Source organism: Bacillus haimaensis, from assembly GCF_048270625.1.
In the GTDB taxonomy this organism is placed as follows: Bacteria; Bacillota; Bacilli; order Bacillales; family Bacillaceae_I; genus Sutcliffiella_A; species Sutcliffiella_A haimaensis.
The window spans coordinates 861,585-1,784,330 of the sequence record NZ_CP158164.1; the positions used below are offsets into that span (position 1 = coordinate 861,585).

At 41.4% G+C, this 922,746-nt stretch carries 966 protein-coding genes, 2 other RNA genes, 24 pseudogenes, 7 riboswitches and 1 other annotated feature (2 of these 1000 running past the window's edge); of the genes and pseudogenes, 810 read left to right on the top strand and 182 right to left on the bottom strand.

Features of this window, described 5'->3' with window-relative positions:
- On the top strand, positions 1-1,737 hold the 3' portion of the coding sequence (locus ABN702_RS04115; RefSeq protein ID WP_417899512.1) for a M3 family oligoendopeptidase. It extends 39 nt beyond the left edge of the window; only the last 1,737 of its 1,776 coding nucleotides appear in the window; its start codon lies beyond the left edge, outside the window; the stop codon is at positions 1,735-1,737.
- Positions 1,738-1,778: 41 nt separating this feature from the next.
- On the opposite strand, the gene ABN702_RS04120 is transcribed toward ABN702_RS04115, so the two are convergent.
- Together ABN702_RS04120 and ABN702_RS04125 are read right to left on the bottom strand one after the other, a co-directional pair.
- On the bottom strand, positions 1,779-2,723 hold the full coding sequence (locus ABN702_RS04120) for a sigma-70 family RNA polymerase sigma factor (RefSeq protein ID WP_417899513.1): 945 nt from the start codon (positions 2,721-2,723) through the stop codon (positions 1,779-1,781).
- A gap of 77 nt (positions 2,724-2,800) precedes the next feature.
- Positions 2,801-3,184 (bottom strand): VOC family protein, encoded by a 384-nt coding sequence (locus ABN702_RS04125; protein ID WP_417899514.1) that lies wholly within the window; start codon positions 3,182-3,184, stop codon positions 2,801-2,803.
- A gap of 472 nt (positions 3,185-3,656) precedes the next feature.
- On the opposite strand from ABN702_RS04125, the gene ABN702_RS04130 reads away from it, so the two are divergent.
- Positions 3,657-4,439, top strand: coding sequence for a phosphatidylserine decarboxylase (locus tag ABN702_RS04130; RefSeq protein WP_417899515.1), 783 nt, complete (start codon positions 3,657-3,659; stop codon positions 4,437-4,439).
- 126 nt (positions 4,440-4,565) lie between these two features.
- On the opposite strand, the gene ABN702_RS04135 is transcribed toward ABN702_RS04130, so the two are convergent.
- Positions 4,566-4,706 carry a sporulation histidine kinase inhibitor Sda gene (locus tag ABN702_RS04135; RefSeq protein WP_417899516.1) on the bottom strand — a complete coding sequence of 47 codons (141 nt, stop codon included), beginning with the start codon at positions 4,704-4,706 and terminating at the stop codon, positions 4,566-4,568.
- A gap of 467 nt (positions 4,707-5,173) precedes the next feature.
- On the opposite strand from ABN702_RS04135, the gene ABN702_RS04140 reads away from it, so the two are divergent.
- From ABN702_RS04140 to ABN702_RS04180, 9 genes and pseudogenes are all read left to right on the top strand, one after another.
- Complete coding sequence (locus tag ABN702_RS04140) at positions 5,174-5,692, top strand: YqeG family HAD IIIA-type phosphatase (protein ID WP_417900819.1); 519 nt, start codon at positions 5,174-5,176, stop codon at positions 5,690-5,692.
- A 5-nt stretch (positions 5,693-5,697) separates the two neighbouring features.
- A pseudogene (gene yqeH, locus ABN702_RS04145) lies at positions 5,698-6,800 on the top strand (ribosome biogenesis GTPase YqeH).
- A 25-nt stretch (positions 6,801-6,825) separates the two neighbouring features.
- Positions 6,826-7,662, top strand: coding sequence for a shikimate dehydrogenase (gene aroE / locus ABN702_RS04150; RefSeq protein WP_417899517.1), 837 nt, complete (start codon positions 6,826-6,828; stop codon positions 7,660-7,662).
- Positions 7,656-7,955: a ribosome assembly RNA-binding protein YhbY gene (gene yhbY, locus ABN702_RS04155; RefSeq protein WP_417899518.1), complete on the top strand. Its 300-nt coding sequence runs from the start codon at positions 7,656-7,658 to the stop codon at positions 7,953-7,955. The genes aroE and yhbY overlap by 7 nt, the downstream gene beginning before the upstream one ends.
- 18 nt (positions 7,956-7,973) lie before the next feature.
- The gene (locus tag ABN702_RS04160) at positions 7,974-8,540 is read left to right on the top strand and encodes a nicotinate-nucleotide adenylyltransferase (RefSeq protein ID WP_417900820.1); all 567 of its coding nucleotides are present in this window, start codon (positions 7,974-7,976) and stop codon (positions 8,538-8,540) included.
- On the top strand, positions 8,533-9,111 hold the full coding sequence (gene yqeK / locus ABN702_RS04165) for a bis(5'-nucleosyl)-tetraphosphatase (symmetrical) YqeK (protein WP_417899519.1): 579 nt from the start codon (positions 8,533-8,535) through the stop codon (positions 9,109-9,111). The genes ABN702_RS04160 and yqeK overlap by 8 nt, the downstream gene beginning before the upstream one ends.
- Positions 9,111-9,461, top strand: a complete 351-nt coding sequence (rsfS, locus tag ABN702_RS04170; RefSeq protein WP_417899520.1) for a ribosome silencing factor — start codon at positions 9,111-9,113, stop codon at positions 9,459-9,461. The genes yqeK and rsfS overlap by 1 nt, the downstream gene beginning before the upstream one ends.
- Positions 9,462-10,214, top strand: coding sequence for a class I SAM-dependent DNA methyltransferase (locus tag ABN702_RS04175; protein ID WP_417899521.1), 753 nt, complete (start codon positions 9,462-9,464; stop codon positions 10,212-10,214).
- 120 nt (positions 10,215-10,334) lie between these two features.
- Positions 10,335-11,138: a cupin domain-containing protein gene (locus ABN702_RS04180; RefSeq protein ID WP_417900821.1), complete on the top strand. Its 804-nt coding sequence runs from the start codon at positions 10,335-10,337 to the stop codon at positions 11,136-11,138.
- A gap of 124 nt (positions 11,139-11,262) precedes the next feature.
- Here ABN702_RS04180 and comER read toward each other — a convergent pair whose 3' ends face one another.
- Complete coding sequence (comER, locus tag ABN702_RS04185) at positions 11,263-12,081, bottom strand: late competence protein ComER (RefSeq protein ID WP_417899522.1); 819 nt, start codon at positions 12,079-12,081, stop codon at positions 11,263-11,265.
- Positions 12,082-12,164: 83 nt separating this feature from the next.
- Here comER and ABN702_RS04190 point away from each other — a divergent pair, with 83 nt between their 5' ends.
- From ABN702_RS04190 to ABN702_RS04200, 3 genes are all read left to right on the top strand, one after another.
- The gene (locus ABN702_RS04190; protein ID WP_417899523.1) at positions 12,165-12,830 is read left to right on the top strand and encodes a helix-hairpin-helix domain-containing protein; all 666 of its coding nucleotides are present in this window, start codon (positions 12,165-12,167) and stop codon (positions 12,828-12,830) included.
- A gap of 66 nt (positions 12,831-12,896) precedes the next feature.
- Positions 12,897-13,460 (top strand): ComE operon protein 2, encoded by a 564-nt coding sequence (locus ABN702_RS04195; RefSeq protein ID WP_417899524.1) that lies wholly within the window; start codon positions 12,897-12,899, stop codon positions 13,458-13,460.
- A 6-nt stretch (positions 13,461-13,466) separates the two neighbouring features.
- Positions 13,467-15,782 (top strand): DNA internalization-related competence protein ComEC/Rec2, encoded by a 2,316-nt coding sequence (locus tag ABN702_RS04200; RefSeq protein ID WP_417899525.1) that lies wholly within the window; start codon positions 13,467-13,469, stop codon positions 15,780-15,782.
- Between the two features lie 134 nt (positions 15,783-15,916).
- On the opposite strand, the gene ABN702_RS04205 is transcribed toward ABN702_RS04200, so the two are convergent.
- Positions 15,917-16,051 (bottom strand): YqzM family protein, encoded by a 135-nt coding sequence (locus tag ABN702_RS04205; protein ID WP_204415950.1) that lies wholly within the window; start codon positions 16,049-16,051, stop codon positions 15,917-15,919.
- A 335-nt stretch (positions 16,052-16,386) separates the two neighbouring features.
- Here ABN702_RS04205 and holA point away from each other — a divergent pair, with 335 nt between their 5' ends.
- A complete protein-coding gene (holA, locus tag ABN702_RS04210) occupies positions 16,387-17,412 on the top strand; it encodes a DNA polymerase III subunit delta (protein WP_417899526.1) in 1,026 nt (341 codons plus the stop codon).
- 342 nt (positions 17,413-17,754) lie between these two features.
- On the opposite strand, the gene rpsT is transcribed toward holA, so the two are convergent.
- On the bottom strand, positions 17,755-18,021 hold the full coding sequence (rpsT, locus tag ABN702_RS04215) for a 30S ribosomal protein S20 (RefSeq protein ID WP_010196181.1): 267 nt from the start codon (positions 18,019-18,021) through the stop codon (positions 17,755-17,757).
- A 262-nt stretch (positions 18,022-18,283) separates the two neighbouring features.
- Here rpsT and gpr point away from each other — a divergent pair, with 262 nt between their 5' ends.
- The 13 genes and pseudogenes from gpr to deoC all read left to right on the top strand — a co-directional run bounded on the left by gpr (position 18,284) and on the right by deoC (position 33,446).
- Entirely contained in the window at positions 18,284-19,447 is a 1,164-nt protein-coding gene (gene gpr / locus ABN702_RS04220; RefSeq protein ID WP_417899527.1) for a GPR endopeptidase, read from the top strand.
- A gap of 71 nt (positions 19,448-19,518) precedes the next feature.
- Positions 19,519-20,709, top strand: coding sequence for a stage II sporulation protein P (gene spoIIP, locus ABN702_RS04225; RefSeq protein WP_417899528.1), 1,191 nt, complete (start codon positions 19,519-19,521; stop codon positions 20,707-20,709).
- A 24-nt stretch (positions 20,710-20,733) separates the two neighbouring features.
- The gene (locus tag ABN702_RS04230) at positions 20,734-21,084 is read left to right on the top strand and encodes a DUF3679 domain-containing protein (protein ID WP_417899529.1); all 351 of its coding nucleotides are present in this window, start codon (positions 20,734-20,736) and stop codon (positions 21,082-21,084) included.
- A gap of 149 nt (positions 21,085-21,233) precedes the next feature.
- Positions 21,234-23,069, top strand: coding sequence for a translation elongation factor 4 (gene lepA, locus ABN702_RS04235; RefSeq protein ID WP_417899530.1), 1,836 nt, complete (start codon positions 21,234-21,236; stop codon positions 23,067-23,069).
- 105 nt (positions 23,070-23,174) lie between these two features.
- Complete coding sequence (gene hemW / locus ABN702_RS04240) at positions 23,175-24,314, top strand: radical SAM family heme chaperone HemW (protein ID WP_417899531.1); 1,140 nt, start codon at positions 23,175-23,177, stop codon at positions 24,312-24,314.
- An 81-nt stretch (positions 24,315-24,395) separates the two neighbouring features.
- The gene (gene hrcA, locus ABN702_RS04245; RefSeq protein WP_417899532.1) at positions 24,396-25,427 is read left to right on the top strand and encodes a heat-inducible transcriptional repressor HrcA; all 1,032 of its coding nucleotides are present in this window, start codon (positions 24,396-24,398) and stop codon (positions 25,425-25,427) included.
- Positions 25,428-25,522: 95 nt separating this feature from the next.
- Positions 25,523-26,080, top strand: a complete 558-nt coding sequence (gene grpE / locus ABN702_RS04250) for a nucleotide exchange factor GrpE (protein WP_417899533.1) — start codon at positions 25,523-25,525, stop codon at positions 26,078-26,080.
- A gap of 48 nt (positions 26,081-26,128) precedes the next feature.
- Positions 26,129-27,970, top strand: a complete 1,842-nt coding sequence (gene dnaK / locus ABN702_RS04255; RefSeq protein WP_417899534.1) for a molecular chaperone DnaK — start codon at positions 26,129-26,131, stop codon at positions 27,968-27,970.
- Between the two features lie 383 nt (positions 27,971-28,353).
- Complete coding sequence (dnaJ, locus tag ABN702_RS04260; RefSeq protein ID WP_417899535.1) at positions 28,354-29,490, top strand: molecular chaperone DnaJ; 1,137 nt, start codon at positions 28,354-28,356, stop codon at positions 29,488-29,490.
- Between the two features lie 29 nt (positions 29,491-29,519).
- Positions 29,520-30,460, top strand: a pseudogene (gene prmA / locus ABN702_RS04265) (50S ribosomal protein L11 methyltransferase).
- 15 nt (positions 30,461-30,475) lie between these two features.
- Positions 30,476-31,231 (top strand): 16S rRNA (uracil(1498)-N(3))-methyltransferase, encoded by a 756-nt coding sequence (locus tag ABN702_RS04270; RefSeq protein ID WP_417899536.1) that lies wholly within the window; start codon positions 30,476-30,478, stop codon positions 31,229-31,231.
- 15 nt (positions 31,232-31,246) lie between these two features.
- Positions 31,247-32,611 (top strand): tRNA (N(6)-L-threonylcarbamoyladenosine(37)-C(2))-methylthiotransferase MtaB, encoded by a 1,365-nt coding sequence (mtaB, locus tag ABN702_RS04275; protein WP_417899537.1) that lies wholly within the window; start codon positions 31,247-31,249, stop codon positions 32,609-32,611.
- A 163-nt stretch (positions 32,612-32,774) separates the two neighbouring features.
- Positions 32,775-33,446 (top strand): deoxyribose-phosphate aldolase, encoded by a 672-nt coding sequence (deoC, locus tag ABN702_RS04280; RefSeq protein WP_417899538.1) that lies wholly within the window; start codon positions 32,775-32,777, stop codon positions 33,444-33,446.
- A gap of 320 nt (positions 33,447-33,766) precedes the next feature.
- Here the strand turns inward: deoC and ABN702_RS04285 are convergent, their stop codons facing one another.
- Positions 33,767-34,693: a Na/Pi symporter gene (locus ABN702_RS04285; protein ID WP_417899539.1), complete on the bottom strand. Its 927-nt coding sequence runs from the start codon at positions 34,691-34,693 to the stop codon at positions 33,767-33,769.
- Positions 34,694-34,753: 60 nt separating this feature from the next.
- Here ABN702_RS04285 and ABN702_RS04290 point away from each other — a divergent pair, with 60 nt between their 5' ends.
- From ABN702_RS04290 to ABN702_RS04425, 28 genes are all read left to right on the top strand, one after another.
- On the top strand, positions 34,754-35,323 hold the full coding sequence (locus tag ABN702_RS04290; RefSeq protein WP_417899540.1) for a flavin reductase family protein: 570 nt from the start codon (positions 34,754-34,756) through the stop codon (positions 35,321-35,323).
- A gap of 149 nt (positions 35,324-35,472) precedes the next feature.
- Positions 35,473-35,646: a 30S ribosomal protein S21 gene (rpsU, locus tag ABN702_RS04295; RefSeq protein ID WP_010196218.1), complete on the top strand. Its 174-nt coding sequence runs from the start codon at positions 35,473-35,475 to the stop codon at positions 35,644-35,646.
- A gap of 15 nt (positions 35,647-35,661) precedes the next feature.
- Positions 35,662-36,105 carry a GatB/YqeY domain-containing protein gene (locus ABN702_RS04300; protein ID WP_417899541.1) on the top strand — a complete coding sequence of 148 codons (444 nt, stop codon included), beginning with the start codon at positions 35,662-35,664 and terminating at the stop codon, positions 36,103-36,105.
- 203 nt (positions 36,106-36,308) lie between these two features.
- Positions 36,309-37,661, top strand: a complete 1,353-nt coding sequence (locus ABN702_RS04305; RefSeq protein WP_417899542.1) for an NfeD family protein — start codon at positions 36,309-36,311, stop codon at positions 37,659-37,661.
- A 4-nt stretch (positions 37,662-37,665) separates the two neighbouring features.
- A complete protein-coding gene (floA, locus tag ABN702_RS04310) occupies positions 37,666-38,658 on the top strand; it encodes a flotillin-like protein FloA (protein ID WP_204416453.1) in 993 nt (330 codons plus the stop codon).
- A 63-nt stretch (positions 38,659-38,721) separates the two neighbouring features.
- On the top strand, positions 38,722-39,315 hold the full coding sequence (locus tag ABN702_RS04315) for a hypothetical protein (protein WP_417899543.1): 594 nt from the start codon (positions 38,722-38,724) through the stop codon (positions 39,313-39,315).
- Between the two features lie 109 nt (positions 39,316-39,424).
- A complete protein-coding gene (yqfC, locus tag ABN702_RS04320; protein ID WP_417899544.1) occupies positions 39,425-39,709 on the top strand; it encodes a sporulation protein YqfC in 285 nt (94 codons plus the stop codon).
- Positions 39,710-39,724: 15 nt separating this feature from the next.
- Complete coding sequence (yqfD, locus tag ABN702_RS04325; protein WP_417899545.1) at positions 39,725-40,912, top strand: sporulation protein YqfD; 1,188 nt, start codon at positions 39,725-39,727, stop codon at positions 40,910-40,912.
- A 3-nt stretch (positions 40,913-40,915) separates the two neighbouring features.
- The gene (locus ABN702_RS04330; RefSeq protein WP_417899546.1) at positions 40,916-41,884 is read left to right on the top strand and encodes a PhoH family protein; all 969 of its coding nucleotides are present in this window, start codon (positions 40,916-40,918) and stop codon (positions 41,882-41,884) included.
- A 475-nt stretch (positions 41,885-42,359) separates the two neighbouring features.
- Entirely contained in the window at positions 42,360-44,591 is a 2,232-nt protein-coding gene (locus tag ABN702_RS04335; protein WP_417899547.1) for an HD family phosphohydrolase, read from the top strand.
- Positions 44,588-45,067, top strand: a complete 480-nt coding sequence (gene ybeY, locus ABN702_RS04340; protein ID WP_417899548.1) for an rRNA maturation RNase YbeY — start codon at positions 44,588-44,590, stop codon at positions 45,065-45,067. Before ABN702_RS04335 ends, ybeY begins: the two co-directional genes overlap by 4 nt.
- Complete coding sequence (locus ABN702_RS04345; RefSeq protein WP_417899549.1) at positions 45,039-45,437, top strand: diacylglycerol kinase family protein; 399 nt, start codon at positions 45,039-45,041, stop codon at positions 45,435-45,437. Before ybeY ends, ABN702_RS04345 begins: the two co-directional genes overlap by 29 nt.
- A gap of 118 nt (positions 45,438-45,555) precedes the next feature.
- Positions 45,556-45,954, top strand: coding sequence for a cytidine deaminase (locus tag ABN702_RS04350; protein WP_417899550.1), 399 nt, complete (start codon positions 45,556-45,558; stop codon positions 45,952-45,954).
- On the top strand, positions 45,947-46,861 hold the full coding sequence (era, locus tag ABN702_RS04355) for a GTPase Era (protein ID WP_417899551.1): 915 nt from the start codon (positions 45,947-45,949) through the stop codon (positions 46,859-46,861). The genes ABN702_RS04350 and era overlap by 8 nt, the downstream gene beginning before the upstream one ends.
- Before the next feature lie 188 nt (positions 46,862-47,049).
- Positions 47,050-47,190 (top strand): YqzL family protein, encoded by a 141-nt coding sequence (locus ABN702_RS04360; RefSeq protein WP_204415876.1) that lies wholly within the window; start codon positions 47,050-47,052, stop codon positions 47,188-47,190.
- Positions 47,191-47,299: 109 nt separating this feature from the next.
- Positions 47,300-48,061 carry a DNA repair protein RecO gene (gene recO, locus ABN702_RS04365; protein ID WP_417899552.1) on the top strand — a complete coding sequence of 254 codons (762 nt, stop codon included), beginning with the start codon at positions 47,300-47,302 and terminating at the stop codon, positions 48,059-48,061.
- 314 nt (positions 48,062-48,375) lie between these two features.
- Positions 48,376-49,263 (top strand): glycine--tRNA ligase subunit alpha, encoded by an 888-nt coding sequence (gene glyQ / locus ABN702_RS04370; RefSeq protein ID WP_417899553.1) that lies wholly within the window; start codon positions 48,376-48,378, stop codon positions 49,261-49,263.
- Positions 49,256-51,337, top strand: a complete 2,082-nt coding sequence (gene glyS, locus ABN702_RS04375) for a glycine--tRNA ligase subunit beta (protein ID WP_417899554.1) — start codon at positions 49,256-49,258, stop codon at positions 51,335-51,337. The genes glyQ and glyS overlap by 8 nt, the downstream gene beginning before the upstream one ends.
- 315 nt (positions 51,338-51,652) lie before the next feature.
- Positions 51,653-52,282, top strand: coding sequence for a helix-turn-helix transcriptional regulator (locus tag ABN702_RS04380; RefSeq protein ID WP_417900822.1), 630 nt, complete (start codon positions 51,653-51,655; stop codon positions 52,280-52,282).
- A gap of 14 nt (positions 52,283-52,296) precedes the next feature.
- On the top strand, positions 52,297-53,106 hold the full coding sequence (locus tag ABN702_RS04385) for a pyruvate, water dikinase regulatory protein (RefSeq protein ID WP_417899555.1): 810 nt from the start codon (positions 52,297-52,299) through the stop codon (positions 53,104-53,106).
- Positions 53,107-53,596: 490 nt separating this feature from the next.
- Positions 53,597-54,067, top strand: coding sequence for a YaiI/YqxD family protein (locus ABN702_RS04390; protein ID WP_417899556.1), 471 nt, complete (start codon positions 53,597-53,599; stop codon positions 54,065-54,067).
- Between the two features lie 30 nt (positions 54,068-54,097).
- Complete coding sequence (gene dnaG, locus ABN702_RS04395) at positions 54,098-55,912, top strand: DNA primase (protein ID WP_417899557.1); 1,815 nt, start codon at positions 54,098-54,100, stop codon at positions 55,910-55,912.
- 45 nt (positions 55,913-55,957) lie between these two features.
- Positions 55,958-57,082, top strand: a complete 1,125-nt coding sequence (gene rpoD / locus ABN702_RS04400) for an RNA polymerase sigma factor RpoD (RefSeq protein WP_204415861.1) — start codon at positions 55,958-55,960, stop codon at positions 57,080-57,082.
- A 114-nt stretch (positions 57,083-57,196) separates the two neighbouring features.
- Positions 57,197-57,727, top strand: a complete 531-nt coding sequence (locus ABN702_RS04405; RefSeq protein WP_417899558.1) for a hypothetical protein — start codon at positions 57,197-57,199, stop codon at positions 57,725-57,727.
- A 168-nt stretch (positions 57,728-57,895) separates the two neighbouring features.
- Positions 57,896-59,035 (top strand): acyl-CoA dehydrogenase family protein, encoded by a 1,140-nt coding sequence (locus ABN702_RS04410; protein ID WP_417900823.1) that lies wholly within the window; start codon positions 57,896-57,898, stop codon positions 59,033-59,035.
- 258 nt (positions 59,036-59,293) lie between these two features.
- Positions 59,294-59,692 carry a cytochrome c550 gene (cccA, locus tag ABN702_RS04415; protein WP_386635915.1) on the top strand — a complete coding sequence of 133 codons (399 nt, stop codon included), beginning with the start codon at positions 59,294-59,296 and terminating at the stop codon, positions 59,690-59,692.
- Positions 59,693-59,806: 114 nt separating this feature from the next.
- Positions 59,807-60,526, top strand: a complete 720-nt coding sequence (locus ABN702_RS04420; protein ID WP_417899559.1) for a tRNA (adenine(22)-N(1))-methyltransferase — start codon at positions 59,807-59,809, stop codon at positions 60,524-60,526.
- The gene (locus tag ABN702_RS04425; protein ID WP_417899560.1) at positions 60,513-61,631 is read left to right on the top strand and encodes a Nif3-like dinuclear metal center hexameric protein; all 1,119 of its coding nucleotides are present in this window, start codon (positions 60,513-60,515) and stop codon (positions 61,629-61,631) included. The genes ABN702_RS04420 and ABN702_RS04425 overlap by 14 nt, the downstream gene beginning before the upstream one ends.
- A 780-nt stretch (positions 61,632-62,411) precedes the next feature.
- Here the strand turns inward: ABN702_RS04425 and ABN702_RS04430 are convergent.
- Complete coding sequence (locus tag ABN702_RS04430; RefSeq protein WP_417899561.1) at positions 62,412-63,359, bottom strand: 4-hydroxy-3-methylbut-2-enyl diphosphate reductase; 948 nt, start codon at positions 63,357-63,359, stop codon at positions 62,412-62,414.
- Positions 63,360-63,480: 121 nt separating this feature from the next.
- The gene (vrrA, locus tag ABN702_RS04435) at positions 63,481-64,251 is read right to left on the bottom strand and encodes a VrrA/YqfQ family protein (RefSeq protein WP_417899562.1); all 771 of its coding nucleotides are present in this window, start codon (positions 64,249-64,251) and stop codon (positions 63,481-63,483) included.
- 315 nt (positions 64,252-64,566) lie between these two features.
- Here vrrA and ABN702_RS04440 point away from each other — a divergent pair, with 315 nt between their 5' ends.
- Positions 64,567-65,874, top strand: a complete 1,308-nt coding sequence (locus ABN702_RS04440; RefSeq protein ID WP_417899563.1) for a DEAD/DEAH box helicase — start codon at positions 64,567-64,569, stop codon at positions 65,872-65,874.
- A 76-nt stretch (positions 65,875-65,950) separates the two neighbouring features.
- On the top strand, positions 65,951-66,853 hold the full coding sequence (locus ABN702_RS04445; RefSeq protein ID WP_417899564.1) for a deoxyribonuclease IV: 903 nt from the start codon (positions 65,951-65,953) through the stop codon (positions 66,851-66,853).
- 39 nt (positions 66,854-66,892) lie between these two features.
- On the opposite strand, the gene ABN702_RS04450 is transcribed toward ABN702_RS04445, so the two are convergent.
- Entirely contained in the window at positions 66,893-67,147 is a 255-nt protein-coding gene (locus tag ABN702_RS04450) for a DUF2624 domain-containing protein (protein ID WP_417899565.1), read from the bottom strand.
- Between the two features lie 152 nt (positions 67,148-67,299).
- On the opposite strand from ABN702_RS04450, the gene ABN702_RS04455 reads away from it, so the two are divergent.
- From ABN702_RS04455 to ABN702_RS04475, 5 genes and pseudogenes are all read left to right on the top strand, one after another.
- On the top strand, positions 67,300-68,706 hold the full coding sequence (locus ABN702_RS04455; RefSeq protein ID WP_417899566.1) for an ATP-binding protein: 1,407 nt from the start codon (positions 67,300-67,302) through the stop codon (positions 68,704-68,706).
- A 155-nt stretch (positions 68,707-68,861) separates the two neighbouring features.
- On the top strand, positions 68,862-69,632 hold the full coding sequence (locus ABN702_RS04460; RefSeq protein ID WP_417900824.1) for a metal ABC transporter ATP-binding protein: 771 nt from the start codon (positions 68,862-68,864) through the stop codon (positions 69,630-69,632).
- Positions 69,632-70,467: pseudogene (locus ABN702_RS04465) on the top strand (metal ABC transporter permease). Before ABN702_RS04460 ends, ABN702_RS04465 begins: the two are co-directional and overlap by 1 nt.
- Positions 70,468-70,878 (top strand): Fur family transcriptional regulator, encoded by a 411-nt coding sequence (locus ABN702_RS04470; protein WP_417899567.1) that lies wholly within the window; start codon positions 70,468-70,470, stop codon positions 70,876-70,878. It begins immediately after the preceding pseudogene.
- Between the two features lie 370 nt (positions 70,879-71,248).
- Positions 71,249-71,413, top strand: coding sequence for a hypothetical protein (locus ABN702_RS04475; protein ID WP_417899568.1), 165 nt, complete (start codon positions 71,249-71,251; stop codon positions 71,411-71,413).
- Positions 71,414-71,478: 65 nt separating this feature from the next.
- Here the strand turns inward: ABN702_RS04475 and ABN702_RS04480 are convergent, their stop codons facing one another.
- Positions 71,479-71,601 (bottom strand): hypothetical protein, encoded by a 123-nt coding sequence (locus ABN702_RS04480; protein WP_417899569.1) that lies wholly within the window; start codon positions 71,599-71,601, stop codon positions 71,479-71,481.
- Positions 71,602-71,656: 55 nt separating this feature from the next.
- Positions 71,657-71,749: riboswitch (cyclic di-GMP riboswitch) on the bottom strand.
- 72 nt (positions 71,750-71,821) lie between these two features.
- On the bottom strand, positions 71,822-72,403 hold the full coding sequence (locus ABN702_RS04485; protein ID WP_417899570.1) for a 5' nucleotidase, NT5C type: 582 nt from the start codon (positions 72,401-72,403) through the stop codon (positions 71,822-71,824).
- A 640-nt stretch (positions 72,404-73,043) separates the two neighbouring features.
- On the opposite strand from ABN702_RS04485, the gene ABN702_RS04490 reads away from it, so the two are divergent.
- Positions 73,044-73,457, top strand: coding sequence for a hypothetical protein (locus ABN702_RS04490; protein ID WP_417899571.1), 414 nt, complete (start codon positions 73,044-73,046; stop codon positions 73,455-73,457).
- 32 nt (positions 73,458-73,489) lie between these two features.
- Here the strand turns inward: ABN702_RS04490 and ispG are convergent, their stop codons facing one another.
- The 3 genes from ispG to ABN702_RS04505 all read right to left on the bottom strand — a co-directional run bounded on the left by ispG (position 73,490) and on the right by ABN702_RS04505 (position 76,017).
- Entirely contained in the window at positions 73,490-74,587 is a 1,098-nt protein-coding gene (gene ispG / locus ABN702_RS04495; RefSeq protein ID WP_204416441.1) for a flavodoxin-dependent (E)-4-hydroxy-3-methylbut-2-enyl-diphosphate synthase, read from the bottom strand.
- A gap of 164 nt (positions 74,588-74,751) precedes the next feature.
- Positions 74,752-75,096 (bottom strand): hypothetical protein, encoded by a 345-nt coding sequence (locus tag ABN702_RS04500; RefSeq protein ID WP_417899572.1) that lies wholly within the window; start codon positions 75,094-75,096, stop codon positions 74,752-74,754.
- A gap of 111 nt (positions 75,097-75,207) precedes the next feature.
- Complete coding sequence (locus ABN702_RS04505; protein WP_417899573.1) at positions 75,208-76,017, bottom strand: DUF1189 domain-containing protein; 810 nt, start codon at positions 76,015-76,017, stop codon at positions 75,208-75,210.
- 203 nt (positions 76,018-76,220) lie between these two features.
- Between ABN702_RS04505 and ABN702_RS04510 the strand changes: the two genes are divergently transcribed.
- The 12 genes from ABN702_RS04510 (at position 76,221) to ABN702_RS04565 (ending at position 90,349) form a co-directional block, all read left to right on the top strand.
- On the top strand, positions 76,221-77,861 hold the full coding sequence (locus tag ABN702_RS04510; RefSeq protein WP_417899574.1) for a Na/Pi cotransporter family protein: 1,641 nt from the start codon (positions 76,221-76,223) through the stop codon (positions 77,859-77,861).
- Between the two features lie 77 nt (positions 77,862-77,938).
- A complete protein-coding gene (locus ABN702_RS04515) occupies positions 77,939-78,418 on the top strand; it encodes a DUF456 domain-containing protein (protein WP_417899575.1) in 480 nt (159 codons plus the stop codon).
- A gap of 116 nt (positions 78,419-78,534) precedes the next feature.
- Positions 78,535-79,494, top strand: coding sequence for a 6-phosphofructokinase (pfkA, locus tag ABN702_RS04520; RefSeq protein ID WP_417899576.1), 960 nt, complete (start codon positions 78,535-78,537; stop codon positions 79,492-79,494).
- Between the two features lie 130 nt (positions 79,495-79,624).
- Positions 79,625-80,233 (top strand): superoxide dismutase, encoded by a 609-nt coding sequence (locus tag ABN702_RS04525; RefSeq protein WP_417899577.1) that lies wholly within the window; start codon positions 79,625-79,627, stop codon positions 80,231-80,233.
- Positions 80,234-80,374: 141 nt separating this feature from the next.
- Positions 80,375-81,664, top strand: coding sequence for an MFS transporter (locus tag ABN702_RS04530; protein WP_417899578.1), 1,290 nt, complete (start codon positions 80,375-80,377; stop codon positions 81,662-81,664).
- Positions 81,665-81,791: 127 nt separating this feature from the next.
- Complete coding sequence (locus ABN702_RS04535) at positions 81,792-83,978, top strand: peptidoglycan D,D-transpeptidase FtsI family protein (protein WP_417899579.1); 2,187 nt, start codon at positions 81,792-81,794, stop codon at positions 83,976-83,978.
- 240 nt (positions 83,979-84,218) lie between these two features.
- The gene (locus ABN702_RS04540; RefSeq protein WP_417899580.1) at positions 84,219-85,190 is read left to right on the top strand and encodes a PstS family phosphate ABC transporter substrate-binding protein; all 972 of its coding nucleotides are present in this window, start codon (positions 84,219-84,221) and stop codon (positions 85,188-85,190) included.
- A 138-nt stretch (positions 85,191-85,328) separates the two neighbouring features.
- A complete protein-coding gene (gene pstC / locus ABN702_RS04545; RefSeq protein WP_417900825.1) occupies positions 85,329-86,234 on the top strand; it encodes a phosphate ABC transporter permease subunit PstC in 906 nt (301 codons plus the stop codon).
- Position 86,235: 1 nt separating this feature from the next.
- The gene (gene pstA, locus ABN702_RS04550) at positions 86,236-87,120 is read left to right on the top strand and encodes a phosphate ABC transporter permease PstA (RefSeq protein WP_417899581.1); all 885 of its coding nucleotides are present in this window, start codon (positions 86,236-86,238) and stop codon (positions 87,118-87,120) included.
- Between the two features lie 20 nt (positions 87,121-87,140).
- A complete protein-coding gene (gene pstB, locus ABN702_RS04555) occupies positions 87,141-87,965 on the top strand; it encodes a phosphate ABC transporter ATP-binding protein PstB (protein WP_417899582.1) in 825 nt (274 codons plus the stop codon).
- Positions 87,966-87,977: 12 nt separating this feature from the next.
- Positions 87,978-88,640 (top strand): phosphate signaling complex protein PhoU, encoded by a 663-nt coding sequence (gene phoU, locus ABN702_RS04560; protein WP_417899583.1) that lies wholly within the window; start codon positions 87,978-87,980, stop codon positions 88,638-88,640.
- 254 nt (positions 88,641-88,894) lie between these two features.
- Entirely contained in the window at positions 88,895-90,349 is a 1,455-nt protein-coding gene (locus ABN702_RS04565) for a SulP family inorganic anion transporter (RefSeq protein WP_417899584.1), read from the top strand.
- A gap of 94 nt (positions 90,350-90,443) precedes the next feature.
- Here ABN702_RS04565 and ABN702_RS04570 read toward each other — a convergent pair whose 3' ends face one another.
- Entirely contained in the window at positions 90,444-90,632 is a 189-nt protein-coding gene (locus tag ABN702_RS04570; protein ID WP_417899585.1) for a hypothetical protein, read from the bottom strand.
- 169 nt (positions 90,633-90,801) lie between these two features.
- Here ABN702_RS04570 and ABN702_RS04575 point away from each other — a divergent pair, with 169 nt between their 5' ends.
- From ABN702_RS04575 to arsC, 3 genes are read left to right on the top strand one after another with little or no spacing between them, the layout of a single operon-like run.
- Positions 90,802-91,143, top strand: a complete 342-nt coding sequence (locus ABN702_RS04575; RefSeq protein WP_417899586.1) for an ArsR/SmtB family transcription factor — start codon at positions 90,802-90,804, stop codon at positions 91,141-91,143.
- 15 nt (positions 91,144-91,158) lie between these two features.
- Positions 91,159-92,457, top strand: coding sequence for an arsenic transporter (locus ABN702_RS04580; protein ID WP_417899587.1), 1,299 nt, complete (start codon positions 91,159-91,161; stop codon positions 92,455-92,457).
- A gap of 57 nt (positions 92,458-92,514) precedes the next feature.
- Positions 92,515-92,934: an arsenate reductase (thioredoxin) gene (gene arsC / locus ABN702_RS04585; protein ID WP_417899588.1), complete on the top strand. Its 420-nt coding sequence runs from the start codon at positions 92,515-92,517 to the stop codon at positions 92,932-92,934.
- 49 nt (positions 92,935-92,983) lie between these two features.
- On the opposite strand, the gene lepB is transcribed toward arsC, so the two are convergent.
- A complete protein-coding gene (gene lepB, locus ABN702_RS04590; protein ID WP_417899589.1) occupies positions 92,984-93,502 on the bottom strand; it encodes a signal peptidase I in 519 nt (172 codons plus the stop codon).
- Positions 93,503-93,891: 389 nt separating this feature from the next.
- On the opposite strand from lepB, the gene ABN702_RS04595 reads away from it, so the two are divergent.
- The 11 genes and pseudogenes from ABN702_RS04595 to ABN702_RS04645 all read left to right on the top strand — a co-directional run bounded on the left by ABN702_RS04595 (position 93,892) and on the right by ABN702_RS04645 (position 103,618).
- Positions 93,892-94,338 carry a MarR family winged helix-turn-helix transcriptional regulator gene (locus ABN702_RS04595; protein ID WP_417899590.1) on the top strand — a complete coding sequence of 149 codons (447 nt, stop codon included), beginning with the start codon at positions 93,892-93,894 and terminating at the stop codon, positions 94,336-94,338.
- A gap of 74 nt (positions 94,339-94,412) precedes the next feature.
- Positions 94,413-95,279 carry a permease gene (locus tag ABN702_RS04600; protein WP_417899591.1) on the top strand — a complete coding sequence of 289 codons (867 nt, stop codon included), beginning with the start codon at positions 94,413-94,415 and terminating at the stop codon, positions 95,277-95,279.
- Between the two features lie 196 nt (positions 95,280-95,475).
- Entirely contained in the window at positions 95,476-95,853 is a 378-nt protein-coding gene (locus ABN702_RS04605; RefSeq protein ID WP_417900826.1) for an ArsR/SmtB family transcription factor, read from the top strand.
- Complete coding sequence (locus tag ABN702_RS04610; protein ID WP_417899592.1) at positions 95,828-97,960, top strand: heavy metal translocating P-type ATPase; 2,133 nt, start codon at positions 95,828-95,830, stop codon at positions 97,958-97,960. The genes ABN702_RS04605 and ABN702_RS04610 overlap by 26 nt, the downstream gene beginning before the upstream one ends.
- A 78-nt stretch (positions 97,961-98,038) precedes the next feature.
- A pseudogene (locus ABN702_RS04615) lies at positions 98,039-98,694 on the top strand (response regulator).
- Positions 98,695-98,740: 46 nt separating this feature from the next.
- Positions 98,741-99,841 (top strand): PAS domain-containing sensor histidine kinase, encoded by a 1,101-nt coding sequence (locus tag ABN702_RS04620; RefSeq protein WP_417899593.1) that lies wholly within the window; start codon positions 98,741-98,743, stop codon positions 99,839-99,841.
- Between the two features lie 194 nt (positions 99,842-100,035).
- Positions 100,036-100,761 (top strand): Crp/Fnr family transcriptional regulator, encoded by a 726-nt coding sequence (locus ABN702_RS04625; RefSeq protein ID WP_417899594.1) that lies wholly within the window; start codon positions 100,036-100,038, stop codon positions 100,759-100,761.
- Between the two features lie 174 nt (positions 100,762-100,935).
- Complete coding sequence (locus ABN702_RS04630; protein WP_417900827.1) at positions 100,936-101,094, top strand: cytochrome c oxidase subunit 2A; 159 nt, start codon at positions 100,936-100,938, stop codon at positions 101,092-101,094.
- A 19-nt stretch (positions 101,095-101,113) separates the two neighbouring features.
- The gene (locus tag ABN702_RS04635) at positions 101,114-101,581 is read left to right on the top strand and encodes a cytochrome c oxidase subunit II (protein ID WP_417899595.1); all 468 of its coding nucleotides are present in this window, start codon (positions 101,114-101,116) and stop codon (positions 101,579-101,581) included.
- Position 101,582: 1 nt separating this feature from the next.
- The gene (locus ABN702_RS04640) at positions 101,583-103,238 is read left to right on the top strand and encodes a b(o/a)3-type cytochrome-c oxidase subunit 1 (RefSeq protein ID WP_417899596.1); all 1,656 of its coding nucleotides are present in this window, start codon (positions 101,583-101,585) and stop codon (positions 103,236-103,238) included.
- Positions 103,239-103,267: 29 nt separating this feature from the next.
- Positions 103,268-103,618 carry a cytochrome C oxidase subunit II gene (locus ABN702_RS04645; RefSeq protein ID WP_417899597.1) on the top strand — a complete coding sequence of 117 codons (351 nt, stop codon included), beginning with the start codon at positions 103,268-103,270 and terminating at the stop codon, positions 103,616-103,618.
- Between the two features lie 49 nt (positions 103,619-103,667).
- Here the strand turns inward: ABN702_RS04645 and ABN702_RS04650 are convergent, their stop codons facing one another.
- Both ABN702_RS04650 and ABN702_RS04655 read right to left on the bottom strand, forming a co-directional pair.
- Complete coding sequence (locus ABN702_RS04650) at positions 103,668-104,147, bottom strand: hypothetical protein (protein WP_417899598.1); 480 nt, start codon at positions 104,145-104,147, stop codon at positions 103,668-103,670.
- The gene (locus ABN702_RS04655) at positions 104,137-104,520 is read right to left on the bottom strand and encodes a hypothetical protein (RefSeq protein ID WP_417899599.1); all 384 of its coding nucleotides are present in this window, start codon (positions 104,518-104,520) and stop codon (positions 104,137-104,139) included. Before ABN702_RS04655 ends, ABN702_RS04650 begins: the two co-directional genes overlap by 11 nt.
- A 261-nt stretch (positions 104,521-104,781) precedes the next feature.
- On the opposite strand from ABN702_RS04655, the gene ABN702_RS04660 reads away from it, so the two are divergent.
- Genes ABN702_RS04660 through ABN702_RS04670 form a run of 3 tightly spaced genes read left to right on the top strand, consistent with a single transcriptional unit; the run spans position 104,782 to position 108,283 of the window.
- Positions 104,782-105,240, top strand: coding sequence for a hypothetical protein (locus ABN702_RS04660; protein WP_417899600.1), 459 nt, complete (start codon positions 104,782-104,784; stop codon positions 105,238-105,240).
- A 1-nt stretch (position 105,241) separates the two neighbouring features.
- Positions 105,242-107,434: a glycosyltransferase gene (locus ABN702_RS04665; RefSeq protein ID WP_417899601.1), complete on the top strand. Its 2,193-nt coding sequence runs from the start codon at positions 105,242-105,244 to the stop codon at positions 107,432-107,434.
- Between the two features lie 12 nt (positions 107,435-107,446).
- Positions 107,447-108,283 (top strand): nucleotidyltransferase family protein, encoded by an 837-nt coding sequence (locus tag ABN702_RS04670; protein ID WP_417899602.1) that lies wholly within the window; start codon positions 107,447-107,449, stop codon positions 108,281-108,283.
- 42 nt (positions 108,284-108,325) lie between these two features.
- Here ABN702_RS04670 and rpmG read toward each other — a convergent pair whose 3' ends face one another.
- Positions 108,326-108,475 carry a 50S ribosomal protein L33 gene (gene rpmG / locus ABN702_RS04675; protein WP_010194590.1) on the bottom strand — a complete coding sequence of 50 codons (150 nt, stop codon included), beginning with the start codon at positions 108,473-108,475 and terminating at the stop codon, positions 108,326-108,328.
- Positions 108,476-108,678: 203 nt separating this feature from the next.
- Here rpmG and ABN702_RS04680 point away from each other — a divergent pair, with 203 nt between their 5' ends.
- The 6 genes from ABN702_RS04680 (at position 108,679) to ABN702_RS04705 (ending at position 114,890) form a co-directional block, all read left to right on the top strand.
- Positions 108,679-109,251, top strand: a complete 573-nt coding sequence (locus ABN702_RS04680) for a 5-formyltetrahydrofolate cyclo-ligase (RefSeq protein WP_417899603.1) — start codon at positions 108,679-108,681, stop codon at positions 109,249-109,251.
- Complete coding sequence (locus ABN702_RS04685) at positions 109,229-110,026, top strand: DUF92 domain-containing protein (protein WP_417899604.1); 798 nt, start codon at positions 109,229-109,231, stop codon at positions 110,024-110,026. The genes ABN702_RS04680 and ABN702_RS04685 overlap by 23 nt, the downstream gene beginning before the upstream one ends.
- Positions 110,027-110,128: 102 nt before the next feature.
- Positions 110,129-111,073: an L-lactate dehydrogenase gene (locus ABN702_RS04690; protein ID WP_417899605.1), complete on the top strand. Its 945-nt coding sequence runs from the start codon at positions 110,129-110,131 to the stop codon at positions 111,071-111,073.
- A gap of 78 nt (positions 111,074-111,151) precedes the next feature.
- The gene (locus ABN702_RS04695; RefSeq protein WP_386635825.1) at positions 111,152-111,331 is read left to right on the top strand and encodes a hypothetical protein; all 180 of its coding nucleotides are present in this window, start codon (positions 111,152-111,154) and stop codon (positions 111,329-111,331) included.
- Positions 111,332-111,544: 213 nt separating this feature from the next.
- On the top strand, positions 111,545-113,230 hold the full coding sequence (locus tag ABN702_RS04700) for a methyl-accepting chemotaxis protein (RefSeq protein ID WP_417900828.1): 1,686 nt from the start codon (positions 111,545-111,547) through the stop codon (positions 113,228-113,230).
- A 145-nt stretch (positions 113,231-113,375) separates the two neighbouring features.
- Positions 113,376-114,890, top strand: a complete 1,515-nt coding sequence (locus ABN702_RS04705; protein ID WP_417899606.1) for a rhomboid family intramembrane serine protease — start codon at positions 113,376-113,378, stop codon at positions 114,888-114,890.
- Here the strand turns inward: ABN702_RS04705 and ABN702_RS04710 are convergent.
- Entirely contained in the window at positions 114,865-115,743 is an 879-nt protein-coding gene (locus ABN702_RS04710; RefSeq protein ID WP_417899607.1) for a hypothetical protein, read from the bottom strand. The genes ABN702_RS04705 and ABN702_RS04710 overlap by 26 nt on opposite strands.
- Before the next feature lie 183 nt (positions 115,744-115,926).
- Between ABN702_RS04710 and ABN702_RS04715 the strand changes: the two genes are divergently transcribed.
- From ABN702_RS04715 to ABN702_RS04745, 7 genes are all read left to right on the top strand, one after another.
- A complete protein-coding gene (locus ABN702_RS04715) occupies positions 115,927-117,363 on the top strand; it encodes a spore germination protein (RefSeq protein ID WP_417900829.1) in 1,437 nt (478 codons plus the stop codon).
- A gap of 332 nt (positions 117,364-117,695) precedes the next feature.
- Entirely contained in the window at positions 117,696-117,887 is a 192-nt protein-coding gene (locus ABN702_RS04720) for a YqgQ family protein (RefSeq protein ID WP_417899608.1), read from the top strand.
- A 16-nt stretch (positions 117,888-117,903) separates the two neighbouring features.
- Entirely contained in the window at positions 117,904-118,863 is a 960-nt protein-coding gene (locus ABN702_RS04725) for an ROK family glucokinase (RefSeq protein ID WP_417899609.1), read from the top strand.
- Between the two features lie 384 nt (positions 118,864-119,247).
- Positions 119,248-121,143 carry an LTA synthase family protein gene (locus ABN702_RS04730; RefSeq protein WP_417899610.1) on the top strand — a complete coding sequence of 632 codons (1,896 nt, stop codon included), beginning with the start codon at positions 119,248-119,250 and terminating at the stop codon, positions 121,141-121,143.
- A gap of 182 nt (positions 121,144-121,325) precedes the next feature.
- Positions 121,326-122,573, top strand: a complete 1,248-nt coding sequence (locus ABN702_RS04735; RefSeq protein WP_417899611.1) for a M14 family metallopeptidase — start codon at positions 121,326-121,328, stop codon at positions 122,571-122,573.
- A gap of 566 nt (positions 122,574-123,139) precedes the next feature.
- Entirely contained in the window at positions 123,140-124,267 is a 1,128-nt protein-coding gene (locus ABN702_RS04740) for a hypothetical protein (RefSeq protein WP_417899612.1), read from the top strand.
- A 19-nt stretch (positions 124,268-124,286) separates the two neighbouring features.
- Entirely contained in the window at positions 124,287-124,604 is a 318-nt protein-coding gene (locus ABN702_RS04745; protein ID WP_417899613.1) for an MTH1187 family thiamine-binding protein, read from the top strand.
- Between the two features lie 406 nt (positions 124,605-125,010).
- Here ABN702_RS04745 and ABN702_RS04750 read toward each other — a convergent pair whose 3' ends face one another.
- A complete protein-coding gene (locus tag ABN702_RS04750) occupies positions 125,011-125,184 on the bottom strand; it encodes a DUF2759 domain-containing protein (protein ID WP_386635805.1) in 174 nt (57 codons plus the stop codon).
- Positions 125,185-125,286: 102 nt separating this feature from the next.
- Positions 125,287-125,772, bottom strand: a complete 486-nt coding sequence (locus ABN702_RS04755; protein WP_417899614.1) for a hypothetical protein — start codon at positions 125,770-125,772, stop codon at positions 125,287-125,289.
- Between the two features lie 84 nt (positions 125,773-125,856).
- Here ABN702_RS04755 and ABN702_RS04760 point away from each other — a divergent pair, with 84 nt between their 5' ends.
- A complete protein-coding gene (locus ABN702_RS04760; protein ID WP_417899615.1) occupies positions 125,857-126,489 on the top strand; it encodes an MBL fold metallo-hydrolase in 633 nt (210 codons plus the stop codon).
- A gap of 2 nt (positions 126,490-126,491) precedes the next feature.
- Entirely contained in the window at positions 126,492-127,619 is a 1,128-nt protein-coding gene (locus ABN702_RS04765) for a class I SAM-dependent methyltransferase (RefSeq protein WP_417899616.1), read from the top strand.
- 40 nt (positions 127,620-127,659) lie between these two features.
- Here the strand turns inward: ABN702_RS04765 and ABN702_RS04770 are convergent, their stop codons facing one another.
- Entirely contained in the window at positions 127,660-127,911 is a 252-nt protein-coding gene (locus tag ABN702_RS04770; RefSeq protein WP_204415750.1) for a DUF2626 domain-containing protein, read from the bottom strand.
- Between the two features lie 778 nt (positions 127,912-128,689).
- Here ABN702_RS04770 and ABN702_RS04775 point away from each other — a divergent pair.
- The 8 genes from ABN702_RS04775 (at position 128,690) to ABN702_RS04810 (ending at position 133,249) form a co-directional block, all read left to right on the top strand.
- Positions 128,690-129,079 carry a Spx/MgsR family RNA polymerase-binding regulatory protein gene (locus ABN702_RS04775; protein WP_417899617.1) on the top strand — a complete coding sequence of 130 codons (390 nt, stop codon included), beginning with the start codon at positions 128,690-128,692 and terminating at the stop codon, positions 129,077-129,079.
- Between the two features lie 125 nt (positions 129,080-129,204).
- Complete coding sequence (locus tag ABN702_RS04780) at positions 129,205-129,420, top strand: DUF1659 domain-containing protein (RefSeq protein ID WP_386635795.1); 216 nt, start codon at positions 129,205-129,207, stop codon at positions 129,418-129,420.
- Positions 129,421-129,452: 32 nt separating this feature from the next.
- A complete protein-coding gene (locus ABN702_RS04785; protein WP_417899618.1) occupies positions 129,453-129,668 on the top strand; it encodes a DUF2922 domain-containing protein in 216 nt (71 codons plus the stop codon).
- Between the two features lie 450 nt (positions 129,669-130,118).
- Positions 130,119-130,283, top strand: a complete 165-nt coding sequence (locus tag ABN702_RS04790) for a YvrJ family protein (protein ID WP_417899619.1) — start codon at positions 130,119-130,121, stop codon at positions 130,281-130,283.
- Positions 130,284-130,420: 137 nt separating this feature from the next.
- A complete protein-coding gene (locus ABN702_RS04795) occupies positions 130,421-131,491 on the top strand; it encodes an undecaprenyldiphospho-muramoylpentapeptide beta-N-acetylglucosaminyltransferase (protein WP_417899620.1) in 1,071 nt (356 codons plus the stop codon).
- Between the two features lie 107 nt (positions 131,492-131,598).
- Positions 131,599-132,597, top strand: coding sequence for a TolB family protein (locus tag ABN702_RS04800; RefSeq protein ID WP_417899621.1), 999 nt, complete (start codon positions 131,599-131,601; stop codon positions 132,595-132,597).
- Between the two features lie 137 nt (positions 132,598-132,734).
- A complete protein-coding gene (locus tag ABN702_RS04805) occupies positions 132,735-133,007 on the top strand; it encodes a hypothetical protein (RefSeq protein WP_417899622.1) in 273 nt (90 codons plus the stop codon).
- Between the two features lie 158 nt (positions 133,008-133,165).
- Entirely contained in the window at positions 133,166-133,249 is an 84-nt protein-coding gene (locus ABN702_RS04810) for a YjcZ family sporulation protein (protein WP_078379727.1), read from the top strand.
- A 63-nt stretch (positions 133,250-133,312) separates the two neighbouring features.
- Here the strand turns inward: ABN702_RS04810 and ABN702_RS04815 are convergent, their stop codons facing one another.
- Entirely contained in the window at positions 133,313-133,474 is a 162-nt protein-coding gene (locus tag ABN702_RS04815; RefSeq protein ID WP_417899623.1) for a hypothetical protein, read from the bottom strand.
- A 307-nt stretch (positions 133,475-133,781) separates the two neighbouring features.
- On the opposite strand from ABN702_RS04815, the gene ABN702_RS04820 reads away from it, so the two are divergent.
- From ABN702_RS04820 to ABN702_RS04915, 20 genes are all read left to right on the top strand, one after another.
- Positions 133,782-135,050: an ATP-binding protein gene (locus tag ABN702_RS04820; RefSeq protein WP_417899624.1), complete on the top strand. Its 1,269-nt coding sequence runs from the start codon at positions 133,782-133,784 to the stop codon at positions 135,048-135,050.
- 217 nt (positions 135,051-135,267) lie between these two features.
- Positions 135,268-136,371, top strand: a complete 1,104-nt coding sequence (locus ABN702_RS04825; protein ID WP_417899625.1) for a lysine N(6)-hydroxylase/L-ornithine N(5)-oxygenase family protein — start codon at positions 135,268-135,270, stop codon at positions 136,369-136,371.
- A gap of 275 nt (positions 136,372-136,646) precedes the next feature.
- Positions 136,647-137,162, top strand: a complete 516-nt coding sequence (locus tag ABN702_RS04830; protein ID WP_417899626.1) for a type 1 glutamine amidotransferase domain-containing protein — start codon at positions 136,647-136,649, stop codon at positions 137,160-137,162.
- Between the two features lie 154 nt (positions 137,163-137,316).
- A complete protein-coding gene (gene comGA, locus ABN702_RS04835) occupies positions 137,317-138,384 on the top strand; it encodes a competence type IV pilus ATPase ComGA (protein WP_417899627.1) in 1,068 nt (355 codons plus the stop codon).
- Positions 138,368-139,405, top strand: a complete 1,038-nt coding sequence (comGB, locus tag ABN702_RS04840; protein ID WP_417899628.1) for a competence type IV pilus assembly protein ComGB — start codon at positions 138,368-138,370, stop codon at positions 139,403-139,405. Before comGA ends, comGB begins: the two co-directional genes overlap by 17 nt.
- 1 nt (position 139,406) lies before the next feature.
- Positions 139,407-139,751: a competence type IV pilus major pilin ComGC gene (gene comGC, locus ABN702_RS04845; RefSeq protein ID WP_417899629.1), complete on the top strand. Its 345-nt coding sequence runs from the start codon at positions 139,407-139,409 to the stop codon at positions 139,749-139,751.
- The gene (gene comGD, locus ABN702_RS04850; protein WP_417900830.1) at positions 139,732-140,190 is read left to right on the top strand and encodes a competence type IV pilus minor pilin ComGD; all 459 of its coding nucleotides are present in this window, start codon (positions 139,732-139,734) and stop codon (positions 140,188-140,190) included. The genes comGC and comGD overlap by 20 nt, the downstream gene beginning before the upstream one ends.
- The gene (locus ABN702_RS04855; RefSeq protein WP_417899630.1) at positions 140,174-140,515 is read left to right on the top strand and encodes a prepilin-type N-terminal cleavage/methylation domain-containing protein; all 342 of its coding nucleotides are present in this window, start codon (positions 140,174-140,176) and stop codon (positions 140,513-140,515) included. The genes comGD and ABN702_RS04855 overlap by 17 nt, the downstream gene beginning before the upstream one ends.
- A complete protein-coding gene (gene comGF / locus ABN702_RS04860; RefSeq protein WP_417899631.1) occupies positions 140,499-140,939 on the top strand; it encodes a competence type IV pilus minor pilin ComGF in 441 nt (146 codons plus the stop codon). The genes ABN702_RS04855 and comGF overlap by 17 nt, the downstream gene beginning before the upstream one ends.
- On the top strand, positions 140,932-141,309 hold the full coding sequence (gene comGG, locus ABN702_RS04865; protein ID WP_417899632.1) for a competence type IV pilus minor pilin ComGG: 378 nt from the start codon (positions 140,932-140,934) through the stop codon (positions 141,307-141,309). The genes comGF and comGG overlap by 8 nt, the downstream gene beginning before the upstream one ends.
- Positions 141,310-141,384: 75 nt before the next feature.
- Complete coding sequence (locus tag ABN702_RS04870; RefSeq protein ID WP_417899633.1) at positions 141,385-141,609, top strand: YuzF family protein; 225 nt, start codon at positions 141,385-141,387, stop codon at positions 141,607-141,609.
- A gap of 115 nt (positions 141,610-141,724) precedes the next feature.
- Positions 141,725-142,240 carry a shikimate kinase gene (locus tag ABN702_RS04875; RefSeq protein ID WP_417899634.1) on the top strand — a complete coding sequence of 172 codons (516 nt, stop codon included), beginning with the start codon at positions 141,725-141,727 and terminating at the stop codon, positions 142,238-142,240.
- 32 nt (positions 142,241-142,272) lie between these two features.
- Entirely contained in the window at positions 142,273-142,455 is a 183-nt protein-coding gene (locus ABN702_RS04880) for a YqzE family protein (protein WP_204415635.1), read from the top strand.
- A 449-nt stretch (positions 142,456-142,904) separates the two neighbouring features.
- Complete coding sequence (locus tag ABN702_RS04885) at positions 142,905-143,171, top strand: phosphocarrier protein HPr (RefSeq protein ID WP_204415634.1); 267 nt, start codon at positions 142,905-142,907, stop codon at positions 143,169-143,171.
- Positions 143,171-144,889, top strand: a complete 1,719-nt coding sequence (gene ptsP / locus ABN702_RS04890) for a phosphoenolpyruvate--protein phosphotransferase (protein WP_417899635.1) — start codon at positions 143,171-143,173, stop codon at positions 144,887-144,889. The genes ABN702_RS04885 and ptsP overlap by 1 nt, the downstream gene beginning before the upstream one ends.
- A gap of 233 nt (positions 144,890-145,122) precedes the next feature.
- The gene (locus tag ABN702_RS04895) at positions 145,123-146,205 is read left to right on the top strand and encodes an endospore germination permease (protein WP_417899636.1); all 1,083 of its coding nucleotides are present in this window, start codon (positions 145,123-145,125) and stop codon (positions 146,203-146,205) included.
- Entirely contained in the window at positions 146,202-147,665 is a 1,464-nt protein-coding gene (locus ABN702_RS04900; protein WP_417899637.1) for a spore germination protein, read from the top strand. Before ABN702_RS04895 ends, ABN702_RS04900 begins: the two co-directional genes overlap by 4 nt.
- Positions 147,662-148,840, top strand: coding sequence for a Ger(x)C family spore germination protein (locus tag ABN702_RS04905; protein WP_417899638.1), 1,179 nt, complete (start codon positions 147,662-147,664; stop codon positions 148,838-148,840). The genes ABN702_RS04900 and ABN702_RS04905 overlap by 4 nt, the downstream gene beginning before the upstream one ends.
- Positions 148,841-148,932: 92 nt before the next feature.
- Positions 148,933-150,159 (top strand): aminopeptidase, encoded by a 1,227-nt coding sequence (locus ABN702_RS04910; protein WP_417899639.1) that lies wholly within the window; start codon positions 148,933-148,935, stop codon positions 150,157-150,159.
- Between the two features lie 266 nt (positions 150,160-150,425).
- Positions 150,426-150,878 (top strand): GNAT family N-acetyltransferase, encoded by a 453-nt coding sequence (locus ABN702_RS04915; RefSeq protein WP_417899640.1) that lies wholly within the window; start codon positions 150,426-150,428, stop codon positions 150,876-150,878.
- Positions 150,879-152,052: 1,174 nt separating this feature from the next.
- Here ABN702_RS04915 and ABN702_RS04920 read toward each other — a convergent pair.
- Both ABN702_RS04920 and ABN702_RS04925 read right to left on the bottom strand, forming a co-directional pair.
- Positions 152,053-153,063, bottom strand: coding sequence for a DUF3231 family protein (locus ABN702_RS04920; protein ID WP_417899641.1), 1,011 nt, complete (start codon positions 153,061-153,063; stop codon positions 152,053-152,055).
- A gap of 37 nt (positions 153,064-153,100) precedes the next feature.
- Entirely contained in the window at positions 153,101-153,625 is a 525-nt protein-coding gene (locus tag ABN702_RS04925) for a CBO0543 family protein (RefSeq protein ID WP_417899642.1), read from the bottom strand.
- A gap of 133 nt (positions 153,626-153,758) precedes the next feature.
- Between ABN702_RS04925 and ABN702_RS04930 the strand changes: the two genes are divergently transcribed.
- The 4 genes from ABN702_RS04930 to ABN702_RS04945 all read left to right on the top strand — a co-directional run bounded on the left by ABN702_RS04930 (position 153,759) and on the right by ABN702_RS04945 (position 156,341).
- Entirely contained in the window at positions 153,759-154,109 is a 351-nt protein-coding gene (locus ABN702_RS04930) for a hypothetical protein (RefSeq protein WP_417899643.1), read from the top strand.
- 40 nt (positions 154,110-154,149) lie between these two features.
- Positions 154,150-154,353 carry a hypothetical protein gene (locus ABN702_RS04935; RefSeq protein WP_417899644.1) on the top strand — a complete coding sequence of 68 codons (204 nt, stop codon included), beginning with the start codon at positions 154,150-154,152 and terminating at the stop codon, positions 154,351-154,353.
- Between the two features lie 78 nt (positions 154,354-154,431).
- On the top strand, positions 154,432-155,298 hold the full coding sequence (locus tag ABN702_RS04940) for a GyrI-like domain-containing protein (RefSeq protein ID WP_417899645.1): 867 nt from the start codon (positions 154,432-154,434) through the stop codon (positions 155,296-155,298).
- A 38-nt stretch (positions 155,299-155,336) separates the two neighbouring features.
- A complete protein-coding gene (locus ABN702_RS04945; protein ID WP_417899646.1) occupies positions 155,337-156,341 on the top strand; it encodes a C45 family autoproteolytic acyltransferase/hydolase in 1,005 nt (334 codons plus the stop codon).
- Positions 156,342-156,384: 43 nt separating this feature from the next.
- Here ABN702_RS04945 and ABN702_RS04950 read toward each other — a convergent pair whose 3' ends face one another.
- On the bottom strand, positions 156,385-156,774 hold the full coding sequence (locus ABN702_RS04950; protein WP_417899647.1) for a hypothetical protein: 390 nt from the start codon (positions 156,772-156,774) through the stop codon (positions 156,385-156,387).
- Positions 156,775-156,929: 155 nt separating this feature from the next.
- On the opposite strand from ABN702_RS04950, the gene ABN702_RS04955 reads away from it, so the two are divergent.
- Positions 156,930-157,229 (top strand): DUF5658 family protein, encoded by a 300-nt coding sequence (locus ABN702_RS04955; RefSeq protein ID WP_417899648.1) that lies wholly within the window; start codon positions 156,930-156,932, stop codon positions 157,227-157,229.
- 41 nt (positions 157,230-157,270) lie between these two features.
- Here ABN702_RS04955 and ABN702_RS04960 read toward each other — a convergent pair whose 3' ends face one another.
- From ABN702_RS04960 to ABN702_RS04970, 3 genes are all read right to left on the bottom strand, one after another.
- The gene (locus ABN702_RS04960; protein ID WP_417899649.1) at positions 157,271-157,777 is read right to left on the bottom strand and encodes a GNAT family N-acetyltransferase; all 507 of its coding nucleotides are present in this window, start codon (positions 157,775-157,777) and stop codon (positions 157,271-157,273) included.
- Between the two features lie 143 nt (positions 157,778-157,920).
- Positions 157,921-158,739, bottom strand: a complete 819-nt coding sequence (locus ABN702_RS04965; RefSeq protein WP_417899650.1) for a YqhG family protein — start codon at positions 158,737-158,739, stop codon at positions 157,921-157,923.
- Positions 158,717-160,414, bottom strand: coding sequence for a DEAD/DEAH box helicase (locus ABN702_RS04970; RefSeq protein WP_417899651.1), 1,698 nt, complete (start codon positions 160,412-160,414; stop codon positions 158,717-158,719). The genes ABN702_RS04965 and ABN702_RS04970 overlap by 23 nt, the downstream gene beginning before the upstream one ends.
- Before the next feature lie 288 nt (positions 160,415-160,702).
- A riboswitch (glycine riboswitch) is annotated at positions 160,703-160,799 on the top strand.
- A gap of 187 nt (positions 160,800-160,986) precedes the next feature.
- Between ABN702_RS04970 and gcvT the strand changes: the two genes are divergently transcribed.
- The 4 genes from gcvT to ABN702_RS04990 all read left to right on the top strand — a co-directional run bounded on the left by gcvT (position 160,987) and on the right by ABN702_RS04990 (position 166,315).
- The gene (gcvT, locus tag ABN702_RS04975; protein WP_417899652.1) at positions 160,987-162,081 is read left to right on the top strand and encodes a glycine cleavage system aminomethyltransferase GcvT; all 1,095 of its coding nucleotides are present in this window, start codon (positions 160,987-160,989) and stop codon (positions 162,079-162,081) included.
- A gap of 13 nt (positions 162,082-162,094) precedes the next feature.
- Entirely contained in the window at positions 162,095-163,444 is a 1,350-nt protein-coding gene (gcvPA, locus tag ABN702_RS04980) for an aminomethyl-transferring glycine dehydrogenase subunit GcvPA (protein ID WP_417899653.1), read from the top strand.
- On the top strand, positions 163,437-164,903 hold the full coding sequence (gene gcvPB / locus ABN702_RS04985; protein WP_417899654.1) for an aminomethyl-transferring glycine dehydrogenase subunit GcvPB: 1,467 nt from the start codon (positions 163,437-163,439) through the stop codon (positions 164,901-164,903). The genes gcvPA and gcvPB overlap by 8 nt, the downstream gene beginning before the upstream one ends.
- 926 nt (positions 164,904-165,829) lie before the next feature.
- Positions 165,830-166,315: a DinB family protein gene (locus tag ABN702_RS04990; protein WP_417899655.1), complete on the top strand. Its 486-nt coding sequence runs from the start codon at positions 165,830-165,832 to the stop codon at positions 166,313-166,315.
- 47 nt (positions 166,316-166,362) lie between these two features.
- Here ABN702_RS04990 and ABN702_RS04995 read toward each other — a convergent pair whose 3' ends face one another.
- Positions 166,363-166,686, bottom strand: coding sequence for a rhodanese-like domain-containing protein (locus tag ABN702_RS04995; RefSeq protein ID WP_386636032.1), 324 nt, complete (start codon positions 166,684-166,686; stop codon positions 166,363-166,365).
- A gap of 222 nt (positions 166,687-166,908) precedes the next feature.
- Between ABN702_RS04995 and ABN702_RS05000 the strand changes: the two genes are divergently transcribed.
- The 5 genes from ABN702_RS05000 (at position 166,909) to ABN702_RS05020 (ending at position 172,938) form a co-directional block, all read left to right on the top strand.
- Positions 166,909-167,745 (top strand): lipoate--protein ligase family protein, encoded by an 837-nt coding sequence (locus ABN702_RS05000; protein ID WP_417899656.1) that lies wholly within the window; start codon positions 166,909-166,911, stop codon positions 167,743-167,745.
- A gap of 435 nt (positions 167,746-168,180) precedes the next feature.
- Positions 168,181-170,751, top strand: coding sequence for a vitamin B12-dependent ribonucleotide reductase (locus tag ABN702_RS05005; RefSeq protein ID WP_417899657.1), 2,571 nt, complete (start codon positions 168,181-168,183; stop codon positions 170,749-170,751).
- Positions 170,752-170,859: 108 nt separating this feature from the next.
- Positions 170,860-171,063 carry a hypothetical protein gene (locus ABN702_RS05010; protein WP_417899658.1) on the top strand — a complete coding sequence of 68 codons (204 nt, stop codon included), beginning with the start codon at positions 170,860-170,862 and terminating at the stop codon, positions 171,061-171,063.
- Positions 171,064-171,504: 441 nt separating this feature from the next.
- Positions 171,505-171,930: a transcriptional regulator MntR gene (gene mntR / locus ABN702_RS05015; protein ID WP_417899659.1), complete on the top strand. Its 426-nt coding sequence runs from the start codon at positions 171,505-171,507 to the stop codon at positions 171,928-171,930.
- A 123-nt stretch (positions 171,931-172,053) separates the two neighbouring features.
- Positions 172,054-172,938 (top strand): patatin-like phospholipase family protein, encoded by an 885-nt coding sequence (locus ABN702_RS05020; protein ID WP_417899660.1) that lies wholly within the window; start codon positions 172,054-172,056, stop codon positions 172,936-172,938.
- Between the two features lie 148 nt (positions 172,939-173,086).
- Here the strand turns inward: ABN702_RS05020 and ABN702_RS05025 are convergent, their stop codons facing one another.
- Positions 173,087-173,347, bottom strand: a complete 261-nt coding sequence (locus ABN702_RS05025; protein ID WP_417899661.1) for a hypothetical protein — start codon at positions 173,345-173,347, stop codon at positions 173,087-173,089.
- A 97-nt stretch (positions 173,348-173,444) separates the two neighbouring features.
- Positions 173,445-174,392 (bottom strand): DUF1385 domain-containing protein, encoded by a 948-nt coding sequence (locus ABN702_RS05030; protein ID WP_417899662.1) that lies wholly within the window; start codon positions 174,390-174,392, stop codon positions 173,445-173,447.
- A 180-nt stretch (positions 174,393-174,572) separates the two neighbouring features.
- Between ABN702_RS05030 and ABN702_RS05035 the strand changes: the two genes are divergently transcribed.
- The 4 genes from ABN702_RS05035 to efp all read left to right on the top strand — a co-directional run bounded on the left by ABN702_RS05035 (position 174,573) and on the right by efp (position 177,340).
- Positions 174,573-175,100 carry a YqhR family membrane protein gene (locus ABN702_RS05035; protein ID WP_417899663.1) on the top strand — a complete coding sequence of 176 codons (528 nt, stop codon included), beginning with the start codon at positions 174,573-174,575 and terminating at the stop codon, positions 175,098-175,100.
- A gap of 83 nt (positions 175,101-175,183) precedes the next feature.
- Positions 175,184-175,621: a type II 3-dehydroquinate dehydratase gene (aroQ, locus tag ABN702_RS05040; protein ID WP_417899664.1), complete on the top strand. Its 438-nt coding sequence runs from the start codon at positions 175,184-175,186 to the stop codon at positions 175,619-175,621.
- Between the two features lie 4 nt (positions 175,622-175,625).
- Complete coding sequence (locus tag ABN702_RS05045) at positions 175,626-176,687, top strand: M24 family metallopeptidase (RefSeq protein ID WP_417899665.1); 1,062 nt, start codon at positions 175,626-175,628, stop codon at positions 176,685-176,687.
- Between the two features lie 95 nt (positions 176,688-176,782).
- Complete coding sequence (gene efp, locus ABN702_RS05050; RefSeq protein WP_204415579.1) at positions 176,783-177,340, top strand: elongation factor P; 558 nt, start codon at positions 176,783-176,785, stop codon at positions 177,338-177,340.
- Positions 177,341-177,427: 87 nt separating this feature from the next.
- Here the strand turns inward: efp and ABN702_RS05055 are convergent, their stop codons facing one another.
- Positions 177,428-178,660, bottom strand: coding sequence for a hypothetical protein (locus tag ABN702_RS05055; RefSeq protein WP_417899666.1), 1,233 nt, complete (start codon positions 178,658-178,660; stop codon positions 177,428-177,430).
- A 218-nt stretch (positions 178,661-178,878) separates the two neighbouring features.
- On the opposite strand from ABN702_RS05055, the gene ABN702_RS05060 reads away from it, so the two are divergent.
- From ABN702_RS05060 to spo0A, 26 genes and pseudogenes are all read left to right on the top strand, one after another.
- Positions 178,879-180,549: a glycoside hydrolase family 13 protein gene (locus ABN702_RS05060; RefSeq protein WP_417899667.1), complete on the top strand. Its 1,671-nt coding sequence runs from the start codon at positions 178,879-178,881 to the stop codon at positions 180,547-180,549.
- Positions 180,550-180,682: 133 nt separating this feature from the next.
- Positions 180,683-180,961, top strand: a complete 279-nt coding sequence (locus ABN702_RS05065) for a hypothetical protein (protein WP_417899668.1) — start codon at positions 180,683-180,685, stop codon at positions 180,959-180,961.
- Between the two features lie 86 nt (positions 180,962-181,047).
- Complete coding sequence (locus ABN702_RS05070; RefSeq protein ID WP_417899669.1) at positions 181,048-181,953, top strand: nuclease-related domain-containing protein; 906 nt, start codon at positions 181,048-181,050, stop codon at positions 181,951-181,953.
- A gap of 511 nt (positions 181,954-182,464) precedes the next feature.
- Positions 182,465-182,746: a YqhV family protein gene (locus ABN702_RS05075; RefSeq protein ID WP_417899670.1), complete on the top strand. Its 282-nt coding sequence runs from the start codon at positions 182,465-182,467 to the stop codon at positions 182,744-182,746.
- Positions 182,747-182,808: 62 nt separating this feature from the next.
- A complete protein-coding gene (gene spoIIIAA / locus ABN702_RS05080) occupies positions 182,809-183,744 on the top strand; it encodes a stage III sporulation protein AA (protein WP_417900831.1) in 936 nt (311 codons plus the stop codon).
- Positions 183,732-184,247, top strand: coding sequence for a stage III sporulation protein SpoIIIAB (gene spoIIIAB / locus ABN702_RS05085; protein WP_417899671.1), 516 nt, complete (start codon positions 183,732-183,734; stop codon positions 184,245-184,247). The genes spoIIIAA and spoIIIAB overlap by 13 nt, the downstream gene beginning before the upstream one ends.
- A 19-nt stretch (positions 184,248-184,266) precedes the next feature.
- Complete coding sequence (gene spoIIIAC, locus ABN702_RS05090) at positions 184,267-184,470, top strand: stage III sporulation protein AC (RefSeq protein ID WP_204417341.1); 204 nt, start codon at positions 184,267-184,269, stop codon at positions 184,468-184,470.
- A gap of 16 nt (positions 184,471-184,486) precedes the next feature.
- Positions 184,487-184,876 (top strand): stage III sporulation protein AD, encoded by a 390-nt coding sequence (spoIIIAD, locus tag ABN702_RS05095; RefSeq protein WP_204418101.1) that lies wholly within the window; start codon positions 184,487-184,489, stop codon positions 184,874-184,876.
- A 26-nt stretch (positions 184,877-184,902) separates the two neighbouring features.
- A complete protein-coding gene (gene spoIIIAE / locus ABN702_RS05100) occupies positions 184,903-186,072 on the top strand; it encodes a stage III sporulation protein AE (protein WP_417899672.1) in 1,170 nt (389 codons plus the stop codon).
- 15 nt (positions 186,073-186,087) lie between these two features.
- The gene (gene spoIIIAF / locus ABN702_RS05105) at positions 186,088-186,720 is read left to right on the top strand and encodes a stage III sporulation protein AF (protein WP_417899673.1); all 633 of its coding nucleotides are present in this window, start codon (positions 186,088-186,090) and stop codon (positions 186,718-186,720) included.
- A gap of 6 nt (positions 186,721-186,726) precedes the next feature.
- Positions 186,727-187,392, top strand: coding sequence for a stage III sporulation protein AG (gene spoIIIAG / locus ABN702_RS05110; RefSeq protein ID WP_417899674.1), 666 nt, complete (start codon positions 186,727-186,729; stop codon positions 187,390-187,392).
- Positions 187,393-187,394: 2 nt separating this feature from the next.
- A complete protein-coding gene (locus ABN702_RS05115) occupies positions 187,395-188,006 on the top strand; it encodes a SpoIIIAH-like family protein (protein ID WP_417899675.1) in 612 nt (203 codons plus the stop codon).
- Positions 188,007-188,405: 399 nt separating this feature from the next.
- Positions 188,406-188,903: an acetyl-CoA carboxylase biotin carboxyl carrier protein gene (gene accB, locus ABN702_RS05120; protein WP_417899676.1), complete on the top strand. Its 498-nt coding sequence runs from the start codon at positions 188,406-188,408 to the stop codon at positions 188,901-188,903.
- A gap of 12 nt (positions 188,904-188,915) precedes the next feature.
- Positions 188,916-190,295 carry an acetyl-CoA carboxylase biotin carboxylase subunit gene (gene accC, locus ABN702_RS05125; RefSeq protein WP_417900832.1) on the top strand — a complete coding sequence of 460 codons (1,380 nt, stop codon included), beginning with the start codon at positions 188,916-188,918 and terminating at the stop codon, positions 190,293-190,295.
- Positions 190,288-190,692: an Asp23/Gls24 family envelope stress response protein gene (locus ABN702_RS05130; RefSeq protein WP_386635669.1), complete on the top strand. Its 405-nt coding sequence runs from the start codon at positions 190,288-190,290 to the stop codon at positions 190,690-190,692. Before accC ends, ABN702_RS05130 begins: the two co-directional genes overlap by 8 nt.
- A 381-nt stretch (positions 190,693-191,073) precedes the next feature.
- Positions 191,074-191,472: a transcription antitermination factor NusB gene (gene nusB / locus ABN702_RS05135; RefSeq protein WP_417899677.1), complete on the top strand. Its 399-nt coding sequence runs from the start codon at positions 191,074-191,076 to the stop codon at positions 191,470-191,472.
- A 29-nt stretch (positions 191,473-191,501) separates the two neighbouring features.
- Complete coding sequence (gene folD / locus ABN702_RS05140) at positions 191,502-192,374, top strand: bifunctional methylenetetrahydrofolate dehydrogenase/methenyltetrahydrofolate cyclohydrolase FolD (RefSeq protein ID WP_417899678.1); 873 nt, start codon at positions 191,502-191,504, stop codon at positions 192,372-192,374.
- Positions 192,375-192,472: 98 nt separating this feature from the next.
- On the top strand, positions 192,473-193,828 hold the full coding sequence (xseA, locus tag ABN702_RS05145; RefSeq protein WP_417899679.1) for an exodeoxyribonuclease VII large subunit: 1,356 nt from the start codon (positions 192,473-192,475) through the stop codon (positions 193,826-193,828).
- Positions 193,821-194,066 (top strand): exodeoxyribonuclease VII small subunit, encoded by a 246-nt coding sequence (locus tag ABN702_RS05150; protein WP_417899680.1) that lies wholly within the window; start codon positions 193,821-193,823, stop codon positions 194,064-194,066. The genes xseA and ABN702_RS05150 overlap by 8 nt, the downstream gene beginning before the upstream one ends.
- A complete protein-coding gene (locus ABN702_RS05155; protein ID WP_417899681.1) occupies positions 194,067-194,963 on the top strand; it encodes a polyprenyl synthetase family protein in 897 nt (298 codons plus the stop codon).
- Positions 194,964-195,391: 428 nt separating this feature from the next.
- Positions 195,392-197,244 (top strand): annotated as a pseudogene (gene dxs / locus ABN702_RS05160) (1-deoxy-D-xylulose-5-phosphate synthase); the annotation flags it as partial.
- A gap of 3 nt (positions 197,245-197,247) precedes the next feature.
- Positions 197,248-198,081 carry a TlyA family RNA methyltransferase gene (locus ABN702_RS05165; protein ID WP_417900833.1) on the top strand — a complete coding sequence of 278 codons (834 nt, stop codon included), beginning with the start codon at positions 197,248-197,250 and terminating at the stop codon, positions 198,079-198,081.
- Between the two features lie 121 nt (positions 198,082-198,202).
- Positions 198,203-198,652, top strand: coding sequence for a transcriptional regulator AhrC/ArgR (gene ahrC, locus ABN702_RS05170; RefSeq protein ID WP_417899682.1), 450 nt, complete (start codon positions 198,203-198,205; stop codon positions 198,650-198,652).
- A 272-nt stretch (positions 198,653-198,924) separates the two neighbouring features.
- A complete protein-coding gene (recN, locus tag ABN702_RS05175) occupies positions 198,925-200,631 on the top strand; it encodes a DNA repair protein RecN (protein WP_417899683.1) in 1,707 nt (568 codons plus the stop codon).
- Between the two features lie 386 nt (positions 200,632-201,017).
- A pseudogene (gene spoIVB, locus ABN702_RS05180) lies at positions 201,018-202,309 on the top strand (SpoIVB peptidase).
- 471 nt (positions 202,310-202,780) lie between these two features.
- A pseudogene (gene spo0A, locus ABN702_RS05185) lies at positions 202,781-203,572 on the top strand (sporulation transcription factor Spo0A).
- 173 nt (positions 203,573-203,745) lie between these two features.
- On the opposite strand, the gene ABN702_RS05190 reads toward spo0A, so the two are convergent.
- Positions 203,746-203,892: a YycC family protein gene (locus tag ABN702_RS05190; protein ID WP_417899684.1), complete on the bottom strand. Its 147-nt coding sequence runs from the start codon at positions 203,890-203,892 to the stop codon at positions 203,746-203,748.
- A 99-nt stretch (positions 203,893-203,991) separates the two neighbouring features.
- Between ABN702_RS05190 and ABN702_RS05195 the strand changes: the two genes are divergently transcribed.
- Positions 203,992-204,711 carry a glycerophosphodiester phosphodiesterase gene (locus ABN702_RS05195; protein WP_417899685.1) on the top strand — a complete coding sequence of 240 codons (720 nt, stop codon included), beginning with the start codon at positions 203,992-203,994 and terminating at the stop codon, positions 204,709-204,711.
- A 41-nt stretch (positions 204,712-204,752) separates the two neighbouring features.
- Here ABN702_RS05195 and ABN702_RS05200 read toward each other — a convergent pair whose 3' ends face one another.
- A complete protein-coding gene (locus tag ABN702_RS05200) occupies positions 204,753-204,986 on the bottom strand; it encodes a DUF2627 domain-containing protein (protein ID WP_417899686.1) in 234 nt (77 codons plus the stop codon).
- A gap of 210 nt (positions 204,987-205,196) precedes the next feature.
- Here ABN702_RS05200 and ABN702_RS05205 point away from each other — a divergent pair, with 210 nt between their 5' ends.
- The 19 genes and pseudogenes from ABN702_RS05205 (at position 205,197) to ABN702_RS05295 (ending at position 226,398) form a co-directional block, all read left to right on the top strand.
- Entirely contained in the window at positions 205,197-207,245 is a 2,049-nt protein-coding gene (locus ABN702_RS05205) for a sigma 54-interacting transcriptional regulator (protein ID WP_417899687.1), read from the top strand.
- Positions 207,246-207,380: 135 nt separating this feature from the next.
- The gene (yqiS, locus tag ABN702_RS05210) at positions 207,381-208,280 is read left to right on the top strand and encodes a phosphate butyryltransferase (protein ID WP_417899688.1); all 900 of its coding nucleotides are present in this window, start codon (positions 207,381-207,383) and stop codon (positions 208,278-208,280) included.
- A gap of 46 nt (positions 208,281-208,326) precedes the next feature.
- The gene (gene bcd / locus ABN702_RS05215; RefSeq protein ID WP_417899689.1) at positions 208,327-209,430 is read left to right on the top strand and encodes a branched-chain amino acid dehydrogenase; all 1,104 of its coding nucleotides are present in this window, start codon (positions 208,327-208,329) and stop codon (positions 209,428-209,430) included.
- 83 nt (positions 209,431-209,513) lie between these two features.
- On the top strand, positions 209,514-210,638 hold the full coding sequence (buk, locus tag ABN702_RS05220) for a butyrate kinase (RefSeq protein ID WP_417899690.1): 1,125 nt from the start codon (positions 209,514-209,516) through the stop codon (positions 210,636-210,638).
- A 16-nt stretch (positions 210,639-210,654) separates the two neighbouring features.
- Positions 210,655-212,079: a dihydrolipoyl dehydrogenase gene (lpdA, locus tag ABN702_RS05225; protein ID WP_417899691.1), complete on the top strand. Its 1,425-nt coding sequence runs from the start codon at positions 210,655-210,657 to the stop codon at positions 212,077-212,079.
- Between the two features lie 67 nt (positions 212,080-212,146).
- Positions 212,147-213,139, top strand: coding sequence for a thiamine pyrophosphate-dependent dehydrogenase E1 component subunit alpha (locus ABN702_RS05230; RefSeq protein WP_386635631.1), 993 nt, complete (start codon positions 212,147-212,149; stop codon positions 213,137-213,139).
- Positions 213,140-213,151: 12 nt separating this feature from the next.
- Positions 213,152-214,135, top strand: a complete 984-nt coding sequence (locus ABN702_RS05235; protein ID WP_417899692.1) for an alpha-ketoacid dehydrogenase subunit beta — start codon at positions 213,152-213,154, stop codon at positions 214,133-214,135.
- A gap of 78 nt (positions 214,136-214,213) precedes the next feature.
- On the top strand, positions 214,214-215,560 hold the full coding sequence (locus ABN702_RS05240; RefSeq protein ID WP_417899693.1) for a dihydrolipoamide acetyltransferase family protein: 1,347 nt from the start codon (positions 214,214-214,216) through the stop codon (positions 215,558-215,560).
- Positions 215,561-215,941: 381 nt separating this feature from the next.
- The gene (locus tag ABN702_RS05245; RefSeq protein WP_417899694.1) at positions 215,942-216,160 is read left to right on the top strand and encodes a hypothetical protein; all 219 of its coding nucleotides are present in this window, start codon (positions 215,942-215,944) and stop codon (positions 216,158-216,160) included.
- 358 nt (positions 216,161-216,518) lie between these two features.
- On the top strand, positions 216,519-217,187 hold the full coding sequence (locus ABN702_RS05250; protein WP_417899695.1) for a DNA alkylation repair protein: 669 nt from the start codon (positions 216,519-216,521) through the stop codon (positions 217,185-217,187).
- A gap of 146 nt (positions 217,188-217,333) precedes the next feature.
- A pseudogene (locus ABN702_RS05255) lies at positions 217,334-217,466 on the top strand (integrase); the annotation flags it as partial.
- Between the two features lie 219 nt (positions 217,467-217,685).
- A complete protein-coding gene (locus ABN702_RS05260; RefSeq protein WP_417899696.1) occupies positions 217,686-218,213 on the top strand; it encodes a hypothetical protein in 528 nt (175 codons plus the stop codon).
- Between the two features lie 108 nt (positions 218,214-218,321).
- Positions 218,322-218,531 carry a hypothetical protein gene (locus ABN702_RS05265; protein ID WP_417899697.1) on the top strand — a complete coding sequence of 70 codons (210 nt, stop codon included), beginning with the start codon at positions 218,322-218,324 and terminating at the stop codon, positions 218,529-218,531.
- 183 nt (positions 218,532-218,714) lie between these two features.
- Positions 218,715-218,972: a DUF4190 domain-containing protein gene (locus tag ABN702_RS05270; RefSeq protein ID WP_417899698.1), complete on the top strand. Its 258-nt coding sequence runs from the start codon at positions 218,715-218,717 to the stop codon at positions 218,970-218,972.
- A 210-nt stretch (positions 218,973-219,182) separates the two neighbouring features.
- Positions 219,183-219,872 (top strand): aspartate/glutamate racemase family protein, encoded by a 690-nt coding sequence (locus ABN702_RS05275; protein ID WP_417899699.1) that lies wholly within the window; start codon positions 219,183-219,185, stop codon positions 219,870-219,872.
- Positions 219,873-220,448: 576 nt separating this feature from the next.
- The gene (locus ABN702_RS05280) at positions 220,449-220,730 is read left to right on the top strand and encodes a hypothetical protein (protein WP_417900834.1); all 282 of its coding nucleotides are present in this window, start codon (positions 220,449-220,451) and stop codon (positions 220,728-220,730) included.
- Between the two features lie 186 nt (positions 220,731-220,916).
- Positions 220,917-222,866, top strand: coding sequence for a putative thiazole-containing bacteriocin maturation protein (locus tag ABN702_RS05285; RefSeq protein WP_417899700.1), 1,950 nt, complete (start codon positions 220,917-220,919; stop codon positions 222,864-222,866).
- A complete protein-coding gene (locus ABN702_RS05290) occupies positions 222,863-224,803 on the top strand; it encodes a TOMM precursor leader peptide-binding protein (protein ID WP_417899701.1) in 1,941 nt (646 codons plus the stop codon). Before ABN702_RS05285 ends, ABN702_RS05290 begins: the two co-directional genes overlap by 4 nt.
- Positions 224,804-224,826: 23 nt before the next feature.
- Positions 224,827-226,398 (top strand): SagB family peptide dehydrogenase, encoded by a 1,572-nt coding sequence (locus tag ABN702_RS05295; protein WP_417899702.1) that lies wholly within the window; start codon positions 224,827-224,829, stop codon positions 226,396-226,398.
- Between the two features lie 64 nt (positions 226,399-226,462).
- Here the strand turns inward: ABN702_RS05295 and ABN702_RS05300 are convergent, their stop codons facing one another.
- Positions 226,463-227,245 (bottom strand): SDR family oxidoreductase, encoded by a 783-nt coding sequence (locus tag ABN702_RS05300; RefSeq protein ID WP_417899703.1) that lies wholly within the window; start codon positions 227,243-227,245, stop codon positions 226,463-226,465.
- Positions 227,246-227,429: 184 nt separating this feature from the next.
- Between ABN702_RS05300 and ABN702_RS05305 the strand changes: the two genes are divergently transcribed.
- The 7 genes from ABN702_RS05305 (at position 227,430) to ABN702_RS05335 (ending at position 234,491) form a co-directional block, all read left to right on the top strand.
- Positions 227,430-229,289 carry a methylmalonyl-CoA mutase family protein gene (locus tag ABN702_RS05305; protein WP_417899704.1) on the top strand — a complete coding sequence of 620 codons (1,860 nt, stop codon included), beginning with the start codon at positions 227,430-227,432 and terminating at the stop codon, positions 229,287-229,289.
- Complete coding sequence (scpA, locus tag ABN702_RS05310) at positions 229,279-231,459, top strand: methylmalonyl-CoA mutase (protein ID WP_417899705.1); 2,181 nt, start codon at positions 229,279-229,281, stop codon at positions 231,457-231,459. Before ABN702_RS05305 ends, scpA begins: the two co-directional genes overlap by 11 nt.
- Positions 231,452-232,468, top strand: a complete 1,017-nt coding sequence (meaB, locus tag ABN702_RS05315; protein ID WP_417899706.1) for a methylmalonyl Co-A mutase-associated GTPase MeaB — start codon at positions 231,452-231,454, stop codon at positions 232,466-232,468. The genes scpA and meaB overlap by 8 nt, the downstream gene beginning before the upstream one ends.
- Positions 232,469-232,637: 169 nt before the next feature.
- Entirely contained in the window at positions 232,638-233,075 is a 438-nt protein-coding gene (locus ABN702_RS05320; RefSeq protein WP_417899707.1) for a BrxA/BrxB family bacilliredoxin, read from the top strand.
- Between the two features lie 122 nt (positions 233,076-233,197).
- Positions 233,198-233,512, top strand: coding sequence for a hypothetical protein (locus tag ABN702_RS05325; protein ID WP_417899708.1), 315 nt, complete (start codon positions 233,198-233,200; stop codon positions 233,510-233,512).
- A gap of 41 nt (positions 233,513-233,553) precedes the next feature.
- Positions 233,554-233,784, top strand: coding sequence for a hypothetical protein (locus tag ABN702_RS05330; RefSeq protein ID WP_417899709.1), 231 nt, complete (start codon positions 233,554-233,556; stop codon positions 233,782-233,784).
- A 23-nt stretch (positions 233,785-233,807) separates the two neighbouring features.
- On the top strand, positions 233,808-234,491 hold the full coding sequence (locus tag ABN702_RS05335) for a hypothetical protein (RefSeq protein WP_417899710.1): 684 nt from the start codon (positions 233,808-233,810) through the stop codon (positions 234,489-234,491).
- 54 nt (positions 234,492-234,545) lie between these two features.
- On the opposite strand, the gene hpt is transcribed toward ABN702_RS05335, so the two are convergent.
- A complete protein-coding gene (gene hpt, locus ABN702_RS05340; RefSeq protein ID WP_417899711.1) occupies positions 234,546-235,073 on the bottom strand; it encodes a hypoxanthine phosphoribosyltransferase in 528 nt (175 codons plus the stop codon).
- A 170-nt stretch (positions 235,074-235,243) separates the two neighbouring features.
- On the bottom strand, positions 235,244-235,462 hold the full coding sequence (locus ABN702_RS05345; RefSeq protein WP_417899712.1) for a hypothetical protein: 219 nt from the start codon (positions 235,460-235,462) through the stop codon (positions 235,244-235,246).
- 218 nt (positions 235,463-235,680) lie between these two features.
- Between ABN702_RS05345 and ABN702_RS05350 the strand changes: the two genes are divergently transcribed.
- The 12 genes from ABN702_RS05350 (at position 235,681) to ABN702_RS05405 (ending at position 242,986) form a co-directional block, all read left to right on the top strand.
- The gene (locus tag ABN702_RS05350; protein WP_417899713.1) at positions 235,681-236,115 is read left to right on the top strand and encodes an SRPBCC family protein; all 435 of its coding nucleotides are present in this window, start codon (positions 235,681-235,683) and stop codon (positions 236,113-236,115) included.
- A gap of 127 nt (positions 236,116-236,242) precedes the next feature.
- On the top strand, positions 236,243-236,989 hold the full coding sequence (locus ABN702_RS05355; protein WP_417899714.1) for a class I SAM-dependent methyltransferase: 747 nt from the start codon (positions 236,243-236,245) through the stop codon (positions 236,987-236,989).
- Positions 236,989-237,987, top strand: a complete 999-nt coding sequence (locus ABN702_RS05360) for a phosphotransferase (RefSeq protein WP_417899715.1) — start codon at positions 236,989-236,991, stop codon at positions 237,985-237,987. The genes ABN702_RS05355 and ABN702_RS05360 overlap by 1 nt, the downstream gene beginning before the upstream one ends.
- An 11-nt stretch (positions 237,988-237,998) precedes the next feature.
- Positions 237,999-238,361 (top strand): VOC family protein, encoded by a 363-nt coding sequence (locus ABN702_RS05365; protein ID WP_417899716.1) that lies wholly within the window; start codon positions 237,999-238,001, stop codon positions 238,359-238,361.
- Positions 238,362-238,376: 15 nt separating this feature from the next.
- Positions 238,377-238,778, top strand: a complete 402-nt coding sequence (locus ABN702_RS05370) for a VOC family protein (protein WP_417899717.1) — start codon at positions 238,377-238,379, stop codon at positions 238,776-238,778.
- Entirely contained in the window at positions 238,779-238,970 is a 192-nt protein-coding gene (locus tag ABN702_RS05375) for a hypothetical protein (protein WP_417899718.1), read from the top strand. It begins immediately after the preceding gene.
- Between the two features lie 9 nt (positions 238,971-238,979).
- A complete protein-coding gene (locus ABN702_RS05380; protein ID WP_417899719.1) occupies positions 238,980-239,195 on the top strand; it encodes a hypothetical protein in 216 nt (71 codons plus the stop codon).
- Between the two features lie 5 nt (positions 239,196-239,200).
- Positions 239,201-239,716, top strand: coding sequence for a DinB family protein (locus tag ABN702_RS05385; RefSeq protein ID WP_417899720.1), 516 nt, complete (start codon positions 239,201-239,203; stop codon positions 239,714-239,716).
- A gap of 42 nt (positions 239,717-239,758) precedes the next feature.
- Complete coding sequence (locus tag ABN702_RS05390; protein ID WP_417899721.1) at positions 239,759-240,166, top strand: DUF4181 domain-containing protein; 408 nt, start codon at positions 239,759-239,761, stop codon at positions 240,164-240,166.
- A gap of 67 nt (positions 240,167-240,233) precedes the next feature.
- Complete coding sequence (locus ABN702_RS05395; protein ID WP_417899722.1) at positions 240,234-240,848, top strand: hypothetical protein; 615 nt, start codon at positions 240,234-240,236, stop codon at positions 240,846-240,848.
- A gap of 27 nt (positions 240,849-240,875) precedes the next feature.
- Positions 240,876-241,364: a GyrI-like domain-containing protein gene (locus ABN702_RS05400; RefSeq protein WP_417899723.1), complete on the top strand. Its 489-nt coding sequence runs from the start codon at positions 240,876-240,878 to the stop codon at positions 241,362-241,364.
- Positions 241,365-241,456: 92 nt separating this feature from the next.
- Positions 241,457-242,986, top strand: coding sequence for a glycosyl hydrolase family 18 protein (locus ABN702_RS05405; protein ID WP_417899724.1), 1,530 nt, complete (start codon positions 241,457-241,459; stop codon positions 242,984-242,986).
- A 63-nt stretch (positions 242,987-243,049) separates the two neighbouring features.
- On the opposite strand, the gene ABN702_RS05410 is transcribed toward ABN702_RS05405, so the two are convergent.
- From ABN702_RS05410 to ABN702_RS05420, 3 genes are read right to left on the bottom strand one after another with little or no spacing between them, the layout of a single operon-like run.
- Complete coding sequence (locus ABN702_RS05410) at positions 243,050-243,484, bottom strand: DUF6526 family protein (protein ID WP_417899725.1); 435 nt, start codon at positions 243,482-243,484, stop codon at positions 243,050-243,052.
- Positions 243,485-243,511: 27 nt separating this feature from the next.
- The gene (locus tag ABN702_RS05415; RefSeq protein ID WP_417899726.1) at positions 243,512-244,612 is read right to left on the bottom strand and encodes an ABC transporter permease; all 1,101 of its coding nucleotides are present in this window, start codon (positions 244,610-244,612) and stop codon (positions 243,512-243,514) included.
- Positions 244,609-245,538, bottom strand: a complete 930-nt coding sequence (locus ABN702_RS05420) for an ABC transporter ATP-binding protein (RefSeq protein WP_417899727.1) — start codon at positions 245,536-245,538, stop codon at positions 244,609-244,611. Before ABN702_RS05420 ends, ABN702_RS05415 begins: the two co-directional genes overlap by 4 nt.
- A gap of 249 nt (positions 245,539-245,787) precedes the next feature.
- On the opposite strand from ABN702_RS05420, the gene ABN702_RS05425 reads away from it, so the two are divergent.
- The 7 genes from ABN702_RS05425 to ABN702_RS05455 all read left to right on the top strand — a co-directional run bounded on the left by ABN702_RS05425 (position 245,788) and on the right by ABN702_RS05455 (position 252,067).
- Complete coding sequence (locus tag ABN702_RS05425) at positions 245,788-246,165, top strand: GntR family transcriptional regulator (RefSeq protein ID WP_417899728.1); 378 nt, start codon at positions 245,788-245,790, stop codon at positions 246,163-246,165.
- On the top strand, positions 246,162-247,049 hold the full coding sequence (locus tag ABN702_RS05430) for an ATP-binding cassette domain-containing protein (RefSeq protein ID WP_417899729.1): 888 nt from the start codon (positions 246,162-246,164) through the stop codon (positions 247,047-247,049). The genes ABN702_RS05425 and ABN702_RS05430 overlap by 4 nt, the downstream gene beginning before the upstream one ends.
- Entirely contained in the window at positions 247,033-247,785 is a 753-nt protein-coding gene (locus tag ABN702_RS05435; RefSeq protein WP_417899730.1) for a hypothetical protein, read from the top strand. Before ABN702_RS05430 ends, ABN702_RS05435 begins: the two co-directional genes overlap by 17 nt.
- The gene (locus ABN702_RS05440; protein ID WP_417899731.1) at positions 247,782-248,459 is read left to right on the top strand and encodes a hypothetical protein; all 678 of its coding nucleotides are present in this window, start codon (positions 247,782-247,784) and stop codon (positions 248,457-248,459) included. Before ABN702_RS05435 ends, ABN702_RS05440 begins: the two co-directional genes overlap by 4 nt.
- A 190-nt stretch (positions 248,460-248,649) precedes the next feature.
- Complete coding sequence (locus ABN702_RS05445) at positions 248,650-249,342, top strand: response regulator transcription factor (protein ID WP_417899732.1); 693 nt, start codon at positions 248,650-248,652, stop codon at positions 249,340-249,342.
- Positions 249,320-251,560, top strand: a complete 2,241-nt coding sequence (locus ABN702_RS05450) for a sensor histidine kinase (RefSeq protein WP_417899733.1) — start codon at positions 249,320-249,322, stop codon at positions 251,558-251,560. Before ABN702_RS05445 ends, ABN702_RS05450 begins: the two co-directional genes overlap by 23 nt.
- The gene (locus tag ABN702_RS05455; protein ID WP_417899734.1) at positions 251,561-252,067 is read left to right on the top strand and encodes an RNA polymerase sigma factor; all 507 of its coding nucleotides are present in this window, start codon (positions 251,561-251,563) and stop codon (positions 252,065-252,067) included.
- A gap of 125 nt (positions 252,068-252,192) precedes the next feature.
- On the opposite strand, the gene ABN702_RS05460 is transcribed toward ABN702_RS05455, so the two are convergent.
- Positions 252,193-252,552 (bottom strand): hypothetical protein, encoded by a 360-nt coding sequence (locus ABN702_RS05460; RefSeq protein WP_417899735.1) that lies wholly within the window; start codon positions 252,550-252,552, stop codon positions 252,193-252,195.
- A gap of 298 nt (positions 252,553-252,850) precedes the next feature.
- Between ABN702_RS05460 and ABN702_RS05465 the strand changes: the two genes are divergently transcribed.
- From ABN702_RS05465 to ABN702_RS05475, 3 genes are all read left to right on the top strand, one after another.
- Positions 252,851-253,654: a transporter substrate-binding domain-containing protein gene (locus ABN702_RS05465; protein ID WP_417899736.1), complete on the top strand. Its 804-nt coding sequence runs from the start codon at positions 252,851-252,853 to the stop codon at positions 253,652-253,654.
- A gap of 81 nt (positions 253,655-253,735) precedes the next feature.
- Positions 253,736-254,404, top strand: coding sequence for an amino acid ABC transporter permease (locus ABN702_RS05470; protein WP_417899737.1), 669 nt, complete (start codon positions 253,736-253,738; stop codon positions 254,402-254,404).
- Positions 254,397-255,119, top strand: coding sequence for an amino acid ABC transporter ATP-binding protein (locus tag ABN702_RS05475; protein ID WP_417899738.1), 723 nt, complete (start codon positions 254,397-254,399; stop codon positions 255,117-255,119). The genes ABN702_RS05470 and ABN702_RS05475 overlap by 8 nt, the downstream gene beginning before the upstream one ends.
- A gap of 48 nt (positions 255,120-255,167) precedes the next feature.
- Here ABN702_RS05475 and ABN702_RS05480 read toward each other — a convergent pair whose 3' ends face one another.
- Positions 255,168-255,812, bottom strand: a complete 645-nt coding sequence (locus ABN702_RS05480) for a glycosyltransferase (RefSeq protein ID WP_417899739.1) — start codon at positions 255,810-255,812, stop codon at positions 255,168-255,170.
- 180 nt (positions 255,813-255,992) lie between these two features.
- Here ABN702_RS05480 and ABN702_RS05485 point away from each other — a divergent pair, with 180 nt between their 5' ends.
- The 6 genes from ABN702_RS05485 (at position 255,993) to ABN702_RS05510 (ending at position 259,928) form a co-directional block, all read left to right on the top strand.
- Positions 255,993-256,586 carry a TetR/AcrR family transcriptional regulator gene (locus ABN702_RS05485; protein ID WP_417899740.1) on the top strand — a complete coding sequence of 198 codons (594 nt, stop codon included), beginning with the start codon at positions 255,993-255,995 and terminating at the stop codon, positions 256,584-256,586.
- Positions 256,587-256,597: 11 nt separating this feature from the next.
- On the top strand, positions 256,598-257,443 hold the full coding sequence (locus ABN702_RS05490) for an ABC transporter ATP-binding protein (protein WP_417899741.1): 846 nt from the start codon (positions 256,598-256,600) through the stop codon (positions 257,441-257,443).
- Positions 257,444-258,148 (top strand): hypothetical protein, encoded by a 705-nt coding sequence (locus ABN702_RS05495; RefSeq protein ID WP_417899742.1) that lies wholly within the window; start codon positions 257,444-257,446, stop codon positions 258,146-258,148.
- Positions 258,145-258,870, top strand: coding sequence for a hypothetical protein (locus ABN702_RS05500; protein ID WP_417899743.1), 726 nt, complete (start codon positions 258,145-258,147; stop codon positions 258,868-258,870). The genes ABN702_RS05495 and ABN702_RS05500 overlap by 4 nt, the downstream gene beginning before the upstream one ends.
- 108 nt (positions 258,871-258,978) lie before the next feature.
- On the top strand, positions 258,979-259,527 hold the full coding sequence (locus ABN702_RS05505; RefSeq protein WP_417899744.1) for a peptide-methionine (S)-S-oxide reductase MsrA: 549 nt from the start codon (positions 258,979-258,981) through the stop codon (positions 259,525-259,527).
- A 227-nt stretch (positions 259,528-259,754) separates the two neighbouring features.
- Complete coding sequence (locus ABN702_RS05510) at positions 259,755-259,928, top strand: hypothetical protein (protein ID WP_417899745.1); 174 nt, start codon at positions 259,755-259,757, stop codon at positions 259,926-259,928.
- Here the strand turns inward: ABN702_RS05510 and ABN702_RS05515 are convergent.
- Complete coding sequence (locus ABN702_RS05515; RefSeq protein ID WP_417899746.1) at positions 259,912-261,891, bottom strand: LTA synthase family protein; 1,980 nt, start codon at positions 261,889-261,891, stop codon at positions 259,912-259,914. The genes ABN702_RS05510 and ABN702_RS05515 overlap by 17 nt on opposite strands.
- 214 nt (positions 261,892-262,105) lie before the next feature.
- On the opposite strand from ABN702_RS05515, the gene ABN702_RS05520 reads away from it, so the two are divergent.
- The 7 genes and pseudogenes from ABN702_RS05520 to ABN702_RS05550 all read left to right on the top strand — a co-directional run bounded on the left by ABN702_RS05520 (position 262,106) and on the right by ABN702_RS05550 (position 268,863).
- A complete protein-coding gene (locus ABN702_RS05520; protein ID WP_417899747.1) occupies positions 262,106-262,567 on the top strand; it encodes a DinB family protein in 462 nt (153 codons plus the stop codon).
- 48 nt (positions 262,568-262,615) lie between these two features.
- On the top strand, positions 262,616-263,446 hold the full coding sequence (locus ABN702_RS05525) for an inositol monophosphatase family protein (RefSeq protein WP_417899748.1): 831 nt from the start codon (positions 262,616-262,618) through the stop codon (positions 263,444-263,446).
- An 18-nt stretch (positions 263,447-263,464) separates the two neighbouring features.
- Positions 263,465-264,280 (top strand): class I SAM-dependent methyltransferase, encoded by an 816-nt coding sequence (locus tag ABN702_RS05530; protein ID WP_417899749.1) that lies wholly within the window; start codon positions 263,465-263,467, stop codon positions 264,278-264,280.
- Positions 264,281-264,667: 387 nt separating this feature from the next.
- Complete coding sequence (locus ABN702_RS05535) at positions 264,668-265,534, top strand: polysaccharide deacetylase family protein (RefSeq protein WP_417899750.1); 867 nt, start codon at positions 264,668-264,670, stop codon at positions 265,532-265,534.
- Between the two features lie 11 nt (positions 265,535-265,545).
- On the top strand, positions 265,546-266,808 hold the full coding sequence (locus ABN702_RS05540; protein ID WP_417899751.1) for a hypothetical protein: 1,263 nt from the start codon (positions 265,546-265,548) through the stop codon (positions 266,806-266,808).
- A 2-nt stretch (positions 266,809-266,810) separates the two neighbouring features.
- Positions 266,811-267,496: pseudogene (locus ABN702_RS05545) on the top strand (response regulator transcription factor).
- Entirely contained in the window at positions 267,493-268,863 is a 1,371-nt protein-coding gene (locus ABN702_RS05550; RefSeq protein WP_417899752.1) for a sensor histidine kinase, read from the top strand. Before ABN702_RS05545 ends, ABN702_RS05550 begins: the two are co-directional and overlap by 4 nt.
- 542 nt (positions 268,864-269,405) lie before the next feature.
- Here ABN702_RS05550 and ABN702_RS05555 read toward each other — a convergent pair.
- Positions 269,406-270,212 carry a GNAT family N-acetyltransferase gene (locus ABN702_RS05555; RefSeq protein WP_417899753.1) on the bottom strand — a complete coding sequence of 269 codons (807 nt, stop codon included), beginning with the start codon at positions 270,210-270,212 and terminating at the stop codon, positions 269,406-269,408.
- The gene (locus tag ABN702_RS05560) at positions 270,209-270,862 is read right to left on the bottom strand and encodes an alpha/beta family hydrolase (RefSeq protein WP_417899754.1); all 654 of its coding nucleotides are present in this window, start codon (positions 270,860-270,862) and stop codon (positions 270,209-270,211) included. Before ABN702_RS05560 ends, ABN702_RS05555 begins: the two co-directional genes overlap by 4 nt.
- 170 nt (positions 270,863-271,032) lie before the next feature.
- Between ABN702_RS05560 and pepF the strand changes: the two genes are divergently transcribed.
- The 3 genes from pepF (at position 271,033) to ABN702_RS05575 (ending at position 274,729) form a co-directional block, all read left to right on the top strand.
- Positions 271,033-272,904, top strand: coding sequence for an oligoendopeptidase F (gene pepF / locus ABN702_RS05565; RefSeq protein WP_417899755.1), 1,872 nt, complete (start codon positions 271,033-271,035; stop codon positions 272,902-272,904).
- A gap of 299 nt (positions 272,905-273,203) precedes the next feature.
- Complete coding sequence (locus ABN702_RS05570; RefSeq protein ID WP_417899756.1) at positions 273,204-274,169, top strand: aromatic acid exporter family protein; 966 nt, start codon at positions 273,204-273,206, stop codon at positions 274,167-274,169.
- A 53-nt stretch (positions 274,170-274,222) separates the two neighbouring features.
- Positions 274,223-274,729 carry a L,D-transpeptidase gene (locus ABN702_RS05575; protein ID WP_417899757.1) on the top strand — a complete coding sequence of 169 codons (507 nt, stop codon included), beginning with the start codon at positions 274,223-274,225 and terminating at the stop codon, positions 274,727-274,729.
- A gap of 239 nt (positions 274,730-274,968) precedes the next feature.
- Here ABN702_RS05575 and ABN702_RS05580 read toward each other — a convergent pair.
- Positions 274,969-275,082, bottom strand: a pseudogene (locus ABN702_RS05580) (6-phospho-3-hexuloisomerase); the annotation flags it as partial.
- 60 nt (positions 275,083-275,142) lie between these two features.
- Positions 275,143-275,775 carry a 3-hexulose-6-phosphate synthase gene (gene hxlA, locus ABN702_RS05585; RefSeq protein ID WP_417899758.1) on the bottom strand — a complete coding sequence of 211 codons (633 nt, stop codon included), beginning with the start codon at positions 275,773-275,775 and terminating at the stop codon, positions 275,143-275,145.
- 203 nt (positions 275,776-275,978) lie between these two features.
- Here hxlA (ABN702_RS05585) and ABN702_RS05590 point away from each other — a divergent pair, with 203 nt between their 5' ends.
- The 3 genes from ABN702_RS05590 (at position 275,979) to gnd (ending at position 279,415) form a co-directional block, all read left to right on the top strand.
- Positions 275,979-276,344 (top strand): winged helix-turn-helix transcriptional regulator, encoded by a 366-nt coding sequence (locus ABN702_RS05590; protein WP_417899759.1) that lies wholly within the window; start codon positions 275,979-275,981, stop codon positions 276,342-276,344.
- 631 nt (positions 276,345-276,975) lie between these two features.
- On the top strand, positions 276,976-278,436 hold the full coding sequence (gene zwf, locus ABN702_RS05595; RefSeq protein ID WP_417899760.1) for a glucose-6-phosphate dehydrogenase: 1,461 nt from the start codon (positions 276,976-276,978) through the stop codon (positions 278,434-278,436).
- Positions 278,437-278,521: 85 nt separating this feature from the next.
- Positions 278,522-279,415 carry a phosphogluconate dehydrogenase (NAD(+)-dependent, decarboxylating) gene (gene gnd / locus ABN702_RS05600; protein WP_417900835.1) on the top strand — a complete coding sequence of 298 codons (894 nt, stop codon included), beginning with the start codon at positions 278,522-278,524 and terminating at the stop codon, positions 279,413-279,415.
- Positions 279,416-279,798: 383 nt separating this feature from the next.
- Here gnd and ABN702_RS05605 read toward each other — a convergent pair whose 3' ends face one another.
- Complete coding sequence (locus ABN702_RS05605; protein WP_417899761.1) at positions 279,799-281,541, bottom strand: ABC transporter ATP-binding protein; 1,743 nt, start codon at positions 281,539-281,541, stop codon at positions 279,799-279,801.
- Between the two features lie 405 nt (positions 281,542-281,946).
- Here ABN702_RS05605 and ABN702_RS05610 point away from each other — a divergent pair, with 405 nt between their 5' ends.
- From ABN702_RS05610 to ABN702_RS05620, 3 genes are all read left to right on the top strand, one after another.
- On the top strand, positions 281,947-282,222 hold the full coding sequence (locus ABN702_RS05610; RefSeq protein ID WP_417899762.1) for a hypothetical protein: 276 nt from the start codon (positions 281,947-281,949) through the stop codon (positions 282,220-282,222).
- Between the two features lie 264 nt (positions 282,223-282,486).
- The gene (locus tag ABN702_RS05615) at positions 282,487-283,032 is read left to right on the top strand and encodes a GNAT family N-acetyltransferase (RefSeq protein ID WP_417899763.1); all 546 of its coding nucleotides are present in this window, start codon (positions 282,487-282,489) and stop codon (positions 283,030-283,032) included.
- A gap of 2 nt (positions 283,033-283,034) precedes the next feature.
- The gene (locus tag ABN702_RS05620; protein WP_417899764.1) at positions 283,035-283,316 is read left to right on the top strand and encodes a hypothetical protein; all 282 of its coding nucleotides are present in this window, start codon (positions 283,035-283,037) and stop codon (positions 283,314-283,316) included.
- Positions 283,317-283,370: 54 nt separating this feature from the next.
- Here ABN702_RS05620 and prli42 read toward each other — a convergent pair whose 3' ends face one another.
- Entirely contained in the window at positions 283,371-283,463 is a 93-nt protein-coding gene (gene prli42 / locus ABN702_RS05625; protein ID WP_204417613.1) for a stressosome-associated protein Prli42, read from the bottom strand.
- A 147-nt stretch (positions 283,464-283,610) separates the two neighbouring features.
- Between prli42 and mce the strand changes: the two genes are divergently transcribed.
- From mce to yunB, 7 genes are all read left to right on the top strand, one after another.
- Positions 283,611-284,030: a methylmalonyl-CoA epimerase gene (gene mce / locus ABN702_RS05630; RefSeq protein ID WP_417899765.1), complete on the top strand. Its 420-nt coding sequence runs from the start codon at positions 283,611-283,613 to the stop codon at positions 284,028-284,030.
- On the top strand, positions 284,020-285,573 hold the full coding sequence (locus ABN702_RS05635) for an acyl-CoA carboxylase subunit beta (RefSeq protein ID WP_417899766.1): 1,554 nt from the start codon (positions 284,020-284,022) through the stop codon (positions 285,571-285,573). Before mce ends, ABN702_RS05635 begins: the two co-directional genes overlap by 11 nt.
- Positions 285,574-285,632: 59 nt before the next feature.
- Entirely contained in the window at positions 285,633-286,118 is a 486-nt protein-coding gene (locus tag ABN702_RS05640) for a GNAT family N-acetyltransferase (RefSeq protein WP_417899767.1), read from the top strand.
- Between the two features lie 81 nt (positions 286,119-286,199).
- Positions 286,200-287,318, top strand: a complete 1,119-nt coding sequence (locus ABN702_RS05645; protein ID WP_417899768.1) for a tripeptidase T — start codon at positions 286,200-286,202, stop codon at positions 287,316-287,318.
- An 88-nt stretch (positions 287,319-287,406) separates the two neighbouring features.
- Positions 287,407-287,886: a chemotaxis protein CheW gene (locus ABN702_RS05650; protein WP_417899769.1), complete on the top strand. Its 480-nt coding sequence runs from the start codon at positions 287,407-287,409 to the stop codon at positions 287,884-287,886.
- Positions 287,887-287,990: 104 nt separating this feature from the next.
- A complete protein-coding gene (locus tag ABN702_RS05655) occupies positions 287,991-289,232 on the top strand; it encodes a DNA polymerase IV (RefSeq protein ID WP_417899770.1) in 1,242 nt (413 codons plus the stop codon).
- 126 nt (positions 289,233-289,358) lie between these two features.
- Positions 289,359-290,210 carry a sporulation protein YunB gene (gene yunB, locus ABN702_RS05660; protein WP_417899771.1) on the top strand — a complete coding sequence of 284 codons (852 nt, stop codon included), beginning with the start codon at positions 289,359-289,361 and terminating at the stop codon, positions 290,208-290,210.
- A 102-nt stretch (positions 290,211-290,312) separates the two neighbouring features.
- Here yunB and ABN702_RS05665 read toward each other — a convergent pair whose 3' ends face one another.
- The 3 genes from ABN702_RS05665 to ABN702_RS05675 all read right to left on the bottom strand — a co-directional run bounded on the left by ABN702_RS05665 (position 290,313) and on the right by ABN702_RS05675 (position 291,628).
- Complete coding sequence (locus ABN702_RS05665) at positions 290,313-290,486, bottom strand: hypothetical protein (RefSeq protein ID WP_417899772.1); 174 nt, start codon at positions 290,484-290,486, stop codon at positions 290,313-290,315.
- 33 nt (positions 290,487-290,519) lie between these two features.
- On the bottom strand, positions 290,520-290,681 hold the full coding sequence (locus tag ABN702_RS05670) for a hypothetical protein (protein WP_417899773.1): 162 nt from the start codon (positions 290,679-290,681) through the stop codon (positions 290,520-290,522).
- A 98-nt stretch (positions 290,682-290,779) separates the two neighbouring features.
- The gene (locus tag ABN702_RS05675; RefSeq protein WP_417899774.1) at positions 290,780-291,628 is read right to left on the bottom strand and encodes an HAD family hydrolase; all 849 of its coding nucleotides are present in this window, start codon (positions 291,626-291,628) and stop codon (positions 290,780-290,782) included.
- Positions 291,629-291,743: 115 nt separating this feature from the next.
- On the opposite strand from ABN702_RS05675, the gene rnz reads away from it, so the two are divergent.
- Complete coding sequence (gene rnz / locus ABN702_RS05680) at positions 291,744-292,664, top strand: ribonuclease Z (RefSeq protein WP_417899775.1); 921 nt, start codon at positions 291,744-291,746, stop codon at positions 292,662-292,664.
- 368 nt (positions 292,665-293,032) lie between these two features.
- Here rnz and namA read toward each other — a convergent pair whose 3' ends face one another.
- Complete coding sequence (gene namA, locus ABN702_RS05685; protein ID WP_417899776.1) at positions 293,033-294,049, bottom strand: NADPH dehydrogenase NamA; 1,017 nt, start codon at positions 294,047-294,049, stop codon at positions 293,033-293,035.
- A 138-nt stretch (positions 294,050-294,187) separates the two neighbouring features.
- On the opposite strand from namA, the gene ABN702_RS05690 reads away from it, so the two are divergent.
- The 3 genes from ABN702_RS05690 to ABN702_RS05700 all read left to right on the top strand — a co-directional run bounded on the left by ABN702_RS05690 (position 294,188) and on the right by ABN702_RS05700 (position 297,519).
- Positions 294,188-295,789, top strand: coding sequence for a M20/M25/M40 family metallo-hydrolase (locus ABN702_RS05690; protein WP_417899777.1), 1,602 nt, complete (start codon positions 294,188-294,190; stop codon positions 295,787-295,789).
- Positions 295,790-295,907: 118 nt separating this feature from the next.
- Complete coding sequence (locus tag ABN702_RS05695) at positions 295,908-296,828, top strand: GNAT family N-acetyltransferase (RefSeq protein WP_417899778.1); 921 nt, start codon at positions 295,908-295,910, stop codon at positions 296,826-296,828.
- Between the two features lie 13 nt (positions 296,829-296,841).
- A complete protein-coding gene (locus tag ABN702_RS05700) occupies positions 296,842-297,519 on the top strand; it encodes a hypothetical protein (RefSeq protein WP_417899779.1) in 678 nt (225 codons plus the stop codon).
- A gap of 52 nt (positions 297,520-297,571) precedes the next feature.
- On the opposite strand, the gene proC is transcribed toward ABN702_RS05700, so the two are convergent.
- Entirely contained in the window at positions 297,572-298,411 is an 840-nt protein-coding gene (gene proC, locus ABN702_RS05705) for a pyrroline-5-carboxylate reductase (RefSeq protein WP_417899780.1), read from the bottom strand.
- Between the two features lie 521 nt (positions 298,412-298,932).
- Between proC and ABN702_RS05710 the strand changes: the two genes are divergently transcribed.
- From ABN702_RS05710 to ABN702_RS05720, 3 genes are read left to right on the top strand one after another with little or no spacing between them, the layout of a single operon-like run.
- Complete coding sequence (locus ABN702_RS05710; protein ID WP_417899781.1) at positions 298,933-299,913, top strand: MBL fold metallo-hydrolase; 981 nt, start codon at positions 298,933-298,935, stop codon at positions 299,911-299,913.
- Positions 299,910-300,704: an SDR family NAD(P)-dependent oxidoreductase gene (locus tag ABN702_RS05715; RefSeq protein ID WP_417899782.1), complete on the top strand. Its 795-nt coding sequence runs from the start codon at positions 299,910-299,912 to the stop codon at positions 300,702-300,704. Before ABN702_RS05710 ends, ABN702_RS05715 begins: the two co-directional genes overlap by 4 nt.
- Before the next feature lie 53 nt (positions 300,705-300,757).
- Positions 300,758-301,333: a DUF3221 domain-containing protein gene (locus ABN702_RS05720; protein ID WP_417899783.1), complete on the top strand. Its 576-nt coding sequence runs from the start codon at positions 300,758-300,760 to the stop codon at positions 301,331-301,333.
- Positions 301,334-301,359: 26 nt separating this feature from the next.
- Here ABN702_RS05720 and ABN702_RS05725 read toward each other — a convergent pair whose 3' ends face one another.
- The 3 genes from ABN702_RS05725 to ABN702_RS05735 form a co-directional block, all read right to left on the bottom strand.
- Entirely contained in the window at positions 301,360-301,830 is a 471-nt protein-coding gene (locus ABN702_RS05725) for a hypothetical protein (protein ID WP_417899784.1), read from the bottom strand.
- A 179-nt stretch (positions 301,831-302,009) separates the two neighbouring features.
- A complete protein-coding gene (locus ABN702_RS05730; RefSeq protein WP_417900836.1) occupies positions 302,010-302,333 on the bottom strand; it encodes a DUF3889 domain-containing protein in 324 nt (107 codons plus the stop codon).
- An 80-nt stretch (positions 302,334-302,413) separates the two neighbouring features.
- Entirely contained in the window at positions 302,414-302,902 is a 489-nt protein-coding gene (locus ABN702_RS05735) for a hypothetical protein (protein ID WP_417899785.1), read from the bottom strand.
- Between the two features lie 153 nt (positions 302,903-303,055).
- Here ABN702_RS05735 and ABN702_RS05740 point away from each other — a divergent pair, with 153 nt between their 5' ends.
- The 7 genes from ABN702_RS05740 (at position 303,056) to ABN702_RS05770 (ending at position 308,736) form a co-directional block, all read left to right on the top strand.
- On the top strand, positions 303,056-303,880 hold the full coding sequence (locus tag ABN702_RS05740) for a DUF2935 domain-containing protein (protein WP_417899786.1): 825 nt from the start codon (positions 303,056-303,058) through the stop codon (positions 303,878-303,880).
- A gap of 274 nt (positions 303,881-304,154) precedes the next feature.
- Positions 304,155-304,637 carry a DinB family protein gene (locus tag ABN702_RS05745; protein ID WP_417899787.1) on the top strand — a complete coding sequence of 161 codons (483 nt, stop codon included), beginning with the start codon at positions 304,155-304,157 and terminating at the stop codon, positions 304,635-304,637.
- Positions 304,638-304,647: 10 nt separating this feature from the next.
- On the top strand, positions 304,648-305,070 hold the full coding sequence (locus tag ABN702_RS05750; RefSeq protein WP_417899788.1) for an NUDIX hydrolase: 423 nt from the start codon (positions 304,648-304,650) through the stop codon (positions 305,068-305,070).
- A gap of 113 nt (positions 305,071-305,183) precedes the next feature.
- Complete coding sequence (locus ABN702_RS05755; protein ID WP_417899789.1) at positions 305,184-306,869, top strand: hypothetical protein; 1,686 nt, start codon at positions 305,184-305,186, stop codon at positions 306,867-306,869.
- A gap of 193 nt (positions 306,870-307,062) precedes the next feature.
- Positions 307,063-307,698 carry a hydrolase gene (locus tag ABN702_RS05760; RefSeq protein WP_417899790.1) on the top strand — a complete coding sequence of 212 codons (636 nt, stop codon included), beginning with the start codon at positions 307,063-307,065 and terminating at the stop codon, positions 307,696-307,698.
- Positions 307,667-308,287 (top strand): class I SAM-dependent methyltransferase, encoded by a 621-nt coding sequence (locus ABN702_RS05765; protein WP_417899791.1) that lies wholly within the window; start codon positions 307,667-307,669, stop codon positions 308,285-308,287. The genes ABN702_RS05760 and ABN702_RS05765 overlap by 32 nt, the downstream gene beginning before the upstream one ends.
- A 14-nt stretch (positions 308,288-308,301) precedes the next feature.
- Entirely contained in the window at positions 308,302-308,736 is a 435-nt protein-coding gene (locus tag ABN702_RS05770) for an NUDIX hydrolase (protein WP_417899792.1), read from the top strand.
- A gap of 20 nt (positions 308,737-308,756) precedes the next feature.
- Here ABN702_RS05770 and ABN702_RS05775 read toward each other — a convergent pair whose 3' ends face one another.
- A complete protein-coding gene (locus ABN702_RS05775; RefSeq protein ID WP_417899793.1) occupies positions 308,757-308,951 on the bottom strand; it encodes a YqzH family protein in 195 nt (64 codons plus the stop codon).
- Positions 308,952-309,130: 179 nt separating this feature from the next.
- Between ABN702_RS05775 and ABN702_RS05780 the strand changes: the two genes are divergently transcribed.
- Positions 309,131-310,387, top strand: coding sequence for a DNA polymerase thumb domain-containing protein (locus tag ABN702_RS05780; protein ID WP_417899794.1), 1,257 nt, complete (start codon positions 309,131-309,133; stop codon positions 310,385-310,387).
- Between the two features lie 16 nt (positions 310,388-310,403).
- On the top strand, positions 310,404-310,730 hold the full coding sequence (locus ABN702_RS05785) for a YolD-like family protein (RefSeq protein ID WP_204417691.1): 327 nt from the start codon (positions 310,404-310,406) through the stop codon (positions 310,728-310,730).
- A gap of 88 nt (positions 310,731-310,818) precedes the next feature.
- Here ABN702_RS05785 and ABN702_RS05790 read toward each other — a convergent pair whose 3' ends face one another.
- On the bottom strand, positions 310,819-311,058 hold the full coding sequence (locus ABN702_RS05790; protein WP_386635398.1) for an HPr family phosphocarrier protein: 240 nt from the start codon (positions 311,056-311,058) through the stop codon (positions 310,819-310,821).
- Between the two features lie 97 nt (positions 311,059-311,155).
- Here ABN702_RS05790 and ABN702_RS05795 point away from each other — a divergent pair, with 97 nt between their 5' ends.
- Positions 311,156-311,995, top strand: coding sequence for a radical SAM protein (locus tag ABN702_RS05795; RefSeq protein ID WP_417899795.1), 840 nt, complete (start codon positions 311,156-311,158; stop codon positions 311,993-311,995).
- Positions 311,996-312,035: 40 nt separating this feature from the next.
- Here ABN702_RS05795 and ABN702_RS05800 read toward each other — a convergent pair whose 3' ends face one another.
- Positions 312,036-312,248 (bottom strand): CDGSH iron-sulfur domain-containing protein, encoded by a 213-nt coding sequence (locus ABN702_RS05800; protein ID WP_204417703.1) that lies wholly within the window; start codon positions 312,246-312,248, stop codon positions 312,036-312,038.
- Positions 312,249-312,415: 167 nt separating this feature from the next.
- Here ABN702_RS05800 and ABN702_RS05805 point away from each other — a divergent pair, with 167 nt between their 5' ends.
- The 5 genes from ABN702_RS05805 to ABN702_RS05825 all read left to right on the top strand — a co-directional run bounded on the left by ABN702_RS05805 (position 312,416) and on the right by ABN702_RS05825 (position 315,204).
- On the top strand, positions 312,416-312,751 hold the full coding sequence (locus tag ABN702_RS05805; RefSeq protein WP_417899796.1) for an iron-sulfur cluster biosynthesis family protein: 336 nt from the start codon (positions 312,416-312,418) through the stop codon (positions 312,749-312,751).
- Positions 312,748-312,996 (top strand): DUF2552 family protein, encoded by a 249-nt coding sequence (locus ABN702_RS05810; protein ID WP_417899797.1) that lies wholly within the window; start codon positions 312,748-312,750, stop codon positions 312,994-312,996. Before ABN702_RS05805 ends, ABN702_RS05810 begins: the two co-directional genes overlap by 4 nt.
- A 162-nt stretch (positions 312,997-313,158) precedes the next feature.
- Positions 313,159-313,512: a hypothetical protein gene (locus tag ABN702_RS05815; RefSeq protein ID WP_417899798.1), complete on the top strand. Its 354-nt coding sequence runs from the start codon at positions 313,159-313,161 to the stop codon at positions 313,510-313,512.
- Positions 313,443-314,717, top strand: coding sequence for an ATP-binding protein (locus ABN702_RS05820; protein ID WP_417899799.1), 1,275 nt, complete (start codon positions 313,443-313,445; stop codon positions 314,715-314,717). Before ABN702_RS05815 ends, ABN702_RS05820 begins: the two co-directional genes overlap by 70 nt.
- A gap of 151 nt (positions 314,718-314,868) precedes the next feature.
- Complete coding sequence (locus tag ABN702_RS05825) at positions 314,869-315,204, top strand: zinc ribbon domain-containing protein YjdM (protein WP_417900837.1); 336 nt, start codon at positions 314,869-314,871, stop codon at positions 315,202-315,204.
- Positions 315,205-315,419: 215 nt separating this feature from the next.
- Here ABN702_RS05825 and ABN702_RS05830 read toward each other — a convergent pair whose 3' ends face one another.
- Positions 315,420-315,851 (bottom strand): hypothetical protein, encoded by a 432-nt coding sequence (locus ABN702_RS05830; protein WP_417899800.1) that lies wholly within the window; start codon positions 315,849-315,851, stop codon positions 315,420-315,422.
- 103 nt (positions 315,852-315,954) lie between these two features.
- On the opposite strand from ABN702_RS05830, the gene ABN702_RS05835 reads away from it, so the two are divergent.
- The 19 genes and pseudogenes from ABN702_RS05835 (at position 315,955) to ABN702_RS05925 (ending at position 331,683) form a co-directional block, all read left to right on the top strand.
- Positions 315,955-316,383, top strand: coding sequence for a hypothetical protein (locus ABN702_RS05835; RefSeq protein ID WP_417899801.1), 429 nt, complete (start codon positions 315,955-315,957; stop codon positions 316,381-316,383).
- Positions 316,384-316,574: 191 nt separating this feature from the next.
- Complete coding sequence (locus tag ABN702_RS05840) at positions 316,575-317,459, top strand: hypothetical protein (protein ID WP_417899802.1); 885 nt, start codon at positions 316,575-316,577, stop codon at positions 317,457-317,459.
- Positions 317,460-317,871: 412 nt separating this feature from the next.
- Positions 317,872-318,015, top strand: coding sequence for a hypothetical protein (locus tag ABN702_RS05845; RefSeq protein WP_417899803.1), 144 nt, complete (start codon positions 317,872-317,874; stop codon positions 318,013-318,015).
- Between the two features lie 216 nt (positions 318,016-318,231).
- The gene (locus ABN702_RS05850; protein ID WP_417899804.1) at positions 318,232-319,278 is read left to right on the top strand and encodes an ArsR/SmtB family transcription factor; all 1,047 of its coding nucleotides are present in this window, start codon (positions 318,232-318,234) and stop codon (positions 319,276-319,278) included.
- A 32-nt stretch (positions 319,279-319,310) separates the two neighbouring features.
- Positions 319,311-320,536: pseudogene (locus ABN702_RS05855) on the top strand (MFS transporter).
- A 153-nt stretch (positions 320,537-320,689) separates the two neighbouring features.
- Complete coding sequence (locus ABN702_RS05860) at positions 320,690-321,055, top strand: aminoacyl-tRNA hydrolase (RefSeq protein ID WP_417899805.1); 366 nt, start codon at positions 320,690-320,692, stop codon at positions 321,053-321,055.
- Positions 321,056-321,157: 102 nt separating this feature from the next.
- A complete protein-coding gene (locus tag ABN702_RS05865) occupies positions 321,158-322,012 on the top strand; it encodes a GNAT family N-acetyltransferase (protein WP_417899806.1) in 855 nt (284 codons plus the stop codon).
- A gap of 248 nt (positions 322,013-322,260) precedes the next feature.
- Positions 322,261-322,563: a hypothetical protein gene (locus ABN702_RS05870; protein WP_417899807.1), complete on the top strand. Its 303-nt coding sequence runs from the start codon at positions 322,261-322,263 to the stop codon at positions 322,561-322,563.
- Positions 322,564-322,773: 210 nt separating this feature from the next.
- Positions 322,774-323,355 carry an NUDIX domain-containing protein gene (locus ABN702_RS05875; RefSeq protein WP_417900838.1) on the top strand — a complete coding sequence of 194 codons (582 nt, stop codon included), beginning with the start codon at positions 322,774-322,776 and terminating at the stop codon, positions 323,353-323,355.
- 135 nt (positions 323,356-323,490) lie between these two features.
- Positions 323,491-323,898: an NUDIX hydrolase gene (locus ABN702_RS05880; protein ID WP_417899808.1), complete on the top strand. Its 408-nt coding sequence runs from the start codon at positions 323,491-323,493 to the stop codon at positions 323,896-323,898.
- A gap of 16 nt (positions 323,899-323,914) precedes the next feature.
- Positions 323,915-324,352: a pyridoxamine 5'-phosphate oxidase family protein gene (locus ABN702_RS05885; RefSeq protein WP_417899809.1), complete on the top strand. Its 438-nt coding sequence runs from the start codon at positions 323,915-323,917 to the stop codon at positions 324,350-324,352.
- Positions 324,353-324,600: 248 nt separating this feature from the next.
- Complete coding sequence (locus ABN702_RS05890) at positions 324,601-324,975, top strand: hypothetical protein (protein WP_417899810.1); 375 nt, start codon at positions 324,601-324,603, stop codon at positions 324,973-324,975.
- A 119-nt stretch (positions 324,976-325,094) separates the two neighbouring features.
- Entirely contained in the window at positions 325,095-325,268 is a 174-nt protein-coding gene (locus tag ABN702_RS05895; protein WP_417899811.1) for a hypothetical protein, read from the top strand.
- Positions 325,269-325,619: 351 nt separating this feature from the next.
- On the top strand, positions 325,620-327,419 hold the full coding sequence (locus ABN702_RS05900; RefSeq protein ID WP_417899812.1) for a PD-(D/E)XK nuclease family protein: 1,800 nt from the start codon (positions 325,620-325,622) through the stop codon (positions 327,417-327,419).
- A gap of 171 nt (positions 327,420-327,590) precedes the next feature.
- Positions 327,591-328,349, top strand: coding sequence for a DUF3885 domain-containing protein (locus ABN702_RS05905; protein ID WP_417899813.1), 759 nt, complete (start codon positions 327,591-327,593; stop codon positions 328,347-328,349).
- 535 nt (positions 328,350-328,884) lie between these two features.
- On the top strand, positions 328,885-329,310 hold the full coding sequence (locus ABN702_RS05910) for a hypothetical protein (RefSeq protein ID WP_417899814.1): 426 nt from the start codon (positions 328,885-328,887) through the stop codon (positions 329,308-329,310).
- Positions 329,311-329,981: 671 nt separating this feature from the next.
- Positions 329,982-330,269: a hypothetical protein gene (locus ABN702_RS05915; RefSeq protein WP_417899815.1), complete on the top strand. Its 288-nt coding sequence runs from the start codon at positions 329,982-329,984 to the stop codon at positions 330,267-330,269.
- A gap of 185 nt (positions 330,270-330,454) precedes the next feature.
- Positions 330,455-330,794, top strand: a pseudogene (locus ABN702_RS05920) (histidine phosphatase family protein); the annotation flags it as partial.
- 220 nt (positions 330,795-331,014) lie between these two features.
- Positions 331,015-331,683, top strand: a complete 669-nt coding sequence (locus tag ABN702_RS05925; protein ID WP_417899816.1) for a DNA alkylation repair protein — start codon at positions 331,015-331,017, stop codon at positions 331,681-331,683.
- A gap of 303 nt (positions 331,684-331,986) precedes the next feature.
- On the opposite strand, the gene ABN702_RS05930 is transcribed toward ABN702_RS05925, so the two are convergent.
- Complete coding sequence (locus ABN702_RS05930; protein ID WP_417899817.1) at positions 331,987-332,226, bottom strand: hypothetical protein; 240 nt, start codon at positions 332,224-332,226, stop codon at positions 331,987-331,989.
- A 558-nt stretch (positions 332,227-332,784) separates the two neighbouring features.
- Here ABN702_RS05930 and ABN702_RS05935 point away from each other — a divergent pair.
- The 10 genes from ABN702_RS05935 to ABN702_RS05980 all read left to right on the top strand — a co-directional run bounded on the left by ABN702_RS05935 (position 332,785) and on the right by ABN702_RS05980 (position 340,914).
- Positions 332,785-333,267, top strand: a complete 483-nt coding sequence (locus ABN702_RS05935) for a DUF2975 domain-containing protein (protein WP_417899818.1) — start codon at positions 332,785-332,787, stop codon at positions 333,265-333,267.
- An 11-nt stretch (positions 333,268-333,278) separates the two neighbouring features.
- The gene (locus ABN702_RS05940) at positions 333,279-333,494 is read left to right on the top strand and encodes a helix-turn-helix domain-containing protein (protein WP_417899819.1); all 216 of its coding nucleotides are present in this window, start codon (positions 333,279-333,281) and stop codon (positions 333,492-333,494) included.
- Between the two features lie 41 nt (positions 333,495-333,535).
- A complete protein-coding gene (locus tag ABN702_RS05945) occupies positions 333,536-334,783 on the top strand; it encodes a DUF4153 domain-containing protein (RefSeq protein WP_417899820.1) in 1,248 nt (415 codons plus the stop codon).
- A 436-nt stretch (positions 334,784-335,219) separates the two neighbouring features.
- Positions 335,220-335,672: a LytTR family DNA-binding domain-containing protein gene (locus ABN702_RS05950; protein WP_417899821.1), complete on the top strand. Its 453-nt coding sequence runs from the start codon at positions 335,220-335,222 to the stop codon at positions 335,670-335,672.
- Between the two features lie 13 nt (positions 335,673-335,685).
- Positions 335,686-336,213, top strand: a complete 528-nt coding sequence (locus tag ABN702_RS05955) for a hypothetical protein (RefSeq protein WP_417899822.1) — start codon at positions 335,686-335,688, stop codon at positions 336,211-336,213.
- Positions 336,214-336,680: 467 nt separating this feature from the next.
- Complete coding sequence (locus ABN702_RS05960) at positions 336,681-337,178, top strand: S4 domain-containing protein (RefSeq protein WP_417899823.1); 498 nt, start codon at positions 336,681-336,683, stop codon at positions 337,176-337,178.
- Between the two features lie 591 nt (positions 337,179-337,769).
- Positions 337,770-337,869: riboswitch (purine riboswitch) on the top strand.
- A 33-nt stretch (positions 337,870-337,902) separates the two neighbouring features.
- Positions 337,903-338,928 (top strand): adenosine deaminase, encoded by a 1,026-nt coding sequence (gene add / locus ABN702_RS05965; protein ID WP_417899824.1) that lies wholly within the window; start codon positions 337,903-337,905, stop codon positions 338,926-338,928.
- A 158-nt stretch (positions 338,929-339,086) separates the two neighbouring features.
- Positions 339,087-339,569: an LURP-one-related/scramblase family protein gene (locus ABN702_RS05970; protein ID WP_417899825.1), complete on the top strand. Its 483-nt coding sequence runs from the start codon at positions 339,087-339,089 to the stop codon at positions 339,567-339,569.
- Between the two features lie 373 nt (positions 339,570-339,942).
- A complete protein-coding gene (locus ABN702_RS05975) occupies positions 339,943-340,497 on the top strand; it encodes a GNAT family N-acetyltransferase (RefSeq protein ID WP_417899826.1) in 555 nt (184 codons plus the stop codon).
- A 144-nt stretch (positions 340,498-340,641) separates the two neighbouring features.
- Positions 340,642-340,914 (top strand): hypothetical protein, encoded by a 273-nt coding sequence (locus ABN702_RS05980; protein ID WP_417899827.1) that lies wholly within the window; start codon positions 340,642-340,644, stop codon positions 340,912-340,914.
- On the opposite strand, the gene mraY is transcribed toward ABN702_RS05980, so the two are convergent.
- Complete coding sequence (gene mraY / locus ABN702_RS05985) at positions 340,874-341,806, bottom strand: phospho-N-acetylmuramoyl-pentapeptide-transferase (RefSeq protein WP_417900839.1); 933 nt, start codon at positions 341,804-341,806, stop codon at positions 340,874-340,876. The two genes, ABN702_RS05980 and mraY, sit on opposite strands and share 41 nt — an antisense overlap.
- 160 nt (positions 341,807-341,966) lie before the next feature.
- Here mraY and ABN702_RS05990 point away from each other — a divergent pair, with 160 nt between their 5' ends.
- The 10 genes from ABN702_RS05990 to nikC all read left to right on the top strand — a co-directional run bounded on the left by ABN702_RS05990 (position 341,967) and on the right by nikC (position 351,438).
- A complete protein-coding gene (locus ABN702_RS05990; RefSeq protein WP_417899828.1) occupies positions 341,967-342,512 on the top strand; it encodes a GNAT family N-acetyltransferase in 546 nt (181 codons plus the stop codon).
- A gap of 228 nt (positions 342,513-342,740) precedes the next feature.
- A complete protein-coding gene (locus tag ABN702_RS05995; protein WP_417899829.1) occupies positions 342,741-343,241 on the top strand; it encodes an RNA polymerase sigma factor in 501 nt (166 codons plus the stop codon).
- Complete coding sequence (locus ABN702_RS06000; RefSeq protein WP_417899830.1) at positions 343,238-344,701, top strand: zf-HC2 domain-containing protein; 1,464 nt, start codon at positions 343,238-343,240, stop codon at positions 344,699-344,701. Before ABN702_RS05995 ends, ABN702_RS06000 begins: the two co-directional genes overlap by 4 nt.
- 93 nt (positions 344,702-344,794) lie before the next feature.
- On the top strand, positions 344,795-344,974 hold the full coding sequence (locus tag ABN702_RS06005) for a DUF4083 domain-containing protein (protein WP_417899831.1): 180 nt from the start codon (positions 344,795-344,797) through the stop codon (positions 344,972-344,974).
- Positions 344,975-344,992: 18 nt separating this feature from the next.
- On the top strand, positions 344,993-345,160 hold the full coding sequence (locus tag ABN702_RS06010) for a hypothetical protein (RefSeq protein ID WP_417899832.1): 168 nt from the start codon (positions 344,993-344,995) through the stop codon (positions 345,158-345,160).
- 662 nt (positions 345,161-345,822) lie between these two features.
- Positions 345,823-346,836 carry an ABC transporter ATP-binding protein gene (locus tag ABN702_RS06015; RefSeq protein ID WP_417899833.1) on the top strand — a complete coding sequence of 338 codons (1,014 nt, stop codon included), beginning with the start codon at positions 345,823-345,825 and terminating at the stop codon, positions 346,834-346,836.
- Positions 346,811-347,779 carry an ABC transporter ATP-binding protein gene (locus tag ABN702_RS06020; protein ID WP_417899834.1) on the top strand — a complete coding sequence of 323 codons (969 nt, stop codon included), beginning with the start codon at positions 346,811-346,813 and terminating at the stop codon, positions 347,777-347,779. The genes ABN702_RS06015 and ABN702_RS06020 overlap by 26 nt, the downstream gene beginning before the upstream one ends.
- Positions 347,780-347,835: 56 nt before the next feature.
- Positions 347,836-349,428 carry an ABC transporter substrate-binding protein gene (locus tag ABN702_RS06025; protein WP_417899835.1) on the top strand — a complete coding sequence of 531 codons (1,593 nt, stop codon included), beginning with the start codon at positions 347,836-347,838 and terminating at the stop codon, positions 349,426-349,428.
- A 76-nt stretch (positions 349,429-349,504) separates the two neighbouring features.
- Positions 349,505-350,509, top strand: coding sequence for an ABC transporter permease (locus ABN702_RS06030; RefSeq protein ID WP_417899836.1), 1,005 nt, complete (start codon positions 349,505-349,507; stop codon positions 350,507-350,509).
- Between the two features lie 29 nt (positions 350,510-350,538).
- Positions 350,539-351,438 (top strand): nickel transporter permease, encoded by a 900-nt coding sequence (gene nikC / locus ABN702_RS06035; RefSeq protein ID WP_417899837.1) that lies wholly within the window; start codon positions 350,539-350,541, stop codon positions 351,436-351,438.
- A 58-nt stretch (positions 351,439-351,496) separates the two neighbouring features.
- On the opposite strand, the gene ABN702_RS06040 is transcribed toward nikC, so the two are convergent.
- Positions 351,497-352,981 carry a lipase family alpha/beta hydrolase gene (locus ABN702_RS06040; protein WP_417899838.1) on the bottom strand — a complete coding sequence of 495 codons (1,485 nt, stop codon included), beginning with the start codon at positions 352,979-352,981 and terminating at the stop codon, positions 351,497-351,499.
- Positions 352,982-353,315: 334 nt separating this feature from the next.
- On the opposite strand from ABN702_RS06040, the gene ABN702_RS06045 reads away from it, so the two are divergent.
- The 4 genes from ABN702_RS06045 (at position 353,316) to ABN702_RS06060 (ending at position 356,375) form a co-directional block, all read left to right on the top strand.
- Positions 353,316-353,942, top strand: coding sequence for a nitroreductase family protein (locus tag ABN702_RS06045; protein ID WP_417899839.1), 627 nt, complete (start codon positions 353,316-353,318; stop codon positions 353,940-353,942).
- A gap of 148 nt (positions 353,943-354,090) precedes the next feature.
- Positions 354,091-354,936: a helix-turn-helix domain-containing protein gene (locus ABN702_RS06050; protein WP_417899840.1), complete on the top strand. Its 846-nt coding sequence runs from the start codon at positions 354,091-354,093 to the stop codon at positions 354,934-354,936.
- Between the two features lie 627 nt (positions 354,937-355,563).
- Positions 355,564-355,809 (top strand): cytoplasmic protein, encoded by a 246-nt coding sequence (locus ABN702_RS06055; protein WP_417899841.1) that lies wholly within the window; start codon positions 355,564-355,566, stop codon positions 355,807-355,809.
- Positions 355,810-355,832: 23 nt separating this feature from the next.
- Complete coding sequence (locus ABN702_RS06060; protein ID WP_417899842.1) at positions 355,833-356,375, top strand: GNAT family N-acetyltransferase; 543 nt, start codon at positions 355,833-355,835, stop codon at positions 356,373-356,375.
- Positions 356,376-356,772: 397 nt separating this feature from the next.
- On the opposite strand, the gene ABN702_RS06065 is transcribed toward ABN702_RS06060, so the two are convergent.
- On the bottom strand, positions 356,773-357,540 hold the full coding sequence (locus tag ABN702_RS06065) for an alpha/beta hydrolase (protein ID WP_417899843.1): 768 nt from the start codon (positions 357,538-357,540) through the stop codon (positions 356,773-356,775).
- Positions 357,541-357,653: 113 nt separating this feature from the next.
- Between ABN702_RS06065 and ABN702_RS06070 the strand changes: the two genes are divergently transcribed.
- The gene (locus tag ABN702_RS06070) at positions 357,654-358,196 is read left to right on the top strand and encodes a histidine phosphatase family protein (protein ID WP_417899844.1); all 543 of its coding nucleotides are present in this window, start codon (positions 357,654-357,656) and stop codon (positions 358,194-358,196) included.
- A 33-nt stretch (positions 358,197-358,229) separates the two neighbouring features.
- On the opposite strand, the gene ABN702_RS06075 is transcribed toward ABN702_RS06070, so the two are convergent.
- Positions 358,230-358,763: a GNAT family N-acetyltransferase gene (locus ABN702_RS06075; protein ID WP_417899845.1), complete on the bottom strand. Its 534-nt coding sequence runs from the start codon at positions 358,761-358,763 to the stop codon at positions 358,230-358,232.
- A 154-nt stretch (positions 358,764-358,917) separates the two neighbouring features.
- Between ABN702_RS06075 and ABN702_RS06080 the strand changes: the two genes are divergently transcribed.
- The 3 genes from ABN702_RS06080 (at position 358,918) to ABN702_RS06090 (ending at position 361,089) form a co-directional block, all read left to right on the top strand.
- Entirely contained in the window at positions 358,918-359,790 is an 873-nt protein-coding gene (locus ABN702_RS06080; protein ID WP_417899846.1) for a ribokinase, read from the top strand.
- A gap of 114 nt (positions 359,791-359,904) precedes the next feature.
- The gene (locus ABN702_RS06085) at positions 359,905-360,534 is read left to right on the top strand and encodes a GNAT family N-acetyltransferase (protein ID WP_417899847.1); all 630 of its coding nucleotides are present in this window, start codon (positions 359,905-359,907) and stop codon (positions 360,532-360,534) included.
- 57 nt (positions 360,535-360,591) lie between these two features.
- On the top strand, positions 360,592-361,089 hold the full coding sequence (locus ABN702_RS06090; RefSeq protein WP_417899848.1) for a GNAT family N-acetyltransferase: 498 nt from the start codon (positions 360,592-360,594) through the stop codon (positions 361,087-361,089).
- Between the two features lie 992 nt (positions 361,090-362,081).
- On the opposite strand, the gene ABN702_RS06095 is transcribed toward ABN702_RS06090, so the two are convergent.
- Positions 362,082-363,497 carry a LysM peptidoglycan-binding domain-containing protein gene (locus ABN702_RS06095; protein WP_417899849.1) on the bottom strand — a complete coding sequence of 472 codons (1,416 nt, stop codon included), beginning with the start codon at positions 363,495-363,497 and terminating at the stop codon, positions 362,082-362,084.
- 560 nt (positions 363,498-364,057) lie between these two features.
- Between ABN702_RS06095 and ABN702_RS06100 the strand changes: the two are divergent.
- The 5 genes and pseudogenes from ABN702_RS06100 (at position 364,058) to ABN702_RS06120 (ending at position 367,689) form a co-directional block, all read left to right on the top strand.
- A pseudogene (locus ABN702_RS06100) lies at positions 364,058-364,321 on the top strand (CPCC family cysteine-rich protein).
- Positions 364,322-364,376: 55 nt separating this feature from the next.
- Positions 364,377-364,907 (top strand): hypothetical protein, encoded by a 531-nt coding sequence (locus tag ABN702_RS06105; RefSeq protein ID WP_417899850.1) that lies wholly within the window; start codon positions 364,377-364,379, stop codon positions 364,905-364,907.
- A 302-nt stretch (positions 364,908-365,209) separates the two neighbouring features.
- Positions 365,210-365,620 (top strand): RDD family protein, encoded by a 411-nt coding sequence (locus tag ABN702_RS06110; protein WP_417899851.1) that lies wholly within the window; start codon positions 365,210-365,212, stop codon positions 365,618-365,620.
- A gap of 567 nt (positions 365,621-366,187) precedes the next feature.
- On the top strand, positions 366,188-366,850 hold the full coding sequence (locus tag ABN702_RS06115; protein WP_417899852.1) for a hypothetical protein: 663 nt from the start codon (positions 366,188-366,190) through the stop codon (positions 366,848-366,850).
- 188 nt (positions 366,851-367,038) lie between these two features.
- The gene (locus tag ABN702_RS06120; protein ID WP_417899853.1) at positions 367,039-367,689 is read left to right on the top strand and encodes a Type 1 glutamine amidotransferase-like domain-containing protein; all 651 of its coding nucleotides are present in this window, start codon (positions 367,039-367,041) and stop codon (positions 367,687-367,689) included.
- A gap of 1,127 nt (positions 367,690-368,816) precedes the next feature.
- Here the strand turns inward: ABN702_RS06120 and ABN702_RS06125 are convergent.
- The 4 genes from ABN702_RS06125 to hxlA (ABN702_RS06140) form a co-directional block, all read right to left on the bottom strand.
- On the bottom strand, positions 368,817-369,824 hold the full coding sequence (locus ABN702_RS06125; protein WP_417899854.1) for a DUF3231 family protein: 1,008 nt from the start codon (positions 369,822-369,824) through the stop codon (positions 368,817-368,819).
- Between the two features lie 287 nt (positions 369,825-370,111).
- Positions 370,112-370,828, bottom strand: a complete 717-nt coding sequence (locus tag ABN702_RS06130) for a 3-ketoacyl-ACP reductase (RefSeq protein ID WP_417899855.1) — start codon at positions 370,826-370,828, stop codon at positions 370,112-370,114.
- A 139-nt stretch (positions 370,829-370,967) separates the two neighbouring features.
- Positions 370,968-371,525 carry a 6-phospho-3-hexuloisomerase gene (gene hxlB / locus ABN702_RS06135; RefSeq protein WP_417899856.1) on the bottom strand — a complete coding sequence of 186 codons (558 nt, stop codon included), beginning with the start codon at positions 371,523-371,525 and terminating at the stop codon, positions 370,968-370,970.
- Between the two features lie 7 nt (positions 371,526-371,532).
- Positions 371,533-372,180: a 3-hexulose-6-phosphate synthase gene (gene hxlA, locus ABN702_RS06140; RefSeq protein WP_417899857.1), complete on the bottom strand. Its 648-nt coding sequence runs from the start codon at positions 372,178-372,180 to the stop codon at positions 371,533-371,535.
- Between the two features lie 241 nt (positions 372,181-372,421).
- Here hxlA (ABN702_RS06140) and ABN702_RS06145 point away from each other — a divergent pair.
- The 7 genes and pseudogenes from ABN702_RS06145 (at position 372,422) to ABN702_RS06175 (ending at position 377,873) form a co-directional block, all read left to right on the top strand.
- Positions 372,422-372,629: pseudogene (locus tag ABN702_RS06145) on the top strand (winged helix-turn-helix transcriptional regulator).
- A gap of 129 nt (positions 372,630-372,758) precedes the next feature.
- Positions 372,759-373,619: a YitT family protein gene (locus ABN702_RS06150; protein ID WP_417899858.1), complete on the top strand. Its 861-nt coding sequence runs from the start codon at positions 372,759-372,761 to the stop codon at positions 373,617-373,619.
- Positions 373,620-374,445: 826 nt separating this feature from the next.
- Positions 374,446-374,556: pseudogene (locus ABN702_RS06155) on the top strand (NAD(P)-binding domain-containing protein); the annotation flags it as partial.
- 121 nt (positions 374,557-374,677) lie between these two features.
- Entirely contained in the window at positions 374,678-375,181 is a 504-nt protein-coding gene (locus tag ABN702_RS06160) for a hypothetical protein (RefSeq protein WP_417899859.1), read from the top strand.
- Positions 375,182-375,397: 216 nt separating this feature from the next.
- A complete protein-coding gene (locus ABN702_RS06165) occupies positions 375,398-375,910 on the top strand; it encodes a type 1 glutamine amidotransferase domain-containing protein (protein ID WP_417899860.1) in 513 nt (170 codons plus the stop codon).
- 94 nt (positions 375,911-376,004) lie between these two features.
- Positions 376,005-376,727: an SDR family oxidoreductase gene (locus ABN702_RS06170; RefSeq protein WP_417899861.1), complete on the top strand. Its 723-nt coding sequence runs from the start codon at positions 376,005-376,007 to the stop codon at positions 376,725-376,727.
- 255 nt (positions 376,728-376,982) lie between these two features.
- Positions 376,983-377,873: an aldo/keto reductase gene (locus tag ABN702_RS06175; protein WP_417899862.1), complete on the top strand. Its 891-nt coding sequence runs from the start codon at positions 376,983-376,985 to the stop codon at positions 377,871-377,873.
- A 148-nt stretch (positions 377,874-378,021) separates the two neighbouring features.
- Here ABN702_RS06175 and ABN702_RS06180 read toward each other — a convergent pair whose 3' ends face one another.
- The 6 genes from ABN702_RS06180 to ABN702_RS06205 all read right to left on the bottom strand — a co-directional run bounded on the left by ABN702_RS06180 (position 378,022) and on the right by ABN702_RS06205 (position 383,993).
- The gene (locus tag ABN702_RS06180; RefSeq protein WP_417899863.1) at positions 378,022-379,155 is read right to left on the bottom strand and encodes a GerAB/ArcD/ProY family transporter; all 1,134 of its coding nucleotides are present in this window, start codon (positions 379,153-379,155) and stop codon (positions 378,022-378,024) included.
- Positions 379,142-380,218 carry a Ger(x)C family spore germination protein gene (locus tag ABN702_RS06185; protein ID WP_417899864.1) on the bottom strand — a complete coding sequence of 359 codons (1,077 nt, stop codon included), beginning with the start codon at positions 380,216-380,218 and terminating at the stop codon, positions 379,142-379,144. The genes ABN702_RS06180 and ABN702_RS06185 overlap by 14 nt, the downstream gene beginning before the upstream one ends.
- Positions 380,219-380,244: 26 nt before the next feature.
- A complete protein-coding gene (locus tag ABN702_RS06190; RefSeq protein WP_417899865.1) occupies positions 380,245-381,774 on the bottom strand; it encodes a spore germination protein in 1,530 nt (509 codons plus the stop codon).
- A gap of 200 nt (positions 381,775-381,974) precedes the next feature.
- Positions 381,975-382,397 carry a ferritin-like domain-containing protein gene (locus tag ABN702_RS06195; protein ID WP_417899866.1) on the bottom strand — a complete coding sequence of 141 codons (423 nt, stop codon included), beginning with the start codon at positions 382,395-382,397 and terminating at the stop codon, positions 381,975-381,977.
- Between the two features lie 65 nt (positions 382,398-382,462).
- Positions 382,463-383,398, bottom strand: a complete 936-nt coding sequence (locus ABN702_RS06200; RefSeq protein ID WP_417899867.1) for an alpha/beta hydrolase — start codon at positions 383,396-383,398, stop codon at positions 382,463-382,465.
- 124 nt (positions 383,399-383,522) lie between these two features.
- Positions 383,523-383,993, bottom strand: a complete 471-nt coding sequence (locus tag ABN702_RS06205; RefSeq protein WP_417899868.1) for a DUF3888 domain-containing protein — start codon at positions 383,991-383,993, stop codon at positions 383,523-383,525.
- A gap of 108 nt (positions 383,994-384,101) precedes the next feature.
- On the opposite strand from ABN702_RS06205, the gene ABN702_RS06210 reads away from it, so the two are divergent.
- Both ABN702_RS06210 and ABN702_RS06215 read left to right on the top strand, forming a co-directional pair.
- On the top strand, positions 384,102-384,569 hold the full coding sequence (locus ABN702_RS06210) for a GNAT family N-acetyltransferase (RefSeq protein ID WP_417899869.1): 468 nt from the start codon (positions 384,102-384,104) through the stop codon (positions 384,567-384,569).
- Between the two features lie 74 nt (positions 384,570-384,643).
- Complete coding sequence (locus ABN702_RS06215; protein ID WP_417899870.1) at positions 384,644-385,222, top strand: hypothetical protein; 579 nt, start codon at positions 384,644-384,646, stop codon at positions 385,220-385,222.
- Between the two features lie 33 nt (positions 385,223-385,255).
- Here the strand turns inward: ABN702_RS06215 and ABN702_RS06220 are convergent, their stop codons facing one another.
- The 5 genes from ABN702_RS06220 to ABN702_RS06240 all read right to left on the bottom strand — a co-directional run bounded on the left by ABN702_RS06220 (position 385,256) and on the right by ABN702_RS06240 (position 390,237).
- Positions 385,256-385,618 carry a VOC family protein gene (locus tag ABN702_RS06220; protein WP_417899871.1) on the bottom strand — a complete coding sequence of 121 codons (363 nt, stop codon included), beginning with the start codon at positions 385,616-385,618 and terminating at the stop codon, positions 385,256-385,258.
- Positions 385,619-385,712: 94 nt separating this feature from the next.
- Positions 385,713-386,978, bottom strand: a complete 1,266-nt coding sequence (locus ABN702_RS06225; RefSeq protein WP_417899872.1) for an ATP-binding protein — start codon at positions 386,976-386,978, stop codon at positions 385,713-385,715.
- The gene (locus ABN702_RS06230; RefSeq protein WP_417899873.1) at positions 386,975-388,918 is read right to left on the bottom strand and encodes a SpoIIE family protein phosphatase; all 1,944 of its coding nucleotides are present in this window, start codon (positions 388,916-388,918) and stop codon (positions 386,975-386,977) included. The genes ABN702_RS06225 and ABN702_RS06230 overlap by 4 nt, the downstream gene beginning before the upstream one ends.
- Positions 388,919-389,090: 172 nt before the next feature.
- A complete protein-coding gene (locus ABN702_RS06235) occupies positions 389,091-389,222 on the bottom strand; it encodes a hypothetical protein (RefSeq protein ID WP_417899874.1) in 132 nt (43 codons plus the stop codon).
- A 103-nt stretch (positions 389,223-389,325) separates the two neighbouring features.
- Positions 389,326-390,237 (bottom strand): hydroxymethylglutaryl-CoA lyase, encoded by a 912-nt coding sequence (locus ABN702_RS06240; protein ID WP_417899875.1) that lies wholly within the window; start codon positions 390,235-390,237, stop codon positions 389,326-389,328.
- A gap of 145 nt (positions 390,238-390,382) precedes the next feature.
- Here ABN702_RS06240 and ABN702_RS06245 point away from each other — a divergent pair, with 145 nt between their 5' ends.
- The 7 genes from ABN702_RS06245 (at position 390,383) to ABN702_RS06275 (ending at position 396,924) form a co-directional block, all read left to right on the top strand.
- Positions 390,383-391,567, top strand: coding sequence for an acetyl-CoA C-acetyltransferase (locus ABN702_RS06245; protein ID WP_417899876.1), 1,185 nt, complete (start codon positions 390,383-390,385; stop codon positions 391,565-391,567).
- 25 nt (positions 391,568-391,592) lie between these two features.
- Positions 391,593-392,282 (top strand): CoA transferase subunit A, encoded by a 690-nt coding sequence (locus ABN702_RS06250; RefSeq protein ID WP_386643881.1) that lies wholly within the window; start codon positions 391,593-391,595, stop codon positions 392,280-392,282.
- A gap of 18 nt (positions 392,283-392,300) precedes the next feature.
- Entirely contained in the window at positions 392,301-392,969 is a 669-nt protein-coding gene (locus ABN702_RS06255; RefSeq protein WP_417899877.1) for a CoA transferase subunit B, read from the top strand.
- Positions 392,970-393,055: 86 nt separating this feature from the next.
- Positions 393,056-394,453 carry a sulfatase gene (locus ABN702_RS06260; RefSeq protein ID WP_417900840.1) on the top strand — a complete coding sequence of 466 codons (1,398 nt, stop codon included), beginning with the start codon at positions 393,056-393,058 and terminating at the stop codon, positions 394,451-394,453.
- A 109-nt stretch (positions 394,454-394,562) separates the two neighbouring features.
- The gene (locus tag ABN702_RS06265; protein WP_417899878.1) at positions 394,563-395,519 is read left to right on the top strand and encodes a formylglycine-generating enzyme family protein; all 957 of its coding nucleotides are present in this window, start codon (positions 394,563-394,565) and stop codon (positions 395,517-395,519) included.
- A gap of 159 nt (positions 395,520-395,678) precedes the next feature.
- The gene (locus ABN702_RS06270) at positions 395,679-396,386 is read left to right on the top strand and encodes a TIGR02206 family membrane protein (protein ID WP_417899879.1); all 708 of its coding nucleotides are present in this window, start codon (positions 395,679-395,681) and stop codon (positions 396,384-396,386) included.
- A 196-nt stretch (positions 396,387-396,582) separates the two neighbouring features.
- The gene (locus tag ABN702_RS06275; RefSeq protein ID WP_417899880.1) at positions 396,583-396,924 is read left to right on the top strand and encodes a YbaN family protein; all 342 of its coding nucleotides are present in this window, start codon (positions 396,583-396,585) and stop codon (positions 396,922-396,924) included.
- 50 nt (positions 396,925-396,974) lie between these two features.
- On the opposite strand, the gene ABN702_RS06280 is transcribed toward ABN702_RS06275, so the two are convergent.
- Both ABN702_RS06280 and ABN702_RS06285 read right to left on the bottom strand, forming a co-directional pair.
- Entirely contained in the window at positions 396,975-397,409 is a 435-nt protein-coding gene (locus ABN702_RS06280) for a hypothetical protein (RefSeq protein ID WP_417900841.1), read from the bottom strand.
- A 17-nt stretch (positions 397,410-397,426) separates the two neighbouring features.
- Entirely contained in the window at positions 397,427-397,711 is a 285-nt protein-coding gene (locus ABN702_RS06285) for an ASCH domain-containing protein (RefSeq protein ID WP_417900842.1), read from the bottom strand.
- A gap of 308 nt (positions 397,712-398,019) precedes the next feature.
- Here ABN702_RS06285 and ABN702_RS06290 point away from each other — a divergent pair, with 308 nt between their 5' ends.
- From ABN702_RS06290 to ABN702_RS06300, 3 genes are all read left to right on the top strand, one after another.
- Complete coding sequence (locus ABN702_RS06290) at positions 398,020-398,898, top strand: proline iminopeptidase-family hydrolase (protein ID WP_417899881.1); 879 nt, start codon at positions 398,020-398,022, stop codon at positions 398,896-398,898.
- A gap of 286 nt (positions 398,899-399,184) precedes the next feature.
- Positions 399,185-400,381 carry an SLC45 family MFS transporter gene (locus tag ABN702_RS06295; RefSeq protein ID WP_417899882.1) on the top strand — a complete coding sequence of 399 codons (1,197 nt, stop codon included), beginning with the start codon at positions 399,185-399,187 and terminating at the stop codon, positions 400,379-400,381.
- Between the two features lie 135 nt (positions 400,382-400,516).
- Positions 400,517-400,885, top strand: coding sequence for a YybH family protein (locus ABN702_RS06300; protein WP_417899883.1), 369 nt, complete (start codon positions 400,517-400,519; stop codon positions 400,883-400,885).
- A gap of 175 nt (positions 400,886-401,060) precedes the next feature.
- Here the strand turns inward: ABN702_RS06300 and ABN702_RS06305 are convergent, their stop codons facing one another.
- The 4 genes from ABN702_RS06305 to ABN702_RS06320 all read right to left on the bottom strand — a co-directional run bounded on the left by ABN702_RS06305 (position 401,061) and on the right by ABN702_RS06320 (position 403,054).
- A complete protein-coding gene (locus tag ABN702_RS06305) occupies positions 401,061-401,432 on the bottom strand; it encodes a VOC family protein (RefSeq protein ID WP_417899884.1) in 372 nt (123 codons plus the stop codon).
- 122 nt (positions 401,433-401,554) lie between these two features.
- Entirely contained in the window at positions 401,555-401,740 is a 186-nt protein-coding gene (locus tag ABN702_RS06310; RefSeq protein WP_417899885.1) for a hypothetical protein, read from the bottom strand.
- A gap of 8 nt (positions 401,741-401,748) precedes the next feature.
- Positions 401,749-402,054, bottom strand: coding sequence for a hypothetical protein (locus tag ABN702_RS06315; protein WP_417899886.1), 306 nt, complete (start codon positions 402,052-402,054; stop codon positions 401,749-401,751).
- A gap of 13 nt (positions 402,055-402,067) precedes the next feature.
- A complete protein-coding gene (locus ABN702_RS06320) occupies positions 402,068-403,054 on the bottom strand; it encodes a glutathione S-transferase family protein (RefSeq protein ID WP_417899887.1) in 987 nt (328 codons plus the stop codon).
- A 684-nt stretch (positions 403,055-403,738) separates the two neighbouring features.
- Here ABN702_RS06320 and ABN702_RS06325 point away from each other — a divergent pair.
- The 4 genes from ABN702_RS06325 to ABN702_RS06340 all read left to right on the top strand — a co-directional run bounded on the left by ABN702_RS06325 (position 403,739) and on the right by ABN702_RS06340 (position 407,234).
- Positions 403,739-405,763 carry a prolyl oligopeptidase family serine peptidase gene (locus ABN702_RS06325; RefSeq protein WP_417899888.1) on the top strand — a complete coding sequence of 675 codons (2,025 nt, stop codon included), beginning with the start codon at positions 403,739-403,741 and terminating at the stop codon, positions 405,761-405,763.
- A 181-nt stretch (positions 405,764-405,944) separates the two neighbouring features.
- A complete protein-coding gene (locus ABN702_RS06330) occupies positions 405,945-406,178 on the top strand; it encodes an RNA polymerase sigma factor (protein ID WP_417899889.1) in 234 nt (77 codons plus the stop codon).
- Positions 406,175-406,480 carry an RNA polymerase sigma factor gene (locus ABN702_RS06335; RefSeq protein ID WP_417899890.1) on the top strand — a complete coding sequence of 102 codons (306 nt, stop codon included), beginning with the start codon at positions 406,175-406,177 and terminating at the stop codon, positions 406,478-406,480. The genes ABN702_RS06330 and ABN702_RS06335 overlap by 4 nt, the downstream gene beginning before the upstream one ends.
- On the top strand, positions 406,467-407,234 hold the full coding sequence (locus ABN702_RS06340) for a hypothetical protein (RefSeq protein ID WP_417899891.1): 768 nt from the start codon (positions 406,467-406,469) through the stop codon (positions 407,232-407,234). Before ABN702_RS06335 ends, ABN702_RS06340 begins: the two co-directional genes overlap by 14 nt.
- Positions 407,235-407,258: 24 nt before the next feature.
- Here ABN702_RS06340 and ABN702_RS06345 read toward each other — a convergent pair whose 3' ends face one another.
- Positions 407,259-407,723 (bottom strand): hypothetical protein, encoded by a 465-nt coding sequence (locus tag ABN702_RS06345; RefSeq protein WP_417899892.1) that lies wholly within the window; start codon positions 407,721-407,723, stop codon positions 407,259-407,261.
- 138 nt (positions 407,724-407,861) lie between these two features.
- Here ABN702_RS06345 and ABN702_RS06350 point away from each other — a divergent pair, with 138 nt between their 5' ends.
- The 5 genes from ABN702_RS06350 to ABN702_RS06370 all read left to right on the top strand — a co-directional run bounded on the left by ABN702_RS06350 (position 407,862) and on the right by ABN702_RS06370 (position 411,482).
- Positions 407,862-408,335, top strand: a complete 474-nt coding sequence (locus tag ABN702_RS06350) for a YkvA family protein (RefSeq protein ID WP_417899893.1) — start codon at positions 407,862-407,864, stop codon at positions 408,333-408,335.
- Complete coding sequence (locus tag ABN702_RS06355; protein ID WP_417899894.1) at positions 408,328-408,507, top strand: hypothetical protein; 180 nt, start codon at positions 408,328-408,330, stop codon at positions 408,505-408,507. Before ABN702_RS06350 ends, ABN702_RS06355 begins: the two co-directional genes overlap by 8 nt.
- A gap of 28 nt (positions 408,508-408,535) precedes the next feature.
- Positions 408,536-409,597, top strand: a complete 1,062-nt coding sequence (locus ABN702_RS06360) for an LLM class flavin-dependent oxidoreductase (protein ID WP_417899895.1) — start codon at positions 408,536-408,538, stop codon at positions 409,595-409,597.
- A gap of 339 nt (positions 409,598-409,936) precedes the next feature.
- Positions 409,937-410,773, top strand: a complete 837-nt coding sequence (locus ABN702_RS06365) for a phytanoyl-CoA dioxygenase family protein (protein WP_417899896.1) — start codon at positions 409,937-409,939, stop codon at positions 410,771-410,773.
- Positions 410,774-410,945: 172 nt separating this feature from the next.
- Complete coding sequence (locus ABN702_RS06370) at positions 410,946-411,482, top strand: NAD(P)H-dependent oxidoreductase (protein ID WP_417899897.1); 537 nt, start codon at positions 410,946-410,948, stop codon at positions 411,480-411,482.
- A gap of 104 nt (positions 411,483-411,586) precedes the next feature.
- Here the strand turns inward: ABN702_RS06370 and ABN702_RS06375 are convergent, their stop codons facing one another.
- Positions 411,587-412,708, bottom strand: coding sequence for an ABC transporter permease (locus tag ABN702_RS06375; protein WP_417899898.1), 1,122 nt, complete (start codon positions 412,706-412,708; stop codon positions 411,587-411,589).
- Between the two features lies 1 nt (position 412,709).
- On the bottom strand, positions 412,710-413,642 hold the full coding sequence (locus ABN702_RS06380) for an ABC transporter ATP-binding protein (protein ID WP_417899899.1): 933 nt from the start codon (positions 413,640-413,642) through the stop codon (positions 412,710-412,712).
- Positions 413,643-413,858: 216 nt separating this feature from the next.
- Here ABN702_RS06380 and ABN702_RS06385 point away from each other — a divergent pair, with 216 nt between their 5' ends.
- The 11 genes from ABN702_RS06385 (at position 413,859) to ABN702_RS06435 (ending at position 421,057) form a co-directional block, all read left to right on the top strand.
- Positions 413,859-415,568 carry an FAD-binding dehydrogenase gene (locus tag ABN702_RS06385; protein ID WP_417899900.1) on the top strand — a complete coding sequence of 570 codons (1,710 nt, stop codon included), beginning with the start codon at positions 413,859-413,861 and terminating at the stop codon, positions 415,566-415,568.
- Between the two features lie 186 nt (positions 415,569-415,754).
- The gene (locus ABN702_RS06390) at positions 415,755-416,156 is read left to right on the top strand and encodes a hypothetical protein (protein ID WP_417899901.1); all 402 of its coding nucleotides are present in this window, start codon (positions 415,755-415,757) and stop codon (positions 416,154-416,156) included.
- An 85-nt stretch (positions 416,157-416,241) separates the two neighbouring features.
- Positions 416,242-416,454, top strand: a complete 213-nt coding sequence (locus tag ABN702_RS06395) for a hypothetical protein (RefSeq protein ID WP_417899902.1) — start codon at positions 416,242-416,244, stop codon at positions 416,452-416,454.
- The gene (locus tag ABN702_RS06400) at positions 416,451-417,119 is read left to right on the top strand and encodes an HAD family hydrolase (protein ID WP_417899903.1); all 669 of its coding nucleotides are present in this window, start codon (positions 416,451-416,453) and stop codon (positions 417,117-417,119) included. The genes ABN702_RS06395 and ABN702_RS06400 overlap by 4 nt, the downstream gene beginning before the upstream one ends.
- Positions 417,120-417,144: 25 nt before the next feature.
- Positions 417,145-417,381, top strand: coding sequence for a DUF3977 family protein (locus ABN702_RS06405; protein ID WP_417899904.1), 237 nt, complete (start codon positions 417,145-417,147; stop codon positions 417,379-417,381).
- A 453-nt stretch (positions 417,382-417,834) separates the two neighbouring features.
- A complete protein-coding gene (locus ABN702_RS06410) occupies positions 417,835-418,173 on the top strand; it encodes an ArsR/SmtB family transcription factor (RefSeq protein WP_417899905.1) in 339 nt (112 codons plus the stop codon).
- An 85-nt stretch (positions 418,174-418,258) separates the two neighbouring features.
- Complete coding sequence (locus ABN702_RS06415) at positions 418,259-418,768, top strand: SRPBCC domain-containing protein (protein ID WP_417899906.1); 510 nt, start codon at positions 418,259-418,261, stop codon at positions 418,766-418,768.
- A 194-nt stretch (positions 418,769-418,962) separates the two neighbouring features.
- The gene (locus tag ABN702_RS06420) at positions 418,963-419,148 is read left to right on the top strand and encodes a hypothetical protein (protein WP_417899907.1); all 186 of its coding nucleotides are present in this window, start codon (positions 418,963-418,965) and stop codon (positions 419,146-419,148) included.
- A gap of 19 nt (positions 419,149-419,167) precedes the next feature.
- Positions 419,168-419,614, top strand: a complete 447-nt coding sequence (locus ABN702_RS06425; protein WP_417899908.1) for a hypothetical protein — start codon at positions 419,168-419,170, stop codon at positions 419,612-419,614.
- Positions 419,615-419,696: 82 nt separating this feature from the next.
- Positions 419,697-420,884 (top strand): stage II sporulation protein P, encoded by a 1,188-nt coding sequence (gene spoIIP / locus ABN702_RS06430; protein ID WP_417899909.1) that lies wholly within the window; start codon positions 419,697-419,699, stop codon positions 420,882-420,884.
- Positions 420,885-420,892: 8 nt separating this feature from the next.
- Entirely contained in the window at positions 420,893-421,057 is a 165-nt protein-coding gene (locus ABN702_RS06435) for a hypothetical protein (protein ID WP_417899910.1), read from the top strand.
- A gap of 105 nt (positions 421,058-421,162) precedes the next feature.
- Here ABN702_RS06435 and ABN702_RS06440 read toward each other — a convergent pair whose 3' ends face one another.
- Entirely contained in the window at positions 421,163-421,873 is a 711-nt protein-coding gene (locus tag ABN702_RS06440) for a vanadium-dependent haloperoxidase (RefSeq protein ID WP_417899911.1), read from the bottom strand.
- A 176-nt stretch (positions 421,874-422,049) separates the two neighbouring features.
- Here ABN702_RS06440 and ABN702_RS06445 point away from each other — a divergent pair, with 176 nt between their 5' ends.
- Positions 422,050-422,580, top strand: coding sequence for a GNAT family N-acetyltransferase (locus ABN702_RS06445; protein WP_417899912.1), 531 nt, complete (start codon positions 422,050-422,052; stop codon positions 422,578-422,580).
- 20 nt (positions 422,581-422,600) lie between these two features.
- Here the strand turns inward: ABN702_RS06445 and ABN702_RS06450 are convergent, their stop codons facing one another.
- The gene (locus ABN702_RS06450) at positions 422,601-423,263 is read right to left on the bottom strand and encodes a hypothetical protein (RefSeq protein WP_417899913.1); all 663 of its coding nucleotides are present in this window, start codon (positions 423,261-423,263) and stop codon (positions 422,601-422,603) included.
- A gap of 185 nt (positions 423,264-423,448) precedes the next feature.
- Between ABN702_RS06450 and ABN702_RS06455 the strand changes: the two genes are divergently transcribed.
- Positions 423,449-424,609 (top strand): GNAT family N-acetyltransferase, encoded by a 1,161-nt coding sequence (locus ABN702_RS06455; RefSeq protein ID WP_417899914.1) that lies wholly within the window; start codon positions 423,449-423,451, stop codon positions 424,607-424,609.
- Positions 424,610-424,703: 94 nt separating this feature from the next.
- The gene (locus ABN702_RS06460; RefSeq protein WP_417900843.1) at positions 424,704-425,981 is read left to right on the top strand and encodes an MFS transporter; all 1,278 of its coding nucleotides are present in this window, start codon (positions 424,704-424,706) and stop codon (positions 425,979-425,981) included.
- Positions 425,982-426,104: 123 nt separating this feature from the next.
- Here ABN702_RS06460 and ABN702_RS06465 read toward each other — a convergent pair whose 3' ends face one another.
- The gene (locus tag ABN702_RS06465; protein ID WP_417899915.1) at positions 426,105-426,404 is read right to left on the bottom strand and encodes a hypothetical protein; all 300 of its coding nucleotides are present in this window, start codon (positions 426,402-426,404) and stop codon (positions 426,105-426,107) included.
- Positions 426,405-426,554: 150 nt separating this feature from the next.
- On the opposite strand from ABN702_RS06465, the gene ABN702_RS06470 reads away from it, so the two are divergent.
- The 17 genes from ABN702_RS06470 (at position 426,555) to ABN702_RS06550 (ending at position 440,890) form a co-directional block, all read left to right on the top strand.
- Entirely contained in the window at positions 426,555-427,466 is a 912-nt protein-coding gene (locus ABN702_RS06470; RefSeq protein ID WP_417899916.1) for an aminoglycoside phosphotransferase family protein, read from the top strand.
- 129 nt (positions 427,467-427,595) lie between these two features.
- Positions 427,596-427,919, top strand: a complete 324-nt coding sequence (locus tag ABN702_RS06475) for an ArsR/SmtB family transcription factor (RefSeq protein ID WP_417899917.1) — start codon at positions 427,596-427,598, stop codon at positions 427,917-427,919.
- Positions 427,903-428,349 carry an SRPBCC family protein gene (locus ABN702_RS06480; protein ID WP_417899918.1) on the top strand — a complete coding sequence of 149 codons (447 nt, stop codon included), beginning with the start codon at positions 427,903-427,905 and terminating at the stop codon, positions 428,347-428,349. Before ABN702_RS06475 ends, ABN702_RS06480 begins: the two co-directional genes overlap by 17 nt.
- 20 nt (positions 428,350-428,369) lie before the next feature.
- Positions 428,370-428,762 carry an SRPBCC family protein gene (locus ABN702_RS06485; protein WP_417899919.1) on the top strand — a complete coding sequence of 131 codons (393 nt, stop codon included), beginning with the start codon at positions 428,370-428,372 and terminating at the stop codon, positions 428,760-428,762.
- Positions 428,763-428,910: 148 nt separating this feature from the next.
- Positions 428,911-430,395 (top strand): FAD-binding oxidoreductase, encoded by a 1,485-nt coding sequence (locus tag ABN702_RS06490; protein ID WP_417899920.1) that lies wholly within the window; start codon positions 428,911-428,913, stop codon positions 430,393-430,395.
- Positions 430,392-430,916: a hypothetical protein gene (locus ABN702_RS06495; RefSeq protein WP_417899921.1), complete on the top strand. Its 525-nt coding sequence runs from the start codon at positions 430,392-430,394 to the stop codon at positions 430,914-430,916. The genes ABN702_RS06490 and ABN702_RS06495 overlap by 4 nt, the downstream gene beginning before the upstream one ends.
- 5 nt (positions 430,917-430,921) lie before the next feature.
- Entirely contained in the window at positions 430,922-431,377 is a 456-nt protein-coding gene (gene tsaA, locus ABN702_RS06500) for a tRNA (N6-threonylcarbamoyladenosine(37)-N6)-methyltransferase TrmO (protein ID WP_417899922.1), read from the top strand.
- A 52-nt stretch (positions 431,378-431,429) separates the two neighbouring features.
- Positions 431,430-431,990 (top strand): hypothetical protein, encoded by a 561-nt coding sequence (locus ABN702_RS06505; protein WP_417899923.1) that lies wholly within the window; start codon positions 431,430-431,432, stop codon positions 431,988-431,990.
- 254 nt (positions 431,991-432,244) lie between these two features.
- A complete protein-coding gene (locus ABN702_RS06510) occupies positions 432,245-433,966 on the top strand; it encodes a WG repeat-containing protein (RefSeq protein WP_417899924.1) in 1,722 nt (573 codons plus the stop codon).
- A gap of 226 nt (positions 433,967-434,192) precedes the next feature.
- Positions 434,193-434,708, top strand: a complete 516-nt coding sequence (locus tag ABN702_RS06515) for a GNAT family N-acetyltransferase (RefSeq protein WP_417899925.1) — start codon at positions 434,193-434,195, stop codon at positions 434,706-434,708.
- The gene (locus tag ABN702_RS06520; RefSeq protein ID WP_417899926.1) at positions 434,709-435,137 is read left to right on the top strand and encodes a hypothetical protein; all 429 of its coding nucleotides are present in this window, start codon (positions 434,709-434,711) and stop codon (positions 435,135-435,137) included.
- Positions 435,138-435,208: 71 nt separating this feature from the next.
- A complete protein-coding gene (locus tag ABN702_RS06525; protein WP_417899927.1) occupies positions 435,209-435,868 on the top strand; it encodes a DUF421 domain-containing protein in 660 nt (219 codons plus the stop codon).
- A gap of 579 nt (positions 435,869-436,447) precedes the next feature.
- Positions 436,448-436,801, top strand: coding sequence for a DUF805 domain-containing protein (locus ABN702_RS06530; protein WP_417899928.1), 354 nt, complete (start codon positions 436,448-436,450; stop codon positions 436,799-436,801).
- A gap of 241 nt (positions 436,802-437,042) precedes the next feature.
- Positions 437,043-438,197 carry an FAD-dependent monooxygenase gene (locus tag ABN702_RS06535; RefSeq protein WP_417899929.1) on the top strand — a complete coding sequence of 385 codons (1,155 nt, stop codon included), beginning with the start codon at positions 437,043-437,045 and terminating at the stop codon, positions 438,195-438,197.
- A 26-nt stretch (positions 438,198-438,223) separates the two neighbouring features.
- Positions 438,224-438,982, top strand: coding sequence for a class I SAM-dependent DNA methyltransferase (locus tag ABN702_RS06540; RefSeq protein ID WP_417899930.1), 759 nt, complete (start codon positions 438,224-438,226; stop codon positions 438,980-438,982).
- A 643-nt stretch (positions 438,983-439,625) separates the two neighbouring features.
- Positions 439,626-439,940, top strand: a complete 315-nt coding sequence (locus ABN702_RS06545; RefSeq protein WP_417897840.1) for a helix-turn-helix domain-containing protein — start codon at positions 439,626-439,628, stop codon at positions 439,938-439,940.
- A gap of 5 nt (positions 439,941-439,945) precedes the next feature.
- Complete coding sequence (locus ABN702_RS06550; protein ID WP_417897841.1) at positions 439,946-440,890, top strand: IS3 family transposase; 945 nt, start codon at positions 439,946-439,948, stop codon at positions 440,888-440,890.
- Between the two features lie 408 nt (positions 440,891-441,298).
- On the opposite strand, the gene katA is transcribed toward ABN702_RS06550, so the two are convergent.
- Positions 441,299-442,759: a catalase KatA gene (gene katA / locus ABN702_RS06555; RefSeq protein ID WP_417899931.1), complete on the bottom strand. Its 1,461-nt coding sequence runs from the start codon at positions 442,757-442,759 to the stop codon at positions 441,299-441,301.
- Positions 442,760-442,969: 210 nt separating this feature from the next.
- On the opposite strand from katA, the gene ABN702_RS06560 reads away from it, so the two are divergent.
- Together ABN702_RS06560 and ABN702_RS06565 are read left to right on the top strand one after the other, a co-directional pair.
- Positions 442,970-443,224 carry a YqkE family protein gene (locus ABN702_RS06560; protein ID WP_417899932.1) on the top strand — a complete coding sequence of 85 codons (255 nt, stop codon included), beginning with the start codon at positions 442,970-442,972 and terminating at the stop codon, positions 443,222-443,224.
- A complete protein-coding gene (locus ABN702_RS06565) occupies positions 443,225-443,746 on the top strand; it encodes a GrpB family protein (RefSeq protein ID WP_417899933.1) in 522 nt (173 codons plus the stop codon).
- A 37-nt stretch (positions 443,747-443,783) separates the two neighbouring features.
- On the opposite strand, the gene ABN702_RS06570 is transcribed toward ABN702_RS06565, so the two are convergent.
- On the bottom strand, positions 443,784-444,704 hold the full coding sequence (locus ABN702_RS06570; protein ID WP_417899934.1) for an aldo/keto reductase: 921 nt from the start codon (positions 444,702-444,704) through the stop codon (positions 443,784-443,786).
- Between the two features lie 77 nt (positions 444,705-444,781).
- The gene (gene mciZ / locus ABN702_RS06575) at positions 444,782-444,922 is read right to left on the bottom strand and encodes a Z-ring formation inhibitor MciZ (protein WP_417899935.1); all 141 of its coding nucleotides are present in this window, start codon (positions 444,920-444,922) and stop codon (positions 444,782-444,784) included.
- A 75-nt stretch (positions 444,923-444,997) separates the two neighbouring features.
- Between mciZ and ABN702_RS06580 the strand changes: the two are divergent.
- The 27 genes and pseudogenes from ABN702_RS06580 to ABN702_RS06710 all read left to right on the top strand — a co-directional run bounded on the left by ABN702_RS06580 (position 444,998) and on the right by ABN702_RS06710 (position 469,104).
- Positions 444,998-445,548: pseudogene (locus ABN702_RS06580) on the top strand (NUDIX hydrolase).
- A 9-nt stretch (positions 445,549-445,557) separates the two neighbouring features.
- A complete protein-coding gene (locus tag ABN702_RS06585; RefSeq protein ID WP_417899936.1) occupies positions 445,558-446,727 on the top strand; it encodes an endonuclease Q family protein in 1,170 nt (389 codons plus the stop codon).
- A gap of 154 nt (positions 446,728-446,881) precedes the next feature.
- Positions 446,882-447,523: a stage II sporulation protein M gene (spoIIM, locus tag ABN702_RS06590; RefSeq protein WP_417899937.1), complete on the top strand. Its 642-nt coding sequence runs from the start codon at positions 446,882-446,884 to the stop codon at positions 447,521-447,523.
- A gap of 110 nt (positions 447,524-447,633) precedes the next feature.
- Entirely contained in the window at positions 447,634-448,095 is a 462-nt protein-coding gene (locus ABN702_RS06595; RefSeq protein ID WP_417899938.1) for a Fur family transcriptional regulator, read from the top strand.
- A 415-nt stretch (positions 448,096-448,510) separates the two neighbouring features.
- Positions 448,511-448,738 carry a YqzK family protein gene (locus ABN702_RS06600; RefSeq protein ID WP_204418043.1) on the top strand — a complete coding sequence of 76 codons (228 nt, stop codon included), beginning with the start codon at positions 448,511-448,513 and terminating at the stop codon, positions 448,736-448,738.
- A 6-nt stretch (positions 448,739-448,744) separates the two neighbouring features.
- Positions 448,745-449,635, top strand: coding sequence for a site-specific tyrosine recombinase XerD (gene xerD, locus ABN702_RS06605; protein WP_417899939.1), 891 nt, complete (start codon positions 448,745-448,747; stop codon positions 449,633-449,635).
- A gap of 193 nt (positions 449,636-449,828) precedes the next feature.
- The gene (gene deoB, locus ABN702_RS06610) at positions 449,829-451,013 is read left to right on the top strand and encodes a phosphopentomutase (protein ID WP_417899940.1); all 1,185 of its coding nucleotides are present in this window, start codon (positions 449,829-449,831) and stop codon (positions 451,011-451,013) included.
- A 12-nt stretch (positions 451,014-451,025) separates the two neighbouring features.
- Entirely contained in the window at positions 451,026-451,841 is an 816-nt protein-coding gene (locus ABN702_RS06615) for a purine-nucleoside phosphorylase (protein ID WP_417899941.1), read from the top strand.
- 24 nt (positions 451,842-451,865) lie between these two features.
- Positions 451,866-453,170, top strand: a complete 1,305-nt coding sequence (locus tag ABN702_RS06620; protein ID WP_417899942.1) for a pyrimidine-nucleoside phosphorylase — start codon at positions 451,866-451,868, stop codon at positions 453,168-453,170.
- A gap of 683 nt (positions 453,171-453,853) precedes the next feature.
- Positions 453,854-455,017: a D-alanyl-D-alanine carboxypeptidase family protein gene (locus tag ABN702_RS06625; protein WP_417899943.1), complete on the top strand. Its 1,164-nt coding sequence runs from the start codon at positions 453,854-453,856 to the stop codon at positions 455,015-455,017.
- Positions 455,018-455,143: 126 nt separating this feature from the next.
- Complete coding sequence (spoIIAA, locus tag ABN702_RS06630) at positions 455,144-455,494, top strand: anti-sigma F factor antagonist (protein ID WP_417899944.1); 351 nt, start codon at positions 455,144-455,146, stop codon at positions 455,492-455,494.
- Positions 455,494-455,931, top strand: a complete 438-nt coding sequence (gene spoIIAB, locus ABN702_RS06635) for an anti-sigma F factor (protein ID WP_417899945.1) — start codon at positions 455,494-455,496, stop codon at positions 455,929-455,931. Before spoIIAA ends, spoIIAB begins: the two co-directional genes overlap by 1 nt.
- Before the next feature lie 12 nt (positions 455,932-455,943).
- On the top strand, positions 455,944-456,699 hold the full coding sequence (gene sigF / locus ABN702_RS06640) for an RNA polymerase sporulation sigma factor SigF (RefSeq protein ID WP_417899946.1): 756 nt from the start codon (positions 455,944-455,946) through the stop codon (positions 456,697-456,699).
- Between the two features lie 348 nt (positions 456,700-457,047).
- On the top strand, positions 457,048-457,668 hold the full coding sequence (locus ABN702_RS06645) for a stage V sporulation protein AA (RefSeq protein ID WP_417899947.1): 621 nt from the start codon (positions 457,048-457,050) through the stop codon (positions 457,666-457,668).
- Complete coding sequence (locus ABN702_RS06650; RefSeq protein ID WP_417900844.1) at positions 457,658-458,080, top strand: stage V sporulation protein AB; 423 nt, start codon at positions 457,658-457,660, stop codon at positions 458,078-458,080. The genes ABN702_RS06645 and ABN702_RS06650 overlap by 11 nt, the downstream gene beginning before the upstream one ends.
- A 14-nt stretch (positions 458,081-458,094) precedes the next feature.
- Positions 458,095-458,553: a stage V sporulation protein AC gene (gene spoVAC / locus ABN702_RS06655; protein WP_417899948.1), complete on the top strand. Its 459-nt coding sequence runs from the start codon at positions 458,095-458,097 to the stop codon at positions 458,551-458,553.
- Positions 458,554-458,567: 14 nt separating this feature from the next.
- Positions 458,568-459,578 carry a stage V sporulation protein AD gene (gene spoVAD, locus ABN702_RS06660; RefSeq protein WP_417899949.1) on the top strand — a complete coding sequence of 337 codons (1,011 nt, stop codon included), beginning with the start codon at positions 458,568-458,570 and terminating at the stop codon, positions 459,576-459,578.
- Positions 459,578-459,928 carry a stage V sporulation protein AE gene (gene spoVAE, locus ABN702_RS06665; protein ID WP_417899950.1) on the top strand — a complete coding sequence of 117 codons (351 nt, stop codon included), beginning with the start codon at positions 459,578-459,580 and terminating at the stop codon, positions 459,926-459,928. Before spoVAD ends, spoVAE begins: the two co-directional genes overlap by 1 nt.
- Positions 459,929-459,934: 6 nt before the next feature.
- Positions 459,935-460,548, top strand: a pseudogene (locus ABN702_RS06670) (stage V sporulation protein AE).
- The gene (locus tag ABN702_RS06675; RefSeq protein ID WP_417900845.1) at positions 460,493-461,968 is read left to right on the top strand and encodes a spore germination protein; all 1,476 of its coding nucleotides are present in this window, start codon (positions 460,493-460,495) and stop codon (positions 461,966-461,968) included. Before ABN702_RS06670 ends, ABN702_RS06675 begins: the two are co-directional and overlap by 56 nt.
- Positions 461,969-462,184: 216 nt before the next feature.
- Entirely contained in the window at positions 462,185-463,510 is a 1,326-nt protein-coding gene (gene lysA, locus ABN702_RS06680; protein ID WP_417899951.1) for a diaminopimelate decarboxylase, read from the top strand.
- Positions 463,511-463,708: 198 nt separating this feature from the next.
- A complete protein-coding gene (locus ABN702_RS06685; protein ID WP_204418057.1) occupies positions 463,709-464,149 on the top strand; it encodes a peptidylprolyl isomerase in 441 nt (146 codons plus the stop codon).
- Positions 464,150-464,378: 229 nt separating this feature from the next.
- Positions 464,379-464,528: riboswitch (FMN riboswitch) on the top strand.
- Between the two features lie 128 nt (positions 464,529-464,656).
- Entirely contained in the window at positions 464,657-465,739 is a 1,083-nt protein-coding gene (ribD, locus tag ABN702_RS06690; RefSeq protein ID WP_417899952.1) for a bifunctional diaminohydroxyphosphoribosylaminopyrimidine deaminase/5-amino-6-(5-phosphoribosylamino)uracil reductase RibD, read from the top strand.
- Between the two features lie 12 nt (positions 465,740-465,751).
- Complete coding sequence (gene ribE / locus ABN702_RS06695; RefSeq protein ID WP_417899953.1) at positions 465,752-466,399, top strand: riboflavin synthase; 648 nt, start codon at positions 465,752-465,754, stop codon at positions 466,397-466,399.
- Positions 466,400-466,423: 24 nt separating this feature from the next.
- The gene (locus ABN702_RS06700; protein WP_417900846.1) at positions 466,424-467,617 is read left to right on the top strand and encodes a bifunctional 3,4-dihydroxy-2-butanone-4-phosphate synthase/GTP cyclohydrolase II; all 1,194 of its coding nucleotides are present in this window, start codon (positions 466,424-466,426) and stop codon (positions 467,615-467,617) included.
- Between the two features lie 523 nt (positions 467,618-468,140).
- Positions 468,141-468,604, top strand: a pseudogene (ribE, locus tag ABN702_RS06705) (6,7-dimethyl-8-ribityllumazine synthase).
- Positions 468,605-468,756: 152 nt separating this feature from the next.
- Positions 468,757-469,104, top strand: coding sequence for a GNAT family N-acetyltransferase (locus ABN702_RS06710; protein ID WP_417899954.1), 348 nt, complete (start codon positions 468,757-468,759; stop codon positions 469,102-469,104).
- A gap of 70 nt (positions 469,105-469,174) precedes the next feature.
- Here ABN702_RS06710 and ABN702_RS06715 read toward each other — a convergent pair whose 3' ends face one another.
- On the bottom strand, positions 469,175-469,702 hold the full coding sequence (locus ABN702_RS06715; protein WP_417899955.1) for a DUF309 domain-containing protein: 528 nt from the start codon (positions 469,700-469,702) through the stop codon (positions 469,175-469,177).
- A 144-nt stretch (positions 469,703-469,846) separates the two neighbouring features.
- On the opposite strand from ABN702_RS06715, the gene ABN702_RS06720 reads away from it, so the two are divergent.
- The 8 genes from ABN702_RS06720 to ABN702_RS06755 all read left to right on the top strand — a co-directional run bounded on the left by ABN702_RS06720 (position 469,847) and on the right by ABN702_RS06755 (position 475,699).
- Positions 469,847-470,629, top strand: a complete 783-nt coding sequence (locus ABN702_RS06720) for a segregation/condensation protein A (RefSeq protein ID WP_417900847.1) — start codon at positions 469,847-469,849, stop codon at positions 470,627-470,629.
- The gene (scpB, locus tag ABN702_RS06725; RefSeq protein ID WP_417899956.1) at positions 470,616-471,194 is read left to right on the top strand and encodes an SMC-Scp complex subunit ScpB; all 579 of its coding nucleotides are present in this window, start codon (positions 470,616-470,618) and stop codon (positions 471,192-471,194) included. Before ABN702_RS06720 ends, scpB begins: the two co-directional genes overlap by 14 nt.
- 76 nt (positions 471,195-471,270) lie before the next feature.
- Positions 471,271-471,699: a hypothetical protein gene (locus ABN702_RS06730; protein WP_417899957.1), complete on the top strand. Its 429-nt coding sequence runs from the start codon at positions 471,271-471,273 to the stop codon at positions 471,697-471,699.
- Positions 471,700-471,795: 96 nt separating this feature from the next.
- Positions 471,796-472,284: a YpuI family protein gene (locus ABN702_RS06735; protein WP_417899958.1), complete on the top strand. Its 489-nt coding sequence runs from the start codon at positions 471,796-471,798 to the stop codon at positions 472,282-472,284.
- A 123-nt stretch (positions 472,285-472,407) separates the two neighbouring features.
- Positions 472,408-473,286: a superoxide dismutase gene (locus tag ABN702_RS06740; protein WP_417899959.1), complete on the top strand. Its 879-nt coding sequence runs from the start codon at positions 472,408-472,410 to the stop codon at positions 473,284-473,286.
- Between the two features lie 138 nt (positions 473,287-473,424).
- Positions 473,425-474,576: a D-alanyl-D-alanine carboxypeptidase family protein gene (locus tag ABN702_RS06745; protein ID WP_417899960.1), complete on the top strand. Its 1,152-nt coding sequence runs from the start codon at positions 473,425-473,427 to the stop codon at positions 474,574-474,576.
- Positions 474,573-475,163, top strand: coding sequence for a nucleoside recognition domain-containing protein (locus tag ABN702_RS06750; RefSeq protein WP_417899961.1), 591 nt, complete (start codon positions 474,573-474,575; stop codon positions 475,161-475,163). The genes ABN702_RS06745 and ABN702_RS06750 overlap by 4 nt, the downstream gene beginning before the upstream one ends.
- A 2-nt stretch (positions 475,164-475,165) precedes the next feature.
- Entirely contained in the window at positions 475,166-475,699 is a 534-nt protein-coding gene (locus ABN702_RS06755; protein WP_417899962.1) for a spore maturation protein, read from the top strand.
- 30 nt (positions 475,700-475,729) lie between these two features.
- Here ABN702_RS06755 and ABN702_RS06760 read toward each other — a convergent pair whose 3' ends face one another.
- Positions 475,730-475,957: a hypothetical protein gene (locus ABN702_RS06760; protein WP_417899963.1), complete on the bottom strand. Its 228-nt coding sequence runs from the start codon at positions 475,955-475,957 to the stop codon at positions 475,730-475,732.
- Positions 475,958-476,230: 273 nt separating this feature from the next.
- On the opposite strand from ABN702_RS06760, the gene ABN702_RS06765 reads away from it, so the two are divergent.
- The 11 genes from ABN702_RS06765 to ABN702_RS06815 all read left to right on the top strand — a co-directional run bounded on the left by ABN702_RS06765 (position 476,231) and on the right by ABN702_RS06815 (position 487,804).
- The gene (locus ABN702_RS06765) at positions 476,231-476,959 is read left to right on the top strand and encodes a pseudouridine synthase (protein ID WP_417899964.1); all 729 of its coding nucleotides are present in this window, start codon (positions 476,231-476,233) and stop codon (positions 476,957-476,959) included.
- A gap of 161 nt (positions 476,960-477,120) precedes the next feature.
- Entirely contained in the window at positions 477,121-477,651 is a 531-nt protein-coding gene (gene resA / locus ABN702_RS06770; RefSeq protein ID WP_417899965.1) for a thiol-disulfide oxidoreductase ResA, read from the top strand.
- Between the two features lie 12 nt (positions 477,652-477,663).
- The gene (resB, locus tag ABN702_RS06775; RefSeq protein ID WP_417899966.1) at positions 477,664-479,313 is read left to right on the top strand and encodes a cytochrome c biogenesis protein ResB; all 1,650 of its coding nucleotides are present in this window, start codon (positions 477,664-477,666) and stop codon (positions 479,311-479,313) included.
- 11 nt (positions 479,314-479,324) lie between these two features.
- Complete coding sequence (ccsB, locus tag ABN702_RS06780) at positions 479,325-480,488, top strand: c-type cytochrome biogenesis protein CcsB (protein ID WP_417899967.1); 1,164 nt, start codon at positions 479,325-479,327, stop codon at positions 480,486-480,488.
- A 75-nt stretch (positions 480,489-480,563) separates the two neighbouring features.
- Positions 480,564-481,283, top strand: coding sequence for a response regulator transcription factor (locus ABN702_RS06785; RefSeq protein WP_417899968.1), 720 nt, complete (start codon positions 480,564-480,566; stop codon positions 481,281-481,283).
- Complete coding sequence (locus ABN702_RS06790; protein ID WP_417899969.1) at positions 481,280-483,049, top strand: ATP-binding protein; 1,770 nt, start codon at positions 481,280-481,282, stop codon at positions 483,047-483,049. Before ABN702_RS06785 ends, ABN702_RS06790 begins: the two co-directional genes overlap by 4 nt.
- Positions 483,050-483,140: 91 nt before the next feature.
- Positions 483,141-483,343, top strand: a riboswitch (cobalamin riboswitch).
- A gap of 206 nt (positions 483,344-483,549) precedes the next feature.
- Positions 483,550-483,966: a DUF4430 domain-containing protein gene (locus tag ABN702_RS06795; protein ID WP_417899970.1), complete on the top strand. Its 417-nt coding sequence runs from the start codon at positions 483,550-483,552 to the stop codon at positions 483,964-483,966.
- 4 nt (positions 483,967-483,970) lie between these two features.
- Complete coding sequence (locus tag ABN702_RS06800) at positions 483,971-484,471, top strand: ECF transporter S component (RefSeq protein WP_417899971.1); 501 nt, start codon at positions 483,971-483,973, stop codon at positions 484,469-484,471.
- A 349-nt stretch (positions 484,472-484,820) separates the two neighbouring features.
- Positions 484,821-485,357, top strand: coding sequence for an RNA polymerase sigma factor SigX (gene sigX, locus ABN702_RS06805; RefSeq protein WP_417899972.1), 537 nt, complete (start codon positions 484,821-484,823; stop codon positions 485,355-485,357).
- A complete protein-coding gene (locus tag ABN702_RS06810; protein ID WP_417899973.1) occupies positions 485,347-486,642 on the top strand; it encodes a GerMN domain-containing protein in 1,296 nt (431 codons plus the stop codon). Before sigX ends, ABN702_RS06810 begins: the two co-directional genes overlap by 11 nt.
- Before the next feature lie 349 nt (positions 486,643-486,991).
- Positions 486,992-487,804 (top strand): histidinol-phosphatase, encoded by an 813-nt coding sequence (locus ABN702_RS06815; RefSeq protein WP_417899974.1) that lies wholly within the window; start codon positions 486,992-486,994, stop codon positions 487,802-487,804.
- Between the two features lies 1 nt (position 487,805).
- Here ABN702_RS06815 and serA read toward each other — a convergent pair whose 3' ends face one another.
- Positions 487,806-489,380, bottom strand: coding sequence for a phosphoglycerate dehydrogenase (gene serA / locus ABN702_RS06820; RefSeq protein WP_417899975.1), 1,575 nt, complete (start codon positions 489,378-489,380; stop codon positions 487,806-487,808).
- A gap of 193 nt (positions 489,381-489,573) precedes the next feature.
- Positions 489,574-489,754: riboswitch (FMN riboswitch) on the top strand.
- 178 nt (positions 489,755-489,932) lie between these two features.
- On the opposite strand from serA, the gene ABN702_RS06825 reads away from it, so the two are divergent.
- A complete protein-coding gene (locus ABN702_RS06825) occupies positions 489,933-490,517 on the top strand; it encodes an ECF transporter S component (protein WP_417899976.1) in 585 nt (194 codons plus the stop codon).
- Between the two features lie 49 nt (positions 490,518-490,566).
- On the opposite strand, the gene ABN702_RS06830 is transcribed toward ABN702_RS06825, so the two are convergent.
- Positions 490,567-490,815, bottom strand: coding sequence for a ferredoxin (locus ABN702_RS06830; RefSeq protein ID WP_204418088.1), 249 nt, complete (start codon positions 490,813-490,815; stop codon positions 490,567-490,569).
- A gap of 255 nt (positions 490,816-491,070) precedes the next feature.
- On the opposite strand from ABN702_RS06830, the gene ABN702_RS06835 reads away from it, so the two are divergent.
- The 10 genes from ABN702_RS06835 to ABN702_RS06880 all read left to right on the top strand — a co-directional run bounded on the left by ABN702_RS06835 (position 491,071) and on the right by ABN702_RS06880 (position 501,199).
- Positions 491,071-492,129, top strand: a complete 1,059-nt coding sequence (locus ABN702_RS06835; protein WP_417899977.1) for a helix-turn-helix domain-containing protein — start codon at positions 491,071-491,073, stop codon at positions 492,127-492,129.
- Positions 492,122-493,645 (top strand): RecQ family ATP-dependent DNA helicase, encoded by a 1,524-nt coding sequence (locus tag ABN702_RS06840; protein ID WP_417899978.1) that lies wholly within the window; start codon positions 492,122-492,124, stop codon positions 493,643-493,645. Before ABN702_RS06835 ends, ABN702_RS06840 begins: the two co-directional genes overlap by 8 nt.
- Positions 493,646-493,647: 2 nt before the next feature.
- Positions 493,648-494,274 (top strand): CPBP family intramembrane glutamic endopeptidase, encoded by a 627-nt coding sequence (locus tag ABN702_RS06845; RefSeq protein WP_417899979.1) that lies wholly within the window; start codon positions 493,648-493,650, stop codon positions 494,272-494,274.
- Positions 494,255-494,947 (top strand): LysM peptidoglycan-binding domain-containing protein, encoded by a 693-nt coding sequence (locus ABN702_RS06850; protein WP_417899980.1) that lies wholly within the window; start codon positions 494,255-494,257, stop codon positions 494,945-494,947. Before ABN702_RS06845 ends, ABN702_RS06850 begins: the two co-directional genes overlap by 20 nt.
- A 115-nt stretch (positions 494,948-495,062) precedes the next feature.
- Positions 495,063-495,518 (top strand): DUF2663 family protein, encoded by a 456-nt coding sequence (locus ABN702_RS06855; RefSeq protein ID WP_417899981.1) that lies wholly within the window; start codon positions 495,063-495,065, stop codon positions 495,516-495,518.
- Positions 495,519-496,114: 596 nt separating this feature from the next.
- The gene (locus ABN702_RS06860) at positions 496,115-496,891 is read left to right on the top strand and encodes a metallophosphoesterase (RefSeq protein ID WP_417899982.1); all 777 of its coding nucleotides are present in this window, start codon (positions 496,115-496,117) and stop codon (positions 496,889-496,891) included.
- 157 nt (positions 496,892-497,048) lie between these two features.
- A complete protein-coding gene (locus tag ABN702_RS06865; protein ID WP_417899983.1) occupies positions 497,049-497,972 on the top strand; it encodes a MerR family transcriptional regulator in 924 nt (307 codons plus the stop codon).
- Positions 497,973-498,075: 103 nt separating this feature from the next.
- Entirely contained in the window at positions 498,076-498,663 is a 588-nt protein-coding gene (locus tag ABN702_RS06870; RefSeq protein WP_417899984.1) for a genetic competence negative regulator, read from the top strand.
- A gap of 196 nt (positions 498,664-498,859) precedes the next feature.
- The gene (locus ABN702_RS06875) at positions 498,860-500,140 is read left to right on the top strand and encodes a Glu/Leu/Phe/Val family dehydrogenase (protein ID WP_417899985.1); all 1,281 of its coding nucleotides are present in this window, start codon (positions 498,860-498,862) and stop codon (positions 500,138-500,140) included.
- A 90-nt stretch (positions 500,141-500,230) separates the two neighbouring features.
- On the top strand, positions 500,231-501,199 hold the full coding sequence (locus ABN702_RS06880) for a YpdA family putative bacillithiol disulfide reductase (RefSeq protein WP_417899986.1): 969 nt from the start codon (positions 500,231-500,233) through the stop codon (positions 501,197-501,199).
- A gap of 402 nt (positions 501,200-501,601) precedes the next feature.
- On the opposite strand, the gene ABN702_RS06885 is transcribed toward ABN702_RS06880, so the two are convergent.
- The gene (locus ABN702_RS06885; protein WP_417899987.1) at positions 501,602-502,573 is read right to left on the bottom strand and encodes an asparaginase; all 972 of its coding nucleotides are present in this window, start codon (positions 502,571-502,573) and stop codon (positions 501,602-501,604) included.
- A 112-nt stretch (positions 502,574-502,685) separates the two neighbouring features.
- On the opposite strand from ABN702_RS06885, the gene prsW reads away from it, so the two are divergent.
- From prsW to fni, 9 genes are all read left to right on the top strand, one after another.
- Entirely contained in the window at positions 502,686-503,336 is a 651-nt protein-coding gene (gene prsW, locus ABN702_RS06890) for a glutamic-type intramembrane protease PrsW (protein ID WP_417899988.1), read from the top strand.
- Positions 503,337-503,534: 198 nt separating this feature from the next.
- Positions 503,535-504,542 carry a spore cortex-lytic enzyme gene (gene sleB, locus ABN702_RS06895; protein ID WP_417900848.1) on the top strand — a complete coding sequence of 336 codons (1,008 nt, stop codon included), beginning with the start codon at positions 503,535-503,537 and terminating at the stop codon, positions 504,540-504,542.
- Positions 504,543-504,557: 15 nt separating this feature from the next.
- The gene (gene ypeB, locus ABN702_RS06900; protein WP_417899989.1) at positions 504,558-505,898 is read left to right on the top strand and encodes a germination protein YpeB; all 1,341 of its coding nucleotides are present in this window, start codon (positions 504,558-504,560) and stop codon (positions 505,896-505,898) included.
- A gap of 122 nt (positions 505,899-506,020) precedes the next feature.
- Positions 506,021-506,671 (top strand): flagellar brake protein, encoded by a 651-nt coding sequence (locus ABN702_RS06905; protein WP_417899990.1) that lies wholly within the window; start codon positions 506,021-506,023, stop codon positions 506,669-506,671.
- A gap of 69 nt (positions 506,672-506,740) precedes the next feature.
- A complete protein-coding gene (locus tag ABN702_RS06910) occupies positions 506,741-506,923 on the top strand; it encodes a YpfB family protein (protein WP_417899991.1) in 183 nt (60 codons plus the stop codon).
- A 133-nt stretch (positions 506,924-507,056) separates the two neighbouring features.
- Positions 507,057-507,749, top strand: coding sequence for a (d)CMP kinase (gene cmk, locus ABN702_RS06915; protein WP_417899992.1), 693 nt, complete (start codon positions 507,057-507,059; stop codon positions 507,747-507,749).
- Positions 507,746-508,327, top strand: a complete 582-nt coding sequence (locus tag ABN702_RS06920) for a lysophospholipid acyltransferase family protein (protein WP_417899993.1) — start codon at positions 507,746-507,748, stop codon at positions 508,325-508,327. The genes cmk and ABN702_RS06920 overlap by 4 nt, the downstream gene beginning before the upstream one ends.
- Positions 508,328-508,624: 297 nt before the next feature.
- Positions 508,625-509,767 carry a 30S ribosomal protein S1 gene (rpsA, locus tag ABN702_RS06925; protein ID WP_417899994.1) on the top strand — a complete coding sequence of 381 codons (1,143 nt, stop codon included), beginning with the start codon at positions 508,625-508,627 and terminating at the stop codon, positions 509,765-509,767.
- 17 nt (positions 509,768-509,784) lie between these two features.
- Entirely contained in the window at positions 509,785-510,834 is a 1,050-nt protein-coding gene (gene fni / locus ABN702_RS06930) for a type 2 isopentenyl-diphosphate Delta-isomerase (RefSeq protein ID WP_417899995.1), read from the top strand.
- Positions 510,835-511,624: 790 nt separating this feature from the next.
- Here the strand turns inward: fni and ABN702_RS06935 are convergent.
- A complete protein-coding gene (locus ABN702_RS06935) occupies positions 511,625-511,756 on the bottom strand; it encodes a YpzI family protein (protein ID WP_417899996.1) in 132 nt (43 codons plus the stop codon).
- A 128-nt stretch (positions 511,757-511,884) separates the two neighbouring features.
- On the opposite strand from ABN702_RS06935, the gene ABN702_RS06940 reads away from it, so the two are divergent.
- From ABN702_RS06940 to ABN702_RS07125, 38 genes are all read left to right on the top strand, one after another.
- Entirely contained in the window at positions 511,885-512,490 is a 606-nt protein-coding gene (locus ABN702_RS06940; protein ID WP_417899997.1) for a hypothetical protein, read from the top strand.
- Complete coding sequence (locus tag ABN702_RS06945; protein ID WP_417899998.1) at positions 512,487-513,371, top strand: YIEGIA family protein; 885 nt, start codon at positions 512,487-512,489, stop codon at positions 513,369-513,371. The genes ABN702_RS06940 and ABN702_RS06945 overlap by 4 nt, the downstream gene beginning before the upstream one ends.
- A gap of 1 nt (position 513,372) precedes the next feature.
- Positions 513,373-513,558, top strand: coding sequence for a capping complex subunit for YIEGIA (locus tag ABN702_RS06950; protein WP_417899999.1), 186 nt, complete (start codon positions 513,373-513,375; stop codon positions 513,556-513,558).
- A gap of 245 nt (positions 513,559-513,803) precedes the next feature.
- A complete protein-coding gene (gene der, locus ABN702_RS06955) occupies positions 513,804-515,114 on the top strand; it encodes a ribosome biogenesis GTPase Der (protein WP_417900000.1) in 1,311 nt (436 codons plus the stop codon).
- Between the two features lie 18 nt (positions 515,115-515,132).
- Positions 515,133-516,173 carry an NAD(P)H-dependent glycerol-3-phosphate dehydrogenase gene (locus tag ABN702_RS06960; RefSeq protein ID WP_417900001.1) on the top strand — a complete coding sequence of 347 codons (1,041 nt, stop codon included), beginning with the start codon at positions 515,133-515,135 and terminating at the stop codon, positions 516,171-516,173.
- Positions 516,174-516,593: 420 nt separating this feature from the next.
- On the top strand, positions 516,594-516,803 hold the full coding sequence (locus ABN702_RS06965; protein WP_386638840.1) for a DUF2768 domain-containing protein: 210 nt from the start codon (positions 516,594-516,596) through the stop codon (positions 516,801-516,803).
- A gap of 42 nt (positions 516,804-516,845) precedes the next feature.
- Complete coding sequence (locus ABN702_RS06970) at positions 516,846-517,583, top strand: hypothetical protein (RefSeq protein ID WP_417900002.1); 738 nt, start codon at positions 516,846-516,848, stop codon at positions 517,581-517,583.
- Between the two features lie 232 nt (positions 517,584-517,815).
- Entirely contained in the window at positions 517,816-519,294 is a 1,479-nt protein-coding gene (gene spoIVA / locus ABN702_RS06975; RefSeq protein WP_417900003.1) for a stage IV sporulation protein A, read from the top strand.
- A gap of 360 nt (positions 519,295-519,654) precedes the next feature.
- Entirely contained in the window at positions 519,655-519,927 is a 273-nt protein-coding gene (gene hbs / locus ABN702_RS06980; RefSeq protein ID WP_010193643.1) for a non-specific DNA-binding protein Hbs, read from the top strand.
- A 136-nt stretch (positions 519,928-520,063) separates the two neighbouring features.
- Positions 520,064-520,630: a GTP cyclohydrolase I FolE gene (gene folE, locus ABN702_RS06985; protein ID WP_386638831.1), complete on the top strand. Its 567-nt coding sequence runs from the start codon at positions 520,064-520,066 to the stop codon at positions 520,628-520,630.
- Positions 520,631-520,894: 264 nt separating this feature from the next.
- Entirely contained in the window at positions 520,895-521,116 is a 222-nt protein-coding gene (mtrB, locus tag ABN702_RS06990) for a trp RNA-binding attenuation protein MtrB (RefSeq protein WP_386638827.1), read from the top strand.
- A gap of 325 nt (positions 521,117-521,441) precedes the next feature.
- The gene (locus ABN702_RS06995; protein WP_417900004.1) at positions 521,442-522,272 is read left to right on the top strand and encodes a heptaprenyl diphosphate synthase component 1; all 831 of its coding nucleotides are present in this window, start codon (positions 521,442-521,444) and stop codon (positions 522,270-522,272) included.
- 3 nt (positions 522,273-522,275) lie between these two features.
- On the top strand, positions 522,276-522,989 hold the full coding sequence (locus tag ABN702_RS07000) for a demethylmenaquinone methyltransferase (protein WP_417900005.1): 714 nt from the start codon (positions 522,276-522,278) through the stop codon (positions 522,987-522,989).
- 18 nt (positions 522,990-523,007) lie between these two features.
- A complete protein-coding gene (gene hepT, locus ABN702_RS07005; protein ID WP_417900006.1) occupies positions 523,008-523,970 on the top strand; it encodes a heptaprenyl diphosphate synthase component II in 963 nt (320 codons plus the stop codon).
- A 109-nt stretch (positions 523,971-524,079) separates the two neighbouring features.
- Positions 524,080-524,526, top strand: a complete 447-nt coding sequence (gene ndk, locus ABN702_RS07010) for a nucleoside-diphosphate kinase (protein ID WP_417900007.1) — start codon at positions 524,080-524,082, stop codon at positions 524,524-524,526.
- Between the two features lie 175 nt (positions 524,527-524,701).
- On the top strand, positions 524,702-525,487 hold the full coding sequence (locus ABN702_RS07015; protein ID WP_417900008.1) for a CheR family methyltransferase: 786 nt from the start codon (positions 524,702-524,704) through the stop codon (positions 525,485-525,487).
- 143 nt (positions 525,488-525,630) lie between these two features.
- Positions 525,631-526,803, top strand: a complete 1,173-nt coding sequence (gene aroC, locus ABN702_RS07020; protein WP_417900009.1) for a chorismate synthase — start codon at positions 525,631-525,633, stop codon at positions 526,801-526,803.
- Positions 526,787-527,884: a 3-dehydroquinate synthase gene (aroB, locus tag ABN702_RS07025; RefSeq protein ID WP_417900010.1), complete on the top strand. Its 1,098-nt coding sequence runs from the start codon at positions 526,787-526,789 to the stop codon at positions 527,882-527,884. Before aroC ends, aroB begins: the two co-directional genes overlap by 17 nt.
- 12 nt (positions 527,885-527,896) lie before the next feature.
- Complete coding sequence (aroH, locus tag ABN702_RS07030) at positions 527,897-528,262, top strand: chorismate mutase (protein ID WP_417900011.1); 366 nt, start codon at positions 527,897-527,899, stop codon at positions 528,260-528,262.
- 362 nt (positions 528,263-528,624) lie between these two features.
- Positions 528,625-530,136: an anthranilate synthase component I gene (gene trpE, locus ABN702_RS07035; protein ID WP_417900012.1), complete on the top strand. Its 1,512-nt coding sequence runs from the start codon at positions 528,625-528,627 to the stop codon at positions 530,134-530,136.
- On the top strand, positions 530,129-531,154 hold the full coding sequence (gene trpD, locus ABN702_RS07040; protein ID WP_417900013.1) for an anthranilate phosphoribosyltransferase: 1,026 nt from the start codon (positions 530,129-530,131) through the stop codon (positions 531,152-531,154). Before trpE ends, trpD begins: the two co-directional genes overlap by 8 nt.
- Positions 531,144-531,908 carry an indole-3-glycerol phosphate synthase TrpC gene (gene trpC / locus ABN702_RS07045; RefSeq protein WP_417900014.1) on the top strand — a complete coding sequence of 255 codons (765 nt, stop codon included), beginning with the start codon at positions 531,144-531,146 and terminating at the stop codon, positions 531,906-531,908. Before trpD ends, trpC begins: the two co-directional genes overlap by 11 nt.
- Positions 531,901-532,560: a phosphoribosylanthranilate isomerase gene (locus ABN702_RS07050; RefSeq protein ID WP_417900015.1), complete on the top strand. Its 660-nt coding sequence runs from the start codon at positions 531,901-531,903 to the stop codon at positions 532,558-532,560. Before trpC ends, ABN702_RS07050 begins: the two co-directional genes overlap by 8 nt.
- Positions 532,541-533,764, top strand: coding sequence for a tryptophan synthase subunit beta (trpB, locus tag ABN702_RS07055; protein WP_417900016.1), 1,224 nt, complete (start codon positions 532,541-532,543; stop codon positions 533,762-533,764). Before ABN702_RS07050 ends, trpB begins: the two co-directional genes overlap by 20 nt.
- Complete coding sequence (gene trpA / locus ABN702_RS07060) at positions 533,757-534,557, top strand: tryptophan synthase subunit alpha (protein WP_417900849.1); 801 nt, start codon at positions 533,757-533,759, stop codon at positions 534,555-534,557. Before trpB ends, trpA begins: the two co-directional genes overlap by 8 nt.
- Positions 534,558-534,566: 9 nt before the next feature.
- Positions 534,567-535,661: a histidinol-phosphate transaminase gene (gene hisC / locus ABN702_RS07065; protein ID WP_417900017.1), complete on the top strand. Its 1,095-nt coding sequence runs from the start codon at positions 534,567-534,569 to the stop codon at positions 535,659-535,661.
- 56 nt (positions 535,662-535,717) lie between these two features.
- Positions 535,718-536,827, top strand: a complete 1,110-nt coding sequence (locus ABN702_RS07070; RefSeq protein ID WP_417900018.1) for a prephenate dehydrogenase — start codon at positions 535,718-535,720, stop codon at positions 536,825-536,827.
- A 23-nt stretch (positions 536,828-536,850) separates the two neighbouring features.
- A complete protein-coding gene (gene aroA, locus ABN702_RS07075) occupies positions 536,851-538,137 on the top strand; it encodes a 3-phosphoshikimate 1-carboxyvinyltransferase (RefSeq protein ID WP_417900019.1) in 1,287 nt (428 codons plus the stop codon).
- A gap of 446 nt (positions 538,138-538,583) precedes the next feature.
- Positions 538,584-539,486, top strand: coding sequence for a hypothetical protein (locus ABN702_RS07080; RefSeq protein WP_417900020.1), 903 nt, complete (start codon positions 538,584-538,586; stop codon positions 539,484-539,486).
- Between the two features lie 47 nt (positions 539,487-539,533).
- Complete coding sequence (locus tag ABN702_RS07085; RefSeq protein WP_417900021.1) at positions 539,534-540,793, top strand: tetratricopeptide repeat protein; 1,260 nt, start codon at positions 539,534-539,536, stop codon at positions 540,791-540,793.
- Positions 540,794-540,825: 32 nt separating this feature from the next.
- The gene (locus ABN702_RS07090) at positions 540,826-541,362 is read left to right on the top strand and encodes a ReoY family proteolytic degradation factor (protein WP_417900022.1); all 537 of its coding nucleotides are present in this window, start codon (positions 540,826-540,828) and stop codon (positions 541,360-541,362) included.
- Positions 541,363-541,491: 129 nt separating this feature from the next.
- Positions 541,492-541,947 (top strand): YpiF family protein, encoded by a 456-nt coding sequence (locus ABN702_RS07095; RefSeq protein WP_417900023.1) that lies wholly within the window; start codon positions 541,492-541,494, stop codon positions 541,945-541,947.
- A 224-nt stretch (positions 541,948-542,171) separates the two neighbouring features.
- Complete coding sequence (locus ABN702_RS07100) at positions 542,172-542,681, top strand: Rieske 2Fe-2S domain-containing protein (RefSeq protein ID WP_417900024.1); 510 nt, start codon at positions 542,172-542,174, stop codon at positions 542,679-542,681.
- Positions 542,682-542,684: 3 nt separating this feature from the next.
- The gene (qcrB, locus tag ABN702_RS07105) at positions 542,685-543,359 is read left to right on the top strand and encodes a menaquinol-cytochrome c reductase cytochrome b subunit (RefSeq protein WP_078380200.1); all 675 of its coding nucleotides are present in this window, start codon (positions 542,685-542,687) and stop codon (positions 543,357-543,359) included.
- A 36-nt stretch (positions 543,360-543,395) separates the two neighbouring features.
- On the top strand, positions 543,396-544,187 hold the full coding sequence (locus tag ABN702_RS07110; RefSeq protein ID WP_417900025.1) for a c-type cytochrome: 792 nt from the start codon (positions 543,396-543,398) through the stop codon (positions 544,185-544,187).
- A 111-nt stretch (positions 544,188-544,298) separates the two neighbouring features.
- Entirely contained in the window at positions 544,299-544,895 is a 597-nt protein-coding gene (locus ABN702_RS07115) for a DUF1405 domain-containing protein (RefSeq protein ID WP_417900026.1), read from the top strand.
- A 60-nt stretch (positions 544,896-544,955) separates the two neighbouring features.
- Positions 544,956-545,753, top strand: a complete 798-nt coding sequence (gene ypjB, locus ABN702_RS07120) for a sporulation protein YpjB (RefSeq protein WP_417900027.1) — start codon at positions 544,956-544,958, stop codon at positions 545,751-545,753.
- A 181-nt stretch (positions 545,754-545,934) separates the two neighbouring features.
- Positions 545,935-546,609 carry a zinc metallopeptidase gene (locus ABN702_RS07125; protein ID WP_386638757.1) on the top strand — a complete coding sequence of 225 codons (675 nt, stop codon included), beginning with the start codon at positions 545,935-545,937 and terminating at the stop codon, positions 546,607-546,609.
- Between the two features lie 80 nt (positions 546,610-546,689).
- Here ABN702_RS07125 and ABN702_RS07130 read toward each other — a convergent pair whose 3' ends face one another.
- Complete coding sequence (locus ABN702_RS07130; protein ID WP_386638754.1) at positions 546,690-547,565, bottom strand: YitT family protein; 876 nt, start codon at positions 547,563-547,565, stop codon at positions 546,690-546,692.
- A gap of 130 nt (positions 547,566-547,695) precedes the next feature.
- On the opposite strand from ABN702_RS07130, the gene ABN702_RS07135 reads away from it, so the two are divergent.
- The 20 genes from ABN702_RS07135 (at position 547,696) to ABN702_RS07230 (ending at position 567,829) form a co-directional block, all read left to right on the top strand.
- On the top strand, positions 547,696-548,049 hold the full coding sequence (locus ABN702_RS07135; RefSeq protein WP_417900028.1) for a nucleotide pyrophosphohydrolase: 354 nt from the start codon (positions 547,696-547,698) through the stop codon (positions 548,047-548,049).
- Between the two features lie 2 nt (positions 548,050-548,051).
- A complete protein-coding gene (gene dapB / locus ABN702_RS07140; protein WP_417900029.1) occupies positions 548,052-548,855 on the top strand; it encodes a 4-hydroxy-tetrahydrodipicolinate reductase in 804 nt (267 codons plus the stop codon).
- Positions 548,856-548,869: 14 nt separating this feature from the next.
- Entirely contained in the window at positions 548,870-549,280 is a 411-nt protein-coding gene (gene mgsA, locus ABN702_RS07145; protein ID WP_417900030.1) for a methylglyoxal synthase, read from the top strand.
- 2 nt (positions 549,281-549,282) lie between these two features.
- Complete coding sequence (gene bshB1 / locus ABN702_RS07150) at positions 549,283-549,990, top strand: bacillithiol biosynthesis deacetylase BshB1 (protein WP_417900850.1); 708 nt, start codon at positions 549,283-549,285, stop codon at positions 549,988-549,990.
- Positions 549,991-551,118: an N-acetyl-alpha-D-glucosaminyl L-malate synthase BshA gene (gene bshA, locus ABN702_RS07155; RefSeq protein WP_417900031.1), complete on the top strand. Its 1,128-nt coding sequence runs from the start codon at positions 549,991-549,993 to the stop codon at positions 551,116-551,118.
- Between the two features lie 39 nt (positions 551,119-551,157).
- A complete protein-coding gene (locus ABN702_RS07160; protein WP_417900032.1) occupies positions 551,158-552,351 on the top strand; it encodes a CCA tRNA nucleotidyltransferase in 1,194 nt (397 codons plus the stop codon).
- A complete protein-coding gene (locus ABN702_RS07165) occupies positions 552,336-553,322 on the top strand; it encodes a biotin--[acetyl-CoA-carboxylase] ligase (protein ID WP_417900033.1) in 987 nt (328 codons plus the stop codon). Before ABN702_RS07160 ends, ABN702_RS07165 begins: the two co-directional genes overlap by 16 nt.
- A gap of 269 nt (positions 553,323-553,591) precedes the next feature.
- Positions 553,592-554,431, top strand: a complete 840-nt coding sequence (gene panB, locus ABN702_RS07170; protein ID WP_417900034.1) for a 3-methyl-2-oxobutanoate hydroxymethyltransferase — start codon at positions 553,592-553,594, stop codon at positions 554,429-554,431.
- Positions 554,428-555,291 carry a pantoate--beta-alanine ligase gene (gene panC / locus ABN702_RS07175; RefSeq protein WP_417900035.1) on the top strand — a complete coding sequence of 288 codons (864 nt, stop codon included), beginning with the start codon at positions 554,428-554,430 and terminating at the stop codon, positions 555,289-555,291. The genes panB and panC overlap by 4 nt, the downstream gene beginning before the upstream one ends.
- Position 555,292: 1 nt before the next feature.
- Positions 555,293-555,679: an aspartate 1-decarboxylase gene (gene panD / locus ABN702_RS07180; protein ID WP_386638724.1), complete on the top strand. Its 387-nt coding sequence runs from the start codon at positions 555,293-555,295 to the stop codon at positions 555,677-555,679.
- A gap of 608 nt (positions 555,680-556,287) precedes the next feature.
- The gene (locus ABN702_RS07185) at positions 556,288-558,906 is read left to right on the top strand and encodes an exonuclease domain-containing protein (protein WP_417900036.1); all 2,619 of its coding nucleotides are present in this window, start codon (positions 556,288-556,290) and stop codon (positions 558,904-558,906) included.
- Between the two features lie 56 nt (positions 558,907-558,962).
- Positions 558,963-559,799: a ComEC/Rec2 family competence protein gene (locus ABN702_RS07190; RefSeq protein ID WP_417900037.1), complete on the top strand. Its 837-nt coding sequence runs from the start codon at positions 558,963-558,965 to the stop codon at positions 559,797-559,799.
- 442 nt (positions 559,800-560,241) lie between these two features.
- A complete protein-coding gene (locus tag ABN702_RS07195; RefSeq protein ID WP_417900038.1) occupies positions 560,242-560,412 on the top strand; it encodes a YpmA family protein in 171 nt (56 codons plus the stop codon).
- Between the two features lie 12 nt (positions 560,413-560,424).
- A complete protein-coding gene (locus tag ABN702_RS07200) occupies positions 560,425-560,898 on the top strand; it encodes a DUF5590 domain-containing protein (protein WP_417900039.1) in 474 nt (157 codons plus the stop codon).
- Positions 560,899-560,921: 23 nt separating this feature from the next.
- Positions 560,922-562,109, top strand: a complete 1,188-nt coding sequence (locus ABN702_RS07205; RefSeq protein ID WP_417900040.1) for a pyridoxal phosphate-dependent aminotransferase — start codon at positions 560,922-560,924, stop codon at positions 562,107-562,109.
- 121 nt (positions 562,110-562,230) lie between these two features.
- On the top strand, positions 562,231-563,523 hold the full coding sequence (gene asnS, locus ABN702_RS07210) for an asparagine--tRNA ligase (protein ID WP_417900041.1): 1,293 nt from the start codon (positions 562,231-562,233) through the stop codon (positions 563,521-563,523).
- Between the two features lie 299 nt (positions 563,524-563,822).
- Positions 563,823-565,280: an IS1182 family transposase gene (locus tag ABN702_RS07215; RefSeq protein WP_417900042.1), complete on the top strand. Its 1,458-nt coding sequence runs from the start codon at positions 563,823-563,825 to the stop codon at positions 565,278-565,280.
- A 558-nt stretch (positions 565,281-565,838) separates the two neighbouring features.
- Complete coding sequence (locus ABN702_RS07220) at positions 565,839-566,549, top strand: DnaD domain protein (RefSeq protein ID WP_417900043.1); 711 nt, start codon at positions 565,839-565,841, stop codon at positions 566,547-566,549.
- A gap of 123 nt (positions 566,550-566,672) precedes the next feature.
- A complete protein-coding gene (gene nth / locus ABN702_RS07225; RefSeq protein WP_417900044.1) occupies positions 566,673-567,326 on the top strand; it encodes an endonuclease III in 654 nt (217 codons plus the stop codon).
- On the top strand, positions 567,323-567,829 hold the full coding sequence (locus ABN702_RS07230; RefSeq protein WP_417900045.1) for a YpoC family protein: 507 nt from the start codon (positions 567,323-567,325) through the stop codon (positions 567,827-567,829). The genes nth and ABN702_RS07230 overlap by 4 nt, the downstream gene beginning before the upstream one ends.
- Before the next feature lie 29 nt (positions 567,830-567,858).
- Here ABN702_RS07230 and ABN702_RS07235 read toward each other — a convergent pair whose 3' ends face one another.
- On the bottom strand, positions 567,859-570,549 hold the full coding sequence (locus ABN702_RS07235; protein WP_417900046.1) for a transglycosylase domain-containing protein: 2,691 nt from the start codon (positions 570,547-570,549) through the stop codon (positions 567,859-567,861).
- Between the two features lie 42 nt (positions 570,550-570,591).
- Positions 570,592-571,191: a Holliday junction resolvase RecU gene (gene recU, locus ABN702_RS07240; RefSeq protein ID WP_417900047.1), complete on the bottom strand. Its 600-nt coding sequence runs from the start codon at positions 571,189-571,191 to the stop codon at positions 570,592-570,594.
- A 96-nt stretch (positions 571,192-571,287) separates the two neighbouring features.
- Between recU and ABN702_RS07245 the strand changes: the two genes are divergently transcribed.
- Positions 571,288-572,304 carry a DUF2515 family protein gene (locus ABN702_RS07245; RefSeq protein WP_417900048.1) on the top strand — a complete coding sequence of 339 codons (1,017 nt, stop codon included), beginning with the start codon at positions 571,288-571,290 and terminating at the stop codon, positions 572,302-572,304.
- Positions 572,305-572,372: 68 nt separating this feature from the next.
- On the opposite strand, the gene ABN702_RS07250 is transcribed toward ABN702_RS07245, so the two are convergent.
- Entirely contained in the window at positions 572,373-572,495 is a 123-nt protein-coding gene (locus tag ABN702_RS07250) for a spore protein (RefSeq protein WP_417900049.1), read from the bottom strand.
- A 178-nt stretch (positions 572,496-572,673) separates the two neighbouring features.
- Here ABN702_RS07250 and ABN702_RS07255 point away from each other — a divergent pair, with 178 nt between their 5' ends.
- Positions 572,674-572,934: a hypothetical protein gene (locus ABN702_RS07255; protein WP_417900050.1), complete on the top strand. Its 261-nt coding sequence runs from the start codon at positions 572,674-572,676 to the stop codon at positions 572,932-572,934.
- Positions 572,935-572,978: 44 nt separating this feature from the next.
- Positions 572,979-573,338 carry a YppE family protein gene (locus ABN702_RS07260; RefSeq protein ID WP_417900051.1) on the top strand — a complete coding sequence of 120 codons (360 nt, stop codon included), beginning with the start codon at positions 572,979-572,981 and terminating at the stop codon, positions 573,336-573,338.
- A 41-nt stretch (positions 573,339-573,379) separates the two neighbouring features.
- On the opposite strand, the gene ABN702_RS07265 is transcribed toward ABN702_RS07260, so the two are convergent.
- On the bottom strand, positions 573,380-573,544 hold the full coding sequence (locus ABN702_RS07265; RefSeq protein WP_204414563.1) for a hypothetical protein: 165 nt from the start codon (positions 573,542-573,544) through the stop codon (positions 573,380-573,382).
- Between the two features lie 108 nt (positions 573,545-573,652).
- Positions 573,653-573,856, bottom strand: a complete 204-nt coding sequence (gene yppF, locus ABN702_RS07270) for a YppF family protein (protein WP_204414562.1) — start codon at positions 573,854-573,856, stop codon at positions 573,653-573,655.
- A 212-nt stretch (positions 573,857-574,068) separates the two neighbouring features.
- On the opposite strand from yppF, the gene ABN702_RS07275 reads away from it, so the two are divergent.
- On the top strand, positions 574,069-574,683 hold the full coding sequence (locus tag ABN702_RS07275; RefSeq protein ID WP_417900052.1) for a YppG family protein: 615 nt from the start codon (positions 574,069-574,071) through the stop codon (positions 574,681-574,683).
- Positions 574,684-574,777: 94 nt separating this feature from the next.
- On the opposite strand, the gene ABN702_RS07280 is transcribed toward ABN702_RS07275, so the two are convergent.
- Positions 574,778-575,026: a sporulation protein gene (locus tag ABN702_RS07280; protein WP_417900053.1), complete on the bottom strand. Its 249-nt coding sequence runs from the start codon at positions 575,024-575,026 to the stop codon at positions 574,778-574,780.
- Positions 575,019-575,204 carry a hypothetical protein gene (locus tag ABN702_RS07285; protein WP_224840179.1) on the bottom strand — a complete coding sequence of 62 codons (186 nt, stop codon included), beginning with the start codon at positions 575,202-575,204 and terminating at the stop codon, positions 575,019-575,021. Before ABN702_RS07285 ends, ABN702_RS07280 begins: the two co-directional genes overlap by 8 nt.
- A 155-nt stretch (positions 575,205-575,359) precedes the next feature.
- On the opposite strand from ABN702_RS07285, the gene ABN702_RS07290 reads away from it, so the two are divergent.
- Positions 575,360-575,509: a hypothetical protein gene (locus ABN702_RS07290; protein ID WP_417900054.1), complete on the top strand. Its 150-nt coding sequence runs from the start codon at positions 575,360-575,362 to the stop codon at positions 575,507-575,509.
- A 39-nt stretch (positions 575,510-575,548) separates the two neighbouring features.
- Here the strand turns inward: ABN702_RS07290 and ABN702_RS07295 are convergent, their stop codons facing one another.
- Positions 575,549-576,022, bottom strand: a complete 474-nt coding sequence (locus ABN702_RS07295; RefSeq protein ID WP_417900055.1) for an Hsp20/alpha crystallin family protein — start codon at positions 576,020-576,022, stop codon at positions 575,549-575,551.
- Between the two features lie 165 nt (positions 576,023-576,187).
- Here ABN702_RS07295 and ABN702_RS07300 point away from each other — a divergent pair, with 165 nt between their 5' ends.
- Positions 576,188-578,107, top strand: a complete 1,920-nt coding sequence (locus tag ABN702_RS07300; RefSeq protein ID WP_417900056.1) for a lysylphosphatidylglycerol synthase domain-containing protein — start codon at positions 576,188-576,190, stop codon at positions 578,105-578,107.
- 192 nt (positions 578,108-578,299) lie between these two features.
- Positions 578,300-578,506 carry a cold-shock protein gene (locus ABN702_RS07305; RefSeq protein WP_204414551.1) on the top strand — a complete coding sequence of 69 codons (207 nt, stop codon included), beginning with the start codon at positions 578,300-578,302 and terminating at the stop codon, positions 578,504-578,506.
- Between the two features lie 71 nt (positions 578,507-578,577).
- Here the strand turns inward: ABN702_RS07305 and ABN702_RS07310 are convergent, their stop codons facing one another.
- Positions 578,578-579,540, bottom strand: coding sequence for a cation diffusion facilitator family transporter (locus tag ABN702_RS07310; RefSeq protein WP_417900057.1), 963 nt, complete (start codon positions 579,538-579,540; stop codon positions 578,578-578,580).
- A 229-nt stretch (positions 579,541-579,769) separates the two neighbouring features.
- Here ABN702_RS07310 and ABN702_RS07315 point away from each other — a divergent pair, with 229 nt between their 5' ends.
- The 11 genes from ABN702_RS07315 (at position 579,770) to ABN702_RS07365 (ending at position 591,265) form a co-directional block, all read left to right on the top strand.
- A complete protein-coding gene (locus tag ABN702_RS07315) occupies positions 579,770-582,034 on the top strand; it encodes a DEAD/DEAH box helicase (protein ID WP_417900058.1) in 2,265 nt (754 codons plus the stop codon).
- A gap of 11 nt (positions 582,035-582,045) precedes the next feature.
- Positions 582,046-583,302 (top strand): ribonuclease H-like domain-containing protein, encoded by a 1,257-nt coding sequence (locus ABN702_RS07320; protein WP_417900059.1) that lies wholly within the window; start codon positions 582,046-582,048, stop codon positions 583,300-583,302.
- Between the two features lie 340 nt (positions 583,303-583,642).
- Positions 583,643-584,047: a CotD family spore coat protein gene (locus ABN702_RS07325; RefSeq protein ID WP_417900060.1), complete on the top strand. Its 405-nt coding sequence runs from the start codon at positions 583,643-583,645 to the stop codon at positions 584,045-584,047.
- Between the two features lie 151 nt (positions 584,048-584,198).
- Entirely contained in the window at positions 584,199-584,765 is a 567-nt protein-coding gene (locus ABN702_RS07330) for a DUF1273 domain-containing protein (RefSeq protein ID WP_417900061.1), read from the top strand.
- Positions 584,766-584,898: 133 nt separating this feature from the next.
- Entirely contained in the window at positions 584,899-585,204 is a 306-nt protein-coding gene (gpsB, locus tag ABN702_RS07335; RefSeq protein WP_417900062.1) for a cell division regulator GpsB, read from the top strand.
- A 62-nt stretch (positions 585,205-585,266) separates the two neighbouring features.
- An RNA gene (gene rnpB, locus ABN702_RS07340) (RNase P RNA component class B) lies at positions 585,267-585,656 on the top strand.
- A 168-nt stretch (positions 585,657-585,824) separates the two neighbouring features.
- Complete coding sequence (locus ABN702_RS07345; RefSeq protein WP_417900063.1) at positions 585,825-586,970, top strand: THUMP domain-containing class I SAM-dependent RNA methyltransferase; 1,146 nt, start codon at positions 585,825-585,827, stop codon at positions 586,968-586,970.
- A 53-nt stretch (positions 586,971-587,023) separates the two neighbouring features.
- On the top strand, positions 587,024-587,227 hold the full coding sequence (locus tag ABN702_RS07350; protein ID WP_417900064.1) for a hypothetical protein: 204 nt from the start codon (positions 587,024-587,026) through the stop codon (positions 587,225-587,227).
- Positions 587,228-587,324: 97 nt separating this feature from the next.
- On the top strand, positions 587,325-587,516 hold the full coding sequence (locus ABN702_RS07355; protein WP_417900065.1) for a hypothetical protein: 192 nt from the start codon (positions 587,325-587,327) through the stop codon (positions 587,514-587,516).
- 145 nt (positions 587,517-587,661) lie between these two features.
- The gene (locus ABN702_RS07360; RefSeq protein ID WP_417900066.1) at positions 587,662-589,602 is read left to right on the top strand and encodes an ATP-dependent DNA helicase; all 1,941 of its coding nucleotides are present in this window, start codon (positions 587,662-587,664) and stop codon (positions 589,600-589,602) included.
- Between the two features lie 148 nt (positions 589,603-589,750).
- On the top strand, positions 589,751-591,265 hold the full coding sequence (locus ABN702_RS07365; protein ID WP_417900067.1) for a carboxypeptidase M32: 1,515 nt from the start codon (positions 589,751-589,753) through the stop codon (positions 591,263-591,265).
- Positions 591,266-591,382: 117 nt separating this feature from the next.
- Here the strand turns inward: ABN702_RS07365 and ABN702_RS07370 are convergent, their stop codons facing one another.
- Positions 591,383-591,841, bottom strand: a complete 459-nt coding sequence (locus tag ABN702_RS07370; RefSeq protein ID WP_417900068.1) for a chemotaxis protein CheX — start codon at positions 591,839-591,841, stop codon at positions 591,383-591,385.
- A 165-nt stretch (positions 591,842-592,006) separates the two neighbouring features.
- Here ABN702_RS07370 and ABN702_RS07375 point away from each other — a divergent pair, with 165 nt between their 5' ends.
- The 11 genes from ABN702_RS07375 to ABN702_RS07425 all read left to right on the top strand — a co-directional run bounded on the left by ABN702_RS07375 (position 592,007) and on the right by ABN702_RS07425 (position 602,002).
- Positions 592,007-592,537 carry a GNAT family N-acetyltransferase gene (locus tag ABN702_RS07375; protein ID WP_417900069.1) on the top strand — a complete coding sequence of 177 codons (531 nt, stop codon included), beginning with the start codon at positions 592,007-592,009 and terminating at the stop codon, positions 592,535-592,537.
- A gap of 201 nt (positions 592,538-592,738) precedes the next feature.
- On the top strand, positions 592,739-593,818 hold the full coding sequence (locus tag ABN702_RS07380; protein WP_417900070.1) for a type III polyketide synthase: 1,080 nt from the start codon (positions 592,739-592,741) through the stop codon (positions 593,816-593,818).
- A gap of 4 nt (positions 593,819-593,822) precedes the next feature.
- Positions 593,823-594,374: an isoprenylcysteine carboxyl methyltransferase family protein gene (locus ABN702_RS07385; RefSeq protein ID WP_417900071.1), complete on the top strand. Its 552-nt coding sequence runs from the start codon at positions 593,823-593,825 to the stop codon at positions 594,372-594,374.
- A 400-nt stretch (positions 594,375-594,774) separates the two neighbouring features.
- A complete protein-coding gene (locus tag ABN702_RS07390) occupies positions 594,775-598,467 on the top strand; it encodes a dynamin family protein (RefSeq protein ID WP_417900072.1) in 3,693 nt (1,230 codons plus the stop codon).
- A gap of 1 nt (position 598,468) precedes the next feature.
- Complete coding sequence (locus ABN702_RS07395) at positions 598,469-599,200, top strand: DNA polymerase beta superfamily protein (RefSeq protein WP_417900073.1); 732 nt, start codon at positions 598,469-598,471, stop codon at positions 599,198-599,200.
- Between the two features lie 13 nt (positions 599,201-599,213).
- Positions 599,214-599,426 carry a hypothetical protein gene (locus ABN702_RS07400; RefSeq protein WP_417900074.1) on the top strand — a complete coding sequence of 71 codons (213 nt, stop codon included), beginning with the start codon at positions 599,214-599,216 and terminating at the stop codon, positions 599,424-599,426.
- Positions 599,413-599,667: a YpbS family protein gene (locus tag ABN702_RS07405; RefSeq protein ID WP_417900075.1), complete on the top strand. Its 255-nt coding sequence runs from the start codon at positions 599,413-599,415 to the stop codon at positions 599,665-599,667. The genes ABN702_RS07400 and ABN702_RS07405 overlap by 14 nt, the downstream gene beginning before the upstream one ends.
- Before the next feature lie 16 nt (positions 599,668-599,683).
- Positions 599,684-600,304 (top strand): sulfurtransferase, encoded by a 621-nt coding sequence (locus ABN702_RS07410; RefSeq protein WP_417900076.1) that lies wholly within the window; start codon positions 599,684-599,686, stop codon positions 600,302-600,304.
- A 50-nt stretch (positions 600,305-600,354) separates the two neighbouring features.
- Entirely contained in the window at positions 600,355-600,525 is a 171-nt protein-coding gene (locus ABN702_RS07415) for a sulfurtransferase (protein ID WP_417900077.1), read from the top strand.
- 69 nt (positions 600,526-600,594) lie between these two features.
- Positions 600,595-600,729, top strand: coding sequence for a hypothetical protein (locus ABN702_RS07420; RefSeq protein ID WP_386638606.1), 135 nt, complete (start codon positions 600,595-600,597; stop codon positions 600,727-600,729).
- A 400-nt stretch (positions 600,730-601,129) separates the two neighbouring features.
- The gene (locus tag ABN702_RS07425) at positions 601,130-602,002 is read left to right on the top strand and encodes a 5'-3' exonuclease (protein ID WP_417900078.1); all 873 of its coding nucleotides are present in this window, start codon (positions 601,130-601,132) and stop codon (positions 602,000-602,002) included.
- A 71-nt stretch (positions 602,003-602,073) separates the two neighbouring features.
- On the opposite strand, the gene sspL is transcribed toward ABN702_RS07425, so the two are convergent.
- Positions 602,074-602,208 carry a small, acid-soluble spore protein L gene (sspL, locus tag ABN702_RS07430; RefSeq protein WP_204414512.1) on the bottom strand — a complete coding sequence of 45 codons (135 nt, stop codon included), beginning with the start codon at positions 602,206-602,208 and terminating at the stop codon, positions 602,074-602,076.
- A 98-nt stretch (positions 602,209-602,306) separates the two neighbouring features.
- Between sspL and ABN702_RS07435 the strand changes: the two genes are divergently transcribed.
- Entirely contained in the window at positions 602,307-602,795 is a 489-nt protein-coding gene (locus ABN702_RS07435) for a divergent PAP2 family protein (RefSeq protein ID WP_417900851.1), read from the top strand.
- Positions 602,796-602,862: 67 nt separating this feature from the next.
- Positions 602,863-603,135: a DUF6123 family protein gene (locus tag ABN702_RS07440; RefSeq protein ID WP_417900079.1), complete on the top strand. Its 273-nt coding sequence runs from the start codon at positions 602,863-602,865 to the stop codon at positions 603,133-603,135.
- A gap of 252 nt (positions 603,136-603,387) precedes the next feature.
- Here the strand turns inward: ABN702_RS07440 and ABN702_RS07445 are convergent, their stop codons facing one another.
- Positions 603,388-603,780 (bottom strand): reverse transcriptase-like protein, encoded by a 393-nt coding sequence (locus tag ABN702_RS07445; RefSeq protein ID WP_417900080.1) that lies wholly within the window; start codon positions 603,778-603,780, stop codon positions 603,388-603,390.
- A 164-nt stretch (positions 603,781-603,944) separates the two neighbouring features.
- Between ABN702_RS07445 and ABN702_RS07450 the strand changes: the two genes are divergently transcribed.
- Positions 603,945-604,598: a reverse transcriptase-like protein gene (locus ABN702_RS07450; protein ID WP_417900081.1), complete on the top strand. Its 654-nt coding sequence runs from the start codon at positions 603,945-603,947 to the stop codon at positions 604,596-604,598.
- Between the two features lie 17 nt (positions 604,599-604,615).
- Positions 604,616-604,807 (top strand): zinc-finger domain-containing protein, encoded by a 192-nt coding sequence (locus ABN702_RS07455; RefSeq protein WP_417900082.1) that lies wholly within the window; start codon positions 604,616-604,618, stop codon positions 604,805-604,807.
- Positions 604,808-604,916: 109 nt separating this feature from the next.
- Here the strand turns inward: ABN702_RS07455 and ABN702_RS07460 are convergent, their stop codons facing one another.
- Both ABN702_RS07460 and cspD read right to left on the bottom strand, forming a co-directional pair.
- On the bottom strand, positions 604,917-605,189 hold the full coding sequence (locus tag ABN702_RS07460; RefSeq protein WP_417900852.1) for a DUF2564 family protein: 273 nt from the start codon (positions 605,187-605,189) through the stop codon (positions 604,917-604,919).
- Between the two features lie 133 nt (positions 605,190-605,322).
- Complete coding sequence (gene cspD / locus ABN702_RS07465; RefSeq protein WP_204414507.1) at positions 605,323-605,523, bottom strand: cold-shock protein CspD; 201 nt, start codon at positions 605,521-605,523, stop codon at positions 605,323-605,325.
- Between the two features lie 199 nt (positions 605,524-605,722).
- On the opposite strand from cspD, the gene ABN702_RS07470 reads away from it, so the two are divergent.
- Both ABN702_RS07470 and ABN702_RS07475 read left to right on the top strand, forming a co-directional pair.
- Complete coding sequence (locus tag ABN702_RS07470) at positions 605,723-605,971, top strand: hypothetical protein (protein WP_417900083.1); 249 nt, start codon at positions 605,723-605,725, stop codon at positions 605,969-605,971.
- 99 nt (positions 605,972-606,070) lie between these two features.
- Complete coding sequence (locus ABN702_RS07475) at positions 606,071-608,242, top strand: DNA topoisomerase III (RefSeq protein WP_417900084.1); 2,172 nt, start codon at positions 606,071-606,073, stop codon at positions 608,240-608,242.
- A gap of 97 nt (positions 608,243-608,339) precedes the next feature.
- Here the strand turns inward: ABN702_RS07475 and ABN702_RS07480 are convergent, their stop codons facing one another.
- The 3 genes from ABN702_RS07480 to ABN702_RS07490 all read right to left on the bottom strand — a co-directional run bounded on the left by ABN702_RS07480 (position 608,340) and on the right by ABN702_RS07490 (position 609,485).
- On the bottom strand, positions 608,340-608,957 hold the full coding sequence (locus ABN702_RS07480) for an FMN-binding negative transcriptional regulator (protein ID WP_417900085.1): 618 nt from the start codon (positions 608,955-608,957) through the stop codon (positions 608,340-608,342).
- 141 nt (positions 608,958-609,098) lie between these two features.
- Positions 609,099-609,242, bottom strand: coding sequence for a hypothetical protein (locus ABN702_RS07485; protein ID WP_417900086.1), 144 nt, complete (start codon positions 609,240-609,242; stop codon positions 609,099-609,101).
- 15 nt (positions 609,243-609,257) lie between these two features.
- Positions 609,258-609,485, bottom strand: coding sequence for a DUF3892 domain-containing protein (locus ABN702_RS07490; RefSeq protein ID WP_417900087.1), 228 nt, complete (start codon positions 609,483-609,485; stop codon positions 609,258-609,260).
- A gap of 126 nt (positions 609,486-609,611) precedes the next feature.
- Between ABN702_RS07490 and ABN702_RS07495 the strand changes: the two genes are divergently transcribed.
- The gene (locus ABN702_RS07495) at positions 609,612-610,292 is read left to right on the top strand and encodes a class I SAM-dependent methyltransferase (RefSeq protein WP_417900088.1); all 681 of its coding nucleotides are present in this window, start codon (positions 609,612-609,614) and stop codon (positions 610,290-610,292) included.
- Between the two features lie 14 nt (positions 610,293-610,306).
- Positions 610,307-611,005, top strand: coding sequence for an AIM24 family protein (locus ABN702_RS07500; protein WP_417900089.1), 699 nt, complete (start codon positions 610,307-610,309; stop codon positions 611,003-611,005).
- A 55-nt stretch (positions 611,006-611,060) separates the two neighbouring features.
- Here ABN702_RS07500 and ABN702_RS07505 read toward each other — a convergent pair whose 3' ends face one another.
- The gene (locus ABN702_RS07505; protein WP_417900853.1) at positions 611,061-612,209 is read right to left on the bottom strand and encodes a diglucosyl diacylglycerol synthase; all 1,149 of its coding nucleotides are present in this window, start codon (positions 612,207-612,209) and stop codon (positions 611,061-611,063) included.
- Between the two features lie 267 nt (positions 612,210-612,476).
- On the opposite strand from ABN702_RS07505, the gene ABN702_RS07510 reads away from it, so the two are divergent.
- The 5 genes from ABN702_RS07510 to ABN702_RS07530 all read left to right on the top strand — a co-directional run bounded on the left by ABN702_RS07510 (position 612,477) and on the right by ABN702_RS07530 (position 617,398).
- Complete coding sequence (locus ABN702_RS07510; protein ID WP_417900854.1) at positions 612,477-614,111, top strand: formate--tetrahydrofolate ligase; 1,635 nt, start codon at positions 612,477-612,479, stop codon at positions 614,109-614,111.
- A 12-nt stretch (positions 614,112-614,123) separates the two neighbouring features.
- Positions 614,124-614,627, top strand: coding sequence for a hypothetical protein (locus ABN702_RS07515; protein ID WP_417900090.1), 504 nt, complete (start codon positions 614,124-614,126; stop codon positions 614,625-614,627).
- A gap of 66 nt (positions 614,628-614,693) precedes the next feature.
- A complete protein-coding gene (locus ABN702_RS07520) occupies positions 614,694-615,170 on the top strand; it encodes a glutathione peroxidase (protein WP_417900091.1) in 477 nt (158 codons plus the stop codon).
- A gap of 131 nt (positions 615,171-615,301) precedes the next feature.
- Entirely contained in the window at positions 615,302-616,159 is an 858-nt protein-coding gene (locus ABN702_RS07525) for an amidohydrolase family protein (RefSeq protein ID WP_417900092.1), read from the top strand.
- A 396-nt stretch (positions 616,160-616,555) separates the two neighbouring features.
- Complete coding sequence (locus ABN702_RS07530; RefSeq protein ID WP_417900093.1) at positions 616,556-617,398, top strand: DegV family protein; 843 nt, start codon at positions 616,556-616,558, stop codon at positions 617,396-617,398.
- Between the two features lie 2 nt (positions 617,399-617,400).
- Here the strand turns inward: ABN702_RS07530 and ABN702_RS07535 are convergent, their stop codons facing one another.
- On the bottom strand, positions 617,401-617,643 hold the full coding sequence (locus ABN702_RS07535; protein WP_417900094.1) for a hypothetical protein: 243 nt from the start codon (positions 617,641-617,643) through the stop codon (positions 617,401-617,403).
- A gap of 231 nt (positions 617,644-617,874) precedes the next feature.
- Between ABN702_RS07535 and ABN702_RS07540 the strand changes: the two genes are divergently transcribed.
- The 14 genes and pseudogenes from ABN702_RS07540 (at position 617,875) to ABN702_RS07605 (ending at position 633,242) form a co-directional block, all read left to right on the top strand.
- Positions 617,875-618,504, top strand: a complete 630-nt coding sequence (locus ABN702_RS07540; protein ID WP_417900095.1) for an HD domain-containing protein — start codon at positions 617,875-617,877, stop codon at positions 618,502-618,504.
- Positions 618,505-618,506: 2 nt separating this feature from the next.
- Positions 618,507-620,408: an ABC-F family ATP-binding cassette domain-containing protein gene (locus tag ABN702_RS07545; protein WP_417900096.1), complete on the top strand. Its 1,902-nt coding sequence runs from the start codon at positions 618,507-618,509 to the stop codon at positions 620,406-620,408.
- A 74-nt stretch (positions 620,409-620,482) separates the two neighbouring features.
- The gene (locus ABN702_RS07550) at positions 620,483-621,604 is read left to right on the top strand and encodes a conserved virulence factor C family protein (RefSeq protein ID WP_417900097.1); all 1,122 of its coding nucleotides are present in this window, start codon (positions 620,483-620,485) and stop codon (positions 621,602-621,604) included.
- A 16-nt stretch (positions 621,605-621,620) separates the two neighbouring features.
- The gene (locus ABN702_RS07555) at positions 621,621-622,058 is read left to right on the top strand and encodes a BrxA/BrxB family bacilliredoxin (protein ID WP_417900098.1); all 438 of its coding nucleotides are present in this window, start codon (positions 621,621-621,623) and stop codon (positions 622,056-622,058) included.
- Positions 622,059-622,154: 96 nt separating this feature from the next.
- On the top strand, positions 622,155-622,934 hold the full coding sequence (locus ABN702_RS07560; RefSeq protein WP_417900099.1) for a class I SAM-dependent methyltransferase: 780 nt from the start codon (positions 622,155-622,157) through the stop codon (positions 622,932-622,934).
- A 56-nt stretch (positions 622,935-622,990) separates the two neighbouring features.
- A complete protein-coding gene (locus ABN702_RS07565) occupies positions 622,991-623,122 on the top strand; it encodes a YuzL family protein (protein ID WP_417900100.1) in 132 nt (43 codons plus the stop codon).
- Positions 623,123-624,017: 895 nt separating this feature from the next.
- Positions 624,018-624,608, top strand: a complete 591-nt coding sequence (locus tag ABN702_RS07570) for a YpjP family protein (protein WP_417900101.1) — start codon at positions 624,018-624,020, stop codon at positions 624,606-624,608.
- A gap of 22 nt (positions 624,609-624,630) precedes the next feature.
- Complete coding sequence (locus tag ABN702_RS07575; protein ID WP_417900102.1) at positions 624,631-625,161, top strand: phosphatidylglycerophosphatase A; 531 nt, start codon at positions 624,631-624,633, stop codon at positions 625,159-625,161.
- Positions 625,162-625,554: 393 nt separating this feature from the next.
- On the top strand, positions 625,555-626,310 hold the full coding sequence (locus tag ABN702_RS07580) for an anthrax toxin lethal factor-related metalloendopeptidase (protein WP_417900103.1): 756 nt from the start codon (positions 625,555-625,557) through the stop codon (positions 626,308-626,310).
- A gap of 81 nt (positions 626,311-626,391) precedes the next feature.
- A pseudogene (locus tag ABN702_RS07585) lies at positions 626,392-626,907 on the top strand (thymidylate synthase); the annotation flags it as partial.
- Between the two features lie 568 nt (positions 626,908-627,475).
- Entirely contained in the window at positions 627,476-628,336 is an 861-nt protein-coding gene (locus tag ABN702_RS07590; protein ID WP_417900104.1) for a Hachiman antiphage defense system protein HamA, read from the top strand.
- A complete protein-coding gene (locus ABN702_RS07595) occupies positions 628,329-631,694 on the top strand; it encodes a DEAD/DEAH box helicase (RefSeq protein ID WP_417900105.1) in 3,366 nt (1,121 codons plus the stop codon). Before ABN702_RS07590 ends, ABN702_RS07595 begins: the two co-directional genes overlap by 8 nt.
- 50 nt (positions 631,695-631,744) lie before the next feature.
- Entirely contained in the window at positions 631,745-632,680 is a 936-nt protein-coding gene (locus ABN702_RS07600) for a hypothetical protein (RefSeq protein WP_417900106.1), read from the top strand.
- 187 nt (positions 632,681-632,867) lie between these two features.
- Positions 632,868-633,242 (top strand): type II toxin-antitoxin system PemK/MazF family toxin, encoded by a 375-nt coding sequence (locus ABN702_RS07605; protein WP_417900107.1) that lies wholly within the window; start codon positions 632,868-632,870, stop codon positions 633,240-633,242.
- Between the two features lie 71 nt (positions 633,243-633,313).
- Here the strand turns inward: ABN702_RS07605 and ABN702_RS07610 are convergent, their stop codons facing one another.
- Positions 633,314-633,565: a hypothetical protein gene (locus ABN702_RS07610; RefSeq protein ID WP_417900108.1), complete on the bottom strand. Its 252-nt coding sequence runs from the start codon at positions 633,563-633,565 to the stop codon at positions 633,314-633,316.
- A gap of 228 nt (positions 633,566-633,793) precedes the next feature.
- Here ABN702_RS07610 and ABN702_RS07615 point away from each other — a divergent pair, with 228 nt between their 5' ends.
- From ABN702_RS07615 to ABN702_RS07715, 21 genes and pseudogenes are all read left to right on the top strand, one after another.
- Positions 633,794-634,024: a helix-turn-helix domain-containing protein gene (locus ABN702_RS07615; RefSeq protein WP_417900109.1), complete on the top strand. Its 231-nt coding sequence runs from the start codon at positions 633,794-633,796 to the stop codon at positions 634,022-634,024.
- A 584-nt stretch (positions 634,025-634,608) separates the two neighbouring features.
- Entirely contained in the window at positions 634,609-635,091 is a 483-nt protein-coding gene (locus ABN702_RS07620) for a GNAT family N-acetyltransferase (protein WP_417900110.1), read from the top strand.
- Positions 635,092-635,392: 301 nt separating this feature from the next.
- Positions 635,393-635,833 carry a hypothetical protein gene (locus ABN702_RS07625; RefSeq protein ID WP_417900111.1) on the top strand — a complete coding sequence of 147 codons (441 nt, stop codon included), beginning with the start codon at positions 635,393-635,395 and terminating at the stop codon, positions 635,831-635,833.
- A gap of 204 nt (positions 635,834-636,037) precedes the next feature.
- The gene (locus tag ABN702_RS07630; protein ID WP_417900112.1) at positions 636,038-636,544 is read left to right on the top strand and encodes a DNA topology modulation protein; all 507 of its coding nucleotides are present in this window, start codon (positions 636,038-636,040) and stop codon (positions 636,542-636,544) included.
- A 186-nt stretch (positions 636,545-636,730) separates the two neighbouring features.
- Complete coding sequence (locus ABN702_RS07635) at positions 636,731-637,252, top strand: GNAT family N-acetyltransferase (protein ID WP_417900113.1); 522 nt, start codon at positions 636,731-636,733, stop codon at positions 637,250-637,252.
- A gap of 1,478 nt (positions 637,253-638,730) precedes the next feature.
- Complete coding sequence (locus ABN702_RS07640; protein ID WP_417900114.1) at positions 638,731-639,462, top strand: hypothetical protein; 732 nt, start codon at positions 638,731-638,733, stop codon at positions 639,460-639,462.
- Positions 639,463-639,598: 136 nt separating this feature from the next.
- Positions 639,599-639,784, top strand: a complete 186-nt coding sequence (locus ABN702_RS07645) for a helix-turn-helix domain-containing protein (protein WP_417900115.1) — start codon at positions 639,599-639,601, stop codon at positions 639,782-639,784.
- Between the two features lie 48 nt (positions 639,785-639,832).
- Entirely contained in the window at positions 639,833-640,972 is a 1,140-nt protein-coding gene (locus ABN702_RS07650) for a tyrosine-type recombinase/integrase (protein ID WP_417900116.1), read from the top strand.
- On the top strand, positions 640,959-642,839 hold the full coding sequence (locus tag ABN702_RS07655) for a site-specific integrase (RefSeq protein ID WP_417900117.1): 1,881 nt from the start codon (positions 640,959-640,961) through the stop codon (positions 642,837-642,839). The genes ABN702_RS07650 and ABN702_RS07655 overlap by 14 nt, the downstream gene beginning before the upstream one ends.
- Complete coding sequence (locus tag ABN702_RS07660; protein ID WP_417900118.1) at positions 642,832-644,841, top strand: tyrosine-type recombinase/integrase; 2,010 nt, start codon at positions 642,832-642,834, stop codon at positions 644,839-644,841. The genes ABN702_RS07655 and ABN702_RS07660 overlap by 8 nt, the downstream gene beginning before the upstream one ends.
- The gene (locus tag ABN702_RS07665) at positions 644,838-645,425 is read left to right on the top strand and encodes a coiled-coil domain-containing protein (RefSeq protein ID WP_417900119.1); all 588 of its coding nucleotides are present in this window, start codon (positions 644,838-644,840) and stop codon (positions 645,423-645,425) included. The genes ABN702_RS07660 and ABN702_RS07665 overlap by 4 nt, the downstream gene beginning before the upstream one ends.
- 89 nt (positions 645,426-645,514) lie before the next feature.
- A pseudogene (locus ABN702_RS07670) lies at positions 645,515-646,180 on the top strand (thymidylate synthase); the annotation flags it as partial.
- 296 nt (positions 646,181-646,476) lie between these two features.
- Positions 646,477-646,773, top strand: a pseudogene (gene thyA, locus ABN702_RS07675) (thymidylate synthase); the annotation flags it as partial.
- A gap of 66 nt (positions 646,774-646,839) precedes the next feature.
- Positions 646,840-647,328: a dihydrofolate reductase gene (locus ABN702_RS07680; RefSeq protein WP_417900120.1), complete on the top strand. Its 489-nt coding sequence runs from the start codon at positions 646,840-646,842 to the stop codon at positions 647,326-647,328.
- Between the two features lie 571 nt (positions 647,329-647,899).
- Positions 647,900-648,187: pseudogene (gene thyA / locus ABN702_RS07685) on the top strand (thymidylate synthase); the annotation flags it as partial.
- Positions 648,184-648,669, top strand: a complete 486-nt coding sequence (locus ABN702_RS07690) for a dihydrofolate reductase (protein ID WP_417900121.1) — start codon at positions 648,184-648,186, stop codon at positions 648,667-648,669. The pseudogene thyA (ABN702_RS07685) and the gene ABN702_RS07690, both read left to right, overlap by 4 nt.
- Positions 648,670-648,696: 27 nt before the next feature.
- Positions 648,697-649,413, top strand: coding sequence for a lysophospholipid acyltransferase family protein (locus tag ABN702_RS07695; protein WP_417900122.1), 717 nt, complete (start codon positions 648,697-648,699; stop codon positions 649,411-649,413).
- Positions 649,414-649,532: 119 nt separating this feature from the next.
- A complete protein-coding gene (gene iadA, locus ABN702_RS07700) occupies positions 649,533-650,708 on the top strand; it encodes a beta-aspartyl-peptidase (protein ID WP_417900123.1) in 1,176 nt (391 codons plus the stop codon).
- A 16-nt stretch (positions 650,709-650,724) separates the two neighbouring features.
- On the top strand, positions 650,725-651,390 hold the full coding sequence (locus ABN702_RS07705) for an SOS response-associated peptidase (RefSeq protein WP_417900124.1): 666 nt from the start codon (positions 650,725-650,727) through the stop codon (positions 651,388-651,390).
- Positions 651,391-651,975: 585 nt separating this feature from the next.
- Positions 651,976-652,227, top strand: a complete 252-nt coding sequence (locus tag ABN702_RS07710; RefSeq protein ID WP_386638512.1) for a DUF2535 family protein — start codon at positions 651,976-651,978, stop codon at positions 652,225-652,227.
- A gap of 196 nt (positions 652,228-652,423) precedes the next feature.
- Positions 652,424-653,266, top strand: coding sequence for a DegV family protein (locus ABN702_RS07715; protein ID WP_417900125.1), 843 nt, complete (start codon positions 652,424-652,426; stop codon positions 653,264-653,266).
- Between the two features lie 36 nt (positions 653,267-653,302).
- On the opposite strand, the gene ABN702_RS07720 is transcribed toward ABN702_RS07715, so the two are convergent.
- On the bottom strand, positions 653,303-653,824 hold the full coding sequence (locus ABN702_RS07720; protein ID WP_417900126.1) for a PCYCGC motif-containing (lipo)protein: 522 nt from the start codon (positions 653,822-653,824) through the stop codon (positions 653,303-653,305).
- 107 nt (positions 653,825-653,931) lie between these two features.
- A complete protein-coding gene (locus ABN702_RS07725) occupies positions 653,932-654,198 on the bottom strand; it encodes a hypothetical protein (protein ID WP_417900127.1) in 267 nt (88 codons plus the stop codon).
- A 122-nt stretch (positions 654,199-654,320) separates the two neighbouring features.
- Here ABN702_RS07725 and ABN702_RS07730 point away from each other — a divergent pair, with 122 nt between their 5' ends.
- The 13 genes from ABN702_RS07730 (at position 654,321) to ABN702_RS07790 (ending at position 672,847) form a co-directional block, all read left to right on the top strand.
- A complete protein-coding gene (locus ABN702_RS07730) occupies positions 654,321-655,295 on the top strand; it encodes a nucleoside hydrolase (protein WP_417900128.1) in 975 nt (324 codons plus the stop codon).
- A 104-nt stretch (positions 655,296-655,399) separates the two neighbouring features.
- The gene (locus ABN702_RS07735; protein WP_417900129.1) at positions 655,400-656,875 is read left to right on the top strand and encodes a spore germination protein; all 1,476 of its coding nucleotides are present in this window, start codon (positions 655,400-655,402) and stop codon (positions 656,873-656,875) included.
- Between the two features lie 11 nt (positions 656,876-656,886).
- A complete protein-coding gene (locus ABN702_RS07740) occupies positions 656,887-657,996 on the top strand; it encodes a GerAB/ArcD/ProY family transporter (protein ID WP_417900130.1) in 1,110 nt (369 codons plus the stop codon).
- Complete coding sequence (locus ABN702_RS07745) at positions 657,993-659,132, top strand: Ger(x)C family spore germination protein (protein ID WP_417900131.1); 1,140 nt, start codon at positions 657,993-657,995, stop codon at positions 659,130-659,132. The genes ABN702_RS07740 and ABN702_RS07745 overlap by 4 nt, the downstream gene beginning before the upstream one ends.
- A 168-nt stretch (positions 659,133-659,300) precedes the next feature.
- Entirely contained in the window at positions 659,301-661,745 is a 2,445-nt protein-coding gene (locus ABN702_RS07750; RefSeq protein ID WP_417900132.1) for a hypothetical protein, read from the top strand.
- Entirely contained in the window at positions 661,742-662,674 is a 933-nt protein-coding gene (locus ABN702_RS07755) for an ATP-binding cassette domain-containing protein (RefSeq protein WP_417900133.1), read from the top strand. Before ABN702_RS07750 ends, ABN702_RS07755 begins: the two co-directional genes overlap by 4 nt.
- A complete protein-coding gene (locus tag ABN702_RS07760; protein WP_417900134.1) occupies positions 662,675-663,544 on the top strand; it encodes an ABC transporter permease in 870 nt (289 codons plus the stop codon). It begins immediately after the preceding gene.
- Entirely contained in the window at positions 663,534-665,105 is a 1,572-nt protein-coding gene (locus tag ABN702_RS07765) for a hypothetical protein (protein WP_417900135.1), read from the top strand. The genes ABN702_RS07760 and ABN702_RS07765 overlap by 11 nt, the downstream gene beginning before the upstream one ends.
- Positions 665,106-666,113 (top strand): AAA family ATPase, encoded by a 1,008-nt coding sequence (locus ABN702_RS07770; RefSeq protein WP_417900136.1) that lies wholly within the window; start codon positions 665,106-665,108, stop codon positions 666,111-666,113.
- Positions 666,114-666,119: 6 nt separating this feature from the next.
- Positions 666,120-666,983, top strand: a complete 864-nt coding sequence (locus tag ABN702_RS07775) for a DUF58 domain-containing protein (protein ID WP_417900137.1) — start codon at positions 666,120-666,122, stop codon at positions 666,981-666,983.
- A 5-nt stretch (positions 666,984-666,988) separates the two neighbouring features.
- On the top strand, positions 666,989-668,791 hold the full coding sequence (locus ABN702_RS07780; RefSeq protein ID WP_417900138.1) for a vWA domain-containing protein: 1,803 nt from the start codon (positions 666,989-666,991) through the stop codon (positions 668,789-668,791).
- Positions 668,775-671,567 carry a VWA domain-containing protein gene (locus ABN702_RS07785; protein WP_417900139.1) on the top strand — a complete coding sequence of 931 codons (2,793 nt, stop codon included), beginning with the start codon at positions 668,775-668,777 and terminating at the stop codon, positions 671,565-671,567. Before ABN702_RS07780 ends, ABN702_RS07785 begins: the two co-directional genes overlap by 17 nt.
- Positions 671,568-672,238: 671 nt before the next feature.
- Complete coding sequence (locus ABN702_RS07790; protein ID WP_417900140.1) at positions 672,239-672,847, top strand: SCO family protein; 609 nt, start codon at positions 672,239-672,241, stop codon at positions 672,845-672,847.
- Positions 672,848-672,899: 52 nt separating this feature from the next.
- Here ABN702_RS07790 and ABN702_RS07795 read toward each other — a convergent pair whose 3' ends face one another.
- Positions 672,900-673,049, bottom strand: coding sequence for a hypothetical protein (locus ABN702_RS07795; RefSeq protein WP_417900141.1), 150 nt, complete (start codon positions 673,047-673,049; stop codon positions 672,900-672,902).
- 235 nt (positions 673,050-673,284) lie between these two features.
- Here ABN702_RS07795 and ABN702_RS07800 point away from each other — a divergent pair, with 235 nt between their 5' ends.
- The 4 genes from ABN702_RS07800 (at position 673,285) to ABN702_RS07815 (ending at position 675,297) form a co-directional block, all read left to right on the top strand.
- Positions 673,285-674,214, top strand: coding sequence for an SGNH/GDSL hydrolase family protein (locus ABN702_RS07800; RefSeq protein ID WP_417900142.1), 930 nt, complete (start codon positions 673,285-673,287; stop codon positions 674,212-674,214).
- Between the two features lie 11 nt (positions 674,215-674,225).
- Positions 674,226-674,819, top strand: coding sequence for a YpmS family protein (locus ABN702_RS07805; RefSeq protein ID WP_417900143.1), 594 nt, complete (start codon positions 674,226-674,228; stop codon positions 674,817-674,819).
- Between the two features lie 160 nt (positions 674,820-674,979).
- Positions 674,980-675,114, top strand: coding sequence for a YjcZ family sporulation protein (locus ABN702_RS07810; protein ID WP_417900144.1), 135 nt, complete (start codon positions 674,980-674,982; stop codon positions 675,112-675,114).
- A gap of 45 nt (positions 675,115-675,159) precedes the next feature.
- Entirely contained in the window at positions 675,160-675,297 is a 138-nt protein-coding gene (locus ABN702_RS07815) for a YjcZ family sporulation protein (protein WP_386638457.1), read from the top strand.
- Between the two features lie 48 nt (positions 675,298-675,345).
- Here the strand turns inward: ABN702_RS07815 and ABN702_RS07820 are convergent, their stop codons facing one another.
- Entirely contained in the window at positions 675,346-676,092 is a 747-nt protein-coding gene (locus tag ABN702_RS07820) for a DUF4397 domain-containing protein (RefSeq protein WP_417900145.1), read from the bottom strand.
- A 172-nt stretch (positions 676,093-676,264) separates the two neighbouring features.
- Here ABN702_RS07820 and ABN702_RS07825 point away from each other — a divergent pair, with 172 nt between their 5' ends.
- Positions 676,265-677,086 carry an alpha/beta fold hydrolase gene (locus ABN702_RS07825; RefSeq protein WP_417900146.1) on the top strand — a complete coding sequence of 274 codons (822 nt, stop codon included), beginning with the start codon at positions 676,265-676,267 and terminating at the stop codon, positions 677,084-677,086.
- A 24-nt stretch (positions 677,087-677,110) separates the two neighbouring features.
- Here the strand turns inward: ABN702_RS07825 and ABN702_RS07830 are convergent, their stop codons facing one another.
- The 4 genes from ABN702_RS07830 to ABN702_RS07845 all read right to left on the bottom strand — a co-directional run bounded on the left by ABN702_RS07830 (position 677,111) and on the right by ABN702_RS07845 (position 680,554).
- Positions 677,111-677,359 (bottom strand): DNA alkylation repair protein, encoded by a 249-nt coding sequence (locus ABN702_RS07830; protein ID WP_417900147.1) that lies wholly within the window; start codon positions 677,357-677,359, stop codon positions 677,111-677,113.
- 116 nt (positions 677,360-677,475) lie between these two features.
- Entirely contained in the window at positions 677,476-678,207 is a 732-nt protein-coding gene (locus ABN702_RS07835; protein WP_417900148.1) for a LytR/AlgR family response regulator transcription factor, read from the bottom strand.
- Positions 678,200-679,957, bottom strand: a complete 1,758-nt coding sequence (locus tag ABN702_RS07840) for a LytS/YhcK type 5TM receptor domain-containing protein (protein ID WP_417900149.1) — start codon at positions 679,955-679,957, stop codon at positions 678,200-678,202. The genes ABN702_RS07835 and ABN702_RS07840 overlap by 8 nt, the downstream gene beginning before the upstream one ends.
- A gap of 270 nt (positions 679,958-680,227) precedes the next feature.
- The gene (locus ABN702_RS07845; RefSeq protein WP_417900150.1) at positions 680,228-680,554 is read right to left on the bottom strand and encodes a MerR family transcriptional regulator; all 327 of its coding nucleotides are present in this window, start codon (positions 680,552-680,554) and stop codon (positions 680,228-680,230) included.
- A gap of 189 nt (positions 680,555-680,743) precedes the next feature.
- Between ABN702_RS07845 and ABN702_RS07850 the strand changes: the two genes are divergently transcribed.
- Entirely contained in the window at positions 680,744-680,914 is a 171-nt protein-coding gene (locus ABN702_RS07850) for a hypothetical protein (RefSeq protein ID WP_417900151.1), read from the top strand.
- 16 nt (positions 680,915-680,930) lie between these two features.
- Here ABN702_RS07850 and ABN702_RS07855 read toward each other — a convergent pair whose 3' ends face one another.
- Positions 680,931-681,860: a CobW family GTP-binding protein gene (locus ABN702_RS07855; protein ID WP_417900152.1), complete on the bottom strand. Its 930-nt coding sequence runs from the start codon at positions 681,858-681,860 to the stop codon at positions 680,931-680,933.
- A gap of 151 nt (positions 681,861-682,011) precedes the next feature.
- On the opposite strand from ABN702_RS07855, the gene msrA (ABN702_RS07860) reads away from it, so the two are divergent.
- The 14 genes and pseudogenes from msrA (ABN702_RS07860) (at position 682,012) to ABN702_RS07925 (ending at position 695,032) form a co-directional block, all read left to right on the top strand.
- Positions 682,012-682,980 carry a peptide-methionine (S)-S-oxide reductase MsrA gene (gene msrA, locus ABN702_RS07860; RefSeq protein ID WP_417900153.1) on the top strand — a complete coding sequence of 323 codons (969 nt, stop codon included), beginning with the start codon at positions 682,012-682,014 and terminating at the stop codon, positions 682,978-682,980.
- A gap of 1,058 nt (positions 682,981-684,038) precedes the next feature.
- Positions 684,039-684,653 (top strand): methyl-accepting chemotaxis protein, encoded by a 615-nt coding sequence (locus ABN702_RS07865; RefSeq protein ID WP_417900855.1) that lies wholly within the window; start codon positions 684,039-684,041, stop codon positions 684,651-684,653.
- A gap of 188 nt (positions 684,654-684,841) precedes the next feature.
- Positions 684,842-684,919 (top strand): annotated as a pseudogene (locus ABN702_RS07870) (YjcZ family sporulation protein); the annotation flags it as partial.
- 312 nt (positions 684,920-685,231) lie between these two features.
- On the top strand, positions 685,232-686,566 hold the full coding sequence (locus ABN702_RS07875) for an aspartate aminotransferase family protein (RefSeq protein WP_417900154.1): 1,335 nt from the start codon (positions 685,232-685,234) through the stop codon (positions 686,564-686,566).
- Positions 686,567-686,580: 14 nt separating this feature from the next.
- On the top strand, positions 686,581-687,297 hold the full coding sequence (locus ABN702_RS07880) for a CoA transferase subunit A (RefSeq protein ID WP_417900155.1): 717 nt from the start codon (positions 686,581-686,583) through the stop codon (positions 687,295-687,297).
- Positions 687,267-687,926, top strand: coding sequence for a 3-oxoacid CoA-transferase subunit B (locus tag ABN702_RS07885; RefSeq protein ID WP_417900156.1), 660 nt, complete (start codon positions 687,267-687,269; stop codon positions 687,924-687,926). The genes ABN702_RS07880 and ABN702_RS07885 overlap by 31 nt, the downstream gene beginning before the upstream one ends.
- A gap of 49 nt (positions 687,927-687,975) precedes the next feature.
- Complete coding sequence (locus ABN702_RS07890; protein ID WP_417900157.1) at positions 687,976-689,244, top strand: peptidase; 1,269 nt, start codon at positions 687,976-687,978, stop codon at positions 689,242-689,244.
- A gap of 180 nt (positions 689,245-689,424) precedes the next feature.
- Entirely contained in the window at positions 689,425-689,712 is a 288-nt protein-coding gene (locus tag ABN702_RS07895) for a Ger(x)C family spore germination C-terminal domain-containing protein (RefSeq protein WP_417900158.1), read from the top strand.
- 11 nt (positions 689,713-689,723) lie between these two features.
- Positions 689,724-690,611, top strand: a complete 888-nt coding sequence (gene ablB / locus ABN702_RS07900; RefSeq protein WP_417900159.1) for a putative beta-lysine N-acetyltransferase — start codon at positions 689,724-689,726, stop codon at positions 690,609-690,611.
- 43 nt (positions 690,612-690,654) lie between these two features.
- Positions 690,655-692,025 carry a sigma-54 interaction domain-containing protein gene (locus tag ABN702_RS07905; protein WP_417900856.1) on the top strand — a complete coding sequence of 457 codons (1,371 nt, stop codon included), beginning with the start codon at positions 690,655-690,657 and terminating at the stop codon, positions 692,023-692,025.
- A gap of 153 nt (positions 692,026-692,178) precedes the next feature.
- Positions 692,179-693,594, top strand: a complete 1,416-nt coding sequence (gene ablA / locus ABN702_RS07910; RefSeq protein ID WP_417900160.1) for a lysine 2,3-aminomutase — start codon at positions 692,179-692,181, stop codon at positions 693,592-693,594.
- Positions 693,595-693,605: 11 nt separating this feature from the next.
- On the top strand, positions 693,606-693,884 hold the full coding sequence (locus ABN702_RS07915; protein WP_417900161.1) for a YokU family protein: 279 nt from the start codon (positions 693,606-693,608) through the stop codon (positions 693,882-693,884).
- 69 nt (positions 693,885-693,953) lie between these two features.
- Entirely contained in the window at positions 693,954-694,172 is a 219-nt protein-coding gene (locus ABN702_RS07920; RefSeq protein ID WP_417900162.1) for a YozE family protein, read from the top strand.
- Positions 694,173-694,324: 152 nt separating this feature from the next.
- A complete protein-coding gene (locus ABN702_RS07925) occupies positions 694,325-695,032 on the top strand; it encodes a hypothetical protein (protein ID WP_417900163.1) in 708 nt (235 codons plus the stop codon).
- Here ABN702_RS07925 and ABN702_RS07930 read toward each other — a convergent pair.
- The gene (locus ABN702_RS07930; protein ID WP_417900164.1) at positions 695,021-695,182 is read right to left on the bottom strand and encodes a hypothetical protein; all 162 of its coding nucleotides are present in this window, start codon (positions 695,180-695,182) and stop codon (positions 695,021-695,023) included. The genes ABN702_RS07925 and ABN702_RS07930 overlap by 12 nt on opposite strands.
- 175 nt (positions 695,183-695,357) lie before the next feature.
- Between ABN702_RS07930 and ABN702_RS07935 the strand changes: the two genes are divergently transcribed.
- Positions 695,358-695,531 (top strand): YozD family protein, encoded by a 174-nt coding sequence (locus ABN702_RS07935; protein WP_204414386.1) that lies wholly within the window; start codon positions 695,358-695,360, stop codon positions 695,529-695,531.
- 138 nt (positions 695,532-695,669) lie between these two features.
- Here the strand turns inward: ABN702_RS07935 and ABN702_RS07940 are convergent, their stop codons facing one another.
- On the bottom strand, positions 695,670-696,785 hold the full coding sequence (locus ABN702_RS07940; RefSeq protein WP_417900165.1) for a DUF2515 family protein: 1,116 nt from the start codon (positions 696,783-696,785) through the stop codon (positions 695,670-695,672).
- A 212-nt stretch (positions 696,786-696,997) separates the two neighbouring features.
- Between ABN702_RS07940 and ABN702_RS07945 the strand changes: the two genes are divergently transcribed.
- Complete coding sequence (locus ABN702_RS07945; RefSeq protein WP_204414382.1) at positions 696,998-697,312, top strand: YodL domain-containing protein; 315 nt, start codon at positions 696,998-697,000, stop codon at positions 697,310-697,312.
- A 54-nt stretch (positions 697,313-697,366) separates the two neighbouring features.
- Here the strand turns inward: ABN702_RS07945 and ABN702_RS07950 are convergent, their stop codons facing one another.
- Positions 697,367-697,510, bottom strand: coding sequence for a hypothetical protein (locus ABN702_RS07950; protein WP_417900166.1), 144 nt, complete (start codon positions 697,508-697,510; stop codon positions 697,367-697,369).
- 354 nt (positions 697,511-697,864) lie between these two features.
- Here ABN702_RS07950 and deoD point away from each other — a divergent pair, with 354 nt between their 5' ends.
- Positions 697,865-698,569, top strand: a complete 705-nt coding sequence (gene deoD / locus ABN702_RS07955; RefSeq protein WP_417900167.1) for a purine-nucleoside phosphorylase — start codon at positions 697,865-697,867, stop codon at positions 698,567-698,569.
- A gap of 253 nt (positions 698,570-698,822) precedes the next feature.
- Positions 698,823-699,686, top strand: coding sequence for a M15 family metallopeptidase (locus ABN702_RS07960; RefSeq protein WP_417900168.1), 864 nt, complete (start codon positions 698,823-698,825; stop codon positions 699,684-699,686).
- Positions 699,687-699,724: 38 nt separating this feature from the next.
- On the opposite strand, the gene ABN702_RS07965 is transcribed toward ABN702_RS07960, so the two are convergent.
- Positions 699,725-700,456, bottom strand: coding sequence for a ZIP family metal transporter (locus ABN702_RS07965; RefSeq protein WP_417900169.1), 732 nt, complete (start codon positions 700,454-700,456; stop codon positions 699,725-699,727).
- Between the two features lie 126 nt (positions 700,457-700,582).
- Between ABN702_RS07965 and ABN702_RS07970 the strand changes: the two genes are divergently transcribed.
- Positions 700,583-701,695 carry a hypothetical protein gene (locus tag ABN702_RS07970; protein ID WP_417900170.1) on the top strand — a complete coding sequence of 371 codons (1,113 nt, stop codon included), beginning with the start codon at positions 700,583-700,585 and terminating at the stop codon, positions 701,693-701,695.
- Between the two features lie 30 nt (positions 701,696-701,725).
- On the opposite strand, the gene ABN702_RS07975 is transcribed toward ABN702_RS07970, so the two are convergent.
- Positions 701,726-702,235 (bottom strand): hypothetical protein, encoded by a 510-nt coding sequence (locus tag ABN702_RS07975; protein ID WP_417900171.1) that lies wholly within the window; start codon positions 702,233-702,235, stop codon positions 701,726-701,728.
- 156 nt (positions 702,236-702,391) lie between these two features.
- Here ABN702_RS07975 and ABN702_RS07980 point away from each other — a divergent pair, with 156 nt between their 5' ends.
- From ABN702_RS07980 to ABN702_RS08195, 44 genes are all read left to right on the top strand, one after another.
- On the top strand, positions 702,392-702,994 hold the full coding sequence (locus ABN702_RS07980) for an alpha/beta hydrolase (protein WP_417900172.1): 603 nt from the start codon (positions 702,392-702,394) through the stop codon (positions 702,992-702,994).
- A 721-nt stretch (positions 702,995-703,715) separates the two neighbouring features.
- On the top strand, positions 703,716-704,057 hold the full coding sequence (locus ABN702_RS07985; RefSeq protein ID WP_386645723.1) for a YojF family protein: 342 nt from the start codon (positions 703,716-703,718) through the stop codon (positions 704,055-704,057).
- A gap of 37 nt (positions 704,058-704,094) precedes the next feature.
- Positions 704,095-704,760: a bacillithiol biosynthesis deacetylase BshB2 gene (bshB2, locus tag ABN702_RS07990; protein WP_417900173.1), complete on the top strand. Its 666-nt coding sequence runs from the start codon at positions 704,095-704,097 to the stop codon at positions 704,758-704,760.
- 210 nt (positions 704,761-704,970) lie between these two features.
- Positions 704,971-706,290 carry a phenylacetate--CoA ligase family protein gene (locus tag ABN702_RS07995; protein WP_417900174.1) on the top strand — a complete coding sequence of 440 codons (1,320 nt, stop codon included), beginning with the start codon at positions 704,971-704,973 and terminating at the stop codon, positions 706,288-706,290.
- An 87-nt stretch (positions 706,291-706,377) separates the two neighbouring features.
- On the top strand, positions 706,378-707,346 hold the full coding sequence (paaA, locus tag ABN702_RS08000) for a 1,2-phenylacetyl-CoA epoxidase subunit PaaA (protein WP_417900175.1): 969 nt from the start codon (positions 706,378-706,380) through the stop codon (positions 707,344-707,346).
- A 15-nt stretch (positions 707,347-707,361) separates the two neighbouring features.
- A complete protein-coding gene (gene paaB, locus ABN702_RS08005; protein ID WP_417900176.1) occupies positions 707,362-707,709 on the top strand; it encodes a 1,2-phenylacetyl-CoA epoxidase subunit PaaB in 348 nt (115 codons plus the stop codon).
- Positions 707,706-708,530, top strand: coding sequence for a 1,2-phenylacetyl-CoA epoxidase subunit PaaC (gene paaC, locus ABN702_RS08010; RefSeq protein ID WP_417900177.1), 825 nt, complete (start codon positions 707,706-707,708; stop codon positions 708,528-708,530). The genes paaB and paaC overlap by 4 nt, the downstream gene beginning before the upstream one ends.
- Before the next feature lie 75 nt (positions 708,531-708,605).
- Positions 708,606-709,097 (top strand): 1,2-phenylacetyl-CoA epoxidase subunit PaaD, encoded by a 492-nt coding sequence (gene paaD / locus ABN702_RS08015; RefSeq protein ID WP_417900178.1) that lies wholly within the window; start codon positions 708,606-708,608, stop codon positions 709,095-709,097.
- A 72-nt stretch (positions 709,098-709,169) separates the two neighbouring features.
- Positions 709,170-709,478 (top strand): EthD family reductase, encoded by a 309-nt coding sequence (locus tag ABN702_RS08020; protein ID WP_417900179.1) that lies wholly within the window; start codon positions 709,170-709,172, stop codon positions 709,476-709,478.
- Positions 709,471-710,250, top strand: a complete 780-nt coding sequence (locus ABN702_RS08025; RefSeq protein WP_417900180.1) for an enoyl-CoA hydratase/isomerase family protein — start codon at positions 709,471-709,473, stop codon at positions 710,248-710,250. Before ABN702_RS08020 ends, ABN702_RS08025 begins: the two co-directional genes overlap by 8 nt.
- 11 nt (positions 710,251-710,261) lie before the next feature.
- On the top strand, positions 710,262-711,035 hold the full coding sequence (locus tag ABN702_RS08030) for an enoyl-CoA hydratase-related protein (RefSeq protein WP_417900181.1): 774 nt from the start codon (positions 710,262-710,264) through the stop codon (positions 711,033-711,035).
- A gap of 25 nt (positions 711,036-711,060) precedes the next feature.
- On the top strand, positions 711,061-712,578 hold the full coding sequence (locus ABN702_RS08035; protein WP_417900182.1) for an aldehyde dehydrogenase family protein: 1,518 nt from the start codon (positions 711,061-711,063) through the stop codon (positions 712,576-712,578).
- Positions 712,579-712,645: 67 nt separating this feature from the next.
- A complete protein-coding gene (locus tag ABN702_RS08040) occupies positions 712,646-713,500 on the top strand; it encodes a 3-hydroxyacyl-CoA dehydrogenase (RefSeq protein ID WP_417900183.1) in 855 nt (284 codons plus the stop codon).
- A 15-nt stretch (positions 713,501-713,515) separates the two neighbouring features.
- A complete protein-coding gene (pcaF, locus tag ABN702_RS08045) occupies positions 713,516-714,724 on the top strand; it encodes a 3-oxoadipyl-CoA thiolase (protein WP_417900857.1) in 1,209 nt (402 codons plus the stop codon).
- Between the two features lie 299 nt (positions 714,725-715,023).
- Entirely contained in the window at positions 715,024-715,899 is an 876-nt protein-coding gene (paaX, locus tag ABN702_RS08050) for a phenylacetic acid degradation operon negative regulatory protein PaaX (protein WP_417900184.1), read from the top strand.
- Between the two features lie 117 nt (positions 715,900-716,016).
- Entirely contained in the window at positions 716,017-716,820 is an 804-nt protein-coding gene (locus tag ABN702_RS08055) for an aminoglycoside 6-adenylyltransferase (RefSeq protein ID WP_417900185.1), read from the top strand.
- Between the two features lie 54 nt (positions 716,821-716,874).
- Positions 716,875-717,279: a hypothetical protein gene (locus tag ABN702_RS08060; RefSeq protein WP_417900186.1), complete on the top strand. Its 405-nt coding sequence runs from the start codon at positions 716,875-716,877 to the stop codon at positions 717,277-717,279.
- Positions 717,280-717,408: 129 nt separating this feature from the next.
- Complete coding sequence (locus ABN702_RS08065) at positions 717,409-717,846, top strand: DUF4181 domain-containing protein (protein ID WP_417900187.1); 438 nt, start codon at positions 717,409-717,411, stop codon at positions 717,844-717,846.
- Between the two features lie 449 nt (positions 717,847-718,295).
- On the top strand, positions 718,296-718,769 hold the full coding sequence (locus tag ABN702_RS08070; RefSeq protein ID WP_417900858.1) for a GNAT family N-acetyltransferase: 474 nt from the start codon (positions 718,296-718,298) through the stop codon (positions 718,767-718,769).
- Between the two features lie 78 nt (positions 718,770-718,847).
- On the top strand, positions 718,848-719,156 hold the full coding sequence (locus ABN702_RS08075; protein ID WP_417900188.1) for a hypothetical protein: 309 nt from the start codon (positions 718,848-718,850) through the stop codon (positions 719,154-719,156).
- Between the two features lie 79 nt (positions 719,157-719,235).
- Entirely contained in the window at positions 719,236-719,697 is a 462-nt protein-coding gene (locus tag ABN702_RS08080) for a DIP1984 family protein (RefSeq protein ID WP_417900189.1), read from the top strand.
- 335 nt (positions 719,698-720,032) lie between these two features.
- Positions 720,033-720,692 (top strand): Type 1 glutamine amidotransferase-like domain-containing protein, encoded by a 660-nt coding sequence (locus tag ABN702_RS08085; RefSeq protein ID WP_417900190.1) that lies wholly within the window; start codon positions 720,033-720,035, stop codon positions 720,690-720,692.
- Positions 720,693-720,709: 17 nt separating this feature from the next.
- A complete protein-coding gene (locus tag ABN702_RS08090) occupies positions 720,710-721,174 on the top strand; it encodes an NUDIX hydrolase (protein ID WP_417900191.1) in 465 nt (154 codons plus the stop codon).
- Positions 721,175-721,398: 224 nt separating this feature from the next.
- Entirely contained in the window at positions 721,399-722,373 is a 975-nt protein-coding gene (locus tag ABN702_RS08095; protein WP_417900192.1) for a YncE family protein, read from the top strand.
- Positions 722,370-723,053: a response regulator transcription factor gene (locus ABN702_RS08100; RefSeq protein WP_417900193.1), complete on the top strand. Its 684-nt coding sequence runs from the start codon at positions 722,370-722,372 to the stop codon at positions 723,051-723,053. Before ABN702_RS08095 ends, ABN702_RS08100 begins: the two co-directional genes overlap by 4 nt.
- On the top strand, positions 723,050-724,435 hold the full coding sequence (locus ABN702_RS08105; RefSeq protein WP_417900194.1) for a sensor histidine kinase: 1,386 nt from the start codon (positions 723,050-723,052) through the stop codon (positions 724,433-724,435). The genes ABN702_RS08100 and ABN702_RS08105 overlap by 4 nt, the downstream gene beginning before the upstream one ends.
- A gap of 73 nt (positions 724,436-724,508) precedes the next feature.
- Positions 724,509-725,888 (top strand): PepSY-associated TM helix domain-containing protein, encoded by a 1,380-nt coding sequence (locus ABN702_RS08110; protein ID WP_417900195.1) that lies wholly within the window; start codon positions 724,509-724,511, stop codon positions 725,886-725,888.
- A gap of 16 nt (positions 725,889-725,904) precedes the next feature.
- On the top strand, positions 725,905-726,375 hold the full coding sequence (locus ABN702_RS08115; RefSeq protein WP_417900196.1) for a FixH family protein: 471 nt from the start codon (positions 725,905-725,907) through the stop codon (positions 726,373-726,375).
- Positions 726,376-726,663: 288 nt separating this feature from the next.
- Positions 726,664-727,434, top strand: a complete 771-nt coding sequence (locus ABN702_RS08120) for a DUF817 domain-containing protein (protein ID WP_417900859.1) — start codon at positions 726,664-726,666, stop codon at positions 727,432-727,434.
- A gap of 241 nt (positions 727,435-727,675) precedes the next feature.
- Positions 727,676-728,803, top strand: coding sequence for a YibE/F family protein (locus ABN702_RS08125; RefSeq protein ID WP_417900197.1), 1,128 nt, complete (start codon positions 727,676-727,678; stop codon positions 728,801-728,803).
- Complete coding sequence (locus tag ABN702_RS08130; RefSeq protein WP_417900198.1) at positions 728,800-729,573, top strand: YibE/F family protein; 774 nt, start codon at positions 728,800-728,802, stop codon at positions 729,571-729,573. Before ABN702_RS08125 ends, ABN702_RS08130 begins: the two co-directional genes overlap by 4 nt.
- Positions 729,574-729,772: 199 nt before the next feature.
- On the top strand, positions 729,773-731,029 hold the full coding sequence (locus ABN702_RS08135) for an ATP-binding protein (protein ID WP_417900199.1): 1,257 nt from the start codon (positions 729,773-729,775) through the stop codon (positions 731,027-731,029).
- 372 nt (positions 731,030-731,401) lie between these two features.
- The gene (locus tag ABN702_RS08140) at positions 731,402-732,499 is read left to right on the top strand and encodes a hypothetical protein (protein ID WP_417900200.1); all 1,098 of its coding nucleotides are present in this window, start codon (positions 731,402-731,404) and stop codon (positions 732,497-732,499) included.
- Positions 732,500-732,567: 68 nt separating this feature from the next.
- Positions 732,568-733,119 carry an AAA family ATPase gene (locus tag ABN702_RS08145; protein WP_417900201.1) on the top strand — a complete coding sequence of 184 codons (552 nt, stop codon included), beginning with the start codon at positions 732,568-732,570 and terminating at the stop codon, positions 733,117-733,119.
- Positions 733,120-733,129: 10 nt separating this feature from the next.
- A complete protein-coding gene (locus ABN702_RS08150; protein WP_417900202.1) occupies positions 733,130-733,513 on the top strand; it encodes a nucleoside 2-deoxyribosyltransferase in 384 nt (127 codons plus the stop codon).
- Positions 733,514-733,592: 79 nt separating this feature from the next.
- The gene (locus ABN702_RS08155; RefSeq protein ID WP_417900203.1) at positions 733,593-733,850 is read left to right on the top strand and encodes a hypothetical protein; all 258 of its coding nucleotides are present in this window, start codon (positions 733,593-733,595) and stop codon (positions 733,848-733,850) included.
- 248 nt (positions 733,851-734,098) lie between these two features.
- The gene (locus tag ABN702_RS08160) at positions 734,099-734,806 is read left to right on the top strand and encodes a DNA alkylation repair protein (RefSeq protein ID WP_417900204.1); all 708 of its coding nucleotides are present in this window, start codon (positions 734,099-734,101) and stop codon (positions 734,804-734,806) included.
- A gap of 164 nt (positions 734,807-734,970) precedes the next feature.
- Entirely contained in the window at positions 734,971-735,435 is a 465-nt protein-coding gene (locus tag ABN702_RS08165; protein WP_417900205.1) for a helix-turn-helix transcriptional regulator, read from the top strand.
- Between the two features lie 132 nt (positions 735,436-735,567).
- Complete coding sequence (locus tag ABN702_RS08170) at positions 735,568-735,741, top strand: hypothetical protein (RefSeq protein ID WP_417900206.1); 174 nt, start codon at positions 735,568-735,570, stop codon at positions 735,739-735,741.
- 269 nt (positions 735,742-736,010) lie between these two features.
- Entirely contained in the window at positions 736,011-736,586 is a 576-nt protein-coding gene (locus ABN702_RS08175) for a delta-aminolevulinic acid dehydratase (RefSeq protein ID WP_417900207.1), read from the top strand.
- A gap of 215 nt (positions 736,587-736,801) precedes the next feature.
- Positions 736,802-738,271 carry a S8/S53 family peptidase gene (locus ABN702_RS08180; RefSeq protein WP_417900208.1) on the top strand — a complete coding sequence of 490 codons (1,470 nt, stop codon included), beginning with the start codon at positions 736,802-736,804 and terminating at the stop codon, positions 738,269-738,271.
- A 14-nt stretch (positions 738,272-738,285) separates the two neighbouring features.
- Positions 738,286-739,020, top strand: a complete 735-nt coding sequence (locus ABN702_RS08185; RefSeq protein WP_417900209.1) for an alpha/beta fold hydrolase — start codon at positions 738,286-738,288, stop codon at positions 739,018-739,020.
- Positions 739,021-739,581, top strand: a complete 561-nt coding sequence (locus ABN702_RS08190) for a GNAT family N-acetyltransferase (protein WP_417900210.1) — start codon at positions 739,021-739,023, stop codon at positions 739,579-739,581.
- Between the two features lie 4 nt (positions 739,582-739,585).
- Positions 739,586-740,008, top strand: coding sequence for a GNAT family N-acetyltransferase (locus ABN702_RS08195; protein WP_417900211.1), 423 nt, complete (start codon positions 739,586-739,588; stop codon positions 740,006-740,008).
- Positions 740,009-740,379: 371 nt separating this feature from the next.
- Here the strand turns inward: ABN702_RS08195 and ABN702_RS08200 are convergent, their stop codons facing one another.
- Positions 740,380-740,808, bottom strand: coding sequence for a VOC family protein (locus tag ABN702_RS08200; RefSeq protein WP_417900212.1), 429 nt, complete (start codon positions 740,806-740,808; stop codon positions 740,380-740,382).
- 181 nt (positions 740,809-740,989) lie between these two features.
- Between ABN702_RS08200 and ABN702_RS08205 the strand changes: the two genes are divergently transcribed.
- Positions 740,990-741,526 (top strand): sigma-70 family RNA polymerase sigma factor, encoded by a 537-nt coding sequence (locus ABN702_RS08205; RefSeq protein ID WP_417900213.1) that lies wholly within the window; start codon positions 740,990-740,992, stop codon positions 741,524-741,526.
- Positions 741,527-741,529: 3 nt separating this feature from the next.
- A complete protein-coding gene (locus ABN702_RS08210; RefSeq protein ID WP_417900214.1) occupies positions 741,530-742,510 on the top strand; it encodes a DUF4179 domain-containing protein in 981 nt (326 codons plus the stop codon).
- A 114-nt stretch (positions 742,511-742,624) separates the two neighbouring features.
- Here the strand turns inward: ABN702_RS08210 and ABN702_RS08215 are convergent, their stop codons facing one another.
- Positions 742,625-743,143, bottom strand: coding sequence for a gamma carbonic anhydrase family protein (locus ABN702_RS08215; protein WP_417900215.1), 519 nt, complete (start codon positions 743,141-743,143; stop codon positions 742,625-742,627).
- Positions 743,144-743,380: 237 nt separating this feature from the next.
- On the opposite strand from ABN702_RS08215, the gene ABN702_RS08220 reads away from it, so the two are divergent.
- From ABN702_RS08220 to ABN702_RS08295, 16 genes are all read left to right on the top strand, one after another.
- Positions 743,381-744,328 (top strand): NAD(P)H-dependent flavin oxidoreductase, encoded by a 948-nt coding sequence (locus tag ABN702_RS08220; RefSeq protein WP_417900216.1) that lies wholly within the window; start codon positions 743,381-743,383, stop codon positions 744,326-744,328.
- Positions 744,329-744,611: 283 nt separating this feature from the next.
- Entirely contained in the window at positions 744,612-745,616 is a 1,005-nt protein-coding gene (locus ABN702_RS08225; protein ID WP_417900217.1) for an ABC transporter substrate binding protein, read from the top strand.
- 75 nt (positions 745,617-745,691) lie between these two features.
- A complete protein-coding gene (locus ABN702_RS08230) occupies positions 745,692-746,714 on the top strand; it encodes an ABC transporter permease (protein WP_417900218.1) in 1,023 nt (340 codons plus the stop codon).
- Positions 746,692-747,486 (top strand): ABC transporter ATP-binding protein, encoded by a 795-nt coding sequence (locus ABN702_RS08235; protein WP_417900219.1) that lies wholly within the window; start codon positions 746,692-746,694, stop codon positions 747,484-747,486. The genes ABN702_RS08230 and ABN702_RS08235 overlap by 23 nt, the downstream gene beginning before the upstream one ends.
- A 205-nt stretch (positions 747,487-747,691) precedes the next feature.
- Positions 747,692-748,081: a thioesterase family protein gene (locus ABN702_RS08240; RefSeq protein ID WP_417900220.1), complete on the top strand. Its 390-nt coding sequence runs from the start codon at positions 747,692-747,694 to the stop codon at positions 748,079-748,081.
- A 70-nt stretch (positions 748,082-748,151) separates the two neighbouring features.
- Complete coding sequence (locus tag ABN702_RS08245; RefSeq protein WP_417900860.1) at positions 748,152-749,258, top strand: Leu/Phe/Val dehydrogenase; 1,107 nt, start codon at positions 748,152-748,154, stop codon at positions 749,256-749,258.
- 18 nt (positions 749,259-749,276) lie between these two features.
- Positions 749,277-750,347, top strand: coding sequence for a pyruvate dehydrogenase (acetyl-transferring) E1 component subunit alpha (gene pdhA / locus ABN702_RS08250; RefSeq protein ID WP_417900221.1), 1,071 nt, complete (start codon positions 749,277-749,279; stop codon positions 750,345-750,347).
- Positions 750,344-751,339 carry an alpha-ketoacid dehydrogenase subunit beta gene (locus ABN702_RS08255; RefSeq protein WP_417900222.1) on the top strand — a complete coding sequence of 332 codons (996 nt, stop codon included), beginning with the start codon at positions 750,344-750,346 and terminating at the stop codon, positions 751,337-751,339. The genes pdhA and ABN702_RS08255 overlap by 4 nt, the downstream gene beginning before the upstream one ends.
- Before the next feature lie 17 nt (positions 751,340-751,356).
- Positions 751,357-752,610 carry a dihydrolipoamide acetyltransferase family protein gene (locus ABN702_RS08260; protein ID WP_417900223.1) on the top strand — a complete coding sequence of 418 codons (1,254 nt, stop codon included), beginning with the start codon at positions 751,357-751,359 and terminating at the stop codon, positions 752,608-752,610.
- 1 nt (position 752,611) lies between these two features.
- The gene (locus tag ABN702_RS08265; RefSeq protein WP_417900224.1) at positions 752,612-754,045 is read left to right on the top strand and encodes a dihydrolipoyl dehydrogenase family protein; all 1,434 of its coding nucleotides are present in this window, start codon (positions 752,612-752,614) and stop codon (positions 754,043-754,045) included.
- Positions 754,046-754,163: 118 nt separating this feature from the next.
- On the top strand, positions 754,164-755,282 hold the full coding sequence (gene hppD / locus ABN702_RS08270; protein WP_417900225.1) for a 4-hydroxyphenylpyruvate dioxygenase: 1,119 nt from the start codon (positions 754,164-754,166) through the stop codon (positions 755,280-755,282).
- Positions 755,283-755,345: 63 nt separating this feature from the next.
- Complete coding sequence (gene hisC / locus ABN702_RS08275; RefSeq protein ID WP_417900226.1) at positions 755,346-756,461, top strand: histidinol-phosphate transaminase; 1,116 nt, start codon at positions 755,346-755,348, stop codon at positions 756,459-756,461.
- Complete coding sequence (locus ABN702_RS08280; protein WP_417900227.1) at positions 756,458-757,075, top strand: flavin reductase family protein; 618 nt, start codon at positions 756,458-756,460, stop codon at positions 757,073-757,075. The genes hisC (ABN702_RS08275) and ABN702_RS08280 overlap by 4 nt, the downstream gene beginning before the upstream one ends.
- 1 nt (position 757,076) lies before the next feature.
- Positions 757,077-757,988 carry a fumarylacetoacetate hydrolase family protein gene (locus ABN702_RS08285; protein ID WP_417900228.1) on the top strand — a complete coding sequence of 304 codons (912 nt, stop codon included), beginning with the start codon at positions 757,077-757,079 and terminating at the stop codon, positions 757,986-757,988.
- Between the two features lie 16 nt (positions 757,989-758,004).
- Positions 758,005-759,156: a homogentisate 1,2-dioxygenase gene (locus tag ABN702_RS08290; RefSeq protein ID WP_417900229.1), complete on the top strand. Its 1,152-nt coding sequence runs from the start codon at positions 758,005-758,007 to the stop codon at positions 759,154-759,156.
- A 401-nt stretch (positions 759,157-759,557) separates the two neighbouring features.
- Complete coding sequence (locus ABN702_RS08295) at positions 759,558-760,352, top strand: CAP domain-containing protein (protein ID WP_417900230.1); 795 nt, start codon at positions 759,558-759,560, stop codon at positions 760,350-760,352.
- A 57-nt stretch (positions 760,353-760,409) separates the two neighbouring features.
- On the opposite strand, the gene ABN702_RS08300 is transcribed toward ABN702_RS08295, so the two are convergent.
- Together ABN702_RS08300 and ABN702_RS08305 are read right to left on the bottom strand one after the other, a co-directional pair.
- Positions 760,410-760,793 carry a hypothetical protein gene (locus ABN702_RS08300; protein WP_417900231.1) on the bottom strand — a complete coding sequence of 128 codons (384 nt, stop codon included), beginning with the start codon at positions 760,791-760,793 and terminating at the stop codon, positions 760,410-760,412.
- Between the two features lie 109 nt (positions 760,794-760,902).
- Complete coding sequence (locus tag ABN702_RS08305) at positions 760,903-762,270, bottom strand: MATE family efflux transporter (RefSeq protein ID WP_417900232.1); 1,368 nt, start codon at positions 762,268-762,270, stop codon at positions 760,903-760,905.
- 168 nt (positions 762,271-762,438) lie between these two features.
- Between ABN702_RS08305 and ABN702_RS08310 the strand changes: the two genes are divergently transcribed.
- From ABN702_RS08310 to ABN702_RS08355, 10 genes are all read left to right on the top strand, one after another.
- Complete coding sequence (locus ABN702_RS08310; protein WP_417900233.1) at positions 762,439-763,377, top strand: beta-propeller fold lactonase family protein; 939 nt, start codon at positions 762,439-762,441, stop codon at positions 763,375-763,377.
- 270 nt (positions 763,378-763,647) lie between these two features.
- The gene (locus tag ABN702_RS08315) at positions 763,648-764,430 is read left to right on the top strand and encodes a TerC family protein (protein WP_417900234.1); all 783 of its coding nucleotides are present in this window, start codon (positions 763,648-763,650) and stop codon (positions 764,428-764,430) included.
- 128 nt (positions 764,431-764,558) lie between these two features.
- Positions 764,559-765,434: an ATP-binding protein gene (locus tag ABN702_RS08320; RefSeq protein ID WP_417900235.1), complete on the top strand. Its 876-nt coding sequence runs from the start codon at positions 764,559-764,561 to the stop codon at positions 765,432-765,434.
- An 11-nt stretch (positions 765,435-765,445) separates the two neighbouring features.
- Complete coding sequence (locus tag ABN702_RS08325) at positions 765,446-767,368, top strand: vWA domain-containing protein (RefSeq protein WP_417900236.1); 1,923 nt, start codon at positions 765,446-765,448, stop codon at positions 767,366-767,368.
- Positions 767,369-767,516: 148 nt separating this feature from the next.
- Positions 767,517-768,089, top strand: a complete 573-nt coding sequence (locus ABN702_RS08330; protein ID WP_417900237.1) for a phosphatase PAP2 family protein — start codon at positions 767,517-767,519, stop codon at positions 768,087-768,089.
- Between the two features lie 53 nt (positions 768,090-768,142).
- Positions 768,143-768,499 (top strand): hypothetical protein, encoded by a 357-nt coding sequence (locus ABN702_RS08335; protein WP_417900238.1) that lies wholly within the window; start codon positions 768,143-768,145, stop codon positions 768,497-768,499.
- Positions 768,500-768,746: 247 nt separating this feature from the next.
- Positions 768,747-769,949, top strand: coding sequence for an MFS transporter (locus tag ABN702_RS08340; protein ID WP_417900239.1), 1,203 nt, complete (start codon positions 768,747-768,749; stop codon positions 769,947-769,949).
- Between the two features lie 96 nt (positions 769,950-770,045).
- Positions 770,046-771,461 carry an NAD-dependent succinate-semialdehyde dehydrogenase gene (locus tag ABN702_RS08345; RefSeq protein ID WP_417900240.1) on the top strand — a complete coding sequence of 472 codons (1,416 nt, stop codon included), beginning with the start codon at positions 770,046-770,048 and terminating at the stop codon, positions 771,459-771,461.
- Between the two features lie 163 nt (positions 771,462-771,624).
- Positions 771,625-772,248: a 5-bromo-4-chloroindolyl phosphate hydrolysis family protein gene (locus tag ABN702_RS08350; RefSeq protein WP_417900241.1), complete on the top strand. Its 624-nt coding sequence runs from the start codon at positions 771,625-771,627 to the stop codon at positions 772,246-772,248.
- A 14-nt stretch (positions 772,249-772,262) separates the two neighbouring features.
- Positions 772,263-773,456, top strand: coding sequence for a toxic anion resistance protein (locus ABN702_RS08355; protein WP_417900242.1), 1,194 nt, complete (start codon positions 772,263-772,265; stop codon positions 773,454-773,456).
- Between the two features lie 36 nt (positions 773,457-773,492).
- Here ABN702_RS08355 and ABN702_RS08360 read toward each other — a convergent pair whose 3' ends face one another.
- Positions 773,493-774,050, bottom strand: a complete 558-nt coding sequence (locus tag ABN702_RS08360) for a YhcN/YlaJ family sporulation lipoprotein (RefSeq protein WP_417900861.1) — start codon at positions 774,048-774,050, stop codon at positions 773,493-773,495.
- A gap of 92 nt (positions 774,051-774,142) precedes the next feature.
- Between ABN702_RS08360 and ABN702_RS08365 the strand changes: the two genes are divergently transcribed.
- Both ABN702_RS08365 and ABN702_RS08370 read left to right on the top strand, forming a co-directional pair.
- Positions 774,143-775,009, top strand: coding sequence for an alpha/beta hydrolase (locus ABN702_RS08365; RefSeq protein WP_417900243.1), 867 nt, complete (start codon positions 774,143-774,145; stop codon positions 775,007-775,009).
- A 45-nt stretch (positions 775,010-775,054) separates the two neighbouring features.
- Positions 775,055-775,246: a DUF2187 family protein gene (locus ABN702_RS08370; protein WP_417900244.1), complete on the top strand. Its 192-nt coding sequence runs from the start codon at positions 775,055-775,057 to the stop codon at positions 775,244-775,246.
- Positions 775,247-775,290: 44 nt separating this feature from the next.
- Here the strand turns inward: ABN702_RS08370 and ABN702_RS08375 are convergent, their stop codons facing one another.
- Both ABN702_RS08375 and ABN702_RS08380 read right to left on the bottom strand, forming a co-directional pair.
- Positions 775,291-775,878 carry a cell wall hydrolase gene (locus ABN702_RS08375; RefSeq protein ID WP_417900245.1) on the bottom strand — a complete coding sequence of 196 codons (588 nt, stop codon included), beginning with the start codon at positions 775,876-775,878 and terminating at the stop codon, positions 775,291-775,293.
- 236 nt (positions 775,879-776,114) lie between these two features.
- A complete protein-coding gene (locus ABN702_RS08380) occupies positions 776,115-776,816 on the bottom strand; it encodes a class I SAM-dependent methyltransferase (protein WP_417900246.1) in 702 nt (233 codons plus the stop codon).
- A 116-nt stretch (positions 776,817-776,932) separates the two neighbouring features.
- Here ABN702_RS08380 and ABN702_RS08385 point away from each other — a divergent pair, with 116 nt between their 5' ends.
- The 4 genes from ABN702_RS08385 to ABN702_RS08400 all read left to right on the top strand — a co-directional run bounded on the left by ABN702_RS08385 (position 776,933) and on the right by ABN702_RS08400 (position 780,710).
- Positions 776,933-777,136, top strand: a complete 204-nt coding sequence (locus ABN702_RS08385) for a DUF6501 family protein (protein ID WP_417900247.1) — start codon at positions 776,933-776,935, stop codon at positions 777,134-777,136.
- A 104-nt stretch (positions 777,137-777,240) separates the two neighbouring features.
- A complete protein-coding gene (locus ABN702_RS08390; protein ID WP_417900248.1) occupies positions 777,241-778,332 on the top strand; it encodes a PQQ-dependent sugar dehydrogenase in 1,092 nt (363 codons plus the stop codon).
- Between the two features lie 43 nt (positions 778,333-778,375).
- On the top strand, positions 778,376-779,161 hold the full coding sequence (locus ABN702_RS08395) for an STAS domain-containing protein (RefSeq protein ID WP_417900249.1): 786 nt from the start codon (positions 778,376-778,378) through the stop codon (positions 779,159-779,161).
- Between the two features lie 106 nt (positions 779,162-779,267).
- Positions 779,268-780,710, top strand: coding sequence for a phospholipase D family protein (locus ABN702_RS08400; RefSeq protein WP_417900250.1), 1,443 nt, complete (start codon positions 779,268-779,270; stop codon positions 780,708-780,710).
- 35 nt (positions 780,711-780,745) lie between these two features.
- On the opposite strand, the gene trhA is transcribed toward ABN702_RS08400, so the two are convergent.
- The 4 genes from trhA to ABN702_RS08420 form a co-directional block, all read right to left on the bottom strand.
- The gene (gene trhA, locus ABN702_RS08405) at positions 780,746-781,393 is read right to left on the bottom strand and encodes a PAQR family membrane homeostasis protein TrhA (RefSeq protein WP_417900251.1); all 648 of its coding nucleotides are present in this window, start codon (positions 781,391-781,393) and stop codon (positions 780,746-780,748) included.
- 125 nt (positions 781,394-781,518) lie between these two features.
- Positions 781,519-782,619 carry an AI-2E family transporter gene (locus ABN702_RS08410; RefSeq protein WP_417900252.1) on the bottom strand — a complete coding sequence of 367 codons (1,101 nt, stop codon included), beginning with the start codon at positions 782,617-782,619 and terminating at the stop codon, positions 781,519-781,521.
- A gap of 170 nt (positions 782,620-782,789) precedes the next feature.
- On the bottom strand, positions 782,790-784,409 hold the full coding sequence (locus ABN702_RS08415; RefSeq protein WP_417900253.1) for an ABC-F family ATP-binding cassette domain-containing protein: 1,620 nt from the start codon (positions 784,407-784,409) through the stop codon (positions 782,790-782,792).
- 115 nt (positions 784,410-784,524) lie between these two features.
- Positions 784,525-784,986, bottom strand: coding sequence for a cupredoxin domain-containing protein (locus ABN702_RS08420; RefSeq protein ID WP_417900254.1), 462 nt, complete (start codon positions 784,984-784,986; stop codon positions 784,525-784,527).
- A 282-nt stretch (positions 784,987-785,268) separates the two neighbouring features.
- Between ABN702_RS08420 and ABN702_RS08425 the strand changes: the two genes are divergently transcribed.
- On the top strand, positions 785,269-785,484 hold the full coding sequence (locus ABN702_RS08425; RefSeq protein ID WP_417900255.1) for a hypothetical protein: 216 nt from the start codon (positions 785,269-785,271) through the stop codon (positions 785,482-785,484).
- On the opposite strand, the gene ABN702_RS08430 is transcribed toward ABN702_RS08425, so the two are convergent.
- Both ABN702_RS08430 and adh read right to left on the bottom strand, forming a co-directional pair.
- The gene (locus tag ABN702_RS08430) at positions 785,459-785,788 is read right to left on the bottom strand and encodes a DUF779 domain-containing protein (protein ID WP_417900256.1); all 330 of its coding nucleotides are present in this window, start codon (positions 785,786-785,788) and stop codon (positions 785,459-785,461) included. The two genes, ABN702_RS08425 and ABN702_RS08430, sit on opposite strands and share 26 nt — an antisense overlap.
- Before the next feature lies 1 nt (position 785,789).
- Positions 785,790-787,310 (bottom strand): aldehyde dehydrogenase, encoded by a 1,521-nt coding sequence (adh, locus tag ABN702_RS08435; RefSeq protein ID WP_417900257.1) that lies wholly within the window; start codon positions 787,308-787,310, stop codon positions 785,790-785,792.
- A 194-nt stretch (positions 787,311-787,504) separates the two neighbouring features.
- Here adh and ABN702_RS08440 point away from each other — a divergent pair, with 194 nt between their 5' ends.
- From ABN702_RS08440 to ABN702_RS08450, 3 genes are all read left to right on the top strand, one after another.
- Complete coding sequence (locus ABN702_RS08440) at positions 787,505-788,062, top strand: HD domain-containing protein (RefSeq protein ID WP_417900258.1); 558 nt, start codon at positions 787,505-787,507, stop codon at positions 788,060-788,062.
- Positions 788,063-788,180: 118 nt separating this feature from the next.
- Positions 788,181-790,337, top strand: a complete 2,157-nt coding sequence (recQ, locus tag ABN702_RS08445) for a DNA helicase RecQ (RefSeq protein ID WP_417900259.1) — start codon at positions 788,181-788,183, stop codon at positions 790,335-790,337.
- A 94-nt stretch (positions 790,338-790,431) separates the two neighbouring features.
- Positions 790,432-790,644: a hypothetical protein gene (locus tag ABN702_RS08450; protein ID WP_417900260.1), complete on the top strand. Its 213-nt coding sequence runs from the start codon at positions 790,432-790,434 to the stop codon at positions 790,642-790,644.
- A gap of 471 nt (positions 790,645-791,115) precedes the next feature.
- On the opposite strand, the gene ABN702_RS08455 is transcribed toward ABN702_RS08450, so the two are convergent.
- The gene (locus tag ABN702_RS08455; RefSeq protein ID WP_417900261.1) at positions 791,116-792,651 is read right to left on the bottom strand and encodes a hypothetical protein; all 1,536 of its coding nucleotides are present in this window, start codon (positions 792,649-792,651) and stop codon (positions 791,116-791,118) included.
- 244 nt (positions 792,652-792,895) lie between these two features.
- On the opposite strand from ABN702_RS08455, the gene msrA (ABN702_RS08460) reads away from it, so the two are divergent.
- The 6 genes from msrA (ABN702_RS08460) (at position 792,896) to ABN702_RS08485 (ending at position 799,304) form a co-directional block, all read left to right on the top strand.
- A complete protein-coding gene (gene msrA / locus ABN702_RS08460) occupies positions 792,896-793,441 on the top strand; it encodes a peptide-methionine (S)-S-oxide reductase MsrA (RefSeq protein ID WP_417900262.1) in 546 nt (181 codons plus the stop codon).
- A 51-nt stretch (positions 793,442-793,492) separates the two neighbouring features.
- Positions 793,493-794,680, top strand: coding sequence for a DHH family phosphoesterase (locus tag ABN702_RS08465; RefSeq protein WP_417900263.1), 1,188 nt, complete (start codon positions 793,493-793,495; stop codon positions 794,678-794,680).
- A gap of 21 nt (positions 794,681-794,701) precedes the next feature.
- Positions 794,702-795,091, top strand: a complete 390-nt coding sequence (locus ABN702_RS08470; RefSeq protein ID WP_417900264.1) for a VOC family protein — start codon at positions 794,702-794,704, stop codon at positions 795,089-795,091.
- A gap of 491 nt (positions 795,092-795,582) precedes the next feature.
- Positions 795,583-797,112: a spore germination protein gene (locus tag ABN702_RS08475; RefSeq protein WP_417900265.1), complete on the top strand. Its 1,530-nt coding sequence runs from the start codon at positions 795,583-795,585 to the stop codon at positions 797,110-797,112.
- The gene (locus ABN702_RS08480) at positions 797,093-798,217 is read left to right on the top strand and encodes a GerAB/ArcD/ProY family transporter (protein ID WP_417900266.1); all 1,125 of its coding nucleotides are present in this window, start codon (positions 797,093-797,095) and stop codon (positions 798,215-798,217) included. The genes ABN702_RS08475 and ABN702_RS08480 overlap by 20 nt, the downstream gene beginning before the upstream one ends.
- Entirely contained in the window at positions 798,207-799,304 is a 1,098-nt protein-coding gene (locus ABN702_RS08485; RefSeq protein ID WP_417900267.1) for a Ger(x)C family spore germination protein, read from the top strand. The genes ABN702_RS08480 and ABN702_RS08485 overlap by 11 nt, the downstream gene beginning before the upstream one ends.
- Before the next feature lie 254 nt (positions 799,305-799,558).
- On the opposite strand, the gene ABN702_RS08490 is transcribed toward ABN702_RS08485, so the two are convergent.
- A complete protein-coding gene (locus tag ABN702_RS08490; protein WP_417900268.1) occupies positions 799,559-800,620 on the bottom strand; it encodes a DUF3900 domain-containing protein in 1,062 nt (353 codons plus the stop codon).
- Between the two features lie 72 nt (positions 800,621-800,692).
- A complete protein-coding gene (locus tag ABN702_RS08495; RefSeq protein WP_417900269.1) occupies positions 800,693-801,925 on the bottom strand; it encodes an MFS transporter in 1,233 nt (410 codons plus the stop codon).
- A 124-nt stretch (positions 801,926-802,049) separates the two neighbouring features.
- On the opposite strand from ABN702_RS08495, the gene ltaE reads away from it, so the two are divergent.
- Positions 802,050-803,084 (top strand): low-specificity L-threonine aldolase, encoded by a 1,035-nt coding sequence (gene ltaE, locus ABN702_RS08500; RefSeq protein WP_417900270.1) that lies wholly within the window; start codon positions 802,050-802,052, stop codon positions 803,082-803,084.
- Positions 803,085-803,576: 492 nt separating this feature from the next.
- Here ltaE and ABN702_RS08505 read toward each other — a convergent pair whose 3' ends face one another.
- From ABN702_RS08505 to ABN702_RS08515, 3 genes are all read right to left on the bottom strand, one after another.
- Positions 803,577-805,214 carry an AMP-binding protein gene (locus ABN702_RS08505; protein WP_417900271.1) on the bottom strand — a complete coding sequence of 546 codons (1,638 nt, stop codon included), beginning with the start codon at positions 805,212-805,214 and terminating at the stop codon, positions 803,577-803,579.
- Between the two features lie 89 nt (positions 805,215-805,303).
- A complete protein-coding gene (locus tag ABN702_RS08510; protein ID WP_417900272.1) occupies positions 805,304-806,092 on the bottom strand; it encodes a hypothetical protein in 789 nt (262 codons plus the stop codon).
- A gap of 799 nt (positions 806,093-806,891) precedes the next feature.
- The gene (locus ABN702_RS08515; protein ID WP_417900273.1) at positions 806,892-807,869 is read right to left on the bottom strand and encodes a Gfo/Idh/MocA family protein; all 978 of its coding nucleotides are present in this window, start codon (positions 807,867-807,869) and stop codon (positions 806,892-806,894) included.
- A gap of 378 nt (positions 807,870-808,247) precedes the next feature.
- Between ABN702_RS08515 and ABN702_RS08520 the strand changes: the two genes are divergently transcribed.
- The 20 genes from ABN702_RS08520 (at position 808,248) to ABN702_RS08615 (ending at position 831,740) form a co-directional block, all read left to right on the top strand.
- Positions 808,248-809,384 carry a M20 family metallopeptidase gene (locus ABN702_RS08520; RefSeq protein ID WP_417900274.1) on the top strand — a complete coding sequence of 379 codons (1,137 nt, stop codon included), beginning with the start codon at positions 808,248-808,250 and terminating at the stop codon, positions 809,382-809,384.
- A gap of 112 nt (positions 809,385-809,496) precedes the next feature.
- Positions 809,497-810,534: an N-acetyl-gamma-glutamyl-phosphate reductase gene (gene argC / locus ABN702_RS08525; RefSeq protein ID WP_417900275.1), complete on the top strand. Its 1,038-nt coding sequence runs from the start codon at positions 809,497-809,499 to the stop codon at positions 810,532-810,534.
- Positions 810,535-810,555: 21 nt separating this feature from the next.
- Positions 810,556-811,797 carry a bifunctional glutamate N-acetyltransferase/amino-acid acetyltransferase ArgJ gene (gene argJ, locus ABN702_RS08530; protein WP_417900276.1) on the top strand — a complete coding sequence of 414 codons (1,242 nt, stop codon included), beginning with the start codon at positions 810,556-810,558 and terminating at the stop codon, positions 811,795-811,797.
- Positions 811,798-811,810: 13 nt separating this feature from the next.
- Positions 811,811-812,605 (top strand): acetylglutamate kinase, encoded by a 795-nt coding sequence (gene argB / locus ABN702_RS08535; protein ID WP_417900277.1) that lies wholly within the window; start codon positions 811,811-811,813, stop codon positions 812,603-812,605.
- A 25-nt stretch (positions 812,606-812,630) separates the two neighbouring features.
- Positions 812,631-813,785 (top strand): aspartate aminotransferase family protein, encoded by a 1,155-nt coding sequence (locus ABN702_RS08540; RefSeq protein WP_417900862.1) that lies wholly within the window; start codon positions 812,631-812,633, stop codon positions 813,783-813,785.
- 2 nt (positions 813,786-813,787) lie between these two features.
- On the top strand, positions 813,788-814,864 hold the full coding sequence (locus ABN702_RS08545; protein ID WP_417900863.1) for a carbamoyl phosphate synthase small subunit: 1,077 nt from the start codon (positions 813,788-813,790) through the stop codon (positions 814,862-814,864).
- Complete coding sequence (carB, locus tag ABN702_RS08550; protein ID WP_417900278.1) at positions 814,851-818,081, top strand: carbamoyl-phosphate synthase (glutamine-hydrolyzing) large subunit; 3,231 nt, start codon at positions 814,851-814,853, stop codon at positions 818,079-818,081. The genes ABN702_RS08545 and carB overlap by 14 nt, the downstream gene beginning before the upstream one ends.
- A complete protein-coding gene (argF, locus tag ABN702_RS08555; RefSeq protein WP_417900279.1) occupies positions 818,066-819,040 on the top strand; it encodes an ornithine carbamoyltransferase in 975 nt (324 codons plus the stop codon). The genes carB and argF overlap by 16 nt, the downstream gene beginning before the upstream one ends.
- Positions 819,041-819,107: 67 nt before the next feature.
- A complete protein-coding gene (locus ABN702_RS08560) occupies positions 819,108-820,322 on the top strand; it encodes an argininosuccinate synthase (protein WP_417900280.1) in 1,215 nt (404 codons plus the stop codon).
- 31 nt (positions 820,323-820,353) lie between these two features.
- Positions 820,354-821,727, top strand: coding sequence for an argininosuccinate lyase (gene argH / locus ABN702_RS08565; RefSeq protein ID WP_417900281.1), 1,374 nt, complete (start codon positions 820,354-820,356; stop codon positions 821,725-821,727).
- Positions 821,728-822,105: 378 nt separating this feature from the next.
- A riboswitch (SAM riboswitch) is annotated at positions 822,106-822,215 on the top strand.
- Positions 822,216-822,298: 83 nt separating this feature from the next.
- A complete protein-coding gene (locus tag ABN702_RS08570) occupies positions 822,299-823,387 on the top strand; it encodes an iron-containing alcohol dehydrogenase family protein (RefSeq protein WP_417900282.1) in 1,089 nt (362 codons plus the stop codon).
- A gap of 1 nt (position 823,388) precedes the next feature.
- Entirely contained in the window at positions 823,389-824,204 is an 816-nt protein-coding gene (locus tag ABN702_RS08575) for a MetQ/NlpA family ABC transporter substrate-binding protein (protein ID WP_417900283.1), read from the top strand.
- A gap of 72 nt (positions 824,205-824,276) precedes the next feature.
- On the top strand, positions 824,277-825,317 hold the full coding sequence (locus tag ABN702_RS08580; RefSeq protein WP_417900284.1) for a methionine ABC transporter ATP-binding protein: 1,041 nt from the start codon (positions 824,277-824,279) through the stop codon (positions 825,315-825,317).
- The gene (locus tag ABN702_RS08585) at positions 825,289-825,963 is read left to right on the top strand and encodes a methionine ABC transporter permease (protein ID WP_417900285.1); all 675 of its coding nucleotides are present in this window, start codon (positions 825,289-825,291) and stop codon (positions 825,961-825,963) included. Before ABN702_RS08580 ends, ABN702_RS08585 begins: the two co-directional genes overlap by 29 nt.
- Before the next feature lie 10 nt (positions 825,964-825,973).
- The gene (locus tag ABN702_RS08590) at positions 825,974-827,095 is read left to right on the top strand and encodes an alpha-hydroxy-acid oxidizing protein (protein WP_417900286.1); all 1,122 of its coding nucleotides are present in this window, start codon (positions 825,974-825,976) and stop codon (positions 827,093-827,095) included.
- 69 nt (positions 827,096-827,164) lie between these two features.
- Positions 827,165-827,683, top strand: a complete 519-nt coding sequence (locus tag ABN702_RS08595) for a type 1 glutamine amidotransferase domain-containing protein (RefSeq protein ID WP_417900864.1) — start codon at positions 827,165-827,167, stop codon at positions 827,681-827,683.
- 65 nt (positions 827,684-827,748) lie between these two features.
- Entirely contained in the window at positions 827,749-828,708 is a 960-nt protein-coding gene (locus ABN702_RS08600) for a Gfo/Idh/MocA family protein (protein WP_417900287.1), read from the top strand.
- A 276-nt stretch (positions 828,709-828,984) separates the two neighbouring features.
- On the top strand, positions 828,985-829,827 hold the full coding sequence (locus tag ABN702_RS08605; protein WP_417900288.1) for a CAP domain-containing protein: 843 nt from the start codon (positions 828,985-828,987) through the stop codon (positions 829,825-829,827).
- A 158-nt stretch (positions 829,828-829,985) separates the two neighbouring features.
- The gene (locus ABN702_RS08610; protein ID WP_417900289.1) at positions 829,986-830,855 is read left to right on the top strand and encodes a dimethylarginine dimethylaminohydrolase family protein; all 870 of its coding nucleotides are present in this window, start codon (positions 829,986-829,988) and stop codon (positions 830,853-830,855) included.
- Positions 830,856-830,882: 27 nt separating this feature from the next.
- Entirely contained in the window at positions 830,883-831,740 is an 858-nt protein-coding gene (locus ABN702_RS08615) for a YihY/virulence factor BrkB family protein (protein ID WP_417900290.1), read from the top strand.
- 51 nt (positions 831,741-831,791) lie between these two features.
- Here ABN702_RS08615 and ABN702_RS08620 read toward each other — a convergent pair whose 3' ends face one another.
- Positions 831,792-832,112, bottom strand: coding sequence for a hypothetical protein (locus ABN702_RS08620; RefSeq protein ID WP_417900291.1), 321 nt, complete (start codon positions 832,110-832,112; stop codon positions 831,792-831,794).
- 183 nt (positions 832,113-832,295) lie between these two features.
- A complete protein-coding gene (locus ABN702_RS08625; RefSeq protein ID WP_386639330.1) occupies positions 832,296-832,502 on the bottom strand; it encodes a hypothetical protein in 207 nt (68 codons plus the stop codon).
- Between the two features lie 212 nt (positions 832,503-832,714).
- On the opposite strand from ABN702_RS08625, the gene ABN702_RS08630 reads away from it, so the two are divergent.
- The 4 genes from ABN702_RS08630 (at position 832,715) to ABN702_RS08645 (ending at position 836,626) form a co-directional block, all read left to right on the top strand.
- Complete coding sequence (locus ABN702_RS08630; protein ID WP_417900292.1) at positions 832,715-833,080, top strand: hypothetical protein; 366 nt, start codon at positions 832,715-832,717, stop codon at positions 833,078-833,080.
- 68 nt (positions 833,081-833,148) lie between these two features.
- Positions 833,149-833,451 carry a hypothetical protein gene (locus ABN702_RS08635; protein ID WP_417900293.1) on the top strand — a complete coding sequence of 101 codons (303 nt, stop codon included), beginning with the start codon at positions 833,149-833,151 and terminating at the stop codon, positions 833,449-833,451.
- A 99-nt stretch (positions 833,452-833,550) separates the two neighbouring features.
- Positions 833,551-835,803 carry an AAA domain-containing protein gene (locus ABN702_RS08640; protein WP_417900294.1) on the top strand — a complete coding sequence of 751 codons (2,253 nt, stop codon included), beginning with the start codon at positions 833,551-833,553 and terminating at the stop codon, positions 835,801-835,803.
- Between the two features lie 115 nt (positions 835,804-835,918).
- Complete coding sequence (locus tag ABN702_RS08645; RefSeq protein WP_417900865.1) at positions 835,919-836,626, top strand: DsbA family oxidoreductase; 708 nt, start codon at positions 835,919-835,921, stop codon at positions 836,624-836,626.
- Positions 836,627-836,708: 82 nt separating this feature from the next.
- Here the strand turns inward: ABN702_RS08645 and ABN702_RS08650 are convergent, their stop codons facing one another.
- Positions 836,709-837,788 (bottom strand): citrate synthase/methylcitrate synthase, encoded by a 1,080-nt coding sequence (locus ABN702_RS08650; RefSeq protein ID WP_417900295.1) that lies wholly within the window; start codon positions 837,786-837,788, stop codon positions 836,709-836,711.
- Positions 837,789-837,902: 114 nt separating this feature from the next.
- On the opposite strand from ABN702_RS08650, the gene ABN702_RS08655 reads away from it, so the two are divergent.
- From ABN702_RS08655 to ABN702_RS08675, 5 genes and pseudogenes are all read left to right on the top strand, one after another.
- Positions 837,903-838,781 carry a LysR family transcriptional regulator gene (locus ABN702_RS08655; RefSeq protein WP_417900296.1) on the top strand — a complete coding sequence of 293 codons (879 nt, stop codon included), beginning with the start codon at positions 837,903-837,905 and terminating at the stop codon, positions 838,779-838,781.
- A gap of 105 nt (positions 838,782-838,886) precedes the next feature.
- Positions 838,887-839,195 (top strand): ArsR/SmtB family transcription factor, encoded by a 309-nt coding sequence (locus ABN702_RS08660; protein WP_417900297.1) that lies wholly within the window; start codon positions 838,887-838,889, stop codon positions 839,193-839,195.
- A gap of 274 nt (positions 839,196-839,469) precedes the next feature.
- Positions 839,470-840,417, top strand: a pseudogene (locus ABN702_RS08665) (LLM class oxidoreductase).
- Between the two features lie 571 nt (positions 840,418-840,988).
- Complete coding sequence (locus tag ABN702_RS08670) at positions 840,989-841,270, top strand: DUF3219 family protein (RefSeq protein ID WP_417900866.1); 282 nt, start codon at positions 840,989-840,991, stop codon at positions 841,268-841,270.
- Between the two features lie 22 nt (positions 841,271-841,292).
- Positions 841,293-842,273 (top strand): LLM class flavin-dependent oxidoreductase, encoded by a 981-nt coding sequence (locus tag ABN702_RS08675; protein WP_417900298.1) that lies wholly within the window; start codon positions 841,293-841,295, stop codon positions 842,271-842,273.
- Positions 842,274-842,702: 429 nt separating this feature from the next.
- On the opposite strand, the gene ABN702_RS08680 is transcribed toward ABN702_RS08675, so the two are convergent.
- Complete coding sequence (locus ABN702_RS08680; protein WP_417900299.1) at positions 842,703-844,055, bottom strand: glycosyltransferase family 2 protein; 1,353 nt, start codon at positions 844,053-844,055, stop codon at positions 842,703-842,705.
- Between the two features lie 380 nt (positions 844,056-844,435).
- Here ABN702_RS08680 and ABN702_RS08685 point away from each other — a divergent pair, with 380 nt between their 5' ends.
- From ABN702_RS08685 to ABN702_RS08710, 6 genes are all read left to right on the top strand, one after another.
- Positions 844,436-845,266, top strand: coding sequence for an electron transfer flavoprotein subunit beta/FixA family protein (locus tag ABN702_RS08685; protein ID WP_417900300.1), 831 nt, complete (start codon positions 844,436-844,438; stop codon positions 845,264-845,266).
- Entirely contained in the window at positions 845,263-846,288 is a 1,026-nt protein-coding gene (locus ABN702_RS08690) for an electron transfer flavoprotein subunit alpha/FixB family protein (protein WP_417900301.1), read from the top strand. The genes ABN702_RS08685 and ABN702_RS08690 overlap by 4 nt, the downstream gene beginning before the upstream one ends.
- Positions 846,281-847,576 (top strand): FAD-dependent oxidoreductase, encoded by a 1,296-nt coding sequence (locus tag ABN702_RS08695; protein ID WP_417900302.1) that lies wholly within the window; start codon positions 846,281-846,283, stop codon positions 847,574-847,576. The genes ABN702_RS08690 and ABN702_RS08695 overlap by 8 nt, the downstream gene beginning before the upstream one ends.
- Positions 847,576-847,872: a ferredoxin family protein gene (locus ABN702_RS08700; protein ID WP_417900303.1), complete on the top strand. Its 297-nt coding sequence runs from the start codon at positions 847,576-847,578 to the stop codon at positions 847,870-847,872. Before ABN702_RS08695 ends, ABN702_RS08700 begins: the two co-directional genes overlap by 1 nt.
- 348 nt (positions 847,873-848,220) lie before the next feature.
- Positions 848,221-850,557 (top strand): RNA polymerase recycling motor HelD, encoded by a 2,337-nt coding sequence (gene helD / locus ABN702_RS08705; protein ID WP_417900304.1) that lies wholly within the window; start codon positions 848,221-848,223, stop codon positions 850,555-850,557.
- A gap of 83 nt (positions 850,558-850,640) precedes the next feature.
- Positions 850,641-851,777 (top strand): SMP-30/gluconolactonase/LRE family protein, encoded by a 1,137-nt coding sequence (locus ABN702_RS08710; protein ID WP_417900305.1) that lies wholly within the window; start codon positions 850,641-850,643, stop codon positions 851,775-851,777.
- Positions 851,778-851,892: 115 nt separating this feature from the next.
- Here the strand turns inward: ABN702_RS08710 and ABN702_RS08715 are convergent, their stop codons facing one another.
- Positions 851,893-852,231, bottom strand: coding sequence for a hypothetical protein (locus ABN702_RS08715; protein ID WP_386639426.1), 339 nt, complete (start codon positions 852,229-852,231; stop codon positions 851,893-851,895).
- Between the two features lie 292 nt (positions 852,232-852,523).
- Positions 852,524-852,850, bottom strand: a complete 327-nt coding sequence (locus ABN702_RS08720; protein WP_417900306.1) for a hypothetical protein — start codon at positions 852,848-852,850, stop codon at positions 852,524-852,526.
- Between the two features lie 106 nt (positions 852,851-852,956).
- Between ABN702_RS08720 and ABN702_RS08725 the strand changes: the two genes are divergently transcribed.
- From ABN702_RS08725 to dat, 3 genes are all read left to right on the top strand, one after another.
- Positions 852,957-853,862, top strand: a complete 906-nt coding sequence (locus tag ABN702_RS08725; RefSeq protein ID WP_417900307.1) for a DUF899 family protein — start codon at positions 852,957-852,959, stop codon at positions 853,860-853,862.
- A 94-nt stretch (positions 853,863-853,956) separates the two neighbouring features.
- Positions 853,957-854,718: an exodeoxyribonuclease III gene (locus ABN702_RS08730; protein WP_417900308.1), complete on the top strand. Its 762-nt coding sequence runs from the start codon at positions 853,957-853,959 to the stop codon at positions 854,716-854,718.
- A 15-nt stretch (positions 854,719-854,733) separates the two neighbouring features.
- Positions 854,734-855,588, top strand: a complete 855-nt coding sequence (gene dat / locus ABN702_RS08735; RefSeq protein WP_417900309.1) for a D-amino-acid transaminase — start codon at positions 854,734-854,736, stop codon at positions 855,586-855,588.
- Between the two features lie 48 nt (positions 855,589-855,636).
- Here the strand turns inward: dat and ABN702_RS08740 are convergent, their stop codons facing one another.
- Entirely contained in the window at positions 855,637-856,392 is a 756-nt protein-coding gene (locus tag ABN702_RS08740; protein ID WP_417900310.1) for a helix-turn-helix domain-containing protein, read from the bottom strand.
- A 209-nt stretch (positions 856,393-856,601) separates the two neighbouring features.
- Here ABN702_RS08740 and ABN702_RS08745 point away from each other — a divergent pair, with 209 nt between their 5' ends.
- The 9 genes from ABN702_RS08745 to ABN702_RS08785 all read left to right on the top strand — a co-directional run bounded on the left by ABN702_RS08745 (position 856,602) and on the right by ABN702_RS08785 (position 868,139).
- Positions 856,602-857,888, top strand: coding sequence for a hypothetical protein (locus tag ABN702_RS08745; protein ID WP_417900311.1), 1,287 nt, complete (start codon positions 856,602-856,604; stop codon positions 857,886-857,888).
- Positions 857,889-858,078: 190 nt separating this feature from the next.
- Positions 858,079-859,311 carry an aminopeptidase gene (locus ABN702_RS08750; protein ID WP_417900312.1) on the top strand — a complete coding sequence of 411 codons (1,233 nt, stop codon included), beginning with the start codon at positions 858,079-858,081 and terminating at the stop codon, positions 859,309-859,311.
- A 139-nt stretch (positions 859,312-859,450) separates the two neighbouring features.
- Positions 859,451-859,543 (top strand): YjcZ family sporulation protein, encoded by a 93-nt coding sequence (locus tag ABN702_RS08755; protein ID WP_386639443.1) that lies wholly within the window; start codon positions 859,451-859,453, stop codon positions 859,541-859,543.
- Positions 859,544-859,636: 93 nt separating this feature from the next.
- Positions 859,637-860,860 (top strand): NADH:flavin oxidoreductase/NADH oxidase family protein, encoded by a 1,224-nt coding sequence (locus ABN702_RS08760; protein WP_417900313.1) that lies wholly within the window; start codon positions 859,637-859,639, stop codon positions 860,858-860,860.
- A 349-nt stretch (positions 860,861-861,209) separates the two neighbouring features.
- On the top strand, positions 861,210-862,379 hold the full coding sequence (locus ABN702_RS08765) for a M20 family metallopeptidase (RefSeq protein WP_417900314.1): 1,170 nt from the start codon (positions 861,210-861,212) through the stop codon (positions 862,377-862,379).
- A 23-nt stretch (positions 862,380-862,402) separates the two neighbouring features.
- Positions 862,403-863,413 (top strand): LLM class flavin-dependent oxidoreductase, encoded by a 1,011-nt coding sequence (locus tag ABN702_RS08770; RefSeq protein WP_417900315.1) that lies wholly within the window; start codon positions 862,403-862,405, stop codon positions 863,411-863,413.
- 140 nt (positions 863,414-863,553) lie between these two features.
- Entirely contained in the window at positions 863,554-865,248 is a 1,695-nt protein-coding gene (locus tag ABN702_RS08775; protein WP_417900316.1) for a M3 family oligoendopeptidase, read from the top strand.
- 118 nt (positions 865,249-865,366) lie between these two features.
- Positions 865,367-865,993 (top strand): flavodoxin family protein, encoded by a 627-nt coding sequence (locus ABN702_RS08780; protein WP_417900317.1) that lies wholly within the window; start codon positions 865,367-865,369, stop codon positions 865,991-865,993.
- Between the two features lie 139 nt (positions 865,994-866,132).
- Positions 866,133-868,139, top strand: a complete 2,007-nt coding sequence (locus tag ABN702_RS08785) for a penicillin-binding transpeptidase domain-containing protein (protein WP_417900318.1) — start codon at positions 866,133-866,135, stop codon at positions 868,137-868,139.
- Between the two features lie 124 nt (positions 868,140-868,263).
- On the opposite strand, the gene ABN702_RS08790 is transcribed toward ABN702_RS08785, so the two are convergent.
- A complete protein-coding gene (locus tag ABN702_RS08790) occupies positions 868,264-868,443 on the bottom strand; it encodes a hypothetical protein (protein ID WP_417900319.1) in 180 nt (59 codons plus the stop codon).
- Positions 868,444-868,811: 368 nt separating this feature from the next.
- On the opposite strand from ABN702_RS08790, the gene ABN702_RS08795 reads away from it, so the two are divergent.
- From ABN702_RS08795 to ABN702_RS08810, 4 genes are all read left to right on the top strand, one after another.
- The gene (locus ABN702_RS08795) at positions 868,812-869,699 is read left to right on the top strand and encodes a carbon-nitrogen hydrolase family protein (protein ID WP_417900320.1); all 888 of its coding nucleotides are present in this window, start codon (positions 868,812-868,814) and stop codon (positions 869,697-869,699) included.
- Positions 869,700-869,710: 11 nt separating this feature from the next.
- Positions 869,711-870,394 (top strand): GNAT family N-acetyltransferase, encoded by a 684-nt coding sequence (locus ABN702_RS08800; RefSeq protein ID WP_417900321.1) that lies wholly within the window; start codon positions 869,711-869,713, stop codon positions 870,392-870,394.
- A gap of 7 nt (positions 870,395-870,401) precedes the next feature.
- Positions 870,402-871,073 carry a GNAT family N-acetyltransferase gene (locus ABN702_RS08805; RefSeq protein WP_417900322.1) on the top strand — a complete coding sequence of 224 codons (672 nt, stop codon included), beginning with the start codon at positions 870,402-870,404 and terminating at the stop codon, positions 871,071-871,073.
- A 379-nt stretch (positions 871,074-871,452) separates the two neighbouring features.
- A complete protein-coding gene (locus ABN702_RS08810; protein WP_417900323.1) occupies positions 871,453-871,890 on the top strand; it encodes an SRPBCC family protein in 438 nt (145 codons plus the stop codon).
- Positions 871,891-871,953: 63 nt separating this feature from the next.
- Here the strand turns inward: ABN702_RS08810 and ABN702_RS08815 are convergent, their stop codons facing one another.
- On the bottom strand, positions 871,954-872,484 hold the full coding sequence (locus ABN702_RS08815) for a YceI family protein (RefSeq protein WP_417900324.1): 531 nt from the start codon (positions 872,482-872,484) through the stop codon (positions 871,954-871,956).
- A 199-nt stretch (positions 872,485-872,683) separates the two neighbouring features.
- On the opposite strand from ABN702_RS08815, the gene ABN702_RS08820 reads away from it, so the two are divergent.
- Both ABN702_RS08820 and ABN702_RS08825 read left to right on the top strand, forming a co-directional pair.
- Entirely contained in the window at positions 872,684-873,484 is an 801-nt protein-coding gene (locus tag ABN702_RS08820; RefSeq protein WP_417900325.1) for a S1C family serine protease, read from the top strand.
- A 42-nt stretch (positions 873,485-873,526) separates the two neighbouring features.
- Entirely contained in the window at positions 873,527-876,118 is a 2,592-nt protein-coding gene (locus tag ABN702_RS08825) for a helicase-related protein (RefSeq protein ID WP_417900326.1), read from the top strand.
- 337 nt (positions 876,119-876,455) lie between these two features.
- Here ABN702_RS08825 and ABN702_RS08830 read toward each other — a convergent pair whose 3' ends face one another.
- From ABN702_RS08830 to ABN702_RS08850, 5 genes are all read right to left on the bottom strand, one after another.
- Positions 876,456-877,058 (bottom strand): CBO0543 family protein, encoded by a 603-nt coding sequence (locus ABN702_RS08830; protein WP_417900327.1) that lies wholly within the window; start codon positions 877,056-877,058, stop codon positions 876,456-876,458.
- Between the two features lie 164 nt (positions 877,059-877,222).
- Positions 877,223-878,263: an autoinducer 2 ABC transporter substrate-binding protein LsrB gene (gene lsrB, locus ABN702_RS08835; RefSeq protein WP_417900328.1), complete on the bottom strand. Its 1,041-nt coding sequence runs from the start codon at positions 878,261-878,263 to the stop codon at positions 877,223-877,225.
- A 12-nt stretch (positions 878,264-878,275) separates the two neighbouring features.
- Entirely contained in the window at positions 878,276-879,238 is a 963-nt protein-coding gene (locus ABN702_RS08840) for an ABC transporter permease (protein ID WP_417900329.1), read from the bottom strand.
- A 19-nt stretch (positions 879,239-879,257) separates the two neighbouring features.
- Positions 879,258-880,304 carry an ABC transporter permease subunit gene (locus ABN702_RS08845; RefSeq protein WP_417900330.1) on the bottom strand — a complete coding sequence of 349 codons (1,047 nt, stop codon included), beginning with the start codon at positions 880,302-880,304 and terminating at the stop codon, positions 879,258-879,260.
- Positions 880,301-881,809: a sugar ABC transporter ATP-binding protein gene (locus ABN702_RS08850; protein WP_417900331.1), complete on the bottom strand. Its 1,509-nt coding sequence runs from the start codon at positions 881,807-881,809 to the stop codon at positions 880,301-880,303. The genes ABN702_RS08845 and ABN702_RS08850 overlap by 4 nt, the downstream gene beginning before the upstream one ends.
- Before the next feature lie 264 nt (positions 881,810-882,073).
- Between ABN702_RS08850 and ABN702_RS08855 the strand changes: the two genes are divergently transcribed.
- The 4 genes from ABN702_RS08855 to lsrF are packed head-to-tail and all read left to right on the top strand — an operon-like array spanning position 882,074 to position 885,765.
- The gene (locus ABN702_RS08855; RefSeq protein WP_417900332.1) at positions 882,074-883,018 is read left to right on the top strand and encodes a sugar-binding transcriptional regulator; all 945 of its coding nucleotides are present in this window, start codon (positions 882,074-882,076) and stop codon (positions 883,016-883,018) included.
- Between the two features lies 1 nt (position 883,019).
- Entirely contained in the window at positions 883,020-884,579 is a 1,560-nt protein-coding gene (lsrK, locus tag ABN702_RS08860; RefSeq protein ID WP_417900333.1) for an autoinducer-2 kinase, read from the top strand.
- A 24-nt stretch (positions 884,580-884,603) separates the two neighbouring features.
- Positions 884,604-884,957 carry a cupin domain-containing protein gene (locus ABN702_RS08865; RefSeq protein ID WP_417900334.1) on the top strand — a complete coding sequence of 118 codons (354 nt, stop codon included), beginning with the start codon at positions 884,604-884,606 and terminating at the stop codon, positions 884,955-884,957.
- 22 nt (positions 884,958-884,979) lie between these two features.
- A complete protein-coding gene (gene lsrF / locus ABN702_RS08870) occupies positions 884,980-885,765 on the top strand; it encodes a 3-hydroxy-5-phosphonooxypentane-2,4-dione thiolase (RefSeq protein WP_417900335.1) in 786 nt (261 codons plus the stop codon).
- A gap of 69 nt (positions 885,766-885,834) precedes the next feature.
- On the opposite strand, the gene ABN702_RS08875 is transcribed toward lsrF, so the two are convergent.
- Positions 885,835-887,166: an SGNH/GDSL hydrolase family protein gene (locus ABN702_RS08875; protein ID WP_417900336.1), complete on the bottom strand. Its 1,332-nt coding sequence runs from the start codon at positions 887,164-887,166 to the stop codon at positions 885,835-885,837.
- A 361-nt stretch (positions 887,167-887,527) separates the two neighbouring features.
- Here ABN702_RS08875 and ABN702_RS08880 point away from each other — a divergent pair, with 361 nt between their 5' ends.
- The 18 genes from ABN702_RS08880 (at position 887,528) to ABN702_RS08965 (ending at position 905,718) form a co-directional block, all read left to right on the top strand.
- Entirely contained in the window at positions 887,528-889,270 is a 1,743-nt protein-coding gene (locus ABN702_RS08880) for a carbon starvation protein A (RefSeq protein WP_417900337.1), read from the top strand.
- Between the two features lie 71 nt (positions 889,271-889,341).
- Complete coding sequence (locus ABN702_RS08885) at positions 889,342-889,599, top strand: cory-CC-star protein (RefSeq protein WP_417900867.1); 258 nt, start codon at positions 889,342-889,344, stop codon at positions 889,597-889,599.
- 10 nt (positions 889,600-889,609) lie between these two features.
- Positions 889,610-890,557, top strand: a complete 948-nt coding sequence (locus ABN702_RS08890; RefSeq protein ID WP_417900338.1) for an ArsA family ATPase — start codon at positions 889,610-889,612, stop codon at positions 890,555-890,557.
- Positions 890,558-890,631: 74 nt separating this feature from the next.
- The gene (locus ABN702_RS08895; RefSeq protein ID WP_417900339.1) at positions 890,632-891,114 is read left to right on the top strand and encodes a hypothetical protein; all 483 of its coding nucleotides are present in this window, start codon (positions 890,632-890,634) and stop codon (positions 891,112-891,114) included.
- A complete protein-coding gene (locus tag ABN702_RS08900) occupies positions 891,111-891,653 on the top strand; it encodes a hypothetical protein (protein ID WP_417900340.1) in 543 nt (180 codons plus the stop codon). The genes ABN702_RS08895 and ABN702_RS08900 overlap by 4 nt, the downstream gene beginning before the upstream one ends.
- A 40-nt stretch (positions 891,654-891,693) precedes the next feature.
- Entirely contained in the window at positions 891,694-892,608 is a 915-nt protein-coding gene (locus ABN702_RS08905) for a CBASS cGAMP-activated phospholipase (RefSeq protein ID WP_417900341.1), read from the top strand.
- An 86-nt stretch (positions 892,609-892,694) separates the two neighbouring features.
- Complete coding sequence (speD, locus tag ABN702_RS08910; RefSeq protein ID WP_417900342.1) at positions 892,695-893,516, top strand: adenosylmethionine decarboxylase; 822 nt, start codon at positions 892,695-892,697, stop codon at positions 893,514-893,516.
- 135 nt (positions 893,517-893,651) lie between these two features.
- Positions 893,652-893,954 carry an EthD family reductase gene (locus tag ABN702_RS08915; protein WP_417900343.1) on the top strand — a complete coding sequence of 101 codons (303 nt, stop codon included), beginning with the start codon at positions 893,652-893,654 and terminating at the stop codon, positions 893,952-893,954.
- A 159-nt stretch (positions 893,955-894,113) separates the two neighbouring features.
- The gene (locus ABN702_RS08920; RefSeq protein ID WP_417900344.1) at positions 894,114-895,232 is read left to right on the top strand and encodes an NAD(P)/FAD-dependent oxidoreductase; all 1,119 of its coding nucleotides are present in this window, start codon (positions 894,114-894,116) and stop codon (positions 895,230-895,232) included.
- 77 nt (positions 895,233-895,309) lie between these two features.
- Positions 895,310-895,684: a nucleotide excision repair endonuclease gene (locus tag ABN702_RS08925; RefSeq protein WP_417900345.1), complete on the top strand. Its 375-nt coding sequence runs from the start codon at positions 895,310-895,312 to the stop codon at positions 895,682-895,684.
- A 668-nt stretch (positions 895,685-896,352) separates the two neighbouring features.
- The gene (locus tag ABN702_RS08930; RefSeq protein ID WP_417900346.1) at positions 896,353-897,891 is read left to right on the top strand and encodes a spore germination protein; all 1,539 of its coding nucleotides are present in this window, start codon (positions 896,353-896,355) and stop codon (positions 897,889-897,891) included.
- 14 nt (positions 897,892-897,905) lie between these two features.
- Positions 897,906-899,000 carry a GerAB/ArcD/ProY family transporter gene (locus ABN702_RS08935; RefSeq protein WP_417900347.1) on the top strand — a complete coding sequence of 365 codons (1,095 nt, stop codon included), beginning with the start codon at positions 897,906-897,908 and terminating at the stop codon, positions 898,998-899,000.
- On the top strand, positions 898,997-900,076 hold the full coding sequence (locus ABN702_RS08940) for a Ger(x)C family spore germination protein (protein WP_417900348.1): 1,080 nt from the start codon (positions 898,997-898,999) through the stop codon (positions 900,074-900,076). The genes ABN702_RS08935 and ABN702_RS08940 overlap by 4 nt, the downstream gene beginning before the upstream one ends.
- Positions 900,077-900,548: 472 nt before the next feature.
- Positions 900,549-901,460 carry a hypothetical protein gene (locus ABN702_RS08945; protein WP_417900349.1) on the top strand — a complete coding sequence of 304 codons (912 nt, stop codon included), beginning with the start codon at positions 900,549-900,551 and terminating at the stop codon, positions 901,458-901,460.
- A gap of 33 nt (positions 901,461-901,493) precedes the next feature.
- The gene (locus tag ABN702_RS08950) at positions 901,494-902,129 is read left to right on the top strand and encodes a DUF4129 domain-containing protein (RefSeq protein WP_417900350.1); all 636 of its coding nucleotides are present in this window, start codon (positions 901,494-901,496) and stop codon (positions 902,127-902,129) included.
- A gap of 217 nt (positions 902,130-902,346) precedes the next feature.
- Positions 902,347-903,483: a DUF4350 domain-containing protein gene (locus tag ABN702_RS08955; RefSeq protein ID WP_417900351.1), complete on the top strand. Its 1,137-nt coding sequence runs from the start codon at positions 902,347-902,349 to the stop codon at positions 903,481-903,483.
- Positions 903,480-904,409: an AAA family ATPase gene (locus ABN702_RS08960; protein ID WP_417900352.1), complete on the top strand. Its 930-nt coding sequence runs from the start codon at positions 903,480-903,482 to the stop codon at positions 904,407-904,409. Before ABN702_RS08955 ends, ABN702_RS08960 begins: the two co-directional genes overlap by 4 nt.
- Positions 904,360-905,718 carry a DUF58 domain-containing protein gene (locus tag ABN702_RS08965; RefSeq protein WP_417900353.1) on the top strand — a complete coding sequence of 453 codons (1,359 nt, stop codon included), beginning with the start codon at positions 904,360-904,362 and terminating at the stop codon, positions 905,716-905,718. The genes ABN702_RS08960 and ABN702_RS08965 overlap by 50 nt, the downstream gene beginning before the upstream one ends.
- Here ABN702_RS08965 and ABN702_RS08970 read toward each other — a convergent pair.
- Entirely contained in the window at positions 905,710-906,678 is a 969-nt protein-coding gene (locus ABN702_RS08970; RefSeq protein WP_417900354.1) for a stage II sporulation protein M, read from the bottom strand. The two genes, ABN702_RS08965 and ABN702_RS08970, sit on opposite strands and share 9 nt — an antisense overlap.
- 110 nt (positions 906,679-906,788) lie before the next feature.
- Between ABN702_RS08970 and ABN702_RS08975 the strand changes: the two genes are divergently transcribed.
- Together ABN702_RS08975 and ABN702_RS08980 are read left to right on the top strand one after the other, a co-directional pair.
- Complete coding sequence (locus ABN702_RS08975) at positions 906,789-907,589, top strand: RDD family protein (protein WP_417900355.1); 801 nt, start codon at positions 906,789-906,791, stop codon at positions 907,587-907,589.
- Between the two features lie 184 nt (positions 907,590-907,773).
- On the top strand, positions 907,774-908,751 hold the full coding sequence (locus tag ABN702_RS08980) for a ring-cleaving dioxygenase (RefSeq protein WP_417900356.1): 978 nt from the start codon (positions 907,774-907,776) through the stop codon (positions 908,749-908,751).
- A gap of 143 nt (positions 908,752-908,894) precedes the next feature.
- On the opposite strand, the gene ABN702_RS08985 is transcribed toward ABN702_RS08980, so the two are convergent.
- Positions 908,895-909,761 (bottom strand): DUF3307 domain-containing protein, encoded by an 867-nt coding sequence (locus ABN702_RS08985; protein ID WP_417900357.1) that lies wholly within the window; start codon positions 909,759-909,761, stop codon positions 908,895-908,897.
- A gap of 14 nt (positions 909,762-909,775) precedes the next feature.
- On the bottom strand, positions 909,776-910,519 hold the full coding sequence (locus tag ABN702_RS08990) for a hypothetical protein (protein ID WP_417900358.1): 744 nt from the start codon (positions 910,517-910,519) through the stop codon (positions 909,776-909,778).
- A 197-nt stretch (positions 910,520-910,716) separates the two neighbouring features.
- Positions 910,717-910,927 (top strand) — a binding site (T-box leader).
- Between the two features lie 45 nt (positions 910,928-910,972).
- Here ABN702_RS08990 and tyrS point away from each other — a divergent pair.
- Genes tyrS through ABN702_RS09005 form a run of 3 tightly spaced genes read left to right on the top strand, consistent with a single transcriptional unit; the run spans position 910,973 to position 913,280 of the window.
- Positions 910,973-912,220 carry a tyrosine--tRNA ligase gene (tyrS, locus tag ABN702_RS08995; protein ID WP_417900359.1) on the top strand — a complete coding sequence of 416 codons (1,248 nt, stop codon included), beginning with the start codon at positions 910,973-910,975 and terminating at the stop codon, positions 912,218-912,220.
- Between the two features lie 59 nt (positions 912,221-912,279).
- Complete coding sequence (locus ABN702_RS09000) at positions 912,280-912,915, top strand: NUDIX hydrolase (RefSeq protein ID WP_417900360.1); 636 nt, start codon at positions 912,280-912,282, stop codon at positions 912,913-912,915.
- Between the two features lie 5 nt (positions 912,916-912,920).
- Positions 912,921-913,280: a glyoxalase superfamily protein gene (locus ABN702_RS09005; protein ID WP_417900868.1), complete on the top strand. Its 360-nt coding sequence runs from the start codon at positions 912,921-912,923 to the stop codon at positions 913,278-913,280.
- Positions 913,281-913,332: 52 nt separating this feature from the next.
- Here the strand turns inward: ABN702_RS09005 and cydS are convergent, their stop codons facing one another.
- The 3 genes from cydS to ABN702_RS09020 are packed head-to-tail and all read right to left on the bottom strand — an operon-like array spanning position 913,333 to position 915,808.
- A complete protein-coding gene (gene cydS / locus ABN702_RS09010) occupies positions 913,333-913,431 on the bottom strand; it encodes a cytochrome bd oxidase small subunit CydS (RefSeq protein ID WP_417900361.1) in 99 nt (32 codons plus the stop codon).
- A 12-nt stretch (positions 913,432-913,443) separates the two neighbouring features.
- Positions 913,444-914,457 carry a cytochrome d ubiquinol oxidase subunit II gene (locus ABN702_RS09015; protein WP_417900362.1) on the bottom strand — a complete coding sequence of 338 codons (1,014 nt, stop codon included), beginning with the start codon at positions 914,455-914,457 and terminating at the stop codon, positions 913,444-913,446.
- A gap of 13 nt (positions 914,458-914,470) precedes the next feature.
- Complete coding sequence (locus ABN702_RS09020; RefSeq protein ID WP_417900363.1) at positions 914,471-915,808, bottom strand: cytochrome ubiquinol oxidase subunit I; 1,338 nt, start codon at positions 915,806-915,808, stop codon at positions 914,471-914,473.
- A 335-nt stretch (positions 915,809-916,143) separates the two neighbouring features.
- On the opposite strand from ABN702_RS09020, the gene ABN702_RS09025 reads away from it, so the two are divergent.
- From ABN702_RS09025 to ssrS, 9 genes are all read left to right on the top strand, one after another.
- Positions 916,144-917,310 carry a tetratricopeptide repeat protein gene (locus ABN702_RS09025; protein WP_417900364.1) on the top strand — a complete coding sequence of 389 codons (1,167 nt, stop codon included), beginning with the start codon at positions 916,144-916,146 and terminating at the stop codon, positions 917,308-917,310.
- A 123-nt stretch (positions 917,311-917,433) separates the two neighbouring features.
- Complete coding sequence (locus ABN702_RS09030) at positions 917,434-917,919, top strand: hypothetical protein (protein WP_417900365.1); 486 nt, start codon at positions 917,434-917,436, stop codon at positions 917,917-917,919.
- An 80-nt stretch (positions 917,920-917,999) separates the two neighbouring features.
- The gene (locus ABN702_RS09035; protein ID WP_417900366.1) at positions 918,000-918,440 is read left to right on the top strand and encodes a hypothetical protein; all 441 of its coding nucleotides are present in this window, start codon (positions 918,000-918,002) and stop codon (positions 918,438-918,440) included.
- 8 nt (positions 918,441-918,448) lie between these two features.
- Positions 918,449-918,607 carry a hypothetical protein gene (locus tag ABN702_RS09040; protein ID WP_417900367.1) on the top strand — a complete coding sequence of 53 codons (159 nt, stop codon included), beginning with the start codon at positions 918,449-918,451 and terminating at the stop codon, positions 918,605-918,607.
- A gap of 140 nt (positions 918,608-918,747) precedes the next feature.
- A complete protein-coding gene (locus ABN702_RS09045; RefSeq protein ID WP_417900368.1) occupies positions 918,748-919,884 on the top strand; it encodes a histidine kinase in 1,137 nt (378 codons plus the stop codon).
- Entirely contained in the window at positions 919,881-920,480 is a 600-nt protein-coding gene (locus ABN702_RS09050) for a response regulator (RefSeq protein ID WP_417900369.1), read from the top strand. The genes ABN702_RS09045 and ABN702_RS09050 overlap by 4 nt, the downstream gene beginning before the upstream one ends.
- 114 nt (positions 920,481-920,594) lie before the next feature.
- Positions 920,595-921,839, top strand: a complete 1,245-nt coding sequence (locus ABN702_RS09055) for a DEAD/DEAH box helicase (RefSeq protein WP_417900370.1) — start codon at positions 920,595-920,597, stop codon at positions 921,837-921,839.
- Between the two features lie 19 nt (positions 921,840-921,858).
- Entirely contained in the window at positions 921,859-922,152 is a 294-nt protein-coding gene (locus tag ABN702_RS09060) for a DUF6509 family protein (RefSeq protein ID WP_417900371.1), read from the top strand.
- Positions 922,153-922,259: 107 nt separating this feature from the next.
- A non-coding RNA gene (gene ssrS, locus ABN702_RS09065) (6S RNA) lies at positions 922,260-922,447 on the top strand.
- Between the two features lie 65 nt (positions 922,448-922,512).
- Here the strand turns inward: ssrS and ABN702_RS09070 are convergent.
- Positions 922,513-922,746, bottom strand: partial view of an amidase gene (locus ABN702_RS09070; RefSeq protein WP_417900372.1) — the 3' portion only. Its footprint extends 1,179 nt past the window's final position; only the last 234 of its 1,413 coding nucleotides appear in the window; its start codon lies off the right edge, out of view; it ends in the stop codon at positions 922,513-922,515.

Below are 922,746 nucleotides of genomic sequence, written 5' to 3' on the forward strand. Positions count from 1 at the left end.
GTATTCTTCAAAGGCGGAAGTGGTTCAGAAAGCTATCATACATATCTATCAGAAATCAAAGAGGACCTAAAAGCGTTCGAACAACATATCGCCGCATTTGATGTGGATGAACTAGAAAAAGTACTTGGAGACTATGAAACTGTCGTGAAAAAGGTTGTCCAGTCTTCTGCATTCGTCAACTGTCTCCTTGCTGCGGATGTGACGGATAAAGGAGCAGCCCAACTGCAGGGGCAGGTTGCGCAAATCCATGCGAAACTGCAGGTTCTTCTTGGTGCTTTGGATGATAAGTTGGTCACTATTGACGAAGAGACCTGGAATTCACTTTTGCAAAAGGAAGAATTCAAGGTATTGGAATATGTGCTGAATGAACGCAGACGAAGAGCGAATGATAAAATGTCCGCAGATCAGGAAAAGCTGGTTACCTCACTTGCTGTAGATGGATACCATGCATGGGGCAAATTGTACAACTCCCTTGTCGGAACCATCAAGGTGAAAGTGAAAGAGAATGGAGAGGTCAAAGAGCTTTCGGTCGGTCAGGCGCACAACAGATTTTCCGATGGTAGCCGTGAGGTCCGTAAAGTGGTGGCAAAAGCGTGGAAAGAGGCATGGGAAAACCAAGCGGATACGATTGCAGCAGCATTGAATCATCTTGCTGGCTTCCGTCTTCAGGTATATGAGCAAAGAGGATGGGATTCCGTACTGAAGGAGCCGCTTGATAACAACCGTATGAAGAAGGAAACGTTGGATACGATGTGGCAGGTAATTACCGACCATAAAGGGACACTTACTAAATATCTGAACCGCAAGGCTAAACTGCTTGGTCTGGAGAAGTTGAGCATGTATGATGTTTCCGCTCCCCTGACGGCAGAAGAAACCAAGTTGTCCTATCAGGATGGCGCAGATTTTATCATCGAGCAATTTTCAAAGTTTGGCCCTGAACTGACGGAGTTTACGAAAAAAGCGTTTGAAGATCGCTGGATCGAAGCGGAAGACCGCCCAGGAAAGCGTCCAGGTGGTTTCTGCACTAGCTTCCCGGTATCTGGACAGTCCCGTATTTTCATGACCTATTCTGGTACGCTTTCCAATGTCAGTACACTTGCTCATGAACTTGGCCATGCTTTCCATCAGCATGCCATGCACGGAGTACCGACATTGAACCGTTTCTATGCAAGCAATGTTGCGGAGACTGCTTCGACTTTCGCTGAAATGATCGTAGCGGATGCGGCTGTCAAGTATGCGAAGGATGAAAAAGAAAAGATTTCATTACTGGAAGACAAAATACAGCGCAGCGTTGCGTTCTATATGAACATTCATGCACGATTCCTTTTCGAAACAAGATTCTATGAGGAGCGCAAGAACGGGCTTGTGAGTGTGGAGAAGCTGAATGAACTAATGGTAGAAGCGCAAAAAGAAGCATATTGTGGTGCGTTGGATGAATATGATTCTACGTTCTGGGCTTCCAAAATGCATTTCTTTATCACACAGGTTCCGTTCTATAACTTCCCGTACACGTTCGGCTACCTTTTCTCATTGGGAATCTACAGCCAAGCGCTGGAAGAGGGAACAAACTATGAAGATAAATACATCTCCTTGTTGAAGGATACTGCATCCATGACCGTGGAGGACCTTGCCATGAAACATCTTGGCGTGGACTTGACTCAACGCGATTTCTGGGAAAAAGCAGTGAAAAAATCCCTGGAGGATGTAGAGGAGTTTCTTGAATTGACGAATAAATAAGATAAAGGCAGCCCCGCAAAATGATGCGGGGCTGCTTTTTTTCAACTCCAATCAACTGGAGGTTTTTGCAGCTGTGGCTTCAAACCAAGTTCCTTTGCAGCCGCGAGGATAAATTCTTTCCGGAAAAAATAGCTTCGGTGACTGACGATGGTATGATTCTCCACTTCTTGCAACTGAATGTCATGCAGTTCTGTTTGAGGAGTGCCAGTGGTTAGAACAATAATGACAGGTCTTTCCCAAAGAATGACTTCCCGAGCAGAATAACCTTGTAATCCGAATCGAAGCGAGCCTTTTCGCATTTCGTCCTTTGAATACTCCTGGAATCCAAGATATGCTTCATTCTCTGCCTGCTCACTGAACAAGGAGAGCATTTCTTCGAAGTCTCCATTGTTAAATGCCGCCAAGTATGCTTGAATGATTTTTTCGTTTGCACGTTTTGTAGAGGGTGCCAATTTTTTTCCCATATCAATGGTTGCGAGCTTCTTCCTTGCGCGCTGTACCGAAGCGAAGACGCCACCTGTGGTGCTCTTGACCATTCCGGAAACTTCCTCTGCGGAAAATTGAAAAACGTCAAATAAAAGAAAGGCCGCCACTTGCTTAGGGGGTAAATGGGATTCTATCAAATGGAGTGCTTCCTCCAATATTAGATGATCAATCAATTCAATCCCGTCTCCCGGTCTAGTCTTTTCATCTAACAACCCTACCATCCGTTTTTCCCTTCTGCACTGATCAAACCACGTGTTTGTGGCGATGCGAAAAAGATAGTTTTTCCTGTCAGTGATCTCACTCCAACGTTGGGAAAGCAGCCCGATGGCCTTTAGCATCGTATCTTGAAAAAGGTCTTCCCCATCCCAAGGAGACCCCGTCAAATAACGGCAATAGTTCCACAAGTCAGAGGTATACGCTGAAACCGTCTTGTCAAAATCCTCTCTTACTTTTCGTATATCATGGATCAGCTGCTGATCCACCGTAGAATTCTGTGTCATTACTTTTCCTCCTCCTGTCCTATTCAAATGATATAACGATTGGACGCGGGGAAATTATACGCTATACCTGTATTTATTTATCCAGTGCAGACCATCACAATATTTCCATCAGGATCTTTGACATGAAAGAAAGAGAACTCGTCAAAATCAATAATGGGGGAACAAATTTCATAGCCAATCTCCCTGACAAAGTCATATGCCCTTTGGATGTCCTCTGTATGGAAGTTGAAAAGAGGGTGTGGAGAAGGTATTATAACCTTTTCTATACCAGACGGACCGGAGTCAAGAGTAAGGCCGGTATAGTCATTGATGGGAATGTTGTAGACAGGCTCGACTATCATGCTTTCATCATATTCCTGACCCAAAAGGTGGGAGTACCAATTAACAGAGCGTCTGAGATCCGCCACATGCACAAAAATGGTATGTATCCTGTTCCTAATCGGGCTTTCAATCATCTTCATTATCCATTCCGCCTTTCCAATAAATATTATCTCATTATTTTATTTTCTAGATAAATGAGAGAATACCTCCATAAATTTGGAGTGGATTTCCAACGGTAATTTCCGATACCACGTACAATCCACCACTATTTCATTTATGGCTTGTTAAAGTCACTGTTGATATACCGTCTCCAGCTGTTGATTGGAGCACAAGTCGTAGACTCCTGCGGGAGAAGCGGAGTCAGGGAGACCCCGCAGGCGAAGCCGAGGAGGCTCCCTATCCGCCCGCGGAAAGCGGAGACTTGTGCGGAAATCAACAGCGGTGTTGACACAACTTCATAAATAAATAGTGCAGGACCTGCGCCAAATGTTATAATATCACTCATGGAGTCTGGTGATTTACCAGGATTTGTTTCAAACTAAGTAATGACTACAAACATTTGATGTTTTTTATAAATGCTTCATTAAAAAGATTCTGTTGGAGGGAAATATATTGTTAAAAAACTTGTACAGGCTATCGATAGAGCTGACGAATCATAAGTACTCTTCCATGGCTGTGAAACGCTTCGCTTCTTCTAAAATGAGTAAACGGTTTATCCCGTCTTTTGCGAATGTCTATAAAATCAATTTGGATGAGATGAAGGATGATATCTCTACGTTTCCAACGCTGCAGCAATTTTTTATCCGCAGCCTGAAACCGAGTGTGCGTCCGATTGATGCAGCTAACGATTCCGTGGTGAGTCCCGTCGATGCGGTAGTGGAGAAGATGGGGGCCATTACAAATGATTTACAAATGACAGCAAAGGGTATTGATTATTCAATAGAAGAAATGCTTTCTGATGAGATACTCGCGCCGAAGTATATGGGCGGAACATACATGGTGCTGTATTTGAGTCCGAGTCATTATCATAAGATTCATAGCCCGATCACTGGCGAGGTTACCAAGCAATGGACTTTAGGCGGGAAATCCTATCCTGTTAACCAGCTTGGGCTGAAATACGGGAAAGAGCCGCTTGCCAAGAATTATCGACGCCTTACCGAAATGAAGCATAATAATAAGCATGTTTCTGTTGTAAAGGTTGGCGCCATGTTTGTGAACAGTATTGAGCTTACACATGAATCAAGTACACTCACAAAGGGCGAAGAAATGGCCTATTTCTCCTTTGGATCTACTGTTATCCTCCTATTTGAGAAAGATTCGTTTATGATAGATCCTTCCATTAAGGAGAAACAGGAAGTGAAAGTGGGGCAAAGAATAGGGACGTGGCTCAGCTAGTAGCGGATATATCTTGCGACACGGTGGAAAAGGGAAGAATAAAGACAAAAGCTAGTGTCCACAAACTCTAGCTTTTCTTTTATTTGTAGTATTTTGACATGAAAAAAGAGCCGTAATCAGGCTCTTTTAGGATGTTGCTTTTATTTTATAATTTAAGGAGCGGCGTTGAATTTCAAGCTCGATCAGTTGGATAAAATCGGTGCTCAGTTTTAATTCCGTAGCTTTGTAATAGGATTCAAGTAAAAGTTCATCAGAAAGTTTTCTCATCAGGTTGGCCTCTGCCCTACACCTCCTAGTGTGGTCTATATGTATAGTCGACTCCAAATGTGTGAAATTCTGTTCTATATCATCCGGTAAGGTCATATATTGATTAGTTTAGCTAGTTTGTATCATTACTCTACCACGGAATATTTTTTAGAACAACCGTTCTGTTATCCACAGGAAAAGGTGGATAACTTGTGGGTAATCTGTTTATAATTACCATTAAACGTAATCTACTGGGTTGTATAATGTAGATAAGGTTATCCACAAGTGTTGAATGCAACTGTAATTTGTCGAAAAATTTTTATTTTCCGTTTATTTTTATCTCTTGAAACATTAGTAAACACTACTATTATCGACAATTTACTTGGAACATTGAAGGAATTTGGGTAAGATGGTAAAGTATAATTTTGTTTCGGAAAAGCTGCTTCATGAAAATTGTATACGAATTTAGAAATATATAGAGGGTGAGCATCGTGCTAAAATATTTTTTGCCGGCAGAACATGTAAAAAGTGTGTTCGAAATTAAGCCAGCAACATTAAAGGAAAAAGGCATCAAAGGTATTATTACAGACCTTGATAATACATTGGTGGAATGGGACAGACCGGAAGCGACGCCGGCTTTGATTGAATGGTTCAAGGAAATGCAGGCTGCAGGAATCCTTGTCACCATCGTTTCCAACAATAAGCTCAAGCGTGTGAAGTTGTTTTCAGATCCATTAGGGATCCCGTACATCTATGAAGCGAGAAAACCATTCAGGAGGGCCTTCAAACGTGCCTTGCGGGAGATGAATATCAGAGCTGAAGAAGTGGTTGTTGTTGGCGACCAGCTTCTGACAGATGTACTCGGGGGCAACCGTCTTGGTCTGCATACCATTTTGGTGGTGCCGGTAGCCAAATCGGATGGGTTTGTCACCAAATTCAACCGACAGGTCGAGCGTAGAATATTATCATGGATGAAGCGAAGAGGCATGATTTCTTGGGAGGATTAAGGAATATGGAAGAACAAGTAGTATGTGTAGGTTGTGGAGTGGACATCCAAACCGAGGATAAAGCGGGATTGGGCTATGCACCAGCATCTTCTTTGAACAAAGAGACGATCATTTGTCAACGTTGCTTCAGATTGAAGAACTATAATGAAATCCAGGATGTATCCTTGACGGATGATGACTTTATTAAGATTCTTCATTCCATCGGACAATCGGAAGGTCTAGTAGTGAAAATCGTGGACATTTTTGATTTTGATGGAAGCTGGCTGCCTGGATTGCACCGGTTTGTAGGAAACAATAAGATTCTGCTTGTCGGAAATAAAGTGGATCTTCTTCCAAAATCGGTCAAGCCAAACAAAGTGATCAATTGGATGAAGCTGGCTGCAAAAGAACTGGGTTTAAAGCCTGAAGATGTATTTTTGATCAGTGCTGATAAAGGGACTGGAGTCAAAGAACTTGCAGCAGCGATGGATGAGTACCGTAACGGTAAGGATGTTTATGTAGTTGGATGTACGAACGTCGGAAAGTCCACGTTCATCAACCGTATCATCCGTGAGTTCTCCGGAGAAAAGGATGTCATTACGACCTCCCAGTTCCCGGGACGACTTTGGACCTGATTGATATTCCGCTCGATAATGGTGCTTCCCTTTATGACACGCCAGGCATCATCAACCGTCATCAAATGGCTCATTATGTAGACAAAAAAGATCTCAAGGTCATTTCTCCGAAAAAAGAAATCAAGCCGATGGTCTTTCAATTAAACGAAGAGCAGACCTTATTCTTTGGCGGTTTGGCCCGATTCGATTATGTGAAAGGTGGACGGAATTCCTTCACCTGCTATTTTTCTAATGCTCTCTACATTCATCGGACGAAGCTTGCAAATGCAGACAATATGTATAAAGAGCATCTTGGCGAGCTATTGCAGCCTCCTGGAGATGATTATGCTGAAAGCTTCCCGGAGCTCGTCGCCCATGAATTCACCATTAAAGAAGAGAAGACGGATATCGTATTCTCCGGACTTGGCTGGATCACGATCAAAGAAGCGGGGGTCAAGGTTGTTGCGCATGTCCCAAAAGGCGTTGGTGTGATGGTAAGGAAGTCATTAATATAACTTGAAGTGGAATGGGGGGGCTCTGATGAAGAAGCTTTACGGGGTGATAGGCTGTCCGATACAGCAAACCATGTCTCCACTTATTCATAATGATGCATTTCTTCATCTTGGAATGGATGCCTATTATCATGCATTCCATGTGGAACAAAAGGAACTCGAAAACGCAGTAAGAGGGATGAAAGCCCTCGGCGTATCCGGCTTCAATGTGACGATTCCACATAAGGAAGCCATTATTCCAATGCTTGACGAAGTGGACGAACATGCCCTGAGGATAGGGGCTGTCAATACAGTAGTCCATAAGAACGGGATATTGAAAGGGTATAACACGGATGGCCCAGGGTTCGTGGAAGCGTTAAAGAGAGTGACAACAACCAATGATAAGCGGATGCTGATCATCGGTGCAGGTGGCGCCGCAAGGGCTATCATCTATTCTCTTGTTCAGGAACCCGGGGTCACGGCGGATATATTGAACCGCACTCCAGGCAAAGCCATCACTCTGATCGAGGAGTTTTCCTTTCATGACAGATGCCGTGCTGTAACGATGGAAGAAGCTGTTTGGAGTCTTCCGATGTATGATGTCATTGTCCAGACCACATCTGTTGGAATGCATCCTCATGTGGAGGAAACGCCGATTGCACTTACGACACTGAAAGAGAATGCAGTGGTAAGTGATATTATCTATAATCCTTTAGAAACGAAACTATTAAAGGAAGCACGATTAAAAGGAGCGGTTGTCCAAAACGGTGTGCAAATGTTTGCGTATCAAGCTGCTCTAGCCTTTCAGCACTGGACAGGAAATATACCAGATGTGGATAGGATGGAAACATTAGTAACAGAACGACTAGGAGGAACATCATGTTAACAGGTAAACAAAAAAGATTTTTACGTGCTGCAGCACATCATCTTGATCCAATTTTCCAAGTAGGAAAAGGTGGAGTAAATGAAAATATGACCAAACAAATCTCAGAAGCACTTGAAGTAAGAGAGCTTTTAAAGGTAAGCATTCTCCAAAACTGTGATGACGACAGAAACACAGTAGCGAGTGAGCTTGTAGAAGGAACGCAGGCAGAGCTAGTCCAGGTAATCGGTAACACTGTTGTCCTCTACAAGGAGTCCAGAGAAAACAAACAGATTGAGTTGCCAAGATCCAGATAATATATGGGAGGGAATATGGTGAAAAAAGTAGGCATTATGGGAGGCACCTTTGATCCTCCCCATCTTGGTCATCTTTTAATAGCAAATGATGTACAGCATTGTTTAAGCTTGGATGAAGTGTGGTTCATGCCTAACCATATCCCCCCGCATAAACAGTCGGATTCCATCACAAGCACCGAGCATCGTCTCGAAATGATAAAGGCTGCAATTGACGATAGGCCCTCTTTTCTGCTGCAAACGATTGAACTGGAGAGAGAGGGACCGTCCTATACTTATGACACCATTCTATTGCTGAAAGAAAAACATCCGACAATTGATTTTCATTTCATCATTGGAGCCGATATGGTGGAATACCTGCCAAAATGGCATAAAATAAAGGAACTGGTTAAGCTGGTGAAATTCGTAGGTGTGAAAAGGCCGGGCTATTCCATTGAAACCGCCTATCCTGTCATAGAGGTCGAAACACCGCAGTTTGAGGTTTCCTCTACGCTCATCAGACAGCGTGTCAAAGAGGGCAGGTCCTCGCACTATTTGGTGCCTGAGCAGGTCCGACGAATTATAGAGGAGAAAAAGCTATATGAATAGGGACAAAGCGCTGAGAATTGTACGGGAGCAACTAACAGAACGTCGCTATATCCATACCATCGGCGTAATGGATACAAGCATCGAGCTCGCAAAAAAATATGGTGTGGACGAGAACAAGGCGGAGCTTGCGGCGATTTTCCATGATTATGCCAAGTTTCGTGATAAGGAAGAAATGCGGAATATCATACTTGAGCAAAATATGCCAAAGGATCTCCTTGCACATCATGATGAACTTTGGCACGCTCCAGTTGGTGCCTATTTGGTGGAAAAAGAAGTGGGTATTAAAGATAAAGATGTTTTAGAGGCGATAAAATGCCATACATCCGGAAAAATAAATATGACTACACTTGATAAGATCCTTTATGTAGCGGATTATATTGAGCCTGGGCGTGACTTTCCGGGAGTGGAAGAGGTACGGGAAACTGCCAAAGCAAGCCTTGATATAGCAATGATACAAGCGATGAAAAATACGATTTCCTATTTGTTGAAGCGGAATCAGCCTGTTTATCCGGATACATTTCACGCTTATAATGATATGACTATGAAAGTAAAAGGAAGGAAGTTAAGTTAATGTCAAAAGAATTATTACAACTTGCTGCACAAGCGGCAGATGATAAAAGAGCAGAAGAATTGGTTGCATTGAATATGAAGGGGATCTCCCTTGTATCGGATTATTTCTTGATTTGTCATGGTAACTCCGACAAGCAGGTACAAGCGATTGCCAGAGCGATTAAGGAAGCGGCAGAAGAACAAGGGCAGCATGTCCGCAGAATGGAAGGCTTCGATGAGGCACGCTGGATTCTTGTTGACCTTGGGGATGTGGTTGCCCATGTATTCCATAAGGATGAGCGTGGCTATTACAACTTGGAGCGCCTTTGGGGAGATGCACCACGCGAAGACGTACTTAAAGAGCTGACGTAAATGGCTTACGGTCAATTTGCTTTCATTTACGATCATTTGATGGAGGACGTCCCGTATGATCAATGGGTGGAATACGTCAAAAGCGTAAAGGATCGTTATGCGAAAGATAAAACAGACTTTTCCATCGTGGATGTCGGGTGCGGGACCGGGGAAATGACCATCCGTTTTGCAAAAGAGGGATGGAAGGTCTCCGGGGTGGACCTGTCCGAAAGCATGCTTGCGGTGGCGCATGAAAAGTCTGTGCAAGCAGGTGTAGCTATACCTTATTTTGAACAGAATATGACTGAGCTTGATGGCTTTACTGGTTCGGACTGCGTGACAATCTTTTGTGACTCCCTTAATTATCTGCAAACAGAAGTAGAGGTTCAGGATACATTCAAGGCGGTCTCAAGCCAGCTTGAAGAAGGCGGACTCTTTTTATTTGATGTTCATTCCATTTATAAAATGTCCCAAGTTTTTATGAATAGCACGTTTACAAATGCGGAAGAAGAAGTGGCCTACATATGGAACTGCTATGCAGGAGAAGAAGCGAACAGTGTGGAGCATGAGCTGAGCTTCTTCGTCCTGGAAGAGGAAAGCGGCCTTTATTCCCGCTTTGACGAGGTGCATTACCAGCGTACCCATAGTGTGGAGCTCTATAAGAAATGGTTGGGGGAAGCGGGCTTTGAACTGTTATCTGTTACAGGCGATTTCTCCATGGAACACCTCTCAGATCAGGCGGAAAGAGTGTTTTTTGCCGCAAGAAAAATATAGAAATACAAGCAAATGTGCCTATCAATTTTTTCAAATTTGATAGGCTTTTGTTTTAGACTAAGTACCTTCCCCTAAACAGTGCATAAGATAAATCTATAAACTGGGAAGGGAATGAAAAAAATGAACTATGATCCCAATTTTTTTCGATACCAATATCAGAATCCTTATTATGTTCAATGGCCAATGTATAACTATGGCCAACAATCTGTTTACAGATATACCCCGCCAAATCCATATGGCTCCTTTGGATTCAGCCAAGAAGATAGAAGAATCCAGCTGAAAGATAATGGACCAATTCCATATGTCGTGAATATCAATGAAGCCACCCTGCAAAACAATACTTATCGTACAGCTCTATGGACAGGAACCCATCTGCAACTTACATTGATGAGCCTCAATCCGGGAGAAGATATCGGTTTGGAATTGCATCCGGACGTTGATCAATTCTTACGTGTTGAGCAAGGACAGGGTATTGTTCAAATGGGCAAGAGTAAAGATGATTTAAACTTTAAAAGAAATGTCTATGACGATTCTGCAATTATAATTCCTGCTGGCACATGGCATAACCTGACCAATACAGGCAATACTCCACTAAAACTTTACTCTATTTATGCACCTCCTAATCATCCATTTGGTACTGTTCATGTAACCAAAGCAGATGCAATGGAAGCTGAAGAAGGCGATGGGAAGACGGTTATTTCAGGAAAAACTCCAGATGAATGGGTAAAGTACACGGAGTTTTTAGTGAATGAAGGGTTAGAGGATGTGAAAAGAGGAATAAATGCTACACATATCCTTCAGGAATTTATCCTGATGGGAGTTCTCGTCGGGAAGGGATATTCTCCTGAAATGGCATATGAAACAGTGGAAGAATGGGAACGTACAGGAGAATCCAAACTTCTTCAGCAAAGCAAAAATATGTAGACTTGATCATTACTAACGAAAAACCCATCCTTAGGCGTCAGCTCAAGGATGGGTTTTTCATCATCGGATTTTTTAGAAGAATCTTGCAAAAGAAAAAGGAATTCTGTCGAACAGGTCGAATACGTTAGTGAAACTGCTTTTTAACCTCGCACAGATCTTCATCGAACTTCTCGTGGGTTTTCTGTATCAAATGGTGGAATACATCACCAAGCTCATTTTCCAGTACCTTGATTCCTTCTCCTGTTACACCACCCTTTACACATACTTTTGCCTGCAGGGTTGGCAGCGTATAAAGGTTCTTCTCCAATAGTTTGCCCATACCGACTATCATTTCACTTGCCAGTGCAGTAGCCTGTTCCTTGGTAATCTCGGTTTCACTCACTGCCCCATCAATGAACTTCTGCAGAAGATAGCTGAAAAATGCCGGTCCGCAGCTGACAATATCGGAAGCCACTCTCGTCACATTTTCGCCTATGATAATCGGTTTGGAAATCTTTGCACAGATTTCTGTCAGATAGTCCTGATACTCCTCGTTTAAATCATCACCGAATGTCATGAGTGTAACTCCTGATAGAGCCCGGTTTGTAATGCTCGGAATAATCCGTGCCACCTGACAGGAAACGAGAGATTGCAATTGTTTCACTGACACAGGGGAAGTGATGGAGATTACACATTTATCCTTAGTCAGTAAATGATCTATTTTCAATAAAAGGGGGTGAATATCCAAAGGCTTGACTGCAAGAAATAAGATTTCAGAAGCTTTCACTACTTCCTCTGCTGTTTCTTTTACCACTATATTTTCGTATAGGCTCTGAATGCTATACGCCTTCTTTAATGTTCGATTGGTTATCGTCATATTTTCAGGAGGTACTGCGCCAGCTTCGATAAATGCTTCGATCAATATCTTTCCCATATTACCGGTCCCGATGATTCCAATTTTCACTTTCATGCCCTCCTTCATCCAAAAAGTTTCTCATACACTATATGTTTTTTTTGAAAAAATTATGAATAGAAGGTGAAAACCCCGTGAAAGAATTACTATATCTTCATAAAAAGAAATGGATGCTCGGTGCAATAGCTGCCTTTGCGCTCATGTTCATCCTCTGGCCTAAACTGTTTCCGGCATCTCAGGCAACAGAACCAAAAGATTTCCAAAAACTCGTAGTGGAAGAGGAGGGAGGTGAGGTGGACGAGAGTATCGAAACGGATTCTGAAATTGAAAAAGAAGTACTCCACCAACCCGCAGCAGTCCTGATTGATATAAAAGGCGCAGTAAAGCTTCCCGGAGTGTACGAGCTGGCCAATGGAGAGCGCATTATTGACGCGGTAGACAAAGCTGGAGGCTTTTTGGCAAGTGCCGATACGAGAAAAGTGAATCTTGCTGCCTTACTGGTGGATGAAATGGTGATTTATGTACCGGAAGAGGGAGAAGAGGTGGAGGAAGTATCACTTGTGGAGACTCCTAGTCCCGAGGATGGAAAAGATACGGGTCAAAATAAGGTGAATATCAATACCGCAACAGTCGAAGAGCTTACAACTCTCTCTGGGATCGGACCATCAAAAGCTAATGCCATCATCGAATATCGTCAGGAAAACGGATTGTTCAAGTCAGTTGATGAGATGCTGAATGTCACCGGAATTGGAGAGAAATCGCTTGAAAAAATAAGGGACGACATTACGACAGCAAATTAAATTGACGAGGCACTAGATATGTCGATACACTATAGTTATTGTAAAAGGAAGTTGGAGGGAATATTTATGGCTAGAATATCTTGGGATCAATATTTCATGGCGCAAAGCCATTTGCTGGCATTGCGCAGCACGTGTACACGATTGACAGTCGGGGCTACCATTGTTCGGGACAAGCGTATCATAGCAGGCGGTTATAACGGGTCCATTGCCGGCGGAACCCATTGTATAGATGAAGGATGCTATGTGATAGATAACCACTGTGTGAGGACCATCCATGCCGAAATGAATGCACTCCTGCAGTGTTCCAAGTTCGGGGTGCCAACAACAGGTGCTGAAATCTATGTCACTCATTTTCCATGTCTGCATTGCTGTAAAGCCATTATCCAAGCAGGAATTAAAACGGTCTATTATGCCATGGACTATAAGAATCATCCTTATGCGATGGAAATGTTTGAACAGGCGGGAGTTCGGGTTCAGTATGTAGAGTTCCAAGATTCAGATAATCATGATCCTGAAAAGCTGAAATTCATTACTGAATTGATCCGTAAACTGGAAGAGTCAGGTGCATCAGAGGAAGAAATCAAAGAATGGTATGAAAAGGCTGATTTTTTGTTTAGCTCCAGGGTGTAGGCTACCATGAAACAGACTGGCAATTATGCATATCTTGCCATTTCCAGCTGTATAGGCATTGCGGTCTCCAGTTTTTCGTTTCACTGGGGACTGCTGGTTTTAGCCGGATGCTTTCTTCTTTGGATATCGCTCGGCATGAAGAGAACCGCCTTGGCATGGGCTGCTTTGACAGTAGGTATTGGTTTTGCCGTATATACCACCATGACAGAACGGACAAATACTTCACAATTTACGGAATACAATACAGAGTTTTCTGGAGAAATAACCCAACAGATTATCCGCGATGGAAATAAAATATCCTTCCAAATCAATACGAGAGAGGAACCCCTCCTGGTTGAGTACTACATGAAGACGGAAAAAGAGTTACAGAGCTTCTCGTCACTCCAAATTGGAGACCGCTGCAATTTTACCGGAATGCTAAAAGAACCCCTACCCCCAACAAATCCTCATGCATTTGACTACAAGCAATTTCTCTATCACCAGCAGATTCACTGGACCCTCACGTTAATCGAGGCTCCTTCACATTGTATGAAGCCATCTTCCCCAAGTATTCTAACGACCTTGAAGCTATGGAGAGTAAAAGGGATGCAATTGATCCATGACAAAGTGGAGCAGCCGATATCGGGATTCATGATTAGCTTGATATTTGGAGAACGAGCCTATATGGATGAAGAAATTCTTGAAGCTTATCAGTTGTTGGGCCTTGTCCATCTTCTGGCAATCTCAGGCCTTCACGTAGGAGTGATTACAGCAGCCGTTTTTTTTATTGGGATCAGACTCGGTGCGACAAGAGGGTTCATGAATGGTACGCTTCTTCTGTTTCTCCCGATGTACGTCATCATTGCCGGAGCGGCTCCATCCGTCATGCGGGCTGCCATTATGACCGGTGTGGTGCTATTGTACCTGATGGTGAAAAAAAGCTTTCTATCCATCGATTCCATTGGAGTAGCATGCATGAGCATTCTATTGATCAGCCCTTATTACCTTTTTCATATTGGATTTCAGCTTTCCTTTATCGTCAGTCTTTGTTTGCTGCTTTCGGCCAAAAGACTGAATTCTATCCGACATAAAGGTTATCAATTGCTTTACGTATCTGTCGTAGCGCAACTTGCATCGCTGCCGATCATCCTTTATCACTTCTTTCAAATCTCCATATGGAGTCCACTTTTGAACCTCATTTTTATCCCGTTCTATTCTTTGTTTGTATTGCCGCTTTCTTTTTTCATTTTCTTTTGCCTTTTGCTTTTACCTGATTTTGTACCCATGGTTCTTCCTCTATTGAAGTACCCGTTGCTTCTTATGAATGGTCTTGCAGGAGAGATCGCCAGCTTTCCTTTTGGTTCTCTCGTATTCGGAAAGCCACCACCTTTTTTGATAGCTGGATACATTTTATCCGTTGTTTTTCTCTTTTACAAAGTGGAAACCACAACTATAAAAAGAAGCTGGAAGGCAATAAGCTTCTTATTGATTTGTTTTGTTTTTCACTGGAATATCGGCTTGTTCCAATGGGAAGGTAAAGTCGTGGTATTGGATATCGGACAGGGAGATGCCATCTATATCAGGCTGCCACACAACCGCGGAACGTACCTGATTGATACAGGAGGTGTTTTCCGGTTTGAGGTGGAGGCGTGGGAAAAGCGAAAATCAGAATTTGATGGCGGGAAAAGAATCCTTGTCCCTTTTTTGAAAGCCGAAGGAATAAGAGAACTGGATAAACTATTTTTGACGCACGGGGACTATGATCATATCGGAAATGCTCCCACCCTGCTGAAGGAGGTGAAAGTAAAGGATATTTATGTACCAATCGGTTTTGGGAGAGACGGGGGTGAAATGGAACGGGAGGTTATGGCAGAAGCATCAAACAGAAAGATAAACGTAATGGAGGTAAATGGGACGTCTGGATGGGAAGCAGGGGATGCTTCTTTTCAGTTTTTGCATCCATCCAAGGTATATGAGGACAAAAATGACGGTTCGATTGTTATATACGCAGAGTTCGGCGGGCTTTCCTGGCTGTTTACAGGAGATATTGAGGAAGCCGGGGAAAGGGATCTTTTGCGCAACTATCCCCAACTGAAGGCGGATGTTCTGAAAGCAGCGCATCACGGCAGCGGTACGTCCAGCCTGGCACCTTTTCTGGATAGGGTGGAGCCTGATAATGTCCTGATTTCAGCAGGTCGGAACAACCGGTTTGGGCACCCTCATGCAGAAGTGTTGGAGCGTTTTGAGGGTGCAGGTTCTATCATTTACCGAACTGATGAACAAGGAGCCATCGTGTATATTTTTACCCATCGCGGAGGAACGTTTTCCACCCAATTACCATAGGATACACTAGAAGAAATGAAAAAGAGACTGCCAATTATCAGCAGTCTCTTTTAAGACGAAGCTTTGAGTTTTATCCTCATTCTTTCCACAACGAGCTTTGAGAAAGAATCACTACGGTATGTATATAACCGTAATTAAGATCCTAGGTACTGTATAAGGGTTCCCATTAGAAAAATCGTTGCGAAAAAGCCGAAGGATACGACAAAACCGACACCAGAATCAACTGCATCGTTACGTTTACTTTGGACGCTTTTTTCAAATTCGTTCATAAGTATCCCTCCTTATCATTCATTAGTATAAGCTATTCACTAAAAAAAATCTACCTAACAAATATGCTTTTCCACCTTTGACAAGAGTTGTCACAAATAGTTCGGAAATAACGGGAGAACATAGTATTACACCCGAGGGGTCAATCGTCAACTAGTGAGTTACCTGGGGCTCGCTTCGTTGACGTTCATATAAAATGGGGATTAGTTTTTACAGTCGAAACTAATCTCCTTTGAATTTTATAGACGTTTTTTCTTTTTGCCTTTTCTATGCTTGTCAGCACCTCGCTTCCTCATGTACGATAGGATAGTGAACGAAAACTGACGGGAGCTTTTCTATGGGATTTGAAGCATTGAAAAAAATTAAAGCCAAACATTTTGCGCCTATCTACTTATTAATAGGAACAGAAGGTTTTTTATTAAAAGAAGTGCGGGACAGCATCATCAATCATGCCCTTGAACCGGAGGAGCATGACTTCAATTTGTCCTATTATGATATGGAAGAGCAGCCGGTGGATATCGCGATTGAAGATGCGGAAACCCTGCCGTTTATGGGAGAGCGGAGAGTGGTGGTGCTCACCAACCCATTCTTTCTTACAGGGGAAAAAAGCAAAAGCAAGGTGGAGCACAATACAGACCGGTTTTTGTCATACATACAGGAGGCAGCACCTTACACCATTCTTGTGATTCATGCGCCTTACGAAAAGCTGGACGAGCGGAAGAAAATCGTGAAGCAGTTGAAATCTTTAGCGGAGATCATCGAAGGACAACCTCTCGGCGAAAGGGAACTGATGGCCTGGATGAAGGAAAGGGCGGAGCAGAACGGTGCTGTGCTTGCCAACGATGCAGCGGAGGAACTGCTGAAAATTGCGGGGGTGAACCTTTCCGTCCTGGCACAGGAAATCAACAAAATGGCGATGTATATCGGAGCGGCTGAACAAACAATCACTGTGGAGACAGTAAAGCTTCTGGCAGCCAAATCGATTGAGCATACCATTTTCGAGTTGATCGAAAAAATGGTGCATCGTAAAATTGATGAGGCATTGGCTATCTTCTACGAATTGATCAGGAACAATGAAGAGCCTATCAAGCTGCACGCCCTGATCGCCACCCAATTCAGGATGTTATATCAGGTGAAGGACCTGAGTGAACAAGGCTACAGTCAGCAGAAAATGGCGGGAATCCTTCGGGTGCATCCATACCGAGTGAAACTGGCAGCGCAACAGAGCCGCTATTTCTCAAGAAGTGAATTGATGAGTATGATGCAGAACCTTGCAGAAGCGGATTATGAGATGAAAAGTGGGAAAGTGGACAAGCAACTGGCAATCGAGATGCTGCTGCTGAAGCTGGCACCGGTGAAATAGTTTTTGGATTGCTTGACTTCGAATGGGATTAGGTGGGGGGACGGTACTTATTAGTGCCAGGCCCCTCTTTTTTTGTTTGGGGAGAGAGAGGTTGGGTGGTGGGTGGAGGGGCCAGGCACTGGTGTTGTGGGGGATGTTGTGTTTTGTTTTTGTATTTGAATTAGTTTTGTGGGGGGATGGTACTTATTAGTGCCAGGCCCCTCTTTTTTTGTTTAGAGGAGAAAGAGGTTGGTTAGTGGGTGGAGGGGCCAGGCACTGGTTTGTGTGAGATCGGTGGGTGGCGGTGTCTTCAATGGAGAAAAAAGACCAAAATAAAAAACGACCCAAGTGGATCGTCTTTCATTAGGCAGTAGCGCCGTTTACTTTTTTCGCTAGGCGAGATTTTTGACGGTTTGCTGCATTCTTGTGGATGATACCGTTTTGAGCAGCTTTGTCTAAACGCTTCGCAGCTTCTAAGTAAGCAGTTTTTGCACCTTCAACATCGTTGTTGGCAACAAAAGCTTCTACTTTCTTCACAGCAGTACGCATAGAAGACTTAATAGTAGCGTTATGAGCACGACGTACATCGTTAGTTTTTACACGTTTGATAGCAGATTTAATGTTTGGCATATCTTTCACCTCCATACAATTCGACGATCGAGAATATATAAAACTCGACATTTCTATACTTATGAGAACAAGTGATATTCTATCAAATCCATGATGATTATGCAATAGGGAGTCAAGGTAATTTTCTTGAAAGTGGTTTCTTCGCTGAAACATTATGTTCAAATATCGATGGAAAGCGATTCAACCTCAGGGAATATCGGATGCATGAAAAGCGGGGAAAAGGTAAAAATAAAACTAAAATTTGGCAATGCTGGAGGTCCTTATGAATAATCAACCATTGGATTTAAGTCAATATAGTGTAAGAACGGATTTGGCAATTGAAGCAAAGCAGATGGCGGTGGAGAAACAGGAAAGGGAGTCCACCACCTCACAAACGGGAGGAAGCACAACCGCTCAGGCGGGTGCTCAGCCTTCCACGGCAATCGAAGGTGTGGTGGTTAAAGAACGCCAGACTGACGGAATCAACATAACAACCGTAACCATCTCTGAAAAAGGTGCAGAAATGACAGGTAAAAAAGCCGGGAACTATTTGACCCTGGAGACCACGGCGATCCGTCAACAGGATACTGATCTGCAGCAGAAGGTGGAAAAAGTTTTTGCAAAAGAATTTAGCGCATTTTTGGATGGCATGAAAATATCAAAGGATGCCAGTTGTCTCGTCGTTGGACTTGGAAACAAAAATGTGACGCCGGATGCGCTCGGACCGCTTACATGCGAGAACCTGCTCATTACAAAACACCTTTTCACCCTTCAGCCGGAATCTGTTCAGGACGGCTTTCGACCGGTAAGTGCGCTCACACCGGGAGTGATGGGGTTAACGGGGATTGAAACGAGTGACATTATCGTCGGGGTAGTGGAAAAAACAAAACCGGACTTTGTCATTGCCGTCGATGCGCTGGCGGCTCGTTCCATTGAACGAGTCAATGCAACAATCCAGATTTCAGATACAGGCATTCACCCGGGATCAGGAGTCGGCAACAAAAGAAAAGAGCTGAGCCTAGAAACACTTGGAATCCCTGTTATCGCGATTGGCATACCGACTGTTGTCGATGCGGTATCCATGGCGAGCGATACAATTGATTTTATTTTAAAACATTTTGGAAGGGAAATGCGTGAAGGCGATAATCCATCCAGATCCTTGGTGCCAGCTGGAATGAGTTTCGGTGAAAAACGAAAGCTGACAGAGGAGGATCTGCCTGCAGATGAGCACCGTCAAAACTTCCTTGGTCTTGTTGGGACATTGCCGGATGAAGAAAAAAGAAGATTGATCCATGAAGTCCTTTCTCCACTTGGCCATAATTTAATGGTTACACCTAAAGAAGTGGATGATTTTATTGGAGATATGGCAAATGTCATTGCGGAAGGACTGAATGCTGCCTTGCATGCACATGTTGGCCAGGATAATGTAGGCGCCTATACCCATTAATCGACAGCTTGTTCTACTCTTTCCCGCTAATGCATACACATAGTAGCAATTAGCATAGAAAGGGTGAAAGCATGAAGGGCTACCGCTCGTCAAACGTCGTCGTAACAGTTAATGGGACAAGCTTGAAAAAAGCAATCGTAGCAGTGATCTTGGGATTCATACTCGTATTTGCGGTATCCGGTGTAATGACATCACTTAAACCGGAATATAGAGTCACCTCGAGCTCTATCAATGAATTTTCCAAAAGACTGAATGGAGAATCTCTTTTATATATTTTAGGGTACACCAATGCGTATTTTACCCAGGGATTGTCGGAGGAAGCCAAGAAGCCTAATTATGGCTCCGCGCTGTTTGAGCTAACAACCAGCATTAATCTGGATGATCCGAGAAGTTTGATAAGAAATGAGATACCGGGATTCTTTCATTATGATGGTGAGATCCTTGTTGCAGGGGAGGGGATCAACTATGCGAACATGCCTGTTGAATCTTCGCCGCCGATGGAAGTGCTTTTAGCGGAAAGAGAGGCATCCGTTGTGGAACTGGAGGAGGAGAGTGAAGGGAACAGTCCTCCACCTGCCCAAACGACTGGAGACAAACGTACCGTTTTCATTTATCATTCCCATTCGCGTGAATCGTTTCTGCCCTATTTGAAGGGTGTGACTGATCCTGATTCTGCGAGTCACCCTGAAGTCAATGTGACAAAGCTTGGTACCAAGCTTCAGCAAGAACTAGTTCAAAGGGGTATTGGAACAGATGTGGATACAACCGATACTGCATTGGGACTTAAACAAAAGAATTGGACATACGGTAAATCCTATGACATTACACGTCCGATTGTACAAGAAGCAATGGCAAGTAATCAGGATATCAACTATTTGATTGATATCCATAGGGATTCCGGGCGCAGGAATAGTACAACGATTGAAATCAATGGCGAGTCATTCGCCAAATTGTACTTTGTCATTGGTAAGAAAAACCCTAACTATGAAAAAAATCAGGCATTGGCGAACCAGATTCATCAGAAATTACAGGAAAAATACCCGGGCCTGAGCAAAGGATTATTTGACCCGCCGGCAGTCGCGACGAGAAACGGCCTTTATAACCAAGACCTCTCCCCCAACTCCATACTTATAGAAGTCGGAGGAGTTGACAATACTTTTGAAGAGATGAACAGAACACTGGAGGTATTTGCGGATGTATTCAGTGAGATCTATTGGTACGCTGAAAAAGTGGATGGAACGCCAGAGGGTGAACGTCAATAAAGAGTAAAAGGAGCTGAAAGTGCGATGAAAAGATTTTTGTTCATGAGTGGCCTCATTACGATAGTATTGTTTCTTGGAGTGCTTTTGGGCATGCAGCAGGCCAATGAGGGCATGCGTAAGATGAAAGGCTATGACGACCCTTCAGATGGCAAGGCGTTTCACGTCGTAGAGACGACTGAGGGCTATAATGGGACATTCCTCGGGAACGAAATCACTTCACAGGATATAAAAGAAAAGCAGGAAAAACTGGAAGGAATCAAGGCGTTCAATTTTTTCTCCTCCATGGGAAAAAAGCTGGCGGACGGAGTGAGCAGCCTGATGTCAGGGCTGCTGAAGGACGCGTCGGATAAAATCGAAGAGCAAGTCAGTGAATAGAATGGACGGTCCTATGCAGGGCCGTTTTTTCGATTCATTGTGCAATAGGGTTGCATTCATTCCCCTTTACCGATTACCATTGAATCTTCCCCACGCTATTGTTATAATCAGAAATAGTGTACGTTGCCGAAAGTGTAGGAGTGAAAGAGATGAACAGAGAAGAACGTTTAAAAAGACAAGCAAAGATCAGAAACTTTTCCATTATCGCTCATATTGACCATGGGAAATCGACCTTGGCCGATCGTATTTTGGAAAAGACATCCGCTTTGACGCAAAGGGAAATGAAGAACCAGCTTTTGGATTCGATGGACCTTGAGCGTGAGCGTGGAATTACCATTAAATTAAATGCCGTGCAGTTAAAATATAAAGCGAAGGATGGAGAGCAATACATTTTCCATCTGATTGACACTCCGGGACATGTGGATTTTACATATGAAGTTTCTCGAAGCTTGGCTGCCTGTGAAGGAGCCATTTTAGTTGTGGATGCAGCGCAGGGAATTGAAGCCCAGACGCTTGCTAACGTTTATTTGGCATTGGATAACAATCTTGAAATCATGCCGGTCATCAATAAAATTGACTTGCCGAGTGCAGAGCCGGAGCGCGTACGCCAGGAAATTGAAGATGTAATCGGATTGGATGCATCGGATGCTGTTTTGGCAAGTGCAAAAGCTGGCATTGGGATTGAGGATATCCTTGAGCAAGCGGTGGCAAAGATTCCAGCGCCGCAGGGTGATCCGGATGCGCCATTGCAAGCACTTATTTTTGATAGTTTATTCGATCCATATCGCGGAGTAGTCGCTTACATTCGTGTCGTGAATGGTACCATCAAGGTTGGGGACAAAATCAGAATGATGGCAACCGGCAAGGAGTTTGAGGTCAATGAAGTGGGTGTATTTACACCAAAAGCATTGATGCTTGATGAATTGACGGTCGGCGATGTTGGATTCTTGACAGCTGCGATCAAGAACGTGGGAGATACTCGAGTGGGTGACACCATCACTAGTGCAAAGAATGGTGCAACAGAGCCCCTTCCAGGTTACCGTAAATTGAACCCGATGGTATATTGCGGACTTTATCCGATTGATTCCGCGAAGTTCAATGATCTTCGTGATGCATTGGAAAAGCTGGAACTGAATGATTCAGCGCTTCAATATGAGCCTGAGACTTCCCAGGCGCTTGGTTTTGGTTTCCGTTGTGGATTCCTTGGTTTGCTTCATATGGAAATCATTCAGGAACGCATTGAGCGTGAGTTTAATATCGACTTGATTACGACTGCTCCATCCGTTATCTATCAAGTACATTTAACAAACGGAGATTCATTCAATGTTGATAACCCGTCCAATTTTCCTGATCCGCAAACGATTGATCGTGTCGAGGAGCCTTATGTCAAAGCAACAATTATGGTTCCCAATGAATATGTTGGTGCAGTTATGGAGCTTTGCCAGGACAAGCGCGGGAACTTTATTGATATGCAGTATCTGGATGATATTCGAGTGAGTATCGTTTATGAAATTCCTTTGGCGGAAATCGTGTATGATTTCTTTGACCAATTAAAATCGAATACAAAGGGCTATGCTTCCTTTGACTATGAACTGATCGGGTACAAGCCTTCCACATTGGTGAAGATGGATATCCTTCTAAATGGAGAAAAAGTCGATGCGCTTTCTTTCATCGTGCATAGGGATTCTGCCTATGACAGAGGGAAAATAATCGTAGAGAAACTAAAAGAGCTTATTCCGAGACAACAGTTCGAGGTTCCGGTCCAAGCGGCTGTCGGTCAGAAGATCATTGCCAGATCGACGATTAAGTCCATGGGTAAAAACGTGTTGGCTAAATGTTACGGTGGAGACATTTCCCGTAAACGTAAGCTTTTGGATAAGCAAAAAGAAGGTAAAAAACGCATGAAGCAGGTTGGTTCTGTGGAAGTGCCGCAGGAAGCCTTCATGGCAGTTCTGAAAATGGACGATTCTGCGAAGAAAAAGTAACATATAGCAATAGCTGAAAAATACCGCAGACCTACTGCGGTATTTTTTAATAAAAGATTTGCCTGTGCTATATTGTAGGGACAAATTAAGGGAAGTGTGATTTTTATGATTAAATCAGCATATCTCCATATACCATTCTGTCATCATATCTGCCATTACTGTGATTTCAATAAAGTCTTTTTGAAAAATCAACCGGTGGATGAATATCTGCAGTTTATGGATATGGAAATGAAACATACATTGGAGCGGTTTCCTACCAATCATCTTGAGACGATTTTTGTTGGTGGTGGAACTCCGACGGCACTAAATGAAAAGCAGTTAGCCTACTTGCTACAGTCAGTTCAGCAAAACTTCGATGTGAACCCGGATCTCGAGTATACCTTTGAAGCAAATCCGGGAGATCTCTCCTTAGAGAAGCTTCGCCTATTGAAAGAAGGAGGGGTAAATCGCCTAAGCTTCGGTGTACAAAGCTTTAACGATGAGCTTTTAAAAAGAATCGGCCGCACGCACAGGAAAGAGGATGTATTCAAATCGATCGAACACGCGCGGACTGCTGGTTTTGACAATATCAGTGTGGATTTGATTTACAGCTTGCCTGACCAAACGGTGGAGGATTTTCATGACACCCTTCGAACAGCATTCTCGCTTGATATGGAGCATTACTCAGCCTACTCCCTGATCATTGAACCGAAGACGGTCTTTTATAATCTGATGAACAAAGGAAAGCTTCCCCTTCCCACCGAGGAGGAGGAAGTACAAATGTATGACATGCTAATGAATGAAATGGAAAAGCACGGCTACCATCAGTATGAAATTTCCAATTTTGCAAAAAAGGGATACGAGAGCAGACACAATATCACGTATTGGAACAATGAATCCTATTACGGAATAGGCGCTGGGGCGCATGGTTATATAGGAGGAGTGCGTTGTGCCAATCATGGTCCGTTGAAGAAGTATATGGATGCCATTTCGGAAACGGGACTTGCCTTTAAAGAAGAGCATAAGGTGACACGAGAAGAAAGGATAGAAGAGGAAATGTTCCTTGGACTGCGAAAAACACAGGGAGTATCCATTTCCGGATTTGAACAGAAATTTAGTGCTGATCCACTTCAGATACTGAAAGAACCGATTGATGAAAACGTTAAAAAAGGGTTGTTGGAAATAGAAGGTGACTATATCCGCCTGACCAGAAAAGGAAAATTTCTAGGTAATGAAGTTTTTCAAGCATTTATTGGTGCGATCTGATTGACATGTGAATGGGTATTTGGTAATTTATTTATAGAATTAGCACTCGACTTATAGGAGTGCTAACAGAGGTGATGCTGAGTGCTTACAGAACGACAGTTGTTGGTGTTACAAGTAATTATTGACGACTTCATCCGTTCTGCACAACCTGTGGGCTCAAGGACGCTTTCCAAAAAAGATGAAATATCCTTCAGTTCGGCCACCATTAGAAATGAAATGGCGGATTTGGAGGAACTCGGTTTTATCGAAAAAACGCATACTTCTTCAGGTAGAGTTCCATCAGAAAAAGGGTATCGCTATTATGTGGATCACTTGCTTTCTCCTGAAAGGCTGACAAAGCAGGATGTGTTTGAGATAAAATCCATATTCAGAGAGCAGATCTATGAAATGGAAAAGATCGTGCAGAAATCGGCACAGATACTATCCGATCTGACGAAGTATACATCCATTGTCCTTGGACCGGGTGTTAGGGATCATAAGCTGAAGAATTTGCAGATCATCCCGATAAACCATGAGCAGGCAGTTGCGATTATTGTAACGGATACAGGGCATGTAGAAAATCGCATGATAACATTTCCAGCCAATATGGATGCATCTGACATTCAAAAAATGGTGAACATTTTAAACGAGCGTTTGGTTGGCGTTCCTCTATCCGAGCTTATCAACAAGCTTTACAAAGAGGTGGCCACTCTCCTGCGTTCTCATATAGGAAATTATGAAAATATCCTGCAATCGTTAAGTACCACTCTGTACATGGAAGAGAAGGACCGGGTGTTTTTTGGTGGAAAGACCAATATGCTCACACAACCCGAGTTCAACGATATCAATAAGATCCGTTCCCTGATGCTTTTAATTGATCAAGGGAAGGACCTGTCCCAGCACATTCGGGCAAAAGAGGCAGGCATTCACGTGAAAATCGGCAGCGAGAACAACATTCCAGGTATGGAAGGCTGCAGTATCATATCCGCAACCTATTCCATCGGTCCGGAACAATTGGGTACGATAGCATTATTGGGACCAACCCGCATGGAATATTCACGCGTGATCAGTCTCCTTCAGCTTGTCAGTTCCGACCTTTCACATGTGGTGTCAAAGCTGTATCAAAAGGACTGAGCATGGAAATATTGTTAGAGGGGTGTTGAAAGTGCCACACTCTTCTAACGATCGTATTTCAAAAAGAGCCATACACTTTAGAGGAGGTGAATCCATTGGTAGAAAAGAACGAACAAGCAACTGTTGAAAATGAAGAAGTGACAGTAGAAGAGAACGAGGAAGCTGCAGAAGCTGTACAAGAAGAGGTAGAGGTATCACCTGAGCAGCAGAAGATTGAGATGCTTGAAGCTAAACTTGAAGAATCGGAAAACCGTTATCTTCGCCTGCAGGCTGACTTCGATAACTTCCGCCGTCGAACAAGACTTGACCAGGAGGCTGCGCAAAAATATCGCGCGCAAAATCTTGTTACAGATATACTTCCTGCTTTGGATAACTTTGAGCGAGCGCTTAAAGTGGAAGCGGAGGATGAAAAAACAAAAACATTCTTGCAAGGCATGGAAATGGTGCACCGCCAGTTAATGGAAGCATTAAAGAATGAAGGCCTTGAAGCTATTGATTCTGTAGGCCAGGAATTCGACCCGCATCTACACCAGGCAGTGATGCAGGTGGAGGAAGGCGAAGGCGACTCCAATACAGTCCTAGAAGAGTTCCAAAAAGGATACAAACTGAAAGACCGTATCATTCGCCCATCCATGGTGAAAGTAAAGCAATAATTCAACAGAAATAGTTTAACTACATATAAGCATTAGGAGGAAAACAAGATGAGTAAAATTATCGGTATTGACTTAGGTACAACCAACTCATGCGTTGCTGTCCTTGAAGGCGGCGAGCCGAAAGTAATTCCAAATCCGGAAGGCAACAGAACAACTCCATCCGTTGTGGCATTCAAAAATGGGGAGCGTCAAGTAGGGGAAGTGGCAAAGCGTCAATCCATCACGAACCCTAACACGATCATGTCCATCAAACGTCACATGGGTACAGACTATAAAGTTGAAGTGGAAGGCAAAGAGTACTCTCCACAAGAGGTTTCTGCTATCATCCTTCAACACTTAAAAGGCTACGCGGAAGAGTATTTAGGGGAAACAGTTACAAAAGCAGTTATCACTGTTCCTGCTTACTTCAACGATGCTGAGCGTCAAGCAACTAAAGATGCTGGTAAAATTGCGGGCTTGGAAGTGGAACGTATCATCAACGAGCCGACTGCAGCTGCATTGGCATACGGTTTGGATAAAATGGACGAAGACCAGACAATCCTGGTTTATGACCTTGGTGGCGGAACGTTTGACGTTTCTGTTCTTGAGCTTGGAGACGGCGTGTTCGAAGTACGCTCTACAGCTGGTGACAACCGTCTTGGTGGAGACGACTTTGACCAAGTGATCATCGACTATCTTGTGGCAGAATTCAAAAAAGAGAACGGTATTGACCTTTCCAAAGATAAAATGGCGTTACAACGTCTGAAAGATGCTGCTGAAAAAGCGAAAAAAGATCTTTCCGGTGTAACAAGCACGCAAATCTCCCTACCTTTCATCACGGCTGGAGAAGCTGGACCGCTTCACTTGGAAGTGAGCTTATCCCGTGCGAAATTTGACGACATTACATCTTCTCTAGTGGAACGTACTATGGGTCCTGTTCGCCAAGCGCTACAAGACGCTGGTATCTCCGCTTCTGAACTTGATAAAGTAATCCTTGTAGGTGGATCTACGCGTATCCCTGCAGTACAAGATGCCATCAAGAAAGAAACTGGAAAAGATCCACACAAAGGGGTTAACCCGGATGAGGTTGTTGCATTAGGTGCTGCAATCCAAGGTGGGGTATTGACTGGTGATGTTAAAGACGTTGTACTTCTTGACGTAACCCCACTTTCTTTAGGAATTGAAACAATGGGTGGAGTATTCACGAAGCTTATTGAAAGAAACACAACAATTCCTACAAGTAAGTCCCAAGTATTCTCAACAGCTGCTGACAGCCAAACTGCAGTAGATATCCATGTGCTTCAAGGGGAGCGCCCGATGGCGAACGACAACAAAACACTGGGTCGTTTCCAATTGACGGACATCCCGCCAGCACCACGTGGAGTACCACAAATCGAAGTATCCTTTGATATCGATAAAAATGGTATCGTAAACGTTCGTGCGAAAGACCTTGGCACAAATAAAGAGCAAACGATCACAATCAAATCTTCTTCCGGTCTATCTGAGGATGAGATCCAACGCATGGTAAGAGAAGCGGAAGAAAATGCGGATGCAGATAAGCAGCGCAAGGAAGAAGTGGAACTACGCAACGAAGCGGACCAACTTGTATTCACTACTGAAAAAACACTGAAAGAAGTAGAAGGTAAAGTGGAAGAAGCAGAAGTGAAAAAAGCGGAAGATGCGAAGGAAGAATTGAAAGCTGCAATCGAGAAAAACGATTTAGCGGAAATTCGCACAAAGAAAGATGCACTTCAGGAAATCGTACAACAGCTTTCCATGAAGCTTTATGAGCAGGCTGCACAAGCACAGCAAGCTGCACAAGGAGCAGAAGGCGCTGAAGGCGGATCTGCAAAGCAGGACGACAACGTTGTGGACGCAGAGTACGAAGAAGTAAACGACGATAAAAAATAAGCTGAAGTCTCCGGACTTTTGAAACATTGTTTATGTTCTCAATGTTGAATTTTTGATTCCCCCTGTTGGTTGTAGTGCAAGGCGTGAGACTCCTGCGGGAGCAGCGTGTCAAGTGAGACCCCGCAGGCGCATAGCGTCGAGGAGGCTCCCGAGGCCGCCCGCGATCGCTGCCGCCTGGAACGGAAACCAACAGGGGTGTTTAACAGAGACAAAACATCTTAAGAAGAAAGTCGAAGCCTAGGCTTTGACTTTCTTTTTCATGTAGATAGAAATCACAAAAATGGTGAAGGAAATGGGATGGAGAGGTCTAACCTTTTATTGCTTTTTAAGGCTCAAAAGTGATACAATAACCTTTATGTGAATAGATCGGGAGTGGGTATTTAATGAGCAAACGCGATTACTATGAAGTACTTGGCGTCAGTAAAAGCGCGTCGAAAGATGAACTGAAAAAGGCATACCGCAAGTTGTCTAAACAATACCATCCAGACATCAACAAAGAAGCGGATGCGGCAGATAAATTCAAGGAAATCAAGGAAGCCTATGAAGTATTAAGTGATGATCAGAAGAGAGCGCACTATGACCAGTTCGGCCATACAGACCCTAACCAGGGATTCGGCGGGTTTGGTGGCGGCTCCGATTTCAATGGGGGCTTCGGGTTTGAAGATATTTTTGAAACATTCTTTGGAGGCCAGGGAGGCGGCAGAAGACGCCGTGATCCGAATGCTCCAAGACAAGGATCTGATCTTCAATACACCATGACCCTTAACTTTGAGGAAGCAGCGTTCGGCAAGGAAACTGACATTGAAATACCAGTGGAGGAATCCTGTGACACATGTTCCGGAACAGGGGCGAAGCCTGGAACGAAAGTGGAAACATGTTCAAACTGCCGTGGTACAGGTCAGGAGAGTGTCGAGCAGAACACTCCATTTGGACGTATTGTTAACCGCCGTACATGTTCGGTATGTAAAGGAACAGGAAAATCGATTCCTCACAAATGTTCGACCTGCCATGGCGCAGGCCGCGTGAAAAAACGCAATACCATCCATGTGAAAATTCCAGCGGGTATTGACGATGGTCAGCAGCTGCGTGTAGCAGGCAAAGGGGAAGCCGGTGTGAACGGTGGACCTGCGGGTGACCTATACATTGTATTCCATGTTCGCACTCATGAATTCTTCGAGCGTGATGGAGATGACGTATACTGCGAAATGCCGATCACGTTTGCACAAGCTGCACTTGGTGATGAAGTAGAGGTGCCGACCCTGCACGGAAAAGTGAAATTGAAGGTTCCTGCCGGTACGCAGACAGGTACGAATTTCCGCTTAAAAGGAAAAGGAATTGCCAATGTACGTGGATACGGACAAGGCGATCAGCATATTAAGATTCGAGTTGTTACTCCTGCAAAACTTACAGAAAAGCAGAAACAGCTGATGCGTGAGTTTGCAGAAATCAGCGGCCAATCTCCGGATGAAAATGAAGATGGCTTTTTTGCAAAAGTGAAGCGCGTGCTTAAGGGAGAATAATCATTAATGGTAGGATTGGAGTTGGTATTATGAAATGGTCAGAAATTAGTATTCATACAACAAATGAAGCGGTTGAACCGATTTCACATATTCTTCACGAGGCTGGTGCCAGTGGAGTGGTGATTGAGGATCCATTTGATCTCACGAAGGAAAGAGAAGATAAATTCGGGGAGATATACCAACTCAATCCTGATGATTATCCCGAAGAAGGCGTCATTATGAAAGCCTACCTACCAGTTAACAGCTTTTTGGGGAAACGGTAGAGGGGATCAAAGAGGCGATAAACAATCTTCTTCTGTTTGATATCGATCTTGGATTAAACAATATTTCCATCAGTGAAGTAAATGAAGAAGAATGGGCGACAGCCTGGAAAAAGTACTATAATCCTGTCAAGATTTCCGAGAAATTCACCATTGTGCCAACATGGGAAACGTATGAGCCTGTCAGCTCGGATGAAAAAATCATTGAGCTTGATCCAGGTATGGCATTCGGAACGGGAACCCACCCTACAACAGTCCTTTGCATTCAGGCCATCGAACGCAGCGTCCAACCGGAAGACAAGGTCATTGATGTAGGTACCGGCTCTGGTGTCTTAAGTATTGCTGCAGCCATGATGGACGCACAAGAGGTACTCGCTTTGGACTTAGATGATGTGGCAGTTGAATCCGCCAAGCTCAATATCAAGCTGAATAAAGTGCATCCGCGTGTAAAAGTAAAACAGAATAACCTGCTTAACAATGTTGAAGGGCCTGTCAATGTGGTGGTTGCCAACATACTTGCTGAAGTGATAGTGCGATTTACGGATGATGTTTACAGAGTATTGGAGAACGGCGGAACATTTATTTCTTCAGGTATAATCAGTACGAAAAAGCAGGAAGTAAAGGATGCGCTGATCAAATCCGGCTTCAAAATTGAAGAAACGATGATGATGGAAGATTGGGTTGCCTTTATTGCCAAAAAAGAACAATAAGAAAGCGGGATAGCCATGCAGCGTTATTTTGTCCATTCCAATCAAATAGAGGACCAAGCCGTTACCATAAAAGGCGAAGATGTTCATCATATAGTCAGAGTGATGCGGATGAATGTAGAGGATCAATTACTCTGCAGCCTCTCTGATACAAGGAGGACGGCACTCTGTCAAATTGCTGAAATTACCAATGATATGGTTGTGGCCCGTATTGTAGAATGGATAAGTGCTGAAGTGGAATTACCGGTTCGTGTTACCATTGCGAACGGGCTGCCCAAAGGGGATAAATTGGAACTTGTCATCCAAAAGGGAACAGAACTTGGCGCAGAAATGTTTATCCCTTTTAATGCTGCCCGTTCCATCGTGAAATGGGATGAGAAAAAAGGTCGGAAAAAGGTGGAACGCTGGAACAAGATTGCAAAGGAAGCTGCCGAGCAATCCCATCGTTCGTATCTCCCTGAAGTAACAGCTCCACTTTCTTTTGCAGAGCTGTTGAAGGAAAGCGGGAACTACGATCATAAACTTGTCGCTTATGAAGAAAGTGCCAAAGAGGGGGAGCGTTCAGCTTTTGCTCAGGCACTTCGTAAAATGAAGGCGGGGGAATCTGTGCTGGTTCTTTTCGGACCAGAAGGCGGATTATCCGAAAAAGAAATAGATAAGCTTACCGAATGCGGTTTTGTCTGTTGTGCATTGGGGCCAAGGATTCTAAGAACAGAGACGGCACCGCTATATGCGTTAAGTGCCATATCGTATCATTTTGAACTAATGAATTAATGTGAGGTGAAAAACATGCCAACTGTTGCCTTTCACACACTTGGATGTAAAGTAAATCATTATGAAACAGAAGCAATCTGGCAGTTATTCAAAGCGAGTGATTATGAAAGAACCGAATTTGAAGGAACGGCAGATGTGTATGTCATCAATACCTGTACAGTAACAAATACAGGTGACAAGAAAAGTCGCCAGGTCATTCGCCGTGCGATCAGAAAAAATCCGGACGCAGTTATCTGTGTTACTGGCTGCTACGCGCAGACCTCCCCAGCGGAAATCATGGCCATTCCTGGCGTGGATATCGTAGTGGGAACCCAGGATCGGGTGAAAATGCTGGAGTATATTGAACAATTCAAGCAGGAACGCCAACCGATCAACGGTGTAGGAAATATCATGAAAGCGCGTGTTTACGAGGAGCTTGATGTTCCTGCTTTCACAGACCGTACCCGTGCATCCTTGAAAATCCAGGAGGGGTGCAACAACTTCTGTACGTTCTGTATCATTCCTTGGGCTCGTGGTCTGATGCGCTCCCGTGATCCGGAGGAAGTTATCACACAAGCTCAACAATTGGTAGATGCCGGCTACAAGGAAATCGTACTAACCGGAATCCACACAGGTGGTTACGGTGAAGACATGAAGGACTACAATTTTGCCATGCTTCTTCGTGAACTGGACAAAAGAGTCAAGGGCTTGAAGCGAATCCGTATTTCTTCTATTGAAGCAAGCCAAATTACAGATGAAGTCATACAAGTATTGAACGATTCCGATAAAATTGTGCGCCATCTCCACATTCCAATTCAATCCGCATCCAATACGGTTTTGAAAAGAATGCGCCGTAAATATACGATGGAATTCTTTGCTGACCGTTTGAACCGTCTGAAGGAAGCATTACCTGGACTTGCGATTACCTCCGATGTAATTGTCGGCTTCCCAGGTGAAACGGAAGAAGAATTCATGGAAACATACAATTTCATCAAAGAGCATAAATTCTCAGAGCTTCACGTGTTCCCATACTCGAAACGCACAGGAACGCCTGCAGCACGTATGACAGACCAAGTAGATGAAGAAGTGAAGAATGAGCGCGTACACCGCCTTATCGAACTTTCCAATCAGCTTGCCAAGGAATATGCTTCCATGTTCGAAGAGGAAGTATTGGAAGTGATTCCAGAGGAAATCTATAAAGAAGAATCAGAAAAAGGGTTGTATGTAGGATATACCGACAACTACCTGAAAGTGGTATTCCCAGCAAACGAAGAAATGGTCGGCAAGCTGGTAAAAGTGAAAATAACCAAGGCCGGCTATCCATATAACGAAGGGCAATTTGTCCGAATCCTGGACGATGCCACGCGTCTGGAAGAAGAACAGGTTCGCCTAAGTTCATAATAGTAAATGAAGTGATTCCATTGGAAAAGATGGAATCACTTTTTTTTGTGGAGAAAAAGTTAAAGGAAATACTATCATTGTACTCGCCAAAAACAATCAAACATGTTATGATGTCTAGGTGATGTTAGAGGTCAGACCTCTTATATTGAAAGGAGCATGAAACATGCATACAAACATTGGAGAAATCATTGATCATACATTATTAAAAGCAGACGCTAAAAAAGAAGAAATCGTAAAATTATGTAACGAAGCTAAAGAATACAACTTTGCTTCCGTTTGCGTTAACCCAACTTGGGTAAAAACCTCTGCAGAATTGCTAAAAGGCAGCGAAGTGGACGTTTGTACAGTTATCGGATTCCCATTAGGAGCCAACACGCCAGAAGTAAAAGCATTTGAAACAACGAATGCCATTGAAAACGGCGCTACTGAAGTGGATATGGTTATCAACATTTCAGCATTAAAAGACGGCGACAACGAGCTTGTGGAAAGAGACATCCGTGCAGTTGTGGAAGCAGCGAAAGGGAAAGCCCTGACAAAAGTAATCATCGAATCATGCCTACTTACTGATGAAGAAAAAGTAAGAGCATGTGAACTTGCTGTAAAAGCTGGCGCAGATTTCGTGAAAACTTCTACAGGTTTTTCTACAGGTGGAGCAACAGTTGCTGACATCGCATTAATGAGAAAAACAGTTGGACCAGAAATCGGAGTAAAAGCTTCCGGTGGCGTTCGTGACGCACAAGGAGCAAAAGAAATGATCGAAGCTGGTGCTACACGTATCGGAGCAAGCTCCGGTATTGCAATCGTTAACGGATTGACTGCAGATAGCGACTATTAATATAGATGAGAAAGAGGGTCCTGATTGTTGGGATGCTCTTTTTTTGTTTTTTACAACCTAGGTGTGAGTGGTCCCTTTTGGAAAATTGTCCAGGTGATTCGGCATTTCATTGAGAAAATCGAAGCTTGAGAATATTTTTGAGTTGCGTGAGAATAGGACCGACTTGCGTGAGAATAGCTTAGCGTTATGTGAAGATAAAACGGAGTTACGTGAGAATAACCCCGAATAATGTGAAGATAAGCTTAAGCCGGATGCTTCCAGCCTTGCAATTCCCCTTTGAATAACAATACAGACCAACTCTTCACCGTGAAAAATCATTTCTACCTATGCAATCTCTCCACAAACCTCGAAAAAGGCTTCACAAATGGCAGTGCCACAAATGAACAGACTATATTAAAAATCACACTTGAATGGGCAAGCTGGACGTCGGCGCTTACTGCCAAATACTCCACAAGCTTACTCAGTACAGGGATCAACGGAAAGAAAGCCAGAACACCGAATACATTCAGCCAAATGTGTGCGTAGGCGGTGAGCTTTGCTTCTTTTATCCCACCGATGCTTGCCATGAAGGCAGTGATGCATGTACCGATATTGGCTCCAAGCATAATCGCTATACCAGCTGGAAGAGACAGGAGACCATTATTCAAGAAACTCATGCTGATTCCGACTGTTGCAGAACTTGAATGGATGAGTGCCGTAATGACAGTCCCGATAAATACACCAATTAAATGCTGGTCATTCGTATGCAGCAGAAATTCCTGTACATTCGGGAAAAGGGAAAGGGGAAGTGCCAGACTTTCAAATCCTCCCATTGCGACAAACAGGCATCCCAGGCCGAAAATAGAAGATCCGATACTGAACGGAAGCTTCCTTTTGGAGAAAAGGAAAAGAAAGCCGATTATCAACAAGGGAAAGACATAATTTGAAAAATCAAGGGTGATCAATTCTGTTGTCAATGTCGTTCCGATGTTGCTTCCAAGCATAATCCCGATGGACTGATAGAAGCTGAGATAACCCGCGGCTACAAGGCCCACTGTGATGACCATGACTGCAGAACTGCTCTGAAGCAATGCCGTCATCACAGCACCTACCATCATGCCTTTGACAGGATGATCTGTGAAATGCTGCAGAAATCCTTTTGTTCTGTCCTCCGTAAGGTTCAGGAGACCGGTGCGCATTACAGCCATTCCAAATAAAAAAATCGCTAAATAAACAAAAAACAACGTTATAATAGTAAACAAGCCCATCACCTCTCTTCAACTATATGGAGAAAGGTGGACAAGAATGACAAAAAAGGAGTTAGGTACATGAGGAAATGGACGGAAAAAACAGTGATGCATAGCTACCCTGGCATGGTGGCGCTTGTTACCGCGGAATGCAACGGGAAGATGAATATAATGGCTGCCGGCTGGCACAGCTATATTTCTTATGAGCCCCCTATTTATGGAGTCGCAATAGCCAAGGAAAGGTACACGCATCATCTGGTGGAAAAGTCAGGGGAATTTGCGATAAATTTTGTGCCAGAGGCTTATGCACATTACATACAATTTTCAGGTACAAAAAGTGGCTCCCAGACTGATAAATTGTCGGAATTGGACGCACCCTATAAGAAAGGGAGAACAATTGGAGCACCAATCCTGGACCATGCTTACATTGCCTACGAGTGCAAAGTGATGGATCAGCGAACATATGGAGACCATGATTGGTTTGTTGGCGAGATGACCGGTTTTTATAAAGATGACGAGCTTTTTCAGGAAAGCGGTCTTCCGCAGTGGGAAAAGCTTTCGATACCGCTTTATGTGGGGAGATCCCAGTATATGATGGCTGGGAAGAAAGCGCATGTCTTAAATCTATATCACGATAACAGTGCGAAGTAGAATGTTTGAAAGCAATTCCTTATAATTGTTGACCAGCACAAACGAATATATTATAATTGGAAAGTACATGTTCCACACATGATTTTTTTGCGTTTGGTACATGTTTTTTCTGAAAATGTTAGTGGTTGTTCTGGAGGGAGGGAATTAGAATGTCAAAAACAGTTGTTCGTAAAAACGAATCGCTTGAAGATGCTCTTCGCCGTTTCAAACGTTCAGTTTCAAAAACTGGTACGTTGCAAGAAGCAAGAAAGCGTGAATTCTATGAAAAGCCAAGCGTAAGACGCAAGAAAAAGTCTGAAGCTGCTAGAAAGCGTAAATTTTAACAAGAGGGTGTAAGAATGAGTCTTCTCGAGCGTTTAAATACCGATATAAAGCAAGCGATGAAGGATAAGGACAAAGAGAAGCTTTCCGTACTCAGAATGGTTAAGTCTGCAATTCAGAACGAAGCCATCAAGCATGGCAGAGATTTGACCGAAGAGGAAGAACTTACCGTACTGTCTCGTGAATTAAAGCAACGTAAAGACTCCCTCCATGAATTTGATAAAGCCGGTCGTGAAGACTTGGTTCATAAATTACAAGGTGAACTTGCGATAGTTGAACATTACATGCCTGAACAGTTATCTGAAGAAGAAGTATCAGCAATTGTTCAACAAACAATCTCTGATGTGAACGCTACTTCAAAAGCTGACATGGGTAAAGTGATGGGAGCTTTAATGCCTAAAGTGAAGGGCAAAGCGGACGGTAGCCTTGTTAACAAACTTGTACAACAACATCTTTCATAAAAACATTAAAATAGCATCTTACATATGTAAGATGCTATTTTTACATTCATTTCCTTTTCCCCCGTTTTTTCTGTAAAGTCCGCCTTTATAAATATTTTCAACAAAAATTACATAAAATCTGAAACCTGGCTGGAGTTTGTGCGTATTACTTATTAGGCACGGTGAATGATAAAAAAGAAAGAATGGTTGGAGAGGGGGGCATCATGAAAAAGGTTCTTCGTATAGGTTATGTTAGTGCTTTTTTACTTGCTTTAATACTATCTGTTTTCCCTATGGCGCCATCACACGTGGATGGTGCAGAAAAGCTTGTCTACGTGATTCCAGTTGAGGATACGGTAGAAACCGGTCTGCTTGCTTTTATAAACAGGTCGATAGAGGAAGCGGAGGATGCTGGTGCGGATCTAATCATTTATAAGCTCCATACTCCAGGTGGACTAGTGGATGCTGCGAGTGATATATCCAAGAGCTTCAAATCCACCTCTATCCCAAGTGTTGCTTTTATTGATACGAGGGCGTTGTCGGCAGGTGCTTATCTTGCTTTATATGCCGATGAAATCTATATGACGCCTGGAGCTACCATGGGGGCAGCTGCTGTGATAACCGGAGATGGAAATGCAGCGGATAAAAAGTCTCAGTCCTACTGGCTACAGGAAATGGAAAATGCTGCAGAGTCAAGTGGAAGAGATCCTCTGTATGCAAAAGCGATGGCTGATACCGAAGTGGATCTGCCAGAGCTTGGTGCCCCAAAAGGGGAACTGCTGACGCTGGGACCAAAAGAGGCATTGGAGGTTGAATACTCCGAAGGGACTGTGAAAAATCTTGACGAGCTACTCCAAACTTTAGGGTATGAGGATGCGGAAGTGGTGAATGTCGAGGTATCATTCGCAGAGAATGTGGCACGTTTCCTTACAAACCCGATAGTTGTATCGATTCTATTATCTGTAGGATCATTGGGGCTTGTTCTTGAACTGTATTCTCCCGGTTTTGGCATACCCGGCTTTATGGGAATCAGTGCCCTATTACTGTTTTTCTACGGCCATCTTGTTGCAGGCTTGGCTGGGATGGAAACCATGATATTGTTCGTACTCGGTGTCATATTTATTGTGCTAGAGATATTTGTGCCTGGGGGGATATTAGGCGTGTTAGGATTAGGGGCAGTGATAACAAGTTTCTTTTTAGCCACCGATAATATTGTCGAAACAGGCATAGCTCTATTGATTGCCATGCTTGTAACAGTTGTGGCGATGGTCGTGCTGTTTACCGTATTCGGAAAACGGATTCGACTTTTTGACCGCATCATCCTCCGAGATTCCACCAATACGGAGCAGGGATATGTGTCAAATGTATCGCGGATTGAACTGGTTGGGCAGGAAGGTGTGACATTGACACCATTAAGACCTGCAGGTACAGCCGTCATCAAAGAAGAACGGATTGATGTTGTAACAGAGGGCAGTTTTATCGGCTCGAACAAACGAGTAAGAATTGTAAAAGCAGAAGGTCCTAGAATTGTTGTAAGAGAAATACACACAGAAGATTTGACAGGAGGAAATGAATGATATGATGGATCCAACTTCATTGATAATTTTAGTAGCAGTTGTTTTAGGAATAATCTTTTTTGCGGTATTGATGACATTTGTACCGGTTATGCTCTGGATCTCAGCATTAGCTGCTGGAGTCAGAGTGAGTATCTTTACACTTGTAGGGATGAGATTAAGAAGGGTTATCCCAAGCCGTGTTATTAATCCTTTGATCAAAGCGCATAAAGCAGGCGTGGATGTAACAACAAATCAATTAGAGAGTCACTATTTAGCAGGAGGAAATGTGGATCGTGTTGTAAATGCTCTTATTGCTGCACAACGCGCAAACATTGAATTACCTTTTGAACGTGGAGCTGCAATTGATTTAGCGGGACGTGACGTACTCGAAGCAGTTCAAATGTCCGTTAACCCTAAAGTTATCGAAACACCATTTATCGCCGGTGTCGCTATGGATGGTATTGAAGTGAAGGCGAAAGCTCGTATTACCGTTCGTGCAAACATTGAACGTCTAGTAGGGGGTGCCGGTGAAGAAACCGTTATTGCCCGTGTAGGTGAGGGTATCGTTAGTACCATCGGTTCTGCTGATAATCATAAAAAAGTATTGGAAAATCCGGATATGATTTCTCAAACTGTATTATCCAAAGGTTTGGATGCGGGTACTGCGTTTGAGATCCTGTCCATTGATATTGCGGACATTGATATCGGGAAAAACATTGGTGCGGAATTACAAACTGACCAAGCGGAAGCAGATAAGAAAATTGCTCAAGCCAAAGCTGAGGAGCGCCGTGCGATGGCCGTTGCACAAGAGCAGGAAATGCGCGCCCGCGTAGAGGAAATGCGTGCGAAGGTTGTAGAAGCGGAAGCGGAAGTTCCACTTGCGATGGCAGAAGCGTTGCGCTCTGGGAATATTGGCGTGATGGATTATATGAACATTAAAAACATCACTGCTGATACGGACATGAGAGATTCTATCGGGAAGTTGAATGATACACCAGAAGATGGAGACAAGAAGTAATAAATGAAATGGGGGAAACGCTAAGTTTTCCCTGCTCCTTTAGGAAGGGAGGAAGATTGACCATTGGGTACCATCATTGAATTATTCCTTAGTAACCCGCTGCTTTTGGTCCTTCTGATCGGTGCGATTACCGGATTGTTTGGCAAGAAGTCGAAACAAGAGGAACAAAAGAGGCGTCAGCAGCAAAGACAGTCCGGGCAGCAGCAGACAGAGGCGCGGACACAATCTTCTTATCCAAACAATGAAACTGGCTATAGAGAAGCAAAGCACGAGAAAAAGCAGGATAGCTTTGACTGGGATATAGACATCTTCAATGAAACAAAGGAAGAACTGGAGAAGAAGGTAAGGGAAACACTTTCTCCATATTTGGAGAAAAAGAAAGAACAGGTCGTTACAGCAAAACAAACCGCTCCATCCGCGATGAAAGAGAAAGTCCAAGAGCTTTCCATCAAGCAACAGGAAATCGTCAAAAACAGCCCCATTTTAAAAGAGGAGCTCCAGCTTTCTGAAGGAAAAGTGGTAAAAAACAATAAAATCAACCCAAAACGTGTGGTGGAAGGTGTCATGTGGGCAGAAATCCTCGGTCAGCCACGTTCGAGGAAGCCTCATACCCCTATCTATTCACAACATTACGCTGCTTCTAGAAGGAAAGGTTAAAGATTATCCCATGCCGTTATGAACGGTATGGGATTTTTTTGATTGCCATGCAAATTCAGTGATAGAACCCTCTTTTTTCTCATACATATGAGTGAAAGGGGGTTTTTCCATGCTCAAGAAGTTTCGTGCGAGAATGAACAGCTGGATACAGGAAAATATGGAACTACCCGCAGATGTCATGATGGATCTGCCCCGCATAACCATGATTGGACAAATACATATATATATTGAAAATCATCGAGGATTGCTGACCTTCAGCGACACGGAGATAAGGCTTCTGCTAAAACAGGGCCAGCTGCTTGTCAAAGGGGATTCTTTTGTCATAAGGACCATCCTTCCGGAAGAGATTCTACTCGAAGGGAAAATAAGCCAAGTACTCTATTTGAATGAATGATATAGGAGGATTTTCATGAAAAACCAATGGATGAACTTTTTTTCAGGTAGTGTCAAAATCATTATTCATGGAAGAGGAGTGGAGAGGTTCCTCAATGACTGCACAAGAAATGGAATCCAGATTTGGCAAGTGAAAAAAATGGGGGCAGAGGCATACACCTGCTATATTCTGCTCAAGGATGTCAAAAAAGTAAGAAGGCTGATCAAAAATCAGGAATGCAAATTTCGTTTTCTTACTAGAAAGGGCGTCCCTTTTATGTTGCAGTATTCCTTTAGAAATAGTGGAATCATTGCAGGTATCCTATTGTGCCTGCTGACCATCTTTGTTCTTTCCAATATGGTGTGGAGTATTGAAATAAAGGGCGCTAATCCTGCAACAGAGCACAAGATTATGCAGGAATTGAACAAGCTTGGCGTAAAAAAGGGCAAGCTCCAGTTCTTTATCAAGGATGTAGAGAGCATCCAGCGAGATTTGACAGATACTATCAGTGAGATTACATGGATAGGAGTAGTTCTGAATGGAACATCCTATCATTTCGAGGTAGTGGAAAAGAATGAACCTGAAAAGATAGAGAGCCTTTCTCCAAGGAATCTGGTTGCGTCCAAAAAAGCGGTGGTGGTCAACATGTTCGTTGAAAAAGGACAACCAATGGTGGAAAGAAATGATCATGTGCAAAAAGGCCAGCTACTCATCTCAGGCATCATTGGCAAAGAGGGACAACAAAAGTCGACTGCGGCTGTTGGGGAAGTGCTTGGGGAAACATGGTACATGTCCGATGTGAAGATTCCGATGAAAACTATTCTATCGGTGTTCACCGGAGAGGTTTATAAAAAGCACTATGTTGAAATAGGGAATGTACAGATACCGGTTTGGGGATTTTTCGAGCCGGAATACAAGATGAAAAAAGAATACGAAGCAAAACGACCTTTTTACTTCTTCAAGTGGAAGCTTCCCATCTCTTACATCGGAAAAACAATTCATGAGTCTGAAATGGTGGAGAGGACCTATGATGAAGAAGAAGCCGTGGAAGAAGCACTTGTGATCGGAAAAAAGAAGTTGAAAAAGGATTTGCCTGAAGATGCCACCATAATTGGTGAAAAAGTTTTGCACCATGAAACGGAGAATGGTAAAGTGAAAGTATCAATTCATTACCAAGTCATTGAAAATATTGTAAAAATAGAACCAATTATTCAAGGAGACTGAGGAATGTCAGAAGAACTAGTGATGATGAAGCAGCAAGTAAATAATCCGAATGAAGCAATTGCTCTATTTGGCAACCAAGATGTTCATCTAAAAAGGATTGAAGAAGAACTGAAGGTTTCCATCGTAACAAGAGGAGAAGCCGTGAATATTTCTGGAGAACTTTCTGATGTGGAAATGGTGGACAATGTCCTGCAGAACCTTTTGCTTGTTATAAGAAAAGGAATTACGATTTCCGAGCGTGATGTGGTGTATGCCATCCAGCTTGCGCGCGAAGGCAAAATGGATTCCTTCCAAGATCTTTATGAAGAGGAATTGACAAAGAACGTTAAGGGTAAGTCCATCCGTGTTAAAACACTAGGTCAGAGGCAATATGTATCTGCCATCAAGAAAAAGGATCTGGTGTTCGGGATTGGCCCTGCAGGCACGGGGAAAACGTATCTTGCGGTGGTCATGGCCGTCATGGCCCTGAAAAATGGACAGGTTAAACGTATCATCCTTACTCGTCCAGCTGTTGAAGCGGGAGAGAGCCTAGGCTTCCTGCCAGGAGATCTGAAGGAAAAGGTGGATCCATATCTGCGTCCATTGTACGATGCACTGCACGATGTGTTTGGATCGGAACATACGCAACGATTAATTGAACGTGGGACAATCGAGATTGCTCCTTTGGCATATATGAGAGGGAGAACCCTTGATGATGCATTTGTCATACTGGATGAAGCACAAAATACAACACCTGCGCAAATGAAAATGTTTTTAACCAGACTTGGATTCGGCTCCAAAATGGTGATTACCGGGGACATCTCCCAGGTGGATCTGCCTAAGGGGATGAAGTCCGGATTGAATGTGGTCAGAGACATCCTGAAAAACACCTCAGGCATACAATTTATTGAGCTTGAGCAGTCGGATGTGGTCCGTCACCCACTTGTGGCTCGCATCATTGCAGCATATGAAAAATTGGAAGAAAATAAATAGCCCCTCTAATGGGGCTCTTTCGCTTGAAAGAGGGATAAGTCTTTGACATGTATGGCCAGACTGAGCCGGCTACGCTTTTCTATTGTCTAGCTCCGCCGGCTTGGCCCTCGAGGTCATAAGCCATTTTTCCTCCAGAGGTAAAACCTAACCTCTTACGGAAAACTGTCTTATGCTTGTCGGGCCAGATCGAGCCGGCTACGCTTTTCTATTGTCTAGCTCCGCCGGCTTGGCCCTCGAGGTCATAAGCCATTTTTCCTCCAGAGGTAAAACCTAACCTCTTACGGAAAACTGTCTTATGCTTGTCGGGCCAGATCGAGCCGGCTACGCTTTTCTATTGTCTAGCTCCGCCGGCTTGGCCCTCGAGGTCATAAGCCATTTTTCCTCCAGAGGTAAAACCCAACCTCTTACGGAAAACTGTCTTATGCTTGTCGGGCCAGACCGAGCCGGCTACGCTTTTCTAAAAAGGGGGGAGAGTATGAAGAAGAAAAGTGCTTTTAATTTTGGGAAATCTTTTCAGCAAATGAAAGGGTTCAAATTTTATCATATAATCATCTACTGTCTACTTGGTGTCATCATGTTCGGTCTGATGTACAGTAATGTCAAACCGGATGAAATAAATGTAAGCATTTTCTCTAACGCTGAAAAAACGATAGTTGCACCTCACAATTTCGAGGACAGGGAAGCAACTGCCATGCTTCGTCGGGAAGCGGCAGATGGTGTAGAGGACCAGTACCGACATGACCGTGAAAAAGTCATTCAACAAGCGGAACGTGTACATAAGGTATTTGATGTGGTGGAAGAAGTACAGGAAGAGATACAAACCATAGAAAAGCCGCCTGAACAAACTACGACAGAAGAAGCAGATGAATCCCAAGAGGAGCAGGTTGCAGAGCCTGTTGCATTGACAGATGAAGAGAAGCTTTCCCTGCTCAAAGAAAACTTGGTCGGACAAGTTACCGATGATTGGAAAAAAGCGATATCCGATGAGGATTATATGATGCTTCTGAAAATGAACAAAGCAGAGCTTACCACTTTACGGAATGCTACAGTTACAGCCATCAATAATGCCATGTCGAAAAAAATACGACTTGAAGATGATGTGAAGGCAGCTAAAAATGATGCTGTCCAAGAAATGCAAGTATATGGTAATCTCCCGATGAATGTAAGGAATATCGGAATATCTCTTGCAAATTTGGCCATCATCCCGAATGTCATCTATGATTCCGAATTGACGCAGGACCTTAGACGACAAGCAGAAGATACTGTAGAACCGGTGCGTATCTCCCAAGGGGATACTATCGTGAAAGCGGGACAATTTGTGGATCGGGAAAAATTCAGGATTCTAGAAGCTGCGGGACTCGTTAACCAATCCAATTCCATTACCCCGTATATTGGGCTGGCGATTATCATTTCATTGATGGTGACAGCTTTGGCTTACCTATTCAGGGGTATCGATACGAGCATCCATAGTAAAAATACCTACTTGACCATGTATCTTCTCGTGTTTTCGATCACGCTTTTATTACTGAAAATCTTCAGCTTGTTCCAGACTCTGAATGCAACGGAAATCGGTTTTATTGCACCGGTTGCGATGGGTGCCATGCTGATAAAGATGTTAATAGATGACAGGATAGCGATCATATCAGGTATTATTTTCGGGATATGTGGAAGTCTCATATTTAATACAGTTCCAGGAGCAATGAATTATACGGTAGGGGCTTATCTGATTATTTCAGCTATAGCTTCCGTCTTGTTCCTTAATCAGCATAACCGCCGTCTGACGATTCTTCAAACAGGGCTGTTTGTATCTCTGATCAATGTGATTACAGTCATTGCGATGATGCTGCTGACAAACCGGGACCTGTCTGGTGTCAGTCAATGGCTCGAAATAGGTACGCACAGCACCATGGCAATAGGATCTGGTGTCGTTTCAGCTGTACTGACAATAGGGATTTTACCTTTTTTTGAAGTAGGATTTGGCATGCTTTCCACTATGAAACTGTTGGAATTGTCCAATCCTAATCATCCATTGTTAAGAAAGATATTGATGGAAACGCCAGGAACCTATCACCATAGTGTCATGGTCGCCAACCTCTCTGAATCTGCTTGTGAAGCGGTGGGGGCAAATGGTCTGTTGGCAAGGGTGGCGTCGTATTATCATGACATTGGAAAAACAAGAAGACCGCATTATTTTATCGAGAATCAAATGGGTCGCAGCAATCCGCATGATAAATTGCCACCGCAAACCAGCAGGAATATCATTGTGGCCCATGCTACCGACGGAGCTCAAATATTACGCGAGCATAATATGCCGAAAGAAATTGTGGATATTGCAGCCGAGCATCATGGCACCACTTTATTGAAATTCTTCTACCATAAAGCGAAAGAGAAAAATGAGGAAATGACGGAAGAGGAATACCGTTACCCTGGTCCGAAAGCTACAACAAAAGAGGCGGCTATCGTCGGAACTGCTGACAGCATTGAAGCCGCAGTAAGATCCTTGAACAATCCGACACCTGATAAGATCGAGAGTATCGTAAAAGCGATTATCAGCGATCGATTACAGGACGGGCAATATAGTGACTGCTCCTTGACCTTCAAAGAGCTTGAGACGGTTGGGAAATCTTTCTGTGAAACCCTCCAGGGGATTTTTCACTCACGCATAGAATATCCGGATGCAACCAAGAAAAAGGGAGATGATGAATGATGCTGGAAATAGATATGATGGATGAAACTGCGGAAATATCAGAAGAGCAATGGATGGAAATTGAGCAGCTGCTTCAATTTGCAGCGAAAATAGAGGAGATAACTCCAGGTGCAGAGCTTTCTGTTACTTTTGTGAATAACGAAAAAATAAAGGAAATCAATCGCGATTATCGGAATAAGGACCAGGCTACCGATGTCATTTCTTTTGCGATGGAAGAAATGGGAGAAGGGGAAATGGAGATCTTCTATGATGAGGATGCACCAAGAATGCTTGGAGATATAATCATTTCGGTTCCAAAAGCAATGGAACAAGCGGAGGACTATGGGCATTCATTAAAAAGGGAGCTTGGTTTTCTTGCGCTCCATGGACTTCTCCATCTTCTGGGCTACGACCATGAAACCGAAGCGGAAGAAAAGGAAATGTTCGATAAACAAAAGGAAATTCTTGATGCCTATGGACTCAAAAGAGCGGAATAAGAAGGGGTATAGGAGCTCTTTCGCAAAAAGCTTTACCTATGCGTGGAATGGATTGATGTTCGTCCTGAGGACAGAGAGAAATATCAAAATCCACCTCGGTATAGCTTTTTGCGCGATAGCGCTCTCCCTATATTTGAATATATCCAAAGTGGAATGGCTTATTCTTTTCATGGTTATTGGAGGTATTCTCGTCATTGAAATACTCAATACGGCAATAGAGAATGTGGTGGACCTTGTAACGGAGGAATATCATCCTTTGGCAAAAATTGCAAAGGATGTAGCGGCTTCGGCTGCGCTGGTATTTGCTTTTATCTCTGTTATAATAGGAATACTCTTATTTTTGCCTTATTTGTGGGCTATCGTTAAATAAATTGAAAATTTAAAATTTTTTATATTTTTATTTAATTTTAACGTGATTTACCACGTGAATTAAGGTAAAATAAAAGTAACGCGAACCCTGAAGCTTATAGAAGAAAGGAAGAACAATATTGAACATCGAAGCTTTGATCCAAGAAGCAAAAGCAGCAAGAGAATTAGCCTATGTACCATACTCCAAATTTAAAGTTGGTGCAGCCTTACTAGGAAAAGACGGAAAGGTCTATCGCGGATGCAATATTGAAAATGCCGCATACAGTATGTGCAACTGTGCAGAGCGTACGGCATTATTTAAAGCGTATTCAGAAGGTCAGAAGGAGTTTGACGCAATTGCAGTTGTCGCTGATACTCGCCGCCCTGTGCCCCCTTGTGGAGCCTGTCGCCAAGTTATCTCTGAATTATGTGCACCTGAAATGAAAGTGATTTTAACCAACCTTCACGGTGATGTACAGGAATTGACTGTAGCTGAATTGCTGCCAGGAGCTTTTTCACCGGAGGATTTAGATGCTTAATACCAATACAAACTACAAGTCAGGTTTTGTTTCCATTATTGGCAGGCCGAATGTAGGAAAATCGACATTTTTAAATAGGGTCATTGGACAAAAAATTGCCATAATGAGCGACAAACCTCAAACGACCCGTAATAAAATACAAGGTGTATATACACAGGATGACGCACAGATTGTCTTCATCGACACCCCTGGTATCCATAAGCCCAAACATAAACTTGGCGATTTCATGATGAAAGTAGCCCAGAATACCCTGAAAGAAGTGGACCTCATCCTATTCATGATCAACGCAAAAGAAGGATTGGGTAGAGGCGATGAATTTATTATTGAGAAGCTGAAGGAAACAAGTACTCCAGTATACTTGGTCATAAATAAAATCGACGAGGTTCACCCTGACGAACTGCTTCCTTTAATGGAAACGTACAAATCTCTATTCGATTTCAAAGAGATCATTCCCATTTCTGCACTTCAAGGAAATAATGTTGAAACATTACTTGAGCAGATTAAGCAATTCTTGCCTGAGGGACCACAATACTACCCGGCTGACCAGGTGACAGACCATCCTGAACGATTCATTGTTTCAGAACTTATTCGGGAAAAGGTACTGCATCTCACGAGGGAAGAAGTGCCGCATAGCATTGCTGTTGCTATCGACTCGATGAAAAAGCGCGAACGTGGAGATATCGTGGATATTCAGGCAACGATTGTGGTGGAACGTGATTCGCAAAAAGGCATCGTCATCGGAAAACAAGGTAAGGTATTAAAAGAAGTGGGACAAAAAGCAAGAATGGACATTGAAGCACTCCTCGGTTCAAAAGTCTTCCTCGAGCTATGGGTAAAAGTCCAGAAAGACTGGCGCAACAAGCAATCCCAGCTAAGAGACTTCGGCTTTAATGAGGATGAATATTAATTAATCTGTCAAACAGTTGCTTATTCAAACCTTATGGAAAATAAAAGGCAAGCATATTCGCAGCAGTTAACTTTTCAGGAAATTTACATTATTTATCTAACATGTTTTGGCCCTTGAACGGTCATCATAGTCATATAGGAATTGGAATAAGTATGCTGGTCTTTACTACAGAAAGGGTGGGGTTTACAATGTTGGATTTTACCTGGAAAGTGTTTAAAGAAACAGGTAATATTGATACCTATCTTCTTTTTAAAGAGCTTGAAAAGGAGAATGTCGATATACCCGAACAATCAGAAGAGCTGGCGAATCGAGACTTACCAATTTCATGACGATGATGACTACCCGATAAAGGCAATCTACCCCTTGTAGATTGCCTTTTTGCATATAGGTCTATACAATTAATACAGACAGGATTATCAGTGCGGGATGGTGTACGAATTGCTACATAAGTGTGAAGGGATAGTTATCAGAACAAATGCCTACGGAGAAAACAATAAAATTGTGACTTTGTATACGAAGGAATTGGGGAAAGTGGGTGTAATGGCAAGAGGGGCCAATAAACCGAGCAGCCGGTTGACGGCAGTTTCCCAGCTGTTTTCACATGGCACTTATGTTTTCCAGAAAGGAAGCGGCCTTGGAAGCCTGCAGCAGGGAGATATTATGGAGTCGATGCGGGCCATAAGGGAAGATATCTTCCTGACCGCCTATTGCTCATTTGTGGTGGAACTCATGGACCGGGTTACAGAAGAAAGAAACCGCAACCCTCATCTATACGAACTACTTTATCTGACTCTACACTATATCAATGATGGAATGGATGCAGAAATATTAACGTTCATTTATCAGATGAAAATGCTCGATGTAATCGGAATAACACCTGAATTGAATAAATGTGCCTCCTGTGCAAGCACGGAAGGTACTTATGCTTTTTCCATAAAGGAAGGCGGCTTTATTTGTCATCGCTGCTTTCATAAGGATCCATATCTTATCAAGGCCTCACCAGCAGCTTTAAGGCTTTTGAGAACCTTTTATTATTACGATCTGCATCGAATAGGAAACCTGTCTCTTAAAGAGGAAACACGAGCTGAGCTGCGTCTGATCATTGATGAATATTACGAGGCATATTCAGGGATAATGTTAAAATCCAAACGGTTCCTTAAACAGATTGGGACGTTAAAAGTAAATCTTGATAAAAAATAGCGGTGATACATTGACTTTGTGAAAAAAATCATTTATTATCCTATTACGTTCATAATGATTGCGGTGAAGGAAAGTAGTACCTGTCGTCCTCTAATAAAGCGAACCTAGGATAGTGCAAGCTAGGGATTAGAGAGATGGGGAAGGCGTTCTGGAGCAATACGGATAAAGTGGTAAAGGGCAGACCTTTACAAATAGGGTGGAACCGCGGGAAAACCTCTCGTCCCTATGCTGATGAAAGTTGGCATAGAGATGGGAGGTTTTTTCTATTTTCCTCTCTTGGTCAACTTGAAAATAAGAATTGGAGGGAAATGAAGATGAACATTCAAAATATGATTCTAACACTGCAAAATCATTGGTCCGAACAAGGCTGTATTTTGATGCAGGCCTATGATGTCGAAAAGGGCGCCGGAACGATGAGCCCTTATACTTTCCTTAGAAGTATTGGTCCGGAGCCGTGGAATGTGGCTTATGTAGAGCCTTCCCGTAGACCGGTAGATGGTAGATACGGGGAAAATCCGAACAGACTGTATCAGCATCATCAATTCCAGGTGATCATGAAGCCCTCACCTGATAATATCCAGGAGCTTTATCTGGAATCCCTAAAAAAGCTGGGAATCGACCCTTTAAAACACGATATCCGTTTCGTTGAAGATAACTGGGAGGCTCCAACCCTCGGCGCAGCCGGACTGGGCTGGGAAGTATGGCTGGATGGAATGGAAATCACTCAATTCACGTACTTCCAACAGGTAGGCGGCTTGGAATGTAAGCCGGTATCTGTAGAAATCACATATGGTATCGAGCGTTTGGCTTCGTATATTCAAGATAAGGAAAATGTTTTTGATCTGGAGTGGACAGAAGGCTTTACGGTCCGTGACATTTTCCTTCAACCGGAATACGAGCATTCTAAATATACCTTTGAAACGTCTGACCCTGACATGCTGTTCAATCTTTTTGACATCTATGAAAAGGAAGCACATCGTCAAATGGACCATGGACTCGTGCACCCTGCCTATGACTATGTATTGAAATGCTCCCACACCTTTAATCAATTGGATGCCAGAGGCGCAATCTCAGTAACGGAGCGTACTGGATATATTGGCCGTGTTCGGAACCTCGCAAGAAAAGTGGCGAAAACGTTCTATGATGAAAGAGAGAAACTTGGTTTTCCAATTTTGAATAAGGAGGAGCATACCAATGAGTAAACGGGATTTTTTAATTGAAATCGGACTAGAGGAAATGCCTGCACGCTTTGTGACAGACTCCATGAACCAGTTGGAAGCGAAAGTGAAGGAATGGTTGGCGGGTAATCAACTGGAATTCGGTTATGTGCATGTTTATTCCACGCCGCGTCGTTTGTCTCTGCTGGTAGAAGACCTGGTGGAAAAGCAAGAGGATGTTACGGTTGAAGCGAAAGGACCGGCAAGAAAGGTAGCCCAGAATGAGAACGGTGAATGGTCCAAAGCTGCGCAAGGTTTTACAAGAGGGCAAGGTCTGACTGTTGAGGATATCTACTTCAAAGAAATCAACGGCGTGGAATATGCGCACGTTCAGAAGCATGTAGTAGGGAAGGAAACAAAAGAAATCCTTGAAACGATCGTTCCTGTTCTGACAGGCCTGCATTTCCCGAAAAACATGCGTTGGGGCAGTGAAGAGCTGCGCTATGTTCGTCCGATTAAGTGGCTGGTTGCGTTATTCGGTGACGAGATCATTCCGATGCAAATCACCAATGTGGAGTCCGGAAGAATGTCAAGCGGTCACCGTTTCCTAGGGGCGCAAGTGGAGTTGAAGGAAGCGGCGAGCTATGTGGATGCCCTTCTTTCCAATTACGTCATTGTAAGTGCTTTTGAGCGAAAAGAAGCGATCAGACAGCAACTGTCCATCATTGGAGAGGAAAATGGCTGGGAAATCCCCGTGGATGAGGACCTGCTTGAAGAAGTAAACAATCTGGTTGAATATCCTACAGCATTATTTGGTACATTCGAGTCTGAATATCTTTCATTGCCGGAGGAAGTGTTGATTACATCCATGAAAGAGCATCAGCGCTACTTCCCTGTGAAAAGCAAAGACGGAAAGCTACTGCCTTATTTTGTGACAGTCCGAAACGGGAACCACGAAAATCTGGATATAGTAGCAAGAGGAAATGAAAAGGTTCTTCGTGCAAGACTATCAGATGCAGCATTCTTTTCAAAGGAAGACGAAAAGCTTGTCATTGAAGACGCGGTAAGAAGACTAGATAAAATCGTTTTCCATGAAGAAATAGGAACAACTGGAGAAAAAGTTAAAAGAGTGCACAACTTTGCTCTTCAATTAGCGGATCTCCTTCAGGTAGATGAAGAGACTGTGAAGAATGTAAGCCGCGCAGCCTCCATCTACAAATTTGATCTGGTTTCACACATGGTGTATGAGTTCCCGGAACTGCAAGGGATCATGGGTGAGAAATATGCGAAGGCAAAAGGGGAAAACCCTGTTGTCGCTCGCGCAATAAATGAACATTATATGCCACGATCTGCCGATGATGATACTCCTTCATCCGATGTTGGAGCAATTCTTAGCATCACGGAAAAATTGGATACGATAGTCGGCTTCTTTGCGATCGGTGTCATTCCAACAGGATCTCAGGACCCATATGCATTAAGACGCCAAGCATCCGGGATCATCCAGACGCTGATCAATAAAAAATGGCCGATTTCCGTTGAAGAACTGATCACTAAATTTGTCAGTTATTATGAAGAACAGAACATCGGAAAGCGTACAAAAGAAGAAACTGCTGCAGAAGTGGTTCAATTTTTCAAAATGCGCTTAAAGAATAACCTGTCAGAACGCGGAATCCGCTACGATATCGTGGAAGCCATACTGGAACTGCCTCTGCATGATATGAGTGCAAGTGTGAAAAAAGCGGAAGTTCTGGACTCTGCAAAAGCGGATGCAAATTTCAAGGAAACGATGGAATCCTTGAGCCGCGTAAGAAATATCGCCAAAAAAGCCACAAATAATGACGAGGTAAAAGAAGAGCTTCTCATCGACCAGGATGAACACCAACTTTACTCCTTGTTCAAAGAAAAAGAAGCAAAGGTACTACAGGCTTCAGAATCCCAGGACTATACGGAGGTCTGGAAGGAGCTAGCTTCCTTGAAACCGGCGATTGACGCCTTCTTCGACAATATCATGGTAATGACAGACAAGGAAGATATCCGTAGCAATCGTCTTGCATTAATGGCAAGTCTGTCTCGAATGATTTCTATTTTTGGAAATATAAACGTCATTATTGTGAAGTAATATCTTGAGACAAACGAAACATCCTGTGATAAAATAAGAAAATTGAAGAAAGAGGCTGACTAATAATAGCAAACTATATTTAGTCAGCCTCTTTCCATTTCCGTCGTATTTCAGTATAATTAGTATATAATATTTACATATAAAGTATGTCACAATTATTAGCATTTCGATGTGTCCAGCTGCGCCGGCTAGCTCCTCGAGTCATAAGTCAGTTTCCTTCCGGAGGTAAAAACCAACCTCCTGCAGGAAACTGTCTTATGCTTGTCGGAGCTGAACGAGCCGGCTCCGCATTTCTAAGATAGGTGGTGAACGACAATAGAACTGAATAAACGGCAAGAACATATTTTACAGATTGTAAAAGACCAAGGACCTATCACCGGAGAAGCTATTGCAGATCAACTTAACCTTACGAGAGCAACCCTGCGTCCCGACTTGGCCATTCTGACCATGGCAGGCTATCTGGATGCAAGGCCAAGGGTGGGGTATTTCTATACAGGAAAGACGGGATCCCAACTTCTATCTGATAAAATCAATAAAATCCAGGTTCATGACCATTCATCGATTCCCGTCGTAGTTCATGAAAGCGTCTCGGTTTATGACGCAATCTGTACGATGTTTTTAGAGGATGTCGGAACACTTTTCGTGGTAGATAAATTTTCTATTATTGTGGGAGTGCTCTCCCGGAAAGACCTGTTGCGTGCAAGCATCGGGAAACAGGAGCTCACCTCCATCCCGGTTAATATCATCATGACAAGAATGCCGAATGTCACCTATTGTTTTAAAGACGATCTGATTATCGATGTTGCACAGAAATTAATCGAAAAGCAGATTGATGCTCTTCCAGTCGTAAAGCAAACGGACAAAGGCTATGAAGTGGTCGGAAGAATTACGAAAACAAATATTACCAAGGTTCTTGTTGCTCTTGCGCATAACGAAATAATCTAGATTGGAGGAGAATCATGGAAAAGCGAACGGTATACATTCTTTCAGATTCAGTTGGAGAAACAGCAGAGCTCGCAGTGAAGGCTGCAATCAGCCAGTTTAATGGAGCGAATTTCCATTTGAAGAGAATACCTTATGTGGAGGATATCGCAACCATCACAGAAGTAATTTCCATAGCAAAAATAAATCACGGACTTATCGCATTCACACTTGTAGTCCCTGAAATGAGAAAACACCTGATTTCCCTTTCCCAGAAGGAAGGGGTTCCGGTATACGATATTATCGGCCCATTGGTCGACTTGATGGAACAGGAATATAAGGTAAAGCCGAAATATCAGCCAGGACTGGTGCGACAGCTGGATGATGATTATTTCAAGAAAATCGAGGCGGTGGAGTTTGCGGTAAAGTATGATGACGGCCGTGATCCTAGAGGGATCATCAAAGCGGACATCGTATTGGTGGGGGTTTCCAGAACATCCAAGACTCCTTTATCCCAATACCTGGCGCACAAACGCTTGAAAGTAGCGAATGTGCCCATCGTCCCTGAAGTCGATCCTCCGGAAGAGCTGTACAAGGTTTCTCCAGAGAAGTGCTTCGGCCTGAAGATTAGTCCCGAAAAGCTGAATGACATCCGTAAAGAACGCTTAAAAGCACTCGGACTAAACGATAAAGCTGCCTACGCCAACCTCGAAAGAATTAAAGAAGAACTTGCATTTTTTGAGACAGTCGTTAATAAAATAGGTTGTGAAGTCATCGACGTCACCAACAAAGCAGTAGAAGAAACCGCCAACCTCATCTCCAACATCTATAATAACCGGTTGAAATAATTGAGAATGAAGTTATTCTATAAACGCTCTGTTAGAGGAACTTGTTAATATGTAAGGAATAATAGCTGTTGATTGGAGCAAAAGGCGAAGACTCCTGCGGGAGATAGCGCTAGAGTGGAGACCCCACAGGCGCAGCCGAGGAGGCTCCACCAGCGCCCCTTGGGTCGCTGTGCCTTTAGCGGAAATCACCAGCGGTGTTTAACGTCAACCGAAAAATTACTATATGAAGAAGGAGCGCTTACACTAAGTGCTCTTTTTCTTGGGGAAAAACATGATATTTTCGGGTGTATTTTAGTGGTCAATTCAAAAGGTTTATATTATAATAAAAAATTGTGATAAAAAAATTCCCGTATAGGGTTTAGAGTTCCAGTTAATCGAATAAACTAAAACTAGCTATAAGTCAATAGCGAGGAGACAGTTTCGTTCGACAACCATAAAAAAACTAGCGAAAAAAGAAGGTTTTTGGGAAGGGATGTAGAAACCATTTAACATGCAAAATAATCGACAACCTATTATTTTGGTAGACGCAGATGCGTGTCCTGTTAAAGAAGAGATCAGTAATATCGGTCATACATATCAATTGGACGTTTACTTTGTAGCATCCTACTCCCACGTAGTCAAAAACGAAATAAAAGGTACATGGGTATATGTGGATGATGAAAAGGAATCTGCAGATCTTTACATACTCAACCATGCAAGAAAAAATGATGTGGTGGTAACCCAGGATCATGGGCTGGCCAGTATGTTGGTGTCGCGGAACGTTTATGTTCTATCTCCTCGTGGAAAACAATACGAAGAGAGCGAAATGGACATGATGCTTCACATGAGATTTTTATCGGCAAAAGAACGAAGAAAAGGAAACTATTCAAAAGGGCCTAAAGCGTTTTCTCAACAGAATAGGGAAAACTTTGTGCATTCATTCAAAAAAACTTTGTCGAATATTGCAGGAATTCGGGAATAGAAAGCGAATAGTTAGTCACGGAGTGTTGTTATGAACTATAGAATTCCTGAACAGACCATTGATCAAATAAGACAATCATCCGACATAGTCGATGTAGTTGGTGAATATGTACAATTAAAGAAACAAGGCCGTAACTATTTTGGGCTGTGCCCATTTCATGGAGAAAGCACACCTTCCTTTTCCGTTTCCCCGGATAAACAGATATTTCATTGCTTTGGCTGCGGAGCTGGAGGTAATGCCTTTAACTTCATCATGGATATTGAAGGCGTCAGTTTTGTAGAGGCGGCACAAAAGCTTGCCAAATCCTCGAATATTGAAATGGAAGTCCCGGAAAATGAACTGTCCGGAAATTCAGGTCAGTCAAAAGAAACAAAATGGATGATGGATGCCCATTTGCTCTTACAGAAATTTTACCATCATTTACTTTTAAATACAAAAGAGGGTCAGGAAGCCTATGACTATTTAAGCGGAAGAGAATTTACCGATGAAATGATGAAAAAGTTCGGTATTGGATATGCGCTGAACAGCTGGGATTTCGCCCTGAAGTTTTTGACCAAAAGAGGATACAACCAAAAGCTTCTTGAAAAAGCGGGTCTTCTTATTGAAAAGGAGCATACCGCGGAATATTTTGACCGTTTCCGGGACCGGATCATGTTTCCGATACATGATCATAAAGGAAACGTGATTGCTTTTTCCGGACGTGTGTTGGGAAAAGGGGAGCCAAAATACTTGAACTCTCCTGAAACGGCACTCTTCAATAAAAGCAAAATCCTGTACAACTTCCATCAGGCAAGACCACACATACGCAAGCAGGAGCAAGTGATACTCTTTGAGGGTTTCGCAGATGTCATTGCTGCCGATCGTGCAGGGTTGCATCATTCGATTGCAACGATGGGGACTTCCCTGACAGAGGATCAGGCAAGGATCATCCGCCGTCATGTCGAAAGTGTCATCATCTGCTATGACGGTGACAATGCAGGGATCGAGGCTGCATATCGTGCGGCTAAGATTCTGATTGAGCAGGGCTGTTATGTGCGAGTCGCTTTGATGCCAGATAAACTAGACCCTGATGACTATATCCGCAAAAAAGGGCCAGAGTCATTCAAGCAGGATGTAATAGGGGCAAGTTTAACGTTTATGGCATTTAAGTTGCAATACCTTCGCCGAGGCAGAAACTTAAAAGACGAAGGAGAAAAGATCAGGTATATAGAAGATGTTCTGAAGGAAATCAGTATGCTTTCAAAAGCGGTGGAGCGGGATCATTATCTACGCCAGCTGGCAGATGAATTTTCCATCTCCCTTGATGCGCTGAAGCAACAGCAGTTTCAAGTGTATAAATCTCTTAACCAAAAAAAGGATTATCGGGAGCAGAATAGAATTACTATATCTAACCAGCCAAAGCTCTTTTCCAAAACGTTAAAACCTGCCTACGAAAACGCAGAACGCTTTCTTTTGGCACATATGCTGAAAAATAGAGCTGTCTCCGACAAAGTGCAAGCATCCATCGAAGGAGCTTTCATCATGGAGGAGCATCGGGCGATAGCCACTTATCTTTATGCCTTTTATGAGGAAGGATATGAACCGAATATAAGCGTTTTTATGGAGCGTATCCCTGAGGTGGAGTTGAAGAAAAAAATTTCCGAGCTTGGAATGCTGACACTTGAGGAAGAATTAAGTGAGGCAGTTCTTCGGGATTACATGAAACAGGTGTTTAATTATCCAAAGTTGTTAACAATAAAGGAAAAAGAACAAGAAAAGAAACAGGCAGAAGTTAAAAACGACTTTTTGCATGCTGCACAAATCGCGATGGAAATTATCCAATTGAAAAAAGAGTTAAAACAATAAATATGCCTCTTTATCGCGTTCAATGTTGGAAGGAGGGGACTGTTGATGGCTGAAAAATCAGCACAATCAAAAGAGATGGAAACAGAATTGACCATCGATCAAGTAAAAGAGCAACTAACAGAAGTTGGGAAGAAACGTGGAGTCCTGACGTATGAAGAGATAGCAGAAAAAATGTCCGGCTTCGAGATGGAGTCCGACCAGATGGATGAGTACTATGAGTTCCTTGGGGAGCAGGGTGTTGAAATTATCGGGGAAGCGGAATCGGATGATGACCCAAACACTCAACAGCTTGCAAAAGAAGAGGAATTCGACCTTAATGACCTGACAGTACCACCCGGTGTGAAAATCAATGATCCTGTACGTATGTATTTAAAGGAAATCGGACGTGTGGACCTGTTGTCTGCTGAAGAAGAAATCAGCCTGGCAAACCGCATCGAAGAAGGAGACGAAGAAGCAAAACGTCGTCTGGCTGAAGCGAATCTGCGTCTTGTTGTAAGTATTGCAAAGCGTTATGTAGGACGCGGAATGCTATTTCTTGACTTGATCCAGGAAGGTAACATGGGTCTGATTAAAGCGGTAGAAAAATTTGATTACAGAAAAGGGTTCAAGTTTTCTACATATGCCACTTGGTGGATTCGTCAAGCAATCACCCGTGCCATTGCAGACCAGGCAAGAACCATCCGTATCCCGGTACACATGGTGGAAACCATCAATAAGTTGATCCGTGTTCAAAGACAGCTTCTTCAGGATCTTGGACGTGAACCAAGCCCGGAAGAAATTGCAGAAGATATGGACCTTACTCCAGATAAAGTACGTGAAATCCTGAAAATTGCACAAGAGCCAGTTTCCTTGGAAACGCCGATTGGTGAAGAGGATGACTCACATCTAGGCGATTTCATCGAAGACCAGGATGCTACATCTCCATCTGATCATGCTGCTTATGAATTGCTGAAGGAACAGCTTGAGGATGTACTGGATACATTGACAGACCGTGAAGAGAATGTGCTAAGACTCCGCTTCGGTCTTGATGACGGACGTACACGCACACTCGAAGAAGTTGGTAAAGTATTCGGTGTGACAAGGGAGCGTATCCGACAAATTGAAGCGAAAGCACTTAGAAAGCTGAGACACCCAAGCCGCAGCAAACGCTTAAAGGATTTCCTCGAATAGAATCTAAACTCCGAAATAGTTCGCTTTTATTTATAAGGTGAACTATTTCTTTTTTTCATTATATTTATTTTTAATTTTCAGTTATCTGCACCTGCAAGAGGAGTGTTATTTACTTTGAATAGACAAAGAAAAGATACTATCATTCAAGAGATACATTATTGGAAGGATAGCCGCTTGCTTCCGGAACACTATTGTGACTATCTGCTAGCGCTATATACCGAGGGAGAGGGGAGCAATAAACAAGCAAAAGTTCCAAAAAAGAATCTTTTTCATTTATCTCTTGCATTCCTTATTCCATTGTTCGTTCCAATAACATTTCTTGTCATTTATTTTACTGAATTGTCAATTGATTTGCAAATGCTCCCGATAATATTTTTTATTCTTCTTTCGTTATTGGGCTATTATGTTTTTCGGAAAGAACATTTCTTTATACATATACCAATCGTTACAACCGCTCTGCTTGTGCTTCTCCTATCTTTGAAATTGGTGGAAGCGACCGGCTACCATTCCACCAAGATGCTAGTTACAGTAGGTGCTCAGGCTGTTGGGTGGTTTGTAATCGGATTTCTCAAGAAATGGTACTATCTGAATGTCGCTGCCGTTATCACTGGGCTTTTAATCTCCGGAGTTATTATATTAAAGTAATTTACATATAATTTTGTTATTTTAAAAAGTTGAGAATATTCCCTCCTTTCTATTATAATACATTTGAAAGCGTATTCAATATGTAAAGTGTAGATGGAAATTACTTTTCCTTTTAAGAGCTAAGTTTCACGGGAAAAGGTTTTTGCTAAACATCAAGGGGGGAAAATGATGAATTTCGATTTAACATCTGAACAGGCAATGATAAGAAAGACTATTAGAGAGTTTTCTGATGAAGTGGTGGCACCAGGGGCGCTTCAAAGGGACCGTGACAAAAAGTTTCCGGTTGAGGTTTTTCGCCAGCTGTCTGATCTGGGAATGATGGGACTGCCATTTCCGGAAGAATACGAAGGAGCTGGGGCTGATACAGTAAGTTTTGCCATTGTAGTAGAGGAACTCAGCCGTGCATGCGGCTCCACTGGGATTACCTATTCCGCCCACGTTTCACTAGGGGGGGCACCAATCAACCTCTTTGGGACGGAAGAACAGAAACGCCAATACCTTGTTCCTATCTGTACAGGTGAGTCCATGGGAGCATTTGGATTGACAGAACCGAACGCAGGCTCTGATGCCGGTGGAACCCAGACGACAGCAGTGGAAGATGGAAATGACTATATCATCAATGGAAATAAATGCTTCATTACCAATGCATCCTATGCAAAGCATTTGGCGCTTACTGCCATTACAGGCAGAAATGGTAATGAAAAAGAAATATCTGCTGTGATTGTCCCAACGGATGCACCAGGCTTCCAGGTTATTGATAACTATGAAAAAATGGGGCTTAACGCTTCCAATACGACTGAATTGGTACTTGAAGATGTAAGGGTACCGCAAGAGAATCTTCTTGGAAAGCGTGGAGAGGGCTTTAGACAGTTCTTGATCACGCTGGATGGTGGACGCATCGGAATTGGTGCCATGGCTCTAGGGATAGCTCAGGCCGCTTTTGAGCGAGCGCTCGCTTATTCAAAAGAACGGAAACAGTTCGGCAGATCTTTATCAAGCTTCCAGGTGAACCAATTCAAGCTTGCAGACATGGCGATGAAGCTTGAGCTTGCAAGAACGATGGTTTATAAAGCGGCATGGCTGAAAGATCAGGGAAGACCTTTTTCCAAAGAAGCTTCCATGTGTAAACTTTATGCTTCCGAGGTCTGTATGGAAATTGCAGACCAGGCTGTCCAGCTGCACGGCGGATATGGCTATATGAAAGAATATCATGTCGAGAGGTTCATGAGGGATGGCAAGCTCCTTGAGATTGGCGAAGGAACCTCTGAAGTTCAAAGAATGGTAATTGCCAGACATTTAGGTTGCTAAATATTTTTGTGAAAAACTTTTTAAAAGGTAGAATATAGAATGTGCTTTAGAGAAAACTAAATATGTTGCCAACAGCCTGAAACCTTCATCCTGGATGAAGGTTTTTGCTTCATCCCCGATGAAGGTTTTTGTCTAAACTGTGAATTTAAAACAGAAGTTGGCATTTTGGTCTTTTCCTATAGTAAAATATAAAGTAAAATAGATAGTGCTTGTATAAGTTTCGACATTCGTACATGTACATAAGGAGGTTTGAAAATTATGAATCGTAATCCACTTATTCCTTTTGCATTTATTGCAGTTTTAGGACTGGGATTGATGTTCTTATTCTCTTTTATTGGTTTAGATCAAGCCGAGAAAATTGCTAACGGTGAAGATGGTGCGACAGCGGATATGTCTGCTGAAGAGATCTATGCATCAAAATCTTGTATTGGCTGTCATGGTAATGACCTTGCAGGGGGAGCGGGGGCACCAGCTCTTGTTGATGTAGGCGAAAGATTAGATCAAGAAGAAATCAAGAATATCATCATTAATGGTCAAGGTGCGATGCCAGCTGGCCAAGCTAACGCACAGGAAGCAGAAGTCTTATCCGAATGGTTGGCAAACTACGGTAAAGAAGGCGCTGAAGGCGAAGCGAAAGAAGACGGCGGAGGCCATTAATGCCTCATTCTTTACAACATGTTTTCATATAAAAGGTCCTTTGCATTTGTGAAGGATTTTTTTTTATACTTAGCATATCTGTAACAAAATACATAATAATTGTGGTGATCATTAATGAATGAATTAAAACTATCGAAGCGGCTGGAGGCGGTCACTTCCTATATCCCCAAAAACAGCATTTTGGCAGACATTGGATCCGACCATGCCTACCTCCCGTGCTATGCCTATCTGCAAGGGATGATTGATCGGGCGGTTGCTGGGGAAGTGGTGGAAGGTCCCTATCAATCTGCATTGGATCAAGTAAGAAGAACGGAGCTTTCCCATGTAATTGATGTGCGAAAAGGGGATGGACTTGAGGTCATCTCCCCGAATGAAGTGACCTGCATCACGATTGCAGGAATGGGCGGTACGCTTATCCAGACCATTCTCGAGAAGGGCAAGGAAAAGCTTGCAGGTGTCCAAAGATTGATCCTTCAGCCCAATATCGGCGCAAAGAAGGTAAGAGAATGGCTGTTGGACAATGGCTGGGAGCTTACTGCGGAAAAGATCCTGGATGATGAAGGACGTATCTATGAAATCCTTGTAGCGGACCGTGGCGATAGCGGAAAGCCTTACTTGAATAATAAAGAAGCAGGACTGTTGATGGGACCATTTCTGAGCAATGAGAAAAATGACGTTTTCGTTCAAAAGTGGACAAATGAAAGAGAGCACTGGAAGAAAATCGTCAGTCAGCTTGAAGATGCTCCTGTTACAGATGCGAACGAAAAGAAGAAATCCGAATTGAAAGCGAAGATCAAGCTGGTAGAGGAGGAACTTGGCATTGAAAACAGCTAACGGCCATGAAATCATACAATTGTTTGAACAATTTTCACCAAAGCGCTATGCGATGGAAGGTGATAAGATCGGCTTGCAGATCGGAACATTGAATAAGCCTGTGAAAAAAGTGATGATCACTTTAGATGTATTGGACAGCGTAGTTGATGAAGCGATTGAAAAGGAAATAGATCTGATCATCGCGCACCATCCGCCAATTTTCCGTGCATTGCCTCATGTAACCGATGGCAATGCAGCGGGTCGTATTGTCACGAAATGTATCAAGCATGATATCAGTGTGTACGTGGCACATACGAATCTGGATATAGCCGTCGGCGGGGTAAATGATATGCTCGCTGAAGCGCTTGGCTTGGTCGATACAAAGGTACTTGTGCCGACATTGACGGAGGAGTTGCGAAAGCTGAGTGTTTTTGTACCAGATTCTCACGCAGATGAAGTGCGTACAGCGTTGGGGGAGGCAGGATCTGGTCATATCGGCAATTACAGCCACTGCTCCTTCAGTTCGATAGGGGAAGGGCGTTTCCTTCCTATGGAAGGCACTGATCCTTTTATCGGAAAGCAGGGAGCGCTTGAAAAGGTCAAGGAAGTGAAAGTGGAAACCATCTATCCAGTATCACTCGAGAAAAAAGTGTTGAATGCGATGATAAAAGCCCATCCATATGAAGAGGTGGCCTATGATATTTTCGCCCTGAAGAACGAAGGGGAAACACTTGGCTTGGGTAGGGTAGGAAAGCTTGCTGAGTCGATGACTCTATCTGGTTTTGCCGAGCATGTGAAGCAGACGCTTGACGTGAAAAATGTCCGTGTAGTGGGCGGTTTGGACGATATGGTAAAGAAAGTCGCTGTAGTGGGTGGAGATGGAAACAAATACATCAACCATGCCAAGTTTGCTGGAGCTGATGTATATGTAACGGGAGATCTTTATTTCCATACTGCACATGATGCGATGGCAATCGGCTTGAATGTAGTAGATCCCGGTCACTACGCAGAAAAGATTATGAAAAAAGGGACAGCTGATATGCTTGTTGCTGCCGCTTCCGATTGTAAATGGGAGCTGGAAGTAGTGGTCTCGGAATCGAATACAGATCCTTTTACGATTATGTAAGTGGTATTTATGGAGCAGTCTGGCAGAAGTGGTGTCGGGCTGCTTTTTTTGTATGGGTGGTGGGTGGTGCAGGATTGATACCTTCACCCAGTCGGAAAAGAAAGAGCGGGGGAATCAAAAGGCAGGAATGATACCTTCATCCAGTCGGAAAAGAAGGAGTGAGGGAATCAAAAGGTCGGGATGATACCTTCACCCAGTGGGAAATGGAGGAGTGAGGGAATCAAAAGGTCGGGATGATACCTTCACTCCGTCGAAAAAGAAGGAGAGAGGGAATCAAAAGGCCGGAATGATACCTTCACCCAGTGGGAAATGGAGGAGAGAGGGAATAAAAAGGCAGGAATGATACCTTCACCCAGTCAGGAATGGAGGAGTGAGGGAATCAAAAGGTCGAGATGATACCTTCACTCCGTCAGGAATGGAGGAGTGAGGGAATCAAAAGGTCGGGATGATACCTTCACCCAGTGGGAAATGGAGGAGAGAGGGAATCAAAAGGCAGGAATGATACCTTCACCCAGTCAGGAATGGAGGAGTGAGGGAATCAAAAGGTCGGGATGATATCTTCACTCCGTCGAAAAAGAGGAGAGAGGGAATCAAAAGTCCAGGATGATGCCTTCACTCAGTCGCAAAAGGAAAAGTGAGGGAATCAAAAGGCCGGAATGATGCCTCAGCCGGTCGGTAGGTTTTACTTAGTTCATCGAAAAAACAGAAAGTGTGTTCATCTGCAAAAGATTAGCATGCAAATAAAAAAGCTACCGGAACTAATCCCGGCAGCAATCATATTTAAACCGTCTTCTTCTTAACCTTAGGCAATATCTTCTGCAAAGGAACATTTTTCGTCGTATTCCATGTTGCATCGTTCATAGGATCGAAGTTCTCGATAAACGTGATGACTTCTTTCGTAATAGGTGTTGGAGTGGACGCTCCTGCAGTTACAGCCACTTTTTTTGCATCCATCAGCCACTCTACCTTCAATTCGCTTATGTCTGATATACGGTATGCAGGAGTGCCGGCAATCTCATGGGAAACTTGCGCAAGGCGATTGGAGTTGTTGCTTTTTGGATCACCGACCACAATCGTTACGTCCGCTTCTCCAGCCTGCTCGGCAACAGCCTCTTGTCTAACCTGCGTAGCCAGGCAGATTTCTTTGTGCTGCTCCACGTGCGGATATTTCTCCTGTACCTTTATCATGATGTCAGCAACGTCCCATTGGCTCATTGTCGTCTGGTTCGTTACGATAATCTTTTCATTATGAATCGCAAGTCCTGCCACATCGTCCTCATTTTCTACAAGATGGACGATTCCTGGAGCGACACCGACGGCTCCTTCTGGCTCTGGATGGCCTTTTTTACCGATGTAGATGACATCATAGCCTTCCGCTTCCTTTGCACGAATCAAGTCATGTGTACGGGTAACATCCGGACATGTAGCATCGATGGTGGTCAGGCCTTTTTCTCTGGCAAGTTTTTTCACTTCCGGTGACACACCGTGAGCTGTGAAAATGACGGTACCGTGATCAATCTTGTCCAGAATCTCTTTTCGGTTCGCACCGTCAAGTGTAATGATTCCTTCTTCTTCAAATGCATCTGTTACATGTTTATTATGAACAATCATACCAAGAATGTAGATTGGGCGTGGTAACGTTTTGTCTAAAGCTGCATTTCTTGCAATAACCATAGCATCCACTACGCCGTAGCAATAGCCACGTGGGGCAATCTTAATAATCTCCATACTATGTTACCCTCCTTATTAATAAACAAAGAGAGTGATCTACGATACACACTCTCTCGCTACTATTCTCTTATTATAATATAAATGGGAGGGATAGTACAAAAGGAAGATAAGGGCAGTTCTAAACATAAAGCTTTGGTCCGGGTGCCCCCTTAGTTTTTGCCTCTTTTACTTCCTTAGCATCTGTTTCTGGTTTTTTCTTTTTACGGGGTTTAGACGAGGCTGCAGTACTTTTTTTGCTGTCAGAATCCGCGCCTTCATCTGTTGTCTCGGAGGAAGCTGTTTCTTCCTCATCATCCACATCGACATTTTTCAATTCGCTATATAATTTGATCATGGCAGGTACATTTCGAACGAGAGGCCCATATTGCTGAACCATTGGCATTACGGATTCCGCCATCTTTAGCGCCTTTTGAACATTGGTTAACATCCCGGTCAGGTTGCTTGGATTGGCAAGCTGCTGTAGAGCACCACTGTTAGCCAATTGGCCTAAGCCGCTACCAGTGTTGGCAAGTTGACCCAGTCCGCCCATTCCGCCGATGCTCCTTGCTCCTCCCCGGCCCAAAAGCTTGGCAAGCAAGCCCCCTCCGCCACCGGAACCGCCAACTTTCGCACTTCCAAAACCGGGTCCACCAAATCCAGACCCACCAAAACCAGGTCCTCCAAAGCCAAGTCCACCAAAACCAGATCCTCCGAAATTACCACCAAATAATGGTCCCCTGGAACCTCCTCCCATTCCCCCCATAAAAGGAGATGGGTTTCTCATCATCATTGGATTAGGCATATTTGACATATTTGGTGGCTGCATCTGCCCAAAGGGTTGCATGCCACCTCCGAACTGAAAAGGTGAAGCATTATTTGTTGGCATCGGTCGGTTTGGTCCAAAAAACATGGTAATCCTCCTTTCTTTCTTAAAAATTCTTGCGTGTTTGTTAAATCAGCGTGATTAATGGGGAAAATAGAAAGACATTAACAATTTACATGAGACAAATGCTTATTCTTTTATAATTTATGCCGTTGGTACTTGAAATGTTTATCGTCCCATAAGAATGGGCACAACCGTAATGTAGCCAAAACGAAGAAAGTCATTTATAATAGTAGTTTGGGTAAAAAAATGAGACAAACTTAATAAATGATCTCTTTGAAAATTATGGAACATTAACATAGATAATCATGATTTTAAATTAGAAATGCTGGAGGAAGATAGATGAATACACAATTTGAGAAATTCAAAGTGAAACCGTTTATATTGGAAGCGGTGAAAGAACTTCGTTTTCAAAAACCGACTGAGGTTCAAGAAAGAATGATTCCCTCCTTATTGAATGGAGAAAGCGCAATTGGCCAATCACAAACAGGTACCGGTAAAACGCATGCTTATTTGATTCCGATTTTAAGCAAAATTGACCCATCCCTTCAAGAGGTGCAAGCTGTCATCACCGCACCTACAAGAGAATTAGCCAACCAGATCTATCAGGAAGTTTTAAAAATGACAAAGTTCTGTGCACCTGACGAAGAAATTACCGCTCGCTGTTATATTGGTGGAACAGACAAACAGCGTACGATTGATCGTTTGAAGCAGCAGCCTCAAATTGTCGTGGGAACTCCAGGTCGTATCAAGGATCTGATGAGTGAAAAAGCACTACAGGTTTATACTGCTAAAACAATCGTCGTCGATGAAGCGGATTTGATGCTCGAAATGGGTTTTATTGAAGATATAGATAAAATCGCTTCTGCCATGCCAAAAGACCTTCAGATACTTGTATTTTCCGCAACGATTCCTGAAAAGTTAAAGCCGTTCTTGCGCAAGTATATGGAAAATCCAAAATATACACATGTAGCACCGAAGCAAGTTACTGCAACGAAAATCAATCACATGCTTATTCCGGTGAAATCAAAAAATAAAATGACTCTTTTGCATGATGTACTTGTTCAATTGAATCCTTTCCTGGCAATTGTGTTTACGAATACAAAGAAAAAAGCCGATGAAGTGGCGGATTCCCTCCTTGAACAAGGCTTGAAGGTTGGAAGAATCCATGGTGACCTGAATCCTCGTGAACGTAAGAAAATGATGAAGCAAATCAATGAACTGGACTACCAATATGTGGTTGCAACAGACCTGGCTGCCAGAGGTATCGATATTGATGGTGTGAGTCATGTTATCAATTTTGAAATTCCTACAGATCTGGATTTCTATGTACACCGCGTTGGACGTACTGGCCGTGCCGAATATTCCGGAAAAGCAATTACATTTTTTGAACCGTCGGATGAAAATGCATTGGCTCAAATCGAAAAACTGGGAATTACCTTTACACAGATGGATCTTAAAGGCGGCGAACTTGTAGAGATCGGTGCGCGTAATAAGCGTCAAAACCGTCAAAAGAAGATCAATGAGATAGATGTGGCTGCGAAAACAGCGGTTAAAAAGTCCGAAAAAGTAAAACCAGGCTACAAAAAGAAACATAAGTACGAAGTGGAGCAATTCAAGAAAAGGCAACGTCGTTTAAAGAAAAGATAAGGCGAGCTCTAATATGACCTTTCCCGACAACATTATGGTAAAATAAAGATGGATTTTTTAAAGAGGTGATGTTGTAGTGGAAAATAATCTTTTAATCGGTTCACATGTTTCGATGAGCGGAAAGAAAATGCTGCTTGCTGCAAGTGAAGAGGCGGCTTCTTATGGAGCGAATGTATTTATGGTCTATACAGGTGCTCCCCAGAATACAAGAAGAAAAAAAATAGAAGATCTTAATATTGAAGCAGGTCTTCAGCATATGAAGGACCATGGGATCAAGGACATCATTGTTCATGCCCCGTATATCATCAATATTGGAAATTCTGAAAAGCCGGAAACATTCGAGCTCGGAGTGAACTTCCTAGCGGAAGAGATCAGAAGAACAGAAGCAATCGGAGCGAAGCAGATTGTGCTTCATCCAGGCGCACATGTCGGAGCGGGAGCGGAAATTGGTATTTCCCAGATAATAAGGGGACTCAATGAAGCTCTTACTAAAGAACAAAATGTGCAAATAGCACTGGAAACGATGGCAGGTAAAGGTTCGGAGTGCGGAAGAACCTTTGAAGAAATTGCAGCTATCATCGATGGTGTACATCTCAACGAAAAGCTTTCTGTCTGCTTTGATACATGCCATGTTCATGATGCAGGCTACGATATTGTCGATGACTTTGATGGTGTATTGAAGCAGTTTGATGACATAGTAGGGCTGGATAGAATCAAGGTGCTTCATATCAATGACAGTAAAAATATACGAGGGGCAGCGAAGGACCGCCATGAGAATATCGGATTTGGGAACATCGGGTTTGATGCATTGAATTATATCGTGCATCACGACCAGCTTTCCGCCATCCCGAAAATACTGGAGACGCCTTATGTCGGAGAAGATAAAAAAGACAGAAAGCCTCCTTACAAACACGAGATTGCAATGCTGAGAAACAAAGTGTTCCAGGAAGATATATTGACGAAAATATTAAACGACTAATAGAAAAAGAGCAGGGGATTCACCCCCTGCTCCTTTTTGTCATTTTGTAAACTCCATAAACAATTGATTGACTTTTTTTGCTGTCTCATGACCGGTGATTTTTGCAACTTCCTTCATCAGCTGGATACGTTCCGATGTGTTGAAGACATTCACTTTTTTTGATTGTAAAAGAGCCGAAACCTTCTTTGCCTGATCTGAAGTCAATGAAATATTGTACTGAGCGCTGTAGTTCATCAGTTCTTCAGGTGAGATGTTGTGAAGCTTTTTGTTTACAATCTGCTGGTAAATATTCATAGAATCCCTCCCATGATAGCCTATGGAAAATAAACAAAAGTGCTACCTTTACGAAATAATATGACAATAGTTAGGAAATTATTGTATAATTAAAAAAAGATAAACAATAATTCATTTTTAACGATATTTAAAGGTAACAAGGGGGAGTCGCCTTGTCTTTTATCATAGATCAGAAGGAACAAGATATTTTTCGTACATTAAGCTCTGATTTGCGTTTGATTTTAAATGTAAACGGTTCAATAGAGGAGTGGAATGAGCATGCTGCCTCATTTTTCTCTTTAATGGATGAGGATAGATCATTTTTCTTAACTTTTCCGACCAGCTACAGGGAAAAAGTCTTTACATATATTCAAGAACTGGTGATGGCTAATGGGGAAATGCGAAAAAAGATTCTTTTTCACCGGATAGATGGGAAATACATAGAAGTGGTATACAATGGAAAGTTTACGGAGAACCGCATTTATTTGTCTGGGAATGTCATTGAAAGCAATGATGTGATGAGTATACTCCCATTGCATTATGGCACCATCGAACAATCCCTTAAATTGAATGAATTCACTACAAACTCACTGGATGTAGCCATATTGGTTCTTACTAAACAGGCTACCATTGAATATATCAACAAGCGCTGCCTCACCGTTTTGGAGCTTGATGTGGAGGAGGATACATACCGTAATGCCGATTTCTCAAGCATTCATACTCCAAGCTTTTTGAAACAGAAACTAATGGAAATCCACGAAGAAATTTATCTCAATAAAAACTTCAAGGAACGGATCTGTTATGACGATGAAATGCTTTTTCAGATACAAGGGCTTTATTTTGAACAGACGGAGAAAGTGTTTTTTATTATCCATGACCGCTCGTACCAGCAAAAATTTGAAAATCTACTGATTTATAAGCAGCAGATGGAGTCTGTTTCACAGATTTCCGCTGGAATGGCACATGAATTGAGAAACCCGCTTTCTGTAATCAAAGGGTTTATCCAGTTATCACAGATTACGAACAATTGGAGTAAGTACTATGATACCATCATGGCCGAAATCAATCGGATGAACTCCATTATTGAGGACTTCCTGTCGGTTTCCCGTAAAAAAGTGAAAAAGCAGCCGATTCAGCCACAACAGATTTTCCGTTCACTTGTTTACATTTTTCAATCAGAATGTTTGCTGCATAATATCGATTTTGATTTTGAAATAGACGAAGTGGAAGATCAGGTAGTAGTGAATGAAGCAATGATAAAGCAGGTTATGCTCAACTTTCTTAGAAATGCAATTGAAGCATATCCGGAGAACCAGAAGAGCAAGTTCTTCCTTTTGCGTGCTAAAAAATCGGATATGTTTTATGAAATAACCGTCATGGATAATGGGAAAGGCATGGCTGAGGATGTACTTGACCGGATTGGAAAGCCATTCTTTACAACCAAAGAAAAAGGGAACGGCCTTGGAATTCCGCTTTGCAAAAAAATAATTGAAGATCACGATGGGGAGCTTTTTATCGATAGTAAGCTGGGAGAAGGGTCCACTTTTTGCTATCGTCTGCCTCTTCATAAAAAAGCCTGATTTACAGGCTTTTTTGTTTAGCTTTGAAAAGGGTGGAGGATAATAAAAGTAGCAGGTTCAAACGATTTACTTTTCTACTTGTCTCCTGTATACTAATCTATTGTGGAAAAATCGTAATGATTCTTATCTTATAAGGTGTGAAATAGATGAAACCTATCGAAAATGTGTTAGAAATAAAAGGACTTTCCTTTAAATATGAACAGCAGAATGTGTTGGAGGATATCCACCTTACGATACCTGAAGGAGCATTCCTTGGACTGGTGGGTCCGAATGGTTCCGGAAAATCCACGCTGCTTAAATGTATCCTTGGCTTATTGAAGCCTCAGCAAGGTTCCATTCAGCTTTTTGGCAAGGACATCCGGAAATTTAAAGAGTGGAATAAAATAGGTTTTGTTTCACAAAAGGCTAATAGCTTTAATTCAGGTTTTCCAGCGACTGTTTTTGAAGTGGTATCTACAGGTCTTGTTTCAAAAGTCGGATTGCTTCGTTTCTTCAATAAGGAGCATAAAAGGAAAGTGTTGGATGCGATCAAAGCCGTAGGGATGGAGGAATTTGCCCATAGAAATATCGGCGATCTGTCAGGCGGCCAGCAGCAGCGTATCTTTATCGCCAGAGCCCTGGTAAGTGATCCTGAGCTGCTTATATTAGATGAGCCGACAGTAGGGGTGGATGCAAAAAATGTCCATAACTTCTACCTGATGCTCGAAAAACTGAACAAAGATCTGGGAATCACCTTAGTGATGGTGACTCATGATATAGGGACGATAACAGAAAAAGTGACACATGTGGCATGCCTGAACAAGACCTTGCACTTCCATGGTTTAACAGATGACTTTGAAAAATTATGTTCCCATGACTTATCTCAGTTCTATGGTCATGACGTCCATGTTCTTAGTCATCACCACCATGATGGAGGGCATATGTAATGATTTCAGCACTCATGCAATTCGAATTTTTAAGAAATGCGGTTTATACAGGATTATTGATAGGATTTTTGGCGCCGTTATTGGGTGTCTTTGTGGTTGTCCGGAGATTGTCCCTGATAGCGGACGCCCTTAGTCATGTGACGCTTGCAGGGATAGCAGCGAGCCTTCTGGTGGAAAAGCGGTTCGGCCTTTTCACCGGGTTAAGCCCGATTTATTTTGGGATGGCTTTTTCTGTAACTGGAGCTCTCTTTATTGAGAAGCTGAGGGGTGTGTATAAGCATTATCAGGAGCTTGCCATACCTATCATTCTTTCGTCCGGGATTGGACTCGGAGTCATTTTCATCTCGCTTGCGGATGGCTTTAACACCGACTTGTTCAACTTTCTGTTCGGAAGTGTCAGTGCGGTAACAAGTGTGGACTTTTGGACCATTTTTGTTATTGCGATTGCGGTTGTTGCAACAATCGTCCTTTTCTATAAAGAATTTTTCGTCCTTTCCTTCGATGAGGAGCATGCGAAGGTGTCAGGTGTGAATGCCAGAATGTTTCATTTGATTTTTATCATCATGGTAGCACTGGTTATTGCCGCAAGCATGCGCATTGTAGGGATACTTCTTGTTTCATCCCTTATGACATTGCCTGTTGCCGCAAGTATGCGTCTGAGCCGCGGGTTTAAACAGACCATTTTATTGTCGGTGCTATTTGGGGAGATTGCGGTGATAGGTGGCCTTGCCACATCTTTTTACCTGGACCTAGCTCCGGGGGGACGATTGTCATTATTTCTGTCTTGATTCTCATTATTACAATTCTTTGGAATAAAGTAAGGAGAGGAAAGTAAATGAATGTCTCACAAGCCTTGCTCTTAATGAAAAACAAGGGGTACAAATATACTGGAAAAAGGCAGGAAATGCTGGAGTTGTTTGCAGCAGAGGACAAGTATTTGACTGCAAAGGACGTATTGGATGCCATGAAGGAGAACTATCCTGGCCTCAGCTTTGATACAATCTACCGGAATCTGGCGCTATTTGTGGAGCTTGATATTTTGGAAAGTACGGAACTGTCCGGGGAAAAGCATTTCCACTTTACCTGTTCAACAAACCATCATCACCATCATTTTATCTGCCTGGACTGTGGAAAAACCAAAGAAATCGAAACCTGCCCAATGAAAAATCTTGGTGAAGATCTAAACGGCTATGATGTAACAGGTCATAAGTTTGAGATATATGGAAGATGTCCTGAATGTGTTTAGAAACTAGAGAAGATGAAATGAAAAACGGCTGCGTATCTGCAGCCGTTTTATTTTTGACTTCACCTTTTCTCCAAAACCAACATATAAAGGTACTATAGTCTTATATGTAATACTAGCCCTCGAAAAATCGGGAAAGCAGTCGAACTTTCTCATATAAGCTCTTTTCGTAAGGTTTGTTGCTTTTGACCGTAAAAAATCGGCTTTTGGATTTTTTTACAGAGATAAACTACACAATGTTTAAATAATTTATTAACTTCATACACCGAAAAGAGCACGATGATGAAAAAGTTTACGTGTTTATATTGTATTCGTCTTACGTAACAATTTCTGCGAATACAGCCTCATATATGAAAAAATAAGGGTGTATGCAATGTTCAGGAAGAAGGTAGAGGAGTCCTCTTTAAATAAGGAGGACCTGGTTGTCATTTTGGAAACAGCAAAAGAAATGGGTACGAAAAATCAGGAAATCAATACGATTGATTTTGTTGATAGCATAAAAAATCAATTAATCAAAGCCATGAGAAAACATGGTTGATTGAAATTGAAAAAAGCTGACTCATCAGACGCTGTTCTGCGTAGGTAAGTCAGCTTTTTTCATCTTTAAATGGCTGTGTTAACTAGAACTGTAATTCCAGCACCTACAAATACAGAAAAAGCAATTAGGGAAGCGTATAATATTTTTTCTTTTCTTTCAGGTGTGAACCATGTTTCTTCGTTATGCATGATTATTTTCCTCCTTTAACGTTAAAGCCCGTACGGAGGTTGTTTCATGTGCGTGTTCGGTAGCTGGCTAGCATGGCTCTATACATGGAAGAACTTTAGCTCCATAGCTTTGCGTCATCACTTTTCAATGATTTTGCCTTTTCGTACGGCTTTTTCATCATAATTATCGACAAAGTTATCCAATTTGTAAAGAAAATTGTCGAAAGATGGGCATAAAGTCTTATTTTAGTGAAGCGGTAGATTGAAGGAGGTTTTGTACTATTTTCTCTGCTTCAAACCAATTGCTCACTCTATGTACATTATCAGGGATTGGATTTCTGTTATAGGGTGTATCAAAGAGAATGACAGGAATGTGGCATTGTTCGCTGATATCCACTGCGTTATCATGCTTATCTTCAAAAAAGAGGTCAATATTATGTTGCTTGACAGCACTTATCTTATTATGTGTGCCCAAAAGCTCCAAATGATCGTAATCAATCTCTTGCTTGGCGAACCAAGTATTGGTGATCTCAAATAGATGGTTTCTACGTGCACTGATAAAAAAGAGATCAAATTCCCCCTGCCACTTTTGGACAATCTCTTTTGCGCCAATCGCCAATGGGGCATCCTGATAGATGACAGGTTCCATTTCGTCCATCCATTCCCAAAAGCCTTCCTCCGACAATCCCATAAGGGGTGTCAGATCGTATTGGGTCATATCTTCGAGGGTAATGTTTTTATTTAAGGTTTTATTGATAAATGGAACAAAGGTGGTAGGGCAGGTCAATGTTCCATCAATATCGATTCCAAGTCTTTTTCTCATGTGTTACCTCCCGCTTTTCTTCATAAGGACATCTTATCATATTTTGTCCAAAAAACAGTTAATAAGAACTAAGTTCACTTTTAAATTAGGCTGTTTTCGCATTCATTGTTGTTATTGGATAAGTAAACATCAAATGAAGCCCGTTGATTTCCGCTCCGGACACAAGATTCGCCGGGGACGGATGGGAGCCTCCTTGGCTTCGCCTGTGGGGTCTCCCATGCCATCTACTTTCCCGCAGAAGTCAAGTGTCCTCCGCTTCAATCAACTCAGTTCTTTAACAGTTTTTGCTCCTTTGAAATGAAAGTATGGCAAAAAGATCAATTTTTTAAACTTTAGAAAAGCGAATTTTATACTATAGTTCACCCCTGTTGGTTGGAGTGCAAGGCGTGAGACTCCTGCGGGAGCAGCGTGTCAAGGGATACCCCGCAGGCGCAAAGCGCCGAGGAGGCTCGCGAGGCCGCCTTAGGATAAGCGAACGCCTGGAACGGAGACCAACAGGGTGTTTAATGTTAAAACCTTATCTTTAGCCCAGCGCTATTGAAAAAGCGGGTTGCTTCGGAAAAAGTTAACATATATCTTTTGGTTGGCGGAGGTCATAATAAGTAATGCTCCTAACTTCTTATGAAAGCGAGGGATACGAATGGCAAATGAAATGGAGAAAAACGAAGAAGCACGAGAACGTTTTGATTCAGAATTGGCTTATCAAGATCCTCACGTAGCGGCAGGAAAATCGCAACAGCTGTATTTGGAAGAAAATGCGGCAGAGGTTGCGGTTGCTCCTCCTGTACTACGCTCAGATAGAAGCGGGGAAAGAGAAGAGGTCTTTGAGGAGGAACGAAGCGATGTGATGGGAATGAGCGGCAGAGGCCTTGGATTTCTTGGACTTGCTCTTTCTATACTATCTTTATTCTTCCTACCGATCATCATGGGTGCTGCTGGTATCATTGTGGGCTTCATTGCCCGCAAACGTGGTGCTACAGGGTTAGGAGCATGGGCGATAGGTATCGGTATCGTATCGATCGTTGTTGGGTTGTTTGTACTTCCACTTTTTTAACCTAACGAAAAAAAGCTTGGCACTTTTCAGTGTCAAGCTTTTGCTTTTTCTGCTTCCTGGTTTGCAAAATATTCTTCTGCAATTTTATCGATTTCTTTCTTTAGTTCCTCGACCATTACCGCTTCAGGAACTTTACGGACGATTTCTCCTTTACGGAAAAGAAGACCCTCGCCTCGTGCCCCTGCAATTCCGATATCCGCTTCGCGTGCTTCACCTGGACCATTTACCGCGCATCCAAGAACCGCGACCTTGATTGGAGCTTTGATTGTGGAAATGTATTCTTCCACTTCATTCGCAATGCTGATCAGGTCGATTTCGATACGTCCGCAAGTAGGACAGGAAATCAATGTTGCGGCGTTGGAGGAAAGCCCGAAAGATTTCAGTAATTCACGTGCAACCTTTACTTCTTCAACAGGATCGGCGCTAAGGGAAATACGTAGTGTGTTTCCGATACCTTTGCTCAGGATAGCTCCCAATCCTGCAGCACTTTTCACCGTTCCGGCAAACAAAGTTCCGGATTCAGTGATACCTAAGTGAAGAGGGTAGTCGAAAGCTTTAGCAGCTTTTTCATAAGCTTCAATCGCAAGATTCACATCAGATGCTTTCATGGATACGATGATATCGTGAAAATCCAGGTCTTCAAGTATCTTGATGTGGTGAAGCGCGCTTTCCACCATTCCGTCAGCAGTCGGGTAGCCGTATTTTTCAATGATACGCTTCTCAAGAGAACCGGCATTTACCCCTATACGGATAGGAATACCCTTTGCTTTGGCTGCATTTACTACAGCTTCCACCTTTTCACGGCGTCCAATATTCCCCGGGTTGATACGGATCTTGTCTATACCGCCTTCAATGGCTTTTAACGCTAGCTTATAGTCAAAGTGGATGTCTGCCACTAATGGAATATTAATTTGTCTCTTGATGTCCGCAATGGCGTTGGCAGCACGCTCATCAGGAACTGCTACTCGAACTACCTGACAGCCCGCTTCTTCCAGGCGTTTGATTTCAGCAACTGTCGCCTCGACATCATGAGTTTTTGTTGTAGTCATACTTTGGATAAATAGTTCATTGCTTCCGCCGATAGTAAGATCGCCAACCTTTACCGGACGGGTTTTAGTACGATGTATCATTTCATTCACGAGTGAATCGCTCCTTTTAGGAATGATCTAAGATCAAAACATCTATCTTCATCAGATTACCTTTAATCCAGGAAAAAAGCTAGTATTATCCACTAACTCCCAACATATTTTAACAACTGAGATATAGAAAGACAAGTGGAAATGTTTAAGTGCCTCTAGTATAGGGGAAACTTATATATTTTGCCTACTTGGATCTTTTCAGGTGCCATTCCTTCATTAAGAATCTGAAAATCCTCCACCAGTTGAGTGATGGACACAGGGATGGGCTTATTGGCGATTCGCTCAGCAACTGTGAGAACGGTATCACCGGCTTTTACTTCCACTTCTATGTAAGTTGTATTGGAATCTGATTCCGTTTCTGGTTCCTCTGTCAAGGAAGGAGTGGTCATGACCTGGGCTGCCTGCTGAACGTTTGCGATGGGGATGGTTCCTTTTGAGAGGTCATAATAGATGCTGAAGATAGTGATACAGATAAGGGCTGCAATGAATAGTCGAATCATGGGAAATTTCCTCCTAAGACAATATAGTTAATTCACTATATGCTTGTCCCCGGAGGTTATGACAAAACCAAACAAAAAAAACCGCTGGACTTTTTCCAGCGGTTAAAAAGGTTATTCCTGTATTTTTCTGATTTTGACTTCTTTGATTATCAGGAAGAGAACAAATACCGCAATGGCAAAGTTCAGCCATACCGCTCCAGGGACCGGGATGGATAAAGCCTCCATAATGGCAAAAAACACGCTTGGTATGGTGACAGCGTATGCGGACATGATCCATGTATGACGGAAATTCAGGTTCGTGCGTTGAAGCGCATTCTTTAATACCAGCCCGATAAGACCAAGAATGGTCACTTGAATAAATTTAGTGGCACTGAAGAAAACGTAGCTTGCAATGATGATGAGGGTAATCCACACAGGAAGCGTTCCTTCCATAGAATCCAAAAAGGAGACAACCTCTTTCTTACCTATATAGGCACCTTGAAAATCCGAGAATGGTATATATTCGACTGTGCCCTGGTAAACGAGCAGCGCTTCATCCTGCTGGAAAACCAGCACTTCCTGATATGCTTTGATCTCACTTAGGGAAAGTTCATTTTCAGGATCGAAAATGATGGTCATTCCACTTTCCTTCATAACAAATGGCTCCTGTACATCAGCGTGAAATCTGTCCTCTTCTATGTAGAAATCGGGAACATCAGACTCGAAAATTTCTTGTGCGCTTTTATAAAAATTTGTTACATCGGTTCCAATGTTGACAAACTTGGGAATAGAAGTAATGAGTACAAGGAAAAATACAAAAAGTATCGTCTTTCCGATACCTTGAAAACGGAAGCTTGCCATCGTTTTCGGTGAGTATAGGCTTTTAATGAATTGTTTGAAAATATTCAACTGGATCAGTCCTTTAAAGATATTGATTTTCATCCTAATGTTACCTTAATTTGGGTATGTATACAATATTTTATTGAAGTATCAGAATTCTTCGTTATTTTCAAGTGTCGGTTTGTAAAGATAATGTAAATTTATCGGGTTTTCTATTTACATTAGTTCTACATTAGGTTAATAATTGTACTTGGTTTTGTTGATTTTTGTCGATAATAAGTACATAAATTAAGGGGTTGAATGTATTGGATTTGGATATTCAAAAGATGATATTTGAATTTATTGGTGGTCTTGGTATCTTCCTTTTTGGTATTAAATACATGGGAGACGGACTACAGAAATCAGCTGGAGACAAGCTGAGAGATATTTTGGACAGATTTACAACCAACCCTTTCATGGGAGTCCTTGCGGGTATTATTGTCACAGTCTTGATTCAATCAAGTTCTGGTACAACCGCTTTGACAGTGGGCCTTGTTAGTGCAGGCTTTATGTCCCTGAGACAAGCAATCGGAGTCATCATGGGGGCAAATGTGGGAACAACGGTTACTGCCTTTATCATCGGTATTAAAATTTCGGAATATGCCCTTCCAATTATTGCAGTCGGTGCTATCCTGTTATTCTTCTTTAAAAATCAAAAGCTCCATTATTTGGGGCAGGTAATATTCGGGTTTGGTGCCTTATTCTATGGATTGGACATAATGGGTGATGGGTTGAAGCCATTAAGAGAGCTTCAAGCATTTGTTGATTTGACTGTATCCATGAGTGAAAGCCCAATTTTAGGTGTGGTGGTCGGAACAGTATTTACTGTGTTGGTTCAAAGCTCAAGTGCGACCATTGGTATTCTTCAGGAACTGTTTGGGCAGGGATCTATCAAATTGGATGCCGCTTTACCCGTATTATTCGGTGACAATATAGGAACAACCATTACTGCTGTATTAGCTGCAATAGGTGCTTCTGTAGCAGCGAGACGAGCAGCGCTTTCACATGTATTATTCAATTTGATTGGTACTACTATTGTTCTTATACTATTAACTCCATTCGAAAAACTGATCATTTGGTTCCAGCAATCACTGAATCTGAACCCGGAAATGACAATCGCATTTGCTCACGGTACATTTAACATAGCCAATGTGATTATCCAGTTCCCATTGATAGGCTTGCTGGCGCTGATTGTAACCAAGATTATTCCTGGTGAAGACAGTGTAGTGGAATATAAACCGAAACATCTTGATCCTATTTTTATTGAACAGTCTCCTTCCCTTGCGCTAGGACAAGCTAAAGAGGAAGTTGTCCGAATGGGTGGTTTTGCCATAGCTGGATTGGAAGAGACCCAGAACTATTTGAAAACAGGTACTACAAGGCATTCGGAACAGGCATACCAACTTGAGGATGCCATAAATAATCTTGACCGTAAGATAACCGATTATCTTGTCAAGCTTTCATCAAGCTCCCTTTCAGATAACGAATCGGAAGAACATTCCGTATTAATGGATACAGTTAGAGATATCGAACGTATCGGAGATCATTTTGAAAACATCGTGGAACTGGTTGATTTCCAGATTGCCAACAAAGTGGAATTGACTGATTCTGCAGATACGGACTTGGAAGAAATGTTTGCCTTGACAGTTACAACAGTAAAAGAGGCAATTGAAGCTCTTAATACAAATAATAAAGATTTAGCAAATGATGTAAGACTTAAAGAAGATCGAATCGATAAAATGGAACGTACTTTGCGTAAAAAGCATATTTTACGTATGAATGAAGGTGCGTGCTCCGGTCAAGCCGGTATCGTATTTGTCGATATCGTGAGCAACTTAGAGCGTATCGGGGACCATGCCGTAAATATTGCAGAAGCAGTTTTAGGTGAGGACCACGAAACGCTATAATAGATAGTAACTTAGAAAATGCCGGACTCTCTAGGGGGTCCGGCTTTTCTTGCATAATATCGAAATGGAGGATGAATATGGATATCGTCTATTGGATCATCATCATTGCACTGTTTGTTATCTCATTTGTAGGATTGATCTACCCGATCATCCCAAGTGTGCTATTCATTGTAGGGGGATTTCTTTTATATGGAGTGTTCTTCTCCTTTGAAGAGCTGAACGTCTGGTTTTGGATTATTACGGGGTTGTTTGTCGTGCTTCTATTTGTAGCCGATTATTTTGCCAACCTACTGGGAGTCAAGAAGTTCGGCGGAAGCAAAGCGTCGATTTGGGGAAGTACAATTGGTCTATTGGCCGGACCCTTTGTCATACCGGTTGCTGGTATTATCCTCGGCCCGTTTTTAGGGGCAATTTTTGGGGAACTGCTTTTCAATAAAAAGGAATGGAAGGCCGCGGTGAAAATCGGCTTCGGCTCTGTTGTGGGACTTTTCAGCAGTGTTCTTGCAAAAGGTTTGATTCAAATGGTGATGATCCTTTGTTTCCTTTTCTTTATATAGCTTAACATTGGCATTTTACCGACATGGAATGGTTTAATATGGATATACTAATCTTTGTTTAACCTGCAAGCTTTTGTGTTAGGTAAAGGTATGTTCAATTATAGGGAGTGAAGATAATGAAAACAATCGGGGTATTGACGAGCGGCGGGGATTCGCCTGGCATGAACGCAGCCGTCCGTGCTGTAGTGCGGAAAGCAATCTATCACAATTTAAATGTATACGGTATATATCAGGGTTATGCTGGGTTGATGGGGGGCAACTTCAAGAAGCTTGAGCTAGGATCGGTGGGGGATATCATTCATCGTGGGGGGACCATCCTCTATACGGCAAGAAGCGAGGAATTCAAGACCCTTGAAGGCCAGAAAAGGGGAATTGAACAGCTGAATAAGCATGGTGTAGAGGGACTGGTTGTCATTGGTGGAGATGGTTCCTATCGTGGTGCAGAGAAGCTGACGGAACACGGCTTCCCATGTATCGGTCTACCAGGTACCATCGACAATGATATTGCAGGAACCGATTATACGATCGGCTTCAATACAGCCTTGCACACTGTCATTGATGCGATTGATAAAATAAGGGATACAGCCACATCGCATGAACGTACATTTATTATAGAAGTAATGGGGCGCCATGCCGGTGATATTGCCTTATGGGCGGGATTGGCCGGTGGAGCGGAAACAATCATCATTCCCGAAATAGATTTTAAACTCGAAGACGTCGTAGGCCGTATCAAAAGCGGACAAAAGCGTGGCAAAAAGCATACCATCATCGTCCTGGCTGAAGGTGTAAGCAATGGAATGGACTTTGCGAAGCTGATTGAAAGGGAAACAAGCCTTGAAACACGTGTATCAGTATTGGGGCACATACAGCGTGGAGGAACCCCGACGGCATTTGACCGCGTGCTGGCGAGCAGACTTGGAGGCCGTGCTGTAGAATTGCTGATAGAAGGAAAAGGTGGACGTGCAGTCGGAATGGAACAAAACAGTATAGTTGATTATTCCTTTGAAGAGGTCTTTTCCATACCTCACAAAATAGATGAGAGCATGTATCGACTCTCACAGGAACTATCCATTTAAATAAATGTGACAAGTTTAAGGCAGATTATTTGAAAGATACTACAAGTTTTGGTAATCTGAAAATAATGAATCACGGGATGGAGAGCCAACCCTGATTTATACCTACATAACAAATTAGGAGGAGATAATTATGGCATACGAATTACCACAATTACCTTATGCTTATGACGCATTGGAGCCTCATATCGACAAAGAAACTATGAACATTCACCACACAAAGCACCACAATACTTATGTAACTGGTATTAACGCAGCTCTTGAAGGTAAAACAGAACTTCAAGGCAAAAGTGTGGAAGAGCTAATCTCCAACATGGAAGCTGTTCCTGCAGAAATCCAAACTGCAGTTCGCAACCACGGTGGTGGACACGCAAACCATAGCCTTTTCTGGAACATCTTGACTCCAGGCGGTTCTACTTCTCCAACTGGTGAATTGGCAGATGCCATCACTAGCAAATTCGGTAGCGTTGAAAACTTCAAAGAAGAGTTCACTAAAGCTGCTACAACTCGTTTCGGCTCTGGCTGGGCTTGGTTAGTAGTAAACAACGGTGAGCTTGAAGTGACAAGCACACCAAACCAGGACTCTCCTTTAATGGAAGGTAAAACTCCTATCCTAGGTCTTGACGTTTGGGAGCATGCTTACTACCTAAACTACCAAAACCGCCGTCCAGATTACATTTCTTCTTTTTACAATGTAATCAACTGGGATGTTGTTGGAAAGCTTTATAACGAAGCGAAATAATTATCGATTGATGACTCTCGTCCTTAGGTGGGCGGGAGTTTTTTATTTTGTATTCCTGTAGTGACATAATGGTATCCAAAAACAATACATATTACCTCCCCATTAAGCCACAATAAATGTAGATAAAGGAGCGAGGGTAATATGGTTGCATTAAAAAAGTTAATTGGCGATGTGGAAGTGAATAAAAACTTGCTGCTGCTATTGGTCATTGGTGGACTCTATTCACTGAGCATCGCATTATCGAACACCTTTGTAAATGTTTACTTGTGGAAGCAGTCGGGAGAGTTCAGCGATCTGGGCTTTTATAACCTGGCGGTGGTCATCTTTCAGCCTCTGACATTCATTCTGGCTGGTAGATGGGCAAAAAAAATCGATCGAGTCATAGTGCTACGTTTAGGAGTCGTATTCTTAGCACTTTTTTATTTGTCTGTACTCTTTATAGGGGATCAGGCATCTACCTATTTATTGATGCTCGGTTCCTTACTTGGAATCGGCTACGGATTCTATTGGCTCGCTTTTAATGTCCTTACATTTGAAATAACGGAGCCGGAAACCCGGGATTTTTTCAACGGATTTTTAGGGATCCTGACTTCTGTAGGTGGGATGATAGGTCCGTTTGCTGCCGGGTACATCATTTCCACTTTGGAGAAGTTTACAGGGTACACGGTCATTTTTACGATCTCGCTGATCCTATTTTCTGCTGCTGTCATCTTAAGCTTATTTATTAAGCGAAGAGGGGCAGAGGGAAGCTATGAACTGAAACGGATCATCAAAGAAAGAAGAAACAATGACAATTGGCGTTATATTACCAATGCCCATTTCTTTCAAGGAATAAGGGAGGGTACATTTATTTTTGCAGTATCCGTATTGGTGTATATCACAACGAACAGTGAAATGGCACTCGGAACCTTTGGGTTGTTGAATTCGGCTGTAGCATTTGTTGCCTACTATTTTGCCACAAGGCTTATCAAGAAGCATCACAGGAAAAAAGCCATCCAGTTTGGTGGGCTGATCTTGTACGGGGCGATATTCTTCCTGGTATTCGAGCTTACATATGTGAAACTTCTCTTCTATGCGGTGACGATTGCGATTGCTTATCCATTGTTATTGGTGCCATACGTCTCCCTGACATATGACGTGATCGGCAGAAGCTGGAAGGCTGGCGAGATGCGCATAGAGTATATTGTGGTCCGCGAGATTTTCCTGAATGGAGGTAGAGCTGTTTCCGTTATACTTTTCCTGATAGCTGTCCTATTTTTTGATCAGGAAAAAAGTATACCGGTCCTCATGTGTATCATCGGGGCTGGTCATGCGATGATTTATCCTTTTGTGAGGAAAATTGAATTTGAGCCGACTAAACCAGTCGTAAAAGAGGAACCGCATCCAATTGTGACAACTTTACGGGATGGCGAAGGAGAATCTAAGCCTTAGTTCCATTTATTAATAGATATTTGAAGTGATTTCTTATACAATAAAGATAGACAAAGACACCTAGGGAGATTACTAATAGGTGTCTATTGCTTTTTATGCAAAAATTTCAGATGAAAAGGTGTAGGGTATGACCAATCAGAAACAAAAAAAGAAGAAAAAGAATTATGTCCCATATAGGTTGAATCTTTTGTTTTTTGCGGTATTCTTGTTGTTTTCTGCCCTTATACTTCGCTTAGGATTTGTCCAGATCGTGTTTGGAGAGGACTATCGCAAGGAAGTGGATAGAGAAGAGAATGTTACTGTAAATACATTGGCGCCAAGAGGGAAAATATTTGATCGCAACCATAACGTAGTGGTGGATAATACCCCATTAAATGCGATTACATATACGAGAATGCAATCCACCTCTTCCAAGGAGCAGTTGGAAATTGCAAGGGAGTTATCCGAGGTCATCACGCTTGATACGGAGGAAATTCAGGAGCGGGACAAAAAGGACTATTGGATCCTGACTCATCCGGATGAAGCCAAGAAACTGATTACAGATGCAGATATGAAAAAAGTCGAAGATGGCGAGATTGAAGAAGGGGACCTGTATAAGCTTCAGTTGGATCGGATAACCGAAGATCATTTGAAGGAGATTACAGAATCCGAAGAGGATATGAAAGTCCTTGCCATCTTCCGTGAACTAATCAAAGGCTATCCTCTTACCCCGCAAATTGTGAAAAATGAGAACGTAACAGCAAAAGAGTATGCCATCATCAGTGAAAGCCTCGGGAACCTACCTGGTGTTGATATTATGACGGATTGGGACCGCCAGTATGTGTTCGGAGACACTTTACGTTCCATATTGGGAAGAGTGTCAGATACGGATAGTGGTATACCAAGTGAACGTCTCGAGGAATTCCTTGCAAAAGGATACAGCCGTAATGACCGTGTTGGTATGAGTCAGATCGAGGCCGAGTACGAAAATGTGCTGCAGGGTCAAAAGGCGAGAGTGAGAAATGTGACAGATTCCTCTGGCAACCTGTTGCGCCAGGAAAAAGTGTTTGAAGGACAAAGAGGAAAAGACCTAGTTCTTTCTATAGATATGGAACTGCAACAAATCGTTGAAAAAGTTTTGGTCGAAAAGATGCTGGCAGCGAAAGCAAATCCTGCAGCAAAAGCGGAATTCTTGGATCGTGCATATGCAGTAGTCATGGATCCCAAGACAGGTGAAGTACTTACACTTGCTGGGAAACAGCTTGTACGTAACGATAAAGGTGAAATGGAAGTACTTGATCATGCCCTTGGAACATTCCAATCAGCGTTTGAACCGGGATCTACTGTAAAGGGCGCCACCGTATTGGCAGGTTTCCAGCATGGTGTCATTCAGCCTGGAAGCTATCAATTAGACACCCCATTATATCTAGGGCAACAGCGCCTTAAAAAAGGTTCATACGTAAACATGGGGAGTATCAATGACCTCACTGCTCTTGAACGCTCCTCCAACGTATATATGTTTAAGACTGCACTTGCTATTGCAGGGGCTAATTACAGGCCTGGAGAATCGCTCTACGTAAAACCGGAAGCTTATGATACATTAAGAAGCTATTTTGCCCAATTTGGTTTGGGTGTGAACACGGGAATAGATTTGCCGAATGAATCCACAGGGGTAATTGGCGGGGATAAATCACTGCCAGGTCTGCTGCTCGATTTATCTATAGGACAGTATGACAACTACACGACGCTTCAATTGGCACAATATGTCTCTACAATCGCAAACGGAGGCTATCGTGTAAAGCCACAGTTGGTAAGAGAAGTAAGGGAGCCGGTTGAAGAGGATGGTTTAGGACCTGTCCTTCAGCCATTCAAGCCCGAAATTCTTAACAGGGTCGATATGACAGATGCTGAAATCAAGCGCGTCCAGGAAGGTTTCATCAGAGTGTATAACGGCAATCGGGGTACTGCAAGAGGATCCAAAATGAAGGAATATAAACCGGCAGGTAAGTCAGGTACTGCACAGTCAAGATATGTGCAAACATTGGAAAATGGGAAAAAAGTGGGACATGATACGCTAAACTTTAATCTGATTGGCTATGCGCCATACGATAATCCCGAACTTGCCTTTGCCATCATGGTTCCTTATGCTTCCACCGGTTTTAACGTAACTGGAGGAATCAGTACCGAAATCGGGGACGAAATAATGAAGGCATATTTCGAACTAAAGGAGAAACGGACGAATGGTCTGGATAACCCGGAAGAACAAAATACCATCGTAACGGAAGATGGGACAGTCCCTGTAGATGAAGAACAAAATCAAGAAGGCAACGAATAGACTAAAAAAAGCACTCATTGCGAGTGCTTTTTTTATTGCATTCTACCTATATTGTCAGATTGCAATAGCATAAACTTAACAAAAATCGCTATTATTCCCCAATTTTCATCAAAAAAGAGGAGATTTACAAAACCTTTACACTTGGTTCATACGTGGTTAATACGTTGATTATATTATAAAACTCGTAGGGCAAGATAAACAGAAACATCAAAAAACAAAAACCTTAGGGGGAATTAAGAAATGAAAAGCTTCAAACGTTTTTTATTACTTACAATCGTAGCATCACTAGCAGTATTTGCTGCAGCATGCGGTAACTCAAACAATGGATCTTCAGAAGGTACATCCGCTGAAGGTGGAGAAGAACTTGAAGGTAGTGTAGTAATTGATGGATCTGGAACAGTATTCCCGTTCATGTCTGTAATGGCTGAAAAATACATGACAGAAGCTCAAGAAGGTGTATCAGTTGAAGTAAGCCGTGCAGGTACTTCTGCAGGTTTCAAGAAATTCCTAGTTGAAGATGGTACAGATTTCAACAACGCTTCTCGTCAAATTAAAGACGAAGAAAAAGCACAAGCTGACGAATTAGGTATGGAAGTAAAAGAAATGAAAGTTGCACTTGACGGTCTAACTATCGTTATCAATAAAGAAAATGACTGGGCTCAAGAATTGACTGAGCAAGAAATTATCGACATCTTCTTAGCGGAAGGAAACAAGAAGAAATGGTCTGATGTTCGTCCTGATTTCCCAAATGAAGAAATCAAAACATATGGACCAAATGAAAACCACGGAACTTACGAGTTCTTCTGGGAAAAAATCCTTGAAGAAAAAGATTTAGCTGAAGGTACAAACCTGCAACAAGAATACTCTACATTAGTAGACCTTGTTTCTAAAGATAAAAACGCAATCGGATTCTTCGGGTATGGTTACTATGCTAACAACACAGATAAATTAACGGCAGTGAAAGTTGACTTCGGTAACGGACCGGTGGAACCATCCCTTGACACAATTGCCGAAGATGGAGACTATGCTAACTTTACTCGCCCAGTATTCACATACTTGAATGTTGGAATGGCAAAAGAAAAACCTCATGTTCTTGATTATGCAATCTACACAATGCAAAATGCACAAAAAGTTGCGAGTGAAACAGGTTTTGCTCCTTTAACTGATGAAGAAATTCAGAAATCTGTTGAAGAACTAGAAGGTTTAAAGTAAATTTTTCCGGGGAGATGGGGAGCTATGATGCTCCTCATCTTCCCATGTGCACTAAAACAGGCTATGGATGATCCTGTTTTGGGATGAAAGGGGTATTTCAAATTGGCAAATCAGAAAGAAAATATCAATGTGAGAGAGATGATTCAACAGAATAAATCCACTCTCAATACAAACAGGCTTATTGAGGCATTTGTGCCAAAATTCCTTTTGGTGATTGCAACGATTTCCATTTTTACTACTATTGGTATTGTATTTACTTTATTATTTGAAACAGTGGAATTTTTTAAAAGAGTACCATTCCTAGAATTCTTTACAGGTACCGTTTTGAAGCCTTTGGGTGAAAATGCTCAGTTTGGAGTATTGCCATTATTAACCGGTACGATCATTTCGTCACTTATCGCAATGGTTGTAGCAATTCCTATTGGATTAATGTCAGCAATATTTTTAAGTGAATATGCTTCAGATAAAGTCAGAAGAATATTAAAACCGATTTTGGAGGTTCTTGCCGGAATCCCGACAATCGTGTATGGTTTTTTCGCTTTTACTTTTGTAACACCACTATTAAGAGCAATCATTCCTGGTTTGGAACCAACAAATATCCTCAGTCCAGGTATCGTAATGGGTATCATGATCATTCCAATGGTTGCCTCCCTATCGGAAGACGCCATGAGCTCCGTTCCTAATGCAATGAGAGAGGGAGCCTTAGCACTTGGATCTACGAAGCTTGAGGTGGCATGGAAGGTTGTCGTCCCTGCTGCAATGTCTGGAATTGTCGCATCCTTTGTTCTTGCTATTTCACGTGCAATCGGAGAAACGATGATTGTAACGATTGCAAGTGGAAGTACAAAGAATTTTACGTTTGATGTAACACAATCAATGCAAACGATGACTGCTTATATTGTCGAAGTAACCGGTGGAGATGCACCAGCTGGTTCAACTTTATATTACAGCTTGTATGCTGTTGCGATGACCTTGTTTGTTTTTACTTTAATTATGAACCTGATCGCTCAGTATATCTCTCGCAAGTATAGGGAGGAATATTAAGATGAAATATGTTGATGCAGCACAAGTACAAAAAAAGATGAACTCAAGACTGACTGTAAACAATTTTGCGAGATCCTTTTTCTTATTTGCCACTTTAATCGGTCTTGTTGTTCTAATCATATTATTCTACCGAGTTATTTCACAAAGTATGGGTTGGATCGATCTTCAGTTTATTACGAATAAATTATCTACCATGGCCGATAGAGCAGGGATCATGGGAGCAATAATGGGAACTTTATGGTTGATGCTTGTTGTAGCACCTATTACCTTGTTCCTCGGAGTTGGGACAGCGATATATTTAGAAGAGTATGCCAAAAAAGGCCGCCTTCAACGATTTTTACAGATGAATATTTCTAATCTTGCAGGTGTTCCTTCGATCGTTTTTGGTATCTTAGGGTTGACCATCTTTGTTAGAGCAGCTGGTCTAGGAAATATTGTTCTGGCTGGTGGATTGACCATGGCATTACTCGTTCTGCCTATCGTAGTAGTAGCCAGTCAGGAAGCAATTCGTTCTGTACCTGGATATCTGAGGGAAGCATCTTATGGAATGGGTGCCACGAAATGGCAAACCATCAAGAATATCGTTTTACCTGCTTCTATACCGGGTATTTTAACAGGAGTAATCTTAGCGTTATCCCGTGCAATCGGGGAAACTGCTCCACTTGTTGTATTGGGAATACCTGCATTATTGATTCCACTTCCAGAAGGAATCTTTGATAAGTTTACGGTGCTTCCAATGCAAATCTACTATTGGACCATTGACGCGGCTCTTGTATCAGAATACGCAAATCTGGCTGCAGCAACGATTGTGGTATTACTGTTCATTTTATTGGTCATGAACTCTATTGCGGTTATTATTCGAAATAAATTCCAAAGAAGATTTTAATCTAAGAGGAGGAATCATCCATGCAAGTTGTGGTACCTGAACGTGAAAAGAAGAATGCGACTTCTTCAACTGCAAACACTCCAACAGACAAAAAAATAGTTTATCATACAAAAGATCTGAACCTGTGGTACGGAGAAGATCAGGCTTTGAAAAACATCAACCTGCCGATCTACGAGAATGAAGTAACAGCTATCATCGGACCGTCCGGATGTGGTAAATCCACCTATATCAAAACGTTGAACCGGATGGTTGAACTTGTACCAACTGTAAGGATTTCCGGAGATATTTTATATAGAGATAAAAACATCCTTTCCAAATCGTATAAAGTAGAAGAATTAAGAACAAATGTAGGTATGGTATTCCAAAAACCAAATCCATTCCCAAAATCCATCTATGACAATATTGCTTATGGACCGAGAATCCATGGTATCCGCAATAAGAAGGTCCTAGATGAAATCGTGGAAAAAAGCTTGCGTGGAGCGGCAATCTGGGATGAGGTTAAAGATCGTTTAAACGAAAATGCATACGGCTTATCCGGCGGACAACAGCAGCGTCTATGTATCGCACGTTGTCTTGCTATCGAACCTGACGTAATCCTGATGGACGAACCTACATCCGCACTTGACCCGATTTCTACATTAAAAGTGGAAGAGCTGGTTCAGGAACTGAAAAAGGATTACAGTATTGTAATCGTGACACACAACATGCAACAGGCAGCTCGTATTTCAGATAGAACAGCATTTTTCTTGAGCGGGGAAGTGGTAGAATACACCGAAACGGATAAGCTATTCTCCAACCCGTCTGATAAACGTACAGAAGACTATATTACCGGTCGCTTCGGATAAGGGGAGAGTACAATGACAGTTCGTGGACAGTTTCAAATAGATTTGAATACTTTAAGAGATAAGTTATTGGAACTTGGAAGCTTGGCGGAAATTGCATTAGGCAAATCCATCACGACCCTCACCAACAAGGATATAGATCAAGCGCTTCAGATTATTGAAGATGATTATAAAGCAGACCGTCTTGATGAAGAGATTAATGATTTCGCGATTCTCTTAATAGCAAAACAGCAACCGGTGGCAGTGGACCTCAGGAGAATCATTGTCGCAATCAAGATTTCTACCGATGTGGAACGGATTGCGGACTTTGCAGTTAACATCGCAAAGTCAACTATCCGTATCGGCGAAAAGTCAGAGGATCTAATTCCAATCGAAAAGATTGTAAAGATGCATAATATCGCAACAGAAATGCTTTCACTTTCCTTAAAGGCCTATTATGATGAAGATGTTGTACTTGCTAAACAGGTAGCAGAAATGGATGATCAGGTTGATGAGCTATACGGTGAAAACATCCGAGAGTTGTTGAAGCTGACAAAGGATTACCCAGACATGATACCACAGATCACGCAGCTATCCTTCATCTGCCGTTATATTGAGAGAATGGCAGATCATACAACGAATATTTCGGAAAACATTCTCTATCTTGTAAAAGGTCGACACTATGAATTGAATGAATAGAAGTTGACGTTCGGGGACCTGTCCCTCGTCCCACCGTGTGGGACGAGGGACAGGTCCCCTTTTTTGAAGAATATACGAAAAGTGAAGAAAAAGAGAGAAACAAAGAGATAGAGGGACATATGTTCATTTGTTTCCGTTTTCGTCGTGATTTTCACAATTTCAAATATATGTTATGATTTTTCCTGTTGCAAACGGACCCGACTTTCTTGAGAGTAGAAAGTCACAAAAACTAAATAACAGGGAAGAGGTGTGCTATGTTCATAGCAACTTTAAAACAAGAATGGTTTGGTAATGTGCGTGGGGATATTCTTTCGGGGATGACCGTTGCCTTAGCCCTCATTCCAGAAGCAATTGCATTCTCTATCATTGCGGGTGTTGACCCGATGGTAGGACTATATGCATCCTTCTGTATTGCCGTGGTTATCGCTTTTACAGGTGGCAGACCAGGGATGATTTCTGCTGCAACTGGGGCAATGGCCCTATTGATGGTTACATTAGTGGCAGACCATGGACTGGAGTATTTATTTGCTGCGACCGTCCTTACCGGAATCATTCAAATATTGATGGGTATATTTAAGCTGGGTAAATTTATTTCCTTTTTACCACAGGCTGTAATTATTGGATTTGTGAATGCCTTGGCAATTTTAATTTTTATGGCTCAGTTAGAGCAGTTTGTAGATGCAACATGGGTGATGTACGCATTTGTTGCAGCAACACTTGCAATCATCTATATCTTGCCTCGTTTTACAAAAGCAATTCCTTCCGCTTTGTTTGCAATTGTTGTCATTACTGCGGTTGTAGTATTCGGGGGAGGATTCGGATTAAATACAGTTGGTGATATGGGGGAAATAACCAGGTCATTACCAATGTTCCATGTACCTATGGTGGAGCTTTCATGGGAAACCTTCATGATTATTTTGCCATACGCATTTACACTAGCGATTGTGGGTCAATTGGAGTCATTATTAACAGCAACTATCGTAGATGAAATGACAGATACAAAGAGTAATAAGAACCGTGAGATGAAAGGACAAGGTATCGCGAATGTTGTCACTGGATTCTTTGGCGGGATGGCAGGATGTGCGATGATCGGGCAATCTGTCATCAATGTGAAGTCAGGCGGAAGAGGAAGACTTTCAGCATTTGTAGCCGGGGTATTCCTATTGTTCCTGATCATGGTCCTAGGTGACATAGTGGTGCAAATTCCAATGGCCGCATTGGTCGGTGTCATGATAATGGTTTCCATTGGAACGTTTGATTGGCAGTCTATCCGAGAACTGCACAAGATACCACGTGCCGATGCAGTTGTAATGGTTGTAACAGTAGCCATTGTTGTCTATACGCATGATCTCGCAAAAGGTGTGGGAGCAGGGGTTGTGTTGAGTGCTTTGATTTTTGGCTGGAAAATGGCAAAGATCCGAGCAACTATACAACTGGAGAACGACAAAATGGTTTACAAAATTACAGGACAGATGTTTTTTGGAACAATGAGTCATTTTGTTGACTTGTTCGACTATCAGAACGATCCAGTAGAAATCGTGATTGATTTCAGCAACACACATGTTTGGGATCAGTCAGCCGTTACGGCAATTTCCAAAACGGTCTTAAAATATCAACGCTTAGGGAAGAAGGTTACGATAATCGGGCTGAATGAAGAAAGTGAAGCACTTGTTAACAGAGTCGGATTATCTGTTCCGTCGGGGCATTAATGTGTAGAAAGGGTGAGACGAAATTGTCTCACTCTTTTTTTAGAAGTTCAAAAATAAATATGAGCATAATAAAAAGGAGCTTTTAAAGGCTCCTTTATGAAGTGTGATGAAAAAAGGAAATAAACGATGATAGGTAAGCCATCATTGATTTGCTTTTTTTGGTAATCTGTTTTATTTCATTTTTAGCCTCTTCTTGTTCCACATGCAGGTTTTGAAAAGCTCGTCGTCTGTACTGATAATCCATCATCTCACAGCCATCACCTTTCCCAGTCATATGTTTCATGGGAGCGCTTTCTTTATTTTAGTGTACCAACTGTCTGATTATTCCGCAATTGATCTTTACGTTTTTTTTACAATAGAATGGTTGAAACAAATATATAAGTGTTTTATTATATAAGCATATTGTTATATAAGTAATCTATAATATACTATTTCCGAAGGTTGGTGAAACTATGCAAACTGTCTTGAAAATGGAAGAAGCGGCGTCAACCCTTAAACTGCTAGGGGACAAAACAAGGCTATCCATGGTGGCATTGCTGCAGGATCATGACTGCTGTGTTTGTGAGTTTGTCGAAATCTTTCAGATGAGTCAACCCTCCATCAGTCAGCACTTGAAAAAGCTCAAGGACATTGGGCTTGTAAAGGAGTCTAGAAAGGGCCAGTGGATTATGTATTCACTAAACAGCGGCCATGCTCACTATGAGATGGTAAGTTCCATTTTGGAGCATGTGCCTAGATTAGAGGAGAAAATGCTGGAGCTGGAGAGAAAAGGACTTAGAATAACTTGTAACTAAACGGGGGTATAACGCTTGCTTGAAATTATTTTAGCATCATCGATTTTTTTACTTACATTGATATTTGTTATCTGGCAGCCTAAAGGTTTGTCTATTGGTTGGTCAGCATGCGCTGGAGCACTCTTGGCGTTGCTTGTTGGAGTTGTCTCACTACAGGATGTATATGATGTAACTGGTATTGTGTGGAATGCGACCTTGACGTTTGTCGCACTCATCATCATTTCCTTGATTTTAGATGAAATCGGCTTCTTTGAATGGTCCGCACTTCATATGGCCCGTTTTGCAAAGGGAAGCGGATTGAGAATGTTCATCTATATTACCTTGCTTGGAGCACTCGTTGCAGCGTTTTTTGCCAATGACGGAGCAGCGCTAATTCTAACGCCGATTGTACTTGCAATGGTAAGGAACCTTAACTTTAATGAAAAGATGATCCTGCCATTCATTATGGCGAGTGGGTTCATTGCAGATACGACCTCTTTACCGCTTGTAGTAAGTAACTTGGTTAATATCGTTTCTGCAGATTTCTTTGACATCGGTTTTGTGGAGTACGCATCGCACATGATTGTCCCGAACTTCTTTGCCCTTGGTGCGAGTATAGCAGTTCTTTATCTGTTTTTCCGTAAAAGCATACCAAAGGACTACGATATGTCCGTGTTGAAAAAGCCGGAGGAAGCCATCAAAGACCTTAAGCTTTTTAAACTATCCTGGGCTGTCTTAGCAGTTCTTCTTGTTGGATATTTCATCAGTGAGTTTGCAGGAATTCCAGTTTCGTTTGTAGCAGCAGCAGTAGCGGTTTTCTTTTTAATCGTAAGTAGAAGAAGCCCAGCCATTCATACTAAGAAAATTGTCAAAGGGGCACCATGGGCCATCGTATTTTTCTCGATTGGTATGTATGTGGTGGTATATGGTCTTCGTAATGCAGGACTTACGAATGTCCTGACGGATCTCATCCAGATGGCAGCAGATGAAGGATTGTTTGTAGCAACTATCTCCATGGGCTTTATCGCAGCGATTCTATCGTCCTTCATGAACAATATGCCTACAGTCATGATAGACGCTCTTGCCATTAAAGATACAGCAACTGAAGGTGTCATTCGCGACGCTCTTATCTATGCCAACGTGATTGGTTCGGACTTAGGTCCAAAGATAACGCCTATCGGTTCCTTGGCAACTCTACTTTGGCTACATGTACTAAGCCTTAAAGGTGTGAAGATCTCTTGGGGGTACTACTTCAAAGTGGGAATAATCCTTACCATCCCAACACTATTTATTACCTTGCTTGGCCTTTATTTTTGGCTATTATTCATTGGTTAAAAACAGAGGCTTTCTGTTTATATAAACTATCAAATATAATTTAAAGGAGTTTTCATCATGACAAAAAAAACTATCTACTTCCTATGTACAGGTAACTCTTGCCGCAGCCAAATGGCAGAAGGCTGGGGGAAAAAATATTTGAGCGATGAGTGGGATGTTTACAGTGCGGGTATTGAAGCGCATGGTGTAAATCCGAGTGCCGTGAAAGCAATGAATGAAGTAGACGTGGATATCACCAACCAGACGTCCGACACGATCGACTCTGAAATCCTGAAAAAGGCAGATCTTGTTGTAACACTATGCGGCCATGCAGCTGATGTATGTCCGGCAACTCCTCCTAACAAGGAGCGCGTGCACTGGGGCTTCGATGATCCTGCTAAAGCGGAAGGCACTGAAGAAGAAAAATGGAAGTTCTTCCAACGAGTTCGTGATGAAATTGGCGATCGTATCAAGACATTTGCAGAGACTGGAAAATAAGCTATGTAAAAAAACGAGCATAGGCACGCTGGCCATGCTCGTTTTCCTATTACGGTATGCCGACCCCGCTGAAAGGATAAAAGCGAATTTTCACTTCCCCGAACACATCCTCTTCCGGGACAAATCCATACATTCTGCTATCTCCGCTGTGCAACCGGTTATCCCCCATGACAAACAAACAATCCTCAGGGACCTCTACTTCAAAATCCTCGGTTAATGCAAATGGGGAGGACTCCTTGTTTTTATCCAAATATGGTTCCTCCACAAGCACATCGTTTATGTATAACTGATCATTATGTACCCTCAGCCTATCTCCTGGCATCCCAATCACCCTTTTAATATGCTTATCGCTTGAAGTTGGTGCTTCAAAGACAATCATATCAGAGTGTTCGATTTCACTCATTTTCATTACCATTACTCGATCATTATGATGGAATGTAGGACTCATGGAACCTCCATTAACAGTGACTGGTGTAAAAAGAAACTGGCGGCATATTATAACAAGCACCACCACAGCCAAAAGAGATTTGATCCAAGAGAAGACTTCTGTTTTCGTACTATTCTCCATTCGCAACCCACCTAAAGCAGCTTAATCGTCTATCTACTATAAATACGAAACAAATACTACAAAAGTTTCCATTATTTATTAAAAAACAGGTAATTTTAATTCATTGTACGGCCGAGTTATTAGATGAGCTAGTCCTTCAAAGTCTGTTATCAACGAAAATAAGGATTTATCCACGGATTTGCCCGATATATCAATGAAAATAAATAGATATCAACGAAATTTTCCATATATCAACGGAAACACTTGAGATATCGATAAAACGCATTTTTCGACAAAAACCATCAAATGAAATTACCCAATTACATGCATGAAAATTATTCAAGAAACTAACAGAATAATACTTGCAAAATGCAAATAATTATCTATAATAAAGCTAAGAGGTGAAAATAATGGAAGATATTAGAGCGATGCTACAAGTCACCATGCGTAGATTCGGCATGCTGAACAAAAACTGCTGTACAGTTGATAGCCTGGATATATCTATGGTGCAAAGTCATATCCTATATGAAATAGCGCGAAAGAATCTCCCTTCCATGCAGGAGGTGGCAGATACGATCGGGATGGACATCACAACCTTCAGCAGACAGATCCAAACACTCAAAAAAATGGAGCTGGTGGAAAAAAGCCAATCGGCAGAGGATAAGAGAGTGTACCACCTAAGCTTGACTACCAAAGGGAAGCAAGTGGAAGAAGGCATCAACGAACAAATGAAGCAGTACCTGGGAAATGTTTTTTCTCACATAAATAAAAAAGAACAAGAAGAGGTAATGAGATCCCTGCAAATACTGAACGAAGCAATGGGCAAAACCAATATGTGCTGCAAGCCCTTCTCCTAAGCAAGTGAAAAGCTTGCTTTTAAAACCTTAAATACTTGCAAAATGCAAATAAAATGAATGAAGAGGTGTTTACTATGTGGAAAGAAGTTCTTTCAAGTTTTTTCTATATTGCGCTTGAGCTTACTGTATTGTTTATTCTCATTACATTCCTGGTTTCCGTTGTTCAAATGATCATCCCTTATCACAAAATGGAAAAGTGGATGAATCATCCCAATGTATGGCTCGGTTCATTCCTTGCAGTGCTGTTCGCTTTTATTACACCATTCTGTTCCTGCTCCACCATTCCTGTTGTCGTAACGCTGCTCCAGAAGAAGGTTCCCTTTGGAATAGTAATGGTATTCCTTTTTGCTTCACCTGTGCTCGATCCAACGATACTCACCATCATGACTGCATTTCTTGGGTGGAAGGTGGCGCTGTTTTACACCATCATTACGACCACCCTTTCTGTGGTAATAGGGTTGACACTTGGTAAATTGGGATTTGAAAAACAAGTGAAAAATGTCATACTGAAAAGCTATAATCCTGAAAACAAAGGCTTCAGTATCAAGCAAGCGGTCTCAGAAACCCTTGTATTAATGAAGACAGTGTATCCATATCTCATTATCGGTGCTGCTATCGGTGCGATCATTCATGGGGCTGTTCCAACGAGCTTTATTACACAATATTTCGGTGGGGACAATTGGTGGCTGGTACCGATTGCAGCGATAATCGGGATACCGTTATATATTCGCTTAAGCACGATGATTCCGATATCACAAATGATGATTGCAAAAGGAATGGCGCTTGGTCCGGTCATGGCGCTTGTCATCAGTTCGGCTGGCGCAAGCTTACCGGAATTGGCCCTTCTGAACTCTATTTTCAAAAAGAAGCTTGTTGCAGCTTTTGTGATTTCTGTAATTAGTATGAGTACGGTGTCAGGATTCCTGTTTTACCTGGTGTAAAGAAAAGTTTATGTGGATGACATCTCCCGCTCTTCAGGATACTAGAGGGGAAGGTGTCATTTTTTTAGTTATTCAAAAGTTTGTTTGAATAATCGTTGACAATTGTCACGTCATCACATACGATAAAACTATAATATACATTCAAATGGATGTTTGAATAGGAGGGTGAACGGTGGCAGATAAAGTGATTCAAGCTGTGGAAAAAGATACATGTGAGACCTTTTGCTATGATGAGCAGAAAGTAGACATTCTCAAAAATAGAGTGGAAGAAGTCAATGGAGTGGAATTGCTGTTCAAAGCCCTATCCGATTCCACCAGAATAAAGATTGCTTACGCATTAACCTTGGAAAAGGAACTGTGTGTTTGTGATGTTGCGAATATTATCGGGTCTTCCACTGCAACAGCCTCCCATCATCTGAGATTGCTGAGAGGTATGAACCTGGCGAAGGTTCGTAAGGAAGGGAAGCTCGTATTTTATTCCTTGGCGGACGATCATATTCATCAATTAGTTTCCATTGCATTAATACATTCCAAAGAAGGTGTAGTCCATGGAGGAGAAAGCATTACTAAATAGTAAAGAGACATATAGATTGCAGGGACTTTCCTGTACGAACTGCGCGGCTAAATTCGAAAAAAATATCCGTGATATACAGACAGTTAAAGAAGTGCAGCTTAATTTTGGAGCATCAAAAATAACGGTATATGGGGACGCAACAGTGGAACAGCTCGAAGCAGCAGGAGCTTTTGATGGCATAAAAGTGATACCTGAGAAACAGAAAGAGGATGGGGAGCCGAAAATCCCATTCTGGCAGAAGAAAGAAAACAGGAATACGATGGTCTCCTTGCTCTTTCTTCTTTTAGGCTATATATCCGTATATCTGTATGGGGAGGAGTATTTTTCAACCATCCTTCTATTTGGGATTAGCATCTTGGTAGGTGGTTACCCGTTATTTAAAATCGGGATAAGGAACCTGTTCAAGCTGGAATTTGATATGAAAACACTGATGACCGTTGCCATTATCGGTGCAGCCATAATTGGGGAATGGGGCGAAGGGGCTGTAGTTGTTTTCCTGTTTGCTCTTAGTGAAGCACTTGAAGGCTATAGCATGGATAAGGCCCGGGAATCCATCCGTTCCCTTTTGGATATTGCCCCTAAAAAAGCAATCGTTAGAAGAGGGTCGCAGGAGCTGGAATTGGCTGTAGAGGATATTCGAATCAATGATATCCTCCTCATCAAACCAGGACAGAAAATTGCCATGGATGGAGAAGTGGTAAGAGGGCAGTCTTCCATTAACCAATCCACTATTACCGGCGAGTCGATCCCAGTCCTGAAAGTCGTAGGGGATGAAGTTTTTGCCGGTACCTTAAATGAAGAAGGGGCGCTTGAAGTAAGAGTAACCAAACGGGTGGAAGACACCACGATAGCGAAAATCATCCATCTTGTGGAGGAGGCCCAGGCGGAGCGGGCACCTACCCAAGCCTTCATTGATAAATTTGCGAAATACTATACACCTGCAATCATGGTCATTGCACTCTTGATTGTCCTGATCCCTCCCTTATTTCTTGGAGGGGAATGGACTGAATGGATTTATCGGGGATTGGCGGTATTGGTGGTTGGATGTCCGTGCGCGTTAGTCATTTCCACCCCTGTCGCCATTGTAACAGCGATAGGAAACGCAGCAAAAATGGGAGTATTGATAAAAGGAGGCATTCATTTGGAGGAAGCTGGCCGATTGAATGTTATCGCTTTTGATAAAACAGGAACACTTACGCAAGGAACGCCTGAGGTAACCGATATACAGACCTTTAACGAAAAGTCAGAAAAAGAGATACTGGGCATTAGCATGGCCATTGAAAAGTACTCGCAGCATCCCCTTGCATCCGCGATTATCAGAAAAGCGGAACAGCAAGATATTTCTCAAGCTGATTATCTGGCAGAAGACTTCCAATCGATAACCGGTAAAGGTGCGAAAGCATTCATTCAGAACGAGACCTATTTTATTGGAAGTCCATCACTATTTGACGAGTTGATGGAAGTTCCTCCTGCCACCAACGAACATGTAAGGGACCTGCAGACACAAGGGAAGACAGTCATGCTTGTAGGGACGGGTAAACACATCATTGGGTTGATTGCAGTGGCAGATCAGGTACGGGATAGCAGTAAACGGGTACTTGAACAGCTAAAAAGTATCGGTATCAGAAAAACGATTATGTTAACGGGAGATAATGAGGCAACTGGCCAAGCGATCGGGAAACTGGTAGGTATTAACGAAGTGAAGGCTGAGTTGCTACCACAGGATAAACTTGAAGCAATCAAGTCACTTCGCGCTCAATACGGTAAAGTTGCGATGATTGGCGACGGTGTAAATGATGCCCCTGCCTTAGCTGCTGCAACGGTAGGCATTGCAATGGGTGGAGCAGGAACAGATACGGCTTTGGAAACGGCAGATATTGCTCTCATGGCCGATGATCTCGAAAAACTGCCATATACCATTAAGCTGAGCCGCAAAGCACTAGCCATCATCAAGCAGAATATCCTTCTTGCACTAGGGTTGAAAATTTTAGCGCTGCTGTTGATTGTTCCGGGCTTGCTCACCTTATGGATGGCAATCCTTGCTGATATGGGAGCAACTCTCATCGTCATCATCAATTCATTGAGACTATTGAAAGTGAGAAAATGAATTTGGGCATTTAACCCCTCCGGAGAAAAGTACTGGAGGGGTTTTTGTTGTATAATTTGGATAGAGAGGTGATGCGCAATGATACGTATTTTACTGGTTGATGATCATGCAATGGTCCGAATGGGATTGATGATGCTGCTTGATGCGAATCCGGAAATGGAAGTGGTAGGTCAGGCATCCGAGGGGAATGAAGCCATCATGATGGCAGAGCAGCTCGCACCTGATGTAATCCTGATGGACCTGAGCATGCCGCATGGCAAGGATGGGCTGACTGCAACCATCGAATTAAAAAAGCGTATGCCTGAAGTCGTGATATTGATTTTGACGATGCATGACGATGATGAGTACTTGTTCCGGGTCGTACAGTCTGGCGCTTCCGGCTGCATACTTAAAAGTGCTCCCCATGAAGAGCTTCTCTCTGCCATACAAACGGTTGTTTCAGGAGAGGCTTACCTCTATCCAAAAGCTACGAAAAGGCTGATGGAGGATTATGTCACCAAGGTGAGGCAAGGGGAAATCATGATACATATTCGATTCTTTCCGACAGGGAAAGAGAAATCCTCAGTTTGATTGCCAAAGGGTACGCCAATAAAGAAATCGGAGAGATGCTTTTCATCAGTGTCAAAACGGTGGAGACGCATAAGAGCAATCTGATGGAAAAGCTGCAAATGAAAACCCGCCCGGAGCTTGTAAAGTATGCGGCTAAAAAAGGCTTATTGGATTTTGGTGTATAGCCAATATTGGCAAATTGTCTTTAAAGCAAAAGAAAGGGGTATTTCAATGGAAACTGATATGGGAGATATAAGAAAATCGATGAAGGATGGGTGGAATGGTCCAAAAGTCGGTCAACCAGGATTTCATAAAGACAAGGATAGGGAATTAGCGGATTTAAAATATGCATTGGATGAATCTTCCATTGTCGCTCTCACTGATAAAAATGGCGTTATCACTTATGTAAACGATAAGTTCTGTGAGATATCAGGGTATAAACGTGAAGAAGTAATGGGGAAGACCCATAGGATCATCAATTCCTATCATCATCCGAAAGATTATTTCCGTAATCTTTGGGAAACCATCCGTCAAGGGGATGTTTGGAAGGGTGAAATCAAAAATAAAAAGAAAGACGGGTCCTACTACTGGGTGGATACGACCATTGTTCCTTTTTTGGATAAAGACGGGATTCCATATCAATATCTTTCTATCCGTACTGAAATCACAGAGCGGAAACTTGTCCAGGAAAAGCTTCAAACAATGATGACTAAGCTCATCCATATCCAGGAAGAGGAGCGGAAGAAGGTATCCCGTGAGCTTCATGATGGAATAGGACAAAACCTCTATAGTCTGCTTATCACCATCAATCGTCTCCATACGGAAGTGGAACATCCATTGATTCAGCATTTGCAGGCAGATGTAACCAAGATGATTGAAGACATCCGTGGCATCTCCTGGGATCTCAGACCTTCACTTCTTGATGATCTGGGACTGATTCCGGCCTTGCGATCATTCATTAACCGATATGCAAAGCATTACGGGATTATGGTTGATTTTCAAAGTGAAGTATCCGGCAGATATGATGTACAAATCGAAACAGCGGTGTACCGTATCATCCAAGAGGCGCTTACCAATGTCAGGAAGTATGCCGATGTAAATGAAGTCGGTGTATCGATACATGGTGATGAAGAGAGGCTGAAGTTTGAGGTAATGGATAAGGGCGTTGGATATGACCCTTTAAAAGAGAGGGTAGGTGTCGGACTTTTCAGTATGGAGGAGCGGGCGAAAGCTGTTCATGGAAAGCTTCATATAGAGACTCGTCCCGGGAAAGGGACTTTAGTTATAGCGACGATTCCAATTAGGGAAGATGAGCCTTTTCATAACGAGTAATAGTGAGGGGAGCGGTCTGAATGAAGACTTGCTGCCTTTTTTATGTGGTGAAAATTGCAGTCATAATCTTTCCATCATAGTAATAGGGGACTCCCTGGAGATTTATGGGGAGTTTCCCTGATACTCGAACTCAAGCGCTTTTTCTATAATGAAACCAGATGGACCATATGTCAATAATAAGGGGTGCGGTTTCAATGGAATCTACGAAAATACCACAAACCATAAATAACAATCATAGCAAGAACATTTTTTCAGATGAAACATGGAAGCTTCTGAGCGAAATCATGTTTGAACACAAAATTAAAAAAGGATCCTACTTGTTTGCCGAAAATGAAAGTGCGAACAGGCTTTTTTATGTTCGAAAAGGTCAGTTGAAGATGACGAAAATGACGGATGATGGAAAGGAAATCATGATTCATCTTTTCAGGGAGGGCGATCTCCTGGGTGAGTTTGGAAGTTTGGAGAAGGGGAAACATTGCTTCAGCACTGTGGCGAAAGAGGATTGTGTCATTGATCTCATCTATCTCGAAGATGTCGATTTCATTTTATCCAACAATGGAAAAGCCGCGATGGAGTTTGTCCGGTGGATGGCAAGGAAAAATCAGATAACGAATTTGAAGCTGCGTGATCTATTATTATATGGAAAAAAAGGGGCTCTTTGCTCCACGCTGATCAGGCTCTCCAATTCCTTCGGGGAAGTGGAGGAGGACGGCATCTCCATAAAGGTAAATCTGACAAACCAGGAGTTCTCGGAAATGATCGGCACTTCCCGGGAAACGGTAAATCGGATGCTTGGTGCACTAAAAAAGGTAAAAGTGATTGATTATGATGAAAATGGAATGCTGCGAATCTTGAATCTGCAATACTTAAGGGATGAATGTCATTGTGAGGATTGCCCTTTGGAGGTTTGCAGAATCTAGCTGTCTATAAGCTTTGTAAAGATTGGAGAAGGATGGAATTTACCATTTGTCTGCAATCTTTTTTTGTTCATCATTCTGTCAAAATAATCCTTTTGAATGTGATATTTATCACAGTGTCAGCCTGACGATTCAAATACACTGACAATAGGAGGTAAGGAAAGGGGGAGAGACGTGATGGAACCTAAGGTTACTCCTAGAAATGAGGTCAATGTCAAAACAACTCCAAAGACTGAAAGTACATTAAAAGGGACTTTTATTTCCGTATTATTGGTTGGTGTTTTTATCTTCCTTTTATGGGCTGGAATCTATGCTCTTTTCTTAACGAGACTATAAAAATTTGGGGTGAATCGCAATGCATATGCACAAATATGAAAAATGGTGGCTTCTGATAGGTGGGGGAACCTTGATCCTATTCCTATCCATCATTGGAGTCAGCGCTTTTGCCATGGGACATACACCACCTAGTGACCATATGATCATCGATCCGGCGAAAGTGGATGAAACAGCTCCGTTTAACGAACCAGGTTTGAAACAAATTGGAGAAAATGAATTTGAATTGGTGATGGTATCTCAGGCATTCTCCTTTATGCCTAATGACATTCAGATCCCAAAAGGAGCTACCGTCCATTTCAAAGTCACGAGCAAAGACGTTGTTCATGGATTTGCTATTGCTAATACCAATGTCAATATGATGATTACACCAGGTCATATCAATTCCATTACACACACGTTTGATGAGGCTGGAAGCTATCTGATCCTCTGTAATGAGTATTGTGGGGCAGGTCATCAAGTAATGAGCGCAAAGATTGAGGTGAGCTGATATGAATTTGAACAAGGTTTCCGAAATAATTGATAAACGTGATGCGAAACTGATTTTGGCACATTTTTTCGTGGCTTTTACCGCTTTGTTTCTTGGTGCGGTGGCTGGACTTTTACAAACCCTGGTCAGGAGCGGAACGCTGACTTTACCCGCTGGCATTGGCTATTATCAGCTTTTAACGGCACATGGCGTGCTACTTGGACTTATATTTACAACATTTTTCATTATCGGATTTTTATTGGCGTGTATCAGTCGGACCACAGGCAAGCTTAACTCTGGCTCGCGCTTAAGTGGATGGCTCGGATTCATTACGATGACTTCCGGAACCGTTCTAGGTGTCATCATGATCCTCTTGAACAAGGCGACCGTCCTGTATACTTTCTATGCACCCTTGCAGGCATCACCTTGGTATTATATCGCCTTGACCTTGGTGATTGTGGGCAGCTGGATCGGGGGGTTCAGTATGATCCGTCAATATTACTTGTGGAAAACAGCGCATAAAGGAGAATTATCCCCACTTCTCAGCTTTATGGCCATCATGACCATGCTACTGTGGTTGATTGCTACGATTGGTGTCGCAGTATCTGTCCTGTTCCAGTTTATCCCATGGTCCTTTGGTTGGGTAGAGACGATCAATATTCTGTTGAGCAGAACGCTTTTCTGGTATTTCGGTCATCCATTAGTCTATTTCTGGCTGCTTCCAGCCTATATTTGCTGGTATGCGATTATTCCAAAGATAATCGGAGGCAAGATCTTCAGTGATTCGTTGGCAAGGTTGGCATTTGTTCTGTTCCTGCTGTTCTCTATTCCTGTTGGATTCCACCATCAGCTTCTGGAGTCAGGAATATCACCGTTCTGGAAATATCTGCAGGTTGTGTTGACGTTCATGGTAATTGTGCCGTCCCTGATGACCGCATTCTCCTTATTTGCAACCTTTGAATTGTCAGGGCGCGAAAGAGGAGCAAAAAGCCTGTTTGGATGGTTCAAATTGCTTCCATGGAAGGATGCGAGATTTTTTGCACCGATGGTGGGAATGCTCATTTTCATTCCTGCTGGAGCGGGCGGAATTGTAAATGCGAGTAACCAGCTTAATCAGGTTGTGCACAATACACTTTGGGTAACCGGGCATTTTCATTTGACAGTGGCATCCTCTGTTGCCTTGACGTTCTTTGGGATCGGATATTGGCTGGTACCGCATTTGACAGGCAGAAAATTGACTGCGAAGATGCACAAGCTTGCCAACCTCCAAACAATACTGTGGGCTGTCGGAATGTTCTTCATGTCTGGTGCAATGCACACGGTCGGACTGTTTGGGGCGCCGCGACGGACCTCCTATACGACCTATAAAGATCATCCTGATGCATTAGGATGGATTCCTTATGAAGTCGCAATGGCAGTAGGGGGAAGCATTCTTTTCATCGCAATTCTGTTACTGATGTATGTCATAATCAACCTGGCTTGGTTTGCTCCTAAGGGTATGGAGGAGTTCCCGTTAGGAGAAGTTGCTCCAAATGCCGAAAAAACGCCGAAAATCCTGGAAAACTGGAAGCTATGGATCGGCATCACCATCGCCCTGATTCTGTTTGCCTATACAATACCAATCATAAATATGATTCAACATGCACCACCGGGATCACCTGGTTTCAAACTCTGGTAAACAACTACAAACATTGGGAGGAATACAAAATGAAAAAATTAGTAATGGCATTTATGACCATCATGCTGGTATCTATCATGGCTGCATGCGGAGGAGAAGACCATGCGAACTCTGATCATGGAAGCGGGGAAACGGTTACTTTGAACGCTTCCAATTACAAATTCGATAAAGAGGAATATACAGCAAAGGCAGGCGACGTAACCATTCAATTGAAAAATGCCGAGGGTTACCACGGTATCACGGTCGAAGGAACGGACATGAAAATTGACGGAGAAGGCAAAGCGACTGCCAACCTGAAAGCGGGAACCTACAAAATCATCTGCAGCATCCCATGCGGCGAAGGCCATCAGGAAATGAGCGCATTATTGGTAGTAGAGTAATAATAAAAACGAGGATCATGCATCAAGCATCATCCTCGTTTTTCTATGATTATTGGCGAATCAGAACGCCTGCAGCTTCTTCATAGCTCATGTTCTTTTTCATGGTGAAAGTACCTGCTCTTACACGAGTGGCAATATCGCGATCTTCCAGGAACGCATCAAATTCATCTGCATCTTTGATGACACCTTCAGCTTCCAAAAGCTCAGAAACTTCGTAGGTTGCCATTCCATCCGGTATATTCACCTCAAAAGGTTCGTTTGGCTCATCCGCTTTTGCTTCGTCTTCCGGCTTTTGCTCTTCCTCGGCAGGAGGGTTTTGTTCAGTTTTTTGTTCTTCGGGCTTCTCTTCAATGGTAGGAAGAAGCTCCTGATATTCTTCGTTTGTCAATAAGTGCATATCGTTCTCTTTTGCATAAGCTTTGACATCCGATTCTCCTAAAGTGTCAGAGCTGACGATAGAATAAGCGACTCCCATTACACCTGTTGCAAAAATGATCCCGACTGCAAATGCACGTAAATTAGTTTTCATTGACTGCATTCCCTTTCAGTTTTGCTGTCTGAAGTACACTCTCCACTTTTTCGATGGAAGTGGAAGTGAATTGGGAGATTTGGGAAGCGGTGTACCCTTTTTTGAAAAGGGAGATGGTAACATCTTCCTGGCTGACATCATGATGGACAGCTTTCTTTTCTTGGACTTTCTTATTATGTAAGGGTGCTGCTCCAATTAGAAGCTCTTCTTCCAATACTTTGATTTTTCTTTCAAGCTTGTATTTATCCTGCACAACGTCCAAGGACAGTTGTTCCACTTCTTCCTGAAGCTCGGAATATTTGTCGCCTACAAAGAATGAAAGGGCGATTAGCCCGGCAGCGATGGCTATTAGTAGAATGCTTGCGATTAACATGTTGTCACCTCATCTAAATTTCTCTCTCTTTTTTATAACATACACAAAAGCATGGCAACATACCTCTTCGACAATTTCCTTCTTTAAATATGACATATTTGTGAATTTTTTTAAGGTACGGTCATAAAAAACTACACCAATCTTTGAGAAATTAACACAATAACTGAAAAGACGACAAAAAAGGGTGGTTGTGGGATAGAATTTTCACATGATATGATGAAAGAAAGCTAGGTCCATGAACGTGAGGAGGAATGGTTGAAAATGTCTGAACCCCATACAGAATTCCTCCAAATAGATTCTGATGCACACGGCAAACTGTTTGTTCAATGGCAATTCGCCTCCTGGCGGAAGTCCTTTGTTCACATGTATAAAGGAAAAGATGACCAGTCCATGCCTGTTACGGTCCGAATAATTGGATGGAAGGAAAACTTTCAGAAAAATAGCCTTTATGGGCAGTATCTCGATATAGTGGTAGAAGAAGGTTCTAATAGTTTAGCTGTACAGTCTTTACCTGAATGTCATGTAATCCTTGTCGAGGTTGGTTTGGGTTTTGGGGGAGAATTTTTCCCTATTCTGCAATCAGAACGCACAAGACTTAATGGAAAACAAAAAGCTTGCAACTCCGAAAAGGCTGAATGGACATCACTTCAGATGGATACCAAAGCTTGGTATTCACAGTTTTCTACATACACCTATTATGAAAATGTGGGAGGGAAGTAGAATGAAAAAAACATATTTCTCCATGGTGATTAAAGCCGACTTTCCTCCCGTGGAACAGGATGATTATCAATCGGAAGTCGATTTTTTCGAACAGCTAACCCTTTTATATCTTCCCTTGTTCTCACACAGTCACATCGGTGATTTCGACATGCCGTTAACGGTGGCCTTTTCCTCTTCATTTCTTGAAAACCTCTCCGATGAACGTCTAATGCGGCGTTATTTCTCCTACCTGCAAAAAAGAGCTGCGTTCCTTCAACACGAAATCGCCAATACATCCCTCCTTGACGAGAAGGCACTCTTCTCCTTCCATAAAGAACAATCTGATAAGCTCATGCAGCTGCTGGAGGATTTTGAAGAAAGTATGTATTTGCTGCTTAAAAGCTTGGTGGAAAGTGGAAAACTGATTGCCATTTCAAAAGTTCAGGAAGAGGGAACTGTTCTTCAGGATCTGCTGGTTGGGGAAACAGGCTTCTCTAGAGATTCAAATTATCTCGACCCAATGAGTGATGTTGTATATGAAAGAACATGGGATGAGATTAAGAACTATTCGGTTTGGCAGGATTATCGCGGACCGATAGGCATCAAGCTTTATAAAAAAGGGATGAAAAATCCAGCAAACAGAATAAGGTATGAGAGTCCGGTTGCACATCAATCCCTGGAAAAACATGCAATAAGGCTAGTTGAAAATCTGCAAACAGCTGCAATTGGAACTTCCAACTTGAATGTTACCCTTTCCCTGGGAAAAATCGGAATGAAATGGCTGGAATTACCGGATTTCCTGCAAGTGTTTATGAGAAAAGTTGTGGCCAGTAGTTGGATGGAATGGATCACACCTTCCATTGTTAGAAATAATGAGCTTACCTTATTTCCAGAAGTAATGATGAACGGAAAGGCAATCTTCAATCTTCACAAAAAGAATGAAGCAACTTTTCCACAAGTGGTTAGGAAGGACCTATTCTATTCTTCCATACAGAGTCATAATCATTTGATACGCGTAGAAAAAAAGACCGGTAAGCAAAGAATCCTGATGCTTTCCTGGGAATTTCCGCCGTCTGTGGTAGGAGGACTTGGAAAGCACGTTTGGGAGCTTGCAAACTCTTTGACAACGGATGGGCATCATGTCACTGTATTGACACCAAGCTTTGTCGGTGCGCCGAATTATGTGAGAATCAATAGCATCCATGTTCATCGAATAAAGGAATTTCATCAAACCATGGATGATTTTCATCTGTATGTAGCGAGATTCAATATGAATATGGTGGAAAAAGCGATGGAACTGAACGCTCAATCGGATTTTACGATCATCCATGCGCATGATTGGATGGTAGGGCTTGCAGCAAGAAGCATCAAGGATATTCTATCTATTCCGCTCGTAACAACGATACATGCTTCTGAAACAGGACGATTGAACGGGCAACATCCTACTCTGCTCCAGGAAATGACGATTAAGCAGGAAGTGGAGCTGATTTTCTATTCGGATATGGTGATTGTCTGCAGCGAATATATGGAAAAGGAATTGCAACGTGAATTTGCTTTTAGAAAAGAAAAGCTTGCCGTTATCCCGAATGGTGTGAGCAAGGTGGAGGAAATCGAGGAAAGTGAAAGCATCAAGCTGCTCTTGGAGCGGTATTCGCATCAACGCATCGTGCTTGCTCTTGGAAGAATGGTACCGGAAAAGGGATTCGATATATTTTTAGATGCAGCAGCCATCATTTTGAAGGATTACCCGGATTGTCTTTTTGTAGCAGGAGGGAAAGGTCCGTTATTGGATACCTACCGTAAACGGGTCACGAGAATGGGATTGGAAAGGTCGATTATTTTTGTGGGCTTTTTGTATGAGCAGGAAAAAAATACGATACTAAAGTATTGTGATCTGATGGTAGTACCGAGCCATTACGAACCGTTCGGAATAGTTGCGCTAGAGGCAATGGTTGCAGCAAAGCCTGTTGTCGCCTCTAGAACAGGTGGCCTTGCAAGCATACTGGACGATAATTACTCAGGGCTGTATTTCGATCCCGGAGACGTCGAGCAGTTAGCAGGTCAGATTGCAAAATTATTGGAGAATCCTAAACTCGGAAAAAATCTTGGGGAGAATGCAAGAGAGATAGCTTTGAAAGATTATGATTGGGAAGATGTAAGACGAAAAACAGAGTACATCTATGAAAGCACCATCACTACTTCTTCCGTCCAATAGGAGGGATTATGTATGAAGGCAGTTATACTGGCTGGTGGAAGGGGCACACGCCTGCATCCTTTTACGAGAAGAATGCCAAAGCCACTCGTACCTTTGCTTAATAAACCTGTTATGGAATATAGTATTGAACTGCTGAAAAAACATGGAATTTCCGATATCATCGTTACACTCCAATACCTTGGAGACCAAATTGTGAATTATTTTGGTGACGGCTCTAGGTGGGGAGTTAATCTATCTTATGTATTGGAGGATGCCCCACTTGGTACTGCAGGGAGTGTGAAAAATGCGGAGGACCTGCTCGATGAGCCATTTATTGTCATAAGCGGGGATGCCCTGACTGACTTTGATCTGATTGATGGATTGGTATTCCATCTGCAGAATAAATCACTTTTCACCGTTTTTATGAAAGAAGTAAAAAATCCTGCAAAATTCGGCATCATCCAAACCGACCATAATGGGAAAATTAAGCGTTTTTTGGAAAAGCCGCAGAAGGATCAGGAGTTCAGCAGAGTGGTGAATACTGGAATCTATATCGTGGATCCCCATGTACTTTGTCTGATGGAAAAAAACAGGGAATATGATTTCAGCAAGGAGCTCTTTCCTAAACTCATGGAAAACAATATGGGACTGTATGGATTCAAGGCGAAGGGGTATTGGAAGGATATCGGAAGCCATGAGGACTATCGCCAAGCGCAATATGATATGCTCGAGAGAAAAGTGCAGGTTTCGCTCCAGGAGGAAGATGTACTGCCAAAGCTTTGGGTTGGTTCTCATGTTCGATATATCAGGGGATCATCCTTCTCCGAAAAAAGCAGCAAAAGCAAAACGCTGGTGAAAGCGGGATTTTAAGTTTTAGGCAAAAAAAATAAGCAGACAGGAAAATCCTGCTGCTTATTTTGTTTCACGGTGTACAGTTACTTTTTTCAATCTTGGGCTGTATTTTTTAAGCTCAAGACGATCTGGGTTGTTACGTTTATTTTTAGTCGTGATATAGTTACGATCACCAGTTTCAGTACAAGCTAAAGTTACGTTTACGCGCATCGTTATCCCTCCAAACATATAAAGCTTTCAATTCAGACCTTACTATAATATCACCTTTTTTTTCGGAATGCCAGTCTTTTTTCAGTGGTGGGAAAATTGACGCAAAATCTTGTATCTTTTTCTCTCCTTCATTAGAAGAAAGCGGTATTTCTTGGTATATTCTTTATAAAGAGAAATGATAATGGTAAGGAGCGTTTTCTGCTATGGGCAAAGAAAAACAACGGGAAGAAATGAAAAATTGGTTGTCTGGACTTTCGAAAAAGCAATACGACCTGAAATCACAAAAAATTCATCAAGCACTTTTTTCATCGGCTGAATGGAAGAAAGCACAGATAGTGGGGGTGACAGTTTCAAGGGTTCCTGAAGTGGACACCATCCCAATTATCGAACAGGCCTGGCTTGAAAAGAAACTGATTGCTGTTCCAAAATGCCAACCCAAGGATAAAAGTATGGAATTCTTTATATTAAAAGCATTCGATGAACTGGAAACTGTCTACTTTGGCTTACGGGAGCCAGACCCCACCCGAACCAGCCACTGTGAAAAATCAGCCCTAGATCTTATCCTCGTACCGGGACTCGTCTTTGATAAGAAGGGCTACCGGATCGGGTTTGGTGGAGGCTACTATGACCGATTTTTAACAGATTACAATGGGACCACTGTTTCATTGGCCTTCGAAGAGCAGGTGAAAGAAGAGTTGGAACATGAAACTTTTGATATTCCTGTAAGCAAAATCATGACGGATGAAACAACATATGACTTTACTGTTGGAGAATAGCGCGGTGCTGCTGGCGGGAATCCTCCTGCTTGCAGGGCTGGGGTATAAAGCCAAGGCACTTTCAAGGTCAGGTGCAATCGGAACATTCATCATCGGTATCATGATTGCTGCTGGATTCAAAGCTTATGGGCTTCTATTGATCGGTATTTTTTTCGTATCTTCGAGTTTTTGGAGCAGATATAAAAAGAAGAGCAAGGCAAATGTGGATGAAATCCTGGAAAAAGGGTCACAGCGCGACATCTTTCAAGTGTTTGCAAACGGGATGGTCCCGGCACTGTTTAGTTTGGCCTACTTCCTCTATCCCTCTGAAGCATGGTTGATCGGGTTTGTAACAGCTATAGCAACGGCAAATTCAGATACCTGGGCATCCGAAATCGGCACGCTTAGCAAGAAGGATCCGGTTTCCATTCTTACCCTTAAAAGAGTGGGCAGGGGTACATCAGGTGCCATAAGTCTTCTGGGGACAGGTGCTTCTGTTGCTGGAGCTGGACTGATTGCTGCATCGGCCTCCGTGTTTTGGACAGAGGTATCGCTTGTCACAGCCTTTCTAGTTACCCTACTGGGGATATTTGGCTGTTTTGTTGATACTTTTCTTGGTGCTTCGATTCAGGCTTCGTACCGATGCTCAATCTGTGGACGAACCGTGGAAAGTCCTCATCACTGCGGAAAGCCTGCTGAACTGGTGAAAGGATTTCGAGCTATAAATAATGACATGGTGAATATCGGATCCATCGTATTCGTCTCTTTCCTGGCCGCGCTGCTCGCTGCTACATAAATCTATTTGACACAGAATAGATACATATTGCTCAGTGTTTCACAAACTTTTGATGTAAAATAAAGCTATAGTTAATCCTTGATAAGAAACGGGGAGATGGGTATGAGAAATGGAATCAATAGAGTCGCTTTGATTGGTACGGGATTCGTTGGTTCAAGCTATGCATTTGCAATGCTGAACCAAGGTGTAGCGGAGGAACTCGTCCTTATTGATCTTAATAAGGAAAAGTCGGAAGGGGATGCCATGGACCTGAATCATGGTATTGCCTTCGCACCTGCTCCTACAAAAATCTGGTATGGGAATTATCAGGATTGCAGGGATGCGGATATTGTGGTGATTTGTGCCGGTGCGAATCAGAAGCCTGGTGAGACCAGGTTGGATTTGGTCGAAAAGAACGCCAAAATATTCAAGGGGATTGTCGATAGTGTAATGGAAAATGGGTTCGACGGAATATTCCTTGTAGCGACCAACCCGGTTGATATCCTTACCTATGCAACATGGAGGTTTTCCGGATTGCCGAAAGAAAGGGTAATCGGGTCGGGAACGATTTTGGATACGGCCAGATTTCGCTTTCTTTTGGGAGACTATTTTCAAATCGATGCCAGAAATGTTCATGCCTATATTATCGGGGAGCATGGAGATACGGAGCTCCCGGTCTGGAGTAAGGCGGACATCGGCGGTAAGCCAATCCTTGAATTGATGAAAGAAAAAGAAGAGTATAAAGAGGAAGACCTCGAGGAACTGTTTGTAAATGTCAGGGACGCTGCCTACCAGATTATTGAACGGAAGGGTGCCACCTATTATGGCATTGCCATGGGCCTTGTCCGTCTGACGAAGGCGATATTACGGAACGAGAATTCCATCCTGACAGTTTCAGCATACTTGGATGGGGAGTATGATAACAAGGATATTTATATTGGTGTCCCGGCAATCGTTAATAGAAACGGTATCCGCCAAGTAGTAGAGTTAGAGTTGAATGAGAAAGAAAAAGCACAGTTTCAGCAATCCATTGAAGTTCTTACTAGCATCAAAAAGAAAGTCTTTTAATATAAGGTGGAAAAACATGTCTGATATTAGGCATGTTTTTCTTTTATTTGAAGCATCATAATAGCAGGAGGGATGATAATGGGATATTTAATCAGATTAGTTTTTATCATCGCAGGAGCATATGCGATCTATCAGAACCGCTATCGGATCTTGAATTCCATTCTTGGTATCAGTCCGATCAGAAGGTTTGTGGTGGCCTTTGGAATGGACATCCCTTTTGTCCGGGATCGCTTCCTGCAAACCGTTTTTCGTGGGTGAAAATTCAGGCTGGATATTAAAGTGATGGACTACCTGTCAATCCTCTCTTAACTTTGAGTGGTTTAGTGGGTAGTTTTTTTGTTGATGCAAACTTTTGAAAGCTTACACTATCTTTACATTGGATTAATATTCCACCTGTATAATTTATCCTGTTAGCATTTTGGATATAACGGGGGGTTCACCTTGGAAGAAAAAGATAACATTCATAAAAAGATGAAATTGTGGTTTCAGCGGGCTTTTCAGAAAGTTAATTTGGGCACACGATTATTTATTCTGGTTGTTTCATTATTAGTAGGATCCATTCTATCGGTCGGCATTACCTCCTATGTGAAGGCAAAAGATATGACGATGGAGACGATGGAAAATAGATTGATCAGGGAAAGTGAACTGATGGGGCATCTTGCGGAAAACCTCAAATTCCTCTATGTCAGTGAAGATACCTATTTCATGCAGCAGCTTCAGATCAATATCAGAGATCAGCAGAAAAAGCTTATGAAAGACGGAATACTCTCTGAATTCTTCTACATAAAAGACCAGCAAATCATCCCTTTTGAAGTAAGCAAGGAAAGCCTGCCCGAAATATCAGATTCCATCATTAACCAAATGAAAAAAAACGGAAACGGTCTTTTGCACAAGGAATTGGATGGGGAGGATTACACGATTACATATAGAACGATGAAGGAAATTGGGGGTACTTATGCAATCCTGATCCCAACGGAAACCTATTTGGGACCAGTGGATAAAATGGCTCATTTCACCTTGATTGTCACGGCTATCAGTCTCGTCATCTTTACGTTATTGATGGTCCTATTTGTCAGAACCTTGACTAGACCCCTCTCCACACTCAGAGAAACAATGAAGCAGGTCAGGGAAGGAAAGCTGGAACGAGCCGCAGATATTAATACGACGGTACCGGAGATTCTTTCATTGCACAAAAGCTATAATGCAATGATCGACCAGATGAGAAATATGGTGCATGAACTTAAAAGTACAACAGTGGAGCTTGAGGAAACCGGTGGAAAGCTTCAATCGTCCTCCGAAGATGCCCTTGCATCGAGTCAGCAGCTCGTCTCTGCGATTCATTTGGTAAAGCATGGTGCCGAACAGACTGCAAGCAGTTCAGAGGACAGTGTGAACAATTTCAAGGATATGAAATATAAAATTGAAGAGACAATGGAAAACATGGATGTGGTATTCCACAGTTCCAAAATGATGAACAGGTCCGCCAAGGGTGGTGAGCATAATATGGAGGAATTGATTGGCACGATTCATACCTTTGAAAAGGATTTTGATAAGTTGAACACCACGATTAAGCACGTAAAAAACTATGCATCCTCTATCTCCAATCTGGTGGGGCTTATTCAGGGTGTGTCTGAGCAGACCAAACTTTTGGCATTGAATGCCACCATTGAAGCGGCAAGAGCAGGGGAGGCAGGAAGAGGTTTTGCGGTAGTTGCCAAGGAGATCCGAAAGCTTGCCGAACAGTCCTCACACGCTGCAGTCCAAATCACACAGTCCATCCTTCACATGGAAGAAGTAACACTAAGTGCAACCGAAGAGTTTGACGAAATGCTATCAAAAATGAAATCAAATTTGACCCTGGCGAATTCATCAAAGCTCACTTTTGATGAGCTGATGAAGGGAATTGGGGACGTAAATGAAAACATGAAGGTCATGCAAGGAAAACTTAAAGAACTGGAATATATTCTACCTGAGCTTGAACAGTCAGCAGACGGTCTTTTATCCTTGTCCCAGGAAACCTCTGCAAGCTCGGATGAAATGCTGGCAGCCAGTGAAAATCAGATCGACCAGATGGAAGGAAATCATCACATAGGAAAACAACTGAATGAATTGTCACAATCTCTCTCGGCTATTACGTCGAGGTTTCATCTACAATAATTTATTCTATTAGTTTATACAAAGATTCTAAAGGGAAGATGCCTTCATAGATATAGGTATCTTCTTTTTTTGTATAAGAAGTTAATATTTTTACTTTTCAATTCCTACCATATAAAATGATAATCAATGAGGAGGTGTGCCGTTGATGCAGGATTTTGTATTTTGGCATCTTTTATATAACTTGGTTGTAACGCATGAATATAGAATCATACATATATCCCCCGACCATGAGGAAGTGTGGCTGGAGGGGCTGGGAAATAAACAAGCTCCGATTATACGAGTGTACCGCTATGATCTCGATTGGAGCACATGGCTTCAGCGGGATATGGAAAAGACGGTATTCCAGGTTGCGAACTTCAGGAAACAGCTAAGAAAAAGCAAGCTAGCTGCTGTTAACATATACGTTTCCACCTATCCCCCTGTGGATGACTGGGAATTCCGAGTGCAGGAGCCTCTGGAGAAAAATCATGCCACAGTCAACAACGTTATTGTCCATGAAGGGAACTTTGAGAATTCTTGTAATAGAATATCAAATTTGATTGGAAAAGAAGTAAAGGTAGAAGTGGAAAATCAAGACGAGGAAGCGCTCTATCATTTAAAACAACTTGTTTTGGATGCGTCTTCAAGTGCAATCAAAAAAGAAAAGGAATTGTTCCAGTTCGGCAAGCCATTATTCACTTATCTGTTTATTGCGATACAATTGATCGTCTTCTTTTTCCTAGAAACGAATGGAGGCAGTCAGAATACAGAGACCCTCATAAAATATGGCGCGAAATTTAACCCATTGATTCTTGACGGGGAATGGTGGAGGTTTTTTACACCGATATTCCTGCATATAGGGATTATTCATCTGCTGCTAAATACACTTGCCCTTTATTATCTGGGAACTGCGGTTGAAAGAATCTACGGTAATACCCGTTTCTTATTTGTCTATCTTTTTGCAGGCTTTGCAGGCTCACTTGCAAGCTTTGTCTTCACACCCTCGATTTCAGCTGGTGCATCGGGTGCGATTTTTGGATGCTTCGGGGCATTACTTTTTGTCGGTATTGCCTATCCCAAGCTCTTTCTACGCACCATGGGGATGAATATCCTTGTGTTGATAGGGGTCAATCTTACAATAGGATTCGCTATTCCTGGGATTGATAATGCAGGGCATATCGGCGGGCTGATTGGTGGATTCCTTGCAGCGGCTATTGTCCATCTCCCGAAGCATGTGAAACCTCGCCCAAGAATAATAGGACTTCTCCTAGCCTGCACCATCACCTTTTACATGCTAGATTACGGCTATAACAATGAAAATCCGTATACCAGGATATCCGAAGCAGAAACGCTTCTTCAAAACGGGGAGTATGACAAAGCTCGTGATATACTTCTTCCGCTTGAAGAGCAGAAGGAGGAATATCCGGAGGTGCTTTTCTATCTTTCCTTTATAGATATTAAAAAAGGGCGGCTGGAAGATGCGGAGTCACGGCTCGTTGACGTTACTTCCTTACAACCGGACTTCCATGAAGCTCACTATAACCTGGCTTTGGTGTATCTGGAATTGAAGAAAACAGAAAAAGCGCTCGTTTCAATTGAACGAGCCATTGAAATTGAGGAGGATGGCGCAAATTATCAAAATCTCCGTTCCAAAATCATTCAATCTCTAGATTCTGAATGAGCTTGACGGATTCTCCTTCTCTCGTTTCGAATAAAACGAGCAAATGTGAATAGTCTTTGGAAATCAATATCAGTGGCAGGGAGCTATCTATCGGTGGTATGGTAGTTCCGGCCGCTGTTTTTATTCCCAGAAAGTACTCCTTGTATAATCCTTCCCATAGCCTCCCGACAATCTCCTTTGAACGTGCATGATCTATTCCAGGCAATCCTTTTTCCTGAAGGTCGATAATCTCTTCCAATGAATACAAGTCATAATTCTGTACAGGAATATCAAAGAAATCAACCGCCTTTTCCCATGAGTATTCCAGCTGCTGAGCAGTCACTTTGTCCAAGACCTCTTTCCATTCCCTTTGCTCTTCTGTTTCGGCATCCTTGAATGACTGCAGGGGACTGAAGGAAGAGTCGATTACATATAACTGGTCTTTGCTCATTCTATGTGTACTCGTAATCTTTTCATCCTTATGGTGAATTTCCCCGTGATGAAAGGTAAGTGCCACAAAATGACTGCTGTCCTCGCCTGAATAGGTGGCATATTGTGTCAACTCGCTACTGTTATCTTTCCAATCGGACAAAACGGCTTTTAACCTTCCATCAGCAAATAAAAGAGAAATATCCTGTCTAAGGTAGATCGGCTCACCAGTATCTGAAGAAACCTCCCAGTTTATTACATATTCGTCGTTATCCTTTTCATTAAGTAGATGCAAACTTGTATCTGCTTCTTTTATTTGAATGGTCGGATCAATCGGAAAGAAGATAATGCTTTCAACGGCTTTCTGATGGAAAATGAAAAGCAAGAAGACAGTAGCTGCCAAACCGAATACAAGACCAATTCCTACTATATAAAGTTTTTTCATCTTGCTCCTCCAAAAATAGACTTTCTACCAACTTATGAGCTTGTCTATTTTTTTATGAATAGAACAAGAAGCGGTTAATTAGTTTTTAATATTTGGTATTTTTTTTTCGAATAAGTAAAAAATGTAAGAGATAGCTGCAGCGAGGAGGAACAGACGTTGACTTGGACCAAGCGAACAAAAAAGATGACAGGAAACTTTGATGAGGATATCGCCTATCTAAAAAATAGATTGGCTGTCGATAAAAGCTTTGATTTGATATTTCTTGACCTCCACTATGCAGGCAGAAAAATCGGGCTGTTTCTAGTAGATGGATTCGGAAAAGATGACATCATGCTCTTCCTGATGAAATTCCTTTCCGACTTGGAGCCAGGGGAGCTGGAAGAACACCCGCTTGATAAATTACTCCAAAAATATATTCCTTATGTAGAATTGGGCAAAACAGACGATCTGGAGCAGGTGGTCGACCAGGTGCTTTCAGGACCCACAGCACTTGTCGTGGAAGGTGTGCCTGAAGTGATTATGATCGACTCCAGAACCTATCCTGTCAGGGGGCCGGAAGAACCGGATATGGAAAGGGTGGTCCGTGGATCAAGGGACGGATTTGTCGAGACCATCATTTTCAACTGTGCACTCATTCGCCGAAGAGTACGTGACAGCTCCCTCCGGATGGAATATCTGCAGGTGGGCCGCCGGTCAAAGACGGATATCAGTCTCTGTTATCTGGAGGAGATAGCGGACCCTCATATCGTCGACCGCATTAAGCATGCTCTAAAGAAGATTGATACAGACGGCTTGCCGATGGCTGAAAAAACACTCGAGGAATTCGTCGGCGGAAGACATTGGAATCCATATCCAACTGTACGCTATACGGAAAGACCTGATACTGCAGCGGCCCATCTTTATGAAGGCCATGTACTTGTAATTGTGGATGGCTCACCTAGTGTCATCATTACTCCCTGTACATTCTGGCATCATCTCCAGCATGCCGAGGAATACCGCAACAAGCCCTTGGTTGGTGCGTATCTAAGACTTGTAAGGTTTCTTGCCGTGTGGGCCTCCCTTTTCATTTTGCCTTTATGGTATCTATTCGCCTTGAATCCGGAGCTTCTGCCACCGCAGTTGTCCTATATAGGCCCATCAGAAATGGGAACCGTCCCGTTGATTGCCCAGATACTCATCATTGAGCTTGGGATGGACATGCTGAGGATGGCAGCCATCCATACACCTACCTCGCTCGGGACGGCACTTGGTCTGGTGGCTGCAATATTAATAGGTGATGTTGCGGTAAAAGTGGGACTGTTCGTCCCCGAGATCATTCTTTATCTTGCCATTGCTGCAATTGGAACCTTTTCCACGCCAAGCTATGAACTCAGCCTGGCAAATCGACTGGTCCGGATTGTCCTGATTGTCCTGACTGCATTATTCGGTATACCTGGATTCATGATCGGACTGTTGGCATTCATTCTGCTGCTTCTCCGTATGCAGTCCTTCAATGTGCCATACATGTGGCCATTCATTCCCTTCAATTACCGTGGAATGAGGGATGTATTGATCAGGGCACCGATGCCATTAAAAAATAGAAGACCCACCATCTTGCACCCTGAAGATCCTGACAGATAAAAAAGCCGTTTTCGCGGCTTTTTTGTTTTGTTATCTTTCAAGTGTTCATTTAGTAAAGATTGTTGCTTTGAGATTAGAGCTGGGCTAAAGATGAAGTGTCAACATTAAACTCCCTGTTGGTCTCCGTTCCAGGCGTTCGCTTATCCTAAGGCTCCCATCCTTCCCCGGAGAATCTTGTGTCCCTCGCTGCAATCAACGGGCTACATTTGATGGTTTTTATCAAATAGCAACAAGGAATTCAAAAACAGCTTTTTTGTATATCTTGACGAACCAAGCGAATCCTTTATACTTATATAGAAGAAAGCGCTTCTTTCGCAAGGAGAATAGGAAATATGAAATCGATTCTAGATATAAGACAGCTTCTAAAAAGATATGGTACATACATCTATACAGGCGACAAAATCGGGGACCTGGAGATGATGGAGGACGAAGTAAGAGAGCTCTATCAATCGGGTGTCCTTGATGCACAAAGCTTTGGGACAGCGATGTTGTTAATAAAACAGGAAATATCCAAACAAAGATAAAGAAAAGGTGGAAAATATGGAGAGCAAATGGTTAGTTGGTGTTGATTTAGGTGGTACAACAATTAAAATGGCTTTTATCAGCCAATATGGTGAAATCGTTCACAAGTGGGAAATTGTCACAGACATCAGTGAAAAAGGGAAAAACATTACAACCGATATCGCAAAAGCGATTGATGTGAAATTGGATGAACTGCAAGAGCCGAAGTCCAAGCTTCAAGCAATCGGTATGGGAGCACCAGGTCCGGTTAATATGGCAACAGGGCTAATCTATGAAGCAGTAAACCTCGGGTGGGAAAATTACCCCCTTAAAGACCTGCTTGAAGTGGAAACAGGTTTGCCTGTGGTAGTCGATAATGACGCAAACCTTGCTGCAATAGGCGAAATGTGGAAGGGTGCTGGAGATGGCTCGAAAGATCTTGTCTGTGTAACCCTAGGAACTGGTGTTGGTGGAGGCATCATTACCCACGGAGACATTGTACATGGCATCAATGGGGCAGGAGGGGAAATCGGCCACATTACAGTCATCCCTGAAGGCGGAGCACCATGTAACTGTGGGAAGACAGGTTGTCTGGAAACAATCGCATCTGCAACAGGCATTGTTCGTACAGCAAGGGAGCAAGTAGAGATGCACCCTGAAAGTAGGCTTGCAAGAGTGGCAAAAGAAGAAGGCCTTACTGCAAAAATGGTCTTTGAACTTGCTAATGAAGGAGAAGAAGTCGCTTCCATGGTTGTTCATCAGGTGACAGCACCACTCGGGCTTGTACTGGCAAACCTTGCGAATGCGCTGAATCCTGAAAAAATAGTGATTGGCGGTGGAGTATCACGAGCTGGTGAGGCATTGTTAAATCCATTGCGCAAGCACTTTGATCAATTCCTGTTCCCAAGAACAAAAGTTGGTGTCCAAATTGCGACGGCAACTCTGGGAAATGATGCCGGAGTAATCGGAGCGGCATATCTGGCAAAAACAAAAATATAAAATCTTTTTCGTTTAATTCTTTCTAAAAGAGGGTAATTAATTAAGAAAGAGGCGAAATAACGTTCAAAAAGGAGGCTTCTTACGTAAGCCTCCTTTTTTGTTTGAAAATTCTAAATATATAAACTTCAGAAAAAGATGAAACTTTTATGCTTGTTCAACGTCTATGTATATAGTAAGTTGAATAGCCTAAATACTACTATTCTATCACTCCCTTTTTCTCACAGTATTAATTATCCATTGATTTTTTGTTAAAAAAGTTTTAAGATATGTCGTAGTCATTTTTTCTTTAAAAAACAACAGATATAATTTCTAAAGATAATGAAGAAGATATGAAGAAGATAAATAAAAGAGCTTCCCTGTCTTTCGTTATAAGGAGGTAAAAAGATGAAGCAAGCTTTTAAATCAAAAGTTCCTTTTATCCTAATTGCAGTGGTCCTGCTTTGGATAAAAACCTATATTGTATACAAAACAGCATTTGACATTACTATTGAATCCGTTAAACAAGAATTTATCCTATTTATCAACCCATTGAGCTTTATTTTACTGATTGCCGGTATCGCGCTCTTCTTTGGTGAAAAGGGTGCCAAGCGATATTTAATCATTACAAGCTTTATCATTTCATTTGTACTTTATGCAAATGCAGTATATTATCGTTTCTTCAACGATTTCATCACGATCCCACTATTGTTCCAATCAGGTAACATGAGTGACCTTGGTGGAAGTATTACTGGATTGATGTATCCCGCAGACGTTCTTATGTTCCTTGATGTGGTGATTCTTATCGTACTTTCCAAATGGACTCCTGCATTCGTAAGCTTTGCAACATGGCGTCCAAAGGTAAGAAAAATGTACTTCCTTTCTATTGTAGGTATTTTCCTGTTCAACCTAGGGTTGGCAGAAACAGAAAGACCACAGCTATTGACACGTACGTTCGACCGTGAAATCCTTGTGAAAAACCTTGGAACTTACAATTACCACGTGTATGATGCTGTCCTTCAATCCAAGACACGCGCACAGCGTGCATTGGCGGATGGAAGTGAACTTGCTGAAATTCAGAACTATATCAACGCTAACTATAAAGCACCAAATGACGACTTCTACGGGATTGCCGAAGGTAAAAACGTCATTGTTGTAAAAATGGAGTCACTTCAGAGCTTCGTCATTGACCGAGAAATCAATGGAAAGCCTGTTACACCATTCTTAAATGAGATTAAAGATCAAAGTTATTACTTTAGTAATTTTTTCCATCAGACAGGGCAAGGTAAAACATCTGATTCAGAGTTCATCTTAGATAACTCTTTATATCCTGTTGGCCGTGGAGCAGTGTTCTTTACGCATGGTACGAATGACTACCATACTGCTACACCAAATGTTTTAAAGGAAAAAGGCTATAACCCAGTAGTGTTCCATGCGAACAACAAAAGCTTCTGGAACCGTGACGTTATGTATAACGCATTAGGCTACGAAAATTTCTATGATGTGGATAGCTATGAAGTAACGGAAGAGAACTCAGTTGGCTGGGGACTTAAGGATAAGGATTTCTTTGAGCAGTCCGTTCCTTACATGAAAGAAATGGATAAACCTTTCTATGCAAAAATGATCACATTAACAAACCACTTCCCATTCGTACTGGATGAAGAAGATAAGCTTGTTGATGAGTTTGACTCAAATAGCCGCACATTGAACCGCTATTTCCCAACAGCAAACTATTTGGATCAGTCCATCAAAGTACTCTTTGATGAATTGAAAGCGGCTGGACTTTATGAAAACTCTGTCATCATCATGTATGGTGACCATTATGGAATATCTGAAAACCACAATGATGCAATGGCGCAATATCTTGGGAAAGAAATTCGTCCGTTTGAAAACGCACAACTGCAGCGTGTACCGATGATTGTACACATTCCAGGTGTAACGGATAAGAATCCAAAGGAATTTGATACGGTAAGTGGTCAAATCGACCTTAAGCCTACCATCAAACATTTACTTGGAATGGAAACGAAGAACGATATCCAGTTTGGGGAAGACTTATTCTCTGAGGACCGTAGCGAATTTGTAGTGTTCCGTGACGGAAGCTTCGTGACAGATGAAGTCATTTATACGAAAAATGCTTGCTACGATAAAGATTCTGAGGAAGAAGTCGATCAGGAAGCATGTGAACCGTACATGGAGAAAGCCAAAAAAGAACTTCAATACTCCGATCAGATCATCTATGGAGACTTATTGAGATTCTACGATGGAACTTCCATTCAAATGGACCAAACAAAAATAAAAGAATAATGTAAATCGAACCCCGATAAAGCCTCCGCTTTGTCGGGGTTTTTCGTCTGTCTTGAATATTAAAAACATCCAGTTCATTTTGCCATTTCCCGGTTCTAGCGAATGAAAGCCTTTCATACAGTATTAGAAACAAAAGGCGAATTGAGGTTATTTCGCTATGGACCGGATGGTGACCGACAGTGATGAAAAAGAATAAGAGTAAAATGACTGTAGAAAATAGCGGGTTGACTTCTTTAAAGGTTTCACCCCGCACAGGAGATACAATTTGGTACTACAGTCAGCTATTTGGAGTGCGGCTTGAGCTTTTGACAGATGCTAATAAAAAGCTGACTGCAGAAAACCTGCAGCAAGCCTCAGAAGTTGCGATTGCCGGGTTTGTAAGGGAAGCGTATAGGATAAAAAGTGGAGATACCGCATATAATCTTGCAAGAAAACTTCATATTGGATTAGATGCACTCTATTTATTGAATCAAAATAAAGATATTGCTACTTTAAACGTAGGGGATACGATTGATGTACCGACAAGATTGACGGATCGTATCGTAGACTCCGGTCGTAAATATGATTCAATCGTATTCACGGAGGACTTAAATTACTTGCTTAATGTATATCCTTTCTTGGAGTGTTCCACTATCGGACAATCTGTCATGGGGAAGCCACTTTACCATCTGAAGCTGGGTAAAGGGAAAAAGAAAATACATTGGAATGGGAGCTTTCATGCTAATGAGTGGATTACGAGCTCTGTGATTATGACTTTTCTGAATGATTATCTGCTAGCGCTAACAAATAACCAGCCGCTGAGAGGGATACCGGTTTATCCCTTATTCGAACAGGTGACTCTTTCTATCGTACCGATGGTCAATCCTGATGGAGTAGATCTGGTGCTTTTGGGACTTTTAGAGGAAGAGCAGTATCATCAGGAAGCGGCGACCATCAATCGGGATCAACCGGATTTTACAGGATGGAAGGCAAATATTCGTGGAGTGGATTTGAATAATCAATTTCCGGCAAAGTGGGAAATTGAAAAGGAGCGTAAAGAGCCGAAAGCCCCTGCGCCGAGAGACTATCCAGGTGAAGATGCGCTGACGGAACCGGAAGTGGTTGCAATGGCGGAATTGACGAAAAGGGAAAACTTCGACATGGTGGTGGCCTTTCATACGCAAGGGGAAGAATTCTACTGGGGTTATGAAGGATTCGAACCCGCTGAAGCGGAAAGAATGGCGGAGGAGTTTGAACGGGTAAGCACCTATAAGAGCGTGCGGTATGTGGACAGTCATGCAGGTTATAAAGATTGGTTTATCCAGGAGTTTAATAAGCCTGGCTTTACTCTGGAATTGGGAAGGGGAATTAACCCTCTACCACTCTCACAGTTTGGAAATATCTATCAGAAGGTGTTTGGCATCTGCCTCGCTTCGCTATATATAGATTAATCTTTCGGCTGCGTGTCCTTATATGGAGGATACGCTTTTTTTTCTTTTGGCTCTGTTAAGCACCGCTGTTGATTTCCGCACTAGGCTTCGCTTTCCGCGGGACGTTAGTGGAGCCTCCTCGGCTCCGCCTGTGGGGTCTCCACTAAACGTTGCCTTCCCGCAGGAGTCTTCGCCTATTGCTCCAATCAACAGCTAGTATACACAAAAAACAACACTCATTAAACAGAACACTCTTGTAAAATGTTTACAGCAATGAGAAATGAAAATATAGTGAGGACGTTATGCGTCACCTGCCGCCCCTGTTGATTATAGTGCAAGGTGTGAGACTCCTGCGGGAGGTAGCGGTTGACTTGAGACCCCGCAGGCATGCCGAGGAGGCTCAAGCATCGCCCCGCGGAAAGCGAACACCTGGAACGGAAATCAACAGGGAGTTAAACAGAACACACAATACAAGGTAGCCTTTCATTTAAAAAATTATTAATTTTTCTTCCCTTTTTACACTTGAATTGAAACTATTCCTGCCTCATAATCGTAATAGAAGAAAAGGAAAATTTAGGGGGGCTGGAATGAAAAAAAGAATGGTCTATTTAACTGTAATATTTAGTCTTCTTATAGGATGCCAGCCACCTCAGAAACCGAAGGACGTAGTGGATTCACCTCCTATATCCGAGGGAGTGGTGAAAGAAAATCCTGTTCCTTACGAAATAGATGAACTTCAACAAATAGAAACTCCTTTCGAATCGTTCAGTGCTGTAGTGGAATGGCTGAATGATGAAACGGTCTTATATATTATGGAAGCCACAGGAAAGTATGAGGTCCATACCTTCAATGTCCGATCAGGAGAAAGTACCCTGTTTTATACCTCTGATTCACCAATTACTACCGTGGAAGCAAACAGCACCTATGAACTGTTCGTCATCCAAACCGCCCCATCCTTCACGGAGGGACACTTAAGTGTGGTGGATGCCTCCGGAAATCTTGTGTGCCAGTGGGAGTTTCCTGACTCTCAAGATTTGGTCTATTCATGGAACCCTTATACCAACAATCATATCGCTGTATCCTCCTTTCATGAAGACTGGACTTTTGAAGGGTATCTGCTGGATGTCTCAACTAAAGAGATGACAAAAAAGTATTTCGCCAACCCATTTGTTCAATGGCTTGGGGAGAGCAAAGTCGGCTACATTAATTGGAATCAGGATGAACCATCCTTAACTGCCCCTTTACTTGCGTATGATGTGCTGACCGATCAAACAGAACAGCTCATGGAGAACGTGATAATGTTTACTTCACTCTCAAATTTAGTGATGACAATGACCACTAACATGGAAAATGAACAGGTGGCACAATACAATTTTCTAGATACAAAGAATTTCAAGAATGTTCATCAGTTCCAGGCACCCCTATTATCCATGTACTCCAATTATGTTACACCGTTTTATGAATATGTCAGCTCTACCAACCTGTTCTATACTTTTATTCCGACTAGTGGAGGTACTGTTGAAGGGCTTTCGGATTCGTTCCAATTTGTTTCCTTCCATGTTGAAGAAGGAGAAAAGGAAGTTCTGCTAGAAAAGCTCGAAAACAAACCAATCAAATTTTCTCCAAACGGGCTATTTTGTCTGTACGGCTATCAATTGGAGCAGTTGATTTTCATTCCTGAAAAAGAGATGATAGACTTAGTTAAATATTCGTAACAAGGATGGTGGGATCATTTTGGCAATAGTGGACGTAACCGTTATTCCAATTGGAACAGACGGACCGAGTGTAAGTGATTATGTGGCCGATATCCAGGAAATTTTGGAGGGCTACAAAGAAGAAGGTAAAATCAATTATCAGTTGACTCCGATGAGCACGATTATTGAAGGGGATTTGCCGGAACTTTTTAACGTGATTCAGGCAATACATGAGGCTCCTTTTCAAAAAGGATTACATCGTGTGGCAACCAACATACGTATCGATGACCGACGAGATAAAAAGGTCCAAATGCAAGATAAACTGGCTGCAGTTGCAGCTAAAAGGTCACAACGATAAAGAAAAAACGCTTGGGATTCCATAGGGATGCCAGGCGTTTTTTGTAATGAAGAACGTTTATATTAACTTAGAAAGTCCCTTTAGAAGGAAATAGGTCGTTTCAATTTACCGCATCCATTGCACCTCGAGCATTTTTTCATAATAGGCAGGAAGCTGAGTTTTATTCTACCGGACCCATTACAAATACCACAAACTGTTTTTACCGACAATCTCCCGTCACACCCCTTTTTAGAAAAAGTAGAATTCCTTATCATGTGCCTATTCTAATTTTGTATAGAATGCCATCAATTTATACGCTGAATCTATCAACACTTCAGATAGTATCAGTATATTCAGATTGGGAATAATGTGTTGTCAAAAAAAAGAGTACTCCGCATATTTGCGAAGTACTCTTTTTGCCATTCAATTAGTGGGCTACAGGGTAACCGGATGTGATCAAGGTAGCTACCGTAAATGCTCCGAATACAACAACTGTACCTAAAGCGAATAGCAGTGCTAGGAAGTTCTTCTCACGTAAAGAACGAACGACAGCGAATAAACACAATATCGTTACTAAACCAAAGATAATGACTAATGGCATGTTAACGCTCCTTTCGGAATCATTTCATTTTTATAAGAAATGGCGATAAAAAAAGTATGTAATAAGACATTACACTCTTTTTATATTTTAAATCTTTTCCCACTATTTGTCGAGGTCCAAAAATGACACTTCTATGTCATATGCGTTTGCGACCTTAAGGATATATTCCCTGCTTTCTTTATCAATGAAATACAGCTTTTTATATTGTTCCTCCACGGCGATGATTGATTCATCCATTTGAATGAGCGCCATGTTGATATCCTCCACTTTCCCGCTTTTGATATGAAAAGCAGCTGTCATAGCCTGATACAGGTAGTGGTTTTCTTTTTCCGATACAAACCCATAGTCAGTAAAGAGAGAGGATGGAGCAGGATTCTCCAATAAGGATAATATGTAGGTTTCTTCGAGCAGGCATCGATCTGTCAACAGGTTTTTGACCAGCTTCGCTTCCATCGCGGAATCGGTAATCAATAAATTCTCGTCCACATCAAAGATGCTCGCTGTGTGTTTAATTTGCAACAAAAGATTCTGAAAGTATTGTGGAGTATCATCGGCGCATTGTATTTCCAATCCAAACATCGACTTCATAGGCACGTTTCCTTTCATTTCTCAAGCTTCTTTCTATAGTGTAAAATAGTTGGGAGGATACTTCAAGAAAGGTGTGAATAAAAAATGAAATGGATGCAGTTACCGCTTGGGCCATTACAGACCAATGCGTACCTATTGATAAATTCAAAAAAAGAATGCTTGGTCATCGACCCTGGGAGTGAGGGCGAAGCATTGATCCAATACATAGAAGAAAAAGGATGGAAGCCGATAGCTATTCTTTTGACACATGCACATTTTGACCATATCGGAGCAGTGGATGCTGTCCGCGACCATTGGAAGGTTCCTGTATACTTGCATAAGAAAGAAAAAAACTGGTTGATGGATCCCAGCCTTAACGGCTCGCAGTTCTTTCAACTTGGCCCTATCACCGCTCAACCTGCCGATCAATTGATTGCGGAAGAAGGGAAGCTTGTCATTTCCGATTTTACGCTTGATGTTTTTTTTACTCCTGGCCATTCACCGGGAAGTGTCAGTTTTTATCATGAGGCAAGCAAGGTGGTTTTTGCCGGAGATGCCCTTTTTGCAGGAAGCATCGGCAGAACAGATCTGCCCGGCGGGGATCATAGCAGACTGATTAAAAGTATACATGATAAGCTTTTGGTGTTGCCTGAGGAGACGACAGTCCTTTCAGGGCATGGAATGACAACTACCATCGAACGGGAAATGGACAGTAATCCTTTCCTGAACGGCTTCTGATCATGATTCCGGATTTCCTGGCAGATAAAATAAGAAATTCGGCAGGGCGGAAAATCAATTATGCAACCTATATGAATGAAGTTCTGTACAACCCGGAGTTTGGTTATTATATGAGGCACAAGGACAAGGTGGGTGCAAAAGGGGATTTTCTGACCTCCAGTAATGTTTCGGATATATATGGGAGGGTATTTGCCGGATTATTTGTCCGTTATTTTAAACAAAATACCCTTGCTCCGGTTATCTGTGAGATAGGTGGGGGAACTGGAAGGTTTGCCAAGCAGTTGTTAGAGGAAATGAAGCTACTGGATGAGGATTTCTATCATACGATCTCCTATAGGATGATAGAGTCCAGTCCCTTTCACTTAGAGTGTCAACGAGAGGTATTGGCGGGGGAAAGCGGTGTTTTTTTCTATTCATCCTTGGATGAGATGCCGGAAAAGGAATTGGAAGGCATCATCTTCTCCAATGAACTATTTGATGCTTTTCCTGTTCATGTGGTGGAAAGAAAAAACGGGCAACTGTTGGAGGTATTTGTTAGTGTGGATGATAGTGGAGAGTTGATCGAAAGCAAAGACAGTCCATCAACTCCCGAAATCGAGCAATACCTGATCTGCTTCGATCTGGACCTGAAGGAAGGGCAGCGCATGGAAATTCCTTTAGCCATGATGAATTATGCAAAGAAGCTATCCTGCTTCCTCACCAAAGGTTGCATCATTACAGTGGATTACGGGTATAGCTTCAAAGAGCTGATGCAGCCTGAGCACCACGAGGGAAGCTTGAGAGGCTATTATCAGCATAAGATGATCAGAGACCCGCTTCTCCATCCGAGTGAAATGGATTTGACGTCACACATTCACCTGGATGCTTTGAATCGTGCTTTAACGGACGAGGGCATGCTTTCGATTCTCACAAAACATCAAGGGGAATTCCTCGTCTCAGCGGGTATCTTGGAATACCTCCAGGAAAACTTCGATCCCAATCCTTTTTCGGAACAAAGCAAAAGGAACAGGGCCATAAGAAATTTGATTTTGGATTCAGGCTGGAGCCATGGCTTTCATGTCCTGATCCATGAAAAGAATAGTAACGGTTCATGGACTGGAATAGTCGATGACAACGAAAAAAAGCGATGACAGAAGTCATCGCTTTTTGTGATGGCAAAGGGCTTACGGCTTAATGTCCGCCAGTTTCAGCACCTGGTACCATCATAAATGTTGTCCAATACGTAAAGCCGACGAAGAAAATTGTTAAATATGCACCAAAGATATAAATGTACATACGTTCAGATAGCTTTAAGTAACTTAATAAAATGAAGAATACCGTTTGTCCAAAGAATAGTAAAGACGTTTGAGTCATGTGTCCAAGGTAGAACATAACAGCAAATATCCCTGTCCAGAAACCCATTACACGGTACATACGATCCATATGTATCCCCTCCTTACGCACTTATCCATATGCTTGTCACTTACTTATTATAATGTACCAATACTTTACTTGTAAATAAGCGTTTGTTTCTAGTTTGTGACGAATACATAATAAATACATTTTTCGCTACTTATCTATATATTATACAACACTTTAATCAATCAACTTTACAAATATTGATCAGTTCACATACTTCTATTGCCTTTTTGAATACGGGATAAACCTTGTAAAAGTAGACAATGTGTACACTTTGAATGTTGCCCGTTGATTTCCGCTCTGTACACTTGCTTTCCGCGGGAAGAGATGGGAGCCTCCTCGGCTTCGCCTGCGGGGTCTCCCATGCCCTTTACTTTCCCGCAGGAGTCAAGTGTCCTCCGCTACTATCAACTCAGTTTTTTTAGATTATTTGTTCTCCTGAATTGATAAATTTAGATTTAATCCAATTCATCTGTGTAAGTGAAGTGAATTTTCTTTGAGTCACCCCTGTTGGTCGTAGTGCAGGGCGTGAGACTCCTGCGGAAGCAGCGTGTCAAGGGAGACCCCGCAGGCGCGATAGCGCCGAGGAGGCTCCCGAGGCCGCCCGCGGAAAGCGAACGCCCGGAACGGAGACCAACAGGGAGTTTAATGTTGACATTTAATTCTTTAGTTCCATTAGAGCTAAAAATTTTGATGAAAAATAAATTAAACAAAATACTATACAAAAGTTATACAAATAATGTACAATGGGTTTAACAAAGAAAATACACTGTACGAAAAAATTAATTAGGAGGTAATCGTGATGAATGAAATCATATTTTACAGCTATCCAAGTTGTACATCATGCCGAAAGACTAAAAAGTGGCTAACAAGCAACAATATCAATTTTCGTGAAAAGCACATTTTCAGAGAAACGCCGTCTTATGAAGAAATGCTGAAAATCCTTTCCTTAACGACAGATGGAATTGATGAAATACTTGCAACTAGAAGCCAGACATTCAAGGATCTGGGGATAGATGTAAATGAGTTGTCCCTCTCGGAGTTAATCAAGCTGATGATCGAGGAGCCCAAACTACTTAGAAGACCGATCATTACGAACGGAAATAAACTGATCGTGGGCTACAATGAATCAGGGCTGCTTAAGATCGCGAAGAAAAAGGCGAAGCAGGAGTTCAAGCAGTCGGTATCATAAATGCATAAGGTGTACCCTAAAGACTTATTCTCCTTGCTGAATAAGTCTTTTTATTATGTTTTTTTTTAGAAGGCGCTACTTTCTCCCCATTTCCCTTTATATAAGAGGTGAAAGGGGGTGCGAAAATGGCGGAAGTAACTATTGAAAATTCCCAACTGCGTCTGGTGTATGAGCTTGGGGATGATGAAAACGGCAAGATGCAGTATCGTACGAAGAACTACAACAACATCAAGGTGGACGCTACGGCAGACGGTCTTTTGGCAGCTGGATTTGCGATTTCTGGCTTACAGAACACACCGGTTGCAAGTGTCAAGCGTAACGAGCTTCAACACTTAGGGTAACCCTATGAAACTAATGGAAAGGAGGAATGGGAATGTTCACATTGGAATTGTTTTTCTTAAATGAGGAAGCAAAATCCGTGAAAATCACGGTCGATGATCCTCGTTCAGATGTGACAGGTGAAGAGCTGGCAACTGCGATGGCTTCCATTATTGCAGCCGATGTTTTCACTTCCAGTGGCGGGAATCTGGTTTCTGCTGTTGGAGCAAAAGTCATTGAGCGAAACGTAACCGAAATCGAAATAGCATAATCCAAAGGGAAGGGTCTACATCTGTAGGCCCTTTCTTTTACAAAAATGCTATCCTGTGCGTTCTGTTTAACTCCCTGTTGATCTCCGTTCCAGGTGTTCGCTTTCCGCGGGGCGATGCTTGAGCCTCCTCGGCCTTGCCTGTGGGGTCTCAAGTCTACCGCTATCTCCCGCAGGAGTCTCACACCCTGCACTCCAATCAACAGGGGCGACAAGAAACGAATAATTTCCTCACTATATCTTCATTTCTCAAGGTGTAAATCTTTTTCATGAGTATCACTGTTAAATACTAGAGTTGATTTTTAAGAATCTAGCTGTTGATTGGAGCAATAGGCGAAGACTCCTACGGGAAGCGGCGTTTAGTGGAGACCCCACAGGCGAAGCCTAGTGCGGAAATCAACTGCAGTGTTTAAAGTGTTAAACCCTGTCAAATAAAAGAAAGGAGGTTTATATATGGAACAATGGTGGACGTGGATCAGTGAAGTGGGGTTCCCGATTGTTGTGACATTCTATCTGCTGCACAGGATCGAGCGGAGGCTTGATAATGTAACCAAAACGCTGCAACAGCTGCCTTATCACATGACCTTCCACACCCAGCCCAAGCGAAGCACCAAATAGGTAGTAAAGCCTAAAAAGCGGACAACCTCGCTTTCTGGGCTTTTTCCATGTTTGAAAATATTTTTGCCTTTCTGGTGCATTTCGATAATAATATAGGGTAGAGGCTTAAGAGGAATGTAAAAAAGGATGATGAATGGATGAAAAAAAATAAAATCGTTTTTACTGGTGGAGGATCTGCCGGACACGTTACCCCCAATATTGCCATTATGAACAAGCTGAAGGAAAAAGGCTGGGACATTACATATATCGGATCTAGAAAAGGTATAGAAGAGGATATCATCACAAAGGAAAATATCCCCTTTCACGGCATTTCAAGCGGAAAGCTTAGAAGATATTTTGATTGGAAGAATTTTTCCGATCCATTGAAAATTATGAAAGGCGCAATGGAGGCCTATTTTATTCTGCGAAAAGAGAAACCCAGGGTTGTATTTTCCAAGGGTGGCTTCGTGACAGTTCCTGTGGTAGTTGCAGCGAAGATGCTGAAGATCCCGGTTGTCATCCATGAATCGGATATCACACCTGGTCTTGCAAATAAAATTGCAACCAAGTTTGCAACTAAGGTGTTTGTTACGTTTGATGAAACGTTAAAGCATTTTCCGTCGGACCGGGTTCTGTTCACCGGGTCACCTATCCGTGAAGAGCTGTTTAAAGGCAAGCCAGCGGAAGGAAAAGCGCTTTTAGGTTTTCATGAGCCAAAACCGATTCTTACGATAATGGGTGGAAGTTTAGGTGCGAAGAAAATCAATGAAACGGTAAGGAAGATTCTTCCTTCGTTGACCGAGAAGTTTCAAATTGTCCATATTTGCGGAAAAGGGAATGTCGATGAAAACCTGCTCCAAATAAAGGGCTATAAGCAGTTCGAGTACATTTCCAACGAACTGCCTGACATTTTGGCAGCCTCCCAGTATATTATTTCAAGGGCGGGAGCGAATTCAATTTTTGAATTTCTCGCATTGCGCAAACCTATGCTTCTTATCCCGCTTTCCAGAGCAGCAAGCAGAGGCGATCAGATTCTCAATGCCAATTCCTTTGAGAAAAAAGGATTTGCCAAAATATTGCTGGAGGAAGATCTTACCGAATCATCTCTAGCGGCCAAAATACAGGAATTGCAGAGTGAAAAAGAGTTACTTGTAGGCAATATGGAGAAGGACAGTGCGCCTAATACACTGGAAATCATTCTTTCTGAAATTATCAAGATAGCAAAATAACAGGAACAATCTTTAACAGGCACCTCTGTTAAAGATTGTTTTTTTGTAAGGATTTCCATGGATTTGGGTAAACTAGGCAGAGAAAAAAATGAAAGATGGCGATTCTCTTGAAAAAACAAACATTGAAGCTATTTACTATCTCTCTCATTGCGTTTGTCATAATCATATCGGTGCTCTTGTATTTTTTCTCAGAACGGTTTACTAGAACCTGGATTCCGATCGACCATGGTTTTGGAGATACCGTAACCTTGTCACCTGATGATGAAAAGATAGTTTTTCCTTTCTACCAAAGTGGAGATGGAGCATTATATCAAGCTAATCTCGACGGCACTGAGGTTGTGCAGCTGACCTATCCGAGGCAGAATGAAAGTCATGTTCATCCAAGGTACTCGAGGAGTGGTGAGAAACTTCTATTCTTATCGCAAGAGAAAACAACGGAAAACTTGAAGCAGTCGCTATATATCATGAGCAGAGATGGCAGTGATCTCATGAGGCTATCGGAAAGTAAGGAGCTTATCATTGACGCCATTTTTTCCGAGGATGACAAAAAAATCTACTATCTGGGGGCTAAAAATTACAATAGTGAAGGTGTCGGCCCTAAGGAAGGCCCGGTTAATGTGGACCTGTATTCCATTACGGTAACGGGAGAAAACAAAGAACGATTAACGGAGACTGAAAGCTTAAAGAAACGAAGCCTGTCCATTACCGAGGATGGGAAAAAGATTGGATTTGTACAGGTGGATAAAGGGGAAGAAGGGAAAACGACTTCAAACTACTTTGTATACGATAAAGAACAGAAGGAAGCAAAAATGATAAAGCCGAACAACAACGGCGTTACTTCAGGTCTTATCTACAGTGGAAGGATTTCTCCTGACGGGTCTCTTATCGCCTTTTCAGCTGGCAGTACGAATCCCGGAAAAAATCGCAAACCATTTATGAATTATACACGATGGATATTAATGGAGATAAAGTGGAGCCTGTCACAAGCTTCCGCACTTTCATTACGGAACCGACATTTTTTCACCAGTCAAATAGGGTGCTTTTCATTCAAGATCAAAGCTGGACAAAGGGACAAGCCAATTTCAAGCTATGGGCGCTGGATTTGAATGGAGAAAGGATAAAATCTATTACATTGCAAATGCCTCAATTCTCAGGAACAGCACTATAAGTGTAAGGTATCACTTCTGTTGAGGCTGGCTGGTGTGGTACAGTAGAGATAGAGAAAAATAAAGGAATGAGTAGGATGAAACGTAACACACTCGCTTATTGGATTGGTCTGTTTATTTTTGGTAGTCTTATTTTGCAGACATTCCTGCAGCTTGAGCTGGAAAAGCATGGATGGGACACCAGGGTGGAGGCACTCGTATTTATCGCGATATCGGCCCTCCTCTATTTTATCTGTGTCATGCTCTATCAAAAGAATGCCAGGTTTATCACCTATGTACTACTATTACTTATTGGGGTTGCAGCTACGGTTCTCGCTATCATGGCCCCCATGCTCTTTCATGCACACTAGTAACGGTCAAGAGGAATAAGCGCAGGCCCATTGAGGGAATTCCTGTGCTTTTTTATTTTTTCCTGGTAAAAATGTTGGACACTAAGAACACTTGTCTATACACATGGGAATAGCCTCTCATAGTATATAGTATCACTTGCGGGAAGGAGTGTGGATAGATGAGTGGGTCTTATGGAAACAACTTTGTGTTAATTTTAGTATTGTTTATCTTACTAGTGATTGTAGGAAAATCCTTCTACTAAATTGCAAAAAGACAGGAAAGGTCATATGGACCTTTCCTGTCTTTATATTTCCAGTTAATACTATTATTGAATCATAGGTAGCAGATAAGAAATGATAAACCAGATGATACCAAAGAAAATAACCAAGTATGCGGTATATTTGATAAATGTGGATGCAACTAATCCTCTATCTTCTTTTGTTTCTCTGCGTTCCACTCTGACATCTTTGTCTTCGATCATGTTCATCCTCATCCTTTCCTCACTGTTTTTTGTATATGGTATATATACCCTGTAAGAATCCTTCTAAACCTGCCAGGCTTTTTGGCATGGTAGGGCCGATTGAATAAGAGGATGGAAAATGGGACTTGGGAAAGTGTATAATGAAAATGACGAATTAAACGATGTTTTGTGGTGCTACTTTCCCAACAAGGACTTTGTGTTTATTTTTTTAGGAAACCTTTATAATAAAGGAAGCACAAGTCTAACTTCTTTATTTATATCGAAGAAGCGGAACCTGACAAAAATAGACTATCTATGATAATAGGGGTATTGTATGAAAAATAAATGGCTACGGCTATTGCCATTAATCTATCTGCTTTTTGGAATCCTTTGGGTTACACTGACTGATTATTGGCTGTACAGCCTACGGCAAAATAATAATCTCGTTATGGCGGAATATGTCAACCTGTTAAAAGGGTGGGTATTCATCATCATAACCGCCGTACTTATATACTTGATCATTAAAAAACATGAGGCACTGAAGCAGTTGGAGCAGAAAGAACACGAGCTCTTGACTCTCATCAATAATATGCCGGACTTTGTCTGCTTCAAAGATGGAGAGGGCAGGTGGCTGCTGGCAAATGAATATGGTCTTTCCTTATATGAACTGCAAAATGTTGATTATAAAGGAAAAACGGACTTGGACCTGGGCGAATATTCTCCTCATTTCAAAGAAGCGTTTGCCTATTGCACGGATACGGATGAGCGGACATGGCAAGAAGGTAAAATTACCAGGGACGAAGAATCCTTTGCGATTCCTTGTGGAGAACTGAAGACCTTTGATGTCATCAAGGTTCCACTATTCTATCCTGACGGAAAAAGAAGAGCACTTGTAACCATCGGGAGAGACATTTCTTCTTTGAAAAAGGCGGAACAGCTACTTGTAAATAAGGAAAAAATGTCGGTAGTAGGGGAATTATCTGCCGGTATTGCGCATGAAATAAAAAATCCGTTAACTGCGATAAAAGGGTTCATCCAGCTTATCCAGAAATCAGGGAAAACAAACAAGGATCATGTAAATCTGGTCCTATCTGAAATTGATCGCATCAATGACATTGTTAGTGAAATGCTGATACTTTCCAAGCCGCATACCAAGAAATTGGTGATTTTTCCACTGAAGGATGCGATTCAGTATGTAATCGATTTAGTGAGTAATGAGTCATTGAAAAACAATATACATATTCATTTGAATAACATTGACGAGTCAACCCTGGTAAAAGGTGATATAAATGGGTTGAAGCAGGTTTTCCTCAATCTAATCAAAAATGCGATGGAAGCAATGCCGACCGGAGGCGTAATTGATATATCTTCCCTTTACACAAGTGAAGATTATATTACGATAAAAATTCGCGATAATGGGATTGGCATAAGTGTGGAAAACCAGAAGCTTCTCGGACATGCTTTTTTCACATCAAAGGAAAAAGGTATGGGGCTTGGATTAACGATTACTTATAAAATCATCCAGGAGCATAATGGGCACATATCCATTGAAAGCAAGGAAGGCGAAGGTACTGTTGTTACTCTATCTCTACCGACCTCTTAAAAAATGTGCGTTTGATAGAAGGTAGATGACCAAGCAGTTACAAAAAAATCACATAGAATGTATGGTGTACAACTTCCTTCTCCTTTCGTGCACGTAATACTTTTAGGACAGAAACTTTTCTGTCCTTTTTTTATGAAGATAAGAAATTCAGGAAAAAAAGGGTAATAATAAAATGCTGACACAAATGACAGAAGAAACGATTATTGGGGGGAATTGTATGGAAAAATCTACAGTATATGATTGCATAGGGGTAGGGATTGGTCCTTTTAACCTTGGCCTGGCTGCACTGATGGACACACAGAAGAGTATGCAGGCTCTATTTTTTGATAAGGAGGAAGGGTTCAACTGGCATCCAGGAATGCTGATAGAGCAATCAGATCTGCAAGTGCCGTTTATAGCGGACCTGGTCACATTTGCCGACCCGACCAATAAATACAGCTTTTTGAACTATGTACATAAACAGAATCGGTTGTACCAGTTTTATTTTTTTCGGCGATTTGATATTCCACGCCGGGAGTACAATCTTTATGCAAAATGGGTGGTGGATCAATTGCAGAGCTGTCACTTCGGTAAGGAAGTGATAGATATCTTAGAATCCGAACATTCCGGTGAAATGGTCTACCGGGTAAAGGTAAGGGACGTGACTACAAGTGACATACACATCTACTTTTCAAAGCATATCGTTCTAGGAACAGGAAGTATCCCGTTTATTCCAGAGAATTTGAAAAAGGGCAACCAGAACAATGTGGTGCATACGAGCGAGTATCTGCCACATGCAAATAGGATAAAAAACTCCGGTTCCATCGTAGTGGTGGGGTCTGGACAAAGTGCTGCCGAGGTCTTTTATGAACTGTTGGAAGATCAAAAGGATTATGATTATACGTTAACCTGGTATACAAGGGCAGCAACCTTTTCCCAGCTGGAAATGGCAAAGCTTGGCCAGGAGGTATTTTCACCAGACTATGTCCGCTATTTCCATGGATTGGACTATGAAAAGAGAAAAGAAGCATTGGAGAGGCTGCATACTGTTCGCAATGGGGTCGATAGAGACACTTTAGTTAGAATCTATGATCTACTCTATAATAGATCAGTGGAAGGCAGAGATAAGAAGATAACGATACAGCCTCTGACAGAGGTGGAAGAAATAATAGCCAATGGACATGAAATTGAACTGACCTGCCTGCAATGGGAAAAAGAGGAGCGCTACACTAGGAAAGCGGAAAAGGTTGTACTGGCAACCGGATACAAGCCGCATATCCCGGATGGATCTGGGACTTTAAGGATAAACTCGTCTGGGAAAGTGAGAAGGAATATAAGGTAGATGAAAGATTCAGGCTTGTCTGGAAAGAATCACGCAACCATCAGATTTTTGTTTCCACAAATTTGGAGCATAGCCACGGGACGGCTGCAACCAACCTGAGCCTCGCTGTGATGCGAAATCAGATGATCATTAATGAGATCGCAAAACAGGAAATCTATCCTATTACAAAAGATGCGGTGTTCCAGCAATTCATGCCCGATGTGGAAATCTAAGTTTATTCTGATGATGGACGGGTACCTTATCTATGTAACTAATAGCCGAAGGAGTCGATAGATATGAGTAAAAAAATTGCGGTAGTGATGACGGATATGTTCGAGGACTCGGAATACACAGAACCGGCAAAAGCCTTCAAGGAAGCGGGGCATAGCCTGACTGTCATCGAAAAGTCTAAGGGGGAAACCTTGACAGGTAAAACTGATGAAACAGAAGTGACATCGGATGCAGGGATTGACGATGTGACGCCTGATGAATTTGATGCTCTGTTTATTCCCGGAGGTTTCTCACCTGATATATTAAGAGGCGATGATCGATTCGTTACGTTTGCCAAAGCATTTATGGATGACCAGAAGCCTGTTTTTGCAATCTGTCATGGTCCGCAGCTGCTGATTACAGCAGAGGCGTTAAAAGGAAGGGATATAACCGGTTATACTTCCATCAAAGTGGACCTTAAAAATGCAGGTGCCAACTTCCATGATGAAGAAGTAGTCGTATGCCACGAGCAGCTGGTATCAAGCAGAACACCTGATGACCTTCCAGCCTTCATTCGTGAATCATTGAAACTATTGAAATAAATTCATAAAACCAGGCCGGATTGTCGGTCTGGTAATTTTTTTTGAGAAAAATAAAAAACTTGCAGGAAACGCTCGAGATTTGTAGAAATCATAGGAGCAAGAAAAAATCAGGAGAGGAGAAACGTAACATTAAAAAAAATAATCGAGGTGAAAAATGAATATCGAACAAAAGTGTGAAGACCTCGTTCGCCAAGCGCTAAAGCTTCGCGTTTCAGACATCCACTTGAAGCCTTTGGAATCTTCCGCAACCCTCATGTTCAGGGTAGACCATTACCTTTATGAGCAGGAGGAAATTTCACTCGAGATCTATGAAAGAATGGTCTCCCATCTTAAATTCCAAGCCTCCATGGACATAGGAGAAACGAGGATACCGCAAAATGGCGCATTAACGCTCACCATTGATACCAAACAAATCAACCTCAGACTCTCGACCTTACCTACCCTTTATAACGAAAGTGTAGTCATTCGCATCCTCCCACAGGATTCACATCAACCATTGAAATACATGACCCTATTTCCCAACTCCACCACCAAGCTACTTTCCTTAATGAAATACTCCCATGGATTGATCATTTTTACGGGTCCTACTGGTTCGGGCAAGACCACCACCCTATACTCCTTAATTGAAGAAACGAAATCCCTTTTACAGCGGAATATCATTACCCTTGAAGATCCTGTGGAACGAAAAAGTAAGAATGTTTTGCAGGTTCAGGTGAATGAAAAGGCCGGAATTACGTATACCACCGGATTAAAAGCGATACTCAGACATGACCCCGATATTATAATGGTCGGGGAAATCCGGGACGAGGAAACGGCAAAGATTGCAATAAGGGCCTCCATGACCGGACATCTTGTATTGAGCACCTTGCATACGAGAAATGCAAAAGGGGCGGTATATCGGCTATTGGAATTCGGCGTCACCCCACAAGAGCTGGAACAGACGCTGATTGCCATTTCTGCGCAGAGGCTGGTAGAACTGAAGTGTCCATTTTGTCTAGAGGAATGCACAGCATTCTGCAGAAAATATCGCACCCACCGTCTCGCAAGTGTTCATGAGCTGCTCTATGGGAAAGAGCTTGGAAAGGTCATGAAGGAATGTAATGGGGCGGAAGTGGATTTGACGTACCCGACGCTTAGAGAAGTGATAAAAAAAGGGATAGCTCTTGGGTTTATCAAACAAAGCGAGTATGAGCGGTGGGTCTTTGATGGAATGGAGAAATAGAGGGTGGAGCCAAAAGGAGCAGGAGGAATTTCTTCTGCGCATAGGTGATTTGTATGTAAATGGATATGCACTGCTTGAGGCCATCGAATTGATGTGCATTCATTACGAATGTCACAAAAAGGCTGATTTGCATCTTGCCGTCAATGAATTGAAAAACGGCTATAGCATCCACAAGGTACTGGAGCTGCTTCATTTTCATCAGGATGTTTTATCCATCCTCTTCTTCTCCCAGCGACACGGTAATCTTGGTGAAGCATTCCGGACTGCTGGACAGTTGATGAAAAGAAAGAGGTATTACAAGCAAAAACTGCTTACCCTGATACGCTACCCTATCTTTTTGATGATTCTGGTCATATTGATGCTATTCTTCGTGCAAACGGTACTGCTGCCACAATTTACGCTATTATTTCAGCAAATGAACATTTCGATAAACAAAGGAATACAAATTTTCTTCACCGTGATAAGCAAAATTCCACTTTTTCTGCTTTTCGTAAGTTTTCTGGCAGGTATACTTTTTCTTCTCATTAACACCTATTCCAAAACCATCCATCCCGTCCATAAAATCTCCTGGATGATGAAAATCCCTATACTTAGAACGTTTCTAACCCTTCACTACTCCCATTACTTTTCCCAGCAACTCAGCAGCCTGCTCGCTAGCGGAATGACCATCAATGATGCCATCGGCGTGTTTGAGCAGCAAACATATAATCCTTATTTCAGATACAGAGCATCCGAATACAGGGAGCGACTGTTAGAAGGGGAAAAATTGGAGAAGGTTGTAGAAAACGAATTTGTTTTCGATAAGGGCCTGGCACCGACTATTTTACATGGACAGAAGAATGGGAGACTGCCTCGGGAGCTGGATGATTTTAGTGGACTGCTGCTGGATAAGCTCCAAAGAAAAATGGAGAGTGCACTTGGAAAAATACAGCCTTGCCTATTCCTGGCTATTGGCTTGTTCGTTCTGCTGCTATATTTTTGTATTTTCATTCCGATGTTTCAATTATTAGGAGGGTTATAAAATGAAAAAGCTATTTAAAAATGAACAAGGTTTTACACTGGTGGAAATGCTTTTGGTGATGCTGGTCATTACAGTTCTACTATTGATCATGTTGCCGAATGTATCGAAGAATTCCGGTCTGATCGGTGATAAGGGATGCGATGCCCTGATAAAGATGGTGGAGGCTCAAATGCAGGCCTACCGCTTGGAAAATGATCGGGAACCATCAGATCTTCAAGATTTGAATACTCCGGATTATTTAGAGGATAAATTTGCAGAAGACGATGTCCTATATTGCCCGAATGACAAGGTGATAACACTTACGGCAAATGGAGTGGAAGCAATTGATGCACCGGAAACGCCGTAAAGGTAACGCACAACTTGGTTTTACTTTTGTCGAGTCGCTTCTTGTATTATCCGTGGTATCAGTTATTCTTTCATTTACCATTCTGAAAATAGCTGCAATAGAAGAAAAACATGTAACAAAAAACTTTTTCAGCGAGCTTTACAACGACCTATTATTCGCCCAGCAACTTGCCATGAGTACGAAAAGGTCGGTAACCATCACTTTCAGCCCAAGCAATCACTATTATCGGATCACCCAAGGACCGGGTAATGAACTCCTAAGAAGAAACTATCATGAGGACATCCTGATTGACCCGAGAACGATGGGTCCATTATTGGTATTTCAATCACATGGGAGTATTCAAAAAGCTGGAACGATGGGAGTATCCTATAAGGATCTCGAAAATTACCGCTTAGTTTTTCAATTGGGGAAAGGAAGATTCTATGTGGAAGCAGTCTAATGGGTTCACCCTACTGGAGGTGCTTGCTGCACTCGTGGTTTGGATGATCATCATGACCCTTTTGCTGCCAAGCCTTGTCAGAATCAATCAAGAAAGAAACAATTTCAAACTTGATCGGGGAGCCAGGCTTCTTCTTACAAAAGAATTGGAAAATGTGCGATTGAGTGGCGGCATGTTTATAGGAAAGGAAATCGAAAGAAATGGATACAGATATCGGCTTTACAAATCTATTGAAGGTACCATTCCTGCTATATGTGCCGAATATCTTGATTATCGGAAAAGGGAAAAAAGAAAGTGTGTGTACTGGGATGAAGAAGGGGAATGAAAAGGGGTTTACGCTTTTGGAAGCACTTGTCAGCTTTTCCGTCGTACTGATCATTACTGCGTTTCTCCCAATCCTTTTCCAGACAATCTACACCTTGGTGAAGGAAGAGGAGGGAATCCATCCACTTGAACTGGAGGTATTCACCCATCAGGCAAAGATGGAGATCCGAACAGCAAAATCTGTAACAACAACGGGTAAGATACTAACAATTAAGAACGGGAACAAAAGTATCACATATGAGAAATATCAAGGAAACATCAGAAGGCGTGTGAATGGCACAGGTCATGAGATAATGCTGCAGAATGTAAAGGATGTGGTGTTTGTGCAAGCAAGGAACGGTGCGATACTTTTTATTACCGGAGATGAAGAGGATTTCCATGAGATTCCAATTCATGCCATCTTGAAGGATTGGCCACATGAATAGAATGGAAAGGGGATATATCTTCCCGGTGACGCTACTTCTATCCTTATTGATTTCTTCCATGCTGCTTCACCAAATAGAGTTGTACAGAGTAGAAAAAGCATTTTATATAGAGTCGGGGGAGCTTTTTGAATTGGAAAGCATGATGCGATATACCTGGGAGAAAGTGGAGGGAGAACTCGAAGTGGACCGTTTTCCTCCCCTCTCCAACATTAATTTTCCAAACGGGAATGCAGTAATCATTGCAGATGATCAATTCCCGGTTACACAGATCAAGATAATTTGTACGACCTCAAAAGACAGGAAATACGAAGCAACCATCCTATATGACCGGACAACCTATCAAGTAGTATCCTGGGTGGAATCCAATTGATTTGGGCGGATGCCTACACCAAAGCGCATCTTTTATCATATAAATGTACCGTGTGATAAAGGAGGTATCTGTAAGGTGAACCAAGGTCATAACGGAGAACCGATTCAATACATGCTTGTTGAGCCATTTGTTTATCAAACGTTGATGAGTATTAAAGATAGTACGGTCGTGGTCGAAACCTCCCGCGGGTCGATCAGGGGAACATTAAAGGATGTTAAGCCGGATCATATCGTTTTATATGAAGGAGATTCAAACTTCTTTGTTCGGACAGCAGAAATTATATGGGTCATGCCTGACTAACAAAAATAAGGTGTTTAATCTTTTGATAAAACTGGTTAAGCACCTTTAATAGTGGAGAAAACCGCAATATTTTCCTATAATGGAGTGAATAGCAACAATGGAAAGAGGGAGTTTGATGAGGAGCATTTACTTGACAGGATTTATGGGAGCGGGAAAAACTTCAATAGGACATGCTTTGGGAGAAAAGCTGGGACTGTCCGTATATGATACCGATTCTTTAATAGAGGAAAAAATGGATGAGAGCATCAGTGATTATTTTGCAAAATATGGGGAAGAGGATTTTCGCAGGTTGGAGGGGAAAGTGCTACTGAGCTTGCCAGTGACCGATTCCGTAATCATGACAGGCGGAGGGATTATCAAAAGAGCGGATAACATATCCTGGATGAAAGAAAACGGATTAATGGTATTCTTATATTGTGACATGGAAGTAGTGCTTCAAAGGCTGGAAAATGATATCACCAGACCGTTGATACAAGAAAAAAACAAAGAGGAAATCAAAGCCCTATTTTCCGAAAGACTCCCTTTATATAAAAAGGCACATATCACGGTGGATACGAGTTCTTTAAGCGTCAATGAAGCAGCTGAAAAGGTGGCCGTTGCGATTAAAAGCTGGCATTCCGGTCAACACTAATAGGTAATCAAAACCTGATGGTGGTGAACCCATTGAAAACGAATGATTATGTCAAATATGTGACACAGCAATTGGTAACCTATATGGATCAGCCAAAAGAAGTGAAGAAGGCGCAGCGCAACCAGCGAAAGCTTGAACGGTCACCTGTCGTGTATCAGCTTTTCGGAGTAATCCCTTTTGCGATCATGATGTTATTCAAAAAGAAAAAAATGTAAAGGTGTAAAAGGGACAAAAGTATTGCATGCTTTTAGACTTTTATGCTACAATCTCTTCGGACAGTTAGAAGCAATCAATTACATATCTATGCAAATGCTTTCAAAGTGAGCATAGGAACTTTACGTGTTACTGATACGATCAGGCATGAGTGAAGAGGTTTTGACCAATACTAAGGGAGGAAGACATACCCTTTGAATTTGATCAATTTTCTTTCTCATGCCTTTTTTGATTTTCCCTTTTACCCCGTGGTTAGCAGCAACGGCAACAGGGTATAGGAAAAATGGAATAGGGAGTTCTTTATGTAATGAAGGTTTCTAAGAAGTTCCTTGAGGCTGATTTTTAACAAATTTAAAGGTTATAGCTACTTATTTGTTGAAAACTATAAGAGGAACCATGTACATTAAGTACTATCAATAAAATAAAACATACTTAAAGGAGTTCGATTACAATGGCAGAAAAAACATTCAAAGTAACAGCAGATTCAGGAATTCACGCACGTCCAGCTACTCAATTGGTGCAAACAGCAGGTAAATTCGATGCTGAAGTAAACCTTGAGTACAACGGAAAATCCGTAAACCTTAAATCCATCATGGGTGTTATGTCCTTAGGAATTCCTCAAGGAGCGGAAATCAAGATTGTTGCAGAAGGTTCTGATGAGAGCGAGGCAATTTCTGCTATTGAAGAAACTTTGAAATCAGAAGGGTTAGGGGAATAATGTCAAACACGATCCAAGGTATACCTGCTTCTAGCGGTATTGCCATTGCGAAAGCATATCGTCTGGAAAACCCGGAATTGACTGTGGAGAAAAAGACGATTGACAATGCCCAAGCGGAAGTGGAAAGATTTGAAAAAGTAGTAGAAATCTCTAAAAACGAATTGGAAAAGATCAAGGAGCATGCCCATCGTGAGTTAGGTCCAGACAAGGCTGAAATCTTTTCTGCCCACCTGCTTGTATTGAGTGATCCTGAACTTTTGAATCCAATCAAAGATAGAATCAAAAGCGACAGTGTAAATGCGGAAGTTGCTTTAGATGAAACGGCAGGCATGTTCATCAACATGTTTGAACAGATGGATAATGAATACATGAAGGAGCGTGCTGCGGATATCCGCGACGTGACGAAACGTGTTCTTGCTCATCTACTTGGTGTAGGCGTATCCAATCCGAGCCTTATTTCCGAAGAAGTGATCATCATTGCAGAGGATCTTACCCCTTCTGATACAGCTCAATTGAACCGTCAATATGTAAAAGCTTTTACTACCGATATCGGCGGGCGCACCTCCCATTCCGCAATCATGGCCCGTTCCATGGAAATTCCTGCGGTAGTGGGAACGAAAAATGTAACGGAAACCATCCAGAATGACACCATGGTGATAGTGGATGGACTGGAAGGCGTAGTAATTGTTGACCCGACAGACGACGAAATTGCTACATACACCGAGAAGCAGAAAAAGCATGAAGAGCAGAAAAAGGAATGGGCAAAGCTTGTAAACGAGGACAGTCTTTCATCAGACGGCCAGCAAGTTGAGCTTGCTGCGAACATCGGAACGCCTAAGGATGTAAAAGGGGTTCTTGAAAACGGTGGAGAAGGTGTCGGCCTTTACCGTACTGAGTTCCTTTATATGGGCAGAACAGAGCTTCCGACGGAGGAAGAGCAGTACAAAGCTTATAAAGAAGTATTGGAAAGAATGGAAGGCAAACCTGTTGTTGTCCGTACATTGGACATCGGTGGGGACAAGGAACTTCCTTATCTGAACCTTCCTAAAGAAATGAACCCTTTCCTTGGCTTCCGTGCCATTCGACTATGCTTGGAGGAACAAGAAATCTTCCGTACTCAGCTTCGTGCTCTATTGCGTGCCAGCTCGTACGGAAACCTGAAAATCATGTTTCCTATGATTGCGACGCTGGATGAATTCCGCCAAGCGAAGGCTATTCTTCTGGAAGAGAAGGAAGCGTTAGTGAAGAATGGTACAGAAGTGAACGAAAATATAGAGCTTGGTATCATGGTGGAAATTCCATCCACAGCTGTCCTGGCAGATATATTCGCAAAAGAAGTGGATTTCTTCAGCATCGGGACTAACGATCTTATCCAATATACGATGGCTGCCGACCGTATGAACGAGCAGGTTTCCTACCTGTATCAGCCATACAATCCGGCAATCCTTCGCCTGATCGATAACGTCATCCAGGCTGCGCACAAAAACGGCAAATGGGCCGGAATGTGCGGGGAAATGGCTGGCGATCCGATTGCGATTCCGATCTTGCTTGGTCTTGGACTAGACGAGTTCAGCATGAGCGCCACAAGCATCCTTCCTGCACGTACCCAGCTGAGAGGCATCTCCAAGGAAGAAGCAGCTTCCTACAGAGAGCAGATTCTATCCATGGGCACAGCAGAAGAAGTAGTGGAGTTTGTAAAAGAGAAATTCATGAAGTAATAATAGATGAAAAGCCAATCCCTTTTGATGAGGGGTTGGCTTTTTCTGTGTGTGCTTTTTTTCTATCTGGTAAGAAAAGGGGCGTATTGTACCGTAACAGTGTGGAAAAAAACAAGAGAGACGGTAAGGAAGGAGTTGAATCGGTTCGTGTTACAGGTTAAGTAACTGAATAATTTAGCTGTATCCACTCATACTACTAAATACTACCATTATATTAGAGGGAAGGGACAGACATGATATTTTCTCGCTTGCAGATATCCTTTGTAGTGATTTTGTTTATTGGGATATCCAACCATGTACTGATGTTGCCGCACCTTCTCTATGTAGCAAAGCGTGATGCTTGGGTATGTGTGTTAATAGGTTACCTTATCTTGCTGTTGTGGGGATCCATCCTTTATATTATCATGTCAAAAAATAAACAAAATACGAAGCTTGCAGCTTGGATATCTTTGAAAACCGGTAAATTGATCTCTTGTATGATTATGATTGTCTTTTTCATCCACATTCTATTAATTGCCTTCATTTCTTTTTATGACTTCATCACTTCTATCAAAATATATTTCTTGCCATTAACTCCGCAATGGATCGTGGTATTGCCATTTTTGCTTTTATGTGTGTGGGGAGCAAGCTCCAATTTAAAGACCATTGTCTATAGTTCCACTTTCCTTTTGCCTATTGTCTGGCTTCTTGGGTATTTTGTGGCTTTTTCAACCATGTTTAATAAGGACTATTCTTATATTTTTCCTGTGTTGGTCAGTGGCAGTACGCCGATAATAAAAGGTGTAATTATCGTTTTAGGTGGGAGTGTCGATATTCTGCTGCTCTTATTATTACAACCGTATATCAATAAACAATTTGCATGGTGGCATATACTTCTATTGGTTACCATATTGCTTGGACTTGTCCTTGGGCCTGCACTAGGTTCCATTTCTGCATTTGGACCGAATGTGGCTTCTGTATTACGTTTTCCAGCCTTTGAACAATGGCGTTTGGTGGAATTGGGAGAGCATGTCTCTCATTTGGATTTTTTGGCGGTTTTTCAACTAATATCTGGTGCGGTAATAAGGGTGGCGTTATGCTTGTACTTTCTTAAAGATTTAGGAATGAAAAATAAGGTGTTCAAGATGTCGGTGTTTTGGACTTCTGCTTCCATATTATTTTTGGCTGGGGTGTTGCCTATAAGTGATATATGGATGCAAACAGCTATTGGAAAGTATTTTTATCCAGTAGTACTCTCAATCGGATTGTTTCTTACTTGCATTTTGGTTGTTATCGGTTTTATACCTCAAAAGGTGAAGGGGACAAAGAGTATATGAATGTCCAAAAACAAGATGAACCCAATCTGGTGAAATTAGATGAGAAATTAAAGCAGCAAGGGCTAACCAGTAAAAGCATTGAAGCCTTTTTCAAAAATCATGCAGATGTACAATTCTTACCTTTGGATGAAAGGTATGGTGGAATCTCTTCCTTTTACTGTGCTGGAATGATAGAAATCAATCAGGTTAATGATTATTTCCATTCTATTCTTGAATACTTGGATAAGGGGGACAGTTCGTTTGGGGCAAAGGACTTTCCTCCAATAGATAAAATATTTTCCTTCAGTGACCTGGTTGATAAAGTTTTTTCGGGCTACCTAATTTTTTATCAGGAAGGACTGCCTTACTTCCATGGATTTGAACTATCCAAAATTCCGCAAAGAGAGCCTTCCGAATCGAATACGGAGGTATCCATCAAAGGACCAAAGGATGGGTTTACAGAAGAAATCAATATCAATGTTTCCCTTATCAGGAAGAGGCTGAAATCATCAAATCTACATAATGAACACTTTTTATTGGGCACTTTGAGTAAAACAAACGTTTCGTTATTATACATGAAGAATAAAGTGAATGAACAAATGATAATGGAAGTGCGGAATCGTCTTGACAATTTAAAAACGGAAAGTGTGATAAGCAGCGGGCAATTGGAGCAATGGTTATCCAACAGGACTTTTTCTTTATTTCCTCTATTCGACTATATAGGAAGACCTGACTTTGCTGTTGAATGCCTATTGAGAGGCAGGTTTATTATTATTGTCGACGGATCTCCCATGGTACTTATCGGTCCAAATAATGTTTTTGTCCTTTTAAAGTCACCGGAGGATATTCATTATCCATATCACACTGTCGCTTTCCAACGTTTTTTTCGAATTATCGGATTTACGATAGCAGTAATGCTTCCTGGATTCTGGATTGCAATATCAGCTGTAAATATCGACCAACTTCCCTTTCTTTTATTAAATACAGTTGCTGCATCTAGAAAAGGTCTGCCTTTTCCTTTAGCACTGGAGGCATTCTTCATTTTGGGGCTCTTTGAGCTGCTGAGAGAAGCGGGGATCCGCATGCCAAAGGCAGTTGGACAGACAGTGGCTATAGTAGGTGGACTCATCATCGGGGATGCAGCAATACGTGCAGGTCTAGCCTCAGCAACAATGATTGTGGTCGTAGCACTTACAGCTGTTGCCACCTTTACACTTGTGAATCAATCTTTAACTGGTACAGTGAGTATATTAAGGATCTACATTATGCTATTAAGTGTTTTTTTAGGAATTTACGGAGTGTTTATCGGGTTGTTTAGTGTGTTATTTTATATGGCTCGGTTGGAGTCCTTTAAGGTTGGGTATCTGGAGCCCGTTTCCAAGCTGAGTTTCAAAGAATTCCTTTCAGCATTAATAGTAAATCCATTTATCAACCGTAAATTCACAGCACCGATGATTCAGAAAGAGAGCGAAAAGGAATGAAGTTTCAAAAAAAGTTTAATAAATGCGGAATAGTTATTCTCCTGTTATTAATCCTTGCGAGCTGCTCCGATATAAAAGAAATACAAAAAATGAGTTATGTAACGGCAATAGGGGTGGACTTTAAGGATGATGAATATGTTGGATACATTCAATTAATCAGCTTTCAATCGGAGCCCAAAGATGGGGGTGGTAAACCTTCTGTCTGGGTTTCTGAAACAAAAGGGGAAACTTTCGATGAGGCGCTTTCCGAGGTGTATAACACTGCGCAACAGAAGCTGATATGGGCTCATGTCAATACAATCCTAGTGAGTGATGCAGCCCTGAAAGAAGGCTTTCATCATATCTTTGACGTCTTAACAAGATATTACGAGCTTCGTTTAACAACATGGATATTTGGTACCAATGATCCAATCAAAGAAGTGTTCTCCACAACAAGCTTTTTTGATCAATCTGCTTTAGAGACAATAATTCATCAACCAATAGGTACCTATGAACAGAACTCCTCCATCAGGCCATTGAAGCTACAACAATTTGCTAGAGAACTATTTGAACCTGCCCTTACCACCTACCTTCCATCAGTGAGCATAAACAAGCAAGACTGGGTCAACAATATGAAAGCGGATGCGAAACTTGAAATAGATGGGGCTTTCTTTATGAAGAATAAAGAATATAAAGGTTACTATTCCTTGACTGAGCTAAAAGGTTTAAGATGGGTTTCACCAGAAACGGAAAGAGCAGGTGTTCAAATCTATGATGAAAAGGATATACCTGACTTCAATATAGTATTTGAAGAGAATGAAGTGAAAATTGAACCAGTAGCGGATAAAAGTACTGGAAACACCCAATTTAATGTTCATCTTAAAATAAAAGGGGTCATGGCGGACCGTGACGAAAATAATATTACTAATCTTAATGAAATGGAAGTCCACGTCCGAGATGCAATAAAAAAAGAGATTAAAGATTTATTTAATTTGGGAGTTGAGACAGGGACGGATTTTCTTCGATTGGAACATATTTTGTACCGGAAGAAACATGAGACGTGGAAGAATTTGGCCTCTAGCAGTGGATCTGATTTCTTAAAGGAAGATTTATTGAATGACGTAAAATTGGATATTACACTCCTGCATACCGGCGCGATCAAAAACCGGACAATAAAGATGGAGGATATGGAATAGGATGGAGCACACCATCGGGCTGTTACATTTTTCACCCTGGAATTCCAACCTATGGTACAATTAGACCATTCGTGAGTAGGAGGGAAAAACCGGTGCTACAAGAAAAATTAACTAAGTATGCAGAATTGGCAGTAAAGGTTGGAATCAACCTGCAGGAAAATCAGGGGCTAGTCATCAATGCCCCCATTTCAGCTGCTCCCTTTGTGCGGGAAGTGGCAAAGATTGCGTATCAGATAGGAGCGAAGTTTGTACATACGGATTGGAATGACGAGGAACTTACAAAAATCAAATTTGAATTGGCATCCGAAGAAACATTAAAAGATGTCCAGGACTGGATTGTTCAAGGCCGTGAGCAGATGGCGGAAGAGGGAGCGGCATTTTTGACCGTTGTTGCATCCAATCCAGATCTTCTTAAAGCAGTTGATCCTGAGCGTGTTTCCATTGCAAACAAAGCTCAGGCGCAGGCTCTTCAGAAGTACCGTACCTATATCCAAACAGCTAAAGTCAGTTGGGCAGTGGTTTCTGTTCCTTCAAACGAGTGGGCTGCAAAGCTGTATCCATCACTTTCCCAAAAAGAGCAGGTCAAGAGCCTTTGGGAAAACATTTTTGCTGTTACGAGAATAAATGAAGCGGATCCGATAGCTGAATGGAATGAGCACATAAAAACGTTACAGGAAAAGCTGGAGCTTCTAAATACAACGAAATTCACAAAGCTGCATTACAAAGCGCCTGGTACAGATCTTACGATTGAACTTCCAAAAGAGCAGGTTTGGCTCGGAGGCGGTATGAACAATGAACAGGGAACATACTTTGTGCCGAATCTCCCTACGGAGGAAGTCTTTACGCTTCCTGTGAAAACTGGCGTGAACGGAGTGGTATCCTCCACTAAGCCTTTGAATCTCAATGGAAACCTTGTAGAAGATTTCACATTAACGTTCAAGGACGGAAAGATTGTGGAGTTCACAGCAAAAGAAGGCAATGAGGTATTGAAGAAGCTTCTTGAAACAGATGAGGGAGCACTTTACCTGGGTGAGGTGGCGCTAGTTCCACATAGTTCACCTGTTTCCAAGCAGGAGGTCGTTTTCTACAATACGCTATTTGATGAAAATGCGTCCTGCCATTTAGCCCTGGGTTCCGCTTACCCGATCTGCATCGAGGGTGGCGCGTCCCTGACGAAGGATGAATTGGAAGCAAAAGGCGTGAATACCAGCATGATTCATGTGGACTTCATGATTGGTTCAGCAGAGTTGACCATACATGGGGAAACAGCTGATGGATCAAGAAAACTTGTGCTTGAAAATGGTGAATGGGCAATTTGAGTGAGTAGAAAAGTGGAATTCCTCCTTTGGAATTCCACTTTTTTATGTATTGAGTGGTGTTTTTTCATAGCTTCATATAAGTTCGTGCGGAACCCGGGGGAGTTCGTGCCAAAACTTGGCGAGTTCGTGCCAAACAGTGGCGAGTTCCTGCCAAACTGCCCAAAGTTCGTGCCGAGCCACTCAATTTTGCTATAAGGAGAGGTATTGGCATATCTCCAGTAGAATAAGTATTAGTTGAAAAAATTTATAGAGAGAGGTTAAAAATAATGGGAAATGTTATCAAACTTCGGAAAATAGATGAATCAAACTGGAAAGAAGCAATCAACTTGAAGGTAAGTGAGAAGCAAAAGGAATTCGTTGCATCCAATGTTTATTCGCTAGCTCAGTTTCAATTTCTTAAAAATTTTAAGGCAATGGGAATCTACCTGGAGGAGCAGATGATCGGCTTTGCCATGTATGGAATAGACTCGGACGATGGGCACTATTGGATTTACCGGTTGATGGTGGATGAAGCGTATCAGGGGCGTGGAGTCGGGAAACAGGCTCTCGGGTTAATATTAGAAGATATCAAGGCGGACAACATCAATAATATTCCTTTCGTCATTCTTGGTTTTAATCCTGAGAACAAAGTGGCGAAGCAAGTCTACGAAAAAGCTGGATTTGTTGAAACTGAAATAGCGTCTTGGGGAGAGCAGCTTGCAAGGCTGGAACTCATTTAGGCGCAGAAGAAGATACACGGATAAAAGGAAGGGACAGTGCCTCGAGCAGGGGACTGTCCTTTTAAAACCTCTCGGAAAAAAGATGCATACACGTCGACAAAAAACGACATAATAATCAAGGAGAGAAAACAGTTCGTACAATGGGAGCATATCCATGATACTTTCCTTTTACATCCTCTTGAACCTTCTTTTACTATTTTTATTTTTTCATGATAGAAAGAAAATACTCTATCCTCTTGAGGATTTCATGTATTGGATGATTGGTTCCATTTTTGTCCAAAATTTTTCAGCACTTCATTTTATGAACTGGAAGACGTTAATTATATCAAAAAATCCAAGTCTTGAATTTGCCCATGTGTTAAATCGACTTGTACTTTTGCCAATCTGTTTTGTCTGGTTTCTTCAAGTCTATAGATTGAGCAAATCAAGGAAAAACAGGTTTTTTCTTTTCCTGATTTTTGTAGGGATACTTACTGGTCTGGAATGGTTGAGTGACTTATTGGGGGTTTATGATCATGTTAATTGGAAGCTCTGGTGGTCCTATTTGTATTGGGCATTGTCGCTATTCTTATCCATTCTATTCATGAAGTTTTTTCAAAGGAAACTCGTCGAAGGGAGAAATCAGCAATGAACTTTACCTTTGATTGGAATGAGATATTCATGATCATTTCCACCGTCCTTACATTTTTGATATTTTGGGCAATAAGAAAATACTTTCATACATTAATGATAATAATTATATGGATATTTAATTTAGCCTTCCTTGAGACCATTGATTACTTTTTGGCTGCCACCCCATTTGATTTGTATTACTTTGGGGATAATTCCACCTATGAAGCATCGACTGCATTAATACATGTTTTTTTATATCCAAGCTTTTCCATGATATTTCTATTTTTTTATGATAAGTTCCAACTTAGGGGAAGTAAACTTGTTTTGTACATCCTTTTTTGGACAGTGGTTTCTATCTTTTATGAATGGCTTTGCATTAAAAATAATGTTTTGGTGTATACAGGTTGGAAGCTGGTTTATTCCATTCCCTTTTATCCGGTGTCATCCGTTATATTGATTGCAGTATTTCAAATAAGCAAACGCCAATTAATAAAGATTTTCAGTGAAAGAGAAATGCGATGGGAAGGGTATAGGTAGACAGATAGAAAAGAGCCAAGACTGCTTATCTTGGCTCTTTTCTTAGTTGTTTTCGATCTACCGAAGTGGGGGGCTGCTCAAACCAGCCATTGTTGATTAGCATTTTTGCCCCTTCCTCTGTATAATCTGCAATCTCTGATAGGAGACGTAAATAATGCACGCCAAGATCCTTCCGGAGGCTTGCACTTACTGCAGTACCGTAATCTGCAATTCCGATGGCTCCCAGCATATTGGCATGAAATAACATCAGCTTGTCCGAAAATGGGGCATCCGTAGTAGTGGTTAATGTTCCATCCCATGTAGAAGGATAGGCGGTATCATTTTCCCTTAATATGTCCAAGAATGTATCTACCTGTTTCTTTCCAATTTCATATCCTTTTCTGAAATAATCCCTTAGTTTACGGGACTGTGCCACCTGACTGAAGCCGAGAAAGAGTGTTTTTCCGACGTTTGTCACTTCGATATTTGTTCCAAGGTGGGCTATTTCAACTGCTAACAACGTTCTTTTTTGTCCAATAATACTGCCAAGGAATGACGTATCTTTGACATATTCCACTTCTGTCGGATAGGTAATAAATGGCGAACGAACATAAACACCCTTTGCTAATTGGCTGTCTGAAACCATATCGTAAAGCTCTTCTGTTTGCCTGTAATACTTTTTGTATAGTGCGCGTATATCCTGCCTGGAGGATATGGCTTTAGCAAGTCCGTAGGTGGACAATCCCGTTCTCCCCATATGTTGGAGATAACGAATATAGGAAGTATCAGACCAAAGTTTCGAAGCGTTAAGATTTACATCACTTTCATCAAAACCATGGGGAATGGGGATGTTTTCTTTGTTGAAAAGGGTTGATATATCCTGAATATGTTCTTCTGAAATGGAAAGGGCGAACTCAAAAATTGATTGGAACTCTTCTGTTTCATTGGTTTTATAAAAGTGCTGCAACACGCATATTGCTAATGAATCAGCCACATAGGTATTCCATAGAGTAGCTAATTCTGCAGAAGTCAATTTCGGATTGTGTTTAATTTCCATTATAATCTCTCCATTATTTAAAAATTAGTTATTTACATCACTTCAATTTTTCAATTGGAATATCAAACTGAAACCACAAAAATAACACGAAAGGTATGGATAGTATTAAAGCAACTAATGGTTTCTTATAGTGGATGGGAAATAAAGCGAACATCACCATCACGAATAATGTGGACCATCCCATGTGCCAGTTATTATGATGGGATATCAAACCCAAATGGAGATTGACATATTCGACCACTAGGTAAAAGGCCACCCAGAATCCATATTGTAGTGCCCGTCCAATCATGCTCTTTGTTCGAAAGAAGTATTTCAGGTAGATCAATATTGTTGCGGGATAACAAACAAACATGATGACTAAGGAAATGAATGTGTGATTTGGCAATAGTTCAGGCAAAAGGTTTTCGTGGAATACCCAAACATGATGGTTATACATGATAAAATTATGAAGTAGATCTCCAACTATAAAAAAAAGAATGGTCGGGTAATATTTCTCCCAGTTTTTCCAATCTCCCCATTTCCACGCAATTAGTAGAAATATTAGATTATAGACAACATGCATATAAATATCATTTCCTCTTGTTAATGGTATTAACTATTATTTACTTATATTGGAAGTGTATGCATGTTTTTAGAGGAAGCTGGAATTCAATGCAGAATAAATAAAGAAGGTGAAAGTGAAAGGAGGGGAAAACATGTATTGGAAAACGCTGCCTGACTGGTTCTGGTTAGGTTATTATCTATTCTTTTTTGCATCATTTGCGACAGCGCTATCCTGCCTTATAAAGAGAAGAAGAATGCCTTTTGCATTTCTAGTTTTCATATTGGTGTTCACTATTCCGGTATTAGGTTTACTGAATGGGATAGAAAGGGGACCTGACCTGAATGAAGCAGAGCACCTGCTGCAATCATTGCACAAAGGGGAAAGCTGGTCCATTTACATAGCGACGGGTTATGTCACCTTACTAGTTTGGTGGATCTTTTTTATAAAAGGGATATTTGAAAGAAGAGGAAAAAAGTTGGATGATTTCCTTAAGCACTTATAAAACTGTTTCATTATTGATTAACTAAAAGAGGGGTTTTCCTATGCAGAAAAAGAAAATACATCTAATGATTATCCTGGCATTGTTTATCAACGGAATGGCAATGGTGCTGTTTGCCATTGATAATATTCAATTGAAAAATGTCGGTCCCGGAATCACCTTTACGGCTCTTGCTGTTGTGCTGTTCTCCCTTGGCGTATATAGCATCGTGAGAAATTCCAAAATTAAAGAGATGGAAAGAAGATAGACCTGTCAAAGATGAGCAGAAAATGACAGGTAGGCTGGATACATAATCGATAAAATAAAAAGTAAGGGAGGGCTTATAGTGGCATGGGTGGAGTCGATACAAAGGGCAATTGAATACATGGAAGAACATTTGCTTGAGGATATGCCGATGGAGGATATTGCGAAGGAAGCGAATGTTTCTGTCTTTCATTTTCAGCGAATTTTCACCGTTTTGACTGATTCTTCAATAGGTGAGTATTTGCGGCGCAGAAGGCTGACGCTGGCTGGACAGGACCTTCTGACCACCGATGCCAAAATCATTGATATCGCGATGAAGTATGGCTATGACACTCCCGAGGCTTTCACGAAAGCTTTCCGCAGGCAGCATGGTGTGACGCCAAGTGAAGTGCGAAAGAACAGTGGCAAGCTGCAATCCTATAACCGCCTGGTGATCCAGGTGACATTGAAAGGGGCAGAACCGATGAAGTATAGTTTGGTGGAAAAAGAAGCATTTCGTATTGTTGGCGTTAAGAGGGAGTTTTCATGTAATGGTGAAGAAAATCAGATGGGTATCCCTAAGCTTTGGGATGAAATGAATGGGAACGGGACATGTGACCGCCTGTTTGAACTGAATGAAGGAGTCGTAAAGGGTGTCCTTGGGGTCTGCGATGGTTCAAGTGAAGAAAAACGCAGCAACAAGGTGATGGATTATTGGGTAGCGGCGTCATTCAACGGGGAAGTGCCGAGCGGAATGGAAAGCCTGGAGATCCCTGCATCCAAATGGGTTGTATTCGAAGTGCACGGCCCTATGCCAACGGCAATGCAAAAAGCGTGGAAGCAGATCTATTCCGAGTGGTTTCCGTCCAACAGCTATCAGCATGCAGGAACACCGGAGTTCGAACTTTACACGGAAGAGGATCCATCCAGCCCTGATTTGTATTCGGAGATATGGATTCCGATTAAGTAATCGAAGGCTAGGGAGGGATAAATATTTCAACCTTTAAAGTGGATGTTCTTCAACAGAGAGGTACCTCTTTCAATATTGGAGTAAGTTTAGGAAAGGTTCTTAAACATCTCCCTATCTTAAAAGCGATGGAAACCGTTACAAAACAGGAAATTGATATGGAGAAAATGAAGTCCCTTTATAAGACTTATGCTCCTCATTTATTGGAGGAGCTACGGGGATTGTCAGAGGGTTTGGAGTTGCCATTCAACAAATGTGCAGCTTTGTTCAGCGGTTACGACATGCCAAAGGTAGCCGCGATGGGATGTTCCACCTTGATTACAAAAGATTTTTATGTGAGAAATTATGATTTCTCACCAGTACTTTACGATGGATTTTTCAGTTTGCTGCAGCCCGAAAACGCATATGCTACTGCAGGATATAATCTCCAAGCAATCGGAAGGCACGATGGCGTGAACGAGCATGGGTTGGTCGCAGGCTTACACTTCGTTAGTAATGATGAATATACAGAAGGCTTGTCCGCATGGACTTCCATAAGAATGCTGCTTGATACCTGTCAGACAGTGGAGGATGCGATTCGATTGCTGGAGGAGATTCCCCATTCGGCCAGTTATAATTTTTCTCTCGGCGACGAAAAGGGAAATATGGCAGTGGTGGAAGCAAGTCCGGAAAAGGTTAGGGTCAGAAGGGATGAGGTGCTTCTGACATGCGTCAATCATTTTCAAATGGAGGAACTTCAGGAGAAAAACAGGGCTTTTATAGAGAATTCGATAAATCGGAACAGGTACATGCAAGGATTAAAAAGTGGAGAGTTCAATCACAAAGAGATGTTTCAAAATTTTTCAGATAAACATTCTCCCATCTTTTTTACGGACTATGAGAATTTGTTTGGTACTCTTCATACTTTTTCCTATTCCTTCGTTGACTCTAGGATCTTGACGACCATTGCACAGAGCAATCAAGTTATCGAAAAGGATTTTAAGGATTGGGTCGGAGGGAACAATTTGAAAGAGACCGAAATGATAGGTCTTATAGAAAACAACTAAAAAAGCAATCTTCTCTCCAAAATCGAGAGAAGATTGCTTTTTTCTATTCTTCCTCCACAATCACTTTAAAGCTCATAACAGAATGTCCGGCTCCGCATAGTACGCTACATCTTCCTTCATATTCTCCCGTCTTATCCGCAGTGAAAACCTCAGGCTCTCTTTCAGACAGGTTGATTTTCAAAGCAGGTACCTGTATGCCATGGCCGACATTATTGGCACTCTCCATGATTAGTTTGACAGTTTCTCCTTTTTTAACAGTAATCTTGGAAGGCTCGAAGAAGAAGTCATCCACTTCCGTCCCTGTATGCCCGATAATGGTAATTTCCCGATCAACGTCAACATTCTCGTTTTCTTTGGTTTTGTCTCCGCTACAGCCACTTATCAAAATCGCTAGTATCAACATTAACATGAGCCAGAAAAGCTTCATTTTCATACCTTTTCCCCTTACACCTTTTTCTTTTCATTATAACTGGGCATTTTAATTGATGTCGAATGTTTTAATATTCTTTAAAAAGAACGATTTGTTTGTAAACAGGGACCGATAAGTTGTATAATGTTCTTAAAAAAGAACGAAGAGAGGCGAGACTGATGAAGAGGCTAATAATCCTATTACTTGTTTTAAATCTATTTGATGCTGTTGCTACCTTCATCGGCTTAAACTTGAATATGATTGAGGAAGCGAATCCTATGATGGCTGGTCTCTACCAAAAGGATCCCTTACTGTTTCTCGGGGTAAAAGCATTCTTTTCGATCTTCCTGCTAATTCTTCTTTATTATGTAAAAGATATCAGATCTTTACTGGTCAAATACATAAGTGTCGCTGCTGTTCTCGGTTATGGGACAGTTGCGGTTGTTCATTTGTTTTGGATTTTCCATTATATCTCGTAAATATGAAACAGAGGGACAGGTTCCTTGTCCCAACTGTAGACCTACAAATCTATAGAAAACTTCTTCAATTCTTCGTTATCATTTGGTAATATCACAAATCCGTCTGGGTTCATTCCGAGCTTCTCCAAAAGCTTCATAGAAGAGTGGTTATCTTTTGTTGTGATGGCGATAATCCTTTTCAGTCCAATTTCTTTGGCGTATTCAAAAGTTCCTTGGGCTGCTTCAAAGGCGAATCCTTGACCATGATAATCTGCAAGAAGTGCATAACCGATGTCTACATCGTCAAGACCATCCCGCTTGATTAACCCGCATAAGCCGATAGGTGCTTGGTTACCCTTCCATTCGACCAGAAACAATCCAAAGCCTTCTCGCTCATACATGGCACGAGGGCCGGTTTTAATATAATGGACAGCATCCTCCATAGAACGGACTCCTTTGTCCCCAATATACTCCAACCAACCTGGTTCATTCAACAATCGCAGAATAAATGCCGCATCGGTCTCTACCACCTTCCGTAGAAGAAGTCTATCCGTCTCAATTACTATCACCCAATCACTCCCTTAACAACGACTGACCTTCAGCTCTATAGTACCAGAAGGCAGGGTGCCAAATAAATAACAAAAGAGCAATCCATTTCATGATGAAATCCGGATCGCTCTCTTTTCCATTAACTTAATTAGAAGCCCAACTCCTACCTACCATTCTGAACGCGGTTCATAAATCCTGGGGTAAGATAAAAAAGCCCGCCATTTATGATGGACACATGGATCTTTGGTTCATACTGCTCCTGAAGCGCCTTTTTCTCCGTTTCATAGGATTCCGGCTTTTCCTCCTCATCCTCATAAAAATGATCCAACAACTGAAGGTCCTTCTCCCAGCGCTCTCTTGCAGCATCTGCCCAAGTGTGGTCCTCGCTTGCAATAAACCCATTCACATAATGCTCCAATCTGGAAAGTCCGCTTGCCGGCTTAATGATTGGTGACATGGTGAAACAAAAATCGGGAATTTTGGGAGTGACTGGAGTTTTATTCAAGACATCTTGAAACCCTTCTATAATACTTCCTGAAATTAGGTGAATACCAAGCGACTTGATAACGTCCTTTTTCCGATCACATTGGTAGCTGACCTTCATATTCACATTCAGCCACGGGTGAAGTGGGAGATGGCCGACATTTGGTGCAACCTTGGCATCCTCATACAGTCGGATGTATCCTGCAAGACGCTTGGTCGATTCAAAAATCTGGTGCAGTCTCGGGGATCCGAAATGTACGGTATCTCCCTTCAGGTCATCCGGTGCCTCGTTGTTATTTGTAATCAGTGTCAATTGCATCGGATTTGGCACACCGCCTGTTTTCTCGAGATAGTGCCAATAGAATGGGCGGTTCATCAACTCCTTGTCCATCTCGATGGAGAGCTGGACCGCCAAATGACTATTTGTATTCTCCAAGATCTCACAACTGTTTGCCGTAAAATAACGCTCCAGGAATCTATGAATTTCCTGCTGCTGCATGTGGCTCCTCCTCCTTTTTCAAGCTATCCGCAAATTCTATAATGGAAGAAAGGTTCTCCATCTTGACTTTCATTTCTCCCTCCGACTTCGAATGCAGCATGATATCCTGGATGTGGTCTTCCAAATTTTTGATTTCTAGCTTTGTCAGGATATCATCAAGCTCACCGATGACACGCTCAAACAGATTGATTTTTTCATATAAAAGCTTCAATATATGCTCCTCGACCGTGTTTTTTGTGGCAAAATTATAGATGTGAACATCCCTTTCTTGCCCTAAGCGATGAATACGGCCGATCCGCTGCTCGAGCCGCATCGGATTCCAGGGAAGGTCATAGTTGATGATATGGTTACAGAATTGCAGATTGATTCCTTCTCCGCCTGCTTCTGTTGCAATCAGCACTTGTGTATGATTTTTGAAAAGCTCCTTCATCCAGTCCTTTTTTCCGCGTTTGAATCCACCACGGAAAGGGACGGACGTAATCCTATGCTGCTTCAGGAACCATTGAAGGTACATCTGGGTGGCCCGGTATTCCGTAAAAATGATTACTTTATCATTTACCTTCCGGATAAGCTCCAGTACTTTTTCCGCCTTGGAATTTCGGCCGACAAGATCGATTTTTTGAAAGATTTCCATCAACCCAGGTGCCGGAATATAGTTTGGGTTCTCCTGCTGCTTTCGCTCGATCATATTTTTGACTGTATAATAGACCGCTTCCCTGCTGCTGCAGGCTTCCCTTTGAAGGGTCATGATGGAAAACTGGCTGGTAATCGCAACAGAAGGATCAGACCGTAAATTATTGATGGTGTTATAAAGCTCCTGTTCCTCCGGTGAAAATTCAATCATGCACGACTCCACATGGCGTTTTGGCCAATCAATGCCGGTATCGCCGCGTCGGTTCCGGATCATCACTTTATTAACAAGCTCCTTCAGGTACTCATCGTTTTCAAGCTTCCTGTCCTTCGCCTGGAACACTTCTTCAAAATTGCTTAAACTTCCCAGATGTCCAGGCTTCAGTAGTGAAACAAGATTGAATATCTCCTCCACTTTGTTCTGGATGGGGGTGGCAGTCAGCAGCAAACAGAACTTTTTTTTCAGATTTTGCACAAATTCATAGTTTTTCGTTTTATTATTTTTCAGTTTATGAGCCTCATCAATAATGACCATATCGTACTCGAGACTATTGATAATTTCGCGGTGAGGACTTCTTTTAGCCGTATCAATCGAGGAGACGACTACGTCGCACTGTTCCCACACATAGCTTTTGCGCTGCGCGATGGCTGGTATGTAAAATTTTTGATAGAGCTCGACCGACCATTGGGAAACAAGGGAGGCGGGAACCAGGATGAGCACCTTTTTCACCAACCCGCGAATCATGTATTCCTTCAGGACAAGCCCAGCTTCAATCGTTTTACCGAGTCCCACCTCATCAGCAAGAATCGCTTTTCCGTTCATTTCTTCCACCACATTCCTTGCCACCTCAAGCTGATGGGGAAGCGGCGTCAATTGCGGCAGGTGGGAAGGTGCCAGCAAGCCTTCAAACTCCGGTATACTTAAATGGTTTTCCACTTCCAGTGCTAGCTTGAATAATTCATAGTTCGCCCATGGACCGTCATCATCCATCCTTTTTAACAGTTCTTCCTGCCAACCTTTGTCGAATACAATCTCCACATTCATGCATGAGCATCCTTTCTGAATTATCCAATTTATAGTGGTTGAAAAATAGATAGCGTTTTCATTAGCAAATAATGATAATCGTACGCTTGAAAGACGAACGATTAGCTATATAAAAATAATAATGTCAGTCTTTTTGTATTGCCAGAAAGCTTTCTCTAATGGTAGGATAATAGTGAGCTTTGAAAGGTTGATTTTCCTACAATACGGTGATCCATACTGAGAAAGAAGGATCTGACGATTTATCTTTCTATTATTGTTACCATTTTCAGCAAAATTATATATTCGCGAATGAGAACAAGGGGAGAGACTGCCGAAGTATGGCGGCGCCGAAGGAGCAAACAAGCTTAATTGTGAATCTCTCAGGCAAAAAGACACTTGTTTGACGCATCTCTGGAGAGCGTTCAACTTTAGATGAACCACCAAAGGGGAAAGCCTTATATAAATAAGGTAAACTTTCAGGTGCCAAGGACAGAGGAACTCTTTTATAAAAAAGGAGTTTCTCTGTCCTTTTTTGGAAAACAGCATTTTTAGTAGGCTTACAATCTTTTATAAGGGTAGAGGAGGAGAAGTAATTGACTGAATTGAAAAGAACTCCGTTGTTTGAAGTTTATAAAGATTTTGGTGCGAAGACCATCGACTTCGGTGGATGGGACTTGCCTGTGCAATTCTCCAGTATCAAGGAAGAGCATGAAGCCGTAAGAACAAAAGCAGGTTTATTCGATGTCTCGCATATGGGGGAAATCGAAGTCAAAGGCAAAGACAGCCTGGCTTACCTGCAAAAAATGATGACCAACGATGTTTCCAAACTGAAGGATGGCGGAGCCCAATATACCGCAATGTGCTATGAAAATGGCGGTACTGTGGATGATCTGCTTGTCTACAAAAAAGCCGATGAGGACTATCTGCTTGTGGTCAATGCCTCCAATATTGAAAAGGATTATGATTGGCTGGCAAGCAAGGTGACAGAGGAAGTTACTGTTACTAATGTGTCAGAAACCTTTGCACAGCTTGCGATCCAAGGCCCATTGGCAGAGGAAACTCTTCAGAAATTGACCAGTACAGACTTATCAGAAATCAAATTTTTTAAATTTAAAGAAAATGTAGAATTAAATGGTATACCTGCACTAGTTTCACGCACAGGGTATACAGGCGAAGATGGCTTTGAAATCTACTGTGCGAGTGAAAAAGCGGTGGTTCTTTGGAATGAAATCCTAAAGGATGAAAACGTGATTCCATGTGGACTTGGTGCGCGTGATACGCTGCGCTTTGAAGCAAACCTTGCATTGTACGGCCAGGAGCTATCCAAGGATATCACTCCGCTTGAGGCTGGAATCGGCTTTGCCGTAAAGGTGAACAAGGAAGAGGATTTCTTCGGAAAAGAAGTATTGAAGGATCAGAAGGAAAACGGCGTACCGCGCAAACTGGTAGGGATCGAAATGATCGATAAAGGTATTCCTCGCCATGGATATGAAGTTTTTGTAGGAGAGGAACAAGTCGGGGAAGTGACGACTGGCACACAATCTCCAACATTAAAGAAGAACATCGGCCTCGCCTTATTAAAGAAGGAATTCACGGAGGTTGAGACGGAAGTGGAAGTTCAGGTCCGTAAAAAGCGCTTAAAAGCTAAAGTTGTCAAAACACCATTTTATCAACGTCCAAAAAACTGAGGGGGCTTTCAACATGAAACATCGTTATTTGCCGATGACCGACCAAGATATTCAAGAGATGATGAACGTAATTGGCGTATCTTCCATAGATGAACTTTTTTCAGATATCCCGGAAAGTGTACGATTTGATGGAGAACTGAAAATCAAACAAGCAAAATCTGAATCCGCATTAATGCGTGAGTTAAGTGATCTGGCTGCGAAAAACAAAGACTTGAGAAAGCATGCTTCCTTCCTTGGAGCAGGTGTGTACGACCATTACATGCCAGTCATCGTGGACCATGTGATCTCCCGTTCCGAGTTCTATACGGCATACACCCCATACCAGCCGGAAATTTCCCAAGGGGAGCTGCAGGCAATCTTTGAATTCCAGACGATGATCTGCGAACTCACTGGCATGGATGTAGCAAACTCCTCGATGTATGATGGCTCGACTTCCTTCGCAGAAGCGGCAATGCTTGCTGCAGGACATACAAAGAAAAAGAAAGTCCTGATCTCAGGTGCTGTTCATCCGGAAGCGAAGGCAGTGGTAAACTCCTACGCAAAGGGCCAATACATTGAAGTGGTTGAAATTCCGACGAAGAATGGTGTGACAGACGTTGCGGCACTCGAAGAAATGATGTCAGATGAAATTGCAGCGGTCATGGTTCAGTATCCAAACTTCTTCGGTCAGATCGAACCGATGCAGGAGATCGAAAAGCTTGCACACTCTGGTAAGGGAATGTTCGTTGTCTCCTCTAATCCGTTGGCACTTGGAGCGTTGACACCTCCTGGTAAATTTGGCGCAGATATCGTAACAGGTGATGCACAGCCATTCGGTATCCCGACACAATTCGGTGGACCACATTGTGGTTATTTTGCGGTAACAACGAAATTGATGCGTAAGGTTCCTGGTAGATTAGTAGGGCAGACAGTCGATGAAGAAGGCCAACGCGGTTTTGTATTGACACTTCAAGCGCGTGAGCAGCATATCCGCCGCGATAAAGCGACTTCCAATATCTGTTCAAACCAGGCATTGAATGCACTGGCTGCTTCTGTTGCGATGACAGCCCTAGGGAAAAAAGGCGTCAAGGAAATGGCTGTACAGAACATCCAAAAAGCTCAATACGCCAAACGCACAATGGAAGCTGCAGGATTGGAAGTTACCTTCAGCGGACCATTCTTCAATGAGTTTGTCGTGAAGCTTTCCACTCCTATCAAAGAAGTGAACCGTAAGCTGCTTGATAAAGGAATCATTGGCGGTTATGACCTGGGGACGTACTACCCTGAGCTTGAAAACCATATGCTGATTGCAGTAACAGAACTGCGTACAAAAGAAGAAATTGACACACTAGTGATAGAATTGGGGGATGGCAGCCATGAATAAGCAAGATCAACCACTTATTTTTGAACTTTCCAGAGAAGGCCGCATCGGCTACAGCCTGCCTGAAAATGATGTGCCTGAAGTAGATTTAAACGAGCTATTCCCAAAAGAATTCATTCGTGAAGAAGCACCTGAGCTTCCGGAAGTATCAGAACTTGATATCATGCGCCACTACACTGCGCTGAGCAACCGTAACCATGGGGTGGATTCCGGATTCTATCCACTAGGTTCTTGTACAATGAAATATAACCCGAAAATCAATGAAAATGTCGCGCGTTTCCCGGGCTTTTCCCATATCCATCCCCTGCAGGACGAGTCGACGGTCCAAGGTGCGCTTGAATTGATGCATGACCTGCAGGAACATTTGATTGAAATTACAGGAATGGATGAAGTGACCCTTCAACCGGCTGCCGGTGCCCACGGTGAGTGGACAGGATTAATGATGATCCGTGCCTACCATGAAGCAAACAACGATACAAAGCGTACAAAGGTTATCGTGCCAGACTCTGCGCACGGTACAAACCCTGCTTCAGCAACAGTTGCTGGACTTGAAACGATTACGGTAAAATCGAATGAAAATGGTTTGGTGGATTTAGAGGATCTTCGCAGAGTGGTTGGGGAAGACACGGCAGCACTAATGCTGACGAACCCTAACACACTTGGACTGTTTGAAGAAAATATTCTCGAAATGGCGCAAATCGTCCATGAAGCGGGCGGAAAGCTCTATTATGACGGTGCCAACCTGAACGCCGTTCTAAGTAAGGCTCGTCCTGGGGACATGGGCTTTGACGTGGTTCACTTGAACTTGCACAAAACCTTTACAGGACCTCACGGAGGCGGCGGCCCGGGTTCAGGTCCAGTTGGAGTAAAAGCGGACTTGATTCCTTACCTGCCTAAACCGCTAGTCGTGAAAAAAGAAGACGGAAGCTTCGGCTTTGACTATGATCGCCCGGATTCCATCGGCCGCGTAAAACCGTTCTACGGAAACTTCGGTATCAACGTTCGTGCCTACACGTATATCCGTTCCATGGGGCCGGATGGGTTGAAGGCTGTCACGGAATATGCTGTATTGAATGCAAACTACATGATGCGTCGCCTGGCAGAGCATTTCGACTTGCCGTTTGACAGACATTGCAAGCATGAATTCGTATTATCCGGTAAGCGCCAGAAGAAGCTTGGCGTCCGTACGCTCGACATCGCAAAACGCCTGCTCGACTTCGGCTACCATCCGCCAACAATCTACTTCCCATTGAACGTGGAAGAGTGTATCATGATCGAACCGACGGAAACGGAATCAAAGGAAACCCTGGACTCCTTCATCGAAGCGATGATCCAGATCGCCCGCGAAGCCGAAGAAAATCCGGAAGTCGTGCAAGAAGCACCGCACACAACCGTGATTAAGAGATTAGATGAAACGCTGGCGGCGCGTAAGCCTGTGTTGCGTTACCAGAAAGAAGCGTAAGCAATGGGGCCTGGCCCCTTGCAAAGATAGCGGGGACAGGTTCCTTGTCCTACATAGCAGCGGCCCTTGGGAGGGGCCGCTGCTTTATTCTTTTTTCGGAGTTTATTGGGCGTGGGCGGGGATTTAATGTTTTTGTCGTCAGATAGATTATAAAGGATTTTTGGACAGATTAATGGACATTTCTGGATTTAGCGGGCTTTAGGATAGATTAATGGAGAAAGTCGCTAAATTATGGTGGAGACTCGATAAATTAAAGTCGAATGATACCCTCACTCCGGTCAAAGCACGATAGTGAGGGAATCAAAAGCATGGAATGATACCCTCACTCGGCTCAAAACAAGATAGTGAGGGAATCAAAAGCATGGAATGATACCCTCACTCGGTTCAAAACAAGCGAGTGAGGGAATCAAAAGCATGGGATGATTCCTCCACTCGGCTCAAAACAAGCGAGTGAGGGAATCTAAAGCATGGGATGATTCCTCCACTCGGCTCAAAACAAGCGAGTGAGGGAATCAAAAGCATGGAATGATACCCTCACTCGGTTCAAAGCACGCTAATGAGGGAATCAAAAACTTACAGATGTTACCCTTCGCAGCAGTAGAACTTGCGATTTTCGTTATTCCCACGAAACATAACCTGCGTTATAGAGCAACTCCCATGTAGGTACTAAATCGTAGATTCCACAAACAATAAACTCAAAGTTTTTAGGATATTTTACAAAATTGATGTTGCCGCTTTTTTATTCATCCAATACATGCATCATGCCTTTCAACACACCGATGTGGGAAAACTGATTGCCACGTCCTCCTACTTCAGCTGGGTAACCTACTACCCATTACTTAAAAAACTTTCCAATCATCATATCATTTCTCATTTTCCCCTCCACCAAGTATGATTAATAGTAGAAACAAAGGGAGGGATCACGAATGTATTACGTAAAAACCTATGAAGCAAGGGAAGAACTGCTGAACCTACTCGACGGGCTTGAAGAGGAAACGCTCCATGCTAAAAAAAGTCCGGAGCTGTGGTCTGTAAGCGAAAACGTGGAGCATCTTTACCTGATAGAAAACAAGATTGTAAACGGTCTCAAAAAAGCGATTCAAGCAAAACTTGCTGTGGAAGAAAAAGAACTGAACCTGAAGAAAATCCTCGCAAACCGTACATACAAGGTGCAAGCCCCGGAAGATATTGTACCATCCGGTCATCCCTACACAAAGGCGGAGCTCTTGCAGTTACTTGAACAATCGAGAGCAAACCTTAATAACTTCATCCAAGAAGCTGATGACGAATCCCTGCATGCCTACGGGTTCAGCCATCGCTGGATTGGCGACCTCTCTGCCCAGCAATGGGTACAGCTGATCGGCTTCCATGAAAGAAGGCATATCGATCAGATAAAAGAATCCATCCAATAGAGTATAAAAAAGAGCACTCACATTCACCATGTAAGTGCTCTTTGCTATTAGTTCTTTGTTCTGATCTTTCCGCCCCATTGCTTGAAGCCACCTTTTAGCTGATAAAGCTTTGTGTGGCCTTGTCTTTTCAGCATCTGTGCTGCACGGCCGCTGCGCAATGTGTTTTGGCAGTAGATGTAGACTGGTTGATCGTTGCGAATCTCTTTGCTTCTCATTTTAAGTTGAGAAAGAGGAATGTTTCTAGCTCCAAGGATGTGTCCGCCTTCATATTCCTTTTGTTCGCGAACATCAATCAGCTGTGCTTTGCGATAGCCGGAACGAAAATCCTCTTCAGTTAGAGTGGTAAGAATTTTGCGTTGGTAGAGGAACATGATCACCGAATAGGCAATGATAGCTCCCAAAACTCCTAATAAAACGTACAATGCTGACAACCCCTCTTTATCTTAGTATTCCAAAGTATATTATATAAAAGCTTGGACAAAATGTCATCCTTTTACTAAAGCTGCAACAAAAAACTGCCAAGCTTTAACTTTGAATTACTGGTGTTGATTTGTTACACTAAATCATCATACATAATAAAAGAGGTACATCCTATGACAAAAGAAATTTGGAGATATATTGATTCAAAGGAACAGTCTCCCGCCTTTAACATGGCATTGGACGAAGCGCTGCTGGATTGGCATAGCGCAGGCAAGATTCCCCCGACCATCCGGTTCTATGGATGGAATCCACCGACTCTATCAGTTGGTTATTTTCAAAAAGTGGATAAAGAAGTGAATATGGATCGTGTAAAGGAATTGGGGCTTGGTTTTGTCCGGCGCCCGACAGGTGGACGAGGCGTGCTTCATGATAAGGAATTGACCTACAGTGTCATCGTTTCCGAAGATCATCCAGAAATGCCTCGCTCCGTAACGGAAGCGTATCGCGTCATTTCAGAAGGAATACTTGAAGGATTTAAAGCGCTTGGGTTGGATGCCTATTTTGCTATCCCCCGGACGGAAGAGGAAAAGGAGGGCTTGAAAAATCCAAGGTCCGCCGTATGTTTTGATGCACCGTCCTGGTATGAGCTCGTGGTAGAAGGCCGTAAAGTGGCGGGCAGTGCACAGACTCGCCAGAAGGGTGTCATACTGCAACACGGCTCCATACTACTCGAAATAGATGAGGATATGTTGTTCAGCCTGTTCAACTATCCAAGCGATCGCGTCAAGGAGCGCATGCAGAAAAACTTCAAGAACAAGGCTGTGGCGATCAATGCGCTGAGGGAAACCCCGGTGACGATAGAAGAGGCGAAGGAAGCCTTCTATAAGGGATTTGAAAAAGGCTTGGACATAAAGCTGGAGCCATATGAACTATCGGAATCCGAACTTGAGGAAGTTCAGGCAATCATGGATAGTAAATATTCGACAGATGAGTGGAATTATAAAAGGTAGCGGGGAATTTTTTTCTCGTTATCTTTTTGTTTTAGCCTAGATATAGTAGGGTACTAAAAATGTGGCGCGCTTTTAGGTAGTAGTCAACCAAAAAAAAATAAAAAATATTTTTCTTGCAAAAGGAAAGAATTTCTTGAAAGGTTGATACATAAACCTCGCTATAATTCGTGAAATTACGCAAGTGACAAAATACGTCATTATACGAGATTTTGTCGAAGTAATCTCTGTTTTCCTCTCTCAATCTCATTTATTTGATTGTTTTTCCATTTGACAAATAATGATTTATTAGCCCGAAAATCAATATGTAGTATTGTCGAAAAAATGTCAGACACTATATATTGATATTTTATATGAAGGTATGATACCTTATCTGTACACACAATTTTTACTGAAGTAAATGTTGGTAGAACTACTAGTTTTAGAGGAGTTGTAATAATGACCATTGCCACGAATGAAAACAAACCGAAAATCAATGTTGAACGATTGAATCAGGATATCAACTTATTCCCACAAGTACATCCTATTACAGAGGACATGACAACGACGCACCGAGGTGTTTCCCGTCTAGTGATGCTCGATCGTTACGCATTCAAAGATACAGAAAAAGTAACCTTGACAGCTGGAGATTTTGTTGTATTGACGATCAAGGAGGATCCGAAATTCCCAGCAAGAGGACTAGGTTATATTCAAGATATAGACTGGTCTACCAAAAAAGCTTCCGTATTAATTGAAGAGGAGTATCGTGGAGTTTTGACTAGACAGGGCGAAGTGGAGACTGGTGTCGTGGTACGCACACTGGACGTCATCGAGAAGCCGCTTGAAGTGTTTTACGAACAAATCGCCAAACGTAATGCAACAGGATTAGCTGCAGCTGAAACGACGGAAGAGAAGCGCCAGGAATGGTTCGGAAAGTTCTACCATGAGCTTGTCAACCTCAACTTTGTACCTGCAGGACGCGTATTGTACGGAGCGGGAGCGGATACCGACGTAACGTATTTCAACTGCTATGTGATGCCGTTTGTCCAGGATTCACGCGAAGGCATTTCCGAGCACCGCAAGCAGGTGATGGAGATCATGAGCCGAGGCGGTGGGGTAGGAACGAACGGATCTACTCTACGTCCAAGAAATGCCCTGGCTAGAGGAGTAAACGGAAAATCATCCGGAAGTGTTTCCTGGCTGGATGATATTGCGAAATTGACGCATCTTGTGGAGCAGGGTGGATCAAGACGTGGAGCACAAATGATTATGCTGGCAGACTGGCATCCGGACATCGTGGAATTCATCATCTCCAAAATGCAAAACCCAAGAATTCTACGCTACCTTATCGAAAATACAAATGATGAAAGCATCAAAAAAGCGGCAGAGGACAAGTTGAAATTCACTCCCCTGACAGATCAGGAAGTTACGATGTACCAATCAGTCACAAACTTCAAGCACATTCCTGGCTATGGTGGATTCACAGAACAGATCATCAGAGACGCAGAGCAGAAGTTGAAAGTGGGCGGAACCTATACGGTGCACAATCCGGAATTCCTGACAGGTGCCAATATTTCCATCACGCTGACAAAAGATTTTATGGAAGCTGTAGAAAATGATGTGGATTACGACCTGCGCTTCCCTGATGTAGAGGGCTACGATAAAGAGGAAATGGAAATCTACAATAAGGAATGGTCGGAGGTTGGCGACGTTCGTGAGTGGGAGAAACTTGGACATAAGGTACGAGTGTACAGAAAAATCAAGGCAAAAGAGCTTTGGAACCTTGTGAACATCTGTGCCACCTACTCTGCTGAGCCTGGTATCTTCTTTATCGATAATGCCAACGATATGACCAATGCGAAAGCGTACGGACAAAAGGTTGTAGCAACGAACCCATGTGGGGAACAACCCCTCGCACCATTTTCCGTCTGTAACCTAGCTGCAGTAAACCTTGCAGAGATGGCAGATAAAGAAACAAAGACCGTCAACTTCGAAAAGCTGAAGCAAACAGTGGAAGTCGGTGTGAGAATGCAGGACAACGTGATCGATGTAACACCTTATTTCCTTGAGGAGAACAAAAAGCAGGCACTTGGCGAGCGTCGTGTCGGATTAGGTGTCATGGGACTTCATGACCTATTGATCTACTGCGAAACGGAATACGGCTCCGAAAAAGGAAATGAGCTTGTGGATCAAGTATTTGAAACAATCGCAACGACAGCATACCGTGCTTCTGTTGAGCTTGGAAAAGAGAAGGGAAGCTTCCCATTCTTACAGGGTGCAACAGAAGAAGAAACGAACCGTCTACGAAAAGCATTCACGGAAACGGGCTTTATGAGCAAAATGCCTGAAGATATTAAAGAAGGCATTCTTACGTCCGGAATCCGTAACTCTCACCTGCTGACAGTTGCACCAACTGGTTCTACCGGAACAATGGTAGGTGTGTCAACAGGACTTGAGCCATACTTCTCCTTCTCCTATTTCCGAAGCGGACGCTTAGGGAAGTTCATTGAAGTGAAGGCAGATATCGTGCAGGAGTACTTGAATGCCAATCCGGAAGCAGATCCGGAGAACCTGCCTAACTGGTTCATCTCTGCGATGGAATTGGCTCCTGAAGCTCATGCGGACGTGCAATGCATCATCCAGCAATGGATTGACAGTTCCATCTCCAAAACCGTAAACGCACCGAAAGGCTATACAGTTGATCAGGTGAAAAAAGTGTATGAGCGACTTTACAAAGGTGGCGCAAAAGGTGGAACGGTTTACGTGGATGGGAGCCGTGACTCCCAAGTGCTGACCCTGAAAGCTGAAGAAAACACGATGGATGAAGAAAGCGAACAGATCCAAATGGAAGATGTCGTGAAAAAACCTGTTGTGCTGGTGGAAACAATCAATGATCTTCGTTCCACAAACGTGCAATTCGGATCGGAAGTCGGAAACACATGTCCGGTATGCCGCATCGGAACGGTAAAGGAAATCGGTGGATGCAACACATGTACAGATTGTGGTGCACAGCTGAAGTGCGGACTATAAAATATTAAAGTGAAAGACCTATTCGCTCAGTTCGAATAGGTCTTTTATTTTTAGGAAGTACTCATCAATCCCTTTTTTCATACATTATCCTAAAAGGGGGAATGCCTAATGTGGCAAATGAAAATACCATACCTGATCGGACGGCCAATCGGTGTATCCTTTATGAATGGCACAGGCACCTCGGGAGTCCTATGCAGCGCCGATGGTCAAAAGCTTTATGTAATGGAATATCTATATCATACACAGTTCGCAATCAAGCAATATGAGTACCAGACAATACAGGATATCCTGCCTTTTCCTGGCTGTCAATGAGCTCTATTAAAAATGTCCCCCAGAGATTGTTGTTCTTGGTATTGGATGACGAAATTGCAATAAATACCGAATTAATTAATTATTTTGCTTGCCCCCTGTTGATTGGAGTGCAAGGCATGAGACTCCTTGAAAATGCAAGCATTTTCTGCGTGCGATGTATCGCTTCCGCAGCCTTCTTTGTCCTGCGGAAGCAGCGTGTCGAGGGAGACCCCGCAGGCGCAATAGCGCCGAGGAGGCTTCTGAGACCTTCCTGGATAAGCGAATGCCTGGAACGGAAATCAACAGGGGTGTTTAACGGAGTCACAAGAATTATGTATCATATAAAGAACATTAATGAAAGACTGAAATCTTCGAACCTTTCTACATAACTTGTCAGTAGCGCCAAGTTAATGTATCATTTTAATGACGGTTACGATCGTGGATTGGAAATGGAGGGATATTATGCCTACCCCAAGTATGGAAGACTACATAGAACAGATTTATATGCTAATTGAAGATAAAGGATATGCGCGTGTATCAGACATAGCCGAAGCATTGGCGGTACATCCCTCTTCAGTAACGAAAATGGTGCAAAAGCTTGATAAAGATAAGTATCTGATTTATGAAAAATACCGAGGTCTTGTGTTGACTTCCAAAGGCAAGAAAATCGGAAAGCGTCTCGTCTATCGCCATGAGCTTTTGGAACAGTTTCTGCGGGTAATCGGTGTGGACGAGGAGAACATCTATGAAGATGTGGAAGGCATCGAGCATCATCTGAGCTGGAATGCAATTGATCGCATAGGGGACCTTGTCCAATACTTTGAAGAAAATAAAGAGCGAACAGAGGCTCTTCAGATCATTCAAAAACAAAACGAAGAAAATCAATAAAAGGTCAGACCAGGGGTATTGCTCATTGGTCGACCTTTTTTCTTTTGGACAGTTATAATTCCCATTCCCTTACATAAAAAAGGTTATAAAGGTTTTTGGTTGGAAGGGAATGGAGGGAGACAGTTGGTGATTGATGGAGTGTTTTCCGGTGGGGGGATTAAAGGGTTCGCGTTGATTGGGGCACTTCAAGCTGTGGAACAACGGGGATTGAAATTTCAACGTCTTGCAGGAACAAGCGCCGGTTCCATCATAGCTTCCTTTGTTGCTGCGGGCTATACAGCGGATGAGATATATAAGATGCTAGGGGAGACGGATGTCTTAGATTTCCTGGACCAGCGAAGAACGTTCCTGCCTTCCCCTGTAGCAAAATGGCTTTTGCTATATTGGCGGTTGGGATTGTACAAGGGGGAAATGCTGGAAAGCTGGGTAAAAGAGAAACTGGCAGCAAAGGGAGTGCATACTTTCGCCGATCTTCCCGGGCAGAAATTGCGGATTATCGCTTCTGATTTGACAAGCGGGAGAATGGCTGTCCTGCCTGATGACCTGTCTAGATATCAAATCGATCCATCCAAGTTCTCGGTTGCGAAGGCAGTGCGGATGAGCTGTAGTATCCCTTATTTTTTTGAGCCGGTGAAAATAAAGGGGAAGGGTATCTGTCATCTATTTGTGGATGGTGGCGTGCTAAGCAATTTCCCTATCTGGCTATTTGATAATGATCGAATCCCGAAAATTCGACCTGTACTTGGAATTAAACTGAGCGCCAAGCAAAGGGATTTGCCTGTGAATAAAATAAATAATGCCATCACCATGTTTGGTGCACTATTTGAAACGATGAAGGATGCCCATGATGCAAGATACATCGACAGGCGACATGAAAAGAACATCATCTTCATTCCGATGGACCACATTGCAGTCACGGAGTTCGCCCTGACTGAGGAAAGAAAAAGGGGATTGGTGGAAATAGGAAAAAAAAGGGCAGAAGCATTTTTGAGAACATGGAGTTTTTGATTTTTCGCATAAAAAAATCGGTCCGTTTAAAAAAACGCCCGATTTTTTTTCTTGCCCTTTTTCCCTTCAATGACTGTCAGGTGGGAAGAGCTTCTTCTTTTTTGTGCAGAGGATTTTACGCCAGTTCTATCTTTGCCAATGAGGGGAGTCACATTGGTTTTCGGTTTCGCCGCTGGGTATTTCTTTTTGGATTGCTTAACTGCCTTGCTGTATCTTGCATCCGTCTTACCACCACCGATTCTGCCTTGAATGAAATAACGGAAGACGAGATAGAGGACAGTTGCCCCCCAACGATTAAAAGAAGGCTTTTGAATAGTCCTCCGGGATTCTGAAACAGCTGGATAGCAAGGTAGAATCCAGCCAAAGATAGCAGCATGATTAAAATCGGTTTGCCAAAGCCTCGTTTCACCCTAGTCACCTCCCTGGTCGTCTGTTAGAAAAGTGTTTCCGATAATTTAAGTTTGTGTAAATAGTATATTTTATAGGATAAGGCTTGTTGCGGATTTTTATACTATTTCTTCGGTATTCTTTTTCTCTGAATCTTGTTCAAGCTCTAAAAGTTTATTAAAAGAATGGATTGCCACTTCCACTTGATCATCAGAAGGCTCTTTTGTCGTAAGGAGCTGTAGCCAAAGTCCAGGGTATCCCAGTACTCGCAGTACAGGCACTTCACGAACCTTGTTTGTAAGCTGCAGCACTTCAAATGAGATACCCAGTACTACTGGAATCAATGCCAATCGATTCACTACACGCAGCCAGAGCGGATCGTGAGGAACAGTCAGATAGATGAAGAATCCGACGATGACCGTGAAAAGGATGAAACTGCTGCCGCAACGGTAATGAAGTCTTGACTGCGCCTGAATATTGCTTACAGTTAATTCTTTCCCGTTTTCATAGGCGTTAATCACTTTATGTTCCGCACCATGATATTGAAACACTCTTTTCACAATCGGAGTGAAAGAAATGAAATATATATAGGCTAATAGGAGCATCAGCTTAAAGACGGTTTCCATTAATACTTGTGCAAATTTCCCTGGAAGATAGGGACTTGTCAATTCTGCCAGGAAAACGGGAACTAGTGTGAAAATGAATTTTCCAAAAAGGAAGGAAAGAATACCGACCGCTGCGACGCTCAAGATCATTTCGAGTTTGGAAGTTTCCTTTTTGTTATAAATGACCTCTTCGTCCTGACTTGGGTCCACATCATAACGTTCTGTAGAGAAGTTCAGATGCTTGGAGCCGTTTCCGGCCGCTTCCACAATTGCTACCACACCTCTCAGAAACGGGATTCGCTTCAATTTCTGCAATGTGGGGTTTGTTTTTCTCGGAACATGTAAATACTCGATGGACTCATCTTTTCTGCGGATGGCAGTTACGTAGTGACGTTTCCCGCCGAACATAACACCTTCCACCACAGCCTGTCCACCATAGACGGGTTTTGATTCATTTGACATATAGACACCAACCTAACTTATTCTAAGAAGATAAAGATTTCCTATTTACTAATATTCTACCTGAATCTTGAAAAAACCTCTACTCTCGTTCCTTTTCATTTTTTTAAATTATCATGAATGGTTCTTTTTTATAATGGAAAGATATGTTTATAAGCTATTTGGAGAGGGAGTAATACGTGTATGAGTGAAAATGAAAACCAAGAGCTTGAACAGAATAAACGTGAGCAGCCAATGAGCTTTATGACAAAGGTGATGGTAACAGGCTTTGTTGGGGGGATTTTCTGGAGTTTGATCGGATTTTTCGCCTATTTGTTCCATTTTACAGAAATAAGTCCAAACGTGGTGCTGCAGCCTTGGGCTTTGGGCGATTGGAAAAAAGGGGTGCTGGGGTATATCATCAGTTTTATCCTGCTTGGCCTGTTCGGTATCGGCGCTGCGCTTATCTATGCTGCTACACTAAAAAAATTCAGGCATTATTGGATAGGAATCATCTATGGTATTGTACTATGGGGTGTTGTATTCTTTCTTCTGAATCCCATGTTTCCATCCATTAAGACTGTCCCGAAGCTGACTCTTGATACAAATATCACGAATATTTGCCTTTATATTCTCTTCGGTGTTTTCGTCGGCTACTCCATTTCCTTCGAACATTCTGAAATGGTGACACAAAAGCAGCAGCAACAGGACCAGCCCTCAGCAAATAGGTAGTAGGAAAAGGTGGAATGTGATAGAATGTTCAGTAATTGGACATTCTTTTTTACGTGTTCATATTTGTTAAAAGGAGTCATGATATGCGCCTACTTGTGGTGAATGGACCGAATCTCAATCGACTTGGTCTAAGAGAGCCGGCAATCTACGGAAAAGAAACATTAAAGGATTTGGAAAAGCAGCTGGAAAGCTTGGCTACGGAGATGGGGATCTCGATTGACTGCTATCAGAGCAACCATGAGGGCAATCTGATCGATAAGCTGCACGCCGCGGACGATGCCTACGAGGGAGTCGTGATCAATCCCGGTGCATTTACGCATTATAGCTACGCAATCCGTGACGCCATCGCAAGCATTTCGATTCCGGTAATGGAAGTACATATTTCAAACATACATAAGCGTGAAGAGTTCCGTCATACATCCGTCACCGCGCCTGTCACATACGGGCAGATAGTCGGCCTTGGGTTGTATGGCTATCACTTGGCAGTACAAGGGTTGGTAAGGATAATTAAGGGGGAGTAAGAGAATGGAAAAATTAACGAAATTAAGAGAGAGCTTTCAAGAGTCGAACATCGATGCATTATTGGTGACGAGTGGAAAAAACCGTCAATATTTAACAAGCTTTACAGGCAGCGCTGGAGTAGCGGTCATTACCGAGGATAAAGCGGTATTCATCACCGATTTCCGTTACACCGAGCAGGCGGCAAAGCAGTGTGAGGGCTTTGAAATCGTCCAGCATAAAGGCGGACTTGTGGATGAAATAGCTGCGGTTGTTAAAGATCTCGGTATCAACAAGCTTGGTTTTGAGCAGGATCATGTTACATTCTCTAGTTATTTAAGCTATAAAACGACCATCAAAGCGGATCTTGTACCGGTTTCCGGCGTTATTGAAAAGTTACGCTTGATTAAGAATGAACAAGAGATTAAGATATTAAAGGAAGCTACGCAGATTGCTGATGCAGCTTTTGAGCATATCATCACGTACATAAAGCCTGGCCTTACAGAGCTGGATGTTTCCAACGAGCTTGAATTCTTCATGAGAAAACAAGGTGCGGTGTCATCCTCTTTTGATATTATCGTTGCCTCCGGGTATCGTTCTGCCCTGCCGCATGGTGTTGCATCAGACAAAATCATTGAAAAAGGTGAGTTTGTCACGCTTGACTTCGGTGCCTATTATAAAGGCTATAACTCCGATATTACGCGTACCCTTGCAATTGGGGAACCAAGTGACGAATTGCGCAACATCTACAACGTCGTATTGGAAGCTCAATTGAGAGGGATGAAAGGCATCAAGCCTGGCATGACTGGTCGTGAAGCGGATGCCTTGACTCGTGATTATATTACGGAAAAGGGTTATGGCGAGTACTTCGGGCACTCAACCGGACACGGACTGGGAATGGAAGTGCATGAAGGGCCATCCTTATCGGTGAAATCCGAAACTGTATTGGAACCAGGAATGGTGGTAACCGTGGAACCGGGTATCTATGTTGCTGGCCTAGGTGGAGTTCGTATCGAGGATGATACGATTGTCACAGATTCCGGCAATGAATCTCTGTCCTATTCCACAAAAGAACTTATTATTTTGTAAAGGTAATCTCTTATCTTGGTGGAGTAGACTGAATCTCTCAGGGATACAATACCGGTAGGACTACTATTTACATAGCATTAGGAGGAAACATATTAATGATTTCAGTAAACGATTTTCGTACAGGCTTGACTATTGAGGTAGACAACGGAATTTGGCGCGTAATGGATTTCCAACACGTGAAGCCAGGAAAAGGAGCGGCATTCGTTCGTTCCAAACTGCGCAACCTACGTACAGGTGCGATCCAGGAAAAAACTTTCCGTGCAGGTGAAAAAGTAGGGAAAGCTCAAATCGACAACCGCAGAATGCAGTATCTTTATGCAAATGGCGACATGCACGTATTCATGGACAACGAGTCCTACGATCAGCTTGAATTGCCTGCAGGTCAAATCGAGTATGAGTTGAAGTACTTGAAAGAGAACATGGAAGTTGCAATCATGATGTACCAAGGTGAAACGCTTGGAGTAGAGCTTCCTAACACAGTAGAGCTTAAAGTGGTAGAAACGGAGCCTGGTATCAAAGGTGACACAGCTTCCGGCGGTTCCAAGCCGGCAATCGTGGAAACTGGCCTATCAGTAAACGTACCATTCTTTGTAAACGAAGGCGACGTGCTGATTGTTAATACAACTGACGGTTCTTACGTTTCCAGAGCGTAATTTAAAGAGAAGGGAAAAGGCTGAATTGGCCTTTTCCTTTTTATTTTATATGGAAAAAAAGCCTGCACTAAGGCAGGCCACTCCGTACTAATTTTCAAACCAAACCACTTCTTTTACTCCTTCAATTACCTTCCGTGCATCCGAACCGTCCAGCCCGCTCATCCACACACTCTTCCAGCCGTTTGCATCCGTACGGATCCAGCTGAGCGTTTTCTGTTTATCCAATGTAACTGGATGGTCATCGGAGAATCCCGCGGGCAGATCGACCAAAGGCTTCCCGTCACTTTTTTGTTCATCCTCTTTGCTATTCACCAAAATTAAGCTGGAGCGAAAATCAGATAGGGTATCGGATTCTTTCCCTCGCGCAACGACAAGCCTATCATCATCCAGCCAATCAAAATTCACGTCAGCAAATCCTTCCGGGGTGAAGCGTTTCGTTTGACTCGGAAGTACACTTTGTACAGTCAATGTCTTGTTTTTGACACCGCCGCGCAAACGGCCGGGGCCCTGTATGGAGGCAAGCACAGATTTCGTGGGAGCCCATTTTATCCATCCCTTTTCACGGAGAATTTCGCCCATCGGTATCAACACTTTGTTTTCTTTTACAAATACACTCAACATATTGCTGTCCTCTGACCACGATGCAGTAGGGGAGACGACGAATGCGAGGAGCCTCCCATCCTTGGACCAGGTGAAATTTTCTACATCAATGGAAAGAATAGATAATTCTTCAAGCTTCAGGGGGGAGGAGATAGTCAAGAGCGGATCCACCTTGACATCCAGTTCCTGGTTTTGCTTTTCCATCTCCCAATTGACCTCGTAAAGTCTTGGGTGGCTCCATCCGTCTGGAAACATGACGGCACTTGCAGAGGCAATCAGGTTTTCCCCGTCCGCATCCCATGAGAAATGAGAAACACCGCCGTTCAGCTGGTGGATGATCGGCTTGTTCTCCCTAAGCTCTACGACTGTTAAAAAGGATCCAGTCAAAAAAGCGAAACTGTTCTTCTTAGGATTCCATTGAACATCATGGCCAACCATTTTGAGTTTAGTATGTGTATTGGTGGGAACATGGTATAGCCAGATATCAGGCTCTTCCCCCTCTACTTCGCTTTTTGCCTCAAAGGTCAGCCACTGTCCATCAGAGGACCAGCCAAGATTGGAAATAGCCAGATTTTCCTGCAGCAGCACTTCAGATCCATCCATATAAAGCCATAACGCTTTGTCCCGGACGAATGCCGCCTGAAGACCATAGGAATCTTCGGCATTTGCTTGGGGAATCATGAAGATGAGCAGGATCAAAGTCAGCCAAAATTGTTTCATGGTGCCTTCCTCCTATTTGAATAGTTGTCTATTTTGATAGTGTCCCCTGTGTCCTGGCATTTCATGAAAAAGCTAGTTGAAAAACTGAAAAAAGATGGTATAGTAAAGTAGTGGATTTATTCCTATATATATTTTTTCGCAATTTGTGCAAACGGTTACGCAATCGTTACCATATAAATTTTGAAGTATAAGTGTTGTTGACAAGGGAGTGTATCGTGATGAAAAAGATATGGTGGAAAGAGGCAGTTGCCTACCAAGTGTATCCAAGAAGCTTCATGGATTCCAATGGAGATGGAATTGGTGATCTTCGTGGGGTCATTTCAAAATTGGATTATTTAAAAGAGCTTGGCATTGATGTTATTTGGATCTGCCCAATGTATAAGTCCCCGAACGTAGATAATGGGTATGATATCAGTGACTATCAGGATATCATGGAAGACTTCGGGAACATGGCTGACTTTGATGAGTTATTGGCAGAAACACATAACCGTGGAATGAAACTGATCATTGATCTCGTTATCAACCATACAAGTGACCAGCATCCTTGGTTCATTGAATCTGCATCCTCAAAGGATAACCCGAAACGTGACTGGTATATTTGGGAAGACGGTAAAGACGGCAAGGAGCCGAATAACTGGGAAAGTATTTTCAACGGTCCAGCATGGCAATACGATGAAAAAACAGAACAGTACTATATGCATATTTTCGCAACAGAGCAGCCTGACCTGAACTGGGAAAACAAAGATGTCCGCTTTGCCCTTTATGACATGGTGAACTGGTGGCTGGACAAAGGCATCGATGGGTTCCGTGTGGATGCAATCTCCCACATCAAAAAAGAGCCAGGATTCCCTGATTTACCGAATCCGAAGAAACTGGATTATGTACCTTCCTTCGACTACATGATGAACGTAGACGGCATTCAAAAGCATCTTGAAGAGTTAAAAGAGCAAACGTTTGCGCGTTATGACATCATGACGGTGGGCGAAGCGAACGGCGTTAAGTTGAATCAGGCAGACGAGTGGGTTGGAGAAGAGAACGGTAAGTTCAATATGATTTTCCAATTTGAGCACCTTGGTCTTTGGGAAAAAGGAACAGAAGGCGGCGTGGACCTTCTTCAACTGAAAGAGACCTTGACGAAGTGGCAAAAAGGCTTGGAAGGAAATGGCTGGAATGCATTATTCCTCGAGAACCATGACCAGGCGCGTTCTGTTTCCACTTGGGGAAATGACAAGGAGTACTTGGTTGAGAGCGCAAAATCATTGGGGGCACTTTACTTCCTGATGCAGGGTACACCTTTCATTTACCAAGGCCAGGAGCTCGGTATGACCAATGTTCGTTTCGAAAGCATCAACGATTATGATGATGTTGGAATGAAAAATCTCTACAACATCGAAAGTGCAAAAGGGGAAGAGCACGCACAGAAGGTGATGGAAATCATCTGGGCTAAAGGCCGTGACAACTCCCGCACACCGATGCAATGGAACGATCAGCCGAACGGCGGATTCACAACCGGAACTCCATGGATGGGAGTAAACGAAAACTACAAAACCATCAACGTGGAAAACCAATGGAACGATCCTGCTTCCGTCCTTAGCTTCTACCGTGACATGATCAATCTTCGTAAAGCGGAAGAAGTATTCGTTTATGGAGCATATGATTTGATCCTGGAAGAAGACACGAAAGTATACGGCTACACACGAACATTAGGTGAAAAAGTGGCAGTTGTCCTCTGTAACCTTAGCGAAGAGGTAGCAGAAATTGAATTGGATGCTTTTAAGGTTTCTTCTAGTGACCTGCGCTTGCAGAACTATGAAGTGGAAGAGCATAACGATGCTTCTGAAATGACATTGAAGCCTTATGAAACTAGAGTGTATGTGTTGAATAAATAATAATAATTGGAACCGTCGGCTGCGTATTGAAGCTGGCGGTTTTTTTACGTTCTTTGAATGTGCTGGCAGAGGTTTGTGGAAGTCTTTTTAAAGGAAACTACCCAATATCAACTAAAAATAATAGGGGAATGGAATGCGTACAAATAAACAAGCATTGATTACAATGGTTAATGGAAGAGATCGGTCGGCCTTTAGAAAGTTTTATCTGGAATATGAGAATATGCTTTATAAAATAATAAGTAGGTATGCACCTAATTCTGTCGAGGCGGAAGCGCTTTTGGAATGTTTTTTCAAGGAGCTATGGAAGCGTCCGGAAGTACTTTGGCAGACGAGGGAGAAACACTTGTCTGTATTCCTGGTCAAACGGTTGATATTTTTATGTGAAGAGCGAGCAATGGAACGGGCAGAGTAATATGTAGTCCGTTTTTTTATTTTTTAAATATTCTTACAAAAAGACGAGGTGAATTGGTATAGTAGTGATATGAAAGGAAGTGGGCCATGATCTATAAAACTCGTACCGAATCTGCTGAATTGCTGATACTCAAATCGCTGAACGTCAGAATGGAATTGCCGGAGAAAGACAAACTGCACTATCTTTCCCTCCAAAAGGGTTACGATGGGGAAGTGATGTTTGATTTATTAACAGGAAACTTAGAGTGTGAATGCCTCATTCTTAATGACTTGCTATTCAAAATCAATAACACCGTGTTTCAAATCGACTCGTTGATCATTACTGCTGCTGTATTACATTTTTATGAAGTGAAAAACTTTGAAGGGGATTTCTATTACGAATCCGATAGACTGTATACAAAATCCAAAACGGAAATAAATAATCCCTTGACCCAATTGAATAGAGGTGTTTCGCTGTTCAGACAAATGCTTCAAAGCCTAGGCATTAACATGAAAATTGATCCCTCCGTGGTATTTATAAATCCCGCTTTTACCCTTTACCAAACCCCACTCGACAAACCATTTATTTTCCCAACTCAACTTAATAGACATTTAAATAGCTTAGAAAAGGTGTCTACAAAGCTATCTAACAAACATAAGCAACTGGCTGCACAACTAGTTTCCCTGCATTGCACAGGTTCTCCTTATAAACAATTACCTGCTTATACTTTTGAGGGATTGAGAAAAGGGATGATGTGTTTTAAGTGTGCTTCGTTTTCCCTTGCTGTTGAGGGACATAACTGTGTTTGTGGAGAGTGTGGTTTGGTAGAAAAGGTTAGAGAGGCTGTGATGCGGAGTGTTAAAGAATATAAATTGCTATTTCCTGATAAGAAGATTACTACAAATGTAATGTATGAGTGGTGTGGGGTAGTGGAATCAAAAGAAAGAATAAGAAAGATACTTGGAAAGAACTTTAAGAAACTAGGGGTTCGCCAATGGTCCTATTTTGAGTGAAAAATAATAATCACATCAGTTCATATATGGTGCAAAAAGTCCTTCACGTTTTGTTATGAAGGGCTTTTTGCTATTGGAGAAACCCCAAAAAACTTATCATCCGCGATATGAAGGGCATTTTACCCCGGCACACCGCCAAAAAGCTCTTCATCCGCGATATGAAGGGCTTTTTGTCCCAGCCACACCGCCAAAAAGCTCATCATTCGCGTTATGAAAGGCTTTTTGCCCCAGGCCCGCAGCCAAAAAGCTCATCATCCGTGTTATGAAGGGCATTTTACCCCAGGCCCGTAGCCAAAAAGCTCATCATCCGCGATATGAAGGTTTTTTTACCATAGGCCCGCAGCCAAAAAGCTCATCATTCACGTTATGAAGGGTATTTTTACTCTAATCAAATCAGCAAAACACATCCACTCCCAAACTCCAAAAAACACTTCTGTCCAAGCCCCCCACAGCATAGGTTGTACAAGACAAAGGAAATTGTGTGTACGTCAAAAGGGAGGAAAATCAAAAAATGAAAAAGCTTTTAGGTAACATAGATCCTGCTGTCTTATCGATGGCGGGCATACGGATATTTTCAGGAATACTGGAACTCAGCGCGGCATTTCTTATGCTCTACCTCAATGATGTCAAGAAGGCGGTGGTGGTGAACTCGATGCTCGCCGTTGTCGGTCCGGTCATCTTTATATCGACCATGATGATCGGCCTGGTGAGTATGGCGAATGAGATTTCATTTTCCAAACTCATATTCATCGCGATCGGAGTGGGGTTCATCCTATATGGAATCTATAAATGAGAATATATTGTCCAAGCCCGCATACATTGTAAGTAATAAAGGGACAAGAAGGGGATTGTATGATTGCTAGCATTATGAACGTGCTGCCACCAAATCTGGCCAAGGTCATTGAGAGGCTTTCACTCGAGACGATGGATAGGATGGAGGAAATCCGGGTGAGGATCAATCGTCCGTTAGAGGTAATGGTGGATGGCCTGCCATTATTTCTCGCCTATACCGTCACGAGCGAGGATGGGACGCATCTATTAAATAAAATAAGCAAGTATTCGATTTATGCCTTGGAGGAGGAGCTGCGCCGGGGCTATATCACCATCACTGGCGGGCATCGGATCGGTCTTTCAGGGAAAGTGATTACCGAGAGTGGAAAAGTGAAGGCCATAAGGGATGTCTCTTCCTTCAACATCCGGATTGCCAAACAGAAAATAGGAGTGGCGTCTCCGCTCCTTCCGTACCTCTATCAAAAGCGGTGGCTTAGCACGATGATTATCGGACCGCCGCAGACCGGTAAGACGACCATGCTCAGAGATCTTGCAAGATTGATGAGCAGCGGTGTAAAAGAAATAAATATCCCTTCATGCAAGGTGGGGATCGTGGATGAACGATCTGAAATTGCCGGTTGTGTGGAAGGGATTCCCCAGCATGATCTGGGGTTAAGAGTGGATGTACTGGACGGGTGTCCAAAGGCTGAGGGGATGATGATGCTGATCCGTTCCATGAGTCCCGAGGTTATTGTCGTCGATGAGATTGGCAGAGTGGAAGATAGTGAGGCGACCATGGAAGCGGTGAATGCAGGGGTCGGACTTCTAATGAGCGTGCATGCCTTTTCCTATGAAGACCTCCTCATGCGGCCAATCTTGCGTGAGATTATCAGCTTGAGGGCGGTCAAGCGGTTTGTCGAGCTTTCGAGAAGCAGGGGACCAGGCTCGATCAAACGCATTTTAAACGAATCTGGCGAAGAGATCTACCGGGAAGAGAGAGTGACAAGATGTTCAAATTAATCGGCGCCATTTTAATCATCATTTCTACATCTTGGGCCGGCTTTGAAGCGGCAAGGCATTTGACCGAACGGCCGAGGCAGCTGCGCCAGTTGAAGGTCGCCCTGCAATCTCTGGAAGCGGAGATCATGTATGGCCATACCCCTCTGGCGGAAGCGACAAGGAATATTGCTAAACAGATGGATAAGCCGTTGACCTGGTTCTTTGAAGCGTTCTCCAACAAGTTGGAACAAGCTAATCTGCATGCTAAGGATGCTTGGCACCAAAGTCTGGATGAGGTTTGGAACTCGACCGCTTTCAAGAAGGCGGAGCTGGAAATCATGAAGCAGTTCGGGGATACATTGGGGCAGCACGACCGGCATACCCAACAAAAACATATACATCTGGCAATGACGCATCTGGAACGGGAGGAACTGGAGGCACGGGATAAGCAGATCCGCTATGAAAAAATGGTGAAAAGCTTAGGGGTGCTGTCAGGATTATTGCTCATTATTTTACTGATGTGAAAAATAGGGGGAAGCATTCATGGGCATGGAAGTGGATATCATTTTTAAAATAGCTGGCATCGGCATAGTGGTTGCGTTTCTGCATACCGTCCTGAAGCAGCTTGGTAAAGAAGAATATGCAAACTGGGTAACATTACTTGGCTTTATTTATATTTTATTCATGGTGGCAAGTATCGTGGAGGACTTGTTCAAAAAGATCAAATCGGTGTTCCTGTTCCAATGATGAGGGGGGCTGACCTATCGAAATCATTCAAATAGTAGGTCTTGGACTTGTTGCCACTTTTCTTGCCCTGATTGTAAAGGAACAGAAACCAACCTTCGCTTTCATGCTGGTCGTTTTCGTCGGATGTGTCATCTTTTTATTCCTGATAGACCAAGTGTTCCATGTCATCAGGATGCTCGAACGAATAGCGGTCAATGCCAATGTGAACCTGATCTATGTGGAAACCATTTTAAAAATTGTCGGGATTGCCTATATAGCCGAGTTTGGTGCCCAAATCACCAAGGATGCAGGACAGGGAGCCATCGCCTCAAAAATAGAGTTGGCAGGGAAAATTCTCATTCTTGCGATGGCCATCCCGATCCTCACCGTCATTATCGAAACAATCATAAACCTGATACCTTCTTAAAAAGAAGTTTTGGGAGGGGGAATTTGATGAAAGTGTTTCTAGCATTTTTTTCACTATTTATCCTAATAAATCTGCTGCCACAATCTGTACAAGCATCTCCCTCATCACCATCAGAACTAGTGACCGACCAGATAGAAGGGGTGGGAGTCGAAGAGATAAAGGTCTACTGGGAAGAGATCATGGATGAATACGGTGGTTATCTTCCGGAAAGCCAGAAAGGGACGTTCATGGAATTTGTAAAAGGGGACAAGTCCTTTTCCTTGAAAGAATGGCTGAAGGGGTTTGTAAAATACCTTTTCTATGAACTTCTGGCAAATGGAAAGCTGCTTGGAAGCCTGATTTTGCTCACCATATTCAGTATGTTCCTACAGACTTTGCAAAATGCCTTCGAACAGAAGACGGTCAGTAAGATTGCCTACTCAGTCGTATTCATGGTCCTCATCATCATTGCGCTGAACAGCTTTCATATTGTCATCAACTACACACTTGACGCGATCTCCGCTATGACGGGCTTCATCATCGCTTTGGTTCCCTTACTGATTGCACTGATCGCTTCATCCGGAGGACTCGTTTCCGCGGCATTTTTTCATCCCATCATCCTCTTCCTGATGAATACGAGCGGCATGCTGATCCAATATATTGTTCTGCCGCTGCTTTTCCTGTCTGCTGTGCTCAGCATTGTCAGCACCTTAAGTGAGCATTATAAAGTCACCCAGCTTGCGCAGCTGCTTCGTAATGTCAGTATCGGGATTCTTGGAATGTATTTAACGATCTTTCTCGGTGTCATTTCAGTACAGGGTGCTACTGCCGCTGTAACGGATGGGATTGCGATACGGACCGCCAAGTTTGTTACAGGCAACTTCATCCCGGTCATCGGGAGGATGTTTACGGATGCAACAGACACGGTCATTACCGCTTCTCTTCTATTAAAAAATACTGTAGGGATCTTGGGGGTGGCGACGGTCATTCTGCTGGCTGCATTTCCTGCTATTAAAATCCTGTCGATCGCCATCATCTATAAGCTTGCAGCGGCACTTCTGCAGCCGCTTGGCGGGGGAACGGTCATCACGTGCCTTGACATCATCAGCAAAAGCATCATCTATATTTTTGCGGCACTTGCCATCGTTTCGTTCATGTTCTTTCTTAGCATTACGGTCATTGTGGCGGCTGGGAACATCACCGTCATGATCCGGTAGGTAGGTGAAAATGTCGTGAGTTATCTAACAGAATGGATTACCACCATCATCCTTTTTATACTGCTGGCAACTGTTGTGGATATGCTGCTCCCAAGTTCGAGCATGCAAAAATATACAAAGCTCGTAATCGGTTTATTGCTGATAGTCGTGATCCTGACCCCGATACTGAAGCTTTTATCGACAGACATGGACGAGCTGTTTGCCAAGATGATGACCCATCCTTCCTATATTTCAGAAAAAAATACAGAAAATTTAATAGAAATGAAGAAAAAAGAAATACAAGCCTCCCACTCTGCATATATTTTAGAACAAGCGGCTGTCCAAATGAAAGAAGATGTGGAAGAGGAGATGAGGGAACAATATGGTTTAACTGTAAAAGAGGTAAATCTTGTTGTGAAAAATCAAGATCAGCTAACTGAGATACCGACAGAAGAGGACCTTGAAATGGTAATGATAGTTTTATCAGAAGGAACAGAAGAGACAGCCATCTCAGTAGTAAAGCCTGTTCGGATTGACACCTCCAGACCTAATGAACCAGAACCTTCCTCGCCAAACTCGGGCAGGGAAGGAAACATCGCAGCATTCCTATCAGATCGCTGGCAACTACACGAAACAATAATCTCAGTAGATGTGGAAGGGGGGGATTAGTACAAGGTGGAAAAGAAAAATCAAGCATTCATTCCTTGGTTAAAATCTCTTTTATTTGATTCATCGAAAGATAAGAAGTCATCCAAAAAGCAGTACTTCCTCGTCGTGCTGCTAATCGGTGTCGGATGTATGCTGTTTGGAAACCTATTTTTCGGAAAAGAGGAAGCGTCAACATTTAATTCTGCCATTCCAACAATGACCCAACAGGAGTCCGAGACACCTGTGTTCAATCAAAAAGATGGTGACAACGTACCTTCTACTATCTCTGACTATGAAGCTAGTTTTGAGAGCCAGATGACAGAGGCACTGGAAGAAATAATCGGGGTCGGCAAAGTCAATGTTGTAGTAAATGTCGACGCCACTGAAAAGAAGGTGCTCCAAAAAAACGAGACCACCTCCACACAAACGACGGAAGAAACCGACAAAGATGGAGGGAAACGTAGTGTCACAGACAGCTCAAAAGAAGACATAGTTGTCATGTCAAGAAAAGGGAATGACGAGCACCCGATCGTACTGGAAACAAAAAAGCCAGTCATCCGCGGTGTGCTTGTAGTAGCACAGGGCGCTGAAAATATACATGTCAAACAAATGATTTTGGAAGCTGTAACACGCGTGCTCGATGTGCCCCAGCACAAGGTGGCAGTCCTTCCAAAAAAATCTAAGGGGGAATAAGCATGCTATTGAAAAAACAAACGGTCTGGTTACTGACCATGTTAAGTTTAGTATTTGTTCTATCGGTCTACTACTTTTTAGGAAACCAGGATGCAGAAAATATGGCAACAGATGTACCGGGAATCAGTGAACAAGCAGGAAATGAAGAACCAGGCAATGGGGAAGAAGGAACAGCAGGAACTGACGGTGAAGAAGCCGAAGGAACGGAAGATGAAGGTAATGAAGTGGTGAACTATATTTCCGGGGATGAAGCCTTCACAGAACTTCGTCTTGAACTTGAAAACGTCAGAAGTCAGCAGCGTGCAGACCTGAATGAACAAATGGCCAACACGGAGCTTCCTGCCGAGGAAATCTCTAAGGCTCGCGATGAATTGAATGCACTAAATCAAATAGCAGGAAAAGAACTGATGATCGAAACGAGCATCAAATCCAGAAAGGATGTCGAGGATGCAATCGTTCGTGTAACAGGCGAGCAGATCAAAGTGACAGTAAAAGTGAACGGGGAGCATAATCCGCAAATGGCGAATGAAATCTACCACATCGTTCGCAGTGAATTCACTGATGTTCGAAACGAAAACATCGTGTTTGATTTCGCATCTATCAAAAACGAATAGTAAAAAACAGGTGGTGCTAATGGCGCCACCTGTTTTTGTTATATTAAGGCGTTTTAATAAACTTTTTTAGAAAACAACCGATCGCGAAATTTATTTGGATTGCCCCCTGCAGTGGAAACCCACAGGGGAGTTAAACGGAGACACGACAGTTACAGCAAATGCGAACCTTCTATAACTTTAGAAGTAAAAAAGCTTGTCAATATCCAGCTTCAATAAGAGAATAGAGAAGTAAAGCGTTTTCAAGTAAAAAACATTATTTAGCACTAGGTAATAACATCTATTACTATTTTTGAGTTGAATTTAGATGGTTGGTATCGTATGATGAATATGAACTGGGTGTCTACATATGAAACAAACCATCACCTAAAGAAAAGAACAGGAACTTAAGGAGTGAAAGACATGTTAAAGATCCAAGAAATTAGAGAAATTATCAAACTGATTGACCAATCCAATATAGATGAATTTTTGTATGAGCATGAAGGCTCCAAGATCACATTGAAAAAGCAAGTGGAGCAAATGGTGGTTAGCGCGCCGGTTGCCCCGCAGTCTCAAGCAGTACAGGCTCCAGCACCGGTTGCAGCGGCTCCTGCAGCAGTAGAAGTGAAAGCGGAAACTCCTGCATCTGTTAAAGAAACACCAAAAGTGGAAGACGAAAACCTACATAAGATCACTTCCCCGATGGTAGGAACATTCTATGCATCTCCATCACCTGATGCTGCGGCATATGTACAAGCTGGAGATAAAGTAGGAGAGAACTCCGTTGTTTGTATCGTGGAAGCGATGAAATTGTTCAATGAAATCGAAGCGGAAGTTAAAGGCGAGATTGTAGAGGTGCTAGCTGATAACGGACAGCTGGTGGAGTACGGCCAACCTTTATTCCTTGTAAAAACAGTATAAGGAGTGGGTATGATGATAAAGAAGCTACTGATTGCTAATAGAGGAGAAATCGCGGTGCGTATTATTCGTGCCTGCCGCGAAATGGATATAGAAACAGTCGCTGTCTATTCGGAGGCGGATAAGAATTCCTTGCACGTACAGCTTGCGGATGAGGCCTATTGTGTGGGCCCGACTGCATCAAAGGACAGTTATTTAAGCTTTACCAATATCATCAGTGTGGCAAAATTGACTGCATCTGATGCCATTCACCCGGGTTACGGGTTCCTTGCGGAGAATTCCGATTTTGCGGAGCTTTGCAGGGAATGCAATATTACGTTTGTCGGGCCTAGTCCTGAGGCGATTTCCAAAATGGGTACGAAGGATGTCGCAAGGGAAACGATGAAAAAGGCGAATGTTCCAATCGTGCCTGGTTCACAGGGAATCATCGAGAGCATCACGGACGGCGTGAAAATAGCGAGTGAAATCGGCTATCCTGTCATCATCAAGGCAACAGCTGGTGGCGGAGGAAAAGGGATCCGTGTCGCTAGAAATGAAGAGGAACTGAAAAAAGGCATTTCCATTACACAGCAGGAGGCCGCAACAGCCTTTGGAAACCCTGGAGTGTATCTTGAAAAATTCATTGAAGATTTCCGCCATGTGGAAATCCAGGTGATGGCGGATTCCTATGGGAACACGATTCATCTTGGTGAGCGGGATTGCTCGATTCAACGACGGCTTCAAAAGCTTGTGGAAGAAACTCCATCTCCTGTCCTCGATTCTGAATTGCGGGCGGAAATGGGAGAAGCTGCGGTAAAAGCGGCGAAAGCAGTGGACTATACGGGTGCAGGTACGATAGAATTTATCTATGACTATCAAAATAGAAAGTTCTACTTCATGGAAATGAACACTCGAATCCAGGTGGAGCATCCGGTGACTGAAATGGTTACAGGTGTCGACTTGATCAAAGAGCAAATTCGAGTGGCGTCTGGCGAAAAGCTTTCTTTGACACAAGAAGAGGTTATTTTCAATGGCTGGTCCATCGAGTGTCGTATTAATGCTGAAAATCCGGCAAAGAATTTTATGCCATCACCTGGTAAGATTGAAATGTATCTTCCTCCAGGCGGCCTCGGGGTTCGTGTAGATTCGGCTGTTTATCCTGGCTATAGCATACCGCCATACTATGATAGCATGGTAGCAAAGTTAATCACCTACGGGGCAACGCGTGAAGAAGCCATTTCCAGAATGAAACGGGCCTTAGGCGAATTCATTATCGAAGGTGTGCATACCACGATACCATTCCATTTAAAATTAATGGATCACGAAAAATTTAAAGAAGGTAATTTTAATACGAAATTCCTTGAAAAATATGATGTCATGAATTCTAAAATAATAGGAGGGTCCGAACATGAGTGAAAGAAACTTATTGGAAATGGATAATAGCGGTTCACTTGGAAAAGTGGAAATCGCTCCAGAAGTTATTGAAGTGATTGCCGGGATTGCTGCTTCGGAAGTAGAAGGAGTTTCACAAATGCGTGGAAACTTCGCTGCAGGAGTAGTGGAAAGACTTGGTAAGAAAAATCATGGTAAAGGTGTTAAAGTGGACCTTTCCGAAGAAGGAATCAAAGTGGATGTGTATTGCGTGATGCAATTCGGCATTTCAATCCCGACTGTTGCCCAAAAAGTGCAGGACAACATCCGCCAAGCGTTATTGAACATGACGGCTCTTGAAATCACAGAGGTAAATATTCATGTTGTAGGCGTTCAATTCGAGACGCAAAAGAATGAAGTGGAAGTAGAACAGGAAATCTAAAAAGCGAACATAGGGGAGCAGGCATTCAGGACGGATTGAATGCCTGCCCTTTTTTATGGACAAAACGTCAAGGGTGCTCTACTAAAAATTACTTGTATTCCATAGCAATGTTCGGTACAATTTTAGGCGCTTTCCTTTTTTGAAAGGAACGAATAACACCATGAAAACTAGGTAATGATGATGTTGAATTGAAAAATGGAATAAACGGATAATAAACGCTTCCCCAAAGCCTGTTGGAATATCCGAAAACACGAACGAATATAATATGCCATGTAAGAATGTATGTATTTCGTGTGAAAAACGAATGAAAAATGTGTGTTTTTTTATAAAAATGTGCTATTATCTTTATATACTAGTTGGGCACGATAAGGAGATTTACGAATGAAGCGAAGTAAAGCAAGAGAAAAAGCTCTTCAAGCTATCTTCCAAATGGATGTTAGTGATGTAGAACCGAAAGAAGCAGTGCAAAATGTGCTGGAAGAAGGCGAGAAAGCAGACGACTTCCTGAATAATATTGTCTTTGGAACAATGGAGCATCGGGAAGAGATCGATTCCACGCTGAAGCAGCACCTGGAAAAATGGTCACTTGACCGCCTGGGAACTGTTGATCGTACGATTCTTCGTATGACGGTGTATGAAATGAAATACGAAACAGAAATCCCGGTCAATGTAAGCATTGACGAAGCGATTGAATTGGCGAAAATATTTGGTGACGAAAAATCAAGTAGTTTCATTAACGCCGTTTTATCCAAAGTGAAGACAACTTTTGAAAATAAATAAAGCGTAACAGGCTTAAGGGGGAGCTATTCATGACAGCAGTAATCGTATCTGGAAAAGAACTGGCAACAGAGAAAAGAGCCTTCATCAAAACAGAAGTTCAGAAACTTGTAGCGGATAGACAAACACAACCTAGCTTGGCAGTTATTCTTGTCGGTGATAATCCGGCATCCCATTCCTACGTCAGAGCGAAGCAAAGAGCGTGTGAAGAAGCGGGGATGCAGTGCATTTTGGAGCATTATCCCGAAACTCTGACGGAGCAGGAACTTTTGGAACGCATCTCCTTCTATAACCAGGAAAAAACGGTTCATGGAATTTTGGTGCAGCTGCCTTTACCTCAGCACATAAACGAACTTGCAGTCATTGAAAGTATCTCTCCAGACAAAGATGTGGATGGGTTCCATCCTGTAAATATCGGGAAAATGATGATCGATCAACAGGCATTCCTTCCATGCACCCCATATGGAATTGTGGAAATGATCAAGTCTTTGAACATTCCTATCGCAGGAAAACATGTTGTGGTTATCGGTAGAAGTAATATTGTCGGCAAACCTGTTGGGCAGCTACTTTTAAAAGAAGATGCCACAGTAACGTATTGCCATTCGCGCACAACGAATCTTGCCTCCATCACGAAGCAGGCGGATATTCTGATTGCTGCAGTTGGAAAAGCAAAAATCATTGGCCCTGATTTTGTTAAAGATGGTGCAATTGTCATTGATGTAGGAGTAAACAGACTCGAAACAGGAAAGCTTTGTGGAGACGTGGACTTTGATACGGTCAAGGAAATAGCGAGTTATATCACTCCTGTTCCTGGCGGAGTCGGTCCGATGACCATCACGATGCTCCTGCAGAATACACTGCAATCTGCTCAAAAAATCGGTAGGGCAAACAAGACGTTTTCCTGACTATATGGTATGTTTAGAGATGGATGGAACATTGGTTCTTCCGTCTTTTTTCATATTCTTTTATAATAGGATAAGGCTTTACAAAGGAGCGACCCGTAATGAGTGATCGCAAGTATTTGACAGTTTCAGCTTTGACTAAATACATAAAAAGAAAATTTGATGTCGATCCCCATCTGCAGGATGTATGGCTGAAGGGCGAAATATCCAACTTCAAGCAGCATAGCAGAGGGCATATGTACTTCACCTTGAAGGATCAGAATGCCAGACTGCAGGTTGTGATGTTTGCCGGCCAGAACAAAAGCCTCGCCTTTAAACCGGAAGAAGGAATGAAGGTGCTGGTGCGCGGGGAGTTAACCGTGTATGAGGCAAATGGGTCGTATCAGATGTACATAAAGGAAATGCAGCCGGATGGAGTGGGAAGCCTTTACCTCGCCTACGAGGAGCTGAAGAAGAAGCTTTCAAGCGAAGGGCTGTTTTCCCCTACATATAAAAAGCCCATTCCCAAATATCCTCAAACGGTTGGTGTAATCACCTCCCCGACAGGAGCGGCAGTTCGGGATATCATTACGACACTTAAAAGAAGATATCCCCTCACAAACATCGTTGTCATCCCGGCACTTGTACAGGGAACACATGCTGCACCATCCATTGTGAAGGCGATTAAACAGGCTCATGAACTGGATGGAGTGGATGTACTCATAGTTGGCCGTGGCGGCGGGTCGATTGAAGAGCTTTGGGCATTCAACGAAGAAATAGTAGCAAGGGAAATTTTCGGATCAAAGATCCCGATCATTTCGGCAGTCGGTCATGAAACTGACTTTACGATTGCAGATTTTGTTGCAGATATGCGCGCACCGACGCCAACTGCAGCTGCCGAACTTGCGGTTCCCCACATCAATGAACTCTTGGAACGGCTTTCTGACCGGAAATTCAGATTGCATCGTGCTTCCAATAAGCTGATGCAAGGGTTCAAGGACCGTCTTACCACGCTACAGAAATCCTATGCATTCAGATTCCCGAAAAACCTCTATGTTCAAAAGGAGCAGGAACTCGACCGGATGATGGATGACCTTGAATCAGCCATGAAGCGGCTTGTGGAAAAAAAGCGTGATAAGCATTTGCAGTTATCATCATTGCTCGAGCGCAACCATCCCAGAAAGCAACTGGAATTGGAGAAGGGCTCCTTGGAGCAGCAGACCAAAATGCTAACAAAATACATGAGGCAGGCGTTGCAAAAAAAACAATGGGAGTTTCAAAACAAGTTAACCAAAATTGATGGATTAAGTCCATTGAAAATAATGAGCCGTGGCTACAGTGTGGCATACGCAAGCGGTGGAGAAATTGTAAAAAGCAAAGAGCAGGTGAAGGTCGGGGACACCCTGCAAGTTAATTTACAGGACGGAACCCTAGATTGTGAAGTGCAGGAGATAAAGGAGCGAAAAAACAATGAGTGAAAAGAAGACGAAAAAAGAAGTATCATTCGAAGAGGCTATGAGTGAGCTGGAAGCTATTGTGGAAAAGCTCGAAGAAGGGGATGTTCCATTGGAAGAGGCCATTTCCCATTATAAAGAAGGAATGAAGCTTTCCAAGCTCTGTCACGACAAGCTTACCCATGTAGAAGGGGAAATGGAAAAGATCCTGAAGGAAAACGGCGAGTTGGAGTCCTTTGCGATACAGGAGGATGAAGCTTAATTGTCGACACATACAAACCTCCAAACTTTTTTGCAAGATAGAAAACCGTTAGTGGAAGATAAGCTTTACAGTTATATGGAAAACGTGGATGCCCCATCAGTACTTGTGGAATCGATGAAATATTCCTTGAAAGCGGGAGGGAAAAGGCTACGTCCCCTGCTTGTCCTGGCAACTCTGCATTCCTTCGGTAAAAACGAGGAATTGGGTCTTCCTGTTGCGTGCGCCATAGAAATGATTCACACTTACTCCCTGATCCATGATGATCTACCGAGTATGGATGATGATGATTTCCGCAGAGGAAAGCCTACCAACCATAAGGTGTACGGGGAAGCAATGGCGATTCTTGCGGGAGATGCACTTCTGACCTACAGCTTTGAAGTGATGGAGAGTCTGCTTGAAAAAGGAGTTACTCCATCTAAAGTGCTTATGCTTGTCAAAGAGTTGACAAAGGCGGCCGGCCCCAGCGGAATGGTTGGTGGACAGGTTGCGGATATGGAAGGGGAAGGTGCACAGCTACTGCTTGAGGACCTTGAATATATCCATCGGAACAAAACAGGTAAGTTGCTTGGCTATAGCATTTATGCTGGTGCCGTTCTTGCAGATGCATCCGATGACCAGTTGAGCATGCTTTCCGAGTTTTCCGACCATCTTGGACTCGCTTTTCAAATCCGGGACGATATCCTTGATATTGAAGGCGAAGCGGAAAAGATAGGTAAACCGGTCGGCTCTGATACGCAGAATGAAAAAGTGACCTATCCAGCTCTACTTACTATGGAAGGTGCAAAGGAAAAACTGAACCACCACATAGAAGAAGCAAAGAAGCTGCTGAAGAGCTTGCCGCTTGAATCTGATCTTTTGGCTCAGCTCTGTGACCTGATTGCCAAAAGGGACCATTAATCGACAAAAAACATATGGAAAATTGAGCATTTCCTCTATTTATGATATAGTAAATGGGACTAAAGAGAAGTATCATTACTCTAATTCCCCATCTACATATGGAAACTTACATCAAGTGAAAATTAATAAATAATTGTGAAGAAAATACAAATGCTTAACATATAAGGTGCAGAATTATACTATTGTTTATAAATGGACTGAAGCCATTAATTGGAGTTTAGCTTTTCGCCGTTATCACACTTGTGTTAGCGGCTATTTTTTCAGGCGGCAGCATAATGGTATCATTCCATGGCGGAACGGCTCATAAGTAAACGGTTCCATCAGAACTGCGAACTGTTCTAAAGATAAAAATAAGCGAATTTAGCAAGGAAAGAGAGTGATCCCTTTTGGATCTTACAAAGATTACAAGCCCGCAATTTCTAAAAAAAATGTCAATTGCCGAGTTGGAAGGTTTAAGTGCCGACGTGCGCAAATTTCTGATTGAGCAATTATCAACTACCGGAGGACATATCGGTCCGAATCTTGGTGTGGTGGAATTGACCATCGCTCTTCATAAAGTGTTTGACAGCCCGAAAGACAAATTCCTGTGGGACGTTGGGCATCAGGCCTATGTACATAAAATTTTGACAGGCAGGGCATGTGAATTCGGCACATTGCGTAAGTATAAGGGTCTCTGCGGTTTCCCGAAACGCAATGAAAGTGAGCACGATGTATGGGAAACTGGCCACTCCTCCACCTCTCTTTCCGGAGCTATGGGGATGGCGGCTGCCCGTGACATCAAAGGTACCAAGGAGTACGTTATCCCGATTATCGGAGACGGCGCCTTGACAGGTGGAATGGCACTTGAAGCCTTAAATCATATCGGACATGAAAAGAAAGATATGATTGTGATCCTGAATGATAATGAAATGTCGATTGCACCGAATGTTGGTGCGCTGCATAGTGCGCTAGGGAGAATGCGCACTGCCGGCAAGTATAACTGGGTGAAAGATGAGCTGGAAGTGCTGTTGAAGAAAATCCCGGCAGTAGGCGGGAAACTGGCTTCTACGGCAGAAAGAATCAAGGACAGCTTAAAATACCTGGTAGTAAGCGGGATGTTCTTCGAAGAGCTCGGGTTTACGTATCTCGGACCGATTGATGGACATAATTACAACGACCTAATAGAAAACCTTAATTATGCGAAGAAGACTGAAGGCCCTGTATTGATCCATGTGGTTACGAAAAAAGGGAAGGGCTATGAGCCTGCAGAATCCGATAAAATCGGGACATGGCATGGAATAGGTCCTTATAAAATTGAAACAGGCGATGTCCTGAAGCCGGTCGGCGCCCCCCCTGCTTGGAGCAGTGTAGTAAGTGAGACCGTCAGGAAGATTGCGCGAGAAGATGAGCGTGTGGTAGCTATCACTCCTGCGATGCCTGTAGGCTCTAAGCTTGAGAATTTTGCAAAGGAATTCCCGGAGCGCATGTATGATGTCGGCATTGCCGAGCAGCATGCCGTGACGATGGCTGCAGGACTTGCCACACAAGGAATGAAACCGTTTGTTGCCATCTATTCCACATTCCTGCAAAGAGCCTACGATCAGGTTGTGCATGACGTTTGCCGCCAAAACTTGAACGTATTCTTTGGAATTGACCGTTCTGGTCTTGTTGGTGAGGACGGGGAAACCCATCAAGGAGTATTTGATATTGCGTTCTTAAGACATCTGCCAAATATGGTGCTGATGATGCCGAAGGACGAAAATGAAGGCCAGCATCTGGTTTATACAGCCAATAAATACGACGGGGGACCAATTGCGATCCGCTATCCAAGAGGAAACGGTCTTGGTGTGAAAATGGATGAGGAGCTAAAGGAAATCCCGATCGGTTCCTGGGAAGTGCTAATGGAAGGTACGGATGCAGCAATCCTGACTTTTGGTACAACGATTGGCATGGCACTTGAAGCAGCTGAAGCTTTGTCTAAGGATGATCTTTCGGTAAAGGTAGTAAATGCGCGATTCATCAAACCGATGGATGAAGCGATGCTGCATGACCTGTTTAAGTCGGGTATGCCGGTTGTAACAATTGAGGAAGCAGTGCTTCAAGGAGGATTCGGGAGTGCGGTCGTGGAATTCGCAAGCGATCACGGCTATACGAACAGAGTTGTCAGAATGGGCATTCCAGACCGATTCATCGAGCACGGCAGTGTAAAAGAATTGATGAATGAAATAGATCTGACGGCTGCTAAAGTGGCAGAAAACGTAAAATTGATCTCATCAAGAAGAAAACAAAAAAGGGCTTAGGACATATGGCGAAAAAAGAAAGACTAGATGTATTATTAGTGGAGCGCGGCCTGATTGAAACACGCGAAAAGGCTAAGCGTTCCATCATGGCAGGACTCGTATATACAAATGAACAACGCTTGGACAAGCCTGGTGAAAAAGTGGCAATCGATGCCCCTTTAACGGTAAAAGGAAATCTTATTCCTTACGTCAGCAGAGGAGGACTTAAGCTTGAAAAAGCACTAAAAGTCTTTGATCTGGATGTAAAAGACAAGATTCTCCTTGATATTGGGGCATCCACCGGTGGCTTCACGGATTGCGCGCTTCAAAACGGGGCGAAACGGAGCTATGCACTCGATGTAGGCTATAATCAGCTTGCTTGGAAGCTTCGTCAGGATGAACGTGTCGTGGTCATGGAGAGAACCAATTTCCGATACGTCACACCAGTCGACATGACTATTGGCATGCCGGAATTTGCAAGCATCGATGTTTCATTTATTTCCTTAAAACTGATCCTGCCTGTACTTAAAACGTTGCTTGTTCCTGATAGTGATGTTGTGGCACTCGTAAAGCCGCAATTTGAAGCGGGAAGAGAACAGGTTGGCAAAAAAGGGATTGTCCGCGAGCCGAAAATCCATGAAGCTGTCCTTGAGATGATTCGTGATTTCAGCTTAAAGGAAGGCTACGATGTAGAGGATCTCTCTTTTTCCCCGATTACAGGAGGAGAGGGGAATATCGAATTCCTGCTCCATCTGAAGTGGTGCGGACCAAAGGATGCAGGATCAGATCACCTGAAAGATACCATTTCCCAAGTGGTTGCAGAGGCTCATCAACAATTAAAAGCAGAAAAAGGGGAATGACTTTTCAGTTGTTCCTTTTTTTAACGTGCGTTGATAGTTTTCTTTTACATATGGATAGGTTTGAATTAACATAAAGTTAGGTATTTGTCATGCAACATAGATATATTTAAGGGGTGCCGAAATGACCAAGGGGCAAAGACATATTAAAATAAGAGAACTGATAACAAACAGTGAAGTGGAAACGCAGGATGAATTGGTTGATCGCTTAAAAAGCGCGGGATTCAACGTCACGCAGGCCACGGTTTCAAGGGATATCAAGGAGCTGCATCTTGTAAAGGTGCCGATGATGGACGGCAGATACAAATATAGCCTACCAGCCGATCAGCGCTTTAACCCACTGCAGAAGCTAAAACGATCCCTGATGGATGCGTTCGTCAAACTCGACATCGCCGGTCATATGATCGTCATGAAAACGATGCCCGGTAACGCCAACGCAATCGGAGTATTAATTGACAACCTCGATTGGCCAGAAATCTTGGGATCCATCTGTGGAGACGACACATGCCTGATCATCTGCCGTACCCCCGAGCAGGCCGAAGAGCTATCCGAAAAATTTATTAATATGCTTTAAAAAAAAGCTTATTGATTCAATTTTTAAGAATCTAGCTGGTGATTGGAGCAATAGGCGAAGACTCCTCGAAAATGCGAGCATTTTCTTCGTGCGATGTATCGCTGCCGGAGCCTTCCTTGTCCTGCGGGAGATAGCGCTAGAGTGGAGACCCCACAGGCGCAGCCGAGGAGGCTCACGCCAGCCCCGCGGAAAGCGCAGCCTAGTGCGGAAATCAACAGCGGTGTTTAATGCCCAATATATAAATAGAATGATTCCGTAAAGGAAGTGATGGAATGATTGCAGAATTAACGATTAAAAATTTTGCTATTATCGAATCTCTGTCAATCTCTTTTGATAAAGGTCTGACTGTGCTGACAGGTGAAACAGGTGCCGGGAAATCCATTATCATCGATGCGATCCACCTGCTGGCTGGTGGACGGGGCTCCCATGAATTTGTGCGATTCGGAGAGAAGCGTGCAGAGCTTGAGGGGCTGTTCCTGCTTGAGGACGAGTCCCATCCATGCTATAGGGTCTGCCAAGAGCTTGGCATTGATATTGAAGACGAGATGGTTGTATTGAGAAGGGAAATCCATGCGACAGGAAAGAGTGTGTGCAGGGTGAATGGAAAGCTCGTTACAATCGCTCTTTTACGAGAAGTGGGACAAACCCTGGTCGATATTCATGGGCAGCACGAGCATCAGGAGCTCATGGATCCTGATCTTCATCTGGCACTCCTAGATCAGTTCGGCGGCAAAGCGGTTCAAAAGGAGCTACAGGCCTATTCAGAAATATATAAAGAGTACAAAGATGTGGAAAAGCGTCTTCTTCACTTGACGGAAAACGAGCAGAAAGTGGCACACCGCCTTGATCTGCTGCAATTCCAGGCAGAGGAAATCAACAATGCCCAGCTTACGCTCAATGAGGATGAAGAGCTTTTTGAGGAACGAACCAAAATCAGCAACTACGAACGTCTTTATCAATCCCTGAACAACTGCTACTATTCGATGCATGGTGAACAAAAGGCACTTGATTGGATCGGACAGGCCATGTCTGAAGCGGAAGGCTTGGAGGAGATCGATAAGAATCTGAAGGATGTTTTTGATACAATTTCCAACTCCTACTATCAGCTTGAGGAGTTATCCTATCGACTGCGGGACGAAATCGATCAGCTGGAATTCGATCCAAAGCGCCTGGATTTCATAGAAAGCAGATTGAATGAAATCAAGCAGCTGAAAAGGAAGTATGGCAGTTCCGTTGAGGAAATCCTGGAATACGCCTCTAAAATCGAGGAAGAGCTGGAGACCCTGCAGAACCGTGACTCTCACATACACCAGCTTCAGGAATCGCTCCAATCATTAAAAGAGGATCTCGCATTGGAAGCCAAAGCGTTGACGGAAGCCCGCATGAAGGCTGCTGCCAAGCTCACAAAGAGCATTCATAAGGAACTTAAAGATCTTTATTTGGAAAAAGCGATATTCGACGTCCATTTTGAAGTGAGAAAAGAAAAGGGGCAAGACGGTTTTCTTTTTCAGAAGAATGGAGTGGATATGGTGGAGTTCTATCTCACCACCAACCCTGGCGAACCGCTAAAGCCGATGGCAAAGGTAGCTTCAGGAGGAGAGCTTTCTCGAATCATGCTGGCGCTGAAGAGCATTTTCTCTAAGCATCAGGGAATTACTTCAATCATCTTTGATGAAGTGGATACTGGTGTAAGCGGTCGTGTCGCACAAAGCATCGCAGAGAAGATCTATCAGGTATCCGTGGATTCACAGGTGCTCTGCATCTCCCACCTGCCGCAAGTGGCTGCCATGTCCGATACCCATCTCTTCATCAGCAAGGAAGTAAAGGGAGAACGGACAAAAACCAAAGTGAACGTGCTTGGGGAAGAAGAAAAAATCCGCGAAATCGGCCGGATGATCTCAGGTGTCGAAATCACGAGTCTCACCAAAGAGCATGCAAAAGAATTACTGGAGCTTGCCGGCAGTATGAAGCAGGCTTAAAGGATAAGAGCGTTTCCCATTATTGTTGTGGGAAGCGCTTTTTGTTTTATGTGCGATTGGAGGAAGAGCAGCGTATGGATATCGTGTAGTTGCGAGAGGATAGAACGAGGTTACGTGAGAATAGGTGGAAGTTACGTGAGGATAAAACCTAGAAACGTGAGAATAGCACCCGTGGACGTGAGAATTGACTGAAAACAATCAATTCTTCCTCCAAAATCACCCCGAACTCAGCACACCTTCATTTATGCGTCCCACATACCTTGTATAACTATCCATATTGGGTAGCTTTTTTATTTATATATTGGTTATAAATGTGGGCGTAGAAGGCAAAATTATATAATGTAGCCATGAAAGGTGTGGGATAGGAGCGAGGAGAGTGAAAAAGTTTGAGAGAAGATTTAATTAGAAAAATTATCGGTGTATTTCTCCTTGTTTCAGTCATGGTATTGTGTGCAAGTCAGCCATTTAAAGAGTTTATCCAAATTCCCAATAAAATAACGATGTTTGAAGGGCAAGGAATTCATTTCCAGTCATCCATACCTGTAAATGCGGTAGTGAAGGGAAATGAGCCTTCTGTTGGAATAGATACGGAAAATGGTGCAGTCGCTCTTAGCGGTAAGAAAAGCGGGAAAGCCAAGTTGTTCTAGAGCTAGCCGGTATCCCGATCAAGCAAGTGAATGTGGATGTAATCCCTGAATATAAAGTGTATCCTGGTGGTCAGTCCATCGGTGTGAAATTAAATACTTTAGGTGTATTGGTTGTCGGTCATCATCAAGTGGATACGGTAGAGGGAAAGCAGTCGCCTGGTGAAATTGCAGGCATTCAAGTCGGTGACATTATAACAAAGATCAATGGTGAAACAATTGAACAGATGAGCGACGTTGCCCCATTTGTTCAAAAAGCCGGGAAAACCGGTGCTCCGCTCGATGTTGTCATAACTAGAGATAAGAAAACCATCGAGACAAAATTAGTTCCCTTAAAAGACAAGCAGGATAGTACATTCCGAATCGGTTTGTATATCAGGGATTCTGCAGCAGGAATCGGGACCATGACTTTTTATGATCCCATCACGATGAAGTACGGTGCACTTGGCCATGTTATTTCGGACATGGATACCAAAAAGCCGATTGTTGTACAGGATGGACAGATCGTCCGATCCACCGTAACATCGATTGAAAAAGGAAGCAATGGGGTGCCAGGTGAGAAACTGGCACGTTTCTCCAACGACCGTTCTTCCATCGGTGATATCACAAGAAACAGTCCGTTCGGTATTTTCGGAACGCTCCATCAGGATATCCAAAACGGCATTATGGACAAAGCATTGCCGATCGCACTCTCCCATGAAGTAAAAGAGGGACCTGCGAAAATACTGACCGTGGTAAATGAAGACAAGGTTGAGGAGTTTGATGTGGAAGTAATCAGCTCGATACCACAAAAGTTCCCGGCAACAAAAGGAATGGTCATCAAGATAACGGATCCGGTCCTTTTAGAGAAAACAGGTGGAATTGTCCAAGGAATGAGTGGCAGTCCCATCATTCAGAATGGCAAGGTTATCGGCGCCGTAACACACGTGTTTGTCAACGACCCGACTTCAGGGTATGGTGTTCACATAGAATGGATGCTGAACGAAGCGGGAATTGACATCTATAAAAAGGAAAACCAGAAGAAAGTGGGCTGATCAAGCTCGCTTTTTTTCTTTTGTTTACTTAAATTTTTGTTTCGATTTCAGGACGCTAGCTGTTGATTGGAGCGAAATGCGTAGACTCCTGCGGGAGGTAGCGCTTAGATGGAGACCCCGTAGGCGAAGCCGAGGAGGCTCTCGCAAGCCCCGCGGAAAGCGAAGTCTTTCGCGGAAATCAACAGCGGTGGTTAACAGAGTTTTTCTTTAATTTGGTTTTCACATACGGTATGATATTAAATATAAAGATTTTTCGACAAACGCACCAAGGAATTTGTAACTTTATGCGTAATTAGTCGAAAAAAGAAGGAATCTGAAGAAAAACCCTCTTTTTCTAATAAATTTAAGGATTTTTTAAAATATTAGAGGAAAAGAGGTTGCATTGTCGAATTTAACAATTAGAATAAAAATATAGAGAAAATTACAAACCAAAGAAAAGAATGTATAGGGACTGAGGAGGAAATTAGCTGTATGAAAATCAAAGTGTGTGTGGTAGATGATAATCGTGAATTGGTTGGCCTGTTATAGGAGTATATTTCTGCGCAAGAAGACATGGAAGTGGTAGGAGTTGCACATAACGGTCAGGAATGCCTTCAATTAATTCAAGACAAGTCACCGGACGTCTTAATTTTAGATATTATTATGCCTCATCTTGATGGTTTGGGCGTATTGGAAAAAATGCGTTCCCTGAACCTTGAGAAGCAGCCGAACGTGATTATGCTTACAGCTTTTGGACAAGAGGATGTGACAAAGAAAGCAGTGGATCTCGGCGCATCCTATTTTATCCTTAAGCCATTTGATATGGAAAACCTGGTTAGCAGTATTCGTCAGGTAAGCGGTAAATCTTCACCGATCCTGAAGCGTTCCGGTTCATCGTCCTTCCGCTCCTCAAGTCCAGAACCAAAAGGTAGAAACCTGGATGCGAACATCACGAGCATCATTCACGAAATCGGCGTACCAGCACACATCAAAGGTTACCTTTACTTAAGAGAAGCAATTAGCATGGTCTATAATGATATTGAGCTTTTAGGCTCCATTACGAAAGTCCTTTATCCGGATATTGCAAAGAAATACAATACAACTGCCAGCCGTGTAGAGCGTGCAATCCGCCATGCCATCGAGGTTGCATGGTCCCGCGGGAATATCGATAGCATTTCGTCGTTGTTCGGTTACACGGTTTCCATGACAAAAGCAAAGCCAACCAACAGTGAATTCATTGCAATGGTTGCAGATAAGCTGCGCCTGGAGCACCGCGCTTCCTGAAAGGGTAAGGAACAATAGAATAGCCTACATCCTTAAATGACCAGTGATTGCGATTATTGGTCATTTTTTGCTTTTATTGTCAAAATAAAAAAGCGAACCCGAAAGTTCACTTCTGCAGTATATCTAAAAACTTAAATTTCGCATTCTTCCATGATAAACTTAATCAGAAGCAGCTAATCCTTTTTAGCTTCCTCACGTTCGATTTCCACTAATTTTTGCACTAAAATGTGCTGTGGAAGGTGCATGATCTGTTCAATCGGTACATCTAATGCCTTGGCTAGTTTTTGGGCGGTTTCTGCGGAGATTTGCAATGGACGCATCTCATTCACCTCGTTTTTAATAGTAATACGTTTATTTTACTAAAAACGGAGCTTTATTGTAACTGTTATTCTTAGGGGAATATCGAAAGGTGTGAAAACATGACAAAAATATTTGGTCACCGGGGTTCAGCTGGTACTCATCCCGAAAATACGATGATCAGCTTTGAGCAGGCATACATAGATGGGGCGGACGGCATTGAGCTGGATGTTCAACTGAGCAAGGACGGGATCCCTGTTGTCATTCACGATGAAAAGGTCGACAGGACAACAAATGGAAAAGGCTTTGTGAAGGACATGAAGCTGAAAGAATTGCAGAAGCTGAACGCAGTCTATAAATTTGCCGAACAATATAAAGCAGCTGCCATACCCACACTAGAACAAGTGCTCAACTGGGCAAAGGGTAAAGGCATCCTTATCAACATTGAACTCAAAAATGGCATCATCGTCTATGAGGGTCTCGAGGAGAAGGTGGTGGAGCTGGTAGACAAATATGATCACCACTCCAACATAATCTTTTCAAGCTTTAACCACTATAGCATTGCCAAGCTTCATAAGCTTGTGCCTGATATCGACAAGGCAGTTCTATATATGGAAGGGATCTATAAGCCTTGGGAGTATACGAAATGGGTGGGGGGTAATGGAATCCATCCTAGTATCAAAGCATGTCCAACTGTTTTGATCGAGCAGTCGCAAAAAGCGGGAGTGCCGGTCAGACCCTTTACTGTGAATGATAAAAAAATGATGAAAAAATTGTTTGAGATTAACTGTGCAGGTTTTTTCACGGATTATCCGAAAATTGCGGTGCAGTTAAGAAAATAGACAAAAATCCGGTTCTCCACATCAAGGAGTTCCGGATTTTTTTATTTTTGAAAACGTTTCTGAACTTTACTGCGTTTGCGGTCCCTGTAAAAGATGAATCCAGCTACAAACCATAGCCCAATCAGGAAAAACAGAAGTCCTATTAAAAACTGCAGCCATAGATAAGGAATCAAAGGGTGGCCGATGTTGAACACCATGTCCCTCATAAGCTTGATCCCATATACAGCAATACATCCAGGTATAAGTAAGATAATTAAAGCGACAATACGTTGCATAAATGATGTGCCTCACTTTCCGAGCGTTCGATCATATTATATCAGATTTTGTCTTGCTTAGAAGAAAAAAACCGTTTATGATAGAAGTATGCAAGATATTTCATATGTTTATAAGAAGACTATGAATTTTCTTTCAATTTACAACTGGATGACACTACAATAGTAGAAGATGATTCACTAGTCGTTCTTAACTAAATAAAGGGGTTTGTTATGCAGACTGTACTGATAGTTGGCGCTGGTAAGGGTGGCTCTGCGATTTTAAAAATGTTAACGCATTCAGGGATGTTCAACCTCGTTGCGGTAGTCGATATTGACAAGGACGCTGCTGGACTGGCAATGGCAAACCGGATGGGGATACCAGTTGGTGAAAAGTGGGAAGATTTTCTTGCCGAAAAGCTTGATATCATCATTGAAGCCACCGGGTCCGAGGAAGTTTTTCAGGAAATTAGAGAAAAGAAAGATAAAAAGACGGTTCTTGTTCCAGGAACGGTCGCACACATTACGGCGAAGCTTGTGGAAGAACGCGAAGACCTTATTGCGAAAATGAAATACGAATCGCATAAGCGCGATCTGATCTTCAACCTCCTGCATGACGGGTTATTGGTTGTCGACCAGTCGGGCAAGGTGATCCTGTTCAATAAAAGCGCGCAGCGGATTGCGGGAATAAAGAAAGAGCACATTGAAAACAAGCATGTTCTCGAGTATATTCCGTCAAGCAGATTGATTGATGTGATACATACAAAAAGAGTCGAAAAAAATAAAGAAATGATTCTGGAGAACGGCAAGAAAATCATTACTACGAGGTCCCCGCTGATTGATGAGGATGGGAAAGTAATCGGTGCTTTTGCGGTATTCAAGGATATTACGGAAGTAGTAAACCTTGCTGAGGAAGTGACCAACCTCAAGGGCATACAAACGATGCTCGAGGCGATCATTCAATCCTCGGATGAAGCGATATCGGTTGTGGATGAATTTGGCCGCGGGCTAATGATCAACCCTGCATATTCAAGGCTGACAGGCCTGAAGGAAGAACAGGTAATCGGAAAGCCTGCCACTGCGGACATATCAGAAGGTGACAGCATGCATATGAAGGTGCTGGAAACCAGAAGAGCGGTACGAGGGGTAAATCTAAAGGTAGGCCCGGGTAAAAAAGAGGTTATTGTTAATGTTGCGCCGATCATAGTGGACGGCAAGCTGAAGGGGAGTGTCGGGGTCATCCATGACGTCTCCGAGATCCAGACGCTGACAACAGAGCTGGACCGGGCAAGGCAGATCATCCGAACACTGGAAGCGAAATACTCCTTTGAGGATATTATCGGTTCCTCCGAGGAAATGAGCCTTGCAATTGAACAGGCGAAATTGGGTGCAAAAACTCCTGCAACTGTTTTGTTGCGTGGGGAGTCGGGCACGGGGAAAGAATTATTTGCCCATGCCATCCATAACGGAAGCAGCAGGAAGTATAACAAGTTCATTCGGGTCAATTGCGCGGCGCTCTCTGAATCGCTTCTGGAAAGTGAATTGTTCGGCTATGAAGAAGGTGCTTTCTCCGGGGCTAAACGCGGCGGAAAGAAAGGGCTTTTTGAAGAAGCGAACAACGGTAGTATTTTCCTTGATGAAATAGGGGAATTGTCTGCCAACACTCAAGCAAAACTATTAAGGGTATTGCAAGAAAATGAAATCATCAGGGTTGGTGGAACAAAAGCGATATCCATCAACGTCCGGGTCATTGCAGCGACCAATGTGAATCTGGAAAAGGGCATTGCGAATGGCACCTTCCGTGAAGATCTGTATTACCGGTTGAACAGGATGCCGATTCATATTCCTCCATTAAGAAAGCGGAAAGAGGATATCGAAGCGATAAGCGAGCATCTGATCAGAAAAATCAACCAGGACTACGGGAGGAATGTGGAGGGGTTAACACCGCAAGCCATCCATTACTTAGCCTCCTATGACTGGCCGGGAAATGTCAGGGAGCTCGAGAATGTCCTAGGACGGGCCATCATCTTCATGCAATATAGTGAAGTGCTGATTGATACGAGCCATATTCCTGCACTTGCCAAGGGTGAAAATGTCAGTCAGGAATCGTCTGAAGCCATTCCCGAGAATCAAACACTGATGGAAATGCTGGAAGGGTACGAAGCGAAAATTATTCAAAAAACCCTAAAGAAGAACAAAGGTAATAAAACGAAGACCGCAAAGGAGCTCGGAGTATCCATTCGTAATCTTTATTATAAAATGGAGAAATTCCACCTTGCTTGATAATGCATGCAAAATACTGCGTGATACGCAAGTTTTTGCATATGCGATTACAGATAAATAAAGCGTTTACATGATTTTAGTGTTGGCACGAATCTTGCATAGATATAAATGGTGTAGAAAGGAAGGGTTGAAGAGATGAAACTAGATGAACTTATCAGCAGAGCAACCCAATTGCCATCCAAGGTAGTTGCTATCGCAGCTGCGGAGGATGCAGAGGTGATGGAAGCGGTCGCCCATGCATTGGAAAAGGATTTAGCTTCTTTTATCCTTTTCGGTGATGAGGAAAAGATCACTAGCATGCTTGCCTCCCATAGAATCGATAGCTCACATGAGGGCGTACGCATCGTACCTGCCGGTAATGCAAAGGAAGCGGCCCAGCTTGCTGTAAAGGCTGTTTCCGGTAAAGAGGCAGATGTTCTGATGAAAGGGAATGTCCCAACTGCCACTATTTTAAAAGAAGTATTGAATAAGGAATACGGTCTTCGTACCGGAAGTGTGCTATCTCATGTGGCAGCATTTGAGGTACCGGGCTATGACCGACTTATTTTTGTCACTGATGCGGCGATGAATATCGAACCGACATTAGAGCAGAAGGTGCAGATTGTACAAAACTCTGTATCTGTAGCCAGGGCAATAGGTCTTGAGATGCCGAAAGTTGCGCCACTCGCCGCTGTGGAGGTAGTAAATCCTGCAATGCAGGCGACAATGGATGCAGCGCTGCTTACCCAGATGAACCACAGAGACCAGATCAAAGACTGCATCATTGACGGCCCGTTGGCATTGGATAATGCCGTGAGTGTACTTGCAGCAGAACATAAAGGAATCAAAAGTGAAGTGGCAGGACAAGCGGATATCCTTTTTGTTCCTACCATTGAAGTGGGAAATGTCCTTTATAAATCACTTATCTATTTTGCAAATGCAAAGGTTGGTGCGATCATATCAGGTGCCAAAGCTCCGATTGTTTTAACATCAAGAGCAGACTCAGCCGAAAGTAAATTAAATTCTTTAGCATTAGCTGTCTGTTCTGTTAAATAATATATCTAACTAAAAATTTTCAACTATCTTGGGGAGGAATTTTATCATGGAAATTTTCAAATATATGGAGACTTACGATTACGAGCAACTAGTTATTTGTCAGGATAAAAAATCAGGATTAAAAGCAATCATCGCGATTCACGATACGACTCTTGGACCAGCATTGGGTGGAACTCGCATGTGGACATATGCTTCCGAGGAAGCGGCGATTGAAGATGCACTACGCCTTGCAAAAGGTATGACGTACAAGAATGCTGCTGCCGGACTTAACCTTGGCGGAGGAAAAACGGTTATCATCGGTGATCCACGTACAGACAAGAACGAAGAAATGTTCCGCGCTTTCGGTCGTTACATCCAAGGATTGAATGGCCGTTATATCACTGCTGAGGATGTTGGGACAACTGTAGCAGATATGGACCTTATCTATGAAGAGACTGACTATGTAACAGGTGTATCACCTGCATTCGGTTCTTCCGGTAACCCATCTCCGGTAACAGCTTACGGTGTTTACCGCGGAATGAAAGCTGCTGCAAAAGAAGCTTTCGGTACGGATTCATTGGAAGGTAAAGTAGTAGCGGTTCAAGGTGTAGGTAACGTGGCATTCAACCTTTGCCGCCACCTGCATGAAGAAGGTGCACAACTGATCGTGACAGACATCAATAAAGAAGCAGTAAACCGTGCAGTTGAAGAGTTCGGAGCAAGAGCAGTTGACATCAACGACATCTACAGTGTGGAATGCGATATCTATGCTCCATGTGCTTTAGGTGCGACAATCAACGACGAAACGATTCCGCAATTAAAAGCAAAAGTTATTGCAGGTGCTGCAAACAACCAGCTGCTTGATACAAAACACGGCGACATCATCCATGAAATGGGTATCGTCTACGCTCCTGACTATGTAATCAATGCTGGTGGAGTAATCAACGTTGCGGATGAGCTTTACGGCTACAACCGTGAGCGTGCAATGAAAAAAGTAGAAGGCATCTACGATAACATCGAAAAAGTTATTGAAATTGCAAAGCGTGACGGAATTCCGACATACAAAGCTGCTGACCGTTTAGCAGAAGAGCGCATCGAACGCATGAGAATGTCACGCAGCCAATTTTTACAAAACGGACATCATATTTTAAGCCGTCGTAACGGACGCTAATATTATAAAGAATTGAAACAAGGAACGGGGGCTGTGCCAGGCTTCGTGGAAACACGCTTGGGACACCCCTGTTACCTGTAATAATGGAGGTTTCCACATTGTTAGAAAAGGAATATCGCATACTAGTCATCAATCCAGGATCTACATCAACGAAAATAGGTGTATTCGATAATGAACGCTCCGTTTTTGAGAAAACAATACGTCACGATAGTGAAACGATCAATTCCTTTGCATCAATCTTTGACCAGTATGAATTCAGAAAAACAACAATTCTTGAAACATTGGACCAAGAAGGCATCAATATCTCGAAGTTAAGTGCAGTTTGTGGCCGTGGGGGACTGCTTCGTCCAATCGAAGGTGGAACCTATTCGGTTAATGACGAAATGCTGAAGGATCTTAAAGTCGGCTATTCAGGTCAGCACGCATCAAACCTTGGCGGAATTTTAGCCTATGAAATTGCTACTGGCTTGAATATTCCTTCTTTTATTGTCGACCCTGTAGTTGTAGACGAGTTATCGGATGTAGCGAGAATTTCCGGTTTCTCTCTGATTGAGCGCAAAAGCATTTTCCATGCACTGAACCAGAAAGCTGTAGCTCGCCGCGTGGCAAAGGAGCTTGGCAAAAAGTATGAAGAACTGAACCTGATTGTCACTCACATGGGTGGGGGGATTACGGTTGGTACGCATATCGGTGGACGCGTAGTGGATGTAAATAATGGTCTTCACGGCGATGGACCATTCAGTCCGGAACGTGCCGGAACAGTACCTGCAGGAGATCTCGTGTCACTGTGCTTTTCAGGTGACTACTACCGTGATGAAATCATGAAAAAGCTCGTAGGACAAGGTGGACTTGTAGGCTATCTTGGAACTAATGACGCGGTCCAAGTAGAAAAAATGATCGAAAATGGCGATAAGCAAGCAGAACTGGTATATGAAGCAATGGCTTATCAGGTAGCAAAAGAAATTGCATCCGCAAGTGCCGTGCTGGCAGGGAAAGTGGATGCGATCGTTCTGACTGGAGGACTTGCATACGGAAAGGGATTTGTTAAACAGATCTCCGACCGCATCAGCTGGATAGCAGACGTGATTGTACAACCTGGAGAAAATGAGCTTCAAGCTCTGACAGAAGGAGCATTGCGAGTGCTTCGCGGCGAAGAGGATGCAAAAATTTACCCAGGCAATAAAGTGGACAGCAAAGTACGCAGCTAGGAAGGGAGAGGCAAACATGGCACAAGAATATGATTTAGTCATTCTAGGTGGAGGAACGGGTGGTTATGTAGCAGCTATCCGTGCATCTCAGCTTGGCTTAAAAACAGCAGTAGTAGAAAAAAAGAAAATCGGCGGAACTTGCCTTCATGCAGGTTGTATCCCAAGTAAAGCATTGCTTCGCAGCGCAGAAGTATTTGCACAAACAAAGAACAGTGAAGAATTTGGCGTCATCTCCGGAGAAGTGAAATTGGACTTCTTTAAGGTGCAGGAGCGCAAACAGAAAATCATCGACCAGCTTCACGGTGGCGTACAGCACTTAATGAAGCAAGGCAAGATAGATGTATTTTACGGTACTGGACGTATCTTGGGACCATCCATTTTCTCTCCAATGCCTGGAACGATCTCCGTTGAGTTCGAAAATGGCGAGGAAAACGAAATGCTGATCCCGAAAAACGTGATCGTAGCAACCGGATCCCGTCCTCGTTCCCTGCCTGGACTTGAAATCGATGGCACACAGGTCATGACTTCCGATGAGGCATTATCCTTAAAAGAGCTTCCAAAATCCATCATCATCGTAGGTGGAGGCGTAATCGGAATCGAGTGGGCTTCCATGCTTGACGATTTCGGAGTGGAAGTTACGGTACTGGAATATGCAGACCGTGTATTACCAACCGAAGACAAGGAAGTATCCAAAGAAATGCAGCGCCTTTTGAAAAAGCGCGGCATCAAAGTGGTAACAAGTGCAAAAGTACTTCCGGACACATTAGAAAAATCTGCTGATTCCGTGACAATCAAAGCGGAGCACAAAGGCGAAGAAAAATCCTTTACCGCTGAAAAAATGTTGGTATCTGTCGGCCGTCAAGCAAACGTTGAAGGCATTGGACTTGAGAACACGGATATTCAAGTGGAAAAAGGCTTCATCAAAACAAACGACCGTTTCCAAACAAAAGAATCCCACATCTATGCAATCGGTGATGTTATAGGAGGCTTGCAGCTTGCACACGTTGCTTCTCATGAAGGAATAGTGGCAGTTGAGCATATCGCCAATGAAAACCCTGCGCCAATCGATTACAGCATGATTTCCAAATGTGTATACAGCAGCCCAGAAGTGGCAAGTGTAGGATATACAGAGGAAGAAGCTAAAGAAAAAGGCTTCGAAGTGAAAACAGGTAAGTTCTCTTTCCGTGCAATCGGAAAAGCGCTTGTTTACGGGGAATCTGATGGATTCGTGAAGCTTGTCGTAAATAAAAAGAACGATGATATCCTTGGCGTTCACATGATCGGTCCACATGTTACAGACATGATCTCTGAAGCAGGTCTTGCACGTGTACTTGATGCGACTCCATGGGAAATCGGTCACACGATCCATCCACATCCTTCCTTATCGGAAGCGATCGGGGAGGCTGCGCTGGCAGTCGATGGAAAAGCAATTCATTCATAAAAAGAGAATAAGGGAGCAGTCTTAAAAAAGAATGCTCCCCACTTTCTACATATAGGAGGTAAATACAATGGCAGAAAATCGCCACCAGGCTTTAGGGCTAAGTGATGAAAATGTATTAGAAATGTTTAGAACAATGTTAATGGCTCGCCGTATTGACGAGCGTATGTGGTTATTGAACCGTGCAGGGAAAATTCCTTTCGTAATCTCCTGCCAAGGACAAGAAGCGGCCCAGGTTGGAGCAGCATTCGCACTAGATCGTGAAAAAGACTATGTGCTTCCATACTACCGTGATATGGGTGTTGTATTGACATTCGGTATGACAGCAACGGAATTGATGCTTTCCGGCTTTGCAAAAGCAGAAGATCCAAACTCCGGCGGACGCCAGATGCCAGGTCACTTCGGCCAAAAGAAAAACCGTATCGTAACTGGCTCTTCTCCAGTAACTACACAGGTACCACACGCAGTAGGTGTAGCACTTGGCGGGCGTTTGGAAGGAAAGGACCTAGTGACATTCGTAACATTCGGTGAAGGTTCCTCCAACCAAGGAGACTTCCATGAAGGTGCGAACTACGCAGCGGTTCACAAATTACCGGTTATCTTCATGTGCGAAAATAACAAATATGCTATCTCTGTTCCTTACGAGAAGCAAGTGGCATGTGAAAAAATCTCTGACCGTGCATTAGGTTACGGAATGCCTGGAATTACAATCGACGGAAACGATCCTTTAGAAGTATATGCAGCAGTGAAAGAAGCGGCAGACCGCGGCCGTCGCGGTGAAGGCCCAACATTGGTAGAAGCAATTTCCTACCGTCTGACTCCACACTCCAGTGATGACGATGATCGTGCATACCGTGAGCGTGACGAAGTGGATGCAGCAAAAGCGAAGGATCCGATCATCAGCTTTGCAGCATACCTGAAAGAGGTTGGCGTACTGACTGACGAAAAAGAGAAAGAAATGAACGATGAAATTGCCAAAGAAGTGAACGAAGCAACAGAATACGCAGAAAATGCTCCATATGCAGATGCTGAATCCGCAATGAAGCATGTTTACGCAGAGTAAGGGGGAACCATCATGGCAGTTATTTCTTATATAGATGCAGTGACAATGGCCATCCGTGAAGAGATGGAGCGCGATTCCAAAGTATTCGTACTTGGGGAAGACGTAGGACTAAAAGGTGGAGTTTTCAAAGCGACAACCGGCCTTTATGACCAGTTCGGGGAAGACAAAGTAATCGATACGCCACTTGCAGAGTCTGCAATCGCTGGTGTAGCAATCGGTGCAGCAATGTACGGCATGCGCCCGATCGCTGAAATGCAGTTCGCTGATTTCATTATGCCTGCCGTAAACCAAATCATCTCGGAAGCGGCGAAAATCCGCTACCGTTCCAACAACGACTGGACTTGTCCACTTGTTGTACGTGCTCCATACGGTGGAGGAGTACACGGTGCCCTTTACCACTCTCAATCAGTTGAAGCGGTATTTGCGAACCAGCCAGGTCTGAAAATCGTCATGCCTTCCACACCTTATGATGTAAAAGGTTTGTTGAAAGCGGCAATCCGTGACGAAGATCCGGTACTATTCTTCGAGCACAAGCGTGCATACCGTCTGATCAAAGGCGAAGTTCCTACTGATGATTATGTTCTTCCAATCGGTAAAGCTGACGTGAAACGAGAAGGGGAAGATATCACGGTCATCACTTACGGCCTATGTGTTCACTTTGCACTTCAAGCAGCAGAGCGTCTTGCTCAAGACGGCATCTCCGCTCACATCCTTGACTTGCGTACGGTTTACCCGTTGGACAAAGAAGCGATCATGGAAGCGGCTTCTAAAACAGGTAAAGTTCTTTTACTTACAGAAGATACAAAAGAAGGTAGCATCATGAGTGAAGTTTCTGCCATCATCGCGGAAAATTGCCTATTCGACCTGGATGCTCCAATCATGCGTCTTGCAGGACCAGATGTTCCTGCAATGCCATACGCTCCAACAATGGAGAAGTACTTCATGGTCAATCCGGACAAAGTGGAAAAAGCGATGCGAGAGCTAGCGGCTTATTAATACATGTTTTGATACTAGGAAGAGAGTGCCGCTACTTCGCGGCTGACTCTTCTTTACGGAATAAAGGAGGCACTCATCATGGCAATTGAAAAAATTACGATGCCACAGCTTGGAGAAAGTGTTACTGAAGGTACTATCAGTCGCTGGATCGTAAGCGTCGGTGACAAAGTAAACAAATATGACCCTCTAGCAGAGGTTATGACAGATAAGGTAAATGCAGAAATTCCATCCTCTTTTACAGGGACAATCACGGAGCTTGTAGCGGAAGACGGCGACACATTGGCTGTCGGAGAAGTAATCTGCTACATCGAAACAGGTGAAGGCGGAGCTGGAGATGCTGCTTCAACTGAAGCACCGAAGGAAGAGGCGTCTGCTCCTGCAGCGGCTTCAAAAACAAGTGCTCCTGCAGCAGCAGCACCACCAGCTGATGCGGATGCACCTAACAAGCGTCGCTACTCACCGGCAGTTCTGCGCCTTGCACAAGAAAACAATGTAGATCTTGAGCAGGTAAGTGGAACAGGTGCAGGCGGACGTATTACAAGAAAAGACATCCAAGCGGTGATCGAATCCGGCAATATCCCTAAAGCAGATTCCAAACCTGCAGCGGCTGCGGCTCCTGCACAGGAAGCTCCAAAAGCGGAAAAGGCAGCACCAGCACCTTCTGCACCTGCAGCAGCCAGCGCACCAAAAGCAGCTCAACCGGTCAACGTACCAGTGGAAGCAGGAGATATCGAAATCCCTGTAACTGGCGTACGTAAAGCGATCGCAGCAAACATGCTTCGCAGCAAGCACGAAGCGCCACATGCTTGGACGATGATCGAAGTGGATGCTACAAACCTAGTGGAATACCGCAATTCCTTAAAGAACGACTTTAAGAAGAAGGAAGGCTACAACTTAACGTTCTTCGCTTTCTTCGTAAAAGCTGTCGCTCAAGCGTTAAAAGAATTCCCGCAGATCAACTCCATGTGGGCTGGCGATAAAATCGTCCAGAAGAAAGACATCAACATCTCGATCGCAGTTGCAACGGACGACGCATTATATGTACCGGTCATTCGCAATGCAGATGAGAAAACAATCAAAGGCATTGCCCGTGAGATTACGGAACTTGCCAACAAAGTTCGCGCTGGTAAATTAACATCTGCTGAAATGCAAGGTGGAACATTTACAGTGAACAACACTGGTTCATTCGGTTCTGTACAATCACAAGGTATCATCAACTATCCACAAGCAGCAATCCTGCAAGTGGAATCCATCGTAAAACGTCCGGTAGTCATGGACCACGGCATGATCGCAGTACGCGACATGGTCAACCTGTGCATGTCCCTTGACCACCGTGTACTTGACGGACTAGTGTGCGGACGATTCCTTGCTCGAGTGAAAGAAATCATCGAGAAGATGTCCAAGGAAAATACTTCAATTTATTAATTTGTGGGAAACCGACGAGGCGCTTTGGCGTTTTGTCGGTTTTTTTGTTTTGTTAAAAGTGCAATTATTTGTGGGGAAAAATGCTGTTCGCATCAACTCGAGGTTGTTTGGCATGAACTCGGGGTGATTTGGCACGAACTTTTGGTAGTTTGGCACGAACTCAACTTAGTTTGGCACGAACTCCAATGGAAGGTAGCGGACTTGGTAAGAGACACGATTTTCGAGTAATAGAATTTATTTCTTCTTTGGCAAAGGGAACTGGATAATATATATTTAGTTAGAAAAATTAGTGTGCCATACTACAAGAAAGATGAATGGCTTTTCTTATGAAGTAAAGGAGCTTTTACGGTATTATTTTTAAGTGTGGGTGGTGATTTTAAAGTGAGTAAAATAAAAATTCGGGTTCAAGATACTATCATAGAAATCGAAGAAAACGAAAGGTATTATATTGAAGTTGAGGATAGGACTTTTATCGGTACAATCCTTGAAAATATGGATTTTGAATGCGACGGTCGGGTATTCTTTTACATCCTCACTGATGAAGAAAACGAAGATTATCAAATAGTAGAAGATGAAATTTTAATTATAAAAAAACTTTAAGTGAACTATTGTCTTCTTGTGGTAACGGGTAGATTATCTGGAACAAGGTGAGCTTCTTTTTTGTGAAATTAACTTTTGAATAAATGGTTGAGATTTGAAATAATTGGTATTAAGTAGTCGGGAAGGATTGTAGAGGAGCGAGAATAATTCCTTATTCCAGCAAATGGGCCAGATTGTAGAAGATGTAGTTTAGCACTAGTAGTGGGGAACCGTACCATAAGTAACGGCGAAATGAATCACTTCTTTTACATTGTTATGGTACAATTGTATGCAATAAGACTCATAACGAAATTTAGTTATTGATATATCCCGCCAATAACATATTATGAAACAGTGCTTTAATAAGGAGTTGTAGCAAATGAATAAAAATAAAAGCACAGAAATAAAATACTCATCAAACGCAGAAAACATTCTACCTCAGATCAATAGTAAAACTAAGCTTGGCGACTTACGAAAAATCGCGAAGGAAATTAAAAAAGATCACGAACTAGCTATGGAACTTTGGTCAACCGGAGAGTTTTTGCCCAGACTATTGGCAATCTTAATTATGGACAAAAAACTACTTTCACAAGATGTACTAAATAAGCTTGATAAGGATATGCAGACTCACACATTTGATGAGCGAAATAACTTAATGGATTGGTTAATGGCTAATCAGCTCACCAAAGACAAGAAGAGCATTGCATTGATGGAGTCATGGGAAAATAGTCCTTCTGCTCTTCAAAGGCGAGCTTTCTGGTATTTTCAAGGGCGATTGAGATGGACTGGACAAACACCGTCTGATAACACCGCAGACTTACTATCTGCAATTGAAGCTAATATTACGCAGGAAGAACCGGAAGTTCAATGGGCTATGAATTTCACCGCAGGCTGGATAGGCGTTTATGATGAAAAGTATCGAGCACGTTGTATTAAACTTGGTGAGAAAACGGGTCTTTACAAAGATGAAATGGTATCAAAAGGATGTACTCCCAATTATTTGCCGGAGTTCATTAAGATTGAAGTTAACAAACGGATTAATAATTAGTTACCACTGAAAATAAGGGTTTGATGTGAAAATAAAGGAATTCAAAGCCTCAATATGGTCAGGATCTGAAAGTGAGCTTCCAGATCCTTTTTGCCTGAAATTCATTAATTTTACCATTAAAGGCGTTACGGTGAACTGTATCATACTCTAGCTTGGTTCATAGAGTTCGGTGCATTAGATCAATATTCAAATGGGCAAATGACGAAGGCAAAGAAGAATCCTGTAGCTAAGTTGAAAGAACCGAAGCTAGGGAAGCGAATTCCAAAATTCCTAACCGAAGAGAATTTATGCTCAACTTAGTGGGAAATTGAGAAAAGATCTCTACAATAAATACTTTTAAGAAATCACGTTTATATTTGAGCGTGATTTTTTAAATTGAATGAAAATAAGAGATTGAGTTTATCACTTGGTTTTGAAATAATTGGTATTAAGCAATAGGGCAGGACTATTGAATAAGTCTATAAATAAGGATGCTTAACAAAGAGGAGGTGCTTGATAATGAAAAGCAGGAAACTATTGTTTGTTACTATTGGAATATTGGTTGTTGCAATTTTAACTTTTTATTTTAATGGTACCAAACAGTTATATGGGAATGATGAAGCATCAATAGTTAAAGTAATTAATTCTATTGAGGGATATGAACATAAATCAATTGAAATCTTGGAGATAAAAGATTTTGATGATTTTAGAATTGTAGGGTTTTTAGCTAATAATAGACCAGGCTGCATAGAGTTTACTGAAAATAAGAAAGGTAACTATATATGGAGAAATATAGAAGTTAAAGAGAATGAGACATTTAGTTCTTTTCATATTTCTCCTCGTAAAATGATGTTTGTGACCAATAACGAAAATGAAATTGCTAAAATGCAAGTAGATATAAATGAGCAAAAATTTGAACGGGAATTTATCCCGAATAAAGCAACTGTAACTTGGGCTGATTTACCACAAACAGATAACAACGAATATACATTTCGGAACTATAAGTATTATGATAAAGATGGAATTATTATTAAGAAATTTGAATAACCAGCTAGTAAACAATCGGGAGCTATTCTTCAAGAAAGAGAATGGCTTTTTCTTGTTGAAGTTATTGTACTAACGAAGCAGGTATGTTTAATAAAGAGGAGATAAAAAATGCAAAAGAAGAAGGTGAAAAAGCAGCTTATAATGGGGTTTATTTTGTTTGGAATTTCAATAATATCGGAAAGTTTACAAGTTATTTTTTCTCCATTCAACTTTGTTAGAGTTGTATCATTAATTGTGGTTATTGGAAGTTCATTATGTGTAGGTGCATTTATTAGAGAATTTTTTATTCTTAAAAAGACAATAAACCCTAATCAATAAATTTAAGTTTCTTATTCAAGTAACGGGAGCATTCCTGGAACAAGGATAGCGCTCATTTTCAGTATTTTAGGAACAGATTTTGTAGTGAAAAAGGAAATTAGATGTTCACCTTGAATTTGTAAGTTATGCCAGAACAGAGCAGGATTATTGAATAATACATTACTGAAAAGGGTGTGAATTGAGTTGACAGCAAAACTTAATGTTAAAGAAAGCCCAAAAGTAAATAATAAAGCAGTTTTAACGTTAGTGTTGGGGATGTTTTCTATTTTTATTTCAATCATAATGGCTTTTGGTTTCATACCAGGGATTATCGGAATTATAGTTGGACTTCTAGCATTGCGGGAAATGAGGAAGTTTAAACAAAATGGAAAGTCACTTGCAACTATTGGGATTTTGAGCTGTGTTATTGGAACTTTTTTGCCTGTTTTGTTTATGATTTAATCTTATATATACAATTTTAAGAGAACAGAGATGAATTAAGTTATTCAACTATCGGGGCGCGATTCTGGAACAAGGATCAGCGCTCTTTTTTCATTGTAGCGCGCGTCTTTTTGTATAGGGTCATTTTTGGTAAATAAAAAAGGAATTGATTATAGATTAATCGAAGCTAATCATGAAGATAAATACGAATAATGGAGAGGAGAGATAAAAATGAAGGTTATTGGTCTTATTGGCGGAATGAGTTGGGAATCTTCTGTTGAATATTATCGGATTATCAATGAAGAGGTTAAAAGAAGATTAGGGGGATTACATTCAGCGAAATGTCTTTTATATAGTGTCGATTTTCATGAAATTGAAGGTTACCAATCAAAAGGCGCCTGGGAAAAGGCTGGTGAAGAGTTAGGTAATGCTGCGCGTGCTTTGGAAAAGGGGGGAGCTGACTTTATTGTCATTTGTACAAATACGATGCACAAAGTTATAGGTGACATCCAGTCGAAAATTAATATCCCCCTTTTGCATATCGCAGATGCAACCGCAGCACAAATTAAAGAGAAAGGAATTATTTCTATTGGGTTACTAGGCACAAAGTATACAATGGAGCAAGATTTTTATAAATCACGCTTGGAGTCTAACGGTATACAAGTTATTGTGCCAAATGACAATGAAAGAGAGATTGTAAATAAGGTTATTTACGAAGAGTTATGTTTAGGAAAGATTCATCAAGAATCAAGGGATTATTATAAAAAAGTTATCCAAGGTTTAATCGAATCTGGAGCTAAAGGGATTATATTAGGCTGTACAGAAATTGGATTATTGGTAAAACCGGAAGATTCTGATATTCCTCTATTTGACACAACCTACATACATGCTATTGAAGCTGTAAATATGTCCTTAAAATAAGGGGTGAATTTTTTATATGTTTTGTTATTCTCAAATAATCGGGAGCAATTGAATAAGAAAGGGAACTTCTGAATCTAGAGGTTCCCTTATTTCTGTGAAAAAACAACAATATCTTTTAATCATAGTATTATCAATAAAAATAAAAATATTGGAAACCGATAATTCAATTTGTTCAGGAATTTAATGCCCGTTACACAAATGCAGGTGGAAGTTTAGACTAGAATATTACGTTTTCACTAGAGCACGACCATTTAACAATGGCAGTGCTTTTTAATGGAGAGAGATGGGTTAAATAGTATTGTTCAAATTAACTAGTTCATAAACTTTTTCAACGATAGGAAGCTTATCAGGAACAAGAAATGCTTCCTATTTTATACTCGAATAAAAAATAGGTTTTTGAATCAGTAACATTACCCAAGCAGAGTCCATATTTTGTTGAAGAGAGTATACAAAATGGTGATAAAGTCTCTTATTACACAATTGTTTTCGTTCCGTTTCCCTTTTATGTTGTTGACATAGCTTGATAATTTTAATACGGAGGTATGAAAAATGAATAATTTCCATAATGAACTTCAAATGTTGAATGTTGGTGATTTCCAGGCGAACGAGGCCATTCCTTGGGATCCAAACCAATACTATATGAATCAAGAGCGACAAATTGGAGTTATTTTTCGATGTTTTAGTTGTTTTAGTTGTTTTAATTGCTTTAATTGCTTTAATTGCTTTAATTGCTCTAATTGTTTCCGTTGCTCTAATTGTTTCCGTTGTGGTGGTAATTGCGGTGGTAATTGTGGTGGACGATGCGGTGGCAATTGCGGTGGCAATTGTAGCGGGCGTTGTGGCGGGGGCGGACGTTAAGGCAGTCAATCATTCTATTTTTAGAATGAACAACTTGGGTACCTATGGAGAAAACCCCTGTATAAGTTGCAGGGGTTTTTCCTTATTGATTAGACATAAGAGACAAATTACGATACATAGGATAGAAGTGGAAATGGAAAATATGCTATTAGAGTTATGTAAAGGTCACAGGTAAGGAGGAGCGAAATGACAAATTTGAACCCTTCTATGCGGCTGAAAGTGAAAAGAGACACTTTTTTTCTACCTGATCCAAACAAAGGTGTGTATTTTAGAAATAATGTAAGTTCATTCCATATGAAAGGCAGTACGATAGATCAGTGGATTAATAAGCTGATACCAATGTTCAATGGGGAATACACATTGGGAAATTTGACAAACGGATTGCCTATTCCTCATCGAGATCGTGTGTATGAGATAGCAGAAGTGCTTTATAAAAATGGATTTGTTCGAGATGTAAGTCAAGACCGTCCGCATGATTTGACCGATCAGGTTCTTAAAAAGTATGCTTCTCAAATTGAATTTTTAGAAAATATAGGTGATTCAGGTGCGTACCGTTTTCAAACTTATCGTCAGGCTAAAGTATTAGCAATCGGCTCTGGCCCTTTTTTTGTCTCATTGGTCTCCTCATTGATTGAATCTGGACTGCCTAAGTTCCATATCCTGATAACAGACTCAGTACCGACCAATCGGCTGCGGTTAGAAGAATTGTTGGTACATGCCCGTAAAACGAATCCCGAGATAGCGATAGAGGAATTTATCGTGAACAAGGAGGGGAAAAGTTCTTGGCGAGAGATCGTGCAGTCGTTTGATTCAATTTTGTATGTGTCACAAGTTGGGGATGTAGAGGAACTGCGAGCTGTTCATAAGATTTGTAGGGAAGAGAAAAAGCTATTACTCCCTGCAATATTTCTGCACCAGGTGGGTCTGGCAGGTCCTCTAGTTCATCCAGATTCTGAAGGATGTTGGGAGTCTGCCTTTCGCAGCATACACCAATCCGTGTTTTGTAATGACGAGCAATTACACTGCTTCACATCCACAGCGGGAGCGATGTTGGCCAATATTATCGTGTTTGAATTGTTTAAAAACATAACTGGAGTTACTGAAACAGATCAGAAGAATCAATTCTTCCTGCTTGATCTGGATACGTTGGAAGGAAATTGGCATACGTTCATGCCTCATCCGCTAGTGACTGGGTCTGCAAAGGTTGAATGGGTTCAAGATATTTTGCAGCTCAAACGGAGTTTCAGCAAAGGGGAACCGAGCGGGTTACTTCTGTACTTTAGCCAGTTAACATCAGCGGAATCAGGTGTTTTTCATATTTTAGACGAAGGGGATTTAAAGCAGTTACCGTTAGCACAGTGCCGCGTTCAGGTAGTTGACCCTTTGTCTGAGGGACCTGCAGAGCTGTTACCGAGCATAGTTTGTACAGAACTGACTCACGAGGATGCACGGAAAGAAGCCGGATTATCTGGAATTGAAGCGTATGTGTCGCGAATAGCCGATGTACTCGTTACGTCTATTCCTCCACAACAGAAAGCAGAGACGTGGAATGTAGATTCTGGGGAATTTATTGGTGTAGGCGCGGGTGAAACAATGGCAGAAGGCGTTTGCCGTGGATTGCAAAAGTGTTTAACAGAGGAATTGAGCAAACAACTGGTCGATCAGAAGTATATTGTCTCTCGGGTGCAATTAATTGATGTAGAAGATGAACGTTGCCGGTATTATTTACAAGCACTAACCACGGTGCAGGGGGAACCGATCATCGCCTTAGGAAAGGAAGTGTCCGGTTTCCCTGTGATATGGGTCGGTACGAATAACCGCTGGTATGGGAGTGTAGGTTTAAATACAACTATGGCGTTGCAAAAAGCGTTACAACAGGCACTTATGAATAGAAAAAATCAAGCGACACAAGCGTTGGCATATTCGTCCTTGGATTTGATAGATAAGGTACCGCAAAGTCTTTTAATCCGTACGAGTGAAGAAATAACACAGTCCGAGGTATTGCAGTCCGCAATGCAAGTCTTGAAACGGAACCGCAAGCGACTCTTGCTATTTGAACTAGCCTTGGAACAATTTTTGAAAAAGGAACTAGTTGGTGTGTATGGAATGTTGCTACGAGAGGGTGAATCCCAGTGAGTGCTGCAGTAGTGGTTGTCGGAGAAGGAATGTTAGCTGACCAAGTGTGTGAAGAGTTGTCGGCCCAATACCTGGTAGTCCGTCAGATTGACTTCGGGAGAGGAGTATCTAAATCGACTGATTTAGTTCTAGTGTTGCACGATGCTTGGAATCCTTCTGTCCATCAAAAAGCTGAAGAGGTGTTACGTCCAACCGGTATTCGTTGGCTCCGAGGCTTCGTATCTTTTGGAGAAGGTGTAGTTGGGCCGCTAGTTTGCCCGGATAAAGAGGGGTGCTCCCAATGTGCGGATATGCGACAACTTATGGCCGGACGCGACCGTAAAGAGATGTGGGAAATGCAACAAGGGCTAGCTGAAGACGGAGGAATGTCGCGTGACGTGTGGGCAACGAGCAGTGGGCTTTTGCAGGTCGCAAGCATTCTTGGGGCGGAGGTACAGAGGATATTGCAAGGTGATGAGGTGCACTCAGAAGGACGGGTATGTTTCATCAATTTGAAAACACTGAAGAGTTCATGGCATTCCTTTCTGCCTGATCCGTTATGTGCGGTTTGCAATAAATTACCTGATGATTCACCGAATGCGGCCAGAATTTCACTAAAACCAAGTCCGAAAATGAATGACAGCTACCGATGCCGGTCGATGGACGATCTAAATAAAGTTTTAGTTAAGGACTATCTAGATCATCGGACGGGCATTTTGAATGGCAAAATGAATGACCTTATACCGCCTTTTGCTGATGTGATTGTAAATTTGCCGTTATTCTCAGGGGATGAGGGAGTGGCAGGAAGAACGCATTCATACGCGAAAAGCGAGTTAACTGCTATTTTAGAGGGCTTGGAGCGGTCCTGTGGTATGACACCACGTGGAAAGCGGACAGTGGTCTATGATAGTTACTGTAATCTAAAAGATCAAGCTCTTAATCCTATTAAAGTCGGAGTGCACGAGAAGGAAAAATATGCACGGCCTGAGTTTCCATTTCAACCATTTAACCCTGATCGCCCGATTAATTGGGTGTGGGGCTATTCGTTATTGCAAGAGCGTCCAATCTTGGTTCCTGAGCTGCTTGCTTATTACAGCTTGGGGTGCGGACCAGGATTTGTCTATGAAACTTCCAACGGATGCGCATTAGGAGGAAGTTTGGAGGAAGCCATTTTCTTCGGTATTTTGGAAGTGGTGGAACGAGATTCGTTCCTAATGACTTGGTACGCAGAGTTACCCCTACCGCGTCTTGATCCATATTCGGCTAACGATCAAGAATTGCAGATGATGATCGATCGTGTGCGGGCAGTTGGGGGATACGATCTACATTTTTATAACTCGACGATGGAGCACGGAATTCCAAGCGTTTGGGCGATAGCTAAAAACAGGAAGCAAAAGGGATTGAATATCATCTGTGCTGCCGGAGCTCATCTTGATCCAGTACTGGCGGTTAAAAGCACGGTTCACGAGTTGGCTGCCATGATGCTGACGCTTGATGAGAAATTAGAGTCGAACCAGGAAGAGTTTGTGCGAATGTTCCAAGATTCTTCTTTGGTACAGAAGATGGATGATCATGGGATGCTGTACGGCTTGCCGCAAGCGCAAGAACGCCTACAGTTTTTGCTTGATGATAATCGTCCGTTGCGATCGTTTGATGAGGAATTCAATTGGAAGTCGCCTCATAAAGATCTGACCGATGATTTACAGGACATTCTTCAGAAGTTTCGTCAATTGAACCTAGATGTGATAGTAGTTGATCAGTCCTCATCGGAAACGAAACGAAACGGACTGTATTGCGTGAAAGTGTTGATTCCGGGGATGTTGCCAATGACATTCGGGCATCACCTTACAAGAGTAACCGGGCTGGAGAGGGTGCTTCGGGTACCAATGGAACTGGGATATACAAAAAAAACACTGACATTCGATCAGCTCAATCAACATCCACATCCGTTTCCATAAGCGATAAGTAGGAGGGTAGGAGGATGGATCTCGAAGAATTTCTGCATAATCTACATTTTGATATTGACAAGGTAAGCCCGACGGATTGGGAAGTGGATTGGGAGGATGCGCCGCTTCCGTATAAGCTCTACCGTTCCTTGCCTGTTTTTCCTCTATCTCTGGAAGTACCATTGACGCTTGAAGAATGGGAGGCACCAAAACAGCCTAGCCTGCGGAGAATCAGTCATTTTCTCTGGTATGTATTTGGCCTTACACAATTTTCCCAGTCAGCTTTTCCCACCAGAGAACAAGTGCCGGAGATATCGCAGGCGTTTCGGCGCTTTGTTCCTTCTGGTGGGGCATTATATCCAAACGAATTGTACATGTACCTAAAAATGGAGGATTTGCCTGTTGGGGTATACCATTATGATGTGGCACACCATCGCTTGATATGCCTTAGAGAAGGTAATTTCGATTCGTATATAGCTCGGGCTCTTGGCAACCGTTGTGACGTGTCCGCTTGTTTTGGTACGGTTTTTGTGTCGACAATGTTTTGGAAAAATTTCTATAAATACAATAACTTTGCCTACCGTCTGCAGGGGTTAGATGCTGGCGTGCTGATTGGACAGTTATTGGAAGTAGCAAAAAGGTTCGGGTTTGCTTCGGGGGTGTACTTCCAATATTTAGATCGGGCGATTAACCATTTACTTGGACTAACCGATGAAGAGGAGAGTGTGTATGCAGTTATCCCGCTAACAGTGGAAACTACAAGTTGGTTTACTAGTGGGGGTGGCAGAAATGAGCTTGTTTCTGCGACTGAACTATGTCGAGAGCTGCAAACGATTCAACATAATCACTATGTCCGATCAAAGAGGATCAAAGAGCATCCAATGTTAACGAAAATGAATGAAGCGTCCATGTTAGAATCAACGCAATCGTTTAGGCAAATAAAGGTGAGGGAGAAGTGGAATGGTGAGAGTCACGTGGTAACTCTCCCTCACATGAAGCGGTTATCGTATGATCTGGCGGCGGTTTGTCAGAAGCGATTTTCACCAGACATGGATTTCATTTTTGGAAAGGTAAGTCAATCGCAGCTGGCCACACTGCTACAAGAAGCATTTTCAGCGTTCTTGTATCGAAATGATTTAGATGAAGCAAATAATAAGCACGTGTCCCGTGTCTCATTGTATGGGTGTTTGAATAATGTTGAAGGTATTCAGGACGGTGCATATCATTATGACAGCGCTGAACATACGTTACGACAGGTAGATCTCGGTGATCATCGACTCAGTTTGCAATACGGAATGTCTGCAGGAAATGTGAATTTGTACCAAGTACCGCTTTGCTTTCATGTAGCAGGGGATAAAGATCACTTCATATCGGAACTGGGGTACAGAGGATATCGCATTCAACAAATGGAAGCGGGAATGCTCGTACAACGATTACTATTAGTGGCGTCAGCTCTCGAGTTGGGAGGACACCCACTACTCGGATTTGATGCTGCATTATCTGATGAAATATACAAGATGGATAAGCATGTGGAAACCAGTCTAATCCAAATCCCGATCGGTCCCTACCGACCTCGACCATGGTTAAATGGGAGGTTGCAAAGCTAAGTAATGGGCAACTTATTTAACACTGTCTGATTCCTAATAGAGTATGAAACCACTCGGTTGAAAACTAAAGCAACGATTCCGCCCCATCAATAAAGATCTGACTACCAGTGATGTGACTGGAAGCATCGGACGCCAAAAACGACACAAGATCAGCAACCTGTTCCGGTGTTCCCGGTTTATTTTCCAATGGGTGGGAGCCCTCCGGATATTCAATCGGTATTTCTATTTTTTCAAGGTTTTCCTCATCCGGAAAAGTGTTTTTGTCTATGTTGGTTTCGATTGCACCTGGGCATATGACGTTGACCCGGATATGATATTTTGCCAGTTCAAGCGCAGCCATTTTCCCGAATGCCACCTGCCCGGCCTTGGAGGAGCTGTACGCGGACATTCCGAAGCCCCGAAAAGTTCTTGAGCCATTGATCGAGCTTGTAATGATGATGCTCCCGCCATGCTCTTTCATATGGGGAATGGCGAATTTTACTGTTAAGAAGGTACTCTTCAAATTTGTATGCAGCGTATTATCCCAATCCTCGGCACTCAGGTCTTCGATCGGAGCTATTTTTCCATTGATGCCGGCATTGGCGAATATGATATCAAGCCGACCCCAGCGGGAGAGCACTTGCTCGAAGGCTTTTTTCATTTCATTCGGATCGGACACATCAACTGTTACTACCAAAGCTTTTCCATCCAGTTGTTCGATTTCCTGTTTGACTTCATTTGCACTTTCTTCTTTTAAGTCAAAAAGTGCCACCCTGACCCCGCTTTTCGCAAAGCTGATTGCACTCGTCCTGCCCATTCCTGAAGAAGCTCCGGTGATAATAGCCACCTTCTCATTGTTCGCATCCATGTTATTCACCCTCCATATCTCGTTATTTCAATCATTTACCCAATTTCAGAAAAAAACACTCCTTTCAATTGGTCGCTGAATAGTTTGCCGAACCTCTATAACTATATTAAAATAAATATAAGAACTATTTTGACTAGATAGACATGTAAGCGTTTACGCAACATAGGGAACGAGGGGATGAAGAATGAGACAATTAGATGAAATGAAGAATAATAGTTTCCTGAAAGTGACGATGGAGGAATGGACAACCCAGGCTGAAAAAGCATTAAAGGGAAAGCCTGTTTCAAAACTGAATAGCCTTACATATGAAGGAATAACAAGAAAGCCGATTTATACAGAAGGGGACCTAGAAGGAATCAGTCCAATCGATAAAAACGGGAGTGCTGACTGGACAGTAAGTCAACAGTTGTACCCTGGAAAATCATTGGAGGAGATGAACAATCAGCTTCTTCAAGAGTTGCAAAATGGATTGCAGGCGATCCACTTCACTGTAAAACCAGCATTAAACTCAAATGCACTGGATATAACAAGCGTTGAAGCGCTGGAAACATTATTGAAAAATGTACCTGTCGAGGAGGTCCCGTTACAAGTTTACACCGGTTCAAGTGCAACTTCATTTATGAATCTATTAAAAGACAGCAGTATCGATAAGACTCATGTAGACGGAATTATTGGTGCAGATCCAATAGGGGAATTGGCCACAGCCGGTAGTCTTAGACAGCCATTGAAACAGATTTTTGATCAAATGAAAGCGACCATGGAGTGGAAAAAGCAAAGTGCAACAAGGGTAAAGACGATTTGGATACAAGCTGCCCCTTACCATAATGGCGGCGCAAGTTCAGTTGAGGAACTCGCAGCGACGATTGCAACTGCTGTCACTTATTTGAATGAGTTTATGGAAAGAGGCGCAACAGTTCAGGAAGCAGCATCAGAAATGGCATTCAGTTTCCCTGTCGGCAGCGACGTCTTTATGGAGGTTTCCAAGCTGCGTGCGGCAAGGCTTTTATGGGCCAACATCGTAGAAGCATTTGGCGGTGATGAAGAGGCACAGAAAATGACTTTGCATGCGACCACTTCGATATTCACCAAGTCGAATCTGGATCCTTATGTCAATATGCTTCGCACGACAACCGAAGCTTTCTCCGCTGCAATCGGGGGAGCAGAGAGCATCAATATTGACAGCTATCAGCTAGATGCTGATGTTTTCTCAAGAAGAATAGCAAGGAACACACACTATATTTTAAAAGAAGAAAGCTTTCTCTCAAAAGTGGTGGATCCTGCTGCAGGCTCTTATTATGTGGAAAAGCTTACCCATCAACTGGCGGAAGAAGCATGGAGGTTATTCCAGGAGATCGAAGGGATGGGAGGAATTGTGGCTGCATTGCAAACAGGCTTCCTTCAAGAAAAAGTAAAACAGGTGCGTGATAAGCGTTTGAAAGATGTGGAGAGCAGAAAAAAAGTACTTGTTGGAACGAATATGTATGCCAACTTAACCGAGCAAATTTCAAATAGAGAGCAGAAACACAATGCCGCACCAACAGAAAGTGCAGTGATTCAAGTGGACCCGATTACACCAATGACAATTTCACAGCCATTTGAAATCCTGCGCTACCAAGCAAAAGAATATACGGAAAAGACCGGTAAGAAACCGAGTATCACCATGATCAATCTTGGCAGTCTTGCGTCCCATAAACCAAGAACGGATTTTGCGGCAGGCTTTTTCCATGTTGGCGGGTTATCCACCATTTCAAGTCCGAGTTTTTCCAGCCTTCAAGAATTGGTAGCTTGGCTTATGAACGGACTCTCAACGGATTATGTATGTATATGTGGCAGTGATGACACGTATGAGAACATGCTGGATGATGTTTTAAGCCTTCTCAAAAACCATCCTGTCAAAATCCTTCTCGCAGGATTACCGGAAGCCGAGCGTCAAGCCAGCCTGAAAAAATTAGGGGTAACCGACTTTATTCATATGAAATCCAACTGTTATGAGCAACTGACTGTGATTCACCAAGAAATGGGGTTGACACCAAATGAAGCCTGATTTTACTACCAGACCGTTAAACAAGACCATCGGAGCAGCGGAAACTGACGCTCTGCACAAAGACACAATAGAAGATCTATTATACGAAACGAATGAAAAGATCAAGCTGAAAATGCATTATACAGCGGAAGATACAAAAGATGCCGATCACCTTGGCACTTTACCAGGGATGGCGCCTTACTTGCGCGGTCCTTACCCGACGATGTATGTGAACCGTCCCTGGACGATTCGCCAGTACGCCGGATTTTCCACAGCGGAAGAGAGCAATGCCTTTTACCGACGCAACCTGGAAATGGGTCAAAAAGGACTTTCCGTTGCGTTTGACCTTGCCACCCACCGGGGCTATGACTCGGATCATCCGAGGGTAGTCGGGGACGTTGGTAAAGCGGGTGTGGCCATCGATTCCATTCTGGATATGAAGATTCTTTTTGATGAAATTCCGCTTGATAAGATGTCAGTTTCGATGACAATGAACGGCGCGGTTCTTCCAATCATGGCCTTTTACATCGTGACGGCAGAGGAACAGGGTGTCAGCCAGGAGAAGCTTTCCGGTACAATCCAGAATGATATTTTAAAAGAATACATGGTGCGTAACACATATATTTATCCACCGGAAATGTCCATGCGGATTATCGGGGATATTTTTGCCTACACATCCAAGCATATGCCGAAGTTTAATAGTATCAGTATTTCGGGATATCATATGCAGGAGGCGGGGGCGCCGGCGGATATCGAGCTCGCCTATACGCTTGCAGATGGTCTCGAGTATGTACGTACAGGTCTTGAGGCAGGCATTGATATTGATGCATTTGCACCAAGGCTGTCATTCTTCTGGGCAATCGGTATGAACTTCTTCATGGAAGTGGCCAAGATGCGTGCCGCCCGTTTCATCTGGGCAAAAATGATGAAGGAATTTGGTCCGAAAAATGAAAAGTCGATGGCATTGCGGACACACTCCCAGACATCCGGCTGGAGCTTGACCGAGCAGGATCCGTTCAATAACGTGACGCGTACATGCATCGAGGCACTGGCTGCAGCGAACGGTCATACACAATCCTTGCATACCAACGCATTGGACGAAGCGATTGCCCTGCCGACGGACTTTTCAGCACGAATTGCCCGTAATACGCAGCTGTATCTACAGGAGGAAACGGACATCACAAAGGTCATCGATCCATGGGCAGGATCCTATTATGTGGAGTCACTGACGAATGAATTGATTGAAAAGGCCTGGAAGCATATCGAGGAAATCGAAGAGCTTGGCGGAATGGCCAAGGCAATTGAAACCGGACTTCCAAAAATGAGAATCGAGGAAGCATCGGCACGCCGCCAAGCAAAAATCGATTCCGGCAAAGAAGCGATCATCGGCGTGAACAAGTTCCGCTTGGATAAAGAGGATAGAGAAATAGAAGTGCTCGATATCAATAATGAAGAGGTCCGCAAAAAGCAGTTAGAACGATTGCAGAACCTGCGGGAAAATCGTGATGATGCAAAAGTTCAAGAAGCTTTGGAGGCTTTGACTCATGCAGCGCAGACCGGGTACGGTAATCTGTTGGAGCTCGCCGTAAATGCAGCAAGAGTGCGGGCAAGCCTTGGAGAGATCTCGGATGCGATTGAAAAGGTGGCAAACCGTCATCGAGCGGTCATCCGTTCGATCAGCGGGGTGTACAGCAGCGAATTTTCCAATGAGGATGAGATGAAAATCGTGAAGGATAAAATTGAGGAATTTTACGAATTAGAGGGAAGAAGACCGAGGATCATGATTGCGAAGATGGGGCAGGACGGCCATGACAGAGGGGCGAAAGTCATCGCGACTGCATTTGCCGATTTAGGCTTTGACGTTGATATCGGGCCGCTTTTCCAGACACCGGAGGAAACGGCATTACAGGCAGTGGAAAATGATGTGCATGTTATCGGATTCAGCTCGCTTGCTGCCGGACATAAGACATTATTGCCACAGCTTGTGGACGAATTGAAAAAATTGAATCGTGAGGACATTATTGTGGTGATTGGCGGGGTCATCCCGTTTCAGGATTATGAATTCCTATACAGTAAGGGTGCCTCCGCTATTTTTGGACCGGGAACAGTGATTCCTCGCGCAGCTGAAAAGGTCCTTGAGGAAATTTACGACCGCCTTGGCTACGAGGATGTGGAAGCCTCCAATGACTAAAAAAAAGAAAAAGGTGCTTCGCAAACAGGAACGAAGCACCGAGGAAATCGTCTCAGGAGTGAAAGCCGGCATCCGTTCGGACCTTGCCCAGGCGATTACGCTCGTGGAAAGCAATGCAGCACGCCATTTCAGCAAAAGTCAAGATATTCTACAAGAGCTTATGCCTGACACCGGCAAGTCTGTCAGGATCGGGATCAGTGGTGTGCCAGGTGCCGGAAAAAGTACCTTCATTGAAGCTTTTGGCCTGTACTTGTGCAGCCTTGGAAAAAAGGTGGCTGTTCTCGCGGTCGATCCGAGCAGCACGCGCACTGGTGGCAGTATTCTCGGGGACAAAACAAGAATGGAGCAGCTTGCAAGACACCCGCAGGCCTTCATTCGTCCTTCTCCATCAAGTGGGACACTCGGAGGCGTGCATCGTAAAACGCGGGAGAGCATTCTTCTCTGTGAAGCGGCCGGCTTCGATGTCATCCTTGTGGAAACAGTTGGGGTGGGACAGAGTGAAGCGATTGTCAGGGACATGGTCGACTTTTTCCTTTTGCTTGTTTTGACAGGAGCGGGAGATGAGCTTCAAGGAATGAAGAAAGGCATCATGGAGCTTGTCGATGCGATTGTGGTCAATAAAGCGGATGGAGAGAATGCAGCCAAAGCCAGGAAGACGGCAGAAGAGTACAAACAGATCCTTCATTTTCTTCAGCCTGCAACAGAGGGATGGGAGACAAAGGCTTTCACCTGTTCGGCGCTCTATGATATCGGCATAGTCCAGACGTGGAACACCATCATTGAATTTCTGGAAACAACTACAGCATCAGGAGAATTTGATAAAAGAAGAAACGAGCAGAAGAAGACATGGCTTTACACCTCGGTAAAAAGGCAGCTTGAGATGATGTTTTTCCAGAACAATGAAGTGAAGAAACAGCTTCCGGTGATGGAAGAGGAAATCCAGGAGGACCGGATATCGGTGTCTGCAGCGGTCAAACAGTTGATGGAAATCTATAAAAAAGGCCAATAAAAAAAGGAAAGCGGGTCATCACTTTCCTTCATCTAGGGAGTATAGGGGTATGGATATCTAGATGTTATTTTTATAATACCCGTTCCTCCAAAGATTAAACTTGCTTTTTATTTTATTTATTTGAAAAAAATTGGTATGATAGGATTAGTAAAATAAGAGGTGATACAACATGAACATGGATTTCAATTTATTTATGAATGATGTAGTCCGTCAGGCAAGAGAAGAGATGGATGCAGCTGGCTACGAACAATTAAGAACAGTTGAAGATGTGGAAGAGGCATTTGCTCGCAAGGGAACAACACTTGTGATGGTGAACTCCGTCTGTGGTTGTGCAGGTGGTATCGCAAGACCAGCAGCGACACATGCTGTCCATTATGATAAGCGCCCCACAAACCTTGTAACGGTATTTGCCGGGCAGGATAAAGAGGCAACAGAAAAAGCACGTGAATACTTCGAAGGCTATCCGCCATCCTCTCCATCTTTTGCTCTATTAAAAGACGGAAAGATCATCACGATGGTTGAAAGACACGAAATCGAAGGACATGCACCAATGTCCGTCATTTCCAAGCTTCAAGGATACTTCGACGAGCATTGTGAAGAATTGTAATCAGACCATCCGAACCGCAGCTGAAAGAATAGCTGCGGTTTATTTTTTTATCAAATTATCTGAAACTTCCTACAATTCCCATCGTATACCTATTATGATGACATGGTTAGGGGGATGGGAAAGTGAAAAAGTATTTTATTAGAGTTTTAGTAGTCTTGGCTGTCGAGCTGGGAATCCTTTTTGGCATCTCGTTTTTCTTTGACTTTAATCTGCTTAGCACGATGTTTTTCGGTTCCGTTTCTTTTGTACTTCTTGCATTCATTCTTGGTTCAACAGGGGACGTCTTCTCGAAAAATTCGCAGGTTGCAGTGTTTGACTCGCTGGCAGGCAGCTATCAGCCGAAACACGAGAAAATGACATTAAGGGTCGGACCGGTTATGGTGGGATCCATTTTGTGTGTGCTCGTGTATTTTGGGATGTCGTTTTTTATGTCATGATCGAAAGATAGAGATAACGAAAAAAATAGGGGGAATTGCAAATGCTAAAAGACATAAACGAGGGTCTGATCCTACTGAAAACCGAGATAAGGAAAAAGGAGAAGTGGGACAATCAACTTAAACATTATAGAATCGAGCTTACTGAACTGGAGGAAAATGTGCGGAATCTGGAAAACAGATTGAAATTGGAGCAGAAGGATGTAGCGCGTCTGGAAGGATTCAGTGTGACGAAGTTCTTCCTGACATTGCGGGGAATGTGGACGAAAGGCTAGAGGAAGAGAAGAAGGAAGTTTCGGTGGTTCAGTTGAGATTAGAAGAGGCGCGCCTTGCCAAAAAGGAAGTGATGGATAGCATCCATGACTTGGAAGAGAAGCTGAATCAATCGGAAAATGTTGAAAAGGATTATGAAAAGCTGTTTGAAACAAAGGAGCGGTATCTAAAGGATAGCAATTCCAAAATTTCGGCCTATTTATATGATTCATATGACAAGGAAGCGGATATCAAAACACTTCTAAAAGAATTGAATGAGGCTATAAGTGCCGGGATTCAAGTGAAAGACGCGCTTACTCGTGCCATCGATTCACTGGAAAAGGCAAAAGGCTGGGGAACGGTCGATATGCTTGGCGGAGGCCTTTTGTCCACTGCAGTAAAGCATAGTCATATGGACGAGTCCACAAGGCATGTTCATGATGCACAATCCATGATGAGGCGATTCCAGAAAGAATTATTGGATGTGAAGCAGACTGCTTCGATGGAACTGGAGGTATCTGGACTGTTGAAGTTTTCCGATTATTTCTTTGATGGATTAATCATGGATTTTGTAGTACAGGACAAAATCACGATATCATTGGAAAATACGAAGATACAGCAGTCTGATATCGGTCGCATCCTTTCCGATTTAAGAGTGCAGGCCGGTCAGAAAAATCGGGAATTGGATCGTGTATTATCCGAAAGAAAAGAGTTCATAGAGAGTATGTAAAATAATACAGCTTTGGATTTCAAAGAGAAAAGCATAAGGCAGACAATGTCGGCCTTATGCTTCTTTTACAGTTGCTATGTATTGCAGGTTTCGATACTTTTCCGCATAGTCGATACCGTAACCGACAATGAATGTATCAGGAATGACAAATCCTACATAATCAGCTATTAGCTCTACCTTTCGACGCTCAGGCTTATCCAGCAAGGTGCAAATTTTCATGGACTTCGGTTTGTGGAGTTGGAAATGCTCCTTTAAAAAGCTTAGCGTCAAGCCGGAATCAATGATGTCCTCGACAAGGACGACATGTTTACCGGTTATGTTAACATCAATATCCTTTAAGAGTCGCACTTTTCCTGTAGTTTCCGTTTGGTTTCCATAGCTTGATGCAGCCACAAAATCAACGGTGACCGATCCTTCTAGCTCACGGATCAGGTCTGCTGCAAAAACATAAGCACCTTTTAACACAATGATGAGGACAAAGGGTTCATCCTGGAAATCCTGCTGCATCTGCGCGCCAATCTGTTTCACTTTTTGCTTTAATTGATCTTCCGTTATTAAAATGCTATCTATTTCATATGTCATGCGATCACCATCCTGGTATGTATTGTATCCCATCATTATTAAAACATTAATAAAGCTACAATGTATACTTTCTTCGAAAAATAGGAAATATGGCGCGGATTAATGGAAATAAAAAACGCATCCGTTTATGAAATTCATACAGATGCGTTCTTTGTATAGAAGAAAGGAGACTATCTTTTCTTCTTTTTTGAATTATCAAGGACAAGCTGTTTCTTGTTTACTTTTTCCAAAGTGACATGAACGTGGACATTTTTTTCATCCACATGGGTCACATTGGACACTTTCGCTTTACGCCCTTTAATGACTAAATCGTCGCCTATCGATGGAACATTTTTGCGCAATTGATTTAACAGTTGATTTTTTTCTTCGTAAAAAAAGACAACAAACATTTGCTTCTCCCCTATTTCCTATGGTTTCTGATGGTTCAAAAGTGGAACCTTTCTTTAATCTATGATTCTCTTGTGAGGGATAGACCTTATGATAAGTCGGAAAAATGTGACGGCAATCATCGAACTAAGCAGGAATAAATAACAACTGTGGCCAATTGGAATAGTGGTAGGTATAAACTGATTCCAGTAATTTTAAAATGGAAAGGGAGAAATTTTTTATGAAAAACGTTACAAAAATGAAGATTTTTAGACCTGTTAATGTAGTATTTGAAGCCTTCGTTGACCCTTCAGAGATTGGAAACTACTGGTTTTCTTCAAGTTCTGAAAGATGGGAACAAGGTAAAACTGTCACATTAAGATATGAGGAATACGATGCACAAGGTGAAATTAATATTATTGAAATCAAGGATAACAAGAAAGTTGTTTTTCGGTGGGGGTCAAATGAGGAAGGACATCTTGTTACGATTTCGCTTCATGCATTGGATAATGCGACCATTGTGGAAGTTGTCGAAGAAGGATTTAATGACAATGACGACAACCTGATAAGGAACATAGTGGATAACAAAGAAGGATGGGTTTATATGCTGACCTGTTTAAAAGGCTATCTGGAATCTGGGAACAACACGTTGAGAGCAGCTTTAGTTAAGGGTTGAAGAGTGCATTATAAAATATCAGAGTAATTTTGCTCTGATATTTTTTTGAGGAAAATACAAATTTTTGCAGGGAATACATCACAAATAGAGAATATATGTTCTTATAAAGATGTTGGAGGTTCGGAGAATGTATACAGATATTATTGCGATAAATAAAAACAGCTGGGAGGAGGCTGCGGAGAACTTCTATGGAAGGAATTCCCTCCCGGAGTATGGTCCGTTGGCGCCTTTGGAAGATGAGTTGAATCTATTCGGCGATGTTGCAGGTTTGAATATATTGGACTTCGGCTGTGGCAGCGGGCATTCGCTAAAATATATGGACGAGCGAAAGGCAAAGGAGCTATGGGGATTGGACTTATCCAAGAATCAGATTGATGCGGCGAGAAAGCTTTTGGACGACAGTCATTCAAAAGTAATGCTCTTTGAATCCCCGATGGAGGAGAACCCCGGATTGCCTGAAGGGTATTTTGATATCGTGTATTCCATTTTTGCGATCGGTTGGACAACGGATTTAGCCAAAACGGTGGAAAATGTGTACCGTTACCTAAAATCAGGCGGTAGTTTCATTTTCAGCTGGGAACATCCACTATATAGCAGAGTCAGATTGAAAGAAAGAGCATTGATCATGGACCAGTCCTACCATGAAGAGGGCTCCTACGATCATGAGGCATGGAAAATCCCTGCCATGATGCAGCAGGTCAAAGTAAGTACATATATTAATACGTTAATTGATCAAGGTTTCCATATCGAACGAATTGAAGAGGATGTCCGACTGACGGAAAAGGATAGGGAGAGGCATTCTAACCGGTGGTATTCCTATGACAAGGCTACTATGGTTCCTACTACTCTCATCATTAAATGCAGGAAGCCATAATGGGCGCATTTCAAGTTGATGAAATTCATAAAGAGATACTGGAAGATATAATCGAAACCTGCCAGAGGGTTTACGGAGTGGAAGTGATGGAAGCAGTTCCAATCTATCGCGGCTGGCTCAATCTGAAGTGGCGGATTAAGACAAATAAAGGGAAATTATTAATCAAACAATTCAACAAGGAAAGATTTCGAAAGTATAGCGAAAAGGAGCTGCATTTTGCTTATACCCAACAGGAGAAACTGCATCGCCATGGTATCGCGTGCCCAAAGCTTTTCCCGTTAAAGGAGCAATTTATGTTGAAGTCAGTTAATGGGGAACGGTTTATAGTGATGGAGTTCTGTGAGGGAAGCATTGTGCAACCTGGTACAGCCACAGAATTTCAAATGTACCATCTCGGAAAAGCAACTGGAAGGATGCATTGTGTATTAAATGATGAGAGCAATCCTAAGAAAAAGAAACCGGAGTTCATCGCTCCAGTTGTAGAAGACAGAATAAATTATTGGCATTCGGTTAATAAACATGCGCAAAGCAAAGGAAAACAATCCATTATTCCTATTATTAAAAGACAAATAGAGCTTACGAAATCAATTGATCTGGAAGACTTCACTTTGCATGATACAGGATGGGCACATCGAGATCTTTTTATGGAAAATATTCTGTTTCAGGCAAACGAGGTCTCTGCCATTCTGGACTTCGACCGGCTAAAATATGACTACCCACAGCTCGATGTTGCTAGAGCAGTTATATCAGGTTGTTTAAGTAATAATAGTTTAAATGTATCATCCGCCGCTGCATTTATGGAGGGATATAAAGAGGAGCGGGAAGCGGGTAATGGATATCTAAAAAAAGCCCTTTACCTACTATGGTATATGGAGAGCACTTGGTGGATCGAAGCGGGCATGGATGAGTTCAAAGGGCCACCAGTCCGATTTGCTGCTGAGATGGTGTGGCTGGGTGGTAACTTACTAGAATTAGAGAATTTGTTAAATAACTTGTAGGAGGAATGATTATGCTGAACAAGGTTTGTGTGATTACAATAAAAGTTGGGAATATGCAGGACGCCGTTAGATTTTATACAGAAGTGTTGGACTTCAAGGTTTCCAAACACTATGGAGAAAACATTGTCAGCTTGGTTCATGAAGGTGTCCCGATTGTCCTTGAAAAAGAGGACTCGAATAGAAAAGAAGCACATTCATCGGTGCTTCTTGGCATTCTATCACATGATATCGAGAAGGATTTTGCCAGTTTAAAAGAAAAAGGAGCTGCCATCCTGTTTGATGAACCGCAGCCATGTCCACCTGGACGTTTCTTTGTACTGGAAGATCCATCTGGAAATCAGATTGAGATTGTGGAATTCTCCAATATGAATTGAAGGATGGTGTTTAAGTTGATTTTTGAAATGACATACCAGGTTCGTGTAACGGATATGAAGGTTGGACAAGAATGGTACGAAACCTTTTTAAATAAGCCACCGGATTTTACACCACATGATGGCTTCGCTGAATGGGAACTGCTACCGGGATGCTGGCTTCAGGTCGCTGAGGGGATTCCATCCAAAGGAAGCGGACCATTGCGTTTTGGGGTTACTGACTTGGAGGCAGAACGAATTCGATTGATGCATAGACTCCATATTGAGGATTTCGAGGTACATTCAAGAAAGGAAGTGCCTGTTAAGTGGGCTACTTTTACAGACCCTTGGGACAATCGAATTGGATTGTTTGAATACATGGATAAAGAGGCTGAAAGGGAAAGGGTTCATTCGGTTCTAGGTCTCAAAGAAAGTGAATAAATGAGAAACTCAATCGCATTTATCATACTGACACTATTAATTGGTACTGCAATCTACCAGCAGTTTCTCAAAGCGGAGGAAATAAAACCAGCAACCTTTTTCATTGATGAAGATGGTTTGATTGTTGGCAAGCAAACAGGAGAGTTGGACTATGAGAAACTGGTGGAAGCAAAATATAAATTATTTGATTGAAGGTGACCCATGGGCATATTTTTTGAAGATGCAAGCAAGCAATCCAGGATTGAAAAGGTGTTAATGAATATTATTTTTGTATTAGTGAGCTTGAAACTAATTAACCGCTTTTTCTTTGACTATACATGGGTAGATTCTTTCCTTTTCAATACTTTAACTATTGTTGGAATTCTATTTATAGTGGTGATGATAATAGAGTCAAAAAAGAATAAGAGAATGGAGTGAAGAAAATGCTGAAACGTCCTGAGGAAAATGAATACCCCTCATATTACGAAAGCTATCTAAACTTGGTACCCGAAGGAAATCTGTTGGAGATTCTTGAGCATCAGTTCACAGATACAGTAAACCTTTTGTCTGGTCTGACGGAAGAGCAGGGAAACATAGCATATGCAAGTGGAAAGTGGACGGTAAAGGAAGTAGTTGGCCATGTCATGGATACGGAACGGATAATGAGCTATAGACTGCTTCGGATTTCCAGGGGAGACAAGACGGCTCTTGCTGGATTCAGCGAGGAGCTTTATGCAGTTGAAGGGGATTTTTCTGAAAGACCGCTTTCTGAATTAGTGGTAGAACTTCAAACTGTCAGAAAATCAACCTTAAGTCTATTAGGTGGAATACCGGAGCATGCATGGCTTAGAAGTGGTACAGCAAATGAACTTCCAATAACAGCCCGGGCAATTGCATATATCATTGCCGGTCATGGGATTCACCATGTTAATATCATAAAGGAAAAGTACATCGGATAATCATTCTGAACACAGAAATTTCAAAAGAGAAGAGGAGTGCAGATGTTTTTTATGAAGCTGCTCTTGTTACTAATTGTCGTGTTTTTAGTGGTTATTGCTGTGCAAATTGCCGTCAGGAAGTTGTTCAAGATCGAAAAGAAAAGGAGTTGTTTTTCCTATAACTTTGTCAATGAAACACATAAAAAAGTAGATCTGTCTCTCAGATTTGCAGGATTAATTTTCATCATTGCTTTTAACATGTATTCATTTGAACATGGATACACTTTTACCAATTATACGTTGGGATTGCTCATATTTCTAATCATTCTCGATTTGGGAAATGCCTATTTTCATTGGAAGTATTCCTCTGAGCCTAAACAATCCATTCTCATACTGAGTGGAACTGTAGTGGTCATTATTTTATACATACGTCTGCTCCCATTTGGTTTGATGGAGCGATTCATTTTATGAGAGTCCTAGTAAACTTTAATCTCTGCTTTTTTTAGTAAGAAATAATATAGAGATGGTGTCAGGCGAAATGATGATTCTATTGAATGAAATTAGAGAAAAGCCGATTATTATTCTTCGTACACATCAAAAAGTATTAAGATTATTGCTTATTCTATTGTCTGGTGCAGTCTTAGGTTTAATTGCAAAATACACTGACGGATCGGAAATAGGGCTGATTAGTACTGGACTTGGATTTTGGATTTTCATCACTACGTTGATTGCTGTATCGAGCCGTTCACCTGAAGCGGCCGCTTTGCATGCATTTTCATTTTTGTCGACTATGTTAATAGTTTATTATATTTACTCCATGGTATTGTTCGGATTTTTTCCCAGAAGTTATTTTTTGGCATGGGGTGTAATCGCCATGCTTTCTCCAATTGGAGGGTACTTTGTATGGTATTCAATAGGCCTGGGGTGGAAGGCAGCGGCCTTTGCTGCATTGCCTATCAGTCTGCTGGTAGTAGAAGGGTATAGTTTTATCTATACATATTCTTTCACTGAAGGTATCGACTTGCTGGCGGCGCTAATCCTATTCATTATATTACCTTCAAAAAAGAAGCAATATTTACTTGTTTTATCTATCGTAATAGGACTGTCTCTTGTTATTGATCGATTTGGACTGATTTATTACTTTCCAAGCTGAGATTTTTAATAGAAAGGAAGATTCTATATGGAAAAACTTCAATACGAACTGGTAACACTCCCTGCCTATAAGGCAATCGGGGTAAAGTGGGAAGGCCCATACACCGAGGTTAGTAGCTTAAAAGATGTTATTGTTGAAATGAGTAACCGGGTTGGTGAATTGGCCTATGCAGTGGAGCCGGAAGTTCAGTTTGGACTATCCTACCATCTCCGTCCAGATGGATTTGTACACTATTCCGTCTTTCGCGTGCAGGAGCAACAGGAAGTACCTGATGGAATGGTCGACATTCGTGTGCCAGAAATGACCTATCTGAAGGTGTCTCATGAAAAAGGTCAGGATATTGGCCATACCTACACCAAAATCTATCAGTGGTTTAAGCAGAATGATTATATCCCTTTCAAAGAATCAGATGTAGATTATTATGACGACCTGCCTATTAAGCATGAATGGTATCCGGTGAATCGTGACCTGAATGATCCCCATTTTGAAATATTGATACCTGTTCATAAACCGTAAAATAACTGTGCTAATATTTACCGCTACTTCCCGATGTATCCCCATATTACAATGAAAGATAAGTATGGGAAACAGGAGGATATAGAATCATAATGCAGCGTAGAAGGAAAAAACATAACAGCATGAAATGGATCGGTATTTTACTGATTACTATATTAATAGTCAGTGTCGTTATCGTATTAACGACAGATAATCCGGAGAATGACTCTCCGAATACAAGCAGAGTAACTGCCACAGAAAAAGAAACAATAGATCAGCCGCCACAAATAAGTGAGATTACAGCCGAGTCCGATTCAACAGAAGAGAATTCGGTTGGTGGAGATGTCAAACTATCCGTGAATGCAACGGATGATCAAGATATCAGCAAGGTGGAATTTTACAGCAACAACGGCGAATACCTGATTGGCACTGTGACTTCAGAGCCTTACACGATTAACTGGGCTACAGAAAGTTGGGTGCCTGATGGGGAACAGATCCTGAAGGTTATCGCCTATGATGATTCGAATCAGAAGACGGAAGTGATCAAAAATGTGATGGTCAAGAATCCGGAACCGGTATCTGCCAAACTCGTAGGCTATTACGCGGGATGGGCTGCCTATTCCGGATACGAGGTGGCGGATATCGATGCGAGCAAGCTTACGCATATCAACTATGCCTTTGCCAACATTACAAAGGATGGCAAGATAGCGGTAGGAGATTCCTCGACTGATGTTAAAAACTTCCATCAACTGAACAAACTGAAGGAACAGCACCCTCACATCAAAACGCTGATTTCTATCGGAGGCTGGACATGGTCGGAGAATTTCTCGGATGCAGCCCTCACAGAGGATTCGCGAGCGAGATTTGCAGAGAGTGTACGCCAATTCCTGTTGGACTATGGCTTTGATGGCGTAGACCTTGATTGGGAGTACCCTGTAAGCGGTGGGGAAGCGGATAACACGAACCGTCCCGAAGATAAAAGGAACTATACGCTATTGTTAAAAAAGATCCGTGAAACATTGGACGAGCAGTCTGAGAAGGATGATAAGGAATACCTGCTAACCATTGCGGCAGGTGCTAGTAAAGCTCATGCGGCCAACCTCGAGCTCACGGAAATTCATCCTTATCTCGACTATATTCAGCTGATGACCTATGATATCCATGGAGAATGGGATCCTTTATCTGGATTGAATGCACCGCTTCACCAAGATCCAGCGAGTGGGTTTCATGGCGAATGGAGTGTCGGGGACGGGGTGCAGACCTATATCAATGGTGGAGTTCCGCCAGAAAAGCTTGTCATGGGTCTTCCTTTTTACGGAAGAGTTTTCAAGCAGGTCGACGATACTAGTAATAACGGTTTATATAAGTCCTTTAGCGGCGGGGGAACGTCCCTCAGTTACGCTAAGATTGCCTCTGATTATGTGAATCAGAATGGTTTCTCCCGTGTATGGATAGAAGATTCCAAAGTACCGTTGCTTTTTGATGGAACGACCGTAGTCAGTTATGATGATCAGGAATCCATCGGTCATAAAACGGCTTTCATCAAAGAAAAGGGTCTTGGTGGTGCCATGATGTGGGAGCTCAGTCAGGATCCAGATGAGGTTCTATTGAAGAAGATATATGATGATATGAAAGATGAATAGAAGGACAGATAAAAGGCTCATCCCGGTACAATGGGATGAGCCTTGTTCTTTCAACTGGTTCACTTAAATCCTATTATGATCCGATCGCCACTCCACGATCCTCTTTTTGATATCCTTTGGTGACAATTCTTCCTCTGCGGCAGCAATGCTCAGCTCAAGAAGTTCTTTATCCGAAGCAAAGCGAAGTGCCACAATTTGACCCATTGTTAAGCGGGAATCCAATGGTTTACCGGTTAAGATGAAATGACGTAAACTTTCTTCTGCCCGAATTGCTCTGTCCTGGGCACGCAAAGGGTAGATGCGCAGCAGGATAAATGTCAGGACGAAAGCTGCAGCCATTAGCAAAATTGCAAGGGCTGACCATACATTTTCACCTGATTGAAGGGATAGCACCAGATTCACGACGGCTGTAATAAGCGAAGCAAGAACCAGTAAAGTTAAGAAATAATGATAAATCGGATGCATTCTTACATGGTTTTCGTAGTTTTGAGTTTTCATGTGTTTCTCCTCTTTTTATAGCTTTTTTTATTCCCATTTAAAGGTATAGCTTGCTACGATGAAAGCACCAACCAGCCAGCAGCTAAGGATGAGCGCTTCGGTACCTAATGACAGAAATGATGCCCCGACATTCATGGTTTCTCTCAATGCATGGCTAAGATGGGAGATCGGTATAACGTTCACAATCGGTTGCAGGAATTCAGGCATATCACTGATCGGGAAAAAGACGCCTCCCAAAAACAGCAACGGAAAAGATAGAAAACCAGCAATTGGTGCCGCACTTTCTGGAGTCTTGGCGATACCTGCAATAATAAAACCTATGGCCATAAAAGCAAGCGTTCCCAGAACAACAAATGTCACCAGGGTAAACCAGGAGCCTCTCACTTCAACACCAAAAATGAGCTGTGCTACTCCAAGGACGATCAATGCCTGAAAGCCGTTCAATAAAAGCCGCGCGGTAATTTGTGCCGCGATAAAAGTGGATGCCTTCAATGTGGTTCCCTGCATTCTTCTGAGGATACCCCGTTCCCTCCATGACGCGATTTGACCTGCAACTCCGTTCATATTGTTGCTCATGATCATCATGGCCACTATACCAGGGACCAGGAAGTCAATGTATTGTAAATCCAGTGCTTCAATTCCTTCCGCCTTCGTTTCTAGAAGCGGCGAATATTGCACCATTTCCTTGCTGATCGAATCGACTGTACTGTTTACAAGCTGGATACCGATCTGGGAAACGGCCATATTTGTTTCATCGAAAAATAGAGGCAATGAAAAGGGCGCGGTGTCCGAAGGTGCTTCCACCAGGAATTCCCCATATCCATCCGGAATAACGACCACGAGGTTCAATTCTCCCTCTTTTAACACTTCAAATGCTTCATCCCGGTCACTTATCATGGTCATATTAAGTGCCTTGTAATCCTTGAAAATATCAATAAGCTCCTTGGACTCATTTGACTGGTCTTCATCAACCACCGCAAGCGATACACTTATCTCTCTCCCATTCCCCAGGAACGAGCCAAGCATCACCATGAGAAAGATGGGAAAAGCAAGTGTCCAAAATAGTACTTGGCGATTGCGAAGGAAAATCCGTAATTGCCCGAGTGTTAAATGCCAGTAAGCTCTCATCCTTCTCGCAATCTCCTTCCTGTCATGTGAATAAAGACATCCTCCAGGGTTGCGGTCCTGGTTTGAAGGTCCATCAATTCAAGCTCTTTCTCAGCAGCAAAGTGTATCAAGGCTGTTAAGGTTGTTTGAATGTCATCCGTATAAAGTACATATGTATCATTTTGTTTTCCAACTTGTTTTACTCCATTCAACTGTTCGAAGGATACTTGTTCCACGACGTCTGGGAAGCGAAATTCAACCGCGCTGTCGGACTGCAGCCGTTTGACAAGCAGGGAGGGAGTATCCAAAGCAATGAGCCGTCCCTGGTCCATGATGGCGATACGGTCACAGAGCACATGCGCTTCATCCATATAATGTGTGGTAAGTACAACAGTTTTTCCACGTTCCTTTAAACGGAGCACAATATCCCAAAGGGTTCTTCTGGCTTGTGGATCCAAGCCGGTTGTAGGCTCATCAAGAAACAGGATCCAAGGATCATGAACGAGGGCGAGTGCAATGGCCAAACGCTGTTTCTGCCCGCCTGATAAGCCCTTGATCCGGCTCTTCGCTTTGTCCGTTAACTGCATATCCTCGATAAGCTCAGGAATATCTACATTTTTTGGATAAAAGCTGGCATACATCTTTAGTATTTCTGTTACGGTCAGAAGCTCGAATAATGTGGTCGACTGGAGTTGGACACCAATAACCTCTTTTACCTTCTTTAATTCCGACTGAATATTGAACCCGCCTACGATGGCAGTTCCCGCATCCGGCTTGCGGAGTCCGACGAGCATTTCCAATGTCGTCGATTTGCCTGCACCGTTAGGGCCTAAAAGGCCAAACACTTCCCCTTTCTGAACAGAAAATTCAATTCCGTTCACCGCGGTAAAATCACCGTATTTTTTCACTAGATTTTGCACTTGGATAATTTCTTGGGGTGTATCCATTTTTCACACTCCGCACTGAAATATTATTTGAAGAAGCAGGCATTGTTTAGCCCTAAAGTAAACGTATAGGAGAAAGAAAAAGTTGTCAATTTTCTTATGGAGAACTTCGTCATTATAACAAAATTAGCCTGTCTGATTTTGTCTGTTTCAGAAAATTTACAAAAATAGGCTAAAATCAGTTGTTTTATTATGGTAATTATTATATACTACATTACAACAGTAATGCACTATGTTAGAGGAGGTGCGAAGTTGATTTTAAACGCGGATGGATCAAAACCTATTTATGTACAGATTGCAGAATGGCTGGAAGCAGAAATATTGAATGGAAGCTTTGAAACGGATCAAAAGGTTCACTCGCAATATCAGCTGGCGGAGATATTCAACATCAATCCCGCAACAGCTGCAAAAGGTTTAAATATTTTGGTGGATGAAAATGTCTTATACAAGAAAAGGGGTCTTGGGATGTTTGTCAATCAGGGAGCGAAAGAGATTATTTTACGTAAAAGAAAGGACCATACGTTAAAGAGGTTAGTCATGGAATTGGTGGAGGAAGCTGCGCGTCTTCATGTGGATGAAGAGGAACTGGTCACAATGATTCGAAAATTAGGGAAGGGGGATCGGCCATGAAGATAGTAGAATGCAGAGGTCTTACAAAGGAATATGGCCATACCAAAGTGCTTGAAGGCCTTACCTTCAGCTTGGAAGAAAACAAGATCACGGGATTGATAGGGAGAAACGGTGTTGGGAAAACAACACTTCTAAAATTGATTGCCGGATTTTATAAAGAAACATCCGGTGAAATACAGGTCTGGGATGAACGTCCTTTCAATAGTCTGACTGTTTCAGCCAATACCATATTTGTGGATGATTTCATGAGCTTTCCTACTGCATTAAACCTTGGGGAGATCCTGGAGGAAACGGGAAGGTTTTATGCCAATTGGAATGCGGAGCTAGCAAGACGACTGTTCGAGTATTTTTCCTTCCATCCGAAGCAATCGCATGACACGCTTTCAAAAGGAAAGAAAAATACGTTTAACATGATAATCGGGCTTGCTTCGAGATGTCCATTGACCATATTCGATGAACCAACAACGGGGATGGATGCAGCAGTCCGGAAAGACTTTTATCGTGCGTTGCTAAAAGACTACTTGTCCTTTCCTAGAGCCATCATTGTATCGAGTCATCATCTTGATGAAATAGAGGATCTGCTGGAAGATGTCCTGCTAATCGATCAAGGGAAAGTCCTTCTGCACATTTCGATGGAAGAAATGAAGGAATACGCAGTGGGTGTTTCCGGAAAAGCAAGTGTCTTGGACGAATGGCTGCATAATAGAGATGTGCTCTATACAAAAAATATAAGTCCAGACAGCAAATATGTCGTGGTAAAGAAGGATTATGGCATATCAGAGGCTGCACGTTATGGGCTATCCGTCACACCGGTTTCCGCAAGCGATGCCTGTGTGTATTTGACAGATAAGGCAAAAGGGGGAATCGATGATGTCTTTAAATAAGGTAACGCTCGGGGAAGTGGTCAAAAAGCAATATCTCTATAAATTGAAGGCTTACTCCGGTGTATACACCTCTCTGATGGTCCTGCAGGCAATCGCATTACTATTTGCGTTTAGTGCGATGAATTCCTACGGTACATCGAGTGAGTCATTCAGTATCGATATAAAATACTATTCAGTGGATATCGTAGTGGCGCTGACGATGCTCTGGGCCTTCATCTCATCCATCCTCGTCACGACGAAGGCATATCGGAACGATGACTTCTCCTTCGTCACGAATCGACTAAGCGGTGATCTCTCCAATTTCGCTTTTCTGGGGACTATCAGTTTACTTGGGGCGATCACTTCACTATTATCTACTTTTTTATTAAAAGTGATGCTCTATTTCCTGCCAAGTACAGAAGTGATGTATTTCTCCACTTTGCAAACCTCACCAAGTGTCATAATAAAAGGCTTTTTAGCGACTTTTCTATACATGCTCCTTTTTGCTGCACTTGGCTACCTTGTAGGAACACTGGTACAGTTGCATCCATTAGTGAAAATTGTGCTTCCAGTCGTATTTGTTGGACTTTTACTTTTCGGTGGATTAATAGGGAGAGTCGATATAGTCCCTTCCGTCCTAGGTTTTTTCTTTACTGAAGCCTCTTTTTTCCTGTTTTTTATTAAAGTAATTATTACAGCAGCCGTATTATTGTATATGTCAGCGATTATCTATGGTAGATCGGAGGTGAGGTCATGAACATTCTGCTACCCTTGCTATTATTGGGCACCGTTTTCCTTATAGTCCAATTTGTTAAAAAACCTTACTTTACAAAATCTTCAACCAGAAGCATGAGGCTTTTGGCTGGGTATGTTGCATTATTATTACTTGGGACTGCTCTTTTCTACCTCCTGCCCAATAAGAAATATCAGACCGTTGACAGTATACCCGTTGCCGATGAAAGCTTGGAAACGTTATTCGAAGATCTCCTGGAAAAAAGAGAAGTGAATCAGAAGCATGTAAGAAGCAGATCGAGCTATTCTATAGAAGAAAAGGAGCTGCAGCTTGCACTTTCATCTCCCGACTACTACATCTCCATCATTGTAGAGCGGGATAGCAGGTTGAAAAACCGAGTGGAAACCACCATATATGCAAGCTATTTGACCGTGAATGATTTTGATCTTTCCAAAGAGGTTCCTAGTCCCACTGTTAAACTTCAAAATGGCACATTAACAATCATGCCACCGCCAATGCTGGAAATCGAGCTGAAAATGATTAAAAAGGAGTTTGTCTACTCCCAGTTCACCAATGAAAGTTGGCTGGAAGACGATGGGTTTGGCAGCACCCATTCAGGTCCCATTCTATATTTGAAAGTTCCGCAAGATTTGGAAATCAAGGCACAAGGAGGGGTTTATTACGAGGAAGTGAAATAACCAACTCATGGACACTTAGATTATCTGAGTGTCTTTTTTTATGGGGCTGCCTAGGCTGTCCATTAAAACGGTATAATAAAGAAAAAACTGCCAACCTTAAGAAATTCTTAAGAAAATAGATTGTTTGTTGTTAAGATTTTCAAAGTATTATAGGTTTATGGAAAGAAGGCAAGTGGGAGAAGGGTGAGAGATGGAGAAGTATACGGTTTTGGTTGTGGATGATGAAAAAGAGATTCGGGATGCGATAGAGATCTACCTGAAAAACGAAGGAGTACGAGTTCTGAAGGCGAAGGATGGAGTGGAAGCGCTCGAGATGCTGCATGAAAACCAGGTGCACCTCATTTTGCTTGATGTAATGATGCCAAGACTTGATGGCATTTCTGCGACATACAGAATACGGGAGAAGAAGAACATTCCGATCATCATTCTGAGTGCAAAAAGTGAGGACACGGATAAAATATTGGGCCTGCAGGTTGGAGCGGACGACTATGTGACGAAACCTTTCAACCCGATGGAGCTGGTGGCGAGGGTCAAGTCACAGCTGAGAAGATATGTGAGTCTTGGTACTTTTGAAGGAATCATGAAGGTTATCGATCTTAATGGACTTACACTTGATAAAGAAGCGAAAGAAGTCGCTGTTCAGGGAGAGCCAGTGAAGCTGACACCGATCGAATACAAGATAGTGGAGCTTCTGATGAGCAATGCCGGGCGTGTTTATTCCATCAACGACATTTATGAGCGGGTGTGGAAGGAGCCAGGTTACAATGCGGAAAATACGGTGGCGGTACATATACGTAAAATCAGAGAAAAAATAGAGATAGATCCGAAAAATCCAAGATATTTAAAGGTGGTATGGGGGATTGGCTACAAAATGGAGAAATAGGGTATTTGCCTTTTTGATGGCGTTGGTGTTTACCGGTACTCTTAGTGGAAGTTTGTACTTTCTATCTAATTCATATAAGTATGATGATGAAAACTATTTTAATACGGAAGAATTTCAATATGAATTAAGGGAGTTTGTGAATTACCTGGCGATGGAGGAAGTGGGCACATTACCGGAAGAAGCTGTGAAGAAGAATATAACAGTCACACAGGAAGAAATTGAAGAACATCGTCATCGTTATGGTTTCTTGGATGAACAGCTTGCAAATATCCGCTATCAGTATGAGGACAGAATCCAGCTTGCCGAGGATGGAAAATCCGACGAAAACGCGGATGAACTTAGAGCAGAGAGAGATGCAAAGCTTGATGATATCCGGAAGAACTTTGATAGTGATGAATATGTAGAAAAAAAGATCCTTGCTGAAAAAGAAAAAATAGTGGAAGAATATTTTGCGAATCTCGCTGATTTTAAGGCGAATCCTTCCAGATTTCAGGATGAGTTTCTCTATCATTTTTCAAATGGGGAAGAATTTTATACGAATACGGGATTGAAAAAAGAGAGTGTAGAAAGTGCATTTTCCAACGACAAGATGAATTATCATGACAGCTTTAACATTGATGGTGAAACGTTTATCTCTTCGGGAATTTGGCCCTATGAAGATTGGTTGTACCAGGCAATAGCCCAGGCAATGAACGGGTATGTAGGAGAAATAGGTGTCCCGAAAACGCTTTCACCAGAGAGTGAGATCATGACAGCGAAGACCAACTACGAAGAGAACAGAAAGTTGTTTTGGATATTGGGAGTAAGTACTGTTACGGTATTACTCATTTGGTTGCTTATTATGATAAAGGTTGCCAGATTACCGAAAAAAATGGGCAAGCTGCATGGAATCTATAACAAAATACCAATAGATATCCGTATTGCCGCAACTCTCTTTACTGGCTTTTTCACACTACTCACTTTATTCTGGGTAAATGACAGCTTAAATCTTGGACTGTATCACCGAAATAATATTGATAGTGTGGAGCTTGTTTTCAGTATCGTTTCAGGAGCCATCCTCTGCTTAATCCTATATCAGCAAATCAGATACATTGCCACAAGTCATCAAAATGGAGAATCCATCGGAAAAGAATGGACTAACAGTGTAGTGGTAAGAGTAATAAGGGTAATAAAAGAAATTTATCTAAGTATAAAAAATGGATTGAAAGAAGCCTTTTTAAACAGGTCGACCGGAATACAGGCAATTGTTCTTTTAGGAATCGTGTTTGTTTCTGGAGCTGCGATCTTAATGGTATTGATACACCCAATATTCTTCTTCTTATACTTGTTGTTTTTATTCTTGTTAGGTATCCCTGCCCTAAAGTATTTTATCAAGAGCATAGGCTATTTCAACCGAATAAGCATGAAAACGGAAGAGATGGCAGCAGGGAGATTAGGGGAGGATTTGGAGATAAACGGTAAGTCGGAGCTGGCAAAGATGGCGGCTAATTTGAATGTCCTTAATCAAGGGGTAAAAGTCTCATTAAATGAACAGGCAAAAAGCGAGCGATTGAAGACGGAACTGATCACGAATGTCAGCCATGATTTGAGAACGCCGCTGACTTCCATCATTACTTATACAGAATTGTTGAAAAGAGAAGATTTGTCTATAGAAGATCGAACGGCATATTTGGAGATTATTGACCGGAAGTCACAACGCCTCAAAGGGTTGATTGATGACCTCTTTGAAGTTTCGAAAATGGCGAGCGGAAACATGGAATTAGTGAAAGAGAAAGTTGATATCAACCAGCTTCTTCAGCAGGCACTTGCAGAAATGAATAGTTCGATGGTGAAATCAAACTTGCATTTTAGAGTTACCCTCCCAGAAAACCCAATTTTGGCAATGGTCGACGGTCAGAAAATATGGAGAGTGTTTGATAATCTCATCGGAAATATCATCAAGTATTCATTAGACCAGTCACGGGTGTATATCCAAATGCAGAAATCTGGGGATAAAGTGAATATCACCTTTAAGAACATATCCAAGTATGAACTTAACGATCAGAGTGAAGAGCTGTACGAACGCTTTAAAAGAGGAGATACCTCCCGACATACAGAAGGATCCGGTTTGGGCCTTGCCATCGCAAAATCCATCATCGATCTTCACGAGGGCAACCTGAATATAGAGACAGACGGAGACCTTTTTAAAGTGAACATCTGCTTGAGAGTGGTGGAATAAATGGAATATGCAGCTATTTACACCACCTATTACGACAGGTTATTCCGCGTGAGCCTAGCCATTATCCGGGATCGGCAACTTGCAGAAGATAATGTGCAAGAAACCTTCATCAAGGCATTCAAGAAGCTGGATGATCTGGAGGACATACAAAAAGTCGGTGCTTGGCTATGTGTGATCGCATCAAGAACGGCCATTGATTTTATCAGGCGTGAGAAAAAGACAAAAGGGTACCCGATGGAATTATGTATGCTCGACTGTCTCGGAAAAGAGGCAAGGCAGAACGTAGAAGAAGAAGTAGGTGTATGCTTTTTAAAAGAAATCATAAAAGAAGCGCTGGAAGATTTCTCAGGGGATGACCAAAAGATGTTAGCGCTTAAAATGGATAAAGGGTTAAAGGAGCGTGAGATTGCTGAGGCTTTGAAGATGCATCCATCCACTGTGAAGTCTAAAATTCATCGTGCAAGAAGGAAGCTGAAAGAGCGGATTGAATTCGAATGGAGTGCATAGATAATGATGTTGGTGCAAGGACCACTGAAAAAAGTGCTCCTTGCACTTTTTTTGATTTAATAGGAATGTGTCAATCTAGAGAAGTTTATACAGGGCACTCTTTACGGAATTATCTTGAGCCAAAATCACTTTGACCCCTTCTCGTCCAGTTTGACTGATATTTCCTCGAGGATTGCTTCAATATCCTTTGTTTGATCCTCTTCAATTCTCAGAGTGGAGCTGATTTCATTGAACCATTCAATGGCGCCGTGTCTGAATAAGTAGAATTCCTCCCATAATGTAAAGGTTGTGTTTGTTAAGGAATGGAGCTCTTCTTTTATTTGGTGCTGTCCAACTGATAGGAGGAATGTTTTCTTGTTCAATCCGCAGAGTTCTTTATTCATCTGTCGTTGATTTTCGGAAAGAGTGGATGTCTTTTCATTCAAGTCTATTAGTTCTTTTTTCATTTCTTCTTGGGACTTCTTGAATTCCATCATATTGTTCAAGATCAAGTCCAATTTATTCGCATCAGTACGCGTGACTTGTCACCTCCTTTTCTAGGTCTTTATTATTATGACATGACCAAATGTTACTTCAGCTATAACTTATTTTATATATTTCAGAATAGTAAAAATATAAAAACTTTATTTATCTTTATTAACTATATTGCATAAATATTTACATGTGTTAAAATACATTTATTCGAATAAACATACAGACAAATAATACTTGAAATAAACTCAAGTTTGTTTCATAATTGTATTAATTTTTACTTTTCTGAAAATAGTATAGGGGGAAATTATTGTGAAAAAATGGTTTTTAGTTTCATTGATGAGTATTTTAGTAGTAGGATTGCTGTCAGCATGCGGTACATCCAACAATGGCGGCGAAACAGCCGGCAGTGGTAAAGAAGAAAATGGTGATAAGAAAGTCCTGGTTATGGGGACTTCGGCTGACTATCCTCCTTTCGAGTACATAGATACAGAAAAGGGCGAAGAAATAATTGGCTTCGACATCGATCTAGCAAAAGCGATTACAGAAGAATTGGGTTATGAACTTAAAGTTCAGGATATCGACTTCGGTAGCTTGATCACGGCAATGGATGCAGGGAACATCGATTTGATTCTTGCAGGTATGACGCCGACGGAAGAACGCTTAGAGCAAGTAGATTTTACAGATGTATATTATACAGCTCACCATATGGTTGTTTCTTTAAAAGACAGCAAGATTGAGAAAGTGGAAGATTTAGAGGGAAAAACGGTCGGTGCCCAGCTAGGTTCCATTCAATTGGAACAAGCAGAGGAAATCAATAAGACAATCAAACTAAAGAAGATTGAAGACCGTGATCGCATTCCTCAATTAATTCAAGAATTAAAAACTGGGCGTATTGACGCAGCAATCATTGAAGACACAGTCATGAAAGGCTTCATGGAAAAGGATTCCGATCTTACTGGATTTAATCTCGATACAGATGAAAAAGGTTCTGCCATTGCTTTGCCGAAAGACAGTGAACTTACAGAAGAATTCAACCGTGTTCTGGGGGAAATGAAAGAAAACGGCGAATTGGATAAGCTTATCATGAAATGGTTCGGCGGAGACCAAGAATAATAGACTTATAAATCAAAAGGGTACATGCTACCCTTTTGATTTTGTTATCAGGGCATATACAGCAGAGAGGAATGGTAGCACTTGAATTTCGATTTCTTAGACTTCAGCTCAATAAGTGGTTCCATTGGATATATACTCGAAGGACTGAAAGTTACTTTACAAGTGGTAGCTTTGGCCGGTGTTATAGGGTTTGTTATTGGAACACTTTTGGCATTATGTAAAATTGGTAGAATTAAACTACTAACAATTCTGGCGGATATTTATACATCCATCTTCCGTGGGACCCCACTTGTACTGCAATTGATGATTATCTATTATGGACTTCCACAAGCAATTGGCATCAATCTTGAACCGGTAACAGCAGCAGTGTTGGCATTCGGACTGAACTCAGGGGCTTACATCTCAGAGGTAATCCGTGCCGGTATCCTAGCTGTTGACAAAGGGCAGCGTGAAGCAGCGATGGCTCTTGGCGTTCCTTACGGTCAGATGATGAAGGATATTATTTTACCACAGGCATTGAAAAACATTTTGCCCGCACTAATGAATGAATACATTACACTTACGAAAGAATCCGCCATTGTTACGGTAATCGGGGTAAGTGATGTAATGAGACGATCCTACATGGTTGGATCCAACACATATGCTTTCTTGGAGGCATTCATTTTTGCAGGTCTGATCTATTACGTACTTGTTATGATTCTGACGCTTCTTGGTAAAGTGATAGAAAGGAGAATGAGACGCAGTGATTAAAGTCGATAATTTGCATAAATCCTTTGGCAAGCTGGAAGTATTAAAAGACATATCAACTCAGATAAAAGAAGGGGAAGTAGTAGCGATTATCGGCCCATCCGGTTCTGGAAAATCAACATTTCTCCGCTGTCTAAACCTTCTGGAAGAACCGACATCCGGTCATATTTTCGTTAAAGGTGAGGATGTGACAAGGAAAAAAACAAACATCATGAAGGTGCGTCAAAATCTTGGAATGGTCTTTCAGCACTTTCATCTTTTTCCACATAAATCCGTGTTGGAAAATCTGACTTACGCTCCGGTTTCCGTGAAAGGTGTCAGTAAGAAGGATGCAGAAGCGAAGGCGATGGACCTGCTTGAAAAAGTGGGACTGTTGGAAAAGGCGAAGGAATACCCAAGTCGACTTTCCGGCGGACAGAAGCAGCGTGTTGCGATTGCCCGTGCCCTTGCAATGGACCCTGAAGTGATGCTATTTGACGAGCCAACTTCCGCACTTGATCCGGAAATGGTTAAAGAAGTGCTGGAGGTTATGAAGTCACTCGCTCATTCGGGTATGACCATGGCGATTGTAACTCATGAAATGGGCTTTGCCCGCGAAGTGGCCGATCGCGTATTATTTTTGGATAATGGTGTGCTCGTGGAGGACTCACCGCCGCAGGAATTCTTTACCGCACCGAAGTCCGAGCGTGCGAAGGTGTTTTTGGAGAAAATGCTTTAATTGAAAAAAGCAGTGCCTATTTTGGGGATAGGTACTGCTTACTTTTATTTAAAACTTATCAGGAAATTGCTTCATAATACCCTCTGAAAGGGCGTCTGCCAATATGATGATATGGTCTTCGCCTTTATCAAAAGCTATAATATCCGCATCCCAATCCTTTTTTATTCTTGCTACAACATCGTCTGTAACCAGTGCCAAATGCATATACAGCAAATCCTTCAAATCCTGTTCCTTCCAATTCGGATTAGCATTGCTTAGAAACTTCGCGATATCATCTGCGTTTTGGTACCATTCTTTATTGTGTTTATTTGCAGAAGCTTGATCTCCTTTTTTTGCTGCGTCCACTATTTTTCCAGCAATGAGAATATGATCCTTTAACAATGCAGTCAGTTTGTCTCCAGCATCATGCCCATAAAATGGTTTTATGGCATTTCCTATGTCTTCCTGGTTCTTCAGCAGTCTTACCAATACTTTATCCTTATCTTCCAAATCCGCCAATGCGCTAACAATATAATTCCTAGTCCATATTGTATGATCGATCCAGAGTTTTCTTAAGTCCCCCTTCAATTGAACGGCTGATTCGCTTAGTTTCTGATTTTGGCTGATGACTCCATTCGCTTCGACGTTCGTAAGGTTAAAAATCGTAGGAATGACCATAAGCAAGAGAGTTAGATTCAAAATTAGTTTTTTCAAAAGATCTTCTCCTTTTTTTGGAATTGGTAGATATGCTGTTATTGTTTGATATTTTTCTGATTTTACTCACCATGTAACATGCAATCAGCTTGCAAATTAATTGTTTTTTGTACATGAAAAAGTTATAATATTTATGAATAAAAAATAAAAATATTCATAGGTTCACGGAGGCGGAGAAAATTGTCCAAGGGATTTACCAATGAAGAGAAGGAAATCATTCATGAAAAGCTGCTGACAAATGGAAAGGAGCTTTTTGAGAGATTTGGGCTGCAAAAGACATCCATCTCACAGCTGACAAAAGCGGTGGGAATTGCCCAGGGAACATTCTATCTTTTTCACTCATCCAAAGAAGAACTATACTTCACCATTTTGGAACAAGAGGAGGAGAAACTGAAAGCGACCATTCTTGAGCATATAAAAAGTCCCATGACAGCTGGGGCTTTCAAACAGCTTTTATTATATTCGATCAAAACAATTGAAAAAAATCCATTTATCCAACAACTATTCCAACAGAACGAGATGGAGCGATTGGTGAGGAAACTGCCTCCGGAGCGTATGGAGAAGCATATAAACAAAGATACGGAGGATTTGACTCCACTCGTAAAACTCTGGCAGTCAGAAGGAAGTATGGAATCAGTACGTCCGGAAGTGGTGAGTGGTGCGTTCCGTTCCTTCATTTTTCTGGCACTGCATCAAAAAGAGATAGGGGAAGAGGTCTACTGGGAGACAATGGAGCTTATGGCGGAAAGCTTGGCAGATCGCCTGTTCAAATAGGGGGAAGACGTATGATCAAGGTGAAGAATTTATCTTATCGTTTCAAAGGCAAGGAAGTAAACACCATAAAGGACATCACCTTCGAGGTTCAAGAAGGGGAAATCTTCGGTTTTCTCGGTCCTTCAGGGGCAGGGAAAAGTACGACGCAGAAGATTTTGATTGGTCTTCTCGGTGATTATGAAGGATCTGTCCGAGTAATGGGAACGGAAGTGAAGGAACGAAACAGGGATTTCTATGAAAGAATTGGGGTTGCTTTTGAATTTCCGAATTTTTATCACAAACTATCTGGATATGAAAATTTAGAGCTGTTCAAAGGACTTTATACCGTGCCAACCATTCCTGTGATGGAACTGCTTAAGCTGGTTGGCCTTGAGAGCGATGCCAAGCATCGGTTTCACAGCTATTCAAAAGGGATGAAAATGCGATTGAACTTTTGTCGTGCACTTTTGAATGATCCTGATATTCTCTTTCTGGATGAACCGACATCCGGCCTTGATCCCGTCAATGCTAAAAAACTGAAGGATATAATACTCGAGAAGAAGAAGGAAGGAAAGACCATCATCCTCACCTCCCACAATATGCAGCTTGCAGAAGAACTCTGTGACCGTGTCGCTTTTATTGTAGACGGGAAAATTGCGCTCATTGATTCTCCCAAGCGTTTGAAAGAGAGTGGAGGGGAGAAGAGAATCATTGTTGAGTCAAAGGAAGGGACGATACAGAACTTCCCTTTGGAAAATGCGGGAGAAAACAAAGAATTTATGGCCATGGTAAACACCAATAGCATTGCCAGCATTTCGACAAAAGTGAAGTCACTGGAAGAAATCTTTATTGAAGTGACAGGAAGGAGTCTTATTTAGATGAAACGGATCCTCCTACTCACTGTTTCAGATATGCGATTTCAATTTCAGCATGGATTCTATTATGCCTATCTATTCATGACCATTATTTATGTTGGGATGCTGAAATATGTTCCTGCCGATTACTTGGATGTTGTGACAATTGTTGTGGTGTTCAGCGATCCATCTTTTTTGGGAGCATTTTTTGTGGGAGGTATTGTTCTGTTGGAAAAGAGCCAGGGTGTGTACGATGCGTTATTTGTGACACCTTTAAGTGTCGGTGAATTTCTAATGTCCAAAGTACTCTCTTTATCTATTATTTCGTTGGTTTCAAGTGGAGCGATTCTTTTGATGGTTCATTCCACTTTTGACGTAATTCCCTTTGTGGTTGGTATTCTATTAAGCTCCATTGTTTTTACGCTCATCGGGCTCTTGCTTGCGGTCAGAGTCAACACGGTCAATCAATTCCTTTTGACTTCTCCACTGGTATTGATGGTTTTCTTTGTCCCGGTTGTCGGATTGTTTGGATGGTGGGACTCTTGTTTTTTCAAATGGTTACCGAGTTACGCTGGACTTTTGTTAATGGAAGGAACTTTTCAAGAGCTGAAGATAGTGGAGTTTTTCTTGGCAGTTTTCATCCTGCTGCTATGGGCTGTGGGCCTATACCTTTGGGCCAAGCGTGATTTTCACAAGTATATACTCGCAACAGCGGGAGATGAAAAATGATGAGAATCAATCAGTTTGCAAAAACGGATCTTCAACTGATCAGGAGGGATGGTATTCTTCTAGTCGGGGTATTTGCCCCCATCATTCTGGCTTTATTTATTCGGTTCCTTCTTCCTGTTCTGGAAAAATGGCTGAAGGAGAACTATTCATTTTCGTTGGAGGGTTATCATGTATCCATACTTGCGATGGCATTCCTAACCGTTCCCTCCATGCTTGGAATGATGGCAGGATTCCTATTGCTTGATGACAGGGACGAAGGGATGCTTGCCTACTACGCCGTAACCCCCATGCGTAAATCAGGTTATATGCGGTATCGGATCGGATCCACTTTAGTGCTTACCTTTCTGCTGTTTTTTGCCGTTCATTTACTGGCTGATCTGGTGGAACTTCCGGTGATTGCAGGTGTTCTTCTGGCTCTGTTGTTTGCACTGGAGGCTCCTATTTTTGCACTAATGCTTGCGAATTTTGCCAACAATAAAGTGGAGGGCCTGGCCCTGAATAAGGTATTGAGCGTGAGTGTGACCTTGCCTTTACTCCTGTTTTTCATGCCTGAATCATTTCAATGGATTTTGGCGATATTGCCCACATTCTGGCCAGTAATGGCAATGGCAGCAGGAATGGATGGAGCTGGTTCATTCGCCTTCTTTTTGATTGGCGGGGTAGCAGTTCACACCTTGTATATTGGTGTATTATATCGTATGTTTATTAACAAAACGGAATAGGAAGGAGTGGGGGGAATGGCATTTTCAAGCAATCCCAATCTTGCGACAGTAACCCTGGGTATGGGCTGATTCTGGGGAACAGATGCCCGGTTCGGGTATTTACCTGGAGTGATAAGAACAAGAGTCGGATATGCTGGAGGTACAACGCCGGATCCGACCTATAGACAGATGGCAGATCATACGGAATGTCTCGAGATTGATTTCGATCCGGAAGTAATCGGTTTTGAAGATATCGTACAGCACTTTTGGAGCTCCCATAATCCTAACCGCGGGAACTATAAGGGCCGACAATATCTTTCCATTCTATTGTTTCATGATGCTGAACAAAAAGAGATGATAGAGCGCGTGAAAGATAGCTTGGAGAAATCGATGGAGGATAAAATTGAGACGGAAATCGCTTCGTATCGAGGATTTACCCTGGCGGAGGAGCGGCATCAGAAATATTATCTGAAGCGGTATCCAAAAGCAATGGATAGATTGATGTCTTATTACGGAACCCATGAGCAATTGGTGAATGCGACACTGGTTGCCAGGCTGAATAGCTTTGTAAAGGGATATGGTACACTTGCGGATTTGAAAGAAGAAATGGCGGGTTGGAACTTATCGGGAGAAGCAAGAGGGGAACTTGTGGAATTGATTGATGGAATTCGTTGGTGAAAATGATTCAATAGCCCCTAATTGGATGCAGGCAAGGAAACTAAGCGTTTCCTTGCCTGTTTTAGTATAGCGGAAGAAAAGGTCAGAGCAGTCGTACTGATAAGCCGAATAGTGAAGTAGATACGGTACGAAAGGGAAGGGTTCGTACCGCGAGATGAGGAAAAGAGGATTAGAAACGGTACGAAAGGAAAGGATTCCTACCGCGAGAAGGTGAAAAGGGGGGAGTTGTGACGGTACGAAAGGGAAGAATTCGTACCGTGACGAGGGGAGAAAGTGGTAGTTTACGGTACAAAAAGAAAAAGGCTGCAAAGGTAGTCAATGAAACAATGACTTCCTTCGCAACCTTGCAGCGATTTTCACTATCAACAAAGTGTTTATCGGATATTATGGTTGGTCTCTAAAAACAGCCTGATAGTAGTCGTTCTCCAATATCTGTGCAGAATAATAGAACTTCTGATCTACGATGGATATCATTTGATCCAAGTAGGATTGATTCACATCTGCTCCAGCATTTGGTGTGAATTTCTTCGTCTCTGCATTATATCTCCCTTTGTCTGATATGAAGCTTTTATTACGGAAAATAACGAGCGGATCAGAATCGGAAAAGATATCTGTGCCCATCAAAAGCCTCGAGTCATACTCCAATCCGAGCAGGTTGGAGAGAGTCGGAAGGATATCCAAGCTTGAAACAGGCTTTGTAATGACCGTTTCTTCCATTCCTTTTGCATAGATGATCAAGTTGCTTTTGTATAGATCAAAATTTCGTTCCACTTCCTTACCTTCGAACTCATCAATCGTCTTATAATCCAGTCCGTATGGATAATGGTCGGCACTTAAAGCTATTAAGGTGTTATCTGCCACCCCTTCTTTTTCAAGCTGGGAAAGTAAATATTCCATCGCCCTGTCCAGTTCAATCTGGGTCGCCATATAGGCTTTTGCCTGGTCGGAATGGTCCAGGTGGCTGACATAGTCCTTATTTTTGTAAGCCATTTGATTACCGCCAAAATTATATTCCAAGTGTCCACTGACTGTCATGTAGTAAGCATGGAAGGGTTCATCTTTCATGTAGTCACCTGTTGTCTTCTCCATCATTTCCAAGTCGGATGACGGCCAGGTTTCCTTAATGTTCAAACCATTCCCTATTCCCTTATAGCTGTAGCCCATATTAGGATGTGAGATATGACGGTCGTAGTAGGAATAAGTATGGTTATGATAGGCAACAGTTTTATAGCCAAGCTGCCCTAATTGATTCCCCATCACGAAAGGAACATGATTGTTTCCTGATTTTGAAAAACTCCAGACTCCCGCTTTCGGTATCAGTCCGTTTAAAGCCACATATTCTCCGTCAGAAGTGCTGACATCCCATAACGGAACATAAAAATCAGTGAATTGATAGCCTTCATGCACGAGTTTATGTAGGGTAGGTGTAATTTCCTTGTCCACTCCATAGGGCGAGAAACCTTCTGCTGTTATCAATATCAGGTTGTAGCCTTTGAACTTACCGGTATATTCGTTCTTCTTTGTTGGAGCGACTTGTGAAAAATATTGATGCATCCTTTTTATGGTGTTATTCTTTTCAACCGCAATCAAGGTCTCAAAATCGATTTCCATCATATTGAACTGAGCAGGAATGTCACCTGGCAGTTCTTCCGTCGGTTTATCCAGATCCTCCGGCTTATCGGGAGGTGCAGTCACAAAAGCCGGTTCCTTCAGTACTGGGGACCAATCAGTCAACAGCCTCATAAAATCTACGCGCATACTTGTAAGCAGCCCGAGTTTTTCTACAGAAAGGACGGGAGAGCTATTGTGGAAATAAAGGTCGTAAGCGGTATTTTGTGATTTATCTCCACTTGCCACCAACACCAATCCTCCACCGTGCAGAAAAAGGGAAACGGCAAACAAGCTGACAACCACTTTTGCATTGGATTTTTGAAAAGAGAAAGGGCCATTTCGGAAAATAATGAGCAAAATCATCGGAAGAAAGAAAATGAGAATCCATAGTAGGTTGCTCCATATTCCGGAAAGGATCTCCCTCCAGAAATCAATGACCTGTGCCGAATTTCCAGCGGAATAAAAGGTATAAAAAGTCCGGAAGAAATCATGATAGACCAATTGACTGGAATAGATAAACCCTACCGAAAATAATAAAGCTGCACTTATAATAAAGTTAAGCTTATTATGAAAGATCGAGCTTATTGCCAGGAACACCATTCCTATGGAAAAGGAAAATAAGAAGGATATCCATAACCCTTGACCGATAGGTGATACATTATGAGCATCCATAATTATTCTGAATAGCAATTCCGATAGAAAAAAAGAAAGAATAAAAAAGCCGAATAAATGCAATTTCTTGTTATTCTTCAATCTCTATCACCTCCCCATGTATAAGTATATGCTCCGTTTGATTTCTTAATATTCAGTTTTTATATTATGTTACCACAAATTAGGCATTATTTACTATAGAGAGTCCTTTTTCCTTATTTTGAAGTTCTTGATATGTTGGAACAGTTGGAATACTATGAAAATAAATGTTTTTTTTAAATTGAGAGAATAGTATTGTACGAGGAGTGCTTCGCATATGCTGAAATTTTTCCAATATAACTGGCAGGTTAGAGATGAATGGTTCGAATGGTGCAGGCAGTTACCTGATGAGGAAATGTTAAAAGAACGGATAGGCGGAATGGGAGGTATTCTTTATACTTTTTTTCATATCATCGACGTGGAGTACAGCTGGATCTGCGGTATTCAAGGGAAAGACGATGTAGTCATACCTTTTGAGGAATATAATACGCTTGATAAAGTGTTGGAACTGTCAGAGGAGTATAGACAGGAAATCCTAGCATTTCTGCAAAGCTATTCCGAGTCTTCGTCAGATCAACGCATTCAGGTTGCTTGGAACAATGATTCCTATTCGAAAGCTGAGATTCTACATCATGTTATTGCACACGAAATCCACCATATTGGGCAGATTTCGGTCTGGGCAAGAGAGATGGGGTTAAAGCCTGTGTCCGCAAATTTCATAGGAAGAGATTTAGGATAGTAAAGGGCATCTACCAATTGAATACAAATAAATAATGGAGGGTCATTTATGAAGGATATTTTACAACTTGCCAAGAAAGTTGCCACTAAAGTCATTGTCGAAGCGGGTACCATTGCGAAAGAGCGATTCGATCAGGCTGCGCAAATGGAGGAAAAGGATGAATTCGGGGATCTGGTGACAGAGGTCGATTATTTAGCGGAAGCGGTTATTTTAAAGGAAATAAGCCGGGTGTTTCCTGACCACCGAATACAAAGTGAAGAAGCAGGTGATAACGGTGTGGCAAGTGATTGGTATTGGCAGATCGATCCGTTAGATGGAACGAATAATTTTGCAATAGGGCTGCCTGTGTTTTCTGCCTCCATCACGCTGCTGTTTAAAAATGAACCGGTACTAGGTGTCATCTATGAGCCGATGGTGGACCGACTTTATGTTGCCTCCATCAATGATGGCGCATTCTGTAATGGAAAGCCTCTTAGCATCAAGAAAAAGGAATATCCTGAAAGGTCCATTGTAGGGTGGATTCAAGGACATAAAGTCCAGAATGAAGGAAAAGCGGTACGACTGAGAAATTACATAGATGTGAATTGTAAGAGAATGATGAGACTCTGGGCGCCAACGTTGCAATGGTGCATGCTGGCAAAAGGGGACCTCGATGGAATCATCCTCTACAACTCGGAAGGGGATGATTTGTATTCCGGGATTCTGATGGTAAAAGAGGCGGGGGGGATCGTCGTGGATTTTGAAGGAAATGAGTTCAAGCAAACAGATTCGAGCAAAGCACCTTACTTTATTGCCTGCCATCCCGAACATAAGGATTATTTCCTGAAGCTTGTAAACGAAGGGTTAGAACTTTCAAATGTTTCATCATTGGCAAAATAGAGATAAAGAGGTGTGCATATGAGTAAGATTATCAACTATTACAATCAATTCGATGAATGGGGCCGCTTGGAACGGGAGCCTATTGAATTTCAAGTAAACTGGCATTATATCAAGAAGTACCTGCCAAGTGAAGGGACTGTTCTGGATAATGGGGCTGGTCCAGGGAAATATTCGATGGAATTGGCCAGAGAGGGATACCGGGTCACATTAACAGACCTGACTCCCAGATTGGTCGGTATAGCGGAATCGAAAGCGAACGAGCTTGGCTTGAGTGATGCCTTCGATGATTTTCAGGCAGCAGATGCAACAAATCTATCAAACTTGGAATCGGATCAATTTGATGCAGCTTTGATGCTCGGACCCCTCTATCATTTGCAGGATGAGAAGGACCGCATCAAGGCAGTACAAGAGTTACATAGAGTTACAAAACAAAAAGGTATAGTATTTGTGGCGTTCATGCCACGTAGCAAACACATCCTATCCTCTCTGCAAGCACCGGGTAATTGGAAGCCGAATAACACAATGGATGCGATTGGTGAGTTTGCCGATTCAGGATGTTTCACTCATGCCGATGAAGGTCGTTTTACCGGTGCCTACTATTTCAATATTGAGGAAATCACGCCATTCATGGAAGCGAACGGGTTTGAAACGATGGAACTGATAGGTTCTAATGTCGGTGCCATGCTCTCCAAAGAAAGCTTGAGCTATTGGAATGAAAGGGGAGAATCGGATATGGACAGACTTCTTCAACTATTTATTGAAAAAGCTGCAGACCCTTATCTACTTGGGGTATCTTCCCATCTGCTTTATATCGGGAGAAAAAAGGATAGATGATAGTTTGGGGAGATAAATCCCTATCATTGTAACAAAATAATGAGGGGAATAACTTACATATTCCCATTAGACAAAAAATATGGAATTGGCAAAAGCTAAGTATACCTTTTCATTCATGAATTTTTAGTCGAAACATCCAATTATTCCAAAAGTTCCTTCCGAAAATTTCTAAGGTTACACCACCAATGGTTGTCAAAAAAAACGAAGCCCCTCCCAAACCATTTTCATGGCAATCCAACTTTTTGTCTACAAAGTTATCTCACTAATCCTCCCATATCATTCGTATTCCCATCTGCAATTATTGTCGATATTGTAACCTTTTTGTAACTCTTTCAAACTAACAACCTCTTACACTTAAAACAAGATTAAATGTATGGAGGAAACTTAATGAACAGACAACAGAAAAGGAAAAGAGTTAAAGAATGGGAGTTGTCAGTAATAGTTGCATTTATGGTGACAGTAATCCTTTTCCTTCCAACTAATTTGCCGCTGGGTCAAACTGCAGGGAAAATTGAAGCACCTACAATCAATAAAGATATACCACCAAGTTTGAAGCATGTTGGAAAAAAGGCTGAATTACACCATATAACCCTAAGTGGGTCTACAATCAAGAAAGAATTAGAAATCGCTACTCCAAAAGAGGAACTGCAATCGGATGAGAAGCTCATATTCCTGACCTTTGATGATGGTCCTAACAACGCAACTGAAGCGCTGTTGGATGTACTTTCTAAATATGATGCAACAGCTACTTTTTTTATGCTGGAACCGCTGATCAAAAAAAACGATGAGCTGGTAACGAAAATGATGGAAGAAGGACATAGCTTGGCATTGCATGGTGTCACCCATGATCTAAACCTATTTTATGCATCCAAGCAAACCGTGCTCGATGAAATGAACAGGGCCCAAAAAGCAATCCGGGACATTACAGGAAAAGACTCCAATCTGATCCGTACCCCCTATGGTTCCATGCCGCATATGACCCCTGAATACATAATGGCGATCGAAAAAGAAGGTTATTTAATGTGGGATTGGAATGTAGATAGTATGGACTGGTATTATAGGGGAGAAGATTATGTCGATGAAACATTGCAACAGATCAGACAGTTAGAGGAAAGTGACATTACCCCTATTGTTCTTCTTCATGACTTGGTTACTACTGTCGAGTATTTGCCGCAACTTTTAGATACATTAATTGATAAAGGCTACACCTTCAAAGGGCTGACAGAGGAGATGCAGCCTGTACAATTTCATTAAGGATGAGATTCATGCACAAATTTCTTTTGCTTTGTTCAATACTATTATGCTTGACAGGATGTATGGATTTCCACAGTTCCCCCATTAGTCTAGTAACGCTCCCAGAAAAATCGGAGCAACAGGAGGAGCTATCAGAAATCGTAAAACAGGCTCTACCAGAAAGAACAGTTCCTATACTTCCGCAAAGGACGGAGCAAGATAAAATCACCTTTCTATACTCTGGAAAAGAAAGAATTCATGCAGCTGTTTTTTTTCAAAATGAAAATGAATATGGAAATATTTCCATGCGTCTGTTTTCATATATGGATAATCACTGGAGCAAAACTGGAGAGCTCTCACTGAATGGTAATGATGTCCATATGATTCAGACGGAAGACTTGAATAGGGATGGCGTGGACGAATTGATGGTCACGACAGAATCATTTGATGAATATCAGAAGAACCTGTTTGTGATAAGCTTTTCGCCTGAAAACAAGTGGAGTTTAATGGAGGTTGGTAAATACCACCAATTTATTGCAGGTACTATTTCAGAGAAAGCCCCACTTCTATATACATTACATTTTGATAGAAATGTGTCCGCAAAATTGTCTGCGTATAAAATGACAGAGAAAATGTCATTGGAATTGGTCAGTGAAATACCATTAGATGAATTTGTAAATGGCTACGAAGTGCTCAGACTTGGAAAAATAAATGAGGTTAGGGACGCCATCTTTTTAGATGCCTCTCAAGGCGCGAATTCTGCTCAAACCCAAATTGTCACATGGAATAAAAACAAATTGGAAAAAGCAACAGATGAAGTTGATTTCCCGTTATACAAACCACGATTTGTTTATTCCGAAGACATTAACGAAGACGGTATCATCGAAATTGGCTCGTTGTATGAACCAAGCGGCTGGGAGGATGTCCCTCTTGCAGAAATGCGATGGATACACGCTTACTATCAATTGACAAGTAATAAAAGCTTTCTTTTGGTCCATGAAAGATATGTAGATTTTGAAAATGGCTTTTACATCAATTTCCCAGACGAATGGAGGCAAAAAACGACTTTTTCAAGGAATGATATTTCTGATGCACTGACTATCATCAATACAAAGAGTCAGGAAGAGCTATTAAGAATCAGGTGGCTCCCCGCTGATGCCGCTCCGCTGAATAGGAGCAAATGGCTTCCTATTTTAAAGACGCCTACGATGATCTATTATATACCTAACGAAAACAAGTTCATGCAATACAAGCATATTATTCATTTAGTATCCAAGCTTAAAGGGGAGAGGTAGAAATGGCACAAATACTTGTGGTAGAAGATGAAGACTCCATAAGAAGTCTGATTGCCCTCCATGTGAAAAGAGCAGGACACCATGTATTGGAAGCTTCTTCAGCGGAGGAGGCAATGGATATTATCAAGCATCACACTCCCCTTCTTGCCCTTTTGGATATCATGCTCCCTGGAAAAGACGGACTGCATCTTTGCCAGCATTTAAAAAAAGAAAAACCTTCCACAGGCATTATCATGTTAACTGCAAAAACACAGGAAGATGATAAGATAACGGGTCTAAAGCTTGGTGCGGATGATTACATCGCAAAACCATTCAGTCCAAAAGAGCTTCTGGCCAGAATGGAAGCTGTTGCGAGGAGACTACCAGGGCAGGAAGAGCAAAAAGCCATTCACTCAGGTCCTTTCACACTTGATCTCGTTAAAGAGGAGCTCTCCTTGAATGAAAAACCAGTTTCGTTGACTCCTACTGAATATGGAATAATAAAATTATTAATGGAAAAATCACCAACCCCATTATCCAGAGATGATATATTGGACGAGGTTTGGGGAAACATTATGTAGGAGATATTAAGGTGGTGGATGTAAATATCCGCAGATTACGAAAAAAGTTGGAGCCAACCCCCTCCCACCCGGAATTTATCCAAACCTACTGGGGAAAAGGTTATGTCTGGGTTGTGGATGGAAGATGAAACGTAGAGTAATCCTTCATTATATGGTACTTATCACTGTTACCCTTGTTCTTATCGAAGGACTTCTTTTCTTCACCGTGAACCGTTTCTATTACCACGGTGTAGCCCAATCAATCATAGAACATGCAGAAACATCAGTACATGTATATGAGCAATCACATCCTGAGCAGATGGTACCTCTTCATTCACATGCTAGGGTCATTATGGAACTTTTTACAATGGATAATATAGATTTGTCTTTATTTACTTTGAATGGAAATCAAATAGCAACATCCTCAGGAATATTGCCTAAGAACGAAAAGAAAGTTCTATTCGAACCAAAAATAATATCAGGTGAGTCGTATTTTACAATAGAAAAGCAGGAAAAAGAAAGAACAATGTCCGTATATGCCCCATTAATAGAAAGGGGACAAGTGGTAGGAGTGCTGCAATATCATACCTCGCTTAAGAGGATAGATGATCAGGTGTTTTCCCTGTACCGCATCTTCCTGCTCATCGGCCTTTCAATCCTTGCCATTGTCTTTTTTATTAGCCAAAGACTAGCCAACTCAATCGTAATGCCGGTAAAGGAACTAATAGATTTTTCCGAAAGGATGGCTCATGGGAATTTTAATACACGTATAAATGAGACATACAGGGATGAGTTAAAAACTCTTGCCGGTACACTCAATAAAATGGCAGATGAAATTGTCCAATCCAATCAGTTGAAGCATGACTTTATTTCCTCTGTTTCCCACGAGCTTAGAACACCTTTGACAAGTATCATGGGATGGGTCGAAACCCTTAACGAAGATATCACAGTGGAAGAGAAAGCGCTCGCCGTGAACATCATCTCTAAAGAGGCAAACAGGCTCACATTACTTGTGGAGGAGCTCCTTGACTTTTCCAAGCTACAAGGGGACAGAATGAAATTAAATCGAACGGAACTAAATATTAACTCCCTATTATTCCATGTTGCACTTCAAATGAAAAACAGAGCTTTACAAAAGAACGTCATGATTGAATTGAACGGCGGGAAGAAGGAATATACGATTTTAGGGGATGAGTATAAACTTAGACAGGTATTTATCAACATTCTAGACAATGCCATAAAATTCTCAAAAGAAAATGGTAAGGTTGAGGTCCGATTAAATGAAAAAAAAGACAAGTTGCTAATTGAAATAAAGGACAATGGAATAGGCATACCAAAAGAAAAATTGATACGTGTTACCGAAATGTTCTATCAAGCCCATCCTGAAAAAACAGGTACCGGCCTTGGCCTTGCCATCAGTAAAAAGATAGTGGAGCTGCATGGTGGAGAAATCTCAATAGATAGCGAAGAAGGAAGAGGGAGCAGTGTCAAGATAAGTCTGAATTATTTGGAGTGATTCTTAACTTTCATTTTTACAAAATACTTTGTTCAACAAATCTGAAAGTAGCCTTTGAGATTACGAAAAAGGAAAAAGAAGGGAATAGCGGTTATAAAAGCCCTGTTTGAAACCACATAAAGCAAAAAGAGGAAGATGGCGGTCAAAAAACCCCCGTTTGAGACCACAATAAAGCAAAAAGAAGAAAATGGCGGTCACAAAACCCCCGTATGAGACCACGAAAAAGCAAAAAGAGGAAAATGGCGGTCACCAAAGCCCAGTTTGAGACCACAATAAAGCAAAATGAAGAAAATGGCGGTCACAAAACCCCCGTATGAGACCACGAAAAAGCAAAAAGAGGAAAATGGCGGTCACAATAGCAAATCATTAATGAAAGGTCGAGATCCAGAGCTATAAGGATTTCGACCTTCATAATTGTTAGTGTAACTAGGTTGTGTTCTCATTGATTTAACCCAGTATATAACGTATCCTCGAGCCCTTTCCTAAGAGAATACCAAACGGAGGCTAGCAATCCACAGCTGCATGGATAATAGTTTGTTTCCTTACCCCTTCACCCAAATCGCTTTCGTATAACCGATCCGCATCCCTGCTCTTTCCATATTGTTCTGACTCACAGATCCGAATTTCGCCTGGCCCACCACCAAGCTGCATTCTTCTCTAAAAGCCTGATGGATTCTCTGCTGAATCAGTGCCCTTTGGATACCTCTACTCCTGAATGAGGGCAGTGTAGCTGCTGCTGCAAGAGTGGCGATCCGATCCTTGATGAACACAACCCCAATCCCTGCAGGTTCACCGTTAACACTGGCAAGATAAAAGGTCCATCGATCATGGTCAAAGAGCACTGCATTGTTTTGTGCTACACCATCTTTAAGGAAAGCAGGCATCTGAAACCCTTGGACATATATGTCGGCATAAGTGGAAGCTTCGTGCTTTTCCATCTTGCGAATGGATAGTGAATCATCCTCTGAAGTCGATACTTCCGAGATGGGCATGAATAGCGTGGTATGAAAATCATTCTGATAAAATCCTAATCTATGAAGCTGATGAAGCAATTCCGTTGAAGTGTGTGCAGGTGTTAGTTCAAAACGTACAGGAATCTCTTTTTGTCGATAGAAATCAAGAATCTCCTCTAAAAAACCTTCATCCTCGCTGTTTAGACCTTTGACGGTATTAAAGGCAGGTCCAGGAATATTTTTGCATGAAAAAGCAGTGGCATTCCCAAATCTCTTCATCTCCACCCCCATCGGATTGCCTTCAATATCCTGAATGGCACTCAATCTGGAGTGCAACGCATCTATTTCCGAATTCTCCAATTCCACTGCAAGCTTCTTGTTCACCGTCCCAATCATATTCCGTCCCCCCATTGTTCTATAGATGCTATTACATCTTTTAATACTTCAATTGAGCCAAGTACATCATCCTTGTATTGCAAGGCGTGATCGACATCGGATATTAGCCTGGTTGTGAATACCGGATTCTCATTGACTTCCTTAAACCTATCTTCCTTGTAGCATGGGTCTGCATCACCAATAATACAAATGCTTTTATGTCCGCACGAAACCATCGCATCAGAAACGTCTTTTCTTTGTAGTAATGGAGTGAGCCAAATCGCATTGGCAGAATGAAAGACATCTCTTTTCAGCTCGGAACTCATTGCAATGGTGCCAAGGGACTTCCCAACAAGATAAAAGGTGTCATAGTCATCTGTGCTAATAGCTTGGTCAATCACCTCACGTACATCATGAATGATTGCTTTTGTAATTTCATCCATGGTAAAGGATTCATAGAAAGCATCATTGTATTGGTAATTAACCTGAAGTACATCAATACTTCGATTTAAAAACAACCCGGTTGCATAATGAAAAAGCGGGGCCTGTACGCTATAACCTGCACCAGGAAGCATAATAGCCAAGCTCCTCGATCCCTCGTCCTTGCTTAGAATTGTAAAAGGTATAGTCTTCTCTTTATAGCCCTGTATACTGTTTGTCCTGATTTGCATCCTTATTTCCCCCATTTTTAAAAAGCCGAAAAATTAAAAATACTTGTTACAATTTTAGCACAATATTCCAGACTGAAAAGAAAAACATTCCATTTGATTCACAAACTTTTGCATAGAAAAACATGGAAAACAAAGACTAACACGTATCCAAGAAAAGGTGGGGGAATGAAATGAAACGGTTCAATCGAGTCATCTTAATAGTAATAAGTCTGATGCTTGCCATGACTACCAGTGCACTAGCAGAACGGCAGACATATAAATCAAGAGACGAAATTCCAACAGAATATAAATGGAAAATCCAAATCCTTTATTCCGATTCAGGTAAATGGAAAAGTGATGCGAAAAAAGCGAAAAAGCTTGCTGATCAGTTTGTGGAAAAGAAGGGGCCGATACAATCCGATAAGCAGATTCTTACTTTGTTGGAGGAGTATTTTGAGCTATATCGATTGGTGGAAAAGTTGTATGTGTATGCCCGTGTGAACCAGGACATGGATATCAGCAGCTCAAGCGCCCAGGAGCTTTCCAATGAAGCCGAAATGATGATGATGTATGTGGTAGAGCGGACGGCATGGCTTTCCAATGAGCTTCAGGCAGTGGAAAAAAAGCAGTGGGACACCTTCTTAGAAAGCGAAAAGCTGACCCCTTTCCGTTACTTCCTGAAACAGACCTATGAGGAGAAAAAGCACGCACTGCCAAGTGAAATGGAACAGCTCCTAATCAAGACAATGCCAATCGTGAATGCGCCAAGTGAGCTGTTTACGATGATGTCCAAGGATCTTGTCCTGCCTTCGTTTACTGTACAGGAGAAAGAGTATTCATTGACGGCACCATTATATAGCGTGTACATGTCGAGCCCAAACCGCGAAGTGCGTAAAGCTGCATTTCAGACGTACTATAAAACCCTGGAAAATTATCAGGACACCTTCGCTTCGATGCTGGCTAACATCGTGAAAGCTAATAACTTTTTTGCTAGCACCAGGAAGTATCCAAATGCTCTGGAGGCACATCTAACCAGCAATGAAGTCGACCCAAAGGTCTACACCCAGCTAATTGACACGGTTAATGAGCATTTGCCGCTACTCCATAAATACCTGGCATTAAAAAAGGAATATATAAAGCTTGATACGATGCATATGTACGATTTATCAGCACCGTCTCCTTTTACACCGGATGAGGTAATACCGTATGAACAAGCGAAGGATACCGTCATTAAAGGGTTGAGCCCGCTCGGAGCAGCGTATTTATCCACATTATCCAAAGGGCTATTGGAAAATTGGGTCGATGTCTACAGCACAAAAGGGAAAGCCACAGGTGCCTATCAGATTGGCTCCTACGATGCTCATCCATTTGTATTATTGAATTATCAGGGCCTGCCGAGTGATGTGCTGACCTTGGCCCATGAGATGGGGCATGCGATGCATTCCCACTTTTCCAATAAGAAGCAGCCCTATCATGCTGCAAGGTATGTGACCTTTACGGCGGAAGTTTCCTCGACCCTGCAGGAGCATCTTTTGCACAAGCAGCTGATGAAGGAGGCAAATACAAAGGAGGAAAAGCTTCATGCCCTCTATCAATATCTCGAGGATTTCCGCGTGACCTTGTTCCGTCAGACGCAATTTGCCGAGTTTGAAAAGATCATTCATGAAATGGCGCAGGAGGAACAGGTGCTGCACGCGGATTCATTGAAAAAGGTGTACAATGATCTGAATGAAAAGTATTACGGAAAAGCTGTTGATGTGGACAAAGAGATTGCAATGGAATGGGCAAGGGTGCCGCACTTTTTCCATTCAAGCTTCTACACGTATCAGTATGCGACAAGCTTTGCCGCTTCAGCAGCTCTCACGCAACAGCTCGAGGAGGACGGTGTGCAGGCGCAGAATCGTATCCTGAAAGAGTTGTTCTCCTCCGGGGGAAGCAGACCGCCGCTGGAGATCTTGGAACGGGCCGGAGTGGACATGAGCAAGAAGGAACCGATAGAAGAGACGATGAAGCGCTATGAAGAGCTGATCGAGGAATTTGAAAAGCTTTTAAAGGAGCAATAACGAAAATAACGGACTTGGCAGGCAACTGTCGGGTCCTTTGCTCATCTTTTTGGTAAGCTCTTTTCGTAAAGTTTGTTGCATATAACAGTAAAAAATCGGCTTTTGGATTTTTTACAGGGATAAACTACGCAATATTTAAAGAGTAGATGATCTAATACTCCGAAAAGAGCACGATGGTATGTAAATTTACGTGTTTACGCGTTATTCGCCAAAAACAACAAGTTCTGCGAAAACAATATTTTTGGTATAGTAGTACTATGTGAGAAAATGAACAAACGAAAGTCGGGAGAGCTTGAAACATGAGAAAATTTAAAATTGGCTATCGGACAGCCAAAACGGCTCTCGGTACAGGTATTGCCATCAGTATTGCCCAGCTGTTGGAGCTGGACTTCTATGCATCCGCCGGGATCATTGCCATCCTTTGCATCCAGAACACGAAGCGAAAATCATGGAAAGTGGCAACAGCAAGATTTCTTGCCTGCGCTTTGAGCCTGGTATTCGGTTTTGTCTTTTTTGAACTGCTGGGATACCATCCCGTATCAATCGGACTATTACTGCTATTCTTCATACCGGTCACCGTCATGCTGAAAATAACAGAAGGAATCGCAACCAGTTCCGTTGTGCTCCTGCATGTATATTCTGTGGAACAATACTCGTTTGGGCTAGTTGCCAATGAACTCAGCATCATTTCCATAGGAATAGGGGTGGCCCTTTTCTTGAACACATACATGCCGAGCGTGGAGAAGGAGCTTACCAGATTTCAACTGAAAATTGAAGAGAATTTTTATAAAGTCTTTTCCGAGCTTGCCTATTATTTGAAGCATGGCGACAACGGCTGGGATGGGAAGGAAATACCGGGAACTGCACATGTCCTGCGGGAAGCAAAAAGCTTGGCGTTCCGTGATGTCGAAAACCACTTCAAGCGGGAGGAAGACCATTTCTACTACTACTTCAAAATGCGTGAAAAGCAATTGGATGTGATGGAGCGCATGCTGCCGATCGTCTCCACCATAGATAATGATGTAGAGCAGGCCAAGATGATTGCCGAGTTTATCGAAGACCTGGCAGATTCGATCCACTCCGGCAATACCGCCTACCGGTTTCTGCAACGCCTGAGGGAAATGCATGAAGAATTCCAGGCGATGCCCCTTCCGGAGACAAGAGAGGAGTTTGAAACGAGGGCATCACTGGTCCATCTGACAAAAGAGTTGGAACAATACCTCATTTTAAAAAGTGATTTTGTCGGATTGAAGGCCTCGTCATGAATGGAATGAACACCTTTCAACCACACTACTATTAAAAGGTAGGTGGATGAAAGGTGTTTATTTTTACGCTCATTTTCGCACTCGTCACTTCTCCCATATGGCCACTCGGACCAAATCCGCTGCCAGGTGACCCGTATATCATTGTAAACAAAAAGACCAACGAACTTGCCTATTTCCATGAGGAACAGCTAAAAGAGGTCCACTCCGTTGCCACAGGGAAATCCATCGAGCTCACACCTGAAGGAGAATTCACCATCATCGTAAAAGCCAAAAATCCCTACTACCGCAAAAAGGACATCCCAGGTGGAGACCCGCAGAACCCGCTCGGTACCAGATGGATCGGCTTTGACGCAGAGGACTCCGATGGCCGGACATACGGTGTCCATGGCACCAACAACCCCAACTCCATCGGCGGCTATGTCACCCAAGGATGTATAAGACTGCCAAACGAAATGGTGGAAGAACTCTTTGACCATATCCCAATTGGCACAAAGATCTGGATCGTTCATTCGGATAAAACGTTTGAGGAGTTGGGGAGGGAGAAGGGGGCATTAAGGTAATAGAGGGATGTAGAGGTAGATAGGCACAGAATAATGACAATAGTTTTGCAAAGTGTCTACGGATAGGGCAATTTTATCCTAATCATTGATCTCAATCCGGCCAAAGAGGGGATTGAATCAGAGGCTATTTTTTTATTATCTATATGGCCTGTGTTATTTGTAATATGCAGTAAAGACCGCAATTCATAAAAGAAATAAATGCGGTCTTTACGTTGTTTTCATATTTTTTAATGTGTACTCTATCCGAGATTGGCATGTTTGCCGTACATTTTAGTAGAATCTAAGCCTTTTTTTTCCATGAATCGCAAGATCAAAGCATCATAAAATAATTACATCGTTTGCTCAAAAAGTGCCTGTCCGACTTAATTCTTGAACGACTTCAGCTAAATATTGAGTAGTTTTCATAGTTAAAATTAAGCTTGTTTAATCAATGCTTGCATTTTAGCTGCAACTGCCTTTTTATCGTCTTTGCTTGTGATACCCCCACCAACGATGACAAGATCTGGTTGTACTTTAATCACATCTGGAAGTGTTTCTAATTTGATTCCGCCTGCAATAGCCGTTTTCGCATTTTTAACAACGCTCTTAATGGTTACAAGGTCTTCGAAAGAATTTTTTCCTACAGCTTGAAGGTCATAACCTGTATGAACGCAGATATAATCTACTCCTAGTTCGTCCAGTTCTTTCGCACGAACTTCAATGTCTTTAACTGCGATCATATCAGCAAGGATTTGTTTACCTTGTTTTTTTGCTTCTTCTACAGCACCTTTAATGGACTCGTCTTCAGCTGTACCTAGAATAGTGATGATGTCAGCGCCTGCTGCAGATGCTTGGCTAACTTCATATCCGGCTGCATCCATGATTTTAAGATCAGCTAAAACAGTTAAGTTAGGGAAGGCAGCTTTCACTTCCTTTACTGCTTTAAGGCCTTCATTAATCACAACCGGCGTGCCGATTTCTACTACATCAATATGATTTTCCACTTCTTTCACCAATTCAATGGCTCCTGGAATATCTACAAGATCTAATGCTAATTGTAATTTCATTTATTACTCGCTCCTTATATAATAGTATAATTGTGCCTTATAGCTTTCTTTTGTTCAGTGTTATTGCTACAATTTATTGCTATTTACTAACGGCACGATACTCAGTATACTGGTTATGTTACTAAATTAAAAGTATGCACTTTTTTATCATATAGTAACAAAAAGTATACTATGGGACAAAATAAGAGTTGGAGGTGAAATAAATGCCGAATCTTGGAGAAAAAGTGTTTAATTGTGAAAAAGAATTGACTCTTTCGATTATTGGAGGAAAGTGGAAAATGCTGGTATTGTGGCATCTAGGAAAAGAAGGAACCAAACGTTTTGGTGAACTAAAGGCCCTCATGCCTGGTATCACTCAAAGAATGCTTGTTAATCAATTGCGTGAACTTGAAGACCATTTGATTGTTCATCGTAAAGTCTATCCTGTCGTTCCGCCAAAAGTTGAATATTCACTCACTGAGCAGGGAAGAAGTCTGATGCCAATTCTAGAAGCTATGTATGACTGGGGTAAAGGTTATATTGAGAATGTATTGGAAAAAGAAACAGAAAACAAATCGTCTATTCAGTAAAAAAATGAGTGTCTCCTAATTATACTAACAAACCACGGCCAGCTATCTTAATAAAGATGCTGTCCGTGGTTTTTTATATCTCTACGTATATAAAAGGTTGAAAAAACACACCATTTAATAAAAGAATCAGTTACTAAAAAGCCAAGGGCAGCGAATCTTATATAATCGCTGTCATTAGCTTTTCACTCTTGGTATTGGATTCAAGTTTATAGTACTATTTTTAACACTATGTTATATCAATGTATCTATATGTTAATAAAGTGCGTACTTTCAAAAGTATTACATACGTAATATACTGATTTTGCTCAAGTAATAGCGAGCTTAAAGAATACTACAAAACCTTAAAAGAATACTGCTACAAGCATGGTGAGATGAAGTGAAACTTCATTTTAATAAATTTTGCATGTAGGCTTTTACGAAAGGAGAGATCCGCATGGGAAATTTCAAAACTAAGCTGCGAAAAGTTTGTGAAAGATGTCTAAACATCACCATAAATAATGGAACCTGTACAAAATGTGGACACTCTCAGTTAAGAGATATCATTATTACCGGACAAGCTGGGAGAAATAAACGAATCTTGCATCCAAAAGTAGGATAACGAAATAGCTTTGAAAAAGTGGAGGAATGAGAAGTGGATTCTATGACGTTTGTCTTATTTGGGGCAACTGGGGATTTAGCTAAGCGAAAAATCTACCCCGCCTTGTTTAATTTATATTTGAATCAAAAATTACCAGATTCTTTTTTGATCATTGGTGTAGGAATAGACGAAATGTGTGATATTGATTTTCAAAACCATGTAACAGACTCGCTATACACTTTTTCTAGACACTTGATAAATGATAAATCCGAAAAACAAGAGTTTGTAAAGACATTTCGTTATTGCCAGTTAGATTTCACGAATGCTGAAGGGTATAAGAAGTTAGTGGAAGTCGTTCAACAAAATGAAAAAGACCAGAGTATTGAAGAGAATAGAATGTTTTATCTTTCTGTTGCTCCTGAATTCTTTGATGTAATTGCTTTAAACATAAAGAAAAGTGGCTTAAGTTCGACAAAGGGATGGAAACGATTGATTATCGAAAAACCATTTGGGTATGACTTAAAATCTGCTGAAGATTTAAACGAAAAATTAAGCAAAGCTTTTGAAGAAGACGAAATTTATCGGATTGACCATTATCTCGGAAAACCAATGGTTCAAAACCTTGAAGCCTTGGAATTTGCCAATCCTGTACTGCAATCACTTTGGAACAATCGGTTTATTGCCAATGTGCAAATTACGGCTAGTGAGACGGTTGGTGTTGAAGGGAGGGCTGGTTATTATGACCAAGCAGGCGCTATTCGTGATATGGTTCAAAATCATATGCTACAGCTGTTGATGATGACAGCCATGCATCTCCCAAAACAGATTAGTGCAAAAGATATCCGTAATGAGAAAAGAAAAGTTATGGAATCTCTGCGACCATTACAGAGAAATACTGTAGGTATCCACGTCGTTCGTGGCCAATATGGATCAGGTGAAATAAACGGTAAACCAGTAGTCAGATACTTAGAAGAACCTGGAGTTGTTGCTTCTTCTAAAAACGATACATTCGTTGCTGCTCGTCTATGGATCGATAATCCCTTCTGGGACGGGGTCCCATTCTATATCCGTACAGGAAAAAGAATGAAGGAAAAATTAACGCGGATTGTGATTGAATTCAAAAACCCATTAAAGAATTTGTATACCAATGAAATTCAAAATACTGAACCTGAACCCAATCTATTAGTTATTGATGTAAGTCCTAATGAAGGTGTTTCGTTGCAGTTAAATAGTAAAAACCCGATAAATGGAAAATTAGAACCTATTGTTGTTGATTTTTCAGCGAGTAAAAAAGACGTGCCCGAAGCATATGAACTCTTAATATTTGATGCTCTGCGTGGAGATTCTACCTTCTTTGCTCATTGGAATGAAGTGAAATTATCTTGGAAATGGGTACAGCCCATTTTAGAGACATTTGAGGAAAATATTGTTCCACTTCATTCATATCAATCTGGCTCGATGGGGCCAGAAGCTGCTCATCAATTATTGGAAGCGGATGGTTATAGATGGTGGTAAATGAAAGATTATGATTATACTTTGAATCCAATATGCTATAGATGGAAATCTCAAAAAAAAAAAGAAATATACTAGGAGGATTATGATGAAAGTCGGATTAATTGGATTAGGAAAAATGGGGCTAAACATAGGAAAGAACTTAATTGATCATAAACATGATGTCGTAGCATTTGATCTAAATATAAAAGCTGTTGAAGAAATAAAGAAATACGGGGCTGAAGGTGCATCTAGCTTACAAGAACTTGTTCAATCAATAGAAAAGCCACGAGTTTTTTGGATTATGGTTCCACACTCCGTTGTTGATTCCGTTATTAGTGAGATAACACCATTTCTGAGTAAGGGAGATATCGTGGTTGAAGCTGGTAATTCTCACTATAAGGATTCCATTCGTCGATACAACCAGCTAAAGGAAGTGGGAGTGAGCTTTATGGATGCCGGCACATCCGGAGGTATGGAAGGTGCTAGGGATGGAGCTTGTTATATGATTGGGGGAGAGCCTGAAGCATGGAGCATTGTCGAGCCCATTTTTCGAGATACAGCTGTAGAAAATGGATATTTATATGCTGGAAAAGCAGGTAGTGGTCACTTCCTAAAAATGATTCATAATGGAATTGAATACGGAATGATGGCTGCGATTGGAGAAGGATTTGAAGTATTAGAAAAAAGTGAATTCGATTTTGATTATGAAAAGGTAGCAAAAGTTTGGAATAATGGTTCGGTTATTCGTTCTTGGCTCATGGATTTAACAGAACGCGCGTTTTCTAAAGATGCAAAATTAGATGAAATTAAAGGCATTATGCATTCATCTGGTGAAGGGAAATGGACAGTTGAAACAGCATTGGATCTTCAAGCTGCTACCCCTGTTATCGCTATGTCTTTACTAATGCGATATCGTTCCTTAGACAATGATACCTTTACAGGTAAAGTGGTAGCTGCTTTGCGAAATGAATTTGGTGGACATGCTGTGGAAAAAAAATAAGAATAGAAGCAAATATAAACGAGAAATTTATTTGACTATTTCATTTGACATTTCGGACGCGTTATCTTTCATGAAAGAGAGTGAAGTAGACCATAGATGGGAGGAAATTGAAATTTCATCTCTGTCTATCCATGAAATTAAACCACTTTTTGAAACGATAGATTTAATTAGAATTGAAGAGGAATTAGAATAGTACATTTATGGCGGGATATCCCGAACACCTGAAAGATGAAGCTGTTAACTTTTTTTCCTACTTTGAAAATGCATATGCGTTAAGTGTAACGGGAAAGGAAATAGCAAATTGGCAAATATGAGTGGATAAATTAAAGAAATCGGATTTCTCTTTCGCTAATGAGAGATCCGATTTTTTCTGTATAAATGCCTTACACATGTAATCCAAACTGCTTAGAATATAGATGTGCATACTCTTTATTGCATGCTAGTAATTCATCATGTGTTCCTTGTTCTACAATACCGTCTTTCGTTAATACGATAATCCGCCCGGCATTGCGGATAGTGGAAAGGCGATGGGCAATGACTAAGGTTGTACGTCCTCTTGCTAATAATTCAAGAGATTTTATGACGATGCTTTCACTATCGTTATCCAGTGCGCTCGTTGCCTCATCCAATATGAGCACAGGCGGATTCTTTAAGAATACACGAGCGATACTTAGGCGCTGCTTTTGACCGCCAGACAGTTTGACACCTCGTTGTCCGATCTCGGAGTGATAGCCATTTGGCAAGCACATGATAAAGTCATGTGCATTGGCGTGCATGGCTGCTCTGATTACTTCATCATCACTCGCTGCTGAATTACCGTAGCGGATGTTTTCCATCACCGTTCCCCCAAAAAGGTAAACATCCTGTTGCACTATACCAATTGCTTTTCTTAATGATTGCAAATCTAGATCGCGGACGTTGACCCCATCCAGTAACACTTCCCCATCTGTCACATCGTAAAAGCGGGGGATAAGCGAACATAATGTAGTTTTGCCCGCACCAGAGGGACCGACTAACGCGATAAACTCTCCCGGTTGTACCCGAAGCGACACGTTTTCTAATACATCATTCAAATGGTCCTCGTATCGGAAGGAAACTTGTTTGAATACTATTTCACCATGTACATCGGTCAGGTTTTTGGCATCCGGTTTGTTTTCGATTGCCGGCTTCAGGTTCATGATTTCCATAAAGCGCTGGAACCCAGTAATACCTTCTTGAAATTGTGTGCTCATATGAGTCAACTTTTGAATGGGTTCAATCATAAAGCCGATATACAATAAAAAAGTAATTAAATCGGCTAAATCTAATGAGTTGTTAATAATATTGGCACTGCCAAAGATAATTACCGTTATGGTAATCAGTTGGATAATCGTTTCAAAACTATTGTACAAGAGCGCTTCAGCCCTGTATGTTTTCTTGCGGCTTTCGAAAAACCGATTATTTTCTCGGTTGAACTTCTCGATCTCTATTTGCTCGTTATTAAACGATTTTACTACACGGATTCCCGATAGACTATCCTCTACCTGTGCATTCACGTCTGCGATTCGCTCTTTGTTTTTCCTTAATGCCATATTCAGCATCTTATTAAAATACAATGCAAAGATACCTAACAATGGTAAAAAACAGAACACGGCGATCGTTAATGCGGGGTTAATAAAGTACAGTATGACAAATGCGCCAATAAAGCGGACAAAATACTTAACATAGTCTTCCGGGCCATGATGGTACAGTTCGGAAAGCAACAGCAGGTCATTCGTGATACGGGACATGAGCTGACCTGTCTTTTCCTTATCATAAAAACTGAAGGAAAGCTTTTGCATGTGTGCGAACAGTTCGCTTCTCAAATCACTTTCCATGCGAGCACCGATTTCATGACCTTTGTAATCCACAAAATAGTTACCGACATTCTGGATTGCAACTAAAACTAGCATCAGAGCTCCTATCCAAAGCACTTCACTTAGTGCAGTGGACAAATCCCCTTCCAGCACATCTTTCGTTATATAACGGACGAGCAAAGGGAACACCAGAGTCACAGCAGATACAATAAAGGCGCAGGATAATACCGAAAAAAACAACGGTAAATACGGTTTGTAATAGGAAAGAAATTTTTTTACTGGGAAACGCATGATTTACCCCTCTTTTGTGTTATTTAAATAAACACATATAAGGGGGAACACCGTTTACGATTTAAGAACGTGTTACACCCTTATATGTTAATACGGTTCTATTCGTCATGTTTTTCATGAAAATTGCCTCCTTGTTAATTGATACATTCATTGTAAACGATTTTATGCTGGCGGGGATAGCTTTATTCATTCTGGGAGCTAGTCGTTGTGTGATAATTTCCTGGCTTTTGTAAAAAGGAAGAGATTGCTTTTTTTTAGTTTATTGTAACTAAATCCCTTTATAAGAGTCTATTTCATTAAGGGGGATTCCTATGAAATGGTTATATGCATTATTATCTATTTTACTGTTCCCCTTTTGAGGAAATACGGTTCATACCAAGCAAATATGAAGAGAAGGAGTTGCCCGTGAAAAAAGTATATTTGTTAATTAGCTTAGTGACATTGTTTCTGATTGGCTGCAAGGATGAAGTATCCGATAAAAAAGATCTACATATGCTTTCGAGAGTGGATGTTTTCCCTATTGTGGAAGGTACTAAAATGGAAGAGTTCTTAATAGTGGATGAAAAAGAGCTGTCTTCCATCCGGGAAGTCTTTGAACAAGTCCAATGGACGCCAAATGTCGAAGCGGAGATGGAGAGAATGGAAGACTTTCAGTTAACTCTTTTTTATACTTATAATTAAAATATGCCAGAAAGACTGTTTGAATATAAAATCTGGATTAGTGAAGACAAAACTGCAACGATAATCAGTAATGTAGCTAGAGAGAATTTTGGCGAGCTGGATAAGGATGGTGCGGAGGAACTTAAAGAGATATTATCGGTAGATTAGATGATTTGGAGTCCACAAGGTATAATTTCTAAAAATTATGTTACTTCTCCTCCGTTTTAAGATATAATAGGTAAAATATACCACAGAGAATAATAACCAGATGGAGATGGAAAACAAATGAAAGAGCATGAGCATGTATACCTATTAAAACCGACTATTAAATTCCAAGCGGAGTACTTGTCCTATTTTAACGAATGGATGGAAAGTGAGGAAGAAGTCATTCCTTGGGTGGTCAGTAAAGATCCAACTGATTTTGAGCGCATGGTTCAAGAGTTATTGGATGCCGAACAAGGAATAAATCTCCCACAAGGATGGGTCCCAGATTCGACATACTGGCTAGTCAGGGAAGAAGACGATAAAATTTTGGGTGTCACCAACATCCGCCATAGTCTTACGGAACACTTGATGAATGCTGGTGGCCATATCGGGTATGGCATTCGTCCTTCTGAGAGAAGAAAAGGGTATGCCAAAAAGATTTTGGAGATTTCCTTGAAAAAGACAGATGAACTTGGAATAGATAAAGTACTTGTCGTATGTGATGCCACGAATGAAGGGTCTGCAAAAACCATCCTGCATAACGGTGGCGTAGAAGATGAACAATTCGTGGAAGAGTCAGGGAATGTGGTAAGGCGTTTCTGGATTGACAGAAGGGCTGGTCGTTAACTATGGATACGTTTTTCGACCTTATCAACATTGTAACGAACTTCTTCTCCATTTTTTCAAAAGAGGTAACAGAGGAGAAAATTGAGAAGAATATTGGGACTCTTCAAAAAAATGATTGGTTTCGCGAATTACTTGCCAATGAACCATATCATCAATTTATTCATCACAACACGGATGTACGCTACGAAATTGGGAGGCTCAACACAAAAAAAGTAGAGAAAAATCCCTCCAATCCAAGATTCCAAAAAGCTATAAAAAGAGCTATTTTAAAAGCAGAAGAATGATAGAAAACAAGAAAACCGAGCCATCCTATCGGAGGCTCGGTTTTATCTTATCTATTAAAAGAACATGGATGCTCCAGCTAGAAGGGTTGTAATCAGCATGACGCCAATCATCAAATAGACGACTACTTTCTGCATTTTTCGGTTCATCGAGTTTTCACTCCTCATTCATTTGTGCTCCTTCTATTGTACATGGAAACTTGTCTCTTCTCAAGATACGATAATTGAAGGATTTTTGCAGATTAAGTCGAAATGATATAGAGTCATAGTTAGGACACACAACAAGGGGGATTGTGCATGATAAAGGATGTAAATCATATTGGGGTTGCTGTAAAGTCAATCGAGACAGCGCTTCCGTTTTATACAGAAGCATTGGGGCTGACCTTTGAAGCTGTCGAGAATGTGGAAAGTCAGCGGGTCCGGGTGGCCTTCATCAAAGCCGGTAATTGTAAAATAGAACTCTTGGAGCCTACCTCTCCTGATAGCCCGGTAGCTAAATTCATCGAAAAGCGTGGCGAAGGGATCCACCACGTGGCACTGAGTGTCGACAATATAGAAGAGCGAATCCAGGAAATGATCGAAAAAGGGATACCGATGATCGATTCAACTTCCCGGAAAGGTGCAGGGGGAGCAAACATCGCTTTCATGCATCCAAAGGCAAGCAATGGAGTACTGGTGGAATTTTGTGAAAAGGCGGAGAAACAGCATGACAATTGATATTTATGAAAAAATAAACGAACTATACGATAAACGTCGCGAAGTGGAGCTTGGCGGTGGCGATGATCGAATCGATAAGCAGCATGAAAAAGGAAAGCTGACCGCAAGAGAGCGGATCGATCTGTTGGTGGATGAAGGCTCCTTTGTCGAATTGAACCCATTTATTGAGCACCGCTGCAACGATTTCGGCCTCCAAGGGAAAAAAGGTCCCGGAGATGGAGTCGTTACAGGCTACGGAAAGGTAAATGGGAAGCCAATTTATCTATTCTCCCAGGACTTTACGGTGTTCGGCGGGGCATTAGGCGAAATGCATGCCAAAAAAATTGCTAACGTCATGGATATGGCTGCTAAAAATGGCGCACCGATCGTTGGATTAAATGATTCGGGTGGTGCAAGGATCCAGGAGGGCGTGCTTTCCCTGGATGGCTATGGTCATATCTTTTACCGCAACTCCATCTATTCTGGTGTCATCCCGCAGATCTCGGTCATCATGGGACCATGTGCAGGCGGAGCGGTGTACTCACCAGCGATAACGGACTTCGTATTCATGGTGGAAAAGACAAGCCAGATGTTCATTACGGGTCCAAAAGTAATTGAAACCGTGACAGGGGAGAAAATCAGCTCGGAAGGTCTAGGCGGGGCGAAAGTACATAATGCGATTAGCGGGAACGCCCATTTCTCCAGTTCTTCCGAAGAGGAAGTTTTGGCCCAGGTTCGAAAACTGCTCAGCTATCTTCCACAGAATAATGAAACAAAGCCGGACCGTATCTCCTGTGAAGAAGGAGACGATTATCGTGCTGAGCTTGCGGATGCAATACCGTTTGATGCGATCCGTCCTTATGATGTAAGAATCGTCATCAACCAAGTGGTGGATGAAGGCTCCTTCATGGAAGTGCATAAGGATTTCGCAAAAAATATTGTAGTAGGTTTGGCGAGGCTGAAGGGGGAAGTCGTTGGACTTATTTGCAACCAGCCGAAAGTGATGGCCGGAGGATTAGATATTGACTCCTCTGATAAAGCGGCCCGGTTTATCCGTTTTTGCGACAGCTTCAATATTCCGCTTATCACCTTTGAAGATGTAACAGGATTCTTCCCGGGAGTGAAGCAGGAGCATGGCGGGATCATACGTCACGGAGCGAAAATTCTTTATGCATACTCCGAAGCGACGGTACCGAAGCTGACGGTCATTTTACGTAAAGCATATGGCGGTGCCTATGTGGCATTGAACAGTAAATCAATCGGTGCAGACCTTGTCTTTGCCTGGCCGAATGCCGAGATAGCTGTGATGGGTCCTCAAGGAGCGGCCAATATCATTTTTGCCCGTGAAATAAACGAAAGTGAAAATCCAGAAGAAACAAGAGCACAGAAAATAGAGGAATACCGCGAAAAGTTTGCAAATCCATATGTGGCCGCAAGCCAAGGGATGATTGATGACGTCATTGATCCGAGAGAAACAAGAATCAAGCTTGTTCAATCACTGGAGATGCTCCGAAATAAGAAAGAAACAAGGCCGTATAAGAAACACGGAAATATTCCACTATAATAGGCTAGAGAAGATAGTAGGCCGTTCCTGCTATCTTCTTTCATGAGAAGGGGAAACTTATGATTGACCTGATAAAAGTGAAGAGTGAAGAAGAGACAATCCTACATAACTTGATGCAGTTTTATATTTACGAGTTTTCGCAGTATCAGAAAGTAATCACACTGGAAAATGACTGCCGCTTCAAGCCTTTTGACCTTGAGAAATATTGGGATACAGACAGTCCGTATCATGCTTTTTTTATCAAATATAAAGAAGAGTATGTAGGTTTTGCCCTGATAGAAGAAGGTCTGGATGGGAAACCAAGCTATGTAGAGGAATACTTTGTCGTGCGTAAGTATCACGGGAAAGGTTTTGGGAAAATTGCCGCACAACGTTTGTTTTCCATGTTTGAAGGGAAATGGAAAGTGGTGCAAATCCAGAACAACTACCCGGCCCAGGCCTTCTGGAGAAAAACGATACAGGAGTTCACAAGCAATTCCTATACGGAAAGCTATGATGATCACCGCCGATCTGTCCAGGAGTTTGATACAAGGCATTTGACCTAGTCTGACCTGTCCAACGGGAAAAATATTTTCAAATAGGTTATAATAGGGATGGATTTAATAAGCAGTAGGAGGAACATACATATGATTAACAGAGATAGACTTGTGGAAGAATTCCTGGAGCTTGTTCAGGTTGATTCAGAGACGAAATTCGAAGCAGAAATCTGCAAAGTCCTTAAAGAGAAGTTTTCCGCGCTTGGTGTACATGTAGTGGAAGATGACACAATGAACGAAACCGGCCATGGTGCGGGTAACCTTATTTGTACGTTAGAAGGAACAAAAGAAGGAGTTGACACGATCTACTTCACTTCCCACATGGATACAGTGGTTCCTGGAAAAGGGATCAAGCCTTCCATTCAGGACAACTATATCGTAACAGATGGTACAACTATTCTTGGTGCAGACGACAAAGCAGGTCTTGCTGCGATGCTTGAAGCCATCAAAGTGCTGAAAGAAAACAATATCGAGCATGGTAAAATCGAGTTTATCATTACAGCAGGAGAAGAATCCGGCCTTGTTGGGGCAAAAGCTCTTGATCCAGGCATGGTAACCGCTAAATTCGGTTTCGCATTAGACAGTGACGGAACTGTAGGAAACATTATTGTTGCAGCTCCAACACAAGCAAAAGTAAAAGCGACAATCTACGGGAAAACAGCTCATGCTGGTGTAGCTCCGGAAAAAGGCATATCCGCTATTACGATTGCAGCAAAATCGATTGCCAAAATGCCGCTTGGTCGTATTGACGAGGAAACGACTGCTAATATCGGACGCTTTGAGGGTGGGGGTCCAACAAATATCGTATGTGATCGTGTAAATATCTTAGCCGAAGCTCGTTCTCTTGTACCTGAAAAAATGGAAGCGCAAGTTGCAAAGATGAAAGAAGCATTTGAATCTGTGGCAGCTGACATGGGCGGCCGAGCTGATGTGACGATTGAAGTAATGTATCCTGGCTTCAAATTTGCTGATGGAGATCATGTTGTGGAAGTGGCGAAGCGTGCAGTTTCCGCTATCGGAAGAACTCCTGAATTACAAACTAGCGGCGGCGGAAGTGATGCAAACGTAATCGCTGGGTTCGGTGTTCCGACAGTAAACTTGGCCATCGGTTATGAAGAAATTCATACAACCAATGAAAGAATGCCTATCGAAGAATTAGTGAAGACAACGGAACTTGTGGTAAGCATTATGAAGGAAGTTGCAAAATAATAGCCTTTTGGGAAAGCTTGGTGAAATTGCCAAGCTTTTTTTTCATGCTTCCATTATAATGAAAGAAAAGCCTGTTAGGAGAAAAGTCATGGAATCTAAAAAACTGGTAATCTTTCAAGCTAATAGAGAAGAGTATGGTATTTCAGTAGAACACGTAATCTCGATTGAAAAATTGGATAATCTTACTCCAATCCCTGAAATGCCCGTCTATATGAAGGGGTTAATGAAGGTTAGAGACGAACTGATTCCTGTATTGGATACAAGGCAGATACTGTTTCGCGACCAAACGGAACTGACGGATAAGTCCAGAGTAATTGTTGTTCAAACTACGGAGCTTTCTGTAGCCCTGCTGGTGGAGGATGCAAAAGAAATCCTCGATGTACAAACAGATACTATTAAGCCATTAAGTCTTATTGCAGCAAACGGCTCTAATTATATAAGCGGAATGGTCAACTTGGATAAACGCTTAATCGCTGTGATTGAGCCGGGAAAATTAGTAGATGGACTTCGCGAAATGGATGATATCAAGGAAGAAATGGAAAGGCAATTAGCGGCAGCTCCAGAATAAGTTCTATTTCTTGAAGGGAGATCTTACGTAAGTGAAGGTCTCTTTCTTTGTTTATCTATGGATATTTCTTATAATAAGAGTAACAAAAAATTAGGATGGTTTGGATGAAAAGAAGCGGTCGGATTATTTTCCATGTAGATATGAACAGCTTTTATGCTTCAGTAGAGATGGCTTATGATCCTACTCTTCGGGGCAAACCTTTGGCAATTGCCGGAAATGTGGAAGAGCGTAAAGGAATTGTTGTCACCTGCAGTTATGAGGCAAGAGCTTTTGGCGTAAAAACAACGATGCCACTTTGGGAGGCTAAGCAAAAGTGTCCGCAGTTAATTGTAAGGAAGCCTAATTTTGAACGTTATCGGAAAAGCTCACAGGCGATGTTTGCACTTTTAAGAACCTATACGGATCTCGTAGAACCTGTTTCCATTGATGAGGGGTATATGGATGTGACTGACTGCACGCTGTCCTTGACTCCCGTACAAATTGCTGAAGAAATCCAGCAGAGGCTTAAAAAGGAACTCTTATTGCCTTGCAGTATCGGGATTGCACCTAATAAATTTTTGGCCAAAATGGCATCCGATATGAAAAAGCCGATGGGAATAACAATTTTGCGGAAGAGGGAGCTTACCATAAAATTATGGCCGATGCCGGTTGGTGAGATGCATGGTGTTGGCGCAAAAACCGCTGAAAAGCTAAAAACCATTCAAATAACAACGATCGGTGAACTTGCAAAGGGAAATGACTATCAGTTAAAACACCTGCTTGGCATCAACGGTGAAAGATTGAAGAAACGGGCCAATGGGGAAGACAATCGCCCCGTTGATCCAGACTCTGTTTCAGAGTTCAAAAGCATTGGTAACTCAACCACGTTACCTGCAGACACGGATGATGAACAGGTGATTGAGAAGGTGTTGGAGAAACTGGCTAATTCGGTTAGTGCTCGCATGAAAAGGAAGTCCGTGCTCAGTAATAATGTACAACTGGTTATCAGATATGGGATAAATCATACGGTGACACGAAGCAGGAAGCTGGAAAATCCCATTGAATCGGTGGAGCATATTATGGAAGCGGCACTATTTCTGTTGAAAAAGCACTGGAACGGAGATCCTGTTCGATTGCTGGGAATCACGGCACAAGACATGGTGGAGAAGGACCAATCGGTGAAACAATTGGATTTGTTCACTTTTCAAGAGGATGCCAAGCATGAACCTCTTCACAAAACATTGCAGCAACTTGAAGATAAGTATGGAAAGGGAATCATTAAAAGGGGGATAAAGGATAAAAATACTGTCCGGACAAGTACCACAGCAAAACTTACTACAAGCTTTCAGAAGGATTTTCTAGAATAAATATGGTTCTGTATACCCTCATCAGGGTGTATGGAACTTTTTTTATTATCTATGGGTTGTCCTTGAAAAAATAGCTAATAATCTGTCCTACTCCTCTATATATATTAGGGAAGGAGGATTTTTGCCATGAGAAAAATGCGTCGGACTTCACTTATTAAAAGAGGACCTCTGCCTTTACGATATGTGTTTCTTATCACCTTTGTTTTTTTTATCTTTCTGACCGTCTTCAGTATGATCATCATTAATAACAATTTGGAGCCGAATTTACAAAGCATCGCACATACAAAAGCAAGACAGATAGCCTCACAGGCAATAAATGATGCGATTTCAAAGAAAATAACGGACGGAATAGATATGGATCAGCTTATTATCGTGAAAGAATACTCGGAGGGTCAGCTGACTTTCAGTTTTAACTCTCAAATCTCCAATCGTGTTACTTCAGAAGCAACTATGCGGGTGCAAAGGTATCTTGATTTGGTCGAAGAAGGGAATCTGGAGGATCTGGAATCATTTAAAAATGATATAAATATCAATTATGAAGAGTCAAAAAAACAGCATGGCATTGTTTATGATGTTCCGCTCGGAATGGCGACGGGAGCAACTCTATTCTCGAACCTTGGACCGAAAATTCCTGTGAAATTTGAAATTATGGGAGATGTAATATCTGACGTGGAAACAAGGGTCATTGAAACAGGTATAAATAATACCCATTTGGAGCTTTTTGTGCGAGTGAACGTGAAAATGAACGTAATCATTCCTTTGATTGAGCCTCCGATTGAGATAAGCAACGTGGTAAAAATAGGCGATATTTTTGTTACAGGAAAAGTTCCGCAATACTATCATCATGGTGGAGGAAACAGCAATGGTTCTTCCAATGGTGGCATGGTTCCTATTTTTGTCCCGACAGAAGAAGAGGATGCGGAAGGACTGGAAGAAAACACAGAGGAAACAGAAGAATCAGAAGACACGAATGAATAGGTGTTAAAGAAAGTTCAACCCACCTGTATGCCACATTCCAGCAACTAAAACCGTTTGCCAAAGGTGGGTATGGATACTTTGTCTATATTGGATGGATACTCTCTAAGCTGAACCTTCCCGGTTTGGCTTTTTTATATAAGAGATAACATCCTCTTTACATATGTTGACGATGGAAGATATCACATCTAGGTCGTTGGTGACCTTTTGATCGATCAATTTTTTTGCGATTTCCAATGATAAATAGTAGGAGATGGTATCGGATTTTTTATGATTCATGACTGGTTTCCTCATTTTCGTTCATTACATTCTTCATCCCCGAATCGCAATCAGGCAGACGGAGGTAAGAAGGCTAAGCATCAACATTGGTGCACTGCTTGTCTTATCTGTGATTACAAAATAGAATAGGATACCAAAGCCGGCAACAGCCAATAATTTAAGGAATAGATAGAAGGAATTTTGGAAGTTTTTCATTATTATCACCTCATAAGTTATTAGAACGTTTGTTCTGTTTTTATTATAAGGAACATTTGTTCGTGTTGCAAGTATTTTTGCAAAAAAAAATAACACCGTTAATTTACGGTGTCATTCAGCAGTAGATCTTCAAGCTTAGCCGATAATTCTGTCAGGTTGTGAACAGTCAGGTCAGCCACGCTGTTTTCATGAATATCGTATGGATCGATGCAAATGGTGGAGCACCCTAAAAGGGATGCAGGCAGTATTTCATTGATATAGTTGTCGCCGATGCTCAGCATCCTGTCGAAGGGTACGTCCCATTTCTCCGCTATGCGAGTCAATGTTTCAGCTGTTTGTATCGGCTTGTTTGCTTCAAAGATCTTATCATGGAAAAAAGAGGTGAAGCCTAATTTTTTGATAATGATGTCGCTATCCGTCTGTGGGCTGTTGGTCATAAGAATAAGGGTGTACTTTTCATGCAGCTTTTCCAATACGACTGCAAACTCCTTCAAAGGCATCAGTTCAAAGTCATCAGTCATCATATGCTCACGGGTTTGAAGGAAGGCCTTATATGCATCCTCGCTAGATAAGCCATAGTGCTTGGCGATGGCAACCGGTACCCACCATAGATCTCCGATGCTTAGCATATCCAAAAGGTCGAATTGCAAAGGATCAGGGTAAAGCTCCTTGATCTCGTGAGAGGGTACAATCTCTCCGTCCCATTTCCATCCTTGTGTCACTTCGCCATGGTGGTGAGCAAGAACAAGGTCTTTTTTAGCATCATAAACCCGGCCTATTTTCAGTGTATGTTCTCCTTGGCCAAACGCGGTATAGTCTTTTTCAAACTGTTCCTGTAATTCAGGTGCCAGCCTGTTTTTCAATAGCTCTGCATAATAACCAAAATGATGTGTGTCTTCGTATAAAGTTCCGTCTAGATCAAAAACAATGGTTGTAATTTGTTCCAAGTGATTCGCTCCTTTATCCGTTCTATTTTCATTGTACTACAATGAGTGCCCGCTTCCATCCCCTTATGCTTTTTTTACAATTTGAGTATAATGGAGGAAGAAGGAGAGGTTGAAGGTGAAAATAACTTTTTTAGGAACCGGGTCTGGAGTTCCGGCCAAGCACCGTAACGTGTCATCGATGGCCTTGCATATAGATGATAAAGAAAGTTCGCTCTGGCTCTTTGATTGCGGGGAAGCCACGCAGCATCAAATTTTACATACATCGTTAAAACCGAGGAAGATTTCGAAAATTTTTATTACCCATTTGCATGGCGATCATATTTTTGGATTACCCGGATTACTTAGCAGCCGATCATTTCAAGGTGGGGAAACACCTTTAACGGTTTACGGTCCAAAGGGGATAAAGGATTATATAGAAATTTCCTTGTCCGTTAGCATGACTCATGTGAAGTATCCCTTGAATATTGTGGAGTTTGATGAGGAAGGGCTGATCCTTGAGGAAGAGGATTACAGAATTATCGGGAGGAAGCTGGTCCACGGCATTCCATCGTATGGGTTCCGCATCGAGCAGAAGGAACTGCCAGGGGCGTTATTGATGGATAAAGTAAAAGAGTCAGGTATACCTGCGGGACCGCATTATCAGCAGTTAAAAGAAGGGAAGTCCATCGAATTATCCGATGGCCGGGTCTTTCATGGGCCTGATTTTATCGGTCCACCAAAAAAGGGGAAAGTGGTCACGATTCTTGGAGACACAAGGTACAATGAAATGTCGGTTGAGTTGGCACTGGAAGCGGATGTGCTTGTTCATGAGGCGACGTTTGCTGCTGGTGATGAGAGGCTGGCGCACGAATATTTCCATTCCACGACTGTCCAGGCGGCCAAAGTGGCACAGGATGCCGGAGTCGGTCAGCTGTTGCTGACACATATCAGTGCAAGATATCAGAAGGATGATGTCCTGGTGTTGGAAAAAGAAGCTCGTGATATCTTCCCTAGGGTGAAAGTTGTCGGAGATTTTGATGAGGTTGAAATAAAATAATGGTGATAATGGGTGTCCTGGGTGATGGGACACCTTTTTTTGCGTGGACAGATACTTTTTGGCGGAGAGTGGAGACTGAAAGGTGGCTTGCAAAGTGGGATATCAACGAAAATATGGATATATCAATGGAAAAATGAATATATCAACGGAAATATTCATATTTCAACGAGAAAATCGATATATCGACGAAAATGAACTGGATATCGATTAAGCGACACCAACCGACTTATTTCGCACGCCGTCCCTAATGCCAATGGTACCACAAAAAACCGAAAAAACCCTGACCGCACAATCCCACCGCGCAGCCAGAGCTCCAAACTTTATCACTTTAAAGTAGCGGGGGTCAGGCACCTTCCCCAACCGTAATCCTACCAACCACGCTCATACTGCTTCGGTGCTTCAATCTCCACACCAATCTCTTTTGCAGCAGTTCTTGGCCAGTACGGGTCACGCAAGAGTTCGCGCGCCACGAAAATCAGATCGGCACGTCCGTTTCGCAGGATCTCCTCAGCTTGCAGGCCGCTTGTGATCAGGCCGACTGCACCAGTATCAATGCCGGCACCGGACTTGATTGTTTCGGCGAACCCAACCTGATAGCCAGGGTAGACATCAATCCGAGCCGGTACAACAGCACCGGAGCTCACATCCACCAAGTCGACGCCCTGCTCTTTCATCCAAGAAGCATAGGTTACATAATTCTCTGCAATAAGCCCTTCTGGATGATAGTCATTTGCGCTAATCCGAACAAATAGAGGGCCGCTCCATACCGCCTTCACCGCATCAATGATTTCACGAAGGAAACGATAGCGGTTTTCTGTACTGCCGCCATAAGAGTCCTCCCGTTTATTGGTCAGCGGGGATAAGAACTCATTGATTAGATAACCGTGTGCACCGTGAAGCTCGATGATATCAAAGCCGGCTTCCTTGGCACGTGTCGCACCTGCCACAAATGCCTCCACTGTTTCATTTATATCCTCCTGCGTCATTTCCACAGGTGTTTTCATTTTGTCGTTAAATGCCAAAGCGGATGGAGCGTAGATATCGCCTTCCACCGTAGCTTTGCGGCCAGCATGTGCAAGCTGGATCGCTGTGGCAGAACCGTGGGCTTTCAACTGTCTATTCAATTCCTTGAATCCAGCGATGTGCTCATCACTCCAAATTCCAAGATCCTGTGCGGAGATGCGCCCTTGCGGTTGTACCGCAGTGGCCTCGACCATGATGAGACCAACCTGGCCTACTGCACGTGACACATAGTGCGTCATATGCCAGTCTTCCACTTGCCCATCCTCGTTGTGACTGGAATACATGCACATAGGGGACATCACAATGCGATTCTTTAAAGTAACGCCTTTTACCGTATATGGTGAGAAAAGAGCTGATTTCATTTGTCATTCCTCCTATTTATTTCGAGTACCTAAAATATTATATCAAATGTTTTTTCGACATCCAAAAGATAGGTGTTCAATTGCAGGAATTAATAGTATGATAGGAGCAAAATACTACGAACTAGAGGAGGATAAGAGATGCGCTGGCAGACGAAAGAGCAGTTGACGGATCTATTGGTATCCCTTGTCCAACACGGAAGTGTGACGTTATCAGGTGAAGAGAAAAGGCTTGCTTCTTTTATTTATTATCAGTTGAACCATCTGGATTATTTTCAAGCGCAGCCTGGCAATCTGGAGCTGCATCGCATGGAGGACGGGCGATCCTTTGTTACCGCTCTCGTTAAGGGGTCTTCAAAAAAGGAAACCATCGTCCTGGTCAGTCATTTCGACGTGGTCGGGGTAGAGGACTATGGCGTACTGAAGGAATTGGCATTCCAGCCGGTGGAGTTAACCAGGGAACTGGAGAACTATGCCGAGGTACTTCCTACTGAAGCAAGAGAGCACTTGCAATCAGGCGATTGGCTCTTCGGACGCGGTGTGATGGATATGAAAGCGGGACTAGCCCTTCAGATGTCCTTGCTCGAAAAAGCGGTTGCAGAAAAATGGGATGTCAACCTGCTGATTTTGGCCGTGCCGGATGAAGAGGTAAACTCCCAGGGGATGCTGCAAGCGCTTCCTGCTCTAAGTGAAATTGCCCGGAAGCATGATATTACTTTTAAGGCATGTGTCAATTCTGAACCGATGTTTCAACAATATCCCGGTGATGACAATCTTTATCTATATTCCGGATCGATAGGAAAGCTGTTGCCCGGTTTCTTCTGCTATGGCAAGGAAACGCATGTCGGAGAGCCTTTGGCTGGACTCAATGCCAATCTGATGGTTTCGGAGATCAGCAGATTGATGGAGTGGAACACAGACCTGTGCGAACAGGTAGGTTCGGAAGTGACGCCGCCACCGACAAGCCTGATCCAAAAAGACCTTAAAAATGAGTATTCCGTTCAAATCCCGCATACAGCGGTGACCTTATACAATGTACTTTTCATGAAGAAATCATTGGAGGAATGGGAGGTTGACCTGCTGTCCATCGCGAAGCAGGCGGCGGCAAATATTGAACAGTTTTCCCGAGATAAAGTGGAAAGGTACAAGCAGTTTACTTCATTTAAGGAAATTCCCGTCAAGCTTGCCGTTTATACTTATCAGGAGCTGATGCAAAAAGCGAAAGAAGTCTATGGCGAGCACGAAGTGGACTTGAGGATTTCGTCGGTCATCACGGCTTGCTCCCATCTCGATGAGCGTGAACAGTCAATCAAAGTGGTGGAAGAGGTTGCTTCCCTATGCAAAGAGCTTGGACCGATGATTATCCTATTTTTTGCACCCCCATATTACCCAGCGGTTGTAACCGAGGATGAAGAGATGATGGATACTGCACGTGCATTCATTTCAAAATGGAAAAAGGAAGCCAATGTTGAATTCGTGGAACAGCGCTATTTCTCCGGATTGTGTGATTTGAGTTTCATCGGAAAAGGGGATTACACAGCGAAGAACCGTCTGCAGCATAACATACCGGTCTATGGTGCCACCTACATGCTTCCATTCAAGGAAATGGAAGAGCTGCAGATGCCGGTTTTCAATCTGGGGCCAGTCGGAAAAGATCCGCATCAGTGGACGGAAAGACTGAACACCAAGTTTTCATTTGAAGAGTTTCCGCCTATGTTGGCTGATTTTGTGAGAAATTTATAATATATGAAAAGAATGAAATCACCATGGTTTCATTCTTTTTTATATACAAATTGGTTAATTATGTTAAAATGGTTCATAATATTCAATTTACTCGTATGCAGTCTGGGAGGACAACTCAATGGGGAAGACAATGGATTATCAAATTAGAAATTATCTAGAAAAGGATGCGGAAAAAATAGGTTCCATCAACTTCTTATCCATGCTTTATTATCAATTCAACAGAGATTTTAAGCCGGAAAATATTTATTGTGCGGTAAATTCTGAAGGGGAAATCTATGCCTTTGGCCATGTGGTTCCAGATCAAACATGGTGCAGGATTGAAGATAGCGACAATGATCCCGAATTCATCCATAAAATAAATCTGGAGCTCGAGATAAACGAGCATTTTGCAGGGGCTGAAGCCTGCCTAGATGAACTATTGCAGCAACTATTGAGGAAGGCACAAGAAATGAGAGATTCCCATCCTCATAAAAATGTAGTAGTAAGCCATAATATCGACGCCGATGATTTCGAGGAAATGGATTTCTACCTCTCAAAAGGGTTCGTTGTTTCCAGGAATCATATCATCATGAAAAGAGATTTGACTGAGCCGATTCCTGATGCGCCACTTCCTGAAAATATCAGAATAAAAAACTGGAAAATGAAAACGGAGGCAGAAGAACAGCAGTATCTAAAAGCGGAAGGAGAGGGAGATGGAAATGGGGTCTCCTGGAGCCTCAACCATCTCAGATGGACAAAATCAGGATCCGAATGGGATACGTTTACCGCTTTTGAGGGAGACCAGGTTGTCGGCAGCTGCATGACATGGGGATTGGGTGAAAATCGCGGTGCAACTGAAAACATTTTTGTATTGCCAGAATGGAGAAGAAAAGGAGTCGCGAAGGCAGTCATAACAGAAGCTCTTAAGTTCCTTAAAGATAAAGGGAAAACGGAGGCAACACTCGGCGTATTCGGTGAAAATGAGAAGGCAATCCCGTTGTATTTATCATTGGGATATAAGGTGATTGAGGTAAAGATTGAAATGGGTCTGTCTATATGATGAGGTGATGTTCATGACATTTCTTTTCCCAAGCTGGATGCAAACGGTCATTCATTTTGGAGTATTATTCTTGGTAATTCTCGTAGTGAGTTATATGGTTTCATGGATTGCCCAACTTCTTAAATTCAAGAAGAACATTTGGATAATACCTACTACTGTAATCATAGTAGGATTTATCTTGTTGTCCGTTATTCATAAATCCTATCGCTCTTCCTATGTGACGGATCAGGAACTTATTGTTAGTGGCGCAGGGGAAATCATAGAAGTGGAAAGCGATGATGACTGGTTAATGACGACAGATGAAGCGCTTTTTATTTTTGACGAAAGTCCTCTTGAAGAAACGATACTCTATGAATTACAAACCCTGGATGACGACATTATAAAGATGGAATTGAAGTTTACTTCACATGATTATGATGTTTTAACTCTTAAACAGATGTCCCAAAGGTTTGCAGATAAAATCAAGGGTGAGCGCGATGAGAATGTCCTTTTATATCTCTCCTACTACAGTTATTTTTTTGAAGTTTGGAAAGATGCATGGGAAGAGGAACTAACAGCTGCCATTAATAATCTGTCTAAGGATGATCTAACAGAAGGGAAAATATTAGATTTACTTCTTGAAATTGAAAAGCTCGTATTAAATGATTTTGAACGTAATGCGTTCAGTGTTCATTTAGGGGAGTGGAAATGATAAATGTGAGTAAAGCAGTGAATTATTTCGAATTCACTGCTTTCTTTATAAATCAATTCGACGTACTCTCCCTCAACTTCTCCGCAATCTCCTCGCCCATTTCCCTGGAGCGCTTAGTCGCCCCATCGATGCACGTTTCGAACGCTTCGGATACTTTCAGGTCATTCAAAAGGGAGATTCCGCGTTGCGTGGTGCCGCCAGGACTGGTCACCTCGGCACGCAGGACATCGGCATCCTTTTTGGTTTCCTGCAGCATGTGGGCGGCACCGATCAGCGTCTGGCTTACGAGTTTCTTTGCGACATCTGTATCCAGTCCCTGTGCCAATGCCGCTTTTTCCATCGCCTCTGCAATATAATAGATGTAGGCTGGACCGCTTCCTGAAACGCCCGTGACTGCATGGAGTTGTTCTTCTTCTACGATTGTACATAATCCGATAGCGGAAAAGATGGAATGCACAAGTTCCAGATCCTCATGTGTGGCGAATTTTCCTTTTGCGATGGCTGTTGCAGATAAACCGATTGCTGCGGATGTATTCGGCATGGAACGGATCACTCTCAAGTCCTGTTGGAAAAGCTGCTCGATCACTTCACTTGATATCCCGGCGAGAACGGAAACAATTAGCTGGTTGGTACTAACAAACGGCTGGATTGAAAGTATTCCATCCCGGGCATCCTTTGGTTTCATCGCTAGAAAGATGACATCCGCATCCTGTACAGCCAATTTTTTGTCCTCAGTCGTTTTTACTCCATATTTTGACAAAAGTAGTTCCAGACGGTTTTTATCCTGTTTGTTGGTCACCACTATATTTTTCCTATCACAAATTTCCTGTTTCACAAGTCCTGCAACAATGGCCTCAGCCATGGATCCGGCACCGATAAAAGCAATTTTCATTCTTTCCACGCTCCTTTTTAAATAGAAAAAGACCTATCTGTCCTAGTAAATAAGGACGGATAGGTCTTATCCGCGGTACCACCTTGATTGGTTGGTTAAACCCAGCTTTCATTCCCGTATCGTGGGGGACGATTAGGTTTGCCTAATTGTTCCTGGGTAGGTTCAAAAGAACAGGGAATGAGGAGGTCTTTCAGCCGGTGAACCTCCATCTCTTGCATCCTTCTTCCTTCTACTGGTCCCATTCGTCACGTTATCTTTTATAATTTTTTACATTATGCAACGGGATGGAAGTAAAGTCAAGGGGATATTTGTCACGATTCAAGAAAAAAAAGATTGTTGTTATTTAAGAATAATTGAAGTGGGATATTTTTAAAATTTATGAAGATTAACCCTTTCTTTTTTTGTGTAAATAGTGCATTCTTTAAGTGAATGGGTATTCAGTGGTGGTTGCGTTCAATTATTTTGTTATAATTTTACCGAACCATCCTTACATAAAACGGAAAAAAAAAAAGGGGATTACTATGAATCAGCTTTCTTGTAAGCAAGAAATAAAACAGATTACCATACCGACTCCTTTTGCTGTTGGAGATGTACATACTTACATTATTATTACAGATAAAGTGACCCTGGTGGATGCTGGAGTAAGAACGATGGAAGCATGGGAAGTCTTTCAAAATGAGCTTAAAAAGCATGGCCTCAAGGTGTTGGACATCGATCAAGTACTGATTACACATCATCACCCAGACCATGTCGGCCTTCTTGATTATCTTCCTGCTAATATTCCAGTTTATGGACATGAAAGAGCTCATCCATGGATGACGCAGGATCAACGCTATTTCACTACACATGATGCATTTTATAGAGAGATGTTCGCCCAAATGGGAGTGGAGGAGCGTTTTTATTCCCTTCTCGGGGCCATGGATAAGCCACTTCGTTTTTCCTGTCAAAGGGGATTGACTTCCTTTGTGAAAGAAGGGGAGAAGTTGGACGGACTTGCTGACTGGCGTATTTACGAGACTCCCGGTCACGCGAGCAGTCATTTGGTTCTCTTTGACGAAAATAGCGGTACCATGATTGGTGGAGACCTGATTCTTGCACATATATCCCCAAATCCTTTGGTCGAGCCACCATACTTGGGTGAGAAGGACCGGAGAAAGTCGATGATCGATTACATATCGTCGATTAAAAAAATGTTGAAATTGCCTATAAAACGTGTGCTTCCTGGCCACGGGGAAATAGTACAAGATGTGCAGCAACTTTTGGAGGAACGATTGCATCAGCAGGAAAAGCGCGCAGCCAAGGTAGAGGCTTTTGTAAAAGGAAATCCTGCAACCGCCTATGAAATCTGCCAGCACCTTTTCCCGAAAGTGTTTGAAAAACAGCTATTACTGACGTTGTCTGAAACGCTGGGGCAAGTGGATTATCTGATGGAGAAGGACCGGATAGAGGTGGATGCCACTTCCCTTCCGTATCGATATAAAACGAAGGAAGTGGTGTCTTGATGGCGGAATTGAAAGGGAAATATATTGTTATAACCGGAGCGTCAGGTGGTATCGGGAAAGCCCTTGCCCTCGAGGTTGCCAAACGAGGAGCCACTCCGGTGCTTCTGGCACGTTCCTTGGATAAGCTGGAACAGGCTGCGAATGAAATTAAAATGACTACCGGTATTTCAGCACCATTCTACCGTCTGGATGTACGGAGCAGGGAGGATGTGGATACTGCTTTTGAAAAAGTGCTTGAGCAAATCCCTGCCATCGATGTGCTGGTCAACAATGCAGGCTTTGGCATCTTTGATGAGGTGCACACATTGTCACTCGATGATATGAGCGAAATGTTTGAAGTGAACGTCTTCGGTTTGATCGCTTGCACGAAAAAGGTTTTACCTGCGATGCTAGATCAAAACAGCGGCCACATTATTAACATTGCATCCCAGGCAGGAAAATTGGCCACACCAAAATCCAGTGTTTACGCAGCGACCAAACATGCAGTTCTAGGCTTCACTAACAGTTTGAGGATGGAACTCCATGATACTGACATCCATGTCACAGCGGTCAATCCAGGTCCAATCCGCACCAATTTCTTTGATAAGGCCGATACCTCCGGCCACTACAAGAAAAAGGTCGATAAATGGATGCTGGATCCTGACATGGTGGCAAAAGAGATTGCGGATGCCATGTTCACCAACAAGCGGGAAATCAATCTTCCTGGCTGGATGAGCATCGGGAGCAAGCTTTATCAGTTATTTCCTGGGCTTGTTGAGAAATTTGCCGGTAAGGCATTTCGCCAAAAATAGTCTTGTAACCTTTTTTCGGACAATTCGTCAAATAGGAAAAAGAGGTGAAAAAGATGAAATTGAAATTTTTTGCAATGTTGAGTTGTTTTCTCCTATTGTTCGGATGCGGGACGGCTAATGACAATGACGGCAACCAAAACGGTACAGGATCAGACACTGCGCCTCCAACAGATAACACGGAAGATGAAGAGGCAGTGGAGGATCTGACTGGCCACATCATTTCCATTTCAAATGAAGGAAACATGCGTATCCTTGTGACAGGTTCTCACGCGAACAGTTCGGGAGTGTCCGCGACGATGTACACCCTGGAAGAGGGTACAAAGGTCGAGAACACAGATGGCAAGGGGATGGAGGCAGCCGATCTGAAGGTTGGAATGAAGGTTACCGTCTGGAATACCGGAATTGTAGCGGAATCCTTTCCGGCGCAGTCCGGTGCCTTGAAAGTGGTAGTGGATGCAGGTCAGGACGGGAACGAGCAGGCGGCCATTGAAAAAGCGTTAGGGGAAGTCAAAGCCGGTGATCCATGGCATGTGGAAGCGGTTGAAAAGGTGGAAGACAGCAAATATAAAGTTGCACTAAAAAATCTATTAGAGGATAGTGAACCAGTCGAAGTGGAAGTTCAACTCTAAGAAAATAAAACAGCTCGCATTTTTGTTCAATGCGAGCTGTTTTTCATGCTCTTTTCCCATAATGATTGAAAGCCATACATGAGAACTGCTTTAATCAGGAATAGAAGGTAGAGTTGGGAATTTTTCATTTTCTTCAAAGCAAAGATACCAATACTTTTAAACCAAAAATAAAACGGATAGACAAACAATGCATCCACAACTGCATTTAATAGGAAGAACAGTCCGAACCTTCCATAGGTCAATCGTAAGATCCACAGCGACCCTGCAAAAAAAGGCCCCACGATAAACGCAAATTCATTAATGAAATACGGCGGTATTTTCTTATAAATCTCCCACCATTTAAGCTTTTCCGCTAGGATACTCTCTAAGGAAATAACAATGGACATAAAAATAGTTGCTGGCAAAAAACGCTTAAAGTGCTTCCACCCGAGAAAAGGAAGTGTGAGCAAAGAAATAATCACCATGACCCATAGCAATAAAACAGGACGCTTCTTCAACTGTCATCCTCCTTTTCAAGATTGGTTGTATATTAGGATGTGTTATTTAAAAGAAATTATGATTTATAGGTTTTTCAATTGTAATGTAACTCCGGGGTTTGAAGGGTGGTAAGTAAACATAGCGGGGGAGTGTTATTAGGTAGCGTTAACAAAAAGCGAGTCACCTTTTGGTAGCAATTTTAGGTTGATGCTGGTATTTCTTTGAAAGAAATTTTTATCACTCTTTCCGTTTCATTTGCAAACTCAATATCGACTTTTACACCAAATTCTTTTTCATCTTCTTTTAACCAGAGTTGGAAAGTTTCAATTGAAGTCTGCTCTCCTTTCTTTCTGCCCACATGAAGGTAGTCAATGATATCGGCATTTGGATACTTCTCCTTTGTTTTTTGCATGGCCATTTTACCCCACTTAGCGTATGGGGGAACTTCTAATTTGGTATTGGCATATGCGATCTCTTCCGTATTAAATGATGGACCAATTCCTGCATAAATAGAGAAAACCATAAGGAATGCTATAAGCGCTCTCAAATTATTCTCTCCTCCTTTTACTAATAGATTTTCACAAACACTATAAAGGATGTTCCTCATTTTATAGTTTCTGAACATGGTTCGTGTGGTGGCGGTGAATACTTTTCATATAAAACTTGAAATCCATACATCAAAATTGACTTAACCAAAAATAGGAGAGATAACTGAAACTTGGAGAATCTCACAAGTGTTACATATCCAATCTTTTTGAACCGATCGATCATAAAGTAGGTGAAAATGGTATCAATCACAATATTGACCTTCATATATAGCTTGAAATTCCCAAAGGTGTATTTCAATATCCAGAGTGATCCAACAAAGAAAGGACCTAAAATCAGCGGCATTTCCCCCAATACATTCGGTCTTATTGCATAAGGGAACCACCACCATTTTTTCTTTTCCGCTACAATCCCCTCTGCAGTTACATATAAACACATGAATATGGTTCCCGGAAGAAACCGTTTAAATGATGACTTTCCGATAAACGGGGCAGTGAGCCAAGGTAAAATGGTCAGTAATAGTATAAAAAATTTTGAATTTCTCATTTGGAAACATCCTTTATGATTCATGATACGTATATTTTTCCTATTCTTTATCAAGTTATGTACACGTATTTTTATTAAAATACAATAAAATCATTTCTACTTCCCAATCCCTGTCGTACATATAAAGTATAGGGAATGGAGGGGGAGTAGATTTTGCAAAACTATATGATTTCCGTATGGGAAGAGCATTTTTTCTGGTTGGGAATTCTACAAGATCATGCTTATTTTATTAGGGATCATCTTTCACCCACAGAAGTGGAATATGTGAAAACAGCTCAGCAGTATATTAATTGGTTCGGTGAGCTCAATAATATGTTGGGGAATATTCCTAAGTCCGCTAACCACTCAGATGAAAACATGATTTACTTTTCTCAAAGGGTCTGGCCAGTAGCGAAGGGTTATTTTGATTTTGAGGGAAAGTTGCAAGCCCTTAGAATCGATAACCAAGTGAATCTGAATTTATCCCCTACCTATTTAAATGGTACGTTGGCAGAGAACCAAGAGTATCTTCGGATTTTAAGCCATTTGGTTCAGGGGAAAGAACCCGAGCCTCTTCCACTAGTAAATCTGATGGATTTATGGCTCGAAGATCAATTGGGTCATGCATTGCTGTTCGAGGATTTGCTGGACCCAATAGAAATTGCTGCAAGACGTCAAACAGAGGCCTATATTGGGATTTATCAGGGCTTTATGGTGCAAAATCGAATTTTAAAAGGATATCTGCGGTTCAAAGAGCCCGGTTTTGCCAGACAGAGGGAATTCGCCAATGAGGTCGGACAGACGACCCTGGAAATGAGCAGGTATATTTCCACCATGGTGCATAAATTCAAAGAAAATAAGCTGCTAAACGATTCCACATTAAGATTTCTGGAGCATCATTTTCCGGAAACCTGTTATTTTATCAAAAAGCTCAGCTATTTTGCGCCAAATCTACAGAATGAGGCGAGTAAATGCTCATTGAAAAGGATTTCCTATTAAAAATTTCTATGAAATGGCGCTTCCGCAATAGGAGGTGCTTTTTCGTCTGGTGATTTTCGCTGAGTTCGTGCGAAACTACGGGGAGTTGATGCCAAACAGCTACGAGTTCGTGCCGAAATTAGCAAAGTTCGTGCCAAACACCAGCGAGTTCGTGCGAAACTATGTTGCACCACACCTCTTCGCTCAATTGCCACCAGAAAAGAGCCGCAATAAAAAGGGATTTTTTCCATGTTTAAGGAATATAGACTGTAAGCATTATTTTGGAGGGATGAGTATGGAGATGTTATTCAAGTACAACTGGATGGTTCGGGAAGAGTGGTACCGCTGGTGTGAAGGAGTGGAGGAATCCGAGCTGTTAAAGGAACGGACTGGTGGAGTGGGTGGTATTCTGCATACTCTTTTTCACATTGCTGATGTGGAATGGAGTTGGATCAGGATCTTACAGGGGAAACCCGACTTTATTGAAAAGTTTGAGAGCTACAACAGTTTGCAGCGGGTACGTGAATTGGATACTTCCTTTCGTCCGGAAGTGCAACAGTTTGTGACAGATTGGGACAGCAATATGGAGAACAAGCTATTACACCTTCCTCAGCGGGATGGCAGAGTTGAGCTGTTTACTTGGGGCGAAGTGATGCACCATACCCTTGCACATGAAATACATCACATCGGTCAGCTTTCAGTATGGTCAAGGGAATTGGGACGTAAGCCGGTCTCTGCCAACCTTATTGGGAGGGGCCTAGTTACTCAAGAAAAGTGAGGTGCTCACCATGCAAAAATGGTACGGTTCAGCAGGCGTCTGTATCAATGAACATAAAGAGATTCTGATGGTCCTGCAGGGGAAGCCTGACGAAGAGAAGGTATGGACAGTCCCGTCTGGCGGATTGGAGAAAGATGAAAGCTATGAAGAGTGTTGTGTGAGGGAGTTCAGGGAAGAAACGGGTTATAAAGTGGAAGTGATTGCCCCGCTAAAAGTGAAGCAAGGAACTACATACGGAATCAACGTGGAAGTCCATTATTTTGAGGTGAGAGTGGTTGGAGGAACGCGGCAGATCCAGGATCCTGACAATCTTATCCATGAAATTGCTTGGAAAAGTGCAGAGGAATTGATGGGATTGAAGCTTTCTTTTCCGGAGGATAGAGATTATTTGCTGGATTTAATCGAATGCATGAATTTTAGTAAAACCAATTGAATTAATATTTTTCTGCATAGTTCAAAAGAATGATGTCATTTCATTTTTTGTCGATTAAAATTAGTCGAAAACTTGTTCTTTTATATGAAAATTTCTATTAAAAAGGTGAAGACATGAATGAATTGAAGATAAGAAGCATGATGAAGCGCCTTAGGAGTGAGGAACCCGGAAAGCGTTTTGAAGCACTTGGCACTTTGTATGAATGTAAGGTGGAAAAGGACCTGGAAATCAGGGTCGACCTGTTAAAGGAAATGGTGGTACTGGCTGCCGGCACTTTTCCTGAGTCGGTTGATGGCTGGGACAATCCTTCCTATTATTTAATCGACTTTGTGTGCGATTATCCCATGCCTGAGGTGATAGAACAATTATTGAAGTATTTTGACCGCCTGCCCTCGGATGCAAAAGTAAGGGTGATGGAATTAATTTTAGCGACCGAGGATGAGGAATTATTTTTTGAAATGGAAGAGAAGCTCGTTGCTATGATGAAAAACGAGGAGGTTCAGCTTCCTGTTGATCAGCTCACTCAATACCCTGTCTTTCTGCGGGATGTAGTGGAGCGTACTTTTGAAAAGATACATTCTCCTCATTATAAATTTACGATGTATGAATTTATCACTGCCATCAACGAATCCGACCTGGAATGGGGCTACAGAAAAGAAGAGGTTCTTCCACTGATTCTTTCCGACTATAAAAAGCTGAGGGAAGAGTATCTTTCCTATGACAAGGATTATCATGCCAGATTTGTGTATACTTCGTGGAAGGAAAGTTATTTTACCGTCCGTTATCATATGAATCTGTTAATCGGTCTGATGAACTACTATTACTCAACGGAAGCGGAAGAGAATCTGAGGGAAGCCTTAGGGTTTAAGGACCCTGTGATCCGCGCCCGGGCGCTTCATGTGTGTATCGAAAAGAACATAGATGTTGAAAATGGTCTAATTGAGGAACTTGCGACCAATCTCGAAAGTGCCGAGGGCCTCTATTGGGACCTGAAATCGAGCAACAAGGAACACCTTTATCCGATCAAGGAAAAGAAGCAGCCTTTATTGGCAAAAGCTAAACTCTTCACTTATCTCGTCTACCTGAGGGATGAAGAAGGACAGTTGATGAATAAAATTCCGGATGAGATTCATATGCTGGATACCATTGAAACGGAAAATCAATACAAACAGCCCGTGCGCTATTATCTGATGAGCTTCAAGGAGTCTGGCACCGACTATGTGGCCTGGGTCGGCGGCTATGCGCTTGAGGACGGGGATGATACTGCCCATGTCTGGGAAGGGACATACACGGATTTTGTCGAGCTCGATTCCAAATCCCTGGAGGGGCATAAGCAGGATTTCTTTTCAAGACGGGAAAAGATGAGTCAGAAATACCATGAAGAAATTCATTATGAAAGTGCCCCAAAATTGCCAAAAGGCTTATGGTTCTTCTACGCATTACTCATTTCGCATTGGGTGAGAGTGCTGTTAAATGGGGTGGGTGACGAGATATACATTTCCATCGGATTTACTCTACTTGGTCTTCTGCTCACCGCCTATGAAATGTGGAAAATCAAGCGCAGCAAAATTTCCATCGTTGGACAGGAGCTTATTGTGAATAAAGGAAAAGACACAAAAGTAATCCGCATTCAGGACATTAAAAAAGTGAAATACAACAAGAAGCAGATCGAAATCTTTAATAAAGAAAATTCTCTGCACCTTCAAGTTCCATTGAAGTGGGTGAACTATGACCACTTCTCCTATGTATTGAGAGAGCAGACCCAGCATTTGCGTGAAAGGCCGTTTATAGAAGAATAGTAGTGGTAGAAGAGAGTCGTTCGTTGGACGGCTCTTTTGTTATTTTTATTGATCCCGATAAAGAGTGCTTTTCTCATCATTTATTAATGTTAATTCCATTTTCCCTTATTTTTCCCCTAACTCTTTTGAAAAATGTTATAATTTTCATAATTATTCCATTAAAGAAAGGGTGAGCAAAATAGGTTCTCGTATCATGCACCTTATCATTGCCAATAGAATCGCTGAAAAATTTTCCGTTACGAATAGATCTGCTTTTCTTTTAGGGGGAATTGCACCGGATGCCGTCACTCCCAAGGACCTGTCCCATTTCTTTACCGGAGATGTTCAGGACTATTCCAGAATGATCGATCATAGCGGATTTTTGGATAAATATCGTTACTGCCAGCAAATGGACTATATTCTTGGATACTACACACATCTAATCGCAGATGACCTTTGGCTGAAGGGCTTTTATTTGCCTTGGCTGAAAAACAGAATGGAGCAGGATCCGAAAATTCTAGCGCTTTATCATGAGGATTTCCGCCTTCTGAATGCGAAGCTGTTGGATTATTACGGACTGGATTCCAAATTGTTAAAAGAAATGGAACACAGTAGCGTAATGGTTGATCTAGAGGAAGTGACCATAAAAAACGTGCTGGATTTCCTGCCTTATGTAAAAGGGGATATGGAGTATCCACTCCATGATCTTAACGCACCATTGAAGGTTTTCACCCTTGAACAGATAGTCGGGTATGTGGAAACGTCGGTAGATAAAGGGATTATACATATTAACAAGGCACTCGGGAGTGTGTGGAACAATGAACAACCCTTGGAACAAAGTAATATATAAATTCTGGGCTCCTTTGTATGACAAGCTCTTCAACTCGGGCTCTTTTCTTCAGGCGCGCCGAGAAATCTTTCGGGAGATCCTTTTTGAAAATGGTCAAAAGATCTTGTTTGTGGGCGTGGGTACCGGAGCGGATCTGGAACTGATTCCTCATGCCAATCTGGATATTACGGCGATTGACTTTTCTCCAGATATGCTGGAGAAGGCGCAGGCTAAGTTCAAGGATTCTTCCATTGAATTTTTGGAGATGGATGCGCAGAATATGACATTTCCCGATCACTCCTTTGATCATGTGGTGGCAAGCCTCATTCTCTCTGTTGTGCCTGATGCAGAGAAGTGTTTTCAAGAGATGGAGCGGGTTTTGAAAGGGGACGGCAGCATGATTGTTTTTGATAAGTTTGCCCCAAAAGACAGAAAGCTTGCAGTAGGAAAAAGGGCAATAAGGCCGCTTGTGCAACTGCTGGGAACGGATATCGGATTGAGTTTTGAAAAGTTGTACGAAAAGTATAGCAGGAGCTTGAAAATAGTAGATGACAAGCCCATGATGATGAACGGGATGTACCGAAAAATACTGATGAAAAAAGCAGTTTGAAAGGGGAGGTTCGCATGTTTCATGTGAATGTGGAGGGCGCGGTATTTCGGGACGGCAAGTGGCTGGTGATAAAACGGAGTAAAAAAGAGGGCCACGCTGGAGGATTGTTATCACTTGTCGGCGGTACGGTCGATCCGGAAGGCTTCTCTTCCAATATTCTGGAGAGAACCGTTCAAAGGGAAATGTTTGAAGAGGTTGGAGTAAGGGTGAAGGACGAGATGGTCTATGTGAGAAACACTTCCTTCATACTGGACGATGGCAGCGAGGTAATCGATATCGTGTATCTTTGTGAGCTGTTGGAGGGGGAGGAGGCATTTGTCAAAAGCCCGGATGAGGTGGAGGCGGTATACTGGCTCACCACCGAGGAAATCATCCAGCACCAAAATGCTCCTGTCTGGTTGATCGATAGCATTAAGGCAGCCGAGGCTGTTATTAAAGTAAAAGCTTGAGACTCCGGTCTCAAGCTTTTTTACTGACTCAAATATTCATACACCACATCATTGACGACCTCAAACACATCAGAATCGCCTTCCTTTTGTAAAATCTCCGTAATCTCTGCTGTCATCCTTATGTAATCCTCTTCACTCATCGGCACCGATTCGAGGTCATGCTGGTACTGAATGAAACAATTTCTGATCATCTTGCGCAATAATTTATTTTCCACGTTTTCACCTCGTTATTCTTTTAGTATAAAGGATTTTCGCTGAAAAGATGAGCCTATCGTCGAAAAATGTCGGAAAAGTACTGGAATTTACCATTGAAACCGAACGTACATTCGCTTATTATTGGGTATATACTACTAACACGAACATATATTCTGTTTTAGAGAGGTGTGACCCTAAAATGGATTACAGCCAGATGCCAAACAACAAGATTCTTTGCGTAGATATGAAGAGCTTCTATGCCAGCTGCTCGGCTGTCATGATGGGGCTCGACCCGCTCTCCTGCTATTTGGCGGTAGTCGGGGATACAGAAAGACAGGGTAGTGTCGTCCTGGCCGCTTCCCCGATGCTGAAAAAGGAATTCGGAATCAAAACAGGCTCTCGTCGATTTGAGATACCCAATGATGATCGTATTCACGTGGTCAATCCGCAGATGGCGACCTATCTTCGCATCTCCACCGAAATAACCCGTCTTTTCAACCGCTACGTCCCTAAGGATGCGATCCACACGTATAGTGTCGATGAGAGCTTCCTGCAGGTGGACGGAGTGGAAGGCCTCTGGGGGGATGCCACCATCATTGCGCAGAAAATAAAAGAAGACATGGAGCGGGAATTTCAGCTTCCATGTGCCATCGGAATCGGACCGAATATGCTGATGTCCAAACTCTGCCTGGATCTTGAAGCGAAAAAGAAGGGCATTGCCGAATGGACCTATGAGGATGTCAAAACGAAACTATGGCCCCTTTCGCCTTTGCGTGAAATGTGGGGAATCGGCTCAAAAGTGGAAAAAACACTCAACCGCATGGGGATCTTCAATGTCGGCCAGCTTGCGAACTATCCGCTTGAGCTGCTGGAGAAGAAATTCGGGATCATGGGTAATCAGCTTTATCATCATGCGTGGGGCATCGATCTGTCAGAGCTCGGCGCGCCCATCATCCAAGGGCAGATCAGCTTCGGAAAAAGCCAGATTCTGATGCGCGACTACACCGATCCGAAGGAAGTGAAGCAAGTGCTTCTGGAAATTTGCGAGGAGGTGGCAAGAAGGACGCGCCATCACCGAAAAGCCGGACGGACGATTAGCCTTGGAATCGGATACAGCCGCGACGAACTTGGTGGAGGATTCTATCGCTCCCGAACGATGGAGCGGGCAACGAATATTACGATGGATCTCTACAACACCTGTTTGGAATTGTTCGAAGAGAATTACGAGCATAAAACGGTAAGGAAAATAGCCGTCTCCATCTCAAACATCATCGACGACAGCGAGATGCAGCTCAGCCTGTTTGAACTGGAGCGGCCCAAGAAAAGGCAGCTCGGCTATGTGATGGATCGCATACGGGGAAAGCATGGATCGAATGCCTTGCTTCGGGCGGTTTCCTATACAAATGCAGGAACGGCGAAGCATCGTAGCCGACTGGTTGGCGGACATAAAGCATAAAGGAGGTGCAGCAAGTATGGCAATACGCGATCGAGGAACCATCAAATGGACGTCCATGATGCTGCCGGAGCATGTAAAGCTGCTCCGGGACTGGACGAAGGAAGATCTATATGAAACAAAACCGGAACTCGATGAACAGCGACTCGAAGAAATGAATGAACTGTTTTGCGAAGCGATGGAAACGGGTAAAGAAGTAACCATCACCTATTATGAGAAGAGAAGATACCATCTGTTCGTAGGAGCGGTGCATCATCTGGATGCCCATCAGCGCCGTTTGCATGTAGTGGATAAGTTTGGTGAGGCGAGCTATCTGATCCTAGACAATATTTTGGATATCTCCTAAAAAACGAACATCCTTCCCCATGAAGAGGAAGGATGCCGATGAAGGACGGTCAGACTGCACACGAGGATGCGTCTGATCTATTCCTATTTTATACCTGTTCAAAATAGCCAAGATCCAAAATCGCTGCAAACACTTCGTCACCCTCATCGGAAGTGACTTCGACCTCTTGGCCTGGCTGAAGCGCAAGAGCCAGCACACCAAGCAGGCTTTTCGCATCCACTACCCAATGTTCCTTTTTGAATAGTACCGTACCAGGATAAGAGCTTGTTGTATTGACAAGGCTGCTGGCGGATTCCGCAAAAATGGGCTTTAACACTTTAAGTTTCATTTATATCTTCCCCTTTGGACTGTAATACTTATAGTATAGAGAAAATGATGGAAACAACAAGAGAAAAATATTGATATCACAGGAGAGGAGCAAGAAGATGAGAATAGACGTGGCAGAGAAGACACCGCAAAAAATCCTCACTCCGACAAGCGGGTTTCTCGAAGGCTATACCCATTCCTTGAACCCGTATATCGGTTGTGCTTTCGGATGCTCCTATTGCTATGTAAGGCAGAGCCCAGTCGGATTGTTCCGAAAACAGGAGTGGGGAACCTGGGTGGATGTGAAAAAGGGAGTGGCAGAAAAGCTAAAGAAGGAGTTGCTGCTGCTTCGGAAAAAAGAAAAGCAGATTGTCATCTTCATGTCATCGAGCACAGATCCATATCAGCCAATCGAGCACAAGGAGCAGATTACGCGAACCTTACTGGAAGTGATGACGGAAATCCCACCTGACTTTCTGTTCGTGCAGACAAGAAGTCCCATGGTGACAAGGGATATTGATTTGCTTACAAAGCTTGGGGATAGGGTGATGGTCAGCATTACCGTGGAAACCGATCTCGAGGAAGTGCGGAAACGCTTTTCCCCCGCAGCGCCGCCCATTCCCGCCAGGTTGAAGGCATTGAAGGAATTAGGTGACGCAGGCATTCCAATACAGGCAGCCGTAGCTCCGGTCTTGCCTTTTTCGGATAAGTTCCCGGAAAAGCTTAAAGGACTTGTGGACCGAATTTGTGTGGATGATTTTACAGGTGACGGAAGCGGTGGCAAGCGGACAAATCGATTGAAAATCGGAGAGCGGTTTGACGGCTCAGAGAGAGAAGAGTGGTATGAGGGAAATGTCCAGAGACACGTCTGGGACAAACTGAATGAAGTGTTTCCACCCGAGAAGCTGATCCTCAGTCCAGAAGGGTTCATGCCACCAAAAAAGAGTATGGAACCGTAAAGGGCCATACTCTTTTATGTACATGATAGGCTGAACCGTATCAGTCGTTCAATACTTGCTCAGCCCGCACACAGGACTCGAAATTCCCTTTATGGGAAGCATCGCAATATGGAAGCTTCTTGGAAAGGCCGCAGCGGCAAAGTGTAAATGCCGGCTTGTCCGGGAATTTGTTGCCTTCTGCATCAATCAGCTCCACATCTCCGGTTACACGGAAACCCCCGTTATCCAGTACTTTGATCGTTACTTTTGACATTGGTAAAACCCTCCTTCATATTCAGATATTAGTATCGTACCTACAATTACCCAATTTTACAATAAGAACTTGTACCCCTACCATCCTTTCCAAATGCCTTCTGGTTATACAATTGGGCAAAATATGGTACAATCAGGCTAACAATGAAACAGTTGGAGGCATGAAACGTGAAAGTAACGTTTACAGAAAGAGCAGCAGAACGAGTAAAAGCAAAGCTTGAAAACCAGGAAGGCAAATGGTTGAAGCTTAAATATGATACAGATGGATGTGGCTGTGTGGTCAGCGGAGTCTCCGCATTATGGATCACACCGGAGAAAGAGGATGACGATGTCGCATTGGAGACCAATATCGGGCCGTTGTTGATGGAAAAGTCAAAGCTGCTTTTCTTCGACGAGGATATGACAGTCGATTTCGTAGACAGTGCGAATACATACATGCTGAAGTGTCCGAGCCAGATCTTGAACCCTCGCATGTCACTACTCGTAGTGGAGGGAACGAAATGAGTGTCGAAGGCAAGATCAACTCCTTAAGGAATGTCGCCCAATCCAAAACCTGGGCATCCTTCCTGAACAATAATCACCCATACAGCCTGCTGCACTGGTCGATTGGCGGCATCAATCATGAGGATAAGGATGTATGGCTTCTGCAGGACGAAGTGACATTTGAAGTGCAGGAATTTACAAGCTTGGATGTTGCCATCGAATGGATAGCGGCAAATATGGATGACATTACAGATGTGCTGGGTTAAGTCAGGGAAATGATTCCCTGGCTTTTTTATATGGAAGAAAAAGGAGTATGAAGTCATGTGGCAACCAAGGCGGATATCAAGAATTATCCAAGAATTACGTGCAACCACCACCGCTCTGCGGTATACTTTTTAAATATGAGAAACTAAAAACTAAGAGGGTTGATGGACGTGCGGGATAATTATATAGCAAAGGTGCGGGAACGCTGTCAGGAGTATAAATTAGATCCAAATGTCATTCCTGTCTTTAACCGTATACCCCCGGAAGAGCTTGCCAGAATCCAAGATGAATATGAAGATACTTTACATATAATAAGAATGTTTATGGATAAATTTCTAGGAAAGAGTAAGGGAATCCCACTGCTGGTTGCGGTGACGGATGATAAAGGGAAATTTATCGAATATATGGGGATGAAAGCCTGCAAGATACGGTTGTCAATCAACTCGGATTGGCAAAGGGGGTTCAATTTACGGAAGAAAAAGCGGGGGTCAATTCGATCCTGGCAGCCCTGGAACTGAGAATGCCTGTACAGGTGATAGGTGAGGAGCATTTCTATCATTTTCTCCATCCAACTGCATGCTACAGTGTCCCGTTGTTTCTTCAAAAAAAATTAATTGGCACCATTTCCATGATGACATTCCTGCATGTAGCGAATCCGATGATCATGGCTTCATTGGAGACCGTGGTGGATTCCATTGAGCGGGAATTGGATTTGCGCGAGCAGAACCGCTATCTAGATGAAATGAACCAAATGATTCTGGAACAATCCAAAACCGGCTACATCGTCCTTGATGAAAGTGGAAATATAGTAAAAGTAAATCCAAAGGCGAAAACCATCCTGGACAAGGTACCTGCTCAAAACTACTCTTCCATTAGGGATATGGAGCAGCTAGGGGAGGTTCATGAGCGATACGAAAAAAATGGAGAAGAAATACAAGATTACAAGATTATTCTTCAGAATGAAACAGAAAATAGAACCTGCCTTGTTAACTTTTTCCCATTCCAGGAAGGAACCTTGATACAACTCCATGATATCACGGAATATAAAAAGACGGAGTCCTATATCCAAAATGCAGAAAAACTCTCCATCATCGGGCATTTGGCAGCGGGTGTGGCGCATGAGATAAAAAATCCGCTCACCACATTGAAGGGCTTCATTCAGCTCGTTCAGGAAAATAGATACAACGACACCTATCCAGCTATCATGTTAAAAGAGATTGAAAGAATCGACCAGATTACAAACGAATTTCTCGTTCTGTCTAGACCAACTGTCCAAGCAAAGGACTGGTATGATGTCCGTGAGCTTGTAAAGGAAATCGGGGTGCTCTTATCAAGCTTCGCCATCAGCAAAAATATCGAAATCACACATAGATTTAAAGATATTGAGCCTATCTATTGTGATGCTAATCAGCTTAAGCAGGTATTCATCAACCTGGTGAAAAACAGTGTGGAAGCAGTCGGCCACAATGGAAGGATTGACATAACAGTCGAATCACCAAATCCTGAGAGTGTATTGATCCGTTTTATGGATGACGGGGACGGATTCCCCGAGCATATCCTGCAGAGAGTGGGACAGCCTTTCCTTACTACAAAAGAAGACGGCAATGGACTTGGAATCATGGTCTGTAAGCGGATAGTGGAGACTATTCATAATGGAAATATGAGTATTAGAAACAGTGAAGACGGCGGAGCGGTAGTGGACATCATTCTACCGCAAACATGAAGGTGTTCCAAATGAATGGGACACTTTTTTACTTTTGACTAACTTAACTATTGATCCTTCTTGGAGAAAGTGAAACTTGTTATTCAAAGATCTCTATGCCACTATAGAATATAGAGTTTTACTGAAAAAAGCTGAATGGAGAGATGCAAGCATGTCACAATTGCCAAATTGCCCGAATTGCGGGTCTGAATATACATATGAGGATGGAAATATGCTGGTTTGCCCGGAATGTGCACATGAGTGGACGCTTGAAGCCGATACAACCGAAGTGGAAAGAGTGGTAAGGGACGCCAACGGCAATGTCCTGCAGGATGGAGATTCCGTTACAGTAATCAAAGACCTGAAAGTAAAAGGAAGTTCTTCTGTATTAAAAATCGGAACAAAAGTAAAAAGCATCCGCCTCGTCGAAGGAGATCATGACATCGACTGCAAAATCGACGGATTCGGCGCAATGAAGCTGAAATCGGAGTTTGTTAAGAAGGTATAGGCGGGATTGGAAGAAGAAAGACACTCGGAGTTTAATTAAGAGAGAAAACAGCAGGTTAATTTCAGCAAGGAATTAGCCTGCTGTTTTTATTGTTGATTAATCTATTTCTTATTCAGCAAACGGGCCAGATTCTTGAAGACTTGAGTTCGAGATAAATTGATATGTGTTAGTATGGAGTAAAGTTACTCCAGAAATATATAAAAATATGTAAACACTTACTTTTTTTGTGTATTAGTAATTTTCCAAATTCCTTCTTCGTCTCTTTCTAATTTGATCAAAACATTTTTGCCATCATATTGTTTAGCTAATATATAACTTTCCTCATTTTTTTTGTGTAGATAAATGAAAGGTTTTCCAAAACAACCATAATTTTTACACAAATGATTACTTACATCTAAGATTTGAAATAATGAACTATCTTCTTTTGCCAATAATCCCAAATCAACAATATCCACTTCTTTAAAACTCTCATCTAATTTTAGTTTATAAGTTATCTTTACATCTTCATGTACCTTTTCTTTTAATACATCATATTGCACTTCCAATGATCTGGCTTTTTCTAAGGAAAATGCAAACGAATTTTTAGGGAAAATTAAAAAAAATGAAAATACTAAAACACAATGTAATAAAAGTTTATTTTTTTTCATTTTATTACTCCTTTTCCTATTTTTTGTTTTTTTTTTATTATTTGGAAGTAAATACATGTCTGTATGTCTAATTATATTGTTAACAAAAAGGAGGGAATTAATTATGAAAAAGAAATTGTTTTGTTCATTATTTTTGGTACCTTTCATTTTAATCAATTCAACACAAGCTTTTGCAGTTGAAGCTAGACAGCCAATAACTTGTGGAAATGGAATTTGCTATGCTTACAATGAGATAGACCCGGAAGGCGGATTACTTTGGTTCTCTGCAACAACATCCATGTGGAGCCAACCTAGTTATACTCAGGATAGAATTATTGCCACACAAGCTTCATTTGTAGCAAAAGATACTGTCACTAATTCTGTCGTTGCTCAAAAAAACAGCAATTACCAAACAAAAACTATGGCAACTGCTGTCAGTTATATTTCGAACGGTGTTAAAGGAAGACTTTACTTAAATGAATCTCAACATTATTTTTATAAAGCAAATGGTACTGCATTTACTGGAAATATTAAACACTACGCAAGTTATTAATAGTTTCAAGTAATAGTACCTTTCCTAATAAAACATATACTTAGGAGTTCTGAGGGCATGCACCAACAGCTAACTAGGTTATTTAGAGTTTGCAAAAAAGGGATATGCCCTACTCTCTATTAAAGTTTAATAACACACGTCACAAAATTCTGTAACAGCAATAGCCTTTTTATATAATGAGGTGAATTTTATTGGCAAAAAAATTGCTATCATTTGTTTTATTGCTTTTTTTATTTTATATAATTTATAATCCGATACTTCAAGTAGATAACAATGTAATCGATCAAACAGAATATGGTACCTTGTTAAGATTTTATGATAACGAACACTCTCTTAGTTCTTTGCAGTTAACTCATAACATTACTGACGAAGAAGAATATAATCCTAATATTGAAATAGGAAATTATTTTCCCGACAAAGGTTTATATCGGCTTTATTTCTTTCTAGACTACAAACAAATTGATGTTGAAGTTGACGACGAAAGAAAGAGATTTGTTGAGGTGTGGATTGAGCCTTTTCAAACTAAATCAATGAATTTTAGGATTCCAAGTATTAATGTGGGGAGACATGATCTAATAATTATAGCCTCAAGAGACCCAGAAGTATTAGATCAAGATCAGTATATTAGTTCATCTTTACACTATATCGTAAGAAGGACAACTTTAATTAAAGAAAAAGATATAGTACCAGATATTAAATATACATCAGCAAATGATTTCAATATATCGAGGGAAGAACCTAGTTTGTTGTTTATTTCTAAAAAATATACTAGTGATTTAACACAACAAATTAACATAACAGGCTCAGAATTTTGGATAAACATTCCAAGTTTTTCTAAAAATATTGCAACTATCGCCATGTTAGATGATGAACAAGTTGATATTTCTCATTCTTTTATTAGTAGTAATTTTACTGGTAATATTGGAATTCCGATAAAAATAGAAAAGGAAAACCCTTTACCTCAAAATCTTCTTATTGCAACATTTGATAGTCCTTTTGAAAAAATGGAGAACAATAGTGGTGAGCTTATAGAACTGTTTAGGTTTGAGTTTTTAAACAAGGTAAAAATAAAATAGTACATATCTATCACAACAAGCCTTTGTAGAATGTGGTAAAATCTTGGGATTGAAGTATTTGATCACTTAAATGCAAATGCAAAAAGGCTAATACTACAGCATGAAAGAGAGCGGTAATTTGTAAGGGAAAGGGAGAATTCTCTCCCTTTTTTTAGCGTCAATAATGTCAGCTAATGCTTATTGCGTGATTTGGCTCGATTGCTACAAAGGAATATAACCATCCATTACTCATATGTTTACTCTCCATTTTCAATTAGAAGTGATTACCTAAAGAATAACAACCTATAAAAAAAAGGCCAACCAGATAAATAAGTAATCTGGATGACCTTATAATACGATTGGGCGCATTACTTGAAGATCAAGCTGCTAATGTTAGCGATAAATAGCCCCCGCCAGTGCAGGTGGCGGTATTATGCCAAGTTATAAAGAGTTAACGTTCAATGGTGAAACTTATCCATTAAACCCCTCTGTTCAATCAGATGTAAAAAATGGAAAGATAAAAGGTGTTGGAATAATTAGTGATGATTTTTCTGAGTATACCGGGATTAAGTTTTAAATAATTCTATTTAATATGGTTTATTCAAGAAAAGGGCGCTTTCCTGTAACAAGGATAAGCGCTTATTTTTCTATGAGGACATTATTATTGAACAACTCAAGATAATTAAGATTAAGTCACTTCATTCAATAATTATAGAATGTTAAATTCTATAATTATTGAATTTTTTATTTCTAGAATATAGAATGGTTTTATAGAAAAATATAGAGGTGACACATGAACGTAATAAATATTGCAGGTAGAAAAAGAGAATCGTACGAAATTCATCTAGATTATTCTTTGCTATGGGAAAGTGCTCTAGGTATAGCAGCAATTACGAACTCCCGACTTTTTGATACGTTAGAGAAGAAAATAGAATTTGAACAACAGATGGAAATAATGCCAAAGGAGTTATCACTTGCATTGAACTATGTAGAGAAAAACAATACGTGGAAGTGTTTGCTTCAACTATTACATAGTTATCAATTCGCTTCTTCTGACATAAATGTATTTATTTCATATATTAACGAACTTCCCGAAGAAGAACTGAAGTTTATTTGCTTACCTTACATTGGGGAAAATGCACAAAAAATTAGAAAAAGAGCGGCTCAAGGAAACATAGATTCTTTACAAGCATTAAAAGAGTTAACAAGTGAAAACAGCTTCTTTCCAACCTACATAGAATTCATTAACCAGGTGAATGTTGTTGAGCTCAAAGATCATCTAATAAGTGTCTTTTCCAAATGGTATGAATCGGTTATCCATCCCTTTTCAAAAGAATTAGATGCAATCTTAAAGAATGATTTTGAAAATAAAGCTGTTATGCAGAAAAAGATGAATGCTGAAGAATTTGTTGGCTGGGCGACCGGAGGAATTAGTTATGTTCCTGAGCCGAATGTTCAAAAGGTATTGCTGATACCACAGTTCACTTATAGACCATGGAATATTGAATCTTATATAGAGGGAACGAAAGTTTTTTATTATCCAGTTTCAAATGAGAGTATTAATCCTGACGATAAATATCTGCCAAATTATTTCTTAATTCAAAAACATAAAGCTCTTGGTGATGAAGTTAGACTAAGAATGGTTAAGCTTTTATTTGAGCGAGACTACACCTTACAAGAGATTGCTGAAAAACTTGATCTGGGAAAATCAACGGCACATCATCATCTAAAGATTCTAAGAGCAGCGACGTTAGTTGAAATTAAATCTTCTAAATATAGATTAAGAGACGGATCACTAAATTCAATATACAAAGAATTAGAACTATATTTAAAACAATAGAGTTGAAAAACCTAATGGGAATGGGTGGGGCTATGAAGAATGTATTAAAAAACCGTGGGTTTGTATCATTATGGTTAGGAACAACTATATCTGAACTAGCAGGAGCCTTCGGAACATTTTGCAATTCAATATTGATATATGATATGACCGGCTCAAAACTAGCTCTAGGAAGTATGTGGCGCTACTCTACTTTATTCCTTCAATTATTCTTCAGCTAATAAGCGGCCCTTTTATCGATAAATGGAGCAGGAAACGGATTATGATAGTCTCTCAATGGACAAGAGCAGTGATTTTTTTACTCCTGCTTCTATCTTTATTGAGTGGTAACATGGAGTCCTGGCATATCTATGCCGTTCAGGTCATCATTGGATTACTGGCTCCCTTCTATGTGCCAGCGAGTCAAGCCATCACCCCAACCATTGTATCAAAAGAGCAACTAAGTACAGCAAATGCTTATATTGATGGCACGTCCCGGCTCATGATGTTTTTAGCTCCTGTTTCAGGCGGAATTGTAATTGAATACATTGGAATAAAGTTCACTTTGATTTTTATTACCGTTTTGCTAACGTTAAGCGGTTTTCTTCTTTTAAGGGTGAAAGAACATCGGACAATCACAAAGATTCGTTCTACATGGTTAGAGCAATTTATGGAGGGAATCAGTTACTTCTTTAAAGAACGTAGAATTGTCTGGCTAGGTGTATTCTTAGGTTTCGTTCAATTCGGTGTAGGTGTGACAATGGTTATCAATTTACCTTACATTATCGATATCTTAGGTGGCAACTACGATGTCTATGGATTATTCATGGCTGGGTTTCCGTTAGGTTATGTATTGGGATCGTTGTTTGTAGGCAGAGTTAACTTTAGGAGCAGAAGAATAATCATGCTGGGGGCTCTTGTAATTGGCGGCTTAACTTATGTATCCTTAGGTCTAATAAACCATATATTTTTGGCCATATTAGTAGAGGCTATCGCAGGAATTTCCATGGCATTTTTCAATGTACATAACACAACGATCAACCAACAAACCGTGCCGAATCAGCTCATGGGGAAAGTACTATCCGTTCGATTAGTCATTATAAGAGGTGTGATGCCTCTTGGTGTACTGGTTGGAGGTGTGGTAAGTGAGCTGTGGGGAATTCGACCGTTGTTCATATTGATAGGTACATTAATATCTTCAGCAGCGATAATAGGGCTTGTCTTTCCGTATTTTAAATTTATTGATGGTACAGTTTCACCTAGTGAAGAAGTTACGTCATAACCTTTTGGGGTGAGGCTTTGTAATAATTCTCAACAACAACAATTGGGGGGCTTTAGCTGAAGATCATTATACATGTTATCTCGAATTCAATTCTTCAGCTATTGGGCGCTATCCTTGTAAAAAACAAACTAAATAAAGGAGGAGCTATTAGTCATGATAGAAAGAGATCTTGTGCAATATTTTGTGGTGAATAAAGATTTGAGCATGTCTACAGGTAAAATTGCAGCACAAGTTGCCCATGCTGCAACTTTAAGTACGGTTGAAATGATGTCCAATAATTCACGATTTCAGAGCAGACAATCAGACTTTGTAGAGTGGGTACAAACCGGAATGAAAAAAGTGGTTTTAAAAGGAAAACTGGTAGAATTGGAGAAGTTAGAAAGTAAAGGCTTCTTTAGTATTCATGATAGTGGTTTGACTGAAATTCAAAAAGGATCGCTTACTGTAATTGCTCTTCCTCCTATGTTGAGATCAGAAGCAAAAGAATTAATCGGTCATCTTACATTATTGAAAAAATAAAAATGAAGTTATCTTGATATTCAGCAATCCAGATTGCGGAATAAAAAAGTGCTTCTAAATCGGTGCCTTTGATTTTATCTTATTAGGAATGGGGTATTGAAAATGAAATTTAAAGTTTATGATAATGCTCATGATTTTGAGAGAAAGATAGAGCCGATTTTATTGGAAAAGGAAGATGTATTCAGTCTTTTTTTTGGTGTACTGCAAGCTATTAAATCTGGTAATTATGAGAATCCATTTATGGCGACAATTGAGGAGGATGGAAAAGTATTAGCCCTTTTCCAAATGACACCCCCGCATCCGTTAAATCTTATTTTTGTCGATGAAATCCGTTCAGAAGAAATAATTGATTTATTCATAAAAAATATGGTCGAACTTGAAATTAACTTTCGTTCGATCATCAGTTTGAAACCGTGGGCATACATAATCGCGAAGAAGTGGGAAATTAAAACCGGTATGACTCATCAACTACTTATGGATCAGGGATTATATCGATTAAATAAGGTAAATGAAACGCTTGAACATAGTCCCGGTACTTGGCGCTATGCAGAAGAAAGTGACTCTTCACTTATCGAGAAGTGGTTCAATTTATTCGAAATTGATACTGGAATGCCGATTTCACCAATCGAATACGTGAAAAAACGTGTTGCAATGTTTCTAAAGGAACGAGAGGTTTTTCTTTGGGAGGATAAAGGAAAGATTGTATCTATGATGAAGAAGTCACGTCCAACAAAGAATGGTGTAACCGTTACTTTGGTTTTTACGCCAAAGAAAGAGCGCAAAAAAGGATATGCTCGGACGCTTGTTACGGCTGTTTCAAAAGAATTACTCAAAGACTTCGACTTTTGCGTACTGTACACAGATATGATGAATCCGACATCGAATAAGATCTATAGGGAAATTGGCTATGAAAGGATTGCGGATTCTGTTCATCTAGGTTTTGATAAAGACGAATGATTTTGTTTCGATTACTATTCAAATTTAAAGCGGATCTTCAATTATCGGGTGCTTTCCTGGAACAAGGATAAGCGCTCCTTTTCTATTTTTTAGGGGCAGATTTTGTAGGAGAAAAAAGGAAATTAGATGGTTCCTCTTGAATTTGTAAGTTATGCCAGAACAGGGCAGGATGGTTTAAAAAGGTATTCTTTATTAGCAGAAAGAAAATAAATAAACAGCTTGATTTAGTAGATTTAAGGAGTGATTTTTTGAAAAAGGTAAAGTTAATAATCTCAATGGTTGGAATAGTAGTCATTTTATTTGTTTTACTTCACGCAACCCCAAAAACCACATTAAGAACACAGGTATTTTTTATGGGTTATCCAAAAGCTGCTCTTACATCAAAGATTGTTGATTATGAGTATCAAAATGTAATATTAAAGGAAAAGGACAGTAGAGGATATGTTTTTACAGAACCTCCAATTGAAAAGGCAACCCAAGGTTATTTAGACACGTATCGAGTGAAAAAAATAGGAATTTTGTATTTCGCTGATTTTATTAAAGACGTTTAATAAAAATTAAACAATCGCTTTCCATTTTGTGTTTTTGTATTTAATGTGGTGCTTTCCAAGTGTAAGTGTGTAGCCATCTTTCTATATTCCGCAATCTGGAGCGTTTCTGCAATGGGCGGAAAAGCTTTTTTACTAATGAGTGCAGGTTATTAAAGAAGTAAGAAAAGGAATAACATGAGTTCCTACAAAAAGGCTTTACAAGGAGTGAGGATTATTAATATTACCTCTAATATTGTAAAAACATCCGGTGCATATATTTTATATTCTGGGCTATTTCCCTTTCAAGTTGGTCCAACCAAAGAAGGAGATAAACTAGGAGTAGTTAGATTAGGAGGACATAGAGAAAATAATGAAACCGCATTAGAAGCTGCTAAACGCGAAGTTTTTGAAGAGGCTTCTATGATTATCACACCGGTGAGTTCACCAGTAACTTATTACAAAACTGAATGGGATGAAAAACCCGTTATTATAAAGGTCGATGACGAAATATCTCCTGTTTTAATAAAAGGAAATAGGGAAAAATCCTTATCAGTAATGTATCTATCATACGCTAATAATAAACCCAAACCTTCGTCTGAAACAAACGGTTTATTACTCCTAACTCCAGATGATGTTCAATTAATTTGTAATAATAAAATCACTTTAAATGAGTATTTACAACAAAATGGTATTGCCATATTAAAAAGAAAATTAAATCAAAATCTGATATTAGAACCTTTCCCACAATTGTTATTCCTGTCAGAGTTGTTAAAAGAAGAACCAGCTCTAATGAAAGAATTTTTGAAGAAATAATACATTTTTTAATTAAACTAATCTAGCTATTAGAATCTTCTAAGTTATTTTCCGTAGGGCGCAATCATCTAATATGAATACGTCTTATTTGGATTAATGTAAGTACCATTTTAAAGGTATAAGGGGACTGATTTTATGAGAGATAGAGGTTCTGTTGTTATTGTAGAAGATAGTAAAGTTATCCTAATTAAAAGGGTTAGAAATGAGTCTGTTTACTATGTCTTTCCTGGGGGTGGAATTGAAGAAGGGGAAACTCCTGAACATGCAGCCGAAAGAGAAGCCTTTGAAGAATTAGGAGTAAAAGTAGCTATTAATGGGTGTCTTTCGACAGTCGAATATAACGGTAAACAATTCTTCTTCTCGGCGGATATAATTGAGGGTGAAATTGGTACTGGACAGGGTGAAGAGTATACAGCTTTGAATAGAGAAAGAGGTACATATCAGCCGATGTGGATGGAATTAGACAGGCTTTGTTCAATTGATGTAAAACCTAGAGAAGTTGCTAAAATGATACAATACTTATTCAAGGGCGCTAATCTGTAATAGGGAGGTGGAATAAATGGAGATTATAAGAGGTAAACGAAGTTTTGATTTGGATGAATTCTTAAAAAAACCGTTATTTGCTCATCTATCGACGGTTTCATCCGAGGGCCCAAGGGATTCTCCGGTATGGTTTTTTTGGGAAGATAAATGCCTTTGGATTATAGGAACTCCAGGAGATACTTTCCCATTAAGAATAGACAATAATCCGAATTGTGCTATCGGAATTGTTGATTTTGATCCTGCTACAGGGAAGGTATTGCATGCAGGTTTCAGAGGAAGAGCAACTGTAGAACCATTTAACTTTGACTTAGCAAAACGGTTATTTGCAAAATATATGGGTTCAAACGAAATGGAATGGGATTCAAGATTCAAAAATCAAGATCCTAAAAATGTCTTCATTCGTTTTGTACCAGAAACTGTAGTAGTTAGGGATCAATCATATAACGTCCATTGATAATATTATTCAATAATCGGGGGCTTTTTCTGAAGAACATAATTTAAGTTATCTCGAATTCGAGTCTTCAGCAAAAGGGCGCGATCCAGGAACAAGGGTCGGCGCCTATTTTATTTGTCTAAGTGAAGAAATAACTCATTGTAGGAATTTTTAGATTATGAAATAATTGGTATTATGGAATAGGGCAGGATTGTTTAGTAAGGGTTTTTATCTTTTTGTAATGATTTCTATTAAAGGGGTGAGAAAGTATGTTTAGAATGGTGATAACATTATTTATAACTGTTTTATTATTGTCAGCTTGTAGCTCTAAAGACTTTGCATATTCAGGTGAATCAGATAATTGGAAAGCAGATTTAAAGGTTCATCAGTCTAGCGGTTTTGAAAAGCAGGAACTTATACTGATATTTCAGGGAGAAGACGTAGAATCGATTGGTCCAATTACTTATAATGTCAATAGCGTAGGTAGTTTTGGCGGAACTAGGGATAAATTACAGGAAAATGGTTCTATTGAAGATTATAGTGAAGCGAACCCGACTAATGCTCAAGTTAGTGAACATACTGAAGTTGAGGTAACAGTTGAGTGGAATGGTAAGACTGAAACATTTAAACTGACCAAGAAATAAAATTATGAATGCCCAGGGTAGCATAAGTATAATAACATCCCTGTTCAGCAATCTAGGAGCGATTGTTGAGTCAATGAAATAAATTTTTATAGAGTAAATGAGACAGAAGGAGGAGTGGAATGTCAGAAAAGGAAAGGGAAAGATTAAAGAATAAAGAACAACAAGGAAACCCAGGGGCGGCTTTTAACAATGCAGTGAATCAAGCAATAGCTGGTAATCCTAATGGAAGTGGTTGTATATTAATTGTGATTATCCTTTTAATAATTGTTTTGGTTAAAGCTTGTTCATCTTAATACATTATTGGATACGATACAAAATTATTAACTTGGCTATGTTATTCAACAATCTAGGGGCTATAGTTGAAGAAATGTATATTATCCTGAAATCGAGTCTTCGGCAATCGGGCGCAATCCCGGAACAAGGATCACCGCTCATTTTTCACTTTAGTGCCAGATTGTGGCGTAAATACAATAGGTGTAGGATTAAAGGAGGAGAACTGTATTATAAGTAAGTGATGACGTTTTTGAATTTTCAAAGAAAAAGTCTAAACAAAACCTTAATGCAGTATTTTATTAAATTTACCGAAAAAATAACAGATGTTATGATAGTTGTAAAAACTTACTAGACAAACGGAGTGAACATAGATGGAATGTCGGGATTTATTTGACCTAGAAAATGATGCAACCTTCCAACAACTCAATCAGCAAGTGAATTCGTTTAATACATTAAAAATCTTAAAATTAGAAAACTATGAAATCCGTCATTCGAATATTTTGGCGTGGCTGCTAAACCCAAAAGAAAACCATAGTCTACGTGACTATTTTTTACGTAAATTAATTGAACATCTCATATTAATAGATGAAAACAGCAATAATTCACAATATAAAACAGTTGGTGAAATCCTTGACCATTCATTAATGGATAGTCACGTATATCGTGAAGTTAAAACAAATAAGAACCGATTTATCGATTTACTCATTGTGAATCAACAGTTGAAATCCATCTTTCTGATTGAAAATAAATTTTATTCCACAGAATCGAAAAATCAATTGGATGATTATTTGGATTTTATCCAACATACATTTGAAGATTTTACAATTATCCCAATTTACTTAACGCTCGATGGGGAAGATCCTTCTAACCAACAATACTTCATCCTTACTTATGAGCGCATTGAATCGATTTTACATACAATTCTTATGTTATATAAGGATCAATTAAGCGATAATGTTTACAAATTTATAGAAGATTACGACCTAATATTAAAAGAAAAATTTTACCCAAATCAAGATCAAATATTGCAAGCAATTGATATATACCGCAATCATAAGCCAACAATCGATGCACTATTCGAAGAAACCTCTATACTTAATAAGCAATTGCAATTCGAATCAGGATATCAATTTGAATTTATGATGAAGTATAAAAATACAATCAATTATATTTTCAAACATGGACAGAACATCCTGTCATATAGTTTTGAACAGTTCATTAAGCAACAGTTTGATAAAGAAGTCCTTTATAATGCACATCCAACTGTTCCTAATTTATTACCACCTGAATGGCATTCTATTAGCAAAATTCAATTACGAGAACCAAATTATTGGTTAGGGAAAGGCTTAATTGTTTGGTTTGAACAAACAAATGATAGTCGTTTACGTCTTATTGCAGAAGTGGGACCAATGGAATATGCTAGTCGTCTTTCGCTGCTTGAACAATTAGAAAAAATCGGAATATCGTTTAAAGAGAATTCAAAATCAAAAAAAGCACGTTTCACACGATTTTTCTCACAAAAGATTGACGTAAATAAGTGGGATGATATGGTTGAGCTTACACAAGCAATGGCAGATTTATATAATAGCCCGGAATTTACTTTATTGCGAAAACAAGTAACTGCAATTTTAAATAATGAAAATCCGGTAAAAGAACAAACAACAATACCTGCGGAAAATTCTTCTTTAAATGAAACGAAAATTCAAGTTCAAAATGCATTTAAAAAATGGTTGGAATCTAAAAATATTCTTGAAAATCATTATCGTGTGTCTTCACGAAATCTATCTTTTAAAATTCCATTATTTGATGAGTTTAAAGAGAAATTAGGCGAAACAAGAGAAAAATGGTGGTGGGATAATGGGCCTCTTCTATTTTGGATGAATATTAACGCAGATTCACTGTTTTTCACGTTAGAAATTGGTCCCGTTGAAGCCGATAAACGTGTAATGTTGATGGAAAATATTAAAGAAAAGGGTATTAAATTCAGTAAAAAAGGGCTTACACCAGAAGCCAAATATAATCGTATTCACTCTGAAACAATATCAATTGAAGGGTTAAAAGATTCAGAGCTAATGAACGCTTTCGATTCTTTATATGATAACAAGGATCTACAGAAGATTTTAGAAAAGCTTCAAATGATTTATGATGAAACAGTTAGTAAGTTGGAGTAAATATCGAGGGTTTTAGCCGTTTAACATGGATATTAATAAGAAGTGGAAATTTGAAAAAATCATTTTGGGGAGTGCTATAGTTCAATATATAAGAGCCACCTTCAGCACCTTTATTCTTCAAAAAAAAGATTATAGAAGCTTACTTGTTTATTCCATAAAAGGGCGCCATTCTTGAAGAAGAATCGGTGCTCAATTTGCATTTTAGGTCCAGATTATAGCGTAAATATTGAAACCGACTGGGGAATTAGGATGAATGACCTTTCGAATAAATTAGAACAATTTATGAAAAAACATTTTGATGATCTCGTTTTAGCGCCGGGGTTATTTTATTCCTGGAGATGTGGACTACGTTTTGAAATTTCCAACCCTGATTTATCTTTTCAGGAAAAGGCTAATCTTAAACAAGTTTATGAGCGTAGTACGGATATATTTAAAAGGATTTTTGACGAAAATGATGAAATTTTATTAGTGACCAATGTGTACTGTCACAAAGCAGATACCTTTCTTCAAAGTAAGCCATTAAATGTGTACCGAAAGTATGTTAAGAATAGACAATCATTAAACAAATTAAGGCATGACGTTTTGCCAAGTATCGAGTGGGATGATGAAGAAAGCGATGAATACCGGAATGAAGTTACACATCGTTTTATATTTCAGTGCAAAATAAGTGAAGTTCGCTATACACAACTTTTATTGGCGATAAGTTACGAAGACTTCGGGCATCAATCTTGTATTTTAAAAGGCTTTCCTAGGAATGGGTACGATATCTTTTTTGTGAACCTATCAAAAAAGATTATTTATCATTTATACGATGATCGTGGATGTGATGTTATAGCAGCAGATAGGGAACATATACGGTTACTCTATGAAGTTCGCAATGAATGGATACTTGACTATGACCGAGATAAAATCGAAAGCACATTCAGCTAAGTAGGGTTGTAAGCGTCAATGCTAAACAATCGGGCGCTTTTTCAGAATAGGAAACTAGGTGGAAAGCTGATACACGATTTCTATAGCAAATACTTTTAACAGAATAATTGAACTGAACATTTCGGGTGAGCACGTACTTTATTGAGCGTGTTTTTTCCATTTTTAGTGGAGTTAAGAGATTGAGTAATATTTGAAAATTTGAAATAATAGTAGTTGGGTAAAAGTGCAGCTCAATAACAATGTATGATAAGTGGCTCTTGTTTCATTATGCAGCGTATTATAATGTTAAAACAAACGTGACAAGTTAATATTTACTTTGTTTATGAATTTAATTCATTGAAGTTGAAGTTTCATGACAGTAGGAATTAGAAAATTTTAATAGTGATTTTAAAGGTAATGTTCAAAAATTAATAAAAATGATAAAATGCTTCAATGTAGAAATAAAAACAACTTTTTGGTGAGGATATAATAAATTGAAGCAAGATAAGGTTTTCTTGCGATTGTTGAAAATGTTTTGTAGGAGGGGTAAAGAAAAATGCTTTATATATGGAATATTGAAAAGATAATTAATAATACATTACAAGAGCTCAAACTAAATATAAATGTTGAATTCAGTGATAAACTCACTGCACCGATGAGTTATAACGTATCGACAAATACGATAAAGTTTAACTACATACAAATTAACGGATATAACGCTAAAATTAACTTTAAAATTAAAGAAACCGATGAAAACTTTGTGAAAATTATGCTTTATCATCAGCTCGGATATTATTTAGAATTTAGGAAAAATACCCGAGTTTTAAAGACTCTCATTTATGGTGTAGAAGATGAAAAGGAACAGCTTTTAGCAGAAATCGAAGTGAATTCTTGGGAATATGGAAGAACACTGGTTCCTGACTATCTACTAAAAGCATATGATCAAGTACGTGAATTGGATAAACTTCTGTTAAAAGTCTGAAAAAATCAAATGGACAGTTCTACTTTTCTACTCTAAAAGTTACTTTTATTGTGAAAGAGTCCAAGGAATCAAACCTGACTTAATATCCACTAGCATACCGCTTGGCTTTGACGAATCTACGGCCCTTCTAAAGAAACCGTCAGAGATTAAAAATTAAAGAATCAAAAATTATCAAAGGAGTATAAAGAGTGCGTTTTCCAATATTATACTGATTTAGGAGGCTGTTTTTATTCAGCTGACTAAAGAGATATGTATCGTACAAAGTTCTTCTGATATTCAATTATCGGGCGCCATTCTGGAACAAGAATTGGCGCTCACTTTTCATTTTAGGGCCAAATTATGATAAATAATTATTGGTTTAGCATTAGGGTAAGTGAACCGTACCATAAGTAATTTACTAATAGAGTTATTAAACAATCGGGCGCGTTTATTTAAGAACGCGTCTTTTTCTTTTATTTGGGTCAATATTCTGGAGTAAGAAAGGTAATTAGATAGTTCATCTTGAATTTGTAAATTATGCCAGAAAAGGGAAGGGTTATTCAATAAGAAATCACAAAAAATAAGATTAGAAGTATTAAATAATGCTCTCATAAAAAATTTATGCAAAGAATTGAAATGATGTACATTAGTATTATTACACGATAAAAATTAAAAATATATGGAGGTTAGTAATGTTATTTATGATATTTGGGGTTATTGCAATAGTAGCAACTTTTATAAATCTATATATGTATGCATCAGGAAAGGATTATAAGCTGGCAATGGCTTTAGGATTATCATTTACAGCATTAACACTTTGTGCAGAGTACAGTCTTGTATCAGTGTGGGTAGAAGTGGAAGATTGGGCAGCTTTAGAGGATGTAGTACCTTGTATGGAAAGGGCATTATGGTTTTTGACAATTGTTTCTATCATACTAAATCTAGCACCAATATTTTTAGAACGAAAAGGTAAGAAATAATGAGTTAGTGTCACATCATTTATATAATATGCAATTATTGTGTAAGTCTCTATATATAACTAACAGGGGCGTTTGCTGAACAAACAACCGCCCTCCCCCTTCAACATACCAGAAAGTTTTAGCATCTTCGGTTAACAGGGAGGATAGTTGAAGAAATATATTAGTAACTTATTGGGGGAAATCTTATGAGTACGTTTATTTATATGGTGAGACACGGAGAATCTCCAAAGTAAGGAAATGAAAGAACAAGAGATTTAACGGAAAAGGGTCATTCGATGCTCAAAAAATAACATCAATATTAATAGAAGAAGAAATTGAAGCTGTTATCTCAAGCCCATATAACGTTCAATTTTAACTGTAGAAAAATTAGCACAACAAATAGGACAAGAAGTTTTAACATTTGAAGATTTAAAAGAAAAAATATTTTCTTCTGAAGACAATCGAGTATCTGATAAGGAATTGATTCCACTGTTGGAGAAGTCATTTATGGAACCAAATTTCGCTTTAGAAGAAGGAGAATCTAATCGTATACAATTAAAGGAAGTAAATGGTTATTAATATATTAAAGATGGTTGTTCTTCAATTATAGGTGGAGAAAGCTTTAATACGATATATGCTACAATATTAAAAAAGGGAAACTTTGGAGGCACACCACTGCAATAAGACTTAAAACGAAATTAAGTTCTTGATTTATCCCTGCAAGGACATATTACGAAACAGTGCTTTAATAAAGGAGTTGTATAAAATGGATGGAAAAAAAGATACAGAAATAAAACGCTCATTAAAAGCAGAAAACATTCTACCTCAGATCAATAGTAAAACTAAGCTAGGCGACTTACGAAAAATCGCGAAGGACATTAAAAAAGATCACGAACTAGCTATGGAACTTTGGTCAACCGGAGAGTTTTTGCCCAGACTATTGGCAATCTTAATTATGGACAAAAAACTTCTTTCACAAGAAGTACTAAATAAGCTTGATAAGGATATGCAGACTCATACATTTGATGAGCGAAATAACTTAATGGATTGGTTAATGGCTAATCAGCTCACCAAAGACAAGAAGAACATTGCACTGATGGAGTTATGGGAAAATAGTCCTTCTGCTCTTCAAAGGCGAGCTTTCTGGTATTTTCAAGGGCGATTGAGATGGACTGGACAAACACCGCCTGATAACACCGCAGACTTACTATCTGCAATTGAAGCTAATATTACGCAGGAAGAACCGGAAGTTCAATGGGCTATGAATTTCACCGCAGGCTGGATAGGCGTTTATGATGAAAAGTATCGAGCACGTTGTATAAAACTTGGTGAGAAAACGGGTCTTTATAAAGATGAAATGGTATCAAAAGGATGTACTCCCAATTATTTGCCGGAGTTCATTACGATTGAAGTGAACAAACGAATTAATAATTAGTTACCACTGAAAAATTCATAAGGGTTTGATGTGAAAATAAAGGAATTCAAAGCCTCAATATGAAAATTGTAATAGGCTTGGACTGAAAAATAATGAAAACAATGAGTTATGGCAGTTAGTTAGTGAAATATGCAAGGAAGATGTAAAGGATTAACCCACTATCTCTTTTTGAACAGTAGGGGCCAACGAGGCGCAAGTATTGAAAAAGAGAAATGGACTGTTTCAGCAGTCCATTTCTCTTTTTCTTATATAGTTAGAAGGAAGTTTAGTTATTTTGTCTTAGAATCGTCCTCAGCAACACTATTATGAGTAAATTACTCCCATTGTAGAGAAAAATGCAAAAGCTAATCCTAAAATGAATAGTAGTATTCTTTTTACAAAAGTTGGTGAAAACTCAATAAGTAGATCAAATATTAGTTCAATTAAGCTAAAAGAACCGCCCATAGTCATATTATCAATAGCCTTTTTCTTACCAAACACAGAAAACCACATAAGCAAAATGCCTAAAATTGCAATAATTCCTAAAAGTATCTTAAACCACATGTAATATCTCCTATGATGTTTTATCTTGATTTTAAATTATATAGGTTTTTTTAACTAGCACCATTCTTTACCAGTCAAAAGCTCAATACGCCTTTTATGGAAAAAATGATTGTGTTTATTAATCTGATTTGAAATAATTGGTATTAAACAATAGGGCAGGTTAATGCAATAAGCGCACAAATTTTAAAAAGGTGTTAATTCTCAATAAGGGAGCTATTAACGAATAAGTAAGGGGAACCTTTTAAGTCAAAGGTTCCCTTTTTTTAATTCGTAAACAATTTAATAGTCTTGTAAAAAAAAGAATTTTCAATGTGAAAGTAACCAACAAAAGAAGGTCTAATATATAAGGGTGTTGTGTAAGTAGAATGAGAGAAGACTATGAAGAAAAAGTTTGGTTCAAATAATATTATCGGGAACGAAGGATGTAGAAGAATTTAGACATGGTTAATAATTTTTGTAACTAACAATAAAATCGTTATAAAAATTAATAAACATTTATTGTAAATCAATAAATTTTATATTAAAATCAAAATCAGAATAAATAAATGAGGTGCTTTTATGAAAAATGTTACAACGTTGTTTTTAAAAATAGCTGTTATTTTTTTAGGAGTCCCAGTTCTTGCTCTGTGCATCTTTTTGGTGCCTGAGATGGCGAACCTTTCAGCAAAATTACTTCCAGAGTTTGCGGTTATAAAATATATCGTTTTCATTGTTTTTGATGCATCAGCAATACCTTTTTATTTTGCTTTGTATCAGGCTTTTGAACTCCTGCGCTACATTGACAAAAATAAAGCTTTCTCTGATTTATCTGTAAAAGCTTTAAAGAATATCAAATATTGTGCAATTACAATCAGTATTTTGCATGTACTAGTTTTACCGCTCTTCTATATCTTTGCGGAAGTAGACGACGCCCCAGGAGTTATCTTTGTCGGATTGGTTGTTCCTTTTGCTTCGATGGTTATCTCAGTGTTTGCGGCAGTTCTCCAGAAACTTTTAAAAGAAGCAATTGATATAAAATCAGAAAATGATTTAACGGTCTGAGGTGAATAACAATGGCAATAATAATCAATATTGATGTGATGTTAGCAAAAAGGAAAATGAGCGTAACACACCTTTCGGGGAGGGTTGGGATAACGTTGGCTAACCTTTCTATATTGAAAAATGGAAAGGCGAAAGCGATTCGATTATCCACCTTAGAGGCAATTTGTAAGGCTTTAGAGTGTCAGACTGGGGATATTTTAGAATACAAAAGTGACGAAGACAGTTAAACATTGTGGAGGAAATTACAATTATTAGGGGAGGTATAACGATGGAAATTAACAATTCGATTATCGAAAACATTGATAACCCTCATGAACTGGAGAGAATATATAGAAAAGACCCAAAAGCTTTTAAAAATTCATTCTTACAGGCATGGGAACAAAATCCTGATTCTCAGGTCCTTGGCGTTTGGTTTGAAAGATTGCATTTCAAGGAGGTAGCAAACACAGAAAAATCTTCCAAGATCCAAAAAGATTTCATATTTATGGGCATTTTAGCCATTATGGCAGGGATATTTACCAGGATCATTTTCCATTTTGTCGAACAGGAAGTAATTGCTCCAATTAACCTGGCGTTTGGTATAATTCCTTTTATTGCTACTTATTTTATTTACAAAAATACTCCGAAAAAAAGTGTTATTTATTCCCTTGTAGCGTTGTTCCTAATTTCAGGGGTTTATCTTAATATGCTGCCTTTAAATGATAAAGACAGTATTATCCTTGCTTATTTACACATTCCCATATTCTTATGGATATTGTTAGGGCTTGCATTTACAGGAAATGAGTATTCAAAAGGTAGTAGTAGATTAGCCTATATCAAATTTAATTTGGAATATGGTATTCTCTACGCCAGCATGGCCGTGAGTGGTATGGTACTGGCAGCATTAACCATGCAGTTATTCAGCTTTATCGGCTTGGATATTGAGGACTTTTATTTTAGTAATGTCGTTTTATTTGGTGCTTCCTCTCTCGCTATTGTAGCTGCATACCTGGTATCAATGAATCTTAAACTAGCTAAGAATATTACACCCTATATAGCTAAAATTTTTAGCCCTCTTGTCCTGGTCACATTGTTGGTCTATCTTATTGCGGTTATATGGCTCGGAAAAAATCCATTCTTGGACCGTAATTTCCTGATAGCCTTCAACGGAATACTTCTTGGTGTATTGGTCGTTACCATATTTTCCATTACCGAAAGCGACTCAGACGAGAAAAAAAACATTTCAGACTATATAAATTTTGCCCTAATTGTTCTTGCCCTTATCATTGACAGTGTGGCATTGTCAGCCATAGTGTTCAGACTTTCTTCATATGGGATTACGCCAAACAGACTTGCTGTTTTAGGTGTAAACATACTTATCTGGGCAAATCTAATTTTGATTATGTTCTCGTATATGCGTTTTCTACAAAACAAATCAGGACCTTCAACTATCCAAGATTCCGTTACTAAGTATTTGCCGGTCTATGGACTTTGGGCAGCTTGCGTTATATTTACTTTTCCTTTAATTTTTAATTAGAAAGGCTCTGTTATGTAGCGATAGGCAAATCTTCTACATTTCTAAAATAAAATAGAGGATATTCAGGTATCGAGTTATAAACAATTACTTCGCTGGTTAAACGGGATCAAGTCTCACTGGGGCTTCCGTTCTACCCCGGATACCGTAATCATATATCGATATAAAAAATGATCAACCAGAAATATCTGGCTGACCTTATAATACGATAGGCGGCTTATCTTGAACAAGATAAGCTTCTTTTTTTGAAATTTATCATTGAAGTACGAGTTATAAACTATTAAAAATATGAAATATGCTAATGTTCATACACCATGTTGTGTAATCTATGTGGCTATATCTGTAAAGTATTCCTCTTATATTGAGATGCGAAAATCCGATTGTTATACTACTTTTGGAACATGGCTATGTATTACGATGTACGAAAGGAGGTTGCAATTTGAAAATCAAACTGGACATTAGTAATGAGCGTTATGATGAAATCAAATCTGCACTCGAAGAACGAGGAATTCAAATAGATGATACTGCCGACTTGGTATTAAGTGAAACCAACAGCTTCATTGATAATCTGACTGTGAGAGAAAAAGGAACAAATGCGCGAATCATTTTATCGGTAGAGGATATTGTTTGTATCGAATCGTTCGGTCATGCAGTTGAGGTACAAACGCAAGAAGGACAATATCAAGCTACCGATCGATTATATAGAATTGTCAGTTTGCTTGACCCATCAAAATTTTTGCGTATAAGTAACTCTGTTGTCATTGCAAGAAATAAGGTTAAACGAATTACACCTACTCTTTCATCGAAGTTTATCCTTAAATTGACTAATGGCAAAAGTGTTGATGTAACAAGAAGCTATTACTACTTTTTCAAAGAATATTTCGGAATATAAAGGAGGCGATTACATGGTTTTTCCTATTTATTTTCTCGCACTGTTTGCTATTGTAATTATTTTGGTCGCTACCGTTATTATCTATTTTCAAGTCTATAAACGGCATATCAATAAGGTTTTAGGAGCAACCGGGGGCAAGCGTACTTCAATGATTCCTCCATATAGAGTCGCTATTGTTATGACCATAATAGTTTTACTCATTGGCCTATTCATAAGCTATTTTGCGGGATATGTTAATGCCTATAAAGATTACGAAGAAGATGCTTGGGTGATGTCACATACTGATATTCAGACATTCTATGCAGAAGTAAAAGAAGTTGGGGAGAAGTCTATATTGGTTGATGGTATTTCCCTCAATGATGAGAATTATCGAGGTGAGTTTCAATATGATATATGGGGAGAAGTGAGTATATATCGGCAGGATGCTGTAATCCGGCTTTCTGATTTGTCAGAAGGTGATTTGATTTCAATCACACTAGTCACCGACAAAACAGGCTTTACAGAAATCTTTAAAATTCAGCTATTAGCTGACAAAGAGTAACCATGTGTTCCTAACGATGATAGTGTTATTGTTGTGGAAATGATATGGAATGGATGAAGGAAATTGGTGGGGAAAGATAGTCTTATTCTAATTAGCTAACTGGATTTTGAGGAGTTACTTGGGATAGAAGAAAGTAAGCGGTTGCATTTAAATGTAATGATGAGGTAAAATAAGAATAACTCTATTTGGATAGAAAGGATACAGGAGAACACGTATGCCAAACTTTACTTTGTAATGATCAATAAATTGGATAGCATTGCCCTCAAAAAAACAATGTTTTTTTCTCAAGGGGGTAGTATGCCCATTTTCTCATTACAAAGGAACCAAGCAACCCTGTAGTCTCAATCTTAGGGGAGGTCCTTGTATAGGATCTCCTTTTTAATTTATTCAATTTAATATTATTCTGTGCTGCAAGATATCCAAATAGATGCTTGCGTTCCTTTATCTTATTAAGAGGTGAAGGATTAATGTTAAATATAACTTTCCACTGGAAACTTTCTCAAATACCAGAACGAGGTGTAAAGAAGCACTGCAAAATGTGTGGGAAATTATCTGTTTTTACGGACACGAATGTGAGAAGGCATAACGCAAACGGAAAAAGTATATACCAATATGCAATATATAAATGCGAAAAAAATCATACGTGGAACAAAAAGTTAGCAGTTTATAAAACGTTCTCAGAGCATGTTCCTGAAATCGAGGAGCAAAAAGAAGAAACTTCTATAGTGTCGGCCATTCCGATAACTAGCTTAGTAGAACAGGGATTAAAGGTAATACACATTGTCCTAGATGATGTGATAGGAAAACATCGAATTGATAAAGTCCTTGCAAATCAAATTGAGGATTGGAGTCGAACACAGATTATAGATAAGATTGAAAAAGGAGCAATTCAATTAAATGAACAAGTCATTAAACCTAGTTCAAGATTGTCAAAGGGAGAACGCATTTCCATTTTCATAGATTAAATAAATAAATTTCCATCAAGGTTGCAAAATGGTGAAAATGGAAATTCTCTACACGTTTGCGCCCTACTATATTCCGTTAAAGGAAGCGATTACTGCATAAGGTAATCGCTTTTTTTTTTTGAATCGAGCAGGTTAGTTGAATAGCATTTTCAGAATATTAATAGTTGAAGGGAATAACCTTTTCAATAAATAATAAATATTTACAGATAGAAAAAAAAATATAGATTCAAAGAAAATGGGGGTTTTAGTATGAAAGAAAGGACAGAAAAAAGTTTTAATGTTCCAGTTGGTTCTAAAAGTGCAATTACTTTTGGTTCTGCTTTAGCCATTACAATATCTTGGAGTATTCATAAATCAGTTTTCTGGGCAATAATTCACGGGTTCTTTAGTTGGTTCTATGTTATATATTACGTTTTGACTAGGTAAGGATGGAACAACCACCGTCGAAAGTGGAACATAAGCTGTGTGAAGAATGAATAAAAGAGACATTGCAAGTAACGGGGTCTATTTTAGAGTACAAACGTAAAATGGTTAGCCAAGATCTATTTAGCTCATTGACAAAAAAGATAAATTCTATTATCTTAGTAAAAAAAACAATACAACACTTAAATTCGTATAACCCCAATAATATGGTTTGGGGGTCTCTACCAGGAACCAACAAATCCTGATTACGAAGAAGATGCAAGCATTTACTTGTATTTTCTTCGTAATCAGGATTTTTTTTGTGAAAAATCAAGGAGGTCCAACAATGAATTTTTCTATTATGCCTAAAATTGAACTTCACTGCCATTTGGATGGGAGTGTCAGACCTGAGACCATCATAGATATCGCAAAGAAAAGTGGCATCAGTATACCTTCCTTTGATAAGGAAGAGATGAAAGAAGAACTAATTGCCCCATTAGACTGCGAATCCTTAGATGAATATTTAAAAAAATTTTCCATTCCTAATCTAGTAATGCAGTCAAAAGAAAATTTAAAAAGAATTACCTTTGAGCTTTTTGAAGATGCAGCAAAGGAAAATGTGAAATATATGGAGGTTCGATTTGCACCATTACTTCATACTCAAATGGGATTATCTGTAGAAGAAATCATTCAAAGTGTGATTGAAGGAATGAAAGCGGCAGAAGAACAATTTGATATCATAGGAAATATTATTTTGTCATGTATGAGAACGATGGCGGTGGAAAGTGCTTTTGAGGTCGTCGAAAAGGGTAAGATATTCCTTGGAAAAGGGGTTGTCGCGATTGATTTGTGTGCTTCCGAAGAAGAAGGATTTTGCGGAAAATTTATTGAACCAATTGCATTGGCAAGGGAATATGGCTACAGAGTCACGATCCATGCCGGTGAAACTGGAATCGGAAAAAATGTGCTTGAGGCTGTTGAATGGTTGGGGGCTGAAAGGATTGGACACGGTGTGTTCATTAAAGACTGTGTAGAAGCTTACAACATTGTAAAGGAAAAACAGATAGTGCTTGAAATGTGTCCAACAAGTAATGTCCAAACCAAAGCAGTAAACCAATTTGGTGATCATCCAATCTGCGATTTCCACAGGGATGGAATAAAAGTAACCGTTAATACGGACAACAGAACGGTATCAGATACAACGATGGCGAAGGAATGTGATTTAGTCTGTAATGAATTTGCTATGAGTGATGAAGATTATAAACAAATTTACATGAATAGCGTGCAAGCTTCTTTTGCAAATGTAAAAACAAAGGAAAAACTGAAGAAATATCTTCTAGACCTTTAAACTTTAATTGCTGTTAAATCCGCCACCTCTTCTATGGAATCTAAGGTTTAAATATGATATGGCTTTGGAATGTTATTTGGATTTTTATGCATAAGTTTGGAACCAATGCCCATTTCAATCGTAAGTAATGAATAGACTTAGTGTGGGGAGGCAAAAGTATGCGGCAGCTTTATATAAAGCAGAAGGTATTCAGTCTTAGTGGGAAATTCACAGTAAAGGATCAGCTGGAGAAGGATAAATATTACGTGGAGGGAAGTTTTATGCAAGTTCCAAAGACTTTCTCCATTATGAATACAGCAAGAGATGAAGTAGCGCTCATCACGAAAAAGGTGTTCAGCTTTTTACCAAAGTTTTTAGTTGAGGTGAATGGTCGAGAGGTATTAACAATAAAGAAGGAATTTTCGTTCTTAAAAGCACGATATTCAATTGATGCGGCAGGCATCGAAGTACATGGGAATTGGTGGGATATGGATTTTCAAGTTTTACAGCATGGTAAAATCGTAGGTAAAGTGGGCAAGGAATGGTTCACTTGGGGCGATAGCTACAAGGTTCAAATAATTGATGAAGAGATGGAAACCATTATTATTGCACTCGTTGTTGCAATCGATTGTGTGAAGGCTGATCAAGCAGCTGCTTCCTAAACAGCTTCTATTTAAAGTCGAAGTATAATATTAGAAGACTGACAGTTTCTTGAATAGTTGCGGTGAACCTTAACATAAATAATTGACAAGGCAATTTGAGTGCTCTTTCCAGAAAATTGAATCCTTTGAAGTATTTGAACGTGAAAATATATGGAGGTCATTTTCTAATACTTTTCATAATGGAATAATAGGAAACAAAGAAATAAAGGAAGTTATTAACTATGAATTATCAATTTCAAAAAAGTGATTCTTGACCATATAGTAGTATTAAGCGATAGAGCGGGATTAACGGAAAAATTTAGACCTTTGTGGTAAAGTCCTAAAAGATTTCCTTTTTACCATTGAATTAAAAAATGTAAGATGAGGTGTTTACTTGGAGAGTTTTACCTACAACGTAGAGACAGATAGATTAAATATTAGACCATTTATTAAGGAAGATTATTTGAATTGGCTAAATCAATATAATAATAGGATGACTTCACAACATATATACGATGATGGAAAAATTGATATGAGTATTTGTACGGAAGAATGGTTTGAAGAATTGATAGATAAGCATCAGCAGATGGCTTTAGATGATGAGGTTTACATATTCGGGATATTTCGAAAAGAAGATCATGCTCATTTAGGTGCAATAGACTTCTCAACTATTATGAGGGAAGATTTTCAATGGGCAAGATTTGGCTATACCATTCATAATCAGTTTTGGAGACAAGGATACGGTAAGGAGTCTGCAAAAGCAGCAATTAAACTTGCATTTGAGAAATTAAATTATCATCGTATAGAGGCCCATATAAACCTTAATAACACTCCTTCAATAAAATTAGCAGAAAGCATTGGAATGGAATTCGAATGTATAAGAAAAGGTTTCATTCATGAATTTGGTGAATGGACTGATAATCTAATTTATTTTATAAATTCAAAGTAAATCGTATTGAACAACGGCGTGAAGGTAAACGCTTGTTCCAAAAGCTAATATTAAGAAGTGCGCAATGAGTAGTTGATTGAATACGGGACTATGAATATGGAGTTCCAGCTAAAAAACGATCTTCAAGTGGAAGATCGTTTTAACATGAAAAAAATTAATATTATTCCAAAATGTAGAACCCCTATCAGTACACCTTTTTATAATACTAAAAAGGAGTGCGGTGACAAAATGGGTATCATCCTTGTTTATTTGATTATAGGTGTATTGATTAGTGCATCAATTTTTGCGGTGGCAGATTTTCGTCCTTGGTATTTGTTTGCTGCATTGTGCGTTGCATGGTTACCTCTAATATTGATTGGAATGATCATATCTTTATTTATGGATTTAGAAGAAATCTCCAAAAGGCTAAACAGATAAAAACACAAAGCCAAGAAATAAATCCAAATACCCCGACAATGGTCGTTTCGGACCAGCCATATTTTAAGCCAAAGTGATAATGAATCGGTGTCATTTTGAAAATACGCTTATGAGTAAGTTTAAAAGATGAAACTTGTAAAATGACCGATAGCTGTTCAGCAAAATATATGAAGAATAAAACGGGAATCAAGATTTCAACTTTCTCAATGACTGCAAGAAATGAAAGCGAACCCCCTATAGCCAATGATCCCGTATCCCCCATAAAGGCTTTTGCAGGATAAATATTATAAATGAGAAAGCCAAGTAAACATCCAATCATAACTAAACAAAAAATTTGCACCTCTGGACTGTCTGAAACCATAAAAAAGAAAAAGTATGTAGGGATTGCAACAACTCCTAAAAGACCGTCTAATCCATCCGTAAAGTTAATGGCATTTGCAGAACCAACGACAAATAGGGTGATGACAATGACATATAACACCATTGGAAGATCCAAGGAAATATTTTTATAAATACTAATGCTGGTGTCTATGTCTAGCTCGTTGATCACGTAAAAAAGCAAAGTACCTGTAAAAGTAAATTGAAGAATGAGTTTGGTCTTGCCAGATACCCCTCCTGGATCTTGACGAGATGCTTTCCAAAAGTCGTCCAAAAAACCTACAAAACTAAAAAGAATGTAGGTAACACACAAGAAATACGTCAATGGAGTAGGTGAAAAAAGAAGTGATACTATAATTCCTACAAAAAGAATGATGCCAAACATTAGCGGAGTGCCTTTTTTTAACTGATGACCTTTAGGAAGTTCTTTTCTTATCGGCTGAATGAGATGAAGTCTTCTCAAAACGGCAATTAATAAAGGAGATAATATTGTAACAACTACAAATGCAATCATTGCTGGGATTAATTGATCAATCACTTTTCATTTACCCCTTTTCTCTTTACTATCTATAATAAATTCTATAAAACTCATTCATTACCTTTATTCCATACAATCCAATATAATAATATGTAAAAATATTACTAGTTAAAGGATAATATAAGGGGGGCTCTAAATGCTAAACGTAGACATAAGAAGGCCTAGAAATGAAGATGTAATTGCGTTAAATCAATTTTTTAGAACGGTGATAACTGATACATTTATCAAAGAAGGTATCGGATACAAGCTAGAGGATATTGAAGAGGAAATCGTAGCGAAGAAAACTTACTTGGAAAGCGACTTGGAAAGCAATGGTGAAAAACGATTTTTTCTGATTGCTTTAAATGGAGAAAAAATAGTAGGTACGATCGAATATGGTGTAGCAAGTGACCTGATAAGAAAATGTACAGATAATACTTTTAAAGATCTAATCGAGGTGGGGACAGTTTTTGTGCATCCTGACTATCAAAGGATGGGGATAGGTAATTTCCTATTAAAAGAAATGTATTGGACATTATCTAAAAAGGGAATTGAAGAATTCTGTTTAGATAGTGGATATATCCGTGCTCAAAAAATATGGAAAAAGAAGTATGGAGATCCCGATTACTTGTTAGAGGATTATTGGGGCGAAGGATTTCATCATATGATCTGGCGAATCAAAATTGAGGATTTATCAAAATAGAATAGCTTTTGTTGAGATTCTTTTGCCGTTAAATGAAGTAAGAATCGAATAGGAATCTAAAAACTCAGATCAAAATGACCTGAGTTTTTTTCTATGCAAAAAACAGCTAGTTTCCAAGTTCAGTAGTATACCAGCTGACCAATTGGTAAAATATATATGGAAAACTAAATATTAGGTGTAACTTTCGGCTAATATGGCTGTCTGTATATGGAAGAGAGGGGGAATGTGATGTCTGACCCTAGGATAGAGATATATGAAAATCATAAACAGGCGATCTATTCGTATTTATATCGTTCCACACTCAACCGGCATATTGCCGAGGATCTGACTCAGGAGACTTTTTTTCGGGCATTCAAATCCCTCTCCACTTATAGAGGGGATGCTTCCATGAAAACGTGGCTTTTTAAGATTGCCCGGTATACTTACATTAATTTTAGTGTGAAAAAGCAAACACAGTTGGAGGTGCAAACTGGGACTTTGGATGAGAGGATGGCTGTTCAGCAGGATGCTTACAAACATACAGAGGATAAGCTATTGATTCAAATAGTACTGGTAAAGCTTCCGGAAAACTATCGGACTTTTATTCTATTACGGGATGGGCACGGACTGACCTATGAGGAAATCGCAGAGGTGACAAATGAGTCGATTGCAAAGGTGAAGGTGGGCATCTATAGGGCCAGAAAAAAGTTCCGCGAAATTTATAAGAAGGAGGTGGGGGAGGAACGATGAAGCTAGAACACGAGGTAGTGCTGGATTTGTACCTTTTATATATGGAAAACGAATTAAGTCCTGCAGTCAAGCAGGCAGTCGATGCCCATCTAAGTGAATGTGAAGCATGCAGCAACACATATCAGACAGGAGAGGGATTTTTTGATCATAAAAAGGAACTGGAAAATAAAGAAGTTCCGAACACGGTCGATGATAAAGTATGGTTGAAAATCAGACTCACCAGGTATAAGTGGATCACTGCAGTATTAATCGCAATAATTCTTACCCTGCTTGTGACGGACTATAAAAGTGGAAGAGAAAAGTTGATGTTGGAATTTGAAAATTACTACAGAAGTCAGGAATTACTGCCTGTTATGTTTAATATAGTGAAGGACCAGGAACATAGCGACCTGGAATATGTACAAGGAACTGTGCATCAATTTTTTGAAGCTACGATGGCGCTTGAGGAACATATTAATTTTATTGAAAGATACCAGTTGGACAAAACGGAATACTACTTTTGCATCAACACATCAAACTTCAACTCCATGCTGGAAATCATGCAATTCCGTTTTGATCAGGGGATGTGGTCGAAAACGGATGAGGCAGCATATAAAGCCATCCACCGGTATTTTGGTGATCTGAATCAAGTGGCAACAACGCAATATCGGAAATTCAAACATGGATATAGTTCCTATTTTGAACTACTCGATGTGGAAGAATTAGATCGCTTCTACAAAAATATTAATATCCTGAGTGACAGTTATACTCGTTTTCACAAGCTTCCAGAAGAGCTGCAGCCAATGGGTGAAAAGGAACTGACAAAAATGGTGGCCCAAATATTGGGAGTTAACGAGAAAAAGGTGGAGCTGAAAAAAGAGAGTACTTTAAACGGTAATCCCTACACCTATCAATTTCATATTGAAGGAAAATATGATGGTTTGATAGATGGACTCAACGGGCAATTACTGGAGGCGCATAGCTATCCTACCGAACTAGATGGTCCAACTCTGAGTAGAGAGGAAACCGAGGAAAAGGTGAAAGACCATGTAGAAAAAATATATGGCAGCAACTTAGCGTACACCTTGGTGCCGATGGGGATAAATACCAGCAATACAAGTAAAGATTACAAGCTATATAGCTTCAACATTGTACCTAATTATAAAGGCTATCCACTTTATACTCCGCTTGAACAGGGAACGGTTATGATTATTAATGCAAGAACAGGTGAAATAAATATGTTTAACCATAATCCAGATGTGCCCTCCTATAAGGATATCGAGAAGCAGCACATTGAAATAGCTGTTCCGTTGGAAACGCTTAACAAGCAAGGAGTAACAGAAACCGTGATGATCTATTCCGCCATAACCGGAAAATTCGAACTGGTCCATATGAATCCTTCATTGGACTACTTTGAAAAGGGGAAATTCTATTCAGCAAAAACAGGTATGGAAGAGTGGATTCGGGTAGATGGAAGATAGGTTGTGATTTGCTGAATGCTACAGTCCGGATAATGAAACTTTTTCAAGTAATAATCGTATATTCGTTAAATATTCTTTGTAGAGGTGACAGATATGGGTGCATTTAATTTAGGGGATGACCTGTTTCAACTGTTTAGTTTAGGTTTTCTTGTTCTGCTTGTGTTTCTCGTGGCCTTTGTATTCAGAAGTATAAAGCAGCGAACGATTCAAATGAATCGTGTGGAGGAAAACGTGGAGAAGTTGAGTGAAGAAGTAAAAAGAGGTAATTCATAAAGCAATGGGAAGTGGTCGATGATGATTTATAAGGTTCTGTTAATAGGAGCCATCCTCATATTTATCCTGGAACTCTTTATAGGCCCACGATTTTTGGGGATGGAAACAGGGAATACTGGTATGTTTGTTGGATTAATGATGCTATGTACGGTGATAGGACATTTATTGAATAGGAAAAATGTCTAATATGACCTGGGAAGCCGGAAGGAGTATTGGGACCTTTGGCTCATGGTATGAAGGAAGTAAATTGGTGGATGATACCTTTGAGTGGGAGAATATAGCAAAATTTTTACTTCATGGTTGAATGAAGGAGAAGTGATTAGAGGAAATATTTCTCAGATTGACTAATTCGAAATTCAAACCGAAAATTCCAATTATGATGATGCATAGTTTTGTTTAAATCGTGTTTGGAATATGGCGTTCATTGTAGAAAGGGAAGAAAGTCTTACCCGTCTATTTGATCTTAGTAGCTAATGCACTAGGAGCTGAGGCCATATTTCTTGCGGGCTCACAGACTAAAGGTGCTGAGATGATGAGAGTTTCCTTGAATATTGTCGCAAGGATGCTTTTCCTCTATGCTGCATTAAATTATATTAAGATAGTCAGAAAAGTAGAAAGTTGAGAGTAGGAGCTCTGCATGTCACACTGCAGGGTTTCCTGCTTTTTTTAGTAATACGAAGAATCTATTTAGCAAATTAAAGTAGCGATGAAAAATAATGTAAAAATATTTCCTTAAAGATAATACTAATTTAGTATAGATTTTTTTTAACATATTTGTAATAATAGCAAGTACATATTTATTTAATATTGAGAATCTTTTAAAAAATAGGACTTATGGGGGTGTCGGTTTGAGCGAACCAGTGATAAAAGTAAAAGGGCTGCAAACATCCTTCTTTATAGACGATGGGGAAATTCCAGCTGTAGATTCAATTGATTTTTACATAAATGAAGGTGAAATCCTTGGAATCGTGGGAGAGTCCGGTTGCGGAAAAAGTGTAACCTCCCTTTCCATTATGGGACTTGTTCCTAATCCTCCTGGAAAAATCACTGGAGGGGAAATACTCTTTAATGGTGAAAATCTAGTAAACGCTTCAGAGAGACGAATGAGGCAAATAAGAGGAAATGACATTGCCATGATATTTCAGGAACCAATGACTTCCTTGAATCCTTTATTCACCATCAGTTCCCAGCTCACAGAGGCAATCAGAATACATAATAAGTGCAGCAAGAAACAAGCGAAGGATCGTGCAGTCGAAATATTAAAGCTTGTTGGTCTCCCGCGTGCGGAGGAATTAATCAATGACTATCCTCATCAGCTTTCCGGCGGAATGAGACAAAGGGTTATGATTGCAATGGCGATGGCCTGTGATCCAAAGGTTCTCATTGCAGATGAACCCACTACAGCCCTTGATGTAACCATTCAAGCACAAATATTGAAACTGATGAAAAAACTGAACCAGGATTTGAATACGGCTATTATGCTAATTACGCATGACCTGGGTGTAGTAGCGGAGGTTTGTGAAAGGGTTGTGGTGATGTATGCAGGGAAAATTGTGGAAGAGGGCGAGGTTCGCACCATCTTCAAAGATCCCAAACATCCCTATACGGCAGGGCTGATCAAATCTGTTCCTGACATGCGCGAGAAAAAGGAAAGACTCTATTCCATACCTGGAAATGTACCGAAACCGGGATCGGTCAAAACGGGCTGCCGCTTTGCAGAGCGTTGTGAATATGCATTTGAACGGTGCTGGACAGAAACGCCTGAGCTTTATGAGACAGATGTAGAGGGACATCGAGTCAGATGCTTTTTACATGTAGGAGAGGAGGAAGTCCAAAGTGACAGAGCTATTACTACAGGTTGAAAACCTCAAAAAGCACTTTCCTATTAATGGAGGAATCTTTGGTAAAAAAGTCGGAGAAGTAAAAGCAGTTGATGGGGTATCCTTCTATGTGAAAAAAGGGGAGACCTTAGGGATAGTGGGAGAATCCGGCTGCGGGAAATCCACAACAGGGCGTCTGTTACTCCGCCTTCTAGATCCGACTGAGGGGAAAGTGACATTTGAAAATAAGGATGTTACTACTCTATCAAAGGAAGAGCTAAGAAAGGTTCGTCGCGAGATGCAAATGATCTTCCAGGATCCCTTCGCTTCTTTGAATCCAAGACATACGGTGGAAAAGATTTTAGAAGAGCCCCTCATAGTTCATGGTATTGGAACAAAGGAAGAAAGAAAGAGACGAGTCAGGGAGATGCTGGAGGTTGTTGGTCTTAGCAGTTACCACGCTAAGCGTTACCCACATCAATTTAGTGGGGGACAGAGGCAGCGGATAGGGATTGCCCGATCTTTGATGACCAATCCGAAGCTCATCATAGCAGATGAACCCGTTTCTGCCTTGGATGTATCAATACAATCCCAGGTGCTGAATCTTTTGGAGGATCTTCAGAAAGAATATGATCTTACATACGTTTTTATTGCACATGACCTAGGGGTAGTCCGGCATATAAGTGATAGAGTCGGAGTCATGTATTTAGGAAGATTGATTGAATTGACAGATAGCGAAAAACTATATGAGAAACCGTTGCATCCATATACGCAGGCTCTGTTGAATGCGGTTCCTATACCAGATCCAGATTTCAAGAGAGAAGAAATTGAAATCAGTGGGGAAATTCCGAGTCCATCCAATCCACCTGCAGGGTGTGCGTTTCATACAAGATGCAGAGAATGTATGGATATCTGTAAAACAACAAGACCTGAATTCAAGGAAATTGAACCAAATCATTTTGTTGCTTGTCATCTATACGAATAAGTAAAGGAGACAACAGCATTTGATACATATTTTTTATAAAACAAGGGGGAAAGATTATGAAGAAGAAAAATCTATTGCTTACGCTTGTATTCATGCTCATTTTATCTATCGGGCTCGCAGGCTGTAGCGGATCTGAAACAGGAAATGACAAGGAATCATCCGTTCAAAAAGAATTGGTGTTTGGACGCGGTGGGGATTCCACCTCATTAGATCCAATCACAACAACTGAAGGGGAAACATTTAAGGTAACAAAGAATATTTTTGAAACGCTGATCAACTATGGTGAACAGGATACAACGCTTCAACCAGGATTAGCAACGGAATGGAAAGCATCCGATGATGCCTTGACATTCACATTGACACTTCGCGAAGGTGTAAAGTTCCATGATGGCACTGACTTCAATGCGGATGCAGTTGTGAAAAACTTCGAGCGTTGGATGAATGGTGATGCGGACAAATTCCCTTACTACACGATGTTTGGTGGATTTAAAGGGGATGAGGGTCACGTTATTAAGGAAATAAAAGCACTAGACGAAAAGACAGTAGAATTCACTTTGAATCGACCACAAGCGCCTTTCTTGAAAAACTTGGCGATGTCTCCATTTGGAATTGCGAGCCCTGCTGCATTGGAAGAGCATGGGGATAATTTCAGTAAAAACCCAGTAGGTACTGGTCCATTCAAATTTGTGGAATGGAAAGAGAATGACAGAATCGTATTGGAGAAAAACAAAGATTATTGGATGGAAGGATATCCAAAGCTTGATAAAGTTATTTTTAAAGCGATTCCAGAAAACTCTGCTCGCTTAAATGCCTTAAAAACTGGTGAAATTGATTTGATGGATGGTGTAAATCCATCTGACCTGGCACAAATTGAAGGAGATTCCAATCTGCAAACCTTTGAACGTCCTTCTATGAACGTAGGGTACTTAGGGCTTACAGCTACTAGACCTCCATTTGATAACAAGCTGGTTCGTCAAGCATTGAACCATGCGATTGATAAGCAAGCAATTATTGATGCATTCTACGGTGGACTTGCACAGCCTGCAAAAAATCCACTGCCACCTGCATTGGAAGGGTATAACGATGACATTGAAGCATATCCTTATGACCTAGAAAAAGCGAAGGCACTTCTTGCTGAAGCCGGTTTTGCAGATGGATTTGAAATGGAACTATGGGCAATGCCTGTACCTCGCCCTTACATGCCGGATGGGATGAAGGTTGCAGAGGTTATTCAATCAAGCTTTGCTGAAATCGGAGTCAAAGCGGAAATCGTTACGTATGACTGGGGTACTTACTTGGATAAGGCGAGCAAAGGGGAAGCGGATGCCTTCCTATTAGGTTGGACAGGTGACAATGGGGATGCGGATAACTTTATCCATACTTTACTGGATAAAGATAGCATTGGAAGTAATAACTACACTTACTACAGCAACGATGAACTTCATGAAATCCTAATCGAAGCACAAACAAATGCGGATCAAGAAGTACGTAATAAACTGTATAAAGAAGCGCAAGAGATTATTCATGAAGATGCGCCTTGGGTTCCTCTCGTTCACTCTACGCCACTATTGGCTGGTAAAAGTAACCTGAAAGGATTCCTTCCGCATCCAACTGGTTCTGACAATTTAACAAAAGTGGAATTCGAATAATTACACCAAGATAATTTAAGAAGGGGGAGTACCTGTTACTCCCCTTTATTAGTACATAGTAAAAGAGGTGGTAACCTTGTTCGCTTATATCATAAGAAGAATATTGATGTTAATTCCAGTATTGATAGGTATGACTCTAGTTGTCTTTTCCATCATACATGCGATTCCAGGGAATCCTGCGCAGATTATTTTGGGTCAACGGGCAACAAAGGAAGCAATGGCAGAATTGACATCTAAGCTTGGACTAGATCAGCCTTTATATATTCAATATTTCAGCTATATTAAAGGATTATTGACAGGCGATCTGGGAGAATCCATTAAAACAAAGACAGCGATCAGTGAAGAGATATGGCCGTATTTGGCCGCTACAATTGAATTGTCAATTGTAGCCTTGATAATAGCCATCATAATTGGAGTCAATGCAGGTATTATCAGTGCATGGTTTCAAAATTCCTGGTTCGACTATACCGCTATGGTACTCGCCTTGATTGGAGTTTCCATGCCGATTTTTTGGCTGGGTTTAATGGAGCAGTGGGGATTTGCAATCGTGCTGGAATGGCTGCCAACTGCAGGACGGGAAAATGTACGTGATCCGGTAAACGCCATTACAGACCTCTATTTAATCGATACGTTATTGAACGGTCGAATCGATCAGTTCTGGGATGTAGTACGTCATTTGATTCTGCCGGGGTTTGCCTTAGCAACCATACCGATGGCGATTATCGCCAGAATTACAAGATCCAGTATGCTCGAGGTCATGCGCTCTGATTTTATCAGAACAGCAAGAGCAAAGGGATTAAGAATGTTTTGGGTCATTTATAAGCACTCGTTAAAGAATGCGGTCATCCCGGTACTAACAGTAATCGGTCTTCAAACGGGATTATTGTTGGGTGGGGCCATTTTAACGGAAACCATCTTCAGCTGGCCTGGTATTGGTCGATATATTTTTGATGCTATTAGCTATCGTGATTATCCAGTTATACAATCCGGGATTTTGGTAGTTGCAACATTCTTCGTTTTCATCAATTTAATTGTCGATCTTCTATATGCTGTAATTGATCCGCGAATTAAATATAACTAACTATTTCGGTATGTAGCAGGGGGGATAACATGGCAGAATTAGCACGTAATACGCAACCAATCACCACACAGGTAAAGCAGGACGAAGTAATATCACCATGGAAAGAAGCTTGGAAGAGCTTCAAGAAGAATAAATTGGCTCTAGTAGGAACCTTCATCGTATTATTATTTATAGTCATCGCCATTTTTGCGCCATTAATAGCACCGTATGGAATTGATAAACAGGTGCTGGGGGATCGACTTCAAGCGCCATCCAGCGATCATTGGCTCGGTACGGATGATTTTGGAAGAGATATCTTTTCCCGAATCGTTTATGGGGCAAGAATTTCCTTATGGGTAGGATTCTTTGCGGTATTGGCTTCTTCCATCATTGGAAGCTTACTAGGGATAATTGCGGGCTACTATGGTCGGTGGGTCGATACAATCATCAGCCGTACATTCGATATTATGCTTGCATTTCCTAGTATTCTTTTGGCCATTGCTATTGTTGCCATTTTAGGGCCTTCCCTACAGAATGCACTAATCGCCATCGCCATTATCAATATTCCGAATTTTGGTCGCCTGATACGATCGAGAGTTCTGAGTGTAAAAGAAGAAGAATATATTACGGCAGCCAAAGCAATCGGGATGAAGGATTCCCGTATTTTGCTGCATCATATTTTACCAAACAGTATGACACCAATCATCGTGCAAGGGTCCCTCGCTATTGCCACTGCAATCATTGAAGCGGCAGCGCTCGGGTTCCTTGGGATGGGTGCACAGCCGCCGAACCCGGAATGGGGGAAAATGCTTGCAGATTCCAAGAATTATCTGATTCAAGCTCCATGGACGATGATTTTCCCTGGACTCGCAATCATGTTGACAGTACTTGGCTTCAATTTGATGGGGGACGGGTTGAGAGATGCACTTGACCCTCGCATGAAAAACTAGAATGCAACAAAAAAGCTGATGCTAGGCAGGTAAATCTGCAAAGGCATCAGCTTTTTCATTAGTATTTATTTCCGTTTTTATCTACGTACACTGATTTCACTATCGTCCGTTCAAAGTCATGACCGTCTTTCGTTTTCCCTTTTACATCAAGTGTAATGGTATAAACGCCTTCCTCCTTGAAGTCCAGCGCAACTTTTCCTTTATTGGCGACCTTTATGCCAAAGTCCTTCTTCGTTTTTCCATCCTTGTTGATTCTTACATCTACATGAAAATCCTTCACTTTGTTTCCTTTGTTTTTTAATTCGAAAGTAGAATCCTCCAGGACGATTTCCTCGTTCAAATCGGTATGGAAGCCGACCGTCATCAAGTAGGCTGACTTATCCTTTTTTGCTTTTACAGTCCAAACACCTGCTTCCGGATTGGAGATCTGGAAAGTGTGATGATGACCGCCTTTGAAAATCTCCTGATCAACTGCATGCTTGAAGTCACGGTAAACGACTCCTGATGGACTGATAACCTCCATGTCCTTGGTCTGCTTGTCACTTAACCAATCGAGATCAATCTTCTGCACATTTTCCTCAACAAAAAATGATTCTTTTCCTTCCCCACGGAACTCACCACCGCGGTGCAGGGCACTGATGTTGGTCGGATCCTGTTCAACAGGCTCGATCGTCGCACTGACTTCACTAAGTGCAGCAAACCCAGATGTCTGAGTGGTTGTCAAGTATGGTCGGAAATACTGGAACGTGCCCCCCTCACGTACGGTGGTATGATTCCAGTTGCTTACACGCACCTGTGTGCTGTAAGGAAGCCTGGAACTTGCAACTGTAACAGCACCATCATTGGAGCCATAGGAACTTAAATACAGTCCTCCCCAATAAAGCGAAGAGCCGAAACTACCCCAGCTTGTGCCTGCCAATGTATAAATAGGGTTTCTTGCACGATTGATGTGATTATCTATTTGGGGCCTGTAACTGTTCATATAGCCTGTTTGCAAAGAGTAGGTTGCAGCATTTTTACTTCCAAGAATACTGGATAGCCAGCTTGCCCAGCCGCTGTATGCAAGGTCTGCAAGCTGTGAACCGTAATGAGGACTGGATAACGTGATGAGGTTTGATACATAAGGGTATGCCCCGTAATGGACGAGCGCATTTTGTGAATCGATGCCGCCCTTGCTGTGGGCGACGATGACGATTTTCTTCTGACCGAAATGATTGTAAATATCACGGATACGGCTGTTTATAATAGAGCCGTTATCCCACATGTCTTTATCTGGATGAACATCAATGAATGCTGTCTGATAGCCGTTATTCAAAGCAGTCTGATACATATTATTGTTTTCCCACCAGGTTTTAGATGAGCTGTTGATTCCATGGACAAAAACGATGACTGGCTTGTTAGGATCGACATAGCTTGGAGTATCCCCTACATACCATTGACCTGGAACGCCACCTGGATCATCCTTACCGCCAATCGTCCCGCCCTGAACAGATATTGGTACTACAAGAAGTGCAATAATCAAAATCAACACCAACCTTTTCATTCCACCACTCCATTTCTTCAAAGAAATAGGAGATCTTCTCCCCATCTATCCTATCGGAAAGCGGTATCTTTTCAGAAGTATTTTTTGAAAAATGAGCGAAAGGACATGGGGAGCAAACTTTAAGATAGGAAAAAAGCTTTATCTTTTATCTATTTAGTGAAATAGCATTCGCGGGAGAAAAAAGAAGGATGAGTTTTTACTTTTCTGCTAAAAAATTCATCTCGTACATAAATATCCCAATTATCCTGAATGCAAATATTTTGACATCGAGATATGTATATGATAGAAATGATAAGTAAATAATAATTCAACAAGAAGAAGGAGAGATTTCTTCATGGAAACTACTAACAAAAATTCAGCAATTTCTGTAATGAAAGAACGTCATTCTGTTCGTAAATATACCCAATATGAAATGCCACAGGCAGATCTGAACACGATCCTGGAGGCTACGATCACGGCACCATCTTCCTGGAACCTTCAGCATTGGAAGTTCCTTGTCGTTCAATCTGATGCTCAAAAACAAAAGCTTTTACCCATTGCTTATAACCAGCAGCAAGTGGTCGACAGCTCTGTAACCATTGCCATTCTTGGCGACTTGGAAGCGAATCATAATGCGGAAAAAGTGTACGGGGAAGTTGTGAACAAAGGTTACATGACACCAGAAGTAAAAGAAATGCTGACTGGCCAGATTCATGGTGCCTACACAAACGATCAATTCGCCCGTGACGAAGCCGTGATGAACAGCTCTCTAGCTGCGATGCAATTGATGCTTGCTGCAAAAGACCTTGGTTATGATACCGTTCCAATGGGTGGATTTGACCGTGCAGCATTCAAAAAGGAGTTCAACGTTCCGGAACGCTACATTCCAGTGATGCTGATCTCAGTTGGTAAAGCTGCTGCAGAAGCACACGGAACATTGCGCTTACCGCTTGATGAAGTGGTGGCATACGAAACATTTTAATGAATAGATGGGAAAGCCCGCTTTGCAATTTTGCAAGGCGGGCTTTTTTGATGGTTTTTCAACCACTCAAGCATCACTTGATATACATATGAGAAGGAAAAACTTACAATAAAACTATCAAAACAAAGAGGTGATGGAAGTGTTCAATATGAAGAAAATCGGGGTACAGATTGCAAATTGGAGAAAAGCAAAAAAACTGACCCAAATGAACTTGGCAGATCAGCTTGGTGTCAGTTACCAGGCAGTAAGCAATTGGGAACGTGGCGAAACGATGCCGGATATTGCAAAGTTACCGGAACTCGCGAACATTCTTGAAGTAAGTATTGATGAACTGCTTAATAATGAAAAGGGAAGTACTCTGATCAACCAGATTATCGAAGGGGATAAGACAGAATACGTAGTTTCCGTTGAAGAGTTTTCTAATGTTGCGCCGCTGCTGGTTTCAGAAAAGGCAGATGAAGTATTCAAAGGATTAACAGAGGATCTCACTATGCATGACATTTCTGCATTTGCTCCATTCATAAGCCAGGATGTGCTTAATGTGTGTGCCATGAAAGAGTTTGAAAAAGGAGGGATTCAAGCGTTAGTGGGTATCGCGCCTTTTTTAAGCCAGGAAATCATCAACGAATGTGCCGAGAGATCATTGAATGATGAGAAAGGAATCAAATCCTTGGCTCCCATCGCCCCATTCATGAGCAAGGACAAGCTAGCTAGCATCGCCGAAAAGGAATTTGAAACAAAAGGAATAAAGCAAATAAGTGCTATTGCGCCATTCCTAAAAAAAGATTTTATCTCCTCATTAGCCAAACGAAGCTTTGAAAACGATGGAATCCAATCGATTGTCCCTATTTGCCCCTTTATCGATCAGAAGGTGCTAAACGAAATTGCGATGAAAGCAGTTTCCGAAAAAGGGTTAAAGGAAATCCTGCCGGTTGTGCCGTTTATCAATCAGGATTTGATAGATGGTTATTTAAAAGAGGGAGTAGGGAGATAATAAATTTGTGTAGAGTTAACCAAAAAAACCATTCTGCTTATATCAGAGAATGGTTTTTTATCTTGATTTTAACATTAGAAGGAATTTCCATGAGTATTGTCGAAACCTAGTAGAAATAGAAACTGATATAAGATAGAGATCCATATAAACATTGCAATGGTAGATGAAAAAGTAAAAGTGAACAACCTACAATTAAATGAACGGGAAACTAAAATTCTAGAAGTGCTGCTGCTTAACATGTGTGCGCAAACGAATGCTCAAGTAACAAAAGGCGGAATGGCACTGAATCCGTTGGAAAAACAGAGGAAAGCAATATTTTTCACCAACAATTGGCGTGGCAAAAGTCGATCACACCTGAGCAGTATGAAGCGATGAAAGAGGGGCTCAGCGGTCGCATTACCAATGCCATAAAAATGTGCGAGCTGCCTGAAGTTGAAATAGACTATAAGGAAAATGCTTATTTAAATAGGTAATAGAAACTGGCACACAATTTTATGAATAAAATTCGTGTTCTTTTATAAATGGAATATGATGATTATAAGCTGAGGGTATGTCAGGGGAACTGATTTTAATATATTTTTTTTTACGATGCGGCGAACCATCTATTAGGGGAAGGCGGATTAGAACATGGAAAATGCACTTAAAAAAGCACACAGCTTCAGCAGCAGGCATAGAAAAGAACTGCAATCGTTTAAGGTATGCGGATGCTTTTATTGCCTGAAAATCTTTAGCCCGAGTGAAATTGAAGATTGGTGTGATTCAGAGGATACTGCTCTCTGTCCTTACTGTGGAATAGATTCCGTTATAGGGGAAAACTCGGGATACCCCATTACAGAGAAGTTTCTAAAGGAAATGCATCATTATTGGTTTTAATATATTGATTTGGGGGAGTAAGTATGTTTTCGTTCAAAGTAGATAACGAGATATCCATTGAATTGTTGCAGATTCAACAAAAAGAGGAGTTATTTACGTTGATTGATGCCAATCGCGAACATCTCAGGAAGTGGCTATTATGGGTGGACAAGCGGAAATCTCCGGATGATTTCGACTCCATCATCCCGATGTGGCTGAAAAATTACGCGGACAATAACGGATTTGATGCTGGAATCAGGTATAACGATAGGTTGGTAGGTATGGTCGGGTTACATTTTATCGACTGGAAAAACAGGGCCACCAGTATCGGATATTTCCTGTCCGAAGATGCCCAAGGTCATGGTATCATTACAAAATCCATAACAGCTATACTGGATTACCTTTTTACAACCTTAAAGCTTCATAGGGTGGAAATTCAATGTGCAGTAAATAATCATAAGAGCATAGCTGTCCCTGAAAGATTGGGGTTTGTAAAAGAGGGAATAAAAAGGGATGGGCAGCTGTTGTATGATCGATATGTGGATTTGGTGACTTATAGTCTGATGGCGAGTGAATGGGAGTGTTAAGAACTTCCCAGGAATCTTCAATTAGACATGAAAAAGTTTGTGATATAATTTACTAAAAAGTCACACATAATAAAAAGAGCCAAAGTGCTACAACACTTTGACTCCTGACAGAATAATTCCGCAGTGGCTCAGCTTCTGTGGCGAACGAAATGATCCACCCGGTCTGCTCTTGCCAGCGTTAGACGGGTGGATTATTTTTTCTGATTCCATTTGATCAGGACTACTACAAAGCTCAATAATTCCAGAATGAACATTCCAGACGTTAGAAAGATTTGCAGTTCGTTCATACGGCTACACCCCCATTCTCCACAGGGATTTAGCCGCTCCACCCGTATTAATCTGTCCTTCCCAGTATACCCAGATAACTGTTGTAAGAACGTCTGTTCAACTATTTTTTCTATTTATATAAATACCCCAAAAACTCCGGCAGCCTTGCACGCCAAGCCGCTTCATTATGGATTGCATCCTCTATTACATCAAAGCGAACATACTCGACCTTTTCCTTCAATAGTTCATAAACAGCCTGGCTGGAATCAATGTAGATTTGGTGATTGATGAACGAGGTATCCTCTTTCGTTCCTATGTCCAGATAGAATCGCTCAAGCCCGGACAAGTCACTTTCTTTTATGTATGCTTCTATTTCGGCCTGATTGATCCAGTAAGCTGAGGATAATGAACCAATTTTTTTATAGATTTGTGGATACTTGCAGCCTGCATAGGTGGATATCAATCCTCCCATGGAGCTTCCTGCCATTGCCGTGTCATCCGGGTTGGTGCGGTATTTTTCATCAATCATTGGCTTCAGTTCATGGGTGACATATTCAATGTATTTCTTTCCTTTTCCACCAGTAAGGTTTTCATCATTGAAAAGCCTCATGCCAAGCTCCTCATTTTTCCAAGGCGCATACTCATTGAAACGTTCATAGCCCTCGTGGTTGTAGTCGATGCCGACTACAATTATTTCCAAATCGCTCTCTTCAAGATAATCCTTCAATCCCCAGCTCACCCCAAAGCTTGCTTCTTCATCAAGAAACAAATTCTGACCATCGTGCATATATAAAACTGGATAACGTTTTTCGGAAGTGTGATAGTTTTTCGGTAACAGGACACTGACCCTTCTTTGGGACTGGAAGGGAGTGATGGTAACGGTGAAATATTCAAGCATGTTGATAGACTCCTTTTGCACTCTATTTCCATCTATTATATATAATTATTAGAATTGTGTAAGCACTTTAATGATAAAATTAAAATACTTGAGAAAAGAACGGAGCTGAGGGCATGAGAATCGGTTTAATCAGACATTTTAAGGTGACGCGTGGCTACCCAAATACACGAGTTTCTTCTGAAGAACTCTTGAAGTGGATGGAAGAGTATGACGCTTCGGAAGTGGAAGAAAATGAAATAGACTTAAAGAATATAGATTGGAAGAGATGCTTTTCCAGCGATATGCCTAGAGCGGCGACAACAGCGAAAAAAGCATTCGGTGGAGACATCACCTATCTTAAGGAGCTAAGGGAGATTAACCTTGTCCCAATATTTCCGCATAATAGAAGACTTCCATTAAAATTACATTTACTATCCATTCGAATGGCATGGCTGTTCAATCACAAGTCTCAGCCTGTAAGTAAGTTGGATTTACAAAAACAGCTTAGCGGAACCTTGGATAACATCCTTTCAGGCAACGAGGATACACTGATCGTCAGTCATGGAGGCGTGATGATGTTTTTACGCAAAGAATTGATGCGAAGAGGATTTAGAGGGCCGGAATTCAAAATTGCAAACAATGGTCAGTTGTATGTGTTCGAAAAGAGAGGGAGATGAAAAAGGCGTACACCTATACGCCTTCCTGCTTTACTAGGATTTACTCTTCCTAAGAACCGTGATGAAACCATCCAAAATATCATGACTGACAATAAAGCCTTTGCGCTTATAGAAATCCAGCGCATTTTCGTTACCGTTGGAGACAAAGATGAAATAATCTTTCACTTCCTCAAATTGATTCAGCCAATCCATGGACATATGGAAAAGCTTCGATCCTATTCCATATTGACGATATTCTTCCTTGATATAAAACTGTGATAAACAGCCTACAAGATCACCGCTGACAGAGGATAGGTCAAAGAAAGTGGCAAATTCGTTGGAATAGGCTTCTTTCGGCGAGACATTGGAATATACATAACCTACTATTCTATCTCCATCCTTCACAATAACCGTGTAATTGTGAATTGCTTTTTCAAGTGAAGGGACCAGTCTCGTTTCAAAGTTCATGCCGTCAAACAATTCCGGCGTTATCGTAGCTTTCGATTTTTGGAAACCCATAAGTTCATTGCATATATCCCGACAAACCGCAATATCATTGTCTGATACAATTTCATATGTAAGATTCATTTTTTTGCTCCCCTTTCAAAAAATCTACTTACGATTTATTCTATTACAAAATAGGATTTTAACAAGTAAGCAGTTTTTTACTAACTCAGAAAAAACTGAGAAAAGGTCCATACAAAGTTGGAACATTGCAGCAAAATTAGACAGAGGTGATCATATGAAGTTTTTGAATTTTGGTTCACTGAATATTGATAAGGTGTATACCGTACCTCATTTTGTCACGGCAGGGGAAACACTTTCTTCTGTTAATTATGCCGAGTATGCAGGAGGGAAGGGACTGAATCAATCAATTGCCTTAGCGAAGTCAGGTGCAAGAGTATATCATGCTGGCAAAATCGGCAAGGATGGACTTTTTCTAAAAAAAGAGTTGGACCAGGCAGGTGTCAAGGTTGATGGAATATTGGAAGACGGCTCTGTAACAGGGCACGCCATCATACAAGTGAATGAGTCAGGCGAAAATTGCATTCTACTATTTGGTGGTGCCAACAGGGAAATCGAGATGGAACAGGTAGACCGTGTGCTAGCAGACTTTCAAGTAGGTGATTTTCTGGTATTACAAAATGAAATAAATTGCGTTGAGTATATTATTGATGATGCTCATGAAAAAGGGATAACCATTGCCTTAAACCCTTCACCAATAAATGCTTCGATCAGAAAGCTTGATCTGACCAAAATAGATTATCTCATTCTCAATGAACTCGAAGGAAGGGAGATTACAGGAAGGAATGAGCAGGGAGAAATACTTGATCACCTACTCACCACCTATAATAACTTAAAAGTGGTGCTTACTCTCGGTACAAAAGGCTCTATCTATCGGGATGCGGTACAAGAATTCAAACAAGGGATATTTGAAGCAGACGTGGTGGACACTACTGCAGCCGGCGATACATTCATGGGTTATTTTCTATGTATGGTTGCCAAGAACGGCAATATTGTAGAAGCACTTGAGGTAGCCTCGAAAGCCGCCTCCGTTACCGTTTCCAGATCTGGAGCCGCTAAATCCATTCCTTTTTTTGATGAAGTGTCATGATGAACGAATTTCAATATTTAATTCTCATCCTATAAATCCCGAAAATTCTTCATTACAAATCCAGTTTTAATTGGTAGAATATTCTTACACTTGGATAATGTATAGGAGATGAAAATGATGCGTCAACAGTTGTTCACAGAACCACCTATATTGGAGAATGAAAGAATAAAATTAGTACCCATGGAAATCGATCATTCGGGACCACTATATAGTATTAATCATTCAGATACTTGGGCTTTTATGTTACTAGAAGTGAAAACGAAGCAGGATATGGATGAGTGGGTAGCAAATGCTGTAAACCTTCGTGATCAGAAGTTTGCATTGCCGTTTGTGGTTATTTTGAAAGAAACCAATCAAGTTGTCGGCACCACCAGACTGTATGAATTCAATGAAACACATCTGTCATGTGAGATAGGTTCGACCTGGTATGGAGTGGATTACCGCAGGACGTTTATAAATTCGGATTGTAAATATTTATTGTTGAAATACTGTTTTGAAACGCTGGGAATGATACGTGTCCAGTTAAAGACAGATGAAAGAAATGTAAGATCGCAAAAAGCGATTGAACGTCTAGGAGCAACAAAGGAAGGGATATTAAGAAAAGAAAGAATCTTAGCGAATGGCTATGTCCGAAATGCGGTGCTGTATTCCATTACGGATGCTGACTGGAGTTCGGTAAAGCAGGGGTTTATGGATAGGAATGCAGCTTACTTTTTACATGGTAAAGGGGATTCTGGTTATTGATTGAGTACTAAAGTTGAATTACGGTGACAGAGACATGAACAAAAAAGGGGAATCAGCATGGAAATAAGAAAGCTACAATCATCGGATGCAGTAAAGTATTTCGTTTTAAGACTGGAAGCACTGCAGACCAATCCGGAGGCTTTTGCATCGAGTTACGAAGAAGAGAGTAAAAATACTCCAGAAATCTATCAGAACAGGCTGGAGGGTGACTTCTCCTACACTTTTGGCGCGTTTGAACAGGAAGAACTGATTGGAGTTGCCAGCTTAGTCCTGGAGCAGAAAAACAAAATAAAGCACAGGGCGAATATCTATGGGGTGTATGTAACACCTGAGAAACGCGGTTTGGGTGTTGCCAGAAAGATAATGGGGGTGAGCATAAAGAAGGCTAGACAATTGGAGGGAGTGGAACAGATTCATCTTACAGTGACAGCGAGCAATGAACCTGCAAAAAAACTGTATCAGTCTCTAGGATTTAAGACTTATGGGATAGAAAAGAATGCTTTAAAAGTGGAAAATACATATTTTGATGAGGAACTTATGGTTCTATTTATATAACTATTTTATTTAAAATTATCGGAATAAAAAGTTTCCATTAGCAGGTTAATTCGAATAGAAATTAGACCTGCTTTTTGTCTTGTTAAAACAAGTTTTTATGATGATTGCATTTAGTTTTTGCACTTAATTAGCAAAGCAATTAGCAATTGGACAATAGCCATTTTCAGACGTAATTTTCGTTTATTAATAAGAATGCCAGTTTATTTGCATAAATGGAATTTTCTACAGAGGGGTAGCTAACCTATTAGTGCTAATTTCATTTTATATTGTGGCTCCGTTTATAATGGTATTTTATATTGGGTAGGATTATGTACGGTCGAAAACTATTCCTTATTCAGCAAACGGGCCAGATAATGAAGTAAGGCTTATTGAGCTAACGGTGCACAGGATAGTTGGTAAGTCTCATATTATGAATTTTATTTGAATGAAACGGGAGATAGAGTTATTGGTGATTATTTTTGGAAACACCGTATATCCCCTACTCGCTTGACATTTTTCTTACTCTTTGTAGATTTTACTATTCCTTTGGCAACGCTTTTTGGAAAGGTTGATTTTCCTTCGCCTTCCACAATACCACAAAGACTGAAAGATATGACAGGTTCGATCTTTAACTCTTGCCCCCTTTAACTTAAAAAGAATTTAATCAACTTCTACAACAAGCATATGACCTAATAGAAAGTTCATGCTGATTCCTTTTTGATCTATTTTGTAATGTATTGTGATATATTATCGTTCAATTCCTTTTCTTTTTCAGCTTTATAGGCTACTGCGTCCAAAATTACAGATATATCTCTGCTCATAAAGCTGATTTAGAAACTAAAAGAATGGTTTATTGGTTCATCACCTTTGTTTTCATTGGTACCAAGCCCAATCATTGGGGGACAAAACAGACGGGTCAGGGAAGATATTTGCATAAAAAGAAACTGGAAGCTCGGTACCTATAACCATTTATCGATTACTATAATCTTTTTCTAATTTCAGTGACTAACCCATCATTGACTTATTTTTCTTATGTTGAAATTATCGTTTAGTAATGTCCAGTTTGAAGGGTATGGGTACCCTAGTGCCCAGTAGCTGATTCCGCGGAGGTTAAATTCTTTGGCCAGGTCGAATTTTGCTTGAGCGCTTCGTGCGTCTTCAAACCAAACTTCATGACCTCGCCCTTGCTCATCTACGTAACGGAAATATGGTGATTGGGTGACATTATCATATTGAATGGCAGCACCATATTTTACAGCACGAGCGACTGCTTCCTGGGTACTAAAAGTCTCAGCCTCTTGACCTTGAACATGAGGAAGAAGCCAATCCCTCGCATAAATTTGAAATCCTAAAAAGATTTTTTCTGCTGGCATGACAGACCGTGCATACTCTACGACACGTCTCATATGATTAATCGGTGAGATCGCTTGAGGCGGTCCAAGCCGGTAACCCCATTCATAGGTCATCAGGACCACAAAGTCTGCAATTCTTCCATGTGCCTCATAATCATGAGCTTCATATAATAGACCTGCCTGCGTTGCACTCACTTTTGGAGCAACTGCTGTAGAAACAAAATATCCTTTTGGATGAAGGCGGTCAACGGTAAGCTGGAGGAACTGATTGTAATTCTCACGATCAGCAGGCAGTACATTTTCAAAATCGATATTGACTCCATGATATCCTTTTTGCTCCATAATCTGAAGCATATTGGTGATGACTCTATCGCGTAATTCCGGGGTAGCCAAAATAGTATGGGCTAAATTAGAACCCGCTGCGGTTGAAGTGAAGTTTGTGATCGACATCATGGGTACCACATTTTTTTCTTTTGCAGCAGTAATCATTAAATCGTCTTTCACTGGCTGCAAATCCCCATTTTCGTTAATGAGGTAAGCAAAAGGACTATGATATGTTAGCAAATCACCAAGTTCACGAATGGTTTGGGCTCCTGACGCATCTGCTTGATATGAATAAGCATTTACATCTATGGTTGGTTTTCGTAGAGGAATTCTTAACTGTAAACCAGGATAAATCAGGTTTGGATCTTGAATATTATTTTCACGAATAATGGCCTGTATTGTTACTCCATACCGATTCGCAATAAACCAAAGCGTCTCTCCAGGCTGGACGACGTGGATTCTTGGCGGAATTACTAGTTTCATCCCTGGACTTAACACATTGGGATTGGTTAATTGATTCGCCTGAACAATTGAATTGATCGACACACCATATTGCTGGGAAATCAACCATAACGTTTCTCCGCTTCTAACAATATGCGTTGTGCCAGGCACTGGAATTACTAATGATTGACCAATCACCAGCCGGTTCGGATTTTCAAGTCCATTTGCTTGAATGATTCCATTCATATTCACACTGTAACGATTTGCAATTTGCCAAAGCGTTTCTCCGCTGCGTACAACATGTATAAACAAAAACATCTCCTCCAACATAACTTCAATAATGTACTATATGTTGGGAAGCGCAGTTGTGATATTAGTCTAGGTTAATTGTTAGAACAGCGAATTACTACTTCAATTGTATTAATAAATGATCATATTGGGATTCATTAGTTATTTTAGAATCGGGCGCAAATATGGAAGATGTAGCAACTAGTCTAAGCAGGAATAGTTGGTGTGGTTATTGAATTAAAAGGAGTTTAGTTGCTGAAAGTGAGTTCGGGTAATATAAGTATTAGAGGTGAATTTAGTGGAGGATTTATTATTTTATTTACTGGCTTTCTTAGGTGTGTTACTTATGTTTGTTAGCATCATTAATATGTTAATTATAGAGACGAAAAACAAGAAAAGTGAACAGAAGAAAAGTAAATCAAAATATGTAAAGTTACTGATTGGTGGCTTAATTGTTTTTATTGTATCTCGCATCTTACACGGACAAATTCTTTAAAGGTGCAGTCTTTCATTTCTATTTAACAAAACGCGCGCGTTTACAGAAGAATACAAGTTGTTATTTCTATATTATTGAAGGTGATTAGATGAATTTTACATGTCATTGTTGTGGTTATAAAACGTTAGATGGAAAACCACCTGGAACATATGATATATGTAGTATTTGCTTTTGGGAAGATGTGGAGTTCAGTATAATTATCCTGATTATGAGGGTGGTGCAAATACGACTTCGTTAAGGCAGGCACAAAGAAATTACATTAAATTTGGAGCATGTGAAGAAAGATGTATTGAACTTGTAAGAAAACCTAAATGAAAGTGATAACAAGGATCCTAATTGGAGGTCATTATAAATTTATATATGTTATTGGAGGCTTTAAAGAAGTTAAGGATGGAGGTATTTCTGTTGTGCTGGGTATTAAAAGTTATGAGCCAACGTTCTTTAAGGACAAGGATAAGTTTATTCAAGAGCATAGGGATAAATTAAGGTCCCTAAATGGTTTGAATATTGATGAGGTTTGGACAGTACATGAATTGTCAGATGGAGAGTTTTGGGCTGATTGTCCTGTCATTATTGTTGTGGGAGGTAAACAATTAGAGTTCTGTTCTTTTAATGACAGCGAAATTGCTGTTACTTGGAATGACATTGATTTAAAGGTGAAGTTAGATTGGTACGGTAATCAGAAATTAAATTTGGAATGGCGAAAGAATGCCATTAAAAATATTACGCCTTTTATTGGAAAGCAAATAGAGAAAATTGAAGTAATCGAAATGACTCAAGAGGTGTTTGATTTAAAAGGTAAGTTACTTCATTCTAACTTGCTGTTAAACGGTTTAGGTTTTGGTTTTAGTAATAGTTATATATCCATCTATAATGCTTTTGATGAAACAGGACTTTCTAATTTGAGAAATGGAAATCTTATTTATACTAAGGTCTAAAAAGACTACTTCTTAATTAAGTAAAGGATACTTTTCTGGAAGATCTGTGAAGCTGATGTTCAAGATTGATCTTTCATTATCGGACGCCTTACTGAAGTAAAGCTACCCCATAAGTTAGACAAATATTTCTCAAGCAGCTTGGGCATGAGTTCGGTATTGGATCGGACTCATGCCTTTTAAATTTTGACTTGATTCTATTGTGATCTGAAAATATAGGGAGTTGTTATATTATTCCTGTATGCAATTGTAAGGAAAAACAGTAAAATATTAACGAATACTTATAGAAAGGTAGATTTAACAACATGATTGAACACAAAGCAGCAGGTTTTTGGATTCGACTAGGATCAATTGTTATTGACGGATTATTACTTATACCACTTTATCTTATTTGTATGATATTAGGCATATCTGACACTGCCACAGAAATATTTGTAAATAGCATTAATTTTTTATATTATCTTATTATCCCTGTGATATGGTCAGGTTTTACAGTTGGTAAAAGAGTAGTAGGTATTAAAATTGTACGTACAGATGGTAAAAAAGTAGGAATTGGTACAACATTGAAACGTTACATTTTAGCTTCGCTTGTTTATGTTGTAACACTAGGCATTGCATTCATTATTAGTGCATTTATGATAGGATTAAGAAAAGATAAAAGATCTATACATGATCTAATTGCAGGAACTCAAGTAATTTATACTTCTAAAAATTAATAATTTAGGAAATCACAAAAGAGCTACCTTACTAATGTAGCACTTTTGTGATTTTTTATGGTTGTAGAAAAGATTAAAAGTTAAACGTTTTCTTGTTGAATTGTTTAAATCATAATTCACTAAACGGAGCAATAGTGTAAGACCATTATTATTGTCTTTGATGATTATCTTGAAATCGAGTCTTCAGTTAAAGGGGAGCGATAGTTGCATAGTGTGATTTCCTTTCTTTATAGAAGGAGGATTGTTGATGGATTTTGTAAAGGTGGGGGTTGAATATGAAGAATAAGCAGGCTATTTTTTTGTCTGTAATTGCAATCATACTTATCTTAATTTGGCTGTTTACAAGGTAACAAATATCTTCGTCAATCGGGTGCAAGAGTTGAAGATCAATTTAGAATCGGCAGCTCTTTTTTCCTTCCTCGATTAACGGAGCAGTTTAGTGCAATAAAGATTCGAAAATAATAAAATAAATGATAAGTATGGCTATCGCTATCTGAAAGAAATTACTTATTGGTTAGTGATATTTGTGATTTGTTTTATCAAATGAATAGAAAAGGGGTAAGAGTTTTGGTTAACACAACATTATTTATTGGTATAGACACTAACCTTTCTAAATCTTCAAATATGGGAAATAGAAAACAATTTTATATTAGAAGAGTTCAGTATGAAAAGTTGTCTCCAACTGTTACATTTGCGTGTTATGAAAAACAAGATACCTTAATTCGTACATATTTTTTTAACGATGTTCTTATTTTATTTGTGGAAGTAACACCTTTTATTCAACAATTTGAAGATATGTTTGGTCAAAGCAACACGGAAATGGATGTATTTACAACTGACATATCGCACGAAATTCTTATACCTAAATTCATAAAAGTGATTGCAGAAAAGAAGGAAGGTTATACAGAATCTCCATATCTTCATATTTATGGTCAAAAAAACTGGCATGATGATGCAATAATAGTTGGAAACAAAACAGCACTTAAAGATTTGAGAAATGTTATTAACAATGCTATTCAATATGGTGAAGGCAGGTTAGTTACCTCATCAAGTGATGGTGAAGGTTATCAATTGTTCATATCATGTTTGCCAGGTGAAACAGAAAATAATAAGGATTGGCAACAGATTATACTGCCTTATCATGATAAGGAGATGTATGTTCCTAATGAAAATGAGATTGACCCATTTTCTCTTTTAACGTTATACAGAAATTTATTAAGAAGTGAATAATCCTTGTTGAACAAATGGGGTGCGTTAGTTAAACAAGCTAAAGACAGCAATTATAATTCTTATCTTGATCTTCCGCAATCGGGCGCAGTTGCTTAATAAACGCTTGCGTCCAAATAATTAAATCGGGCCATATTGAGAATATTTTGTTGGTCACAAGAAAACAGAATGAGTAATGACGGGGGATACTTATGGAAATTCACTATTATTTAGGTTGGTTTAGCAACTTTTTTCCAGAGAATCTGGGCAGGGTTTTACAGGAGGATATTACTGATAGAAAATCGCTTGTTATGATTAGCTCGAATCCATTTTTTTATGAAGATGATGGTGCTACTGAACGTTCGTGGCTTGACCAGGCAGGCATTATGTTTGATGAATATCATTTAATTAATTATCGCGTACAGAAGGAAGATGCACAAACGTTAATTCAAAATGCTTCAGTCATTTTCTTATTGGGTGGAAGTATTCTTAAACAAAAAGATTTTTTGATGGAATATGAATTTTCGGATTTGATTAAAAAAAGCAGAACCGTTGTTATGGGAGCAAGCGCTGGTGCGATCAATATGTCCGCTAAATGGTTATGCTCGAAAAAATTTGGAGATGAAATAAGCTCTGTTTACGACGGAATCGGGCTTGACGATTTTTCCGTACTGTCTCACTTTGATCTTGAAAATAACATTGCGCTGGTTCAAAGTGAACTGTCTCCCTTATCGGAAGAAATGAATATTTATGCGTCGAACAAAGATTGCGCTGTACGTACAAAGGGAGACAAAATCGACATTTTTGGCAATGTATATTTAATTTCCCACTCAAAGATTCAGAAATTGGATGAGACGCTCTAGTTGTGGTGAATGGGTATGGCTTAATTGTATTAATCTCTTTATACAAAGCTTCTATTCTAAATTTAGTGAAGGAGAACTACGCAAGATAGGATTGTTACTTAGTTATACAGAAAGCATAGATGTGCAGAACGGTCTTCCTCAATCGGGAGCAATAACGGAAGATCATAAAACATTTCCTGCGGTGCTGTTTGTGCTTCACCCTAATGGTCAATTTTGGTATTTTTTTATATCCCCCGAAAAGGGGTATGCTTATTCAAGATAAGGGCGCAAGAATTGAACAACGATGGACTATAGCAGTACTTTTTTGATCTTTAATTAGTTAAAGAGAGTTTAGTTGACCAAAATTAGAATGTTTATGGATTAATTTGGCAATTAATGAATTGAAACAACATGGGTTCGGGAACGTAAATAAAGAAATTCTAAAAAAGGAATTGAGGAAAATTGGCACAGTTTTTCTTTTTACTGATCTTGTCATTTGTAATGCTTGTGGGGATGGTGGCTTATCTTTGGCATTTTTACAAATTAAAAAAGAAAAACGGAGATTCGTATAAGATACCGATCAAGGACATTCTTGCAGTCGCCTTTTTTTTTCTCCTATCAGGGTCCCTGTTCGTTTATTCATTGTTAGACCTGCCTAACGTTTTAGCTAATAAGACGAAACAATTTAAAGGGGATTGTGAGATCGTCATATTCGATTTTACAAGATGAGGACATACAGAGGCTACCTTTGGAAAGCATAGCATTTTGTTTCCTAAGAATTATCAGGATGTAGAAGAAGGTAACTACTACTGTGAAGTGGAGTATTATCCACGAACTGAACAAGGAAAGTCATTAAAAGTTTATCAGTCAAAAGGCGGAAAATTAATAAATGACAAATAGTGTTTCATGGAGTCCTGGGATCCTTAAACAAAAGGGCACAGGTCCATTCCGTTTGCATTACCGGCCTCCACCCCTTGGATGGGCATGACCAAGGAATGAGAGGGCATTGATCCGATGAGACATGGCAGGGAAAACCTCGGCGTGGAGAATGCGTGCAGTATATGGTAATAAGTGGAGTTTAGATTTTCTCCTCTATTCCCGCATACCTTCATGTAGCTTTTTTCTCATACACCTTCATCCACATTGTTCTAATCATTCGCCAAGTTTTCATGGTCAGTAGCAGTAGGGGGTTGTTCCATCCAACCTTTTTCTATTAAAAGATTCATGCCATCTTCAGCGATTAAAGCAATTTCCATGTTCATTCGAGCGTAATCTGACGACAAGTCTCTTCTTTGACACATTGATAGAGCTTCCCCATAATAACCAAGTGCAGCAGATAGAAGTGTTGCTATATGGAATAGCATAAGCTTATCAGAAAAGGGAGGTACGGTTGAATCGGTTACTTCTGATTCAAATATCCTTGGTTTATGGAGATTTTCCTCTTCTAACATTAAACCCAGTATATGAAAGTGTCTTTTACAAAGTTTTCGAGCACGTTCGAAATACTCTCGTACTTCTTTAGATTGACATACTTGACTGAATCCTAACTCTAATACCATTTTCACCATATTTTTTTGCATATTAAGATGTGCACCACTGATTTCGATTGCATTTATCGGTCTTCGCTTTCCGAACCAGCCAGTTAAATAGTTCTGTTTCTTAATAAAATCAATCTTTTGTTTGTTATTTAATGTAGGCGGCTTACTAAGAATTCCCTTTGATAAAGCGACGGTAGTGACCCTATCATATAATTCCAACGTTTGAGAAGTACATTCAATAAGATATTTTCTGACATCTTCTCGAATACAAACGCTTGTTGCACCAGCATATCTCGTCAAGCCGTGTATAGCCATAATTTGCAAATAAATCACCTTAAATGTATCCGTAAATAAACTAGGGGCGTTTACAGTTACATCATCATCTGTGAACCCTATTGGAATGGGATAGTTTTCTTGTATTAAAAATTGTTTCGTTCTTTCTATATGGGTTTCTGATAATTCTAAGGCAAATTGAAGTAAAGCACGAGTATTTTCATCCTTAACATCATTTAAGAAATAGCGAAGAACACAACTTGACATACTATCATTTACATATTGCGACCAGATGATGCCATATTCTGAGGCATTAATTTTATCTTGGTGATTAACCTGTTCCATTTTTTCAACCCTCCTAACTTTTACAGAATTAGGTTAACCGTAAACAATAAATTATATTTGTTAAAAACTTCGAGATGAGAAAATTTTTACGTTCACATACGAATCACAACCAAACTATATCAGGTATCAATGGAACATAAAAAAGATGACCCCTGTATAATACAGAGATCATCTTCTTCAAGCTACCTAAAACCTTTTTTTGAAATGTCTTTTACAAAAAGTACACTCTACAAATAGGTTCCTGCTTCTTATCCAATATAGACAAGAAGAGTCGATCGCTTCTCAAGTTAAGGATTAGTTGAAAATAAACCTGCAGTCTTTACTAGGACTCTTGGATTAAGCTTTAACCCGGCTACAAGCAGCTCAGCTAAATCTTCTGGTTGCATAACATTTTCAGGATTTCCACTGATAAGATTGGTCTCAATTGCCAAATCAGTTGCAACGGTACTTGGTGTTAAAGCCGTTACACGGATATTATGCTTTCTTACCTCTAGCATGAGTGATTCCGTCAGTCCTAGTACAGCAAATTTAGAAGCGCTGTAAGCACTTGTAACAGGTGCTCCTTTTTGGCCCGCAGTTGAGGAGATATTCACTATATCTCCTGATTTTCTTTCAATCATATCAGGTAAAACGGCTCTTGTTACATTATATACACCCATCAAGTTTACTCGGATGATGTTTTCCCATTCTTCAGGAGTTAAATCAAGAAAACCGCCAAATTTAGCTATACCTGCATTGTTGATTAAAATATCAATAGCACCCAGGTCTGATTTGATGTGTTCAACAGCATGATGGGCTGCTTCAAGATCGGCTACATCTGCTGTTGCTGCTGAAACGTTCACATCATATTGCTCTAGTTCAGCAGTTACCTTTTCAAGATTAGACATCGTTAATCCAATCAATCCTAGATGAACTCCTTCTTTTGCTAAAGCAATCGCAGTAGCACGCCCGATTCCTCTGCCTGCCCCAGTAATTAAAGCTGTTTTTCCTTTTAATGAAATCATGCTATCATTCCTTATAAAAAAATTTTATAGAATAATTGTTAATAATAACAAATTGAGGTTTTAAAGACTAACCAAAAGACAGCAAAGTTTCTTTAGAATGTCTGCTGTCTTTTGGTTATTACATTCTTTGAACTATGTTTTATTCAAGATTGGCATGTCTGCCATACATCTTATTGGTATCTAATCCCTTTTTCTCCATGAATCTCAAGATGACGGCATCATAAAAAAGTAAAAGGGTCTGCTCAAATAGTGAGCCCATTGGTTGGATGGTTTTATAATCGCCCTCTGATTGGTCTTTCGGTGATCCAGGCAACTTAATGGTGACATCTGCTAACTGTCCAATAGTGGAATCAGGGAATATCGTGACAGTTGCAATTTTACCACCAATGCTTTTTGCTTTTTCAGCCATGGAGACTAAGCTTTTTGTTTCCCCGGATCCGGATCCGATGATCAAGATATCCTCTTTTTCAAAGTTGGGAGTTACCGTTTCACCGATTACATAAGAGTCAATTCCCATATGCATCATCCGCATGGCGAAGGATTTGGCCATGAATCCTGATCTGCCTGCACCGGCGACAAAAACCTTTTTCGATTCAAGTATCCCGTTGACGAGTTTTTCAGCTTCTTCATCTGCGATTAAGTCAGCTGAATGATTAAGCTCTTTTAAGATTTCTGCTAAATATTGAGTCGTCTGCATCTTAGGATTAACCTGCTTTAACCGTTTGTTCTTTTATCATTTGTTGCATTTTGGCAGCAGCAGCTTTTTTATCAGCTTGTCCAGTAATCCCGCCGCCTACAATGACAAGGTCTGGATTTACTTTGATGACTTCTGCAAGTGTTTCTAATTTAATGCCGCCTGCGATGGCCGTTTTAGCGTTTTTAACCACACTTTTGATGGTTTGTAGATCTTCAAAAGAATTTTTTCCGACTGCTTGAAGATCGTAGCCCGTGTGAACACAAATATAATCTACGCCCATAGCATCCACTTCTTTAGCACGTCCAGCAAGGTCTTTTACCGCAATCATATCGACAAGGATTTTTTTACCTTGTTTTTTCGCTTCTTCTACAGCACCTTTAATCGACATATCTTCAGCCGTTCCAAGAATAGTGATGATATCAGCACCTGCTTCGGAAGCTTTCATCACTTCATATCCAGCAGCATCCATAATTTTCAGGTCTGCTAATACTTTTAAGTTAGGGAATGCTTCTTTTACTGCCTTTACAGCATGGAGACCTTCGTTGATCACAACCGGTGTCCCGATTTCTACGATATCAATATGCTCCTCTACTTCTTTTACCAATTGAATTGCTTCTGGAATGTTGACTAAATCTAATGCTAATTGTAATTCCATCTATGTTTCACTCCTCATAATTTTTAGTTTGTTGCATAGTAGTAATACTGCCCATTATTCACTTTCATTTCTCCCGGGAACAGTAACCAATGCACTTGTTAACAATGGTACAATGTTAGTATAATGTGTATATTGAAAATGTGGAAGTACGCACTTTATTTTTACATAGTGTTAAAAAGTATACTATAAGTTATTCTATACTGAAGTAGAGGTGGAACAAATGTCACGTATGCAGGACAAAATGTTTAACTGGGAAAAAGAATTAACGCCGTGTGTTATTGGCGGTAAATGGAAAAAGGTGATTTTGTGGCATTTAGGAAAAGAGGGAACGAAGCGATTTGGTGAGCTGGAGGCTCTTATGGCGAGCATTACGCGAGCTAGAAGACCTCATTGTTGAACGAAAAGTCTATCCTGTTGTTCCTCCAAAAGTGGAATATTATTTGTATTGACCAGTGAATGAAGGAAATAAAGGAGTACAATCTGGAAAACGGTAAATAATATTCCTGTGTTGTAAAGGATTTAAGTTGAACTATTTTATAGGAAGGAATCAAGAAAAATACATATTTTCAGGTGAGATAATGAAAAAAATTGTAGAGTATGTTTTTTTAACTTTGGGGGCGTCAATCGTTGCTATGGGATTAGAAACGATGTTAGCACCAAACGGGCTAGTAGATGGTGGTGTAACAGCGTTATCGATAATGGCCAATGCTTTATGGGGAATCCCAATTTATGTTGTATTTTTGGGCTTAAATATTCCTATCTTAATTTTTACAGCTAAAGAAGTGGGTAAAACCTTTGTCATTAGAACTCTATATGCAAATATCATTACTACCGTTGGTTTAGTACTATTTAAATCGATTCCTCCTATTACTCAATCTGAAGTATTAATTGTTTTATACGGTGGGGTAATCTTAGGAGTTGGAATAGGAATCGTTGTAAAGTTTGGAGGTGCAATTGATGGCACTGAAATGCTGGCGATTTGGTTTAACCAACACTATCGATTTCCGATTGCTTCATTTTTATTAGTTGTGAATGCTTTCATATTTACGATTGCAGCGCTTGTATATTCATTGGAACAGGCCATGCTTTCTCTGGCAGTTTTTTATATAGTGACGAAAATGATTAATTATGTTTTAGATGGATTAAATCATGGGAAATCTGTCATGATCATTTCAGAAAAACCGGATGAAGTTGGAGATAGTATTATCAATCATTTAAATATAAGCATCACATTTTTATATGGAGAAGGCGGTTTTTTAGGGGAAAGAAAGAAGATTATTTATTGTATTACGAACAGGTTTATTTTTTCCAAATTAAAAAGTGTCGTTTTAGCAGCAGATCCATCAGCTATTATGGAGGCATCCTATGTTTGTGAAACATCTGGTATAGATAGGTCGCTTATATTACCGAAAGCCAACCCATCTAACAATGTATCGTAATATTTGCTTACATTAGTTAGCATCCTGTTTGAAACTTGAGAAGAGAAATTGTGTACATTACCTGTTATAAACCAATTCAAGGGTTTAATAAATGTCTGTGTAAACGACAAGGGCGAAGATTCGGCATTAAGAGAAAATATCACAATAATTCTTGAACCCAGGGATACTCCCTTATTATCATGAGTTGATCAAACTATTATTTAAATCATGACTCCAAGCCAATTTTGAATGATCCTCGTACATTAACGGGGATTTTTCTGTTTTATATCCCCTAATTGAAAATCACAAAACTCTCAATAGTGTATAAAAGTATACTAAATAAATTTTTCTATACTATATAACATAAAAGTGCGTACTTTTAATTTTGTGTTGTAGATATTATACTAACACCCATACCGCAACCAATTCTACTTAAGCGGCGATAGTTAAGATGAAAAGACACAAATACCATTAGACATTTTAAGAGGGGGAATGAAGAAATATCCTTTGTATTTTGTAAATAAGATCGAATTTAAGATAAATATAATTTTTTTCTTTGAACTGTAATAATATAAAATACAGTTTCAACGTGGAAGCTATAGATCCTTATTCAATATAGATCGTCAATTAATGAACACAGAAAGGAATGAAACGATTATGTTAGGGCAAAAATCAAAGCATCGAAAAGTTTGTGAAAGATGTTTAACGATTACTACAAAAGATCAATGTCCTCAATGTGGACATGACCATTTTCGGAATTTCATTTTCATGGTGCAAGCTGGGAGAAAAAATCAGGTGTATAAAGCAGATGTAGGGTAGTGAAAGTCTACAATCATTTAGATCGGGCCGTTACGAGCAGCTAAAGGAATCAGGTATACATTTTATGGATGTCGGTACCTCCGGAGGGATGGAAGGCGCACGTAACGGAGCTTGTTACATGGTCGGCAGGGATGCTGAAGTACGGTAGATTGGCGAAGGATTTGAAGTGCTGGAGAAAAGTGAGTTTGTGAGTGGATTTTAGAAAATTAAGCTACTTAAAATATCAAAACAATCCGCAAAGAGAAAAAGGGAGTGAGATCATGAATGTAATGGATGCAAAAATCATTAGTACCCAATATGGTTTGGAAACGTATTTAGACGTTGTAAAAAGTGTTGATGTAAGAGATCTTCATTATCCCACAGAGACAGCACTCTTTTATGAAATTACAGTAGGGATAGAGTATTTTCTATTAAAGAAAGAAAGATATTATGACAGTAGAAAGAATTATTTTCGTATCCGTATGGATTCCGATTTCAGTTCCGTAACGCTCGTAGAAACAAAAATGGAAAGTTTATTTGCTGTCAAAAATGAAGCCGAGAGAGACACAACAAAGGAACTGGTTGGGGAATGGCTTCTAAAGACCGATGCTTTCAGACAAGTTATCAATGAACTGATTGATCAAAAGAAAATTGAAAACGTTCAAACTGAGGGAGATATTCAAGTAGTACTAGGAACAATAAGATTCCTAGAGAAATTACTCGAGATCAAAACAGAAGACATTTTAAATACCAATGTTGAGAGAGACCTTGAGTATGCTCATTAGTAACTTTTAAGATTATGGGAAACATTTATTAGAAAAATAAATAAGGTAACCTTAAAGTTGTTGAGGTATCCCTAAACAGTATCTGTAAAGGATATGAAAAAAATCTACATCACGGCATACAACGGGGATAAAATCAACTTCTAATCAAGATAATCAGAGCATTGCACAGAAATGAATATTTTTACTTCATTTGTCATTGAAAGGAGGTGAATGAGCATGAGTAAAAAAATCGCTACACTTATAACAAACCTATTTGAAGATGTGGAGTACACTGAACCAGCACAAGCCTTTAAAGAAGCTGGTCATGAAATTATCACGATTGACAAACAATCAGGTAATCAAGTAACTGGTAAAGAAGGCACAACCGTAAAGATTGATAAATCCATTGATGAAGTTCATCCTGCAGACTTTGATGCCTTGCTTATCCCTGGTGGATTCTCTCCCGATTTATTGCGTGATGACGATCGTTTTGGTGAATTTGCAAAAGCATTTATCCAAGATGGAAAACCTGTTTTTGCCATTTGTCATGGACCACAAGTGTTAATTGATACAGACCTTTTAAAAGGTGTCGATATTACTGGCTATAAATCCATTCGCAACGATTTGAAAAATGCTGGTGCAAATTATAAAGACGAAGAAGTTGTCATCAGCAAAAATATTGTAACAAGTCGAGAACCAAAAGATATTCCAGCATTTAATCGTGAATCTCTAAAACTTTTAGCTAAATAATAATGCTGATGTAAAAACGTAAATATTTCTAATTTGCGGATTCTTTAATCAGAATCCGCAAGTTGGTTAAACAAATATATGAATAAATGGGGTTATGAAGTTGTCATTAAAAGGAAAAAGAGTGGTTGTTTTAGGAGGTACATCTGGGATTGGTTTAGCCGCTGCTAAGGCGTTTCTCGATGAATCCGCTCAAGTCATTATTGCTAGCCGTTCTGCTTCAAAATTATCTGACGCAAAAGTGAATCTTGGTGGTAACGTATATGGCTATGAAATCGACTTTCGCAGCGAGGAAAAGGTTGCAGACTTTTTCAAAAAGGTTGGGAAATTTGATCACCTGGTGGTTACTGCAGGTGAAGGCGCTATGGGTCACTTTAGCGAACTGCCTGTTGCAACCGTAAGAGAGGCTTTTGATAGTAAGTTTTGGGGCCAATATATTTCGGTTCGTGCTGCTCTTCCATATTTGAATAATGAAAGTTCTATTACATTAACTTCTGGTGTATATGGTGTGCGTCCTCCTCAAGGTGCAACGACTCTAGCTTCCATTAATTCAGCAATCGATGGATTAGTACGGGGACTTTCAGTAGACCTGGCACCTATCAGAGTAAACGTGGTATCACCTGGTATCGTTGACACTCCTCTTTACGGCGGAATGCCAGAAAATCAAAGAAAAGATATGTACCATGGGATTGCTAAGCAATTACCTGTCGGACGTGTTGCTCAACCTAAAGATATTGCTGAAACCTATGTTTACCTAGTGAAAAATGGGTTTACAACCGGCACATCGGTTCTTATCGATGGAGGAGCTCATCTAATCTAATCCATTTGATATCAAAGTTGATGGATAAAATAATTTAGAATAGAAATGGTGAGGAAGACTCAAAGTGTCAGACACTTATAGGCTATCCTCACTTCTTGGTTTTTTTACACAGACGGAAGCAGAAATGCCATATAATGCAACTAATAAAGATTTTGTTGATTGCGGAAATTCTAAATATATGCGTACTTTATACGAAGAGACATTAACATTCTACTTCTATGATACCCAAATACATAAAAGAAAGGGTCGAGCATAATGGATGAAAAGAAAAGAGCGGAAATTAAAAATGCATTAGCCAAACACGGGGTAACCCTGCCTGACGGCACTTCTTTACCTAGATTAGGACAAGGAACATGGTACATGGGGGAAAATCCCCAAGTAAAAGACAAAGAAATAAAAGCCTTGCAGCTCGGCGTAGATTTGGGTATGAAACTTATTGACACTGCTGAAATGTACGGAAATGGAGATTCTGAACGCTTAGTTGGCGAAGCTATTAAAGGACGCAGAAATGATGTCTTTTTAGTGTCAAAAGTGTATCCCCATCATGCTGGTTTAGATAAGATTTCAAAAGCATGTGAAAACAGCTTAAAACGACTAGGAACAGACCACTTGGACTTATATCTTCTCCACTGGAGAGGACGTGTTCCTTTAGAGGAAACAATTGAAGGAATGGAAAAGCTACGTGAAGAAGGGAAAATATTAAGATGGGGCGTCTCTAATTTTGACACGGTTGATATGGAAGAGCTATGGAACACTACGAATGGGAAAAATTGTGTGACGAACCAAGTGCTATACCATTTAGGTTCAAGAGGAATCGACTTCGATCTCTTACCATGGCAGCGTGAGCATAACATGCCAATCATGGCCTACAGTCCCCTTGCTCAAGGAGGCTCTTTAAGAAGGCAGCTTTTAAACGATCCAGTTATTCTTGATATTGCTGACAAATACAATGTCCAACCGTTACAAATCGCTCTTGCTTGGACCATCCGTTCGAATAACGTCATCGCTATTCCTAAAGCGGTTCAAGAAGAACATGTTTTAGCAAATGCTGAAGCAGCAACAATTGAGTTTACTGAAGAAGACCTCAGTAGAATTGATCAAGTATTTCCTGAACCTAATAGGAAAATGCCATTGGATATTATTTAAAAATTCACATACACTTTAAAACAGGACTCTTATTGGAGTTGCTGACAATCTAATAGGAATTTCAAAAAAACTGTGTAGAATTTATTCCATACAGTTTTTTTATCGGAGAAATTTAATATCCTTATCGAATTATTCTCGCATCAAAACCCTATTTGGAAAGTTTTTGTTTTATGTTAATCGTTAAAAAGAGAAAAGGGACATACAAATAGATAAAGTAGAAGCTGACAGATGAGTATAAATCAGCTAATCGTTCAATCTGTTTATGACTCTCTAATACATTGGAAAACAAAAAGAATAAAAAGAGGCAAATGAATAAGCTGATACGTTGTTTGATATTTACTAACTTTTTGAGTCCGCGGCAGACTGCCCATAGATGCTGGCTAATATGAGGCAATATGACAAGGAACCATAAGGAAACGACAATATATTCAACTCTTTCTATGAAAGGAATTTCCGCTATTTTTAGTAAAGTTAAGGTCGGCCAAATCGTATGTTTGAGATGCTCTTCATTAAAGAAAATAAAAGTGATGATTGTTATGGAAAGGTATAACAAGATTGTAACCAAAACCCCGAAATGAGCCCATTTTTTTGATTTTTCAGGATTCTTGATAAATGGATAGAACATGAGGAGAGTCTCAAAGCCAAGAAACTGAAACACCATCTTTTTAGATGATCCTAATATTTCATAAAAAGAGTGATTAAAAAGAGGCAGTAAATGATTGAAGTGGGCAAATTCTAAGGAAAAGAATAAAAGGGGAAACAGAAAAACAAAAGGTATAATTGTCCCCCAGAAACACACGCCTGTAATCACACGAAACCCACTGGAAACAATGTAATAAAGAAGTAATAGAAAAATCAAGCTTATCTGCCATGTCTTCATTAAAGGAAACATCCAAACTTGTACAACCTCAATATAAACACGGAAAACAATCAATGCCACTACGAGAAAATATATGATGATAAAAACGTTTAATAATCCGCCAATCCATTTCCCAAAGCAAAATTGATGGATATAAATGATATCGTTATTAGCAATTGTGAGAATGCGATACATCATCCAAACTAAAACATGAATGCTTATACCGGTTAATAGGACGGAAATCCATGCATCGTAACCGGCACTCTTTATGATATCTCTTTGGAAACTCATAATTCCCACACCAATAATATTAGAATAAATCAGAAAGAAAACGAAAAAAGGAGATACTAAAAATCGTTCATCGGTTAAAGTGTGCACCTTATTCCTCTCCTTTTCAAAAATGAAAGCCTTACTCCCCGACACCTGTTTGTATAATATTCACCTTTGCATTGACTGTAATTTTGAGATGGGGATACATATCCTGAAACCTGCTATAATTCCACTTTCTTGATTTTGCTCTAACCATGTCTCCAAACCCGATTGGATCTACTTGGTATTCTTGAAACAACAAGATTAATTGCGGGACTTCTTCATTAAAGTGTTTATTTATAATATTTTCGATTTTTAGGATATCTTTATTTACGGTTACATTAAGCCAAGGCGGGACATCTTTTATCTGAGTATTCATCGTTAAATCAATAGATATGTTCGGAATTTGATCGGTTTGACTAATTGTATAATGAGTTTTTGCATCCAGATTTTTTAAAGAAATGAAACCATCCTTTTTATTTTCATTGATTTTGATGTGATAACGTCCGTTTTTGGCTCCGTCAATTAGCATTTTTACAATAAATGATTGATTTAAATCAATATGATTTATATACTTGCCATTCTTAAATAAAGCTAACCCATTAATGTGGGCAATTCCCTCCTCTATGGTAAAGTAAGGCAAATATGGATCTCTGCCTTTATTGTAGTAATTTTCCAAAAAAAGGTGTAAATTCATTTTGGGCAAATTTCCATTCTTTATATTCTGATTAATTTTATCGCTTAAATGGAAGGGAAGGTTTGTATTTTTACCTGATATTAATATATTTTCTGCTGTATGTTCGGCTATACCCAACTGCATTCGACTTCCAACAACCGGATCCCGTTTAAGGCTTTCTATAACCGGACTAATCCCTTGTTCCGCAAACTTCTTGCCGAACAATACTAAACGTAATTGGCCTATTTCGATTGGATGCGCAGACTTTGTATTCAATCTCGAGAGGATATCATCATACGAAGCAGATTTTGTCGTCAAGATATTTAATTTGGTTTGTCCTTTTTCTGTGAACGAAGGATAGATAGCAGTTCCCTTGATTTCCTCCTCATGCTGATCATAACCAATCGATTCGATAATCTGAATTTTATCAATAGTCCTTTCATTCTCACACCCAGTTAGGAAGACAATGAAGCTGATCGCAAAGAAAAAACGTGAGTTCATATCTCACCTCGTCAATTATTTTCTGATTAATCCTCAAAATCGTTTTTCTTTTTGATCTGGTCACTTGGATGATATCTCCAAAGTGATCGAGGACGTAAATAACTTGGTCGTTTTGAAGTGACATTATAGGACGAACGAATAATGCTATCCGCAAAATCTTTACGCCTAAATGGATATAAGGGAACGGTATAGGGTGTACCTAATGATTCTAAACGTGTCAGATGAACGATCAAAAAGCTTATTCCTAAAACAATCCCTAATCCGCCCCATATGGATGCTAATATAATCAAAGGAAAACGTAAAAAACGTATGGTGTTCGACATTTTATAAATCGGTGTAGTAAAAGAAGCCAAAGCAGATAAGGCAACAATAATAAGCAATACATTGCTTGTAAGTGCTGCTTCAACAGAGGCCTGGCCTATTACGATGCCACCTACGATTCCAAGCGTCTGTCCCACCTTAGTAGGTAAGCGTGCTCCAGCTTCACGTAAAAGTTCTATCGTCAATTCCAAAAATAGTACTTCTAATACCGGTGTAAACGGAACGTTATGACGTGAATAGCTAAGGGGGCCGAGTAACACTTTTGGAATCATTTCATAGTGATATGTCAAAACAGCTATGTATATGGAGGTTGCAAAAACTGAGAATAGAACACTAAAGATACGTATCAAACGAAAAAAAGACGCTATAACCCAAGGTAAATAGTAATCTTCAGGCGAAACAAAAAAATCCAGTAATGTAGAAGGGCCAGTGATGGCATAAGCCGATCCATTACTAAAAACAGCTACTTGTCCGCTAATCAAAGCAAAAACCGTTCTATCAATACGTTCCGTGGAAAGAAGTAGCGGAAAAGGTGTTATGGAATTATCGGTTATGATTTGATGAAGCTGAGAGGAATCAAAAACCACATCAAAATCGATATTCTGTAATCGTTGAGTCATCGTATTAATATGCTGCTCATTTGTAATCCCTTCAATATAAGCGATGATGACTTTAGTATGTGACATCGACCCTATGTGAATGTCTTTGATAATTAAATTAGGGGTATTGATTTGCTGCCTTAGTAAATGTATATTGACATCGACATTTTCTACAAATCCGATTTGAGGTCCTATGACGCTGAACTCATTTTCAACGTTATTTTGCTCACGCAACCCAACTTTTTCATTGGATAAATTAATTAATGCACACTTATAATCATTTTCTTTCATTTGGAGAATAGCATACCCTTTAAGGAATTTCGATTCGATCACTTCTATGTTGTCTGTAATCAAAATATCTTCAATGGGAATCGTATTCCTAATATCCTCAATGTTCTTTATGTGACCAATATCAAAAGACTGTTCTTGAAAAACATATAATACTTTGCACTGAAACTGTTCTCTATCAATTAGTGTGTTGTAGTAAGAAAGGATGAAATGTCCTTTTTTATTTATAAGTGAAAGTTGCCCAAAATCACTGGATTTTTTTGCTTTAGTAAATAAATGGTTAATATCTTGAGGACCTATTTCTTGTTTCTCATGTTTTTTTTTAAAGAACTGCTGTATAAAGGACATATAATCACCTCATCACTTAAAGCCATTCATTGTTATCTATATTATGGTGAAATTTATATTCAAATATGCTTTTTGCCTAAAAAGTTTACTCTTAAAAAGGACTGTGGAAAAAAATCTAAACAGGACATGACGAACTTGCTTTATTTTTGCTGCAATAAGAAAAGAGCAAGCATTCTTCTATCCGAATGCTTGCTTTTTCCTTATTGCAAATGCTTATTCAGCATCTCAATATGCTTTTTATGCTCCGCCAAAATCGACTGTACTATGCTTTGACTCTCCTGGTCGAGGTCGCCTTTTACAAACTCAGCCATCATATCGGAACCGAATTCCTCGCCTTTGATGGCGCCTCTGATGATTGCTTCCTTGTCCTTCGGATATCCTTTTACCTGCGCAACGCGCTCCTGGAATGCACCGACCAAACCAACATCATCGACTGCAGTTCCGCCAAGGTTCTGGATTCGCTCTGCCACAAAGATGGCGTGCATTTTGTGGTTTTGCTGAATGGCTTGGAGGTCCTTTTTCACTGCTTCATCCTGGGTGTTCTGGATATAATGTTCGTAGGCATGGATGCCCATGAATTCGCCTTCCAAAAATGCATTTAATTCTTTGATCTGTTCGTCCACAAAAATCTCTCCTTAAAAGTCATCGCTAAATATAGCGTTCTTTTATGAGAGGGAAATTATTCTTCCTATTGATAATTCTGATGATTTCCGTAGCCGATCTCCTCCAAAAACTCATCAATCGCTTTTTCATATTCCTCACGGTTTTCGGAATAGCTCATCGCATGGCTGCCGTTTTTCGCTACGTACAGCTTCTTTTTGTCCTTCTTTTTTTCGAAAAGCTGCTGCGTCATCATGATCGGAATGAAATCATCCGGCTCACTGTGGATAAACAATACCGGATTGTCGATATTTTCAATGACATTAATAGGGGAAACATCTCTGATGGAATACTTATCCCTTAATCGCAGGAATGTATTCGCAATTGGCATGACAAGCTGCTTTGGTATCCGGAAATCAGCCTTCAATCGGTAGGCAAGCTGTTCCTCCAGATCGGAAAACGGACAGTCGGCGATATAGAAATCAGCACCGTCCTCCAAGCCACCTGCATACATAAGCAAAGTTGCCGCACCCATCGATTCACCGTGGACCCCGATTACTGCTTCGTCGGGTGCCTGTTCCCTTACCCAGTCCACCACCGCTTTTAAATCGTGCTTTTCATAAAAACCAAAGCTAGTCGTCTTCCCACCGGATTTCCCGTGGCGTCGGTGGTCATACAGGACAACATTCCAGCCTCTTTCTAAAAAGATATTCATGTATTTGATGGAATTCAGCGTATTTTGTGTCACCCCATGACTGAAGATCATATACCGGTTGGAATGAGGTACATCGTATAACTCCCCATAAATGTTATAGCCAAGAGGGGAAGGAATGGTAAGTTCTTTTTTGGGAAGTGTGGACAGGATCTCTTCCTTATAATGTCCCAGCCTCATTTCACGCTCGAGGATTTCTTCATTTGTCTTTTTACGTATATACATTACCTTATTTGTAAAAAAGATTCCGACAAACAGGACATAGGATAGAATGATGCCTAGAACGATAAGCAGCCGTTTAAGTTGATTCACTGAGCAAACCTCCAAATTGGATATATATACCTTAGTTTATCATTTGGAAGAGCCAGGAGGGAAATGGGAAGGATTGAAATTTTTTGTGTGGAAATGATCATATTTTCCGAGTGTTAGACGGTATTTATGTATAATGTATTAATTGGAAAAGGAGAGAAATTCTATTCTGTTTTACGATGTGCTTCCAATTGTTAGGGAGTTCATGACTTTCAAGGTGTTCATAATCCAATAGTTTTGTACCGGACCGATCAATTTGAAAAATCATGCGGTCCTTTCCCACAGATAGATGCGGGCCAACGACAGGAGTGGCTTCGAGCGTAACCGTAAATCCGAAGGAACGGTATCCTCCAACACGATTTGCCGATGTTACATCTACCATATAACCGTATACCATAGGGGAGATGGTCAGATAATCCGCATAATAATTGCTAACAGCTGCGTCAATATCTTTAGATAAAAGTGTCAAAAACATATCATGATAAAGTTCTTCGCGTGACTGTTCCGGAGGCGGAGGCATGGTTGGCATGGCGCTTACGGAAGCGGTCTGAAAGATAATGATGCTTGCAAATATCAGGATGAAAAGAGGGTGTTTCATGAACTCACTCCTTTGCCATTGTTAGGTGTAAGTTAACCAATATCAAATTTTTCATGTACATACAAAAAGCATCTTGTGGGATTTTCCAAAATGAAAGGGATGGGAAAGATGGAAATCTATTTGGAAATGCTGGAGGAGAAACATTTTCAAGCACCATTGCAGTTTGAAAAAGAAAACAGGGAATATTTTGAAAAAAGCGTACCGGGAAGAGGAGAAACGTACTACCATTTTGAAACCTTTACCGAAATACAACGTACATTAATTAAAGAGCAAATTGTCGGAAAATCTTATTTTTACATGGTGAAAAATCTAGATGGAGTAATCATAGCCCGCGTCAATAAAGTGGATTTAGATAAAGAAGAAAGATGTGCCCACGTCCGCTATCGAGTGGGAGAGGCTGCTAGCGGCAAAGGTGTGGCGAAGAAAGCGGTGCAGCTTTTGATGTCCGAACTTCGGGAAAAGGGGATTACAAGGCTTTATGCAAAGACGACCCTATCAAATAAAGGGTCGCAGAGGGTGCTTGAAAACAATGGTTTTGTGAAAGTTGATTTGGATGAATGTGAGGACATATTGTAATTTGTACATTACGAATGGGTAGCAGAAGAATTCTAGAGTGAGAGAGGACCGTGGCATAAAAGGGGGAAAATCGTGTGGAACAGATGTTAGGCTGGTTTGTGTATTATTCAGATTATTTTGTGTTGGCGATCCTTTTAGGAGGAGCCTTCTATTGGCTGTCTTTCCGCAAAAAGATGGTGGTCGGAATCGCGTTGATCATAGTGGCGCTAGGTGTGGGGTATATTCAGAACGAAATGAAGTACACGGACTTCCATGAAATGACTTCTGGCACAATAAAGGATGATTCAGAAATCAGAAGCATCACAATAAAGGTGAAGGATATTGAGGGTGATTCTGAAAAGGATTACTGGAAAACCATTGGACAACTGACAATCGAGGATGAAGAACTGGTTGACAGACTGCTTAACGATTTGAAGGGATTGGAATTGAAGGAGACGAACTACTCAACATTTGAGCTAAACAGCAAATATATAGTCGAAATACTTGTCGTGAACGAAAAAGATAATCTCTTGGTAACAGATAAACTGATGTACTCCATAGATAAAACCCACTTTAGTGGTTATGAAATTGTAAGCGATAAAGACCATCTGAAAACGATAGAAGAATTGGTAGAGAGTGACTCGATGGAATGGTATGAGGGCGTGGAAGGATAAAGATCAGAAGCACTGGCTTCTGATCTTTATTTATTAAATAGAAGCAATAATTTCGACCCTGTTTCCGAATGGATCTCTGAATTCAAAGCGGTCGTATTTTGGAATGGCGACAGATTCCAGTATTTTGATGCCATTCTCCGTAAGCTTTGTTCTCCATGGTGCCACGTCCTCTACTAGATAAGCAATATGGGACTTGGTTGAATTTCGATCAAATCCATTTTCCGTTCCTACATGGACCTCCCTATCTCCCACTTGCAGCCAAAAACCGCCTCGACCTTTTAACGGGTCAGGTTTTTCTATTTCTTTTAATCCTAATACCTTGCAGTAAAAATTTCTTCCTTCTTCCTCAGTACCCTTTGGTATGGTGATTTGCGCGTGATGCATTCCGATAATCATAAACATCCCCCTTACATTTACTACAATACTATTATTTTAGCATAAATATCCATATTTCGAGTAATATTTAGGAAGTGGGACAAGGGACCAGTCCCTATGCACCAAGTTTGATTGTTACGGTGGTTCCTTTGCCGACGGTGCTGTGGAAGGATAGTGTCCCGCCCATTTCCTGGATGAGATGGAAGGTGACCATCAGCCCGCGTCCGACGCCGGTGTTGCCGGTGGAGGCGCCGAAGTCGATAAGATTGGAAAGTTGGGTTTTGGACATGCCTATACCAGTATCGGTGATTATGATGTATACTTGCCCGCCGCGTTTGACTGCCTCCATTTTGATGGTGCCACTTTTTGGTGTTGCATCTGCTGCATTTTTCACCAGATTGAGAAGCAGCTGTTTCATGCGAAAGGCATCCACTTCGACGTGGAACGATTCAGGGATTAACTGCTCAATAGATATTTTCTTTTGAATGGAATAGGGAGTCAATAGATCCTTGATTTCCTGTGCCAATTGATAGAGCGGCGCTTTGGGCTGGCTACCTGAAAACTGGCCGGAATAATTCACATAGCCTCTAATAGCTTTTTTGGCTTTCTTTATTTCTTTTAGAGCCTTTGGGATGCTTGCCCTTCTATGATAATCACTGCCATTTTGGGCATTTTCCAACAGTTCACTTGTAGTGTCAAGGGACCGTTTCATTTCTAACGACAGCAGTTCAGAAAGCTCGGTAACCAGATTAAGCTTTTCCGCTTGAAAGCTATTCTCTTTCATTCTTGTGTAGTTTCTGATTTCTTCAGAAAAGTAGATATAAATAAAACTGGAAGTTATATAGCAGGTTCCCATAACAAGAAAGATGGGAAGGCTATATTGAAGAATGTAATCGATATTGTCGGTGATCACAAAATGAGCGATAATTGCTGAAATGGCAATAATCCAAGTGAAAAAGGCCAGCATCACTCCAAAAAGCAACTTGGATTTATGAGATTTCTGCATGTATTTGGATCTTAACAGGATAAAAATTACAAATAGTACAACGGCTAACAACAGTACATTCACTGAGCCAAGGAGGCCACCAAGACTGAACCGATAGACTACCAGCATGGTGGCAGTAATACTTCCCGCAAGAGCCCCTCCGTATAGGACTGCTATCATCAATGCGATCCATCGGAGATCCCAAAGGAACCCATCTCCTGATAGGATGGGGTAGTGCATGCAAAGGACAGCGGCAATCCCACAGATCACCCCCAGGAACAGTCTGCTTTTTGTGGCAGTGTAATTGGTGACAATGTACTGATAAAAGAAAATTGGAGTGAAAATCAGAAAAAAGTTCAAGAGAACGTCCCGTATATTCATGTTTATTTCCATCATACTCTTGTCTCCCTATTTTCCACTTTTAGTAGAATCAGTGTTTGGTCATCTTCGATGGGGAACGGCTGCCTTTTATTAATGAAATCAAATAGATTCTGGGTAATTTCTTGAGCACTATTCGATAAATCCAGGTCCAAAAAGCATTCTTTTATAATTTTATTGTTATCGTCGAGGTTTTCTTTTCTTTCAATCATTCCATCTGTATAAAAAATGATAAAATCCCCTGGGTCAAGCTGCGTTCTTTTGGATTGGTAGTCCATTTCTGGCATCACACCCAAAATAGGACCTGTTGTAGAAAGATCGCTAAACTTCCTATCACGATGATGGTAGTGAAGGGCAGGTTCATGGCCGGCAGAGGAATAATGGAACATGCGAGTCTCTATATCATAGGTACTGGCAAGCATGGTAATAAAGGACATGTCATCCATATGTTGATTGGAAAACCTATTTATTTCAGTTAGGGCATGATCTGGGGGATTACCTTGTTCCATGGCATATTTCATCATGGTCATCTGGATGGCTGCAGGAATCCCCTTTCCACAAACATCCGCAATGGCAATGGAAATCTCCCTTTCCTTGGGATAAAGAGTATAGAAATCCCCGTTAAGCTCTTTAAACGGAATGCTGAGATAGCCGATATCTACACCTTCAGGATAGTTCGTTAATGCTGTTAATAGGGATTGCTGGACCGAGGCAGCAAGTGCCACTTCGTGTTTCATATGCTGATGCTGTACTTCGAGACTCTCCAACTTTTTCTTATCGGTCAAATCAAGAAACGTTACGATGGTTCCTTTTGCCTGCCCATCTTCATAAATCGGTCTAGTAAAATACTCAACTGGAAAACTTTCGCCTCTTTTATCCCAAAAAAGTTCATTTGGTGCATATGTATGCTCTTCACTTTTCGCTGCATGACAGATCGGGCATTCCTCCATAGGGTAGTCTGATCCATCAGCCTTTGTATGATGGATAATGGGATGACCTATACGCCCTAACAGTTCATCCTCCCGATATCCAAGCATCCTGGAAGCCGGTTCGTTGATAAAGGTCACTTTTCCTTCTTTATCAATGCCGTATATTCCTTCGACCACACTGTTCAGGAGACGCTTATAGGTGGCAGACATATCCTCAAGTTCCTTGAACGGCCTTTCCCCGTACCGGATGAAAACCAGTCTGAATAAATAGATGTATCCGACCACTTTGAAAATATGGGAGACAAAGTTACTCCAGTCCGTTATGACAAACTGGCTCAACGAAGTAAAGGTTGAGAAAATCAGCAGCATGGAAGCTGGTGCAATATATTCCTTGTCATGATGAAGGCCTTTTCTAATACTAATAAGAGCGTGAATGAAAATGACAGTATGAACAATTGTTATGATGGAAATTATCCAATAGCTCCAAAGTGTGAGTTCCCTATGTTGGGATAGGGGAGGCAGAATTGGTGATAGGGTGAAAATGATGATGGAAACCCCTGCTGTGAAAAGAATGGTAAGTGTGATGAGAATCTGTCTGAAGTCCGGGGTATTAGGCTGTTTGTCCATCCTGGAGACTAGGACAACGAATAGAACCGTTTCCGTGAGCCTAGCAGAAAGCCAAAACCAGGAGCTTACATAAGGAAAATCAACCTGGTATCCAGGCATATCCCGGAAAGACAATATATGCATGAAGTCAAAAATACCTACTGCAAGGAATGCGCTCGAAAAGATGAATATTTTTGCAGAAGAGGGACCCTTGAAAAAAAGCCATCCCTGTAGCGCAATACTTACAGCAATAAATATAGCTGAAAACTCTAAAATGGTATGAGAGATAAGATAGCTGCTTTCACTAAAATCAGAATATCCAAATCTACTATCAAAAAATATGGACAAATAGAGAGGAAAGCCAAATAATGCAGCCAGAACTGTTGAAACATATTTCCGATTAATCGCTATGACCTCCCTCACTGGATATTATTTCTATTATATTATACCCTAAACCTTCGAGCAGAAAATGCAGAAAGCACGACAGGCGCCCTTATACACGCCAAAAGCACAAAAACCCGCAACAAAAGACGTTGCGGGTTCTTTTCAAACCTTCAGTGTGGTCCATAGGGACAGGTCCATTGTCCCAGAAGAATTATTGCTCCGAGTTCTGACGCTTTGTAGGGTGAGTGGTACGTTCCACTTCTTCTGCAGATACAACTTGCTTAGCGCTCTCTGCGTTCGGCTGCCCTTTTTGACTAGGGCCTTGTTTGTTGTGCTTGGACATTAGAATATTCTCCCTTCCTTGATATCACTTGTTAATGTGGATAGGGGAGGGGGTTTTTATGCATTTGGTGAAATGGGACACGGGACTTGTCCCCCACATGTACTTAAACCTGAGTCAACGGTCCTGTTCCTTGGAGCTTAAAATACTGGCTCTCATACTGCTTATCCAGGTGGGGCAGCAGGTTTTCCAATGCTTTTACAATGTGCCTGAGGTTGATTCCGGTTTGGACTCCCATCTGTTCAAGCATGTACACGACATCTTCTGTTGCAACGTTACCTGATGCTCCTGGTGCGAATGGACAGCCTCCGAGTCCGCCTGCTGATGTGTCGAAGCGGTCAACACCCGCTTGAAGGGCAGCGAAAACGTTCGCAAGCGCCATTCCTCTTGTGTTGTGGAAATGCGCTGTGAGCATCATGCCTGGTAGCGCTTTCTTTAATGCTGAAAATAAACGGTAGGATTCTTTCGGGTTGGCCATCCCGATAGTATCTGCCACACTGAGTTCATCGACCCGGAAGCTTTCAAACCTTTTACATAATGCCACAACATCCTTCACATCCACTTTTCCTTCATAAGGGCAATAGAAGGAGGTGGAGATGCAAGCGCGTATAAAGAAACCTTTTTCCTTGAGATCACGGATGATCGGTTCCAACTCGAGCAGGCTTTCCTCAGTCGTTTTATTGATATTCTTCTTATTGAATGAGTCGCTCACTCCAACAAATACAGCCGCGTTTTTGCATTTTGTTCCGAGCAGGCGGTCAATTCCTTTCTGATTTGGCACCAGTACAAAGTTTCGTGTCTCATCATCCAAGCATTCCTCGATTACAGAAGGTGCGTCTGCCATTTGCGGGACCCATCTTGGCGAAACGAAAGAAGTGAGCTCCATTTCCTTGATGCCGGCCTTTTTAAGATGCTTGATAAAATCGATTTTAGCGTCGGTTGGAACAAAGGTCTTCAAATTCTGCAGACCATCGCGAGGTCCTACTTCGATGATGGTCGCCTTGCTAGGTAAATTCATTTGGAGTTCCCCCTGATTAATGGAATTTCGTTACTTCAATTTTAGTTAGAAGAGGGCCATAAAAGCAAGAATAATAGAAATTTTTTAAAAAAAGCAGGAATTTCGACAGGAATCAAGAATTATTCAAGCGAGAGGAGATGGAATCATGTCAAATAAAGAAGTAGTCATTGTAAGCGCTGTCAGAACAGCGATCGGAAGTTTTGGTGGTGCATTGAAGGATGTTTCCGCTCCACAGTTGGGAGCAGTAGTAATCAAAGAGGCGCTCGCAAAAGCCGGGCTTGCACCAGATAGTGTAGATGAAGTAATCATGGGGAATGTGCTGCAGGCGGGGCTCGGTCAAAATCCGGCACGGCAGGCAGCGATCGGGGCAGGACTTCCGAATGAAGTGTCTTCCATGACAATCAATAAAGTGTGTGGATCAGGTCTGAAGGCAGTACATCTGGCAGCACAAGCCATCATTGCCGGAGATGCGGATATTGTGGTAGCTGGCGGGATGGAGAATATGTCACAGGCTCCATATCTCCTGCAAGGAGCTCGTGATGGATACCGGATGGGCGACCAAAAGGTGACAGACAGCATGGTCCATGACGGGCTGTGGTGCTCGTTCAATGATTATCATATGGGTGTTACCGCGGAAAACCTTTGCACGAAATATGATCTGACAAGAGAAGAGCAGGACCAATTTGCGGCAAACAGCCAACAGAAAGCGGTCCAGGCAATCGAGGACGGGAAATTCAAGGACGAAATCGTTCCTGTAGAAGTGAAAAAGAAAAAAGAAATTCTGACGGTGGATACAGACGAATATCCTAGAAAGGGAACAACTGCCGAAAAGCTTGGCGGATTGCGTCCTGCTTTCAAAAAGGATGGATCAGTGACTGCAGGTAACGCATCCGGAATCAATGACGGCGCTGCAGCAGTGGTTGTCATGAGCAAGGAAAAGGCAGACGAGCTTGGCATCAAGCCTTTAGTGAAAATCGTTGCCAATGCTAGCAGTGGAGTGGATCCGAGCATCATGGGAATCGGACCGGTAACTGCCGTGAAGAAGGCCTTGGAAAAAGGTGGGCAGACACTTGAAGAGATGGATCTCGTGGAAGCAAACGAAGCCTTCGCAGCACAAGCGCTCGCAGTTGGGAAAGAGCTTCAATTCGACTCCGAGAAACTGAACGTCAACGGCGGTGCGATTGCTCTGGGTCATCCGATTGGGGCAAGTGGAACTCGTATTCTGGTTACGCTCATTCACGAAATGAAGCGTCGTGATGCGAAAAAAGGACTTGCTACCCTATGTATTGGCGGCGGCCAGGGTGTAGCAACAATTGTAGAAAACATCTAACCAAATAGAGAGAGGTGCAACAGCGATGAAACCTATTTATACATCCTTTACGGAAGCGGTAAAAGACATCCAAGATGGTGCAACAATCATGGTCGGTGGATTTGGCCTTTGCGGAATCCCGGAAAACCTGATCCTGGCGTTAGTTGAAACAGGCGTGAAAGACTTGACTGTCATCTCCAACAACTGCGGAGTCGATGACTGGGGACTTGGCCTTTTAATGAAAAATAAGCAAATCAAGAAAATGATCGGGTCTTACGTTGGGGAAAACAAGGAATTCGAACGTCAGGTACTATCCGGTGAACTAGAAGTCGAACTGACGCCACAGGGAACGCTTGCAGAAAAAATTCGTGCAGGCGGAGCGGGAATCCCGGCATTCTACACGCCAGCGGGAGTTGGAACGCCAATCGCGGAAGGCAAGGAAGTGCGCGAATTCAATGGAAAAGAATATCTGTTGGAGGAAGCTTTTACTGCCGATTTCAGTTTGGTAAGAGCGGATAAAGCCGACAAAATGGGGAATCTCATTTACAACAAAACTGCCCGTAACTTCAACCCGATGATCGCGGCAGCTGGTAAAGTAACGATTGCAGAAGTGGAAGAGCTTGTGGAAATCGGTGAACTGGATCCAAACCATATCCAGACACCAAGCATCTACGTCCAACGTCTGATCGTCGGCCAGCAGGAAAAGAAAATCGAACGCGTAACTACTAGAGACTAGCGAGGAGGGGAACCTATCATGGCAAAAGGAACAGTGAACACACGTGAGAAAATCGCAAAACGTGCAGAAAAAGAAATCGAGAGCGGCTACTACGTAAACCTCGGAATTGGAATGCCCACCCTTGTGGCGAATTACATATCCGAAAACAAGCAGGTAGTATTGCAATCTGAAAACGGCCTTCTTGGCATCGGACCTTATCCAACAAAGGATAATGTGGATGCGGACCTCATCAACGCTGGAAAAGAAACCGTCACAGCCATTCCGGGGGCGGCCTATTTTGACAGTGCCGAATCATTTTCAATGATACGCGGCGGTCACGTGAATATCGCGATCCTTGGCGGTATGGAAGTAAGTGAAAATGGTGACCTTGCCAACTGGATGATTCCAGGGAAAATGATCAAAGGTATGGGCGGTGCGATGGACCTTGTTCATGGTGCAGAGCGTATTATCGTTATCATGGATCATGTGAATAAAGCTGGGGAAGCGAAAATCTTGAAAGCATGCACCCTGCCTTTGACAGGGAAAGGTGTGGTGGACCGTATCATTACAGACCGTGCTGTTCTAGATGTAACGGAGCAAGGATTGAAGCTTGTGGAGGTTGCAGAGGGATATACTGTGGAGGACATTCAGAATAGTACGGAACCGACTTTGATTGTGGATGAGCATGTTAGATTGAATGCATTTTAATTTTTTATATAGAAGAAGCGGATAACTTAACTGTTGTTCGCTTTTTTTGAATGGAAAAGCTGAAGGGAGAGGGGAATGAGATTGTGATGAAAGAACATAAAAAGCCCAATATTATTTTTATCATGAGTGATGATCATGCAGCACATGCTATGAGTTGCTATGGAAGCAGAATCAATGAAACTCCCAACCTGGATAGAATTGCAGAAGAGGGGATGCGACTGGACAATTGCTTTTGTACCAATTCCATCTGTGCTCCAAGCCGTGCCAGCATACTCACCGGCTTGTATAATCATGTAAATGGAGTGAAAACCCTAGGGGACAGATTCGATAGCCGTCAGCCGACTGTTCAAAGAATTTTAAGGGAGAATGGCTATCAGACTGCGCTTTTTGGGAAATGGCATCTGGGACACGGCGGGCATCACGATCCTGCTGATTTTGATAAATGGACGATATTCCACAGTCAAGGTCTCTATCATGATCCTGTTATGTATGATATGGGAGAGGAAATTACCATTCCGGGCTATGCAACCGACATTGTAACGGACTTATCGATTGATTGGATGAAGTCGCGTGACAAAGACAAGTCGTTTATGCTTATGTGTCACCATAAAGCGCCACACCGTCCGTGGGATCCGGATGAAAAGCACGCTCACATGTATGAGGATGTGGATATTCCGGAGCCGGAGTCTTTCCATGACGATTACGAAGGGAAGGCTGATGTGGTGAAGGAAGCTAAGATGCGGATAGATCGAGATTTGGTGTATCGGGATGTGAAAGCAGACCCACCTAAAGGTCTATCGCAACGGGAATTGAAAAGCTGGTATTATCAGCGCTACATCAAAGATTATCTAAGATGTGTCGCATCTATAGATGATAATGTAGGCAGACTGCTGGATTATTTGGATGAAGAGGGAATTGCCGAAGATACGATCATCGTGTATACCTCTGATCAAGGTTTCTTCCTGGGAGACCATGGCTGGTATGACAAACGCTTCATGTATGAGGAATCCCTTAGAATGCCATTTGTAATCCGTTATCCAAAGGGAATCAAGGCTAGATCTATTTCAAAAGATTTTGCATTGAATGTGGATTTTGCCGAAACTTTTCTGGATTACGCAGGAATTGATATCCCTGACTTTATGCAAGGGAGAAGCTTAAAGCCGATCCTCGAGGGAAATACTCCAGAGGATTGGCAGACATCCATGTACTACCGCTATTGGGAGCACCTAAGTCTGGAGCATCGAGTTGGTGCACATTATGGTATAAGGACACACGATTATAAGCTTATCCATTATTATGGGGAAGCATTGGGTTCCTCCTCTGCAGAAGATGAGCCTAGAACCCCTGAATGGGAACTGTACGATCTAAATAACGATCCATATGAAATGAACAATGTATATCATGAGTCGAACTATGCAGAGACGGTTAGTAAGTTAAAAGAAGAGCTGAGATTCCTTAAAGATTCTGTCCGTGATTATGAATAGTCTATACCCCTCTAAGGGTTTTTAGAGAGTTTCCAAATTCCCCTAGTATGTTAAATTTTTCGTTCATTACTGGTATACTAGTTTTTAAGAAATAAGGGGAGTGTCTTAAATGGAAAAAACATCTTGTTGCGCAGCAAGTAGAAGGAATGTAACTAACGTTTCAACTGATATAGAGGTACTTGAGAAGCATACGAAAAAACAGCGACATAATGAGGATATGGTTACATTACCAGGCGGCGATTTTTTTATGGGAACAGAGGACAAAGAGGGCTTTCCAAAGGATGGGGAAGGTCCGGTTCGAAAGGTCCGTTTGCAGCCTTTTGCGATAGATCGCTACTCTGTAACAAACCGGCAATTTAAAGAGTTTGTGGATGAGACGGGATATGTAACGGAAGCGGAAAAATTCGGGTGGTCGTTTGTGTTTCATCTGTTGCCTTCCAAAGCTGTAAAAAAAAGAGTGAAAAATGTCGTCCATGGTGTTCCGTGGTGGCTTGTTGTGGAAGGTGCAAACTGGAAGAAACCAGAAGGACCGGATTCCAATATTAAGAAGCGCCTCGATCATCCAGTGGTCCATGTATCCTGGAATGATGCTGTGGCTTATTGTAATTGGGCAGGCAAAAGACTGCCTACAGAAGCGGAATGGGAATATGCCGCAAGAGGTGGATTGGAAAGCAAAACATACCCTTGGGGAAATGATCTATTAGAGGATGAAATCCATCAGTGTAACATTTGGCAAGGGGAGTTCCCTATGAAAAATACCGAGGATGATGGATTCCTGGCAACCGCACCAGTGGATTCATTTAAACCTAATGGCTTTGGACTCTATAATGTAGCAGGCAATGTTTGGGAGTGGTGTTCAGATTGGTTCTCACCTAACCACCCAACAGAAGAAGTGGTGCTATCGCCGAAAGGTCCATCTAAGGGAACGGCCAAAGTGATGAAAGGGGGATCCTACCTTTGCCACAAGTCCTATTGTAACCGTTATAGAGTGGCAGCAAGAACTGGAAATACACCGGACAGCTCGACGGGGAATATCGGGTTTCGATGTGTAGCGGATGTTCAATAGATTCACTTCAGACCATATATCAAAGACCGATTGCATGTTATTAACACGCAGTCGGTCTTTTTTATATTGTATTATGGCACGGACAGACTTAATCGTTGCACGATGCGAATACACTATCCATAACAACCGCTTAATTCCAAATGGGTGAGGGGTGCTAGCATGTTTTCGGTTACGGAAATGCGCACATTTGAGCTGTTTTCTGTCGAGCATATTGCGACGTTTTTATTGTTTATGGCAATCTGTTTTCTGTTGGTATCTTTCAGAAAAGGTTTGAAGCCCTACCAGCAAGCTATCAAGTGGACTTTATTTAGTATTTTACTAATCAGTGAGATTTCCCATCAGATTTGGGTCGTCGCTACCAATCAGTGGGGATTAGAAGACCTCCCGATCCAGCTTTGTTCATTCAGTACGTTCATTGCCATGTATCTTTTTCTGAAGTCCAATAACAAACTGTTCCATCTGCTTTTCTTTATAGGCTTCATACCACCAATCCTGAGCATGGTCACACCTGAAATGCACTATAGTTTCCCTCATTACCGCTTCCTGAAATATTTCCTTCATCATGCAGCCATCGCCTGGGCAGTCCTGTATTTCATTTATTACGAGGGCTATCGGGTTCCAAGGAAAGCCATACTTACGAGCTTTCTTATCGCAAACGTCATCGCTGCACCAATCTTTTTCATCAATATTCTATTGGACACCAACTTCTTCTACCTAGCAAACCCGACAGAAACCAAAACCATCCTTTCCTTCTTCGGATCCGGAATCTGGTATTATATCAATCTTGAACTGGCGGCACTGTTTGTCTTCTGGGTCACCTATATTCCGATGGGGATGTTATTGAAGAGGGAAAAGGTGAGAGCGTAGGCATGGGGACAGGTCCCTCGTCCCACTTTATGGGACGAGGGACCTGTCCCCAAAGGTTTTTTTATGAGATAATGAAAGAAAGAGTATGTAGTCTTTATTAGAATATCCTGAGTATTATTTTCCAGGGATCAGGAAAGGGATGGTCCTTATCAAAAGAATTATCAGTAGTTTGTATATTATTGCAGGTTTTATATGCATGGGATTAGGAATCATAGGTATCATCCTGCCTGTTTTACCGACGACGCCACTTTTATTGTTGGCTTCCTTTTTCTTTGTGAGGGGCTCGAAAAAATTTGAGGTTTGGTTTAAAGGTACTTCGATATATAAGAAGCATTTAGAAAGCTTTGTACGGGAAAGAAGTATGACGTTGAAGCAGAAAATCACGATTTTGTTATTCGCGGATTTCACCATTGCTTTTCCATTTTTCATTTTGGACAGCATCCTGCTCAAAATCATGTTCATTCTGATTGTCATTTATAAATACTATTATTTCATTTTCAAAATAAAGACAGTAAAGAAAAATCCTGAATTTACATAAAAAAAGGCTCAGTCCAAACGTCAAAGACGTAAGGACTGAACCTTTTTCAATTACCATAATGGCGGTTTGACGACCATGAACCAAAGCATCGCTAATAACAGAGTGAGGTAGATCCAAACGGTCCGTTTCAGTTTAGCAGCAAGCTCCGTCTTATTATGACCTTCCTCCTCGAACTTCCGAAGCTTCGGCGAGAATGCCCGGGCCAAAAAGAACAGGGAGCAGAACATGATGATCAGTGTCATGATGATCCAAGGTGTACTCCAGGTCCAGGGACCCAGCACTACAAGAAGTATCCCCGATCCGACCAGTACATGGCCGGTATGCTTCGAGAGGCGGACGACAAAACGGAATGTCTCCAAATAGCCGATCATTGCCTGGTCTTTTGCCACTCTCAGCTTGTTAGCTATCGGTAAAAGTACGAAGAACGGTCCGATTGAGGCTATCGCACTAAGTACATGTATGTAAATAATGATTCTGTATGTGATATCCATCGATGCACCGACTATTCGTTAGCTGGACTGAACTCATGCACCCATACTCTCATATGTGGAAGCCATGGCATGCCAGGGTGATAGGATAAAATGGACTCTTTATATTGTTCTACAGTCTCATAACCCTCATGACGGGCATGTTCATCCGTCAATTCCCCGAGTGACTGGGAATACACACTCTCCACGATGAATTGTTTCCCTTCCAATTCCATGATTTCTCCGACATCAGCATATCTGCCATTTCGGCGTGTCGCTGTTTTCTTACCATCCAACACCTTTTTCACATCATCCGGCATCGTAACGAGACGATCGATGGTACAGGTTTTTGGTGGCAGTGTATTGTTTTCTTTATTGTTAGACACAGAAAAAACTCCCTTCAACTTATGTATCTCTCATACTTTATCATACTTTTTTCAGGGGAACTATAAACACATTTAAAAAGAAGAAACATAACAAATCATGTATAGGATCGGAGCTACCATAGTATGGTCTTATCTCGGCTATACTATGATAAACTTTCTGATTTGCCTTCTTAGCCAAGCTACCAATTTCATGCGTTTTACTAGATAATAAAAGAAGTCCATACATATAGGGGGAATGTTAAATGTCTATACTTGAGGGATTTATCGAAGTGACTGGTGGAAAGGTGTGGTATCAGAAACATGAAGGTAAGAAGGATGGGGCACCTGTGATTGTGTTGCACGGGGGACCTGGATCTTCTCATTATTCCTTGCAGGGCTTGCGAATCCTGGCAGAGGATCGACCGGTCATTTTTTATGATCAATTGGGATGCGGCAAGTCTGATCGTCCCGATGACACATCTTTATGGAACCTTGATCGGTTCGTGGAAGAGTTGGGTCAATTAAAAGAAGCTCTTATGCTTGAAGAATTCCATATTCTAGGACACTCGTGGGGCACAACGCTCGCTGCAGCCTATTATTTATCCAATCCGGAAGGCGTGAAAAGCATCATCTTTTCAAGTCCTTGCTTAAGCGCTCCGTTGTGGGCGGATGATCAGGAAAGAAATCGGGAGCATTTGCCTCTTGATGTTCAACAGACACTAAAAACATGTGAAGAAAACGGAACAACCGACTCCAAGGAGTACAAGGACGCAACCACTATATTCAATAAGCATTTTGTTTGCAGGCTTGATCCGTTTCCAGATTTCCTTAAAAAAGGGGCTCATTTTAAAAATCCGGAAGTGTACAATATCATGTGGGGCCCGTCTGAGTTCCACGTGACAGGAAACCTAAAAGATTTTGACTGCACCTCGGAACTAAAGGACATTCATGTCCCAACCCTTTACACTTGCGGTCGCTATGATGAAGCGACTCCTTCATCAACAGAGTACTTTAGTACGCTGACTCCTAGTGGGAAGTTCCATGTGTTCGAGCAAAGTGCACATATGCCGTATCTTGAAGAGCCCGAAGAATATGTAAGCATCATCGGTAGCTTCTTGAAGGAAGTCGATGATGATAAGTGATTGCTAGTTTAAAAATAATGTTTTAATAGCAGTGTCCAAACCACCCTAAAGCTACACTATAGGGTGGTTTTTACATTTCTTTAGAGACTCGAAATAAGGGGCCTGACCCCTATTTACAATATTTGAAAGAATTAACAATCGAACAAGCAAACGAGAGGGAAGAATTGCATAGGATAGTAGCACTATTAATATCGCAATGAAGCGAATTTGTTCTTACATTTACATAACTCTTTTCATCTTTTTTTATGCCTTCTCATAGGGTAAATTGACAACAAGGAGAACGATAATGAGAAAAACATGGCTGTTGGGTTTTGGCTTCTTTAGCATCAGCGTTGGTTGGTCACTGTATAACGGATTTGTTCCGTTCTTTTTGGACAATTATATCGCTAGTACGGCGTTGATCGGATTCCTGATGACGATCGATAATTATATCGCCCTTTTTTTGCAGCCATACATCGGGCAGAAGAGCGATCGTACCCTTACACGCTTTGGTCGGCGGATGCCCTATCTGCTTTTCGGGATACCAATGGCCGCTTTATTTTTTGCGCTCATACCCTTTCACACCAGCCTGCTGACCTTGATTGTTTTTATGATCTGCATGAATTTATCAATGGCCATTTTCCGTTCACCGACCATTGCTTTGATGCCGGACATCACACCGGAACCCATGCGCACGAAAGCAAATGGCATCATCAATTTCATGGGTGGATGTGGCGCGATTATAGCCTTCAGTGCAGGCTCCTTCTTATTTCATCTAGATGAATCCTTTCCATTTTTACTAGTTTCAGCACTTTTCCTTTTTGCGCTGTGGATCGTTCATAAAAACATAAAAGAAGATAGAGATAGCATTTCCTATACCGTTACGAAGGCCCCAAAGTTTAATTACAAGAAGGAACTAAGCAGTCAAACACTATTCTTGTTGGCTGCAATCTTTTTCTGGTTCATTTCGATACAAGGCATGGAGGCATTGTTCACCTTGTACGGGGTAAATGAACTTGGCTTATCCAAAAGTGCATCAGCGTTTTCTTTAGCCTTCTTTTCATTGACCTTTGTCGCCTCCGCGATACCTTGTGGGTTGCTAGGGGCAAAATACGGCAAGAAAAAGATGATTGTGATTGGTATCATCGGGTTAACCATCGTATTTCTCCTTCTGAATTGGGTGGATTCCGTCTTCTTTTTGCGAACTCTGCTGCTGGTTGGAGGGATGTTCTGGGCGTGTATCAATATTAATGCTTACCCATTTATCATTTCTACTGGCAGTAAAGAAAGCTACGGTGCACGAACAGGCTTATACTATCTAGTATCTTCATTAGCCGCTATTATCTCTCCACCGACCTTGGGCCTGCTGATCGACATATTCGGATTTGGCATTCTCTTTTTCGCTGCGGCCGTGAGTATGCTCGCTGCATTAGCTTGGATGCTTAAAGTGAAGGATAGGGAGGGTAGTATGGATATGGTAAATGAGGATTTGGGGAAATTATGAACAAATGTATCAAGATCAATCGTATTGATTCATCTTGATACTTTAATTGTTTTTGAGATTGACTACATAAAAATATGATATTATTTTTAATAATGGATTTACGGTTTGAGGTAAAAATATAGGGGGGGCTCACGGATGCTTGCATCATCTCCACAAGAAGCATTAAAAATGTACGAGGAAGCAACTAATACTCATGAGTTTGAAAACGTACGTAGATTAATTAGAGAAGATGCAATATATTATTTTTCTAATGAAACGGTTCAAGGGCACAAGCCTCTTAAAGAATTCTTTGAAAAAACTTGGGATTACATTCGTGATGAAGTCTACAAAATCCATGATGTCCGATGGATTACAATAGGTGAGTCTAATGCAGCCTGTATCTATAAATTTCAATGGTCCGGTTTGATAGACGGGGTTTATAAAGAGGGTAAAGGTCGAGGAACGAATGTATTTGAAAAAGACGACGAGGGTTGGAAAGTGGTTCATGAACATTTAAGCTCTTGAATGAAGTAACAGTTATTCAATTTGTCATTTTCATTTTCATGATGAAAAATAAGGATAAGTAATTAAAATGTATTGATTATTCAGGTTACGCTACAGGAGTATTTGTAAGAAAAAAACCTCACCCTTTGTTAGCTTCACAGCTATGGGGTGAGGTTTCATTATGATGCTGATCTAATCATCTATGCTGATCAACAAGAATTTGATTGCCATCTGGATCTTCTAATGTAAAATAAGCTGGTCCTTCACTTGATTCATCTGCTTCAGTCTGCACGGTAATTCCTTTTTCTTTCAGTTCCCTTTGAAGCTCTCGAACATCCGTAAATGATGCTAGATTCTCCGCATTTTCATTCCATCCAGGATTAAAAGTCAATATGTTCTTTTCAAACATTCCCTGGAACAACCCGATAATGCAATTATCATTCTTCATGATAAGGTAGTTGTGGGAAATATCACCGCCTAATGACAGAAATCCAAGTTTTTCATAGAATGCTTTAGAGATTTGAAGATCCTTTACAGTTAAACTTACAGAAAAAGCGCCAAGTTTCATTTTTCCATCTCCTTGTAAAAGAATTGTTATGTATGGGAAAATCATGTGGTATGTTCAGTATATAGGTACAGTTAAAAATAGACAATATTCACCATTATTATTTAACCTACTTCAGTGGCAATTTACATGTTCAATCTGTATGCTTTTACAATAATCCCGTCATTGGCAGGTTCAAAGTCGTGTTCGGGAGTATGGAGAAATCCGAACTGGGTATACAATTGTATGGCGCTTTCCATAAATTCGCCGGTGTGAAGGCCAATGGCAGGATAGCCTTTGTTTTTGGTCCTGATGATGCATTCCTTTACCAAGGCGGAAGCTACTCCTTTCCCCTAGAGGATGGAGCCACGGCGAGCATCCGGATCTCTGAATGCTCAAGTATGTCCCCGAAACCCTCATATGCTTTTATCTTGGGCGGGAATAGCACGACACTCCCAAGAATCGTTGCGTCAGACTCGGCTACAATGATTTCCACACCTGCTTGCAGATCGGCCTCTGACAGGATGGACTTTTTTAACGCCTCCCAATGTGCTTCGGGAAGTAGTGGAGCATATTCTTGGTAAGCCTCTACACGCTGTTGGCGAATGGAAGGGATATCGTTTGGCATGGCGTCTCTCAGAATCATCTCACCCGCTCCTTTAGGAATCATATAGAAATTTATCGGTCTTTTTGCTCAGGCGCTCACGATGGTGAGGGTTATTCCAGCCTGATAAATCCGGTCCCTTCGGCAGTATTTTTACATCCTCCTTATCTACGAAAATTGTGATTGAAACATGATAATGCTTTTTGATGGCATCAAAGTCTGTTGTATCGCCGAAGCATTCTGTCTGATAAAGGTCCCGTACATAGCCCCAAAGATTAGGAAACTCTTTAATTAGATTTCTGTTTGTGTTGAAAGCGGAGTAATATGCTGCATCGAACCGTACCAAGGTGGAATAGAGCCGAACATCTGAATCTGTGATGAATTCGCCGAAGAGGAAACGTTGAGTGGAAAGTCGTTCCTCCAACTCATCCAATCTTGCAAACAAGCGGTCATAAGTTTCCTCGTATACTTCCTGGCACAGGGCAAAGCCGCATTTGTATACACCGTTATTTATGTCATGGAAAATGACCTCGTTCAATGCATCGATGTCTGCCTGTATATGTTCAGGGTACAAATTCGGTGCCTGTTCTTTATGAAACGGCCTCCAAGCGGTCTCCAGGTAGTTGGTGAGCTTAAAGTAGTCGTTGTTGGCAACCTGCATGCTCTTAAGATCGACCATCACCGGAACCGTAGGCCTGCCGCTGTACTCCGGATCTGTCTTTTTATAGATTTCACTCATGTATCTGATCCCCAACACAGGGTCGACGCCTGCTTCATCCAACGAGAACTCCCAATCCACTTGTGCAGTCTTGGGACGGAGCGGGCTAGCTGTCCCCAAACTGATTATCTTATCCAGTCCGAGCAGATTCCGCACAATGACTGTCCGATGGGCCCATGGACAAGCCGGTGTCCAGAGAAGTCGATATCGCTTTGCTTCTACTGGCAACTCGCCGGGCTTGCTTCCGAAAGGGGTGGTAAATCGGTTTGTTTGCCTTTTGAAAGAACCGTCCGTAGATATCTCCTGCGCTTTATTTTGTTCCATGTATCATCATCCCCTTTAAGTGGTGGTTAAAAGTAGCCCTTTAAGGTATTTTATTGCTTTTTTCATTTTTCAGTCAATTTATAGTGAGTGAAGATTTCTGAATGATACGCTGTCTCATTCGAAAGTTAGAGAGTAAAGGTATTTAAAGTACCGAATGATACCTTGAGGCAGTCAGAAAGCGGGGAGTGAGGGAATCAAAGTCCCTGAATGATACCCTTGGTCAAACCGAAAGCGGTGAGAGAAGGAATCAAAAGTCCTGAACGATACTTTGAGTCAGGCGAAAAGCAGTGGGAGAGGGAATCAAAAGCCCTGAATGATACTTTGAGTCAGGCGAAAAGCAGTGTGAGAGGGAATCAAAAGCTCCGAATGATACCCTGAGTCAGACTAAAAAGGTTGGGAGAGGGAATCAAAGACCCTGAATGATACCCTTGGTCAGGCAAAAAGCAATGGGAGAGGGAATCAAAAGCCTTGAATGATACCTTGAGTCAGACCAAAAGCAGTGGGAGAGGGAATCAAAGACCCTGATGATACCCTCGGGCAACCAAAGTGAGCCTGGTGAGGGAATCAATGGAGTCGAAAGATGAAACCACTGGACCTGTCCACATGGTTTTTTCAATCTTTTAGCAGGAATTCATATTTCGTATATCGAAATGGTAATGGAACAGATTGGAAGGAGTGTGGTATATGATTACTGTAAATAAGAGTGACATTATAGAGGATTTTCACGGGACGAAGGTTGCGGATCCTTATCGTTGGCTGGAGGATAGCAGTTCTGAGGCAACATTGGCATGGGTGGAAGAAAGAGAAAAGGAATGTCAGGCTTATTTTGCTGAAATAGAGTCTAAGTCCAACGATAAGCAACGTTTGACGGAGCTTTGGAATTTTCCAAAACATTTTGTGCCGAAAAAGGTGAAGGACAAATTATTTTATCAAAAAAATGATGGGCTGCAGAATCAGGCTGTCCTTTATATGAAGCAAGACGGTGGGGAGAAGGTCGTCCTTGATCCAAATGGCCTTTCGGATGACGGGACGGTTGCGATGACGGATTTTACGGTAAGCAGGGAGGGGCGCTATGTTGCCTATGCTACATCAGCTAACGGCAGCGATTGGCAGGATGTTAAAGTCCGGGATGTCACGATCGGTGAAGACTTGGTCGATGTCATAAAATGGGTGAAATTCACGGCGGTTGTCTGGTCACCGGATGGAAAAGGCTTTTATTACAGCAGGTTCCCGAAGCCCGGCACGATTGCAGACGAAGAGGAAGGTACACATCATAAAGTGTTTTACCATCAGCTAGGTACCGACCAAAGTGAAGATATCCTGCTGCACGAACAGCCAGAAGAGAAGGAATTGATGTTCACTCCAATCCTATCTGAGGACAAGCAATATCTTTGCCTGCATGTGAATTTCGGCACCGCATCTGAAAATCGTTTCTATTTTAAGGATACCGAAAAGGATGAGAGCTTTACTAAGCTATTGGATCAGCAGGATGCCGAATATTCTTATATCACCAATGAAGGAACGGTCTTTTACTTCAAAACGGATCTTCATGCGCCCAAAATGCGTGTAATCGCAATAGACATATTGAATCCTGAGAGGGAAAACTGGAAGGAAATCATTCCTGAACAGGCAGCGGTGATGGAGTACATCAAATATGTCGATGGAAAATTTGTCATGGTCCTGTCGCAGGATGCACACCATGCTATCCATCTTTATAATAAAGAAGGCAGATTTGAGCAGGAAATCGAGCTTCCTTTCATCGGATCATTAACGGATTTGACGGTGAACAGTGAGAGCACCGAGATGTATTTTGGTATCACTTCTTTCATTAATCCTACCTCTGTTTATCATTATGATTTTTCAAAGAATGAATTGACATTGGTGTCGGAATCCAACATTCCTTTTGAACGAATGGATTATGAAACGACCCAGGTATTCTATCCATCCAAGGATGGCACGAAAATCCCGCTGTTTCTCGTACATAAAAAGGGGATGGAATTGGATGGTCAAAATCCAGTCATTCTGTATGGCTATGGAGGATTCAATGTGAGTTTTACGCCTTCCTTTAATCCAGCAATCCTTCGCTGGTTGGAAAAGGGCGGTGTGTATGCGGTCGCGAATCTGCGTGGTGGCATGGAGTACGGGGAAGAGTGGCATAAAGCCGGAATGCTTGAAAATAAGCAGAACGTATTTGATGATTTCATTGCAGCGGGGGAATGGCTGATCGAGAACAAGTACACCTCCACTGCGAAGCTTTCCATCATGGGTGGTTCTAATGGTGGCCTGCTCGTTGCCGCTTGCATGGTGCAGCGTCCGGATTTATTCGGGGCAGTGATCTGCAGAGTTCCGGTTATCGATATGCTGCGATATCATAAGTTTACCATCGGGAAGTACTGGATACCTGAATACGGAAACGCCGAGAATCCTGAGCATTTCCCTTTCATGTATGCCTATTCACCACTTCATAATGTCAAGGAAGGGGTAAAGTATCCGCCGATTTTAATAGCGACGGCAGACAGCGATAACAGGGTAGTCCCGGCACACGCCAAAAAATTTACAGCGACACTGAATGAAAAAGCGGATCCATCCACGACCGTCATCCTTCGCCTTGAAAAGAAAGCAGGCCATGGCCTCGGAAAACCAACATCGAAGCAGATCGATGAATGGGTAGACTTTTATGCGTTTTTGGAGAACGAGTTGAAAGGATAAGAAAGATACTTACCGAAATCGGGTGCCATTCTTACTTATTAGAATGGTGCCCGATTTTTATGTTTGTACAATTATATAAGAAATACATATTTTTCTTTTGGAATAATGTAACTTTTAATAAAGTGAGCCGTCTTTAAGGCAAGAAATTATTCATCAAGATTCTTTCGCTAGAGAGGGGTGAATGTACAACGTGCAGGAAGAAAAGGCAAAAGAGAAATTGAAAGAATGGTACCACCAGTATAGTGACGATATATTTCGATACATTTTGATGATGATTGGGGATCAGGAAAGGGCAAAGGACTTGACCCATGATACGTATCTGAAAGCCTATCACAGCCTGTCTTCCTTTAAAGGGAGACGAGCGACAAAAATTGGCTTTACCGCATTGCCAGAAATATCACCATCGATGATATGAGAAAAAGAAAGCCGTTAAGGTATATGTTTGATTCCTTCGCACCACTTGCTTCCCAATATACCTTGCCGGAAAATATTGCACAATTGGGAGAGCGGGAGGAAGAGCTTTATCGTGCGCTTCAAGCAATAAAGCGTTCCTACCGGGATGTGATCATTTTGAGAAAAATAAAAGAGTTGACCATCAAAGAAACTGCAGAGGTGCTCAACTGGAGCGAAAATAAGGTGAAAGTGACTTTATTCAGGGGATTGGAGGCATTAAAGAAACAAATGATAAAGGAGGGTTACAAGCATGAAACATACTGAGGAAAGTGAATTTGATCGGGAGTTCGGAAGCTATGAGTCTATGGAAATGCAGGAAGCGGACAAAAGGGAGGTTTTTTCCAGGCTGATGAATAGTCTGGAATTACCTCAGAAGAAAAGATTGTTCAGGGATTTTTTAAATCCTGTCGTTTCCGCCGTTCTTGCAGCCGCATTTCTCTTGGTTGGGGGTTATTTTGTCGCGAATCAGATTCTCCAGGAGGAACCTGCTCAACAAGCAAGCCCGGCTGTATATGAAGCGGTGGAGAAGCAGTTATCGGATACGTTCAACAAAGAGGTTATTATACCGAATCATCCTAAGTATCATGCGCAAATGATCTGGGTTCCATATTCCGGCTCATCTATCGATGGGAGGAAATTTGAAAGAGAAAGACCATTAGGTGCAATAATTATTTACAAAGCTGAAAGCAATACTTTGGATAATAAGGAAGTTGAAAAAATCAGAGAAATGGGCGATTTTGTTTACGGCAAACCTGTAATCAACCCTCTTAAAGATGTTCATTCTGAAATAAGAGTAGATATTTCCAATGTGAATGCTATTTCCGGTGAGGAAATCGAGAGTATTGAAGGAGTAAGAATCTATTATAAGGAAGTTGAAATGGATACTGATAAATATATCAACTACAGGTTTTCACTGAACGAACTGACATACGTCTTTTCCCATAAAGTGACCGGACCGGAAACTCCCACAGAAGCAAGAGCATTTGTTACATCATTCCTGAAACAGGTAAACGAATGAGCCAAAGGGCCAGACCCATTGGCTTTATTTGGCGTTATTTTTGTTGGCGTCAAACATATTTTCCGAGACCTTGTTCAATTTTGCCAGAAATCGATTAAAGCCGAAGCCGATGAAGAAGGCGATACTGATTTCCGCATAGGGGTGGTCCTTATTATGATTGGTGAATTCGATGAATAGGATGCCGCTTTGAATCAAGGTCACGGCAATCACCGCAGTACCTGTCGCAAAGAGCGGGTAAAAGATATACATGATCCACTCTCTGGGGTTGTGAAGTTCATCCTTCATATAGTGGGTGCAGAACATATAGAGATGCCTCAGCGAACCACCGATCGCGCCTGCAAAGAAGTAATAGAGAAACTGCTCCATTCCCTCAACAAGCGGTAAGGGTTTTACGAGTTGCCCTGTCAAGAGGAATCCGACTGCGATGAAACTACCAAAGAACAAGAAAAATAGGTAAGTGAGAATCACTGCAATTAACCAGTTTTTCACGATAATCACCTCCATGTATCCTACGGGAGAAGAGAAATTTCGTTACTTTCTTGCATCGAACAAGCAATCTAATACAAAATAAGGAAGATTTCTGCTATTGTAAAAGGAAGTGAACCTGAACTAACAGGAGTGAGAGGCATGTTCTGGAAAAAGAAAATCGGATCAGAACAACAGGATTCTGAGATCAACCAAATGGAAGAGATAAACAGACAAACGAAAAGCAAAGCGGCTGAATACCTTAAAGATACGAACAAGCTTAAAAACCTGATAAGAAGAGCAGAACATAAAGCAAGGAATAAAGAAGGCGACAAAGGATTTGTCCAAGAAACATGGGAAAGCCTGAAAACGATGTTTGAGCTTGTAAAGGCTTATATAAAAGGTGATTACAGGAACATCCCCTATGGCTCCCTCTTGATGATTGTCGGTGCCATCCTCTACTTCGTAATGCCGCTCGATACCATACCTGATGCGATGGTGGCACTCGGATTTACTGATGATGCAGCGGTAATTGCGCTTACCTTTAGGAAAGTGAAGAAAGATATCGATAAGTTTGTGGCGTGGAAACAGGAGCAGGAACCGAGTAGCTTAATAGAAGGAGAAGAAATTGAGTAAACAAAATGAAGAAAGCTATGAAAAAGCCCTTCGTAATGCCAAAGCATCCATGGAAGTTTCCGTTTTTACCATAACCGAAGAGCATATGGAACTGGTGCGAGATAAACTGAAGGGTGAAATAACGGAAGAAGAATTTTTGAAAATGGCGCTCGAAAAAGCGAAAAAGAAATAGCACAACACTATCACCAGGGGGACCTGATATGGAACTAGGAATAAGTACTTTCGTCGAAACAACACCAGATCCCAGTACGGGAGAGGTAATCAGCCACGCCCAGCGGATCCGCGAGGTGGTGGAGGAGATTGTTCTCGCAGATCAGGTAGGATTGGACGTTTTTGGAGTGGGGGAGCATCATCGGGAAGATTTTGCCGCTTCATCTCCGGCAATGCTTCTTGCAGCAGCTGCGTCACAGACGAAACGAATCCGTCTGACGAGTGCAGTAACGGTTCTTTCTTCAGCAGATCCGGTTCGTGTGTTCCAGGACTTTGCGACGCTTGATGCCATTTCAAACGGCAGGGCTGAGATTATGGCAGGCAGAGGCTCTTTTATCGAATCCTTCCCGCTGTTTGGATTTGATTTAAAAGATTACGATGAATTGTTCGAAGAAAATCTGGAGCTGTTGCTGAAAATTCGTGAATCGGAAAAAGTCACGTGGCGAGGCGGTCATCGACCAGCTATACATAATCTTGGTGTGTATCCGCGCCCAGTCCAGGATCCGTTGCCGGTTTGGATTGGCAGTGGAGGAAATGCCGAATCGGTAGTACGTGCGGGGATGCTGGGTTTGCCGCTTGTGCTTGCCATAATCGGTGGCAGCCCTGAGCACTTTATACCGCTCGTCAAGCTTTATAAGCGGGCTGCGAGTAGGGCGGGGCATGATGTAGCCAAACTACAGGTTGCGTCCCATTCCCATGGCTTTATTGCCGAAAGCTCAGAAGTGGCTGGGGATAAATTCTTCCCATCCACTCAATATGTGATGAATAAACTCGGCCGGGAACGCGGATGGGGAAGGTATGAACGTGCCACATTTGATGCGGCCAGGAGATTTGACGGTGCCCTTTATGTAGGAGACCCGGATACGGTTGCTGAAAAAATCATCCACCTTCGCAAAAACGTCGGCATCACTCGCTTCATGATACATATCCCGGTTGGAACAATGCCACATGATGATGTGATGAATGCCATCGAGCTTTTTGGGAAAGAGGTCGCTCCTAGGGTTCGGGAGGAAGTGGGGAAATGGGAAGCTGATGAAGGGAACTTGGGATAAAAATGTTCAATTCGGAGGGACTAATGAGCATTCCTGGTATTTTCTTTGTTGTAATTGTATTTAATCTGTTGCGTGTTTTTTTTGATAAAAATTACTCAAGGAAGTTCTGGTGGATTTGCTTTGATATAGGAGTCACTTTTCTGATGATCATTATCTTCCAATACTTTATGGAGTGGCTTTTTCTCTAAAAACTTCTTGACTATCATTTTCACTTTTCTGTATGTTGTATATATAAAAGAACACTACTTGTCTGATCAATAGCCTGTAGTGTTTCTTTTTAACTGATATCGAAACGTTTCGATGAAATTGTAAGCGGTTTAATCATGGGGAGGGAATACAATGATCATTCAATTAACAGAGCAGGAGAAAGCAAACAGAAAGTTGGATCCGGAAACGTTGGCAATTGCCGTGGAGCAGGTGAAGGCAAATGGGTATATTGTGTTTGATAGCGTGATTCCGGAAGAAAAGATTACAAATATCCGCAACCATTTTGATCCAATGTTCGATGAATTCATTGAGCGTAAGGGTTATAACACAGGGACGAATCGTGCCCAGATGTTTCTGCCTTTCATGGAGCCATTCATTGATGAGGATGTGATTGCACATCCGATTGCGACAGCGGTCATCGATGAGCTGCTTGGAAAATGGAATCATTGCAACTATTTTGCATCCGATACACCGATGCCTGGTTCCGACTATCAGAATGCGCACTGCGATATTATGCCGCTTTTCCCTGAATTGGCGATTCCGCTGCCGGCATTCAGCCTTGTGTTGAATATTCCATTAGTGGATGTGACGGAAGAGAATGGACCCCTTGAGGTATGGCCAGGAGGCACGCATCAGAATCCTGACCGTGCAAATCACGATACGCTGGACAATTCGGTGAATCCGCATATGCATATCGTCCGTGCTGCTGAACATATGTATTCCGAAAAGGTATACATGAAAGCTGGCTCAATCGTTATCCGTGATATTCGCATGTGGCACCGCGGTACACCGAACAAATCCGATTACCGCAGAACAAACCTCGCGATGATCTTCAATCGAAGCTGGTATGGAGCGGGTTCATCAATAGATATCCCGCAAGAGACCTATGACAAGCTCTCTGACAAGGCGAAAGAGCTATATCGCATGGAGAAGATCGGTAGCAAGGTTAAGATGCCTTGGGAGTGGTAATATAGAATTGAATAAATGCTCGAAGCGCTGAACCGTTTCGGGCTTTTCCCTTATTTCCACAGAACCCTTAAAGCCATATTTTATTTCTTCAGTCAGAAGTATTTCATGCAAGCAGGGAGATCTGTATTCTCATTTTTAAAAAAACAAAAGAAATTAGGAGAGTTGAACATCTATGAAAGTACTAATAATTGTAGCTCATCCAAATCTGGAGGAATCAAAGGTGAATCGGGTGTGGAAAGAAAGGCTGGAGCAGGAAAATAAGGTAACAGTACATGACATATACAGCGAATATCCTACAGGGGAAATCGATGTGGAAAGGGAGCAGATTCTGCTGCTTAAGCACGATCGAATCCTATTCCAGTTTCCCTTTTACTGGTTCAGTACACCTTCTCTGCTTAAAAAATGGCAGGATGAAGTCTACACCTATGGTTTTGCTTATGGGACAGGAAACAAACTGAAGGGTAAGGAATACGGGCTTTTGATATCTGCAGGAAAACCGGAGGAATCCTATCGTCCGGAAGGTACCAGTAAACATACGATGGAACAGTTCCTTTTGCCTCTTTCGGAAACAGTATTGCTTACAGAAATGAAATATCTGCAACCATTTATACTTTACAGTGCACCTCATATAAGTGAAAAGGAAATTTCGGAAAGTGCAGAATTCCTCGTGGAACATGTCACATCAACTACATTTAATAGACTTATATAGAGGAAAAAAGGTTAATCATGTAATTGTAATTGCTGGTATGTAAAAAATACAAAAATCAAAAAAAGGTACTCCTGCGTTGCTTTGAGCAGGGAGTACCTTTTTTCTTATCTAGTGGCTACAATCGATTTCCTTTTATACAGCAAGGAACCAATGGAAAAGGCAACCACAGCCCAAAGCACCAAAGTCCCGATCCCCAACCAAAGCGTGGAAGTGAATAGACTTGTTTCGTATGCCATGCTTTGCCTTAATGCTTCTGCAAAATGTGTGAGCGGCAGGACGTTGGAAAGCGGCTGCAGCCAGCCTGGCATCGTCTCGATCGGAAAGAAGACCCCACTCAGGAACATCATGAGGAAGTTAACGATATTGGCCATCCCCATGTATGCTTCCGTTGTTTTGCTGAAGGAGGAAAAGAAGTAACCTAGTGCATTAAAGGAAAGTGCACCGATCAGAAATACAACGAACAGGCTAAGGAAGTTGATATAAAGATTTGCGCCAAAGACGAAAACGCCAATCAAAGACAGCAGGATAATCTGCACGATGCTGAACAAGAGTCGCATCGTCATGTCGCTCAGTCCGAAAATCCCCATGTTGGCAGGGGTCATGCGGAGACGCTTGAGCAGACCTTTGCGACGCATTTCAACCAGGTCAATCATGCCGAACATGCCTCCCTGGGCTATCGCGAGTGCGATCATCCCCGTCAGCAGGAAGTCGGTATAGCTTAGCTCTGTACTGCCGGAAGAGATTGATTCAAACTTCATTTCGTAGGTGGGGGTTGCCCCTGCTACAAAGAGGTTTGCCTGTTGGATGAATTTATCTAGTATCCCAGAAAGCGCTTGTGCGGTCACTCCCTGTTCATTTTCTTTATTGACAATCAAGGTGATGGAGGTTGCGTCAGCGGATTCCGGCAGGATGATTGCCGCATCGACCTCTTTCTCTTTTACCCAATCCTCAGCCTGTGCCCTCGATACCGTTTCATCCGATTTTATATCCAGTACCTCAATCTGCTTGATTTGGTTCAACACCATATCTGAGGTCGGGTTCGGCTGTTCATTTACGATGGCAATCTCGGAACTGAATTCATCATCCGAGTCTCCGGTGAAGATGACCATGAACACGACCATCAGGATGACAGGAAAGAAGATGCCCCAGAACCAGGCCTGCTTTTCGCGGAGTGTCAGTTTAAGATGGGTGGTGAACATTTTCTTGAACTGATTGAAACTACCCACGCTAATCCCTCCATTCCTTGCCGGTAAATGCGATAAAAACATCCTCCAGGCTCATTTCACGTATGGAGACTTGCTCAATCTGATATTCTTGTTCTTTTGTAAACTTAAAAAGGTCATAGAGAGTGTCCTCGGGTTTTGGAGTCCATATAGTTAGGGAGGTCGCGTCTCTCTCTGTCCGCGAGACGGATGAAAGATCTTTGGCAAATATCTCCCCTTCTTCTGCAGCCTCTACACCGTCAAGAAAGGATAAACGCACTTCTCTTTCTACTGTCAGCTTTTCAATGAGTGCAGCAGGGGAATCGAGTGTGACGATTCTACCCTGGTCCACGATGCAGACCCGGTCGCTAAGCTTCTCCGCTTCTTCCATATAGTGTGTTGTTAATATGATGGTTTTCCCAAGTGACTTCAACTGAAGGATGATATCCCAGATATTGCGGCGTGCCTGTGGATCAAGGCCCGTTGTAGGTTCATCAAGGAAAATGATCTCTGGGTCGCTGATCATAGCGAGTCCGATGGCAAGTCGTTGCCGCTGACCTCCTGAAAGATTCTTCACTCGATTACGGCGGTGTTCCGTAAGATTGATCATGGCGAGGATATCTTCTGTCGAACGTGCTTTTCCATAAAAAGTAGCAAAAAGCTCAAGGTTTTCCTCGGGCGTCAAAAGATCGAACATGGCGCTTGATTGCGGCTGGACCCCGATCATCATCTTGATGGCGTTGGCATTCCTATTCCAATCCAAATCCCCAAATTGAATGTGGCCATAATCAGGCGTCACCAGGCCCTCTATCATTTCCAACGTGGTCGTCTTTCCCGCTCCATTCGGTCCGATGATGGTGAATACCTCACCTGCTTTCACCTTGAAACTGATATCCTGTACTGCATGAATGGCTCCAAATGATTTCTTGAGCTCTTTTACTTCTAAAACGGTAGTCATGAGATTCTCCTCGCTTTCCACGAAACTATGAGTCTAGCCAATAGGTGGACCATGATAGGACCTAACATTTACTATTATATTTAGCAATTTTTTCGTTATGGCTAAAAAATCAAATTTTACAAATGGAGGCGTTTTGTTGGAAAAAGGTATATGTCGTTGGATGTCGAATTGATACAACAGAATCTTTTGTAAAAAGAGTAGTCAGGGGGAAGGGAAATGGAGTGGGATGCGATAGTGATTGGCGCAGGACTTGCGGGCCTTGTTGCGACAGCGGAGATAGCGGATGCGGGTAAAAGGGTGATGCTATTGGATCAGGAGCCGGAAGCTTCATTCGGAGGACAGGCCTGGTGGTCGTTCGGAGGATTGTTTCTGGTGGATTCGCCAGAGCAGCGACGAATGGGAATAAAGGACTCAAAGGAGCTGGCATGGCAGGATTGGCTAGGGACTGCCGGTTTCGACCGCTTGGAGGATGAGGATTACTGGGCAAGGAAATGGGCACAGGCATATGTGGATTTTGCAGCAGGGGAAAAACGTGAGTGGCTCACCAAACTGGGAGTTCGCTTTTTTCCGGTGGTCGGTTGGGCGGAGCGAGGAGGATACCTCGCTGAAGGGCATGGCAACTCGGTACCCCGTTTTCATATTGTGTGGGGAACAGGCCCAGGGATTGTAGCACCATTCGAAAAAAGAGTGAGAGAGCATATGAAAAATGGGCTCGTAGAATACAGGCCGCGTCATCGGGTGAATCGGCTAATTACGGCAAATGGTGTGGTTGTCGGAGTGGAAGGGGATATTCTCGTACCTAGTGCTGCTGCACGAGGGGAAAAGAGTTCAAGGGAAGTCGTCGATAGCTTCTCCTACCGGGGCAATGCTGTTCTGGTTTCGAGCGGCGGGATCGGAGGAAACCATGAACTAATTCGGAAAAACTGGCCCAAACGTTTGGGAGAGGCCCCTAAACGAATGCTGTCGGGGGTGCCCGAGCATGTGGATGGCCGCATGCTTGCCATTTCGGAGGAAGCAGGAGGCAGGGTTGTAAACCGTGATCGTATGTGGCATTACACAGAGGGAATCAAAAACTGGAATTCCGTCTGGAGTCAGCATGGCATCCGGATCCTGCCTGGTCCATCCTCCCTGTGGTTTGATGCAAAAGGAATGCGTCTCCCAGCACCAAACTTCCCTGGATTTGATACGTTAGGGACACTGGATGCGATCCAGAAGACGGGCTATGACTATTCGTGGTTCATTTTGACCCAGAAAATAATAGAAAAGGAATTTGCGCTATCGGGATCGGAACAGAATCCAGATTTGACGGGGAAAAGCATCAAGAAAGTGCTAAGCAGGGTCCTGCCGGGAGCACCTGCACCGGTAAAGGCTTTTATGGATAAAGGAGAAGACTTTATTGTGGCCGATAGTTTGTCAGAGCTGGTGGAAGGGATGAACAAACTGACCGGAGAAAATCTACTGGACTTTGCGACTATTGAAAGACAGATCAAAGCGCGCGACAGGGAGATGGATAATAAATTCACCAAGGACCTTCAAATAACGGCAATAAGAGGTGCACGTAACTACCTCGGTGATAAACTGATCCGCGTTGCTCCCCCGCATAAAATACTGGACCCGAAAAATGGCCCGCTGATCGCTGTCCGCCTCAACATCGTCAGCCGCAAAACACTCGGCGGCATCCAAACAAACCTGTCAGGAAGGGTATTGAACCAAGCGGGAGAAGTGGTTCCGGGACTCTACGCAGCAGGCGAAGTATCAGGCTTCGGCGGCGGGGGAGTCCACGGCTACAGAGCAATGGAAGGCACATTTCTTGGCGGCTGCCTCTTTTCTGGGAGAGTAGCGGGAAGAGCCATAGGGACCGGTCCCTCTGTCCCTGCAAGTAAGAATTCCGAAATGACTCATGATGCTGATCGTGTGTCACTGTAATTTTAAAGAGAATCCATGTCTTAAAGAAGGGAGGAGCTTGTACTGATCATTCACAACACAACACGAGACTTTCTAAAAAACTATGAACCAACTGAAGCATACATTAATGAATATTTTCGGGAGCATTCCCTACATTTCGAAGAGTATTTCAAGTATCATTGCAAAAATGTGCAAGAAAAAAAGAAGATGGCAGTTCCAAAGCATCTGGAAAAGCTTCCCGATCAAAAGATGATGAGCGAGTCGCTGCCGCGGTTGATTCAAAAGATTGCCACACGATATGAAGAAAGGTATCATGTCAAGTTCATAAAAGACGTACATCTCCTGGTAGGAATCTATGGATCGAATGCCTTTACCTATCGCCAAATAATTCCGGAAGTTGCTTTCTGTTTAGAAAAGCTATCCTCTAATGAATTGCACCTGGAATGTATTATTGCACATGAATTTGGTCATGCCTTACATCATATGCTCTCAGACCGGGAAGGCATGGATTGGGGCATAGTGGATTGGAATAGTCCTTACACCTGGCTGCTGCAGGAGGGATGCGCAATCCACTTTTCCAAAACAGGCAGTAGAGGCAAGGGAGGATGAATATTTTGCTTTTGAGGAAGCTCTCGAGTCGCTGGACTTTGTTCAACGCAATTTAACAGCAATTATGAGTAGTTTCCTTGAAGACATGAACACATTGTCACCAACAGATATATTCCGAGAATGGTTTTCCATTAATGGTGGAACAAAATATGGCTACACACGGCTTGCGTATTATATTGGTTATAAGCTTGTCGAAAAGCTGGTATACGAGTACGGTGAAATAGGTGCCGTGACAATTTGGAATAAGGAAGACTATAAACAAATACTTCATGAAAAGTTAGGAGAGATTGATTCTTGAAAGCAATCATTTTTGATATGGATGGAACACTATTCCAGACAGATAAAATATTGGAGCTGTCATTGGATGATACATTTGAACACTTAAGGCAGGTCGGGGAATGGGACACGGTAACACCGATTGAAAAATACAGGGAAATCATGGGCGTACCGATACAAATCGTATGGGAAACATTAATGCCGCTTCATTCCTATGAGCTTAGAGAAAGAGCTAATGTTATTTTCCACGATAGGCTGATAGAAAACATCCGGAAAGGACAAGGAGCCCTGTATCCCAATGCTGTGGAAGCATTAACCTTCCTGAAAGATAAGGGCTACTCCATCTTTATTGCAAGCAATGGACTGGTCGAATATCTTAAAGCAATCGTCGATTATTACCATCTCGACACCTGGGTAACCGAAACCTTCAGCATTCAGCAAATTGATTCATTGGATAAAGGCGAGTTGGTCAAAGGTATTGTGAATAAGTATTCCATTACTTCTGGGGCTGTTGTTGGTGACAGGCTGACAGATATCAACGCTGCTAAAGCTAATGGACTTTTAGCGATAGGGTGCAATTTTGACTTTGCTAAAGAAGAGGAGCTTGCAATGGGGGATGTTGTGATTGATGATCTATTTGAATTGAAAGAAGTAGTGAATAAGTCTTTTAACATAACTTTGAAGTAGAAACGTAATGTAAGAGAGGAATAATATGAAATACATCGAATTCGGCGTCGGCAACAAATGGCTGTTAAGGACAGAAACAGAGCTAGAAGATGGCAGTGAATATGAGGAAAAAGGTCTTATAGGTCCAATAAAGTTGCAGTCGGTATACATTAGGGTCTGGATTGGGAGACGGGTATTTGTTTTGGACTCAAGTGATGGGTTGAAACTGGCACGAAAAGACCGGAATGCAGTAAAAGTGGTTATTGGGATGGTAAGTGGATAGGTAAATCTGTTATGAACAAGTTCAAGGGCGGAGAACTAATAGGGTTTCCGCCTTGAATTTTGAGAAGCGCGTGTCGAAAGATGTCTGTTATTGTCATTTGTGCATAAATTCAGATTTTTCATCGTAAAGTAAGGGTTTTTTAACATAAATGAATTTTTTTCAGCATAAGCAAGGAGTTTTTCATCGTAAATTAGAATTTTTCACCGCAAAGCACTTTATGCGATGGTGGGGCCTTTCCATTAGCCCTATAAAATAAAGAAAAACAAAGGATGGCCCAGAATTTACCCTCTGTTTGCACCTTTTAGTTCAAAAAGCACCTTGTTACGCCGGTACTTCTTTCATTTTAAGCTTTAGGGCACGAAATAAGCAGCAAAATCTTTACTCGATACTGAATTATAAATAATTTCTCAATATTCGTTGACAGGAATATTCCTCACGAGGTATATTGTAAATATGAAAGTAATTAATGTGTTAGCAGAACCAAAGCGGATGCTTATTGTTGAACTTTTGCGCCAAGGTCCTCTATCTGTGGGGGAGATTGCTGAACAACTGGGACTCAATCAGCCTCAAGTCTCGAAACATCTCAAAGTTCTCGGCGATGCCGGCATTGTGGAAGTGCAGCCAATAACCAACCGCAGAATTTACAAGCTCCGGCCAGAACCCTTCCAAGAACTTAACACCTGGGTGGAGTCTTATCTCAAGATCTGGAATGAAAGGTTTGACAATCTTGACGATTATCTCCTAAAAATGCAAGGAAAGGAATCTATTTCTGAAGACAAAAAGACCGAATAAGACATCAATGGGGAATAGGTGGAGATTGCTACCACTTTTGAATTCTGAAAAAAAGTTAATAATTTTATCTAAGGGAGGAAAAAACATGGCCACAAAAATGATCTCAAAAGTTGAGGGTAATGTACTTGTTCTCGAAAGGGAGTTTAATGCTCCAAAAGACTTGGTCTTTAAAGCATTTTCGGAGGCAGAGCATTTAAAGCAATGGTGGGGACCTCGTGGTTGGGTTCTTACTGTATGCGACCTCGATTTTAAAGTTGGTGGCGTCTGGCATTATTGCATGAAATGCGTAGATGAAAACCAAGGTGATTTTTACGGATTTGAATCTTGGGGCAAAGGGGTATATCAAGATATCATCCAAGATGAAAAGATTGAGTATATCGATTATTTCTCAGATGCAGAAGGCAATGAATCGAAAGAAATGCCTTCTACTCAAACCAATTTATACTTCGAAGAAAATGCAGGAAAAACAAAGCTCATCAACCGTGCCGTATATGCATCTCCAGAAGCCCTAAAAACCGTCTTGGACATGGGAATGGAACAAGGGATAACCGAAACTTGGGATCGTCTGGAAGAGCATGTTACCTCCTTAAGATAAAAATTTATAAAAGTGATATCCACGAAAACGAGTATAAAATCGAACATGATTTTATACTCGTTTTTTTTATGTATGAGTGAATTCTTGGATCAAGCAGAACTTCCCTTCATGATTTGGTGACTCTTTTGATTTTTATTGGAATAAAAGGGGATTTATCGATGGGGGTAGAATAGAGTGTTAAAAAGGGGAGATTCATGATGTTTTGGGGAATTGTATTTCTTTTTGTCATCTCATTTTTACTATTCGACTATTTTTTGGATAAAAGAACGGATCGATACAAATCCATGAATGATAAGAAAATGAAGGATGGTATAGAAGCAATTAAAGACGAAACACAGAAGCATCATAATCCTAACAATAATAATCATTTTGTTCCTTAAGGAATCTAGGGGGTGCATCTTGAAAAGAAATATTCTCATGCTAGTAACCCTTCTTGTGAGCTGCCTGATATTATTTGTATTTTTTAATCAAGGCAAGAATGATGAACATCCGAAAATCCTTGCTGAGCTTGAAGAAAGCAGACACAGTGACGGAACCTTGCTGTTCATCTTCAGTCTAACAAATGTAGGTAAAAGCCAAGTTTCATTAGAGTTTCCGACATGGTTGGAATACAATTTTTCTATTTCAAATCAGTCAAGCAATGAAATCGGTGAAATAAATTGGGAACATTTAGATTTAGATAGGAACTGTAATGAGGGTAGAATACTAGAATTAGAACCTAACGAGGAGGTTCAATACCGGTTACGGATAAGTGAAATTCCACATGGCAACTATGAAATCATGTTTAGTTCAGCTTCCGGATATGGGGGTATTCACACGAAGGAGTTTATTATTGAAGAAGATTAGGTTGAACAAGAATTTAGAAAATATCTAATAATACATAGATAAGTACATCTTCCACTTCTATACCTTTTTAATTGGAATATATATGGTATGGAAGGAGGGGATATCTATTAACTCTACTAATCGTTCTAATCGTTCCACAAAGAAAATAGTCGTTTTTTATATTAATGGCACCTTTCTAACCATATTTATTGCATTCATCATCATTTCTTCTGTTAGTACGGTCTTTTCCAACAGAATGTCTTCTGAAATTATCAGCAATTGGATGAAGGACATTGAAGTGGAGGATCTCTTTCTAGCGATTGTACAAAGTCAAAACCAATATTTTGTCGGGAATGATGTGGAAGTAAAACAGATACCCATAGGAAGCATGCTCTTTCAATTAGCGACAAATATTAAACCGAATGATGTCAGGAGCCTTTTGGGGAATGAGATTCCTGGTTTTTTTGCCTATGACTATAAAATACATATTGCAGGTGAAGGGACGGATTATACCAATTTGCTTCATGAATCATCTGCCCCGATGGAAGTGCTTTTAAAAGAGCGGGAAATTGCAGAACAGTCCCTCTTGGATCCAGATGAGATCAATACTCCTCCCACCCCTGAAAGAATGCTTGAGGAAGAATTGGTTTATATCTATCATTCGCATAGCTGGGAGTCTTTTTTACCATTATTAAAAGGTGTATCAGATCCAGATGAAGCAACAAGCAACAATTCGAGTGCAAATGTAATCGCAGTTGGAAATATGCTGAAGAATTCTCTAATGGGTGCAGGGTTAAAGTCAAAGCATAACACTTCCAATGTGACCGAGCAATTACACGCAAGAGGTTGGAATTACTATAATTCTTACCAACTATCAAGAGAAGTAGTGAAAGAGGTTTTGTCCACAAATAAGGAAGTAAGGTATGTAATTGATATTCATAGGGATTCGTTTAGAAAAGAAAAAACCACGATAAATATTAATGGGGAGAAGTATGCCAGATTGTTATTTGTGGTGGGGGAAGATCATGCAAACTTTGAAAAAAACTTGGAGTTTGCAGACAGGCTATATTATGCAATTGAAGAAAAGTATCCAGGACTGTGCAGAGGTGTATTGATTAAAAATAAATCGCAAGGGGACGGCATTTATAATCAGGATCTTTCGGAGCGTTCACTATTATTAGAAGTTGGCGGAGTGGACAACAATCTGGAGGAATTGAATAATGCGGTAGAAGTATTTGCGGAAGAATTCAGCAAGCTTGTATGGGAAGAGAAGAATGCAGGTCAATTTTAAAAGAGGGGATGAGGAATATCAAAAACAGTTACCGCTGGCTTTTCTTTACATTTGCATCCACCCTCATTTCTATGACCTTCTTTCATTGGCTTGCAACAATCGCTGTTTTCATAGCAGGTATGATTCTTACATCGATTTCAATTTTTGAAGAGTTTATAAGGGAAGGACAATAGATTATTTTATGGAAGTAATCTTACAACAAGATTGGGTTGATCCTAACTGACAAAGAAGCAGTCGTGAATTCACTCTGCTTCTTTGTCAGATTTCTACTTTTCCAATCAAAGATTAATATTTTGCCCCTTCATCAGTTCCACGACATACCCACCATTCTGCCGGCCGAGTCGCAGGCCTTCGTCGTTGTCTGCTTTGAAATGGACCCCTGCATAGAGGCGGGACAGTGCTGCATCTTCGGCAATTGATTTAATATTTGCTGCTTCCTGTGGGAAAAAGTAGCCGATGATGACTTCCGATGCTCCAGCAATTACAGCATGGGCGGATGGATAGGCTGGGAATCGAGGAGTGGTGATGATAGGCACGAAGCTTCGTCCATATTGATTCGGGCGTGCAACATCCCAGTTATATTTCAAATACCAGCAGATAACAAAAACATCGTTTATGGAAGCTTGATAGAACCCCTGCATTCTCGCAATAGTCGGTGATCCTTTTTGATACTTGGTACCTAGTTCATAGATCAACCTGCTGAACCTGGATGTCATTTCACCAGTTGCCCAATATTGTGCACTCTGAATCTGTTGGGGTGTGATGGCGTACCTGGTTTGTTCCACCAGCTGCAGTTCGGATTCCCAATTGATGTCTAGAGGATTTTTTATCTGCCATTGAATCGGTCTGCCAAAGGGGTCGATAAACCGGCTCGCGCTTTCCCTCCTGAAAAAAAACATCGGCCAATACCCTGACTCCGGTGCACCTCTTGGAGGAACCTGCTCCCCCTGATAAGGGTACTCCGACCATTTTCTATAATTCGAACGCATCCGCTTCAGCCCCTTCAGAATGTACTTCTAATTCTTTATGATGGATAGCAGATTTATATGTCATTTGAGTCAAAGGGACAGGTCCGTATATTCGTGATAAATAGAGGAATTTGAATGCTTTTGGCGAAAGATATACTTGAATAATAGTTTGTTAGTTACATAAGGAGAAAATCGATATGAATATGATGGTAAGACAGGAGATCCCAAGTGATTATCCTTCAACGGAAAGAGTTATCCAAAAAGCTTTTGCCAACGTGAAAATCAGTGATAAAACCGAACATGAAATGGTGCAACGGCTGCGTAAGTCTGAAGCCTTCGTACCTGAATTATCTTTGGTTGCAGATGACGAAGAGATTGTAGGACATATCCTTCTGACGAAACTGAAAATCAAAAAGGAAGATGACAGTACGGAATCCTTGGCTCTTGCACCTGTTTCCGTCCTGCCCGAATACCAGAACAAAGGTGTAGGTAAGCGGTTAATGAACGAGGCTTTGAAGGTGGCGAAAGAATCTAGTTTTCAGTCGGTCATTGTGTTAGGTCATCCAACCTATTATTCTAAATTCGGATTCAAGCCTGCTTCGTTATGGGGCATAAAAGCTCCTTTTGAAGTACCAGATGAAGTGTTCATGGCATTGGAACTGAAGGAAAACGCGTTGGATGGGGTTTCAGGAGTAGTGGAGTATCCCCGTGCCTTTTTTGAAGGGTGAGTGTGACAACGAACCTGTCCCTACTCACCCCAGCGAAACTCTATATCCTTCATTTGATAGAAGTGATCTTTATATTCGTAAGTGATATAAAAGCTTCCAATGAAAATCCCTAGGCCGATTTGACATCCCATTTTCGCGGTTAGTTGGTTACCGATCACATCAAAGCTTATCAAATTATCAGTTACAATATTGGAGAATAAGCCTTCTGGTCCGAACACGATTTTTTCAATGCTATATGTCTCTTTTCTATCACGGATGCTGATGATTGCTTCGGATTTTGTCAACTTGGTTTTGACATTTCTAAGCAAGATAGTCCTTGGATCATCAACGATTATTTCTCGATACACCTCTCCCAGATTGGTTTGCGTTTGGTGAAGGACATGTACGTTTTGCTCTAATACACCTGTTCCGTAACCTTGGGTGAGGACGATGATTAAGTCTTTTTTACCGTCAGTATTAATATCCTTGTAAAAGAGTTGTGGAGCGTATGTTTCATTGGCTACATTCCGCCAATAGGGGAAATACTTTGATCCCCCATTCACATCCAGTCGGAAATTCACTAGTTCGCCATCTCTTTCCTGAGCATATAAAGTAAGATTAACTTCTGGTATAGAACCGATCATCTTTTCTTTTGGCTCGTCTAGGATGGATGCGGCAGTTATGTGCGGGCTTTCTAATTGCACGAAAAGAAATAGAAGCCCTATGAAGATGTATAGTTGTTTTTTGATAGAATTCTCCCCAATCTTTCGATCATTTCATTAAAGTTTGCCCACTTTCTGAATGAAATATTTTGACTTTAGAGGGAAGTATGAAAAATTTTTTAATAGAAATAGCTTGCGAGATTAGGGTACATAAGGAGGAAATCATTATGCAAAAAATAGTTCACTTAAAAGAAAATCATTTCATGGAAGCAATCGCATTATCAGAATATGCATTTCAATATAAAGTACCGGAAGCAGATATCCCAAAACGCATGGAGCAGGTGAAGAAGCATTCCATACTTGGGATTTTTGAGGAAGAAAAGCTTGCCGCAAAGCTGCATCTTATCCCGTTGGAAGTACATACAGGTGAGCAGAAGTGGAAAATGGGTGGCATCGCAGGGGTTGCCACCTATCCGGAGCACCGCCGTAAAGGGTATGTAAAAGATCTAATGAAACAAGTACTGGAGCAGATGAAGGAAGAAGGATACCTTGTGTCCATGCTCCATCCTTTTAAAATTTCCTTCTATAGGAAGTATGGCTGGGAGCTTCTGACGAATCGAGTCAAATGTACACTTGCGAAAGCGGATCTCGTTATGCATGAGCATGTTCCTGGTAGCATCAAGCGTGCGATAAAAAATCACAACTTTCAAGATTTGAACGAGATTTATACTCAATTTGCCACTCGATTCTCAGGAATGCTCGTCCGTGAACTTTCATGGTGGGAAAACATATGTGACGGGGAATCTACTGCAATCTACTATAATAATAGCCAGGAAGCAATAGGTTATATTCTATATTCTGTCAAGGATTCCAAAATGAAGGTCGAAGAATTTGTCGCGCTGACTTCTGAGGCAAGGAAAGGCCTTTGGAATTTCATCTGCCAGCACGACTCGATGCTAGATCAAGTGGAAATGATCCTAGAGGAAAAAGATCCACTGCTATTCTCGCTCCAGGAACCGAATGTGAAGGCGGAGATCGCTCCATATTTTATGGTGAGAATTGTTGATGCGGCAAAATTTCTTAAAGAGTACGCTTTCCAGTGGAGTGATAAAGAGGTTGTGCTTCAACTATCGGATCCATATGCGAGTTGGAATGATAAAACATTTTCCTTGAAAAACGGTGAAGTAACAGTAATTGACAGCCGTGGTAGGATAGAAGAAAGTTCTATAGTAAAACTAGATATTAACTCATTATCTACTATTCTATTCGGGTACAAACGCCCTATGGAATTGTATCAGTTAGATTTATTGGATGGAACAAAAGAAGAAATAGAAAAGTTGGAAAGTCTTTTACCTAACCGACCTTCATTCTTCTATGATTTCTTCTGATTTTTTAGCGGGACACGGTACCTGTCCCTGAAGGGCGGCTTACATCATGTTAAACAAACATAGGATAGACGATTCAAATGCTTTGGAGGGGGAAATGGATGAAGAAATTTATCCATATATAAATTCTCCAGAGAAACTCGAGGGGCTGTACAGAAAGACTCTCTTCATAGTGGTCCTTTCGCAGATTTTTGGAGGAGCGGGTCTTGCCGCAGGGATAACTGTGGGGGCGCTTCTGGCACTGGATATGTTGGGGACGGATGCTTTTTCTGGAGTTCCGGTTGCACTGTTTACTCTAGGTTCAGCTGGTTCGGCGCTAGTAGTAGGGAGACTTTCTCAAAAATTCGGCCGACGATCTGGGCTTGCAGCTGGATTTTTAACTGGGGGCATCGGTGCGATAGGAGTCGTACTGGCAGCCATAACAAGTAATGTCCCGCTGCTTTTTGCTTCATTCTTCATTTATGGGGCAGGGACAGCTACAAATCTTCAGGCTCGATATGCCGGAACGGATCTTGCAAACTCCAAACAGAGAGCAACAGCCGTCAGTATAGCGCTGGTTTCTACGACATTGGGTGCAGTGGCTGGACCGAACCTGGTAGGGGTAATGGGTGGTTTCGCGACTTCCATTGGAATTCCTCCGTTGGCAGGCCCGTTTATTTTAGCCGCAGCAGCTTTCATGATAGCCGGTCTTATTCTACTGGCTTTTCTTCGACCAGATCCATTTTTAATTGCTAAAAAGTTGGAAGAATGGAAGAGAAGGAATACAGATAATTTCTCTGATACAAGTATTCTCCCAACTTCGAAAAAAGGAGTTGTAGTCGGAGCTTCCGTAATGATCCTGACCCAGGTGGTGATGGTTGCCATCATGACTATGACACCCATACATATGGGGCATCATGGTCATGGATTAAGTGATGTGGGTCTTGTCATCGGAATACACGTAGGCGCAATGTATCTTCCATCTTTGGTCACCGGTATGTTAGTAGACAAGGTAGGACGTACCATAATGACCATCGCTGCGGGAGGCACACTTCTTCTTTCCGGTCTCGTAGCTGCATATACACCAGCAGACAGCCTGTTCGGAATAATCATCGCGCTTGCTCTTCTTGGTCTGGGTTGGAACTTTGGCCTGATCAGCGGAACTGCGACTATCATTGATTCCACCACTCCATCAACAAGGGCGAAAACACAAGGGTCGGTGGATGTCCTGATCGCCTTGTCCGGTGCTTCCGGTGGTGCACTATCTGGTATGGTCGTAGCACATTCGAGTTATGCAACACTCTCACTTGCTGGAGGATTTCTATCGATTCTACTCATTCCAGTGGTGATTTGGTCATGGAAAATATCTAAAACGGTATATACTAAGAATCAGTAGTTATCTTACCGCCTCACCCTCTTTTTTCGCTGAGCGACGGCACAAATGGTTAAATATGCAAATAAAGTAGGCGGCATCCATTGATAATCGGGATGTCGCCTTTAATTTTTTCTCCACTCAATTTCAATCTTTCAAGCGCTCCATCTCTTCACTCACCACAAACGCCAGATCATCATTGCCAAACAGTGATAACACACCTAAAAGCGTTTCGTTGCTGATCTCCCCAGCTTCTTCCTTTGAAACGGTAAGTTCCAATGCCTGTAAAAGAGCAGGGTTATTCCCCTGATTCGGGTAGGCTTTCGTGTAAAGTGCTAATGGATCCAGGTCATGGTTGATGCACCACTGTGCAAAAACTAAAATCATCATGTTTTCTTCTTTTTGATAGTTTTCAACTATTCTTTTTTCGACTTCTTTTTTATCCATCTGCCATTACTCCTTTGTAAAATTCTACAACCATTATAGCATGTGGGAGGGACAGGTCCCTTGTCCCACCTTATTAAAGCAAAATGGGACACGGAACCTGTCCCCATGTTGTAAAATGAGGAGTAGATTATAGAGAGAAGGTGGGATTCAATGGATAGTCAAATAAAAGAAAAGATTACGCATCTGAAAAATGCAAAAAGCATTGTGGAGCTCGATAAGGGTTTTTCCTTTGACAAGAAGTATATCATTGATAATAAATACCTTTTGAGATTATTTCCGATTGAGGACGTAAAAAATAGAAGAATGGAATACGATACAATCTATGCCCTCTCTGCCTATTCGAATTATGTTCCTGCAGGAGTAGAGTTCAATACATTGGAGGAGCTTGAAAAAGCATATATGATCCTCACGTTCCTGCCTGGGGAAGATGCGGAAGTTGCCATGAAAGAATTAACGGAAAAAGAGCAGTATCATGCCGGATTTGACTCTGGCAGGGAATTGAAAAAGCTGCATGAACTTGAGGCGCCAACTGACTATGAACCGTGGCATATCCTTAAAAAGAAAAAAAGCGATAGATACATAGAAGAACTAAAGAAGGTAGAAATAGATGAAAAGCTGAAGGAATTGCTTGAAAGCTACATCCGAAAGAATGAACATTTAATGAAGGAGCGGCCAAATCGCTTTCAACATGATGATTTCCATCCATCCAATCTTGTCATACATAATAAGGCATTTGCTGGTATCATCGATTTTCAAAGAATGGACTGGGGCGATCCGATCCATGACCTGCAAAAGCTTGGGTTCTTCTCCAAGCGTGTGAGTGTCCCTTTTACTAAAGGAGTTGTCGATGGGTATCATGAAGTTGGAGGGGTGACCCAGGCATTTTGGGAGCTTTACAGTTTATACAGTGCCATGCATGTCGTGTCAGCCATTGTCTGGGGCATGAAAATGGGTCCGGAACAGTATGAGGTTCTTTATGGTTATTCCATGGATGTGCTGAGCGATCATGATAACTTCAACCTTTTAGTCCCTAAGTGGTATAATCAAACACCTTTGTATTAAAAAATATCTGAATCCATGTTGTGTTTTTTGTGCAACAAGGATTCTTTTTGTGTCAAAATGTGAAAATCTACTTAACTATCGAGCTTTTATTAAGTTGACACTTAATTAAGTGTATGCTAAATTAAAACTATGATAGAACAAATCATACACTCATTAACCGTACCTACACGTCGTGAAATTTTATATCTTCTTCGTGATGGGGAGCTTACTTCAAGTAAAATCGCAAAGAATTTTAATATTTCAGCTCCTGCAATATCACAGCATTTGAAAGTATTAGAGCAATCAGGTCTTGTAATCGTTCGAAAGGCAGGAACAAAACGCTACTATCGAATAAGAAGGGAAGGTTTTGGTGAATTAAAACAATTTGTTGACCAATTCTGGGACGACAGCTTGCTTCGTTTGAAGGAAGCTGCAGAGGAGGAAGAAAGGAGGAAACATGAGTCCAACGACTGAGACCCTAAGGAAAGAAATATTTATTGAATGCAGTCCCGAAACACTCTTCAGTTTTTTCATCCATCCTGAAAAGATGGTCCGTTGGATGGGCAGACAGATTCTGCTTGAGCCAAAAATTGGTGGAAAATACAGAATTGATATTAATGGGGAAAACATTGCTTTAGGGGAATACAAAGAAATAATCCCCAATGAAAAAATAGTGTTGACATGGGGATGGGAAGGCTCTGAAATTATGCCTCCAGGTTCAAGTACTGTTGAATTTCTCTTGACTCCTAAACAGAATGGGACGCTGTTAATGCTGAACCATTATGACATACCGAGTGAAAAAGTCACGTCCAATAATAACGGCTGGACGCACTACATGGAACGCATCAAACTCTTGGCAGAAGGAATCGACATTGGCACTGATCCTTGGTCAGTAAAGAAATAATATTTTTGGAGGGAAAATAAATGACAATTACTATTCATGAAGAAATTACTTTTAAAACAAACCCAAATACTTTATACCAGGCATTGACAGATTCCAAACGGTTCAGTGAAGTAACGGGTGGTGCACCTACCGATATTCAAGCAGACGCTGGAGGATCCTTCTCACTTTTCGGAGGTATGATTGAAGGCAGAATGATTGAAATTGTCCCGAATGAACGAATCGTTCAAGCCTGGAGGGCTGGCAACTGGGAGTCTGGCGTTTATTCCATCGTAAAGTTTGAGTTCCAGCAACAAGAAAATGAAACACTTCTGATATTTGAGCATGTTGGTTTTCCAGCAGGCCAAGTAGAACATCTTAAAGTAGGATGGACAGAGAACTACTGGGAACCACTAAAAAAATATGTAAGTGAATAATATATTGGATTTAAAAATATTATAGAATAAATTAGCGCTTTCTCTAACCGGGGAAGCGCTTTTTTAACAAAAAGAGGAAATACAGTCATTCTGGTGAATTATAGAGTAATAGATAAATATTACAAAAATATTACATGTAGGTGTTGGTATGCAGACAATAACGAAAGTGACGAAGAGGCCATGGTTCCTTGGATTATTGGTCGTGTTTTTTCTAAGTTTGATTTTATGGAACATTCCAATTGAAAAAAGAAAATATGGGCTTTCACAAAGCAATCTCGCAACGGATTATACTGGGCTCCTTCCTGAGAGAGTAGAACGAGTAATGGAGGCTGAAAACCGCTCGGACTTCCAGAAAATTATCAAAGAGGCTAATGAGAAAGGCTACAAAATTTCCCTTGCCGGACTCCAGCATTCACAGGGCGGCCATACCTACTATAAAGATGGTGTCGTGCTGGATATGCGCAGCCTGGATAAAATTCTGGAAATTGATGAAGAGAACAAGACGATCCGGGTTGAGGCGGGAGCGTCTTGGGAGGATGTCCAGGAAGCCATCACACCATATGGACTTGCACTGAAGGTTACACAGTCCCAATCCATTTTTACTATCGGAGGTTCCCTGTCTGTTAATGCCCACGGAAGGGATATCCGTTTTGGCCCGATGGCTGGGACGGTGAAGGAAATGACCCTGCTCACCCCGGCTGGTGAAATCATTTCAGTGACACAGGCGGATTCCGAGGAATGGATGACATACGTATTCGGGGGATATGGATTATTCGGTATCATATTGGATGTCACATTGGAATTGACGGACAATGACGTCTATACCATCCGGACAGAGGAATTGAAAACGGAGGAGTATGAAGCATACTTTAATGAGTTAATGGACGATGATAAGACCGCCATGCACTACGCGAGGGTCAGTGTTGCACCAGAAACGTTTCTCGAGGAAATGTATGCTATCAATTATGACTACACAGGAGAGACCGACAAGGAAACACCTTTAAAAAATGAACAAGGAATTCGCATAAGTAAGCTTGCCTTGGATATTGGGCGGAAAGGCGGCAAACTAGAGGACCTGTTCTGGGAATCGCAAAGGCATTATATCGGTTCCATTGAGGGTAAAACGATTACAAGAAATAACGTGATGCGTTCCGAATCAACCTTTATGGAATATACCACCCCGGGTCGTGTTGAGGTGCTGCAGGAATATTTTGTTCCTGTCGATTCCTATGAAGAGTATCTTCAGGATCTGAAGAAATTGCTCGCTTCCAATGACAGCAAGGAGGACTTCAAAGTGCACAACATCACTGTCCGCTATGCGTCAAAGGACAATATGACTGCATTGAACTATGCAAGAGAGGATATGCTTGGCCTGGTGATTCTCATTCAGCATGGTTTGCAGGAAGAAGAGATCGAGGGGGCAAAAGACATCATTCAGAATTGGACGGATCTGACACTCGACCATGGCGGGACCTATTATCTTCCTTATTACCGCTATCAGACGAAAGAGCAGTTCAGGAAGTCTTATCCTGCTTGGGAAGAGTTTCAGGAGGAGAAAATGCGGAGAGATCCGAATGAAGTCTTCCAGAACCTTTTTTATGAATATTATCTAAAAGAAGGAAGCACATCATGAAAAATATCCCCCTTATTGTAACAGTTGGGCAAGTCGCCATCTTGCCATATTACATCATTTGGCTGAAAGAAGCCTCCATGACGTATACACTATTTGCATGGTTCTTTGCTATGTTCTCTTTTGCAGCAGCATGGGGATACAGGGTTTATCAGACGAAAAAAAATAAGGGGCGATCCTATATCTTTCTCGTATACGCTGGGATGGGTGCGGTTTATCTCGGAGTTGGACTTATTCGTACCCCGTTCGACTCCCTACCCTATGTGGTACTGCTGATCCAAGTTTTATTGGGTTTCCTGCAGGGGTATTTCCGAGCCTGGCATATAGAGCAGAAGGAATATCATCTGCATGCGGTGCATCATTATTTACTTGTTGGGTGTGCAATGCTAGGGCTGTCGCTTGTTCATGTCCTATCGCCAAGTTTTTTCCTGAATTTATTTGGATGTTTGTTGCTGGTTTGTGCTGTAGGAGAGATTTTCCGGAAAAAAGATGATATGGAGCAATCCATTGAAATAGGAGACTGATAGATATGATGATGGTAAAGCCAATCGGTATTGCAAAAAACGATAGAGCGGTAATCGAGGACGACCATTGGGCCGGAATTGAAACGAGGATCATTCTGGACGATGCTTTCCCGCCTGATGCCTTGGACGGGATAGAGGAGTTTTCCCATCTGGAGGTACTTTTCCACTTTCATAAAGTGGATGAAGAAAAAATCATTGCAGGAGCAAGGCACCCTAGAAATGACGAGAAGCTTCCCAAGGTCGGAATCTTTGCCCAGCGCGGAAAGAACAGGCCAAACCGCATTGGACTCACAACGGTAAAGCTTCTGAAACGGGAGGGAAGAATACTTGTTGTCGCTGGCATGGATTGCATAGACGGGACTCCCGTGATAGATATCAAGCCAGTGATGAAGGAGTTTTTGCCAAAGGAACAAGTGCAGCAACCTGCCTGGGTGGATGAGATCATGAGGAATTATTGGTGATGATCATGATTCGATTTAGGGTAGGACGGTGAACAGAACCAAAGGGGGAATTGTGATAAAAAGAGTACTAAAGCTCTTAATGTTGGTTACAGTTTTATTGGTGATAATTTTCCCGGCACCTACTGCGATGGCTTGTGATTGTGACCCTCCTGACACTGCAACAGAAGCCATGGAAGTTGCCACAGCAGTATTCAGGGGCACCGTGCTAAAAATTCATAAGAATCAAACCATGTCTGACGGGGAGCGGTATGATGAAGTGCTCTTCTCCGTTTCTGAATCCTGGAAGGGAATGGAGGATTCTCAAGCTATCATTTATACCGACAGCTCTAGCAGTTGTACATTCGAGTTTCAGGAAGGAAATGAATATCTTCTTTTTCCTTACTTGCGTGACGGGGTAATGTATATCATGGATTGTGGCAGAAGCAGTGATATTTCACTCGCAGAAGAGGATCTGGAGGAGCTTGGGAAAGGGGAAGAGCCGACAAATATAGTGGATTTGGAAGATAGATACCTAGGTTCAATACGGGTGGAGACTGTGTTGAAATGGGTTGTTGGAATAGTGTTCGGGGTAGCAGTTTTGGTGATGATCGAGATAAAGCGGGGGAAGGATTGATATCGTAGGAGCCTTGTCGTCTGTGTTGTGAATATGGAGGGGAAGGCGTTTTTTATTGGTGCGGAATTGAGACCATGAAACAGAAAAAAAGAAGCAATCGTGGGATCAAAATCACAGACCTGTCATTACCGCGTATTTACTAGAGTTTGCTTACATTCCCTACCCCTATCCTCACAACAAACACCAATCAAACACCCATTCCCCACCCATCCCATATAATACGGAAAATGCTATTTATGGGGAGTTGCGGCTATATGTGGTTTAAACGGGTTGTTCCGCGTTTGTTTCCGGCTTCGGTGAGGACGGTAGAAGGGACAAAGTGGGGGTATATCAACGAGTCAGGAAAGTTTGTGTTAAAGCCTCAATATGGGGATGCAGGGGATTTTCAGGAAAATGGTTTGGCGATTGTCAGGCTTAAGGGTGCAGGGGTGATCAATCAGGCTGGCCGCTTTGTCGTGGAGCCAAAATATAGCTCCATTTCGCCTTTTACTGAAGGTCGTGCTGTTGCGATGGATAATAAGGGCTTTTTGATCATAAATGAAAAAGGTAAGGTGCTGACTAGCAAATCGTATTCATTTATTAGTCCTTTTCAGGAAGGGAGAGCAGTCTTTCAGATTACTGATAAAGACGGAAAAATCGTATATGGCTACCTGGATCTGAATGGAAAGGAGGTCATTCCAGCCAAGTACCAGTATGCTTTTGATTACAATGATGGGAGAGGTCTTGTTCAAGTGAAGGAGAAGGAATATGCGCTGCTTGACATTAACGGCAAGCAGCTTCAGACTTTTCCATATGAACAGATGAACGGGTACAGCGAGGGATTGCTGTCATTCCAGAAAACGTATCAGGATAAGGCAGGGTATGTGGATGAGGCAGGGAAGGTGGTCATTGAGCCGAAGTTTGGCATGGCATTACCTTTTCAGAATGGCAGGGCAGTGGTGAATGCTTCCACTGACTATAAAAACGAGTACGGATTGATTGATAAAAAGGGAACTTATATCATCCCGCCTAAATATAATGATATAAATATTCTCGGTGGAAACCGTGCATCCGTGGGCAAGGCGATCAATGCAGCGGAACCATATCTGGGTTCTGTTTATGCGATTGCAGATACCCAAAGTGGAAAACTGTTGACTGATTTTATCTATAGCAGTGTAAATGATTTTCAAGACTCCTATAGCTCTGTTACTCAGGACGAAACAAGCTTTTTTATTAATAAAAAGGGTACCCCCGCGACCGGTCTGCCTGTCATTCGGGGAATTGGGACGCTAACATTGACAGGGACCATCATTAAGGCCTATGTGGATCAGCGACTATCGTATTATGCCAGAAACGGCAACCTTGTGTATGCCCAAAATATCACCATCCCCTTATCGGGTAAGATATTTATCCGCGAGGAAAAATTCATGCCGAACAAGGATTACCTAGTGTATTTCCCCCAATTGGATGGGATGAAGGATGAAAACGCCGAGAAACGTGTAAATCAGGTGCTGAAAAAGAAATCACAGGTAAAACCGATTGATCCGAATGCCCAGCTCGACTACAGCTATAGCGGGGACTTCTCAGTGAGATTTTTTCAAAAGGCATTGCTCATTCTGGAGCTTTTTGGCTATAATTTCCCATTTGGTGCAGCACATGGAATGCCGAGTCAGGTTGAAGTGCCAATCAATATTAAGACTGGGAGCATCTTTGTATTAAAGGACCTTTTCAAACCAGGCAGCGATTATGTGAAGGTACTAAGTGACATAATCGGCAAGCAGATTGCAGCCTCGGAGGATGGCTATTACTTCCCGGATGCATATAAAGGAATCAGCTCGGATCAACCATTCTATGTGAATAATGAGTCACTATTCATCTACTTCCAGCCATATGAAATCGCAGCCTTTGCGGCAGGATTCCCGACATTTGAGATTCCGTTTTCGGAGATCGATTCGATTATTAACAAGGAAGGCGACTTTTGGAAGTCCTTTCATTAAAGTGGTTTTCAAGGCACTCTTTTATATAAAAAGGGTGCTTTTTTCCGTATTTTGGGTTAATTTCATTTGTCAAAAAACCTTACAATCGAGTTGATTATTTTATCCAACAAAAAGATAATGCTTACATATATTTTTTTAGAAAATAAGTTTCATCTTTCTGTCAAATACATTAATGCTATACTGGGAAAAAGGAAAATAATACAGATAACTCTTGGGGTGAATGCAGATGAAAAATCAATTATTCATAGAACAAATAGAAGACACTGAACCCTACCTGGATGAACTCGCAGAAATGCTGGTTCTCGTAGTTGAGGGTGCATCCATCGGATTCCTACCGCCAATTACAAAGGAAGCTGCTGTAGAGTATTGGAAACGTGTAAGGAAACCTGGAATCATACTCTTTATTGCCAAAATCGGGGATCGTCTGGTCGGAACCGTTCAACTCCATGATAGTTCCAGTCAGAATGGTGCGCACCGAGCAGAAATCGCCAAAATGATGGTGCATCCCGAATTCAGGCAACAAGGTATCGCGAGAAAGCTCATGATAGCTGCTGAAGAAAAAGCGATCTGTGAAGGAAAAACACTATTGGTCCTTGATACAAGAGAAGGTACCCCGGCCAACAGCCTCTACATTTCCCTTGGATATGTAGAAGTGGGAAAAATTCCGAACTATGCAAGGTCCGCTGACGGAACACTTCATACGACCGTTATCTATTACAAACAGATCGGTGTGGTGATGTGATTGACTTATCGAGCCAAGACACAAAGGGGAATACTTTTTAGTTTACTAACTTTGACGCTCACATCATGGGCATGGAATTTTGATACTACTAATCTCATTTCCTTTCAAATTTTTATAATTGTTTTTATTCTACTTGCCTTGGGGACCAGCTATGAATTAACCGTGGGCAAAGAAGTTCTGACTTATCGAATTTTGTTCCTTCAGATTCCTATTCATAAAAGAAAAGTAAAAGCATCACAGATCAGTCAGATGAAGTTCAAACGGTACGGTTGGATTCAAACTGGGGTTGCGATTAGAATGAAAAAGGGCTTCATGTTGCGGATTGTTGGATTTAAACCGCAACGTTATCTTATTAGTCTAGAAGAATTTGCAGAAGAAAATGGTATTCCTATTAATGAAACAGAAGGCTACATCATCTTGAATCGGTAGATTAAAACCCAATCGGATAGTTCATGAAAATAAGGGAATGATATCCTAAAAAGCTATCCGAGGGATGAATTATGACTTTAGTAATAAAAATAATGGTCATCTATATCATAACAATTGCCATCATGCGGCTTATGGGAAAATCCACGATTGTCCAGATGACCCCTTATGATCTGGTCGCCATCATTATTGTTGGAACGGTTGCATCCGAACCCCTGATCAGTACGGAGTTTCTGCCAACGCTTGGCGCATTGATCACTTTGGTAATCCTGCATATTATCTTTTCCAAGCTGACATTGTGGCAATGGGGAAATCGATTTTTTCTTGGGGAGCCCACTCTGCTTGTGAAGAATGGTGAGATTATTGAGGATAATATGGAAAAGACAATGGTGTCCATTGCACAGCTGCTTTCCATTTTAAGAAGTAAAGGCTATCCTAAAATATCCGATATTGATTATGCAATCCTTGAGCCGATCGGTGAAATCAGCATTATTCCAAAGTCAGAGAATACCCCTGTGACTGTGCAGCATTTGGAGATCTCGATTGATGATGAAGGGCTCCCGATAGCGGTCATCATAGATGGAAGGGTCCAGGATAAAAATTTAATATTGCTTGGTAAATCGAAGGATTGGTTAATGGAAAAGCTTCAAACCAACAATTTGAACGTAAAAGATATTATTTATGCCTATGTGAATGAAAAAACGAAAAGGCTGCAGATCAATAAACGGAAATAAGGTAAAAGTGCTATAAGTTTTGGCGTTTTTGCGTGTGTAGAATTATGTCGGAAATTGCGTTTTGAGCGTATTGTCATGACTTTTCATCGTATTTTCAGATTTTTACGCGTAAGTGGGGTAGATTTCATCGCATAAACAAATTTTTATGCAAAAGCAACCAATTTTTGCGCATAAGCGATATTGGGAAGCAGGTTTACCCAATCTACTGAGTGTTGAATTGGTAGACTATATCATGAACCAGATTACAAATGGAGAAGCATGGGTGAGTGTATCAAAAAAATATACCTATACCGATAGAACCAATTAAGTGGATGAAGATGTGACATTTGAATTGGTTCTCTATGCGTTGATGGGCTCCCATCTGGATTGGCAGATTGCCGAGATGAAGGTTTCAGGTGAATAGTTAGAAAGGGAAAGGAACTACGATTGCGTAGTGCCTTTTTTTAAAAAAACAATTCTAAATTTCTTGGAAAATCTATAAAATTAATAGAGATATTTTTACAGTTTTGTGATATATTTTTAATCAAGTTGTTTTTCGACTTAAACTGACAAAATACTATTTTTTAGGGGGATTATCGAATGCATTGGTATACGAATGTATTGAAAAATTATGTTACGTTTAGTGGCAGAGCAAGACGAAAAGAGTACTGGATGTTCGCTCTCATCAACACTTTGATTTCTCTGGCACTGACTGTAGTAGAACTGGTTGCAGATCTATCGCAAATCTTAACGGGACTTTATTCATTATTCATTTTCTTACCATCATTGGCTGTAACAATTCGCCGCTTGCACGATACAGGCAAATCCGGTTGGTGGTTCCTGATTGCACTTATTCCATTGGTTGGTGCGATTATTCTTCTCGTATTTATGTGCCTTGACAGTGAAGAAGGAACGAACAAATACGGTCCAAATCCTAAATCAGCTGGGTATTGATAGTCTGATAGCTTTAAAGAAAACCGTCCATTTCTGGGCGGTTTTTCTAATTTGGCTGAGATATTCTATATTTGGTCTACACTCACTTGGACAGACGACAAGATTCATATTAGTATAGGGTTATACGTGTGGAAAATTAATCTAATTTTAGGTGTGTTATTGGATGTCCCAACTATGACAAAGGAGAAAATTACATAAATCACTTTTTAAATATGAATCATTCAAAGGAAGGATGAACGTTATGAAAAGAAAGGCCATTGTCATAGGTGCTGGAATCGGTGGATTATCTGCTGCCATTCGACTAAAAAGTGAAGGCTGGCATGTAGAGGTCTTTGAAAAAGTTACCTCTCTTAAGAAAACAGGTGCTGGAATCGTGTTAGCAGCAAATGGTATGAAGGCGCTTGAGAGGCTGGGTGTAGCCGGGGAGATAAGGGCAATGGGAAAAAAGGTTGGAAAAGCGGAGATACGAACCTGGGATGGAAAAATATTATTTCAACTTCCAACGAAAGAAATGGCTGAGAGATATGGAACATACAGCTACCTCATTCATCGCGCAAGCCTTCAAAAAATATTATTGGATAAATTCGACTGCAACGGAATCAACCTTCAGAAGAGGATTTCAAGATTTTTTCAGGATAAAAGTAAAGTCACAGCAGTATTCAGTGACGGATCAGCAGTAGAGGGGGATGTTTTAATAGGGGCTGATGGAATCCATTCTACAATCCGTGCCAACTTGATTCAAAAAGATAAATTACGATATGCAGGCTTTACTGCGTTGCGTGGAATCTGTTCATTTCAGGATGAACGTTATGTTTTGCAGCAAGGTGGCGGTTTTGAGGCTTGGGGACATGGGAAAAGGTTTGGGTTTTCCCACCTTGGGCAAAATCGTATTTTTTGGTTTGCGGCGATAAATTCACCTGAAGGCAGGGAGATTCCATATGGTGCTAGAAAACAAGCAGCGCATCAGCATTTTAAAGGATGGTACAATCCTATCGAGGCAGTAATTGAAGCAACTGATGAAGAAGCGATTCTTCACCATGATATCTTTGATCGGAAGCCGCTTTCTCATTGGGGGAGTGGGCGTGTAACTCTGCTAGGAGATGCTGCACATCCTATGCTGCCTAATCTTGGGCAGGGTGGGGCGCTTGCGATGGAGGATGCCATTGTACTTGCAGATTACTTATCAAACACTAAAGATATTGAAAGTGCAAACTTCAAATATGAGCGAGAACGGATAAAGCGTACAACTAAGATGGTCCGTCACTCCAGAAAGATGGCAAGAATGGTGCAAATGGAGAACCCCATTGCAACGAGTGTACGGAATAGAATGCTACAAGCGGTACCTAGCCGTGTTATGGCCGCCCGTTTACACTGGGTGGTAGGGTATGAGGTTTAATGAATCACAGGAAGGTGAACTAATTGTTGAAAAAGGTTCTGGAGAATGCAGAAGAATATAATAATCCCATTTTATATGATGAGGAAAATGAGAGTTTCCAAGAGGATATCCCATTCCTGTTGAAGTGGGCTAACAAAACGGAAGGGCCAATTATCGACATTGCTTGTGGTACAGGGAGAGCTACCATCCCCTTGGCTGAAGCAGGATTTGATATGATAGGTGTAGATATCAATGGGAACATGCTCGCCGAGGCTAAAAGAAAAGCAGCCGAAAGTTCAATCCCTATTCAGTGGGAAGAACAGGATTGTACAAACTTTCAATTGGAAGTTAAGAGCAGGTTGATCTTTACGGTGGGAAATTCCTTTCAGCACTTTTTAACCAATGAAGATCAGGATATGTTGCTGAAGTCTGTACGCAAACACCTTGAGTTAGGGGGCATCTTTATTTTCAGTACAAGATTTCCAAGTTCCGAGGAGCTGCTTCAGACAAGTACGGAAGAATATTGGAGAAGCTACAAGGATAGGGACACGCATCAAAAAGTGGATGTCTACACGATAAGTGATTATGACCCGATCGAACAGCTGCAGTATTACACGACGATAAGAAGGATAGGAGAGAAAGAGACTAGTACAAGCATCACATTAAGATACACCTATCCAAAAGAGATGGAGCGATTGTTAACCGAACATGGCTTCAAGATTTTACACGTGTATCAGGATTGGAAGGAAACCCCTATATCCAAGGATGCCTATCAGATGGTTTATGTTTGTGAGAAGGCCCGGTGAATGGATTCAAAATAGGACGAAATGTATTACTTTCTACATTCTGTAACCTCATCTTCGGGTTCGGGTTGTTCTTCGTTGCAGGATCTTGGGTGATCAGCATCAGATATCTATTTTCAAAGTTTGGTTGGGTAGTAGATTCCACCCTGGATGATGGTTTTCTCCAATTTTTCCTTTTGTCGCGATCACTTCGAGCCTAATATTTTTCCCTGTCTGGTTTGTAATCAATAAAGCGATGGTACATGCTATACCTATTCGGAGAACCACGTACTTCTGGATTAACGGTGCCGGTTTTCTTATTGGGGTTTTTGCCGGTTATGCTTTCTTGCAACTATTTTAATGGACCAATGACCACGTGGAATCAGGAGAGTAGAGATGCCTTTTTTAGAAGAGGGTATCTCTTTTTTATGGAATACTGGGTGTCGTGTCGAAAAATGACGAAAAGTGCGTTTTATCGATATCCTGGTTGTTTTCGACGATAAAATAAAATTCTCATTGATAAAATTTTATTTTCGTTGATATCATGTCCGGAATCGTTGATATATGAAAATTTTCTCTACGACCCCCTAATTCCTTTGGACACATTTGTACTGAAAACAGTACACTAGAGACATAAAATCACAGGAATTAGGGAGGGGGAATTTCAATGCCAAAGAAAAAGATTGAAGCCTTGGAGGAAGTCAAAAGAAACTATGTCCGAATGGCTTTAGAAAGTGGTAATTACTCGTCCATCGCCCGTCATGCAGGAATTTCTCGGACTACCCTTACGAAGTGGATCAAAGAGTATGAGGATGAGGTAAGGGAACAAATGGAGGATCCAACATCAGCTATTGTTTCTACTGAACCCACAAAAGAAGAGCTGAAGGCTAAATACGAACAGGCCATGAAACTCCTAGGTGAAAAAGAGCTGGAAGTTGCCATGCTTAGAAACATATTAAAAAAAACCCAGTACCGGCCCTGACGGTCTTGGAAGAGGTTCGACTATGGGCAAAGGAGGGGTTTCACATCACTAAACTTTCTGAGGTAACGGGGGTTAACCGATCCCTATATTACTACCATAATGGCATGGAAGAAGCTGCGGTAGCTAAGGAAAAAAGAGGACGTCCGATTCCAGGTTACTCTAAAACAAATAGAGGAGAAATCATTCCGGATGAGCAGATAGAAGAATTTCTAATGGAGGCCATCGAAGGGGACGGCGAAACATATGGTGTAAAGAATCTAACTCAATTTCTAAAAGATCACCACGACCTTCAAATTAATCATAAAAAGGTCGCTAGGTTATGCAGGAAATTAGGAATTCTCCTTCCCCAGCGAATGGGTAATCCGAAGTATCCAAAAAGATTTGTCCGCAATCGGCTCGTTACTGCCCCTAATCAACTTTGGCAGCTTGATATAAAATATGGGGCCATTTCAGGAAGCCGAAGGTTTTTCTTTGTCGCATGTGCGATTGATGTTTTTGACCGCGCCATTGTTGGATATTACAGAGGACCCAGATGCACAGCCAAGGATATAACGGGAATGCTTAATGAAGCCATTATTAGACGTGGGTTACAGGCTTTAGAGGAGACGGATGATCATTGTATTGTGATAAGAACAGATAACGGACCTCAATTTGTCAGTAATCTTTTTGGTGAATTTTGCGAGAGAAATAAGGTTTTTCATGAAAGGATTCCTCCCAGATCACCAAATTATAATGCCTATATTGAATCGTTTTTTAGTATTTTAGAGAGAGATTTATTCAGGCGTTATGATTTCGAACTTTTTGAGGAGGCTTACTATGAAATTGATGAGTTCATGAAGTTTTATAATCACCGCCGATATCATGGTAGCCTGGGCAGAATGTCTCCCGTAAATTTCTATGAGAAATATAAGGATATTGGCTTTCCCGAAGAAATGGCCTTAAGCCTTTAAGAATGCAAGATTTCTCCTTCTTCATTTACTAACCCGCAAAGGTCAAAAGTGAAGAAGGAAATGAAAAAATGAAAAACTAAGAATCATTTAGCTTCTTGGAGAATTCGTCAGGAATTAGGGGGTCAAACCGTTTTCATTGATATCGGCATTCGCCTTGCAAAAAGATGAGTGGTTTGTAGCTCATACTTCCCTAAAAAACGCTATTTCCGCACTTTAATCCTTATCCCGCAACCACACAACACCGTATGCTTCAATTTTCTCTCCGGTTTTTCACAAACTCTGCAGATTTGACCGATCATGTTTCCTACTCCTTTCCGATTTAGAAACAGGCACCATTATGTTGGCGCCTGCCATGCAGTAGTGAGAATAAAAGAGAATGTTAATGTCTGATATTAATAGTCCAACAAGTTATAGAACTTCTTGTGGCACTTTTAGCCCGAGTCCTTCTGCGACGCGTGTTCCGTATTCAGGGTCCGCCTTGTAGAAGTGGGAGATCTGGCGAAGCTTGATTTCTTCACTTTCAACAGGAGCAATGGAACCAACGATATTGGCTACAAGACGTGCGCGTTCCTCTTCGCTTTGCAGGCGATATAGGTCGCCGGCTTGTGTATAGTGGTCGTTATGGTCAAATTCCACACTGTCGGCAACTCCGGAAACAGGATATGCCGCTGGCTTATTTTCAGGTGATTCAGTTGGTCCTCCATAGCTGTTCGGCTCATAGTAGACGGAACCGCCTCCATTGTTATCGAATCTCATCTGGCCATCGCGCTGGTAGTTGTGTACTTCATTGCGTGCCCGGTTGATCGGCAATGCCTGATGGTTGGCTCCTACGCGATAGCGGTGTGCATCATGGTAGGCGAACAAGCGTCCTTGCAGCATTTTGTCAGGAGATACATCGATTCCCGGCACCAATGTTCCAGGGGAAAATGTTGCCTGTTCCACCTCTGCAAAGTAGTTATCCGGGTTCTTGTCCAAGACCATGCGGCCAACTTCGATAAGAGGATAGTCCTTTTGGGACCAAACTTTCGTCACATCGAATGGATCGAAGCGGTACGTATTGGCGTCCTGAAGTGGCATGATTTGTACATATACCTTCCATGCAGGGAATTCGCCTTTCTCGATGGAATGGAAAAGATCTTCTGTATGATAGTCAGGATTTTCCCCGGCAATTTTTGTCCCGACTTCCTCTGTCAGGTTTTTGATACCTTGCTCTGTTTTGAAATGGTATTTGATCCAAACTCCATCGCCATCCTCATTTACCCATTTAAAGGTGTGGCTTCCGAATCCATGCATATGGCGAAAGGTTGCCGGGATTCCGCGGTCCGACATAAGGATGGTTACCTGATGCAGGGATTCAGGGGAAAGGCTCCAGAAATCCCATACCGCATTAGGATTCTTTAAGTGTGTTTGTGGGTGGCGTTTTTGCGTATGGATAAAATCCGGAAATTTGATGGCATCACGAATGAAGAACACAGGTGTGTTGTTACCTACAAGATCGTAGTTTCCATCTTCCGTATAGAATTTCACTGCAAATCCACGCGGGTCCCGAACGGAATCAGCAGAACCATTTTCACCTGCAACCGTGGAGAAGCGAACGAATAACGGTGTTCGTTTTCCAACCTCGGATAGGAATTTTGCCTTCGTATATTTAGTCACGTCGTTTGTCACTTCGAAGTAGCCGTGTGCACCGGCACCTTTGGCGTGAACAACCCGCTCAGGTACGCGTTCCCTGTTGAAGTGGGCCAGTTTTTCTAATAGGTGTACATCTTGGATCAATGTCGGGCCTCTGGAACCGGCCGTCATGGAGTTCTGGTTGTCCCCAACAGGAGCACCCCAGCTAGTAGTTAATTTATTGTTTTTTGTACCCAAATTTAAACACCTCAACGTATAGAATTAATAGTACGATATAAATGATAACACTTCTCAAAGAAAAATCAATATCTTTTTATAATAATTCTAAATAAAAAACTATTTTAAAGATAAGATTATATTGTACAGAGAATTTAATGCTCAATATTATTTCGAATAAGAGGGCATTCTGCTATACTACTAAAAAACAAATAAAGGAGATTGTCATGTATGAAGAAAAAACAGCGAAAGCAACAACCCCATACTGCAAAGCAAAAAGAAGAGAAGCTTTCCTTGAAGGATCAGCTGCAGGACGATGTTTTTTCAAAATTAAAATCAATGAAAGAACAGCTTGTTCAGACAGAGCAGAAGGCAAAGGATGAAGAGGCAGCCAAAATAAAAGAGGAAAAACGTCTAAAGGAGAAGAACAAGTCGTTCGAAGAATTGTTTGAGGAAAGCAACCAGAACTGGAAGGAATTTAAATAGGTGACAAGGAAATATATTGTCGTCGATCATAACCCGTTTTGGATGGATCAGTTTCAATCTGAGAAAAAGCTTTTGAAAGAGGTATTCGGTAAAGCGGCCGTGAATATCCATCATATCGGTAGCACGGCTATTCCTTCGATTAAAGCGAAACCTATTATCGATATTTTAATTGAAGTTTCTTCATTAAGTGTGGTGGACCAGCTACATACAAAGCTTGAGGAGCTTGGTTATGAGGCGAAAGGAGAAAATGGAATCGCGCAGCGTCGCTATTTTCAAAAAGGCGGAGTAAAGCGCAGTCACCATCTCCATTGCTTTTTGTCCGATCATCCAGAAGTGAAACGGCACCTGAATTTCCGCGACTATCTAATCGCGCATCCTGAAAAAGCAATGGAATACAGCGACTTGAAGCACCGTTTATCGATGGAACATGACGGGGATCGCGAGGCATATCTCTCGGGGAAAGAGCCTCTAATCAAGCAATTCGATAAGGAAGCGGAGACGTGGTCTAGTAGTATCAAATAAAAGTGCCTGACATACTCAATAATGTCAGGCACTTTTTTCAATTACGGTGGGAATCATAATGCGACTGCTTCAGAAAAGTCTTTAATCTTACCATTTCACTTTCTGTCAATGGAGGGTATTCCATAGCGGAAATGTTGGCCCTTACCTGTTCCACCGAGCTCGCTCCGGGAACTACGGCAGCAACTGTAGGATGAGCCAAGCAATAATGAAGAGCAGCCGATTGTAACGGGCGGTCCTTAATCGTGTCATGAAGTTTTCTAATTAACTCCACTAGCTCTTCATAAGAATAATCCATATAACCATTATCTTTTGCCTTTTCTTTCGCTTTTTCGAGACCTTTATTGGAAAGAAGTCCTTTTGCTAGAGGGCCCCTTGCTACTACGCTGATGTTATTGGATGCGAGATAATCCAGATATTCCTCAGGTCTCGTATCGAGCATGGAATATTGCATCATGACGGAAACGATTGCAGAGGATTCCGCAAAACGTTTGAAAACATTCGGCCGGATGGATGAGATCCCGTATTCACGGATATATCCTTCCTTCTTCAATTCCTCGAATGCTTCGATTGCTTCTTCCGTAGGGTCTTCAATTGTCCCACCGTGAAGCTGGTATAGGTCGATATAATCCGTCTGCAATCTCTTTAGGCTATCCTTTACCCCGGACTTGATGTGTTCCTTTGAAGGATCCCATTCCCAGCCTTCTTTCCCAGGGGTCCATCTGTTGCCGACCTTGGTGGCAAGGATGACCTTGTCGCGCTGTCCCTTCAAGGCTTGTCCGACGATTTCTTCGTTACGTCCAAAATCATAGAGGTCAGCTGTATCCAAGTAGTTGATGCCGTGATCTAGTGCTTCTTTTATAATTTCCCCAGCCTTTTTTTCATCGGTGCCAAGTGACATGCAGCCAAGCCCTATTTTACTAATAAAAAGATCTGAATTTCCTAACCTGTTTTTCTCCATTCAAAATTCCCTCCTTATATGAAAATCACTTTTTATTAGTGTAACGAAAAAAGAAGGCCCCCGGCAAACGGGAGCCCTCATTTAGCGTTATTTTCTTTGAGGTGAACAATCCATTCCTGAACTGTCCCATGCTTTTTGGCGTATTCCTTCAGCTTGGACCGGATTTCCCAAGCTTTCCCCACCAGAACGATACTGTTAGGACGCACATAGATCTGCAATTTTGTTACCTCCTAATCGTTGTATGGTAGAATGTATGAATAAATAATGACAATCAGAACAAGGAGCGGTTTAGAGTGGATCATTTAAAGGAAACGACGATAAAAAAAGACAAATTATTTTCAGGAAGAATCATTGATTTGTATCTGGAAGAGGTGCGTTTGCCGAATGGAAATACGAGCAGCCGTGAGATTATCAAGCATCCGGGGCAGTAGCTGTCATCGCCATTACAGAGGAAGATAAAATTGTAATGGTACGTCAGTTCCGCAAAGCAATGGAAAAGGTGTTAGTGGAAATACCGGCAGGCAAGCTTGAAAAAGGGGAGGAACCGATCACGACAGCGAAACGTGAGCTTGAGGAGGAAACAGGCTATACATGTGATTCTCTGACACCGCTCATCTCCTTTTATACATCACCCGGTTTTGCAAATGAACTAGTGCATCTTTTTATAGCCAACGGTTTGAGGAAGGATACCGAAGAGCATCACTTGGATGAGGATGAGTTTGTTGATTTACTAGAGGTTACCTTGGAGGAAGCTCAGCTGATGGTACAAAACCAGGAAATTTACGATGCCAAAACAGCCTTTGCCGTTCAGTATCTACAACTGCAAGCCATGATGCGAAAGTAGGAGGGTTCCATGCAGGAGTATTTTGCAGATTTACATATTCATTTGGGCTCCACCTTAAGTGGCAAACCCGTTAAAATTACCGCTTCGAGGAAAATGACCATCGAAGCGGTGATCGAAGAGGCACAGAGTCGTAAAGGACTGGATATGATAGGGGTCATTGACTGCCACGTCCCTGAAGTGCTGGTACAGATAGGGAATTGGATGAAGGATGGAGTGGCACATGAAAAACCTGATGGTGGGATACAGTTTGGAGAAACAACGCTGATTCTCGGTACAGAGTTGGAAGTCCATGATGAAAACTGCCAGGGACTTATTCATGTTTTATGTTATTTCCCAACACGTTACACCATGATCGAGTTTTCGCGCTGGCTTAATGAACGCTTGAAAAATATCACGCTATCCACACAACGTGTATATGAAAATGCAGTGGTGATTCAGGAAAAAGTGCGTGAACTTAATGGATTATTCATTCCTGCGCATGTGTTTACCCCCTTTAAGAGCCTCTATGGGAAAGGTGTTGTCCGAAGCTTGACAGAAGTGTTTGATCCTGAACTGATCGATGCGGTGGAGCTTGGATTGAGTGCGAATACCGCTATGGCAAGCGCTTTGTCCGAACTTGACCGTTATTCGTTTGTCTCCAATTCGGATGCCCATTCGGTCGGGAAAATCGCTCGGGAATACCAGAAGATCAAACTGATGGAACCGTCGTTTGAAGATCTGAGGCATGCTCTGCACGAGAGGGATGGTAGAGGTATTACAGCCAATTACGGGCTCGATCCGCATCTTGGAAAATACTATCGGACCGCTTGTGTTGAATGTTTGCAGGTCGTGGATGGTGTGGGTGCAGTGTTAGATGGTTGTCCGGGCTGCGGACATGCACGGTTGACAAAAGGCGTTTCAGTGCGAATAGAAGAGATTCGTGATCAAGCGGAATCTTCCAGGAAAAGACCTCCGTATATCCACCAGGTCCCGTTGGATTTCATACCCGGGCTCGGTCCGAAAACGTTGTTGAAGCTGCGAGAGGTGTTTGGAACAGAAATGAAGATTTTGCACGAGGCCACATTTGAACAGCTTGCTTCAGTGATCGGAGAAAAGGTCGCTCAACTGATTGTAAAGGCGAGAAGAGGGGAACTGGCCTTTCATAGCGGTGGCGGGGGCAAGTTTGGAAGAGTGAAGTAGATAAAATTGTGAGGTCGGCGAAAAATGTAAGCCGACTTTTTTGCTGTCCCAGGGAAGAAGTGGATGTCAAAATCGCTAAAAGTTTTCCTCCTCCCTGTCATACTTCCTGTCCTCTCTCATACAATCTAGTAAGAGAGTGATAGGAGGAACTAGGATGAAAAAACAGTCGCGCTTTTCCATTTTACTAGGGCATTTAAGAGAACACTCCTCTTTATACTTGTTCATTGTCGTGCTTTTTTTTATGGGAGTGATATTCGGTGCCATTGTCGTCAACAGCATGAACTTTACGCAGAAGCAGGATCTGCTAATCTACTTGAACCGTTTTTTCGGCCAAGTGGCGGATGGTCAGTATGCGAATGCGAAGGATATATTCTTTCAGAGCTATTTTCATAATGTGAAATATGTGCTCCTCATGTGGGTGCTCGGCATTTCCATCATCGGGTTACCGGTCATTTTGGTATTACTGTTTTTAAAAGGGGTAGTTGTCGGTTTTACGGTTGGCTTTCTGGTCAACCAATTAAGCTGGGAGGGCTTTTTGCTTTCCTTCGTCTCGATCCTGCCTCAGAACATGATTGCCATACCGGCTTACATCATCATTGGCACTTTGTCAGTGGCATTTTCGTTAAAAATGATTCGCCAACAGTTCGTAAAGAGAATTCAGGAGCCGTTCTTTCAGCAGTTCTTAAGGTACAGCCTGGCGATGGGCTGCATCTGCCTATTACTTATCCCGGCATCGCTGATAGAAGCAGTGGCATCCCCGGTATTTATGAAATCGGTTATCACCATGTTGAAATAATTATTATTTAAAAATGACTATTATGGCTTATTTGTAATAATTATATTTTCTTTGACAGTTCTCTCCCTATTCGATAAAATAAAATGGTATAGCGAGGGAGGGAACAAGTTATGGAAGACAGAATTGAACGGATTAAAACGCAGCTACATTCCGCGAGCTACAAGCTTACTCCTCAACGGGAATCAACTGTCCGTGTTTTATTGGAGCATGAAGAGGATCATTTAAGTGCGGAAGATGTATACCTCCTCGTAAAAGAAAAGTCCCCTGAAATTGGACTTGCTACCGTTTATCGAACTTTAGAACTGCTTACAGAATTGAAAATAGTGGATAAAATAAATTTTGGCGATGGTGTGTCCCGTTATGACTTAAGACAAGAGGGCGCAAAGCATTTCCATCACCATTTGGTTTGTATAGAGTGTGGCGCAGTGGATGAGATCCAGGATGACCTGCTGGAAGATGTGGAAGCAATCGTGGAGCGTGATTGGAAATTCAAGATCAAAGATCATCGCCTGACATTCCACGGAATCTGCCACCGCTGCCAGGATCCCGAAAATCCGGAAGAAGAAAACTAGAATACATAATGAAAATGTCCCAACGAGCAAAGTGCTCTGGGACATTTTTTTATTTTTAGGAAATTGATATGTATAAAACCGTATAGTAATAAGTTTTAAGGTGTCTAGCTGTTGATTGGAGCAATAGGCAAAGACTCCTCGAAAATGCGAGCATTTTCTTCGTGCGATGTATCGCTGTCGCAGCTTTCCTTGTCCTGCGGGCAGCGGCGTTTCGTGGAGACCCCACAGGCACAGCCGAGGAGGCTCCACCAACGCCCCTTGGGTCGCTGCGCCTAGTGCGGAAATCAACAGCGGTGTTTAATGTGCAAATTAAATTTACAATCTACACTAACCATGTATAAAACCACGATAAATTGTCATACCTTCTAATAAGACAAGTTATTCGGAAAATTTGCAGGTTGGAGGTTCGTTATACATGAAGAATATTATGGAAACATGCTATAATACATTTAAAGTATTTATTTTATTTACCGGCTGCACCGTGCTATTTTACTATGGCATCATGTGGGTCAATCAGGAATATCAGAATTACCACCGTTATGATGAGCCGGAGGGGGCAGCGGTGAAAGTGACAAAAATGATAGAGGAGAAGGATGAAAGCTGGATACAGCGTTTACTGTTTTTCTATCATTACGGGGAGTAGAGTGGAGTGCAGGAGAATTTAAAGGATTTTATGCATTATTTGGTAGTGGAGAAAGGTTTGGCAGATAATACGATTGTGTCCTATGAACGTGACTTGAAAGCATATATTTTATATATCAGCAAGGTGGAGGAGATCGCTTCACTCGATCATGTAACGAGGGCAACCATTGTCCAGTTCTTAAAGTTCCTTCATGAAAAAGGAAAGTCATCAAAAACCATATCGAGGCATATAGCATCTATACGCTCTTTTCACCAATTTTTGCTTCGGGAAAAAGTGACGACCCAGGATCCGACTGTACATATCGACCGTCCCAAGAAGGAGCAAAAGCTACCTCAAGTCTTATCGGTGGATGAGGTGCAGGCCCTGTTGGATTCACCGGATACCAATAAGGAGATCGGGATCAGGGATAAAGCGATGCTTGAGCTGTTGTATGCAACAGGTATGCGTGTGTCGGAGCTGATTTCCCTTAATCTAAGTGATGTCCATCTAACTATGGGGTTTGTCCGATGTATAGGAAAAGGGAACAAAGAGAGAATCATTCCCCTTGGAAAATTGGCACAACAGGCGGTTCATACTTATATAGAAGAAAGTAGAAGCCGACTAAAAAAGAAAAAGAGCACCGAAGCTTTGTTTTTGAATCATCATGGAAACAGGTTGACCAGACAAGGATACTGGAAAATCCTCAAAAAGCTCTCCAAAGAGGCGGGAATTGAAAAGGATCTTACCCCTCATACATTGAGGCACTCTTTTGCAACACACCTCTTAGAAAATGGGGCAGATCTCAGGGCTGTCCAGGAGATGCTCGGTCATGCGGATATTTCCACAACACAGATTTATACACACGTTACAAAGACTCGTATGAAGGATGTCTACAGCATGTTTCATCCAAGAGCATAAAGGCTGGTTGTCAGAACAGTCTTTTTTTTATTTTTTGATTGCAAGACTGAAAGCGCTTGTTTATACTGAGGAAAGAGGTCAGACTTCTGACAAATAAAGTTAGTATTTCTTATGGTTATCCTCTTAAAAAGAGGGGAAAATACCTAGGACAAAAAAACATGAATGTAGAATAGCTTTTATAGGAGGTTATCAAATGAGTTCTTATACATATAAAAGAGTGTTCCTTGTTGTGATGGACTCTGTTGGAATCGGGGAAGCGCCTGATGCAGAGAAGTTCGGTGACAAGGGTGCAGATACATTGGGACATATCGCAGAGCGTATGAATGGGCTGGACATGCCAAACATGGCGAAGCTTGGCCTAAGCAATATCGAACAAGTGCAAGGTGTTGAAAAGGCATCCAAGCCGCTTGCTTTCTATACAAAAATGGAAGAGGCATCAAGCGGGAAGGATACAATGACTGGTCACTGGGAAATCATGGGTCTTCGCATCGATACACCATTCCAGGTGTTTCCGGAAGGATTTCCTGACGAGCTGATTCAGGAGCTTGAAGAGAAGACAGGCAGAAAAGTGATTGGAAACATCCCGGCGTCAGGAACGGAAATCCTTGATCAATTAGGAAAAGAGCACATGGATACAGGTGCACTGATTGTCTACACTTCTGCTGATTCAGTTCTGCAAATCGCTGCACATGAAGGTGTCGTTCCGATAGAGGAGCTGTATGACATCTGTAAAATTGCCCGCGAATTGACATTGGATGAAAAATATATGGTTGGTAGAGTCATTGCCCGTCCGTTCGAAGGAGAACCAGGTAACTTCAAGCGTACCTCCAACCGTCATGATTATGCATTAAAGCCATTCGAACGCACTGTCATGAATGAGTTGAAGGACAGCGGATTTGATGTGATTTCCATCGGGAAGATCTCTGACATCTTCGACGGCGAGGGTGTAACAAAATCCCTTCGTACCGTTTCCAATATGGATGGTATGGATAAGCTTATGGATACTGTTGAAATGAACTTCACAGGACTCAGCTTCTTGAATCTTGTTGACTTTGACGCAGTTTACGGTCATAGAAGAGATCCGGAAGGCTACGGAAAAGCTTTGGAAGAGTTCGATGCAAGACTTCCTGAAGTGCTGTCCAACCTTCGTGAGGATGACCTATTAATCATTACAGCCGACCACGGAAATGATCCGACCTTCCCTGGTACCGACCATACACGTGAATATGTACCTTTATTGGCGTACACGCCTCGAAAAGAAGAAGGAAAAGAATTGGAGATCCGTAAGACATTTGCAGATATAGGTGCAACAGTTGCGGATAACTTTAATACAAAAATGCCGAAGCACGGAAAAAGCTTCTTAACAGACTTAAACTAGGGGGAATCTTTCATGAACGTAGCTGCAATCAAACAATCTGCTGATTATATTACAGCAAAAATCAAGAACCAACCGAAAATCGGACTTATTTTGGGATCAGGATTAGGTGTACTTGCGGAGGAAATCCAAAATCCAATCATCATTCCTTACGGAGAAATTCCAGAATTCCCTGTATCCACTGTAGAAGGGCATGCAGGCCAATTGGTGATCGGAGAGCTTGAAGGAAAAATGGTAATCGCGATGCAAGGTCGCTTCCATTTCTATGAAGGCTATTCCATGGACAAAGTGACATTCCCTGTTCGTGTCATGAAGTATTTGGGTGTTGAAAAGTTGATCGTAACAAACGCTGCAGGTGGAGTGAATGAAAGCTTTGAAGCTGGTGATTTGATGCTTCTGACGGACCATATCAACAACATGGGCACAAACCCGTTGATCGGACCGAACGACAATGAACTTGGAGCCCGTTTCCCGGATATGTCCGAGCCGTATTGCAAGGAATTACGTAAGCTTGCAAAGGATGTAGCAACACAAATCGGTCTAAAGGTACAAGAAGGGGTATACGTAGGAAACACAGGACCTTCCTATGAAACTCCAGCAGAAGTTAGAATGCTTCGCACATTAGGCGGGGACGCTGTTGGAATGTCAACTGTGCCGGAAGTGATCATTGCTCGTCACAGCGGTATGAAAGTGCTTGGTATCTCTTGCATCTCTAATATGGCAGCAGGAATTCTTGACCAGCCATTAACACATGATGAAGTAATGGAAACAACGGAGATGGTTAAAGCCAACTTCCTGCAATTCGTAAAAACAATCATCAAAGGTATGTAATTCTAAAATAGAGGTGTTTTTGACATGAGAATGGTAGATGTTATAGAGAAGAAACGTGACGGAAAAGAACTAACTACAGAAGAAATCCAATTCGTCGTAACAGGCTTCACGGACGGTTCCATCCCTGACTATCAAATGAGTGCATTTGCAATGGCTACTTATTTCAAGGGAATGAGCGATCAGGAACGTGCTGACCTTACAATGGCTATGGTTCACTCTGGTGACACGATCGACCTTTCTGCAATCGAAGGAATCAAGGTTGACAAGCACAGTACAGGAGGAGTTGGCGATACAACTACTTTAGTATTGGCTCCACTTGTTGCGGCAGTAGGAGTACCTGTTGCGAAAATGTCTGGACGCGGTCTAGGGCACACAGGCGGTACAATCGATAAGCTTGAAGCGGTACCTGGTTTCCACGTTGAAATCGACAACCAGGAATTCATTGATTACGTGAACAAGAACAAAGTCGCTGTTATCGGCCAGAGCGGAAACCTGACTCCTGCCGACAAAAAGCTTTACGCACTTCGTGATGTAACAGCTACAGTTAACAGCATTCCATTGATCGCAAGCTCCATCATGAGTAAGAAGATCGCAGCTGGAGCAGACGCAATCGTACTTGATGTAAAAACTGGTGCTGGCGCATTCATGAAGGATTTGGACGAAGCGAAAAAGCTTGCAAAAGCAATGGTTGACATCGGGAACAACGTAGGTCGCAGAACAATGGCTGTTATCTCTGACATGAGCCAGCCACTTGGCTATGCTATCGGTAACGCATTGGAAATCAAAGAAGCGATCGATACGCTTCGCGGAAAAGGACCGAAAGATCTTGAAGAGCTTTGCTTGGTCCTTGGAAGCTACATGGTACTTTTAGCAGAGAAGGCTGCGACATTGGAAGAAGCACGTGGCATGCTTGAAGAAGTAATCCGTTCCGGTGCTGCAATCGAAACGTTGAAAACATTCCTGGAAGCGCAAGGCGGAGACTCCTCTGTTGTTGACAATCCTGAAAAAATGCCACAGGCTAAGTATGTGGTTGAATTGGAAGCGAAGGAAGCTGGCGTAGTTTCTGAAATAGTGGCTGATTCCGTTGGTACTGCAGCAATGCTACTAGGGGCTGGCCGTGCAACAAAGGAATCTGAAATCGACTTGGCTGTTGGTATCGTTCTTCGCAAGAAAATCGGTGACAAGGTGGAAGCGGGCGAATCACTTGCAACCATCCACAGCAACCAGGAAGACGTTGCAAAAGTAAAAGAAAAGCTGTATGAAAGCATTAAAGTGGTGTCTGGTGACGTTACTGTGCCACCGCTTGTGTATGATACAATCTCTGAATAATTTTATTGAGACAGCTCCCGTTTTAAATGGGGGCTTTTTTTTATGATTTCCACTTATATGGTATTTTCGACCAATTATAAAACAAAATAATGAAGAACATGATTAAACAAATAGTTATGTTTTGTCCCCAACGAATCTCGCTGTTGGCTATTAGTTGCCATCCAGTTGATATTACGAAAAATATGATGGGAAATCTGAAGCTTTCCTTCACAATAATTTTACCGCCCTCATTTAACTTTTAACCCGAACATTTACATTAAGTATAGATTAACATAAATATCCATTTATTTTGTTTCTTTTTACATATTCTCTTTTTGAAGGTTGTCTAAAAGAATCGTTGATGTTCAAGGTCTCTAGCTGTTGATTGGAGCAATAGGCGAAGACTCCTTGAAAATGCGAGCATTTTCTGCGTGCGATGAATCGCTTCCGAAGCTTTCCTTGTCCTGCGGGAGGTAGCGGTTAGTGGAGACCCCGCAGGCAAAGCCGAGGAGGCTCCACAAGCGCCCCGCGGAAAGCGAAGCCTAGTGCGGAAATCAACAGCGGTGTTAAACTGAGACTTTTCAAAATGCCGCCAGATAAAAGCGCGAGCCCCAAAAATAATTCCACTCCCTTACCAAATCTTAGTATAAAACGTATCTTTATGGAAAAAATGTGAAGTATGGAAAAAGAATGGAGGTATTAGGATGAAAAAGTTTGGAAGTGCCATAATTGCCATTGCTTTTGCTTTTTCCGCATTCAGCCCATTGGCACAGGCGGAGGAAAAAAGTGTTCAACTTACTGAAAATGCGAAATCTGCAATATTAATTGAGCGTGATACAGGACAGGTTCTTTATGAGAAAAACGGACATGAGAAATTACCGCCTGCAAGTATGACCAAGATTATGACGATGCTGCTAATTATGGAAGCGTTGGATGAAGGCAAACTGACTTGGGATGAAAAGATCCGCACAAGTGAACATGCTGCCTCCATGGGCGGGTCCCAGATTTTCCTGGAGCCTGGTGAAGAAATGACGACAGATGAAATGCTGCGTGGTATTGCCATAGCATCCGGAAACGATGCTTCTGTTGCGATGGCTGAGCGAATTGCCGGGTCAGAACAGGCTTTTGTTGAAAAGATGAACAACAAAGCGAAAGAACTGGGGCTTGAAAATACCCTGTTTCAGAATCCGACAGGCCTTCCAGCAAAGAATCATTATAGTACTGCCTCTGATATGGCAGTCATGGCGAAAGAACTGTTGAAGTACGAAGCTATTACCAAATACACAGGTCAATACGAAGATTACCTTCGTCAAAATACGGAAAAGAAATTCTGGCTAGTCAATACGAATAAGCTTGTTAGATTTTACCCCGGTGTCGATGGGGTCAAAACAGGCTTTACTCAAGAAGCTAAGTATTGCTTAACTGCAACTGCTAAGAAAGATAATATGCGTGTCATTGCTGTAGTGTTCGGAGCACCAACTCCAAAGGAACGTAATGCGCAGATTACAAACATGCTTGATTTTGCGTTCAGTCATTATAAGACGCATCCGATGTTCGAACGCAATGTTGAAGTAGCCAAAGTGAAAGTCAGCAAAGGGTCCGATAAGGAGCTGGAAGCTGTAACAAGCGAACCGATCTCCGTCCTCACCAAAAAAGGGGAAAACGTGGATGATGTGGTCAAGGAAATCAAAGTTGACATGAAGCTTCAGGCTCCTATTAAGAAAGGGGATAAGGTCGGGACCATCGTCTTGAAAAAAGGGGATAAGGTTTTATCGGAGAGTGACCTGGTTGCTGGTTCAGATAGTCTTGAAGCTAGTTGGTGGCAGCTGTTTAAGCGTTCAATGGGTCATTTTACAAAATCTAACTGATGAGATTTGTGACGGTTTTACACACTCTTTAGCGAAATAGCACTAGTTTTGTCCTTAAGCAGGATTTTGTTATAGAAAAATCGAAATTGACTCACTGAACGATGATTCCACAAGGAGGAAAGTACAGTGAGTCTTACCGTTGATTTGGAAGTAAAACAAAATGTCCTTTGTATACGATTAGCTGGCGAATTAGATCACCATACTGCTGAGAATTTGCGTGAACAAGCTTCAAGTATCATCGAGAAGCACAATATTTCTCATATTATCTTGAATTTGGAGCAGTTATCATTCATGGATAGCTCAGGGTTGGGTGTCATTTTAGGCAGATATAAGCAAATAAAGAGCAATGGCGGAGAAATGGTGGTCTGCTCCATCTCGCCGCCAGTAAAGCGACTGTTTGAAATGTCTGGCTTGTTTAAAATTATTCGCCTTGAAGAAAGCGAAGAAAATGCACTTCAGAAATTGGGGGTGGCATAATGAGAAATCAGATGCACCTTGAATTTTCTGCACTCAGTCAAAATGAATCTTTTGCGCGGGTAACTGTAGCTGCATTCATCATGCAGCTTGATCCGACAATGGATGAGCTGACTGAAATCAAGACGGTAGTATCAGAAGCTGTAACAAACGCCATTATTCATGGATATGACAATGATCCCACTGCCACGGTATATATTTCAGTAGAACTGGAAGATGGTGCCGTTCACATCACCATCAAAGATAAAGGTATGGGAATTGAAGATGTGGAGGAAGCTAGACAGCCGCTATATACTACTAAGCCTGAGCTCGAGCGTTCTGGTATGGGTTTTACCATTATGGAAAACTTTATGGATAATGTAGATATTCACTCAACTAATGAAGGCACCTCAATCCGTATGACCAAATATCTAGCTAAGAGCAAAGCGCTTTGCAATTAAGGAGCTAAGCCTATGGATGTGGAGGTCAAAAAAGAAACGCAAACTTACTTAAAAGATCATGAAGTGAAAGAATTGATCAAGAAAAGCCAAGATGGTGAACAGGAGGCAAGAGATCTGATTGTCTCCAAAAACATGCGGCTTGTCTGGTCGGTGGTTCAGCGTTTTATGAATAGAGGATACGAGCCGGATGACCTTTTTCAAATTGGGTGCATCGGATTGTTGAAGTCAGTGGATAAGTTTGACCTTTCTTACGACGTGAAGTTCTCCACCTATGCGGTACCAATGATTATTGGAGAAATTCAACGCTTCATACGCGACGACGGGAGTGTGAAAGTAAGCCGTTCCCTAAAAGAGGTCGCCAATAAAATAAGAAAAGCGAAAGATGAATTATCGAAGCGCTACGGTCGCGTACCTACGATCAACGAGATCGCAGAATTCCTCGAGATAACGGCTGAGGAAGTGGTACTGGCGCAAGAGGCAGCAAGAGCACCGTCATCCATCCATGAAACCGTGTATGAAAATGATGGGGATCCAATCACCCTGCTCGATCAGATTGCAGACCATTCAGAAAATAGATGGTTTGATAAGATTGCCTTGAAGGAAGCAATAGAAGAGCTGGATGAGCGGGAAAAGCTGATCGTCTACCTGCGCTATTATAAGGATCAGACACAGACAGAGGTCGCCCAGCGGCTTGGTATTTCCCAGGTGCAGGTTTCCAGGCTTGAGAAGAAAATATTGGTACAGATGAAAGACCGTATGGATGAGTAAAATTATCCGTACGGTTTTTTGTTTTGGCTGTTTTCACACTTTGAAACCACGATTCTCTTGTTTTCGAACTATCGTGGTCACAAAGAAAGGTTTTGAGACCGCGATTCTCATGTTTTCGAACTATCGTGGACACAAAGAGAGGTTTTGAAACCACGATTTCCCTATTCATGAACTTTCGTGGTCACAAAGAGCTTTTTTAAGACCACGGTCGCAAATGTAAAGCAAGAACCATATACTTGCCTCTCCTTGTGGTAATTCTCCCCATTATTTTTTCCTTTGCATGGTAAATCTCCCACTAATCCATACTACATATACAAACAATAATGTTTTGGCAGGATGTGTTCGGAGATGGATAAAATCTTGTATATTCGCATGCGCCATCGTATTCAAGCTCGTCCAAACCAGACCATCACAATCGGGGATGTAGGTCAGCTGGTCGGGGATGAAGAGGTGATGAGGCAGGTCAGTGGAATTGCCATCCACCAAGTGAACAGAAGCGATAAGTCCATTGTGGTCCTTGATATTATGCGAGTATTGAAGGAATTGCGAAAAGCTGACCTTGAGCTGGACGTGCAAACTGTAGGACCAGCCCAGACGATTGTAGAAATAATCTATAAGACGAAGCGGTTCAGGCCGATGTTTTTTGCAGCAGTGTGGCTTCTTCTATTTCTGGGAGCAGCACTTGCCATCATGAATTTTCATGAAGATGTAAGTATGCGCATTGTCCACCAGAAAATTTTCAAGACCATTACGGGATTGGATGACGAAAAACCGCTACTTCTGCAAATTCCATATTCCATCGGATTGGGGCTTGGGATGATCTTGTTCTTTAACCACGTGTTCAGAAAGCGCATTAACGAGGAACCGAGCCCGCTTGAAGTGGAAATGTTTAACTATCAGCAGGATCTCGATATGTATGTCATCATGCATGAAAATAAAGAAAGCTCCAAACAGACTGATGACCATTAGTATCATCTTTGTCGTCTTTCTGGGACTGGCAGGGGGTCTGGCGGTTGGCTCAGGATTTGTGGCATTTCTTGCTGTTCTCGGTATCATTCCGCGATTGACGCAGCTGACCAAAACGACCAGATTCGTTTTCAGCTATGAATGGGGTGTCATCGGTGGAGCCCTGTTCGGCAGTTGGATCAGCCTGAATCATGTGACGTTTCATCTCCCGTCCATTATTGCTGTTCCAATCGGAATTTTCTGTGGAGTATTTGTGGGGCTGCTTGCCGCGGCCTTGACGGAAGTGCTCAATGTACTGCCGATCCTTGCAAAACGGATCGGGGTGGATGGGCAGATGGCGATCCTGTTAATGGCCATCGTATTTGGTAAAATACTCGGGTCGCTTTATCATTGGCTGGTTTTTGTGGACTTATGAAAGGAGAAGCAGGAATGAGTGAAAAGATAAAAGATAACTATAAGCAGAATATAAAAAAGTATCAGCCCAAGCCTCCATATTTGTTGAATTGCATCAAAGCATTTCTCGTTGGGGGACTGATCTGCCTGATTGGTCAGGCAGTACAGAACTTCTATATCAATGTGTTCGATTTTTCGGAAAAGCAAGCAGGTAATCCAACAGTCGCAACCCTTATTCTCTTTTCCGCATTATTGACCGGCTTTGGCCTCTACGATAAAATCGGCCAATTTGCCGGAGCAGGTTCAGCTGTACCGGTCACGGGCTTTGCCAATTCAATGGCGAGCGCAGCCTTGGAGCACCGAAGCGAAGGGTTGGTACTGGGTGTCGCAACGAATATGTTCAAACTTGCAGGGAGCGTCATCGTGTTCGGAGTGGTAGCTGCATATGTAGTTGGATTCATACGCTATCTATTTAATATGAATTTTACAGGATAAGGGGGGAGTGAAAAGTGAGATTCGTCGGCAAACAAACATGGGTTTTTCAGAATCCGGTCTATCTGACAGCAACTGGCACAGCCGTAGGTCCGAAAGAGGCGGACGGTCCTTTGGGCGTTCATTTTGACCATACCCATAAAGAACTTCATTGCGGAGAGGACAATTGGGAGCTTGCGGAGCGAAGATTGATGGAGCAATCGATTCTTGCTTGCTTGGAAAAAGTGAATCTTGAATACAAGGATATCGATTTTTTCTTGGCAGGAGACTTATTGAATCAGAATGTCACAGCGAATTACGTGGCCCGACACCATCAGATTCCCTTTCTGTGTATGTTCGGTGCCTGCTCAACCTCGATGGAAACATTGGCAATGGCATCAGCACTTGTGGATGGAGGCTTTGCCAAAAGGGTGTTGGCTTCTACAAGCAGTCATAATGCCACAGCAGAGCGGCAGTTTAGGTATCCAACAGAATATGGCGGGCAAAAACCGGATTCGGCTACTTTTACGGTAACAGGAGCAGGAACTGCACTTGTAAGCAAGGAACCAAGTCAAGTGAAAATAACTGCTGCAACAATTGGAAGGGTAATGGATCTTGGGGTTACGGACCCTTTTGACATGGGATCAGCGATGGCTCCTGCTGCAGCGGATACCATCCAGGCACACTTGCAGGACCTGCAGATTCAGCCTGATGAATACGATTTGATTGTAACAGGTGACCTTTCCGGTGTAGGAAGTCCCATTCTAAAAGAAATGTTAAAGGAAGAGGGCTTTGACATTTCAACCATTCATACGGATTGCGGACTGATGATTTTCAGGCCAGATCAAGAGGTATTTGCTGGTGGAAGCGGCTGTGGCTGTTGTGCAGTAGTCACTTATGGCCATCTATTAAATGAATTGAAAAATGGAACATATAACAAAATACTAGTTGTTGCGACAGGAGCCCTGCTGAGTCCGACTATGATTCAGCAGAAGGAATCAATTCCGACCATTGCACATGGCGTTGTATTGGAAAGGGTGAAGAGCTGATGGAATACTTCATTGCCTTTGTTGTAGGTGGACTCATATGTGTAGTTGGGCAACTTTTACTTGATTTTGCCAAGCTGACTCCGGCCCACGTAATGAGCAGCTTTGTGGTCATCGGTGCAGTCCTTGATGGATTTGGACTATATGATAAGTTCATTGATTTTGCGGGAGCCGGTGCCACCGTCCCTATCACAAGCTTTGGTCACTCCTTGCTGCATGGAGCGATGCATCAAGCAGATAAACACGGATTGGTTGGGATAGGTATGGGAATATTTGAATTAACATCAGCGGGAATCTCTGCTGCCATTCTTTTTGCATTTCTTGTGGCATTAATCTTCAAGCCGAAGGGATAGTTCATCATGATAAAAAAACGGGTCATTCTAGTCACGGATGGGGATGTGTATGCGAAAAAAACCATTCAATATGTTGCCAAGCATTATGGAGGCCGATGTATTTCAAGTTCATTTGGCAATCCGACCCTATTAAGCGGGGAAGAAATTGTTCAATTGATTTTAAAAGCGAAATCGGAGCCTGTCTTTGTGATGTTTGATGACAGTGGTTATTTGGGCGAAGGAGCAGGGAGATTGCCTTGAAGCATGTTGCCACCCACCCGCAAGTGGACGTATTAGGGATCATTGCGGTTGCATCCAAAACACATCAATCAGAATGGACGAAGGTGAATGTCACCGTAGATCGTGATTTGCAAGTATCCTCGTATGGTGTCGATAAAAGTGGAATCCAGGAGATGGATATCGGAAGAATAAACGGAGATACCGTTTATTGCCTGGATACAATCAACGTTCCGATCATCGTAGGAATTGGCGATATTGGAAAAATGGCACGTAAAGATGATGTGAAAAACGGCGCCCCCATTACCAGAAAAGCAGTCGAAATCATTTTAGAGAGGAATGGGTATGATGTCTCACAATGGAATGGAAAAAATTCCGATTTCACCGAAACTGACGACGAATGAGAAATTCTTTAAAGATAAAGTCGGACTGAATGAAAGCTTTGATCTGGGCGTAAGGAAAATTACAGTTCTGGGTAAAGAACTGAACATCTACTATGTCAACGGATTATGTGATACAAGCTATATCATTGAATTGCTGGAGGAATTGGTGCACCTCAATGATGTGGAAAGAAGATCAAGCAAAGTAAAGGAAATTGTCCATAACCGCCTTGTTCATCAGCAGGTTGAAAACATTGAATATCTCGACGAAGTGGTGGATCAGGTTCTTAGTGGATTAATCGTCGTACTTCTTGAAGGGGAAGATAGCGGGTTTGTCGTTGACACGCGTTCCTATCCGGGTAGGAATCCGGAAGAGCCGGATACCGAAAAAGTGGTGCGCGGAGCACGTGATGGCTATGTGGAAAACATCATCGTCAATACTGCCTTAACCCGTCGAAGAATCCGTGATGAGCGTCTTCGAAACGAAATATTCCAGATTGGAGAGCGGTCCAAAACTGATATCTGCCTTTCCTACATAAAAGATGTGGCTGATCCGGACCTAGTGGATGTTGTTCGAAAAGAAGTGAAAAGCATCAATATTGATGGACTGACGATGGCGGATAAAACCGTAGAGGAATTCCTGATAAAACAAGGATATAACCCATATCCCCTTGTGCGGTTCACAGAACGGCCCGACGTTGCTGCCACCCATCTTCTCGAGGGGCATGTAATCATTATGGTGGATACCTCTCCAAGTGTGATCATTACACCTACAACCTTCTTCCACCATGTACAGCATGTGGAGGAATATCGCCAGTCCCCCGCTGTAGGGACATTTGTCCGTTGGGTGCGTTTTTTAGGAATCTTTGCTTCTCTATTCTTATTGCCGCTCTGGTTTTTAATGATTTTGGAGCCGGATATGCTGCCGGAAGCAATCAACTTCGTCGGGCCAAATGAACAATCGAACATACCAATAGTCATTCAGATTTTTCTTGCAGATATAGGAATTGAGTTCCTTCGGCTTGCGGCCATCCATACTCCCACTTCTCTATCAACTGCAATGGGGTTGATAGCGGCAGTTCTGATCGGGCAAATAGCCATCGACGTCGGTTTGTTTGTTCCAGAAGTAATTCTTTATGTAGCTGTAGCTGCAATCGGCTCCTTCACAACACCTAGCTATGAGCTAAGTGTGGCCAACAAAATAGTTCGTTTGATTTTTCTTGCGCTTGTCGCACTCTTCCATGCACCAGGATTGATAATCGGTGTCACGTTGTTCGTCTTATTTTTAGCTGGAACACGCTCATTGAATACGCCTTATCTATGGCCGTTCATACCATTCAGCCCAAAAGCGCTAATGATGATCCTAATAAGAAGAGCTACACCTGGAGCGAAAGTCAGACCAAGTATCGTTCATCCGAAAAACCGCTTCAGGCAGCCTGAATAATGGAGTAGTAAGAATATTCGCTTGATAGGGGTAAATAGATGTGGTAGAGTTTATTTAAATAAAGAGATAAAGGATATAAAAAACAGCTAAAGAGTTCTGTTTAGCTGTTTTTTTTAATATGTAGGGCAAGTATCCCTTACTGTTTGGACTACAACGGAATAAGGTATGGTACAACATCTGCTACATAATAGACTATTGCTAGAGGAGAAACGGAATATGTACTTTCACGGAACGAGTCAGGTAAATGATAAAGGTCATCTGGAAATAGGAGGGGTGGATACGATTGAGCTTGCGCATCAGTATGGCACTCCCTTATATGTGTATGATGTTGCTCTAATAAGAGAAAGAGCAAGAGGCTTTCAAACCACTTTTAAAAACATGGGAGTGAAGGCGCAGGTGGCTTATGCCAGTAAAGCCTTCTCATCCATCGCAATGTTCCAGCTGGCAAAGGAAGAGGGTCTTTCCCTTGACGTAGTATCAGGTGGGGAGCTTTTTACAGCACTTGTTGCTGAATTTCCGGTGGAACGCATCCATTTCCACGGCAATAACAAAAGCTATGAAGAGCTTGAAATGGCTGTTCAGAAAAAGATCGGCTGCGTAGTGGTTGATAACTTCCTTGAGCTTGAGCTTTTGCAGGAGATTTGTAAAAAGAATGATTACGCCATGCCAATCCTTTTAAGGGTAACACCTGGTATCGAGGCGCATACACATGATTATATTTTGACAGGTCAGGAAGATTCCAAATTCGGTTTTGATTTGCAGAGCGGCCAGGCAAAAGAAGCGATGGAGCTTGGGCAAAAAGCGACACATCTAGACCTATTGGGAATCCACTGCCACATAGGGTCACAGATCTTCGAAACAACAGGCTTCAAAATGGCTGCAGAGAAATTATTTGATACGCTGAAAGACTGGAAAGAGGAAAGCGGGTTTGAAGCGCGCGTGGTGAACCTAGGAGGCGGATTTGGTATCCGCTATACGGAAGAGGACGATCCGATTCCGGTTTCCCGGTATGTGGAAGAAATCATCGGCGACGTTCAATCCCATGTAAGGGAATTGGAAATGCCAATGCCTGAAATTTGGATTGAGCCAGGCCGCTCATTAGTTGGAGATGCAGGAACAACCATCTATTCTGTCGGTTCCAAAAAGGAAATTCCAAACATTCGTCAGTATTTGGCGATTGACGGAGGGATGAGCGACAATATTCGACCAGCGCTCTACCAAGCAAAATATGAAGCGGTACTTGCAAATCGAGTGAATGATATTCCAGAAGAGACCGTCTCAATCGCAGGGAAATGCTGTGAGTCAGGGGATATGCTGATCTGGGATCTTCCATTGCCAAAAGCGAACCATGAAGACTACTTGGCGGTATTCTGTACAGGTGCATATGGCTATTCCATGGCGAACAACTATAACCGTATTACAAGACCTGCAGTTGTGTTTGTCGAGGACGGAGAAGCACAGCTTGTCATCAAGCGGGAATCCTTTGAGGACCTCGTAAGATTGGATCTGCCATTGCAGACTAAGTCGAAGATACTGAAATAAGGGAAAAGGATCACTCTGGATTTGTTCTGGGGTGGTCTTTTTTTGCGTTCTGGAGGGGAATACCATAAATCACAAAAATCAAAGCTTTCACCACTTTCACCAATATTATCCCATCAAACGCAGCATCTCACTTTCCTTTACCAAAAGAATGCTGTATGATATAGACTGATTGATACAACTTTAAAGGAGATGTTCTCAATGAAAAAACAAGGATACATACTTATGCAAAACGGCGAGAAAATCGAATTCGAATTATACCCAAATGAAGCGCCTAACACAGTTGCTAACTTTGAAAAACTGGCAAACGAAGGATTCTATAATGGTGTTACTTTTCACAGGGTCATCCCTGGCTTCGTAAGCCAAGGTGGAGATCCTACCGGGACTGGTGCAGGCGGAAGCGGCACAACGATCAAGTGTGAAACTGCCGGTAACCCACATAAGCACGAAGCAGGCAGCCTTTCCATGGCTCATGCGGGGAAAGACACTGGTTCTAGCCAATTCTTCATCGTTCACGAACCGCAGCCACATTTGAATGGAGTGCACACAGTGTTCGGTAAAGTGACTTCCGGTCTTGAAACTGCAAGAGGAATGAAAAACGGCGACACAATGGAAAAAGTGGAAGTATTCGACGCTGAATAATTGAAATCATAAAAAGGGAGCAGCGATGCTCCCTTTTTTTATCTCTCATAAAGGTGGGAAGTTGGATGAACAAATCTAACTGGATTTTAGCTGCAGTTCTTTTGGGGATGTCTCTCATCTGGGGAATCATTTATTGGTTTTTTATCGTCTAACAGACATCACTTCAAAACATAAAATTTTACTTATGAGAAAGATATGCTAATATAATCTTGTACACAATTACATAATTGATGTCCTTCGGGGGTGGGTGAAATTCCCTACCGGCGGTGATGAAGCCTGGTGCTTCTTAGTCCGTGACCCGTTAATTGTTTATCAATTAGCGGTGGATCTGGTGAAACTCCAGGGCCGACAGTGAAAGTCTGGATGGGAGAAGGATTAAGTTTGCGAAAACAGTGAAAAATCACATATGTGACACTGTTTATTTTCCTATACGCAATTTTAATCTTCCACACCTCTAAGGCTAATGACTTAGGGGTTTTTTGTATTTTAGAAGGCGGGGAGAGGAATATGGACGATCGGTATTATATGAATGTTGCTATTGATCTTGCAAAAAAAGCGACAGGGCAGACCTCTCCAAATCCAGTGGTAGGGTCGGTTGTAGTGAAAGATGGGGAGATTGTCGGGTTTGGTGCCCATTTAAAGGCGGGAGAAGCACATGCAGAAGTGCATGCAATCAGGATGGCCGGCGATAAGGCTAACGGGTCCACGGTATATGTGACTCTGGAGCCATGCAGCCATCATGGCAAAACGCCGCCTTGCTCAGACCTTTTGATTCAATCTCAGGTAAAAAGAGTGGTCATAGCTTCAGTGGACCCGAATCCACTAGTTGCTGGTGCAGGAATCAAAAAGCTCAAAAGTGCCGGTATTATAGTGGATGTGGGGATTTGTGAATCAAAGGCACTCGCATTAAATGATGTATTTTTTCATTACATAAAAACGAAAAAGCCCTATGTCACATTAAAAACAGCATCCAGTCTTGACGGGAAAACTGCAACTTTCACAAAAGACAGCAAGTGGATCACCGGTAATGAGGCGCGCCAGGATGTTCATCGCTACCGGCACCAGCATGATGCAATCCTTGTTGGTGTGGGAACAGTGATTGCTGATAATCCCAGTTTGACGACCAGACTCCCGAATGGTGGGAAGAATCCGGTCAGGATCATACTTGATACGCATTTAAGGACGCCAATCGATGCACATGTCATCAATGACAAGCTGGCATCAACCTGGATTATTACAGGTGCTGAAGCCGATGAGAAGAAAATCGAAGCCCTTACCAATCAACAAGTGACGGTAATGAAACTGCCAACGAAAGAGATGGAGATACATAATCTCCTGACTTTACTCGGTGATCGTGGCATCACTTCCCTGTTTGTAGAAGGGGGAGCAACGGTTAATGGCAGCTTTCTCCAATCTGGAGCGATTAACCAGGTGATTACCTATATCGCACCTAAACTGATCGGTGGTGCAGAGGCGCCTACTATGATTGGCGGTCCGGGATTCAGTTCGATGGGTGATTGCATGAATCTGTCGATAAAAGAGTGCACAAGGATCGGGCAGGACATCAAGATTGTTTCCGTGCCCATGTGAGGAGGGAATCCAGTGTTTACGGGAATTATTGAAGAAATAGGTACAGTCAAGCAGATTATCCGTGGTGATAAAGCCATTGTATTGGAAATCATAGCAAAGAGAGTGCTGGAGGACGTCAAGCTAGGAGATAGTATCGCAGTAAATGGTGTCTGCCTAACAGTGACTACTTTTTCTGCTAATCGTTTTACGGTGGATGTGATGCCTGAAACGGTTCATGCAACATCATTAAGCGAGCTCGCGGCAGGTTCCAAGGTGAATCTGGAGCGTGCCATGATAGCCAATGGCAGGTTTGGCGGCCACTTTGTCAGCGGACATGTGGATGGGACTGGCGTGATTCAAGAGAAGAGAAGTGTTTCCAACGCGGTCTATTACACGATTTCAGTTGGAACAGACGTTGCTAGATTTCTTATGCTAAAAGGGTCGGTAACTGTGGATGGTACGAGCCTGACCATTTTTGGGGCTGCAAAAAACACCTTCACAATCTCCTTGATTCCACACACCATGCAGGAGACGATCCTAGGTGAAAAAGGAAAGGGAGATAAGGTCAATATTGAAGTCGACATGCTGGCCAAATATATGGATCATCTATTGAATAGGCAAGAACCGAAAGCGAATTCCAGCATTTCAGCGTCTTTTCTGGAAGAGCATGGATACAAATAAGGTGGGTGAAGACGGATGAGTACAATTTTCAATACAATAGAGGAAGCACTAAAAGACTTGCAAGAGGGAAAAGTGATCATCGTCTGTGATGATGAAGACCGTGAGAATGAAGGTGATTTTGTATCCCTGGCAGAGAAGGCAACTCCTGCCGTCATCAATTTCATGGCGACCCATGGACGTGGTCTGATCTGTGTCCCGGTCGTAGAGGAGTTGGCTGAAAAGCTTGACCTCGCGCCAATGGTCAATCACAACACTGATTCCCATGGCACAGCTTTTACGGTCAGTATTGATCATAAATCTACAACAACAGGTATCTCAGCCTATGAACGTTCAGCTACCATCATTGAACTACTTTCTCCTGCTGCTAAAGCTGGTGACTTCAAGCGACCTGGACATATCTTTCCGTTGGTGGCGAAGAAGGGCGGAGTACTGCGTCGCGCCGGTCATACAGAAGCGGCTGTGGATCTCGCAGGGATGAGCGGTTCCTACCCTGCCGGCGTCATTTGTGAAATCATGAATGAGGATGGCTCCATGGCAAGGGTGCCACAACTTAGGGAGATTGCGGACAAGTTTGATTTAAAAATGATAACGATCAAGGACTTGATTCAATACCGTAACCGAAAGGACAAGCTCGTTCAGCGAGAAGTGGAAATAAAGCTTCCGACTGAATTTGGAGACTTCCGTGCCATCGGCTATTCCAATATTGTCGATGGAAAAGAACATGTGGCCCTGGTAAAGGGAGATATTGATCCTGAAAAACCTACTCTTGTCCGGGTCCATTCTGAGTGCCTGACAGGAGATGTATTCGGCTCAAACCGTTGTGACTGCGGTCCGCAGCTTCATGCGGCATTAGCTCAGATCGAGAAGGCAGGAAACGGTGTACTGCTCTATATGAGGCAAGAAGGCCGCGGGATCGGCTTGCTAAATAAAATGAGAGCCTATAAGCTTCAGGAGCAAGGCTTCGACACTGTGGAAGCCAATGAAAAGCTTGGGTTTGGTGCCGACCTCAGAGACTATGGAATCGGGGCACAGATTCTCCGTGATCTGGGTATTTCCAAAATGAATCTGTTAACGAATAATCCTCGAAAAATTGCCGGTCTGAAGGGATACGACCTGGAAGTGGTCGATCGCATTGCACTTCAGATGCCGACAAAAGAAGCAAACGAAAACTATCTCAAAACAAAACATAGCAAACTGGGGCATATGCTTCATTTTTAAAGGCTCTTTTCGTAGAAATTGTTGCTTTAATCATAGGGCTAGGCTAAAGATAAGGTATCAACAATAAACACCCTGTTGGTCTCCGTTCCAGGCGTTCGCTTTCCGCGGGCGGCCTCGGGAGCCTCCTCGGCGCTTTGCGCCTGCGGGGTCTCCCTTGACACGCTGCTCCCGCAGGAGTCTCACACCTTGCACTACCACCAACAGGGGTGACTTCATAGTATAATATTTGCCTTCTAAAGTTTGAAAAATTGGACTTTGTCTCATCTTTCATTTCAGCGGAGCAAATAATGTTAAAAAACTGAGTTGATTGTAGCGGAGGACACTTGACTCCTGCGGGAGAGCAGAGGGCATGGGAGACCCCACAGGCGAAGCCGAGGAGGCTCCCATCCGTCCCCGCGGAAAGCAAGTGTCCGGAGCGGAAATCAACGGGCTACATTTAATATGTACATTTTATCAAAATAGCAACAATGAATGTGAAAACAGCTTTTTAATAATTATAAACTTTTTACTGGAGGTATTAAAAATGGGAAATATATATGAAGGCAATTTGGTAGGTACAGGACTGAAGGTTGGAATCGTTGTAGGAAGATTCAATGAGTTTATTACAAGCAAGCTATTGGGTGGCGCACAGGATGCCTTGAAAAGACATGGCGTGGAAGAAGGAAGTGTCGATGTAGCATGGGTGCCTGGAGCGTTTGAAATTCCTTTGGTGGCAAAACGCATGGCCGACTCCGGAAAATATGATGCGGTAATTACATTGGGTACCGTCATCCGGGATCCACTCCACATTTTGATTACGTGTGTAATGAAGCGGCTAAAGGGGTCTCCCAAGCTTCCATGCAATCAGGGATACCTGTTATTTTTGGCGTGCTGACAACGGAAACGATTGAACAGGCGATTGAGCGTGCAGGAACAAAGGCTGGTAACAAAGGCTGGGAAGCGGCAGCGGCAGCAATCGAGATGGCAAACCTATTACGTGAATTTTAAGATTTATTTTAAAAAGGTATACAATCCTGCGGCGATTGGATAGAATGTATATTTAAGAGTGAGATATCCTTACTGGAATGGCACCATTGCAAACTGGTTGCCTATACTATTACTATTAGTAAGAAAGTTTTTTCGATAATGAGGGGTAATGTATGTTAATTCGTTATAAAAAGAGCTTTGAAAAAATCGCCATGGGTCTTATGTCATTTATGCCAACGGAAAAAGAGCTTAAAAAACTTCAGCAGACGATGAAGGATTACGAAGAAAATGATAACTGGCAGCTATTCCTCTGGAAGGTAGAGGATATCATTGGAATCATCGGTATTGTCATGGATGAAGACAGTTATACAATCCAGCATATAAGTGTAAGTCCCTCTCACCGCGGACAAGGGTGCGGAAAAGAAATGGTAAAAGCTTTAAAAGAAATGTATCCTGGTAAATCTGTAATGACAACAGAGTATACAACTGCATTTATCGAGAAATGTGATTTTGAGCAGTGATTTTCTCTTATGCTTGCTAGCATTTAACAGTAAGTACTCTATAAAAAAGGAAGGCGGCCTGTGTCAGAGGTCAGCCTTCCTTTTTTTGTTGCCGTTTCATTAATTGTGCTAGTCGTTCCTGTATCACATCATCCCGGTTACGGGTGGAGTGCCGATGCACAAGGGATTTGTTTTGAAGATCGCTTGGTGCGCCCCAGATCAGATTCTCATTACGGGCTCTGGTCTTGCAGGAGGTCAAGAGTGTTTCATCAGTAAGTGGCAGGTCGATACTCATATAGGAGTCCTGCCTTTCTATCCCTGCCAGCTGGTTTTCCAATAACTCTATCAGACTTTTGCTATCTAATGCCAAGCTTTCGATTTCATTGGTATGCGTACGTATGATAGAGATTGCGTTTGTCAGCATCCGTTTTGCCCCATTGAAATTTCCGCGTCGATAGTGATAAAGTCCTACCGCAATCTGGATCAGTCCAACCCAGTAGAGCTCGCGTTCATTAGCCTCTTTTTCCTTCCAATGCTCCTCAAGCACCTCATGGCATTCGAAATAGTCCCTTTCGCAATGAAAATAATGCAAATAATCAATATAGGCTTGTGGATACAAAGCTTTTCCCCTTTAAAAAAGGATAATAATATTTTATCATAATCCTTATAATACTATAAAATGTTGCTGGAATACTTTATACTATGATAGAGTTCGGAAAAATTCGAACCTGTTAAATTGTTTTGATTGAAGTTAGGTGGATGAATACCCGTGCAGGAATATAATGTGAAAGTTGAAGCGTTTGAAGGTCCTTTGGACTTGCTGCTTCACCTGATAAACCGCTTGGAAATAGATATATATGATATTCCCGTTGCTCAAATTACTGAGCAATATTTATTTTATATACATACGATGAAGGAATTACAATTGGATATTGCAAGTGAATACCTCGTAATGGCAGCCACATTGCTGGAGATAAAGAGCAAGATGCTGCTCCCGAAACACGAGGAGGAATTGCTTGAGGAAGATGATGACTTCGCAGAATACGAGGAGGACCCTCGTGAGGAGCTGATGAACCGTCTGATCGAATACCGGAAGTATAAAGAGGCGGCTGACGATCTGAAGGAGCTGGAAGAAGAGCGGAGCCACCTATTTACCAAAGCGCCGAGTGACCTGACTGAGCTGATGAAAAATGTGGCACCTGATGAAGTGAAGCTCGATGTATCTTTATACGATATGCTTGGTGCGCTTCAAAAGCTTATGCGTCGCAAGAAGCTTCAAAAGCCTTTGCAGACTAGAATTGCCAGGCAGGAGATCCCGATTGAAAAGAGAATGGCAGAGCTGATAAAGGATCTGCGCCAATTTAAAGGGAGAAAGCATTTCTTTGAACTATTCCCCGAATCGAGCAAAGAGTATATTGTGGTGACCTTTCTGGCCATCTTGGAGCTGTTGAAAAAGAACACCATAATGCTTGAGCAGGAAAATAACTTTGCAGATATTTATGTTTCCTATCAAGAAGGAGGAAATGAGGAAGTTGGATATTATTAATTGGAAGTCGATTGTGGAAAGTCTGCTATTCGCAGCAGGGGATGATGGTCTGACCCTGAAGCAGCTTTCCACTGTGTTGGAAATAGAAGAAAGTGAGGCTCTGGATGCCATTTCTGCACTTAGGGAGGATTATCATTCTCCAGATAGGGGAATAGCCATCATAGAGCTTGCAGGTACCTTTCAGCTGACTACGAAAAAAGAACACTCCGTCTATCTGAAGAAGCTGGTGGAATCGCCGACATCCCAGTCGTTGTCACAGGCAGCATTGGAAACACTGGCGATTGTAGCGTACAAGCAGCCAATCACCAGAACGGAAGTGGAGAGCATTCGCGGGGTTAAAAGTGAACGGCCACTCCAGACGCTTGCCGCCAAAGCGCTTGTAAAGGAAGTGGGCCGTGCGGAAGGCACAGGACGCGCCATCCTTTATGGAACCACCAAGGAGTTTCTCGACTACTTCGGACTGAAGAACATCAAGGAGCTTCCGCCACTTACCGTCGCAACCGACGATCCGGATGAAGAGGCAGATCTGTTCTTCGAAAAGTTTCAAGAAACGTTTGAAAATTAAAACGATTTGTTAGTGTTGTATGGTAAAATAGTTATACATACTAGATTTGGAACTTTTAAGGAGTGGCATCTTAACTATGAGAATAACTGAAATCAGAGGCTATGAATTGGAAAAAGCTCAATCTAATACGTCAGAGGATTTCTTTAACCGTTCGGAAGTGACATTTTCCGAAGATGGCGAGGAAAGAACATTTCATGTATTATATATCCGATATTTTGATGAAACATTTCCTGAGTTTTTGAATATTGGGGTGGATGGAGATCCTGTTTTTAAAGTAGGCGACAAGGAAATCCTATTTAAAGATCTGGTGGCACTTACCCTCCTGATCAAAAATCCAAGTTTTCGACATCGGAAACGAATCTACATAAATACCCGGGAAGATTTCGCCTCCTATTTTGAAGGTGTTAATATCCCAAAGCTGAAAGAGATATTTGAAGGGCTTCACACCAAAGGGGAATATACCCTTTCGTCCCCACTGAACTTTTTAGCTCAGCCATCCTCATAAAAGAACAAGCTGGTCATAAATATAGTTTGTAAGTCGTATTAACACAAAAGCTGCGGCATTTTCTATAAAACCTTAAATATGGAGGGTCCATTACACATGGCAAATACGATTGTAAAAGCTCAAACAGAACAAGTAGAGAGTTTTTTAGGAAATACTGTTCATCAACTAAACGATTTCCTGAATGAAGCAACCTTATCTTCACTGATGGAAGAAAGTGACGGAAGCAGGGAATATGTTAGCCTCCTATTGGCTAATACGCGCAGACTAGCAGTTTTCTGTGATGAAGGGCACAATGCCTGTCAGGTTATTTTAAAAAGTGAGCCGTTCCGTAAATCTGCCGCCGAGAAGGTGCTATATAACATCTACCACCAGTGCATCGAGGAGTTCTTTGCTCCAAAGAATGATGCTTGGTATGAGGACAGCCGTTCCGCTTATACTGGCAAAAACTCGATTCAGTTCCATGAAGCGCCTCCTACACAATTGAAGGCCGTCATCCGCCACTTGGAAAGCGATTTTCAAACAATCCGTGAGGAACTGGAATATTACGAAACAGACTACCGCACAAAAATGATGCAAAGCAATTAACCGTTCACCCTGTCCCTCGTTGGGCTGGGTGTTTTCTTTTTGAAGAGCAATCGGACAACTTTCTTTTTTTCTCCCAGAAAGCATAGGATATCACGATGACTTCAAAAAGGGAGGACCTCTAGGATGATCAGCCAGAATCAGCAGGTTTTCAGAAAATACTTACAGGACACGGAACATTGGTGCTTGGAGATACTTACGGAGAATGGGCAAGTACGATCGGAGTGGCAGTCGGAAGTGAGAAATCTTCTTTCCTCTATACAAAACGCCCAGGAAAAGGAAGTGGTTCAGGAATCGGAAGTACTTTATGTCAAGCAGAAGCTCGATGATTTACATCAGCTTTTGGATATGCAGCAACCGTCCAGACAAAACAGTGGCCGTGTCCCAATCGGAGGACATAAGCTTCCTCCTCTACCTTACCGCTATAACGCACTTGAACCCTATATATCAAGGGATATCATGGAACTGCACCACCTGAAGCATCATAAAAGCTATGTGGATGGTCTCAATAAAGCAGAGCTGAAAATGCAGGAGACCCGCGCAACGGGGAATTTTGATCTAATAAAGCATTGGGAGCGGGAAGCAGCCTTCCATGGATCCGGACATTATTTGCATACAATGTTTTGGGGTAATATGGCTCCGAATGGCGGAGGACAGCCTAAGGGGAGACTCCTGGAACAGATAAACCAGGACTTTGGAGGCTATGACAAATTCAAGAAGCATTTCACGGAAGCAGCAGACAAGGTGGAGGGTGTTGGGTGGGCCTTGCTCGTCTGGTCCCCGCGAGCCCATCGACTGGAGATTCTCCAAACAGAAAAGCAGCAGCTGTTCACTCAATGGGATACCATCCCGCTCCTTGGTTTGGATGTGTGGGAGCATGCCTATTACCTGCAGTATAAGAACAACCGCAGGGACTATATAGACAAGTGGTGGAATATCGTGAACTGGCGAGATGTGGAGAAGCGGTATCAGGAAGCGTCAAAATTGAAGTGGCAGTCTTATTGATTGGAAAGGGAGCCTTCTATATGTAGGCTCCCTTTCCTGTTTCGCATTAACTTATGATTGCCTTTTTTTAGCGAAAAAATCATATTGGGACAGCTTGTGCATAAACTTGTACAAACATAGACAAGGGATGGGGATTGGATGGTACGAGCTAGAATTGTGTTCATCATCGCTTCTATTGTGGTGCTGATGTTTAGTATAGGCATTCCTCAAAAGGCGGTGGCCGAGCAGGTTGGCGTAAGTGCGAGGAATGCAATTTTGATAGAACAAGAGAGTGGCAGAGTGATTTTCGAAAAAAATGCCCATGATAAACAGCGCATCGCCAGTATCACGAAAGTAATGACGGCCATACTCGCCATCGAATCCGGAAAAATGGGTGAAATCGTGACTGTCAGCGAACGGGCAACCCATGCAGAGGGGTCGTCGGTCTACTTGAAGCCCGGTGAGAAAATCAAGCTCGAGCATCTTGTGTATGGATTGATGCTGCGTTCAGGGAATGACACGGCCGTTGCCATTGCCGAGCATGTAGGGGGCAGCCTCGAAGGGTTTGTTTTCCTGATGAATGAGAAAGCGGCGGAACTGGGAATGAGCAATACAGAGTTTGCAAATCCCCATGGCCTGGACGATCATGAGAATCACTACTCGACTGCCTATGATATGGCCCAGCTTACCCGCTATGCAATGGAAAATGAAAAGTTCAGGGAAGTGACTGGAACAAAGGTATATCGTGCTCCAGCTGCACCTGGAGAGTCCTGGGATCGAAGCTGGACAAATAAGCATCGACTGGTGACGGGTATGTATTCCTATGCAACCGGTGGGAAAACAGGTTTTACCAAACGTGCAAAGCGTACGCTCATCACTACCGCTTCCAAGGATGGACTGGATGCAATTGTTGTCACCTTGAATGGGCCGGATGATTGGCAGGATCATATCTATATGTTCAATCGAGCCTTTGTCGACTACAAGCTATACAACATAGCCAATGAAGGAAAGCTTGAGGACATTGACAATTCATTTTATAAGGGTAAAGTATTCCTTTCGCGTGATATCAAGTATCCAATGACAAAAAAAGAACGGGAAAATGTCCGGATCAATATCGAGCTTGTCAAGCCGAGAGATGACTGGGAGCGTTCCAATAAAGTACCTGATGTAGTCGGCAGCTATACGCTAATCCTGAACAATGAGGCTGTGATCGAGACACCAATATATTTTGAAAAGGAAAAAGAAGGCTCAGGCGGGTTCTGGTCGATCTTCAAGAATATCTTTTTTATTTTTGGTGGTAATCTGCCATGATCAATATCATTTGGGTAGCCATGACGATCATTGGCATTCTTTTTGCGATGATCAATGGAACAATGGATAAAGTGAATGAAGCAATCTTTCTTGGGGCAAAAGAAGCGGTCACCATATGCATCGGGTTTATCAGCATCCTTGTTTTTTGGCTGGGCTTGATGCGGATTGCCCAGGAGGCGGGGCTTCTCGAAAAGCTCGCAGTATTATTCAGGCCGTTGGTCAGGAGGATTTTCCCCGAGGTCCCGCCGGAACACCCTGCCATGGGATATATGCTGTCAAATATGATTGCGAATATGTTTGGACTTGGAAATGCGGCAACTCCAATGGGAATAAAAGCAATGGAACAGCTGAGGGAGCTGAACGGAGGGAAAATAGAGGCAAGCAGGTCCATGGTTACCTTTCTTGCCATTAATACTGCAAGCATCACGCTCATTCCCACTACGGTTATCGCGATTCGGATGAATTATGATTCCGCTTCACCGACTGAAATCGTGGGACCGACCTTGGTCGCGACGGCGTGCTCCACAATTGCAGCCATCATGATAGACCGTTTTTTCTATTATCGCAGAATGGCTAGGAGGAGGTAGAGATGCAGCTCATATCCTTAATATCTCTTTGGTTAATCCCTTTTCTGATCGGGTTCATTCTCCTTTATGCAACCTTCAAAAAGGTGCCGACCTATGAAACATTTGTTGAAGGAGGAAAGGAAGGGATCAAAATAGCCATTTCGATCATCCCCTTTCTCGTTGGGATGCTGGTCGCCATTTCCATTTTTCGCGCTTCGGGTGCGCTGGACTTTTTGGTGGACTTTTTGAGGCCGGCGATGAGTGCCATCGGTGTACCGGCTGAAATAGTCCCTCTTGCGATCATTCGTCCCATTTCGGGTACTGCTGCACTTGGGATGACGACGGATATGATTGCAACGTACGGTCCGGACTCCTTTATGGGGCGCCTTGCTTCCGTTCTGCAGGGAAGTACAGACACGACGCTCTATGTACTCACTGTCTATTTCGGCGCAGTAGGGATCAAAAAAATGGGAGATGCCCTGAAGGTGGGCCTCCTTGCCGATGTAGTCGGGATCGTAGTATCGATTCTCGTTGTCACTTTTTTCTTTGGAATCTAAAAACACAAGGTGCCCCTTGTGTTTTTTTGTTTAGTAAGCTTGTGACAAAGCACTTTTTATTGCAGTAGAAGCGGTTTCTATATCTGAAAAGTGCTCGACAATGCCTTGTTTATCTCTGGCAATCTGATAGCAGCGATTATTACTAAGATAGGTAATGGAAAGCGGTTGATCCGGATTCGTACAAATGGTATACGTGATTTCCGTATCCAGATAGGTTCCCAACGTTTCAAGCACCTGTTTGATTTGTACATTATTCATCAACATTCTCCTCTGTACGGAAATTGAAAACTTTTCCTGTTAAGAATACTATATCAATTAAAGACGACTGAAGGAATATGGGATACGGGGTAATTTCTTTAAGCCATTAGTAGTATGGGATAGTACCAAATTATTAAAGGGATATTATTTTACTATCCTTTTTAAAATTACTAAGGGTATAATTAGAGTTTGTGAACGATGGGAATCATATTAGTATGGAAATCTTGGCTTTTCTTATGAAAGTCATGTAAGATGTTGAATGAGGTGAAAGAAATGGAACGGTTACAGAAAGTGATTGCGCATGCAGGGATTGCATCGAGAAGAAAAGCAGAACAGTTGATTCAAGAAGGTAAAGTCAGAGTAAATGACAAGGTTATCAAAGAGCTTGGGGTAAAGGTTTCCCCAAATGATAAAATAGAAGTGGAAGGCATTCCTGTTGAAAGGGAAGAGCCGGTTTATTTTGTGTTATACAAACCAAGAGGTGTCATCTCCAGTGTCAGCGATGATAAAGGGAGAAAAGTAGTAACTGATTTTTTCCCGCTAATCGAGGAGCGGATCTATCCTGTCGGCCGGTTGGATTATGATACATCCGGATTGATCATCATGACCAACGACGGAGAATTCGCCAACAGTCTGGCACACCCGAAATCCCAAGTGGATAAGGTTTATATTGCAAAAGTGAAAGGGATACCATCGAGGGAAGCGATTCGGAGCCTGGAGCGGGGCATTAAGCTTGAAGACGGAAAAACGGCTCCAGCAAAAATCAAATTCATTTCGATGGAAAGAACAAAGGAAACGGCAATCTTTGAAGTGACGATTCACGAAGGCCGCAATCGCCAAGTGCGCCGCATGTTCGAAGCAATTGGCCATCCAGTGATGAAACTGAAACGTGAACGCTATGGCTTCCTGACACTGCAAGGCTTAAAGTCGGGCGAAGCAAGGGAACTGACGCCGCATGAAGTAAAGCAGCTTCGAGTAATGGCAACCAAGCCAGGCAAATAAAAGCACGATGAAAGCGGAGGTGGGGAAAGAACCGCTTCCGTTTTTTTATGTTTTGTTGTGTTCACATAAGATTCATATTCTACTATCAGTGGTAAAAGTAGTGAATGTTATAATAGCAAGGATGATACGATACGACTTATGGTATAGGAGAGTAATGAGGAATGAGTAAAAAGAAACGTTTAGTGATGCGTACAGCGATTCTGCTTCTCCTGTTATCTGCAATAGGGTATACGTTATACGCGAATTTTTTTACATCTAAAGAATTGGTTGGTGTGGGAGATAAGGCCCCGGACTTTGTCTTGATGGACTTGGAAGGCAACGAGGTAAGGTTATCTGATTTAAAGGGCAAGGGTGTATTCCTGAACTTCTGGGGAACATGGTGTGAGCCTTGTGAACGGGAAATGCCATATATGGAGAATCAATATCACGTCTTTAAAGATCAGGGTGTGGAAATACTTGCTGTTAACATCCAGGAAACAAATGTTGCTGTGGAACGGTTTAAAAACAAACATCAACTGACTTTTCCTATTCCGATGGATCGCAAAGATCAGGTGAGACAGGCATATGGAGTCGTACCTTTGCCAACTACGATTCTGATTGATGAGAATGGCGTAATTGTAAAAAAGGATTCAGGGCAATTGACCGAAGCGAAAATAAAGGAATACATGGAAATGATTAAACCGAAACAATAGGGAGTTTTACGTATGAAGGATATTAAATGTGAGTGCGGACATCTGAATCCGGAAGGCACGATTCTTTGTGAAGCTTGCGGAAAGCCGACAGAGAATGAAACGGGCCAGGAAAAACTGCTGGATATGAAGTATGAAGGCAGTGCCAGACGTTCTCAAACGTATAACAAGACCATCATAGATAAGGTATGGAATTTCTTTTCTTCTGTTAAAGTGGGAATCTGGATAATCGTCCTTTTATTGGTTTCCTCTGCTTTTGGTACGATTTTCCCGCAAGTAGGATACATACCGCAAAACATTCCTGCAGATGTCTATTATGAACAGGAACATGGTTTTGCAGGGAAAATGTATTATACCCTTGGTTTTCACGATCTTTATGGTTCATGGTGGTATTTGCTTCTGATTGCAGCACTTGGAATTTCATTGGTGATTGCAAGCCTTGATCGTTTTGTTCCATTATACAAAGCGTTGAAAACCCAAAAGGTTACCAGACATGAGAGTTTTCTTAAGCGGCAACGTGTATTTGGACAAACGACTGTTGAAAACGCGGCAACGGAACTTGAAAAAGTAAAAGATGGCCTTAAAAATAGAAATTATAAAATACGTGAAGAAAATGGCAATCTATTGGCTGAGAAAAATCGTTTTTCCCGCTGGGGGCCTTATGTGAATCATATCGGACTTATCATCTTCCTGATTGGGGCTATGCTCCGTTTTTTCCCGGGCATGTATGTAGATGAAGTACTGTGGGTCCGTGAAGGGGAAACAAAGCTTATACCAGGTACAGATGGGCAATACTATATGAAAAGTGAAGGCTTTGTTTTTGAAACTTATGACAGCAAATCCTCGGATGAAGTATTTGAGTCTGCCATTTCCAGAGCTGGAGAAGGTGCCATTGCGAGCAATTTCCAAACAAATGCCGTTCTTTATGAACGAAAAGGCGAAATCGTGGTTGGCGCAGAGCCGGAACTTGAAAAAGTGAAAGAGCATGCTGTAAAAGTGAATCAGCCATTAAAGCATGATTCCTATGCATTCTATCAAGTGGACTATAAATTGAACGAATTCAGCGCCATGAGCTTCAATGTGGAAAATAAAGAAACACAGGAAGTCTATGGTACAATCAAAGTGGACCTGAATGAACCGGAAAAGAAGTATGATTTAGGGAACGGCAATTCAGTCGAACTCGTAAGTTATTTTCCTGATTTTATCCTAAAAGACGGAGAGCCTAAAACAAAGACAAGGGTGCCGGACAATCCTGCCTTTGTTTTCCGTATGATAACGCCTGAAACTCCGGAAGGGGAAATCAGCCTGGTTGCCATACGTCAGAACATTGAACCGAACGGAACCAATATAAATAAGATGAGCTTTGCCGGTGTAGAGACACGAAATGTTTCAGGATTGACCGTTCGGAAAGACCACACCCTTTGGATACTGGGGCTTGGTGGGGCAATCTTCATGCTTGGAGTGATCCAGGGCATGTATTGGAACCATCGCCGTGTCTGGGTCCAGACACGAGGAAATGAAATCTGGGTGGCAGGACATACGAATAAAAACTGGTTTGGACTAAAGGGCGACATCAATAAAGCATTGCAAGAAACATCGATTAGCATACCGGTTGATCAAGTGGAACAAGAGCAAGAGAGCAAGAAAGAGAAAGCGGAGGAATAGGAGGTTCAACAATGGCACAGCTTAGTGGTAATTTACTATATACCGCATTTATCCTATATCTAATAGGTACCGCCTTTTTTGGTGGTGCAATTCGTGCTAAAAAGAGTAGCAAAGCAGCCAAAATAGGAATTTCTATTACTATTTTGGGTTTCCTTGCACAATTAGGCTATTTTATCACGCGATGGATTGCAGGTGGTCATGCACCTGTCAGCAACCTGTTTGAGTTTACAACTTTCTTTGGCATGATGCTCGTGCTGGCATTCATCGTCATCTATTTCATCTATAAAACTAGTACGCTAGGCGTCTTCACCCTGCCAATCGCATTGTTGTTGATTGCCTATGCAAGTATGTTTCCAAGAGACATCGCGCCATTGATTCCGGCGTTGCAGAGCCATTGGCTTGCGATCCATGTTTCGACTGTAGCGCTTGGAGTGGCGATCCTGTCAGTCAGCTTTGCGGCAGGTTTGATTTATCTTGTAAAAGTGGTAGATTATACGAAAAAGGGAAAAAAGACATTTTGGCTGGAGCTGACGCTCTATTCCTTAATCTGTTTCCTTGGCTTTATTTTCCTCTCCATCGGCTTTGGTGCATCAGGGTACCAGGCGGAATTCTCCTATATTGACAAAAAAGGTGCCGATGCGAATGTCGAATATCATCTGCCGGCATTAGTGGGGCCAAATGAAGGAGAACTCCTGACAGACGGAAGAATGGATGCCTTGGTGAATATGCCGGCTTATGTAAACACATTAAAATTGAATACGGTTATATGGTCTCTTTTTGCAGGTTTGCTCTTGTATGGACTTTTACGACTGATCCTTAGAAAACCAATCGGACAGGCATTGAAGCCTGCCGTTAAAAAAGTGAACCTGGAGCTTGTGGATGAAATCAGCTATCGTGCGGTAACTATCGGATTCCCGGTATTCACACTTGGCGGACTGATTTTTGCAGCGATTTGGGCACAGATTGCCTGGACTAGATATTGGGCATGGGATCCAAAGGAAGTATGGGCACTCATAACCTGGCTATTCTATGCAGCCTACTTGCACCTTCGCCTTTCCAAAGGATGGGAAGGGGAAAAATCAGCATGGCTTACATTGGTCGGCTTTGCGATTATTCTTTTTAATCTGATTGGTGTCAATTTAATTATCGCAGGTTTGCATTCGTATGCTATGTAACGCAGAATATGAAGCCTTCACAGCAATGTGAGGGCTTTTCTTGGAAATTGAAACAAAACCAGGAGGGGAAAATTCATGGAAAAAGACGTAAAAATTCTTGTTGTGGACGATGAAGATCGAATCAGAAGGCTGTTGAGAATGTATCTGGAAAGAGAGAATTATTTAATAGAGGAAGCGGACAATGGTCACACCGCATTGGAACTTGCACTGGAAAATGAATACGATGTCATTCTCCTTGATATCATGATGCCAGGCATGGACGGCATGGAGGTATGCAAGGAAATCCGTGAAAAGAAAGCGACTCCGATCATCATGCTGACAGCCAAAGGGGAAGAGACCAACCGTGTCCAGGGCTTTGAAGTTGGAACTGATGACTACATAGTGAAACCATTCAGTCCGAGGGAAGTGGTGCTTAGGGTAAAGGCGTTGCTGAGACGATCTTCGACCACAACCTTCCTGACTACGGAAACAACAACAAAGGATGTCATCGTATTCCCTCATCTGACCATCGACAATGATGCGCACAGAGTTACATCCGATGGCAAGGAAGTGAACCTGACACCCAAAGAGTATGAGCTACTCTATTTTCTTGCAAAATCTCCGGACAAAGTTTTTGACCGTGAGCAGCTGCTGAAAGAAGTATGGCAATATGAATTCTTTGGTGACTTGCGAACCGTCGATACACATGTGAAAAGACTTCGCGAAAAGTTGAATAAAGTATCAGAGCCAGCTTCCAAAATGATTGTGACCGTATGGGGCGTAGGGTACAAGTTTGAGGTCGGCAGTGACTCATGATTTGGAAAAGTGTAGTTGGTAAGCTATGGCTAACCATTTTACTTTTAGTATCCTTTGTGCTTTTTGTACTTACAATCCTGTTGCTGGAGTTTTTCGAAAACTATCATGTCAGTGAAGCTGAAAAGGACCTGACAAAGGATGCAAAAAAAATATCGCTCATTCTTGAACAGCATGCAGATAGTGAACAGGCGATGAGTATCGCATGGGAGCTGGTGGATGAGGCGACAAGGGTGGTAGTGTTCTCGGATGAGAAAGACTTTAGCCATTCCCCAAACGAAACGCTCAGTCATCTTCCGGCTTCCTTTTTCCTCGATGATCCACAACTCTCCCTTGTGTTCGAGGATCAGCCGATTGTTACGAAAAAAACCTATTTATCCGATACTAGCATAGATGATGAAATGTATGGGGAAATCATGATCGTGGGGGTTCCGCTACACCTGGATGAAACACAGGATGGAGCTGTCTTCATCTATCAATCCTTGCTTGCCATCAAGGAAACAACAAAACAGACAACCCAGCTCATTTTACTCGCAGCCGGATTTGCCATTTTCCTAACAACGATTTTTGCATTCTTCCTATCTACGAGAATTACAGCACCTCTCCGGAAAATGAGGGAGGCTGCGTTTGAAATTGCACGAGGCAAGTTTGATACAAAGCTTCCGATGCTCACTCACGATGAAATTGGGGAGCTTGCGATGGCATTCAATCAGATGGGACGCCAGTTGAAATTCAATATAAATGCATTGAATCAGGAAAAAGAGCATTTGGCGAACATATTAAGCTCGATGGCGGATGGTGTTATCACCTTGAACCGTGACGGAACCATACTTGTCTCGAATCCTCCAGCTGAACGCTTTTTGCAAGCCTGGTTCTACCAGGAAGGCAGTGACAATGGGGAAGACCTTCCATCAGAGGTGAGGGATATGTTCCAGCGGGCGGTTTCCATTGAAAAGGAACAAGCAATTGAGCTCACCTACCAAGGGCGCACCTGGGTGATTGTGATGAGCCCGCTATACAGCCAGACGCATATACGTGGGGCGGTTGCCGTTATCAGGGATATGACGGAAGAACGCAGGCTAGATAAGCTCCGCAAGGACTTTATAGCGAATGTATCACATGAACTGCGTACACCGATTTCCATGCTGCAAGGATACAGTGAAGCAATCGTCGATGATATTGCCGGAACGGATGAGGAGAAAAAAGAGCTTGCGTCTGTCATCTATGATGAGTCCCTGCGCATGGGGAGACTGGTTAATGATCTTCTCGACCTTGCGAGAATGGAAGCGGGGCATATATTGCTGAACTATGAAGAAGCAAATGTTGCAGTATTTGTGGAAAAAATAATTCGCAAATTTCAGGTGCTGTCAAAAGAAAAGAACATCAGTCTAAGTTACGAGATGACAGGACAGGGAAAGATCGCATTTGATGTAGATCGAATGGAACAGGTTTTGACCAATCTGGTTGACAATGCGATCCGGCATACGGAAAATGGGGGGGGAATTACGATTCTAGTCAATTTGTCTGATCTAGGCCTGAAAATGGATGTAAAGGACTCCGGACACGGTATTCCTGAAGAGGATCTGCCATTTGTGTTTGAACGGTTCTATAAAGCGGACAAAGCGCGCACAAGGGGACGAGCAGGGACGGGACTCGGCCTTGCCATTGTAAAGAATATTGTCGAAGCGCATCATGGCCAGATCTCCGTTCATTCAAAATGGAATGAAGGAACGACATTTTCCCTGTTTATTCCACGAACAATGAGTTAATATGTTTAACATTAGCGAAAAATCTTGTTTACTATGAAACATTTTCTTGTCAGCAAGGGGCATATTGTGTAATATGAAAGCTAGTTAACTGAATAGTTTTGAAGATGTTGGTGTCACCTCGGTGGCTTAAAAGGGAATTTGGTGAAAGACCAAAACTGTCCCCGCAACTGTAAATGTGGACGAAATGAGATAACCACTGTATGTTCCGGCTTGAGAGATCAGGCTGCCATATGGGAAGGCTCAAAGTAGGGTGAAGCATGAGTCAGTAGACCTGCCAATTGTCTAAACTTAGTTTCAATGCTTCGGGGGTTGAGTGAGAGAGACGGCGTTTTCTATTATTTTTTTCATATGCCGTTTACACCTCATCCTTCAAACAGGATGAGGTTTTTTTGTTGCTTCGGAGAAAAGTTAACAACAAGAGGGGACTTATTATTCCAGCTGGAGGGATGAAAAGACCATTTTGCAGTTATACCTACTACATACATAAGGGGAAATGAACCATGAAGAAATTCTTACTGACACTACTAGCAGCATTTACATTGGCATTGACAGGATGTGCATCAGGGGAAAATAATACGAACTCCAACTCCTCAACAGAAGCGCCGATAGAGGAGAAGCAGCAGGAACAGCTCGAAACGACCATCAAGCTGACAAAGGATGGAGAAGAAGTAATCAACGAAAAAACTCTGGAATTTGAAGAAGGCGAATCATTGATGGAAGTGATGGAACGTAACTTCGAATTGACCCTGGACGATACCAAGGAATTTATAGTTGGTATTGATGGGGTAGAGTCGGATACAGCTAACTCCTATTTCTGGACATATAAGGTGAATGAGGAAGAAATCATGGTTGGTGCAAAAGAATACGTGCTCAAGGCAGATGATGTTGTACACTTCGACTATGCAAAGTGGGAATAGTTTTATGCCTACTAAAAAGCTTGCTTTATTAGGGGTGCTCATCGCTTTATGCGTAGTGGGGCGAATTGCATTCGCCTCCATTCCTAATGTTCAGCCTGTAACAGCAATCATCATCATCTGTTCCTTTTGGATGGGGCCGGTGACAGGATTGATTCTCGCTTGCGGCAGTACGATTGCCACCAATATGGTACTCGGAAGCGGCACATGGACGATCACCCAGATCATAGCATGGTCGATTATCGGGTTGATGAGCGGAATGATCGGCAAATGGTTCCATAAGACACCTGTCGTCATTTTGGCGATCTATGCAGGCATGTGCGGACTTTTGTACGGTTTTGTGATGTCACTTGAACGTTTGGTGGTAGGTAAGCTGTTTTGGCCCTACTATTTGGCAGGAATTCCATTCGATGTGAACCATGCGATCGGGAATGTGGTATTTTTTATTGTATTATTCCCTGTATTATCCAGGCTGCTGAAGGAAAGGGCGGCGTATATGCTTCAATGAACAGAAGGGAAGCCTTGAAAAGGGCTTCTCTTTTTTGGATGTAAGGCGAACCATCCTTTTCGAATATTGATAAACTTTAGCCTCTTCTGAATTGCCTGTCCCAGGATTCCACACAACAAAACAAAAAAGGTGCTCAAAGACCCCTACAAAGTTGAATGACCCTCCATTATAATGAAACAATATATACTGATTTTCCTGTTTTATATAAAAAGATTACCTTCAAAAATACCTATGAATATTTTCCTGAAAATTCCTAAAAGAATATAGCCAAACTGTAACTTTTGTCATATATTTGTAATGTAACTTTTTTAATATAGTATACGACTAATCTAATGAACGGAGGGAAAGGATGAATACGGTTTTTCAAGAGCTCTATGAAAAATATCACCATGATGTCTTTCAGTTTTTATTTTATATGGTAAAAAATAAAGAGCAAGCCGAGGACCTCGTTCAAGAAGTTTATATAAAGGTTTTGCGTTCTTACGATCGGTTTGAAGGAAAGAGCAGCGAGAAGACCTGGCTTTTTTCTATCGCCAAACATGTTGCAATAGATTCTTTCCGTAAGCAGAAGGGTTGGAAAAGTAAACTACTTGAAACTTTTGACTGGAGCACACAACAGGTAAAAGATCATGCACCACTGCCTGAAGAGATAGCTTTACAAAATGAACAGGTTCAACAAATGTACCGGTGTCTGGATAAATGTAAGATGGATCACCGTCTTGTCCTCGTCCTGCGGTACATACAAGCCTTATCAATCCAAGAAACTGCCCAAATATTGGGGTGGACGGAAAGTAAGGTGAAAACAACTCAACATAGAGCTTTAAAGGTCCTGAAGGCTCATATGGAGGAACTCCAAGAGAAAGGGGGGAACAGTAATGCGTCATAAACAGCGTATGGAGGAAGAACAACTCGAAAAGCTTTTACGGCAGATGCCTAAAATGAAAGATGACCGTGACCCAAAACAAATATATCGTGAAGTATATGATGGACTCAATAAAAAACCACGCTCCTTCAACGTGATACCTGCGCTTGCCCTAGCCGCTGCAGTATTGATTTTTGCCATTATCTCACCATTATTCCTGCAGAACTTGAGTGGTTCCAATTCTTCCATGGATCAAGCAGCCCGGAATTCAGACGGTGCAGGCATCATGGAAAGCTCCGAACGTGATGATTCCGCAGATTCTGCTAAAGAGGAAAGCGTTGGAATACAAAGCGTAGATGAGGATGCACAGAGATCCTTGGAAGAATCAGAAATTGCCTTGGATGGTGCTAAAGAGTCTGATAATAATGATTTCACTGCACTTTCAGCTGATCAACCGACTTTTGTGGTGACAAATGAGAAAGCTAAAGAGATGATGGTTGTTACAATTGGAGTTACAGCTACCGAACCACAGTCCAATATAGGGCCATTCACATTTCCGGTTTCCGTAGAAGTGCCATTGGCAGAAGGCGGATCATATGAGGAAAACCTGGAAAGTATCAAAAATGAACTGGATTACATTGCAATGGGGGTGGAAGAGCCTCTTCTGAATAGGGGGGCAGTGGTTACAATAGCTCAAGATGGTGATGGCAATGAAATGCCATCTGTAGAAATGAAAAATTTGTATTATGATCTATCATCATCCCAGGATTTTCAGTTTAATAATGAGATTGCTGAGACTTTCAGATATAAGTATTTACAATATCAATTTACAAGAGATGGGAAAAATAAGAACGTAGAATATGGGAACAGTAGTCAAACTGGTCCTGTCGAAACGGTGAAAATGTCCAAAAAGGGCTACCATAAATTTATCAATAGACAGGGAAATGCCTTTCTTGTCCCAACACAAGTAGTTTTCAAGGATATAAACCAGGCACTGGATTCGATGAGAGAGGGTGCGGATATTTTCGAGGAACAAAGCGGTGTCGACCCTTCCATCCCAATGAGTATTACGATTGAAAGTGTTCAGGTAAAAGATGATTCAGCGATAGTTGTCCTATCAGACAAGAGTGTGATGGAAAATACGATAGAGAATATATTTGCTTTGGAATCCATCTTGATGACGGCTAAGGAATTCGGTTTCACTCAGGTTATTTTCAAGACCACTCAAGAAGGTCTGGTAGGGAATGTTCCATTAAATGAACCGGTCAATGTTCCTTATTCCCCAAACCCGATAACAATGCCTCAATAAAGATGAAAAGCGTGCAGACTGCACGCTTTTTTCTATTTTTCAAGCAACATCCTACATATATAAACAGATAAATGTAAAAGGTAGATTATGTATTTCCAATGCAAACTATGTGACCGGGCAGGAGGTCGCAATGGACGGCGGGTATACCGCTCAGTAATTTTAATTATGCTTTTTTGTAGGCAGCCGCAAAATGGGCTGCATCTCTTTTTGTAGAATGGGTGATGCAAGGAGGTACAATTAGACATCACTAGAAGTCCCTCCAGAAGAGCGACAATAATTTTCTGATAAATTTCACCAACCTGTCCCATTTCCATAGTATAATGGTTGAAACTGATTGGAGGGACGACCATTGCTTACCGATTATCACAATCATTTGGAACGAGGAACATTGACACTGGACTACCTGGAGAAATTCATTGAAGTGGCAAAGCTGAATGGAATTGAAGAATTGGGGATTTCTGAGCATGCGTATCATTTTTACCAAACAAAGGATATTCTGAGCAACCCATGGGTGGAAGAGCGTCGTTATTACGATATGGAAGATTATTACGGGTTGTTTAAAGAGGCTTGGAATAAGGATCATCATGTAAAATTCAGTATTGAAATGGATTACACTCCCGGAAAGCATAAGGAGATGAAGAAGTTTATCGAATCTTATCCTTTCGATTATGTGATTGGTTCGATTCATTGGGTGGGGGACTTCGGGATTGATCTGGCAGAGTTCCGAAAAGAATGGGATAGAAGGGATACATATGAGGTGTATGAAAAGTACTTTGACCAAGTTATTACACTTGCCGAGTCGAACCTGTTTGATATCATCGGCCACCTCGATCTTGTGAAAATATTTAAATATGTTCCACAGGATGAAGAATTTCTGCTTGCCCAATATGAAAGAGCAACAAAAGCACTCGCAAATTCGAAGACATGTGTAGAGATCAGTACCGCAGGACTCAGAAAGCCTGTTGGCGAACTGTATCCCGATAAACGATTACTACAGATGTGCCATCAAAAAGGAGTGCCGATTGTGCTCTCATCTGATGCCCATATACCTGAGCATGTAGGGTGTGATTATGACCAGGCGGTAGCCCTTGCCAAAGAGGTAGGCTACCAGACCATCATGATATTTGACAAAGGTGAGCGAAAAGAAGTGAAGCTGGGTTAACTTACGTAAGTTCCAAGGTCAAGGCGGAGGAGATATCCGGTATGAGAAGGATTTCATCCAGCAGATCCTTTTCTAAGGGCTTATCGACTGAAAGCATCATGATCGCTTTTCCGCCTTGTAGCATACGACCTACATGCATCGTTGCAATGTTGGTTTCATGCTTGCCAAAAATATTTCCGAGCTGTCCGATTACACCAGGGCGGTCATGATGCTGCACGTAGAGTAGGTGGCCGCTTGGGGCATAATCGATATCAAATCCGTTCATATGGACAATTCTGGCCCCGTATCCTTCGATGTAAGTGGCGCGGACGGTCAGATCCACCAGATTCCCTTTTGCACGAACTTCCATTAGATTGGAATAACCATCGCTTTCGTTGCGATGATTTTCTCCGTAATTTATTCCGCGGTCCTTCGCAATGGATGCGGCATTTACCTCATTTACAGTTTGATCCACTCTGTTTTGCAGAAAACCGGCAATGACACTTTTCGTGATAATGGAGGTTTCCCATTCGGTGATTTTTCCTGCATAGGTTGCTGTAATTTCCTCAACTGGACTGTTGGATACCTGAGACAGAATGGAGCCGACCTTTTTACCCAACTGGAAAAATGGCCTTATTTTATTCAAGATCTCTTTTGGAATGGTAGGAAGGTTAATGCTTGTTGTTACAGACTGCCCGTTCAAGAAGGCTAGAACATCCTTGGATACCTGAAAGGCGACATTATATTGAGCCTCTTTGGTTGATGCTCCCAAGTGAGGAGTGGCAATGACACTCTGATGCTGAATCAACTCCGATTTGGTTGGCGGCTCGACTTCAAATACGTCTAGGGCAGCGCCGGCTACATGACCTGAATTCAAGTTTTCGAGCAGGGCATCCTCATCAATGATTCCTCCTCTCGCACAGTTGACTAAAAATACCCCTGTTTTGAGGATCGACATATTTCCGGAATTTATGAGGCCCCTGGTTTCCTTGGTAAGCGGAGTATGTACCGTAATGATATCTGCGCATCTCATCACTTCCTCCAGGGAAAGAGAGGCAACATCAAGTTTCTCGGCACGACTTTCCGTCAGGAATGGATCGTAGACTGCCACTTTCATCTGAAATGCCTTGGCGCGCTTTGCAATCTCACTCCCGATTCGCCCAAATCCTACAATCCCGAGCGTTTTTCCGAATAGCTCCGTCCCTACGAACTTTTTACGATCCCAATGGGCATTCTTGACATTCATATTTGCCTGAGGGATATGGCGTACAAGCGAAGAAATCATGGCAAAAGTATGCTCAGCAGTGGAGATGGTGTTTCCATCTGGTGCATTGATCACCACAACTCCCTTTTTAGTCGCTGCTGCCACATCGATATTATCAACTCCGACACCAGCTCGTGCGATGACCTTCAGGTTTGGCAATTGATTTAACAGCTCTTCATCTACCATGGTGGCACTTCGAACGAGTAAGGCATCTATTTTATCATAGGAAAAAGTGGTGTTCTGATCTTTTCTGTACACCCGGACATTTTCAGCCTCCAACAAAGGAGCAAGACCATCAGCGCTAATTGAATCTGCAACATATACATGAAACATGTTATCCCTCCAAAATATTATAAAATTTCTGATAACTTAACATCTTAAAGGAAGGCTGTCAATAACTTTCACACAGGTCGAACCTATGTAAGCGCTACAAGTTTTTTGGAATGCGATCTAAATGAATTTCAATTCAATTTCTTCCCTTTTTACTATTTTGCGAGTATAATAACTTTGTAAATAAAATAACATGATCTATCTTCGGGGCAGGGTGAAATTCCCGATCGGCGGTGATGAGATATTCTTCTCTAAGCCCGCGAGCCGTTTGATATTGGAAAAGTAAAGCAGCAAAAAGCCGCTTCCGCTTTTCTAATAGGCAGGATTTGGTTCAATTCCAAAGCCGACAGTTACAGTCTGGATGGGAGAAGATGGAGGTTCAAAGAACGTTAAAAAACGAGTGTTTTTAACGCTTATTTGTCTATGCCTTCACACACTCCCGTATGCCGCAATGGCAACGGGTTTTTTCGTGTCGTGAATTACAATACACAAATAATTTCTTTTGAATTTCTCTTTTCGTACGAGGTGGATCTCCAACAAAAAGGAGAGAGTCGAATGAATCAAAGAGTAAGTATCAAGAAAATGGTAACAGTGGGGATGTTGAGTGGAATCTCATATCTTTTAATGTGGTTAAGCTTTCCATTGCCTTTATTACCACCATATTTATCCGTAGATTTCAGCGATGTACCTGCACTGCTTGCGGCCATTCTATTTGGACCTGTGGCAGGGATAACGGTGGAAGCAATCAAGAATCTGCTTCACTACATGGTACAAGGAAGTATGACAGGTGTTCCTGTCGGACAGATGGCAAACTTTACAGCTGGGGTATTATTTATCCTTCCGACCTACTTTTTCTTCAAAAAAATCCGTACAACCAAAGGTCTTGGTATAGGGTTAGTGGCTGGTACAGCTTCCATGGCTGTGATGATGAGCGTATTGAACTATTTTGTATTTTTACCGGCATTCACTTATTTTTTGAATGTTCCAATGGGATCTTCGGCTGTCGTCATAAAATCAATCGTATATGGCATCTTGCCGTTTAATATAATCAAGGGACTAATAGTGACATTCCTGTTCCTATTACTTTACAAAAAGCTTTCGTTCTGGCTCGAGCGCCAGTGGTTCACTAAAAACATTTAAAAATAAAAAGAGCCGCACTCCTTAATGGGAATGCGGCTCTTTGTGTGTACTATTCAAATTTTAGAGCGTCTCCATCGAATGGCTCGTCTGCCACTTTGATAGAATCTGTAGGACAGCCTTCGAACGCGTCCATCATATCGTCTTCCAACACATCAGGAATTTCAACGATACCTTGGTTGTCATCAAGTGTAACGAAAGCAATGCCTTCATCGTCGTAATCATAGATGTCAGGTGCTGCTGCGCCACATGCGCCACAAGCGATGCAAGTTTCTTTGTCAACAATCGTATATTTTGCCATAAAATAAACCTCCCAATTTGTAACTATACAATAAGATTAACATTTCCAAAAATTAGATGGAAACGAATTCCTCATACTTTATATTGTAAAACTGTTTTCCTAACTTTTCAATAGAAAAGTCAATGAGAATGCTTATCACATAAGGGTTCTGCCATTCTATTCATCATTTACCCGACCATTTGTCGACATAAACATGCCACAATTCTGCAAAATTTTGATAAAATGGAGATAGATGAAAAAAGGTGTTGAATTTTGTTGAAATCATTCGAATATCTCTGCTTATTTTGTATTCGTGCTTTTCGCGGGGAACGAACTTCCTCTGCCATTTATCATTTGCTAAAAGGGAAGAAGTCATCCCAAACAATTCAGGATGGCAATCTTTATTCTCTCGATTTCCTGTTCGGTCTTTTGCCGGACCTTTCCCGTGCTGAGCTTGATTCGACCATTGCCCGCTTCGAGCAGAAGCAATTAATCTCTTTTCAAGATGACTTTTACTATCTAACGGAAAAAGGAAGCACTGTCCTGGAAAAAGAGGCGGAAAACTTTCCGTTCCCTGATTATCTAAATGGCTGGGAATACAAAGGAAAGGCAGATGTGTTTTGGAAAAGATATAGCTTGCTGATCCAGACATTGTCAAATCTCCAAATGGGCAGAACGGATTTCATTCCGGTTCAATATGAAGAGACAGTTCAACATTTTGTGAAAAAAATCTTATTACAGGATGGGATTGCCAAAAAAGAGTTATGCGAATTAATCTATAAAGAGACTTTTGATATTTTAAAAAGTGTCGCAGACCAGCAAGCATACATACTCGTCTCCAAGCTTTCCGGTCACCTACACAGTGGACTCACCCTCCTTCAGATATCCAAAAAGCTTGGGATTGATGAAAATTGGGTGAGACTGGAGTTTCAGGCTGCACTCCATTATATGCTGCAGAACATAGAAAGGAATGTTGACCATTATCCAGTATTAAGCAAACTATGCTTGGATATGATTCATCGGCCCAATTTGACTGCTACTACACAAAAGACCTTTTATTTATTGGAAAGGGGCTATAAATTGGAAGAAATCGCAGCTGCAAGAAATCTCAAGCAAAGTACAATCGAGGATCACATTGTAGAACTGGCGCTTCATCTTGATTCCTTTTCCATTTCACCATATGTGACAAAAGAAAGGGCACAGATTATCCAACAAGCTGCCTATTCGTTGAAAACCAATCAGATGAAAAGGATAAAGGAGTATCTGGGGTTGGCGGATATCAGCTATTTTCAAATAAGACTAGTCCTGACAAAGATGGGTGATGCGCATGGATAGTATAAGCCATCTACTGAAAAAGCTCGGTTTCACTGATTTTAAACCTGGTCAAAGGGAGATTGTCGAAGATGTCCTTAAGAAAAAGGATGTTGTCGCACTCATGCCTACAGGGGGAGGGAAATCTCTATGCTATCAGCTTTCCGGTTATTTGCTTGAAGGACATGTAGTAATTGTTTCTCCACTTCTTTCCCTAATGGAAGATCAAGTTCAACAGATGAAGTCGAAGGGTGAAAAGAACGTTATCGCCATCAATTCTTTCTTAAGCTTTCATGAAAAAGAAAAGCTATTGCACGCAGATCTCTCTCGGTTTAAATTTATCTTCATTTCACCCGAAATGCTGCAGGTCAGACGCTGGCTAAGAAAGCTTCAGGGGCTAACGGTCGGTCTGTTTGTAGTGGATGAGGCACATTGCGTTTCACAATGGGGACATGATTTCAGGACGGATTATCTGAAGCTTGGTGAGGTGAGGGACAAACTTGGAAAACCTCCATGTCTGGCATTAACGGCTACTGCGACAGATAGTGTGATAAAGGATATAAAGAAGTACCTTCATTTAGAGTCATCAATGGAGCATATCAATTCGATAGATCGGCCGAACATTGCCTATCAAGTGGAGCATTTCCAGAACAACCATGAAAAAAGGGAACGCCTCCTGGAGATCGTCAAGCATTTCCGATCTCCGGGGATTGTATACTTTTCAAGTAGGACAAAAGCGGAACAGATCAGTCATTATTTGGAAGAGCAAGGCGTGGACCGGATTGCTTTCTATCATGCAGGGCTCGCGCAGGAACAGCGGATTCTTATCCAACAGCAGTTTCTCCTTGGACAGCTGGATGTTATATGCTGTACAAGTGCATTCGGAATGGGTATCAACAAAGCTGATGTGCGATTTGTCATTCATTATCATCAGCCGACTCAGCTGGAATCCTATGTCCAGGAAATAGGGAGAGCTGGACGTGATGGTGGAAAAAGTATCGCAGTTCTATTGAAAAGTGCCGAGGATCTTATGCTGCCTCAGCTCTTAATCGAACATGAGCTCCCAGATGATGCCTTTGTGTCAGCTGTTTTGACAGAGCTGGTGAATAAATGGAGGGTCATCGAGTCACTAACGGACGAAATGATGACAGACCTGGAAGTAAGATTCCAAGCTACCGAGACCCATTGGAGGTATTTAACCTACCACCTGACAAGTTTTATCGGGAATAATGGACCTCTCACGGAAATAAATCTGGAATTGTGTGCGGCTTTTTTGCAAAAGCAGATTCAACTCCGGACATCTGCTAAACAGGAAAAGCTTCGTAGCTTTGACAGTTGGACATTTGGATCAGGGTGCAGGAGGCGAGGGATCCTCACCTATTTTGGCGAAGAGGCGGGTCCTCCGATAATAAACTGCTGCGATCATTGCGGACTTGAACTGGAAGATTATTCAATAAGGGAAGAGAAGCGGAAAAGCATAACTGGTGATGCTTCTTCTTGGAAGCAACTATTAGCAAAAATATTAGTACAGGAAGATTGAATATGAAAAATAAACAGGCGGAAATGGTTAAGAGAATGAGTGACAAGGAACTGCTGAATCACTTATACGTATCACAGCTCCTATTTTTCCTCGTTGCAGTTGTCCTTGCTTTTTTTCTCTTTGAAGGATGGAACGAATTTCTGCTCCTATTGGAATGGGATATTCAAGAGATTTTCATCATTGGATCATTTGTGGGGATTGCAGTAGTGTTGATTGATCTTATCTTGATGAAATATGTCCCAAGGCACCTGATGGACGATGGTGGCATCAATGAAAAAATGTTCCAAAAAAGAAGTGTTATACACATAGTAGGTTTGGCTCTTCTTATTTCATCAGTAGAGGAGCTGCTCTTCAGGGGCGTGATTCAGACTCATTTCGGGATCTGGATTGCAAGCATCATATTTGCCATCATGCATATCCGCTATCTTCATAAGTGGTTATTACTGATATCGGTCATCCTATTAAGCTTTCTATTGGGCTATTTGTATGAATGGACTGGAAATCTTCTTGTGACAATTTGGGCTCATTTCATCATAGATGTGCTGCTGGCACTGAAAATAAGAAGCGAGTATATAAAGAAAATCGACAACGGGGAGGTTAGTGAGGAGTATGAAAAACGAGATGAATAGACAAGATCAGGCGGATTCCTTACGAGATGAGGTTGAAAAAGCAGCGGCTGAAAAGCTTCCTTCCAGGAGCGAAATACATGCCGAGAAACGTAATAGAACGAAATGGAAAATTAATTTCCCTATTGTCCGCTTGCTCGGCATCGCTTTTTTATTGATACCAATCACCATTTTGGCTCTTCATTTTAATAATAAAGATGAAAATGTACTCAAATCATTATTTCCTATTAGCGGTAGTGTAGAATCCTATGATCAGATCAACATTCCTTCCAAAACAAATTCGAAAGAAATGATAGAGTTCGACAGGAATGAAGAAGAAGAGAATACGGTAGTGGATGAGGAGGAGACCAAGGAGGAAGCTGCCTCTGTCGAAACCATCAACACGAATGCTCAAACAGGCAGTGGCAAAACCACTCCTGCAGAAACAAAACCGGAACCTCCTCCAGTAGCTGCTGAGCCGGAAGAAACCGAAGAAGTGATAGATGAAGAAAAGATTGAAGAAAATGTGGAATATGTGGAGCATGTGGTCGCTAGCGGGGAAACGTTGTACAGAATCTCCATGAAATACTACAACAGTAGAGCTGGAGAGAAGATTATCAGCGATTATAATAACCTCACTAATCAGCAGGTGAATGCGGGGCAGAAGCTTACCATTCCAATTAAAAAAAACGGATGAAGAAAAGTGCAGGGACTACGCATGAGTCCTTGTGCTTTTTTTGTGGTTTTTGGCATCATACAAGCTCTCTTATATGCATAAGGTTTATTAATAGACCAGGTATGAGGTGGTACGAATGGAGCCTGAAATTCAAAGGTTGGATAAGCATACAGATGAAGCTACAAAGAAAACCCTGCAGCTTCTTGTCTCAAAGAAAAGAAAGTTTGATCAGTTCAAGAAAAGAGAATGGCACTGGAGATTATCCACGTTTCTGACGTTCGGGCTATTCCTTGCGTATATCTACTATTACATTTTTTTGAATGGAACCAGCTATGGGGAAATGTTCGCTTATTTTTTTGACAGAACGGTGCATTTTTATGTGGTGATGTTCATCGGTTGCCAGGTGGGCATGATTAAATATTTGTTATACAAAAAGGATAAAGCAGAAAAAGAATACCATGACCTGCGCAAGGAGATGGTCAAGCGGAGCGATGATTACTGGGCTCAGCCCGAAGAATGGAAGCAACGTCACCAAGTATTCGAAATGATGAAAAAGGAATTCGATATCAACCTATACCATGAAACGAAATAGACCCTTTGGAGGGTCTTATTTTTTGTTACTGGTAAACACCGCTGTTGATTTCCGCAATAGGCTTCGCTTTCCGCGGGGCGTTTGTGGAGCCTCCTCGGCAACGCCTGTGGGGTCTCCACTAAACGCTACCTCCCGCAGGAGTCTTCGCCTATTGCTCCAATCAACAGCTAGCGGCCTTTAAAATCAACCTGATGCTTTAACGCAGTCTTTTTTATAATAATGCTTATTTCGGATGCCCAATGTTACCGGTTTATCTCCGCTCTGGGATGCACTAAAAGTCGATATCTTTTGGTTATTGTTAAGACGCAACATTAATCTAGGATGCCCCTGTTGATTGTAGTGGAAGGCATGAGACTCCTGCGGGAGCAGCGTGTCAAGGGAGACCCCGCAGGCGCAAATGCGCCGAGGAGGCTCCCGAGGCCGCCCGCGGAAAGCGAATGCCTGGAACGGAAATCAACAGGGTGTTTAATGTGTGAATTTTATTCCAGAATAGACCCCTTCAGTATGAAATCGGAATGGCAATAAACTGACCAATGAAGAGTTTTATGGTATGATTCTGTAACATTCATTTAACGGGGAGAGAAGGGACGTTACCGATGACAATCGTTTATATTTTGGGAGCAGCCTTTATTTGTGGGCTGATACTGCTTTTATACATGTTCAAGCAAGCAAAGGAAGAGACAATAAAGGAAGAAACATTAGCGTTTCCTGAGTTTCCGGCAAGCTTCGGGAAGGTATCCATCTTTTTTATTTCTGATATTCATAGAAGAAAGCTATCACCTGAATTCATACAGCCGCTCGAAGGGAAAGTCGATTTTGTTGTAATCGGGGGGGATCTTGCGGAGAAAGGCGTCTCTTTGGAGCAAGTGAAAGAGAATATTGAAGTTTTGAAAAAGCTGGGTCTGATATTTTTTATATGGGGTAACAATGATTATGAATTGGATTATCATGAACTGGATTCCCTGCTGTTGCACAATGGGGTGAAAATACTGGACAATACTGCATTCAAGTTCGAGTCGGAAACAGGGGAACTACTTGAGATTATCGGGGTGGACGATATGATTCACGATCGGGACGATCTGGAGCTTGCCTTGAAGGATGCGACAAAAGAAAGTTTTAAAATCTTGGTCAGCCATGACCCAAAGATAGTAGAAAAGTTCTCAGGCAAAGATAAAATCAGCCTTGTATTAAGTGGACATACCCATGGAGGTCAAATCCGCATATTCGGCTATGGACCTCACGAAAAAGGAGCAATCCATCATCTCCCACATACCACGCTCTTAGTAAGCAACGGTTATGGAACCACGATGATTCCCTTGAGGCTTGGCGCTCCACCTGAAACGCATCTTTTAACAATTACCTCAAAAAAATGAAAGTATCGACTGGGTGGTTTCTGATCGGACAGCACAGTCGCTTTTTGTTTATTGAAAATTGAGTTTTGTATTATTCAAAACCTATACAAAGTTTACACGATGAGTTTCCTCCTATATAATTCAACTAAGGATTTTGTTAGGAGAGAAAGGGATCTTTATGTCAACTAATGAAGGTAAGTACAATATCAAAGCAGCTTCAAAAATGCTTGGAATTCAACCTGGGACGCTTCGTGCCTGGGAGAGAAGGTACCAGATGATTGCACCTGTACGAAACGACTCTGGTCATCGCCTTTATACAGAAGAGCATATTAAAATATTGAAGTGGCTTATTCAAAAAGTGAACAAGGGTTTTACCATTAGTCAGGCAGTATCCTTGCTTGAAAAGGATCAACAGTCGCTTTTGGAGTCTGATGGTAGTGATTCAAATGCCAATCAGGATTTATCCAAAGACCTATTGGAGGAACTATTAAAGGCATTACTTGAGTTTGATGAAGGTCATGCTCATGAAATAATGGATAAAATATTCAGCTTATATTCTGTAGAAAAGGTATTGATTGATATTTTAGGAACACTGCTGGTCAAGGTAGGGGACCTTTGGGAGAATGCCGAAATTTCCAGTGCACATGAGCATTTCGCATCCGCTTTTCTTCGTTCTCGAATCGGGATGATTCTGCATGGACTGCCAGTTAATGGATTTTTGCCCAAAACGGTATCGGTTTGTGGACCAGGGGAATGGCATGAGCTTGGTTTGTTGATCTATACGCTGTTTGTACGAAGAAAAGGGTTCGATACTATTTATCTTGGTACTAGCATAGCCGATAATGATATTCATATCGTGCTGAAGGAAATAAACCCGAAGTTTCTATTTTTATCCTGCACGCTATCCATCAACCTCCCGAAAACTTTGGAAATGGTGAATGATCTCCAGAGAGACTATCCGGAGTTGATTATAGGGCTGGGTGGCTCTGCTGTTGATAGGATGCCGGAGCATAAACAAACGGAGTATCAAAAATTTTTGATTGGAAACACCATGAAAGAATGGGAAGACTGGCTTAAAAAACATATGGCTGCCAAGAATTAATATAATTTACTTCCATTCTATGGGGGAACGTAACGAACCAACTTACCACTCTTATCATAAAATGTAAGAAGTAGCAGGGTGTAAAGGTTGGGAGGAGTCTTTCATGCGGCTGGAACGAATCAACTACAATAAAATAAAGATATTCCTCACGTTTGATGACCTCGATGAAAGAGGGTTGACAAAAGAGGATCTATGGAAGGACTCGCAGAAGGTTCATCAGCTGTTCCGTGACATGATTGATGAAGCGAGCGAAGAATTGGGTTTTGAAGTGAGTGGCTCCTTGGCTGTTGAGGTGTATGCATTACAAGCTCAAGGCATGGTCGTCATTGTAACATCCACGGATGACGAGTTACTGGAAGAGGAATTTACCGATGACTACATCGAAATGCAAGTAACCGTTGATGAAAGTCATGAATTGTTTTATGAGTTCCATTCGTTTGACCACCTTATCGATTTAGCAAAGCGTTTAAAGCACTTTCATATAAATGGTGGCAAGATTTATTCACTTGAGAATATCTTTTATCTTCTTTTAGAGGAAGAGACGCCTCCAAGCATGGATATTGATGCGCTGATTGCTGTATTATCAGAATACGGTTTTCCTTCTACCATGACTACTCACCGGGTGCACGAGTACGGGAAGATCATTATGGAGAAAAATGCTTTTCAACAATTGAATGCCTATTTCAACTGAATTCCAGCCGTGTCTACGCTTTTAGTAGATAGGGCTGGTTTTGTTCTATCGTGCAGCTCCGCTATTCTTTGTAACCGTTTACAAATTTTTTTCTAAAATATTATTTTCTATCTTTGCATAAACGGTAGTAAGGTGTATACTATGTCATGAAGATGGACTTCGTAAATTTTGAGTGAAACAATCTAGGAGGGTACTTATGGTAGCCGAGAAAAGCAACGAGCAGACTAATAAACATGAAGATAAGTTGGATGTATTGAAATCAACACAAGTTGTGATACATAAAGCCTTGGAGAGGCTTGGCTATCCAGAGGAAGTATATGAACTTTTAAAAGAACCGCTTCGCATGTTAACAGTGAAAATCCCTGTCCGTATGGATGATGGATCTGTAAAGATCTTCACTGGGTATCGTGCTCAACATAATGATTCTGTAGGACCTACAAAAGGTGGAATCCGCTTCCATCCGAATGTAACTGAAAAAGAAGTTAAAGCGCTTTCCATCTGGATGAGCTTGAAGTGTGGAATTGTGGACCTTCCGTATGGTGGTGGTAAAGGGGGAATCGTTTGCGACCCTCGTGAAATGTCGTTCAGGGAATTGGAACGATTGAGCCGTGGTTATGTCCGCGCCATCAGTCAGATTGTTGGACCTACTAAGGATATTCCGGCTCCTGACGTATTTACGAACTCTCAGATCATGGCTTGGATGATGGATGAATACAGCCGTATTGACGAATTCAACTCACCTGGATTCATCACTGGTAAACCACTGGTACTTGGTGGATCACACGGAAGAGAATCAGCTACTGCAAAAGGTGTAACAATCTGCATCCATGAAGCGGCAAAGAAAAAAGGGATAGAGCTTAAAGGAGCCAAGGTTGTTGTACAAGGCTTCGGTAATGCTGGAAGCTACCTATCAAAGTTCATGCACGATGCAGGGGCTAAGGTGGTAGGTATCTCGGATGCTTATGGTGGATTGTATGACCCGAATGGACTGGATATCGACTATCTTCTAGATCGTCGTGACAGCTTTGGAACTGTAACGAAATTGTTCAATAATACAATTACAAATAAAGAGCTGTTGGAATTGGAGTGCGATATCCTTGTTCCTGCAGCGATTGAAAACCAGATCACAGAAGAAAATGCCCACAACATCCGTGCGAAAATCGTGGTTGAGGCAGCGAATGGTCCTACTACAATTGAAGGAACGCAGATTCTGACAGATCGCGGAATTCTTCTTGTGCCTGACGTACTTGCAAGCGCAGGTGGAGTGACCGTTTCCTACTTTGAATGGGTGCAGAATAACCAAGGTTATTATTGGACCGAAGAAGAAGTGGAAGAAAAGCTTGAAAAAGTAATGGTTAAATCATTTAACAGTGTTTATGATACAGCTCAGAACCGTCGTGTAGATATGAGACTTGCAGCATACATGGTTGGTGCACGCAAAATGGCGGAAGCATCCCGATTCAGAGGCTGGATTTAATTATTTGCACATCATCTTACAATCCCCTATCATAAGTGATAGGGGATTTTTTCATGTCCTATTAATAATGTGTACGGAGTTGAAGCAACTGTGATTAACAGAGATGCCATCATTGTAGGTGGAGGACCTTGTGGTATATCGGCAGCAATTGCCTTGCAGAATATCGGGCTCTCCCCACTTGTGCTAGAAAAAGGAAATATCGTCAATGCCATTTATCATTACCCGACTCACCAGACCTTTTTCAGCTCAAGTGAAAAGTTGGAAATAGGGGATGTTCCATTTATTACAGAGAACAGGAAACCTGTCAGAATTCAAGCGTTGACCTACTATCGCGAAGTGGTGAAAAGGAAAAAGGTTGAGATAAATGCGTTTGAAAAAGTGGAGTCGATCCATAAGCAGGAAGACGGTACGTTCCTTGTAAAAACCTCTAAAGATACTTATCTGACAAAATATGTTGTGGTTGCAACAGGTTATTATGATAATCATAATAAATTAGCGATCCCAGGTGCGGATTTGGAAAAGGTATCCCACTATTTCAAAGAAGGACATCCTTATTTTAATAAGCATGTCACTGTTATTGGCGGAAAAAATTCCAGTGTGGATGCTGCTTTGGAGTTGGTAAAGGCGGATGCACACGTGACAGTTGTGTACAGGGGCTCCACCTACTCCCCAAGTGTGAAGCCATGGATACTGCCTGAATTTGACGCACTCGTCAGGAACGGTACCATCAAGATGGTATTTGATGCAGATGTAACAAAAATAACCGAAGATACGGTAACCTATGCAACTCGTGAAGGGAAAGAAGAAACAATCCGGAATGATTTTGTTTTCGCAATGATCGGTTACCATCCAGATCATCAGTTCCTCACCAAGATGGGAGTGGAGATCGATAAGGAATCTGGTCGTCCCGATTTCAATCCAGAAACGATGGAAACGAATGTGGAAGGCATTTTCATAGCAGGAGTTATAGCAGCTGGAAATAACGCAAATGAAATATTCATTGAAAATGGCCGTTTTCATGGGGGTCAAATTGCTGAGTGTATCAAGAATAGAATGTAATATATAAGGAGCCGTCCGGTTAGACACATGTTGTCTGTCAGACGGCCGTTCTATTTTCATTGATGTTGTATGGATGGTCGAGAAAAGGGAGGTTGAATTGAATGAAGGACCTTTTCATGGTTGAGGCCGGGCAAAAAGTTCATCATCAAGCGGATGAAGGACTTTTTCATGGTGTCGGCCAGGCAAAAGGTCCATCATCAAGCGGATGAAGGACCTTTTCATGGTGCCGGCCGGGCAAAAGGTCCATCATCAAGTGGATGAAGGACTTTTTCGTGGTGCCGGCCGGGCAAAAGGTCCATCATCAAGTGGATGAAGGACTTTTTCGTGGTGCCGGACGAGCAAAAGGTCCATCATCAAGCGAATGAAGGACCTTTTCATGGTGCAGAGCAGGAAGCATTGAATTTATCTTAAAAACAATCTTTGCAACTCTTGGGAATCCTTCGTTTCTTCCAATGCCACAAGTAATTTGATTCGTGCCTTCTGACCGTTCAGGCCATTGGAGAAAATGACTCCAAGTTGCTTTAACTGTCGTCCTCCTCCATCGTAGCCATAGATGTCCTGCACGATTCCGTTAAAGCAGCGGGAAACGAGGACGACAGGGATCTTTGCATCTGTCAGTTCTTTTAATCCTGCCATAGTGGTAGGAGGGAGGTTTCCTTGTCCTAGGGCTTCAATCACAACTCCGTCAACCCCCATATCTTTCAAAAGAGAGAAAATGGCGGAATCCATTCCGGCATACGCCTTAAGCAGCATCACCTTTTTCGTTACATCCTTGATCGCATACTTGTCTTCTGAGACCGGAGAATGGTGGAAGGAAGCTCCACGCTTTGTGACAATGCCAATCGGCCCGTATTGGGGACTCTGGAAAGTGGCAATATTGCTGGTATGAGTTTTTGTAACGTTCTTGGCAGTGTGAATCTCATCGTTCAGTACAACCAGTACCCCTTTGTTTTTAGCTTCAGTGCTAGCTGCGACTTTCACAGAAGAGAGAAGATTGTATGGTCCATCAGAGCCGATTTCATTGCTAGAGCGCATCGCGCCTGTCAGGACAACCGGAACTTTTGTCTGTACGGTCAGATCAAGGAAAAACGCCGTTTCCTCCAATGTATCTGTCCCGTGGGTAATGACGATTCCTTCATAGGAATTCTTTGTCACCTGGGCATCGATGAACGTGGATAGCTCCCACATATTGTGTGGTGTCATGTGGGGAGAAGGCAGATTGAAAAGTTCATGGCTTTCAATAATGAAATTAGGATCTGTGATTACAGGTGATGCGGATAGCGGATTTTTTTCTCCGGGAGAGACCTCCCCCTGTTCGTTTTCTGACATGGAAATCGTTCCACCTGTGTGAATGAGTAAAATCTTTTTCTTCATCTATTTTCACCTCATTAATATACAAACAATTCCAAAAAAACTGGATGTATCATTCCATTAATTACGATAACATGATACGATAAAAAAAAACAGATGGAAACGAGGCTTATTTATGCTGGGCGTTGTATCCGCCGGAATTGCTCCCGGCTTGGCGTTGCTGTCATATTTTTATTTACGGGATACTTTTAAGAAAGAACCGATATCCTATGTGTTCAAGATATTCGTGTTCGGGTCACTGCTTGTGTTCCCGCTAATGTTCATACAATATGTGATTCAATTGGAGATGGGTGTGAACTCCAATTTCATAAAGGCTTTTTTTATGTCCGGGCTGTTGGAAGAATTCTTCAAATGGTTCATTTTGATATATCTAGTCTATCGGAATGTTAACTTTGATGAGCACTACGATGGTATTGTATACGGAGTAGCCGTGTCACTGGGATTTGCCACTGCCGAGAATATACTGTTTCTCATCGCAAATGGGGTGGAGCTTGCCATTGGGAGAGCGGTACTGCCTGTATCAAGCCATGCATTGTTCGGAGTCATCATGGGTTACTATCTAGGAAAAGGTAAATTTTCCATTGAACAGAAGAAACATAGAATATGCTTGAGTCTTTCTTTATTTGTTCCTTTCCTGCTCCATGGTACATATGACATGATCATTCTCTCCCAAAAGCATTGGGGATTTTATATGGTTCCATTTATGATCTTTTTATGGTGGCTGGGATTGCGAAAAGTAAAACTCGCAAATACAGCATTAGTATAGCCTACAAGGAAAACATATCCTTGTAGGCTATTTTTTTGTTATAAATGCCTGGTAATCAGCTCTCCATTTTTTGGAATGTGGCTTTTATTGGATGGAATCTGTATAAAATGCCAACATCTACAGAAAATACTTCTAACAATTGTTTAAAGAAGACAAAGGAGGAAATGTAAGGTGAAGCGGTTACTAATAATTTCATGTATGTTTCTTATCAGCACCTGTATGCTATTTTCGATAAATCAGCCCAAAGTAAGTGCCTTTTCCGAGCAGATCATTCAAAAGGGTGCTACCGGGAATGATGTGGTCGAGCTTCAAGCACGTCTTCAATACAATGGATATTACCAAGCCAAGATTGATGGGGTTTATGGCTGGACTACATATTGGGCAGTTAAAAACTTCCAACATGAATTCGGGTTGGATGATGTAGATGGGCTAGTAGGTCCAAAAACAAAGGATATGCTCAATAAATCAACCAAGTTTTACAAGGATTGGGTACATCAACAGATAAATAGCGGGAAAAGATTTACTCATTATGGCGGCATGGAATTGAAGTATCAGGTGGAACCTTCCGCCGCTACCATTGAAAAAGCAAAGCAGGGGGCAACTTCACAGTGGCAACAGAAGAAGGCTCAATTTCAGCAAAAGCAGCCTACCCCGCAACAGGGTCCAGAAAAGCCAGCACCACAACAGCAGGCACCGTCAAAACCAGCACCAGGAAAACAGCCGGCAAAGCCAGCCCCGGAAAAACAACCAGCTAAACCTGCACCACAACAACAGGCACCGTCAAAACCAGCTCCTGCTAAAGAAGAACCAGAGGAAGAAAAGCAGACGGCAACCAATATGCCGGGCGGTTATTCTGAAAACGATATTCAATTGATGGCCAATGCCGTTTACGGTGAAGCGCGTGGCGAACCTTATGAAGGTCAGATTGCGGTTGCAGCAGTAATCCTGAATCGAGTTAACAGTTCAACTTTTCCAAACACGGTTTCAGGGGTAATCTTCGAGCCACTGGCATTTACGGCTGTAGCAGATGGCCAAATCTGGCTCACACCAAATGAAACTGCCAAAAGAGCGGTCATCGATGCCATTAATGGAATGGACCCTACTGAAGGTGCAACCTATTACTTTAACCCGGATACAGCAACAAGCGGCTGGATTTGGGGGCGTCCGCAAATAAAAAGGATCGGAAAACACATTTTCTGTGAATAAAGAGGGTGGAAAATTATGTTGAGACTTATCATTATCGCTGTTTTAGCAGTAGCTGTTGCAGGAACAGGGTATTGGGGTTATCAGGAGCATCAGGAAAAAAACGCAGTCCTCATTAATGCGGAAAATAATTATCAGCGTGCATTTCATGACCTTGTATACCATGTGGACCTGTTACATGACAAAATTGGTACAACGCTCGCCATGAGTTCAAGGGAGCAATTGTCTCCATCCTTTGCAGAGGTTTGGAGAATAACATCAGAAGCTCAAAATGATGTGGGGCAGTTGCCATTAACCTTACTTCCCTTTAACAAGACAGAGGAGTTCCTGACAAATATCGGTGATTACACATATCAGGTTGCGATACGTGACCTGGATAAGAATCCTTTATCAGAAGATGAATTTGATTCCTTGCAGACACTTTATCAAAAATCAGGTGAAATCAAGTCAGAGCTGAGAAAAGTGCAGAGCATGGTCATGAATCAAAACTTACGCTGGATGGATGTGGAACTTGCATTATCAGCAAAAGACCAGCCACAGGATAATGGGATTATTGATGGCTTCAAAACTGTGGAGAAAAATGTGGAGGGGTACGAGGAATCAGATTTCGGTCCGACCTTTACATCCATGAACAAAAAGGATGAGAGCTTCAGCAGACTTTCAGGTAAAACCATAACGAAGGAAGAAGCCAAGAAGGTTGCTGACCGCTATCTGGAGCTTGAAGGTAATGAAAAGATTACGATTACCGAAAACGGTGAAGGCTCCAAGGTAGGATTCTACAGCCTGAAGATCGTGGATAAAAACCAGGTGGATACGTATATGGATGTCGCCAAAAAAGGGGGCATTCCCATTTACATTGTGCAAAACAAAGAAGCGAAGCAAAAGAACATCAGCCTGAATGAAGCAACAGAAAAAGCCCGGAACTTCCTGAAGCAGAACAAGTTTGAAAGCCTGGACCTTTATGAAAGCGTGGAGTACAATAAGCTGGGTGTATTCACTTTTGTTTCCAATCTGGATGGTGTGAGGATCTACCCTGATGCCATTAAAATGAAGGTAAGCCTCGACACTGGAGAGATTGTCGGGTTTTCTGCAAAAGACTATCTGATGGCCCACCATCTTCGTGAAATTCCTGAACCCGGAATCACATACGAAGAAGCAAAGGCTAGAATCAATGAAAATGTGATGATTATGGAGGATCGCTTAGCAGTCATCAATAATGATACTGGTGAGGAAGTCCTATGCTATGAATTTCTTGGTACCATTAATGAAGATACTTATCAGATCTTTATCAATGCCGAAAATGGCAGGGAAGAAAAAGTGGAAAAACTGAAAAATGCAGAAGAATTGTATGATTTATAATTGGAAAATCGTTAAGGAAAAGCTAAAATTTGGCTTTTCCTTTTTTTGTTTACATGGTTTAATTATAGTAACTAGGGAGCTTGGAAAAAGAGAGACAAGCACGAAAGTTAGGGGGCAATTTTTTGTTGAAGACAGGGGTAATATTAACCCTTCATATGCAAAATGATGAAGGAGTGGAAAAATACCGATGTAAGGTTCAAGAAGTGAAGGAAAATGAATTTTACGTTGACTATCCAGTACAAATCAAGAATGGTAAAACCACATACATATTAAATGGCACGCAGCTGAACGTCTCATTTGTGACTGATGAAGGTCTTGCCTATCATTTTGACAGTGAAGTCATGGGCAGAATAAAGCAATCCATTCCGATGATTCAGCTTTCCTATCCTGGACACGAACAGCTAATCAAAATACAGAGAAGAGAATATGTCCGTGTCGAGAGCAGTGTAGATGTAGCTGTTCATCCCGATTCTGCCGAGTTTCAACCCTTTACCACTGTTACACATGATATAAGTGCAGGTGGCAGTTCCATTATGTTGCCCCAGGGAGCAACATTTCCTGAGTCTAGTACCATCCAGACAAATTTCGTCATCCATCTGAACAATGGGGAGATCTATTATCTGAAATTAAAAAGTAAGGTAATCAGAATTGTGGATGGGAAAAATGGCAGAAAGCGAGCTTCACTACAGTTCGATTATATCAAAGAGCATGAAAGGCAAGTAATCATCAAATATTGTTTTGAACAGCAATTATTAATGAGAAAAACACACTGATGAGAATATTTACCACTTTTTTCAGTCATAATAAGTAGTAACGCTTGAGAAAAAGTGGTGAGGGAAAAAATGAAAAGGTTTGAAGGCATTATCGTAAAACTTCTAATCATTCAACTGGTTTGTCTTGTAGTAGCTCAAGCATTGATCCTCTACACGGAGGTTTCCCCTTTCTTGACAAAGGTTGTTCAGTATGAAGGGGTAGATGGAATGGAGATCATGGAGCATATAGAAACATTCGACCAAAATAGATGATTATGATAAAATAATGAAGAATATACGTCTGAAATCTGCAGGGGGAGACCTGCTTTTTTCATTGTTAGGCAGAAAAAGATCAGTACATACGAACGAATATTCTTCAAAATTTTGTTCGTTATCAGGAGGAATTATGAACAATCATCATTTATCAGTAGCAATCGACGGGCCGGCCGCAGCGGGGAAGAGTACTGTGGCAAAAATCGTAGCGGACAAATTGGGTTACATCTATATTGATACAGGTGCAATGTACCGTGCAGTTACTTATCAGGCTATTCGCCATGATATTGATCTTGAGGATGAAGAAGCGCTGCAAAGCTTAGTGGGAAAGATGGATATCGATCTGCGTGCGGCTGCCAAACATGAGCAGCATGTATTCATTAATAACGAAAATGTAACGGAGGATATACGGACACACAATGTGACTAACTCCGTATCCATTGTCGCCAAGCATAAAGCTGTCAGAGAAGAGATGGTGGAACGTCAGCGCATCCTTGCCAAAAGAGGCGGAGTAGTAATGGATGGACGAGACATCGGTACACATGTTTTACCTCATGCAGAAGTCAAAGTATTCCTGTTGGCATCTGTGGATGAGCGTGCAAAAAGAAGACACGCAGAGAACTTGGCAAAAGGTTTTGAATCCGATTTGGAAAAGCTGAAAGAAGAGATAGCACGACGTGATAAACTCGATTCAGAAAGAGAGTTTGCTCCACTTGTCAAAGCGGATGATGCAAAAGAAATAGATACAACATACCTATCCATCGAACAAGTTGTGGAAAAGATTATGAAGATTGTCAAAGATACGGAAAGGATCAACAAAGCATGACATGGTACTCATTTGCTAAATTTATCGTAAGTGTTGTTTTAAAACCTTTGTATCGTATAAAAGTGGTAGGCGGAGAGAATATTCCGAAAGAAGGACCGGTTCTGCTATGTTCCAACCATATTGATAATCTTGATCCTCCGGTAGTAGGTATAACTTCCCCTAGAACCGTTCATTTCATGGCGAAGGAAGAAGTTTTCCGCGTACCGATTCTAAAGACCCTTTTACCAAAATTGCACGCATTTCCAGTAAAAAGGGGAATGAGTGATCGCGAAGCACTACGAACTGCAATAAAGGTTTTAAAGGAAGGGCATCTTCTAGGGCTTTTTCCTGAAGGAACCAGGAGCAAGACAGGTGAACTGCAGAAGGGATTGGCCGGTGCCGGATTTTTTGCATTAAGAAGTGAGGCTGTGGTTGTACCCTGTGCCATCATCGGACCGTACAAGGCGTTTCAGCCATTAAAGGTTGTTTATGGCAAGCCGATTGATTTTACAGAATATCGCAAGGAGAAAGTCTCCGCGGAAGAAGCTACCCTTATCATCATGAATTCCATCAAGGATCTTTTAGAAAAAAATAAATAGTTTAAGAGTTTTGACTTGACAAAATGTCCTATTTATTAGAAGTTAATAGAAAGAAGTTAAAATATTTGATGAATTTTGCATAAAAATAGCTATTTTTTTCATCAAAGCTTCACTCTGTCTGTTTAACAATAGATGGAATATTATCCATTTATGAATTATTACACGAAACATGCAACTTTGTTTAAGTGCATATGATAGTGCTTGGACGTTTGTCCGACTGCTATTCATATATACGTAACGGCTACCGTTACTTACATAAATAATGGAATAGTTGGTTTGTATAGAGGAGGTAATAATATGGTAGAAGACATGAATCAAGTAGAAGTGAAAAATTTAGAGGTTGGTACCAAAGTGACTGGAACTGTTACTAAGGTGGAAGAAAAGCAGGTTCTGGTTTCTATAGAAGGAAGCAAGCTGGATGGAATCATTCCTATCAGTGAGCTGTCAAGCCTTCATGTAGAAAAGGCTACAGATGTTGTGGCAGAAGGGCAAGAGCTTCAGCTGAAAGTGACAAAAGTGGAGGATGAACTTTTGGTCCTATCCAAAAAAGCGGTAGACGCAGATTTGGCTTGGGAAGATCTACAAAAGAAATTTGAATCCAAAGAGGTATTTGAAGCGGAAATCAAAGACGTTGTAAAAGGCGGCTTGGTAGTGGACCTTGGTGTTCGCGGCTTTGTGCCTGCTTCCTTGGTAGAAAATCATTTTGTTGAAGATTTCTCTGATTATAAAGGGAAAACATTGACATTCAAAGTGGTTGAATTGGAAAAAGAAAAAAATCGTGTAATTCTTTCCCATAGAGCTGTTGTGGAGGAAGAAATGAAAAATAAAAAGCATCAAGTGCTCGATTCCATTGAGACTGGCCAAGTGCTTGAAGGTACTGTACAACGCATTACCGATTTCGGTGCATTTGTTGATATCGGTGGAGTGGACGGACTGGTTCATATTTCCCAGCTTTCCTATGAGCATGTAACAAAGCCTTCCGAGGTGGTTACAGAAGGGCAAAAGGTGCAGGTGAAGGTACTTTCTGTCGATCGTGACAATGAAAGAATCTCCCTTTCCATTAAAGAAACACTACCTGGACCTTGGAGTCAGGTTACTGACAAGCTTTCAACAGGCAGCGTTACAGAAGGTGTTGTAAAACGCCTTGTTTCATTCGGAGCATTCGTTGAAGTTCTTCCAGGTGTGGAAGGGCTGGTTCATATTTCTCAAATCTCCAACAAGCATATCGGAACTCCACATGAAGTTCTTTCCGAAGGGGAAAAGGTCCAGGTAAAGGTATTGGACATCAATGTCAACGAACAACGCATTTCCTTAAGCATCCGAGAATTGGAAGAGCCTGAACAGGAAGAGGACTACAGCCAATATAGCCATTCCGACGAATCCGGCGGTTTCCAGCTTGGGGATTTGATTGGCGACAAATTGAAAAAACTTAAAAAATAATTTTATAGGTGATAACGGTGAGCAGAGCAAAAAGGAAAATGGACCATATCAAGCATGCTTTATCAACAGGTCAACTAAGACAACATGGTTTTGAGGATGTTATGTTTGTTCATCAAAGCTTGCCGAACTCCAGTGTTTCATCTGTTCAATTGAATACAAAAATAGGCGAACTTGCTTTAAGTTCGCCTATTTTTATCAATGCAATGACTGGAGGAGGCGGGGCAGAGACCCTGGAAATCAACAAAGGACTTGCTGCTGTGGCAAGGGAATGCAAGCTTGCTTTGGCAGTCGGTTCGCAAATGTCTGCAATTAAGGACATGAATGAAAGGGTAACGTATGAAATAGTACGTAAAGAAAATCCAGACGGAATCATCTTTGCAAACCTAGGAAGTGAAGCGTCAGTTGAGCAGGCGAAACAAGCCGTAGACATGCTTGCTGCTGATGCCCTTCAGATCCATTTGAATGTGATTCAGGAGCTTGTAATGCCAGAAGGGGATCGAGACTTTACTGGTGCCCTCAAAAGAATGGAGAAAATTGCTTCTTCGATTGATGTGCCAATCATTGTGAAAGAAACAGGTTTTGGCATGAGCAGAGAAACAGCTCGTAAGCTTTCGGGTGCAGGAGTATCCATTATTGATGTCGGCGGCTTCGGGGGAACTAATTTCTCCAGAATAGAGAACGAACGTCGGGAAAATCGACTTACCTTCTTTGATGACTGGGGAATTTCCACGACCTCCTCCATTGCTGAAGTGAGTCACTTTGTGCCGGAAGCAACAATCATAGGATCTGGTGGTATACAAAGTGCCCTTGATATCGCAAAAGCTATTGCACTCGGGGCATCAGCTGTCGGGATTGCAGGGTATTTCCTTCGTGTCTACTTGGATGAGGGACAGGAAGCCTTATGTCGATTGATTGCTAATGTGCATGAAGATCTTAAAATGCTCATGACTGCTGTCGGGGCTTCTACTATTGAAGATCTGCAACGCGTACCATTGGTTCTACGCGGAGAAACCTACCATTGGTTGACCCAGCGCGGCGTGGATACGAGTAGATACAGTAACCGGTAAATCCTTTTCTCGTTGCTTTATTTTTAGGCTATGTTAAACACCGCTGTTGATTTCCACAAAAGGCACAGCGACCCAAGGGGCGGTGCTGGAGCCTCCTCGGGCTTTGCCCTGCGGGGTCTCCAGCCTACCGCTTCCTCCCCTAGGAGTCTACGCCTTTTGCTCCAATCACCAGCTAGCAATCGTAAATTATCAACATTCTTCTTTAACTTAGCTTATTTAAAAGATATACAGATCAATTTATGCCTGTTGATTGCAGCGAGAGCCACAAGATCCGCCGGGTATGGTGGGAGCCATATCGGATTCGTCTGTATGGCCTCCGACTTCCCTCTATTTTCCCGCAAGAGTCAAGAATATCCGGCAACAATCAACTAAAGGGGTAACAATACTTATTTGCTAATAAGCAGAGCTTTTTATATCATTTTCGACGCTTTGGTGAAATTAATATATATGATTGATAGTTCGGATATTTCATTTATTAATGTTTATTGCAATATTGATTAGACTCTCCCCTGTTGATTGGAGTGCAAGGCATGAGACTCCTCGAAAATGCGAGCATTTTCTTCGTGCGATGTATCGCTGCCGCAGCCTTCCTTGTCCTGCGGGAGCAGCGTGTCTAGGGAGACCCCGCAGGCGCAGTAGCGCCGAGGAGGCTCCCGAGGCCTTCCTGGATAAGCGAATGCCTGGAACGGAAATCAACAGGGTGTTTAATGTATACGCCTTATTTTACCAATATAGCTACAGAGTAAAAAGCAGTGGTCCCGTTTTGGGGAACCACTGCTTTTTTAATTACTTATCTATTTCGCTCTCTTGCCTCTTCCGGACCTTCAAGCCTTGTTGCACCGGGAAATTTCAACGACTGATCACGGTCTGATTCTGTTCGCTTCTGCGCCTTCAATTTCTTCTCCTGTCTATCCTTACCCATTCCTATCACCTCAAAGAAAATTGATTGTCTGACTTATTGTTTGCTTCTTTTTAAAAAAGATACGAAGAACCGTGACTAGTTTTCTGTTTTTTTACCCATAATGTATGGTGTGATGGGAGGGAAATGGCATGGTAGTGGAAGGGTTATATTTTTATTTTCTATCTTGGGTCGGCTGGATCATTGTGACCTTCTTTTTTGCGAGGAGTCAACAAAGATTTATTTTGTCTGCACTTCTATTATTGATGATTATCGGGTCTAATACATTTATTCCGATTGTAGATTTTCAAGTAAGCATTTCTTTTATCGTTCTTGCGATTACGGCAATCATTCTGCTTGTCAATGTACTGAAGAAGCATTTTTTGCTTCATTATTTTTCCATATGTACAGTTGCACTTGCCTATGTGTGCTTTAAACTGTTTGAGATTTATGATCCGGTTTGGATTATATTCAATAGGACTTGGATGCTTTCCATCATTCTCTTGTATTTGGGATTATTGCTTTTCAAATCAAAAAGCGAGAGGTATGTTTTTCTTTTGACGGGGCTGTTGATGGGGGAACTTCTCAGTATATTTGTGCTACACTCCGTCTTTCGTTATTCCATCATAGGATCCTTTGAATTCCTGGACGTTTTGTCTTTAACGGCTTCAGGGTTATCTGTCTGGGTATTTTTTGAAACCGTCACCGTTTATTTGGATGGCTTCATACAAAAGCGTGTAAAGGAGAAACAAGGATGAATGAATACACTTACCCTATACTTTTTGGGGTTATAATAGGGCTCGCAACAAGGATATACATGCTAAAAACGGATTATAGGCAGTATCCGACTTACTTGCATGGAAAGGTTATTCACCTGTCGCTTGCTTTTATAGCGGCGGGTCTTGGTACGATTGCAGTTCCTGCTATTATGGAAGAGGAATTTGCCGCCATCACGTTCCTCGCTCTTGCAGCATCCCAGTTTCGTGATGTACGTAATATGGAAAGAAACACGCTGACGGAACTGGATGGCTATGAGCTTGTACCAAGAGGCAGTACATACATAGAGGGTATTGCCATCGCTTTTGAAGGACGAAATTATCTGGTGATCATCACTTCTTTTTTGGCTACATTAGCTTATCTTGTAGGAAACTTCTGGGTGGGGCTTGTAGTGGGTATTTCTGCGATGCTCATTTCCCATCGACTGATGACAGGGGGGCAGATCAAGGACATCGTAGAAATTGAATACGTTAAACCGCATTTCAAGGATGCCGGGCTCTATGTGGACAACATATATATCATGAATATAGGTTTGCCGGATAGGCAGAAGGAAGTCCTGCAATATGGAATGGGTTTTATTCTGACACCCAAAAATTTTAATGCAAGAAGTACCATTGCCAATCTTGGACAAAGGCAGGCAATTCTTCATGATATGTCGACCGCTCTCGGAGTCTACCGTGATTCCGGAACTCCGGCTTTGGTCCCGCTCGCCAAAAGGGATCTCAATGACGGACGAGTAGGGGTTTTTGTGCTGCCTCAGGAACAGGATCTTGAAATTGCTCTTTCGATATTGGGGCAGGTTCCTACCTTAGAGAACGCAATTAGGATGCCAGCGGAAAAAATCAAAGAGAAGGTAAAATAACATGGAAATGAAAAAATATATTTTAGCAGTCATTACCACAAACTCGTCTAAAATAGCAGGTGGCGCTCCTGTATTCACATGTGATACGAAGGAGGAAATGGAATTTGTTGCTGCAAACCTTGAAGCAATCCTGGATGGAATCGCTCATGGATTGGGTGAGGAGCTATATATCATTGTGAAGCATTAGATTTCCTGCTAGTTAGGTGTGGAAAAAGTCAGACTTCCTTATTGGAATCAATAATGTTAAACTATTCTAGTTAGACCCTTCCGGCTTTTGGAGGGTTTATTTTATTAATGTTTAACCTTTTTGTCTTATCTTTTTCACAATAGGTAAAGACTAGAGGATATGGGAAAAGCGAAAAGTAGAGTTTCTTCATCAACTTGATAGAGAATTTTTACATAAATATTTAGAAAATTGGGAGGGTGGTCAAGATGCCAAAACCAACCGTTGCGATTGTCGGAAGACCGAATGTCGGGAAGTCGACCATATTTAATCGTATTGTAGGAGAAAGAATTTCCATTGTAGAAGATATTCCTGGAGTAACTAGAGACCGAATCTATAGCTCAGGAGAATGGTTAAACCAATATTTTAATCTAATTGATACTGGTGGAATAGAAATCAGTGATGCGCCATTTATGACGCAAATTCGTGAACAGGCTGAAATCGCCATTGATGAGGCGGATGTCATCATTTTCATGACAAATGGACGCGAAGGTTTGACCACAGCGGATGAAGAGGTGGCAAAAATCCTCTACCGTTCCAAAAAGCCGGTCGTTGTAGCGGTAAATAAAGTGGATAATCCGGATATGAGAGATACATTATATGACTTTTACGCATTAGGCTTTGGAGAGCCGATTCCAATTTCAGGTTCCCATGGATTGGGACTTGGAGATCTATTGGATCTGGTTATTGCCAATTTCCCTAACAAGCAGGAGGAGGAATATGATGATGATACCATCAAGTTCTCTCTTATCGGGCGTCCGAATGTCGGGAAGTCTTCTCTTGTGAACGCCCTTTTAGGCGAAGAACGGGTTATTGTCAGTGATATTGCCGGTACTACCCGTGATGCCATTGATACACCATACAAGTATGACGGCAAGGAATACGTAATCATTGATACTGCTGGTATGAGGAAAAAAGGGAAAGTGTACGAGACTACCGAAAAGTATAGTGTATTACGTGCATTGCGTGCAATTGAACGCTCCGACGTTGTTCTAGTCGTAATAGACGGTGAAGAAGGAATCATCGAGCAGGATAAGAAAATCGCAGGCTATGCCCATGAAGCAGGTCGTGCGATCGTGATTGTAGTGAACAAGTGGGACGCTGTGGAAAAAGACGATAAGACCATGAAGGAATTTGAGCAGAAAATTAGAGATCATTTCTTATTCTTGGACTATGCTCCAATTGTTTTCCTATCTGCGAAAACGAAGAAGCGTGTGCATACGTTGATTCCTAAAATTGATCTGGCAAGTGAGAACCATGCAATGCGTGTTGTGACAACTGTCCTGAACGATGTCATCATGGATGCAGTTGCGATGAATCCTACACCTACAGATAAAGGGCAAAGATTGAAAATCTACTATGCGACTCAAGTGGCTATCAAACCGCCGACATTTGTCATCTTTGTAAATGATCCGGAATTGATGCATTTCTCATACAAGCGTTTCTTGGAAAACCGTATCCGAGATGCGTTCGGATTTGAAGGAACCCCTATTAAACTTATTGCACGTCCACGTAAGTAATGGAGAGGGAGTGAGTTCGTGAAAAAGGTAGCAGTTCTTGGTGCCGGAAGCTGGGGCACCGCCCTGGCGATGGTGTTGGCAGACAATGATCACGAAGTACGTCTTTGGGGTCATAAAAAAGAGCAGATTGATGAGATCAATACCACTCACACTAACAATAAATATTTGAAAAACATTACTCTATCAGAGGGGATTGTCGGTTACACCTCGATGGAGCAAGCTGTATCAGGTGTTGATGCCATTGTGTTGGCAGTCCCTACTAAAGCGATGAGAGAGGTATGTCAGCAGGTCAAGCAGTACCTGGACACTCCTCATCTGTTTGTGCATGTGAGTAAAGGGATTGAACCTGATACGCATCTTCGTGTCTCTGAGGTCATTGAGGAAGAGCTTCCTGAAAAAGTGAGGGAAGCGGTTGTGGTACTATCCGGCCCTAGTCATGCAGAAGAGGTAAGCTTAAGGCAGCCTACTACTGTTACAGCTGCGTCCTCCAACTTGAAAGCGGCGGAAAAGGTGCAGGACCTATTCATCAACCAACATTTCCGTGTTTATACCAACACGGATGTGGTCGGTGTGGAGATAGGCGGATCTCTGAAGAACATTATCGCCCTGGCAGCAGGTATTACCGATGGTCTCGGATATGGCGATAACGCGAAAGCCGCCCTTATTACAAGGGGGCTCGCGGAAATCGCCCGTCTGGGAAGCTGTTTGGGTGCAAATCCTTTAACCTTCCTCGGGCTGACCGGAATGGGAGATTTGATTGTAACATGTACAAGTGTGCATAGCAGAAACTGGCGTGCAGGAAATATGCTTGGTAAAGGCATGAAGCTCGATGAAGTTCTCGAAAACATGGGAATGGTAGTCGAGGGTGTCCGTACGACGAAAGCGGCCTACCAGCTGTCCCAGAAGCTGCAGGTGAAAATGCCGCTCACTTCCGCTCTTTACCACGTGCTATTCGATGGTGTGGATCCGAAAGATGCAGTGGATGAACTGATGAGCCGCAACAAAACCACCGAGCTTGATGATCTGGCCCAATTGCTTGGGGATCGCTTCTCTTCTTAAGGAAGAGGAGCTTTTTTTGTACGATTGTTCTGAAAGAATTTTTTTTGAATATGAACACCCAATTGGGCTCCCTGCATAATGTATAAAGAAGAATTGATGGGAGGGTGCTTTCGTTAATCCATACTAATCCATAATTTTTACATGCTTTATTTGCGATAAATAGGCATTTGGCGATGCATGTATGCATGGCGCAGCATATGATGTGAATGAGGATATCACTGGTTGAGCTGTGGGATTGGATTATTTAGTCTATTACATGCTTGCTGAAGTAAAACAGCCCCTTTTACTTCAGCTTTTTTTGTCCGCATTTTTGTCCGTTTTGTGACCCGTTTGCTTGGACAAGCAGGCATGGGACTGCAATTGGAGTTTTTTTCATGTTTATATTATGCTATAATGTTTGACGGAAAAGGAGAGATGAGAATGTCACCTGCATTGATGAAAATGTGGATTTCGTTTGTTGCGATGGGCTTTATGGTCATATCCGTACTGACTGTATACTTCACTAGATTTAAAGTTAAAAATAATGTAATCCGGATTATTTTGAATACAATTGCTTTTCTATTGATCATAGTTGCTGGACTTATCATCTTTTATGTTGTGTTCAGTGGGCCAGTACCTGAAAGTGCCTAAATGCACAAGTTCTATAAAATAGTGATAAAGGTGGAAAAATTTATGCCGTTAAATAAGTTCCTCCTCCTAGTAGGAATGGCAGCGATGATGATGCTGCTGACCGGTTGTTTGTATCCCCAGGACCGTTTGACGCAAAATCAGGTTCCCTATGAGGATCAGCTTGCAGCCGTTCAATCTGCGGTCAATCAATATCGCGAGGCAAGCGGTGGGCTGCTTCCGATAAAGGACAGGGATATGGAAACGCCGATCTATCAGAAGTATCCGATAGATTTCAACAAACTGTCACCAAAGTATATGCAGGATCCACCCGGAACAGCGTATGAAGCCGGAGGGGTGTACCTCTACGTATTGGTCGATGTCGAGGAGAACCCGACTGTAAAGCTGATAGACCTTAGAATATCCGAGCAGATCCGTGATCTGAATATGCGTATTTCCGTATATAAAAGCTCAAATGGCGGTTACGCGCCGGTTAAGGAAGTAATCAACGACAAAGCATTCCGTGTGGATTGGGACAAGCTGGGATACTCTGAGGAGCCGCATGCCGAAAGTCCATATTCCGGGAAAAATCTTCCCTTCATTTTAGACGAAAATGGAGAAATCAAAGTAGATTACTCCATGGATCTGTATGATTTCATGCAAAAGCATGAGCATCATGTCAAAGAGGGCGAGGATATCAGGGAGATATTGGTAGACAACTCGGTATTTGTCCCTGCATTCTCATTACCTTATACATTGGACGAAAATAAAGAGCCAGTGATTGCAAATTCCGATAATAATTAGTCATGAACCCTTTTTTAGAGAATACATTCTAAAGAAGGGTTTTTTGTTTTTCCAAGCACAAGGCCCATTGCTGATGATGCTGACAATTTTTTAATAAAAATAAAGGTGAGAGGGATTTAATTTTCTAAAAGTAGTCATATTTAATTAGGACAACATCATACACATATAGTGTCATAGATTCTATTCTTACTAGAAAATGAATATCCCAAGATAAATGTCGGGAGGGAATCACTTGGAAAAAGTAGATATTTTCAAAGATATCGCTGAACGGACTGGCGGCGATATATATTTAGGGGTCGTAGGCGCTGTTCGTACAGGGAAATCAACGTTCATCAAAAGGTTCATGGAGTTAGTGGTTCTGCCGAATATCGGTAATGAGTCGGATAAAGCTCGGGCACAAGATGAGCTTCCGCAAAGTGCAGCAGGAAAAACAATCATGACAACAGAGCCGAAGTTCGTACCTAACCAGGCGGTAAAGGTGAGGGTGGATGAAGGCCTTGATGTGAATATTCGCCTGGTTGATTGTGTCGGATATACGGTACCTGGTGCAAAAGGGTATGAAGATGAAAATGGGCCAAGAATGATTAATACCCCATGGTATGAGGAGCCGATTCCTTTCCATGAAGCGGCCGAGATCGGCACGAGAAAGGTAATTCAGGAGCATTCCACAATCGGTGTTGTCATTGCAACGGATGGTAGCATCGGTGAAATTCCACGCAGAGATTATATCGAAGCGGAGGAGCGTGTGGTGGAAGAGCTGAAGGAAGTTGGTAAGCCTTTCATCATGGTTATCAATACAGTGCAGCCGCATCATCCAGAAACGGAAGCATTAAAAAGAGAACTTTGTGAGAAGTATGATATCCCTGTCATCGCCATGAGTGTGGAGAGTATGCGGGAGTCTGATGTCTTCAATGTATTAAGGGAAGCACTATTTGAGTTCCCGGTACTGGAAGTGAACGTCAATCTTCCAAGCTGGGTGATGGTGCTGAAAGAGAACCACTGGCTGCGTGAAAGCTACCAGGAGGCTGTTAAGGATACAGTCAAGGATATTAAACGCCTCCGTGACGTTGACCGGGTTGTAGGCCAATTCAGCGAGTATGAGTTCATTGATCGTGCCGGGCTTGCGGGAATCGAAATGGGGCAGGGGATCGCCGAGATTGACCTTTATGCTCCAGATGACCTGTATGACCATATTTTAAAAGAAGTAGTAGGTGTCGAGATCAGAGGGAAGGATCACCTTCTGCAATTGATGCAGGATTTTGCCTATGCAAAGGCGGAGTATGATCAAGTTTCTGACGCTTTGAGGATGGTAAAGCAGACCGGCTATGGTATTGCCTCTCCTGCCTTGAGCGATATGAGCCTCGAGGAGCCGGAAATAATCCGTCAAGGTTCGCGTTTTGGAGTGAGACTCAAGGCGGTAGCCCCTTCCATTCATATGATCAAGGTGGATGTGGAGTCTGAGTTTGCACCAATCATCGGTACGGAAAAACAAAGTGAGGAGCTGGTGCGCTACCTCATGCAGGACTTTGAGGATGATCCGCTTTCCATCTGGAATTCAGACATCTTCGGCCGTTCCCTTAGCTCCATTGTTCGCGAAGGGATCCATGCGAAAATCTCCTTGATGCCTGAAAATGCGAGATATAAGCTGAAAGAAACGCTCGAGCGAATCATCAACGAAGGATCCGGTGGTTTAATCGCGATTATCCTATAAAAAATATGTCGAATAGGTTTAACAGCTCCCCAATGGTGGTACGTTACACAAATGGGGAGCTGTTTTTTGATTTTTGTAATGGAAATCCCTTGCGTAGTGCATTTTCATATGTTAATCTACTAACAGAAAATCTTCTCTTAATTGGCGAATAATTCCTATAAAAATCGCTTTTTTAAGAGAAATTTGTTGAAATCTAGTGATTAATGGGGTAATATAAGCCTTGTTACAAGATTTACAGCATAATGATGTATAGAATGATTGAAAACTGTGAAGAAATGTTAGTACTAGGCTTTTACTAGACCTAATCAGCATCTTGGTCTATTATAGTGATTAAACTCCCTTTGGGAGGAGGTGAATGGCATGAACAAGACAGATTTGATCAATGCAGTTGCTGAAGCTAGTGAACTTTCCAAAAAGGACGCTACTAAAGCAGTTGATGCTGTTTTCGATACAATTTTAGATGCACTTAAAAACGGTGACAAAGTTCAATTAATCGGTTTTGGTAACTTTGAAGTACGTGAGCGCGCTGCGCGTAAAGGTCGTAACCCACAAACTGGGGAAGAGATCGAAATCGCTGCTAGCAAAGTACCAGCTTTCAAACCTGGTAAAGCTTTAAAAGATGCTGTTAAATAATTAACAGCTACATATCAAATGATTGTCATCAGAAAGAGGCGCATGTGTTTGCGCCTCTTTCTTTTTGCTTTTATAAAAAAACTTATGCTAGAATCACATTATAGCTATTTGTATGATAAGTGGGAGGAAAAGAGTAATGACACAAGTAAATACAGCACAAATTGAACAAGCCGTTCGTTTAATATTAGAAGCGATTGGAGAAGATCCAAATCGCGAAGGTCTGCTTGATACACCTAAACGTGTAGCTAAAATGTATACGGAAGTTTTCTCAGGTCTGAATGAGGATCCGAAAGAACATTTTAAAACAGTATTTGGCGAAGCTCATGAAGAACTTGTTCTAGTAAAAGATATCTCCTTCTTCTCGATGTGTGAGCATCACTTGGTGCCTTTCTTCGGAAAAGCGCATGTAGCCTATATTCCTAAAGGTGGAAAGGTAACGGGATTAAGCAAGCTTGCAAGAGCGGTGGAGGCAGTTGCAAAACGTCCACAGCTACAGGAACGGATCACATCAACGATTGCGGACTCCATTGTCGAATCATTGGATCCGCATGGTGTCATGGTAGTCGTAGAGGCTGAGCATATGTGCATGACCATGCGTGGTGTGAAAAAGCCTGGCGCCCTTACGATTACTTCTGCAGTTCGTGGAGTACTTGAAAAAGATCCTGCCGCAAGAGCGGAAGTCCTGTCTTTCATTAAAGGCTAAAGAAGAATATCCTATAGTAAAAAGATAAGGCTCTTTTCGTAAAGATTGTTGCTTTAAGCATAGGGAGCTGGACTTAAGATAAAATGTGAACAATAAACACCATGTTGGTCTCCGTTCCAGGCGTTCGCTTATCCAGGAGGCTCCCATCCGTCCCCGGGAATCTTGTGTCCCTCGCTGCAATCAACGGGCTACATTTGATGGGTACATTTTATCAAATAAGCAAAAATGAATGAGAATACAGCCAAGATAATGAGGAGGGTTCGAATGAGCCAGACACATCCAAATGATTTTATCGTCATTAAAGCAAAGGAAGACGGTGTAAGTGTAATTGGACTGACACGTGGAACGGACACGCGTTTTCACCATTCCGAAAAACTCGACAAAGGTGAAGTGATGATCGCCCAATTCACCGAGCATACCTCTGCAATCAAAATAAGAGGAAAAGCACTTATCCAATCCGCTCATGGGGAGATGGACACGGAATAATAAGAAAAACAGAGGGCGCCATGTCCCCTTTGTTAGAAGCCAAGAGCAGAAGAGATTTTTCTTTCTGCTTTTCTTCTATTCTGCATCTGATTCCAACTTTACGTTTCGACTGCATAAAACAGGTTAAACTAAAAGAAAGATAGTTCATTATCGACATTATGCCTCACTAATGTGCTATAATTAGCTTTGTCTATTCAAAGAAAGTGTAAGTTGAATATTGTGAGTAATCCAGCTTGCTCCGGATTACCTGTTAAGCAAACAGCAATTCAACTGAATAAGTTAATTTTTTCTTCTCCGTAAGAAAAGGGAACAAGGGTGGTCTTTAGTGAGTAATATTCAATTACATATCTCAGAAATTAAAGAGCAGTTACATAAATTGATTACACATCCATACTTATCGAAACATATAGAATATCCCGTTATTGATGAGGATAAGCTTCTCCTCCTCTATTCGGCCTTGGAATCCATCCCATTACCAGTTGAGAAAAAGGAGAAATACATCCTTTCCACCATGCTGGTGCAAATCGCCCTTGATACCCACGACTTGGTAACAAATGCAAAAATGGACCACTTGAAAACGGATACCGCAAAAATCAGGCAGCTCACTGTACTCGCAGGGGACTATTACAGCGGCCTTCACTATCAATTGCTGGCTAAAGTGGACGATATCACCATGATCAAACTCCTTGCGAACTCGATTAAACAAATTAATGAACATAAAATCGCGTATTACCAAAAAGAGTTTGATGGAATGGAAATGTTGATGGATAGTCTCGCAAAAATTGAGTCATCCCTCATTCAATCCGTTTCCCAGTATTTTTCCGATGCTATGTTCAAGGAACTGAGCGTCAATTTTCTTTTATTAAAGCGCTTAATCGCGGAGCGCAAAAATTACTGCATGGAAAAGTCCTCTCATTTTTTTGATATGATGAAAAGAATAGCTTTTTCCAAGAGTCAACTTGAAAAATCAGATACATCGAAAGAACAGGAAACCTATATTCTTTATCTGATAGACCGTTATATTGAACATGTAAAGAAAACGATCGATCAACTGGCAGGATCCATCCCGAACATGAATCTCCTTTTAAAAAATCGGATCCAGGAGTTGTTTTATGAGGTACCGTTTTCAACAAAAAAGTTTGTGGAAGAAGGGTAAACAATGCAGCATCCATCAAAAGAGGAAAGAGTGCATGGAGTTTTTGAAAAAATCTATAAAAACTATGATAAGATGAATTCCGTCATCAGCTTTCAGCGTCATGTTGCATGGCGAAAAGATACCATGAAAAAAATGGACGTCCAAAAAGGGGCAACTGCCTTGGATGTTTGCTGTGGTACTGGGGACTGGACCATTTCCATGGCTGAAGCAGTAGGAAGCACCGGAAAGGTAATTGGACTGGACTTCAGTGAAAACATGCTTTCGATCGGTAAAGAAAAGGTCAAGAACCTTTCCCTCCAAAACATTGAACTCATTCACGGAAATGCGATGGCACTTCCTTTCGAAGATAACACCTTTGATTATGTGACAATCGGATTTGGTCTTCGGAATGTTCCGGATTATTTCCAAGTGCTGAAGGAAATGTACCGAGTGGTGAAGCCTGGAGGAAAAGTGGTCTGTTTGGAGACCTCCCAGCCGACCCTTATCGGCTTTAGGCAAATGTACTTCCTATACTTCCAATATGTCATGCCGATGCTTGGTAAGATCTTTGCAAAAAGCTATAATGAATATGCTTGGCTTCATGAATCTGCAAAGGATTTCCCCGGGATGAAGGAATTAAAAGCAATGTATGAAAAAGTAGGTTTCCAGCCTGTACAAGTTAAGGCTTATACTGGTGGAGTTGCTGCCATGCATTTAGGAGTTAAACCTAGAAAATAGTTTGTAAAGGTGACCTACATGAAATTAAAGATGATGTATTCCTTTTTAAATAGCGATTTGCAAATAATAGAGAATGAATTGGAAGAGACGATTCAGACAGAACGTGCCCTGCTTCAGGAAGCATCCCTCCATCTGTTGCAGGCAGGCGGTAAAAGGATCAGACCTGTTTTTGTCCTGTTAGCCGGTAAGTTTGGTCAATATGACATTCATAAAATCAAATACGTTGCCGTTGCACTCGAGCTCATTCATATGGCCTCGCTTGTTCACGACGATGTGATTGACGATGCAGAACTGAGACGCGGAAAGCCGACGATCAAGGCCAAATGGGATAACAGGATTGCCATGTATACAGGAGACTATATATTTGCAAGATCGCTGGAATTGATGACGATGGTGGAAAATATTGAAGCGCATCAGATTCTCTCCAATACCATTGTAGAACTGAGTAAAGGCGAAATTGAACAGATTCGGGACAAATATAACTATGACCAGAACCTGAGGGTTTATCTGCGAAGAATCAAACGGAAAACGGCACTTCTTATCGCTGCAAGCTGTCAGCTTGGTGCCGTATCGGCGAACGCCCCTTCCCAGATACATAAAAGCCTGTTCTGGTTCGGCTATTATGTTGGAATGTCTTTTCAGATTACAGACGATATACTGGACTTCACCGGTACAGAAGAGCAATTGGGAAAACCTGCAGGAGGGGACCTCTGGCAGGGGAATATCACGTTGCCGGTTCTTTATGCCATGGAAGATTTCGAGTTGAACCGCAAGATCAGAACAATCAACGAAAACAGCACGAAAGAGGAAATACAGGGCATCATAGATTCTATAAAAAAATCGGATGCCATCGAGAGGTCATTTCAGTTAAGCGATCGTTATTTGAATAAAGCTTTTAAAGAGCTGGAAAAACTTCCGAACGGAATTGCCAAACGCACATTCAATAATGTTGCCAAATTTATCGGAAAACGAAAATATTAAGACAATTCCCCATTTTTTGAGTTGCGTAACATGTGGAACCATGTTATATTTTTGTAGGTTAGGGCTTTTCCTAACCTTACATATTCTTTAATGGGGTGGAGAAATTATTATGGAAAAAACATTCTTAATGGTAAAACCTGATGGTGTACAACGTAACCTTATTGGGGAAATCGTTTCTCGTTTCGAAAAAAAGGGATACCAACTAGTTGGAGCAAAATTAATGCAAATCCCTGCTGAATTGGCAGAAGAGCATTATGGTGAACATAAAGAGCGTCCTTTCTTTGGAGAATTGGTAGACTTCATCACTTCTGGTCCTGTATTTGCGATGGTATGGCAAGGGGAGAACGTGATTGCTACAGCTCGTCAAATGATGGGTGCAACAAACCCTAAAGATGCAGCACCTGGGACAATCCGCGGTGAGTATGCTGCAATCGTAGGAAAGAACATCATTCACGGTTCTGATTCACCTGAAAGCGCAGAACGCGAAATCGGTCTTTTCTTTAAAGGCGAAGGTTTAGTAGAATACAATAAAGATGTAAACAACTGGGTTTATTAATTTTTTGTAAACGCTTAATCTTTAGATGAAGCATTTCCAATAAGCCACAAAATCGTGTTGAACTACATGATTTTGTGGCTTTTTGTTTTTTGTTGTTGCAGTATTGAAAATATATCCGCCTCCAGCCGATAGTTCTAATATATACTTTAAATAGATAAACAGAGATAGAAAGTAGATGACAAGGTTGATAAGGGACGACTATGAAACGTTTATAAGGAATATAAATAAGAAAACAGGAATTGATCTTTCATTATATAAAGAAGCCCAAATGAAAAGAAGGTTGACTTCCCTGTATGAAAAGAAGGGTTATTCTAGTTTCATGGATTATTTCAGGCAGTTGGATAACAACCAGGACGAAATGTACGAATTTCTTGATAGAATGACCATCAATGTTTCTGAGTTTTACCGGAACTATAAACGCTGGGAGATACTCGAGAAGACGATCCTGACCCCAATGCTTGAGCGGGAGAACCAGTTGAAGGTATGGAGCGCCGCATGCTCGACAGGGGAGGAACCGTATACCTTGGCCATGCTGCTCTCGAAATTCCGCCCGTTGTCACGGATAAAAATAACTGCCACTGATATTGATGATAATGCCATTGCAAGGGCAAAGCTTGCAACCTATCAGGAAAGGTCCTTGCAGGAGGCCCCTGAAGAGATGAAAAAACGCTTTTTCATTAAAGATGGCAACTTCTATAAAGTGAAGGACGAAATCAAGCAAACGGTGACGTTCAAGAAGCAAAACCTGCTTGCAGATCCTTTCGATGCAAATCACGATTTAATCGTTTGCCGGAATGTCCTGATCTATTTTACGGAAGAGGCGAAAGCCCATCTGTATCATAAATTCAGCAGCGCGCTGGAAAAAGGAGGCATTCTATTCGTCGGCAGCACCGAACAGATATTTCAGCCTGCCCAATATGGATTCGAAGTGGTGGATACATTTTTTTATAAGAAGATTTGAGGAATCTGTCCGTGTGGATGGGTTCTTTTTTCTGTTGCTTTTTTTTTATACCACTCTAGGCTAAACTTATGGTATAGTATTACATAAATTATTAACACTTAGATGCTTAAAAGCTTTAAAGGGATAAAGGAGATGCTGAAACGATGAGATATTTGACTGCAGGAGAATCACACGGACCACAGCTCACAACCATTCTAGAAGGAATTCCGGCCGGGCTTCCATTGACTGCCGAGGACATCAATGATGACCTTGCGAGAAGACAGAAGGGGCATGGACGTGGCAGAAGAATGCAAATTGAAAAGGATACCGTCGAGATATTGAGCGGGGTGCGTCATGGATATACATTAGGGTCTCCGATTACACTTGTTGTGGAAAACAATGATTGGAAGCACTGGACAAAGATAATGGGGATCGAACCGATCTCAGAGGAAGACCAGGAGGAAGTGAAGCGTAAAATCACCCGTCCTAGACCGGGTCACGCAGACTTGAACGGTGCAATCAAATACGGACACCGTGATATGAGAAATGTGCTTGAGCGTTCTTCTGCAAGGGAAACTACCGTGCGTGTGGCTGCAGGTGCCGTAGCGAGAAAGTTCCTCTCTGAGCTTGGAATTACGGTTGCAGGGCATGTAACAGAAATCGGTGGTGTGAAGGCAAATCCTCCATCCATTAACAGTCTCCAGGAATTAAAAAGTACAACAGAAGCATCTCCGGTTCGCTGTTTCGATAAAAAAGTGGAACAGGAGATGATGGACGCCATTGATACTGCCAAGCAGAATGGGGATTCGATTGGTGGAGTAGTGGAAGTCATCGTGGAAGGAATGCCATCTGGTGTGGGAAGCTATGTGCATTATGACCGGAAGCTGGATGCAAAACTTGCAGCAGCTGTCATGAGTATCAATGCTTTCAAAGGAGTGGAGTTTGGCGTCGGTTTTGAAGCGGCACGCTTGCCGGGCAGCAAGGTCCATGATGAAATCGCCTGGAGTGAAGAGCAAGGCTACTACAGACTGTCCAATAATCTTGGCGGCTTTGAAGGCGGCATGACAACTGGGATGCCGATTGTTGTACGTGGAGTGATGAAGCCGATTCCGACTTTATATAAACCGCTTCAAAGTGTCGATATCGAAACGAAAGAGCCGTTCCAAGCTAGTATCGAGCGTTCTGACAGTTGTGCAGTTCCGGCAGCGAGTGTCGTAGCGGAGGCAGTTGTAGCCTGGGAGGTTGCATCCGCTTTGGTTGAGCAGTTTGGGCAGGACCGTTTGGACCTGATCAAGGAAAATGTCCAAAGGATGCGAGAGCATGCAGCAGAATTCTAAGCTTAGTGAAGTGAAGGTGAAAACCGAATCGAAGGAGTATTCGGTGCATATCGGGCATGGAGCTTCCAAGCTGCTTCCTGATATACTTGGAAAATTCAATAGGGCACCAAAAACCATCCTCATCATCACCGATGACCTAGTAGCAAAACTGTATCTCGATAAAATCGAAGCTGCAATAGATCAGTTATACACCGTTCACCATTTCATTCTGGAAAATGGGGAAAGCTCGAAGTCTTTTCAGAACTATTATGATATCCAATCCTTCGCGCTCGAAAAAGGCCTGGACCGGAATTCGGTTGTGATCGCATTGGGTGGTGGAGTAGTTGGGGATATCGCAGGGTTTGTAGCGTCCACTTATATGAGGGGAATAAAGTTCATCCAGATTCCGACCACTCTTCTGGCACATGATAGTGCAGTAGGCGGAAAAGTGGCCATCAATCATCCACTAGGAAAAAATATGATTGGTTCCTTTTATCAGCCGGAAGCTGTCCTATACGATACAAGCTTTTTGAGTACACTGCCTGAGAGCGAATTGCGTTCTGGGTTTGCTGAGGTTGTAAAGCATGCGCTTATATGGGATAAGGGATTTTACGAGTGGATCAAGGATAATATTACGTCTCTTGACGCGCTTGATGAGGTACGCTTGATGTTCTGTATTGAAAAAGGAATTCAGACGAAGGCGGAAGTGGTTTCTTCGGACGAAACCGAGCAAGGATTAAGGGCAATCCTGAACTATGGGCATACACTTGGACATGCATTGGAGGCCGCTTACGGATATGGGGAAATCACGCATGGAGACGGTGTGGCTCTCGGTATGCTTTTTGCAACGGAACTGAGCGAGGAGCTTGTATCTTCACTTGACCTGTCGAAAGAATTGCGCAGGCTTTGGATACAGTACGGTTTTCCAAGCGAGATCAAAACCAACATCCATCCAGGAGACATATTAAATTGGATGAAAAAAGATAAAAAGTCGAAAGCCGGTCATATACATATGGTATTGATGCAAGAAGTGGGAAAAGTCCAACTTGATTCAGTACCTGATGATGTAATTATGAAAAAATTAGAATCGTTCTATAAATAAAGGGGGAATACAGTGATTAGAGGAGTACGGGGAGCAACCACCATCAATCAGAACACCGAACAGGAAATTATCCAAAAGACAGAAGAGCTTTTGTTAAAAATGATTCACGCTAACAACATCGTTGCTGAAAATGTGGCACAAGTATTGATTTCTGTCACGAATGATATCACCGCTTGTTTCCCTGCAAAAGCGTTGCGTAACCTGAAAGGGTGGGATTATGTTCCGGTCATGTGTACAAAAGAGATCGCCGTACCGGACTCTTTGCCATCCTGTATAAGAGTGATGATGACAGTGAATACAGAGGTTGCACAAAAAGATGTGAAACACATTTATCTCCATGCGGCACAAAGCCTCAGACCGGATTTATCCAAAACATGATGGTTGACAATCAGGAAAGTTCTATCATATAGTACTACCAAGGAAACAAATTGTTAGAGTTTTCTGAGCCTAGATTAGTGAGTTAGAGACGAGAGCAAGAACGAGAGTAAGTGAGTGGCATGAAAGCCTTATAGTAGGGCTATAATGGCCAATAGCAGCCAAGGCGTAGAAGCCGGCACAGATTAGTAATAGACGAGTTGAGATGAGAATAGCTGAGAATGAGTTGAGTTTAGCTGAGGTTAGAATGTATTGTATTAAATCTACCCAAAGACTATCCTCGTCTTTGGGTTTTTAATTTTTCCTCATTCCGAATTCACCTCTTATATAGCTCATTCTCCATTTCTAAGATGGAGGAGAAAGTTATGCACACAAATGAGTTTGCCGAGTTTATGGATGCGAGCAGACAACACAAAACCATTCCCATTATTGAAACATTTTTTGGAGACACGATTACACCTGTCTCTGTTTTCCAGTCACTGAGAGAAGAGGCTGTCTATCTCCTGGAGAGCAAGGAGCCTAATTCCGACTGGTCCAGATATTCCTATATAGGACTTCACCCGTTTATGAAGATTAGAGGGAACGATTCGGCCATTACTTTGGAGGATCAACATAGCATAATCTATTCAGCCGATAGCCTGAAAGATGTTGTAGAATTTGCAAATGAAAGATTGCAAGTGAAAAAGGTAGAGAAAAGCCTAGGGTTCACTGGCGGCGCTGTCGGTTATTTAAGCTATGATTTCATATCGACACTGGATAAGGTCCCGATGCACCATGCCTATAAAGGGGAGGATACGGTCCATCTCCTATACTGTGAAACAATCATTGTCATCGACCATAAGCAGAATGAAATTCATTTTATCCACTATGTAAGATTAAAAGGAAACGAGACGGAAAAAGAGTTAGTTTTCAAATATGAACAAGCCAAGCAAAGCCTCCATGGCTGTGCCACACGTATAAGAAACCGGGAGAACCATGATAATCTTCTTGAATCCAAGCTCGATAACGATTCATTGGACGTGCGCTCAAATTATACAAAAGAAGATTTTCTGAAGCATGTAGACCGGATAAAAGATTACATTTCTGCCGGTGATGTCTTTCAATGTGTATTATCCCAGCGCTTCGAAATGGAAGCGGACCTGGATGGTTTTGACGTTTACAGGGTGCTGAGAAAGCAAAATCCATCGCCATATCTGTTTTATTTGAAATATGAGGACATGGAGCTAATCGGGAGTTCACCTGAACGGCTTATTCAAATCCAGGATAACCAATTGGAAATCCATCCGATAGCCGGGACAAGAAAACGAGGCGGTGACCCCGATCACGATAGGCAGCTTGCAGAAGATCTCATGCAGGATGAGAAGGAACAGGCGGAGCATTTCATGCTGGTCGATCTTGCGAGAAATGATATCGGGCGTGTCGCGAAATACGGATCAGTTCATACCCCAAAAGTAAAGGAGCTTGTCTATTTCTCAAGGGTGATGCATCTGATCAGTGTGGTGAGAGGGGAGCTTTCCCCAGCATATACACCGGTAGAGGCGCTGCTTGCTTCATTCCCTGCAGGTACGGTATCGGGAGCTCCTAAGGTAAGGGCGATGCAGATCTTACAGGAGCTGGAGGCTACTCAAAGAAACACCTATGCGGGAGCTATCTGCTATATCGGCTTTGATGGGAATGTGGATTCATGCATCACTATCCGGACCATTCAAAAGAAAGATGATACATTCTATGTCCAGGCAGGTGCTGGTATCGTGGCGGATTCCGTTCCGGAGCTGGAATGGGAAGAAACGAGAAACAAAGCGTCCGCTCTTATTGAAACCGTTCAGCTAGCCAACAAGCTATTCAAAAATGAGACTGGGGGGTCCATTCATGTTTAAGAATTACCTTTCCTTAATAATCAATGGACAGAACCTTTCCATCAAGGAAGCGGAGAAAGCGATGGATTTGATGATGAAGGGGCAGGCGACATCCAGTCAGATCGCAAGCTTCATTTCCATTCTCACGTTTAGAGGGGAAACGGTCGAGGAGATGATCGGATTTACCAAAGCGATGAGGCAGCACATGAAGGAGATTCCGTATGAGCATCCCCACCTCATTGATACATGCGGGACAGGAGGGGATGGTGCCTCCACCTTCAATATAAGCACAGCATCTGCGATTGTTGCAGCAAGCGGTGGAGCGAAAGTCGCAAAGCATGGTAACAGGGCGGTCTCTTCATTGAGCGGCAGTGCCGACGTCCTGGAGCAGCTTCAACTGCCGGTCCAGCAGTCGCTGGAGGAGGCAAAAGAAACCCTGAAAGTGAAGGGCATGAGCTTCCTTTTTGCACCTATTTACCATGAAGCGATGAAGCATGCGGTTGCCCCCCGTAAGGAAATAGGCTTCCGTACCATTTTTAATCTGCTTGGTCCTTTGGCCAATCCAGTTCGCTGCAAACAGCAGGTAATCGGGGTGTTTTCCAGTGAATATGCAGAAAAGATGGCAGAGGTATTGAATTATCTTGGGTCAAAACATGTTCTGATTGTCGCTGGAAGTGATGGGTTGGATGAAATCACCATTACAGGTCAAACAAAAATAGTGGAAGTGAAGGATGGGAAGATTTCTTCCTATATGATCTTCCCAGAGGATTTTGGCATGACAAGAGGGCATCTAAAAGATATACAAGTAACGACCTCTATGCAAAGTGCACAGCTGATCAAGCAGATTTTCCAGAACAAGGCTTCTGATAGTGCGAAGAATATTGTTGCATTGAACGCAGGCGCAGCCCTATATGTATCAGGTATCTGCAACTCCTTGGAGAACGGTGTCCGTCAAGCCATCCACCTCATTGAGTCAAAAACTGCCTATCAGATGCTTTTGGATCTGCAAAAGGAAGGAGTAAGCGAACATGTTAACTAAAATTGTGGAGACGAAGAAAAAAGAGGTAAGTGCGCTGACTCTGCCTTCCCAGGTATTGGTAAGAAAACATTCCTTTTATGAGGCAATAAAAAACCCCAATCGTCAGGTCGGCTTGATTGCGGAAATGAAAAAAGCCTCTCCCTCCAAAGGGATATTGAAAGAAAGCTTTGCTCCAATAGATATAGGTGCACATTACGAAAAGGTGGGAGTGGATGCGATTTCGGTCCTTACCGATCAGCAATATTTCAAAGGGTCGAAGCATGACCTCATGATGGTAAAAGAAACGACAAGTCTGCCGGTTCTGCGAAAGGATTTCATCATTGATTCGCTACAGGTGCAGGAGAGTGTCCGTATCGGCGCGGATGCCATTCTTTTGATAGCTGAGATTCTGACGGATGAAAAGTTATACCAACTCTATCAGGAAGCGGTTGAATCAGGACTTGATGTACTTGTGGAGGTTCATAGCCTTGAAAGATTATCGCAGCTTCTTCAAACCTTCACACCTGCGATCATAGGAGTGAACAACCGAAACTTGAAATCCTTTGAAACGGATATAGAGTCGACAAGGAAGCTCGCAAGCTATATTCCTAGCTCCTCGCTATTGGTAAGCGAAAGCGGCATCCTGACCCACGAGGATCTAACAAAGGTCCAGAAATACGGAGCGAATGCTGTTCTGGTAGGAGAGGCATTTATGAAGGACATTTCTCCAAGCATTGGTGTCAAGCGCTTATTTGGAGAACTGGAGCATGCCTGATGTATCTATCAAGTATTGCGGCAATAAAACGCTGCAGGACTATCAGATTACCAGCAGATCAGGAGCGGAATATCTTGGCTTTGTATTTGCAGAAAGCAAACGGCAGGTTCAGGTCGAAGAGGTTTCATCTTGGATTGCACAAGAGAAATCACCATCAAAAAAATTGGTTGGCGTTTTTGTTAATCAATCTATTGATGAAATTATATATGCGGTGGATACGCTGAAACTTGACGTGGTTCAATTGCACGGGGATGAAAGCCCAGAATACATTCAAGTCCTTTTTTCTAACACAAATGCAGAGATTTGGAAGGCCATGCACCACGAGAATGATGAGAGCCTTCAAAACCTCGAAGTCTATCAGGAGCTTGTCGAAGGCTTTGTCATTGATAAAAAAGTGGGAAATGCATATGGAGGTACAGGGGAAAGCTTCGACTGGAGCTTCCTTCCACGATATATAAGTAAGGCGAGATCGATGAAGAAACGGTGTTTTATTGCAGGTGGAATAATGATGAAGAATCTTGCTGAACTATTAAGCTATCAACCGGATGGAATAGACATATCAAGCGGGATAGAGACCGATTTTATAAAAGACGGTGAAAAAATACAAGCCGTAGAGAGAAGGGTGAACGAGTATGGCACAATCAGAAACTAGAACAAGTACCCCGGAAAGCTTTGGAAGATTTGGAGAATTCGGTGGCAAATATGTCCCAGAGACCCTGATGGTTCCCCTCGAGGAGTTGGAGGCCGGTCTGCAGGAGGCGCTTCAGGACGAAAAGTTCCTGCAAGAGTACCAATATTTTTTAAAGGAATACTCCGGCAGGCCTACCACGCTGACTCTAGCAGGTAACCTTTCGGAAAGGCTTGGCGGAGCAAAAATCTATTTGAAAAGAGAAGATCTGAACCATACTGGCGCCCATAAGATCAATAATGCAATCGGTCAGGCGCTCCTGGCAAAACGATTAGGAAAGAAAAAGATTATAGCAGAGACCGGAGCCGGCCAGCATGGGGTGGCCGCAGCCACTGTGGCGGCAAAGTTCGGAATGGAATGTAAGGTTTTCATGGGAGAGGAAGACATCGAACGCCAATCGCTTAACGTGTTCCGGATGAAACTGCTCGGTGCAGAGGTGATACCGGCTACAAGCGGCAACAAAACACTGAAAGATGCGACCAACGAAGCAATACGATACTGGGTGCAGCATTGTGAGGACCATTTTTACATGATTGGATCTGTTGTCGGCCCACATCCTTATCCATACATGGTGAGGGAGTTCCAGAAAGTGATCGGTGAGGAAGCCAGACGCCAGTTCCTTGAAAGGGAAGGCCGCCTGCCGGATAAAGTGATCGCATGTGTCGGAGGAGGTTCCAATGCGATTGGTATGTTTGCGCCATTTATCGAGGATGATGTCAAGCTTATCGGAGTGGAGGCAGCTGGAAAGGGGATAGACACACCATTGCATGCCGCAACACTTTCCAAAGGTACAAAAGGAGTTATCCACGGATCGCTGACATATCTTCTCCAGGATGAAAACGGCCAGATTACAGAACCATATTCCATTTCGGCAGGTTTGGACTATCCAGGTATCGGCCCTGAACATGCGTACCTGAAAGAGACAAAGAAGGTCGAATACAAAAGTGTGACGGATGAGGAAGCGCTGCTTGCCCTTGACCTTTTGGCGAAGGAAGAAGGGATCATTCCGGCTATCGAATCCGCGCATGCGCTTTCCATCGCATTTGCAGAGGCCGAAAAGATGTCAAGTGAGGAATCCATCCTCGTATGCCTATCCGGCAGAGGGGATAAAGATGTAGGAACACTGATGAAGCGAATGGAGGGAGAAGATCATGACCACAATGTATAAGGAGCGGCTGCCAAAACATGAGAAATTATTTATACCGTTCATCATGGCAGGGGATCCAACCCCCGAGTTGACGGTTAAGCTTGCATTGCTGCTAGAAAAAGTGGGTGCCTCTGTTCTGGAACTCGGTGTCCCATATTCAGATCCTTTGGCGGACGGACCGGTCATACAGCGTGCTTCCAAACGAGCGCTTGAGCATAAAATGACCATCATGAAAGCGATGGGACTGGCTGGGGAAATGAGAAAGAGAGGTCTGAAAATACCGATTATTCTCTTTACGTACTATAATCCTGTGTTACAATTAGGGGAAGAATCCTTTTTCGCTTTAGCGAAGGAAAATCAGGTAGACGGACTTCTCATACCAGATCTTCCTTTTGAAGAAAGCGAAGCAATCAGACAATCATGTAAGGAGAATGAACTAACTTACATCTCCTTGGTGGCACCGACCTCCAAGAAGAGGGTAGAAGCCATATCAAAGTCTGCAGAAGGCTTTCTCTACTGTATTTCTTCCCTTGGAGTGACAGGTGTCAGGAATGATTTTTCCGAGCAGCTCTATTCCTTTTTGGAAGAGGTGCAGGAGCTGAGTTCCGTTCCTGCTGCCGTAGGATTCGGGATTTCGAGTAGCAAGCAGATCGAAACCTTAAAGGATTATTGCGATGGCTTTGTTGTCGGAAGCGCCTTGATTCAGATGATAGAAAACGCAGAATCAGCTTTTAAAGTTGATGAAGAAAAAACCCTAGATGAACTTAAACAGCAAATAGAAGAACTAATTTCTCCGCTTTTAGCAGAAAGGTGATTGTAAGAGATGGACATAAAAAAACAACTACTATCTTTGACCCCTTATCAGCCAGGCAAGCCGATGGATGAAGTGAAAAGGGAATTGGGCTTGGACAAAATTGTGAAGCTTGCATCAAATGAGAACCCCTTTGGCTGCTCGACCCATGTAAAAGAAGCGATAATGAATCAGTTAGGCAAAGCAGCCACCTATCCGGACGGGTATGCGCGTCAATTGAGAGAAACGCTTGCAGCCCATTTATCGGTCGCAGAGGAAGAGTTGATTTTCGGCAATGGGTCGGATGAAGTGATCCAAATCATAAGCCGTGCCCTCTTGGACAGTGGAAAGAACACCGTGATGGCGACCCCGACCTTTCCTCAGTATAAGCATAATGCCGTCATTGAGGGTGCCGAAGTCAGGGAAGTAGTCATCAAGGATGGCCATCACCAATTGGAGGACATGCTGAAGCAGATTGATGAAAATACTGCCATTGTATGGCTTTGCAGTCCGAACAATCCGACAGGAACTTATATTAATGAAGAAAGATTGCTTTCTTTCATTGAAAAAGTGCCGAGTACCTGCCTGATTGTAATCGATGAAGCCTATAAGGAATACGTGACAGCACAGGATTACCCAGAAACATTGAAGCTCCTGAAAGAATATCCAAACCTGCTGGTAACCCGGACATTTTCCAAAGCATATGGACTTGCGAGTTTCAGGATTGGGTATGGAGTGGCAAATAAAGAGCTCATCAAACTGCTCGAGCCTGCAAGGGAGCCTTTTAACACGAACTCCATGGCACAGGTCGCTGCCACTGCCGGAATACAGGATCAAATATTCATTAAGAATTGTGTAGAAAAAAACAAACAGGGCTTGGAGCAGTTCTATTCTTTCTGTAGGGAGATGCAGTTAGCGTACTATCCCTCAGAAGGAAACTTCATTCTCATCGATTTTGAAGCGGATTCGGATGTGCTTTTCCATTATCTGCTCACCAAAGGCTATATTGTTCGATCCGGTAATGCATTGGGCTATCCAGGCTGCCTGAGAATCACCATCGGAACAGAAGAGCAGAACAAGGAAATCATTTCTCATTTAAAAGAATACAAACTGAAACAAGCCATCTAATAGAGAGGAATCTTCCTCTCTATTCTCATATATTAAGGCATCAGGCGGTGAAGGAAATGGAAGGTAATGTGTTAATTATTGGACTGGGACTGATTGGCGGTTCCATTGCACTTGCTTTAAAAAAGGAACATCCGCAGGCAACATTGATCGGATATGACTTGAATGAGCAGCAGGCAAAACTGGCAAAATCATTGAAGGTAGTGGATGACTATTGTGACATCTATGAAGAGGCGGCACTGGATGCCGATTTTATTTTGATTTCGGTACCGGTCATGCAGGCAAGCAAGATACTGGAGAGATTAAGCTGCTTGGATTTCAGGAAGCAGGTATTGATCTCCGATGTAGGCAGTACAAAAGGGAAGATTGTGCAGCATGGAGCGGAGCTTTTTGCACAAAAAAATGTTACATTTATAGGTGGACACCCAATGGCAGGTTCCCATAAAAGCGGAGTCATTGCGGCCAAGGCCCACCTTTTTGAAAATGCATTTTATGTGCTCACACCGACCGATCTTGAGGAAGATGCAAAGCAGGTGGAAATCTTAAAGAGTTGGCTCAAGGGAACTAAGGCCAATTTTGTAACGATGAGCGCGGCTGAACATGATCTGGTCGCGGGGGTTGTCAGTCATTTCCCTCACATCGTGGCGGCAGGGTTGGTTCACCAGGCGGAAGAGCTGCAGCAAAAGAGTCCGTTTGTATCACGATTGGCTGCAGGTGGATTCCGTGATATTACCCGGATCGCCTCGAGCAATCCGGCGATGTGGAAGGATATACTCATACATAACAAAGAAACCCTGCTTCAGCTCATCGACATCTGGCAAGAGCAGATGAAAGCGGTAAGACTGGATTTGGAAGAAGGCAAGGAAGACAAACTGTTTGACTATTTCCAGAAAGCGAAGGAATTTCGGGATGGGCTTCCTGTAAAAGCGAAAGGAGCCATTCCATCCTTCTATGATTTGTATGTGGATGTTCCTGATTATCCTGGTGTCATTTCCGAGATAACCGGCTATCTTGCCACAGAACAGATCAGTATCACCAACATACGGATCATGGAAACAAGGGAAGAGATTTATGGCGTTCTGAGACTTAGCTTCCAAACAGAAGAGGATAGACAGAGTGCAACGGAATGCCTAGGAAAATATACAAATTATGAAACCTATATTGTGTAATACAGACAAGGAGTGTATGCTACATGAAGAAATTGACCAGAACTGCCTCCGGTCTTAACGGAAGCATTGATATTCCAGGGGATAAATCCATTTCGCACCGTTCTGTCATGTTCGGTTCATTGGCAAAAGGTAAAACAACTGTGGAGAATTTCCTTCCCGGAGAAGATTGCCTCAGTACCATCAGCTGTTTTCGCAAGCTGGGAGTAGAAATTGAACAAAAAGAGTCGTCCGTTACGATACATGGTAATGGCATGGGTAGCCTAAAGGAGCCTTCTGAGGTTTTGGACGTAGGAAACTCAGGAACTACAGCAAGACTGATGATGGGAATCCTTTCGGGTCTACCATTACATACCGTGTTGATAGGGGATGCTTCTATTGCGAAGCGTCCAATGAAACGGGTTACTGGTCCCCTTCGTGATATGGGAGCAAGCATTCAAGGAAACCAGGATGGCAACTTTACTCCGATCTCCATTCAAGGTGGAAACCTGAAGGGCCTGAACTATGTGTCGCCTGTAGCAAGCGCGCAGGTAAAATCGGCTATCCTGTTGGCAGGTCTTCAGGCGACAGGAAGGACAACGGTGGAAGAACCATTCAAATCAAGGGACCACACAGAGAGAATGCTGAAGGCGTTCGGTGTGGAACTTGAAGTGGATGGCTGCAGAGTGGCGCTGGAAGGAAAGCAGGAGCTGAAATCAGATCTGCATATTGTGGTCCCAGGTGATATTTCTTCGGCTGCATTTTTCCTTGTAGCAGGAGCCATTGTACCAAACAGCAGAATTACGTTGAAAAGAGTGGGGCTGAATCCGACTAGAACAGGGATCCTCGACGTCCTGAAATCTATGGGGGCCTCTTTGACCTATTCTGAAGTAACGGAGGATGGACCGGAACCTTATGCAGACATAACAGTGGAGACCTCAGCATTAAAAGAAGTGGAAATCTCCGGTGATATCATCCCTCGACTGATTGATGAAATTCCGATCATTGCTCTGATGGCTACTCAAGCTTCAGGTACGACGGTAATCAAGGATGCAGAAGAACTGAAGGTGAAGGAAACAAACAGGATCGATACCGTTGTGAACGAGCTGAAGAAGCTTGGAGCGGACATCACGGCAACCGAAGATGGCATGATCATCAAGGGTGGTGCCAAGCTGACAGGTGCTGTACTAGACAGCTATGGAGACCATCGTATCGGCATGATGGGAGCAATTGCCAGCCTGATAGCAGAAGGGGAGACGGTTCTTGAAAATGAAGAAGCAATCAATGTCTCCTATCCAAGCTTTTTTGCACATTTGAACCAGTTGCAGAGGTAGTAGTGGGGGGGGGGTTAGTTTAACCAGTAACCACGGGGAGAGTTGCGATTGTGGTCGGTTGAGATGGATGAGCTAGAAGATGGAATGGTGGTCTCAAAGCGCCCGGTTGAGACCACGAAAACCGTAAAACGGTGAAATGGTGGTCTCAAAGTGCCCGGTTGAGACCACGAAAACTGGAAAACGGTGAAATGGTGGTCTCAAAGCACCCGGTTGAGACCACGAAAACCGTAAAAAGGTAGAAAGGTGGTCTCAAAAAGCCCGGTTGATACCACGAAATCCATAAAAAGGTGAACTAGTGGCCACGAAACCCTTGGTTGAGACCACTAGTTCCCAAATTAGGAACTTTGCCGGACTCGTCTACCCCACTCCCTTTTTTATTCCGATTACTCATAATTCCATTCATCCATTCATAGCTTGTCTTAAGACGAAAAAATTAGGGTGATGCTATGGAATATATTATTGATCATGCAAACATTGTAAAAAGTAATTCCTCTTTTAAAACCGCCTCTCTGCTTGTTAAGAACAACAGCATACGATTAATGAAAGAATCCATCCTTTCCACACGATTGAAGAGAATGAACTTCTCCACCTATGTGATGACGCCTGGCCATGTGATGATTGTAGACGAACTTCCGTCCATGAGTTTTCAGGAATTCAAATCATATATGATCGACCACTATCTGAATCGGGGCTGTACAACCCTGCTTTCTGTTTTTACCATCCAACATGAGAGGGAATTTGCAGAAAAGCTTAAACTGGCTAAATCCTATCTGTTAAACAGTCCCATTGATTATTATTTTGCTATCAGAGTGCCGATTGCCAAGCTTACCCCTTCTTTGATCCGTCTCTGTAAGCGGCATAGACTGCCCGCTGTTTTCCTGGAAATCTCCGATGAGGGATCCCTTCGCAATGTAGCATGGGGATGGATGAAAGAGGCACTATACCAATTTCCCATCGCCTTCATCCCATGTTTAAGAAAGGTGCCAGCCACCAGTAAACAAATCAAAAAAACATGGAAAGCTATCATGAACGAAGAGAGGCTGCCGCATTTAATAGAATGCCCCGAGTCCGGAAAAGTATTGGAAAAAGAGCTGCTGATGAAGCTTGGGATCTATCCGAATAAAGGGGATTTAAGAGTCGGCGGCGAATTAAACTATAACTTATTTGTGTACCCTGAAGACCGAATTATTGAAACAATAGAAGATCTGGATTATGATAGTCATATTCCAGAAATTACGGTTCATCGCGGCATCATCCTGAGGGCTGGGGAGTCTATCTCCTTTCGACCGGGTTTCGGGAATGAATGCACGGTCACGGTACCAGGACACTTTATGGAAGGGCGCAGATGAGCAAGGCTCCATTCATGCGCGTTTCTAATTAGAAGGGAAGTTGTAGTTTGTCATACCAAGTTATCGAAAAGGCATTAACACTTATAGACAATGGGGAAGTAGAAAAAGGGATCACACTACTCCAGGAAAATCAGTCCACCTTTAATGAAGATGATCTGTTCCATACAGCTCAGATCTTCCAGCAGCTCGGAATGCTAGAAGAGGCGAAGGAGCTGTTGAGCGGACTGTTATATCATCACCCCAATGAGTCCGACCTGATTCTTTCCCTGGCTGAGGTGCTTATCGACCTCGATGAAGAAGACGAGGCAATGGCTCTCCTTGAAAACGTCGATGAAGAAGAGAATGCTTACCTGCAAGCACTATTGCTGCTGGCTGATCTCTATCAGGCACAAGGATTGTTTGAAGTGAGTGAGAACAAGCTCATCCAGGCAAAAAGGCTTGCACCGAAGGAACCAATAATTGATCTGGCATTAGCGGAAATCTATTTGTCTCAAGGGGATTACAAGAAAGCGATTCCTTATTACGAAGCGGTACTTCCATTTAAGGCGGATCTTGATTTTGACCTTGAGGAAAGATTGGCAGAATGCTATAGCGCGACCGGACAGTTCGAAGAGGCAATGCCATATTTCGACGAAGCGCTGAAAAAAGAGTTGAAAATTGATGTTTTATTTCAATACGGATTTACCGCCCTTCATGCAGGATTCTCCAAGACGGCTGTCGAAAAGTTAAATCAGGTAAAAGAATTAGATTATGAATATTCCTCTCTATATCTGCACCTGGCAAAAGCTTATGAGCAGGAGGGTCTCTTAGAAGACAGCCTGCGTGTAGCCAATGAAGGTCTGGCGGTCAATGAATATAATAAGGAATTGCAAGTATATGCCGCAAAGGTGGCATTAAAGCAGAATAATAGTACCGAAGCGATACGATTATTAAGGGATGCAATCGCGATCGACCCAGGTTATTTGGAAGCTGCGATAACCTTGACGAAAATCTACATTCAAGATGAGCAATACGAAGAAGTGATCGATTGTCTTCAGGAATTGATCAGGTTTGGTGAAACGGACCCTCAGTTTGACTGGGATCTTGCTGTAGCATATCAGAAATTAGAAAAATATTCTGATGCATTAAACCATTACCGTCAAGCATATACTTCTTTTAAAGATGACCCCGACTTCCTTTATGACTACGGATTCTTTTTGTTGGAGGAAGGGAAGAGAGAAGAAGCGAAGCCATTGATTAAAAAGTTGATTCAACACGACCCGACCAATTTGGAACTTCAGGATGTATACAAAAATCTAGAAGAATAATGATTATTCTACGCAGAGGAGGGACGATAGTTGTGGCTACCCCTGTATCTGTCAACGAGAAGAAGGACTTTATAAGGTGGTTCTTAGGTAACTATCAGTTAAAAAGACGAGAATGTGTTTGGATCCTGAATTATTTGATGAGTCATGATCAGTTAATGAAAAAAGTTCACTTTGTCGAGCAAGCTCAGTATTGTCCTAGAGGTATCATCATGTCGACTCATTGTGTAGAAGAAGTACCGTTTCGGTTCTATAAGGAAAATGTCATGACAACCGATGCCGAAAAATCGTTTCATGATATCCGCCTGAACAGGGAAGAGGACATCTATATTCAACTGAATTTCCGCTCTGTCTATCACTCTCCCCAGTACGCTGCAGTGCTGGAGGAAAATCCTTATATGCCCAAGTCGTCCAAATCAAATGAAAAAGATCGTATAGTTGCAGAGCAATTTCTTCAGGAATGCATCACCACCTTCCAAAAAGAAAAGCTGCTGACTTTAATAGACGATGCCTTAGATCGCCAGGATGAGGTTGCCTTTCAGAGCCTTACCGAGCGGTTAAGAAAATTATAGAACCACCCACAATAAAACCCTGCCCACCTCGGCAGGGTTTTATTATTTGACCTTCCAAATTATAAAACTTATATTAGGAAGGGACCTGCTTATGGGAAAATACCTTTAATAAGAAATGAGATGATAGACATGAAATGGACAAGTAAGGATATGTCCCAATATGTGCAATCTAAAGAGTATATCGATACAGCCGTCATACCACTCATCCCGATAACCTTTGAGGATGAAATCAAAACGATGGCCTCGCATGGAGAATACATAACTATACTCAGTCATGAATTGGAAAGGCAATTTAAAGGAAGAGTAATATTATTGCCATCCTACTCCTATCTTCATAAAAATTCAATGGAAACCAAAGTGGAGCAATTAAACGACTTTGTTGCCCACATCAAGAGCGATATGAAGCACGTTTTTCTTCTAACTTCAGATAGTGTATGGAGCCAGAAAGAACAAGAGCTGGAAGGAAAGCTTGTTTGGCTCCCTGCTATCCCGCTTGAAGACATGGAAGAGAAATATAAGCAAAAAATCATTCAGGATCAAATGAACCAACTCCTGCCGATGTTCATCCAGAAATGGCAGCAGTAAGGGGAACACCTAAAAAAAATCTATTTACAATAGTAAAAAAGTATTCCTTTAGTATGAAGTTCCAATAGATGTATAAAATAAGTCACAAGGTTGCCATTATTTCAATCAAGGAGATTATTGACCTTGGGCGAAGATTGATATATCATGAGAATGTCCTAGTTTTCTATGTGTTATAACCTACTGTCCGTTTGGACTTAGTTTTTTCTATAGAGGGGGGAAAAACAATGAGTGAAAAAAACCATCGTGTGTCTAGACGTCAATTTTTAAACTATACCCTTACTGGTGTAGGCGGATTCATGGCTGCAGGTATGCTAATGCCAATGGTTCGTTTTGCAATTGACCCGGTTTTAAAAACTGGTACAGGTCAAGATATGGTAGCTGTCTGTGAAGAAAGCGAATTAACCAATGAGCCACAAAGCTTCAACTTCAAAATTGAACAGGTTGATGCGTGGTATGAATCCGAAGAACCAAGAACGGCTTGGATCTACAAGGATGGAAGCGGCAATATTGTTGCTTTATCTCCAGTATGTAAGCATCTTGGCTGTACAGTAAACTGGGCATCCGACCCGGCGAATCCGAACAGATTCTTCTGTCCATGTCATTACGGCTTATACGAAAAAGACGGTACAAACGTGCCTAATACACCGCCACTTGCTCCACTAGATGTGTACGAGCATGAAGTGAAGGATGGAACAGTGTATCTAGGTAGAGCGAAACCTAAAGGGGAGGCGTAATAATTGTTAAATAAGATTTATGATTGGGTTGACGAACGATTAGATATTACGCCGATGTGGCGGGATATTGCAGATCATGAAGTTCCTGAACACGTAAACCCTGCTCATCATTTCTCTGCATTTGTTTACTGTTTCGGTGGATTGACATTCTTCGTTACAGTTATTCAAGTTTTATCCGGAATGTTCTTAACAATGTACTATGTTCCAGATATCAAAAATGCTTGGGAATCTGTATATTACTTACAAAATGAAGTGGCGTTCGGTCAAATCGTACGCGGTATGCATCACTGGGGAGCCAGCCTTGTAATTGTAATGATGTTCTTACATACGTTACGTGTTTTCTTCCAAGGTGCATATAAAAAACCACGTGAACTTAACTGGGTAGTAGGAGTATTAATCTTCTTCGTCATGTTAGGTCTTGGTTTTACAGGTTACTTACTGCCTTGGGATATGAAAGCGTTATTCGCAACAAAGGTAGGATTGCAGATTGCAGAGGCAACACCGGTAATTGGTACAGCAGTCAAAACATTGCTTGCTGGTCACCCTGAAATCGTTGGTGCTCAAACATTGACCCGTTTCTTTGCGATTCATGTATTCTTCTTGCCTGCAGCTCTTTTCGGATTGATGGGAGCTCACTTTGTCATGATCCGTAAACAAGGTATTTCAGGTCCACTATAAGATTTATACTTCTAAAAACAAAGGAGGGGAACATGTATGCATAGAGGAAAAGGTATGAAGTTTGTCGGTGACTCTCGTGTCCCTGCAACTCGTAAGCCAAATATTCCGAAGGACTACTCAGAGTTTCCTGGTAAAACGGAAGCGTTTTGGCCAAACTTCCTTCTAAAAGAATGGATGGTAGGAGCGGTATTCCTAATTGCTTTCTTATGCTTGACTGTCGCGCATGAGTCGCCTCTTGAGCGTATAGCAGATCCTACTGATACTGGTTATATTCCATTACCAGACTGGTACTTTTTATTCTTATACGAGCTTTTAAAATATCGTTTTGCAGCTGGTCCATACACTGTAATTGGTGCGATGGTTATGCCAGGTCTTGCATTCGGTGCTCTTTTACTGGCTCCATTCCTAGATCGTGGACCGGAACGTCGTCCAAGCAAACGTCCGATCGCAACTGGACTAATGCTTCTAGGTATCGCGTCCATCTTTTTCCTAACTTGGCAGTCTGTTGATTCTCATGACTGGGAAGCTGCAGCAAAGCAAGGGGAAATAACGGACGAGCTGAACATCGAAATCGATGAAACAGCAGAGGGCTATGTAATCATGCAGGATAACACTTGTCTATCCTGTCACGGGAACAACCTTCAGGGCGGTTCTTTGGGTGCGAACCTGTTAGATAACCCTGATTTTGCTCCTGAAGACTATGTGAAGATTGCTAAGGAAGGTGTAGGAAACATGCCTGGCGGTATCTTCAAAGGTACAGATGAAGAAGCTCAAAAACTTGGTGAATACTTAGTTGAGATGAATAAATTAGCAGCAGAATCAGAATAATTTAACAGCTATTCTAGTTCTTCTACCAACAAAAACTGGCTATTATAGCCAGTTTTTTTGTATACTCAAATTACATAATTCTATTTCTTTCAAACAAAGTGAGGAAAAACGATGTTAAATTGGTTCATCTATCTTTTGAGAACACCATTTATGCTATGGAGTGTACTTATTATCAATGTATTGGGCACGATTTATGGGTATATTTGGTATGGCGTCCAGCTGAAAGAAACTCCGCCCATCTTTTTGATATTTGTGCCTGATAGTCCAACAGCAAGCCTATTTTTTGTCTTTGTTCTTGTTGGTTTTATTTTGAAAAGGAATTTCAAGCTGATGGAAGCACTGGCGATTGTCACCCTTGTGAAATACGGGATATGGGCAGTTGTGATGAATATACTGACTCTGCTGGAAACGGGAAACCTCCCGATAGAAGGATATATGCTCATCGTGTCACATGGCGCAATGGCGGTCCAAGGAATCCTTTACAGCCCCTACTATCGGTTTACAATCTGGCACTTGGTTGTGGCAGGGGTATGGACCTTACATAATGACGTGATAGATTACGTTTTTAAAATGATGCCCTGGTATGGCAGCCTCGTAAAGTATATGCCGCAGATCGGATATTTCACTTTCTGGCTCAGCATTTTCTCCATTGCGATAGCCTACTATTTTTCACTAAGAGACAACCGTCAAAAGTTATCTCTGCAATAAAGTTCTAACCTTGTCCCATTTCTCATAATTATCTACTAGAGAATATGGGAGGGACAAGCGATGATAGGGAAAAGGTTAACAGTCATCTTACTTTTTTTACTACTTATGATACCAACTAATTTAGCTGTAGGCTCCAATGAAAATGTGCAGCCTTTAAAACTGAATATATTGACAGATGACGCGCTTCAGTTGGTGAAAAATGAACGATATGTGGAAGCACATAATTTATTGGATATCTTTTCCGACGAATTTACAAAATTGATGGTGAACAATCCAATGATGCCAATGGATCAGGTTCGAATCATCACCCTTGTTCATGATAAATCGATGGCTGCGCTATCTGATATCAATCTGCCGCAGGAGGAGAAAGTGCGTGCTTTGACCAGGCTCCGATTGGTGGTGGATGCCATGACCTCCGAGCATCAGCCATTGTGGACAGAAATGGAAGACCCGATCATTACAACCTTCAATCAATTGAAGGATTCCATAGAAACTAGGGATAGCCAATCATATCAAACCCTTTATCAGCGCCTTCTTCTGAACTATGACCTGATCCATCCGAGTCTTAGAATGGATGTCAAACCGGAATATATCCAAAAGGTGGATTCACATATAGCCTTTCTTAATGAAAACCGTGAAAGCCTACTTGCAAGTCCGGAAAGTACCGAAGATTTGGCGGTAATTGAAGCAGATCTGAAGTCATTATTCAAAGAGTTGAAAGAGGATGAGACGGATCCTTCCCTAATTTGGGTAATGATTTCAACTGGGAGCATCATCTTCCTTACTTTGTCCTATGTAGGATGGCGGAAATTCAACGCAGATCGGAAAAGGGCGAAGCGGAAGACGGAAAAGCATTGAGGAATTTGTTGTGTCCATACAAATTAATTTAAACAAGGGATGAAGTCACTCAGGCTTCATCCCTTTTCATGTTCTTGCATACGCAATTCCTCAAGAGTGCACGAATAAAATGATGTTTCCTAAAGAATCCTAAAGGGGTATAGCGGAAATACGTACAAGACCAAGAGGAGGTCTCAAGCTTATGGGTCTTTATTTAATTTACTTTGCCATACTTCTGATTGTCCCGCTTTGGGCACAGTCCCGTGTGAAAAGTGCATATAAAAAATATTCGAAGGTTCCATCCTCTTCCGGGCTGACGGGTGCCGAGGTTGCAACAAGAATCCTGCATGATAACGGGATGTACGATGTACAAGTGGAAGAATCGAGAGGCGTTTTGACGGATCATTATGACCCGAGAAGCAAGACTGTCCGATTATCATCACAGAACTACCACGGGACATCCATTGCAGGGGCAGCGATAGCAGCCCATGAAGTAGGGCATGCCATTCAGGATGATCAGGCATATGCTTTTCTGCGTTTCCGCCACTCCTTGGTTCCCATTGCTAGCCTTGGGTCCAATATGTCCTTCTTTATCATTTTTGCCGGATTGATCTTCGGGATAAACAATTTGATTTTGCTTGGAATCATCTTTATGGCAGGTGCAGTACTGTTTCAGCTTGTGACGTTGCCCGTGGAGTTTGATGCTTCGAACCGGGCGATGGATCAGGTAGTCTCATTGGGGATTATCAACAACAGCGAAGAACGGGAAACGAAGAAGGTCCTGAATGCGGCCGCTTTTACGTACGTGGCTGCGGCGGCAGTAGCTGTGGCAGAGCTTGCTCGATTTATTCTTATCTACTTGGGCAACAGGGAATAATGCATATATAGTGGGACAGGGGAACTGCCCCCACCCAAAAAGCTCCGTTGAATATCACATTCAACGGAGCTTTTCCATGATTATCTTTCCAGCGGGTTTTTGTTTTCGTCCAAGGTGAAGCCTTCGCCTAGGACGTCGTGGACATCGCTTACTGCCACGAATGCGTGCGGGTCGACGGAGGTGATGGTGTTCTTGAGCTTTACCAGTTCGTTTTTGGCGACCACACAGTATAGTACGTTTCGTTCTGCTTTGGAATAGGAACCCTTTCCGTGCAGGATTGTGACGCCGCGGTCCATCTCCTGGTTGATTCTCAAGGCGATATCTTCATGCTTGTCGGAAATGATGGTGGCACCCTTCGCTGCGTATGCCCCTTCCTGCATGAAATCGATGACCCGTGCTGCAACAAATACCGCAACAAGCGTATACATCGCTTCCTGATAGCTTAAATAGGTGATCAAGGACAGGATGATGACTATTGCGTCAAACAGAAACATGGTTTTACCCATACTCCATCCGATATACTTATGTCCTAGTCTTGCGATGATGTCCACACCGCCGGTAGTCCCGCCATAGCGGAAAATGATTCCGAGTCCGATCCCGATGAATACCCCAGCAAAAAGTGCCGCAAGGGCCAAGTCATCCTCGAGTGGTGGAAATACCAATGGAACACGCTGGAAGATCCAGAGGAATACGGAAAGACTGATAGTTCCGATCATCGTATAAATGAATGTGTTCCGTCCAAGCAGCTTCCAGCCGATAAAGAATATTGGAATATTCAATAGTAGGTTGGTATAGGATGGATCTAATTCGAAGAGAAAGAATAGCAACAGGGTGATCCCTGTAAATCCACCCTCTGCAAGATTGTTTTGCATGTTAAAGTTGACTAGTCCGAATGCAAAGATGGCCGATCCAAGTAAAATGAAGAAGATATTAGTTAGTTTTATGCCTTTAAACATGGAGTCCTCCAAAAAGCTAGTGAATTTTTGAACTATTTCATTATAATAAACATGTAGATGATAAGTAAATCACTTAATTATTTGTCAAATGATAAGGTTTTAGCTAACATGATAGGATGAGGTGAAAAATTTGACTCAAAAAACAATGAAAGAAATGCAAAAAGAGGTAGACCAATACATATCACAATTTAAAGAGGGGTACTTCAGTCCGCTAGCGATGCTGGCAAGGATGACGGAGGAATTAGGGGAATTATCCCGCGAGGTTAACCATTATTATGGAGAAAAACCGAAAAAAAATACAGAAAAAGAAAATACGATGGAAGAAGAGATGGGAGATGTCCTCTTTGTATTGATCTGTTTTGCCAACAGCTTGAATATAGATCTGCAGGAAGCGCATGACAGGGTGATGCATAAATTTCAGACAAGAGACAAAGACAGATGGACGAGGATAGAACCTGAATTAGACGCAGAGGGAGAAGAGTGAACATGCAAACTATCAAGATAATACTGGCAGGTCCACGTGGAAGAATGGGCCGTGAAGCAGTAGATTTAATACATAGAACCGAACATTTCGAACTGGTAGCCTGCCTTGATCGTGTAAATGGAGGGAAAATGCTGTCTGAAGTAGAAGGGTTCCCGGCAATGGATGCAAAAATTTTCACAGATGCAGGCGAATGTTTCAGTAATGTTGAGGCGGATGTACTTATTGACCTGACCACTCCAGAGATCGGTAAGCTGCATACAAGGCTTGCGCTTGAGCATGGAATCCGTCCAGTAGTTGGGACAACCGGCTTTAATGAGGAGGAGTTGAAGGAACTGACCGATCTTGCAGAAGAGAAGAAGACTGGTGTCATTATCGCTCCCAACTTTGCGGTTGGCGCGATTCTTATGATGAAATTTGCACAGATGGCTGCCAAGCATCTGCAGGATGTGGAGATCATTGAACTACACCACGACCGAAAGCTTGATGCTCCTTCAGGTACTGCGATCAAAACAGCTGAATTGATTTCCAAGACACGTGAGCCTAAAAATCAGGGTCATCCGGATGAGGAAGAGCAGCTGAAAGGGGCAAGAGGGGCGGAAACAAAGGATGGCATCCGCATCCATAGTGTTCGACTGCCTGGCCTTGTAGCCCATCAGGAGGTCATCTTTGGCGGTGAAGGACAGTCTTTGACCATCAAGCATGATTCGTATAATCGCGCATCCTTCATGTCCGGGGTCAAGCTTGCAGTTGAGACGATCATGCGTCTAGATGTATTAGTGTACGGACTTGAAAATATCATCGAGTAAGGGCGGGGATAACCATGAAAATAGCATTGATTGCACATGATAAGAAAAAGCCGGATATGATACAGTTTGCTACAGCATATGAGCCGATTCTTAAAAAACACGAGTTATATGCTACAGGTACCACAGGTCTTCGAATTGCGGAAGCGACAGGCATGAATATTCACCGATTTCAATCTGGACCGCTTGGGGGAGACCAGGAGATTGGGGCGATGATTGCCAAGAACCAGATGGACATGGTCATCTTTTTCAGGGATCCACTGACGGCTCAGCCGCATGAACCGGATGTAACAGCACTTTTGAGACTGGTGGATGTTTATTCCATTCCGCTTGCAACCAATATGGGTACTGCAGAAATACTAATTCATGGATTAGAGCGTGGAGAGCTCGGCTGGCGAAATCTTGTGAAGAAAAAAGAGGAAGAGTAATGATAATTTCACTGGACATTTTGGCCTTCGGCGCCCATCCTGATGATGTGGAAATCGGGATGGCAGGCACGTTGGCAAAATATAAGGAAAAGGGATTGAAAATCGGCATTTGCGATTTAACGATGGCTGAGCTGTCCTCCAATGGAACCGTTGAAATCCGTCAAGAGGAGGCAAAACGGGCCGGTGAAATTCTTGGACTGGATGCAAGAATACAGCTTGATCTCCCTGATCGCGGACTGTCCTTGACAGAAGCTCACATCAAAGAAGTGGTGACCGTAATTCGTACGTACAAGCCAAAGGTGGTATTTGCGCCTTACTGGGAGGATCGTCACCCTGATCACGGCAATTGTGCAAAGATCGTGGAGGAGGCTGCTTTTTCCTCTGGAATCAGAAAGTACAATGTAGAAGATGATTTAGAACCGCATAAAGTAGAAAACATATTTTTTTATATGATAAACGGTATGCATCAAGCCCAGTTTTACATAGATATCACTAATCATGTTGAAAAGAAAACAAATGCCCTGCTGGCGTATGAAAGCCAATTTGAGGTCGGGAATAACGGGGTAGTCACACCATTGACCAACGGATATGTGGATAGCGTCATCAGCAGGGAAAAAGTGTACGGTAAACAAATAGGATCCGTGTATGCGGAAGGATTTTTTGCAAAAGGTCCTTTAATCTTAAACAACGATCTATTAGGTGGGATGTAAGTGAAACTCAAAATAGGAATCACCTGTTATCCTACGGTTGGAGGATCGGGTGTCATTGCAACAGAACTAGGAAAGCTTCTCGCAGAAAAGGGACATGAAATTCATTTTATCTCCTCAAGTATGCCTTTCAGACTGAATAAGGTCTATAGCAACATCTATTACCACGAGGTGCAGGTCAACCAGTACTCCGTGTTTCAGTACCCTCCTTATGATTTGGCTTTGGCTAGTAAAATGGCAGAGGTGGCGAAGCGGGAAAAACTGGACCTACTGCATGTGCATTATGCAATCCCTCATGCGGTCTGTGCTTATCTGGCCAAAAAGATGACTGGAGATGAGCTGAAAATAGTAACGACACTCCATGGAACTGATATAACAGTACTTGGCTACGATCCATCATTGAATGACATGATCAGATTCGGAATTGAAGGTTCGGATGTCGTCACAGCAGTATCAGAATCGCTAGTACAACAGACCTATGAACTTTTGCAGCCGCAAAAAGCCATACAGACTGTCTATAATTTCATCGATGAACGTGTCTATTACAAGAAAGATAAATCCGATTTAAAAGAACAGTACGGGATCCTCCCCGAGGAAAAAGTGGTCATTCATGTATCCAACTTCCGCAAGGTGAAACGGGTGGAGGATGTGATTCAATCCTTTTATCGCATTCAAAAGAAAGTGGCCTCGAAGCTGCTGCTCGTGGGGGACGGACCCGAAATTTCCGTTGTTTGCAAGCTTGTCAGGGAACTAGGAATCACGGATAAAGTACTATTTTTAGGGAAACAGGAGAATGTGGAGGACCTGCTTTCCATTTCAGATCTGAAACTGCTTTTATCTGAAAAAGAAAGCTTTGGACTCGTATTGTTAGAAGCCATGGCTTGTGGTGTACCTTCTGTCGGTACCAATATAGGAGGCATACCGGAAGTAATCGAACATGGTGTTACCGGCTTTTTGAGTGAAGTGGGTGAGGTGGAAAACATAGCTGATCAGGCGATTTCCATTCTTATCGATCCGGAGTTACATAAACGATTTTCCGAGAATTGCATCCAACGGGTCAAAGACCGTTTCAGCTCGAGATATATTGTGGAACAATATGAAGATCTATATTTGAAACTGATCAAGGAATAGCTCCTTCCGTTAGAGAAGGATCAAAGGGAAGGGATAACGATGCACACCTCTTTTCAACATGCAACCGCCATTATAAACGTTCTTGAGGGATCTGGGCATGAAGCTTATTTTGTTGGGGGTTCTGTCAGAGATCATCTGATGGATAATGCTTTGGGAGATATTGATATTGCAACAAGCGCTACTCCTGATCAGATACAGGCGCTTTTTCCTAAGACCGTCGACGTCGGAGCGGAACACGGTACCATCATCGTTGTCACAGAGCACGATTCCTTTGAAGTGACCACCTTTCGGACAGATGGCACCTATACAGACTACCGAAGGCCGGACGAAGTTATATTTGTTAAAAGCTTATCAGAAGATCTTAAACGGCGCGATTTCACGATGAACGCGATTGCGATGACCAGAACGGGAGAAATCCTTGACCCATTTAACGGAAAAGTGGATATCGACAGAAAATTGATTCGGACAGTGGGGGAAGCGTCGGAACGATTCCACGAGGATGCCCTCAGAATGTTTCGTGCGATTCGATTCAGTTCCCAGCTCGGATTTTCCATTGATAAAGAAACATTCTTAGCAATCAAGAAGAATGCAAGCCTGATGGAAAATGTCTCTGTAGAAAGAAAAACAGTCGAAATGGAAAAGCTACTCCTTGGAAAAGGCATAAACAAGGCAATCCCATTATTGATCGATTCAGGATTATTCCGCTATTTACCGCTGCTGGAGGAGAAAAGGGAGGAGCTTGGACGAATGGCTTCCTTCCCTTTTCATGAACTGTCCGGACGCATAGAATTATGGACAGCATTTGCTAATTTGTTGGAAATATTCGAGCTCGAGGCCTTCCTGAATGCCTGGAAGCTCCCTAAAAAGGTTAGTAAAGGAGTTATACTGAATATCTTGACCATTCAGCGATTTATGCAAAATGGGTGGAACAGGGAACTGGTCTATTATTCCGGCGGCGAAGCCTGTCTTGCGTCCCATGAAATATTGGTGCTCCAAGGGAAGGACAAGCCTGAATCATTTGATACGATTCAACAAATAAGTGAAGCATTGCCTATTAAGGGAATAAAAGATATTGCCGCCAACGGAAATGACTTGGTGGAGTGGCGCGACCAAAAGCGTGGAAAATGGATTTCTGAACTTTTACATGATCTCGAAAAAGAGATACTGGAAGGTAAGGTCCGGAACGAAGCAGGTGCAATAAAGGAGTGGGTAAGGTCTTGGCAACAGAAATAAGATCCAAGCTATTAAAAATGTTCACAGAAGTGGAAGGCGATTTTTTATCAGGTCAAAAAATCAGCGAAGAGCTCGGCTGTTCAAGAACCGCAGTATGGAAGCATATTGAGGAGCTGCGACAGGCTGGCTACGAGCTTGAGGCCATCAGAAGAAAAGGCTACCGCATCACGAAAATCCCCAATCGGATCAGCTCCAATGAAATATCTCTTGGTTTGAAGACTGATACGTTGGGTAGAGCAATTCATTTTGAGGAATCCGTCACGTCCACTCAAAAAATAGCTCATCAGCTGGCCTATGATGGTGCCTTGGAAGGTACGCTGGTTGTAGCGGAGGAGCAGACGGCAGGCAGAGGCAGGCTTAACCGTGCTTGGCATTCACCGATGTACACGGGAGTCTGGATGAGTCTCATCTTAAGGCCAAACCTGCCACCGGCGAAAGCCCCGCAGCTTACCCTGCTTACAGCGGTGGCCATTGCACAGGCAATTGAAGAGGTCACTCTATTGCGCACCGACATTAAGTGGCCAAACGATATACTTATCAATAAAAAGAAGACAGTCGGAATCTTGACCGAAATGCAGGCAGAGGCGGATAAAATCAACTCTGTCATTATCGGGATGGGTATCAATGTGAATCAAGAGCTCGAGCATTTCCCTGAAGAACTCCATTCCATCGCCACTTCCCTGGCAATCGAGCTTGGAAAGCCAGTTAACCGTGCTGAACTGATTCAGATGATACTGTTGAAGTTTGAGAATTTGTATCATCGCTATCTGGAGCATGGCTTTTATCCGATCAAACTGCTATGGGAGTCCTATGCCATCAGCATCGGTAAGAAAATCATCGCAAGAACGATCACTGGTACGCTCGAAGGAACGGCAAAAGGAATTACAGAAGATGGAGTATTGATGCTTGAGGATGACAATGGTCACATTTCTTATATACATTCAGCCGATATTGAAATTGGAAAAGATTAAAAGAATAGCATCTTTTCGAAACATCTTTTATAATGGTAGCGTGGGCAGTATCCCAAAAGGAACTGCACCAAAAGATTAAATGCAAAAAAAGCAACTACAACCAAATATCTGCCTTGATCCAAAGGACTAGGACAGAGGGATTGAACTGAACCGATTAAAATTAACCATGCAGCACATCTGTGTGAATTAACCATCCTTCTTTCTGTAGAAAGAGGGATTTTTATGTTTCGGTTGTTCATTTCTTGTCCTCAAAAAGAGGAGGAACGAACATGAAAACAGCTACAGATTTCATGAAAATGAAACAAAATGGAGAGAAAATCGCGATGTTGACTGCCTATGATTATCCTTCTGCAAAGCTTGCAGAGGAGTCTGGTGTGGATGTGATCCTTGTAGGAGATTCCCTTGGGATGGTCGTACTTGGCTACGACTCGACTGTACCGGTGACGGTGGAAGATATGATCCATCATACCAAGGCGGTCAAACGAGGAGCAGGTTCAACTTTTATCGTGACAGATATGCCTTTTATGAGCTATCATCTGTCCATTGAAAACACATTATATAATGCCAAAAAAATGATTCAGGAATCAGGTGCACATGCTTTGAAGCTTGAAGGAGCGGATGAAGTAGTTGATATGATCCGTTATATTACTAAATCCGGAATTCCGGTTGTCGCACATCTCGGTCTTACCCCACAATCAGTCGGAGTACTTGGCGGCTATAAAGTGCAGGGCAAAGACGTGGAAAGTGCCCAAAAAATGCTTGAGGATGCCATCCTGGTAGAAAAAGCTGGTGCGATGGCACTTGTACTGGAGTGTGTACCAGAACAGCTGGCAAGGGAAATTTCCTCCAAACTCACTATCCCGACTATCGGAATCGGTGCGGGAGAAGCGACAGATGGTCAGGTGCTTGTTTTTCATGATGTACTCACATATGGAGTAGATCGGGTTCCAAAATTTGTTAAATCCTATGCTGACGTACAAACTGTCATGAAGGATGGACTCTCAGGCTATGTAACGGAAGTGAAAAACAAAGCATTTCCTAAACCTGAACACAGCTTTACCATGAAGGAAGAAGCACTGCAAAGATTATACGGAGGCAAATCCCAGTGAAAATCATTAATCTTATTTCCGACATGCAAAAGGAGAGCCTTGCTGCACGCCTGGCTAAAAAAACGGTCGGGTTTGTCCCGACCATGGGCTTTTTGCATGAAGGCCATGCGACATTGATTGAACAGGCAAGAAAAGAAAATGATATTGTCGTACTCAGTATTTTCGTCAACCCTCTCCAATTTGGCCAAAATGAAGATTTTGACGCGTATCCGAGGGACATAGCGAGAGATGAAAAAATCGCTAGGGAACTTGGTGTGGACTATCTTTTCTATCCAACCATTGAAGAAATGTATAAAGAAGACCGGACCACTCTCATCACTGTGGAAAAGAGAGTGGATGTCCTCTGTGGAAAAAAACGCCCCGGGCATTTTGACGGCGTTGCAACCGTTGTGATGAAGCTGTTCCAAATTGTCATGCCAACTCAAGCTTATTTCGGAATGAAGGATGCCCAGCAGGTGGCGGTGATAGAAGGGTTGATCTCCGATTATCATTTGACTGTCCAACTTGTGCGCGTAAATACAATCAGGGAAGAGGACGGCTTGGCAAAAAGCTCACGAAACGTCTATCTTACTCCAAAGGAACGCGAAGAAGCCCCAGCCATCCATCAGGCATTGCAATTGGGAAAAAGCAGGCTGGAACAAGGGGCTTCCATCTCTGAAACGAAGGAATTCGTGGAAAACTATATCAAAGAGCATACTGCTTCCGAGATTGACTATGTGGAAATATATTCGTATCCCAATCTGAAAGAAGTAAAGGAACCGAGAGATGGAGAAAGCCTTATACTTGCAGTTGCTGCGAAGTTCAGCAGGGCGAGACTGATAGACAACATCGTTTTTTCATACACGAAAGGGGAAAATTAACATGTTTCGTACTTTAATGAATGCCAAGATACATCGTGCCCGTGTGACGGATGCGAACCTTAACTATGTCGGCAGTATCACAATCGATGAGGATATTCTGGATGCTGTTGGACTTGTCGCAAACGAAAAGGTCCAGATTGTAAACAATAACAATGGTGCACGTTTTGAAACGTACATCATCCCTGGGGAAAGAGGCGGAAAAGAATTCTGCTTGAACGGTGCAGCAGCCCGTTTAGTTCAAAAAGGGGACGTCATTATTGTCATTTCTTATGCGATGATCGCAGATGAAAAAGTAAAAGACCACCAGCCAAAGGTGGCAGTGATGAATGAAAACAATGAAATCGTGGAAATGCTCGGAACAGAACCAGCAGCCACAGTCATGATATAATTCACATGTAATAATTTTTTAGTTTATATGTAAATAATACTTCTCCCTTCAAACACCCCTGTTGGTTTCCACTCCAGGGGTTCTCTTTCCGCGGGCGGCCTCGGGAGCCTCCTCGGCGCCTAGAGCGCCTGTGGGGTCTCCCTTGACACGCTTCTCCCGCAGGAGTCTCACCCCTTGCGCTCCAACCAACAGGGGGAGAGTAAAATTATTTTGAGCTCTATTGAAATCTTAAAGTGAAAATATGAATTTTGAATAATAAATGATTCTTTTTTATATCGTAATCTCCTATAGAGAAAAATGATTAGAAACGTGAGTGGATTGTAGCGGAAGGCACTTGACTCCTGCGGGAAGATAGAGGGTATGGGAGACCCCACAGGCCGTAAGCCGAGGAGGCTCCCATCCCTCCCCGCGCGGCGCTGAGTGCCTGGAGCGGAAATCCACGGGAAATATCTTTAACCAAAATATCAATTAATGCGAAAACAGCTTTCCCCCTTAAATGGGGGTTTTTCTTTTAAAAGACTGGAGAAAATAAATTTAACTATTTTTTTCGTTCAGTGACTATGATACTTTGTTTATAGATGATTTGAGAAGTTATGAGGTGTAAAGAAATGAAACAGCGTTATGTTGTCCTGGATTTGGAAACAACAGGGAACTCTCCGAAAAAACAAGATAAAATTATACAAGTGGGCGCTGTTTTAGTGGAAGATGGCGAAATAACGGAACGGTTTGCGAGCTTTGTCAATCCAAGCTGCAAAATTCCTCCTTTTATCGAACAACTGACAAGTATAAATAATGAGATGGTAAAAAAGGCACCGACCTTTGCCCAAATAGCACCTATGCTAGTGGAAATGCTGGAAGGTTCAACATTGGTGGCACATAATGTCCCGTTTGACCTGTCCTTTCTTCAGCATGAACTTCAAGAGAGCGGCTATCCTGCTTTTTCAGGGAATACAGTGGATACAGTGGAGCTTGCACGCATTCTTCTCCCTACCCGTTCAAGCTATAAACTGACTGACCTGGCTGACTTCTATCAGCTTGATCACGATAATCCTCATCGCGCAGACAGTGATGCGGAAGTGACTGCAATCATTCTCCTTAATCTATTGGAGAAGATAAAGAGCCTTCCCGCTCAAACGAGCCGACAATTACATACCTTATTACATAATATGAAAAGTGACGTTTATATCCTGTTCCACTCCGCTGATACAGATGCATCACTTTCCGATGATTACTATCTGTATGAGGATAGGCTTGTCCTAAAAGCTCCTGCTGAACATCAAGTTGATGAGAGGGTGAAACGCAAGGAGTTACTACTTTCATCGATAAAAAAGAATATAGGGCATTCCACTGCGGTAGATGAAATAAGGGGGCTGTTTGAATCCAGGCAGCATGGGCTTTTAGAAATTCCAACCTCATTTGAGGACGAGTGTTCCTATCTGCTGGGAGCGTTTCTATTTTCCCTCGAGAATGATAAACAGGTTGTCATCAGCAGTCATCGTTCCGGTACTTTTAGCACCATCCGGGAGCTTTTCAATAAGTTACAGATGGATGATAGAGATTTCAATTTGCTTACCACCTCCATTAAAGGCAAATATTATTATTTGAGTCTGCCTCGATTTTTACACGCGCTTGGAGAAGAGGAAGACAATTATGATGCGGTTTTGACTAAAGCGCAGATTCTTGTATGGCTGACGGAAACTGGGTCTGGTGATATGGAGGAGTTATCCTTGTCATCCGGCGGCCGGCTTTTATGGGAATCCATCAATTGCTCATTACCCTCCGAGATGGGAGTCGCAGAAGCAGCACATTGCTTTTACCAGGCAGCAAGGGAAAAAATAAGTCATGCGAGTCTTTTGCTTACCAATCATTCCTTTTTGGCCAAAGAAATTTGGAAAGAGGATGTATTAAAGGGAATGCATTATTACATTATCGAAAATGCCAATGTGTTTCATCAAAACGTCAGTAAATTCCTTGGAATAGAAATAAGCTATTTGGATATATATTTTACCTTATCCAAGCTCCCCGATGTACGTGCCGTACAGCAAGCAAAAGTGGAGCTGGATGATGTGTTTCGGATTCTAAGGGATTATTGCCTTGCTCGAACCAAAAGGTCGTCATCCAAAGTAACCTACCGTTATTCTGTTCAAAAGGAGAGCGGCAGAGCCTGGGCAGGAGTGCAGGAGGCAGCACAAAGGCTTTACATGTCGTTGACGGATGTCATCCTAACCCTAGAGAAACAGGCAAGCAGAAGGGACTCCGTATCCGAGGACATACAATCCGAATACCTCCTACAAGAGCAAATGGTACTTACTGAAATGCGGGAAACCTTCTATTCGCTCCTGTTTGTCCCCAAGAAAGACCGGTTAACTTGGTTTGAGGTGAACGTTCGTGGGGCGAAGAACTCTTTGACGATTTTTGAGCAGCCTCTGGATATCAGTACAAGGCTGGCCGAAAAATTTTATCAGATGAAAAGCAGTGTGATATTCGTTTCACCAGCGCTCAGTGTAAATGACAGCTTTGAATTTACAATGGAGGAACTTGGACTCACCGATTTTTATCCGGTTATGAAGGTGTTGAAGCCGCATGATTCAAAGGCTCTCCCAGGAGTGTTTATTCCAACTGATATGCCGTACATTGAAAAGGGGAAAAATGAGACATTCGTCTCGATTGCTGCTCTGCAGATTCAGGAGCTTTTGGCACATAAGGGAGGAAGGGTCCTTGTTTCCTTCTCTTCGAGTGACATGCTGTCTGCGGTCTACAATGAGTTGAAAAATTCTCCACAATCAAGTGAAACAGTCGTTGTAAGCCAAAGTGGTATAAGCGGTGGCAAGCAGAAAATCCTGAAGGCTTCCGCCAATTTCGAAAACGCCATTCTTTTGGTCACTAACAGCTTTCTGGAAGAGGTCTCGATCAAAAAAGAGAAGATCAATACATTAGTTATCATTCGATTGCCATTCAGAGCTCTTGATGAACCGCTTCTTGCAACGAAAATCAACCAGGTTGAAAAGCAAGGAAGAAACTCCTTTATGGATGTATCTTTGCCAATCGCAGTCCTTCGGTTCAAAAAAATGGTCGCCAATTTTTTGGAAGGTAACGGAAGCAAGGACATCTTTATTTTCGATAGAAGAGTGGCAGAGAAAAGGTATGGTGTTCAATTCATTGATGCAATTCCAAATGGGATTGTGAAAAAAGATACTTTTTTCAGTCTTCTCCATAGTATAGATTAAAGCGAATGTAGTCATTTTAATACAGTACACAACTATGGTTAGAATGGATGAGATGAATGTGGAATTTATTCTTGCTGGGACTACTACTGATAAACTTCGGAATACTCCAGCCTGAGTACCCGACCGACGTAGAGAACATTGACCTGAAATTGGATGAAGAGGAAATAGCCTTTACCTTTCTGGATCTGCCAAATGGCGAAAGTACCATCATCCAGAACTCGGAAGGAGAGAATATCCTGATCAATACCGGAGCTCCTGAATCAGAGGATGAACTGCAGCATTATTTGAAAATATACGGAGTCGACGAAATATCTGGACTGATCATTACCAGCCCCGACGTTGAATATACAGGGAATCTGAAGTATCTTTTGGATAATTTCACAATAGATAAAGTGATTCTCCCAAGGAGCATGTCCGATGCCAGATTAGATATTGAGACTGATTGGTGGGAAAAAGGAACAAAAAGTGAACTTGTGGAGGACCTGAATGTACAGGTGCTGAATGAAGACTATTCCAAGAAAAAGCATCTTGGGATGGATCTATTATTTGAATTCAATGAAACGCATCTGCTATACATGACCAGTGCAGATAAAGAAGTCGAGAACAGATTGCTTCAGCAGCATAACCTAAGTGTCGTCAACATAATAAAGGTTGGGGACTTCGGTAATGATACGGGAACATCAAAAAAATTCCTGAAAGCTTGTGATCCGCAGACAGCGGTCGTGTTTCATAAAGAAACAACAGAAGGAAAGTCACAAGTCCTCGAAAGACTCCAGGAAACATGGCTTGACCTATATCTCACAAGCCAAAAAGGAAATATCACCATAAAAATGCAAAAAGGCGACTATCACGTCTTCACACTAACACTAGACACTTTTTTGCAAATGTCATAAATAAACTTGGGAAAAAAGTTTACACTCATGTATAACTACGCTTAGCTGTTGATTGGAGCAATAGGCGAAGACTCCTGCGGGAGGAAGCGTTTAGTGGAGACCCCACAGGCGAAGCCGAGGAGGCTCCACAAACGCCCCTTGGGTCGCTGCGCCTAGTGCGGAAATCAACAGCGGTGTTTAATGAAGATGTAAAATAATTTATCATTCAATGCTAAAAAACAAAAAATAGGGTGAATCAAGCTGCCACTTGATACACCCTTTCAAAATATCGGTGTAGGATAGGAGAAAATTTATTATACTGAAAAGTACTTAATTGTACTAAACTGAATATTTACTGTTATAATGTGTTTGAACACTATAGGTGATTCAGTACTTATATTCTTACCGACATATAGGGGCAATATGAGTAACAATAATTGCTTGAAAGCAGGAGGATTTTGGGATGGAAAGTAAAATTGAAGTGATCTCCACCGTAAAAGTGGAATACTCTTCCGATCTGTATAAAATTGTCGACACACTCAATCGAAATCTAAAAAGGGAAAACCTTATGTTTGGTTTGGCTTTAGATGAAGATAATAAAGATAAAGCAGTATTCACCATATATCGTACATAAAGAAGTGATAAAATGAAAAAATGGATTATTATTATATGCACCCTCCTTGTTATCCTGCTCGTATGGCAGCTTGTGTCCATTTACCATACAGCCATGTCGCCTATTCGCGAGGATGAAAATGAGGCCACCAAAATAGCAAAAGAAGAGAAAAACCTACAGACAATCAATGAGGTTTATACATATAATGGTACGACTCCTTACACCATCGTCCAGGGAACGGATGATAAGAATGAAGAGATAATCATCTGGGTGGATGAAAAGAAAGATATTGCCCTGACAGCAAACGCGAGCGATGGAGTAGCCAAAAAAGATGTAATGAAATATGTCGATACCGACCGGAAACCTTCGGAGATCTTATCGGTTTCTCTTGCAATGGAGAACGATATTCCACTATGGGAAATCAAATTCAAAGATCAGAATGACCGATATAATCTGTACTACATTAAGTTTGAAGATGGAGAGTATTATCAACGTATAACGTTTTAATCGGAGCGGGAGGAAAAAGAACCATGAAATTAGCCAAACGAGTATCAACCTTAACACCATCTACTACATTGGAAATTACAGCAAAAGCAAAAGAATTAAAAGACGCAGGTCATGACGTTATCGGTCTTGGAGCAGGGGAGCCGGATTTTAATACGCCTGAACATATCTTAGATGCTGCAAAAAAAGCGATGGATCAAGGGCTTACCAAATATACGCCATCAGGTGGATTGCCTGCGTTGAAAAAGGAAATAATCAACAAATTGGAAAGAGACCAGAAGCTTTCCTACAAGCCTTCTGAAGTGATTGTCTGCACTGGGGCAAAGCATGCCCTCTATACCTTGTTCCAGGTTCTGTTGGATAAAGATGATGAAGTGATCATTCCAACACCATATTGGGTAAGCTATCCAGAACAAGTGAAGCTTGCAGAGGGAGTTCCTGTCTATGTGGAAGGAAAAGAAGAAAACCAATTTAAAATTACTGCTTCCCAGCTGAAAGAAGTTATAACATCTAAAACCAAAGCACTTATTCTTAATTCACCAAGTAATCCTACTGGGATGATCTATACAAAAGAAGAGCTGCAAGAACTTGGCCAAGTGTGTCTTGCGCACAATGTACTGATCGTATCCGATGAAATATATGAAAAGCTTTTATACGATGGGAACGAGCATATCTCCATCGCCCAGTTATCTCCTGAGCTGAAAGAATCGACCATCATCATTAATGGTGTGTCCAAGTCCCATTCCATGACTGGCTGGAGAATCGGTTATGCTGTTGGAAATGCCACCATCATCAGTGCAATGACAAACCTTGCAAGCCATAGCACTTCCAATCCCACTTCAATAGCCCAATACGCAACCATTGCAGCGTATGCAGGGTCACAGGAAGATGTGGAAGTGATGCGTAAAGCTTTCGAAGAACGACTCAACATCATATTTGAAAAATTAAATGCGATTCCAGGCTTCCATTGCATTAAGCCTCAAGGGGCATTCTACTTATTCCCGAATGCATCTGAAGCTGCGAGAATAGCTGGTTTTCAGGATGTGGACAGTCTGGTAAAAGCCTTGCTTGAAGAAGAAAAGGTGGCATTGGTTCCAGGTTCCGGGTTCGGAGCAGACAACTACGTGCGCCTTTCCTATGCTACAAGCCTCGACCAGCTGGAGCAGGCTGTAGAACGTATTGCACGTTACATGGAAAATGTTGCAGTGAAGTGATATGAAGGGAAGGAAGCATACTTAAAAGTGTTTGCTTCCTTTATTCATGGCTTGTATAATATAGGTTATGTACATAACAGTAAGAAAAAGTTGCTAGAACAAGGTTGGAGGGAACATAAGAGTGAAGACAACAATTAAAGAAGTATATAAGCATGTAGGAGAGGAAGTAACGATTGGTGCCTGGATTGCAAACAAGCGTTCAAGCGGGAAAATCGCCTTCCTACAATTGCGTGATGGCTCCGGCTTCATTCAAGGAGTAGTGGTGAAAGCAGAGGTAGCCGAGGAAGTTTTCCAAAGCGCAAAATCCGTGACTCAGGAAACATCCGTATATGTCAAAGGTATTGTCCGTGAAGATGAGAGATCTCCGTTCGGATATGAATTGGGTGTTACCGGCCTGGAAGTGATCCATGAAGCGGTTGATTATCCAATTACTCCGAAAAACCACGGTACTGAATTTTTAATGGACAACCGTCATTTATGGCTGCGTTCCAAAAAGCAGCATGCAATCATGAAAATCCGTAATGAAGTGATCCGTGCTACGTATGAATTCTTCAACGAAAATGGATTTGTAAAGGTAGATCCGCCTATCCTGACAGGAAGTGCTCCTGAAGGTACATCAGAGCTATTCGCAACGAAATACTTTGATGAGGATGCGTATCTTTCCCAGAGTGGTCAGCTTTATATGGAAGCGGCAGCAATGGCCTTAGGAAAGGTGTTCTCTTTTGGACCGACTTTCAGAGCGGAAAAATCCAAAACACGCCGTCATCTCATTGAATTCTGGATGATCGAGCCAGAGATGGCATTCATCGAATTTGATGACAACCTGAAAGTGCAAGAGGAGTATGTTTCCTACATTGTTCAGGCCGTCCTAAGAAACTGTAAGCTTGAATTGGGCGTATTGGATAGAGACGTAACAAAACTTGAAAAAATCAAAGCACCGTTCCCGCGCATTTCCTATGATGATGCTATCAAGTTCCTGAACGAAAAAGGATTTGATGATATTAAGTGGGGTGATGATTTTGGTTCTCCACATGAAACAGCAATCGCAGAAAGCTACGATATGCCAGTATTCATCACCCATTATCCAATTGGCATCAAACCGTTCTACATGCAGCCGCATCCAGAACGTGACGATGTAGTATTATGTGCAGACCTTATTGCACCGGAAGGCTATGGCGAGATCATCGGTGGTTCCGAACGTGTCCACGATTTTGATTTGCTGAAGCAGCGTTTGGAAGAGCATAACCTGGATTCTGATGCATACAAATGGTATTTGGAATTACGCCAATACGGTTCCGTACCACACTCTGGCTTTGGTCTTGGCTTAGAACGTACAGTGGCATGGATCAGCGGCACAGAACATGTCCGTGAAGCCATTCCATTCCCAAGACTATTAAATCGTCTTTATCCATGATATTTAAAACCACTTGTTCCCTTAATAAGTGGTTTCAGACTGTAGACAAACTCGAGGTAATTCGAGGTTGTCTACAGTTTTTTTGAGCCTGTATAATAATGCCCGTTGATTTCCGTTCCAGGCACTGCGCTTTCCGCGGGCGGTCCGGGAGCCTCCTCGGCTTCGCCTGTGGGGTCTCCCCTGTCCCTTCCTCGAAGCCACTGAAAAAGTGCTCCTATAGCTAGACAAACCTAAATTTTTTAAGGCTTGTCTAGTTATTTTATTTTATAATAAAAGTACTAACTTTAGGTGGTGTGCTTATGTTAACGAACCAAGAAGAATTCGCTTTGAGTCCCTATGCCAAGATTTATGACTTAGTAGTACCGAAAGATAACCTACTAAGAAGAATCAACGGAATTGTGGACTTTTCCTTCATACACGAAGAACTGAAAAATAAGTATTCCCTCGATAACGGACGTAATGCCATACCACCAATCAGAATGTTTAAATACTTATTGTTAAAGGTAATTTTCGACCTATCAGATGTAGACGTGGTGGAGCGCTCAAAATATGATATGTCATTTAAATTCTTTTTAGATATGGCTCCAGAAGAATCCGTAATCAACCCTAGCTCACTCACCAAATTCCGAAGACTTCGTCTTAAGGATATGGAAATTCTAGATATGTTAATTGGAAAAACTGTAGATATCGCAATCGAACATAATCTTATTAAACAAAACATAATCTTTATCGATTCTACACATACAAATTCTCGTTATAGATCTAAAACAGCTAAGCAATATCTTCAGGAAAAATCAAAACTATTGCGCAAAGCTGTCTACCAAATTGATGAAAAAGCAAAAAAAATATTCCCTGAAAAACCAGTAAGTAAAGATTTACAAGCAGAATTAGACTACACGGAAAATTTAGTAGATGTCTTAGAAAATAATCCACAATATTCACAGATCCCTGCAGTCAATGAAAAGCTAAACCATTTAAAAGAGGCATTTGAAGATTGTAATCACCAAACTCATTTCTCTACAGATTCCGACGCACGGGTTGGACATAAATCGAAAGACCACTCTTTTCTTGGATATAAAACCCACCTAGCTATTTCTGACGAAAGAATTATCACTGCTGCCGTAATCACATCAGGAGAAAAAGCCGATGGTAAATACCTAAAAGAACTAGTGGAGAAAACTAACCAGGCAGGGATGAAAGTAGATGCAGTAGGTGGAGATACCGCTTACTCCGGGAAAGATAATTTGATTTATACTCATAAAAAAAACATAAAACTTGTAGCGAAGCTGCATCCGGTCATCACAAACGGCACCCGGGAAAAAGAAGATGGTTTTGTATTTAATAAAGACGCAAACCGATTTACTTGTCCTGCTGGGCACTTATCGAAAACGAGTGGACTGATAAAGAAAAGGGGAACAAACCGTAACGATCAACTAAAATATTTCTGGAACGTTGAGGTTTGTAAAGCTTGCCCGATTCGTCGAGGGTGCTATAAAGAAGGAGCTAAGTCGAAGACCTACTCCATCCCTATAAAATCAAATGAACACTTAGAACAAGAAGCGTTTCAACAGACAGATGAATTCAAAGAACTTGCCCGCTCAAGATATAAAGTTGAAGCAAAGAATAGTGAGTTAAAGAATAGACATGGGTATGAAAAATCAAAAGCCGCAAGTCTATTTGGGATGCAAATTCAAGGTGCCACTACGATATTCGCAGTAAATTTAAAACGAATAGTTAAGCTAATCGATGAAAAATAAATAGTAAGATAGGGTGAAATGTGAGCTTAATTGGGTGGCAATTTCCAATTAAGCTCTTTTTGTTTAGTTTTTTAAATAAAATTCAAATAATAAACTCGTTTTTCAGTGGCTTCCCCTTCCTCCCGCAGGAGTCTCCGTGCCTTCCACTCCAATCAACTGAGTTTTCTAAACTTTTTGTGGGGCGATAACCCTGTGTATCTTTACAAGTACCTCTTCATACTTTCCCATAGTATAAGGATTCAAATTTGACATGGAGAAGTATAATACAAATGATTTTTTATTTTTAATATTACGCATTATTGTTGCAGGTTCGCCCCTGTTGATTGGAGTGCAAGGAGTGAGACTCCTGCGGGAGCAGCGTGTCAAGGGAGACCCCGCAGGCGCAGACATGCGCCGAGGAGGCTCCCGAGGCCGCCCGCGGAAAGCGAACTCCTGGAACGGAAATCAACAGGGTGTTTAGTGGAGACGCTCTATTTACAGATTGACCAATGCTTTTCTTAATTTTTCCTTAGAAGAAAAGGTATAAATTTGTTATACTTAGTCATGAGGTGTCTCCTAATGAAAAAAGAGCAATTTATTGAATTTTTGGAGGAAGGGAATCTTTCCATTCCAAATTACTTATTGAACAATTACGTGAAGCTAGGCTTAAATGAAAAAGAGTTTCTACTCATCCTTCATGTACATTCTTTCGTGGAAAGCGGAAAAATCTTTCCTACCCCAATGGAAATTGCAGATAAAATGACGATAGATCCTACAGAATGCATGGAAATCCTGCGTCATCTACTACAAAAAGGGTATCTTGCCATCAGTGATGAGATGGACGAGTACTCCATCAAATACGAACGTTATTCCCTCCAGCCCTTATGGGAAAAAATGATTCAGTTTATGCTAGAGAAAACCAAACAGGCAACCATTCAATCCAATAAGGACGATGAAATCAATCTTTATACTATTTTTGAGCAGGAATTCGGACGACCGTTGTCGCCGTTTGAATGTGAAACGCTTGGTATGTGGATGGACCAGGACCACCATGATCCAACTATTATCAAAGCTGCCCTGCGAGAGGCTGTTATCTCGGGGAAACTGAATTTCCGATATATTGACCGTATTCTTTTTGAATGGAAAAAGAATGGCATTAAAACACTCAACCAAGCAAACGAATTTGGCAAGAAATTCAGAAAGTCCAATATTCCTTCAAAACAGCATAATCAAGTGCCTATGAATAAACCCAATAAAAACACGGTTCCATTTTATAACTGGCTGGACTAAAGGTAGATCATATTAGGAAAACGGATTACTGCCGTTTTCCTTTTTAAGTAAGATTATTCGCTTAGAACCAAAAGAATAAAAATATAACTATCTGAGCAAAGCAAGAAGGGTAGGGGCAGGTCAATGCTTAATTTAAAACAGGTCAATGAAGTCGTTGAAGTGATGGGGGAGATGTTCCCAGATGCACATTGTGAATTAAATCATCGCAATCCATTTGAACTCGTCATTGCAGTAGCCTTATCGGCACAATGTACCGATGCACTAGTAAATAAAGTAACCAAAACGTTATTTGAAAAATATAAGAAACCAGAAGATTATTTAGCAGTTACTTTGGAAGAGCTGCAGCAGGATATACGATCTATCGGATTGTTCCGCAACAAAGCAAAAAATATCCGGAATTTGTCGCAGCTCCTACTTGATGAATACGAAGGAGAGGTTCCACAGGATCGAGATGAGCTTGTAAAGCTTCCTGGTGTAGGGAGAAAGACTGCAAATGTTGTTGTATCCGTTGCATTCGGCGTGCCCGCTATTGCGGTGGATACGCATGTAGAACGGGTCAGTAAAAGACTTGGAATCTGCAAGTGGAAAGACAGTGTGCTGGAAGTGGAAAAAACGTTGATGAAAAAGATTCCAATGGATAAATGGTCAGACACACATCATCGTTTAATCTTTTTTGGAAGATATCATTGCAAGGCTCAAAATCCGCAATGTGAAAGCTGTCCATTGCTTGAAATGTGCCGTGAGGGCAAAAAGAGAATGAAAAGGAAGGTTAAATGATGAGAGTGCCCACAGCATTCGCCCATCCGCTGTATTATTCTGAAAGCGAAGTGGTCGAGTCAGGACGCTTTGATTGGCAGACAAGTTTGACTGTCCCTTTCAAATATGACATGGCATACGCACTCGGCCTTGCTCCCTCAAACCTTCCATGGGAACATCATTCACAGACGGTACCGCTATTGTTCCATTTATGGAATAAAAAGGAAGAGAAACTAAACTTGCTTCATGATAAAAGAGAGCGTTCTGATGTGAAGGTCCATGTAATTGGTGGCATTGCGTTACTTCTCCAAGCCATATTCTGGATGAACCAGGTACCGGTGCGTTCATTGGCGGATTGGGAAAAGGAGATACTGCAATTGCCAGTAATACCTGTAAATATTGTAGAGCGTCTTGATTTTGTCATGAAAAAGCCGGAAATGTATCACGCCTTTATACAGTTGCAGCAGCTCTTTACAGAAAGCAGCAAACTGTTCTATAAAATGCAGGCAATCCAAAAAAGGTAGGACCCAAAATATCGGGTCCTACCTTTTTTTTATTCATCATCATTGTTATTGTTTTGACCACGGTTTCGACCTTCGCCACTACCGTCTCCGCCATCACCGGTTCCACCTCCGGTACCGCCGCCGGTATCGCCTCCAGTACCGCCACCTTCACCAGTACCTTCGCCGTCACCTTCGCCGTCACCTTCGCCGTCACCTTCGCCATCACCTTCGCCATCACTTTCACCGTCACCTTCACCGGTACCTTCGCCATCACCCTCGCCATCACCCTCGCCAGGTGGAGTTGGAGGGAGCTCAGGAACGATTTCTTCCTCTTCTACAAGCTCAGGAACCTGAACGGACTGTGTAGCAGGGTCGCTACGTCTTTCTTTGTTGTCATCAATGAAAGCTGTGATCTCAAATGTAAATGTTGCCCCTGGGTCAGGATTATTAACTGCCAACCCAAGCTCTTTGGTTATAGTCAATGCTTGAGGGGACCCTTCATTCACAGCAACTTTCACATCAAAGCTTACATTTTCCAATTGATCTTCCGGGTAATCCCAATTTAACAGAATTTGATTTGTAGCTTCGTCATAAGTGGCTGTAAAGTTTGACGGACTAGTAAGCTTCTCAAATTCTTTTGATACTTTCGTAGGTTCCGTACCTTTAACGAAATACTCATTGGTAATACGATCTTTCGGAGTGAATTCACTCGCTTTAAGCGGTGGATTCGATCCTTTTTCGATAGCAACTCTTACGACACTTTTCGGAACAGGGAAGTCCGCTTTATCCTCATCCGTCGTGGAGACATGCTCCATCAGCTGCCTGAAAATTTCTCTCGATAAATACTGATCTTCAGAACCGGATGCAATACTTCTTAAGTAATTATCTTCGCCGCCCTTGTTGAAGCCGGTCCAAACAGCAGCAGTGTAGGACGGGGTGTATCCTGCAAATAGTGTACTTGGAGCTGCATCTGCTGGAATATCATACTTTTGCAGGTCATCAGATGAAAAGTTGGTAGTCCCTGATTTACCTGCAAGGTTCAAGCCCGGTACATTTGCTGCACGTGCCAAACCAGTAGTTATTGATGTTTTCAGCATGTCAGTGATCATGAATGCGGTAGAATCTTTCATCACTACCTGCGATTCCTTATTTAAACTAACACTCTTGCCGTCCTGGAATACTACTTTGGTTACAGCAAAAGGTTCTGTGTAAACCCCGCTATTCCCAAATGGGGCATATGCCCCAGCTAGTTGAAGAGGGGAGATACCACGATTGAAACCACCGATCGAGTATGCTTCCGGTATATCTTCGCCTAGTGGAATGCCTAGCTTCACAGCAAAGTCGCGCGCTTTATCGGCTCCAACCTCCTGGAAGGCTTTCAGTGCTGGAATATTACGTGAATCCGCAAGATGCTCACGGATACTCATCACACCTTTATGTTTTTTGTCCCAGTTGTTGATTGGTGCACCGTTGGAATAAGAAATCGGTTCATCATCAATTTGCTGATAAGTGGACCAGTCAAGATGTTCGATGGCTGGGCCATAGTCCAATATCGGCTTGATGGCAGAACCTGGTTGTACGCGAATATCTGTTGCATAATTCAAGCCTGTTTTGACATGATTGCGACCGCCGCCGATTGCACGAATTTCACCTGTTTTCGTATCAATCAAAGATACACCTGCCTGGAAATCTTCATTTTCCGGATACGCAATGCCGCTCTCATCAGATAGCAGGTATTCCACATGCTCCTGGGCATCCACGTCTAATGTTGTATAGATCTCCAAACCATCTGCCTGTGGATCCACCTCTCCAAGCTGTTCGGATATCTCTTCGATAACACGATCCATGAATGCATTGTATTTATTGGAGAAGTTTGTCTTCTCTACATCGCTTGCCAATGTAGAGTCAACAGGAATCGCCTTTGCTTCATCCGCTTGTTCCTGTGTTATTTTGCCATGTTGTACCATCAAACTGAGAACAATATTGCGACGTTTCTCAGCATTTTCCGGATTCGTTAACGGGTTGTAGTTGTTCGGACTTTGTGGAAGTCCTGCAAGCATTGCTGCTTCATGCAACTCTAATTCATCCAGTGATTTTCCGTAATAGTTTTTAGCAGCTTTGGCAACTCCATATGAATAATTGGAAAAATAAATTCTGTTTAAATACATTTCAAGAATCTGCTCTTTACTGAAGCGGGATTCCAATTCGTATGCCAGATAAAATTCCTGGGCTTTTCTTTTTAACGTTTTATCTTTGGACAAGAAGGATAACTTCACTAATTGCTGTGTAATAGTACTGCCACCCTCTGAACCGAAACCTCGTGTAACGTTTGCCAAAACAGCTCCGGCAAGACGCCTGTAATCCACTCCCTTATGTTCAAAAAAGCGGACATCCTCGGTTGCAAGGAAAGCATCCTGCACCAGCTGTGGAATTTCATCATATTCCACATATTCCCTTGCCTCGTGTCCACCAATTTCAGCGGCCAATTCACCATTCCTGTCATATACCTTGGAAGGGACGGGAACTTTTAAAAGAGTCTCATCAAGAGGGGGAGTATCCTTTACATAGAATGCAAATGTACCTATTCCTGTAAGAAGTCCAACAATACCAACTATCAGTACGGTTAAAAAGATCTTTTTGAAAAGATTTTTTCGTTGTGCTGTTTTAGGTCCCTTTTTTGCACCTTTTTCTTCCTGTAATGCTTTTCTTCTCTGTTCTCTAGATTGATATTTATCTGCCATGTAACAGACCTGCCTTTCTCCGCTTTTGCCGTGATTCAGGGGTTAGCAATAGACACTGTCTATTATTTTAATATAATCAATTCTTGGCTGAAAACCTATAGGTATCAAGTACCCGTCCTTTTCAACCTCTTGCTTTGTAATTGATTTTCTTTCCCCAGCTTCTTTTCTCTCCCAGTAATAAAACAACCTTTCAGCCGGCAGCAAATAGACTTCATTAAAAACACGGAACAATAATATGACGAAACAGATTCCATTTTGTTTCACTACCTGCTGCATATGTTGAATCTGATGTTCATGGAAATTCTGAAGCGGAAAGGAAGTTTTATTTTTGGTTTCCTTCGCTTCAAAATCAATATATTTCCCTTTGTATACTCCATTAAAGTCAGTGGTGGATGCCTGTTTGAAGTAGGCTTCCTTGATGACCGCCGCACTTCTTTTCGGATAATGGACATCTACAATCTGAATGGGTGTGGGCTTTTTATGAACAACAGCAATCTGATGATGCAGATAGTACAAATTGGTTTCATGCAAGTCGTCCTCAAGTGTCATTCCTCTGTTTCCGTATAAGACGGGAGCCTTGTTTTTAGAAGACGTATTTGCGGTTGACTGAAATACTTTTCCGTTTGGGTATCGGATATTCATAAAATTCCCCCTATAGACCAAAACTAACCTTATCTAGGAAAAAAACGTCAAATTTATGTGGCGATGTACCCCATGCCTGTGCAAGGAGGAAAAGAGTTGAGTCATTCTTTGATGCTTCAAAGCTATCATTCCATTGGTGAAAAAAGGAAGAATTATGTATATTCCTTTCAAGAAAATAAGTTTATCACTAGTATTAAAAAAAATACAGTAAAACATAATCTTGATAATATCTCCCGTACAAAGGCATATGCCAGCTTTTATGAGCGGAACAAAGGAATCAAATGGGCATTCTTGGCCAGCATGGTTTCCCGTAATGCCGGATGGAATATTACAGACCTAGAAGGCCGCTGGTTCACCCTTGCGCTTGATTGGCAGCAGCGGTTTCCCTTGTTCTATACGTATGAGCTTGCAAATTGGATGATCTTTCAGGATGCCTTTCCGCAACTATTAATATATGAACTATCCTCCTATTATAACAAATCATATTTCCATCTATTAAAAGAGTTCCGCGTTTCCTGTTTCATGGAATATGAATGGCTGAGGTTCTGGGAGGAAGGGGACGAGGAACGTTTAATTACTTCCCTTATCATCAATGAACAAAACCTCATCCAGAAACAGGTTCTTCAGAGTCGCACTTTAAAAAAGAAAGTCTTTAAGACAATGGTATACTCATTTCAGGATCTTGGGCATTTCAGTTGTGTCGTATTCCCGACACTTGAAGGAAAGCTGTATGGTTACTCTGTTCATGGTTTTCAAAAGCTGAACAACAGAATAGAATTGGGCAAAAAACTGGCTGCACTGTTATTCTCACCAGAGCATCATGAATCCTTTCACCAATTCTCAGTCCATACCGAACATACAGGATCAAGAAGAGATTATGAACAATACTTAAATAAGAGGCTTCTCCGGGAAACACCGATATTAAGGTCTGCTTATCCGATTATCAGTCACGAAAAACAAAATCTGGAGGATTGGGTTTTTAAAGGTGCAAAAAAACTGGAAAAGTGGAGGCAGCCTTGCCAAAGAAACCCTAAACAAGAGGAACTGACAAAATGGTTCATCCATAAACAGCACCAGATGCATGGGCTGATCGCTTTAAGGAATTGGTTGTGATCGAATAAAAGGGGCCTGACCCTCAATCCTTTAACGCGACATCGCACTGAGGGTCAGGCCCCTTTTTCTTATGTCGAAGGACGATTCGGTCCGCCTAATTTCTTGTCCAGTTGTTCTGGTGCATTTTCTGCGGCATTTCGATTGTGCTGTTGTTGGCTTTGTTGTTTGTTATTCCGTTTTTTTGCCATCATACAAACCTCCTATATGTTGTAGTGAATTTGCTTTTATATTTTCTCCTGTACCGACAAAAACATGCAATGTCGCAGAAAAACACTTTCTTTGGCGAATTAGTTCTAGTTTTGTCACATGGGAAGGTGGATGGAAAATAGCGGCGAAATGTAACAGTAATAAAGTATGGAGGGGATTATTATGTCCAATGTTGTATCACGCTATGATGTCTCTAAGTTGTTTGATGATATGATGCTGCAAATGGATGTGCTGGAGCAAACTATGTCCAATTCCATGAAAATCGAGCGGGAAGAAATGGAAGAAGTCATGAAGGATCAGATTAAACGGTTGCATTATACATTGGATGAAGTGGAAAAGGTAATGAAGGAACAGAAAAATCATAAGGTGGAGACGAAGCCTGCTATCCCGTTTAGTCAACGTGCTTATTCAGTATCTGTGTAGAAAATTTCATTTTTATGGTACTATTTATTGCTAGAGGTGAGAAAATGGAAAGCACTAGCAGTAAAGTATTGGCACTGACGAAAAAGCTAATGGATTTTATAGAGAGAATTGAATCTCGGTTTATTCACACACAGGAAAACAAAATGGAGCCTGATTTTTTCAACGAGGTAAAACCCTTTGCCGATGAAGTGCATGCTCTATTGCTGGAATGGGAGAAGGAAACGGTGGAGTGGATAGGGATTGCAGCTCCCAAATATATTCATTCGCAGCAAATTGTCAGCACGGTTGAAAATGTTAATCATGTAACGGTCCAGTGTTTCTACCCGGATACCCGTGAGAAAAGGTTCAAAGGGATGATCCAATCGATCCGTTATGTATTGAATGATATTCTATCAAAAAAATAGTGAAAACAGTGCCTGTACCCTCGTGGGGCAGGCACTGTTTTTTATCGTTCTTTCTCTTTTTGAATGGTGACAGGACGGTTTCCGTTTTTGGCAGAAGGCTCTATTGCAAACTCTGCCTTTTCAAATACCTTTTTTTCTGCAGGGGCAGATCCTATTGTAGGTTCATGGCCTTTTTTCTTGTGCTGAAAATGTTTTCCACGGCTCATCGTTCATTCCTCCTTTTATCCTTTTTATTGTTCCTCAATTTTTCAGGTTCATTACATTGAAAATAAAAATGGAGATCCTGATGTGGGATCTCCTGGCATAAAAGCATATCATGTTAATTCTAAAATATCCTCGAAGGTTTTTGGCGGAACTGCACCTTTTTTTTCTAGCTCTTTGATGAGGCATCGAAACTGTACAATCGATAATTCTTCACGTAAATAAAGCTGCCTGGCAAAATCCATTAACTCATTTTCTTCCATTGGTTCATAGCTTTTACAAGTAACAAATTTGTGATGAAGTTCTTCTAGTACCACCAAAACATCCCCCCACTTTGAAGTTACTTTTATAGTAGCATGGGATTGGAATTTTTCTTGTTTTTGAAAAAATGAAACTTCCGACAAAATGGGACATAAAATATAAAAATTTCCAATAGAGTGAGGAAGGTTGACCGACCAGGTAAGATAGGCACGTTTCCCAGTAGTCATTCATATGCTATGGATAGAGCGAGATAAGAGGAGGGATCTGAATGTTTAGGAGAATGTACGGAAGACCTAGACATTTATCATATAACAGGAATATGTCTTTATTGAATCAACTGCCTTCTATGCAGAATATGATGCCTTTTATGAATAGTGGCAGCTTTCCAGGTATGACGGCTGGATTCCCTTTCAACGGAGGTATCGAAGGCTGGAACCAAGAGGTATTCAACCAGAATGGGATGAACATGTTTGCCAACCAGGGTGTTCCGAACCAGAATTTCCAAGGTATCCCGGGGTTTCAGGGATTTCCTTTTCAACAGAATGGAATGATTGGACAGAATGGTATCATGCCCCAAGCAGGATTCCAGAACGGAATGCAGCAGCCTAATGGCGTAAATGGTATGTCAACTTTCCCTGTACAGGGTGGAATGCCACAGGGAATGAACATGTTCCCTCAAACACCATTCATGAATCCTTATCCGACGCAAAATCAGAACAATAAACCACAATCTTCACAGGTTCAATCGTTTATGAATCAGTTCAAAGGGCAGGATGGGAATGTGGACATGAAGAAAATGATGGATACAGCTGGCCAGATGATGAACACGGTCAATCAGTTGAATAATATGGTAAAGGGAATTGCAGCAACGTTCAAGGCTTAAAAAAGGATGCCGGTATAGAGGCATCCTTTTTATATTCAGATCTGTTCGTAAAGATTTTTGACAGCGTTCATTTAGCAGGACAAGTTTCCCTAAACTATAATAACTCATAAACCTCATTCAATTGCTGAAGACGGGGGAAATCCTCCGACTCCAATGCATGCTTCATTTCATCTGGAAGAGAATGATTGAGAAACTGAACCTGCTCGTCGCTCAATTCGTTGATAAAAGAAACTGTATTCTCATATCTCTTTTCATGCATCTTTAGAATGATACTGTTTGCCATCTCCCTGTCCTCACCATAAGAGGTGAGAATCTCTTGTAAGTAGGCGAGTGGCTTATTCATGATAATCGCCCTTTGCTTTCCCATCAAAAAAGAAATTATCCAGCTTTTCTTCTTCCTGATGGTTGAGAGAGGAGCTGTAATACGGATTTTCCACTTTCTCTTTTTCATCCAGGTTTGTCTTTATGACAAGGGATGGAGAAGTAGACGGACTGGCATAGATCTTTTTGTATTTTTCCACGTAGAACACCTCCTTATCTTTATGTTTTGTAGGGAAAGAAAAAGTATGTAGGGATGGAGCTATCAGAAGTTACCAGAAGTAAGAAAGAAGATTTATGGAAAAATAAGCGATAGCATCAAAATAACATTTATCAAAACAATGTAGGAGGAAAACGAATGACAAATCGCAACGATAACCGGGAGCGGAAAAATAAGTATCCAAACAATAAGGGAGATATAGAAGCTTCAAAGGAAATCTCCAGCATACAACAGGATTCCACTCCAGAGGAAAATCCAAAGTACGGATCAAGATCCCATAAAAACTAACAAAGACGACGCCACGCATATGTGGCGTCGTTTCTGTATTCAGTCTTCGATTCTGATTTGCCGCTTTGATTTTTTCGGGAAACGGACTTGTAGAAGTCCATCGCGGTAGTTTGCCTGTAGTGCATTGATCTTCACATATGACGGGATAGGAACGCTGCGGCTGGATCGGTTTGCGGAATAGCTTTTGGAATATAAATGGGTTCCTTCATCAGATGTTTCCAAAATCTCTTGATGATCCACACTGATCGTAATGTACCTGTCGAAGTTTTCAATCGTAATTTGTTCTTTTTTTACTCCTGCCAATTTGCAATGGATGATAAATTCCTGCTCGGACTCTATTGTTTCAATAGGAAATGTAGCGTTAGCGAAGGATTGGCCGAAAAAATCATCCATTTGCCTCAAGAGCCCTTTAATAGGTGAACTGCTAAAAAAGGAATCAATGGATTGAAGAATATCGGGCTTGGGTGGGCGCGAGCCTTTTTTTGGAGTTAAGTCAGAATTCTTGTCTTTCATCGTGAAGCTCCTTTCAAGTCATGTTAGTTATCTATATGAAGAAATGGGTTGGGAAGGTTCCATTTTTAATAATGGCTAAAGGAAGGAATGGAAAAAACTCATGGAAAGCGAATACAAACTATGATACGTTTGGAATAACAACCTTAACTCGAAGGAAGATTACATATGCAGCTATTGAAAAATACATATTTCTTGAAAGTACTTAAGGTCGTGTTTCCCTTGACGATTTTAATTTTGATTTACATAGAAGGAACAAAACAGATGCGTGCTGTGAATATGTCCCTTGTTTTGCAGAAAATACAGGAAATCGGCCTCCCTTGGTTTCTCTGGATTTTTTTGTTAGGTGTATGTGCTGTTGCAACCATGATTCTTTATGATGTTTATCTAATTGGGAAGTTGAACGTTCATGTTCCAAAATGGAAAATGATGGTACAAGGTTTTTCTGCAAACGCTTATGCAAACTTTTGGGGATTTGGGGGTTTTGCAGGGGTCGGTTTACGAACTTTGTTTTACCGGAAACATACAGGGAATATCTACTTTTTCCTTAAATCGGTCACCATCCTTTTACCTTATATGTTGGTTGGCTTATCTTTTTTTGCATGGATAGTGCTGGCTTATGAATGGTATGCACCTATCGTTCTGCATAATTATCCTATTATAAAGCTGCCACTGCTGATTATGTGTGGCTACGGCATTTTTATTGTTGCTGCCGGATATTATACAAATAGAGTGACAAACCACACTCAATTGAATTTAGTGGCAATATCGCTATTAGAATGGGGATTTGCCGCATTTCTATTTTTTCAGATTTCACTTGCCTTGAATGTCCATATGCCTGCTCATGTAGTCATACTACTCTTTTTTATGGCAGCCATCTCCGGAGTATTGAGCACAGTGCCAGGAGGAGTGGGAGCTTTTGATTTTGTCATACTGGTAGGAATGGCGAGTTTCGGAAATTCAGAAGAAAAAGCATTGGCACTCCTATTTCTATACCGTCTGGTTTATTATGTGATTCCCTTTATGATCAGTACAATCTTTTTAGGGCATTTTCTATATAAAGAAAAAATATGGAGAACCATTATTCCGGACAAAGAAGCATTTTCATCTGCATGCCATCGCATATTATCAGTTTGGGTATTGGTGGTTGGCGTTTTGCTGCTGCTTTTCCCAGTGGTTCCAGCATTCATTCATAGGGTGAAGCTTGCAGACCAGTTCCTAGCCCTGGAGTTGCTGCAATTTTCCCAGCAGGTCTCCATTGCAATCGGAATCATCCTTTTGGTACTGGCCAGAGCGATAGAAGATAAGGTCAGAAGAGCCTATTACTTTACCTTTTTTGTTTTAATAATTGGAATGTTTGTCAGTTTTTCTAAAGGGTTTCATTTGTGGGAGGTGGTCCTTCTCCTCGGTGCACTCTTGCTTTTGTATGGCTCTAAACGGGAATTCCATCGTTCTGTCAGTCAATACACCTTAACAAAAATTATTATCGATGGATGCATTCTTTTTTGTATTTCCCTATTGTATGTACTTGTTGGCTCCCTACAAATCGTGTATCTGCGGAAAATGGTGCCAGGCAGGTTGCAGGATCTTTTTGCACTTCATCCGCAGGCATTGATCCAGGATGTGGCAATTGGTTCTGCTATTGCCGTTGTTCTCTTATATTTTGGTTTGTATTTTAAAAGAAATAGCAAATCCTCCTCACTCTTTACTAAGGCAAAGGGGGAAGAAAGAGAAAACAGATTAATAAGTGGAAAGTTGCTTTTCCGGGAAAAGCCTCTTTACGTTTTTTCTACTGAAACAGCTATGGTGTATTATCAAAAATGGAAGGATTCCCTCATACTCATCGACGATACAAGCCCACTGGATAGGGAAGCTCTGATCTATATGGAAAAGGAAGCAGATCGATATGGATATACGCTGATACTTCAGGGATTTCATAAGCTTGATGCTGCTGATTTGAGGGAGATAGGATATTACGTAGTGAAAGAAGAAAAGCACTTTTTCTTCTTTTCGCAGCAATTTCCACAATTGGAAGCAAAATTCTTGATAAAACAGCTTGTCCGAACCACTAAAAAGGTGGTAAGATAGATGTCTTTTCTTTTGATTTATGGTACAATAAGTATTGGAAGAGATTGTATAACGATGGTGTCCGATAACATGGCTTCATCTTTTTTAATCATTTTAAAAAATAATATTATTTTTTCCTCGTATTTTGGAATACTAAAAGTATATTAGTGTGGATGTAGTTTGCCCCACCTCAAAAGATAGGAGAGTGGCACTATGGCGTTTGGAAGAAGAGAAGTAGAGGAAATCGTAACAGACGAAACAAAGATTTGGGTTTGTGAATCGGAAGACTGCAAAGGTTGGATGAGAGACAACTTCAAAAGCAGTGAAACACCTTCTTGTCCTTTGTGTAAAAGCGGGATGAAAGAGTCCACTAAAGTTTTGGCAGTCATAAATAACTATAGTCAAAATCAGAAAATGTAAATATGGTTCAACCAAAATAACCATGCCTTAAAGGAGGCATGGTTATTTTAATGTGTTGCCAGTTCATGAGGTTAAATTTTACCCTTATCCCAGGTGACAACGCCATCACTTTCCAGAATTCCAAGAACGACATCCCCAATATCCGGATCTGTATATAGCAGGTCTCTTACCCTGAACTTAATATCATCGGCATCCGCCAGTGTGAAGCCTTCACGAAGCTCTATGTAGCTTTCCACATGATATTTACGGCCTTCCTGAAGAATTCGTATATTCTTGATGTCCACTACATCGGGATCGGAAAGAATCATGTCGACAATACGTGTCTCTACTTCTTTCGGTGCTGCAACTCCGATCAGGCCAATCGTATTTTCATATCCTATTTTTAAAGCGATGCCTATCAATAGTATACCTATCAGAATCGTTCCAACTCCATCAAGAAAGTACAGACCAGTGAAGTGCGCAATCATAATCGTTACCAGAGCTAACGCAGCTCCAAATGTTGCGATAATATCCTCATAGAAAACAAGTCTGGTAGGGGGGGAAGCAAGACGAACATTTTTGAACGCTCCAATCAACACACCGCCGCCACTGTTTTCCGTTCTCGTTTCTTTCGCAATTTCCTTCGCTGCTTTAATCAAGACGAGTCCGTCAATCAAGACAGCTATAATCAAAATGACACTGTTCAAAATGATGTTTGTGGATTCTTTTGGATGAACAATAAGCTCCCATCCCTTAATTATCGTTTCATACGCCATAATCGAGATGACGATTACAGCGACTAATACAAATAGGTTAACAACACGTCCGAAACCTGTTGGGAACCTTTTGGTTGGTGCTTTCTCCGCTAGCGCACTCCCTAAAAAGACAAAACCTTGATTAGTGGCATCCGCCAAGGAGTGGAAAGTGGTGGCAAGCATGGTTCCGCTGCCGCTATAAATTGCCGCGATCCCCTTGATGATTGCCAGCACCGTGTTTGCAAGAGCCGCAATCCCGGAGGATTTATTTCCTTTTTTTAATAGTTGAAAAAAACTCATACCATCACCCTCACATATGACCTATTTTATTCTTTTGCCTATACCCCAAAAAATATGTAAACAAATCCCTCCATCCAAAATTCTAAGTATTTTTTCATTATATAGTAGAAGGGAATATTTTGGTAAGTGATATATGTGAAATGATTTCATAAATTAACCAATTCTCCCCCCTTTACGAAGCGAACGCCTATTCGCTAAAATAGAAGGTAGATAATGAGGTGAAGGAAACATGTGGAGAAAATCAATTCATGAAGTAATAGATTGGATGAAAACGGAGGAATCGATCGCTCAAAATATCGTTCATTGGGAAACAGTTCCGCCAAAGGAAGCGCAATCGGTGTCATTTCCGGAAGAAATAGATGACAGGCTTCGCAATGCATTAACCAGCAGAGGAATATCAAGTCTTTATACCCATCAAGCAGCAGCCTTTGAAGCGGCTATACATAAAAAGCATTTTGTAGCTGTTACACCAACGGCCTCTGGCAAGACGCTCTGCTACAATCTGCCTGTTCTTCAGAAAATCATCGCCAATAAGGAAAGCAGGGCACTTTATCTTTTTCCGACAAAAGCTCTGGCGCAGGACCAGATGAGCGAGCTGAATGAAATCATTACGCAAATGGGTGTTCCTATCAACAGTTACACCTACGATGGGGATACGGCTCCGGCCATCCGGCAGAAGGTGCGAAAAGCTGGCCATGTCGTAATCACGAATCCTGATATGCTTCATTCTGCCATCCTGCCACATCATACGAAATGGGTGTCCTTGTTCGAAAACCTCGAGTACATCGTTATTGATGAACTGCATACGTACCGCGGTGTTTTTGGGAGCCATGTAGCCAATGTCATTCGCAGGTTAAAACGGATTTGCCGTTTCTACGGGAGCAATCCGACCTTCATCTGTACGTCCGCCACAATAGCCAACCCAAAGGAACTGGCAGAGGAGCTTACAGGGGAGCAATTTGAGCTGATAAGTAATAATGGGGCCCCTTCTAGTAAAAAGCATATCGTTTTTTATAATCCGCCAATCGTCAACAAACCGTTGAATATTCGCCGGAGTGCCACGCTCGAAGTAAGGAAACTTGCAAGCGAATTCCTACAGGAAAAGATCCAGACGATTGTTTTCGCGAAGAGTAGAGTGAGAGTGGAAATCCTCTTGACCTATCTGCAGAATCTAGTGAAAAACCAGCTAGGCAAAAAGTCGATCCAGGGCTATCGTGGAGGATACCTGCCAACTCAAAGGCGTGAGATTGAAAAAGGTTTGAGAAACGGGGAAATTTATGGGGTCGTCAGTACCAATGCACTTGAACTAGGTGTGGACATCGGTCAGCTTCAGGTATGTATCATGACCGGCTATCCCGGGACCATTGCGAGCGCCTGGCAGCAGGCTGGCAGGGCTGGGAGAAGGCAAGGGGAGGCTGTCATTGTCATGGTTGCAAGTTCCAGCCCTCTTGATCAGTACGTCATCCAGCATCCGGAATTTTTCCTGAAAAGCAGTCCAGAGTCAGCCAGAATCAATCCGAACAATCTTGTCATACTAGTCGATCATATCAAATGCGCTGCTTATGAACTTCCATTTAAAAAAGGGGATACCTTTGATGGGGTTGAGCTGGAAGACATCCTTGACTATCTGACGGAGGAGAGGGTGCTTCATGAAAATGGAGGGAAGTGGCATTGGATGAACGATGCATTTCCTGCACATAACATCAGCCTGCGCTCCGCCTCCCAGGAAAATGTCATCATCATTGATCAGACGGTGGAGCCTGCCAACAAAGTGATCGGAGAGATGGACCGCTTCAGTGCGATGACACTATTGCATGATGAAGCCATCTATCTGCATCAGGGCATCCAATATCAGGTGGAAAAGCTGGATTGGGAAGAAAAAAAAGCTTTTGTCAGAGAAGTGAATGTAGACTACTTTACAGATGCGAACCTTGCTGTCTCCCTTGATGTTCTCGAGGTCGACAAACAGAGGAACTACCCAGCAGGAGCGGTATCCTTTGGAGATGTATCCGTTAAAGCGATGGCGACCATTTTCAAAAAGATTAAATTCGAGACACATGAGAATATTGGTTCCGGACCGATCCATCTTCCTGAAGAAGAGCTCCATACCAATGCTACGTGGATCTCCCTTGAGGAGAATATTACGGAAGCTCTTGGTGCAGATGAACTCGAAAAAAGCCTAATTGGGCTTTCCCATGCCCTTAAAGCTGTCGCACCGCTTCTACTCATGTGCGAACCGATGGACCTTCAAGTCGTACCACAGGTAAAATCAACTCATGATGAAAAGCCGGTCATCTATTTCTATGACCGCTATCCTGGTGGTGTCGGATTAAGCGAGAAAGCTTATGAAAAAGTGGGGGAGCTTTTTGATAGAGCGAGCGAGCTTATTGGAAACTGTCCTTGCAAGAATGGCTGTCCTTCATGCATTGGTGCCGATTATGCAATGGATGACACGAAAAAACTATCATTACAACTACTACAGCAACTTGTATAAAGGAGTAAAACATGTCTTTAAAAAACAAATTAAACAGAATGAAAAATCATCTCCAGACAGGGAAGCAAGTAGTGGAAACAATAAAGGAAGAAAGTATTCCTCCTGCATCCACCAGCGAATCAATACCTAATGCTGACGAATGGGGGGCCTATGGTGCGGTGCCGTTTCATTTTCACGAGGAGTATTGCCTGATCCGTGAAGTGGAGTATCCGCTCGATTACAAGCATGGGCATTATACCCTGGGTGAAATCCTCCCTGTAATGGATCAATGGCAAAAAGATAATACAGAACATCCACTATCAGCCAAAGGTCATCAGTGTAAGGACTTGTTCTTTTTTGATACGGAAACTACAGGACTTAGCGGGGGAGCAGGAACCACAATTTTCCTTCTGGGATATGCCAGGGTGCATGAGGATAAAGTGGTGGTCAGACAGCATCTTCTTCCTGCGCCGGGAAATGAGGTTGCCCTCTACCAGAGCTTCCTTCAGGAGGTAGATTATACCACACTAGTCACTTATAACGGGAAAGCGTTTGACTGGCCACAAGTCAAAACAAGGCACACGCTTGTAAGGGAACACGTCCCTAAACTCCCACTGTTCGGCCATTTCGATCTTTTGCATGCTTCTAGGCGATTATGGAAGAATACTATGGAGTCTATTCGGTTAGTGAACGTTGAGAAAGAGATACTAGGCATCAAACGAGAAAATGATATTCCGGGTTTCCTCGCACCGATGATCTATTTCGACTTTGTAAAGACGCATGAAATGGAGGGGATCAAGGGCGTGCTGAAGCACAATGAATGGGATGTACTCACCCTTATCACCCTGTATATTCATCTCTCAAAACTATTACAGTCGGATTCTGAAATACGCAATGAAAAAGAGGAATTTGAAGTAGGAAGATGGTTCGATTCGCTTGGCGAAAAAAAGATTGCTACAAGGATATATGAAAATATTGTCGAACAATCCTGGGGAGCTTCCTATAAATTGGGACTCATCAAAAAGCGGGAAGCAAGTTACGATGAAGCGAAAGAGCTGTTCCTGCAATCATTTGGCAATAAAGAAAATCCGAAAAAGGAAGAAGCGGCCATCGAACTATCGATGCTTCTCGAACATAAAGAAAAAGATTATTCAGCCGCACTTTTTTATGCAGAACAAGCCTTTGATTCATGGAAGGAAAAACAGCTTATGTTGCGCAATAGGGAAGGCAAGAATAGTGACAAATATATGAAAAGGATAGAGAGGCTGAAAAGGAAACTAGAAGCCTGAAATATATTTCGTATTTTGTCAAATAATCGCATGATTTGTATTGTCAACGTAACATTTACCATGTAAAATTAAATATTGTGATTTACTATTAAACAAAGGAAAAGCATGGGAGAGAGAGCGTTGTCAAGATTAATTTTGTGTTTGTTTTTTGTTGTTATCGGTCTGACACTTTTTGTATTTTCGAATCTTAAAGAAGATATCTACACGATTTTGCTATAATTTTCATAGGCAAACGGGTATATCTCCGTAAAATAGGTGTTTGTATTAGTACATGTATCACCCTTCTTTCATAGTTTGTTAATGTAAAGAGAAAAACAAAAAATGAAAGGAGATCATAAGTATGTACAACTGCAGACCAAACATGATGGGACCAATCGTTCATCCTACTAAATGTTGTGTAAAGAACTTACAATCCGTAAATGAGGTTACTCACATTCACCCTTCTCACACAACATATGTTAATAACCAAATGTTCCAGCATAAGCATTACTTCCCACACACTGAATCAATGGTTGACTCAGTTTCACACCAAAACTTCAACTGTGGTCCTGGAGCGCCTGGCATGGGTCAAGGAGGACCTGGTCAAGTAATGGGGGCATACCAAGGTCCTGGTGGAATGCCTGGAGGTCAAGTATTGGGAGCATCACAAGGTCCTGGTATGGGCTATGGCGGCGGAATGCCTGGTGGCCCTGGAATGGGTTACGGCGGCGGAATGCCTGGGCATTGCAAACCATACGGAAGATAAACCCGTATTGACAAGTCAAAAAAATACGTTACTCTGATTATATAAAGGAACTGGTGAGAAGCCAGTTCTTTTTCTTTTTAATAATTATTCAAATAATCTTAGTTCTTGCGCTTTTGTGCGTACATATCTATTATTAACTTATGAGGTGTCTATGAAAGTACTCGTCCTGACAGGTTATAAATCGCATGAACTGCAAGTGTTTAAAAAGAATGATCCAGCTGTACGCTATATTAAAAAAGCCATCCAAAAACGGATTGTCTCTTTACTGGAAGAGGGACATGAGTTAGAATGGATTGTCATCAGTGGTCAGTTGGGGGTTGAGCTATGGGGAGCGGAAGTGGTCTATGAGCTTCAAACAACCTATCCCGACCTGAAACTTGCAGTATTTACTCCATTTCTTTCACAGGAAGAAAATTGGAGTGAATCCAACAAAGAGCATTATGAGCTGATTATGTCTCAAGCCGATCATATTGATTCGATTACCAAAAAAAAGTACGAATCGCCTCTTCAGCTTCGCATGAAAAACCAGTTTCTTATTGATAAGTCGGATGGCTTATTGGTGGTTTATGATGAAGAGAGGCCGGGTAATCCTCAATATATGATTGAAATGGCCAAAAGGAAAGCGGCCGAGCAATCCTATCCGATATTCATGATTGATGACTATGAGCTTCAATTGGTGGTTGAGGAAGAACAATTTAATGCACAACATGATTGGTAACTGACTAATAAAAATTTGCCGAAATCATATTTATAAAAATTATCCAAATACTATTAAAGAGAAATTGACAAGTGCCCCTTTTTTTGAAAAAATAATAAGATAAATGTGGCACTAGCATTGAGGTGAGGAACTTATGCTATCTGATAAAATCAAATTGACAGCAAAAGAAATTTTGGAAAAAGAATTTAAAGCAGGCATGAGAGGCTATAAGGCTGAGGATGTTGATAAGTTTTTGGATGTTGTGATCAAGGACTATGAAACATTCTATCAGGAATATGACCTTCTGATGCAAGAAAACGCACGATTGAAACGACAAGTGGAGGAAGCGGGCAAAAAACCGCAACAGAGCTCAAGCAACACAGGCTCCACGAACTTTGACATCCTTCGTAGGCTCTCCAATCTGGAGAAGCATGTATTCGGCAGCAAGTTATACGAATAACAGTATTTTACAGTTGCATTAATCATTCAGATTTACTATACTATATCTTGCTGACATCAATAGTGATTGGGTAACCGCTACAGTTTATCTGTAGAGGAAAGTCCATGCTCGCACAGGCTGTGATGCCTGTAGTGTTCGTGCCTAGCGAAAAAATAAGCTAGGGTAGTCTGGTATTTACTGGGCTAACGGCAGGGAAAGCACCTAAGTCGAGAGATATGGTGTGAATACCTTGAAAGTGCCACAGTGACGTAGTCCGGCAAGAAATTGCAGGAGTGGAACGCGGTAAACCCCTCGAGCGAGAAACCCAAACAATGGTAGGGGCACCTTCTCTATGGAATCCGAACGAATGAGAAGGACAGATAATCTTATATTATCTGTAGACAGATGGTTACCACCTGAGTACAAGGAGCAATCCGTTTGCAGTACAAAGGAACAGAACATGGCTTACAGATCGCTATTGATTGGATGTCGCATGATTATGATGTAGATTTTAGAATAAGCTCTCCTGATCCCAGGAGAGCTTTTGTATTAAGAAAAGGCCCTTTTATAGAGGCTTGTCTGATAGAATATTGGCTACAATAGATTACATACATATTTGCTTAAAAGGTTAGGGTGACAAGATGAAAAACAAATTTAAATTAATTGCAACTGCTGCAATGGGACTGGAATCCCTAGTGGCAAAAGAAGTGAAGGATCTGGGATACGATTGCACTGTAGATAATGGAAAGGTCATCTTCTACGGGGATGCACTTGCCATCTGCCGTGCAAACCTGTGGCTTAGAACAGCCGACCGCATCAAAGTGGTGGTTGGGGAATTTAAAGCGACTACATTTGACCAGCTTTTTGAACAAACAAAAGCATTGCCATGGGGAGATTACCTCCCAGAGGATGCGGAATTTCCTGTTATCGGGAAATCAGTGAAATCACAGCTTTCCAGTGTGCCGGATTGTCAGGCAATCGTGAAAAAGGCGGTAGTGAACAAAATCAAGCAGCATTATAATATTCAATCCGACTGGCTGGATGAAAAAGGCGCTGTCTATAAAATTGAGGTGGCGATCCTAAAGGATAATGTCCAGCTCACCATCGATGCATCGGGAATTGGGTTGCATAAACGTGGCTATCGCGCAGACCAAGGGGAGGCACCTTTAAAAGAAACGTTGGCTGCAGCCTTGGTGATGTTAACCAACTGGACTCCTGATAAGCCATTTGCCGATCCTTTCTGCGGCTCTGGTACTATTGCCATTGAAGCAGCCATGATAGGACAGAATATCGCTCCGGGCTTCAACAGGGATTTCGTCTCTGAGGACTGGCACTGGATTGGCGATGCACTATGGGAAAGAGCCCGTCAAGAAGTGGAAGAGAAAGCAAACTATGATCAGCCTTTGGACATTTCCGGATATGATATTGACCATCGCATGATTTCCATAGCGAAGGAAAATGCTTTTGAAGCGGGGCTTGGGGAACTGATCTCATTCAAACAGATGCAGGTATCTGATTTCACAACGAAAAAAGAGTACGGAGTCATAGTCGGAAATCCTCCTTACGGTGAGCGACTTGGTGAACGTCCTGAGGTGGAGAAGATGTACCGCGACATGGGTAAAGCCTTTAAAGAACTGGATACATGGTCCATTTATATTCTTACATCCCATGAAGGGTTTGAGAGTTTTTTCGGGAGAAAGGCTACGAAAAAAAGAAAACTGTTCAACGGATTCATCAAAACAGACTATTACCAATATTGGGGCAAGCGTCCCCCTAGAAACGTCTAAGAATTGTTTATCAACCGAGCTCCCAGGGAAATGGTTACAAAGGAGTGATTTCGGTGACAAACAAAAGAAAAGAAAAAGAGCTTTTGGAAAGAAATGAAAAAGAAAAAGCCTTCAAGGAAAACGAAAAAAAGCAGAAAAGGCGTGACCAGCTGGTGATGCCGATTGACGAATTGCCCTTGGAGGACATCAAGTACGAAGCTGAAGAAGAGAAAAAGAAAAAAGACTCAAAAGAAGATTCCAGCAGTGAGGAACAGTGAGCGTAGGGCTTGTACAATAATCTGCTGAGACAACGTATATTAATACGAAACTGGGCATAGAATACTTCTATCAGTAGTAAGGATGGAGGGGATTTCTATGCCTTTGCATGTAAATGATTTTATGAAAATTTCAAAAGCGCTCGAGAGCAGCTATCAAAGTCTCGCCAATGAGAACCTGCTCGAAGGTGAATGTGTGGAGCGTATGAGGGCTGCACGCGAGGAATATATGAAAGCCATGCTGCACGCGTCCTATGTGGATGAGAGCATGATTCATATAATGAAAGGCTGAAAAGTTTCCCTTTAAAGGAAGGGGAACTTTTTATTTTGGATAAAAAGCTTGACAAAACCCGCTATTTTTTCAATAATGTTCAGATGCAAACTTTTTTGTGACGGAAACTTTTCATGATGCAAATTTTTTCACGGAGGTACATAATATGAACAATCGTCTGCCTTTTACAATGAACAAGGGTGATTCTTTTTTTGATCGTTTGAACGAATGGATCGGGGATGTATTTTATGACATTCTGCCGGAAGCAGGGTTTGAACTTCGTGATGAGCAAATCTTTATGGCATTTCAACTAGAACGGGCATTCAAGGAAAAGAAGGTCATTTTCTCTGAAGCAGGTGTAGGAACAGGGAAGACGATGGTGTATCTTTTATATGCGATCTGTTATGCAAGATATATGGGCAAGCCTGCCATTATCACCTGTGCAGACGAATCCTTAATCGAACAGCTGGTAAAAAAGGAAGGCGATATTGCCAAGCTTTCCAACATTCTGGATGTAACATTTGACGTAAGATTGGCAAAATCACCAGACCAGTATCTTTGTTTAAATAAATTGGATCATGCTTTAAATACGTACGACATTGATAATATTGATGAAGTGTTTGATTCTTTGCCGAAATTCGTAAACAAAACAGCTCCGATGCAATCCTTTCATCCTTATGGAGATAGAAAGGACTATTCCAAACTGAATGATGACGAGTGGGGTCTCATCGGCTGGGATAGCTTTCAGGATTGTTTCAGCTGTGAAAAGCGCCATCGATGTGGACAAACCTTATCCAGGGACCACTATCGTAAATCGACTGACCTGATTATCTGCTCCCACGACTTTTACATGGAACACGTATGGACGGTGGATAAAAGGAAGCGGGAAGGACAGCTTCCATTATTACCTGAAGCATCAACGGTTGTCTTTGATGAAGGGCATCTATTGGAATACGCTGCCCAAAAAGCGCTTACTTACAAAATCAAAAAGCATATGGTAGAAGAGCTGCTTACAAGACTATTAGGAAACGACCTTAGGGAAGAGTTCGTCCTGCTTGTGGAGGATGCACTGGAAGCCAATGACCTTTTCTTTGAAACTCTAGAAGACAACCTAAGCTCCGTTGATGGTTCAGACAGAAAAGATATCAAAATGGATCAAGCTTTAGTGGGTGTTGCAAAAAAACTACTGGCAAAAGTGGAGGAAATCGGAAATCAATTGGTGTTTGAAGGGGAACTTCATACCGTGGACCATTACCAGCTTCATATTGTAGAGGAGTATCTGGATTCCATCGAGTACCTTTTGAAATTGCTTCTATCACAGGAAGATGTGATTGCATGGGCCGAGCAGGCAAAAAATGATTTGACATTGGTTGTCATGCCTAAAACGGTGGAAGAAGTATTGAAGGAGAATGTATTCTCTAAAAAAATACCATTTGTATTCTCTTCGGCAACACTATCGGACAACAATTCCTTTGATTATCTTGCGACCTCTCTCGGTATCAGTGACTATCTATCGTTCTCTATTAATTCACCATTTGACTATGATGAAAAAATGAGACTGAGATTGGCAGTACTGGACAACGACGAAGTCGGATTCAGCAAGAAATATCACGCGACGATGGAAGCGATCAACCGTACCGAAGGCAGTGCGCTTGTATTGTTTTCAACCAAGCGTGAGCTGCAGCAATTCAAGGATAGAAATGCGCAGAATTCAGCTTACCGCTTCCTTTATGAAGGGGAACAGGAAATAAGTGTACTTGTTTCCGAATTCCAAAACGATGAAAAATCGGTTCTGTGTGCCTATCACCTATGGGAAGGGCTCGATATTCCAGGTCCATCCCTATCCAATGTAGTGATCTGGTCCCTGCCATTTCCTCCGAATGATCCCGTTTTTGCTGCAAAGCGCAAAGGACTCGAGGATCCGTACATGCAGTTGGACGTACCCTATATGCTTCTTCGCCTAAGACAGGGAATAGGAAGGCTGATTCGTTCATCTGAGGACCAAGGGGAAATAACCATCTTCCTGCCAACAAATTTACCAAATCAGGTAAGGGACAAGCTAGAAACGGTTCTTCCTACAGTGCCTGTTACAACATCGCAAGGCTGAATATGACAATGAGATGCTCCGAGCACACTAAGCTCGGAGCATTTTTCTGTTTAACTCAGAAAACCAGAATGGCCAGAAATGTGTTGCCAACTAGTAAGAAAATTGTGTATTCTTAAACTTAGTCTAGGATATGTTGGGGGATAGAAGCATGATAGAGACAAAAGATTTGGAAAAGCAATATTTGGAATATATGACGAAGATGGAAAGCTATAAAGAAGCACTTTCCCTTATTTTCTGGGATTTACGCACCGGTGCGCCGAAAAAAGGAGTGGACCGCCGTTCTGATGTAATCGGGGTATTATCTGCTGAGGTATTCAACATGTCAACTTCAGAGGAGATGGCTGCCTACCTGGCACAGCTTCTGCAGGAAGATGTGTTTCAGTCATTAAACGATGTAACCAAGGCATCCTTACTGGAAACGAAAAAGAACTATGACCAAAATAAAAAGATCCCTGCCAAAGAATATCAGGATTATGTGGTGCTAAGCACCAAGGCGGAATCCGTGTGGGAAGAGGCAAAAGCCAAGTCCGATTTTGCCATGCTTCAGCCTTATCTGGAGAAGTTGGTGGAATACAATAAAAAATTCATCGATTATTGGGGCTATGATAATAATAAGTATAACACCCTTTTGGATCTGTATGAACCAGGTGTGACGGTAGCTATGTTGGATGAGGTTTTTGGAAGGCTCAAAGACCGTATTGTTCCACTTGTAAAGGCTATTCAGAATTCAAAGGTTCAGCCAAGGTCATCCGAATTGCTTGTTCCATTTTCCAAAGAAAATCAGCAAAGTTTCAGTCTCGAGGTTTTAAAGGAACTCAAATATGATTTTGACGCGGGAAGATTGGATGAAACCGTTCATCCATTTGCGATCGGTCTTAACCCTGGTGATGTGCGTGTGACGACAAAGTACGATGAACAGGACTTCCGGACAGCTGTTTTTGGTACTATCCACGAGTGTGGTCATGCCCTGTATGAACAGAACATCTCAACAGATTTGGTTGGAACAGGCCTTTGCACAGGAACCTCGATGGGAATCCATGAGTCCCAATCTCTGTTTTATGAAAACTTTGTAGGCCGTAACGAATCATTCTGGAAACGACATTATAAAACGCTTCAACGTTATGCAAACGGTGCTTTTGACTCTTTGAGCATGGAGGATTTCTATCTGGCCATCAATGAAGCGAAACCTTCCTTGATCAGGATTGAAGCGGATGAGCTTACTTACGCTCTACATATAATGATACGCTATGAACTGGAGAAAGCATTATTCAATGACGAGCTGGAAGTGAAGGACCTTCCGAAGGCCTGGGATGAGAAGTATGAAAGCTATCTGGGCATTACCCCTCCAAACGATGCCAAAGGGGTACTACAGGATGTTCACTGGTCAGGTGGAAGCTTCGGCTACTTCCCGTCCTATGCGTTAGGATACATGTATGCGGCCCAATTCAAGCAAGCGATGTTAAAGGACCTTCCGAACTTTGATGAACTGCTTGAAAAGGGGGAGCTTGATTCCATAAAAGGCTGGCTAACGGAAAAAGTGCATCAGCATGGAAAAATGAAAAAACCGCTGGAGATTCTGAAAGAGGTAACAGGTGAAGAACTGAACATAGACTATTTGATCGAATACCTGGAAGAAAAGTATAAAGGGATTTATCAGCTGTAATATAATTGCCAATTGATTAGAGGCCTCCTTAAAAGGGGGGCTTTTTTTGCGGCAAAATTCTTTGACTTCCACATCAAAAAAAGAAGCCCTATATTGGACTTCAACAGTATGAATAAATTATGATGCATTTTCTAATTCTACAATTATTTGCATTTCACCGTTGTCCTTTAAGTAAAGGGGAGAATGCAGTCGGTGGTGCTGATGAAATTCAGTTTGCTGTTCAATCAAAACATTGGGAGGGGTAATATCCATATTAAGACCACTTTGAGCAATGTTCGAGGAGAGGGTGCCGGCGATCATGTTGCCAAGCTCGCCTGTAAAGGATTGAAGCATTTCACCTTCCAATTCCATGCCGAACATCATGGCACCAATATGCTGGAATACTGTACGTTCTCCTTGGATGATAAGTTGACCTCTGATGTCTCCAGTTAAGACGATCAGGACACCTAATGCCACGTTTGTAAGATTTTCTGTATGCAGACTTGGCTGTTCAAACGTGAAGTCTATAGGAATGACCGATTTGACTGAATCGATAGTCCTGTTGAAAACTTGGGTTAAGCTCTCTGCGGGGGACATATAGCACCTCCTGAAACTGAAGTATCTAGTACTTTTTTATCATATCATATTATTTATTAGATTTTTCAACAGATTTCAACATTTTGTTTAGAAACCCTCATTTGTTGAACAATAAGATTGGATGTATTAACATGAGTTACTCAAGAATGAATAGTGGAGGTTCGTATGTTCGATTTATTGTTAGAGTTCACGGCCAAGGATGGTTCCACAGTAAAGCTGAGGCCTGTGAAAGAGGAAGATGCAGAGGATATTGTAAAAGCGGTAGAGAGCATTATTGCTGCCGGTGAGTTTATACAGAAAGAGGCGCCACGCACTGTCGAAGAGGAGAAGGCTTTTATAAGGGAAATGCAGCAGAAAGGAAATATGTATCTGGGAGCGGAATGGAATGGCCGGGTGGTAGGCATCGCGCGGGTAATCAGGGGAGAGCTTCAGATGAAGAAGCATACAGGAATCTTCCGTACATGGCTTGCGCGGGAAGCACAAGGGCTGGGCATTGGGAAGAAAATCATGGATTATACAGATATGTGGTGTGAGCAGCATATAAGAAAGCTGTCGCTGACCGTGTTTTCTTCCAATGAGGTGGCGTACCAATTATACAGGAAATATGGTTTCCATGAAGAAGGCAATCAAAAGGAACAGGCTTTTATCAATGGAGAATATGTAGATGAGCTTTGGATGGCCAAATTCTATAAATAGTAGATTGCAAATAATTAACAATGCTATCTCACCTATTTTTCGTTATAATAATAATGCACAACACAACAACTCCTTTAAAACGAATTGCGCTTTCCCTTTTTGAGGGAAAGCCTTTTTTATTCCCTTGAAATACCATTTTCTGCATATTATTATACGATTTGGCAATAGTAAAAATACCAAATTCAAGAGGTGTGTCACACTATGCCAAAAATACTTTCAGTAGGAACCGCCATACCAATATATCCGATTTCGCAGGATACGGCTGTGGAATTTGCCAAAGAGCTTTTTGAAGGATCATTCAAGGATATCAATCGGCTACTGACGGTTTTCCAGAACGGGCAGATAGAGAAAAGGCATTTTGCAAGAGATGTGGAATGGTTCCGTACCCAGCATACCTTTGAGGAAAGAAATAATATTTATATGGAAGAGGCGGTTGCTTATGGTGTGCATGCCATTAAAGCTTGTCTATCCAACAATGTTACCCTCAAAAGTACGGTTCCCTATGAAGAGATAGAGGCGATTTTCTACATATCCACAACAGGCATGTCCACACCAAGTATCGAAGCTCGAATTATGAATAAGCTTCCGTTTTCCCCTTATACGAAGAGAATTCCAATTTGGGGTTTGGGATGTGCCGGTGGCGCTGCAGGATTATCGAGAGCCTATGAGTATTGCTTGGCGTTTCCAGATGCAAAGGTATTGGTACTAAGTGTGGAGCTATGCAGTCTCACCTTTCAGAAGAACGACCACTCAAAAAGCAATCTTGTCGGTACCTCTTTATTTGCTGATGGAATTGCTTGTGTACTGGTAGCTGGGGATGGAGTTGCTGTTGATGATTATCACTCCTATCCAACAATACTTGGAAGTCAATCCACTCTCATGAAGGATTCTGAGGACGTGATGGGCTGGGAAATCAAAAATGAAGGCCTATACGTCGTATTTTCGCGTGACATCCCAAATATTATCGAGAGTTGGCTTGCTCCGAATGTCAAACGCTTCCTTGATCAGCAACGTATAAGCATCAATGAAATTGAACACTTTGTCTTTCATCCAGGAGGAAAAAAAGTGTTGGAGGCCTATAAGGAATGCCTGGGTGTCCCTGAAGGAAAACTGGAAACTTCCTTGAGGGTGCTGAAGGATTATGGTAATATGTCGTCCGCAACCGTACTATACGTATTAAAAGAGATCATGGAAAATGAAGCGGAAAAAGGGCATTTAGGTATAGCTGGCGCACTTGGACCAGGCTTCAGCTCGGAACTGCTATTGCTGAAATGGGAGTGAAAAAATGTTCTTTCTTTTTTATTTGTTCCTAGTCTGCCAGCGATTGCTGGAACTGGGGATTGCCAAGAGAAATGAAAGCTTGATGAAGGAAAGGGGGGCAGTGGAATTCGGCCAGGAGCATTATAGGTACATGGTGAGCTTGCATGTCGCTTTTTTACTTAGCTTTCTTTTAGAGGTGGTCCTTCTGTCAAAGGAAATAAGTCCCTTATGGACAGTCCTCTTCTCCTTATTTATTGGGGCACAGATAATGAGAGTTTGGGCCATCACAACTCTTGGGCAGTTCTGGAATACAAAAATAATCATTTTGCTAGATGCCGATGTGGTAAAAAAGGGACCCTACAGGTTTTTCAGGCATCCAAATTATCTAGTTGTTTCCCTGGAGATCATCGTCATACCGTTGCTATTTCAGGCCTACATCACAGCCTTCATCTTCACCATCCTCAATGCCTGGATGCTATCAGTCCGAATTCCCTTGGAAGAAAAAGCCCTGAATAAAACAACCAGCGACTATTCAAACTATGCTCAAGAGAAAAGCAGGTTTACACCAAAAATATGAATATTAGTAATGATAGTCATTGTCAATTGGGCGATAACCTGATATGATGGTGATAACAATTATCAGTATCAATCATCAGTATCAATCAATATCAACTTAAGGGATGGTGGAAGCATGACACTACTATTTGTAGGAACAACAATCGTTGCCTATTCCATTTTAATGAAAGTAGTTCTCAAACATACATGTGAGCCGAAACTTGCTAAATAAACATACATAACAAGACCTAATGCGAAGAGCAATGGGTCTTGTTTTTTTGTGTATATGTACGTCATCTGTAGGATTGACATAGTTTATGGAATAAAACGTCTTTCATTTTAATTAAGAATATAGGAAAACACAGCGAATTCAAGTAAAATAGAATAATCAGGCATTAAATGACATCCAAGGGGACTTATATATGGGAATTAATAAACCGATTGAACGAAAAACAGCATCATATAAAGAGCTGTTGGCAAAAACAAATCATATTCTTGAACAACTACATACATCCGGTGACAAACAAAGCGCAAAGAAGGTTGCAGAGCTGTCCAAAAAGATCATGGACGAAAATCTGACCATTGCATTCTGTGGACATTTTTCAGCAGGAAAATCCACATTCATCAATGAAATCCTACAGGAATCCCTATTGCCGGCGAGTCCGATACCCACCTCAGCCAATGTGGTGAAAATACAAAAGGGGATGGAAATGGCACGTGTATATTTCTTTGAAGGAAAATCATTGGAAATCCTGCCGCCGGTTTCATTTGAAAACGTAAAGGCATATTGCAAAGACGGAGATCATGTAGAATCTGTAGCCTACCAATTCCCTTTTACTAATCTTCCGGAGGACTTGATTGTTCTAGATACACCTGGCGTGGATTCGACCGATGATGCCCACCGTGTATCCACAGAGTCGGCGTTGCATCTTGCAGACGTTATTTTCTATGTGATGGATTATAATCACGTTCAGTCCGAAGTGAACTTGAAATTCATCAAAGAACTGCAGGATCAGGAAAAAAGGATTTACCTTGTCGTGAATCAGATTGACAAGCACAGAGAAGAGGAAATACCTTTTGGGACCTACCAAAAAAGAATCCAGGACTCCTTCGAAGACTGGGGTATCGAACCTGTCAGCCTATATTTCACCAGTTTAAAAGTTCCTGAACATCCATTGAATGATGTAACCATTGTGAAGGAAACGATCCAGCTATTGCGCGAAGACAAAATGGACATTTTGCCAATAACCGTGGAAAACGCAATCCATCATATTTTGGAGGAACATAGAAATTGGCTCTTTCAAGAGAACGAAGAAACACTCTATAATCTCAACCAGCGGATTCGGGAGAGCGACCTGTCTACAGAGGAAGTAAAGGAACGCCTTCAGGTCAAAAAAGCAGAATGGGCCGCTATGGAAGCCCAAGGTAAAAAAGTAAAGGAGGAATTTATTCAACAAAACAATCAATTGTTGGAGAATGCAAATATCACCCCTTTTGAAATGAGGGAGCTTGCTGGAAGATATCTGGAATCCATGCAAAAAGGGTTCAGGGTTGGATTGCTGTTTAGCAGCAAAAAGACCGTAGAGGAGCAACAAACCCGTCTTGATACTTTCGTTTCTGACCTGGAGAAGCGTGTCAAAACCCAGATTGAGAAATTCGTTCACGATCTTGTCATAAATTTTCTAAAAGATAATGATTTATATAAGGCGGATCTTTTTGAGGAAGTTCAAAACATAACCGTCCAAATTGACAGTCGGCTTGTTGCATCCCATGTAAAACAGGGGGCGGGTACAACAGGGGACGCAGTGCTGCATTATACAAAGGAACTGGCACAATCCATAAAGAGCAACTATCGAAAACAGGCATTGTCATTTATGGAGAAAACCTTTGAAAAACTTGATGCCCTTTATAAAGAAAAAAATGAAAACATGCTTCTGGAAATAAATGATCTCGAATCCTTAAATCATGCCAACGACGAAATACTTTCGATAAATCGCCTTATTGAGGAAAAGATGGACAGATTCCAGTCCATCCTTTATCAGGGCCAGTATATCGTGAATAGCGACAATCAGGGTGAATCGTTGGTGGATAGCTATGTAAACAGGACATATAAACGTGTTAAGGGTTCCGATTTGGAAAAAGTCCAACTTTATCAAGGAAAGGCAATTGATGAAGAACATGTCAACATCAATCAAACGCTTCAAGAGGTAGAGGACCCTAAGGAAACGGCAAAAGTACTGGAACAGGCTGCAAGTTACCTTCACAATCTGGAAGGTTTTCAATCAGTTGTACAAGATCTTAAAAACAAGCAGAAGAAATTGGAGAACCAATCCTTTACAGTTGCACTTTTCGGTGCTTTCAGTGCAGGAAAGTCTTCCTTTGCCAATGCGTTGCTGGGAGAATATATCCTACCGGTTTCACCTAACCCGACTACTGCATCCATCAACAAAATTTCACCGGTAACGAAGGACTGTCCTCATGGAACAGTTTCCGTGCAGATGAAATCAAGGGAACAGATATTACAGGATGTCCAACAGGCACTGAACGTTTTTAAGACGCACATAACAACCCTGGAGGAAGCGAAAGAAAGCATTTCAACAATCATTCAGAAAAATGCGCATCTTGAATTGGACGCAAGCAAAAAGCCACATTTCCACTTCCTGAAGGCTTTTTCGTCCGGTTGGGCACAGATGGGGCCGCAGCTGGACTCTAGGCTTACCGTTTCTTTGGATGATTTCCCATCGTATGTGGCTGATGAGGAAAAATCGTGCTTTGTGGAATGGATCGAGGTTCATTACGACTGTGCCTTAACGAGAGAAGGCCTGACACTTGTCGATACACCAGGTGCCGATTCAATCAATGCCAGACATACAGATGTGGCATTTGAATATATTAAAAATGCAGATGCCATCCTGTTTGTCACCTACTATCAGCATGCTTTTTCGAAAGCGGACCGTGAATTCCTTATCCAGCTTGGCCGGGTAAAAGATGCATTTTCGATGGATAAGATGTTTTTCCTTGTCAATGCAGCAGACCTTGCCCAAAGCCGAGAGGAGCTCACTTTGGTAACTGACTATGTAGAAGAGCAGTTGCTGACGTATGGAATCAGGAATCCAAGGCTGTTTCCTGTATCAAGTCTTCTTGCATTAAAAGAAAAAGAAGGGAAGCCTTTTACGCATGCTTTCATGGAAAGCTCCATGATGGGGGAATTTGAGGACTCCTTTAATGGGTTCATCCAATCAGACCTTATCAGCATGAGCATTCGTTCCGCCAGACAGGAAATAAACCGTGCGGTCGGACTTTTGGAAAACTATCTGAATGAAGCGAAGCTGGGAAAAGAAGAGAAAGCAGAAAAAAGGGCTGTCTATCTTCGGAATAAAAGCCAAATCCAGAAATGGATCGCCGATTATTCCATCGACAGTTTTCAAACACTACTGACAAAAGAAATCAGTGAATTGCTGTATTATGTGAAACACCGCACCTTATTGCGCTTTAACGACTTTTTCAGGGAAGCCTTCAATCCGTCGGTATTAAAAGAGGATGGAAGAAATATGAAAGAACAGCTCAACCAATCGTTAAGAGAGTTTCACGGAGATATATCCCACAATCTTTCCCAGGAGGTCCGTGCTACCACTGTGAGAATAGAAAATTACATCAAGAATGCAATGGGGACCTGGCAAAATGAAGTGGAGAGCCATGCTCAAAAAACAGAAAAGCAACTATCCTTCTCATCATTTGAATTAGATAACCTGAAGGATGTAAAAGTGGAAAATCATTTCCCTGCTTTTTCTGCCAAGGTTGAAAAACAGGCAATCGGATTTTTCCGTAATTCAAAAGCCTTTTTTGAAAAAAATGAAAAGCAGAAATTAAGCGATTACCTGGAAGAGCAAACTGCACCTCTGATGGATCATTTTACAAAAGAGAATGAAAAAGAACTCGCCAGCCATTATCAGGCGGAACTTGAAAACAGCTTTGCCCGGGTCAAAGCGGATCTCGGTCAGCAGTTGGAGGATTTCTACCTCGGTATGCAAAATGCATTAAGTGAAGAGATTAATACGGTTGCACTTGAGGGGGTCTATCATAAAATTTCCGAACTGAACCGTAAGGAGATTTAGTATGAGGGAATCGATTCTCGCAATTTTGAGCAAGTTGGAAGACGATTATGAGGTTAGAATTTTATATGCATGCGAAGCTGGAAGCCGGTCCTATGGGGTGGAAAACGAGAAAAGCGACTATGATATCAGGTTCATCTATATCGCTCCCCTCCGGCGGTATCTCAGCATAATCCCTGTAGATGACACAATCAGCTATAAACAGGGGGAGTGGGATATCCAGGGGTGGGATATTCAAAAAGCATTAAGGCTGGCACTTAAATCGAATCCATCCCTATATGAATGGGCTCATTCTCCCGTTTTCTACATGAAGGACGAGGAACTGACAGATAAGCTGCGTACCCTTGCACAAAAGGAATTTTCGAAAAGGACGCTTGTGGCTCATTATACTAATATGGCGAAGCGGAATTTACGAGCATTCGAGGAAAAGGGTGCCCCCTCCTCTCTGTATCAGGGACTAAGAGCGTCACTAATGGCGGAAAACTTGTCTATGGATGGTGTTGCAGCGACCATCCTGATGACGGAATTGATCGCAGAGAGCATCCATTTCTCCCATCATGATCTAAAAAATGTACTGGATCTAAAGAATAAGGCTACAAATCAAAGCTTTAACGGATTGCTCGGAAAAATTAGAGCATGTATCGAGCAGGCTCAACAACAGGAGACAAGATTGCCCCATACCAAACCGGACATAAATGGAATACAGGAATTATTTTTCCGCAAACTCGGCATATGAGGGGGCAATAATAGTGACAAAAACAAATCGATTTCATGCTTGTGCCACCTGTCAGCACTATCAAGTACTCAAACTGCCCGAGCGCAATGTCTACCGATGCAGCAGACTGGGCTTTGAAACAAAGCCTCATTTTGCATTTAATTGTTGGCAGCCAAAGGATAAAGTACTACAATTAATGAAAAAACAAGGAATTAGAGTGGAGGATCACACCAATGAGCGTACATAAACAAATTAGTGAGCATTCAAGAAAGCAGAATCAGATTGTTTCAACATTTTTGAAACTGGAACAGCAAAGAGAGAATTTCATAGAAGAAGCAATCGTTCTCTGCAAGCAAAAAAAGCCTTTTACAACCGATAAAATCAATCAGGTTACCAAGCAGATCAATGAACTGGCACGTAAAGGAATAGCACCTCAAAGAATGCTTGTCACAAAGGAAATGGTGGAGGAGTTTGTTTCTCGCAGCTAAAAGCGGAGGGGATTAAATGAACAATATCGTGGAACCCGGATGGGCAAATGAAAACATCGATGATCTTCTTATCATCGATTGCCGATTTTATTTACAGGACCCGTTTAAAGGAAGACAGGAGTATAGAAACGACCATATACCTGGTGCCCACCATTTTGATCTTGATCTTGATCTTTCCGGGCCAAAAGAGCAGCACGGAGGCAGGCATCCTTTGCCACCATTGGAAAAGCTTCAAGAAAAATTGGAAGCAGTGGGAGCGACAAACGAGAAGACGATTCTGCTGTATGATGCACAGAATGGTGCCATGGCCTCCCGTCTCTGGTGGCTTCTAACCTACATGGGGCATAGTAGGACCTTTCTTCTTAATGGCGGCTATGACAGTTGGAAGCGTAAGGGGTATCCTGTGACTGATGCCTTGCCGGATGTGACACAAAAAGGGCATTTCCAACTCGATTTGCAGCAGGATATGGTAGCGACTGCCCATGAAATATTTGCGAAACTCCCAAGCATTGAAAAGGGAGACCGCTATTTGATCGACTCCCGGGAGGAGAAGCGGTATCTTGGAATCGAAGAACCGATTGACCATAAATCGGGCCATATTCCCGGTGCACGCAACTTTTTCTGGGGGACAATCTGAAAGGCGATGAGTGGAAGAATCTGAACGCTTTAAAAGGTCGCTTCTCCGATTTGGATCCTGAAAAAGAAGTGATTGTCTATTGTGGCTCTGGTGTGACAGCTTGTCCGAATGTGTTGGCACTAATGGAAGCTGGCTTCAGCAATGTAAAGCTTTATCCTGGCAGCTGGAGCGATTGGATCAGTTATGAAGACTTCCCAATTTCGGATAAGTCGAGAAAATAATTACCTCTCATGTAAAAGCCTTTCCCATCACAAACTATAAAAGACCAATATGTGATAGGGGGTTTTACGATGGGTCGTACGAAAAAAGGAAATGCAAATGCACAGCGCAACAATAACGCAAAACAAAAAGGCACCATGAATACCGAGTTTGCTTCTTATGCGGAATATGAAGCAGCCAAGATGACCAATAAAAAGAATCATTAATCTAATGATTTTTGGAGCACCTTTGCCTCACAAGCGTTGTTCTTGATAGTAGAAAGCCTGATCACAGCGGAAAAACCGTTGGGTCAGGCTTTTTTACATTAGCTCTTTTCGTAAAGATGGTTGCTTTAAAAATAGGGCTTGGTTAAAGATAAGATATCAACTTTAAACACCCTGTTGGTCTCCGTTCCAGGCGTTCGCTTATCCTAAGGCTCCCATCCGTCCCCGGGGAATCTTGTGTCCGCAGAGGAAATCAACGGTCTACATTTGTTGTGTAAATTATATCAAAGTAACAATAATGAATGCGAAAACGGCCTTTACATTAGATTCCATTCTTCCTCTCTTAAAAGTGGGACAGAAATATGATATAATCAAAATCGCGTAAACGAGAGGAGAAGATCAGATGAATAAAAAAGTACTTCTAATAGATGGCATGGCCTTATTATTTCGTTCCTTTTTTGCAACCAGTGTATATAACAGGTTCATGTATACCTCCAATGGAATTCCCACCAATGCGGTGCAGGGGTTTGTGAAGCATATGATCTCATCCATGGAAGCATTCAATCCGACACATGTTGTTTGCTGCTGGGATATGGGCAGTAAGACCTTCCGTACGGAAATGTTTGATGAGTATAAGGCAAATCGCCCGGCACCACCTCAAGAACTGATTCCCCAATTCGACCTGGTTAAAGAAGTGGTAGAAGCTTTTGATATCCCGAATATTGGACTTGCTGGCTATGAAGCTGACGATTGCCTGGGTACGCTTGCAAAAAGCTACAGCCAGGAGGCAGAAGTCATCATTTTAACTGGGGACCAGGACGTTCTGCAGCTTATCACCGAGAATGTAAAAGTAGCACTGCTGCAAAAGGGTTATGGCAATTATGAAGTGTTGGATGAAAATGGCTTCTATGAGAAAAAGGGCCTCACTCCAAGACAGTTGATTGATCTGAAAGCAATCATGGGAGACTCTAGCGACAATTATCCTGGAGTAAAAGGGATTGGAGAGAAGACGGCATCCAAACTGTTGATGGAGTTCCAAACAGTGGAAGGGATATTGGAAAATATTCATTCCCTTACAAAGAGTCAACGTCAAAAGTTTGAAGATAGCCTCGAGCTTCTGCACCTTTCGCGGGAACTTGCAACAATCAAATGTGATGTGCCAATTTCCTGTGACCTTCCTTTGGCCACAATTACCATAGACCGTACCAAGGTCATGACCAAATTTGAAGAGCTGGAGTTCAATGGACTTCATACGTTTGTCAGCAGAGTTTGTTAATAGCAAAGAAGATGATTCACGGATGAGTCATCTTCTTTTTTATGTCTGTAAAAAGCTACTTCTACATATACTTATCTTTTTGTGTTGCTCTTTTTTGCATTGTTTTCAAGTTTGGATTTCGGTTCCTCTGAAAATTCCTGTCCATATCCTTGTGGATTTACCCCTGGTGCTGCTTTTCCCTTGTTGGCTGATTTGTTTCTGCTCATTCTCTCACCTCCATTGCTTCTAGTTTTCCTTTTTTGCACAATAAATATGTTGCATACAAGAACACTTCCCATTGAAAACTAAGGATGAGGTGATGGATTTGAACAGAGCACTGAAGATTGCGCTGGGTGCGATAATGCTTGCCCAATTCATAAAAATACCAATTAAATATAAAAGGACCGGAAGATGGGAGTGGACCACTTTTTTTGAAACCGGAGGAATGCCAAGCTCCCATTCAGCAGGTGTATCCGCGCTTGCCACATTTATCGCCATCAAAAGGGGATTCAGAACCGTGGACTTTGCACTTTCAAGCATCTTTGGACTGATTGTGATGTATGATGCCCAGGGAGTTCGGAGGCAAACAGGGGAAATTACACTGGCTGTCAACGATTTGGCAGAAAAACTGGATAAATTGGAAGGTAAACCTGAGAAAAATGTCCATGATAAAATTGAGAAGCGCTTGAAGGAGCGTTTGGGACATCAACCTGAAGAGGTCATCGGAGGCGCACTTTTCGGGGTCCTTCTCGGTGTTTTAGGGATATTGTTTTTGCCCAAAACCAGGAAATATGATTGGCTGGAAAAACTTTAATAGGCATCCGACAAATTTTGCGGTAAGATAAATACAGATGATTGATTAGAATAAGGATGGATTTCTAATGAAAAGTACATTAAGTACAGAAGAATACATTGAACAGCTTACCGCAAAAGGATTTGTCTTCCGCGAGGATTCTCTTGGGTTCATAGAATTCGGAAAGCACTATACTGCAAGTTCAGATTATTTAGTCAATGTGGCCATCGAGATCACCCTTAAGGCACAAAAGCAGTTTGATGGCAGCTTTTTCGTATCTTTATTGGAAATGCTGAAAGCCGAAAAGATCGAAACCAAGCATGCGGCTTTTCAATTGGTGAAGGATAAGAATATTATGTAACTTAGCTCTTCATCTTTCTGGTGAAGAGCTTTTTCTTGCTGTAACTGAGGAAAAAGGCTCGTCATAACGTCGATGAAGAGCTTTTCGAAACCGGAACAGAGGTAAAAATCTCATCATAACGTCGATGAAGAGCTTTTCGAAACCGGACCTAAGGTAAAAATCTCATCATAACGTCGATGAAAAGCTTTTCGAAGCCGGATCAAAAGTAAAAAACCTGTCATCATACCGCTGAACATCTTTTCATAACAACTTCTATTCCCCATTCTTCAGTATCGCTTTCCGCGACAGTTCATCCGCCACTTTGTTCTGTTTGCTTGGTATCCATTTGATGAAAAATAAGTCAAATTCATCCACAAGCTTCAGCGACTGTTCAAGGAGCTGGCGATAGGGCTCCTTCTTGGCAAATCTCTTCTCCACCGCAGCCTCCACAGCCTGGGAATCCGTTCTGAAAGAGACAATTGTATAGTTCTGTTTCTGGCAGATTTCCAATGCATGAAGGAGCGCATGGAATTCCGCCTCATGGTTGGACATATTCCCAAGTGGTATCGCATACTGCTCTGCGCCGCCATGACCTTTAATAAATATCCCTGCTCCTGATGGCCCCGGGTCTCCAGCACTTGCTCCATCTATGTAAACTTCAATCATGTCCTCTCTCCCTTTACAAACATATTCTAGGCGTTCCTGTGATAAGATAAGAATACACAACTTAGTTCCGTTAGGAAAGATAGAATTTTTTTGGATTATCGCCCTGTTTCACCGGGTACAGGTGGGGTATAATCCTGTATAAATGTTGGAGAGGGGCATAACGCGTGAAAGTGACGGTGGAATGGCATTACCAAACGCCAAGACATATAGAAACCATATTCCGAAGCGAGGAAATGGATAGCAGGCTTGCTCTGCGCCTAGCCGAGGACATTGAAAAAACTGGAAGGGTGAAACAGTTATATTTCCACGATCAAAAAGGGGAAGAATGGACGAAAAAAGAGCTCCTGAAATGGATCAAACAAAGTGAGGAAGGTATCTCGGATGTTATCGCATTTTTCGATGGGGGCTATGATGTGGACACTAGGCTGGCCGGAATCGGAAATGTCGTGTATTATAATCAGAATAGAAAAGACTATAGATACCGGATCAATGCCCGCCTGGAGGAACTGGAGTCCAACAACGAAGCGGAATACGCAGCCTTTTATTATCTTGTACAACAGCTTGAGAACCTCGGCGTGAGGGCGATGGAAGTGACATTCAAAGGTGATTCACTCGTAGTCCTGAACCAGCTCTCTGGAGAATGGCCCTGCTATGACGAACTTTTCAACCGCTGGCTGGATAAAATAGAAGAAAAGCTGAAGAGCCTTAAAATAAGACCGGTCTATGAACCGGTAACACGAAAAGAGAACGAGGAAGCGGATAGACTTGCTCGTCAGGCACTCGAAGGAATACCAATAGAAAGTAATCTGTTATTGTAGCTAAGGAAGTGACGACGTTGATAAATCGAAAGAAGATATTGATGGAAGTTGGTGAGATTTTAGACAAATATTGTACGGAATGCTTGGTCAAGCAAACCCTGCGAAAGGATTATGGAAAAAACCATGCCCAGTCCTTCTGCATCAATGAATGTACAGTAGGTGCTGAAATTAAGATCCTGGGAGATCAATTGGTTCACAGGAATGAATAGGAGACCATATGCACATGATTGGCTGAAACTATAGCTGATTGTGTGCTTTTGTATGTAAAGCAAAAAATGGAGTCATCCTTAATTAAGGATGACTCCCATTAACCACTCGTTATTTCTTCGCTTCAGAAAGCTGATGCTCGCATTGAGCCAATGTCAGTTCCGCATTCTGAAGGAAATCGGTATCCATCCCTGTTCCATGGCTTTTCGCATCATTTAAAAGGCTTCTTGCATTGGAAATAGCTCGTTCAGCATGCTCCATTGATTCCGGATCCAAGCTCATGGTCGCGGAACCAACCATCTTCTCGGCGGATTGAATGGATACCTCCACCTGCATGAGATCATTATATCCTGTGTGAATATCGTTTGATTGATTATTGTCCATCATTACGCCTCCTTCTGTTGTTAGAATCGCTCAGAACAATGGAAGATATGCATGGATGAAAAGAAATTTAACAAAAGAAAAAAGAGGCCATCACAGCCTCTTTTCAAAAACTTATATGTGTTTGGTCGTTAGATTATAATTTCGTAACGTTTGCAGCTTGTGGTCCACGGTTGCCTTCTACGATTTCAAAAGAAACTTCTTGGCCTTCTTCTAAAGACTTGAAGCCGTCACCTTGGATTGCTGAGAAGTGTACGAATACGTCGTCTCCACCTTCTACTTCAATAAATCCGAAACCTTTTTCATTGTTGAACCATTTTACTTTACCGTTTTGCATTGTTTCTTTTCCTCCTAAAAATAGCGCACCATGTGCTTTGAAAGTAGATTATCATTGTCCTCGCTTTTCCTTAAAAAGAAAGCGGTTAAATGACACTTTCACTATACAATATATGCCTCATCAAGGTCAAGAATTCTAAAAAATACGAGTGCTAAACCTCTTCTTTTTTCATAAATTAAATAAAAAGGGAGGATTAGCTATGCTGAGAACCACGTATGAGCATCAAGAAGTCATTCTTCGTATTAAGCAGAACCTTACACGCTACACTTTGGATGATGATAAGATTTACGAGGTCCTGCAACAGGTTATGGGAATTATTCTTAAAAAGGAGAACTTCGCAATAAATGTGGAAGAGAAGTATCTGATTATTGGGGATACACAGCAAAGTGCCTATCCTTTGATTACGGTCCTTCAAATTGTTCCAATCCGCAATATGGTCTCTCTGTAAAATCCTATACAAACAAATGTTTTCCTTTTATAATAAATGGAGGAAAGGAGATTACGCTTTCCTGCATTTATTTTGTTTTAGAGCGGAGTGAAGCATGTTGTGAAATTGATTATTGCGGAAAAACCTGACCAAGGATTAAAGCTGGCTGCTCCATTTTCTCCCAAGAAAAGAGACGGCTATGTAGAAATCCCACCTCAACCGATGTTCCCGGGCGGTGCACTGTTGACCTGGGCTGTAGGACATCTCTGCGAACTGCTGTCCCCGGAAGAATATGATCCCTCATGGAAGCGCTGGTCCTTACAAACTCTCCCCATATTACCCGACCGATTCCAACACAAAGTATCAAAATCGAAATGGAAGCAATTTAAGGTTGTCAAAGAGCTGATCCACAAAAGGGAAGTAGATGAAATCATCATGGCAGGCGATGCCGAGCGCGAAGGGGAGGCCATCATCCGTATCATTTTGACAGTGGCAAAATGCAATAAACCCTTGAAACGGCTATGGATTTCCTCCCTCACACCCAAGGCGGTCCAGAAAGGCTTTGAAAACCTTCTGGAGGAAAAGCAGACAAGAAGCATCTACCATGAAGCATTAAGCAGATCTTGTGCAGACTGGCTGATTGGAATGAATGCTTCCAGAGCATATACCCTTCTTCTTCAGCAAAAGGGGGTATCGGATGTGTTCTCAACTGGCAGGGTTCAGACACCGACACTGGCACTGATTGTAAAAAGGGAATTGGAAATCGAAAACTTCCAATCAAAACCCTTTTGGGAGGTATTGGCGACATTCAATATGGACGGCAAAATGTATAAGGGAAAATGGCACAAGGATGGGGAATCCAGACTCGAGGACCCGGAGCTTGCCAAAAAGATTGTGCAATTTTGCAACGGAAAAGAGGCCAGAATAGATACGATTGAAAAGGAAAGAAAAGAGTTCCTGCCGCCATTTCTGTTTAATCTATCCTCCCTACAGGCCACTGCGAACAGCATGTACAAGTTTTCTCCTCAAAAAACGCTGGAGATTGCTCAAAAGCTTTACGTAAAAGGCATCATTTCGTACCCGCGTTCCGACTCGAGCTTTGTGACAAAGGAAGAGGCGTCCATGTTCCCGGAAACACTGCAGAAGCTTAGCCAGTACTCGGAATTTAAGGAGTATTTTCCGTTGCCGTTCCAATCGGTGATGAACAATAAAAGAGTCGTGAACGATAAAAAGGTGACAGACCACTATGCCATCATTCCAACCGAGCAAGTGAAAGATCCTTCCAAAATGTCACCCGAAGAGGAGAAAATCTATTCACTCATCGTAAAAAGGCTCATCGCAGCGCACTATGATAAAGCTATCTTTGACTACACGACCATCCATACCCTGGTGGAGGAGCGAGCGACCTTTCTTTCCAAGGGTAAGGAAGAAGTGCAGACAGGCTGGAGAAAAGTGATTTATGACAACAAAAAGGAAAAAGAAAGCGATGAGGAAGAACAGGATCTTCCTTCTCTTCAGGACGGAGAAAAAGGGTTCGTGCATGATGTGAAGGTGAAGGACGGCAAAACGCAGCCTCCCAAAAGATATACGGAAGGCCAGCTAATTACTGTCATGAAGACAGCTGGAAAACACCTCGAAGACGGCGAACTGACAAAGGTTCTGAACAAAACGGAGGGCTTGGGTACGGAGGCGACCCGAGCAGGCATCATTGGTGTATTGAAGGAGCGCAAATACATTGAAGTAAGGAAGAACCAGGTATTCGCAACCAATAAAGGAAAGCTTCTCATCCAGTCGATCGGACCAAGCATACTTGCCAGTCCGGAAATGACCGCCAAATGGGAGCAGCGCCTGCATGAAATAGGTGAAGGAAAAGCATCAGCTGAAGAATTCATGGAACAGGCAAAAAAACTTTCCCTTAAACTGATTGACGACGCACAAAAGCAAAGCGCGGAATGGTCCTTTGAAGGCATGGATCTCAGTGAGTTCAAAAGGGAAAGAGGCGGCAGGAAGGGACGTGCATCGGTTGGAGCAAAAGTCGGAAAATGTATGAAATGTGACGGCGAAGTGGTGGATAAAGGGACTTTCTATGGCTGTTCCAACTACAGCAAGACCCAATGCAATTTTACCATCTCCAAAAAAATCCTTGGTAAATCCATTTCATCCACAAATGCAAAAAAACTGTTGGCCGGCGGAAGAACCGATGAAATCAAAGGATTCAAAAAAGGGGAAAAAGTATTTAATGCTGCATTGGAATGGAAAGAAGATAAGGTGCAGTTTGTATTTGAGAAGTAGGGTACTTTCGTCTTGGAGCAATTGAATGCTAAGAGGGGATTGTTCGATTCCCTATTGAAAAACGCTCAGACGTAATAGTCTGGGCGTTTTCTCTGTTCTAACTTTTCATTTGATTCTGCATCAATTGAGCAATCTCCCGGGAATCATATGCGTTCTGCTTCATTAGCTGAGTAATGACTCTTTCTTTCCGTTCCTTGGAGTGGTGCTGATTCAGCTTCCATTTCCCTTCTAGTTTGTCTACCGTTAAACGGATTCCGACAATCCCGTTTAACATGCTGTCCACCGTTTCTTCATTTTCTTCTAATTTCCATGGTTTATCGAAGCCAGCTTCATAGAAATCTGTTGCAGATTTTAATATTTCTTTCATTGATTGCGAGTCCGTCAGAATTTCAACTCGACCTTGTGCATGTGCACTGACATAATTCCAAGTTGACACCGTTCCCGGCTCCTCGTACCAGCTAGCGGAAATATACGCATGTGGACCGGTGAAAACGGCCAAAGCCGTCTCGCCATCTAGTGTTTTCCAATGAGGATTTGCTTTTGCCATATGGGTGATCAAGGTGATACTTTCTTCGTCTTCTTTTACGATAAAAGGGAGATGTGTCGCTGTCTGGTGATCACCGTCCTGTGAGAAAAGGACTCCGAAACTGTTGTTCCTTATAAATTCGATAATTTCATCCTGACTTTCGTTTTTGAATTGTTTTGGTATGTACATGATGGAAGGTTCCCCCGGTTTGATGTTAGTTTTATTGTTATTATAAAGGAACGCGACGGGGAAGTGGGGCAAAATGAGAATAAGATCGGAAATAAAAAAGCACACGGCAACCACCTAGCCGCATGCATTCTCCAATATCCTTTATAGTTCCGTTTTGTCCTTCTGGTCTTTATTGCGCTTATTGCCCTTGCTATTATCACCGGCAACATGCTTGCTGGAGCTGATGCTGTCCCCGGTAGGACTGTTCTGATTTTTGCTTCCACCACGGTTATATTTCTTTGTCATATAAGATTCGCTCCTTTAAGAGAATGTGGGTAACTGATCCAGATTGTTGGTAGGGTCGCCGTCTGCATTGCCCCGGATATACATCTCGCCGTCTTTGCCTTTAAATACATTGGCACCGAGAACCGCACCATTATTGACGGCCAACAACGCTTCTTCATAGGAGAGTACGTTGCCGGAAGAAGTTTTAAACTTTACAATGTCTCCATCTCCGTTCTTTTGAACAGCAACAAAAGTTTCGCTCATCCTGCACACCTCCTTTTCTTTATGCTACTAATCTGTCCCAGATGAATGAATTTATTCTAAAAGCAAAGAAGAGGATATCCCGACACAAATAGAGAAGTAAAGAATGGAAAGGCAGGCTGAATAAACATGAAATCATTTGACTGGATTCAGGAAACAGAAAAGAAATGGAATGAGAATGCCGATTTCTGGCATGAAAATAGTGAAAATATGTGGTTGAAAGGGAGCAGGAGCACCATCATCCCATTCATCAGAGAAAGGTTGACTTCAGGCTCGCAGATTCTTGATGCAGGCTGCGGCGACGGTTTTGGATCCTACCTACTAGCCGAAAACTCCTATAAGGTGACAGGAATCGATATAGCGGAAAAGATGATCTCCCATGCAAAAGAAAAGCGGAAACACCTGAATGTAACCTTCCATAAGGCAGACCTGACCAAGCTGCCATTCGAAAGAGGTCAATATGATGCGGTCATGGCCATCAACTCCATTGAATGGGTCGAACAGCCACTAGACGTCCTTGAAGAATTCCACAGGGTTACAAAGGAAAAAGGTTTTCTGTTTTTAGGACTTCTTGGTCCGACTGCTGGACCACGTGCAAACAGTTTTCCAAGACTATTTGGAAATAAAGCGATCTGCAATACGATGATGCCTTGGGAATTCGAGCAGCTGGCACAGGAAAATGGCTGGGAACTTTTAGACGGTATGCCCGTATATAAGGAAGAAGCGAAAAAGGTGGATGTGACAGGTCTACCTAGACACCTGAAGCAGGCATTGACGTTCATGTGGGTGTTTATGCTGCAAAAAAGATAAAGGGGCGTGTTTGTATGTCAAAGTACTCCATCGATCAGTTTATCCAAAAAAGCAAGCAGGTTGATAAGGGGCAGGGGCTATTCGAGCTCGAAACAGAAAGAATCCTGGAGATTAACCTAGACGGGGAGATCTGGGCCAAGATGGGTTCGATGATTTCCTATGATGGAAAAATAAAATTTGAAAGAGAAGGCATCCTGGAACACGGTTTTGGCAGGCTCGTGAAAAAAGCATTTACCGGAGAAGGTTCTCAATTGATGAGGGCAACGGGTTCCGGGAAGCTATATGTTGCCGATCAAGGAAAGAAGATTACCATATTGGACCTTCAGGGGGAGAGCATCTTCATCAATGGGAATGACCTCCTTGCATTTGAAAAAGGCTTGGACTGGGATATCAAGCTTATGCGGAAAATTGCCGGCATGATGGCAGGTGGACTATTCAATATCAGGCTTGAGGGGAATGGGATGGTGGCCTTTACCTCACACTACGAGCCACTAACACTGATGGTTCATCCTGGACACCCGGTATACACGGATCCAAATGCAACAGTCGCCTGGTCAGGAAATCTTGAACCGGAATTTGTCACTGATATTCAGCTGAAAACGTTTTTTGGCAGAGGCAGCGGCGAGTCGATTCAGATGAAATTTTCAGGGAGTGGCTTTGTGGTCGTTCAGCCATATGAAGAGGTTGTTTATTCGCAAAATACTCAAAGTTAATCCGTCGTGAATATCCAAAAAAGCAGATAGGCAAAACCTATCTGCTTATTTTCGTTTAGACGGATTTTCTTAATACATAATCAAGGGAGATCTTTTCACTTTCCTCTAAAACGTCATCGATAATAGTGTCTGATGCATAAGGAAGATGCAGATTTTGCAGGGAGTCTTTTATGACTTGTTGTAGTTTAGGGTCTTCGAGCAACATATTTACGGCTTCAAGCAATCTTTCCTTTTTCTCCACCAATATTGCCGCACCTTTTTCCTGAAAGAAAAAGGCATTTTCTTTTTCCTGACCAGGAACAGGTTTGTACAAAATAACCGGTGTTCCAATGGCACAAATCTCTGAAAGGGTAATGCCGCCTGGCTTTGTCACAATACAATCGGCGATCCTGAACAGTTCATCAATACTTTCCACAAACCCGTGTGATTGAAATTTAGCAGGATGCAAAGATTCAAATGCCTCCAATTCTTTTTGCAGCATCTTGTTGTTTCCGCAAACTACAAGTATTTGATAATTTGTTGTGGAAAGAATATCTTCACAGATCTTATATATATCTTTCAACACACCATGTGCCCCAGCAAGTATCAGCAAAAGCTTTTTGTTACTATCTATCTTATATTTTTCAATAATTGGTTCAAGGGGAGGGTGGTATTCGAAGTTGGAGCGGATCGGAATGCCACTGACCATGATTTTTTTGTCATGGATATTTAACTTAAGGAGTTCTTCTTTCAGACTAGGAGTTGCAACATAATACTTATCCACTTCACTGTGCAGCCAAAGTCGATGCAGACAAAAATCCGTCAGTATTGTGAAAGTAGGGATGACGATACCTGTTTTCTTACGGAATTCCGGTACTGCATGGATTGGGAACGTGTTGATGAGAATGTCCGGCTGCATTTCATCGATCAGCAGACTGAGACGGTTTAAACCGTAATAGGCATACCATCTCCAGAGTTTTTTATCGTAAACTTTATTCGTACCATAGTAAAAAAGGCGATACATCTGTTTTCCGACTGTAAAACTCTTTTTATAAAGCTTTTCTGTAACTTCAGTGACAACAGGATGAGATTCGGAATAGAGGTTACAGATTGTCACATCCGTTATACCCTTGCTGATACAAGTCTGTTGCAGTGAATGAGCTACTTGCAAATGTCCATTGCCATATGCAGCAGTCAGTATCAAAATTTTCGGGTTTTTATGTATCATGAATTGACCTCCCTAAACGGTGTTTTGGTTTTCCTCTTTAACGTAGCACCCATATGTAAGACTAGTATGACTGAATGTTAAAATTTATCTGAAATTTTGTTAATATTCTGTAAATATGATAGGTGGCTTGATCATTAGTAGTTGAATCAAAAAGTGGTACAATAACGAGTATGAAAAATATTATTTCTATCTGGTGGGGGAATGAATGTGAAGCATACAAAAACAGTTGTGCCGTCTGATATTGAGATAGCACAAAAGGCATCCATGAAGAAAATTTTCGAAATCGCAAATGGACTGGACATCGAAGAAGAGGAGCTCGAGCCTTATGGGCGATATAAAGCGAAGTTGTCCTTGAATATTTTAAAAAGGTTACATACGAAAGAAAACGGGAAATTGATACTGGTTACAGCCATCAACCCTACACCTGCTGGAGAAGGGAAATCCACTGTAACGGTAGGACTTGGTCAAGCCTTACATAAATTAGGCAAAAAAGCTGTCATTGCGATGAGGGAGCCTTCTTTAGGACCTACTATGGGGATGAAGGGTGGCGCCACTGGCGGGGGCTTTTCACAGGTTTTGCCGATGGAGGATATCAATCTACATTTTACAGGCGACCTCCATGCCATTACGACTGCTAACAACGCCCTTGCTGCCATGATTGACAATCATATTCATCAAGGAAATCAGCTGCAGATTGATACGAGAAGAATTACCTGGAAGCGGGTGGTCGACCTCAATGACCGTGCATTGCGTAAGGTAGTTATCGGTCTTGGAGGACCTGTGCAGGGAGTTCCGAGAGAGGACGGTTTTGATATAACGGTTGCCTCAGAGATAATGGCGGTATTCTGCCTAGCAAAAGACCTAAGTGATCTTAAAGAGCGCCTATCCCGTATTGTGGTGGCATACGACATCCATAAAAAACCGATAACAGCGAAAGACCTGAATGTGGAAGGTGCACTGACACTGTTATTAAAAGATGCACTTCAACCGAATCTGGTTCAGACATTGGAGCACACGCCAGCCATCATTCATGGTGGCCCTTTTGCAAATATCGCTCATGGGTGCAATAGTGTGATCGCTACACAGATGGCTGCAAAACTTGGTGATTATGTGGTGACAGAAGCAGGATTCGGTGCGGATCTTGGCGCAGAAAAATTCCTGCATATAAAGACACCGTCGCTTGGGTTCAACCCTGAGGTGGTAGTCATTGTGGCAACCATCCGAGCATTGAAAATGCATGGCGGCGTATCAAAAGATAACCTAAAAGAAGAGAATGTAGAAGCGCTGAAAAATGGTATTGCCAACCTAAAAAAACATATTGAAACCATCCAAAGCTTTGGTCTTCCATTCGTAGTTGCGTTAAATGAATTTGTTACCGATACCGAAATGGAGGTTTCTTTCGTACTTGACTGGTGCAGAGAACACAACATTCCGATCTCGCTGACACAAGTATGGGAAAAAGGCGGAGATGGTGGTGTGGCCTTGGCCCAGAATGTTTTGGAGCAAATAGAGAAAAAGCAGACCGCCTTCACACCGCTGTACAAGCAAGAGGATACACTTGAACAGAAACTCCAGAGCATTGCAGTAAACGTATATGGCGCAAAAGGAATCGAGCTATTGCCTGCTGCCAAAAAACAGCTGCAGCAGATTGAGGGGGAAGGCTGGGGCAAGCTTCCTGTATGCATGGCAAAAACACAGTACTCCTTAAGTGATGATGCCAAAAAGCTAGGCAGGCCGGAGGATTTTGTCATCACCATCAGAGAGCTGAAGCCTTCTGTTGGAGCGGGTTTCATTGTCGCTTTGACTGGAAGTATCATGACTATGCCTGGACTTCCGAAGGAGCCTGCTGCACTGAAAATGGATGTGGATGAAGAAGGCAAGGCTGTAGGTATATTCTAAAAGGGGAAGGGGATGAAACGAATGTTTGATCCTACTGTATTTGATAACTTGAAAGTCGTTATAGAGGGAGCGATTTATGACCTTGATCTGGATGGAGAGCTTCAGGTTGTCAATCGACGAGACCTGGTCGACCTCGCGAACATGTCCAGGCGGTTTTCAATGGATATCGCAGTTTCTGCAAAAATGTTAGGAAGGGTCGAGCTCTCCAGCGATTTGGAAAATATTTCTGGTGAACTCCTTAAAAGACTGGACAGACCGGGATGCTCAGTGACAGTTTCTTTTTTTCAGGAAGTCAAAAGAAGCTCGATGATCAAAGAGAAATTGGAACAATGGAAGAAAGAGATACAGGAGATATGGGGCGAAAGCTGGGAAATCGAACTTTCTTCTACTGAAACCCTTGATCCGAATCAGTCATTGAAGCTATCGGCGACCATCAGATTCGACCGTCTTTTCTACGAGGAAAATATCGATGACCTAGAGGAGCTCCTCCCGTACATGATGAGCACATTGAGGTAAGCCTATTATTAGACAAAACGAATTTCCTTCCATCATAATAAAGAAAAAACAACAGAGGTGATCAGTTTGTCTATTTATGAATATACTGCCAAAGATTTAAAAGGTAACGAAGTTCCTTTAAGTGAGTACAGGGACTATGTGGTTCTGATTGTGAATACGGCAAGCAAATGCGGCTTTACCCCTCAATATGAAGAGCTGGAGCAGCTATATAAGGAATACTGCGACCAGAAGTTTATGATATTGGGCTTCCCGTGTAACCAGTTTGGGAACCAGGAGCCAGGAAGTGAAGAGGATATCAATGAGTTCTGTCAGGTGAACTATGGGGTAACTTTTCCGATGTTCGCAAAAGTGGATGTGAATGGGGATGATGCCCATCCATTATTCGACTACTTAAAAGATAATGCCAAAGGACTCCTGGGGTCCAAGGCTGTCAAATGGAACTTTACGAAATTTCTTGTAAACCGAAATGGGGAAGTGGTCGACAGGATTGCGTCTGCCACAAGTCCACTTAAAATGAAAAGTGATATTGAAGCATTACTATAATAATTAATTGGGATATCAACGATCTATTTTGTTGAATACTATTACAAAAATCCTTTCCGTTATGGAAAGGATTTTTGAGTATTACTATCGAATTAATAATAATACTATTATGTCAAGAAAGGAGTAACCGTTTGAAAATCATTGATGCACATGTGCATTTTTCAGAAATAGCAAGTTTTCATGATACCGCAAAACGCCTTTCCAATCTATCATATTCCTATGATGGACTGCTTCAGGAATGGAGGGAGCATCATGTGGTAGGCGGAGTGGCGATGGGGGTCACTGAAACAGTACATAACGGATTTCCTGATTATCAGAGCAATACCCCTATGGGATTGGATCTGGCTGCGTCCATTCCTAAAAATCTGGTGTATTGCCCAGGAATCAACCCTTTCAAAATGGAAGAACAAAATTTACAAAAGCTGGAGCTTGAATTACTGAGACCGGATGTTGCAGGTATCAAAATCTATCTGGGTTATTATCCAATATTTGCATATGATGAAATATACACGCCGGTCTATAGGTTGGCAGCAAAGTATAATGTGCCTGTGGTCTTTCATACTGGTGATACATACTCCGAACGCGGCCTGTTGAAATATTCCCATCCTCTGACGCTTGATGAGGTCGCTGTAAAGAATCGGGATGTAACGTTTGTCATGGCCCATTTCGGGGATCCCTGGGTGCTTGATGGAGCGGAAGTCGTGTACAAAAACAGGAATATGTATGCTGATCTCTCCGGATTGATTATTGGAACGGAAGCGGAAATCGACAGGCATAGAAGAACGCGGTTTCTGAACCATCTGCTGCATGCACTTGATTATTGCGATCATTACGAGAAGCTGATGTTTGGAACCGATTGGCCTTTAATAGGAGTAGGGGCTTATATCGATTTCATAAAGGGGATCATTCCCGAAGAATTTCATCATGATGTTTTTTATCAAACGGCACTTAAAGTTTTTCCAAAATTAAAAAGTAATTTGATTGAATGAAAAATAGAATACTGTGTTAAATAATAAGTTGATTTGCACGATACTCGATATAGGTTGGAGCAATAGGCTCCACAACCGCCTCACTGTAGCTGAACCTAGTGAAGAAATCAACAACGGTGGTTAACAGAGATCCTCCTATAAGAGATTTACACCCTGAGAAATGAAAATATAGTGAGGACGTTATGCGTTACCTGCCTCCCCTGTTGATTGGAGTGCAAGGTGTGAGACTCCTGCGGGAGATAGCGGTAGACTTGAGACCCCGCAGGCATGCCGAGGAGGCTCAAGCATCGCCCCGCGGAAAGCGAATACCTGGAACGGAAATCAACTGGGAGTTTAAAGTCGATATCTTATTTTCAGGGTAGCAAAAAAAAAGAGAATTTAAGGGGGAGAAGTGAAATGGAGAAGATTGCTTGGGTTACAGACAGTACGGCTTTTTTGGATGATGTACTAACTAACCATCCGGATGTTTACAGCATACCAATGGTTGTTTATTTTGAAGAGGACGAATATTTGGACGGAGTCACGCTTTCCTTGGAGGATTTTTATACAAAATTGGAAACAAGTCCAATTCCTCCAAAAACCTCACAGCCATCTGTTGGCGCATTTTTGGAGTTGTACAATAAGCTTTCTGAGTCTTATGACCGAATCATTTCGGTCCACCTTTCCAGCCATTTAAGCGGAACTGTGAGTTCAAGCAAACAGGCAGGTGAAATGGTCGATATTCCTGTTCATACGGTTGATTCGAGGGTTATTTCCTTTCCCTTGTCGGCAATGGTGAAAAGAGGGGTTGAAATGAGGGAAGACGGGAGCTCTTATGAAGAGATACTCGCTCATCTTGAGGAGCTGACAAAAAAATGTGAAATCTATGTGTTGATCGGAAGCCTCGAGCAGCTTCACAGAAGCGGAAGAATGTCAGGAGTACAGAAGCTGTTGGGCAGTCTCCTTCAGATAAAACCGATCATAAAGATTGAAGATGGAAAACTTGAAGTTTCAGAAAAAGTAAGGACCGAAAAGAAAGCGCTATTAAAGATTACGGATTATTTAAAGGAGGCAGCTGCACATTCCTCCATCAGGGAACTGTTTGTCCTGCATGGCACAAACGTTGATCAAGCTGAAGCTTTAGTCAAAGAGCTGCGTGAAACCTATCCGTCGATTCCGATAAACGCCTTTCCACTATCCACGGCAATTGCTGTTCATGCAGGTGTGAATACAATCGGCATCTCTTGGTTTAACGAGTAATTCTAGCGATAGATCAGAAGATATTGAATATCAGATTGATTTAAAGGGTAGCCTCCAGTAACCGTGTACCCAATACTGATGAAGCGGGAGAGTGTTTCCGCACAGCTGATGCTTGCAGGTTCTGACGGAGCATGATCACTTTTGGTGATGGAGAGAACCTGGTTGGTAAGAAAGTTACATCTGATGAGAACCACATGTGTTCCTTGCCACGCAGTACCAATCTGTGTGGGGTTATGGTAAACCATTGTATTTACCTCCTCCAAAGCTGATTGATATGAGGATATCACATTCCCATACTTCAATTGGCTTTTTGTATTGTCATTTTTATAAGCCCGTGCCCATTAATATGTATATGTGAATAGCCATGAGCGGTGACTATTGGCGTTTGAGGTTTTTGCATTATAAGATTGACGATAATCATGATAGAATAGGAAAAGTAGAAACCTTTAAATCAGGGGAATAAGGAGTCTGTTTTTGTGATTGATAAAATAGAGAGTTTTGTACAATCAAAATTTGAACATGATGCTAGTGGTCATGATTGGTACCATATACAACGTGTTAGAAAACTGGCTGTACATATTGCCGACCAGGAAAAAGCGGATCGTGGATTCGTAGAGATTATTGCACTTTTGCACGATGTGTTGGATGATAAGCTGACGGTTGACAAGGTTGAAGCTCAGCTTGAACTTACTGAGTTTCTCAAGGGCCTGGCTCTGCCTGAGGCGCAGCTACAAGAAATTTTATACATTATTGATAATATCGGATTCAAAGGCGGCAATGGCGTTGTTCTACCTAGCTTGGAAGGCAGGATTGTCCAGGATGCGGATAGGCTGGATGCACTTGGCGCAATCGGAATCGCCCGTACCTTTATGTATTCCGGAGCGAAAGGGCGTGCGATGTACGATCCACGTATAGCGGTAAGAGACTCCATGAGCTATGAACAATATCGAAATGAACGTTCTTCCGCGATCAATCATTTCTATGAAAAACTATTTCTATTGAAGGATACTTTACATACCGAAACTGCAAAAAGGATTGCCGATGAGCGGCACCTCTATATGGAGCAGTTTGTTGATCAATTTTTGAAAGAATGGAATGAGATTTAACGATGAAAATGTTAATCGGGGAGAACCTCTCCAAAACCTATGTGGAAAAAGTACTGCTGGACAATGTGTCATTCAGTATACAAGAAAAAGAAAGAGTCGGCTTGATTGGAGTAAATGGAACTGGTAAATCCACGCTTCTAAAAATAATAGGAGGTCTGGAAAGCTGTGACACAGGTACCATTACCACTTCTAACGACTATACGATCGGCTTTTTGTCACAAGCTCCAGAGCTGATGGATGAGTTTACAGTGATGGAACAGATTTTCAGCAAGGATACGCCTACGAATAAAGCCATTAAGCAATACGAGGCATGCCTTGTGAAAATGCAGGAGGACCCTGCGAAAATAAGCCTTCACGAAGAGCTTTCAAAGCAACAGCTGCTGATGGATCAGCTTCAGGCTTGGGATGCCAGTGCAAATGCAAAGGCTATTCTGCACAAACTGGGAATGGATGACGTCAACCTGGTCATCGGAAATCTTTCAGGTGGACAGAAAAAACGGGTCGCTTTGGCACAGACATTGCTCGAGTCCGCAGATCTCCTTATATTGGATGAACCGACCAACCACCTGGACTTTGAAGCGATTGAATGGTTGGAAGATTATTTGAGCAAGTACAGAGGGGCAGTCTTACTCGTAACCCATGACCGCTATTTCCTTGATCGTGTGACGAATAAGATTTTTGAGCTCCACAATGGATCTGTTTATTCCTACAATGGAAACTACGGAGACTATCTTGAAGCGAAAGCCATCCGAATGGAAGAATTAGAGAAGACCGAAGCAAAGCAGAAGAGCCTTTACCGTCAAGAGCTGGAGTGGATGAGAAAAGGTGCAAAGGCAAGAACGACGAAGCAGAAGGCAAGGATCAAGCGCTTTGAGGATCTTGATGAGAAGGTATCCTCTACTGCAACCTCACAAGACCTCGAACTGATTACCGGTTCTCAAAGGCTCGGGAAAAAAGTGATGGAACTGGCGGACGTCAGTCTTCGTTATGGAGAAAAAATCATTTTGGATCACGTGGATCTCCTGGTCAAGCAGAAAGACAGAATAGGAATAGTGGGGCCAAATGGAGTAGGGAAGTCCAGCCTGTTGAATGTCCTGGCAGGCAGAATTCAACCGGATAGCGGTGAACTTGATACAGGTGTGACAGTAAAAATCGGATACTACACACAAGAGCAGGAAGAAATGAACCTCGAACAGAGAATGATAGATTATGTGAAGGAAGAAGCGGAAGTCATAAAGAGTGAGGATGGCAGTCAAACAAGCGCGTCCCAGCTTTTAGAGCGATTCCTGTTTCCGTCCCAAGCGCATGGTACACCGATAAGAAAGCTTTCTGGGGGCGAACGTAAAAGACTCTACCTTCTCCGTATCCTTATGTCACAGCCAAATGTTCTATTTTTGGACGAACCTACCAATGATTTGGATACAGAGACGCTGACTATTTTGGAGGCTTATCTTGCAGAGTTCCCTGGTGTTGTCATCACGGTATCACATGATCGCTATTTTCTTGATAAAGTGGTACAGGAGCTAGTGATTCTCGAAGGAAACGGAAAACTTAAACGGATCTTTGGGGAGTACTCTGATTATGTGGAAGAGCAGCTTCGCAAGCGCCAGGAAGATAAAAAACTGGAGCAGGCCGTGAAGGATAATCAGCAGAGGCAAAAACCCAAGACCTTGAAGCTGACCTACCAGGAGCAAAAGGATTGGGAAGGAATTGAAGAGCGGATCATGGCGGTCGAAGAGACTTTGGAAGAGATTGAGGCGGAAATAGCCAGAGCCGGAAGTGACTATGAACAGGTCAGCAAATGGATGAAGGCCCAGGAAGAGAATAATGAACTTCTTCAGAGGCTGATGGATAGATGGGAAGAGCTTTCAGAGAAAGTGGAGAAAATAAACGCTAAAGAATAATGTCTATTCGTTTAAATGAATAAGGCTTGTATGCTACCATAGTATTATTGAATCGTTTAAAGGAGTGATCACTCGTGAGAATAAAAGCAATAGAGCCTACACCGAGTCCAAATACGATGAAGGTTATTTTGTCGGAGGAGCTGCCGGCAGGTGCCAGAAACAATTATACAAAGGACAATTCCTCCCAGGCACCCGATATCATCCAATCCATATTGGAAGTAGAAGGCGTAAAGGGAGTTTATCATGTTGCAGACTTCCTGGCGGTTGAGCGAAATGCCCGCTATGACTGGAAAGTAATTCTTGCGGATGTGAGGAGCGCCTTTGGTGAAACGGAAGAGGACCGCGCAGAATCAGGTGAAACACCTCTTAGCGGGTTCGGAGAAGTGAAAGTCTTTATCCAGATGTTCCAGGGCATTCCCATGCAAGTGAAGCTGACTGACGGGGAAGTGGAAAAACGCGTCGGCCTTCCCGAGCGTTTCATGGAGGCAGTCCTGACTACACAAAAAAATCAGGACAATGTGGTCTTGGAGCGGGAATGGAAAGAGCATGGAATCCGATACGGCAACCTTGAAGCCGTAGGAAATGAGATTGTGGAGGAAATTGCAGCAACCTATTCGGAGGAAAGACTTCAGAACATGTTGGAAAAATCGGCATCAGGTGAGAAGCAGTCGAATATAAAGCAGAAACAAAGATATAAGGTGACTATGGAGATGCTTGATAATCCCGACTGGTCCGAGCGATTTGCAGCCCTTGACCAGATGGATCCGACAGAAGGGGATATCCCGGTATTGGCTAAAGCCCTGGAAGATGAGAAAGGTTCTATTCGCAGGCTGGCAACCGTATACTTCGGTATGCTGGAAGACGCTGATATATTACCTTATTTGTATAGAGCGCTGAAGGACAAATCCGTAACAGTAAGAAGAACTGCAGGTGATTGCCTTTCCGATCTTGGAGATCCAGCGGCAATGTCTGCCATGATGGAAGCTTTAAAGGATAAAAATAAGCTTGTCCGATGGCGTGCGGCGATGTTTCTATTTGAGGTCGGAGATGAAAGAGCATTGCCTGCCCTGCGTGCAGCAGAGGATGATCCAGAGTTTGAAGTCAGCATGCAAGTGAAAATGGCGATTCAGCGCATAGAAGGCGGAGAAGAAGCAAAAGGTTCTGTCTGGAAACAAATGACCGAACGAAACAAATAAAAAGGGGGACGAAATCATGTCGATGGCATATGAAGATTATATGAGACAATTAGTAAAACCGATGAGAGATGAATTGACCAGAGCTGGATTCCAGGAGCTGACAACAGGGGAAGAAGTGGATTCTTTCTTTGATAAAGTGGAAGGTACAACATTAGTTGTTGTCAATTCAGTATGTGGCTGTGCAGCAGGCCTTGCACGTCCAGCGGCTACTCAAGCTATCCTGCAGGCAGAGAATGCCCCTGATCATCTCGTGACCGTTTTTGCTGGGCAAGATAAGGAAGCAACGGAGAAAATGCGTGGGATTTTCGGCGATATCCCACCTTCATCCCCTTCCATGGCAATCATGAAAGGGAATGAGGTGGTCCATTTTATTCACCGTCATGATATCGAAGCGAACACGATGGAAAATATTATGACCAATCTTCAAGGTGCTTTTCATCAATATTGCAAGTAAGTCTGAAAAGAATGGTGTGCGCTTTTGAGTGCACACCTTTTGTTTATGGCGTAAAGACACTTAAAATGGAAAATCAAAAGCAGGAGACAATGTAAAATGATCGTAACCACCGCAGGCAGAACAAATGACCAAATGATCCGAATCGCCCTTCGCGTTGCCTTGGACTTGGAGCTCCCTTACATAGAACGAAACAAAAAGTCCATCGGGCTTTTACAGACTCAATATAAAAAGGATGTTTTAGTCATCGGGAAAGACAGAATTGAATGGTACGTATCTGGAACGAGCGAGCCTGTATTTTTTCACCCGAACAGTGCGGCTTTCCGGGCAAAGCGATGGCTATCTGGCGAAGTTGAACCGTTTCTTCAGGCAACAACCCTTATGGAAGGCATGTCTTTTTTGGATTGTACATTAGGCCTTGCGTCTGACAGCATCATGGCAAGTCTAGCGACGGGACCTACGGGTAAAGTGACAGGCATCGAAGCGAACAAGCTGCTAGCTTATATTGTGAGTACGGGCCTTCAGACATGGAAAATCCAAAATGAGGAAACGGAACAATCAATGAGACGGATCGAGGTTGTTCAAGGAGATCATCTCGATATTCTTCAAACTCTTCCTGACGACTTCTATGATGTTGTCTATTTCGATCCGATGTTTGAAAGGCAAATTGAGGAATCTACCGGAATACTTTCAATAAGGAATATTGCACACTATGGAGACCTGAATGGGATAACGGTGGAAGAGGCAAAAAGAGTCGCAAGAAAAAGGGTGGTGTTAAAGGACCATTGGCAAAGTGAACGTTTTGAACGTTTTGGACTTTCGAGAATAGTTCGGAAATCATCCAAATTCCATTACGGCTTTTGGGAGAAAAAAACCTGATTTTGGGACAAACTATTAAAGATTTCACACAATATTATTAGGAGGTCTTCAATATTATGGGTGGAAAAAGAAAGAAGCCTGGCAATGTGGGGTTACCATCTTCCCAAGTGGAGGGACAGGGGACAACATCTACGGAAATCGATGGGAAGTCCATGAGCTCCAGCAGAAAAAGCACGAAACGAAACTAAAAAGAAAACTCGTGTCGGAGTAGTTCCACACGAGTTTCTTTTTACTTTTTAGATTAGTCTGTAATACATAAATAAGTTAAATATCCCAATGTTAAAAATGAGCTTACAATCAATAGAACCTCATACATGTATAAAACCTCCATTATGTACTATTCACGCTTAAGAACGAAACGGTTATACAAGGATAACGCTATTCTTAATATTAACAAAAAAAGCTAAATAAATGAACAAAAAATATCAAAATTGAATGCCCTATCAATTTTTTGTTTCGAATATTGGAAGATTTTTGTGTAAAGTTACATTCCTCTTTAAAAAAGGCTCTTTTGGTAAAGATTGTTGTTTTAAGTATAGGGGCTGGGCTAAGGATAAGGTGTCAACATTAAACTCCCTGTTGGTCTCCGTTCCAGGTGTTCGCTTTCCGCGGGCTGCCTCGGGAGCCTCCTCGGAGCATTTGCGCCTGTGGGGTCTCCCTTGACACGCTGCTCCCGCAGGAGTCTCACACCTTGCACTCCAACCAACAGGGGTGAATCGTAGTATAAAATTTGCTTTCCTAAAGTTTGAAAAATTTGTTTCATTTTTTCATTTCAGTAGAGCAAATAGTGTTAAAAAACTGAGTTGATTGTAGCGGAGGACACTTGACTCCTGCGGGAGAGTAGAGGGCATGGGAGACCCCACAGGCGAAGCCGAGGAGGCTCCCATCCGTCCCCGCGGAAAGCAAGTGTTCGGAGCGGAAATCAACGGGCTACATTTAGTGCTTACATTTTATCTCTATAGCAACAATAAACGCGAAAAGAGCCCTAAAAAAAACAAAGTTAAATAGATAAAATTTTCTTACTTTTATGATATACTAGATTTACAAAAAATTATGGCGTACATAAAAGAAAGGGAGTTTCCCATGCCGAAATGGTTAAAGAAATCGTTAGTGGTCCTTATTACTGCATTGACATTCGGTACTGTTTCACCTCCTGCCTATTTAATTGCGGACGACAATTCCGATGATTCCAATTTCAGTGATATAAAAAGTAGCGAATCTGATAGTTTTTCCTCAGGATTATATCATTCTCTTAAACCTGAGCTTTCCAAAGAGCAATTTTTATACCAAGCACTTGAGCAGGCGGAAGTGCAAAGCTTTGCGAAGTTCGGTTCCCGTATCGGGCCAAAAATTGAAGATGAATTCAAGGATGTGATCCTTCCGAAAATGGAGGAAGTAATCAGCACACTCGCTTTTCAGCATCCTGAAGAAGATTTAACCAACCTTACTATTTCGGAATCACCTACCGGAGGAGATGGGGAGAAAATCTTTCACATCTACCACAAGGTGTCTGGACAAGATATGATCCGTTTTCATGTTAGAAAGGACAACCCTCCAAAAGAGGGCTATTGGTTCAATTTCCATTACCATACCCACCATGACCAATTCCAGAACCATCATGCGTTAGGGTCCATTTTCTGGGCCAAGAACATGCCGCCGAAATGGCTGAGCTAATAAGAGAGAATGAGGGGTCTGTATGAGAAAATACACACTGCAGCAAATGAGAGAGACTGCAAAGAAAATGCTGGAAGAACGTGGCGTAACTATCCGGGATATAGCGGAAATTGTACTGCTCCTTCAACAACGGTATATTGTCGATGTGACCTTGGAGGACTGTATCCACAATGTAGAAAAGGTCCTTGAAAAAAGGGAAATCGTCCATGCAGTTCTTACCGGAATTTCACTAGACATCCTGGCCGAGCAGAAGCTGCTGCCCGAGCCTTTGCAGTATCTGGTGGAGACAGATGAACCTTTATATGGAATCGATGAAATCATCCCTTTATCCATTGTCAATGTGTACGGTTCGATAGGCTTGACGAATTTCGGTTTTCTTGATAAAGAGAAATTCGGTATCATCAAGAAGCTGGATGAACACGAAGGGGAAGAAGTGCACACATTCATGGATGACATTGTCTGTGCACTTGCCGCCGCCGCAGCAAGCAGAATAGCCCATCGCACAAGGGACATTCAAGAAGCAGCATTAAATGAAGAGGAAATTATCGTTTAACTATAAAACAAGAGGCTGTCCAGCCAGTCAGTTTTACATGACTTTCTGGACAGTCTCTTTTGTATTGTACGTAAATCTTATTGAAATGTTCAATAGAAGTGTTCTAATGGCCTTTTTGCATGTAATTCACATTGAGAAGACCATTAGGAGCGTTCTAATGGCCTTTTTTCATGTATAACTCATTGAGAAGTCCAATAGGAGCGTTCTAATATACAGGTGATCCTAAATTGGAAATATTTATTTTCTCTTTTCCAATCATTGTTAAACCTTTTTGATGAAAACCACAGCTCAATTACAGGTTTAGATGTTATAATAGAAACATATTATACGATAATGTGAATTTTCAATTAATACATACCATCCTAGAAGAACATCATCAGAAGGAGAGGGAAAATGAGCCGACGTGTTTTAGCCATTGGACTTTTATTAGTTATTACAATTATTCCGGTTTATTGGAAGGCATACGCTAGTTTAGATGCTATTTCATTAAAAAACTATCAATCTACTACCTTTAATTCTCATCTCGGAGAGATACAAAATAGAGAACTGGTTGAGAAGCTGGTCTATGTACCTTCTGGGGAATTTGCTGAAAAAGAAGCGGCATCCATGGTGTCCCGATTATCTCGCATTCCGGGAAGCATCCTCAGCATACTGGTCCAGCAGAACATCCATCTGTATTTATTTAATGGCAGTTTGACAGAAGTGCAGGGCTTTGAACATCTTCACGGAGTCAAACCCAGAGGCTATAGTTTAAGAGGTTCGACCTGGGAGGAAGTACCGGGAGTGGGCGGTTCCAAACTGGTCTTGGCGAAAATAGGTCATAGCAATAAAGGAATGGGTCATGGCTCGGTCAATCTTGAGCTCCATGAATTGGCGCATTCCGTCGACCGTTATGTGCTAGGGAATGTAAGAATGAACCAAACATTCTTGACTCTCTGGAAGGAGGAAGCACCTCAGCTTTTTCCTGGTAAAGACTATTTTCTGCATTTTCCAGAGGAGTATTTTGCTGAAACATTCGCCATGTATTACTTGAACGAAACCTCTAAATTGGAAATTGCAATGAAAGCACCAAAGACATTTTTATTCCTGGAGAATCTAGAGACCTCTCCAATATCGAGAGGAAATTTGCTGGGGCTTCGATCACAGTGAGCATTTCATCATGAAATGCTCTTTTTTCATTTTCAATATGGTAGAATAGAATCGTCGACTATAGCAGAAGAGGTGAATATAATGAAACAATACTTAGATCTTTGTAGACATATTTTACATAACGGTACGAAAAAAGAAGATAGAACAGGAACTGGCACAATCAGTACATTCGGGTATCAGATGCGTTACGATCTTGCAGAAGGCTTTCCTGTTGTAACGACCAAAAAGCTGCACTTGAAATCCATCATCCATGAACTCCTATGGTTTCTAAGCGGTGATACGAACATCAAGTATCTTCAGGAGAATGGTGTCCGCATCTGGAACGAGTGGGCAGATGAAAATGGCGATCTTGGGCCTGTTTACGGCTATCAGTGGAGATCCTGGCCTACACCTGACGGGAAGAGCATAGACCAGATCACAAATGTGGTGGAACAGATAAAGAACAATCCGGATTCAAGAAGACTGATCGTATCGGCTTGGAATGTCGCGAATGTGGATTCCATGGCACTGCCCCCATGCCACACCATGTTCCAATTCTATGTTGCAGATGGTAAATTGTCCTGCCAGCTATACCAGCGTTCTGCCGATGTTTTCCTTTTTCGGTAGTAAAAAAATAATGATGAGTACAAAAAGCATAATCTGATTTTTGGTTATAATAATATAATTTCTGTGATATGGATATTTATTGTATAGAGGGGGGAATGAGAAGTATAAGAGATAGTTGTAAACAATTGTTCATAAATAAATGATAAGAAATGGAACACTTTCATATAGGAAAGATAAAGACGCACCTTTCCAGAAGTGCGCCTTAAGTGTAACCACAACTTCCACTAACAATTGGACCTTATTATAATAGACAATTCTAAGCTTAAATAACCCTCTAGTTGAACAACTCCTTATTTACTTCAGACATCTTATTCAACTTATTATAATTCACCTCAAATCAACATTTTCGACATTACATTTAAAACTTATTTCATATCAGTAGAAACTTCATAAAAAATATAGAGGTTTAATTTTATAAATACTTTTTAAGTATCCTTAAATATATATATAACTGAATACTTTGTATTTTAAGTTAATTAATATGTATTGTAGAATATAGGTTTTTATTGGTGTAATATGTAAATATGTGAATATATGATAATGAGCTGAAGGTGATAAAGTGACAAAAACTGATGAAAAGGAATTGACAATTCATTCTACAATGATTGGTGAACATCCTAACTCTTCGCATTTTTTTGGAGAATGGTTATCGTGCGATGATATTCCTGTTGATATGGATAAAAAGGATAAAATACATAGAAAATTATTAGAGGTGGAGGGAAACAGAGAATTAGCGGTAGAGAAGTTATCTAAGTTGATTATTAATCATCATATAGATGATGATAGAATTTCTAGGTTAGAAGAGAAGAAAAAAATACTATCAAAATATGAATTTAACGAAGTATTAAAAACCCAACAATTATTACCTGTAATGGACACAACAAAGAAAGGTAATGCAACAGAAATTTTATTAGCCGAATACTTACAATCTACCAGTAACCTTTTACTTCTGTTATATCGTTTAAGATATAATCCTAATGTAAATCAATCTATGAAGGGAGATGATGTACTACTTTTTAACACCAATAATTTAACCGAAAAAGTGATTATTGGGGAAGCTAAGTTTAGAACTGAACCCGCAAAGACAGTAATTGAAGAAATTACAAAGGAGTTTGGTAAAGCATTGACTAAACCACTTTCGGTTACTTTTGTGGCTAGTATGCTGAATTTAGGTGGAGACAAAGAAACATCAGCAAAATTAGAAGATTTAAATATTGAGATAGTCAAAGATAACGTTCCATTAATAAATGTAGGTTTAATACTTAGTAATCATAATACGTATAGGCACGTAGAAAGAAATTTATCTTCCAGTAATCCTAATTTTATTATGTTATCTCTTAGCCTTCAGGAGCCTTCAAAATTTATTGAAGATAGTTACAACCTTTCACATCAGATATTAGAGGGTGATGAAGATGAATAACGAACAAGCATTCGGGTTGTTGCAGAAGATAGAAACGGATAAGTATTTGCAAAACTTAATTGCTCAAGGTGACTCAAGATTTTTACTATTTAACATAAAAGAAAAGAAAGAAAACTTTCCAAATTACACAGATAATTTAGATGAAAAATTGACACAAATTGCGGTTTCATATTTATCAGTCGGTTGTTATTATGCTGAAAACAATGACATTGAGAATGCTATTTTTCCTCTGGAAAAAGGAGCGAATATTTTAGAGAGTGTTCACCGTCCCATTGAAAATAGACACAATTACAGTTTGTATTTTATACTTGCGAGCTCTTTAGCGTATTACGGTGCACAACAATATTCCAAATCATTTACCATACTAAAAGATATTGACTTTGATACAAATATATCCAAATTAATTAGTTGTATATTGAAAAGAAAGTATAGTGAGTTACATTCTACCATTATAAATATAATATTGAGTGATGATTATTCAGATTTAAATATTTCTGTTCTTAAAGATGATAAAGATAGAGATGAGAAGATTTATACATATTTAATAGCAAAGTCTTTGTCTATGTTGCTAGAATACTTTTATTCAGGTGAAAAAGTTTGGTTGTCTAGAAGTATTGAAGTAGTGGAAGATTTATTAAAACTCGTAATAATTGATAAAGACCCGGGCATGTGGTGGGTAATAAGACTTTTCAAATTAATAATTTCAGGATATGAGAAAAATTCCTTATGGGGAACTATTCCACCGTTGATTGGAGCTGGTGGTGGAGTCGTAAGTGATTATATATTAAGTATGGCTTTTCAATCCAAGCCAGTTGTAGAATTATTTAAAGCACAGCAAGAAGCCTTACCTAAGGTATTAAATCAAGATGGTGCTGTTGTGAGTTTGCCGACTAGCAGTGGCAAAACCCGTATTGCTGAATTGGCTATACTACAATGTTTAAATTCATCTCCTGATAACGTGATACTATATTTAGCCCCATTTAGGTCACTTGCTCATGAGATTGAAGACTCATTAACGAAAGTTTTTAGACCTATGGGATTTGAAGTCTCACATCTTTATGGGGGAGCACAGTATAGTAAGTTAGATGAACTGTTAATTAATGAGACTAATATTATTATTGCAACACCTGAGAAAGCTAAAGCTATTATAAGAAATAATTCAGATGTGAAAGCAAAAATAAAGTTAGTAATTATTGATGAAGGACACTTAATAGGCTCTAATAATAGATATACCATGAATGAAATTTTTATAGAAGAGTTAAGGTTTTATTTAAATAATAATAACGGAAAAATGATTTTGCTCTCAGCTGTTCTACCCAATGGAAAACTAATTGCTAAATGGATTAGTGGAGATAGTGAAGCTATAATCACATCCTCAAACCACACTTTATCAAAACAACGGTTTGGTTTATTGTTTTTTAGAGGAAATAACGTTTCTCTAAAATGGAAAGGGGATTTAGAGTCATTTAACCACAACTTTATTGAACCTTTTGTCATTCAAAGACCAAGGTCGAAATATAACTTTCCTAGTAATAAAAAAGAAGCAATTGCAGCAACTGCTCTAAGGTTATCAGAAATTGGCTCAGTATTAATTTTTGTTGCAAGACAAAACATGGTATTGTCTCAAGCAAGGGAAGTTTTAATATCAATGAGAGACAATAATACTCATGAGTGGACTAACTTAAGTGATTGGGAGGCTTTTTTACTAGCATGTGAAGAAGCATATGGCAAGGATAGCGATTTAAAGAAGTATGCTCAGTTTGGAATAGTTTGTCACCATTCAGGTTTAGCAACAGAGGTAAGGACAACAATGGAGAGATTAATGAGGAATGGTAACCCGAAGGTTATTATTGCAACTACAACTTTAGGCCAGGGTGTAAATATTGGTGTTTACTCAGTTATCTTTGCAAATGTATGGCTAAATGACGGATTAAAAATAACGACAAATGATTTCTGGAACATTGCCGGTCGAGCAGGTAGAACTTTTGTGGATAGTGAAGGTAAAATACTATATGCTTTGGATGGCAATAAGCCTAGATACAATGTAAACAAACAACTACGACTTGCAAATGAATATATAGGTAAATTAAATCAAAGTAATGTTAATAGTGGACTTCTGGTAATTATTCAGCAATTAATTCATATCGCTAAAGAGTGTGATATCGAATTTGATTTATTTTTACAACTTGTAGCAGAAAGTAATTACAGAGGTATTGCCGAAGAAAAAATAAATCAAATGAATTTCGAATTTGATTTGATAGATGATACTCTTTTAGCATTATCTGAAGAGTTTCAAAGTTATAATGAGGTTGATAGAACATATTGGGTGGATGATTATTTCAGAAAATCATTAGCATACATTGAAGCACAAGAAAAAAGTAAATTTGATGAAAACAAAATATGTCTCTTATTGAAGGCAAGAACTGAAGCTGTACAAAGGCTGGCAGGAGACCGACAAAACTGGAAGGGATTAATTTCATCTTCTCTTCCGTTAAGGTCGGGAATAAAAATAAAAGAGCAAATACAATATTTTATTGAGATAGTTAACATTTACCTCAATAGTGACCGAAAAATAGAGGATATGATAACCCTTCTGAGCAATACTGAACATATCATACAAAGCTTACCATCAAAACAGTTTGAAATTTTTTCGGATATTGAAGAAATAAACGAAGTAAGAATTCTGTGGATAACAGGTTGTCCTCTATTCGATATTAATTTATTTGAAAGATATAAAAAATATTTTACTTTTACTTTACCATGGGGGATTAATGCAGTAGCTAGACTACTGGAAAGCATGGATTTCAAAGAAGAGTCTGAGGTTTTTGGAAGATTAGCTATGCTTGTACAAGTAGGGTTACCAAATATCTTGTCATTAAACTTTTACTTAAGTGGTATTTACTCTAGGTCAGCAGCAGTTGAGCTAGCTGAAATACTTAATAACCCAAAACTTGAGAAAAAAGAAATAAGAGAAATTAAAGATTACTTAATTCAATATAAGGATACAAGTCTATTTAGTGAAAATACGAAAAAATGGTTATTTAATTTGAAAGAAACTCATGGGGATTTTTATCAATTCAAAGATAAGGTTTCAAACTTTAAATTTGTCCAAGAAATGAAAATTCAAGAAGATGTATTATTAGTTAAAAAGATAGGTGAAAACTTATTTTTATGTAGTCCGAGCTTCCAAGATAAAATTCCTGTTCAATCTACTGAAGAATTACCATTTGAAAATTTATCCAATAATAATGGCGTATATTTTATTAGACAACAAGATGGTTCTTGGGAAATGAAAATTAGAAATCCTTACATTAAAGAAAATAGTTATTTTGATGAAATGTTTGAAGTTAGTCCTTGAAAAAGGGGTTATCCAAGAAAATAATAAAGTTGTTTAATAGGAGTGGAAATATGAGGACTACTAATGGTGAGCTATCTAACTTAGAAATAAGGAATTTACTTTTAGAAACTCTTGCATATGAAGAAAGTAATATAGACACTGAAGGTAAAACATTTAAGATGTATGGTTATCAGGGAAGTCAGGCTGATTTATTTCGACTATTAAATGGTTTACTGATTATTAAGGATATAAGGCCATTAAGAAAGACAATGTATGGTGAAGCGTGGGGATGTGGGTCCAACTTATTGTTTGAAAACCGTAATATTAATCTTACGAGAAGTGAGATACTTAAAGTCTATCAAGAATTTAATAGTTTGATTGTTCAGGGAGTAATTGCTCCAGGTGCATATGGAAACTATGGGCCCGACCTTCCTTATTTTCACGTTACAGAATACGGTTTGGAATGTATTAAACAAAAAGATTTACTACCATACGACCAAGATGGGTATTTGAGTAAGTTAAAGAATATTAGCAATATTAATGACTGGGTCATTTTTTATATCACAGAAGGCTTACGTTGCTTTAATGCTAATTGCATAAACTCTTCAATGATTAATGTAGGTTTGGGTGGTGAAACAATCGTAGAAGAATTAACTTCTAGCTTTTTAGGTTTCCTAAAACAAAATGATAATACATTAGCTTTAAGCTTTGAACAGGATATAGAAAAGCCAAGGATAACAATTTCGATGAAATACACAAAATATCTAGAATACCAAAAAAAATATTTAAGAAATAATCAAGATGCAGGATTGAGGGCATTAACCCCCAAATTGGATAATTCAAGTTCTGAAATTTATGCAACTTTTACTCGACTTACCAGGAATTCAATTTCACATCCAAACGAAATAGTGATGGACAGAATTAAAGTATTAATGTTCTTTCTAACGTTTGTAGACTATTGCGAAATCCAATATCTGTTCATTAACTATTACAAATTAAACTCCTAATCCATTTTATTGAACAAAAGAACTTAGTTAACTCTAAGTTCTTTTTGTTATTCCTTTTAAGTAGCAAATATCTATTTAATAACTTAACAATTTTGCAGTATTTAAAAATACTATCTTGGATATAGAGTAATTGTTATAATAATAACTTATGAAATAAACTTAGTATTTATCATAAGAGGTGAAGATTGTGATACAAAAACCTATAAATGTAACTCGTGGTGACGTTTATTGGGTTAATCTTGGAGAAATACAGAAAGGTAATTCAGTACAAAGAGGTGAGAGGCTTGTTGTGATTGTATCAAATAATATTGGGAATAAATATAGTCCAGTTTTACTCGCAGCGCCGTGTACAACCAGAGTGAATAAATTTACAGGAAAAGTACAAGCAAGTTATTCTACACAGGTGGAAATAAAATTTAAAGAATATTCAGTTGTTATGTGTGAACAAGTAATGGCGATAGATAGGAGTCAGATTTTAAGTAAACATGGAACTGTTACGCCGGAAGAAATGGAGCGTATTGATGATGCATTGAAGATAAGTTTAGCGCTAATGGATTATTAATATGCGGCGAAAATCATCGTTCCTGAGTATGTTGTGAATTTCTATTTGTAACTTTCGAATTAACTAAAATCTTAAAGGTTTGTTTGATTTCTTAACTCGTATAATTCTAGTTCTTTCTCAACAATAATAAACTTTAATAATATATTCTCATGTTCTATCTGTTCTAATCTGGTTAATATATCTTTCTGTTTTATATTTGTTGGTTCCTCTTCAATTTCAATTCTAAATTCTAGTTTTTCAGCCCATTTTTTTAGGGTTTGATGGCTAATACTGTACTTGTTAGCTATTTTATATTGGGCTCCATATCCTTCTTTTGCTCTCATTTTCAAATACTCTTTAACAGCTTTTTTTTGAAAATCCAAATTGTTTTTTATAATAAACACTCCCTCATTAATAAAGGATTTGAGCACTATAGTCTACAAAAATAATAACATAAAAAATTGCTGGATAACAGAGTAAATAAGCAGCGTGATGACTATAGTCTGTAGACTTAATCGCCTAAGAAAACAATATTTATAACGTAAATATTGTTTCTAGGGGAGTGTATATATATGGAGATAGAAGTAGCATTTGGAATAACGTTAAGAGAATTAAGGACTAAAAAGAAACTTTCACAAGAAAAATTAGCTTTAGAATGCAAGCTTGACAGAACATTTATTAGTCTACTTGAAAGAGGGTTGAGAAAGCCAACCATCAATACATTAGTAATAATTTCAAAACAACTTGATATTAAACCAAGTTTATTTATGGAAGAAGTTGAACAGATATTAGAAGAGAATTAAGTTACTACATCTCAAGTATGTTATTCAAAATATATATATAAATATACAAAAGACGACTATACTATATTTTTTTAAGTAGTTCAGCTTTAGAGTATAAAACATTAAATTGTAGTCCAAAATGGACTACTTTTTTTGATTGAAATTGCACCTTTATTTTCTTCTAGAATGAGTATGAAATTGTAATATTATCTGTAAATTGAAAGATAATTAGGAAATTTGTGGTATTATAGATAAGAAATTGTTACTTATTCCATTAAAGGGCAGTATTGTGGAACACGGAGGTGTTATATGAAAACTCTCATAGGCATTACGTCTGTTCAATTGTTGACATTTCCACTATTCCTTATAAATTTCTTTACATTGTTCCCATTGCAAACAATAAAGTTGATATGGACTTCACTAATTCTTATAGGATTATTCTTTGGGTTTAAAGGAGTAATAAAGCATAATGAAGAAATTAAAATGTTTATGTTATCTACCTTAACGGTAATAACTAGCTTCTGCTTATTGCTTTTCATGTATTTAGTTTCTTTGTCCTCAATGTAATATAAAGAATATAACTACTCTGTTAGTAGGAGGATTTTATGGAAAATGTAAAATTAAGAAAAATGTCAGAAAAAGATTTTGACATTTACTTTCAAAATAAAGTTGACAGGTATACTGATGTATTATCCCAGAACATCCATGAACTGGGTGAAGAAACTTCTAGTGTAGCAATTAAACAATTAAATAATTTGCTTCCGAAGGGACTTTTTACACCAAACCATTATCTTTTTAATATTTATGATGGGAAACAAATAGCTGGTTATGTCTGGATAAAAATCGAAGTTGAAAAAAAGAGTGCATTTCTTTATGAAATCTTTATCTTTGAAGAGCTTAGAGGAAGAGGTTTAGGAACTAAAATTATGGAGCTTATTGAAGGTATCATTAGACAAAAAGGAGTATGCTACTTTAAACTTCATGTATTTGGAAGTAATACTGGTGCTCTAAAACTTTATGAAGAGCTTGGTTTTGAAGTCGTAGGAATAAATATGTTGAAAACATTAGAAGAAAAAGTGCTTTCTTAGTGAAAGGAGAGTAAGCTTTTTGAGTATATTTAAATTTGTTGTAATTCATATACTAATTGGTATTTCTTTGACGTATTTCAACGGTAAATTACCTAAAGCCATAGTTACATTTGGTATCGTGTTTTTGGGGATGAGTATTATTTACTTTGGAACAGTTTTATTAAGAACAATATAAATTGAAATAATTTATATTACCGTATTATTAGTTTCTTATTCCGCTAAATAGGAACGATTGCAGCATAGTGGATTGCTCCTAATTTAAGAATTGGACAGGATTGGGGAATATCAAAAGGAGGGTAATATGTTAAACCAAAGGAAATCATTTGTGGGTTATACAGGTTTTGCAATATTGTTTTTATTGATTATATTTTTAGGGTTGAAATTACAGGCAAATTTGTATTCAAATAACCGAGAGACTTATGAAGTTTTTCCTTACTACCTATTTAGTGCAATTTTTCCAGTTGTAATTGGGATATTCTTAGCACTTCCTCACTTATTCAAAACCTTTCCAAAGACAGGTAAGTGGACAGTGAATTGGGCAAAATTGATTGTGGTTGGTTTACCGTTTATGTATTTATCAATTTTTCCAATTTTGTATTACTCTGAAATACTCACTCTTAACTTACCTTTCTCTTCATATATATTGGGAGGATATTTTGGCAGAGGTGCGTCTACCTCATTCGAAACAATCACTGGTATAGTTACAGGTTATATTGTTTGCACAAGCATAATAAAAAAGTGATTTTTGTTATTCAACAATCGTAGAAGCATTTCTTGAAGAAGGAATTACTGCATAGATTGGATATTCTGTACTTAATCAATAGAAAGTTTCCAGAATATCCGTTTTACTTTTGTAAAATTAATAAGTGATTTAATTAAAGGGGCTGCTGTGAGGCAGTTCCTATTAATTGTTAACGAAGTAGGATTGTTAAATTTGGAGGTTCTTATGAAAAAGGTTGTACTTATTGGTTCAGGTGGGTCGGGGAAATCCACACTAGCAAGGCAATTAGGTGAGAAGCTAAAAATAAACGTTTATCATCTTGATGCATTATTTTGGAAACCTAATTGGGTGGGTGTTCCAAAGGATAAACAAAGTAAAATTCAAAATGAGTTAGTAAAAAAAGAAGAATGGATTATTGATGGAAACTATGGTGGGACAATGGAGATTAGACTAAATGCAGCAGATACAATAATTTTTCTTGATATTCACAGAACAATCTGTTTCTACCGTGCTTTAAAAAGAATGTTGCAGTACCGAAATAAAATAAGACCAGATATGGGAGAAGGTTGCGAAGAAAGATTTGACTTAGATTTTTTGAAATGGATATGGGATTATCCCAAAACTAAAAGACCAGGAATACTACAAAAGCTAGAACAATTGTCTAAAGATAAACAAGTTATCATTATAAAATCACCAAAAGAAGTTCAACAGTTTTTAGATAAAGTACAATGACTTTTACTTCTTATTCTTCAATTAACTAGGGCTTATCTGCAATGAAGTAAGCTTCTTTTTTATGAAAAATGTATCAGCATTCGGCCAGCATTACTTGAGTAAGTTTTTAAAGGGTAATTGAGTTACTTTGTTGAATAAACATATTAAGATATAAGGAAGTATTTAACTACATAAAGGGGTGCTAAAATGATAATACGAAAAGCAATTTTAAATGATGCATCAGGTATTGCAAAGGTTCACGTTGATAGTTGGAGAACGACTTATAAAGGCATTATTCAAGATGACTTTTTAAAGAATTTATCTTATGAAAAACGGACAGAATTATGGGAAAAAAATATTACTAAAGAAAATAATTATGTAGTTGTTGCTGAGAATAATGAAGGTCAAATTGTAGGTTTTGCAGATGCTTGGAAAAGAGAAACCAATGTAGTGGAAAACTCAAGTGATTTAACCTCAATTTACCTACTTGAAGAATATCAAGGACAAGGAATAGGAAAGAAGCTGTTCAAAGAATTATTTGTTCATTTTAAACAATTAGGTTATGGGAAAATATTTGTTGAAGTCCTTGAGGAAAATAAAACTCGTTATTTTTATGAATATTATGGTGCGAAATTAGTTAAAACAGTTCAAATTAAAATTGGTGAAAAAATGCTAAAAGAACTAATTTATGAATGGGATAATATTGACGATGTTATTGAGAAATTATAACCCTTTGGTTACAGAGTATGGTTTTTACTACAATTGAAATTATTAAGGTTATATAGAATATTTTTATTCAACAATCTAGGAGCGATTGCATCATAGGTAATCTTTCTTTTTAAACTTAAGTATTAGGCAGGATTATTTAATAGTAATAATGATATTTTCTGTATTATCGTATACCGAATTATAAGGAGTGGAGTGAGTTAATGAATTATTTACTAATCTTTATTATTCTTATTTTTACAGTTATCATAGACTACTATTGGCTCGATACAGACAGAAAAAGATGGAGTTGGATGAAAGATTGGTCTACCAGAAATAAAGTATTATTTTTCAGTGGATTTATTGTAGTTTCAAGTTTGATTTATTTGGGATTAAGCTATAAATACTTTTGATAAAAGTTTGCCTTATGCAGCAATCTAGGAGCGATTGTTGCAGAAGAACGATACAGTTTGTGAGAGCTTGGATATAATTCAAGTTCTTTTTTTATTGCGTACTATTTTCTTCAGCAATAGCTGAAAGGCATCGTGTTTTGTACTTTAATTTGTAATTGAATTTACAACCCAATTTGCAAGGCTACAATATTTATTTCACCCTTGCAAATTAGCCTACATTTCCGTAGTAAACGTTGATGTGACAACAAAAAAAAGAGCATCAAATTACATTGCAATTTGATACTCAATTCATATTACATTCTTAGTTTTTGTACTCCAAAACTGAACTACTTGATAATTAATGCGGTCGTCTTTTTATGATTTTTATGGATGTTTTCTATTGGGATGTTAAGAGTATATTATTTATTACTTTTTAAGGGACTTGTTCTGTTGCTGCGATGAAAGCCACTTATGAATACACTTTTCTTTTTTGCTTTTCTTAATAACAATTTCGCTTCTTTCAAATTGACATTTGAACCTGGTGAGTTTCCATTGTTTCTCTTTCTTTTTCCAAAAACATTTAGAAAAAAACGCATAATCTACCTCCATTTTTATTTAGGGAAAATTATTATATTTTATATTTTATATCCTCAAATTAGTAATATTACAAAATGTTATTTAACTATACTCAAAAAACCCTAATATGTGTTCCGCAAAGTCTTGAACAGATAAGAATTTTAGAAAAGTTCAAACAGGAAATTCAACAAGAAAACAAATTTTTGAAATACTGAACGGAATTTAACTAAATTGAGTGAAAGTTTATAAATAAGCATTCATGGAGAGCTTGTTGAGCAGAGGCTCGAAGGATAATTGGTTCGGTCTTTTAAAAGAAGTTATTGCACAAAAGAATATTTAAACTAATTGGCTATTACTAATTGGAATTGGCAATTTTATTAGATTAGAATTATAGAGGTTTATGTACAAAATTGATGTGAATTGTAACTACTATTCAAGTTATCCCTAGTACCAATATTATTTCCTCGAGGACCATGTAAAAGTATAATAAGGTATAATGCCCTATTAAAATGAATTTAGGAAGGAGTGCTAAGCTTGTCTTCAAAGGATTATGGCCAAATGGTGGTGGAATTTGAGCAAACAATAATAATGATACTTGAGTCAATAGAATATAAAAAGGTGAATTTTATTGAAAGACGTCTAGGATTATCCCGAGATGATATCATTAGAATTTCGAAATTACTTCCAAATGGAATTGACACTATTTATTTACCTCTGGTTGAGGAAGAGGAAAGAAAAGAAATGTTGGGAATTTTGAAGTTGACAAAAAAAACAGTAATGAAACTGAGAGAAACTGTTTTAAAAAATGAGATAAACAATAATATAAATGAACTAATATTAAGAAGAACACCGAAATCTTTTAAACAATCTAATAAGAATAAAGAAGCATATAAGAATTATCTAATAAATAAATATTCAAGTGAAATTGCTAACTTAACTGGGCGTACTGAGCGTAACGAGAAGAATTATTTTCGTGGTAAAACGTCGCTTACTCTGGAAATGGTGTTGGTTCTGGAGCAACTAGGATTTCATCGCGATGAATTGCTGGGACACAATTCAAGGAATACGGTTGAAAATAATAATGCCTTTAATAGGCTATCTATACACATGCAGAGAAATGAAGAATTCAAAGAAGATATTGAAGAAGTCTTGAATAGATTTGCAGACTTGCTGGATAGGATGAAAACAACTGACATTGCATTAGTAGACTTTCTGGTAAATTATTTTATAAATTATGAAGTTGGAAAAAATATTTCCGACATGTAAAATTTCAAATGTTTAAATGCTTGGTATTATAACATTTTAGAAAAAAAAGAATTATCAAAATAATAAAACTGTAAAAGTTGTAGTACGATTATTGTCGTACTACAACTTTTTTATTTGTAGTGAAGGGAGGAAAATCTTGAAAAGTGTTAAGAATGATATAACTGTATCAATTGCAGCAAAAATGCTAGGTGTTTGTGAAGAGACCGTTAAAAGGAAACTACGAATAGGAGAATTTCCAAACGCTTACAAAGAAACAAATAAACACCGGTGGAGAATTCCTATATCTGACCTTATTGATTATAAAAAACACTTTAAAAATTGAAAAGAAATATATAAACATAGTCTATGAGTTCTAGAAAGAGGCGTACTAATGAATTTAATCACATATCATTCAGAGGAAGGAACAACTCAGTATGTTTTCATAGACAAAAATGAAATTGTGGTAGAACACCCGACATTCTTTATTCGCTCAAAATTAAAATCGTCACTTTATAGTATAAAATCTGTTCATCATTATGCTAAAGTCTTGAAATACTTCTGTAGCTACTTAGAATTAACTTTTCCTAATTTATCGTGTGATGAAATAATTTGTAGTATAGATGGAATGTTCATTTCTGAGTATTTTAAATATCTATCTGATTGTAATCTCTCAGCAGCAACTATTAGAAATAGAGATGCAATTATTAAAGAATTTATGGAGTGGTTAACAACAATAGAAGGCGGAAAAGTAAAGGATAATACTGGATATATAAAAAATAAATACAAAACCCCTAAACCAAATAGAAAAATACCTAAAATACTTATGCTTGACGAAATTATTCAACTTATTAATTCACTTCATGAAGAGAGTCAAAGGTGCATAATTCATTTTTTATATGATACTGGAATTCGAGTTTCCGAACTGCCAAGAGTGAAAATAAAGGATATTCCTAATCTTTCTGAATATTCCTCGGAAATAAATTATTTTAAATTAAGAGTTGATGGAAGTAAGGGAAGGGGAGGGAAAACAAAGGAGAGATTGACTTATATTTCTAGGGCAATGATACAAAGAGTAAACAGGCTTCATACACAAAATAAAAAATATAGGAAAGCAAGTTTGATTTTTAAAGAAAATATGCCATGTTTTTTAAATACACATGGTGGAGAAATAACAGAAAATGCAATAAGAGCGCTATTGAGACAAGCAGCATTAAGGTCCAAATTAGACCCCAAAAAGTATAGTGCACATAAATACCGTCATAGCTTTGCTGTATCAATTTTAAGTAGTGAGTATGACAAAGAGTTCACAAATAAATTAGTGATGACAAAAGAAGCACTCGGTCATAATCAGATAAAAAGTACAGAAATATATACTTCAATTGCACCTATTGCAATTGAAAATTTACAAATGAAAAATAAGTCACATGATATCAATTTTAGGTATGAAGCTTCTCAGAGGATATATGAGGAAACATTTAAGCCACAAAAAAATCACATTGAAAAAAGAGGGAGAAATAATGGAAGAAAATAAAATTATAGACCGACTGATTACCAAACCACCTGAACCAACATATAAAAACCCATATGCACAAGTTGATTTTATCTTTCAGCAAGTCGGAAATTTAAAACATAATAAAGCAACACAAAGCAATTACAAATCAGCACTTTATTATTACAAAAGATTTTTACAAGATACCAACAACTACGATAATAGGCTAAGCGAGGATAGTAGATTTTTTTTAAATGAATATTGGGATGAATTTTCCCTTTCTAAAGTCAAGAAATACATTGATAACAATAATATTAAAGGGATGGATGGTTATTTAACTTCAAACACTCTTGTAGGATACTTTAGTTGTATAAGGAATGTCATGGAGGAGGCAGTACACCACAACTTAACAAAAACAAAGGATGTTTTTTGGGTTTCAATTGGTAGTGCAGTACGTGAAACAGACCAAAATGTCGCCTATTTAAAAGAAGAATTGGATGAAGTTATGAAAGCGGTAACTACTGAAATTGGTTTCACTTATAAAATTTTTAAAGATAAGGGTTACAAAAAAACCGGGATAGGTGTTGACCCTCGGAAGCTAAAAAGAGGCCAACCTGCTGAGGTATATGGGTGGAATAATATAGATAACTTTAGATGGTATTTTGAAAACGTTCTAAATTGTGAACCTATATTGGGTACCCCAGAAAATAATATAAAGCATAATTCTTTCCTTGTATATGCTCCAGGAAAATACTTTAAAAGATATGGAGGACTTCCAGGCATATATCGAATGTGGGGTGTTACTCCATATATTAGTGCTGAAATAATAATGCCACTTTTAATTAAATTGGCTATGGAAACTGGTCTCAATGCTAATACATTATATGATTTAAATATTGATTGTTTTAAAAAACAACACCCATTAAGCGGTACCCCTTATTTATCATATTATAAGGGAAGAAGTGGCGGAGAAAAAGAACTCCATATTAATACAGGAAAGTATGAAGATGATATGGAAATTAAGAATTTTCGTCACCATCAGGCAGTTATTATTGAAAATACTATAAATCAAATAAAACATTTAACAGAGGGAATAAGGAACTTGGCCCCAACATACTTGCAATCAAAGCTATTTATTTTTCAATCATCTTCACAGAGAAGCTTAGGTGAAATTAAGCTAATATCAAGTAGTGTCAGTTCAAATTGGTGTAGCAATATTGTAAAAAAATACAATCTTAAATCTGAAGTTGGTGAAGATTTAATTTTTTCAGTACAAAGGTTCAGACCTACTAGGATAGCTCGGATGGTTGAAAAAGGAATTGACATATTTGAAATACAGCACGAGATGGGGCACAATTCAATAAATACTACATTAAACTATTTAGAAAAAAATCAATTTAATGTAATTTCTAAAAGAGAAACCAATAATGCTCTTAACAACATATTTAGAAATTTAGAATGGGCTAGTAAAGAGAAACCTGAATATGCAACTTCAAATAATTTAAATAACAATGTCATTTATAAAGGTATAGTATGCGATTGTAAAAACCCATTTAATCCACCTGAACAAGTAAAACAGTTGAAAGGTTATCAATCTGGAGACGCTTGTTCTAGGTTTAACATGTGTTTTTTTTGTGATAATGTCCTTATTTTCAAAAAGCATCTTCCTTTCGCATGGGTCTATAAAAAACAAATTGAAGTTTCTTTAGATAGTAATAAAGGAGATTTACCAAATGAATTATTCTATAATAGAACCCTTGATGTCATTAACAATCTATTTGATAGTGATTTTTCTGAATTTAATGATGAAGATTTAGAATGGGCAAAAAAGGTTGCTGAAGGAATGGATGAATTGATTGACCCAGTTACTTATAAGCCTGTAAATGAAGTGATTAATACACATGTTTAATAGAAAACTTTTAGAATTAGAGGAAATATTAAAAGATGATTTTACAATTCCAAAAAATGAACTAATATCTAAGAATGATAAATTTGATGACGATGTCTGGGATTTTTATGATAAGAAAAATCAAAGATTAAATTCTGTTTGCAGAAGCAAACAAATAATTAAGTGGGTTTATTGGCAAGGAAAACTACCTGATAAAATAATTAATGATGTGAAAATCCTTGCCTATTTTTATGTGCACTGTCCAAGTGTCCTTTCTAAAACAAGTCACATTGGCAGTAGTGGATACAAGCCAAATACCTTATCAAGTAAAATTAATGTACTTTTAGATTATCTATTAAAAGTGTACAACTATAGAGAAGTAATACTTTCAAACAAAGAAAAAGTGAATTTAGTCTTGTCACTCTCTGATATTACGTTAGGAGATTTAAATGAAGTTTCATTATTAATTACAGGCAAAAATAAAACTTATTTTCAAACTGTAAAGTCTGGTTTAATGGCATTAGGTAATCCAATAATTCAAAAATTTTTGGGGAGTCCCATTAACTGGTCTTCTAATGACTTAAAATATTTGCGTTTTGGCTCATCAAACACAAATAATATTAAAGTAACAAACTTTCAGTCAATGCCGCTGGATGATAATTATTTTAATTTTATCGTAAAGCAGGCCACTATAGATGTTATATCTTTTATGAAGCAAATGAACATAGAAATAATTACACCTATACCCGAAACATATAAAGGTGAAATAAAAGAATTTTTTAAGGGACAGGCTCTTGATGAATTATTTAAAGATTATGTCTTTACAAGAGGGTTCGAACGTGAACAAACTATTAAGTTTAATAAACGTACTTCGATGAGTTCTAATTTAAAAAGAAATTTTCTAACTAAACATGAAGTTTCAATAAAAGAATTCAATAAACTTGTAAATAGAGTACATAGGGCTGCATTATTCCTATTGTTTCAATTTACAGGAGTAAGATATAGTGAAGCAATTGGATTTAAGATAGGCTGTCTACGTAAAGTGCAAACTGACCTATTCGTAATAAAAGGGGCTGTAATAAAACATCGAAGTTTGAAACTACCAGTAGACATAGATGAATGGGTTGCAGCGCCTATAGTTAGAGATGCAATAAAAGTTTTGGAGGAAATTTCAAAATTCACTTTTAATAAGTTCCTTGTTTCAAATACTTATACTGTCTGTTTAAATGTAGAAGAAAAACCTTACTCAAACAAAGGAATTAATGATGCACTCTCTCTCTATGTTGCGGATATAGATACGGAAATGAAATATTCTGAGATGAAACGGACCAAAAATGGGTCTACTAGGAATGTCCTTTTAGAAAAATATAAAATTTCTGTACATCGTTTAAGGCATACTTTAGCATTAAATCTGATTAGGGCTAAACTAGGGATACCATATATAAGTTATCATCTAAAACATGTACACACCGCAATTGTTAGCTTTTCCACTATAAATGACGTAACTTTAGGGTATGGTGGTATCAAAAATGAACTCTTTAATAGCGCAATCGCTATTAATCAAGCACAAGGAGAACTTGTAAATGAGATTTATCATCCAAACTCACCAGTAGAAGGTGGAAGCAACAAGGAAGAGTTTAAAAATAGAAGAAAGAATTATTTTCAAGGACTTATGGTTAATGATGAATGGGAATTAGAAGAAATTATGGAAATGTTAAAAAAAGAAGGTGCTCCTTTTGCGGATGTTGGATTGGGCTATTGTGGTGGGAAAAAGGATATTGTATTAAAAGATGGTTCAAAACAATCTCCTCCCTGTATTGGCCAGCTAAAATGTAACCCAAAACAATGCGGAAATGCTATCATACCAAAATCAAAAATACCTTTATGGGTAAAAATGTATAAAGAAAACAAAGAAAAGTTGAGAGACCCTAATTTTGCATATTCAAGGAATACTTTAGAAAAGTTTGATGCGGAAGCTAGGAGTGTAATAGAAGGGTTTGGTTTAGAGGTGGAAATAAAATGACGAAAATTCCTGATGTAGTTTTGGCAAATAATAAGTGCACAGATAAAGTGAAATGGATTGAAGAACATGACCGATATATTGGTAAAGGTCAGTTTTTTGATAATACAAATCAATTAGACTGGTGGAAAATAAACTCACAAATTCGTGAAGCCTTTGATAAAATTGAACAAGAAATTAACAGAAAATTGAAAAATAATAAGCATGTCTCAGTTAGAATAGTAAGTTGGTCTAGAATTGCTTCGCTTGCAAATTGTGATAGGAATACGATAAAGCATAAAGGACGCTATCATTGGACTTTTGAAAGAAGAACAAAATTGATTGAAAAAATAAAAAATGAATATAAAAATACATCACAAGAAAACGAGTTTAGTGAAATTGAAAGCTTAAAGAATGAAGAGCTGAATGAGAAATTAATTAAAATCCAGTCAGAAGTCGCTAAATGGGTGTATAAGTATAAAGATGCAGAAGAAGAAATTAAGCAATTAAACAAGTTGATTTCTTATAAAAGTGCTACTATAGATGAGAGGAATAATCAGATAAAAGAGCTCAGAATACAGCTTAAAGCAATGATGAAAAGCAATTAACAATAAAAAAACGGAGAAAAATGTAGTATTATTGTTATGGATACTTATTTTTCTTCGTTTTTGCTATGTAATTTAAAAGGAGTGATTTTATGAAACACCCAGAATATGCCTATTTAGAAACCCTAAAGCATGTTTTGCAAAATGGAACTGAGAAGACAGATAGAACAGGCACAGGTACTATATCTGTATTTGGTTATCAATCAAAATTTGATTTAAGTGAAGGCTTTCCTTTACTTACGACAAAGAGAATACCCTTTCGTTTAATAGTAAGTGAATTGCTTTGGTTTATTAAAGGTGATACAAATATAAAATATCTTTTACAAAATAATAATAACATCTGGAATGAATGGGCCTTTAAAAAATGGATAGAAAGTGATGAATATATCGGTCCAGATATGACAGACTTTGGACTGAAAAGTTTAAAGGATGAAGAATTCAATAAATTGTACATAGAACAGATGGAAAAATTTAAAACAAAAGTATTAAATGACGAAGAATTTGCCACCAAATTCGGAGAATTAGGTAACGTATATGGAAAACAATGGAGAGCGTGGGAAACTTCTAATGGTGAAACTATTGACCAACTTAAAGAAGTAATTGACGCTATAAAAACAAATCCGGACTCAAGAAGACTTATTGTTTCTGCATGGAGCCCTGAGGATACAAAACCTAATAAATCAGCTTTACCACCTTGTCATACTTTATTTCAATTCAATGTTGCAGATGGTAAATTAAGTTGTCAATTATATCAGCGTTAACAGCCTAGCGCCTTTACAGAGTAATCTGTATTGAAAAACTCCTTTAATTCAGGGGATACCCAAACCGAAATTAGCTTTAAATAAATTGGGCGGTGGGCAATCCTGAGCCAAGCCTAGATTAATACCTAGGAAGGTGCAACGACCAGAACGTGATTGTTCGTAGGGTACAAGCTATTGGTACCCGAAAATGGGAGCATCCTTTCTCAAAAAAGGATGGAGAGATGGTCTGACCTTGTTGGAAACAACAAGCTGCTTAAGCGGATTAGGCTTAGCGAGCCTGATTGAACAATGTGAGTGCTGACCTCTTTATCGGAGTGCCATTTAACATTGCAAGTTACGCATTACTAACACACTTAATTGCTCATGAATGTAACCTTGAAGTAGGGGAATTTGTTCATACTTTGGGAGATGCTCATATATATCTAAATCATACTGAACAAGTCAAAATCCAGCTTGAAAGGGTCCCAAGACCTCTGCCTAACATATCATTAAATAATGAAAAAAAATCTGTATTTGATTTTGATATAGATGATATTAATCTCGATGGATATGACCCACACCCTTCAATAAAAGCACCTATTGCAGTTTAATAATATTTATATGGCTCAAGGCAATAATATGCCTTGAGCGTATTTAATAAAAAGGAGAAATATAAAATGATATCCTTTATTGTAGCTATGGATATAAATTCACTAATTGGTAAAGAAAACAATTTACCTTGGCATTTACCAGCCGATTTAAAGTATTTTAAGAATGTTACGCTTGGACATCCAATTGTAATGGGGAGAAAAACATATGAGTCTATAGGCAAAGCATTACCAGGACGTGAAAACTTTATTCTAACTAGGGATGAAAATTATGCCTGTGTAGATTGTACAATAATTCATTCAATTTCTGATATAGAAGCATTAAGTAAAAACTTAAATAAAGAAATCTTTGTAATTGGAGGTGCCGAAATTTTTAAGGAAGCCTTTTATCTTGCAGACAAATTGTATATAACTCAAATAAGTGAAAAATTTGAAGGAGATACATTTTTCCCGAAGTTTAATAAAGAAAACTGGGAGAGAACATATACCGAAAAAGGTGTTAGAGATGAAAAAAATCCTTATGAGTATACATTCAATATCTATAAAAAGTTATCTTAGTTGAAAAGTTTATGGTGTTGGAGTATGTACTTTAGATATATAAATTAATGTAAATATCAAGGAGCAATTATGAAGAAGTACCTTGTTTGGGGAGTGTTTTTTCTAATAGCATTATTTATCATTTTCCCTATTTTAGTAAATTTTTTAATGAACTTTAGGTTAGAAGTTAGTGGAGGAGAACAAGAATGGATACCATTTTCGCTTCTTTTTACGGAGCACTATTTGGTGGTTTAATATCTGGTGCTCTAACTCTCGGTGGTGTTTATATTACAATACGAGAAAAAGAACAGAGTATATGATAGATATCCAGTAAAAAGGAAGTATGCTGGAGAAGTGCTAAATAAGTTTGATGAGCTTAAATCTATATTACTTGAAAAATATAGAGAGGGAGAACTAACAGCTTTCTAAAATACAAATAAACTATTTTCTGTTTGATTTTATAGGCGAATATGATACAAATATAATAAAAATGATTTTAAATATAGATTTTTGCTTTTATAATTTGATTAATACATAAAAGTATAAACAATTGCCTTTTAATTAACGTATTATTCAAATTTATACTACCGAAAAATTCCTTGGTGTCCCATTTAATATCGCATCCTATGCATTATTAACCATGATGGTCGCCCAAGTTTGCGATTTAGCGCCTGGAGAGTTTATCCACACCCTTGGAGATGCTCATATCTATACAAACCATTTAGATCAGGTAAAATTGCAGCTTGGCAGAGAACCGAAAAATCTGCCTAGAATGGAAATCAACAAAGAGGTGAAATCCCTTTTTGACTTTACCTATGAAGACTTTAAGTTGGTAGGCTATGATCCACATCCAGCGATCAAAGGAGTGGTCAGTGTATGATATCCATGATCGTTGCAACTGACAGAAATGGTCTGATAGGCAAGGACAATGATATGCCATGGAGACTACCCGAGGACCTGACTTATTTCAAAAGGATCACAACAGGCTCAACAGTCGTGATGGGAAGAAATACTTTTGAATCCATTGGTATGCCGCTTCCGAATAGAGAGAACATCATACTCACAAGAAGTAGTGACTACCATGTGGAGGGTTGCAAAACATTATCCTCCATCGAGGCACTTAAAGAGATGGCTCAAACACAAGAGGAAATTTTCGTCATTGGTGGGGCCAATATCTACAAGCAGGCTATGCCGTTTACAGAAAAACTTTACCTTACTTATATTGACGAGGAATTTGTGGGGGATACCTATTTCCCTGAAATCGAAAAAAGTGAATGGAATCTGGTTTCGGAAGAAAAGGGAGTAAAGAATGAAAAGAACCCTTATGACTACTTTTTCAGGGTATATAAGCGAAGACATTAGAGTTGTTTGGATTAGGGAGAGAATGAAATGCTACGTACGTTATGGTGGTTTACCTACTTTTTCGGCTATTTGATTTATAGCTTGCCGACAATAGAAAAAGTAAAAAGATTGGCCCCTTCCATGCCAGTGGAAGAGAGAGATACAATTATTCACGAAAAGCCGAAGCATTGGGCAAAAAGCCTGGTGAACATTACTGGATCCAACATTAGAGTAATTGGAGAAGAGAAGGTTCCAAGTGGACCAGTGCTTTTTGTAAGCAACCACCAAGGAAACTTTGATGTCCCGATCCTGATCGGTTTTCTTCAAAAGCCACTTGGTTTCATTTCAAAAGTTGAAGTGAAAAAGATTCCTTTTATCCCAAGATGGATGGAAGCGATGAATTGCGTATTTATCGATCGCAAGGAAAGAAGAAAAGCCATCCAGTCCATCAGGGAGGGCATTGCAACATTGAAAGAGGGACATTCTTTGGTTATTTTCCCGGAAGGAACAAGAAGCAAGGGGAATGAGATGGGAGAGTTCAAAAAAGGGGGACTGAAGCTCGCTACAGAAAGCAGAGTACCAGTTGTTCCTGTTACCATCTCCGGCTCCTATAACATCATGGAAAAGAGCAAGTTCGGTTTTCAACCAGCAAATGTAACAGTAACCATCAGCGACCCGATCTACATCCCAGCAGAAGGAAAAGTCGATGGCACCGAACTGGGTATCGAAGTACAAAATCGAATCAAGGAACATTTAATACACTAAAAAACTATCAATGCAAATATAGTATATTTCAACACCAAGCATGGTCACTACTGCAATCAGTTAGTGGCTTTTGTTCTATTTATGAATAGGAGAGAATATACAAGGGGGAAAATGGGAGTATGTTGAAATTGATCAAGAATGTTCATGTTTATGCACCTGAAGATCTAGGAAGGAAAGATGTTCTTCTGATTGGTGATAAAATAGGGGCTGTCGAAGATGAAATAACGCTACAGACCAATCTTCAAAACATTGAGTTGATTGATGGAGAGGGACAATGCCTAGTTCCGGGATTCATAGATGCCCATGTTCATATTACAGGTGGTGGCGGAGAAGGCAGTTATCATACGAGGACGCCTGAGCTGATGCTTACTGACGCAACAACATCGGGAATCACAACACTTGTCGGTGTTCTAGGAACAGATGGGACCACCAGAACGATGGCAAGCCTGATTGCCAAGGCGCGTGCTCTCGAAGAGGAAGGCATTTCCTGCTACGTACATACAGGGTCTTATCAGGTTCCCGTCAAAACCCTGACAGATAGCATCGAAAATGATCTTATCCTTATCGATAAAATCATAGGTGTCGGTGAAATTGCCATTGCGGATCATCGTTCCTCACAGCCTACCATGGAAGAGATGGCGAAAATTGCTTCCAGTGCAAGGGTGGGAGGGATGCTATCAGGTAAGGGAGGCATCGTCAATATTCATGTCGGGGATAGCCGTGCATTGTTGTCCCTTATTGAGAAGGTAGTCGAAGAAACGGATATTCCGATAACACAGTTCTATCCGACACATATCAATCGAAATAATAGCTTATTTGAAGCAGGCATTCATTTTGCCAAAAATGGAGGGTATGTGGATTTTACAACCAGTACTGTTCAAAGATTTCTCGATCAGGGGGAGGTCAGTTGCAGCACGGGCCTAAAAAAGATGCTTGAGGCAGGAGTGCCGATCCAAAACATTACATTCACTTCTGACGGACAAGCAAGCCTTCCAGAATTCAATGAGCAGGGGGAACTTGTCGGATTGCAGGTGGGGAAAGTACGGTCCCTATTTCAAGCAGTAAGAGAGGCAATCCTCCAGGAAGGAATTCCGCTTGATGTCGCAATTAGAGTCATCACAGAGAATCCGGCAAGGATTTTGAAGCTAGCCCAGAAAGGGACGATTTCCACAGGGAAGGATGCGGATCTGGTAATGTTGGATCCACATAATCTGACAGTACAAACCGTGTTTGCTAAGGGAAAGATGATGGTCCAACAGGAGAAGGCAATCGTTAAGGGTACCTTTGAAGATTAAAGGAGGGTTCCGATATATGTGTGGAAGATTTTCTCTGACGACAGAAATTCATAAATTACAGGAGCGATTTTTTCTTGAGAATTCAGATAGCCTTGATTTTCAGCTGGGCTACAATATTGCACCCGGGCAAAAAGTGCTGGCTGTGGTCAAAGGGGAACAAAAGAACAAGGCAGGATTTTTGCATTGGGGGCTGGTACCGAGCTGGGCAAAGGATAAGAAAATCGGGAATAAAATGATCAATGCCCGAGCTGAAACGCTACAGGAAAAAGTGAGCTTTCGGCGTCTTCTTGAGAGAAGGCGCTGTCTCATCCTGGCCGATAGCTTCTTCGAATGGAAAGCGGATGAAGGTGTGAAAAAGCCCGTCAGGTTTGTCATGCAAGATCAGGAGCCATTTGCATTTGCTGGACTCTGGGACCGGTGGAACCATGACGGAGAGGAATTGGTAAGCTGCACTGTCATCACTACTCAGCCCAATGAACTTGTAAAGGATGTACATAATCGTATGCCTGTCATCCTTCAGAAGGAGCATGAACAGAAATGGATAGATCAGGAAGAACAAGATCTAACCTTTCTAACCTCCATTCTTACACCGTTCGACGCTCGGTTCATGAAAGCATATAAGGTTTCTTCTGCTGTAAATTCACCTAAAAACAATGATTTAAGATGTATTACACCCACTTAAAATGTATGCTATTTTCGTAAAGATTGTTGTTTTTAAATATATGGCTGGGCTAAAGTTATCATGTCAACATTAAACTCCATGTTGATTTCCGTTCCAGGCGTTCGCTTATCCAGGAAGGCCTCGGGAGCCTCCTCGGCGCTTTTGCGCCTGCGGGGTCTCCCTTGACACGCTGCTCCCGCATGAGTCTCACACCTTGCACTCCAATAAACAGGGGTGAATAATAGTATAAAATTGCCTTCCTAAAGTATGAAAAAAAATTGAACTTTTTCTCATGTTTTCATTTCAGTGGAGCAAATGATGTTAAAAACTGAGTTGATTGTAGTGGAGGACACTTGACTCCTGCGGGAGAATAGAGGGCATGGGAGATCCCACAGGCGAAGCCGAGGAGGCTCCCATCCGTCCCCGGGGAATCTTGTGTCCCTCGCTGCAATCAACGGGCTACATTTGTTGCATACAATTTATCCATTTAAAAACAATGAATGCGAAAACAGCTAAAATGTTTTATTTTGTCAGACTAAATATTAACACTTGTGAGAAAGATTGGGGTATAATAATGACAAACGGGTGAAAAAGAGGATTGATATTTTGCTATGGAAAAGCCTAGAGTTCACGATTGAAAAGGGACAGAAGGTAAAAGTCATTGAAATTCCAGTATTGGAGGACGATAGCACATATCACTTTATGCTTCGTGTCAGATTGCAGACATTTTTAACACAAATACTTTCGGATAAAAATCCCAAGCAAGTGTATTCCTTCAGGGAATATCTGCAAAAAGTGTTGAAATGGCCGGATTATTGCAATGTTATAAAAACAGATATCTTAAAAAATAATGCTTAGTGAACCGAGAATGTGATAATATGGGGACAGGGCTAACACCCTGTTATTTTTTTTGTCAAAAAACGCCAAACAAGAAAAATTTGTGACAAAATCCTGCATAATGTCGGTTACAAGTCGAAAAATAAGAGTAATTGGTTTGATGTGCATATAAATGCAGGTATAATAATAACAAGGCTATATTTGGGGAAGTGAATTCATGACAAACGTAAAAATAGTGACGGATTCGACTGTTGATATTGATCAATCCATCATAGAGGAGTTAGACATCAAAATTGTACCATTGTCCATCACCATAGATGGAAAATCATACATAGACAGATTTGGTATCAAACCTGATGAATTTTTGTACAAGATGAAAGAATCGAAGGAACTTCCGAAAAGCTCCCAACCTGCTGTTGGTACTTTTGTGGAAACATATGACGAACTAGGCAGAGATGGAAGCAGAATATTGTCCATCCACATGACAGGCGGAATGAGCGGGACAGTTACATCTGCAGAAAGTGCCTCCAATATTTCCGAAGCTGATGTAACAGTGGTGGACTCGCGCTTCATTTCTTTTGCTTTATCATTTCAAGTAGTAGAAGCTGCAAAAATGGCTAAGGAAGGAAAGTCCATTGAAGAAATTTTGAAAAGATTGGATGCAGTAAGAGCTAACACGGATTTGTTCATCATGGTGGATACATTGGATAATCTCGTGAAGGGTGGACGGATTGGACGCGGCAAGGCCATGATCGGCTCCTTATTAAGCATTAAACCGATCGCATCGCTTGCTGACGGGGTATACACACCGGTGAACAAGGTCAGAAGCCATTCCCAAGTCATAAAATTCTACACGAAACAATTCAAGGAAGATATTGCAGGCAAAACAGTTAAACGTGTAGGAATTGCGCATGCAGGCTGCCTAAAGCTTGCAGAAACGTTAAAAGCTTCCCTGCAGGAGGCATCGGGATTTCAGGATGTGCAGATAGCATTCACTACACCTGTCATTTCCACTCACACCGGACCAGGTGCACTTGCACTCATGTATTTTGCAGAATAGAACCGAAAAAGCTAAGGGCTTGGCCCTTAGCTTTTTCTATTGGTTAGAAGGCGGCATTGGTGTTGGTGTGGGAGAGGAATACCCTTCCTTGTAAGCCTCATCGATGCCGTCTCTGATTTCTTTTATGGATTTCCCGTCTTTATATTCCATTACCGCAGTAGCTGCAATTTCCAGACACACTCCGCATCTAGTTCCATGATCATCCCATTCAAGGGAACCGTCCCCATTCACTTCATGTACGAAGCATTGGTAACTGCTTTTATGTCCAGCTGAAGTTCCGCACCCACAATAGCAGGGAATATGCTCCAGTAATTCCTGGTGTTGTGCTGCAGCGGCATAGATTATTTTGATATCGTCTGATTTCTCGTCCAAAAAGGAGGGAAGCTCTTGAACGGAACCGGTTTTTTCTCTAAGGTCCCCTTGAAAGAAAGAAGGTTTTTCATGCTGGTGATGTTCTTCTGCTTCAGACGATTGGTCTGTTACATTCGTCTCTGAATTATTGGAACATCCCGTGAAAATGACCATGATGAATACAACTATAAATGCCATTTTTTTCATATTGTACACCTCGTTTACATAAACTATACCATTCTACTATAACATAGCCGAAATATGGATACTTTAACAGCTTTGTGAACGAGGTGCTGGTTATAATATTTATCAAATTACCAGAATAGTAGACCGCCTAATACGATTCCCGTAACGAAAGCCAATGGAACAGCTACAGGGTTATATCCGTAGCCATAATACCCGCCATATCCACCGAAAAAGCCCATTCCGAATCCATTCAGGCCTCCTCTTCTATTTGGCTGAATATATACATGGCTTGGTGATACCCTTACAATTCTTCCACAATGACTCGAGCCGTCTCTGCATCTGATGGTAACCACTTGACCATGGTAGCGCCGGCACTGTTGGTAAAACTGTGACATATCTTCATCCTCCTATCGATTAGATTACATAGTAGACTATTCCACATCCTGAAGTGTTGCTTGTACGTTTGACTAGCTATGTCCGATCGCACAGAATTTTTCAGTTAAAGGAGGACATCTGGGTGAGCACGAAAATCCTATTGTTTGCAGATTTTGGCATCGACGATATTATGGCAATCATCTATGCGTACAATGAAGTCAATGTGGATATAGTAGGAGTTGTTGCAGAATACGGAAATGTCCAGAAAAGGACCGCTATTCGAAACGCGAAATATTTGCAGGAAGTTACAGGCAGAGATGATGTTCCCTTAATTGGAGGTGCTGAACGTTCGTTAATCGGTGTGCCGCCCATCTATTATCCGGAAGTTCATGGACCTGAAGGATTTGGGGGCTTTGTTCCACTCTCGGAATATATCGATGAAGAGGAAGAAAATATTTTTGAAAACTTCCATCAAATCTACGATATCATCGAAAAGTATGATGGAGAGTTGACGATTGTCTGTGTAGGGAGGCTCACCTCCTTGGCCACTTCATTTATTCTTTATCCAGAAACGGTAGCAAAAGTCAAAGAGATATTCATAATGGGTGGAGCATTCAATTTTCCCGGCAACGTGACTCCTGTTGCGGAAGCTAATATTTATGGTGATCCCTATGCAGCTAACATCGTATTCAATTTCGCAGAAAATTTGACCATTTTCCCCCTGAATGTAACACAGCAGGCGATCCTCACATATGAAATGGTCAATTACATCGATCAGGTAAATAAAGAGGCGAACAACACGCTTGGTCAGATTATCAAACCGATGATGGACTATTATTGGCAATTCTATAAATCACAGATACCTACCATACCTGGTGCACCAATACACGATGTTGTTACATTATGGGGAGTATTCAATGAACAGCACATAAAGTATGTCAAAAAGCCTGTCAGTGTGGTAACAGCAGCCGGGAATGCCTTCGGACAGACGGTAGGCGATTTCCGTGATTTTGTCCAGCTGTCAGACAAACCTGTCCATCGGATCGCCATAGCGATTGACTATTCCAAGTTTATCAGTCGGGTTGTGGAAGTGCTGACAACTGAATTGATCAATTAGACGAAAAGTCACCTCTTTATGAATAGGGGATGACTTTTTTCATATTCTTCACTGTTCTGGCTATCCTATCCTTATAGATGCTCGACCGGAAAGGAATGTCCCTTATGGCTTCTGCTGCATCCTTGTCTTGCCTAGGCATAGAGGAGATAAAGAATTATTTCACAAAACAGCTTCATCATAGTCCGGATTTGTATTTTTATGAACTGCCGGTAAAGGAATCAACATTACTGTTTGTCTATATGAAGAATCTAGTGGATGATTCCACGCTGAATCAGTTTATCCTTACTCCCATAATGGAAAACTTTCATCTGATCGATTCAGAAATGAAGGTTCTTCGTCACAAACTGTTGATGACGGATACTTTCCTGACTGAGAATGGGGAAACTGCAACTAAAAATATATTGGCCGGCTATGTTTATATTTTCGCTGATCGGGGGAAATCGGGAATCCTCGCAAATGTAGCCAGAAAAGTGGAGCGAGGATTAGATAAAGCCGAAACGGAATCGCTTGTATTCGGGCCGAAGATTTCATTTACGGAATCACTGAGTACCAATATCAGCATCGTACGCCAGAATATTCTACTTGATGATCTTTGTACCAGGAAGCTGACTGTAGGAAAGCGGAATGAGACGGAGATTCGGCTGGTTTATATAAAAGGGATTGCTGATAGTGAATCAGTTGAATACATAGAAGAGAAAATAACGAAACTTGAAGTGAACGAAATTCTGGACACATCAGTCTTGGCACAATTGATAGAAGACCACAGCTATTCCGTTTTCCCTCAATATATGCAGACGGAGCTGCCTGACCGTGTTACATACAGTCTGGAAAGAGGCATGATTGCTGTATTTGTGGATAGAAGTCCGATGGTGCTATTGGGACCTGCAACTCTATTCAACTTTTTTGAATCGACGGAAGATGTATATATGCGTTGGAACATGGGAAGCTTTATTCGCTCTCTGCGCTATCTGACGATGTTCTTGTCCATCCTGTTGACCCCGGCTTATGTTGCCGTCATTACGTACCATTATGAAATGATACCATCGACATTGATTGTTTCTCTGGGTGAATCCCGTTCCAAGGTTCCGTTCTCTCCGATATTTGAAGCTTTTTTATTGGAAATCATGATAGAACTGTTAAGGGAAGCGGGTGCAAGGCTGCCGACAAAGGTAGGTCAAACAATGGGTATTGTAGGGGGGATTGTACTTGGACAAGCTGCAGTGGAAGCAGGATTTACTAGTAATATCCTCATTATTGTGGTTGCACTCAGTGCCCTCGGTTCCTTTACGGCTCCCAGTTATTTAATGGGGACTGCAATCAGAATTACGAGGTTCCCGATTTTGATACTAGGGGGGCTTTGGGGAGGAGTAGGGATAGCAATCGGACTTTGCTTTCTGCTGATTCACCTGCTAAGGCTTTCAAGTGCAGGAAAACCATATTTGCGGCCAGTGTATCCACTCGATTTGAAAAGAGTGAAAAATACCGTATTAAGAATTCCCGTTGAAATGATGAAAACCAATCCTGATAAAAGAGGTTTTTTCTCATTTAGCGGAAAATACACAAAAGATATTGATGAATAGGGTGGTCAAGGATGAACACTCCCACAACGGTAAAGCGACAGCTCTTGGTGCAAGCATTTTTAGTTTTCTTTGTGGTGCACACAAACCAGACAGGGGTTGGAATAGCAGGGGTAGAAAGAATTATTTTCTTTGAGGCCAAACAGGATGCATGGATCTCGCTGATAATCAGTTATTTAGGGATGGCGCTTACCATTGCTGCGATGTGCTATATATTAAGGACATATAAAGATAAAGATTTATTTGACATCCATGTATCCCTATTCGGTAAGTTGTTAGGCAACATGATGAACCTACTATACATCACGTACCTATTGGCTGGATTATTAGCCATCATACTCGGTTATACGGAGATTGTTCAGGCATGGATCTTCCCTGATATGAAGACCTGGGTAATTTCCTCCTTTCTTCTTATCCTTACCATATACGGTGTTTTTGGGGGATTACGAACCATTGTAGGAGTTAGCTTTATCACTTTCTTTTTAGCTATCTGGCTGATGCTGTTGCTATATGAGCCGATTCGGTTTATGGATTGGACCAATTTCCTGCCAGTATTAGAGGCATCTCCCAAGGAATTATTAAAAGGTGCTTATAAATCATCATTTACTGTGTTGGGGCTTGAAATTCTCTTTTTCATCTACCCGTTTATCAGGAATAAGGAAAAAGTTCATTTTTATGCGCAAACAGGCGTTCTCTTTACCTTTCTACAGATTCTTCTATTAATGGTCGTGTCCATTGGATACTACAGTGGCGAGCAGCTTGAAAAGACAATCTGGGCAACCCTCTCCATGTTCAAAATTATTCAATTTCCAAACCTGGAGCGCTTTGAATTTTTTGCGGTTTCCATGTGGTTGGTAATCATCCTGCCGAACGTACTATTCATGATGTGGGCGGCAAGCAGAGGCCTGAAGAAGATCACAACAATTAAACAAAGAAAAATTGTAGTGGGGTGTGCGGCAGTACTAATAGGGTTAACTTCCATATTCAATAGAAGAGTAGAAAATAATGAATACATTGATGCAGTTGGACTTTATGGATTTGGTGTTGTCTTTGTCTATACCGTGATTTTGTTTTTGATCGTTTTTATCCGCAATCGAATCTTGGCAAGGGGGAGGACGGGATGAGACAAATTAAACTGATATTTATGTTGGCCAGCTACATCCTGTTGAGTGGTTGCCTGCAACAGAAACCATTGGAAGAGCTAGGGTTGGTTACTGCAATGGGCTATGACAAAGAGGATGAGCAGCTCCGAGGAACCATCGTCTACTATGAATTTGATCCGCTACATACGAATGATTCAAAGATGGTTTCTTCGCTTTCAAATACAATTAAAGGGATTCGTCAAAAAGAGAACCTATCATCAAGCAGAAAACTGGTGTCAGGCCAGTTAAGAATTGCAATCTATGGGGAGGAACTGGCAAAGGAAGGGATTATCTCCTATATCGATACCCTATCTAGAGACTCAGAGGTAGGAACAATGGTTTATTTATCGGTAGCGGAAAATTCTGCTTATGATCTAATAAACAATTCGCAGCAATCCCAAGAAATAACGAATGTAGGCACCTACCTTTATGACCTTATCAGCCAAAATGTGGAAGCGGAATCACTGGTCTCCCCGACACTGCATGAGTTCATGCAGTGTTATTACAGTGAAGGCAGGGATCCGATATTGCCGATTCTCGATTTTACTGATGATACACTTCTAATAAAGGGTCTTGCACTATTTAAAGACGAGAAAATGAAAGGAATGATCGATATTGATAAATCCTTTTATCTAAAACTCATGCTAGATCCATACAGAGCAGGAACGATAGAAATTGCATTGCCTAAAAAAAATTTGGGCACATTCATCAAAAAGAGAGAGCAGGTCCAAAACGAATCAGAAAAACTTTTCGTTTCTTTAGATCATTTGGAAAGTTCAGTGGACATCAAGCTGGAAGATATAAACTCAACTGACTATAAAATAAATGTGGATGTGGTTACAAGAATGCAGGAGATCTCAGAGGATTATGATCTTGGAAACCCAAAAGCCTTGGCGGTAATCGAAGAGGAGATCGGCAAATTAATGAAGAGGAAAATGGAAAAAATCATTGAGGAATTTCAAAGTCTCGGGGTAGATCCAATCGGGTTCGGTAACTACTACAGATCGAGAGTCGGATATGAGAAGTTTTCACGAAAGATATGGGAGGGCATCTATCCTGAAGCAACTTTTTCCATCGAAGTGAATACAAAAATATTGCGTACAGGAGTGATGGATTAGGAGGGCAGAATTGCTCTCTTTTTTTGTTGCTAATAATAAATTGGAAATGTTTGAAACTTTTTATGACCTATTTCGTCAAAGATATAGTTATACTGGCAAAACTGCTTTAAAATGGAAATATCAAGGGTATAAAGAGAAAAGTTTTAATGATTAATAGGGGGAAGCAACTTGAGAAATATGGAGAGTATCAAAAAAATCATTGTCTTATTTTTATTCTGTCTTATTCTACTTCCAGGAATGCCAAGTGCGGAAGCAAAGCTGGAAGTGAAAATCGAATATGGGGTGGACAATAAAGTCCAAATGGGCAAAGGACATCCCGTTAAAATCGAGATGAAAAATAATGGAGATGCCGTAAAAGGCGACTTGGTCATATTCACTAGTCCTACATATAATATGGCAGGTAGCTATGTCATACCGGTGGAGCTGGAATCTGGCGGCTCGAAGGTCATTGAACTATCACTCAAAGGCAGTACAGACCAGTATTCATACAGCTATTCAGGAAAGCCGACTGATACAATAAGCTTCTATGAAGGCGGCGTGGAAAAGGGCAAGGAAGTTGGCTTGAGTGGCAATGGAAATGCCAAGCCCCGCTTTATGGCCGATAACCGTCTGATATTGGGTGTTCTAAGCAATAATCACGACGCAGTCAATTATATGAAACTTGTAAAATACCAAAATGAAGCGATGGAATTGTTGAACATCAAACAGGAACATATCCCGACTGAATCATTCGGCCTGGAAATGTTCGATGTCATCCTTATACACGATTTTCCTATATCAACTTTAACTTCAGCCCAACAAAAAGCTCTAAAGGAATGGGTCACCAATGGCGGTTCCATTGTCTATGATTCCAAAATCAGCATGGCACAGGATTTTGGGGAACTGACAGATCTTCTATTAATTGATCCAACAAAAGAAACAAGTATAACATCCGTTAACAGTGAAAGCACATTTCCCAATCTTCCTGTCTACACTGGGGAAATGAAATATGACGATATTAAGGTACTTGTTAAAGAGGGCGACACCCCCTTGACAGTAATGAAAACATTTGGAGTAGGTACTGTCACCCAGGTGGCAAGCAGTCTATCAAATGCTGAGTGGAGTGCTTGGGATGGTGTAGGAACATGGTGGACCAGTGTCATGCAAAAGGCATCCTCCAAAAATGTGGCCACATATAAGGCACCGCTTCTTGAAGAGTTATCGCATCAACTAAGCGCAATAGGTGAAACATTCCCGGGTTCCATTGTTTCCGTTCCATTGTTGATTGGAGCATTTGTTCTCTATCTCATCATTTTGATACCTGTTCTTTATGTTGTTTTAAAGAAAACCGATAAAAGGGAACATGCATGGTGGATCATCCCGGGTATTGCGGTATTTACCAGTGTAGTGGTATTCGGAATAGGTGCAAAGGATAGGATTGCAGGCACGCAAATCAATGAATCAAGCATTCTTGTTTTGGAAAAGGATTCAAAATTCGCTTCTGGGTTCGGTGTGGCATCCATCCTGACAAACAGCGGTGGCAAATACCGGGTTGAAACGGAGCATGAACAGACAGATTTTTTCCCTGTGACCTATGGCTATAACGATAATATCGATCTTATGAAAAATTATGCTTATTTGCAGGCAGGCGGTAAAGGCACAGATATTACATTCAACGATGTGGAATACTGGTCCATCCGAACAAGTGTGGGTAATGTCAATAATGTGGAACTTGGGACATTGGACTACGAGTTGACCGTAAAGGACGGTAAAGTGATTGGGAATGTCCAGAACGGATTAACTTATGAATTGAAGGACGCCTACCTCCTTTCAGGTAGAAACGCTCAAAAACTTGGTAGTATCAAGGCAGGCGAAGCAAAGCAAATAGAATTTGACATACCAAAAGGAAATATAGCAAATGTACTTGCTTCACCTAATTATGCGGCATTAACCAATGCTTTTCCAAAATTCAGCAACAGTATGTATCAACAGGGTGGTCCTATGGAAATCGATAAATCAGAACTTCAATCTTACAAGCAATTTCAAATGCTGGATATGTTACTGAACAGAAAAAATGTTTTTTCTGAAGCAGATCAGCCAATAATTGTAGGATATATCACACAAGATCTATTAGGAACGAAAGTAAATGGAAAAAAATCAAATAACCATTCCTTGCATCTGGTAGCAATCCCAGTAACGATCAATAATGAAGGATCAGGGAGCTTCAGCTTTTCTGAAGAACAGTTCAGTCCGAATATAGCGATAACTGAAGGAGAGTCAGGAAACATATTCCATAACGGCTTGGATTACGGTGAACCATTCATCCATGTGAGTGATGGAAGCTACACCATTTCCTATCAGTTGCCTGAGATGATTTCCAAGGAACGAGATAGTTTCACTAAACTGAAGCTTAAGCTGAAGACAAGGGACGGAAATCTTGAGTATTTCATCAAAAACCAGGAAACCGGGGAGCTTATCTCTTTAGAAAACAAAAGCAGTATTACCATTGAAGAAGGGGTAAAAGATTTAATTTCAAATCAAAACGGCATAGATCTAGTCATTATGGCTCCGGTAAATTTTGAAGATCAATTGGAAATTCCGGGAATCGAGCTAGAGGGAGAGTTAAGTCAATGATAGAAACAGTCAATCTTACAAAAAAGTATGGGAAATTTACAGCTTTGGATTCATTGAACCTGAAGGTGGAGAAGGGAACAGTATTCGGGTTTGTGGGACATAATGGAGCTGGCAAATCGACCACTTTCTCGATTCTCTCCACCCTATTGGCACCTACAAGCGGAACTGCTTATGTAAATGGGTATGATGTATGCGATAATCCAAAAATGGTGCGAAAATTCATTGGATATATGCCGGATTTCTTTGGTGTTTATGATCAATTCCGGGCAGATGAATATCTTGACTTTTATGGAGCAAGCTACGGGATCCCATATGAGGAGAGGCAAAAACTGATCCCTCAGTTATTGGAGCTTGTAAATTTATCAGATAAAAGGGATGCATATGTTGATGTGCTCTCCCGTGGGATGAAGCAAAGACTTTGCCTTGCCAGGGCACTGATTCATGATCCGGAGGTACTTATCTTGGATGAACCGGCATCCGGACTCGATCCGAGAGCAAGGATCGAGATGAGGGAGATTTTAAGGGAATTGAAGCATATGGGGAAAACCATCATGATTTCTTCACATATTCTCCCTGAGCTTGCCGAAATGTGTGATGAAATCGGTGTCATCAATGGAGGGAAGCTGGTGGCGACAGGCCGAGTGGAGCAGATCCATCAGCAGCTCCAGGCAAACAAGGTGTTAAAGGTCCTCGTAACAGGAAATATGGAGGGAGCTATTCAATTTTTTGAAGATTGTCCTTCTGTTTCAAATATCCAGGTCAATGAACAAAAAGAAAACCTGCTCTCCTTCTCCTTTGAAGGGTCGGACGCGGAACAGGTGGAACTTCTGAAAAATGCGCTTGGAAGAGGCATCATGATATTAAGCTTCAGTCAGGAAGAATCCAATTTGGAAGACATCTTCTTAGAAATAACAAAGGGTGTGGAATAGATGAGGTCACAACTTATAAACCCCATGTTGAACAAAGAGTTCAAATTACGATTTCGAAGCTTTAAAAGCTTTCTGGGGATATTCTTCTACTTAGCAGTGCTGGGATTAATCGCATTGTTTTTCATCTATATGGAAACTCGATACAGCACCATGGGGATGTTCCGTCCCGAAAACAGTAAGAATATGTTCATGATATTGGCTTTTGTACAGCTTGCGCTTATATTCTTCATGACACCCGGCCTAACAGCGGGTATCATCAGCAGTGAAAGGGAGAAGCAGACCTTGAACATACTGCTGACAACCCAGCAGTCCTCCACAAGCATTATCGTCAGCAAGCTTTCATCGTCGCTGTCCTTTTTATTATTAATCGTATTATCAAGTCTGCCTCTGTATAGTATCGTATTTCTGTTTGGTGGCATCTCTCCAAAACTGTTATTTATGACTTTTGGAATCTACCTGCTTTCCATGGTCACATTAGGGAGTATCGGGGTATTCTTCTCCACCTTCATCAGAAAAACGATCGTTGCCATGGTCTGCACATATGGAGTAGCATTCTTTCTTGCCGCAGGAACCGCTGTAATCACCATGTTTTTAATGAGCTTCCTCTCTTACGGCGGCACTGGAGGTGGACCACTGGTCAACCCGGCACCATATTTTATTGCCATGCTGAATCCATTCGTTTTGTTGATGCTTTCTTTTGAACCAGGTTTTGAGATGGAATTCCAACGTGTTACCGGTGTGGAAACATCCTTGGGATTAGGGTTCATCATTTCGTATATCATTTTATCTATTGGGTTGGTCATATTGAGTATTCGAAAACTGCGTCCAAATATGAAACCACGCAAAGGGAAGGGAAAAAATGAAGGATAAAGAACAACTTATTGTTTTTCTTCGTTCAATTAGAAAAAAGCTGCGGATCCAGAAGATCTCCAGGCAGGCACAGTTGTCCTGGCTCTTCGGTTCCTGCGCCTTTCTCCTCATCGTTTTGATCGGGAGGATTGTTGTCACACCATATATGATTGAAAAAGCATTGATTCTTGGAGGCATTGTGTTCCTCATATCCTTATTCTTTTATTGGAGAAAAAGGCCGTCCAACTATGATGCAGCCAAGTTTTCCGATCAGGTTTTGAAAGAGGATAGGCTTGTCACCACACTAGATTTTGCCGAAGAATCTTCATTCCTGGCAGAACTTCAACGAAAAGAAGCTCTGCAGCACCTAAAAGTACATGAAAGGGAGATAAAGGACATCAAGCTGAAGCATTTTTATGGAAAAGTCCTCGTAACTTCCCTGGTAACAATTTCTTTAGCGATCCTGCTAATTGTGTTGCCGAATGCAAAAATGCTGGAAGCTGAAGCAGTAGAGAAAGAGAAGGAAATTATCGAGGAAACGAAAGAAGAGTTGGAAAAAACAACGGAAAAAGAAAAAGAGAAACAAGGGATAAAAGATGATCTTGAAAAATTAAAAGAGCTTGAAAAATTGGATGATCCCAATGAACTCTTAAAAGAACTGATGAAAAAAGAAAACGAACTTAACGAAAAACTGAAAGAATTAAAGGAAAAAGAACAAAAATTAAAGGAGCTTGTAAAGAACAGTCCAGAGAATTCATTGGCTAACCTTGCATTGAACGGTAAAGACAAAGAACTTCAAAAAAGGCTGAACGAGCTGAAGAAAAACAATGATAACCTTACCGAAGAGGAAAAAGAAGAGCTGAAGCAATTGGCTGAGAACCTCCTGGATAAAGAGAAAAAGGACATGGAGGAATTATCGGAGGAAGAACTGGCAGCATTAATGGAACAGCTAGAGCAGCTTCTGCAGGACGCTGCATCCACGGAGCAGCTTGAAAGCCTGCAAAGTTCCCTGCAGTCTGCAGCGACAAATCAATATGCCAAAATGTCACAGGCTGGAATGAACCCTACAAAGCTTACGCTATCCAATTCTAAGCAAAACAACCCTTCCACCCAGACTGCGCAAGGTCAGCAGGGCCAAGGCAAAGGCCAAGGTCAAGGCCAGGGTCAAGGCCAAGGTCAAGGCCAGGGTCAAGGCCAAGGTCAAGGCCAAGGCCAAGGTCAGGGCCAGGGCCAGGGCCAAGGTCAAGGCCAAGGCCAAGGCCAAGGTAGTGGGAGCGGAACTGGGGCCGGTGGAACCGCAGCAGGTACCGGTGCTGGAAAACAGACCCTAACTGTCCCATCCTATCTTGCAGGTGAAGGGTTAACAGAAACGGACTCAGGGCCAACAGGAGAAGGCAGCTCCAATTTTGAGGATGCACTGGATTCACCGGTGTTGAAAGGCGAGGTCCGCAATTACGATGAAGTGTATTCTTCCTATGAAAAGAGCTATCGGGAATCCTTGGATCGCATGAATCTGCCATCCAAGCTCGAAGATATCGTCAAACAATATTTTAGTGAAATGGATCCGAAGGGAGTCAATTAAGTGATCAGTTTGGAAGAGAAAGAGAAAGAATTAAAGTATTATCAGGATTCATTATCAGAAATACAAAAGGAAATAAGTAAAGTGATTGTCGGACAGGAAGAGGTCATCGGGCAATTGCTGTGGGCGATGGTATCGGACGGTCACGCACTGCTTGAAGGTATGCCTGGTGTTGGAAAGACGATGCTGATCCGTACCATTTCGGAGGTTCTGGATTTTCGATTTTCGAGAATCCAGTTTACTCCAGACCTTATGCCATCAGATATTACTGGTACAAAAATGATTGAAATTCACGACAATGGAAAGCAATCCTTCGTCTTCCACGAAGGTCCCATCTTCTCCAATATCGTTCTGGCAGATGAAATCAACCGTGCAACACCAAAAACCCAGAGTTCACTGCTTGAGGCAATGGCGGAAAAAACCGTCACCATTATGGGGGAAACCCGTGAGGTTGCCTCCCCTTTCTTCGTCCTGGCTACACAGAACCCTATTGATATGGAAGGGACTTATCCTTTGCCGGAAGCCCAGATGGACCGATTCCTATTGAAAATAAACATGGATTATCCTAAAAAAGAGGAACTCTATGAGATTATCAACCGGACGACAGGAACCTCTTCCTATAAGGTAAGTAAACTGCTCGATACAGAGAAAATGCAGAAAATCCAGGATGCCGTGAAAGAGATTCTAGTATCAAAAGAACTATTGGACTATACGGTAAACCTTATCATGGCTACGCATCCGGCAGACGAAAATGCCAGTGAAATGGTTAGAAAATATGTCCGCTATGGCGTAGGGCCCCGCGGTATCCAAAGCTTGATTAAAGTGGCAAAAGCAAGGGCTTTCTGTTCAGGCCGATTCCACATCTCCAAAGGCGATATTAAGCATGCTGTTTTCCCGGTTCTGCGACACCGCCTGTTTTTGAATTTTGAAGGGGAAGCTTCAGGGGTTAAAGAGGACACCATACTGGAAGATGTTATCAGCCACATGGATAAACGCTTGAATGCAAGGTAATAGCGAATGTTAAATGGATCTATTACTAAGCAGCTTCAGTCCTATTCCCTTCAGGCGAGCAAGCTGAAAAGAAGCTGGCATAAAGGTACACGAAAATCAAAACGGTTTGGCGCTTCCCATGATTTCTCCGACTATAGGATGTATCAACAGGGAGATGATCTGCGACAGGTAGATTGGAATATTTATGCCAGAACCCAAAAGCACTATATTAAGAGATATTTAGATGAACAGGAACTCATTGCCTCCATTTATCTGGATTGCACATATTCCATGTCCATTGTGCCTGAGAAATGGAAATTGGCCAAAAAACTTGCTGCCTCATTTGCCTATTTGGGGCTATGCCAGGACGATAGAGTGTCAGTAATTGGTGTAAATGGAGAGCAGTCTCCCTATTTGTACCGTAAAGGGAAAGCACATCTTTTTCAAATGATGCAATATGTGGAAGACCTCAGTCCAAAGGAATCAACATCCCTTTTTTCTGAAGCTGTAGCGGGCTATGTGCAAAGGAAAAGCAGTATATCCATTGTAATCAGTGACCTGATGGAGCCGCTGGAGACCATCTTCCACGTCCTTAAGCTGATACAGGCAAATAGACAGCAGATCTACCTCATACAAGTGCTGGACCAGGAGGAGCTGGATCCTAGCCTTGAAGGCGATTATATGCTGGTGGACAGTGAAACAAACCAGGAGGTCAATGTCACGATATCTGATTATACGAAAAACCAGTATAAGCAGAGAATGAAAAATAGGATGGAAGCTCTGGAAAGCTTCTGTTTCGAAAGAGGCATTTCCTATATAACATGCAGCACACAAGAAACTGTTGAAGATATTCTCTTTAAAAGAATGACCTCATTAGGTTGGATTAGGTGATATAAATGGGATTTACAGCACCGCTTTACTTTTTTCTCACTGCTTTTCTGCTCTTTGTCATCTTTTTGTATTTCTTCAGAAAGCAGTATGAAAAGAGACCAATTCCTTCTGTGCTTCTATGGCAGGAATGGATGAATGAATTCGAGGCACAGGCTTGGTGGAAGAAGCTTCAACATCATATTCTATTATATTTGCAATTATTGGCGCTCCTATTCCTCATTTTCTCGCTCGTTCAGCCCTATTTCGAGAAAAAGGGAATGGAAGGAGATCATTTCGTATTTATTTTTGATACATCCGCAAGCATGACAGCTTTGGCAGATGAAGAGAGTACAAGGTTTGAACTAGCGAAACAAAAAGCTCTGGGTACTTTGGAAGAGCTAAGTGATCAGGCTGTAACGATTATTGTGGCAAACGATACCCCTTTGGTGATGGAGGAGAGGGCAACCTCCAAAAGGGAAATAAGAAGACATTTGGAAGCTTTAACTCCTTCCTTTTCTACAGCAAACCTTACCGATTCCATCGAATTGGCAAAGAGTTTGATGGGGGAGGAGCAGGGACAGATTCATGTGTTTTCAGATAATCTTTCAAAGGGGACAGACATTTCCTTTCATGAGAATACCAGATTTGCCTCACATAATTTTGGTGAGGAGCATCCGAACCTATCCCTTTTCACCTTCGGCGTCAGTAAGAATGGTGATAAGGTCATTGGGGTAGCAACAATTAAAAATGAAAGCAAGGAACAAAAAGAAGTCATCTTGAATGTGTACGGGGAAGACGAAAAGCTTGTGGAAGTGACAGAACGATTGGAGCCAAATGAAACGAAAACGATATATTTGGAGAGTTTATCACAAGCAAAGATCTACCGAGCTGAAATCATTGGCGACAAGCATTACGTTTTGGATAATGAACAGTATGCCTTTCTTTTGGATCAAAACAAGTCTACCATCTTTGTTCACGAGGCAGTTCATCCATTTGCAAGAAAGGCTTTGGAAATTGCAAGCTCCCAAGTTGTTCACCTTACTTCCAAGTCTCCAGTTCCAAAAGATAAGGAAGGCGTTCATTTTATTAAAGGACTACCAATGGAAGAGTGGCCGGATGGACCAAAATTCATTTTTCTTCCCATGGGAACTTCTTCTGAGGGCAAGGAGGAGCTTGAAGGGGAAGTAAGCTTTGATCAGAATCATCCTCTATTAAATATGGTGGAATTTGATAAGGTATTTGTCCAGTCTGCCTTTAGCTCCCAAATAGAAGGATTGAATGTATTGGCACAAAAGGGCAATATGCCATTACTGCTTGAGGGAATGTATGATGGATATCCGATTATTATTCAGACGTTCGAATTGGATGCAAGCGACTGGCCATTGCACCCCGGGTTTCCTTTGTTTTTATATCATGCAATCGAGCATCTGACAGCGGGACAGGAACTTATGGGCTATTACTCGCCTGGCGATTGGCTTGAATATATCCCTGCATCCGATACAACTTCAGTGGAAATAGTCAATGATACAGGGGAAACAGTCGTTCAATACGAGGACTTTGATCAGAACCTGCACCTTCCGGTTCAACCTGGGCTGTATACGTTCAAAGAAGTAAAGAGCAGTAATACAACAGAAAAACTACTCACAGTCATGCTGGACGATGAAGAGAAATCGATTGTAACAGAGGAAAGCTTTTCCCTTTCTTCATCAAAGGCTGCCGGGGTGGACGAAGGCACATCAAAAAAGGATATATCCTTTATATTCCTGATATTGGGCTTGCTTGTATTGCTAGTGGAATGGGAGGTATATAGACGTGCAGTTACAAATTGAACATCCTCTCATGCTTTTATTCCTGATACCTGTCATCATCAGTCTGGTGCGATTCTGGCGGAAAAAGAAACAGAAAAGGAGCAAGGATTATGTGATTTTCAGCCTTAGGAGCCTTATCTATTTTCTTATTATCCTTGGTTTGGTCATTCCGTCCTTACTTTATCCGGTAAAAGGGGTACATACGGTATTTGTCCTGGATCAATCAGAAAGTGTCAAACGGTTGGAAGGGGAAATGTTGGACTTTTTGAACCGTTCCATTGAGGAGAAAGGGGATGAAGATTCCTACGCCATCATAACTGTAGCTGATAAAGCAAGGCTGGAGCGCTCATTTACTGGTGACAAAGATGAAGTGAGCACCGTTTCCGTCAATGAGGAAACGAATTTCACCAATCTGGAGGAGGGTATCAAGCTTGCTTCAAGTTACCTTCCGAAAGATTCCAAGGGTAGAATCGTCCTATTGACCGATGGTGTGGAAACGAATGGAGACAGTCTCAGACAGGCGGAGCTACTCTCATCAAAAAATATCGAATTTGATGTCAGGGCCTTTCAGCCGCCAAATGTCCTTGATGTTTCCATCCAATCCTTTACTACTCCTCAAAATGGTTTTGAGGGGGAGGCGGTACCTTTTCAGGTGTCGCTCGATTCCAATTTTGATACGACTGCAACACTGCAGATATCACAGAACAATGAAATGATCATTCAAGAAGAGATAGTGGTAGCCAAAGGGATGAATTACTATTCCTATCAAGCTCCTTTAAAAGAGCCTGGACTTTATTCCTTTAAAGCGGAAATTATTCCTATCGAGGATAAAATTGTGGAGAACAATCTTTCCCATTCCATCACAACTGTCAACGGGCAACCGAAAGTGCTGTTGGTCGATCAGGGAGGACAAGGAGAGAATGTTTATCAGGCTCTGACTTCCAGTGGCTGGAGAGTGGACCGGATTCAACCGGAACTTTTACCTACCAATCTAGCAGGATTTCTGGCATATGAAAGCATCCTTTTCCATAATATATCTGGCCATCATTTAAGTGAAACTCAGATGAAGCTGATGGAGACGGCAGTAAGAGATTTCGGTGTGGGATTCATCATGACAGGTGGAGATGAATCTTACGGATTGGGAGGGTATTTCCAGACACCAATCGAGAAGATACTACCTGTAGACATGGATGTCAAAGGTAAAAAGGAAATACCATCACTTGGCCTGGTTATCGTGCTTGACCGTTCAGGCAGTATGATGGGGGAAAAATTCGAGCTGGCAAAAGAAGCGGCTGCCAGGTCTGTAGAGCTATTAAGGGAAGACGACACCTTTGGATTTATTGCATTTGATACAGAACCTTGGTCTGTGGTAGAAACAGCTCCAATTTCGGACAAAAAAGATGTGATTGAAACCATTCGTTCCACTGCACTTGGCGGTGGTACAGATATTTATCCTTCTTTAAGCCTGGCCTATGAACAACTGAACAATCTAGATCTTAAAAGGAAGCACATTATTCTGCTTACAGATGGACAATCTCCGGATGGTGCGTATGAAGAGCTGATCGGGGAGGGACTGGAGAATAATGTAACGTTATCCACTGTTGCCATCGGCGGAGATGCAGACATTAGCCTCCTCGAGGAGCTTGCAGGGTATGGCAGCGGGAGATTCTATGAGGTATATGAGGCGAGCTCTGTACCGAGTATCCTGTCGCGTGAGACAGCTTTGACGACGAAAACTTATATAGAAGATAACCCGCATGTTCCGTTTGTTACATCCGGCTATGATTGGTCCAATCGTTTTTCTGGGGGAACCCCGCCGATAAACAGCTACATTGCAACTACCTTAAAGACGAGGGCTGATCAGATCATCAGTAGTGAAAAAGAAGATCCTATTCTTGCAAGGATGAACTACGGCTTGGGAAGAACGGTTGCATGGACCTCCGATGTAACGGGTGCCTGGAGCGGAGGTTTTCCGATCTGGAGCGAATGGACCGGCTTCTGGAATGAGATCGTCACGTGGACCCTGCCTTCCTATGAAAAAGGAAATTACGACATTCAGACAAGTGTGGAGGGGGGGAAAGCCACCGTAAAAGTGGAGGCTGCCGAAAATAAACTCCTTCCCCTTACTATCAGTGTTTCGAACAACAAGGGTGAAATAATTGAGAAAGCAAAAAGTAGGTTGATAGGACCAGGGCAGTATGAACTGGAATTTCCTGCCCTGCCGGAAATCTATTTCTTGAATATCAGCCAGGAGGAACAAGGAGAGACGGTGAACACTTACTCCTCTGGCATGGTTGTTCCATATTCCACAGAATTTGAACAAAAGCCTGTCAATCAGGAGCTGATTAAAAATCTGACTTCCATCAATAACGGAAAGATACTGGAGAAACCAACCGAAGCATTCAGACCTTGGCACAAGAACCTTTATCAAAGTCAGTCTGTATGGAGCCCATTCATCATCCTTGCTTTTTTTCTTCTCCTGTTGGAGATCTTTATCAGACGGTTCGGACTGTCACCTTTCTATTATCTGAAAAGCAACCTTATTCTTAAGAAGAAACCTGCTGAAATGAAAGAAAAGAAACTGCCTTCCATAAAAGTGAAAGAACCCAAAAAGACAAAACCAAAGCCAATCCTGAACACCCATGAAATCAGAAAAGAGAACCCTGTTTCCAGTGAACCAACAAAGAAACCTAATACAGAGCAACGTCCAGCAACTGAAAAAAGCAGTCCCACCACCAACAACGAAGATCGCATGGCACAACTATTAAAAGCCAAAAATCGAAAAAGAAAAGGTTAACCCCAGCGGTTGACCTTTTTTTATGGCACTGTTAACCACCGCTGTTGATTTCCGCACTAGGCTGCGCTTTCCGCGGGGCGTTTGTGGAGCCTCCTCGGCTTCGCCTGCGGGGTCTCCACTAAACGCTTCCTCCCGCAGGAGTCTTCGCCTATTGCTCCAATCAACAGCTAGTATACATAAAAGCTTTTTTCGGAGACTTTGTTGCTTTTAGATATACATACAAACTAATTATGCAGGCTAATCATTAACTGCTAAAAGCAACAAATTCTTATAACAGAGCTCTCAAAAATCAATAAGAATATGATATAAATAAAATTTTTTCTAAAAGTCGATGTATCTTGGCTCTTATTAGAGCGCAATATTTTATTTAATCTCCCCTGTTGATTGGAGTGCAAGGTGTGAGACTCCTGCGGGAGCAGCGTGTCAAGGGAGACCCCGCAGACGCGTAGCGTCGAGGAGGCTCCCGAGGCCGCCCGCGGAAAGCGAACGCCTGGAACGGAAATCAACAGGGTGTTTAACCTGGATACTTTTTTTACATGGTTGCCCCTAAAAGTACCCGCAAACTCTAAAAGAGCATTTATAAGAGAAATATGTTGATTTTATGAACTTGAGTGCAAGCTTCTTTTAACAGCTGCCATTTAGTGATAATATTTGACATAGAAAAAGTATTCATGAAAAAGGTGAGTTGTTTGAGGAAGAGAATAAAATTTTTAAGTATATTTCTTGTTATGACTTTACTATTGGCAGCATGCGGCACGCCTGAAAAGGAAGGCATTCCGGATGCAACAGACTGGGAATTGGGGGACTTCTCCTACACAAACCAAGAGGGCAATACTTTTGGCCTGAAGGATATGAAGGGGGATATAACTGTTGCCTCTTTAATTTTCACAAGCTGTACGACAGTATGTTCACCGATAACAGCTAATCTTGCCAAATTACAGCGAATGTCTGAGGAAGAAGGACTGAACGTTCATTTCCTGTCTTTTTCCGTAGATCCTGAAGTGGACACTCCTGAAAAGTTGACGGAATTTGGAAATAAATTTGAAGCGGATTATACAAAGTGGAATTTTTTGACCGGCTATTCCCAGGAAGAAATTGAAACGTTCGGACCGGAAAATTTTAAAACGATAGTTGCAAAGCCAAAAAATGGTGGAGAGGTTGTTCATGGTACCAGCATATACCTGATTGATCAGGAAGGAACCATTGTAAAGAGCTATGATGGGCTCGATGTTCCATTTGAAGAAATATTGGAGCATGTCAAAATTCTTCAAGAGCAATAACATTAAATGTCCGGCAAAAACTTTTGGTTTTGCCGGACATTTTTAGTAACTTCTAAGTTTTCTCTCCCCCCTGTTCCATACTTGCCCTTACTCCATCCGTCACGATAACATGTAATTCTTTTGAAAATAATTCCTTCGAAACCTCCTCATTACATGCAAGGATTTCCTTTTCTTTCAAATTTTTATTCGTTTTATTATCCATCTGTTTCATCCTTTCATTTAATATAGTATTAACGTGTGTAAGAGCAGGTATTTTTGAAAAAAGAGTGGTAGTATGGTATAAAAAATATACCGCATCCACTATTAAGGTATATAATTGTGATAATATACCTATCTGCTTTAAACCCATAAGTGCATGAATCGAGGATAGGGTTTTCTTACTTTCAATAAAGTGGGAAACCTCAGCAAGAAGGTTCACTTAATGAGGAGAATGTGTAATGAATAAAAGTTTATCCATTTTTGGCCTTTTAGGCCTTTTCATAATCGCTACTGTTAGTATGTCTAGTTGCAGTGCACAAAATTCTTCGAGCATTGTGCTTGAAAAAGCTAAAGAAAGACGTGAAAGCCAGGAAGAAAAGGAATTATTCGAGGGAGGTTTATTCTTCAATAAAGAAGAACAAGCCGAGAACAAACAAAAGCAAACTACTTTAGAGGAAAAAGAAGAAGTATCCGATGACTTCTTTGATCGCTCTTTTCAGTTGGTTTTCTTTGGGGATTCATTGACCCAAGGCGTTGGAGACAGTACGAAAAAAGGAGGATTTACTCCTTTTGTGAAAGAGCATTATTTGAGTAAATCCTATATTGATGAAGTTTCCATGACGAACCTTGGAGTAAGAGGAAACAGGACCAACCATCTATTGAAAAGACTAAAGCAGCCCGAGGTCCAGGAAGCCCTTCAGAGTGCTGATGTTATTTTTATGACAGTTGGTGGGAATGACCTGATGAAGGTGATCAGGGAGAATTTCCTTGATTTGAATTTCGAGTTGTTCGATAAAGAACAAGCGGAATATGCGGAAAGACTGGAAACTGTCATATCAGAAGTTAGAAAAAACAATCCGAATAGCACCATATACGTTGTTGGACTTTTTAACCCTTTTTACGAATTCTTCAAGGAAATTCCGGAAATGAATGAAGTAGTAACCAATTGGAATGAAACCACTGTTTCCGTATTGGAGAAGCATCCAAAAACTGCATTCGTCCCAATCCAGGAGCTTTTTCATGACACGGATGAAAACTTGTTGGACGATGACCAGTTTCATCCCAATGAAAAAGGGTATCAGTTAATAGGCAATGAGGTAGTCAAACAAGTGATTGAATACAATGAAGAGGTACTTTTAGAAGAAAACTTGTTGCAAGAAAGGGAGTAGAAGAGAAAATCATGACGAAGAGAGTGATGAACTGGAGAGTTGCATTTTTTTCCTTACTAATAATCAATATTCTGATTGCAGGCTTGGCAATTGTGCTTGTACTGCTTCCCAAACATTCCAATCTGCTCCGATTATCCGAGGAAGAAGCGGATGACAGACAACGGGTATCCTTCAATATCCGATCTGATAAAGAAGATCTGAATAAGCTTGTTGAATATTACTTGGAACAAGAAACAAAGCGACCATTGAATTATGAAGTCAGACTGACGGACAGGGTGGAACTGAGGGGAGAAATGACTGTTTTTGAAAGAGATATACCTCTGACAATGACATTTATTCCTCAAGTACAAGAGAATGGGGACGTGAATCTAAAACAGGATTCGATGTCCATCGGAAGATTGCAAGTACCTGTTTCCATGGTTCTTAAGTATGTGGGTGACAACTATCCCCTGCCTTCATGGGTAAGTATTTTACCTGATGAACAGAGCATCTATGTATCGCTGCAGGAATTGGAGCTTCGCAGTGACGCAAAAGTCGAATTCACCAAATTTGACCTGGAAAAGGACGATATAGAATTTAAACTGCTAGTACCGGTTGAAGATTAAATTTATCATTTCAAAATTAAAGTAGAAGATAGGAACAGTTGTCATGTTCCTGTCTTCTTTTTTGTGTTGAAGGATTTATAGAACATCCACTTTTTTATAAATTGGGGAAAATACCTAATTTTTTTGGAACTGGGCATCAGCCTTTCCATTTGGACTATAGATGAATACATTATGTATTAGGAAAGAGGGGGAGGTGTACAGCATGGGTGGTCCTGGATATGGAACAGGATTTGCATTGATTGTTGTTCTGTTTATCTTATTGGTGATTGTAGGTGCAGGTGCATTAAGATTCTAATGCCCCGCTGACGATTAATTAAGATACGTAGAGGAGGTGACAGCTATGAGTTGGTGTGGTTGCGGCAATTACGGTTACGGTCAAGTTGCTGGTGCAGGTTACCCTGGTGGATACGGCAGTTCTTTCGTGTTAATCGTAGTATTATTCATTCTTTTGATTATCGTTGGTGCTGCTTGGTGCTAATACCTTAAATGATGGAATGCCCAGTCCTCGGACTGGGCATTTCTTTGTTTACGGAACCAGAAAGATTGCGTCCAAGTTTGGTGATTCACCAGGCAGACCGACAACTGCAATGGTGTACGCCAAATCAGGCTTTACATTTACCCTGTTAATCGGCAATACTACCTCCTTTGTACCAGCAAGGCGTATCTCAAGATCCACGGTCATTGGTGTTAATGGTAAATAGTCTGTCACGCTCCGAAATTCCAGATCAGAAAAGATGACATCTCCCTTTTTGACGGCTATGTCCACATTAGGAGAAGTGGGGGATAGATGTAGAAAACGGACTTTTGTTTCACCTGGAGGAACCTCTTCATCATCACTTACTGGTAGAATGGTCGTTTTTCCATCGGAATTCAAGGCTGCAAGTGTATACGAGGTTCCTTGTGCTATCTCGAGCATAGACGAGCTCAAGATTTGTGAGGGTTTATCGGTAATTGTAAGCTCGACCTGATAGGAGCCTGCTGGAAGCTCGAGGTATTCACTGCTATTTTTATAGCGTAACCCTCTTAAAATCAGCTCTTTATTAATATATACATCCACTATTTTGGTTCTTGGAGCACCGTGTAGCACCCGTACCTTTGAGATATTGTTGTTCACTGAATTATTCCTTACTGCCTGTTGATGAATCAAATTGTACAAATGATGATAATGTTTTTGGTAATAATAAATATGTTTCGCGGGATCTGAATATTTATAATAATCGGCAAGGAGCTGATATCTTGTTGCTTCAGTAAAGGAATCGGAACTAAAATGCATCTTTCCACCTCCGGATAAGTCCTGACGGTAAAAGGATATGCTGGATAACTTGTGCACTTGTCTATTATTTATTCTTATCACAAAATGTGTAGATAGTTTACTGGGAAGAAAAATGTGGTAAATTAAAGATAGGAACCTTTTCTCTATTTCATAAAAAAAGGAGCAAAAAACCATGGCTGAATATGAAAGCACCATCCACAAGGATATTTCTTTATATTATGAAGATAAAGGTGTAGGAAAGCCTGTTGTTCTATTACACGGCTTTTGCGGTACCCATGCATATTGGAAATATATCATGGAAGAGCTTTCCTCCTATTACAGGGTCATTGCGATCGACCTGCGGGGCCATGGGAAATCTGCAGTTTCAGAGGAACCGTTCTCAATCGATGATATGGCCCAGGATATCGATCATCTTCTGAAGCAGCTGGAAATAGAAAAAGCTACGATTCTCGGTCATTCATTAGGTGGTTATGTCACCTTGGCTTTGGCAGAGAACTTTCCACACATGGTAGAAGCCTTTGGACTTATTCATTCTACCGGTGCAGAGGACAGTGAAGATGCTAAAAAGGGAAGAGAGAAAGCAATTAACCGTATAAACGAAGAGGGCATGAAAGGCTTTATTGAAGAACTTTCCGGCAGGCTTTTCGCTGATGAAAATATGGAAGAGATGGCAAATGAAGTGGAGTTTGTCAAAAAGCTTGGTTTCAATACGAGGGTCAACGGCGCACAAGGTGCCCTGGAAGCCATGAAAAACAGAATGAACAGAGAACATGTATTAAAGGAATCGAACTGTCCCATACTGCTGGTTGCTGGTAAAGGGGACAAAATCATCCCTGCTGAAAAAACTTTTACAGCGCAAGGCCCACATATTCATCATACATTGATGGAGAAATCCGGACATATGAGCATGATTGAAGAGCCTAATGAATTATTGGATGCTATTATCGGATTTATGGGATACGTAGATGAACATAGACGAAACAATCAAAAATAAAAAAGGGTAGAAGGCCTCGGCCTTTTACCCTTTTTGATATTCTGCCCTTTTAATAAATGATCTTTCTTCTTCTATCAGGCCGCAAGTCGCACATTGCACTTTGTAGGAAGGTCCTTTGTATGGAATGTGGAAAGCATCCAGCGTATCCGAGGAGAATTCATTCAGCACTTCACCTGAATGTGGATCAAGCTTTACCGATTTTGGCACTTGTTCAATTATGTTAAAGCGGGATCTGTTCGTTTTACAGTTAGGACATAAATAGGGTGATGTCATAAATCAGGCTCAACCTCCTTTTCGTTATTTTTTTCTAATTGCAGGAAATTATACAAAAAAGAGAGAGGCAAATAGCCATGTTGCCAATTCTCTTCTCCTGTCTCATTATAAAAATGTTAGAGCTCCAGCCTATTCCTGAGTGCTTTTACATAATTCCTGCTTACAGATAGTTTTTCATCGCTATTCAGTAGCTCGAGCAAATAAGCACCATTAAACCAGGGAATCAGCTTTTGAACATAGGATAGATTTACGAGATAGCTTTTATGAATGCGGAAAAACGGATATGATTTCAGCCTTTCTTCCAGATCTTTCAGTGCAAGCTTGGACTCAAACTGCTGATCCTTGGTATATATACGGCTTACCCTATCATCACGGCTAATATAAAGAATGGCATGTGGATCAATATAATGGATTTCACTTTCAAGTTCTACAGCCAGCCTCGAGGAGGAAGCAACTTGTAAATCTTCTTCTGGTTCGAAGAGTAGTCTCTGTAGTCGCTTCATGGTGTCAGCCAGCTGCTCCTCATCAAAGGGTTTAAGGAGGTAGTCCACTGCTTCATAGCGGAATGCTTCCACGGCAAAATTGGGATAGGCTGTTGCGAAGACGATAAAAGGCATATGTTTCAGTTCTCTTAAATTTTTTGCGACCTCCAACCCATTCATTTTCGGCATTTCTATGTCGAGGAACACAACATCAGGCTGCTGCTGCATACAGGTGATCAACGCACTTTCCCCTGACTCTGCTTCTCCGATCACTTCAACAAAAGGGAATTCGTTAAGTAGATGCTTCAATTCTTCTCGACTATATCGTTCATCGTCAACTATGATCGCTTTTATATTCCTACTCATTCCAATCATCCTTCTTTAAGCGTTTATCGATAAAAAATAGCACTGTGGTCCCATTATTGGGCTCACTTCTAAAATGGAGCTGCGACTCCTTCCCAAACATCATGATCAAGCGCTTATTAATATTATATAATCCAAAGCCTGTGCCGCTCGCAGATGACACGAGTTCTTCTCCTAGCAGCGCAATCCTCTCCGGAGGGATTCCTTTGCCGTTGTCTGTGATCTGTATTTCAATCCTATGGTCATGTTCTTTGATCCTGATGACTACCTTGCTATTTCGTTCCATATCCCTTATCCCATGCTTCACTGCGTTTTCCACAATCGGCTGAAGCGAGAGAGGAGGGATCAGATAATGCAGAACACCTTCATCAATCTCATATTCAACATCCAACTTATCAATAAATCTCGCTTCCTCCACAGATAGATAAGCCTGTACATGCTTGAGCTCTTCCTGAAGGGTCGTCCATTTCACAGTCGTTGCCGAGAGGTTCTGCCGGAAAAAATGAGAAAGTGATACTAAAAGCTTTCTCGCTTTGATGGGATTAGTACGAATCAAGGATACAATAATATTCAGTGAATTAAATAGAAAATGAGGGCTGATCTGCGCCTGCAACGCCTTAATTTCTGCTTCATTGGCTAATTTGGATGCTTTTTCCGCATCGGATATCTCCAACTGGTGACTCATAAGTGAGCTCAGACCCTTAATCAATTGAATCACGATATTATTGATATCTCTTTCAGCAGGAAAATAAAATTTCAAGGTCCCGACCGTATTGTCTCTTTTCTTTAATGGTGCGATCACTACCGCTCCAAGGGGACAACCAGGATGCGTGCAATGGATGGAGTCTTTACCCGCTACCAAAAGCTCTCCGCTTTGCAGCACTTGTTTTGTAACATGTGTTTGGATGGGGGAAAGAGGCCGGTGATGATCGTTACCAATCCCGATATGTGCCAGGATCTGTTTTTGGTCGGTTATGGAAACAGCACTTGCATCCACTTCCCGGTAGATAATCTTGCATGTCTCTTCAGCTGATTGCACTGAAAGTCCTTTACGCAAATGGCTCAGTGTGTTCTCTGCAAGGGATAATGCCTTTTGGGCCTGGACGGCACCGGCTTTCTCCTCCTCTTTTATAAGAGATAAAATGATAAGAAAGAATAAGGCAGAGCCAATACCATTTGCAAGAATCATGGGGATGCCGATACTTTCCACCAAGACCAGTGCCCGATCGAAAGGCGCAGCAGTCAGGAGGATAATCCCCATCTGGATGGACTCCGCTAGCGCACCCGTCAAAAGGGCGATGGTGACACTTATCCGTTTGCTTTTATATTTGCTTCTGATATATGCGGCTAAAAGCCCGGCGATTATGGAGGAGAACCCACAGGAGAATGCCGTAAATCCACCGAGACTCATCCGGTGTATCCCTGCAATCAAGCCAGCCCCGATCCCAACTTTATAGCCGCCTAAAAGACCTGCCATGACAATGCCGATCACCCTTGAGTTGGCAATTGCCTCCGACTCAGTCAACTCTGTGATCCACCGATTGAATAGATTTGTATCAGTGCTGAATGTGAGTCCGGTATAGGTGCCAATGATACCAAAAAAACCGAAAAAGAGGATGGCGATAATCTGTTGTCTCCGGTCAATCTCCTGTCGATTGATTAATTGCCTGAAAAAAGGCAGCCGTGTCATGAGGAAAGCGACTGTTACAATGATTCCCAGCCTTTCAAACATCGTCAATAATAGTTCAAACATAGGTTCACGTCCCGAAAAAGTTGATGTGATAATGGTAGCATAACCTAAATGCCCTTGGTTAAAAAAATTGTAATTGGTGAGTATCGCTCATTAACTGAAATTGCAATTCGGGCGAAAAATTAGGATATTCGGGCGGAAATGCCTCATTATCGGGCGTGAAATTTAATTTTCGGGCGGAAAGCATAAAGTATCGGGCGCAAATTCTGTTTTTCGGGCGAAAGCGTAGAAAATAAAAATAGAGACTTCCACCGTCAATGATGAAAGCCTCATTTATTGCTTGTTATTTTTGAAATGAGCCTGAATTTGCCCCTTCAGCATCTGTTTCTTCCAATCTTCATTTGCCTTTTCTTTCTTTTTCCATTCCCTTCGAATTTCATGGGTCTGGACACCTTCCTCCATCTGATTGGCGATTTCCATCAACCGTTCAACATCGGAAAAAGAATACTTCCTGATGCCAGAGCCTGATCTGGCAGGGAATATCAGTTTACGCTCTTCATAGTATCGGATCTGCCTCTCGGATAATCCTGTTAGTTCACGGACAGTACCAATAGAAATGACTTTTTTCTCTTTGATTGATGCAGAATCTTCCGGCTTCATGGGTTCACACATCCTATTCTCCACTCATTACATCCATTATATTATAAAAAATCAATACGTTCCTTTATCTTTGTAAGAATTGCTAACATGCTTTTCTGAAAAAAGGAGATTTTGTGTTATCTATCCTTACACAATTGAGGAAAACATGATTTTTATGATTTACACTAAGTGAAAGGAGTGGTGAGAAGAATGGGTAAGTTATTAAAGCAAGCAGTATATGATGTGCGAAGCTTTTACATACAAAAGCTGAAGGACGGTGGTTACACATTCGATCCACAGACTCTAGCTACCTATACAATTAGTGAACTCAAAAAAGAATATGCAATTATCGTAAATAATGGAAGCAACCAAAAAAGCTAACCCAAGAATCCTTGGGTTAGCTTTCTTTTGTCTGTTCCAGCTGCATTAATTGTGCTTTTATTGAATCTACATCAAGATTTTCCCCGATAATGACAAAATTAAGCGGTACTTTGACAGGCTCCTTCAAATAGAGAGGAGTGCCATAGGAGTATTGAAAAAGATAGGTGCTGGAAGCGTGTTGAAAAGACAGGTAGCCTTTAATTCTGTATACGGAATCAGGCAGGCTTCGAAGCCAATCCTCAAATCGATCCAGGTCGATGGAAGATGTAAAGCGGTGCACAAAGGTTTTTAAGTGAAGCTTCTCATTGACATGTGCAGACTGATGACTTTCTTTTTCAATCTGCTTAACCTGCCTCCAGCTGTTCTCCGGAATTTTGGCAAAACTGGTCAGAATGGTCTTCGCATACGGACTCAGGGACTGGATTTCAAATAGAATGGTAGATACCTCTGCTTCGCTGAGCAGGTCCGTCTTGTTCAGAATTAGCATGTCGGCATGACGCACTTGTTCACGAATAAGCTGTTTGACCTGGATGGATAACGCATCTCTTTCTTTCCACCTGAGAACATCAAGCAGAGTAATGATTCTTGCAGATGAAAACCGGTCAGCAAAAATGGGGGAAAGGACCGTATCCAGTACTTCGATCGGATGGGCCGCCCCAGTTGTTTCGATATAGACCGCATCCAGTTCTTTATCCATCAAAAGACCTTGCATGGTGGACTCGAGCTTTTCCTGGATGGTGCAGCAGATGCATCCATCGAACAGCTCGGCTAGCGGCAGACTCTCAGGCACGGCATCGGAGTCGATGGATACCTTTCCGAGTTCGTTCATTACCACTGCCACTTTTCTACCGTTCTTTTGTTCCTGTTCCAGCATTTGTGTCAAAAGGGTTGTTTTGCCGCTCCCCAAAAAGCCGGACAGTATGTAAACTTCAATTTGTTTGCTCATGGCAACCTCCTGGTAAGAATGGAAGGGATTATTTCATCCTTCCATTTTACCATATCCCACTAACCTATTGGAACGGGTGCTTTTAATTAGGAATTGAAAGAGTAAGTTGCTATAATTCGAATTAAGTATAACTAAAAGAGGTGGGACAAGTATGGAAAATACGAATAGATACGAAAAAGCGACATTTGCTGGAGGCTGCTTCTGGTGTATGGTCAAGCCCTTTGACGAGCAGGACGGAATTGAAGCGGTAATCAGCGGCTATACAGGTGGTCATAAAGAAAACCCAACCTATAAAGAAGTTTGTTCTGAAACAACAGGACACTATGAAGCCGTTCAAATAACCTTCAATCCATCTGTATACCCCTATGAAAAATTATTGGAGGTATTCTGGACTCAGATTGATCCAACAGATTCTTCAGGACAATTCAATGATAGAGGGGACTCTTACCGGACGGCCATCTTCTATCATACGGAAGAACAAAAGGCTGCTGCCGAAAAGTCAAAAGAGGATTTGCAGAACAGCGGAAGATTTTCAGCGCCTATCGTGACGGAGATACTTCCGGCAGCGACTTTCTATCCTGCCGAAGAATATCATCAGGACTACTATAAGAAAAATCCATTTCGATACAAAATGTATCATACCGGTTCAGGCAGAGCGAAATTCATCAAGGAAAACTGGAAAAAGCTTGACGATGATATCAGAAGCAAGCTAACTCCCATGCAATATGAGGTAACCCAGAATAATGGGACAGAGCCACCGTTCAGAAATGAATTCTGGAATCACACAGAGGAAGGGATTTATGTGGATATCATATCCGGAGAAGCACTGTTCAGCTCATTGGATAAGTATGATGCCGGATGCGGATGGCCAAGCTTCACAAGGCCGATTGAATCCCATATCATCAATGAGGAGATGGATGTGACACACAATATGGTCCGTACAGAAGTGAGAAGTAAAAATTCTGATTCCCATTTGGGGCATGTATTCGAAGATGGACCTAAAGATTTGGGTGGACTGCGCTATTGCATCAATTCTGCAGCTTTGCGCTTTGTTCCGGTAAGTGAGCTTGAAGATCAAGGCTACGGAAAATACCTGCATCTTTTTGGAAATCAAAAATAGCATCATCTTGGGATGGGACTTATAGAGTTCCATTCCTTTTTTTTCAGGAGCAGAGATGGGTAGTCAACTCTTGTATGTCATAATTCAACAATTTTCCCCTTATCTTGCAGGATTTATAAACGTGCGTGGAGAATTCTTCTAGTTAGCTTACAGAAAAATATATTGGCTGATTGAGTGGGGGAAATGAAATGTCTGTTTTAAGTATCAAAGAGTTGAAGTTTCAAGATTTAGTAAACAAAAACAAGCTGATGTTTTTCATTGTGATGTTTTCGTACACGGCAGGTTTTATCGTAAATGTCATCTACCCGGCTTCACCGGTGATCACATTTTCAATCTTAGCTGCGCTGATATTGGGAATAACCCTTTTCTTTATAACAAAATGGAAGAGCAGCTTTCATAAAATAGTGCCTTATTTTGCAGTTGTTGTTACCTTTATGGTGTTTTTTCTCATCCTTATAAACCGCGGTGCCTCTTTATCGGGTTTTGTACTGCCCTTTTTTGTATTGATCATTGCAACCGTTTACTTTGATCGTATTGTTTTTATCATAGGCGGGATTTGCAGCATGATATTGTTCGGTTATTCTTTATGGTCGTTTCTGAACGGGCATCTTTTGACAGAGGGGCAGATCGGCAATATCATCCTGCTATTCTTTTTGTTATTTGTCGTTACCTATGTTCAGATCACCATTGGTAGAAAGCTTTTCTCTCAGTTTGAAAATATTGTAGAAACGATGAAAACAGAAAGCCGTATCAAGGAACAAAAGCAGGAAGCGTTCCGTAATGATGCCATGAAATTGATGGAAAGTGTCGATCGAATTCATGAAAGACTTAGTGTTAATATCCAATCACAAAAGGAGATTTCCTTGACGATTCATGAACTCTCCGTAGGTAGCCAAAGACAGACGGACCAGATTGCAGGTATAGCGGAGCTGACAAACAGTGTGTCTTCTTTGATGGATCATATTGTTGAACAGTCTAGTAGTCTATACGACGATACTGGCTCTTCGCAAAAAACAGCCGTTCAAGGGAAAGATATGGCTCTTGATTTGCAAGAAAATATGAGTAGTTTTTCCGAGGATGTCAAGCAAGTGGATTCAATCTTCCAAGTCTTGACTGAAAAAATCGATGAGACGAATCAGCTGACTCAACATATCAAAAACATCACCGAACAAACTAACCTGCTTGCATTGAATGCATCCATCGAAGCCGCCAGGGCAGGGGAAGCTGGAAGGGGGTTTGCTGTTGTTGCCGAGGAAATCAGAAAGCTTGCGAGTCTAACAGGAGATACAACTAAGGAGATCACCGAGAACCTTTCCTCTCTCCACAGCACAAAAGAAGAAGTCCTTCAGCAATTGCAGTACAACAGCGCAAAAATGAAAACGAACCTTCAATCAACCGATCGGGTGAACACCATGTTCGTACATATTGGGGATACTTTGGAGAATTTATTGGAAAACGTCAAGGAGTTTCATGATTTTGCCCTTCAAGTAAAGGATAAGACCAATAATACGGACAACTATACGAATGAAGTTGCAGCCCTGATGGAAGAAGCAACAGCAGGTATTGAGGAGATAAGTGCCAATATCGAACAGCTGACAGATGAAAATACACATATTGAATCCATACTTAAAAACATGCTTATCATTATAGATGAAATGGAAAAGAAGAAATGATCTGCCGTTCAAAATTCATAAATGATTAGTTATTTTCCTTGAAAATGGGCATATGCACATACAGGACAGCCACCTATTACATAGTGTAGAAGTGTAAATATCAAACAGGAGTGATGATTATGCACGACTACTGTTACTACACTTGTGGACCTTGTGGGTACCCTACGAATGTTGCACCTGCACATGACTGCGGAAATACATTTGTTTTGATTGTTGTTTTATTCATTCTTTTAATCATTGTTGGCGCTTGCATCTGTAAGCATTAAGAATTGAAAAAACAGAGAGCGTAGGAAATCATCCCTTGATGAAAGCTATCAAGGGATGTTTTTTTATACTTCTTCAATCTTAAAGTATTGGAACCGGTGGGTGTCTAATGAATAGGAGACTGTAACAAGGTCATTTTAAATGGACCTTGTTACAGCCTCTTTTTTCTATGAAAGAATTCGCTCCACTGTACATAGGATAGAATAAGGTTTTTTATACCTGACATATGATTTTGGGTTATATGGAGGCTTAATCTAATTACGAAAGCCTTTTGGTAAACGGTTACAGCAGATGAGGGAAAGGAGTAATCGTTTATGGATTATCAATCCTATTTGATCAAACCTTTATTGGATAAAAATTATCCGATAATCAGTCATGGAATGGGTGTCTATTTGTTTGATGTGAACGGAAAGAAGTATCTGGACGGATCATCAGGTGCTGTGACGGCAAGTATCGGTCACCATGTACAAGCAGTTATTGATGCAATGACAGAGCAGGCAGGCAGGGTATCATTTGTCTACCGTTCCCAGTTCAGCAGTGAGCCTGCAGAAAAACTGGCGGAAAAATTAATGAAGCTAGCTCCAGGAGAAGTGAACTGGTCATTTTTTGTTAATAGCGGGACAGAATCAATCGAAACGGCGATGAAGGTGGCAATCCAATATTGGCAGGAACGTGGAAGGCCGGAGAAAAACCAGATTATCTCAAGATGGAAAAGCTATCATGGTATTACCATTGGGGCACTTTCCTTATCGGGACATGCAGACAGAAGAAGCCGATTTGAAACACTGCTGGATAAATCACCTATTGTGGAACCTCCTTATTGCTATCGATGTCCTTTCAACCTCCAATACCCAGATTGTGGATTGAGTTGTGCAAAGGATCTGGAAAGAGCGATTCTGGAAATCGGGGCGGAGAACATTGCCGCCTTTGTGGCAGAACCGATAATCGGTGCGGCTGCAGGAGCAGTAACGCCGCCTGATGGCTATTATCAAATAATTGAAGAGCTCTGTAAAAAATACAAAATCCTTTTTATCGCGGATGAGGTAATGACAGGAATAGGAAGAACAGGGACAATGTTTGCCATTGAACACTGGGGCGTCACACCTGATATCATCTGTATCGGGAAAGGGATGAGTGCAGGTTATTCTCCTATTGCGGCGACACTAGTCAGCCATTCCATCATCGAGACAATCCTGAAGGGATCCAAAATAATCATGAGCGGACATACCTACAGCGCGAACCCGCAATCTGCTGCAGTAGCTTTGGCAGTTTTGGAATATATAGAAAAGGAAGAGCTTGTAGAGAATGCAAGAGTAATGGGAATATACCTGAAACAACAGCTTGAAGTTTTGCAGAAAAAGTATCCGTTCATTGGCGATGTAAGAGGAAAAGGATTATTGTTGGGTCTGGAAATCGTGGCGGACCACACCACCAAGTATCCTTTTTCTCAGGAAAAGGCCGTTACCATCAAATTGGTTGATAAGGCACTGAAAAACGGGCTTCTCATTTATCCTGCTTCAGCGGGTACGGAAGGGATCGGAGGAGATGCAATCATCATAGCCCCTCCACTTTCGGTGACAAAAAATGAAATAGAAGAACTGGTTTCCATCCTAGAAATAACACTGAAAGAAATAAACGAAGAACTATAAGGAGTGGCGGATGGGTGGAAAAAATAGAAAATACATTTGGGAAAATGAAGGACTATGCTGAAATCCTCCAATTATTTAAAAGCGGCAGCACCATCATGTTTGGCGGATTTGGGGGAGTTGGTACTCCACCGACTTTAGTGGATCTGCTGATTGAATCAGGTGTGAGAGACCTCAGTCTAATAGGGAATGATGCAGGCTTCCCGACGATTGGAATAGGAAAGGTTGTATGCAAAGGGATGGCGAACAAGCTGATTGCCTCCCATATTGGCTCCAATCCGATTGCAGGACAGCAAATGACAGAGGGTAGACTTGATGTGGAATTCAATCCTCAAGGAACATTGGTCGAAAGAATCCGGGCTGGTGGTGTGGGGCTAGGAGGCATTCTGGTAGATGTGGGAATCGACAGCGACGTGGTCACCAAAAACAAGCAGTTTGCCAAGGTGGAGGAGCGTAACTACATCATCGAGTCTTCACTGACAGCGGATATTTCCATTGTCTATGCAAAAAAAGCGGATCCATATGGCAATTTGATTTTTGATAAAAGTGCAAGGAATACAAATCCCCTTGTGGCAATGGCTGGGGACATAACCATCGTGGAGGTGGATGAGTTCGTTCCTCTCGGTACACTGGATCCTGAGGAAATCATCACACCAGGAGTTTATGTAGATCACATGATTCAAAGTAAAGGAGTGAATTGGACATGGGTGTGGGATCCAGCATACGGAACTTGATTGCCAAAAGGGCAGCACAGGAAATAGAAAATGGCATGGTTGTAAATTTGGGAATCGGTATCCCCTCTCTTGTACCAAATCACCTTCCACCTGATATTCATGTCATGTTCCATGCCGAAAATGGAGTGCTCGGAATGGGACCGACTCCTGAAGCCGGTAATGAAGATGAAAATTTGTGCAACGCTGCAGGATACCCGGTAACCATCCAAAGTGGCGCCTCTTATTCGGATAGTACAATTGCTTTCGGGATGATCAGAAGAGGGAAATTGGATGTTACCATTCTTGGTTCCCTTCAAGTCAGTGAATCTGGCGATCTGGCAAACTGGATTGTACCCGGTAAACGAGTACCGGGTATGGGTGGTGCCATGGAATTGTCGCAAAAAGCGAAAAAAGTGATTGTCCTGATGAATCATTGCGATCGAAACGGAAGACCTAAAATACTGCCAATCTGTACACTTCCCATTACCACTCCTACATGTGTCCATATGATTATTACGGAGCTTGCAGTGTTGGAAGTGTATCCCACTGGACTTGTTTTAAAGGAATTGATGCCCGGCGCAACGCTTGAAATGGTGAAAGGGAAAACTGCAGCAACATTCACTTTGTCTTCTGACTTTAAATATGACTGAAGAGTAGATTTGTAGCTGAATGCTGGTAGTGTTGGAAGGGGATGAGAGAGTGGAAAAGAAAGCGAGTGAGATTCGTCAATGGGTCCGAAAAAATAGGGGGAAAGCAGTTACATTGCTACAACGTCTTGTTCAGGAAAAGAGTGTCTCGGGGAAAGAAAGCTCTGCACAGGCAATTGTCATCGAAGTTTGCAGAGAGCTCGGTCTCGAGATTGATATTTGGGAACCTGAGAGCAAAGTACTGAAGGGAAATGAGAATTTTGTATCAACTAGAGAGAACTTTTTCGATTCTCCTAATGTCGTTGCACGCTGGAAGGGAGTGGGGGGAGGACGTTCCCTCATATTAAATGGCCACATTGACGTTGTACCTGAAGGAGAAAGGATACAGTGGGACTGTGACCCTTTTGAAGGGAAAATAGAGAACGGTAAGGTCTATGGCCGGGGCACTACGGATATGAAGGGCGGAAACGTGGCAATGCTGATTGCCTTGGAGGCCCTTCAAGCTACAGGGGTACAGCTGAAGGGTGATGTCGTTTTCCAGAGTGTGATTGAGGAAGAAAGCGGTGGAGCGGGAACCCTTGCTGCTATACTACGTGGGTATAAAGCAGATGCTGTCTTGATACCTGAGCCCACCAATATGAAAATTTTCCCCAAGCAGCAAGGCTCCATGTGGTTCCGTCTGAAAGTCAAGGGGAAATCGGCACATGGGGGTACAAGGTATGAAGGTGTAAGTGCCATTGAAAAATCAATATCTGTGATAGATAGATTAAGAATATTAGAGGAAGACAGAAACAAACGTGTAAAGGATCCACTCTATGCCAAAATCCCGATTCCTCTTCCTATTAATTTAGGGAAAATCGAAGGCGGTAACTGGCCATCTTCTGTACCTGATCTGGTGACGCTCGAAGGAAGAATAGGAGTGGGACCTGAAGAGACCATCGATGAGGTGCAAGAAGAAATGAAACAAGTGTTATCAAGATTAAAGGAAACCGACAGTTGGTTTGCGGAGCATCCGGTGGACCTGGAATGGTATGGGGCACGATGGATTCCCGGAGGTATTGAAGAGGAACATCCTTTTGTTCAAACTATCAAAAAGAACTATAAAGAAGTGACACAAAAAGAGGCGATTTTAGAGGCCTCCCCCTGGGGAACGGATGGAGGGCTTTTCACAAGTATCGGAAAGATTCCTACCGTCGTCTTCGGGCCGGGCAGCACAGAGGTCGCCCATCACCCCAACGAATATATCTCCATTGAAAACATGCTGGATTGTGCAGAAATTATCGCCTTGACGCTGATGGACTGGTGTGAAAAGGCTAAATAGTATTGCAAGGGGAACCGTGCCTGCATGAAGCAGGACGGTTTCTTTTTTGGCGAGAAATAATGCAGATGTTCTTTCTTTAATTTTCCAATGGTTACCTATCCCCTTGAAAAATGAAAATACTAACCTACAAAAGGCGGTGAGGAATCCTTTGGTCACTTTCATGACTATCGTAATTTATGTATGTACATTAAAGCTACAATCGTTAAGATGCAGAAAGAATTTCAAGCAGACATTTTTGGATTCGGGGAAGATTATTACCGTTCCAACCTAAAACAGTTTTCAGGGCTTGAGGAAGATTGGGATACTGTCTTTTCAGATGCGGAGGTGGAAATAGAATCCACATTCTTTATTAGACGCTCAGGAATTCGCAACAAAAGTTTTCTTACTGATGAAGAAAAACAACTCCATAAAAATAAAAGTATAGAAGAGAAGGGGATTTTCTCTTTCAATATAGAACACTTTATGTAGGGGGTGTTGTCATGGGAAAATTAATAGGGGAATATGTCATCGTGCAAAATGAACAGTTCTACCTGAAGGGATATAAAGATTTTACGAACGAACGGTTGAAAATTGAGGATTACCGGGGTAACCTCAAACTTATTTTCTCTACCATAAGAGATCTGCAGAAAGAACAATATGTTCACAAAACGATTGTAAAATGCAGAACGGAAAGTGTTGCCTCATTTCTAGGACAAGGGTACTTGCTTGAAGCAAGCATACCTGGATATTTTCTGGGAGGCAACGCATATTTTCTATGCAAATATCATGATCAGAAAAGATTCACCAGTACAAAGTGGGTAGAGGAAGATCACCAGCTAGAGGATGTATGGAAAAAAGATCAGAATTTTGAGAACAATGGGATATTCACATCTTCAATCAGAAAAGCGACATCACTAGATGCAAATAGGCTTGCAACCTTTTATGCGAGTGTTTTTCCAATCTACCCAGTCCCAATCGATGATCCGGATTATGTAAAAGAGCAAATGGAAGAAAACTCTATCTTTTATTGTTTAGAGACGGATGGACAAATTATCGCTGCGGCTTCAGCTGGGATTAATATGGAATATCGAAATGCCGAAATTACAGACTGCGCCACCCTTCCTTCCCATCGGAAAGGCGGGTATATGTACGACATCATTCAAGCATTAGAAAATGAACTGGTTTCCAAACGAATTTTCTGTAGCTATTCTATCGCAAGAGCTTTGTCGTTTGGAATGAATGCAGTTTTGCATAAGTCAGGCTATTCCTATCAAGGAAGATTGAAAAATAATTGTTATATTTACGACAAAATTGAAGATATGAATGTATGGAGTAAAGATTTATCTACCCTTTCTGCCGAAAAATCGGCATCAAGTGCTGGAAATTAGGCAGGTGAACGATTTGAGGGAATCCAGTCTATTATCCAAGGAAATGCTTGAGCGGATATTAAATGGAATAGATGAAGCAATCCATGCAGTAGATCAGAATGGAATCACCATATACTATAACCGGGTTGCTTCCGATCATGATGGATTGACTTGGGAAGAAGTGATGGGAAAGCATATTCTGCACGTTTTCCCTTCCTTGACAGACCAAACCAGCACGCTTTTAAAAGTCCTGAAAACGAAAAAAGCCATCTATCACCAAAATCAGCGATATGAAAACAAAAAAGGAGTCATGATCGAAACAATCAACACAACCGTCCCACTTGTAGTAGAAGGGGAAGTGTTGGGGGCTGTTGAAATCGCTAAAAATTATGGAAAGATAAAAATGCTTTCCAATCAGCTTGTCGAGCTACAAACAAAAATGTACAAAAAAGAGCATACACTTCCAAAACAATCACCAGAGGTTCAATTTACTCTAAAAGATTTCATTACCGTGGATTCATTTTGCAGGCAGATTATTGCGGAAGCCTCTCTCTTTGCAGCATCTGACCTTCCGGTTATCATATATGGCAAAACAGGGACAGGCAAGGAGATACTGGCTCAGGGAATACATGCGGAATCCTTGCGAAGAAACGCTCCTTTTATTGTTCAGAACTGTGGAGCCATTCCGGAAACCCTGCTTGAAAGCCTGTTATTCGGAACAGCCAAGGGCAGCTATACAGGAGCTGTGGAAAAGGCGGGTCTATTGGAGCTTGCACATGGGGGTACGTTATTTTTAGATGAATTGAACTCGATGCCATTAGAGCTTCAAACAAAGCTATTGCGTGTCTTAGAGGATGGAACCATACGCAGAGTGGGTGGTGTGACGGCACATAAAGTGGATGTACGAATCATAACGGCCCTCAATGAAAACCCCGAAAAATGTGTAAAAGAGAGTAAACTGAGAGAAGACCTTTACTATCGCCTGAGTACTTGCTCAATTACAATCCCTAGATTGAAGGAAAGAACCGGGGATATACCTATTCTTGCAAACTACTTTCTCACGAATTCAGCTTTGAAACATTCCAACGGAAAGAAAAAGCTTGCCGAATCGGTTGTAGGGATCTTACAATCCTACTCTTGGCCGGGGAATGTAAGAGAATTGAAAAATACAATGGAATATGTGCTCGTAAAGTCACAGGAAGACCTCATTACAGAAAAGGATCTTCCAAGCAAGTTTCAAACAGAGGATATACAGTCTATACCGCATGAAAGTAAGTCTTTAAGACAGGTGCTGGATGAAACGGAAAAATCATGTATTCAGAAAGCCCTTAGTCAAACGAAAGGCAATGTTCAGAAAGCAGCAAAGCTTTTGCAGATTCCTAGACAAACCTTACAATACAAAATGACAAGATTGATAGAAAGCAAGTCTCAGTAATGTCATGGTGCCGAAAAACCGGCAACAATTGATCAAAATACCCAACAAGGTTAATAACAGTTTCCCCGCCCTTGACATATATAAGTATTAACTAGGCAACTTCCTTAGTTGGCACGGTTATTGCAATAGTTAAGGAAAGGGAGGAGATAGAGAATGAGAATGGACTTATATAAACCCGACCGCCACTGGAAAGATATAGAGCTGTGGAAAGATGTGACCGATGAGCAGTGGAACGATTGGATTTGGCAGTTGACCAATACCATCCGGACATTGGAGGATTTGAAAAAAGTCATTAGTTTAACTCCAGAGGAAGAAGAGGGTGTGAAAATATCCACCAAAACTATTCCTTTAAATATAACTCCGTATTATGCATCATTAATGAATCCGGATGATCCAAGATGCCCAATCAGGATGCAGTCTGTACCAATAGGCAAAGAGATCTATAAAACGAAATATGATCTGGAGGACCCTTTGCATGAAGACGAGGATTCACCGGTACCCGGGCTGACACACCGCTACCCGGACAGGGTTTTGTTTCTCGTAACCAACCAATGCTCCATGTATTGCCGCTACTGCACAAGACGCAGGTTTTCCGGACAAATTGGCATGGGGGTACCAAAGAAGCAGCTGGATGCAGCCATTGCCTATATCGCATCAAATGAACAAATCCGCGACTGTCTCATTTCCGGTGGAGACGGACTTCTTATCAATGACCAGATACTTGAATACATCCTAAAAAATCTACGTGCAATTCCGCACTTGGAAATAATCAGGATCGGTACAAGGGCACCTGTTGTTTTCCCTCAAAGAATAACGGAAAATTTGTGCAATATCCTGAAAAAATACCATCCAGTCTGGTTGAATACGCATTTTAACACCTCCATTGAAATAACAGAAGAATCCAAGCTCGCATGTGAAATGCTGGTGAACGCAGGCGTCCCTGTGGGCAATCAGGCAGTTATTTTAGCTGGTATCAATGACAGTGTCCCAATCATGAAAAAGCTGATGCATGACCTTGTGAAAATTAGAGTTAGACCATACTACATCTATCAGTGCGACCTTTCCGAAGGCATCGGTCACTTCCGTGCGCCTGTATCAAAGGGGCTCGAAATAATTGAGGGTCTCAGAGGGCACACTTCAGGGTATGCCGTTCCTACCTTTGTTGTGGATGCTCCAGGCGGTGGTGGAAAAATTGCTGTGCAGCCGAACTATATCATCTCCCAAAGTGCCGATAAAGTGGTATTACGTAATTTCGAAGGTGTGATTACCACCTATCCGGAACCGGAAAATTATGTTCCTGGTCGAGCGGAGGATTATTTTGCAGGAATATACCCGAAAATGGAAGAAAAACGATCCAATATCGGTATTGCTGGCCTGATGAACGATTCCCAGTTCAACCTTGTACCAGAGGGTTTGAACAGGCTGAATCGCCGAAAGAACTATGAAACGGACCCTGCCCATACGACATTAAAGGATAAACGGGGCAAACGGGACGAATTGAAGGAAAAGAAATTCCAGGCACAGCAGCAGAAGTATACAGAAGTGGATAATACCAGTGAGGGCAATTAGGAGGGATTTACTTGATATGTAAATGGTGTGATGCTGACGAAGCCGTAGAAAACAAAAACACCGTGTATTGGGAATTGCCCGATGGTTCAAGAGCGATTACAATAACCGAAGCTCCTTCTCGAAGCTGTCTGGCGTGCGGTATGGAATACCAGGAAGATGACATCACAAAGAAAATAGAAGATCAGCTTTTCCTAATAAGTACTAAAGATCTGGAGAACGAACTTTCCTATGCTGCGTTGATGAATAAACCAAGGCTTCTCAAAAGAAACTACTTCGATTTCAGCAGTTAAATGCAATAGTCTTAACAACAACCGGTTTTTCCTGTAGAATGAGAGGAAAAACTGGGTGAGTGTATTTGTATGAGAAAGTCTTTTTATCATTATCTGTTGAAATACCGCCATGCATTGAAGCGAGATGCCATCAGCATCTTTGCCAACCATGCCTACGATGATCACAGCTTCCCGAAGAATTCTGCCGATTACCACGAAATCAGCAGCTATCTCGAAATGAACGGGCAGTACCTGACTAGTATGTCCACCTTCGATGAAGCGTGGGAGCTATATAAGGAAGATGTATAGATAAGTGAAAAAACACGTTCGCTGGAGTTGCGGACGTGTTTTTTTTACTTCATCCATATTCCAAAAAATTTTTCCCCTTTAGCGCTTTTCCTTCTTCCTGCATATAATACATTACTATCAAAGCCATAGGGATAAGTTAGGAGATAGATTATATGGGGAAGAAAAAGAAACCGAATAAACCGAAATATAAAATGGGTGACATTGTTGTAATCACCATATATGGAACTGTTGGTAAGGTGACAGATGTCAAGCAAATCGATGAGGTTTATGTATATGAGGTAAATTCGAGCGAAGGTCTTTACCAGGAGGAGACGTTGGCATTTGTGTCCGAGTATGAAGGGAAGGTCCTGGTGACTGAGCGTTTGGACATCAAGTATCTCTATTTTATTGGTGATATCGTCCAGGTTACAGGCTATGGAAAAGAAATATTCAAAATTGTAGGATTCCGCACAGAAATTTGGCGTTATAAAGAGGATTCCTGGGAGGATATCATTTATGAACTTACGAGGCTGTCTGATGGGGAATGGCTGGAAGCTGGCGAAGAGGAATTGACTATGGTTGTCCATCATGATCATGCAGAAATCCTTATTCATAAACTTGGATTATCCTATATGTTCAACAAAGAAAATACGAGCTTGGAGTTGTATAATCCCATGACAGGTTCAAACAAACATTTTAAAAAAGAAGAGTTTAACCAGGAATATCAGCGTATCATTGACGGTTTATTGGATGTGTACAATGATTATAAGGTTCTTTATGATATCTTTGGAGACCAGGAATACAGAGAAGTGATGAACCTAGTTGTCAAGAATCTAAAAAAATATATGGAAAACAAAAAACATAGCCAATTAGAAAAGTAAAAAGGAGAATTGTAGAAGTAATACAAAGAAAAATGGCAATCCTACTATAACAGCTACTATAACAAGGCTTTCGCTTATTCTATCCAGGAATGGCAAAAGTACTTCTTCTTCTCCTAGCTTTTCCAAACGTGACATATACTCTCTCATCATATTTCCCCCTTTGTTTTTTCCTGCTTGTCCAACATACTTAAACCTATGATTACTAGAAAATAAATATGCTTTTTTTCAAACAATTCTGGTAAAACCAATATGAGATGGATTATTATAGTGAGTAAGACATATATCTAAAAAGAAGTACATAAACCTTTTAAAAAGGGGTGAGATTGTGAAAGAAATCGAAGTGGTCATTGATACTGAGGAGATAGCTGAATTCTTTTACAATGAGCTGGTAAGACGAGGTTTCGTCCCAGCGGAGAGTGAGATCGAGGAACTGGCCGATATCATGTTTGAATATCTGTTGGAAAAGTGCATTATCGATGAAGAAATGGACATCGACTAGACATGGTAAACTCCTCATTCAAAGCCCCTTTATGTAAAAGTATCGGTTAGAAGAGGATGGTGGTAGTCCACCTCTACTAGGCCCACAAGTTGAGTAAGAAAAGCAGGTAACGGCAGTTCAAACTGCCGTTTTTTCATTTCAGGTTATGATTTTATGGACCTCCCCGAGACTTGAAAGCTGCATGATATTCACTAAATGCTTCTTTTTCAAATTCGGGGTATCTTCTGTTTCTGACAATGTGTACAGGCTTGGAAGCTGAGTGGCTTTCTCAAATGAAAACCAGTCATCGCCTTTATGCGATGATTTGTGTTGGTAATCAGGCCATGCTTTTTCCAGATGAGGACTGAACACTTTCAAACTACCAGCCTCCGTTGAAAATACCTCAGGCATGTAATCGTTGCGAGAACCCGTATGGAAAATTGCCTTTCCGAATTTAACTGCACCTGGCTGTACGTTTTTTCCTGAAAACAAGATCATATAAAGTTCTTTTCCAAACTCTATCCTTGATGGAAGGCTCGCAAAATTATCTACGGTGCTTCCAGTAATCTCGATATCGTCCCTGCTATGATAAGGAAAAAGAATCTGTGTGAAGCCCATCCTTTCCTGCAGTTGAAAAGTAAGGGAGTCTAGCACCTTCTGCTGGTAAAAAGGGTTGTTCATGACATGCCTCTCCAAAAGACGCTGTTCATTGATGATCAGTGAAACCGTCAGCATCCTGGAGTTTTTTTCCTGCTGTTCGATGAAAAGTCTCCAAACAGGTAACATGAATGATGAGACTCCTAAATGTCCAAGCAGGTAAGTGAAGTCTCTATTCTGTTTTTTTCCTTCCGTATAAAGAGCTAGCTGAGGGAAGGCATCCTCAAAAATAAGGTGATTGCCCTTTTCCAAAAAGCTGAAATAGACGGAAATGCGGTCATAGCTCATCAAACCTGACAAGCTATATCTTTTAAGATCGGTCATATTCCATCCTGCATTCCGAGAAACCATATGTGCTAGAAATGCCCAATGTAGTTCAGGGTGATTCAAATAAATATCCATGTAGGCTTGGGTTCGTGTTATGTTGTTTCTATTCAACAGAAAAGTCCGTTTCTTAATTTCATCGAGTAGCTTCTTGTCATTTTCCAATAGGGGAGATAGGGAAGGGGGAACTTGCCACTCTTGTAGCAGTGTAGTTTTCTCATGTGAAGTAAGTATTTTGTGGCTATACTTATTTACTTTCTTTTGCATTTTATTTTTGAACCAATTGAAAAACATCCCACCACCTCCATTTATTGTATTAATGGAAAAGAAAATGATGCCCACAAATTCACATCATTCTCAGGTGGTATTGACTACATAACATAATTTCGTACAAAACTTCCTATTTCTCAGCTTTTTTCGACAAAACTTTCTTTTTTTTTATGAAGGAATCGACAAGGTAAGTTTCTAATTTATATAGTATAAAAATGGTTGAGGGGTGAAGTAGGATGTTGGCTATAAAAAGAATGATGAAGATTGGTTCTGGAGAATACGATGTCACCATTATGCAAACACCGAAATATGGAGAAACAAAAGGGTATGCTCCTGTATTCCGTTTGACCATGGAGGCGAATAATCACCAGGAATTAATCAGCAAGGTATATCGTAAGTTCAATGTTACAGACTCCATTCCTGCTGATTATGAAGGTCGATTCATTGCAACCGGTGATATCATCATGATTGATGAAGGGACGTTCGGGATTAGCTATTATCGACTTGAATTTGGTGGATGGAAAAAAATAAACAGGATTCAGGTGAGATGAGATAGGATTCATAGGATAAGGCAGTCAGTGATGACTGCCTTATCCTGCGTAAAGTTATATGTGGTTTCCGGGTCCGTTTTTTCGGCCTTTAGGCGAATACTCTTTTTTATGTGCAGTATGCTCCGCCTCGATCGCATCTGGGGAAATATGGTTGTTTTTCTTCTGTCCGTTAATGCGGTTTCGGTGTTTTTTTCCCATCTGTACTCCTCCTATCGAATCTGCTTATTTAGTAAAAGCTGTTCTAGCTTTGCAATTTATCGCGTTTAGAAGTGTGTGGTTCCGCTGTTTTCTTTTTTGTTGTATTGGTCGCATTGGCATGCTCTACAGCCTGACGAAGTTTCTTTTTCATAAGGATCTCCTTTCAGAACTCGTTTTACTTCCTTTTTAGGTTCTGCCGAAATCAGAAAATGAATTCATATCAGGTGGAGAGATTCTTTTGAAACAGGGGAAAGATATGGTATAGTAATGTTTGTCACTCTTTGGATGATAACGCATCCATTGTGGCTGAAAATAATGTTTGAAGTATGATTTATGTATTTAGGAGGTAACACAATGAGTGTACATATTGGAGCTAAACAAGGTGAAATTGCAGAAACGATCCTATTGCCGGGAGATCCGTTACGAGCAAAATATATTGCGGAAACATTTTTGGAAGATGCAGTTTGTTATAATGAAGTAAGAGGAATGCTTGGCTATACAGGCACTTATAAAGGGGAACGCATCTCTGTTCAGGGTACTGGAATGGGTGTACCTTCCATTTCCATCTACATCAACGAATTGATGAATGAATATAATGTACAAAACTTGATTCGTGTAGGTACTTGCGGCGCGATTCAAAAAGACGTAAAGGTTCGTGATGTCATTCTTGCAATGAGTGCCTCTACAGATTCCCAAATGAACCGCTTAACATTTGGTGGAGTGGACTATGCTCCAACAGCCAACTTCGATTTGCTGAAAAAAGCATATGATGTAGGAGTGGAAAAGGGTCTGAACCTTAAAGTCGGAAATGTCTTTACTGCAGACATGTTCTACAATGACAATGGCGAGTTGGAGAAATGGGCGAAGTATGGCATCCTTGCAATTGAAATGGAATCAGCAGCTCTCTATACGCTTGCAGCAAAGTATGGAAGAAACGCACTTTCCGTTCTGACTGTAAGCGACCATATCCTTACAGGAGAAGAGACTACTTCCGAGGAGCGTCAAACCACATTCAGTGACATGATGGAAGTGGCACTTGAAGCGGTAATCAAAAAATAATGAATGTTTTAGCCCTTGAATCGTCAAGGGCTATATTTTTTTGAGGAACCAGAAAATGGAGTTTATCCAAAATAGGTCGTAAGTCATATCTTGCCGAAAAGTAATATTTTTCTATAGTAAATCTTTTTACGATAATAAAATTTAATGGTAGAATGTATAGGTATGCTTCGCTGATGAGTGAGGCATTTTATTTTTTATTTAACATAAATCGATTCTATATAGAAATAAACAACTTATAAAAGGTGAGATCAACATGAAATATAAAATTGCTGCGGCTTTGGTGAGTGTTTCTTTACTTAGTGGATGCTCCCAACAAATAAAGGATATTGACTGGAAATTCTGGGAGAAAATCAGCGATGAAGAAAACAATGCGAATGTTTCTGAAGAGGTACCTGCTGAAGAGGAAGAGATTCCAGAGGAAACGGAAGGTGATCAGGGAGATGCTGAGAATGAACCTGAAACACCTCAGACGAACGAAAATGAGTATGTCCTGGATGAACAGTACTTTACTGTATTGAATCAGGAAAAAGTCATCGAAAACACAGATAACATCCTTCTTGTCGTGAACAAAAATCAAGCGCTGCCGGCCGACTACGTGCCTGCAGATTTAACCATTCCCAATGTTGCATTTTCATTTGAAGGTGACTATGAGAAGAAGTATTTGAGGGAAGTGGCTGCACGTGCTTTAGAGGAGTTGTTTGCAGCTGCGACAAGTGAAAACGTCGAACTCTTTGCTGTTTCGGGCTACCGTTCCTATGAAACCCAATATGGCGTGTACAACAGCTATTTAAAAAAATGGGGAGAAGAAAAAACGAATACCTTTTCCGCCATCCCAGGTCATAGTGAGCATCAGACAGGTCTTACCATGGACATATCAAGCAGATCGAATGCACTTGATCTCACGGAGGAGTTCGGCGAAACGCCTGAAGGACAGTGGGTAAAGCAAAACGCCTACAAATACGGCTTCATCATCCGATATCCTAAAGGAAAAGAAGTCGTAACAGGCTACCAGTACGAACCTTGGCACCTGCGTTATGTCGGGAAAGAGGTAGCAGAGTATATCCATACACATGATCTTACCCTTGAAGAGTTTTTTGATAGAGCCATTAAACAATAGGACGACAGGACCCCGCGATATTTTTGCTTGCGGGGTTTTTATATGATGCCGCTAGATAATATATACGAGCAAAGAAGTCCGAGTGCCGAGAGAAGCCCGACAACTGGACCGCCTTCTTCAAAGGCTTCCGGCATCATCGTGGATGCAACCATCGCTATAATGCCGCCTGCAGCCAAGCCACTGACAAGATACATATACTCCCCGCTCAGTTCCTTGAATGTCACATAGCCCATAAATGAGCTTAGCGAGGTTAAGCCGAAGACAATAATCCACATAAACAGAATTTTTCTGGTGGTATATCCATCCTTCTTTAATCCGACAGAGCTTGAAAGAGCTTCAGGAAAATTACTGATGAAAATGGCCAGGACAATGACCCAGCTTACTGTATGATCCTTCAGGATACTGACTCCGATTATGATGGACTCAGGAATGGCGTCAATGATGGAACCGATAAAAATTGCCATGCCTGAATGATTGCTCTCTTTTTCTTTGGAACGTTTCCGTTCTTTACCGCCTTTTTTACTGATCAGCAATTCTGCTGCGGTAAATAGTATCGCTCCGATAAGAAATCCAAATATAGCATAGCTGTAGCCTGAAGCCACTTCTATTTCACCCAATAGTTCAAACGCAGCGGCACCAATGAGAACTCCTGTCCCGAACGCCATAATAAACCCGGTCAATTTTCGTGGTAAAGGTACAAACAGACCTACAATTGCTCCCAAAATCAGAGATAGACCTGCAATTGCTCCCCAAAACAATGCCTGAACCATCAGTGCCTCACCTTTTTCCTATGAAAGTTACTATTACTAATGTGTACGAAAAAAAATAGAACATACTTTTTTCTATCTTTGACAAAATAACAAAGGTATTCATTTTATTACAGGAGGCTTCCAGAAGTGAAGAGGGTGCTATATTCATTATTAACACTTGTTGCAATACTGATCGGTCTTAATTTCCTTGGTTCCTCCGTTTCAGCGCTCGGGCAGAAGGAAACATGGGAATATGTAATCCAGACTTCCATTGAATCAGGATATTCCACAGCAATGCCTTTACCGAAACAAATAAGGAAGAATGTACAGAATGGGAATTGGGAGGTGATTTCCTATCCTATCCCCCCAACTGACACGTATATCCGTGTAAAAGGAAAAGTGGTGTACGCCATTGATCACCAACTTAACATCTATGATAGATCTGCCAATAAAATACTTTTACCCTTAAAGGAAAAAAATAAAAAGCAACTTTCGAATGATATGAAGAAGCTGCATAAAAACCATTATGGGGAATTGATTACATGGAATGATGCAAATAAGCTTATTCCTAGATACAGTATCTTTAAGGTGCTTGATTTGGATACGGGATTGTCTTTTGAAGTCCAACGGAGAGCAGGGTCATATCATGCGGATGTCCAGCCTTTGACACATGACGATACGAAGATTATGAAAAAAATCTACCGTGGTACCTGGAGTTGGGACAGGAGAGCTATTCTTGTCCTGTCCGAGAACGGTCATTTTGCAGGGTCCATGCATGGAATGCCTCACGGGCAAGGAGCGTTGAAAAATGGATTTCCTGGCCATTTCTGCATCCATTTCCAAGACAGCATCACCCACAAGTCTAGGAAAATGGATCATGCCCATTCCATCATGATAAAAAAAGCTTCAGGGGAATGGCTGGACCATACACAAAAGCTTTCACCACAGGAAATAGTAGATGCAACGGTCCTTGCCATCCATCAGCATGATTGGTTTATTCTATCGCCTATTCTTGATGATAAAAATCGTATTCTGATGGAGCGACATCTTGAAGAACTGGAGGAGATCGAACTGATCAAAAGGCTGTCCGATCTTCCAAAAGAGGATGGGGGTACAAAGTTGACTTACCCTATTACGGTAAAACTTCAGGTGCATCGTAAAAGTGGTACAACTAACAGGATGGTAACCTTTGACCTTTATCGTCCGACTATCGAAGAGCCCTGGACAGTCGATTTAGAAAAACTGTTGAAGCAGTTATAGTTAATAGGAGAAATAGAGGTGGCAACGCCTCTATTTCTTTTTTGAAGGCTTTATGATTTCAATCGGGATTTTTGTCTTGGAATTGAATGTTTCTTTTTGAATTCTTATTTCCAAAATGCCGTTTTTGTATTTGGCTGTTGAACCGGTTGACTTCACCATACATGGTAGCTTTATTTCCTGCTTACTTCCGGTGGTCGGGATATTTTCCAAAAAGCAGGTGGAAGCATCGTGATAGATAACAAGTTCCCTCAGCTTTTCTTCGGAAGTTAGTGGAAACCGAACGATAACTTCTTCATGGGTTTCAAAGACATCCGATTGAAAGATTGGTTTTTTCTTCTGCTTCTTTTTCTCTTGGACTCGATTTAAAAGATCAAAGGATTGCTCAAAAAAATCATTAGAATGCAACAAACTTCCTGGGTTTGAAGGTAATTTGCCCCCCATGGCTTTTTTCATCATTTTCTCTACATCTGACTGCTTGAAAATATCTTCCTTCATATAATCTTTTGGAAAAGGAAACATTTTGCTCCATGGAAACATCATGATAGCTCCTTTGTTTTTTATACATTTTATTCTTAAAGTGAGGCAGAGGTTAATCTTGTGGATTCCTTGACGTAATGTATTATCTTCATTATACTAATATTATCTCGAATTCAAGATATATAATGACCTTACTAAAGAAAATGGAGGATACGGTTTATGACACTAAAACATATTTTCAAGAAGGGTTCTGACAGGGTATTGCTACTTTTGCATGGAACAGGTGGAACGGAGAAGGATCTATTGCCTGTTGCAGAAATGATAGACCCTGATGCTTCTGTTCTAAGTGTAAGGGGGAATGTCTCTGAAAATGGAATGCCCCGTTTTTTCAGACGCTTAGCGGAAGGGGTGTTTGATGAAGAAGATCTTATTTTTCGAACAAAAGAGCTTCATCAATTCCTTGATGATGCAGCAGGAAAATACGGATTCGACCGTCAACAAGTAATCGCGGTCGGCTATTCCAATGGAGCGAATATTGCCGGAAGTCTTCTTTTCCATCATGAGGATAGCCTAAAAGGCGCAATTCTCTACCACCCGATGGTACCTAGAAGAGGAGTGGCTTTACCTGACCTTCGTTCGGTCCCTGTGTTCATAGGTGCAGGAAAAAATGATCCAATCTGCCCTGCATCCGAAACAGAGGAATTATCATCTTTACTGACCGAGGCACACGCTCAAGTGGAAGTCCACTGGGAACATCAAGGTCACCAGCTCACCCACTCCGAAGTGGCAGCTTCAAAGAAATGGTTTGACAAACTTAACTAAGAAAAAGAGGGAATGACTGTTAACAACGGTTATTCCTTTTTTGCCGATGACGAACCTTACCAGCAAGCGAGCGTGCCAGAGAAAGTGTGGCGGTGTGAGGGGTGCTAGACTTGTGAAAATTTGGAGTTCGGGAGGAAAATAGGTAAGTTCGGGCGGAAAGTTAATAAAAACGGGCGAAAATCTTATTTTTCGGGCGCAAATCCTAAAATACGGTCGAAAAATCCGGAATATCGGGCGTAACTACAATGCCTGTCCTATTTAATCGTGCAAAAAGTGCGTAGTGTTAGCTTTTTCCAGGTAATTAGTTAGTTTTTGTGGGAAAGTATAAAATTTAGGTATAGCGCGGTATCTTTTCATGTGGAATTTTATTCTCTATTCATATAGATCGCAATATATAACAATAGTGATAGAGATGAGTGTTAGTATTTCAGCTATCTAGCTGTTGATTGGAGCAATAGGCGAAGACTCCTGCGGGAGGTAGCGGTAGGCTGGAGACCCCACAGGGCGAAGTCCGAGGAGGCTCCAGCACCGCCCCGCGGAAAGCGCAGCCTAGTGCGGAAATCAACAGCGGTGTTAAAGAATTCATTTAGTTCAGTTGTTCAAAACAATATTCCCAGCTTTTTTATCATTTAGAAGCAAACCACTTCGCAATTGGCGTTGTCTTATTATACACTGTATATAGGAATAAACTTTCAGGAAGAAAAAGATGTTGGAGGATACTATGAAGCTTATAGATCAGACCCTTGTCCAAACCGAATTAGATAAGCTGGCAAATGCAGATGTGTACCTGCATCTCGAGACGACGAATGGTGCCTATGCAGGCCATCACAATACAGGGCTGCCTGTTGGTGCATTCATCAGGAATGTTCAATTGAAGTTTGAACGGGGAAAAATAATCGGAATCAACCCATACAGAGTGGGATTGAAGTTAGAGCATGGTTGGGTGTACGCGGAAGGTGTGACCCATTATGAAATAGATGATAAAAATCGCCTACTGTTAGCCGGGTTGAATCCCGAAGGAAAATTGGCAGTGGCACTTCAGTTAAGCAGAGAGCCTTTTTAAAAGGAACGTACCTCTCGTGAAAAAGGAGAGATTTAATATGCAAGCAGAAAAACACGTACTGGTCGTATTTCCACACCCGGACGATGAAGCATTCAGTTCATCCGGTACAATAAAACAATTCACTCAAAGTGGTGTTCCTGTTACCTACCTATGCGGAACACTTGGACAAATGGGGAGAAATCTCGGCAATCCGTTATTCGCGAACCGGGAAACGCTGCCGGAAGTCAGGAAAAAAGAGCTTGTGGATGCATGTAAGGTAATGGGCATCCAGGATCTCAGAATGCTTGGATTACATGATAAGACGTTGGAATTTGAAGATGAAAATTATTTGGCGGACATCATCGGCAAGGTTTTGGAGGAAGTAAAGCCGTCCTTGCTTTTAACCTTCTATCCAAAGCATGGCGTGCATCCAGATCATGATGCGATGAGCAATGCTGCTGCACTTGCCGTATCACGCATGCCGAAAGAAGAACGACCGGTCATCTATGGAAAAGCCATTCTGAAAAACAGCGTGGACCTGATCGGACCCCCTGATATCACGATTGATATCAGGGATGTTGCAGAAGACAAGCTGAAGGCCATTAAAGCGCACAAGTCCCAAACAAGCGGATGGGTGGAGCTGATGGAAAAACAATTGAAGGAAAATGCGCCTGAAATTGAAGATTGGCTGTACCGTGAAACTTTTTGGACGTATGAGGCATAGAATATGAAATGATTAAAAGCTGCTGGGCACTAAATGAGCCCAGCAGCTTTTTTTGTCTGGAAATCAAATCAATCAAATATTCTGAAAATATATTGACATTTGAATTGTTGAACGTTATTTTTATGTTGAACGTAATATATTACAGAAAGTTTTATAACGGTATTATTTCGTTATATTAATTTTCGCTAGAATATCAAGGCGGGTGATACAATGATTCTCCATGTTATAGAAACGGCTGATAGTAGAACCATGGCAGAGCTGCAGCTCGAACGATTAAAGGAAACCCTGAACCATGCATACAGAAATGTCCCATTCTATCAAAAGAAATTTGATCAACTGATGATAACACCTGACAAGATTGCTTCTCTCCAAGACATTCAACATCTTCCATTCACTACAAAGAAAGATCTCAGAGATCACTATCCATTCGGACTTTTTGCAGTTCCCAGAAATGAAATTGTCAGGCTTCACGCCTCGTCAGGCACTAGCGGCAAGCCTACCGTAGTTGCGTACACACAAAAGGATATCGATATGTGGAGTGACATTGTAGCCAGAAGCATAGCAATTGGAGGGGGAGAAACAGGGGAGCTTCTCCATAATGCATATGGATACGGACTTTTTACAGGAGGACTTGGTCTTCACTATGGCAGTGAACGTCTAGGCATGATGACAGTTCCGGTTTCTGGAGGAAATACTGAAAGGCAGATACAGTTGATCGAGGATTTCAAGCCTACCGTCATTTGCGGTACTCCGTCCTATATACTTGCTGTTGCTGAAAAAATGGAGCATCTTGGGAAAAACCCTGCAGAAACCTCCCTTAGATACGGTATTTTCGGAGCAGAACCCTGGTCAGAGGAAATGAGGATCACCCTCGAAAATAAATGGAATATAAAAGCCTGTGACATCTATGGTCTCAGCGAAGTGATCGGACCTGGTGTGGCGATGGAATGCCACGAGGCACAGGATGGACTTCATATAGCCGAAGACCATTTCTATACGGAAATCATTGACCCAGCGACGCTTCAGGTGCTTCCGGAGGGCGAAGAGGGAGAGCTTGTTTTTACAAGCTTGACGAAAGAAGCTTTGCCAATCATCCGTTATCGGACAGGGGATATTGCTTCGATTAAAAAACAGCTGTGTGCTTGTGGAAGGACGACCATCAAGATGTCGCGAGTTAAAGGAAGGGTGGATGATATGCTGATTATCCGCGGTGTCAATGTCTTTCCTTCTGAAATCGAACATCACCTCCTAAGCATTCCGGAACTGTCACCACACTATCAGCTTTTACTCTCAAAGGAAAACAATCTAGATTGTCTGGAAGTGGTGGTGGAAATCAATCAAACAGTATTTAATTCCCAAGATGAATACGAAAATAGGGAAAATTTCAATTCTCTTTCTCGAAAAGTGGAGCATATATTGAAAACCGGCTGCTATATTTCCGTACGTGCTGCTGTGGTAGCACCGGGTACTATCCCAAGGTCCGAGGGGAAGGCTGTAAGATTAATAGATAAAAGAAAAGTAGCGCAATAAAAATTCAGAACTTTCAGAGTTGATAAATGTATAACATTATATTATAATTTCGTTAAATAAACGTTATAGAAATAGGAGGCGGCGATCATGACCAATTCACTTTCGTTTGACCGCTTAACAGAAGAGGAAAAGCATCAGCACTTCATGAACCGGATCGAAGCTGGTGAAAAGATAGAGGCAGACGACTGGATGCCAGAAGAATACCGGAAAACCTTGATTAAATTAATCAGTATGCATGCAATCAGCGAAATAATGGGAGCGCTTCCAGAAAAGGAATGGGTCCCGAAAGCACCCACACTGAAAAGGAAGCTTGGCATCATGGCAAAGGTACAGGATGAGATGGGGCATGGCCAGCTTTTGTTGAGAGTGGCAGAGGATCTCATGGAGCCATACGGAAAAACCCGTGAAGAAATTATGCAGGACCTATTTTCGGGAGATTTGAAGTTTCATAATGTCTTCCATATGGAGGCCCCTACATGGGGAGATGCAGGACTGATCGGATGGCTGGTTGATGGTGCAGCGATCATCTCTCAGACCAATATGCTAGATGCTTCCTATGGGCCATATGCCAGGGCATTAAAGCGAATCTGTGCGGAGGAAGTGTTCCATGCACAGCATGGAGAAGCGATCATCATGGCTCTTGCGGAAGGAACGGATGAACAGCGGGCAATGATTCAAGACTCCATTATCCGATGGTGGGATGCGCTCCTTATGTTCTTTGGGCCTGCTGACGCCTCCACCACAGGAACATCAAAACAGGATATTACAACGAAATACAAAATCCGAACAAAGAGTAATGAAGAACTGCGTCAGGATTTTTTTACCAAATATATTCCGCGGGTGTTATCTTTGGGGCTGACAATTCCGGATACAACGATGCATTACAGTGAAGAAGAGCAGAAGTGGATCTATCAGCAGCCGGATTGGAGCCAATTCAAGGAAATCATCAAAAATAACGGGCCTAAATCCAAAGACCGACTGCGGCTACGGGTCATATCGCATGAAAACAATGCATGGGTCCGTGAAGCGCTGAGCTCCGAGACCAATGCATGCTAGGAAGGAGGAACAATATTGAGCACTAAAGGATTTTATCAGGAATATGAAGTGTTCTCAAAAAGAACGCACACTTCCCCTATGCAATACCAATTCAGCCTTCTAGCACCAAACGCGGAGCTGGCACTTGTCATGGCGCAGGAAAATTTTATGCGCCGCGAACCGGTGGTGGATATCTGGGTGGTGAAAAGGTCAGCAATGAGAAAGATGACTCAGGAAGAGCGGGAGACATTACAGAGAATCGACAACAAGGATTACCGGAATACAAAAGGGTATGGCTATCTGAAAAAGAAGTGGCGTCATTATGAACAGGAAATGCTCGATGAAAAAGAGATCATGTCCTGGGGAGGGAAGCTGAAACAATGAATATAGCAAAAGTGGAAGAAGCGAAAAAGGATAAAGCCTACCATAAGGCCTTGACGCAGCTATTGTATCAGCTTGCCGATGATGATTTCATCATCGCCTTCCGAGGTTCTGAATGGCTTGGTCTTGCTCCGCATATCGAAGAGGATGTGGCATTCTCATCCATTAATCAGGATACGATGGGGCATGCGGCCATGTTCTATCAATTACTTGAGGATCTGGGTGAAGGGGAAATGGATGCCCTGGCACATTCCCGTAATGCAAAAGATCGGGTAAATGCCGTTCTTTTGGAACTGGTGAATGGCCCTGGTAACTATTTGAAGGAACCGAAATATGACTGGGCTTTTGCCGTTGTCAGACACTATTTCTACACGCAAGCAAAGAAACTGAAGATGGAGTCGCTGAAAAACTCCTCCTATGAACCTTTGAAGCACGTTGCCATCAAGGTAAACATGGAGCTTTACTATCATCTGCTCCACTGGAGAACCTGGTTCACCCAGCTCTGTCAGGCTAATGGGGATGCAAGATCAAGGATGATGGCTGCAGTGGATAAAGTTCTTGCTGATTTTGGCGGGGTACTGACGCTTGGACCGGATGCCGCTCAGATTTCTCACTTTGGCCTTCTGGAAGGGGAAGAGGTCTTACGCCAGCGCTTCATTCAGACCATGACAGATGTTTTTGAAAAGGTGGACCTTCCTCCTCTCGAAAACAGGATGGGCATGAAAAATGGGGATGGTCGTAAGGGTGAGCATACGAAGGATCTGGAGGAAGCCATTCTTACATTGGGTGAAGTGTATAACAGTAATCCAGCGGCAGTCTGGTAATTGGTCATGAGAAGTGAAGATGCACATACACTATTGAGGGAGCCCTTTTACTCCAATAAAAGGAATGAGTCACATATGGAAGACAGCATAAAGCTTGAAAGAGTATGGGAACAACTCCAGTCAGTGAAAGACCCTGAAATTGATTCGGTCAGTGTGGTCGAATTGGGGATGGTAGAGGATATCATCCTGGATGAGAGGAAAGTCACAATCAAAATGCTGCCCACTTTCATGGGCTGCCCAGCATTGGAAATCATCAAGAAAAATGTAGAAAAAGAGATTTGCAATCTAGCAGTTTTTGAACAAGTGGAGGTAGTTTTCATCTATGAGCCGCCTTGGACTTCCGACCGTATCTCAAGTGTAGGCCGGGAGAAATTAAAGGAATTCGGCATTGCTCCTCCGCCGGAATTGGATAAGAACGGAGAATGGCATGTGGATTGTCCTTACTGCGGCTCCACCTATACGACCATCGATAATATTTTCGGTCCAACTGCATGCAGAAGCATTCTATATTGCAGAGGCTGCAAAAACCCGTTCGAAGCAATGAAACCCATTTCCACCATGATGTAAAAGCTGGTGAAAGAAGCTTACTGGAGACAAACTCTATTAAGCTTACTACATATAAAAAAGGAGAGTAATAAAATGGTGAAATTAATCGCACTTTACAAGCACCCTGAAAACAAAGAGGCATTCGATCAGCATTATTTTGAAACACACGGTCCTATCACACAGAAGATTCCTGGACTACGCAAAATGGAAGTGACAAAAGTGGTGGGAAGCCCGATGGGTGGCGAAGGCAAATACTACTTGATGTGTGAAATGTACTATGATAGCCATGATGCATTGAAGCAGGCAATGAGAACGGATGAGGCGAAAGCATCCGGGAGGGATTTAATGAAATTTGCTGGTGATCTGGTTACCCTGATGATCGGTGAAGAAGTGAATGAATAACAGATTCGAATTTCTTGATGTCTCGGTACAGGGTTCGATTGGAATCGTCGCGTTAAATCGTCCGAAAGTGTTGAATGCGATCAATCGTCCGATGGTATCGGAAATCGTATCCATCATCGAGGAGTTTGACCGCAATAATGAAATAAAGGTCATTGTGCTTTGTGGGCATGGCAGGGCTTTTGCTGCAGGGGCTGACATTGACGAAATGGCAGAGGCGGGTGCCATCGAACTCGAGCTGTTAAATCAGTTCACCGAGTGGGACCGTCTGGCATGGGTGAAAAAACCGATCATCGGGGCTGTGCAAGGTTTTGCCCTGGGTGGAGGGTTTGAATTGGCACTGTGTTGTGACATTCTGTTTGCAGCACATGATGCAGAATTCGGCTTTCCTGAGATCAGTCTTGGCGTGATGCCTGGAGCAGGCGGTACGCAAAGACTGACGAAATTGATGGGAAAATCAAAGGCGATGGAATGGCTACTAACAGGTGATAGATTGAGCGCGAAAGAAGCACTACACTATGGGGTCATCAACCGGGTTGTTGCAAAAGAGCTGCTACAGGAGGAAACCTTGAAATTTGCCAATAAAATTGCAAAGCAGGCTCCACTTTCCCTGCGCCTAATCAAGGAGTCTGTGCTAAAAGCAGTGGACTATTCCGTGTATGAAGGAATGCAATTTGAACGTAAGAATTTTTATCTGCTATTCGCATCCAAGGATCAAAAAGAGGGGATGCGCGCTTTTCAGGAAAAGAGAAGGCCAAACTTTGAGGGAGAATAAGGAGGCCAGTCATGTTTGAGACAATCATTTACACGATTGAGAACCAGGTAGCCTGGATCAGGCTGAACCGACCGGATAAATTGAATGCGTTTACAGAACAGATGAACAGGGAAATCCAGAAGGCAATCAAACAGTCCAGTACTGATCAAGAAGTACGTTCGATTGTGATTACAGGGGAAGGAAGAGCGTTCTCCTCAGGCCAGGACCTCGCAGAAGTAGATGAAAATATGGACCACGGTGACGTGCTTCGAACGAGGTATGGTCCGATGATGAAGGAGCTTGCACGTTGTGAAAAACCGATCATTGCAGCCGTAAATGGAGTCGCAGCAGGTGCTGGTTTCAGCCTGGCGTTGGCTTGTGATTTCCGATTTTTATCAGACAAGGCAAGTTTTGTCCAGGCTTTTATTCATGTCGGTTTGATTCCTGACTCTGGTAATCTCTATTTCCTTCCTAAACTTATCGGTAATGCCAAAGCACTGGAGCTCGCTGTTTTTGGGGAGAAGATACGGGCAGAGGATGCAAAAGAGCTGGGTCTTGCAACCAGAGTCATACAGCAGGAAAACTGGGAGGAAGAAGTGAAGGCATTTGCAGAGCGTCTGGCCTGCATGCCTACCCAGGCGATCGGTTTGATTAAACGTTCCCTTCAAGCAAGCTGGGCGATGAATTTTGATGAGTACCTGGAACATGAGGCATTTGGACAAAGAATAGCCGGTCTATCAGACGATCATAAGGAAGGCGTTACATCTTTTGTCGAAAAACGAAAACCTGTATTTAAAGGAAACTAATAGATGATTAAGGGGATGAGCAAATATGGCAACTGTAAAAGAGGCAAAGCTGGAACAACTGGATATGAAGCGTGACGCGTATCAATTGATTATCGGTGGTCAAAGAGTAGATAGCTCCACTGGAGAAACTTTTACAACCTATAATCCTGCAACAGGTGAAGCGATCGCAACAATCGCCAAAGCTTCCAAGGAGGACGCCGAAAAAGCGGTGGAAGCTGCAAGGAACGCATTCGACAAAGGGAAATGGAAGCTGTTCCCGTTAAACAAGCGTGCAAGAACGTTGAATAAGATTGCTAGCATCATGCGCTCCCGTTTTAACGAGTTGGTGGAATTGGAGATTCTGGATACAGGGAAATCCCTTTCTGCTGCGCAAGGTCAAGTGATGCAGGCTATCGAGGATTTCGAATTCTACGCAGGGGCAATTGTCGGTCATAGAGGGGCTGTCAACAATGTTCCAGGTCAATTCCAGAACATTACCGAAAAAGAACCTGTAGGAGTTTGTGCGCAAATCATCCCATGGAACTATCCATTAATGATGGCTGCATGGAAGGTAGCACCTGCCATTGCAGTTGGTTGTTCTGTAGTGGTCAAGCCTGCCACACTGACGCCTCTTACTGCAATCATACTTGGTGAGATCTGTATCGAAGCAGGAGTACCGGAGGGTGTTGTCAACGTCATCCCTGGTGCAGGTTCGGAAGTAGGAAACTACCTGGTTGAGCACCCGTTGGTGGATAAAGTGGCATTCACAGGCTCCACGCCAATCGGGAAAGACATTATGGAAAAGGCGTCTAAAACCCTGAAGCGCGTTACATTGGAGCTTGGCGGTAAATCTCCGAATCTCGTATTTGAAGATGCAGACATCGATGCGGCAGTGGATGGATCCCTATTCGGCATTTTCTACAACACGGGTCAATCTTGTGAAGCGCGTTCCCGCCTGTATGTACATGAAGATATCTATGATGTGTTCATGGAGAAGTTCGTGGAAAAGGCTAAAAAGCTATCACTTGGCGATCCGTTTGCCAAAGAAACTCATATTGGGGCTGTCATCAACAAAGGCCAGCTTGATGTCATTGACGGGTATGTCCAGTCAGCAAAAGAAGAAGGGGCTAATATTGTACTTGGTGGAAAAGTTGCCAAAGTGGAAGGCTTTGAAAATGGTTTCTGGTATGAACCTACCATCATTACCGGAGTCAATCATGACATGAAGGTTGTCAAAGAAGAAATCTTTGGCCCGGTCGTAGTAGTAATGCCATTCAGTGACGAAAAAGAAGCAATCAAGCTAGCGAACGACAGCGAATACGGCCTGGGATCTGCGATCTGGACAAAAGATTACGGACGTGCCACCAGAGTTTCCAAACAAATCCAAGCTGGAATCGTCATGGTAAACTGCCCGTTCTCCGCTTTCCCGGGAACACCATTCGGCGGCTACAAGCAATCCGGCTTCGGTCGCGAGCTTTGCATTGAAACCTTGGACCTTTACACAGAAACAAAGAGCATCATCTCCTACTTCGGGAACCGTCCTCTGAATCCGTTTGGAGTGTAAGTATATAAAATGGAAGCAAAGGGGCGCGTTCCCTTTGCTTTTTTAAAATGTAAGGGAGGCAGCTTCAATGGAAAAAGTAATTGTCATCGGTTCAGGAGTAATGGGAAGAGGAATTGCCTATGTCAGCGCGCTTGGTGGATTTTCCACCACGCTGGTTGATGTAAAACAGGAGCAATTAGTGGGAGCGAAGAAAGAGATCCAGCAGATCATCGAAAAGGGAGTGGAACGAGGCAAGCTCTCGACTACGGATGCAGACTCCATTAATGAAAGAATGTCCTATTCGGTTCATCTGGAGGATGTAGTGAAGGAAGCGGATCTGATTATTGAGGCGGTACCAGAAAATATCGAAATCAAAAAATCTGTATTTGAACGTATCGATCAGCACGCGCCATCCCACTGTCTGTTTGCATCCAATACCTCCACCATGAGTCCGACCGAGATCGGTAGCTTCACGAATCGACCGGAAAAAGTGATTGCGATGCACTTTTTTAATCCAGTACATAAAATGAAGCTAGTGGAAATTGTCCGAGGGCTTGAAACGAGCGATGAAACGGCAGCGGCTATCCGGTCCGTTGCAGAAAAAATGGGTAAGGAAACCGTTGTTGTCAACGAATTTCCCGGTTTTGTCACAAGCAGAATCAGCGCCTTGGTGGGAAATGAAGCATTTTATATGCTGCAGGAAGGAGTAGGTACTCCAGAAGAAATCGACAAAGCAATCAAATTGGGCTTGAATTATCCGATGGGACCTTTTGAACTTGGAGATCTAGTTGGCTTGGATACCCGATTAAACAATCTGAAATACCTTCATGAAAAGCTTGGGGAAAAATACAGGCCAGCACCTCTTCTGGAAAAGTACGTAAAGGCCGGCCGTCTTGGAAGAAAAAGCGGAAAAGGTGTCTATGACTATCAGAAAAACGACTAGAAGGAAGGTGACATGATGAAAGAAGTGGTAATTGTGGATGCATGCCGGACCCCGATTGGCAGATATAAAGGAGCGTTAAAATCTGTTCGTCCTGATGACCTCGGTGCGATTGTCATTAAAGCCCTGATGGAAAGAAATCCAAATGTTCCTGCCGAGCAGATTGAAGAGGTTGTATTCGGAAATGCCAACCAGGCAGGAGAGGACAACCGAAATGTAGCAAGAATGTCCGCTTTATTGGCAGGACTGCCAGTTGAAGTCGCAGGAACCACCATAAACCGCCTTTGCGGGTCAGGCCTTGACGCCGTCAATTATGCTGCACGAGCGATAATGGCTGGCGAAGGGGAGATCTATATCGCAGGTGGTACAGAAAGCATGACAAGGGCTCCATTTGTCATGAAAAAACCTGATACTGATTTTCCACGTGGAAATATGGAGCTGATCGATACAACAATTGGGTGGCGCTTTATCAACAAAAACTTGGAAAAGATGTATGGGGTGGACTCCATGCCTCAGACAGCGGAAAATGTTGCGACGGAATTTCGCATCTCCCGCGAGGATCAGGACAGCTTTGCCTATGAAAGCCAGCAAAAAGCTGATAAGGCCATGAAATCAAACCGTTTTGCCGAAGAACTTGTACCTGTCACGATCATCGATAGAAAAGGCAACCAAACAATCGTTGACACCGATGAACATCCACGTCCTGAAACCACTTTGGAGAAGCTCGGGAAACTTCGGCCCCTTTTTGAAGACGGTACTGTTACAGCGGGTAACGCTTCTGGTGTAAACGATGGGGCCTCAGCACTTATATTGATGAGTGCAGAGAAGGCTGAGGAATTAAATCTAACACCACTAGCAAGATATGTCACATCAGCGGTCGCGGGACTTTCCCCAAGCATCATGGGAATCGGTCCGATCCATGCGACAAGAAAAGCGTTGCAGCGTGCCGGACTCACAAAAGAGGATCTGGATCTGATTGAATTGAATGAAGCCTTCGCCTCCCAATCCCTGGAGTGCATCCGTCAGTTGGAGTTGGACGAGAAAAAAGTGAACGTGAACGGCGGGGCGATAGCTTTCGGTCATCCTCTCGGTGCAAGCGGCGCGAGAATCCTGACCACCCTTGTCCATGAAATGAATAAAAGGGAAGTCAAGTTTGGTCTCGCCACCATGTGTGTCGGTGTCGGGCAGGGAATCGCAACAATAGTGGAACGCATCGAAAAATCATAGAGCATGCCTCTCTATGATTTTTCGTATTTCCTATGACGCGTTACTTTGATAAAATGAAACTACTGTAATACGATTACTAGATTTTTTTCAAAAGAAGACTTGTTTCGGATAGATTGTTGTTTGTCGTATTAGGTTTCCCTCGATAGATAAGTATCATCGTGCTCTTTTTCTAAGAGAAGATACGAAGGAGGTTAGCAATCTTTATGATAAAGTAGGTAAAAAATCCAAAAGCCGATTTTTTACTCGAGGCAAATAGCAATAATATATACGAAAAGAGCTTAAAAGAAAGAGGATGCTGGATGAACACAAGATCGATGATTTTCACGTTATATGGAGACTATATCAGGCATTATGGAAATAAAATCTGGATCGGGAGCCTGATCAGGCTACTCAAGGAATTCGGCCATAACGATCAGGCCGTACGTGCAGCCATATCAAGAATGAACAAACAGGGATGGGTGCAGGCGGAGAAAAAGGGGAATAAAAGTTATTACTACTTAACGGAGCGAGGCGTGAAAAGGATTGAAGAGGCAGCCAAGCGTATCTTCAAATTGAAGTCTGAAAGCTGGGACGGGAAATGGCGTATTCTCATGTATACCATTCCCGAAGAAATACGCAGTGTCAGGGATGAGCTACGCAAGGAACTCGTTTGGAGCGGTTTTGGGACCCTTTCCAACAGCTGCTGGATTTCCCCGAATGCCTTGGAGAAGTCGGTTCAGGACCTTATACATAAATATGAAATAGAGGAGTATGTGGACTTCTTCGTATCCGAATACAAAGGGCCGCATGAAGACAGCCGATTGGTGACAAAAAGCTGGGACCTTCAGGAGATCAACGGTAAATACCAACAATTTATCCAAGAATACAGCCAAAAGTATATTATCGATAAAAGCAAAATTTCAAAAGGCCAGATGTCCGATGCCGAATGCTTTGTGGAACGCACAAAGCTTGTACACGAATACCGGAAATTCCTGTTCGTGGATCCGGGCCTTCCCGAGGAACTGCTTCCTGATATGTGGCTCGGAAGCCATGCAGCAGCTCTCTTCAGCGAATACTACAAGGAGCTTGCAGAACCGGCATCACGCTTCTTTGAAGGGGTATTCGAAGACGGCAACGAATTAAGCTTCAAAGATAAAAAATATGACGTACTCGATCATCCTTATATCATTGAGTGATTTGGATTTTACGCGTGGGGGAGTCGGCGGGAAGCTGCTTCCTTTTTTTGTTTACCCTTATATCCAATATGTGGTAATATTGAGTTATCTATTAAGTATTGATTTTAGAGGTGAAGCATGTACAGTTCAGAGGTTAGGGACATTTTTTTTACTAACACAATAGAGAAATTGAAGTCTATTAAATTGATAGAAGGTATCATTCAATTGGGATCCGGGGTGACCGGGTATAAGGATGATCATTCAGATATCGATCTGATGGTGTGTACTGCTGGAGTAGAGGATGTAGAGGAAACAAAAAATCAAGTATATCGGAGCTTCAGTGATATCACCCCTTACATTATTAAAGAAAAACGTCTAAGAGAAAATGTCTTTCTTCTGATCGTTTTTATGGAGAACTCCCTGGAATTCAATGTATCCATTGTTCAGACTGATCTATTAAGAGTAAAATCTCCGTTGTGGAAGGTAGTCTTTGATAAAACGGGAATGGTAACAGAGAAGATGAATTTGGAAAGTGAACGCTTTAACCAAAAACCTGTGAAATATCCCGTCCAAGATGATGTAGTCTTTGAATTTTTCTATTCTTCGTTGAAATTGGACAAAGAGCTAAAGCGGAATAACCTGATCTACGCCCTAAAGATGCTTGAGACAATGAGGGATTGCACGCTGCAAGTCCAGGCAATGAACGAAAATAAAAAGCTTCACCAGTTCAAGGCTTATGAAACGCTAAATCCTTCCTTTATCCAAAGGTACCTCTCCACATATCCTGATCAAATTACCGCTGAAAAGGTGGAGGCCGCAGCCATAATTTTGAAAGAGTTGTTTATTGAAACAGTAGAGAAAAGTGAGATTCATATGGTAGATCATGAATTAAAGCAGTTTTTGGCGATGTATCCTTTTTCGTGTAAGTTCGCTCCTAAATAAACCTAATATTAACGGTAGTGATAGCTTAATAAAGTTTAGCGAAAGGGGATACAAATGAAGAAGTTTGTCCCTATCCTCCTTTTAATCATTTTGGTATTAACCGCGACTTTCTTCTTTTCTAAAGGAAATATCAATAGGTTTAAAGATTTTTTAGTCGAAGAGAAGATTGAATTTAAAGAAGTATCTATTAATCCAAACTCAACCTTTGACAATAGACTACTGGGAAAAAGCCCTCATCATCTGCAAATTACAAGTGATGTGTTCTTACATATTTATAAGTATCCGAGCAACGCCTTAGCCCAGAAGGCAAAGGTTAATTTTATAAGGGAAACTGCAATGCTTGATTTGACTGGGCACAATTTTATTGTTGCAGAAGAGATGTTTATCATTCTTGAATACGATGGGGAATTGAATGAAGCTAGTAGAACAATTGGTGGAAAAATAGAAGAATTTCAGTAGTCTGTCGGAAGAATTACCAACCGATACTCAAAGCTGACGTTAATTATTTGAATATTAAGTTTAAATTGAAACCCTTAAGGTTCCTAGTTCGTATATATATTGGATGAAGTAGGAAGTGAGGAGATATTTATGTACGACGAAATAGTACCTCTAATATGGCTGAAACTGGTACTGGTATTATGTATATTTGGAGTGGTTTTGTATATCTTTAATTCTATGATGAGAAAGTTATTGAAAGTGGAGAAGAAAAAATTCTTGTCATACAATCATATCAATGCTACACATAAAAAAGTCGATTGGACCATCAGAATACTCATTATTGTATGTTTGTTTGTAGGACTTTTTATTAATGTGCAAAATGATTTCTCTGACGGCTATTGGTTTTTGGAAACATATTTTCTACTTTTTCTCTTTATCATCCTGTCTGAAATAGCTACAGCCTTTATGGAGTGGAAGTACGCTGAAAATAAAAATGCTTATCTATTCACTATTTTTCAACTGCTGTTTATTGTTGCTTTCTTATTGATCATGTTTGCTAGTGATTTTTTCGGACTCATAAAAAGTTAAGGCATGCAGAGGGGCACAACTGGGCGGGCGTTATGAGACCACCATTTCATATGATTTTAATTTTTGTGGTCTCAACCGAGTGTATTGGAACCACCATTTTTCCTGAATTCAGTTTTGGTGGTCTCAACCGAGTGTATTGGAACCACCATTTTTCCTGATTTCAGTTTTGGTAGTTTCAACCGAGTGTATTGGAACCACCATTTTTCCTGATTTCAGTTTTGGTGGTTTCAACCGAGTGTTTTGAGACCACCATTTTTCCTGATTTCAGTTTTGGTGGTCTCAACCGAGTGTATTGGAACCACCATTTTTCCTGAATTCAGTTTTGGTGGTTTCAACCGAGTGTTTTGAGACCACCATTTCGGCTTTATCCGATTTTCGTGGTCTCAACCCCACATTCCACATTTGCCAAATTGATTATGAAAGGCGGTTGTAAGTTGTACCAAGATAAAATGGCTATCATTACATTTGCCCCTGAATATGCAGAAGAAACAGTAAGAATGTGGCGGGAAAGTAAGTATCAGGCCATTGGTGTGCTGGAGACTCATAACTTCGAAAGTCATGTTTACTTTTTAAATCATATTTTACCTAAAGAATTTCACATTGATATAGCGTTGGTGGACAAAAAAGTTGTTGGGATAATTGCCTACAATGAATCTCATATAAGCCAGTTATATATTCATATCGCTTATCAAGGTTTAGGCATTGGGAAGAGATTACTTGAAAGAGCTAAAGATCAATCTACGGGAAGATTAACTTTATATACATTTGAGATAAATACTAAAGCGCAACAGTTTTACGAGAGTAATGGATTTAAATTTGTTGGCAGTGGCCATGAAAATGAAGAAAATTTGTCGGATATTCTATATGCCTGGACCGCCGAATCTGAATCAGGTAAAATATCCCCATTTCACAGCCAAAATTGAAACCATTCAAGCGCCAATACGTATACACTAAAAAGGCATTACAAATTGATTTTAGTTGATACTGCTTGGAGGGGTATTATGGCAGATGCAATTTTATATTTTATCTTTATGATCCCCGTTTACGGCATATTAATATGGACCTATTTATGCCCTGAGGAAAGTATGTTATTCGGTGAGAGGTGGATGTACAAAGAAGAACCGGAGTTTTCTGAAGATGCAATCCGGTACACAAAGTTTGTGGCCAGTGTAGGGATACTTGGTATTACTATGATTCTTGTATTATTTGCTATTGAAAGTAGATTAATAAAATTTTTTATCATTCTCGGATTCATAATATATGTAATATTTAATGGTTATAACCTTCTCAAAAAATACTTGGAGCTATAGAGGGAAGTATGGAGGAGTCGAAGTCTTGAAAATAATAAATGTGAACCATTGAGAATCATTGGTTAAGGGAGTGATTTACATGAAATTGGCAGAGGCTTTAATATTGCGTTCAGATTACCAGAAAAGAGTGGAGCAGTTGAAGAATCGTCTGTTCCAAAATGTAAGGGTCCAGGAAGGCGACCAGCCTAATGAGGAGCCAAAAGTGTTAGTGGAGGAATTGACGGAACTCCTGGTTAAGTTGGAGAAGCTGATTCAAGATATTAATAGAACTAATTTACATACCAAGATTGATCAATCGCTGTATCTGGCTGACGCATTAACAACGAGGGACATAATTGGCCAGGAAAGGAAGATTTATAGCGAGCTAATAGAGCAGGCGACCGAGCGCCATGACCGCTATTCAAGGTCAGAGATTAAGTATGTGACAATCATCCAAGTAAAGGATACACAAAAGCATATTGATGAATTATCACAAAAGTACAGGCTGCTTGATGTAAAGATACAGGAGCTCAATTGGAAAACTGATTTAATAGAAAAGTAAACCGAATAGCATAGCAAGCTGGTAGCGAACACGAAAAGGCGAATACCAAACCTTACAACAGGTAAAAGTTGTATCCATGGTACGGGTTACGGGGTGACCCTAGGGGTTCGAGGCCTCATTTTACAACTTAAACCCCAGTAATGTTACAGCATTACAACGTATTCAAACAACTTACATCCAGGTATTGATTTTCGTTTCGTGAGGGTGGATAGGGGAAATAGAGTTCTATCTTTTTAACTGAGGCGTTGATCCAGAAGGATTGATGCCTTTTGTTATTTATTTCTAGATGTATTAAATTGGATATTAATAATATGGATTTGCAAAGAGGTGATCACATGGGGAAGCTGTTCTTTTATAGTGACCAAGTAAAGGAGTCTCCAGGGAATGTAAGAATGGATGAGTTACTTTTTGCTGGTATGGAGCCAAAAAATATAAAGATAGGTTACATACCATCTACGGAAGACAAGGAAAAAAAGTATTTCCATACAAAGGTACAATATTATCTTGAGTACGGAATCCAGCACTTTATGTATTTTGACCTTTACAGTGAATTCGATCCATTGAAGATTAAAGAATTGCTCAGTTGTGAAATCCTTCATCTTTCGGCAGGAAACCCAATTGATTTTAGAGAGGCAATTAAAAAACGCAAGATGGATAAGGTTTTACGAAATTACTTTGACAAAGGTGGAATCATTGTAGGGGTGAGCGGAGGAGCTGTTCAACTTGGAAAGTCTGCGAATTTGTTTCAACTTTTTATAGGTGGTTCTAATGAAGATGAATTGGATACATTGAACTTTGTGGATTTTGAGTTTTTACCTCACTATAATCGCTGGAATGACGAATTTAAGCGAGAAGTTCTTTCATACTCTAAAACTGCTGGAACAACTGTTTATGCTGGAAATGACGGAGATGGGCTTATTGTCCATGAGGATGGCTCTGCCCAATTGATAGGTGACATTGTTGTGATTAATGACCGCGGAAATATTTCAGAATAAAAAAGGAGGAATAGGAAATGAGTTACGTGATGGATTTAAGAGAATTGGTGGGGCAAAGACCGTTACTACTACCTGGTTCAGTCGTCTTAATTGTAAATGAAGATAATAAATTGTTATTGCAACAAAGAAGAGATGGAAGCTGGGCATTGCCCGGTGGTCTAATGGAGGTAGGTGAAAGCCTGGAAGATACAGCAAGGAGAGAAGTGGAAGAAGAAACAGGTCTCTTAGTTGGAGAATTGGAGCTGCTGACTGTTTGTTCTGGACCTGAGTATTATTTAAAATTATCAAACGGAGATGAGTTGTATTCCATAACGGCCGTCTATTTAACGTTTGGCGCTAAAGGTAGTCTTCAAATTGATTATACGGAGTCTAAGAATATGCAGTATTTTAATATTAATGATTTGCCTGAGGGGTTAAATAGGGCAAACCGCAACTATATCGAACCTTATCTGAAAAAAATGACAACTAAAGGAGCTACATAATCAAATAATGTTTTCTTATAAAGAGTATATATTTATGAATTGATAAATTTATCACATCCTCTTAACTTTCTTTATCCTCCAAAATAGAGTTATAAGATATGAATACTAATAATTTCCCAAAAAGGTGATTCTACTCAAAGGAATCATCTTTTTTGTTCTCTCACACATTTTTCACATTTATGGAGTAAAATAATGGTTAGTATGTTTGTTAGGAGTGTTACACCGTGAAAAACTTATTCGTACTAGGGGTAATTCTAGTTGTACTATTAACAGGATGTACAAGGGTTAATATCGATTTGCCTAAATCGGATACCCCTGAGTCAACCATATATGTGACCCACTTAAAAGAGAATGCAATAACCGCCTTGGACATGCCCACTGGAAACCAGGAGAAAGTCAGTTTACCTTTCAGGTTTTCATCGATTGTGGAAGTAGAACCTGGATATTTACTGGCCTCAGTGAAGGAAGAAGATCAATTGTTTGAAATAAATGTAAAAGAGAACAAGGTTACGCCAATCCTGGATGTTGACGAAGGGATTCTTGAGTTGTTGTATAATCCGGAAGAGAAGTTGCTTTATGCTGCCAATGGAAAGTCGAACAGGATCAGTGTGATAGATATGGAAGAGAAGAAGGCGGTAAAGGGAATAGAAGTTGGGGAATACCCTTCTAAAATGTTCCTGGATGGTGACAGGCTATATGTGCTTACTTCAGGAAGTGGGGAAGTGTTTGTTTTGGATACAGCCACATATGAGGTAACGGGTTCCTTTTCAGTGAACGCAAGACCTGAAGGCTTGCACTTTGATGGCACCTACCTCTGGACAGGCGGTCATGGTGCAGCAGGAGAAATGAATGAAAAGGTATTTGCCTATGACCCGGAAACAGGAAAGGAAATGATGTCTGTAAATACGGGGCTAATGCCTATTCATATCTTACAACACTCTCCGGATTCTCCATTATTTGTTCTTAGTCACGGGGATCACAGCTTGACAAAAATTAATGCGGAGACCTATAAAGTGGAAGAGAAAATCGACGTCTGTGACAATCCAAGCTATATGATTGCGGAAAAACAAAGCCTGTATATATCGTGCCTGGATGGGGACGAATTACTAATGGTTAATCAGGACAATGTAAATATTATGAACAGGTATAAAATTTCTAATGGTCCCTTTTTACTTTTCAAGGGAGGCGATGAGAAATGAACAACGCCTTACGGGTATTGGTCGTTGATGATGAAGCGGACATGAGGGAATTACTTGGGATGTACCTGGGTAAAGAGTTTTATCACGTTCTCTATGCAGAAAATGGAGATGAAGCACTAGATACGCTTTATATGAATGAAGTGGATTTGATTATTCTTGATGTCATGATGCCTGAAATGGACGGGTTTACAGCTTGTAAGAAAATCCGTGAGAAATATATGATTCCCATCCTGATGCTGACCGCCAAAAGCGATGAATGGGACAAGGTGAGGGGTCTGAAGCTTGGAGCGGATGATTATGTCATGAAGCCATTCAGTCCAAAGGAACTTCTTGCAAGGGTGGAAGCATTGCTGCGTCGTTCCAAGCAAGCATTCTTTGATGTGCTTTCCCATTCAGGCATCACTGTCCAAAAAAGTGCAAGGCAAGTGGAGGTAAACGGGGAAAGAATAAACCTCGCGAGAAGGGAATATGATTTATTGCTATTTTTAATGGAGCATGAGGGACAGGTGTTTTCCAGAGAGCAGCTCCATGATGTGATCTGGGGATTGGATACGGAAAAGGGCTCTTATCGAACCGTGGATACACATGTGAAAACCTTAAGGTTCAAATTGAAGGAGGCAGGAGACCACATCAAAACGGTATGGGGTATCGGCTATAAATTTGAGAGGAATGAAGCATGAATCCACTATCCATCCGCAATAGGATCTGGTTGACCATCATTTCTGTTTCCGTCCTGACCATTCTGCTCGTTGTAGTGGTATCCTATTATCTCTATCAGACCTTATATATCGAGAAGCAAACCGATACACTAATAAAGCAAGGCCATCTTCTTGAAGAGGTCTATTATGAAAGCCCGCAGGATGTTTTTTCGGAGCGTTTGGAATGGATTGAACAAAGCTCAGAAACATCGATAATCTTTTCGAATGACCCGATGCAGCTTGCCAGTGGTGCGCCATTCGATTCTTTTGCAGAAGAGAACCTTATTTCCTTTTCGGAAAGACAGGAATTATTAAAAGGGGAAACACTGATTTTTACGAAATATCATACAGGATTGGATCAGGAAATACGGGCAGTCGTCATTCCGTTAAGGCTTTCTGAAGGATTGGACGCCGTCATCTTTCTGTACATGCCACTAACAGCAATCACGGATGCCTTTCATCCAATTAGGAACTTTCTACTTATCGGCATGTTACTGATCATTGTGCTCTTAATTCTAATTGGAAGAAAAATGACGAATAGAATTGTGCAGCCGATCAAGCAGATGGAGAAAATAGCAAAAGAAATTGCCCAAGGGGATTTTTCCATCCGGCTAGCCATTAATGGGGAGGATGAAATTGCAAGCCTTGGCAAATCGATTAATGTGATGTCATCCAATTTGGAAGAGGTGGACAGGAACAGACGTGAATTCTTAGGGAATGTATCGCATGAATTGAGAACCCCGATCAGCTATCTGAAAGGATATAGTGAGGCGCTGGGGGAAGGAATCATTACGCCAGCAAAATACGTCGAAATTACCCGAAAGGAAACCGACAGGATGAATCAGCTTGTACATGATCTGTTGGATCTTGCCCAGCTGGAGGGAGATTCGTATCCGATTAGCAAGGAGCCAATCATATTTTCCGAATTAGTGAAAGATGTGTGGAACCGTTTTGAGTGGAAGCTGAACGAAAAAATTCTCGTAACAGAGTTCAATCTTGATGAAGAGGTCGTAGTGAATGGTGATCATGGGCGGTTGGATCAAGTGGTAGATAACCTTTTAAGTAATGCCATAAAGTATACGCGTGAAAAAGGAAAAATAAAAATTTCTGTACTCCAGGAAAATACTTCAGGAGTTTTGATTATAGAGGATGAAGGAATCGGAATCCCAAAAGAAGATTTGCCGTATATTTTCGAAAGATTTTACCGCGTCGAAAAAGCCCGGACTAGAAAAAGTGGCGGTACAGGCCTTGGGCTTTCTATCGTAAAAAAGATTGTACACAAGCATAATGGGGAAATTATCGTGGATTCACAGCTCGGAAAAGGGACAGTGGTCAAGGTGAAAATTCCTTTGTTCGTGTTTTAAATCCTTCATTCTTTCTTCACAATTATCAATCAAACTATAAGCATACGGTGAAAAAAGTTGGAGGAGTATGCTTATGGAAGACAGAACGAATCAACAAAAGGGCAAAAATCAGACCAGAACAGGCATCTACCAAACCATGTGGAGATGGCATTTTTATGCTGGCATCATTTTTGCTCCTTTTTTAATTATCTTGGCATTCAGCGGCGGGGTCTATCTATTCAAGCCGCAAATAGAATCTTATTTATATAAGGACCTTTATTTTGTGGAAGAGACAAAGGAAACAAGCCTTTCTGTCAATGCACAGCTGGAAAAAGTAAAAGAGGAATTTCCTGATGCATCGGTCACAAGAATGTCCACTTTCGAGGAGGAAGAAAGAAGTACAAAGTTTTCTACCATGCAAGATGGAGAGGCCATTAGTGTCTTTGTAGACCCATATACAGGGAATGTCCTTGGGGAACTGCCGGTAGAGAAAGAGCTGATGACAATCTTTGTGAAATTGCATAGTGAGCTGCTTGTAGGAGGAACAGTTGCCAATCGATTGGTGGAGATGGCTGCATGCTGGGCCATCATCCTGTTGCTCACAGGTTTATATATATGGTGGCCGAGAAACCGTGCCTCCATCTGGGGAACGATTCTCCCGAGATTAAGAAGCAAGGGAAGAGTTTTCTGGCGGGACATGCATGCAGTCCCCGCATTCTGGTTATCACTTGGACTCATGGTTTTGATTCTGACAGGTCTGCCATGGTCAGGCGTTATGGGTGAACAGATCAATAGAGTGGCAACGGCTACCAATACAGGATATCCTGCATTTTCATTCAGTTTTGGTGAAAAGCCTGAATCGGTGACAGTAACGAAGGACCTAGCTGAGGAAGTGCCGTGGGCTGCGGAAAATATTCCCGTGCCAGCTTCCACCAGCAATCAGTATGTTCCCTTGACTTTAAATGAAGTTTCGTCAATTGCAGTAGACAAGCAAGTCCAAAAGCCATATAACATTTCCATGCCTCAAGGAGAAAGTGGCGTATTCACCATTTCCACCTCCCACGCCAAGCCATTTGATAATGCGACGCTGCATGTTGATCAATATAGTGGAGCGGTTTTGACGGATGTACGATATGAGGACTATGGACTGATGGGAAAAGCAATCACGCTTGGTATTGCACTTCATGAAGGGAAATTATTCGGGTTGGCAAATCAATTACTTGGTTTGTTTCTTTGTATCGGCTTAATCGGAATGATGATCAGCTCCCTTATCATGTGGAGAAAAAGGAAGCCGGTAAAAGGAAGTGGTGCACCAGGCAAACATGTGGACATCAAAATAAAAAGAGCAGTTACCATAATCATGCTGCTACTGGGACTTGTCATGCCGCTTGTTGGGATATCCATTATTGTGGTTCTCCTCTTGGATAAATTGGTGGTTACTAGAATAAAAAAATTGAAAGAATGGTTAGGATAAGGAAGGCGTGAAAAAGATGAAAAAATTTGGAGCTGTATTGATTCCGATCCTTTTATTGATCGGTTGTACCAGTGCACCTGAAGAGAAAACAACCCTTGAAGTGGTAAAGGTGGAAACGGAACTTCCTGCTGACGTACAAATAGAGGAGGAAGTCGACATTCGAACCCATGTGACCCAGTGGGACGAAAATGTGGAGGATGCCAAGGAAGTGCAGATAGAGATCTGGAATGTGGAGGAAGGAAAAGAAAACAGTGAGCTCATCGATGCTGAACATAATGGCGATGGGATATACGAAGTGAAATATTCTTTTGAAAAGAAGGGAATCTATCGGATTCAATCTCATGTAACGGCACGTGACATGCATGTGATGCCCACCAAGCAATTGGTTGTAGGTGACTTAACCCAGGAACAAATAGACGAGATTCTTGGAAGTGTAGAGAGCGCCGAGGAAGAAAGTGATCACGAAGGCAGTGGACACCATCATTAATTGCTTCTTGGTTGCGGGATAAAATATAATTATTGATACCGTTACTTACAAATGAAAAAAGTCTGTATGTAAAAAAAGCATTCCTATTTTATGAGGAATGCTTTTTTGTTGATAAGTAACAAGGTATTTGCAAAAAATCAATAATTATTTATTGTTAATCAATAAATAATGTATTATTATGTAATTGACCTTAAGTAAAGACTAATAGAAGAACAATATAGGATCTCAGAGAGGATGGGATAAAAAATGGATCATCAGATTGTTTTGAAAAAGGAAAAACAATGGTTCATAAGAGGAATAACACAGCTCGTCCGCTTTGGTTGGGAGCAGGCACTTTCCTGTTTGTTTCCTGTTGTTATTTTTGCCTCATTGGCTATTACACAAATCATTCCGCTGCCCCTGCTGCCTCGCTATGACTGGCTGCTCATCATCTGCCTATTGATGCAGTGGTGGATGGTCCGATCCGGACTTGAAACACGGGATGAATTAAAGGTTATCACCTTGTTTCACCTTATCGGTCTTGCGCTTGAGCTTTTTAAGGTACATATGGGTTCCTGGTCCTATCCCGATGAAGGATATTCCAAAATATTCGGTGTGCCTTTGTATAGCGGATTCATGTATGCAAGTGTAGCGAGTTATCTTTGCCAGGCGTGGAGAAGGCTTGATGTTGACCTGGTGAAGTGGCCACCGTTTATTGCCGTTGTTCCTCTTGCTGCTGCGATTTATTTGAATTTTTTCACCCATCATTTTTGGGTGGACATTCGTTGGTGGCTTTCCGCACTTGTTATCATCGTCTTTTGGAAATCATGGGTCATCTACGAGATAAATGGGACTCGATATCGTATGCCCATCGCACTTTCATTTGTTCTTATCGGATTTTTCATCTGGATCGCGGAAAATATTGCAACTTTCTTTGGGGCATGGGAATATCCAAACCAAACCGATTCATGGAGTCTCGTTCATCTAGGAAAGGTAAGTTCATGGCTCTTATTAGTGATTGTTAGTTTTCTGATAGTTGCTACTTTAAAGCAGGTAAAGAGAAAACTTCCGGTGGAATAGAAGATGATCAATGTTACAAAACGTTTCATGTAAAAAGCAGTGCGATTTCAATCGTGAACTCCACTGCTTTTTTATTTTTGCATCTCTTTGATTAAGATTGACTCGCCCTTTAAGTTTCAATAGGGAAGAAATGTTGATATATTAATAGGAGTATTCAAAATGCAAAATATGTAGATAGTATTTAGAGAGAAATGGAACAGTACTGTTGATACCTAAAGAGTGGAAGGAACTATAATTAAAAGTGAATAAATTTAAAAAAGTGGTAATCAATCATATTTTCTTGTATGCCTTATTAGGACTTTGTTTTATATCATCGGTTGTATTTGTTAACCACAATCATTCATTTTATGACGAACCGATAGTAGAAGTAATTGAAACAGATTTGAAAGATAAAGAAGAAGTGATTGATTCCTTTAATAATAAGGATCTTATAACAACACAGGGGATCATTGCTAAAGTGAAAAACGGGAATCATAAAGGGGAAATCATCCAATTAACAAATAAGTATTCTTTATCCGGGGCATATGATCAGGAACACCATGTAGGAAATGAACTGTTTGTTTCCATAGATGCAAACAAAGCAAAAAGTTCACCACTAACTGGAACCATCACAGGAGTCAAAAGAGATACCTATGTTTTGATTGTGGCATGGATTTTTGTCTTTGTTTTACTTATCGTTGGAAAGAGGCAAGGATTTTTTTCCATCGTCAGTTTAGCGGTGAATGCAATATTGATATCAGTTGTATTGGACATTTTTCTGCATTCGTCAAATGTAAGTTTGTTATTTATTTGTGGGATAAGTGTCATTTTGTTTACAGTAATATCCTTATTTCTGGTGAACGGTTTTAATGAAAAGACGTTTGCGGCGATTGTTTCGACGTTACTAGGAACTTTTTTTTCGCTTTTGATCACATTTCTGGTGATGTGGTTGACAAAGGAAAAAGGTCTCCGTTATGAAGAAATGCAATTTCTGACCAGTCCTCCTCAGATGGTGTTTATGGCTGGATTATTGATAGGATCATTGGGAGCTGTTATGGATGTAGCCATTACCATGTCCTCTTCCATCTTTGGATTGTATGAAGAGAAGCGCGACATATCAGTAAAAGCACTCCAAGCTTCAGGCATGGAAATCGGGAAAGATATTATGGGGACGATGACAAATATTCTGTTTTTTGCCTATATTAGTGGTTCTATTCCAATGCTTATTTTGTATCTTATGAATGATTTTCCCTTTGGAATAACACTTTCTATCAACCTTTCATTGGAATTGGCACGAGCCTTGGCCGGTGGAATCGGCATCGTTCTAACGATACCGATAGGACTATACATATCTATTTTTTTCGTTAATCGAAAGAGGGCACGATTATGAATGTATTACTCGTACTGGCAGCTATTTTATTCCTATTAATGGTACTCATCGGTGGAAGAAAAGGAGCACGATCTTTTATCGCTTTAATATTAAATTTTGGTGTTCTCTTTTTTACAATACTATTTATGACAGATCCGAATGCCGATCCGATCATTTTAACTCTGATTGCCTCTGCACTGATTAGCTGTATTACGCTGTTTTTCATTAATGAAGTGAACCTTAAAACGAAAGCTGCTTTCTTGTCAACGATTATCACGATTGTTATTTTATTATTATTTATCCTCATTGTGGCAGATAAGTCCATGATCCAGGGATTTGGTAAAGAAGAAATTGAGGAAATCAGCATGTTCTCCATGTATCTTGGAGTAGATTTTGTAAAAGTCGGAGCATCCATGATTATTATGAGCACGATTGGTGCAATCACGGATGTAGCCATAGCCGTTGCCTCTCCCATGCGTGAAATATTTTTTCATAATCCAACCATTAGCCGAAAAGCTTTATTCAACTCTGGATTAAGTATCGGAAGGGACATCTTGGGAACCAATACGAATACACTATTCTTCGCCTTCTTTGGTGGATATATCGGTTTGTTTTTATGGTTAAAGGAATTATCATATTCAGTTGGGGAAATCGTAAATTCCAAAGTATTTAGCGTGGAGATCATCACGATACTTTGTGCCGGAATCGGTATTGCACTGATTATACCGATTACTTCGTGGATCACAGCGTTTTTTTTAGTGGGAACAAGAGGGAAGAACGAGTCTATTTAATTTGGATAGTTAATGGAAATACAAATGCAAAAGAAGGGAGTTTATCTGAAAAATAGGTAAGCTCTTTTTTTGTGAAATGGAAGAAAAAAGTCGACAAACTTTGATACCTATAAAGTATAATTGTGGAAGAATTATAAATTTTTATTCTGTCCTATCCAAACTGTTATGAAATGGAATAAAAAATGAGAAAGGTACGAAGATGAGTATAATAAAAGATTTTTTGCTGCAATTGACGCTTATGGTAATCCCTATATTTATTTATTTCACATTTATTACGGAGAAGGTTAAGGGTGATCAAAACAAAAACGTACTAATGACCATTTTATGGGGGATATCCATCATATTATGCATGTCATTTCCACTAACTTTCGGTCAGGATGCCCGTTTGGATTTAAGGTTTATTCCGCTTTTATTTGGAACCTTATACCTCGGATTTCGTCCAGGAGTCTTTCTTTCTGGCCTGGTTATCCTATATCGCCTTTATTCGGGTATCAGCATTGGATTTTACACAACTGTTCTTGTCTTATTATTGTCACTGCCTGTCATTTTGTTTTTCCAAAAATCATTTGCAAATTCGAATAAAGATAAAAGAGTTAAAATTGCGGTGGGTCTAGCCTTTTACTACTGTCTGATGGGCCTTACTTCATTTGGTATTCTAAATGGCTTTTCAATCGATGCTGTGAAAGTGCAAATTATTCATCTTATCTTTGTAGTGGCAGTTACATGGATCTTCACAATGTTAATGGAAACAATCAAGGAGATACATCAGCTTCGTTCAGAGCTGCTAAATTCGGAAAAATTACGGGTAGTTAGTGAGCTGTCGAGTGTTTTCGCTCATGAAATCAGAAATCCTATGCAGGTTACTCGTGGATTTCTGCAGCTTTTGAACGATCCACAACTGCCTAAAAATAAGAAGGAATATATCAAAATATCCATTGAAGAGTTAGATCGTGCAAATGAGATAATTGACGAATTCCTTATGCTAGGAAAACCCGCCATAAGTAACAATATAAAAGTAAACGCAGGATACCAGTTGGAGCGTGTTATAAATATCATACAAGGCTACAGCATAAACCATCAAGTTGAAATCAAAACGCAAATACAAGATAGCTGCTGGATAGATGCCAATCCTCAAAAACTGAATCAATCCTTGATTAATATCATGAAAAATGCGGTAGAGTCTATGCCAGACGGTGGAACTGTATGGGTTACTTGTACTTCAACGGATGATGAATCAATAAAAATCACCATTAAAGACCAAGGAATTGGTATGACAAAAAAACAGATTGATAGGCTCGGATCTCCGTTTTATTCTTTGAAGGAAAAGGGAACAGGATTGGGTATGATGGTAAGCTTTCAGATAATCCGTTCTTTCAAAGGTAAAATGATTGTGAACAGTGAAAAAGGGATGGGTACAGAGTTTATTATCTTGTTACCGCAAATATCTAAGTCTTAACCCCAGTTCCTAAAGGAATTGGGGTTATTTGTAAGCTCGATAATCCTGTCGATAACCTAGACTAAGTTCATATATAAAAAAAATTAATATTGTGTTCCAGAAAATAATTTGAAATAATTGGTAAAGAGAGACTGAGGGGGAGCCCCTGTCTATACCGTTCACCTTTCTAGTGCTAATAATCCAAATTTAGCAATATTCCTAGAGTGGATAAAGTCTGAAGAAGGGCAAATATTAGTAGAAAAGACGGGATATGTGCCATTTTACAAATAGTTTTTTTAGGTAGTATATTAAGATTCTAGTAGGCGGGTTTATTTTGAATTTGGCTTTTTATTCAGTCGCAATACAAATATATTATTAAAGGAGTATTATCTAATGAAAGCGTTTGAGGTTTTTGAAGAATATAAGAAGTACAACCTGGAGGATCCCACTAAAGATAATGATCAATTGTTGTTAGAGTCCTTTGATTTGGTTCAACAGGAAGTAGTCCAATCAAATTATTCAATTGAAAGCGTTCGGTTGGCACATAAGATATATGGATACTTAGGTGACAGAGGCTTACAGTTGAGAGTGGACATGATGAGAAATTTTTTGGAAAAGAGCGATACTGAATCGTTGACTGATCGCTTCTGGGCTAATTGGGAAATGGTGGACAACTTGGCTCTTTTAAAAAAATATAAAGAAATGATAGATGAACAGCGTGCATTTTTAGAATGGTCAAGAGAAAATATCGGCCCAAAATATTGGATTAAGGTGATGTATGACAGTACACAGGCCGTAGGGTGGTTTCAAGAGGGAAAAACAGAAGAATGGTTTGACATTTATCAAGAATTATTGACCAAGATTAGCCCTTCAGAAACTAATCGTCATTCTAGGATTCTATTTGTTGAAACTGCTTCGGGGCTGTGTGCATATGAACGGAAAGATTATGAACAGGCATTTAAGGAAATTCAGAAGTATCATGATATCCTGCATGAGGACGAAATGTGGTCGGATTATGACAAGTTCTATATCCGTTATGTTACATACATGTTGGAAACATATGTTGGAAAAAAGGAAATGGATAAATATGATGAATTAGTCAACGAAGTAGTTTTGAAGATTGAAATTAAATTTGATCAAAACGAGAAGGGGCTGAGTGATAATATTGATGAAGTCTGTGATATGGCACATGACATAGCTACATGTTTAATGTGGGAAAAGAGATACGAGCAAGCAAAAAAGCTTTTCGAAAAAGCCATTGAGTATCAGGGAACAGGAGTCACTCATTTCTTCTATGCCATATGTATTTGGGCTAAGCATAAAGACAGAGATGAAACATTACACCACCTTAGAATGGCCGAGAATAAAATAACTGGTAATGGTGGACTGCGATCAAGGTATATACATATGTTTTTGGAGCAGCCAGAGTTTAATGATGTACGGGAGGATGTAGAATTTTTATCAGTGTTCAAGCATGTGCCGATTGGATGAAGTTTTGCATTTGATGATTGGGATAATGCATTACTTAGTTAATTCTATGTAACAAAGGAGGTAACCTTATGAAACGGCTAATGATTCTTACCGTAGGAAAAACGCACAGCGGGAAATCTACGTTTGCCAGACTTCTAGAAAAAGAGCTGAACAACTCTATTGTAATGGATCAGGATAACCACGCAGAATTTATCAACACCTATTACAGGAAGATGCAACCAAAACAAGGACCGAATACGCTCAAACACGCCATCTCTCGGCTGATTGTCGACTATGCAAAAGAGCAGACGGATTCCCACTTGATCATATGTAATTCCAACCGGTATAAAAAAGGAAGAGAATATCTTCTGAATGAGCTATTCCCTACTGAAGAGTTTGTGCGCATTCTCGTCCATTTTGATATCCCTGATTATGTCCTTCAGGCGCGAGTGTCGCAAACGGAGCGGAATACGAAAATATTCAGAAGTGCATCCACCTTTGAAGAAGTTCTGAGACGTCAGCAGACTGAGGTCGTGACAGACCCTACAGAAGGAGAATCAGAGTATTTTTTCGTGATTAGAGACAGTGAAGAAGTAAAGAATGTTATTCAGACGATTGTAGAAATTTCGCATAGTATATAGGGAGGTTATCATGAAATTTTATGTTGCATCAAGCTTCAATAATATCGACCAAGTCCGCTACATAAGCGAAAAATTAAAAAGCTTGGACCATATCCATACATACGATTGGACACAAAACGAAAGAGCGGCAACACTGGAAGACCTGAAACAAATCGGACAGCTGGAAAAGGACGCAGTCGCAGAAGCCGATTTTGTAGTGGTAATACTACCAGGGGGGAAGGGGAGCCACATTGAATTGGGGATTGCTATTGGTCTCAACAAAAAAATCATTCTCTACTCTCCTGATCAGTCAATCTACAACTTTACCACTACGAGCACCTTCTATCATCTGCCTGAGGTTGAGAAATTTATTGGGACATTGGATGAGTTGGTGGATAATCTTGTCACAATGTGAGGGAAAATCTCAAAATGAATCAGTATGAAAGGGGAATAAACTTGAGGAACCCTTTTCTATAGATATTGGAGGTTCCGATATGTATGTCAATCATAAGAATCTCAGAATAATAAAAGTATCAAACGATAGAAATGGACATTTAATGAAGTTGGAGATAACCCTATTTGATGGTATTGCTATTATACGTTGGGGGTTGGACGAATTCACTGCAAAGGGAATCAAAGAGATAGTATCTAGGATTTACTTCGACAGCCTCGAAAAGGAATATCACTATGAGCTGTTGCCGTACGTTGGCACATGCGTGGAAAAGCCAAAAGGGAAGAGGAAATTCATCTGACATGTGAGATGTGTGCAACGGCGCCAAGCTGCAAGGATTGAATTTGAATGTTCGGAGAAATTTGCCGGTAATATGGAGTGGTTAAAAAAAGAAGTAAGTACTTTAAATGATATTAAGCATTTATCCTGGGGCCTATGGGAGGAACAACGATAAAAGTGGCAATAATTTGAGGAGACACATATGAATGGCGATAAGTTAGTTTGTTATAATGAATTAAGAGTGATTAGAAAGAAAGGAAGTGCGAAGCTATGGATTTCGAAACGGTTATGCAGGAGCTTGAAGCCCTCGGCAAGGAACGATCTAAAAAAATGTACATATCTAATGGTGCGAAAGAACCGCTTTTTGGTGTGGCTACAGGATCTATGAAACCTATTGCAAAGAAAATAAAAATCAATCAAGGGTTAGCTGAAGAGCTATATGCAACTGGTAATTATGATGCCATGTATTTTGCAGGCATTATAGCAGACCCCAAGGCTATGACTGAGTCGGATTATGATCGTTGGATGGATGGAGCGTATTTCTATATGCTGTCCGATTATGTGGTGGCGGTTACTCTGGCAGAATCCGATATTGCACAGGACGTTGCTGATAAATGGATTACAAGCGCTGAAGAACTTAGAATGTCAGCAGGCTGGAGCTGCTATTGCTGGCTTTTAGGAAATCGGAAAGACAATGAATTTTCCGAAAGCAAGATTTCCGATATGCTTGATAGGGTGAAGAATACAATACTCGATTCACCGGAACGAACAAAATCTGCAATGAATAATTTTCTATATACAGTTGGGATTTCTTTTAAGCCTCTCAATGAAAAGGCAATTGAGACCGCAAAGGCAGTAGGTATAGTAGAAGTCAAACGGGACAAGGAAAAAAGCAGTTTCCTTAATGCCTATGAGAGCATCCAAAAAGAAATGGATAGAGGGAAACTTGGTTTCAAACGGAAATATGTAAGATGTTAAAGTGGCGTTGGGGCTGTTAATCCATAAAGATTGACGCTCCTTTTTTGTTGAAATTTTTTTAATAGGAATAATACTCCTGGATATTTTTCTGAACATTATTGTAATTCAGATATTAAAAGTGTAAAATTACACATATATGATAAAAAGGAGCTATAAAATAAAAAATGAACCAGACAGATGTCATTAACTTAATTTCTAATAAATTAAAATTGATTCGCATTGAATATGACTACACACAAGATAAAATGGCAGAAATTTTGGGTATTTCCAAGAAAACGTTGGTTCAGATCGAAAAAGGCAGAAATCCCGCAAGCTGGACGGTGACGGTAGCAGCCAGTGCACTGTTTAGAGAAAGTGAGATCCTCACCTCTGTTCTTGGAGCGGATCCGTTGGAAGTCATTGAAACCCTTGCGCATGAAAAGATAGATAGTCCAAAAGATAAAACAATGGGAGGTAAGGTGTGGTGGAAAGAAGTCAAAGTAATAGGGAAATTCCGCCTTCAGCAAAATGTCATCAGTCAGCATTATCGGATTCTGGATGATCTTGATTTTCGCTGGTATAGCTCATTTAATGGGGAAGAAGCATTACAGAAAATAAACGAATTATCCAAAGACAAGAAAGGAGATTAGACTGATGGAAATATATATTGTCCTCCTGATAGTCGTTCTATGCCCTGTTTTTTTGTTAGCCTGCTATTTATCTGAAAGGCTTGATCTTCAATAGAATTGACTTCAAAAAACTCTAACTAATGGGAGTGTAGCATGAATAAAAAAGTATTAGCTGTCTGTTTCACACTTTCCATGGTAATTGTACCTATAGGATTCTTTTACTTGTACGCACTTTCTGGTGAGAAGACAAGACATGAAGCAACACTTTCTTACTTGAAGGAAGATAGGGGGTATAAACAAAACGAGATTAAAAGAGTGGTTGTGTAACATAGTTTTTTGAGTCTCCTCCTTTCCTATCAACCATGGAGTATCAAAGTAGTATTCAAGGATGAACCGGACGCTAACTATTATTATCATTATGAAGACGGAGTAATGTCTCAAGGCGGACTATCAGGAAGTATTCCTGATGAATTGTACCATCATCTTGAAGGCGTGCCTCCTGATATAAAGAAAAATAAAAACTAAAGCAGTCGGGGGAAGAATATGCTTGAGAGAAGTATAGAAGTATTTTAGAAGAGTATTAGAGGGGGATATTCATGGGCAAAACAAACAAGCATGTCGCATTAATCGTTGGGCCGAATAGTGAAATGGAAGCACAGGCGATTCGGTCAGCGCTGGAATATTTCCAAATCAGGGTAACTACCTATTGGATAGGCCGTCCGAGGGATCTGATAGAGGTATTGACAGGGGAAGGTTTAATGTCCGAGACGGATTGTCTTATACTATCCTTTCATGGAGAAGAAGGGGAGCTTTTGATGCCTGTGCTTGAGGAATCTGTTTATGAACTGGATGAACCGAGGGGGAATTTCGGTTCAGAAGAGATAAAGGTGTTTGGAAACCTGGCTGATAGGCTGGTAATCGGGAATGGCTGTACATTGGGAAGGCCAGACTTAGCCAAGGCATTTCTTGCTCAAGGCTGCAGAGCATACATCGGGCCAGGAGATTACATAGATGGAAACGCAGCGCTATATTTTATCATCCGATTTTTCTATGAGCTGATCTCAAATGGAAAATCGGAAAAAGAGGCATATGACCTAGCCAAGTCAACCGACAATGAGACTTGGCTGTATGAATGGTATTCATCTGAAAAAGTTCTTGGATTTTCAAAATAAAAAAGGAATTTCCAATTAAAAGAAGAAACTTATAGAAGGGTACTACTATTTGTAAACGGAAGGCATTCCGCAAAAAAAGTTCGCACAGGGGTGGATTATTCATAATCACCTCTATATACGAATGTGATTACAGTTCTTCATTGATTAATATTTGGTGCATTTCTTCAAGTAGGGGGAGTGCATTTTTTCTTTGATTGAGAAAGAAGGAGATGATTATGGAGAAGTTAACAGATAATCAGTCGAAAGTAGAAGTATGGCTAAAGGATATGGAGCGTCGTGTGGAACCGACCTGGAAGAGACTTGGCTTGCCTGAAGCACCTGATGTGATGGAATCAGGGAGAGAGATTGGCATCATCATTCTGGATAATATCATCCCCCATAAGCTAGTTCAGCATTTAGAGGGGCGGTTAAAGCAGGTCAAGGTGGCGGAGGATGGGAGCGTATCCTGCCTGGATGTTGCTTCCGAGGAACCTCAGCCAATGAATGGAGCGGTAGAGCATGGAATGATGACCTTGCAGCTCCTGTCACATCTGCCAATTGAAATGAATGGCCATTCCCATGTAGGCTTGATCCCTGCCGCTACATTTATCATGTTATCGGAATATGAGCCGAAGAAGATAGAGGAAGGATTAACCTGGATACTGGAAAGGCAGGAGGAATGGAATGTCCAAATCCTTCTGAATCTAATGGTTCCAAATACAAGAGAAATGGGAGCGATGAAGCTTACAGCCGAAGATCCCTTAGTACAAGCGATGCAACCAGCGCTTCAAGCAGGCCTCTTGATTGTCGCTGCTAACGGGAATACCCTAGCGCACAACAATCTCCATCCCTCTGACTTCCTAGTTGTAGGAGGCTATGATGACTGTGGAGCTTCGGATCCCCAATTACATAGGCGACATTCTGCTGTGCCATGGGGAATGAATGGAGATGGCAATGTCCGCCCTGATGTTTTAGCTCCTTTCAGTTATTTGCCCGTTCCATATTGTGAAGTGAAATCGTCCCAGCGTGTCTTTTCCTTTTTTGGTGGATCTTGCGGTGCGGCTGCTCTGGTCACAGGGGTATGTGCAAAGCTGCTTGCGAGGTATCCTGAGTTGGATGTTCAATCTTTAAAGAGAATGCTAGTTCAAAATGGGGATTTACTGCTGAATGAAGCGATTCCAGCAATGAAGATAAATTTCTCCAAAGCAGTTGAGAAAATGGGGATAGTCTTAAGGGGACAAGACCCTTATTCTATTGCACCGGAAAAGGAGTCTGTGGCTGTCGTCATGCGAGCTAGGACACTGACCGAATTAATTGAAGAGAAGAAAATTACAAGAGAAGAATTATGGCAGCAACTTAATGATGAATCCCCGGTTGTTAGAAAAACAGTAATTTCCTATGGCCTCAAAGCGCCTATGAATGAGTTGGAAAGAAAGAAGTACTGGGATTATTTTCGTACGAGTCAGAGAGAAGATGGTGAAAGAATTGCCTGGCTTTATCAGTTGCTCATAAACGCTCCCTCTGGAGAATTGGACCAATGGATGGAGCTACTGAATGAACAAGAGCTAGAAATTACCCTATGTGTAAAAATTTATCTTGGGATGAATTTTAGCGATGCCCCGGAAATTCCGTATCATCCAGATCCTGATCCAGAATTTATTGCGCTTACGACAAATTCAGTGTTGGACTGGTATAAGGAGAAATAAAGAGGTGGAATTAAATGGAAAGATACATGGAAATAGAGGATACCAAGCTTTGGACAAAGAAACGGGGTCATGGTGTTCCTGTCCTCCTGATAAGCGGAGGGCCGGGTTGCTGTAATTACATGGAGCCTGTTGCTGAGCTTATTAACGGATTTTCAGAAGTCATCATGTTCGATCCAAGAGGCTGCGGTCGGTCTACCTTTGATGGGAATGGATACGATTTGGATGTTGCGCTACGTGACTTGGAGACCATTCGCCTAGAGTATGGGATTAAAAAATGGGTGGTCATCGGGCATTCCTGGGGTGCAGATTTGGGGCTCGCTTACGCCCTTGAATATCCTGAATCTATTATAAGCTTTGTTTCTATATCAGGGACGGGAATTCAGAATGATAGAGATTGGAAGGAAGCCTACATGAGAAACAAAGACGAGATCGGTGAGGTGCTTCCTGACTTTGAATATGAAGCCAGTAAGACTGTCCACCGTTCCCTCATTGACTCTTGGAGAGCATACATTAAAAGGCCCAGTCTCCTGAAGGAAATTGCAGAACTCGATCTCCCAACAATATTTATTTTTGCAGAGAATGATATTCGACCTTCCTGGCCAATTGAACAAGTGGCAAATCTGATAAGAAATTCTAGATACATAGAGTTGGTGGGGGCAGAGCATTATATTTGGCAGACAAAGCGGAAAGAATTGGGTGTAGTGCTTCGGGAGTTTATAAAGACAGGTAATGGAACGGGAGTGAAATAGATGATAGATTTGAGCAGTAAACCACATATCGTGGGAGAGAAGGTTATCCTGCGACCTTTTCTGGATGAGGATATTCCTTTTATAGAAGAGTGTCTGAAGGATCCGGAGGTTTTCAAACTGACAGGAAGCACCGATGATTACGATGAGGATGCGGTCGTTAAATGGTACATGACAAGGAATGATCAGAAGGGCCGCCTGGATCTTGCGATTGTTGATAAGGGTTTGAATGTTCTGGTTGGAGAGGTTGTGGCCAATCTTTATCAGGAAGAGAAGCAGAGTATGAACTTCCGGGTACTGATAGGACCAAGGGGACGAGACCTTGGTTTCGGAACGGAAGCTACCGGACTTTTCATGGATCATCTTTTCCAAAATACGAAACTGAATCAACTGACTCTCAGTGTTTTTGACTTTAATCCGAGAGCGAAAAAGGTATATGAAAAGGCTGGCTTTATCGTTGAAAGTATCGACAAGCAGGAATTGGAATTTGAGGGAGAATGGATCGACTCCATCAATATGGTGTTGACCAGAGATAACTGGCTGAAAATCAGAAAAGGGGATTAACAAGATGAATTTGCACATTACGAAGGAAACAGACGACAAGAAGAAACGCCATGTAAATAAGATGCTATATGAATATAACCTAAAGCATTTTCCGGAGGATTTAAGAGGAAGATACCAGGAAATCAACCTATACTTGATGGACGAAGATGATAACGTCCGCGGCGGGTTATTGGGAGAGGTCTGCTGGAATTGGCTCGAGATCCATATCCTAATGATAGATGAAGACCTGCGCAAGGATGGCTACGGATCCAAATTAATGCAGCAAGCAGAGGAGATTGCTGTTGAAAACAAATGCGACTTCATCAAAGTGGATACGCTTAGCTTCCAAGCTTTGGACTTCTACAAGAGGCACGGCTATGAAGTGTATGGGGTACTCGACCAGGTTGGCAGGGACCATGAGCATTATTTTTTGAGGAAGGTATTATAATTAACCGTCAAGTTTACTATATTTTAGTTGGTCTTTTTGTTGAATTTGTAGTGGTAGAAAATAAAATCGGTCAAAATGGAAATATTTTTTACCTAAAGGTGCAAGCAGAGGGGGAAAGCCCGGTTATCTGCTTGCTTTTTTAGATAGTGCTACGTCTAAAAGAAGAAACTTGATGATTTCGGCCTTTCTACTAAAACCGGAAAATGAGATATGCACAAAAAATAAGATTTGTGATGAAAAATCCCTGTCTTTTGCGGAAAAATCTTCATGTTATGCACAAAAATCCATGTTTGCGGTGAAAAAATCCAGTAATATGCACAAACCGCATAAAATGACAGGTTCCGACATAACTAAAAAGACAGAATTATGTGTTACATAGCCATTTCGCCATTGTCGTAGTTGATCTGCCAGTGGATTCCGAATTTATCTGTCACTTGACCATAGAGCTTGCTCCAAAAGGTTTCCTGTAGTTCCATTCCGACGGTACCGCCATCTTTTAATTGTTCATACCAGGATTTTAAATCATCCATATTTTTACTGATTAAAGCAAGGGTTATGTTGTTGCCTGCCACAAATGGCTGACCAGGGAATGTATCAGAAAACATAACATTGCTTCCGTCGATGTTAAGACGTGTGTGCATCACCAATTCTTTTGCTTCCTCTGGAAGTGGATAATCCGGATTCGGTGGGGAATCACCAAAAGTCATGATTCTAGGTGCTTCTGTTTTAAAAACCCTTGCGTAAAATTCAACTGCTTCCCGACAGTTACCATTGAAAACTAGATATACATCTACAGACATTCTTTATTTCACTCCTCTTCACTATTTAAGTACAAATCTATTTTATCCGAAAATCTACATGATAGACAATTTAATATGGAATATTCTATTCCTCCATTTTTTTTATGATTATTGATAGGTTTTCATGATAATGAACGTACTACTAGGCAGGTACCGAAATTAGAGCAAGGGAGGGAACAGTTTGAGGGTAACAGAAGAAAATGTTGTACAACAAATAAAGCTTAAAAATGAAGAAAGTATCACGTTCCTGGTTGATACATATGGAGGATTGATGAATGCGATTGTCCGGAAGTACCTTACAGGCAATCAACAGGATATCGAGGAATGCTTCTCCGATGTATTGGTGGCAATCTGGTACCATATTGAATCTTTCAATCCGGAAAAAAATGAATTTAAGCAATGGATTGCTGCTATTGCAAAGTATAGATCTATTGATTATGTAAGAAAATCAGAAAAGGCAAGGAAGCATAGAGCAGCTTTCGAGTTTGATGAAAGCAAGTTGTGCCGGAAAGATATAAGGGAATCGGTGCCTGATATAGGCAGCTTGTTAAAGGAATTGAATGATACCGAAAGGGCGGTATTAAAAAGCTATTATGTTGAAGGTATTTCATCGAAGGAGATTGCAAATCAATTCGAGGTAAAAGAATCTTGGGTCCACAACAAGCTTTCGCGAGGAAGAAAAAGATTGAGGACCATACTATTAAAGGGTGAGGTGTAGGGCATGAACATCTATAAAGAGTTGAATGATGTGAAACTTGATATTAGTGAGATTGAAGAGATTCCTCTTCCGATAAGTGAAAGAAAACGGATAATCAAGGATGTCCATCAAAAAATCATTCCGAATCAAAGGAAGAAAAAATGGGTAATGGCAGGCATTGCGGTTGTGGCAGCTTGTGTGATCGGTGCCACAACGATAACAATGGACCGAGGCACCATTGCAAGCATGCCTTTTGTTGCAGAACCTATTGAAAAATATATTAATGAGTTGCAGCCAAGTGATTATTCCTCCTTTAAAACAGTAATTGGAGAAACAGCAGAGAACGGTATAGGAAAATTGACATTGAATGAGGTTATGATGGATGATCAGCACCTATTTTTAAGTGCAACCTTTTTGCCAGCAGAAAATGTGGACTTTGACTATCAATCAAATATTTTTCCGACAGTGAAAATCAATGGGCAAGACTATACGGTTACAACGGGTGCACAATCCATTGAATTGAACAATAGCATGTTTACGATTTATAATGACATAGATTTAAGTCAAGCCTTTGAGACAGAGGAACTAAATATTGAGATCAGTTATGATAAGTGGGAATTCGATACCGTAATAGAACAACCTTGGACGTATGATGTGAATATTTCTCAAAAACATTTGCTCGAACAGAAGAAAGTATTTGCTCTGAATAAAGAAGTCACTTTAAATAACGGAGAGGTTGTCACAATAGATAAGATAGTTTCCACACCGATTTCCACGACGATTTACTATGATTTATCCAAGAGCGCAAGCGAGAATATTTACTTTTCCATTCAAACAGAAGATGGATTGTTAAAGGAAAATGGGGGTAGCTCTTTTGTATCCAATGAACAAGGGGAAGTTTCCACCATCCGAATTAATGGACTGACGTTGAAGGATGAGAAATATTATTTGGTGGCTCATGATATGGATCAGGTTTTGTTGAGTGACCTTATCCCTATAAATTAGAATCTTAGAGGGGCATTACTGAAACAACGGTAATGCTCTTTTTAAATACATAAAAATAGTAAATAAAAAAACTCGCCAAATTGACGAGTCTTCTGCTTTTAATTCTGGTGAAGATTATCTCTCCTTCAACTCCAACATATACTCTTTCCCTTTCTGTACATATGTATCAATCGATAGCTGAATTAGTTCCACATCTTTGTCCGTGATTTCCCGAATAACTTTGCCCGGAGATCCGACAACTAGCGAACGGGGAGGAATCTTTTTTCCGGAAGGGATCAGTGTGTTCGCACCTATGATGCTTTCTTCCCCAATTTCCGCTCCGTCCAAGATGGTAGACCCCATCCCGATAATACATCTTTTCTTCACGGTACAACCATGCAAAATCGCATTATGTCCAACTGTTACCTCGTCCTCAATTACAAGCGGGAACCCTTCATACAGATGAGCTGTCACGTTATCCTGGATGCTGCATTTCTTTCCGATGCTGATTGGTCCTTCATCACCACGCAGTACAGCATTAAACCATACGGTCGACTCTTCACCGATGGTAACATCCCCTATAATATGTGCCCCCGGTGCCACAAACACAGATGAACCCACATTTGGTTCCTTCCCACCATATCGATATAGCATAAGCCTCTTACCCCTTTCGGTCCTTTTTCGTATTGTCCAGCTCCGGGCACTTGGGACTATCAAACTTCCCTCACTTCCCTACGATAAGTCAACATCGACGCTTGTGCTGTTCGTGTTTCCTATATCTCAGGAAGCTCAGTCCAATTTGTACGTCCCAGAGCGAGCGCCCTCCACTTTTCGTATTGTCTAAATATTAAAATTAGTATAACATTATTTTTACGAGGGGTGAAAGAATAGATGAATAAATTAATAGATATATTGAATATACAACTACCAATCATTCAAGGAGGAATGGGGAATATCAGTAATGCCCGGCTTGCTGCCGCTGTCTCGAATGCGGGAGGCCTGGGAACAATCGGTGCCGGAACGATGCAGCCGGAAGAAGTGGAAAAGATAATACTAGAAACAAAGCAGCTTACCAACAAGCCTTTTGCGGTCAATGTTGCACTTTCTGTGTCCCCCTATACAAAAGAAATACTGGGTATGATCATCAAGCATGCCGTCCAGGCGGTCTCACTTTCTGCCGGAAATCCTGCTCCTTTTATTCCAAAATTGAAGGAGCATGGTGTAAAGGTCATTTGTGTAGTGGCTTCCCCTAAGCAGGCGGTGAAAGCTGAAAAAGCAGGAGCGGATGTTATAGTAGCAGAGGGATATGAAGCAGCAGGAATCAATTCGAATCTAGAAACGACTACGTTCACCCTGATTCCGCAAATCGCTTCAAAGGTCACCGTCCCGATTGCAGCTGCTGGAGGGATAGGTGACGGAAAAGGTCTTGCAGCTGCACTTGCACTCGGAGCATCTGGCGTCCAAATGGGAACGAGACTGATTGCTACAAAGGAAGCTCCATTCCACGAGGAATACAAGAATACCCTTCTGTCTGCTGATGATCAGGGAACTGTCATTGTAGGACGTTCTGTGGGGAGAGTAAGAAGGGTATTGAAAACTCCCTATTCAGACTACTTGTTAGAAAAAGAGGCAATCGGAATAACACTAGAGGACTTCAACGGCTTGACGACAGAGGAGCATCACAAGCTTGGGGCTCTTCAAGGAAAACTAGACAGAGGGTTTATCAATGGCGGCCAGATTTCAAGCATCATTTCAGATATTCCGAGTGTTGAAGATCTATTCGTCTGTATAATGAAGGACGCAAAGGAAGAATTAATGCGTGCCAGTAATCTAATATAAGATTTGAAAAAGGCTTCCAGTAATACGGAGGTCTTTTTTTATTCTGTTAGAAAAAAAGGGTTTTTGGGATGGATGGCGTATTTATCTTAAAATAATAAAATATATAAAATTTTTAGAATATATTGACACTATAAAAAATGGAGTGTTAATATAACGTTGAAAAAACGAATCTCTCTTTTATCATGATAGAATACATAATCTGTAAGAGCTTCATTATTCCGGGTTTACTAGCTTGTAATATTTTTCATTTTGCAAGCTTTTACAAAATATAAGGGGGATATTTATGAAAAAGTTTCGTTTGAAATCAGCATTGGCATTAACTGCAAGCTTCATGTTATTGGCTGGGTGTGGGTCAAATTCCACAAGCACAGGCGATAAGGAAGAGAAACAGGTCGTCATCGGTGTAACCCAGATTGTGGAACATCCTTCCTTGGATGCTGCTTTTGCTGGGTTTAAGAGGGCACTTGAGGAAAACGGCTACAAAGAAGGCGAGAATGTAAAGTATGATGTTCAGATTGCACAAGGGGAAATGAGCAACAGCCAAACGATTGCAGGGAATTTCGTTGCGGATGAAGTGGATTTGATTTTTGCCAACTCCACTCCTAGTGCGCAAAGTGCGCTTCAGGCAACAAAGGACATTCCAATCGTCTTCACCTCTGTAACTGATCCTGTTGGCGCTGAATTGGTAGAGTCTTTTGACAAGCCAGGCGACAACATTACGGGAACGTCCGATACTCATCCAGATGCTCTATCCAGTACAGTTGATTTTATGACTGGTGAGATCGGGGCGAAATCCATTGGGGTACTATACAATGCCGGAGAACAAAACTCTGTTGTTCAAGTAGAAGCTTTGAAAGAACTAGTGGAAGCAAAGGGTGCGAAATTGGTGGAAGCATCCGTTTCAAACTCTGCCGAGGTTAAGCAGGCCGCAGAATCCTTCATCGGACGTGTAGATGCCATCTATATCCCAACTGATAATACAGTTGTATCTGCATTCCAGACTGTAGTTGGTGTGGCAAATGATGAGCAGATTCCATTGTTTGCAGGTGAGCTTGATTCCATGAAGCTTGGAGCTGTAGCTGCCAGCGGATTCAGCTATGAGGATCTTGGCTATGAAACAGGACTGATGGCAGTGAAGATTCTGAAAGGCGAGAAGAAAGCGTCTGAAATCCCGGTATCCTACCCACAGAATCTGAAGCTTGTCATCAATACAAAAGCTGCAGAAGCACAAGGTGTGGAAGTGAAGGATGCCTGGACGGAAATCGCCGAATTCTTTGACGGCAAATAATCTTTAGGCTCTTTTCGTAAAGTTTGTTGCTGCGAAAACAGCAAATTTTCAAGACAACAAGGAGATGATTCTAACATGAGTATAGCAATTTTCAGTTCAGTCGAATTAGGAATCATCTACGCAATCATGGCCCTAGGGGTATATTTATCCTTTAGGGTCCTTGATTTTCCGGACCTTACAGTAGATGGTAGCTTTGTAACAGGGGCAGCGGTTGCTGCAACAATGATTGTAAATGGGTCTAACCCGATATTAGCTACGGTCGTTGCGATGGCTGCTGGTTTTGTAGCAGGTTGTATCACCGGAGCCTTACATACTTTTGGAAGAATTAATGCTTTATTATCAGGAATTCTGATGATGATTGCCTTGTATTCCATCAATCTAAGAATCATGGGCAGGTCGAACGTTCCCATGCTGAATACGGAGACTTTCTTTACAAAGCTTCGTACATGGTGGGAGGGGACAGGCATTGATCCACTTATCAATAATGCATTTGCCTCCGTCGGGTTAGGGGAGTTTGTTCCAAGAACCTGGGGTGTCATCTTTGTCATGATCATCGTAACGCTCGCAATCAAGTTTATTACGGATTGGTTCCTTAAGACGGAAATTGGACTTGCGATAAGAGCTACCGGTGACAATAAGAGAATGATTCGCAGCTTTTCAGCAAATACAAATGGCCTTGTCATCCTGGGGCTTGGGGTATCGAACGCAATGGTCGCATTTTCTGGCGCACTGATTGCCCAGCATGGCGGATTTGCCGATGTGGGAATGGGCATCGGGATGATCATTATAGGACTTGCCTCCGTCATCATAGGAGAAGCCCTATTCGGAACAAAAACAATTGCAAGAACCACACTTGCTGTAATCGGTGGGGCGATCATCTACCGGATAGTCGTAACACTTGCACTTCGTGTAGATTTCCTGGAAACGGGCGATATGAAAATTATCACTGCCACTATTGTTATCATAGCACTTGTTGCACCTAAAATAATGGATGCATATAAGGAAAGAAAGCGGAAGCGGCAAAAAATGCTGAAGCTGCAAACTTTGAATGCAACCAGAGGAAAGGGTGATGAGCGTGCTTCACTTAACTCAGATTAACAAAGTGTTCAATGAGGGTACCTTGGATGAAAAAAATGCTTTGGATCATGTGAATCTATCCTTGGATAAAGGCGATTTTGTCACCATCATCGGAAGTAACGGTGCCGGAAAGTCAACCCTGATGAATATGATTTCAGGCGTATTGACGCCTGACACAGGGACAGTCGAGATTGATGGGAAAAATGTCACCTTCATGTCTGAGCATAAACGCGCAAGATATATCGGCAGAGTGTTCCAGGATCCGATGGCAGGGACGGCACCGTCCATGACAATCGAGGAAAATCTGGCAATGGCATATTCTCGAAACAGAACACGCACCTTTAGGCGTGGAGTTTCCAAACAAAGAAGAACATATTTTAAAGAAGTATTGGAAACGCTCCATCTTGGCTTGGAAAACCGTTTGACAGCCAAGGTCGGTCTGTTGTCAGGAGGAGAGAGACAAGCACTCTCCTTGCTGATGGCGACCTTTACCGAGCCTTCGATCCTCCTGCTTGATGAGCATACTGCTGCGCTTGACCCATCCCGTGCAGAGCTTATCACCAATATCACCAAGGTGATTGTCGCTGAAAAAGGGCTGACCACACTTATGGTGACGCATAACATGCAGCAGGCACTCGATCTTGGAAACCGCCTGATCATGATGGACAAGGGGCAGATTATCCTAGAAGTCGGAGAAGAAGAAAAGAAGACATTGACCATCGAGCGGCTACTACAAGAGTTCCAGAGAATACGTGGCGAGCAGATGGCTAACGACCGAGCTCTGTTGAGTTAAGGTTAGACAAAAATTAAGAATCCGCCGGGGCACTTTATGTGTTCCGGTTTTTTCGTCTGGTAAGGATAAGGGGAACAATGCATTCTAATGCTCAATTATCAAAATGAAGTGATTATTTACAAAATTTCTACAATTTATTGACGGTTTATTTAACGAAATGTTATTATAGCGTTGAATAAACGTTATACGTTTTGGGGTGAAGAAGTTGAAGGCTGGTTTAAAGGAAGGCACTCAAAAGAGTCTGTCAGTCAAAGTTACTCCCTCCATGTTTGCGCAATTCGAAGGGAAAGTGGTTCACCCAGTCTATTCCACGGCCACCATGGTCTATCATATGGAATGGGTTTCGCGTCAAATCATTCTTCCCTTTTTGGAAGAGGAGGAAGAGGGGATGGGAGCTGAGGTTTCCGTAAAACACCTCTCACCTGCAGCCGAAGGAACAGAATTGGTTCTGGAAGCAACAGTGATCAGCTTGAACCGGAATAGTATTCTGACAGAAGTCACCGTTAAGGCGGGGGAAAGGCTTGTTGGAACAGGGGAAGTAAAGCAGGCTGTACTGCCAAAAAGCAAGATAAATAGAATAATAGGGCAAGACTAAACAAGAATATTAGATAAAAAGGGTGGTCGTGTTGACAAATTTGAAAACGCTTACTTCTGAAGTGGGGGGAATGGATATGTTCGACAAAATCCAGAATCATCAGCAGGTGGTCTTCTGTAATGATCCTGATACAGGTTTAAAAGCAATTATCGCCATACATAACACTACATTGGGTCCAGCACTCGGAGGATGTCGCATGCAGCCTTATCAATCTGTTGACGCGGCACTTTTTGATGTATTGCGCCTTTCTAAAGGAATGACATATAAATGTGCAGCTGCTGACGTGGACTTTGGCGGAGGGAAGGCGGTCATCATCGGGGATCCCATTAAGGATAAATCCCCTGAGCTGTTCCGAGCATTCGGACAGTTTGTCGAGTCACTGAATGGCCGCTTCTATACAGGAACCGATATGGGAACGTCCCCTGAGGATTTTGTACATTCCTTAAAAGAAACGAACTGTATTGTCGGTGTGGATGAAGTATACGGCGGCAGCGGTGATTCATCGGTACCGACAGCTCAGGGCGTCATCTACGGTATTGAAGCAACCAACTTGACTGTATGGGGCTCCAAAAATCTATATGGCAAAAGCTATGCGATCCAGGGGCTTGGGAAAGTCGGCGCAAAAGTGGCTGAGCAGCTTTTACATGCAGGTGCTGACTTGTATGTTTCAGATATCAATGAGTATGCAATTAATCAATTGGTCACTAAAGCAAAAGAGATTGGAGCCGGAATCAAAGTGGTAGGCGGAGATGAAATCTATTCTGTGGAAGCGGATGTCTTTGTTCCGTGTGCGCTTGGCGGCATCATCAATGATCATACAGTGGAACAATTAAAAGTGAAAGCGGTAGTCGGGTCTGCGAACAATCAGTTGATTGAAAACCATCATGGTGCGATGCTGCAGGAAAAAGGGATTCTTTATGCACCTGATTACATCGTAAACGCCGGTGGTCTCATCCAAGTGGCTGATGAGCTATATGAGCCTAATAAAGAAAGAGTTCTGAGAAAAACGAAAGCCATCTATAATTCATTGATGGATGTATATAAAGAGGCCGAAAAAATGAATATTACGACAGTGGAAGCTGCCAATAATTTTTGTGAACAGCGTCTGGCGGACCGTACACGCCGAAACAGCTTTTTCACCCATTCAAAACGTCCAAAATGGTCTGTGAGAGTATAATAGATGGAGGGAAAAGGAATGGAGAACCAATTTCCGATAAAAGTATTGATGGATGAAAACGGAAATCTTACAAGTGAGAAATACTCATCAAAAATAACCAAAGAACTGACAGAAACTTTTTATAAAAATATGTTGCGGATCCGTACGTTTGATAAAAAGGCGATCAGCCTTCAGCGACAGGGAAGAATTGGAACCTACGCCCCATACGAGGGACAGGAAGCCTCCCAGGTTGGAAGTGCTCTTGCTTTAAAAGAAGAAGACTGGCTATTTCCATCCTACCGTGACCATGGAGCAACAATGACATTCGGGCATTCCTTGCGAAATATCCTGCTCTTTTGGAATGGCAGAAATGAAGGATGTGTTCCTGCAGAAGGCAAAAAGGTGTTTCCCCCGGGAATCCCTATTGCCACTCAGCTCCCACATGCAGTTGGAGCAGCATACGCCGAGAAAAGAAAAGGAACAAAGAATGCAAGTATCGTCTATTTTGGTGATGGCGCGACATCGGAGGGTGACTTTCACGAAGGCTTGAACTTTGCAAGCGTTCTTCAGGCTCCTGTCGTCTTTTTCAACCAGAACAATGGTTATGCCATTTCCGTTCCCTTGTCCAAGCAGATGAAAACCGCAACTATTGCCCAGAAAGCCCTGGCCTATGACATGCCTGGCTACCGGATCGACGGCAATGATATTTTTGCGGTTTATTTCCTCACACTGGAAGCATTGGACCGGGCACGAAATGGGGAAGGACCTACTCTGCTTGAGGCGGTTACCTGGAGGTATGGCGCCCACACCACGGCAGATGATCCGACCAAATATAGAAACCAGCAGGAAAGTGAAGAAAGAAGGGGAACGAGAGATCCCATCCTTCGCTTGGAGCGATTCATGAAAAATAATGGCTGGTTCAATGAGGAAGAGAAATCCGTATGGCTTGACGAAATTTCAGAGGAAATAGACAGCGCAATAGCAGAAATGGAACGTTTCCCTAAAGCGGATCCTGCAGACATGTTCGACCATGTTTTTGAAAAGCCAACCTGGGGAATTCAGCAGCAAAAACAAGACCTTCTTCAAGTGTTAAGGGGTGAAACCAGATGAAAACGGCAATTAAAACGAATACCTTGACAATGGTCCAGGCAATTACAGACGGATTGGATACCATGTTGGGAACGGATGAGAACGTTGTGCTGATGGGGGAGGATATTGGCGTCAACGGTGGAGTGTTCCGGGCAACAGAAGGATTGCAGGCGAAATTCGGGGAAGACCGCGTGATGGATACCCCATTGAGTGAAGCCGGATTTGTTGGAGCCGCGATTGGTATGGCTATCAACGGTTTCAGACCAGTGGTGGAAATTCAGTTCCTTGGATTCATCTATCCAGCATATGAACAGATTATGACCCATGCCTCCAGACTCCGAGCTAGAACGATGGGGCATTTTACCGCACCGATGGTAATACGGGCCCCCTATGGTGCAGGAGTAAGAGCTCCAGAAATCCATTCGGACTCAACGGAAGCACTATTTACCCATATGCCCGGGATCAAAGTGGTTTGCCCATCCAATCCCTATGATGCAAAAGGTCTTTTGATTTCTGCAATCGAAGACCCGGACCCGGTCCTGTTTTTGGAGCCGATGCGCTGCTATCGTTCGCAAAGAGAGGAAGTACCGGAAGGAAAGTATACAGTGGAGATCGGAAAAGGAAAGATTTGCAAGGGAGGCGACGATGTTACTGTCATTGCCTGGGGTGCAATGATCCCTGTTGCCATGCAGGCAGCTAAAGAAATGGAACAAAAGGGAGTCGGCTGTGAGGTAATCGATCTTCGAAGCCTATACCCGATTGATAAGGATATCATTTCCGAGTCCGTCCAGAAAACGGGAAGGACTGTCATCATTCATGAAGCACATGCTGCTACAAGTGTCAGCGGGGACGTGATGGCCATCATCAACGAAACATCCTTCCTGTATCAAAAGGCTCCAATTGAGCGGGTAACAGGGTTTGATGTCCCGGTACCTTATTTCGGATTTGAGGATTATTATTTGCCTACAAGTAAACGAGTTTTGGCAGCCATAGAAAAAGTGATGAAGTTTTAGGCCTTGGAGGTGCAGTGATGATAGAAGTGAAGCTACATGATATAGGCGAGGGCATGACCCAGGCAGATGTGTTGGCACTCTTCGTCCAACCAGGAGACCAGGTGAACCCTGATGAGCCATTGGTCGAGGTTCAGACTGATAAGATGACAGCGGAAATTCCTGCTCCCTATGCAGGGGTGATCAGAGAGGTGAAGGTGGAGGTCGGCCAGACGATTTCAGTGGGAACGACGATCTTTATTTTGGAAAGAATGGCACATGAAAGTGAAGCGGAGGTTGCATCTGCAGTTGAGGCTCATTCGGTAACAGAAACCAAATACTATTCCAAAGAATCAACGGTACACTCAGTCCCATCAGAGGAGGAAAAGTCCAAGACCAGACGTACGATGGCATCCCCATATACTAGAAAGCTTGCAAGGGAAAATGGGGTAGACATTGAAATGGTCACAGGTTCTGGTCCTGCTGGGAGAATAACTGATGAAGATGTACTAAACTTCGGAACAAAGAAGAAAATCCAGCAAGACATGCCTCTGAAGTCAACGAAGCAGAAAACGGAGGAAAAAGGTCTGGCTGAGGTCAAATCAACGACCATTCCTTTTAAAGGAAGAAGAAGGCAGATTGCGGCCAAAATGTCTCAATCCCTTTTAACCATCCCTCATTGCACCCATTTTGAAGAAGTGGATGTAACGAACATATTGGAGATGCGTGAGTTTTGGAAAAAGCGTAAAGTAAGTGTTTCTGCAACCGCCTTATTTGTGAAGGCCATCAGCATTTCATTAAGGGAATACCCTATTTTCAACGCACGTCTTAATGAAGATAAAGCACTGATTGAGCTGCACGAAGAACATCATATCGGAGTGGCCATCGATACCGAAGAAGGCCTGATTGTACCTGTTGTGCGAAATGTGGAAAAGAAGTCGCTGCTAGCCATTCATAATGAGCTGAAGGAGCTTACTGTAAAAGCACAGGAAAACAGGCTTACCATTAGTGAAATAACAGGGAGCACATTCACAATAAGCAATGTCGGTCCTTTAGGGGGAAGCATCGGGGCAACACCGATCATCAATCAACCTGAGGTGGGTTTGATTTCCTTCCATAAAACGAAAAAGAGGCCGATAGTAAATGACCAGGATGAGATTGTTATCAGATCGATGATGAACATTTCCATGAGCTTTGACCATCGAGTGGCAGATGGTGCAACAGCAGTAGCTTTCACAAACAGACTGACAGAATTGTTGGAAGAGCCAAAACTATTATTGCTGGAGTTGGTCTAATATGGTAGTAGGAGAACTGACACAGGAACGGGACCTCGTCATCATTGGTGCCGGGCCAGGGGGATATCATGCCGCCATTCGTGCAGCCCAGCTAGGCTTGCAGGTTACCCTGATCGAAAAAGGGGAAATTGGTGGCTTGTGCCTGAACGAAGGGTGTATCCCGTCCAAGGTACATACAGCAGCAGCACAAAACCTGCATCGCTTGACTGGCATGAAAAGCATGGGTATCCAAACCAATGATGCTACTTTCGATATGGCAACCTTGCAGGAGTACAAGAATGCTACTATCAAGCAGTTGAAGCAGGGAATTGAATCGCTCTGTAAAGCAAATAAAATAGAAGTAATAAAAGGCGAAGCGATGTTTCTTTCACCTGACAAAATAGGGGTGGAAAACGGCCATCAGTATGATACCTACACATTTAAGCATGCAATCATTGCTGCAGGTAGAGAAAAAAAGCCCCTTTTAGATATAAAAGACGATTACTTAACCATAACAACATTATGGAAACTAGATGTAGTTCCTGCTTCTCTAATTTTGTATGGGAATGACGATTTTACGGTGGAAGCAGCCATGTGCTTCCGAAAATTTGGTTCGGAAGTGACATTGATCTTTCCTGAAAATGAAAAGGATTTCACTTTTGATGATTCCATCAATAAAGAGCTCACCCGGCAATGCAAAAAACAGAAAATCAAACTGATCAAAGATGTCAAAGTAAAGAGCACCAATTATTTCGATCATAGCTGGGAAATGGAAATAGAAAGTGCGGAAGGAAAAACGCAGACCTTGATGAGTACCCATTTATTTGTTGCATCTCAGCCTGAGGGAACATTGGATGGATTAGGTGTAAGTAGAGCTGGTATCGAATTGAATGCCAGCGGGGCTGTAAAAGTGAGAGATGCCTGCCAGACCTCCGTTGACCACATCTACGCAATTGGGGATATCACAGAAGGACCTTTGCTTGCTGTTAAGGCGATTAAACAAGCAAAAGTTGCAGCAGAAAGCATCGCTGGCTTCCAATCAGAGGTAGACCTAACATTCGTTCCCAGAGTTCTGCATACGATTCCTCCCATCGCATCAGTCGGTTTCACAGAAGAACAGGCAAAAGACGCGGGATATGAAATTACAATCGGGGAATCGGCATTCAGGACTAACGGCTATGCATCCATCCTCGGACAGAAGGATGGCTTGATCAAAACAATCAGTGAAGCCGGGACGGAGCTTATTCTTGGCGTCCACATGATGGGAGAAGGCGCCATCGAACTCATTTCCTCAGGGATTGTGGCCCTCGAAATGGTAGGAAGGGAAGAAGATCTGCTTTTCCCATTGTTTCCACATCCGAGTCTTAATGAAAATTTCCTGGAGTCCCTTGAGGATCTATCCAACAAAGCAATACACAAGCCGCCGTCAATCAAGAACAGCAAGGTAACGTTATAAGACACTTTTGCACGTCAAAGCATTCTAGCTTTAAATGGGACTCTTGCGAGAGTACTGAATAATCCATTATATTAAATTCAGAATAAAAATATTTTTCAATATATTTGGAGGGGTCAAAATGAACGAAAAAAAAGCGATGCAAAACCAACCACAAACAGAAGATTTCTTTCCTGTAAGAGATGTCGATTACTTGGAAATCTATACAGGAAATGCAAAACAGGCCGCCCATTTTTTTACCACTGCATTCGGTTTTGAACCAATCGCCTATTCCGGTCTTGAAACAGGCAACAGGGAGAATGTCTCCTACGTTTTGAAACAGCGTAATGTGCGTCTAGTTATTTCCGGTTCTCTCAAGCAGGATACAAGAATATCGGAGTTTGTAAAAAAGCATGGAGATGGCGTGAAGGATATTGCTCTTTTGGTGGATGATGTTGAAAAGGCTTACAACACTGCCGTTGAAAGAGGTGCCATTGCCCTGCAACCTCCACAGGAACTGACAGATGAGAATGGAAGCATCAAAAAAGCTGTCATTGGTACATATGGCGATACAATCCATACTCTGGTGGAGAGAAAGAATTATTCTGGTGTATTCATGCCTGGTTTCAGAGCGTATAAGAACTCCACTCCAGTTAAGGATGCAGGAATCATCGGCATCGACCATGTAGTTGGGAATGTTGAGAGTATGGAGGAATGGGTTGCTTATTACGAAAAGGTGATGGGCTTCAAGGAAATGACTCATTTTACGGATAAGGATATCAACACGGAGTATTCTGCATTGATGTCAAAAGTGATGCACAATGGCGGTCGTATCAAGTTTCCAATCAATGAGCCTGCAGAAGGAAAAAGAAAATCTCAGATCGAGGAGTATCTTGAATTCTATAATGGGGCAGGAGTTCAGCATATTGCCATACTTACGGAAGACATTGTACAAACGGTCAGCAAACTGAAAGAGAACGGCGTGGAATTTCTGAACACACCTGATACGTACTATGAAATGCTATCCGAACGAGTTGGAGAGATCGATGAAGAGATTGCCAAGCTTCGTGAATTGAGCATCCTGGTTGATCGTGACGACGAAGGATATCTGCTTCAGATTTTCACCAAGCCGATTGTGGATAGACCAACTCTATTCATAGAAGTGATTCAGCGAAAAGGTGCCAAAGGGTTTGGAGAAGGAAACTTCAAGGCATTGTTTGAATCCATCGAAAGAGAACAGGAACTAAGAGGAAATCTATAAGATTATATAAGCTTCACAGAAAAAAGGAGGTATCCAGCCCTCCTTTTTTTAAAAGGGGGATAAATGATGGCAGTGAAAGTGAAGAGCAGGGAAATTCTACAGATGGTGACTGCCTATCCATTGGGAAAAAGTGTCTATGATCTGCAAAAAGAAATGGGTTTGCCAAGCATCATCAATTTATCGGAAATTGAAAATGTCTTTGGGTGTTCCGCACAAGTGAAAAACCATCTGACACATCAACTTGATCATTTATTTACATATCCGGACGGATCGGCGAGATTGCTTACCACCAAATTGGCGGAATTTCTGAACGTAAAAAGTGATCAGCTTTTCATCGGAAATGGTTCCGATGAAATCATCCGTCTTTTATTGAGGGCCTTTCTGAATGCGGGAGATGAAGCTGTAATGGCGGAAATCACCTTTCCAAGGTATAAAACCAATGTAACCATTGAAGGAGGCCGGCCAGTTCTGGTCCCGCTGATTGATGGAACACATGACCTGGATAGGATGCTCGCAAGCATTACGGAGAAAACCAAGCTTATTTTCGTTTGCAATCCCAACAATCCCACTGGAACGATTGTGGAGAAAAAGAAGTTAGAGCATTTTATTGCAAAGGTCCCTGAACATATATTGATTGTTCTTGATGAAGCGTACTACGAGTATGCAACAAGTGAGGAGTATCTTCAGTCTGTTACATACTTAAAGAAATACAGTAATCTGGTGATTCTGCGGACGTTTTCAAAAGTGTATGGACTTGCTGGTCTAAGAATCGGTTATGGAATGATGGATCCCTATATTGCCTCGGAACTGAACAAGGTCAAAGAGGTGTTCAATGTGAACCAGCTTGCCCAGGCGGCAGCTATCGTGGCGCTTGAGGATCAGAAGTTCCGTTTGGAATGTGTGGAGAGAAACGAAGAGGGGAAGCACTTACTGGAATCGGAGCTTACCAAGATGGGATACCCATTCTTTCATACTCAGGCCAATTTCATGATGATCCACACCGGACAGCCAGGTGACATTGTTTGCAGAGAGTTGTTGAAGCATGGTCTCCTTGTTAAATCCGGCGCTGCACTTGGGTACCCAAATGCAATTAGGGTTACAATCAGTTCCATGCAGGACAATCACTATTTTATCAAATGCCTCAAAAATATAGAGAAGAGGAATGGTGGGGTTTCATGAATGTTCAGCCAAGCAGTCTCGAATGGAAAGATGCCTATAAATTATTAGTCGGTTCCATCTTACCAAGACCCATAGCCCTTGTTTCCACTATTAATAAAGAAGGAATAGCAAACATTGCACCTTTCAGTTTCTTTACTGCCATATGCGCAGATCCGATGCTCGTCTGTTTTTCCCCGATGAGAAGGGGTGGAGACGGGGCGAAAAAAGACACACTCGAAAACATTGAGGCTACACGTGAATTTGTCATCAATATTGTGAGCGAAGAAATGGTGGAAAAGATGAATATCACAGCCACTGAATTCCCAAGTGAAGTGGATGAGTTTCATGAGTCCGGTTTTACAAAAGAGGATAGTCAGATGATTTCATCGCCAAGAGTGAAGGAAAGCAGTGTCCAGCTTGAGTGTGCCTTACATGAAGTGTTGCATTTCGGAGATGAACCTGGTGCAGGAAGTTTGGTGATCGGAAAAGTCGAAATGGTACATATCGCGGATGATCTATATTATGAGGGCAAAATTGATACAAAAAAATTGAATCCTGTCGGAAGAATGGCAGGTAATATGTACTCCAGGGCAACTAGTGATATGTTTGAGCTAATCCGCAAAAGAGGCGATTAACATGAAATATATAAGCTTTATCAAAGACAATGGGGAACAGCGTGCAGGATGGCTTGATGGGGACCATGCTGTCGATATGCATGAGGCATCAAAAGGCAAACTGCCAAGAGACATGCTGACTTTTATTGAGCAACACGAAAGCTTTGCTGACATCGTCCATGAGACAGTTCGAGCTCAAAGTAAAGAAGGCCGCTATTCGCTCAATGAGGTTCGGCTTCTCTCTCCATTACCAAGGCCTGTAAGTGTAAGGGATTTCTATGCGTTTGAGGAACATGTGAAAACTGCAAGGGCAAAAAGGGGACTAGAGGTCATTCCCGAGTGGTATGAAGTTCCCGTTTTCTATTTCACCAATCATTTAGCAATAAAGGGACCTGCTGATTATATCGAAAAGCCCGACCAATGTGACTGGCTCGATTACGAATTGGAAATAGCCTGCATTATAGGGAAACAAGGAAAAAACATAAAAGCTGAAGAGGCGGAATCCCATATTTTTGGGTATTGCATCATGAACGACTGGAGCGCAAGGGACCTTCAAGCGAAAGAGATGAAAGTGGGGCTCGGACCAGCCAAGGGGAAGGACTTTGCCACAACACTCGGTCCATCTATTGTGACCAAGGAAGAATTGGAAAGATATAAAAAGAATGACAGATATGATTTAACCATGACGGCCAGTGTCAATGGAATACAGCTGTCGTATGGGAACTTCCATCAGATTCATTATACATTTGCCGAGATGATTGAACGGGCTTCCGCGGATGTGACGTTGTACCCTGGGGAAGTAATCGGTTCAGGAACAGTCGGCACTGGCTGTATATTGGAGCTTGGAACGGATGTCCATCGCTGGTTAAAAGCTGGAGACACGGTGGAATTATCCATTACCGGACTTGGAAAACTGGTCAATACCATCAAATAGGTAGGAGGGGTGTAAAATGTATTATCGGAAAATGGGAGACATTCCACATAAGCGGCATACGATGTTTAAAAAAGAAGATGGTACTCTTTTTCGGGAACAAGTGATGGGTACGAAAGGATTTTCAGGGTCACAGTCCATCCTCTATCATCATTTTTTGCCGACGGAAGTGGTGAAATCAGAAGTTTTGTACAGCTATCTTCCTGAATATGAAGAGCATACTGCATTGAATCACCGTCATTTAAAAACAACTTCGATCGAAAAAAGTGGAAACGCATTGGATGCCAGGGAGTATCTGCTCGGAAACAGTGATCTGCTGATTGGAACAGCACTCGTTACAGAGGAAATGAAAAGCTATTATCGAAATGGTGATGGAGATGAGCTATTATTCATCCATTACGGTTCAGGAAAAGTGGAAACGATGTTCGGGACTTTGACCTATCGACCTGGGGATTATGTAACCATTCCTATCGGGACAATCTATCGAGTGTTGCCAGCTGAGGAAACGAAGATCTTGTTTATCGAGTCCTTCAGCCAGCTGACTACACCAAGGAGATATCGAAATGAATATGGTCAGTTATTAGAGCATAGTCCATTCTGCGAAAGGGATTTCCGCGGTCCAGAGGTATTGGAAACCTATATTGAAAAAAGGGAATATGAGGTACTTACCAAATCACGAGGCTTTATGCACTCCCACATTCTCGGGCACCATCCATTGGATGTCGTCGGTTGGGACGGGTATCTGTATCCTTGGGTATTTAATATTGAAGATTTTGAGCCAATCACCGGCCGAGTGCATCAGCCGCCTCCTGTTCATCAAACCTTTGAAGGCCATAATTTTGTCGTCTGCTCCTTTGTGCCAAGGCTCTATGACTATCATCCCGAGGCAATTCCTGCCCCTTACTACCATAGTAATGTGAACAGTGATGAACTTCTTTACTATGTTGAAGGGAATTTTATGAGCCGTAAAGGCATAGAAATAGGTTCTATTACCTTGCATCCTTCAGGAATCCCACATGGTCCTCATCCTGGAACAACAGAAGCAAGCATCGGTAAAAAGGAAACATTGGAGCTTGCAGTCATGATTGATACGTTCAAACCTTTAAAAATTGTGAAAAAAGCGCAAGATATTGAAGATAAGAACTATATGTTTACCTGGATAGAAAAATAAGCGATACGGTGAACCAGGCTTCTTCCAAATGCGAGAAAACATGCATTCGGAAGGAAGCTTGGTTTTTCCTATTCATGTTACAGAAACCTGGTTTTGCGTAAAATCTGTAATCCTATTGGCTCTTTTGTAATATTTGAGGCTATAAAAAATACATGTCAATACTATTTTACTAGAATAATATATATATGCTGGGTGATTATGGAAAAACTGTTCGTAACTGATGAAGGTTAAGTTAACTTACAATGTCTTGTCAGGATTGGTGTGCATCGCTTTTTGGAATTTTTATGTAAAATGGCGTCACTCATTTTCTAAAATTACCCAGTAATATTACATAAAACCCATGATATGATTTTCGTGTAGCAAAAAACACTACAAAAAATTTTCAAGGGGGAATTTCACCTATGAAACTTAACAAAAAATCATTATTAACAGCTGTCACTACAGCAGCGGTATTAACAGCAGCACCATTCGGCATGAATGCAAAGGCTGAAGGAAATGCACCTTCAAAGCCTACGTGCGACTTAGGTTCAAATGTACAAATTTTTAATAATCAAGAAGATGCGAAAGCATTTTTAGATAACTATATAAAAGATCTCGAAAGCAAATTTGGTGTAAAAGTACAGTTTGGTCAAGGACAAGCGCCAGCTAAAGCAGAAGCACCACAAAAACAACAAGAACAAAAGCCTGCTGCAGCAGTAGAAGCTCCTAAAGCAGAAGAAAAACCTGCAGCAGAAGCAACTCCTGCACCACAGCAACCTGCACCACAACAGCAAGCTGAAGCGCCAGCAGAGAATAAAACAGAACAAACAGCAAGTGCAGTAAGTGAATTCGAAAAGAAAGTAGTAGAACTTACTAATGCTGAACGTGCAAAGCAAGGCTTGGCACCACTTGAGCTTGATGAAGAATTAAGCAAAGTAGCAAAAGAAAAGTCCAATGATATGAAGAAGAACAACTACTTCGCTCATAACAGCCCAACTTACGGATCTCCGTTTGATATGATGAAGCAATTCGGAGTGGAGTACCGCACTGCAGGTGAAAACATTGCGATGGGTCAGCAATCTCCAGAAGAAGTGGTGAATGCATGGATGAATTCCGAAGGGCACCGTGCGAACATCATGAATGGTGAGTTTACTCATATTGGTGTAGGTCATGTTGAAGATGGTAACTACTGGACTCAAATGTTCATCGGTAAATAATATGTGATGAAAAAAAGGCAGCCAATTTGGCTGCCTTTTTACTATGCGATTTTAGGTTTATCCTAATTGATCATTTTCAAGCTGAGAATGATACTTATGGATAAATCCGTTAGCTTTCAGTGCAAGCTGCCTTACCTTGTGAATGCTGTTTGGATTGATCCTATTGATGCCGATATCCTGGAAATGTGTCGAGGCCACACATAAGGGAGGAAGAAGATACTCGACAACCAAGGCATTTGCATCAAATTCGATAAGTACTTTTATCTGCTTTTTCAACTCATCTTTCACATATTTGAATTGTTGCTTTATTTCAGCTTGCAATAGGGATTTTTCACCATATTGTGTTTCTTCATATTTTGTCAGTTGACTGATGAGCACATTTAATTCCTGTTGAAAGAAATCAAGAACAGAAACCGCTTTATTAAAATCATAGCTATTCATATAAGATCTCCTCATAAATTGTAGTTAATATCATTTTATCTACTTTATTCGACAAGAAACTACAAATTCCTGCTATTATTCCTATAAGAATAGTGTGATTCCCAACTTATCAGCTTGCTTTCTGAGATTGGAAATTCAGATGATTTTTCTGGACAATGGACAGTCGCCATGCAAGTCCGATTGCACCGGCTGCCAAACCGCTGATAAGTCCCAGCCAATACCCGAATGCACCCAAGTCCGTGTAGTTGGCTAGCAGATATCCAACTGGCAGACCGATGACCCAATAAGAGATAAGGGCTATGATAAAGGTAACATTTACGTCTTTGAATCCTCGCAACGCACCTTGTATCGGAGCAGCAATGGCATCTGAAAGTTGAAAGAAAATCGCATACAGTAAAAAGGACGTTGTCAAGGCAATGACTTCTGCATCCTTCGTATAAAGTCCCGCCACTTCTGCCTTGAAGAAAAACAGGAAAATGGCGCACATGGATGATAAAGCCACAGCAGAAACTACCCCGATAATGGTGTATTGCTTTGCATCTTTGATTCTATTGGCACCAACTTCGAAACCGACCAGAATGGTTAAAGCCATCGATATGCTTAATGGGATCATATAAAGCAGGGAAGCAAAATTCAACGCAACCTGATGAGAGGCGATTGTCACCGTATCGAAGGAGCTCATCAGTAGTGTAACTGCAGAGAATATACTCGTTTCAAAGAAAATCGATAATCCTATCGGTACGCCGATTAATAAAATTTCCTTCCATTTTGTAAAAGAAACGGGATATAACACTTTAAATAGAGTGAATTGAGTGAACGGCTTCTTTTTCAGCACAATAAAAAGTGAAATGATCAAAATCACCCAATACGTAATGGCAGATGCAATACCAGCTCCAACGCCTCCCAATTGAGGCAGGCCAAATTTACCGAAAATCAGCAAATAGTTGAGCACTACATTAGTCGGAAGAGATAGCAAGGTAATGATCATTGAAATTCGGGTATGTCCAAGCGCATCGATAAAACAGCGTATGACAGTATAGCAAAATAGAGGGATGACCCCAAAACCCAGGGCAATCAAATAGTGTTTTGCAACATACCGCACTTCGGTTTCAAGGTTCATACTTTGAAGTATGGGATCCATGAATATTGCTCCGACGGAAAGTACCAAAAGACTCATGGCAATTGCGACATACATACCTTGTGTAAGGGAAAAGGGGACACTCTCGGTTCTTTTCGCTCCAACCAGCTGAGCGACTATAGGAGTCATGGAGAGGAGAATTCCGCTTAATCCTGTAAATACAGGTACCCATAGACCGGCTCCTATGGCAACACCTGCGAGATCTTGGGCGCCGACATTTCCAGTCATCATAATATCGAAAAGGTTCATGGAAAATAGCCCGATTTGGGTGACCAGGATGGGAATGACAATTTTTATGAATAGTTTTATGCGTTCTTGGTAGGAGAATACTTGTCTCATTCGATTCACTATCCTTCTATTTCATTGTAATTAGGTGATTATACCATAACCGAATTATTTAGAGGACAGAAATAAATTGAACCAATGATAGTCTGAATAATGCTACTTTTTCGAAAGATATGATATAGTAATATGGTTATGCATGACGTAAAGGAGTGAGAGATAGATATGACAAAGGGATATCTATTGGTACTAAACAAAGATGAAGATACTGTATCCATTGTATGTACAGAAACTAAAGCAACGATAAAGACTGTTGAAACGGATTATAACCCACATGAAATAATTGTTTCACATGATGGTAAAAAGACGTACATCACCTGTTCCCAAGGTAATAAAATGAATATCATGAACAATGAAACATTTGAAATAGAAAAGCGGTTAGAGCATCCCGATTTCCAGTTTCCACATGGACTTGGATTATCCAATGATGGTAAGAAGCTTTATATGGCAAGCACCTTCAGTGAAAAAGTATTCATTTTTGACACGGAGACAGACGAAATTACGAAAATCCTATCTACAGATCAGAAGCACTCGCATATGGTAGCTGTTTCCCCTGATGGGAAGAACCTTTACATACCGAATATCGGCAGCCATACCATAACAGTGATTGATGCTGAAACGGAAGAGATTTCAAGCCATTTTCCTGTTGGTAAGGGACCGGAAGGCGTAGCGGTTCATCCAAATGGTAAGGACATTTATGTAGCTAATCAGGAGGATGACACCTTATTTATATTGGATGCTGAAAATTATGAACTGAAATACAAACGTAGAATTGGACATGTACCAATTAGAATCGTCTTTTCCCCGGATGGAAAATATGCTTTGATTCCGAATCGCGAATCGGGGGACTTGTCCATTATCGATACGGAACATGAATTGAAGGGGAATGTACGCCCTTGGGAAGTGAAGCGGATCCGGGTGGGTGTCTGGCCAGGTGGGACGGTCTTCAATCAGGATGGAACGTTAGCTTATGTTGCAAACAATAAGACCAACGATATTTCCATCATTGATATGCATATAATGCAAGAGGTTGAAAAAATTAATGTTGGGATACACCCTGATGGTATCGCATTTTTACAAGCAGATCACACAACCGACATTTAACTATGTCTTGACATGATGAAGAGTTGCTACTAGAATAGTAATATATTAAAATTATATACTTACAAGCCCATCAAAGGGGAGTAGCTATGAAAACAATATTGCCGTCATTACGTGACTGTTCACCAGCCACCGGCTTTATTGGCAACGATTCCGTTGTTAGCAAGACCTTTGCCTAAACTTAACACAGGTCTAGGTGAAGGTCTTTTTATGTTGTATAAAAAGCCTTTGCCTACGATCAGGTAGAGGCTTTTGTAATTAGGAGGAGAAAAAATGGAACTTCAGTTGTTATTGGAGTATGGTTGGGTACTTCTTGTCCTGATTGGACTTGAAGGTATACTGGCAGCAGACAATGCGCTGGTACTTGCCATCATGGTAAAGCATTTGCCGGAAGAACAAAGAAAAAAGGCATTATTTTACGGCTTGGCCGGAGCATTAGTATTTAGACTAGGGTCCTTATTCATTATTTCATTTCTTGTTACTATATGGCAGGTTCAAGCAATTGGTGCAGCTTACTTGTTATTTATCGCAATTAATCACTTATGGCGCAGATTTGTCGTCCACAGAGCGGAAACTGCGGTCGCGGTGGATAAGCCGGAGAAAGCATCTGGTTTCTGGATGACAGTTTTGAAGGTTGAAATTGCAGACATCGCTTTTGCAGTGGATTCCATTTTAGCAGCATTCGCTCTTGCACTGACTTTGCCCCAGACAAATCTTCCTCAAATCGGTGGAATAGATGGTGGACAGTTTATCATCATTTTCCTTGGTGGATTTATTGGAGTAGTCATTATGCGATTCGCGGCAACAATGTTCGTGAAGCTTCTAAAAGAGCGCCCGAGCTTGGAAACTGCTGCATTTGTCATTGTAGGTTGGGTAGGATTCAAGTTATTGGTGTTTACACTTGCACATCCAAGTGTCGGCGTATTGCCACACCACTTCCCTCATTCTCCATTATTTAAGACGATGTTCTGGGTTGTCCTGATCGGTATTGCGGTTGGTGCATGGATCATTTCCGGAAAGAAGAAAAATGTTCAGGAAGTAGATAGCATCAAGTAAATTACTTTATGTGAATCACATATACTGCTATAATAAAGCTAAGCTGTTGACAATACTTTGTCAGCAGCTTTTTTCTAGTTTGTGTAACAATAGTAATACCATATCCTCTACATAGAAAGGGAGTTAATATGTTGTTTAATATAAATAGCCTTCCAAGTGATATCCAAGGAAAAATTAACCGCCCAATAGCGGTTGCCAGTAGATCAAATCTGATAGGTAAAGGAGGATACACAGCCTCTGATGAGAGCATCATCTTTGATGCAATCATTGCCCTGTCACTAGGTAAAAATGTACTGTTGAAGGGCCCTACAGGTTCAGGCAAAACGAAGCTTGCAGAAACCTTATCCTCCATCTTCCAAAAGCCTATGCATAGTATCAACTGTTCCGTGGACCTTGATGCAGAGGCACTACTAGGATTTAAAACGATTCAGAATATAGAAGGGCATGCATCCATTGAGTTTGTTCCAGGGCCGGTTATTGAGTCCATGAAGGAAGGTCATTTGTTATATATAGATGAAATCAATATGGCCAAGCCGGAAACTTTGCCAATCCTGAATGGCGTTCTCGACTACCGCAAAACCATTACCAATCCATTTACGGGTGAAGTGGTGACTGCGCAATCAGATTTCGGAGTCATAGCGGCGATCAACGAAGGCTATGTGGGAACGGTACCACTAAATGAAGCCCTTAAAAATCGTTTTGTCGTCATCGATGTTCCTTATATCCAAGGGGAAGTCCTGTTGCATGTTCTCCGTGAACAATCCCAGTTGAAAGATGAGAAACTGCTGGAAAAATTCGTCACGCTTTCATCTGACCTAATTGCTTTAGTAAGGAATGGTCAATTGTCTGAAGAAGCTGCATCTGTTCGTGCATTACTGGATACATGCGATTTGAGCGTCTATATCCCACCACTTCGCGCCATTAAAAGAGGGATCATGGAAAAGCTGGAAGATGAACGTGAGAAGGCAGCAGTACACAATGTTGCCCAGACTCTGTTTGATTGAGGGTTGGTCAATTGAGACCTATTATTTTCAACGATAAGAAAATTGATTCCTTCCTGTTTATGGAGCTTGCCGATCTTGCAGTATCACTGGCAAAAAAAGAAAGCTTGGAAGTGGCCTATGCATTCAAATCCTACTATGATCCATATGAGAATACATTGTTTATCAGTCTTTTCTGGGATAACCACCCTCATGCCGAAAAGATGCATGGGTTGAAAAGTGATGTTTATTTGAGGAGCGTCGGAACCATCCCACATACGGATTTTTCCAGCGTTTCCCGTTTCATGACTAAAAGCAGGACTTCTCATTTATTCAGTTTCAGCAGGCAACTTTTTATGTTGTTGGAAGATTTGCGCCTTGAGGAGATATGTAAAAGGGAAAGACCTGGCACCACTCGATCCTTTCTCGTAAGGAGGGCGGAATATCGAAAGTATTTTCGGAGTCAGTTAAAGGTAAATCTTGATAGGACCATTACAACAGATGCGTTATATAACCTGCTGTATCTCCTTTTAACGACTGATAATCCGTTGGAGGAGATTCCTTTTATCAGTAATGAGATAGATCCCGCCCTATCATATTTAAGAGCAGAGGCTTCAAAATGTTATGAAGCAAACTCAACCTCAGAAATAGAAAGAATCTGTCTGAATATCGTGGAGGTTCTGGATGACCTTTTGGACAGGGATATGCTCAATATGTATTTTCTTTTGCCTGATTTCATGGAAAAAGAAGAAATGAAGGATAATCAGACATTTGATGATCTAAAGCGGAAAAGCGAATTGAAAAACGACGATAAAAAAGAGAAAGAAACGGAAGACGAAGAAATTCATGAGGATAAGCTTCCAACCTGGCATAGAGAATCCGAGTCCAACTCCCAGAGCTTTTTGCAGTTTGATCTGGAGCAGGGTACGAAAATGGACCTGATGGGCGAAGGTGGCCGTGAAGGGGAAGACGGAGACCAGGCGATGGGATATGTCCAAGGGTCTAGTAAACAAACCAATAAAAATGACTATTCCTCGATTGAAGCCATGGATGTCCGGCAAAATGAGGAGAAGAAGGAAGGGGGTTCGATTGTGGAATTCGGGAAGGAGAATAAATATGCCTACCCTGTATTCCTAAGCCCTTCTCCTGTTACGATAGAGCAAAAGAACAATTATGAAGAATATAAACTGTTCATCTCCGCCTATCAAAAGAAACTGAAGCAGCTAATCCAGAAGACGCTGGAGCATAAGAAAATCCTGCCCAGAAGTGAACTGGCGTTCGGCAGGTTAAGCAAAAAGCTGCTTCCGTGGTTTGTGGACAAAAATCCCAAAATGTTCTATAAGAGGGATAACCCTTCCATTGAGATTGATGCTGTTTTCACCTTGCTTGTAGACTGTTCCGCCTCCATGTTCGATAAAATGGAGCAGACCAAATTTGGAATAACGTTGTTTCACGAAGCGCTTAAATCGGTGTTCGTTCCTCATGAAGTGGTCGGTTTTTGGGAAGACACAAATGATGCCACCTCAACAAGCCAACCTAATTTTTTCAAGACAGTGATTGATTTTTCAACAAGCATGAAGAATAAATCGGGTCCTGAGATCCTCCAATTGGAACCGGAAGAGGACAATCGCGATGGATACGCAATTCGTCATATGACAAAACGGCTGTTAAGCAGAAGTGAAAAACAGAAATTCCTGCTGGTTTTTTCTGACGGGGAGCCTGCAGCGATGCAATATGAACAAAATGGAATTGTGGATACACATCAAGCAGTGATGGATGCACGAAAAAGTGGCATTGAGGTTATCAACGTTTTCCTCAGCAATGGTGAAATCGAGGAAAGCCAGGTAAAAACAATCCAAAACATGTATGGAAAATACAGCATCCTGGTTCCAAATATAGAGGAACTTCCTGATGTGCTATTCCCGCTTTTGAAAAAATTGCTTCTTAAAAGTTTATAAAGAAAGATATTGGCTAACTATACCTATTAGGGTAAGTTAGCTTTTTTTATGAGTCAGGATTGAGGTGAAGGAAATAAACATTCAAGCAAAGTATTTATTTCTATGCAGTATCCTATTATGCCTTTTGTTTTTAATGTTGGGATACTTGTTGGAATTTCAGTCAGTGGTAAGTCTTGATAGCCAATGGGGAAGGTATGGGTATCAGTTTTGGGATCTGGATTCGTTTTTTATTTTCTTATCCTTTATAGGGTCAAGAAACTTCCTATACCCAGCTATGTTAGTAGTTTCCATCTATTTACTCGTAAAAAGATATCATTTTGCCATCATGGCTGTTTGGGTAAATATAGTAGGTGTCCGCCTTCTCAATACATGTATGAAGGGTATCTACCAGAGGCAAAGGCCGAGTCTCGAACATCTAGTTGATGCTAACTTTTACAGCTTTCCCAGTGGTCATGCCATGAATTCCATGGCTACCTATGGGATGATTGCATTTCTAGTACTTATGATAGCCCATCAAAGAAAAATTAAGATCTTTACAGTGTTTTTAGCATCGATAATTATCTTGTTGATTGGGCTGAGCAGAATCTATTTGGGTGTACACTATCCATTGGATGTGTTGGCAGGATATTTAGCCGGGGCTGCATGGTTGACATTACTAATCGGGATATGGACAAAACTAAGAAGCAAAAGTCATGAGGTGAAATTTTTTGAAAATGGGTAATTTCACTATCAAATGGATAAAATAACCTGTAAATTCATGGAGGAGGAAACTTGATGAAAAGATTTCTTTCATTAAAAGCAGTTTTATCAGCATTGTCCATACTACTGTCTGCCGCTATAGTTTCAGGTTGTGGCACAGACAACGATAATATGTCTGCACCACCTGAAAATGCCCCTGCACAAGATGAAACCCAGGCACCAGGAGATGAAAATACAGCAGAAGAAGGTCTCAACCAAGATCAAGAAACACATACAGGACAGACCTTCACAAAATTTGATTTGGATGTTGAATATAAGGATTATAATAAGTATGAAGCGGAATACGAAGCGGAAATAAAGGACACCTTGAATGATAAGACCTCAAAGGGTGATGGGCATACAAGGAATTATCCCCTTTGCTTGAGCAGCTAAAGATAGATGCAAACTCAGATGAGCAAGAGGTGGTAACACAGTCCTTGAAGTCTTCGGTTTGGAAAAAGACTATACGGAATTCGAGTTGGAAGTCACATTAGCCGACGGTACATCAAAAGAATATAAAGTAAAACAGTAAAAACGGGAGCAAATCCCGTTTTTTCTTTTTTTAAAAAACTTCGTGTGGCGAAAAGAATTTAACCGTGTTATGATTTTACTATTATTATAGGAAATAGGGGAACACAACATGTGGAAAAATAAAAATGTATGGATTATCTTAATGGGAGAATTTATCGCAGGTATCGGACTTTGGACAGGAATCATAGGAAATCTAGAGTTTATGCAAGCTCACGTGCCATCAGACTTTGCAAAATCTCTGATTCTATTTATTGGTCTCCTCGCTGGTGTTCTTGTGGGACCATTGGCAGGAAAAATAATAGATTCCTACAGCAAGAAAAAAGTGATGATCTATTCAGGCTTCGGACGAATGCTTAGTGTATGCTTCATGTTTTTAGCAATTGAATATCAATCCATTCTTTATATGATTATATTCATGATTGCAATACAGCTTTCTGCAGCATTCTATTTTCCGGCACTGCAGTCGTCCATTCCGCTTATCGTTCCGGAAAAGGACCTTTTGCAAATGAACGGCGTCCATATGAATGTTTCCACCGTATCAAGAATTGCAGGAACTGCTTTGGCAGGGGCGATGCTCGTCATAATGAGTCTTTCTTCTTTATATCTGGCTTCCATGGTTGCTTACGGAATCCTTTTCTTGTCAACGTTTCTTCTCAATTTTGAGGATAAGACAGCAGAAGAGCGGAAAAAGGATGGAAAGGGATCTGGCAGTTTCAAGGAAATTATGCCTGTGCTTAGGGAAACTCCAATTGCCCTTACTGTCTTGATATTGACTATAGTTCCATTCCTGTTTATTGGCGGATTTAATCTGGTAGTCATCAACATAAGTGAAATACAGGATGATCAGGCCATCAAGAGTCTAATATACACAATAGAAGGTATTTGTTTCATGATCGGTGCATTTGCAGTGAAAAAGCTATCAAATGATCATAACATGGTTCAGTTGATGTTTATTTTCGTTACACTGATCGCTTTGGCTCATTTGTCTCTGTTCTTTGCGGATATCAAAATCATGACACTCATTTCATTTGGCATATTCGGTTTGGCTGTGGGCTGCTTTTTCCCGATTGCGGCTACTATCTTCCAGACGAAAATCCCGAAAGAGTACCATGGCCGTTTCTTTTCTTTCCGAAATATGCTCGATCGGGTCATGTTCCAAGTAGTGCTTCTAGGTACAGGATTATTCCTTGATACAATCGGATTGCAGATGATGGCACTTGTATTTGGATTCCTATCGTTGACGCTTATAACGATGTACGGATTAAAGCTATTCAGGCAGCCGATGAAAATTGCACATCAGAAAACACCTTGATGTCATTAGGGTGTTTTTTTCTTGTTTCTAGAGGGAATGAGAGAAAGATAGTGAATATATTAGATATGATTATCAGTATTTGAAGGAGGTATCACTATGGAGAAGTTTTCAATGTACATAAATGGTGAGTGGGTCCAGTCGGATAAAGAGATAGAGGTAACAAATCCAGCGACTGATGAAGTGATTGGCACGGTTCCCAGTATAAGCGAGGAGCAGCTGGAGCAGGCAATTGAGAACGCGTCTGACGCTTTTCGATCCTGGAGAAAAAAAACCGCATACGAACGGGCTGATCTCTTGGATAAGTGGTATCAATTATTGGATGAAAACAAAAAGAGTATCGCTGAAACATTAACGAAGGAACAAGGCAAACCATTCAAGGAAGCTCTTGGAGAAGTCATGTATGCGAATAACTTTGTAGATTGGTATAAAGAGGAAGCAAAAAGAATCTATGGGGAAACCATGCCAGCAACACATGAAAATAAACGGATCCTGATTCAAAAGCAGCCGGTTGGCGTGGTTGCGGCCATTACTCCTTGGAATTTTCCAGCAGCCATGATCACACGTAAAGTCGCTCCTGCTCTTGCAGCAGGGTGTACGGTAATTGTCAAACCGGCCAGCCAGACACCGTTAACCGCACTGCTTCTTGCCAAGTATGCACATGAAGCAGGAATCCCTAAGGGTGTGATACAGGTGGTCACGGGTAAATCCAGTCTCATTGGAGAAACGTTGATGAAAAGCAATAAAGTGAAGAAGCTTACGTTTACCGGATCGACGGAAGTAGGGAAAAAGCTGATGAAAATGGCATCCGATACGGTAAAGAAGCTTTCTCTGGAGCTGGGAGGACATGCACCGTTTATCGTATTCGAGGACGCCGATCTTGAAAAGGCGGCAAAGGGGCTTATTCAATCAAAATACCGGAATGCAGGTCAGACTTGCATTTGTGCGAACAGAGTATATGTTCACGAAAAAGTGGCAGAATCATTCACCTCCCTCTTTGTTGAGGAAGTTTCGAAGTTGAAGGTTGGAAATGGCCTGGAAAGAGGCATTGATATCGGGCCTTTGATTGACCGGGATGCCCTGGAAAAGGTTCAGGAGCATATCGAGGATGCCAAAAGAAAAGGTGCAGAAGTTTCCTTTGGTGGCAGTGTGATGGAGAAAACTTTTATGGAGCCGACCGTATTGTCCAATGTGAAGGATGATATGATCTGTATGCAGGAGGAAACGTTTGGTCCGTTGGCGCCAATCAGTACTTTTAAAGAAGAAGTGGAAGTGCTGGAAAGAGCAAATAATTCCCCATATGGTCTGGCAGCCTATATCTATACGGAGAATCTGGGCAGAATGTATCGGGTTACTGAAGCATTGGAATATGGCATCATCGGTGTTAATGATGGGGCTCCATCAACAGCACAGGCACCATTCGGTGGACTGAAGGAAAGCGGAATCGGTCGTGAAGGCGGGCACCATGGGTTGGAAGAGTATTTGGAAGTAAAATATGTATCTATCGGAATCTGAAAAACAATTTTTTCAGCCTAACTCGACATGAAGAGGGTTAGGCTTTTTTTTATATGCAAAAATCATATATAATGAAGATAAGCTAAATGAAACTTTTTCTCTAGCTATTCGTATATGAATTATACGAATGATATGCCTAAAGGAAAGGGCGAGGAGTGAGAGGATGAAACGATTTTTTAAGCAAGCATTTATTTTTGTTGCTTCTTCCAATATAGCGATTATGTCTTTTGTGATCGTATTTTTCTCAACTGGAAATCAAGTCCAATTGGGTGTGCTCGGTGCTTTTGCCGGATTTCTGCTTAGCTACTGGCTTCTGAAGCGAAAATTATTGCCTCAGGACGAATTGGATAAAGTGGAAAGGAAAGAGAAGAAATATGTTCTTGCGCAGATCAAGGATGCGAAAACGAAGCTGCAAAAATTGAATAGTAACAGATTTAAAGTGAGAAGCATTTTTGTCTACCAGAATATAACGAAGCTCTATAAAATATCACATAAAATTATTAAAATGGTGGAAAAAGAACCAATCCGTTATCGAAGTGCCCAGACCTTTTTTCATCAGCATTTGGATTCATCCGCAATCATTGCCGAAAAGTATGTACAATTACTATCTCAACCTGTAAGAACACATGAAGTATCAGCAGCCTTGAGAGAGACGGAGAATGCACTTAAACAGATGGAGCGTAACATGGAAAAGGAATTGATGGTGGTTCTTGCTGGTGATATGAACAACCTGAACACGGAAATTAAACTTATGAATCAGCAATCTCTTTCAATAGACAAGAAGTAATATGAGGTGAAAAGATGAATAATAAAGAGAAATTAGATGAAAAAATCAAAAACGATACATTAAATGACCTGCTTAGCAATCCTTTTTCCAATCCTGCGATGGAAAATGAAGTGGCAACTCAGGCAGAGCAGCAAGCAGAGCCAAAAAGGGAAAAAGTGATGGATAGCCTTTCAGAGGACCTGAAGCTTAGAGCGATGGAAATTGCCAAGCAAATAGACCCCAATGACCAGCATGCCATTTCTTCCTATGGTATTACAGCGCAGAACGAGCTTTCTACCTTTTCGAATTCCATCCTTTCCCATGTTCAGGCGAAGGATGCAGGACCTGTTGGAGAAGTGGTTTCAGATTTGATGCGAAAAATCAAAGAGGTGAAGCCAGGGGAACTCGAACCGCAAAAGAAAGGATTTTTTAGCAAGATTTTCGGTAGTGTCAATAATTCAGTGAATCAGCTTTTTGCAAAATACCGCAAAATTGGGTTTGAAATCGACAAAATTGCCGATCAGCTGGAAAGCTTTAAAAAAGTGCTGCAGCGCGATAATATTATGCTCGAGTCATTGTATGATAAAAACAAAGATTACTTTCAGGCATTGAATGTATATATTGCAGCAGCAGAGCACAAGCTCGAGGATATTCAGGCGAATATTATACCTGAGATGGAAAGAAAAGCACGTTCCACCAATGATCAGATGGATGTGCAAGCGGTTAGTGACATGATGCAATTTGCGGACCGCCTCCAAAAACGTACACATGATTTAAAAATCAGCAGACAGATAACGTTGCAAATGGCTCCGCAAATTAGGATGATTCAACATACGAATCAGACATTGGTCGAGAGGATCCAATCATCAATCCTGACAGCTATTCCGCTATGGAAGAACCAACTTGTCATTGCCGTATCCCTCTATAACCAGCAAAAAGCCGTGGATACTCAGAAAAATGTTTCTGAAACAACCAATGAACTGTTGCTCAGAAATTCCGAAATGCTGAAACAGAATACCATTTCTGCTGCAAAAGAAAACGAGCGAGGACTTGTTGATATTGAAACGCTGAAGAAAACACAGGAAAACCTGATTGAAACTTTGGAAGAAACACTCCAGATTCAACAGGAAGGTCGACAAAAACGTCAACAGGTAGAGCTGGAGCTTGTACAAATGGAAAACGAATTAAAAGACAAACTGTTAAATGTACGTTCAAAAGCGAAAAAATAGAGAGAGGTCCTAACCTCTCTCTTATTTTCTGTGATGTTATCTGTTTGTAGGGAATATACGTTGAACGGTTTCCGTAAATTCATCAAACATTCCTCTTATTGGTCTACCTGAACGCAAGTCGTTTGCATAACCATCCATACGATCTATAAAATCAGGATTAACGGAGACGAATACATCGTCTATATCCGGGTCTGCTTTACGAACTTGATCAGCGATTTTGCGTTCTACATCTTGCGAAAGCTCATCTTCACCATTTTTAAGAACAGCTGCAACATATGCATTATCATCTGTCACAATGACATTGCAGGTTTCCACTTCCTTCAAGTCAGTTACTTTATCTGCTGCACGGTCTGCAATAGCCATTCTTGGTTCGTTCGCATCATTAACCCTTCTTGGGTTAATGTTATTACGAACATTTTCCGGCCTATTATAACGGCCCATCTGGTCATAATTGACATTCAGAGAATCGTTCGGGGCGTTTCTATTTGCAGCACCATAATCATCTACATTTCCACAACCAGTTGCTAGCATAGTAAATGCAAGTCCAGTAACAAAAATGCCTTTAATGTTCACCTTTTTCACCTCTTTCCTCATCAATTACAGTTAGAATTCTTCAAATGAAGGAACTTTATACAATCTTTAGGTTAAACTAGTGATGAACATAAAAGATGATAAGGAATGACAGTATGTCTGTATTCGAAAAAGAAGCCTATTTAAAACAATATGATCTATCCGATTTATCTTCATTTCACCATTCACAATTCATTTCTACAGATTATGGAGAGATATTTAAGCAATCCTTTATTCCGTGTGAATCAAAAGGTACCATTTTTTTAGTACATGGATATTTGGATCATTCAGGATCTCTTTCGCTTCTCATACGATTTCTTGTTTCAAACTCCTTTTCTGTCATTACGTTCGATTTACCTGGACATGGGAATTCCTATGGACCGAGAGGCGATATCGGGGGTTTTGAAGAATATGTACATGCTTTGAATTGTGTGATAACTGCTTCAAGTGAACCTATGGAAAACAGGAAATATTATATTATTGGTCATAGTACAGGCTGCTCCATCATTACGGAATATCTTCTTCATCATCCGCCTCTTTTTGAAAAGGTTATCCTTGTTGCACCACTAATTAAGCCTTATTTATGGTCATTTTCAAGGATAGGGGTTAAACTGTTAGGGAATAGGATAAAATCCATCAAAAGAAAATACAGAAAAAATGCTTCAAATAAAAATTATCTGGATTTTGTGAAGAATGACCCACTACAATTTGACACAGTACCGACCAATTGGATTGTTTCCCTATCAAAATGGCACGAGACGGTCTTTCAATATCCGATTCAGAAGAAGAGATTGTACCTGATACAGGGTAATAAGGATACAACGGTTGATTGGCGGTTTAATATTTCATTTTTACTTGATCTTTTTCCTGATAGTAAAGCGACATTGATTGATGGAGGGAATCATCAACTATTCAATGAAGCGGAGGAAATTCGCTCCATTTGTTATAACTGTATAAAAAGTATTTTGCTTTCCAAGATTTAAGGGTAATAATAGGGAAGTACATAAATTAAAAAGGTGGAATGAATAATGGAAGAGACAAAAGCTAATGGGATCCAAATTGGGGATACCATCCTGATAAAAAATGGCACAAATAAAGGGAGCAAAGGAAAGGTCATTGTCATACGAGACAGTTCCGTTATTGTGGAACTTGGGAAGAATCCAAACACAGGGGAACCGATTCGTACTGTCATTAACCATAAAAATTACAAAACAGTATAAAAAAAGAAGGTACGAAATCCGTACCTTCTTTTTTGAATTCTATATTATTGTGCAAAAACGTGGTTTCCGATTGTTTTTGTTACAGTTCTTGTGCGAATCCATTCGTCACTTGTTTTATCAGGATTGAAGAAGTACAACGAATTGTTTCCATCACCACGGAAGGCAATTGCTTCTTCTACAGCCTTGATCGCTTCTTCATCAGCTTTTTTGTTAATTTCTCCATTTTTCACTGGAGAGAACTGATACACACCACCAGGAGATGTTTCAGTTACCACTTCTTTGATCGTATCCGGAAAAATTTCACTATCTACGCGGTTTAGAACCACTGTTGCTACAGCTACTTTCCCTTCATATGGTTCACCCTTGGACTCAGCATGAACAAGACGTGCCAATAGATCTTTTTCTTCTTCAGATACTGCAGTTGGCAGTTTTAACGCTTCACCAGGGAAAATTAAATGATTGCCTTTATTATTGATGGATTGTACCTCTTTTACAGATACACCATACGTTTTACCAATATTCCAAAGGCTGTCGCCTGATTGAACTTTATATGTTTCTTCAGCCTGCGCACTGAATCCAGTACCAGAAATAAGTGCAACTGCTAAAGTTGAAATTGCAATAAGTTTTTTCATAAAATGAATTCCTCCTTGTGTTGTTTATAAGCAACTCTCGGACACTCTAATGTAAATGGTAACAAGTCCAAGGAATCATTTCACTGTATAAATGTTACCAACAGAACATAATTATTGTAGATATTGGCTTTATATCACAAAAACATGGAAATATATAGGTTAAAGATATGAAATAATATCTATAAATTCATAAATATAGAAAAGCAGCTAATGCCATCCATGACATTAGCCCATGTTTATTTTATGCAGTAGATTATGCATAGTTCAATATGAGGACGGGATATCAATGTTATCTCCTCATGCTCCTGCATAACCTGAAAGTAAGCAGTATCAATATCTGGTGAGGGGTTGATATCGGGTTCGCTTGTTTCTAATTCATCTAAGGAATAAGACATTAGGGAGATAATTTGCAAACCACTGTCTTGTAGAACCGTTTTCCATCCCTCTAATGAGTAAATATTTGATAAACCATAGAATTCTTTCATTCTTTCTTCGGTGTCTTTAGGGAGAGAGTCTTTTTTCACCATTTCTAGGCCCAAAAAAGATCCTCCGCAATTTAATATGCGATGTATTTCTTTTAATGAAGAAAGAGTTTCCGTAAAAGACAGAACAGATTCTGCAAGTATATAATCGAAAGTGTTTGAAGCAAAATCTGTCTTTTCAATACTCCCCTGGATTGCCTGACATGTCAGGCCCATCTCGGTAAACCTAGTGTTTGCCTTTTCCACCATCAACGGGTGAGCATCCATCGTGGTGAGTAAAGCTCCTCTTTTATACAGATAGGCACTTGTTTGCCCAGTACCACAGCCAACTTCCAACAATTTTTTATCGTTGATGTCAATTTTCGTTATGAGCTCCTTAGTAAGCTCCAGCCCTCCAGGATGCGCACCTCCAATTCCGAATAACGCGAGCAGGTCTGTATAGTAGGATTTCTTCATATTAATCACCTCCTTTATTCATATGAGTAGAGGAGATGGAACGTTCAAAAAGGAACTGGCATTTATGCATAAGGTAAGATATGATTATGGGGATATAGAAGCAGGAGGTGCATAGAATGATACATGCAACATGGAAAGATCGTGCCACCGTAAAAATGGTCAAGTGCGTACATACGAATGCTGAAAAATATGTAGTTAACAATATGCTGACGGCTGGGAACACATATGAAGTGAAAAATGAAACAGAGGAATTCTACTTTGTTGTGGATAACAGCGGCCATATCGGAGGCTATTACAAGGATTATTTCGAAACAATCTAACAGGGAATTCAAAAAGCATGACATTCAACTGTCGTGCTTTTTTATATTTCAAAAAAAGGGTTAGAATGTAGTAAAAAGGGTATAAAAAATGGAGGAGTGAGCTCATGAAGAAAAGGATGATATTCTGCTATGCTCTAATTCTTATCTTTGCCAGCGGATGTATAGCTAAACAGGAACGAGAAACCAATACAAACACACCACCAGCTAAGGAAGTCACTAATTCCTTGGAGGCATCCGTTGAAACGGTTGCAGAAAACCTGGATGTGCCCTGGGCCATCACCAAACATAATGATACTTTTTATATAACAGAAAGAAAGGGAACCATCGCCAGAATCTCAAGTGGTAACATTTCGAGAGAGTCAGTTAAACTAAATAAAGCTGTTCTCCAGTACGGAGAAGGAGGTCTACTTGGGTTGGCGCTGCATCCGGATTTCGAGGAAAACAAGCTGGCCTATGCTTATCATACATACGGCACAACTGAGGATGTCAGAAATCGCTTAGTATTGTTAAAATACGCAAATGGTGCCTGGAAGGAAGAACGTGCACTATTGGAAGACATTCCAGGAGCAATCTACCATAATGGCGGAAGAATTGCCATTGGACCTGATAACATGCTTTACATTACAGTTGGGGATGCTACAACACCTGAGCAAGCACAGAATCCCTCAAGTCTGTCTGGAAGCATATTAAGAATGGAATTGGACGGATCGATTCCAGAGGATAACCCAATTCCAGATTCCTACGTTTATTCATACGGGCATCGCAACCCTCAAGGAATAGCGTGGAATAACACGGATGGCACACTATACGAATCAGAGCATGGCCCTTCTGCAAAAGATGAAATCAACATCATTGAAGCAGGAAATAACTATGGCTGGCCAATTATTACAGGATCAGACGAAAAAAATGGGATGCAGTCACCACTATTTCAGTCGGGGGATAGAACATGGGCCCCTTCCGGCATGGTTTATTTTGAAGGGTCTCTATTCGTTGCAAGCCTAAGGGGAGAAATGATCCGCCAATTTGAACTGGAGAGTAAAAAGGAATATCCACTTGTTGAGAATTTCGGTAGAGTTAGGGATGTTCTATTGGATGGAGAAACTTTATATGCAGTAACTAACAATACTGATGGTAGAGGAAATCCGATCCCAACCGATGATCGACTTATAAAAATACCGCTGAAAAGAGAAAACTGATACCACATAGAATTTTTATAATATGAAAGTGGAGAGGGAAATAATGATGCCAAATAATATAGATATGTTTAAAGACCTGAATGTATTGAGACTTTTGGACAGTATAGGGGAAAGTCTTATTTTTGCAGATGAAAACCAATATATACGATGGATGAATAGTTCTGCCAAAGAGCTTTTAGTCAAGATTGGGCCATATGTAAAGATACATGACCCCGAGGAATTTATAGGAGTAAATCTCTCCATGTTTCACGGTCCGAGGCAGGATGGAATATTTGCAGGTGAAACGTTCCCCCATACAGCGCAAATAAAACTGTTCAACCGCTTTTCTGCTAAGATCGTAGTGGATCGAATATTTAGCGAAACGGGAGAATTCACCGGGTATATATTAACATGGAAGGACGTTTCGGATTATCAACAGGAACTGGAAGGCCAGCAGAATATGTTGAAAAGCCTCTATACGCCTATTATTGGCACTGCCATTGATTCAGTATTACTCGTTGCGTTGACTGGTTTATTGACTGAGGAAAGAATGCAATACACGAAGGATGCCATCCTGATTGCATGTGCGGATAAAAAGGCGGAATACGTCATATTTGATTTTACAGGGATCGTTGATGATATTGACGAAGTGGTGGTATTTCACCTGGATCAAATAGCGGATGCGTTAAGGTTAATGGGCTCTGAGGCAATATTTGTCGGACTTAATGCACAATTTGTCCAGCAGATGATCAGAAAAGGGTTGAAGGTGCGGGTAAAAACTTGTCAGTCCTTCAAGCAGGGAATCCAATATGTATGGACAAAAATGGGATACAAACTCGTAAAAATTTAATAAAAGCTTACAAAAATAGGCTTGAAGGATAACAGGCCTATTTTTTTATGATTTATTAAGGAAAATTGAGGAAATGTAGTATATACATGAATGTAGGGGAAGCTTTGTGATCAGGTTGATAAAAAAATATAAAATTTCGTTTATCATTGGATTTATTGTTCTTATTGTCATTGGCACGAGTATCTATCATAGCTACAAACCATTACCGGAGAACGTTTCTTTTGAAGGGGAAGAGCATCTTGTATCTGACGTGGAGTTTCTATACGATTTGACCTATAAAAAAAATGATAAGGTCGTAACGGAACATGTGATATTCGACAGGATATTCAAGGTAATCGAAGAAGCGGAGGAATTTGTGGTTATCGATATGTTTCTATTTAACGGTTACAATGATGGAGAGAGAGATTTTCCGCCTTTAAGTGATAACTTAATGAAGACGCTTCTTGACAAGAAGAAGAACAATCCTGATATGGAAATGGTTTTTATAACGGACGAAATCAATACCACATATGGCTCCCATGAAGCGGAAGAGCTGATGATGCTCGAGGAAAGTGGAATAAAAGTAGTGAAAACAAATTTGGATGTGCTTCGCGATTCAAATCCACTTTATTCAGGGGTATGGAGAGTGTTTTTTCAATGGTTCGGACAAGGTGGATCTGGATGGATCAAGAACCCAATGTCTAAAAATGCACCAGAAACAACGGTTCGCTCCTATCTGAAGCTGCTTAATGTAAAAGCAAATCACCGTAAAGTTGTCATTACGGATAAGACAGCAATCATTTCATCTGCGAATCCGCATGATGCAAGTGGCTACCATTCCAATACGGCATTTGAAGTCTCAGGTCCCATCATAGGTGATCTTCTCAAAACTGAGCAGGCTGTACTTGATTTCTCCGAGGGGGGAGAGTTGCCAACCTATCATAATAAAGCGGACCACCAAGTTGATGAAAATAAAAATATTGCTGTGCAATTGCTGACAGAAGGGAAAATCCTGAAACATATCGTAGAAGAAATTAATCAGACAGAAAAAGGGGAAGAAATTTGGGTGGGAATGTTCTATCTCGCCGAAAGAAAAGTAGTGGATGAGCTTATTTCGGCTTCCCAAAGAGGGGTTTCCATCAAGATGGTACTTGATCCGAATGAACATGCTTTTGGTCAACAAAAAATTGGAATGCCAAATAGACCGGTAGCTGCTGAGATGATAGAGGAAGGGAAAGGGAATATCGAAATAAAATGGTTTAATACCGGCGGGGAACAGTATCACCCGAAAATGATTTATTACAAACGTCCTGAAGGATCTACCATCATTGGAGGTTCTGCAAACTTTACAAGAAGGAATTTGTTTGATCTTAATCTGGAAACGGATATAAAAATCGTGGCACAGAATAATGAGGATATTATGACAGAAATGGATAGCTATTTCCAAAGATTATGGAATAACGAAGATGCTGAGTTCACACTTCCTTTGGAAAAATATCAGGATGAAACTACTCCTATCAAAAAAGTATTATATCGAATACAGAAGTTTTTCAGGTTTACAACCTATTAATAAGCAAAATAAAACAAGCAGGGATCCTGCTTGTTTTATTTTATTGGTAGCACATATAGCAGAACAAAAAAGAAGTGAAGCACTGTCCCAGCAAGCACAAAAATATGCCAAACAGCATGATGATATGGGAATGCCCGCCACATATAGAAAATGGCTCCGACACTATATACGACTCCGCCAGTTACTAAGAAGGCGATTCCAGTTATCCCGACCTTAGCCGTAATCTCACTCCACCCAAAGATAGCCAGCCAACCCATCAAAATATAGAGAACTGTGGATGCAAAAAGAAATCTGCGGACAAAGAATACTTTGAAAATCGTGCCTGCCAAAGCAAGCGACCAAACGACTCCGAAGAGGGTCCATCCTAAGACACCATCCATGATAATCAATGTTATCGGTGTATAACTCCCTGCTATAAAGAAATAGATGGAAGAGTGGTCCAGGATTTCGAAGACATTTTTCGCCATCCCTTGAGGCAATGCATGCAATAGTGTAGATGCGATATACAGCATCAGCATGGTCACACCATATATAATAAAGGTAAGAACATGAAGATGTGTTCCATTAATTGCCGAAAATACGATAAGAAGAACCAATGCAGCTGCGCTAACTAATATTCCGATACCATGTGTAATGGAATTGGCAATTTCCTCTCCCTTTGAAAAGGTATGTGTTTGTGCCATATTTATCCCCGCGCTTTCTCAATTTAATGAACTAAAAACTTAATTCCATCATATCAGGAAATTAATTTTAGTTCCATTGAAAAGAAAAAAGCACGAGAGGTTATGACCTTCCCATGCTTTTTGACTTATAAAAGTGAATCTTCATTCACTTTTACTTTTCTTAATTTAATGAATCGTATTGTATGGAGAACTACCACTTTTGATATGGCATATGTCGGTACTGCGAGTAATAATCCTAACAGGCCAGCAAACTTACTCGCCACAAGCAATAACAAGATGATAGTCAAAGGGTGTACATCCAGTTTCTTTCCCATAACCTGTGGAGAAACAAGATTACTCTCAAGCTGTTGGACGATGATAACCACAATCAATACCCAAAGAGCCATGATCGGTTCATCAAAAAATGCTACGACAATACTAGGGATGGTCCCAATGAAAGGACCTATAAATGGAATGACATTGGTAAACATAGCGATCAGAGCCAAAACAAGAGAATACTCCAGGCCAATGATCAAAAATCCAATATAAATGAGGACACCAACGAATATACTGACAATAATTTGTCCTTGAATATAGGAGCTGATGGCAGTATCCATGTCCTTTAAAACATCACGGCCTTCACGTTCATGCTGTCTAGGGATGAATTTGATTATCTGATCTGGAAGACTGTTTCCATCCTTCAACATGTAGAAGAGGACAAACGGGATGATGACAAGTAGTACGATAAATCCAGTTATGGCGCTTATGACATTAATCACATTTGATCCAAAAGCAGTCAAATAAGCGTTCAGGTTATCTGCAATTTTGCCGGAGATTTCCTCAAGGGAGAAACGCTCGTCCTGCTGGAATCTTGCTATATATTCATTTTCCTGAAGTTCTGCAGTAAAATCACGGATATCATTAACAATGTTAGGTGTATTCTTCACTAAGCTGTTAACCTGCTGCTGAAGGGTTGGACCGATCAGGAATAGCAAAAGTGTGATCAATCCGATAAACATTAAGTAAATGCTCAAGATTGCCAAACCTCTTGGAACATAGCGAGCTACGAGATTAACTAGAGGACGCAGAAGATAATACATCACTCCTGCCAATATGATTGGCGCAAACAACGTTTTGATCATGATTGTAATCGGGATGAAAATGAAATTGACAAGGGAAAGCAAATAAATAATCAATAAAATGACAATCAGCCCATAGCCGATTCGAAACCACTTGGATTGTGGCACTGTCTACACCTCTTTTTCGTAAAATTTAATGAGCTGTTGGAAGCCGGTGTTGAATTCCGCTCTAGACAAAGGAATCAATGAAAAACATTCACTCATTTTCTACGATTTAGTCTTTGATAAGGTTTCAGTTATTTAGAAAAAAGCCTTCCGGAAAGAAGACTTTTTCTAGATTATGCGTATAAATCTGCTAATTGTTTTTGGACAGTTGGATCTTCTAGGTACTCATCGTATGTCATTTGCTTATCGACGATTCCGTTTGGTGTAATCTCAATGATACGGTTTGCAATCGTTTCGATAAACTGATGATCATGGGAAGTGAAAATCATGGACCCTTTGAAACTGATCAGTCCGTTATTCAAAGCAGTGATGGATTCCAAGTCCAGATGGTTTGTAGGATCATCCAATAATAGGACATTCGATCCGCTCAGCATCATTTTGGAAAGCATGCAACGTACCTTTTCTCCTCCAGAAAGGACACTTGCTTTCTTTAAAACTTCTTCACCAGAAAATAGCATTCTTCCTAAGAAGCCACGCAAGAAGCTTTCCGTCTGGTCGTTAGGGGAGTATTCACGCAACCAGTCAACAAGATTTGCGTCCACACCTTCAAAGTATTCAGAGTTGTCTCTAGGGAAGTATGCTTGAGAAGTGGTGATACCCCATTTATACGTTCCGCTGTCCGGCTCCATTTCACCAGTCAAAATTTTCATTAATGTTGTATTGGCGATTTCGTTACCGCCAACCAGGGCGATTTTATCATCTTTATTCATAATGAAGCTGACGTTGTTTAACACAGTAACACCATCAATTGTTTTCGTTAATCCTTCGACGCGAAGCAGGTCGTTACCGATTTCCCGTTCAGGCGTAAAGTTAACGTATGGGTATTTTCTGGATGATGGTTTAATATCATCAATCGATATTTTATCTAGTAATTTTTTACGGGAAGTCGCTTGCTTCGATTTGGAAGCATTTGCACTGAATCGGGCGATGAATGCCTGAAGTTCCTTGATTTTTTCTTCTTTTTTGCGGTTGGCATCAGATGAAAGTCTGGATGCCAGCTGGCTTGATTCATACCAGAAATCATAGTTTCCAACATAGATCTGAATTTTGCTGTAGTCCAGATCGGCAATGTGTGTACACACTTTATTTAAGAAGTGACGGTCATGGGAAACCACAATAACTGTGTTCTCAAAGTTGATCAGGAATTCTTCCAGCCATTGGATCGCTTTCAAGTCCAAGTGGTTTGTAGGCTCATCGAGCAATAGAACATCCGGTTTACCGAATAGGGCTTGAGCAAGTAGAACTTTCACTTTCTCTCCACCTGTCAGTTCAGACATCTTCTTGTCATGAAGGTCAACCGAGATTCCTAGACCTTTAAGAAGGATGGCAGCTTCAGACTCTGCTTCCCAACCATTAAGTTCAGCGAATTCGCCTTCAAGTTCTGCAGCACGCATGCCGTCTTCATCAGAAAAGTCCTCTTTCATATAAATGGCGTCCTTTTCTTGCATTACTTGATACAGACGGGAATGCCCCATAATGACGACTTTCATTACTTCATGTTCTTCATATTCAAAGTGGTTCTGTTTAAGAATGGCCATACGTTCGCCTGGATTCATATGAACATCGCCAGTCTGTGCTTCTATTTCGCCAGATAGAATTTTCAAGAACGTGGATTTCCCTGCTCCATTTGCTCCAATAAGACCGTAGCAGTTGCCAGGAGTGAATTTTATATTAACATCTTCAAATAATTTTCGATCACCAAAACGTAGACTTATATTTGTAACTGTAAGCATGTATACTTTTCCTCCAAAATTAATGTCGTTGAAATTATACCATTAAATAGAGAGGTTGCAAAAGAATCATTTCATCTTTATGCAAAATAAAAAAGCTGGGAGAGACCCAGCTTTTTTAATATACATAGATATAGGCAATCATAGGAGGTACTTTTTGATTGGCATGGTGAGCGTGGTTGGTATGTGTGGTACAAACCAACTGATACACCCCCGGCTTATCAAATGTGGTGGTGATTAATGTTTCTTCGCCTTTTTTGACGACTCCGGATATGTCGGTTCCTTCAATGGAAAATGGATGCTCCGACCCGTTTACACCGAAAATGCTGATTGTAACTTCCTTACCTTTAGGAACAGTGAGGGTACCAGGATCAAAACGATAAGCTTCCATTTCAGATCCATCCGCTAAGGTCGTTTTAAATTCGGATGTAATCATATGATAAATATACTGATTATCCTGTGCTGGTTTACCTATTGTCGGGATGATGCCGACATTGACGATGTACCAGCCACCTAAAGCAATGATGAAGCATAGCAAAACCGAAATAATCCAACTCTTTTTAACAATAAAGAATCTCACTCAATAATTCACTCCCTTATAATGCATGTCTATCTATTAATAGTTATGCTCGGTAAGGGAAAGGGTTGTCTCTTTTTTATCATATTGGTCAATTTTTAGCCAAGCAGCATCATTCTGTTTGTATTCTGTACATACTAAGTTAATAGAAAAGTGAAAAGTGATATACAACCACCTGCAGTTGCATGGGGAAACCCTACATTATCAACGAAAGCTCCATATTCGGAAAAGTTGATGATGTATTTAACGGGCTTGCTTAGCAGTTTTGGCTAAACGAGTAATGCGTTGGGTACTTCATTCAGTATGATGTTTGATCTTCCAGCAAAAATGACATTAATCGCAAAGGATATTTTCGACTATGCAAAAGATGGCGGAAAGCTGATGATTAAAAATGGTTGGATGGAGGAGCCACTACCTACCATTGGAATAGAAAAGGATGTCCTCCGGAATTTTTCCGGAGACATCCTTTTACTTTTTAAGAAGGGAACACTTTGGATCTAGTAAGAAATCTTACACCTTCAGGACCTTCAAGTGAAAACATGCCTCCTCTGCCAGGGACGACATCTATAATTAACTGGGTGTGCTTCCAATATTCATATTGTTTTTTATTCATATAAAATGGGACACCACCAATTTCACCTAAACAGACATCAGAATCACCAATCAAAAATTCTTCCTTTGGATAACACATGGGAGAGCTGCCATCGCAACAACCTCCTGATTGATGAAAGAGTACAGGCCCATGCTTTGCTACTAACTTTTCTATTAGTTCTAGAGCAGGTTCTGTTGCTAATACTTTTTCCATCTTAAAAGAAACCTAATTTTTGGGGGCTGTAACTAACCAACATATTTTTTGTCTGTTGGTAATGAGACAACATCATTTTATGATTCTCACGCCCAATGCCACTCATTTTGTACCCACCAAAAGCAGCGTTTGCAGGGTAGGCATGGTAGCAGTTTGTCCATACTCGTCCAGCTTCAATCTGTCTTCCAAAACGATAGGCAGTGTTAACATCACGAGTCCAGACACCTGCACCAAGGCCGTATAAAGAATTATTGGCAATTTCCAATGCTTCTTCCTTGGTTTTAAAGGTAGTAACAGAAACAACCGGACCAAAGATCTCTTCCTGGAAAATTCGCATTTTATTATTGCCTTTAAAGACAGTAGGTTTAACGTAATAGCCACCAGCAAGATCTCCTTCAAGCGTATTGCGTTCACCACCAGCTAGCAATTCTGCTCCTTCTTCTTTTCCAATCTCCAAATAGGATAGGATCTTTTCCAATTGCTCGGACGATGCCTGTGCTCCGATCATGGTTTCGGTATCAAGTGGGTTTCCTTGTTTAATCTGGGCAACTCTTTCCAATGCCCGTTCCATGAATTTATCGTATATGGATTCGTGGATTAGTGCTCGGGAAGGGCATGTACAAACCTCGCCTTGATTAAGAGCGAACATCACGAAGCCTTCGATAGCCTTATCAAAGAAGTCGTCATCGGCTGCAAGAACATCTTCAAAGAAGATGTTTGGTGATTTTCCACCAAGCTCGAGTGTAACGGGAATGATGTTTTGGGAAGCGTATTGCATGATGAGTCTCCCGGTGGTGGTTTCACCGGTAAATGCTATTTTTGCAATTCGGTCACTGGATGCAAGTGGCTTTCCTGCTTCCACACCAAAGCCGTTCACAACATTCAATACCCCAGGAGGGAGAAGGTCAAGTATTAGTTCAGTAAGTACCATAATTGATGCAGGAGTCTGCTCAGCTGGCTTTAGGACAACACAATTTCCTGCAGCTAGGGCAGGGGCAAGCTTCCATGTAGCCATCAGGAGCGGAAAGTTCCATGGGATGATCTGTCCAACAACACCTAGCGGCTCTTGGAAATGATAGGCGATGGTATCATTGTCGATTTCACCAAGTGAGCCTTCCTGGGCACGTATGCAACCTGCAAAATATCGGAAATGGTCTATGGCCAGCGGAAGGTCGGCAGCCAATGTTTCCCTGACAGGTTTCCCATTTTCCCACGTTTCAGCAACAGCAAGCATTTCCAGGTTCTCTTCCATTCTATCTGCTATTCTATTCAGGATATTTGCTCTTTCTGCGACAGAGGTTTGACCCCAAGCTTTTTTTGCCTTGTGAGCGGCATCCAGTGCCAATTCAATATCTTCTGAGGTGGATCTGGCCACTTCGCAAAAAACCTGTCCAGTAATCGGAGTGGTATTTTCAAAATAATCACCCTTAACTGGAGCAACCCACTCTCCACCAATGAAATTGTCATAGCGGTTCTTGTAGGATACCTTTGAATCTTTTTCACCAGGATTAGCGTAAATCATTGAAAATTCCCCCTAAATAGATACTAATAGGCAACCAACTATGTAAGCGGATACAAAAACTGTTAAGATGAGTTGTTAGACAACCTATTGTAAGGTAAATTTTAAACATTCTGAACTTAAAAATCAAGCAATACGGTGTTTTATCATGATAGAATAAGAGAATACTAAGAATTAAGATTAATAGGGGGAAACTTGTGAGCCAAATTGATAAGGCATTAGCCATAGCTGCCATTGCGCATCGGAATCAGGTAAGAAAAGGAACAGATATACCATATTTGGTGCACCCGGTCAGAGTAGGAATGATCCTGCAGGAGTACGGGTGCTCAGAGGATGTGATTTGTGCTGGAATACTCCATGATACAGTGGAGGACACAGACATGACTCTTTCCATTCTTTCGTTGGAATTCAACGACAACGTAGCCAGGATAGTAGAGAGCTGTTCGGAACCGAACAAGGATGCTCCATGGGAAGAGCGGAAACAGCATACCATTGCTCAAATTAAGAAGGTGGATATGGAAATCGGTCATGTAATTTGTGCCGATAAATTACATAATCTGAAATCTATCATTGAAGATAAAAAACTGATCGGGGACTCAATATGGTCCCGGTTCAATAGGGGGGCAGAAAAACAGGAGTGGTACTACAAAGGGATTATTGAAAGTTTCAAAATGAATGAAACGATGAGGAACAGCAAAATTTTGTCTGATTTATCCAAGACGGTCAACGAACTATTCGCGCAAGCTGAAAGTTGAACACTTCCTTTATTTTAGCTAGTATAGTGGTAGATCTTCTCCCACTTATTCTTCCTTTCCCACGAATAAAACCCAATCCATTGTATCTTCCAATTAACATTTGCAAAAGAGGTGCATTATGTACGAACAAGCTATAAAGCTACTTCAACATTATTACGGTTATCAGGATTTCAGGCCTGGACAAAAGAAAATCATCCAAAACATATTAGATAGGAAAAATACACTTGGTGTCATGCCAACCGGGGGAGGGAAATCCATTTGTTATCAGATTCCAGCCTTGCTTATGGATGGATTAACTATTGTCGTTTCTCCGCTGATCTCCCTAATGAAAGACCAGGTGGATACTCTAAACAGCATTGGAGTAAAGGCGACTTACATCAATAGTTCGCTTTCCTCTGGTGAAGTACAGCATCGTTTAAGGCTTATGGAACAAGGGGAAGTAAAGCTGGTCTATTTGGCACCGGAACGGCTGGATTCCTATGATTTTATGAGCGCTCTTCAACATACTCCCATTTCACTTGTAGCGGTGGATGAAGCCCATTGTATGTCACAGTGGGGACATGACTTCAGGCCGAGCTACAGGGAAGTGGGTACGTTCATACAAGGGCTCACAGGAAATCCGATTATTGCAGCATTCACTGCAACTGCTACGAAGGAAGTTATCCATGACATCAGTTCCATTTTGAACATTGATCCCGAGAATACCTTCGTGACGGGATTTTCAAGGGAAAACCTGACTTTTTCCGTTTTAAGGGGCACAAATAAAGAGTCGTTCCTGAAACAGTTTCTAAAAGCAAATAAAGAAGAAGCTGGTATTGTATATGCTTCCACAAGAAAAGAAGTGGATCATCTATTCAGTCTTTTAAGTGAAAAAGGCTTTGCGGTCGGGAAGTATCATGCGGGACTGACAGAAGATGAACGAAGACAGTTTCAGGAGGATTTTCTTTATGACCAGGTAAAAATCATGGTTGCCACCAATGCCTTTGGTATGGGCATCGATAAATCGAATGTCCGTTTTGTCATTCACTACAATATGCCTAAAACAGTGGAATCCTATTATCAGGAGGCGGGAAGGGCAGGACGTGATGGAGAACCGAGTGAATGTGTTCTTCTCTTCAATGCAAGAGATGTTCAGTTACAAAAATTTCTGATAGAAGAAAGTATCAGATCTCCCGAAAGAAAGCAACAGGAATACCAAAAGCTCCAATCTATGATGGATTACTGTTATACACAGCAGTGTCTGCAGAGCTATATTGTTAGATATTTTGGTGAGGACCCACAAGAAAACTGTGGTAAATGCAGCAACTGTTCAGATGAATATGTCGAGCAGGATATTTCGCTTGAGGCACAGAAGATATTTTCATGTATCCACCGGATGAATGAAAGGTTCGGTGCCACTCTTGTTGCAAAAGTGCTCAAGGGCTACAAGGATAAGCGAATCCAGCAATTCCGCTTCGAACAGTTGCCTACCTATGGACTGATGAGCAATTATACAGAAAAGGAACTTGTTGACTTGATTAATATCCTGATTGCAGAAGGATATTTGATTCTTACAGAAGGCCAATACCCTATAGTTAAACTAGGCTCGAGGGCTGTACCTGTTTTAAAAAACCAAGAGAAGGTCCTGTTGAAATTGAAGGAGACAGTGGAGAGAATCTCTGAAAACAGTGATTTATTTGAAGCCCTAAGAGCGCTTAGAAAGAAGGTTGCACAACAGGCAGAGATACCGCCTTATGTTGTATTTGCCGATAGTACACTGAGAGAAATGAGTAAATTCTATCCTCAGGATAAGGATGCGATGCTTGAGATTAAAGGGGTAGGAGAACAGAAATATGAGAAGTTTGGCAGGCTATTTGAAGAAGAAATAACCCGATTCGTAACAGAGAATGGCATCGAAATAAATAAATCGGCGAACGTGATGGAGTCTTCGCAACGCAAGCCATCATCAGTCGGTAGCCGAAATAAAACATCCTCAGGGGAACCTAGTCATCTTTTTACTTATAAGCTTTTCATGGAAGGGCTATCCATAAAAGAAATAGCAAAAGAAAGAAAGATGAGTGCCATCACCATTCAAAATCATCTTTTCAAATGTGCAGAAGAGGAAGACGTGGAAATAGATTGGGATACTTTCATTCCACGTGAATTTGAAGATGTAATCATCCAAGTGGTGGAAGAGGTTGGTTCCGAGAAACTGAAACCAATAAAAGAAGCACTGCCGGAAGAAGTGGATTATATGGCGATCAAGGCCGTCATGTTCAAGCATGGAATAAGTTGAATGGTCTTCATGGCTTCCTCAATGTTTTATCCCTCCCGTAGGGGGTATAAACATAGAATAATCATAAAACATTTTAATAGGAGGTTTATGTAAAATGAATAATCGTCCACTCAAGTCGTATCTATTATTAGGCGCAGGGCTAACAAGTGTGGGATTGATTGCATATAATCCGAGCAGGGAAAAATTAGTATCCATGACCAAAAAATCAAAAGCAGAATCGTCTCTTTTAACCATAAAAAATCAAATCTGCCAATTGAAAAGGCTGGAAATCCGGATCCAGAGGATATCGAGGACAACAAAATGGTAAGTGAAGGTGCGATGTACTCCGTAGATTACTATAATAAAAATGTTCAGGAATAGCCCAAAAAGATGCTGTCTGAAAAGTATATTTGCTGACTTTTCTGGCAGCACTTTGTTCGGTTTTTAGGGCTTGGTAGAAATATTGGACTGTATAACAGAAATATTGAGGTGTTTGGTAGAATAAATGCCCCAATTGCTAGTAAAAAAGAAGATTTTGGTAGAATTGTACCTTCGAGGAAGAAACATTGCAGGAATTTCTACCTTATTCTAACAGATTTGTACATCATTCTAACAGAAAGACTAAACATTCTAACAGATGTAACAATCATTCTAACAATTTTGGGCTTCATTCTAACAATATCCAAAATCATTCTAACAAATCTGCATCTATAATATTTAAAATATTTAAAAAAGAGGCTCCTAAAGTCATCCTTTATAGACTTTAGGGCCTCTTTTTAAGTGTTATATAGTTTAGCTTTTAAAAACCAAAGATGGCAAAAGCAACGCCGGCAACACCGATTAATGCAAGAATATATACTGGTTTGATCGGCATTTCACCGTTGTTTTCCATGGCTTTACCAAACATGTAAAATACCAATGGGTGAACCAGGAATGGCATGGAGAAGATGAAAGGAATCAGGGCAGAAGCTTCAGTACCAAACATTCCTCCTTGTATGGCTGCAAACAGGCCAAAGTGAGAAATGGCAGAAGATTGAGCCATTGCTGCATAATCAAGACTCATCGAGCTAAGGCTTAAAAGTGCGAGTCCGCCAAACACGGCACACATCTGCCAGCCAAATGAAAATTGCATCAAGGCTTTTACTTCTTTCTTGTCTTCCCCGGCTGATTTTCTCAAATTTATCAAGGAAAGAACAGTGAGTCCAATACCAACTGCAACAATCAATAGCGATGGCCAGATCCATAGACTTCCACGCTCTGCACTGATCGCCAAAACGGAAAATACGAAAATATGCCCGAAAAATGGGATGTTAATCATGATTGGCGCCCTTTTTGCAGCAGTGGAACCGAAATCACCTGCTGTGCAGGCTCCGGTCAAACCTGAATGAGATAAGGAACCAGCCATACCAGGTGCTAAGTTACGTGCGTGAGCTGTTTTGGCAAAAAACATGACAAGTGCTATTCCGCCAAACATCCAAAACAGCTGGCCGAAAAAACCGTATGCCAATACCGCGTTCATTCCAGAAATTGAAAAAGCATCACCGATTCTCGAGCCACCAACCATGAAGTTTGCAGCGAGTACTACTGGAATACCGGCATATAGCAAAGCTCGGACAGTAGGACCAAATGTCCAATTATACAAAATTGCCCCCAAAGCAGCAGAAATCATCATGGCAAAGAATATCTGCGGAAGTGCAATGATAGGTTTTACTAGAGTAGCAATATGAAAGGAAAGCACCAATACGAGAACGATGCTCCCCATTTCAAGAAGCCCTTTACGAATATACTGATGTTTGTTATTAATCTTTGCACGGTTATCGACAAAAAGAACTGCTCCAATGATACCGATATAGGCAATCAATGGATACGTGCTGCTGAAAATACTGTTATCATCATTGAGCAATAGTCGGGTCAATCCTTCGAGTCCGAATAGAAGGAAAAAAGCACGAATAATAAAAATGAATTGACTTCGATTTGTTCCAAGAATTGTTTCCTCATCAGACGGAGTGATGATATCCTCGGATTCTAAATCTTTATTTCCAAGAATTTTCCGAAGCTCCTGGCCGCCTACAAAGAATGAGACAATCAAAGCAATTATGGTCGTCCTTGCCATAAAGTCAACCAGTGGGAATTCCAAAAGTCCAGGTGTAGCAACTCCTGTGGAAACCAATAGGTAACCCATAGATAATCCTAAAATAACAATGATTAAGATCGGCGAAAAGCGTGTGCCTGCCACTGACATTCTTGATATCAAAACCACGGGAATCAAAAAGAGGAGAAGAAGCCAAAACTGGTTCATTAATTGCAGGTGTGTAATTTGTTCTAGTATTTGCATAATGATACTCCAATCGTTCTATAATAGATAAGTTTTTTTGACACAAAGGATTATCGTACAATACAACGGGTGGATAGTAAATGTATGTAAACGCAACCACGAAAAAGTTTAAAGATTAAGTTTATATTTTTTATCATAATTTTGTTATGTAAACTAAGTGAGAACAAATTCATTGTATCAACTATATAATTAGTGTAAAATTCCATCAAATACATAATTGCTTTTCAGAGAGGATGTTCATCTTATGACAAATGTAAAAACGGAATTGGCAACCTTTGCAGGAGGCTGTTTCTGGTGCATGGTAAAGCCTTTTGACGAAATGCCCGGTATTATCAGCGTGACTTCAGGCTATACGGGAGGAGATACTGTCAATCCTTCTTATGAAGATATTAAAAAAGGGGATACAGGTCACTATGAGGCTGTCCAGATTGAGTTTGAACCTGAGCTGTTTCCATATAAAAGATTACTGGAGCTATACTGGCCACAAATTGACCCAACCGATGACGAAGGACAATTCTTTGATAGAGGAAGCCAGTACAGAACCGCAGTTTTCTATCATAATGATGAACAAAGAGAGCTCGCGGAAAATTCCAAAAAAGAGCTTGCTGCAAGCGGGCGATTTAAAAAGCCGATTGTAACCGAAATAATTCCAGCAGTCGATTTCTACCCTGCCGAAGACTATCATCAGGCCTTCTATAAAAAAAATCCGGAAAAATATAAACAGGAACGTGTGGAGTCCGGAAGAGATGCTCATATAAGTGAGCATTGGGGAGCAGAATATACTAAATAAGGAGGTCGAGTTTTTTCGGCCTCTATTTCGTTCAAAAAAGGAGTGATTGCAATGATCCACTTGTTTACACATAATGACTTGGACGGGGTTGGCTGTGGGATTCTGGCTAAAATAGCGTTTAAGGAAAAAGTAGATGTTCACTACAATTCGGTAGGGAGCTTGAATTATCAGGTTGCCAATTACCTTGAGCATGCCATTCCCAATGACACTATATACATAACGGACTTATCGGTCCATGAAGAAAATGCCAAAAAGCTGGATTCCCTTAACAAGGCAGGGGGCAAGATTCAGTTTATCGATCACCACAAAACGGCGCTCTTCCTAAATGAGTATGATTGGGGTTTTGTACAAGTTGAATATGAAGATGGACGCTTAACAAGTGCAACATCTCTGTTTTTTGAGTATCTCCAGAAACATCAGCTATTGGAAAGAACCGAAGCAATCCATGAGTTTGTGGAGCTCGTCCGACAATATGATACATGGGAATGGGACAGAAACCAAAATCTAAAAGCTAAAAGGTTAAATGATCTCCTATATATGATGTCAATTGAAGAATTTGAAGAAAGAATGCTTACAAAGCTCGCTGATTTAACGAATTTTCGGTTTGATGATCTTGAAGACCAGTTATTGAATATGGAAGAAAAAAAGATGGAAAAGTACCTGCGACGTAAAAAAAGAGAGCTTGTTCAAAAACAGGTTGGAAACCTATGGGCTGGCATCGTGTATGCAGAATCGTTTTTGTCGGAGCTAGGCAATGCACTGGGAAAAGATAATCCCCACCTTGATTATATTGCAATGATCAATATGGGAAGTAAAAGAATAAGCCTTCGAACGATCCATGATGATGTGGATGTGTCGGAGGTAGCTGGAAAATTTGAAGGAGGCGGCCATGCGAAGGCTTCAGGATGCAATCTAAATGAAGCGGCATATAAGCTGTATGTAGCAGAATCATTCCAATTGGATCCTTTGAAATCAGATGCAGACAAGAATGTATTCAATATCAAGGAATCTCCAAACGGGGTTCTGTATGAATCCAAGTCAAAGGGCATTCTATTCCTGATTCCAAGAGAAAATGGTTCATGGGAGATTGAGAATAATGAACAGTTGCTGGGGAAAAGCTTTCTGTCATTCCAGGATGCGGAAAAATACATTAAGAGAAACTTTGCTGCATGGCTGGTGAAGGATGAGGAATATGTGACGTTCCTCGTTGAAAATATCCGTCGCCTACGCAGCAATTAAAATGGAAGGGAGAGATTAACGTTGGCAATAAAACGTCTTGAGCATGTAGGAATAATGGTGAGGGATATCCAAAAATCCATCTCATTCTATACAGATACCCTTGGGCTAAAGTTGAAAGGGGAGCTGGACCATCCGAATGGGACAATAAAGCTGGCTTTTTTGGGCTTTGAGGTGGACGGAGAAACGGAAATTGAATTGATTGCGGGGTATAATGATGCATTGCCTGCAGAAGGCAAGGTACATCACATAGCTTTGACGGTGGATGATGTCGAGAAAGAATACCAGCGTCTGCAGAATCTGGATGTCAGATTCGTGGAAAATGAAATCACCACACTTCCCAATGGACCTAGATATATTTTCTTTGAAGGGCCTGACGGAGAACGGATCGAGCTTTTCGAGAAGAAGAACTGATTAACATGAAAAAGCAGGGGTCAATGGACTCCTGCTTTTTCATGTTATTTATGATTCTCTTCCTTCTTTTTTGAACTCTTAATCATATATGCATAGGTAAAACCAAGGCAAATCATACCCGAAATAGAGCATGCATAGCGTAGGAATGTCCACCAATCCATTTGCTCACCCCAACTAATTGATAGGCATAAGTTGCCACAAATACCGGATTAATATTCCATCTAATAGGTAATAAAGGATTCTAAAGTATTTGTAATTGGTGCACTTTTGGAGAACAAAACAGAAAAAAACATTGCGACTAGCCACCAAAAATGAACAAGTAAGAAAGTATGCAGCGCCTATAAAATTTGGGGTTGCACTATTATTTAAAAAATGGGTTTTTATTGATCGAATAGGAGGATATTAAATCATCTTCAGACCTCTAAATACGTATATTTGAGAATTAATGGCAAACAATAGAGATAATATTTGGATAAAAGGAAGGTACTTGAATGGGTGGATTTCGATCAAAAGTAAAAAAGATTATCTTCCAACAGGATATAGATACAGATTTTGTTAATCTACCTAATACTGGCCATTTGAATAGTAATACACAACCTTCTAATGAAAAAACAATTGCAGAACCTACTTTTACAAATACACTTACAGAATTAAGGGATTGTTTTGACCTTGTTCATCGTTCGTTTAATCAGGACGAAATTCACATTATTTATTTAAGCTCATTAGTAGATTCACAAACATTAGAGTGGGAAATACTTTCACCCTTAAGAGAAATGTCATTCAAGGATTTAGAAAAATCTTTTAAACAATCTCTGTTTAAACGTCAAAGTAATCTAGAAGATGTGATAAATGGAATATTAGATGGCAATGTTTCTATGTTCGCGGGAGAGAATACTTATTTAATAAATGTATCTGGAGTCGAGAAACGTTCCATTTCACAATCTGAAACAGAAACAGTAATAAATGGGCCTCATGATTCATTTAATGAGGCATTAAAAACGAACGTTTCGTTGATTAGAAGAAGAGTTAGAAGTTCTCGCTTAAAAATGATTGAGTTATCTGTTGGGGAAATTTCAAAAACAAAAGTTCTTTTAGTCTATATTGAGGGTATTGCAAAAATGGAATTTGTGAATCATATACAAGAAAGGATTCAATCAGTTAAAGTTGATTCCCTAACGGACTCCAATATTTTGATTCAAATAATTGATGATCATCAACTTTCACCATTTCCACAATTTTATACCACTGAAAGGCCAGATATAGCTGTGACAAAACTATACGCTGGAAAGATAATCGGACTTGTCGATGATAGTCCAAACATTTTTTGTACTCCTTCTAGTTTTGTTGATTTTTTTGAGTCACCAGATGACTATAATCAGCGTTGGATTATCGGAACAGGGGTTAGGATTCTTCGATACCTGGCTTTATTTATAACATTAATACTCACTGCTTTTTATGTTTCTATAACTACATATCATTACGAAATGATTCCACAATCCCTACTTCAAAGCATTATGCAGTCAAGAAGTAGAGTACCTTTTCCGCCTATCGTTGAAGCAATATTTTTAGAAATTGTAATTGAATTGCTAAGGGAGGCGGGTGCGAGACTGCCTACAAAAATTGGTCAAACAATTGGAATTGTAGGAGGTATTGTGATTGGCCAAGCAGCTGTTGAAGCAGGAATTACAAGTAATATCTTAATAATAGTTGTAGCTATATCGGCCATTGCTTCATTCATAGTCCCGAGTTATATTATGAGTGCTTCCATTAGAATCGTTCGGTTCCTATTTATTTTAGTGGCGGGATTTTTGGGCAATATTGGCATTTTTTTCGCCTTTGGAATATTAATCGTCCACTTAACTGGGCTAACAAATTTATCTTCACCTTATTTTATGCCGATTTCTCCTACCTTTTTCAAAGATTGGTTGGATAGTATTGTGAGAGGGCCTTTTTACAAAATAAGAAAGGGGCAACCAGCACAATCTTTGATGCAAAACGATAGTGAAAAAGAGAGGAATTAAAGGTGATAATATGAAGGAACGACTCCATCCACTTCAACTATCTATACTAATCATGATGATTCAAAATGGTCTCGTCTTGTATAGTTTACCTCGAATAACTGCCGAATACTTTGGAACTAATGGCTGGTTAAGTATTATTTTCATTTTCGTACTCGTTAATATTAATCTTATGATGATTGCAATAATTTATAAGCTGGGTAAAGGTAGGTCAATTTTTGAAATCATTGAGGCTTCAGTTCCCAAATGGGTAATGGTACCCATCTATTTGTTTATCATTTGTGTTTGGATTGGGATAGCAAGCATGATTATGAGTGAATATATCTTCATATTCAAATTGATGTTTCTTCCAGCTTTTCCTGACTCACTTTTAATCATTTTATTTACTTTGATTAGTTTTCAATTATTAAGAGGTGGAATCTACAAGATAGCAAAAGCAACTGTGGTTTTATTCTTCTTCGTGGAGCTGATGATTTTTTTAGTTTTTTATCTTTTTCCAGAATTTGATTTTGCACGTTTTACTACTTTCTTTTTTAAAGGAGAAACGGATTATTTCAAGGGTGCACTTCATCTTTATTCAGCTTTTTTGGGTATTGAAGTTTCCATACTTTTTTTCCCGATGGTTGAAAAAAAATGGACAAAGGCTCTTTTTATTGGGAATTTTATATCCACGGTAATCTATTTTATTATTCTCTTTTTAAGCTATGGCTTTTTTAGCTTCGATCAAATTTTAAATGATAAATACCCAGTTATGACATTGTTTGAATACACAGAAGTTCCTTTCCTTACACGTGCCGAAAATCTCTGCTTTTGCGTTTTTGCTTTCAAAGTATTATCAACAATTGTAATCTATTATTGGGGAGCTCAGCAAATTTTTGGAAATATTATTAAAAGTATTAAGCCTGATTTTTGGATTTTAATAATACTAGCAAGTGGTTTTATCCTCGCAATGGTCCCAGATACCTTGGTGGATGTCGAAATGTGGTTAAAGTGGCTGAGTTATTGTGCAATTGGTATAGCATGGGCATTACCTATCTTTGTGCTATGCATCCTTTTTTTTCAAATCCTTAAAAACCGTTTTAGTAGGGAGACAGATCATGCAAATTAAAATTACTGTATTGATCGCTATATGTATTTTGTTCTTAACAGGTTGTGGAACAAGTAATATTATTGAAGATTTAGGAATTATTCAATCTGTTGCCTTCGATATGTCTGAAAGTAAAGAAAATCCAATACAAACAACTGTGCTATTTCCCACTGTTTCTAAAGAAGGAACGTTTGATACTCAGACTCTAACTGCTAATGGAAAATCAACTCATGACACCTTCACCAAACTTCAATATTCAACAAATTTAAAACTAGTTAGAGGGCAGAATACGATTCTTTTTGGGGATGAACTTTCAAAAAATGGACTTATGAATGTTGTTGAGACGTTTGAAAGGGATCCAGAATTCGGAGCTAGAGTAAAATTTGCGATCGTGGAGGGAAAAGGAGAAGAACTTCTTAAAAAAAAGATACCCTCTGTTAAAGATAATGCTGAATACCTTTATACGTTCATCGAGAAATTAGGCAATCAAAATAAAGTGTTAAATACAAATAAATATCGTTTTTTAAGAGATTATTACGACGATGGTATCGATCCGGTTTTACCGGTTTTTTCATCTGAAGGCGAGAACATTGAGTTTAAAGGATTGGGTACTTTTAAAGGAGATCAATATGTTACACTCCTAGATTTAAGTGAAACACAGATCCTAAATTTATTAAGTGAAGACGTCAATGATGGCAAATTAATGATAAATATTAATGATGAAGAGTCAGGGGGGAATTTTCAGCTTTTTTTAAGTGGCATCAATTCCGAAAATGATAATAAAGTGGACACAAGAAATATGTCGGTCGAATTAATTCTAGATTTAAAAGGAAGCGTCCTTGAATACACAGGTGCAATGGATTTAAGTGAAGAAAAGTATCAAAGACAGCTGGAAAAACAGGTTGAACATTATTTAATAACAAATTCAAAAAAGTTGTTAATCAAATTACAAGAATATCAGACAGATCCTATTGGAATAGGAACGATTGTACGCAATAGAATATCATATGAAAAATGGAACAGGCTGAATTGGAATAAGACATACTCTAACTTGAATTTTAAAGTTAAAGTAAAAGTAGATCTGATTAATACAGGAAAATCAAAATGAAATTGGAAATTAATATGTGGTATGGGAGAGCGACAATATAATAATGGTTGATATTCTTTCGGAATTTATTGGGCCTTACCCCATCGATTGGTGGGAGGGGAGAGAGCTCATTTATGATAGGGGTTATTACGACCAGGTAAACCTGGTCGTTTTTGAAGTTGTTTTTATTTCTAATTACAACGTTTATTCATGTGATTATAAGTAAGTGATTTACATTGTTTGTTTTTTCATTTTGTACAACAAAAGAGAACCTTTTAATTTTTCCGTTCCAGCTTTTCAACAATCAGCTTTAGATCGCTGGGTTTCAGCATTTCGACAGGGGAGACATTTTTTTCGAATTGCAGATAATCTCCCTCTAACAGAACAACTACCCGATTATTGATCCTTGCGATATGAATATTTTCGCCATAGTCGACAAGGAGACCTTTTACAGAAAGGTGGTCGAGCTTGAACTTGAGTTCTATATCAGGTGTCTGCTCAATGATGCTTGAGGAAGCCTCGATTACCTGTTCATCCGACCAGCGTTCCTGCAGTTCCCGTTTCGGACTAGTTGCCCAAGCCTCCATTGCAGATTCAGCTTTTTCTTTTTCTTCACTTTCATCCTGATAGGTTTCTGCTAGTTCCTGATGCACCATTCCCATTACTTGCGTCTTGATGATCTCAGGCATCGATTCCCCATACTCCACATATTTCAGGAAATCCTCGAAATATCGGGAATGGGAGGATTGATGGATCTTCAATTCGCCTTCCTCCACTATCCCTTCCTCAGGCATGAAAGGGTACTGAATGGACTTCATATTCTTCGTGGTAATAGCCATTTGTACATTATGTATCAATGTTTTCTCGTCCGTGATGGATGCTACCTTCTGCTCAAAGTCACATTTTAAGACAAAGACGAATGGTTCATCAAAATACTTATTCAACTTGGCACGTGCAATGATCAACACCCCGCCTCTGACTGCAGTAGTGTCTGTATAAGTGGCTGCGACTTCTTCACTTGCCTTGGAGAACTGTTCCATTGTTTCTGCAAATTTAATGCGATGGAATAGGTTATAGTTTGGATTCGATCCAAGATCATACCCCGGTTCCACAGTGAAACGTCCAATTTTTGTTGGCACCTGATCACTTTTGGGGTGTCGGTCCACCTTGCGTTTGGAGATTTTCATTAGTTCCCCGTCCAGAAAAGATTTTAAAGGGCTCTCCTGATACTGCGCTTCATCAATGGTTGCCATTTGCTTATAAAGCTTTTTCGCATTATCGCCGGTTCCTTCAATTTCAATCACATAGAAGGCTAAAGATTGAATATCAAAATCCAAGATTAATCACCTAATTCAATTTATTATCTTTTGGAAATCACTTTACTAGTATAGGGAAGTGACCTCGTTGGGTCAATCTCCATTCATTTCCCGCAACTTCTGATCTGTTGGAAGGAGGAAGGTGAGTAATCCAATCAATGGAAGGCAAGCTGCAAACATGATTGTATTGTTTAAACCTATCCAGTCAGCGAGGATACCAAGAGCTACTGAACCGACTGCACCCATACCAAATGCAAGGCCAACGATAAGGCCGGATACCAGTCCGATTCTCCCTGGAACAAGCTCCTGTGCATACACAACAGTTACAGAGAAGCTGGAAAGGATGATGAAACCGATGATACCCAATAGTACATAGGAGAGCATCGGCCCGGAATAAGGAAGTAGAAAAGCCAACGGTGCAGAACCCAGCATACTGAGGAGTATCATGTTTCTCTTCCCGAAGCGATCGGCAAGCGGTCCTCCAAAGAAAGTCCCGACGGCTCCCGTTCCAAGAAAGATGAAAATATAGATCTGGGATTCGGCAATGGACAGACCGTAATTTTTAATCAAATAGAAGGGATAGAAGTTTGTTATTCCTGCATGAAACCAGGATCGGGCGAAAACGAGAAAAATTAATAGGGTTATAGAGAATAAGACAAGCTTTTTCTGTTCCAGCTGTTTATTGCTGGCAACTGTTTTTCTCTTAACCGGGGCTTTTGCAGCTGATTCTGATACCTTCATTTTATACCATTTGGCAATATAAAATAATAGAAACACCCCAAAACCGGCAACTAGGGTGAACCATATGGCACCAAATTGTCCGAATGGGACCAATAAAAATGCTGCAATCAGCGGAGCAAGCGCCTGACCAGAATTACCTCCGACCTGATAGATTGATTGTGCCAATCCCCTCCGGTTTCCTGCTGCCATATAGGCTACCCTCGAACCCTCCGGGTGGAACGTGGCAGAGCCTATCCCGATAAACATGACAGAGATAATGATGAGCCAGAATGTAGGTGCAAGTGCAAGGCCTACAATACCAATAAAGGAAAAAATCAGACCTATTGGAAGAGCGTAAGGCGAAGGTCGCTTATCTGTATATAATCCGACTACCGGCTGGATAAGGGAAGAGGTTGCATTTAACGCAAATCCGATCAGGCCAATTTGCGTAAATGTCAGTCCCATTGAACTTTCAAGCACCGGAAACATGGCTGGAACAACCGATTGGATCGCATCATTCAACAGATGTACTAGGCCGATGATGAACAGGATGGAATAGACTGTTTTGTTTTCTTCTTTAGGGGCAGAAATTTTTTGAGCTAACATATTGAATACTTCCTTTGCGCTGAACTATGATTATCATAGCATGACTTTTTGTGCAAAAGGTATCGTTTTTTACGGAAAGCGAAATAAATTGGGACAAGGGACCTGTCCCCAATGGAGGTTCATTATGATAGATCTTAGAAGTGATACCATTACAAAACCGACAGAAGAAATGAGGAAGGCTGCGTATGAAGCGGAAGTGGGGGATGATGTGTATGGAGAAGACCCTACTGTTCGCAGATTGGAAGAGAGAGCGGCTGAAATACTGGGAAAGGAAGCTGCGTTGTTTGTAACAAGCGGCACTCAAGGGAACCAGATTGCTGTTCTTACTCACTGCAGACCAGGTAATGAAATATTGCTGGAGGCTGATTCTCATATTTTCTATTATGAATCTGGGGCTGTGGCAGCTTTGGCAGGGGTTCAAACTAGGACAATCAAAGGTACAAACGGGGCAATGAATCCGGACGATGTGCTCGCAGCCATCAGGGTAGAGGACCAGCACTTTCCTGAAACCGGCTTGATTTGCATCGAAAATACCCATAACCGTGCTGGTGGGGCTATTGTTCCTGCATCCAATATGCGGACTATCTATCAGCATGCAAAGGCTCATCAAATCCCAGTGCATGTGGACGGGGCAAGGCTGTTCAATGCTGCAGCGGGCGCAAATTGTTCCATACAGGAATTTACCCAGTATAGTGATACAGTTCAGATCTGTCTGTCGAAGGGGCTTGGAGCACCTATCGGTTCCATACTTGCAGGTTCAGAGGAATTCATAAAAAGGGCAAGAAAATGGAGAAAACGCCTGGGGGGAGGTTTGAGACAGGTCGGAATCATCGCAGCACCCGGATTGGTCGGGTTGACTAAAATGACGGACAGACTTTTCGAGGACCATGAAAATGCGAAGTTTATAGCTGATGCAATTGGAGAGATTGATGGTATGGTTATTTCCAACTCAGTGGACACCAATATCGTTGTCTTGGAAGTGGGCGGTCTTGGATGTTCTGCAGACAAGTTTGTAGCTGCATTGAAAGATAAAGGAGTCCTTGCCGTAACTTTCGGACCTACACAGGTGAGATTGACAACACATTATGATGTGAGCCGGAAAGATCTGGAGAAAGCTGTAGAGGCGATAAGAGAAGTAACGGCAGAGCTTAAGATATAAGGGGAGAGGGGAGAGCCTCATGGTGGTCCTCCCTTTTTCTACTCTTCTAGCGATTTTGCAAATTCTTCTTGTTCTTATTCCACACCGCTACATTCGATCCACTCAGAGATTTAATAAAACGTAAGGTCGCTTTTTAAAAGCCACTAATGGCCTTCTCACAGGGATACATGCTCAAAAAGGTCAATAGAACGCATCTAATGGCCTTCTCACACCGATACACGCGCAAAATGGCATTAGAAGGCATCTAATGGCCTTCTCACATGAATATATGCTCAAAAAGGCCAATAGAACACAACTAATGGCCTTCTCACAGGGATACATGCTCAAAAAGGTCAATAGAACGCAACTAATGGCCTTCTCATAAGCAAACACGCACAAAAAGACAAATAGAATGGAGCCACCGCAATTCCAAAAAGGGATTGAAACACAGAAGAGGCTGTTCAAAAAGCCATGTATTGACTTTCTGGACATCCTCCAACATATATAAAAAGTTTACTTCACAAGCTCCCGCATTGCATATTCCTTCAGCTTGAACTTCTGGATTTTTCCGGACGCTGTCATCGGGTACTCATCTACTATTTCAACATAGTACGGAATTTTAAAACGTGATATTTTCCCAGAACAATAGCTTTTTACTTCCTCAGTGGAAAGTAGTTCTCCTTCTTTCACTTTGATGAAGGCGGCAACCTGCTCTCCGAACTTTTCGTCGGGTACACCAACAATCTGTACATCAAAAATCTTGGGATGCGTGTAGAGAAATTCTTCAATTTCACGAGGGTAGATATTTTCTCCACCACGGATGATCATGTCTTTCAACCGGCCTGTAATCTGGAGATATCCTTCGTCATCCATTGTGGCGAGGTCTCCCGTATGAAGCCACGAATCCGAGTCAATTGCGGAGATGGTCTGTTCCTCCATTTTGTAATAGCCCTTCATCACCAAATATCCTCTTGTACAAAGCTCGCCTTGGACACCGTTTGGAACGGTTTCTCCCGTTGTGGGATCGATGATCTTCACCTCTACATTTTCCAGTGCCCTACCCACAGTGGAAACTCTTCGTTCAATACTGTCATCAGGTCTAGTTTGTGTAATAACTGGTGATGCTTCTGTCTGTCCGTACGCTATCGTGATTTCCCGAGCCCCCATTTCATGGACCACTTTTTTCATAACCTCTGTTGGGCAGGTGGAGCCGGCCATGATGCCGGTTCGTAAGCTAGAAAGGTCATAGTCGTGGAACTGAGGATGGTTCAGCTCGGCAATGAACATGGTTGGAACACCGTAAAGAGCTGTACATTTTTCCTGTTCCACCGCCTTTAGAACAAGCAAAGGGTCAAATGTAACGAGAGGAACCATTGTTGCACCGGTTGCGACCGCTGCAAGGGTACCCATCACACAACCGAAGCAATGAAAGAAAGGGACAGGGATACAGATCTTATCCGCATCTGTCAGGCGCTGGCATTCTGCGACATTGATGGCATTATTGATTATATTAGAGTGAGTGAGCATGACCCCTTTTGGAAAACCGGTTGTACCTGATGTATATTGCATATTGATTACTTCATCTGGTGCGAGGCTTTGCTGTATTTCCTGTAAGGCTTCATCTAAAATTTCAGCCCCGGCTCGTAATAAATGATTCCATGTATACATTCCTGACTGAGGTTCGTCTCCCAGGAAGACGATATTTTTCAGCTTCGGAAACCGGGAAGAGAACAATTCACCGGGGAGCTGCTCCGTAACCTCAGGACAGATGTCTTTGAAAATATCAAGATAACTTACCCCTTTGAATTCTTCCATGAGAAGGAGGGTAGTAGAATCGGATTGTTTCAGGAGGTATTCGAGTTCTTGGGATTGGTAGCTTGTATTAACAGTTACAAGTACTGCTCCGATTTTTGCACTGGCATATTGGCTAATGACCCATTCTGGTTTGTTGGATGCCCAGATCGCTATATGATCACCTTTTTTCACTCCCATGCTCATAAGACCTTTTGCTACCGTATTGCATATATCCTGGAACTCCCGATATGTATAGCGCAGGTTCTGTTGTACATAGACGACAGCTTCCTTTGCCGGAAATTTTTCTGCAGTTTCATCCAATAGCTCGCCAATTGTTTTATGTACGATTTCTGCCATTTAAGATACCCCCAATTCATGTGATACTTAAATATTAGTATGAATGTTCTGAAAAATCAATTTAAAAAGGATAGCTGCCTTTAAAGCAGCTACACCTTATGAATTTTTCCTTTTTCTTGAATCGGTTCTTCCTTTTGCACAGGAATCCTGTGAATGAAACGTTTTTCCTTAGTGGTCAACAGATTTCCCAAGAAGAAGAGCGATTGCTTATATTTTGTTTCAAAATAAACGATAGCAGCTTCAATTTTCCCCATCAATGCGTCTCGGAGGCTATCCATTTTATTCTCAATCTGCTTTGTATTGGCATCTTGCTGGTCCATACGCTGGATGACTGTCTGGTGGAACATATCCTGTATTTGCAGTTGCTGATTTATTTGCTCATAAAAGGCTTCCTGTTCCTTCATTTTTTTCTGAATATCTATATATAGAACTTCATAGTCTTCCAGTTTATTGTGTATTTTTCTTGTCAAATCCTCCTGGAAACAAAGCTGGTCTATAGTTGCCTGGCTCATTAATCGTTCTTCTTCAAGCGTCCTGCTTACTTCGCCGTTCATGGTTTCAAGTGTCTTTAACCGCTCCATAACTTCTTTATTGTTTAGATCATTCAAATGAATTTCATTTTTCAGATGATCACTAACCTCTTGCTGTACGTTCATTTTCGTAAGAATACTTTCAAATTGCTGCAGCTGATTGGACTTTGTTTCTTCCAATTTTTCATGTACAGAAGACACGGAATTGGAGAGGGTGTCATTTGTTTGGGCTTGCATGTTTAATAACTCCAGCAGATAGTTTTTTCTAAGATAACTTTGGTTGCTGTCATTTATGGTAGAATCCACATACAATTTCGGAAAAGGTTTTAACTGTTCGTCCTCGTTCATCGTAACACTCCTTATTTATATGAATTAAAGAGAGAATGGGGATACTTTATCATATGTATAATTGGCATAAATGCTAATTACTACTGGAATGTAGGCTTTTGCCTAGTAAAAATAAAAGGTTATTTTCGCATTGATCGTTGATTGTGGTTAGAAAATATATACAAAAATATAACGTGGATTTAAACATTCTTTTCTAAAAGCAATCAATTTTACGAAAAGATCCAAAAGGAAAAATAAAGAAGACCCCTACTTTGGGTCTTCTGCTGTAGCTATATTCTGATGTGGTTTGATAACTGAAGAAGAGGTGTAAACATCATTTTTTATTTCCCTATATAGGAGACTGTAGGCGGCAGTCTCCATAGAAAATTAAGAAGTTGAAGATAGGTGGGTCGTGCAGGTGGCGGATTAAAGCTTGTTTACTTGTGATTTACAGAATATCAATACGTACTACAAGAGCTAATAGTATTTGAAGCAGCAATTGAATGTTGATGACAATATCTGTGTCAATAGTTGCTCCCGTAACCGCAGGAAGAACCCCCTCTAGTTCCAAACAACCAAGTATTCATATCGCTCATTATTAAAACCCCCCATTACGGTCTACCATTCACACACCTCCTTTTCCTGCTTCACCACATACTATGTGAGAGAATAGGAAGAGACTGGACAAACATCTTCTATGCAATGACCATTTTTTCATTCTTTAATAGAAAAGGCGATAGTTTAATAGGGAAAGTAGGGGACAAAGCTTGGGAAATAAAATACGACCCCCCATATGGAGAGCCGTTCACTTAATGGAAGATCAATCAGCAGGATACACCAATCCTATCTGATTTCTTACTTCTTCTAGAATTCTATGCGTGGATAAGGAGTTGGCAAAGCTGTTTATGGTTGGTTCAAATTCGCCATTCTGCACGAGTTTCATGAATTCTGACGCCTCGTAAAACATCGAATTTGATTTTTGAGAGACAGTGATATCTTCAGACGTGCCATTTTTATAGTAAATCTGCACTTTTTCAGGAGTATGGATTTTATCTATCACCATGGTTCCTTCTTCTCCTTGAATTTCAGCCGGCATGTAAGAATTGACAATCTTGGAGTGGGTGATTACAGCTTCCATTCCTGGATATTCGAACAGGACGCTTCCTTGTCCATCAACACCGGATTCCAGCATCACAGCATGTGCCTTGATCGCAGATGGCCCACCGAAAAGAACGACCATTGGATATATGGTATAAATGCCTATATCCATCAATGATCCATTGGAAAATTCAGGCTTGAAAGCATTTAGTATGATGCCTTCCTTATACTTATCATACCGTGAAGAGTATTGACAGTAGCCAGCGGAATATCTTCTGATTTTCCCAATCTTATGGAGGTTCTCCTTAATTGTGAGGAAGTTCGGCAGATAGGTTGTCTTTAGTGCTTCCATAAGCAGAACTTTTTGTTCTTTGGCGACTTGTATCATTTCTTGAAGCTCTCTTGTATTAGAAGCTATCGGTTTTTCGCAGAGTACATGCTTCTTGTTTCTCATGCAGAGAATAGCCTGCTCGTTATGCAGGGAATTGGGGCTGGCAATGTAGACTGCATCGAATTTATCACTGGAAGCAAATTCATTTAAATCAGTATAGATGTGTTCTACACCGTATTTGACAGCAAAGTCTTCAGCTCGTTCTTTTGTACGGGAATAAACGGCAGTCAAGGTAAAGCCCTCCACTTCACTTGCTGCGGCGATAAAGCTCTCTGTAATCCAGTTGGTTCCAATTATTCCAAATCGCATATGTAACGACTCCTTTATGTAAGCGTGTTGGTACAATTTTATAATAATAACAGAAATTAGACAAAAAAAGAAGACACCGTTGAAGGTGTCTTCTTTGCGTATTGAGGCGATAATCTGCATGACCACATTCATGCATTGCTACAAGTAGCGTGAATATCGACTTACACAATTCAGCTCATCGCCAAATTAATATAACACATTAGTGAGAGAAATTCAAGTTTTAATTTGTTTGCTTCCTAAATTTACTACGTTTAAACTTTTGAAAATAATAGAATAAATGAAATATAGGATATTATGCTCATATTAGAGCTATAATGGTAATAGAGAAGAGATGAAAAACTATCAATTTGTGCAAATCAAGTCAGGAGCGATTGGAAAATGCGTCAGTTTTTATTGGAAAAACAAGATGAAATGCTAGAGCTACTAGAAAGAATGGTAAATATCGATAGCGGTTCCTATCATAAGGAAGGAGTGGATGAGATCGGGGCAATACTCATGAAGGAATATCGGGACATGGGTTTTGCTGTACAGGAAATCAAGCAAGAGGAATATGGCAACCACTTAATCATCCAACACCCACTAGCAAAAAACCCCAAAACGATTATCATAGCCCACATGGATACTGTATTTCCGGAGGGTACCGCAGAGAACCGCCCATTTCAAATTAGAGATAACCGCGCATATGGACCTGGTGTAATCGATATGAAAGCCAGTCAAGTGGCGGTTTTATATGCTATGAGAGCCCTAATAAAGTTTCACTCCAAAGCATATCAGGATGTCATGATTGTACTGAATAGCGATGAGGAAATCGGCTCGCCATCCTCCAAAGAGCTGATAGAGAATAAAGCGGCTGGAAAGAAATACGCTTTAGTGATGGAGCCGGCCAGAAAAGACGGATCTGTTGTTACATCCAGAAGGGGAAAAGGCCACTATACCATCAGTGTAAAGGGGAGAGCGGCCCATTCTGGGATCGAACCGGAAAAAGGAAGAAGTGCAATTGAAGAGCTTGCATACAAAATTATCCGTTTACACGATTTGACGGATCATGAGAAGGGAATCAGTGTCAATGTGGGATTGATTGAAGGTGGATCTTCGGTTAATACCGTTTCAGATACTGCAATGGCAGAAGTGGATATTCGCATTTCAGAAAAAGAACAAGCAAAACCAATAGAAGAAAAAATAGAATCCATTTGTGCGTCAACCGATGTAAAAGGTACGGAAATCCATCTGGAAGGAAAGATGAACCGCCTGCCTATGGAGAAAAATGCCCAAACCACCTCCTTGCTCCATATGATAGAAGATGTTGGTGTTGGGATGGGTCTGAAAGTGAAAGATACCTCAACAGGAGGTGGGTCTGATGCCTCCTTTACTGCAGCAATGGGAGTGGCAACCATCGATGGCATGGGCCCGGTTGGCGGAAATGCCCACAGTGATGCGGAATACCTGGAGATACCTTCTCTCATAGAACGGATAGAACTCCTTGCAAAAACAATAAATAAGCTTTCAGAAGAATAAGTAAAGGCGTCTCTTTAAAAAGAGGCGTCTTTTTTAAAAAATAGGATTGTATTTTTATACATACGAAGTTATAATGATTCATATTATTAGCGAGAGGAAACGGTGATGAAAAATGAATGTTGGAATAATCGGAGCTAATGGATACAGCGGCGTGGAGCTGATACGATTGTTGCAACAACATCCGTATGCTCAACTGAATTATCTTGCTTCCCATTCTTCGAGCGGCAAGCTGATAAGTGAACAATACCCTCATCTGCAAGGGGTTGTCGAGGATAGAATTGAAGAACTGGATATAAATGAAGCAGCTTCAAAAATAGAATTGATGTTTTTTGCAACACCATCCGGGATATCCAAAGATTTGATTCCAGCATTCCTTGATAAAGGGATTACTTGTATCGATCTGTCGGGAGATTTTCGTTTAAAGGATGGGGCATTATACGAGAAATGGTATAAACATACACAAGCATCCAACGAAAACTTACAAAAGGCTGCATATGGATTACCGGAAATTTTCCGTGACGAAATAGTGGGTTCAACGTTGATTGCCAATCCTGGCTGCTACCCGACTGCAACACTCTTAGGTCTTGCGCCTGCATTGGAAAATGGATGGATATCCCCGGAGAACATTGTAGTCGACGGAAAATCAGGTGTATCTGGAGCTGGAAGAAAAGCTTCTTTGGGAACACATTTTGGTGAAATCAATGAAAACATGAAAGCATATAAGTTGGGTTCTCATCAGCATATACCTGAAATTGAACAGTCTATCTCTGCCCTTTCAGGCACACTACATCCCATCACTTTTTCTACACATCTGGTTCCGATGACAAGAGGAATTATGTGTACGATGTATGCAGATCTGGAAGTGAAAACTACGACAGAAAAACTGTTAAAACAATATGAGGAATATTATCAGAACAATTTCTTCGTTCGAATTCGACCGCTTGACACATGGCCGGCAACTAAGGAAGTACTAGGTTCAAATTATTGCGATATCGGAATCAAGGTGGAGGAGAGAACGAAGAAGCTTATCATAGTTTCTGTGATTGATAATGTCGTGAAAGGGGCGGCGGGTCAGGCTGTCCAGAATCTGAACGTACTTAACGGGTGGCCGGAAGAGACTGGATTAACGGTTACCCCTGTATATCCATAGATAAGCGAAAGGACGGATAATATGAACGCAAATTTGACGGTAAAAGAGATGAAAACATGGGTCAGAGTGGTGGGTGGAAGTGTTTGTTCCCCTAAGGGGTTTACTGCAGGAGGTCTGCATTGCGGTATCAAGCGCAAAAGAAGGGATTTGGGCTGGATCTATTGCAATGTACCTGCCAATTCCACAGCCGTCTACACAACAAATCTTTTTCAGGCAGCCCCTCTTAAGGTGACCCAGGAAAGTATAGGTTCAAACGGGAAGTTGCAAGGCATCATCGTCAATTCGGGAAATGCCAACTCAATAACTGGTGATGAAGGTCTGCAAAATGCGTACATGATGAGAAAAAGCTTTGCCAACCAAACCGGATTAGAGGAAGAGGATGTGGCAGTCGTATCCACAGGGGTAATTGGTGAACAGCTGCCAATAAAAAAACTGCTGAATGGCATTGACCAGGTAATCTGCATAGGAGATAACAACAATGCAGCTGAATTTGAAGAGGCGATCCTCACTACCGATACTTTTACAAAAAACGAGTGTGTGCAAATAAAGATCAAAGATAAAGTCATTACCATTGGCGGGGCTGCAAAGGGTTCAGGAATGATTCATCCAAATATGGCAACCATGCTCGGGTTTATCACAACAGATGTCCATATTGAGCAAAAAGCTTTGGAAAAGGCGCTTAAAAGTGTAACAACACAAACATTCAACATGATCACAGTTGATGGAGATACGAGCACAAATGACATGGTCATCGTAATGGCAAGCGGTTTGGCGCATAACGAACTTCTGCATGAGGATGATCCGGACTACCATCTCTTTGTGGAAGGGCTGCAAGAGGTATCCTTATCGTTGGCCAAACAGATTGCCAGAGATGGCGAAGGTGCGACCAAATTGATTGAAGTGACTGTAGAAGGAACTCTTACAGAACAGGATGCACAAAGAATCTCCAAAACTATTGTTGGCTCCAGTCTCGTGAAGACAGCAATTTTTGGGGAGGATGCAAACTGGGGGCGGATCGTCTCTGCCATCGGGTACAGCGGCATCGCACTCGATCCCGATTTGATCAGCGTAAGTATAGGGTCAATCAAAGTGGTGGAAAAAGGTTTGCCGTATGGGTTTTCAGAAGAGGAAGCAAAAAACTATCTATCAAATGAGGAAATACAGATTTCTGTCCAAATTGGAGTGGGGAATGAAAAAGCTACTGCTTGGGGCTGTGACCTATCATATGACTATGTCCGCATCAATGCCTCATATAGAACATAAAAGGAGTGGGAGAATGGAATATTTGGTAGTCAAGTGCGGCGGAAGTGTTATGGATAAGGTTCCACCTTCTTTCTATCTGGATCTTGTGAAAATCAAAGAGCAAAAGGGGGTACAGCCTGTACTCGTTCATGGAGGAGGACCGAGCATCTCATCCCATTTAGAGGCTATGAAGATTCAGAGTCAATTCATTGATGGTATTCGTATAACGACAGAGCCTGTACTCCAAGTGGTAGAGATGATTCTTTCAGGCAGCATGAACAAGGAGATTGTACGAAACATCATAAAAGCTGGAGGAAAAGCTTTTGGCCTCAGTGGGGTGGATGGGATGCTTCTCGAGGCGAAACCAATAGATAACGCAGGGGATCTTGGCCTGGTAGGAGACATTGTCTCGGTTAAAAAAGAGATCCTGGGACAGCTCATTGCAAGTGATCTGATACCGGTCGTTTCACCGGTCGCAGTCGATAAACTGGGTCAAAGCTATAACATCAATGCAGATACTGCAGCTGCAGCGATTGCAAAGGCACTGCAGGCAACTCTTTGTATCGTCACTGATGTAGATGGTGTATGCGTGAATGGCGAGGTCATTCATACTTTATCCGAATTGGAAGCTGATCGACTCATAGAAAATCAAATCATCACAGGTGGAATGATTCCGAAAGTCCAAGCAGCCTTTCAAACATTAACTGAAGGTGTCAAAGAAGTAGTAATTCTTAATGGGGCTAATGAGCATATTCTCCAGGACTTCGTACAGGGAAAAGGCGTAGGTACCACTTTTTATTTAAAGGAGGCAATGATAAACATTGGCTGATTCTATTAAGGTTCTTTCTTCGGTCATGAATACATATAAACGTTTTCCAATAAATTTCGTGGAGGGGAAGGGCAGTTATTTATGGGATGACATGGGTACTAAGTTTCTTGATTTCACTTCCGGAATTGCCACTTGCAATCTTGGTCATGTTCCTGAAAATGTTATGCAGGCGGTTCAGCATCAGTTAAGTAGACTCTGGCATACTTCCAATCTATTTCCCATTGAAAACCAGGAGAAGTTAGCAAACCTACTTACTTCACAAAGTTGTCTGGATCAGGCATTCTTCTGTAACAGCGGTGCAGAGGCGAATGAAGCGGCCATAAAACTGGTCCGCGCCTATTCAAAAGCAAAAAAAGGCAACAACCCGGTAATAGCTGCATTTTCCCAGTCCTTCCATGGCAGAACGATGGCAACTGTTTCCGCAACTGGACAGGAGAAAATCCGTGCAGGCTTTGAGCCTTTGCTCGAAGGGTTTATCCATTTTCCTTTCAATGATTTGAACGCACTGGGAAGAATTAAAGACGCTGCCCCCGCTGCCGTGATGCTCGAATTGATCCAGGGAGAGGGAGGTGTGATTCCCGCAAAACAGGAATGGATAGATGAGCTCGTGAAAGTGTGTAAAGAGGAGGACATACTGCTAGTGGTGGATGAGGTCCAGACCGGGATGGGAAGAACAGGAACGCTATTCGCATATGAACAATACTGCTTCGAGCCTGACATTGTCACACTTGCAAAAGGATTGGGTTCAGGATTTCCCATTGGAGCAATGCTGGCAAAAGAAGCAGTTGCCACGGCTTTTCAGCCGGGAAGTCACGGCAGCACATTTGGCGGCAATCCGTTGGCATCTGCTGCAGGCTTGGCTACGGTAAAAGAACTGACTACATCAACGGTCCTGGAAAATGCTATAACGGCGAGTGAGAGTTTGTATACTATTCTTTTAAAATTGCAAAGCAGATTTCCTTTCATCAAAAGTATAAGAGGAAAAGGGCTTCTTATTGGAATAGAAATAGAAGGGGAGGCAGGGAATATAATTGACTCCGCACAGCAGGAAAATCTGTTGCTGGTATCAGCAGGTCCACAAGTAGTCCGACTATTGCCACCACTTACTATTACAAAAGATGAAATTGAAGATTTTGAAGAAAAATTCTCTATAGCATTAGAACGTTACATGGAGGCATGATGATGGAAAAAGGATACTTACTTCTAGAAACTGGGGAGATTTTTCCGGGTACATTGATCGGCAGTCAAGAGGAGTCTATCGGAGAAGTCGTCTTTAACACCAGCATGACAGGATATCAGGAAATCATGTCCGATCCTTCCTATGCAGGACAGATAATCGTATTTTGCTATCCCCTTATCGGCAACTATGGAGTGAACGCCAATGATTTTGAAGCGGAAACACTATATGCAAAAGGGATTATTACAGGAGAGCTTTGTACTGCCCCCAATCATTATTCATCGGAGAGAACAGCCGACATTCTGCTGAAAGGAAGCAAAATAAGCGGTTTGACAGGGGTGGATACCCGGGAGCTGGTGAAAACCATCCGCAAGCGCGGTACTGTAAAAGGCTTGATAACAAATGAAATCAAGCAATTCCCAACAACAACCTCCACCAATTTTTTGGTGAAAGAAGTATCCACTATACAACCAAAGGTTTTCGAGAATCCTGGCGCACATATCGTCTTAATCGATTATGGCCACAAAAAATCCATTCTACACGCATTACTGAAAGAAGGCTGCAAGGTTACCCTGCTTCCTTACCATGCAACCTTTGAACAGGTAAAGGCACTCTCACCTGATGGAGTCGTATTCAGCAATGGGCCAGGGAATCCGGAAGAACTGAAGAATCAGTTAGCGGATATTAAAATGATAAGCACGCATTTTCCATCATTAGGAATCTGTTTGGGACATCAGCTGATTGCCTTGGCATTCGGGGCAAAAACGCAGAAATTGCGATTTGGACATCGGGGAGGAAATCATCCTGTTAAGGAAATTTCCACAGGAAAGGTTTTTATCACTTCACAGAACCACAGCTATGTGGTGAAGGAAGAGAGCCTGGATTTGTCAGAATTTGAAGTGCTATTCAAAAACATCAATGATGGGACAGTGGAAGGGATTCGTCATAGAAATCTGCCATTATTGGCCGTGCAATTTCATCCTGAAGCGAATCCAGGACCACATGACACCACGTACTTATTTTCATCATTCCTGAAAAGCATCTATGAAAGAACTGAGGTAAAGTCATATGCCATTAAATAATGAAATAAAAAAAGTGTTAGTGATTGGATCCGGTCCAATTGTCATTGGGCAGGCAGCGGAATTTGATTATGCCGGTACCCAGGCCTGCCTTGCTTTGAAGGAAGAGGGTATTCAAGTTATCCTGCTTAATAATAATCCTGCCACCATCATGACCGATTCTCATATTGCGGATATCGTTTACATGGAGCCGCTGACTTCTGAAACGGTCGAGGAAATAATAAGAAAAGAAAGACCCGACGGAGTGATCGGGACACTTGGAGGTCAGACAGCACTTAATCTTGTTGTCCAGCTTCATGATGTAGGTGTTTTCGAAAAATACGGAGTGAAGATTCTCGGAACCTCCGTTCATTCGATCAAACAAGGGGAAGATCGGGAGAAGTTTCGCAAGTTGATGCTGGAACTGACAGAACCTATACCGGAATCAAGCATCGTTCATACCTTCGAGGAAGGGGTGGATTTTGTCGCGTCTGCGGGTTACCCGATCATTGTGCGTCCCGCCTATACCCTTGGTGGAGAAGGGGGAGGTTTTGCCAATAATCTCGAAGAATTGCAATCTATCCTTAAGAATGCGTTGATGCTGAGTCCAATCCATCAGGTGCTGATTGAAAAGAGTATCAAGGGATGGAAAGAAGTGGAGTATGAGGTGATGCGTGATGTGAACGACACCTGCATCATTGTCTGCAATATGGAAAACTTCGATCCGGTCGGAGTCCACACCGGGGATTCCATTGTAGTAGCGCCGTCTCAGACCTTGACGGATACACAATATCAGATACTTCGAAATGCTTCCCTGAAAATCATCCGGAAGCTGAAGATTGTGGGTGGGTGCAATATTCAGTTTGCGATGGACCCGAATTCCGATGACTATTACATTATTGAAGTCAACCCGCGTGTCAGCCGTTCTTCTGCCTTAGCATCAAAAGCAACCGGCTATCCAATTGCAAGAATTGCAGCAAAATGTGCGGTAGGGTACCACTTGGACGAAATCGTCAACCCGATTACAAATAATACATTCGCATCCTTTGAACCGGCACTTGATTATATTGTGGTCAAACTTCCAAGGTTCCCATTTGATAAATTTACCGAAGCTGATCACACACTTAGTACACAAATGAAAGCAACTGGAGAGGTATTAGCGATAGATCGAACGTTTGAAGGGGCGTTAAATAAAGGGATTCGATCTCTGGAGATAAAAGTCAAAGGCATTACGCACCCCGGTCTTTCCGCGAGTAGTGTTGATGAACTGATGGAGCTGCTTACAGTTCCCACCCATATGCGTTTGTTTGCCATTGTGGAGGCGCTGCATAAAGGGTTGAGCATTGGGGAGATCCATCAGCTGACCTCCATTGATAAATGGTTCCTCACCAAGCTTGCAGCTATGGCTGAAGTGGAAAGCCAACTGTCTGTGCACACTATTGAGTCAATACCCTCTGAAACTTTGATGTTAGCTAAATATCAGAATATCAGTAATGCGACCATATGCTCCCTCCTCGGCTGCAAGGAGTATGAGTGGAAAAAGTATTGCGAAAATAAGGGGCTTTTCCCATCCTATAAATTGGTGGATACATGTGCTGGGGAATTTGAAGCAGTCACCCCTTATTATTACTCCACTTATTGCGGGACTGATGAAGTTGAGGTCAGTCAAAAGAAGAAAGCCCTTGTCATTGGGTCTGGCCCCATCAGGATCGGGCAGGGAATCGAGTTTGATTACGCATCTGTCCACGCCATCATGGCACTGAAGAAGCTGGGATATGAGACGGTTGTTGTTAATAATAACCCTGAAACAGTGAGTACCGATTTTTCAATTGCCGATAAGCTGTACTTTGAACCGATTACTGCCGAAGACATTATTCCCATCATTAAAAAAGAACAGATAGATATTACATTTATTCAATTCGGTGGCCAGACTGCCATCAATATTGCTGAGGAGCTTGAAAAAGAAGGAGTAAACATTGGAGGAAGTTCCGTTCTGACCATAGATCAGTTGGAGGACCGGGACCTCTTTTATCAGCTACTTGAACAATCAGATATTCCACATTTAAAAGGAATGATTGTTCATAATACGAAAGAATTAATGGAGGCTGCCTCTTCCTTAGGATACCCTGTACTTGTCCGACCTTCCTATGTGATAGGTGGACAATCGATGTTTACCCTATACAGTGAAGAAGAAATGCATGAATATTTACAGCTCGATAATATGGGAGATGGTAGAAGCTGGCCATTGCTCGTGGATGAATTTGTACCAGGGATGGAATGTGAGCTTGATGTAGTGTCCGATGGTACGGACATATACGTTCCTGCAATATTTGAGCATATTGAAAAAGCTGGTGTGCATTCCGGCGACAGCGTAGCGGTATTTCCTCCCATTACACTTTCAGATACTATAAAAGCAACATTGCTGGAATACACAGAAAAGATTTGTAGAAGTGCAAGGATTATAGGAATAGCCAATATCCAATTTGTGATACAGGAAAACAATGTCTACGTTTTGGAAGTAAATCCGCGCGCTTCTCGTACCGTACCGATCGTAAGTAAAGTGACAGCGGTGCCGATGATTGAGCTGGCGGTAAACGCCATGCTTGGCCAGAAGCTTATAGATAAAGGATTAAAAAAGGAACCGGATTTCTTCACGGTCAAGGCACCTGTTTTTTCCGTGACAAAATTAAAGGGCGTAGATCATGTACTGGGACCCGAAATGAAATCGACAGGAGAGGTAATCGGCCTGGGATCAACTGTCGAAGAAGCACTCTCCAAGGCGTTCTTCCAAGGAAAGAACAATCCATTCGTACCGAACCAGAAGGCAAACAAGATTTTCTGTTCCTTTTCAGATCGGGAAAAACAAGCTGCCCTTCCACTTATCAGGAAATTAGTGGAAATGAAATTTAAAATAGCCGCCACCCAAGGAACCTATCAATATCTGAAATCAGAAGGAATAGTCGAAGTAGTGGAAATCACAAATGATAGCATAGCAGAATTCATCCAATCCGGGACGTGTGCTGCAGGAATTATCATTCCAACAAAAGGAAGGGACAAAAACCGAAACGGGTTGCATTATCGGGCCTTATTCACGAGATATGGCATCTCGATCTTCACCAGTCTGGATACAGTAAATATGGCTGCTGCGTTAAGTGGAACAGTTAAGCCCAATTATGCCCACATGGAAAATTATTTAAGTAAGAATAATAAGGTGGTTGAATATTTATGCAAAGTGTACTAAAATGGGATTCGAAACAAAAAGCTGAAAAATTATCAAAAAAAGACTTTTTAACACTGGGATCATTTTCATCCGATGAAATAATGATCATGTTGGAAGAAGCCATCGAAATTAAAAGTATGCAAAAATCGGGTGTTGCTCACCCTTACTTGCAAGGCAAGGTATTAGGGATGATTTTTGATAAATCCTCCACAAGAACCCGTGTATCCTTTGAGGTTGGAATGCTTCAGCTTGGAGGCAATGCGATATTCCTAAGCTCAAAAGACATCCAGATAGGTCGTGGGGAAACCATCCATGATACGGCCAAAGTGCTTTCCCGCTATGTTGACGGACTTATGATACGAACCTTTGAGCATGAATCGATTGTGGAATTTGCAGCGCATTCTACTGTTCCAGTCATCAATGGCTTGACAGATACCCATCATCCTGCACAGGTAATGGCAGATCTATTGACCATTCTTGAGCATAAAGGCAAATTAAAAGGGCTGAAGATGTGTTATTTAGGTGATGGAAACAACAATATGTGCCATTCCCTATTGGAAGGCGCCATTAAAGTGGGAATGGATATTTCCATTGCATGTCCTACAGGTTACGAACCGAATGATGCCATCCTGGAATCTGTGAAGGAAGAGGCAAAATTGACCGGTTCTAAGGTAGAATGCAGTACAGATCCAAAAACCATGATACAAGGAGCAGATGTGGTGGTAACTGATGTCTGGACCAGCATGGGGCAGGAAAATGAAACAGCGGATCGCTTGGAAGCATTCTCCCCCTATCAGGTAAATGAAGATCTTTGCAAACTTGCGGACAAAGATTATATTTTCCTTCATTGCTTGCCTGCACATAGAGGAGAAGAAGTGACAGCGTCCATTATTGATGGTCCGCATTCCGTCGTATTTGATGAAGCAGAAAACCGCCTGCATGCACAAAAGGCGATTCTGAAACTATTACTGGAAAGATGATTTTTTTTACGATATAATGTATAAAAATACAACGAGATAGATTTTTATTCTAGGGAGGACGAATGATTTGGCTAAAGAAAAAGTGGTATTAGCATATTCCGGAGGTCTTGATACCTCCGTTTCCGTTAAATGGCTGCAAGAGAAGTATGGTTACGATGTTATTGCACTCGGACTGGATGTCGGAGAAGGGAAAAATCTCGCTTCCATTCAACAAAAGGCACTGGATGTAGGAGCTATCAAAGCAATCATGGTAGATGCAAAAGAACTGCTTGCGAAGGAATATATCGTTCCGGCCCTTAAAGCGAATGCCATGTATGAAGGGAAGTACCCACTATCCTCCGCACTCTCACGCCCCTTGATCTCCAAGCTGTTGGTGGAAGTGGCTGAACAGGAGGGAGCTATAGCCGTTGCACATGGTTGTACCGGGAAAGGGAATGATCAGGTCCGCTTTGAGGTAAGCATTCAGGCGCTTAACCCTAACTTGAAAGTAATTGCCCCGGTACGTGAATGGGGTATGACACGTGATGAGGAAATCGAATATGCAATGAAGCATGATATTCCGATTCCGGTAGATTTGGATAATCCATTTTCCATTGATGCGAACATTTGGGGCAGAGCTTGTGAAGCAGGTGTGTTGGAAAATCCATGGAATGAAGCACCGGAAGCGGCATTTGCATGGACCAATCCGATTGAATTGACTCCAGATCAGCCGGAATACCTTGAAATAACCTTTGAAAATGGTGTTCCTGTAGCACTTAATGATAAGAGTATGGATCTTGTACCATTGATTGAAGAACTGAATGAAATAGGAGGAAAGCATGGAGTGGGCCGTATCGACCACATTGAAAATCGTCTTGTTGGAATCAAATCCCGTGAGGTCTACGAGAATCCCGCTGCGCTTATTCTGATTCAGGCACATAAGGAATTGGAATTTTTGACATTGCCTAGAGAAGTGACCCAATTCAAAACCTCCATTGATCAACAAATGGCAAAAGTGATTTACGAAGGATTATGGTATTCCCCGTTAGTGGGTGCGCTACAAGCTTTCGTTGAGGAAACCCAGAAGCATGTAAGCGGAAAAATCCGCGTAAAGCTCCAAAAAGGAAACCATACAGTAGTCGGGCGTCAATCCGAAAACAGCTTATACAATGAGGAACTGGCCACCTATTCCAAAGGGGACATGTTCGACCATAACGCTGCAGTCGGCTTTATCAAGCTCTGGGGTCTGCCGACAAAGGTGTATGTGGAAATTCATAAAAAAGAAAAAGTAGCAAGCTATTAAACTTATTTTTTGAAATGGAGGCTATCATCCTATGTCTAAACTATGGGGCGGAAGATTCACCAAGGAAACCGACAAGCTTGTAGAAGCGTTCACTGCCTCTATTACTTTCGATAAAGAGTTGGCTAGTGAAGACATCGAAGGCAGTATCGCACATGTGCAGATGCTCGGGGACTGCGGAATCATCGCCATTGAGGATGCAAATACAATCAAAGAGGGATTATTGAAGATACAGCAAAAAATCAACAATGGAGATGTAGAGTTTCTTGTGGAGCATGAGGATATTCACATGAACATTGAAAAGCTGCTAATAGATGAAATAGGACCTGTTGGAGGAAAGCTTCACACAGGACGAAGCCGTAATGATCAAGTCGCGACAGATATGCATCTGTATCTTCGCAAGCAGACGAAATCGATCATTGGACTTTTGAATGACGTGCAAAAAGCGATAATGGATCAGGCAAAGAATAATATTGACACCATTCTGCCAGGCTACACCCATCTTCAGCGAGCACAGCCTGTTTCCTTTGCTCACCATCTTCTTGCATATTTTTGGATGCTTGAACGTGACAAAGAAAGATTGCAGGACAGCTTGAAACGTATAAACTGGTCACCACTTGGTGCCGGCGCACTTGCTGGAACAACCTTCCCGATCGACAGACAGCAGACGGCAGAATTATTAGGGTTTGATATGGTATACCCGAACAGCATGGATGCAGTCAGCGACAGGGATTTTATCGTTGAGTTCCTGTCACACGCATCGCTAATCATGACACATATTTCACGTTTATCCGAGGAGCTGGTCATCTGGTCGAGTCAGGAGTTTCAATTCATTGAACTAGACGATGCCTTTTGCACGGGATCTAGTATTATGCCTCAAAAGAAGAATCCGGATGTCCCAGAGCTTCTCCGTGCCAAAACCGGAAGAGTATATGGCAACCTCGTAGGTCTGCTGACTGTTTTGAAGGGGCTACCGCTTGCCTACAACAAAGATATGCAGGAAGACAAAGAAGGGATGTTCGATACAGTAGCAACACTCGACGGTTCAATGCGCCTTCTTGCTCCGATGATCCGTACCATGACTGTCAACAAAGATAAGATGCACCAAGCTGTATCACAGGATTTCTCCAATGCAACAGATATTGCAGATTACCTTGTAACAAAGGGACTGCCATTCAGACAGGCACATGAAATAATCGGAAAAATCGTCCTGTATGCCATAAATAACCAAAAGTTCCTATTAGGTTTGACCATAGAAGAATACCAGCAGTTTTCACCATTATTCAAAGAAGACATCTATAAAATCCTACAACCCAAAAATGTAGTAGGAGCAAGAAACAGCCAAGGAGGCACAGGATTCCAACAAGTAAAAAACCAACTAGCCTTCGCCGAGCAATTTGTCGACTAATTGGAGTTTTTTAGTGCAGAGGAAAACTTCAACAATATTAATTAACTTTCTACTTTTTTTACGAAGGCCCTGTTAATTTCTAGTGTAGGTTTTAAGAATCTAGCTATTGATTGGAGCAATAGGCGAAGACTCCTGCGGGAGATAGCGGTAGACTGGGGACCCCACAGGCGAAGCCGAGGAGGCTCCGACACCGCCCCTTGGGTCGCTGCGCCTAGTGCGGAAATCAACAGCGTGTTCAAAGGTGACAATCTATTTACAAGATTAGGAGTAGTAAAAACGCTTACATTTTATTATTTCAAAAAACTTATTGACAGAAGCTTTTCAGCAACATATACTTACTTTAATCTTTTAATAATTCAATAGTTTCAAAAATTACAACTCTTATCAAGAGTGGCAGAGGGACTGGCCCCATGACGCCCGGCAACCTTTCTAGATCGATAGAAAAGGTGCTAATTCCAGCAGAACAACGATGTTCTGGAAGATAAGAGAGGACGTTTTTTTGTATTCTCATCCTCTCTTGTTTTCAAGGGAGGATTTTTTGTTGCATTGGAACTTTGGAGGGAGGAATGAAATGATCAACGTACAGGGTGCACCAGCCATCTATCAATCGGAGGTGGGAGTGTTTAAAAAACTTCCTGAATTTTTAGAATCAAATGGGTTTAAAAGGGTCTTCATCGTACATGGAACAAAATCACTGCATGCCGTGAAATCGCATATTCCTGATTTCGGATTCCTACAGGTGCACTTTGAACACTACCGAGGTGAATGTTCGGATGAGGAAGTCAGGCGGATAAGGCATATTGCAGAATCATGGGACGCGGACATAATCATCGGGTTGGGCGGAGGTAAAGTGTTAGATCTCTCTAAAGCGTTGGGCTACGAAATGCGTGTGGATGTTGTCCTGGTTCCTACTGTCGCTTCCACATGTGCCGCTTGGACCCCACTTAGTGTTTTCTATTCGGAGAGTGGCCAGTTTAAACGGTATACCATTTTTCCGAAAAGTACGCTTTTGGTCTTGGTGGAACCTGAAATTTTGCTAAATGCACCCGTCCAGTTTTTCAAGGCTGGCATCGGCGATACACTTGCCAAATGGTATGAGGCGGAGAGCCTTATTTACGATCTCGAAACAGTTCCGGTACCTGTCCAAATAGGGCTGCAATCAGCCGATCTTTGTAAAAACATTATATTGGAAGAGGGAATTCAAGCCCTCGCTGATATAGAAGGGGGAACGCTCAAATCCAGTTTCCGAGCTGTCACCGACGCCATCATTATGCTTGGTGGAATGGTGGGTGGCTATGCAGATCACTATGGAAGGATAGCAGCCGCACATTCTGTACATAATGCATTGACGAAAATTCCTTCCACCCATCATCTTCTTCATGGAGAGAAAGTAGCATATGGAATACTCGTCCAATTGGCATTGGAAGGAAAAATAGAGGAGATCAGCAATCTGGCTTTATTTTTTGAAAAAACAGGTCTTCCAATGAGCCTCCATGATCTTGGCATTTCCATCAATGATAGAAAGACGCTAGAAAAAATCGCCGATAATACCCTGCTTCCTTCAGAGTCGATCCACTTTATGAAAAGGAAATTTGAAGCATCAGATATTTTGGAAGCATTTGAAGTAATCGAAAAAATAAATGAAAAAGGGAGAGAGTAGGATGAAGAAAATATTAGGATTTTTGCTGACAGCACTATTATTATCGGTTATTACTGCATGTGGGAGCAGTGAATCAGGGGGGAGTGAGGCCCTGAGTGAAGATAAGCTGATTGTCGGAGTTACAGCGGGACCTCATGAGCAGATATTGGAAAAAGTGAAGGAAGTCGCGGCAAAGGATGGATTGGATATAGAAATCGAGGTTTTCACTGAATATGTAATGCCGAATGTCGCGTTGGACGAGGGTGACCTGGATGTAAACAGCTTCCAGCATAAGCCTTATCTGGAGCAGTTCAAAAAGGACCGCGGATTGGACTTAACAGATGTAGCGACAACAGTTAACTTCCCGATGGGCATATATTCTGCTAGCATCAAAGATATTAAAGATCTGAAAGATGGCGATAAGGTCGGTTTGCCAAATGACCCAACTAATGGGGCTCGTTCCTTGCAGCTATTTGAATTGGCAGGTTTGATCAAATTAAAAGAAGGCGCTGGTGCAAATGCAACCTTAAAGGATATAGAGGAAAATGAAAAAAACCTGGAATTCATTGAATTGGAGGCTTCCCAGATCCCACGTCAACTCGAAGAACTGGCAGCTGCTGCTATCAACACAAACTTCGCGGTGGAATTTGGATTTGTTCCAACCAAAGATTCCATTTTCATTGAACCAGGAGACTCTCCTTGGGTAAATACATTGGTCGTCCGCACGGAGAACAAGGATGATCCAGTATTGAAAAAGCTGATTAAAGCTTATCATTCTGATGAAGTGAAACAGTTTATCGATGAAACGTTTGAAGGATCTGTTGTTCCATCATGGTAATAGCAAGACTTAGGAAAGCCGCCAATGGTGCGGCTTTCTACAATATTTACTCAGAAAATGGAGGGATACATAATGATTAGACTCGATAACATCTCCAAAAGCTTTGTCTCCAAGAAATCCAGCATCGAGGCATTGAAAAATGTTTCGTTGGAGGTGCAGAAAGGCGAGATTTTTGGTGTGATCGGCTACAGTGGAGCGGGAAAAAGCACCCTGATCCGCTGTGTCAATCTTCTGGAAAAACCAACAAAAGGCAAGGTTTTTGTTGACGGGCTTGAATTGACTTCTCTTACCTCCAAAAAGCTTTTAGCATCACGCCGAAAAATAGGAATGATCTTTCAGGGTTTCAACCTGTTAAAAACCGCTACAGTATATGAAAATATCGCCATACCTTTGCGGTTGACCGGTGTATCCAAAAAGGAGATAGCGAATAGAGTAGACAAATATCTGGGAATTGTCGGTCTATTGGACAAAAAAGAAGCTTATCCAAGCCAGCTTTCAGGAGGGCAAAAGCAACGGGTCGCCATCGCAAGGGCGCTTTCCAATGAACCGAGTGTTCTATTAAGCGATGAGGCAACAAGCGCATTGGACCCTGATACAACAGAGGCGATTCTGGATCTATTATTGAAGATAAATAAAGAACTGGGTATAACCATTCTCCTGATCACCCATGAAATGCATGTCATTCAAAAGGTCTGTGATCGGGTAGCTGTGATGGAAAATGGCGAAGTGGTCGAGCAGGGCCTCACCAAAGATGTATTCACATCGCCTGGACATCCTACAACGAAAAAGTTTGTTAATAGCATTTTCAATCACCAACTTACTCCTGAACTATTAGAGACTTTAGGGGAGAATGGGGAAATCGTTTCCTTGAAATTCCTGGGGCATTCCTCCAAAGATCCTGCTCTAGCTGTTGTGAGCAAAAAATTCGATGTGTATCCTAATATTTTGTCTGGAAACATTACACAGTTAAAGGAACATCCTTTTGGAAGTCTTCTCGTTCATATAAAGGGGGAAGAGTCAGAGGTTCAAAGGGCGATCCAATACTTAAAAGAGCAAAATATACAAGTGGAGGGAGCGGGCTATCATGTTAAACACAATAAGCGAATTTCATAGTGAGTGGGGAGATGCTGTCTGGCAAGCCGTTCTGGAAACCCTGCAGATGGTCGGGATCGCACTTTTCATTTCGGTACTCATCGGCCTTCCGCTTGGGATTCTACTTGTCTTGACAAGACCAGGAAAGACTTTGGAAAACAAGTATGTTTACGGTCTTTTAAATATTTTGATAAACGTAGTACGGTCCATCCCGTTCATCATCCTATTATTTTTTATTCTGCCTTTTACGAAACTTGTGGTAGGAACAACGATGGGTGTAGCAGGAGTTATGGTTCCTCTCGTCGTGTATACCGCTCCATATATTGCAAGACTGATGGAGAACTCCTTGCTCGAAGTGGATAGAGGGGTTTTGGAAGCATATGAAGCAATGGGAATTAAAAGTAAAGATATCATCTGGAATGTGATGATACGAGAAGCAAGTCCTTCCATTGTACTCGGGTTAACGATTGCAACAATCGGGTTGATTGGAGCTACAGCGATGGCAGGTCTTGTTGGGGCAGGAGGACTGGGTGATCTCGGTTATCGATATGGTCATCTGCGGTATGTAGAAGAAGTGATGTATGTAACCGTCTTTCTATTAATTATTTTGGTACAGGGCATTCAGACTCTCGGAAATGTTGTTGCAAGAACGCTTAAAAAGGATTAGGGGTGAGGAAGTGGCAGTTGACCTTTTGAAAAAACGGATAATTAAGTATGCAGAATGGGAACAGGAAGCTAAAAGACGAATGGAGCCTCACGCTTTTACTTATATTCAAAGTGGTGCAGGGCATGAGGAAACATTGCGTGCAAATGAAGAGGCTTTTCACAGATGGAAAATAAGGCCAAGGTTTTTGAAGGATGTCTCAGTAAGAGACCTGTCTATAGCCTTTTTCGGAAAGAAACACCCCACTCCCTTCTTCTTGGCTCCAATTGGGATGCAGGGGATCGCCCATCCGGAAGGAGAAAAAGCAACTGCGAGAGCAGCCAAACAGATGAACGTTCCATTTATTACAAGTTCCGTATCCACCTATTCTCTTGAGGAAATCGCACATGAATCAGGGGATAATACAAGGTGGTTTCAATTATATTGGAGCAGGGATTGGGAAATCACTGCAAGCTTCGTGAAACGGGCTGAACAGGCAGGATATGAGGCAATTGTCGTAACCTTGGACACGGCACTACTGGGATTCAGGAAAAGTGATTTGACTCATGGCTACTCACCATTGAAACTAGGGGAAGGGGCAGGGAACTATTTTTCCGATCCGGCTTTTCTATCACGATTACATGAAAGCTCTGAAGACAATTTGGAGGCGGCGTTAAAGGAACTTGTAAATGTCGTTTACGAACCAACTCTCTCCTGGGAGGACTTGAGTTTCCTGAGAAAACAAACGAATCTACCCATTATTTTAAAGGGTATCCTACATCCTGAAGATGCCAGACTTGCCCTTGAATATGGGATGGACGGTGTTATCGTTTCCAATCATGGGGGGCGACAATTGGATGGATGCATTGCGGCCTTGGATGCTTTGGAGGAAGTCGCAAATGCAATAAGGGGTAAAATCCCCGTCCTTTTCGACAGTGGAATCCGCAGAGGTCCTGATGTGATAAAGGCAATTGCGCTTGGAGCAGACGCAGTCCTGGTAGGCCGTCCATATATTTATGGATTGGCAGCTGACGGGCAAAATGGTGTGGAACAGGCGCTTCAGAACCTACAGACAGATACGGATGCAACCCTGGCCCTCAGTGGCTTGTCCTCCATTAATGACATAAAACATGATATTTTAGTGAAAAATGGCTGAGTAATATTTGCAAAACTCAATTTACTCCTTCACAATGACAGTAGGCCAATATAAAAGGAGGCGTTTCCCATCAAACTACATAACAAAAAAATCATTCAACTCGTCAGTGACGATTTTGAAGATCTTGAACTTTGGTATCCTGTTCTGCGTCTGAGGGAAGAAGGAGCGTCTGTCGTCATTGCGGGAGAAAAATCCAATGTAACATATATTGGGAAATATGGTGTTCCGATTGAATCGGATGTGTCATTCCATGACCTGGACCCGAACGATTATGATGCAATCTTAGTTCCAGGCGGTTGGTCGCCGGATAAACTGAGAAGGTATGATGATATTTTATCGCTTATAAGAGTGATGAATGACCAGCAAAAACCGATCGGACAAATTTGTCATGCAGGCTGGGTCCTGATCTCAGCGAAGATTCTCCAAGGTAAAAAAGTGACAAGTACACCAGGGATAAAAGATGACATGATCAATGCAGGGGCAACCTGGGTGAATGAACCGGTTGTAGTGGATGGCAACCTTATTTCCAGTCGTCGTCCGCCAGATCTGCCTGATTATATGCGCGAGTTCATCAAGGTTTTAAGCTAGGTAGTTTTCCGTTATGACGGGAGACTATCTTTTCTTCGTTTTTTCAAGTATAAGGGGGAAGTAGTATGAGTAATGTAAAAAGAGTCGGAATTGTAGGGCTTGGGGTAATCGGACAACGCTTAATTTCAGAATTTAAAAAGTCATCCTCCATTGAGATTGCGGGGATTTGTGATAGACATAAGGTATTGGCTGAACAAACATCCACTGAACTGGGTGGTGTTCCCTTTTATACAGATTTTAATGAACTAATAAAACAAGAGAATGTTGATTTTATTTATGTGGCAGTGCCACCAGCAATCCACAATAACGTAGTGATGGCAGCTTTCGCACATAATAAGCACGTTCTTTGCGAAAAGCCATTGGCAAATTCGGAGCAGGAAGGATTACACATGCTAAAAGAGGCAGAGAAATCCGGGCTTATTCATGCGATGCATTTTCCTTTAGCATACCAAAAAGCTTTCTTTTTTATGAGAGAGCTTGTGGAGCAAGATTCTCTAGGAGATATCAGACGTATTCACCTTAAGATGCATTTTCCAGAATGGCCAAGACCTTGGCAGCAAACTCCTTGGATCGGTAAAAGGGAACAGGGGGGATTTATCAGGGAGATCACCCCACACTATCTGCAAATGATATTGTCCTTATTTGGACCGGTAAAAGAAGTGAAAAGTTCTGTTGAGTTCCCTGCAGATGAAACAGCAAGTGAACTTGGCGTCATTGCAACAATCGAACTGGAAAGTGGAATAAAAGTGCTGGTGGATGGCTTGGTAGGACAAGCGGAAAAGGAACATCTCTCCTTTTCCATTCATGGCACAAAGCAATCTGTAGTGCTCGATGATTGGAGAGTCGTAAAATCAGCTAAAAGGGGAGAAGATTGGCATCCTGTTGATTTGAACGAAATAAATCTCCCCCAATACAGCCTGATAGAAGAACTGGCCAAAAAGCTTGATGGAGATGACGCCTATCTGGTTGGATTTGATGAAGGCTACGCTGTGCAACGAGTATTGGAAAAGATAATAGAGGGCTAAAGAAAAAACACATGGGAAAAGTTTACAAAACTCAGTTGTTTGTAGTGGAAGGCACGGAGACTCCTGCGGGAGGAGGCTCCCGGACCGCCTAAGGATAAGCGCAGTGCCTGGAACGGAAATCAACGTGCTTTATTATACAGTTTAAAGGGGCCAGACCCCCACATGAAGCATGGAGCTGGCCCCTTTTTTCTCCTTTTTTCACGATTATTACCAATAATAACTTTCCTTTTAAAAGAAAAGCTATTATCGTAATAACTTTGGAAAAGGAGATGTCACATGAAAAAATTTGTCTATTTGGGTTCTGTACTCGCATTAACACTTTCCATGCTTGTTGCATGTGGAGACAACAATAATAATATGGAAAATAACGCAGCACCTGAAAACACTTCCTATAACAATGCATTTGACGATACAGTAAGAAATATTGACAATGATCGTAATGTAAGAGATGGCATAAGCGGAGAGGTCCTAAAAATTAATCATGGATTTTTAACCATCGATCCAAACTCTTTTAGCACAAGCACTCCAAGCGACAAGTTTCCGCACTCTCAGAAAGTGGAGCAGTATGGACATTTTGGTGTATATAAGTTCGAACAAGAAATACCTAAAGGTGAACAACCTAGAACACAACAAGGACAGCCTGCGCCAAAACAAGGACAGCCTGCACCTGCACAGGAACAACCTGAAGGTCAGCCTGAAGCAAAGCAAAACCAGGCACCAGCCGCTGAAACAACAGAAGGAATCTCAGAAACAGAACAGAAAGTAATTGAATTGACTAATGCCGAGCGCCGCAAAAACGGACTATCCGATCTTAAAGCTGATTCTGCCCTAAGTAATGTTGCAAGAGAGAAGTCCAAGGACATGAAAGCAAAGAATTACTTTTCACACACAAGCCCTACTTATGGTTCTCCCTTTGATATGATGAGGGATTTTGGAATTACCTACAATACAGCTGGTGAAAACATTGCAATGGGGCAACGAAGTCCAGAGGAAGTAGTACAGGCATGGATGAACTCCGAAGGTCATCGTAAAAACATTTTAAATGGAAATTTCACACACATCGGTGTAGGATATGTAGAGGATGGGAATTACTGGACACAAATGTTTATCGGAAAATAATATGTGATGGATAAAAAAGCAAATTTAATGTATGTTAAATTTGCTTTTTTTGTATAATAATCGTTTATCAAAATAATATTTCAAATAAAGGTTTAACGCTTTTCCACTTTCGGGAATGTATCTTATAAAAACAATGGATATTGAACGGGGGATTTAAAGTGACAATCGAAATGGAAGCTATAATTTCAAACTCAGAATTGCAATGCAACAGTGAATATGGAAGATTGGAAAAGGTATTGGTATGTCCACCTACATTCATGAGCATCAGCGAGATCATCAATGAAACTCAAAAGCATTATGCCGAGGACAATATCGATGAAAGTCTGGCCACCAAACAGCATCGGAACTTTGTTGCAAAAATGAAAGAGGCAGGAATTGAAGTAATTAATCTGGAAGCATTAGAAAGGTTTCCCGAACAGGTCTTTACTCGTGATATTGGATTTACACTTGGAGATATACTCTTTGTCTCCAATATGGGCAGTGAAGTCAGACATGGCGAAGAACAACTGTTTAAAAATTGGCTAGATGAGCAAGGAGCTACCTATCTACCACTAACAGACAACAGTATAGAAGGTGGAGATGTGATAGTAGACCGTGATGTCATTTTTGTAGGAATCAGCGGTCGGACTTCAAGCGAGGGCATACATAAGCTTGCAGAAGCGACGCCGGGGTTTACTGTACAAGAAATCCCAATAGATAAATCTTATCTGCATTTGGACTGTGTATTTAACGTTCTTTCACCAACAGAGGCATTGGTTTTTCCTCCTGCTCTGAGAAAAGAGGAACTTGATTATTTGGCTACACGTTATGAGCTAATCGAGGTTACGAAAGAAGAGCAGTTTACAATGGGAACGAATGTTCTATCTGTTGGGGATAAGAAGGTGTTCAGCCTTCCTTGCAATGAAAAGGTAAACAAGGATATGCGGGACAGAGGATATGATGTGATAGAGGTGGACATATCCGAAATCATCAAATCCGGTGGTTCGTTCCGCTGTTGTACATTACCTGTAAAGCGTTCCGATATATAACAAATACAAAGAAGGAAGTGGGAGAGCATGGGAAGGGCTATCAGATTCGGTAAAAGACTTGGGAAGGAAATGAAGGACGATCGGGCAACAGGACTTGCGGCAGAACAAGCTTACTATTATATGCTTGCTATTTTCCCGTTGTTGATATTAACACTTTCCATCCTTCCCTATCTGTCCATCGATCCCGTAAAAGCAATAGAATTTCTTAATACGATCATGCCACAACAGACAGTGGAGCTGATTGAGGACAGCATATACGAATTTATCAGTAAGCCTAATGGGGGACTGCTCACTTTGGGTATTCTCGGTACAATATGGTCCGCCTCCAATGGCATGAACGCATTTATTAAGGCAATGAATGAAGCATTCAATGTACAGGAAACCAGATCATTTATTATGGTCAGACTGTTATCGATTGGTCTTACAATTGGATTGATTTTCGCTTTTTTGATTGCATTCTTTCTGCCAATATTTGGTGGTGTGATTATCAGTAACCTGGAGAAATTCATTTATATACCAGGTGGAACTTCGGTGCTTCTTAATGTCCTGCGTTTCATCATCGCATTTGTAGTCATTTTTGCCATTATTACTATTCTTTATCGAGTTGCACCGAATGTCGATAAAACTTTCAAGGAAGTCATCCCTGGTTCTCTTGTAGCAACCATCATATGGCAGCTAATCTCCCTTGGATTCTCTTTCTATGTTAGCAATTTCGGAAATTATTCCTCCACTTATGGAAGCTTGGGCGGAGTGATTGTGCTTATGCTCTGGCTTTTCCTGACTGGACTCGCTTTGGTAATCGGTGGAGAAATCAATGCAATCTATCATAAAGATAATATTAGAACGAATAAAATGTATCATGATGAAGAATTCACAGCATTATGAAAAACCGAGGAAGCTTCAATGAGCTTCCTCGGTTTTTTTATGATTCACGATTTACATCTCTCTGGAATAATGATCCGTCTTTTGATTGCCGCTTGTTTTCATCAATGTATCAGGGAGTTGTTTCAACTCAATGAGTGTAAAAGTGAATATGGATTTTTTCCAATCTAGATCATTTTTAATTTCTATCTTTTTATTTTTCATCTTTTCGTTTTGGACATTGATAGCTTGCTTTTCCTCTTGCAGTTTCATCTGAATGCTTTGAATGGAGTCAAGTGTCGGCTTTGTCTCTCTGCGAAATGAAATTGCCGATAGGACGAACACTATTATGGAGATAAGGAAAATACCACCACTAACGTAAAGTAAAAAAAACATACTATCCCTCCAAATTTTTCTCTTTCTTATTTATCTACCCAAATAAAAAAACCAGCTAACCTTAGCCGGTTCTCATGGTGTGCTTAAGATAAATGGAGGTGACAAAATGATTTTTATAGAGGGCTGCAATCTGAAGGGGACCGCTATGATTTTAGTCATCTGTTTACACCTGAAAAGGATAGATTAGAGTTGTTTGATTTCTTCCTCAAAATAGAAAGTTTTAGGATACTCTTTTAGTGTATAGGAATATCTCTTTAGATTCGGAACGTAGTTGAACTTGCTGATGGTTACTTGCTCGCCTGTGCTTTTTAAAACAACCTTTTCGTTGTCTTGAAATTTATTTTTTAGTTTCAATATTTGTTCCTTCTTCCATTGTGAAGTTTTAATCATTCATTCATTATCTCATATATTATTCATTATGCCCATGAAAACCGCAAATATATTTTCTACAGACCTTATTCTTCCCGCATAAAAAATATAATCGTGGTAGTAATTGGCATTTAGGGGTATACTAGAAGGAGAAGGTAACTTCCTTTGGTATCCTGGTGTACAGACTCACCGTCTAAAGGTGTGAAACCGACATACAGAAAGGATGACCAAATATGTCAGTAACACTTTATCAAGCAAGAGCTGGAGACGGCATAAAAAAGCGTGGGCTGAAAAGAGCGGATACATTTTTCCGAACGCCTGCTGAAGCAGTATCAGAAGCATTAGCATTAAAGGAAAGAATGGATAGTACCTATAAAAATGAAATTGCATGGGATTACAAGGCAATGCTGAAAGGATCCACAAGCAAGCTGAAAATCCTCAAAGGCTACCTTGGCGGCGATAAAGCTTCCAACCCGTTTTACTTGGAAATCAGTGCAACAGAAAATGTGAAAGCTGAACCAGTTTCACCAATTAAGCCGAAAAACGTTTCAAAAGAAGACAAAAAAGTCGAGAAAACAGTAGTGAAGTTTTATAAATAAAAGGAAAAGTGTCCGATTTCTTATTAATAAGAGATCTGGCACTTTTTTATATCGGGAAGGAAATCAGGATGAGAGATAAAGTGATGGAGACTTTGAAGCAGGCACTCGACGATTGGAAAATGATGCAACAGACAGAGGGGGAGGAAGGCGCAGAATGGGCAGAAAAATTCGAACGTGATTTCTATCTTTTCATTGATGAGTTTGAAAGATGGTTTACTACACTTCCTAAAAGACCAATTCAGCAAGAAGAGGCGGAATCCTTGGACCTTGTGATCACCATTCAGGATCTGCTTCCGGGACCTCTTTTGTTAAACTTTCTGAATGAGCTAGAACGGATAATGGACGGGGAATCCACCCAATGGTTTGATTAGAAGTTAGAATCATCATCCGGATTATGCTATAGTATAGCAACAATAGTAGAATCCCTGTCATTCCGGACGGGGATTCTTCAGGTATGAGGGAAGATTGGAATGAAGAAAAACTTACTTGGTAACATAAAGGAATGGCAAAAAGCCATCCAAATAGAAATCATGCATCTTAAAAAATATGGCAGTTCAAAGTATTTAGTTCGAAATGGACATCAGTTTTCAAAAGAAAAAGGATTTACATATTTCTTTGAGGCACCTCAATCAATTAGAATACCCGCTGGAAGCAAAATCAAGCTGGAGTGGGGAACAATGACGAAAGAGGGGAAAGTCCTTACTTCGGAGGGCAAGAGTGTCATCCTCACTTTTGAGGAAACTTTGGGCACCAATCTTTCAGAGGCATACATCCACTATGATCCCTGGGAACTTTTAGATAACCTTTTTGAAAGAATAGAAGAACTGAAGGAAAATGAAAAGAAGCGAACAAGAGTAAAAAGGCTGCTAAATCCCAGCCAGGAAGTGAATCACCCCAAGGAGATAATAAAAAGCAATGTGCACGAGCTTATCCTCCGGTCCAAGTATAATCCTGTCACATTTGTATGGGGGCCGCCTGGTACCGGTAAAACTTATACCCTTGCCCGTGTTGCAGCAAATAAATATTTCAAAAAGAAAAAAGTACTCATCCTTTCACACAGTAATCAGGCGGTGGATGTGCTGATCAAAGAGATTGCTTCCTTCATTTCAAAGAAGGAACGTTTTGTGGAAGGAGATGTACTACGATATGGGACACAAAGCCTTGCTATTCTTTCACAGCCATTCGCGCTTTCCACTAGCCAGCTTTTAGAAACGGACCACCCAGAGCTTGCTAAGGAAAAAAATACGCTGATAGAGGAAAGAGGTATTCTGAACAGGGACTTGTACAAGTCTTTCAGTAAGAGGGATTCCGCACAGCTGTTGGAAATTGAAAGCAAGCTCGGAAGAATTCTGGAGAAAATTCGCCAGAAAGAAATGGATTTTCTGGAAGATGCCTATATCATCGGAACCACCTTAGCCAAGGCTGCGGGTGACAAAACCATCTATGAAAAGGAATATGATGTGGTCATTGTCGACGAAGCAAGCATGGCCTATGTGCCCCAAGCCGCTTTTGCAGCTTCATTAGGTAGACATATCATCATCTGTGGTGATTTCAAACAGCTCCCGCCAATTGCTTCCGCAAGACATGAACTTGTGGACAAATGGCTCCGTGAAGACATTTTTCACCGTGCAGGAGTGGCGGATACAGTAGAAAACGGGTTGCTTCATCCACAATTACTGCTTTTAAAAGAGCAGAGAAGAATGCATCCGGACATATCCTCCTTCACTAATAAATATATCTATCACTCCCTGGTTGGAGATCATCCGGAAATCAAGAAAAAACGGGAGGATTTGGCCAAAAGCTTGCCATTTTCCGAGGCGGCTTCCGTCCTGCTGCATACCAGCTCTTCAGGGGAATACGGGATGGTAGATAGAGTGTCAAGGTCAAGAGTAAACCTATGGCATTTGCTTCTCTCTTTTCAAAATATCCATGAAGGAAAGCTTTCGGGTATAACTTCCATAGGTTACATATCTCCTTATCGCGCACAGGCGAGTCTTATGGAAGCTTTTTTGGAAGAGGTGTATTTGGAAGAAATGGCAACGGCAGAGATACTTTCTGCAACTGTTCACAGGTTCCAGGGAAGTGAAAAGGATATGGTGATTTTCGATTCGGTAGACAGCTATCCACTAATGCGACCAGGAATGTTATTAATCGGAAAAGAGAGCGAACGTTTACTGAACGTAGCTATCACAAGAACAAGAGGGAAATTTATACATATTTGTGATGCCCATTTTATGAAAAGTAAAATCGGTTCCCAAAAAACGATTCGAAAACTGATTGTTCATCAGGAGACCAACCAATTACAGGCTTTTCCGAAAGATATAGGAAAATGGGTGAAAAATCAGCATACAAAAGTTCAGTGGATGCATGCGGTAAAGCTGGAAAAGGTATTCAGCGATATGAAGCAATCCAAAAAGTCCGTCATAATCGGTATACCTTGCTTTTTCAACCTTTCCTCCCAATGGCTGGAAGTACTAAAGAAATTTAAAGCTCACTCCACTTTAGTGATTGTCACAACAGAAGAAAGCGATGGGCCACTTTCCAACATAACGAGAGTGGTGGAAGAGCTGACTTTTCCATTTGTGATGATCGATGAAAAAATTCTTTGGCTTGGCACACCTTATGAAACTGGAAGGAATACAAGGCCTACTTACGTTTCTGTGAGAGCGGAGTCCGCTGTCCTTTGCAGGTTTCTAATAAACCAATGGAACCTTGGAACCTGACTGTTGTAACTTTATGTTACTGATTGCTTTGCCTTTCTAAGCAAAATAGGAGAGGATTATGGAACATTATGATAAGATGTACCAAACAACAATTAGAAAGAGGTGCGATAAAACAATGAAGATAGAAGTTTGGTCCGACTTTGTTTGTCCATTTTGCTATATAGGAAAAAGAAGACTTGAAGAAGCGTTGGAGAAGTTTCCCCAACGTGATCAAGTAGAAGTACAATACAAAAGCTTTGAATTGGATCCCAAAGCCAAGCGTGACACGGATCTCACCATTCATGAAATACTTGCCAAAAAGTATGGCATGCCGGTTTCCGAAGCAAAGAAGATGAGCGAGGGAGTTGCAGCTCAAGCTGCAACAGTCGGCCTTGAATTTAATTTTGATACCAACATCCCAACAAATACATTTGATGCTCACCGATTGGCAAAGCTTGCAGAAAAAAAGGGGAAAGATCATGAATTAACAGAAAGCCTATTAAAAGCACATTTCACAGATTCCAAACACATTGGCAGTCTGGACTTCCTTAAGGACCTGTCTGCTGAAATCGGGCTCGACGTCGCGGAAGTGGAAGAGGTCCTGAGCGGGAACCAGTATGAGCAGAACGTCCGTGCAGATGAAGCGGAAGCCCGCGAAATAGGGGTTCAAGGTGTACCTTTCTTTGTAATAAACCGTAAATATGCAATTTCCGGTGCCCAGTCGGTAGAGACATTTGTTCAGGCTCTTGAAAAGGTCTGGGAAGAGGAAAACGAAAAACCTGTATTAAAGACGTTTGAATCGAAGGATAAGACATCGTACTGTTCAGATGAGGGCTGTGAATGAGTTAACGGAATAACTTTATAAATGTAATTCTTACCCCAGCGGATGCTTCTGCTGGGGATTTTATTTCGTAAAAAGTTGCGACTCATTTGCCCACATACTTCGATAAAGGCCGGAAAATAGTGTTGTTTTCCGCCTGTTCAAGTACATGAGCAGTCCAACCGACCATCCGGCTTGCGGTGAAGGTCGGGGTGAAGAGGGAGGAATCGAGCTGAAGTGCCTTCATGATCGCTGCGGCATAAAACTCTACATTTGTGTAAAGTGCTCTGCCTGGCTTCAGCTCATGCAAGGTTTCAATTGCTGCGGCCTCCACTGAAAGCGCGAGGTCAAGCCACTCATCTTTTCCTACCTGCCCCATAAGATTCTCTTTTAATGCAAGTGCTCGGGGATCATGCGTTTTATATACTCTATGACCAAATCCCATCAGCTTTTCTCCTGCAAGAACTTTCCCACTAAGGTATGCCTTCACATCTTCTTGGTTTGCCACCTCATCCAACAGCCGAATGACTTCAGATGGTGCTCCGCCATGGAGAGGTCCCTTCATTGTGCCGATGGCCGAGCATACGGCTGAAACCAGATCCGATTCCGTTGATGCTGTCACCCTTGCAGAGAAAGTGGAGGCATTCATTCCGTGCTCCATCGTAAGGATCATATAGGTCTCCAACGCCCGTACATGTTCGGGTCTTGGAAGAGTATCATCCAACATATACAAATAATTCTCTACATGGCTGAGACTGAAATCAGGTATAACATATGAACGACCTTCAAGCTTGTTTTTTCGATTGGCGATAATGGTAGGCACTTTTGCTGTTATCCCAATAGCCTGTTCCAGGGTGGGTTTCCAACCATAAGAGGTATCGCCGGATGCGGAAAGTACGGTGCGAATGACACTCATCATATCCATATCTGAAGGGAGAACGTCCAGTACCCCTTTCATCACAGGTGTTAAAGCTCTGTTTTGATAAAAGAACTCCTTAAACTCTAACAGCTCATCGGAATCAGGAATCTCACCATACCACAGCAGATAGGCTGCCTCCTCATAAGAGAGTTTTTTTGTTAATTCCCTTATCTCATATCCCCGATAAATCAACTTCCCATTCAAGCCATCCACTTCACCAATTTTCGTTTCTGCTGCAATAACCCCTTTCAAACCTGGCTGACTCATTTCAATCTCTCCTTTCCTTTCTTACATATATTTTATAAAATAAAGCTAATTATGAATATTAAATATTATTAATCAAATCAATTAAATTTTTTAATCAAAAGGAGGAAAGTTTCTATGGATTTCAACTGGCTACGAACATTTGTAACCGCTGCTGATACAGCAAACTTCCGCAGGGCTGCCGAACTTTTATTTCTATCACAGCCGACTGTCACCGTACATATCAAGTTGTTGGAAAAGGAAATAGGTGCCGTGTTGTTTGTTCGTGAGGGAAGAAGTATTGTACTGACTGAAGAAGGTAGACGGTACTTGGTTCATGCCAGAAAGATTTTGGATGCATTTAACGATGGGGTGGCAGACCTCCAGTCCTACCAACAGGGCTTCACATCAACTTTAACTATTGCAATTTCCCCTTTGATTGCGGACACTATTCTTCCTTATGTACTTAAAAGCTTTATTACCAAACATCCACATGTAGAGATTTCCATCAAGATCATTGAGTCGATTGATATAGAAGTTGCTGTATTAGCTGAGGAAGTGGACATAGGATTATCGTGTTTGCCTGGAAGCGACCCTAAAGTGAGGTGCCATTCCCTTTACCAGGAGACATTGGTACTAGTAGCTCCCCATGATGGCTTTGATTCCGAACGGGCCCATCCTTTGGATGCTGAGGAAGTGCTTCAGTCAAGCACGTTGCTGACCCATAACCATCCAGGTTACTGGGAAGAGTTGTGCCAGATCATAAAAGCCAGGTTCCCACGGATTAAAATGATGAAGGTCTCTCAGGTCCATATAACGAAGCGTTTTATCGTGGAAGGTCTCGGAGTTTCTGTTCTACCCATCTCTACTGTAAGAAGAGAGCTTTTAGAGGGAAGGCTCATGGAGATTGACTGCCCCGATATCACTTTACCGGAAGCACAGACATTCGCTCTCATGAAGTATGAGCATTCTATTCAAAAGGAGTTTCTTCAGTTTCTGGCGAACTATAGAATCTAGGAAACAACGAATTAATAAAAGAAAGTAAGGACAAAACCTTCGATTGATATCCTTATAGGGGAGAATACAAATTGACATATCGGAAATTAATGATATTATAAGCTTATGGATATCATAGAAATCTTTAAAGCATTGTCTAATGAAAAACGTTTGCAGATTTTGAAGTGGTTAAAAGAGCCCGAAAACTATTTTACCCTCCCTATTTCTGAAGGGGTTAGCTTTGAGAAAGAGGGTGTATGCGTATCACAGCTGCATCAAAAGTTAAATGTAACACAATCAACGGTTTCTCAATATCTTACTATGCTACATCGGGCTGGGCTACTCGAAGCAACGCGTAAGGGTAAGTGGACATACTATAAGCGTAATGAAGAAGTTATTAAGGAAGTAAGCAATTACATTGCGAAAGAGATTTGAGGATTAAAGTGAATTGCTTCAAGCAATTCACTTTAATTAATTTCTATATATCGAGATTTCAGGATATATAAATATGTTAGGTCATGTATTTTTTTATTAAAATAAATCGTTAATTCGCGATATATTAATTTATTATATACGCTTCTATGATTTCAGCTTTATTTAAGGGGCTGATTTATTAATTAGTATTCGCTTTTGTTTCCTATCGATCCAATACAATCCGTTGTTTAATAATATACTGAAAAACTAAGAGATGAAAAGGGAGATAATTAACATGAACAAATTTGAAAAACATAATGGATATTAGAGAACATTTCAAGAAAATAAACTTACTTTAGGTTTGCTTTTTCCACTTGAAGCCTACCAAGGCAACATTCCAGAAATGGATTTGGAACAACAAATAAAACTTGCAACTGTTGCTGAAAAAGCCAATTTTGCTTCTCTATTTGTCCGAGATGTTCCATTAAATGATCCTTCATTCGGAGATGTAGGACAAATGTATGATCCGTGGGTATTCCTTAGCCATATAGCAGCGCATACAAAGAAAATTGCATTAGGAACAGCAAGTGCGATAACGTCATTTCAACATCCATTAAATCTTGCTAAATCTGCAGCATCCTTGGACAAAATCTCAGGGGAAAGACTTTTATTTGGTCTTGCAACGGGAGATCGTCCGATTGAATTTAACGCTTATGGCGTAGACGGAGAAAAAAGGACTGAATTATATCAAGAAGCTTTTTATGTGATGAAGGAAGTTTGGGCAAAATCATTCCCAACGATTAATTCTAGTAGGGTAAATCTGACTGGAGGAACAGATCTTCTGCCAAAGACAGCTTTAGGCGATATCCCAGTATTTGTAACAGGTTTTTCTGGGCAATCGATTGAATGGATTGCGGAAAATAGTGATGGAATACTTGGTTATCCATGTAATCCAGCTCAACAAGAGAGACTCATTAGAGATTATCGTTCATTAACAGATGGATTTAAACCATTTGCCCAATCGCTATATATTGATTTAACTGAGGATCCGAATGAAGGGCCAACATCTATTCACTTAGGGTTCAGAAGTGGCCATAAATTCTTAATCGAATTTCTAAACGCATTACAAGAAGTCGGAGTAAACCATGTGATTATAAATAACAAATATAGTCGTCGCCCTGCGGAAGAGGTAATACAAGAATTAGCAGAAGAAGTAGTTCCTCTATTTCCGGCATTAACGTAATCGAGCGCCTATTTATTCCTGATGACCAAACAATCTCGATGGGCGTTGCGTTAGATTATCCAGATGAGAAGAAAATAACGGCTTCGTTTGTGATCGTGAAGAAATTGAATAGTTGTTAGAAATTAAAAATTAGAGTAGAAACATTACGAGAAAAATAAGTAAAGTGGGTAAAATGACAATTATAGATTAAACATTAACTTTTCGCAGAGGATTGACGTTGAAAAATCATTGACCCTCATTGGACAATTAAGTGCTGGAGGAAAAGAAGATACGATCAGAAGAGTACTAGTTGATCAAGATAGAGAAGAACTCATGATAGGGAATGGGATTGTAGATTTCTTGATTATTATGATGCCTGATCGATTACGCTATACCAAATTCAATAAATGCGCGGGTCACAAGAAGTTGGTTACATTCTTGAAAATACAGCAAACGGTTGATTAACTTTTTACATGGTTGTGACGAACGTAGAAAGTTTACGTTCGTCACGATATTCTAGAAAAATCATATCAAACGGCGTCAATTATAAGTCAGAGTAAGTTAAATGAATAAGGAAAGGGACGATGATGAAATGGTTACAGAAATCCAACTAAATGATAATAGAATTAAAATCACACAATATGTTGAAAAAAAGATAGAAGGTAAAACTCAGATATCTTTTACTTTTCATGTTACAAGTGACGACTACCATGACATTGCAACGTTATTATACAAAGGAACATTTGATGTAATCGTGCCCGAGAGACATCTTCAGTTCCGCGGAACGATTCAAGAATATTCAACATCAATTACGAATCTATACGAAAAAGGGCAAATTGGTGAATATAAACTGACTTTGAAAGAAGCGGAATAATAGAAAAGGGGATTTTCAACCTATGAAATTAAGCATTTTAGATCAGTCTCCCATTTCAACTAATCAAACTGCAAGTGAAGCATTACAGGAATCAATGAATCTCGCACGCATAGGGGAGACATTAGGATATTCACGTTATTGGATTGCTGAACATCATGCAATGCCAGGGCTTGCATGCTCCGCGCCCGAGGTAATGTTAGGGTATATTGGCGCAAATACAAAAAATATACGAATTGGCTCTGGAGCAGTTTTATTGCCATACTATAAGCCTTATAAAGTGGCAGAAACCTATCACATGTTATCCACTCTATTTCCTAATCGAATTGATGTAGGGATTGGAAGGGCACCGGGTGGTCCTGCTGAGGCAACAAATGCATTATCGGATAACTATTTGCAACATGTCTATAAAATGCCTGATTTAGTAAGTGAATTAATTAAATACATAGATAATGAAGGGACCGAAGTAGAGGCTTCACCGATACCGCAAATTAGTCCTGATCTATGGATGTTAGGTACAAGTAGAAAAAGTGGAAATTTCGCGGCGGAAAACGGTTTAGCATATAGTTTCGGACAATTTATGAGTGATGAAAATGGAGCAGAAATCGTCCAACAATATCGTCAGTCATTTCAACCAAGGAAAAAAGGCCAAAAACCATACGTCATTATGGCTTTATCAGTAATTTGTGCAGAAACTACTCAAAAAGCAGAAGAAATTGCTTTAAGTTCAATTGTTTGGGAACTACAAAATGAGAGTATGGAAGGAAACAAAGGAGTTCCTTCTGTTGATGAGGCAAAAAAAATTCTTCTAAATCTACGTAATCAAAAGTCTATTGAAAGAATAAAAAAGAAAATGATTATAGGTACTCCTGATGAGGTAAAAGGTAAAATATTGGATGTTCAATCTCGTGTATTAGCAGATGAAATCATGATTGTAACTATCACTTATTCATCAAAGGATAAGCATCAATCATATCGATTAATCGCAGAACAATTTATTAAATGAAAAAGTTAAGATTAAAAAGAGGCATCGTGCAACGAGGGGACTAGGATCAAGTTCCCCTGAAAGCAGTCGTAGCAGTTAAAATGCGGCAGATCAATAATCACTTTTTTGTTCAAATTTATTGATCTTCCACAATCGAGTCATTATCTACAGTATGGAAAAAAGCCCAATTTCTCAATTTAATGAGAAATTGGGCTTTTTAATATGGTATTTCCTTAACGTTGTAAATTCGCGTTTTGCTGATGGTACCCCTATAGAAAAACGTACAAAATATTACCGGAAAAACTGGAGGTATTCACAGCATTCTTCCATGAATATCTTTACCCCAACCAAAGTAAAACACAAAATGAACAATGAATCTATAATAAAAAAACACAAGCATAAGAAATGCATTGTGCAAACACCGATGGTGAATAATGGGTCAAAACTATGTTACTTCCAGTTTCTTTTAAATTTAAAAACCTCTTGTACATAACCATAAACAGATACAGGAGACATAACCATTTGATAACCAAGAATGAACAGAATTAAGCCTGAAATGTTTTTGCGAATTCGAATCTGTAAAAGTTTAAATACAAAATTTCTTTGATAGAAATAAAGAAAACTATAACTGATAAATGTTAACGGTAAAACTAGTAATGTCATTGGACCTACAATCCAGTAGTGACCAAAAAATGCCAATATTAGACCTGGAATCCAACATAGTGTGTACGTTATATCTAAATAAGGCATGATTAAATTGATACCAGTTAAATATTTCACATAAATTATAGGCTGTTTCCAAGGTTTTATTTCTCTTAGTCCTTCGATCATGCCTCTTGACCATCTAGCTCGTTGTCGCACCAAATGTTTAAATGTATTGGGAACTTCAGTAAAAGAAACAGCTAATGGTTCAAAGTAAACTTTCCATTTATTCTGGAGTAAACGCCAAGTTAATACAATATCTTCACCAATAGCATCAGGCCAACCGCCAACTTCTCTAATACATTCTGTCTTGTACAAACTATATGCACCTTGTGCTACTAAGGTTCCTTGATACAAACCTTGAAGTCTTTTAATGGATGCGATACCCAAGAAGTAATCCCATTCCTGAATTTTAGTCCACAAATTCTCTCTACTGTTTTTCGTTAAGACACAACCAGCGACTGCACAAACTTCATCAGGACTAGATTTCATTCTAGCTACAAGATAGCGGATAGAAGATGGATGAAGCAACGTATCTGCATCTATGGTGATGATGTAAGGAGTTGAAACAACTTCTAATCCATGATTCAAAGCATGAAATTTACCTGGTTTAGATTCATGTAGCAGATCAATTTCAATAGCTAATTGTTTTTTTGCCTTTAATGTTTCACTAACAGTTTGGTCTGTGGAACAATTATTTATCACAAACACCTTGATTTTACCTGAATAGTCCTGCCTATCGATATACTGTAGTGTCTGAAAGATTTTGCCTTCTTCATTATGTGCAGCGACAAGAATTGTGATCTCTTCATTTGGGAATTCCGTTTTAAAGGGAGGCTGCCGATCTAAAAGCAGGCTGCTAACTAAAAAAGCATTTAAATATCCTGGGATATATGAAATACCTCCAATTATAAGTAATGCCAGTGGAAATGATACGATATGGGATAAATCTTTTAACCAGGGGAGTGCTATATAAAAAGAAAAACACATCCATAAAAAAGCGAAACAGTGGCTTATCCAAAATTTTCTTTTGATTGGAATATAATGTTTATTACTCCGGTCCACTAATTCTGAATTTATGGGATTTAATATTGGTCTCATATATGTTCACCTTTAATAGTTGAATTTTTATTAGTGAAACAACTATTAAAATACCAGATTTTTCGACAATATACTACAAATATTTCCCGTGTTTTAATGGGAAATAATGCAAGCCCATATATCAACAAATAAAGACCAACAAATGATGCTACAATTTGTTGGTCTTATTTCTTTTGCATTTTGTTGTTTTGTGCAGATAACAGGCCCCATTAGGTATTACTGCTCTATTTTTCTCCATCCCTAACGGATTTTTCATCTAAAACTATAAAAACCGGAATGATATCCACTCCTTGTCCATATATATGAATAATAATGGGACAGTTATCTACTTATACATCATGAAAAATAGTGAAATAGATGAAGACTGGGAGGGGAAAGGATTGCTTCATATTGTCGCATGTATCAAGCAGGTGCCGGATACGAAGGTCATCAAGATGAATCCAAAAACAAATACGATGGACCGCGCCAGTGCACCGGCCATTTTAAATCCATATGATGCACATGCCGTGGAGGAGGCAGTACGCCTCAAAAATAAATATGGTGGAAAGGTGTCTGTAGTAACGATGGGCCCGCCACCAGCAGTGAAAGCGATCAGAAAATGCATCGAAATCGGTGCGGATGAGGGGTATATGATTTCTGACCGGGCATTTGCCGGTGCCGACACGCTGGCAACGAGCTATGCCTTGACGAAGGCGATTGACAAAATTAGTGAAATAAAGCCGATTGATCTGATTATATGCGGGAAAATGACGATTGATGGGGATACCGGGCAGGTGGGGCCGGGGATTGCTAGACGGTTGGATATCCCCCCATTGACCTCTGTTAAAAAGATAGTGGAAATCAATAAGGAAGAAGGGTTCATGGTGGTTCAGCGGAAGCTAGAGGATGGGTATGAGGTGGTGCAAACAACTTTGCCGTGCCTGTTATCGGTGGAAAAAGAGATCAACGAGGTCCCATATTCCTCGTTTCCCAATATGCTAAAGGCTGCCAGATACAATCCGCAAATCTGGTCTGTCAATGATCTGGCTGACATCGACCGGACACAGCTTGGTCTTAAAGGTTCCCCAACCATTGTAGCAAAGGTATGGGCCCCGCCTAAGCCCGAGGGAGGCAAGCTGGTTGAAGGAGAAGCACAAGATCAGGTGAAGCAGATTCTTTCTATTGTTTTGGAAAAGAAAGAGCTGTTTGCAGAAAAGAGGGGATCCAAGTGAGCTTTGAAGATTACCGGGGCGTATGGGTTTTTATTGAAGAAAAGGAAGGGAAAATAGCTCCCGTTTCCCTTGAGCTGCTTGGGGCAGGAAAGAAGCTTGCAGACAAGAGGGGCGTAGAACTTGCTGGTGTAATCATTGGAGACAATGTGAAGGACTTAGCTTCAACAGTTTTTGAATATGGTGCAGATACCGTCTATGTATACGATCAGCCGATTTTCAAGCTATATCGCACTGAATCTTTTATGAAAGCGCTCCTTCACTGCAGCGAAAAATATAAGCCTGAAATCATCCTTTATGGAGCCACCTCCACAGGAAAGGATTTGGCAAGTGCAGTAGCGACAGATCTCCCTACTGGGTTGACAGCCGACACAACAGAGCTTGATGTAGAAGAGGATACAGGTCTTCTTTTGGCCAGTAGACCAGCTTTTGGCGGAAATATCATGGCAACCATTCTCTGCAAAAAATACAGGCCGCAGATGGCGACGGTGCGGCCGAAGGTGATGAAGGCCCTCTCCCCGGAAGCAGGAAGAACAGGAACCCTGATAGAGGAGCATATCGACCTGAAAGAAGAGGATATAAGAACGAAAGTGTTGGAGATTGTCAGAGAAGCCAACAAAAAAGTAAGAATCGATGAAGCTGATATCGTCGTTGCGGGTGGGAAGGGACTCGGAAGTGCAGAAGGCTTCAAGGTGATCCACGAACTGGCAGATACGCTCGGTGGAGTCGTCGGAGCAAGCCGCGATGTCGTAGAGGCTGGCTGGGTCGAGCATCACCATCAGGTTGGGCAGACAGGGGTAACCGTGACGCCGAAAATCTATTTTGCCATTGGTATATCAGGAGCCATACAGCATATTGTGGGGATGAAAAATGCGGGGCTCATTATCGCGATCAACAAAGATCCTGAGGCAGCCATTTTCCAATCATGCCATTACGGAATTGTAGGGGATGCATTTGAAATCATTCCATTGCTGGTTCAGGAATTCAAAAAAGAGCTGGCGGGAGAGGAGGTAAATCATGTCTGAGAGGTTTGATTGTATCGTAGTCGGTGCAGGACCAGCGGGAATATCCTGTGCCTTTGAACTGGCAAAGGGCGGAGCAAAAGTTTTGCTGCTGGAGCGAGGAGAATATCCAGGTTCGAAGAATGTAATGGGTGGTGTCCTTTACCGGAAGATGATGGAGGATATCATCCCCGAATTCCATAAGGAGGCCCCGCTGGAGCGCCCGGTCGTAGAACAGCGATTTATGATGATGGATAAGGAGTCTGCCGTGACATTCGGGTACAAGGGCCTCGAGTGGGCACAGGAGCCCTACAACAACTTTACGGTACTCCGGGCAAAGTTTGATCAATGGTTCGCGAGTAAGGCAGTCGAGCAGGGGGCACTGCTTGTAAATGAAACGGTGGTACTGGAATGCATAGTAGAGGATGGCAAGGTGATTGGTGTCAGAACCGACCGTCCAGACGGGGAGGTCTATGCCGATGTGGTGGTGCTCGCGGACGGAGTCAACTCCCTTTTGGGTAAATCCCTTGGCTTCCATAAAGAGTACCGGCCGGATGAAGTGGCACTCGCAACCATGGAAATCATCAAGCTGGACAGCAAAACCATCGAGGAACGTTTTAACCTTGAAAAAAACCAAGGCTGTACCATTGAACTATTCGGCGATGCAACGAAAGGCATTCTTGGTACCGGTTTCCTTTACACAAACAAAGATACTTTAAGTATTGGTGTCGGGACACTTCTTTCCGGGCTGATCGAGCATAAAATAAGACCATATGAGCTGTTGGAATATGTCAAAAACCATCCAATGGTAAGGCCATACCTCGCTGGTGGGGAACCTGTGGAATATCTGGCACATCTCATTCCGGAGGGCGGCCTCAAATCGATGGGCAAGATCGTGGGGAATGGAGTGGTCGTGGTGGGAGACGCGGCACAGCTCGTCAATGCCATTCACCGTGAAGGCTCCAATCTTGCGATGACTTCGGGAAGGCTTGCTGCTGAAACCATCCTTGCAGCTAAAGATCAGGGGGATTTCTCAGAGAGCACCCTGGACCAGTACCGGGTCAACCTGATGAAGAGTTTTGTCGGGCAGGATATGAAGAAATACAAGGATTCAACACATCACTTCAATAAGTTTCCCCAGTATTTCGACCAATATATCCCGATGGTGAACCGTGCAGCAAGCCAGATGTTTACGGTCGATGGAAAGTCCAAGTGGGAAAAACAGAAGAAAATCTGGAAGGATCTAGGCTCACCGAAAGAAAAACTAAAACTGGCTCGAGACGCCTATCGAGCGTGGAAGGTGATGAAGTAATGACAGAACAGAAGAAATGTCAGACTATCGAAGAGAAGCAATATCTTGTTCGTTTCAATGCAGACACCAAATCACATCTCCATGTCTTGGATGAGGACATTTGCTTGACCAAATGTCCGGACAAATTATGTACCATCTTTTGCCCTGCGGAAATATATAAATGGGAGCAGGTCAGAATGCATGTCGGATACGAAGGATGCCATGAGTGCGGCAGCTGCCGTATCGGCTGTCCACACCAGAATATCAAGTGGGAGTACCCGAAGGGCGGCCATGGCATTGTTTTCCGACTAGCCTAAAAGAAATGGGAGTCTATCAAATTGATAGGCTTTTTTTAATTGGAGAATTTTCGTGATGGAGATTGAAAAGTAATTTATCAATAGGAGTGCGCGAACCTTCCGGAATTTTGTAGGCTAAGCAATTTTTTACATAATTAAAGCCAAATACCTTTGCTAAGGAATTTGGCCAGGAATTAAAAAGATTTTTTTAAAAAGTCTTAAAGCATTGAAAACCATGAGATCTTGTGGTAAATTTATATAGATATACATTGTTTAGTTAAATTTAAATAAAATATCCCTATTTTAATTATACAATGCAATCAATACGTATGTCAACTCTTTTATAAATTTTTTTAAGGAGTGTTTGCTATGAATTCAGAACATCTACAGGAGCAAAAACGAGTAGACCGTGTAATGGAGACTATTACGGAGGAAATCAACAGATTAGAAGACGAAACTGAGAAGCGTCGGAACGAAGTGGTTCATATCCGCAAACACTTTTGGGATGAAGTAAAGGTAAATACGGACACCTTTGATGATTTTCTGGAGACCATTATCGGCTTGCGCCAAGAGGCTCAAGCTCTGTCGGTGAGCCAAAGCACCCATAAACATGCATCCAAGCGATTATCCACGCTTCGCAGAATGCAGGCGGCTCCCTATTTTGGTCGGATCGATTTTGTCGAAGAAGGGAATTCAACTCAGGAACAAATCTATATTGGTATCTCCTCGCTTATTGATAATAGTGGAGAGAATTTCTTGATCTATGACTGGAGGGCACCTGTTTCGAGTGTCTACTACGACTACCAGCCCGGTCCTGCTAAGTACTTAACCCCGGGAGGCGAAATCCACGGCATATTTGAGAAAAAGTGGCAATATCTTATCCGCGGCGGTGTCCTAGAGTCCATGTTCGATACGAGTCTCACCATTGGAGACGAGATTTTACAGCAGGTTCTCGGAAAAGGTACCGACAAAAAGATGCACAATATAGTAGCCACCATTCAACAGGAGCAGAACCGGATCATCCGTCATGACCACGGGAGGCTGCTCGTTGTTCATGGTGCAGCAGGCAGTGGCAAGACATCGGCCGCCCTTCAACGAATTGCTTATTTGCTATACAAATATCGAGATCATTTGAATGCTGATCAAATCATACTTTTCTCGCCTAATTCCATGTTCAGCAGTTATGTGTCCAATGTACTTCCAGAGCTTGGTGAAGAGAATATGCAACAGGTCACATTCCAGGAATACTTGGATCATCGTCTGAGTAAAGAGTTCCAACTCGAAAATCCCTACGAACAGTTGGAATATATTTTAACTGCGTCCCATACTCCTTCCTATAGGTCAAGACTTGCGGGTATCCGTTTTAAAGCATCTACGCGTTTTTTTGAGGCACTCACATCATATAGACAGTCACTGGAATTATCAGGGATGTTATTTAATGATATTACCTTCAGAGGGCAACCAATCATTACTGGCAAACAAATAGCTGAAAGGTTCTATAGCCATGACTCTTCCCTACGTTTCCATAATAGACTGGAAAAATTGAAGGAATGGTTAACCAAGAAAATAAGTGAGGTCCAAAAGGTCGAGCGGTCAAAGCCTTGGGTACAGGATGAAATTGAGCTGCTTAGCAACGATGATTACCATAAGGCACATAAGTTCTTAGCGAAAAAACGGGGCTTTGAAAGAGAATCAATTGGTGACTATGAAATGGAGCCAGAAGAACTTGCCCGGTTGATTGTTCACCAAAAATTGAAGCCCATACGAAAACGAGTCCGAGCTTTTAGTTTTATCGACTTTAAAGGGCTATACAATCAACTTTTTACTGATCAACTGCAGATCGAGCATTGGATGGAAGGGGAGACACCAGCAGAATGGGCTGATATTTGTGAGGCAACCTTGGAAACGCTGAATGAAGATCAACTTTTTTATGAGGATGCTACTCCGTTTCTCCTTTTAAAAGAGCTGATTCAAGGCTTTCAGACAAACAGCTCGATCAAACATATAGTTGTTGATGAAGCTCAAGATTATTCCCCATTTCAATTTGAATTTCTGAAGCGATTGTTTCCTGCGGCAAGGATGACCGTGCTTGGCGACTTTAACCAGGCAATATTTGCCCATGCCAGTGAAGAGGCTAATTTCAACACACTTACCAGCCTTTATGGACCCGATAAAACGGAGATTATCAACATCGCTCGAAGTTACCGTTCCACCAAACCAATCATTGAATTCACCCGAAGACTTGTTCCAAATGGAGAAGGGATTATTCCTTTTGAACGCGACGGTGAGCGACCTGCCCTGAAACAATTAGTCGATCAAGAAGAACTGCACAGTTGCATCGCCTCCAAAGTCGCAGATTTGCGAAGTCTAGGGCTTGATAGTATTGCGATCATATGTAAATCTGCTAAGGAAAGTTTACATGCATATCAATCTCTTTCCAGTATCGATGGAATTAAACTCTTAAAGAGCAATTCGATTCAGTATGAACAAGGTGTAGTTGTCGTACCGTCGTATTTATCCAAGGGCATCGAATTCGATGCTGTTATTATTTATGATGCATCATCGCATGTATATGGTGATGAGAGCCTGCGCAGAGTTTTTTACACCGCCTGCACTAGAGCGATGCATCAATTACAGCTTTACAGTGTAGGGGAACCGAGCCCATTTTTACGAAGAGTATTGAGGGAGGGTTTCATCCAATCTTAAACTTTTATGATTCCCGTGGTAAATGCTTCTTGGACCCCTAATATAAGTAGTAATACTTTCTAATTTCCCAAAAGAGGTGGCAAATGAATAAAAGAAGAAAGAGATTCGGGATCGCTATTGGAATAGCTATGGTTTCGCTGTTACTTTACCTTGCATTATGGCCAATACCAATTGAACCGACCAATTGGGAAGCACCAAAAAGCGAGGGTTACAAAGGCTCTCATCGTCAAAATGATAAGCTGTCAAACATGAAGTATATCCGTTTAGGGCATTATAGCCAGCCGGAGCATATCGTTTTCAAGGATGGATGGCTCTTTGCCTCAGTGAAGGAAGGCGCAATCATTCGAATGCGGCCCGATGGTTCTGAAATTGAAGAGGTTGTAAATACAAAGGGAAGGCCGCTTGGTTTTGATTTTGACTCGGAAAACGCGCTGATCATCGCGGACCCGATGTACGGATCACATGGTGGACTCCTAAGGGTTAAGAACTGGCAAGCGGAAGCGGAAATAGAACTCCTTACCGACTCCGTGGATGGAAGAGCGATTTATTTTGCCGATGCAATAGTGGTTTCACGGAACGGAAAGATATATTTTACGGATGCTTCGTCTGATGTGGTACCAGAGAAAATTGGGGATGTCCTTGCAGCAGGGGAAATGGATATACTGGCACAAACCGGAACAGGCAGTTTACTGGAGTATGATCCCGTTTCAAAGGAAACTCGTACATTAATGAGAGGTTTGAGCTTTGCCAATGGCATTGCTTTGGACGAAAAACAGGAGAATATCCTACTAAATGAAACAGGGAAGTACCGGGTATGGAAGATAAGTATAACAGCCGAAAATGTCAGTACATTAGATTCTGAGGAAAAGGCTGAAATAATAGTTGATAATCTTCCGGGCTTGCCTGATAACCTTATGCAGGGGAAAGAAGGTAAGTATTGGATCGGGTTGGTCAGTCCCAGGAACTCGTTTTTGGATTATAGCGCAGATAAAGCCTGGCTTCGATCGGTCGTGATGCGTATTCCCCACAGCTTCTGGCCAAGAGGTGAGGGGTATGCACATGTCATATGCATAAATGAGGAAGGGGATATACTATATGACTTTCAGGGGCCGAGATTGTCCTTCCATCAGATCACAGGAGTGACGGAAACGGAGGATCAACTATATTTCCATCATATTGGTGATCGGGATAAAATCGGATGGATGGAAAATCTGTATTAGAAATGACTTACGAGGCGGGGATGCGATTTGAGGGGGCTATGTATGTCGCTTTCTTTGTACACTGTTTCACATATACCTGTAAAAAGAAAAACAGAGATGTTTTTCTTTTTTTCTGTCATCCTGCGATGGTGAACAACTGCCCATCTTTAGCAATTTTTTCGACTTCCGTGATGTAGTCCAGCGCTTCATCGATGGAGAGGAAAAATGAGGAGACATATAATGGATATTTGTAATCAAATCCACCATTCAGTTCTGCTGGAAAGACTACGATCTGCCAATGGTAGAAGTCTTCTCCGAGATTCATCTCTTTTCCTTCCAATGCAATCAACCAGTGACTGAAATGATCACATGATTCGATATCCGTCACTTTCTCCAAAAAAATCAGCAGGTCGTCATTCTTGATCGGTACAAGAGATTTAGGATAAAATTCACCGAAATTCGGCATATCTCTCATGAACATCGCTCCTTCTTTGTAGATAAAAGATAAGTATTAGTTGTATTAATATATGTAAGTGCTAACAAAATATTTTGTATTTTCGGAAAATAATTATAGTTTAACAAAAGAAAAAGCCGCACCAATGAATGCGACTTTCCCCATATATCCTTATTTTGAATGGAAATATTCAGTAAAAGCCTTCACTACCTCGATACCCTGAAATGCAAATAGGCTGAGGGACGTAAGGGAGAAAAAGCAAATTGCAATAATGCGAACCCACATCATGATAACTCCTCCTTTTATTTGTTGGTTAAAAGGTGAGATCTTTCATGAATTGGTCTAAATAGTTCCCCTGATGAAATACTGTAACAAGATGCTGGAGATAGGAAGGTAGTTGCTCTATTGCCCCTGTAATATTAGTTGCAATCGTCTGATATCCGGAAAGTGTAAATGGATGGTCATCCATCCAAGCATGGTTTTTATCCGAGCTTTCATCAGCATCAATATTGTCCTGATCCAAAAAGAAGGAATCCTTCACCAAAGAGAGAATTGTATTGGGGGAAGGGTGACTGGATAGATGAAACGTGGTGGAAGCTATAATTATAGCAATGATAATGATATATTTTGTCAGTTTCATCTACCCACTCCTCCGCAAGAAATTATTATTCCTATCATAAAGCAAGAGCGACACAGTTGAAAGAACTATTTTTATCCATACACATAATTTAAAGGAGGGACAAACAATGAGTCAAACACAAGTAATGAGTGAAATACAGAAGCTAGAATTGGAGATTATGGAAAAGAAAAAGCAGCTGGCAGAGCTGAGAAAGGGAAACAAAGGGGAACCGGTCGAAAACTACACTTTTGCCACCTCACATAATAAACCAGTCACTCTACTGGAACTGTTTGGGGACAAAGAAGAACTGCTGGTCGTACATAATATGGGGAAAAGTTGCTCCTACTGCACAATGTGGGCGGACGGGTTTAATGGTGTATATCATCACATAATCAAAAAGGCTTCCTTTGTTGTATCGAGTCCTGACAACACTGCAGATCAGGAGAATTTCGCAGCTGAAAGGAATTGGATTTTCCCGATGGTTTCTACAAAAGAAAATTCTTTTAAAGAAGATATGGGATTCGTACTTGAAGGAATGAACTACCCTGGGGTATCGGTCTTTACGAGAAATGAAAAAGGGAAAATCTTTCATCATGCGAAGACCTTTTTCGGACCTGGTGATGATTTCTGTTCTGTATGGTCTTTCTTTGACCTTCTTCCATCCGGCTATGAAGAATACCGTCCGGGTAAAAAGATAAACGAACAAACCCCATTCCAGCTTACAAACAATATCGCCATCCAAGTTCAGGATTATGAAAATGCCCGACAATTTTATGAACAAACCCTTGGAATGCAACTGATAGAGACGAATGAAACAGAAACCCATTTCACCTTGAATGGCACCAATTTCTATATGGAGAAAAGTGAAGATGCAAAACAGATGGTCTTCTTTGAGTTCGCTGTAGAGGATGTGGATTCCATCAAGGATTTACTTCTACAACTAGGTTGTAGCATAACAAAGAAGTATAACGAAAAGAGCCTCATGATCGCGGATCCTTATGGGATGAACTTTCACCTTTTTGAGAGCAAATAGACTGGTTGGACCTTTTCATGGGAAAAGGTCCATTCTTTTTGCTATACTTTAGAGATTAAATGTTTAACAGTTTATAAAGGAGTACACCTACAACATGAAATTGATATCTTGGAACGTCAACGGAATACGAGCATGCGTAAAGAAAGGCTTTATGGAATACTTCCATGAGATGGATGCAGACATCTTCTGTATTCAGGAAACGAAGCTGCAGGAGGGGCAGATTGAGCTTAACCTGCCGGGGTACCATCAATTTTGGAATTATGCTTTAAAAAAGGGTTATTCAGGTACTGCAGTATTTTCAAAAGTAAAGCCTCTTCACGTTACATATGGTCTGGATATGGAAAATAGCGAAGAACGGGAACCGGAAGGAAGGATTATCACCCTCGAATATGATGAGTTCTACCTCGTGAATGTCTACACCCCCAATTCACAGAGGGATCTTGCTCGTCTTGATTTTCGTTTGGACTGGGAAGACAGGTTCCATGATTATATTCAAACGTTGGATAAGTTGAAAGCTGTCATTGTATGTGGCGACTTGAATGTTGCACATACCGAGATAGATTTAAAAAATCCAAAGTCAAACCAGAATAATTCAGGTTTCACTTTGGAAGAACGGGGAAAGATGACCAGAATGCTTGGTTCCGGCTTCATTGACACCTTCCGTCATTTTTACCCTGAGCATAAAGACAGCTATACATGGTGGTCCTACATGAACAAAGTCCGAGAGCGTAATATCGGCTGGCGGATTGACTATTTCCTTGCATCAGAACGGCTTCAAACGAGACTTAAAGATGCAGAGATTCATTGCCAAATCTATGGAAGCGATCATTGTCCTGTCGCTTTACACTTAATATAAATAGGAGGGGTTCGCATGAAAGTTCTTGTGGATGGAGAGATTGTTGCAAGATCGGCAGTGAAGGTGGATATGGAAGACAGAGGCTATCAATTCGGGGACGGTGTCTATGAGGTGATCAATGTCTATGATGGTGTTCCTTTCACTTTAGATGAACATATCGTAAGGCTTTACCGGAGTGCAAAGGAAATAGGAATTTCCATCAATTTCGAGTCTGATCATCTAAAAAATGATATCCGTAAGCTTATCAAGGACAATGATATGAAAAAGGGCGGACTATATCTTCAGGTCACGAGAGGTGTGGCACCAAGGACGCATCAATATCAAAAGGATATAGCATCGAAATTGGTAGCATACCCTTTACCTTACAAGGAAATGTCAGAAACAAGATCAACTGGGGTTACAGCCATAACTGAACAGGATCTGCGCTGGCTCCGCTGTGATATAAAAAGCCTGAACCTGCTCTACAACGTCATGATCAAGCAAAAAGCCTATGAGCAGGGTGCTTTTGAAGCGATATTAATAAGGGATGGTGTGGTGACGGAAGGAACATCTTCCAATGTATTTATCATCAAGGATGGCATCATCTACACTCATCCTGCAACCAATCTCATCTTGAATGGCATTACAAGGCAGAAGCTTCTGGAAGTCTATGAGGAAAACGGATGGACCTACAAAGAACAGTCATTCTCAACTCTTGAACTGATGGAGGCGGATGAAGTTTTTGTCACATCCACGACCAGTGAAGTGGTACCGGTCATTTCCATCGATGGGAAAGCCATTAACAATGGCAGCCCGGGAAGCTTGACTAGAAAAATTCAGCAAGCTTTCTCCATGACAGTGAAGAATGAAACATCTTCAGTTGTCGGGTGAAAACATAGATGAAGGGAGTGTTCATCCAGATTAATGAACACTCCCTTTTTATACTCTTATATGCGTTGGAGCCATTCCCATCCATTTCTTGAACATCCTGTTAAAATAGGATTGATCACAATACCCTAGATACTCGGACACTTCACGCACAGACATACCTGTATTATGCAACAGATTCCATGCCGTATTGATTCTTGTCTGATGTAAATACTGGATAGGGGTGACCCCAAGTACCTCTTTGAATAAGACCGTCACATAATTGCTCGTCACACCGGCAAGCTCTGCAAGTTCCTCGATTGTAATATTCCTGCGATAGTTATATAGGATATATTCCTGTATTTTCCTCACCGCTTTTTCCTTAATTGGCGAGGTATGCCATTCTTCCTTTTCCTGAGCAATCAGAATAAGAATCTCCGACAGGATATTTTGTGACATCTCTTTATAAAAGCTTCTTTGGCTAAGCCATTGTACATAGAGGAATGTAAGTCGCTGTTCGTAGTACGCTGCTTTTCTTGGCCTGAAACGAATAAGTTCTTCATGATTGTCGGAAAATAATGGTGAATGAATTTCATTTAAAAAGACTACCGTATATTTCTTATGCGTAGTGTCTGCCGCATTGCTCCAGGAACGTTCAAGCTCTGCCGGTATATATAAGAGTTCGCCCTTTTGCAATGGTATTTTTTTGCCTTCAACAAAGTAGTTCACAATACCATCTGTCACAAAAACCAGGGTGGAGCACCCTCTATCACTATTTACGCTCCAACTTGGTTCTACGTCATGAAATACCCCACTAATATCGATCATACTGCCAATCCCCTCAAAAAAATTGATGAATCGTCCAAAAAAAATCGTTTTGTCCATTTCGATTTTATACGCTTTCATATATGATAACTATAACATCATCCTAGTCCATGGACTAGATGGTGATTAACTTGCAATTTACATAAAACTCATGCACACAATGAAATATTCAAAATTGTGGAATTATTGTTACCAGGAAAGGGGTACAAAAAATGAATACGACAACAGACATGTATAAAAATCTGCCAGCAAAAGTGAAGACATTCTTTGATCGACAATATAAGGATTCCTATCTTCTTTTTGAAGCATCCCGCAATCCTCGAACAGGTCTATATGCCGATGCTTACTTCTCATTTGATGAAAATCCGGATTTCCGCTGTTCCATTGCGGCAACTGGTGTAGGGCTGATCAGTTTATGTGTGGCAGATAAGGAAGGCTGGGACGAAAAGGCTGCTGAAAAAGCGATCGTTACGCTTCGTGGAGTTTCAGGTGAAATTGAAGGATGCCAGGTTGCAAGAGAAGACAAGACCGGCTTCTATGCGCACTTTGTAGACATGGAAACAGGGGAGAATCTGAATTCCGAGTACTCGACAATCGATTCGACCCTTCTTATTACCGGTGCATTATTCGCAGGACATCACTTCCATGATCGACATCCGGAAATCTTGGAAATGGCCCATAAACTCCTAAAGTCCATCGACTGGAGCATCGTCGTTGCTGACAAGGAAACAGGTGTCATCAACATGATCGCGAAAGACGGAGAAGGTATCGCACCACTACCAGCCTATAATGAATATGTCATGGTTTCGTACTTGGCGATGCTTGGACAACCAGAAAACGAAGACATTCAAGCCCTTTGGAACAATAATTTTGCTGAAAACAGGATTTCTCAGCTTCCACAGGAGGATTTCCGTGGACTTTCCGTTTTAAATGACCGTCCTGGAACATTCTTGTCTTCCTTTGTTCAGCAATTTCCATTCTTCCTTGTACCAGAGTACGCAGAAAGCCCGACCTATCTAGAATATTATAAAAATGCATGTTTAGCTGACAGATTCAAATGGAAAGAGCTGGAGGATGTACCTTCCTATATCTGGGGCTATGGCGCAGGTCCGAATGATGGCCTATTTGGCGGTTATCACGCTGATAAAATCAACAATGCGCCGCATGATATTGCATCATCCTATATCATAGGGGGATATCTGCCTGTTTATCCTGCGGGGATCTATGACCTGTATGCACAATATTCCTTGCATATTCCATACGATGTCTATACAAATGACGAGGATAAGGAAGATGAAGCGAAATTACGGGCAGCCTATAAATATGGATTACACCGAATTTCCTGGTGGCATCTTGAGCAACCGAATCGCTGGTATCCAACTAAGGTTACATTGATAGACTGGAGCTCGATGCTGTACGGTCTTGCAGGTTTCAAGCATGGGATGAAGTTCTTTAGCGACCGGCTGCCTAAAGTGAGCAGTGTGGCAAAAGTTAAATAATTACAAGAAACCGATGAGTGGATCATCGGTTTTTTTCATGAAATTTTATCCAATATATTGGACAAACACCTTCTAAAATGATACTTTTTGGACAGGGCACCAATTTAATTCACATACCAAAGCAGGATTTTTAATTATCTGTTTTGAAATATTACCATCAGAAGATAGAGAAATGAAGGAGGAATACATAATGGGCAATTTAGAACAGACAATGGAAAAATATGCAGAATTGGCCGTAAAGGTAGGAGTAAATGTACAGCCGGGCCAGACCTTGATTGTAAACGCTGACATCGCTGCAGCACCATATGTGAGATTAGTGGCAAAGAAAGCATACGAAGCTGGCGCAAAGCTTGTTCAAGTGGAGTGGAGCGACGAAGCGGTGACTAGAATCCGCTATGACGTCGCACGTAATGAGTCTTTTGAATATTTCCCGACCTGGAAAGCCGAGATGATGGAAAAAGCCTATGAAGAAGGGGCTGCGCTGTTGGCAATCACGTCTCTTAATCCAGATCTTTTGAAAGGTGTCGATTCCCAGAAAATCGCAAACCTTCAAAAGGCAGCCGGAGAAGCAACAAAAAAGTCCCGTAAATACACGATGTCCGATAAAGTAAGTTGGTCCATCGTAGCCGTGCCGTCCAAGGGATGGGCTGCGAAGGTATTTCCTGAGCTTGAGGAAAAAGAACAAGAGGAGAAGTTATGGGAAGCGATTTTCCATGCGACCAGAGCCAACCTGGAGGACCCTGTAAAAGCTTGGAATGACCATAAAACCAAGCTAAGTCAAAAAGTGGATTTCCTTAATGGGCATAAATTCAAGGCATTGCATTATCAGGCAGAGGGAACAGATCTTACAATTGAACTGCCTGAAAAACATGAATGGATCGGTCCTGAAAGCATTAATGAAAAAGGACATACATTCATTGCGAACATGCCAACAGAAGAAGTATTTACTACCCCCCTCAAAACAGGGGTGAATGGAACAGTAAGGAGCTCCAAGCCTTTAAACTATGGTGGAAATCTTATTGAAAACTTTATACTTAAATTCGAAAATGGCCGTATCGTGGGAATCGAGGCCGAAGAAGGGTATGAAACACTTCAGAAGCTGGTGGATACGGATGAAGGCTCTCATTATCTAGGTGAGGTTGCGCTTGTTCCACATGATTCACCTATCTCAAATACAAATCTGATATTTTACAATACGCTATTCGATGAAAATGCCTCCCATCACTTGGCTATCGGAAATGCCTACGCATTCGCTCTTGAGGGCGGAAAAGAAATGAGCGAAGAAGAGCTTAAGGCAGCTGGGGCAAATTCAAGTATTACCCACGTCGACTTCATGATCGGTACAAAGGAAATGGATATTGACGGTATTACAAAAGATGGCGAACGTGTTCCGCTTTTCAGAAATGGAAATTGGGCGGAATAATTAACATAACTCATCCTTAGATTATAGGTACTACACAAAAGTAGTGCCTTTTTTCTTTTCATCATAAACCTGCCTGCCCATACCAAGTACAAGGCCTATGCATATTGTGTATAGTAGTTTACGTGGAGGAGGGAATTTCATGTCAGGTGGAGGCGGATACGGCGGCGGATTTGCATTGATCGTTGTTCTTTTCATCATCCTTATTATCGCAGGAGCTGGGGCTTTAAGATAATAAGTGGGTGTCCTGAAATGGTTGGTCAATCGTCCGGCCATTTTTTCAAGTATCCGGTGGGACATGCTATTAAACAAGTAAAGGGGAGTAATTATGACCCGTTTCGAAGATGCATTTGAATTGCCAAATGGCACAATTATCAAAAATAGATTTTTCAAAGCGGCCATGAGTGAAGGCTTGGCGGATGAACGGAATAGGCCTACCGAGAAACTGGTGCGGCTTTATGAAGCTTGGGCCAAAGGCGGAGCGGGAATTGTGGTTACGGGGAATGTCATGGTTGACCGACGGGCACTGGGTGAACCTAGAAATGTTGTTATTGAAGATGAACAGGACCTGGAACTTCTAAAAAGTTGGGCATCTTCAGGTACCCAAAACAACACACAGCTTTGGATGCAAATCAACCATCCCGGAAAGCAAGTATTCAAAGGGATTGTGAAAGAGGCGGTTGCTCCATCAAAAGTGGAATTCGAACCCTCTCTTCAAAGGTATTTTCCCATAGCAAGAGAACTCACAGAAAACGAGATACAGGATATCATCCGACGTTTTGGTGCTACTGCAGGTGTAGCAAAAACAGCAGGATTTAACGGTGTACAGATTCACGCTGCACACGGATATCTGATCAGTCAATTCCTTTCAAACCGGCATAATAGGAGAAAGGACCAATGGGGTGGATCCATTCAAAATCGCATGAGATTTCTTGAAGAAATATACAGTAGCATCAGACGAAAAGTGGGGGACGGGTTCCCCATCTCTGTAAAGTTGAATTCTGCTGATTTCATGAAAGCAGGCTTCACGGAAGAAGATTCAATGATGGTCATTAAACGATTGAATGAACTTGGAATAGACTTGATCGAAGTGTCTGGAGGTTCCTATGAGAATCCGAGGATGACTGGAAGCAATATGAAGCAAAGCACTCTAAAACGTGAAGCTTATTTTTTGGATTTTGCTGCTGAGGCCATAAAAATTTCCAAAGCACCAATCGTGGTAACAGGTGGATTCAGAACAAGAAGGGGTATGTTGGATGCGCTACAGACAAGGGATGCCGATATGATAGGGCTTGCCCGTCCGATGGCTGTCTATCCAAGCCTTCCAAATGAATTAATTGCAGGATCCAGAAAGCAGGTTCAATTGGCACCAAGAAAAACAGGAATCAAATGGATAGACAAAACTGCCATGCTGGAATTGACATGGTATAGTATGCAACTTGAAAGAATTGCCGCTGGGAAAACACCAAATGAAAAACTTTCTCCAAAACTGGCACTGATCCGATCCATCTTTAAAAATGGGATGGATGTTTTCCAAATGAGGAGAGTTTAAGGTGATGGGATTCATATATGTTATAAAAAGGTTGTGTTAATGAATAGGGTTGATTTTAAAGGTCACTAGCTGTTGATTGGAGCAATAGGCGAAGACTCCTGCGGGAGATAGCGCTAGAGTGGAGACCCCACAGGCGCGGCCGAGGAGGCTCCACCAGCGCTCCTTGGGTCGCTGCGCCTAGTGCGGAAATCAACAGCGGTGTTCAACAGAGCCTATAACCAAACGGTACTTTAAATAATGAAGTGTCGTTATTTTTTTTTGCAAGCAGATTATTATCCGAAAAAATAAGTTCATGATAAGATGTTTTCTAAATCATTCTCTTACATATAAACGGCAAAGGGGACCACATATGAAACAGATTCTAATAGATACTCTAGATGCATTACGGGAACAATTTTATGATATAAGCACCAGGATTGGAGAGAACCCGGAGCTTGGGCATGAAGAATTCAAATCTTCCAAGCTGCTTGCAGATAAACTCTTGGAGCATGGGTTTTCGGTGAAAATGGGAATATGTGACCTGCCTACAGCATTTGAGGCAGTATTTGATAGCGGAGCACCAGGCCCGGCAATCGGAATCATGAGTGAGTATGACGCCCTACCTGAGATAGGTCATGCATGTGGGCATAATCTGATTGGAACCATGGGTATTGCTGCTGGCATTGCGATCAGCAAGATAATAACGGAAACCGGAGGGAAAGTTGTGGTGTACGGCACACCTGCCGAGGAAACAAAAGGCGGGAAAGTCACCATGGCGGAACAGGGGGTATTTGATCACCTTGACGTAGCGATGATGGTCCATCCATTGCATTCCTATGTGAAAAGCGGCTCTTCATTGGCAATGGATGCCATACAATTTGAGTTCTTTGGTAAGCCGGCTCATGCAGCTGCAAATCCTGAAAAAGGGATCAATGCCTTGGATGCCGTCATTCAGACCTTTAATGGTATCAATGCCTTAAGGCAGCATGTCACATCTGATACGAGAATTCACGGTATTATTCCAGAAGGCGGTAAAGCGGCTAATGTAGTTCCTGATTATGCGGTCGCCCAGTTCTATGTCCGAGCTCAAACCAGGAGCTATGTCAATGAATTGGTGGAAAAGATAAAAGCTATAGCAGAAGGTGCCTCGCTTATGACTGGGGCAACGATGAAAATTTCTAACTATGAACTGTCCTATGACAATATGGTGACAAATGAATCCCTCTCCGAAGCTTTTACCTCCTCACTTATTGAGTTGGGAGTACCCACCAATGACATAACAGAATCAAGAGATGGGTCAGGTTCATTGGATATGGGAAATGTCAGCCTTGTTGTACCTTCCATTCATCCATATATTAAAATCTGTAACGAGCTATTTAGTTGCCACACAGTGGAATTCAGGGATGCAGCGTTAAGTGAGCAAGGTAAAGAGGCAATGATGCTCGGGGCAAAAGCGATGGCACTAACAGCTTTGCAAATCCTTACAGAACCAGAACTATTAAATAGAATTAAAGAGGAATTTTCTACGATAAACAAGTAAGTTTGGAAGGAGTTTGTTCTACTATGAATGACAATCTACAAACATCCAATCAGATACCGCTTTCCGTACTAGATTTGGCTCCAATTGTGGAAGGAAGCGACGCCGGACAATCCTTCCAGAATAGCGTGGAGCTTGCACGACATGCAGAAAAGCTAGGATATAATAGATATTGGCTGGCCGAGCACCATAATATGACCGGTATTGCCAGCTCAGCTACTTCAGTTATCATTGGCCATATTGCTGGTGCAACAACTACGATACGCGTAGGTTCGGGAGGGATCATGCTGCCGAACCACGCACCTCTTATTATCGCAGAGCAGTTCGGAACATTGGAGACCCTCTATCCGGGCCGCATAGATTTAGGACTAGGAAGAGCACCCGGTAGCGACCAGCTTACGGCGGCTGCCCTTCGAAGAGACAGAAGCAGTGGTGGAGAGCATTTTCCTCAGCAGCTCGCGGAACTGCGTTCTTATTTCCACCCGGACGGTACAACCAAGGTTCGGGCAGTGCCTGGTGAAGGGTTGAATATTCCTATATGGCTGTTAGGCTCCAGTGGATTTAGTGCGAAACTGTCGGCTGAACTTGGTTTGCCATTTGCATTTGCCAGCCACTTTTCACCGGATTATACATTACCGGCTTTGGAGCTGTATCGCAGCCGTTTCAAGCCATCCGATGCGCTTAACCAGCCATACGCCATGATTGGTGTTAATGTGATAGCAGCGGAAAGCGATGAGGAGGCCGAGTTTCTTGCAACCTCTCTCCAACAGCAATTTTTGAATCTGATTCGTGGAAATCCTGGTAAAATGAAAGCTCCAGTAGAAGATATCAACACTTTATGGAGCCCGTACGAACAGCAGATTGTCAAGCAGCAGCTGCGATATACTGTTACAGGTAGCGGTGAGACAGTAAAGAATAAATTACAGAAAATCCTGGAGGAAACAAAAGCCGACGAAATCATTGTCAATACAAGTGTCTACGATCACCAGGCCCGGTTAAGATCTTTTGAAATTCTTGCAGAGGTTTGGAATAAGTAAAGATTGATTAGAAGAGTGGCTGAATCATAAGCCGCTCTTTTTTGTTTCGCTTTTCGAAATTAATGAGAGAATTCGGAAGGGATATCTGCATCTTTTGTCGAAATATTTAGAGAAACACCGATAAAAGGGGGAGTTTTAACATGCAATTCCACGAATATCAATATCAACGACCAGATATGGCAGAGGTCGAAAAAGACTTTAATGAACTTTTGGAGAAATTTCAGGGGGCTGAATCCTTCAAGGTCCAGGATCAGGTGATGGCGGAAATTAATGAGTTGCGCTCTGAGTTCGAATCCATGAGACAGCTTGTTCAAATCCGTCATACTGTTGATACGGCTGATGAATTTTATCAAGAAGAAAAAAATTATTTCGATGTAGCAGGTCCTTCCTATAAAGGGCTGATTACAAAATACTATGAAGCGCTTACCACATCCCAGTATCGGACCGAGCTTGAGGAAAAATGGGGAAGTCAGCTGTTTTCACTTGCGGACAGTGAATTGAAAACTTTTTCACCTGAAGTACTTGAAGACCTTCAGGAAGAAAATAAGCTGGTGAGTGAGTATGTAAAATTACTTGCGGCTGCGAAAATTCAAATCGAAGGTGAAGAGAGAAACCTTTCTCAGCTTGCACCATATCTTCAATCAAAAGACAGAGAAATCCGTAAAAAGTCCAATGAAGCTAAATACCGATTTTTTAGCGAGCAAGCCGATACATTGGATACGCTTTACGATAGTCTGGTGAAGGTCAGAACCAGGATAGCGAAAAAACTGGGCTTTGATTCTTTTACCGATCTTGCCTATGCTCGACTTAGCAGGACAGATTACAATGCCGATATGGTTAAAAAATTCCGTGACCAAGTAAAGGAATATATCGTACCTTTGGCTACTAAACTTATGAACAAGCAGCAGGAACGGATTGGTGTGGACTCTCTGAAATATTATGATAATAGTTTCAGTTTCAAATCAGGAAACCCCGATCCAAAAGGTGACGCAGAATGGATTGTCAAGCAGGGCATTCAAATGTACAAAGAGATGTCCCCTGAAACAAATGAATTCTATAACTTTATGCTGAGCAACGATCTGATGGATCTACTTAGCAAAACAGGAAAAGCGGGCGGCGGATATTGTACGTACATAAGCAAGTTCAAGTCTCCGTACATTTTCGCAAATTTCAATGGGACAAAGGGAGATGTACGTGTATTGAAGCATGAAGTGGGTCATGCCTTCCAAGTGTTTGAAAGCCGTGGATTCGCAGTGCCTGAGTATGGGTTCCCGACATTGGAAGCTTGTGAAATCCACTCGATGAGCATGGAGTTTTTTGCATGGCCATGGATGAATCTTTTCTTCGAAGAGGATACCGACAAGTATAAGTTTTCTCATCTAAGTGAGGCCGTTCTTTTTATTCCTTACGGAGTGGCTGTGGATGAATTTCAGCACTATGTATATGCCAATCCGGAAGCAACTCCTAAGGAACGCAATAAAGCTTGGCGTGAAATCGAGAAAAAGTACCTTCCTCATATTGACTATGACGGAAATGAATTCTTGGAAGAGGGAGGGTTCTGGCACCAGCAAGGTCATATCTATCGATCTCCTTTCTACTATATCGACTATACGTTGGCTCAAATATGTGCGTTACAGTTCTGGAAAAAAGCACAGGAAGACCATGCGGCGGCGTGGGAAGATTATTTGCATCTATGCAAGCAAGGTGGCAGCAAATCCTTTACAGACCTTGTAAAAGAAGCAAAATTAATTTCACCGTTTGAAGATGGTTGTGTTAATTCCGTCATCCAGGAAATAGAGGTTTACTTGGATGGGATTAATGATAAAGAACTATAATTTCTAAAGGGATACCCCCTTGCCTAAAATCAACAGGCATAGGGGTATCCCTTTTTTTGTTATTAATCTATTAAATAGGGTAGATAAATAGATAAACGATAAGAATTGGAGGATGGCTATGACTTTAAAAGCACTGTTTCTAAATGGGAGCCTTAAAACGAGAGAGGAAACTTCAAACACTGAAAGCTTGATGAACGAAGTAATCACTCATTTTGAAAAGGAGAATGTTCAGTCCGAAACATTAAGATTGGCTGACTACAATATTAAATTCGGAATATCCGAGGATGAGGGGGAAGGGGATGACTGGCCTTTAATTCTAGAAAAAATCAAAGCAGCCGATATTCTAGTGATTGGTACACCTCTTTGGATAGGGGAAAAAAGCAGCATCACAACACTGGCGATGAAACGGATTTACGGAGGAAGCAGTTTGACAAATGAAAAGGGTCAAAGTATTTACTACAATAAGGTAGCTGGTGTGGTTGTGACAGGAAACGAGGATGGTGCCAAACATGCGGCAAGCTCTGTACTCTACGGCCTTACCCATTGCGGGTTTACCATCCCACCAAATGTAGATACATACTGGGTTGGTGAGGCAGGACCTGGTGCTTCATATATAGAAGCAGAAGGGTATAAAAATGACTTTACAATGCAACATGCGAAAACGATGGCTTACAATTTAGTTCATTTTGCTCGGACACTAAAAGAAAATCCGATACCTGCTGAAGGAAACATAATAAAAAGTTGATACTTGGAACATGAAAGCTTAGATTCTATCCAGGCTTTTTCTTTTGACTTTAACAAAAGTGGTAATTCCTGTATCCTTAGAATATAACATATTTTCCTAGATTAGAAGTTTATGGGATACAGCTGAGGAGGAAAAGGATTTGAAAAAAGTAGTTTTTGCCTTGTTCTTTGTGTTACTGCTAAGCGGATGCCAGGAGGAGAAAAAGGTCAGCCCATATGACGTGTTGGATGAATACATAGTTACATGGAAAGAAGCTGATTATCAAAAAATGTATGATACATATTTAACCGCTTCTACTAAAGAGACTTTCACTTATGACGTTTTTTTGGAAAGGTATGAGAAGCTTTACGGAGATCTGGAGATTGATAATCTGACCATAGAAGTACTGGATAAGGATCAAACGTGGGAGGAGGAAAACTCCGTTACCATCCCTGGGAAGCTCTCCTTTGATACCTTCGCTGGAAAGATCGAGTATGAAAAGGATTTTGTGATGGAAAAGGTCATCAAGGAAGAGGAAGAGGACACTTGGACCATTCAATGGGACCTGAGTTTTATATTGCCGGATCTCGAATTGACAGACAAGGTTCGCATCGATTCCACTACTGCCGAAAGAGGGGAGATTCTTGATAGCGAAGGGAATCCAATGGCACTTAATGGAGAAGTGTTCCAGGTGGGCGTAGTTCCTGGTCAATTTGAAGAAGAGAAATCTTTATCCCTTTTGGCCGGAATAATCAATATGGATGAAGCATACATCAAATCACTATACACCCTAAGCTGGGCTCAGCCAGACTACGACATGCCAGTAAAGAAATTCCTTCTTGAAGATGAGGAAGTTGTAAGGAAGGCGGATGAGATAGAAGGTGTAACCGTAACAAGAGTGAATGAAAGAATTTACCCATATGGTAAAGCGGCTGCGCACTTGATCGGCTATATCGGGGAAGTGACTGCAGAAGATCTGGAAACGCTTGAAGGTTATGCACCTGGTGACAAAGTCGGGAAGCGGGGCCTTGAACAATTGCTAGAAGATCGTCTTAGAGCACAGAACGGGCAGAAAATCTACTTGGAAAAAGAGGATGGAAGTACCCTTGATATTGTGGAAACAGCTTCTCAGAACGGGGAGACCATTCAATTGACAATTAACGGCAATATGCAGCAGACACTTTTTGAAACGTTAAAAGAAGAAAGAGGAACTGCAACTGTACTAGATCCAACTACGGGTAAAGTAAGAAGCCTTGTCAGCTTGCCTACATTCAACCCCAATGATTATGTATGGGGTCTAACTACTGAACAGAGGCAATCACTTGAAAACAACCCTGAACAACCGACAATAAATCGCTTTTCCTACACGTATTCACCAGGCTCCACCATGAAACTGTTAACTTCTGTGATTGGATTGGCAAACGGTACATTGGACCCTACCCTGGCATACGAAATCAATTCGAAGGAATGGAAAAAGGACGAATCCTGGGGAGATTACAAAGTCGTCAGATACCATGAGAACGATAAAAATGTAGATTTGGAAAGTGCCTTGAAATTCTCTGATAACATTTATTTTGCAAGAGTAGGGCTTGAGATGGGTCCCGAGAAATTCATGGAAGGCCTAGAGAATTTAGGAGTGGGTGAAGCTCTTCCATTCACCTATCCAACTGTAAAATCCCAGATTTCCAACTACGGAGCGCTAGATCGTGAAATTCTTCTGGCTGATACCGCCTATGGCCAAGGGGAGTTTCTACTGAATATCGTCCATCTTGCAAGCATCTATGGCGGTGTCATCAATAACGGTAACATGATGCAGCCGCTATTATTGGAGGAAGAACCGGTAAAGGTCTGGAAAGAGAATATAGTATCACAAGAACAAGCGAAACTACTGCAAACAAGTCTTCGCAAGATTGTCTCAGAAGGCAGCTCACAGAAAGCAAATATTTCGGGCAGGGAAATGGCTGGTAAAACCGGTACCGCCGAAATAAAAATGGAACAGGGAACAACCGGCACGGAAAATGGATGGTTTGTCTCCTATGACCAGCAGGACCCTACCATGCTTACTGCCATGATGATAGAAGGTGTCGAAGCGAAGGAACCGAGGGGAAGCACCTATACAGTCGAAATGACAAAACGGTTCTATGAAGCACTTAGAGTTTCACAATAATAATTATTAGTTTCATTAGAAAGCTCTCCCCAAAGTCAAAGCTTGACAATAGGGAGGGCTTTTATACTCGAACAAAGTGAAAAAGAAAAAAGCAGCAAGTACATCTACCTGCTCATCTTAATACCTATATAAATGCAATTCCTCCTAAAAGCACCACTGCAAGTCCTACATATATCCATGTTAAGCGAAATATGTTTCCTTTGGTTGATCCACTGTAGTTTTCATCATTCTTCCCTGCCAAAGCAAGTGTGACAAACAGGGATGCAACCCCAATGAAGATTACAAGTATTATTGCAATATTCATTTTTTCCACCTCTTTTGATTATCTTTCAAGTTCTTTATGAATTAGTAACAATCCTTTGAACAAAATAGTAAGTACAAGTTTGTACTTTTACCCAATATATTATATCCTCGCATCAGATTCCTGTCACCGTAAGAGTTTCAAAAATGAATCGATTTAGTAATCATAGCATATGAAACAATAGTTTTTTTGTCCAGATTCCATGTCTGTTATGGCCGACTACACAATCAGTATACTTTTTAACACTATGTATATTTAATGTGCGTACTTGTTAATTTATTAATAATAATTAATAATATCATTTGAAACATCATAGCTTACTACAAAAAATGAAATTTATCATATAAATGATGCTAGAGAGGGGATGCGATATGAAATTAAGAGTATCAGCGGTTCAATATCAATTGAAGACAATCAGATCTTTTCAGGAATTTGAAGATCAGGTGCGTCATTATGTTAAGACAGCTCAGGAATATAATGCTGATTTTGTCCTTTTTCCTGAATTTTTCACCACACAATTAATGTCGATAGGTGATGAAAGCGGAATTGCGTTAACCATTGACGATCTGCCAGGTTTTACGGAATCCTATCGAAATCTATTTATTAACTTGGCTACAGAATATGAGCTTCATATCATTGGTGGTACCCATGTGGTTAGAAAAAATAGTAAACTTTACAATGTAGCCCATCTATTTTATCCGGATGGAAGAGTAGAAGAACAAGCAAAACTCCATATGACACCTACTGAAGTAAAAGAATGGAATATGTCACCTGGCGAAGGGTTGGAGGTGTTCGAAACAGACAAAGGGACCATTGCGATGTTAACCTGCTATGACATAGAGTTTCCTGAGATAGTCCGAATGGCTAAGGCTAAAGGTGCAGATATTATATTCTGTCCATCCTGTACGGATGATCAGCATGGATTCCATCGAGTTCGCTATTCCAGCCATGCACGCACCATCGAAAATCAGGTATATGTCGTCACAACTGGTACAGTAGGTTCACTCCCGTCAGTAGATTTCATGAGAGCAAATTACGGCCAAGCTGCAGTCATCACACCGAATGATATTCCATTTCCCCCTAAAGGATTACTGGTCGAGGGAGAAATCAATCAGGATATGATTGTCACTGCAGACCTGGATTTGGAACTTCTTTACCAGGTTCGTGAAGAGGGCTCCGTCACCACTTGGAGAGACCGCCGTACCGACCTTTATCCTGATTGGGAAAATAATAAGAAAAATTTAGCCTTATCTTTATAGGAGGGATATTGTTGTATCGAAAAGAGTTTTTTGTCTTTGATCAAGATAAACCAGTAAGGGCCATTATTCGAAACTACGAAGAGAAGGACTTTTCCAATCTGATTCGCGTCCAGCAGGAAAGTTTTCCACCACCGTTCCCATCTGAGTTGTGGTGGAACAAGGAACAGCTTCGTAATCATATCACTTTGTTTCCAGAAGGAGCATTATGTGTGGAAATAGATGGTAACATTGCAGGATCAATGACAGGACTACTTGTAGATTATGACCCTGACAGCCCTGATCATACATGGGAAGAAATAACAGACAATGGCTATATCCGCACCCATAATCCGGATGGAAACACCATTTATGTTGTAGATATCAGTGTCAGTCCAGCCTATCGAAAACTGGGTCTTGGAAAATGGCTCATGCTTTCCATGTATGAAGTCGTGATTCAACTAGGTGTGGATCGCTTACTAGGTGGCGGTAGAATGCCCGGTTATCATAAACACGCTGATGAAATGTCAGCACAACAATATCTGGATGCAGTAATAAAGGGAGAAGTAAAAGATCCTGTCATTACTTTCCTATTGCGTTGTGGCCGCTCACCAGTAAGGGTTGTAGAAAACTACCTTGAAGATGAAGATTCCCACAATTATGGGGCATTAATGGAATGGAAAAACCCTTTTAAAAATAATTTTGAGTGTTGGGAGTAGAGAGAAAATGGAGTACGTTAGAATAACCAGTATTGAAGATCCCTTATTTAAACAGATGCATCAGTTAATGCAGCAGGTGTTTCCTGGTGAAGAGGTATTGGATTTTGATCTATGGAAGGAACCGCTGGAGGATCCTGGAATCCGAGTATTTGTCGCAGTGGAAAATAACCAAGTAATTGGAGCTACAGAATACCGTTATTATGAGGATTTCAACGTAGCTATGACCGATTTTACAATTATCGGGAAAGACGGACTTGGAATCGGGTCATTTTTAGCCCACAATCGTACGCAGGACCTACATGCATTAGCAAAAAACAATGGAAAGGATCTCCGTGGCATGTTTGCGGAAATATACGACCCTTACAAGGTGGACTCCTATGAATTTGGTGGGGTTAGATCCATGAACCCTTATGTACGGAGGGAGGTATTATCTCACCTTGGCTATAGACGGTTGGACTTCACTTACGTTCATCCTTCATGGAACAATGATGGAGAGGCTGTCGAAGGACTGGATCTGTGTTTCTTAACTATGGCTGAAAACAGTGAAACATTGGAAGCTGATTTAATTGTGGCATTTCTAAAACGTTACTATACTGTATTACCAAATAAGCCAGAGGCATGGTTACAAATGATCGAGAAATTGGAGAATGCGGAAACCATTATGTTGAAGGCAATCTGATATGAATAATCGAGTAGGAGGGGGTGACTAACCCCCGACCTCTCACACCACCATACGTCCCGTTTGGTAAACGGCGGTCCATTAAATATGACGTAGAATTGGATATCTTGCATATAGACTTTTGAGCCCTTGGGAACTTCAATAGGAGGTCCCAAGGGTTTTGTGTAAGATTGAACTGTTAGAGATTCGCCAGTATTTCTTTTTAAGCTACCCCATTCGTATGCTTTAGATGGGTGAACTACTAAATTGTAATAATACATACCTCACTTTACTTTTCCATCTACTTTAACTTCTTTATTACGAATTGAATCATTCGATTAATGACAAGCATTCTTTATTATGCCATCATATAGTAAAGAGATATTAGGAGGATTCATTAATGGTCGATGTAATAACTAATATTGATATTCATGCTCCATTGAATAAAGTTGCTGACTATGCATCCAACCCAGACAATGCTCCAACATGGTATGACAATATTAAGTCTGTGGAGTGGAAATCTCCAAAGCCCTTGACAATAGGATCTTTGGTAGCATTTAAAGCGAAATTTCTGGGTAGGGAGCTTGCATACATTTATGAAATAGTAGAGTTTACTAGAGGAGAAAAGCTGGTTATGAGAACATCAGAGGGTCCATTCCCTATGGAGACAACCTATACATGGGAAACAAAAGGTACAGATATAACCACAATGACTTTGCGTAATAGAGGAGTACCTTCAGGTTTTTCAAAACTCCTGGCACCTTTTATGGCTACTATGATGAGAAAAGCCAATAATAAAGATTTGAAAAAAATCAAAGCACTTTTAGAAAAAGAGTAATAATATAAAAAAAGGGATGGAATAGGCAGCAATTTGCAGCCTATTCTATCCCTTGTCTATTAATTAGCCCTTAGCAGCTTGAAGTTGAAGTTCCACTTTAATTTGGTCACCAACAAGGACGCCGCCAGCTTCTAGTGGTGCATTCCATGTTAGACCATAATCACTGCGCTTGAGTTTGCCTGAAACAGCAAATCCTGCTTTTTCATTTCCCCAAGGATCTAATCCAGTTCCTTCAAAAGTAACAGCAAAGGTTTCTGCTTTTGTTGTACCGCGAAGCGTCAAATCACCTGTAATGTTATATTCATTGTCATCCGTTTTTTCGACGTTTGTTGATTTGAATGTCATTTTCGGATGGTTTTCAACGTCAAAGAAGTCTGCAGAACGCAAGTGAGCGTCGCGGTCACCGTTGCGAGTATCAATGCTCGCTACATCTATCGTAAACTCTATATCCGCTGTTGTTAAATCAGTAGGATCCGCCACAATTGTCGCGTCAAATTCTTGAAAAGCCCCCTTGACTGTTGCGAACATCATGTGTTTTACAGAAAAATCCACTGAACTGTGTGCTTTGTCTACGTTCCAATTTGTTTTTGCCATTAATAATTCCTCCTAATTTCCCTCAGTTTTAATTATCTTTAATTCAAGATTTATAACTTCAAGATAAATTATATGCGCTGTTGGATAAATTGTCAACAATGTTTTTCCTTAATTTAACTTCAAAAAAAGTGTATAGTTAATATATTGTATTTGGCATAGTTTGAGTCTTAGCCACTTTAACGTGGAGGAGGGTGACCAGATGAAAAGAGAGGAAGAAGAAGATTACATAGAAAGAAATCAGGATGATGAGGAACCGCCTCTAGAAGATTTTTTGGTGAATGAGGATGATATCAGAAGAAAAGAAGAAACATCAAGGAAAAGGAAAAAACTGATGAAACTTATAAGTCTAATCATTATCCTGGTGTTGTCCGTCAATGTCTGGGGAATATTCCCGAAGCTATTTAACCTCCCGTCCATACAATTTTTATTAAAATCAAAGGAATTATCAAATAATAAAAGGATAGAAGAATGGAAAAAGGCTGTCGTTTCGATAAACGGGAATGGAATTAAAGGCACAGGTTTCAACATTGTCTCATCTGGAAAAATCCTTACAAATTCTCATGTTGTTGAGGAGATGGATTCGATCTTGGTTACTTTCCCTGATGGCCAACTTTTTTCAGCAAAAGTTATCTCTGACTACCCGGATTATGATTTTGCCCTCCTGGAAATAGAAGGTGAAAGCCTTCCAACATTAGATTTAGATAAATCAACTGATCAAGAAGAGATTGGCAAACATATCTATATCATAGGCAATCCCCTTGCCCATTCTTTTATTGTGATGGAAGGAGAGACTGCAGGGTTATACCAAAGTAGCCTTCCTAAACCGGTTCTACTTTTGAATGCCCCCATTCAATCCGGCAATAGTGGAAGTCCCGTGATAAATGAGGATGGTGAGGTGATTGGGGTCGTCTATGCAAGTATAGAAAAAACAAAGAACAATCAAAGATTCGGACTTGCCATACCTATTGAAAATATCATCCAAGAACTTGACATAGACTAACATGCAGTCTCTGAAATACTTGGGCAAGAAAGGAGACTTCCAATGAATCAATTAAATATCTTGTATCCGATAGCTGTAGATCAAACAAAATATAAAATTCAGGAAGACATTCAGCAATTTTTGGAAACGAAAGAAGAGCTGCCGACATTCCAGGAGTATTTGGAAGAACGTAGCCATTATATTCAACAAATATGGATAAATGTTTGGTTGAATAAAGTGACAAATGATGTGGCCAGAAAAGAAAAAAAGGCTTTCCTAAGTGAACGAGGCTATGAGGTGGAAGGGGTAGACAGAAAGCTTATTAACCAGCTGTTTCGTAATGAAATGCGTGAATACCAGCCTTTTGCGGCCATGGAATGGGTAAAAGGGTTGGAAAAGGAAAACTCTCTGGCTTGGGAACAGCAATATAAGAAGGCAAGGACCCATTTTGAACAAAGGATCAAAGAAAAGCGGGCACAGTCTGAGCGGGAAGAGGTTGTCAATGCCTTGGAACTCCAAGCCCATCAAATAGTGGAAAAAAGCCAGCATGAATACTACCTGATTGTAAGGAATTTTGTTGCCGATAAACTTGATACCGATTTACATGAAGCTATTAAGTTTGAGGAGGTTGATACGTATAAGCTCGAGGAGCTGTTATTGGAGGCAGGACCCTTCAACCCGAAGGATTATTCCACAGTCGCTTCCTTTTTCACAGAGCTGACCGGAGCTGTACACAAAACCTACCATTACGGAGAACGCTATTTCGAATATGAAACGTATTATTTTAAATATGAAAAGCGGATAACGGATTTCCTGTTCGGAGTTATTCCTGAAAAGGTCCTGAAAGAGTTGGATACAGAAATTTTAAAAAGATATGAAGATGTAATGGGCGAGAGAGTTAATCCGTCAAAGCTCAGAAAATTGTTGGCAAATGCCCTTCATTTAATCATTCATAGCTATATGGAAGAAGTACAGGAGGAATATGTTTCTGATTTGTTGGCTTTAGTGCCTATTCCTTACGAAAAGTCAGTCCATCAGAGAATTTATGAAGAGGACGTTCAGGAACGTGAGCAAAGAAAGGCAGCAGAACTGGCGGAGATCGAGCGGAAAAAGCAAGAGGAAGAACGAATGCTAGACGATATTTTCGGCAGGGAATATATCCCTTCGGCAGACAGGGATATTCGATATATTCTTCACGTCGGAGAAACAAATACAGGGAAAACATACCAGGCACTTAAAAGAATGCAGGAAGCGGAAAGTGGTTTATATCTTGCTCCGCTCCGTCTCTTGGCTCTCGAAGTATATGACGTCCTGAATGCAGGCGGGATTCCCTGTTCACTGAAGACAGGAGAAGAGGAAAAAATCGAACCGGGAGCCAGTCATATTTCTTCTACGGTTGAAATGTTTCACGAAAAGGATTTTTATGAAGTGGTAGTAATTGATGAAGCTCAGATGATTGCAGACAAGGACCGTGGGTTTTCCTGGTATAAGGCCATTACAAAAGCCAATGCCAAGGAAGTACACATCATTGGCAGCTATAATATGCAAGCCATGATTCTTCAGCTTCTGGGGGAGGTTGATGTGGAAGTCCACCGTTATAGTCGGGATACTCCCCTGCAAGTGGAGTCCAGAATTTTCACTCTGTCTGATGCGAAGAAAGGAGATGCCCTTGTTTGCTTTTCCAGAAAAAAAGTATTGGAAACAGCATCCTCGCTTCAGCAAAGAGGTTTTTCCGTCAGTATGATATATGGGAGCATGCCGCCAGAGACAAGGAAAAAGCAGATGCAAAACTTCATAAAAGGGGATACAACCGTCATCATTGCAACAGACGCAATCGGGATGGGACTGAACCTGCCAATCAGAAGAATTGTATTTCTTCAAAATGATAAATTTGATGGTATAAGAAGAAGGCGTCTAACTTCGCAGGAAGTGAAACAGATAGCAGGGAGGGCAGGAAGAAAAGGCCTCTACAATATAGGGAAAGTGGCTTTTACGAATGATATTCCTGAAATGGCTCAGCTTCTTGAAAAAAAAGATCAAGAGGTTCACACCTTTGCAATTGCTCCAACAAGTTCCGTTTTGGAGAGATTTCAGAGATATTCCAGAAGGCTAGGCACATTCTTTGAATTATGGGAGAAATTCGAAAGTCCGGAAGGCACCGAAAAAGCATCTCTTTCAGAAGAACAGTATTTATATGAAACAATTAAAGATACTGAAATTGAAGCCCGGCTTTCAGTCAATGACCTTTATGGATTTCTGCATCTCCCATTTTCAACGAAAGAGCAGGTATTGGTGAACCAGTGGCAGGAAACGATGTTTGCAATCGTAAATGGCACGGAACTGCCAGAGCCATTTATGAGAAAAGGAAGCCTGGAGGATGGAGAACTTTCCTATAAGGCGGTTGGGCTGCATCTTTTGTTTTTATATCGTCTGGATAGGAGGACGGAAGCGACCTATTGGGAGCGCGTCCGCGAAAGCTTCAGCGATGAAGTACATGAACGATTAAAAACGGACGTAAAAACTTTGACCAAACAATGCAGGAATTGTGGAGAAAAGCTTTCTAATGACTTTAAGTACGGAGTTTGCGATCGTTGCCATTTCTCAAAAATGCGCCGAAAGCATAAAAACCTCAAAACTAACCGCAATGAAAAATAAAGAGGCTGGGACAAAAGTGTTTTAGTCTAAATAAAACCCGAACTAATTTGAATTTTAAAATCAAATTAGTTCGGGTCTTTTTTTCGAAGTATTCGTTGAGTTTTTAGGTTATACCAACGGTTGATTGGAGTGCAAGACGAAGACTCCTTGAAAATGCAAGCATTTTCTGCGTGCGATGTATCGCTGCCGAAGCCTTCCTTGTCCTGCGGGAGAAGTGGCCAATGTGAGACCCCGCAGGCGAAGCCGAGGAGGCTCACGGGTCACCCGCGGAAAGCGAAGTCTTGCACGGAAATCAATAGCGGTATTTAGAGCCGGTACCTATATTGTTCGTCTTTTGTTAGCGTTTTTTAGTTTTGTCCCAGCCTTTTTTATCTACATTTTGCCTTTCAAAAGAGAGGAAAAGGTTGGTCAGCCATTTGGCAAGACAAAATATTACGATATAAAACAGAAATAAATAAAACGGGTTTACCCATTTATGCCAAATAATCAAATCTAAAAATAAGAGAATAGGCTTAAAAACAAAGGCTAGAAATGCTGATAACATAAGAGAATAAAGATAATAGTTCTTTTTATACTTCATAGTCCATTGATAAAGAAGCATAAAAATCACCGGAATCAAAGAAACATCCAAGCCGAAATTGACAGGAACGAGGGGGATGGCCTGATAGGGATATGTCAATAATCCATACCTGACCAGTGCCGTATCGAAATAGGTGAAAATGATATGCACCGCAAAACCATAAAAACCAAGATGAAACGCCTTACTTCGATCCATTTTGAACCAAAGAATGATTAAAGGAAGGACTAGAAATAATAGGTTTATCCAAAATTGCCAGGTATCGAAAAAGGAGTATTCTTGCCAGTATTCAATCCATCCTTTTGAAACCTCTTTTTGTTGTGTATTCAATCTACTGATAATATCAATTTGATTTTTGGTCATGAGAGGTCTCCTTCTTTGTTTTTTCTTATTCTTTTACCTCAAGATTATCATGCGTGAAACTGCAATTAACTTTGACATAAAACCTAGCAGAAAGTAGGATTATAGCAAATGTAAAAAGGACGGCTGCGAATACCATTCGCCAACCGTCCTTTTTATGTTATTATTTAGAAATCATAATCATCGATATTATCCTTCGTAAATACCACACGCTCAGGAAGAAGAATGATTCCGCTATCTTCCGCTTCATAATCATACCCCTGGATGGAGTTCGGCTCAATTTTCACTTTTCCGATATCCGGAACTTCAAATTCATCTCCAACCTTCAGCTCTTTACCTTCAACCGTCATAAGATATGCCACATATGCCGCTAAAGCACCTTGCTTTTTTACATCCCATAGACCGAATTGCTTGACCGTGTCCCGTTTAACATAGTCTCTCATAACATTCGGTGTAGAGAATCCTGTGATCACAACTTCGCCGTCCTTGCCAAGATTCTCTGCTGCCTGAGCCATGGCAGGCAGGGCGGTTGCGTCTGGACAGATGATGGCATCTATATCCTGATAGGTTTGAAGAATGCTTTCCCCAACGGATAATGATTTTTGGGCATCATTTTCCCCAAACTGGGTGGTCACAATTTCCCAGCCAGGATAGTCTGCTGCAATGATTTCCTTCGCTTTCGTTACCCATTGATTTTGGTCGGTAACGGTTGGGCTGGAATAGAAGAACGCCACTTTACCCGTATCACCAATCTGGTCAGATGTCATTTTAATCAACAATTCTGCCAACTGTTCCGGTGTTCCTTGGTTGATGTAGAAGGAGCGATCCTCCGGATTCACATCGGAATCCCATGTCAAGATTTTCACGCCCTTATCCTTTGCACGCTTTAATGCCTGGCTCAGACCGTCCACAGATACTGAGGAAATCATGAGGGCATCATAGCCCTGATTCACGAAATTGTTGATGTATTGAACCTGGCCTGCAACCGTCGCTTCACTTGGACCATCATATTTCAATTCCACTTCCAAAGAATCCGCCATTTCTTTTGCGCCTTGACCACCGGATGTGAAGAATCCCACGCCTGTAAGTTTTGGTATGAACGCCAGTTTGACATCATCCTTGCTTTTCTCATCTTTATTACAAGCCATCAGAAAGCTGCCTAAAACTAGAATAATAATGAATATACCGACTAATTTAATTCGTGACATGTGATATCCCCCTTATTTCTTATCTGGAAGTTGTTTATCTTTACTGAAGTTTTCGAATAGATGATACAGAGATTGCCAATTGGAGTACTTTAATATTACTGCAAGAATCAGGATAGTCCCTATCACGACACTGATGTAAGAACTGGATAGTCCCAGCATCTGAAGACCATATTGCATGATCCCGATGAAAATACAGGCAATCGCTGTCCCAAGAATACTTCCCTTCCCACCAAAAATGCTTGTTCCTCCTAAAACTACCGCCGTAATGACCGGAAGCACCGCTTCGGATCCAAGATCCGATCTGGCAGAACTGAAATAGGATGTTAAGATGATTCCTCCGATACCACCTCCAAGGCCGGATAGCATATACGTACTCATGACCGTCCACTTGATAGGAATGCCACTGTACCGTGAAGCTTTTATATTGATCCCCACCAGGAACACGTTTCTTCCATAACGTGTGTAATGGAGTAGAATCCCGAAGAATATAACACTTCCAACAATCAGCCAGATCGGATTCGGCAGGTTCAGGAATTGACCGTTGGCGATATCCACAAAGGAGGAAGGAAAACCGCTGATGCCTTCATAACCTGAGGCACTAGATCCACCAGAGATCACCAGACCTACTCCTGAAAACAAAAACATGCCGCCTAATGTTACTACCAAAGGCTGAACATTGGAAAAAGCAACTAAACTTCCATTTATTCCGCCTGCAATTACCGCAATGAGAAGTGCCAGCAGGAGGGCAATCCAGATAGAGATTCCGTTCATCCATAGGACACCAAGAACGATGGAAGTGAGACCCATAATGGATCCGATAGAGACGTCGATGCCACCAGTAATTATGACAAATGTCAATGGTATGGCAGCAAGCGCGATATAGGCAAAGTCATTCATGCTATATAAAAGATTATTAAATTGCAGGAAACCGGGAGAGAGCATTCCGAACAAGAAACATTCAACTATTATGAGCAAGAGAAGAATGCCCTCCCACTTACGTAAGATCATTAAGCTCTTTTTCAGAATCACCACCCCCATTGATTATGGATTTGTCTGCTAATCTTTTATGATGTTCCCGTTTTTTTAAGCTCTGACTTTTAATGATAGATTGAAATTTCGAGTCGCCAATGACAATCAATAAAAGCAATAAGCCAAAAATGGCATTGTTCCAGTATGCAGGTATTTTTAAATAGATTAAAGAATTTGTAATGGTTGTCAGAAAGAGTGCACCAAGCCCAGCACCAAGGACGGTTCCTAATCCACCGGTTAAACTGACACCACCAAGAACAGCAGCTGCTATAACCTGCAGCTCTATGCCTGTTCCGGTTTGATTGGGAACAAATCCGATGTTCATAACAAATATCAAACCGGCTATGGCAGCAGACATTCCTGAAAGAATGAATGCCAAAACGGTTACTTTCTGTACTGGAATACCTACAAGACTCGCACCATCCTTATTATCTCCAACCGCAAAGAAGAATCGGCCAAGTCGAGATTTAGTAAGCCAGACATGCGCGAGCACCAACAGAAGTAGGACAATCCAGACAGAAAGGTTGATTCCCATTAGCTTTAGATTTGCCAACTTTTTATAGTAGTTCGGGATATTTTCAATCCACATGCCTTTGGTATAAATCAGCATGATTCCTCTGATTACACCAAGCATCCCGAGTGTCATAATGATCGAAGGAACCTTCAGATAAGATACCCCGATGCCATTCACCAATCCAACCAGACAGCCAACGAAAAGAACAACAGGAAGAACAATCCAAAGTTCCACACCCGAAGTTAAAAGAACCCCGCATACTGCCGCTGACAATCCCATGGTGGATCCTACCGATACATCTATATTAGAAGTGAACAGGACAAAAGACTGGCCAACAGCCAAAACAAGGAGAATGACACTTGCTTTTATTAACAGGGAGAAAGAGTCTCTGGAGAAAAGGTCAGTATTGATGCTGCTTACAAAGAGAATGTAAACAAACAATAGCAAGACTATTGAGATCTCCCGGGCCTTGAGTAACCGCAAGAATAGAGGGGTCATTTATGAATCACCTCACTATTTACCCCAAATGCATATGCAGCGATAGTATCAGGTGATAGCTCTGCTTTTTGCAGGGTCTTTACAAGCTTACCTTCATAGAGGATGACGACCCTATCGCTAAGGCTGACAATTTCTTCGATGTCAGACGAAATGAGAAGAACTGCCAACCCCTGCTGACTTAATAGATGAATAATATGGTAGATGTCTTTTCTGGCATTGGCATCAATTCCTCGTGTAGGTTCATCGAATATAATTACTTTGGGATCAGCAGCAAGACACCTTGAAAGCACCACCTTTTGCTGATTTCCACCGGATAGATCTTCCAAAGGCTGAAAAATGGAAGTAGCTTTTATTTGAAATTTTGAGACATAATCCGACGCAAGAGAGATTTCTGTTTTATATGGCAAAAAAAATTTACTGAGGCGATGAAGGATGGTGGAGGATATATTGTTTTGAATTGAAGTAAGAGAGAAGATTCCATGTTTATGCCTGTCCTCAGGTACATAGATTAAGCCTTTATCAATCCTTTTCCTTATGGGTAAGTTGCTGATTTCTTCATTATTGAAATTGATTGTACCGCCTGAGATTTTAGATATTCCAGCAATGGCCTCTGCTAGCTCTGTCCGTCCAGCACCAACCACTCCTGCAACTCCTAATATTTCCCCAGGTGAAAGGGAGAGGGAAATCTCTTCGAATCCTCGCCCAGTCAAGTTGGTGACCTCTAATATGTTGGATGCTTTGTGTCCTTCCGCGTACTTTTCGAAATGGCTCGCATTCGATGCATTTCCCGAATTTTCTGGCAGTAAACTGGCTAAAAGCTTTTCATACGTAAATTCTTTAACAAGACCTTGACCGGATATGACACCATCACGCAAGACGGAAATTTTATCTGCCATCCGAAAAATTTCACTGAAACGATGCGTGATATAGAATAAGCCGATTCCTTCCTGTTTCAACTGATTGATCGTGGTAAAAAGGGAGTCGATTTCACCAAAGGTAAGAGTAGAGGTAGGTTCGTCTAAAATTAATATATCCGCCTCCCTCACAAGACCCCGAATGATTTCCACCAACTGTTTCTCCGCAATGGATAAAGACAGAGCTGTTTCGTGAAGGCTCAGCTTCCATCCCAGCTTTGAAGTAAGGTCTTTGATTTTGTTCTGCAATTTGGATTTTTCCCCAGGGATACCTATGAGTATGTTCTCTTCAACCGTCATATTGGGAAAAACGAGCGGTTCCTGTGGCACAAGGTATATTCCATGTTGATGTGCTTCATGTGTGGACGAAAATTGTACCGTGTTTCCTTTCACGATAATCCTGCCGCTATCCGCTTTATATAAACCGGTAATTATTTTCATCAAAGTAGATTTTCCTGCTCCATTTCCACCCACAATGGCATGGACCTCTCCATGATCCAAGGATAAAGAAACTCCACTTAGTACTTGATTTCCTGAAAATTTTTTAGTTATTACTTCCACTTTTAGAAGTGTATCGGATTTGCTCGTCATTTTTGCCTTCACCACCTTCATAGGGGTTCAAATGGAATATAAGCGCTTTCAATTGAACAAATAAAGCCGCACTCATAATTTGTTCAATTGTCTTTGCATGCTTGTTATTTATTTACACAGCAGATATATCATTTATTCCAGCAACTTCATTATTTTTTACGAAAGATTTTTTTCAGTTCTTTTATAAAATCATGATGGATATATTGGTCATAAAGCACGAACATTAGTTTACATGGCGCACATTTGTTGAGGAGTGTACAGCAGATGATACAGGATAAGTTTACCGAAAATCTTCTAATAAAAGTTGCATGGTATTACTATAAGGACAATTTGACCCAACACGAAATTGCTAAAACTTTGGAGATTTCGCGTACAAAGGTGGTAAGACTACTCGAGCGGGCCAGATTGGAGGGAGTTGTCCAGTTCCATATCAGAGGAATGGGAACGAATTGCTTAAGCATGGAGAATGAATTCAAAGAGGCTTTTTCATTGGCAAATGCCTTTATCATCCCGACACCACCGAACATGGAGGATTTGAGTGATAGTCTTTCAAGGGCAGCTTCACAATATTTGCATCACAAGCTTCAGCCTGATGACCTGATAGGACTCGGCTGGGGAAAAGCGGTCTCACGTACCATCGATTATCTGACATTGGATCCCAGCTTGAATGTATGTGTCGTCACTTTGACAGGCGGGGTCAACTATTATCTCCATAATCGGAGCTCCACCGATAGAGGAATGGAGAAATTCCACCATATATCCATCATTCCGGCACCTTTCCTTGCTTCATCGGAAGAGATGGCGGAAAGCTTCTTGTCGGAGCCTTCCATCAAAGAAATCCTGGAGCTTGGTACCCTATCCAAGTACATTTTGGTAGGGATAGGAGGGGTATCTCCTGACGCCACCATCATCCAGGAAGAAAAAATGACACTGAATGAACTTACCTTTATCAAGCAGCAGCATGCAGTCGGAGACATACTGGGACAATTTTATGATCGGGAAGGAAAAGTGATTGCACTGCCACACCATAAAAGATTAATAGGATTGAATATTAACAGATTGAAGGAAATGAATAATGTCCTTGCAGTTGCCGGAGGGGAAAAAAAGGTTGATGCCATTTATGGAGCTTTAAAGGGTGGCTATATTCATACATTAGTAACAGATGAAACGACTGCAAGAGCATTAATGAAAATGGAGGTGAACGTATAGCATGGAATACGTATTGGCCTTTGATGCAGGAACAGGAAGTATCAGAGCCGTTTTATTTGATCGTAACGGAAAACAAATAGGTGTGTCGCAAAAGGAATGGACACACCTTTTGGAAGAGGATGTTCCTGGATCGATGAACTTTGATACCGTTTACAATTGGAACCTGGTCATTCAATGCGTCAAGGAAGTGTTGCAGGAAACAGATATCCTTCCATCAGAAATTAAAGCGTTAAGTGCGACAAGTATGAGGGAAGGGTTTGTCTTATACGACCGGAACGGCCAGGAAATATGGGCATGTGCAAATGTGGATGCAAGAGCTGGAGAAGAGGTTTCGGACTTAAAATTATTGGATGAAAAGTTGGAAATGGAATTGTATGCCGAGTCGGGTCAGACTTTTGCGCTTGGTGCCATCCCGCGCCTGTTATGGTTAAAAAGGCATAAACCCGAAATCTACGAAGCAACCACATCTATAACGATGATCAACGATTGGATACTCTATAAATTGTCAGGCGTCCTTCAAGTGGATCCATCCAATGGTTGTACGAGTGGAATTTTTGATCTTGAGAAAAGACAGTGGCAAAAACAAATTGCTACAAGGTGTGGAATCAAGGATACTTTCTTTCCAAAGGTACATGAAGCAGGAACGGTACTTGGGAAAGTCACAAAGGAAGCAGCATCTCTGACTGGATTAAGCCCGGAAACACTGGTTGTTTCAGGTGGAGGCGATGCACAGATGGCTTCAGTGGGTGTTGGTGCTATTACGACAAACCAGACGGTCGTCTCCGGCGGGTCATTTTGGCAGCAAGAGGTGAACGTGGAAAAACCTTATTTTGATCCAGAAGGCAGGCTTAGAGTAAATTGTCATGCAGTTGGTGGACAATGGCAATTGGAAGCTATTGCATTCTTCCCAGGGCTTGTTATGCGTTGGTTCCGGGATGCCTTTTGCGAGAAGGAAGTGGAAGAGGCAAAAATAACCGGCAGGGATGCCTATGAAATATTGGAAGAGAAAGCCAAACTTGTACCTGCTGGATCTAACGGGATTATTCCTATATTCTCCGATGTCATGAATTATATATCCTGGCGCCATGCAGCACCGTCCTTTATTAACCTCAGCATCGATCCTCAAAAGACCGGAAAGATGGAAATGTTCAAATCACTCCAGGAAAACGCAGCACTTATCACACTAGGAAACTTAAAGCTAATTGAAGAGGTAACCGGTCACTATCCGGAAGAAGTAATATTTGCAGGAGGAGCTTCCAAGGGGAAATTGTGGAGCCAGACTCTTGCCGATGTTCTTGGTGTCCCGGTAAAAGTGCCTGTCATAAAAGAAGCCGCTGCACTGGGTACCGCATTATATGCAGCTATCGGAGCAGGAATCTATTCATCTATCAAGGATGCAGTAGATCAAGTTGTCGTTTGGGAGAGTACCTTCCAGCCAAGAATGGTCAATCATCAGGAATATGCAAAAATCTATGAGAATTGGCGGAGGGTGTATGAAGCACAGCTGAATCTTGCTGATAGGGGATTAACATCACATATGTGGAAGGCACCAGGATTATAGAGACGAGCGAAAGGAGGGAGAGACATGAAGAAGGTGAATGAAAATGATTTTGAGTACCGTTTTGGTGATAACGGCCCCAAATATTTGACAAAGGGCCCGAATGTGGATGTCGGAGTTGTCGTACTGAAGCCTGGTCAGGATTTCCCCAACCATTATCATACTGAGTGCGAGGAGGTCTTCTACATTTTAGAAGGGAAGATTGATTTCTATATTAATAGTGAAAGGGTGGAAGCGAAACCGGGAGATATGATTCAATGCAGACCCGGCGACTCCCATTATCTGATCAATCAGTCCAGAGAACTTTTTAAAGCTGTCTTCATCAAGTCACCGCATATAGGAAAGAATGACTCAGTTGTCATCGATAAACCACAAATATAGATATAAGAAGGAGTGAAGTTCTATGACATGGGGATTTAAGAACCGACTAAATAAAATACTTCCAAATGGAAGGGCAGTTATGCTTGCTATAGATCATGGATATTTTCTGGGGCCGATATCCGGTCTCGAAAAGCCGGGGGAAACCGTCAAGAACCTTCTAACATATACAGATTCCTTATACTTAACCAGAGGCACTCTTGCTGCATGCATACCCGAAGATACAGAAAAGCCGATGGTACTCAGAGTATCAGGTGGACCTACGGTGTTGAATGATCTGTCCAACGAAACCATCGTCACGTCCATGAAAGAGGCAATCCGCCACAATGTTGTGGGTGTAGGAGTTTCCGTTTTTGTGGGGTCGAAATACGAAACACAAACGATAACCAATCTCGCCCACGTTGTAAGTGAAGCGCATGATTTCGGTCTTCCTGTCCTGGGAATAACGGCAGTGGGGAAAGAGCTTGAAAAAAGGGATACCAGGTTTTTGGCACTTGCCTCCAGAGTGACGGCGGAAATGGGAGCCGATATTGTAAAAACCTATTATTGTGAGGATTTTGAAAAGGTGACAAGTAAATGTCCTGTGCCGATAGTCATTGCAGGAGGACCGAAGTTCGATACGATAAAAGAAGCGTTGGAAATTACCTACAATGCCATGTGCCAAGGGGCAGCGGGAGTGGATATGGGTCGGAACATCTGGCAATCCCAGCAACCGGAAGCAATGATTAAGGCTATTCATGCAATTGTCAAGAAAAATTACAATGTCAAGGAAGCATTGGAGCTATATGAGTCTTCAGCAGTGAAAGCCTGATTTGAGAAAAAGTGAATAATCATAATAACGATAAAAGCCCCCATTTGATTTCAATTGGGGGCTACTGCTTTATTTATTCACTTTTCGACTTCTGACTCTCGAAGTCACCATTACAGAAAAACCTACCACAAGCATCCCTGACCCCATCACTAGAGAGTTATAAGAGTTTGTAGCTGTATTCGGAAGCTTATTACCATTTGACGGCTTTTTCGTTTCTTCTTTAACTGGTGGTTTTTCTTCTTTAGGTTCTTCTTTTACAGGAGGCTTTTCTTCTTCAACCGGTGGTTCTACTTCTTCCACAGGGGGCTCCTCTTCCTCTACCGGCGGTTCCTCCTCTTCGACTGGTGGAGATTTGATATTATCAATGGTGAACTCCAATAGAACAAATTCTTCATAGGATTCTACATAGACGGTGTAGGTTCCATTTTCGGTGACTGTAAAAGAGAAGGTTTCCATACTGATTTCATTGCCTTCACTGATGAAATTTTCCTCTGTCAAACCAGATCCCTTCAGCCACTTGAGTGCAGTAACCGAGTCATTTTTGTTTGTTTCGATAAAGACTTCAATTGGTCCTTCTGTTTCTTCTTCATCAGAAACAAATACTGCCACTTCCAAGGACGGGACCTCTTCTTCTGGATAGAGAATAGCCAATTGTTGGTCAGCTAAACCAGCTAGAACTTCGTGACCAACCTGATTAGGGTGAATGTCACCGGGAATGACGAGGCTTGCTTGATTTTGATCAAATACACTATAAGCGTCGATGATATATGTCCCAGGAACAGCATAGAATGGATTGATTACAGATTGATTTACATTATTTGCAATCAGATTTCCTAAACTATGTACAGAACCAGCAAACTGATCATCACTTGGTCCAAACGGATTGTAGATATTGTATAGAAATATAGGAGCATTTGACTCTTGTCTGATTTTTGTAATAATTCCCTGTAGATTTACAGTAAGGTCCTGCGCAGCCTTTGTAACTTTTGGTAATAACTCCGCTTTCTTAGTGTCATCAATTGGTACACCAGATTTAAGTAGAGTCTTATAATCTATAGCCTTAAGTAAATCATTACTACCAATGTTTAAAGTTATTAAATCTGAAGCTCTAATAGCCAAGAGCATTTCTTCATTCATATTTGCTAATAGTATATCAGAAGTAATACCTGGACTACTCAGATTAAGGACGTTTGGAGATCCACCTGCAATTAAATTTGGAAAAGCTAAACTTGAGGGAACAGAGTTATCACCAGTTAAGTTATATCCATAAGGAATGGAATCACCCAACGCAACAATCGTTGGTGGTTCTTCCGCATCGCCCTCCGCAAACACAGTGCTGGAAGCAAAAGCATTAAATACTAGCAAAATAGCAAACAATAAAGAAAAACGATTAATCTTCAACCATAGTCCTCCTTAAAAGTAAATTTTTTCATGAATCTATCATATTATAAGTTCTTTATATAGAATTAACAATATGAAAAAAAGGACTATTCTATCATTTTCATAAGAGAGTTTTCTTAGTATAGCTTCCTGTAGTATAAACCTTATTGCCTATAAATATGGTTTATCCAAATAAATTTTAGTAGAATATGAATTTCTCCAAACTTCCGAGAAAATTCTCAATTAAGAATTATATTCCTGAAAATAGTACCTAATCTTAAGTACAGTTCCTATTTATTAAGAATTTTCTGAAATTATTATTGACAACGCTTTCATAGATTAGTTACGATTCTCTTGTATACATATTTAGGGGGGGATATGGGTGAATTCCATATGGTTGGCGATTATTGGTGTTTTTGTGTTTGCTGTGGGTTACCGTTATTATTCTAAGTTCATCGCAGAAAAGATTTATCGCTTGGATCCAAATTATGTTACACCTGCCCATCGATATGAGGATGGTGTGGACTTTGTCCCGACAAAGAAAGTGGTTCTGTGGGGACATCATTTTTCCTCGGTGGCAGGAGCTTCACCGATTCTTGGACCTGCCATTGCCGTGTACTGGGGATGGGGACCTGCGTTCCTATGGGTAGTCCTTGGCACTGTATTTGCTGCAGGAGTTCATGACTTTGGTACACTTGTCCTATCGGTTCGCAACAAAGGACAATCAATCGGGACTATTACTGATCGTCTCATTGGAAAGCGTGCGAAAATGCTGTTTCTATTTATCATCTTGATTCTTGTGTTAATGGTAAATGCAGTATTTGCATGGGTCATTTCCAATCTTTTTATAAAATTTCCGGCATCTGTTCTGCCAATCTTTATCGAAATTCCTATTGCAATTTGGATAGGTTATGCCGTGTATAAAAGAAAAGCGAAAATGCTTATTCCGTCTATCATTGCATTAGCAATTATGTATGGTACAGCTATATTGACGAGTAAAGTACCAGCCTTACAGATTGATCTAGTAAGCTATTTCGGTGGAGCGGACAACACTGTCATGTTTGGTCTGGACGCAGTATCCATGTCTTTCTTTGTATGGATTATCATTCTTCTTATTTATTGCTATTTCGCTTCCACATTACCCGTCTGGAAGCTTTTACAGCCGCGTGATTACATTAACTCACACCAATTAGTCGTAGGGTTAATCATGCTTTATGCAGGCTTGGTATTTTTACGTCCAGAGTTGACGGCACCTATGACAAATGAGGTAAGTGATGTTTCTTGGTTTCCCCTGCTCTTTATAACTATTGCTTGTGGAGCCATATCCGGATTCCATGGATTGGTTGCTTCCGGTACAACGTCCAAACAGTTGGACAAAGAGGCTGATGCAAGATTTGTTGGTTATCTCGGGTCAGTGGGGGAAGGGATCTTAGCCTTAATTTCCATCATCGCTGTAGCTACCTTGTTTGCAAACGCGGCAGACTTCAGAGCAGCCTATTCCGATTTCGGTGCTGCTAGCTTGGGTGGAATGGGGAACTTCATTAATGGAGCCTCCCAACTTGCTACAGGAATATTCATCCCAGCAGACATTGCACGGACGATTGTTACTGTCATCGTAGTAAGTTTTGCTGCAACAAGCTTGGATACTTCTCTTAGATTGATGCGATATATCATCGCTGAAATTGGAAGTGAATACAACTTTAAACCACTAACAAATATGCATGTTGCTACCTCCGTAGCTGTAGTGTCGAGCGCTGCACTTGTACTTCTTCCCAAGGGGCCGAATGGCTTTGGATCAGGTGGTTACCTGTTATGGCCTTTATTCGGAACAAGTAATCAACTGTTGGCAGGAATAAGCTTACTTCTGATATCCATATGGCTAAAAAGGCAGGGACGAAATTTCTTCTTCACCTTCGTACCAATGGTTTTCATCTTCGTGATGACCTTGTGGGCGATGATTAAACAAGTAGTTTTCCAATGGTCAGGTCTCGGAGAACCTGATGCTAATATGCTCTTGTTCATTCTTGGCGGAATTATCCTGGCATTTGTATTCTGGATCATTCTCGAAGCCTTCAAGGCATTTATAAATAAAGAGCAGACACCACCAATCGATCCATCCATGTAAAAAGAATAAGAGGATGATCGTTTTTATGGATCATCCTCATTTTCATTTCAGAAAGGAGCTTTTATTTGGAAATTCTTGAGCTGTTAAAAAAAGTGGCTTCTACCTATGATGAAATATTGCAGCAGCCCCATCGTACGGAAATAGCAAGGGAACTGCGTGATGAAGAAGATCTATTCACTCTATTATGTTTTTCCGAAATGCTTGGCCTTCCAAACCCTGCGTTTTACTTTACACTTGAGCTTTATCCTTTTGTCATTGAACGATTTCATGATTGGCATTTACGGATGGGGATGGAAAAGTCTCCATTGAACGGAATTCGATGCTGCTAGGAGGAGAATTATGCAGAGTACACATAAGAAAATAATGTTTGTTGGAGGGAAGGGTGGTGTGGGAAAATCAACAACCGCTTCTGCCATTGCGCTTAAATTGTCTAATGAACATAAAAAGGTGTTACTGGTTTCAACTGACCCGGCTCATAATGTAGGTGATATCTTTCATGTATGTCCGAAAGATTCTATTTTGAGGATAAACGACCATCTGTCCCTCCTTGAAATTAACCCACAGACTGAATCAAAACGATACATATCTGAAGTGAAAGACAATATTAAAGGACTAGTAAAAGCCACTATGCTTAATGAGGTATACCGTCAGATTGATTTGGCCAGCGCATCACCCGGTGCAGATGAGGCGGCCCTTTTTGATAAAATCACCTCAATCATACTCGATGAATTAATTAACTACGACCATATCATCTTTGACACAGCGCCAACAGGGCATACCATTCGATTGTTGACGTTGCCTGAACTGATGAATGTATGGATAAGCGGACTGTTGGAAAAAAGAAGAAAGGTCCAGGACAATTACACTCAATTGCTTAATGATGGTGAGCCAATTGAGGATCCCATATTTGAGAAATTGCAGACAAGGAAACAGAAATTTGCAAAAGTCCGGGATGTACTGCTTGATTCAGCCATCACGGAATATACATTTGTTCTCAACGCAGAGCGGCTGCCCATCATTGAAACAGAAAAAGCCATAGCTGTTTTGGAGAAAAACGATATCCTTGTATCAACAATCATTGTCAACAAAGTCATTCCTTCCCATGCAGACGGTGATTTCATGAAGAACCGGCGGGATAATGAGGCGCAATATCTGCAGCAGATAACACACAAATTCCAAAAGCAGGAAATTATCCATATTCCCTTGTTTGAACATGATATTTCATCAATCAATCATTTGGAAGCATACGCTGATGTACTTGTAGGTCTCACCTTTAATAGAAAGTGATTTGCCAGGAAAGTATGAATCGTAACTCCTTAGTTATACTAAAAGTGAAATGTCATAACTTAGGAGTTACGCTCATGATATTAGCTTTTTCCATCACTTTTGCCGTTTCCATCCTCATATTGTTATTTTTTCACCTCTACAGAAGAAGGTTTTCTGCCTTTGAACTCGTATTATTATTTCTTCTTACATCCTACCTTTGTCAAAATACCTTTTATAAATTATTTTCTCCATATGACCGGATTAGTATCGCGGATAGTCTATGGGCTAAAATCTCTGTAAAGCTGCATTTCGGTGTCATTTTACCTGCTTTGTTAATAGGGATATTATACTTGTCACTATCAAAAAACGAATTATCTAAATCATTCAGTATTATTGGATGGGTCGCATTTATTGTAGCTAGTGAAAGATACTATCTATCCATGGGCATTCTGGAACGAAATAGTAAAAATTGGTATCCGGTAATCGATATTGTATTCGCTTTGATCGTCGTATTTATTACCTTTGTCATTAAGAAGTATATCAACCGACTGTTAATGAGAGAAAGGATGCAGACATGAATAATCTGTATTCAAACATCATGGATCCAATTTTACCGAAGCAGTTTGATAAGAATGAAATATATACCATTGTTATCACCATATTCGTACTCAGTTTACTTTACTACTTGCTGAAAAGAGAGAGGCAATTGTCGGCATTGGAGGTTTTCTCTGTTTATTTGTTCAACCTTTTTCTTACTACAACACTCGAATCTCTTTTTGCAGAACCACCTCTGGATATGTACGATACAATCGACTACGCCCATGCAGCAGAAATTTTTGATGTAATCCTGCAGACATTGGTATACCCACCGCCTATTGTCATTGCAATCTACTTTTACTCGAAATATCAACCGAATTGGCTTATCTACACTCTATGCTGGGGAATGATCCTTACTACTTTGGAACTGATATCCTTACAATTCAATCTTTTTCAATTCAAGAATTGGACCTCACTCTATTCCTTTTTCTTTTACGTCTTTATCATGGCACTGAATATTCTCTTCTTCACCAAAGTTAGATCAGTGACCAAATTCATCCCACATAAGTATCTTCGTTGAGGAAAAGATAACTAGTAAGACAAAAAACAAGGTGAAAATAATGAAAATACTTTGCATAGATGGAGGAGGCATAAGGGGTGTTTTCGCCATCGCTATATTACAGGCTATCGAAGATCAGTATAACAAGCCGATTTCGGAACTCTTTGATGTCGTTGCAGGTACAAGCACAGGATCTGTCATTGCAGCTTCAGTATGCTTAAAAATGGAAATGAAAAAAGTACTGGAGAGCTATATAAATTCTGGTGAGAAGATATTTATCAGGCAAGCCAAAGTGGGGCTTTTTAAGAGCATCTACAGCGATAAATATCTTAGAAAATTTTTAACTCAGGCTTTCGGTGAACGAACATTGGCTGACATATCTACCCCATTATTGATACCTGCAGTTGATGTTACTCATGGAAGACCTTTTGTTCATAGATCCAATTATGGAAATAAAGATTCGAAGGACCTAACGATCAAGCTTTGGGACGCAGTTTTATCTTCCTGTTCCGCACCCGTCTACTTTCCACCAAACAATATCGGCAATCACTATTTATCAATCGACGGTGGGCTTTGGGCAAATAATCCATCGATGGTTTGTATTACAGAGGCCTTGGGGTACTTTAAACTCGGTCTAAAGGAAATTAACATATTATCAATTGGTACTGGCCTTCAGAAAATTGATTTTACTATATCTGACAACAAATACTGGGGCGTAAAACAATGGCTTCCTTTTCATATTCCATCCATGAAGGTGACACCTAAACTATTGGACCTTGCTTTGCAGTTGTCATCTGAATCCGTTACCTATCAGTGTAAGCAGCTGCTTGGCGGGAATTATCTCCGCATTAACAAAGAACTCGGTGGGGAGGTGCCTTTTGACGACATTACCTTCATGAATGAGTTAATAGAAGCAGGTAGAAAGGCCTTTATCGAACGAAAAGATGAGATATCTGATTTTCTTGCCATGGACTAATTGTTTTTTTCCTAGGTGGAAGGGGTACTATAAAAATAATAAAAGCACTACCACATTTAGTGCTTAGGAAAAAGGGGGAAGTAACTTTGAAAATCACTCCAGAGCAGAGAATCACGCTTCATGAATTCAATAACCTCACTAAATCGCTCAGTTTCAACATGTATGATATCTGCTATACGAAAACAAAGGAAGAGCGTGAGGCCTATATTGATTATATCGATGAGCAATATAATGCCGATCGTTTGACAAAGATACTGACTACAGTTGCCGACCTGATTGGAGCCCATGTGCTTAATGTAGCCAAACAGGATTATGTGCCTCAGGGAGCGAGTGTGACTGTACTTGTTTCAGAAGGTCCTGTGGTGGAAGTGCCGAATGAATCCTATGAAGAATCTCCCGGACCGTTACCTGATAATGTTGTAGTTCAGTTGGACAAAAGCCATATAACCGTTCATACCTATCCGGAGTACCACCCAGTAGAAGGAATAAGTACATTCCGCGCTGATATTGATGTTTCCACATGTGGAGAGATTTCTCCTTTGAAAGCTCTGAATTATCTCATCCATTCTTTTGAAACGGACATCATGACGATGGATTACCGTGTCCGTGGGTTTACAAGGGATATCAACGGTAATAAGCTATTCATCGATCATGATATAAATTCGATACAAAACTACATACCAGAAGATGTGAAAAGTCTCTATGATATGATTGATGTGAATATCTATCAGGAAAACATCTTTCACACTAAGTGCCGACTAAAGGATTTTGACCTGAATAATTATCTTTTCGGATTTTCCAAAGAATCGCTGAATGATGATGAGAGGTATGAAATTACTGAAAAACTGACAAATGAAATGGATGAAATATTCTATGGAAAGAATATAAATTTCGGACATACCGATTAAAAACATAAATTTCTTCACCAAGCCTCCGCCTATTCTAGCGGGGCTTGTTTTTTTAAGAATAAATAAGGATATAGTAAGAATTTCCTAGTATTTTACAGAAGAAATATAAATAGTAAAAAACAGGGAGGGGACACGATGGCAAAATTGATTGTAATCTATGAAAAGCCTCATGATGAGGAGGGATTTAATACTTACTATCAATCCGAACATATTCCATTGGTACAAAAAATGCAGGGACTTAAAGGAGCATCAATCCATAAAGTCGTACAGTCCATGAATACCGATCTTCATTTATATGTCATAGCAGAACTTGAATTTGATAGCGTGGATTCTGTTTTACAATCACTGGGTTCTCCTGAGGGGCAGGCAGTACAACATGATGTGCAAAATCTTATGAAATACTTGAATAAACCACCGATTATCTCAATTACAGAATAATAAAAAAGCGAGACAACCATTAAAAATGAAAATGGTCGTCTCTTTTTTTTCAAACAGATATTCAAGAATTATTGGATCCAGGAAGGCTTTACTAGGAATTAAGCATTAATTGAGGCATAATAGCTTTTGTATACAAATGCAAAGGAAAAGGTGTTAATTATGCAAAAGTTCGTTGTTATTGGCGGAGGTGTCCTTGGTGCCTCGACAGCCTATCACCTGGTGAAAGCTGGAGCGGCTGTCACCCTCATCGACCGCTTTGATAAGGGACAGGCAACCGACGCAGCAGCAGGAATCATCTGTCCGTGGATTTCACAGAGGAGAAATAAAGCATGGTATGAACTAGTTAAGAACGGAGCACGATACTATCCAACACTCATCGAAATGCTTCAAGCTGATGGGGAAACCGAGACGGGCTATAGCCGGGTTGGGGCAATCAGTTTACATAAAGAAATAGAAAAGCTTGAAAAAATGGCGGAAAGAGCCAAAAAAAGACGAGAGGACGCACCTGAGATAGGGGAAATCTCCATTCTTTCACATTTAGAAGCAAAAAGGCTTTTCCCTCCTTTAGCAGAAGGGTATGGGGCAGTTTTTGTAAGTGGTGGGGCAAGAGTGAACGGTCGGGCTTTAAGAGACGCCTTGCTAAATGCTTCCAGAAAGCTTGGCGTAAAAGTAATGAACGGAGATTCTGAAATTGTACACAGAGAAAAGACAGTAATAGGGGTAACAGTCAATGAGAATCAGTTTTATGATGCAGACATGGTAATTGATACAGGAGGTGCCTGGTCCAAAAAGACGATTGAACCGCTTGGAGTTCAATTTGCAGTGGTTCCCCAAAAAGCACAAATTGTCCACTTGGAACTTGAAGAAGAAGATACTGCAAAATGGCCGGTAGTAATGCCTCCTACAAATCAATACATCCTTGCCTTTGAAAACGGCCGGGTAGTGATAGGAGCCACTCACGAAGATAATACTGGCTTTGACACTCGTGTAACAGCAGGCGGAATACATGAAATACTAGGAAAAGCACTTGATGTGGCGCCTGGATTGGAGAATGGCACCCATATTGAAACACGAGTTGGCTTTCGACCTTTCACTCCAGGTTTCCTGCCAGTTATTGGAGCCCTCCCTTCGTATGAGGGGATCCTTGTGGCAAATGGGATGGGTGCTTCAGGATTGACCAGTGGACCTTTTATGGGAGCTGAGTTGGCAAGACTCGCCCTTGGTCAGCCGACCGTTCTTGAACCCATGAATTATAATGTTGGTGGAGCATTGCTGTAACACTCAAACAACTCATAGCTTTTCCACATGAGATGTGGTACCATTTAGCTCTACAAGAAAAGAGGACGTGACTAAACGTGATTAATATCAGCATACCTAAACCGAGCGTGTCCATTACGGAACGCCAACAAATAAGAAGAAATGACGAACCTATCATCACACCTGTCTCCGGGTTTATTGACCTGCATCAGATCCCAAGAGATAAAGCCGGGATTTTCATGTTCTTTAATATCAATGATGAACTGCTTTTTGTCGGAAAGGCAAGAAAGCTTCGTCAGCGCGTAAAGAAGCATTTGGAAGATAACGTATCTCCAATAAAGAACCACCGTGATGAAGTATACCGAATCGACGTCTGCATCGTGGAAGATGCGATGGAGCGCGAGATTTATGAAACCTTCATCATCAATGAGCTGGAAGCAAAATATAATGTAGAAAAAGTATTTTATAAGTAATGGGAAGTCCTCTTCGTTATGAAGGGGGCTTTTTATTAATTTATAAAATAACTACATCTATACATAACAGATAAGGAACTAGCGGAATATTAAAGATGCTCTAGAAAGAATAAAATATGCTTACATAGTACTTCATTGAAATTAAAAGATTTGGTGGTTTGGATATTGCAGAAAAAAAGAATAAAACAAAAAAGTTTTGTACGATGGTTATTTGAGGAAATTAGGGATTCGATAATCTTATCCATCCTCTGGAACATCATTGTTTTCATTCCCAGATTGATTATCCGCTTATCGAAACATTTTTTATAGAACAAAGCTACTTTTAAAATACATGTGGTTATCGTTCCACAAAAAGTTTAGAAAACTCAGTTGATTGAAGTGGAAGGCACGGAGACTCCTGCGGGAGGAGGCTCCCGGACCGCCTAAGGATAAGCGCAGTGCCTGGAACGGAAATCAACGGGCTTTATTATACAGACAAACAAAAAACTGTAACCAACCTCGAATTACCCTCTCGTCATCAGTCTGAGTCCAGCATTCGATAATTGCTGGACTTTTTGCATTTTAGGAAATAAACACCATTTTCTAACTCACAAGTGAATTATTATCCAATTTACTGGAATAATAACAAAAATATCCTATGCATACTAAAGAATAAATAGGTGAATGTAATGAAAAAAAGACCTATAAAAAAACTGATCAATCATGATCCTCCAGAACCTAAACCTATTGAGGCGGTGGAGGAGACCAAAACTTTTGATCAATTACTAGAACTCTTCAAGAAATCCGACGACTTTGTAGATTCGTTCTATGAGCAATGTAAAACACCATTTCATCTCTATTATTACAGCTCTTTGGTTGATAAGGATATCATTCAAAAGGAGATACTTCCATATTTTCATAAATACGAAGTAGAAAAGATGGAAGACCTGCCTTTGACTATACCTATTGATGACATTAAGATGACGGACGATTGGGATGAAGTTCAAGAAATGCTCCTGTACGGCTACGTTGGCATTCGTTTATCACATGAAACAACCACTGTAGCATTATTACCGGCTATAGCTAATAAGGGACGGCAAGTTTCCCTACCGGAAGTGGAATTCAGCGTTGTAGGGCCAAAAGAATCTTTTGTGGAATCATTGGATGTAAATTTAAACCTGGTTCGAAAAAGGCTGCCTGTACCAGAGCTGGAAGTGAAAGAATTTACTGTTGGCAAGTTATCCAAAACTAGAGTAGCAGTTTTATACTTGGAGGATGTTGCAAATAGTGAAAATATACACACGGTCATTCAAAGAATAGAGGATATCTCATTCGATCAAATTAATGACAGCTCCTACATCACTCAATTAATCCAAGATAATAACAACTCTCCATTCCCACAATTTATTGACACAGAACGGCCAGACCGGGTTGCATCTGTATTGGCTGAGGGGAAAATTGTCATTCTTGTGGACGGTGCGCCACATGGGCTGATTGGTCCTACGACGCTCTTTGAGTTCTTTTCTGCATTTGAAGACTATTTTCTTAATTGGATCATCGCATCCTTTTTCCGTGTCGTTCGTCTTTTTGCTGTCATTTTCTCCATATTAGTGACACCTATCTATGTAGCCGTATTGACCTATCACTATGAATTGATTCCAAAAGATCTCGTAAGTACCTTGGTCACGTCGAGAAATGCGATACCACTGCCTCCCATACTAGAAGCAATCATTCTGGAACTGGCAATAGAGTTGTTAAGAGAGGCAGGGGCAAGACTACCGACAAAAGTCGGTCAAACAATCGGTATCGTAGGTGGGATTGTAATTGGAACTGCATCTGTGGAGGCTGGGCTGACAAGTAACGTTTTACTTATTATCGTGGCACTCTCTGCATTGGCATCTTTTACCACGCCCGTCTACCAAATGGGTAATACGATAAGATTGATCCGGTTTCCATTTCTCATTTCAGCTCACTTTTTAGGCTTATTAGGAGTTACATTATGCTTTTGTTTTTTGCTTATTCATTTACTTCGATTGACTTCTTTAGGGAGGCCTTTCTTGGAACCTATAAATCCTTTGCGTCTTGCAGACATGAGAGATGCAATCATCCGATTACCTTTTTCTCTACAATCCAAGCGACCTATTGAGGTTCAGTCGGAAGATACGGTCAGATTTGATAATAAGAAAAACAAGAAAAAGAAGCTGAAAGATATTGATGAGTATTACTGATAGGAAGATGGCAAATGAAAAAAGGAATCCCTGAAGTTTTTCAAGTATCTCCATATTTTGTGTTTTTTCTCGTACACTCCGTTCAAATTGGTGTCGGGATTTTGGGATTCCAGCAAAGCCTGGTTTCTACAGCAGGAAATGATTCTTGGATAGCTGTTATCACTGCAGGAATCGCTGTTCATATTGTCATCTGGATCATCTTCCAGTTATTAAACCGTGCTGAAATGGATCTTATCGACATAAATAAATTTGTATTTGGAAAATGGCTTGGTAGTTTTTTTAGTCTTATTTGGATGTTCTATTTCCTAAGTGTTGGATTTACTGTTCTCTATTCCTATTTTGAAGTCATACATGTTTGGATGTTTCCAGAAGTAAATAACGTATTGTTGTCTATTCTTCTTGGGGTTCTCATCGTGTACACAATCCTAGGGGGCTTTAGAACAGTAGCGGGAATCTGTTTTCTTGGGGTGGTGATACCGGCATACTTGATTTTCACCTTTCTTTTTCCCATTCCATATACCCAAATCATTTCTGTTTTCCCTATTTGGAACCACAGTATAAAGGATATGTTACTGGCTTCCAAGGAGATGACACTTAGTTATCTAGGTTTTTCCACCCTTTTGATGTACTATCCTTTCATAAAGGAGGCAAAAACGTCCCATAAATGGGCTCAGATGGGAGCATTATTAACCCTTTTAACCTATCTTCTTATCACAATTATTTCATTAAGTTATTTTAGTGAAGAGCAACTGGTAAAACAGATCTGGGCAACATTAACCTTATGGAAAATAGTTGAAATGCCAGTGGTGGAGCGCTTTGAGTACATTGGTATCACATCCTGGGCGCTCATCATTCTACCAAATGTTTGTTTATTATTTTGGGCGTCAACAAGGGGCCTGAAAAAGATACTGGGAGTTAATCAAAAGTATACATTGTTCGGATTTGTATTGTTGATGATTATCCTCAGTACTTTTTTTCAGAAAAGGGAGCAAGTTGCCATGCTAGGTAGCTGGACCAGCAAAGTCGGCCTTTATTCTGAATTTGGCTTTGTGCCTTTACTATTTCTACTATACCTTGTTGTGTCCAAGGTAAGGAGGAAGAAAAGTTGAAAAAGTATTTGTGCTTTTGGCTTTTTACTTTCACTTTAATATTATCAGGCTGCCTAAATCAAAAAATATTGGATGATGTCCAATTGGCGAGTGCTGCTGGATTTGAATTGGGTGAGGATGAGGATACCATTTTCGCTACCGCTGTATTTCCCGTATATAAGCCTGATTTAACAGTGGAAAACAAAACGTACACCTCTTCCTCGAAGCTTAGTAAAATCATTAGAGACAAATTAAATAGAAAGTCTCCCAAACCGTTTGTAAGCGGGAAGATTGAAGTAGCATTATACAGTAAAGAGCTTGCTGAAAAAGGAATTTTTGACATCATCGATACGTTCAGAAGGGATCCTGCCACTGGAGCTAAAATGTTCCTTGCTGTAGTAGAAGGAGACCTTGGTAATTCCCTGAAGATTCAATACGGAGAAACAGATAATGGAATGTTTCTTTCCAAATTGATTCAGCATAATATTGAGAGTGGCATTCTCCCGAAAACCAATTTGCATCTTTTTACCAAGGCCTATAGGGAAGAAGGGAGGGACCCTATTCTTCCTTACTTGAAATTAACCGACAAAGAAGCTGACATACAGGGAGTTGCTCTTTTCAAGGAAGATCAATTCGTTGGATCGATCGAAGGGGAAGATGGTTATATATTTATGTTCTTGATTGAAAAGTTCACTTCAGATGCTTCCATGAGCGTCAAGTTAGGTGACGATGGGGTATTTGCATCTGTTTTTCATATTGATTCAAAGAGAAAATATGAAATAAAAAATATAGAGAATGGTCCAGATATTACAATCAAAATTAAAACGAATGCAATCATCCAGGAATATTCAGGGGATGACATTACCTCGAAAGTAAAAAAACAAATTGAACGGAGTATGGAAGAGGAAATTGAAAAGAAAGGAGAGGAAATGATAAAAAAGTTTCAAGGTTTGAAAATTGACCCGCTTGGTATTGGATTTCAGGTGAAGCATCGCTCAAGAAATTGGTCGAAAGAAAAATGGGATGAGCTCTATCCTTCCATTCAGGTTAACGTAGAAGCTGAAGTGGAAATATCGGAAGCTGGAGTAATAAGCTAAATATCATATCTAACTCTATCTTAAAATAAACGTGCTTATAGTCCCACAAAAAATTTAGAAAACTCAGTTGATTGAAGTGGAAGGCACGGAGACTCCTCGAAAATGCGAGCATTTTCTTCGTGCGATGTATCGCTGCCGCAGCCTTCCTTGTCCTGCGGGAGGAAGGGACAAGGGAGACCCCACAGACGCGTAAGCGTCGAGGAGGCTCCCGGACCGCCTAAGGATAAGCGCAGTGCCTGGAACGGAAATCAACGGGCTTTATTATACTGGTACACAAAAATACTGTATACAACCTCGAGTTTGTCCAAAGTCTGAATCTCTGTCAATGGCAGAGATTTTTTGTTCTAAAACCATTTTACTTTTCTTAAATTATCTATTGAAAAAGCAAATTATTTCTCGAAATTTGCTAGATTAATGGTAAAATAGTCGATATGACAACATATGGAATATAAATATTAGGGGGATATGAGGCATGAATGAATTAAACAGACCAAAAGGGTTCGGGCAGATATTGGATGTCACGTTTAGACTTAGCAGAACCCGTTTCAAAGATTTTTTCTTAATATTACTAATCCTTTTAGGTCCTGTCTACCTGATACAGGCTCTTGTTCAATTAGCAACAGGCACCAGCTTTTTCAGAGAAGTGGGGGAGGGTAACGGATGGTTGGAACAGATGGTTGCAGGCTTGGAAGCAAGTGATCCTGCATTCAGTTCCAATTTAGCTGCTGATATCGGTGTCATGTTGGTAGGATTGATTAGTTTATTTCTTTATCCTGTAGCACAGGCTGCCATTCTATATGGTGTAGACCACGTTCGGAAAAACGAGGAGTTTACTTTTGGCACATTGATTAAAAAAGGATTCTCCCGTTTCTGGGCCATTACCGGAAGCAGTATTCTATACGGTATCATTGTTTTTGGATTGATAGTCGGAACTATTTTATCCGTGGTGCTAATGAGCCTCGTTTTCTTTGCAATTGATCCGGTAATCGGCGTTATTCTGACAATTCTACTATCCATCGCATCAGCATTATTTGTCGGCTATTTTTCCACTCGCTGGAGCTTCTATTTCGGTTCGGTTGTCATCGATAGAAATTCCCCGGGCTTAAGTCGCAGCTGGAAGCTGAGCCAGGGTCGTACATGGGTGTCCATGGGACTTTACCTAATCTTCTTTTTAATCATCAGCTCCATTACATTTGCCATAGAACTTTCATTCGCACTTTTGCTTGGTGGAAGCGTCTTGCTAGGTCTTATTGTCAGTTTAGCTACTTTATTTACTACTCTCATCATGTCAGTCGGCTATGCTGTCATGTATTTGGATTTAAAAAGTCGACACGATGCTGATGACCTAAAAGATCTCATTAACGACTACCATGTCGGGCAATAACATTTGTCCTAGTGAAAGACAGGTGATGATGTATTGATGAAGGAAGAAAAGGCAAGAGAAGAGTTAAAGGAGATACTCAGCAGGAACGAGTATCAGGTATATTACGAGGATAAAAGAAATACATTGCAAGTTTTATGGGATGACGTAAAGGCTTGGCTGGCGGATATGCTGGCCAAGTTCTTTCCATCATTGGAGGCGACAAGTTCTGTTGCTGGTAATATTCTTATCGTGATTATTTCGGTTGCGATCGCTATATTAGCGATTATATTCATCTTTTTCGCTGTAAGATATCGTCAGAGAAGGACCATAGGTAAACAGCAGCCATTTCAATCTCCAAATGAATTGGAATGGAGTTATCAGCAACATCTCAAACATGCATTGAAACAAGAGGAATTAAGTGATTTCAGCTTATCTACACGCCATCTATTTCTCGCACTTCTACTCTATTTCCATGAAAAAAGCTGGTTGGAAGCGAAAATCTGGAAAACCAACTGGGAGTATTACGAAGAGCTCCGATCCGCAAAAAAAGATAGCGCAGATTTATTTTTCAACTTTGCCCTACTTTTTGATCGAGCAACCTACGGAAAGCAGCAGATTCAAAAAGAAGAGTACAGCCTTTACCGGGATAAGGCTTTGAAATGGTTGGAAGGAGAAAATGAGGATGTCTAAAATGAAGGCTCTTTTCTTAAAGTTTGTTGCTATACGCCCGTAAAAAATAGGCACTTGGATTTTTTACAGCATTTCTCTCCATATTATTCAAAGTGATAAAGACTCTACTACACTGAAAAGAGCACGAGGACTAGTAATATAACGTGTTGACTTTGAATACGTCAAAAACAACAATTTATGCGAAAACGGCCAAAATGGAAGGAGGAGGAAGGTAGAATTGCTACAAGTACTATCAAAAAACCGCGGATGGATTTGGTTTGCCGCAATATTAATTCTATTTTTGCTTTGCAGTTACTTTATCCTTTCAAAAGGGGCCAAAACCTATTTGCCCTATGACTCCCATTCCCCTTCACCTACAGGTATCAAAGCTTTTTATACATATGCACAAAAGGAAATTGGAGGAATTCAAAGGTGGGAGGAACCGCCAAGCAAGCTTTCCGGCTTGGAAAATCAGCTGCTTTTGATGGTGGAGCCCTATTCCGTCCCAAACCAGGAAGTCATGGAAGAGTATATTGCATTTATGGATCAGGGTAATACCATTCTGCTTCTTATGAACAACCCGGACTCGATGTTCGGTCTTAACACCATTTATACTGAATTCCCTTCATCAGAAGGGCAGATTTTCAAGGAAGACTCTAAGGAATATCGTGCTCAAAACTTTTCACCAGTTCGAATAGAGGCGGAAGAAACAGATGAAATTCTACTGAATGATGAACAGGGAACGATTGCATTGAAACGGACTTTTGGACAGGGTTCTCTCGTTGTTTCCAATACACCGGGATGGATTACGAATGATGCAATTTTGAAAGAAGGGCATTTGGAACTTCTGTTGTACTTACTGCAGAAGGAAAATCAAGAACTGAATATGCTGTTAATTGACGAGTATATACATGGTGAGAACAGTGGTTCCACTTTCGCGACCACATATCCTCAATGGTTTATTATAATCATCATTCAAGGAGTGTTATGGACCATTCTCTTATTATGGAATCGTGGGAAGAGATTCGGTCCTATCCTCGTGTCCAGAGAGGAAACTGTCCGTTTCAGTGATGAAAATTTGCAGGCTCTTGCAGCCTGGCATATAAAAGGGAAGAGATATCAGGATTCCCTTGCCATCCAGGCGGACTACCTCAAATTTGCATTTCAAGAAAAATGGGGCATTCCATCAAGTAAAGACTGGCTGCAACGTGCCGACCAGCTTGAACGAAAATCTAAAACAATCGATCCAAAGAGTGTGAAAACATTTTTACATGATTTAACAAATATATTAGCAAAAGAGAAGATAACCAAACAGGAATATATGTTCTGGTCAAAAAAATTGGATCAACTTAGGAAAGAGGTGGAGGAAGGATGAAACCTGAATTAGCATCCTTACTTGAAAAATATGAACAACGAATCTTGGGACAATCTTTAAATCTTAAACTCTTGCTTTCTTCTGTTCTTGCAGGTGGACACGTGCTGTTGGAGGGAGTACCCGGAACCGGGAAGACGCAAATGGTACGATCGCTTGCCAGCCTACTGGGCGGAACGTTTGCACGTATCCAGTTTACCCCGGACCTACTGCCAAGTGATATTACAGGAAGTACCATCTACAATATGAAAGAAGGTTCCTTTCAGACGCTGAAGGGTCCGATCTTCACAAACATTCTTTTAGCAGATGAAATTAATCGTACCCCTGCCAAGACGCAGGCAGCCTTACTTGAAGCAATGGAAGAGAAGCAGGTAACCATCCAGGGGGATACATACCCTCTTTTCGATGTATTTTTTGTTGTTGCAACACAGAATCCGATTGAATTTGAAGGTACATATCCATTACCGGAAGCACAACAGGACCGCTTCCTATTTAAATTGCATGTTAATTTCCCAACCTTGGAAGAGGAGACGAATGTATTAAAGCAAGTGATTGAAAAAAACTATGACGCCGGTAACGTTCAGCCAGTTTTAGATATGGAAACCTTTTTATCCATCAGAAGAGAAATTGAAATGATAACAGTCAGCGAAAGTGTGCTTCATTATATTATGAAGATAGTAAGGAAAACAAGGGAAGCAGACTCCATCCGTTTTGGGGCAAGTACTCGGGCCGGAATCTCCATCGCGAAGGCAGCACAATCCTTTGCATATTTAAGTGGCCGGGATTACGTTACGCCTGATGACGTTAAGATTGTAACAAAGCCTGCTTTGCGCCACCGTATCCAATTATCTCCACATACGGAATTGGAGGGATCTACTGTTGACCAGATCATTGAAGAGCTTGTGGGGTCGATTCCTGTTCCGAGATAAGGGGATTGTTCCAACCAATCGATTACTTATAGTATTCGCCATTCTTACAGGAATCCTTCTAACAGCGACAATATGGAATTTGCCATGGTCATTTGTCCTACTTGCCAATATCTTGGTACTTCTGTTCAGCTTGGTAGATTTGATCTTTTCCCCCAATAAGAATCAGCTTCTGGTGAAACGCTCATGTCCGACTGAAATGGAGAGGGGCATCAATTATGAGGTACCAATCACGATTCAGAACGCATCCTCCTATGATGTGAATGTTAGAATCATAGACGGTCTGCCACAATCATTCGAAAGGCCATTTCCATTATCAGGAAAAGTAGATAAAGAGACTTCGGTAAAGTTTGATTATCGGACAAAAGCACCGGTCCGTGGCGATTATCAGGTTAATAAAATGTACATCCGTTACCGAAGTTCATTGGGGCTATGGGAAAAACAAATCTCCATTTTTTTACAGGAGAGCATCAAGGTGATACCGGACATGACCCAAACCAAACAATTTTTGGAGGATGCCCAAAAATTCTTAAACTACGAAGGCATAAAAATCAGAAAATATAAAAGTGGAGTAGGGGAATTTTCAAAGATCCGCTCCTATGTGGTAGGGGATGACCCACGAAAAATCAACTGGCGTCAGACCGCTAAGTTGCAAGAAGTTATGACAAATGAATATGAACCGGAGCATGGAAAACATATCACCATATTGATTGATTGCGGAAGAATGATGGGAGCTGAACTGAAAAGTGGAAACCGATTGGAAAAATCCATCGAGGCTGCCCTGACCGTGACCGCTGCTGCATTACAAAAGGGTGATTATGTAGCAGTTCTTGCATTCTCCAAAAAGGTGAAAGTTTATATTCCACCAGCTAAAGGTATGTCTCATCTTCAAACCATTCTTCAAGGTATCTATAATCTGGAAGTGGACGCTGCCGAATCCAATTATGGGGAGATTTTAAATTATCTTCAGCTTGTACAGAAAAAGCGCAGTCTCATACTGTTATTCAGTGATATTCAGACTTTTCTTCATGAAGAAAGTGCATTGGTATATCTGAAAAGATTGAGACAAAGGCACTTGTTCCTGATGATTGGAGTGGAGGACGACATGCTGGTGAGTAGAGGCAAAGAGGCACCTGTAAATGCACAGCAAACCATGGTAAAAAGTATCGCACAGCAGCAGATACTTATCAAGAAGGATGGAAAAGCAAAATGGGAAAAACAAGGCCTCCTAATGGTGGAGGCCCAGGAAGAAAAGCTGGCAACAACTGCTGTATCCTATTATATTGATATGATCAATAGAGGATTATTGTAGCAGTTGCTCCTGCTTTTGAAGTTTCATTTTCGCAATACCGATATAGAGGATTAACCCGATAACAGTAAGGACAGCTACAAAGTATTTCGCTTCAAACGAAATGGCGGCAGGTGTGATGAATCCTTCAATTACACCTGCAATGATGAACAATGGAATCGTTCCAAGTAAAAGCTGAACAGACCGTTTTGCGTTTTCTTTCAACTGGTAGCCTCTTGAATAAGGACCAGGTACAAATAGCCTGTAGCCCATCAGAAGGCCTGCTCCACCTGCAATGAAAATGGCGGTAAGTTCAATCATTCCATGAGGTACGATGTATGCCCAGAACTCATAGGTTTTATCATAGTGCCAGAATAAGGCTGCAATGGCACCAACAATAATCCCATTATAGATCAATACATACACGGTAAGAAGACCAAATGTAATTCCTCCGGCAAAAGCAAGGAAAGCTACCTGAATATTGTTTGTCATGATGGACGCTGACATTAGGGGTGCATCCACGTGACCCTCATTTGCACCAAGCTGTTCCGGATCGAAGCTGTTGGCCATTCCGGCAGGCAGCACCGAGTATAGTAGAAGCTCATCATTTGCCACAGCCGCATAGCTTCCAAGAAAACCGATTGTGAAAAGCGCCATAGCGATGATGACGAATTTCCATTGTTCAATCAGCAGGCCAACAAATTTCACTCCAAAGAATTGACGTGTCTGTTTCCAGCTCGAAACCTGATCCTTATATAGCAGGTTATGAGATTTGGAGACAAGGCCATTCAAATACTGCGTAACTTCTTCATTAGGAAAATAGGTTTGACTATAGGAAAGATGCTGTGCTGCTTTTCGGTAAAGACGATGAAATTTGCTGATTCTTGTTCCAGTGATATTTTTACTCTTATGTAGTTCTGTCACGATTTCTTCGAGTTCTTTCCATGCATCTCGATGCTGATTCACGAATTGTTTTACATTCATACAGGTTTACACCTTCTTGTCATTTATTGTTATTAACCTTTATTATAGTAATATTATAGATAAATAGAAACACTATTGGTAAAATTTATCCATGAAATGAGGTAATACCTTTGAACGCTGAGCAAGTGGACATAAAAACACCAGAATATGTATCTTTACAATTCCAATCTGCAGGTCTTGGAAGCCGCGCAGCCGCGTTTATCATTGATCAGATTATCCTGTTGATCGTCAATATTCTCATCATCATAGGATTGTTATTCATGATCAATGGAACTTTCATGGATTTCTTTTCCGCTAATATGCCTTCCTACCTTGTTGCGGCGGCAATCATTTTAATTTTCATCATCAGATGGGGTTATTTCTTCGCATTTGAGTATTTTTCAGGGGGAAGTACGCTAGGCAAGAAGATGCTGGGAATTCGAGTAATCCAGGAAAATGGTCACAGCATTACCCTTCTATCGAGCCTGATACGCAACCTCTTGCGTATCATTGATAGCCTGCCGATGAACTATCTGGTAGGCATGTTGATGATTTTCTTCCACACCAAGCATAAACGTCTTGGAGACCTGGTGGCAGGTACCATTGTAGTCCACGAAAGACGGAAGAAGAAAAAGAAAATGACTGCAATTGAAAAAGAAATCCATAACCGGGGACTATCCCGCGAGAATCTACTGTTGAATGAATACGATTTAAAACGATTCAACGAAAAAGATTGGAAGCTTTTGAAAACCTATATAAACCGTTTCCTTCAGCTTTCTGTTGAGGAGAGGATACTTTTGACCAGACAGGTTGCTGAAATTGTAGCCCCAAAGCTCGGAATGACGGTTGGGGAAACAGGCTACGAGGAGCTAGAGAATTTATTGCTTGTCCTTTATCTATTGTTGAAGGATGAATGGGAGTTTGAATTGTAATATAAAATATTGTCAATCTGCTTAGTCCAATTTCTCCTTGTGGGAAATTGGACTTTTTTAAACTTACATGAGTTTTTCAGGTAATCAGTTTGACTTTATTTTATAGGTTTGATATATTTATCTCGAATTCAAGATATATTTTTTTCACTCGCAAAGATTATTCTCAAAACAGGAGGTAATATAAATGAATGGTTTAAAAGGCATTCACCACGTTACTGCCATTACGAGCAGTGCTGAAAAGAACTATGAATTTTTCACTTATGTATTAGGGATGAGACTCGTTAAGAAAACTGTAAACCAGGATGACATCCAGACATATCATCTTTTTTTCGCCGATGATAAAGGGAGTCCTGGGACAGATATGACTTTCTTTGACTTCCCGGGAATACAAAAAGGCTCTCATGGTACGAATGAAATATACCGGACTGCGTTTCGAGTACCAACAGATGCGTCCCTCGACTATTGGTTAAATAGATTTGATCGCTTGAAGGTGAAGCATTCAGGCGTAGAAGAGCAGTTCGGAAAAAAGGTGCTGAATTTTGTTGACTTTGACGATCAGCAATATCAATTGATTTCAGATGAAAAGAATAAAGGTGTCGCTTCAGGAACTCCATGGCAAAAAGGGCCGGTACCTTTAGAGCATGCAATCACAGGTTTAGGTCCTATAACAATAAGAGTGGCTAACTTCGATTTCTTTAAAGAAGTGTTAGAAAAGGCGTTACTTTTTAAACAAGTATCACACAGAGGATCCACCTACCTTTTTGAAGTTGGCGAGGGTGGAAATGGTGCTCAGATAATTGTGGAACATAACAAGGATCTTCCTCAGGCAATGCAAGGCTATGGTACAGTTCACCACGTAGCATTCAGGGTGGAGGACCGTTCTGTTATCGAGGAGTGGGACCAAAGGCTGAAGAGTTTTGGATTCCATACTTCCGGTCATGTGAACCGTTATTTCTTTGAATCCTTATATGCTCGAGTAGCACCTCAAATATTATTTGAATTTGCGACAGACGGTCCAGGATTCATGGGTGATGAGCCTTATGAAACACTTGGAGAAAAATTGTCTCTCCCTCCCTTCCTTGAAGCGAAAAGAGAACAAATAGAAGGTTTTGTTCGTCCTATAAATACCGTAAGAAGCACTATCGACTTTAAAAAAGAATAAATAACACAAAGTCCATCCCCCTTTCAAAGGGAGAATGGACTTTTTTATCTTTTTTGCAATTTGATAGGGATGGGAGAAAATTAGAAACGTTTTTTATACCCATCCTCTTAGGTAGATACGGTAGATTTACAGCTATCAAAACTCTACCAAAATACCACTTTCAGAATAATCCCATATACAATTGCAAACAGGAAGGAGGTCAAGGTCCCAAGAAGAAAGTACTCCGCCCAGTCACGATCATCCATCTGCTTGAAACGGGTCAAGGATTTGGCGGCAACGATAAATCCGACCGCAGAGAAGGAGCCCATCAGGATGAGTGCCACTACAAGCAACCGCTCGAGATAGCCGATCACTTTTCCCCGAGATAGGTCCTGATGCTTCATTACCATATATGTATACTCCTCGGATAATCTTTTTTGACTTGTGGCGCTTATTTCTACATCACGAAGTGTATATTTCCCTTCGAAGAGAGAGAGATGCCGTGTCAAGGAACCAAGCAGAATCTTAATAAAGTGACCTGTGACCGACGTAATTAAAATAAACATGATAATGATAAAAAGAATGCTGTCTATCAATGATTTGTCGACAATCATTCCATCTTTCAAATGCAAGTTTACTAAAATAGTATCAAACAAGTGATAAAGGTTCACCTCAAGGAAGAAATAGCAAACTGCTAAAATAGTAAACAGGTGTAATACTTGATCTGCTACGAATAAGGCAAGATTCCAGCCATTTTTTTGCTTCATAAAAGTTACTTTTTCCTGCAGGTGCATTTTGGCCAAATCAATCAGCGCATGGAAAATAACGATTGATAAGGTAGGAGAAAGTACGGTCACGATGAAATTTGAAAAATTCTGCAAATAATATAGGATGCACAGTGTCACGATGGTGACTAGCGTGTGATGGAATAGATGGAGTTTCAGGAACTTCTTTTTATCGTTCACCATCTTTTCCGTCTGAAGGTAAAAATCCGCTATAAGGTGTGCAAGTATGAGGCTAAGAACAATCATAGTTCCGCTCCTAACTAATTCGTAATGATATCCAGGTTCTGTTTCAAATGATTCTTTATTGTGTTTTGCAGCTCTTTCGTGATATTACTAGGATAGGTCCCGGATTGTGTCTCCTCCAGGTTGTTCAAGGTGTTTTGTATGGTATTCAAGGTTTTAAGTATTATCTCACAATTTCCTTTCTTGTAGTGGCTTGAGATGGTAGAAGGGGACTTTCCTAATAGGTTTGCTATCGTTTTCTGTTCATCCAATACGGAAAAAAGTCCCGAAATGAGACGCTGAAGCTTCGTTTGCTCAGCCACTAGTTTCCCTTGATATTCAAGCAGCAGGTTGCTCATCTCCACAGATGCGATGGACATTGCATCCGAATCAGGAAAAAGAAGGATAGGTGACCGATTAGTGGACTGCTTGATTTTCTCATTTGCCATTCTGGCATGTTTCATCAGAGGGTGATTCCACTTATCTATATCAATATCGGAAATATCTTCATCCACATTCCCAAAAGACATGCCGAAGTAGGGTGGCTGATTTGTAAACTTCCAGATTTGACCTATATAAAATGCGACTGTATAAGCAGTGGCATAATGGTCAAAAATACAGACAATTTCATCACCGAGACGGTGCTTGACATGGACATTCGGCAATCCTTTTGTCCAAAGTTTTATGTAAGCTTCCACCGCTTCCAAATAGGAGGAAACTTCTTTCCAATTTCTGCTGGAATCCGTTACATCCATCATAAACACCGATACCGGGCTTTTCATAAGCTGTCCTCCTCCGTCATCCAACAATACGTTCTACTAGTTTATGCAATTATTTTAAATTAATTCGACTATATAATCAAATTATACATTAATTCGATAGATTAATCGAATCAAAGATAAATAGATGATATAATCAAAAAATCTTCATTTCTTGTTGTATTTATCTGGAATATCCATTAGAATAAATAAAAATTAAACAATAAGTTTTGATAGGAATCCAGTAGTGTATTATCTCCCTGTTAGAGAGAGCTGATGGTAGGTGAAAATCAGTACAAAGATAATGGCGAATTACCTCCTTGAACTTCTTTTGTGAACTTAAGAGTAGCAGAAGACGGCCGAACCGTTATTCGTTTGAGTGGAAGAGAAATCTTCAACAAAGGGTGGTACCGCGTAAACCACGTCCCTTTCTTAGGGGCGTGGTTTTTTTATTTTATATAGGTGGAGGAATTGTTGATGGGGACTGTGATAAATAAGCTGTCGAAAGAGCAACAAATAGAAATGGAGAGGCAATTCACGATATACCAAAATGGGGTATCGGAAATTATACCGGCACATGAAATGAAAGAGAAAATCGGAAAGTCACTTATGACAGGGCGTCCGCTTAAAATCAAGCTCGGTTTGGACCCATCCGCTCCAGACGTACATTTGGGACATACGGTTGTGCTGAATAAGCTGAAACAGTTTCAGGAGAATGGCCACATCATTCAGTTGATCATTGGCGATTTCACGGGGAAGATCGGCGACCCTACCGGCAAATCGACTGCAAGGAAGCAATTGACCAACGAAGAAGTGAAGCACAATGCAAAAACATACTTTGAACAATTCAGCAAGGTACTGGATATGGAGAAAGTGGAGCTATACTACAATTCAAGCTGGCTCTCCAAATTAGGCCTAGAGGACACGATAAACTTATCTGCAAGTATTACAGTTGCTCGATTGTTGGAGAGAAATGACTTTTCGGAAAGATTGGCGGCAGGAAAGCCGATTTCCCTTCATGAGTTTTTCTACCCGCTGATGCAAGGCTATGATTCTGTTGAACTGGAAAGTGATGTGGAGCTTGGCGGAACGGACCAGCATTTCAATGTGCTGATGGGCAGACACCTTCAGGACCATTTCGATAAAGAAAAGCAGGTTGTCATCATGCTGCCTTTATTGGAAGGCTTGGATGGAGTGGAGAAAATGTCTAAGTCCAAGAATAATTACATCGGTGTTGATGAAGAGCCTAACGAGATGTTCGGGAAAATCATGAGCATTCCTGACGAGTTAACATTGAAGTACTTCAATCTGATAACAGATCTGTCGCAAGAAGAGAAGACTGAATTAGCCGAGAAGCTGGAAAAAGGAGACTTACATCCAAGGGATGCGAAGATGCATCTTGGAAAAGTTATTGTGCGAATGTACCATAATGAAGAAGCGGCAAATTTTGCTGAAGAGCATTTTAAGACTGTTTTCCAACGCGGAGCCATACCGGAAGATATACCTGAGATCACATGGAAAGGCAAGAAGTCAATACCAATAATAGATCTGCTAGTCCAATTGGAATTGCAAAGCTCTAAAAGTGAGGCTCGCCGCATGATACAGAATGGTGGAATAAGAATCAATGGCGAAAAGGTGATGGAGGTTGATCTTCTTGTAGGCTTCGAGAAGGACTTTATCATACAGGTAGGGAAAAGGAAGTTTTTAAAGGTGATCATTTCATAGGTCGAGCAGGTTTACCTGCTCGATGCATAAAGAAAAGGACAGCAACGGAGGCATGGAGGATGGAGTCGGAAAAACTAAGGGTGTTTGATGAAAGTGGAAATTGTGTAGGTGTAGAGACCAGAGAAGAGGTACATAAAAAAGGCTATTGGCATGAGACGTTTCATTTCTGGCTTGTCAGCAGGGAAGAGGGGGGAGAATACATCTACTTCCAGCTCAGAAGCAAACAAAAGAAGGACTATCCGAATCTACTGGATATAACAGCGGCTGGACATATTTTGGCTACAGAGACAGTGGAGGCTGGGATCAGGGAAGTGAAGGAAGAGATAGGAATCGATGTAACCATGGGAGATCTCATGCCTTTGGGTGTGATTCCATACACTAACGTTCATCAGGAACTGATAGACCGTGAATTGGCACATGTATTTTTACTAGTCAGGAAGTATGAAATGGAGGATTTCTTTTTGCAACCTGAAGAAGTTTCAGGGATGGTAAAAGTGAGGTTGGATGATATGATTGGACTATGGGAAGGAACGACAGATAAAGTAGAGGCAGAAGGATTTAATATGGCTTCTAACGGGGAAAGAGCAGAATGGAAAGAGTCTGTGAACAAAGGACATTTCGTTCAGCATGAAGACCACTTTTATTTAGAGACTTTTGCAGCTATAAAGATGAAATTGGAGGAGGAATCCCTATGAGTGAAATGAAAGCGGTAATCCCTATACTACGTATTTTCGATGTGGAAAAGGCAGAAGAATTCTATATGGACTTTTTGGGTTTTGAAAGACAATGGGAGCACCGTTTCGAACCGGATTTTCCATTGTATATGGAGGTTTCCAGGGGGGACTGTATTTTGCATCTTTCTGAACACCATGGTGATAGCACACCGGGGTCTGCGGTAAGAATCGAAACGAGTTCTATTGAAGACTACCACAAAGGGCTAATCGGAAAGAACTACCGATTCGCAAGACCCGGCCTAGAGCAAAAACCATGGGGAACCAAGGAAATTTCCGTAGGCGACCCATTTGGCAATCGAATTGTATTTTTCGAGAGAATCAAATAAAAATTTTTAATAAAAAGCAAAAAGCGCAGAACGCCTGCGCTTTTTGCTTTTATTAATACTTCTCTTTGCCTGCCGCTCCCCACAGAAACAACACACCAATCGCCACGACAATGATAAGAGGGGGAGCGATCATAATTAAAAAATTCTCCATTTTAATACCTCCTTACTTTTTACCTTGGACATATTGATTATCAAATAGGAAGAGACGCATTAACAGATAAAGTGATGGAATCAATAAGCATAGACCACCTATGAAAGCGGTAATCAAGGCAATTGCCATTGACTCATTTGTAAACCCGTCATAGATCGTCAAGTATGGATACAAGAGGTATGGCATATGAGATGCCCCGTACCCAAAGAATGCTGTAGCGAATTGAAGCATAACAAAAATGAAAGAGAGTCCAAGACGTTGCTTCTTCCACATCAGAAACACCGCTCCAAGGAAGAAAAGGAAAGAAAGACTGAACATCCAGGAGAGATTCAGCATCCTTTCAAAGTGGCTCGGATTGTGGTCGCTGAGTGCGAAGAATACGAGCACACTTGCCAGGATGGTAGGAAGGCTCCAGTTAAGCGCATATTTGCGCAACACTTCAAAAGCTTTTTCGTCTTTGGCTGTTTTTGCATAGAATGCAAGAAAATAAGCGGATATATATAGCACACTGACCAGTGCCAAAATGACAACCGTCCAGGAATAGAAGCTTGAGAATAAAGCACCATAATCCAATGTTACCACATCACCGGCAAGGCTGATGAATCCACCTTCAGATATGGTCAATACAACAGAAAGCGCTGCTGGTATCAATAGTCCGGTAGCTCCATATAAAAGCTGATAAAATTTGCTGCCTTTTGCACCATAGTGATGGAAGGCATAATAACTTCCACGGATCGCCAACAGGATAATCGCAATACTACCTGGTATCAACAAAGTTGTTCCGTAATAATAGGCTGTGGAAGGGAAGAAGCCGACAATCCCTATAAAGAAGAAAACAAGAAACACATTGGTGACCTCCCAAACAGGAGAGAGGTAACGGACAATCACTTTATCAATGAGATGGTCCTTCTTTGTAACAGTAGAATAGTAGCTGAAAAATCCGGCACCAAAGTCAATTGAAGCAACAATCAAATATCCATATAGAAATGTCCATAAAACCGTAATACCTACAACTTCATAACTCATATTTTCCCCTCCTTTACTCCATGCCTTTGTCTTGCAGTTCTTTTTCGACTGGATTATTTTTAAACATTCTTCTTAGTACCATAATACATGTTGTACAAAGTACAGCATAAAGAATGATGAACAGCACCAGCATAAGATCGACATGCTCGGATGTGGTAGCCCCTTCTGAAACAGTCATATATCCGACAAGCAGCCACGGCTGTCTTCCTAGCTCCGCAAAGAACCAGCCCATCTCAATGGCAAGCAATGCTAATGGGGAGCCTGCCGCTATTGCCCAAAGTAGCGGCCTGTTCCATTCATTCCATTTTTTAACCTTGGCAATAACAACATAAAGGATAGAGACAAGGGCCAGGAACATTCCGATACCAACCATCAGGTCAAAGAAGTAGTGTACGACCATAGGCGGAAGCTCTTCTTCAGGAAATTCCTCGAGTCCGATTACCTCAGATCTTGGGTCACCATGCGCAAGGATACTTAAGGCATATGGAATTTCAAGTGCATACTTGACTTTGTTGTCCTCAGTCAGATATCCGCCGATAAGTAGAGGTGCCTCAGTCGAAGTTTCAAAATGCCATTCGGCAGCAGCCAGTTTTTCAGGCTGATATTCTGCTAGATATTTACCGGACAAATCCCCAATTACCGCAGTGGAAATGGCGAATACGGCTGCAGCTGTCATTGTCAGATGCAGTGCTTTTTTATGATAAACATGATTTCTTCCACGCAAAATCGCAATGGCGGCAATTCCCGCCAGAACAAATGCTGTCGTCAAATAAGCTGAAGATAACACATGTGCCACTTTGGTTGGTGTGGCCGGGTTGAACATTGCGCCCAAGGGACTAATATTCGTAAGTACACCATTCTCGATTTCGAATCCACTGGGTGAATTCATGAAGCTGTTGACAGTGGATATAAAGAAGCCAGAAGCCATGGCACCAATAGCCACAGGAATCAACAAGATAAAATGATAGATTTTCTTTTTAAATCGATCCCAAGTATATAAGTAGATACCTAGAAAAATAGCTTCAAAGAAGAAAGCGAAGGTCTCCATGAACAACGGGAGACTGATTACATGTCCTGCAAGCTGCATCAAATTCGGCCATAAAAGGCTTAATTGCAGGCCGATGGCCGTACCCGTCACAACACCCACTGCAACGGTGATGACAAATCCGCGGGCCCACCTGCGTGCTAGAAGGCGATAATGTTCGTCATTCCGTTTGATGCCCATCCATTCCGCAAGAGCAATCATTAGTGGAACACCCACCCCGACAGTTGCGAAGATAACGTGGACCGCAAGCGTCAGACCAGTTAAAATTCTGCTGTATATCACCGGATCATACTCTAAACCAAACATAATTTCACTCCTTTTATCACTGATAGAACCAACAATAATAATTTCTTAACAAAAGTATACAACAGTTTGCTCAATACTTCACAATATAAGTTTTAAGTTCTTGTATGTTCTTAAGTATATTCCCTTTTCCCTTTTAACAAAACAGGGTAGAGCACACACTTTTTGACAACTTTATGGCAGGACAGCGACGAATTTGTGACCGGCAAACAAGAAAAACAGACATGGTACTAACGTCCCTACAAGTACACCTTATTGGAAATTTTCACAGAAAAATGTATATAAATACAGAAAATGATGGTAAAATATTCTTATAATTCAAACAAAGGGTGTTGGCATTGAGAAACGGAGAAATGATCGATTACTACCGGAACAAAAAAGGCATCTCACAGGAAAATATATCTCAAGGGATTATCCCCGCTTCACACCTATCGGATATTGTGGACAAACTGTTAAGCTGCTATGAGAGTACTGTCAGACAGGACCCGAAAGAATCATGGAAAAAACTGAACTATATTAATGAGGAATACAATATAAGAAATCAAACCATGCATCAAGATACAATGCTGCTATATTTATGCGTAAAACTGAAATATTCCCTATTAATCCTTGATAAGAAGGTAATTGACAGCCTTTATAATCAAATATCCGACCTTCCGACAAGCAAAAATACCCTTTTCGAATATATTCGGAAGAAGACGATCGGGATATACTATTATCGGGTAAATGACAACCTACAATCCATATTCACTTTAAAACAGGCCTTGGAGATGCATAATAAACTTTCATTATCCGAAGAAGATAGGGGGGAGCTATTTTATCAGATTGCATTGACAAGCCAAAAAACATCCGATTACTTCGAAGCGATTACCTATGCTGAAAAAGCGCTTACAATTTATCAATCCCTTTACTATAACCGGAGATCAGCAGAGTGCCACGTTATTCTTGGATTGAGCTATCATAAAGTCCATCAATTGGAAAAGGCAGAGGAAAACTATCTATATGCAAAAAAAATCGGTGTAGACCTGAAGGATGTCTATCTGGAATCCATGGCCTTGCATAATCTCGGCTGTATGCAATCTTTCTTAGGGAACTCAGAAGATGCAATCTATTATTTTTTGGAATCCCTTAAACTTAAAAGGGAGGAAAATAGAAGTTTGTTTTCCATCAATACCCTTGTGAAAGAGTATTACAAGCTTAATCAATTTGAATTTGCTCTTGGCTGGGCGGAAGAGGGCTTGGTTTTGGCCCAAAGAAATAAAATAGAGGAATATATTATACATTTTAATGTTCACATATATTTAATAACTAAGAATCCTGAAATCGAAAAATATATATCCAATTATGTGATCGATTATTTTACAAGAGCAGGAGACAAAGATAATGTAGCCAAATATGCTGAGATTTTGGCAAAATATTATACATCGTCTGACAGATACCAGTCAGCCTGTGAATATTACGAATTAAGTTTAAAAGTTTGGAAGAATAAAACCACCCTCATATAATATTGAAGCCCGATACTTTTCACTATGACACACCATTTTAAATAAGGTGTGTTTTTTTCTATTCATTTAGGGGAAAAAGACTTCTATTTAATTGAATAAAATCAGGTTTAGGAGTGGTTGCAGATGTTCGGATTTAATGATCTTTGGAAGTTCTTTGTCTCTTTCTTTTTTGTTCTGCCAACTGTCACCATCCTACATGAATTAGGGCATTTTTTCTTTGCAAAATTATTTGGCGGCAAAGTGATTGTTCATATCGGTACTGGAAATGTATTGTTTAAAATTGGCTCCCTCAGAATTAGAAAGCTTTACTTTTATGATGGTTGGTGTGAATATATCTCAGTCAGTAATAGAGCAGGGAAAATGGAAAAAACATTGGTATATTTAGGAGGGTCCTTGTTTAACATAGCCTCCATCCTAATTTTGAATGGATTGATTATGAAAGGGATTCTCGAGCCTAATATCCTAATATATCAGTTCACCTACTTTTCCTTTTATTATGTCTTTTTCTCCCTGTTTCCCATCAACCATCTGAATGGATGTCCAAGCGATGGAATGGCTGCTTTATATGTAATGACCAACAAAAAGTTCGAGAAAAATCCATCGAACTGAAAAAGATGGGGGCTCCCCTGTTCTTGCGCTTCCATTTTGGCCATACTTTAGAATAAATGGAATGTGGAGGAGAACGAAATATGAGAATGATGGCACTTTTATTAATATTGATTGCAGGCATTAGTTCCATAGGATGTTCCATGAAAGAAATGAAAGAGATGGAAGCCCCTGAACCTGTTGTGGAAAAGGAATTAAGCGCAGAGGATACTGCCCTTGCTGCTGTAAAGCTATTAAAAGAAAGAGACTTTTCTGCTTTAAAAGACCTGATCCATCCTACCAAAGGTGTCCGCTTTACCCCGTATGGCTATATAGATGTGGAAAAAAATCTCGTGTTTTCAGCGGGTGAGGTAGGTGCCCTTAAAGAGAATCAGCAGATCTATCTATGGGGGAATATGATGGCACAGGCGACCCGATTGAGTTGTCCTTCCATGAATACTATAAAAAGTTTGTCTATGATGCTGACTATATACAAGCAGAGGAAATATCCATTAACAAGAGACTTGGTCATGGCAATAGCATAGATAACAGCATGGAGGTTTATCCGGGTGCAACGGTCGTAGAGTTTCATTTTCCCGGATTCGAGGAGAAGTATGAGGGGATGGATTGGAAGAGCCTCCGGGTAGTAATAGAAAAGCTTGATGACAAATGGTATGTGGTGGGAATCATTCATGATCAATGGACGATTTGAAGAAAAATGATTTAGAATGTACTTGAAATAAGTACATTCTTTTTGGTACGACAAAACTATGTTTTTACATTACTTTCCTATTAAATATGGTAAAATAGCAGAAAGACAAAACTTCCCTACAGAAAAAAGAGGTTTACATTATGCAAAAAAGATATTTGATTTTTCAAAAAGGATCTGGGATCAACCCGTATATATGGAGTGTTTTCAGTATCCTGCCGTTTTATTTCATCTTTCAATCCTCCTCTACACTTGAGGTTATTATCGGAATCATCCTGACTATCCTATTTTTTGTCTCTTACCGTTTTGCGTTTTTATCGAAAAAATGGCCGGTCTATCTTTGGACTTGTATATTGATTGCCATTTCCATTACCATGACCATCGTTTTTCATTTTATTTATTTCGCTTTTTACATCGCTTACTATAATGGGAAAATAAAAAATAGAATAGCATTTATCACGCTTTATATTATTCATCTCGTCGCAACAACCGTTGCAATCAATATCAACCTGGCATTAAGGGATGATCTATTCCTGACTCAATTACCGTTTATCGTAATTATCTGGATCAGCGTTATCCTTTTACCTTTTAATCTTTTCAACAAAGGAAAGCAAGACAGACTGGAAGCACAACTGGATGTTGCAAACAAGCGTATTTCCGAGCTGGTGAAGCAAGAGGAGAGACAGAGGATTGCAAGGGACCTGCACGATACTTTAGGGCAAAAGCTTTCACTTATTGGACTTAAAAGTGATTTGGCGCGGAAGCTAATCAATAAAAATCCCGAGCAGGCAAAAAATGAGCTGAAGGATGTCCAGCAGACCGCAAGAACAGCTTTGAATGAAGTGAGGAAAATGGTCTCCCAGATGCGCGGAATTCGACTGAAGGAAGAAATGGTTCGCGTAAGACAAATCTTGGATGCAGCAGAAATTGCGTGCACGAGTGATCATGACCTTCCGTTGAAAAACAGCTCACTGTTTCTGGAAAATATATTAAGTATGTGTCTAAAAGAATCTGTTACAAATGTGGTGAAACACAGTAAGGCAACCGAATGTCATATTCAGATAGAGCAAAAAGGGAAAGAGCTGCGCCTAACTATCAAAGATAATGGGATCGGTATGAAAGAGGAACAGGATCTTTTGAAAGGCAGCGGCATATCTGGTATGAAGGAACGACTTGAGTTTGTGAATGGTACACTGGAGATAGAAGCAGAAGAAGGGACCACCGTTCTCATCAAAGTACCGAATGTTGTGATGCAAAGAGATAAGGGGGAGTATGTATGATTCGTATTGTAATAGCCGAGGATCAGAGAATGATGCTGGGTGCTTTAGGTTCATTGCTGGATTTGGAAGATGATATGGAAGTGGTGGGCATGGCCGGAAACGGAGAGGAGGCCATTGCCCTTTACAATCAATACAAGCCGGATATTTGCATGATGGATATTGAAATGCCCTTGAAGACGGGGTTGGATGCAGCGGAAGAATTAAAGGGGACGGATTGCAAAGTCATCATTTTAACAACGTTTGCCCGCACCGGCTATTTCCAGCGTGCATTAAAAGCCGGCGTGAAAGGGTATTTGTTGAAAGATAGTCCAAGTGAAGAGCTTGCAAGCTCTATTCGCAGCATCATGGAGGGAAAACGGGTCTATGCTCCTGAGCTGATGGATGATGTATATGGAGAGGAAAACCCATTGACCGATAGAGAAAAGGCGGTACTTGAGCTTGTGGCAGATGGAAAGAATACACAGGAAATTGCAGAAGAGCTCAGCATCAAAAGCGGCACGGTAAGAAATTATATTTCTACCATTCTCGATAAGCTCGAAGTGAAAAACAGAATTGAGGCCATTACTCAATCCAAGGAAAAGGGATGGTTCAAATAATATTATATTCGAGAAACGGACTCCATGAGGACCGTTTTTTATTTTTTGTTAATCTTGGTTATGTTATAGTTAGGAAGCAAAATAGCAACTTAATAGAAGAGAGACGTGATCTACATGCCTGACTTTTTACAATTGGGAATTAAAAAAGAAGTGAACCATACATTGAAATCCCTTGGACTTGTCACACCAACACCCATACAGGAAAAAACGATTCCAGCCGTATTGGACGGAAAAGATATTATTGCACAAGCGCAGACAGGTACAGGAAAGACTTTGGCGTTTGTCCTGCCGATCCTCGAGAAGATTGATGTTAACAATACCGATACACAAGCTTTAATCTTAACACCTACTCGTGAGCTTGCTCATCAGATAACGAAAGAAATTAAGAAGATGATGGAAAACATAGATGGAGTGAGTGTACTTGCGATATTTGGTGGACAGGACGTCCAGCATCAACTGAAGAAGCTGAAAGGTGCGCAACATATCATTGTGGCGACACCAGGAAGACTTTTGGATCATGTCAGACGTGGGACGATTGATCTTTCGACTTTGAACATGCTTGTCATAGATGAAGCAGATCAGATGTTGTTGATGGGCTTTTTGCCTGATGTGGATACGATTATCCACGAAACATTCCCATCCCGCCAGACTCTTTTATTTTCCGCGACCATCCCTAAGGAAATTCATGCACTAGCCAATAAGTATATGAAAATCCCTGAGCATATTGAAATCAAAGAAAAACAGGTTACTGTCCATAAGATCAAGCAGTACGCTGTTGAAACCACCGACAGACGCAAAGAAGGTACTTTGCTGCACCTGATACAGGAGCATCAGCCATATTTGGCCATCATTTTCTGTCGGACAAAAGCAAGGGTGGAAAAATTAAATGCTACCCTTAAGGAAAAAGGTTTTTTAACGGATGAACTGCACGGGAATATCCCTCAATCCAAGCGCCAACGTGCGATGAGGAACTTCCGCGATGCCAAGCTACAGTATCTTGTTGCAACGGATGTAGCGGCAAGAGGGCTCGATGTAGAAGGTGTCACACACGTCTATAACTATGATGTCCCAGAAGATGTAGAGACGTACATACATAGAACCGGGAGAACAGGCAGAGCAAGCGGTGATGGTGCTGCTTATACTTTGTTTGCACCAAGAGACGTAGATAATCTACAGTTGATTGAAAAGGGAATCCAGCAGACGTTGGAGCGAGTCGTCATCAAAGGAATCAGCATTCCAGATCGCGACGATTATGACAAGGAAAGAGAAATGAACATTAAAAAAGCAAGAAAAACAGCTCAGAAGAAAAAAGAATTTACCGCTAGTCAAAAACAAGAATTCAATAGAAGAAAACGATAGTAGAGAAAGGATGTCAGATATGAACATTACCGGACATGAAGCAGAAAAACTGAAGGACCCGACAGGAATATTGACTGGAGACCGCTATGAATTCCTCATAGACATCGAAATTCCGGAAGATGACGAGATGCATATGGAGAATGGTGTCTTTATCAAAGCGATTGTCGCAGTAGATGACAACGGTACAAGAATTGTCCAGTATCATCTCTACGAGAATACAACCAACACCTTGCTTGACTTTGAATTGGAAGAGGAAGAGCTGGCAATGGTGAAGGAGTATTGCATAAAGCAGCTCGATAATGGTGTCTTTTAAGCAAAAGGACAACACTGGCGAGAGTTAGGGCAATAGACGGATAATTTCAATGATTCCACCTAATAGTTGATAGTTGCATTTCAATCTATTCTCCTGTACTATAGTAAAACAAGCTGCGATGCACGTAACCATAACAAAGTTTTAACCTTTATACTTAACTAGGGAGTTTTATATAAAAGCAGGAATGTCAAGCCTCCGAGATAGAGGACGACAGGAATGTTTTTGCGAACACCCACTTTCAGGAGTGGTGGTTTAAAACTTTCTTATACTAAGTTACGGCAGTTGTGGCTTGTACTTCCATACTAATTTAAACCTAAAACTACCCAGCATCCGATTCGGACGCTGGGTTTTCTTTTGCTATTATGGCGTTTTCGTAAATGCAGGCATTCTACCAGCCCATGGACGTGCCTCCTCAAGCTGACCTGCAAGACGGAACAGAGTGGCCTCGTCGCCGTATGGGGCAAAAAATTGAACACCGATAGGTAGATTGTCATCATTCCAATATAGAGGCACATTCATCGCCGGTATCCCAGTCGCATTGGCAAGAGGGGTATAGGGAACCCAGCCATTCGCTAGCCTTGAATACTCCTCAAG

Bases quoted from the DNA above. Each gene is read 5' to 3' on its own strand.
- ABN702_RS04120 (WP_417899513.1), bottom strand. From the start codon at position 2,723: ATGACACAGAATTCTACGGTGGATCAGCAGCTGATCCATGATATACGA.
- ABN702_RS04125 (WP_417899514.1), bottom strand. From the start codon at position 3,184: ATGAAGATGATTGAAAGCCCGATTAGGAACAGGATACATACCATTTTT.
- ABN702_RS04135 (WP_417899516.1), bottom strand. From the start codon at position 4,706: ATGAGAAAACTTTCTGATGAACTTTTACTTGAATCCTATTACAAAGCT.
- aroE (WP_417899517.1), top strand. From the start codon at position 6,826: ATGAAGAAGCTTTACGGGGTGATAGGCTGTCCGATACAGCAAACCATG.
- yhbY (WP_417899518.1), top strand. From the start codon at position 7,656: ATGTTAACAGGTAAACAAAAAAGATTTTTACGTGCTGCAGCACATCAT.
- yqeK (WP_417899519.1), top strand. From the start codon at position 8,533: ATGAATAGGGACAAAGCGCTGAGAATTGTACGGGAGCAACTAACAGAA.
- rsfS (WP_417899520.1), top strand. From the start codon at position 9,111: ATGTCAAAAGAATTATTACAACTTGCTGCACAAGCGGCAGATGATAAA.
- ABN702_RS04175 (WP_417899521.1), top strand. From the start codon at position 9,462: ATGGCTTACGGTCAATTTGCTTTCATTTACGATCATTTGATGGAGGAC.
- ABN702_RS04180 (WP_417900821.1), top strand. From the start codon at position 10,335: ATGAACTATGATCCCAATTTTTTTCGATACCAATATCAGAATCCTTAT.
- ABN702_RS04195 (WP_417899524.1), top strand. From the start codon at position 12,897: ATGGCTAGAATATCTTGGGATCAATATTTCATGGCGCAAAGCCATTTG.
- ABN702_RS04200 (WP_417899525.1), top strand. From the start codon at position 13,467: ATGAAACAGACTGGCAATTATGCATATCTTGCCATTTCCAGCTGTATA.
- ABN702_RS04205 (WP_204415950.1), bottom strand. From the start codon at position 16,051: ATGAACGAATTTGAAAAAAGCGTCCAAAGTAAACGTAACGATGCAGTT.
- holA (WP_417899526.1), top strand. From the start codon at position 16,387: ATGGGATTTGAAGCATTGAAAAAAATTAAAGCCAAACATTTTGCGCCT.
- rpsT (WP_010196181.1), bottom strand. From the start codon at position 18,021: ATGCCAAACATTAAATCTGCTATCAAACGTGTAAAAACTAACGATGTA.
- gpr (WP_417899527.1), top strand. From the start codon at position 18,284: ATGAATAATCAACCATTGGATTTAAGTCAATATAGTGTAAGAACGGAT.
- spoIIP (WP_417899528.1), top strand. From the start codon at position 19,519: ATGAAGGGCTACCGCTCGTCAAACGTCGTCGTAACAGTTAATGGGACA.
- ABN702_RS04230 (WP_417899529.1), top strand. From the start codon at position 20,734: ATGAAAAGATTTTTGTTCATGAGTGGCCTCATTACGATAGTATTGTTT.
- lepA (WP_417899530.1), top strand. From the start codon at position 21,234: ATGAACAGAGAAGAACGTTTAAAAAGACAAGCAAAGATCAGAAACTTT.
- hemW (WP_417899531.1), top strand. From the start codon at position 23,175: ATGATTAAATCAGCATATCTCCATATACCATTCTGTCATCATATCTGC.
- dnaK (WP_417899534.1), top strand. From the start codon at position 26,129: ATGAGTAAAATTATCGGTATTGACTTAGGTACAACCAACTCATGCGTT.
- dnaJ (WP_417899535.1), top strand. From the start codon at position 28,354: ATGAGCAAACGCGATTACTATGAAGTACTTGGCGTCAGTAAAAGCGCG.
- ABN702_RS04270 (WP_417899536.1), top strand. From the start codon at position 30,476: ATGCAGCGTTATTTTGTCCATTCCAATCAAATAGAGGACCAAGCCGTT.
- mtaB (WP_417899537.1), top strand. From the start codon at position 31,247: ATGCCAACTGTTGCCTTTCACACACTTGGATGTAAAGTAAATCATTAT.
- deoC (WP_417899538.1), top strand. From the start codon at position 32,775: ATGCATACAAACATTGGAGAAATCATTGATCATACATTATTAAAAGCA.
- ABN702_RS04285 (WP_417899539.1), bottom strand. From the start codon at position 34,693: ATGGGCTTGTTTACTATTATAACGTTGTTTTTTGTTTATTTAGCGATT.
- ABN702_RS04290 (WP_417899540.1), top strand. From the start codon at position 34,754: ATGAGGAAATGGACGGAAAAAACAGTGATGCATAGCTACCCTGGCATG.
- rpsU (WP_010196218.1), top strand. From the start codon at position 35,473: ATGTCAAAAACAGTTGTTCGTAAAAACGAATCGCTTGAAGATGCTCTT.
- ABN702_RS04300 (WP_417899541.1), top strand. From the start codon at position 35,662: ATGAGTCTTCTCGAGCGTTTAAATACCGATATAAAGCAAGCGATGAAG.
- ABN702_RS04305 (WP_417899542.1), top strand. From the start codon at position 36,309: ATGAAAAAGGTTCTTCGTATAGGTTATGTTAGTGCTTTTTTACTTGCT.
- floA (WP_204416453.1), top strand. From the start codon at position 37,666: ATGGATCCAACTTCATTGATAATTTTAGTAGCAGTTGTTTTAGGAATA.
- yqfC (WP_417899544.1), top strand. From the start codon at position 39,425: ATGCTCAAGAAGTTTCGTGCGAGAATGAACAGCTGGATACAGGAAAAT.
- yqfD (WP_417899545.1), top strand. From the start codon at position 39,725: ATGAAAAACCAATGGATGAACTTTTTTTCAGGTAGTGTCAAAATCATT.
- ABN702_RS04330 (WP_417899546.1), top strand. From the start codon at position 40,916: ATGTCAGAAGAACTAGTGATGATGAAGCAGCAAGTAAATAATCCGAAT.
- ABN702_RS04335 (WP_417899547.1), top strand. From the start codon at position 42,360: ATGAAGAAGAAAAGTGCTTTTAATTTTGGGAAATCTTTTCAGCAAATG.
- ybeY (WP_417899548.1), top strand. From the start codon at position 44,588: ATGATGCTGGAAATAGATATGATGGATGAAACTGCGGAAATATCAGAA.
- ABN702_RS04345 (WP_417899549.1), top strand. From the start codon at position 45,039: ATGCCTATGGACTCAAAAGAGCGGAATAAGAAGGGGTATAGGAGCTCT.
- era (WP_417899551.1), top strand. From the start codon at position 45,947: ATGCTTAATACCAATACAAACTACAAGTCAGGTTTTGTTTCCATTATT.
- ABN702_RS04360 (WP_204415876.1), top strand. From the start codon at position 47,050: ATGTTGGATTTTACCTGGAAAGTGTTTAAAGAAACAGGTAATATTGAT.
- glyQ (WP_417899553.1), top strand. From the start codon at position 48,376: ATGAACATTCAAAATATGATTCTAACACTGCAAAATCATTGGTCCGAA.
- glyS (WP_417899554.1), top strand. From the start codon at position 49,256: ATGAGTAAACGGGATTTTTTAATTGAAATCGGACTAGAGGAAATGCCT.
- ABN702_RS04385 (WP_417899555.1), top strand. From the start codon at position 52,297: ATGGAAAAGCGAACGGTATACATTCTTTCAGATTCAGTTGGAGAAACA.
- ABN702_RS04390 (WP_417899556.1), top strand. From the start codon at position 53,597: ATGCAAAATAATCGACAACCTATTATTTTGGTAGACGCAGATGCGTGT.
- dnaG (WP_417899557.1), top strand. From the start codon at position 54,098: ATGAACTATAGAATTCCTGAACAGACCATTGATCAAATAAGACAATCA.
- rpoD (WP_204415861.1), top strand. From the start codon at position 55,958: ATGGCTGAAAAATCAGCACAATCAAAAGAGATGGAAACAGAATTGACC.
- ABN702_RS04410 (WP_417900823.1), top strand. From the start codon at position 57,896: ATGAATTTCGATTTAACATCTGAACAGGCAATGATAAGAAAGACTATT.
- cccA (WP_386635915.1), top strand. From the start codon at position 59,294: ATGAATCGTAATCCACTTATTCCTTTTGCATTTATTGCAGTTTTAGGA.
- ABN702_RS04420 (WP_417899559.1), top strand. From the start codon at position 59,807: ATGAATGAATTAAAACTATCGAAGCGGCTGGAGGCGGTCACTTCCTAT.
- ABN702_RS04430 (WP_417899561.1), bottom strand. From the start codon at position 63,359: ATGGAGATTATTAAGATTGCCCCACGTGGCTATTGCTACGGCGTAGTG.
- vrrA (WP_417899562.1), bottom strand. From the start codon at position 64,251: ATGTTTTTTGGACCAAACCGACCGATGCCAACAAATAATGCTTCACCT.
- ABN702_RS04440 (WP_417899563.1), top strand. From the start codon at position 64,567: ATGAATACACAATTTGAGAAATTCAAAGTGAAACCGTTTATATTGGAA.
- ABN702_RS04450 (WP_417899565.1), bottom strand. From the start codon at position 67,147: ATGAATATTTACCAGCAGATTGTAAACAAAAAGCTTCACAACATCTCA.
- ABN702_RS04470 (WP_417899567.1), top strand. From the start codon at position 70,468: ATGAATGTCTCACAAGCCTTGCTCTTAATGAAAAACAAGGGGTACAAA.
- ABN702_RS04475 (WP_417899568.1), top strand. From the start codon at position 71,249: ATGTTCAGGAAGAAGGTAGAGGAGTCCTCTTTAAATAAGGAGGACCTG.
- ABN702_RS04480 (WP_417899569.1), bottom strand. From the start codon at position 71,601: ATGCATAACGAAGAAACATGGTTCACACCTGAAAGAAAAGAAAAAATA.
- ABN702_RS04485 (WP_417899570.1), bottom strand. From the start codon at position 72,403: ATGAGAAAAAGACTTGGAATCGATATTGATGGAACATTGACCTGCCCT.
- ABN702_RS04490 (WP_417899571.1), top strand. From the start codon at position 73,044: ATGGCAAATGAAATGGAGAAAAACGAAGAAGCACGAGAACGTTTTGAT.
- ispG (WP_204416441.1), bottom strand. From the start codon at position 74,587: ATGATACATCGTACTAAAACCCGTCCGGTAAAGGTTGGCGATCTTACT.
- ABN702_RS04500 (WP_417899572.1), bottom strand. From the start codon at position 75,096: ATGATTCGACTATTCATTGCAGCCCTTATCTGTATCACTATCTTCAGC.
- ABN702_RS04505 (WP_417899573.1), bottom strand. From the start codon at position 76,017: ATGAAAATCAATATCTTTAAAGGACTGATCCAGTTGAATATTTTCAAA.
- ABN702_RS04515 (WP_417899575.1), top strand. From the start codon at position 77,939: ATGGATATCGTCTATTGGATCATCATCATTGCACTGTTTGTTATCTCA.
- pfkA (WP_417899576.1), top strand. From the start codon at position 78,535: ATGAAAACAATCGGGGTATTGACGAGCGGCGGGGATTCGCCTGGCATG.
- ABN702_RS04525 (WP_417899577.1), top strand. From the start codon at position 79,625: ATGGCATACGAATTACCACAATTACCTTATGCTTATGACGCATTGGAG.
- ABN702_RS04530 (WP_417899578.1), top strand. From the start codon at position 80,375: ATGGTTGCATTAAAAAAGTTAATTGGCGATGTGGAAGTGAATAAAAAC.
- ABN702_RS04535 (WP_417899579.1), top strand. From the start codon at position 81,792: ATGACCAATCAGAAACAAAAAAAGAAGAAAAAGAATTATGTCCCATAT.
- ABN702_RS04540 (WP_417899580.1), top strand. From the start codon at position 84,219: ATGAAAAGCTTCAAACGTTTTTTATTACTTACAATCGTAGCATCACTA.
- pstC (WP_417900825.1), top strand. From the start codon at position 85,329: ATGATTCAACAGAATAAATCCACTCTCAATACAAACAGGCTTATTGAG.
- pstA (WP_417899581.1), top strand. From the start codon at position 86,236: ATGAAATATGTTGATGCAGCACAAGTACAAAAAAAGATGAACTCAAGA.
- pstB (WP_417899582.1), top strand. From the start codon at position 87,141: ATGCAAGTTGTGGTACCTGAACGTGAAAAGAAGAATGCGACTTCTTCA.
- phoU (WP_417899583.1), top strand. From the start codon at position 87,978: ATGACAGTTCGTGGACAGTTTCAAATAGATTTGAATACTTTAAGAGAT.
- ABN702_RS04565 (WP_417899584.1), top strand. From the start codon at position 88,895: ATGTTCATAGCAACTTTAAAACAAGAATGGTTTGGTAATGTGCGTGGG.
- ABN702_RS04570 (WP_417899585.1), bottom strand. From the start codon at position 90,632: ATGAAACATATGACTGGGAAAGGTGATGGCTGTGAGATGATGGATTAT.
- ABN702_RS04575 (WP_417899586.1), top strand. From the start codon at position 90,802: ATGCAAACTGTCTTGAAAATGGAAGAAGCGGCGTCAACCCTTAAACTG.
- arsC (WP_417899588.1), top strand. From the start codon at position 92,515: ATGACAAAAAAAACTATCTACTTCCTATGTACAGGTAACTCTTGCCGC.
- lepB (WP_417899589.1), bottom strand. From the start codon at position 93,502: ATGGAGAATAGTACGAAAACAGAAGTCTTCTCTTGGATCAAATCTCTT.
- ABN702_RS04595 (WP_417899590.1), top strand. From the start codon at position 93,892: ATGGAAGATATTAGAGCGATGCTACAAGTCACCATGCGTAGATTCGGC.
- ABN702_RS04600 (WP_417899591.1), top strand. From the start codon at position 94,413: ATGTGGAAAGAAGTTCTTTCAAGTTTTTTCTATATTGCGCTTGAGCTT.
- ABN702_RS04610 (WP_417899592.1), top strand. From the start codon at position 95,828: ATGGAGGAGAAAGCATTACTAAATAGTAAAGAGACATATAGATTGCAG.
- ABN702_RS04620 (WP_417899593.1), top strand. From the start codon at position 98,741: ATGGAAACTGATATGGGAGATATAAGAAAATCGATGAAGGATGGGTGG.
- ABN702_RS04625 (WP_417899594.1), top strand. From the start codon at position 100,036: ATGGAATCTACGAAAATACCACAAACCATAAATAACAATCATAGCAAG.
- ABN702_RS04630 (WP_417900827.1), top strand. From the start codon at position 100,936: ATGGAACCTAAGGTTACTCCTAGAAATGAGGTCAATGTCAAAACAACT.
- ABN702_RS04635 (WP_417899595.1), top strand. From the start codon at position 101,114: ATGCATATGCACAAATATGAAAAATGGTGGCTTCTGATAGGTGGGGGA.
- ABN702_RS04640 (WP_417899596.1), top strand. From the start codon at position 101,583: ATGAATTTGAACAAGGTTTCCGAAATAATTGATAAACGTGATGCGAAA.
- ABN702_RS04645 (WP_417899597.1), top strand. From the start codon at position 103,268: ATGAAAAAATTAGTAATGGCATTTATGACCATCATGCTGGTATCTATC.
- ABN702_RS04650 (WP_417899598.1), bottom strand. From the start codon at position 104,147: ATGAAAACTAATTTACGTGCATTTGCAGTCGGGATCATTTTTGCAACA.
- ABN702_RS04655 (WP_417899599.1), bottom strand. From the start codon at position 104,520: ATGTTAATCGCAAGCATTCTACTAATAGCCATCGCTGCCGGGCTAATC.
- ABN702_RS04660 (WP_417899600.1), top strand. From the start codon at position 104,782: ATGTCTGAACCCCATACAGAATTCCTCCAAATAGATTCTGATGCACAC.
- ABN702_RS04665 (WP_417899601.1), top strand. From the start codon at position 105,242: ATGAAAAAAACATATTTCTCCATGGTGATTAAAGCCGACTTTCCTCCC.
- ABN702_RS04670 (WP_417899602.1), top strand. From the start codon at position 107,447: ATGAAGGCAGTTATACTGGCTGGTGGAAGGGGCACACGCCTGCATCCT.
- rpmG (WP_010194590.1), bottom strand. From the start codon at position 108,475: ATGCGCGTAAACGTAACTTTAGCTTGTACTGAAACTGGTGATCGTAAC.
- ABN702_RS04680 (WP_417899603.1), top strand. From the start codon at position 108,679: ATGGGCAAAGAAAAACAACGGGAAGAAATGAAAAATTGGTTGTCTGGA.
- ABN702_RS04685 (WP_417899604.1), top strand. From the start codon at position 109,229: ATGACTTTACTGTTGGAGAATAGCGCGGTGCTGCTGGCGGGAATCCTC.
- ABN702_RS04690 (WP_417899605.1), top strand. From the start codon at position 110,129: ATGAGAAATGGAATCAATAGAGTCGCTTTGATTGGTACGGGATTCGTT.
- ABN702_RS04695 (WP_386635825.1), top strand. From the start codon at position 111,152: ATGGGATATTTAATCAGATTAGTTTTTATCATCGCAGGAGCATATGCG.
- ABN702_RS04700 (WP_417900828.1), top strand. From the start codon at position 111,545: ATGAAATTGTGGTTTCAGCGGGCTTTTCAGAAAGTTAATTTGGGCACA.
- ABN702_RS04705 (WP_417899606.1), top strand. From the start codon at position 113,376: ATGCAGGATTTTGTATTTTGGCATCTTTTATATAACTTGGTTGTAACG.
- ABN702_RS04710 (WP_417899607.1), bottom strand. From the start codon at position 115,743: ATGAAAAAACTTTATATAGTAGGAATTGGTCTTGTATTCGGTTTGGCA.
- ABN702_RS04715 (WP_417900829.1), top strand. From the start codon at position 115,927: ATGACAGGAAACTTTGATGAGGATATCGCCTATCTAAAAAATAGATTG.
- ABN702_RS04720 (WP_417899608.1), top strand. From the start codon at position 117,696: ATGAAATCGATTCTAGATATAAGACAGCTTCTAAAAAGATATGGTACA.
- ABN702_RS04725 (WP_417899609.1), top strand. From the start codon at position 117,904: ATGGAGAGCAAATGGTTAGTTGGTGTTGATTTAGGTGGTACAACAATT.
- ABN702_RS04730 (WP_417899610.1), top strand. From the start codon at position 119,248: ATGAAGCAAGCTTTTAAATCAAAAGTTCCTTTTATCCTAATTGCAGTG.
- ABN702_RS04735 (WP_417899611.1), top strand. From the start codon at position 121,326: ATGAAAAAGAATAAGAGTAAAATGACTGTAGAAAATAGCGGGTTGACT.
- ABN702_RS04740 (WP_417899612.1), top strand. From the start codon at position 123,140: ATGAAAAAAAGAATGGTCTATTTAACTGTAATATTTAGTCTTCTTATA.
- ABN702_RS04750 (WP_386635805.1), bottom strand. From the start codon at position 125,184: ATGCCATTAGTCATTATCTTTGGTTTAGTAACGATATTGTGTTTATTC.
- ABN702_RS04755 (WP_417899614.1), bottom strand. From the start codon at position 125,772: ATGAAGTCGATGTTTGGATTGGAAATACAATGCGCCGATGATACTCCA.
- ABN702_RS04760 (WP_417899615.1), top strand. From the start codon at position 125,857: ATGAAATGGATGCAGTTACCGCTTGGGCCATTACAGACCAATGCGTAC.
- ABN702_RS04765 (WP_417899616.1), top strand. From the start codon at position 126,492: ATGATTCCGGATTTCCTGGCAGATAAAATAAGAAATTCGGCAGGGCGG.
- ABN702_RS04770 (WP_204415750.1), bottom strand. From the start codon at position 127,911: ATGGATCGTATGTACCGTGTAATGGGTTTCTGGACAGGGATATTTGCT.
- ABN702_RS04775 (WP_417899617.1), top strand. From the start codon at position 128,690: ATGAATGAAATCATATTTTACAGCTATCCAAGTTGTACATCATGCCGA.
- ABN702_RS04780 (WP_386635795.1), top strand. From the start codon at position 129,205: ATGGCGGAAGTAACTATTGAAAATTCCCAACTGCGTCTGGTGTATGAG.
- ABN702_RS04785 (WP_417899618.1), top strand. From the start codon at position 129,453: ATGTTCACATTGGAATTGTTTTTCTTAAATGAGGAAGCAAAATCCGTG.
- ABN702_RS04790 (WP_417899619.1), top strand. From the start codon at position 130,119: ATGGAACAATGGTGGACGTGGATCAGTGAAGTGGGGTTCCCGATTGTT.
- ABN702_RS04795 (WP_417899620.1), top strand. From the start codon at position 130,421: ATGAAAAAAAATAAAATCGTTTTTACTGGTGGAGGATCTGCCGGACAC.
- ABN702_RS04805 (WP_417899622.1), top strand. From the start codon at position 132,735: ATGAAACGTAACACACTCGCTTATTGGATTGGTCTGTTTATTTTTGGT.
- ABN702_RS04810 (WP_078379727.1), top strand. From the start codon at position 133,166: ATGAGTGGGTCTTATGGAAACAACTTTGTGTTAATTTTAGTATTGTTT.
- ABN702_RS04815 (WP_417899623.1), bottom strand. From the start codon at position 133,474: ATGAACATGATCGAAGACAAAGATGTCAGAGTGGAACGCAGAGAAACA.
- ABN702_RS04820 (WP_417899624.1), top strand. From the start codon at position 133,782: ATGAAAAATAAATGGCTACGGCTATTGCCATTAATCTATCTGCTTTTT.
- ABN702_RS04825 (WP_417899625.1), top strand. From the start codon at position 135,268: ATGGAAAAATCTACAGTATATGATTGCATAGGGGTAGGGATTGGTCCT.
- ABN702_RS04830 (WP_417899626.1), top strand. From the start codon at position 136,647: ATGAGTAAAAAAATTGCGGTAGTGATGACGGATATGTTCGAGGACTCG.
- comGA (WP_417899627.1), top strand. From the start codon at position 137,317: ATGAATATCGAACAAAAGTGTGAAGACCTCGTTCGCCAAGCGCTAAAG.
- comGB (WP_417899628.1), top strand. From the start codon at position 138,368: ATGGAATGGAGAAATAGAGGGTGGAGCCAAAAGGAGCAGGAGGAATTT.
- comGC (WP_417899629.1), top strand. From the start codon at position 139,407: ATGAAAAAGCTATTTAAAAATGAACAAGGTTTTACACTGGTGGAAATG.
- comGD (WP_417900830.1), top strand. From the start codon at position 139,732: ATGCACCGGAAACGCCGTAAAGGTAACGCACAACTTGGTTTTACTTTT.
- ABN702_RS04855 (WP_417899630.1), top strand. From the start codon at position 140,174: ATGTGGAAGCAGTCTAATGGGTTCACCCTACTGGAGGTGCTTGCTGCA.
- comGF (WP_417899631.1), top strand. From the start codon at position 140,499: ATGAAGAAGGGGAATGAAAAGGGGTTTACGCTTTTGGAAGCACTTGTC.
- comGG (WP_417899632.1), top strand. From the start codon at position 140,932: ATGAATAGAATGGAAAGGGGATATATCTTCCCGGTGACGCTACTTCTA.
- ABN702_RS04875 (WP_417899634.1), top strand. From the start codon at position 141,725: ATGAGGAGCATTTACTTGACAGGATTTATGGGAGCGGGAAAAACTTCA.
- ABN702_RS04885 (WP_204415634.1), top strand. From the start codon at position 142,905: ATGGCAGAAAAAACATTCAAAGTAACAGCAGATTCAGGAATTCACGCA.
- ptsP (WP_417899635.1), top strand. From the start codon at position 143,171: ATGTCAAACACGATCCAAGGTATACCTGCTTCTAGCGGTATTGCCATT.
- ABN702_RS04895 (WP_417899636.1), top strand. From the start codon at position 145,123: ATGATATTTTCTCGCTTGCAGATATCCTTTGTAGTGATTTTGTTTATT.
- ABN702_RS04900 (WP_417899637.1), top strand. From the start codon at position 146,202: ATGAATGTCCAAAAACAAGATGAACCCAATCTGGTGAAATTAGATGAG.
- ABN702_RS04905 (WP_417899638.1), top strand. From the start codon at position 147,662: ATGAAGTTTCAAAAAAAGTTTAATAAATGCGGAATAGTTATTCTCCTG.
- ABN702_RS04915 (WP_417899640.1), top strand. From the start codon at position 150,426: ATGGGAAATGTTATCAAACTTCGGAAAATAGATGAATCAAACTGGAAA.
- ABN702_RS04920 (WP_417899641.1), bottom strand. From the start codon at position 153,063: ATGGAAATTAAACACAATCCGAAATTGACTTCTGCAGAATTAGCTACT.
- ABN702_RS04925 (WP_417899642.1), bottom strand. From the start codon at position 153,625: ATGCATGTTGTCTATAATCTAATATTTCTACTAATTGCGTGGAAATGG.
- ABN702_RS04930 (WP_417899643.1), top strand. From the start codon at position 153,759: ATGTATTGGAAAACGCTGCCTGACTGGTTCTGGTTAGGTTATTATCTA.
- ABN702_RS04935 (WP_417899644.1), top strand. From the start codon at position 154,150: ATGCAGAAAAAGAAAATACATCTAATGATTATCCTGGCATTGTTTATC.
- ABN702_RS04950 (WP_417899647.1), bottom strand. From the start codon at position 156,774: ATGAAAATGAAGCTTTTCTGGCTCATGTTAATGTTGATACTAGCGATT.
- ABN702_RS04955 (WP_417899648.1), top strand. From the start codon at position 156,930: ATGAAGAGGCTAATAATCCTATTACTTGTTTTAAATCTATTTGATGCT.
- ABN702_RS04965 (WP_417899650.1), bottom strand. From the start codon at position 158,739: ATGCAGCAGCAGGAAATTCATAGATTCCTGGAGCGTTATTTTACGGCA.
- ABN702_RS04970 (WP_417899651.1), bottom strand. From the start codon at position 160,414: ATGAATGTGGAGATTGTATTCGACAAAGGTTGGCAGGAAGAACTGTTA.
- gcvPA (WP_417899653.1), top strand. From the start codon at position 162,095: ATGAAACATCGTTATTTGCCGATGACCGACCAAGATATTCAAGAGATG.
- gcvPB (WP_417899654.1), top strand. From the start codon at position 163,437: ATGAATAAGCAAGATCAACCACTTATTTTTGAACTTTCCAGAGAAGGC.
- ABN702_RS04990 (WP_417899655.1), top strand. From the start codon at position 165,830: ATGTATTACGTAAAAACCTATGAAGCAAGGGAAGAACTGCTGAACCTA.
- ABN702_RS04995 (WP_386636032.1), bottom strand. From the start codon at position 166,686: ATGTTCCTCTACCAACGCAAAATTCTTACCACTCTAACTGAAGAGGAT.
- ABN702_RS05000 (WP_417899656.1), top strand. From the start codon at position 166,909: ATGACAAAAGAAATTTGGAGATATATTGATTCAAAGGAACAGTCTCCC.
- ABN702_RS05005 (WP_417899657.1), top strand. From the start codon at position 168,181: ATGACCATTGCCACGAATGAAAACAAACCGAAAATCAATGTTGAACGA.
- ABN702_RS05010 (WP_417899658.1), top strand. From the start codon at position 170,860: ATGTGGCAAATGAAAATACCATACCTGATCGGACGGCCAATCGGTGTA.
- mntR (WP_417899659.1), top strand. From the start codon at position 171,505: ATGCCTACCCCAAGTATGGAAGACTACATAGAACAGATTTATATGCTA.
- ABN702_RS05030 (WP_417899662.1), bottom strand. From the start codon at position 174,392: ATGTCAAATGAATCAAAACCCGTCTATGGTGGACAGGCTGTGGTGGAA.
- ABN702_RS05035 (WP_417899663.1), top strand. From the start codon at position 174,573: ATGAGTGAAAATGAAAACCAAGAGCTTGAACAGAATAAACGTGAGCAG.
- aroQ (WP_417899664.1), top strand. From the start codon at position 175,184: ATGCGCCTACTTGTGGTGAATGGACCGAATCTCAATCGACTTGGTCTA.
- ABN702_RS05045 (WP_417899665.1), top strand. From the start codon at position 175,626: ATGGAAAAATTAACGAAATTAAGAGAGAGCTTTCAAGAGTCGAACATC.
- efp (WP_204415579.1), top strand. From the start codon at position 176,783: ATGATTTCAGTAAACGATTTTCGTACAGGCTTGACTATTGAGGTAGAC.
- ABN702_RS05055 (WP_417899666.1), bottom strand. From the start codon at position 178,660: ATGAAACAATTTTGGCTGACTTTGATCCTGCTCATCTTCATGATTCCC.
- ABN702_RS05060 (WP_417899667.1), top strand. From the start codon at position 178,879: ATGAAAAAGATATGGTGGAAAGAGGCAGTTGCCTACCAAGTGTATCCA.
- ABN702_RS05065 (WP_417899668.1), top strand. From the start codon at position 180,683: ATGCGTACAAATAAACAAGCATTGATTACAATGGTTAATGGAAGAGAT.
- ABN702_RS05070 (WP_417899669.1), top strand. From the start codon at position 181,048: ATGATCTATAAAACTCGTACCGAATCTGCTGAATTGCTGATACTCAAA.
- ABN702_RS05075 (WP_417899670.1), top strand. From the start codon at position 182,465: ATGAAAAAGCTTTTAGGTAACATAGATCCTGCTGTCTTATCGATGGCG.
- spoIIIAB (WP_417899671.1), top strand. From the start codon at position 183,732: ATGTTCAAATTAATCGGCGCCATTTTAATCATCATTTCTACATCTTGG.
- spoIIIAC (WP_204417341.1), top strand. From the start codon at position 184,267: ATGGGCATGGAAGTGGATATCATTTTTAAAATAGCTGGCATCGGCATA.
- spoIIIAE (WP_417899672.1), top strand. From the start codon at position 184,903: ATGAAAGTGTTTCTAGCATTTTTTTCACTATTTATCCTAATAAATCTG.
- ABN702_RS05115 (WP_417899675.1), top strand. From the start codon at position 187,395: ATGCTATTGAAAAAACAAACGGTCTGGTTACTGACCATGTTAAGTTTA.
- accB (WP_417899676.1), top strand. From the start codon at position 188,406: ATGTTAAAGATCCAAGAAATTAGAGAAATTATCAAACTGATTGACCAA.
- accC (WP_417900832.1), top strand. From the start codon at position 188,916: ATGATAAAGAAGCTACTGATTGCTAATAGAGGAGAAATCGCGGTGCGT.
- ABN702_RS05130 (WP_386635669.1), top strand. From the start codon at position 190,288: ATGAGTGAAAGAAACTTATTGGAAATGGATAATAGCGGTTCACTTGGA.
- nusB (WP_417899677.1), top strand. From the start codon at position 191,074: ATGAAGCGAAGTAAAGCAAGAGAAAAAGCTCTTCAAGCTATCTTCCAA.
- folD (WP_417899678.1), top strand. From the start codon at position 191,502: ATGACAGCAGTAATCGTATCTGGAAAAGAACTGGCAACAGAGAAAAGA.
- xseA (WP_417899679.1), top strand. From the start codon at position 192,473: ATGAGTGATCGCAAGTATTTGACAGTTTCAGCTTTGACTAAATACATA.
- ABN702_RS05150 (WP_417899680.1), top strand. From the start codon at position 193,821: ATGAGTGAAAAGAAGACGAAAAAAGAAGTATCATTCGAAGAGGCTATG.
- ABN702_RS05165 (WP_417900833.1), top strand. From the start codon at position 197,248: ATGGCGAAAAAAGAAAGACTAGATGTATTATTAGTGGAGCGCGGCCTG.
- ahrC (WP_417899682.1), top strand. From the start codon at position 198,203: ATGACCAAGGGGCAAAGACATATTAAAATAAGAGAACTGATAACAAAC.
- recN (WP_417899683.1), top strand. From the start codon at position 198,925: ATGATTGCAGAATTAACGATTAAAAATTTTGCTATTATCGAATCTCTG.
- ABN702_RS05190 (WP_417899684.1), bottom strand. From the start codon at position 203,892: ATGCGTCCATTGCAAATCTCCGCAGAAACCGCCCAAAAACTAGCCAAG.
- ABN702_RS05195 (WP_417899685.1), top strand. From the start codon at position 203,992: ATGACAAAAATATTTGGTCACCGGGGTTCAGCTGGTACTCATCCCGAA.
- ABN702_RS05200 (WP_417899686.1), bottom strand. From the start codon at position 204,986: ATGCAACGTATTGTCGCTTTAATTATCTTACTTATACCTGGATGTATT.
- ABN702_RS05205 (WP_417899687.1), top strand. From the start codon at position 205,197: ATGCAGACTGTACTGATAGTTGGCGCTGGTAAGGGTGGCTCTGCGATT.
- yqiS (WP_417899688.1), top strand. From the start codon at position 207,381: ATGAAACTAGATGAACTTATCAGCAGAGCAACCCAATTGCCATCCAAG.
- bcd (WP_417899689.1), top strand. From the start codon at position 208,327: ATGGAAATTTTCAAATATATGGAGACTTACGATTACGAGCAACTAGTT.
- buk (WP_417899690.1), top strand. From the start codon at position 209,514: ATGGAGGTTTCCACATTGTTAGAAAAGGAATATCGCATACTAGTCATC.
- lpdA (WP_417899691.1), top strand. From the start codon at position 210,655: ATGGCACAAGAATATGATTTAGTCATTCTAGGTGGAGGAACGGGTGGT.
- ABN702_RS05230 (WP_386635631.1), top strand. From the start codon at position 212,147: ATGGCAGAAAATCGCCACCAGGCTTTAGGGCTAAGTGATGAAAATGTA.
- ABN702_RS05235 (WP_417899692.1), top strand. From the start codon at position 213,152: ATGGCAGTTATTTCTTATATAGATGCAGTGACAATGGCCATCCGTGAA.
- ABN702_RS05240 (WP_417899693.1), top strand. From the start codon at position 214,214: ATGGCAATTGAAAAAATTACGATGCCACAGCTTGGAGAAAGTGTTACT.
- ABN702_RS05250 (WP_417899695.1), top strand. From the start codon at position 216,519: ATGAATAAAAATAAAAGCACAGAAATAAAATACTCATCAAACGCAGAA.
- ABN702_RS05260 (WP_417899696.1), top strand. From the start codon at position 217,686: ATGAAAAGCAGGAAACTATTGTTTGTTACTATTGGAATATTGGTTGTT.
- ABN702_RS05265 (WP_417899697.1), top strand. From the start codon at position 218,322: ATGCAAAAGAAGAAGGTGAAAAAGCAGCTTATAATGGGGTTTATTTTG.
- ABN702_RS05275 (WP_417899699.1), top strand. From the start codon at position 219,183: ATGAAGGTTATTGGTCTTATTGGCGGAATGAGTTGGGAATCTTCTGTT.
- ABN702_RS05280 (WP_417900834.1), top strand. From the start codon at position 220,449: ATGTTGAATGTTGGTGATTTCCAGGCGAACGAGGCCATTCCTTGGGAT.
- ABN702_RS05285 (WP_417899700.1), top strand. From the start codon at position 220,917: ATGACAAATTTGAACCCTTCTATGCGGCTGAAAGTGAAAAGAGACACT.
- ABN702_RS05295 (WP_417899702.1), top strand. From the start codon at position 224,827: ATGGATCTCGAAGAATTTCTGCATAATCTACATTTTGATATTGACAAG.
- ABN702_RS05300 (WP_417899703.1), bottom strand. From the start codon at position 227,245: ATGGATGCGAACAATGAGAAGGTGGCTATTATCACCGGAGCTTCTTCA.
- ABN702_RS05305 (WP_417899704.1), top strand. From the start codon at position 227,430: ATGAGACAATTAGATGAAATGAAGAATAATAGTTTCCTGAAAGTGACG.
- scpA (WP_417899705.1), top strand. From the start codon at position 229,279: ATGAAGCCTGATTTTACTACCAGACCGTTAAACAAGACCATCGGAGCA.
- meaB (WP_417899706.1), top strand. From the start codon at position 231,452: ATGACTAAAAAAAAGAAAAAGGTGCTTCGCAAACAGGAACGAAGCACC.
- ABN702_RS05320 (WP_417899707.1), top strand. From the start codon at position 232,638: ATGAACATGGATTTCAATTTATTTATGAATGATGTAGTCCGTCAGGCA.
- ABN702_RS05330 (WP_417899709.1), top strand. From the start codon at position 233,554: ATGCTAAAAGACATAAACGAGGGTCTGATCCTACTGAAAACCGAGATA.
- hpt (WP_417899711.1), bottom strand. From the start codon at position 235,073: ATGACATATGAAATAGATAGCATTTTAATAACGGAAGATCAATTAAAG.
- ABN702_RS05345 (WP_417899712.1), bottom strand. From the start codon at position 235,462: ATGTTTGTTGTCTTTTTTTACGAAGAAAAAAATCAACTGTTAAATCAA.
- ABN702_RS05350 (WP_417899713.1), top strand. From the start codon at position 235,681: ATGAAAAACGTTACAAAAATGAAGATTTTTAGACCTGTTAATGTAGTA.
- ABN702_RS05355 (WP_417899714.1), top strand. From the start codon at position 236,243: ATGTATACAGATATTATTGCGATAAATAAAAACAGCTGGGAGGAGGCT.
- ABN702_RS05360 (WP_417899715.1), top strand. From the start codon at position 236,989: ATGGGCGCATTTCAAGTTGATGAAATTCATAAAGAGATACTGGAAGAT.
- ABN702_RS05365 (WP_417899716.1), top strand. From the start codon at position 237,999: ATGCTGAACAAGGTTTGTGTGATTACAATAAAAGTTGGGAATATGCAG.
- ABN702_RS05375 (WP_417899718.1), top strand. From the start codon at position 238,779: ATGAGAAACTCAATCGCATTTATCATACTGACACTATTAATTGGTACT.
- ABN702_RS05380 (WP_417899719.1), top strand. From the start codon at position 238,980: ATGGGCATATTTTTTGAAGATGCAAGCAAGCAATCCAGGATTGAAAAG.
- ABN702_RS05385 (WP_417899720.1), top strand. From the start codon at position 239,201: ATGCTGAAACGTCCTGAGGAAAATGAATACCCCTCATATTACGAAAGC.
- ABN702_RS05390 (WP_417899721.1), top strand. From the start codon at position 239,759: ATGTTTTTTATGAAGCTGCTCTTGTTACTAATTGTCGTGTTTTTAGTG.
- ABN702_RS05395 (WP_417899722.1), top strand. From the start codon at position 240,234: ATGATGATTCTATTGAATGAAATTAGAGAAAAGCCGATTATTATTCTT.
- ABN702_RS05400 (WP_417899723.1), top strand. From the start codon at position 240,876: ATGGAAAAACTTCAATACGAACTGGTAACACTCCCTGCCTATAAGGCA.
- ABN702_RS05405 (WP_417899724.1), top strand. From the start codon at position 241,457: ATGCAGCGTAGAAGGAAAAAACATAACAGCATGAAATGGATCGGTATT.
- ABN702_RS05410 (WP_417899725.1), bottom strand. From the start codon at position 243,484: ATGAAAACTCAAAACTACGAAAACCATGTAAGAATGCATCCGATTTAT.
- ABN702_RS05415 (WP_417899726.1), bottom strand. From the start codon at position 244,612: ATGAGAGCTTACTGGCATTTAACACTCGGGCAATTACGGATTTTCCTT.
- ABN702_RS05420 (WP_417899727.1), bottom strand. From the start codon at position 245,538: ATGGATACACCCCAAGAAATTATCCAAGTGCAAAATCTAGTGAAAAAA.
- ABN702_RS05430 (WP_417899729.1), top strand. From the start codon at position 246,162: ATGAAGATAGTAGAATGCAGAGGTCTTACAAAGGAATATGGCCATACC.
- ABN702_RS05435 (WP_417899730.1), top strand. From the start codon at position 247,033: ATGATGTCTTTAAATAAGGTAACGCTCGGGGAAGTGGTCAAAAAGCAA.
- ABN702_RS05440 (WP_417899731.1), top strand. From the start codon at position 247,782: ATGAACATTCTGCTACCCTTGCTATTATTGGGCACCGTTTTCCTTATA.
- ABN702_RS05445 (WP_417899732.1), top strand. From the start codon at position 248,650: ATGGAGAAGTATACGGTTTTGGTTGTGGATGATGAAAAAGAGATTCGG.
- ABN702_RS05455 (WP_417899734.1), top strand. From the start codon at position 251,561: ATGGAATATGCAGCTATTTACACCACCTATTACGACAGGTTATTCCGC.
- ABN702_RS05490 (WP_417899741.1), top strand. From the start codon at position 256,598: ATGATCAAGGTGAAGAATTTATCTTATCGTTTCAAAGGCAAGGAAGTA.
- ABN702_RS05495 (WP_417899742.1), top strand. From the start codon at position 257,444: ATGAAACGGATCCTCCTACTCACTGTTTCAGATATGCGATTTCAATTT.
- ABN702_RS05500 (WP_417899743.1), top strand. From the start codon at position 258,145: ATGATGAGAATCAATCAGTTTGCAAAAACGGATCTTCAACTGATCAGG.
- ABN702_RS05520 (WP_417899747.1), top strand. From the start codon at position 262,106: ATGCTGAAATTTTTCCAATATAACTGGCAGGTTAGAGATGAATGGTTC.
- ABN702_RS05525 (WP_417899748.1), top strand. From the start codon at position 262,616: ATGAAGGATATTTTACAACTTGCCAAGAAAGTTGCCACTAAAGTCATT.
- ABN702_RS05530 (WP_417899749.1), top strand. From the start codon at position 263,465: ATGAGTAAGATTATCAACTATTACAATCAATTCGATGAATGGGGCCGC.
- ABN702_RS05535 (WP_417899750.1), top strand. From the start codon at position 264,668: ATGAACAGACAACAGAAAAGGAAAAGAGTTAAAGAATGGGAGTTGTCA.
- ABN702_RS05540 (WP_417899751.1), top strand. From the start codon at position 265,546: ATGCACAAATTTCTTTTGCTTTGTTCAATACTATTATGCTTGACAGGA.
- ABN702_RS05550 (WP_417899752.1), top strand. From the start codon at position 267,493: ATGAAACGTAGAGTAATCCTTCATTATATGGTACTTATCACTGTTACC.
- ABN702_RS05555 (WP_417899753.1), bottom strand. From the start codon at position 270,212: ATGATTGGGACGGTGAACAAGAAGCTTGCAGTGGAATTGGAGAATTCG.
- ABN702_RS05560 (WP_417899754.1), bottom strand. From the start codon at position 270,862: ATGCAAATCAGGACAAACAGTATACAGGGCTATAAAGAGAAGACTATA.
- pepF (WP_417899755.1), top strand. From the start codon at position 271,033: ATGAAACGGTTCAATCGAGTCATCTTAATAGTAATAAGTCTGATGCTT.
- ABN702_RS05570 (WP_417899756.1), top strand. From the start codon at position 273,204: ATGAGAAAATTTAAAATTGGCTATCGGACAGCCAAAACGGCTCTCGGT.
- hxlA (WP_417899758.1), bottom strand. From the start codon at position 275,775: ATGAAATTACAATTAGCATTAGATCTTGTAGATATTCCAGGAGCCATT.
- ABN702_RS05590 (WP_417899759.1), top strand. From the start codon at position 275,979: ATGCCGAATCTTGGAGAAAAAGTGTTTAATTGTGAAAAAGAATTGACT.
- gnd (WP_417900835.1), top strand. From the start codon at position 278,522: ATGAAAGTCGGATTAATTGGATTAGGAAAAATGGGGCTAAACATAGGA.
- ABN702_RS05605 (WP_417899761.1), bottom strand. From the start codon at position 281,541: ATGCGTTTCCCAGTAAAAAAATTTCTTTCCTATTACAAACCGTATTTA.
- ABN702_RS05615 (WP_417899763.1), top strand. From the start codon at position 282,487: ATGAAAGAGCATGAGCATGTATACCTATTAAAACCGACTATTAAATTC.
- ABN702_RS05620 (WP_417899764.1), top strand. From the start codon at position 283,035: ATGGATACGTTTTTCGACCTTATCAACATTGTAACGAACTTCTTCTCC.
- prli42 (WP_204417613.1), bottom strand. From the start codon at position 283,463: ATGAACCGAAAAATGCAGAAAGTAGTCGTCTATTTGATGATTGGCGTC.
- mce (WP_417899765.1), top strand. From the start codon at position 283,611: ATGATAAAGGATGTAAATCATATTGGGGTTGCTGTAAAGTCAATCGAG.
- ABN702_RS05635 (WP_417899766.1), top strand. From the start codon at position 284,020: ATGACAATTGATATTTATGAAAAAATAAACGAACTATACGATAAACGT.
- ABN702_RS05640 (WP_417899767.1), top strand. From the start codon at position 285,633: ATGATTGACCTGATAAAAGTGAAGAGTGAAGAAGAGACAATCCTACAT.
- ABN702_RS05645 (WP_417899768.1), top strand. From the start codon at position 286,200: ATGATTAACAGAGATAGACTTGTGGAAGAATTCCTGGAGCTTGTTCAG.
- ABN702_RS05650 (WP_417899769.1), top strand. From the start codon at position 287,407: ATGGAATCTAAAAAACTGGTAATCTTTCAAGCTAATAGAGAAGAGTAT.
- ABN702_RS05655 (WP_417899770.1), top strand. From the start codon at position 287,991: ATGAAAAGAAGCGGTCGGATTATTTTCCATGTAGATATGAACAGCTTT.
- yunB (WP_417899771.1), top strand. From the start codon at position 289,359: ATGAGAAAAATGCGTCGGACTTCACTTATTAAAAGAGGACCTCTGCCT.
- ABN702_RS05665 (WP_417899772.1), bottom strand. From the start codon at position 290,486: ATGAATCATAAAAAATCCGATACCATCTCCTACTATTTATCATTGGAA.
- ABN702_RS05670 (WP_417899773.1), bottom strand. From the start codon at position 290,681: ATGAAAAACTTCCAAAATTCCTTCTATCTATTCCTTAAATTATTGGCT.
- namA (WP_417899776.1), bottom strand. From the start codon at position 294,049: ATGAAATCAGCTCTTTTCTCACCATATACGGTAAAAGGCGTTACTTTA.
- ABN702_RS05690 (WP_417899777.1), top strand. From the start codon at position 294,188: ATGCGCTGGCAGACGAAAGAGCAGTTGACGGATCTATTGGTATCCCTT.
- ABN702_RS05695 (WP_417899778.1), top strand. From the start codon at position 295,908: ATGGGGAAGACAATGGATTATCAAATTAGAAATTATCTAGAAAAGGAT.
- ABN702_RS05700 (WP_417899779.1), top strand. From the start codon at position 296,842: ATGACATTTCTTTTCCCAAGCTGGATGCAAACGGTCATTCATTTTGGA.
- proC (WP_417899780.1), bottom strand. From the start codon at position 298,411: ATGAAAATTGCTTTTATCGGTGCCGGATCCATGGCTGAGGCCATTGTT.
- ABN702_RS05710 (WP_417899781.1), top strand. From the start codon at position 298,933: ATGAATCAGCTTTCTTGTAAGCAAGAAATAAAACAGATTACCATACCG.
- ABN702_RS05720 (WP_417899783.1), top strand. From the start codon at position 300,758: ATGAAATTGAAATTTTTTGCAATGTTGAGTTGTTTTCTCCTATTGTTC.
- ABN702_RS05730 (WP_417900836.1), bottom strand. From the start codon at position 302,333: ATGGTTTTCTCTATTTATGCAGGAATTGGTCCATCATTTAATACGGAA.
- ABN702_RS05735 (WP_417899785.1), bottom strand. From the start codon at position 302,902: ATGAGAAATTCAAAATTTTTTATACTATTACTGACCATTTTACCTTGG.
- ABN702_RS05745 (WP_417899787.1), top strand. From the start codon at position 304,155: ATGGAGATGTTATTCAAGTACAACTGGATGGTTCGGGAAGAGTGGTAC.
- ABN702_RS05750 (WP_417899788.1), top strand. From the start codon at position 304,648: ATGCAAAAATGGTACGGTTCAGCAGGCGTCTGTATCAATGAACATAAA.
- ABN702_RS05755 (WP_417899789.1), top strand. From the start codon at position 305,184: ATGAATGAATTGAAGATAAGAAGCATGATGAAGCGCCTTAGGAGTGAG.
- ABN702_RS05760 (WP_417899790.1), top strand. From the start codon at position 307,063: ATGCACCTTATCATTGCCAATAGAATCGCTGAAAAATTTTCCGTTACG.
- ABN702_RS05765 (WP_417899791.1), top strand. From the start codon at position 307,667: ATGAACAACCCTTGGAACAAAGTAATATATAAATTCTGGGCTCCTTTG.
- ABN702_RS05770 (WP_417899792.1), top strand. From the start codon at position 308,302: ATGTTTCATGTGAATGTGGAGGGCGCGGTATTTCGGGACGGCAAGTGG.
- ABN702_RS05780 (WP_417899794.1), top strand. From the start codon at position 309,131: ATGGATTACAGCCAGATGCCAAACAACAAGATTCTTTGCGTAGATATG.
- ABN702_RS05785 (WP_204417691.1), top strand. From the start codon at position 310,404: ATGGCAATACGCGATCGAGGAACCATCAAATGGACGTCCATGATGCTG.
- ABN702_RS05790 (WP_386635398.1), bottom strand. From the start codon at position 311,058: ATGAAACTTAAAGTGTTAAAGCCCATTTTTGCGGAATCCGCCAGCAGC.
- ABN702_RS05795 (WP_417899795.1), top strand. From the start codon at position 311,156: ATGAGAATAGACGTGGCAGAGAAGACACCGCAAAAAATCCTCACTCCG.
- ABN702_RS05800 (WP_204417703.1), bottom strand. From the start codon at position 312,248: ATGTCAAAAGTAACGATCAAAGTACTGGATAACGGGGGTTTCCGTGTA.
- ABN702_RS05810 (WP_417899797.1), top strand. From the start codon at position 312,748: ATGAGTGTCGAAGGCAAGATCAACTCCTTAAGGAATGTCGCCCAATCC.
- ABN702_RS05815 (WP_417899798.1), top strand. From the start codon at position 313,159: ATGGACGTGCGGGATAATTATATAGCAAAGGTGCGGGAACGCTGTCAG.
- ABN702_RS05825 (WP_417900837.1), top strand. From the start codon at position 314,869: ATGTCACAATTGCCAAATTGCCCGAATTGCGGGTCTGAATATACATAT.
- ABN702_RS05830 (WP_417899800.1), bottom strand. From the start codon at position 315,851: ATGAAAAAAAATAAACTTTTATTACATTGTGTTTTAGTATTTTCATTT.
- ABN702_RS05835 (WP_417899801.1), top strand. From the start codon at position 315,955: ATGAAAAAGAAATTGTTTTGTTCATTATTTTTGGTACCTTTCATTTTA.
- ABN702_RS05845 (WP_417899803.1), top strand. From the start codon at position 317,872: ATGCCAAGTTATAAAGAGTTAACGTTCAATGGTGAAACTTATCCATTA.
- ABN702_RS05850 (WP_417899804.1), top strand. From the start codon at position 318,232: ATGAACGTAATAAATATTGCAGGTAGAAAAAGAGAATCGTACGAAATT.
- ABN702_RS05860 (WP_417899805.1), top strand. From the start codon at position 320,690: ATGATAGAAAGAGATCTTGTGCAATATTTTGTGGTGAATAAAGATTTG.
- ABN702_RS05865 (WP_417899806.1), top strand. From the start codon at position 321,158: ATGAAATTTAAAGTTTATGATAATGCTCATGATTTTGAGAGAAAGATA.
- ABN702_RS05880 (WP_417899808.1), top strand. From the start codon at position 323,491: ATGAGAGATAGAGGTTCTGTTGTTATTGTAGAAGATAGTAAAGTTATC.
- ABN702_RS05885 (WP_417899809.1), top strand. From the start codon at position 323,915: ATGGAGATTATAAGAGGTAAACGAAGTTTTGATTTGGATGAATTCTTA.
- ABN702_RS05890 (WP_417899810.1), top strand. From the start codon at position 324,601: ATGTTTAGAATGGTGATAACATTATTTATAACTGTTTTATTATTGTCA.
- ABN702_RS05895 (WP_417899811.1), top strand. From the start codon at position 325,095: ATGTCAGAAAAGGAAAGGGAAAGATTAAAGAATAAAGAACAACAAGGA.
- ABN702_RS05900 (WP_417899812.1), top strand. From the start codon at position 325,620: ATGGAATGTCGGGATTTATTTGACCTAGAAAATGATGCAACCTTCCAA.
- ABN702_RS05910 (WP_417899814.1), top strand. From the start codon at position 328,885: ATGCTTTATATATGGAATATTGAAAAGATAATTAATAATACATTACAA.
- ABN702_RS05915 (WP_417899815.1), top strand. From the start codon at position 329,982: ATGTTATTTATGATATTTGGGGTTATTGCAATAGTAGCAACTTTTATA.
- ABN702_RS05925 (WP_417899816.1), top strand. From the start codon at position 331,015: ATGGATGGAAAAAAAGATACAGAAATAAAACGCTCATTAAAAGCAGAA.
- ABN702_RS05930 (WP_417899817.1), bottom strand. From the start codon at position 332,226: ATGTGGTTTAAGATACTTTTAGGAATTATTGCAATTTTAGGCATTTTG.
- ABN702_RS05935 (WP_417899818.1), top strand. From the start codon at position 332,785: ATGAAAAATGTTACAACGTTGTTTTTAAAAATAGCTGTTATTTTTTTA.
- ABN702_RS05940 (WP_417899819.1), top strand. From the start codon at position 333,279: ATGGCAATAATAATCAATATTGATGTGATGTTAGCAAAAAGGAAAATG.
- ABN702_RS05945 (WP_417899820.1), top strand. From the start codon at position 333,536: ATGGAAATTAACAATTCGATTATCGAAAACATTGATAACCCTCATGAA.
- ABN702_RS05955 (WP_417899822.1), top strand. From the start codon at position 335,686: ATGGTTTTTCCTATTTATTTTCTCGCACTGTTTGCTATTGTAATTATT.
- ABN702_RS05960 (WP_417899823.1), top strand. From the start codon at position 336,681: ATGTTAAATATAACTTTCCACTGGAAACTTTCTCAAATACCAGAACGA.
- ABN702_RS05970 (WP_417899825.1), top strand. From the start codon at position 339,087: ATGCGGCAGCTTTATATAAAGCAGAAGGTATTCAGTCTTAGTGGGAAA.
- ABN702_RS05980 (WP_417899827.1), top strand. From the start codon at position 340,642: ATGAAAAAAATTAATATTATTCCAAAATGTAGAACCCCTATCAGTACA.
- mraY (WP_417900839.1), bottom strand. From the start codon at position 341,806: ATGATTGCATTTGTAGTTGTTACAATATTATCTCCTTTATTAATTGCC.
- ABN702_RS05990 (WP_417899828.1), top strand. From the start codon at position 341,967: ATGCTAAACGTAGACATAAGAAGGCCTAGAAATGAAGATGTAATTGCG.
- ABN702_RS05995 (WP_417899829.1), top strand. From the start codon at position 342,741: ATGTCTGACCCTAGGATAGAGATATATGAAAATCATAAACAGGCGATC.
- ABN702_RS06000 (WP_417899830.1), top strand. From the start codon at position 343,238: ATGAAGCTAGAACACGAGGTAGTGCTGGATTTGTACCTTTTATATATG.
- ABN702_RS06005 (WP_417899831.1), top strand. From the start codon at position 344,795: ATGGGTGCATTTAATTTAGGGGATGACCTGTTTCAACTGTTTAGTTTA.
- ABN702_RS06010 (WP_417899832.1), top strand. From the start codon at position 344,993: ATGATGATTTATAAGGTTCTGTTAATAGGAGCCATCCTCATATTTATC.
- ABN702_RS06025 (WP_417899835.1), top strand. From the start codon at position 347,836: ATGAAGAAGAAAAATCTATTGCTTACGCTTGTATTCATGCTCATTTTA.
- nikC (WP_417899837.1), top strand. From the start codon at position 350,539: ATGGCAGAATTAGCACGTAATACGCAACCAATCACCACACAGGTAAAG.
- ABN702_RS06040 (WP_417899838.1), bottom strand. From the start codon at position 352,981: ATGAAAAGGTTGGTGTTGATTTTGATTATTGCACTTCTTGTAGTACCA.
- ABN702_RS06045 (WP_417899839.1), top strand. From the start codon at position 353,316: ATGGAAACTACTAACAAAAATTCAGCAATTTCTGTAATGAAAGAACGT.
- ABN702_RS06050 (WP_417899840.1), top strand. From the start codon at position 354,091: ATGAAGAAAATCGGGGTACAGATTGCAAATTGGAGAAAAGCAAAAAAA.
- ABN702_RS06055 (WP_417899841.1), top strand. From the start codon at position 355,564: ATGGAAAATGCACTTAAAAAAGCACACAGCTTCAGCAGCAGGCATAGA.
- ABN702_RS06060 (WP_417899842.1), top strand. From the start codon at position 355,833: ATGTTTTCGTTCAAAGTAGATAACGAGATATCCATTGAATTGTTGCAG.
- ABN702_RS06065 (WP_417899843.1), bottom strand. From the start codon at position 357,540: ATGCTTGAATATTTCACCGTTACCATCACTCCCTTCCAGTCCCAAAGA.
- ABN702_RS06070 (WP_417899844.1), top strand. From the start codon at position 357,654: ATGAGAATCGGTTTAATCAGACATTTTAAGGTGACGCGTGGCTACCCA.
- ABN702_RS06075 (WP_417899845.1), bottom strand. From the start codon at position 358,763: ATGAATCTTACATATGAAATTGTATCAGACAATGATATTGCGGTTTGT.
- ABN702_RS06080 (WP_417899846.1), top strand. From the start codon at position 358,918: ATGAAGTTTTTGAATTTTGGTTCACTGAATATTGATAAGGTGTATACC.
- ABN702_RS06085 (WP_417899847.1), top strand. From the start codon at position 359,905: ATGATGCGTCAACAGTTGTTCACAGAACCACCTATATTGGAGAATGAA.
- ABN702_RS06090 (WP_417899848.1), top strand. From the start codon at position 360,592: ATGGAAATAAGAAAGCTACAATCATCGGATGCAGTAAAGTATTTCGTT.
- ABN702_RS06110 (WP_417899851.1), top strand. From the start codon at position 365,210: ATGATTGAACACAAAGCAGCAGGTTTTTGGATTCGACTAGGATCAATT.
- ABN702_RS06120 (WP_417899853.1), top strand. From the start codon at position 367,039: ATGGAAATTCACTATTATTTAGGTTGGTTTAGCAACTTTTTTCCAGAG.
- ABN702_RS06125 (WP_417899854.1), bottom strand. From the start codon at position 369,824: ATGGAACAGGTTAATCACCAAGATAAAATTAATGCCTCAGAATATGGC.
- ABN702_RS06130 (WP_417899855.1), bottom strand. From the start codon at position 370,828: ATGATTTCATTAAAAGGAAAAACAGCTTTAATTACTGGGGCAGGCAGA.
- hxlB (WP_417899856.1), bottom strand. From the start codon at position 371,525: ATGCAGACGACTCAATATTTAGCAGAAATCTTAAAAGAGCTTAATCAT.
- hxlA (WP_417899857.1), bottom strand. From the start codon at position 372,180: ATGGAATTACAATTAGCATTAGATTTAGTCAACATTCCAGAAGCAATT.
- ABN702_RS06150 (WP_417899858.1), top strand. From the start codon at position 372,759: ATGAAAAAAATTGTAGAGTATGTTTTTTTAACTTTGGGGGCGTCAATC.
- ABN702_RS06160 (WP_417899859.1), top strand. From the start codon at position 374,678: ATGAATGTAATGGATGCAAAAATCATTAGTACCCAATATGGTTTGGAA.
- ABN702_RS06165 (WP_417899860.1), top strand. From the start codon at position 375,398: ATGAGTAAAAAAATCGCTACACTTATAACAAACCTATTTGAAGATGTG.
- ABN702_RS06170 (WP_417899861.1), top strand. From the start codon at position 376,005: ATGAAGTTGTCATTAAAAGGAAAAAGAGTGGTTGTTTTAGGAGGTACA.
- ABN702_RS06175 (WP_417899862.1), top strand. From the start codon at position 376,983: ATGGATGAAAAGAAAAGAGCGGAAATTAAAAATGCATTAGCCAAACAC.
- ABN702_RS06185 (WP_417899864.1), bottom strand. From the start codon at position 380,218: ATGAACTCACGTTTTTTCTTTGCGATCAGCTTCATTGTCTTCCTAACT.
- ABN702_RS06190 (WP_417899865.1), bottom strand. From the start codon at position 381,774: ATGTCCTTTATACAGCAGTTCTTTAAAAAAAAACATGAGAAACAAGAA.
- ABN702_RS06205 (WP_417899868.1), bottom strand. From the start codon at position 383,993: ATGAAACACCCTCTTTTCATCCTGATATTTGCAAGCATCATTATCTTT.
- ABN702_RS06210 (WP_417899869.1), top strand. From the start codon at position 384,102: ATGGAAATCTATTTGGAAATGCTGGAGGAGAAACATTTTCAAGCACCA.
- ABN702_RS06220 (WP_417899871.1), bottom strand. From the start codon at position 385,618: ATGATTATCGGAATGCATCACGCGCAAATCACCATACCAAAGGGTACT.
- ABN702_RS06225 (WP_417899872.1), bottom strand. From the start codon at position 386,978: ATGATGGAAATAAACATGAATATACGGGACGTTCTCTTGAACTTTTTT.
- ABN702_RS06235 (WP_417899874.1), bottom strand. From the start codon at position 389,222: ATGTCCAAGCACAACAAACAAGGCCCTAGTCAAAAAGGGCAGCCGAAC.
- ABN702_RS06240 (WP_417899875.1), bottom strand. From the start codon at position 390,237: ATGAATTTACCTAGCAAGGCGACCATCATCGAAGTAGGACCTCGCGAT.
- ABN702_RS06245 (WP_417899876.1), top strand. From the start codon at position 390,383: ATGTCAAATAAAGAAGTAGTCATTGTAAGCGCTGTCAGAACAGCGATC.
- ABN702_RS06250 (WP_386643881.1), top strand. From the start codon at position 391,593: ATGAAACCTATTTATACATCCTTTACGGAAGCGGTAAAAGACATCCAA.
- ABN702_RS06255 (WP_417899877.1), top strand. From the start codon at position 392,301: ATGGCAAAAGGAACAGTGAACACACGTGAGAAAATCGCAAAACGTGCA.
- ABN702_RS06260 (WP_417900840.1), top strand. From the start codon at position 393,056: ATGAAAGAACATAAAAAGCCCAATATTATTTTTATCATGAGTGATGAT.
- ABN702_RS06265 (WP_417899878.1), top strand. From the start codon at position 394,563: ATGGAAAAAACATCTTGTTGCGCAGCAAGTAGAAGGAATGTAACTAAC.
- ABN702_RS06270 (WP_417899879.1), top strand. From the start codon at position 395,679: ATGTTTTCGGTTACGGAAATGCGCACATTTGAGCTGTTTTCTGTCGAG.
- ABN702_RS06275 (WP_417899880.1), top strand. From the start codon at position 396,583: ATGGGATTAGGAATCATAGGTATCATCCTGCCTGTTTTACCGACGACG.
- ABN702_RS06285 (WP_417900842.1), bottom strand. From the start codon at position 397,711: ATGCCGGATGATGTGAAAAAGGTGTTGGATGGTAAGAAAACAGCGACA.
- ABN702_RS06290 (WP_417899881.1), top strand. From the start codon at position 398,020: ATGTCTATACTTGAGGGATTTATCGAAGTGACTGGTGGAAAGGTGTGG.
- ABN702_RS06295 (WP_417899882.1), top strand. From the start codon at position 399,185: ATGAGAAAAACATGGCTGTTGGGTTTTGGCTTCTTTAGCATCAGCGTT.
- ABN702_RS06300 (WP_417899883.1), top strand. From the start codon at position 400,517: ATGCTTGCATCATCTCCACAAGAAGCATTAAAAATGTACGAGGAAGCA.
- ABN702_RS06305 (WP_417899884.1), bottom strand. From the start codon at position 401,432: ATGAAACTTGGCGCTTTTTCTGTAAGTTTAACTGTAAAGGATCTTCAA.
- ABN702_RS06315 (WP_417899886.1), bottom strand. From the start codon at position 402,054: ATGATTCTGAGAGACGCCATGCCAAACGATATCCCTTCCATTCGCCAA.
- ABN702_RS06320 (WP_417899887.1), bottom strand. From the start codon at position 403,054: ATGGAACAAAATAAAGCGCAGGAGATATCTACGGACGGTTCTTTCAAA.
- ABN702_RS06325 (WP_417899888.1), top strand. From the start codon at position 403,739: ATGATTACTGTAAATAAGAGTGACATTATAGAGGATTTTCACGGGACG.
- ABN702_RS06330 (WP_417899889.1), top strand. From the start codon at position 405,945: ATGTACAACGTGCAGGAAGAAAAGGCAAAAGAGAAATTGAAAGAATGG.
- ABN702_RS06335 (WP_417899890.1), top strand. From the start codon at position 406,175: ATGAGAAAAAGAAAGCCGTTAAGGTATATGTTTGATTCCTTCGCACCA.
- ABN702_RS06340 (WP_417899891.1), top strand. From the start codon at position 406,467: ATGAAACATACTGAGGAAAGTGAATTTGATCGGGAGTTCGGAAGCTAT.
- ABN702_RS06350 (WP_417899893.1), top strand. From the start codon at position 407,862: ATGTTCTGGAAAAAGAAAATCGGATCAGAACAACAGGATTCTGAGATC.
- ABN702_RS06360 (WP_417899895.1), top strand. From the start codon at position 408,536: ATGGAACTAGGAATAAGTACTTTCGTCGAAACAACACCAGATCCCAGT.
- ABN702_RS06365 (WP_417899896.1), top strand. From the start codon at position 409,937: ATGATCATTCAATTAACAGAGCAGGAGAAAGCAAACAGAAAGTTGGAT.
- ABN702_RS06370 (WP_417899897.1), top strand. From the start codon at position 410,946: ATGAAAGTACTAATAATTGTAGCTCATCCAAATCTGGAGGAATCAAAG.
- ABN702_RS06380 (WP_417899899.1), bottom strand. From the start codon at position 413,642: ATGACTACCGTTTTAGAAGTAAAAGAGCTCAAGAAATCATTTGGAGCC.
- ABN702_RS06385 (WP_417899900.1), top strand. From the start codon at position 413,859: ATGGAGTGGGATGCGATAGTGATTGGCGCAGGACTTGCGGGCCTTGTT.
- ABN702_RS06390 (WP_417899901.1), top strand. From the start codon at position 415,755: ATGGCAGTTCCAAAGCATCTGGAAAAGCTTCCCGATCAAAAGATGATG.
- ABN702_RS06395 (WP_417899902.1), top strand. From the start codon at position 416,242: ATGAACACATTGTCACCAACAGATATATTCCGAGAATGGTTTTCCATT.
- ABN702_RS06405 (WP_417899904.1), top strand. From the start codon at position 417,145: ATGAAATACATCGAATTCGGCGTCGGCAACAAATGGCTGTTAAGGACA.
- ABN702_RS06410 (WP_417899905.1), top strand. From the start codon at position 417,835: ATGAAAGTAATTAATGTGTTAGCAGAACCAAAGCGGATGCTTATTGTT.
- ABN702_RS06415 (WP_417899906.1), top strand. From the start codon at position 418,259: ATGGCCACAAAAATGATCTCAAAAGTTGAGGGTAATGTACTTGTTCTC.
- ABN702_RS06420 (WP_417899907.1), top strand. From the start codon at position 418,963: ATGATGTTTTGGGGAATTGTATTTCTTTTTGTCATCTCATTTTTACTA.
- spoIIP (WP_417899909.1), top strand. From the start codon at position 419,697: ATGGTATGGAAGGAGGGGATATCTATTAACTCTACTAATCGTTCTAAT.
- ABN702_RS06435 (WP_417899910.1), top strand. From the start codon at position 420,893: ATGAGGAATATCAAAAACAGTTACCGCTGGCTTTTCTTTACATTTGCA.
- ABN702_RS06440 (WP_417899911.1), bottom strand. From the start codon at position 421,873: ATGCGTTCGAATTATAGAAAATGGTCGGAGTACCCTTATCAGGGGGAG.
- ABN702_RS06445 (WP_417899912.1), top strand. From the start codon at position 422,050: ATGAATATGATGGTAAGACAGGAGATCCCAAGTGATTATCCTTCAACG.
- ABN702_RS06455 (WP_417899914.1), top strand. From the start codon at position 423,449: ATGCAAAAAATAGTTCACTTAAAAGAAAATCATTTCATGGAAGCAATC.
- ABN702_RS06460 (WP_417900843.1), top strand. From the start codon at position 424,704: ATGGATGAAGAAATTTATCCATATATAAATTCTCCAGAGAAACTCGAG.
- ABN702_RS06465 (WP_417899915.1), bottom strand. From the start codon at position 426,404: ATGGATAAAAAAGAAGTCGAAAAAAGAATAGTTGAAAACTATCAAAAA.
- ABN702_RS06470 (WP_417899916.1), top strand. From the start codon at position 426,555: ATGGATAGTCAAATAAAAGAAAAGATTACGCATCTGAAAAATGCAAAA.
- ABN702_RS06475 (WP_417899917.1), top strand. From the start codon at position 427,596: ATGATAGAACAAATCATACACTCATTAACCGTACCTACACGTCGTGAA.
- ABN702_RS06480 (WP_417899918.1), top strand. From the start codon at position 427,903: ATGAGTCCAACGACTGAGACCCTAAGGAAAGAAATATTTATTGAATGC.
- ABN702_RS06485 (WP_417899919.1), top strand. From the start codon at position 428,370: ATGACAATTACTATTCATGAAGAAATTACTTTTAAAACAAACCCAAAT.
- ABN702_RS06490 (WP_417899920.1), top strand. From the start codon at position 428,911: ATGCAGACAATAACGAAAGTGACGAAGAGGCCATGGTTCCTTGGATTA.
- ABN702_RS06495 (WP_417899921.1), top strand. From the start codon at position 430,392: ATGAAAAATATCCCCCTTATTGTAACAGTTGGGCAAGTCGCCATCTTG.
- tsaA (WP_417899922.1), top strand. From the start codon at position 430,922: ATGATGATGGTAAAGCCAATCGGTATTGCAAAAAACGATAGAGCGGTA.
- ABN702_RS06510 (WP_417899924.1), top strand. From the start codon at position 432,245: ATGTGGTTTAAACGGGTTGTTCCGCGTTTGTTTCCGGCTTCGGTGAGG.
- ABN702_RS06515 (WP_417899925.1), top strand. From the start codon at position 434,193: ATGAAAAATCAATTATTCATAGAACAAATAGAAGACACTGAACCCTAC.
- ABN702_RS06525 (WP_417899927.1), top strand. From the start codon at position 435,209: ATGACTTTAGTAATAAAAATAATGGTCATCTATATCATAACAATTGCC.
- ABN702_RS06530 (WP_417899928.1), top strand. From the start codon at position 436,448: ATGCATTGGTATACGAATGTATTGAAAAATTATGTTACGTTTAGTGGC.
- ABN702_RS06535 (WP_417899929.1), top strand. From the start codon at position 437,043: ATGAAAAGAAAGGCCATTGTCATAGGTGCTGGAATCGGTGGATTATCT.
- ABN702_RS06545 (WP_417897840.1), top strand. From the start codon at position 439,626: ATGCCAAAGAAAAAGATTGAAGCCTTGGAGGAAGTCAAAAGAAACTAT.
- ABN702_RS06560 (WP_417899932.1), top strand. From the start codon at position 442,970: ATGAAGAAAAAACAGCGAAAGCAACAACCCCATACTGCAAAGCAAAAA.
- ABN702_RS06570 (WP_417899934.1), bottom strand. From the start codon at position 444,704: ATGGAGAAAAACAGGTTAGGAAATTCAGATCTTTTTATTAGTAAAATA.
- ABN702_RS06585 (WP_417899936.1), top strand. From the start codon at position 445,558: ATGCAGGAGTATTTTGCAGATTTACATATTCATTTGGGCTCCACCTTA.
- spoIIM (WP_417899937.1), top strand. From the start codon at position 446,882: ATGAAAAAACAGTCGCGCTTTTCCATTTTACTAGGGCATTTAAGAGAA.
- ABN702_RS06595 (WP_417899938.1), top strand. From the start codon at position 447,634: ATGGAAGACAGAATTGAACGGATTAAAACGCAGCTACATTCCGCGAGC.
- ABN702_RS06600 (WP_204418043.1), top strand. From the start codon at position 448,511: ATGAAGAATATTATGGAAACATGCTATAATACATTTAAAGTATTTATT.
- deoB (WP_417899940.1), top strand. From the start codon at position 449,829: ATGAGTTCTTATACATATAAAAGAGTGTTCCTTGTTGTGATGGACTCT.
- ABN702_RS06615 (WP_417899941.1), top strand. From the start codon at position 451,026: ATGAACGTAGCTGCAATCAAACAATCTGCTGATTATATTACAGCAAAA.
- ABN702_RS06620 (WP_417899942.1), top strand. From the start codon at position 451,866: ATGAGAATGGTAGATGTTATAGAGAAGAAACGTGACGGAAAAGAACTA.
- ABN702_RS06625 (WP_417899943.1), top strand. From the start codon at position 453,854: ATGAAAAAGTTTGGAAGTGCCATAATTGCCATTGCTTTTGCTTTTTCC.
- spoIIAB (WP_417899945.1), top strand. From the start codon at position 455,494: ATGAGAAATCAGATGCACCTTGAATTTTCTGCACTCAGTCAAAATGAA.
- sigF (WP_417899946.1), top strand. From the start codon at position 455,944: ATGGATGTGGAGGTCAAAAAAGAAACGCAAACTTACTTAAAAGATCAT.
- ABN702_RS06645 (WP_417899947.1), top strand. From the start codon at position 457,048: ATGGATAAAATCTTGTATATTCGCATGCGCCATCGTATTCAAGCTCGT.
- ABN702_RS06650 (WP_417900844.1), top strand. From the start codon at position 457,658: ATGACCATTAGTATCATCTTTGTCGTCTTTCTGGGACTGGCAGGGGGT.
- spoVAC (WP_417899948.1), top strand. From the start codon at position 458,095: ATGAGTGAAAAGATAAAAGATAACTATAAGCAGAATATAAAAAAGTAT.
- spoVAE (WP_417899950.1), top strand. From the start codon at position 459,578: ATGGAATACTTCATTGCCTTTGTTGTAGGTGGACTCATATGTGTAGTT.
- ABN702_RS06675 (WP_417900845.1), top strand. From the start codon at position 460,493: ATGTCTCACAATGGAATGGAAAAAATTCCGATTTCACCGAAACTGACG.
- lysA (WP_417899951.1), top strand. From the start codon at position 462,185: ATGTACTTTCACGGAACGAGTCAGGTAAATGATAAAGGTCATCTGGAA.
- ABN702_RS06685 (WP_204418057.1), top strand. From the start codon at position 463,709: ATGAAAAAACAAGGATACATACTTATGCAAAACGGCGAGAAAATCGAA.
- ribD (WP_417899952.1), top strand. From the start codon at position 464,657: ATGGACGATCGGTATTATATGAATGTTGCTATTGATCTTGCAAAAAAA.
- ABN702_RS06710 (WP_417899954.1), top strand. From the start codon at position 468,757: ATGTTAATTCGTTATAAAAAGAGCTTTGAAAAAATCGCCATGGGTCTT.
- ABN702_RS06730 (WP_417899957.1), top strand. From the start codon at position 471,271: ATGAGAATAACTGAAATCAGAGGCTATGAATTGGAAAAAGCTCAATCT.
- ABN702_RS06735 (WP_417899958.1), top strand. From the start codon at position 471,796: ATGGCAAATACGATTGTAAAAGCTCAAACAGAACAAGTAGAGAGTTTT.
- ABN702_RS06740 (WP_417899959.1), top strand. From the start codon at position 472,408: ATGATCAGCCAGAATCAGCAGGTTTTCAGAAAATACTTACAGGACACG.
- ABN702_RS06745 (WP_417899960.1), top strand. From the start codon at position 473,425: ATGGTACGAGCTAGAATTGTGTTCATCATCGCTTCTATTGTGGTGCTG.
- ABN702_RS06750 (WP_417899961.1), top strand. From the start codon at position 474,573: ATGATCAATATCATTTGGGTAGCCATGACGATCATTGGCATTCTTTTT.
- ABN702_RS06755 (WP_417899962.1), top strand. From the start codon at position 475,166: ATGCAGCTCATATCCTTAATATCTCTTTGGTTAATCCCTTTTCTGATC.
- ABN702_RS06760 (WP_417899963.1), bottom strand. From the start codon at position 475,957: ATGAATAATGTACAAATCAAACAGGTGCTTGAAACGTTGGGAACCTAT.
- ABN702_RS06765 (WP_417899964.1), top strand. From the start codon at position 476,231: ATGGAACGGTTACAGAAAGTGATTGCGCATGCAGGGATTGCATCGAGA.
- resA (WP_417899965.1), top strand. From the start codon at position 477,121: ATGAGTAAAAAGAAACGTTTAGTGATGCGTACAGCGATTCTGCTTCTC.
- resB (WP_417899966.1), top strand. From the start codon at position 477,664: ATGAAGGATATTAAATGTGAGTGCGGACATCTGAATCCGGAAGGCACG.
- ccsB (WP_417899967.1), top strand. From the start codon at position 479,325: ATGGCACAGCTTAGTGGTAATTTACTATATACCGCATTTATCCTATAT.
- ABN702_RS06785 (WP_417899968.1), top strand. From the start codon at position 480,564: ATGGAAAAAGACGTAAAAATTCTTGTTGTGGACGATGAAGATCGAATC.
- ABN702_RS06790 (WP_417899969.1), top strand. From the start codon at position 481,280: ATGATTTGGAAAAGTGTAGTTGGTAAGCTATGGCTAACCATTTTACTT.
- ABN702_RS06795 (WP_417899970.1), top strand. From the start codon at position 483,550: ATGAAGAAATTCTTACTGACACTACTAGCAGCATTTACATTGGCATTG.
- ABN702_RS06800 (WP_417899971.1), top strand. From the start codon at position 483,971: ATGCCTACTAAAAAGCTTGCTTTATTAGGGGTGCTCATCGCTTTATGC.
- sigX (WP_417899972.1), top strand. From the start codon at position 484,821: ATGAATACGGTTTTTCAAGAGCTCTATGAAAAATATCACCATGATGTC.
- ABN702_RS06810 (WP_417899973.1), top strand. From the start codon at position 485,347: ATGCGTCATAAACAGCGTATGGAGGAAGAACAACTCGAAAAGCTTTTA.
- serA (WP_417899975.1), bottom strand. From the start codon at position 489,380: ATGTTTCATGTATATGTTGCAGATTCAATTAGCGCTGATGGTCTTGCT.
- ABN702_RS06825 (WP_417899976.1), top strand. From the start codon at position 489,933: ATGAATCAAAGAGTAAGTATCAAGAAAATGGTAACAGTGGGGATGTTG.
- ABN702_RS06830 (WP_204418088.1), bottom strand. From the start codon at position 490,815: ATGGCAAAATATACGATTGTTGACAAAGAAACTTGCATCGCTTGTGGC.
- ABN702_RS06840 (WP_417899978.1), top strand. From the start codon at position 492,122: ATGGATAGTATAAGCCATCTACTGAAAAAGCTCGGTTTCACTGATTTT.
- ABN702_RS06845 (WP_417899979.1), top strand. From the start codon at position 493,648: ATGAAAAATAAACAGGCGGAAATGGTTAAGAGAATGAGTGACAAGGAA.
- ABN702_RS06850 (WP_417899980.1), top strand. From the start codon at position 494,255: ATGAAAAACGAGATGAATAGACAAGATCAGGCGGATTCCTTACGAGAT.
- ABN702_RS06855 (WP_417899981.1), top strand. From the start codon at position 495,063: ATGGAGCCTGAAATTCAAAGGTTGGATAAGCATACAGATGAAGCTACA.
- ABN702_RS06860 (WP_417899982.1), top strand. From the start codon at position 496,115: ATGACAATCGTTTATATTTTGGGAGCAGCCTTTATTTGTGGGCTGATA.
- ABN702_RS06865 (WP_417899983.1), top strand. From the start codon at position 497,049: ATGTCAACTAATGAAGGTAAGTACAATATCAAAGCAGCTTCAAAAATG.
- ABN702_RS06870 (WP_417899984.1), top strand. From the start codon at position 498,076: ATGCGGCTGGAACGAATCAACTACAATAAAATAAAGATATTCCTCACG.
- ABN702_RS06875 (WP_417899985.1), top strand. From the start codon at position 498,860: ATGGTAGCCGAGAAAAGCAACGAGCAGACTAATAAACATGAAGATAAG.
- ABN702_RS06885 (WP_417899987.1), bottom strand. From the start codon at position 502,573: ATGAAGAAAAAGATTTTACTCATTCACACAGGTGGAACGATTTCCATG.
- prsW (WP_417899988.1), top strand. From the start codon at position 502,686: ATGCTGGGCGTTGTATCCGCCGGAATTGCTCCCGGCTTGGCGTTGCTG.
- sleB (WP_417900848.1), top strand. From the start codon at position 503,535: ATGTTTCTTATCAGCACCTGTATGCTATTTTCGATAAATCAGCCCAAA.
- ypeB (WP_417899989.1), top strand. From the start codon at position 504,558: ATGTTGAGACTTATCATTATCGCTGTTTTAGCAGTAGCTGTTGCAGGA.
- ABN702_RS06910 (WP_417899991.1), top strand. From the start codon at position 506,741: ATGAAAAGGTTTGAAGGCATTATCGTAAAACTTCTAATCATTCAACTG.
- cmk (WP_417899992.1), top strand. From the start codon at position 507,057: ATGAACAATCATCATTTATCAGTAGCAATCGACGGGCCGGCCGCAGCG.
- ABN702_RS06920 (WP_417899993.1), top strand. From the start codon at position 507,746: ATGACATGGTACTCATTTGCTAAATTTATCGTAAGTGTTGTTTTAAAA.
- rpsA (WP_417899994.1), top strand. From the start codon at position 508,625: ATGGTAGAAGACATGAATCAAGTAGAAGTGAAAAATTTAGAGGTTGGT.
- ABN702_RS06935 (WP_417899996.1), bottom strand. From the start codon at position 511,756: ATGGGTAAGGATAGACAGGAGAAGAAATTGAAGGCGCAGAAGCGAACA.
- ABN702_RS06940 (WP_417899997.1), top strand. From the start codon at position 511,885: ATGGTAGTGGAAGGGTTATATTTTTATTTTCTATCTTGGGTCGGCTGG.
- ABN702_RS06945 (WP_417899998.1), top strand. From the start codon at position 512,487: ATGAATGAATACACTTACCCTATACTTTTTGGGGTTATAATAGGGCTC.
- ABN702_RS06950 (WP_417899999.1), top strand. From the start codon at position 513,373: ATGGAAATGAAAAAATATATTTTAGCAGTCATTACCACAAACTCGTCT.
- der (WP_417900000.1), top strand. From the start codon at position 513,804: ATGCCAAAACCAACCGTTGCGATTGTCGGAAGACCGAATGTCGGGAAG.
- ABN702_RS06965 (WP_386638840.1), top strand. From the start codon at position 516,594: ATGTCACCTGCATTGATGAAAATGTGGATTTCGTTTGTTGCGATGGGC.
- ABN702_RS06970 (WP_417900002.1), top strand. From the start codon at position 516,846: ATGCCGTTAAATAAGTTCCTCCTCCTAGTAGGAATGGCAGCGATGATG.
- hbs (WP_010193643.1), top strand. From the start codon at position 519,655: ATGAACAAGACAGATTTGATCAATGCAGTTGCTGAAGCTAGTGAACTT.
- folE (WP_386638831.1), top strand. From the start codon at position 520,064: ATGACACAAGTAAATACAGCACAAATTGAACAAGCCGTTCGTTTAATA.
- mtrB (WP_386638827.1), top strand. From the start codon at position 520,895: ATGAGCCAGACACATCCAAATGATTTTATCGTCATTAAAGCAAAGGAA.
- ABN702_RS07000 (WP_417900005.1), top strand. From the start codon at position 522,276: ATGCAGCATCCATCAAAAGAGGAAAGAGTGCATGGAGTTTTTGAAAAA.
- hepT (WP_417900006.1), top strand. From the start codon at position 523,008: ATGAAATTAAAGATGATGTATTCCTTTTTAAATAGCGATTTGCAAATA.
- ndk (WP_417900007.1), top strand. From the start codon at position 524,080: ATGGAAAAAACATTCTTAATGGTAAAACCTGATGGTGTACAACGTAAC.
- ABN702_RS07015 (WP_417900008.1), top strand. From the start codon at position 524,702: ATGACAAGGTTGATAAGGGACGACTATGAAACGTTTATAAGGAATATA.
- aroC (WP_417900009.1), top strand. From the start codon at position 525,631: ATGAGATATTTGACTGCAGGAGAATCACACGGACCACAGCTCACAACC.
- aroB (WP_417900010.1), top strand. From the start codon at position 526,787: ATGCAGCAGAATTCTAAGCTTAGTGAAGTGAAGGTGAAAACCGAATCG.
- trpE (WP_417900012.1), top strand. From the start codon at position 528,625: ATGCACACAAATGAGTTTGCCGAGTTTATGGATGCGAGCAGACAACAC.
- trpD (WP_417900013.1), top strand. From the start codon at position 530,129: ATGTTTAAGAATTACCTTTCCTTAATAATCAATGGACAGAACCTTTCC.
- trpC (WP_417900014.1), top strand. From the start codon at position 531,144: ATGTTAACTAAAATTGTGGAGACGAAGAAAAAAGAGGTAAGTGCGCTG.
- ABN702_RS07050 (WP_417900015.1), top strand. From the start codon at position 531,901: ATGCCTGATGTATCTATCAAGTATTGCGGCAATAAAACGCTGCAGGAC.
- trpB (WP_417900016.1), top strand. From the start codon at position 532,541: ATGGCACAATCAGAAACTAGAACAAGTACCCCGGAAAGCTTTGGAAGA.
- trpA (WP_417900849.1), top strand. From the start codon at position 533,757: ATGTATAAGGAGCGGCTGCCAAAACATGAGAAATTATTTATACCGTTC.
- hisC (WP_417900017.1), top strand. From the start codon at position 534,567: ATGGACATAAAAAAACAACTACTATCTTTGACCCCTTATCAGCCAGGC.
- ABN702_RS07070 (WP_417900018.1), top strand. From the start codon at position 535,718: ATGGAAGGTAATGTGTTAATTATTGGACTGGGACTGATTGGCGGTTCC.
- aroA (WP_417900019.1), top strand. From the start codon at position 536,851: ATGAAGAAATTGACCAGAACTGCCTCCGGTCTTAACGGAAGCATTGAT.
- ABN702_RS07080 (WP_417900020.1), top strand. From the start codon at position 538,584: ATGGAATATATTATTGATCATGCAAACATTGTAAAAAGTAATTCCTCT.
- ABN702_RS07095 (WP_417900023.1), top strand. From the start codon at position 541,492: ATGAAATGGACAAGTAAGGATATGTCCCAATATGTGCAATCTAAAGAG.
- ABN702_RS07100 (WP_417900024.1), top strand. From the start codon at position 542,172: ATGAGTGAAAAAAACCATCGTGTGTCTAGACGTCAATTTTTAAACTAT.
- ABN702_RS07110 (WP_417900025.1), top strand. From the start codon at position 543,396: ATGCATAGAGGAAAAGGTATGAAGTTTGTCGGTGACTCTCGTGTCCCT.
- ABN702_RS07115 (WP_417900026.1), top strand. From the start codon at position 544,299: ATGTTAAATTGGTTCATCTATCTTTTGAGAACACCATTTATGCTATGG.
- ypjB (WP_417900027.1), top strand. From the start codon at position 544,956: ATGATAGGGAAAAGGTTAACAGTCATCTTACTTTTTTTACTACTTATG.
- ABN702_RS07125 (WP_386638757.1), top strand. From the start codon at position 545,935: ATGGGTCTTTATTTAATTTACTTTGCCATACTTCTGATTGTCCCGCTT.
- ABN702_RS07130 (WP_386638754.1), bottom strand. From the start codon at position 547,565: ATGTTTAAAGGCATAAAACTAACTAATATCTTCTTCATTTTACTTGGA.
- dapB (WP_417900029.1), top strand. From the start codon at position 548,052: ATGCAAACTATCAAGATAATACTGGCAGGTCCACGTGGAAGAATGGGC.
- mgsA (WP_417900030.1), top strand. From the start codon at position 548,870: ATGAAAATAGCATTGATTGCACATGATAAGAAAAAGCCGGATATGATA.
- ABN702_RS07160 (WP_417900032.1), top strand. From the start codon at position 551,158: ATGCACACCTCTTTTCAACATGCAACCGCCATTATAAACGTTCTTGAG.
- panB (WP_417900034.1), top strand. From the start codon at position 553,592: ATGAAAACAGCTACAGATTTCATGAAAATGAAACAAAATGGAGAGAAA.
- panD (WP_386638724.1), top strand. From the start codon at position 555,293: ATGTTTCGTACTTTAATGAATGCCAAGATACATCGTGCCCGTGTGACG.
- ABN702_RS07185 (WP_417900036.1), top strand. From the start codon at position 556,288: ATGAAACAGCGTTATGTTGTCCTGGATTTGGAAACAACAGGGAACTCT.
- ABN702_RS07190 (WP_417900037.1), top strand. From the start codon at position 558,963: ATGTGGAATTTATTCTTGCTGGGACTACTACTGATAAACTTCGGAATA.
- ABN702_RS07195 (WP_417900038.1), top strand. From the start codon at position 560,242: ATGGAAAGTAAAATTGAAGTGATCTCCACCGTAAAAGTGGAATACTCT.
- ABN702_RS07200 (WP_417900039.1), top strand. From the start codon at position 560,425: ATGAAAAAATGGATTATTATTATATGCACCCTCCTTGTTATCCTGCTC.
- ABN702_RS07205 (WP_417900040.1), top strand. From the start codon at position 560,922: ATGAAATTAGCCAAACGAGTATCAACCTTAACACCATCTACTACATTG.
- ABN702_RS07215 (WP_417900042.1), top strand. From the start codon at position 563,823: ATGTTAACGAACCAAGAAGAATTCGCTTTGAGTCCCTATGCCAAGATT.
- ABN702_RS07220 (WP_417900043.1), top strand. From the start codon at position 565,839: ATGAAAAAAGAGCAATTTATTGAATTTTTGGAGGAAGGGAATCTTTCC.
- nth (WP_417900044.1), top strand. From the start codon at position 566,673: ATGCTTAATTTAAAACAGGTCAATGAAGTCGTTGAAGTGATGGGGGAG.
- ABN702_RS07230 (WP_417900045.1), top strand. From the start codon at position 567,323: ATGATGAGAGTGCCCACAGCATTCGCCCATCCGCTGTATTATTCTGAA.
- ABN702_RS07235 (WP_417900046.1), bottom strand. From the start codon at position 570,549: ATGGCAGATAAATATCAATCTAGAGAACAGAGAAGAAAAGCATTACAG.
- recU (WP_417900047.1), bottom strand. From the start codon at position 571,191: ATGAATATCCGATACCCAAACGGAAAAGTATTTCAGTCAACCGCAAAT.
- ABN702_RS07250 (WP_417900049.1), bottom strand. From the start codon at position 572,495: ATGATGGCAAAAAAACGGAATAACAAACAACAAAGCCAACAACAGCAC.
- ABN702_RS07255 (WP_417900050.1), top strand. From the start codon at position 572,674: ATGTCCAATGTTGTATCACGCTATGATGTCTCTAAGTTGTTTGATGAT.
- ABN702_RS07260 (WP_417900051.1), top strand. From the start codon at position 572,979: ATGGAAAGCACTAGCAGTAAAGTATTGGCACTGACGAAAAAGCTAATG.
- ABN702_RS07265 (WP_204414563.1), bottom strand. From the start codon at position 573,544: ATGAGCCGTGGAAAACATTTTCAGCACAAGAAAAAAGGCCATGAACCT.
- ABN702_RS07275 (WP_417900052.1), top strand. From the start codon at position 574,069: ATGTTTAGGAGAATGTACGGAAGACCTAGACATTTATCATATAACAGG.
- ABN702_RS07280 (WP_417900053.1), bottom strand. From the start codon at position 575,026: ATGAATAAGCCACTCGCCTACTTACAAGAGATTCTCACCTCTTATGGT.
- ABN702_RS07290 (WP_417900054.1), top strand. From the start codon at position 575,360: ATGACAAATCGCAACGATAACCGGGAGCGGAAAAATAAGTATCCAAAC.
- ABN702_RS07295 (WP_417900055.1), bottom strand. From the start codon at position 576,022: ATGAAAGACAAGAATTCTGACTTAACTCCAAAAAAAGGCTCGCGCCCA.
- ABN702_RS07300 (WP_417900056.1), top strand. From the start codon at position 576,188: ATGCAGCTATTGAAAAATACATATTTCTTGAAAGTACTTAAGGTCGTG.
- ABN702_RS07305 (WP_204414551.1), top strand. From the start codon at position 578,300: ATGGCGTTTGGAAGAAGAGAAGTAGAGGAAATCGTAACAGACGAAACA.
- ABN702_RS07310 (WP_417900057.1), bottom strand. From the start codon at position 579,540: ATGAGTTTTTTTCAACTATTAAAAAAAGGAAATAAATCCTCCGGGATT.
- ABN702_RS07315 (WP_417900058.1), top strand. From the start codon at position 579,770: ATGTGGAGAAAATCAATTCATGAAGTAATAGATTGGATGAAAACGGAG.
- ABN702_RS07320 (WP_417900059.1), top strand. From the start codon at position 582,046: ATGTCTTTAAAAAACAAATTAAACAGAATGAAAAATCATCTCCAGACA.
- ABN702_RS07325 (WP_417900060.1), top strand. From the start codon at position 583,643: ATGTACAACTGCAGACCAAACATGATGGGACCAATCGTTCATCCTACT.
- ABN702_RS07330 (WP_417900061.1), top strand. From the start codon at position 584,199: ATGAAAGTACTCGTCCTGACAGGTTATAAATCGCATGAACTGCAAGTG.
- gpsB (WP_417900062.1), top strand. From the start codon at position 584,899: ATGCTATCTGATAAAATCAAATTGACAGCAAAAGAAATTTTGGAAAAA.
- ABN702_RS07345 (WP_417900063.1), top strand. From the start codon at position 585,825: ATGAAAAACAAATTTAAATTAATTGCAACTGCTGCAATGGGACTGGAA.
- ABN702_RS07355 (WP_417900065.1), top strand. From the start codon at position 587,325: ATGCCTTTGCATGTAAATGATTTTATGAAAATTTCAAAAGCGCTCGAG.
- ABN702_RS07360 (WP_417900066.1), top strand. From the start codon at position 587,662: ATGAACAATCGTCTGCCTTTTACAATGAACAAGGGTGATTCTTTTTTT.
- ABN702_RS07365 (WP_417900067.1), top strand. From the start codon at position 589,751: ATGATAGAGACAAAAGATTTGGAAAAGCAATATTTGGAATATATGACG.
- ABN702_RS07370 (WP_417900068.1), bottom strand. From the start codon at position 591,841: ATGTCCCCCGCAGAGAGCTTAACCCAAGTTTTCAACAGGACTATCGAT.
- ABN702_RS07375 (WP_417900069.1), top strand. From the start codon at position 592,007: ATGTTCGATTTATTGTTAGAGTTCACGGCCAAGGATGGTTCCACAGTA.
- ABN702_RS07380 (WP_417900070.1), top strand. From the start codon at position 592,739: ATGCCAAAAATACTTTCAGTAGGAACCGCCATACCAATATATCCGATT.
- ABN702_RS07385 (WP_417900071.1), top strand. From the start codon at position 593,823: ATGTTCTTTCTTTTTTATTTGTTCCTAGTCTGCCAGCGATTGCTGGAA.
- ABN702_RS07390 (WP_417900072.1), top strand. From the start codon at position 594,775: ATGGGAATTAATAAACCGATTGAACGAAAAACAGCATCATATAAAGAG.
- ABN702_RS07395 (WP_417900073.1), top strand. From the start codon at position 598,469: ATGAGGGAATCGATTCTCGCAATTTTGAGCAAGTTGGAAGACGATTAT.
- ABN702_RS07405 (WP_417900075.1), top strand. From the start codon at position 599,413: ATGAGCGTACATAAACAAATTAGTGAGCATTCAAGAAAGCAGAATCAG.
- ABN702_RS07410 (WP_417900076.1), top strand. From the start codon at position 599,684: ATGAACAATATCGTGGAACCCGGATGGGCAAATGAAAACATCGATGAT.
- ABN702_RS07420 (WP_386638606.1), top strand. From the start codon at position 600,595: ATGGGTCGTACGAAAAAAGGAAATGCAAATGCACAGCGCAACAATAAC.
- ABN702_RS07425 (WP_417900078.1), top strand. From the start codon at position 601,130: ATGAATAAAAAAGTACTTCTAATAGATGGCATGGCCTTATTATTTCGT.
- sspL (WP_204414512.1), bottom strand. From the start codon at position 602,208: ATGAGCAGAAACAAATCAGCCAACAAGGGAAAAGCAGCACCAGGGGTA.
- ABN702_RS07440 (WP_417900079.1), top strand. From the start codon at position 602,863: ATGAAAAGTACATTAAGTACAGAAGAATACATTGAACAGCTTACCGCA.
- ABN702_RS07445 (WP_417900080.1), bottom strand. From the start codon at position 603,780: ATGATTGAAGTTTACATAGATGGAGCAAGTGCTGGAGACCCGGGGCCA.
- ABN702_RS07460 (WP_417900852.1), bottom strand. From the start codon at position 605,189: ATGGACAATAATCAATCAAACGATATTCACACAGGATATAATGATCTC.
- cspD (WP_204414507.1), bottom strand. From the start codon at position 605,523: ATGCAAAACGGTAAAGTAAAATGGTTCAACAATGAAAAAGGTTTCGGA.
- ABN702_RS07470 (WP_417900083.1), top strand. From the start codon at position 605,723: ATGCTGAGAACCACGTATGAGCATCAAGAAGTCATTCTTCGTATTAAG.
- ABN702_RS07480 (WP_417900085.1), bottom strand. From the start codon at position 608,957: ATGTACATACCAAAACAATTCAAAAACGAAAGTCAGGATGAAATTATC.
- ABN702_RS07485 (WP_417900086.1), bottom strand. From the start codon at position 609,242: ATGACAAAGAAATATAACCGTGGTGGAAGCAAAAATCAGAACAGTCCT.
- ABN702_RS07490 (WP_417900087.1), bottom strand. From the start codon at position 609,485: ATGAGCGAAACTTTTGTTGCTGTTCAAAAGAACGGAGATGGAGACATT.
- ABN702_RS07495 (WP_417900088.1), top strand. From the start codon at position 609,612: ATGAAATCATTTGACTGGATTCAGGAAACAGAAAAGAAATGGAATGAG.
- ABN702_RS07500 (WP_417900089.1), top strand. From the start codon at position 610,307: ATGTCAAAGTACTCCATCGATCAGTTTATCCAAAAAAGCAAGCAGGTT.
- ABN702_RS07510 (WP_417900854.1), top strand. From the start codon at position 612,477: ATGAAGAAAATTTTCGAAATCGCAAATGGACTGGACATCGAAGAAGAG.
- ABN702_RS07515 (WP_417900090.1), top strand. From the start codon at position 614,124: ATGAAACGAATGTTTGATCCTACTGTATTTGATAACTTGAAAGTCGTT.
- ABN702_RS07530 (WP_417900093.1), top strand. From the start codon at position 616,556: ATGGAGAAGATTGCTTGGGTTACAGACAGTACGGCTTTTTTGGATGAT.
- ABN702_RS07535 (WP_417900094.1), bottom strand. From the start codon at position 617,643: ATGGTTTACCATAACCCCACACAGATTGGTACTGCGTGGCAAGGAACA.
- ABN702_RS07545 (WP_417900096.1), top strand. From the start codon at position 618,507: ATGAAAATGTTAATCGGGGAGAACCTCTCCAAAACCTATGTGGAAAAA.
- ABN702_RS07555 (WP_417900098.1), top strand. From the start codon at position 621,621: ATGTCGATGGCATATGAAGATTATATGAGACAATTAGTAAAACCGATG.
- ABN702_RS07560 (WP_417900099.1), top strand. From the start codon at position 622,155: ATGATCGTAACCACCGCAGGCAGAACAAATGACCAAATGATCCGAATC.
- ABN702_RS07565 (WP_417900100.1), top strand. From the start codon at position 622,991: ATGGGTGGAAAAAGAAAGAAGCCTGGCAATGTGGGGTTACCATCTTCC.
- ABN702_RS07570 (WP_417900101.1), top strand. From the start codon at position 624,018: ATGCCGAAATGGTTAAAGAAATCGTTAGTGGTCCTTATTACTGCATTG.
- ABN702_RS07575 (WP_417900102.1), top strand. From the start codon at position 624,631: ATGAGAAAATACACACTGCAGCAAATGAGAGAGACTGCAAAGAAAATG.
- ABN702_RS07580 (WP_417900103.1), top strand. From the start codon at position 625,555: ATGAGCCGACGTGTTTTAGCCATTGGACTTTTATTAGTTATTACAATT.
- ABN702_RS07595 (WP_417900105.1), top strand. From the start codon at position 628,329: ATGAATAACGAACAAGCATTCGGGTTGTTGCAGAAGATAGAAACGGAT.
- ABN702_RS07600 (WP_417900106.1), top strand. From the start codon at position 631,745: ATGAGGACTACTAATGGTGAGCTATCTAACTTAGAAATAAGGAATTTA.
- ABN702_RS07610 (WP_417900108.1), bottom strand. From the start codon at position 633,565: ATGAGAGCAAAAGAAGGATATGGAGCCCAATATAAAATAGCTAACAAG.
- ABN702_RS07615 (WP_417900109.1), top strand. From the start codon at position 633,794: ATGGAGATAGAAGTAGCATTTGGAATAACGTTAAGAGAATTAAGGACT.
- ABN702_RS07620 (WP_417900110.1), top strand. From the start codon at position 634,609: ATGGAAAATGTAAAATTAAGAAAAATGTCAGAAAAAGATTTTGACATT.
- ABN702_RS07625 (WP_417900111.1), top strand. From the start codon at position 635,393: ATGTTAAACCAAAGGAAATCATTTGTGGGTTATACAGGTTTTGCAATA.
- ABN702_RS07630 (WP_417900112.1), top strand. From the start codon at position 636,038: ATGAAAAAGGTTGTACTTATTGGTTCAGGTGGGTCGGGGAAATCCACA.
- ABN702_RS07635 (WP_417900113.1), top strand. From the start codon at position 636,731: ATGATAATACGAAAAGCAATTTTAAATGATGCATCAGGTATTGCAAAG.
- ABN702_RS07650 (WP_417900116.1), top strand. From the start codon at position 639,833: ATGAATTTAATCACATATCATTCAGAGGAAGGAACAACTCAGTATGTT.
- ABN702_RS07655 (WP_417900117.1), top strand. From the start codon at position 640,959: ATGGAAGAAAATAAAATTATAGACCGACTGATTACCAAACCACCTGAA.
- ABN702_RS07660 (WP_417900118.1), top strand. From the start codon at position 642,832: ATGTTTAATAGAAAACTTTTAGAATTAGAGGAAATATTAAAAGATGAT.
- ABN702_RS07665 (WP_417900119.1), top strand. From the start codon at position 644,838: ATGACGAAAATTCCTGATGTAGTTTTGGCAAATAATAAGTGCACAGAT.
- ABN702_RS07680 (WP_417900120.1), top strand. From the start codon at position 646,840: ATGATATCCTTTATTGTAGCTATGGATATAAATTCACTAATTGGTAAA.
- ABN702_RS07690 (WP_417900121.1), top strand. From the start codon at position 648,184: ATGATATCCATGATCGTTGCAACTGACAGAAATGGTCTGATAGGCAAG.
- ABN702_RS07695 (WP_417900122.1), top strand. From the start codon at position 648,697: ATGCTACGTACGTTATGGTGGTTTACCTACTTTTTCGGCTATTTGATT.
- iadA (WP_417900123.1), top strand. From the start codon at position 649,533: ATGTTGAAATTGATCAAGAATGTTCATGTTTATGCACCTGAAGATCTA.
- ABN702_RS07705 (WP_417900124.1), top strand. From the start codon at position 650,725: ATGTGTGGAAGATTTTCTCTGACGACAGAAATTCATAAATTACAGGAG.
- ABN702_RS07715 (WP_417900125.1), top strand. From the start codon at position 652,424: ATGACAAACGTAAAAATAGTGACGGATTCGACTGTTGATATTGATCAA.
- ABN702_RS07720 (WP_417900126.1), bottom strand. From the start codon at position 653,824: ATGAAAAAAATGGCATTTATAGTTGTATTCATCATGGTCATTTTCACG.
- ABN702_RS07725 (WP_417900127.1), bottom strand. From the start codon at position 654,198: ATGTCACAGTTTTACCAACAGTGCCGGCGCTACCATGGTCAAGTGGTT.
- ABN702_RS07735 (WP_417900129.1), top strand. From the start codon at position 655,400: ATGGCTTCTGCTGCATCCTTGTCTTGCCTAGGCATAGAGGAGATAAAG.
- ABN702_RS07740 (WP_417900130.1), top strand. From the start codon at position 656,887: ATGAACACTCCCACAACGGTAAAGCGACAGCTCTTGGTGCAAGCATTT.
- ABN702_RS07745 (WP_417900131.1), top strand. From the start codon at position 657,993: ATGAGACAAATTAAACTGATATTTATGTTGGCCAGCTACATCCTGTTG.
- ABN702_RS07755 (WP_417900133.1), top strand. From the start codon at position 661,742: ATGATAGAAACAGTCAATCTTACAAAAAAGTATGGGAAATTTACAGCT.
- ABN702_RS07760 (WP_417900134.1), top strand. From the start codon at position 662,675: ATGAGGTCACAACTTATAAACCCCATGTTGAACAAAGAGTTCAAATTA.
- ABN702_RS07765 (WP_417900135.1), top strand. From the start codon at position 663,534: ATGAAGGATAAAGAACAACTTATTGTTTTTCTTCGTTCAATTAGAAAA.
- ABN702_RS07775 (WP_417900137.1), top strand. From the start codon at position 666,120: ATGTTAAATGGATCTATTACTAAGCAGCTTCAGTCCTATTCCCTTCAG.
- ABN702_RS07780 (WP_417900138.1), top strand. From the start codon at position 666,989: ATGGGATTTACAGCACCGCTTTACTTTTTTCTCACTGCTTTTCTGCTC.
- ABN702_RS07790 (WP_417900140.1), top strand. From the start codon at position 672,239: ATGAAAAAGGTGAGTTGTTTGAGGAAGAGAATAAAATTTTTAAGTATA.
- ABN702_RS07795 (WP_417900141.1), bottom strand. From the start codon at position 673,049: ATGGATAATAAAACGAATAAAAATTTGAAAGAAAAGGAAATCCTTGCA.
- ABN702_RS07800 (WP_417900142.1), top strand. From the start codon at position 673,285: ATGAATAAAAGTTTATCCATTTTTGGCCTTTTAGGCCTTTTCATAATC.
- ABN702_RS07805 (WP_417900143.1), top strand. From the start codon at position 674,226: ATGACGAAGAGAGTGATGAACTGGAGAGTTGCATTTTTTTCCTTACTA.
- ABN702_RS07810 (WP_417900144.1), top strand. From the start codon at position 674,980: ATGAATACATTATGTATTAGGAAAGAGGGGGAGGTGTACAGCATGGGT.
- ABN702_RS07815 (WP_386638457.1), top strand. From the start codon at position 675,160: ATGAGTTGGTGTGGTTGCGGCAATTACGGTTACGGTCAAGTTGCTGGT.
- ABN702_RS07820 (WP_417900145.1), bottom strand. From the start codon at position 676,092: ATGCATTTTAGTTCCGATTCCTTTACTGAAGCAACAAGATATCAGCTC.
- ABN702_RS07825 (WP_417900146.1), top strand. From the start codon at position 676,265: ATGGCTGAATATGAAAGCACCATCCACAAGGATATTTCTTTATATTAT.
- ABN702_RS07830 (WP_417900147.1), bottom strand. From the start codon at position 677,359: ATGACATCACCCTATTTATGTCCTAACTGTAAAACGAACAGATCCCGC.
- ABN702_RS07835 (WP_417900148.1), bottom strand. From the start codon at position 678,207: ATGAGTAGGAATATAAAAGCGATCATAGTTGACGATGAACGATATAGT.
- ABN702_RS07840 (WP_417900149.1), bottom strand. From the start codon at position 679,957: ATGTTTGAACTATTATTGACGATGTTTGAAAGGCTGGGAATCATTGTA.
- ABN702_RS07845 (WP_417900150.1), bottom strand. From the start codon at position 680,554: ATGAAGCCGGAAGATTCTGCATCAATCAAAGAGAAAAAAGTCATTTCT.
- ABN702_RS07850 (WP_417900151.1), top strand. From the start codon at position 680,744: ATGGGTAAGTTATTAAAGCAAGCAGTATATGATGTGCGAAGCTTTTAC.
- ABN702_RS07855 (WP_417900152.1), bottom strand. From the start codon at position 681,860: ATGAGCAAACAAATTGAAGTTTACATACTGTCCGGCTTTTTGGGGAGC.
- msrA (WP_417900153.1), top strand. From the start codon at position 682,012: ATGGAAAATACGAATAGATACGAAAAAGCGACATTTGCTGGAGGCTGC.
- ABN702_RS07865 (WP_417900855.1), top strand. From the start codon at position 684,039: ATGAGTAGTTTTTCCGAGGATGTCAAGCAAGTGGATTCAATCTTCCAA.
- ABN702_RS07875 (WP_417900154.1), top strand. From the start codon at position 685,232: ATGGATTATCAATCCTATTTGATCAAACCTTTATTGGATAAAAATTAT.
- ABN702_RS07885 (WP_417900156.1), top strand. From the start codon at position 687,267: ATGGGTGTGGGATCCAGCATACGGAACTTGATTGCCAAAAGGGCAGCA.
- ABN702_RS07895 (WP_417900158.1), top strand. From the start codon at position 689,425: ATGTACATTAAAGCTACAATCGTTAAGATGCAGAAAGAATTTCAAGCA.
- ablB (WP_417900159.1), top strand. From the start codon at position 689,724: ATGGGAAAATTAATAGGGGAATATGTCATCGTGCAAAATGAACAGTTC.
- ABN702_RS07905 (WP_417900856.1), top strand. From the start codon at position 690,655: ATGCTTGAGCGGATATTAAATGGAATAGATGAAGCAATCCATGCAGTA.
- ablA (WP_417900160.1), top strand. From the start codon at position 692,179: ATGAGAATGGACTTATATAAACCCGACCGCCACTGGAAAGATATAGAG.
- ABN702_RS07920 (WP_417900162.1), top strand. From the start codon at position 693,954: ATGAGAAAGTCTTTTTATCATTATCTGTTGAAATACCGCCATGCATTG.
- ABN702_RS07925 (WP_417900163.1), top strand. From the start codon at position 694,325: ATGGGGAAGAAAAAGAAACCGAATAAACCGAAATATAAAATGGGTGAC.
- ABN702_RS07930 (WP_417900164.1), bottom strand. From the start codon at position 695,182: ATGATGAGAGAGTATATGTCACGTTTGGAAAAGCTAGGAGAAGAAGAA.
- ABN702_RS07940 (WP_417900165.1), bottom strand. From the start codon at position 696,785: ATGTTTTTCAATTGGTTCAAAAATAAAATGCAAAAGAAAGTAAATAAG.
- ABN702_RS07945 (WP_204414382.1), top strand. From the start codon at position 696,998: ATGTTGGCTATAAAAAGAATGATGAAGATTGGTTCTGGAGAATACGAT.
- ABN702_RS07950 (WP_417900166.1), bottom strand. From the start codon at position 697,510: ATGGGAAAAAAACACCGAAACCGCATTAACGGACAGAAGAAAAACAAC.
- deoD (WP_417900167.1), top strand. From the start codon at position 697,865: ATGAGTGTACATATTGGAGCTAAACAAGGTGAAATTGCAGAAACGATC.
- ABN702_RS07960 (WP_417900168.1), top strand. From the start codon at position 698,823: ATGAAATATAAAATTGCTGCGGCTTTGGTGAGTGTTTCTTTACTTAGT.
- ABN702_RS07965 (WP_417900169.1), bottom strand. From the start codon at position 700,456: ATGGTTCAGGCATTGTTTTGGGGAGCAATTGCAGGTCTATCTCTGATT.
- ABN702_RS07975 (WP_417900171.1), bottom strand. From the start codon at position 702,235: ATGATGTTTCCATGGAGCAAAATGTTTCCTTTTCCAAAAGATTATATG.
- ABN702_RS07980 (WP_417900172.1), top strand. From the start codon at position 702,392: ATGACACTAAAACATATTTTCAAGAAGGGTTCTGACAGGGTATTGCTA.
- ABN702_RS07985 (WP_386645723.1), top strand. From the start codon at position 703,716: ATGAAGCTTATAGATCAGACCCTTGTCCAAACCGAATTAGATAAGCTG.
- bshB2 (WP_417900173.1), top strand. From the start codon at position 704,095: ATGCAAGCAGAAAAACACGTACTGGTCGTATTTCCACACCCGGACGAT.
- ABN702_RS07995 (WP_417900174.1), top strand. From the start codon at position 704,971: ATGATTCTCCATGTTATAGAAACGGCTGATAGTAGAACCATGGCAGAG.
- paaA (WP_417900175.1), top strand. From the start codon at position 706,378: ATGACCAATTCACTTTCGTTTGACCGCTTAACAGAAGAGGAAAAGCAT.
- paaC (WP_417900177.1), top strand. From the start codon at position 707,706: ATGAATATAGCAAAAGTGGAAGAAGCGAAAAAGGATAAAGCCTACCAT.
- paaD (WP_417900178.1), top strand. From the start codon at position 708,606: ATGGAAGACAGCATAAAGCTTGAAAGAGTATGGGAACAACTCCAGTCA.
- ABN702_RS08020 (WP_417900179.1), top strand. From the start codon at position 709,170: ATGGTGAAATTAATCGCACTTTACAAGCACCCTGAAAACAAAGAGGCA.
- ABN702_RS08025 (WP_417900180.1), top strand. From the start codon at position 709,471: ATGAATAACAGATTCGAATTTCTTGATGTCTCGGTACAGGGTTCGATT.
- ABN702_RS08030 (WP_417900181.1), top strand. From the start codon at position 710,262: ATGTTTGAGACAATCATTTACACGATTGAGAACCAGGTAGCCTGGATC.
- ABN702_RS08035 (WP_417900182.1), top strand. From the start codon at position 711,061: ATGGCAACTGTAAAAGAGGCAAAGCTGGAACAACTGGATATGAAGCGT.
- ABN702_RS08040 (WP_417900183.1), top strand. From the start codon at position 712,646: ATGGAAAAAGTAATTGTCATCGGTTCAGGAGTAATGGGAAGAGGAATT.
- pcaF (WP_417900857.1), top strand. From the start codon at position 713,516: ATGAAAGAAGTGGTAATTGTGGATGCATGCCGGACCCCGATTGGCAGA.
- paaX (WP_417900184.1), top strand. From the start codon at position 715,024: ATGAACACAAGATCGATGATTTTCACGTTATATGGAGACTATATCAGG.
- ABN702_RS08055 (WP_417900185.1), top strand. From the start codon at position 716,017: ATGTACAGTTCAGAGGTTAGGGACATTTTTTTTACTAACACAATAGAG.
- ABN702_RS08060 (WP_417900186.1), top strand. From the start codon at position 716,875: ATGAAGAAGTTTGTCCCTATCCTCCTTTTAATCATTTTGGTATTAACC.
- ABN702_RS08065 (WP_417900187.1), top strand. From the start codon at position 717,409: ATGTACGACGAAATAGTACCTCTAATATGGCTGAAACTGGTACTGGTA.
- ABN702_RS08070 (WP_417900858.1), top strand. From the start codon at position 718,296: ATGGCTATCATTACATTTGCCCCTGAATATGCAGAAGAAACAGTAAGA.
- ABN702_RS08075 (WP_417900188.1), top strand. From the start codon at position 718,848: ATGGCAGATGCAATTTTATATTTTATCTTTATGATCCCCGTTTACGGC.
- ABN702_RS08080 (WP_417900189.1), top strand. From the start codon at position 719,236: ATGAAATTGGCAGAGGCTTTAATATTGCGTTCAGATTACCAGAAAAGA.
- ABN702_RS08085 (WP_417900190.1), top strand. From the start codon at position 720,033: ATGGGGAAGCTGTTCTTTTATAGTGACCAAGTAAAGGAGTCTCCAGGG.
- ABN702_RS08090 (WP_417900191.1), top strand. From the start codon at position 720,710: ATGAGTTACGTGATGGATTTAAGAGAATTGGTGGGGCAAAGACCGTTA.
- ABN702_RS08100 (WP_417900193.1), top strand. From the start codon at position 722,370: ATGAACAACGCCTTACGGGTATTGGTCGTTGATGATGAAGCGGACATG.
- ABN702_RS08105 (WP_417900194.1), top strand. From the start codon at position 723,050: ATGAATCCACTATCCATCCGCAATAGGATCTGGTTGACCATCATTTCT.
- ABN702_RS08110 (WP_417900195.1), top strand. From the start codon at position 724,509: ATGGAAGACAGAACGAATCAACAAAAGGGCAAAAATCAGACCAGAACA.
- ABN702_RS08115 (WP_417900196.1), top strand. From the start codon at position 725,905: ATGAAAAAATTTGGAGCTGTATTGATTCCGATCCTTTTATTGATCGGT.
- ABN702_RS08130 (WP_417900198.1), top strand. From the start codon at position 728,800: ATGAATGTATTACTCGTACTGGCAGCTATTTTATTCCTATTAATGGTA.
- ABN702_RS08135 (WP_417900199.1), top strand. From the start codon at position 729,773: ATGAGTATAATAAAAGATTTTTTGCTGCAATTGACGCTTATGGTAATC.
- ABN702_RS08140 (WP_417900200.1), top strand. From the start codon at position 731,402: ATGAAAGCGTTTGAGGTTTTTGAAGAATATAAGAAGTACAACCTGGAG.
- ABN702_RS08145 (WP_417900201.1), top strand. From the start codon at position 732,568: ATGAAACGGCTAATGATTCTTACCGTAGGAAAAACGCACAGCGGGAAA.
- ABN702_RS08150 (WP_417900202.1), top strand. From the start codon at position 733,130: ATGAAATTTTATGTTGCATCAAGCTTCAATAATATCGACCAAGTCCGC.
- ABN702_RS08155 (WP_417900203.1), top strand. From the start codon at position 733,593: ATGTATGTCAATCATAAGAATCTCAGAATAATAAAAGTATCAAACGAT.
- ABN702_RS08160 (WP_417900204.1), top strand. From the start codon at position 734,099: ATGGATTTCGAAACGGTTATGCAGGAGCTTGAAGCCCTCGGCAAGGAA.
- ABN702_RS08165 (WP_417900205.1), top strand. From the start codon at position 734,971: ATGAACCAGACAGATGTCATTAACTTAATTTCTAATAAATTAAAATTG.
- ABN702_RS08170 (WP_417900206.1), top strand. From the start codon at position 735,568: ATGAATAAAAAAGTATTAGCTGTCTGTTTCACACTTTCCATGGTAATT.
- ABN702_RS08175 (WP_417900207.1), top strand. From the start codon at position 736,011: ATGGGCAAAACAAACAAGCATGTCGCATTAATCGTTGGGCCGAATAGT.
- ABN702_RS08180 (WP_417900208.1), top strand. From the start codon at position 736,802: ATGGAGAAGTTAACAGATAATCAGTCGAAAGTAGAAGTATGGCTAAAG.
- ABN702_RS08185 (WP_417900209.1), top strand. From the start codon at position 738,286: ATGGAAAGATACATGGAAATAGAGGATACCAAGCTTTGGACAAAGAAA.
- ABN702_RS08190 (WP_417900210.1), top strand. From the start codon at position 739,021: ATGATAGATTTGAGCAGTAAACCACATATCGTGGGAGAGAAGGTTATC.
- ABN702_RS08195 (WP_417900211.1), top strand. From the start codon at position 739,586: ATGAATTTGCACATTACGAAGGAAACAGACGACAAGAAGAAACGCCAT.
- ABN702_RS08200 (WP_417900212.1), bottom strand. From the start codon at position 740,808: ATGTCTGTAGATGTATATCTAGTTTTCAATGGTAACTGTCGGGAAGCA.
- ABN702_RS08210 (WP_417900214.1), top strand. From the start codon at position 741,530: ATGAACATCTATAAAGAGTTGAATGATGTGAAACTTGATATTAGTGAG.
- ABN702_RS08215 (WP_417900215.1), bottom strand. From the start codon at position 743,143: ATGCTATATCGATATGGTGGGAAGGAACCAAATGTGGGTTCATCTGTG.
- ABN702_RS08220 (WP_417900216.1), top strand. From the start codon at position 743,381: ATGAATAAATTAATAGATATATTGAATATACAACTACCAATCATTCAA.
- ABN702_RS08225 (WP_417900217.1), top strand. From the start codon at position 744,612: ATGAAAAAGTTTCGTTTGAAATCAGCATTGGCATTAACTGCAAGCTTC.
- ABN702_RS08230 (WP_417900218.1), top strand. From the start codon at position 745,692: ATGAGTATAGCAATTTTCAGTTCAGTCGAATTAGGAATCATCTACGCA.
- ABN702_RS08245 (WP_417900860.1), top strand. From the start codon at position 748,152: ATGGATATGTTCGACAAAATCCAGAATCATCAGCAGGTGGTCTTCTGT.
- pdhA (WP_417900221.1), top strand. From the start codon at position 749,277: ATGGAGAACCAATTTCCGATAAAAGTATTGATGGATGAAAACGGAAAT.
- ABN702_RS08255 (WP_417900222.1), top strand. From the start codon at position 750,344: ATGAAAACGGCAATTAAAACGAATACCTTGACAATGGTCCAGGCAATT.
- ABN702_RS08260 (WP_417900223.1), top strand. From the start codon at position 751,357: ATGATAGAAGTGAAGCTACATGATATAGGCGAGGGCATGACCCAGGCA.
- ABN702_RS08265 (WP_417900224.1), top strand. From the start codon at position 752,612: ATGGTAGTAGGAGAACTGACACAGGAACGGGACCTCGTCATCATTGGT.
- hppD (WP_417900225.1), top strand. From the start codon at position 754,164: ATGAACGAAAAAAAAGCGATGCAAAACCAACCACAAACAGAAGATTTC.
- hisC (WP_417900226.1), top strand. From the start codon at position 755,346: ATGATGGCAGTGAAAGTGAAGAGCAGGGAAATTCTACAGATGGTGACT.
- ABN702_RS08280 (WP_417900227.1), top strand. From the start codon at position 756,458: ATGAATGTTCAGCCAAGCAGTCTCGAATGGAAAGATGCCTATAAATTA.
- ABN702_RS08285 (WP_417900228.1), top strand. From the start codon at position 757,077: ATGAAATATATAAGCTTTATCAAAGACAATGGGGAACAGCGTGCAGGA.
- ABN702_RS08290 (WP_417900229.1), top strand. From the start codon at position 758,005: ATGTATTATCGGAAAATGGGAGACATTCCACATAAGCGGCATACGATG.
- ABN702_RS08295 (WP_417900230.1), top strand. From the start codon at position 759,558: ATGAAACTTAACAAAAAATCATTATTAACAGCTGTCACTACAGCAGCG.
- ABN702_RS08300 (WP_417900231.1), bottom strand. From the start codon at position 760,793: ATGAATAGCTATGATTTTAATAAAGCGGTTTCTGTTCTTGATTTCTTT.
- ABN702_RS08305 (WP_417900232.1), bottom strand. From the start codon at position 762,270: ATGAGACAAGTATTCTCCTACCAAGAACGCATAAAACTATTCATAAAA.
- ABN702_RS08310 (WP_417900233.1), top strand. From the start codon at position 762,439: ATGACAAAGGGATATCTATTGGTACTAAACAAAGATGAAGATACTGTA.
- ABN702_RS08315 (WP_417900234.1), top strand. From the start codon at position 763,648: ATGGAACTTCAGTTGTTATTGGAGTATGGTTGGGTACTTCTTGTCCTG.
- ABN702_RS08320 (WP_417900235.1), top strand. From the start codon at position 764,559: ATGTTGTTTAATATAAATAGCCTTCCAAGTGATATCCAAGGAAAAATT.
- ABN702_RS08335 (WP_417900238.1), top strand. From the start codon at position 768,143: ATGAAAAGATTTCTTTCATTAAAAGCAGTTTTATCAGCATTGTCCATA.
- ABN702_RS08340 (WP_417900239.1), top strand. From the start codon at position 768,747: ATGTGGAAAAATAAAAATGTATGGATTATCTTAATGGGAGAATTTATC.
- ABN702_RS08345 (WP_417900240.1), top strand. From the start codon at position 770,046: ATGGAGAAGTTTTCAATGTACATAAATGGTGAGTGGGTCCAGTCGGAT.
- ABN702_RS08350 (WP_417900241.1), top strand. From the start codon at position 771,625: ATGAAACGATTTTTTAAGCAAGCATTTATTTTTGTTGCTTCTTCCAAT.
- ABN702_RS08355 (WP_417900242.1), top strand. From the start codon at position 772,263: ATGAATAATAAAGAGAAATTAGATGAAAAAATCAAAAACGATACATTA.
- ABN702_RS08360 (WP_417900861.1), bottom strand. From the start codon at position 774,050: ATGAGGAAAGAGGTGAAAAAGGTGAACATTAAAGGCATTTTTGTTACT.
- ABN702_RS08365 (WP_417900243.1), top strand. From the start codon at position 774,143: ATGTCTGTATTCGAAAAAGAAGCCTATTTAAAACAATATGATCTATCC.
- ABN702_RS08370 (WP_417900244.1), top strand. From the start codon at position 775,055: ATGGAAGAGACAAAAGCTAATGGGATCCAAATTGGGGATACCATCCTG.
- ABN702_RS08375 (WP_417900245.1), bottom strand. From the start codon at position 775,878: ATGAAAAAACTTATTGCAATTTCAACTTTAGCAGTTGCACTTATTTCT.
- ABN702_RS08380 (WP_417900246.1), bottom strand. From the start codon at position 776,816: ATGAAGAAATCCTACTATACAGACCTGCTCGCGTTATTCGGAATTGGA.
- ABN702_RS08385 (WP_417900247.1), top strand. From the start codon at position 776,933: ATGATACATGCAACATGGAAAGATCGTGCCACCGTAAAAATGGTCAAG.
- ABN702_RS08390 (WP_417900248.1), top strand. From the start codon at position 777,241: ATGAAGAAAAGGATGATATTCTGCTATGCTCTAATTCTTATCTTTGCC.
- ABN702_RS08395 (WP_417900249.1), top strand. From the start codon at position 778,376: ATGATGCCAAATAATATAGATATGTTTAAAGACCTGAATGTATTGAGA.
- trhA (WP_417900251.1), bottom strand. From the start codon at position 781,393: ATGGCACAAACACATACCTTTTCAAAGGGAGAGGAAATTGCCAATTCC.
- ABN702_RS08415 (WP_417900253.1), bottom strand. From the start codon at position 784,409: ATGCTTACAGTTACAAATATAAGTCTACGTTTTGGTGATCGAAAATTA.
- ABN702_RS08430 (WP_417900256.1), bottom strand. From the start codon at position 785,788: ATGGAAAAAGTATTAGCAACAGAACCTGCTCTAGAACTAATAGAAAAG.
- adh (WP_417900257.1), bottom strand. From the start codon at position 787,310: ATGATTTACGCTAATCCTGGTGAAAAAGATTCAAAGGTATCCTACAAG.
- recQ (WP_417900259.1), top strand. From the start codon at position 788,181: ATGTACGAACAAGCTATAAAGCTACTTCAACATTATTACGGTTATCAG.
- ABN702_RS08450 (WP_417900260.1), top strand. From the start codon at position 790,432: ATGAATAATCGTCCACTCAAGTCGTATCTATTATTAGGCGCAGGGCTA.
- ABN702_RS08455 (WP_417900261.1), bottom strand. From the start codon at position 792,651: ATGCAAATACTAGAACAAATTACACACCTGCAATTAATGAACCAGTTT.
- msrA (WP_417900262.1), top strand. From the start codon at position 792,896: ATGACAAATGTAAAAACGGAATTGGCAACCTTTGCAGGAGGCTGTTTC.
- ABN702_RS08465 (WP_417900263.1), top strand. From the start codon at position 793,493: ATGATCCACTTGTTTACACATAATGACTTGGACGGGGTTGGCTGTGGG.
- ABN702_RS08475 (WP_417900265.1), top strand. From the start codon at position 795,583: ATGGGTGGATTTCGATCAAAAGTAAAAAAGATTATCTTCCAACAGGAT.
- ABN702_RS08485 (WP_417900267.1), top strand. From the start codon at position 798,207: ATGCAAATTAAAATTACTGTATTGATCGCTATATGTATTTTGTTCTTA.
- ABN702_RS08495 (WP_417900269.1), bottom strand. From the start codon at position 801,925: ATGTTAGCTCAAAAAATTTCTGCCCCTAAAGAAGAAAACAAAACAGTC.
- ltaE (WP_417900270.1), top strand. From the start codon at position 802,050: ATGATAGATCTTAGAAGTGATACCATTACAAAACCGACAGAAGAAATG.
- ABN702_RS08505 (WP_417900271.1), bottom strand. From the start codon at position 805,214: ATGGCAGAAATCGTACATAAAACAATTGGCGAGCTATTGGATGAAACT.
- ABN702_RS08510 (WP_417900272.1), bottom strand. From the start codon at position 806,092: ATGAACGAGGACGAACAGTTAAAACCTTTTCCGAAATTGTATGTGGAT.
- ABN702_RS08515 (WP_417900273.1), bottom strand. From the start codon at position 807,869: ATGCGATTTGGAATAATTGGAACCAACTGGATTACAGAGAGCTTTATC.
- ABN702_RS08520 (WP_417900274.1), top strand. From the start codon at position 808,248: ATGCGTCAGTTTTTATTGGAAAAACAAGATGAAATGCTAGAGCTACTA.
- argC (WP_417900275.1), top strand. From the start codon at position 809,497: ATGAATGTTGGAATAATCGGAGCTAATGGATACAGCGGCGTGGAGCTG.
- argJ (WP_417900276.1), top strand. From the start codon at position 810,556: ATGAACGCAAATTTGACGGTAAAAGAGATGAAAACATGGGTCAGAGTG.
- argB (WP_417900277.1), top strand. From the start codon at position 811,811: ATGGAATATTTGGTAGTCAAGTGCGGCGGAAGTGTTATGGATAAGGTT.
- ABN702_RS08540 (WP_417900862.1), top strand. From the start codon at position 812,631: ATGAATACATATAAACGTTTTCCAATAAATTTCGTGGAGGGGAAGGGC.
- ABN702_RS08545 (WP_417900863.1), top strand. From the start codon at position 813,788: ATGGAAAAAGGATACTTACTTCTAGAAACTGGGGAGATTTTTCCGGGT.
- carB (WP_417900278.1), top strand. From the start codon at position 814,851: ATGCCATTAAATAATGAAATAAAAAAAGTGTTAGTGATTGGATCCGGT.
- argF (WP_417900279.1), top strand. From the start codon at position 818,066: ATGCAAAGTGTACTAAAATGGGATTCGAAACAAAAAGCTGAAAAATTA.
- argH (WP_417900281.1), top strand. From the start codon at position 820,354: ATGTCTAAACTATGGGGCGGAAGATTCACCAAGGAAACCGACAAGCTT.
- ABN702_RS08570 (WP_417900282.1), top strand. From the start codon at position 822,299: ATGATCAACGTACAGGGTGCACCAGCCATCTATCAATCGGAGGTGGGA.
- ABN702_RS08575 (WP_417900283.1), top strand. From the start codon at position 823,389: ATGAAGAAAATATTAGGATTTTTGCTGACAGCACTATTATTATCGGTT.
- ABN702_RS08580 (WP_417900284.1), top strand. From the start codon at position 824,277: ATGATTAGACTCGATAACATCTCCAAAAGCTTTGTCTCCAAGAAATCC.
- ABN702_RS08585 (WP_417900285.1), top strand. From the start codon at position 825,289: ATGTTAAACACAATAAGCGAATTTCATAGTGAGTGGGGAGATGCTGTC.
- ABN702_RS08600 (WP_417900287.1), top strand. From the start codon at position 827,749: ATGAGTAATGTAAAAAGAGTCGGAATTGTAGGGCTTGGGGTAATCGGA.
- ABN702_RS08605 (WP_417900288.1), top strand. From the start codon at position 828,985: ATGAAAAAATTTGTCTATTTGGGTTCTGTACTCGCATTAACACTTTCC.
- ABN702_RS08615 (WP_417900290.1), top strand. From the start codon at position 830,883: ATGGGAAGGGCTATCAGATTCGGTAAAAGACTTGGGAAGGAAATGAAG.
- ABN702_RS08620 (WP_417900291.1), bottom strand. From the start codon at position 832,112: ATGTTTTTTTTACTTTACGTTAGTGGTGGTATTTTCCTTATCTCCATA.
- ABN702_RS08625 (WP_386639330.1), bottom strand. From the start codon at position 832,502: ATGATTAAAACTTCACAATGGAAGAAGGAACAAATATTGAAACTAAAA.
- ABN702_RS08630 (WP_417900292.1), top strand. From the start codon at position 832,715: ATGTCAGTAACACTTTATCAAGCAAGAGCTGGAGACGGCATAAAAAAG.
- ABN702_RS08635 (WP_417900293.1), top strand. From the start codon at position 833,149: ATGAGAGATAAAGTGATGGAGACTTTGAAGCAGGCACTCGACGATTGG.
- ABN702_RS08640 (WP_417900294.1), top strand. From the start codon at position 833,551: ATGAAGAAAAACTTACTTGGTAACATAAAGGAATGGCAAAAAGCCATC.
- ABN702_RS08645 (WP_417900865.1), top strand. From the start codon at position 835,919: ATGAAGATAGAAGTTTGGTCCGACTTTGTTTGTCCATTTTGCTATATA.
- ABN702_RS08650 (WP_417900295.1), bottom strand. From the start codon at position 837,788: ATGAGTCAGCCAGGTTTGAAAGGGGTTATTGCAGCAGAAACGAAAATT.
- ABN702_RS08655 (WP_417900296.1), top strand. From the start codon at position 837,903: ATGGATTTCAACTGGCTACGAACATTTGTAACCGCTGCTGATACAGCA.
- ABN702_RS08660 (WP_417900297.1), top strand. From the start codon at position 838,887: ATGGATATCATAGAAATCTTTAAAGCATTGTCTAATGAAAAACGTTTG.
- ABN702_RS08670 (WP_417900866.1), top strand. From the start codon at position 840,989: ATGGTTACAGAAATCCAACTAAATGATAATAGAATTAAAATCACACAA.
- ABN702_RS08675 (WP_417900298.1), top strand. From the start codon at position 841,293: ATGAAATTAAGCATTTTAGATCAGTCTCCCATTTCAACTAATCAAACT.
- ABN702_RS08680 (WP_417900299.1), bottom strand. From the start codon at position 844,055: ATGAGACCAATATTAAATCCCATAAATTCAGAATTAGTGGACCGGAGT.
- ABN702_RS08695 (WP_417900302.1), top strand. From the start codon at position 846,281: ATGTCTGAGAGGTTTGATTGTATCGTAGTCGGTGCAGGACCAGCGGGA.
- ABN702_RS08700 (WP_417900303.1), top strand. From the start codon at position 847,576: ATGACAGAACAGAAGAAATGTCAGACTATCGAAGAGAAGCAATATCTT.
- helD (WP_417900304.1), top strand. From the start codon at position 848,221: ATGAATTCAGAACATCTACAGGAGCAAAAACGAGTAGACCGTGTAATG.
- ABN702_RS08710 (WP_417900305.1), top strand. From the start codon at position 850,641: ATGAATAAAAGAAGAAAGAGATTCGGGATCGCTATTGGAATAGCTATG.
- ABN702_RS08715 (WP_386639426.1), bottom strand. From the start codon at position 852,231: ATGAGAGATATGCCGAATTTCGGTGAATTTTATCCTAAATCTCTTGTA.
- ABN702_RS08720 (WP_417900306.1), bottom strand. From the start codon at position 852,850: ATGAAACTGACAAAATATATCATTATCATTGCTATAATTATAGCTTCC.
- ABN702_RS08725 (WP_417900307.1), top strand. From the start codon at position 852,957: ATGAGTCAAACACAAGTAATGAGTGAAATACAGAAGCTAGAATTGGAG.
- ABN702_RS08730 (WP_417900308.1), top strand. From the start codon at position 853,957: ATGAAATTGATATCTTGGAACGTCAACGGAATACGAGCATGCGTAAAG.
- dat (WP_417900309.1), top strand. From the start codon at position 854,734: ATGAAAGTTCTTGTGGATGGAGAGATTGTTGCAAGATCGGCAGTGAAG.
- ABN702_RS08740 (WP_417900310.1), bottom strand. From the start codon at position 856,392: ATGATCGATATTAGTGGGGTATTTCATGACGTAGAACCAAGTTGGAGC.
- ABN702_RS08745 (WP_417900311.1), top strand. From the start codon at position 856,602: ATGAATACGACAACAGACATGTATAAAAATCTGCCAGCAAAAGTGAAG.
- ABN702_RS08750 (WP_417900312.1), top strand. From the start codon at position 858,079: ATGGGCAATTTAGAACAGACAATGGAAAAATATGCAGAATTGGCCGTA.
- ABN702_RS08755 (WP_386639443.1), top strand. From the start codon at position 859,451: ATGTCAGGTGGAGGCGGATACGGCGGCGGATTTGCATTGATCGTTGTT.
- ABN702_RS08760 (WP_417900313.1), top strand. From the start codon at position 859,637: ATGACCCGTTTCGAAGATGCATTTGAATTGCCAAATGGCACAATTATC.
- ABN702_RS08765 (WP_417900314.1), top strand. From the start codon at position 861,210: ATGAAACAGATTCTAATAGATACTCTAGATGCATTACGGGAACAATTT.
- ABN702_RS08770 (WP_417900315.1), top strand. From the start codon at position 862,403: ATGAATGACAATCTACAAACATCCAATCAGATACCGCTTTCCGTACTA.
- ABN702_RS08775 (WP_417900316.1), top strand. From the start codon at position 863,554: ATGCAATTCCACGAATATCAATATCAACGACCAGATATGGCAGAGGTC.
- ABN702_RS08780 (WP_417900317.1), top strand. From the start codon at position 865,367: ATGACTTTAAAAGCACTGTTTCTAAATGGGAGCCTTAAAACGAGAGAG.
- ABN702_RS08790 (WP_417900319.1), bottom strand. From the start codon at position 868,443: ATGAATATTGCAATAATACTTGTAATCTTCATTGGGGTTGCATCCCTG.
- ABN702_RS08795 (WP_417900320.1), top strand. From the start codon at position 868,812: ATGAAATTAAGAGTATCAGCGGTTCAATATCAATTGAAGACAATCAGA.
- ABN702_RS08805 (WP_417900322.1), top strand. From the start codon at position 870,402: ATGGAGTACGTTAGAATAACCAGTATTGAAGATCCCTTATTTAAACAG.
- ABN702_RS08810 (WP_417900323.1), top strand. From the start codon at position 871,453: ATGGTCGATGTAATAACTAATATTGATATTCATGCTCCATTGAATAAA.
- ABN702_RS08815 (WP_417900324.1), bottom strand. From the start codon at position 872,484: ATGGCAAAAACAAATTGGAACGTAGACAAAGCACACAGTTCAGTGGAT.
- ABN702_RS08820 (WP_417900325.1), top strand. From the start codon at position 872,684: ATGAAAAGAGAGGAAGAAGAAGATTACATAGAAAGAAATCAGGATGAT.
- ABN702_RS08825 (WP_417900326.1), top strand. From the start codon at position 873,527: ATGAATCAATTAAATATCTTGTATCCGATAGCTGTAGATCAAACAAAA.
- ABN702_RS08830 (WP_417900327.1), bottom strand. From the start codon at position 877,058: ATGACCAAAAATCAAATTGATATTATCAGTAGATTGAATACACAACAA.
- lsrB (WP_417900328.1), bottom strand. From the start codon at position 878,263: ATGTCACGAATTAAATTAGTCGGTATATTCATTATTATTCTAGTTTTA.
- ABN702_RS08845 (WP_417900330.1), bottom strand. From the start codon at position 880,304: ATGACCCCTCTATTCTTGCGGTTACTCAAGGCCCGGGAGATCTCAATA.
- ABN702_RS08850 (WP_417900331.1), bottom strand. From the start codon at position 881,809: ATGACGAGCAAATCCGATACACTTCTAAAAGTGGAAGTAATAACTAAA.
- ABN702_RS08855 (WP_417900332.1), top strand. From the start codon at position 882,074: ATGATACAGGATAAGTTTACCGAAAATCTTCTAATAAAAGTTGCATGG.
- lsrK (WP_417900333.1), top strand. From the start codon at position 883,020: ATGGAATACGTATTGGCCTTTGATGCAGGAACAGGAAGTATCAGAGCC.
- ABN702_RS08865 (WP_417900334.1), top strand. From the start codon at position 884,604: ATGAAGAAGGTGAATGAAAATGATTTTGAGTACCGTTTTGGTGATAAC.
- lsrF (WP_417900335.1), top strand. From the start codon at position 884,980: ATGACATGGGGATTTAAGAACCGACTAAATAAAATACTTCCAAATGGA.
- ABN702_RS08890 (WP_417900338.1), top strand. From the start codon at position 889,610: ATGCAGAGTACACATAAGAAAATAATGTTTGTTGGAGGGAAGGGTGGT.
- ABN702_RS08895 (WP_417900339.1), top strand. From the start codon at position 890,632: ATGATATTAGCTTTTTCCATCACTTTTGCCGTTTCCATCCTCATATTG.
- ABN702_RS08900 (WP_417900340.1), top strand. From the start codon at position 891,111: ATGAATAATCTGTATTCAAACATCATGGATCCAATTTTACCGAAGCAG.
- ABN702_RS08905 (WP_417900341.1), top strand. From the start codon at position 891,694: ATGAAAATACTTTGCATAGATGGAGGAGGCATAAGGGGTGTTTTCGCC.
- ABN702_RS08915 (WP_417900343.1), top strand. From the start codon at position 893,652: ATGGCAAAATTGATTGTAATCTATGAAAAGCCTCATGATGAGGAGGGA.
- ABN702_RS08920 (WP_417900344.1), top strand. From the start codon at position 894,114: ATGCAAAAGTTCGTTGTTATTGGCGGAGGTGTCCTTGGTGCCTCGACA.
- ABN702_RS08930 (WP_417900346.1), top strand. From the start codon at position 896,353: ATGAAAAAAAGACCTATAAAAAAACTGATCAATCATGATCCTCCAGAA.
- ABN702_RS08935 (WP_417900347.1), top strand. From the start codon at position 897,906: ATGAAAAAAGGAATCCCTGAAGTTTTTCAAGTATCTCCATATTTTGTG.
- ABN702_RS08945 (WP_417900349.1), top strand. From the start codon at position 900,549: ATGAATGAATTAAACAGACCAAAAGGGTTCGGGCAGATATTGGATGTC.
- ABN702_RS08960 (WP_417900352.1), top strand. From the start codon at position 903,480: ATGAAACCTGAATTAGCATCCTTACTTGAAAAATATGAACAACGAATC.
- ABN702_RS08970 (WP_417900354.1), bottom strand. From the start codon at position 906,678: ATGAATGTAAAACAATTCGTGAATCAGCATCGAGATGCATGGAAAGAA.
- ABN702_RS08980 (WP_417900356.1), top strand. From the start codon at position 907,774: ATGAATGGTTTAAAAGGCATTCACCACGTTACTGCCATTACGAGCAGT.
- ABN702_RS08985 (WP_417900357.1), bottom strand. From the start codon at position 909,761: ATGATTGTTCTTAGCCTCATACTTGCACACCTTATAGCGGATTTTTAC.
- ABN702_RS08990 (WP_417900358.1), bottom strand. From the start codon at position 910,519: ATGAAAAGCCCGGTATCGGTGTTTATGATGGATGTAACGGATTCCAGC.
- tyrS (WP_417900359.1), top strand. From the start codon at position 910,973: ATGGGGACTGTGATAAATAAGCTGTCGAAAGAGCAACAAATAGAAATG.
- ABN702_RS09000 (WP_417900360.1), top strand. From the start codon at position 912,280: ATGGAGTCGGAAAAACTAAGGGTGTTTGATGAAAGTGGAAATTGTGTA.
- ABN702_RS09005 (WP_417900868.1), top strand. From the start codon at position 912,921: ATGAAAGCGGTAATCCCTATACTACGTATTTTCGATGTGGAAAAGGCA.
- cydS (WP_417900361.1), bottom strand. From the start codon at position 913,431: ATGGAGAATTTTTTAATTATGATCGCTCCCCCTCTTATCATTGTCGTG.
- ABN702_RS09015 (WP_417900362.1), bottom strand. From the start codon at position 914,457: ATGAGTTATGAAGTTGTAGGTATTACGGTTTTATGGACATTTCTATAT.
- ABN702_RS09020 (WP_417900363.1), bottom strand. From the start codon at position 915,808: ATGTTTGGTTTAGAGTATGATCCGGTGATATACAGCAGAATTTTAACT.
- ABN702_RS09030 (WP_417900365.1), top strand. From the start codon at position 917,434: ATGTTCGGATTTAATGATCTTTGGAAGTTCTTTGTCTCTTTCTTTTTT.
- ABN702_RS09035 (WP_417900366.1), top strand. From the start codon at position 918,000: ATGAGAATGATGGCACTTTTATTAATATTGATTGCAGGCATTAGTTCC.
- ABN702_RS09040 (WP_417900367.1), top strand. From the start codon at position 918,449: ATGGAGGTTTATCCGGGTGCAACGGTCGTAGAGTTTCATTTTCCCGGA.
- ABN702_RS09045 (WP_417900368.1), top strand. From the start codon at position 918,748: ATGCAAAAAAGATATTTGATTTTTCAAAAAGGATCTGGGATCAACCCG.
- ABN702_RS09050 (WP_417900369.1), top strand. From the start codon at position 919,881: ATGATTCGTATTGTAATAGCCGAGGATCAGAGAATGATGCTGGGTGCT.
- ABN702_RS09055 (WP_417900370.1), top strand. From the start codon at position 920,595: ATGCCTGACTTTTTACAATTGGGAATTAAAAAAGAAGTGAACCATACA.
- ABN702_RS09060 (WP_417900371.1), top strand. From the start codon at position 921,859: ATGAACATTACCGGACATGAAGCAGAAAAACTGAAGGACCCGACAGGA.